We start from the raw sequence: 688080 nt of genomic DNA, 5'->3' as shown, positions 1-688080 counted from the left end.
CCACCGGAACCCACCCCCAGCCCGACGCCGATGCTGCCCCCGCTGCTGCTGTTTTTACCCGACGTCTGCTGCGTGTCCTGCGAGGCCAGCAGGTTCACGTCCCGGGCCGCATCAAGCGTCACGTTCTGACCGGCCTTGATCTGGCTGCCCGCCACGGTGATGTCGCTCCCGGTGGCCCTGAGGGTGACGTTGCTGCCCGCGTTGAGGGTGCTGCCCGTGGTGGTCTCACTCTGCATATGCGATGAGGATTTAGACGACTGCGAACCCAGCGACGCGCTGATACCTACGGTGTTGGTGTTACCGCTGTCAGAGGTCCCCCTCCCCTGGTCCAGCGCCACCGCCTGCCCGGCCTGCACGCCGGAGAGCGCCGCCTGTGTCCCCTTCAGGGCGGCCAGACGCGAATCGCTGCTCTGCTTCGCGCTTTGCGCCGTCGTGACCGCGCTATTCAGCGCGCTCCCCGCCGTGCCCGACAGCGCCACCGTCAGGCCGCTGCTCTTCTGCTCATACTTCTCATCGCGGGTGCGTTTATCGTGGCCCGGCTCGATCACCACGCTGTCACCGCGAACCGCAATATCCTTCTGCGCGATGATATCCGCCCCACCGATGTGGGCCTGCTTACCTGCCGTGATGCTGACGTCGCCGCCCGTCGACCCGACGGTGCTGAAGCTCCCGCTCTGGGTGGTGCCCTGCTCGCGAAGGCTCTGGGTGGACCTGCTGCTGCCGAGGGTGAAGCCAATCCCGCCGGTGCCCATCAGGCCGGACTTTTTGGTCTCCTTAAAGCGCCAGGAGGTGTCGGTGTTGGTGGCCGCCACGATGTCGACGTTGTTACCTGCGGATAACGCCACGTCGCCGTCACCGGCCACTGCCGAGCCTTTCACCAGCAGGTTGTTTCCGGCCTGCACCGTCACGTTATCGCCGCTCAGCAGGGAGCCTTTCTCCCGCGTGGCGCTGTCCTCATTGATGGTGTGGGTGGTCTTTTTACTCAGGAACCCGCTGCTGGTTTTGGTTTTCTCCCGGTAGCGATAGTCGCTCTCGGTGGCGGTGGTGAGATTGACATCCCGACCCGCCGCCACGCCGATATCGCCCTGCGCCGTCACCTCTGCGGCCTGCGCGTTCATATCGCGCCCGGCGATGAGGGTCGCGTTGCCGCCGCTGGCGATCTCCGTCCCCTGCTGACGCACGGACTCATCGATGGCGGTTTTCTTCTTCGCTTTGCTGCTGGCGCTTTCAGAGGTGGCCTCTGCCAGCAGGTTCAGATCGCGACCGGCCTGGATGCCGACATCCCCTTCGGCGGCAATGGCTGCGGCGCGGGCATTGAGATCGTTCCCCGCCAGCAGGGTGAGATCGTCCCCCGCCGACAGGGTGCTGCGCTGCTGCGTAACGGAAGCCGTCTCTGTTGTTGCGCTGTTGCGCGGCGAACGGTGCTCACTCTGTGTAATCTCGTTGGCGGTGATATTGATATCGTCACCTGCCGCCATGCCGAGGCTACCGCCCGCCGCCACGTTCGCCCCGGTAATGTTGATATCCTGCCCGGCGCGCATCGCCAGCCCGTCCGTTGCGGTGATGGACGAGGTGACGCCCACATCCGTACCGCTTAAGCGCACGCGGCCCGCGTCCACATCCCACGTCTGCGTTTGGGTGACGTTGTTAATGCTGCCCGTAACGCTCTCCAGCCCCACGGTTTTACCGCTGATGGTGGAGCCGATATTGTTGATATCACCCAGCGAGCTCAGATTGAGTCCGCCGCCTGCGCTGAGCAGTCCGGCGTTCAGGTTGCTGATGCTGTTGCTGCTGTCGACAGACAGGCCCTTCTGCGCCAGCAGCGTGCTTCCGCTGTTGGTGACGTTACCGCCCACCAGCTGTACGTTACTCCCGCTAATCACGCTGCCGCTCTGCACGGTGGCGTCTTTCGGAGAGAGGTACACCTTCGGCACCATCACGGTCTGGCCGTTAACGGTGGCGGTCTCCCACCACAGGATACTGTGGTCGAGGGCGGCTATCTGGTCTGCCGTCAGCGCCACCCCGAGCTTCAGCCCCAGCGAGGTCTCTGCGCCAGCGGCACTGTCCATCAGGTAGCGCATCTGGTCGAGGTCGGAGCCCAGACCGTTGATATAGCGTGTTCCGGTCTGGTTCAGCACGTAGTTGCTGACGTACCGCGTATCAAATGCGGCATCGCCGAGGAAGCGGTAATCGCGATCCGGCTTCAGCCCAAGGCGATCGAGCATGTACGATGAGCCCAGGAACTGACTGGTGTCCGTGTATTGAGTGGCCGTTTCACGCGGTGCTGCGCCTGGATTGATACCGAGCAGTTTCCATAGATCGCCAAACAGAGAGGGATCGAGCTGCCCCAGCCCGTCGAGTTTCGGGTTTACGTTGATGAGGTACGGGCTGTCAGGATCGGTAGAAGTGACAAAGTAGCCGTTTTTGCCTGAAGGCAGAGGATAGGTGCCGTCAATGCCACCGGGTACGAGGCTGGTGCCGTCGGCAATGGCCTTGCCGTCAGCGCTGTTTTGCCAGTCCGGTGCGGTGATCGCCATCGTGTCGGCATCATCCAGCGTCTGCTGATTCGCACCACCCGCGATGCTTTGTACTGATGGGGTATTCAGATCCGGCGCAACAAGGGTATTGCTTATGCGCCCGGCATTTGACGTGGTGTTGGTGTTGCTGATGTCTTTGTCGAACACGGCTTGAACAGTGCCGCCAGCCTGAATGACCGCGCGGTAGATATCACCGAGTGTCGTTTCCGTCGTTTTACCGTCCAGCGTAAAACGAATTTTATCCCAAACAGGATCGGGCAGAATGACTGTTCCAATATCAATATTACCTTCGACTTTGGAGGTAATAATGCTGTCGGGGTCTGCATAACCCACTGGTCCCTGGTAGATATATTTCCAGTAATCCGATGTCGTGGCGTTTTGCCAGGACTGGTTGGAGAGCGTACTACCCGTCAGGAAAATATCACCGGAGGCGAGGATCGCACTGGCATTATTTTCAAGCTGCTCAGCGCTAATGGACAGATTATTGCCAGAACGAATTCCGGCTACACCGCCAGTGGATGAAACGGAGGTAATCGTCTGGCTGAGGGCAAATTTTTGCTCGTTCTGATCGGCTCGCATGCCCCAGGAGGTGCGGCCTTTATATATAGAACAGTGGGTGTTTACAGCCCCGGTACAGTTTTCAAAAGGGTAGACTGCAATATATTTCCCGTAACTTCCTTCAGGCAGCTGAGAAATATCGATATCGATCGTCGCATTCCCTAACCCGGAAATGGATGAAGGGTTTTGGGTAGTTGTGGTCGTGGCAGTCAGCCCATCCCGCGTATTCAGCAGATGCCCGGTCCGAAGGATGATATCGCCGTTCGTGGTTTCGATATTCCCCGACGTGTTGATGATTTCGGTGTTCGCCGCCCCGGAAGCATCCTTCTGCATCACCAGGTCATTGCCCGCCAGCATATCGCCCCGCAGGTTCGCAATACGATCCGCAAACAGCGACAGGTTATTTCTGGCATAGAGCAGCGCGGTATTGATCACCGACCCGGCGGCGGTGAGCGCCATATTGCCCGCGGTGCCGGTAAAGCCATCAAGGGTAATATCGCCCTGGCTGGTCAGGCTGACATCGCCGCCGGCCTGCAGCGAGCCGCTGCTGTTCATGGCAATCTCACTGCCGGAGAGCGCGGTGGTGCCGCCTCCTGCAGTAATCAGGCCATTATTGGTCACCTTGCCCGCGGCGTTCAGCGTGATGCCGTTGCCCTGCAGGGTGCTCTGGTTGACGATGTCGCCCTGGCTGATAACGGTTAGCTGGTTATTTGCTGCCACCACGCCCTGCGCCGTCCAGCTGTTTACCAGCTTCAGCGTCAGGTTGCCGAGGGCCACAATCTGGCCGATACCGCTGAGGGACGTCGCTTCAGTCAGCAGGTCGCCCCCGCTGAACAGGTTGCCATTGTCGTTGCTGATATTGTCACTGGTCAGCGTCAGGCTGCTGTTCCCCAGCAGGGTGCCGCTGTTGGTCAGCGTCTGCGCGTTCACGGTCAGCTGTGCCGCCTGCAGGGTCCCGGCGTTGGTCAGGCTGTTGCCGGTAAAGGTGGCCTCGCGGGCCGCTATCATGGTGCCGCTGTTAGCGAGTTTTACCGCATTCATTAGCAGGTTCGTCGCCTGCAGCCAGCCTGCCCCGCTGTAGTCCGCGGTGGTCAGCTTCAGCTCATCGCCAGAGAGGATGTTGCCGTTATTTTGCACCTGCGTGGCGCCACTGAGCGTGGAAGGACCATTCCCCTGAATCGTGCCGTTATTGTTCAGCACCGGGGCGGTCACAGCGAGTGCATTCTGGCTGAGAATGATGCCGTTGGTCTGGTTGGTCAACGCCTCCAGCAGCGTGAGCGTCAGGCCGCTGTCGCCCTGCAGACGTCCATCGTTGGTCAGCGTCCGGGCATCAAGCTGCGTATTATCCCCCTGCATCTGACCGCTGTTGCTGATGTCTCCCGCCCGGACGGTCAGCCCAGCCCCACTCAGCATTTTCCCCATCTGCCTCAGGTTGCCCGTCAGGTGCAGGTTAAGTCCGTTGACGCCGCTGATCTCCCCGCCGTTGCTGAGCGAGTCGCCGTCGATAGTCAGGTTTTTGGCGCTCAGCAGCCCCTGGTTATCGAGGTTTTTTCCACTGAGTCGAGCATGGCCCAGGGCGGTAATTTTACTGCCGGTGACGGTAGCCATGTCACCGCTTAACGTCAGGGCCAGATCCAGCGCACTCTGGATGGCGCCGCTGTTGGTCAAATTTTTGCCTGTCAGGGCGATGTTCTGCCCCTGCAGCCGCCCGCTGTTGGTGATGTCCCGGGCGTTAACCGTCAGGGTCTGCTGACTCAGCAGGTCGCCCCGGTTGTTCAGGGAGCCGGTCAGGAGCATGTCACCCGCAGCGAGCAGATTACCGTTGTTGGTGAGCTGCGGTACGTTAAAGGTCAGCTTGCCCTGACTCATCAGGTCGCCGTCGTTCCACAGGGAGCCGGTTGCGCGGGCGTCAAAATCGCCCGTAGCAAGCGCAGAGCCAGAATGCCGCCAGTCGCCTGCATCAACGCTGAGATGTTGCCCCTGGAGGGTGCCTGCGGTGGTGAGCTGCCCGGCGGTGATATCCAGCGTACCGGCGGTCAGCCAGCGCCCCGCCGCCCCCTGGGCCAGCGTATCTCCGCTAAGGGTCAGCCCATCGGTGCCCTGCAACAGCCCCGCACCGTTGAGGGTGCTGGCCGCAACCACCAGCGATCCGTCGCTGATAATCCGGCCGCTGTTATTGATCGTCGGAATGGAGAGGGTCAGCCTTGCTGCGCTGTAGAGCGTCCCGTTTTGCTGGTTGTCCAGCGCCCCGGTATCCAGCCGCAGGGACGAATCCCCCTGTAACAGCCCGCTGTTAGTGAGCGTCTGTGACTGTGTACTAAGTGCCGACGCGATCGCCACGCCGCTGTTGTCCAGCTGCGGCGCGCTGAGGGTCATCGTGTTCGCGCTGCTTTTGCCGCTGTGCGCCAGGGTCTCACTGGCGTTGACCGTCAGGGCCTCTTTCGCCGCCTGGGTTCCTTTCAGATCTGCCTGTCTGGCGGTTATGCTCAGGTTACGGCCCTGAATCTGCGCGGCCCCGGTGGTGGTAACCTGCTGTCCTGCCACGCTGAGATCGCCGGTCGCGTTTATCGCGCCGTTAAGCGTCTGACGGGCAGCATTAAGCGACAGTCCATTTCCTGCCACCAGCTGGCCGTTATGCGTCAGGGCATCGGCGGCCACCGCCAGGTTTTGCCCGGCCGTCATGCGTCCATCGAGCGTGGCGCCGTCCCGGGCATTCACACTGATATGCTGTGCGGCATCCGTTTGGCTGCCAGCATCCTGGGAGATCTGTTGCGCCGTGAGGGAGACATCCCGCCCGGCGGTCAGTTTGGCCTTGCTGTGCGAGAGCGTGCCGCTGGCATTCAGCACCAGGTCACGGTCGCTGTTCAGCGAACCCTCCTGCAGCGCCAGATCGCTCTGGCTGTTCAGGGTGATGTTGCCCCCGGCTTTGTGATCCCCGCTCAGGGCCAGGCTTTCACCCTTCGCGGTAATGGCACCGCTGGCCAGGCTGTTTTTCAGCGTCAGTTTTCCGCTGGCATCCAGCGAAATATCCCCGTCGCGGGCATTGAGATTGCCCAGATTGACGCCCACCCCTTTCTCGCTGGAGACCAGGTGAATACGGTTGGCGTACATCCCGCCCAGCGCTCCGGTATCCACCGCCACTTTTGGGGCGTCGCCTTCACCGGGGATCGGGCTGACACTGCCGTCGGCCGCCACCCGGTTGGCCCCCGCCACCACCGTCAGTGATTTGGCATGCAGTTGGGCATTCACGTCGGTGGCGCGGGCGATGATCGACACCGCATCGCTCTGGCTTCCGTCCAGGCCCTGGCCTTCAATCAGGATGCTGCCTTTGCTGACGTCCAGCGACTGTAACCGGCCACTGGCGTCGAGCACCGGCTTGCCGGTGGTCAGCGTCGCGTTGGGGGTATTGATAAACCCGCAGCCGTTACAGGTGATGCCGTAAGGGTTGGCGACGATGACGTTGGCGGCTTTCCCCGCCACTTCGGTATAGCCCTGCAGCTGAGAGCGGTTAGTGCCGGTGACTTCGTTGATAATCCCCGCCGCCTCCCTGCCCGCCGTCAGGTTGGGGTTGTTATGAATAAGCCCGCCGAGCTGGGTCTGATTAGCCTGGCCGGTGGCATTGTTGAGGATCAGCCCCTCTTTGCCGACGTTGTAATCCTGATATTTATTGTGCGAAATGCCCGCGGCATTCGGCGGGGCGATATTAACCACCGGCACGCCGTTGGCGGCTTTATCCAGCTGGGTAGTGCCGGTCGGCGTAAGGGTTGCCGCCACGGCAGGGAGCAGCGGCTGCGTCGCGAGCAGCACGCTCAGTAAGGTGCTCAGTACGCGCCGGGATAAACTTACCTGTTCCTTTTTCATCGTCCCTGTCCCTTAAAATGCCACCGACACACGGTAATAAATATTCAGATGATCCGGCCCCAGCCAGTCCGGGTAGTCCAGCGGCGTTCCGACGGTGAACTGGCTGGAGAACAGCCGGTTAACGCTGGTCAGCCCGACGGCCGCCCCCCACAGGGTGCCAGAGGCGTAACGGTCGAAACCGTCTTTTTTCAGCCAGCCGCCGTCCAGTGCCGCCAGGGCACCGATCTGCCCGATCCACGGCAGGGTGAAGAGCGACGCGTTGAGTTCGTTACGCCAGTAGCCGCCGTTATCGCCGGAGAGGTACTGCTCTTTAAAGCCGCGCACCGAAGTCTCGCCCCCGAGGGTTAAGCGTTCGCTGCCGTACAGACGATCGGGTGACCACTGGAAATAGACGCTGGAGAGCCACCACAGCCTGTCGGTAAGCGGTTGCTGATAGCTGCCGTTGACGCTCCACTTGCGAAACTCCGCTTTCGGCACATCGCCGTGCTTGTCGTTATCATCCTCGGCCCCCAGCCACGGCACGCCCTGGGTGAAGGCCGGGTTGAAGGTCGCCACACCGCTCGCGATTTTTTGCGTGTGGTTAATGCCCAGCGAAAAGCTGGAGAGTTTCCGGCTGCTGGTGGCGAGCAGGACATCGTCGAGATAGTTATGGTTGATGCGGTGGGTCAGGCCCACCGCGGCGCTGGTCTTGATATCGCCGTTGCGGAACAGCACCCAGGAGCCGTTCAGCCGGTGGGTTTCGTTGTCGCCGGTCGAGCGCCAGTGATAGCCGTTGTTATCGATGGTGCTGAGATAGTTGCTCCAGCTGTAGCTGTAATCGAGCAGGCCATAGCCATAAGGCACGCTGACCCCCGCGGCAAAATTCTGCGCATCCTTACTGCTGGAAAAATCACTGCTGCGCCCGCCGCTGATAAACCATTTATCGGCGATCCCCAGCAGGTTGTTGCCGATAAGCACCCCGCTGAGCTGGCCGGTGCCGGTGCTCTTTTGCCCGCTGTTATCAAAGCTGAGGGAGCCGGTAAGCGGGAATTCCGGGGCGGCGGTGAGGTTAACGATGGAGTATCCCTGGCGGTCGCCGGGCAGGATCTCAATCTGAACCGGCGTCTGACGAACCCGGTTCAGCTGCTCCATCCCTTGTTCGATGTCGCGCAGGTTGAGGATCTTGCCCACCCGTCCTGGAAAAGCCATCTTCAGCGTGCGTTCCGGCACCCCCTCCAGCTGAATTTGCTGGAGCTTACCTTCCAGCACCGCGATATGCAGCGTGCCGTGGGTCAGATCCTGCTCGGTCAGAAAGGCGCGGCTGGTGATATAACCCCGGCTGATATACCAGTCGGAGACCGCGTGGGTCAGGTCGTTGAGGGCGGCCATATCGAGGCACTGGTTGCGCCAGGGGGCGGTCAGGCGGTTTTGGGCAACATCCGGCATGACGGTGGCACCCTCGAGCACAATCCGGGAGATCACAAAACAGGGGCCGTCAGGGGCAGAAAGTGCAGGAGAGGAAGGCGTCCTGGGGAGAACCGTGCTGCGCTCCAGCTCGTCGCGCTGGCGCTGGTTTTGATCCAGCAGCAGCTGTTGCTGTTGCTGGACGGCACTACGGTCGGCGGGCGACAGGAGCGCTGCGTGGGCACTGCCGATCGGCCACAAAATAATACCGACAAAAAGCCCGATTAACCTGGTCATCCTTACCTTCACAGCATCCCCCTGCCTTTTGTCCGTTTTCGGACCGGCGTACAAAAAAGGGGCAAATTATGTCAAAAAGTAAACTCTGTAAATATGAGTAAACGCCCATCCATGCACTTTTCGGACTTTTCCACTGTTCCAGGAATTTATTGAAATGCCGCAGCCGGATTACCTGGCGCAAAATTAACGCATTCCCCCGTCGCGCCATTCATCAGACATGTGTATTATTCCCTGTTGTTTTCCTGACAACTATCCTTAACTCAAATACTTAAGCGCCAAAGCGAAAAGCATCATGAGCACACCGATCAAACGGCTGGAAATCATTAAAAATGCCATCGAGCTGGAAGATGACGACATCATCGAGAGCCAGCTGGCACGGTTAAAAAACGAAGCCTTTGACGAGGAGCTGCTGGCGATCGTCGTGGCGCTTGAGCAGAAAAACTACACCGGGGCGATGGCGGCCATTACCCACTGGCTGCAAAGCCAGCGTGCCGTCACCACGTGGCGCGATCCGCAGCTGGCCGCCAGCAAGCTGGAGCTGAAAGCGCTGGAAGAGCGCCTGCGCGATCTCATCGACAGGCGTAACGCCCGCGTGCAGCAGCTGGATGAATTTAACGATATCTACCTCACCCGCCTCGGCCCGCTGATGAGCCAGATCCTCGCCCTGCGCAAAACCCTGGCGGAGCTCAACCTGCGCCGCCAGCAGGCAGAGACGCGCCGTCGGGAGGCGGACTATCGCCGCTGCCAGCAGTATGTCGCCCAGGCGGTGGAGGTGCTGACCACCCTGACCCAACACTGGCGCGATCTGCCCGCCGACTCGGTGCAGGCCGCCGCGGCGCGTAAGCATCTGCAGCAGCAAAGCAACCTCATCGCCAATCTGCTGGCCGAAGCCCAGGAGCTGGAAACGGGCCTGACCCGCGAAGAGGAGCCCGCCCGCCAGGCGCGGGACGAGGCCAATGAAGAATATGAAAAATACCGCGAGCAGCAGCATGAAGCGGAAATCCGCCTGCGCAAGGGCCAGGACCTCTCCGAAGAGGATCAGAACGAGTTAAAACGGCTCTGGCGTCAGGCGAGCAAGCTCTGTCACCCGGATCTGGTGGCGGACGATCTGAAGGAAGAGGCTAACGCCATGATGGTGCAGCTGAACCAGGCGAAGCAGCGCGGCGACGTGAAGGCGATCCGCTCCCTGGTGGCCCGTCTGCATCAGGGGCTGGAGCCGCTGATGGCCAGCGACAGGCTCAATGACCTGACCCGTATCCGCAAAAAGATGGCCCAGGTGCGCGAGCAGATCGACACCCTGGTGAGCGAGCTGGCGGAGCTGGAGAAAGAGGAGTCCTGGCTGCTGGTCTCCTCGCTGAGCAATATGGAAGCGTACTTTGCCCAGCAGGAGAGAGCCCTGCACGAGGTGCGCGCCTCCCTCGAACATCAGGTCAACGAAGCGCAGCTCGACGACGTGGCCTGATTATTTGGCGTGCCAGTACGCGCTGGCACGCACCAGCTTCTGATCGATAGCGTCGGTTTCAAACAGGCGACTCAGGTTTTTCACCACCTTCCCTTCCCCGGTCAGCCAGATGAAGTAGTCCTCTGCCGGCACGCTGAGCGTCGCCAGACGATCCGCCACCGCCTGCTCGTTATGCCCCACCACCCAGTGGATGTTGAACTCGCTTAAGTGGGCCAGATAGTCCTGACAGGCGGCATCAGCCACGGTGACCACGGCGTGAACCTCCGGGCGCACCGGCAGCGCACGCAGGGCTTCCAGACGGCGACGCAGGGCGGGCATGCCGGACTCATCGCAGACGTACAGCTGCCAGGCGTAATCTTCCGGCACCACCAGCGAACCGCGCGGGCCGCCGATGGAGAGGGTGTCCCCCGGCTTTGCGTCCACCGCCCAGCTGCTTGCCACCCCACCGTCGTGGATAAAGAAATCGAGCGCCAGCTCATGACGGGCCGCGTCATACAGCGGGGTGTAATCCCGCGCCTGCGGACGTACGCCGTCACCCCACTCCACGCCCTCGTCTGTCACCACCGGCGGAACAAAGGTGGTGCCCTTTTCCGGGAAAAAGACTTTGGAATGGTCGTCGAAGCCGCGGGAGCTGAAGCCCTCCAGCGCCTCGCCGCCTAACACGATGCGCTGAAAACCGGCGCTGACGCGCTCCACGCGGAGCACGTTCAGCTCGCGAAAGCGCAGGTCGTTACGGACACGTTGGGGGTAGCGGGTTGTGGTCATAATTTGCCTTCGTGAAAGTGAAATCGATATATCGAAATTGAAAGTTAAATGATAATGATTGCTAATAAGAAAAAATGCAAGATGTTTTAGATTGCATCTAAAACTGCTTTAGATATAAATTAGATATATCAAATTAAAGGAAAATCCTATGCGACAGGCACACGAAGGCGGCGGACGCCGTCAGCGCTTTTTTGGTCACGGTGAGTTAAGGCTGGTGATTCTGGACCTCCTGACCCGCAATGCCAGCCACGGTTATGAGCTGATTAAAGACATTGAAAGCATGACCCAGGGAAACTACACGCCGAGCCCCGGAGTGATCTATCCAACGCTGGATTTTTTGCAGGATCAGGCATTTATCACCATCACCGAAGAAGAGAGCGGGCGCAAACAGATTGCCATCACCGTAGCCGGGCAGCGCTGGCTGGATGAGAACCTGGAGCAGCTTGAGAACATTCAGGCGCGCATCAAAGCACGCTGTGTAGGTTTCCAGCTGCGTAAAAACCCGCAGATGAAGCGGGCTATCGACAATTTTAAAGCGGTGCTGGATTTGAAGGTCAATCAGGAAGGATTGAGCGACGCGCAGCTGAAACAGATTATTGCAGTTATTGACCGCGCGTCGCTGGAGATCAATCAGCTGGATTAAGCGGTAACTTCCCCGCGCACGCGGAACACTTTCACCAGGTCTTTCAGGTTCAGCGCCTGCTCGTTCAGGGATGAGGCCGCCGCAACAGACTCCTCCACCAGAGCGGAGTTCTGTTGAGTGGTGGAGTCAATCAGGCCAATCGCGCTGTTGATCTGCGAGATCCCTTCCGTCTGCTCATGGCTGGCCTGGCGGATCTCGCGCAGGATCACATCCATCTCCTCGACGTTACCCACCATGCCGTTAATCAGCCCGCTGGCTTTTTCCACCAGCGCCATCCCGTCCTGGGTCTGGCTGGTTGAGCTTTCAATCAGCTGGCGAATTTCACTGGCCGAGGTGGCGCTCTTCTGCGCCAACTGGCGAACTTCACCGGCCACTACCGCAAAGCCACGACCGTGTTCACCCGCGCGTGCCGCCTCTACCGCCGCGTTCAGCGCCAGAATATTGGTCTGGAAAGCGATGGAGTCGATCAGGTTGATGATGTCCGACATCCGGTTAGAGGTTTCGTTAATGAGGCGCATTTTGCTGGTGACCTGCTTCATCATCTCGCCGTTGTTTTTTACCACTTTGGCCGCATCCGAGGAGAGAGTGGTGGCTTCGCCGGTGTGTGACGCGGTGTTTTTCACCGTCGCGGTGATCTGCTCCATCGATGCCGCCGTTTGTTCCACCGAGCTGGCCTGCTCTTCGGTTCGCGCCGCCAGGTCCTGGTTGCCCGCCACAATCTGCGCCGCCGCGGTGGAGATATTTTCCGAACCGAACTGCACCTGCTGCACAATCTCCAGCAGACGGTTTTTCATCTCCATCAGCGCAGTAAGCAGCTGACCGGTTTCGTCTTTACCGTGGGAGGCGATGCTCCCGGTGAGATCGCCATCGGCAATCGACTGAGCAAAATCGACCGCCTGGCCCAGCGGACGGGTAATTGAGCGCACGATAAACCATCCCATCAGGCTGCCCACCGCCACGCTGAACAGGGTGATCAGGATCAGCAGCAGACGGTTGCTTCTGAAGTCGCCGTCCACCTCCACGCCTGCGCGTTGCATCTGCTTATTCTGAATGGTAATCAGCTCCTGCACTTTTGCCTTATAGGCCTGCTGCAGGCTGAGGGTGTTGGTCATCATCTCCTGAATCGCACCCGCCCGATCGTTGCTCTGCACCGCCTGCAGGATCCGATAGCGGGAGTCGAGATATTGCTGGCGCACGCCGCGAATATCGGTCAGCACCTGCTGGGACGCCTTGTCCTGCAGGGCGTTGTTCAGATCGCCGAGGATCAGGGTAATGCGCTCGCTGATGGTCTTCAGCTTCTGCTCTGACTGCTCCCGGTACTGGCCCTGGTCATCCAGCAACATCAGCTGTTGGGTGCTAATAAATTCCTGGAAGTTTTCGATTAACTGATTCGCTTTTACCGTTGTCGGATAATCGTTGCTGATAATGGATTGCATCCCGTTATTCGCCCGGTTAAGGCTCAACAGAGATAAACTCGCACTTATCCCCATCAGGACAATAAAGAAACCAAACGCCAGAAATAATTTTGTGCCGATCTTTACATCATGTAAGAACATATTTACTCCATCATTGTGATCATTTATCAGACGATCAGCGTTATCGGTAACTTTTACGCTAACTTTATGAGTTTGATCGCTTTTTTATTATATAAATCAGGCAATGGATAGGCGCAGACTATTAATTACGTCTCATCGATCGTTACGTAACCACCGGAGAGGTGTTTGTGACAGAGCATCGGGGAAAACTGACTTAGGCAGGGATAATTAACTGAGGCGGTTTATTTAGTTATTTAATATTACATTAACAGTAACTGATAAAAATAATCACAAATAAAGCCGTTCACCCTGTCAGGAGCAAACGGCCTTTTCGGAACCTTACTGACTCAATGGAGCACGGTAACGGCATCTTCCAGACGTTTAGCCCGGTGCTTCACCATCGCCGAGACCTGGGCGCTGGTTTCGACCAGCGCCGCGTTTTTCTGGGTAATAGAATCCAGTTCGGCTACCGCGCGGGTCAGCTCCGACAGGCCGGAGGCCTGCTCGGACGTAGACTGGCTGATCTCGGCGATTAGCCGGGTGACGTTCTGCACCTTCTCCACAATGTCATCCATGGTGCGTCCGGCGGCATGCACCTGCTCGGAACCGGACATCACCTTGCTGGCGCTGGCGTCGATCAGCTTGCGGATATCGTTGGCGGCACTGGCGCTGCGGCTGGCCAGATGGCGCACTTCCCCGGCCACCACCGCAAAGCCTTTCCCCTGCTCGCCCGCCCTTGCCGCTTCCACTGCCGCGTTCAGCGCCAGGATGTTGGTCTGGAAGGCGATATCGTTAATCAGCTTGGTGATCGAGCCGATACGCTGGGTGCTGTCGGCAATTTCGTCCATGGTGTTGACCACGGTCTGCATCGCGTGTCCGCCCTGCGTGGCGGCGTCGCTGGCGGCGATGGAGAGCTTATCGGCGTCCACGGCGGTGCGGGTGTTGTTCTGCACCGTCATCGCCAGCTGGTTCATGGTCTCCACGGTCTGCTTCACGTTTGACACCGTCTGATGGGTGCGATCGTTGAGGTCGTCATTCCCCTTCGCCAGCTGGTCGCTGCCGTCGCGCACGTTGATGACCTGGCTGGAGACATCATTGATCAGCCAGCGGCACATCAGGCCGAGCTGCCCGACCGCGCGCAGGGTCAGCCCCAGTTCGTCGCTGCGGTTAAGATGCTCAACGCTGTTGCGTTCGCCTGTCGCTACCTTCAGCGCCTGACGGGCCACGTTCTCGACCGGGCGCACAATCTGCTGCTCAAACAGCAGGGTTCCCAGCAGCATCACCAGCGCGCTGACTCCCATTGCTGCCCAGCTCGCCCCGGTGACGAACAGCGCACCCGCCAGCACCAGGAACAGCGCGGCCATCACGCTGCGTACCCGCCAGCGCAGCGGCATCGCGGGCAGTTTGCCGGTCCAGCCTTTCGCCACCACCAGCCCTTTGTGCACCCGCTTTTTACTGCGGCCTTCGTTGAGTGCTTTATATAAAGGTTCGACGGCGGCAATCTCCTCCGGCGTGGCTTTCACGCGGATGGACATGTACCCGGTGGTCTGGCCGTTGCGCACCATCGGCACGGCGTTAGCGCGTACCCAGTAGTGATCGCCATTTTTACGCAGGTTTTTCACGATGCCGCTCCAGGGCTCACCCTGCTGCAGGGTGTACCACATGTCGGCAAAGGCGGCTTTTGGCATATCGGGGTGGCGAACGAGATTGTGCGGCTGACCCACCAGCTCGCCCAGGGAGTAACCACTCACCTGGACAAAGGTGTCATTGGCCTGGGTAATGTAGCTGTGCAGATCGGTGGTGGACATCAGAGTGGTGTCATCTTTCAGTGGGTATTCACACTGTGTGACACATTGTTGAGGCGACATAGGCATCCCTTGCAGGTTACTTGAATGTTATTTTTTGGGCGTAACGTTTTTTCGGCGTTAACGAATTTATCTTTAGTTGTTAAACATGCTCGAGATCGCAAAACGGGACTAAACCGCATTTTTTGTGTGTTTTTATAATCTATTGATATTAAATGATTTCGCACCGAAACTACTCCCAAAGGAGGATCGCTCCCTCCGCCCGCCCGGCAACCGATCGCACTAAAACAGGGCGAATGCACTGCAAACGCGCATTCTGCTGTGGGAAAATCCCGATGCGTTGCCGCCGGAATTGCGTTTCGCATGATTAAATATTGTGTAACATTATTTTAACCTGGCGTTTATCCCGATTTTTGCCCCCTCACCGGAAGTGGCGCAAAGCCTGCAATACTTAATCCAGTATCATGTGATACGCCATTCCCGGGAGCACATCTTGAACAGGTTACCCTCCAGCGCATCGGCTCTTGCCTGTACCGCGCACGCACTGAATCTCATTGAGAAGCGAACGCTTGATCATGAGGAGATGAAACAACTTAACCGCGAGGTGATTGATTACTTCAAAGAGCATGTGAATCCCGGGTTTTTGGAATACAGAAAATCGGTAACAGCAGGCGGGGATTACGGAGCCGTAGAGTGGCAAGCGGGAAGTCTTAATACGCTTGTCGACACCCAGGGACAGGAGTTTGTAGATTGCCTGGGTGGATTTGGTATTTTCAACGTGGGGCACCGTAATCCAGTTGTGGTTTCCGCCGTACAAAATCAGCTTGCAAAACAACCCCTTCATAGCCAGGAACTGCTGGATCCCCTGCGGGCGATGCTGGCAAAAACGCTGGCGGCCCTGACGCCGGGGAAACTCAAATACAGTTTCTTCTGTAACAGCGGCACGGAATCGGTCGAAGCGGCGATCAAACTCGCCAAAGCGTACCAGTCGCCGCGCGGGAAATTCACCTTTATTGCCACCAGCGGTGCCTTCCACGGCAAGTCGTTAGGTGCCCTCTCTGCCACGGCGAAATCTGCCTTCCGTAAGCCGTTTATGCCGCTGCTGCCGGGCTTCCGCCACGTGCCGTTCGGCGACATTAACGCCATGCGCTCCGCGCTGTCTGAATGCCGTAAAACCGGCGACGACGTGGCGGCGGTGATCCTTGAGCCTATCCAGGGCGAAGGTGGGGTGATCCTGCCGCCAGTGGGCTACCTGCCTGCGGTGCGTAAGCTGTGCGATGAGTTTGGTGCCCTGCTGATCCTGGATGAAGTGCAGACCGGGATGGGGCGTACCGGCAAGATGTTTGCCTGCGAGCACGAGAACGTGCAGCCGGACATCCTGTGCCTGGCCAAAGCGCTGGGCGGCGGCGTGATGCCGATTGGTGCCACGGTCGCCACCGAGGAGGTGTTCTCGGTGCTGTTCGACAATCCGTTCCTGCATACCACTACCTTTGGGGGTAACCCCCTGGCCTGTGCCGCCGCGCTGGCCACCATCAACGTGCTGCTGGAGCAGAACCTGCCCGCCCAGGCGGAGCAGAAAGGCGACATGCTACTGGATGGCTTCCGCCAGCTCGGGCGTGAATACCCGGACCTGGTACAGGATGCGCGCGGCAAAGGGATGCTGATGGCGATTGAGTTTGTCGATAACGAAACCGGCTACAGCTTCGCGAGCGAGATGTTCCGCCAGCGGGTGCTGGTGGCGGGAACGCTCAACAACTCGAAGACCATCCGCATTGAACCGCCGCTGACGCTGACCATCGAGCAGTGTGAGCTGGTGCTGAAAGCAGCCCGGATGGCGCTGGCTGCACTGCGGGTGAGTGTGACCGAAGCGTAAAACACGCCGGGCGGCGCGATGCTTGCCCGGCCTACAAGACTGTGCCTGTTGTTGCCCGGTGGCGCTTCGCTTACCGGGCCTACAACTGCCACAACGACGTTGGTTTTTGTAGGCCGGGCAAGCGTAGCGCCCCCGGCATCTCACATGTTACCGGTGAAACTCCGCCACCGTCATGGTGAACCGCAGCATACTCTCCCCATGGTTTGCATAGCTGTGCGCGGCTTCGGTTTTCGCCACCGCCGATGCCCCGGCCACCACCTGCGTGATGCTCTCATCTACCTTCAGGGTCAACACCCCCGCTTCCACGTGGAGCAGCTCAAAGGTGCCTGCCGGATGGCCGGGCGAGCTGAAGCTTTCTCCCGGCTGCATCTCCCAGCGCCAGAGCTCGATCATATCCGGGCCCGCGGTGCCCGCCAGCAGCCGGGCGCTGCCGCCCTTCTCGCCGTGCCACAGCACCGGGATCGCCGCTTCCTCGATAACATGCACCAGCGGCTCGCTGGCGACGTTGACGATGTCCGCCACCGACACGCCCAGCGCTGCCGCCAGCTTGCAGAGGATCGCAATGCTGGGATTCGCGGCCCCTTTTTCGATCTCCACCAGCATCCCTTTGCTGACGCTGGCCCGGCGCGACAGCTCGTCCAGGGACAGCTTTTTCTCTTTCCGCCAGTTGCGGATACGGTTCGCGACCGCCAGGCTTACCTGGGCCACGTCTGCGCCCTGCGCAGTCATTATATTGACTTTATCGGTCACTGGTCATTACCATGGTCTAAAACAGTCGATACAGGATTATTTATGTCCCTCCTCACGCCGTCAATAGATCCGCGCCTGGCCGGGATCGCCCCGGGTTTCCGCGCACTGAGCATCGTGGTCGACGCTGCGCCCATTACCGCTCCCGAAGTGGCCCCTGCTGCGTTAGCCCAGGCCTGCCAGCAGATGTTAAACGATGATTTTGCCTGGGCAGAGGCCCACCTCGCCGCCTGGGATGAGGCGTTTAAAGCCTTCGGCGCTAAACCGAAACGTACCCCCTGCTCCGCCAGCGCCCTGCGCAAGCGGGTGCTGAAAGACGGCACGCTGCCGCCGCTCGATCCGGTGGTGGATATCTACAATGCGATCAGCATCCGCTATGCCATTCCGGTGGGCGGAGAAAATCTCGCCGCCTACACCGGGGCACCGCGGCTGACGCTGGCCGACGGCAGCGAGCCTTTTGATACCTTTAAAGAGGGTCAACCCAGCGTGGAATATCCCGATGCGGGCGAGGTTATCTGGCGGGATGACGTGGGAGTGACCTGCCGACGCTGGAACTGGCGACAGGGAGTGCGCACCCGGCTGGACAGTCAGGCGCAGACCATGTGGTTTATTCTCGAGAGCCTGCCCGCCATGCCGTTATCGGCGCTGGAAGCGGCCGGGGATGAGCTGGTCAACAACCTGCAGCGGTTGATGCCGGGGGCCACGGCGCGGGTTCAGCTGCTGGCGCTGGCCTGAAAAACGCCGGGCGGCGCTGCGCTTGCCCGGCCTACATGATGTAGGCCCGGTAAGGCGTAGCCGCCACCGGGCACCAGACCGCACCATCCCTACGCCGGCATCAACCCAACAAAACAACGTTTTTTACGCGGCTCCGACATCAGGTCCTCAAGCTTCTCGACGCACGCCAGATAGTGCGGGGTCTGCTTGTGCGCCTGCACCGCCTCCTCATCCTTGTACGCCTCATAGATAAAGAACCGGGTTTTTACCCGCGGGTCCTGCAGCACGTCGAACCGCAGGTTGCCTGGCTCCTGGATCGCCCCTTCGTGATTGGCGCGAAACACCTCCAGAAACTCGTCCACCCTGTCCGGTTTGATGTTGATCTCCACTAAGGTCACGTTCATTGCCCTTCTCCTTGTTTTTCCTCCTGCCAGAACTGGTACGCCTCGCGGGCGCTCATCTTCTCGTGCACCACTTTCTTCACCGCCTTCAGCATCGCCAGCGGCGCGCTGGACTGGAAGATGTTCCGTCCCATATCGACACCCGACGCGCCCTGGTCGATGGCGCGGAAACACATCTCCAGCGCCTCGTGCTCCGGCAGCTTTTTGCCCCCGGCGATAACAATCGGCACCGGGCAGCTGGCGGTCACTTTCTCGAACCCTTCTTCGACAAAATAGGTTTTGACGAACTGGGCTCCCATCTCGGCGGCGATGCGGCTGGCAAGCGAGAAGTAGCGCGCATCGCGGGCCATCTCCTTGCCGACCCCGGTCACCGCCAGGGTCGGAATGCCGTAACGATTGCCCGCATCCACCAGCTTGATGATGTTATTGATCGACTGGTGTTCATACTCGCTGCCGATATAGACCTGCGCCGCCACCGCGCAGACGTTCAGGCGCAGGGCATCTTCCATTGCCACCGCCACGCACTCATTGGAGAGCTCGCCGAGCATCGAATTCCCCCCGGAGGCGCGCAGCACCACCGGTTTGTTGGTGGCGGGCGGCACGGTGCTGCGCAGAATACCGCGGGTACACATCATCACGTCGGTTTCGGCAAACAGCGGCGCAATGGAGAGATCGATGCGCTCCAGCCCGGTGGTCGGCCCCTGGAAATAACCATGATCGAAGGCCAGCATCACCGTGCGGTTGCTGGCGGGGTTGAAGATCCGCGCCAGCCGCGACTGCATTCCCCAGTCCAGCGCCCCGCACCCCTTCAGGGTAAAAGGCACGTTCTGCTGCGGTCGGTCGATGCCAAAGTTCTTACCTTCTTTGATGTCGTCTAAATCAGCCATGTTCCCCCCTGTCAGAAGTCGTAGTTGTTGATGTTCTCTTTGGTGAACACCACCCGCTCCGGCAGCAGCACGATGCCATTGCCTTTCGCTTCATACTGATAACCCTGGACGCTGTTCGGCTCCACCTTCAGCGTGCCGATATCCTTCACTTCCACGCTGTCGCCAACGTTAAGATCGCCTTTTTTCAGCAAACGATCGGCGACATTGACCGCAATTTTGCCCTGTTGCACCACATCCCACAGACCAAAGGCTTTCACCGTGCCGCGCTCCACGTACGGACGCATCACGTTCGGGGTGCTGAAGCCGACGATCGCCACCCCTTCACGCTTCAGGTTCTCGGCCGCCTGGGCCGCCGCAGGCAGGGCGTTGGCGTCCGGGGCGATGATCGCATCCAGATCCGGGTATGCTTTTAAGATCCCTTCTGCGGTCTGCAGGGATTTGGTGGCATCGTTATAGCCAAACTGGGTGGTGACGATCTGCCACTCGGGGTGCTCTTTGGCGATTTTGGCTTTCGCCGCGTTCACCCACTGGTTCTGATCGGTAACGGTAGGGCTGGAGTAGAAGAACGCTACTTTGGCGGCCGGTTTGGTGACCTGCTTCGAGGCCATCTCCACCAGCAGGCCGCCGAGCTGTTCCGGGGTGCCCTGGTTGATGTAGATGCTGCGGCACTCCGGTTTGGTGTCGGAATCCCAGGTCAGGACTTTCACCCCGCGCTGCATGGCGCGCTTCAACGCCGGACAGAGCCCATCCGGCGACACCGCCGAGACGATAATGGCGTTGTAGCCCTGGTTGACGAAGTTATTGATCAGCTGCACCTGCCCGGAGACGCTCGGCTCGGTCGGGCCATCGTAGGTGACCTCCGCCCCCAGCGCTTTACCCGCCTCTTTCGCGCCGTTGCCGCCGCTGGTAAAGAAGCCGACCCCCACCAGTTTCGGGATAAACGCGATGCGATCCGCCGCCTGCGCCGTCGCCACGCTTAACGCCACGGCCAGCACCATCAGTTTTATTTTCATCATACGCTCCGGGTATTTTTTGTGAGAAGAGACCGCACCCATTCACGATGCAGACTCAGCGAACGCCCCATCACCACCACAACCAGCAGCGCCCCTGACAGCGCGCTCGACACCTGATTGGGGATGCCAACCATCTGTAACCCCTGCTGCAGATACCCCACCAGCAATGCCGCCAGCGCCGTACCCAATACCGAACCTGAACCGCCGTAAATATTCGCCCCGCCGAGCACCGCCGCGGTGAGCGCAGGCATCAGCAGGTCACGCCCTAAATCGGAACGCGCCGAACCGAAATAGGAGACCATCACCAGAGCGGCAATCGCCGAGGCGACGCCCACCAGGCCATACAGCGCATAGGGCATGCCGTTCACCGACAGGGCCGCATAGCGCGCTGCGCGCGGGTTCTGCCCAATCAAAAACAGGTGGCGGCCAAAGCGCCCGCGGTGGACGATCAGCCAGAAGAAGAAAGTAATACATGCGAACAGCACCAGCGGGATCGGCAGGCCGATAACCGTGAGGTTGGCAAAGGCGGTGAAGCTCTCCGGGAAGCCGCCAATGCCTTCGTAGCCGGTCGCCCCTGCCCTCCCCGAGAGCAGCAGCGCTCCGCCGCCGTACAGGTAGAGCGTGCCGAGGGTGATCACCAGCGGACTGATGCCGGTGTAGTGGATCAGTGCCGCGTTAAACAGGCCGCACAGCAGCCCGAGCAGCAGGGTAAGCGGGACCGCCGCCACCATCGGCACACCGGACTGCATCATCACCCCCAGGGCGATGGCGCACAGGCCGATGGTCGAGCCCAGCGAGATGTCGATCCCGCCGCTGATAATCACCAGCGTCAGCGGCAGGGCCACGATGCCGATGCAGATAAAATCGCTGGTGCTGAACAGCAGCATGTTGATGTCGAGCATCCGCGGATTGAGGGTGCCAAACAGCAGGATCTCCAGCACCAGTAACAGCAGCAGCGCCCACTCCCAGTTAAGCTTCATCTACGCCACCTCTTTGTTGCGTTTGCGAAACGGGGTGACGTGCTTCCCCCCTTTGTTGCCCGGCTGGAAACGGCTGTACTTCAGCGCCCGCTGATGACGCGCCAGCGCCTGGCGCAGTCGTCCGTCGAGCACCAGCACCCCCAGCAGCACGAGGCCAGCGATAAAGTCGTTCCACCAGGCCGGGAGACGGAACAGCACCAGCACGGTGTCGATCTGAGTCAGGAAGAAGGCCCCCAGCAGCGCGCCGATTAAGGTCCCGGTGCCGCCCAGCAGGGAGATGCCCCCCAGCACGCAGGCGGCGATAGCCTTCATCTCCAGCCCGCTGCCGGTCTGGTTCGGCACGAAGCCGATCTGCGCGGCAAAGACGATCCCGGCGCAGGCCGCCAGCACGCCGTTAAGGGTGAAGGCTGCCATCCGGGTGCGGTTGACCGCCACGCCCAGCTGACGGGCGGCGGCGAGGTTATCCCCAACGGCGTAAAAATCCCGGCCAAAGGCGGTGCGCGACAGGATCCACGCCCCGAGAGCGGCGATCGCCAGCACCACCATCCCCAGCGGTGAGATGCCGAGCGCCACCGGCTCCGACAGCGCTTTCAGGCTCACCGGCAGGCCTTCAATCCACTTCCCGCCGGTCCAGAGCAGCATCACCCCGCGCCACAGCCCCAGCGTGCCGAGGGTGGCGACAATCGCCGGAATGCGCAGCCCCACCACCAGCAGGCCGTTGAAGGCCCCCGCCAGCGCCCCGATCGCCAGCGCAAACAGGATCGCCACCGGCAGGCCGTAGCCGTTGTTCAGCGCTACCCCCACGGCGATGGCGCACAGCCCGACAATCGAGCCGACCGAGACGTCGATATTGCGGGTCAGCATCACCAGCCCGGCGCCGAGCGCCAGCAGGATCAGGATCTGCGAACTGGCAAAGATCATCCCCAGGGTCTGCAGGCTAAGGTAGGCCGGGTTAAGCGCCACCAGCACCACAAACAGGGCCAGGATCGCCAGCAGCGCGCTGAGCTCGCGGTTTTTCAGAAGTGTTTTCATGCCTGTCCTCCAAAGGCCAGGGCCATCATGCGGTCAAGGCTGACGGCGTGGCGCGGCAGTTCCCCGCTCAGCACCCCCTGATTCATCACCAGCACCCGATCTGCCAGACCCGGGAACTCATCCATGTCGCTGGAGATCATCAGCACCGCCACGTTTTGCGCCGCCACGCTTTTGATCAGCTGATAGATATCAGCCCGGGCCGAGACGTCCACCCCGCGGGTAGGTTCATCGACGATCAGCAGCAGCGGATTGGCCTCCAGGCAGCGGGCCAGCAGCACCTTCTGCTGATTGCCCCCCGACAGGGTGCGCACGGTCTGATCCGGACTGTTGAGTTTGATCCCCAGCGCCCGGTGATAACGCTCCACCACCGCCGCCTCGCGTTTGCGCTGCTGCCAGAGCGAGGGCTCATTCAGGGCCACCGTGTTCCAGCGGACCGGCGCATCAAGAAACAGGCCAGAGACCTGCCTGTCCTCCGGGAGATAGACCAGCCCTTTCTCCAGCCGGGCGCTGACCGGATCGCTGTCGATCTGCTGGTTTTCGAGCCAGATCTTGCCCCCGCGCGGCGGGCGCAGGCCGTACAGGGTTTCGGCAAACTCGGTGCGCCCGGAACCCACCAGCCCGGCCAGGCCGACGATCTCCCCGGCGTAGATCTCAAGATCCAGATCGATAAAGCCCTCCCCGGTGAGGCTCTCCACCCGCAGGACCGGGAAGTCCTGGGCCTGGGTGCGGCGATTGCCCGGCAGCGCTAGCCACAGCTTTTGCGTGTCGCTCAGCCCCTGTTCGCGGCTGACCGGGGTCATGGCGGCGATCAGCGCGTTGTCATCAAACTGCGCGGTTTCACCGCTCAGGACGATCGCTCCGTCGCGCATCACCGAGACGTGGCTGGCGAGCTGGCGGATTTCGGGCAGCTTGTGGGAGATAAAGACGATGCCAACCCCCGCGGCCTGTAAGGCGCGGATCTGGCGGAACAGGCGTTCGGTTTCACCCGGCGTCAGCGAGGCGGTGGGCTCATCGAGGATCAGGATCTTCGCTTCGCGCATCAGCCCGCGCAGGATCTCCACCATCTGCTGATCCGCCACCTCCAGCGTGCTGGCGGCAGCCTCTAAATTGAGCTGGCACTGAAGCTGCTCCAGCTTATCGGCCAGCCGTCGGGCGATATCCTGCTCGCGCGGCAGACGGAAGAGAATGTTTTCCCGCACGCTGAGGTTCGGGAACAGCATCGGCTCCTGGGGCACCAGATAGATGCCAAGTTGGTGCGCCTGGCCCGGTTTCAGGCGAGCAAAAGGCTGCCCGGCGATAGAAAGTTCACCGCGGTCGGCCGTTTCGACCCCGGCGACGATCTTCATCAGGGTCGATTTTCCCGCGCCGTTGCCGCCCATCAGGGCGTGTACCTGTCCCGCAAGCAGAGTGAAATCAATGTTTTTCAGTACAGGAACGCCGGAAAACTGCTTCTGGATCCCGCGCGCCTCGATAAGTGCTGTCATTATCGCTCCGCTATTGAACAAATGATTTTTGAAATTAATAATGTTCAAAAGCGTAGACGGTGAACTATATTTACAACCGTGCAGGGATCACAGTTTGATGGATATGATCCCGATAATGCAGAAACATTCCGGAATATCCGTTTTGCCGCGTGGCTCACACATTCAACCTGCGGCAGAGCGAACATATGATCTAAATTTTGATAAGAGTTCAAATATGGCTGAGAAACGCGTTGCCGAAGAGGGACGATTTGCCGGACTGGCACTAACGGAAGAGGAACTGGTGGCGCGCGTGGCGTGGTGCTACTACCACGACGGCCTGACGCAGAACGATATCGGCGAGCGGCTGGGACTGCCGCGGCTCAAGATTTCGCGGCTGCTGGAGAAGGGTCGGCAGTCCGGGGTGATCCGGGTGCAGATCAACTCCCGCTACGAGGGCTGTCTGGCGCTGGAGACCGAACTCCAGCAGCGCTTCGGCCTGCGGCTGGCCCGCGTGCTGCCAGCCCTGAACACCCCGCCGATGAGCGTGCGTTTAGGCATTGGCGCCGCACAGTCGTTGATGGGGGTGCTGGAGCCCGGCCAGCTGCTGGCGGTGGGATTTGGTGAAACCACCATGAGCTGCATTCAGCACTTAAGCGGCTTTATCAGCTCCCAGCAGGTGCGGCTGGTGACGCTTTCCGGCGGTGTCGGGCCCTATATGACCGGCATCGGCCAGCTGGATGCCGCCTGTAGCATCAGCATGATCCCTGCCCCGCTGCGGGTTTCATCCGCGGAAGTGGCCGGGATCTTAAAGCGGGAAACCAGCGTGCGGGATGTGATCCTCGCCGCCACCGCCGCCGATGTGGCGGTGGTCGGGATTGGCTCGGTGAACCAGCGCCGGGACGCCACTATCCTGCGCTCCGGCTATATCAGCGAAGGCGAGCAGCTGATGTTTGCCCGTAAAGGGGCGGTGGGGGATATCCTCGGTTATTTCCTTAACGCCAACGGCGAGCGGGTAGAGGAGCTGGAGATCCACCAGGAATTACTTGGCGTCACCCTCGATGAACTGGCGCAGTTGCCGGTCATCGTCGGCGTCGCCGGAGGGGAAGAGAAAGCCGATGCGATTTATGCCGCACTGAACGGTCGCCGTATCAATGGCCTGGTGACGGAAGAGACGACAGCCCGCGCGGTGCTGGCTCTGGCAAAATAAGAGCCTGTCTGCCCTGCGCTTACGATGAGGCAAGCTCATGAGTTACCTTTTAGCGTTAGATGCAGGGACGGGAAGCGTTCGCGCCGTTATTTTCGATTTGCTGGGCAACCAGGTCGCCGTCGGCCAGGCGGAGTGGAAACACCTGAGCGTGGAGAACGTTCCCGGCTCGATGGAGTTTGACCTCGACACCAACTGGCGGCTGGCCTGCCAGTGTATTCACCAGGCGCTGGAGCGGGCGCAGCTGAGCCCGGCGGCTATCCAGTCCGTCGCCTGCTGCTCGATGCGGGAAGGGATCGTCCTCTACGACCGCAACGGCGACGCCATCTGGGCCTGCGCCAACGTCGATGCCCGCGCCAGCCGCGAAGTGGCCGAGCTGAAAGAGATCCACGACTTCCGCTTTGAATCCGAAGTGTATGACGTCTCCGGCCAGACCCTGGCCCTGAGCGCCATGCCGCGCCTGCTGTGGCTGGCGCACCATCGCCCGGATATCTACCGCAACGCGGCCACCATTACCATGATCAGCGACTGGCTGGCGGCGAAGCTCTCCGGCGAGCTGGCGGTGGATCCGTCCAACGCGGGCACCACCGGCATGTTAGATCTCTTCTCCCGCGACTGGCGTCCGGCGCTGCTGGACATGGCCGGACTGCGCGCCGATATTCTCTCCCCGGTAAAAGAGACCGGCACCCTGCTCGGGGCAGTGACCCGGGAGGCGGCGCAGCAGAGCGGCCTGCGGGAAGGGACCCCGGTAGTGATGGGCGGTGGCGATGTGCAGCTGGGCTGCCTGGGGTTGGGGGTGGTGCGCGCCGGGCAGACCGCGGTGCTGGGCGGAACCTTCTGGCAGCAGGTGGTCAACCTGCCGCAGGTGCGTACCGATCCGCAGATGAACATCCGTGTGAACCCGCACGTCATCCCCGGCATGGCCCAGGCGGAGTCGATCAGCTTCTTCACCGGGCTGACCATGCGCTGGTTCCGCGACGCCTTCTGCGCCGAAGAGAAGCTGATTGCCGAGCGGATGGGGATGGACACCTACGCCCTGATGGAGGAGATGGCCAGCCGGGTGCCGGCGGGCTCCCACGGGGTGATGCCGATCTTCTCCGACGCGATGCACTTTAAGCAGTGGTATCACGCTGCGCCGTCGTTTATTAACCTCTCCATCGACCCGGAAAAATGCAATAAAGCCACCCTGTTCCGCGCCCTGGAGGAGAACGCGGCGATCGTCTCCGCCTGTAACCTGACGCAGATATCGCAGTTTTCCGGGGTGAATTTTGACGGCCTGGTGTTTGCCGGCGGCGGCGCGAAAGGGGCACTGTGGAGCCAGATATTAAGCGACGTCACCGGCCTGCCGGTGCGGGTGCCGGAGGTGAAAGAGGCCACCGCACTGGGGTGCGCCATTGCCGCGGGAACCGGTGCCGGGCTGTACAGCGACATGGCCGCTACCGGCGAGAAACTGGTGAAGTGGAGCCGGGAGTTCACCCCGAACCCGGCGCACCGGGAGCTGTACGACGGCATGATGCAGAAGTGGCAGGCGGTGTATGCCGATCAGCTGGGGCTGGTGGACAGCGGGCTGACCACCTCGATGTGGCAGGCTCCGGGGCTGGTGCGGTCTGTAGCGCCATAAAAAAACGCCGGATGGCGCTACGCTTATCCGGCCTACCACTGCCCATACTTTTTGAATCTCATCACATTCGTTCGATCCTTTTTTTACCTTTCTCCCGCCGCTGGCTAAATTAGTAACTCATCCGACCACATAACAATAATTTTACACTGGAAGCGTTTATGAGCCACTACCCGTCGCTGTTCGCCCCCCTTGATCTGGGGTTCACCACGCTCAAAAACCGTGTGTTAATGGGCTCGATGCATACCGGTCTGGAAGAGCGTCCGGACGGTGCCGAGCGGCTGGCCGCGTTCTACGCCGAACGCTCCCGTCACGGGGTGGCGCTGATTGTCACCGGCGGCGTGGCCCCTGCTCTTTCTGGCGTCGGGATGGAGGGCGGCGCGGTGCTGAACGATGTGGCACAGCTGCCCCATCACCGGATTGTGACTGACGCGGTACACAACGAGGGCGGCAAAATCGCCCTGCAAATTCTGCATACCGGGCGCTACAGCTATCAGCCGAACCTCGTGGCACCGTCGGCGATCCAGGCGCCGATCAACCGCTTTACGCCCCACGCCCTTACCCACGATGAAATCCTCACGCTGATTGACGACTTCGCCCGCTGCGCTGCCCTGGCGCGGGAAGCGGGCTACGACGGCGTGGAGGTGATGGGCTCCGAAGGCTATCTGATCAACGAATTCCTCGCCGCGCGCACCAACCAGCGCGAGGACGAATGGGGCGGGGATTATGCCCGCCGGATGCGTTTTGCGGTTGAAGTGGTGCGCGCGGTGCGTGAACGCGTCGGAAGCGATTTTATCATCGTCTATCGCCTGTCGATGCTCGACCTGGTGGAGGGCGGCGGCACCTTCGAGGAGACCGTCCAGCTGGCGCAGGCCATTGAAGCGGCGGGGGCAACCATCATCAACACCGGGATCGGCTGGCACGAGGCGCGGATCCCAACTATCGCCACCCCGGTGCCGCGCGCGGCGTTCAGCTGGGTGACGCGCCGGCTGAAAGACAAGGTGTCGATCCCGCTGGTGACCACCAACCGCATTAACGATCCCCAGGTGGCGGACGATCTGCTGGCCAACGGCGACGCGGATATGGTGTCGATGGCGCGGCCATTCCTCGCCGATGCGGAGATCCTCTCCAAAGCGCAAAGCGGACGTGCGGATGAGATCAACACCTGCATCGGCTGTAACCAGGCCTGTCTGGATCAGATCTTCGTCGGCAAAGTGACCTCCTGCCTGGTCAATCCGCGCGCCTGCCATGAAACCAGAATGCCGGTGGTGCCAGCGGTAACTAAAAAACGGCTGGCGGTGGTAGGCGCAGGCCCGGCGGGGCTGGCGTTTGCGGTAAATGCCGCGTCGCGCGGGCACAGCGTGACGCTGTTTGATGCGCTGCCTGAGATTGGCGGACAGTTTAATATCGCCAAACAGATCCCGGGCAAGGAGGAGTTTTACGAGACGCTGCGCTATTACGCGCGGATGATCGACCTCACCGGGGTCGATCTTCGCCTTAACCAGTGGGTCTCCGCGCAGGATCTGATCGACTTTGACGAGACGATCCTCGCCAGCGGGATCGCCCCGCGCACGCCTGCGATCGACGGCATCGATCATCCGAAGGTAATGAGCTATCTCGACGTGCTGCGCGACAAAAAACCGGTGGGCGATCGGGTGGCGATTATCGGCTGCGGCGGGATCGGGTTTGATACCGCCATGTACCTGAGCCAGTCGGGGGAACCCACCAGCCAGAACATTACGGAATTCTGCGAGGAGTGGGGCATCGACACCAGCCTGAATCAGGTCGGCGGTTTGCGTCCGGAGGGGCCGCAACTGCCAAAAAGCCCGCGTCAGATTGTGATGCTCCAGCGTAAGGCCAGCAAACCGGGGGAAGGACTGGGGAAAACCACCGGCTGGATCCACCGCGCCACCCTGCTCTCGCGCGGGGTGAAGATGATCCCGGGGGTGAGTTATCAGAAGATCGACGACGAGGGGTTACACGTATTGATCAATGGCGAGCCGCAGCTGCTGCGCGTCGATCATGTGATTTTATGTGCCGGGCAGGAGCCGAAGCGCGATCTGGTGGAGCCACTGCGTGAAGCAGGCAAAACGGTGCATCTGATTGGCGGGTGCGACGTGGCGATGGAGCTGGATGCCCGGCGGGCGATTGCCCAGGGGACAAAATTAGCGTTGGAGATTTAGCGGCATTGCCGGGCGGCGAGGTAAAAGCAAAACGGCAACCGGGTTGCCGTTTTTGGTGTTTGCACCCTCTCCCCGTGGGAGAGGGCCGGGGTGAGGGCATCAGGCCGCACCTGTTTAAATCTTAACGACGGCGACCCGTTTTAACCGCCTTCAACACCACGAACTTGTTGTTGGTGGCCACGGTGGTGCAGTTGCCGAAAATCTTCTTCAGCTTGTGGAAGTAGTCCAGGTGGCGGTTGGCCACGATGTACAGCTCACCGTTGATTTTCAGGCAGCGACGCGCGTGGTGGAACATCTCCCAGGCGACGTTATCGGTCAGCGCATGTTTCTGGTGGAACGGCGGGTTGCACAGCACGGCGTTAAAGCGGAACGGCTCCACGCCCGACAGCGCGTTGTTGATCATAAACTCGCAGCGATCCAGCGCTTCCGGCATGTTGGTTTCCACGTTCAGACGGCTGGACGCCACGGCCATCGGCGACTCATCGCTGAAGACCACGCTGGCCTCCGGGTTCTTCGCCAGCAGCGTCAGACCGATTACCCCGTTACCGCAGCCGAGATCGACGATCTCCCCTTCCAGATTATCCGGCAGATGCTCAAGGAAGAAGCGTGCGCCGATATCCAGCCCGGTGCGGGAGAAGACGTTCGCGTGGTTGTGGATGGTCCAGTCGGTGCCTTCCAGCTTCCAGCTCAGGGTCTCTGGCGCGTCAGCCAGGGCTGGCTCGCTGAAGGTACAGTTGATCAGGCGCGCTTTTTTCCACGCCAGCGTGGTGGTGGTTGGCCCCAACACTTTCTCGAACAGTTCAATGGTCGAGGTATGGATATCACGCGCTTTTGCGCCCGCGATAATGCGCGTCTCGGGTGTGACGACCTTACGCAGCGCACGCAGCTGCTGTTCCAGCAGCGCCATGGTTTTCGGGATCTTAATCAGCACCACGCCCGGCGCCTGCGGATACTCCGCGGTGCTGTCGAGGAACTTCACGCTGCCTTCATCGAGCTCATTGTGGCGCAGGTTTTCGCGCGTCGCCAGCTCGCTTAAATAGGAGTCACCGATGCTGTACGGGGTATGTTCGACCAGCGCACAACCCAATGCACCGAAAGCATCATTCAGGATCAGAACCGGGCCGCTAATTTCTGTCTCATCCAACTGTTGCAGCAGATATTCATCCGCCGCTTCCCACGCCTGAAGCGGGTTAACGTCGTCCGTTTCCGGGAAACGTTTTAAGTCGAGTGAACGGAAACCGTTGTCTAAGTGGCTCATCGGCCCTCCTGAGTGGTAAAATTTCGGCGTTATCCCTGAAAAGGGTGCGTGAGTATACCCGTTTTCAAATTATTTTGGGGTTTTGATGAACCAGCTGACTTATCTCCAGGGCTACCCGGAGCATTTGCTTTCCCAGGTCCGCACGTTAATTGCCGAGCAAAAGCTGGGGGCGATGCTGGAAAAACGCTACCCGGGGACCCACGATTTCGCCACCGATAAAGCCCTCTGGCAGTATACGCAGGATATGAAAAACCGATATCTGAAGAGCGCCCCGCCGATCAATAAGGTGATGTACGACAACAAGATCCACGTGCTGAAGAATGCCCTGGGTCTGCATACCGCCATCTCCCGCGTGCAGGGCGGCAAGCTGAAAGCCAAAGCCGAGATCCGCGTGGCAACCGTGTTCCGCAATGCGCCTGAAGCCTTCCTGCGCATGATTGTGGTGCACGAGCTGGCGCACCTGAAAGAGAAAGAGCACGACAAAGCCTTCTACTCCCTGTGCTGTCATATGGAGCCGCAGTACCACCAGCTGGAGTTTGATACTCGCCTGTGGCTGACGCATTTATCGTTATAGCGCACAAGATTTGTCATCATCACGTGCTACAGTGGCAACAGGTTCCCAGCAACGGAGTTCGTGAACGTTTATGATACGTTTCGCAGTCATTGGGACGAACTGGATCACGCGCCAGTTCGTCGATGCCGCCCATGAGACCGGCAAATATAAGCTCACCGCAGTCTATTCACGCAGCCTTGAACAGGCTCAGGCCTTTGCTAACGACTATCTTGTCGAGCATCTGTTTACCTCTCTGGAGGCGATGGCACAAAGTGATGCCATTGATGCGGTCTATATTGCCAGCCCGAATTCACTGCATTTCCCGCAGACGACGCTGTTCCTCAGCCACAAAAAGCATGTGATTTGCGAGAAGCCGCTGGCCTCCAATATCGATGAAGTCGAGGCGGCTATTGCGCTTGCGAGGGAAAACCAGGTGGTGCTGTTCGAAGCGTTCAAAACCGCCAGCCTGCCGAATTTCCTGTTGCTGCAGCAGTCTTTGCCGAAAATCGGCAAAGTGCGCAAAGCCTTTATCAACTACTGCCAGTATTCGTCGCGCTATCAGCGCTATCTCGACGGCGAGAACCCGAACACCTTTAATCCGGCGTTTTCTAACGGCTCGATTATGGATATCGGCTTCTACTGCCTGGCCTCGGCGGTAGCGCTGTGGGGCGAGCCGCACCGGGTGCAGGCCACCGCCAGCCTGCTGGAGAGCGGAGTCGATGCTCACGGTCTGGTGGTGCTGGACTACGGTGATTTCAGCGTGACCCTGCAGCACTCCAAGGTGAGTGATTCGGTGCTGCCGAGTGAAATCCAGGGCGAGAACGGCTCGCTGGTTGTCGAGAAGATCTCCGAGTGCCAGAAACTGAGCCTGGTGCCGCGCGGCGGCAAGTCCCAGGAGCTGACGCAGCCCCAGCATATCAACACTATGCTGTATGAGGCAGAGGTGTTTGCGCGTCTGGTCGAAACCCAGGAAGTGAACCATCCGGGCCTGGCGGTAAGCCGTACCACGGCGAAGCTGCAGACCGAGATCCGTCGTCAGACGGGGGTGGTGTTCCCGGCGGATGGCCTGAACGCAGAAGTTACCGCGTAAAGCTGTGTAATGAATTAGTGCAGGTCATTGACGAAACCAATGACCTGACATATTTTGTTACCTGCAAAGGGGAGTAACTTCCTTGCCGGTGGATCGTCATTACGATGCGTATAAAAGCGCATCCGGTCGCCGGGCAACGAAAAAGGAATGCGATTAGCGTATTCCTTTCTTGTTGTAAGTGAGACCTTGCCGGAAGGCGAGGTCTATGCATAAAAAACGCAACGGCTATCGTCTTCTGACCATAGCCGTTTTTGTTTTTTACGCGTAAGGAAAATTGTATGAATACTGTCGGTACTCCGCTGATGTGGGGCGGATTCGCAGTCGTGGTCCTGATCATGCTGGCGATCGATCTCTTTTTACAGGGGCGTCGCGGCGCACATGGCATGACCATGAAACAGGCGGCCGCCTGGTCGCTGGTGTGGGTCACCCTCTCCCTGCTCTTCTGTGCTGCCTTCTGGTGGTATCTCTCTATCACTCAGGGCCGCGCGGTGGCCGACCCCCAGGCGCTGGCGTTCCTGACGGGCTATCTGATTGAAAAAGCCCTGGCAGTGGATAACGTCTTCGTCTGGCTGATGCTGTTTAGCTACTTTGCCGTACCGGCTGCATTGCAGCGTCGGGTGCTGGTGTATGGTGTGCTGGGCGCGATCGTCCTGCGTACCATCATGATCTTCGCCGGTAGCTGGCTGATTACGCAGTTCGAATGGCTGCTGTACGTCTTCGGTGCCTTCCTGCTGTTTACCGGTGTGAAAATGGCGCTGGCAAAAGAGGACGAAACCGGTATTGGCGAGAAGCCGCTGGTGCGCTGGATCCGCGGCCATCTGCGTATGACCGACACCATCGAGAACGAGCACTTCTTCGTGCGCAAGAACGGACTGCTGTTCGCGACGCCGCTGCTGCTGGTGCTGATCATGGTTGAGCTGAGCGACGTGATTTTCGCGGTGGACAGTATCCCGGCGATCTTCGCGGTGACCACTGACCCGTTCATCGTCCTGACGTCAAACCTGTTTGCGATCCTCGGCCTGCGTGCCATGTACTTCCTGCTGGCAGGCGTGGCGGAGCGCTTCTCAATGCTGAAGTACGGCCTGTCGGTGATCCTGGTGTTTATCGGTATCAAGATGATGATTGTCGATTTCTATCACATCCCGATCGCCATCTCGCTGGGCGTGGTGTTTGGTATTCTGGTTCTGACCCTGGCGATCAACGCCTGGGTGAATCACCAGAACGATAAGAAACAGAAGCGATCTGGCGCACTCTGATGCCCTCACCCCGGCCCTCTCCCACAGTGAGAGGGAGCAGACATTAAAAAACGGCAACTCAGGTTGCCGTTTTGCTTTTACCTCTGCCACCCGACAAAAAATGTAAATATACAGTTAAAAAATATGACGCAGTACGTAAAACCCAGCATTTTACGCTTCCTAGTATCCGCACTTTCAATATACTCAACCTTGCATAACACACACCTCTAACCGGGATGATAAGTGCCTCAGAGCACCTCCGGGACGGAACGCAATTTCACTGAAGGAATTTTCCATGACCACACAATCTACTGGTCTGCTCGCGCGTCTGACGCAGGGCAGCCTCGTCAAACAAATACTGATAGGCCTGGTGCTGGGTATTTTACTGGCACTGGTTTCTAAACCGGCCGCTATTGCCACTGGCTTACTCGGCACCCTGTTCGTTGGCGCGTTAAAAGCCGTCGCACCGGTACTGGTCCTGATGCTGGTGATGGCCTCCATTGCCAACCACCAGCATGGCCAGAAAACCAACATCCGTCCGATTTTGTTCCTCTATCTGCTGGGTACTTTCTCTGCTGCCCTGACGGCGGTGGTGTTTAGCTTCCTGTTCCCGTCCACGCTGCAACTTACCACTGCCGCGGGTGATATCACCCCGCCATCCGGCATTGTCGAGGTGCTTCGCGGCCTGCTGATGAGCATGGTCTCTAACCCGATTGATGCCCTGTTGAATGCTAACTACATCGGCATTCTGGTGTGGGCCATCGGCCTGGGCTTTGCCCTGCGTCACGGTAACGACACCACCAAAAATCTGGTTAACGACATGTCCAACGCGGTGACCTTTATGGTGAAGGTGGTGATCCGCTTTGCGCCGATCGGTATCTTCGGCCTGGTCTCCTCCACCCTGGCCACCACCGGGTTCGAAACCCTGTGGGGCTACGCTCAGCTGCTGCTGGTGCTGATCGGCTGCATGCTGCTGGTGGCGCTGGTGATTAACCCGCTGCTGGTGTTCTGGCAGATCCGCCGCAACCCTTATCCACTGGTGCTGATGTGTCTGCGTGAGAGCGGCGTGTACGCCTTCTTCACCCGCAGCTCTGCGGCGAACATTCCGGTGAACATGGCGCTGGCCGAGAAGCTGAATCTGGATCGTGACACCTACTCCGTCTCCATCCCACTGGGTGCGACCGTCAATATGGCGGGTGCGGCGATCACCATCACCGTGCTGACCTTAGCGGCTGTGCATACTCTGGGTGTTCCGGTGGATCTGCCAACCGCGCTGCTGCTGAGCGTCGTGGCATCGCTGTGCGCCTGTGGCGCATCGGGTGTGGCGGGTGGTTCGCTGCTGCTGATCCCGCTGGCATGTAATATGTTCGGTATCCCGAATGAAGTGGCCATGCAGGTTGTAGCGGTCGGCTTTATCATCGGCGTGCTGCAGGACTCCTGCGAAACCGCGCTGAACTCTTCCACTGACGTGCTGTTTACCGCAGCGGCATGCCAGGCGGAAGATGCGCGTCTGGCGAAGAACGCGCTTCGAGGTTAACAGCAAAACGGCAACCAGAGGTTGCCGTTTTTAGTGTTTGTACCCTCTCCCGGTGGGAGAGGGTCAGGGTGAGGGCATCAGGCCGCACGGTACTACAGCGTTACACCACTCTTAAAGATCGCCAGCTCGCGGAAGTCGTTCTTCTCATTGCAGGTCTGCTTGCCGTTGGCAAATTCCACGATAGTGTCCACAAACTCCGTCAGCAGCTGCGGCATCGCTTTGCCGTGGATCAGTTGACCGGCGTCGAAATCAATCCAGTGCTTTTTCTTCGCTGCCAGCTCGCTGTTGGTGGCGATTTTTACCGTCGGGACAAAACCGCCGTACGGCGTGCCGCGCCCGGTGCTGAACAGCACCATATGGCAGCCCGCACCCGCCAGGGCGCTGGTAGCCACAGCATCATTGCCCGGGGCGCTTAACAGGTTCAGACCGTGGGTTTGCAGCCGCTCGCCGTAACGCAGGACATCCACCACCTGGCTGGCACCCGCTTTCTGGGTACAGCCGAGGGATTTCTCCTCCAGCGTAGTGATCCCGCCCGCCTTGTTGCCCGGGGATGGATTCTCGTAAATCGGCTGGTTATGGGCGATAAAGTACTGTTTGAAGTCGTTGACCATGGTGACGGTCTTTTCAAAGGTCTCTTCATCGCGGCAGTGGCTCATCAGAATGCGTTCAGCGCCAAACATCTCCGGCACTTCGGTCAGCACGGTGGTGCCGCCGTTGCTGATGACGTAATCAGAGAACTGACCCAGCATCGGGTTGGCGGTAATGCCGGACAGCCCATCAGAGCCGCCGCACTCCAGACCAAACTTCAGCTCGCTCAGCTTGCCCGCTTCACGCTGGTCGTGGCGCATCGCTTCGTACAATTGATGCAGATGCTCCAGCCCGGCTTCCACTTCGTCGTCCTGATGCTGACAGACCATGAAGTGCACGCGGGTCGGATCAAAATCCCCCAGCGTTTCGCGGAAGGCGTCGACCTGGTTGTTCTCACAGCCAAGGCCGATCACCAGCACCGCCCCGGCGTTCGGGTGGCGGACCATGTTTTGCAGCATGGTGCGGGTATTGATGTGATCGTCGCCCAGCTGGGAGCAGCCATAGGTGTGGCTGAACAGATGGACGCCGTCAGTGCCTTCTGCGTCGTTCGTCTCTTTCAGGAACCGGGTCTGGATCTGACGGGCGATGCCGTTGACGCAGCCGACGGTCGGCAGGATCCACAGTTCATTGCGGATCCCTACCTCCCCGCTGGCACGGCGGTAGATCTGAACCTCACGATCTGCCGCCTGGCTGCCCTCAGCCTGTAACTCAGGTTGATAGCTGTACTCATCCAGATCGCTCAGATTGGTACGCGTATTGTGAGAGTGAATGAACTCCCCCGCCGCGATATCCGCCAGCGCATGGCCGATAGGCAGACCGTATTTGACGACGTTCTCCCCTTTGGCAATGGCCTGCAGGGCAAATTTATGCCCGCGCGCAACGTCCTGGCGCAGCGTGACGGTCTGGTTATCAAACGTCACGTCCAGACCTTCGCTCAGGTCGGCCAGCGCGACCGCTACGTTATCCAGCGAATGGATCTTGATGTATTGCATATCAACCCTCAGAAGGCCTTAGTTCAGTTCAATAGCGAAGTAGTCGCGTGCGTTGTTAAAGCAGATGTTTCTCACCATTTCGCCCAGCAGCTGGATGTCGGCCGGGGCTTCGCCCGCTGCCACCCAGCGGCCAATCATCTGGCACAGAATGCGGCGGAAATATTCGTGGCGAGTATAAGAAAGGAAGCTGCGGCTGTCGGTCAGCATACCCACGAAGCGGCTCAGCAGACCGAGCTGCGCCAGCTGCGTCATCTGACGCTCCATGCCATCTTTCTGATCGTTGAACCACCAGCCGGAACCGAACTGCATCTTGCCCGGCATCCCTTCACCCTGGAAGTTGCCGATCATGGTGCCCAGCACTTCGTTATCGCGTGGGTTCAGGCAGTAGAGGATGGTTTTTGGCAGCAGGTTCTCTTCGTTCTGTTTGCTCAGCAGCTTCGACAGCTCTTCCGCCAGCGGACGGTCGTTGATGGAGTCGAAACCGACGTCGGCACCCAGCAGTTTGAACTGGCGCAGGTTGTTATTGCGCAGCGCGCCGATGTGGTACTGCTGCACCCAGCCGCGACGGGCATATTCAGCCGCCAGCCAGACCAGTACTGCGGTTTTGAACTGCGCCACTTCGTGTTCGTTCAGGCTTTCACCCGCCAGACGACGCGCCAGAATGCTGTCCAGCTCGGCTTCGTTGGCGTCAGCAAACAGCACCACGTCCAGGGCATGGTCAGAGACTTTACAGCCGTGGGCGGCGAAGTGATCCAGACGTTTCGCCAGCGCAGTCTGCAGATCGCCGAAACGGCGGATCTCGGTATCAGAGACTTCACTCAGCTTCGCCATGTAGTCGGCAAAGGTCGCCTGCTCAATGTTGAAGGCTTTGTCCGGGCGCCAGCTTGGCAGCACTTTGACGTCAAATGAACTGTCTTTGGCGACAACGGCGTGATGCTCCAGAGAGTCGATCGGATCGTCGGTAGTGCCGACCATTTTGACGTTCATCTGCTTCATAATGCCGCGGGCAGAGAATTTGTCCTGGGCCAGCAGCTCGTTACATTCGTTCCAGATCTCATCGGCGGTGGCCGGAGAGAGCAACTTGCCGGTGATGCCAAACGGACGGCGCAGCTCCAGGTGGGTCCAGTGGTACAGCGGGTTACCGATGGTGTGCGGCACGGTCGCCGCCCAGGCGTCGAATTTTTCACGATCGGAAGCATCGCCGGTACAGAGGCGTTCCGCCACCCCGTTGGTGCGCATGGCACGCCACTTGTAGTGGTCGCCTTTCAGCCAGATGTCATACAGGTTTTTGAAACGGTAATCCTCGGCAACCTGCTGCGGCGGAAGGTGGCAGTGGTAGTCAAAAATCGGCTGGTCTTTAGCGTAATCGTGGTACAGGCGGCGGGCGAATTCGGTATCTAACAGAAAATCTTCAGTCATAAACGGGGTCATTATCGTCTTCCTCTTACGAGCTTACGAGTGCGTCAGAAAAGTGATGTTCAGATGCTGCAAAGTTATCACACCAATTTCCAGAGGCCGATGATTTTTTCGTGAGTTAGATCAATAAACGTCGACAAATAATCTACGCCCAAAGTGGTAAATATCGCTTAACACCGCGCCAGCTCTGGCCTGACGGCGCCTAGGCATTGTCCTTACAAAGATTGACACTTTTGTGATGTCACTCACCTTTTAAAGTTGTATGACAAGTTATCTTCTCGCCGTCGCAAATTATAAGCCGACGGAATGCGTTACCGGTGCCACAGGCATCGGACTCAGCGGTAAGGATACCGACTTATGCACGTTTACTTATGGCAAGGTTCGGGCCGTTCCGGGAGCAATCCCGGTAACGCCCTCCCGTTGATAAACATCTCACGCCTGGCGTAGAGATGCCCGTACTCCGGTGCGGCAATAACATAACGATGAGGTTTTACATGCGTAAAATTAAAGGGTTACGTTGGTACATGATCGCACTGGTGACGCTCGGCACCGTGCTGGGCTACCTGACACGTAACACCATAGCGGCGGCGGCGCCGACGCTGATGGAAGAGCTGCACATCTCCACGCAACAATATTCTTATATTATCGCGGCCTACTCCGCGGCTTATACCATCATGCAGCCGGTAGCCGGCTATGTGCTGGATATCCTGGGAACGAAAGTCGGCTACGCGGTCTTTGCCGTCACATGGGCTATCTTCTGCGGCGCAACCGCGCTGGCAGGCAGCTGGGGCGGCCTGGCGCTGGCCCGTGGCGCAGTCGGTGCGGCAGAAGCGGCGATGATCCCTGCGGGTCTGAAAGCGGCCTCCGAGTGGTTCCCGGCGAAAGAACGTTCTATCGCAGTGGGCTACTTCAACGTCGGTTCGTCTATTGGCGCGATGATCGCACCGCCGCTGGTGGTGTGGGCTATCGTAATGCACAGCTGGCAGCTGGCGTTCATCATCTCTGGCGTGCTGAGCTTTGCCTGGGCAATGGCCTGGCTGATCTTCTACAAACATCCGCGCGATCAGAAGAAACTGTCTGATGAAGAGCGTGACTACATCATCGGTGGCCAGGAGTCTCAGCATCAGACCAACAACGGCAAGAAGATGTCTGTCCTGCAGATCCTCGGCACCCGTCAGTTCTGGGGTATCGCCCTGCCACGTTTCCTGGCAGAACCGGCATGGGGTACATTCAACGCCTGGATCCCGCTGTTCATGTTTAAAGTCTACGGCTTTAACCTGAAAGAGATCGCCATGTTCGCCTGGATGCCAATGCTGTTTGCTGACCTGGGCTGTATCGTCGGCGGCTATCTGCCACCGCTGTTCCAGCGCTGGTTTGGTGTGAACCTGATTGTCTCCCGTAAAATGGTGGTGACCATGGGCGCACTGCTGATGATTGGCCCAGGGATGATCGGCCTGTTCACCAGCCCGTACGTGGCTATCGGCCTGCTGTGTATCGGTGGTTTTGCTCACCAGTCACTGTCCGGTGCGCTGATTACCCTCTCTTCTGACGTCTTTGGGCGTAACGAAGTGGCGACCGCTAACGGCCTGACCGGGATGGCTGCCTGGACTGCCAGCACCATGTTTGCTCTGGTGGTCGGTGCGCTGGCTGACACCATCGGCTTCAGCCCGCTGTTCGCAGTCCTGGCTATCTTCGACCTGATGGGTGCGGTGCTTATCTGGACAGTGCTGAAAAGCAAGTCCGCAGAGGAGCTGCTGCAAGAGTCGGTGGGCAAGCCGGCAACGCAGAGTTAGCGTAATGCCGGGTGGCGCTGCGCTTACCCGGCCTGGAGAACCCGGAGGCCCGCGCCGCCGGGCATAGAAAGGCCGCTCACGAGCGGCTTTTTTACGGGTGGAATCTGGAGACAAACGGGTAAAAGTGGTATAACAAATCATTAGCCATACCCTGCCTGGAGCGCATATGGAAATCAACGAACCCCGTCGCCTTTATCAGCAACTTGCTGCTGAGCTGAAAGCTCGCATCGAGCAAGGCGTTTATCTGGTGGGAGACAAATTACCTGCCGAGCGTTTTATCGCTGATGAAAAGAGCGTAAGCCGCACCGTGGTTCGTGAAGCCATCATCATGCTGGAAGTGGAAGGCTATGTTGAAGTGCGTAAAGGGTCGGGCATTCATGTCATCTCCAGCCAGGCAAAACACTCACCGGTACCGGACGAGAATCTCGAATTTGCCAACTACGGTCCCTTTGAGCTGCTCCAGGCTCGTCAGCTTATCGAAAGCAATATTGCAGAGTTCGCCGCGACCCAGGTGACCAAGCAGGACATCATGAAGCTGATGGAGATCCAGGATAACGCGCGTAAAGAAAAATGTTTCCGCGACTCCGAGTGGGATCTGCAGTTTCACGTCCAGGTTGCCCTCGCCACGCAAAATACCGCTCTGGCAGCAATCGTGGAAAAAATGTGGACTCAGCGCGTTCATAACCCGTACTGGAAAAAACTGCACGATCACATCGACTCCCGTTCCGTGGATAACTGGTGCGACGACCATGACCAGATCCTCAAAGCCCTGATTCGTAAAGATCCAAACGCGGCGAAACTGGCGATGTGGCAGCACCTTGAGAACACCAAACAGATGCTGTTCAATGAAACCAGTGACGACTTCGAATTCAACGCCGACCGCTATCTTTTTGCAGAAAACCCGGTGGTTCACCTCGATACCGCCGTCAGTCAGGCAAAATAGTTTCCTTTTTCCATGAGCAGGCGCTTCGCTGCGCCTTCCCGCTGAGGTGGGTAAGCAAACCTTTAGAGTGTCAGCGTTTGTAAAAGACCTCGCGTCCCCTGCCTGGGTTAAGCCAAAATCAATCCTGGAATGATGCAAATACTGTGACGGATCCCTTCAGGCTTTGTTACAATTAGATGCATTTAGCCGTTTAGCTTGTTAGTTAGTGCTTGCTTACTTTGCCACTTAACAGGGAACAGTTCTGGCCACACATTGTGTCCGCGAGCGACCATAATGAAATTATAAAAAATGTCGCCGTGCTGTTTGACCCGGTTGACAGGTGTGCCGTTAACCGATTTTCAGGAACACTGAATGGAACTTTTGACCCAACTACTGAATGCCTTATGGGCTCAGGATTTCGAAACGCTGGCCAATCCTTCCATGATTGGCATGCTCTATTTTGTCCTGTTTATGATCCTGTTTCTTGAAAACGGTCTGCTGCCTGCCGCTTTCCTGCCCGGCGATAGCCTGCTGGTGCTGGTGGGCGTGCTCTGCGCAAAAGGGGCAATGCAATTCCCACAAACCGTACTGCTGTTGACCATTGCCGCCAGTCTCGGCTGCTGGCTGAGCTATATCCAGGGACGATGGCTCGGCAACACGCGCATTGTGCAGAATTGGCTTTCCCATCTTCCGGCACACTATCATCAGCGAGCGCATCACCTGTTCCATAAGCACGGGCTTTCCGCGCTGCTGGTCGGGCGCTTCATCGCTTTTGTTCGTACCCTGTTGCCAACGATTGCCGGGCTCTCCGGCCTCAGCAGCGCGCGTTTTCAGTTCTTTAACTGGATGAGCGGCCTGCTGTGGGTACTTATCCTGACCACCCTCGGCTACCTGCTTGGCAAGACCCCGGTATTCCTGAAGTACGAAGACCAGCTGATGTCCTGCCTGATGCTGTTGCCTGTGGTATTACTGGTGTTCGGCCTGGTGGGCTCGCTGGTAGTGCTGTGGAAGAAAAAACATGGAAGTCAGGGCTAAGGTGATGAGCAATTCAACCCCGTCACTGCGCCGTCTCTCTTACGCCATCGTTGCGCTGATGATGTTCAGCGCCTTGCTGCTGGCTTGGGCGGCGCTGCAAAAGCAGGAATCGACCCTGGCTATTCGCTCTGTCAATCAGGGCGTCAGCATGCCCGATGGCTTCTCCGTCTGGCATCATCTGGATGCGAACGGCATTCAGTTTAAAAGCATTACGCCGCAGAACGATGTGCTGCTGATCACCTTCGACTCCAGCGTGCAGAGTGCCGCAGCGAAGAAGGTGCTCGACCGCAGCCTGCCGCACGGGTATATCATTGCGCAACAGGATGATAATAATCAGGCGGTGGTCTGGCTGACGCGTCTGCGTGATACCTCGCGTCTGCTGGGCTAAATTTCCACTATTCTGAATCTTTTCACTCACTTTGGTGATATCACCGTTTACTTACTATGCTTAAGTACGCGGAGCACCTCCCACTCGTACTCCGCTCAACTCTGGAAACCGACATTCCGGTAGGTTATGTCGACAAACAATGGAAGGTTTTCATAATGAATTACCGCATCGCCCTGGGCCTCGCCCTTTTTTCTTTAAGTGCAGCATCGTTCGCGTCTTCCCTGTGTCAGGAGAAGGAAAAGGACATTCAACGCGAGATCAGCTACGCTGAAAAGCATAACAATCAGAATCGAATCAACGGGCTGCAGAAGGCCCTTAGCGAAGTTAAAGCTAACTGTTCAGACAGCAAGCTGCGTGCCGATCATCAGCGCAAGATTGCCGATCAGAAAGAGGAGATTGCTGAGCGCCGCCAGGATCTGGTGGAGGCTAAAGAGAAAGGCGATGCGGATAAGATTGCTAAACGTGAGCATAAATTGCTGGAAGCGGAGAACGAGCTGAAAGCGCTGGAGTCTCGCGATTACTGATTTAATGGACATCTTAACAGGAGAGAATCATGTCAAAAGATACTACGTCAGACCATTTACGCGCTGAACTGAAGTCCCTGGCGGATACCCTGGAAGAGGTGCTGAGCTCCTCGAGCAGTAAGTCGAAAGAAGAGCTGAGTAAACTGCGCAATAAAGCGGAGCAGGCCCTGCATGAGAGCCGCTACCGTCTGGGTGAAACCAGCGATGTGCTGGCGAAACAGACCCGTGAAGCCGCTGCGCGCGCCGATGAGTACGTACGCGAAAATCCGTGGGCCGGGGTAGGTATCGGTGCTGCGGTTGGCGTCGTCATCGGCATGCTCCTGACGCGACGTTAATTATGGAAGATACACGTCAACCACAAGGGCCCGCAAAAAACGTCCTCGGTATCGGACAGCGGATTTTAACCACTCTCGTCGGCATCGCAGAGACGCGCATCCGCCTGGCAGTGGTTGAACTGGAAGAAGAGAAAGCGAACCTCTTCCAGCTGCTACTGATGTTGGGGTTGACCATGCTCTTCGCCGCCTTTGGCCTGATGAGCCTTATGGTATTGATTATCTGGGCAGTCGATCCGCAGTACCGCCTGAATGTCATGATTGGCACAACCGTGGTACTGCTGCTTGCCGCCCTGATAGGAGGGATCTGGACGATGCGCAAAGTGCGTCATTCGACCCTGCTACATCATACCCGTAAGGAACTGGCCAACGATCGGTCATTGCTGGAGGATGAGAAAAAGTGAGCAGAAGCGCTGCAGAACGTGAGCGAGAAAAGGCTTTTTTGCTGAGCCAGATCCAGCAACAACGGCTGGATCTGTCAGCGAGCAGCCGTGACTGGCTGGAGGTGACTCACGCTTACGATCGTGGCTGGAATGCCCTTCTCAACCTCCGCGCCTGGGCGCTGGTGGGGAGCAGCATTCTGGCGGTGCGGGCAGTCCGCCATCCGAACAGGCTGGTCCGCTGGGCACGCCGCGGTTTCGGTATCTGGAGCGCCTGGAGGCTGGTGAAATCGACAATTAATCAGCAGCAGCTGCGCAAATACGACGCACGCTGACGTTACCCTCTGCCTCACCCGGTAAAGCGCCTTCTGGCGCTTTACTTTTTTGTGCCGCCCCGCCTTACTCAATATCTTTGAAGAAGATTGACAGTTTTCCTTGCTAACAATCGCCATTCACCCCGTTTATGATTCTCTCCATCGACAGCGAGACCGCGGCATCCGCCCGATCTCGCAAACAAAATAGTGTTTACAGCCTGAATGGTTCCCTGGAGAGTAAGATGAAAAAATTAGAAGATGTTGGTGTACTGGTTGCGCGTATCCTGATGCCAATCCTGTTTATTACCGCAGGCTGGGGCAAAATCGGTGGTTACGCCGGTACGCAGCAGTACATGGAAGCGATGGGCGTCCCAGGGTTCCTGCTGCCGCTGACCATTCTGCTTGAGTTTGGCGGTGGCCTGGCGATTCTGTTCGGTTTCCTGACCCGCACCACGGCGCTGTTCACCGCAGGCTTCACCCTGCTGACCGCGTTCCTGTTCCACAGCAACTTTGCGGAAGGTGTGAACTCGCTGATGTTCATGAAAAACCTGACCATCGCAGGCGGCTTCCTGCTGCTGGCCATCACCGGCCCGGGTGCATACAGCATCGACCGCGTTCTGAATAAGAAGTGGTAAGCAGACTATACTGAATCAAAAAGCGAGGAGATATCTCCTCGCTTTTGCTATCTAAGGAGGAAAAGATGGGACAACTCGTAGACGGCGTCTGGCAGGATACCTGGTATGACACCAAATCCACTGGCGGACGCTTTAAGCGCTCCGTGTCAGCCTTCCGTAACTGGCTCACTGCCGACGGCGCGCCTGGCCCGAGCGGCGAAGGTGGCTTCGCGGCAGAGAAAGATCGTTACCACCTTTATGTCTCGCTTGCCTGCCCATGGGCGCACCGCACGCTGATCGTCCGCGCGCTGAAGGGGCTGGATTCGCTGATCCCCGTCTCGGTGGTGCATCCGTTGATGCTGGAGAACGGCTGGACTTTCGGCAGCGATTTCCCGGCGGCCACCGGCGATTCACTCTATCACCACGATTTTCTCTACCAGCTCTACCTGCGCGCCGATCCGCACTACACCGGCCGGGTCACCGTTCCGGTCCTGTGGGACAAAAAAAATCAGACCATTGTCAGCAATGAATCGGCGGAAATCATCCGCATGTTTAATACCGCGTTTGATGCCCACGGCGCCCGGGCGGGCGACTACTATCCGCCAGCGCTGCGCGAAAAAATTGATGACCTGAATAGCTGGATCTACGACAACGTCAATAACGGTGTCTATAAGGCCGGGTTTGCCACCAGCCAGGAAGCCTATGACGAAGCCGTGAACAACGTCTTTGCGTCGCTGGAACGTCTGGAGCAAATTCTCGGTCAGCACCGCTATTTGACCGGCAACCAGCTGACCGAAGCCGATATCCGACTGTGGACTACCCTGGTTCGCTTTGACCCGGTTTACGTGACCCACTTTAAGTGCGACAAACGCCGGATCAGCGATTACCTCAATCTGTACGGTTTCCTGCGCGACATCTATCAGATGCCAGGCATTGCGGAGACGGTGGACTTTGACCACATCCGTAACCACTATTACCGCAGCCATAAAACCATCAATCCGACGGGCATTATCTCCGTTGGCCCGTGGCAGGATCTGACTGAACCGCACGGCCGCGACGCTCGTTTCGACTAAGCCTCAGGGGGCGCCTCGCTGGCGCCCTTTACCCCTCTTTTATTCCCGTCTATGCTTTATTTGATCCCTTAGAAAACAAGCGATTAATTGCTACTGAGGCGTAAAAAATGGACTGGTATCTCAAAGTACTGCGAAATTATATTGGGTTTAAAGGGCGCGCCCGGCGCAAAGAATACTGGATGTTTATTCTGGTGAACTTCATTCTGATCTGCGTGCTGGGACTGATCGACAAAATGCTGGGCTGGGAGCGGGCTGGCGGGGAAGGCATTCTCACCACGGTATATGGCCTGCTGGTGTTTCTGCCAGGGTGGGCGGTACTGTTTCGCCGACTGCACGATACCGACAGGTCGGCATGGTGGCTGTTGCTGGTACTGATCCCGGTAATCGGCTGGATAATTATTCTGATCTTCAACTGCCAGCGCGGCACGGTCGGTGAAAACCGGTTTGGGCCGGATCCGCTGCTGAACGGTTAAAACGTTGCCCGGCGGCGTTACGCTTGCCGGGCCAACAGATTACTTCTGGGTAAACAGCTTCTGGATCTCGCGCAGACACCAGGATTTGGCTTCGCCCATGCTGTCACGACGCCATGCCATAATGATATCCACTTCACTGGTGTACTCCGGGCTCACTACCCGCAGCCGCCCTTCGGCAATATCTTTTTCCACAAACGGATACGGCATGGTCGCCACGCCCAGCCCGGCCAGCAGCGCCTGACGTTTATCTTCCAGCGTACTGACGGTGAGACGCGGCTGCTTATCCAGCAGCTGGACGGTTAACACCGGGCGCTCGCGGGCGGTATCCGCCACCGCCACGCCGCGATATTTTACGCGGGTCACTTCCGACAGCGGTTCCGGCTCCTGATGGATCGGATGATCCGGAGCGGCAACGTAGACATTCAACACTTTATAGAGCTTGCGGGAGTTGATCTCGGACGAGGAGCGGAAGTGCATGTCCGGGGCGATCACAATATCAGCCCGGCCCTGCTCCAGACGCTCCCACGCGCCGGCGAGCACCTCGGTGATGATCGACAGCTGGGTGTTGGCTTTATCCGCCAGGCGATCCACCAGCGGATAGAGCGCAGTAGTAGGCACCAGGGCCTCGGTGACCAGCGTCAGGTGTGTTTCCCACCCGCGGGCCAGCGCTTCGGCGTCGGTGGTCAGTTTATCTGCCGCTTCCAGCAGCACGCGGCCGCGCTCCAGCAGCATCCGCCCAACGTTAGTGAATTTTGTTCGATGACCGGAGCGGTCAAACAGCACCACATCCAGCTCTTCTTCCAGCTTCTGCATGGTGTAGCTCAGGGCTGATGGCACGCGCCCCAGTTCATCTGCTGCGGCGGCGAAGCTACCGCGTCGATCGATCGCGTCCATCACCCGCAGTGCTTCAAGGGTCAATGCTCTCTCTTTAGCCATGGCGTTCTCATTCAGGAAATTTGAACATACCGGGCAGAATATCTGGCTAACAATGCAGCGTCCATACCTTTACCATTGTTTTAGTGTAAAGAGAGGTCAAGTTTATGATTACGACAAGAACAGCCAAACAGTGCGGACAAGCCGATTTCGGTTGGCTGCAGGCTCGCTACACCTTTTCCTTTGGACACTACTTTGACCCGAAACTGCTGGGCTACGCCTCTTTGCGTGTACTGAATCAGGAAGTACTCGCACCCGGGGCCTCGTTCCAGCCGCGTACCTATCCGAAAGTGGATATCCTGAATCTGATTCTTGAAGGCGAAGCAGAGTATCGCGACAGCGAGGGCAACCATGTCCAGGCGAAAGCCGGGGAAGCATTGCTGATAGCCACCCAGCCAGGCATTAGCTATAGCGAGCATAATCTCAGCAAAGATAAGACGCTGACGCGGATCCAGCTGTGGCTGGATGCCTGCCCTGAGCGGGAAAACGCGCCGCTGCAGAAGATCGATCTGCAGGAGGGTAAACAGCAGCTGCTGGCCTCGCCGGACGGCAGCACAGGCAGTCTGCAGTTACGTCAGCAGGTGTGGCTGCACCATATTGAGCTGGATAAAGGGGAGCGCCTGAGTTTTCAGCTCCACGGTCCGCGCGCCTATCTGCAGTCCATTCATGGTACGGTGCATGCGCTAACCCCGGCTGAAGAGCGGGAAGCACTGACCTGCGGGGACGGGGCGTTTATCCGCGATGAGGCGAATATCACCCTGGTGGCTGATACGCCGCTGCGGGCGCTGCTGATTGATTTGCCGGTGTAAAATGGCTCCTCTCGCCGCAAGGAGAGAGGAGCATCATATCAGGACGCTTTTTGCGCCATTATTTCGATAATCTGCCGGTCGGTCGCCTGCATTGAGCGACACGCCAGCGCGCAAAGATTGGCGATTGACTGTTCGACATCATGCGCCACAATTCCTTCGTTGCCAGTGACGGCAGAGTCATCAAGCGCCATCATCACCGATTTCCAGGCACTGCCCACGCTGGTTGAGACTTTCATCGCGCAGCTGTTAGATGCCCCGTCACAGATCATCCCGCTGACATCACCAATCATACTGCTTATCGCCATGGCGATAGCCTTATAACGACCATCCAGTAGCCATGCCATACCTGCCGCCGCCCCCATAGCGGCCGTGGTCGCCGCACACAGTGCCGACAGACGAGGGAGCTGATAGTGGATATAAATCGCCGACAGGTGTGAAAGCATCAGCGCCCGCGCCAGTTTTTCGTCATCAGCGTGAACATGCTCAGCGACCACCACCACCGGCATAGTGGCAGTAATCCCCTGATTACCCGATCCGGAATTGCTCATGGCGGGCAGCGTCGCACCGCCCATGCGGGCATCTGATGCGGCGCTGGTGCGGATTACAATCTCCGATCCTAATCCCTGAGCGATAAAACCACGCGCCTGCTGTTTATGCAGAGTCGCGCCGATATGTAACCCCCATATACCGGTTAATCCTTCCCGGGACAGCGCATCGTTCAGGCGCGCTGCCTGCAGAATAAAACGGATCGCCGGGAACGGCACATGCTCGATAAACTCGAGGATCTGCGACAGCGTGGTGCGCGAAAGCATCGCCAGCGGATCGTCGGTACGCCCCTGCGGTTGCTCATCGAGCCTGAAACAGGTTTTACCCTGAAAATCAATCTGCACAACCCGGGTATGACCGCCTGCAATGGTGACGCTTGCCGATTTATCCCCGGCATAAACACGTGCCCGGGAATAGAGGATCTCGTCGCAGGGATCCTGCAACTTTACCTGCACCTTTCCGGCGTCGAGTAATGCTTTCGCCTGGGCGATGGCCACCGGGGAGGCATCTTTTAACACCTCCAGACCCCCCTGGGGGCTGCCACCGATAGCGCCCAGCGCGGCAGCAATCGGTAGCCCCACCATTCCGGTGCCTGGCACCGTCACACCCAGTCCATTTTTCATTAAATTTGGTGAAACCCACGCGTCTATTTGCGTAATTTCACCGCTCAACTGCTCAGCCGCGATGGCACAGGCCAGCGCCAGCGAAACAGGTTCCGTACATCCCAGCGCAGGTTTTACCTCTTCCTGTACCGCGTGAATAAACAGGTTCCATAAAGGATTCATTTGCTCAGACATCGTTACGACCTTCATTGCGCCTCATGAAAATGCGAGGAAAGGAGAAACACAAAGCAGCAGCCCGGTAATGATAATGATCACCAGCGACACGCCTTTGTATTTGTGCAGCGCAGGGACTTTGTAGACCAGCCACGCCGGAATTAAACAGCCCACCATGCCGAAAATGGGGCTGCAGATAGAGGTGAAGCTCAGCACCGGCGCGTTTAATACGATGGCGCTCCAGGCAAGCAGAATGGCGAAGAGCATAATGCCGCGCTGCACGGTACGTTCATTGATTTTTTCCGCCGGCATTTTGCGACGCAGGATGTTCATGACGATGCCCTGAGTGGCTTCACGAAAGCCGAGATAGACACCAAAGAATGCCGTCATGACTGCAAAGATATTCAGCACCACGCTGACGATTTTGACCCAACCCGCGCCATCACCGCTGATAAACTGCGCGGCGATCGCAAGGGCAGAGATATTTTGCTCATAGGCTTTGACCGCTTCGTCATGCCCCATCGCAAGGGTAAAAGAAACTGCGTAGAAAAAGACGGTCACAAACAGAATGCCAAACGCGATATTCATCGCCCGCAGGGCTTTATGCCGCGCCACTTCGATCGATTTCGAACGTGAGCGATAGGAGATCACCATCGGGCTCAGCGTCTGAATAAACAGAATGGAGGTTAAGGTAAAGGGCAGCGTAATAATGGCATTTTTGATCAGCAGCCCCATCGGCGGTAATGTCCCGGCGTTATGCAGATGCCACATGCCGATCATCGATAATCCTAACGCAGCCACCACCAGCAATTTGGTAAGCACCATCAGGCTGGAAACCTTAAACAATAGCTTTTCGCCGCGCGATGAGATTGCCACCAGAATACAGATCAGAAATAAACCATAGAGCGGGTTCTCTGACAGCAGACCGTCGGTCACGCCGAAGGTATGCAGATAGGATGCGCTGTCATTGGTGATCGCCGTGGAGTAAACGAACATCCAGATAACCAGCATCACGAAATAGAGCGCCCCTAACAAGATGCCCCAGTTTTTGCCTAAATAGCCGCTAATCACGCTCGGGTAGTCTTTGCACTCCGGTGATTCCGCCAGGGTGTTAATAAATAACCGCTGAAACAGGTACATGGCCGGATAACCGATAATCGAGGAAAGCAGGAAAACCCACAGTCCCATCAGGCCAACCTGCACCGGGAGAAAAACAATGCCTGCGCCAATGGCCATCCCGATACTCATGATGACCCAACCGGTATCGGTACTGTCGAATTTAATCGCTTCCTGCCATTCACTTTCACTCATTCCTGCCCGTCTTGCCGCCGGGGAGTCGTTCACAATCACGCTGCTGTTTGTCGCCGTATCCATTAGGCTCTCGCTTATTTTGTAGGGTAAACAGTTATTTTTATGGGTATCCGCTCATCAGCGATAATGAGTCAGAGAGATGCAGGTGTTTGTTATTTGAATGGAAAAATCATACCGGGAGAGGAAGAGAAAAAAGTCACAACATTAATGTGGTTTTTGACAATCCAGAGAAAAATATCCTCTTTATGAAATGAGAAGAGAGGCTATTTTCTAATTGTGATGCACTTCAAGAAATAAAAAAACCCGCGACAGGCGCGGGTAGAAGATCCCTTGTCAGGGGTGAGTCGCTTATTGAGTCATCGCCTGAGCGATTTGCGAGCGGACCTCGGCGCGCTGCTCCGGCGTCAGAACCTGGCTCACATCGAAGTAATATTTCACGCGATAGTAACGCGCCTGCTCTTCAATACGGCTGAACGCCGCCAGCTGCTCTTTGACCGCTTTTTCATCCCACTTGCCTGACTGGATCACGTTAATCAATGTGCCATTTTTCACGTTGTCCGTCGGGATTTTATAGACGTTATCTTCCAGCTGCTGGTGCAGAGCCTTGATCTTCGCGGTCTGCTCGCTGCTGAGTTTCAGCTGTTGAACGATCGGATCCTCGCCTGGTGCGGGTGCGGTGGTCACCTCTGCTGCCTGCGCCACGCCCATAAAGCCCGTCAGGGCGGCCGTCATCAGCGCGATACGGAAAATCTTTTTCATCTCACGATCCTTAATTATCTGTCAGGGAAGCACCCCTGAAGTATTTTTCAATTACGGATGTCGATCTGTGATGAAGTATATAAACACGTGTGCAGGTAAGAGCTGACGGGGGATGCAAAAAGCAAAAACCCCGCCGAAGCGGGGTTGTTGTTTAAAGAAGGTGAAGCTGACCGATAAGCCGGGTTCTGTCGTTGAACAGTCATTCATCTAGGCCAGCAATCGCTCACTGGCTCAAGCAGCCTACCCGGGTTCAGTACGGGCCGTACCATGCGAACCCCTATTTGGCCTTGCTCCGGGTGGAGTTTACCGTGCCACGGACTGTTACCAGCCGCGCGGTGCGCTCTTACCGCACCCTTTCACCCTTACCTGATCCCACTTGCGTGGGCCATCGGCGGTTTGCTCTCTGTTGCACTGGTCGTGGGTTTCCCCCCCAGGCGTTACCTGGCACCCTGCCCTATGGAGCCCGGACTTTCCTCCCCTCCGCCCGTCTCCCCCGAAAGGGACGACGACGAAGCGGCGACTGTCTGGTCAGCTTCGGCGCGCAGTATAGAGGGTTTGCGCCCCGCTGTCACCCTTCGGTGAGCATCCCGACCCGCAGGGTGGCAGCAATATTGCGCGAGGCGCGATAAATATTGTCAAACGCGCCGCGGAACGCCTCTTCAAGAGTGCTGATGCTGGTCAGGACGCTGAACACCGCGTCGATACCGTACTGGTGCACAATGCCGACATCATTAGTCAGGCTGCCGGCAATACCGATCACCGGTTTATGATACTTGCTGGCCACGCGCGCCACGCCCACTGGCACCTTGCCGTGAATACTTTGACTGTCCAGACGCCCTTCACCCGTCACCACCCAGGTGCAGTCGTGAATATGCTCTTCGAGATTCAGCGCCTGGGTGACAATTTCGATGCCGCTTTTCAGCTCCGCACCGAGGAACGCCATCAGCGCAGCACCCATGCCGCCTGCCGCGCCTGCACCGGGCACGCTTTTGACATCAATACGCAGCGCGGTATTAATCACATCTGCATAGTGGGAAAGATTATTGTCGAGTTCGACGATGTTGGCTTCGGTGGCCCCTTTCTGCGGCCCGAAGATGCGGGATGCACCCTGGTCGCCGATCAGTGGATTGCTCACGTCACAGGCCACCCGGATCGCGCAGCTTTTAAGGCGCGGATCGAGGGTCGAAATATCAATATTGTTCAGTGCCATCAGGCTGCCACCGCCGTGGCCAATCTCGGTGCCGTTGGCGTCGGTCAGTTTTGCGCCCAGCGCCTGCACCATGCCCGCGCCGCCGTCGTTGGTGGCGCTGCCGCCAATGCCGATAATGATATTGCGCGCGCCTTTATCGAGTGCGGCGAGGATCAGCTCGCCCGTGCCGCGGGAGGTAGTAATCAACGGGTTGCGCTGGGCCGGAGGCACCAGCACCAGTCCGCTTGCTGCGGCCATCTCAATAAATGCCGTCACGCCATCGCCGGAGATCCCCCAGCAGGCGTTAACGCTTTCGCCCAGTGGCCCTGTCACCACCGCGTGCTGCATCGTGCCGTTGGTGGCGGCAATCATCGCTTCAACCGTTCCTTCCCCGCCATCCGCTACGGGAACCGAAACATACTCTGCATCGGGAAAGATCTCCCGAAAGCCTTTTTCTATCGCCCGCGCTACCTCGGTGGCAGACAGGCTTTCTTTGTAAGAGTCAGGGGCGATTACGATTTTCATAGTTATAGCCTGTTACCGCTTAAGGCAAAAATAGCGGGCGCGTTCCCGCGCCCGTCTTTGTTAGCGAGAGACTTCCACTTTCGCCAGTTTTTCGTAATAGCAGGCAATGGCGCTGTGGTCGTCGTTACCATGACCATCGGCACGCAGCGCCTGCATCATCTCCATTACCGCCGCGGTCAGCGGCAGCTGGGCACCCACGCCATGGGAGGTATCGAGGGCGTTGGCCAGATCTTTGATGTGCAGATCGATGCGGAAGCCCGGCTTGAAGTTACGATCCATTACCATCGGCGCTTTAGCATCCAGCACGGTGCTGCCCGCCAGGCCGCCACGAATTGCCTCATAGACCAGATCCGGGTTAACGCCTGCTTTGGTCGCCAGGGTCAGGGCTTCGGACATCGCGGCGATGTTGAGGGCCACAATCACCTGGTTTGCCAGCTTGGTGACGTTACCCGCACCGATTTCACCGGTGTGCACCACGGAGCCGGCCATCGCTTTCAGCAGGTCGTAATATTTGTCGAAAATCGCCTTGTCGCCGCCCACCATCACAGAGAGGGTGCCGTCGATGGCTTTCGGCTCGCCGCCGCTGACCGGCGCATCCAGCATCTCCACGCCTTTCGCTTTTAACGCTTCGCTAATTTCGCGGCTCGCCAGCGGGGCGATGGAGCTCATGTCGATCAGCACGGTGCCTGGTTTGGCGCCTTCAATAATGCCGCCTTCACCCAGCGCCACCTCTTTCACGTGCGGGGAGTTTGGCAGCATGGTGATGATCACATCGCACTGCTCGGCAATTGCCTTTGCCGTGGCGGCAGTTTCTGCGCCTGCGGCAATCACTTCGGCAATGGCTTCCGGGTTACGGTCTGCAACCACCAGTGAGTAACCTGCTTTGATGAGGTTTTTACTCATTGGTTTACCCATGATACCCAGGCCAATAAAACCAACTTTCAGTGTCATAACGTTTCTCTCTCTCAGGGGTGGTTATTTCTTAAAGGAATCGGCTAATTTCTGCGTTGCGGAACGGAACACGCCGAGGTCGCTGCCGACGGCAACAAAGGTCGCGCCCCACTCCAGGTAACGGCGGGCATCAGCCTCAACAGGAGCCAGGATGCCGCACGGCTTACCATGGACTTTGGCGCGAGCAAAGATATGCTGAATAGCGCGCTGCACTTCCGGGTGATTCGCATTGCCGAGGTGGCCGAAGGCCGCCGCCAGGTCGCTCGGGCCGACGAAGATGCCGTCCACGCCGTCAGTGGCGGCGATGGCATCGACGTTATCCACGCCCTGCTGGCTCTCGATCTGCACCAGGATGGTGATGTTCTTGTTCGACTGGACGAGGTAGTCCGGTACGGTGCCAAACATGTTGGCGCGATGGGAGACCGACACGCCGCGGATGCCTTCAGGCGGATAGCGGGTGGAGGCCACCGCCTGCACCGCCTCTTCGACGTTTTCCACAAACGGGATCAGGAAGTTGTAGAAGCCAATATCCAGCAGGCGCTTAATGATCACCGGCTCATTGGTCGGAACTCGCACTACTGCCGCGCTGGAACTACCTTTCAGCGCCATCAGCTGCGGGATAAACGTGGTGACGTCGTTCGGAGCATGTTCACCGTCCAGTACCAGCCAGTCAAAACCTGCTAACCCCAGCACTTCGGTACTGATTGGGCTTGCCAGCGCGGACCAGCAGCCGATCTGAATCTGATGTGCCGCGAGGGCCGCTTTAAATTTGTTCGGGAAAATATCGTTACTCATCGCTTATACCTTTGCTTATTTCTGCAATTCCATACGTTTGATGTCACCCACTACGAACAGGTAGCAGAACATCGCCATCAGCGCGGAACAGCCTACAAATACCAGTGCCGCGTTGAACGAATGCAGTTCACTGACCAGATAGCCAATCACCAGCGGAGTGACGATTGACGCTACGTTGCCAAAGACGTTAAACACACCCCCGCACAGACCGACAATCTCTTTCGGTGCGGTATCGGAAATCACTGGCCAGCCCAGGGCACCAAATCCTTTACCGAAGAAGGCCAGCGCCATCAGGGCCACTACCAGCGTGGTGTTGTTGGTGTAGTTGCACAGAATGATTGAGGAGGCCAGCAGCATACCCAGCACAATCGGCAGCTTACGCGCCAGGGTAATCGAGTTGCCTTTCTTAATCAGATGATCCGAGAACACCCCGCCCAGCACGCCACCGGCAAAACCGCACAGTGCCGGAATGGACGCCACCAGTCCCACCTTCAGAATCGACATCCCCTTCTCCTGCACCAGATAAATCGGGAACCAGGTGAGGAAGAACCAGGTGATGGTGTTGATAAAGTATTGCCCGAAAAACACGCCCAGCATCATGCGGTTGGACAATAACTGTTTGATGTAATGCAGCTTCGGACCGCTGGCCGCTTTGTCGCCTGGCTTTTTATGGTCCATGTCGACTACCGCCCCGCCGTCCTTAATGAACTGCAGCTCGTCGGCAGACATGCGTGGATGGTCGGTTGGGTTATGAATCAGCTTCACCCACAGACCGGTCAGCACGAAGCCGATGACACCCATCACGGTAAAGACATGCTCCCAGCCCCAGGCGAAGGTCAGCCAGCCGAGCAGCGGGGAGAACAGCGCCAGCGAGAAATATTGTGCCGAGTTAAAAATGGCCGAGGCCGTACCGCGCTCTTTGGTCGGGAACCAGGCCGCCACGATTCGGGCGTTGGCCGGGAAGGACGGTGCTTCGGAGAAGCCGAGCATAAAGCGCATAAAGAACATCGAGATGCCAGCCCACGCCAGCGGGAAGAGATCGACAAAGCCCTGCAGGAAGGTGAACAGCGACCAGAAGAACAGGCTGTATGTATAAACTTTTTTCGAGCCGAACTTGTCCAGTAGCCAGCCGCCGGGGATCTGCATCAGCAGGTAGGCCCAGCCGAAGGCGGAGAAGATGTAGCCCATCGACACGGCGCTTAACTGCAGCTCTTTAGCAACTTCCGTTCCGGCAATAGAGAGCGTGGCGCGGTCAGCGTAATTGACCGCGGTAACAATAAAGATAATGAGCAATATTAAATAGCGGGTAGGGGCACCCTTTTTTGTTTCAACAGTAGTATCCAGCAACATTTTTATTTCCTCTGGTACATCAGCGAAATTATTTTTATTATTTAAGAAAGAGGCATTCCTGATTATTTCAGTAATGGCAGGTCAATACGGATAATTAATCCGATACCATGAAATCGTTAATGAGTATAATCAACCATCCCGGTATCGCGCATTGTTGCATTGCTTAATAGTGGAAGGTTTTTTGAATATTATTTTGAGCATATGCACAACCCCCTGGGCGCTGATGCACAGATTTGGCGATTGCCTCCCTTATGCGCAGGCTAATGTCAAAAATGAGTGATCGCCATCACGTTTTTAATTGTCCGCGCCTGACATTCTTTATTCCACTGAGCAGAGTCTTTATTTCCGATAACAAGAAAATACACGTACTCTTTGACCAATTAATTATCCCCCACTCGCTGGAGAATACTGGACAATGGCCGACATCGAAATTCGACAAACGTCGCCGGGCGCGTTTTATATTAAGGTGCACGACACCGATAACGTGGCGATTATTGTTAACGATCAGGGATTAAAAGCCGGAACGCGTTTCCCGGACGGGCTCGAACTTATCGAGCATATTCCTCAGGGTCATAAAGTGGCGCTGGTCGATATCCCGGCGCAGGGCGAAATTGTGCGTTACGGCGAAGTCATCGGCTATGCCGTACGGGCGATCCCGCAGGGTAGCTGGATTGACGAGTCGCTCGTCGCCCTGCCGGAAGCACCGCCGCTGAACACCCTACCGCTGGCGACCCGTGTACCGGAGCCAATGCCAGCTCTCGAAGGCTATACCTTCGAAGGCTTCCGCAATCCGGACGGCAGCGTCGGCACCAAAAACCTGCTTGGCATCAGCACCAGCGTCCACTGCGTGGCGGGGGTGGTCGATTACGTGGTGAAAATCATTGAGCGCGACCTGCTGCCAAAATACCCGAACGTCGACGGCGTGGTGGGTCTGAACCACCTGTACGGCTGCGGCGTGGCGATCAACGCCCCGGCGGCCATCGTGCCAATCCGTACCATCCACAATATTGCGTTGAACCCGAACTTCGGCGGTGAAGTGATGGTCGTTGGCCTCGGTTGCGAAAAACTGGTGCCAGAAAAACTGCTGCAGGGCACCGAAGATACCCAGGCCATTCCGGTGGACAGCGCCAGCATCGTGCGTCTGCAGGATGAGCAGCACGTCGGTTTCCGTTCCATGGTGGATGACATTCTGCAGGTCGCCGAACGCCATCTGGCGAAGCTGAACCAGCGCAAGCGTGAAATCTGTCCGGCCTCTGAGCTGGTAGTAGGGATGCAGTGCGGCGGCAGCGACGCCTTCTCCGGCGTGACCGCCAACCCGGCGGTAGGCTATGCCTCGGATCTGCTGGTGCGCTGCGGCGCCACGGTGATGTTCTCCGAAGTCACCGAAGTCCGTGATGCGATCCACCTGCTCACGCCGCGCGCCATCAACGAAGAGGTGGGCAAACGCCTGCTGGAAGAGATGGCCTGGTACGATAACTATCTCGACATGGGCAAAACCGACCGCAGCGCCAACCCGTCTCCGGGCAACAAGAAAGGCGGCCTGGCGAACGTGGTGGAAAAAGCCCTCGGCTCTATCGCCAAATCGGGCCAGAGCGCCATCGTCGAGGTACTCTCTCCGGGCCAGCGTCCAACCAAACGCGGCCTGATCTATGCCGCCACGCCAGCCAGCGATTTCGTCTGCGGCACCCAGCAGGTGGCCTCCGGGATCACCGTCCAGGTGTTCACTACCGGGCGCGGCACCCCGTACGGTCTGATGGCGGTACCCGTCATTAAAATGGCGACCCGCACCGAGCTGGCGAACCGTTGGTTTGACCTGATGGATATCAACGCGGGCACTATCGCCACCGGCGAAGAGAGCATTGAGGACGTGGGCTGGAAGCTGTTCCACTTCATTCTCGACGTGGCAAGCGGCCGGAAGAAAACTTTCTCCGATCAATGGGGATTACATAACCAGCTGGCGGTGTTTAACCCGGCACCAGTGACCTGAGTTTGCAGTAAACCTCTTTTAGCATGGCTCCGGCCATGCTTTTTTTTTGCCTTTCGTTCTTTCGCAACCTTCCTTTCACTTTCGCTTCTTTCGTTTTTACGAGTTCAATCACAAAAAAGCATTCCGAAACACTATATCTTCTTTCGAAGAAAACAAACGAAAGGTTTCGGAGGAAGGATGTACATCATTTCGACCAAAGCGATGCTCAGCAAGGCCCAGCGGGAAAGTTACGCGGTTCCGGCATTCAATATTCATAATCTCGAAACGCTGCAGGTGGTCGTCGAGACATCCGCCGAGCTGCGCTCGCCGCTGATCGTCGCCGGGACGCCAGGCACCTTCAGCTATGCCGGGCTCGGCAACATCGTAGCTATCGCGGGCGATCTGGCAAAAACGTACAACCAGCCGCTGGCGATCCATCTCGATCATCACGAAACGTTCGAGGATATCGCGCAGAAAGTGCAGGCGGGGGTGCGCTCGGCGATGATAGATGGCTCGCACCTGCCGTTTGCCGACAACGTGGCGCTGGTGAAAAAGGTTACCGACTACTGCCACCGCTATGACGTCAGCGTCGAGGCAGAACTGGGGCGACTCGGCGGTCAGGAAGATGACCTGGTGGTCGACAGCAAAGACGCCCTTTATACCCATCCGCAGCAGGCCCGTGAGTTCGTAGCGCTGACCGGGATCGACTCCCTTGCCGTCGCCATCGGCACCGCCCACGGCCTCTACACCGCCACGCCAAAGCTTGATTTTGAACGTCTGGCGGAGATCCGCCATCAGGTAGAAGTACCGCTGGTGCTACACGGTGCCTCGGGTCTTTCTGCCGCCGACATTCGCCGGGCAATAGATCTGGGCATCTGCAAGGTGAATGTCGCTACCGAGCTGAAGATTGCATTTTCTGACGCCCTGAAAAGCTACCTGGTCGATCACCCCGAGGCCAGCGATCCCCGTCACTACATGATCCCCGCCAAAGCCGCCATGAAAGAGGTGGTCCGCAAAGTCATTCATGACTGCGGCTGCGAAGGCAAACTCTGACCCACACGACCCGGAGGAAACGGTGAAAAATATTATTGCCCGCCATAAGGCGGGAGAGCATCTCGGCATCTGCTCCGTCTGTTCAGCGCACCCGCTGGTGATTGAAGCCGCCCTGCGCTTTGACCTGGCGAGCGACAATAGCGTGCTGATCGAAGCCACGTCCAATCAGGTGAATCAATATGGTGGTTACACCGGCATGAAGCCGGAGGACTTCCGCGATTTTGTACTGAATATCGCCGAAAAGGTGGGCTTCCCGCAGGAGCGACTGATCCTCGGCGGCGATCATCTGGGGCCCAACTGCTGGCAGAACGAGCCCGCAGACACGGCGATGGAGAAAGCTGTCGCTCTGATTCAGGCTTACGTGGCTGCGGGCTTTAGCAAAATCCATCTCGATGCGTCGATGTCCTGCGCCGACGATCCCGTGCCCCTGGATCCAGTGGTAGTCGCTCAGCGGGCGGCGCGGCTGTGCCAGGCGGCAGAAGAGAACGCCTCCGACGCGCAGAAGGCGGCGCTGACCTATGTGATTGGCACCGAAGTGCCGGTGCCGGGCGGCGAGGCCAGCAGCATCGACAGCGTGCATGTCACCCGGGTGGAGGATGCCGCCCGTACCCTTGAAACACATCAGGCGGCATTCCACGCGCTGGGACTGGATGCGGCGATGAGCCGGGTGATTGCCATCGTGGTGCAGCCCGGCGTGGAGTTCGACCACACCCAGATCATCCACTATCAGCCGCAGGCCGCCGAAGCGCTGTCGGGCTGGATCCGTCAGACGCCGATGGTCTATGAAGCCCACTCCACCGATTACCAGTCCAGACAGGCGTACCGGGCGCTGGTGCGGGATCACTTTGCAATCCTGAAGGTTGGCCCGGCCCTCACCTTCGCCCTGCGCGAGGCGATTTTCGCCCTGGCGCAGATGGAAGCGGCGCTGATCGCCCCCGAAAACCGCAGCCGCGTGCTGGAGGTGATCGACGAGGTGATGCTCAACGAGCCGGATTACTGGAAAAAGTACTATCGCCCGACCTGGAGCCAGGCGATGGTGGATATTCACTTTAGCCTGTCAGACCGCATCCGCTACTACTGGCCGCACCCGCGGATCCGTCAGAGCGTGGACAAGCTGCTCGCTAACCTGGACACCCTGACCCTGCCGCTGGGGCTGATCAGCCAGTACCTGCCGGTGCAGTTTGAACGCGTTACCGCCCGGGCCCTCGCCCCAACACCGCAGGCGCTGGTCATCGACAAAATAGAGGACGTGTTACGCGCGTACCGCTACGGCTGCGCCCCTGACGCCGCCTGAACCCCGGAGAAACCATGAGCAAACTGTTTGTCCGTACCGGCATTGATTTTGCCACCTGCCAGCAGGCGCTGGCTCATATCGGCGAGGAGATGCTGGCGAAGGGGGTGGTCCATGCCACTTACCCTGCCGCACTGCTGGAAAGGGAGGCGGTGTTCCCCACCGGTATCGCCCTGGAAAGACATGCCGTGGCGATCCCGCACTGTGAGGCGGTCCACGCCAAAGAGCCGGCACTTTACCTGATCCGTCCGAACAAGCCGGTGCATTTTCAACAGGCGGATGACGATGCGGAGATTGCCGTGTCGCTGATTATCGCCCTGATCGTGGAAAACCCTGCGGCGCAGCTCACCCTGCTGCGCCGGTTATTTAGTGAGCTGCAAAACCCGACCCTGCTGGAGGCGCTGCTGACCGCGCCGGAGCACCAGCTAAAGGCCCTGTTTGAGGAGGCCATCCTGATGGCCGAACCCTGCAAGCGTGCCTCATAACAGACTGATAATAAGAAGGAGTACCCTATGAAACGCAAAATTATCGTTGCCTGTGGCGGCGCCGTTGCTACCTCCACCATGGCCGCCGAAGAGATCAAAGAGCTGTGTGACGCCCACAACATCACCCTGGATCTGGTCCAGTGTCGGGTGACCGAAATTGAAACCTATATGGATGGCGCAGATCTGATCTGCACCACCGCGAAAGTCGACCGTACCTTTGGCGACATCCCGGTGGTTCACGGCATGCCATTTGTGTCGGGCGTCGGCATTGATGCCCTGCAGCAAAAAATCCTGACCATCCTCAAGGGGTAAGATCATGTTTACCGAAATCATGCGGTATATCCTCGATCTGGGACCGACGGTCATGCTGCCCATCGTTATCATCATCTTCTCGAAGCTGCTGGGGATGAAGCTGGGCGACTGCTTTAAATCCGGTCTGCATATCGGGATTGGCTTTGTCGGGATCGGGCTGGTGATCGGCCTGATGCTCGACTCCATCGGCCCGGCGGCCAAAGCGATGGCGGAACAGTTTCAGATTAACCTTCACGTGGTGGACGTCGGCTGGCCGGGCTCATCGCCCATGACCTGGGCCTCGCAGATTGCGCTGGTGGCGATCCCCGTGGCGATTGGCGTCAACGTGCTGATGCTGGTCACTCGCATGACCCGCGTGGTTAATGTCGATATCTGGAACATCTGGCACATGACCTTTACCGGCGCGATGCTGCATCTGGCGACCGGCTCTTACTGGCTCGGGATCCTCGGCGTGGTGCTCCACGCGGCCTTTGTCTACAAGCTGGGGGACTGGTTTGCCAGAGACACGCGGGAGTTCTTCGGCCTCGAAGGGATTGCTATCCCGCACGGCTCCTCCGCCTACCTTGGCCCGATTGCGGTGCTGGTCGACACGCTCATTGAGAAGGTCCCGGGACTGAAGCGCATCCACTTCAGCGCCGACGACGTGCAGAAACGCTTTGGTCCCTTTGGCGAACCGGTCACCGTCGGTTTCGTGATGGGGCTGGTCATCGGTCTGCTGGCCGGCTACGACGCGAAAAATGTCCTGCAGCTGGCGGTAAAAACCGCCGCGGTGATGCTGCTGATGCCGCGCGTCATCAAGCCGATCATGGATGGCCTCACCCCAATTGCCAAACATGCGCGTAAGCGTCTGCAGGCGAAGTTTGGCGGGCAGGAGTTCTTAATCGGCCTCGATCCGGCGCTGCTGCTGGGCCACACCTCGGTGGTCTCCGCCAGCCTGATCTTTATCCCGCTGACCATCCTGATTGCGGTGCTGGTGCCGGGTAACCAGGTCCTGCCGTTTGGCGACCTCGCCACCATCGGCTTCTTTGTCGCCATGGCGGTGGCGGTGCATCAGGGCAACCTGTTCCGCACCCTGATCTCCGGCGTCATTATCATGGGCATCACCCTGTGGATCGCCACCCAGACCATCGGCCTGCACACCCGGCTGGCTGAGAATGCCGGCGCGCTGAAAGCGGGCGGGATGGTGGCGTCGATGGACCAGGGCGGATCGCCCGTCACCTGGCTGCTGATCCAGCTCTTTACCTGGCAAAACGTGGTGGGATTCGTGGTGATTGGTGCCATCTATATCACCGGCGTGCTGCTCACCTGGCGTCGTGCCCGGGCCTTTAGCGCAGCAGAAAAACGCGCTGAGGCTCCACAGAGCCAGACGGTTTCTTAATATCCGGGGAGCGCTGCTCCCCTCTTTTTTCTGGAGTGAATCATGAAATCAGTGGTAATTCATGCTGAGGGCCAGGTGCGTGTTGAAGAGCGCCCTGTTCCGGACATTCAGGCTGCGGATGAGGTGCGTGTGCGCGTGGTCTGCTCGGGATTATGCGGTTCGGATATCCCGCGTATTTTCGCCAACGGAGCCCACTACTACCCCATCACCCTGGGGCACGAATTTAGCGGCTACGTTGATGCCTGCGGCTCTGGCATCGACGACCTGAAGGCGGGCGATGCGGTGGCCTGCGTGCCGCTGCTGCCCTGCTTCTCCTGCCCCGAGTGTGAAAAAGGTTACTTCTCACTGTGTAAGCAGTACCAGTTCGTTGGTTCCCGCAGCGAAGGGGGTAACGCGGAGTATATCGTAGTGAAGCGCGCCAACCTGTTCCGCCTGCCTGCAGCGATGTCCATTGAAGACGGGGCCTTTATCGAGCCGATTACCGTGGGGCTGCACGCATTCCATCTTGCCCGGGGCTGCGAGGGCAAAAATGTGATCATCGTGGGGGCGGGCACCATCGGTCTGCTGGCCATGCAGTGCGCGCTGGCGCTGGGTGCGGCCAGCGTCACCGCCATTGATATTAATGACGACAAGCTGGCGCTGGCGACCTCGCTGGGAGCAACCCGGGTATTCAACAGCAAAACGCTGAGCGCAGAGGCGATGCTGGCCGCCCTGCATGAAACACGTTTCGATCAGCTGGTACTGGAGACGGCCGGCACGCCGCAAACTGTCGCCCTGGCCATCGATATCGCCGGGCCCCGCGCCCAGCTGGCACTGGTGGGAACCCTGCATCACGACCTGAATTTGTCCGCCGCGACTTTTGGCAAGATCCTGCGTAAAGAGCTGACCCTGCTGGGCAGCTGGATGAACTACTCTGCGCCCTGGCCAGGCGAAGAGTGGGAGACCGCCGCCCGGCTTCTCAAAGAGAAAAAATTGCAGCTGGCGCCGCTGATCGCTCATACCTGCGACTGCGAGAGTTTCGCCCGTGCCATTCAGGCACTCAATGGCTCACCGATGCAGGGCAAAATCCTGCTGCGTCTGGACTAAGCAAAGGAGCCAGCAACCGGAGCTGGCTCACAGTTACTTTCGAACGTTAGCGTTCACCTTTCGCATCCCTTCGATTAAACTGGAGTAAGTTAATTATCAGGCAAAACAAAATGAACTCATTTGAGCGAAGGAACAAAATCGTCGATCTGGTGAATGCCAACGGCAGCGTGTTAGTGCTCGACCTTTCGAATTCTTTTGGCATCTCCGAAGTGACCATTCGCGCCGATCTGCGGCTACTGGAAGAGAAAGGGCTGGTGACCCGTTTTCACGGCGGGGCCGCCAGGCCGGGCAGCAATCTGGGCGAAAATGAAAGCCAGGAAGTGCTGCTGGAAGATCGCTACAGCCTCGCCAGCGATCCGAAAAAACGCATCGCCCTGGCGGCGGTGGCGATGATCGAGGAAGGGATGACGGTGATTCTGGACAGCGGCAGCACCACCATGCTGATCGCTGAAGCGCTGGCAAAGAAAGCCAATATCACGGTGATTACCAACAGCCTGCCTGCGGCGTTCGCCTTGTCGGACAACAAAGACATCACCCTGGTGGTCTGCGGCGGTACGGTGCGCCATAAGACTCACTCCATGCATGGCACCATCGCCGAGCGCTCGCTGGCGGGTATCAGCGCGGATTTAATGTTTGTCGGGGCCGACGGGATCGACACCACCAATGGCATCACCACCTTCAACGAAGGCTACTCCATCAGCAGCGTGATGGCGGCGGCAGCGCATAAGGTGATTGCCGTGCTGGACGCGAGTAAGTTCAACCGTCGTGGGTTCAACCAGGTGCTGCCGATGGCGGAGATTGACTGTGTGATTACTGACCAGGGGATCAGCCGACAGGATAAAGATTCGCTCAGCAAATGCGACGTAGAAGTGATTACCGTCTGATACAACCTGGGCAGGTTATCTCAAGACTTGCCCGGTATTTTTTTCCGACATTTTTCCGACATTTCTTCCGACACATTGCATGTAATCAGCATTTTTTCAGTCAGTTATGTAGGCCGGGTAAGCGCAGCGCCACCCGGCAGAAGCCCAGGTCTTACTCCCCCTGCTGCTCCAGGGCATACTTATACAGCGCGTTCTTTTTCACGCCGTGGATCTCCGCCGCCAGTGCGGCCGCTTTCTTCAGCGGCAGTTCGGCCTGCAGCAGGGCGAGGGTACGCAGCGCTTCCGCAGGCAGCGCGTCCTCTTCCGCTTTGTGCCCTTCGACAATCAGCACCATCTCACCCTTGCGGCGGTTTTCGTCCTCTTTCACCCATGCCAGCAGCTCGCCAACCGGCAGGCCGTGAATGGTCTCCCAGGTTTTGGTCAGCTCGCGCGCCAGCACCACGTAACGGGCTTCGCCCCAGACGGTCACCATATCCTCCAGACTCTCCAGCAGACGGTGGGTGGATTCGTAGAAGATCAGGGTGCGGGGTTCGGCTTCCAGCGCCTTCAGCACGTCGCGACGGCCTTTGGATTTGGCGGGCAGGAAACCCTCATAGCAGAAACGATCTGACGGCAGGCCCGCCGCGCTCAGCGCGGCAATAGCAGCGCACGGCCCCGGCAGCGGTACCACGCGAATACCCGCCTCGCGGCAGGTACGGACCAGGTGATAGCCCGGGTCGTTGATCAGCGGCGTACCGGCATCGGACACCAGGGCAATGTTCTGCCCCTCTTTCAGTTTGGCCACCAGCATGGCCGCTTTTTGCTGCTCGTTATGATCGTGCAGGGCAAACAGGCGCGCATTAATCGCAAAATGCTGCAGCAGCAGGCCGGTGTGGCGGGTATCTTCAGCTGCAATAAGATCAACGCTTTGCAACACGGTGAGCGCACGTTGGGTAATATCAGATAAATTCCCAATAGGAGTAGGTACAATATAAAGCTGACCCTGAGAATTATCTGCCGTTTCGTGTTGTTTCATTGTTTCATCCGTATTGCCGATTTAATATTGAGCATTGCGTAAAAAATATCACTGGATACAGTATGGTACCCTTAACGTTTCTTCATAATAAAGTCACGCGCAGCCTTCCGCTGGTGCTGGCAGCCCTGATCTTTGCTGGCTGTGGCACACAGGCGCCCGATCAAAGTGCGGCCCATATGGAGGGTACAGCCCAGGCTGACTCCGGCTTCTATCTGCACCAGATGGAGCAGAGCTCCGATGATACCCGGATCAACTGGCAATTACTCGCCATTCGTGCACTGCTGAAAGAGGGTAAAACCCAGCGTGCCGCCGAACTGTTTAAGCAACTGCCGCAAACCTTAAGTGACCGCCAGCGCTATGAGCAGTTCCTGCTGGCCGCTGAACTGAAAATTGCACAGAACGACGTTGCCGGGGCGAAGAAGATCCTCGGGAATATCGTCATCAGCGTGCTGGATAAAAACCAGCAGGCCCGTTTCTGGCAGGCCGCTATTGCCGCTGAACAGGGCCGCCCTTCCCTGACGCTGCTGCGGGCGCTGATTGCCCAGGAGCCGTTGCTCCCTGCCGCTGAAAAACAGAAAAATATCGATGCCACCTGGCAAACGCTCTCCGCCATGAACCCGGATCAAGCCAATGCGCTGGTGATTAACGCCGACGAAAATGTCCTGCAGGGCTGGCTGGATCTGCAGCGCGTCTGGTTCGATAACCGCAACGATCCGGATATGTTGAAAGCCGGGATTAAAGACTGGCAAACCCGCTACCCGAACAACCCGGGAGCAACCATGCTGCCAACGCAGCTGGTTAATGTGCAGAACTTCAAGCCTGCCTCCACCAGCAAAATCGCCCTGCTGCTGCCGCTGGGTGGCCAGGCCGCGGTGTTTGGTCGCACGATCCAGCAGGGTTTTGACGCGGCGAGAAATGGCACCGCAGCCGTCGCGGGTAACGCCGTTCCTGCCCAGGTCGCCCAGGCGGCCAATGCCGGTGATGTGGTGAGCCCGTCCAGTGCCGAAACCAATGACCTGACCACGGCCCAACCTGTCGCCGTGCAGGAAGGGACGATGCAGGACCCGGTCCAGGCCCCTGAGACTACCCCCACCACCGCGCCGGATAACAGCGTGCAGGACCCGATGCAGGCACCTGCCACCGCACAAGCCCCTCAGGCCACGGCTATCGCCAACCCGGCCGCCGAGGTCAAGGTGTATGACACCAGCACCCAGCCGCTCGACCAGGTACTGAATCAGGTCCAGCAGGATGGCGCCAGCATCGTGGTCGGCCCGCTGCTGAAAAACAACGTCGAAGAGCTGATGAAGAGCAACACCCCGCTGAACGTGCTGGCCCTCAACCAGCCGGAGCAGGTGCAGAATCGCCCGAACGTCTGCTATTTCGCTCTGTCGCCAGAAGACGAAGCCCGTGATGCCGCGCGTCATATCCACGAACAAGGTAAGCAGGCTCCCCTGCTGCTGATCCCGCGCAGCCAGCTGGGTGACCGCGTCGCCACCGCCTTTGCCCAGGAGTGGCAACAGCTCGGCGGCGGCATTGTTCTGCAGCAGAAATTTGGCTCAAGCTCCGAACTGCGCGCGGGCGTTAACGGCGGCTCAGGCATTGCTCTGACCGGCAGCCCGGTCACCTCCAGCCTGCCGCAGCAGCAGGGCGTGACCATTGGCGGCCTGACTATCCCGGCCCCGCCTACGGACGCGCAGATTAGCGGCGGCGGCAGCGTCGATGCGGCTTACATCGTCGCCACCCCGGAAGAGATCGCCTTTATCAAGCCGATGATCGCCATGCGTAACGGCAGCCAGGCTGGCGTGTCGCTGTATGCCAGCTCGCGCAGCGCGCAGGGCACCGCTGGCCCGGACTTCCGTCTCGAGATGGATGGCCTGCAGTACAGCGAGATCCCGATGCTGGCAGGCAGCAACCCGGCGCTGATGCAACAGGCGCTGAGCAGCGTACGCAACGACTACTCCCTGGCGCGTCTGTATGCCATGGGCGTGGACGCCTGGACGCTGGCAAACCATTTCACCCAGATGCGCCAGGTGCCAGGCTTTGAAATTAGCGGCAATACCGGCGATCTTACCGCCACTCAGGACTGCGTGATTAACAGGAAGTTATCATGGCTCAAATACCAGCAAGGACAGATCGTTCCGGCCAGCTAACCCGCAAACAGACCGGCGACGCGCGCGAGCTTCAGGCGCGTCGCTGGCTTGAGCGCAACGGACTGCGCTTTATCGCCGCCAACGTTCGCGCGCGCGGCGGTGAAATTGACCTTATCATGCAGGACGGCCCGACCATTGTGTTCGTCGAGGTGCGCTACCGCCAGTCATCCCGCTATGGCGGGGCCGCCGCCAGCGTGACCCGGGCCAAGCAACAAAAATTATTACTCACCGCCCAGTTGTGGCTTGTCCGGCATAATGGCAGCTTTGATACTGTGGATTGCCGGTTCGATGTGGTAGCCTTCACCGGAAACGCCATCGAATGGTTCAAAAACGCCTTCGGCGCAGACGCGTAAATCAGATCGTTAAGGGATACCGTGCTCGAAAGAATTAAGGTGTGCTTCACCGAAAGCATTCAGACTCAGATCGCAGCGGCAGAAGCGCTGCCGGACGCCATCTCCCGCGCGGCGATGACGCTGGTACAGTCCCTGCTCAACGGCAACAAAATCCTCTGTTGTGGCAACGGCACATCGGCCGCCAACGCACAGCATTTTGCTGCCAGTATGATTAATCGTTTTGAGACAGAGCGCCCCAGCTTACCTGCCATTGCACTTAATACCGATAACGTGGTCTTAACGGCGATTGCTAACGATCGTCTTCATGATGAGATCTATGCCAAACAGGTGCGTGCGTTAGGGCATGCCGGTGATGTGCTGCTGGCTATCTCTACGCGCGGCAACAGCCGCGACATCGTCAAAGCCGTTGAAGCCGCCGTCACACGCGACATGACCATCGTCGCGCTGACCGGTTACGATGGCGGCGAGCTGGCGGGGCTGTTAGGTCCTCATGATGTTGAGATCCGTATTCCTTCCCACCGCAGCGCGCGCATTCAGGAGATGCACATGCTGACGGTGAACTGTTTATGCGATCTGATTGATAACACGCTTTTCCCTCACCAGGATGATTAAGGAGTTTACATGAAGGCACTTTCGCCCCTCGCAGTCCTTATTTCTGCGCTGCTGCTTCAGGGATGTGTCGCTGCAGCGGTAGTGGGTACCGCGGCAGTGAGCACCAAAGCCGCAACTGACCCGCGTTCCGTGGGCACACAGGTGGATGACAGCACTCTGGAGCTGCGCGTGAACAGCGCCCTGTCCAAAGACCAACAGATTAAGAAAGAAGCGCGCATCAACGTGACGGCATACCAGGGCAAAGTTCTGCTGGCAGGCCAGGCACCCAATACCGAACTCGCCGCCCGCGCTAAGCAGATCGCTATGGGTGTAGAAGGCACCACCGAAGTGTTTAACGAAGTGCGTCAGGGTCAGCCGATTGGCCTGGGCGATGCCTCCAACGACACCTGGATCACCACCAAAGTGCGCTCTCAGCTGTTAGGTAGCGATCAGGTTAAATCTTCTAACGTGAAGGTGACCACCGAGAACGGCGAAGTGTTCCTGCTCGGCCTGGTGACTGACCGTGAAGGCAAAGCGGCGGCGGATATCGCCAGCCGGGTGAGCGGCGTGAAGCACGTCACCACCGCCTTTACCTACATCAAGTAACCTTCCCTGCCCTCTGCCATCGGCAGAGGGCCATTAGCCCTCCCCCTGCGCCATCTCCCTGATCTTCGCTGACGGAATGATATTGACGCCCGTCGTGGACGCGCTCAGCGCCTCCTGCAGCATCACCTGCGCTACATCGCGCGCGTCTATCGACTTGAGATTGCCAGGCAACAGGCTAAATAGCGGTGCAAACAGTGATTCGCTGAAGCGGTGTTTTTCCCGATCGCCCAGCAGCATTGACGGTCGCACGATGGTCAGCCGCTCCCACTTCTGGGCAATCAGTGCCTCTTCCATTTTGCCTTTCACCTTGTTGTAGAAGAACGGCGAATGCGCGTTGGCCCCCATCGAACTGACCACCAGCAGATGCTTCGCTCCGAGCCGTTTACCGGTCAGGGCCGTATCCACCACCAGGGTGTAGTCGGCATGGATAAAGGCCTCTTTGCTGCCCGCCTCACGCCGCGTAGTACCCAGACAGCAAAAGACGGTGTCCACCGGATCCTGAACCTGCGCCAGCGCGTCGGTCAGCTGCGGATCGTGCGGGTTAAACACGCCCTCGATATCGCCCAGCGGGCGACGTGTTGGGGCGGCAATATAGTTGACCTTCCGCTCCTGAATCAGCATACGCAGCAGATGCCCACCCACAAGGCCGGTCGCGCCGGTAATTAAAACCTGACTCATTATTCCTCCTTTGCAGATTAGTCCGTATGCGATTTCATGCTCCTCAACCACACTTAGTAGTCTCATTGCTAAGTATTTACCACAAGCGAAGAAAAAGCTGTCTGAAGCCAAAACAACGGAGGAAGCATGAGCAAGAAAATTGCAGTCTTGATCACCGACGAGTTTGAAGATTCAGAATTCACCTCGCCTGCCGAGGCGTTTCGCAAAGCGGGACATGAGGTGATTACAATCGAAAAACAGGCGGGAAAAACGGTGAAAGGCCATAAAGGTGAAGCCAGCGTTTCCATTGATAAGGCTATCGACGAGGTGCGGCCTGCGGACTTTGATGCCCTGCTGCTGCCCGGCGGCCACTCCCCGGACTCACTGCGCAGCGACTCGCGCTTCGTAACCTTTACCCGTGATTTTGTCGCCGCCGGTAAACCGGTGTTTGCCATCTGCCACGGCCCGCAGCTGCTGATCAGCGCCGAAGTGGTGCGTGGTCGCAAACTGACAGGCGTGAAATCGATCGCCATCGATCTGAAAAACGCCGGAGCGGATTTTTACGATCAAGAGGTGGTAGTCGATAAGGATCAGCTGGTTACCAGCCGGACGCCAGAGGACCTGATCGCCTTTAACCGTGAGGCACTGCGCTTACTCGGCGCGTAGCCAGTGATGTTTTTTGCCAAAGCCTAACGTGTTGTCAGTGAACTTGAGTTCATCCACGCGGATCTCCCACACGGGAGCTGGCATGGCGGCGGCAACCGGAAAGCGACGAAGATAGTGCTTACGCATCGCGTCGCTTTCCTCCCCCTCCAGACGTCGAATTTCCCCTTTGAACTGCACCCCGCGGATCAATGCCACCGTTTTCGGCTGCCCGTTGACGGTGCCCGCCACTTTCGCCAGCCTGCCGCTCATCTGCGCATGACGGGTTTTATCTTCGCTCAGAACGTAAAACGCCACGCGCTGCGGATCGTAATAGTAAAAGGCATTTGCGCACCACAGCTCATCATCATGGTGAACGCACCAGGTGACAACGTGCTGCTTCGCCAGCCAGCGGTTGATGGCGGCCAGAGTTTCCATTTCGCTTCTCTCTCGTGCTAAGGTGCGTTCACCTTAACATACTGAATCTGTCGCCGTGTGCTGGTTTCTCTATCTTGTTCGAACCGCTGATAATGCGCTCTATACGGGCATTACTACCGATGTGCCGCGCCGCTTCCTGCAACATCAGACGGGAAAAGGGGCGAAGGCATTACGCGGCAAAGGGGAGCTGACGCTGGCGTTTTCCGCCGTCGTAGGGGATCGTTCGCTGGCGCTGCGGCTGGAGTATCGGATCAAACAGCTGACGAAGCGCCAGAAAGAGCGCCTCGTCAGTGGCGACGGGTCGTTTGAGGCGCTACGCGAGAGCCTGCAAACGCCGCTGATTAAAAGCGATTGAAGTGGTCGTGGTATTCCACCAGGCCGCTGACGCCGTTAAGCGCATCATCCGCCAGCGGGTGCAGCTGGAATGCCGACTCGGTGCCCGGCCAGCGGCAACGCAGGTCGTAATGGGCCGCTTTCTCGAAGCCTAAACGGCTGTAGAACGCCGGATCGCCCAGCGTAACCACCGCGGCATAGCCAAACTCATTGAGCGAATCCAGCCCCTCGTAGACCAGCTGACGCGCCAGGCCTTGTCCACGGTAGTTTTCATCTACCGCCAGCGGCGCCATGCCGACCCACTGCAGCTCTTCGCCCTGCACGGTGACCGGACTAAAGGCGACATAGCCGACCACCTGCCCCTCATCGTCGGTAGCCACCAGGCCCAGCGTAATCAGGCCATCCTCACGAAGGTCCTGAACCAGTTGCGCTTCACCGTCCCCTTCAAAGGTCCGGCGTAATAAGGCATCGATACCCGGGGCATCGATACCAATCTCGACTCGAATCAACATGGCTCACCTACAGAAGTGTGTTTACTTTCCGGCGGCGTTTTCAAACCCGCCTCGACAAAATCGGCCAGTTGCAGCAGCGCCACGCGCAGCGGCTTTGGCATCTGTTCCAGTTCAATGGCATCCATCAGGTTTTTGACATACAGACCTAACTCGGTATCGCCTTCAATCACCAGACGGCGCTGGAAAAAGAGCGTATCAGGATCCTGTTTACGCGCCGCGATCATCAGCAGATCGCTGGCATCAGCGCTGAAGCTGACATCCGCTTCTGCGGATTCGCGGACCACCAGCTGTTCATTCTCAACGGAGGTGTACCAGCGCAGGCCGATATCCCGCACTTCGATACTTAACCAGCGCCCTTGCAGAAACTCCAGCTCGCCCTCCGCCAGCGCCTGACGGAACTGCCAGCTGAGTACCTGTTGCAGCACCTGGCGCTTCAGCGCAAAGGGTGCCAGCTTCACCGGCACGCTCAGCAGCGATGGACCAAATTGTACGAGACGTGAACGCAGTTTATCCAGCACGAGCAATACTCCCTGATATCTATAGTCCTGATATTTTGCCATATCCAGTCGTTGGTATAGCGGCGTAAATCAACAAACTGACGTCCGGCGTAATCCATTATTGGTGCCATCAATACGCCATTAGCTGCCTTAAATCAAAATTTGTCGCCTGATGGTTAATTAAAATCGCTGTTCGATAACAATTTTGCATCCCTCTGGGGCTGCGAACGTCAGGATAAATTATGGAGCTGCTCTGCCCTGCTGGAAATCTACCGGCGCTTAAGGCGGCCATCGAAAACGGCGCCGATGCGGTTTATATCGGGCTGAAGGACGATACCAATGCCCGTCACTTCGCTGGTCTCAATTTTACCGAGAAAAAGCTGCAGGAAGCGGTGAGCTTCGTGCACCAGCATCGCCGCAAGCTGCATATCGCCATTAATACCTTTGCCCACCCCGACGGTTATAACCGCTGGCAGCGCGCGGTGGATATGGCGGCGCAACTGGGGGCCGACGCGCTGATCCTTGCCGACCTCGCCATGCTGGAGTATGCCGCCGAACGCTACCCTCATATTGAGCGCCATGTCTCGGTTCAGGCATCGGCCACCAACGAAGAGGCCATTCGCTTTTACCATCGTCACTTCGACGTGGCGCGCGTGGTGCTGCCGCGAGTGCTGTCTATTCATCAGGTTAAGCAACTGGCACGCGTCACGCCAGTGCCGCTGGAAGTTTTTGCCTTTGGCAGTCTGTGCATTATGGCTGAAGGGCGCTGCTATCTCTCCTCCTACCTGACCGGTGAATCCCCTAACACCGTGGGCGCCTGCTCGCCGGCCCGCTTTGTGCGCTGGCAGCAGACTCCGCAGGGGCTGGAGTCGCGTCTGAACGAGGTGCTGATCGACCGCTATCAGGACGATGAAAACGCCGGTTATCCAACGCTGTGCAAAGGCCGCTATCTGGTGGATGGCGAACGCTATCATGCCCTGGAAGAGCCCACCAGCCTCAATACCCTGGAGCTGCTGCCGGAGCTGCTGGCGGCCAATATCGCATCGGTGAAAATCGAAGGCCGTCAGCGCAGCCCGGCGTACGTCAGCCAGGTGGCAAAAGTGTGGCGTCAGGCGATCGATCGCTGCATGGCGGATCCAAAGCAATATGCCCCGCAGCCCGCATGGATGGAGACCCTCGGCGCCATGTCCGAAGGTACCCAGACCACGCTGGGCGCGTATCACCGTAAATGGCAGTGAGATAACGCATGAAATATTCATTAGGACCGGTGCTCTACTACTGGTCAAAAGAGACGCTGGAAGATTTTTATCAGCAGGCGGCAACCAGCCAGGCCGATGTGATTTATCTCGGTGAGGCGGTGTGCAGTAAGCGTCGCGCCACCAAAGTCGGCGACTGGCTGGAGATGGCGAAAAACCTGGCCGACAGCGGCAAGCAGGTGGTGCTCTCCACCCTGGCGCTGGTGCAGGCCTCATCGGAACTTAACGAACTGAAACGCTACGTGGATAACGGCGACTTTCTGCTGGAAGCGAGCGATCTCGGCGTGGTGAACCTGTGCGCCGAGCGCAAGCTGCCGTTTGTCGCCGGGCATGCACTGAACTGCTATAACGCCGTGACCCTGCGCGTGCTCCTCAGACAGGGCATGATCCGCTGGTGTATGCCGGTGGAGCTTTCCCGCGACTGGCTGGTGAACCTGCTGACCCAGTGCGACGATCTGGGGATCCGCGATCAGTTTGAAGTGGAAGTATTGAGTTACGGCCATCTGCCGCTGGCCTATTCCGCCCGCTGCTTTACCGCGCGCTCAGAGAACCTGCCGAAAGACGAATGCGAAACCTGCTGCATCAAGTACCCGAACGGGCGCAGCGTGCTGTCGCAGGAGAATCAGCAGGTGTTTGTCCTGAACGGTATTCAGACCATGAGCGGCTACGTGTACAACCTCGGCAACGAGCTGGCCTCGATGCACGGCCTGGTGGATATGGTGCGTCTGTCGCCATTAGGCCCAGACACCTTCGCCATGATTGACGCCTTCCGCGCCAACGAGAATGGCGCGGCCCGGCTGCCGCTGACCGCCAACAGCGAGTGCAACGGCTACTGGCGACGTCTCGCCGGGCTGGAGCTTCAGGCCTAAAAAAGGCTCACTTTGTTAACAATGATGAGTAAACTTTAATGCAATATTGAAGATTCACCGTCGACAAAGTGAGCTGTTATGACTGATAAATCCATTCCGTTTTCGGTGCTGGACCTGGCGCCGATCCCTGAAGGCTCCTCAGCAAGAGAAGCCTTTACCCACTCTCTGGATCTCGCCCGCCTGGCTGAACAGCGCGGTTATCGTCGCTACTGGCTGGCGGAGCACCACAATATGGTCGGGATCGCCAGTGCGGCCACCTCGGTGCTGCTCGGCTATCTGGCGGCCAATACCACTACCCTGCATTTAGGCTCGGGCGGCGTGATGCTGCCGAACCACGCCCCGCTGGTGATTGCCGAACAGTTTGGCACGTTGAACACCCTCTACCCTGGCCGCATCGATCTGGGGCTGGGCCGTGCGCCGGGCAGCGATCAGCCAACCATGCGCGCGCTGCGCCGTCATATGAGTGGCGATATCGACAACTTCCCGCGCGACGTGGCGGAGCTGGTGGACTGGTTCGACGCGCAGGACCCGAACCCGCATGTCCGCCCGGTGCCGGGCTACGGCGAGCGGATCCCGGTCTGGCTGCTGGGTTCGAGCCTGTACAGCGCCCAACTGGCTGCCCAGCTGGGCCTGCCGTTTGCGTTCGCCTCACACTTTGCGCCGGATATGCTGCACCAGGCGCTGCATCTCTATCGCACGAACTTCAAACCCTCGGCGCGACTGGAAAAACCGTACGCGATGGTCTGTATCAACATCATTGCCGCCGACAGCAACCGCGATGCAGAATTCCTGTTTACCTCCATGCAGCAGGCGTTTATGAAGCTGCGCCGCGGCGAAACAGGCCAACTGCCGCCGCCGGTAGAAAATATGCATCAGCTGTGGTCGGCGTCAGAACAGTATGGTGTGCAGCAGGCGTTAAGCATGTCGCTGGTGGGTGATAAAGCGAAAGTGCGCCACGGGCTGGAAGCGGTGCTGCGCGAAACCCAGGCCGACGAGATCATGGTGAACGGGCAGATTTTCGATCATCAGGCGCGACTGCATTCGTTCGATCTGGCGATGCAGGTGAAAGAGGAACTTCTCGGGTAGTTTCTTGCCGGGCGGCGCTGCGCTTGCCCGGCCTACGGTTTTCGCCCTCTCCCTTCGGGAGAGGGTTGGGGTGAGGGGACCAGGCCGCACGATTTACTGATATACCGGCAGCAGATTAAAGCTCGACAGCAGGTGCACCAGCGCGTTGCCAACCCCGAACACCAGGATCAGCGCAATCATCGGCTTGCCGCCCCAGACACGGAATTTTGGGCTGCCGAAGCGTTTACGTGATTTACGTGCCAGCAGCGCCGGCACAATCGCCGCCCAGATGGTTGCCGCCAGCCCCGCATAGCCAATGGCATACAGGAAACCGTTCGGCCACAGCAGGCCACCGATCACCGGCGGCAGGAAGGTCAGCAGCGCGGTTTTCAGACGGCCCATCGCCGAATCATCAAAGCCACAAAGGTCGGCCAGATAGTCAAACAGGCCCAGGGTCACGCCGAGGAACGAGCTTGCCACGGCAAAGTTAGAGAAAATCACCAGCAGCAGATCCAGGCTGCGGCTGTTCAACACTCCGCTCAACGCCTGCACCAGCACATCAATGTTACCGCCCTTCTGCGCGATGCCGATGAATTCCGGACGCGGGATATTACCCATCGTCCCCAGCAGCCAGATCGCATACAAACCCAATGCCAGCAACGTGCCGTAGACCAGACAGCGAGTGATGGTGCGCGGATCTTTACCGTAGTACTTCATCAGGCTCGGGACGTTGCCGTGATAGCCAAACGACGCCAGACAGAACGGCAGGGTCATCAGCAGATACGGCGAGTACGAGGTATTGCTCTCGGCGACATTAAACAACGTGGCCGGGGTGACGTGCCCCAGCAGGCTGCCGAAGGTCAGAAAAAAGGTGATGACCTTGGCGCCCAGCACAATGGCCGTCATCCGACTTACCGCTTTGGTGCTCATCCAGACGATAAATGCCACGGCCAGGGCGAAGCACAGCCCCGCCAGCCGCGCCGGAACATCCAGCGACATCTCTGAGAAGGTGTGGTGCAGAATCGAACCGCTCGCCGAGATATAGGCGTAAGTCAGGATATAGAGCACAAAGGCAATGGAGATGCCGTTGACGATGTTCCAGCGTTTGCCGAGCAGGTCTCGGGTGATGGTGTCGAAGCTCGATCCAATGCGGTAGTTCAGGTTAGCTTCGAGGATCATCAGGCCGGAGTGCAACATACAGAACCAGGTGAAGACCAGTGCCGCCAGCGACCAGAAGAACCACGCCCCGGACATCACCACCGGCAGAGAGAACATACCTGCGCCAATGATGGTACCGCCGATGATTACCACACCGCCGAGCAGCGAGGGTGACGTTTGGGTGGTGGTTAGTGTCGCCATACAGCCTATTCTCCAGTCAAAAATTTGGGACCTGCATCTTAATGTGCTGCACTGTACCAGTACAATAGTACAAAGGGAATAAAAAAAGCCCCGATATCGCTATCGGGGCTGTATATATTACTTTACGACTGAAGCGTAAGGCTTACGCGTCACGACGACGGGTAGGTGCACTGCCATCTTCACGACGTGGGCCGCGGTTTTCACGACGCTCACCGCTGAAACGACCTGCACCAGCTGGTGCAGCGCCTTCACGACGAGGACCACGACCGCCTTCACGACGCTCACCGCCACCGAAACCACGGCCAGCAGGACGATCGCCTTCACGACGCGGACCACGGTCCGGACGCGGCTGGGCATCACCCATCAGCTGCATGTTCATCGGCTTGTTCAGGATGCGGGTACGGGTAAAGTGCTGCAGCACGTCGCCCGGCATACCTTTTGGCAGCTCGATGGTGGAGTGGGTACCGAACAGCTTGATGTTACCGATGTAACGGCTGCTGATGTCGCCTTCGTTAGCGATCGCGCCAACGATATGACGAACTTCAACACCGTCATCACGGCCCACTTCAATGCGGTACAGTTCCATTTCACCAGCGTCACGACGCTCACGACGTGGACGATCTTCACCAGCAGCACGCTCAGGACGGTCACCACGAGGGCCACGATCGTTACGATCACGACGCTCGAAACGCTCATCACGCTCACGGAATTCACGCTTAGGACGCATCGGTGCATCTGGTGGCACGATCAGAGAACGTTCGCCCTGTGCCATCTTCAGCAGTGCGGCAGCCAGCGTTTCCATATCCAGCTCTTCGCCTTCAGCGGTTGGCTGGATCTGCGCCAGCAGCGCACGGTACTGATCCAGATCGCTGCTTTCCAGCTGCTGCTGTACTTTCGCGGCGAATTTTTCCAGACGGCGTTTGCCCAGCAGGTCTGCATTCGGCAGATCTGCTTCTGGAATGGTCAGCTTCATGGTGCGTTCGATGTTACGCAGCAGACGACGCTCGCGGTTCTCAACGAACAGCAGCGCGCGGCCAGCACGACCTGCACGGCCGGTACGACCGATACGGTGAACGTAAGACTCGGAGTCCATCGGGATGTCATAGTTAACAACCAGGCTGATACGCTCAACGTCCAGACCACGTGCTGCCACGTCGGTTGCAATCAGGATATCCAGACGACCGTCTTTCAGACGTTCCAGAGTCTGCTCACGCAGGGCCTGGTTCATGTCGCCGTTCAGCGCGGCGCTGTTGTAGCCGCTACGCTCCAGGGCTTCAGCCACTTCCAGGGTTGCATTTTTGGTACGAACGAAGATGATCGCCGCATCAAAATCTTCTGCTTCCAGGAAACGCACCAGCGCTTCGTTTTTACGCATACCGTATACAGACCAGTAGCTCTGGCTGATGTCCGGGCGAGTGGTGACGCTGGACTGGATACGCACTTCCTGCGGATCCTTCATGAAGCGACGGGTAATGCGACGGATCGCTTCCGGCATAGTTGCAGAGAACAGAGCGGTCTGATGACCTTCCGGGATCTGCGCCATGATAGTTTCTACGTCTTCGATGAAGCCCATGCGGAGCATTTCGTCAGCTTCATCCAGTACCAGACCGCTCAGTTTAGAGAGATCCAGCGTACCGCGTTTCAGGTGATCCAGCAGACGACCCGGGGTACCGACGACGATCTGTGGACCCTGACGCAGGGCGCGTAACTGCACGTCATAACGCTGGCCGCCGTACAGGGCAACCACGTTTACGCCGCGCATATGTTTAGAGAATTCAGTCATCGCTTCCGCAACCTGAACAGCCAGTTCACGGGTCGGAGCGAGTACGAGGATCTGCGGTGCACGCAGGTCCGGATCGATGTTGTTCAGCAGCGGCAGCGAGAACGCTGCGGTTTTTCCGCTACCAGTCTGGGCCATGCCCAGCACGTCACGACCGGCGAGTAAATGCGGGATGCATTCTGCCTGGATCGGAGATGGTTTTTCGTAACCCAGATCGTTAAGGGATTCAAGGATAGGAGCCTTCAGGCCCAGATCTGCAAAAGTGGTTTCGAATTCAGCCATGTAGTACAAGTGCCTCGATATTAATGGCGGCCAGTCTACATAACTCATCGTGAAAATTTTCGGTAATTTTCATTGAAAGTGTGAACCGGCTCAAAGTAGGTGTATTGACGAACAACAACGCCCTCACCCGTTAAGATGATGACAATCAAAAAATGATTATGGGCTGATGTGTTGACGTCAGCTATTGCTGGTCCGATTCTGCCAGGTCGTCGTGCTCCTGGCCCAAGAGCGATAATTCCAACAATGCATAACGGTGCTCAACATAGTTGTGTACGTTGTTAGCAACCGCTAATTTGAACAGTGCCGTGGCGCTGTCCATATCCCCCAGACTTAGGTAGTACTTACCTAAATAGAAGTTGGTTTCACTGAGATGCTCAGCGAGCGAGGTGTTATCCGTTGCGTCTGCCTTGAGCTTTTCCATCAGCGTTGCTTCGCTGATGTTGCCCAGGTAGAACTCGACAATATTCCATCCCCACTGTTCCTTGTCCGATTTTTCGAAGCGTTGGTTTAACGCGTCTTTGGCCTGCTTTGCATCGAGCTTCTGCTCAACAATGTAAAGCCACAGGCTACGGAAAGGGTCGTTAGGATCGTCTTGATAAAACGCTAGCAGATCATCTTGCGCTAACTTGTCACGACCGCCGTAATACAGGGCGATCCCGCGATTCAAGTGCGCGTAGTTGTAAGTTGGATCAAGCTCAAGTACAGAATCAAACGCTTCATAGGCAGCATCAAAATTGCCTGCCTGCGTTAAATAAATGCCTAAGTAATTGAATACTTCAGGCATATCCGGTCGGATCGCCAACGCTTGTGAAAAATCATTTCGCGCTAGTGCCCTCAGACCGAGACTATCATACAACACTCCGCGCTCATATAAAAGCTGTGCGCGTTCGTCATCGGTTAAAGCCCGACTGGCAAGAATTTGTTCCATGCGTGCCAGAATCACTTCCTGCTGCAAAGTCGGTTGCAGTGGCACTGCGAGGACTTCACTTTTACGCCAGGCAGAGTTGCTGCATCCTGCCAGCGTCAAAGCTGTCGCAACGAAACACCAGCGCAGAAAAGGCTTCATTTCCCACTCCCGAAGACAACTATTGGATGAACGTCCTGTCCCCCGGCGGCTCAACAAGGCGTCCTGCCTGATAACAAGCCCCCCGCTTGCGCGGAGGGCAAACAGCAACCTTACTCGCCCTGTTCTGCTGCCGGAGCTTCCGGTGCAGCGGCAGATGACTGCTCAGTCGCTTCTTTAATGCTCAGACGGATACGGCCCTGACGGTCAACTTCCAGAACTTTAACCGGAACTTCCTGACCCATCTGCAGGTAATCGGTCACTTTCTCAACGCGCTTGTCAGCGATCTGAGAGATGTGAACCAGACCTTCTTTACCGCCACCGATGGCAACGAATGCGCCAAAGTCAACGATACGGGTCACTTTACCGCTGTAGATACGGCCCACTTCGATCTCTGCAGTGATCTCTTCGATACGACGAATAGCGAATTTCGCTTTCTCGCCGTCGGTCGCTGCGATCTTCACAGTACCGTCATCTTCGATTTCGATGGTGGTGCCGGTCTCTTCGGTCAGAGCACGGATAACAGAACCGCCTTTACCGATAACGTCTTTGATCTTGTCCGGGCTGATCTTGATGGTGTGGATACGCGGTGCGAACTGAGAAATGTCGCCACGTGGCGCGTTAATCGCCTGTTCCATCACGCTCAGGATGTGCAGACGTGCACCTTTCGCCTGGTTCAGCGCAGCATGCATGATCTCTTTGGTGATGCCTTCAATTTTGATATCCATCTGCAGAGCAGAGATACCTTCGCGGGAACCCGCAACTTTGAAGTCCATATCACCCAGGTGATCTTCGTCGCCCAGGATGTCAGACAGAACAACGTAGTTGTCGCCTTCTTTCACCAGACCCATTGCGATACCCGCAACGGCCGCTTTCACCGGAACACCCGCGTCCATCAGTGCCAGAGAAGCACCACACACGGAAGCCATAGAAGAAGAACCGTTAGATTCGGTGATTTCAGAAACCACGCGAACGGTGTACGGGAATTTGTCAGCATCTGGCATCACTGCCAGCACGCCGCGCTTCGCCAGACGACCGTGACCAATTTCACGACGCTTAGGTGAACCCACCATACCGGTCTCACCGACGGAGTACGGAGGGAAGTTGTAGTGGAACAGGAAGCTGTCAGTGCGCTCGCCCATCAGTTCGTCGATGTTCTGTGCGTCACGGGCAGTACCCAGGGTCGCAGTTACCAGCGCCTGAGTTTCACCACGGGTGAACAGTGCGGAACCGTGAGTACGTGGCAGCACGCCAGTACGCACATCCAGACCACGGATCATGTCTTTTTCACGGCCATCGATACGCGGCTCGCCAGCCAGAACGCGGCTACGAACAACGTTTTTCTCGATCGCGTGCAGAATTTCGCTCAGCTCGTTCGCATCCAGAGACTCATCTTCTGCAACCAGCGTAGCGATGGTTTCAGATTTGATGACGTCAACCTGAGCATAACGCTCCTGCTTGTCGGTGATGCGGTAAGCATCGCTCAGACGGGCTTCAGCCTGCGCAGCAACGCGCGCGTTCAGCGCTTCGTTCACTGCTTCTGGCTGCCAGTCCCAACGTGGTTTACCGGCTTCTTTCACCAGGTCGTTGATGTTCTGGATAACGATCTGCTGCTGCTCGTGGCCAAAGACCACCGCGCCCAGCATCTGGTCTTCGCTCAGCAGTTCTGCTTCGGATTCAACCATCAGTACTGCCGCTTCGGTACCGGCAACAACCAGGTCCAGCTTGCTCTCTTTCAGCTCGTCCTGAGTTGGGTTCAGAACGTACTGGTCGTTGATGTAACCCACGCGAGCAGAACCGATTGGACCGTTGAATGGAATACCAGACAGGGACAGGGCTGCAGATGCGCCGATCATCGCCACGATGTCCGGGTTAACCTGTGGGTTAACGGAAACAACGGTCGCGATAACCTGAACTTCGTTTACGAAGCCTTCCGGGAACAGCGGGCGAACCGGGCGGTCAATCAGACGCGCGATCAGGGTTTCGCCTTCGCTTGGACGGCCTTCACGACGGAAGAAACCACCCGGGATTTTACCGGCAGCGTAGGTACGCTCCTGGTAGTTAACGGTCAGCGGGAAGAAGTCCTGACCTGGTTTTGCTTTTTTCTGGCCAACCACGGTTACGAATACCGCGGTGTCATCCATGCTTACCATAACAGCAGCAGTGGCCTGACGCGCCATCATGCCGGTTTCCAGCGTGACGGTGTGTTGACCATACTGGAATTTACGAACGATCGGATTCAGCAAGATTCTGTCCTTTCTTAAATGAATGACAGCACACCAGAGGCGTGCTGACGTTTAACCGGACCTTCTTCGCATCCTCGCGACTAATGACAACCGACACCCCCATGGGTGAAGCCTCTCATTAGCCGCGCGAACCTCTGCAATGAAGATCATTTATAGCAACAATACATTAGTTTCCAGTGAATTGCTGCGGTCTGGTTGAAAAAAGGGGCCATAAGGCCCCCTTTTCTGAAACTCGCAAGACTTAGCGACGCAGACCCAGACGCTCGATCAGCGAGGTGTAGCGTGCAACATCTTTACGTTTCAGGTAGTCGAGCAGTTTACGACGCTGAGAAACCATACGCAGCAGACCACGACGGCTGTGGTGATCTTTTTTGTGCTCTGCAAAGTGACCCTGCAGGTGGTTAATCTGTGCAGTCAGCAGTGCAACCTGAACTTCAGTAGAACCGCTGTCGTTAGCATCACGACCAAACTCAGAAACGATTTTAGCTTTAGCTTCAACGCTTAGAGACATTTTAAAACTCCAAAGTATAAAGAATGAAAGGATGCCGATCTCTAATTCAGCTATCCCATGTATAACGCTTGCCAATTGTTAAACAATTCAACAGACGTTAAGCGGCAATATTCTACCCGCCTCCCCTGGTTATCGCAAGGTAAGGCGTCAGCTTATGCCGGATATTCGACCACCAGACGGCGCGGTGCAACACGACCTTCGTCGTCAATTTCACCCATACCGATAAAGGTGTTGTCGTCGCCTTCCGTAACGCGAACCAGCCCTTGATGAGGGACGTCGGTGGTGCGCACCGGGTTACCGTTTTTGAAGTAAACGGACGAGGTCAGCGGCAGATTGACGACCGGGTAGTCCGAAGCTGGACTGTCCATCGGCATCAACAGTGGGTCCAGCAACTCGGCAGCATCAATACCCTGCTCATGAGCCTGCTCAACCAGCGCCTGCAGCTGCTCCAGCGTCACCATCCGTTCTGCAGGATACTTACTGACGGCCAGACGGCGCAGATAGATCACGTGCGCGCCACAGCCCAGCTTTTCACCCAGATCGTCAATGATGGTTCGGATGTACGTGCCTTTTGAGCAGTGGACTTCCAGCTCCAGTTCATCGCCTTCATGACGAATGAACAGCAGTTCATACACCGTAATCGGACGGGCTTCGCGCGGCACCTCGATACCCTGGCGTGCATACTCATAGAGTTTTTTGCCCTGGTATTTCAGTGCGGAATACATCGACGGCACCTGCTCGGTGTCGCCGCGGAAACTTTCCAGCGCCGCCTCAAGCTGATCGCCGCTGAACGTCACCGGACGCTCTTCGACCACCTGGCCGTCCGCATCGGAGGTATCCGTGCGCTGACCCAGCTTCGCAATCACGCGGTAACGTTTATCGGAATCCAGCAGATACTGGGAAAACTTCGTCGCTTCGCCCAGGCAAACCGGCAGCATGCCGGTCGCCAGCGGATCCAGCGCACCGGTATGACCGGCGCGGTTGGCATTATAGAGACGCTTTACTTTTTGCAGCACGTCGTTGCTGGAGGCACCCTGGTGCTTATCCAGCAGCAGCACGCCGTGCACGTCGCGACCGCGACGACGAGGACGACTCATTAGTCCTCCTTGTTATCGTCCGGGTTCACACGACGCTCATCATCCTGCTTCACCACGCTGGTGACCAGGTTGGACATGCGCATCCCTTCAACCAGTGAGTTATCGTAGAAGAAGGTCAGTTCCGGCACGATACGCAGGCGCATAGCTTTGCCCAGCAGAGAGCGGATAAAACCAGAGGCATCCTGCAGGGCTTTGATGCCCAGCTTAACTGCCGCTTCATCCTGGTCATTCAGGAAAGTCACAAACACTTTGGCATAGGCCAGATCGCGGGATACTTCAACCCCGGATACCGTTGTCATCATGCCCAGGCGTGGGTCTTTAATTTCGCGCTGCAGGATGATTGCGATCTCTTTTTGCATCTCTTGAGCAACGCGCTGCGGGCGACCAAATTCTTTCGCCATAATAAATTCTCCAGACAAAAAAGGGGCTCTAAGCCCCTTTTGTTAATTCTTGCCGGGTGGCGCGAGGCGATCCCGGCCTACATTCTACGCAGATTAAGCGATGGTACGCTGGATCTCGATGATCTCGAACACTTCGATCATGTCGCCAACGCGAACGTCGTTGTAGTTCTTCACGCCGATACCACATTCCATGCCGTTACGGACTTCGTTAACGTCATCTTTGAAGCGGCGCAGGGATTCCAGCTCGCCTTCATAGATAACCACGTTGTCACGCAGAACGCGGATTGGGTTGTGACGCTTGATGTTGCCTTCGGTAACCATACAGCCCGCGATCGCACCAAATTTCGGTGATTTGAACACGTCACGTACTTCAGCCAGACCGATGATCTGCTGTTTCAGTTCCGGAGACAGCATACCGCTCATTGCCGCTTTCACTTCGTCGATCAGGTGATAGATGACGGAGTAGTAACGCAGATCCAGGCTTTCCGCTTCGATCACGCGACGCGCAGAAGCATCGGCACGGACGTTGAAGCCAACCAGAATTGCGTTGGACGCTGCAGCCAGGGTTGCGTCGGTTTCGGTGATACCACCTACGCCAGAACCGATGATCTTCACTTTCACTTCGTCGGTAGACAGTTTCAGTAAAGAGTCGGAGATCGCTTCCACAGAACCCTGAACGTCGGCCTTCAGAACGACGTTCACTTCGTGAACTTCGCCTTCGGTCATGTTGGCAAACATATTCTCGAGTTTAGATTTCTGCTGGCGAGCCAGTTTAACTTCACGGAATTTGCCCTGACGATACAGCGCAACTTCACGCGCTTTCTTCTCGTCACGAACAACGGTCACTTCATCACCGGCAGCCGGAACACCGGACAGACCGAGGATTTCCACCGGAATGGATGGACCTGCTTCCAGCACTTCACGACCCAGTTCGTCACGCATTGCACGAACACGGCCATATTCGAAGCCACACAGCACGATGTCGCCTTTGTTCAGGGTACCTTCACGTACCAGAACGGTAGCAACCGGGCCACGACCTTTATCCAGGAAGGATTCGATCACCGCACCGCTCGCCATACCATTGCGAACCGCTTTCAGCTCCAGAACTTCAGCCTGCAGCAGGATAGCGTTCAGCAGGTCATCGATACCGGTACCCACTTTTGCAGAAACCGGGATGAACTGAGACTCACCGCCCCACTCTTCCGGCATAACACCGTACTGAGACAGTTCGTTTTTAACGCGATCCATGTCCGCTTCTGGCTTATCGATTTTGTTCACTGCAACGACCAGAGGCACCTGCGCCGCTTTCGCGTGCTGGATTGCTTCGATAGTCTGCGGCATCACGCCATCGTCTGCTGCAACCACCAGAACAACGATATCCGTCGCCTGAGCACCACGAGCACGCATGGAGGTAAACGCGGCGTGGCCCGGGGTATCCAGGAAGGTGATCATCCCGTTGTCGGTTTCTACGTGGTAGGCACCGATGTGCTGGGTAATGCCGCCTGCTTCGCCGGAGGCCACTTTCGTAGAACGAATGTAGTCCAGCAGAGAGGTTTTACCGTGGTCAACGTGACCCATGATGGTTACAACCGGTGCACGCGGTTCAGCCGCTGCGCCAGTGTCACGGTCGCTCATTACCGCTTCTTCCAGCTCGTTTTCACGACGCAGGATAACTTTGTGGCCCATCTCTTCGGCAACCAGCTGTGCGGTTTCCTGGTCGATAACCTGGTTGATGGTCGCCATTGCACCCAGCTTCATCATCGCTTTGATGACCTGAGAGCCTTTAACGGCCATCTTGTTCGCCAGCTCGCCAACGGTGATGGTTTCGCCGATGATAACGTCACGGTTAACAGCCTGAGCTGGCTTCTGGAAGCCTTGCTGCAGAGCGGAACCTTTACGCTTACCACCTTTACCACCGCGACCCGCTGCACGGGCTTCTTCGCGATCGGCTTTGGATTCAGCGTGCTTGTTGCCCTTTTTCTGAGGACGGGCAGTTTTTGATGCGGTACGGGTACGGCTACGACCACCTTCAACTTCACGGTCGTTTTCGTCTTCTGCCTGGCGCGCATGCTGAGAAGTAGTCACGTGATAATCACTGGTGTCTTCTGTCTGCTCAACAGGATTCACACCGTTCTTCTCGTTCTCTTCTGCCATACGGCGCGCTTCTTCAGCAACACGACGTGCGTCTTCTTCCAGCTTACGGCGAGCTTCTTCTTCCGCTTTACGCTTCAGCTCGGCAGCTTCATTTTCACGACGGGCTTTTTCCGTCTGGGCAGTTTTGGTCATTTCGTCAGTCTGTTGATTGCTCACTTTGTCTTTTTCCGCCGCGTCACGCTTCGCTTTATCACTGGCATCGCGCTTCGCTTTTTCTGCGGCCTCACGTTCAGCTTTTAATTCTGCCTCACGTTTGGCGGTTGCTTCCGCCTCACGCTGAGCTTGTTCTTCCGCTTCACGCTGCGCCTGCTCTTCCGCGGCAAGGCGTTCAGCCTCTTGCGGATCACGTTTTACAAAGGTGCGTGTCTTGCGGACTTCGATTTGTACCGATTTGCTTTTTCCACCGGTACCTGGAACATTTAACGTACTGCGCGTTTTACGCTGTAACGTCAGTTTATCAGGCGCCGAGCCGTGTTCACGGTTCAGGTGCGATAATAAGGTTTGTTTCTCTTGCGCGGTCACTGAGTCATCAGCAGACTTCGGGATCCCTGCATCAGCAAATTGCTGTACCAGGCGGTCCACGGAAGTCTGAATCTCAGCAGCCAGCGTTTTTACAGTTACATCAGTCATGCTGTTCCTTCCTGCTACAGTTTATTACGCTTCGTCGCCGAACCAGCAAATATTACGTGCGGCCATGATGAGCTCGCCGGCTTTCTCGTCGGTTAAACCTTCGATATCAGCCAGGTCATCAACGCCTTGTTCAGCGAGATCTTCCAGCGTACAAACACCACGGGCAGCCAGCTTGAACGCAATCGCACGATCAAGACCTTCCAGATTCAGCAGGTCATCAGCCGGCTTGTTATCACCAAGGCTTTCTTCCTGAGCCAGTGCCAGGGTGGTCAGTGCGTTTTTAGCGCGGTCACGCAGGGCTTCAACGGTGGCTTCATCCAGGCCGTCAATTTCCAGCAGTTCTTTCATTGGCACATAGGCCAGTTCTTCCAGCGTGGAGAAACCTTCTTCAACCAGAACGGTGGCGAAATCTTCGTCAATGTCCAGGTACTTGGTAAAGGTATCAATAGCTGCATGGGCTTCAGCCTGATGCTTAGCCTGCAGGTCATCAACGGTCATTACGTTGAGTTCCCAGCCGCTCAGCTGTGAAGCCAGACGCACGTTCTGACCGTTACGGCCGATCGCCTGCGCCAGATTGCCAGCTTCAACGGCGATATCCATGGTGTGCTTATCTTCGTCTACCACGATAGACGCAACATCAGCCGGTGCCATCGCGTTAATCACGAACTGCGCCGGGTTGTCGTCCCACAGGACGATATCAATACGCTCGCCACCCAGTTCAGTCGAAACAGCCTGAACACGTGCGCCACGCATACCGACGCAAGCCCCTACCGGGTCAATACGCTTGTCGTTGGTTTTCACCGCGATTTTCGCACGAGAACCCGGATCGCGGGCAGCGGCTTTAATCTCGATCACTTCTTCGCCAATTTCTGGCACTTCAATGCGGAACAGTTCGATCAGCATTTCAGGTTTAGAACGGGTCACGAACAGCTGTGCGCCACGCGCTTCTGGACGCACGGAATAGAGTACGCCGCGAATACGGTCACCCGGACGGAAGTTTTCACGTGGCAGCATATCTTCACGCAGAATGACAGCTTCAGCGTTGCTACCCAGATCCAGGGAGATATTGTCGCGGTTAACTTTCTTCACTACGCCGGTGATGATCTCACCTTCGTGTTCGCGGAACTGGTCAACGACCATGGCGCGCTCAGCTTCACGAACTTTCTGTACGATAACCTGTTTAGCAGTCTGGGTGGTGATACGGTCGAAGGTGACGGATTCGATCTGATCTTCAACGTAATCGTCAACGTTCAGACTTTCATCTTCATAACGCGCCGCTTCCAGAGTGATCTCTTTCGTTGGCTGGGTCACTTCTTCAACGATAACCCAACGACGGAAGGTATCGAAGTCGCCGCTCTTACGATCGATTTCTACGCGAACATCGATCTCTTGTTCGTATTTTTTCTTGGTTGCCGTAGCCAGTGCACTTTCCAGCGCTTCAAAAATCTTCTCGCGCGGCAGTGATTTTTCGTTGGAGACGGCTTCAACAACAGCCAAAATTTCTTTGTTCATCGCGGGCTTTTCACCTCATCCAGACTGTTAAAAGTGGGGAACCAGGTTCGCCTTCTGGATATTACTCAGCGCGAACACTTCATCTTTGCCTTCGACTGTTACTGTGATCATCTCACCGTCAACGGCCTTAATAACGCCCTGCCATTTACGGCGGTTTTGTACAGCCATTCGCAGGACGAGAGCCGCTTCTTCACCAATGTAGTGCGTGTAGTGTTCAGCAGTAAACAGCGGGCGATGCAGACCAGGCGAGGAAACTTCCAGGTTATAGGCGACGGTAATAGGATCTTCAACATCAAGAACCGCACTCACCTGGTGGCTAACATCAGCACAATCATCAACATTGATGCCATCTTCACTATCAATATAGATGCGCAGCGTGGATGTACGGCTGCGAATAAATTCGATGCCGACCAGTTCGTAGCCCAGTGCTTCGACTGGTGCCTTAATCATCTCTGTTAATTTTTGGTCTAATGTGGACAAGCCCACCCCCAAGACGTAAAAAAAGGGCATAAAGCCCAGTTATTCTGTAGTCAGATAACAAAAAACCCCGATAAATCGGGGCTTTAGATAACTGAACCCTATAGCCACAGCAGTGGCCTGGAGCACTTTCAAAAAGAATTTTTTCAAATCCAGCTACGAAGGCGCTAAGTCTTCACAGTATATTTGAAAAAGGACTTTATAGGAAAGTGGTTGCGGGGGCCGGATTTGAACCGACGACCTTCGGGTTATGAGCCCGACGAGCTACCAGGCTGCTCCACCCCGCGCCTGAAACGTGGCAAATTCTACTCTTTATGGGTAAAAAATGCAAATAATGCTGGGATTTGGTACCGAGGACGGGACGTAAAATCGGCGTTCAGTATATTGATAGTGGACGCCCTCTGTCAACCCTGCCAACCGCAGCGATTCCGGCGGGAAATTTTTACAAAAAATACACGAATTGCTTTCGGTGCTTGCCAAAAGATGATTAAATGAAAACTCACTTATTCTGCATAAAAATGCATTTAGGGTGAAAGCGATCACTCATCAGTCAATCAAGCAGGGTTTTATTTTATGACGACGATTCTCAAGCATCTTCCGCAAGGACAACGTATTGGCATCGCTTTTTCAGGCGGCCTGGATACCAGCGCTGCACTGCTGTGGATGCGCCAGAAGGGAGCGGTTCCTTATGCATATACTGCGAACCTGGGTCAGCCAGATGAGGACGATTATGATGCGATCCCTCGTCGTGCCATGGAGTACGGTGCAGAGAACGCACGCCTGATTGACTGCCGTAAGCAGCTGGTTGCCGAAGGTATCGCTGCCATCCAGTGTGGCGCTTTCCATAATACCACCGGTGGCCTGACCTATTTTAACACCACCCCGCTGGGCCGTGCCGTTACCGGCACCATGCTGGTTGCCGCGATGAAAGACGATGGCGTCAACATCTGGGGTGATGGCAGCACCTATAAAGGCAACGACATTGAGCGTTTCTACCGTTATGGCCTGCTGACCAACGCCGAACTGCAGATCTACAAGCCGTGGCTGGATACTGACTTCATCGACGAACTCGGTGGCCGTCACGAAATGTCCGAATTCATGATCGCCTGTGGCTTTGACTACAAAATGTCAGTGGAGAAAGCTTACTCCACCGACTCCAACATGCTGGGTGCGACACACGAAGCAAAAGACCTGGAATTCCTGAACTCCAGCGTGAAGATCGTTAACCCGATCATGGGCGTGAAGTTCTGGGACGAAAACGTCAAAATCCAGGTAGAAGAAGTGACCGTACGTTTCGAACGCGGCCACCCGGTTGCCCTGAACGGCCAGACCTTCTCTGATGATGTAGAACTGATGCTGGAAGCTAACCGCATCGGCGGCCGTCACGGTCTGGGGATGAGCGATCAGATCGAAAACCGTATCATCGAAGCGAAAAGCCGTGGCATTTATGAAGCCCCGGGGATGGCGCTGCTGCACATCGCTTATGAGCGTCTGCTGACCGGTATTCACAACGAAGATACCATTGAGCAGTATCACTCTCATGGTCGCCAGCTGGGCAAACTGCTGTATCAGGGTCGCTGGTTCGATCCGCAGGCGCTGATGCTGCGTGATGCTCTGCAGCGTTGGGTGGCAAGCGCAATTACCGGTGAAGTGACCCTGGAACTGCGTCGTGGCAATGATTATTCCATTCTGAACACCGTGTCTGACAACCTGACCTATCAGGCAGAGCGTCTGACCATGGAGAAAGGTGACTCGGTCTTCTCGCCGGACGATCGTATTGGCCAGTTGACCATGCGCAATCTGGATATCACCGATACCCGTGCCAAGCTGTTCACCTATACCGAGAACGGTCTGCTCTCCGTATCAACGGGGAATGGCCTGCCGCAGGTAGAGAATCTGGAAAACAGCGATAAGAAGTAATCATCACTGTACCGAATGCAAAAGGCGCCTGAAGGCGCCTTTTTTATGCTCTTTTGTAGGGCGGGCAAGCGTAGCGCCCCCGCCGTCTTTTCGCCCGGCGGCGCTGCGCTTGCCGGGCCTACGAAAAGATAAGACTACAGACGAAAAAAAAGACGTCTTGCGACGTCTTTTCTTCGGAATATTGGTACTGAGGATGGGACTCGAACCCACAAGCCCGTTAGGGCACTACCACCTCAAGGTAGCGTGTCTACCAATTCCACCACCTCAGCACAGATACTACTCTTACTGCGGGATATCGCTGGTCGGCTTAGCCGGTGCAGCTGGCTGAGTCTGCTCGGATTTCGCCGGCGCGCTCAGATTTTCCCACTCGCTTCCTTTACTGGTCTTGTTGCTGTTGATATTGCCAAGCGCCAGACTGATGATGAAAAACAGCGTTGCCAGAATCGCCGTTGCGCGGGTCATGAAGTTACCAGAACCACTTGAACCGAACAGCGTACCAGAAGCGCCTGCTCCAAAAGAGGCCCCCATATCAGCGCCTTTACCTTGCTGCAGCATGATCAACGCTACCAGAGCGATGGCTACAATAAGGAAAACTACTAAAAGAGCTTCGTACATAATCAACCTGTTCCTTGCGGATTTGCCGCATACCAATGCTTCGACCAATAAGCAGGAATTTGCTTTCCCACTGAAGCGGGTGTGAATACTAACCAAAGCGAATGACCTTCGCAAGGGCAATTTCAGCGCATTGTATCAAGTGCGGAAAAAAACAGCAAAAGACCCGCAACTGTACAAAACAAAGGCGGCAGACGCCGCCTTTTTAAACACTTACCAAAAATGTTACGCCGCTTTCACGGCATCCGCGATGCGATGGGCAAACTCAGTCACCTGCGCTTCGTCTTCACCTTCAACCATCACCCGGATCAGTGGTTCGGTGCCTGACTTACGCAGCAGAACGCGGCCACGGGAGCCCAGCGCCGCTTCAACCTCAGCCATCACCGCTTTCACGTTGTCGTTTTCCAGCGGATCGCCTTTACCGGCGGTAAAGCGGACGTTAACCAGGATCTGCGGGAACATTTTCATGCCGCTGCACAGATCGTGCAGGGACATATGGTTACGCACCATTGCCGCAACCACCTGCAGACTGGCCACAATGCCATCACCGGTGGTGGTTTTATCGAGCAGGATCACGTGGCCGGAGTTTTCCGCGCCAATGCGCCAGCCTTTCTCCTGCAGTTTTTCCAGAACGTAGCGATCGCCCACTTTTGCGCGCACAAACGGGATCCCCAGCTGCTTAAGTGCCAGCTCCAGACCCATGTTGCTCATCAGCGTACCGACGGCACCGCCGCGCAGCTGGCCCTGACGCAGGCCTTCACGAGCAATAATATAGAGGATCTGATCCCCATCGACCTTATTGCCTTCATGATCAACCATGATGACGCGGTCGCCGTCGCCGTCATAGGCGATACCCAGATCGGCCTTCTCTGCCAGCACGCGCGCCTGCAGAGCGCGAACGTCCGTTGCCCCCACTTCAGCATTAATGTTCAGCCCGTTAGGTTCACAGCCAATAGCCACCACCTGCGCACCCAGTTCGCGGAACACGTTTGGGGCGATGTGGTAGGTTGCCCCGTTCGCGCAGTCCACCACGATTTTAAGATGGCTGAGGCTCAACTCGTTCGGGAAGGTACCTTTACAGAATTCAATGTAGCGCCCAGCCGCATCGACGATACGACTGGCTTTACCCAGCTCAGCGGAGTCCACGCAGGTGAGCTCTTTTTCCATTTCCGCTTCGATGGCTTCTTCAACTTCATCCGGCAGCTTGGTGCCATCGATAGAGAAGAATTTGATGCCGTTATCGTAGAACGGGTTATGCGAGGCGGAGATCACAATCCCCGCTTCCGCACGGAAGGTCCGGGTGAGATAGGCAACAGCAGGTGTTGGCATTGGGCCGGTAAAGGAGGCAGAGAGCCCGGCGGCAGAAAGACCGGCTTCCAGCGCCGATTCAAGCATATAGCCGGAGATGCGCGTATCTTTACCAATGATGATTTTGCGCGAGCCGTGACTGGCCAGCACCTTGCCTGCCGCCCAGCCTAACTTCAGTACAAACTCAGGAGTGATTGGCGCATCGCCCACGCGCCCACGAATGCCGTCGGTACCAAAATATTTACGATTACTCATAGCGGTTGTTTTCCTTAGCTGCCAGTGTGGCTTCCACCACTCGCATGGCTTCTGCTGTCTCTTTTACGTCATGGACGCGAATAATATGCGCTCCCTGCATCGCTGCAATAACCGCGCAGGCCAGGCTTCCGTTCAGGCGGTCTGATGGCCCGACGTTAAGCAACTGGCCTATCATAGATTTTCGTGACATCCCGACCAGCAGCGGCAGGCCAAGATGGTGAAATTCAGATAAGCGCGCAAGAAGCTCGAAGTTATGAGAGAGATTTTTACCGAAACCGAATCCCGGGTCGAGCAGCAATTTCTCTTTTGCGATACCGGCACGCTCACAACGCGCAATATGCTCAACAAAGTAGCGGTTCACATCAGCAAACACGTCATCATACTTCGGGGCATCCTGCATGGTTTTCGGCTGGCCCTGCATGTGCATCAGACAGACCGGCAACCCGGTCTCTGCCGCGGCCTCAAGCGCTCCCGGTTCGGTGAGGGATCGAATGTCATTAATAATGTGAGCGCCCACTCTCGCTGACTCGCGAATCACCTCAGGCTTAGAGGTATCCACCGAAATCCAGACTTCGAAACGCTGCGCGAGGGCTTCCACCACCGGGATCACCCGGGACAACTCTTCGTCAACGCTGACATCTGCCGCGCCCGGTCGCGTCGATTCTCCACCAACGTCAATGATGGTCGCCCCGGCATTGATCATCAGATTCGCATGCCTGACCGCCTCGATCAGCGTGTTATGCGTCCCGCCATCGGAGAACGAGTCTGGCGTAACGTTCAGGATCCCCATCACATGCGGATGAGTCAGATCGAGATAAGAATCCTGGGCGAAGAGTTTCATGGCAATTCCCTGATTTTTTAGTTAAGCAGACAAGAAAAACCCCGGGGCAAGCCCCAGGGTTTCAGGTAAAGCGAACATCTACAGCGGTGACTTATTTATCGCCCAACTGTTCTGACATGGTGTTGCCCGGGTTTGGCGTACGCGGTTCATCGACCGGACGCGGCGCACGCGGGGTGCCATTGTTGTCAGAATTATTGGAAGCGCCTGGGTCTTCCCAGCCTGCTGGCGGACGCACTTCGCGGCGCGCCATCAGATCGTCGATCTGCGGTGCATCGATGGTCTCATATTTCATGAGCGCATCTTTCATCGAATGCAGGATGTCCATATTGTCGTTCAGGATCTGGCGAGCACGTGCATAGTTACGCTCAACCAGAGATTTTACTTCCTGATCGATGATACGTGCTGTCTCATCGGACATATGCTTCGCTTTCGCCACAGAACGGCCCAGGAACACTTCGCCCTCTTCTTCCGCATACAGCAGCGGACCGAGTTTGTCGGAGAAGCCCCATTGGGTCACCATGTTACGTGCCAGGTTGGTCGCGACTTTAATGTCGTTAGACGCACCGGTCGAAACATGTTCCACACCGTAGATAATCTCTTCCGCCAGACGACCGCCGTACAGGGTTGAAATCTGGCTTTCCAGTTTCTGGCGGCTGGCGCTGATGGCATCGCCTTCCGGCAGGAAGAATGTTACGCCAAGCGCACGACCGCGCGGAATAATCGTCACTTTATGCACCGGATCGTGTTCCGGTACCAGGCGACCGATAATCGCATGACCAGCTTCGTGGTAAGCCGTGGACTCTTTCTGCGCTTCCGTCATCACCATGGAGCGGCGTTCCGCACCCATCATGATTTTGTCTTTCGCTTTCTCGAACTCCACCATCGAGACCACACGCTTGTTGCCGCGAGCAGCAAACAGTGCAGCTTCGTTCACGAGGTTAGCCAGATCCGCACCGGAGAAGCCTGGGGTACCGCGCGCAATGATTGCCGCATCGATGTCCGGAGACAGCGGTACGCGACGCATATGCACTTTCAGGATCTGCTCACGACCACGAACGTCTGGCAGACCGACCACAACCTGACGGTCGAAACGGCCTGGACGCAGCAGCGCAGGGTCAAGAACGTCCGGACGGTTAGTTGCCGCGATAACGATGATACCTTCGTTACCTTCGAAACCGTCCATCTCAACCAGCATCTGGTTCAGCGTCTGCTCACGTTCATCGTGACCACCGCCCAGACCTGCGCCACGCTGGCGGCCTACGGCGTCGATTTCATCGATGAAGATGATGCACGGTGCCGCTTTCTTAGCCTGTTCGAACATGTCACGCACACGGGATGCACCGACACCAACGAACATTTCCACGAAGTCAGAACCGGAAATGGTAAAGAACGGGACCTTCGCTTCACCGGCGATGGCTTTCGCCAGCAGGGTTTTACCGGTACCCGGAGGGCCGACCATCAGGACGCCTTTCGGGATCTTACCGCCCAGTTTCTGGAAGCGGCTCGGTTCACGCAGGTATTCAACCAGCTCACCCACCTCTTCTTTTGCTTCGTCGCAACCAGCTACGTCAGCAAAAGTGGTTTTGATCTGGTCTTCCGTCAACATACGCGCCTTACTCTTGCCGAACGACATGGCACCTTTGCCACCGCCGCCCTGCATTTGACGCATAAAGAAGATCCAGACGCCGATAAGCAGCAGCATCGGGAACCAGGAGATGAAGATAGAAGCCAGCAGGCTTGGCTCTTCCGGCGGCTCACCTACCACCTTGACGTTTTTAGTCAGAAGGTTATCAAGCAGCTTAGGATCGTTCACCGGAATGTAAGTCGTGTAACGGTTACTATCTTTCTTGGTAACGTTGATCTCACGTCCGTTGATACGCGCTTCGCGAACCTGATCCTGGTTGACCTCTTGCAGGAAGGTAGAGTAGTCCACCTTACGGCCATTAGACTCGCTGGGCCCAAAGCTCTGGAATACTGACATCAGCACAACGGCAATGACCAGCCAGAGTATTAGGTTTTTCGCCATGTCACTCAAGGGATTAACCTCTTATTACAACTGTGTTAAAAACAGCGTCAGGATACTCAGTATCCGATTCATTTCAAACTTTCGCCTGAAACTTACCGGCTATCATTTTCGCCCGGTCGCTACAATATACACTTCACGTGAACGAGCACGAGAAGAGTCCGGCTTACGAACTTTGACCTTCGCAAACAGGGAGCGAATTTCCTTCAGATACTCCTCGAAACCTTCGCCCTGGAACACCTTCACTAAAAAACTACCACCCGGCGCTAAGACATCACGGGACATCTCTAACGCCAGTTCTACCAGATACATGGAGCGAGGGATATCCACCGCCGGTGTTCCGCACATATTTGGCGCCATATCGGACATGACAACCTGAACTTTACTGTCACCTACACGTTCAAGTAACGCTTTCAGTACTAATTCATCACGAAAATCGCCCTGAAGGAAGTCCACACCAACGATGGGATCCATAGGCAAAAGATCGCAGGCGATGATTCGGCCAGTTCCGCCGATTTGTGTCACCGCATATTGCGACCATCCGCCGGGCGCTGCACCGAGGTCGACTACCGTCATCCCCGGCTTAAAGAGTTTGTCACTTTGCTGTATTTCATCAAGTTTAAACCAGGCACGGGAACGTAACCCCTTTTTCTGTGCCTGTAGAACATATTTATCGCTAAAGTGTTCCTGGAGCCAGCGGCTCGAGCTTGCAGAACGCTTTTTACCTGTCATTTAACTTTCCGTCCTGGTTCATCGTAGCCTGTGGTGTAAATTTCCACTCAGCAATTTGGCGATATTAGGGAGATGGCGGTAGAATGAACCGTTTTCAATCCCAACGTAAGCAAAAATATACGATGAATCTGAGTACTAAACAAAAACAGCACCTTAAAGGTCTGGCACATCCGCTCAAGCCTGTAGTTATGCTTGGCAACAATGGTTTGACCGAAGGGGTACTGGCCGAGATTGAACAAGCGCTGGAGCACCACGAATTAATCAAAGTGAAAATCGCCTCTGAAGACAGAGAGACCAAGACTTTGATCGTGGAAGCAATCGTGCGCGAAACCGGCGCCTGTAATGTACAGGTCATCGGTAAAACGCTGGTGCTCTACCGTCCATCTAAAGAGCGTAAAATCTCGCTGCCACGCTAAGATTATCCTGAATTGAACACATTTACTGTGTAAAACGAGGGGTTTTTCTTAAGCAGGTGAGCAAAATGCCATGCTCCTTGAGTTGATAAAAGGCCGCTATGCGGCCTTTTTCCTATCTTTACAATGTATCAACATCTGGCAGGAGATGCGAATTACAGGTAATCAACCTTGATAATTTCGAACTCCACTTCCCCACCCGGGGTACGGATGGTGACCACATCGTCCTGCTCTTTGCCAATCAGGCCGCGGGCAATCGGTGAGTTTACCGAGATCAGATTCTGCTTAAAATCGGCCTCGTCATCACCCACGATGCGGTAAGAAACTTCTTCATCGTTATCCAGATTGATTACGGTAACGGTGCAACCAAAAATGACTCGCCCGTTGTTTGGCATCTTGGTGATATCAATCACCTGCGCATTCGACAGCTTGGCTTCGATATCTTTAATACGCCCTTCGCAGAAACCCTGCTGCTCACGCGCAGCGTGGTACTCGGCGTTCTCTTTCAAATCGCCATGCTCACGCGCATCGGCGATGGCTGCAATGATCTCAGGGCGGCGAACAGATTTCAGAAAATCCAGCTCTTCGCGTAGTTTTTCAGCCCCACGTAAGGTCATCGGAATAGCTTGCATTTGTTATACCTCTTTGACATTCCTGTTAGGTACGGGTAACTGACCCGACGACTGGCCCCGCAGGCATCACAGCCTGGCACAGGTCAGAAGCAAAAGAAAACTGACCCGGAAGCAAAGTTCCAGGACAGCAGCAATTTTTCAATTTGATACGCATTTTAACGCGAAGTTCAGTATGGGTCATCGTTTACTTTACAGGGCGTTGGGCCGTAGTATGGCGGTTTGTTTCCGGGTTGTTAGCGCGAGATTATGCGATTTTCCAGATTTATCATCGGATTGACCACCACATTTGCGTTCACTGTCCAGGCAGCGAACGTTGACGAGTATATTAATCAGCTGCCCGATGGTGCCAATCTTGCCCTGATGGTGCAAAAGATAGGTGCCCAGGCCCCTAAGATTGATTACCACAGCCAGCAGATGGCCCTGCCCGCCAGTACGCAAAAGGTGATCACGGGCCTGGCCGCCCTGCTGCAGCTGGGGCCCGACTTTCGCTTCACCACCACGCTGGAGAGCAAAGGCAACGTTGAGGGCGGTGTGCTGAAAGGCGATCTTATCGCCCGTTTTGGCGGGGATCCGACCTTTAAGCGTCAGGATATTCGCAATATGGTCGCCGTGCTAAAGAAGTCGGGCGTGCAGCGCATTGAAGGCAATGTGCTTATCGACACCTCTATCTTCGCCAGCCATGATAAAGCCCCGGGCTGGCCGTGGAACGACATGACCCAGTGCTTTAGCGCGCCGCCTGCGGCCGCGATTGTCGATCGCAACTGCTTCTCCGTCTCGCTGTACAGTGCACCAAAACCCAATGATTTAGCTTTTATCCGGGTGGCATCCTACTATCCGGTCACTATGTTCAGCCAGGTGCGTACCCTGGCGAAAGGGTCGCCGGAAGCGCAGTACTGCGAACTGGACGTGGTACCGGGAGATCTTAACCGCTTTACGTTGACCGGATGCCTGACGCAGCGCGCCGATCCGCTGCCACTGGCCTTCGCCATTCAGGATGGCGCAGGCTATGCCGGGGCGATCCTCAAAGATGAGCTGAAGCAGGCCAACATCACCTATAGCGGCACGCTGTTACGTCAGACCCAGAGCAACGAGCCGGGCACCGTGATTGCCAGTAAGCAATCGGCGCCGCTGCACGACCTGCTGAAGATCATGCTGAAAAAATCGGACAACATGATTGCCGACACCGTGTTTCGCATGATCGGCCACGCCCGCTTCGGCGTTCCTGGCACCTGGCGTGCCGGGTCGGATGCGGTCCGGCAGATCCTGCGTCAGCAGGCCGGTATTGAGCTCGGGAATACCATCGCGGTTGATGGCTCAGGTCTGTCGCGCCATAACCTGATCTCCCCTGCCACCATGATGCAGGTCCTTCAGTACATTGCTCAACACGACACTGAACTAAACTTTATCTCGATGCTGCCGCTCGCCGGTTATGATGGCTCCCTGCAGTATCGGGCTGGCCTGCACGCCGCGGGCGTGGATGGCAAAGTCTCCGCTAAGACGGGCTCGCTCCAGGGCGTCTATAACCTGGCCGGGTTTATCACTACCGCCAGCGGGCAGCGGATGGCTTTTGTGCAGTATCTTTCTGGCTACGCAGTTGAACCTGCAGACCAACGCAATCGCCGTATCCCGCTGGTGCGCTTTGAGAGCCGGCTTTACAAGGATATTTATCAGAATAACTAGCGATGAAATTACTCATTGTCGAAGACGATCTGCTACTGCAGGAAGGACTGGCTCTGGCGCTCTCTGCGGAGGGCTATACGCTCGATTGCGCTGGCACTGCCGCCGAGGCTGATGGCCTTATCCAGAGCGGCGAGTACAGCCTGGTGATCCTCGATCTTGGCCTGCCGGATAAAGACGGAGCTACCCTGCTGAGCCAGTGGCGTCGTCGTGGGGTGGATAATCCGGTGCTGATCCTGACGGCGCGCGATGCGCTGGAAGACAGGATCAACGGCCTCGACTCCGGCGCCGACGACTATCTGGTGAAACCTTTTGCCCTGGCGGAACTACAGGCGCGGGCAAGGGCCTTAATCCGGCGTTATCAGGGGCACAGTGATAATCTGCTCAGCGACGGCGATCTAACGCTAAACCTGCAAACGCAGCAGGTATTACAGCAGTCCCAGCCGGTTGAGGTCACCCCGAAAGAGTTCGCCCTGCTAACGCGGCTGATCATGCGCACCGGGCAGACCGTCCATCGTGAGACCTTACAGCAGGATATCTACTCCTGGCAGGACGATCCCGGCTCGAACACCCTTGAGGTTCATATCCATAACCTGCGGCGCAAGCTGGGTAAAGACCGCATCAAAACCGTGCGCGGCGTGGGCTATCGTCTGGAGAGCCAAAAATGAACAGCATGCGCCGTCGTCTGATGGTGCTGTTAGCAGTCATTCTGCTGTTCTTTCAACTCATCAGCGTTATCTGGCTCTGGCATGAAAGCCGGGAGCAAATCGGCTTCCTTGTCAGCGAGACGCTTTCTGCCAAATCACGCAACCAGCATGTTGAGAAAGAGATCCGGGAGGCGATCGCCTCGTTGCTGGTGCCTTCCCTGGTAATGGTCGGTTTTACGCTGCTGTTCTCCTTCTGGGCCGTCAGCTGGATCACCCGCCCCCTCAATCAGCTCCGCTCCAGCCTGGCAAACCGCTCTGCCGACAATCTCACCCCGCTGCCGATGTATTCCGATATGGAAGAAGTTGGCGCCGTGACCACCTCTCTGAACCAACTCCTTGCCCGGCTGGATCAAACCATTCAGCAGGAGCGTCTGTTCACTGCTGACGCCGCACACGAGCTGCGTACGCCCCTGGCGGGCATCCGCCTGCATCTGGAGCTTATGGCACAGTCAGGCTCGCCTCAGGCCTCTACGCTGATTGCCCGTATCGATCAACTGATGCATACCGTGGAGCAACTTCTGATGCTGGCCCGGGCGGGCCAGGCTCTGGCCAGCGGTCATTACGATACGGTTAACTGGAGCGAATCCATCTTTGCGCCGCTGGCGCTGGAGAATGAGACCAAAGATCACACTCTGATCTGGCCGCAGACGGGCTCCCTGAGCGTACAGGGAGACGCCATCCTGTTGCGGCTGATGCTGCGCAATTTGCTGGAGAACGCGGTGCGTTACAGCCCGGCGGGAACCACCATTGAAGTCAGCATGCAGGAAGTCGACGATGGTACCCTGGTAAGTGTCTGCGATCAGGGGCCTGGCATTGATGAGGCACATCGCCAGTCCATTACCGAGCCGTTTCGCCGTATCGATCAACGCTATGGCGGCAGTGGGCTGGGGTTAAGCATCGTCCAGCGTATCGTGCAGCTGCATCGCGGCAAGCTGACGCTGGAAAACCGTCCCGAAGGTGGGCTGACGGTCAGCTGCTGGCTACCGGCAAAATTGAATTAAAAAAAAGCCCCCTTGATAAGGGGGCCATTGACGGTCTTAACGCTTGTAGATGAACTCAACGCCTTCTTCGTCGTCTTCGTCCCAGTCGTCATCCCAGTCTTCGTCGTCTTCTTCTTCCGTCTGCTCTTCAAGCTGCTGACGGTGGTAGTCATCCCACATGAATTCGACTTTCTCAGGCTGCTTCGCTTCTTCTGCCTGCGTTACCGGGTTCTCGATGATGAAGGTCATCACGTCCCAGCACAGATCTTTCACGCCCATCTGGCTTGCCGCGGAGATAAGGTAGTACTTATCTTCCCAGCCCATCGCTTCCGCAATGGCTTTCGCCTTCGCTTCGGCTTCTGCTTTGTCCATCAGGTCGATCTTGTTGAAGACCAGCCAACGCGGTTTAGCAGCCAGCTTATCGCTGTATTTTTCCAGCTCGCCAATAATGATGCGGGCGTTCTCTACCGGATCGGAACCGTCGATCGGATCGATATCGATGAGGTGCAGCAGAACGCGGCAGCGCTCAAGGTGTTTCAGGAAGCGGATCCCTAAACCAGCACCTTCCGCGGCGCCTTCGATCAGGCCCGGAATATCCGCAACCACGAAGCTCTTCTCGGTGTCCATACGCACCACGCCGAGGCTTGGCACCAGGGTGGTAAACGGATAGTCCGCCACTTTCGGCTTGGCCGCAGAGACTGCACGGATGAAGGTAGATTTACCGGCATTCGGCATCCCCAGCATCCCGACGTCTGCCAGCAGCATCAGCTCGAGCTGCAGATCGCGCTTGTCGCCCGGCGTACCCATCGTTTTTTGACGTGGGGAACGGTTAACTGAGGATTTGAAACGGGTGTTACCCAGACCGTGCCAGCCGCCTTTCGCTACCATCAGGCGCTGACCGTGTTTGGTCATATCACCCATGGTTTCGCCCGTGCCCTGATCGATAACGCGCGTCCCGACCGGCACTTTCACGCTGACATCTTTCCCGCGCTTGCCGGTACAGTCACGGCTCTGGCCATTCTGGCCACGCTCTGCGCGGAAAGCTTTCTCGAAACGGTAGTCGATCAGGGTGTTAAGGTTCTCGTCGGCTTCAAGCCATACGTCCCCGCCGTCACCGCCATCGCCGCCGTCAGGGCCGCCACGCGGAATGTATTTTTCACGGCGGAAGCTTACGCAACCATTACCGCCATCACCTGCCACGACCAGGATCGTTGCTTCATCAACAAACTTCATTTTACTCTCCGTAAATCATTCGCCTGAGCGGGGGACAACTACAACCGCTTCACTTTTGCGCCAACGTCCCCAAAGACGATGACCAATGGCGGAATACATCGCGCCCGCAACCACGACAAACGCACCGATATAAGCCAACAGGTTTAACATCGGTTTGACGAAGAAATCGGGCCAGGCCATTGATAATAAATCTGAAAATAACAGCGTAAACAGCGGGGTAAGCGTAATCAGTGCGCTCACCTGTGCTGCCTGCCAGCGCGCCATCGCTTCCGCCAGGGCGCCATAACCGACTAACGTGTTCAGACCACAAAAGATCAGACACGCCAGCTGCCAGTCGCTTAACTGGGTAATGACTCCCGGCTTCGCCAGCGGCAACAGTGCAATAGTACATAAAGTGTACAGCAAAAACAGGATCTGCTGTGACGCCAGACGACGCAATAACACCTTTTGCGCGACGCCATAACTTACCCACACCGCCGCCGCACTCACGCCGAAAATCACACCCCAGGTGTAATCCGTCAGGCGGGTAAAGATCTCTATCAGACTGGTATTGAAGAACAACACCAGACCGCAAAGCAGCATCATTGCCCCAATCACCTGCGTGCCGCGCATCTTCTCTTTGAGGATAACGACACTGGCGATCATCATGCCAACCGGTGACAGCTGACCGATAACTTGCGAGGCGGTAGGGCTAAGATACTGCAGGGAAGAACTGAACAAGATGAAGTTGCCGAACAGACCACCTGTCGCAATCGCCAGTACAATAATCCAGCGTGGCTTGCGAAAAATGCGCATCGGCGGAAGCTTACCCTTGATTGCCAGGATAGTCCCCAGACCAACACCGGCCATCAGGAAGCGATAAAACACCACCGTTGGTGGTTCCATCACTTCAAGAACCTGCTTCATTGCAATGGGCAATGCGCCCCAGCACATCGCGGTGATGAGTGCCAGGAGAATACCAATGCCGGCTTGCTGCTTCATGCCCGTTTTCCCTACAGAAAAAATTACCGGGTTTCCAATGTAAAAAGCCCCGCAACACGTTGCGGGGCTTTAATCCGTTACCGGACCGAGAAAACCTTACTCAGCAACAATGCTGATGTATTTACGGTTGTTCGGGCCTTTAACTTCAAATTTCACTTTACCGTCTGCTTTAGCAAACAGAGTGTGGTCACGACCGCAACCTACGTTGTTACCAGCGTGGAATTTGGTGCCACGCTGACGAACGATGATGCTACCCGCCAGAACAGTTTCGCCACCGAAACGCTTAACGCCAAGGCGTTTAGCTTCTGAATCGCGACCGTTACGTGTGGAGCCGCCAGCCTTTTTATGTGCCATTTAAATCTCTCCTCAGGTCTTAGGCGCTGATGCCAGTAATTTTCACATCAGTGAACCACTGACGGTGGCCCTGCTGCTTACGGTAGTGTTTACGACGACGAAACTTAACGATCTTAATTTTCTCGCCACGACCATGAGCAACAACTTCAGCTTTGATAACGCCGCCATCAACGAAAGGAACGCCGATTTTGACTTCTTCACCGTTTGCGATCATCAGAACTTCAGCGAACTCAACAGCTTCGCCAGTTGCGATGTCCAGCTTTTCCAGGCGAACGGTCTGACCTTCGCTTACTCGGTGTTGTTTACCACCACTTTGGAAAACCGCGTACATATAAACTCCGCTTCCGCGCACATCCTCGTGTGATTCAGAGTGCGCTATAAATATTCACAATAGGGCGCGAATATTACGCAAAACGCGAGCCTTTGACAAGTGCTACCGTCAATACATGAAGAAAAAAAACACAACACGTACGGTAACGTTTATCTGAGGCGTTTTTTCAGTACAATCAGCGCTACTATTGATAAACCGAACCCTACGTTAACCCATTTGAAATGTGGAAAACAGGACTACAAGCCCGGCTTTTGCGATGAATTTAGAAAAAATCAATGAGTTAACCGCGCAAGATATGGCGGGTGTAAATGCAGCGATCCTGGAACAGCTCGACTCTGACGTTTCCCTAATCAATCAGTTGGGTTACTACATCGTCAGCGGTGGGGGCAAACGCATCCGTCCAATGATCGCTGTGCTGGCCGCTCGCGCGGTAGGCTATCAGGGGAATGCGCACGTCACTATTGCGGCGCTGATCGAATTTATTCATACCGCTACGTTGCTGCATGATGACGTTGTCGATGAGTCCGACATGCGTCGTGGCAAAGCCACCGCCAACGCGGCATTTGGCAATGCTGCCAGCGTGCTGGTCGGTGATTTTATCTATACGCGCGCCTTCCAGATGATGACCAGCCTAGGCTCGCTGAAGGTGCTGGAAGTGATGTCCAAAGCGGTGAACGTGATCGCGGAAGGCGAAGTTCTGCAGCTGATGAACGTCAACGACCCGGACATCACCGAAGAGAACTACATGCGGGTGATCTACAGCAAAACCGCACGTCTGTTTGAGGCGGCGGCCCAGTGCTCCGGTATTCTTGCTGGCTGTAGTGAGGAGCAGGAACGTGGCCTGCAGGATTACGGGCGCTATCTTGGCACCGCCTTCCAGCTGATCGACGATCTGCTCGATTACAGCGCCGATGGCGAGACGCTGGGCAAAAACGTCGGGGACGACCTCAATGAGGGCAAACCGACGCTCCCGCTGCTGCATGCCATGCGTAACGGCACCCCTGAACAGGCAAACCTGATCCGCGAAGCCATTGAACAAGGAAACGGCCGACACCTTCTGGAACCTGTACTGGAAGCAATGGCAACCTGTGGTTCACTGGAATGGACGCGTCAGCGTGCCGAGGAAGAAGCGGATAAAGCCATCGTCGCACTTCAGGTGATCCCTGACAGTCCATGGCGTGATGCCCTGATCGGTCTCGCCCATATTGCTGTCCAACGCGATCGATAAGCAGTTCCAGGAACTCTCTTTTTCATGAAGAGAGAGTTCCGATAAGTTCCCAATAATATCCATAACGTTGTTAAAGAATCCGCTTACAGGCCGCATGATTAAAGCCCTGGCAAAATCTGAATGTTGCTTCCAGTAACGCGAACTTTTTAGAACCGCTGTTCGAAGAAGGTATAGTAAAAACGTCATTTAATTGAAATGACGTAAACGTACCAGAACAGAGGGACCGCTGAATGGATAAGAAATTTATCGACTGGCACTCGGCCGATATTATTGCCGCGCTGCGTAAAAAGGGAACATCACTGGCGGCAGAATCCCGTCGTAATGGCCTCAGTTCATCCACCCTGGCAAACGCGCTGACGCGCCCTTGGCCGAAGGGAGAACTGATCATTGCAACGGCGTTAGATACCGATCCCTGGGTCATTTGGCCATCACGCTACCATGACCCGCTAACCCACGAATTTGTCGACAGAACGCGCATGATGCGCCAGAGCAGAAAACAAAAAGAGCGCCAACAATGACGCTCCTTTAAACGGGACCAGCAACCCCCCGGTCGAAATGGCAGGGGGCTGCCTTAACGATTACTCGCCTTTCACACGCTCAATATTTGCACCCAGGGCACGCAGTTTATCTTCGATGCGCTCATAGCCGCGATCGATGTGATAAATACGGTCCACCAGCGTTGTACCTTCCGCAATACAGCCCGCCAGCACCAGGCTTGCAGACGCACGCAGATCCGTCGCCATCACCTGCGCCCCGGACAATTTTTCCACACCATGACAGATCACGGTGTTGCTTTCGATCTCAGCATGGCCACCCATACGGATCAGTTCTGGTACGTGCATAAAGCGGTTTTCGAAGATGGTTTCGGTAATGAAGCCAGTCCCTTCTGCCACCAGGTTCAACAGAGTGAACTGCGCCTGCATATCGGTCGGGAACGCAGGATGCGGAGCAGTACGCACGTTCACGGCCTTAGGACGCTTACCGTGCATATCCAGGCTGATCCAGTCTTCACCGATTTCGATGTCCGCACCGGCATCACGCAGCTTAGCCAGTACCGCATCCAGCGTATCAGGCTGTGCATTGCGACAAACGATCTTACCGCCGGAGATGGCCGCTGCGACCAGGAAGGTCCCGGTTTCAATACGGTCAGGCAGAACGCGATACACGCCGCCGCCCAGGCGCTCAACACCTTCAATGGTGATACGGTCGGTACCCTGGCCGGTGATCTTCGCCCCCAGCGTATTCAGGAAGTTCGCGGTGTCCACAATCTCTGGCTCACGCGCGGCGTTCTCGATAATGGTGGTACCTTCAGCCAGGGTTGCTGCAGACATAATGGTGACGGTTGCGCCAACACTCACCTTATCCATCACGATATGCGCGCCTTGCAGGCGGCCATTGACGGAAGCTTTGACGTAACCCTCTTCCAGCTTAATTTCGGCGCCCAGCTTCTCGAGGCCGAAAATATGCAGATCGACCGGACGCGCGCCAATGGCACAGCCGCCCGGCAGTGAGACCTGGCCCTGACCAAAACGGGCCACCAGCGGACCCAGCGCCCAGATGGAAGCGCGCATGGTTTTCACCAGGTCGTACGGCGCGGAGAAGTTGTTCACGTTGCTGGCGTCGATCCACACGGAGCCGTTACGTTCTACCTTGGTACCCAGCTGGCCGAGCAGCTTCATGGTGGTATCAATGTCTTTAAGTTTCGGGACGTTCTGGATCTCTACCGGCTCTTCCGCAAGCAGTGCGGCAAAGAGGATCGGCAGCGCGGCGTTTTTGGCACCGGAAATTGTGACTTCGCCCTGGAGACGCGTAGGTCCCTGAACACGAAATTTGTCCATGTGATTACTCTCTGTATGAATTCAACCGTGCTGCGGGCAACTCACCCTCAGCTCAAAAACCGTTCAGTTTGCGATCGCGTGCCCACTCAGTCGGGGTGAACGCCTTGATCGACAGGGCATGGATGCGATTATCCGCGATATATTCCATCAGCGGCGCATAAACAGCCTGCTGTTTTTTCACGCGGCTCATGCCGTCAAAGATCTCTCCCACAGCAATAACCTGAAAGTGGCTGCCGTCGCCGGAGACGTGGGCTTCCTGGAGGGCAAGTGCGTTCATCAGCACGGTCTGGATTTCATGATTTTCCATGGGATCTCTATCATCTGGTGTGAAAACAAGCCCAACATCTTAGAGCAAAGTGGCGCGGTCTTAAACAAGCAAAAAGCCCCGACGATGAAACAGTCGGGGCTTTTGATAGTAACGTACTGAAAAAATTAGCGAGGCAATACGTCTTCCGGCAAATTATAGAGCTGAGCCAGGGTGATGACGTTGTCGCTGGCACCCGCCAGCGTCACCTGCCTGCCCTGCCCTTTGCCTGCTGCCACCAGATGAACCAGCAGCGCGACGCCTGCCGTATCCACGCGAGAAATGCCGCCAAGGTCGATACAGGAGATTCCCTGCATGGCTTCATGACGCGCATCCCACAGAGGATTCAGATAATCCTGATCCAGCTCGCCAGTGAGTAACAGCGTCTCACCCTCACGGGTCCAGCTGAGCTGCGACATCATTATTTGCTCTGGTCCAGGGTGATTTTCTGACGCGAGATGCTGTTCAGCTGGGCAGTCAGGCCATCAATGCCCTTGGTGCGCAGCAGGTCACTCCATTCGTTCTGCTTGGTGGTAATCATGCTGACGCCTTCGGCAATCATGTCGTATGCCTGCCAGTTACCGTTCTGGCTGTTCTTACGCCACTGGAAGTCCAGACGCACTGGCGGACGACCGTTCGGATCGACGATGGTCACGCGAATAGGCAGGATGGTGGCAGAACCCAGCGGCTGTTCCGGCGCAATCTGATACGTCTGACCGTGGTACATCGCCAGCGCCTGACCGTAAGCCTGCTTCAGGTACTCACGAAACGCAGCAAAATAGGCATCACGCTGGGCTGGCGTTGCGTCTTTGTAGTAACGACCCAGCACCAGGGCCCCGGCATATTTTACCTGCACATACGGCAGCAGCTCCTGATCAACCACATCGCGCAGATAATCGGGATTGGACCGAATTTTCGGTTGCTCATTTTTAAGGCGATCGAAGGTTTTCTTGGCCGCCTCATTCATCTGTTGATAGGGATTGCTCTGATCGGCTGCGTTAGCGGCAGTCAAAGGGGCAATCATCAGCATGGCAACCATTAACAGTCGTTTAATCATGAATTACTTCTCCTGAGATGAATTCGTCGTGCCAACAGGCGGCGTAATGTCACTCTGCGCAGGTGTCTGAGCAGCTTGATTCTCGTCACCCCCTTTACTGTTGCTGTTGTAAAGGAACTGACCAATCATATCTTCCAGCACCATGGCTGACTTCGTATCCTGAATCACGCCACCGTCTTTAAGGATAGTCGTTCCCAGTTCGGGATCTTCAAAACCGATGTTCAGCGCCAGGTATTGTTCACCTAACAGGCCGGAGGTACGGATAGACAGGGAGCTGGTATCCGGGATGTGGTTGTAGCGCTCTTCAATATCCAGCGCAACGCGCGGCAGATAGGTTTTCTCGTCGAGAGTGATGTCGGCCACACGCCCGACCACGACCCCGCCAATACGCACCGGGGAACGGCTTTTCAGGCCACCGATATTATCGAAGGTGGCATAAATGCGGTATGTCGGCTCGGTACGGATCGTCGTGACATCTGCCACTTTGAAGCTTAAAAACAGTGCGGCCAGCAGTGCCAGCAAAACAAATACGCCTACCCAAATTTCTACTTTTTTCGTTTGCATGAACTCATTTCCCAAACATCAGTGCGGTGAGCACAAAATCCAGAGCCAGTATGGCCAGCGACGAATGCACAACAGTGCGGGTGGTTGCCCGGCTGATACCGGCAGACGTCGGGATGGCATCGTAGCCATTGAACAACGCAATCCAGGTGATCGTTATGGCAAATACCGCGCTTTTAATCAGGCAGTTAATCAGATCCAGACGCCAGTCAACGGCGCTCTGCATCGCCGACCAGAAGAAACCGGCATCAATTCCTTTCCACTGTACGCCAACCATCGATCCGCCCCAGATCCCCACCGCAACAAACAGGATAGTCAGCAACGGCAAGGAGATCATGCCCGCCCAGAAGCGCGGCGCGATCACCCGACGCAGCGGATCCACAGCCATCATCTCCATACTGGAGAGCTGCTCGGTGGCACGCATCAGGCCAATTTCTGCCGTCAGCGCCGACCCGGCACGCCCGGCGAACAGCAGCGCAGCAACCACCGGCCCCAGCTCACGCAGCAGGGAGAGCGCCACCAGCATACCGAGGCTGGTTTCCGCACTATAGGTGGTGAGGACCAGATACCCCTGCAGCCCCAGCACCATCCCGATGAAGACGCCGGAAACGATGATAATGAGCATCGACAGCACGCCGACATTGTACAGCTGGCGAACCAGCAGAGGGGCATGTTTGCGGAATTCCGGTTTCCCGACCAGCGCATTGAATAACATCAACCCGGCACGCCCGAACGTCCTGATGGTTTTTATGCCACGGTGTCCAAGAGCGGCCAACGCATTTAACAGCATGAGTGGCTTAACTCCCTATTCCCAATAAATCTTTATGATAATCGCCCGCCGGATAACGGAACGGTACGGGGCCATCTGCAATACCGTCGAGGAACTGACGGACGCGGGCATCGCAGTTACTCTGTAATGCTTGTGCGCTACCGTGCGCCACAATTTTTTTATCCGCCACGATATAGGCGTAATCGGCAATGCTCAGCACTTCGGGTACGTCATGGGTGACCACAATACAGGTCACGCCCAGGGCGCTGTTCAGTTCAGAGATCAGTTTGACCAGCACGCCCATGGTGATGGGATCCTGGCCGACGAATGGCTCATCGAACATGATCAGATCGGGTTCCAGCGCGATCGCGCGCGCCAGGGCCGCACGACGGGCCATCCCGCCGGAGAGTTCAGAAGGCATCAGTTTGGCTGCGCCACGCAGGCCGACAGCCTCGAGCTTCATCATGACGGTACTTTTCAACAGTTCCGGCGGCAGATGCGTATGCTCACGCAGCGGATAAGCGACATTATCGAAGACGTTCATGTCAGTAAAAAGCGCGCCGGACTGAAAAAGCATGCTCATGCGTTTACGTACGGTATAAAGGCGCGAGCGGGACATCGCCGGGATATTTTCGCCGTCAAAGAGGATCTCGCCCTGGCTCGGCGGGATCTGCCCACCAATCAGGCGCAATAACGTCGTTTTACCAATGCCGGACGGGCCCATGATGGCGGTGATTTTACCGCGAGGCACGGTGAGAGAGATGTTGTCAAAAATGACCCGGCTGCTGCGCGTGAAGCTGACGCCACGGACATCGACTATATTCGCTCCATTCAGGCTCATGTACATTTCCTTTCTATTGCCGGTTCAGGATCAGCTTGATGCCTGATTTCGCCGCAAACCCAACATTTTTACAGAATATTACCTCTGCAGGTAAGCGAAAGCTGGCATTTGTTTTACTTTTACAACGCATAAAGTCAAAATTAGGAATACGTTACGTCTACAGACAGTATGCAGCGGCAGAGATTTTTTCTCGGTGGACCGGCGAGTATACCTGAAGAAAGGACTTTTGATGCTTCTTGCAACGGCACTGTTAATAATTGGTTTACTTTTGGTGGTCTACAGTGCCGACCGTCTGGTGTTCTCCGCATCAATTCTGTGTCGTTTATTAGGTGTTCCCCCCCTGATTATTGGGATGACGGTGGTCAGCGTGGGTACCTCCCTGCCGGAGATTATCGTCTCTGTCGCCGCCTCGCTGCACGATCAGGTTGATCTCGCCGTGGGAACAGCCATTGGCTCCAACATCGTCAACATCTTGCTCATCCTGGGACTTGCTGCACTGCTCCATCCATTTCGCGTGCATTCTGATGTTCTGCGACGCGAATTACCGCTAATGTTAATTGTCAGTCTGCTGGCCGGTTATGTGTTATATGACGGGCAGTTAACGCTTAGCGATGGCATTTTCCTGCTGGCACTGGCGGTCATCTGGCTGTTTTATATTGTTAAGCTGGCCCGGGCGGCAGAAAAGCAGGGCAATGACACCCTGACCCTTGAGCAGGTTGCAGAGCTACCGCGTGAGGGAAATTTGCCCGTTGCGCTGCTCTGGCTGGGGGTGGCGCTGATCATCATGCCGATGGCGACCCAGATGATCGTTGATAATGCGACGGTGCTGGCCAACTACTTCGCCATGAGCGAATTAACCATCGGCCTGACGGTGATTGCCATTGGCACCAGTCTCCCCGAGCTGGCCACGGCGATTGCCGGCGCGCGTAAAGGCGAAGATGACATAGCGATTGGTAATATCATCGGTTCCAATATTTTCAATATTGCCATTGTGCTGGGTCTGCCGGCCCTGATTGCTCCCGGCGCCTTTAATCCGCTGGCGTTCAGCCGGGATTACGGGGTGATGGTGTTAGTCAGCGCTATCTTCGCCCTGCTCTGCTGGCGACGTAAAAGGCAGATTGGTCAGGGCGCTGGCGCGCTGCTGACGGTGGGATTTATCGTATGGATGGCGATGCTGTACTGGCTCTCGCCTCTTCTCTCTGGGTAAACGGAAACGCATTATGTCGCAAATAGAATTGCAGCCGGGTTTTGACTTTCAGAAAGCAGGAAAAGAAGTTCTGGAGATAGAACGTGAAGGTCTGGCGCAGTTAGATCAATACATTAATCAGGATTTTAGCCTCGCGTGTGAAAAAATTTTCCACTGCACCGGCAAAGTCGTGGTGATGGGAATGGGCAAATCCGGGCACATTGGTCGTAAAATGGCGGCCACCTTCGCCAGTACCGGCACCACCGCCTTTTTCGTTCATCCCGGTGAAGCGGCGCACGGTGACCTCGGCATGGTCTCAGCGCAGGATATCGTCATCGCGTTATCCAACTCCGGTGAATCAAATGAGATCCTGGCCCTGATCCCGGTGCTGAAGCGGCTCCACGTTCCCCTTATTTGTATCACCAGCCGTCCTGAGAGCAGCATGGCGCGCGCCGCAGATATCCATCTGTGCGTCAAAGTGCCAAAAGAGGCCTGCCCGCTGGGACTGGCACCGACCTCCAGCACCACCGCTGCGCTGGTAATGGGAGATGCGCTGGCCGTCGCCCTGCTCGAAGCCCGCGGCTTTACCGCCGAAGATTTCGCCCTCTCCCATCCGGGTGGTGCGCTGGGACGTAAATTGCTGCTGCGGGTGAATGACATCATGCATACCGGGGATGAAATTCCACGCGTCAGTAAAGAGGCCTCCCTGCGCGATGCGCTGCTGGAGATCACCCGTAAAAACCTCGGCATGACCGTCATCTGCGATGATCAGATGAAAATTGACGGGATTTTCACCGATGGGGATCTGCGCCGCGTGTTCGATATGGGTATAGATGTTCGTAAGCTGGGTATCGCCGATGTGATGACCCCCGGGGGGATTCGGGTGCGTCCCGGCCTGCTTGCTGTCGAAGTATTAAACCTGATGCAGTCCCGCCATATCACCTCCGTCATGGTTGCTGATGGCGACCAGTTGCTGGGTGTGGTACATATGCATGATCTGCTGCGCGCAGGCGTAGTGTAATGAAGGATAAGACAATGATTAATGCGGGTGCATCCCTTGCAACCTGTTACGGCCCGGTCAGTGCGCAGATGATGTCGCAGGCCGAAAACATTCGCCTGCTGATTCTGGATGTCGATGGCGTGCTGTCTGACGGCCTGATTTATATGGGCAACAATGGCGAAGAGCTGAAGGCCTTCAACGTCCGTGATGGTTACGGCATTCGCTGTGCGCTCACGTCTGGCATAGAAGTTGCCATCATCACCGGGCGTAAGGCTAAACTAGTAGAAGATCGCTGCGAAACGCTGGGCATTACCCATCTCTATCAGGGACAATCCGATAAGATGGTCGCTTTCAGGGACTTACTTGGTAAACTGGCCATCGCCCCGGAAAACGTCGCCTACGTCGGAGACGATCTGATTGACTGGCCAGTGATGGCAGAAGTGGGTTTGAGCGTCGCCGTGGCTGATGCCCATCCGCTGTTGATCCCGCGCGCTGACTATGTCACCCGTATCAACGGTGGCCGCGGCGCAGTAAGAGAAGTCTGCGACCTGCTGCTGCTGGCGCAAGGTAAGCTTGATGAGGCCAAAGGGCAATCGATATGAGTAAAACCAGACGTTGGGTTATTATTCTGCTTTCGCTGGTAGCACTGGTACTGATTGGCGTGAATCTCGCTGACAAGGACGACGAACAAGCGCCGGCGGTCAATACTAACGATCCAACATACAGAAGCGATCATAGCGATACCGTGGTGTACAGCCCGGAAGGGGCTTTGAATTATCGCCTTATCGCTCAGCATGTTGAGTATTTTTCCGAACAGGGCGTCTCCTGGTTTACCCAACCGGTGATGACCACGTTTGATACCAATAAAGTGCCGACCTGGTCGATTAAATCAGACCGGGCAAAACTGACGAATGACCGTATGCTTTATCTGTATGGTCATGTTGAGGTGAATGCGCTGACCGCAGACTCACAGCTGCGCAAAATCACAACCGATAACGCACAGATTAACCTTGTGACGCAGGATGTCACGTCGCAGGATCTGGTTACGTTATACGGCACCACATTTAATTCCAGCGGTCTGAGAATGCGCGGGAACTTACGCAGCAAGAACGCAGAGCTGATTGAAAAGGTTAGAACCTCCTATGAAATTCCAAGCAAACAAACTCAGCCTTAAATTTGTTATTGCCAGCGCGCTGCTGGCCGTCAGCCTGCCTGCGCTTGCTGTAACGGGTGATACCGAGCAGCCGATTCATATCGAATCCGATACGCAGTCGCTCGATATGCAGGGCAACGTGGTGACCTTTACCGGCAATGTGGTCGTGACCCAGGGCACCATCAAAATCAACGCCGACAAGGTAGTGGTGACGCGTCCTGGCGGGGAAGATGGTAAAGAGATTATCGATGGCTACGGCAACCCGGCCACCTTCTACCAGATGCAGGACAACGGTAAGCCGGTGAAAGGCCGTGCCTCCCAGATGCACTACGAGCTGGCGAAGGATTTTGTGGTGCTGACCGGCAATGCCTTCCTGGAGCAGCTCGACAGCAACATCAAGGGCGACAAGATCACCTATCTGGTGAAAGAGCAAAAAATGCAGGCCTTCAGTGAAAAAGGCAAACGCGTAACCACCGTCCTGGTTCCATCGCAGCTGCAGGACAAAAACAACACTCAGGCCCCGGCACAGAAAAAGAGTAACTAATTCGTTATGGCAACATTAACTGCAAAGAATCTCGCCAAAGCCTACAAGGGCCGTCGCGTAGTGGAAGATGTCAGTTTGACCGTCAACTCCGGCGAAATTGTCGGCCTGTTGGGTCCTAACGGTGCGGGTAAAACCACTACCTTTTACATGGTGGTAGGGATTGTGCCGCGCGACGCGGGTAACATCATCATCGATGACGAAGATATCAGCCTGCTGCCGCTTCATGCACGTGCGCGTCGCGGTATCGGTTACCTACCACAGGAAGCGTCGATCTTTCGCCGTCTGAGCGTCTTCGACAACCTGATGGCGGTGCTGCAGATCCGTGACGATTTGACCTCCGAGCAGCGTCAGGATCGCGCCAACGAGCTGATGGAAGAGTTCCATATCGAACATCTGCGCGACAACATGGGTCAGGCGCTCTCCGGTGGTGAACGTCGCCGTGTGGAAATTGCCCGCGCGCTGGCAGCCAACCCGAAATTTATTCTGCTCGATGAACCTTTTGCGGGCGTTGACCCGATTTCGGTTATTGATATTAAACGAATTATTGAGCATCTGCGCGACAGTGGTCTGGGCGTGCTTATCACCGACCATAACGTGCGTGAGACGCTGGCGGTCTGTGAGCGGGCTTACATTGTCAGCCAGGGCCATCTGATTGCCCACGGCACACCGCAGCAGATCCTCGAAGACGATCATGTTAAGCGCGTGTATCTTGGGGAAGACTTCAGACTCTGATAGGGTAGAAGTACAGTCTCGCGTAAACGGAGAAAAATGCTCTGAACATGAAGCAAGGTTTGCAATTAAGGCTCAGCCAACAGCTGGCAATGACGCCGCAGCTCCAACAGGCCATTCGTCTGTTGCAGCTGTCGACGCTAGAACTCCAGCAGGAGCTCCAGCAAGCGCTGGACAGCAATCCCCTGCTTGAGCAAACCGATCTTCACGACGAGGTAGAAACTCAGCAAACTCAGGACACCGAAAATCTCGACAGCGTTGATGCGCTGGAGCAAAAAGAGATGCCTGACGAGCTTCCTCTGGATGCCAGCTGGGATGAGATCTACACCGCCGGCACGCCATCCGGCACGCGCGCAGACTACCAGGATGATGAATTACCGGTGTATCAGGGCGAGACCACCCAGTCGCTGCAGGATTACCTGATGTGGCAGGTGGAGCTCACGCCGTTTTCCGATACCGATCGCGCCATCGCTACCTCCATTGTCGATGCCGTCGATGAGACCGGCTATTTGACCGTGTCGCTGGACGACATTCTGGAAAGCATCGGTGATGATGAGATCGATCTTGAAGAGGTCGAAGCGGTTCTGAAGCGTGTTCAGCGTTTCGATCCGGTTGGCGTCGCAGCACGCGATTTACGTGACTGCCTGCTGATTCAGCTTTCGCAATTCGTTAAAGAGACGCCGTGGCTGGAAGAGGCTCGCCTGATCGTCAGCGAGCATCTGGATCTGCTGGCCAACCACGACTTCCGCTCATTGATGCGCGTAACGCGCCTGAAAGAAGAGATCCTGAAAGAAGCGGTTAATCTGATTCAGTCGCTGGATCCACGTCCGGGGCAGTCCATCCAGACCAGCGAGCCCGAGTACGTTATTCCCGATGTGCTGGTGCGTAAGCATAACGGCCTGTGGGTTGTGGAACTGAATTCCGACAGCATCCCGCGCCTGCAAATCAATCAGCACTACGCCTCGATGTGCACCAGCTCGCGCAATGATTCGGATAATCAGTTTATCCGCAGCAATCTGCAGGAGGCGCGCTGGCTGATCAAAAGCCTCGAGAGCCGCAATGACACCCTGCTGCGCGTCAGCCGCTGCATCGTCGAACAACAGCAGGCGTTTTTTGAGCAGGGTGAAGAATTTATGAAGCCGATGGTGCTGGCCGATATCGCCCAGGCCGTCGAGATGCATGAATCGACGATTTCCCGCGTGACGACGCAGAAGTATCTGCACAGTCCGCGCGGTATTTTTGAGCTTAAGTATTTTTTCTCCAGCCACGTCAATACCGAAGGCGGCGGCGAAGCCTCGTCGACGGCCATTCGGGCGCTGGTGAAAAAATTGATCGCCGCGGAAAACCCCGCGAAACCACTGAGCGACAGTAAGTTAACCACCATGCTGTCCGATCAAGGTATCATGGTGGCACGCCGTACTGTTGCGAAGTATCGAGAGTCTTTATCCATTCCGCCGTCAAACCAGCGTAAACAACTGGTCTGACACAACCGATAAGGAAGACACTATGCAGCTCAACATCACTGGACACAACGTCGAAATTACTGAGGCCCTGCGTGAATTTGTGAATACAAAATTCGCCAAGCTTGAGCAGTACTTCGAGAGGATCAATCAGGTCTACATTGTGTTAAAAGTGGAAAAAGTGACTCATATCTCGGATGCGACCCTGCATGTCAACGGAGGCGAAATTCATGCCAGTGCGGAAGGACAAGACATGTACGCGGCTATCGACGGCTTGATTGACAAGCTCGCCCGACAGCTAAACAAACATAAAGATAAACTGAAACAACACTAATTGTCCGGGCAGTTAACGGGTGCAGGTTGGCCTGTTGTGAAACACAACGGGCCCTTTGTACAGTTAGCGCTTAGGTGAAATTATGATGAATAACGATTCAACTCTACAACTGAGCAGTGTCCTTAATCAGGAATGTACCCGCAGTGCCGTCCACTGCCAGAGCAAAAAACGTGCCCTGGAGATCATCAGTGAACTGGCCGCAAAACAGCTGAGCCTGCCGCCACAAGTGGTATTTGAAGCGATTCTGACCCGTGAAAAAATGGGCAGTACCGGCATCGGCAACGGCATCGCCATTCCCCATGGCAAACTTGAAGAGGATACCCTGCGTGCTGTAGGGGTGTTTGTTCAGCTGGAAACACCTATCGCCTTTGATGCTATTGATAACCAGCCTGTCGATTTGCTGTTTGCCCTGCTGGTGCCAGCGGATCAGACCAAAACACATTTGCACACCCTCTCGCTGGTGGCCAAACGCCTGGCGGATAAAACCATCTGTCGCCGTTTGCGCGCGGCTCAGAGCGATGAGGAGCTTTATCAAATCATTACGGAAACGGAAGGCAATCAGGATGATGCGTAATCGGGTGATGGCGTTGACATCTGTAGTCCTGAGGAGAAACGGTACATGGTGCTGATGATCGTCAGCGGTCGTTCAGGGTCCGGAAAATCGGTGGCCCTGCGAGCGCTGGAAGATATGGGCTTTTACTGCGTGGATAACCTGCCGGTAGTGCTGCTGCCCGAGCTGGCGAAATCACTGGCCGATCGGCAGATTTCCGCCGCGGTCAGCATCGACGTGCGTAACATGCCGGAATCCCCGGAGATCTTTGAGCAGGCGATGAGCAGTTTGCCGGAGGCGTTTTCACCTCAGCTGCTGTTCCTTGATGCCGATCGCAACACGCTGATCCGTCGCTACAGCGATACCCGTCGTCTGCATCCGCTCTCCAGCAAAAACCTGTCGCTGGAAAGCGCCATTGACCAGGAGAGCGATCTACTGGAGCCGCTGCGTTCCCGCGCCGACCTGATCGTTGATACCTCCGAAATGTCTGTCCATGAACTGGCGGAAATGCTGCGTACCCGCCTGCTGGGCAAACGCGAGCGCGAGCTGACGATGGTGTTTGAATCCTTCGGCTTTAAGCACGGTATCCCGATCGATGCAGACTATGTGTTTGACGTGCGCTTCCTGCCGAACCCGCACTGGGATCCAAAGCTGCGTCCGATGACCGGCCTGGATAAACCCGTCGCCGCGTTCCTCGACAGGCATACGGAAGTGCATAACTTTATTTATCAGACGCGCAGCTACCTTGAACTCTGGTTGCCGATGCTGGAGACAAACAATCGCAGCTACCTGACGGTGGCGATTGGCTGTACCGGGGGCAAACACCGTTCGGTCTATATTGCTGAGCAACTGGCTGACTATTTCCGCTCGCGCGGCAAAAACGTGCAGTCCCGTCATCGTACGCTGGAAAAACGCAAAACATGACCGTAAAGCAGACCGTTGAGATCACCAATAAGCTGGGCATGCATGCACGCCCGGCGATGAAGTTATTTGAACTGATGCAAGGGTTTGACGCGGAGGTTCTGCTGCGTAATGACGAGGGCACCGAAGCCGAAGCCAACAGCGTAATTGCCCTGCTGATGCTGGACTCCGCCAAGGGCCGCCAGATCGAAATCGAAGCTACCGGCCCACAGGAAGAAGAGGCGCTGGCAGCAGTCATTGCGCTGTTCAACGCCGGCTTTGATGAGGATTAATGCAGCTTATTGGCCTGCATAAATCCTTCCCCGCCCAACTGCCGCATCTGGCGCAGGATCCACGCCTGACGGTTGCGTACATAGCCTGAAGGCGCGCTGGCCTTAAAGCGGATGGGGTTCGGTAGCACGGCGGCCAGCAGCGCGGCCTCAGAAGCCGACAGACGGCTCGCGGGCTTATGGAAATAGCGCTGGGCAGCAGCTTCGACACCAAACACCCCCTCGCCAAACTCCGCGATATTCAGGTATACCGTCAGGATGCGTTTTTTACTCCACACCGTTTCGATGCCTAACGTCAGTCCGGCTTCAAATCCTTTTCTCATCCAGCTGCGTCCGTCCCACAAAAACAGGTTTTTCACCGTTTGCTGAGAAAGCGTCGACGCCCCGCGAATGCGGCTCTCATTACGCTCGTTGTGCGCTAACGCCTTTTCTATTGCCCCAACATCAAACCCCCAGTGATCCGGGAATTTCTGATCCTCGGCGGCAATAACGGCCAGCCCCATCCACGGCGAGATCTCATCCATACTCACCCAGTCAGAATGGGCGATATAGCTGAAATCGCCTCGCAGCCAGCTCCCCAGCTGACGTTCAATCATCACCGCGGAAAACGGCACCGGCAGAAAGCTGAACAAGGCGATGCCGCCGCCCCAGAAGACCGCCATCACCACCAGGACACGAATGACGATCCGCCTTACCCAGCCGGATCGGGGACGCTTCAATCTCATTCCGCCAGCACCAGCACGCGGGTGACCAGCTTCTCAATACCTGTCGCAGCTTCGGCAATGTTCTCCGCCAGCATATACGCGGGGGTGGTCACGATTCGGTTCTCTTCGTCGACCACGATATCGTCTACCGGACACGGGATATGCTCCCCGCCCATGTCTTCGATGGCTTCAGCGGTATCAATGTCGGTGCCGATAGTCAGACGCAGCGGGATATCAAAGATGGCTGGCAGCATCGCCGGGGCGATACAGATAAAGCCCAGCGGTTTACCGGCCTCATGCATCTGCAGCGCCAGGGTTTTAAAATCGCTATCCACCCGGCAGGCGCTGCCCTGGTGGGCAAAATCACTGAGGTTTTTTGCGGCACCAAAACCGCCCGGCACAATTAGCGCATCCAGTTCGGCACCATGGGCCTCACTGAGCGGACGGATCTGCCCGCGGGCGATGCGCGCCGCCTCAATCAGGACATTTCGGCTTTCCGCCAGCGGTTCACCGGTGAGGTGGTTGATGACATCGGACTGAGTTTTGTCTGGTGCGAAACAGACCGCTTCTGCACCGTTGCGCGCCAGCGCCAGCAGCGTCAGAACCGCTTCATGTATTTCAGAACCATCGTAAACACCGCACCCGCTCAGTACTACGCCGACCTTTTTCATCCTGCGATCCCTCTCGAAAAATGTTACATGCACATTAAAAATTCTGATTAAAACGGTGTGCTTCACACATTTAACTGATTCATGTAACAAAGTATTTAAGATTTGCTATCTTAACTGCGTGCGGCCTGAATTTTCCGGCTACGCCATTATCCTAAAAATAACCTATCAAGGCGCAGCCAAGATTTCCCTGGTGTTGGCGCAGTATTCGCGCACCCCGGTTTAGCCGGGGTCATTTTTTTCTGCTCTCCACCCAGGCTTTCAGGACGGCCACATCGTTCTGCCACTCCTGCTTCATCTCTTCAACCCATTCACCCACGTTATCTTCCCACGCCGGTAAATCCGGGGACTGGATCTGTTTACCCAGCTGCTGCAGATGGCGCAAACCAATAGAACCGGCGGCTCCTTTGATCTTATGGCCCTCTTCAACAACGCCTTTTTGATCCCGCGCCGTCAGGTTGGACTCCAGCACGTTCAGATAGCCTGGCATCATTTTTTCGAACATGGCCACACCGTCAGTGATCAACTTCGGACCCACCAGATCGATGTACTGTTCCAGCATCTCGATATCCAGCAAAGACTGCGCTTTTTCCGTATCTACCGTCGTCATGGTGCTCTCCTCTTCGTCACTGGTGTCCCAGTACTTCTTAATCATGGCGGTTAAGGCAGGTACCGCCAGCGGTTTGCTCAGTACATCGTCCATTCCGGCATCAAGGTACTCTTTTTTATCTTTCAGCACGTTAGCGGTCAACGCCACCAGCGGCGGCAGTTCATCGCTGGCGTAACGGCTGGTCAGTTCACGGGAGATGTCCAGCCCGGTCATGTCCGGGAGCTGAATATCCAGCAGCACCAGATCGTATTCCCCAGGGGTGAACATCTCCAGTGCGGCCTTGCCGGTCATGGCGACATCCACGCTGCTGCCGAGTTTCTCCAGCACCGAGCGCGCCACTATTACGTTCAGTTCAATATCTTCCACCAGCAGCACGTGCAGAGCTGGCAGCGGCATATCGTCATGGGCAAAGGTATCTTCGACCTCTTCCGCCACGGCTGGGGCTCGAACGCTCAGTTTAAACACCGATCCCTGTCCAGGGCTGCTGCTCACCGTAATGTCGCCCCCCATGCTCTTCGCCAGGCGACGCGATACCGCCAGGCCAATGCCGGTGCCGGTAGCGGGCTTGCCTCCCTGGCTATCTTTAACCTGATAATACATGGCGAAGATCTTGTCCTGCTCCTCCTGCGGAATTCCGATCCCGGAATCTTCCACCTCGAAGTGCAGCATCTCGCCTTCGCCGTAACGCACGCGAACCGCCACCTGACCGCTCTGGGTAAACTTGACCGCATTGCTGATCAAGTTCCAGAGGATCTGGCGCAGGCGCGTGCCGTCAGTCACCACCTTGTGCGGCAGCGGCAGCGTTGGCTCCATCACAAAGCGTAGCCCTTTCTGCTGCGCCTGCAGGCCGGAGAGGTTTTCCAGATCGGCCAGGAAACCGGTGAAGTCCACCGGCTGGTTATCCAGCTGGACTTTGCGTCGCTCCATCTTATCCATATCGATAATATCGTTGAAGATATTGCCGAGCGTGACCGCTGAAACGTGGATCGTTTTCAGATATTTCTCCTGCTCGGTCGTCAGGTCGGTATCGAGCAGAATGCGGCTTAATCCCACAATGCCGTTAAGCGGGGTACGCAGCTCATGGCTGATGGTGGAGATAAAGGTGGTTTTATCGCGGCTGGCGCGCTCGAGGGCATCCTGATAGCGCTTACGCTCGGTAATGTCGCGCCCGAAGCCCATCAGCCCGTGGCGTTTCCCGACGCGGTCGTAATATGGCACTTTGCGGATTTCGAAGCAGGCTTTGCGCCCGTCCGGGTAGTCGAGCCACTGCTCGTAGGTCAGGGAGACGTTATGACGGAATACCTTCTCGTCGGTTTCGATAACTTTGGCGGCCGCCTCGGGGGAGTAGACGTCCTGGGGGCGCAGACTGACGAGCTGCTTTTCGCTTTTGCCGGTCAGGAGCTCCATCGCCCGGTTACAGCCGGAGAACTCTTTATCTTCATTGCGGTAGAAGACCAGATCCGGGGAGGCGTCGAGGAAAGAGCGCAGGAATGAGGATTGCTGCTCAAGCTGGATCTGCGTCTGCTCGCGCTCCTTCATTTCGATTTTCAGCTGTTCCAGGGTGGTCTGGCGCTCGGCCTCGGCTTTCTCACGATCTGAGATCTCCTGGTTCAGTTGAGCGATGTTATCTTTCAGCTGCACGTTGAGCTTCAGATCGCGTTCGCGCATCTCCTCCAGCTTTTCCACTACCCTGGTCAACCGCTGGCGGGATTCCTCCAGCTGTTCAACCACTACCGAGAGGAAATAGACCGCCCAGGGGGTGATCAGCAGGCCGAAGAAAATAGACCGAATGAGGTCAATGCTCTCAACCTGGCCGTGCAGCACCATGGTAATGGCCATCTGCACCACAATCGCCAGCACCACCAGCGCCAGCGCCAGCAGCAGGGAGAAGCGTACCAGGCCGAGCTTCATCATCAGATCGACATAGTATTGCGCCAGTAACCGAATTTGCTTCATAGGGGATCTCTTCACGACGTCATCGCACAATAATACTCAAATTCCAGGCAAGACGTTGAAGGTTGTGCAAAAAAGTGAGGGGTAGAACAGAGGATGCACCTCACCTCCCAAAGGAGGAGGTGAGGTATCAGGGGTCAGGAGCGCTTCAACAGCATCCAGAGGCTGATCAGGAAGAAGGAGGCGCTTGGCAGCAGCGCGCCAATAACTGGCGGGATACCGTAAACCAAGGTCAGCGGACCAAAAATCTGATCGAGGACGTAGAAGACGAAACCGAAGCTGATGCCGGTCACGACACGTACCCCCATCGGAACGCTACGCAGCGGGCCGAAGATAAACGACAGCGCCATCAGCATCATCACCGCCACGGAGAGCGGCTGGAAGATCTTGCTCCACATGTTGAGCTGGTAACGCCCGGCGTCCTGGCCACTCGACTTCAGGTACTTCACGTAGTTGTGCAGGCCGCTGATGGACAGCGCATCCGGATCCAGCGCCACCACGCCGAGCTTGTCGGGGGTCAGGTTGGTTTTCCAGGTGCCAGTGACCGTCTGCGAACCGGTGATCTGTTTTGGATCCTGCAGGTTTGACTCATCCACTTGGGACAAACGCCAGACCTTTTTCTCCGTATCGAAGGTCGCAGAGGTCGCATAACGCACTGCCTGCAGACGACGCTGATCGTTAAAGCTGTAGATGCTCACGCCGCCGAGCGTGTTCTCGCCGGTAACGCGTTCGATATAGACAAAGTTATTCCCGTCTTTCGCCCACAGCCCCTGCTGGGTCGAGAGCAGCGAGCCGCCATACATCATCTGCGCGCGATAGTTACGCGCCATCTGCTCGCCCTGCGGCGCAACCCACTCACCCATCGCCATGGTCAGGAATACCAGCGGGATCGCGGTTTTCATCACCGACAGCGCAACCTGCATACGGGTAAAGCCCGACGCCTGCATCACCACCAGCTCACTGCGCTGCGCCAGCATCCCCAGCCCCAGCAGAGCGCCTAACAGCGCCGCCATCGGGAAGAAGATCTGCACGTCTTTCGGAATACTGAGCAGGGTATACATACCCGCCCCCAACGCATCATAGCTCCCCTGCCCGGCCTTTTTCAGTTGGTCGACAAACTTGATGATGCCGGAGAGCGACACCAGCATGAATAACGTCATCATGATGGTGGTAAAAATGGTTTTACCGATATAGCGGTCAAGAACGCCAAACGCCTGCATTACACCGCTCCTTTACGCGTAAACCGGGCTCGTACACGGCGCATCGGCACGGTATCCCACAGGTTGAGGATGACCGCCAACAGCAGATAGAGTCCGTTAATCACCCAGGTCCAGATAACCGGGTCGATTTTTCCTTTACCGCCATTCGATTTGATCGAGGTCTGCAGCAGGAAGAACACCAGATAAAGCAGCATCGCGGGCAGCATGGAGAGCACGCGGCCCTGACGTGGGTTGACCACGCTGAGCGGCACCACCATCAATGCCATCATAAAGACGGTGAATACCAGAGTCAGTCGCCAGTGCAGCTCCGCGCGGGCGCGATTGGTATCGGTGTTGATAAGCGTACGCATGCTCATCTGCTCAGTATCGGTAGGATCCAGCGCCACCGTCTGATGACCAATAATCGCCTGATAGTTCTGGAAGTCGGTAATGCGGAAATCACGCAGCATCGCCGTGCCTTCAAAGCGAGTACCCTGGTTCAGGGTCACGATCTGCGAACCGTTTTTATCCTGGGCGAGCTGACCGGAATCGGCCACTACCACGGACGGACGGGCATTACCTTTGGTACGGATTTGCGCGAGGAAGACGTCGTTAAAGCGGCTGCCATCCACGCTTTCAATAAACAGCACGGAGTTACCGTCGGTTGCCTGCTGGAACTGCCCCTGCGCCAGTGCGGCCATGCCGGGGTTCGCTTTCGCTTCAGCCAGCACTTCGTCCTGATGTCGCGAGGAGACAGGCCCGGCCCACATCACGTTCACCGCGGCCACGATGCCGGTAAACAGCGCCAGGACCATCGCAGCTTTAATCAGTACCGCTTTGCTCAGACCACATGCGTGCATGACGGTGATTTCACTTTCGGTATAGAGTTTACCGAGCGTCATCAGCAGTCCGAGGAAAAGGCTTAATGGCAGGATAAGCTGCGCCATTTCAGGCACACCTAACCCGAGCAGAGAAAGCACCAGATTTGTGGGAATTTCACCGTCGACAGCCGCGCCGAGGATCCTCACCAGTTTCTGACAGAAAAAGATCAGAAGCAGGATGAAGAGTATCGCCAGCTGGCTTTTGAGCGTCTCCCGCACCAGATATCTTATGATTATCACATTAAATACGCCCGTAAAAACCCGTCTCTTTGCAGGAAAATCGCTTGTTTCATGGCTTAAACGTCATTTATTCTCTTGAGTCGTCGAAATCATCGCTAAGATTAGAACACCCGGCGGATTCGCGCTTCAGTAGTTACTATGACGTGTCGAAACCGTAATAACGTAAGATTAACACGAAGTCACCGCAACAGCGGGCATGAGTTACGAAAGGTTTCAATTCTATCCGTAGCTGCCGCTGTTGTCTTTAAGATTCAGGAGCGTAGTTCATGGAGTTCAGTGTAAAAAGCGGTAGCCCGGAGAAACAGCGGAGTGCCTGCATCGTCGTCGGCGTGTTTGAACCCCGCAGACTCTCTCCGATCGCAGAACAACTCGATAAAATCAGCGACGGCTACATCAGCGCCCTGCTGCGCCGTGGCGAGCTGGAAGGCAAACCGGGTCAGACGCTGCTGCTGCATCATGTGCCGAACGTACTGTCCGAGCGCATCCTGCTGATTGGCTGTGGCAAAGAGCGCGAGCTGGATGAGCGCCAGTACAAACAGGTTATTCAGAAAACGATTAATACACTGAATGATACTGGCTCAATGGAGGCCGTGTGCTTCCTGACCGAACTGCACGTCAAAGGCCGCAACACCTACTGGAAAGTGCGCCAGGCGGTTGAGACCGCAAAAGAAACCCTCTACAGCTTCGATCAGCTGAAAACCACTAAAAGCGAACCTCGTCGTCCGCTGCGTAAAATGGTCTTTAACGTTCCGACTCGTCGTGAGCTGACCAGCGGCGAGCGCGCCATTCAGCATGGTCTGGCGATCGCTGCTGGTATCAAAGCCGCGAAAGATCTGGGCAACATGCCGCCAAACATCTGTAACGCCGGTTATCTTGCCTCCCAGGCGCGCCAGCTGGCTGACTCCTACAGCAAAAATGTCGTCACCCGCGTGATTGGCGAGCAGCAGATGAAAGAGCTGGGGATGCACTCCTACCTGGCTGTCGGCAACGGTTCACAAAATGAATCCCTGATGTCGGTCATCGAGTACAAGGGCAACCCATCTGAAGACGTGCGTCCGATTGTGCTGGTCGGTAAAGGCCTGACCTTCGACTCCGGCGGTATCTCCATCAAACCGGCCGAAGGCATGGATGAGATGAAGTACGACATGTGCGGTGCGGCGGCGGTCTACGGTGTGATGCGTATGGTGGCGGAACTCCAGTTGCCTATCAACGTGATCGGCGTGCTGGCAGGCTGTGAAAACATGCCGGGCGGCCGCGCCTATCGTCCGGGCGACGTGCTCACCACCATGTCCGGCCAGACCGTTGAAGTGTTGAACACTGACGCCGAAGGCCGTCTGGTGCTGTGCGACGTGCTGACTTACGTAGAACGCTTCGAGCCTGAAGCGGTGATCGACGTGGCAACCCTGACCGGTGCCTGCGTAATTGCGCTGGGTCACCACATCACCGGCCTGATGTCGAACCACAACCCGCTGGCCCATGAGCTGATCGGTGCTTCCGAACAGGCGGGCGACCGCGCCTGGCGTCTGCCGATGGCCGATGAGTACCAGGAGCAGCTGGAGTCTAACTTTGCGGATATGGCCAACATCGGTGGGCGTCCTGGCGGTGCCATTACCGCAGCCTGCTTCCTGGCGCGCTTTACCCGTAAATATAACTGGGCCCACCTGGACATCGCCGGTACCGCATGGCGTTCCGGTAAAGCCAAAGGCGCCACCGGCCGCCCGGTTGCCCTGCTGTCGCAGTTCCTGCTGAACCGCGCCGGGTTTAACGGCGAAGAGTAATGTTAAACGCCGGGTGGCGGCTTCGCCTTACCCGGCCTACAACGGCAACAAACCGTAGGCCCGGTAAGCGCAGCGCCACCGGGCAATACGTTTAAACTCACCACAAGAAGCCCCATATATGAAAAACGCGACGTTCTATCTTCTGGACAATGACACACAACAGGATGGCCTCAGCGCCGTCGAACAGCTGGTGTGTGAGATTGCCGCAGAACGTTGGCGCGGTGGAAAACGCGTGCTGATTGCCTGTGAAGATGAGCAGCAGGCCATCCGTCTGGATGAAGCCCTGTGGGCGCGACCGCCGGAAAGTTTTGTTCCGCATAATCTCGCGGGGGAAGGACCACGCGGTGGCGCACCGGTGGAGATCGCCTGGCCGCAAAAACGCAACAGCAGCCCGCGGGATATTTTAATCAGCCTGCGTACCGGCTTTGCAGATTTTGCCACCGCTTTCACAGAAGTGGTAGACTTTGTCCCTCACGAAGATTCTTTGAAACAACTGGCGCGCGAACGCTATAAAGCGTACCGCCTGGCTGGTTTTAACCTGAATACGGCAACCTGGAAATAATGGAAAAGACATACAACCCACGCGATATCGAACAGCCGCTTTACGAGCACTGGGAACAGCAGGGCTATTTCAAGCCTAACGGCGACGAAAGCAAAGAGTCCTTCTGCATCATGATCCCGCCGCCGAACGTCACCGGCAGTTTGCATATGGGGCATGCCTTCCAGCAGACCATCATGGATACCATGATCCGTTACCAGCGCATGCAGGGCAAAAACACCCTGTGGCAGGCGGGTACCGACCATGCGGGTATTGCTACCCAGATGGTGGTCGAACGTAAAATTGCCGCTGAAGAAGGTAAAACCCGCCACGACTACGGTCGCGACGCCTTTATCGACAAAATCTGGCAGTGGAAAGCGGAATCCGGCGGCACCATTACCCGTCAGATGCGCCGTCTCGGCAACTCCGTGGACTGGGAGCGCGAGCGCTTCACCATGGACGAAGGCCTGTCCAACGCCGTTAAAGAAGTGTTCGTCCGTCTGTATAAAGAAGACCTGATCTACCGTGGCAAGCGCCTGGTAAACTGGGATCCAAAACTGCGCACCGCCATCTCTGACCTGGAAGTGGAAAACCGCGAGTCTAAAGGCTCCATGTGGCATATCCGCTATCCGCTGGCCGACGGCGCGAAAACCGCAGACGGTAAAGATTACCTGGTGGTGGCCACCACCCGTCCGGAAACCCTGCTGGGCGATACCGGTGTGGCCGTTAACCCGGAAGATCCGCGTTACAAAGATCTGATCGGTAAATTCGTGGTGCTACCGCTGGTCAACCGCCGTATTCCGATTGTGGGCGATGAACACGCCGACATGGAAAAAGGCACCGGCTGCGTGAAGATCACCCCGGCACATGACTTTAACGACTATGAAGTGGGTCGTCGTCACGCCCTGCCGATGATCAACATCCTGACCTTTGATGGCGACATCCGCGAAAGCGCGGAAGTGTATGACACCAAAGGCGAAGAATCTGACGTCTATTCCAGCGATATCCCGGCTGAGTTCCAGAATCTGGAGCGTTTTGCCGCGCGTAAAGCGGTAGTTGCCGCTGTTGACGCCCTGGGCCTGCTGGAAGAGATCAAACCGCACGACCTGACCGTTCCTTACGGCGACCGTGGCGGCGTGGTGATCGAACCGATGCTGACCGACCAGTGGTACGTGCGTGCCGACGTGCTGGCAAAACCGGCTGTTGAAGCGGTTGAAAACGGCAGCATCCAGTTCGTGCCAAAACAGTACGAAAACATGTACTTCTCCTGGATGCGCGATATCCAGGATTGGTGTATCTCCCGTCAGCTGTGGTGGGGTCACCGTATTCCGGCGTGGTACGACAACGAAGGCAATGTCTACGTTGGCCGCACCGAAGACGAAGTGCGTCAGGAAAACAAGCTGAGCGCTGACGTCGCCCTGCGTCAGGACGAAGATGTGCTGGATACCTGGTTCTCTTCCGCGCTGTGGACCTTCTCCACCCTCGGCTGGCCAGAGAATACCGATGCGCTGCGTCAGTTCCACCCAACCAGCGTGATGGTCTCCGGCTTCGACATTATCTTCTTCTGGATCGCCCGCATGATCATGATGACCATGCACTTCATCAAAGATGAAGATGGCAAGCCGCAGGTTCCGTTCCATACCGTCTACATGACCGGTCTGATCCGTGACGACGAAGGCCAGAAGATGTCCAAGTCCAAGGGTAACGTTATCGACCCGCTGGACATGGTTGACGGTATCTCGCTGGAAGATCTGCTGGAGAAACGTACCGGCAACATGATGCAGCCGCAGCTGGCTGAGAAGATCCGCAAGCGCACCGAGAAGCAGTTCCCGGACGGCATCGAGCCACACGGCACCGACGCCCTGCGTTTCACCCTGGCGGCGCTGGCCTCAACCGGTCGCGACATCAACTGGGACATGAAACGTCTGGAAGGTTACCGCAACTTCTGTAACAAGCTGTGGAACGCCAGCCGCTTTGTGCTGATGAACACCGAAGATCAGGATTGCGGCTTTAACGGCGGCGAAATGACTCTGTCGCTGGCTGACCGCTGGATCCTGGCGGAATTCAACCAGACCACCAAAGCGTTCCGTGAGGCGCTGGACAGCTACCGCTTCGATATCGCGGCAGGCATCCTGTACGAGTTCACCTGGAACCAGTTCTGTGACTGGTACCTGGAGCTGACCAAGCCGGTGATGAACGGCGGATCTGAAGCGGAGCTGCGCGGCACGCGCAACACCCTGATTACCGTTCTGGAAGGTCTGCTGCGCCTGGCGCACCCGATCATCCCGTTCATTACCGAAACCATCTGGCAGCGCGTGAAGGTGATTGCCGGTATCAATGCCGATACCATCATGCTGCAGCCGTTCCCGGCCTTCGATGCTGCGCAGGTTGATGAAGCTGCCGCTGCCGATACCGAGTGGCTGAAGCAGGCGATCGTTGCCGTGCGTAACATCCGTGCAGAGATGAACATCTCCCCGGGTAAACCACTGGCACTGCTGCTGCGTGGTTGCAGCGAGGCTGCGGTTCGTCGCGTGACGGAGAACAGCACCTTCCTGCAGACCATGGCACGTCTGGAGAGCATCACCGTGCTGCCGGCAGATGATAAAGGTCCGGTCTCCGTGACCAAAATCATCGACGGTGCCGAACTGCTGATCCCGATGGCTGGCCTGGTTGACAAAGAGGCTGAGCTGGCGCGTCTGGCAAAAGAAGTGGCTAAAGTTGAAGTTGAAATCGGTAAGATCGAAAGCAAACTGTCTAACGAAGGCTTTGTCGCCCGCGCACCGGAAGCGGTTATCGCTAAAGAGCGTGAGCGTCTGGTTGGTTTCGCCGATGCTAAAGCGAAACTGATCGAGCAACAGGCTGTCATTAGCGCGCTGTGATGAGTGAAGCTATGCATGTAAATGCCTCTGTAACGGCGCATCTGCGCCGTATCACCGCCACGGATAACCCGGCAATCGCCGGCGTTATCCGCCGGGTATCTGCCGAATACGGCCTGACGGCCGATAAAGGTTATACCGTTGCGGATCCCAATCTCGATGAACTGTACGCGGTGTACAGCCAGCCGGGGCATGCCTATTGGGTGGTGGAGCAGAATGGCCAGGTTGTGGGTGGCGGTGGCGTTGCGCCGCTTTCCTGCAGCGAGCCGGACATCTGCGAACTGCAAAAAATGTATTTCCTGCCCGTCGTCCGTGGACAAGGCTTAGCGAAAAAACTGGCGTTACAGGCACTGGATCATGCCCGCGCGCAGGGTTTTAAACGCTGCTATCTTGAAACCACCGCCTTTCTGACCGACGCCATCAGACTGTACGAACATCTCGGCTTTGAGCATATCGACCAGCCGCTGGGATGTACCGGCCATGTTGATTGCGAAGTGCGAATGTTGAAAATGTTATAATTCCTTTCCTGCCCCCTTCTGTTAAGCGGCTGTAAACTGAATGCTCTACACTCTCAGTTCCACACCATCAGGGGGTAATATCATGTCGAAGATAAAAAGCTACGCCGCACCGCAGGCGGGTGCAGAACTTGAGCTGTACGAATACGATGCGGGCGAGCTGAAAGCAGAAGACGTTGAAGTCCAGGTTGATTACTGCGGGATCTGCCATTCCGATCTGTCGATGATCGATAACGAATGGGGCTTTTCGCAATACCCGCTGATTGCCGGGCACGAAGTGATTGGCCGCGTGGTGGCCCTGGGCAGTGCCGCGCAGGAAAAAGGGCTGAAGATTGGCCAACGCGTGGGCATCGGCTGGACTGCACGCAGCTGTGGTCACTGCGACGCCTGTATCAGCGGTAACCAGATTAACTGTCTGGAAGGCGCCACCCCTACCATTCTGAATAACGGCGGTTTCGCTGACAAACTGCGCGCCGACTGGCAGTGGGTCATTCCTCTTCCTGAGCAGATGGATATCGAATCTGCCGGTCCGCTGCTGTGCGGCGGGATCACGGTCTTTAAACCACTGCTGATGCACCACATCACCGCCACCAGCCGCGTGGGGGTAATCGGTATTGGTGGCCTGGGCCATATTGCCATCAAGCTTCTGCACGCGATGGGCTGTGAAGTAACGGCGTTCAGCTCCAACCCGGCGAAAGAGCAGGAAGTGCTGGCAATGGGTGCTGACAAGGTGGTGAACAGCCGCGACCCTGAGCTGTTGAAAGCCCTGGCCGGTCAGTTTGATCTGATCATCAACACCGTTAACGTCGATCTCGACTGGCAGCCGTACTTTGAAGCGCTGGCCTACGGCGGTAATTTCCATACCGTGGGTGCGGTCCTGAAGCCACTGCCTGTTCCGGCGTTCACGCTGATTGGCGGCGATCGCAGCGTGTCGGGTTCTGCAACGGGCACACCTTATGAGCTGCGTAAGCTGATGAAATTTGCCGGCCGCACCAAAGTTGCGCCGACCATCGAGATGTACCCGATGTCGAAAATCAACGACGCTATCCAGCACGTCCGTGACGGCAAAGCTCGTTACCGCGTGGTGCTGAAAGCAGACTTTTAAGCTGTTGTTGCCCGGTGGCGGGGCGGTCTGATGCCCTCACCCCGTCCCTCTCCCACCGGGAGAGGGAGCAAACATTAAAAACGGTAACGGTTGTTACCGTTTTGCATTTACCTCGCCACCCGGCAATTTCCCACTACCGCACCAGGGCCGCAAATACCTCAGCCACTGCCACCGCCCCAGGATCGGCTACCCCGTCAAGATTCTCTTTATTCACATAGGATGAGCGCCCCGCTCCGGCTTTGCTCATACTCGCCGTGGCATCCGCCCCCTCTTGTGCAGCCCTGGCGGCAGCCTGAATATCCCCTGTCTGAAACGCTTCCAGCGCGGGCTGGAGCGCGTCGATCAAGGTGCGATCCCCGCGATCGGCCCCGCCATACTGTTTCATTTGCGCAAGCCCGGTCAGCAAGGCAGCGGGCAAGGCTTTCCCGCTCCGCAGTGCCTGCCCGGCGGCGGTAAAGAAGATCGACATCAACACCCCGCTCGATCCCCCCATCACCGTCGCCAGCCGCTCGCCCACCACCAGCAGCAGCTGCGGCAGATCGTTCAGCGGCAGGCGCTCCTCCTCCAGCCATTGCGCAATGTCCCGTGCACCTTGCGCAAAGGTCGACCCTGTATCGCCATCCCCCACTTTTGCATCCAGGGCGTTAAGGCGATTTTCCAGGGCGATTAAGCAACCCGTGGCCGCGGCGAGGTACTGCGCGACGTTCGCATTCGTTGACGGGGTAAATTCCTCGCTGTCATGCAGCGGGGTGTGTGCCTGCGAACGCAGCGGCGCAAAGGCCACCGACTTTTGCCAGCCCAGCGTCTCTACCGGCGCGTTGAGCGCCTCCTCAAAGTCCGGGTTCAGCTTCAGCAGGGACAAGGAAAAGCCCTTCATGTCCAGCGAACTCACCAGCGGTGCCGGACCAATCAAATACGCGATCTGATCTTTCAGCGCCGAATGCGCCAGCTCTTTGGTCAGCAGCGCCATCTCCAGCGCCGAGACGCCGCCGAGGTTATTGATCAGCACCGCCAGCCGCCCAACACCTGCCTGCGCCAGCAAGGGTTTCACCAGCGTCTCGATAATCGCCCTACTGTTTTGCGTCTCGACCACCGACGCCCCGGGCTCACCGTGGATCCCCAGACCCAACTCGACGTGACCTTTTCTGATGCGCCCCGCTTCATCGTCATCGTCGCTGCCCGGCAGATTGCAGGTCTGCATCGCCACGCCCAGACTCCAGAGATTATCGCAGGCCTGAAGGGCCATATCCCGCACGTCCCTCAGCGATTTCCCCTGTTCGGCAGCATGCCCGGCAATTTTATGCACCAGCGCGGTTCCGGCAATGCCCCGCGGCTGTTTGTTATCCGGGAGAGCGATATCATCGGCCACAATCACCATCTCCACTTTGAGCCCGAAGCGCTTGGCTTTTTCTGCTGCGAGGCCAAAGTTGAGACGATCCCCGGTGTAGTTTTTGACGATCAGCAGACAGCCCTGCTCGCCGGTCACCGCCACGATGGCATTAAGCACCGCCTCTACGCTCGGGGAAGCAAACAGATCGCCGCAGACGGCAGCGGTCAGCATCCCTTTACCCACAAACCCCGCATGCGCCGGTTCATGACCGGATCCGCCGCCGGAAATCACCGCCACGCGGCTTTTATCCCAGTCGGCGCGCACCACCACACGGATCGCCGGATCGCTATCCAGTTTGACGAGATTGCCGTGCGGGGCGGAGATGAGCATACCTTCAATGGCGTCATTAACCAGCTGTTTGCGGTCATTAAAGAAGAATCTGGACATAGCTTTCCAATATGTTGTGAATCGTATGCAAAAGCATAGTCCGTGCTGGATATCGCGCCGCAAAGTCAGAAATTGACCCGCTCTTTTTGCCGTCAGGTTGCCTATACTCCACGCAGGACTGAACGAGGAAGCCGACCATGAGTACACCCCTGCTGATTGCCCGGACGCGGGATAACGAACAATTTCTCCTGCCCGCAATGGCTAACCGACATGGCCTGATTACCGGTGCCACCGGCACGGGTAAAACCGTGACGCTGCAAAAGCTGGCCGAGTCATTTTCGAGTATTGGCGTGCCGGTTTTTATGGCCGATGTTAAAGGCGATCTCAGCGGCGTTGCCCGGGAAGGGGTCGGCTCGGAAAAGCTCCTTGAACGGCTGAACAACATCGGCGTTACCGACTGGCAACCACAGGGTAATCCGGTGGTGGTCTGGGATATTTTCGGGGAGAAAGGGCACCCGGTGCGCGCCACTGTGTCCGATCTCGGCCCGCTGCTGCTGGCGCGCCTGCTCGACCTCAACGAGGTACAGACTGGCGTGCTGAACATCATCTTCCGCATTGCCGACGATCAGGGGCTGCTGCTGCTCGATTTCAAAGATCTGCGGGCCATTACGCAGTACATCGGGGATAACGCCAAATCTTTCCAGAATCAGTATGGCAATATCAGCAACGCCTCCGTGGGGGCTATCCAGCGTGGATTGCTGACGCTGGAGCAACAGGGTGCTGAACACTTCTTTGGCGAACCTATGCTGGATATCAAAGACTGGATGCGCACCGACAGCAACGGCAAAGGCATCATCAATATTCTGAGTGCGGAAAAGCTCTACCAGATGCCAAAGCTCTACGCCGCCAGCCTGCTGTGGATGCTCTCCGATCTCTTTGAGCAACTGCCGGAGGCGGGCGACCTGGAAAAACCGAAGCTGGTCTTCTTCTTTGACGAAGCCCATCTGCTGTTCAGCGATGCCCCGCAGGTGCTGCTGGATAAGATCGAACAGGTGATCCGCCTGATCCGCTCTAAAGGCGTGGGTGTCTGGTTTGTTTCGCAGAACCCCGCCGATATTCCCGATAACGTGCTGGGCCAGTTGGGCAACCGTGTCCAGCATGCCCTGCGCGCCTTTACGCCAAAAGATCAGAAGGCGGTGAAAGCCGCAGCGCAGACCATGCGCGCCAACCCGGCCTTTGATACCGAAGCGGCCATTCAGGCGCTGGGGACCGGCGAGGCGCTGATCTCTTTTCTTGATGCCAAAGGCAGCCCATCAGTGGTAGAGCGCGCAATGGTAATCGCCCCCAATTCCCGGATGGGGCCGATCGGTGACGATGAGCGTAACGGGCTGATTAACCACTCCCCGGTCTATGGGAAATACGAAGACGACGTCGATAGAGAATCGGCGTACGAGATGCTGCAAAAAGGGGTACAGGCCAGCCCGGCCCAGCAGGAGGCCCCCGCCGCGAAGGGCCAGTCGGTTGAGGTCGATGATGGGATCCTCGGCGGGTTGAAAGACATCCTGTTTGGCAGCACCGGCCCGCGCGGCGGTAAACGCGACGGGGTGGTGCAAACCATGGCGAAAAGCGCGGCGCGTCAGGTGACGAATCAGATTGTACGCGGTGTGCTGGGTAGCTTATTAGGCGGACGCCGACGGTAACGCAGGCATCCACGGCGTGCCCAGCGCCGAGCCCTGAACCCCCTGCTCGTTCAGGTAGCGATCCAGCTCCACCATCCCCGTCCAGCGGTTCTCGCACCACAGCGGTGCCAGCAGCGTTGGACGGCGGGCACTGGCGGAGATGCGGTGATACACCACCTCCGGCGGCGTGTGGCGGATCATCTCTCCGGCCGTCGCCACGTAGTCGTCCAGCTCAATGCCATTCAGTCGCCCGGCTTCCCAGGCTTTAGCCATAATGCTGCCCGTCACGATATGCAGCGGGTGCAGCTTGATGCCGTCGACACCGGTCTCTACCACGCGGTGCAGCGTTTCCAGGCCGTGATGCTGTTCTTCTCCCGGCAGGCCGACAATCAGATGGGTACAGACCTTCAGCCCACGCTCGCGTGCCAGCCGGGTGGTGCGTTGATAGCAGGCAAAATCATGACCGCGGTTGATACGGTGCAGGGTTTTATCGTGGGCGGTCTGCAATCCCAGCTCCAGCCAGATCTCATACCCCTGCTCTTTGTATTCGCTGAGCAGATCCAGCACCGCCTCCGGCACGCAGTCAGGCCGTGTCCCGACGCAGAGCCCGACGATATTGGCCTGGCTCACCGCCTGCTGATACATGGAGCGCAGCACCTGCACTTCCGCCCATGTGCTGGTATAGGCCTGAAAATAGGCCAGATACTGATTTGCCCGGTTAACCCGCGTTGCCTGGTGGGCGAGCTGTGCCGCGATAGACTGATGCTGCTGCGCTTCGTCGGCAAACGAGGCCACATTACAGAAGGTACAGCCGCCACGCCCGATAGTGCCGTCGCGGTTCGGGCAGCTAAATCCCCCGTGGAGCGACAGCTTATGGACCTTCTGCCCGTAGCGGCGTGAAAGATCCCCACCAAACATATTGACTAATTTCTGTAACTGCATAATCTGATAGACCGCCCCATTGAAAGGGGACAAGCCTGCCATTTTTCACCTCCGACGGCGATGACCTGGATCAATCGTCCCGGCGTGCTTTTATCCTTTGCATAAATACCCAGGATAATTGCAATTTCATTCATCGCCTTTCTAATTACTTTTCCTTATGTTCAACAGGATTTTTTCATTTATATCGCCTGCGCTGAAAAACAGTGACATCATGCGGGCCACTACCAATAAGCAGTATTAAATCCTGCTTAAATCGCACTATTTAGCATGCTACCGCTCTAATACCGCTTTCATATAGTGAGTCAGATCACGCTCCCCTAAAGCCCACAGCAAGGTTACCGGGATGTGAATCCCGTTAAATACCTAATAAAATCAGATTGATAACCTTCCTTTAGCACATTTTTGTATAAATAAGATTGCCATTTGACCTGTGTACGGATTCCCGATAAGTTGGAAATCCGCTGGAAGCTTTCTGGATGAGCAGCCTGCTCATCATATTTATGCAGTAGTTGAGATTCCCTCTGAAGCAAGTCCTCAAACTTGTTTGACCTGTGCGAAAAGGATATTAAGAGGGCGAATGCGAGGTACGCGTATGAAACGCAAACCCCGTCGCCGCGCTCTTGCTGTGCCTGTGCGCCACGGTCCGGAGAGAAGTCCCGAAGAGCCTGGGGAGGTTCACTGATATGTTGTACGATAAATCCCTTGAGAAGGATAACTGTGGTTTCGGCCTGATCGCCCACATAGAAGGCGAACCTAGCCACAAGGTAGTGCGTACCGCTATACACGCACTGGCCCGTATGCAGCACCGTGGCGCTATCCTTGCGGATGGTAAAACCGGCGACGGTTGCGGTCTGCTGCTGCAAAAACCGGATCGTTTCTTTCGCATCGTAGCGGAAGAGCGCGGCTGGCGTTTAGCCAAAAACTACGCTGTCGGCATGCTGTTCCTGAATCAGGACGCGGAAAAAGCCGCCGTATCGCGCCGCATCGTCGAAGAAGAACTTCAACGCGAAACCCTGTCTATTGTCGGCTGGCGCGAAGTGCCCACCAACGAAGGGGTACTCGGTGAAATCGCCCTCTCCTCGCTGCCTCGTATCGAGCAAATCTTTGTCAACGCGCCTGCGGGCTGGCGTCCACGTGATATGGAACGCCGCCTGTTTATCGCCCGTCGCCGCATTGAAAAACGTCTCCAGGAAGACAAAGAGTTCTACGTCTGTAGCCTCTCGAACCTGGTGAACATCTATAAAGGTCTGTGTATGCCGGCTGACCTGCCGCGCTTCTACCTGGACCTGGCGGACCTGCGTCTGGAATCGGCCATTTGCCTGTTCCACCAGCGCTTCTCCACCAACACCGTTCCACGCTGGCCACTGGCTCAGCCGTTCCGCTATCTGGCGCACAATGGCGAGATCAACACCATCACTGGTAACCGCCAGTGGGCACGCGCCCGTACCTATAAATTCCAGACCCCGTTGATCCCGGATCTGCACGATGCAGCGCCGTTCGTCAACGAAACCGGCTCTGACTCCAGCTCCATGGATAACATGCTGGAACTGCTGCTGGCCGGCGGGATGGATATCGTCCGCGCCATGCGCCTGCTGGTTCCGCCAGCCTGGCAGAACAACCCGGATATGGATCCTGAGCTGCGTTCCTTCTTCGACTTCAACTCCATGCACATGGAGCCGTGGGATGGTCCGGCCGGTATCGTGATGTCCGACGGGCGCTTTGCCGCCTGTAACCTCGACCGTAACGGCCTGCGCCCGGCGCGCTACGTCATCACCAAAGACAAGCTGATCACCTGCGCCTCTGAAGTGGGGATCTGGGATTACCAGCCTGACGAAGTGGTCGAGAAAGGCCGCGTAGGGCCTGGCGAGCTGATGGTGATCGACACCCGCGGTGGCCGCATCCTGCACTCCGCGGAAACCGATAACGATCTGAAAAGCCGTCATCCGTACAAAGAGTGGATGGAGAAAAACGTTCGCCGTCTGGTGCCGTTTGAAGATCTGCCGGATCAGGACGTGGGCAGCCGCGAGCTGGATGACGATACCCTCGCCAGCTACCAGAAACAGTTTAACTACAGCGCGGAAGAGCTGGACTCGGTTATCCGCGTGTTAGGCGAAAACGGCCAGGAAGCGGTCGGCTCCATGGGTGATGACACCCCATTTGCCGTGCTCTCCAGCCAGCCGCGTATCATTTACGACTACTTCCGTCAGCAGTTCGCGCAGGTGACTAACCCGCCGATCGATCCGCTGCGTGAAGCCCACGTGATGTCGCTGGCCACCAGCATCGGTCGTGAGATGAACGTCTTCTGCGAAGCCGAAGGTCAGGCGCACCGTCTGACCTTTAAATCGCCGATCCTGCTCTACTCCGATTTCAAACAGCTCACCACTCTGCAAGAGGAGCACTACCGCGCCGACACGCTCGATATCACCTTCGACGTGACCGAAGCGACCCTCGAAGAGACGGTGAATGCGCTGTGTGACAAAGCGGAACAGATGGTGCGTAACGGCACCGTTCTGCTGGTGCTGTCCGACCGTAACATTGCGAAGAACCGCCTGCCGGTTCCGGCGCCAATGGCCGTCGGTGCTATCCAGACCCGTCTGGTCGATAAGAGCCTGCGCTGCGATGCCAACATCATTGTGGAAACCGCCAGCGCGCGTGACCCGCACCACTTCGCGGTGCTGCTGGGCTTCGGTGCGACGGCAATCTACCCGTACCTGGCCTACGAAACGCTGGCCAAGCTGGTAGACGGTCAGGCCATCGACAAAGATTACCGTACCGTGATGCTGAACTACCGTAACGGCATCAACAAAGGCCTGTACAAGATCATGTCCAAGATGGGCATCTCGACCATCGCCTCTTACCGCTGCTCCAAGCTGTTCGAAGCTGTCGGTCTGCATGACGACGTGGCCGACCTCTGCTTCCAGGGCGTGATCAGCCGTATCGGCGGAGCGGGCTTTAGCGACTTCCAGCAGGATCTGCTGAACCTCTCCAAACGCGCCTGGCTGGCTCGTAAGCCACTGGATCAGGGCGGACAGCTGAAGTATGTCCACGGCGGTGAATACCACGCCTATAACCCGGACGTGGTGCGTACCCTGCAACAGGCCGTCCAGAGCGGCGAGTACAGCGATTATCAGCAGTATGCCGAGCTGGTGAACAACCGTCCTGCGGCCACGCTGCGCGATCTGCTGGCGGTGAACCCGGGCGATACCGCTGTGAGCATTAACGACGTTGAACCGGCCACGGAACTGTTCAAACGCTTTGATACCGCCGCGATGTCTATCGGCGCGCTGAGCCCGGAAGCCCACGAGGCGCTGGCAGAAGCGATGAACAGCATCGGCGGGAACTCCAACTCCGGTGAAGGCGGTGAAGATCCGGCGCGCTACGGCACCAATAAAGTGTCGCGCATCAAGCAGGTCGCTTCCGGCCGCTTCGGTGTGACCCCAGCGTACCTGGTCAACGCCGACGTAATCCAGATTAAAGTTGCCCAGGGTGCGAAACCGGGCGAAGGCGGACAGTTACCGGGTGACAAAGTGACCCCGTATATCGCCAAACTGCGCTACTCGGTACCGGGCGTGACGCTGATCTCCCCGCCGCCGCACCACGATATCTACTCTATCGAGGATCTGGCGCAGCTGATTTTCGACCTGAAACAGGTCAACCCGAAAGCGATGATCTCCGTGAAACTGGTTTCCGAGCCGGGCGTGGGCACTATCGCCACCGGCGTGGCAAAAGCCTATGCGGATCTGATCACCATCGCCGGTTACGACGGCGGCACCGGGGCGAGCCCGCTCTCCTCCGTGAAATATGCCGGCTGTCCGTGGGAGCTGGGCCTGGTGGAAACCCAGCAGGCGCTGGTGGCGAACGGTCTGCGTCACAAGATCCGTCTGCAGGTGGATGGCGGTCTGAAAACTGGCCTCGACATCATCAAAGCGGCCATCCTCGGTGCAGAGAGCTTTGGCTTCGGTACCGGCCCGATGGTGGCGCTGGGCTGTAAATACCTGCGGATTTGTCACCTGAACAACTGCGCAACCGGCGTTGCAACCCAGGACGAGAAGCTGCGTAAGAACCACTATCACGGCCTGCCGTTCAAAGTGACCAACTACTTTGACTTCATCGCCCGCGAAACCCGCGAGCTGATGGCGCAGCTGGGCGTGACGCGTCTGGTGGATCTGATTGGCCGTACCGATCTGCTGAAAGAGCTGGACGGATTCACGGCTAAGCAGCAGAACCTGAAGCTGTCCCGTCTGCTGGAAACGGCTGAACCGCATCCGGGCAAAGCGGTGTACTGCACCGAGAACAACCCGCCGTTCGACAATGGCGTGCTGAACGCCCAGCTGTTGCAACAGGCGAAGCCGTTTGTGGATGAGAAGCAGAGCAAAACCTTCTGGTTTGATATTCGCAACACCGACCGTTCAGTCGGCGCAACGCTCTCGGGCTACATTGCGCAGACCCACGGCGACCAGGGCCTGGCTGCCGATCCGATTACCGCTCACTTCAGCGGCACCGCGGGCCAGAGCTTCGGCGTGTGGAACGCCGGTGGCGTTGAGCTGTACCTGACTGGCGATGCCAACGACTACGTCGGTAAAGGCATGGCAGGCGGTCTGCTGGCGGTGCGTCCTCCGGTCGGTTCTGCTTTCCGCAGCTGCGATGCCAGCATCATCGGTAACACCTGTCTGTACGGTGCCACCGGGGGTCGTCTGTTTGCCGCAGGGCGTGCAGGTGAGCGTTTCGCGGTGCGTAACTCCGGTGCCATCACCGTGGTGGAAGGTATCGGCGATAACGGTTGTGAATACATGACCGGCGGGATTGTCTGCGTGCTGGGCAAAACCGGCGTCAACTTTGGGGCAGGTATGACCGGTGGTTTCGCCTACGTCCTGGACGAAAGCGGTGACTTCCGCAAACGCGTGAACCCGGAGCTGGTGGAAATCCTTGACGTTGAATCCCTGGCGATCCATGAGGAGCATCTGCGTGGCTTGATCACCGAGCACGTGCATCATACCGGTTCCGTGCGCGGCGAAGAGATCCTGGCGAACTGGCCGGCGTTCTCTGCGAAATTCGCGCTAGTTAAACCGAAGTCCAGCGATGTTAAAGCCCTGTTGGGTCACCGTAGTCGTAGCGCAGCAGAGCTGCGTGTGCAGGCGCAGTAAGGAATTCAGATGAGCCAGAATGTTTACCAGTTTATCGACCTGCAGCGTGTGGATCCGCCGAAGAAGCCGCTGAAGATCCGTAAAATTGAATTTGTTGAAATTTACGAGCCGTTTTCCGAAGGCCAGGCCAAAGCACAGGCAGACCGCTGCCTGTCCTGCGGTAACCCGTACTGCGAGTGGAAATGCCCGGTGCATAACTACATCCCGAACTGGCTGAAGCTGGCCAACGAAGGGCGTATTTTCGAGGCCGCCGAACTGTCTCACCAGACCAACACCCTGCCGGAAGTGTGCGGCCGCGTGTGTCCGCAGGACCGTCTGTGTGAAGGCTCCTGCACCTTGAACGACGAGTTCGGTGCGGTGACCATCGGCAACATCGAACGCTATATCAACGATAAAGCGTTCGAGATGGGCTGGCGCCCGGATATGACCGGCGTGCGTCAGACTGACAAACGTGTGGCGATCATCGGCGCAGGTCCGGCAGGCCTGGCCTGTGCCGACGTCCTGACCCGTAACGGCGTGAAAGCGGTGGTGTTTGACCGTCATCCGGAGATCGGCGGTCTGCTGACCTTCGGTATCCCGGCCTTCAAGCTGGAAAAAGAGGTGATGACCCGTCGCCGTGACATCTTCACCGGCATGGGTATTGAGTTCAAACTCAATACCGAAGTGGGCCGTGACGTGCAGCTCGACGATCTGCTGAAAGATTACGACGCCGTATTCCTGGGCGTCGGCACCTATCAGTCGATGCGTGGCGGACTGGAAAACGAAGATGCCAACGGCGTATTCGATGCCCTGCCGTTCCTGATTGCCAACACCAAGCAGATGATGGGTTACGGCGAAACCGCCGCTGAGCCCTACGTCAGCATGGAAGGCAAACGCGTGGTCGTGCTTGGGGGCGGTGATACCGCGATGGACTGCGTGCGCACCTCCATTCGTCAGAATGCGACGCACGTGATCTGCGCCTATCGTCGTGACGAAGAGAACATGCCGGGCTCAAAACGCGAAGTGAAAAACGCGCGTGAAGAGGGCGTCGAGTTCCAGTTCAACATCCAGCCTCTGGGTATTGAAGTTAATGCCAACGGCAAGGTCAGCGGCGTGAAGATGGCGCGTACCGAAATGGGCGCCCCGGATGCCAAAGGCCGTCGTCGTGCGGAAATTGTTGCCGGTTCCGAGTATGTGATCCCGGTCGATGCGGTAGTGATGGCGTTTGGTTTCCGTCCTCACAGCATGGAGTGGCTGGCGAAGCACAGCGTCGAGCTGGACTCTCAGGGCCGCATCATCGCCCCGGAAGGCAGCGAAAACGCCTTCCAGACCAGCAACCCGAAAATCTTCGCCGGTGGTGATATCGTTCGTGGTTCTGACCTGGTAGTGACCGCCATTGCCGAAGGCCGTAAAGCGGCAGACGGCATCATGAACTTCCTCGAAGTCTAAACAATTCGGCCCGGCGGGATACACTCCTGCCGGGCCGTAGAAAGCATGTTTTTAGATTACAAAAAAAGGGCCTGAGGCCCTTTTTTTATTTCACAACGCGCAGTGCCGGACGGCCGCCACGCGGAGGTGGTGTATCATCAGGATCATCATCGTGATCCGGTTTATCCCCGTCGATGATCGACATGACCGTTTCGCTTTCGGTTCCGCCGTTTTCATCGTTGAGCGTGGCACCCTCTTCATCGTATGCCGCTTCCGGCTCGAACATGGTGCCTGCGCCGTTTTCACGGGCATAGATGGCCAGTACGGCAGCCAGCGGCACAGAGACCTGGCGCGGCACACCACCGAAGCGGGCATTGAAGCGAACTTCATCGTTCGCCAGCTCCAGACCACCGACGGCTCGCGGGGCAATGTTCAATACGATTTGACCGTCACGTGCATATTCCATAGGAACCTGCACGCCCGGCAACGTCACATCCACAACCAGGTGCGGCGTGAGCTGGTTATCCAGCAGCCATTCATAGAAGGCGCGCAGCAGATACGGACGGCGTGGAGACAGCTGTGACATTTCCACAATCATTAACCCCGGCCGAGACGCATTTCACGTTCAGCTTCTGTCAGTGAAGCCAGGAAAGAGTCGCGTTCGAAGACACGCGTCATATAGCCTTTCAGCTCTTTCGCACCCGGGCCGCTAAACTCGACGCCCAGAATCGGCAGACGCCACAGCAGCGGAGCCAGGTAGCAATCGACCAGGCTGAATTCGTCACTCAGGAAGAACGGACGCTGACCGAATACCGGTGCAATCGCCAGCAGCTCTTCACGCAGCTGTTTACGTGCAGCATCGGCTTCTGAAGAAGAACCCTTCACAATAACGTTCATCAGCGTATACCAGTCTTTCTCGATACGCTGCATGTACAGGCGGCTTTCACCACGTGCAACCGGGTAGACCGGCATCAGTGGCGGATGAGGGAAACGCTCATCCAGGTATTCCATAATGATACGGGATTCCCACAGGGTCAGCTCACGATCCACCAGCGTTGGTACGCTCTGGCTTGGATTGAGATCGATAAGATCCTGAGGCGGGTTATCCTTTTCCACATGCTCGATCTCAAAACTGACACCCTTCTCGGCCAGCACGATACGAACCTGATGGCTATAAATGTCAGTAGGACCAGAAAACAGCGTCATTACCGAACGTTTGTTGGCAGCGACAGCCATGAAAACCTCCAGGTATATTCAGAATTTTTACTGCTACCAGCCATACAGGCTAGCCAGATGTTTTGTTGTCCATCCCTGAGAATTTCTCCTCTTGTTCAAAAAGAGAACAAAAATCGAGCATTCACCGTTATCTGGACAGAAAAGTGGATGATAGTTTACCAGATTTTGCGGCCTTTGTGGTGAGGCGATTCTGGAAATGCGGAAAAAGAGGGCAGAAAGGACGTCTGATTGTGGATAACCCGGGCGTTACCCATAAAAAAACCCGCCGAAGCGGGTTTTTCGCCAATTGTTGTCTGCCGAAGCAGAAACCAATTAACGTTTGGAGAACTGTGGACGACGACGTGCTTTACGCAGACCGACTTTCTTACGTTCAACCTGACGAGCATCACGAGTAACGAAGCCTGCTTTACGCAGTTCGCCACGCAGGGACTCGTCGTACTCCATCAGAGCGCGGGTGATACCGTGACGGATCGCACCAGCCTGACCAGAGATACCACCACCTTTAACAGTGATGTACAGATCCAGTTTCTCAACCATGTCGACCAGTTCCAGCGGCTGACGAACTACCATGCGGGCAGTTTCACGACCGAAGTACTGTTCCAGAGAACGTTGGTTGATTACGATTTTACCACTGCCCGGTTTGATGAACACGCGAGCGGCGGAGCTTTTGCGGCGACCAGTGCCGTAGTATTGATTTTCAGCCATTGCCTATAATCCCGATTAGATGTCAAGAACTTGCGGTTGCTGTGCCGCGTGGTTGTGCTCGTTACCTGCGTAAACTTTCAGTTTACGGTACATAGCACGACCCAGCGGGCCTTTTGGCAGCATGCCTTTAACCGCGATTTCAATCACACGCTCAGGACGGCGGGCAATCATCTCTTCAAAGGTCGCTTGTTTAATACCGCCGATGTGGCCGGTGTGGTGATAGTACACTTTGTCAGTACGCTTGTTGCCGGTTACAGCAACTTTGTCAGCGTTCAGAACGATGATGTAATCACCAGTATCTACGTGCGGAGTGTATTCCGCTTTGTGCTTACCGCGCAGGCGACGAGCCAGTTCGGTAGCCAGACGGCCCAGAGTTTTACCGGTCGCGTCAACAACATACCAGTCGCGTTTTACGGTTTCTGGTTTAGCTGTAAAAGTTTTCATTAAAAGCTTACCCAAATAAATAAGTTACACGTTGGTGAACACCCAAACGTTTAGTAGTTGAGGTTCACACGACATTGTCCAGCAAACCTACCCCTTCGAATAGCCTATGCCGGCGCAGAGAAAGTTTTGGGAAAAAAACCTTCTTGTAACGTGGGGTCGCAAGATTATAGAGAAGTCAGGGGTAAAGGTCGACCCCTAATTGTGATTTGCCGCGGGTTTTTCCGGGGTGAGGAAAGTGCGGTCTGGTGCCCTCACCCCTGGCCTCTCTCTTACGGTGAACAGTGCGGTCTGGTGCCCTCACCCCCAGCCCCTCTCCCACGGGGAGAGGGTGGCATTTATTACGGCATGTGCTCGCGCTTCAGGTACTCTTCGCTTTGCATCTCCTGCAGGCGCGACAGACAGCGCTGGAACTCAAACTTCAGCCGCTCCCCCTGATAGATGTCATATAAAGGCACAGCGGCGCTCACCACCAGCTTGACGTGGCGTTCGTAAAACTCATCGACCAGCGCGATAAAGCGTCGGGCTTCGCTCTCCATTAGCGTGGTCATCACCGGGACATCAAACAGCATCACCGTATGGAACAGGCGTGAGAGCGCAATATAGTCGTGCTGGCTGCGGGCATCGACACAGAGGGTCGCAAACGACACGGCGAGGGTTTGATTGACGGTGCCCAGGGTTTGCAGCGGGCGATGATTCACCTCCAGCACGGCAGCGTTATCACGCTCGGCCCCGGCCAGCGCCAGCCACAGTTTGTCCATCTGCCGTTGCGTGTCGTCGTTCAACGGCGAAATCCACAGATGAGCCTGAGTCAGCGTCCGCAGACGATAGTCGACGCCAGCATCGACATTCATGATGTCGCAATGCGCTTTTATCGCATCGATAGCGGGCAGGAAGCGAGCGCGTTGCAGACCGTTACGGTACAGCTCATCCGGTGGGATGTTGGAGGTTGCCACCAGCGTAATGCCCCGGGCAAACAGCGCTTTCATCAACCCACCCAGCAGCATGGCGTCGGTAATATCTGACACAAAAAACTCATCAAAGCACAGCACGTCGGTTTCGGCTTTAAAGCGTTCGGCAACGATATCCAGCGGATCGCTTTGCCCCTGCAGGGCGGTCAGCTCTTCATGCACCCGCAGCATAAAGCGGTGAAAATGCAGACGCTGCTTACGCGTTCCCGGCAGGCTCTGGTAAAACAGATCCATCAGCCAGGTTTTACCGCGCCCTACCCCTCCCCACATATATAAACCGCGTACCGGCGTGACGCTCTGCGGCGCTTTCTTACCCAGCAGCCGTCCAAACGCAGCCTTGAGTCCTGCCGCAGGTGCGGTCCCGGTCGGCTGGGTGGTCAATGACTGCCAGATACTGTCCAGACGATTTACCGCTTCACGCTGTACATTATCTGGCTGGTGGGAGCCCTCATTCAGGGCCTGTTGGTAACGCGATGTCGGGGAAAGGCTTTGCATAATCTTATTGTTATTCCTTCAATTAATACCCGCCAGCCTGCTCAGTTGGCGAAAAAAAGGCCGTTCTACAGTACGCGATGATGCGGTGGGATTCCACTTCTAAGGAAATAGCGGTTATAGTGGCATAATCAGGCACAGGCATGAAGCCGAGCCAACACCCTACGGAACCACAAGACAACGGGAGAAGTTCATGACCTGGGAATATGCGCTAATTGGTTTAGTCGTCGGCATCGCTATTGGCGCCGTGGCCATGCGTTTTGGAAATCGTAAATTGCGCCAGCAACAGGCGTTACAGTACGAACTGGAAAAGAACAAAGCTGAGCTGGATGAGTATCGCGAAGAGCTGGTAAGCCACTTTGCCCAGAGCGCCGAGCTGCTGGACAACATGGCCCATGATTACCGCAAGCTTTATCAGCACATGGCGAAAAGCTCCAGCAGCCTGCTGCCGGAGATGAGCGCGGAGAACAATCCGTTCCGCAACCGTCTGGCGGAGTCCGAAGCCGGTAACGATCAGGCGCCCGTACAGATGCCACGTGACTACTCCGAAGGCGCATCCGGCCTGCTGCGCGGTGGCGCAAAGCGCGATTAATCGCACATCACAAATAAATTTTACGGGCGCAGGCATTGCGCCCGTCCTTTCTTCCCGACCCCAGCTATTATTTAGTCAAACACCTCATTGTCCAGCGTTTTAAAATTCAATAACATCAGACTGTTTTAGGGCCGTTATTCCTCCATTCCAGGTTGCGAGAGCCAGCATAAATGAACAAAAAAAATCAGCTGTTGAGCGCGTTAGCATTGAGTATCGGATTATCGCTGTCGGCATCCTATCCGGCGGCGGCCGCAATCCCCTCGCAGGTCCCGGGCCAGGCGGCGCTCCCGAGCCTTGCCCCGATGCTGGAAAAAGTCCTGCCTGCGGTCGTCAGCGTGCAGGTTGAAGGCACCGCTGTGCAAAGCCAGCGCATCCCGGAGGAGCTGAAAAAGTATTTTGGCGATGAGGCCCCTGACCAGGCCCAGCCTTTTGAGGGTCTCGGCTCCGGCGTGGTGATCGATGCCGCGAAAGGCTATGTCCTGACCAATAACCACGTCATCAGCCATGCCGATAAAATCAGCGTCCAGATGAACGATGGTCGCGAGTTCGAGGCCAAACTGATTGGCGGGGACGATCAGAGTGATATCGCCCTGCTGCAGTTACAGAACCCAACCGGCCTGACGCAGATCGCCATCGCGGATTCCGACAAGTTACGCGTCGGGGATTTCGCCGTCGCGGTCGGTAACCCCTTCGGCCTCGGCCAGACGGCCACCTCCGGCATCGTTTCTGCCCTGGGTCGCAGTGGCCTGAACCTCGAAGGGCTGGAAAACTTTATCCAGACTGACGCCTCTATTAACCGCGGTAACTCCGGCGGCGCCCTGCTGAACCTGAATGGGGAGCTGATCGGCATTAATACCGCCATTCTGGCGCCTGGCGGCGGCAGCGTCGGGATCGGTTTTGCCATCCCCAGCAATATGGCCCGCACCCTGGCACAGCAGCTGATTGAGTTTGGCGAAGTCAAACGTGGGCTGCTGGGCATCAAAGGCACGGAAATGAGCGCGGATATTGCCAAAGCGTTCAACCTGAACGTGCAGCGCGGCGCCTTCGTCAGCGAAGTGTTACCGAACTCCGGCTCGGCAAAAGCGGGGGTCAAATCCGGGGACGTGATCGTCAGCCTGAATGACAAACCGTTAAGCAGCTTTGCCGAACTGCGTTCGCGCATCGCTACCACGGAGCCGGGTGCCACGGTTAAGCTCGGCATTCTGCGTGACGGCAAGCCGCTGGATCTGCAGGTCACGCTGGACAAAAGCACCTCATCATCCGCCAGCGCAGAGATGATTGCCCCAGCGCTGCAAGGGGCGACCTTAAGCGACGGGCAGTTGAAAGACGGCACTAAAGGCATCACCCTCGACAGCGTCGAGAAGAGCAGCCCTGCCGCCCAGGCCGGTCTGCATGAGAATGACGTGATCATCGGGGTGAACCGCGTTCGCGTGCAGTCCATCGCCGAAATGCGCAAAGTGCTGGAAGGCAAACCGACCGTTATCGCCCTGCAGATCGTGCGCGGTAACGATACACTCTATATTTTGCTGCGTTAAGCCTGTACACGTCCGGACATCGCCACGTGTGATGTCCGGATAAGTCATGCTATGCTGCTTGCGATCTTCCCTTAACGACGCCCGTATCATGGTTTTAAAGCTCATTCGTTCGGTCGCCATCGGCCTGGTTGTAGGTGGCCTGTTACTGGTCGCGATGCCCTCTTTACGTCAGTTTAATCAGCTGGCTGCGCCGCAATTTGACAGCGCAGATGAAACACCTGCCAGTTACAATCAGGCAGTACGCCGCGCCGCGCCTGCGGTGGTTAACGTCTATAACCGCGGCCTGAACAGCACCAGCCATAATCAGCTGGAGATCCGTACCCTGGGCTCCGGGGTGATCATGGATGAACGCGGCTACATCATTACCAACAAACATGTGATCAACGATGCCGATCAGATCATCGTTGCGCTGCAGGATGGTCGCGTCTTTGAGGCTCTGCTGGTGGGTTCTGACAGCCTGACGGATCTGGCGGTCCTCAAAATTAACGCCACGGGCGGCCTGCCCATCATCCCTATCAACCGTAAACGTACCCCGCATATCGGTGACGTGGTGCTGGCGATCGGTAACCCCTACAACCTCGGTCAGACCATCACCCAGGGGATTATCAGCGCGACGGGGCGTATCGGCCTGAACCCCTCCGGACGGCAGAACTTCCTGCAGACGGACGCCTCCATCAACCACGGCAACTCCGGCGGCGCGCTGGTGAACTCGCTGGGCGAGCTGATGGGCATCAATACCCTCTCGTTTGATAAGAGCAACGACGGGGAAACGCCCGAAGGCATTGGCTTCGCCATCCCGTTCCAGCTGGCCAACAAGATTATGGATAAGCTCATTCGCGACGGACGGGTGATCCGTGGCTACATTGGCATTGGCGGGCGTGAGATTGCTCCGCTGCATACCCAGGGTGGCGGCATCGATCAGATCCAGGGGATTGTGGTTAACGAAGTCACTCCCGGCGGCCCGGCGGCGGAAGCTGGCATTAAGGTTAATGACGTTATCGTCTCGGTGAACGGTAAACCGGCGTTGTCAGCCCTCGAGACCATGGATCAGGTGGCTGAGATCAGGCCTGGCTCCATCATTCCGGTGGAAGTGATGCGGGATGATAAGAAGCTGACCCTGCAGGTGACCATTCAGGAATACCCGGCCACCAACTAAGTCAGCAGACATAAAAAAACCGGAGTCAGTGCTCCGGTTTTTTATTGCCCTGACGGGGAGTGCGTCGCTTACTTGTTAACGAACTCTTCGCCCAGAACGATATCGTTCTTCAGCGTGTCCAGCATGCCGGCCATCGCCTGCTGCTCAAACGCGCTCAGGGTGCCGATAGATTTACGCTCTTCGATACCGTTTTTGCCCAGCAGCAGCGGCTGAGAGAAGAAGCGTGCATGCTCGCCGTCGCCTTCAACGTACGCACATTCCACCACGCCTTTCTCGCCCTGCAGGGCGCGCACCAGAGAGAGACCGAAACGTGCTGCCGCCTGACCCATAGAGAGGGTTGCAGAGCCGCCACCCGCCTTCGCTTCCACCACTTCGGTGCCAGCGTTCTGGATACGTTTGGTCAGGTCAGCCACTTCCTGCTCGGTGAAGCTGACGCCTGGGATCTGGGACAGCAGTGGCAGAATGGTCACGCCAGAGTGGCCGCCGATAACCGGCACTTCCAGCTCAGTTGGCTGCTTGCCTTTCAGTTCCGCTACAAAGGTGTTGGAGCGGATGATGTCCAGCGTGGTCACGCCAAACAGTTTGTTCTTGTCATACACGCCCGCTTTTTTCAGCACTTCTGCTGCGATAGCAACAGTGGTGTTAACCGGGTTAGTGATGATCCCGATGCAGGCTTTCGGACAGGTTGTCGCGACCTGCTGAATCAGGTTTTTAACGATACCGGCATTCACGTTGAACAGATCGGAACGATCCATGCCTGGCTTACGCGCCACGCCTGCGGAGATCAGCACAACGTCTGCGCCTTCGAGCGCCGGGCGCGCATCTTCACCGGAGAAGCCTTTGATTTTGACAGCCGTCGGGATGTGGCTCAGGTCAACCGCCACACCAGGGGTTACCGGGGCAATGTCGTACAGAGAGAGTTCTGAGCCTGCAGGCAGCTGAGTTTTCAGTAGTAGGGCAAGCGCCTGGCCGATACCGCCAGCAGCGCCGAGGACTGCGACTTTCATCCTAAACTCCTTATTATGGTGAGCTAACTTTCTGTTACTCCGTCGCGGCGACCTTAATTCAGCAGATCAATAATTACAATCTTCATGGTTTGAGAATTAGCGGTCACGCGCTTTTCGCTTCTGCCGGAAGGCTATCAGGCGTTATGCGATAACTAAGCAACGAATCAAGAGGGGGTTACAATACACCCTCGCCAGCCACCAAAACAACATCAATTTGATAACATTTAATTTACTTTTAAGCTTATTTACGAGGCGTGATGCAGGCATGTTCCTCGATAACGAAATTTGATAAAATCACTCCCTTTCATAACATTATTTCAGCCTAAGATTGGGCAGATAGTTTGCATAAAAATTCATCCATGTGCATAATAATGTTGTTTCTACCGCTATATTTCGGGTGATTTATGCGAATCTCTTCTAAACAAGAAGAATTGGTTAAGGCGTTCAAAGCGCTGCTTAAAGAAGAAAAGTTTAGTTCTCAGGGTGAGATCGTTCAGGCCTTACAGGAAGAAGGCTTCGAAAATATCAACCAGTCGAAAGTCTCCCGCATGTTAACCAAATTTGGCGCGGTACGTACCCGCAACGCCAAAATGGAGATGGTTTACTGTCTGCCTGCTGAACTGGGCGTACCGACCACCTCGAGCCCGCTGAAGAATCTGGTGCTGGATATCGACTATAACGATGCGGTGGTGGTGATCCACACCAGCCCGGGCGCTGCCCAGCTGATTGCGCGTCTGCTTGACTCGCTCGGCAAAGCAGAAGGTATTCTCGGCACCATCGCCGGCGACGATACCATCTTCACCACCCCGGCTAATGGTTTCTCGGTGAAAGACCTCTACGAAGCCATTCTGGTGCTGTTCGAACAGGAACTCTGATCTTCTTCCCTGCTGCCTGGCGCAGCGGGGAATCTTCGGCTCCCGCCTCGTTTTGCCTTACAATCTGTTATCTGCGATTTAACAAATAGTGCGTTTTTCCACTTCAATTCATTCATATAGTGGATGATACTTTCACGACCGCACGAATAATCAAATTCTACTATCCCCCTGATTTTGCTAAAAATAATCCTCTGTCACGCATCTAAATCCTGCTTTTTTATTCTCTTCAGTTATAAAACATCGTCTGCTTAATACGTAATTTCACGAGAAACAATTAGCATGGTATTAATTTTTGCCGTTATTAGTGTATACTTGATTTTGTGATGAGGGTCACGAAACGAAGACCCCAGTAAAGAATATGACGAGGAAAAGAATCATGAAAATCAAAACAACCGTAGCCACTCTAAGCGTTCTGTCTGTCCTGTCTTTCGGTGCCTTTGCCGCCGATTCAATTAATGCCGATCAGGCCCAGTCCCGCGAATCTATCGGTACTGTTTCTGTTGGTGCAATCGGTACTTCTCCGATGGACATGAACCAGATGCTGAACAAAAAAGCGCAGGAACAGGGTGCCTCCTCCTACCGCGTGATCGAAGCGCGTACCGGTGACCACTGGCATGCTACTGCTGAGCTGTACAAATAAGACGTACCGCGCATAACCCGAACTACCCGTTATCTCAGTTCAACGACACCAGGCATAAAAATAGCAGCACAACCCTTCTTGCCGTTGAACGTGCCCTGTAAGGAGTAAAGACTATGAACACTAAATTAATCATCGCCACCCTTGGTTTAGCTTCCGTTCTCTCATTCGGTGCCAGCGCAGCTGTGCATCAGGTTACTGCGGAGCAAGCACAAAACCTGCAATCAATGGGTAGCGTAGGCGTGACTGAAGTTGCCGGTTCTCCAATGGATATCCGTCAGGCCCTGGCCGCAAAAGCTGAAAAAGCGGGCGCCAGCAGCTATCGCATTACCGAGATGAATACAGGCGACCACTGGCATGCCACGGCCGAGCTGTACAAATAAACCCTCGTCGTATTGAACTACGACTTGCCCCTGCCTCGCAGGGGCTTTTTTTTGCCTTTTACGGACGAACGTTAAAGCGAATCTGACCTTCCAGCTCCTCTTCCGCCTCATCAAACAGTAGGATCAACGCCCCGAAGCGCCTGCGCAGTTTTTCCGGTAAATGGGTAAACTCGATTTCAAGCGGCAGCGGCAACTGGTTACCGGTGACAATCTCCCACAGAGAATCCAGGTCCGTCACGCTCTCCCGTCTTATGCCAAAGGTTCGTGAAAACTCACGATAAAAGTCTTCCTGACTGTCGATTTCATCAAAATCAAACGTATAGATATTCATTTCCCGCCACCCCGTCCAGGCGGGCGGCTGCTGCCGCCCTGTCGATTATAATCCCCCGATATGCAGGGTTTTCACTTCCAGGAACTCCTCCAGTCCCAATACTGACCCTTCACGGCCCAGCCCTGACTCTTTTACCCCGCCAAATGGCCCCAGTTCGGTGGAAACCGCACATTCGTTAACCCCGATCATCCCACTCTCAATGGCCTGTGAGACGCGGAATACCCGCTGCAGATTCTGGGTGTAGAAATAGGCGGCCAGACCAAACGGCGTATTATTGGCGCGCTGGATAACCTCCTCTTCGGAGGTAAAACGGAAGCAGGCCGCAACGGGCCCAAAGGTCTCTTCGCTGGCGAGCATCATGCCTTCATGACAATCGCCCAACACCGTTGGCTGCCAGAAGTTGCCGCCCAGCTCGTGCGCCTTGCCGCCTGCCAGTACCGTCGCCCCTTTGGCGACCGCGTCCTCAACATGCTCGCGCACTTTGTCCACGGCGGCAGGTTCAATCAGCGGCCCGACTACGGTGCCCTCCTCCAGGCCGTTCCCCACTTTTAAGTCGTTTACGGCGGCGGCGAGCTGGCTGACAAAGGCGTCATATACCGACTCCTGAATATAGAAGCGGTTGACGCTGACGCAGACCTGGCCTGCATTGCGGAATTTATTGGCGATGGCGCCTTTCACCGCAGCATCAATATCGGCATCGTCAAAGACGATATAGGGCGCATTCCCGCCCAGCTCCATCGAGACTTTTTTCATGGTCTCGGCGGCATTGCGTACCAGCGTTTTGCCGACCGCCGTCGAGCCGGTAAAAGAGATTTTGCGCACCTCATGACTGGCCATGATCGCATCGCTGATCTCGGAGGTACTGCCCGCCACCGCGTTGAGTACGCCATCCGGGACGCCTGCTTTTTTGGCCAGGGTCAGCAGGGCAAAGGCGCTGAGCGGCGTATTGTTAGCTGGCTTGATCACCCCGGTACAGCCTGCGGCCAGTGCCGGGCCGAGTTTACGGGTCAGCATCGCCATCGGGAAATTCCACGGTGTGATTGCTGCCACCACACCAATGGGTTCGCGGGTGGCCAGAATGCGGGAGCCGGGTTTCACAGGGGGAATGATTTCACCGTTGGCGCGTTTGGCCTGCTCGGCGAACCACTGAATAAAGCTGGCCGCATACTCGACCTCGCCCTCCGCCTCTTTCAGCGGTTTACCCTGCTCGGTGGTCATCAGTTGTCCAAGCCACTGCTTGTTCTCAATGATGAGTTCATACCAGCGATAGAGGATGGCCGAGCGTTCTTTTGCGGTTCTGGCACGCCACGCCGGGAAAGCACGGCTCGCGGCGGCGATAGCCTCTTCGGTCTCTTTGGTGCCCGCTTTGGCCACGCTGGCAATCACCTCACCAGTGGCCGGGTTAACGACATCGAATGTGGTATCGAGCGTTTTCCATACGCCATCGACCAAATATCCTGTCTGAAATAGCGCACTGTCCTGAAGAGCCTGGGTAGTCATGTATCCTCCCATTCGGGGTTTAAGTACTTGCCCGAATAAGTATAGTCACAAAAAAACCGACGCTTACGGCGTCGGTTTTCAGGAGGATCAGCTGTCGGTCAGGGCATTCTGGTATCGATGCAACATCCCCACCAGCCGCTGCACCGGTTCGGTCACCTGTCGCGGTGCCTCCCAGATGCGCAGTTTTTCCTGATAGATGTCCAGCTCCGCCAGCAGCTGGGCAAAGTAGCGTCGCCGCTTATCGTCGCTGGAGGCCGACATGACGTGATCGGCAGTGCGTCGCAGCTGGCGATGGAACGCAGAGAGATCGTCATTGATCGGTATCGGTGCGTTGCGCAGACGCTGGTGAGCAATGATCAGGGTCAGAGCCAGCCGGAATTTCGCGATATCGCCCGGAAATTTGTTCAGCAGTAAAAACAGCTGCTGATAGAGCGCGGGGAGATGGTTCTCCTTGCGCCGGGCGGTGTTGGTGGTCATCGCTGAAACGGCCGCGGAGACAAACTGGTTCAGCAGCACGCGCCCGGTACGGGCCTGGGAGTTATCACGTACCAGCAGAATGACCATCATCGCGAGGAAACAGCCGACAATCTGCCCCAGCGCGCTGTCGAGGAACTGGCTGAAGTGGAACGTCATCGGGTTATCCAGCACCAGAATATTGATGGTACTGGCCAGCGCCCCGAGCGAGCCCAGGCGGCGCTTCTGCACTTCTATACCAATAAAGAAGGCCATCACCGCAAGGCTGATACAGAGCAGCAGCATACTTTGCTGCGTCGAGGGCAGAACCACCAAGAAATAGAAGGCGCCCAGCGGGAGCGCTGCCAGGGTGCCGTACAGAAAATCGAGCGCCACCATCCGCGGATTGGGCAGACGCATCGCCAGCGAGGTGACCACGGCGATCATCACCATCGCACCGCTGCCGGAGGTCCAGCCGGTCCACAGCCAGAAGAGCGTCCCGAGCATGCAGGCAAGCGTGGTGCGCCAGAAGTTGACCATCGCGTGGTGACGTTCCGCCGACTCGGCTTTGACCACCACCTCGCCCTGCAGGACTTCCTCTTCGGTGGCGCTGATTTTGGTATTGCCGATCACCCCACGTTTGAGCAGCAGGTAGCGCGTCGCCGCGCCAACCCAGGTATAGATAGTGACCGGGGTGTCACGTTCGCCGGTCCAGGCGATGACTCGCCGCATGCGTTTGAGCTGTTTATGCACATCCTGGACCGTCTCGACGGGGACGGCAAACTGTTCCCGGAAGGTCTCAGTGATCGCCTCGGGGCGGGTATTCTGGATCAGATAGGTTTCACAGGCCTGGGTGATCAGCGTTAAGGAGACGGTATTCAGCGCCTTCAGGCGGCGGTTTGCCCGTGACCAGCGCGACGACTCCATATTGAGGTTGCTGCGCATCCCTTCCAGAGCGGTGGTACGACGCACCAGCGCACTCCAGGCGTTATCGACCTCTTCACTGTCGCCATGCTTAATGCACAGCTGCATCAGCTGGTACTGGGCAACGATCAGCGCGTCCAGCTCGCGATCGACCTCCTGCTTAATGGAACGGGGAGAGAACAAGAGATCCGCCACGATCGCACAGACAATCCCCATCACAATCTCACTGCAGCGCTCCACGGCAAACTGCGGCGTCAACAGCGGATTGGTCTCGATGGTGATGATAATGATCAGGGCGGTATAGCCGGAGAGCCCCCAGGCGTAGGAGTTTTCCACCCGCACCAGGGAGGAGATCCAGGTGCAAAAACCGGCCCAGATACAGCACACCATCAGCATCAGCAGCGGGGTACGGATCATCAGGATCACGATGGTCAGCGCGGCGATACAGCCAATAAAGGTGCCGACAATACGCAGCATCCCACGGTAGCGGATGGCGCCGGAGTAAGGTTCACCCCCCGCCGCAAACGCCGGGCCTGCGGCAACGATCGCTGCCGTCAGTACCGCCCAGCGGGGGGTTTCCAGCTGAAAGTGAAAACCGATGAACAACGCCAGCACGATGGCGAAGGCCAGCTTAACCGCGAAGCGCAGGTGCTGGTTGGCGATGGAGAAGATGCCCATGGCGATTAACCGAACTCGCGCAGGCGATGGGCAATTTTGCGGAACAACGAATCATCGCGGGCGTCACGGTCTTTCTCGCCGGTGATGACGACGGTGGCGGTGGTACCCGCCGGCCACAGGTTGCCCTGCTGATCGTCGAGTCGAATACGCACCGGCACGCGCTGGGCCAGACGCACCCACTCCAGATTGGAGTCAACGGTTGCCATCCCTTTGCTGTCGCGGGTGGCGCTGGAGTTGGTCACCCCTGCCGCCACGCTGTCGACCGTCCCTTTCAGGACACGGTTGCTGCCCAGGGGGGTGATTTCTACCCGATAGCCAGGACGGACGTTCTCCAGCTTGGTCTCTTCCATATAGGCGAGCACATAGAAGGAGTGCTGTTTGACCAGCGCCACGGCGGTAGAGCCGCGGGTAATAAACTCGCCGGTATAGACGTTGAGGTTAGTCACCCAGCCGTCGGACGGGGCGCGGATCACGGTACGCTCAAGATCGAGCTTTGCCAGATCCCGCGTGGCCTCGGCCTTCGCCATCTGATGCAGCACGGTTTGCAGCACGTTGTTAGACTGGTCGATCTCCTCGCGGGACATCGCCTGCACGCCGAGCTGATTACGGCGCCCTGCCTCACGGCGTTTTTCCGCAGCCAGTGCCTTGTAGTAGGCAACATCCGCTTCCGCTTCTTCCAGCGCCTTCTGGTAGCGCGGCTGATCAACGGTAAACAGCACCTGATCCTTTTTCACCAGCTGGTTGTCATGCACATTGACGGCAGTGATGAGCCCCGCGACATCCGGAGCAATGGCGACGATGTCGGCGCTAAAGCGTGCATCGCGCGTCCAGGGTGATTCGGTGTAGTAAACCCACGCGCGAAAAATAGCGATGAACGCGAGGAGAACCAGTGCCAGAGTAATGGCGGTACGGGAGATTTTTCTTGTTAGCGTTTTCACATCTACCTCAAACAAACAGTCGCGATACCAGATAGAACAGGCAGCAATACAGCGCGGAATTGAACAATGCAGGGTGCCAGACGAAATCATAGATCCCGGTAGGAGCCAGCACCTTTCGCACCAGCCAAAAAATCGCCAGTGATAAAAGCAGTTCGAAGAAAATCGGGGGGAACGATAATCCGAACACCACGATAACGGGAAACAGACTCATGTTGACCTTGATTAGAGCGAGCAGGCGAAAGAATTATTCAGCATACGGCACCGCAGAAGGGGCAAGAAAAGCCGGGCGAGAGTGGCGTAGCTATAATGTATAAATAATATATTAGCGTAACTGTTATGCTGTTATCTATCATATGTGATCTAAATCACTTTTAAGCCAGAGTGAATAATGGAACGTCTAAAACGGATGTCGGTTTTTGCCAAAGTCGTTGAGCTGGGCTCCTTTACCGCCGCAGCCAGGCAACTACAGATGAGCGTCTCATCAATCAGTCAGACCGTCGCCAAACTGGAAGATGACCTCCAGGTGAAGCTGCTTAACCGCAGCACCCGCAGCCTGGGCCTGACCGAAGCCGGCAAAATCTACTATCAGGGCTGTCGGCGGATGCTGTATGAGGCCCAGTCGGTGCACGAGCAGCTTTACGCTTTCAACAACACCCCTATCGGCACGCTGCGTATCGGGTGCTCTTCAACTATGGCACAAAATGTCCTGGCGGGAATGACCGCCGAGATGTTGCAGGAGTATCCTGGGCTGACGGTTAATCTGGTCACCGGCATTCCCGCCCCGGATCTGATTGCCGATGGACTGGATCTGGTGATCCGCGTCGGGGCCTTGCAGGATTCCAGCCTCTTCTCCCGCCGCCTGGGCAGTATGCCGATGGTGGTGTGCGCGGCGAAAAAGTACCTCGCCAAAGCGGGGATTCCGGAGAAACCGGCAGATCTCAGCAATCACGCCTGGCTGGAGTACAGCGTGCGCCCGGACAATGAATTTGAGCTGATTGCCCCCGAAGGGCTTTCGACAAAACTGCTGCCGCAGGGCCGCTTTGTCACCAACGATCCGATGACCATCTCCCGTTGGCTGGTGGCCGGGGCCGGGATCGCTTACGTCCCGCTGATGTGGGTGATCAATGAGATCAACAGCGGCGAGCTGGAGATCCTCTTCCCGCGCTATCAGTCGGATCCGCGCCCGGTGTATGCGGTCTATACCGAAAAGGACAAACTGCCGCTGAAGGTGCAGGTGTGCATTAACTATCTGACGGATTATTTCGTACAGGTGGCGGCGCTGTTTCAGGAGATGCGGGGAAGGAAGGAATAACCCTCTCCCACAGGGAGAGGGAATTTCGGAAGGGAAATTATGCGGTACCGCCGACGGTAAGGTTATCCACCTTCAGGGTCGGCTGACCGACGCCCACCGGCAGGCTCTGGCCCTCTTTACCGCAGACGCCGACGCCGTTATCCAGCTTCAGATCGTTACCGACCATCGAGATCTGCTGCATCGCTTCGATGCCGGAGCCAATCAGGGTCGCCCCTTTCACCGCTTTGGTCACTTTGCCCTTCTCGATCAGATAGGCTTCTGAGGTCGAGAAGACAAATTTGCCGGAGGTGATATCCACCTGGCCGCCGCCGAAGTTTGGCGCGTAGATGCCGTACTCCACCGACTCGATGATCTCCTGCGGCGTGGATTTACCCGCCAGCATATAGGTGTTGGTCATACGCGGCATCGGCAGATGCGCGTAGGACTCGCGACGGCCGTTGCCGGTCGGGGCCACGCCCATCAGGCGCGCATTCAGTTTGTCCTGCATGTAGCCTTTCAGGATCCCGTTCTCAATCAGCACATTGTACTGACCCGGCGTTCCTTCATCGTCAATAGAGACCGAGCCACGACGATCGGACATGGTGCCGTCATCGACTACGGTGCAGAGTTCAGAGGCCACCAGCTCGCCCATATGGCCGCTGAAGACCGAGGTGCCACGACGGTTGAAGTCGCCTTCCAGACCGTGACCCACCGCTTCGTGCAGCAGCACGCCAGGCCAGCCTGCGCCCAGCACTACCGGCAGGGTACCCGCAGGCGCCGCCACGGCAGAAAGGTTGACCAGCGCCATTCGCACCGCCTCTTTCGCCCAGGCATCCGCGCGCACTTCGCCCGCTTCCAGACCGAGGAACCATTCGTAACCAAAACGACCGCCGCCGCCGCTGGAGCCGCGCTCGCGTTTGCCGTCCTCTTCCACCAGCACGCTGACGGAAAGACGAACCAGCGGACGCACGTCGGCGGCCAGGGTGCCGTCGGTTGCCGCCACCAGAATCAGCTCATACACGCCGCTCAGGCTGGCAGAGACCTCCTGCACGCGCTTATCTTCCGCACGGGCCATTTTGTCCACCCGGCGCAGGATATCCAGCTTCTCTTCGCGGCTCATGCTTTGCAGCGGATCGACGCTGGTGTAGAGCGCAGAGTGCTGCACTTCGCCCAGGGTTTTGACGCGACCATCACCGCTGTCGCGCACGATAGTACGTGCCGCCTGCGCGCTCTGCTGCAGGGCAGTCAGGCTAATCTGATCCGCATAAGCAAAACCGGTTTTCTCACCGCTAACGGCGCGGACACCAACGCCCTGGTCGATGTTATACGAGCCATCTTTGATGATGCTGTCTTCTAAAACCCAGGATTCGTGATAGCTCGACTGAAAGTAGAGATCGCCGTAGTCGAGACGACGTTCGGTCAGTTGACCAAGAATGGAAAACAGGTCCTGATGGCTCAGGCCGTTCGCTGCCAGCAGATGTTCACTTACCAGGTTCAGACTCATCGTTTTGCTACTCGTTCGTTGCCGTCCACAGGACGTATCTAAGATCTTATCTATTGAGAGTGAGGCAATTAATTGCCCGCGTCAAATCATTGCTGTGCATCTTTGCGTGGCTGACGCAGCACTTCATTAATCTGCGGTTTATCCACCGGGCCGGTGATGTGGTAACGCAGAATGGAGACTTTGCTCCACAGCGGCCCCAGCACTTTACTGGCGGCAAACACCGCCGCACCGACGATCGGGTTCACGGCGAAGGCCGCCGCCACGCCAACGGTGGCGGAAATTTCCGGGGCCACCACCGCTTCCATATCCAGTTCGCGACGCACCAGATTGACGGAGCCTTTCATGGCGATATCCGCTTCCAGCCCGTCGACCAGGGTGTCATCGGTATGCAGGACACCATCTTTGATCCACGCGGTGCTGCGGATCGAATCGAAGTAGAAGCCTTCGTTAAAGGTATCGCTGAAGTCAAAGCGCAGCTTACGCAGCAGGGCGTCGAAGCTGAGCAGGCGCAGCAGCTGACCCGCATGGCCGGTGCTCAGATCGGCAATTTCACCTCTGCCAAGACGGGTTTTGAGGATGCCGTTCAATGTGGCTTCATCAGGCTTCCACGGCTGGTCGCGCCAGTGCAGATCGTAGTCGAGGTCAAACGACGAACCGCGAATCGGGGTACTCACACCGAAATAGTTCGATGCCGCATCCAGCTTGTTGCCTTTGATTTGTCCTTTCAGGGAGGTGCGCTGCTCGTTGGCGCCGTTCACCCACTCGCCGTTGGCGGTCAGACGGCCGAAGCCGGTATCAATCAGCCCGCCCGCCAGGGTAAGGGTGTTGCCCTTAATGGTGAAATCACCGTTGATACGGCCGTATTTCTGCCCCCACAGCCAGCACTCGGCACAGCGCAGCTGTAAATCAGGCCAGCCGCTGAAATTGACCCGCGTGGTGCTGGCTAATGGCGAAGCGACGTTGCCTTTCCCGGCAGTAGCGGTCGCCGGATTGAAATAGAGGTAGCGGATCTCCGCCTGCCATGGCGCAGTGTCGCGCATCAGCAGAGTGGCATTGATCTCCCGCCCCTGCGCCTCGACTTTTGAGCCGTTCAGGGTGGGCTGCGAGACGATGCTCAGGTTATTCCACTGCTGTCCACCCAGCGCCAGAGCGGGAGTGCGCACCGTGATGTGCTGCGGGAATTGCGCCGTATCATCCACATTTTGCCCGACACCACGCTGGAACAGCGCTAACCATTCGGCACCATCCATCGGCGGCAGGTTGAGTTCGATGCCCGACTGCTCCGGCAGCGGCGGCAGCGTGCGGCTGTCAGAGGTCCAGATAGCGCGATCCAGCGTCAGCTTGCGGTTAAGCAGCCAGCGGCTGTTAAAGTGATTCTTGCCGCCAGCGTTGCCCGTCAGGGTAAAGCTGTTGAGATCCCCGTCGACGTTCAGCTTCACTGGCAGCGGCTCGCCCGCGCTCTTCTCCAGCGGCGACGGCAGGTCGCTGCTGACGTTCTTCAGATCGCCGCTGATATCCACCTTATACCGGGCACCGCCACGATAAGGCAGCTCAATCGCCACCTTACCCTTCCACGGCAGGCGGCCTTCCAGCGACTGGCTGATAGTTTTTGGCAATACATCCATCCGCGAAGGCTGCCAGTTGGCATCCAGATTGATCCCAACCTGATAGGCTTTCTCGCCCTCGGTGGTAGAGAAATCGATATTTACCGGCTGATTAAACCAGCTTGCGGTCAGCGGCCCACTTTTCAGATCGCCATTCACGAAGTTGAACTGCCCACTGAGATTGTTAATGGTGCTGTTCAGCGGCTTAATGAACAGGCTGTTATTTTTCAGCCTGACGTCGCCCTTAGCGGTGGTCATGGTGCCGTCCAGCGGGATATCCAGATGTAAGCGAGCATTCACATCGCCATCCAGCTGGAGCTGCTGGAGCGTGGCACCCAGAGAGTCATCCAGCGGCGTCTCGTCAAAGTACGGCCCAACGGCTTTCCCGGGCCCGTTGATATCGGCATCGATCAGCAGCTTTTCTTTCGAATAATCCGGGATCACCGCCGTCAGGTTACTGGCTTTCACTCCGCCCAGCGCCACGCCGTCGGTCTTCATCCACAACCCGTCATTGATAAAGTTAAGCTCAATATCGAGGTTTTTCAGCGCCGGCCACTCGGGCTGGAAGGCGTAGGTGGCATTGCGTAACGGCACCAGAACCTGGAACTGGCCTTCGTTGTACTTATAGGGGAACAGGTGCGGGTTGCCGCCGTAGACCAGGGTGGCGTTATCGGCCTGCCCACCCTGAATCGCGCCGCTCAGGTAGTCCACCAGCGCTTTGCCCATCAGGTTTTCAGGAAAATAGCGCCAGGCCTGTGACCCGTCGTCGGTGCTGATGCCCGCCAGTATCCCCAGCCAGGGCTCATCGCCCGCCGGCTGCAGATAGCGGAAATCCCCCCGGGCATGTACCGCTTTGGCTTTGACGTCGATGTTACGCCCGTCGAGCTGGAAACCTTTCTCGTTCTTCAGCCAGTGGAGGGTGGCGGTACCTTTCTCCACCTCCAGCGGGGCGCGGAAGACGGTTTCATAAGGCATTTTCGCATCGCGAATGTTGGCCACCAGGCGACCATCTTCCACACTGCCCTGCAGCGTGCCGCTGAAATGCTCGGCCCCCGGCAGCAGCTCCCACTGCTTCCAGGCAAGATCGGTCCAGGCGATGTTGAAGCGGGTCTTTTCTGTCGCCTGCAACGGAATATCCAGCGCCAGGGTGTTGATTGCCCCTACCGGCTGGGTGGCCTGCCAGACGTCGCCCAGCGCCGGGGAGAGCTTCGCCGCGATGGTTCGCAGCCCTTCCAGGCCTGACAACTCCAGATTGCTGGCGCGAATACGCAGCTCGTCGCTGCGTTTACTGTCGACGCCGCCGACGTCCTGCGCCGGGATCCAGGCCAGGGCCAGGGCTCCACGCGGCCACGCCTTATCGTCCATGGTAATGCGGGTATCCGGGATGGCAAACTGCCAGCCCTCTTTCGCACGGGTGACGTGCGCGGTGAGATTATCAACCGAAAGCTGATGCTGACGCGCCTTTCCCGGCCAGCTGGCGCCGCCCTGTTTCAGCCAGATATCGCCACTGGCGAACTGGCCGTTGGTGAGGGTCATCCAGCCTTCAATACTGAAACGCGCGGTTTCCAGCTGCATGTTCTGCTGCACCCACTCACCCAGCCAGGGTTTGACGTCAACGTCATCTGCCTGCATCCACACCTTGCCGTTATTCAGCAGGCCATTGTCGTCGCGCAGATCCATCCGCACCTGCATCACGCCATGCTGTCCGTTCAGGCTGGAGAGGCTGACCTGACCTTCCGCACGGTGCCGCTCTTTGCCGTTGAGCCAGGTGAGCTGCGGGATCGCCAGTTCGGCGCGCTGCCCGGAGAGGGTAATAAAGCTGATCTCACTGTCGCGCAGATCGAAATGATCGAACTGGCGCAGGAACAGATCGCTGATGCGGTTGGCTTCGAAGCCTTCGCCCTGGTCGTCGCTGCGTAGCGGGGTGTTGGTCAGAAATTGCAGCTGATAAAAGGTGAGATCGCGAAACTGCCAGCGCAGGTGCAGCAGGCTCTGCCACACGTCCAGGGCCAGGGTCACGCGCTTGATTTTCAGATGGCCGCCGTCATTCAGCTGCGCATTGATATCGCGCACTTCCAGGGTCGGGCCGAAGTTCTGCCAGCTTGCGTTGAGCTGGCTGGCCGCGACGGGCATGCCGGTCGCGGATTCGATTTTTGCCAGCAGCTCAGGGCGCCAGCTATCCAGATGCGGCAATATGAGACGCAGCCCGCTTACGAGCAGCGCGACAATCACAATCAGCGTTGCCCCTGTAAGCAGTAAAATCCCCGGCAATCGCCTCACGCGTCTCTCCTTGTCAGCCGTTCTTGTCTCGCAGTACCTGCGGATTACATCATCACCACGTCAAACTGCTCCGGGTTATAGAGCGGCTCTATCTGCACTTTTACCTGTTTGCCGACAAAGATTTCCACTTCTGCCAGCGCGTGGGACTCTTCCCCTTTCAGGGCTTCCGCCACCGAAGGAGAAGCATAGACCAGGAAGCGGTCGGAGTCGTAGGCGTGATGCACACGAACGATCTCACGCATGATCTCGTAGCAGACGGTCTCCACCGATTTCACCGTACCGCGGCCATGGCAGGTCGGGCACTCGTTGCACAGCACATGCTCCACGCTTTCACGGGTGCGCTTGCGGGTCATCTCAACCAGGCCCAGCTGGGAGAAGCCGTTGATGCTGGTTTTCACGCGATCTTTACTCAGTGCCTGCTCCAGAGAGTGCAGCACGCGGCGGCGGTGGTCTTCGTTACTCATATCGATAAAGTCGATGATGATGATGCCACCCAGATTGCGCAGACGAAGCTGACGCGCAATGGCCTGCGTCGCTTCGATGTTGGTGTTGAAAATGGTGTCGTCCAGATTGCGGTGACCGACAAACGCCCCGGTGTTGATATCCACGGTGGTCATCGCTTCGGTCTGGTCGATAATCAGATAGCCGCCGGACTTGAGCTCAACCTTACGCTCCAGCGCGCGCTGGATTTCATTTTCAACATCGAACAGATCAAAGATGGGCTGCTTGCCGGTGTAGTGCTCAAGCAGGCCCGGCATTTCCGGGATGTACTCCGCGGTAAACTCGAGCAGCGCGTCATAGGTCAGACGGGAGTCGACGCGGATGCGGTCAAGCTGGGCATCGGCGAAGTCGCGCAGAACGCGCTGGGCCAGTGCCAGCTCTCCGTACAGCTGATAGCGGGTCTGGTTGCGTTTTTTACGCTCCATCACTTTGGTCCAGACGCGTTTCAGGTAGGCAGCATCCGAAGCCAGATCCTCTTCGCTGATCCCCTCTGCGGCGGTGCGAATAATGAATCCGCCCTGCTCATCGCAGTACGCGCCCACCACCTTTTTCAGGCGCTCGCGCTCGCTTTCGCTCTCGATACGCTGGGAGACGCCAACGTGCGATGCGCCAGGCATAAAGACCAGATAACGGGAAGGTAAGGTGATGTCGGTAGTCAGTCGCGCGCCTTTGGTGCCCAGCGGATCTTTCACCACCTGCACCATCAGATCCTGGCCCTGACGCACCAGCTCGGAGATATCACGAACGGTAAACTGTTTTTGCTCTTCACCCGCCACGCATTCGGTGTGCGGCATGATGTCGGAGGCATGCAGGAATGCCGCTTTATCGAGGCCAATATCTACAAATGCCGCCTGCATACCCGGCAGGACACGACTGACACGACCTTTGTAGATATTGCCTACTATTCCGCGCCGCGCTTCACGCTCGATGTGAATTTCCTGGAGAATTCCGCCATCGATATAGGCCACACGGGTTTCCGAGGGCGTTACGTTTACCAACAATTCAGCCGTCATAATTATCCCTTCCCTCACGCAGTGAGTTAAAATTGCTCAGCAACTCATACGTTTCCACCAGCGGTAAGCCGACTACGGCGTGATAGCTGCCATTGATCTTCCTGACAAAACAGCCACCCAACCCTTGAATACCGTATGCACCTGCTTTATCCATAGGTTCACCGCTGGCGATATAACCGGCGATATCTTCTTCTGTGAGTACTCTGAACGTGACATCAGTAACCACCAGGCAATCGAGCACGTGCTGGCGGTCTGCCAGCGCAACCGCGGTCATGACCTGATGCGTATGGCCGGACAATTTGCGCAGCATCGTAAACGCATGCTCATCGTCGTGCGGTTTCTCGAGGACTTCACCATTGAGGATCACGATAGTATCTGCGCCCAGCACCGGTAAATCACGCGGCACCTGCGCCACGCCGGCCTGCGCTTTCTCCCGTGCCAGACGGGAAACATACTGTTGTGCGCTTTCACCCTCGGCACGTTGCTCTTCAATGCCGGTGACGATGCGTTCAAAAGATACCCCTAACTGCGTCAGGAGTTCCTGACGGCGCGGGGAGCCGGAAGCGAGATACAAAGACGTCATAGAAACCTTTTATTGCACGGCAAATTGCTGGCGAACCTTACGCATCAGCAGGAACAACCATGGCCAGAGCACACCGTTAACTACACTACTCCAGAACACTTCCGGACGGAAAGAGACGTTGATCACTAAAAACTCTGCCCAGAAAACAATGATATCCGCGGCCATGGATAACAACATCACCACCAGCGCCTGTTGCCAGAGCGCCAGATTACGAAAGAGCTGGAATTTCAGAGCGACCAGGTATGCGATGATACTCATGGACAGGGCGCGTACGCCAAGCGTTGAGCCACTAATCAGATCCAGTATGGCACCCATCACAAAACCTGTGCCCACATTTACGCGGTGCGGCAGAGCGAGGATCCAGTAGAGCAGAATCAGCAGCACCCAGTTTGGCCGGAAAACGAGAATGTCGTCCGGCCAGGGCATTACTTGCAGTAACAGCGCGATCAAAAACGAGAGCCAGATAACCCAGCGTCCCTGGCTACGATAGCTTGCCACTATTGCCCTCCCGGGGAGAGTTGCGGTGGCGGTGGCGCATCAGGCAGCGGCTGGGTCAGCCCGGTTGCCGGCGCAGGCACTGGCGCAGGCGGCCCCATTGAGTTTGGCGCAGGCAGAACCTGCGGCATCATCTGCATCAGACGTTCATTCGCCACGCGATGCACATCTTCCGGGGTCATCGGGTTAGTCCCGTTACGGTCGGCGCCCCACAACAGCAATAGATAGCGCAGACGCTGCAGACCCGCCGTTGGACGAGCCTGAATCACGGTGTAGGCGCGCTGAGTGTCCAGCTTCACGGAGGAGACCACCCCAACCGGATACCCTTCCGGGAAACGACCGCCCAGACCTGACGTCACCAGCACATCGCCCACGCGAATATCGGTATTCGCCGGCAGATGTTCCAGTTGAAGATCGTCCGTACAGCCGTTACCGGCCGCAATCACGCGGATATCGTTACGCAGCACCTGGATCGGCAGCGCATGGGTGGCATCGCAAATCAGCAGCACGCGGCTGGTCAGCTTGGCGACCGCGACCACCTGACCGACAACGCCTTTATCGCTGATCACCGGCTGGCCTTCGTACACGCCATTGACGCTGCCCTTGTCGATCACCACCTGATCGCTGTAGGGATCGTTAACGGTGGAGATCACCTGGGTCACCATCTTCTGCTCATCCTGACGCAGCGGGGAGCCCAGCAGCTCACGCAGACGGGCGTTCTCCTGCTTGTACTGGCCCAGCATCAGTATTTCGCTGTTTTTCAGCAGCAGTTCCTGGCGTAACGCGCGGTTTTCAAGTTCGAGTTGATCGCGTGAGGACAGGGTTTGCGAGACGCTGTCGAGCAGTTCACGGGGACCATTTGATACAAAGTAGAAAGGACTGACGGCGGTATCCATGTACGTTCGGATCTGGCTGAACGTACCGAGGCGGCTATCGGCAATAATGACACCAAGCGCTACCAACACCCCAAGGATCAGGCGAAACTGTAGCGACGGGCCACGGCTAAAAATTGGCTTCATAGGCTATGCGTACTCTCGCGTCAGAGAGAAAGGGTAGCCATCCGCTACCCTTTCACACCTGACTACTCTTCGCTGAACAAGTCGCCGCCGTGCATGTCGATCATTTCCAGCGCCTTGCCGCCGCCACGGGCTACGCAAGTCAGTGGATCTTCAGCAACTACGACAGGAATACCTGTCTCTTCCATCAACAGGCGGTCGAGGTTACGCAGCAGCGCACCACCACCGGTCAGAACCATACCGCGCTCGGAGATATCGGAAGCCAGTTCCGGCGGGCACTGCTCGAGGGCAACCATGACGGCGCTTACAATGCCGGTCAACGGCTCTTGCAGCGCTTCGAGGATTTCGTTGGAGTTCAGGGTAAAGCCACGTGGAACGCCTTCTGCCAGGTTACGGCCGCGCACTTCGATCTCGCGCACTTCGTCACCCGGGTAAGCAGAACCGATTTCGTGCTTAATACGCTCTGCGGTGGCTTCACCGATCAGAGAGCCGTAGTTACGGCGAACATAATTAATGATGGCTTCGTCGAAGCGGTCACCACCAATACGTACGGAAGAGGAGTAAACCACACCATTCAGGGAGATAACGGCCACTTCAGTGGTACCGCCACCGATATCCACCACCATGGAGCCGGTCGCTTCGGAAACCGGCAGGCCGGCACCGATGGCGGCAGCCATTGGCTCTTCAATCAGGAAGACTTCACGCGCACCAGCGCCCTGAGCGGATTCACGAATAGCACGACGTTCAACCTGGGTAGCGCCAACCGGCACACACACCAGAACACGTGGGCTCGGACGCATAAAGCTGTTGCTGTGCACCTGTTTAATAAAGTGCTGAAGCATTTTCTCGGTCACGAAGAAGTCAGCGATAACGCCGTCTTTCATCGGACGAATGGCAGCGATATTACCCGGCGTACGACCAAGCATCTGCTTAGCGTCATGGCCGACGGCCGCTACGCTTTTCGGTGAACCAGCACGATCCTGACGAATGGCCACAACTGAAGGCTCATTCAGTACGATGCCTTGTCCTTTTACATAAATGAGGGTATTCGCGGTACCCAGGTCAATGGACAGGTCATTGGAAAACATGCCACGAAATTTTTTCAACATACTAAGGGATAATCCTGAAAGCTGGGGCGGAAAACAAAATCCGCTTACTTTACCAACCACACGCAGCAGCGACAAGGCGCAAAAATCGCCTGCTACGGTGAAAATTTGTGCAGCACGCTTCCTTTGTTACAAATCGTCGCCTGACTCCCTCAGGGCTGAGAAAAAACAGCGTTCCTCACGTTCATTTGTAACCCGATAAAGGTCGTTTACTGTCGTGTTGTGCGTCATACATCACGCTACAGGCGCGATATTCTACGTGAAAACTTACCAAACGGCAGGTTAAACAGAGTATCTTTGCGAATATTTTTTCACATTGCTGTCAAGAGGCTGAGAGGCTGCAAAAAAATCGCCTTGACCCCCTGTAACTCCGCGCTCTGTCAACGTCTGCCATTCGGTTCGGGACCTCACGCCTGTGGCAAAAACATGGGTTTGCGTTCCCTTGCAGGCTTCAACCAGACTCTGCACCAGCAGCTGGTTTTCCGTACGTTTTTCGATATTCCTTACCAGCCCCGGATGTAGCTTCAACAGCTCTACCTCCAGCGCCTTAATCCAGCTGGTGCTGACCAGCGTCAGACCCGCCTGCGTCACCGCCACACGAGCCCCCAGCGCATTGATCAAACGAACCACCGGCTGTAACCGACTGATGTGTTGACAAACATCCGCCTCTGCAAGTTCAAAAATAATGCGTTTACGCTGCGATTTTTCACATTGCATCAGCACATCGCGTAGCCAGCGCTGGAAACGCGGGCGGATCAGCGACTCCACCGTCACCTGCAGCGCCAGATGCTCTTCGGGCCAGTAGGATAAGAATGGCATCAATCGGGAGATTTGCTGACGGTCGTACTCTTCCGACAGGCCAAACTGCAGCACCATTGGCAGATACTCCGCCGAGACCACCTCTTCATTGCCGTCAAAGATGCGGCACAGCAGCTCCCGATGGTGAACCTGGCCGTTAACCAGCACCGACGGTTTTTGATAGATCCGCGGCCCGCCGCGGGTGAGCATCTGCTCAATCAGGGTGCGCCAGCGCACGTTGCCGCGCCCTTTCTCTGGCAAGGAGTCATCATAAATCGCCCAGCCATTAGCCCCCTGCAGCACGGCATTGCGGGTGGCGGCTTCGGCATGCTCCATCACCTGCTCGGTGGTCTGGCCGCCGCGCCAGGCGCATATGCCAATATGCACCATATCATCACGATCGAGCATTTTACTGGGTGGCAGCGCATCCACCGACTTTAACAGCAGGCTGGCAATACTCTCTGACTCTTTCAGGGAGCGATGCGGCAGCAGCACGGCGTAATCACTGCGGTGATAGCGCGCCAGCAGTGCGCCGGGATAGCGCATCATAAAGGTGGAGAGCATGTTGATGAGCATAAACAGATGCTCCTCCGCCACCGCCCGACCCCAGTTGTCCTTCAGCAGATCGAAGTCCGGCAGACGGACAAGCATTACCACCCCGTGCGATCCGACTTTTTCGGTATCTTCCAGCAGGGTAGCCAGCTGATTATCAAAGAAAAGACGGTTATTGAGGCCAGTTTTGTTGTCCTGGGCGGCATAGGAGCGGATCAGCGTGTCTATCCGGCTGCGCTGGTCGCTGGCAAACTGAATTTCGGACAGCAGAACGTCCAGCGCGCTGCTGGTGCGGGACGGCCATTCATAGACGGAGCCGCGCACCTGAGGCCCACGTTCACCGTTGAGGATCCGTACCGAGCGCGACTCCAGCAGCTCCTGTCCCGAGAGCTGGCGACGCAGCCAGCGCACCGCCAGAAAGATCAGCACCACCACGAAGATCACCGCCACCGTCAGGGGCGCGGTGGTCATCAGTGAGCGATAATAACTGTCCATGGGGTCCAGATAGGCCAGGCTTATGGTCATCCCGGGGTTTTTCAGGGAGGAGACGGTCAGTTCCAGATGCTGGGGTGGCGCACCGGCCGGTCGATAACCCTTTTGCCCGCTGTGGCTGAAGAGGGTTTTTCCGCCCTGGGTAATCTCGACACGCGTGATATCAACCGGAGCCATCAGCTCATCCAGTTGACGAGACAGTTCCGGAAAGGGCGTACTGACAAGGCGGGAATCAATTACCGACGCTACGGAATGGACGCGGTTCACCAGCTTTCCCTGGATCGCATTATAAAAACTGAGCGAGCAGCCAATCAGGGTGACAAAGATAGTCAAACCGGTTAGCAAGGCAATAAAAGCGGAGAACTTCGTCGATAATCGCATCCTTGAGATTACTCCGTGAGTTGATGAGGATAGCAAGTGAGCACTAACTCGCAATACGGCATCGGCATACTACCAAATCCGGTGTATCTGGCAATTTATTGCGTTAAATCGGCATTGCATGTCAATGAGCGAGTATAGTCTTCAAAAATTTTTTTCCAATCATCATGCTGAGTAAGGAATTCGTATGCAGGCTTTGATCTTAGAACAGCAGGAAGGCAAAACTCTTGCATCAGTGCAATCTATCGAAGAGAGCCGCCTGCCGGAAGGGGCCGTGACCGTTGATATCGACTGGTCCAGTCTGAATTACAAAGACGCGCTCGCCATTACGGGCACCGGCAAGATCGTGCGTAATTTCCCAATGGTTCCAGGTATCGACTTTGCGGGCCGCGTACATGCCAGCGAAGATCCGCGTTTCCATGTCGGCCAACAGGTGCTGCTGACCGGCTGGGGCGTGGGCGAGAATCACTGGGGCGGGCTGGCCGCGCAGGCACGCGTCAACGGCGACTGGCTGGTGCCGATGCCGAACGGGTTGGATGGTCGTAAAGCGATGATCATCGGCACCGCCGGTTTCACCGCCATGCTGTGCGTGATGGCGCTGGAAGAGGCTGGCGTTACGCCGCAGTCCGGTGAGGTAGTGGTGACGGGCGCCAGCGGCGGCGTCGGCAGTACCGCGGTCGCCCTGCTGCATAAGCTGGGCTATCAGGTGGCGGCAGTCTCCGGACGTGAAAGTACCCATGACTATCTGCGTAGCCTCGGTGCCAGCCGCATTCTGGGCCGCGACGAGTTCGCTGAGACCCGCCCGCTGGAGAAACAGATCTGGGCCGGTGCCGTCGATACCGTTGGAGACAAAGTGCTGGCGAAACTGCTGGCGCAGATGAACTACGGCGGCTGCGTGGCGGCCTGCGGCCTGGCGGGCGGTTTTGCCCTGCCGACCACGGTAATGCCGTTTATTCTGCGTAACGTTCGTCTGCAGGGTGTCGATTCCGTGATGACCCCGCCAGAGCGCCGGGCCCAGGCCTGGGAACGACTGGTTCGCGACCTGCCTGCCTCCTTCTATGATCAAAGCGCCACCCAGATTAGCCTTGAGCAGGCCCCGGAGTATGCCGCAAAGATCATCAATAATCAGATCCAGGGCCGTACTCTGGTGAAGCTGGCGTAATCTTCAAATTTTCGTGACATATTCGCTTTAACCCTGCTCCTCCGTCATGCTTAGAAAAACGCATGACGGAGGATGCCATGAAAGTGAAACCCCTGACGGAAGCCGATATCACCGCGGAATCCGTTTTTATGCTGAAGCGCCGCCAGATCCTGAAAATGCTGGGGATCGGTGCCGGTGCGCTGACGCTATCTCCCCTCGCACAGGCCGACCTGCTGGACTGGTTTAAGGGTAACGATCGTCCTAAAGCGCCACCAGGGAAGCCGCTTACTTTTACCCAACCCGCCCAGTGGCAGAGCACGCTCGCCAAAACCCCCGAAGAGAAAGTGACAGGCTATAACAACTTCTACGAGTTCGGCCTGGATAAAGCCGATCCGGCGGCCAATGCCGGCAGCCTGAAGACCGATCCCTGGACGCTGACCATCGACGGCGAAGTGGCAAAACCGCTGACCCTCGATTACAACGATTTGACCACCCGCTTCCCGCTGGAAGAGCGAATCTACCGCATGCGTTGCGTCGAGGCCTGGTCGATGGTGGTGCCGTGGATTGGTTTTCCGCTGCATAAGCTGCTGGCGATGGTGGAGCCCACCAGCGACGCGAAGTATGTCGCCTTCCAGACCCTTTACGCACCGGAGATCATGCCCGGCCAGAAAGACCGGTTTATTGGCGGTGGGCTCGACTATCCGTACGTGGAGGGATTGCGCATTGACGAGGCCATGCACCCGCTGACGCTGCTTACCGTCGGCGTATACGGCAAAGCGCTGCCGCCGCAAAACGGTGCACCCATCCGCCTGACCGTGCCGTGGAAATATGGCTTTAAGGGCATCAAATCGATTGTCAGCATCAAGCTGACCCGTGAACGCCCACCGACCACCTGGAACCTTGCCGCACCGAATGAATACGGTTTTTACGCTAATGTTAACCCGCACGTCGATCACCCGCGCTGGTCGCAGGCGACTGAGCGGTTTATTGGCTCGGGCGGGGCGCTGGACGTTAAGCGTCAGCCGACGCTGCTGTTCAATGGCTATGCCGACCAGGTCGCATCGCTCTACCGCGGCCTCGACTTACGGGAGTTTTTTTAAGTGCGTCTGACGGCAAAACAGATTACCTGGCTGAAAGTCGCCCTGCATCTTGCAGGGTTGCTTCCTTTTATATGGCTATTCTGGGCCATCAACCACGGCGGCCTGAGTGCCGATCCGGCTAAAGATATCCAGCATTTCACCGGCCGCACCGCGCTAAAGTTTTTACTGGCGACTCTGCTGATCTCTCCCCTGGCGCGCTACGCGAAACAGCCTTTGTTGATTCGCACCCGCCGCCTGCTTGGGCTATGGTGTTTCGCCTGGGCGACGCTGCATCTCACCAGCTATGCGTTTCTGGAGCTGGGCATTAACAATCTGGCCCTGCTGGGAAGCGAACTGGTTACCCGCCCTTACTTAACCCTGGGGATTATCAGCTGGGTGATTTTACTGGCGTTGACCCTCACCTCTACGCAGTCCGCTCAGCGAAAACTGGGAAGGCGCTGGCAACTTCTGCATAATTTTGTATATCTTGTCGCGATCCTCGCCCCCATCCACTACCTTTGGTCAGTGAAAATTCTCTCACCGCAGCCGATCATCTATGCCGTGCTGGCAATAGTGCTTCTGGCATGGCGATATAAGAAGTTTCGTCAGTGGTGGCGATAATGGGCGAAAGTGTGCAGATCCCCGCAGAACGCTTACCCTTCCCGGGCGTTTATCCGAATGCTGTTGATAATCTTCCCTGATAAGACCAGTATTTAGCTGCCAAATGCTACGAAATCGTTATAATGTGCAACTTTGGTTTTCCCGATGGGTTTTTCATAGCCAGAAAGGGTGACAATCGCGCATCGAAGGTATATTTTGTTTTTTACCGGAGAATCGCAGGAGATAGCGGCACAATGGCTGACAAGTTTCACATCTTAGTTTTGAACGGACCGAACCTGAATATGCTCGGCACCCGTGAACCCGAGAAGTACGGCACGCTGACGTTAACCGAAATTGTTAACCGTTTGGGTAGCGAAGCGGCGGCACTCAATGTGGAACTTGACCATTTTCAGTCAAACGCGGAGTACGCACTCATCGACCGCATTCATCAGGCTAAAGACACCACGGACTATATCCTGATTAATCCGGCCGCGTTTACGCACACCAGTGTTGCTATTCGTGACGCGCTGTTGGCAGTGAGCATCCCGTTTATCGAGATCCACCTCAGCAACGTGCATGCGCGGGAGCCGTTCCGCCACCACTCCTACCTGTCGGATATCGCCGCTGGCGTCATCTGTGGACTGGGGGCTGACGGTTATTCATTCGCTTTACAGACAGCGGTAAAACGCCTGTCACAATCACACTAAACAAAGAGTACGGAACCCACTCATGGATATTCGTAAGATTAAAAAACTGATCGAGCTGGTTGAAGAATCAGGCATCTCCGAACTGGAAATTTCTGAAGGCGAAGAGTCTGTACGCATCAGCCGTGCCGCGCCAAACGCAGGCTACCCGGTTATGCAACAAGCTTATGCTGCACCAATGATGCAGCAGCCAGCTCTGTCTAACGCTGTCGCGCCGGCGACGACTCCAGCAATGGAAGCACCAGCAGCAGCGGAAATCAGTGGTCACATCGTACGTTCCCCAATGGTTGGTACTTTCTACCGCACCCCGAGCCCGGACGCTAAAGCGTTCATCGAAGTGGGCCAGAAAGTTAACGCGGGCGATACCCTGTGCATCGTTGAAGCCATGAAAATGATGAACCAGATCGAAGCTGACAAGTCAGGTACTGTGAAAGCGATTCTGGTCGAAAGTGGTCAGCCGGTTGAATTTGACGAGCCGCTGGTCGTCATCGAGTAACGAGGCGAACATGCTGGATAAAATTGTTATCGCCAACCGCGGCGAGATCGCACTGCGTATTCTTCGTGCCTGTAAAGAGCTGGGCATTAAGACTGTCGCTGTGCACTCAAGCGCGGACCGCGATCTGAAACACGTATTACTGGCGGATGAGACGGTCTGTATTGGCCCGGCTCCGTCCGTCAAAAGCTATCTGAATATCCCGGCTATCATCAGCGCCGCTGAGATCACTGGCGCGGTGGCGATTCACCCGGGTTATGGCTTCCTCTCTGAGAACGCCAACTTTGCTGAACAGGTAGAACGCTCTGGCTTTATCTTCATCGGCCCGAAAGCTGACACCATCCGCCTGATGGGCGACAAAGTGTCTGCGATCACCGCAATGAAAAAAGCCGGTGTTCCAACCGTACCGGGCTCCGACGGTCCTCTGACCGACGACATGGATGCTAACCGTGCTCATGCGAAACGCATTGGCTACCCGGTTATCATCAAGGCGTCCGGCGGCGGCGGCGGTCGCGGTATGCGCGTTGTGCGCAGCGATGCTGAACTGGCTCAATCCATCTCCATGACCAAAGCGGAAGCGAAAGCAGCTTTCAGCAATGACATGGTGTACATGGAAAAATACCTGGAAAACCCACGCCACATCGAAATTCAGGTGCTGGCTGACGGTCAGGGTAACGCGATCTACCTGGCAGAACGTGACTGCTCCATGCAGCGTCGTCACCAGAAAGTGGTCGAAGAGGCACCAGCTCCGGGTATCACTCCGGAACTGCGTCGCTACATCGGCGAGCGTTGCTCTAAAGCCTGTGTCGATATCGGTTATCGCGGGGCGGGTACGTTTGAGTTCCTGTTCGAAAACGGCGAGTTCTATTTCATCGAGATGAACACCCGTATTCAGGTTGAACACCCGGTTACCGAAATGATCACCGGCGTTGACCTGATCAAAGAGCAGCTGCGTATCGCGGCGGGTCAACCGCTGTCCATCAAGCAGGAAGAAGTTGTGGTTAAAGGCCATGCGGTGGAATGCCGTATCAACGCCGAAGACCCGAACACCTTCCTGCCGAGCCCGGGTAAAATCACGCGTTTCCACGCGCCGGGTGGCTTTGGTGTGCGCTGGGAGTCCCATATTTACGCCGGTTACACCGTACCGCCGTACTATGACTCCATGATCGGCAAGCTGATCTGCTACGGCGAATCCCGCGATGTGGCGATTTCCCGCATGAAGAACGCCCTGCAGGAGCTGATCATCGACGGCATCAAAACTAACGTTGATCTGCAGATGCGTATTATGAGCGACGAGAACTTCCAGCATGGTGGTACTAACATCCACTATCTTGAGAAGAAGCTCGGTCTCAATGAAAAATAAGCCTGCGTAAGCGTAAAAAGGTCGGTTAATCCGGCCTTTTTTTATTTCTGGGGATCGCCAGGCCCCATAAGGTACAATCCCCGCTTTCTTTTTCCACAAGGGACAAAAAATGGACAAGCGTTTTGTTCAGGCCCACAAAGAAGCGCGCTGGGCGCTGTGGTTAACCCTTCTCTATCTCGCCGCGTGGTTAGTAACTGCTTACATACCTGACTCTGCCATTGGCATTACCGGTCTGCCGCACTGGTTTGAGATGGCCTGCCTGCTGCTCCCGCTGGTGTTTATTCTGCTCTGCTGGGCGATGGTGAAATTTATCTATCGCGATATTCCGCTGGAGGATGACGATAATGCAGCTTGAAGTGATCCTGCCCCTCGTCGCGTATCTGTTTGTTGTTTTTGGCCTGTCCGTTTACGCCATGCGCAAACGAACGACGGGCACCTTCCTGAACGAGTATTTCCTTGGTAGCCGCTCGATGGGCGGTATTGTGCTGGCGATGACCCTGACCGCCACCTACATCAGCGCCAGCTCCTTTATTGGTGGCCCGGGTGCGGCCTATAAATACGGGCTGGGCTGGGTACTGCTGGCGATGATCCAGCTGCCTGCCATCTGGCTCTCGCTGGGTATTCTCGGGAAAAAATTCGCGATTCTGGCGCGCCGCTATAATGCGGTGACCCTCAACGATATGCTGTTTGCCCGCTATCAGAGTCGGCTGCTGGTCTGGCTGGCCAGCCTGAGCCTGCTGGTGGCCTTTATCGGTGCCATGACCGTGCAGTTTATCGGTGGCGCGCGCCTGCTTGAGACCGCCGCCGGGATCCCTTACGAAACGGGCCTGCTGATTTTTGGTATCAGTATCGCGCTCTACACCGCCTTTGGTGGGTTCCGCGCCAGCGTGCTCAACGACACCATGCAGGGCATGGTGATGCTGATTGGCACCATTGTTCTGCTGGTGGGCGTAGTGCATGCGGCGGGTGGTTTAACCCATGCAGTGGAAACCCTGCAGACCATCGATCCGAAGCTGGTATCGCCTCAGGGTGCGGATGACATCCTCTCCCCCACCTTTATGACCTCTTTCTGGGTGCTGGTCTGCTTCGGGGTGATTGGCCTGCCGCATACGGCCGTGCGCTGCATCTCCTATAAAGACAGCAAGGCGGTGCACCGGGGAATTATTATCGGCACCATCGTCGTGGCGATCCTGATGCTCGGCATGCACCTTGCCGGGGCGCTCGGCCGGGCGGTGATCCCGGACTTAACCGTGCCGGACCTGGTGATCCCGACCCTGATGGTAAAAGTCCTGCCGCCGTTTGCGGCCGGGATCTTCCTTGCCGCGCCAATGGCAGCGATCATGTCGACAATTAACGCCCAGCTGCTGCAAAGTTCCGCTACGATCATTAAAGATCTCTACCTGAACATGCGCCCGGCGCAGATGAATAATGAGCGACTTCTGAAGCGGATGTCGGCTGTGATCACGCTGGTGCTGGGGGCGTTGCTGTTGCTGGCCGCGTGGCGGCCGCCTGAGATGATCATCTGGCTGAACCTGCTGGCGTTTGGTGGCCTGGAAGCGGTGTTCCTCTGGCCGCTGGTGCTGGGCCTGTACTGGGAGCGCGCCAACGCGGCGGGTGCCCTGAGCGCAATGATCGTCGGTGGCGTGCTCTATGCCGTGCTCGCCTCCTTTAATATTCAGTACCTGGGCTTCCATCCAATTGTGCCCTCGCTACTGCTAAGTTTGCTGGCGTTTGTGGTGGGGAACCGTTTCGGTCAACCCACACCGCAGATGGCCGTCATTTCTACTGATAAATAAAGAGTTTTTCCATGCCGTGGATCCAATTAAAACTGAATACGACCGGCGCTAATGCCGAAGCGCTGAGTGATGCCCTGGTAGAGGCCGGTGCGGTCTCTGTCACCTTCCAGGACACGCATGACACTCCGGTGTTTGAACCGCTGCCGGGTGAAACCCGCCTGTGGGGCGATACCGATGTCATCGGCCTGTTTGATGCCGAAACGGATATGGCCGAGGTGGTCGCGATTCTGGAGAATCATCCGCTGCTGGGCGCCGGTTTTGCGCACAAAATTGAGCAGCTGGAAGACAAGGACTGGGAGCGCGAGTGGATGGATAACTTCCATCCGATGCAGTTCGGCAAGCGTCTGTGGATCTGCCCGAGCTGGCGCGACGTGCCGGATGAAAATGCCGTTAACGTGATGCTCGATCCGGGCCTGGCCTTCGGGACCGGCACCCACCCGACAACCTCCCTGTGCCTGCAGTGGCTGGATGGTCTGGATCTGGACGGTAAAACAGTGATCGACTTTGGCTGCGGGTCCGGGATCCTCGCCATCGCTGCCCTGAAGCTGGGTGCGGCAAAAGCGATCGGGATCGACATCGATCCGCAGGCAATCCAGGCCAGCCGCGATAACGCGCAGCGCAACGGCGTCTCCGACCGTCTGGAACTGTATCTGCCGAATGACCAGCCTGCGGTGATGAAAGCCGATGTGGTGGTCGCCAACATCCTGGCCGGCCCGTTACGCGAGCTGTCACCGTTAATCAGCGTCCTGCCCGTTGAGGGTGGCCTGCTGGGGCTTTCCGGTATTCTTGCCAGCCAGGCAGAAAGCGTCTGCGAAGCTTACGCCGACCTCTTTACACTCGACCCGGTGGTCGAAAAAGAGGAGTGGTGCCGCATTACCGGTCGTAAAAAGTAAGGGTTTAATCGGGTGCCTGTTTTTTAAACTGCCCTTTTGGTTAAAGAACAGGCGATCCATTGCTAACGATCATGTTCTAAAATGCGACGCAGATCGCAAAGAACCGCGGAAATCTGCTGGTTAAAACAGCAGATTATTCGGCTTAAGGTTTCATTCTTTAAGAAAAAACGAGAAGTTTTGGGAAATTGTAAGCGGCCATAAAATCATCACACCAATTTAAGTGAATGATTTATATCGCATATAATTTTACAGGCTATGCTTTGTGCCTGATTCCATGATCTGCAACAGGTGATTGTTCAAAGTTTGGCCTTTCATCTCGTGCAAAAAATGCGTAAGATACGCCGCCTTGCAGTCACAGTATGGTCATTTCTTAACTCATGCGCATCGGAAACCACCAGCTTAGAAATCGCCTGATCGCAGCACCTATGGCAGGTATTACCGACCGGCCCTTCAGGACGCTGTGCTATGAGATGGGAGCAGGACTCACCGTTTCCGAGATGATGTCGTCTAACCCGCAGGTTTGGGAAAGCGATAAATCCCGTCTTCGGATGGTGCATGTTGACGAACCAGGTATCCGCACCGTGCAAATTGCCGGAAGCGTGCCTGAAGAGATGGCAGACGCCGCGCGTATTAACGTGGAAAGTGGTGCCCAGATTATTGATATCAATATGGGGTGCCCGGCCAAAAAGGTGAATCGCAAGCTGGCAGGTTCAGCCCTTCTGCAATACCCCGACCAGGTGAAGTCAATCCTGACGGCGGTTGTCAGCGCAGTGGACGTTCCTGTTACGTTGAAGATTCGCACGGGTTGGTCGCCGGATCACCGTAACTGTGTAGAGATTGCCCAACTGGCTGAAGACTGTGGCATTCAGGCCCTGACCATACATGGACGCACCCGCGCCTGTTTGTTCAACGGCGAAGCTGAATACGACAGCATTCGGGCAGTTAAGCAGAAAGTTTCCATTCCGATTATCGCGAATGGCGACATTACTGACCCGCTTAAAGCCAGAGCTGTGCTCGACTATACGGGAGCTGATGCTCTGATGATAGGACGTGCGGCTCAGGGAAGACCCTGGATCTTTCGGGAAATCCAGCATTATCTGGACACTGGGGAGCTGCTTGCCCCGCTGCCGCTGGCAGAGGTTAAGCGCTTGCTTTGTTCGCACGTTCGGGAATTGCATGGCTTTTATGGTCAGGCAAAAGGGTACCGAATTGCGCGTAAACACGTATCCTGGTATCTCCAGGAGCACGCTCCAAATGACCAGTTTCGGCGCACATTCAACGCCATAGAGGATGCCAGCGATCAGCTGGAGGCGTTGGAGGCATACTTCGAAAATCTTGCGTAATGAAATAAAGAGCTGACAGAACTATGTTCGAACAACGCGTAAATTCTGACGTACTGACCGTTTCCACCGTTAACTCTCAGGATCAAGTAACACAAAAGCCCCTGCGTGACTCGGTTAAACAGGCACTGAAGAACTATTTTGCTCAACTGAACGGTCAGGACGTTAATGACCTGTATGAGCTGGTACTGGCTGAAGTTGAACAGCCCCTGTTGGACATGGTGATGCAATACACCCGCGGTAACCAGACCCGTGCTGCCCTGATGATGGGCATCAACCGTGGTACGCTGCGTAAGAAATTGAAAAAGTACGGCATGAACTAATTTCGATTAGCTAAATGCTTGTATAAAAAGGCGCAAACCGGCATGGGGACGCGCCTTTTTTTATGCCCGCTTTTCCCGCCTTTTGCTCCCCTCATCACAGCGCTAACAGCCGAAACGTAAACATCCGTCTGCCCACTTCTCAGCCGCTATTTTTCGTGTATATTTCCTGCACTCTTTTCCTTTGTTCCCGGAACTCCGAATGATCCGTAAGTATGGGTGGTTAGTCGTCTTCGCGATTACCGTTTTCCTTTTTGATGCACTGTTAATGCAGTGGATCGAGTTGATGTCTACGGAAACGGACAAATGCCGCAACATGAACTCGGTGAATCCACTCAAGCTGATCAACTGCGCGGATCTGGATTAATCCCCTACTTTCCCTCGAAAATGTACGGGCTTAAAAGCCTTTGAGGCATCCCGGTTGGATGATAATGTCTCCGCCCGTCACATCCGGTATCACGTAATACCCCCTGCGTTTGAGTTGATGAGATCATGCTGGTTAGCCAATACGACCAACTTCTTGTGGTTATCTCTTTTGTTGTCGCCATTCTTGCCTCCTACACCGCCCTGAATATGGCAGGCCGGGTTGTCGGCAGTACGGGCATCGCGGCACGCGTCTGGCTGACGGGCGGCGGTATTGCCATGGGCATCGGCATCTGGGCCATGCACTTTATCGGCATGCTGGCGATGGATGTCTCCATGCGCCTGAACTACGACCTGATGCAAACGGCTCTCTCGATGTTCATTGCCATCGGCGCCTCGCTGTTCGCCCTCTGGCTGGTAAGCCGGGATCACCTGCGCAGGCGTCGTCTGTTCACCGGTGCCGTGATTCTGGGCAGCGGGATTGTCGCGATGCACTACACCGGGATGGCGGCATTACAGGTTGAGCCCGCTATCGTCTGGGATATGCGCTGGGTTGCGCTGTCGGTGGTAATTGCCCTGCTCGCCTCGCTGGCCGCTCTGTGGCTTACGTTTCGTCTGCGTCGCGACGCCGCCCAGGTTGCGCTGATGCGCGTGGGTGCCGCCGTACTGATGGGCATGGCGATTGCCGGCATGCACTATACCGGGATGAAGGCCGCCCAGTTCCCGGTTCAGGTCCATATGCACCATCAGGGAGTGAACGGCAGCTGGCTGGCGGTACTGGTGAGCGTCGTGGCGCTCTCTATTCTCGGTATTACGCTGCTGGTCTCGATGTTTGACGCCAGGCTGCAGGCCCGCACCGCCCTTCTGGCCTCGTCGCTGGCGGAAGCGAACCGTGAGCTGGCGCAGTTGGCGCTGCACGACACGCTGACGCGCTTGCCAAACCGCGTGCTGCTGGAGGACCGTCTCGATCAGGCGATCAACAAAGCCGATCGTGAAGGAAAGTTATTCGCGCTGTTGTTTATGGATCTGGACGGCTTCAAGGCCGTCAACGATGCCTACGGACATGACACCGGCGATAAGCTGCTGATTGCCGTTACGGAACGTCTGGAACAACCGCTGAAAGGTCAGTACACCCTCGCCCGTATTGGCGGCGACGAGTTTGTTCTGCTGGCCGAGATCGATACCCCCAACGACGCCGCTTCACTGGCCAGCGCGCTGGTGCATGTGATCGACCAGCCCTTCAGCCTTGAGCTGTACGATCTGGTGGTGACCCTCAGCGTGGGGATTGCTATCTATCCACACGATGGCAAAAACCAGCGGGAGCTGATGTTTAACGCCGATGCGGCGATGTACCACACCAAGCATATGGGGCGTAACGGCTACCATTTCTTCCAGCCGTCGATGAACACCCTGGCGCAAAAACAGCTGCAGCTGATGAACGATCTGTGGCTGGCGCTGGATCGACAGGAACTGCATCTGGTTTATCAGCCGAAGTTCCAGGCCCCGGTGGGCCCTATCGTCGGTTTTGAGGCCCTGCTGCGCTGGCAGCACCCTTCCCAGGGGCTACTCTGCCCTGACCAGTTCCTGCCGCTGGCGGAAAAAAGCGGGCTGATCATTCCTATCGGCAACTGGGTGATTGATGAGGCCTGCCGCCAGCTCCGCGTCTGGCATCTTGAAGGGCATACCGAGTGGTCGATGGCGGTGAATCTCTCCACGCTGCAGTTTGAGCAACCCCTGCTGGTTGAGACGGTGATGAGTAGCCTGGCGCGACATCACATTCCGCCCCACACCCTGATCCTGGAAGTGACCGAAACGACGGCCATGAATAATCCGGATGAGAGCGTGCGGGTGCTGACCGAACTGACGCAGGCGGGGGTGAAAGCCTCCATCGATGATTTTGGTACGGGCTATTCCAGCCTGCTGTACCTGAAAAAGCTGCCAGCCTGTGAGCTGAAGATCGATCGGGCGTTTGTTAAAGATCTCAAGGGCGAGGGGGACGATGCCACTATTGTTGCCGCCATTGTTGCGCTGGCAAAGACCCTCAATCTTAAGGTGGTAGCAGAAGGGGTGGAAACGCAGGAGCAGCAGGCGTTTTTGACCAGGCTCGGGTGTAACACCTTACAAGGTTATCTGCTGGGTAAACCGGTTTCGGCGCAGACCATCAAGGCCATGAGTCAGGATCCGCAAGCCATGCTGACCCAGCAAATCTGACCGGGCCGATGCCGCTATGAGGCGGCGTCGTAGAAACGGTGCGGCGCCGGAGCAAGCGGTAACGTCGAGAGGATGTTATCCACCAGCTCCGGGGCCTGTTGATACAGGTCCAGCCTTTCCGGGCTCATTAACCAGTTTTTAATCAATCCACAAAAAAAGCCATGGAAAACAATTAAGGTCGTGTCGATATTGATCTGCGCGGAAATAGCGCCTGTCGCAATGCATCTCTGCAGGATCTGACGAACGTTTTCATAGTTGAAGCCGATCCTCTCCCGAATTTCATATTCTGAAATCATGCCCGGTTCAAATTCACATTTGTGATAGAGGATCTGCAATAGCGTACGCTGGCGGCGATCCCGGGCAATATATTGCAACGCGGTAACAAACAGTTCACGTAAAATAAATAACGGCTTGTCCTCTTCTCCCTGCGACAACAGACCGCGAATAATCTCCCGCAGCGGACATTGCTCCTGCCAGATAGCATTAAATATCTCCGCCTTACTGCTGAAATGCCAGTAAACGGCCCCCCGGGTCAGACCCGCGGCATCAGCAATATCGGTCAGCGTGGTGCTTGCCACACCCCGTGCGGCAAACTGCTCTATCGCTGCCTCAATCAACAGCTGGCGTGTCTTCTGCGCCTCGGCCTTCGTTTTACGCGCCATAGGGAGTCACTCTTTTAACGGATTAATTACATTTATCAAACAACGGTGACAATTGTCAGGTCGTCAATTATCCATCACTGCAAAAAATAATTTTGAACAAAAAACGTCAACACGCTTAATTTATTAATCTCAATGATGTTTAAACATCATTTTATTCATTAAACACATATATGTGTCTAAAGCATAATGCCGTGAAATAGATAATCGGGAATGCTATCCCGTTGTTTAATCACATTCAGCCTCGTTTTTTTTCTCTTCGATTCTTTCTCCGCACTTATAAATCAAAAACCCGCCCGGCCATTCTTTATTATGGCGGCCGCCGTTTTCTGTTTACCTCTCCTTAACGCTTAACCGCTATCGGTTAATGCGGGTTGATGATTTTGAAGGAATAGCCATGACGCCTCATTTCAGGTTTTTACCCTTATCCGGTTTTATCATCGGTGCCGCATTACTCGTGGGTTGTGATGATCACAGCGAGCAAGCCCAGCAGCCGCCATCACCACAGGTTGTGGTTCATGTGGTGAAAAGCGCACCGCTGGTCGTCACCACCGAATTGCCGGGCCGTACCGATGCGTATCGCGTTGCAGAGGTTCGCCCTCAGGTGAGCGGCATTGTTCTGAAGCGCAACTTTACCGAGGGCAGCGACGTTAAAGCGGGGGAATCGCTGTATCAGATCGATCCGGCCACTTATCAGGCGGCCTTTGACAGCGCGTCAGGGGAGCTGGCCAAAGCCCAGGCCGCTGCCAACATCGCCCACCTGACCGTAAAACGCTATTTACCGCTGATGGGCACCCAGTACGTCAGTAAGCAGGAGTACGATCAGTCCATTGCTACCGCCCGTCAGGCCGATGCGTCGGTGATTGCAGCCCAGGCAGATGTTGAGACCGCGCGCATTAATCTGGCCTACACCAAAGTGACCTCACCTATCAGCGGGCGCATCGGCAAATCCAGCGTCACCGAGGGGGCGCTGGTGGCGAACGGCCAGGCGTCAGCACTGGCGACGGTGCAGCAGCTGGATCCGATCTATGTCGATGTGACGCAATCCAGCAACGATTTTATGCGCCTGAAGCAATCCAGCCTGCAGACGGGCGAAAGTACCAGCAGCGTGCAGCTGCTGATGGAGAACGGTCAGCCGTACCCGCTGAAAGGCTCGCTGCAATTTTCCGATGTCACGGTGGACGAGAGCACTGGCTCCATTACTCTGCGGGCGATCTTCCCTAACCCGCAACATGTCCTGCTGCCGGGTATGTTTGTCCGGGCGCGTATTGATGAAGGCACCCAGCCCCACGCCATCCTGGTACCGCAGCAGGGGGTAACTCGCACCCTACGCGGTGAAGCCAGCGTGATGGTGGTGAACGCGAAGAATCAGGCCGAAGCGCGGAACGTCGTCGCGCCGCAGGCGATTGGCGATCAATGGCTGATTACCGACGGCCTGCAGGAAGGCGATCGGGTGATCGTCAGTGGGCTGCAAAAAGTGCGCCCTGGCGTCGCGGTTGTCGCCACGCCAGACACCGCCGCGCAGAAAGCGGGATAAGGAACAGAGCATGGCCAACTTCTTTATTCAGCGCCCGGTTTTTGCGTGGGTACTTGCCATTATCCTGATGATTGCGGGCGGGCTGGCGATCCTGAAGCTGCCGATCGCCCAGTATCCCACCATTGCTCCGCCAGCCGTGGCGATCTCCGCGACCTACCCTGGTGCCGACGCGCAGACGGTGCAGGATACGGTGACCCAGGTTATCGAGCAGAACATGAACGGCATCGATAACCTGATGTATATGTCCTCCACCAGCGATTCGGCGGGCAGCGTGACCATCACCCTGACCTTCCAGTCGGGTACCGATCCGGATATTGCCCAGGTGCAGGTGCAGAACAAACTCCAGCTGGCGATGCCGCTGCTGCCGCAAGAAGTGCAGCAGCAGGGGATCGGCGTGGAGAAGTCGAGCAGCAGTTTCCTGCTGGTGGCGGGCTTTGTCTCGGACAATAAAGACCTGAGCCAGGACGATATCTCTGACTACGTCGCCTCTAACGTGAAGGATGCCATCAGCCGCACCTCCGGGGTAGGCGATGTGCAGCTGTTCGGTGCCCAGTATGCGATGCGTATCTGGCTGGATGCGAATAAGCTGAACGCCTATCAGCTGACGCCTTTAGACGTCATCAATCAGCTCAAAACCCAGAATAACCAGATTGCCGCCGGTCAGCTGGGCGGTACGCCGTCGGTGCCGGGCCAGCAGCTCAACGCCTCGATCATCGCCCAGACGCGCCTGAAAACCGCCGAAGAGTTTGGCGACATCACTCTGAAGGTCAATCAGGACGGGTCGATGGTGCATCTGAAAGATGTGGCCCGGATTGCGCCTGGCGGTGAAAACTACAACATGGTGACCAAAATCAACGGCCAGGCGGCGACCGGGCTGGGGATCAAGCTCGCCACCGGCGCCAACGCTCTGGATACCGCCGCGGCGATCAAGAGCAAACTGGCGCAGCTGCAAGCCTTCTTCCCCCAGGGACTAAAGGTGGTCTATCCCTACGACACCACGCCGTTTGTGAAGATCTCCATCCATGAAGTGGTGAAGACGCTGTTTGAAGCCATCATCCTCGTCTTCCTGGTGATGTACTTGTTCCTGCAAAACCTGCGCGCCACGCTGATCCCGACTATCGCCGTGCCGGTGGTATTACTGGGCACCTTTGCAGTACTGGCGGCGTTTGGCTTCTCCATCAATACCCTGACCATGTTTGGTATGGTGCTGGCGATAGGCTTGCTGGTGGATGACGCTATCGTGGTGGTGGAGAACGTCGAGCGCGTAATGGTGGAGGAGAAGCTACCGCCAAAAGAGGCGACGCAGAAATCGATGTCGCAGATCCAGGGGGCGCTGGTCGGCATCGCTATGGTGCTGTCGGCGGTATTTATCCCGATGGCCTTCTTCGGCGGGTCCACCGGGGCGATTTACCGTCAGTTCTCCCTGACGATTGTCTCGGCCATGGCACTGTCCGTGCTGGTAGCGCTGATCCTGACCCCGGCGCTGTGCGCCACTCTGCTCAAAGCGCCGGACGAGGATCATGGGCATAAAAGCGGGTTCTTCGGCTGGTTCAATGCCCTGTTTGACAGGAGCGTGGCGCACTACAGCAACAGCGTCAGCCATATTCTGCGTAAGACCGGTCGCTACCTGGTGGTCTATGTCCTGATTGTCGGCGGCATGGCGGTGCTGTTCCTGCGTCTGCCAACCTCGTTCCTCCCGGAAGAGGACCAGGGCGTCTTTATGACCATGGTGCAGCTCCCGGCGGGCGCTACACAAACCCGTACCCAGCAGGTGCTGGATCAGGTTGAGCACTATTATCTCACCACGGAAAAAGCCAACGTGGCGTCGGTCTTTACCGTTAACGGTTTCAGCTTCAGCGGCCAGGGGCAAAATGCCGGGGTGGCGTTTATCAGCCTTAAACCCTGGGAGGAGCGCACCGGTGCCGCTAACAGCGTGGGGGCTATCGTCAGCCGTGCCACCCGGGCCTTCAGCCAGATCAAAGATGGGCTGGTGTTCCCCTTTAACCTGCCCGCCATTATCGAGCTGGGTACCGCAACAGGTTTCGATTTTGAGCTGATCGACCAGGCCAACCTGGGCCACAATCAGCTGACGCAGGCCCGAAACCAGCTGTTGGGCATGATCAAAGCCCATTCCGATCTGCTGGTTCGCGTGCGGCCTAATGGTCTGGAGGATACCCCGCAGTTCAAGCTGGATATCGATCAGGAAAAAGCCCAGGCGCTGGGCGTCAGCGTGTCGGATATTAACCAGACCATCTCCACCGCCCTGGGAGGCACCTACGTCAACGACTACATTGACCGTGGCCGGGTGAAGAAAGTCTATGTCCAGGCAGACGCACAATTCAGGATGCTGCCTGAGGATATCAATCGCCTGTACGTGCGCAGCGCCAACGGTGAAATGGTTCCGCTTTCGGCGTTCAGCGAGTCGCACTGGATCTATGGTTCACCGCGCCTCGAACGCTATAACGGCACCCCCTCTATGGAGATCCTCGGCGAGGCCGCCCCAGGGAAAAGTACCGGTGAAGCGATGGTGTTAATGGAGCAGCTGGCGGCGAAACTCCCGACGGGTATTGGTTTCGACTGGACGGGCATGTCATACCAGGAGCGACTGTCAGGCAACCAGGCCCCTGCCCTGTATGCCATCTCACTGGTGGTCGTGTTCCTCTGCCTGGCGGCACTCTATGAAAGCTGGTCGATTCCGTTCTCGGTGATGCTGGTGGTGCCGTTAGGGGTGGTCGGTGCCCTGCTGGCCGCCTCCCTGCGGGGGCTGAACAACGATGTCTATTTCCAGGTGGGGCTGCTCACCACCATCGGCCTGTCGGCAAAGAACGCCATTCTGATTGTCGAATTTGCCAAGGACCTGATGGAGAAAGAGGGGAAAGGGATTGTTGAAGCCACCCTTGAGGCAGCGCGCATGCGCCTGCGTCCGATTCTGATGACCTCGCTGGCGTTTATTCTTGGCGTGATGCCGCTGGTCATCAGTCACGGCGCAGGCAGTGGTGCACAAAATGCTGTAGGCACCGGGGTGATGGGCGGCATGCTTTCGGCCACCCTGCTGGCCATCTTCTTCGTGCCGGTCTTCTTTGTCGTGGTACGCAGACGCTTTACGCGTCATCACGAAGAGTAATAGATAAAGGCGCTTCGGCGCCTTTACTGATGATAATAAACGGAAATTTATTCTTATCCATTTATTTAACTTATTAATTAGCGCGCCAATGAATTGTTTGCTTGCGATTTTTAGCTTGCACACTTAATCAATTCGCCTCCCTAACCTCTCCATTATTGGCGTGCAAAAAGAGAGATTCCTCCATCTTTTTTACAATCCAAATAATTTGAGATTATTCACTCTTCATGGCTGTTTTTAAGCGGTGGTAATATAACCATCAGCTTTGCAGAAGACCGTACTGACTATATCGCAAAGTTAGATTTCATTTTGAGGTAACACCATGAAAAGACTCATTTCGGTTGCACTCCTTACCGCGCTACTTGCGGGTTGCGCGCATGACTCTCCGTGCGTACCGACATACGACGATCAGGGCCGACTGGTTCATACCAATACCTGTATGAAAGGCACCACGCAGGATAACTGGGAAACTGCAGGAGCGATCGCCGGTGGCGCAGCAGCCGTTGCAGGTCTGACGCTGGGCATCATTGCCGTGTCCAAGTAATCCACAAAGCGCGAATTCGTTCGCGCTTTTGCTTTCCCGATTTAGGTTAATAATTAAATCTGAATCTGCTCACATCTTTTTGCTTTTTTATATTCCTTTCAATGTGGCGACGTGACGTTATTCACACCTTGCTGACTTACAATATTCACGCCATAAACTCTCCCTCTATTCATTCGTTTCTCAATCAGACTTTTGCTCTGATTTGTGGCGCAGGTTGTAATTTCGCACCATTTCAGGGCGCTCGATTTAATTATCACTGTCTACACTCAGCTTTACGCGTTGCGTAATCGTTTATTACGTTGAATGCAAAAACTGGCATCACGTTTGCTTTATTAACGTCGGCCACAGCCACAGACAGGTTAAAGCGTTTATAAACGCTTCACTATAACGATAATTTTCGCCACACAGGATGCATTATGAAAAAGATGATGATGGCCAGCCTCGCCGCTGCAGGTGTGCTTCTTGCGATCGCCGGCCAGGCTCAGGCGGGTGCCACGCTGGATGCCGTTAAGCAGAAAGGTTTTGTGCAATGTGGGATCAGCGACGGCCTGCCAGGTTTCTCCTACGCAGATGCCAACGGTAAATTCTCCGGTATCGATGTCGACGTGTGTCGTGGGGTTGCTGCGGCGGTATTAGGTGACGATACCAAGGTGAAATACACCCCACTGACGGCGAAAGAGCGTTTTACCGCCCTGCAATCTGGCGAAGTGGATTTGCTTTCACGTAATACCACCTGGACCTCGTCACGTGATGCCGGCATGGGCATGTCCTTCACCGGCGTGACCTATTACGACGGTATTGGTTTCCTGACGCACAATAAAGCGGGCCTGAAGAGTGCCAAAGAGCTGGATGGCGCGACGGTCTGTATTCAGGCGGGTACCGACACCGAACTGAACGTCGCCGATTATTTCAAAGCCAATAACATGAAATATACGCCGGTGACCTTCGATCGCTCTGACGAATCGGCCAAAGCGCTGGAATCGGGCCGCTGTGATACCCTGGCATCGGATCAGTCCCAGCTGTACGCACTGCGGATCAAGCTGAGTAATCCGGCTGAATTTATCGTTCTGCCAGAGGTGATCTCTAAAGAGCCGCTGGGCCCGGTAGTGCGCCGAGGGGATGATGAATGGAACGCCGTGGTGCGCTGGACGCTGTTCGCCATGCTCAACGCCGAAGAGATGGGTATCAACTCGAAGAACGTCGATGAGAAAGCCGCCAATCCATCCACGCCGGATATGGCTCACCTGTTAGGTAAAGAGGGTGATTACGGCAAGGATCTGAAGCTGGATAATAAATGGGCGTACAACATCATTAAAAAGGTAGGTAACTACGCTGAAATCTTCGAGCGTAATGTTGGCTCTGAAAGCGCGTTGAAGATCAGCCGTGGTCAGAACAACCTCTGGAACAATGGCGGCATTCAGTACGCTCCGCCAGTACGCTAAGCAGCTTGCTGTAACGGGCACTGCCGGTGCGGTGCCCAGTCCAGAGTCATGGTTACCCGAGGTTTTTTATGTCCCATCGCCGCTTAGCCCTGAAAGGAGCCCTCTCCTTTTCTAATCCTGCGGTTCGCGCCTGGCTGTTTCAGATCCTCGCTGTTCTCGCTGTCCTGGCCGTCGCGATCTACTTATTCCATAACACCGTTACCAACCTGAGCACACGCGGCATTACTTCGGGCTTTGCCTTCCTTGACCGCAGTGCGGGATTTGGCATTGTTCAGCATTTAATTGATTACGATGAAGGAGATACCTACGGTCGCGTCTTCCTGGTCGGCCTGATGAATACGCTGCTGGTCTCCGGATTATGCATTGTCTTTGCTTCTCTGCTGGGCTTTTTCCTCGGTCTCGCACGCCTGTCTGATAACTGGCTGCTGCGTAAGCTCTCCACGTTGTATATCGAGACCTTCCGTAATATTCCGCCGCTGCTGCAGATCTTCTTCTGGTATTTCGCCGTCCTGCGCAACCTGCCCGGGCCACGTCAGGCGGTGGATGCGTTCGATCTGGCCTTTTTAAGCAATCGTGGTTTGTATATCCCGGCGCCGCAGATTGCCGAAGGGATGCTGGCGCTGCTGGCGGCTCTGGCCTGTGTCGCAGTGATTACCGTTGGGCTGTTTCGCTATAACCGCAAGCATCAGATGAAAACCGGCCAGCTGCGACGCACCTGGCCCGTCACGCTGGCCTTGCTGGTGATCCTGTCGGGGCTGGCACACCTCATTGCGGGCCCGGCGATGCACTGGGATATTCCGACGTTGCAGGGGTTTAACTTTCGCGGCGGCATGGTTCTGATCCCGGAACTGGCAGCCCTGACCCTGGCACTCTCGATCTATACCTCGGCCTTTATCGCAGAGATTATTCGCGCCGGGATCCAGGCCGTTCCGCACGGTCAGCATGAAGCCGCCCGTTCCCTCGGCCTGCCAAACCCGGTCACGCTGCGTCAGGTCATCATCCCTCAGGCCATGCGGGTCATCATTCCACCGCTGACCAGCCAGTATCTCAACATTGTGAAAAACTCGTCCCTTGCGGCTGCGATTGGCTATCCCGATATGGTTTCCCTGTTTGCCGGCACCGTGCTCAATCAGACGGGCCAGGCCATCGAAACTATCGCCATCACCATGTCGGTCTACCTGATTATCAGCCTGACCATTTCCCTGTTAATGAATATCTATAACCGTCGCATCGCGCTGGTTGAACGCTAAGGAACCATGATGACAAAAGCCGTCTTGTCTCACCCTGTGCGTCCGGCCACTACCGGCAACGGACGCATTATTCTCTGGGCACGTAAAAATCTGTTCTCCAGCTGGAGTAATAGCTTACTCACGCTGCTCTGCTTCTGGCTGATGTGGGAGCTGATCCCACCGCTGCTCAATTGGGCGATTTTGCAGGCCAACTGGATCGGCACCACCCGCGCCGACTGTACGAAAGAGGGAGCCTGCTGGGTCTTTATTCATCAGCGTTTCGGCCAGTTCATGTATGGGCTCTACCCTCACGACCAGCGCTGGCGCATCAATCTTGCGCTGCTCGTCGGGCTACTCTCCATCATCCCGATGTTCTGGAAAGGGATGCCGCAGCGGGGACGGTACATCGCCTGCTGGGCGGTGGTCTATCCGCTTATCGTCTGGTTCCTGCTGTATGGCGGGATGCTGGGACTGGAGCGGGTGGAAACCCGGCAGTGGGGTGGCTTGACGCTGACGCTGATCATCGCCTCGGTCGGGATCGCCGGCGCATTGCCTTTAGGCATTTTACTGGCCCTGGGCCGTCGCTCAACCATGCCGGTCGTACGCATCCTCTCGGTGATTTTTATCGAGTTCTGGCGCGGCGTTCCGCTGATCACCGTGCTGTTTATGTCGTCGGTAATGCTGCCGCTGTTTATGGCGGAGGGCACCACCATCGACAAACTGATCCGCGCCCTGGTTGGCGTCATTCTGTTCCAGTCTGCCTATGTGGCTGAGGTCGTACGCGGCGGGCTGCAGGCGCTACCCAAAGGCCAGTACGAAGCCGCCGAATCGCTGGCGCTGGGGTACTGGAAAACGCAGGGACTAGTGATCCTGCCACAGGCGCTGAAGCTGGTGATCCCCGGACTGGTGAACACCATTATCGCGCTGTTCAAAGATACCAGTCTGGTGATCATCATTGGATTATTCGATCTTTTCAGTAGCGTGCAGCAGGCTACCGTCGACCCGGCGTGGCTAGGCATGTCGACAGAAGGCTATGTTTTTGCTGCGCTTATCTACTGGATTTTCTGTTTTAGCATGTCGCGCTACAGCCAGCATCTGGAAAAGCGCTTTAACACCGGGCGTACACCGCACTGAGGAACCTATGAGCCAGATAACTATGACCCCCGCTGACGCGATGATTACGCTGGATAATGTGAATAAGTGGTACGGACAATTTCATGTTTTGAAAGACATTAACCTGAAGGTGAAACAGGGCGAGCGTATTGTTCTTTGTGGGCCGTCAGGCTCGGGTAAATCCACGACTATCCGCTGTATTAACCATCTGGAAGAGCATCAGCAGGGACGGATTGTTGTTGATGGTATTGAGCTAAACGATGACATCCGTAACGTGGAGCGTGTCCGCCAGGAAGTCGGCATGGTTTTCCAGCATTTCAATCTGTTTCCCCATCTGACCGTTCTGCAAAACTGCACTCTGGCCCCAATCTGGGTGCGCAAAATGCCGAAAAAGGAAGCCGAGGCGCTGGCCATGCACTATCTGGAACGCGTGCGCATTGCAGAACATGCGCATAAGTTTCCGGGGCAGATCTCGGGTGGACAGCAACAGCGCGTGGCAATCGCCCGCTCTTTATGCATGAAACCTAAAATCATGCTGTTCGATGAGCCGACCTCAGCGCTGGATCCGGAGATGGTAAAAGAGGTTCTGGATACCATGATAGGGCTGGCTGAATCGGGCATGACGATGCTGTGTGTGACGCATGAGATGGGTTTCGCCAGAACCGTCGCGGATCGGGTGATCTTTATGGATCGCGGGGAAATCGTCGAGCAAGCAGCGCCGGAAGAGTTCTTCTCCCACCCAAAATCAGAGCGTACGCGCGCGTTCTTATCACAGGTTATTCACTAATAATTACCCTGCCCGGTGGCGCTTTGCGCGCCGGGTCTGGCATTTTTATGCCCGCGCAAACGCAAAAAGGCCATCCTTGCGGATGGCCTTTTCACTTATTTGATGTCTGGCAGTTCCCTACTCTCGCATGGGGAGACCCCACACTACCATCGGCGCTACGGCGTTTCACTTCTGAGTTCGGCATGGGGTCAGGTGGGACCACCGCGCTACAGCCGCCAGACAAATTCTTTTCTACGCGCCGAACTTTAACCTAAAAACTGGTGCTGATACCCAGAGTCGAACTGGGGACCTCACCCTTACCAAGGGTGCGCTCTACCAACTGAGCCATATCAGCACACTTAATTTGATGCCTGGCAGTTCCCTACTCTCGCATGGGGAGACCCCACACTACCATCGGCGCTACGGCGTTTCACTTCTGAGTTCGGCATGGGGTCAGGTGGGACCACCGCGCTACAGCCGCCAGGCAAATTCTGTTGTTCACCCCGCCCTCAGGCGTGATGAGTAATCTGTAATCAGCTGAAAATCGTCTTCAAATCCGCCGAAACAGCTTCGGCGTTGTAAGGTTAAGCCTCACGGTTCATTAGTATCGGTTAGCTCAACGCATCGCTGCGCTTACACACCCGACCTATCAACGTCGTCGTCTTCAACGTTCCTTCAGGACCCTTAAAGGGTCAGGGAGAACTCATCTCGGGGCAAGTTTCGTGCTTAGATGCTTTCAGCACTTATCTTTTCCGCATTTAGCTACCGGGCAGTGCCATTGGCATGACAACCCGAACACCAGTGATGCGTCCACTCCGGTCCTCTCGTACTAGGAGCAGCCCCCCTCAATTCTCCAGCGCCCACGGCAGATAGGGACCGAACTGTCTCACGACGTTCTAAACCCAGCTCGCGTACCACTTTAAACGGCGAACAGCCGTACCCTTGGGACCTACTTCAGCCCCAGGATGTGATGAGCCGACATCGAGGTGCCAAACACCGCCGTCGATATGAACTCTTGGGCGGTATCAGCCTGTTATCCCCGGAGTACCTTTTATCCGTTGAGCGATGGCCCTTCCATACAGAACCACCGGATCACTATGACCTGCTTTCGCACCTGCTCGAGCCGTCACTCTCGCAGTCAAGCTAGCTTATGCCATTGCACTAACCTCCTGATGTCCGACCAGGATTAGCTAACCTTCGTGCTCCTCCGTTACTCTTTAGGAGGAGACCGCCCCAGTCAAACTACCCACCAGACACTGTCCGCAACCCGGATTACGGGTCCACGTTAGAACACCAGCCATTAAAGGGTGGTATTTCAAGGTTGGCTCCACGCAGACTGGCGTCCACGCTTCAAAGCCTCCCACCTATCCTACACATCAAGGACCAGTGTTCAGTGTCAAGCTATAGTAAAGGTTCACGGGGTCTTTCCGTCTTGCCGCGGGTACACTGCATCTTCACAGCGATTTCAATTTCACTGAGTCTCGGGTGGAGACAGCCTGGCCATCATTACGCCATTCGTGCAGGTCGGAACTTACCCGACAAGGAATTTCGCTACCTTAGGACCGTTATAGTTACGGCCGCCGTTTACCGGGGCTTCGATCAAGAGCTTCGCGTTGCCGCTAACCCCATCAATTAACCTTCCGGCACCGGGCAGGCGTCACACCGTATACGTCCACTTTCGTGTTTGCACAGTGCTGTGTTTTTAATAAACAGTTGCAGCCAGCTGGTATCTTCGACTGATTTCAGCTCCACGAGCAAGTCGCTTCACTTACCATCAGCGTGCCTTCTCCCGAAGTTACGGCACCATTTTGCCTAGTTCCTTCACCCGAGTTCTCTCAAGCGCCTTGGTATTCTCTACCTGACCACCTGTGTCGGTTTGGGGTACGATTTGATGTTACCTGATGCTTAGAGGCTTTTCCTGGAAGCAGGGCATTTGTTGCTTCAGCACCGTAGTGCCTCGTCATCACACCTCAGCGTTAGTAAGGTTCCGGATTTACCTGGAACCTCCGCCTACATGCTTAAACCGGGACAACCGTCGCCCGGCCAACATAGCCTTCTCCGTCCCCCCTTCGCAGTAACACCGAGTACAGGAATATTAACCTGTTTCCCATCGACTACGCCTTTCGGCCTCGCCTTAGGGGTCGACTCACCCTGCCCCGATTAACGTTGGACAGGAACCCTTGGTCTTCCGGCGAGCGGGTTTTTCACCCGCTTTATCGTTACTTATGTCAGCATTCGCACTTCTGATACCTCCAGCAGACCTCACAGTCCACCTTCAACGGCTTACAGAACGCTCCCCTACCCAACAACACATAGTGTCGCTGCCGCAGCTTCGGTGCATGGTTTAGCCCCGTTACATCTTCCGCGCAGGCCGACTCGACCAGTGAGCTATTACGCTTTCTTTAAATGATGGCTGCTTCTAAGCCAACATCCTGGCTGTCTGTGCCTTCCCACATCGTTTCCCACTTAACCATGACTTTGGGACCTTAGCTGGCGGTCTGGGTTGTTTCCCTCTTCACGACGGACGTTAGCACCCGCCGTGTGTCTCCCGTGATAACATTCTCCGGTATTCGCAGTTTGCATCGGGTTGGTAAGCCGGGATGGCCCCCTAGCCGAAACAGTGCTCTACCCCCGGAGATGAGTTCACGAGGCGCTACCTAAATAGCTTTCGGGGAGAACCAGCTATCTCCCGGTTTGATTGGCCTTTCACCCCCAGCCACAAGTCATCCGCTAATTTTTCAACATTAGTCGGTTCGGTCCTCCAGTTAGTGTTACCCAACCTTCAACCTGCCCATGGCTAGATCACCGGGTTTCGGGTCTATACCCTGCAACTTAACGCCCAGTTAAGACTCGGTTTCCCTTCGGCTCCCCTATACGGTTAACCTTGCTACAGAATATAAGTCGCTGACCCATTATACAAAAGGTACGCAGTCACACCACGAAGGTCCTCCAACTGCTAGTATGTAAACGGTTTCAAGATCTTTGTCACTCCCCTCGCCGGGGTTCTTTTCGCCTTTCCCTCACGGTACTGGTTCACTATCGGTCAGTCAGGAGTATTTAGCCTTGGAGGATGGTCCCCCCATATTCAGACAGGATACCACGTGTCCCGCCCTACTCTTCGAGTTCACAGCAGGTGTATCTTCGTGTACGGGAGTATCACCCTGTACCCTGCGACTTTCCAGACGCTTCCACTGACACACATGCTGATTCAGACTCTGGGCTGCTCCCCGTTCGCTCGCCGCTACTGGGGGAATCTCGGTTGATTTCTTTTCCTCAGGGTACTTAGATGTTTCAGTTCCCCTGGTTCGCTTCGTTAAGCTATGTATTCACTTAACGATAGTGCAACGGATTGCACTGGGTTTCCCCATTCGGAAATCGTCGGTTATAACGGTTCATATCACCTTACCGACGCTTATCGCAGATTAGCACGTCCTTCATCGCCTCTGACTGCCTAGGCATCCACCGTGTACGCTTAGTCGCTTAACCTCACAACCCGAAGCTGTTTCACTTCTGATTGCGAAAATTTGAGAGACTCGAACACACCGCTCATCTGCTCTTATTACGGAGAGCAGACACAGTGTGTCGTTTCAATTTTCAGCTTGATCCAGATTTTTAAAGAGCAAAACTTCTCAATGCACTCGAAAGTACATTTAGAAGTTCATCATTCATCAGACAATCTGTGTGAGCACTGCAAAGGCAGGTTCTTTAAGGTAAGGAGGTGATCCAACCGCAGGTTCCCCTACGGTTACCTTGTTACGACTTCACCCCAGTCATGAATCACAAAGTGGTAAGCGCCCTCCCGAAGGTTAAGCTACCTACTTCTTTTGCAACCCACTCCCATGGTGTGACGGGCGGTGTGTACAAGGCCCGGGAACGTATTCACCGTAGCATTCTGATCTACGATTACTAGCGATTCCGACTTCATGGAGTCGAGTTGCAGACTCCAATCCGGACTACGACGCACTTTATGAGGTCCGCTTGCTCTCGCGAGGTCGCTTCTCTTTGTATGCGCCATTGTAGCACGTGTGTAGCCCTACTCGTAAGGGCCATGATGACTTGACGTCATCCCCACCTTCCTCCAGTTTATCACTGGCAGTCTCCTTTGAGTTCCCGGCCGGACCGCTGGCAACAAAGGATAAGGGTTGCGCTCGTTGCGGGACTTAACCCAACATTTCACAACACGAGCTGACGACAGCCATGCAGCACCTGTCTCAGAGTTCCCGAAGGCACCAAAGCATCTCTGCTAAGTTCTCTGGATGTCAAGAGTAGGTAAGGTTCTTCGCGTTGCATCGAATTAAACCACATGCTCCACCGCTTGTGCGGGCCCCCGTCAATTCATTTGAGTTTTAACCTTGCGGCCGTACTCCCCAGGCGGTCGACTTAACGCGTTAGCTCCGGAAGCCACTCCTCAAGGGAACAACCTCCAAGTCGACATCGTTTACGGCGTGGACTACCAGGGTATCTAATCCTGTTTGCTCCCCACGCTTTCGCACCTGAGCGTCAGTCTTTGTCCAGGGGGCCGCCTTCGCCACCGGTATTCCTCCAGATCTCTACGCATTTCACCGCTACACCTGGAATTCTACCCCCCTCTACAAGACTCTAGCCTGCCAGTTTCGAATGCAGTTCCCAGGTTGAGCCCGGGGATTTCACATCCGACTTGACAGACCGCCTGCGTGCGCTTTACGCCCAGTAATTCCGATTAACGCTTGCACCCTCCGTATTACCGCGGCTGCTGGCACGGAGTTAGCCGGTGCTTCTTCTGCGAGTAACGTCAATCGATGAGGTTATCAACCTCACCGCCTTCCTCCTCGCTGAAAGTACTTTACAACCCGAAGGCCTTCTTCATACACGCGGCATGGCTGCATCAGGCTTGCGCCCATTGTGCAATATTCCCCACTGCTGCCTCCCGTAGGAGTCTGGACCGTGTCTCAGTTCCAGTGTGGCTGGTCATCCTCTCAGACCAGCTAGGGATCGTCGCCTAGGTGAGCCATTACCCCACCTACTAGCTAATCCCATCTGGGCACATCTGATGGCAAGAGGCCCGAAGGTCCCCCTCTTTGGTCTTGCGACGTTATGCGGTATTAGCTACCGTTTCCAGTAGTTATCCCCCTCCATCAGGCAGTTTCCCAGACATTACTCACCCGTCCGCCGCTCGTCACCCAGGAGCAAGCTCCCTGTGCTACCGCTCGACTTGCATGTGTTAGGCCTGCCGCCAGCGTTCAATCTGAGCCATGATCAAACTCTTCAATTTAAGTTTGATGCTCGTGAATTAAACTTCGTAATGAATTACGTATGTTCACTCAGAGACTTTGGTATTCATTTATTGTCCGAAGACATTAAGAATCCATGTCACTTTGAGTGCCCACACAGATTGTCTGATAAATTGTTAAAGAGCAGTGCAACGCGGCTTTCGCTCACCGTTGCGAGGTGGCGTATATTACGCTTTCCTCTTTCAGAGTCAAGCGTTTATTTTCGCTTTTCTCTTCAACCGGCCCGGCTGTTTGTGTGAAGTGATTCACATCTGCCGTGTCGATGGAGGCGCATTATAGGGATCCCAGTTTTTAGCACAAGCATTTTTTCGATCTTTTCTGCTGACTGTTCTTTTTTCGTTCTTTTCGCCGAAATCCCACGCGATCCGCTCAAATAATGACGTAATTCTCCCTTGATCAAGCCGAATAACAGGCTCACAGTCTTCTATATAGTGCTCATTAGTAGAGGTTGATATGTCCGCAGTACTCCGTCCCTATAAAGATCTTTTCCCTAAACAAGGCGATCGCGTCATGATCGACAGCAGTAGTGTGGTCATTGGCGATGTCCGAATGGACGACGACGTCAGTATCTGGCCCCTGGTCGCTATACGCGGCGATGTTAACTATGTCTCTATTGGCGCACGGACCAATATTCAGGATGGCAGCGTCCTGCATGTCACCCATAAATCGGCTTATAACCCTGAAGGCAACCCACTGGTCATCGGTGAAGAGGTGACAGTCGGCCATAAAGTGATGCTGCACGGCTGCACGATTGGCAATCGCGTTCTGGTGGGTATGGGATCGATTTTGTTGGATGGTGTAGTAATAGAAGATGAGGTGATGATTGGTGCCGGGAGTCTGGTTCCGCAAAATAAGCGGCTGGAAAGTGGCTTTCTCTATTTAGGAAGCCCGGTCAAACAGATCCGCCCCCTGACGGAAGCGGAAAAGGAAGGTCTGAAGTACTCAGCCAATAACTACGTTAAATGGAAGAATGACTATCTGGATCAAGAGAGCCAGAACCATCCCTGATCGTCCTCGTCACCCTCGCGGATCGCATCGCTGGCTTCTTCTTCCAGATCCCAGCGATGTTCGCGAAAGATATTGAGCGGAAAGCCTTCGCCAAAACGACGAACCAGCGTTGTCCCTTCGATCGCACACATCATTTGCATACCATTCACCAGAGCGGGAAAACAGACGGCCTGCTTTTCGTCGTCCCACGTTTCCCGATCCGGAAACTGGATCGCCTGGTTCATGCCGACAACTCCTGTTTAAGCTTTTCAATGACCGGCTCTACTGCCGGCAATACACCATGCCAGAGCATTACGGCGTGTGCCGCCTGCCCCACCAGCATTCCCAGCCCGTCAGCAACATGTTTTGCGCCTTGCTGTTCACACCAGTTCAGAAAAGGCGTTTTGCCTTTTTGGTAGAACATGTCATAGCAGTGAACCTGGGCGTTAACTAATGAAGAGGGTATAGCGGGAACGTCACCGGCTATACCACTGGAGGTCGCATTAATAATCAGATCAAATTCATGGCCGCTCAGCGCGTCCAGAGCTACTGCATGAATACTCCCGGTATGGGCAAACAGGGTGGCCAGCTCTACTGCACGGGAATAAGTACGATTCGTAATGGTCACGGCGCAATCCAGAGAGAGTAGCGGCAGAATCACGCCCCGCGACGCACCACCCGCACCGATCAACAGAATACGCGCACCCGGTTTGATAAATGACAGTCGTTCCAGATCGCTTAGCAAGCCAATGCCGTCCGTGTTGTCTCCGAGAATCCGACCATCTTCAAGCCGTTTAAGGGTATTCACAGCGCCTGCAAGAGCCGCGCGTTCCGTTAACTCATCGGCGCGTTCAAATGCCTCTTCTTTAAAAGGCACAGTGACATTCGCTCCTTTTCCGCCACCAGCAAAGAAACTATCCAGCGTTGTTACAAATGCGTCGACAGGCGCAAGTACGCGACCATAAGGGTGCTCGATGCGCAGCTGCTGCGCAAATTGCTGATGAATATACGGCGACTTGCTGTGAGCAATTGGATTACCAAAAACGGCGTACGCTTCCATTTGATTACCCCTGGCGAAAACGTTCGCCGGTCAACGCATCACGAATTTCAGACGGGTTCAGGCGGCCACCGGTTTCACCGATAACTACCGGGAAATCGTCACCAAACTGCGCTAATACCTCTTCTGAGGTGCGGCAAGGGGGCAATCCCGTCAGATTGGCACTGGTTGAGACCAGCGGTTTACCAAAACGATTACAGAGTTCGATAACCAATGGATGGTCGGTCACGCGAACGGCGAGTGAATCAAACCGTCCCGTCAGCCATCGCGGCGTAGTTGGCAGCGCGGGGAACACAAAGGTCACGGGTCCGGGCCATGCGGCATCGATGGCCTCACGCTGCGCTGACGTCAACATGGAATCATCAATATAAGGTTTAAGCTGTTCGAAACTGGCCGCGATGAGAATCAGGCCTTTTTCAACCGGTCTCTGCTTAAGTGTTAACAGGCGCGATACGGCCATTTCGCTGTCGGGATCGCACCCAACCCCAAAAACAGCTTCTGTTGGATAAGCGATGACGTTTTCTTTATTCAGTACGTCCACCGCATGCGCGATGGAGCCTGACTGCAGGTTATTATTCACTTTTTTGATCCGCCGAAACCGGCTTTCCACATTGTTTACTGGCGCAAAAACGCTTCATGCCTTGCGCCGTTTTCTTCTCGATAAGTAGCGGGTAGCGGCATTCAGGACAGCTCCCCGCCACCGGTTTGAAATTGGTGACGAACTGACATTCAGGATAACGATCGCAGGAGTGGAATGTCTTACCGTAACGTGAACGCCGTTGAACAAGATGACCGCTATCGCATTGTGGACAGGCCAACGCTGTTTCATCGGGTTTATCTATCTGTTCAGTGTGCTCACATTCAGGATAGCGGCTGCAGCCGATAAACATGCCATAACGACCCTGACGCAACGCCAGATCCGCGCCACATTGTGGGCACGGCTGCCCCTCCAAAACTTTAACAATATGTCCGTCCGCCTGATTCTTCAGGGGACGGACATAATCACAGTCTGGATAGTGTGAACAACCGAGAAACGGCCCGTGCTTACCGGACCGGATAACAAGCTCTGCTCCACACTGTGGGCAGGGCTCATTTTTATGCACCGTAAATAGTGCTGATTTGGCCATAACAACTCTTGGTGCTGCATGATGAATTAATGCAGCATACCTTCATTCACTTCAAAGAGTAATTCTTCCATTTGTTGATAGGCATTTTCGCAGCCTGGAATGTTGAACAGAACCATCAGGATGACCCATTTCAGATCTTCCAGTTCAAATTCTGCCGTATCCAGCGCCATGACGCGCTCTATCACCATTTCTCGCGTTTCGAGGTTCAGCACCTGAATCTGCTCCAGGAATAAAACAAATCCCCGGCAACTGGCATCCAGCCTTTCACATTCTTCAGCCGTATAAATGCGTACAGACAGCGGATCGGAAGCTAACTGCATCGGTTCGGCGAGGCCTTCCTGATAATCAGCCAGTTTTTCGAGCCATATTAACGCGTTGTAAATATCTTCCCGTTCGAAACCTGCATCGGTGAGATCGTGTGTAAGTTTGTCCTGATCCACGCGTGCTTCAGCTTCGTTATGGATGTAAGTCTCAAACAAATACATGAGTACGTCGAACATGGCTTGCCCTCCTTAATCGGACATAGCCGCCGGGTACAGCTGCGATCCATCCTGCTAACTCCAGTTCCAGTAGCTGTGCTACCGTTACTGGCACAGGTTGGCCGGCACGTTCAGCGACAACGTCAACAGGTGTTACCTCATCTCCTACGTTAGCCAGGAGCTCAGGAAATGGCAATGCTACCTGGTCCTGATCTGATGAATAAAGCCCATTTTCGGGATCCTGTGGCAGCCAGTTAAGGCCATAACGCAAACTTTCCAGAATATCGTCTACCGCCGTCACTGGCGTGGCGCCCTGCTTTATCAACCAGTGAGGTCCCTCGCAACCTGGGTTTCCAATCGCCCCTGGTAGCGCAAAGACTTCGCGCCCCTGTTCGAGTGCACATTTCGCGGTAACGAGTGAGCCGCTCTTTAACCGCGCTTCGATGACGAATACCCCCTGGCTCAGGCCACTAATGATACGGTTACGCCGGGGAAAATTACCGGGCCAGGGAGGCGTAGCGAGAGGAAACTCCGAAATCACAGCGCCACCGCTCTCAACAAGACGCGTGGCCAGCGAGGTATGGCGTCGGGGATAGACGTCGGACAAACCATTGCCTAAAACCGCCACGCTCTTCCCCTTTACGGTAAGCGCGGCGCGATGCGCGACCCCATCGATTCCGCAGGCCAGGCCGCTGGTAATCGTCAGGCCCGCCTGGGCCAGCTGCTCGCACAGGAGTGTTCCCCACCGCTCGCCATACCAGGAGTGGGAACGGCTACCAACGACGGCCAGCTGCAGGCTCGACAGCACCTTCACAGCCCCCCTGACGAACAGGGCGCCCGGATAATCCGTAATGGCGCGTAGCTGGACGGGATAGAGAGCACTGTCTGCACATATCAGGTGATGATCCGGTTCTGCCAGCCACTGCATGCTGCGATCAATTTCACGCGGCGAAAATGTTAGAAACCGCGCCTTTTGCTTTTGGGTCAGCCCCATTCCTGTCAGCACAGCACCATCAATATGGGGTTGGCGCTGTAACTGCTGCGCTATCGCCACCATCTTATCGCCGTACAATTCTCCAGTGCTGATCAGGCGTAACCATATCTCTGTGGATGTCATCCTTTCCCCTGCCACAAGCCGCTATAGCAATCTTTGCGATTGGTCACTGATGCTGTCAATCAGAGGGGGTTTTGTCTAGAATAGAGGGTATATTCTTATCAACTCCTGAACACGACTCTGGAAAAATATGGCAGTTTTGCAAGTGTTACATATCCCGGACGAGCGCCTTCGCAAAGTCGCCGAGCCGGTAAAAGAAGTGAATGCAGAAACTCAACGTATCATTGATGATATGTTCGATACGATGTACGCCGAAGAAGGCATTGGTCTCGCGGCGACGCAGGTTGATATTCACCAGCGCATTATCGTGATCGACGTTTCCGAAAACCGTGAAGGACGCCTGGTGTTAATTAACCCGGAGTTACTGGAAAAAAGCGGCGAAACCGGAATCGAAGAAGGCTGTCTCTCTATTCCTGAGCAGAGAGCGCTGGTTCCTCGTGCAGAAAAAGTCAAAATCCGCGCGCTCGATCGCGACGGTAAGCCTTTTGAACTGGAAGCAGACGACCTGCTGGCAATCTGCATTCAGCATGAGATGGATCATCTGGTCGGTAAACTGTTTATCGATTACCTCTCTCCACTGAAACAGCAACGTATTCGTCAGAAAGTAGAGAAACTGGATCGTATGCGCACCCGCGCATAATGTGACCCCGGATACAAGGAATAACGTGTCTACATCACTACGTATCATCTTCGCAGGAACACCTGACTTCGCAGCGCGTCATCTGGACGCGCTGTTGTCGTCTGGCCATCAGGTTGTGGGCGTTTTTACTCAGCCCGATCGCCCGGCAGGCCGTGGTAAAAAATTGATGCCGAGCCCGGTTAAAGTGCTGGCGGAAGAACATGGCTTACCGGTGTTTCAGCCTGCTTCGTTACGTCCGCAGGAAAACCAGCAGCTGGTCGCTGATTTAAATGCGGATGTCATGGTGGTTGTGGCATATGGCCTCATCCTGCCAAAAGCGGTGCTTGATATGCCGCGCCTGGGTTGCATTAACGTCCACGGCTCACTGCTTCCGCGCTGGCGCGGAGCGGCGCCGATTCAACGTTCTTTGTGGGCCGGCGATGCCGACACTGGCGTGACGATCATGCAGATGGACGTGGGTCTGGATACTGGCGACATGCTTTATAAGCTCTCCTGCCCCATTACTGCCGAAGACACCAGCGCCACGCTGTATGACAAACTGGCGGAACTTGGACCACAAGGGCTTATCGATACGCTGCAACAGCTGGCGGATAACCATACTCAGCCAGAAGTACAGGACGAAGCCCTGGTGACCTACGCCGAAAAGCTCAGCAAAGAAGAGGCCCGCCTCGACTGGTCACTTTCCGCAGCCCAGCTTGAACGTTGCATCCGGGCATTTAATCCCTGGCCAATGAGCTGGCTGGAGATAGACGGGCAGCCGGTGAAAGTTTGGCAGGCCTCCGTGATTGACGGACAGGCAAACGCCGCGCCCGGAACGATTATTGAAGCCAGTAAGCAGGGTATTCAGGTCGCAACTGTTGAAGGGATCCTCAATCTGGAATCCTTACAACCTGCAGGTAAAAAAGCCATGAGCGCGCAGGACCTTCTGAACTCACGCCGCGAATGGTTTACGCCTGGCAATAGTCTCGCCTGAAATCATCTCCATTTAAGGCCCGGTGTTTCCGGGCATTTTTATTTTTGCGGTTATGAAAAAACAAAATTTACGCAGCCTGGCAGCACAGGCGATTGAACAAGTGGTCGAACAGGGCCAATCCCTGAGCAATGTCCTGCCACCGTTACAGCAAAAAGTTTCCGATAAGGATAAAGCACTGCTTCAGGAATTGTGCTTTGGCGTTCTGCGCACCTTACCTCAGCTGGAGTGGCTAATCGGCAAACTGATGGCGCGCCCGATGGCGGGCAAACAGCGCGTGCTTCATTATCTGATTATGGTCGGCTTCTATCAGTTACTGCATACCCGTATTCCGCCTCATGCCGCACTGGCTGAAACGGTAGAGGGTGCGGTTGCGGTTAAGCGTCCGCAGCTTAAGGGGCTGATTAACGGCGTATTACGTCAGTTTCAGCGCCAACAGGATGAGTTACTGGCTGAATTTACCCGCTCCGAAAAACGTTTCCTGCATCCCGACTGGTTATTAAAACGTCTGCAAAAAGCCTATCCTCAGCAGTGGGAAACGGTGGTTGAGGCCAATAACCAGCGGCCGCCAATGTGGTTACGTGTCAACCGTAACCACCACTCCCGCGATGGGTGGCTGGCCCTACTGGAAGAAGCCGGGATGAGTGGTTTCTCGCATCCGGATTATAGTGATGCGGTTCGTCTTGCCGCACCAGCGCCGGTACTTGCTCTTCCGGGATTTGAACAAGGCTGGGTTACCGTTCAGGATGCCTCCGCTCAGGGTTGCATGACCTGGCTTGAGCCGAAAAACGGTGAGCGTATCCTCGATCTGTGTGCCGCACCTGGCGGTAAGACAACGCATATTCTGGAAGTTGCGCCACAGGCAAGCGTGATGGCCGTCGATGTTGATGAACAGCGTCTGTCCCGGGTCTACGATAATCTTAAGCGTCTGGGCATGAAGGCTGAGGTTAAGCAGGGCGACGGGCGCACGCCTGCGCAGTGGTGCGGGGATGAGCAGTTCGATCGTATTTTACTGGACGCCCCATGTTCAGCTACCGGGGTGATTCGCCGTCATCCGGATATTAAATGGTTACGCCGCGACCGGGATATTAATGAGCTGGCACAGCTGCAGTCAGAGATCCTTGATGCTATCTGGCCACATCTGAAAACAGGTGGGACGCTGGTTTATGCCACCTGTTCCGTACTGCCAGAAGAGAACAGTCAGCAGATCGCGGCGTTCCTGAAGCGTACGCCAGATGCGCGTCTACATCTGACCGGTACGCCAGAGCAGCCCGGCAAACAAAACCTGCCTGGGGCAGAAGAAGGTGATGGCTTCTTTTACGCTAAGCTAATCAAAGCGTGATGTTGATAACGGGTCACAAGATATGAAGATAATCATTCTGGGCGCGGGACAGGTGGGCGGTACGCTGGCAGAAAACCTGGTCGGTGAGAATAATGACATCACTATTGTTGATACCAATGGCGATCGTCTGCGCAGCCTGCAGGATAAATTCGATCTGCGCGTGGTTCAGGGGCATGGCTCCCATCCCCGGGTATTACGTGAAGCCGGTGCGGATGATGCCGATATGCTGGTTGCCGTTACCAGTTCCGATGAAACCAATATGGTTGCCTGTCAGGTGGCCTATTCGTTATTCAACACGCCAAACCGCATCGCGCGTATCCGTTCCCCGGATTATGTACGTGATGCCGATAAGCTGTTCAATTCCGATGCGGTTCCGATCGACCATCTCATCGCGCCAGAACAGCTGGTAATTGACAGTATCTACCGGCTGATCGAATACCCTGGAGCACTGCAGGTAGTGAATTTCGCGGAAGGCAAAGTCAGTCTTGCGGTGGTAAAAGCCTATTATGGTGGCCCGCTGATTGGTAACGCGCTCTCCACCATGCGCGAACATATGCCGCACATCGATACCCGTGTTGCCGCGATTTTCCGACATGACCGTCCTATCCGTCCGCAAGGTTCCACCATTGTCGAAGCCGGAGATGAAGTGTTCTTTATCGCCGCGTCGCAACATATTCGCGCGGTGATGAGTGAGCTTCAGCGACTGGAAAAACCCTATAAGCGGATCATGCTGGTCGGGGGCGGTAATATTGGTGCCGGTCTGGCTCGCCAGCTGGAAAAAGATTACAGCGTTAAGTTGATCGAACGCGATCAACAGCGTGCTTCTGAGCTGGCCGAAAAACTGCAGAATACGATCGTTTTTTATGGCGATGCGTCGGATCAGGAGCTGCTTGCCGAAGAGCATATCGATCAAGTCGATCTTTTCATCGCGGTTACCAACGATGACGAAGCCAACATCATGTCAGCGATGCTGGCAAAAAGGATGGGGGCAAAAAAGGTAATGGTGCTTATCCAGCGCCGCGCCTACGTGGATCTGGTGCAGGGAAGCGTTATCGATATTGCGATTTCGCCACAACAGGCCACCATTTCTGCCCTGCTGAGCCATGTGCGTAAAGCGGATATCGTGGGCGTATCTTCTCTACGTCGTGGGGTGGCAGAAGCTATCGAAGCCGTGGCGCACGGCGATGAGAGTACGTCTCGTGTGGTTGGACGTTCCATTGATGAGATTAAGCTCCCACCGGGTACCATCATTGGCGCGGTAGTACGGGGCAATGACGTGATGATCGCCAATGATAATTTACGTATTGAGCAGGGGGATCATGTGATTATGTTCCTCACTGATAAAAAGTTTATTACCGACGTCGAACGCCTCTTCCAGCCGAGTCCTTTCTTCCTGTAATACCTCAAAGGTGCTGTTATCAGCACCTTTACTTATTTAACCCAATAATATGTAAGGGTTATATTTCTGTGACGCATATCTCTCTTCAATGGCAATCCGCTAATGATTTGTTAGACTTGTATTTGTCAGCTGGCACAAGGAGAACAAAATGAGTTTTATTAAAGAATTTCGCGAATTTGCGATGCGCGGGAATGTAGTGGATTTGGCTGTGGGTGTAATTATTGGTGCAGCGTTTGGTAAGATCGTTTCATCACTGGTTGCTGATATCATCATGCCCCCGCTGGGATTGTTAATTGGCGGGATTGATTTCAAACAATTCGCCATAACCCTGCGTGAAGCACAAGGTGATATTCCTGCAGTAGTAATGCATTACGGCGTGTTTATTCAGAACGTATTTGATTTTGTGATTGTTGCTTTTGCCATCTTCATGGCTATAAAGCTCATCAACAGATTGAACCGTAAGAAAAAAGAAGAACCTGCCGCACCGGCAGCCCCATCGAAAGAAGAAGTATTGCTGACAGAAATTCGTGACTTACTGAAAGCGCAGAACAACCGCACTTTGTAAGGCTCTGAAAGCAAGAAGGCCAGTGGTAAGAAAGCGATTCGCTTGCTTGCCACTGGCCTCCCAGTTACCCCGTTTTGCATGTTTAGTTTTACGCAGATAACTTCCTTTCCCTTTCTTGTTTTTCTCGATCCGCTGCCTGAATAAAGGATCATGTAATAATGCCTCGATAGCGTTATCGTTGATTTGGCCTTTCTTATGCTGATAATGGCTCATAAATTCTCCGGTATATAAAATATCCACGCGAGTGTAGAAGCTGACGGCAATAAAATCAACAGCCGCGATTTTCCCCGTTTGCTCCTTGCTCGAGGGTTTCCAGTATAGAGCAGTAGACACTGCTGTGCGCGGTGCCACAACAGGCATCATTCAATCGCTGCAGTGACAGGCGCATCGTTTGTAACTCTTCAATACGCGCTTCGACCTCACTCAGCCTCGCCTGCACAATGCTTTTTGATTCCTGGCAGGTATGGTGTTCGGGATCGATACGGATCGACAGCAGTTCACGGATCGACTCCAGCGTAAATCCCAGCTGCCGGGCATGGCGAATAAACTTCAGACGCTGAAGATCCTTATCGGTATACAACCGAAAGCCACCTTCCGTGCGAATTTCATGCTCCATCATCTGCTGCTTTTCGTAATAACGGATGGTGTCAGGGGTGACGTCAGCCAGCTTCGCAATCTCACCAATACGATACATCGTTATTCCTCATTCATTTTTGACGCTAACCGATCGGCATAGTCGCCACGCAGGAAATCTGTGTTCACTCCCGCCTGACGAAGCTTAAGCTCAAGAAGTGCAAGACGACGGCTGTAATCCGTATGCTCTGCAGACCCCTGTCTGACCGAATCGAGTAATTGAGCGAGTTCAACTGCCTCTTTACGCTGCTCAAGCTCTGGCGGCAGGCAACCTGCATTTTTCAACATCCGATAACCCGCTCTCAGTTCAGCAGGAACATGAGAATCATCGTCCAGCATCAGCGGGTGCCCACTCCCGGGCAGATTATCGAATTCACCCTGGCGTTGAGCGTCAAGAATGTGTCGTTCTGCCCACAGGTCAAGTAACCACATAGCAAAACTCCGCAGAGAATAAAATGAATACGACTATTGTAGGTAAGTGGGGATCCAGCAGATATAAAAAAACCCGCCGAGGCGGGTTTTTTTACGTTGCTACAGATTACTCTGCAGCAGCTTCTGCTTTCTCTGAACGATCAACCAGCTCGATGTAAGCCATCGGCGCGTTGTCGCCTGCACGGAAGCCACACTTCAGAATACGAGTGTAACCACCGGCACGGCTCGCGAAACGCGGGCCCAGTTCGTTAAACAGTTTTGCCACGATCTCGTTATCACGAGTACGGGCGAATGCCAGACGACGATTAGCAACGCTGTCAGTCTTGGCAAGAGTAATCAGCGGCTCAACTACGCGACGCAGCTCTTTCGCTTTAGGCAGGGTCGTCTTGATGATCTCATGACGAACCAGTGAACCTGCCATGTTGCGGAACATAGCCTGGCGATGGCTGCTGTTGCGGTTCAGTTGACGACCACTCTTACGATGGCGCATGACCTTATCCTTCTCAGTAAAACCTTAACCTGTGATCCGGTTACTCGTCAGCAATGCTTGCTGGTGGCCAGTTTTCCAGGCGCATGCCCAGAGACAGACCACGTGAAGCCAGCACGTCTTTAATCTCAGTAAGAGATTTTTTACCCAGGTTCGGCGTTTTCAGCAACTCAACCTCGGTACGCTGTACCAGATCACCGATATAGTGGATAGCTTCTGCCTTGAGGCAGTTAGCAGAGCGGACAGTCAATTCCAGATCGTCAACAGGGCGCAGCAGGATCGGATCGAATTCTGGTTTCTCTTCTTTCACTTCCGGCTGACGTACATCACGTAAGTCAACGAAAGCTTCCAGTTGTTCTGCCAGGATGGTTGCCGCACGACGAATCGCCTCTTCAGGATCGATTGTGCCGTTGGTTTCCATTTCGATGACCAGCTTGTCCAGGTCGGTACGCTGTTCTACACGCGCTGCTTCAACATTGTAGGCAATACGCTCTACAGGGCTGTAACATGCGTCGACCAGCAGACGGCCGATTGGGCGCTCATCTTCTTCCGAATGAATTCGGGCAGAAGCCGGCACATAACCACGACCGCGCTGAACTTTGATACGCATGCTAATAGCTGCGTTCTCATCGGTCAGGTGGCAGATCACGTGCTGCGGCTTGACGATTTCAACATCACCGTCGTGGGTGATGTCGGCTGCAGTCACAGGGCCAATGCCAGATTTATTCAGAGTAAGAATAACTTCATCTTTACCCTGAACTCTCACCGCCAGCCCTTTCAGGTTGAGCAGGATTTCAAGGATATCTTCCTGAACGCCTTCTTTGGTGCTGTACTCATGAAGTACACCATCAATCTCAACCTCGGTCACCGCGCAACCCGGCATCGATGAGAGCAGAATACGGCGCAGTGCGTTACCCAGAGTATGGCCAAAGCCACGCTCTAAAGGCTCAAGGGTCACCTTGGCGTGCGTCGAACTCACTTGCTCGATATCTACCAGGCGCGGTTTTAGAAACTCTGTCACAGAACCCTGCATTGTGTCCTCTCTTTGGTACTAAGCTTTACTTGGAGTAAAGCTCGACGATCAGGTGTTCGTTAATGTCCGCAGACAGATCAGAACGTTCCGGCTGACGCTTGAACGTGCCTTCCATCTTGCCAGCATCAACTTCCAGCCAGGTTGGCTTTTCACGCTGCTCAGCCAGCTCCAGAGCGGCTTTCACGCGAGATTGCTTTTTCGCTTTCTCACGAATGCTAACAACGTCATTCGCTTTAACCTGATAAGAAGCGATGTTAACAACACGACCGTTTACCATGATTGCTTTATGGCTAACCATCTGACGTGCTTCAGCACGAGTGGCGCCAAAGCCCATACGGTATACAACGTTGTCCAGACGACCTTCCAGCAGAGCCAACAGGTTTTCACCGGTGTTGCCTTTCAGACGTGCTGCTTCTTTATAGTAGTTACGGAACTGACGCTCCAGCACACCGTACATACGGCGAACTTTCTGCTTTTCACGCAACTGCACACCATAGTCAGACAGACGCGGTTTACGCGCACCGTGCTGGCCAGGAGCTTGTTCAATTTTACACTTGGTATCGATCGCGCGAACGCCAGACTTAAGGAATAAGTCGGTACCCTCGCGACGGCTAAGCTTGAGCTTAGGACCCAAATATCTTGCCATTTTCTATCTCCAACAATCCTAGAAACGAACGCGTTATACGCGACGTTTTTTCGGCGGACGACAACCGTTATGAGGGATCGGAGTCACATCAGTAATATTAGTGATGCGGAAACCAGCGGCGTTCAGAGCACGAACAGTAGATTCGCGACCCGGACCCGGACCTTTTACCATAACTTCCAGATTCTTGATGCCGTATTCTTTTACGGCTTCAGCGCAACGCTCTGCTGCAACCTGAGCTGCGAACGGAGTGGATTTGCGTGAACCACGGAAACCGGAACCACCGGCTGTTGCCCAACCCAGTGCGTTACCCTGACGATCAGTAATAGTAACGATGGTGTTGTTGAAAGAAGCATGGATATGAGCCACGCCGTCAGAGACTTGTTTTCTTACACGCTTACGTGCACGAACTGGTGCCTTTGCCATTATTCAATCACCCCGATTATTTCTTGATCGGTTTGCGCGGACCCTTACGGGTACGTGCGTTGGTCTTGGTGCGCTGGCCGCGAACCGGGAGACCACGACGATGACGCAAACCGCGATAGCAACCAAGGTCCATAAGGCGCTTGATGCTCATGCTAACTTCACGGCGCAGATCACCTTCAACGACAAATTTGGCAACTTCGTCACGCAGCGTGTCGATTTGTTCTTCAGACAGCTCACTGATCTTAACATCTTCAGCGATACCCGCTGCAGCCAGAATGGCTTTTGAACGGGTCTTGCCGACGCCGTAGATCGAAGTTAATGCGATCACAGCATGTTTCTGATCAGGAATGTTAATGCCTGCTATACGGGCCACTATGCACTCCTACTATTTAATATGTACGCACCATGCTGAAAAGCCCGTTTTCAGGATACTCAAATGGAAACGTACAGACATACAAAAGATTGGCTGGCTAATCTAGCCAGCTCAACCCAACTTTGCAAGAAAAATATGCGAAATAATCAGCCTTGGCGCTGTTTATGCTTCGGCTCGGCACTGCAAATCACACGGATGACACCATCACGCTTAACGATTTTGCAGTTACGGCATAATTTCTTGACGGAAGCACGAACTTTCATTTTTACTCTCCGTAACTTCTCGAGCGACCTATTGTCGGCCGTAGCCTTTAAGGTTCGCCTTCTTCAATGCAGACTCGTACTGACTCGACATCATCAGAGTTTGCACTTGAGCCATAAAGTCCATAATCACGACAACAACGATAAGCAGTGAGGTCCCACCGAAGTAGAACGGTACTTTCATTGCATCACGCATGAACTCCGGGATCAGGCAAATAAAAGTAATATAAAGCGCACCAACCAAAGTCAGGCGAGTCATTACTTTATCGATATACTTCGCCGTTTGCTCTCCCGGACGAATTCCTGGTACAAATGCACCGGACTTCTTCAGGTTATCTGCTGTTTCACGCGGGTTGAAGACCAACGCCGTGTAGAAGAAACAGAAGAAGATGATCGCAGACGCATAGAGTAACACATAAAGTGGTTGCCCAGGCTGCAAATACAGCGAAATTGTTGTCAGCCAGTTCCAACCAGTCCCGCCCCCGAACCATGACGCGATGGTCGCCGGGAACAGAATAATACTGGAAGCGAAGATTGCCGGGATTACCCCTGCCATATTCACTTTCAGCGGTAAATGTGTGCTCTGTGCAGCATAGACACGACGACCTTGCTGACGTTTAGCGTAGTTTACCACAATGCGGCGTTGACCACGTTCAACGAAAATAACAAAGAACGTCACTGCAAATACTAATACTGCAACCAACAGCAACAGGAGGAAGTGCAGGTCGCCTTGACGCGCTTGCTCGATAGTATGGGCAATGGCTGGCGGGAGTCCCGCAACAATACCAGCGAAAATAATGATCGAAATACCGTTACCGATACCACGTTCAGTAATTTGTTCGCCGAGCCACATCAGGAACATGGTTCCTGAGACCAGACTTACAACAGCGGTGAAATAGAATGCAAAGCCTGGGTTAATAACCAGGCCCTGCATACCAGGCATATTCGGTAGACCGGTAGCAATACCGATCGACTGGAATATTGCCAGCACCAGAGTGCCGTAACGGGTGTACTGGCTGATCTTACGACGACCAGACTCCCCTTCTTTCTTCAGCTCTGCCAGGGTCGGATGAACGACCGTCAGCAGCTGGATAATAATCGATGCCGAAATGTACGGCATGATACCCAGAGCAAAGATTGAAGCACGGCTGAGAGCACCACCAGAGAACATGTTGAACATTTCAATGATGGTGCCACGCTGTTGCTCAAGCAGTTTGGCAAGTACAGCGGCATCAATACCAGGGATCGGAATGAAAGAGCCAATACGGAACACAATAAGCGCACCGATTACAAACAACAGTCTGCGTTTCAGCTCGCCTAAGCCACCTTTGGCACTTTGAAAATCTAATCCCGGTTGTTTAGCCATCTGCTACTTATTCCTCGATTTTACCGCCAGCAGCTTCGATAGCAGCACGAGCACCTTTAGTAACACGCAGGCCACGAACAGTTACCGGAGTAGAAACTTCACCAGCCAGGATCACTTTCGCGAACTCGATCTGGATACCGATAATGTTTGCTGCTTTCAGCGTGTTCAGGTCTACAACGCCGCCTTCAACTTTCGCCAGGTCAGACAGACGAACTTCGGCTGTGATCGCTGATTTGCGAGAGGTGAAGCCGAACTTCGGCAGACGACGGTACAGTGGCATCTGGCCACCCTCGAAACCGCGACGTACGCCACCGCCAGAACGAGAGTTCTGACCTTTGTGACCACGACCACCGGTTTTGCCGAGGCCAGAACCGATACCACGACCCAGGCGTTTACCCGCCTTTTTAGAGCCTTCGGCCGGAGACAGAGTATTTAAACGCATCTCTTACTCCTCAACTTTAACCATGAAGTAAACCGCGTTGACCATACCACGAACAGCAGGAGTATCCTCGCGCTCAACGGTATGACCAATACGACGCAGACCCAGGCCAAGCAGCGTTGCCTTATGTTTCGGCAGACGTCCGATTGCACTGCGGGTTTGTGTAATTTTAATAGTCTTTGCCATGGTCAATTACCCCAGAATTTCTTCAACGGATTTACCACGCTTGGCAGCGACCATTTCTGGAGATTTCATATTTTCCAGGCCATCAATAGTTGCACGAACCACGTTAATCGGGTTGGTGGAACCATATGCTTTAGCCAGAACGTTATGAACTCCAGCAACTTCCAGAACGGCGCGCATTGCACCACCGGCGATGATACCGGTACCTTCGGAAGCTGGCTGCATGAAGACACGAGAACCCGTGTGAGTACCCTTAACAGGGTGCTGCAGGGTGCCGTGGTTCAGCGCGATGTTAATCATATTGCGACGGGCTTTTTCCATCGCTTTCTGGATCGCTGCTGGAACTTCACGCGCTTTACCGTAACCAAAACCAACGCGACCATTACCATCACCAACAACAGTCAGAGCTGTGAAGGAGAAAATACGACCACCTTTAACGGTTTTAGATACGCGGTTAACCGCGATCAGCTTTTCCTGCAGTTCGCCAGCCTGTTTTTCGATGTGAGCCATCTTACACCTCTACCTTAGAACTGAAGGCCAGCTTCACGGGCAGCATCTGCCAGTGCCTGGACGCGACCATGATATTGGAACCCGGAACGGTCAAAGGACACAACTGTGATGCCTTTTTCCAGAGCGCGTTCAGCAACAGCTTTACCTACAGCTGCAGCGGCGTCTTTGTTACCGGTGTACTTCAATTGTTCAGTAATAGCTTTTTCTACAGTAGAAGCAGCTACCAGAACTTCAGAACCGTTTGGTGCAATTACCTGTGCGTAAATATGACGCGGGGTACGATGTACCACCAGGCGAGTTGCACCCAGCTCTTTGAGCTTGCGGCGTGCGCGGGTCGCACGACGGATACGAGCAGATTTCTTATCCATAGTGTTACCTTACTTCTTCTTAGCCTCTTTGGTACGCACGACTTCGTCGGCGTAACGAACACCCTTGCCTTTGTAAGGCTCAGGACGACGGTAGGCGCGCAGATCTGCTGCAACCTGACCGATCAGCTGTTTATCAGCGCCTTTCAGCACGATTTCAGTTTGAGTCGGACATTCTGCAGTGATACCGGCCGGCAGCGGATGCTCAACAGGGTGTGAGAAGCCCAGAGACAGGCCTACTGCATTCCCTTTGATCGCTGCACGATAACCTACACCAACCAGCTGAAGCTTTTTAGTGAAGCCTTCGGTAACACCAACAACCATTGAATTCAGCAGGGCACGCGCGGTACCAGCCTGAGCCCATCCATCCACGAAACCATCACGTGGACCGAAGTTCAGTGCATTGTCTGCATGAGTAACTTCAACAGCTTTGTTGAGGGTACGAGTCAGCTCGCCATTTTTACCTTTGATCGTAATAACCTGACCGTCGATTTTTACATCAACGCCGGCAGGAATAACGACCGGTGCTTTAGCAACACGAGACATTCTTTCCTCCGATTAGGCTACGTAGCAGATAATTTCGCCACCAAGACCAGCTTGGCGCGCTGCACGATCAGTCATAACACCTTTTGAGGTAGAAACAACTGCGATACCCATGCCGGCCATAACTTTTGGCAGCTCATCTTTTTTCTTATAGATGCGCAGGCCTGGGCGGCTGACACGCTGAATGCTTTCTACAACAGCTTTACCCTGGAAATACTTAAGAGTAAGTTCCAGTTCCGGCTTGGTGTCGCCTTCAACTTTAAAATCTTCGATAAAACCTTCTTCCTTCAGCACGTTGGCAATTGCCACTTTCAGCTTGGCGGAAGGCATGGTGACCGCAACTTTGTTCGCGGCCTGACCGTTACGGATACGGGTCAGCATATCCGCGATCGGATCTTGCATGCTCATCTGTCTTTACTCCCGTGATTCAATTGGTAATTACCAGCTAGCCTTTTTCAAGCCTGGTACTTCACCGCGCATGGCGGCTTCACGCAGTTTGATACGGCTCAACCCGAACTTGCCCACGAAACCATGTGGACGACCTGTTTGACGACAGCGGTTACGCTGACGAGACGGGCTGGAATCACGCGGCAGAGACTGCAGCTTGAGAACAGCATTCCAACGATCTTCGTCGGAAGCGTTCACATCAGAAATGATCGCTTTCAGTTCAGCGCGTTTAGCGAAGAATTTATCAGCTAAAGCTACGCGTTTTACTTCGCGTGCTTTCATTGATTGCTTAGCCATTCAGTAACCCTACCTTACTTGCGGAACGGGAAGTCAAACGCAGCCAGTAGAGCACGGCCTTCTTCGTCAGAGTTCGCAGTAGTGGTAATGGTAATATCCAAACCACGCACGCGATCGACTTTATCGTAGTCGATCTCTGGGAAGATGATCTGCTCACGGACACCCATGCTGTAGTTACCACGACCGTCGAAAGACTTAGCGGACAAGCCACGGAAGTCACGGATACGAGGTACAGCAATAGAGATCAGGCGCTCAAGGAACTCCCACATGCGTTCGCCACGCAGAGTTACTTTACAGCCGATCGGATAGCCCTGACGGATTTTGAAGCCTGCAACAGATTTGCGTGCTTTGGTGATCAACGGCTTTTGACCGGAGATTGCTGTCAGATCAGCTGCTGCGTTATCCAGCAGTTTCTTGTCAGCGATCGCTTCACCAACACCCATGTTCAGGGTGATCTTCTCGACCCGAGGGACTTGCATGACAGAATTGTAGTTAAACTCAGTCATGAGTTTGTTAACTACTTCGTCTTTGTAGTAATCATGCAGTTTCGCCATCGTACTACTCCAAATTACTTGATAGTTTCGCTATTAGATTTGAAGAAACGGACTTTTTTGCCGTCTTCGAATCTAAAGCCTACACGGTCAGCCTTACCGGTTGCCGCATTGAAGAGTGCAACGTTAGAAACCTGAATAGCAGCTTCTTTTTCAACGATGCCACCTGGTTGGTTCAGGGCCGGAACCGGCTTCTGATGTTTCTTAACCAGGTTGATACCTTCAACAATGATCTTGCCGGAAGACAGAACATTTTTTACTTTACCGCGTTTACCTTTATCTTTACCGGTTAACACGATAACTTCGTCATCACGACGGATTTTCGCTGCCATGATTCGCTCCTTAGAGTACTTCTGGTGCCAGAGAGATAATTTTCATGAACTTTTCAGTACGAAGTTCACGAGTTACCGGCCCAAAGATACGCGTGCCGATAGGCTGCTCGCTGTTATTATTTAAAATAACGCATGCATTACCATCGAAGCGAATGACAGAACCGTCAGGGCGACGAACACCCTTCCTGGTGCGCACCACTACCGCTTTCAGCACATCACCTTTTTTGACCTTACCACGTGGAATTGCTTCCTTGATGGTGATCTTGATGATGTCGCCTACGCCTGCGTAGCGACGGTGCGAGCCACCCAGAACCTTGATACACATTACGCGACGTGCACCGGAGTTGTCGGCGACGTTCAGCATAGTCTGTTCTTGGATCATTTCAGTGCTCCGCTAATGTCAACTACTACCTGAGACTCTAAAATCAGAGCCGTTAAAAAGCCCCATATCGAGGGCGCGGCATTATAACACCGCTTCTACAATATGGGTAGAAAAAATAAACGGCTCATTGCTGAGCCGTTTATTCGTATCGAGAAGGCTACTCTATTACAGAACCGCTTTCTCTACAACGCGAACCAGCGTCCAGGACTTAGTCTTGGACAGTGGACGGCATTCACGGATTTCAACCTTGTCGCCGATACCACATTCGTTGTTCTCGTCATGTACGTGCAGTTTGGTCGTACGCTTGATGAATTTACCGTAGATCGGGTGTTTCACAATACGTTCGATAGCTACAACGATGGATTTCTCCATTTTGTCGCTAACAACACGACCTTGCAGAGTACGGATTTTATCGGTCATTACGCACCCGCCTTCTGAGTCAGTAAAGTCTTAACGCGTGCAACATCACGACGCACTTGCTTCAGCAGGTGAGTCTGTTGCAGCTGGCCACTTGCAGCCTGCATACGCAGGTTGAACTGCTCACGCAGCAGGTTCAGCAGCTCAGCGTTCAGCTCTTCTACGCTTTTTTCACGCAGCTCATTTGCTTTCATTACATCACCGTCTTAGTTACAAAGGTGGTTTTGATAGGCAGTTTCGCTGCTGCCAGACCGAAGGCTTCACGGGCCAGCTCTTCCGGAACGCCGTCCATTTCATACAGGACTTTGCCCGGTTGGATCAAGGCAACCCAGTACTCCACGTTACCTTTACCTTTACCCATACGAACTTCCAGCGGCTTCTCGGTAATTGGTTTGTCCGGGAATACACGGATCCAAATTTTACCTTGACGCTTAACTGCACGGGTCATAGCACGACGTGCTGCTTCGATCTGACGTGCAGTCAGACGACCACGGCCAACAGCTTTCAGACCGAAAGTGCCGAAGCTAACATCCGTACCCTGCGCCAGACCACGGTTGCGGCCTTTGTGCACTTTACGGAATTTTGTACGCTTTGGTTGTAACATCAGCGACGCTCCTTATTTACGGCCTTTACGCTGCTGCTTTTTAGGTTGCGCAGCCGGTTTTTCCGGTTGTTCAACAGCAGCCATACCACCCAGGATCTCACCTTTGAAGATCCATACCTTAACGCCGATTACACCGTAAGTGGTGTGCGCTTCAGAGGTGTTGTAGTCGATGTCAGCACGCAGAGTGTGCAGCGGTACGCGACCTTCGCGGTACCATTCGGTACGTGCGATTTCCGCGCCGCCCAGACGGCCGCTAACTTCAACTTTGATACCTTTAGCGCCCAGACGCATTGCGTTCTGTACAGCACGCTTCATAGCACGACGGAACATAACGCGACGTTCCAGCTGTGAAGTGATGCTGTCAGCAACCAATTTAGCGTCCAGTTCAGGCTTACGAACTTCAGCGATATTGATCTGTGCAGGAACGCCAGCGATATCCGCTACGACCTTGCGCAGTTTTTCTACGTCTTCGCCTTTCTTACCGATTACGATGCCAGGACGAGCAGTGTGAATGGTCACACGGATGCTCTTAGCTGGACGCTCGATAACGATACGAGATACAGACGCTTTAGCCAGTTCCTTAGTCAGGTACTGACGTACTTTAAAATCGCTGTCCAGGTTGTCAGCGAATTCTTTGGTGTTCGCAAACCAGGTTGAATTCCATGGTTTTACAATACCCAGGCGAATACCATTAGGATGTACTTTCTGACCCATTGCTAGTCTCCAGAGTCTCAGCGATCGGACACAACCACAGTAATGTGGCTGGTGCGCTTCAGGATGCGATCTGCACGACCTTTCGCACGCGGCATAATGCGCTTCATGCTTGGGCCTTCGTCTACGAAGATTTTCGCGACTTTCAGATCGTCAATGTCAGCGCCATCGTTGTGTTCAGCGTTAGCAATGGCAGATTCCAGTACCTTCTTAACCAATACCGCAGCTTTCTTGTTGGTATAGGTCAGGATGTCCAGGGCCTGCGACACTTTCTTACCGCGAATCAGGTCAGCAACAAGGCGAACCTTCTGAGCAGAAGAACGAGCATGGCGATGTTGAGCTAAAGTTTCCATCTCTTCCTCCTACCTTATTTCTTCTTCGCTTTTTTATCAGCAGCGTGGCCGCGATAAGTACGAGTCGGTGCGAATTCACCCAGTTTGTGACCGACCATTTCGTCGGAAACAAAGACTGGAACGTGCTGACGACCATTATGGACAGCGATGGTCAAACCGATCATGTTAGGAAAGATCGTTGAACGACGGGACCAAGTGCGCAGGGGCTTCTTGTCTCCGCTTTCCACCGCTTTCTCTACCTTCTTCAGCAAGTGCAGGTCAATAAAAGGACCTTTCTTGAGAGAACGTGGCATGGCTTATCCTCTAATATTATTTGCTACGGCGACGTACGATAAATTTATCAGTACGCTTGTTGCTGCGGGTCTTCTTACCTTTGGTCTGAACGCCCCACGGAGTTACCGGGTGCTTACCAAAGTTACGACCTTCACCACCACCATGTGGGTGGTCGACTGGGTTCATCGCAGTACCGCGAACGGTAGGACGAACACCACGCCAGCGTGCAGCACCTGCTTTACCCAGAACGCGCAGCATATGCTCAGCATTGCCAACTTCGCCCAGAGTAGCGCGGCAGTCTGCTTCGACTTTACGCATTTCACCAGAACGCAGACGCAGGGTGACATAAGCACCATCGCGTGCAACGATCTGAACGTAAGTACCAGCGGAACGTGCCAGCTGACCGCCTTTACCTGGTTTCATTTCTACGTTATGAACGGTAGAACCAACCGGGATATTGCGCATCGGCAGGGTGTTACCTGCTTTGATTGCAGCATCAACGCCAGACTGAATCTGGTCGCCAGCTTTCAGGCCTTTAGGGGCCAGAATGTAACGGCGCTCGCCATCTTTGTACAGAACCAGCGCGATGTTCGCGGAACGGTTCGGATCGTACTCAAGACGCTCAACAACAGCTGGGATACCGTCTTTGTTGCGTTTAAAGTCAACAATACGGTAAGCCTGCTTGTGACCACCACCGATGTGACGAGTGGTGATGCGGCCATTGTTGTTACGACCACCGGATTTGCTGTTTTTTTCAACCAGCGGAGCAAAAGGTTTGCCCTTGTGCAGCTCTGGGTTGACCACTTTAACGACGTGGCGACGACCCGGAGATGTCGGTTTACATTTAACAACTGCCATTGTATTACTCCTCCGACTTACTCAGCGCCGCCAACGAAGTCCAGGTTCTGGCCTTCTTTCAGGGTGACGTAAGCTTTTTTCCAGTCGCTACGACGACCGATACGCTGTCCGTGACGTTTAACTTTCCCTTTAACTACCAGGGTGTTAACGACTTCGACTTCGACTTCAAACAGTTTCTGCACAGCAGCTTTGATTTCTGCTTTGGTCGCGTCTTTAGCAACTTTGAGAACGATGGTGTTAGTTTTTTCCATCGCAGCAGACGCTTTTTCAGAAACGTGCGGTGCACGAAGCACCTTCAGCAGACGTTCTTCACGAATCATGCCAGCATCTCCTCAACTTGCTTAACAGCATCAGCAGTCATTACGACTTTGTCGAAGGCGATCAGGCTAACCGGGTCGATACCAGTCGCATCGCGTACGTCAACCTTGTGCAGGTTACGTGCGGCCAGGAACAGGTTCTCGTCCAGCTCACCGGTGATGATCAGCACATCTTCCAGAGCCATGTCTTTCAGTTTCTGTGCCAGCAGCTTAGTTTTAGGCGCTTCTACAGAGAAAGATTCGACAACGATCAGACGATCCTGACGTACCAGTTCGGACAGGATGCTTTTCAGCGCGCCGCGGTACATCTTTTTGTTAACTTTTTGACTGTGGTCCTGCGGGCGAGCAGCGAAGGTCACGCCACCGGAACGCCAGATCGGGCTCTTAACAGAACCTGAACGCGCACGGCCGGTACCTTTCTGGCGCCACGGCTTTTTGCCGGAACCAGTTACTTCAGCACGAGTCTTCTGAGCACGAGTACCCTGACGAGCACCAGCTGCATAAGCAACAACAACCTGGTGAACCAGCGCTTCGTTGAAATCACGACCGAAGGTAGTTTCGGAAACAGTCAGCGCGCTCTGCGCGTCTTTCAATACTAATTCCATTGCTATCCCCTTACGCCTTCACAGCTGGTTTAACGATCAGGTCGCTACCGGTTGCACCCGGAACAGCACCTTTAACCAGCAGCAGGTTGCGCTCAGCGTCAACACGTACTACGTCCAGGCTCTGAACGGTCACACGTTCGTTACCCAGCTGACCTGCCATTTTCTTGCCTTTGAACACTTTGCCCGGAGTCTGGTTCTGACCGATAGAACCCGGTACGCGGTGGGACAAGGAGTTACCGTGCGTAGCATCCTGAGTACGGAAGTTCCAGCGCTTAACGGTACCAGCAAAACCTTTACCTTTAGAGGTACCGGTTACGTCAACTTTTTTAACTTCTGCAAACAGCTCAACGCTAATGTCCTGACCTACGGTGAACTCTTCGCCTTCAGCAAGACGGAATTCCCACAGACCACGGCCAGCTTCAACGCCAGCTTTAGCGAAGTGACCCGCTTCCGGTTTGGTTACACGGTTAGCTTTTTTAGCACCAGTGGTAACCTGAACGGCACGGTAGCCATCGTTAGCCAGGTCTTTAACCTGAGTAACGCGGTTTGCTTCAACTTCGATTACGGTTACTGGGATAGATACGCCATCTTCAGTGAAGATGCGGGTCATGCCCACTTTTTTACCGACTAAACCAATCATTGTATCAACCTCTCAATCGCTCGATGACCTGATTAACCCAGGCTGATCTGCACGTCTACACCGGCAGCCAGATCCAGACGCATCAGAGCATCAACGGTTTTCTCGGTTGGCTCAACGATGTCAACCAGACGCTTGTGAGTGCGGATTTCGTACTGATCACGCGCGTCTTTGTTAACGTGCGGAGAGATCAGAACGGTAAAGCGCTCTTTGCGGGTCGGCAGCGGGATCGGACCACGGACTTGCGCACCAGTGCGCTTAGCAGTCTCGACGATTTCCGCGGTTGATTGATCGATCAGACGATGATCAAACGCTTTAAGACGGATACGGATTCTTTGGTTCTGCATGAGACCAGAGCTCCAATTATTTTATAAACGAAAATGATTACTACTCAAACCCATTACGATTGATGGGAGAGTGTAACCGTTCTTACGTAGCTCCCCAATTGGGAGCATTGTTAGGCAACGAAAAACAGTATTGCCTGGGTTCAGATTGAACCAGCTGTCAATTACGACAAGCCCGCGCATTATACGTAAATCTGAGCAGGACGCAAGCCCCGTTTAGGAAATAGACGGGACAGGTCAGTTTTGCATGGCGGCTCGTAAAAACGATGTAACGTTGCGACGGTAAGACGTTAGTCGGGAAGGCTTCACGCAGGGTTGAGTTTTGCCGTTTGTTTAACCCCAGGAATTGAGTGGAGTATGGCCGTACAGATTTCATAGAGGCCATTAACGATGCTCACTACCCTCCCCTTCCTTGTTGTCTACCTGGGTTTAACCTGCTTATTAGTTCGTGAGGATATCCGCTCGCATCTGCTTCCGGACAGATACCTGTGTCCACTACTCTGGGCAGGTTTGCTCTATCACCTCTGTCTTCAACCCGACTTTCTGGCCAGCGCGGTCTTAGGTGCAATAACGGGTTACGCCGGCTTTGCGATTATTTATTGGGCTTACAAACTGATACGTAAACGTGAGGGGCTGGGATACGGCGACGTGAAATATCTGGGGGCGCTGGGCGCATGGCATGGCTGGTGTGTGCTTCCTGCTCTGGCCTTATCGGCAGCTTTGCTGGCGATTCTCTATCTATTGATACGATCCCTGTTTAAACCCGGAGAACAGATATTAAAAAACCCACTGCCCTTTGGACCTTTCATGGCGGCAGCAGGTTTAATTATGGGTGGGCCAAGCCTGATCAGCTTTCCACTTTAATCTGCGACTGGAGATAATTCTGCAGACCGATTTTACCGATTAGATCCAGCTCCGTTTCCAGCCAGTCGATATGTCCTTCTTCATCAGCCAGGATCTGAATCATCATATCGCGGCTGACGTAATCGTGAACGCTGTCCGCGTAAGCGATAGCTTCACGCAGATCTTTTGCGCCTTCGAGTTCCAGCGTCAGATCGGATCGCAGCATCTCTTCGACATCTTCACCGATACCCAGCTTGCCGAGATCCTGCAGGTTGGGGATCCCCTCAAGAAACAAAATACGCTCGATGTACTTATCGGCGTGTTTCATTTCATCAATGGATTCATGGTATTCGACGTCGTTGAGGCGAGTCAGACCCCAGTTCTTGAACATTCTCGCGTGGAGAAAGTATTGATTGATTGCGACAAGCTCATTTCCCAATAATTTATTGAGATAACTTATGATTTTAATATCACCTTTCATTATAGTCCCTCCGCTTCCACTTATTGAAGCGTAGATGGGGCTACAGGGATGTCAAAAAAAAGAATGAGCCTCAGGCAATCTCTTTGAATTCCGGGATCTGCATCAATTCGTCCTGCATGATCTCACGGGCAGCGCGAACGCACTTACCGCATTGATTTCCCACCGGAACAAACTTACGCAGCTGCTGAAAAGATTGTGGTTGAAACTGGCGAACGGCCTGACGGATTTTTTTATCACTCACACCATTACATAAACAAACGTACATAACCACTCCCGTTCAAAATATGCGCAAAGTGTAAGTGAGAATAATTATGATTACAATAGCACAAGCATGAAGAGGCGGGGCGGGAGCCAACAAAAAATGCGAAAATTTGTGACAGGGAGAAATGTAAGACAACAAAAAAGGACGCCGAAGCGTCCTTTTTAATTCAGGGATAATTAATTAGCCCAGAACTTTAGCAACAACACCCGCGCCAACGGTACGGCCACCTTCGCGGATTGCGAAGCGCAGACCATCGTCCATTGCGATTGGGTGGATCAGGGTAACAACCATCTTGATGTTGTCGCCTGGCATTACCATCTCAACGCCTTCTGGCAGTTCGATGGTACCGGTCACGTCAGTAGTACGGAAGTAGAACTGTGGACGGTAGCCTTTGAAGAACGGAGTATGACGGCCGCCTTCGTCTTTGGACAGGATGTACACTTCAGATTCGAACTTGGTGTGTGGCTTGATAGAGCCTGGCTTAGCCAGAACCTGGCCACGCTGGATCTCTTCACGCTTGATACCACGCAGCAGAACGCCGCAGTTCTCGCCTGCACGACCTTCGTCCAGCAGTTTGCGGAACATTTCAACGCCGGTACAGGTTGATTTCGCAGTATCTTTGATACCAACGATTTCAACTTCTTCACCCACTTTGATGATGCCGCGCTCTACACGACCGGTAACAACAGTACCACGGCCGGAGATAGAGAATACGTCTTCGATAGGCAGCAGGAACGGCTTGTCAATCGCACGCTCTGGCTCTGGGATGTAGGAATCCAGGTAGCCAGCCAGTTCGATGATTTTCTCTTCCCACTGTGCTTCGCCTTCCAGCGCTTTCAGTGCAGAACCACGAACGATTGGGGTGTCGTCGCCCGGGAAGTCGTACTGGGACAGAAGTTCACGAACTTCCATCTCAACCAGTTCCAGCAGCTCTTCGTCATCAACCATGTCGCATTTGTTCAGGAACACGATGATGAAAGGAACGCCTACCTGACGACCCAGCAGGATGTGCTCACGGGTCTGAGGCATAGGGCCGTCAGTCGCAGCAACAACCAGGATCGCGCCGTCCATCTGCGCAGCACCGGTGATCATGTTTTTAACATAGTCGGCGTGGCCCGGGCAGTCTACGTGTGCGTAGTGGCGAGTCGGGGTGTCATATTCAACGTGGGAAGTGTTGATGGTGATACCACGAGCTTTTTCTTCTGGTGCGTTATCGATCTGGTCGAATGCACGAGCAGAACCACCGTAGGTTTTAGCCAGAACGGTAGTGATTGCAGCGGTCAGGGTAGTTTTACCGTGGTCAACGTGGCCGATAGTACCAACGTTGACGTGCGGTTTTGTACGTTCAAATTTTTCTTTAGACACGGCTATATTCCTTACTATAGTGCCCCCTCACCGAAGGGGCACGGGACTTAGATTTTAACCCTACGGCTTATTTACCACGGGCTTCAATTACGGCCTGAGCAACGTTGTTCGGCGCATCATCATACTTCAGGAACTCCATGGAGTAAGAAGCACGACCTTTGGTCAGAGAACGCAGCTGAGTTGCATATCCGAACATTTCAGACAGCGGAACTTCAGCATGAATCTGAACACCAGTAGCGTTAGATTCCTGACCTTTCAGCTGACCACGACGACGGCTAAGGTCACCGATAACGTCACCGGTATTCTCTTCCGGAGTTTCTACTTCAACCTTCATGATCGGCTCAAGCAGAACTGGTTTCGCTTTCTTAAAGCCTTCTTTAAAGGCGATAGAAGCGGCCAGTTTAAACGCCAGTTCAGAGGAGTCAACGTCATGGTAAGAACCGAAGTGCAGACGAACACCCATGTCTACAACCGGGTAACCAGCCAGTGGACCAGACTTCAGCTGCTCCTGGATGCCTTTATCAACGGCAGGGATGTATTCACCAGGAATTACACCACCTTTGATGTCGTTGATGAACTCGTAACCTTTAGGGTTAGAGCCCGGCTCCAGTGGGTACATGTCGATCACAACGTGACCATACTGACCACGACCACCAGACTGCTTAGCGTGTTTACCTTCAACATCGGTAACTTTCTGACGAATCGCTTCACGGTAAGCAACCTGAGGTTTACCTACGTTAGCTTCAACGTTGAATTCACGCTTCATACGGTCAACGATGATGTCGAGGTGCAGTTCGCCCATACCAGCGATGATGGTCTGGTTAGATTCTTCATCAGTCCATACGCGGAATGATGGGTCTTCTTTAGCCAGACGGCCCAGAGCCAGACCCATTTTTTCCTGGTCAGCTTTGGTTTTCGGTTCTACTGCGATGGAGATTACCGGTTCCGGGAATTCCATACGCTCAAGAATGATCACGTTATCCGGATCACAGATGGTGTCACCTGTAGTCACGTCTTTCAGGCCGATTGCCGCAGCAATGTCGCCCGCGCGAACTTCTTTGATCTCTTCACGCTTGTTAGCATGCATCTGAACGATACGGCCAAAACGCTCACGAGCTGATTTAACCGGGTTGTATACGGTATCACCAGAGTTAACCACGCCAGAGTACACGCGGAAGAACGTCAGGTTACCTACAAACGGGTCGGTAGCGATTTTGAATGCCAGTGCAGCAAACGGCTCGTCATCACTAGCATGACGCTCAGATGGGGTATCTTTACCGTCATCCAGCATACCGTTGATTGCAGGTACGTCAGTCGGAGCTGGCAGGTAATCAATTACCGCATCCAGCATCGCCTGAACACCTTTGTTCTTGAACGCAGAACCACAGGTTACCAGGATGATTTCGTTGTTCAGAACGCGCTGACGCAGAGCTGTTTTGATCTCTTCTTCAGTCAGTTCTTCACCACCCAGGTATTTCTCCATCAGGTCTTCTGAAGCTTCTGCAGCGGACTCGATCAGGTTCTGGTGCCATTCGTCAGCCAGGTCCTGCATGTCAGCCGGGATATCTTCATATTCGAAGGTAACGCCCTGATCAGCATCGTTCCAGTTGATGGCTTTCATTTTCACCAGGTCGATAACGCCGGTGAAGCCTTCTTCAGCACCAATTGCCAGCTGCAGCGGAACAGGGTTCGCGCCCAGACGGGATTTGATCTGACCAACAACTTTCAGGAAGTTTGCACCCATGCGGTCCATTTTGTTAACGAACGCAATGCGTGGAACTTTGTATTTGTTTGCCTGACGCCATACGGTTTCAGACTGTGGCTGAACACCACCAACTGCGCAGTAAACCATTACCGCACCATCAAGAACACGCATGGAACGTTCTACTTCGATAGTGAAGTCAACGTGCCCCGGGGTGTCGATGATGTTTACGCGATGCGGTTCATACTGCTTAGCCATACCAGACCAGAATGCAGTAGTCGCTGCGGAGGTAATGGTAATACCACGCTCCTGCTCCTGCTCCATCCAGTCCATGGTAGCGGCGCCGTCATGAACTTCACCGATTTTATGGTTTACACCGGTGTAGAACAGAATACGTTCGGTGGTAGTGGTTTTACCGGCGTCGATGTGCGCACTGATACCAATGTTACGGTAGCGTGCGATGGGTGTTGTACGAGCCATTTGATTCCTCGTTTATCTTTTTAGGCGTTCAGTTAAGTAACCCAAAGCGGGCTGCTTCGCTGAAGCGCCCGCCTGGTGACTATGACTCCGAAGGGATTACCAACGGTAGTGTGCGAACGCCTTGTTGGCTTCTGCCATACGGTGAACGTCTTCACGTTTCTTAACTGCAGTACCTTTGTTGTCTGCAGCATCAGAAAGTTCGTTCGCCAGACGCAGAGCCATGGATTTATCACCGCGTTTACGAGCAGCTTCAACGATCCAACGCATTGCCAGAGCATTACGACGGACCGGACGAACTTCAACTGGAACCTGATAAGTAGAACCACCTACGCGGCGGGACTTAACTTCAACAGTCGGGCGAACGTTGTCCAGAGCGACTTCGAAAGCTTCCAGTGAGGTTTTACCAGAGCGCTGAGCCAGGGTCTCAAGCGCGCTGTATACGATTGCTTCTGCAGTAGATTTTTTACCATCTACCATCAGGATGTTTACAAATTTTGCCAGCAGTTCTGATCCGAATTTCGGATCTGGAAGAATTTTACGCTGACCAATGACGCGACGACGTGGCATGGGAATACTCCGTTGTTAATTCAGGATTGTCCAAAACTCTAAGAGTTTAGTGTGACATTAAGATAAATCAGTTTGGCCTTACTTAACGGAGAACCATTAAGCCTTAGGACGTTTCACGCCGTACTTAGAGCGAGATTGCTTACGGTCTTTAACGCCGGAGCAGTCAAGCGCACCACGAACGGTGTGGTAACGAACACCCGGAAGGTCTTTTACACGACCGCCACGGATCAGGATCACGGAGTGTTCCTGCAGGTTGTGACCTTCACCACCGATGTAGGAAGTCACTTCAAAACCGTTAGTCAAACGCACACGGCATACTTTACGCAGTGCGGAGTTTGGTTTTTTAGGGGTAGTGGTATACACACGAGTACATACACCACGTTTCTGCGGGCAGGCTTCCAGCGCAGGCACGTTGCTTTTTGCAACTTTGCGAGCGCGTGGTTTGCGTACCAGCTGGTTAACTGTTGCCATTAAATAGCTCCTGGTTTTAGCTTTTGCTTCGTAAACACGTAATAAAACGACCTCATACAATATGAGGACGCGAAATTTTAGGGCTACGTCGAAAAGGTGTCAAGAAATATACAGCGATCTCACATCACCAGTTCATTTGACCAGCGTGCTGGACGGCCAGATTAACGAAATCAGTATAGCTAACCACGTCAATCCTGGTTGAAATTTGACCAGCAAGACCGCGAGCATCGATATCATCTTTAAGCGCAGAGACTGAGATGGGGGCATTACTGAGAATATCAACAAAGCGGTTGCCTTCTACCGCCGCCAGAACGCCATCCTGGATCAGCAGCAGGGCATCACCTTCCCGCACCATTCTCATCAGGCTATCGATGTCGCAGTGCCAGGGGGAGCGGCTCAAAGTATGGAGCATGACGGCCTCAGAATGTCAGGATGGTATCGAAGTGGGAGAGATGTTCACGCAGCACCTCCGGCACAACCACCGTAGCGTCGAGAACAAAGGGGGTGCTTTCACTCAGACCGCGCGCCTGCAGGGAGGCGGCACAGACGTAGAACGTCTCGATGTCATACAGCGGCAAGACCTTAAAGGTCGCGATGTAGTCGCGCGCCAGCACGGCCTGCGGTTGCTGGCCGGCCAGCAGCTGAAACACGCCGTCGCCGATAAAGAATACGCCGATCTCTTCTGTCAGCGCGGAGGTCGCCAGTAACGCATCCAGCCCTTCCCTGCCGGCGGCACTGCCATGCGGAGCAGAGGCAAAGACAAAAGCCACGCGGTTCATCAGAATTGCACCATTCTGTCGCAGGTTAATGCGGCTTGAGCCAGCGCCCCAAGGCCACTGAGTGAAAAGCCGTCATTAAGATTGGCGGCTGGCAGGCCCAGACGCTGCGCTTCATTTGCATCGCTTACGCCGCGACGGAGCGCTGCCGCCACACAAATATGCAGCTCAACCCCGTGCTGCTGGTTCAGGGATTGCCATGCGCGCACCAGGTCAAACTCATCGGAAGCGGGGGACGTCAGCTGGTTGGCGTTATAAATACCTTCACGATAAAAAAAGATACTGACCAGTTCGTGTCCGGCACCCAGCAGCGCACGCGCAAACTGCAACGCACTGCTGGCTTGCTGCGTACCGTACGCCGGGCCTGTCACCATTAATGCAAAACGCATTACTTTTCGTGCCCCAGGAAGTCGCCGCTTTTGAACTGACGGATGTAGAGATACACCGTGTGCTTAGAGATATTGAGACGATCGGCCACCTGGTTAATCGCATCTTTGATATCAAAAATGCCTTTCTCGTAGAGGTTAAGCACGATCTGACGATTCTTGGCGTTGTTAGACACATTGCGATCGGCATTCACTTCTTCGATGGTGAACTCCAGCGTCTGGGTGACGAGGTCTTCTACCGAGGAGGCAAAGTTAACAGCGGATCCGACATCCGGCGTTTCTGGTGGAATAAAGGTGTTCATGATCTGGGAGAACGGCACATCGAGATTCATGTTGATGCACAGCAAACCAATCACCCGATGATCGCGGTTGCGGATGGCAATCGTCACGGACTTCATCAGGACACCGCTCTTGGCGCGGGTGAAATAACATTTTGAGACGCTGCTGTCCGCACCGGTCATGTCGTGCAGCATACGCAGTGCAAGGTCGGTGATTGGCGAGCCAATTTTACGGCCAGTATGCTCACCATTGGCAATGCGGATGGCAGAACATTTCAGATCTTGCAGGGAGTGCAATACGATTTCGCAGTGGGACCCAATGAGCATCGCTAACCCGTCCACTACCGCTTCGTAGGATTTCAGAATATCGAAATCGGTCTGATCGAAAGGACGTTGATCCAGCAGATCAAGTTCGCTGGTTTCGTTGGTTAAAAGCGACCTGGTCATGAAAAAAACACTCCTTTTCAGGAGCCTGTCGGTAGGTTTTCAGGGCAGGCTCATTATTTACACGGGCAACTAAATTAATACAGCGTAGGTAGCGCTTCCAGTGTTAATTATATCTGCACCATAATAAAAAAACCGCCGCTTCAGGAGCGGCGGTTGTTACCGATTTACTTCTTGGTGGCTTCAGCTGGCGCTTCTGGCTTCGCGTCCGGCTTAGCATCCGCCTTCGGTGCTGGTTTGATATCCAGCAGCTCTACGTCAAATACCAGGGTGGAGTTAGCCGGGATACCCGGGACGCCAGTTTTGCCGTAGGCCAGATCCGGTGGGATGACCAGCTTGATTTTACCGCCTTTCTTGATGTTCTTCAGGCCTTCAGTCCAGCCTGGGATAACACCATCCAGACGGAAGGAGAGCGGCTCACCACGGGTGTAAGAGTTATCGAACTCTTTACCATCGGTCAGGGTACCTTTGTAGTTTACCACTACGGTATCGCTGTCTTTCGGTGCGTCGCCGGTACCTTCTTTCTCTATTTTATAGACCAGGCCAGTTGGAGAGGTTTTTGCGCCCTTCTCTTTAGCGAAAGCTTCACGGTAGGTTTTGCCTTTCGTTTCGTTTTCAGTCGCGTCTTTCTCCATCTTCTCCTGCGCTGCGCCTTTCACGCGCGCTTCGAAAGCCTGCAGAGTTTGCTCGATTTCCTGGTCTGACAGTTTGCTCTTATCAGCAAATGCATCCTGAACACCGGCGATCAGCTGAGCCTGATCCAGCTTGATGCCCAGTTTTTCTTGCTCTTTCAGAGAGTTTTCCATGTAACGGCCCAGAGATGCGCCCAGCGCGTAGGCTGACTTCTGGTCGTCATTTTTGAACGCCGCATTGCTGTCAGCAGTCGCAGCAGGCTTTGCTGCAGTATCGGCAGCGAAAGTCAGCGGCGCATGCAGAGCGACGGCCATCGTGGTCGCCAGCAGCGTTACTTTAAACAGTGATTTCATCCATTTCTCCAGGGCCGGGGACTCTCACCCCGTATTAAGCGTAATTGAGAAGCGTACTATAAAACGTTGAGGAACAAATCTACAGGTAGACACCCCTGATTCGCACCACATTTCAGACTATTTTTGTTTAAATTAGTTTCGCAGCAATGGGATGTTTACTGCGCGCGAAGATAATCTCGGGTAAAATTCGCCGCCGCCAGCCCCGGACGGGGCAACAGAGACCAACGAGGTGAATCATGCAGGATACAGATATGGAAGCACGACTGGCTGAACTCGAAAGCCGCCTGGCTTTTCAGGAGATCACCATCGATGAGTTGAATCAGACCGTAACGGCCCACGAGCTTGAAATGGCCAAGCTGCGGGATCTGCTGCGTCTGTTAACCGAAAAAGTGAAAGCGTCGCAGTCATCACACATTGCGTCGCAGTCGGAAGAGACGCCGCCGCCCCATTATTGAGACGTAAAAAAAGCGGGATATTCCCGCTTTTTTGAGCTTTAAGCCGTGAAGCTTAGTGGCAACCGCAACCGCCATTACCGCAACCACCTTTACCGTGGTCGTGACCATGGTCGTGATCGTGGCCGTGACCGCCGCAGCAACCGTCGTGACCGTGATCGTGGTCGTGGTCATGACCGTTCGCACCGTGAACGTGGCCGTGAGCCAGCTCTTCTTCAGTGGCTTCGCGGATAGCTACCACTTCAACGTTGAACTTGAGGTTCTGGCCAGCCAGCATATGGTTGCCATCAACCACAACGTGGTCATCTTCAACTTCAGTGATTTCTACTGGAACCGGACCCTGGTCAGTTTCAGCCAGGAAACGCATGCCAACCTGCAGTTCGTCAACGCCCATGAACACGTCTTTAGGAACGCGCTGCACCAGGTTGTCATCGTACTGACCGTAAGCGTCGTTTGCGCCTACAGCAACGTCAAATTTATCGCCAACTTCATGACCGTCCAGCGCGTTTTCCAGACCGGAAATCAGGGAACCGTGACCGTGCAGGTAGTCCAGCGGCGCACTCACCGGAGACTCATCAACCAACACACCGTCTTCTGTACGTACCTGATAGGCCAGGCTGACCACCAGGTCTTTTGCTACTTTCATGATATCTCCTGAGCGTGGGAAAATTGCTGGCGCAGATTGTAACGGAAATCTGCACCCGTGTACCCTTTAGCTTAAAAAAACTCAGGGCATATCGCTAGTCCGGATGAAAAATCCCGATCACTTGCTCTTCTTTGCGAACATGCTCGCGAGCCTCTTTATCCGCCTCACGCATCTGGTGTCCGCACTTAACACACTCAACAATATCGATATTGTTCTCTCGCCACATCGCCAGCGTGTCCTGAGCCTGGCAGGCCGGGCATTTCGCACCGGCGATAAAGCGTTTACGAATCGCCATCATCTACCTCTTTATTCAAATTCATCCCAGCCATCCAGCTGCCGACGCTCCTGCTGCATCTCGCGCTGGAAGATCTCTTCCAGCTCGCGGCGCGCCTCCCGCACCCGGGAAATTTGCACCGTGTCGGTGTGCACCGGCATCAACTCGCGCAGCATCATCATATCCAGACGGCGAAAGTGTAACTGCGCGCGCTGGGCCTGATGCGGATGCATTCCCAGCGTCACTAAGGTTTTGCGCCCCAGCTCCAGCGCACTGGAGAAAGTCTCACGAGTAAATTGCTTCACCCCGGCCTGGAGCAGTTCGTGGGCCTCTACACGCCCGCGCGCCCGCGCCAGGATATGCAGATGCGGAAAATGCTGCTGGCAGATCTGCACCAGCTTCATGGTGTCTTCCGGATCATTACAGGTGATGACGATCGACTCCGCCGCCTCTGCCCCGGCGGAACGTAACAGTTCCACCTGGGTGGCATCACCGTAATACACTTTGTAGCCATATTTTCGCATCAGGTTCACCGCGCTGATATCGCGCTCCAGGACGGTGACACGCTTTTTGTTCGCCATCAGCAGGCGGCCAATCACCTGACCAAAGCGCCCGAAGCCCACCACGATCACCTGCGGTTTGTCATCATCCACCCAGGGTGCTTCATGCTCATCGTCAGCAGCATTAATGCGGCGTGACAGACGTTTATCAATCAGCTTCATCAGCAGCGGCGTGGTCATCATCGACAGCGTGACGGTGACCAGCAGCAGGGCCATCTGGTCATGCTGGAACAATCTCTGGGACGATGCTGTGGAGAAGAGCACAAAAGCGAACTCTCCCCCCTGGCTCAGCACCCCGGCAAGCTGCGCGCGTTCCGGGTGACGCAGACCGTATACCCGCGCCAGCCCGTACAGCACCAGCATTTTGACGGTCACCAGCACCGCAACGCCCAGCAGCACGACCAGGATATGGGTATACAGCACGCCAAGATTCAGGGCCATGCCGACCGAGATAAAGAACAGCCCTAACAGCAACCCTTTGAACGGATCGATGGCGATTTCCAGCTCGTGCCGGTACTCACTCTCTGCCAGTAACACGCCGGCAATAAAGGTTCCCAGCGCCATCGACAGCCCGAGCGCATCCATAAACAGCGCCGAGCCCAACACCAGCAGCAGCGTGGCGGCGGTAAACACCTCCCGCACCCCGGACGCCGCAATAAAGCGGAACACTGGACGCAGCAGATAGCGCCCGCCTACCAGCATGCCGGCAAAGGCCAGCACCTTCATGCCGATTTTCATCCAGTCAAAATGCTCGTCGCCCGACCCCGCCAGCAGCGGCACCAGGGCCAGGGCCGGGATCACCGCCAGATCCTGGAACAGCAGCACGGAGAAACCGAGCTGTCCCGTTTCGTTACGGTTCATGCCCTTATCGCGCATTAGCTGTAACGCCATCGCGGTGGAGGACATCGCCAACCCAATCCCGCCGACCACCGCTGCCTGCCATGAGAAATGGCCCAGCATCAGCAGGCCGCCGAGGATCACTGCGCTAAACAGCACCTGCGCGGCGCCCACGCCGAAGATGGATCGCCGTAGCTGCCAGAGCTTCGCCGGATTCAGCTCGAGGCCGATAATAAACATCAGGAAGACGACGCCCAGCTCCGAGAAGTGCAGGATTTCGTCCACATCGCTGATAAACCCCAGCCCCCACGGGCCAATGGCGATACCCGCCAGCAGATAGCCGAGCACCGCGCCGATACCCAGACGCGAAGCCAGCGGCACCGCCACCACGGCAGCGAGCAGAAACAGCACCCCCGCCAGCAACAGATCGGAACCTTCCATCAGCGACCTCCCGTCTGATTAGGCGCGGCCAGCCAGTCGCCGTAGGCTTTAGCATGGCTGGCCAGTTCACTCTGCTGCTGCCGACGCGCCCAGTAGACCACGATCGGTCTCAGCCAGTGCATGTGGCACATGGCCGCCGTCAGCTCGAACGGGCGTAAAATATCGTTCATCGAATAGCGGTTAAGCCCGTCGTGACGATAGGCACTCTCCGGCTCGCCGGTGGTAATGACGTTCCGCCAGTACTTTCCCGCCAGCTGGTTTCCTCCCGGGCCACTGGCAAAACCGCGGCTCAGCACGCGATCGAGCCACTCTTTCAGCAGCGCCGGGCAGCTGTAGGTGTAAAGCGGATGCTGGAACACGATGACGTCATGCTGGCGCAGCAGCTCCTGCTCATAAGGGATGTCGATAAAAAAATCGGGGTAGTGCGCGTAGAGATCGTGCACCGTCACATTACTGAGCCGTAATGCCGGCTGGAGCAAAACCCGGTTGGCGACCGAGTCCTGCGACTCCGGATGGGCATTCAGCAGCAGCACTTTTGCTGTCTGGGACATCATTCCTCTCCCGGGTCGTCATCACTGTTATTTTGGGCTACCATGGCACACCCACGCGGCGCGTGGCGGCACATTTAACCTGATTATAATGACAACTTAACATAGTCGGAACACACGGCGCTCTATGATTGTTTTCTCCTCATTACAAATTCGTCGCGGCGTACGCGTCCTGCTGGACAACGCTACAGCCACCATTAACCCGGGCCAGAAAGTGGGCCTGGTGGGCAAAAACGGCTGCGGTAAATCCACGTTACTGGCATTGCTGAAAAACGAGATCAGCGCGGACGGCGGTAACTTTACCTATCCGGGCAACTGGCAGCTGGCCTGGGTAAACCAGGAGACGCCCGCCCTGAGCATACCGGCGATGGACTATGTGATTGACGGCGACCGGGAGTACCGCAAGCTGGAAGCCGAACTGCACGCCGCCAACGAACGCAACGACGGTCACGCGATTGCCACCGTCCACGGCAAACTCGATGCCATCGACGCCTGGACCATCCGCTCCCGCGCCTCCACGCTTCTGCACGGTCTGGGTTTCAGCAATGAACAGCTGGAACGCCCGGTCAGCGACTTCTCCGGTGGCTGGCGGATGCGTCTCAACCTGGCCCAGGCGCTGATCTGCCGCTCAGACCTGCTGCTGCTCGATGAGCCAACTAACCACCTCGATCTGGATGCCGTCATCTGGCTGGAGAAGTGGCTGAAGAGCTATCAGGGCACGCTGATCCTGATCTCCCACGACCGTGACTTCCTCGATCCGGTGGTGGACAAAATTATTCATATCGAACAGGAATCGATGTTCGAATACACCGGCAACTACAGCTCGTTTGAGCGTCAACGCGCGGTGCGTCTCTCCCAGCAGCAGGCGATGTACGAAAGCCAGCAGCAGCGGGTGGCGCATCTGCAAAGCTTTGTCGATCGCTTCAAGGCCAAGGCCTCCAAAGCCAAACAGGCCCAGAGCCGCATCAAGATGCTGGAACGGATGGAGATGATTGCCCCGGCGCATGTCGACAACCCGTTCCACTTCAGCTTCCGGGCGCCGGAGAGCCTGCCCAACCCGTTGCTGAAAATGGAAAAGGTCAGCGCCGGTTATGGCGACCGCATCATTCTCGATTCCATCAAGCTCAACCTGGTTCCGGGTTCCCGTATCGGTCTACTCGGGCGCAACGGCGCCGGTAAATCGACCCTGATTAAGCTTCTGGCGGGCGAGCTGGCTCCGGTCCGCGGTGATATCGGTCTGGCGAAGGGCATTAAGCTGGGTTATTTCGCCCAGCATCAGCTGGAATTTTTACGCGCGGATGAATCCCCGCTGCAGCACCTGGCGCGCCTGGCACCTCAGGAGATGGAGCAGAAACTGCGGGATTACCTGGGCGGCTTCGGCTTCCAGGGCGATAAAGTCACCGAAAATACCGAGCGCTTCTCCGGCGGCGAGAAAGCACGTCTGGTGCTGGCGCTTATCGTCTGGCAGCGCCCGAACCTGCTCCTGCTTGATGAACCGACTAACCACCTGGATCTGGACATGCGCCAGGCCCTGACCGAAGCCTTGATCGAGTTTGAAGGCGCGCTGGTGGTGGTCTCGCACGACCGTCACCTGCTGCGCTCCACCACCGACGATCTCTATCTGGTCCATGACAGCAAAGTGGAACCTTTCGATGGCGATCTGGAAGATTACCAGCAGTGGCTGAGCGACGTGCAGAAGCAGGAGAGCCAGCCTGCCGAAGGGGCGAAAGATAACGCCAACAGCGCCCAGGCACGTAAAGATCAGAAGCGTCGCGACGCGGAGCTGCGCACCCAAACCCAGCCGCTGCGCAAAGAGATCACCCGTCTGGAAAAAGAGATGGAGAAGCTCAACGCACAATTGGCTACCGTGGAAGAAAAACTGGGTGACAGCGGACTGTATGACCAGACGCGTAAAGCCGAGCTGACCGAATGCCTGCAGGTGCAGGCCACGACCAAATCCAGCCTTGAAGAGTGCGAGATGGCCTGGCTGGATGCGCAGGAACAGCTCGAAGGGATGCTTCAGAGCGAATAACCCGGTGGAGGAGCGATGATACCTGACCTGACCAGCGAGATTACCTTTCGCAAACTGAGCATCTTCATGACATTTATGGAGACGGGCAATATCGCCCGGGCCGCTGAGGTGCTGAACCTCAGCGGGGTCAGCGTCCATCGCGCCCTGCACACGCTGGAAGAGAACGTCCGCTGCCCGCTATTCACCCATAAAGGCCGGAATTTGATCGCCCTGCCCGCCGCCTGGACGCTGCTGGAGTACTGCCAGGAGGTGATGCAGGTCATGGAGCGCGGACTGGAAGAGGCGCGTAAAACGGCCGGTATCGGCCAGGGCCGTCTGCGGGTGGGGACGCTCTACTCCCTGACGCTCGAGACGGTGCCGCAGTTGATTATGGGCATGAAGCTACGCCGCCCGGATCTGGAGATGGATCTCACCATGGGCTCCAACGAGACCCTGCTGCATATGCTGGAAGAAGGCTTGCTGGATGCGATTCTGATCTCCATTTCTGAAAGCGAAATCGACCGCAACAACCTCGAAGTGCTGCCTCTGTTCCACGACGATATCTGTCTTGCCGCCCCCGCCTCGGCGCAGCTCAATACCGACGCGCTGGCGGATTTACGTGACTACAAAGACCAGAAGTTTGTCGCCCTGGCGGAAGGTTTCGCCACCTACGCCGGTTTCCAGGAGGCGTTTCATATCGCCGGTTTCGAGCCGGAGATCGTCACCCGGGTTAATGATATTTTCTCGATGCTGAGTCTGGTGCAGGCGGGCGTCGGCTTTACGCTGATGCCGGGCAGGATGAAAAAAGTGTATGAAAACTCGGTGCAGCTGTTAAAGCTGGCCGAGCCGTATCAAATGCAGCAGCTGATCGCCATCGTCTTTGCCCGCAACCGCGAGCAGGACCCGAGCCTGCGGGCGCTGGCGGCAGAAGGCCGCATGTACGCCCGCCGCCTTGAGCAGAACGCTACGCCTTAAGACGCCGGGCGAGATGCACCGCGACATCAATGCCGCTGCGTTCCAGAGAGACAGACTCCCCTTCCCAGGCCGCCTGACGCGTCAGGCAGGTCAGCACCCCGCCGGGAGGCATCTCTATTGCCAGCCGTGCTTCACGCTCGTTCGCGGCAATCACCGCCTCCTGCCAGCGCACCGTCCGGGCCATGTTCATGGCCAGATCGTCGGCAATTTTCTCTGGCTGCCAGAGCACGCGCCCGGTGCTGCCGCTCAGGTATGCGCAGCGGGGACGAGAGAGCGTAACCCGGCTGAACGCCTCAACCAGTTTTTGCGCCGGTTCCGCCAGCAGTTCGCAGTGCGACGGGACGCTGACCGTCAGGCGGCGGGCTTTATTGGCCCCTTTCGCCAGCGCGCGCGTCGCCACTTCCGCCATGCCGTCATCGGCACCGGCAATCACAATCTGCGTCTCGGCATTCAGGTTGGCGATATAGGTGCCGGTGCCTTCCATCAGGGTTTCTACCTGGGGAAGCGTTAACCCCATAATCGCCGTCAGGCCGTAGCCCTGAGGATAAGCCTGCTCCATCAGATCGCCACGCAGGGCCACCAGTTTCAGGGCATCAGCAAAATCGAGCGCCCCGGAGATGACCGCCGCAGGATAGGCGCCGATGGAGAGGCCGCTGACGATATCCGCCGCGACGCCGCGACGCGCCATTTCACGCGCCCAGGCGACACCCGCAATCAGCAGCGCGAGCTGTACCGCGCGGGTGTGTTGCAGCGCCGCCGGGGAGTCCAGCGCGTCCACCTCACTGGCGCCCAGCACTTCACGCGCCTGAGCCAGCTCGGTTCCGGGCAAGTTTTGCAGCATACCGGGATGCTGCGTCCCCTGCCCCGGAAAGGTAAACAGGATCTTCATTGTTCCTCCCATGCCCAGGGGTTAGCCGTCAGGCGCGGCCCCCGGTCGGTTTTCAGCAACGTTTTTCCATCACGTAGCCATTCGTTGAGCGCAAAGCCGCCCAGCGGCGTCTCGACCTGGGTATCGGCCCGACAAAGCGCCCCTTCAAGGTGCGACTGCCAGGCCAGCAAAACATCGGGAGAGAGGGGCTGCGGGGCGCGGATCAGCAGATCGAGATCGCTGTCGGCGTGGATCACTGCAATGCCGGTCGCCAGCGCATACCCGGTGCTGCCGGTAATGCCCCAGGTCCAGGGCCAGGGTGTGCGGGAAAGTTGTGCTGCCACCTGAACCGGTGGCTGAGTGATAAAGGGCGAGCGCAGCAGACTTGCTTCTGCGCTCAGCTGTTCGGGGGAGATGACACGAACAATCTGGTCCGGGTTAACCCAGCCCGCCGCGCGCTGATCGCGCTTCAGGCCACGAACGCCCACCGGAATACGTCCGTTACCATCAACATCACGCCGCACCACCACCGGCAGGCCGGTGTGCCAGGCGCCATCTACCCAGGCGTCGGCAATCCCTTCCAGCGCGTCACGCGCATTAAGCCAGATAAGGTCGTGGGGGCGTAATGTTGTGGTCATGATTACATTCCTGAAGTCAGCGAGATAAACAGCGGCAGAGACAGGATACACAGGACGGAGCTTAACAGCAGCACGGCTTCTGCATCCGGCGACTGCACGCCAAAGCGGTTACCGAACACCACACCGAAGAAGCCGGCGGACAGGGCAATCATCAGGATCGCGGTGATCGCCACCGAACCGTGGAGACCAAACACCAGCACAATGCCCCAGGCAATCGCCGGCTGAATCAGCAGCTTGGTGATGGTGGCGCTAATCACCATGGTGTTGATCTGCAGCTTACGGGCCGACAGGATCACGCCGGTCAGGAACAGTGCCGCCGCGGTGGCCGACAGGCCCAGAGGCTTGATGGACGCCAGGACCAGATCCGGCATTTTGATGCCAATCGCGGACAGAATCACACCCAGCAGTGGCCCCATCACAATCGGTTTCTTGATTGAGCGCCACATCAGAACCGGCAACATCGCCAACGTAGAACCACTGTTTGTGCCTTCCGCACGGGCTTTCTCACGCTCCAGAATCAGCAGGCAGAACGGCGTCATCAGAACAGAACCACAGGCAATGGAGACCGCCACCGAGAGTGAGGTCGCCGGGCTTTCACCCAACACGCTGCCCAGAATCGGCAGACCCAGCGCCGCGTAGTTCGGCAGTGCCACGGTCAGGGTCAGCACGGCGGCATCCTGCGGGGATTTTTTGAAGACGTTAGTGGCGAGGAAGTAGATGGCCGCATAGGTGATCCACATCGCCAGGGTCAGGACGAGGATCAGCGGCGACTGGGCAATGATACCTGCCCAGGGCGTTTGCACCGTGGCGCTGAACAGCGCGGCGGGCAATGCAAAATCCATCACGAAGATATTAAGCAGAGAGACATTTTTGTTATCCACCATTTTAGCTTTACCGGCCCAGAAGCCGAGCAGCATGATGACAAAAATGGGTGCAAGGGCATGAACAATCACATAAGTCATAAATCACCTGTAAAAAAAGAAGTTTAAGCACTGACGCGATGGTTATTATTTTCAGGATGCAGGTTCCCGCGTGGGCGCAACGGGTGCGCCCACGGGGCATGCATCTGGCAGGTCTTTTCTTTTTGGTATTACCAGCTGGCTCGCATACGTTCGCGTACAAGAGCTGAGCTATGGCGATTGTCGGCACCCAGACGGCTTTTCAGCGTCGGATCCCGGCGAGCGTCATCAATGGCCTGTTGTAAGGTGGTTTTCACCAGCGCCAGATCGAGAGAAGAAGGTGCGTCCGGATTGCTGATATCCAGCAGGTTTTCCAGCAGCCCCAGCGTGGCGTAGTTACTGATGTCATACGCCATTGGCGGAATGGTTGCCGCCAGTTTTTCCAGTGCGTCGACGGTACGCAGCGTGATGCGTGCGGCAGACTCTTTACCCATCGCGTGGATCAATACGCCCTGGTCGTTAAAGGCGATCAGCCGGTTGGCCTGATAGCCGTGGGCCAGAAACGCCCCGGACATCGCTTTCCCGACGATAAGGCCAATCACCGGATGGCCCGCCAGACGCGCGTTAGCATAGGCCGCAGCAGCACCGGCCAGCGCCTGGTGAATACCAAAGCCCTCTTCGCGACGACCATAGGCCTGGCTCGGCACGTCGATGACCGCCACAATCGGGCGTTTCACCGCGTTGTCAGCATCGGCCGCGACGGTTTCGCTTACCACTTTGGCCAGGGTCCAGCCTTCCAGCAGACCCACTTCGCCACGTGCGGCACGCGGGTAGTGGTTGTTAGCATCCGGCACCACCGCAACAAAGCGCACCGCTTCGCCATTCAGCTCGCCGTCTGCCGCCTGCACCGACGGGCAGAGCCCTTCCAGACGTTTGGCATGCGGCGCAAGGGTTTCCAGCCAGAGCTCACCACGGCTAATTGAAGTACTCATCATTTCACCTCCCGGGCAAAGAGCGCGTGAATCTGTTCGGTATCCGCCTGTTTGCGGGTGTCGAATTTGGTCAGGCGTTCGAGATACCAGTCGTAATTGTCGGTGCGGTGTTTAGCCGGCACGCCTTTCGCAATCGCGTCGTTCATCGCCGCTTTCACCGCGTTCACGCCGTCGCCCACCAGGGCGTCCACCAGCCCGCTTTGATAGCGAATTTCGCCCCCGGTCATGCTCCAGATAAACGGACGGTCGCGGGAGTCGTATTCTTCAATCCCGGCTTCCTGCTCGATAACCTGTGGGCCGTTGAGGCCGAGACGCGCTTCGCGGGTCACAATCAGATAGCTGCACAACGCGGCCGCAATGGACATCCCGCCGAAGCAGCCGACGGTACCAGCGACAATGCCGATGACCGGGGTATAGCGACGCAGATCGACAATCGCAGCGTGAATATCCGCAATCGCCGCCAGGCCAAGGTTAGCTTCCTGAAGACGGACGCCGCCGGTTTCCAGGCTCAATACTGCCTGGGTTGGAATACCGTTGCGGTTATCTTCCGCCGCCAGCTCCAGCGCTGCCGCCATTTTGGCCCCGGACACTTCGCCCATGCTGCCGCCCTGGAACGCGCCTTCGATGGCGACCACCACTGCGGGTTTGCCGTTGATGGTGCCTTTCGCCACCACCATGCCGTCATCGGCCTGCGGCACAATGCCCTGCGCGCCGAGCCACGGAGATATAATCTCTTCGAACGGATCCAGCAGTTCGCGGAAGCTGCCCTCGTCGAGCAGAGCCTGCGCACGCTGGCGCGCTTTTAATTCGATAAAGCTGCTGTCATCACGCATGGCTGACCCCCTCAAAGACCTGTTCGATACGAATGCGTGCCACGCCCGGCGTGGCGCCAAAGTCGTGGATGGTCAGTTTGCCCGCCGGCAGGCTGCTGACGGTCTGCAATCTGTTGAACAGCGCATCCCAGCGGCCACGGCTGTTATCGACGGAGGTGGTGATTTCAATTGCCAGCGTCTGGCCCTGGTCGGCGGTAAATAACACCTCCATATCCCCGGAGCCAACAACGCCTGCCAGCGCTTTGCCGTTCAGGGTACGGCTGGCGGGCAGAGTTAATGTAATTTTTTCCATAACATCCTCTTAATTCGCTAAATAAGGCGTCTCTATGCGGTCAAGGAACAGCGTGGCGGCCAGCAGGTCGGCCGCGCCGCCCGGAGAGGCATTGAGCAAGAGCATCTGTTTGTCTAATAAGGCTAAGATGCGTTGCCCCTCAGGGTGAGCGGTGCCGCCAGCGGCTAATACCGCCCGGGCGCCGTTCTGCATGGCGTCCAGCCCCTCCATACCGGCGCGGGAGAGCACGCAGGTATCGGTTAACGAGGTCATGATCGCCATTAACGCATCGAGCCGGGCGTGGGCTTCGGTACCGCCGTTAAGCCGGCTCAGGCGAAGCTGCGGCAGCGCCCGCTGCATAATGTGCGGAAACGCCTGCTGCGCCTCTTCGCGCGCGCCCGGCACCCGATAGCGGTGGGTGGCGCGCAGCCCTTTACTGAATACTTTCGGCGCGGCGTCATCCGGCAGTTTCGCCAGCTGCGCGGCGGTATCGGCTACCGTCCGGGCTTGCGCATTGCCGCCGAGCATCGCCACGGCGCTGACTAACAAGCCCAGGGCCCAGATAGCGCCCCGGTGGGTATTCACCCCGCCGGTGGCGGCCATCATCTGCTGCTCGCCTTCGCGACCCAGCCGACCTACGGTCTGCCGTAGCGCGATATCGGCCGGACGCTGCCAGCTTTGCAGCGCCAGCGCCTGAAACGTGGGGGTCAGGCTGTGCGCCGAACGCTCCATCAGCGCGAGCGAGAGATCGTGATGCGCGCCATTCCCCCGACTGTCCACCAGACCGGGTTTCGGGCTTAATCGCGCTTCGTCAATCAGACACTGCGTGGCGGTTCGCGCCAGCCATTCGGCACCGCCCTCAACCTGGATCCGGGGGAGTAGTTTCATTACCAGCTCCGGAATTTCGCAGGTGGGTTGTAGAGACCGCCCGACCATTCAACCAGGTCAGACACGCTGCCAGCCGCCAGCAGAGAGCGGGTAGCATCAGTGCGGCGAATACCCATGTCTTCCGGGTAGACCACTTTGCCACTCTGGCGCAGCTCGGCGACGCGTTTGGCGTCCACACCCAGACCGATATCGGTGATCCCTGCTACCGCAGCGACCATGGCCCGACGTTCCTCAAGATCTTTGGCCCGGTAGAGGTAAGCAATCCCCTCTTCCGTCAGCACGTGAGTGACGTCATCCCCGTAGATCATGACCGGGGCCAGCGGCATACCGGAGGCTTTCGCCACCTCGACAGCGTCGAGTTTTTCCACGAAGGTCGGTTTCACGCCCGCCTGGAAGGTTTCGACCATCTGCACCACCAGCTTTTTACCGCGCTGCATCGGATCGGGTTCAGTGATCATGTTCAGCCAGGCCGGGGTGGCATGACGACGACCGTGCGGATCGTGGCCCATATTTGGCGCTCCACCGAAGCCGGAAAGACGACCGCGGGTCACGGTTGAGGAGTTGGCATAGCCATCAACCTGCAGCGTAGAACCGATAAACATATCCACCGCGTACTGGCCTGCCAGCTGGCAGAAGGCGCGGTTAGAGCGCATGGAGCCGTCGGCACCGGTAAAGAACACGTCAGGACGGGCACGAATGTACTCTTCCATCCCCAGCTCACCGCCGAAGCAGTGCACGCTCTCGACCCAGCCGCTTTCAATTGCCGGGATCAGCGTCGGATGCGGGTTCAGCGTCCAGTGTTTACAGATTTTGCCTTTCAGGCCGAGCTGTTCACCGTAGGTCGGCAGCAGCAGTTCAATGGCGGCGGTGTTGAAGCCGATACCATGGTTCAGGGACTGAACCTGGTGTTCCGCATAGATGCCTTTGATGGCCATCATCGCCATCAGGATGTGTTCCTGTTTGATCAGGCGTGGGTCACGGGTGAACAGCGGTTCGATGAAGAACGGCTTATCGGCCACGACCACGAAATCAATCCAGGAGCCGGGGATATCCACGCGCGGCAGATCGCACTCGTCGTCCACCAGCTCGTTCACCTGAGCGATAACAATGCCGTCGTGGAAGGCGGCGGCTTCGACCAGCGCCGGGGTATCCTCGGTGCTGGCACCGGTATAGAGGTTACCTTTACGGTCCGCTTTAAAACCGGCAATCAGCGCCACGTTTGGCGACAGATCGACATACAGGCGGGAATAGAGTTCGATGTAGGTGTGGATGGCACCAATTTCCAGCTGCCCGTCTTCCAGCAGCTGCGAAATACGCAGGCTCTGGGTACCCGAGAATGAGAAGTCGAGTTTGCGGGCGATACCCTTCTCAAAAATATCCAGGTGCTCGCTGCGACCGACGCTCGGCATAATCATATGCAGATCGTGAACAATTTGCGGGTTCACTTCGGCCAGAGAACGGGAGAGAAAATCTGCCTGCTTTTGGTTATTCCCTTCCAGTACGACTTTGTCGCCTGGGGCGATCAGTTTTTCCAGCATGGCGACAAGGTCGCCTGTTGGCAGTACTTTGCCCTGCACCGGGACGGAAGCCAGGCGGCGCGCTTTTTCAGTGCGACGCGTGTTCCAGTTCCGGGCTGGCATTTGCCCTGATAACATTGTTAACCTCCTGATTCAGCTCATCTTTAGATTTGCTTAACGTTGAGTTAAGTGTGCCCCCTGGCGATAAAGCCATCAATTAAGCGCAGAGAGGAATCATTAGCATGAGAGTAATAATCAGGGTAAATATTTGTGATCGGGATCAGTTCATGTTTCGGAAAACCAGGCTAAACGGGGTACAATTCGGAAGGTATCGTAAATAACAGACAATAATTAGCATCGCCTTTATGACCCAAATCATTCCCTCAGACTTCAACATTACAGCCGACGAAAGCGCGGAATTTGTCCCTATGCGGGGCGTGTCGAACCGACACCTGCAGACCATGCTGCCGCGTCTCATCCGCCGTAAAGTGCTTTTTACCCCCGTCTGGCAGCGCCTTGACCTGCCGGATGATGACTTCGTTGATTTAGCCTGGAGCGAAGATCCGCAGCAGGCCCGGCACAAACCCCGACTGGTGGTCTTTCATGGTCTGGAGGGCAGCCTGCACAGCCCCTACGCGCACGGCCTGATTCAGGCGGCGAAAGCGCGCGGCTGGCTGGGCGTGGTGATGCACTTCAGAGGGTGCAGCGGCGAACCCAATCGCCAGAAACGCATCTACCACTCCGGTGAAACTGAAGATGGCACCTGGTTCCTGCGCTGGCTGGCAGAGACTCACGGCCCGGCCCCTACGGCGGCAGTGGGCTATTCGCTGGGTGGAAACATGCTCGCCTGCCTGCTGGCAAAAGAGGGCGATACCATCCCGCTGGATGCCGCTGCCATCGTCTCTGCCCCGTTCATGCTGGAGCACTGCAGCTATCATATGGATAAGGGCTTCTCGCGAATCTATCAGCGTTATCTGCTTAACTTGCTCAAAGCCAATGCGGCACGCAAACTTAAAGCTTACCCGGATACGCTCCCGGTCAGTCTGCGACAGCTGAAGAAAGTGCGCCGCCTGCGCGAATTTGACGATCTGATCACCGCCAAAATTCACGGTTTTGCCGATGCGATTGACTACTATCGCCAGTGCAGCGCCATGCCGGTGCTGAGCAACATCACCAAACCGGTACTGATTATTCATGCTAAAGACGATCCCTTTATGGATCATCACTCGATACCCGCGCAGGAATTTTTGCCCGCTAACGTGCAGTATCAGCTGACCGAACACGGCGGACACGTGGGCTTTGTCGGTGGCACGCTGCGCCGCCCGCAGATGTGGCTGGAAACGCGTATCCCGGACTGGCTGACCACATACCTGGAACCGATAAGATGATTATTCCCTGGCAAGATCTGGCTCCCGAAACGCTGGATAATCTGATTGAAAGCTTTGTGTTACGCGAAGGCACCGATTATGGTGAACAGGAGCTTTCGCTTGAGCAGAAGGTCGCCGACGTCAGGCGCCAGCTGCAAAGCGGTGAGGTGCTGGTGGTATGGTCTGAGCTGCACGAAACCGTCAACATCATGCCTCGCAATCAATTTCGCGGTTAACCGCGACCTCTTTCCATTCAGGGAGTTGCTATGTCCGCCAGACATCCGGTTATTGCCGTTACAGGGTCGAGTGGTGCGGGTACCACTACCACTAGCCTCGCCTTTCGTAAGATCTTCTCGCAGCTGCATCTGCGTGCTGCGGAAGTAGAAGGCGACAGCTTTCACCGCTTCACCCGCCCTGAGATGGACATGGCCATCCGCAAAGCCCGCGATCTCGGCAAACACATCAGCTACTTTGGCCCGGATGCCAACGACTTCGGCCTGCTGGAGCAAACCTTCGCCGAATACGGGCGAAGCGGCACCGGCCAGGCACGCAAATACCTGCACACCTATGACGAAGCGGTCCCCTGGAACCAGGTGCCGGGCACCTTCACCCCCTGGCAGCCGCTGCCGGAACCGACCGACGTGCTGTTTTATGAAGGCCTGCATGGCGGGGTGGTGACGCCGCATCACGACGTGGCGCGCCATGTCGACCTGCTGGTGGGCGTGGTGCCGATCGTCAACCTGGAGTGGATCCAGAAGCTGACGCGGGATACCAGCGAACGCGGCCACTCCCGCGAGGCGGTGATGGACTCGGTAGTGCGCTCGATGGAGGATTACATTAACTTCCTGACGCCACAGTTTTCCCGCACCCATATTAACTTCCAGCGCGTCCCGACCGTGGACACCTCTAACCCCTTTGCCGCAAAAGGCATCCCGTCCCTGGACGAGAGCTTCGTGGTGATCCACTTCCGCAATCTGGACAATATTGACTACCCCTGGCTGCTGGCGATGCTGCAGGGTTCGTTTATTTCGCACATCAATACGCTGGTGGTGCCGGGCGGCAAGATGGGGCTGGCGATGGAGTTGATCATGATGCCGCTGGTGCAGCGGTTGATGGAAGGCAAGAAGATCGATTGAGGTTTTGTTGCCCGGTAAGCGCAGCGCCACCGGGCAAGGCGCTTACGCCTCGATCACTTCATACGAATGCGTAATGTTGACCGCTTTCTCCAGCATCAGCGCCACGGAGCAGTACTTCTCCGCAGAGAGATCCACTGCGCGGGATACCGCCGCGTCTTTCAGCGCTTTGCCGGTGACCACGAAGTGCAGGTTGATATGGGTGAACAGGCGCGGCGCCTCTTCACGACGTTCTGAGGTCAGCTTCACTTCACAGTCGGTCACATCGTGACGCCCTTTTTGCAGGATCGACACCACGTCGATGGCGCTGCATCCGCCTGCCGCCATCAGGACCACTTCCATCGGGCTTGGCGCTTTATCACCAGAGTTACCATCCATCAAAATCTGGTGCCCCGAAGCGGACTCACCGAGGAACGTTAACCCTTCTACCCATTTCACACGTGCTTGCATTTGTATTAACTCCAGGAGTGCATTTTTGCTGACAGATTACGCGTCAGTAACAATTCTGACAACGGAAGTCGACCTGCATCAAGCTGAAGCGAGACACCAGGAGACACGCGGCAAAAGCTATGCTAAAACAGTCGGGATGCTACAGTAATACATTGACGTTGCACATGTATGCAGAGGACATCACACATTCCAGGCTGCTAATTATTGTGCCAGCCAGACCCCAGGCAGGGGAAAGAATTCGATTGCAACCCCAGAGTACAGGTACATAGCCAGACTCTGGAGACAGCTTATAACAGAGGATAACAGCGCATGGTGCTTGGCAAACCGCAAACAGACCCGACTCTCGAATGGTTCTTGTCTCATTGCCATATTCATAAGTACCCATCGAAGAGCACGCTGATTCACCAGGGTGAAAAAGCGGAAACGTTGTATTACATCGTCAAAGGCTCAGTGGCAGTGCTGATCAAAGATGAAGAAGGCAAAGAGATGATCCTCTCTTACCTGAATCAGGGAGATTTCATCGGCGAGCTGGGCCTGTTTGAAGAAGGTCAGGAGCGTAGCGCCTGGGTGCGTGCGAAGACCGCGTGTGAAGTGGCTGAGATCTCTTATAAGAAGTTCCGCCAGCTGATCCAGGTTAACCCGGATATCCTGATGCGCCTCTCCTCGCAGATGGCTCGCCGTCTGCAGGTCACGTCCGAGAAAGTGGGTAACCTCGCCTTCCTCGACGTAACGGGCCGTATCGCTCAGACCCTGCTGAACCTGGCGAAACAGCCAGACGCCATGACCCACCCGGACGGTATGCAAATTAAAATTACCCGTCAGGAAATTGGTCAGATCGTCGGATGTTCGCGTGAGACAGTCGGTCGTATTCTGAAAATGCTGGAAGATCAAAACCTGATTTCCGCCCACGGTAAAACCATCGTGGTTTACGGAACACGTTAATTCCGCTCAAACGGCGTGGCATCGCAGGATGCCACGCCGTTTTTGTCTCTAGCATCCATGTGGCGCAGGCTCATTTATCACCCGGAAGTTAACTACGCACTGCGGCAAACCCTGGTGTTGTGTCTCCCCGTGGCTGTGGGTTTGATTTTCGGTCATCTGCAACAGGGACTCCTCTTTTCTCTGGTTCCAGCCTGCTGCAACATCGCTGGCCTGGACACACCGCATAAACGCTTTTTTAAACGTCTGACTATTGGCGGCTGCCTGTTTGCCGGATGTAGCCTGGCCGTCCAGCTGTTGCTGGCGCGGGATATTCCATTGCCGCTCATTCTGACGGTACTGGCGATGACGCTAGGGGTCACGGCTGAGATCAGCGCCCTGCATGCGCGACTCCTGCCCGCCTCGCTGATTGCGGCCATCTTTACCCTGAGTCTTGCCGGCAACATGCCGGTCTGGGAACCGCTGCTCCTCTATACGCTGGGCACCCTCTGGTACGGGCTGTTTAACTGGTTCTGGTTCTGGATGTGGCGCGAACAGCCGCTGCGCGAGTCGCTGAGCATGCTCTATCAACAGCTGGCGGATTACTGCGAAGCGAAATATACCCTGCTGACCCAGCACACTGACCCTGAGAAATCGTTGCCACCGCTGCTGGCCCGCCAGCAGAAGGTAGTGGATCTGATCAGCCTCTGTTACCAGCAGCTGCATATGCTGGCGGCCAACAGAAATCACGAATACAAACGCCTGCTGCGCACCTTCCAGGTGGGACTGGATCTGCAGGAGCACATCTCCGTCAGTCTGCACCACCCGAAGGAGGTGCAAAAGCTGGTGGAGCGCAGCCACGCCGAAGCGGTGATCCGCTGGAACGCACAGACCGTGGCGGCCCGCCTGCGGGTGCTGGCAGACGACATCCTCTATCATCGCTACCCCACCCGTTTCACCATGGACAAACAGCTCGGCGCGCTGGAAAAAATCGCCCGTCAGCACCCGGATAACCCGGTGGGACAGTTCTGCGCCTGGCACTTCAGCCGTATCGCCCGGGTGCTGCGCACCCAGCGTCCGCTCTACCCGCGCGACCTGATGGCCGACAAGCAGAAACGCCTGCCGCTGATCCCCGCCCTGAAAAGCTATCTGTCGCTGAAGTCTGCCGCCCTGCGTAATGCGGCGCGCATCAGCGTGATGCTGAGTATCGCCAGCCTGATGGGCATGGCGCTGCACCTGCCGAAACCTTACTGGATCTTAATGACCGTTCTGCTGGTAACGCAAAACGGCTACAGCGCGACGCGGGTGCGTATTTTCCACCGGGCGGCCGGCACCATGGTGGGGCTGATCATCGCCGGTGTCACCCTGCACTTCCACGTTCCGGAAGGCTATACCCTCGCCGGGATGCTGGTGATCACTCTGGTAAGTTACCTGTTTATTCGCAAGAACTACGGCTGGGCGACGGTGGGCTTTACGGTCACAGCGGTATATACCCTGCAGCTGCTGACCCTGAACGGCGAGCAATTTATTATCGCCCGGCTGGCCGATACCCTGATTGGCTGTCTGATTGCCTTCGGTGGCATGGTCTGGCTATGGCCGCAGTGGCAGAGCGGGCTGCTACGGCAGAATGCCCACGACGCGCTGGAGGCCGATCAGGAGGCCATCCGCCTGATCCTCAGCGACGATCCGCAGCCGACGCCGCTGGCCTGGCAGCGCATGAAGGTCAACCAGGCGCACAACGCCCTGTTCAACTCCCTCAACCAGGCGATGCAGGAGCCGGGCTTCAATTCGGCGTATCTGGCGGATATGAAACTGTGGGTAACGCACAGCCAGTTTATCGTCGAGCATATCAACGCGATGACGACCCTGGCGCGGGAGCATACGATGCTGACGCCAGACCTGGCGCAGCGTTATCTGCAGTCATGTGAAATTGCGCTTCAGCGCTGTCAGCAGCGTCTGGAGTATGATTCGCCGGGTGAAAGCGGCGATGAGAATATCCTGGAAGCTCCCGAAACTCTGACCTACGGGCCTATGAGCACCCTGGAGCAGCATCTGCAGCGCATCCTGGGGCATCTGAATACCATGCACACCATTTCGTCAGTGGCATGGCGACAGCGCCCGCATCATGGGATCTGGTTGATCCGGCGTTTGAAACGGACGCCGTATTAAACGCCGGGTGGCGCTGCGCTTACCCGGCATCTCACTTACGGCTGAACCACGCGCTTCACCGCGGCGGCAAAACGGCTCATCCCTTCGTCGATATCCTCGCTCTCCACCAGCAGCGACGGCGCAAAGCGCATCACGTCCGGCCCGGCATTGAGCACCATCGCCCCTTCGCTGGCGGCGGCGTAGAGGAAATCGCGCGCCCGGCCTTTGTATTGCGGCTTCAGCTCGGCACCAATCAGCAGCCCCATGCCGCGAATATCACTGAAGACATCGTATTGGGCATCGATCTGCTGGAGGTGCTTCACAAACTGCTCGCGCTTCGTGTTGACGCCGCTCAGCACTTCCGGGGTGTTGATAATATCGAACGCTGCCCCAGCCACCGCGCACGCCAGCGGGTTACCGCCGTAGGTTGAGCCGTGAGAGCCCACGTGGAACGCCGAAGCGATATCCTGAGTGGTCAGCACCGCGCTCACCGGGAAACCGCCGCCGAGCGCTTTAGCGCTGGTCAGGATATCCGGGGTCACGCCATAGTGCATGTAGGCAAACAGATCCCCGGTGCGGCCCATGCCGCTCTGCACTTCATCAAACACCAGTAGGGCCTGGTGCTGATCGCACAGCTCGCGAAGCCCCTGCAGGAACTCGGGGGTTGCCGCCATCACGCCGCCTTCACCCTGAATCGGCTCAACCACCACCGCGCAGGTGTGATCGTCCATCACCGCTTTTACCGCATGCAGATCGTTAAACGGGACGTGGATGATATCGGCCGGTTTCGGGCCAAAGCCGTCGGAATATTTTGGCTGACCGCCCACGGTCACGGTAAACAGCGAACGACCGTGGAAGGCGTTGTGGAAGGCGATGATTTTGGTTTTGAACGGGCTGTGGCGAGTGGAGGCGTAGTAGCGCGCCAGCTTAAAGGCCGTTTCGTTGGCTTCGGTGCCGGAGTTCATAAACAGCACGCGCTCGGCAAAGGTGGCGTCGATAATTTTACGTCCCAGACGCAAAGCCGGTTCGTTGGTAAAGACGTTGCTGGTGTGCCACAGGGTCTCCCCCTGGGTTTTTAGCGCCTCGACCAGCGCCGGGTGACAGTGGCCTAACGCCGTCACCGCAATGCCGCCCGCAAAATCAATATACTCTTTACCCTGCTGATCCCAGACGCGGCTGCCTTTCCCCTTCACCGGGATAAACTCGGCCGGTGCATAAATTGGCAGGATAACTTCATCGAATGTTGCGCGCGTAATTGCAGATTGTTCAGTTGCCATGTAACCCCACCCTTTTTTTAGCAAAAAGCAGAAGTGAAAATATAATCACGAAATATGCTTAAAAAATCACTTCATGGCAACTAAAAATCAACGATTCAGGAAATTAGCCAGCAGCTGGTGGCCCTGTTCGCTGAGAATGCTTTCCGGGTGGAACTGCACTCCTTCCAGATCCCATTCGCGATGGCGGATACCCATGATCTCCCGGGTCTCGCTCCAGGCGGTGACCTCAAAGCAGTCGGGTAAGGTGGGCGGGTCAATGACCAGCGAATGATAGCGGGTCACGGTGAGAGGATTATTCAGACCAGAGAAGACCCCCGTGCCGTTGTGGGTCACCGGGGCGGTTTTGCCGTGCATCACTTTGGCGGCACGAACGATCGTCGCGCCAAAGACCTGACCGATGGCCTGATGCCCGAGGCAGACGCCGAGGATCGGCAATTTACCGGCATAGTGTTGGATCACCGCCAGCGAGATCCCGGACTCATCCGGTGTGCAGGGGCCGGGAGAGACAACAATTTTCTGAGGATTCAGCGCCGCGACATCCTCCAGAGAGAGCACGTCGTTGCGCCGGACCACCACCTCCGCCCCCAGCTCGCAAAAATACTGGTACAGGTTCCAGGTGAAGGAATCGTAGTTATCAATCAGCAGAATCATGGCGGCTCCTGAAAAAATGGCCGCCCTATTCTACTCAGTTTCCCGGGCTTCGCTTACCACTTTGCTGAAGATTGTGTTCAGCGCGCTCAGATCGCCCATCGCACCGCTCTGGTTGGCCTGGGCCCACTCCTCTGGGTCGATACCGCGCCAGTCGAGCTGATACCCGGCATGGATCGCCAGCTGTTCAAAGAAGATGCGCTGAACAATACCATTGCCGATGCGGAACGGGTGCAGGACATTGATTTCGCAGTAGTAATGGCTAAGGCGATTAATAAAATCCGCTTTCTCCAGTCCGACGAGATACCCCTCCTCCTCCAGATCCTGCATCAGGGCATTGCCCTCTTTTTCGATATAGGCGAAGTGGCAGAACCGGGTATCCCCCTGATAAATATCGATTTCGCGAATATCACCCGCCCAGTCAAAAATATCCTGGTAGAGATGCTGGTGGATGGCGCACAGGTGCGGCAGTCCGCGCAACAGCGGCCCCAGAGGCAAGGTCGCGGCGCGCAGCGCGGTGAATTCATATGCGGCCTGCGCAAGGCGTTCCGCCTGACGAATGCCCAGCCGGTTACGCATCACGTTCAGTTCCGGGTAGAGATAGGGATCGCGATCGTTGCCGTATTTATCGCTCATGCTGCCTCCCTAACTCCTCAAGACGGTGCTGCGCCTCATCTGCGCTGAGGGTGACTAATGGACTGTCGACCCCTTCAAGGCGGCGGCTGGCCTGAAAATTCGTGTTTCGCTGTTGTTCCCAGAGACGGGATTTTTGCTTATCAGTGAGTTTTTTCACCTGTTACCTCCCTGCTTGTGCCCGTGTTGCCACAAGTATAAGCAGCAAACTGCGGTTTCGCAGGGAGGTAAAGGTAACGCGGGCAAAACCTGCCCGCGCTATGAGGGATTAAGGCAGGACTTTCGCAGAGAGGATAACTACCGGTTTTGTCGGCACATTCTGGTACGGACCGACATCGTGAGTCTGCACCTGAGAAATTTTATCGGCCACATCCATGCCTTTCACAACTTTACCAAACACCGCATAGCCAAAATCACGCTGGCCGTGGTCGAGGAAGGCGTTATCCGCCACGTTGAGGAAGAACTGGCTGGTGGCGCTGTCTTTATCGGCAGTACGCGCCATCGAGATGGTGCCGCGGCTGTTGCGCAGGCCGTTATCCGCTTCGTTCTTGATTGGCGGGTTCGGCTGTTTCTGCTGCATCTGCTCGTTGAAGCCGCCACCCTGCAGCATAAAGCCCGGGATCACGCGGTGGAAGGTGGTGCCGTTATAAAAACCGCTGTTCACATAATCGAGGAAGTTTTTCACAGAAACAGGGGCTTTCTGACTGTTCAGTTCCAGCTCAATGTTACCGGCAGAGGTGGTCAACAGAACGTGCGGGTCTCCTTTTGCTGCCAGCGCAGCAGGAGAGAGGGCTGAGAGAGCGAGTACAGCCGCGACAGCCGCCAGAGTTGATTTGAGCATGAGAATTCCTTAACAAAGCGCAGTAAAGAAAGCGAATGGCTTGATTCTAAAGAGCAGTATGGATCCAGGCCAGCCATTTACCTAATTTTACGCATTTGAAACAGTTGTAACCGCCGGGCAAACTGACGCCACCGATGTTAACGTGATCTAAATCACATCAAAACATGCAATTTTTGTTTAATTAACCATAAAAGATTTAAATAGATCACATTCACGCTTAAAATCTGGCCGCCCGCAGCGCCGTCAACGCGCTTTACATTTCTATTCACAGGCCAGTCATGACTAACAGCAATCGTATCAAGCTCACATGGATCAGCTTCTTCTCCTACGCCCTTACCGGTGCGTTGGTGATTGTCACCGGGATGGTGATGGGAAATATCGCAGACTATTTTAATCTGCCGGTTTCCAGCATGAGTAACACCTTCACCTTCCTTAACGCCGGGATCCTGATCTCCATCTTCCTGAACGCCTGGCTGATGGAAATCGTCCCCCTGAAAACCCAGCTGCGTTTCGGCTTTGTGCTGATGGTCGCCGCCGTCGCGGGCCTGATGCTCAGCCACAGCATCGCCCTGTTCTCTGCCGCCATGTTTGTGCTCGGGCTGGTCAGCGGGATCACCATGTCGATCGGCACGTTCCTCATTACGCATATGTATGAAGGCCGCCAGCGCGGCGCGCGTCTGCTGTTTACCGACTCCTTCTTCAGCATGGCAGGGATGATCTTCCCGATGGTGGCTGCGGCTCTGCTGGCTCGCAGCATTGAGTGGTACTGGGTTTATGCCTGCATCGGCCTGGTCTACGTGGCAATTTTCGTCCTGACCTTCGGCTGTGATTTCCCGGTACTCGGCAAAAAAGCCCAGGCCACCAGCGAACCGGTGGCGAAAGAGAAATGGGGTATCGGCGTGCTGTTCCTCTCCGTTGCCGCCCTGTGCTACATCCTCGGCCAGCTGGGCTTTATCTCCTGGGTGCCAGAGTATGCCAAAGGGCTGGGCATGAGCCTGAACGATGCCGGTCAGCTGGTCAGTGATTTCTGGATGTCGTACATGTTTGGTATGTGGGCGTTCAGCTTTATCCTGCGCTTCTTCGATCTGCAGCGGATCCTCACCGTACTGGCAGGTGCCGCCACCGTCCTGATGTATCTGTTCATCAACGGTTCGCCGGAGCAGATGCCGTGGTTTATCCTGACGCTCGGCTTCTTCTCCAGCGCCATTTATACCTCAATCATTACTCTGGGCTCCCTGCAGACCAAAGTGGCCTCGCCGAAACTGGTTAACTTCGTGCTCACCTGCGGCACCATCGGCACCATGCTGACCTTCGTGGTTACCGGCCCGATTGTGGCCCACAGCGGCCCGCTGGCGGCGTTACACACCGCTAACGGTCTCTACGCCGTGGTGTTCGTGATGTGCCTGGTGCTGGGCTTCGTGACCCGCCACCGCCAGCATAACGTGGCAGCAGCGTCTCATTGATCCCTCACGCCCCTTTGCTTCCTGCAGAGGGGCTGTTTCTGGTAAAGCTCACCTCTTCTCCCCCGTTATCCATCTGGATCCAGGTCTGCGCCAGCTGCGTGGTGGCAATCACCCGCCCCTGACGAATCGACCAGCGTACCGGCACCTGGCACCGCACCGCGTCAAAGCCCGTCTCCGCAGGCAGGATCACCAGGTTAGCCGGGTTGCCCATTTCGATACCGTAATCGCTCAGGCCAAAGGTCCGCGCGCTGTTATGGGTGATCAGATTCAGCCCGCTGTCGATCTGCTGATAGCCCATCATCTGGCAGACGTGCAGCCCCATATGCAGGACCTGCAGCATGTTGCCGGTGCCCAGCGGATACCAAGGGTCAAACACGTCGTCATGGCCGAAGCAGACGTTAATCCCCGCCTCCAGCAGCTCCTTCACGCGGGTGATGCCCCGGCGTTTTGGGTAGTCGTCAAACCGCCCCTGCAGATGGATATTCACCAGCGGATTGGCGACAAAGTTAATCCCGGAGAGCTTCAGCAGGCGGAACAGCCGCGAGGTATAGGCCCCGTTATAAGAGTGCATCGCAGTGGTATGGCTGGCGGTGACGCGCGGGCCGATCCCGGCCTCATACGCCAGCGTCGCCACCGTTTCGATAAACCGCGACTGCTCGTCGTCGATTTCATCGCAGTGAATATCCAGCGGCCGGTCGTACTTCTTCGCCAGTTCAAAAGCGATATGCAGGGACTGCACGCCGTACTCGCGGGTGAACTCAAAGTGCGGGATGGCACCCACCACGTCAGCCCCCAGCCGTAACGCCTCCTCCAGCAGGGCGGCGCCGTTGGGATAAGAGAGGATCCCCTCCTGCGGGAAGGCGACGATTTGCAGCTCAACCCACGGGGCGACCTCCTGCTTCACCTCCAGCATCGCCTTCAGGGCGGTAAGCGTGGGGTCGGAGACATCCACATGGGTACGCACAAACTGGATGCCGTTGGCGATCTGCCACTTCAGGGTCTTCCACGCCCGGGCTTTGACATCCTCATGGCTGAGCAGCGCCTTACGCTCTGCCCAACGTTCGATGCCCTCAAACAGCGTGCCGGACTGGTTCCAGTTCGGCTCCCCGGCGGTCTGGGTGGTATCGAGATGAATATGCGGTTCGATAAACGGCGCAAGGGCCAGCCCACCGCGCGCGTTTAAGACTTCATGGCTCTCGTTCTGCCCTTCACCCATCGGGGTGATTTCGCCAAAACGACCGTTCTCAATAGCCAGTTGCCATAATCCGTCCCGACCCGGTAACCGGACGTTCTGGATAAGCCAAAGCGGTGCTGTAGACATCGTATTCTCCCGAAAAAGAGCGCTGAAATTTAGGAGTAGCGGATCAATAAGATTAGCCCCCTAATTTGTACACAAAATCGGCTATCACGAAAAGCCTGCGATTTCCGTTACTTAGAAAAAACCTGACAAATCAGCAATCTACTCACTAAGGAGTAGTCTAAGGCGTATTTGATTTGCATCAATAAGTGCCGTTGCTGAATCGTTAAGGTAGGCAGTAATAGAAAAGAAATCGAGGCAAAAATGAGCAAAGTCAGACTCGCGATTATCGGTAACGGCATGGTCGGTCACCGCTTTATTGAGGATCTTCTTGATAAAGCCGATGCCGCCCAGTTCGACATTACCGTGTTCTGTGAAGAACCCCGTAAAGCGTACGACCGCGTACACCTCTCCTCCTACTTCTCTCACCACACCGCCGAAGAGCTCTCTCTGGTGCGTGAAGGTTTTTACGAGAAACATGGCGTGAAGGTGCTGGTGGGCGAACGCGCTATCACCATCAACCGTCAGGAAAAAGTGATTCATTCCAGTGCGGGACGCACGGTTTTTTACGACAAACTGATCATGGCGACTGGCTCTTACCCGTGGATCCCACCGATCAAAGGGTCAGAAACTCAGGATTGCTTCGTCTATCGTACCATTGAAGATCTCAACGCCATCGAATCCTGCGCTCGCCGCAGCAAACGCGGCGCGGTGGTTGGCGGCGGTCTGCTCGGCCTCGAAGCCGCTGGCGCGCTGAAAAACTTAGGCGTTGAAACCCACGTCATCGAATTTGCCCCGATGCTGATGGCAGAGCAGCTCGACCACATGGGTGGCGATCAGCTCAAACGCAAAATTGAGAGCATGGGTGTGAAAGTTCACACCAGCAAAAACACTAAAGAGATTGTTCAGGAAGGCACCGAGGCGCGTAAAACCATGCGCTTTGCCGACGGCAGCGAGCTGGAAGTGGACTTCATCGTCTTCTCCACCGGTATTCGCCCGCGCGACAAGCTGGCTACCCAGTGCGGCCTGGCCGTTGCCCAGCGCGGCGGTATCATGATCAACGATACCTGCCAGACCTCCGATCCGGATATCTATGCCATCGGTGAGTGCGCCAGCTGGAATAATCACGTCTACGGTCTGGTTGCCCCTGGCTACAAAATGGCACAGGTCACCGCTGACCACATCCTCGGTAATGATAACGCCTTCGCTGGCGCAGACATGAGCGCCAAGCTGAAACTGCTGGGCGTGGACGTGGGCGGTATTGGTGATGCACATGGCCGCACACCAAACTCCCGCAGCTACGTCTACCTCGATGAAAGCAAAGAAGTTTATAAGCGTCTTATCGTCAGCCCGGACAACAAAACCCTGCTCGGGGCGGTGCTGGTGGGTGATACCAGCGACTTCGGCAACCTGCTGCAACTGGTGCTGAACGCCATCGAACTGCCGGAGAACCCGGACGCACTGATCCTGCCAGCCCATGCGGCCAGCGGTAAGCCGTCGATTGGTGTCGATAAACTGCCGGACAGCGCGCAGATTTGCTCCTGCTTCGATGTCACCAAAGGCATGCTGATCTCCGCCATCAACAAGGGCTGCCATACTGTGGCGGCGCTGAAAGCCGAAACCAAAGCCGGGACCGGCTGCGGCGGCTGTATCCCGCTGGTCACCCAGGTGCTCAACGCCGAACTGGCGAAACAGGGTATCGAAGTGAACAACAACCTGTGCGAGCACTTCGCTTACTCTCGCCAGGAGCTGTACCACCTGATCCGCGTGGAAGGCATCAAATCCTTCGACGAACTGCTGCAGAAACATGGCCAGGGCTACGGGTGTGAAGTCTGTAAACCGACCGTCGGTTCCCTGCTGGCCTCCTGCTGGAATGAGTACGTGCTCAAGCCGCAGCACACTCCGCTGCAGGACACCAACGACAACTTCCTGGCTAACATCCAGAAAGACGGGACCTACTCGGTGATCCCACGCTCTGCTGGCGGTGAAATCACGCCGGAAGGTCTGGTGGCCGTGGGCCGCATCGCCCGCGAATTTAACCTCTACACCAAAATCACCGGTTCCCAGCGTATCGGTCTGTTCGGCGCGCAGAAAGACGACCTGCCGGAAATCTGGCGTCAGCTGATTGAAGCGGGCTTCGAAACCGGTCATGCCTATGCCAAAGCGCTGCGTATGGCGAAGACCTGCGTGGGCAGCACCTGGTGCCGCTACGGCGTGGGCGACAGCGTCGGCTTCGGCGTCGAGCTGGAAAACCGCTACAAAGGCATCCGTACCCCGCACAAAATGAAGTTCGGCGTCTCCGGCTGTACCCGTGAATGTGCCGAAGCGCAGGGTAAAGACGTGGGCATCATCGCCACCGAGAAAGGCTGGAACCTGTACGTCTGCGGTAACGGCGGGATGAAACCGCGTCATGCGGACCTGCTGGCGGCGGATATCGACCGCGAAACGCTGATCAAATACCTCGACCGCTTCATGATGTTCTACATCCGTACCGCGGACAAACTGACCCGTACCGCGCCGTGGCTGGATAATCTGGAAGGCGGCATCGACTACCTGAAGTCGGTCATCATCGACGACAAACTCGGCCTGAACGCAACGCTGGAAGAAGAGATGGCGCGCCTGCGTGACGCCGTGATTTGCGAATGGACTGAAACCGTCAACACCCCGGCGGCGCAGGTTCGCTTCAAACACTTTATTAACAGCACCCAGCGCGACCCGAGCGTGCAGGTGGTGCCAGAGCGCGAGCAGCATCGCCCGGCGACACCTTATGAACGCATTCCGGTCATGCTGGTGGAGGAAAATGTATGAGCCAGTGGGTCAACATCTGCAAAATCGACGAGATCCTGCCTGCCACCGGCGTGTGCGCGCTGTTAGGCCATGAGCAGGTCGCCATTTTCCGTCCACGCCACGACGAACAGGTCTTTGCCATCAGCAATATCGACCCGTTCTTCGAGGCCAGCGTGCTCTCCCGCGGGATCATCGCTGAGCATCAGGGCGAGCTGTGGGTTGCCAGCCCGCTGAAAAAACAGCGTTTCCGCCTGAGCGACGGTCACTGTATGGAAGATGAGAGCCGCTCCGTGAAGCACTATGACGTCCGCGTCAAAGACGGCAAGGTACAGCTGAGAGGCTAATTAATACGGGGGCGCAACGCCCCCGCTATTTGTTTTTGAATTTGATTTTGTAGGCCCTGCAAGCGCAGCGTCGCCGGGCAATTGCCGGATGGCGAAGCTCGCTTCTTATCCGGCCTACGATTTAGTTTTTAGCGTTTATTTTTCATTACTCAGGATAATCAAATGTTTACAGACACTATTAATAAGTGTGCGGCTAATGCTGCCCGCATCGCACGTCTCAGCAAAAACAGTCCTCTCGGCTTCTGGATCAGTTCCGCCATGGCGGGCGCCTATGTCGGCCTCGGGATCATTTTAATTTTCACCCTCGGTAATCTGGTCGATCCGTCCGTGCGTCCGCTGGTAATGGGCGCCACCTTTGGTATCGCCCTGACCCTGGTGATCATCGCCGGTTCTGAACTGTTCACCGGCCACACCATGTTCCTGACCCTGGGCGTCAAAGCGGGCACCATCACGCAGGGCCAGATGTGGGCGATCCTGCCGCAAACCTGGCTGGGTAACCTGGTGGGCTCGGTGTTTGTCGCCCTGCTCTACAGCTGGGGCGGCGGTAGCCTGCTGCCGGTGGATACCAGCCTCGTGCACACCGTCGCGCTGGCAAAAACCTCCGCACCGGCGATGGTACTGTTCTTCAAGGGCGCGCTCTGTAACTGGCTGGTCTGTCTTGCTATCTGGATGGCAATCCGTACCGAAGGCGCCGCGAAATTTATCGCCATCTGGTGGTGTTTGCTGGCCTTTATCGCTTCCGGCTATGAGCACTCCGTCGCCAACATGACCCTGTTTGCCCTCTCCTGGTTCGGTCACCACAGCGAAGCCTATACGCTGTCAGGTATCGGTCATAACCTGTTGTGGGTAACGCTTGGCAATACCCTTTCTGGGGTTGTATTTATGGGTTGGGGTTACTGGTATGCTACCCCTAAAGCGGAGCGTCCGACTCCGGCTACCATCGCAACCGTTCAGGCGAAAGCCAACCAGTAAGAAGAGGTAATGTCGTGGATCACCTGCCAATATTCTGTCAATTACGCAATCGCGACTGCCTGCTGGTAGGGGGTGGCGATGTGGCTGAACGTAAAGCCCGCCTGCTGTTAGAGGCAGGTGCCCGACTCACCGTCAATGCCCTCGACTTCGCCCCGCAATTCACCGTGTGGGCGCAGGAAGGGATGCTCACTCTCGTCGAGGGTGAGTTCCAGGAATCACTGCTCGATACCTGCTGGCTGACCATTGCCGCTACTGATAACGATGCGGTTAACCAGCGGGTCAGCGACGCCTGCGAAGCGCGACGGATCTTCTGCAACGTGGTGGATGCGCCGAAAGAGGCGAGCTTTATCATGCCGTCGATTATTGACCGCTCCCCGTTGATGGTCGCCGTCTCCTCCGGCGGGACCTCTCCCGTGCTGGCGCGTCTGCTGCGCGAAAAGCTGGAAGCGATCCTGCCGCAGCATCTGGGCCAGGTGGCTCACTACGCGGGGCAGCTGCGCTCCCGGGTGAAAAAGCAGTTCGCTACCGTAGGTGAACGCCGCCGCTTCTGGGAAAAATTCTTCGTAAACGATCGGCTGGCGCAGTCGCTGGCGAATCAGGATCGGAAAGCCGTGGAAGAAACCACCGAGCAGCTGATCAATGCCCCGCTCGATCACCGGGGCGAAGTGGTGCTGGTGGGTGCTGGTCCGGGCGATGCCGGGCTGTTAACCCTGAAAGGGTTACAGCAGATCCAGCAGGCGGATATCGTGGTTTATGACCGTCTGGTCTCCGACGACATCATGAACCTGGTGCGCCGGGATGCGGATCGGGTGTTTGTTGGCAAACGTGCCGGGTATCACTGCGTCCCCCAGGAAGAGATTAACCAGATCCTGCTGCGTGAAGCGCAGAAGGGCAAACGCGTGGTGCGTCTGAAAGGCGGGGATCCCTTTATCTTCGGGCGCGGCGGTGAGGAGCTGGAGACGCTGTGCGAGGCGGGTATTCCGTTCTCGGTGGTGCCGGGCATTACTGCCGCCTCCGGCTGCTCGGCCTATTCTGGTATCCCGTTGACCCACCGTGACTACGCCCAGAGCGTGCGCCTGGTTACCGGCCACTTGAAAACCGGCAGCGAGCTGGACTGGCATAACCTGGCCGCAGAGAAACAGACTCTGGTGTTCTATATGGGGCTAAACCAGGCGGCGACCATTCAGGCTAAACTGCTCGACCACGGTATGGATGCAGAGATGCCGGTTGCGCTGGTGGAGAACGGCACCTCGATTAAACAGCGTGTGGTCAGTGGCGTGTTAACCCAGTTGGGCGAGCTGGCCCAGCAGGTCGAAAGCCCGGCGCTGATCGTGGTGGGCCGGGTGGTGGCGCTGCGTGACAAGCTTAACTGGTTCTCAAATCACTAAGCCAGACTGAACATATTCCCCGCAAAATGAGTAGTCCTGTTATGGACTACTCCTCTCTTACCGCTATCGATAACATACCTTCCGCGAAAGCGCATTCTCTATATATTCCCTCAAGTTACACACAAGGAAGCGTTATGTTCAAACTGGCAAAGATTGCCCTGGTTGCAGGCATCTTAACTACCCTGACGGCGTGCACCGGCCACGTGCAAAACACCAAAAATAACTGCAGCTACGACTACCTGCTGCACCCGGCGATCTCGATCTCCAAGATCATCGGCGGCTGCGGCCCGGCAGCAAATCAGTAAGCCTTTTTCAGGCATAAAAAAACCGGGAATTTCCCGGTTTTTTTATTGGCGAGAGCATCGCGGCCTGATGCCCTCACCCTGGCCCTCTCCCACAGGGAGAGGGTACAAACCCTAAAAACGGTAACCATGTTACCGTTTTACATTTACCTACGGCTTAGCTACAAACCCAATCGCTTCGTACACCGCTTTCAGCGTTTCAGAGGCGCGCGCGCTGGCTTTCTCGGCGCCGTCTTTCATTATCTTCTGCAGGAAGGCTTCGTCGTTACGGAACTGGTTGTAGCGCGCCTGCAGCTCGGTCAGCATGCCGGAGACCGCATCAGCCACTTCACCTTTCAGGTGGCCGTACATTTTCCCTTCGAAGTGCTGCTCCAGCTCCGGGATGCTCTGGCCAGTCACGCCAGAGAGAATATCCAGCAGGTTAGAGACGCCCGCTTTATTCTGCACGTCATAACGCACCACTGGCGGCTCGTCAGAGTCGGTGACCGCACGCTTAAGCTTCTTCACCACCGCTTTCGGATCTTCCAGCAGGCCAATCACGTTGTTGCGGTTATCGTCCGACTTGGACATCTTTTTGGTCGGCTCCAGCAGGGACATCACGCGGGCACCGGACTTCGGAATGAACGGCTCTGGCACCTTGAAGACATCGCCGTAAATCGCGTTGAAACGCTGGGCAATATCGCGGCTCAGCTCCAGATGCTGCTTCTGGTCTTCACCCACCGGGACCTGGTTGGTCTGATACAGCAGAATGTCCGCCGCCATCAGTACCGGATAATCAAACAGGCCAGCGTTGATGTTTTCAGCGTAACGGGACGATTTGTCCTTAAACTGGGTCATTCGGCTCAGTTCACCGAAATAGGTGTAGCAGTTCAGGGCCCAGCCCAGTTGGGCATGTTCCGGAACGTGAGACTGAACGAAGATGGTGCTTTTCTCAGGATCGATACCGCAAGCCAGATACAGCGCAAGAGTGTCGAGGGTCGCTTTACGCAGTTTTTCTGGATCCTGACGGGCGGTGATCGCATGCAAATCCACGATGCAGTAGATGCAATGATAGTCATCCTGCATGCCCACCCACTGACGCAGCGCACCCATATAGTTGCCAATGGTCAGTTCACCTGAGGGCTGTGCACCACTAAATACGATGGGCTTAGTCATTTTTCAATTCCTGATTTTCACTGTGCGAAAGCCCGAGAACGGGCAGTAAATCTTTGAAGTGGTCGAAGACGAAATCCGGCTCACTCAGCGTAATGGATTCACCGTAGTTATAGCCATAGGTCAGGCCAACGGACGGGCAACCTGCAGCCCTGGCCGCCAGAATATCATTGCGTGAATCCCCGACAAAGAGCAGCGCGTCCGGCGTTAAGGATAATTTTCCTGCCACCAGCAACAGCGGTTCGGGATGCGGCTTCTTATTCTGCACGTCATCGCCGCCGACAATTACCGAGAAGTATTTGGCGATATCCAGCGCTTCCAGCAAGGGTGCGACAAAGGCCGTCGGTTTGTTGGTCACCAGCGCCAGCGGCATGCCTTCAGCATGCAGCGCGCTCAGCGTGCCGGCCACATCCGGAAACAGGAAGCTGCCCTCTTCCACCGTCTCTTCATAGAAACGGTTGAACAACTTACGCAGCACGCGAAGTTGCTCTTCCTGCGGGATATCCGCGTGATCGACGCCAGGTTTGCCCTGCGCTGCACGCTGAATGGCACGCTCCTGACGCGCCCAGGTCAGCGCGCGCTCCATCAGCACGTCTGCCCCGTTACCGATCCACGTGATCACGCGATCTTCGCCCGCTACCGGCAGCTCCAGCGCATACAGCGCCTGATCTACCGCCGCGGTTAAGCCTGGCGCGCTGTCTACCAGCGTACCGTCGAGGTCAAACGCTACGCCCCGAATTGCCTGCAAATTATTCATGACTTACCTTCGCCAGTTCACTGCGCATTTCATCAATAACTTTTTTGTAGTCCGGCTGATCGAAGATCGCTGAACCGGCCACAAACATATCTGCGCCCGCCGCGGCGATTTCACCGATGTTGCTCACCTTCACGCCGCCGTCCACTTCGAGACGGATATCAAAACCGGATTCGTCGATACGACGACGCACTTCGCGCAGCTTATCCAGAGTATGTGGAATGAAAGACTGCCCGCCGAAGCCCGGGTTCACGGACATCAGCAGGATCACGTCCAGCTTGTCCATCACGTGATCGAGATAGCTCAATGGCGTGGCCGGGTTAAACACCAGGCCAGCTTTACAGCCGTGCTCTTTGATCAGCTGCAGGGTGCGGTCAACGTGTTCGGAAGCTTCAGGATGGAAGGTGATGATGCTGGCACCCGCGGCGGCAAAATCCGGCACGATGCGGTCGACCGGCTTCACCATCAGATGCACGTCAATAGGGGCGGTCACGCCGTAGTTGCGCAGTGCCTTGAGGACCATCGGGCCGATGGTCAGGTTAGGCACGTAGTGGTTATCCATAACGTCGAAATGAACGACATCCGCACCGGCAGCGAGGGCTTTCGCGGTATCTTCGCCCAGCCGGGCAAAATCAGCCGAAAGAATTGAGGGTGCAATCAAATACTGTTTCATCCGCATCTCCTTGAACTTTGTTTAACGGCGGGCGAAACGGCTCAGGGGAGATAGAGAGCCAGCAGTTCGTCCACCTTTTTACGTGTACCGCCGTTGCTGCTGATGCTGCGCCGGACTTTGACCTGATAATGATCTGCGGCCTTGTACCATTCGCGCGTATCAGGCGTATCGTGATTCGAAATTAACACCGGAATTCTTTTGCTGACCAGCTTTTCCGCCATTTCCGCCAGACGCGCCTGCTCGGCAGGACTGAAGCTGTTGGTGTGATAAGCGGTGAAGTTCGCCGTTGCCGACAGAGGGGCGTACGGCGGATCGCAGTAGACCACCGAATCGGCGTCAGCTTTATCCATACACTCTTCATACGAGAGGCAATGGAACTCCGCATTCTGCGCTTTTTCAGCAAAGTGATACAACTCGGCCTGAGGGAAATAGGGACGCTTGTAGCGACCGAAGGGCACGTTGAATTGTCCACGCAGATTATACCGGCACAGGCCGTTGTAGCCATGGCGGTTGAGGTAGAGGAACAATAGCGCCCGACGGAACTTATCCTCGCACTGATTAAACTCAGCGCGGAGCTGGTAGTAAACGTCCGGGTTGTTGTTCTCAGGGGTAAACAGCTTACGCGCCTCATCCACGTACTCGTCGGTACGCAGCTTTACGATGTTATAGAGGTCGATAAGGTCGCTGTTGATATCCGCAAGGATATAGCGGGAGTAGTCGGTATTGAGGAATACCGAGCCCGCGCCCACAAAGGGTTCGACAAGACACTCGCCCGCAGGCAGGCGTTGTTTAATATCATCGAGCAGGGGGTATTTCCCCCCTGCCCATTTCAGAAAAGCGCGATTTTTTTTCATGCTGACTAACTGATTACACCTTCTCCGGCTGTGGAGAAAGCTCCGACAGCATCCTGCGCTTCACAGATTACTTCAAATCGGACTGAACCTGACGGATCGGCTTCGCCCATGGGTTTTTCGCCTGAACATCGGCTGGCAGTGTGGCGACCGCGCGTTTTGCTTCATCTTTCGAAGCATACACGCCGCTTACCAGCACATACCACGGCTGACCGTTACGGGTGGTCTCATAGACGACAAAGTTCTTCAGGTTCGTCTTTTTCGCCCAGCTGTTCAGGTTGTCATAGTTGGAAGAACTGCTCAACTGCAGCGTGTAGTTGCTGGATGACGCAGACTTCAGTGAACTCACATTCCCTGACGATTTACCGGTGCTGGCAGTGGCTGCAGGTGCGGCTGCCGCTGGTGCCGCGGCTGTCGCCGTCGGTGCTGGCGTTGCGGTCGCTTTCGGTGCCGTTGCTGTCGCTGCAGGGGCTTTCGCTGGTGCGCTGGCTGCAGTTTCAGTGTGCTTCGGCTGGGCGACGGCTTTTGGCGTTTCCGCTTTCGCCACTGGTTGCGGCTTCACTTCACGCTTCGGCTCAATCACCGTCTGCTTACGTTCCTGATGCTGGGCAGGCTTAGTCTGACGTGGCGCAGTTTCTGTCGCCGCGGTCTGCTGTTGCCCGGTCGCACCACGGATTGGCGCTACGGTGGCAGGCTCGGTCGGCAGCGTGGAGTTGACCACCACGTTGTTAACCTGCTGCTGATTCTGCTGTTGCGTCAGCGCATTGTTCAGATCGCCCTGCACTTCAACACGCTGCTGGCCTTCCGGGGTTGCCGGTGCCTGGCCCTGGGTTGGTGTGGATGCGACTGGCGGCAGAGAGATCTCCTGCTGAGTATTCTCGGCAGAGGTGGTCCCTGGCGCAGGCTGGGTGCCGTTGGCCTGATCGGCAGCATTACCGGAAAGATCGACACTCTTCTCAGTAGAGGCGCGCTGATCGGCTGGATTGCTCGACGGGGCTTTAAGTGCAGAGCCGACGCCGATAATCAGCAGCAGCAGGACCAGCACCCCCAGCCCCATCATAATATACTGGCGGGAAGCGGGTTTCGCCGGAGCGGCTTTACGCTTACGCGGGCGGCGCTCTACGGGCGCTTCGTCCACTGAATCATCTTCAGACTCAAAATCTTCTTCACGCTCGTCGCGGGCAGCACGGCCACGCGAAGGACGAGGGTCGTCGTTTTCTACATCGACCTCGTCGAAGTTAATTTGCGGCTCGTTATCGCGTTCTGAAGCCTGGCGAGTACGACCAGTACGACGATCGCTGGGATCGGGTTTCAGCTCGTCTTCTGGTTTGAATTCATCCATTTAACACCCCACTAAAAGGCTTATGCCTACGACTTTGCACATCACCTGAAGCAAAATGGCTACGTTTACCGCAGCCGGACCTTTCTAATAGTTACGCCTGCTGACAATCAGCAATAGCGCCAAGAACTACATCGTGCGGCACACCGCCACGCACTTCACTCTTACCTATCGCAAGCGGGAGTACCAGACGCATCTCGCCTGCTAATACTTTTTTATCACGCATCATATGCGGCAGGTAGGCCTGCGCAGACATTTCACGCGGCCCCGTCACCGGTAACCCGGCACGCTCAAGCAGCGTGATAATGCGTTGCGTATCCGCCTTGCTGAACTGACCCAGACGTTCCGAGGTGCGCGCGGCCATTACCATTCCCGCCGCCACGGCCTCGCCATGCAGCCAGTTACCGTAGCCCATTTCGGCTTCGATAGCATGACCATAGGTATGTCCCAGATTCAGTAAAGCACGTAAGCCTGTTTCGCGCTCGTCTGCGGCCACGACTTCTGCTTTCAGCTCACAGCAGCGGCGAATACAGTACGCCATCGCCTGACCATCCAGGCGCAATAAGGCATCCATATTCTCTTCCAGCCAGCTAAAGAACGCGCCGTCCAGAATAATGCCGTACTTGATCACTTCCGCCAGGCCCGACGCCAGCTCACGCTGAGGCAGGGTTTGCAGACAGTCGAGATCCACCACCACCGAAGCGGGCTGGTAGAACGCGCCAATCATGTTTTTGCCAAGCGGATGGTTAACGGCTGTTTTGCCGCCAACAGAAGAGTCGACCTGCGACAACAGCGTGGTAGGAATTTGAATAAAACGTACGCCACGCTGATAGCTTGCCGCAGCAAACCCCGTAAGATCGCCAACAACACCGCCGCCTAACGCCAGCAGTGTAGTATCGCGACCATGCGGTTTTTGCAGTAATGCGGTAAAGACGGTATCCAGTACCGTCAGGCTTTTATACTGCTCGCCATCAGGCAGAATCACACTGTCGACCTTCACGCCAGCCTGTTCAAGGCGCTGACGCACAGAGTCGAGATAAAGCGGAGCCAGCGTCTCGTTGGTGACCAGCATTGCCTGATCACCCGCTTTCAGTGGTAAGAAGGAAGCTGGGTCGTTAAACAAACCAGCCGCGATAGTGATAGGGTAACTCCGTTCACCGAGAGTGACTGTAATCCTCTCCATAGCGCGACATCCACCTTAAATGCTTTTACCCGCAGGCGAGTGTATATAAAGCCAGAATCAGTTGCTTTCCAGCATATGAATAATCTGGTTTGCGACCACTTTAGCGCTCTGGTCGTCTGTGCGAATGGTGACGTCGGCAATCTCTTCGTACAGCGGATTGCGTTCACCAGCCAGGGCTTCCAGAACTTCGCGTGGAGGTGTCTCAACCTGCAGCAACGGGCGTTTTTTATCACGCTGCGTACGCGCCAGCTGTTTTTCGATGGTCGTTTCGAGATAGACCACGACACCGCGGGCGGAGAGACGGTTGCGAGTTTCGCGAGATTTTACAGAGCCGCCGCCAGTAGCCAGCACAATGCCCTGTTTTTCCGTAAGTTCATTAATGACTTTTTCTTCACGGTCACGGAAACCCTCTTCGCCTTCTACATCGAAGACCCAGCCCACATCAGCTCCGGTTCGTTTCTCAATCTCTTGATCAGAATCGTAAAATTCCATATTGAGTTGTTGAGCTAACTGGCGCCCAATAGTGCTTTTGCCGGCACCCATAGGCCCAACCAGAAAGATATTGCGTTTCTCTGCCATTTTTTCGGTACTACTAAGACTATTCGTTAATGGTAAACCCGCTGCACCGATATCGTGCGTAGCAGGACATGAACTGAAACCTCATATGCGATAGAGCGAGAGTCAGACTAAAAATTATCTCAATACTCATGCTTGTTTGGCAACAGATTAAATCACCCTGCATGCCGCTTAAGTTATTAAGGAGTGAGATTGAGTAAGCTGATTCTCAAATCGGTACTCCTTGTATGCTAATTCATGCCCCACGTCAAACATCTGCAACAAACAGTATGCAAAATCACGCGGGGCATTGTGGGACATTAAGGCGTCGCAACCAGACGAGGCGTGATAAAAACCACTAACTCCCGGCGTTCGTTGTCTTTTCCCTGATGACGAAAAAGTTGCCCCAGTAAAGGAATACGGCTCAAGCCTGGCACAGTTTCGCTGCCGGTTTTATGCCTCTGAGAAAAAATTCCGCCTAAGGCCAGCGTTTCACCGCTTTTAACCTCGACCTGAGTTTCAATCTCCTGCTTATCGATCGCCAGCGTTTCGCCATCGGCCTGCTGCAGAACCTGACCCGGGGCGTTCTCACTGATACGCAGCTTCAGGCGTACCCGTCCGTTGGCCAGTACCATCGGCGTCACCTCCATCCCCAGCACCGCCTCTTTAAATTCAACCGACGTCGCGCCGCTCTCGCCGCTTGAGACCTGATAGGGGATCTCGCTGCCCTGTTTGATGCTGGCGGGCTGCATGTGCGACGCCAGCAGGCGCGGGCTGGCAATGATATCGACCTGCTGCTTCTGCTCCAGGGCGGAGAGTTCGAGATCCAGCAGCCGACCGTTGATCCGCCCGATATTAAACCCCACCTGGGTAGTGGCATTGTTGACAGACAGATCGCTGCTGAGCATCGTCAGCTGTCCGGACTTACCGGGCTGCTGCCCCTGAGCCAGATTCCACTTCACCCCCAGCTCGCGCAGGCTTTTCTCACTCATGCTGACGATATGCGCAGCCAGCTCTACCTGAGCCACGGGGAGATCCATCTGCGCTACCCAGTGCTGGAGTGCCTCCAGCGCAGCCCGGGTATCGCGCACCAGCAGGCGATTGGTGCGCTTGTCTACCGCCAGGCTGCCTTTTGGGCTGAGGAGCTTTTCGGCAGCCGCCTGTAAATCTCCTGCATCGGCATAAGAGAGGGGAAAACTCCGCGCCTCCAGCGGCGCGCTGAGCTGCCGTTTTGTTCGCTCGGCCTCTTTTCTGGCCTGCTGTTGCTGCTGCCAGTCGGCGGTATGGATATAAAAAATGCCCGCCTGCTGGCGCATGACCAGCCCGGCGCTGGTGACTACCGTCTGGATCGCCTGCTGCCAGGGCACCTCCTGCAGACGCAGAGAGACATTGCCGCTGACGCCCGGGGAGATAATCATGTTGCGGTTCTCCTGCTCCGCCAGCGCCTGCAGAAGCTGGGCGACCGGCACCTCATCCACCACCAGGCTCACCGGTGCCGGCTCCGCGGCCAGCGCCTGGCTACCCACCAGCAGTAATGCCACGATCCCTGTTTTCATCCTGTTTCGTTCCTTGTCGTTGCCATCGCCACTGCGCCGGTTCACACGTCCCGGGCATATCGATGACCAGTTCTTTTTCATCCAGCGCCGCCACCCGTCCGCCTTGCGCCAGCGTGTCGCCGTGACGAAGGCGCAGCCAGCGCGACCTTTCATCCCTGATGATCGCCACCGGCACCTTACCCAGCACCACCCCGACATAACGCCACTGCCGCAGTGCGGCAGTCGGGCAGCGTGATTCCGGGGCCTGAAAGGGATCCCGCAGGCCAAGAAGCAGCGGCAGTAATAGCAGCACTCCGCACTTAACCCGCATCCTGACGCTCCAGCTGCATGACTATCTGTAACCTGTTCTGCCCGGGCTGAATGCTAAAACGCCCCACCGCAACGTCGCGCCGGGCGAGCGTGGCAAACAGGGAGGGGATCTGCGCCCACGTCGCCTCCATCACCAGTTCGCCCCCTGCTCCCCCGGGCTGCCAGCGAACCATCCGCAGCGCATCGGTATCAAACGCCAGCGGCGAAAATGGCTCTGCTGCCACGGCAGATTGTGCGTCGTCAGGGGGTAAGAGCTTACGCACGGCGGTCCACAGCCGGGCATGGGCCTCGACATTGCGCGTGTGCTGAGCCTGCTGCGTTGCGGTCTGCCGATCCTGCATTCGCCATTGCATCCCGGTGAGGCAGCTCAGCAGTAACGCTGAACTGAGCCCCCAGCACAGGCAGCGGCCGCGCGGCGTCATGGCATACCAGCTGTCAGGAGGGATCCGCATCACCACTCTCCTTCCGGGTCAGCGTCCAGCTAAACTGCCAGCGGCCCTGGGCATCCTGTCGCATCTCCCCCGGGGCACCGGGGGTAAAGCCTGGTATCTGACGTAGTGCCGTCTCCAGCGCCGCAAGGGCGGGCTGCGTGGCGGCGTAGCCGGTCAGCGAGAGGGTTGGATGCTGGAAGCGTAGCTGCGCCAGCCACGCTTGCTCCGGCAGGAGGCGGGATAAGGCGATCAATGCCGGTTGCCAGGCTTCGGTCTTCGCTTTGTGAACTGCCCACCGCTGCTGTTGCTGTTGCCGGGCCTGTAACGCCGTCCACTGCTTGTGCCGCTGCTCCAGCCCCTGACGCAGGGCCAGATCGCTTTGTTGTCGTAGCGCGTAAGCGCGTGTTACCAGGGGATTGCTGGCCCGAATAGCGGCGCAGAGCATCAGCGCCAGCAGCAGCGAGCCGGTAAACATCAGCCCCCAGAAGCGCAGGCAGCGATGTCGTTGCTGTTGACGCCACGGCAGAAGATTGGCCGTCCTCATCGGGAGTACTCTCCGGTCGCCAGCGCCAGCGCGACGCTGAAGTCCGCCCCGTTTTCCGGCAGCGGCGGCTGGGTGCGGGATAGCACGCACCAGGGGTCGAAGTTGCCCGCCCCACAGCAGGCGATTTCGTCGACCCTGAGCGCCAGCAGAGCGGCCAGCCGATCGACGTCCGGGGCCTCCGCCAGCCCGCGTCGGCCCCACTGGTGGCGCATCGCCCAGAGCCACTGGTCCCGGTCGCGCCAGGCAACGCACTGGGCCGGAGCTTGCACAAAGGGCAGCAGGTGCGCCAGCGCCCCGGCATCAGGTGTGACCGTTGCCAGCCGCAAACGCAGTACCCGGGCCAGCTCCAGCAGCGTCGCGATCTCCTTATTCTGCGCCGCCGTCACGTGATACGCCTGGCTGAAGGTATCTTCCGCATAGTCAAACCGCAGGGCATCGGGGGGCATCTCCAGCTCACGGCTTATCGCCGCGGCGATCCAGGCGGCCTGTTCGCTGTCCCGCAGGGTCATCGATGGGCGCGGCAGCGTGCGCTGTAGGGTACGGGCGGCCGGAAAGGCGAGAAAAATGTGATGTTGATGAGGCAGCATCTGGCGCCATTCGCGCAGCGCCGCAGCCAGTTGTTCGGGCTGAAGAATTTGCCCGTCGCGGATAATGCCCGCCGCCAGGGGAAGCTGCCACCAGCGGCGCAACCCCCATCCCGACTTTTCGCGCACCAGCGCGACGGCCAGCACCTTATCCTGTTGAATATGAACGCCTGTATGCCATGTTTTAAACGCCATGTTTCACGATCTCCTTATCGTCCCGGGGGATAACGGCTATATCAATGCTACAGGCTTGCCTTTATACTACCGCGCGATTGTTTAGAAACTGCCCAGTTCAAACTAAATGGGAAATCTCCAGTGAAGTTCGTAAAGTATTTATTGATCCTTGCAGTCTGTTGCATTCTGCTTGGAGCAGGCTCGATTTTTGGTTTGTACAAATATATTGAGCCGCAACTGCCTGATGTCGCCACGCTTCGTGATGTACGACTCCAGATCCCGATGCAGGTCTACAGCACGGATGGCGAGCTTATCGCCCAGTACGGTGAGAAGCGCCGTATCCCGCTGACCCTGGATCAGATCCCACCCGTCATGGTGAAAGCCTTTATTGCCACCGAGGACAGCCGCTTTTATGAGCACCATGGCGTCGATCCGGTGGGGATTTTCCGTGCCGCAAGCGTGGCGCTGTTCTCCGGCCATGCCTCTCAGGGTGCGAGTACCATTACCCAGCAGCTGGCACGTAACTTCTTCCTGAGCCCTGAAAAAACGCTGATACGTAAGGTGAAGGAAGTGTTCCTGGCGATCCGCATTGAGCAGATGCTGAATAAAGATGAGATCCTGGAGCTGTACCTCAACAAGATCTATCTCGGCTACCGTGCCTATGGTGTGGGTGCGGCGGCGCAGGTCTATTTTGGCAAATCCATTGAACAGTTAACCCTGAGTGAAATGGCGACCATCGCTGGTCTGCCGAAGGCGCCCTCCACCTTCAACCCGCTCTACTCCCTCAATCGCGCAACCGCCCGCCGCAACGTGGTGCTGTCGCGTATGCTGAGCGAAGGCTATATCAGCCAAACCCAGTTCGATCAGGCGCGCAACGAGGCGATTGACGCCAACTACCATGCGCCGGAAATTGCCTTCTCCGCACCCTATCTCAGCGAGATGGTGCGCCAGGAGATGGTCTCCCGCTACGGCGAGCAGGCCTACGAAGATGGTTACCGCGTCTATACCACCATCAGCCGCAACGTCCAGCAGGGCGCGCAGCAGGCGGTGCGTAACAACGTGATTGATTACGACATGCGCCACGGCTACCGCGGCCCGTCAAACGTGCTGTGGAAGGTGGGCGAGCCCGCCTGGGACAGCAAAAAGATCACCGATACCCTGAAACCGCTCCCGGGCTACGGGCCGTTTGTGGCGGCAGTGGTGACCCATGCCACTCCGCAGGAAGCCACCGCGATGCTCGCGGACGGCACCTCGGTGTCGCTGCGCATGGAGGGCATCCGCTGGGCGCGTCCGTATCGTTCAGATACGCAGCAGGGCGCAACCCCGCGCAAAGTGACCGATGCGGTACAGGCGGGTCAGCAGATCTGGGTCCGTCAGGTGAACGACGCCTGGTGGCTGGGACAGATCCCGGACGTTAACTCCGCGCTGGTCTCCATCGACCCGCATAACGGCGCGGTGCTGGCGCTGGTGGGCGGCTTCGATTTCAACCAGAGCAAATTTAACCGTGCTACCCAGGCGCTGCGCCAGGTCGGCTCCAATATCAAGCCGTTCCTCTACACCGCGGCCATGGATAAAGGCCTGACCCTCGCCAGTATTCTCAATGATGTGCCAATCTCCCGCTGGGACGCCGGGGCTGGTTCCGACTGGCGGCCAAAAAACTCACCGGCCGAGTACGCCGGACCGATTCGCCTGCGTCAGGGGCTGGGGCAGTCGAAGAACGTGGTGATGGTTCGCGCCATGCGCGCCATGGGCGTCGATTACGCGGCGGAGTATCTGCAACGCTTCGGCTTCCCGGCACAGAACATCGTGCATACCGAGTCGCTGGCGCTGGGCTCTGCCTCCTTTACCCCGCTGCAGGTTGCGCGCGGTTATGCGGTGATGGCGAACGGCGGCTTCCTGGTCGATCCGTTCTTCATCAGCAAAATCGAGAACGATCAGGGCGGCGTCCTGTTCGAAGCGAAACCGAAAATTGCCTGCGCAGAGTGTGACATTCCGGTGATTTATGGTGATACGCCAAAATCAGAATCCCTGAACAACCAGGACACGGAAGATGTCGCCATTTCTCAGTCGCAACAAAACGCGGCGGTGCCGATGCCGCAGCTTGAGCAGGCTAACCAGGCGCTGGTTGCGCAGACCGGTGCTCAGGAATACGCCCCGCATGTGATCAATACGCAGCTGGCGTTCCTGATCAAAAGCGCGCTGAACAGCAATATCTTTGGCGAGCCGGGCTGGCAGGGTACAGGCTGGCGTGCCGGTCGCGATCTGCAGCGCAAGGATATTGGCGGCAAGACCGGGACCACCAACAGTTCGAAAGATGCCTGGTTCTCAGGTTACGGTCCTGGTGCGGTGACCTCGGTGTGGATCGGCTTTGACGATCACCGCCGTGATTTAGGCCGTACCACGGCGTCCGGGGCGATTAAGGATCAGATTTCCGGTTACGAAGGCGGGGCCAAAAGTGCTCAGCCAGCGTGGGATGCCTTTATGAAGATGCTGCTGGACGGCGTGCCGGAGCAGCCATTAACGCCACCGCCAGGCGTAGTGACGGTCAATATCGATCGCTACAGCGGTCAGCTGTCCAATGGCGGCAGCAGTCGGGAAGAGTATTTCATCGAAGGCACGCAGCCAACGCATCAGGCGGTGCATGAGGTGGGTACAACACTGATTGATAACGGCGAGACACAAGAGCTGTTCTAAAACGTCTGCCCCCTTTCCCGTTGGGAGAGGGGGGATCCTGCTACAACCTGCCCTGCCCTTTCAGCCACTCCCGCACCAGAAACAGCGCGCTCACGTTCCGGGCTTCGTTAAAATCAGGCTCTTCCAGCAGGTCCATCAGATGCGCCAGCGGCCAGCGCACCTGCGGCAGCGGCTCGGGTTCGTCCCCTTCCAGCCATTCCGGATAGAGATCTTCCGCCAACACGATATTCATTTTGCTGGAAAAATAGGAGGGCGCCATGCTCAGCTTTTTCAGGAAGGTTAACTCCTTCGCACCAAACCCCACCTCTTCTTTCAGCTCACGGTTCGCAGCTTCAAACACCGATTCACCAGGATCAATCAGCCCTTTGGAGAAGCCGAGCTCGTAAGATTCGGTTCCCACCGCGTATTCGCGGATCAGGATCAGATGCTCGTCAACAATGGGCACAATCATGACGGCTTCGCGCGTGGAGGGACGCATACGCTCGTAGACGCGGCGCACGCCGTTACTGAACTCCAGGTCCACACTTTCAACATTAAACAGACGCGATTTAGCGACGGTTTCAACATTCAGGATGGTGGGCTTTTGTAAGGGTTTGCTCATTTTGACGGGTCTTTGCTGGGTGAACTGCCCTCATTGTGCGATACGCCGCACGGTTTCGGCAATGTCAATCGCGCTTTATTTACATTTATGTAACCTATGCAGATTCATTCCTTAATTCAGGTCAAAAGTCAAGAGCTTGAAATTATTCCAGGAATTTGCTGATATCCCGTCAGGTTTAGCTTTGCTATCATCAGCGATCACTGGGATGCGCTTCAATTTGCTCAAGTTCAACGCCTTACATGCCGATAGCCAACCACAGACACGCGTTCACTGTAAAAAAGGTGCTACTGACTACACCTGTAAGAAAAAGTAAGATGGGGAAAGCATGAGCACCATTTTGATTGTCATCGCTGCTGTGCTGGCCTGCGCATGCATTGCAGGGTGGTTATACAGACGTCGGGCGCAGCGTCGATATCGCCTGCCTTATCATAATGCCTTTGCCGGGGCGAATACCCGCAAGCTCACCGCTGAAGAACGCAGCGCGATTGAGCAATACCTTGAGTCTTTCAACCGTATCCAGCAGACGCCGGCGACAGGTGCCAGCGCCGCGCCGGTCTCGTTAAGCCTCAATGCTGAGAGCAATACCGTGCTCTGCGTGACGCGCTCCATTACCCGCTACGGTATTACCACTGACGATCCCAATAAATGGCGTTACTACCTCGACTCGGCTGAGGTGCATCTCCCGCCGTCCTGGGAGCAGTACATCAATGATGAAAACAGCGTTGAGCTGATCCACACCGACTCCATCCCGCTGGTGATCGCCCTCAATGGTCACTCCATCGCGGAGTATGTTCAGGAAGCACCGAACTTTGTGCTGGAGCACGTCAGCTCAACCCAGGCCTCGATTCGTGGTGAAGAGACCGAGCAGATTGAGCTGCTGAATATTCGCCAGGAGACGCACGAAGAGTACGCCCTGAGCCGTCCGGACGGCATTCGCGAAGCGCTGCTGATTGTCACCGCATTCCTGCTCTTTTTCTTCTGCCTGATGAGCCCGGATGTGTTTGCCCCGTGGCTTGCCGGGGGTGGCGTGCTATTGCTGGCGGCCGGACTCTGGGGATTATTCGCCCCACCGGCTAAAAATGCGCTGCGTGAGATCCACTGCCTGCGCGGCACACCAAAACGCTGGGGCCTGTTTGGCGAAAACGATCAGGACCACGTCAACAATATCTCGCTCGGTATTATCGACCTGATCTACCCCCGCCACTGGCAGCCGTGGCTGGCCCAGGATTTAGGGCAAAAAACCGATATTGATATCTATCTGGATCGGCACGTCGTGCGTCAGGGGCGCTATTTATCCCTGCATGACGAGGTCAAAAACTTCCCGCTACAGCACTGGCTGCGCAGCACGGTAATTGCCGGCGGTGCCGGGCTGGTACTGGCGATGCTGGTTTTCCTCGTCCCGCTGGATATGCCGATCAAATTTACCCTGTCGTGGATTAAAGGCGCTCAGACCATCGAGGCCACCAGCGTCGGGGAGCTCGAAAGCGCGGGCGTACGCATTGGCGATACGCTGCGTCTGAAGGGGACCGGGATGTGTAATATCCATGCCCCTGGCACCTGGAATGCACGCCAGAGCTCACCCTTTACGCCGTTTGATTGCTCACAGGTGATCTGGAATGACGCAGCACCCCTGCCGCTGCCGGAATCCGATATCGTCAACAAAGCCACGGCCCTGACCCAGGCGCTGTCGAGCCAGCTGCACCCTAAACCGGAAGATAACTCCCGCGTCAGCCCGGCATTACGCTCCGCCATTCAGAAATCGGGCATGATCCTGCTGGATGACTTTGGCGATATCGTGCTGAAAACCCAGGAGCTGTGTGCCGAGCAGGATGAGTGCATCAGGCTGAAAAATGCGCTGGTGAACCTCGGTAACAGCAAAGACTGGGAGGCGCTGGTTAAACGTGCCGATGGCGGCCGTCTCGATGGCGTCAACGTCCTGCTGCGTCCGGTCAGCGCCGAGTCGCTGGAAAACCTGGTCGCCACTTCTACCGCACCGTTCGTCATGCGCGAAACCTCACGTGCCGCTCAGGCGCTTAACAGCCCGGCCCCCGGCGGCTTTGTGATCGTCAGCGACGAAGGCAGCGAGCTGGTGGATCAGCCCTACCCGTCGGTGGCGCTGTATGATTACCCGGCTCAGGAGCAGTGGGGCGAGTTTCAACGCCTGGCGCAGATGCTGATGCGCACGCCATTCAGCGCGGAAGGGATTGTGACGGGCCTCTTTACCGATGCCAACGGCACCCGCCATGTCGAGCTGCACAGCATGCCGGACAGCGCCGGACTATGGCGCTACATCGCCACCTCCCTGCTGATGCTGACAATGGTGGTGTGCATGCTCTGGAACGCCTTTATGGCCCTGCGCCGCTACCAGCGCTCGCGTACCCGCCTGGCCGATATTCAGCAATACTACGAAAATTGCCTCAACCCGAAGCTTATCCCCGCGCCTGAGAGCCTGATCGGATAACGCTCCCGCGCGGCAGGATATGCTACCCTGTCGCGCACGTTTCCTCTGGCTGGAGTATTCCCCGATGCATTTTGATATCGCCTGGCAGGAGGTCGATACCGTCCTGCTGGATATGGACGGCACACTGCTCGATCTCGCGTTTGATAATCACTTCTGGCAAAAACTGGTACCGGAAACCTACGGCGAGCAACAGGGGATCTCCCCGGCAGAAGCGCAGGAATTCATCCGCCAGCAATATACCGCCGTACAACATACGCTAAACTGGTACTGCCTGGACTACTGGAGCGAACGCCTCGGTCTGGATATTTGCGCGATGACCACCGCTCAGGGCCCGCATGCCGTGCTGCGTGAAGATACCGTTCCCTTTCTTGATGCCCTGAAAGCGAGCGGCAAGCGGCGCATACTGCTGACCAACGCGCATCCGCATAATCTGGCGGTGAAGCTGGAACATACCGGACTGGCTTCACACCTTGATTTATTACTTTCCACCCACACATTTGGTTATCCGAAAGAGGATCAGCGTTTGTGGCAGGCGGTGGCAGAAGAGACCGGCCTGCAGCCAGAACGTACGTTGTTCATTGATGACAGCGAACCGATTCTGGATGCGGCGGCAACCTTTGGCATTCGTTATTGCCTTGGCGTCACCAATCCTGATTCTGGCCTGGCTGAAAAAAGCTATCTGCGGCATCCGGGGCTGAACGACTATCGCCGGATGATCCCCTCACTCACCGTGAAGGAGAAGCCATGAAAGAGAAACCCTCCGAAGGGGTAAGACTGGATAAATGGCTGTGGGCTGCCCGCTTTTACAAAACGCGCGCCCTCGCCCGGGAAATGATTGAAGGCGGCAAAGTGCATTACAACGGGCAGCGCAGCAAACCGAGCAAGCTCGTGGAGCTGAACGCCACCCTGACCCTGCGTCAGGGCAACGACGAACGGACGGTGATCGTGAAAAACATCACCGAACAGCGTCGCCCGGCAACGGAAGCCAGCACCCTGTATGAAGAGACGGCCGAAAGCGTTGAAAAGCGCGAGAAGATGGCGCAGGCGCGTAAGTTAAATGCCCTGACCATGCCGCATCCCGACAGGCGACCGGACAAGAAAGAACGTCGCGATCTGATTAAATTTAAAAATGGCGAGAATGAGTGATTCTTGCTGAACGAGAGATGACTATGGCCCAACACGACCAATTACACCGCTATCTGTTTGAACAATTTGCCGTTCGCGGCGAGCTGGTAACGGTATCCGAAACCTGGAAACAGATCATGGAAAACCACAACTATCCGCAGCCGGTGAAAACCGTGCTGGGTGAGTTGCTGGTAGCCACCAGCCTGCTGACCGCCACCCTGAAATTTGCCGGTGATATCACCGTGCAGCTGCAGGGCGATGGCCCGATGAACCTGGCGGTGATCAACGGCAACAACCAGCAGCAGATGCGCGGCGTGGCGCGCGTACAGGGGGAGATCCCCGAAGGCGCAGACCTGAAAACGCTGGTCGGTAACGGCTACCTGGTGATCACCATCTCTCCGGAAGAGGGTGAACGCTATCAGGGCGTGGTCGGTCTGGAAGGCGATACTCTGGCGGCCTGCCTGGAAGATTACTTCATGCGTTCCGAACAGCTGCCAACCCGCCTGTTCATCCGTACCGGTGAAGTGGATGGCCAGCCTGCAGCCGGCGGTATGCTGCTCCAGGTTCTGCCTGCGCAAGATGCTCAGACCAATGATTTCGAGCATCTGGCCACGCTGACCGAAACCATCAAAGCGGAAGAGCTGCTCACCCTGCCAGCGAACGACGTGTTGTGGCGTCTGTACCACGAAGAAGAGGTGACGCTGTACGATCCGCAGGACGTGGAGTTCAAATGCACCTGTTCCCGTGAACGCTGCGCGGGCGCGCTGAAAACCCTGCCGGATGAAGAGATTGACAGCATCATGGCGGAAGAAGGCGAGATCGACATGCACTGCGATTACTGCGGTTCGCATTACGTCTTCAACGCGATGGACATTGCCGAGATCCGCAATAACGCCTCCCCGGCCGATCCTCAGCTGCACTAAGTTGTTCCGTTAACTGCCCTCTCCCGGGGGCAGTTGACCTTTCTCTCCGCTCCGCTACCCTTTCATTTTACTCACTATTCCTTCCGCTCCTGCTGAATCGTTAACAGTAATGTAAGTCTTTCGTAATTTACTTTCATGTATGCGCTTACACTCACATTCTCGCAGTTAAATTTACCAGCAATTAACCTTTTCAGAACATTTTCACCAACCAAAAAGTGATTCCTGCCATAATCTGCTCCGCGAAGTGACAGGAGTCACAGCGTTTTCCGTCATAAAGGGTTTTTGTCCAGATACGCAAATCTATGAGCCCGGTCGCGGTTAACATTCGAGGAAAAACCCTACAATTTAAGGCAGTATATATTGGCTAAGGAGCAGTGATATGCGTGTTAATGGTTTAACCCCGCAAGATCTCAAGGCTTATGGTATCAACGATGCTCACGATATCGTCTACAACCCCGATTACGATACGCTGTATCAGGAAGAGCTCAATCCAGCACTGGAAGGATACGAACGCGGTATATTGACGACCACCGGCGCTATCGCTGTCGATACCGGTATCTTTACCGGCCGTTCGCCAAAAGATAAGTACATTGTCCGTGACGACACCACCCGCGACACCCTGTGGTGGGCGGATAATGGTAAAGGGAAGAACGACAACAAAGCGATCTCCCCGGAAATCTGGCAGCAGCTGAAATCCCTCGTCACCCAACAACTCTCCGGTAAGCGTCTGTTCATTGTGGATGCTTACTGCGGCGCTAACGCCGACACCCGTCTTTCCGTCCGCTTCATCACCGAAGTCGCCTGGCAGGCGCATTTCGTGAAGAACATGTTCATTCGCCCCACCGATGAAGAGCTGCAGAGCTTCGAACCTGACTTTGTGGTGATGAACGGTGCGAAGTGCACCAACCCGAACTGGAAAGAACAGGGACTGAACTCAGAAAACTTTGTCGCCTTTAACCTGACGGAACGTATCCAGCTGATCGGCGGGACCTGGTACGGCGGCGAAATGAAGAAAGGGATGTTCTCGGTGATGAACTACCTGCTGCCGTTACAGGGCATTGCCTCCATGCACTGCTCGGCAAACGTCGGCGAGAAAGGCGACGTGGCGGTGTTCTTCGGCCTCTCCGGCACCGGGAAAACCACCCTCTCCACCGATCCGAAACGCCGCCTGATTGGCGACGACGAGCACGGCTGGGATGATGACGGTGTGTTCAACTTCGAAGGCGGCTGCTACGCCAAGACCATTCGTCTGTCGGCAGAAGCGGAGCCGGATATCTTCCAGGCGATCCGCCGCGATGCGCTGCTGGAGAACGTGACGGTGCGTGCCGACGGCTCGGTCGATTTTGACGATGCGTCAAAAACCGAGAACACCCGCGTCAGCTACCCTATCTATCACATCGACAACATCGTTAAGCCAGTGTCGAAAGCCGGCCACGCGACCAAGGTGATCTTCCTCACCGCCGACGCGTTCGGCGTGCTGCCGCCGGTTTCACGTCTGACCGCCAGCCAGACCCAGTATCACTTCCTCTCCGGTTTTACCGCCAAGCTGGCCGGGACCGAGCGCGGCGTGACTGAGCCAACCCCCACCTTCTCCGCCTGTTTCGGCGCGGCCTTCCTGTCGCTGCACCCGACGCAGTACGCTGAAGTGCTGGTGAAGCGCATGCAGGCCTCTGGTGCCCAGGCTTACCTGGTCAACACCGGCTGGAACGGCACCGGCAAGCGTATCTCAATCAAAGATACCCGCGCCATTATCGACGCCATTCTGAATGGTTCCCTGGATGATGCAGAGACCTTCACCCTGCCGATGTTTGATCTGGCAATCCCGACCGAACTGCCGGGCGTGGACAGCCATATCCTCGACCCACGCAATACCTACGGTTCACCGGAGCAGTGGCAGGAAAAAGCCACCCAGCTGGCGAAACTGTTTAAGGAAAACTTCGAGAAGTACACCGATACGCCAGCAGGTGCGGCGTTGGTGAGTGCGGGACCAAGGTAAAAGCAAAAAGGCAACGCAAGTTGCCTTTTTTAATGTGTGCGCCCTCTCCCTGTGGGAGAGGGTCGGGGTGAGGGCATCAGGCCGCACCCCTTTTTTTAACTCTCTTTCACCTGTCGCGTAAACGGAACCGGTAGCCACGCGCGGATGCATAACCCGCCCCGCTCGCTGGTACCAATCTCCAGCAGACCGTTATGGTTATCCACGATACGCTGAACAATCGCCAGGCCTAAACCGGTGCCGCTGGTGCTGCGCGCGCTGTCGCCACGCACAAAAGGCTGGAACAGATGTTTACGCTGCTCCGGCTTAATGCCCGGACCGTCATCTTCCACCTGGAACCAGGCGCGGTTCAGTTCAGACCCACTGCTGACCTTGATCCAGCCGTTGCCGTAGCGGGCGGCGTTAACCACCATATTCGCCACTGCACGCTTGATGGAGAGTGGATGCATGCGAACGGTGATATCCCCCGGCTGCAGATCGGTTTCGATCTCACGCTCGTAACCACTCTCGGCCGCCACCACTTCGCCCAGCACCGCGTTCAGCTCGGCGATCTCCATCGGCATCTCCTGCCCGGTGCGCAGGTAGTCGATGAACTGCTCGATAATGGCGTTGCACTCTTCGATGTCTTTATTGATGGACTCCGCCAGGTAGCCGTCCTCCTCGCCCATCATTTCAGTGGCGAGGCGAATACGCGTCAGCGGAGTGCGCAGGTCATGGCTGACCCCGGCCATCAGCAGGGTTCGATCGTCGGCCAGCTGTTTAACGCCTGCCGCCATATGGTTGAAGGCGCGGGTCACCGACCGCACTTCCGACGCGCCATACTCGCGCAGCGGAGGCGGGATAATGCCTTTACCGACCTGAAGCGCCGCATGCTCCAGGTCGACCAGCGGTCGGTTCTGGATACGGATAAACAGCCAGGCGCCGCCTATCGCCAGCAACATAATCGCCAGGGTGTAACGGAACAGCGGCGAGAAGTCGCCCTGATGGATTTCGGTCAGCGGCACGCGCACCCAGATGTTGGGTGACAGCCAGGTTTTCAGCCAGACCACCGGCGAGCTTTTGTTGACCTCAACGCGCACTTCCGTCGGGCCACCCAGCTGCTGCGCCATCTGCTGGCTGAGGAATTCGTAATGCTGTGCCCAGCGCAGGCCTGCGTCTTCCGCCGCTTCGTTGGAATAGAGCGATATCCCCAGCTCACGGTAGATTTCACGGCGAAACGCCGGTGGCACCACCAGCTGCGTGCCGTCCTCCAGCTGCAGTTTATCGGTCATCAGCATACGTACTTCGTAGGCAAGGACCTTATTAAACTGCTGGAGGCTCGGCAGGATCGCAAAGTTCAGCACCACCAGATAGGTCGTCACCAGGCTGACAAACAGCAGGGTGACGATCAGTAACAGGGTGCGGGCAAACGAGCTACGCGGCGAGAAACGCATTCGCCTCATGCTTTAGAGCCGTCCGGGACAAACACGTAGCCCAGACCCCAGACGGTCTGGATATAGCGCGGATGCGCCGGATCCTCTTCCACCATGCGACGCAGGCGGGAGATCTGTACGTCGATGGAACGCTCCATCGCGGAGTATTCACGGCCACGCGCCAGGTTCATCAGCTTGTCGCGGGAGAGCGGCTCACGCGGGTGGCTGACTAAGGCTTTGAGGACCGCAAATTCACCGCTGGTCAGCGGCATCGGCTCGTCTTCACGGAACATCTCGCGGGTACCGAGGTTCAGCTTGAACTTACCGAAGGCGATCACCGCCTCTTCCTGCGACGGCGCGCCCGGCAATTCGTTCGCCTGACGACGCAGTACGGCACGAATACGGGCCAGCAGCTCACGCGGGTTAAACGGTTTTGGAATGTAATCGTCGGCGCCAATTTCGAGGCCCACGATACGGTCAACTTCTTCCCCTTTCGCCGTGACCATAATGATCGGCATCGGGTTGCTTTGGCTACGCAGGCGGCGGCAGATGGAGAGCCCATCTTCGCCCGGCAGCATCAGATCCAGCACCATCAGGTGGAAGGATTCGCGGGTCAACAGGCGATCCATCTGTTCGGCGTTGGCGACGCTACGAACCTGGAAGCCCTGCTCGGTCAGATAACGCTCGAGTAGCGCACGCAGGCGCATGTCGTCATCCACCACCAGAATCTTATAATTCTCTTGCATTGTCAGTACTCCCAAAGGTTCGGATAATCTTGAACAGCGTATTCTAAAAAAGTGGGCGTTCACGACCAGCTAATTCTGGTATAAATTCTAGTCGAAATTGTTACAAAGCATATTTTACAGCAGCTTATCTGCACAATTCGTCACATAACTCATTATTAATCTTGTCTGTTAAGCTAAGTGATACGTAATGTGCGCAAGGTATGCAACCAAAGTCGTAAGGCCAGAGAATGAAAACGCCCCTGATCACCCGCGAAGGGTATGAAAATCTGAAGAAAGAGATGGACACGCTGTGGCGGGAAGAGCGCCCGGAGGTGACGAAAAAAGTGACCTGGGCTGCCAGCCTCGGTGACCGCAGTGAAAACGCCGACTACCAGTACAACAAAAAGCGGCTGCGGGAAATCGATCGCCGGGTGCGCTATCTGACCAAATGTCTCGAGCACCTGAAAATTGTCGATTATTCCCCGCAGCAGGAGGGCAAAGTTTTCTTCGGCGCGTGGGTGGAGATCGAAAACGACGACGGCGATCTGAAGCGCTTTCGGATTGTCGGCTACGATGAAATTTTTGGTCGTAAGGATTACATCTCGATCGACTCGCCAATGGCCCGGGCGCTGCTGAAAAAAGAGGTTGGCGATCTGGCCGTGGTGCATACCCCCGCCGGGGAAGCGACCTGGTATGTGAACGCCATTGACTATGTGAAATAACCCGCCGGAACAATCCGAGAGCCTGGCGCGGCGGCTGGCATTTTGCCGTGTCAGTCCGTATAACTATCCCCTGATTTTTTCGACCCACAAGATGAAATAGCCATGATGAAAGATTCGCTCTGCCGCATTATTGCGGGTGAACTTCAGGCAAGGGCGGAACAGGTAGAAGCTGCCGTTCGCCTGCTTGATGAAGGGAACACCGTGCCGTTTATCGCACGTTATCGTAAGGAAGTGACTGGCGGTCTGGATGATACGCAGCTGCGTAACCTGGAAACCCGCCTTGGCTATCTGCGTGAACTGGAAGAGAGGCGTCAGGCGATCCTGAAATCCATCGGTGAACAGGGCAAGCTGACCGACGATCTGGCCAAAGCCATTAACACCACCCTGAATAAAACCGAACTCGAAGACCTCTACCTGCCGTACAAACAAAAACGCCGCACCCGCGGGCAGATCGCCATTGAAGCCGGCCTCGAGCCGCTGGCGGATCTGCTGTGGACGACGCCGTCCCACGACCCGGAAACCGCAGCCGCGACGTTTATCGATGCCGATAAAGGCGTGGCCGACACCAAAGCCGCCCTCGATGGCGCACGCTACATTCTGATGGAACGCTTTGCCGAAGATGCTGCCCTGCTGGCAAAAGTGCGTGACTACCTGTGGAAGAATGCCCATATCGTCTCCACCGTCGTCGCCGGTAAAGAGGAAGAAGGGGCGAAATTCCGCGACTACTTCGATCACCACGAACCGATTTCGACCGCGCCGTCGCACCGCGCGCTGGCGATGTTCCGTGGCCGCAATGAAGGCGTGCTGCAGCTCTCCCTGAATGCCGACCCGCAGTTTGACGAGCCGCCGAAAGAGAGCCACGGCGAGCAGATCATTATCGACCATCTCGGCCTGCGCCTGAACAATGCCCCGGCGGACAGCTGGCGCAAAGGGGTGGTGAGCTGGACCTGGCGCATCAAGGTGCTGATGCACCTCGAAACCGAACTGATGGGCACCGTGCGCGAACGCGCCGAAGACGAGGCGATTAACGTTTTTGCCCGTAACCTGCACGATCTGCTGATGGCCGCTCCGGCGGGCCTGCGCGCCACCATGGGCCTCGATCCAGGCCTGCGTACCGGCGTAAAAGTGGCGGTCGTGGACGGCACCGGCAAGCTGGTGGCCACCGACACCATCTACCCGCACACCGGCCAGGCGGCCAAAGCGGCCGTCGCCGTGGCGGCGCTGTGTGAGAAGCACAACGTCGAGCTGGTGGCGATCGGCAACGGTACCGCCTCGCGTGAAACCGAGCGTTTCTTCCTCGATCTGCAGAAGCAGTTCCCGAAAGTGACGGCGCAAAAGGTGATTGTCAGCGAAGCGGGCGCCTCGGTGTACTCCGCGTCTGAACTGGCCGCCCTCGAATTCCCGGATCTGGACGTCTCCCTGCGTGGCGCGGTCTCTATCGCCCGCCGCCTGCAGGATCCGCTGGCCGAGCTGGTGAAGATCGACCCGAAATCCATCGGCGTGGGCCAGTACCAGCATGACGTCAGCCAGACGCAGCTGGCGCGTAAGCTGGATGCGGTGGTGGAAGACTGCGTGAACGCCGTCGGCGTTGACCTGAACACCGCTTCCGTCGCCCTGCTGACCCGCGTGGCCGGTTTAACCCGTATGATGGCGCAAAACATCGTTGCCTGGCGCGATGAGAACGGTCAGTTCCAGAACCGCCAGCAGCTGCTGAAGGTGAGCCGTCTGGGGCCGAAGGCGTTCGAACAGTGCGCAGGCTTCCTGCGTATCAACCACGGCGACAACCCGCTGGATGCCTCCACCGTTCACCCGGAAGCTTACCCGGTTGTTGAGCGCATTCTGGCGGCCACCCAGCAGGCGCTGAAGACGCTGATGGGCAACAGCAGCGAACTGCGTAACCTGAAAGCGGTCGACTTCACCGATGAGAAGTTCGGCGTACCGACGGTGTCCGACATCATCAAAGAGCTGGAGAAGCCGGGCCGCGACCCGCGTCCGGAATTCAAAACCGCAACCTTTGCCGACGGCGTGGAGACGATGAACGACCTGCTGCCGGGCATGGTACTGGAAGGCGCGGTCACCAACGTCACTAACTTTGGTGCCTTTGTCGATATCGGCGTGCATCAGGACGGTCTGGTGCATATCTCCTCTCTGGCCGACAAGTTCGTGCAGGATCCGCACACCGTGGTGAAAGCCGGCGACATCGTGAAGGTGAAAGTGCTGGAGGTGGATCTGCAGCGCAAGCGTATCGCCCTGACCATGCGTCTGGACGAGCAACCTGGCGAGACCAACGCCCGTCGTGGCAGCGGGAACAGCGATGCCCGTCAGCAGCAGCGTCCAGCGGCGAAACCGCGCGGACGTGAAGCACAGCCCTCCGGCAACAGCGCGATGATGGATGCGCTGGCGGCGGCGATGGGTAAAAAGCGCTAACATACGTAATGCCCGGTGGCGCTTCGCTTACCGGGCCTACGGTTTGTAGGCCGGGCAAACGCAGTGCCGCCCGGCAAGCAGAGCGCAAGAATTAAAATAAAAACATACTCACCTATTTTATAAATATGAAACCGATTGCATATCCGTATTTAAACTAATAATTATCACTCCATTAACAATAAATCTTTTTATCTCATACCATCATTGCCCGCAAATATTGAGCAAGGTCAATCAGTCCGCAAATTAATAGCCGTATCTACATTCCGTCACATATTAATTATTGATGACAGAAACCATTCTCATTACCATTGTGCCTGTTGATTATTTAACCGTCCGTTAAGTAGGCACTATGCAATTCACTCCAGACAGCGCGTGGAAAATTACCGGCTTCACCCGCGACATCAGCCCGGCCTATCGGCAGAAACTGCTCTCCCTGGGGATGCTGCCCGGCTCCTCTTTCAATGTGGTGCGCGTTGCTCCCTTGGGCGATCCGGTGCATATCGAAACCCGACGTGTGAATCTGGTTCTGCGTAAGAAAGATCTCGCCTTAATAGAAGTTGAAGCCCTGTCTCAATAACACGCCAGCTCCCGTAGCGAGTCGAAAAGAATGAAAAAATTAACCATTGGCTTAATTGGCAATCCCAATTCCGGCAAGACCACCTTATTTAACCAGCTTACCGGCGCGCGCCAGCGGGTCGGTAACTGGGCCGGTGTCACCGTCGAACGTAAAGAGGGTCAGTTCGCGACTACCGATAATCAGGTCACCCTCGTCGATCTGCCCGGCACCTACTCATTAACCACCATCTCCTCCCAGACCTCGCTGGATGAGCAGATCGCCTGCCACTACATTCTGAGCGGCGACGCCGACCTGCTGATCAACGTGGTGGATGCCTCGAACCTCGAGCGCAATCTCTACCTGACCTTACAGCTGCTGGAGCTGGGCATCCCCTGCGTGGTGGCGCTGAACATGCTCGATATTGCGGAAAAGCAGCAGATCCGCATCGACGTCGACGCCCTCTCCGCCCGTCTCGGCTGCCCGGTGGTGCCGCTGGTCTCTACCCGCGCCCGCGGGATCGACGCCCTTAAGCTGGCGATTGACCGCCACACCCGCAATGCCGACGTAGAGCTGGTGCATTACGCCCAGCCGCTGCTGCGGGAAGCCGGGATCCTCGCCCAGGAGATGGCGCACAGCATGCCGTTCAAACAGCGTCACTGGCTCGGCCTGCAGATGCTGGAAGGGGATATCTACAGCCGCGCCTATGCCGGTGACGCCGCGCAGTATCTGGATGTCTCCCTCGCGCGGTTAAACGATGAGCTGGACGACCCGGCCCTGCACATTGCCGATGCCCGCTATCAGAGCATTAATGCCATTTGCGACGTGGTCAGCAACGCCCTCACCGCCGAACCAAGCCGCTTTACCCGGGCGATGGACAGCGTGATCCTCAACCGTTTCCTTGGCCTGCCGGTGTTCCTGCTGGTGATGTACGTGATGTTCCTGCTGGCCATTAACATCGGCGGCGCGTTACAGCCGCTGTTTGATGTCGGCTCGGTGGCGATCTTCATTCACGGCATTCAGTGGCTGGGCTACACCCTGCACCTGCCGGAGTGGCTGACCATTTTCCTCGCCCAGGGGCTGGGCGGCGGCATCAACACCGTCCTGCCGCTGGTGCCGCAGATCGGCATGATGTATCTGTTCCTCTCCTTCCTGGAGGACTCCGGTTACATGGCCCGTGCGGCCTTCGTGATGGATCGCCTGATGCAGGCCCTCGGCCTGCCGGGCAAATCCTTTGTGCCGCTGATTGTCGGCTTTGGCTGCAACGTGCCGTCGGTGATGGGTGCCCGCACCCTGGATGCGCCCCGCGAACGCCTGATGACCATCATGATGGCGCCGTTTATGTCCTGTGGCGCCCGGCTGGCAATCTTCGCGGTGTTTGCTGCGGCCTTCTTCGGCCAGGAGGGGGCGCTGGCGGTCTTCTCGCTGTACGTGCTGGGCATCGTGATGGCGATCCTCACCGGCCTGATGCTCAAACACACCATCATGCGTGGCGAAGCATCGCCGTTCGTGATGGAGCTGCCGGTCTACCACGTCCCACACCTGAAAAGCCTGCTGATCCAGACCTGGCAGCGGCTGAAAGGCTTTGTCCTGCGGGCGGGTAAAGTGATTGTGGTGGTCAGTATCTTCCTCAGCGCCCTGAACAGCTTTACGCTCAGCGGCCAGGCGGCGGACAACATTAACGACTCGGCGCTGGCCTCCGTCAGCCGCGTCATCACCCCGCTGTTCAAACCGATTGGCGTGCATGAAGACAACTGGCAGGCCACCGTCGGGCTGTTCACCGGCGCGATGGCAAAAGAGGTGGTAGTCGGCACACTGAACACCCTCTACACCGCAGAAAATATTCAGGACGAGGAATTCAACCCGGCGGAGTTCCATCTCGGAGACGAACTCTTCAGCGCGGTGGATGAAACCTGGCAGAGCCTGAAAGAGACCTTCAGTCTGAGCGTGCTGGCCAACCCGATTGAAGCCAGCAAAGGCGACGGGGAGATGGCAACCGGCGCGATGGGCGTGATGAGCGAGAAATTTGGCAGCGCCTCGGCGGCCTACAGCTACCTGATCTTCGTCCTGCTCTACATTCCATGCATCTCGGTGATGGGGGCCATCGCCCGCGAATCGAGCCGCGGCTGGATGGGCTTTTCTGTCCTCTGGGGGCTGAATATTGCCTACTCGCTGGCAACGGTGTACTACCAGACGGTGAACTTCAGCCAGCATCCGCACTACAGCCTGGTCTGTATCCTGGCGGTAGTGCTGTTTAACGTGATGGTGATGGGCCTGCTGCGCCGGGCGCGCAGCCGCGTGGATGTCAACCTGCTGGCGAAAGGCAGAACCGCAGCGGCCTGCTGCGACAGCCCGGCCAGCGACTGTCATTAGGAGGCGGCATGGCATCGTTAATTGAGGTTCGTGATTTACTGGCGCTGCAGGGAAGAATGGAAGCCACCCAGCTCAGCCAGATGCTGCGCACGCCGCAGGCGATGATCGAGGCGATGCTGGAGCGTCTGGAGGCGATGGGCAAAGCGAAGCGCATCCAGGAGGATGCTGACGGCTGCTTATCCGGCAGCTGTAAAAGCTGTCCTGAAGGAAAAGCCTGCCTCAGGGAGTGGTGGGCGCTGCGTTAATCGTCAGTAAAGCCGGGCAAGTCTGCCCGGCTTTATCTCATTATTTGTAGACGTCTGCGGTCGCGCGGATGTCTTTCTGATCTTTGTTAGCGCTGGTAACGACATAGTACTTACCGCCCAGCTCATCAGCTTTCTTGGAAAGCTCTTTTCTCGCATCCATTGGCGCGGTGGTATCAGATGTAGAAATATCGCCAACCTTCGTCAAATTCATCTCTTTCACTTTATCTTTCTGGATCTCTTCTGCCGCCATCACGCCAAAAGAGAGTGAACCAATAACCAGAGAAGCAACAATACCTGTAACAAGTTTCATAGCCATGACTCCCAAAGAGGATTGTAGTTTTGATTATCGAAGGCGGGATACCCGCAACGATATATTGAGTATTGTTGCGGTACGTCACTTTTTCCAGCGGGAATGAAAAATAATCAGCCTAAACGCTGACTTAAGGCAATCAACGCCGCGCAAAACTCGGCGGGGTGAGAGATAAAGGGCGCATGCGCTGCTTTGGCGATGATCAAAGCTTCGCTCTGCGGCCATTGCTCATCCAGCAGCGGCACGATCTTGCGCGGTACCAGCCCGTCGAGATAACCATAAATACGCAGATGCGGCAGCGTCAGGGACGCCAGCGGCTCCCGCAGATCGGCCGTTTTCAGGATCTCCAGCCCGCCATTCAGCACTTCTACCTCCGGCATCGGTAATGACAGCACCGTAGTCTTCAGCGTCCGGGCGTCCTGCCGCGCGGTTTCCGTCCCCATGGTCTGCAGAGCGAGGAAGCGCTCCACCGTACGCTGGAAATCGTTGCTTAACTGCTGCTGAAAACCGGCCAGCACCTCGGGTTTGATCCCCGGCCACTCCCCCTGGGCGCTAAAACAGGGGGAGGAGGCGACGGTCACCAGGGCCTGCACCCGTTCGGGATGGGTCAGGGCAATCTGGCTCGCTACCAGCCCGCCCAGACTCCAGCCCAGCCAGATCGCCTTATCCGGCGCCTGAGCCAGCACCTGTTCCGCCATATCGGCCAGCGGCATCGCACCAAAATCGCGGCTGCGGCCAAAGCCCGGCAGATCCACCAGGTGCAGCGTGAACTGCGAGGCCAGTTCCTCGCTGATGCAACGCCATACTTCGGCATTCAGTCCCCATCCGTGCAGCAGCACAAGATGACAATTTCCTGTCCCAACGGTCTGCCACCAAAGCGTGTTCATCGATTACTGTTCTCTTTTTTCACAAGGAGGTTATCTATGCTAACAGTGCCTGGCTCGTGCTGGCTATGCCGGATGCCGCTTGCACTCAGCCACTGGGGGGTCTGTTCCGTGTGCGAAAAGGGGATTATGCCCCGCGAGGGTATGTGTCCGCAGTGCGGCTTACCGGCCATTCATCCTCACCTGCCCTGCGGCCGCTGTCTGCGCAGACCGCCGCCGTGGCAGGCGCTGGTGGCGGTCTGCGACTATACCCCGCCGGTGAGCCAGCTGGTGCATCAGCTGAAGTTTTCCCGCCGCAGTCAGCTGGCAAAACCGCTGGCCAGACTGTTGCTGCTGGCGCTGCTGCGGGCCAGGCGCAGCCGTGGGTTGCCGAACGTTGATATGCTGGTCTGCGTGCCGCTGTGGTCCCGGCGTCACTGGCGCCGCGGGTTTAACCAGAGCGACCTGCTCTGTCGCCCGCTGGCCCGCTGGCTGAACTGCCGCTATGTTCCGGAGGCTATTCGCCGGATCCGCGCCACTCCGGCGCAGCATCAGCTCAGCGCCAGATTGCGGAAACGTAACCTGCAGCACGCTTTTACGCTTGAATTACCGGTCGCCGGGCGCCATATCGCTGTGGTGGATGATGTCGTGACAACAGGCGCTACCGTCGCGGAACTCTCCCGCCTGCTTTTGCGAAGCGGCGCGGCGTCGGTTCAGGTATGGTGTCTGTGTCGAACCTTGTAGCGCCCTCAGGTTGGGCGTATTATACCCAGGTATTTTAGTCAACTATTAGGCCAATGCTATGATCCGTATTTCCGATGCTGCACAAGCGCACTTTGCCAAACTGCTGGCAAATCAGGAAGAAGGGACCCAGATCCGCGTGTTCGTGATCAACCCAGGCACCCCGAATGCAGAATGCGGCGTCTCTTATTGCCCACCGGATGCTGTGGAAGCAACTGACACTGCCCTGAAATTTGAGCAACTCACTGCCTATGTCGATGAGCTGAGCTCCCCGTATCTGGAAGATGCGGAAATTGATTTTGTGACCGACCAACTGGGTTCTCAGTTAACCCTGAAAGCGCCAAACGCCAAAATGCGCAAAGTAACCGACGATGCCCCACTGATGGAGCGCGTTGAGTACCTGCTGCAGTCCCAGATCAACCCGCAGCTCGCGGGCCACGGTGGTCGTGTCTCCCTGATGGAGATCACCGAAGACGGTCTGGCGATTCTGCAGTTCGGCGGCGGCTGTAACGGCTGTTCCATGGTCGACGTTACCCTGAAAGAGGGGATCGAGAAGCAGCTGCTGAACGAGTTCCCGGAGCTGAAAGGCGTGCGCGATCTTACCGAACACCAGCGCGGCGAACACTCCTACTACTGATTGCCCGTCTGTTTGCCCGGTGACGCGTAGCGATCCGGGCCTCTCCCGCGTTTCCCCCTCCCTCATAACATGACCTGCGTCTCAGAATTCACATTTTGCCCGCCAGGGTCATTCTCAACCTGACCATGTTACCCGTATCATTCTCGCGGGCACTTAAACACCTTTACGCCGACCGACTAAGCTTAATGATTTAGAAGGCAGCCTGTCTTTGTGCCATAAGTACGCCGTTCCCAGTTGGGGCAACATTACTATGTCGTTGAAATAATGACGTTACCCATAACAATATTTAAGGCCAGATAATCATGCCATTAGTCATCGTCGCTATCGGTGTCGTCCTGTTACTGCTCCTGATGATCCGTTTCAAAATGAACGGCTTCATTGCCCTTGTCCTGGTGGCACTTGCTGTCGGCCTGATGCAGGGTATGCCGCTGGTAAAAGTTATCAGCTCGATTAAAGCCGGCGTGGGCGGTACCCTCGGTAGCCTCGCGCTGATCATGGGCTTCGGCGCTATGCTGGGCAAACTGCTGGCCGACTGCGGTGGCGCACAGCGCATCGCAACCACGCTGATTGCTAAATTCGGTAAGCAGCACATCCAGTGGGCCGTGGTATTAACCGGTTTCACCGTCGGTTTTGCGCTGTTCTACGAAGTGGGCTTCGTCCTGATGCTGCCGCTGGTGTTCACCATCGCCGCCTCTGCCAGCATTCCGCTGCTGTATGTGGGTGTACCGATGGCCGCGGCGCTGTCCGTGACTCACGGCTTCCTGCCGCCGCACCCGGGCCCGACCGCTATCGCTACCATCTTCCATGCGGACATGGGTAAAACCCTGCTGTTCGGTACTATCCTGGCGATCCCGACCGTCATTCTGGCCGGTCCGGTGTTTGCCCGCACCCTCAAAGGCATCGACAAGCCGATCCCGGAAGGTCTGTACAGCGCGAAGACCTTCACTGAAGCAGAAATGCCAAGCTTTGCCGTCAGCGTCTGGACCTCTCTGGTGCCGGTGGTACTGATGGCCCTGCGTGCGGTCTGCGAAATGGTGCTGCCGAAAGGCCATCCGGTTCTCGGCGTGGCTGAGTTCCTCGGTGACCCGGTCATGGCAACGCTGATTGCGGTCCTGATTGCGCTGTTCACCTTCGGTCTGAACCGTGGCCGCTCCATGGATCAGATCAACGACACCCTGAGCTCCTCGATCAAAATCATCGCCATGATGCTGCTGATCATCGGCGGTGGCGGTGCGTTCAAACAGGTTCTGGTTGATAGCGGCGTGGACAAGTACATCGCCTCCATGATGCATGATACCAACATCTCCCCCATCCTGATGGCGTGGTCTATCGCGGCGGTTCTGCGTATTGCTTTGGGTTCGGCCACCGTTGCGGCGATCACCGCGGGCGGTATTGTGGCGCCTCTGATTGCCACCACCGGCGTTAGCCCTGAGCTGATGGTTATCGCGGTGGGTTCCGGTAGCGTGATCTTCTCTCACGTCAACGATCCGGGCTTCTGGTTGTTCAAGGAGTACTTCAACCTGACCATCGGTGAGACCATCAAGTCCTGGTCGATGCTGGAAACCATCATCTCCGTCTGCGGGCTGATCGGCTGTCTGCTGCTGGGTATGGTTGTTTGATGTGACAGTTGCCATCGGGCAATAAAAAACCCGCCATCTGGCGGGTTTTTTTATCACTTCTTCGCAGCCGCTTTTCGCCGCTTATCCAAATCCTTAATCAGCTTATTTACCCCGTCATCGGCAAACATCGCCTCAAGAGAAGTTGAAAGCTTGCGACGCCAGTTCTTGTACTGATAGCTGGTCCCCGGGATGTTCACCGGCTCCGCCATATCAATCCAGTCTTCCGGCTGTAGCCCCAGCAGGGCGCTGTTGCTGTCGGCAATGTAGCGCTGCAACCCGCGGTTAAGCGTCGGGGTCATCGACATCAATGACGCCTTGTGCCCGGTGCGCTTCGGCAGGCAACCGTGCTCGTGCAGTGCATCCAGCAGCCCCTGCTTGGACAGCTCGCGATCCTGATACAGCCCGCGCAGCATCACTTCGTCAGGGTAGAGCCCCAGCGTTTTGCCCAGGGTAAGGTCGCCGCTGTCCCACCAGCCACGAAGCGTAGGAAGGTCATGCGTCGTCGCGACTGCCATTGATTGTTCTGGATACGCCTCCGGCGCGCGGAAGTTCTTCTCAAGGTCGTTTTCAAAATAGAGCACTTTATAAGAGTAAACGCCGCTGTCACGCAGCTTGCTGACGATTTCAACCGGTACGGTGCCGAGATCTTCTCCGATCACCATGCAGTTATGGCGCTTACTCTCCAGCGCAAGGATGGAGAGCAGATCGTCTACCGGATAGTGAACGTAAGCCCCATGGTCGGCGGTTTCACCGTACGGGATCCACCACAAACGCAGGACCGACATCACGTGATCGATACGCAGCGCACCGCAGTTCTGCATGTTGGCACGCAGCAGCTCGATAAAGGGCTCATAGGCGCGGGCGGCGATGACGTGCGGGTCCATCGGCGGCAGGCCCCAGTTCTGACCCAGCGGGCCAAGGATATCCGGCGGCGCCCCGACGGACGCTTTCAGGCAGTAGAGTTCGCGGTCGCACCAGGTCTCCGCCCCGCCCTCGGCCACGCCGACCGCCAGGTCACGGTACAGGCCAATCGGCATGTCGTAGCCCTGACTCTCCTGCCAGCAGGCAGCAAACTGGCTGTACGCCAGCCACTGCAGCCAGAGGTAGAAATCGACCTCGTCGGTATGCGCTTCGCAAAACGCTTTTACCGCCGGGGAGTCAACGGACTGGTACTGCTCAGGCCACACCGGCCAGCCCCAGCGCATTTCGTCCTCTTTCACCTGATACGCATGCAGCGCATCAAACGCCGCCTGCCAGTACAGGCTCTCCCCTTCCCGGGCCACAAACGCCCGGAAGGCCGCCATCTGCTCGTCGTCACGCTGAGCAAAGCCTTTCCACGCCATGCGCAGCGCGGCCATCTTCAGCGCGGTGACGGACGCATAATCGACCCACTCGGCGTCGCGGGCGCGTTGCAGCGCCTGCCGGGTAGTGTCCATCTTCCACCAGGCCTGCGCCTCATCGCTGTTACGGAAATCCTCCACGGCGTTCACGTCGATATAAATCACGTTCAGCCAGCGGCGGGATGACGGGCTGTACGGGCTGGCGCTCTCCGGGTTCGCCGGATAGAGGGCATGAATCGGGTTGAGGCCGATAAAGGCCCCGCCGCGTTTGCCGATATCGGTCAGCATCTTCTGCAGATCGCCGAAGTCGCCAATGCCCCAGTTCGCCTCCGAGCGCAGGGTGTAGAGCTGCACGCAGGCACCCCACAGCTTCTTGCCCTCTTTCAGCGCCTGCGGCTCGTAGCAGCGTTTTGGCGCGACGATCACCCGGCAGTGCCAGCGATGGGCATCCTGGGTCAGCGTCAGAGTGTGATAACCCTCCGGCAGTTTTGCCGGCAGGTTGAGATTTTTGCCGCTCGTGGCGTGGCCTTTGTGCTGATGCCCCTCTTCGGTGGTCAGCAGCCAGCTAAAGTCGCCGCTGCCTTCAATCATCAGCGGCATCTTTTTGCCCGCGGTATAGACCATCACGTTCGGGACAGCGGTAACCGCCGCTTTCGCGACGGGTTTGGCTTTGTGCATGGCATCCAGCAAACGCCTCTTGGTCTCAGCACCAATAGACTGCGGTTTACCATGAGCATTGATATAGCTGGGGCTGATCCCCGCCGCCAGGGCGGCATTATCGAGACGTTTACTTTCCATCGCGCTTCCTTAGCGTTTTGCCTGCCAGATACGGGCCTGGTAGTCGCGGATTGAGCGGTCAGAACTGAACATGCCGCAGCGCGCGGTATTCAGAATGCACGCCCGGGTCCAGGCTTCCCGATCGCGATACAGGACGTCGACCTGTTTCTGGGCCTCAACGTAGCCCGCAAAATCGGCCATCAGCAGGTACGGGTCGCCGCCCTGTTTGCCGATGCTGTGCAGCATCTGGTCAAACGCGTGCTTGTCGCCGTCGCTGTATTTGCCGCTCTCCAGCTCCTTCAGTACCGCATCCAGCAGCTTGTCTTTTTTACGCCATTTCACCGGGTCGTAACCTTTGGCTTTAATGGCTTTCACCTCTTCCACAGTATGGCCGAAGATAAAGATGTTCTCGTCGCCCACCTGCTCGGCAATCTCAACGTTAGCACCGTCCAGCGTCCCGACGGTCAACGCACCGTTCAGGGCCAGCTTCATGTTGCCGGTGCCGGAGGCCTCTTTACCCGCGGTAGAAATCTGCTCAGAGACATCCGCCGCCGGGATCAGCAGCTCCGCCGCCGAGACACAGTAATCCGGCAGGAAGACCACTTTCAGCTTGTCGCCTACTTGCGGATCGTTGTTTACCGCGTCGGCCACTTTATTAATGGCGAAGATGATGTTTTTTGCCAGGTAATATCCTGGTGCCGCTTTCGCACCGAACAGGAACACGCGCGGTACGCGGTCGGCCTGCGGGTTCTCGCGGATCTCTTTGTACAGCGCCAGAATGTGCAGCAGATTCAGGTGCTGACGTTTGTACTCGTGCAGACGTTTAATCTGGATATCAAAAATCGCGTTCGGGTTGATCTCAATCCCGGTACGGGTTTTGACGAAGGCTGCCAGACGCACCTTATTGTCCAGCTTGATGGTGCGGTAGGTCTCGCGGAACGCCGCATCGTCGGCAACCTTTTCCAGGTTGATCAGCTGGTCGAGATCGTTGGCCCACTCTTTGTCCAGCGTCTTATCCAGCAGCTCAGCAAGCTGAGGGTTGCACTGTTTGATCCAGCGACGCGGCGTGATGCCGTTGGTGACGTTGTGGAACTTGTTTGGCCACAGCTGGTGATATTCCGGGAACAGATCCTTCACCACCAGGTCGGAGTGCAGCGCGGCCACGCCGTTCACCGCGAAGCCGCTGACCACGCACAGGTTGGCCATGCGAACCTGCTTGTCGAATACCACCGCCAGCTTCGCCCAGACGGCTTTATCCCCCGGCCAGGTTTTATCCACCAGTTTCTTAAAGCGGTTGTTGATCTCGTTGATCAGCTGCATATGGCGCGGCAGCAGGGTTTTAATCAGCTTCTCGTCCCAGCACTCCAGCGCCTCTGGCATCAGGGTGTGGTTGGTGTAGGCGAAGGTCTTGCTGGTGATCGCCCAAGCGTCGTCCCAGCTCATCTGATGCTCGTCGATCAGCACGCGCAGCAGCTCCGGGATGGCGATGGTCGGGTGGGTGTCGTTCAGCTGGATCACTTCGTAATCCGCCAGCTCAGACAGCTTGCGGCCCGCCAGGTGGTGGCGACGCAGAATATCGGCCACGGAACAGGCGCACTGGAAGTACTGCTGCATCAGGCGCAGCTTTTTGCCCGCCAGATGGTTGTCGTTCGGGTAGAGCACTTTGGTCAGCTTGTCGGCATCAATGCCCTGCTGCTCGGCGCGCAGGAAATCGCCGTCGTTGAATCTGGTCAGGTTGAACGGGTGAGCATGTGTCGCCTGCCACAGGCGCAGCGGCTGTGCCACGCCATTACGGTAGCCCAGCACCGGCAGATCCCAGGCCTGGCCGGTAATGGTAAAGCCCGGCTCCCACTGGCCCGCTTTCGTCACTTTACCGCCGATGCCAACCTGCACGTCCAGCGCTTCGTTGTGGCGGAACCACGGGTAGCTGCCGCGATGCCAGTCGTCCGGGGCTTCCATCTGCTGGCCGCCAGCAAAGGACTGGCGGAACAGGCCGTACTGATAGTTCAGACCGTAGCCGGTGGCCGGCTGGCCCACGGTTGCCATCGAGTCGAGGAAGCAGGCCGCCAGACGACCCAGCCCACCGTTGCCCAGCGCTGGATCGATCTCCTCTTCCAGCAGGTCGGTCAGGTGGATGTTATGGGTGTTCAGCACCTCGCTGACCTCCTGATACCAGCCGAGGTTCAGCAGGTTGTTGCCGGTCAGACGGCCAATCAGGAACTCCATGGAGATATAGTTAACGTGGCGCTGGCCTTGCACGGGCTTCACCGCGGGTTGGGCGCTCAGCAGCTCGGCGAGCGCTCCGCTGACGGCCTGCCACCACTGGCGGGAGGTCATGTCTTCGGCGGCGTGCAAACCAAAACGCTGCCACTGACGCGTCAGGGCAGCCTGGAATTGAGCTTTGTTGAAAGTAGGCTGTGACATAGGGAATCTGCATCCTGTAGAGAGAAAATAAGGCGTTGGTGCTAGTGTGCCTGGCTCATCAGGGCTCTTCCTCCTCCTGCCGGGGATTAGACAGGGAGGAGTAGCAGGGATGAGCGATAAACTGTGATCGCGACCACTTTCTGCAGCGGGAGTGTAGGGCATTCACCGGGAGATTTCCCGGAAGGGGTTCAAAAAAATGAAATGCGGTTTCGCCTGGAATATATACGCGCGGAAATAATTACTTACCCGAAGTAATAACACTCAGAATTTACTCTATCCCGGAATGTTATTTTACGCGCGCAACCATCCCGCGCCTTAATTAACTTTTCACCGCCTTTATGCTTCTCTGTTCCTTTTTATGCTTAACCTCCTGGAAACGCGTCATCCCAGTATCCATGCGCTTTCGAGGCCCATCGGAAAAGTTCCCTTACCCCTGCATATATTTTTGTGACCCAGTGCAAATTAAGGGACATAAAACCCCGACATAACTTGCAATAAAAGTCTTTCTGACCGACCTTATAAGGATTAATTACGAAGCGCAAAAAAAATCAAAAATCTCGATTTCCACACAGTGAAGTGAAACCTATGTTGATTCCGTCCAAATTAAGTCGCCCGGTTCGTCTTGACCATACTGTGGTCCGCGAACGCCTGCTGGCGAAACTTTCCGGCGCGAACAATTTTCGACTGGCGCTGGTAACGAGCCCTGCAGGCTACGGTAAAACCACGCTCATTTCACAGTGGGCTTCCGGCAAGACCGATCTCGGCTGGTACTCCCTCGACGAGGGCGATAACCAGCAGGAGCGTTTTGCCAGCTATCTGATCGCCGCCATTCAGCAGGCGACCAACGGACACTGTGTGACCAGCGAAGTAATGGTGCAAAAGCGCCAGTACGCCAGCCTCTCTTCCCTGTTTTCGCAACTGTTTATCGAGCTGGCCGAATGGCATCGCCCGCTCTATCTGGTGATTGATGACTACCACCTGATCACCAACCCGGTTATCCACGAGTCGATGCGCTTTTTCCTGCGCCACCAGCCGGAAAACCTGACCCTGGTGATCCTGTCGCGCAACCTGCCGCAGCTGGGCATTGCCAACCTGCGGGTGCGCGATCAGCTGCTGGAAGTGGGCAGCCAACAGCTCTCCTTTACCCATCAGGAGGCAAAGCAGTTCTTTGACTGCCGCCTGAAATCCCCTATCGAGGTGGCTGAGAGCAGCCGCCTATGCGACGACGTGGCAGGCTGGGCGACCGCCCTGCAGCTGATTGCCCTGTCGGCCCGGCATAACAACAACTCGACGCAGCAATCTGCCCGTCGCCTGTCGGGGATCAATGCCAGCCATCTCTCCGATTATCTGGTGGATGAGGTGCTCGACAGCGTTGATCAATCCACCCGTCAGTTCCTGCTGAAAAGCTCCCTGCTGCGCTCGATGAACGATGCGCTGATCGTGCGCGTCACCGGGGAAGATAACGGCCAGATGCGTCTGGAAGAGATCGAGCGTCAGGGGTTGTTCCTGCAGCGCATGGACGACTCCGGCGAATGGTTCAGCTACCACCCGCTGTTTGGCAGCTTCCTGCGCCAGCGCTGTCAGTGGGAGCTGGCCACCGAATTACCGGAAATCCACCGCGCCGCCGCGGAGAGCTGGATGGCGCAGGGCTTCCCGAGCGAGGCCATTCACCACGCTCTGGCAGCGGGCGATGCCCATATGCTGCGCGATATTCTGCTCAATCACGCCTGGAGCCTGTTTAACCACAGCGAGCTGGCCCTGCTGGAGGAGTCATTAAAAGCCCTGCCGTGGGAGAGCCTGCTGGAGAACCCGCGTCTGGTGCTGCTGCAGGCCTGGCTGATGCAGAGCCAGCACCGCTACAGCGAAGTGAATACCCTGCTGGCCCGCGCCGAGCAGGAGATGAAAGGCGAGATGGATGCCGCCCTGCACGGCGAATTCAACGCCCTGCGCGCGCAGGTGGCCATCAACGACGGCAACCCGGAAGAGGCTCAGCGCCTGGCCCTGGGTGCGCTGGAGGCGCTGCCGCTGGCGAACTTCTACAGCCGTATCGTCGCCACCTCGGTGCATGGCGAAGTGCTGCACTGTAAGGGCGACCTTACCCGCTCCCTGTCGCTGATGCAGCAGACGGAACAGATGGCGCGCCGCCATGACGTCTGGCATTACGCCCTCTGGAGCCTGATCCAGCAGAGCGAAATTTTGTTTGCCCAGGGATTCCTGCAGGCCGCCTGGGAGACCCAGGAGAAAGCCTTCACCCTGATCCGCGATCAGCACCTGGAACAGCTGCCGATGCACGAGTTCCTGCTGCGCATTCGCGCTCAGTTGCTGTGGGCATGGGCCCGACTGGACGAAGCGGAAACCACCGCCCGTCATGGGGTGAACGTGCTCTCCACCTATCAGCCGCAGCAGCAGCTGCAGTGTCTGGGCCTGCTGGTGCAGTGCTCGCTGGCACGCGGCGATCTGGACAACGCCCGTAACCACCTTAACCGTCTGGAGAACCTGCTCGGCAACGGTCAGTATCACAGCGACTGGGTATCCAATGCCGATAAGGTACGGGTGATTTACTGGCAGATGACCGGCGACAAAAAATCGGCGGCCAACTGGCTGCGCCAGACGCCGAAGCCGGAGTTTGCCAATAACCACTTCCTGCAGAGCCAGTGGCGCAACATTGCCCGGGCGCAGATCCTGTTAGGCGAATTTGAACCGGCCGAGATGGTGCTGGAAGAGTTAAATGAAAATGCCCGCAGCCTGCGTCTGATGAGCGATGTGAACCGCAACCTGCTGCTGCATAACCAGCTTTACTGGCAGTCCGGTCGCAAAAATGACGCCCAGCGCGTGCTGCTGGAAGCGCTGCAGCTGGCGAACCGCACCGGCTTTATCAGCCACTTTGTGATTGAAGGCGAGACCATGGCGCAGCAGCTGCGCCAGTTGATTCAGCTCAACACCCTGCCGGAGCTGGACCAGCATCGCGCCCAGCGCATCCTGCGGGAGATTAACCAGCATCACCGCCACAAGTTTGCCCATTTCGATGAGACCTTCGTGGAGCGTCTGCTGACCCATCCGGAAGTGCCGGAACTGATCCGCACCAGCCCGCTGACCCAGCGTGAGTGGCAGGTGCTGGGGCTGATCTACTCAGGTTACAGCAACGAGCAGATTGCCGGTGAGCTGGCCGTGGCGGCCACCACCATCAAAACGCATATCCGCAATCTGTATCAGAAGCTGGGCGTCGCCCACCGTCAGGATGCGGTGCTGCATGCGCAACAGCTGTTGAAGATGATGGGGTACGGGGTGTAATTCATTGCCCGGCGGCGCTGCGCTTGCACGGGCCTACGGTTTTGTTGCCATTCATTGCCCGGCGGCGCTACGCTTGCCGGGCCTACGGTTTTGTAGGTCGGGTAAGCGCAGCGCCACCCGACATGAATTCAGCACAATTCTAACTGCAAGTTATTATCTTTAATGACTTTCAACACACCCGCTGGCGGCATCACGTCGGTATAGACCGCGTTCACCATGCTGATGCTGCCCATATTGACCATCGCGTTACGGCCAAACTTCGAGTGATCCACCACCAGCATCACGTGGCGCGAGTTCTCAATGATCGCCCGCTTGGTGCGCACTTCATGATAGTCAAACTCCAGCAGTGAACCGTCGGTATCGATGCCGCTGATGCCGAGAATGCCGAAGTCGAGGCGGAACTGGGAGATAAAGTCGAGGGTCGCTTCGCCAATAATGCCGCCGTCACGGCTGCGCAGCTCGCCGCCTGCCAGGATGATGCGAAAATCCTCTTTCTGCATCAGGGTGGTGGCCACGTTAAGGTTGTTGGTGACAACCCGCAGGTTCTCATGGTTCAGCAGGGCATGGGCCACCGCTTCCGGCGTGGTGCCGATGTCGATAAACAGCGTCGCGCCGTTCGGGATCTGGCTCGCCACCTTGCGGGCAATGCGCTCCTTCTCAGAGGTCTGCGTCGCCTTGCGATCGTGCCAGGGGGTATTCACCGAGCTGGACGGCAGCGCCGCGCCGCCGTGGTGGCGCAGAATGCGGTTCTGGTCGGCCAGATCGTTGAGGTCCCGACGGATGGTCTGCGGGCTGACGGCAAACTGCTCCACCAGCTCTTCGGTGCTGACGTATCCCTGCTTTTTCACCAGATCAATAATGGCGTCATGACGTTGTGTTTGTTTCATCAGAGTTCCCTGCCAGAATTATGTTCGTTTTCGCGCATGTAGCGTATCGGCAAACGCCATCGCCAGCCCGACCGCCAGTCCGGCCACGTGGGCACCGTTGGCAATCGCCATTCCGAACAGATCAAACCATCCGGCAATAATCCAGATTAACGCAAAGGCCATTAACCCGCGCTGCAGGTAAATCCCACTCTGCGGATCGCGCTCGCCGCGCAGCCAGACATAGCCCATCAGGGCGTAGACCACGCCGGAGAGGCCGCCAAACCACGGGCCGCCAAATTTATGCTGGATAAAGCCGCTGAGCAACGCGCTAATAAGGGTGAGGACGATGAGCTTGCCGCTGCCGAGCCGTTTCTCCACCGCCCCGCCGAGATACCACCACCACAGCAGGTTAAAGAGGATATGCATAATCGAGAAGTGCATCAGCGCGTGGGTGAAGTAGCGCCAGAATTCGAACTCAACGGAGGCGTCATACGGCCAGGCCAGCATCAGCATCATCTGCTGATCGCCCACCACACTCATCAGAATGAAGACCAGGATACAGGCCACCATTAACACCAGGGTGAACGGACCCGCGCGTTCGCGCAGGGTGGCCAGGAAAGGAAAGCGCTGGTAATGCAGTCCGCTGCCGGTATGGCCGGACTGCCAGCTTGCCGCCAGATAGCGCGCATCACCGGGGTTTTCCAGAAAACGCGCCAGCTCGGCGTTAACCCGTGAAGCCTGGCTTTCATCCGCCAGCCAGACGTCGGTCTGGTTATGTTGTTGAATGGTGAGGATAACACCCTGCGTCGCCATGTAGTCGACAAACGCCTGGGCGACGCGCGGGTTGGTAAAAGAGGTAATCATCAGCATCGGCGACAGTCGCTTATTCCACACAAAAGGGGACAGTATATATCCTAAATGCCGGCGTGCTCGACTTCTGCCGGGAAATGACGGTGCCAGGCATCGAACCCACCGTCCACGCTGTAGACCGCTTCAAAGCCCTGCTGGAGCAGGTATTGCGCCGCGCCTTTGCTGCTGTTGCCGTGATAGCACATCACCATCACCGGGGTCTCGAAGTCGTTATCGCGCATAAATTCACTCAGGGAGGCGTTGGTCAGGTGAAACGCGCCCGGCGTATGGCCCATCGTAAAACTTTGCGGATCGCGGATATCCACCAGCACTGCCAGTCCCTGGTGCATCTTCTGATGGGCTTCTTCTACGTTAATACATTCAAATTGTTCCATAGTGCTCTCTGTTGTTTATTCAGGTGCAGTGCGGCCTGATGCCCTCACTATATTATCGGCTAGTGTACGTCCTGGCGGCGGGTAAACGCCATTATGTTAGCTGTATCACTCAAAATTGTTTTTTTGATGTTACTAAAATCCATTTCCTTTGCTAATATGAGCGATATCGAACATTTTTGAGCTTTAACGAAAGTGCGTGAGGATACAATGGAAACCAAAGATCTGATTGTTATCGGTGGCGGAATTAACGGGGCGGGCATTGCGGCGGACGCTGCCGGCCGCGGCTTATCTGTCCTGATGCTGGAAGCGCAGGATCTCGCCTGCGCCACCTCCTCCGCCAGCTCTAAGCTGATCCACGGTGGCCTGCGTTATCTGGAGCATTACGAGTTCCGCCTGGTCAGTGAAGCGCTGGCCGAGCGTGAAGTGCTGTTGAAAATGGCTCCCCATATCGCTACCCCGATGCGTTTTCGTCTGCCGCACCGCCCGCATCTGCGTCCGGCCTGGATGATCCGCATCGGTCTGTTTATGTACGATCACCTGGGTAAACGCACCAGCCTGCCCGCCTCTGCCGGTGTGCGTTTTGGCGCAGACTCGGTGCTGAAGCCTGAGATCGTGCGCGGATTCGAATATTCCGACTGCTGGGTAGACGATGCCCGCCTGGTGCTCGCTAACGCGCAAATGGTTGAACGCAAAGGCGGTGAGGTGAAAACCCGCACCCGCGCGGTCTCCGCGCGTCGCGAAAACGGGCTGTGGATCGTCGAGGCCGAAGATATTGATACCGGCGAGCGTTTCAGCTGGCAGGCGCGTGGTCTGGTGAACGCCACCGGCCCGTGGGTGAAGCAGTTCTTTGACCAGGGGATGCAGCTCCCGTCGCCGTATGGCATTCGCCTGATCAAAGGCAGCCATATTGTGGTGCCGCGGGTGCATACCCAGAAGCAGGCCTATATCCTGCAAAACGAAGATAAGCGCATCGTGTTTGTGATCCCGTGGATGGATGAGTTCTCTATCATCGGCACCACCGACGTGGAGTACAAAGGCGATCCGAAAAATGTCGAGATCGACGAGAACGAAATCAGCTATCTGCTGAAGGTCTATAACGCCCACTTTAAGAAAACGCTGGGGCGTGACGATGTGGTCTGGAGTTACTCCGGGGTGCGTCCGCTGTGCGATGACGAGTCCGACTCACCGCAGGCCATCACCCGTGATTACACCCTTGATATTCACGATGACCACGGCAAGGCGCCGCTGCTGTCGGTGTTTGGCGGCAAGCTGACCACCTATCGTAAGCTGGCTGAGCATGCGATGGAAAAACTGGCTCCGTTCTATCAGGGGATCGGCCCGGCGTGGACCAAAGGCGCAGTGCTGCCCGGCGGTGATATCGGCGGCAACCGCGATGACTACGCGGCGAAATTGCGCCGTCGCTATCCGTTTATCAGCGAAGCCATGGCCCGGCACTTTGCCCGCACCTACGGTAGCAACAGTGAGCTGATCCTGCGTGACGCGAAGGATCTCAGCGATCTGGGGGAGCATTTCGGTCACGAGTTCTACGAGGCGGAGTTGCGCTATTTAGTCGACCACGAGTGGGTACGCCGCGCGGACGATGCGCTGTGGCGTCGTACTAAGCAGGGAATGTGGCTGAATGCGGAGCAGGAGTCCCGCGTGGCGCTGTGGCTGGCCCAGCTTGCGGGAAAGCGTGAGCTGTCGCTGGCATCGTGAAAAAAGCCGGGTGGCGGAGGTAAAAGCAAAACGGTAACGCATGTTACCGTTTTTTGTGTTTGCACCCTCTCCCCGTGGGAGAGGGTTGGGGTGAGGGCATCAGACCGCACCGATCCTTTTACAACCGCACCGGATCAATATGCCAGATGGTGTCGGCATACTCTTTGATGGTTCTGTCTGACGAGAAGTAACCCATGTTGGCGATGTTGTGCATCGCTTTGGTGGTCCACTCTTCCGGCTTGCGATACAGCTCATCAACCCTGTCCTGACAGTCCACATAGCTGCGGTAGTCCGCCAGCACCTGGTAGTGGTCCCCGAAGTTAATCAGCGAATCCACCAGGTCGCGATAGCGGCCAGGCTCATCCGGATTGAACAGGCCGGTGCCGATCTGGGTCAGCACCTGACGCAGCTCTTCATCCTGCTCGTAATAATCCCGTGGCGAGTAGCCTTTGGCACGCAGCGCTTCAACCTCTTCCGTGGTGTTACCGAAGATGAAGATATTCTCTTCGCCCACATGCTCCAGCATCTCGACATTCGCGCCATCCAGCGTGCCGATGGTCAGCGCGCCGTTAAGGGCAAATTTCATGTTACTGGTGCCGGAGGCTTCAGTGCCCGCGGTGGAGATCTGCTCGGAGAGATCGGCAGCCGGGATGATCAGCTGGGCCAGACTTACGCTGTAGTTCGGGATAAAGACGACCTTCAGCTTGTCACCAATCTGCGGATCGTTGTTGATCACCTTCGCCACGTCGTTGATCAGGTGAATGATGTGCTTCGCCATGTAGTACGCCGAGGCGGCTTTACCGGCGAAGATGTTCACGCGCGGCACCCAGTCGGCATCAGGATCGGCCTTGATGCGGTTGTAGCGGGTGATCACGTGCAGCACGTTCATCAGCTGACGTTTGTACTCATGGATACGTTTGATCTGCACGTCGAACAGCGCTTTCGGGTTGGCCACCACGTTCAGGTGCAGCGCCATCCACACCGCCAGCCGCTTTTTGTTCAGCAGCTTGGCATCACGTACCGCTTTATTTACCGTCGGGAAGTCAGAGTGCTGTTCAAGCTCGCTCAGCTGGCTTAAATCGGTACGCCAGTTGCGGCCGATATTCTCGTCCAGCACCTCAGAGAGCGGCTGGTTCGCCAGCGCCAGCCAGCGACGTGGCGTCACGCCGTTGGTCACGTTGCAGAAGCGCATCGGGAAGATTTTGGCGAAGTCGGCAAACAGCGACTGCACCATCAGGTTGGAGTGCAGCTCCGACACGCCGTTGACCTTGTGGCTGATCACCACCGCCAGCCACGCCATGCGTACCCGGCGGCCGTTGGACTCTTCAATGATGGAGGTGCGGCTCAGCAGACCGGTGTCGTGCGGATATTGCTCCTGCAACGTTTTCAGGAAGAAGTCGTTAATTTCAAAGATGATCTGCAGGTGGCGCGGCAGGATTTTGCCGAGCATGTCCACCGGCCAGGTTTCCAGCGCTTCGCTCATCAAGGTGTGGTTGGTGTAAGAGAAGACCTGGCAGGTCACCTCGAACGCCTCGTCCCAGCTGAATTTGTGCTCGTCGATCAGCACGCGCATCAGTTCCGGGATCGACAGCACCGGGTGGGTGTCGTTGAGGTGGATCGCGGTTTTTTCCGCGAGGTTGGCGTAGGTTTTGTGCAGCTGGTAGTGGCGGCTCAGGATATCCTGGATAGTCGCCGAGACCAGGAAGTACTCCTGACGCAGACGCAGCTCACGCCCGGAATAGGTCGAGTCATCCGGGTACAGCACGCGGGAGACGTTCTCGGAGTGGTTTTTGTCTTCCACCGCCGCGAAGTAGTCGCCCTGGTTGAATTTACCGAGGTTAATCGCGCTACTGGCCTGGGCATTCCACAGACGCAGCGTGTTGGTCGCGTCGGTGTCGTAGCCGGGGATAATCTGGTCGTAGGCCACGGCGAGGATCTCTTCGGTTTCGACCCAGCGGATTTTTTTACCTTCCTGCTGGATACGGCCACCGAAGCGGACCTTATAGCGGGTGTTGTGGCGCTTGAACTCCCACGGGTTACCGTACTCGAGCCAGTAGTCCGGGGACTCTTTCTGCCGTCCATCGACGATGTTCTGTTTGAACATGCCGTAATCGTAGCGAATACCGTAGCCACGTCCCGGCAGGGCGAGGGTCGCCAGCGAATCGAGGAAGCAGGCCGCCAGGCGACCAAGACCGCCGTTACCTAAGCCGGGGTCGTTCTCTTCGTCAATCAGCTCTTCTAAATCCAGCCCCATCTCTTCCAGCGCGGTTTTGACGTCGTCATAGATACCGAGCGACAACAGGGCATTGGAGAGGGTACGGCCAATCAAAAACTCCATCGACAGATAGTAAACCTGACGGGTCTCCTGTGAGAGCTGGGCGCGGTTAGAGCGCAGCCAGCGCTCAACCAGCCGGTCGCGTACCGCAAACAGGGTGGCGTTGAGCCATTCGTGTTTGTTGGCAATCACCGGATCTTTGCCGATGGTGAACATCAGCTTGTAAGCGATCGAGTGCTTTAACGCCTCAATGCTCACCGTGGGAGACGCATAGGAAAAAGGTGCATTCATATCTCTGATTCCAGCATTGTTACATCAAGCGTTGATAAAGATCGCGGTAGGACTGCGCCGCAACTTGCCAGCTAAAATCCATGGCCATCGCCTGGCGCTGAACAAAACGCCACAAAGAAGGACGAGACCACAATACAAAGGCACGACGAATCGCGCGTAACAGCGACCAGGCATTACTGTCCTCAAAGACAAATCCGCTGGCGATTCCGTCTGCCAGGTTCTCCAGCGAGGTGTCGGATACGGTATCCGCCAGCCCGCCAGTACGCCGCACCAGCGGCAGCGTGCCGTACTTCAGGCCATACAGCTGGGTTAAGCCGCAGGGCTCAAAACGACTCGGCACCAGGATAACGTCGGCACCCGCCATGATGCGGTGCGAGAAGGCTTCGTGATAGCCAATCTGCACCCCAACCTGGCCCGGATGCTCGGCGGCCGCCGCGAGGAAGCCCTCCTGCAATACCGGATCGCCCGCGCCCAGCAGCGCCAGCTGCCCGCCCTGCTCCAGCAGGCCCGGCAGCGCCTCCAGCACCAGATCCAGCCCTTTCTGGCTGGTCAGACGGCTCACCACCGCAAACAGCGGCACCTTGTCGTTGACCTTCAGCCCCATGGCGACCTGCAGCTGACGTTTGTTCTCGGCCTTATCTTCCACGGAATCACGGTTGTAGCGTGCGCCCAGCAGCAGATCGGTCTCCGGACTCCAGATTTTTTCATCCACGCCGTTGAGAATGCCCGACAGGCGCCCTTCCCGTTGACGTTGCGCGAGCAGCCCCTCCATGCCGTAGCCAAACTGCGGCTCGGTGATCTCCCGCGCGTAGGTCGGGCTGACGGCGGTAATGTGATCCGCGTAATACAGCCCGGCTTTCAGGAACGAAATCTGCCCGTTGAACTCCAGCCCATGAATATTAAAGAACGACCATGGCAGTTCGATGTCATCCATATGTTTGGCTAAATAGAGCCCCTGATAGGCCAGGTTGTGCACGGTAAAGACCGATTTTGCCGGATGGCCACGCGCCGCCAGGTACGCGGGTGCGAGCCCGGCGTGCCAGTCGTGGGCATGCACTATATCCGGGCGCCAGAACGGATCCAGCCCGGAGGCCATCTCCGCCCCGACCCAGCCGAGCAGCGCGAAACGCAGCACGTTATCGGTATAGGCAAATAAGTTGGTGTCGTGGTACGGGCTCCCTGGGCGGTCATACAGATGCGGTGCGTCAATCAGGTAGATGCCCACGCCATTGTAGTGACCAAACAGTAATGTGATGCGCCCGGCAAAGGTATCGCGGCGGCTGACAATCTGGGCGTCAGGGATGCCGCGACGAATATCGGGAAAAGCGGGTAACAGCACGCGAGTATCGACCCCACCGGCAATTTGCGCCGCCGGTAGCGCACCAATCACATCCGCTAACCCGCCGGTTTTCAGCAACGGGAACATCTCAGAACAAACGTGTAAAACCTGCATCATCGCTCCTGTTTGATCTGCAGTTTACGCAGCATTTCACGCGTAACCAGCACGATGCCTTCTTCTGAGCGGTAGAAACGGCGCGCGTCCTCTTCCGCATTTTCTCCAATTACCATGCCTTCCGGAATGATGCAGGCACGGTCGATAACGCAACGACGCAGGCGGCACGAGCGGCCAACCCAGACGTCGGGTAACAATACTGACGAATCAATATTGCAGAAGGAGTTCACCCGCACGCGCGGGAACAGCACCGACTGCACCACCACCGAGCCCGAGATAATGCACCCGCCGGAGACCAGCGAGTTCAGCGTCATGCCGTGGCTGCCCGAGCGGTCCTGGACAAATTTTGCTGGCGGCAGCGATTCCATATGGGTACGGATCGGCCAGTTATGGTCGTACATATCCAGTTCAGGGGTTACCGACGCCAGATCGAGGTTCGCTTTCCAGTACGCCTCCAGGGTGCCAACATCGCGCCAGTAAGGTTCTGAATTTGGATCGGACTGCACGCAGGACAATGGGAACGGGTGTGCATAGGCCATGCCAGATTTGGTGATTTTCGGGATGATATCTTTGCCGAAGTCGTGGCTGGATTTTTCATCCTTGTCGTCTTCTTCCAGCAGCTGGTAAAGGTAATCTGCATCAAAGACATAGATACCCATACTGGCCAGCGCTTTGGTGTCATCCCCTGGCATTGATGGCGGGTTCGCCGGTTTTTCAACGAACTCGATCACTTTGTCGTTTTCGTCTACCGCCATTACGCCAAAGGCCGTCGCTTCAGCAACGGGCACTGGCATACAGGCCACGGTGCAGCGCGCCCCTTTTTCGACGTGGTCGATGAGCATGCGCGAGTAGTCCTGCTTGTAGATGTGGTCCCCGGCGAGGATCACCACGTACTCGGCGTCGTAGCGACGAATGATATCGAGGTTTTGCGTCACCGCATCGGCAGTGCCGCGGTACCAGTTTTCACCGTGAACGCGCTGTTGGGCAGGTAACAGGTCGACAAACTCGTTCATCTCCTCACTGAAGAACGACCAGCCGCGCTGAATATGCTGCACCAGGGTGTGTGACTGGTACTGGGTGATCACGCCAATACGGCGAATGCCTGAATTCAGGCAGTTTGACAGGGCAAAATCGATAATACGGAATTTACCGCCGAAGTGAACGGCGGGCTTGGCGCGCTTAATGGTTAAATCTTTTAATCGGGTACCGCGGCCGCCAGCCAGAATCAGGGCAACAGATTTTAATGGCAGCTGGCGCGCCAACATTAGAGGGTCGTTCTTATCTAACCTAACCATGATCAACTCCTTTTATTATCATCTCTGGAATACACATACACCGTGCGCAGGCCCATGCCAGGCAGTCATAACGACCGGATTATCCTCTCCGGCAAATGGGGGGATAGCCCGCCACTCCCCTTCGGGTAAAACTATTTCTGCGACCTCATCTGTGGCGTTAAGCGTGATAAGCCAGCTATCCGAAAGCAGGATTTGCAGGCACGGCACGCCGCTTTGCCACTCACGCGCTTCCAACGGTTGCGCCTTTTTATTCAACCAGCGAACATTGCCGTCGCCCTCTTCCCACCACTGATTCAGGGTGAGCGCCGGGATCTGCTGACGCAGATGGATCAGCGCAGCGGTAAAGTCGGCTAATCCACTGTTGGCCTGTTGCCAGTCCAGCCAGGTTAACGGGTTATCCTGGCAATAAGCATTGTTGTTGCCGTGCTGGCTGTGGCCATGTTCATCGCCTGCCAGCAACATCGGCGTTCCTTGCGACAAAAGCAGCGTGGTGAGCAGCGCGTGCACGCTGGCGCGGCGTCGCTCAATCACATTCAGATTGCCACTTAATCCTTCTATACCATGGTTAAAACTGTGGTTATTGAAGGTACCGTCACGATTTTCTTCGCCATTGGCTTCATTGTGTTTCTGATTGAAACAAACGCAGTCACGCAGGGTGAACCCATCGTGTGCGGTGACCAGGTTGATCGACGCGGAGGGCAGTCGCCCGTTGCGCCTGAACAGATCGCTGGAAGCGGCGAAACGCCCGGCAAACTGACCGAGTGACAGATCCCGCGCCAGCCAGAAGCGGCGCACGGCATCACGATAGTGGTCGTTCCACTCGGCAAACAGCGGCGGGAAATTCCCCACCTGATAGCCGCCAGGGCCGATATCCCAGGGCTCTGCAATCAGCTTCACGCCCGACAGCAGCGGGCAGTTCTTAATCGCCTCAAACAGCGGCGCCTGCTGGCTGTATTCCGGTGTGCGCCCCATCACTGACGCCAGGTCAAAACGAAAGCCGTCGATATGGAACGTCTCCACCCAGTACTTCAGGCATTCATACGCATATTGCGTCACCGCCGGATGGCTGAGGTTGAGCGTGTTACCGCAGCCGGTCCAGTTGTGGTAATCACCATCTTCCCTTAACCAATAATAGCTAGGGTTATCAATTCCGCGCAGGGAGAACGTCGGGCCTTCCAGATCCAGTTCCGCGCTGTGGTTCAGCACGATATCCAGAATGACCTCAATACCCGCTTCGTGCAGCGCCTTCACCGCATCACGAAACTCATCCCGCGCCTGCTCGGGATGCGAGGCGTAGCGCGGATCGAGGGCAAACATGGCCATCGGGTTGTAGCCCCAGTAATTGCTCAGACCGAGGCGCTGCAAACGCGGCTCGGAGGCGAAATGGGCTACCGGTAATAATTCCAGGGCGGTGATCCCGAGATGCTTAAAATAGGCAATCATCACCGGATGACCGAGCGCCCGGTAGGTGCCGCGGATCTCCTCCGGAATGCCGGGGTGCAGATACGTCAGCCCCTTAACGTGGGCCTCATAGATAACCGTCCTGCCCCAGGGAATATTGGGGGCAGCGTCCTCTTCCCAGTCATAACGGTCGTCGCAGACCACCACGCTTTTGGGCGCCACCGCGGCACTGTCCCGGTGATCGGGAGTATGTTTGCCGGCATGCAGCAGGACGTCATCGTCCAGCGTGCCCTCGACCTGATACGCGCAGGGGTCGAGCAGCAGTTTGGCCGGGTTAAAGAACAGCCCTTTTGCCGGATCCCACTGCCCATGAACCCGGAAGCCATACCGCGTGCCGGGTCTGGCATGTTCAAGGTAGCCATGCCAGATATCGCCACTGCGGGCCACCAGATCGTAGCGGTGTTCAATGCCTTTGCCGTCAAACACGCAGAGTTCAACCCGATCCGCATGGGCGGAAAAGAGGGTGAAGTTCACCCCTTTGCCGTCATAGCGTGCGCCGAGCGGGGCCGGGTTACCTGCAGCGAGCTGCGTCATTCCCCCTCCCGCACCAGCCAGATGGTGGAGAGCGGCGGCAGAGTGAGGCTCAGGGACTGTGGTCGACCATGGCTCTCCTGCTCATCACTCTGCACCAGCCCGCCATTGCCCGCGTTGCTGCCGTGGTAATGCATGGAGTCGGTATTCAGCACTTCACGCCATTTGCCTGGCTGATTGATGCCGAAACGGTAGTGATGACGCGTGACCGGGGTGAAGTTACTGGCGACGATGATTTCGTTGCCCGCCTTGTCACGACGGACAAAGATCAGCACCGAGCGCTCGTTGTCGTCCACCACCAGCCACTCGAAGCCGTAGTCGTCAAAGTCCAGCTCGTGCAGGGCCTTGTGGTGGCGATAGGTATGGTTAAGGTCGCGGACCAGGCGTTGCACGCCGTGGTGCCAGTTATCGCCCCCTTCCAGCAGGTTCCAGTCGAGGCTGGTGTCGTGGTTCCACTCGCGGCCCTGGGCGAACTCGTTGCCCATAAACAGCAGTTTTTTGCCTGGGAAGGCGAACATCCAGCCGTAGTAGGCACGCAGGTTGGCAAACTTCTGCCAGGCGTCGCCCGGCATGCGGTCGAGAATCGATTTTTTGCCGTGGACCACTTCGTCGTGGGAGAGCGGCAGAACAAAGTTTTCGGTGCTGTTGTAGAGCATCCCGAAGGTCAGTTTGTTGTGATGGAACTGGCGATGGACCGGATCCAGCTTCATGTAATCCAGGGTGTCGTGCATCCAGCCGAGGTTCCACTTGAACCAGAAGCCGAGGCCGCCCATCGAAGGTGGTCGGGAGACGCCCGGGAAGTCCGTGGACTCTTCCGCCATTGTCACCGCGCCCGGCGTCTGCTCGCCGAGAATGCGGTTGGTATTACGCAGGAACTCAATAGCTTCGAGGTTTTCACGCCCGCCGAATTCGTTCGGGATCCACTCCCCCTCTTTGCGGCTGTAGTCGCGGTAGATCATCGAGGCGACGGCGTCCACGCGCAGGGCATCAATACCGAAACGCTCGATCCAGTAGAGCGCGTTGCCCACCAGATAGTTGGTCACTTCCCGACGGCCATAGTTGTAGATCAGGGTGTTCCAGTCCTGATGATAGCCTTCGCGCGGATCGCTGTGCTCATACAGGTTGGTGCCATCGAACTCCGCCAGACCAAAGTCATCGGACGGGAAGTGGCCCGGCACCCAGTCGAGGATCACATTCAGCCCGGCGGCGTGGGCGGCGTTGATAAAGTAACGGAAGTCATCCCGGGTGCCGAAGCGGCGGGTCGGGGCATACATGCCGGTCGGCTGATAGCCCCAGCTGCCGTCAAACGGGTGTTCGTTAATTGGCAGCAGCTCCAGATGGGTAAAGCCCATCCATTTCACATACGGGATCAGCTGGTCGGCCAGCTCCCGGTAGCTGAGCCAGAAGTTGTTATCGGTATGACGACGCCAGGAGCCAAGATGGACTTCATAAATGGAGATCGGCATATCGAACTGGTTGGCCCGGATGCGCTCTTCGCTCTGGGCAACCTTCTCCGGCAGACCACAAATGAGTGATGCGGTTTCCGGGCGCATCTGCGCTTCGAAGGCATAGGGGTCAGCTTTGATCCGCAGCTTGCCGTGGGCATCGATCAGCTCGTATTTGTACAGCTGGCCGTTTTGCGCTCCGGGGATAAACAGCTCCCAGATGCCGGTCTCGCCACGCAGGCGCATCGGGTGGCGACGGCCATCCCAGTAGTTGAACTGCCCCACTACAGAGACACGGCGGGCATTCGGTGCCCAGACGGTAAAGCGGGTGCCGGTCACGCCGTCCATGGTATCGGCGTGGGCACCGAGCGTCTCATAAGGACGCAGGTGCGTCCCTTCCGACAGCAGCCAGGCATCCATATCCTGCAACAGCGGACCGAAGCGATAGGGATCGTCGATCAGGTTTTGCTGGCCATGCCAGATGACGGCGAGCTGATAACGGAAGACATTTTTACGGCGGGCCATCACGCCAGCGAAGAAGCCGCGTGAATCAATACATTCGAGTTTACCGACCTTGCGACCGGTTTTGGGTTCGATGACCCACACTTCCGTCGCGTCAGGTAGCAGTGCCCGGACTTCCAGTCCAGCGTCAGTGCGGTGCATGCCAAGTACAGAAAATGGATCCGCAAAGTGACCCGCAATAAGCGCATTAATCACGTCTCTATCAATACGAACGGACATGGTATTCATCCTGTTTTTCTAGTTGCCGCCCCTCTCGCGCACCGGGTACGACCTTAATGTGACCTGAACGGAACAGCACCTTGTGCATCCTCTCTGTTCCATCCAACCTCCAGGCGGAATATGTGACATCCCGCATAAAGCATAGCCAACGCTTTATATGACTCCCGAAAAATAATGAATCATTTGCGTTTTCGTCCTTTAGTACGCAAAAAAAGGGGTGATAAATCACCCCTAAGTATTAAGTATTTATTACGCCAGTTGGCGTAGCATCCGGCGCAGCGGCTCGGCGGCACCCCACAAAAGCTGGTCGCCGACGGTAAAGGCGGAAAGGTACTCCGGCCCCATATTTAGTTTACGCAGGCGTCCTACAGGGGTAGATAATGTGCCGGTGACCGCAGCCGGGGTCAGTTCACGCATGGTGATGTCGCGGTCGTTAGGGATGACTTTTGCCCACGGGTTATGCGACGCGAGCAATTCCTCCACAGTTTGTATGGATACATCTTTTTTCATTTTAATTGTGAATGCCTGGCTGTGGCAGCGCAGCGCGCCGATGCGCACGCACAGACCGTCAACCGGGATCACCGAAGAGGTACGCAGGATTTTGTTGGTCTCGGCCTGGCCTTTCCACTCTTCGCGGGTCTGGCCGTTGTCCAGCTGCTTGTCGATCCACGGGATCAGGCCACCGGCCAGGGGTACGCCGAAGTTATCCACCGGCAGCTCGCCGCTGCGGGTCAGCTGAGTGACTTTACGCTCGATATCGAGAATAGCGGACGCCGGATTGGCCAGCTCTTCTGCCACGCTGTGCTGCAGCTGGCCCATCTGGGTCAGCAGCTCGCGCATATGACGCGCACCGCCGCCGGATGCCGCCTGGTAGGTGGCGACAGAAACCCACTCCACCAGATCCTGGGCAAACAGACCGCCCAGCGACATCAGCATCAGGCTGACCGTACAGTTACCGCCAACGAAGGTTTTCACGCCGTTATTCAGGCCGTGCGTGATGACGTCCTGGTTAACCGGGTCAAGAATGATGATCGCATCGTCTTTCATGCGCAGCGAAGAGGCCGCGTCAATCCAGTAGCCCTGCCAGCCGCTTTCACGAAGCTTTGGGTAAATTTCGTTGGTATAATCGCCGCCCTGGCAGGTGACAATAATGTCCAGCGCCTTCAACGCTTCCAGATCGTAAGCATCCTGCAACGTGCCTGTGGTACCACCAAAGGACGGTGCAGCCTGGCCGAGCTGGGAAGTGGAGAAGAAGACCGGGCGGATAGCGTCGAAATCGCGCTCTTCAACCATGCGTTGCATGAGTACAGAGCCGACCATACCGCGCCAGCCGATAAAACCAACGTTTTTCATAGCATTTTTTTCCTGCAGAGGGTGTGTGCTGTTTATGCAAGCCAGTATTGAACTGGGATATGCTTCACATTACAAAATGCTGCCAAAGTCGCAAGCGAAATTAATCGATGATTGCCCGGCTATCAGAAAAAGAGCTAATCATCGGGATAACCATACAAGTATCAGGGATAATCTACGATGAGTGAAATCATTTCCGCCGCTGTTTTATTGATCCTAATTATGGATCCACTCGGAAACCTGCCTATTTTCATGTCGGTGCTGAAGCACACCGAGCCGAAGCGCCGTCGGGCGATCATGATCCGCGAGTTGCTCATCGCCCTGCTGGTAATGTTTATCTTCCTGTTTGCCGGCGAGAAAATCCTCGCGTTCCTGAATTTACGCGCTGAAACGGTCTCCATTTCCGGCGGGATTATTCTGTTCCTGATTGCCATCAAAATGATTTTCCCGAGCAGCGAAGGGAGCAGCAGCGGCCTGCCTGCGGGTGAAGAGCCGTTTATTGTGCCGCTGGCGATCCCGCTGGTCGCCGGGCCGACCATTCTGGCGACGCTGATGCTGCTGTCGCACCAGTATCCGAACCAGATGAGCCATCTGGTGATTGCCCTGCTGATTGCCTGGGGCGGGACCTTTATCATCCTGCTGCAGTCGTCGCTGTTTTTACGCCTGCTGGGGGAGAAAGGGGTCAATGCGCTGGAGCGGCTGATGGGATTGATTCTGGTGATGATGGCAACGCAGATGTTCCTGGATGGGATCAGGGCATGGATGAAGGGCTAGGTAAACGCAAAAAGGCAACGCAGTTGCCTTTTTTAATGTTTGCACCCTCTCCCTGTGGGAGAGGGCCGGGGTGAGGGCATCAGGCCGCACAGACTTCCCAGCCCCCAGCCATGCCGGGTGGCGGCTACGCCTTACCCGGCCTACGGTTCGAGGTTTTGTAGGCCCGGCAAGCAACGCGCCGCCGGGCACTGCTGCTAGCTCAGCAGCGTAAACGCAATCATCCCGACAATCGCCCCGGTGGTGCCGAGGATGGTTTCCATCATCGTCCAGGTCTTGAGGGTTTGCGCTTCGCTGGCGCCGGTGAATTTACCGAACAGCCAGAAGCCCGCATCGTTGACGTGGGACACCACAATCGACCCACCCGCGATACAGATAGACAGCGCTGCCATCTGCGCGCCGGAGTAATTCAACTGCTCAATCACCGGCATCACCAGCCCGACGGCGGTTAAACAGGCTACGGTCGCGGAGCCCTGAATGATACGCACCGCCGCAGCCAGCACGAAACAGGTGATCGCAATTGGCAGGCCCATTCCGGTCAGCGCTTCGCCCAGTGCCGGGCCGACGCCGGAATCCACCAGCACCTGCTTGAACACCCCGCCCGCACCGATCACCAGCAGAATAATCCCTGCCGGTTGCAGCGCCGCGCCGCAGATCTCCATCACCCGATCCTTCGCCATACCCTGACGCATCGCCAGGCCATAAATGGCAACCAGACAGGCGACCAAAATCGCGGTGAACGGATGGCCGATAAACTCAAACCACTCGTAAGCGCTTGAACCGACCGGCACAAAGCGCGCAGCGATAGTTTTCAGCCCTACCAGCACCAGCGGAAGCAGGATCAGCGCGAGGCTAAAGCCAAACGACGGCATTTTGCCCTCGCCCAGGTGCGGCTCGGTGATGTCGTCAGGAATGTGCAGCTCAACGTAACGGCTGATAAAATTGCCCCACAGCGGACCGGCGATCAGCATGCCCGGGATCGCGGCGCAGAGACCAATCAGGATCATCCAGCCGAAGTCAGCGTGCATCTGGGAAGCCAGCAGCATCGGCGCAGGCCCTGGCAGCAGAAAGGCCGCCGCCGCTGCCACACCGGCAAACAGAGGAATAACCAGCTTCACCAGGTTAGTACCGGTATGGCGCGCCATAGAGAAGGCCACGCTAATCAGCAGCACCACCGCCACTTCAAAGAACAGCGGCAGGGCGCAGATCAGACCGGCCAGACCAATCGCATAGTGCGCCCGGCTATGGCCGAATGATTTCAACATTTTGACGGCAATCTGATCGACCGCGCCGGTTTCATGCAGGATTTTGCCAAACATCGCGCCAAGGGCGACGACAATGGCCAGGAAGCCTAGCGTGCCCCCCATCCCCTTTTCCATGGTCGCGGCGATTTTGTCGAGGGGCATTCCGGAAAAGAGACCTGCACCAATAGATACCACCATCAAAGCAACGAAGGCGTGCATACGGGCCTTCATCACCAAAAACAGCAGCAACAGCACGGAGCCGACTGCTGTTAAAACAAGCGTTAACGTACTCAAAACTTACTGCCTTTTATTAATGACCTCAATGGTGCTGGCAACAACACCGTCCAGCGGCTGATCGATATCCACGACCAGGACATCGCTTTCATCCGCGCCCGGTTCCTGCAGGGTTTCGAACTGCGTCACCAGCATCTGGGTTTTGAAGAAATGGCCTTTACGCGCTTTCAGACGGGTTTCGATCACATCGAAATCGCCCTTCAGGTAGATAAAGGAGAGATTAGCGTTGCCTTCACGCAGCTGGTCGCGGTAGGTCTTTTTCAGCGCGGAGCAGACGATCAGCGACACTTTGTTGGTGCGCTGCATAGCAAAGGCGGCATCATTCAAAGCCTGCAGCCACGGCTTACGATCGTCGTCGTTCAGCGGCTCGCCAGAGGCCATCTTGGTGATGTTGCTGCGCGGATGGAGAAAGTCACCATCAAGAAACGCGGCATGGATTTGATGCGCCACTTCGCTGGCAACGGCAGATTTACCGCTACCGGAAACGCCCATCAGGACATAAACGTGGTGATCTGGATTTGTGGTGCTCAAGGTATGTCCCTCAGTCGATTGTTACGGGTAACAGTTATCGGTAACATTGTCCTGCCGGGGCTGACGAGAAGCAATATCCAAACGTGTGCGAAGTGGATAAGTGTGAGCTAGTTCAAATTTGTCAGGCTAAATAGATCCACCCGGTGACAATGTGAAACCTAAATCTAACATCTTAGGCGTCACCGCCTCACCACGAATGCGCGCCAGCAGGCGTTCTGCACCGATACGGCCCATGCGCTCACGCGGCGTCAGAACGCTCGCCAGACGCGGTTCCATGACCTGACCGATGTCGTGGCCGTGGAAACCGGCAATCGCCATATCACCCGGGATAGAAAGCCCCAGACGCTGGCACTCAAAGGCGGCGCCGACCGCGAGGTCATCGTTGGTACAGAAGATGCCGTCAAGCTGCGGGTACTCGCGACGGGCCTGACGCATCAGCTCAATGCCGGAGGTGTAGGAAGAGGACTGCTCTACCATCACGCTGTAGGGCGTTAAGTTGGCGTCGAGCATCGCCTGCTCGTATCCCTTCTGTTTGATGATAGTACGTTCATCCAGACGTGCGCCAAGATAGGCGATATGGCGATGACCGCGGGCGATAATCGCCGCCGTCATCTGGCGGGCAGCTTCGAAGTTATCGAACCCGACGGCGATGTCGAGGCAGGGCGACTGGCTGTCCATCAGCTCGACCACCGGAATACCTGCCACCTCGATCATCTTCAGCGTGCGGGCGGTATGGGTGCGTTCGGTGAGGATCAGGCCGTCGATGTTCCAGGAAAGCATCGACTCCAGACGTTCCTCTTCCAGTTCCGGTTTGTAGCCGTAGTGAGCGAGCATGGTCTGATAGCCAAAGGCATCGGTGACGCTTTCGATGCCGCGGAGCACTTCCGCGAAGACCTGGTTGGTTAAGGAGGGGAGCAGGACGCCTACCGCACGGCTGGTGGCATTGGAGAGAATATCGGGGGCGCGGTTGGGGATATAACCCAGTTCATCAAGAGCAGCGGCAATCTTGCCACGTAACGCCACGGAAACCTGTTCCGGGTTACGTAAGAAACGGCTGACCGTCATTTTAGTCACACCGACGCGATCGGCTACATCCTGAAGTACGGGTCTTTTCTTTTTCATCGTCCTGAGAGAAACCGGTAGTGATAGATTCCCTCAGTTTATCACGGACAAAGGCCAACCTTCCCCTGGGAATGGGGAAGGCTGGTTATTTATTTAGACCGGCGGCAGGTCGAACAGCAGAATCTCAGCGGCGCTGTCGGCATGCACGGAGATCGCCTGCTCATCCCAGATGGCCAGGCCATCGCTGGTGGTCGCTTTGGTGCCGTTGATGGTCACTTCGCCTTTCACCACCTGGATCCACACTTTGCGGTTCGCGGCGATCTGATGCACAGACTGCTCGTCTTTCGCCAGCGCCCAACGGTAAAGCTCCATGTCCTGGTGCACTTTCAGCGAGCCGTCACGGGCATCCGGTGACAGTACCAGCTGTTTCCCCTGCTCGGCGTCAAAACGACGTTGCTCGTAGCGCGGGGTAATGCCTTTTTCTTCCGGAATGATCCAGATCTGGTACAGACGCAGACGGTCGGTTTTGCTTGGGTTGTATTCGGAGTGACGCACCCCGGTACCCGCCGTCATAATCTGGAACTCACCCGCTGGAACCTGCTCTTTGTTGCCCATGCTGTCCTGGTGCTCAACAGCGCCTTCCAGCACATAGGTCAGGATTTCCATGTCTTTATGCGGGTGGGTACCAAAGCCCTGACCGGCATCGATCACGTCATCATTAATGACTCGCAGTGCCGAGAAACCCATAAAGTTCGGGTCGTAATAATCGGCAAACGAGAAGCTATGCCATGAGTCCAGCCAACCATGATTTGCGTGACCGCGGTCGTTTGCTTTGCGTAAGAAGATCATTGTTTTTACCCTCAGTTCGTTTCGATGGAGTAAGTGTGGACGCAATCGACCTGGGATCATAGAGGGTGAAAATTGACTCCTCTGTTCAAAATATCTGAACAAGCACAGAGGAGTCTTTCAGGCTTATCTGGCAAGGGTTACCGTGGCAGGTGAGGCCTGTTCAAAGGCCCGTTCAAGGATTTCCAGGTTGGTCATCACTTCAATTTCCTTGACGTAATTAGGGGTACCTTTTGTGAGGGTCTCATAGAGCGCATCGTAGACCTGGCCGTAGTCGCCGGTGCCCGGTTTGATCTCCTCTTTTAGCGTCACTCCCGCGTCGTTGACGTACTCCAGCACGCCCACGGACTCATCCGCCGCAAAGCCTGGTTCACCCGGCATGATGTTGGCCTTCAGGCTGGTCTCCTGCTGGTCGATGCCGTACTTGATAAACGAGCCTCTGGTGCCATGGACGATGAATTTCGGGTAGTCGGTTTTTACCAGATGGCTGGTTTTGACGATCGCCTTCAGGTCCCCGTAGAACAGCTGAGCTTCAAAGGTATCGTCCGGGTTGGCTTTATTGCGCAGGCTGCGGATGTCGTACGCCACATGGTCCGGACGGCCGAACAGGCTGATGACCTGATCCATAGTGTGCACACCCAGGCCATAGAAAGAGCCATCCTGCGGCAGGCCGGGTTTGGTCTCTGCCACCGGGCGGTAGTAATCGAAGTGGCTTTCGAACTCGACGATCTCGCCCAGCCTGCCGCTCTCAATCGCCTGTTTAGCGGTCAGGAAGCAGGTATCAAAGCGACGGTTTTGGTAAGGGCTGACGGTCAGCCCTTTGCTGCGGGCCAGTTCGAACAGCTCTTTCGCCTCGGCCATCGTCGGGGTGAAGGGCTTTTCCACCAGCACGTTTTTCCCGGCTTCCAGGGCGCGTTTTGCATACTCAAAGTGGCTGTCGGCGTGCGTGCAGACGATCACCAGCTTGACCTCAGGGTCGTTCAGCACCTCATCGAGATCGCTGGTGAAATGAATATGGGAGTACTGCGGTGAGTGCTCTTCCGGCTTCGGGTGGCGGCGGAAGATGTGCGCCACATGCCAGCTGGCTTTACGGGTGAGAACGTACGGAAGGTGATAGCGGGTGGTGCTTTTGCCAAATCCAATAAATGCGCAGTGTAGTGTCATAGTGGTTTTCCTGGCTTAGGTCTCTGCTTTCAACCATAGCGCAACCTGGCGGCGAAATATATTTCTATAACGAATCCTAAAATGGCGGTCGAAAGCTTGATCCTGGGTGAAATTACCAGGATAAGAAGACGGCCAAATCCCCCTGCTCGCGAAAGGAGTCGCGCTCATTTTCTATGGACAGAAAATATCTCGCGTTAAATAGCGCCCTTCTCTTCTGGCTGCTCGCGCTGGTCGCCTGGTGCTCAGGCGCCCTCTTCCTGACGTGGCTGTTCGCTGCAGTCTCTTTGCTGAGCTTTGGCATCTCCCTTCTACTCAATCAGGTTAAGACCATGTTTAAAAAGAGCAAAACCCCCGAGGCTGGCAAGCCAGAACTCATCCTTCCCCCGGTGCCCGTCATTGAAAAAGAGCCCACCGCTACGGAGAAACACGGCACCACCGTTATCGCCAGCGATGTGCGTTTTGAAGGCAATATCGTTTCCGGTGGTCATGTCTACGTTCACGGGACGCTTATCGGCAATATCGACTCCAAAGAGAGCCTGATAAAAATCATGCGTGGGGGTCAGGTGGAGGGAAATATCACCTGCCGGGAGCTGATCGTTGATGGCAAGGTGCTCGGCCAGTGCAGCAGCGATGTGATTGAAATCTGCGAGAACGGCCAGGTCACCGGAACCCTTGCCTACCGCACCCTGGCGGTGAAAAAAGGCGGGCTGTTTTCCGGCCAGGCAGAGGTGTTACCCGCCGTCGCGGAAAAGACCAACGTGGTGGGCCTGATGAAAGAGAGCGCGCCAGACCCGCTCGATCTCGTGCCGCTGCAAAAGCTGTAGGGCAAAAAAAAAGCCAGCGATAAGCTGGCTAAAATAATACTGGAAGCAATGTGAGCAATGTCGTGCTTTCAGGTTCCCGTGTCGGTTCTCCTGAAGGCAAGACAATAATAATCATTCTCATTCGCACTTGTCTACTGATTTTTTGCAAAAAATGCTTGTTGACTCACATTTCAAACTCATGGATGTTGAAAGGGAACCTAACTAACTGAGGAAGAAGGAATGAGTGAGATAGTGATACGCCACGTTGAAGCCGCCGATGCCGAAGCTTTACGCCTGCTGAATGCCCATCCAGGGGTTTATCACGACACTCTACAACTTCCTCATCCTGCGATGGACATGTGGAAAGAACGCGTGATGCAAAAGCCGGGCAGACGTCATCTGGTTGCCTGCCTGGACGGACAGGTTATCGGGCATCTGGTGCTGGACGTGATGGAAAATCCACGCCGCAGTCATGTGGCGACGTTCGGAATTGGTGTGTCAGCCGAGGTGCAGGGCCGCGGCGCGGGCAGCGCGTTGATGCGGGAGATGATCAACCTGTGCGACAACTGGCTGCGCATCGAGCGTATCGAGCTGACGGTGTTTGTCGACAACGCCTCTGCCATCGCCCTGTATCGCAAGTACGGCTTTGTGGTGGAAGGCACCGGGAAGAAGTTCGCCCTGCGTAACGGTGAGTTTGTGGATGCGCACTTTATGGCGCGCATCAAGTAAGCATGGATACCTCTCCCCATAGGGGAGAGGTAAAAGGTTTAATATCCCGCCGTCAAATCATCCACCGACCGCGGATCCGATGCGCCATACAGCGCGCCATCCGGCCCCACCATAATGCTCTGGGTACTGCCCATCGCCTCTTTCACCACCACTTTTTGCCCGCGCTGCTCCAGCAGCTTCAGGGTATCCGGGCTAAAGCCCTTCTCCACCCGCAGCTCATCCGGCAGCCACTGGTGATGGAAGCGCGGCGCGTTGGTGGCCTCTGCCACGTTCATCCCGTAGTCGATGCTGTTGACCACCATTTGCAGCACGGTGGTGATAATGCGGCTCCCGCCAGGGCTGCCGGTTACCAGCCAGGTTTTGCCGTCCTTCACCACGATGGTCGGTGACATCGACGATAGCGGACGCTTCTTCGGCCCGACGGCGTTGGCATCCCCGCCCACCAGACCGTAGACGTTCGGCACGCCCGGCTTAGCGGAGAAATCATCCATCTCGTTGTTAAGCAGAATGCCGCTGTTGCCCGCCACGATCCCGGTACCAAACACGGTGTTCAGCGTGTAGGTGACCGCCACCGCGTTACCGTCTTTATCCACCACCGAGAAGTGGGTGGTCTGGTTGCTCTCGTAAGGGGCCAGTTTGCCCGGGCGGATCTCGCTTGAGGGTTTAGCTTTGTTGATATCGATCTGATCGGCCAGGGTTTTGGCATAGGCTTTATTGGTCAGCGCCTGCCACGGAACCTTGACGAAATCCGGGTCGCCCAGATACTCCGAGCGGTCGGCGTAGGCATATTTTTCCGCCTCGGCCATTACCTGCATGGTATCGGCGCTGCCGAAACCAAACTTATGCAGATCGAAGTTTTCGAGGATATTGAGGATCTGCACGATGTGGATCCCGCCGGAAGACGGCGGTGGCATGGAGTAGACCTGATACCCGCGATAGTCCCCGCTAATCGGCGTGCGCTCCACCGCTTTGTATTCCGCGAGATCGGCTTTGGTGATCAACCCGCCGTTCTTACTCATCTCTTCGGCAATCTGGTCGGCAATCACCCCTTTATAGAAGGCATCCGGGCCGTTCTCGGCAATCATCTCCAGACTTTTGGCGAGGTTGGTCTGCACCAGCTTGTCGCCCTTCTTCAGCGGCTCGCCCTCCTTCCAGAAGATCGCTTTGCTGTTCTCATGGTTGGGGAGCACTTCGCTGCCGTAGGTTTTCAGATCGTCAGCCAGGGCATCGTTGACCTCAAAGCCGTCGCGCGCCAGCTTGATCGCTGGCTGCACCACTTTGTTCAGCGGCAGGGTGCCGTACTTATCCAGCGCCAGCGAGAAGCCCGCTACCGTACCCGGCGTGCCGGTCGCCAGATGGGAGGTGAGAGATTTTTTACTGTCGGCGTTACCCTGGTCGTCGAGGAACATGTCGCGTGTGGCCTGGGACGGCGCCATTTCACGGAAGTCGATCGCCGTGGTCACGCCATCTTTGGTCCGCAGCATCATAAAGCCACCGCCGCCGAGGTTACCCGCCTGCGGGTGCGTCACCGCCAGCGCATAGCCCACCGCCACCGCCGCATCCACCGCATTACCGCCCTGCTTGAGGATATCCACCCCCACCTGAGTGGCAAGGGCATCCACCGAAGAGACCATTCCCTTTTGCGCCCGCACGGGATGGAACACATCTTCTTCCACGCCATAGGATACCGGGGGTGCGGCAGGCGGATTGGCTGCCACGCCAAACGTACCGCCTGCCGTCAGGGCAGCAATCGCTACCCAGCGTAAAAACGTTGGTTTGATCATTCTTATTCTCCAGGTACAGGGACTCATGCTCCCGCTTAAGCCTGGTTCATAACTCTTAAAAAATCATCGTAGTGCGGGATTGGAGGTAAACTTAGAGGAGGCCTCAGAAGGAGGGAGTAACAATGAAACGACTGATTCTTGTTGCGGCGTTACTGCCGTTTGCCGTGCTCGCGCAACCCATCAATACCCTGAACAACCCAAACCAGCCGGGGTACCAGAACCCCAGCCAGCAGCGGATGCAAAATCAGATGATGATCCAGCAGCAGCAGCAGACAGGGATGCTCAATCAGCAGCTGCAGACGCAGACTCGCGTCCAGCAGCAGCATCTGCAAACGCAGATGAACAACAACACCCTGCGGGTTCAGCAGAGCCAGCCGGGCGTGCAGGTTCTGCCTAACACCAGCGGCGGGATGCTTAGCGGCGTAGAGTCGTCGGGCGGTGTGCAGCAGCAACATATGCTGCCGCAGCAGCAGAACGGCTCAATGCTGAATAACCCTTAGGGCTGGAAGTCCGGACCAATCAGGGCAATCGCATCGGTACAGATGCAGTCCACGCCCCAGCGCAGCAGTTCCGCTGCCCGCTGGGGCTGGTTAACGGTATAGACCAGAATATGCAGGCCGGCGGCCTTAATCGCCTCCACCCGCGCCTCATCCAGCAGACGATGGTTGAGGTGAATCGACACGCAACCCAGCCGGCTGGTCAACTCGCGCCAGTCTTCACGCCACTCATCCAGCAGTAAACCCCGCGGCAGCTCGGGCACTGCAGCCTGCGCCGCCTCCAGCGCGTCAATCTCAAACGACGACAGCAGTGGTGGGGTCATCCCTTCCCACAGTTCGCGTGCCGCCAGCGCGATGACTTTACCGGTGAGCGGCCCGGTGCCGGTGGTCGGTTTGATTTCGATATTGGCCATCATCCTTAGCTTCCGACAGCGATCGGCCACTTCGGCCAGCAGCGGCAGCGGCTCGCCTTTAAACTCCTTGCCAAACCAGCTTCCGGCATCCACCTTCAGCAGATCGCGCCACGGCAGTTGACCTGCCACGCCCCAGCCGTTGCTGGTGCGCTCGAGGTTGTCATCGTGCAGGAGGAAGATCTCCCCGTCCTGAGAGAGCTTGGCATCGAACTCGATCATCGTGTGGCCGTAGCGCGCCCCGACGTCAATCGCCGCCAGGGTGTTCTCGGGGGCCAGTTTACCGCCGCCCCGGTGGGCGACGATGCGGGGATAAGGCCAGTTACTCATACGCGTTGTCCTGTTTCACCATCGAATAAGTGCAGATGATTTTCCGGCAGATGCAGCCACAGCGTGCTGCCCGCTTGCGGGCGCTCCTGATGCGACATGCGCACCACCAGCTTCTGCTCGCCCCAGCGTCCGTGCGCCAGGTTATCGGCACCCAGCATCTCGAGGGTGTCCATCACCAGCGGCACCCCGCCTTCCGACTGGGAGCTTAGCGCAATATGTTCCGGGCGGATACCCAGCGTCATTTTGCGTCCGGCGTAGCCGCGATAGAACCAGTTGATCGGCAGCGCCATGCCGCTCTCCAGCTCAAAATGAGTACCCGCAGCGCTAATGCGCCCCTCCAGCAGGTTCATGGCCGGGCTGCCGATAAAGCTCGCCACAAAGCGGCTGGCGGGCTTTTCATACACCTCCACCGGGGTGCCGATCTGCTCGGCAATGCCTTTGTTCATCACCATCACCCGCTGGGCGAGGGTCATGGCTTCGACCTGATCGTGAGTCACGTACAGGGAGGTGGTTTTCAGGCGACGGTGCAGGTGCTGTAGCTCGAGGCGCATCTGCACGCGCAGTTTGGCGTCGAGGTTGGAGAGCGGTTCATCAAACAGGAACACTGCCGGGTCACGCACGATGGCGCGGCCCATCGCCACGCGCTGACGCTGGCCGCCGGAGAGTTCACGCGGCCGGCGCTTCAGCAGGCCGTCCAGCTCCAGAATTCGCGCCGCCTCTTTGACGCGCTCGTCGATATGGCTTTTGCCCATCCCGCGAATTTTCAGTCCCCAGGCCATGTTCTCCTCCACGCTCATGTGCGGATAGAGGGCGTAGTTCTGGAACACCATCGCGATGCCTCTGTCTTTCGGTTCCATCTCGGTGACGCGCTGGCGGTCAATCCAGATATCGCCCGACGTGACGCGCTCGAGCCCGGCGACCATCCGCAGCAGGGTCGATTTGCCGCAGCCGGACGGGCCGACCATCACGATAAATTCCCCGTCCGCCACGTCGAGCGTTAACGGCTGAATGACCTGGGTTTTGCCATCCCAGCTTTTGGTGACTGCCTGAAGTTTTAAACCTGCCATTTTATTTCTCGCTATCGACCAGGCCGCGGACAAATGCACGCTGCATGGCTAAAACAATGACTACGGGTGGGATAAGGGTAAGCAGCATCGCCGCCATCACCTGGTTCCAGAGGGTGGTGCCTTCGCCGGTTGAAATCATCCCTTTAATGCCCGCCACGGCGGTACCGAGGTTGACGTCCTGCACGATCAGCAGCGGCCACAGGTACTGGTTCCAGCCGTAGATAAAGGTGATGACGAACAGCGCCGCGAGGTTAGTGCGGGACAGCGGCAGCACGATGTCGCGGAAAAAGCGCATCGGTGAGGCACCGTCAATGCGCGCGGCTTCAATCAGCTCGTCCGGCAGGGTCATAAAGAACTGGCGGAACAGGAAGGTGGCGGTGGCCGAGGCCATCAGCGGCAGGGTTAAGCCCGCGTAGCTGTCGAGCATGCCGAGCCTGGCGATCACCTCCACCGTCGGGAAAATACGCACCTCCACCGGCAGCATCAGGGTGATAAAGATCATCCAGAAGAACAGGTTGCGCAGCGGAAAGCGGAACCAGACGATGGCGAAGGCCGAGAGCATCGACACCGTAATTTTGCCGACGGTGATGCCAAACGCCATGATGAAGCTGTTGAGCATCATCAGCCAGAACGGCGCGCTGTTCACCCCCACGCCCTGGGTCCAGATGGTCGCCATGTTCTCGAAAAGATGACCACCCGGGATCAGCGTCATCGGGGTTTCAAAGATAGCGTTGCGGTCCAGCGTGGCGGCGACAAAAGCCACGTACAGCGGGAACAGGATCACCAGAATGCCCAGGATCAGCATGGTGTGGCTGAAAATCGTCAGCCCGCGACGGTTCTCAATCATTGGTAGCGCACCTTACTTTCAACATAGCGGAACTGCACCACCGTGAGGATGATGACGAGGAACATCAGCACCACCGACTGGGCGGCAGAGGCCGAGAGATCCAGACCGGCAAAGCCTTCGCGGTAGATCTTGTAGATCAGCGTGGTGGTGGCCTGTACCGGGCCGCCGGCGGTGGCGGCGTCGATCACCGGGAAGGTGTCGAAGAAGGCGTAGACCAGGTTGACCACCAGCAGGAAGAAACTCACCGGGGCGATCAGCGGTAGCGAAAGCTTAAAGAAGCGGCGGACCGGGCCTGCACCGTCAATCGCCGCGGCTTCCACCAGCGAACGCGGAATGGACTGCAGCGCGGCAAAGAAGAACAGGAAGTTGTAGCTGATCTGCTTCCACACCGAAGCGAACACCACCAGGAACATCGCCTGGCCGCTGTTCTGGGCATGGTTCCAGTCATAGCCAAACTCACCGAGGAAATGGGTGATCAGCCCGCGGCCGGGGTTAAACAGGAAGATCCACAGCACGGCGGCGACCGCAGGGGCCACGGCATAGGGCAGCAGCATCAGGGTCTGATAGAGACGGCTGCCGCGCACCACGTAATCCACCAGCGCGGCGAAGAACAGCGAGGTGAGCAGGCCGCTGACGGTGACCAGGGTGCTGAATTTGATCGTCGTCCAGAAGGCGTCGAGGTAGTAGCTGTCGTGCCACAGGGCGGCAAAGTTATCCAGGCCGACGAACTGGCTGGAGAGCCCGAACGGATCGACGCTCTGCACCGAGTACCACAGCGCTTCGCCCGCAGGCCAGATAAAGAAGATAACGGTGATGACCAGTTGCGGCGCGACCAGCAGGTACGGCAGCCAACGGGAACGGAACACCGGACGGGAAGATGACATGGGGATTGAGTTCCTGAACAGCGCCGGATGGCGCTACGCTTATCCGGCCTACAGGTTGGCGTAGGCCGGGCAAGGCGAAGCCGCCACACGGCATTTCACATTACGATTTGGTCGACTGCTCGAAGCGGCGCAGCAGTTGGTTGCCACGCTCTACCGCAGAATCCAGCGCCTGCTGTGGGGTTTTCTTACCGGTCCACACGCTTTCCAGCTCTTCATCCACCACGGTACGGATCTGCGGCATATTGCCCAGACGCAGGCCTTTGGTGTACGGCAAAGGTGGCTTGTTCAGCATCTGACGCGTGGCGATATCTGCCCCCGGGTTCTTGTCATAGAAGCCCTGCTCGCGGGTCAGGTCATATGCGGCTTTGGTGATCGGCAGGTAGCCGGTCTTCTGGTGCCATTCGGCAGCGTTTTCTGGTTTCGCCAGGAAGTCGAGGAACTCCGCCACGCCTTTGTAGGTGGTGTTGTCTTTGCCCTGCATCACCCACAGGCTGGCCCCGCCGATGATGGCGTTTTGCGGCGCGCCTTTCGAGTCGGCGTCGTACGGCATCATGCCCACGCCGTAGTTGAATTTGGCGTAGTGACGGATATCCGCCAGCGAGCCGGATGAAGCAGTGGTGATGGCGCAATCACCGCTGTAGAACTTCTCGGTGGATTCGTCTTTACGCCCGAAGTAGCTGAAATCGCCCTTCTTGTTCAGATCGGCAAGTAGAGCGATGTGCTTCACCTGCTCCGGCTTGTTGAATTCCAGTACCGCGTTGGTGCCGTTGAAACCGTTGTTCTCGGTGGCAACAGGCTGACCGTGCCAGGCGCTGAAGTTCTCGATCTGGATCCAACCCTGCCAGCCGCTGGCGTAGCCGCACTTCATGCCCGCCGCTTTCAGTTTGGCGGTGTACGCGGCCAGATCCTGCCAGGTTTTTGGCGGCTGCTCAGGATCTAAGCCGGCTTTCTTGAAGGCGTCTTTGTTGTAGTAGAGCACCGGGGTGGAGCTGTTAAACGGCTGAGAAAGCAGGTGCCCGGTTTTGGAGTCGGTGTAGTACCCGGAAACGGTCGGCACAAACTGGGATTCGTCGAAGTTGATGCCCGCGTCCTTGAACACTTCGTACACCGGCTTGATGGCTTTGGAGGCCATCATGGTAGCGGTGCCCACTTCGTAAACCTGCAGCAGCGCCGGGGCGTTGCCGGTACGGAACGCGGCGATACCGGCGCTCAGGCTTTGCTCGTAGTTACCTTTGTACACCGGCACAATTTTGTAATCCGGGTGGGTGTCGTTGAAACGCTGCGCCAGGGAGTCAACTTCTTTACCCAACTCCCCTTCCATGGAATGCCAGAACGGAATAGTGGTGACGGCCATTGCGTTGCCCGCAAAAACCAGACCCATTGCCAGACCCAAAGCTGTGTGTCGTAACGATGTCATTGTCATCTCTCTTATTGTGCCGGATGCGCGATATCACGCGTTTTCTGCTCGCGAGGTAACATGACATGCGCGAATTACAGAAAAATAACCGTTTGTTTACAGAGATATGACAGCAAGGCGTCAGGGGGATGATGGTTGTGTGAAAGGGATTGGGTGCGGCCTGATGCCCTCACCCCGGCCCTCTCCCACAGGGAGAGGGTGCAAACATTAAAAAAGGCAACTTACGTTGCCTTTTTGCTTTTATTATCCGCCCAGGTAAGCACTCCGCACCGCTTCGTTAGCCAGCAGCGCGTCGCCGGTATCTTCCAGCACCACGCGGCCGTTCTCCAGCACGTAGCCGCGATCCGCGAGCTTCAGCGCCTGGTTGGCGTTCTGCTCCACGAGGAAGATGGTCATCCCTTCACTACGCAGCTGTTCGATGGTGTCGAAAATCTGCTGGATGATAATTGGCGCCAGCCCGAGCGAAGGCTCGTCGAGCAGCAGCAGACGCGGCTGGCTCATCAGCGCGCGGCCAATCGCCAGCATCTGCTGCTCCCCACCGGACATGGTGCCCGCCCGCTGAATGCGGCGCTCAAACAGGCGCGGGAACAGGTCATACACGCGCTTGATGCGGGTCTGGAACTGCTCGCGCTCGGCAAAGAAGCCGCCCATCGCCAGGTTCTCTTCCACCGTCATGCGCGAGAAGACGCGACGCCCTTCCGGGACAATCGCCACCGCTTCGCGCATGATTTTCGCCGTCTGCCAGTCGGTAATGTCTTTACCATCAAAGACGATACGCCCGCTGGTGGCGCGCGGGTCGCCGCACAGGGTACCGAGCAGGGTGGTTTTCCCCGCGCCGTTGGCCCCGATCAGGGTCACAATCTCCCCCTGATTGATATGCAGGCTGACGTCGTGCAGGGCCTGGATCTTGCCGTAATGCGCATTGACCTTGTCGAACGTTAACATCGCTTTTTCCATCTTATGCCTCACCAAGGTATGCGCGGATCACGTCCGGGTTGTTGCGAATCTCTTCCGGCGTACCGTTCGCCAGCGGCGTGCCCTGGTTTACCACGTAGATGCGGTCAGAAATGCCCATCACCAGCTTCATATCATGCTCAATCAGCAGGATGGTGGTGTCGTGATGGTCACGCAGCTCGACAATCAGCTCGTCCAGCTCTTTGGTCTCTTTCGGGTTCAGCCCTGCCGCCGGTTCATCAAGCATCAGGATCTGCGGCTGGGTCACCATACAGCGAATAATCTCCAGACGACGCTGGTCGCCGTAGGCCAGGTTGCTGGCCTGACGGTTAGCGTGCTGGAGCAGGCCGATACGGTCGAGCCAGGTGGCGGCGCGATCCAGCGCTTCGTCCTGCGCCCGGCGAAACGCGGGGGTTTTCAGCAGACCGGCGAAGAGCCCGGTTTTCAGCTGCTGATGTTGCGCCACCAGCAGGTTCTCAATCACCGTCATCTCGCGGAACAGACGCACGTGCTGGAAGGTACGCACCACGCCCATGCGGGCAATCTGCTGGCCCGGCAGCCCTTCCAGATGTTTGTCACCCAGCATGATGGTGCCGCCCGTCGGCTTATAGAAGCCGGTCAGGCAGTTGAACACCGTGGTTTTACCCGCGCCGTTCGGGCCGATCAGGGAGACGATCTCTTTTTGATGCAGATCCAGCGACACGTTGTTGACCGCCAGCAGGCCGCCAAAACGCATCATCAGGCCGTTAACGGATAATAATGGCTGACTCATGCCTGCTCTCCTTTCGCCTGAGTGCGTTTCAGCTTCAACTGTGGACGGGTCATCGGCAGCAAGCCCTGCGGACGCCAGATCATCATCAGTACCATCAGACCACCCAGCATCAACATGCTGTATTCGTTAAAGTCACGCATCAGCTCACGGGAGACCACCAGCAGGATCGCCGCGAGAATCACCGCGAACTGCGAGCCCATCCCGCCGAGGACCACAATCGCCAGCACGAAAGCGGATTCCGCAAAGGTGAAGGATTCCGGGCTGACAAAGCCCTGTCGCGCGGCAAACAGCGTCCCGGCGAAACCGGCAAACGCGGCGCTGATGGTAAAAGCGGTCAGCTTGATGCGGGTCGGGTTCAGGCCCAGAGAGCGACAGGCGATCTCATCTTCACGCAGCGCTTCCCACGCACGGCCCAGCGGCATACGCAGCAGACGGTTAATCACGAACAGGGTGAGGACCACCAGCAGCAGCGCCACCAGATAGAGCCAGATCACGCGGTCAGACGGGTCGTACTTGATACCAAAGAAGTTGCTGAAGGTATCCCAGCCGCCTTCACGGGCGGAACGGCTGAACTCCAGACCAAAGAAGGTCGGTTTCGGGATCTGGCTGATACCGTTCGGACCGCCGGTCACTTCGGTATTGTTGAGCAGCAGGATACGGACGATTTCGCCGAAGCCTAAGGTCACAATCGCCAGATAGTCGCCGCGCAGGCGCAGCACCGGGAAGCCAAGCAGGAAACCCGCTGCGGCAGAGACCAGTCCCGCCAGCGGCAGACAGGTCCAGAAGCCGAGACCGTAATAGTGGTTCAGCAGGGCGAAGGTGTAAGCGCCGATGGCGTAGAAACCGCCGTAGCCCAGCACCAGCAGGCCGGACAGGCCCACCACCACGTTCAGACCGAGACCGAGGATCACATAAATCATGGTCAGGGTGGCGATATCCACCGTCCCGCGTGAAACCATGAACGGCCAGGCTACGGCCGCCACCAGCAGCGCCACGAGGAACAGCTTCTGTTTGATGGTCGAGCCGTCGATGGCCGGCAGCACAAACTTCGGCCCGGAGACATTTTTCAGTGTCTTCTGGAAAATCGGACGCAGCAGCTGGAAGAAGAAGACCACCGCCGTACCGACAAACACCCACTGCCAGCGGATATCAGACGCGACATCCACCACCAGTTTGGTGCCGCTCAGCTCCAGCTGAACGCCCATAAAGACGCCCGCCAGCACGAAGAACATGACCGCAGAGAGCAGCGCCATTGCAAAATGCATCGGTTTCATACTTTCTCTACCTCCGGACGACCCAGGATCCCGGTCGGCATCACCAGCAGCACCAGAATCAGCAGCGCGAAGGAGACCACGTCTTTATATTCGGTACTCAGGTAGGCAGAGGAGAGGGCTTCGGCCACGCCCAGAATCAGGCCGCCGATCATCGCACCCGGAATACTGCCGATCCCGCCCAGCACCGCGGCGGTAAAGGCTTTCATCCCGGCCATAAAGCCGATGTACGGGTTGATTACGCCGTAGAACTGACCGAGCAGCACGCCCGCAACCGCCGCCATCGCCGCACCAATCACAAAGGTCAGGGCGATCACGCGGTCGGTGTTAATGCCGAGCAGGCTCGCCATCTTCAGATCTTCCGCGCAGGCGCGGCAGGCGCGACCCATGCGGGAGTAACGGATGAAAATGGTCAGGGCCAGCATGGCGAGGAAGGTCACAATCCAGATCACCAGCTGCATGGTGGTAATCGACGCCGAGAAGTTCTCGCTGGCGCCAACAATCCACTGGCCGTTGAAGAGGCTTGGCAGCGCCACATCGCGCGACCCTTCGGTCAGGCTGACGTAGTTTTGCAGGAAGATGGACATCCCGATGGCGGAGATCAGCGCGATCAGGCGCTTGGAGCTACGCACCGGGCGATAGGCTACCCGTTCGATACTCCAGCCGTAAGCGCTGGCAATGATAATCGCCCCGACAAACCCGGCGGCCACCAGCAGCCAGCTGCTGTCGATCCCCATCATCATCAGCGCGGCGATAATCATAAAGGAGACATAACTGCCGATCATGTACACCTCGCCGTGGGCGAAGTTGATCATGCCGATAATGCCGTACACCATCGTGTAGCCGATGGCGATCAGTGCATAGGTGCTTCCCAGCGTGACGCCGTTAAACATCTGCTGCAGGAAATAGAGAAACTGCTCGGACATAAGGTAACCTTTCTATTCCCGCCCGGTCATGCCGGGCGGTGGGATAATGATTATTTGGCGACCGAGGATGAACCGTCGGCGTGCCACTTAAAGACACCAAACTCAAATCCCTTCAGATCGCCTTTCTCATCCCAGTTCAGCGGCCCAATCACGGTGTTTGCCCCGTGTGCTTTTAAATCTTTAATCAGATCCTGCGGTGCTTTGCTGCCGGTACGATCCATGGCGGTCGCCAGAGATTGCACGGCGGCATAGGTGATCCACACGTACGGACCACTCGCATCTTTCTTCTCTGCTTTCAGGGCATCGACGATAGCAGCGTTGGCCGGATCCTGGTCATAGCGTTTTGGCATCGTCACCAGCATGCCTTCGCCCGCGTCGCCGGCAATGTTCGACAGCGAGGCGTTACCCACCCCCTCCGGCCCCATAAACTGGGTTTTCAGACCGACAGCGCGGGCCTGACGCAGCATCTGACCCATTTCCGGGTAGTAACCGCCGTAGTAGACGAAGTCGATGTTCTCTTTCTGCAGACGGGCCAACAGCGCGGAGAAGTCTTTCTCGCCCGCGGTGATGCCGTCGAAGAAGACCACGTTGGCGCCGCCTTTTTTCAGACCATCCTGCACCGAGCGGGCCAACCCTTCGCCGTACTGCTGCTTATCGTGAATGATAGCGATACGCTGCGGCTTGACGCTGTCGATGATGTACTTCGCCGCGGTCGGCCCCTGAGAGGAGTCGAGCCCGGCAGTACGCATGATGTACTGGTAGCCGCGCTGGGTCAGTTCCGGGTTAGTGGCGCCTGGCGTAATCATCAGGATGCCTTCGTCTTCGTAGATGTCAGACGCAGGCTGGGTGGAGGAGGAGCAGAGATGGCCAATCACATACTGAATGCCATCGTTAACAATTTTGTTGGCGACGGCGACGGCTTGTTTCGGGTCACAGGCATCGTCATATTCCACGCCGACCAGTTTGTCGCCTTTAATGCCGCCTTTGGCGTTGATGTCTTTAATGGCCTGGCGCGCGCCGTTGAACTCCATATCGCCCCACTGGGCAACAGGGCCGGACATCGCCCCTACAACAGCAACTTTAATATCTTCCGCCGCAGCGGTATGGGTGATCGCCAGTGCAACCATCCCCGCGATGATAGTTTTCGCGTTCCTTTTCATCTGTGAATCCCCATTCGTGACGTGGTGTATATATTTTGTTTTATTATGGTTAAAAAGCATTCTGTACTTTTATTAAACAACGCAACTTTTGCTATTGCCTTTAATGGTTTAGCGAGGTTTTTTGACTAAAACCAGACTAAAATCTCTATATTTCAGGCTATTAAGCAAAGATAATATTCTGAAATCTGGCAGAGATAAACAAATAAAAGTGCAGTTTGCAGCATAAAATAACGGACGAATAAGCGGAATAAATCACTGCCATTTAGGTTAATATTCTGCTTATTTTTCGATCCCTGCGTTTTCTGGCTGCGCTTTTACCTGCTAAAAAAGCAATCACCTGGGGAATGGATTTAAAAAGTGGAAGCGTCTGGCTAAATAAATTGAGTACACTGCCCCTACTCTTTTTGATTTGGACACGCGGCTAATGAAACTGACCATCCACCGTCTGGAGAACTTTAGCGACCAGGATCATATCGACCTCAACAAGATCTGGCCGGAATATTCCCCCTCCTCACTCACCGTTGATGAAACACACCGTATTTATGCGGCGCGCTTTAACGAGCGGCTGTTAGGCGCGGTGCGGGTAACGCTGAGCGGTACGCAAGGGGCGCTGGACTCCCTGCGCGTGCGCGAGGTCACCCGTCGTCGCGGCGTAGGGCAATATTTGATTGAAGAGGTGATGCGCGATAACCCGAGCGTGGCCTCGTGGTGGATGGCGGATATCGGCGTGGAAGACCGGGGCGTGATGGCGGCGTTTATGCAGGCGCTGGGGTTTACGGCGCAAAGTAACGGTTGGGAGAAGCAGTAAAAAAAACCGGGTGGCGGCTTCGCCTTACCCGGCCTGGATTCTCCGCAGCATTTTCCCAAGCATTTCGTGTTGCAGGAAGGCGGCAAGTTATGAAACCCCCGGGAGCTTACATAAGTAAGTGACCGGGGTTGAATAACGCAGCCAACGCACCTGCGGCGCGAAAGGCGACGGGAAAATTATTTTGCGTCGGTCGCGGTACCGTTAGCATGCCAGTCGAATACGCCGAACTCGAAGCCTTTCAGATCGCCCTTCTCATCCCATGACAGCGGCCCCATCACGGTCTCAACGGAGTTCGCTTTCAGCCAGGTCGCAATCTCAGCTGGTTCAGCAGACTGATTCAGACCCGCCTGCAGGGTTTGCAGTGCGGCGTAGGTGGTCCAGACGAATGCGCCGCTTGGATCCTGTTTCTTGGCTTTGATCGCATCTACGATCGGTTTGTTGGCTGGAACCTGGTCGTAGTTCTTCGGTTTGGTGACCAGCAGCCCTTCAGCAGACTCACCGGCGATATTAGACAGCGACACGTTCGCCACCCCTTCAGGGCCCATAAACTGAGTTTTCAGACCGGCAGCACGCGCCTGACGCAGGAGCTGGCCCATCTCAGGGTGGTAACCACCGTAGTAGACGAAATCGATGTTCTCTTTCTTCAGACGCGCCACCATGGTAGAGAAATCTTTCTCACCGGCGGTGATACCGTCGAAGAACACCACGTTGGCGTTGGATTTTTTCAGGTTGTCCTGCACGGAACGCGCCAGGCCTTCACCGTACTGCTGCTTGTCATGGACAATAGCGATACGCTGCGGCTTCACTTTATCGACAATATATTTCGCCGCGGTTGGACCCTGGTCAGAGTCCAGGCCAGTGGTACGCATTACCATCTTGTAGCCACGGGCGGTCAGTTCCGGCGCGGTGGCAGCAGGGGTGATCATCAGAATACCTTCGTCTTCGTAGATGTCAGACGCAGGCTGCGTGGAAGAGGAGCACAGGTGGCCGATCACGTATTTGATGCCGTCGTTGACCACTTTGTTGGCTACCGCAACCGCTTGTTTCGGGTCACAGGCATCATCATATTTTACGATCTGCAGCTTTTCGCCTTTGATACCGCCCTTGGCATTAATGTCGGCAACCGCTTGTTCTGCGCCGGTAAACTCCTGGTCGCCGTACTGCGCTACCGGACCGGACATGGCGCCAACCACGGCCACTTTGATGTCAGCCTGAGCCATGGTGCTGAATGCCAGCGCGATACATCCTGCCAGTAAGGCTTTGCCCTTCATATTCATCCTGAGAATCCCCATTGTGATGGTTATTGTGTTTGTTGTGATGTTGTTTTATGGCGCTTTATTTCGATTATGCGTCTGCCGTGCGCGCCTTTTCAGCATACTCTGCTAAAACATACCCCATTTTTATCTATTTGGAATAGCTATTTTAAAATGTATATAAGGTAAGGAAGGCTTTAACGAGTCAGCGCACAACACAGGGGTAAGTGTTTGCCGGCAGGGGGAAAACGCCCGACGGGCGCTAAAAAAACAAAACCCCCGAATTTGCATTCGAGGGTTATCGGGGTACTTCGCGGGGATTAGGCTTCGATAGCGGCGCGAAGTTTTTTCATGGCGTTCTTCTCAAGCTGACGCACACGTTCAGCGGAGACGCCGTAGCGGTCGGCCAGCTCCTGCAGGGTGGACTTGTTGTCTTCGTCCAGCCAGCGGGCACGGATAATATCCTGGCTACGCTCGTCCAGGCCTTCCATTGCGAAGGTCAGCTTGTTGGCAGCCTGCTCTTCCCAGTTGTCGTCTTCAATGCCGTCGGCAAAGTTGGACGACTTATCCTGCAGATACAGGACCGGGGCCATCGGCTGGCTGTCGGACCCATCATCGTCGGAGGACATATCAAAGGTCATGTCCTGCGCGGCCATACGGGATTCCATCTCGCGCACGTCTTTACTGGAGACGCCCAGCTCGCGGGCAACCATCTCGACTTCATCCTGGTTAAACCAGCCCAGACGCTGCTTGGTTTTACGCAGGTTAAAGAACAGTTTACGCTGAGCTTTAGTGGTGGCGACCTTCACGATACGCCAGTTACGCAGCACGTATTCGTGGATTTCCGCTTTAATCCAGTGCACGGCGAAGGAGACCAGACGCACACCCACTTCCGGGTTGAAGCGACGCACCGCCTTCATCAGGCCGATGTTGCCTTCCTGAATCAAATCCGCCTGCGGCAGGCCGTAGCCCGCGTAGTTACGAGCAACGTGAACAACAAAGCGCAGGTGTGACAGGATCAGCGTCTTAGCTGCTTCCAGATCGCCCTGGTAATGCAGCTTTTCAGCGAGCTCCTTTTCTTCCTCGGCCGTCAACATCGGCCAGGTGTTCGCAGCCCGGATGTAAGACTCCAGGTTACCAACAGGGGCTAAAGCTAAAGTTTGCATTTCTTTGGTCATTCATTCCTCTCAATCGATTCTTTCTGGCGGCGGTTTGTCCCCATCAGGCAACGAACATGCCAGAATTAATGAGCAACGAGAATATCATTCACTCTTTTATCAGACAGTGATTTTATCCACAAGTTCCGAGTGAAACTGTGAATAAATTACGCACAAAATGTGACACGGGGATGATTATGCGGGACAGAGTCAACAGGGGACTCTTTCCCTGCACGGTGATTCTCAATGCAGGGAAAGATTATACCAGAGATTTTTTAGTCAGGGGTAAAGTGACGTAAATGTTGCACGGTTGCTAACCATGCTGCGATCCAGCCGATCATCGAGCACACCAGCAGCAATAACAGGCACTCATCGAAGGTTAAGCCACTGATATTAAACTTAGTTCCAAAAACCTGCGCCACATCGGTGACGGCCGCAGAAAGTCGCATCACCAAAATTTCTGACAATATCAGTGAAAGAAATGCGCCGGAAAAACCGAGCAATGCGCCGCCATACAGGAAGGGACGCAGGATGAAACCGTCGGTGGCACCGATCAGCTTCTGTACGTTAATGGTGTCGCGACGAGCGAAGATACTCAGCCGCACGCTGTTGCCGATAACGAGGAACACTGCCGCCACCATCAGCACGCCGATCATGGCTGCGACGCGCCCGACCAGACCGGTCAGCGCCGTCAGACGGGCAAACCAGCTGTCGTCCATCCGCACTTCATCGATGCCGTTGATGCGGGAGACGCGATCGCGCAGGGTGTTCAGCGACTCGGTGCCCTGGAAATCCAGTTTCGGGATCACCACCGCCACCGCGGGCAGAGGGTTCTCCTCCAGCATATCCAGCGCGCCGCCAAACCCGGACCAGTTACGGAACTCGCCTAAGGCCTCATCCCGCGACAGGTAGTTTACCTTCTCAACGCCCTGCTCCGCCTGCAGCTGCCCCACCACCTGCGCCGCCGCGTTATCGTCGAGCGCTTTGTCGAGATAGACGGTGATCTGCGGGGAAGGATAGTACTGCGACGCTGCCTGGTTTACGTTTTTGTAGACCATGTAGCAGACGCTGGGCAGGGTCAGGGAGATGGCAATCACCATCACCGTCAGGAAGGTGGCCAGTGGTTTGCTTTTCAGATCCTGCAGCGCACCCTGGAAGGCGTACCGCACCTGTTCGTTAAAGACGTTGGTTTTGCGCGAGTTGGGTTTTGGCGCGGATTTGCTGCGCTTCGGCGCATTGCGGTTGCCGTCACCCGGGCCGCCCGCCGATTTACGAAAACGGTCGAGCTTGCTGCCAAACTGCCGCATCTGGTTCATTGCATCACGCTTATTCACCGAGGCCTCCGTGCAAATGACCGTCGCTCAGCGTCAGCATGCGGTACGAACGACGGGAGATAAGCCCCATGTCGTGCGTCGCCATCAGTACTGTCACCCCAACGCGGTTAAACTCCTCAAACAGACGCAGGATCCCTTCGGAAAGGGCGTCGTCCAGGTTACCGGTAGGTTCATCCGCCAGCAGCACCGCCGGTTTGTTCACCACCGCGCGGGCAATGCCCACGCGCTGCTGTTCACCGCCGGAGAGCTGAATCGGAAAGTTCTTCGCTTTGTCCAGCAGCCCGACCTTATCCAGCGCCGCAGACACGCGACGACGAATATCATCCCCGCTGGCACCCGCAATAATCAGCGGGATGGCCACGTTGTCGAATACCGTACGGTCCATCAGCAGATGGTGATCCTGGAAAATCATGCCGATCTGCCGACGCAGGAACGGCACTTCACGGTTTTTCAGGCGGCTAATGTCGTGGCCGCTAAACCAGATTTTCCCGGCGCTGGGCCGTTCGATCCCACAGATAAGCTTGAGCAGGGTACTTTTCCCGGCGCCGGAGTGACCGGTCAGGAATGCCATCTCGCCCGGCTGCAGATGGAAATTAATCCCCTGCAGCGCTTGTCTCCCACCGAGATAGGCCTTGCTGACGTGTTCAAAGCGAATCATTGTTAATCCTCTCGGGCAAAAAGTGCCTCAATAAAGTCGCCCGATTTAAACGGACGTAAATCTTCGATACGTTCGCCAACACCGATGTAACGGATAGGGATCCCGAACTGGTCCGCCACCGAGAAGATCACCCCGCCTTTCGCGGTGCCATCCAGCTTGGTCAGCGTGATCCCGGTCAGTCCTACCGCTTCATGGAACAGCTTCGCCTGACTGATGGCGTTCTGCCCGGTGCTGGCATCAATAGTCAGCATAATTTCATGCGGTGCATCTTCGTCCAGCTTCTTCATTACGCGGACGATCTTCTTCAGCTCTTCCATCAGGTGCGATTTATTCTGCAGACGCCCTGCGGTATCGGCAATCAGCACATCCACGTTACGCGCTTTCGCGGCCTGGATGGCGTCGAAAATCACTGATGCGGAGTCGGCCCCGGTATGCTGGGCAATCACCGGAATATTGTTGCGCTGGCCCCACACCTGCAGCTGCTCGACGGCGGCGGCACGGAAGGTATCCCCCGCGGCCAGCATCACCGATTTGCCCTGCTGTTCGAACTGACGCGCCAGCTTGCCGATGGTGGTGGTTTTACCCACGCCGTTCACGCCGACCATCAGAATAACAAAGGGCATTTTGCCTTCAATATTAAGCGGTTCGTCAACTTTTGCGAGGATTTCACCCATCTCTTCTTTCAGCAGGCCGTACAGCGCCTCGGCGTCGCGAAGCTGTTTACGGCTGGCGCTCTCGGTCAGACTGGTGATGATTTTGCGGGTGGTTTCCACGCCAACGTCAGCGATCAGGAGCTGTTCTTCCAGCTCTTCAAAGAGATCATCGTCGATTTTCTTGCCGCGGAACAGACTGATAAATCCGGAACCGAGGTTCTCTTTGGTTTTGACCAGGCTGCGTTTCAGGCGGGCGAAGAAACCTTCTTTGGTTGGTTTTTCCTGCTCCTGGGCAAGCTCTTCAACCGGCTCTTCCTCTTCGGCTACCGGGACGACAAGCACCGCTTCTTCTGCGGCTGCGGCCGCCAGCGCCTGAGCTTCGAGTTCTTCATCGCTAATAGGCTCTTCAACATCGGTCTCTGGCAGGTACTCGTCCGGGATCGCTTCCTCAATTTCGTCGAGGATCTCTTCCGGCAGCGGTAATTCTTCATGCTCAACCGCCTGCGGAGGTTCCACCTCAGCGACCGGCTCGACAATCTCTTCCACTACCACAGGTTCCGGCTCAACGGCGACAGGCTCGGGCTCAACCGGCTGTGGTTTTTCGCTCTCCTGAACCTGCTCAGTAACCTCAACCACCTCTTCGGCAAAGGCTTCTGTCTCTTCTTTGCTGTGGGCAGGCGTTTCTGCTTCTACGTCAGCGACGGTCTCAACAGGGGTTTCAGGCTGCGGCTGTTCAACAACCGCCGGCTGTTCAGCGATCTGTTGTTCTTCGTTCTGCTGCTCGGTTTCCTGCTCTTTTTGACCAAAGCCCAGCCAGGAAAAGAAGCCACGTTTTTTCTCTTTTGCCATCTGCGACTACACCCCTCGCGGTTAATTACTGGCGCTATATACATGGAAGCTAAAAAAATGATGAAATAGTTTATCACTTAACTTAACGCACATCACCGCCTGCAAGCGCAGGCCGTCGGTGTACCCGAGCAAAGATATGAAGAAACCCAACCGTGCCGCAGCGGGCCAGATACGTATTATCGGCGGCCAGTGGCGAGGCCGTAAACTGCCGGTACCGGATAGCCCCGGTCTGCGCCCGACCACCGACCGCGTTCGCGAGACGCTGTTTAACTGGCTGGCACCTTCAATGGTAGATGCCCGCTGCCTGGACTGCTTCGCCGGAAGCGGGGCCCTTGGGCTGGAAGCCCTGTCGCGCTACGCCGCCAGCGCCACGCTGCTGGAGATGGACCGCAGCGTTTCCCAACAGTTACAGCAAAACCTGGCCTCGTTGAAAGCGACACACGCCAACGTGGTCAATACTAACGCTCTCGCCTTCCTTGCGCAGGCGGGCACGCCGCATGATGTGGTGTTTGTCGATCCGCCGTTCCGCAAAGGGCTGCTGGAAGAGACGCTGACGCTGCTGGAAAACAACGGCTGGCTGGCGGATGATGCGCTAATCTACGTCGAGAGTGAGGTAGAAAACGGTTTACCGCCGGTGCCCGCCCACTGGGATCTGCACCGGGAAAAAGTGGCCGGACAGGTCGCCTATCGTCTTTATCACCGTCAATCTCAAGGAGAGACCGATGCCGGTACTGATTAATCTGGGTCGTTTACTGATGCTGGGGGTCTGGGCATTTCTGATCCTCAACCTCGTCCATCCCTTCCCGCGTCCGATGAATATCTTCGTCAACGTGGCGCTGATTTTTACCTCATTTATGCATGCCCTGCAGATGGTGATGCTGAAAAACGGTATGCCAAAAGATGGCCCGAAAATGACCGGCTGGCAGCAGCTGCGGGTGTTTATTTTTGGCGTGTTTGAGCTGCTGGTGTGGATGAATAAGTTTAAGGCGCAGGCGAAGAAATAATTTTTCCCCTCACCCCGGCCCTCTCCCCAAAGGGGCGAGGGTGAAAAGACGGCTCCGGGCGATCCCCTCTCCCCTGTGGGGAGAGGGTTAGGGTGAGGGGATATCACGGCGTCGGACTAAACCCCTCAAACCGCGATCCCTTGTAACTCAACGTCCCTTTATCCCCTACCGTCAGCTGATGGTACTGCTTCTCGTCGAGGCGAAACGTCATCTCCAGACCACCGCTTTCCGGCTTAAAGCTCGCTTCATAGCGCATGGCGGTGCCGGCGGGCGTCACCTGCTGCTGGCGGGAACGGCGGTCGTTAATCGGTTTTTCCCGTTTATTGCTCACCACTACCCGCTTTTGCAGCAGCGGGGCGGCATCGTTATCCGCCTTTTCCCGGCGCTGCTGCACGAAGCGGAATGAGGCCGCAATGACGATAATCGCGAGTACGATAATAAAAAAAAGCGGCATCTTGCTCATTGAACCATCCTTTAAGACCAGGCTGAAATCAGGATAGCGTGCCACGCTGTGCATTGCTATTGGCCCGTCTGCACCACTACACTGAAGTGAAACTGTTTATTCAACAATAACAGATACAGGGACTTAATATGCTTTGGTCATTTATCGCTGTCTGTTTCTCCGCATGGCTGTATGTCGATGCGTCCTACCGCGGCCCTGCCTGGCAGCGCTGGCTTTTTAAACCCGTCACCTTGTTGCTGCTCCTGCTGCTGGCCTGGCAGGCGCCGATGTTTAACGCCATCAGCTACCTGGTGCTCGCCGGGCTCTGCGCCTCACTGGCCGGTGATGCCCTGACCCTGCTGCCGCGCCAGCGATTGCTGTATGCCGTGGGGGCGTTTTTCTTATCGCATCTGCTCTATACCATCTATTTCGCCAGTCAGATGACGCTGTCGTTCTTCTGGCCGCTACCGCTGGCGCTGCTGGTGATTGGCGCGCTGTTGATCGCCGTAGTCTGGACGCGGCTGGAGGAGCTGCGCTGGGCGGTGTGTACCTTTATCGCCATGACCCTGGTGATGGTCTGGCTGGCGGGTGAGCTGTGGTTCTTCCGTCCGACTGCGCCGGCTCTGTCGGCCTTCATCGGCACCACGCTCCTGCTGCTGGGTAATATCGTCTGGCTGGGCAGTCACTATCGCCGCCGTTTCCGCGCCGATAATGCCATTGCCGCCGCGTGCTACTTCGCCGGGCACTTCCTGATTGTGCGCTCTCTGTATATTTAAATAGCGCTTGACTCTGGAGTCGACTCCAGAGTGCATACTGCGGCTAATGAGAAAATTATCATTACCGGAGAGTGCCATGTCGACTCCAGAAACACCTAAAAAAGTGCCGCAATTTTCGGCACTTAAGCTCGCCCCTCTTCCCGCCAAAGAGACCTGCTGCGCTGCGGATCACGCCCCGGTGCAGGCCGAACCTGGGCCTCCCGTTCAGGGCCAGCGTTATAGCTGGGTGGTCAACGGCATGGACTGTGCCGCCTGCGCCCGCAAAGTAGAAACTGCCGTCAGACAAGTGGCGGGCGTCAATCACGTCCAGGTCCTGTTTGCTACCGAAAAGCTGCTGGTGGATGCGGGGAGCAACGTCAGCGCCCAGGTCGAAGCGGCCGTCGCCAGGGCAGGCTATACGCTACGCAATGAAAATGCCCCGGCAGAAAAAACGTCCCCGCTGCGCGACAACCTGCCGCTCATCACGCTTATCCTGCTGATGGCCCTGAGCTGGGGGTTGGAGCAGTTCAACCATCCGCTCGGCAACCTCGCCTTTATCGCCACTACCCTCGTCGGGCTCTGGCCGGTGGCCCGCCAGGCGCTGCGCCTGATGAAAAGCGGGAGCTGGTTCGCGATTGAAACGCTGATGAGCGTGGCAGCCATCGGGGCGCTGTTTATCGGTGCCACGGCGGAAGCGGCGATGGTTCTGCTGCTGTTTTTGATTGGCGAAAGGCTCGAAGGCTGGGCGGCAAGCCGGGCGCGCAAAGGGGTCAGCGCGCTGATGGCGCTGAAGCCGGAAACCGCCATCCAGGTCATTCATAATGAGCGCAAAACCGTACCCATCGCCGCGTTGCGTCCGGGAGATGTGATTGAGGTTGCCGCCGGGGGGCGTCTGCCTGCCGACGGGACGCTGCTGACCGCCGCGGCCAGCTTTGATGAAAGCGCCCTGACCGGGGAATCCATCCCGGTCGATCGTTCGGCGGGGGAAAAAGTCCCGGCCGGAGCCACCAGCGTCGATCGTCTGGTGCAGCTGACGGTCCTGTCCGAACCAGGTGACAGCGCCATCGACCGCATCCTGAAGCTGATTGAAGAGGCAGAAGAGCGCCGCGCCCCGGTGGAGCGTTTTATCGACCGCTTCAGCCGAATCTATACCCCGGTGATTATGCTGATTGCCCTGCTGGTGGCCGTGGTGCCGCCGCTGCTGTTCAGCGCTGCATGGGAAGGCTGGATCTATAAAGGGCTGACCCTGCTGCTGATTGGTTGTCCTTGTGCGCTGGTGATCTCCACCCCGGCGGCCATAACTTCCGGGCTGGCGGCCGCCGCACGCCGTGGGGCGCTGATTAAGGGCGGCGCGGCGCTGGAGCAGCTGGCGCAGGTGCAGCAGGTGGCGTTCGACAAAACCGGCACCCTGACGGTGGGCAAACCACAGGTGACGGGCATTTATCCGCATGAGATCCGCGAGCAAGACCTGCTGGCGCTGGCCGCCGGGGTGGAGCAAGGTTCGACTCACCCGCTGGCGCAGGCGATTGTGCGTGAAGCGAAGTCCCGCGGGCTGACCGTTCCGGCGGCTACCGCCCAGCGTGCGTTGATGGGGTCGGGGATTGAAGCCGAAATCGCGGGCAGCAAGGTGCTGATTTGCGCCGCGGCTACCTTCCCTGCCCCGCGCTTTACGGCGCAAATCGAGGCCCTGGAGCAGGCCGGACAGACGGTGGTGATGGTGGTTCAGGATGGCGAGGCAAAAGGTCTGCTGGCGCTGCGGGATACCCTGCGGGACGACGCGAAAGAGGCCATAGCCGCACTGCATCAATTGGGCATCAAGGGAGCGATCCTGACCGGCGATAACCCGCGCGCTGCCGCGGCCATTGCCGGGGAGCTGGGGCTCGATTTCCGCGCCGGGCTACTGCCAGCGGATAAAGTGCAGGCGGTAACGGCTCTGAATGCGCAAACGCCGCTGGCGATGGTCGGAGACGGGATTAACGACGCCCCGGCGATGAAGGCGGCGACGATAGGTATTGCGATGGGCAGCGGCACCGACGTGGCGCTGGAGACCGCCGATGCGGCGCTCACCCACAACCGTCTGACCGGGCTGGCGCAGATGATCAGTCTGGCCCGCGCCACCCGCGCCAATATCCGGCAGAACATCGCCATTGCGCTGGGGTTGAAGGGGATTTTCCTGGTGACCACCCTGCTGGGAATGACCGGATTGTGGCTGGCGGTACTGGCAGATACCGGGGCGACGGTATTAGTGACGGCGAACGCGTTGCGGTTATTGCGTGGTCGGTAAAAGCGCCCGGTGGCGGCTGCGCCTTACCGGGCCTACGGTCTTGTAGGCCGGGCAAGCGCAGCGCCGCCCGGCATTATCACTACTGCATCCCCAACATCCGCGGTAACCACAGCGATATCGCCGGGATGTAGGTCACCAACCCCAACACCACCAGCAGCATGCCGTAGAACGGCAGCATCGCGCGTACTACGGTTTCGATCTTCTGCTTACTCACCGCACTGGCAACAAACAGCACCGATCCCACCGGCGGGGTAATCAGCCCCATCCCGAGGTTCACCATCATGATCATCCCGAAATGCACCGGATCGATCCCCAGCGCATTGGTCACCGGCAGCAGCACCGGGGTCAGGATCAGAATGATCGGCGCCATGTCCATCAGGGTGCCAATCAGCAGCAGCATGATGTTGATGTACATCAGGATCACGTACTTGTTGTCCGACAGCGAGGTGAAGAACTCGGTGATGCGCATCGGCAACTGCATGTAGGTCATCACCGCGCCAAACGCCGCCGCAAAGCCGATCAGGATCATAACGATCGTTACCGTCTTCACCGTGCGGCACATCAGCTTCGGCAGTTCGTTCCACTTGTAGTCACGGTAGATAAACATGGTGACAAAGAACGCCCACAGACAGGCAACCGCCGCGGATTCGGTGGCGGTAAAGATCCCCGACAAAATGCCGCCGAGAATAATCACTACCGTCATCAGCCCCCACAGGGCATCGAAGAAAATCTTCAGCGCCTGCTTAAAGGGGATCCTTTCGCCTTTTGGATAACCGCGCTTATGGGCAAAGCCCAGGCACAGCACCATCAGACAGACCCCGAGCAGCAGGCCCGGCAGGACGCCCGCGATAAACAGCGTCGCAATCGACACCGTACCGCCTGCCGCCAGGGAGTAGATCACCGAGTTGTGGCTGGGCGGGATCAGGATCGCCTGCACCGAGCCGCTGGCGGTCACCGCCGCCGCGTACTCACGCGGATAACCCTTCTTCTCCATCTCCGGGATCATCACGCTGCCGATGGAGGCAGTATCCGCCACCGACGAGCCCGAAATCGCACCGAAGAAGGTCGAAGCGACGATATTCACCAGCGACAGTCCGCCGCGAATAAAGCCGACAAAGATATAGGCAAAGTTCACCAGTCGGCGGGCAATGCCCCCTTCCGCCATGATCGCCCCCGCCAGGATAAAGAACGGGATCGCCAGCAGGGTAAATTTATTCACCCCGCTGGTGATCTGGATCATCAGCGCCTCCAGCGGCAGGTCAATCCACAGCGCACCAGCCACCGCACTTAACCCGACGGCAAAGGCCACCGGCATCCCCAGCGCCAGTAAAATGGCGAGGGTGAAGAGCAAAACAAACGCATCCATGATCCACCCCTTAACCGTGGTTGCCGATCATCACGACCGGGCGGTTTTCCTGAGAGCCAAACATCAGGCGCTCGAGGACGAACAAAATGAGGATCGCCGAGCCGATAGGCAGCGGCAGGTAGCTCTCACCCGAGGTGAGGACCGGGAACTCGGCCACCGGCTGTTCCCACAGTTCGATGCAGAGCAGGTAGCTGTACCAGAAGATGATCAGCGAGATCAGCAGCATCAGCGCATCCACCACCTTCGCACACAGCGCTTTCAACGCCGCAGGCAGGCGGTCGGTGAGCATATTCACCGCGATATGCGATCCGGCGCGATACCCCACCGCTGCGCCGATAAAGGTAAAGGTCACCATGCAGATAATGGCTATCGGCTCTGGCCACGACTCGCCGCGGTTAAGGACGTAGCGGGAAAAAATCCCAATCGGGATCACGATGGTCATCACCAGCAGCGAAATGCCCGCCACCGCCATGGCGAGCAGGTACAGGCGATCCATCCACTTCAAATAGCGTTCGGACATACGTCCTCCACAACGAGGGGGTTACTGAACGTCAGCGATGGCTTTCATCAGATCCTGATGCTTGTTGCCATACTGGGCGCGCACCGGCTCTGTCGCCTTCACGAAGACCGCTTTATCAATGTCGTGGAACTGTACGCCACCCGCTTTCATCTTCTGCAGCGCCTCGTCGTTGTAGGCCTGCCACAGCTTGCGCTGCTCAAACTGCGCTTCGCGGGCGAGGGTCAGGATTTTTTGCTGTTCGTCGGCGCTCAGTTTGTCCCATTTCACTTTGGAGTAGAGCAGCATTTCCGGGGTGATAAAGTGGCCGCTGAGGGTGTAGTTTTTGGCAATCGGCATGTAGTTATGGGCGATAAAGGTTGGCGGGTTGTTCTCGGCCCCGTCGATAACGCCGGTCTGCATGCCGCTGTAGACTTCACTTACCCCCATCGCCACGGAGTTGGCCCCCATATCTTTCAGCGTGGCCAGCGCCACCGGGCTACCCTGGACGCGGATTTTCTTACCTTTCAGATCTTCCGGTTTCACGATGGGATCTTTGGTGATCAGGTTACGGGTGCCGGAGTCCATCCAGCCGAGGAACACCAGGCGCGATTTCGGGTTGGCGGTGAGTTTGTCGCCGATGGATTTACCGATATCGCCGTCGATGACTTTGTGCATATGGTCTTCGTCGCGGAAGACGTAGGGCAGCGTAAAGACTTCGATATCCGGCAGGATGGCGGCAACCGGGGCCATGGAGACGCGAATCATGTCAATCGCCCCCATCTGCGCCTGCTCAATCATCTGCTTTTCATCGCCCAGCACGCCGCCCGGGAAGACTTTGATATCCAGCTTGCCGTCGGTTTGTTGTTTGAGTTTTTCACCCATGTGCTGCACTGCCACCACGTTCGGATAGCCTTCAGGATGCACATCGGCAGCTCTGATGGTTTGCGCGGAAACAGAGCAGGCAAAAGCAGACAGGCACAGAGCGGCCAGCAACGGCTTGAGGGTCGTTTTCATTGAGTCAACTCCAGGGTAGTGAGGTAAGTATCGGAACGTTGTTTTAGTTTTGAACGTTTAAAAACTAGCCCAATGCCTGGAAAGCGTAGGTGAAGCGCCTCACAAAAAGCGCTAAATAATGAAATGGTGGTTCAGATTTGTGCGGGATGTCATGCCGGGTGGCGGCTACGCCTTACCCGGCCTACGCGTAGGCCCGTGCAAGCGAAGCGCCGCCGGGCAAAATGGCATTAGCCTTTGCGGATAAGATATTTGTACGGCAGCGCTCCGGTCTCCTGCGCCAGCAGCTCATGTTCCATAAAGGTACAGAAGCCCGGAATATCGCGGGTTGTGGCCGGATCGTCAGCAATAATTAACAGCGTTTCACCGGATTGCATATTGCGCACGGTTTTGCGCACCATCATCACGGGTTCCGGGCAGCGCAGGCCCTGAGCATCAAGGGTATGGTCCGGGTGGGTAAGCAGATCGGTCATCTCGGTCTCGTCCAGATAAAAACGGCAGTAGTTTACGCCGCAGGCGGAGCAAAGCAAACCAGGTTAACGATTGCGTGAAAATTAGCCATTGCAAACTGTCGTTAAAGCAGTATCATGCGGCGGCTTTATTGGGTTCCCTCACCCCAAATACTAATCAAAAAGGTCACAATATGACGCAGTTCTCTCAATCGCAGCGCGTAAAAGCGTTGTTCTGGCTTTCGCTTTTCCATCTGCTGGTGATCACCTCCAGTAACTACCTGGTGCAGCTGCCGATCTCCATCTTTGGTTTTCATACCACCTGGGGCGCGTTCAGTTTCCCGTTTATCTTCCTTGCGACCGATCTCACCGTCCGTATCTTTGGCGCCCCGCTGGCCCGACGCATTATTTTTGCCGTCATGCTTCCGGCGCTGTTTGTTTCGTACGTGATCTCCTCGCTGTTCTATATGGGCAGCTGGCAGGGCTTTGAGGCGTTGACGCACTTCAACCTGTTCGTCGCCCGTATCGCCGCCGCCAGCTTTATGGCCTATGCGCTGGGGCAGATCCTCGACGTGCATGTGTTTAACCGCCTGCGACAGAACCATCGCTGGTGGATGGCCCCGACTGCCTCCACGCTGTTCGGCAACGTCAGCGATACGCTGGCCTTTTTCTTTATCGCCTTCTGGCGCAGCCCGGATGCGTTCATGGCGCAGCACTGGATGGAAATTGCCCTCGTGGACTACGCCTTTAAGGTGCTTATCAGCCTGGTGTTCTTCCTGCCGATGTACGGCGTGCTGCTGAATATGTTGCTGAAAAGATTCGCGGATAAATCTGAAATCCCGGGATTGCAGGCTGGTTAAAGGTTCCCCAGAACAGTTGTGATAAGATGGATTGATGCGCCGTTATGGCCGTTTATCGAAAGGAAGAATGTAATGCGCAATCTGGTTAAATATGTCGGGATTGGCCTGCTGGTGATGGGGCTGGCAGCCTGTGATAACAGCGACACCAAAACGCCTGCTCAGGCTGCGTCTGCTGAAAGCAACGCGACGGGTCAACCGGTCAGCCTGATGGATGGCAAACTCAGCTTCTCTCTGCCAGCCGATATGACCGATCAGAGCGGCAAGCTGGGCACCCAGGCGAACAACATGCACGTCTATTCCGATGCCACCGGGCAAAAAGCGGTGATTGTGATCGTCGGGGATGACACCAATGAAGACCTGGGCGTGCTGGCAAAACGTCTGGAAGATCAGCAGCGCAGCCGTGACCCGCAGCTGCAGGTGGTGACCAACAAATCCATCGAGCTGAAAGATCACAAAATGCAGCAGCTGGACAGCATTATCTCTGCCAAAGGCCAGACCGCTTACTCCTCCGTGGTGCTGGGCAAAGTGGACAACAAGCTGCTGACCCTGCAGATCACGCTGCCTGCTGACGATCAGCAGAAAGCGCAAACTGCCGCAGAGAACATTATCAATACCCTCGTGATTCAGTAAGTTCTCACGATGACATGGCCTCCGCTGGAGGCCATTTTTTTAGCCGCCACGTCAGCAGTAACGCCACCACCACCAGCCCCGCGGCCGCCAGATAGATAACCGGCACCCCGGCCCACGCCATCACCAGCCCGGCCAGCGGCCCGGTAATCCCCAGCGACATATCCATAAACACCGTGTAGGTCGCCAGCGCCGCGCCCTGGTTCTGCTGCGGTACCGCTTTAACCGCCACCACCCCCAGCGCCGGGAACACCAGCGAGAAACCCGCCCCCGCGAGGAAGACCCCGATCCGCGCCATCCACGGCGCATCGGCGATACCGGTCAGCAGCAGGCCGATAATCTCAACAGCAAAGCAGATGATGGCCACGTTCAGCCCGCCCAGCCGATTGATACCGTTCGGGAACAGCAGCCGCGTCCCGACGAAGGCACAGCTGAACAGGGTCAACGCAAAGGCTGCGCCGTCCCAGCCTTTATCGGCGTAAAACAGCGTAATGAAGGTGGCGATCACCCCAAAGCCTGCCGAGCCGAGGGCCAGCGCCATGCCGTAGGGCCAGACCCGCCCCAGCACCGCACGAAACGGCATCGGCTTGCCTTTGCTGGCTTTAACTTTTGGTCGCGGCAGGGCAAATAAAATCGCCAGCAGCGCCACCACCATAATAGTGAGCGCCAGCCCGCTCAGGCCGGTGTAGCGATAGCAGAGCACCCCCAGCGGAGCCCCCATCGCCATCGCGCCGTAGGTCACAATCCCGTTCCAGGAGATCACCCGCCCGATGTGCGATGCCCCTACCACCCCCACGCCCCACAGCGTGGAGCCGGTTCCGGCAAGACTTTGCCCGACGCCGAGGATCACCCGGCCCAGACAGAGCAGCACCAGGCTCACCATCGGCCAGGCGCTGGTTAACCCGGCGAGAAAATAGCTCACCCCGCTCAGGAAGCAGCCGCAGAGTCCCAGCACCACAATGCTTTTCGGGCCAAACAGGTCGGCATAGCGCCCGGCATAAGGGCGACTTAACAGGGTGGCGAAGTATTGCAGGCTGATCACCAGGCCCGCCCAGAAGGCACTAAAGCCCATGATTTCATGGACATAGCCCGGCAGAACGGCGAGCGGCAGACCGATAGTCAGGTAGCTGGCAAAGTTGAAAATAACGACGGAAACAATACGCAGGTTGAGGCGTAATCCACTCAGTGCCGGTTCGGCGGCGGGTTCGGGCATCAGGTTCACCAGAATTTTTACAACAGTGTTTCACTATTACCATGCCAGGGGCAGAAATGCAGCAGCGACTTTAAGATTAACGGCCTCCGCCGAAGCGCTGCGCGCGCACTACACTTATGAGCATCTTAGAAGAGGAAACACTATGTTAACCACCCCACCCGCTAAACCGGGTCTTACACAGCCTGATAAATCCGGTCTGCACATTCTGCTCAAACTGGCCTGCCTGGTGGTGATCCTCGCCGGCATCCACGCTGCAGCGGATATTCTCGTGCAGCTATTGCTGGCGCTTTTTTTCGCCATCGTCCTTAACCCCCTTGTCACCTGGTTTTTGCGCCGCGGGGTGAGCCGCCCGCTGGCTATCACCATTGTGGTGGTGGTGATGCTGATTGGCCTGACGGCGCTGTTTGGGGTGCTGGCGGCTTCGCTCAATGAATTTGCCGCCATGTTGCCGAAATACAATAAAGAGCTGACGCGCAAACTGGTCGATGTGCAGGAGATGTTCCCGTTCCTCAACCTGCATATCTCCCCGGAGCGAATGCTACGACGGATGGATTCGGAAAAGGTGATGACCTTTGCCACCGCCTTAATGACCCAACTGTCCGGGGCGATGGCCAGCGTTCTGCTGCTGGTGATGACGGTGGTCTTTATGCTGTTTGAAGTGCGCCACGTGCCGTACAAAATGCGTTTTGCTCTCAATAATCCGCAGATCCACATCGCTGGCCTGCACCGGGCGCTGAAGGGCGTCTCCCATTATCTGGCGCTGAAGACGCTGCTCAGCCTGTGGACGGGTGCCATTGTCTGGCTGGGGCTGACCCTGCTGGGGGTGCAGTTCGCGCTGATGTGGGGCGTGCTGGCCTTCCTGCTCAACTACGTGCCCAACATTGGCGCGGTGATCTCCGCCGTCCCGCCGATGATCCAGGCGTTTCTGTTCAATGGCCTCTATGAGTGCGCCATGGTGGGGGCGCTGTTCCTGATCGTCCATATGGTGCTGGGCAATATCCTGGAGCCACGGATGATGGGCCACCGGCTGGGAATGTCCACCATGGTGGTGTTCCTGTCGTTACTGGTCTGGGGCTGGTTGCTGGGGCCGGTGGGGATGTTATTGTCCGTTCCGCTTACCAGCGTCTGTAAGATCTGGATGGAGACCACCCAGGGGGGCAGCAAGCTGGCGATCCTGCTCGGGCCGGGCCGACCAAAAAGCCGCTTACCGGGGTAACGCTGCACATGTACGAAAAGGACACCCTCAGTGCGCTTGAGGCCATCACCGAAGCGCAACGCATCGCCTTTGCCCCGATGCTGTTTCAGACCGCGCTCTGTCTGCGTAACACCGGCGTTCTCGCCTGGCTGGACCAACAGGGAGAGCGCGGCGCTTCAGTTGATGAGATCGTGGCGAACAGCACGCTCAGTGAGTATGGCGTGGGCGTATTGCTGGATATGGGATTGAGCGGGCGGATAGTGACGCGCCGGGAGGGGCGCTATTATCTGGCCAAAATTGGTCATTATCTGCTGCATGACAGCATGACCCGCATCAATATGGATTTCACCCAGGACGTTTGCTATCAGGGCCTGTTTCATCTTGCCGATTCACTGAGCGCGGAGAAACCGGCTGGCCTGGCCGTCTTTGGCGAATGGCCGACCATTTATCCGGCCCTGTCGGCGTTGCCAGAGCAGGCGCAGCGGAGCTGGTTTGCGTTCGATCACTTCTATTCCGATGGCGCATTCGACGCCGCATTGCCCCTTATATTCGCAAGCTCACCGACAAAATTGTACGATGTCGGCGGCAATACGGGTAAATGGGCGCTACGCTGCTGCAGATACGATGAAAACATCGCCGTGACGCTGCTCGATCTGCCGCAGCAAATTGCACTGGCCGAGGCAAATATCGCAAATGCAGGATTATCTCATCGTATTGGATTCTATCCTGTCGATATGCTTAGCGACGCTGCTCTGCCGGTTGAGGCTGATATCTGGTGGATGAGCCAGTTCCTGGACTGCTTCTCACCCGATCAGATTGTTACCCTGCTGGGCAAGGTAGCGAAGGTAATGAAGCCCGGTGCCCGTTTGTGCATTCTGGAACCGTTCTGGGATGCGCAAAAATTCGAAGCGGCCTCCTTCAGCCTGAACGCCACCTCGCTCTATTTCACCTGTATGGCGAACGGCAACAGCCGTTTTTATAGCGTAGAGAAATTTTACCACTATCTGGAGAGCGCAGGCTTCCGGGTAGAACAACGGCATGACAATCTCGGGGTGGGCCATACCTTACTGATTTGTCAGAAAAATGAACAATAACGCGGTCTGATTGTTGGCGGCGTTACCGAAAGACGGATTGATCGCGGACGCGCGCAGATGAAATTTGCACTTAACATTCTCGACTGGCATGCAAGAGCGCCAGGCCTTTGCGATGCCAGTCAATGGCAGGCATGGTCGCAGGGCTTGCACGCTATCGATCCTGCTGCGCCGCAGGCCAAACTGACCGATCTGCCGATGATGACCGCCCGCCGCCTCAGTTCCGGCAGTAAGCTGGCGGTGGATTGCGGCCTGGCGCTGGTGCGAAAACACGCCGTTGATGCCGTGGTCTATACCAGCCGTCACGGCGAGCTGGAGCGTAACTATCGCCTTCTGCATGCGCTGGCCACCGGGCAGGATGTTTCCCCGACTGACTTTGCCATGTCGGTCCACAACTCCGCGGTGGGCAATCTGACTATCGCGGCGCGTCAGCCGATTGTTTCGTCGTCCCTTTCCGCCGGCATGGATACTTTTCAGCAGGGTTTGTGCGAGGTGCTAAGCCTGCTGCACGCCGGGTATACCCGGGTGTTAATGGTCGATTTTGATGGTGCCCTGCCCGATTTTTACCGCCCCGCGCTTCCGGCTCAGATGCCGACCTGGCCCTATGCCCTGGCGCTGGTCATCGAAGCCGGTGACACCCTGCGCTGCGAAACCCAGCCCGTCGGTGGCAACCAGGAGCCCTCCCTGCCGCAGAGCCTGCAGTTTCTGCGCCACTATCTGCGTGACGATCGGCAGTTTGCGGTGCCCGGCGAGCGCCTGCGGTGGCAGTGGACGCGTGCATGACAGGGCTTATGACAATCCTCAACCGCGGCTGGCGACGGCTGATGACCGGCTTGTGCTTCGTACTGTTTGGCGTGGGCGGGCTGCTGCTGTCGCTGGTGTGGTTCAACCTGTTGAACCTGGTCCAGCGCGATCGCGCGCGTCGTCGCCGCCTCGCCCGACGCAGTATTGCCGCCAGCTTCCGGGCATTTTTATCCGTCGCCCGTGCTCTGGGCGTGCTGGATTATCGCGTCGATAATGTCGACGCGCTGCGACAGGAACGCGGCTGCCTGGTGGTAGCGAACCATCCGACGCTGATTGATTACGTGCTTATCGCCTCGGTAATGCCGGAAACCGACTGTCTGGTGAAAGGTGCCCTGCTGCGTAACCCCTTTGTCAGCGGGGCGATCCGCGCGGCGGATTACCTGATCAACAGCGAAGCCGATACCCTGTTAAGCACCTGTCAGCAGCGGCTGGCGCAGGGTGAGACGTTACTGATTTTCCCGGAAGGCACGCGCACCCAGGTGGGAAAAGCCATTAAGCTGCAACGCGGTGCGGCCAATATTGCCGTGCGCTGCGGCAGCGATCTGCGGGTGGTCATTATCCACTGCAGCGAGCATCTGCTCGATAAACAAAGCCGTTGGTATAACATACCGCCGAACAAACCGTTCTTTACGGTCGATGTCCGGGAGCGAATAGGTATTCATGATTTTTACGATGCAGCAGTACATGAACCGGCTCTGGCGGCAAGAGAACTCAACCGGCACCTGCAGCATCGCTTAACTGCCGGTCTTCAATCTTTGTCAGGAATTAATGATGCAAGCGCTCTACCTTGAAATTAAAAATCTAATCATTACTACCCTCAATCTGGACGAATTGACCGCAGAGGATATCGATACGGATGCCGCGCTGTTTGGCGATGGGTTGGGCCTTGACTCGATCGATGCCCTTGAGCTGGGCCTGGCAGTAAAAAACCAGTACGGCGTGGTGTTATCTGCCGAAAGCGAAGAGATGCGTCAGCATTTCTACTCCGTCGCCACCCTGGCCTCTTTTATCACCGCTCAACGCGCCTGAGATCGAATTTAAAATGACTACAGAACACAACGCCGTTTATCAGGAAGTCTCCACTCTCCTGATCACCCTGTTTGAAGTTGCCCCGGACGCCATCACCCCTGAAGCGCGCCTGTATGAAGATCTGGAGCTGGACAGCATCGACGCCGTCGACATGGTTGTTCACCTGCAGAAGAAAACGGGTGCCCGGATCAAACCGGAAACCTTCAAGTCGGTACGTACCGTTCAGGACGTAGTGGACGCGGTAGAAAAACTCCTGCGCGAAGCGTAAAAGACCATGCGTGGCGGACGGTCATTTCCGGCGCTTCCCCTGCTGACAGGGTTGATGCTGGTCGCATGGCCCTTTCTGATTGGCTTTGGGCTGACCCATAACAGCCTGCACTGGCTGCTGCCGCTGCTGGCGGTCCTGCTGCTGTTCCGTTTTCGTCAGGCGCGGCACAACGCCGGGCCTATGCGCTATGCGGTGCAGGGCGTCGCGCTGGTGGGCATCGCCCTGTGTACGGCAAGTTACCTGCTGAAAGCGCATCAGTGGCTGCTGTTCTACCCGGTGGTGGTCAACCTTGTGATGCTGGCTGTCTTTGGCGGATCGCTGTGGACGACGATGCCCATCGTCGAACGGCTGGCCCGGCTGCGCGAACCGAATTTACCCCCTTCCGGGGTGCGCTATACGCGCGTTGTAACCCGAATATGGTGCGGCTTTTTCATCCTGAACGGCGGGATGGCGCTGTTCACCGCGTTGCGGGGCGATATGCGACTCTGGACGTTGTGGAACGGCATGATTGCCTACCTCCTGATGGGCACGTTAATGGCCACCGAATGGCTGGTGCGTCAACGAATGATTAAAAAAGAGCAGCACGATGCATAAGCCTCTCCCTTTGAGCCAGTGGCTGAACGCCCCTCGTCCGGACGACACCCCTGTCGCCTGGTCTGGCGATCGCGGCTGGACGCTCGGGCAGCTGCGCGATGACGTCAGCGCCCTGACGGCCTGTTTACAGCAGCAGGAGGGCGATCGCTGGGCGCTCTGTTTTGACAACAGCTATCTGTTTATCGTCGCCCTGCTGGCAACGCTGCATGCGGGCAAAACCCCGGTGCTGCCCGGCCACAGCCGCGAGTCGCTGCTGGATGAGCAGCACGCGCTGTTCAGTGGCGTGCTAAGCGACAGGACGCTGAACGTCCAGGGCCGTCTGATTGTGGTCGAGGCTGCCCGCCGCAGAACCAGTGGTTTTACGCCGCTACCCGCCATTCCTGACACCCAGGTTATCGAGCTGTTTACCTCCGGCTCGACCGGCAAGCCTGAGCGTATCATCAAGCATATTGCCCAGCTCGACCAGGAGGCCATGCTGCTGGCGGCACGGTTTGGCGAGCGCCTGAGCGGCTGCCGCGTGGTGGCCTCTGTGGTGCCCCAGCACCTGTATGGCCTGACGTTTCGTATCGTGCTGCCGATGGCACTGGGGCTGCCGCTGCATGCGGAGATGCTGACCTATGCCGAACAGCTGGCGGCGCTGGATCACGCTCAGCGTTACCTGTTTATCACCAGCCCGGCGTTCCTCAAGCGGCTCGATACCCGGCTCGCGCCGCCGCCGGTCGCCGTGCTGGTCTCGGCCGGTGGCGCGCTGACGTGGGAGTCGGCCTGCGTTACCCATCGCTGGCTGGGGCTCTGGCCGGATGAAATATACGGCAGCAGCGAAACCGGGGTGCTCGCCTGGCGTCATCGTCAGGGGGACGCCGTTCTCTGGCACCCCTTCCCGGGGGTGAAGATGAGCCCCATCGATGACGCCGTGCGCGTTATCTCCCCCCTGATCCGCGAGCCTGAAGGCCTCCTGCTCGAGGACATCCTGCACATGGAGGATAACGGCCAGTTCAGCATCATCGGTCGCCGGGGTCGGGTGGTGAAAATCGAAGACAAACGCATCTCGCTGACCGAAATCGAACAGCGCCTGCTGGCGCTGGAGGGCGTTTGCGAGGCGGCGGCGCTGCCGGTAACGCGCGACGGACGCCAGACCATTGGCGTGCTGCTGGTACTGAATGACGCCGCGCGGCAGCAGCTCTGCCAGCGCGGGCGTAACGCGCAGATCCTTGCCTGGCGACGCGCCCTGCAGCCGTGGCTCGAGCCGGTCGCCCTTCCCCGTCACTGGCGCATCATTGATGAAATGCCGGTGAACAGTATGAACAAGCGTGTCTATGCGCAGTTACAGGAGTTATTTCATGAAAATCCATGAAATCGGGCGCCATCAGGCACAACCGCAGCAGCTTGAGATTGTCCTGCACCTCGATCCGGCGCTGTTCTGGTTCCAGGGCCATTTTGCCGTACAGCCCCTGCTGCCCGGCGTCGCCCAGCTCGACTGGGTGATGCACTACGCCACCGGGGTACTGGCACCAGACCACCGTTTTCACAGTATCCAGAATGTGAAATTCCAGGCACCGCTGCTCCCGGGGGCCACCGTGACGCTCGCCCTCGACTGGAACGCGGAGCGCGAGATGCTGATGTTTAGCTATCAGTGCCATGACGGCGAACACCGCCACACCGCCAGCAGCGGGAAGATTCGCCTATGTCGCTAACCTTCCGTCCCTGCATCCTGATCCCCTGCTACAACCATGGGGCGATGATGGCGAACGTGCTGGCGCGTCTGGCCCCGTTTCAGTTGCCCATTATTGTGGTCGACGATGGCAGCGATGCCGATACCCGGCAGACGCTGGACCAGCTGGCCAACGAACATCCCCATGTGACGCTGGTGCGGCTGACGCACAACAGCGGTAAAGGCGGGGCGGTGATCCGCGGGCTGAAAGTCTGCGCCGGGGCGGGGTTTACCCATGCGGTGCAGGTGGATGCCGACGGACAGCATGCCATTGAGGACATTCCGCAGCTGCTGGCGCTGGCAGAGCGCCACCCGCAGGCGTTGATCTCCGGCCAGCCGGTTTATGATGACTCCATTCCCCGCTCGCGCCGGTATGGCCGCTGGGTCACCCATGTCTGGGTGTGGATCGAAACCCTGTCATTGCAGCTCAAAGACAGCATGTGCGGCTTTCGGGTCTACCCGGTGGCGCCGACGCTACAGGTCATCAACTCTGCGTCGCTCGGCAAGCGGATGGATTTTGATACCGAAGTGATGGTGCGCCTCTACTGGCAGGGCAACCCCAGTTATTTTCTGCCGACCCGGGTGACCTATCCCCGGGATGGCATCTCCCATTTCGATGCCCTGAAAGACAACCTGCTGATCTCCTGGATGCACACCCGGCTGTTCTTCGGCATGTTACCGCGCATCCCTTCCCTGCTGTTTCGCCGCCGCAGTCGGCACTGGGCGCAGCAGGAGGAGGTGAAAGGGCTGTGGGGAATGCGCCTGATGCTGCGGGTCTGGCAACTGCTGGGCCGCAGGGCTTTTAACCTGCTGCTGTGGCCGGTGATTGGTATCTACTGGCTGACAGCCACCACCGCCCGCCAGGCCTCGCGACAGTGGATCACCCGGGTGAGCGAGACCCTGGAACAACGCCACCAGCCTAAGCCCGCGCGCCTGAACAGCTTTTTCCACTTCATGCGGTTTGGCAACGCGATGCTCGATAAAGTGGCCAGCTGGCGGGGTGAGCTCAAGTGGGATCGCGATGTGGTGCTTGCACCGGGCGCACGGGAGGCCCTGGCGATCGACGCTCCCGCCGGGAAACTGCTGCTGGCCTCGCACCTTGGCGACGTGGAAGCCTGCCGGGCGCTGGCGCAGCTGGAAGCAGGCCAGGTCATTAATGCGCTGGTGTTCAGCGATAACGCCCGTCGCTTTAAACAAATTATGGATGAGATGGCTCCCCAGGCCGGGCTGAATCTGATCCCGGTGAACAATTTCGGACCAGAAACAGCCATCGATCTGGTCGAGAAGCTGGACCGGGGGGAGTGGGTGGCCATTGTCGGCGACCGTATCGCCGTGACCCCGCAGCGTGGCGGAGACTGGCGCGTCACCTGGAGCCCGTTTATGGGCCAGCCCGCGCCGTTCCCACAGGGGCCATTTATTCTGGCCTCGATCCTGGCCTGCCCGGTGGTGTTGATATTTGCCCTGCGCCAGCACGGGAAGCTCACTGTTCACTGCGAACCCTTCGCCAACCCGCTGACGCTGCCGCGCGGCGAACGCCAGCAGGCGCTACAGGAGGCGGTGGATCGCTATGCGCAGCGGCTGGAGCATTACGCCCTGCAGGCCCCGCTCGACTGGTTCAATTTTTTCGATTTCTGGCGTCTGCCGGATGCTAAAGAGAAGGAGTAAAGGGTGCTGACCGATCCCCGCTTTACGACCGAAGTAGAGCTGACCGTACCGTTTCACGACGTCGACATGATGGGCGTGGTCTGGCACGGCAACTATTTCCGCTATTTTGAAATTGCCCGCGAGGCCCTGCTCAACCAGTTCGATTATGGCTATCGCCAGATGAAAGCCTCCGGCTATCTCTGGCCGGTGGTCGATACCCGGGTGAAATACCGCGATGTCCTCACCTTTGAGCAAAGGATCCGCGTCCGGGCCCATATCGAGGAGTTTGAGAACCGCCTGCGCATTGCCTATCAGATTTTTGACGCCACCAGCGGCAAACGGACCACCACCGGCTACACCATTCAGGTGGCGGTGGAGGAGAAAAGCCGCGAGCTCTGTTTTGTCAGCCCGGCGATCCTGTTTGAACGTATGGGAGTCACGCCATGAAAGGGTTACTGCTACTTGCCCTGCTGATAAGCCCGTTCGTCAGCGCCGTCACCCTGGACGAACTCCAGCAGCGCTTTACCGAACAGCCGGTGGTGCGCGCCCACTTTGAACAGACCCGCACCATTAAGGATATGCCGCAGCCGCTGCGATCCAACGGCGAGATGCTGATCGCCCGCGACAGCGGCCTGCTGTGGGATCAAAAGGCCCCCTTCCCGATGACGCTGCTGCTGGATGACAGCCGGATGGTGCAGACCATCAACGGTCAACCGCCGCAGACCATCACCGCCGACACCAATCCGCAGATGTTCCAGTTCAACCACCTGCTGCGCGCCCTGTTCCAGGCGGATCGTAAGGTGCTGGAAGAGAACTTCCGCATCGATTTTAAAGACCTCGGCAAGGGCCGCTGGTCGCTGGTGTTGACCCCCACTACCACCCCGCTGGACAAGATTTTTGCCTCGATGGATCTGGGTGGCGCGACCTATCTGGAATCCATCGTGCTGAACGACAAACAGGGCGACCGCACCAATATCGCCCTCTCCCGCCACCAACTGACGCCCGCCAGCCTGACCGATGCCGAACGCCAACGCTTTGCCGCGCCATAATCGCCGCCCGGCGCTGCTGTGGGCGCTGACCTGTGCGATCCTGCTGGGTGTGCTGCTGTCGCTGCTGCCCGGTGCCCGGTTGAACAGCAGCGTGCTGGCGATGCTGCCGAAACAGAGCCTCGGGGCGATCCCCCCGGCGCTGAACGACGGCTTTATTGAACGCCTTGACCGCCAGCTGGTGTGGCTGGTCAGCCCCGGTAAACAGCCCGATCCGCAGGTGGCGCAGCAGTGGCTGAGCCTGCTGCAAGGCTCGGGGTCGCTGCACGAGGTAAAAGGGCCGATGGACGCCGCCGAACAGAAGGCCTGGGGAGAATTTTTCTGGCAGCACCGCAACGGCCTGATCGACCCGGCCACCCGGGCGCGCCTGCAAAACGGCGGCGAGGCACAGGCGCAGTGGATTTTATCCCAGCTTTATTCGACCTTCTCCGGCGTCAGTGGCAAAGAGCTGCAAAACGATCCGCTGATGTTGATGCGCGGTTCCCAGCTGGCGCTGGCGCAAAACAGCCAGAAGCTGCGGCTGATGGACGGCTGGCTGGTGACCAAAGACGAGGCCGGTAATTACTGGTATCTGCTGCACGGCGAGCTGGCCGGTTCATCGTTCGATATGCAACAAACCCACCGGTTTGTCACGACGCTGCACGGGCTGGAAGGCCAGCTGAAAACGCAGTATCCCCAGGCGCAGCTGCTGTCGCGGGGGACGGTGTTTTACAGCGACTACGCCAGCCAGCAGGCGAAGCGGGATATCTCCACCCTTGGCGTCGCCACTATTCTGGGGGTGATCCTGCTGATTGTGGCGGTGTTCCGCTCCCTGCGTCCGCTCCTGCTGTGCCTGATCTCTATCGCCATGGGCGCGCTGGCGGGCACGGTGGCGACCCTGCTGCTGTTTGGTGAACTGCATCTGATGACCCTGGTGATGAGCATGAGCATCATCGGTATTTCAGCGGATTACACCCTTTACTACCTGACCGAGCGGATGGTTCACGGCGGGCAGAGTTCCCCCTGGCAGAGCCTGGCGAAAGTGCGCAACGCCCTGCTGCTGGCGCTGCTCACCACCGTGGTGGCGTATCTCATCATGATGCTGGCCCCGTTCCCGGGCATTCGCCAGATGGCGGTATTTGCCGCCGTGGGACTGAGCGCCTCGTGCCTGACGGTGATCTTCTGGCACCCGTGGCTGTGTCGTGGCTTACCGGTGCGTCCGGTCCCAGCGATGGTGCTGATGCTGCGCTGGCTGGCGGCATGGCGACGAAATAAAAGGCTGTCAGTGGGGCTGCCGGTGTTGCTGGCCATGCTGGCTGTCGCGGGCATGGCCACGCTGCGGGTGGATGACGATATCGCCCAGCTCCAGGCCCTGCCGCAGGATATCCAGGCCCAGGAAAAACGCATCACCGCCCTGACCGGGCAGAGTGTCGATCAGAAGTGGTTCGTGGTGCATGGCACCTCGGCCCAGCAGACGCTGGAACGGCTGGAGGCCTTTACCCCGTCGCTGGCGCAGGCGCAGCAGGCGGGAGACCTGAAGTCCTGGCGCACCCTGCCGCTGAACTCGCTGGCACGACAGACAAGCGATCTGGCGCTATTGAAAAATGCGGCCCCGGCGGTAACGAAAGTGCTGCAAAATGCCGGGCTGACAACGGTGTCGCCGGATCTCAATGCGACCCCGGTACAGGTTGAGACCTGGCTTGCCAGCCCGGCCAGCGAAGGCTGGCGCCTGCTCTGGCTGACGCTGCCAGACGGAGAAAGCGGCATCCTGGTACCGGTTAATGGGGTAAACAACAGCCCGGCCCTGGCGGCGCTGGCCGACAAGCATCCGGGCGTGGTATGGGTGGATCGCAAGGCCAGTTTCGACAGCCTGTTTGCCCTCTACCGCAGCGTGCTCACCGGTTTGCTGGCGGTTGCGCTGGCGACGATCGCCTGCGGCGCGATGCTGCGCCTCGGCTGGCGTAAGGGACTGATCACTCTGGTGCCCTCGTTGCTGTCGCTGGGCTGTGGCCTGGCGGCGTTGTCGGTCACAGGACACCCGGTTAACCTGTTCTCGCTGCTGGCGCTGGTCCTGGTGCTCGGCATTGGTATCAACTACACGCTATTCTTCAACAACCCGCGCGGTACGCCGTTGACCTCCATGCTGGCCATCACCCTGGCGATGATGACCACCCTGCTGACCCTCGGCATGCTGGTTTTCAGCGCCACGCAGGCGATCAGCAGCTTCGGGATTGTGCTGGTCAGCGGTATTTTCACCGCCTTCCTGCTGGCGCCGCTGGCGATGCCGGCTAAAAAAGAGAGAAAACGATGATCGCCCCTTTTTACCGCGCTGCTGTGCTGATCGGCGCGCTGCTGCTGACCGGTTGCAGCCACACCACACAAAACAGTGACAGTACACGCCCGCAGGCCTGGCTGCAGCCGGGCACCAAAGTGACGCTGCCTGCGCCGGGCATCACTCCGGCGTTGAACTCGCAGCAGTTGCTGACCGGGAGCTTCAACGGCAAGAGCCAGTCCCTGTTGGTGATGCTGAATGCCGATGCGCAGAAGGTGACGCTCGCCGGGCTGTCCTCGGTGGGTATTCGGCTGTTCCTCGCCACCTACGATGAAACGGGCATCCATACTGAACAGTCGATTGTTGTGCCGCAGCTGCCACCAGCCAGCCAGGTGCTGGCGGATGTGATGCTCAGCCACTGGCCGATCGACGCCTGGCTGCCGCAGCTGCCGAAGGGCTGGACGCTGAAGGATAAGGGCGATCGGCGCGAGCTGCGCAATGCAGACGGCGAGCTGGTGACGGAGATCGTCTACCTGCAACGCAAGGGCAAACGCGAGCCGATCAGCATCGAACAGCACGTGTTTCACTACCACATCACCATTCAATATCTGGGTGACTGAGATGATCTACATTTCTGCCGTGGGCCTGGTCAACGCCCTGGGCAACTCGCCTGATGAGATAGCCGCTAACCTGACGCGGGGCGTGGCCCCGGGAATGCGCCTGCGCAGCGGCTGGCTGCAGGGTCAGGACGCGGTGCTCGGCGGCGTCGACGGCGAGCTGCATGCGATCCCGGATAGCGCTGCCGTGCATCGCTCGCGCAACAATCAGCTGCTGCTTGCCGCGCTGGCGCAGATCCAGCCTGTCGTCGATGAGGCCATTGCCCGTTACGGCCGCGACCGGGTGGCGGTGGTCATGGGCACCAGCACCTCCGGGCTCGACGAGGGCGACGCACATGTGCGCCTGACGCATAACGGTGAAACCAGCGTTAACTGGCGGTACGCGCAGCAGGAGCTGGGCGATCCGTCGCGCTTTCTGGCGAACTGGCTGAACCTGCAAGGCCCGGCTTATACCCTGTCGACCGCCTGCTCCTCCAGCGCGCGGGCGATCATCAGCGGGCGTCGGCTGATTGAGGCCGGACTGGTGGATATCGCCATCGTTGGCGGGGCAGACACGCTGAGCCGGATGCCGGTGAATGGCTTTAGCAGCCTCGAATCGCTCTCCACCACGCTGTGCGAACCGTTTGGCCGTGACCGGCGGGGGATCACCATTGGCGAAGCGGCAGCCCTGATGGTCCTCACCCGCGAGCCACAGCCGGTGGCGCTGCTGGGAACCGGTGAGTCGAGCGATGCGTATCATATTTCTGCCCCGCACCCGCAAGGTGAAGGGGCGATCCGCGCCATTACCCAGGCGCTGAACGACGCCGGATTAACCCCGGATGAGGTGGGCTACATCAATCTGCACGGTACCGCGACCCCGCTTAACGATCAGATTGAATCCCAGGTGGTGCATGATCTGTTTGGCGAGGCCGTGCCGTGCAGTTCAACCAAACATTTGACCGGCCACACGCTGGGTGCGGCGGGGATCACCGAGGCCGCGCTGAGCTGGCTGATCCTGACCCGCGACCTGCCGCTGCCCGCCCAGGATTTTGATCGCTATGCGCCGGATCCGACCCTCGCCGCCTGCGGCGTGCTGCATCAGCCCACCGCGCTGAAAAAAGCGGTGATTTTGTCCAATTCCTTCGCCTTTGGCGGCAATAACGCCAGCATCCTGCTGGGGAGAGTGTCATGAGTTATTTATCCCCGACCGACTACCTGCCTCACGACGCGCCCATGCTGCTGCTCGAATCGGTCGAGAGCGTCACCGCAGAGTCCGCCAACTGTCGCGTCACGGTCGATCCGCATGGTGTGCTGGCGCCGTTCCTGAACGCCACGGGCGATCTGCCGGGCTGGTATGCCCTCGAACTGATGGCCCAGACGGTTGGGGTCTGGTCAGGCTGGCATCGTCAGCAGCAGGGACAGGAGAGTCTGTCGCTTGGTATGGTACTCGGGGCGCGCGAACTGGTGTGCGCTGCGGGGAGCTTTCCCGCCAACAGCGTCTTAACGGTCACTGTCACCCTGCTGATGCAGGATGAACGCTTTAGCAGCTTCGAGTGCGCCATCATTGCCGATGGGGCCACGCTGGCCACCGGGCGGGTGAACACCTTCCAGCCCAGTCAGCAGGAATTAGCAACACTGTTTAAACAGGGGGTAAGTCAATGAGTCGTTCCGTTCTGGTCACCGGCGCCAGCAAAGGCATTGGCCGGGCCATCGCCCTTAAACTTGCCGCAGACGGGTTTACCCTCGGGGTACATTACCACCGCGATGCCGCTGGCGCAGAGGAAACCCTGAAGGCTATCGAACAGGCGGGTGGCCACGGGCGTCTGCTCTCTTTTGACGTGGGTAACCGCGCGCAGTGCCGCGAGGTGCTGGAGCAGGATATCGAGGCTCATGGCCCCTGGTATGGCGTGGTCAGCAACGCCGGGATCGCCCGCGACGGTGCTTTCCCGGCGCTCAGCGAAGAGGACTGGGACAGCGTGATCCATACCAATCTCGACAGCTTTTACAACGTCATTCACCCCTGCATCATGCCGATGATTGGCACCCGCAAAGGCGGGCGCATTATCACCCTTTCATCCGTTTCCGGGGTAATGGGCAACCGGGGTCAGGTGAACTATAGCGCGGCAAAGGCGGGCATTATCGGTGCCACCAAAGCGCTGGCGATCGAGCTGGCGAAGCGCAATATCACCGTTAACTGCATCGCACCCGGGCTGATTGATACCGGGATGATCGAGATGGAAGAGGCCGCGCTGAAAGAGGCGATGGCCAGCATCCCCATGAAACGAATGGGCCAGGCGGACGAGGTGGCCGGACTTGCCAGCTATCTGATGTCGGATAGTGCGGGCTACGTAACGCGTCAGGTCATTTCCATTAATGGAGGAATGTTATGACGCGTCGCGTGGTGATTACCGGCATGGGCGGCATCACCGCCTTTGGGGAAAACTGGCAAGCGGTTGCTGCCCGCTTGCTGGACTATAAAAACGCGGTGCGTAAGATGCCGGAGTGGGCAATGTATGAAGGTCTGCACACCCTGCTGGGCGCGCCGATCGACGATTTTACCCTGCCGGAGCACTACACCCGCAAGCGCATCCGCGCGATGGGCCGGGTGTCGTTGCTGTCGACCCGCGCCACCGAACTGGCGCTGACGCAGGCGGGGCTGATTGACGACCCGGTTCTGACCCAGGGTGAAACCGGGATTGCCTATGGCTCGTCCACCGGCAGCACCGGGCCGATCAGCGAGTTCGCCACTATGCTCACCGAGAAGCACACCAACAATATCACCGGCACCACCTACGTGCAGATGATGCCGCACACCACGGCCGTTAACACTGGCCTGTTCTTCGGCCTGCGTGGGCGGGTGATCCCGACCTCCAGCGCCTGTACATCCGGCAGCCAGGCGATTGGCTATGCGTGGGAAGCGATTCGCCACGGCTATCAGACGGTGATGGTGGCGGGTGGCGCAGAAGAGCTCTGCCCGTCGGAAGCGGCGGTGTTCGATACCCTGTTCGCCACCAGCCAGCGTAACGACGCGCCGGAGGCCACGCCGTCACCCTTTGATATCCAGCGCGACGGGCTGGTGATTGGCGAAGGGGCCGGGACCTTAATCCTGGAAGAGCTGGAGCATGCGAAGGCGCGTGGCGCGACCATTTACGGGGAAATTGTCGGCTTCGCCACCAACTGCGACGCGGCGCATATCACCCAGCCGCAGCGGGAAACGATGCAGATCTGCATGGAGAAGTCGTTGAAAATGGCCGGACTGAGCCCGCAGGCTATAGGCTACATATCGGCGCACGGGACCGCGACCGACCGGGGCGATATCGCCGAAAGTCAGGCCACCGCCGCGGTGTTTGGCGACAGCGTGCCGATTTCATCCTTAAAGAGCTATTTTGGTCATACTTTGGGGGCCTGCGGGGCGCTGGAAGCCTGGATGAGTCTGGAGATGATGCGCGAGGGCTGGTTCGTTCCGACCATCAATTTAAGACAACCAGATGAGCAATGCGGTGCATTAGATTATATTATGGGAAAAGCCCGTCATATTGACTGCGAATATCTACAAAGCAATAACTTCGCGTTCGGCGGCATCAACACTTCTATAATCATTAAACGCTGGGCGTGACTATGTACCAGTTTGTACTGGGAAAAATTTCTACCCTCAGCGCTGACCCTCTGGCGTCAGTGCTGGCCGAACAGGCGCCCCAGGGGGCGCGTCGCAACCCCTGGCTGGCCGGGCGAACTCTGCTCGCCCGGGCCTTGTCGCCCTCCCCGGTGCCGGAAATCATCTTCGGAGAACAGGGGAAACCCGCCTTCGTCGATGCCCATCCGTACTGGTTTAACCTGAGCCACAGCGGGGATGATATCGCCCTGCTGTTAAGCGATGAGGGTGAAGTGGGCTGCGACATCGAAGTGATCCGCCCCCGGGATAACTGGCAGGCGCTGGCGAATGCCGTCTTTAGCGTCGCGGAACATGACGAGCTGGAGCGGGAGGCGCCGGAGGCAAAACTGTCGGCCTTCTGGCGCATCTGGACGCGCAAAGAGGCGATCGTTAAACAGCGCGGCGGCAGCGCCTGGCAGATTGTCAGCGTCGACAGCACCTTTACCTCTGCGTTGAGCGTCAGCCATTTCCAGCACGGCGAACTCAGCCTCGCCGTCTGTACGCCAACGCCCTTCACGCTTCATAACGGTGCACTTCAGGTTCTGTAACCCGCTTATTTCAAATTATTCGGAAAGTCTGCCGGCAACTCGCTGGCAGCACAGTCAATGACAGCATCGTTATTGGCACCGCAGTCGCGCACAAAGGTAATGGTGGCGAACTCATCAATGACCTCGGTTGGGTAGGCCGGGCCCGCCTCGCGATAAGAGACCATCAGCGGAATATGATCGTTCTGGAAGCAGACGGTTTTTTCCGGGTTATTCATCACCCAGCGCGGGAAGAAGATAGTGCCGTGGAACAGCTTGTCGCCGAGGTTCACAATCAGGCTTACATCGGTACCGGTCGGTTCAGTCCACGAAATTTTATAAATACTCTCGCCCACGCGAACGATATACGCCTGCTGATCTTTTACCCAACGGTTCGCCACGATCCCGCTATGAATACGGTAGTCGAGGGTCTGTTCGTTTTTGACATAAATCTCGTAGTTCCAGCCATTATCGTAGGTATATACCAAATGTTTGCCGACGAAACCGCTCAAATCATGTTTATCAAAATGGCTCATATTCTGTCTCCTCTGTTTCAATGAGGCTATCTTACGCCTGCAAAAAATGGATGAATAACGCTATGATTTAATCAAATTCATTCAAAAATTAGATGAGTCATGCACAAAACTACCCTTGAGCAGTGGTCGCTGCTTGAACGCGTCATTGAGTTGGGCAGCTTTGCCCGCGCCGCAGAGGAGACGCATCGCAGCCAGTCGTCCGTCAGTTATAACCTGGCGTTATTGCAGGAGCGGCTGGGCGTGGCGCTCCTGGTTCAGGCGGGGCGTAAGGCGGTGCTGACCCCGGAAGGGGAGCTGCTGTTAAATCAGGTCAAACCGCTGCTGAACGCCTTTACCCTGCTGGAGACTCGCGCCACGACGCTACGCAACGGGATGCGTACCCGACTGGATGTGGTGGTGGACAGCATTTTCCCCCGCCGTCATCTGTTTGCCATTCTGCGCCAGTTTCAACAGCGCTATCCGCAAACCGAGGTGCATCTGACCGAAATACTTGAGAACGCCGGCGAGGCGCTGATCCCGAGCGAAGCCGACGTGATGGTGCTAACCCGCCGCCAGGATGTGACCGGGCGCGGCGAGTGGCTGATGAATATCGATTTTGTCGCCGTGGCGCATCGGGATCATCCGCTGTTTGCACACGACACGCCGCTCACTGATGAAATGCTACGCCCCTGGCCACTCATCCAGATCGCCGGGCAGAACTACGCCGCGCCTCCCGGCGGCGAAGCCTGGACTTTTTCCACCATCGACGCTGCTATCGATGCGGTGATGTATCAGGTGGGGTATGGCTGGCTGCCGGAAGAGCGAATTCAGCAACAGCTGGAAAGCGGTGTGCTGAAAACCCTGCCCCTGAACCACGGCACGCGCCGTGCTACACCGCTACATCTGATTGTAAAACGCACGCTCGCCCCGCTCGACGAACAGGTTGAAACCTTACTGCACCTCTTCAGCCAGCCGTCGTAAAGGTGAACTGCTACGCTTAACGGTCTGAACTTCAACAATGATATGGAGCAGACCATGAAAATCGATCTTACGGGGAAAGTGGCGCTCGTAACCGCCTCCACCGGCGGCATTGGCTTCGCCATCGCCAGAGGGCTGGCGGAAAGCGGCGCAGAGGTGATTGTTAACGGACGCAGCGTCGACTCGGTCAACCGGGGCATCCAGGAGCTGCAGCAGGCGATACCCGGCGTGCAGGTGCGGGCGGCGATAGCCGATCTCAGCACCGCTGACGGCGTGGAGGCGCTGCTGAAGGTCGCCTCGGGCGTCGATATCCTCGTTAATAATGCCGGAATTTACGGGCCGCAGGATTTTTACGCTACCGACGACGAGACCTGGAATAACTACTGGCAGACCAACGTGATGTCCGGCGTACGCCTGTCCCGCGCCCTGCTGCCCGGCATGGTGCAAAAAGGCTGGGGCCGGGTGGTGTTTATCTCTTCAGAGTCGGCCTGCAATATTCCGGCGGACATGATCCACTACGGCGTGACGAAAACCGCCCAGCTGTCACTGGCGCGCGGGCTGGCCAAATTTGTCGCCGGCAGCGGTGTCACCGTGAACAGCGTCTTGCCAGGCCCGACGATGTCGGAAGGCTTCGCGGAGATGATGAAAGACGAGATAGCGAAAACCGGTAAATCACTGGAGACGCTGGCGAAAGAGTTCGTCATGGCTCACCGCCCAAGCTCGGTCATTCAGCGGGCTGCTACGGTAGATGAGGTCGCGAACATGGTGGTCTATGTCTGTTCCCAGCAGGCGTCTGCTACCTCCGGCGCGGCGCTGCGCGTCGATGGCGGCGTGGTGGACGATATTATCTAGCCGTGCCAGTGGCCGCCCGTCCGCTGGCGGGTGGCATCTGCTGCTAAAGCAGGTAAACTGAGGGCAGAATGTATATTTCAGCTAAGACTTCGTTATGACCAATATGATTGCCGATGAGGCAGTGGCAAAATCCAGCGTGCTTTCCGTATTTGATTTCGACGGCACGCTGACGCATCACGACAGCTTTATCCCTTTCTTACGCTTTGCGTTCGGCAAACGCTATTTTGCCGGTCGCCTGGTGCGAATGGCCTTACCGACCATTCACTGTGTGCGCCGCAAGCTGACCCGTGACGAGCTGAAAGAGGTGCTGATTCGGACCTTCCTGACCGGCGTGGATGAGCGCTGGCTGCGTCAGCAGGCAGAACTGTTCTGCGAGAAATACTGGAACAAGTTGATGCGCCCGCAGGGCGTACTGGCGGTGGCAGCGGAAGTGAACTCCGGTGCGGAAGTGACGATTTGTTCGGCATCACCGGCGCTAGTATTGCAGCCCTGGGCCGACAAGCTCGGCATTAAGCTTATTGGCACCCAGCTGGAAGTGAAAGACGGCAAGCTGACCGGGCGGATCACCGGGCATAACTGCCGCTGTGCGCAGAAGGTGGCCCGGCTGGAGAACGTCTACGGCAGCCTGAACAATTACCATGTGCGCGCCTGGGGCGATACCCGCGGCGATCATGAATTGCTGGCTGCTGCGCAGGATCCGCACTGGCGCCATTTCCACCCGCCGCGCGCGCGCCGGAATTCACCCATTAAATAAAAGCAAAAAGGCAACGTAAGTTGCCTTTTTTAATGTTTGCGCCCTCGGACCAAAGGAGAGGGGCAGGGTGAGGGCATCAGCCCGCACGTTTCCCCGGGAACAGCAGGCTCGCCACAATCCCCATCGCCAGCACGCCCAGCACCACTAACAGACTCGCCGTGGCCCCGATGCCATAGCCGTGATGCCAGAAGTGATCCGTAGCGTTCAGGCCGAGCTTAAAGGCCACGAAGAACAGCAGCGCGATCACCGCTTTCTCCAGATGCACCAGGTACTGCTTCAGCGCCTCAAGCACAAAATAGAGGGTACGCAGGCCGAGGATCGCAAACATCATCGCGCTGTAGATGATCAGCGGCTCGCGGCTGACAGCGATGATCGCCGGTACCGAGTCAAAGGCGAACATCACGTCGGAAAGCTCCACCACAGCCACGCAGAGCAGCAGCGGCGTGGCATAGCGCTTCGCCTTCTTCACCCGTCCGACCATCACATCCTGGTTCTCCGGTTTTTCCAGCTCGGCATCCACCTCTTTCTGGCTCAGCAGGAAGGCGTTGCCGGTGATTTTCGGCCAGATCGGATAGAAGCGTTTGACCGCCCGGTAAGCCAGGTGCTGAGAGTAATCCTCAATCTCGTCCTGCTCTTCGCCGCGCTTGAGCATCATTACCGCCGTCCAGGCCACAATCAGGGCAAAGACCACTTCCACGTACGGCCCGAGGCTCAGCAGGCTGGTGCCGATGGCGACGAAGATCCCGCGGAAGACGATAGCGCCAATCACCCCCCAGTAGAGCACCCGGTGACGATACTGATCCGGCACGCCGAACCAGGCGAAAATCGCCATCATCACGAACAGGTTATCAACGGAGAGCACCTCCTCCAGCGCATAACCGGTGAGGAACAGGCTCGCCACTTCAGCACCGTGATGAACGTACAGGAACCCGGCAAACGCCATCGCGGTCATTACCCAGAAGATCGACCAGAGCGCGGCACTTTTCAGTGAAATCGGTTTGTCATGGCGATGCATGAAGAGGTCGATAAACATCGCCCCGACAGCCATAACCACAAATACAACAACGGTTTCCGTCGGGAAACCGAGATGAGCAGATGACATACACAACCCTTTTTGAAGACAAAATACAAACCATGCAGACTGGCGAAGCCAGTAAAGGAAAAGGGGGGACCGTTAACGACCTTCTCCCCTTAAAAAGTAAACCGCCGTATTTTACCTTACATTAACGTAGTTCTGCGTTTTTATTCACCCGCTGCCAGGGCTTCAGCACAGGCCCATGCGCTGGCCCACGCCCACTGGAAGTTATACCCGCCCAGCCAGCCGGTCACGTCCACCACCTCCCCGATAAAATAGAGTCCCGGCACGTTGCGGGCCTCCATGGTGCGGGACGAAAGCTCGTTAGTGTCGACGCCGCCGAGGGTCACTTCCGCGGTGCGATAGCCTTCGGTGCCGTTGGGCTGCACGCGCCAGGCGGTTAAGGTCTCCACCAGCGCCTGCTGGTCACGGCTGTTGAGCTGCTTCAGCGACACATCGGGAATCTGCCCCAGCAGCTGCAGGCACTCCACCAGCCGCTTCGGCAGCTGCATGGCTAAGGTGTTTTTCAGGCTCTGGTTAGGGTGCGCCGCGCGCTGTTCGTCGAGGAAATTCTGAAGATCGCAATCCGGCACCAGATTGACGGTGACGAACTCTCCCGGCTGCCAGTAGCTGGAGATTTGCAGTACCGCCGGGCCGGAGAGACCGCGGTGGGTAAAGAGCAGGTTCTCACGAAATACGGTGCCGTCTTCAGCGGCGATCACCGAAGGTACCGAGACGCCGGAGAGCGTTTGCAGCTGCTCCAGTAAGGGTTTATGCAGGGTGAACGGCACCAGACCGGCACGGGTCGGGAGCACCTTCAGGCCAAACTGTTCGGCAATTTTATAGCCAAACGGCGACGCGCCCAGCCCTGGCATTGAGAGTCCGCCGCTGGCGATCACCAGCTTTTCCGCACTTACCGTTTCACCGTTCAGCTGCAGGGTATAACCCGTCTCATCGCGGGCAACTTCCAGCACTTCGCTGCGCAAACGCAGGGTAACCTGACCTTTTTCGCACTCGGCTACCAGCATATCGACAATCTGTTGCGCCGAATCGTCGCAAAACAGCTGGCCGAGAGTTTTCTCATGCCAGGCGATACCGTGTTTGCCTACCAGATCAATAAAGTCCCACTGGGTGTAGCGTGCCAGTGCAGATTTGCAGAAATGACGGTTCTGACTCAAATAAGCCGCGGGTTCGATATAAAGATTAGTAAAATTACAGCGGCCCCCGCCAGACATCAGGATCTTACGACCTGGTTTTTTGCCGTTATCGAGCAGCAGAACCCGGCGCCCTGCCTGTCCGGCCATCGCCGCACAGAATAAACCTGCCGCACCGGCGCCAATAATAATGGCATCATACTTTTCCACGTCTCGATTCTCCTGATTTTGAGGGCGCGAATTGTAAAGTTTCCTCAAGAAGCGTTCCAGCTTAAATATCCGCGATCTCATTCATTTAATTGAAATTTAATAAATAATTCTTTTACTGCTACGCTTATGTCAGTAGGCAAATCAAAAAAAGTCTATATTTCACTTTGCCCGTTGCGCATTTGTCCTGGATAATGCGCCGCGTTCATGTCCTCAAGATGGCGTAACGTCCTATGCTACATTTGTTTGCTGGCCTGGATTTTCATACCGGGCTTTTACTCTTGCTTGCTCTGGCCTTTGTATTGTTCTACGAAGCGATTAACGGCTTCCATGACACTGCGAACGCAGTCGCAACGGTTATCTACACTCGTGCTTTACGATCGCAAGTTGCGGTTGTGATGGCCGCGGTGTTTAACTTCTTTGGTGTTCTTCTGGGAGGTCTGAGCGTAGCCTACGCCATTGTGCATATGCTGCCAACGGATCTGCTACTCAATGTCAGTTCCGGCCATGGCCTGGCCATGGTGTTCTCGCTGCTGTTTGCTGCAATTATCTGGAACCTCGGTACCTGGTATTTCGGCCTGCCAGCATCCAGTTCTCACACGCTGATCGGCGCCATCATCGGTATTGGTTTAACCAATGCGCTGATGACCGGTACGTCTGTGGTGGACGCGCTGAATATCCCTAAAGTCATAGGTATCTTCGGCTCACTGATTATTTCTCCGATTGTCGGTCTGGTTGTCGCGGGTGGTTTGATCTTCCTGCTGCGTCGTTACTGGAGCGGCACTAAAAAACGTGCCCGTATCCACTTGACGCCAGCCGAGCGTGAAAAGAAAGACGGTAAGAAAAAGCCGCCATTCTGGACGCGTATTGCCCTGATCGTCTCTGCTATCGGCGTGGCCTTCTCTCATGGCGCGAACGACGGCCAGAAAGGGATTGGTCTGGTAATGCTGGTGCTGATCGGCGTGGCACCGGCAGGCTTCGTGGTGAATATGAATGCCACTGGCTACGAAATTACCCGTACCCGTGACGCAATCAACAACGTCGAAACCTATTTCCAGCAGCGTCCTGACCTGCTGAAAAAAGCCACCGGCGTTGATCAGCTGATCCCTTCTCCGGAAGCAGGCGCAACCCAACCGGCTGAGTTCCATTGCCATCCGGCCAATGCGATCAACGCGCTGGAGCGGGCGAAAGGCATGCTGACCGATGTTGAAAGCTACGACAAGCTCACGCCTGAGCAGCGTGGCCAGATGCGTCGTATCATGCTGTGCATCTCCGACGTGACCGAAAAAGTGTCCAAACTGCCGGAAGTTTCTGCTGACGACAAACGTCTGCTGAAGAAACTGAAAGTCGACATGTTGAATACCATCGAGTACGCGCCGATCTGGATCATCATGGCGGTGGCGCTGGCGCTGGGTCTCGGTACGATGGTCGGTTGGCGTCGCGTGGCGACAACGATTGGCGAGAAGATCGGTAAGAAAGGCATGACCTATGCCCAGGGGATGTCTGCTCAGATGACGGCAGCGGTCTCTATCGGTCTGGCAAGCTACACCGGTATGCCGGTATCCACTACCCACGTTCTCTCCTCGTCCGTGGCGGGTACCATGCTGGTTGATGGCGGCGGTCTGCAGCGCAAAACCGTGACCAGCATTCTGATGGCCTGGGTGTTTACCCTGCCGGCTTCCATTCTGCTGTCTGGCGGTCTGTACTGGACCTCCCTGCAATTCCTCTAATCGCAGGCAGATAACAACGCTAAAAGCGGGTCAGGTAACTGGCCCGCTTTTTTTTGCGCTCAATGCCAGATGAGGAGAGCCACCATGCTCACCACCACCAGGCCGCACAGCGCGCTGGTCAGAATGAACTGACGGCGCAGGCGCTCGCAGCGGCGGATAAACTCATCATCATGATGATCGCGATAACGCTGGGCATAGATATACCACACCAGGCGCATCTGTTTACTGGGTTGCCCATGCGAGGTGAAGAAGCCCCCACCGTCGACATACTGATAAAGCAACGGATCGCAGCCACGAAGTACTACTAATAGCGCGCGTAAGGACGAGAAATAACGCGCCATATTCACGATGCAAACCACACATAACGCCCAAAACAATGCGACGGTGCTAATCATACTTCCTCCCCGGCGTCCGCCCGCGAAGCAATGCTTCGGGACTACCGCACCCATGCCCTGACAGACGGTTCAGTGAAAGAGAGACTCAAAAGCCGATCGGCTTCACATTTTAGTATCCGAACGGCTTATTCATAGTGTAGGAGATCCGCTAATTTTTTTGCCACAAGGTTAATCGTTATCAACACCAATGCTTGAAAATTTTGTTTAACTGGGCCGTAATGAAAGCAGGTAGACGACTGCTAAACGCATTGGTCATCGATAACTTAAGGAAGGAGTAACACTATGGCTTATAAACACATTCTTATCGCGGTTGACCTCTCCCCGGAGAGCAAGGTGCTGGTTGATAAAGCGGTATCCATGGCGCGTCCGTACAATGCGAAAGTTTCCTTAATTCACGTGGACGTTAACTACTCCGATCTCTATACCGGCCTGATTGATGTGAATCTGGGCGACATGCAGAAGCGCATCTCCGAAGAGACTCACCAGGCGCTGACCGAGCTCTCCACCAACGCGGGCTATCCAATCACCGAAACCCTGAGCGGCAGCGGCGACCTGGGCCAGGTGCTGGTCGATGCAATCAAGAAATACGATATGGATCTGGTGGTCTGCGGCCATCACCAGGACTTCTGGAGCAAGCTGATGTCCTCAGCGCGTCAGCTGATTAACACCGTGCACGTGGATATGCTGATTGTGCCGCTGCGCGACGAAGACGACGAGTAAGTGCGAAATGCCCGGTGGCGCTAACGCTTACCGGGCCTACAAAACCAAACCGTAGGCCGGGTAAGGCGAAGCCGCCACCCGGCTTTTTTATTCCGGGGTGCCAGAATAAATATCAAACCGGTGCCCTTTGGTCACCACCGCATTGGTCGTCGCGACCTCCGCCAGCGGCGGGGCATAGTCCGGACGTTTAACCACTACCCGCTTCGTTGCCAGCAGGCGAGCAGGTTCCAGCAGACCATCTGCGTCTAAGTCTGGCCCCACCAGCGACTGAAACACCCGCATCTCTTTCTTCACCAGCGCGCTTTTCTGCTTGTGCGGAAACATGGGGTCGAGATAGACCACCTGCGGACGCGGGGTGATATCCGTCAGCGCCGTCAGGCTGGAGGCATGGATCAGCTGTAACCGCTCCTGCAACCATGAACCAATCTCCGGATCGGCATAGCCGCGGGCCAGGCCGTCATCCAGCAGGGCGGCGACCACCGGGTTGCGCTCCAGCATCCGCACCCGACAGCCCACCGAGGCCAGCACAAACGCATCGCGCCCCAGTCCGGCGGTGGCATCCACCACATCCGGCAGATAGCTGCCTTTGATCCCCACCGCTTTGGCGACCGCTTCACCGCGACCGCCGCCAAACTTACGCCGGTGGGCCATTGCGCCACCGACGAAATCAACAAAAATGCCGCTGAGTTTCGGTTCGTCGCGTTTACGTAATTCCAGATGCGCTGTCGTCATCACCAGCGCCATCAGGTTTTCTTCATCGTGTTCCAGCCCCCAGCGGGCCGCCAGAACAGATAAGGCGCCGTCTCCGGCGCCTGTCTCATCTGCTAAGTGAATCTTCACGAATCAACTAACCCTTGATGCCGTAATGCTCAAGCATCGCATCCAGCTGTGGCTCGCGACCACGGAAGCGTTTGAACAGCTCCATTGGCTCTTCGGAACCGCCGCGGGTCAGGATGTTATCGAGGAACGACTGACCGGTTTCGCGGTTGAAAATCCCCTCTTCTTCGAAGCGGGAGTAGGCGTCTGCCGCCAGCACGTCGGCCCACAGGTAGCTGTAGTAACCCGCCGCATAACCACCCGCAAAGATGTGGCTGAACGCATGCGGGAAACGACCCCAGGCCGGGCCAGGGATCAGGGCAACCTGCTTCTTGATCTCCGCCAGGGTTTCGAGCACCTTCGCGCCCTGCTCCGGGCTGAACTCAGCATGCAGACGGAAATCGAACAGGCCGAACTCCAACTGACGCAGGATAAACATCGCCGCCTGGTAGTTTTTCGCTTCCAGCATTTTATCCAGCAACGCTTTTGGCAGCGGCTCGCCGGTCTCGTAGTGGCCGGAGATAAAGGCCAGCGCGTCCGGTTCCCAGCACCAGTTTTCCATAAACTGGCTTGGCAGTTCGACCGCATCCCACGGCACACCGCTGATACCGGCCACGCCTGCGGCTTCGATACGGGTCAGCATATGGTGCAGACCGTGACCGAACTCGTGGAACAGGGTGATCACTTCATCGTGGGTGAAGAGCGCAGGTTTGCCGCTGACCGGACGGTTGAAGTTACAGGTCAGGTAGGCCACCGGCTTTTGCAGCGAGCCGTCGGCTTTACGCATCTGGCCCACGCAGTCGTCCATCCAGGCGCCGCCGCGTTTGTTTTCGCGAGCATAGAGGTCGAGATAGAAGCTGCCGCGCAGTTCGTTTTTATCGTCATACAGCTCGAAGAAACGGACATCGTCGTGCCACACTTCCACATCGTTGCGCTCTTTGGCGGTGATGCCATAGATGCGTTTCACCACTTCAAACAGGCCGTTAACGGCTTTGTTTTCCGGGAAGTACGGACGCAGCTGCTCATCGCTGATGCTGTAGAGATGCTGTTTCTGTTTCTCGCTGTAATACGCGATATCCCACGGCTGCAGCTCATCGACGCCGAACTCCGCTTTGGCAAAGGCGCGCAGCTGGGCCAGCTCTTTCTCGCCCTGAGGACGGGCGCGTTTGGCCAGATCGGTTAAGAAGTCCAGCACCTGTTGTGGGTTTTCCGCCATTTTAGTGGCGAGGGATTTATCCGCGTAGCTGTCAAAGCCCAACAGCTGAGCCAGCTCGTGACGCAGGGCGAGGATTTCCGCCATCACTGGAGTGTTATCCCACTTACCGGCATTCGGACCCTGATCGGAGGCGCGGGTGCTGTAGGCGCGGTACATCTCTTCACGCAGGGCCTGGTTGTCGCAGTAGGTCATCACCGGCAGATAGCTCGGGATATCCAGGGTCAACAGGTAGCCTTCCTGTTCTTTCGCCTCGGCCTGGGCTTTCGCCGCCGCCAGCGCGCTCTCGGGCATGCCTGCCAGTTCGGCTTCGTCGGTAATCAGCTTCGTCCAGCCCATGGTGGCGTCCAGCACGTTGTTGCTGTACTGATTGCCCAGCTCGGACAGGCGGGTGGCGATTTCGCCGTAGCGCTGCTGTTTGTCTTTCGCCAGGCCGATGCCCGACAGTTCAAAATCGCGCAGGGCGTTATCAACCGCCTTTTTCTGGGCGATGTTGAGGGTGGCATAGTTATCGCCCTCACGGAGATCGCGGTACGCCTGGTACAGCCCTTCGTGCTGCCCAACCCAGGTGCTGTATTCCGACAGCAGCGGCAGGGTTTGTTCGTAGGCTTCGCGCAGCTCCGGGCTGTTTTTCACTGAGTTCAGGTGGCTGACCGGGGAGAAGATGCGGCCAAGCACATCATCCACTTCCGCCAGCGGCTGACACAGGTTTTCCCAGCTGTAAGGGCCCCCCTGCGCAACCACGCTTTCGACGGCGGTACGGCAATCGTCCAGTGCTTTGGTGACAGCGGGAACAACGTGTTCAGGCAGAATGGAGGAAAACGGTGGCAACAAAAAAGGCGTCAGTAATGGATTGGTCATTAGCACTGTCCTGTTAAATGAGTGAATGAAGCGCGCATCCTGCGCGAGCATATTGTTTCCAGGATGGGGTTAAGTGTAGTGAATTTCAATGGCTGAGGTGACAGAAAAACGCCCGCCAGGGCTGCGCTTACCAGGCCTGCGGGTAATCTGCACCTTTCTGCTGTAAACTGTGGCCAATCGACATTATCGGAACACATTTACCCATGCTCAGTTATCGCCACAGCTTTCACGCGGGCAACCACGCCGACGTTCTTAAACATACCGTTCAGAGCTTGATTATTGAGGCCCTTAAAGAGAAAGATAAACCTTTTCTCTATCTGGATACCCATGCTGGCGCGGGCCGCTATCAGCTGAGCAGTGCACACGCCGAGCGTACCGGGGAATACCTCGAGGGCATCGCCCGTATCTGGCAGCAGGACGATCTGCCGGCAGAGCTTGAGCCGTACATCAACGTGATTAACCACTTCAACCGCAGCGGCCAGCTACGTTACTACCCGGGCTCACCGCTGATTGCCCGCCAGCTGCTGCGCGAGCAGGATAGCCTTCAGTTAACCGAACTGCACCCGAGCGATTTCCCGCTGCTGCGCTCTGAATTCCAGAAAGACAGCCGCGCACGCGTGGAAAAATCGGACGGTTATCAGCAGTTGAAAGCGAAGCTCCCGCCGGTGTCCCGTCGCGGCCTGGTGCTGATCGACCCGCCGTATGAGATCAAAAGTGACTATCAGGCGGTGGTCGCGGGCATCCACGAAGGTTACAAACGCTTTGCCACCGGCACCTATGCCCTGTGGTATCCAGTGGTGCTGCGCTCGCAAATCAAACGCATGATCAAGGATCTGGAAGCGACAGGCATCCGTAAGATCCTGCAAATTGAACTGGCGGTTCTCCCGGACAGCGATCGACGCGGCATGACCGCCTCCGGCATGATCGTGGTTAACCCACCGTGGAAGCTGGAAGCGCAGATGAATAGCGTCCTGCCATGGCTGCACAAAAAGCTGGTTCCGGCCGGTACCGGCCACGCCACCGTCAGCTGGATCGTGCCTGAGTAATCAGAGCCATCGATGGAAACTATTGATTTCAGGTATACAATCGCGGCAATTAACGATTAAGGATAAGACCATGACTAAGCATTATGACTACATCGCTATCGGCGGCGGCAGCGGCGGCATCGCCTCGATTAACCGTGCGGCCATGTATGGCCAGAAGTGCGCCCTGATTGAAGCGAAAGACCTCGGCGGCACCTGCGTCAACGTCGGTTGTGTACCGAAAAAAGTGATGTGGCATGCGGCGCAGATCCGTGAGGCCATCCACCTGTATGGCCCGGACTATGGTTTTGACACCACCATCAATAACTTCGACTGGGATCGTCTGATCGCCAGCCGTACCGCCTACATTGACCGCATTCACACCTCTTACGACAACGTGCTGGGTAAGAACAACGTTGATGTGATCCGCGGTTTCGCCCGTTTCGTTGATGCGAAGACGATCGAAGTGAACGGCGAAACGATCACTGCCGATCATATCCTGATCGCCACCGGCGGTCGTCCGAGCCACCCGTCTATTCCGGGTGCGGAATACGGCATCGACTCCGACGGTTTCTTTGAACTGCCTGCTCTGCCAAAACGCGTTGCCGTTGTGGGCGCGGGTTATATCGCCGTAGAGCTGGCGGGCGTGATTAACGGCCTGGGCGCAGAAGCGCACCTGTTTGTGCGTAAGCACGCTCCACTGCGCAGCTTCGACCCGCTGATCGTTGATACGCTGGTGGAAGTGATGAATGCAGAAGGTCCGCATCTGCATACCGAATCTATTCCAAAAGCAGTCGTCAAAAACGCCGACGGCAGCCTGACCCTGGAGCTGGAAGATGGTCGCAGCCAGACCGTTGATTGCCTGATCTGGGCTATTGGCCGCGAACCGGCAAACGACAACTTCAACCTGGCCGCCACTGGCGTGAAAACCAATGAGAAAGGCTACATCGTTGTCGATAAGTTCCAGAACACCAGCGTGCCGGGCATTTACGCGGTGGGCGATAACACCGGTGCGGTTGAGCTGACGCCGGTCGCCGTTGCCGCGGGTCGTCGTCTTTCTGAGCGTCTGTTTAACAACAAGCCGGACGAGCACCTGGACTACAGCAATATCCCGACCGTGGTCTTCAGCCACCCGCCAATCGGCACCGTCGGTTTAACCGAACCGCAGGCGCGCGCGCACTATGGAGATGACCAGGTGAAAGTGTATAAATCCGCCTTCACCGCCATGTATACCGCCGTAACCGCTCACCGTCAGCCGTGCCGCATGAAGTTAGTCTGCGTCGGGCCGGAGGAGAAGATCGTCGGTATTCACGGGATTGGCTTCGGTATGGATGAGATCCTGCAGGGCTTTGCGGTGGCGCTGAAAATGGGTGCGACCAAGAAAGACTTCGATAATACCGTGGCGATCCACCCGACGGCGGCAGAAGAGTTTGTCACTATGCGTTAATGCAAAGTAATAAGCCCGGCGCCTTGCGCATACATGAAAACTGGCAGTTTACTGCCAGTTTTTCATTTACGGTCTCAGTAAAACGTTAATTCCACGGGTCGACACGTCATTATAAAAAAGTTATTACGACTCGTTAAAACGTATTATTTAATAAAACAAAGAGTTCTGAATCAGTTTGTACCCCGAGTTTACGCATTGCATTACATTTATGCGCACTGATAGTTTTGATACTTAATTGCTTCATACTGGCAACTTGCTGCAAATCCATCCCGTTAAACAGATGCTTTAGCACATCCGTTTCACTTCGCGTTAATCTGGATAACACCGTCTCATTTTTCTGGTTAATACGGCTGAGATCGCTGCAGATTACAGGGCTTAATACCCGCTTGTGGGCAAACGCTTTTTTGAAGAACCCTTCTGTATCTTCCATTGACTCACCGCGCGCGATCACGCTGAAGTTTTGTTGATTGAGTAACTTCCACAACGCGTTGCAGTCATGGCAGAACGTGTATACCACTACGTTCAAGTCGGGATAATGCGACCCCAGACGTAAGAGAATATCCAGTCCTTGCTGCAGATCTTCTTCTGCGCTTTGCAGATCGGTAACGAGAATATCCACGGACTGGTACATCATTGCTTCTGCGATTTTGCCCAGGCTCGACTCTTTGATCTGGATATCGCAGGTCGGATCAATAGTCTGAATGAGTGTCGATAGTCCGAAAAGTGACAGAGGTTGGCTATCCATCAATGCGACCGTTCGCGCAGGTGAGTAAGATAAATTCATAACGTCGTTACTCCTGACTGAGCCGGAGTTTCCCCCACAGGTTCATATGCACCATCTTTAATGGCAAACAACGGGGCCAACTTTTGCCATCCAGGTGCCCTGAGCAAAGAGTTCGCTGTCATTATGAAAACCCAGTTTCACCATTGCATTACGCTTATGTGTGCTCACAGTTCGGATATTGCGATGCATTGTCTGCGCCACTCGAGAAACACTCTGACCTGAGAAAAGACAGGCAAGCACGTCCAGCTCCCGGGCGGTCAGCGACGGATAGGCTGGTGTCGCTTTGGAGAGCAGCAGTTTTGCTCTTGGGCTCAACCACTGAGGTTTTCCGGACAACGCGTTGGTGACACACTGTGCCAGAGCCAGTACTGGCTCTTGCTTCAGTAAAATGCCGCTGACCTTCGATGACACCAACAGCTCAAGAACACGATGATCGCTAAAATCAGTACAAACTATAATTTTCATTAAAGGGTGTGAGTCGTGCAGATGGGCTAACAAACGCAACCCATCAAGCATAAGTTCCTTTTCACCACAGAGATCCATGATAAGCAACTTTGGCAACATGCTGTCGATGCACTGCGAGATCCCGGCGAGATTTTGGACGTAGTTTACAGGCGCGGTGAGCCCACAGGACTGTGTTAATACGCGTTTGATACCCATTGCAGTGACGGGACATGCGTCCATGATCAATACGCCTTTCCTTACTGTATCTGAGGGAGAGGTGCATGATGCAAAAGGGTCAGATGTTGAGCTATCTACACTGCTCATCTTACTTTCCTTGAATTCTTAGTAGCGTTCCGCGCGGAAGTTTGACCGAGAATGCTGCTTTAATTTACGTGCGGAAACGTCCTGTTTCCGCACTGACTTCTTTTACTGGTATACAAAGCTAAGCTGTACGACACCGTTGATGTCACCTGGTGTCGCTTTACCCGCCGAGCTGTAAGCACGGGCCTGCATATTAAAGGTTGTGCCATTGGTCTTGGAATCAATGTCCTGAACCATCGTCGAGCCATTTCCCAGGGATGCACCTGCAGCGCTTTGCAGCTCGATTTGCACCTCAGTCGCGGATCCGGTGTTTTTGTACATTTGGGTTTCGGTGGTATCCGGCGTACCGTTCAGCGTCATGGTGGCTGACGTCGTCGTTGCAGGGCAACTATTCACTTCAATTGCAATAGGTTTCCAGGCAGTTGCCGAGCCTGCCGTAATCAGGGAAGAAGCTTCAATACTCTGCCCCAGATCCACATTTACACCGCCAGTAGGTACGTTGATAGTGCACGGCGAGGCTTTAATGGTACCTGTAATGTTCAGCTGAGTATCAGCAATAGCTGAATGCGACGCTATAACGGCCACCAGACCCAGAAGTAACGCTGGCGCTTTTCGCTTGTTCGTCAATAAAAACGTTGATTCCTTCATCATTTTCCCTTACCGGTTTTCCGGGTTTATTGTATTTCAGCACGGATAGTGGCTGTTGCGGTGAAGTCACCCGTCTCAGGGGCTTTACCAGTGGTATTAAATGGAAATAAGCTGATCGCCGATGTTCCCACCTGACTGCTGTAGTCCATTGTCAGCGGTAGCTCCCCGCTCTGAGGGGCGACAGGCGCTCCGGCAGGGTCCTGAATTCTGACACCAACATCTTTATTGGTTGTGGCCAGCGCAGTGGGGTCGGTCGCATCTGGGGTGCCCTGGAAAGTGAGGCTGACTTTCACCCCATCTGAAATGTTGGTGCACGCCACATCAAAGTTGACGGTTTTTGGCGTGAAGTTTTTGGCCTTTTCCCCTTTAGTGGAAATATTCCCGGACAGGATGTCGCCGAACGGCACGTTAATCACTCCGCCGCCATTAATGACGCACGACTGAGGCACTGTCACCGTTCCGCTCATCCAGACGACTGAGACTGGTGTAGGCGACTGCGATGTGCGGTCAGTAGCAACATACACATCAACCAGTTTGGTCAGAGGTATGGTTTGTACCCCGACAAATGGCCGTATGAAGTAAAGGGATACAGACCCTTTCGATCCCGTGCTATAGACGGCGAAGCTACAGTTTTGATCCTTCGACTGTTTATTAGTGGTGCTTGTGAACGGTGTTGGCACTTCCTCTCCAAGATTCCCTCCAACGAATACTGAAGTGGCTGCAGCCAGATAATCATTGATACGGAAATAATGGAGACTACCATCGCTATAGACCTCCCCAGTATCCGGCACTTTTGCCGTGATAAAAGCTTCGGTATATTGGCCAGTACAAGCACAGACTACGCCGTAGTCCTGGTTTAGGTTCCACTGATAGGCATTCTGGACTACCCTTCCTGCGGTGTTTTCCGTCGGATTATCTAACCTGTAGTCCATTATGAAGTTAAAGGCTTTTGTTCCTACTTGCGCCTCACACGTTCCCGCCCTGGCAGTCATGCTCATCATCCCACCCGCCAGCAATAGGCAGATCAACGCACCGTTTTTTCCACCCAGATAACGGCGAAATAGATTGCGGCGTGAAGTGGCCTCTGCGAAAAATTGATTCGTACAATCGTTCATTTCCATATCCCGCCTTACCGGCAGTCTCCGTTGATAAGTTGAATTCCAGGTGTGGTTGATAAGCTGTAGCTCACCCGGCAGGTCTGATCCGCTCTGCTGCCCCATGTCACCTTGAGCGTTCCGCTATCGGACATACCCGACAGATAAACCTGTCCACCATCGCCGACAATGCTGCCCCCGTTCTTTTTGTCGTCTTCACGACTCACGGTTGCACCAAAAGGAACAGCCTCACCGTTAGCACGGATCAGCGTCATCAGTGCACGTTGACCAACGTTCGGATTAAAGTCTGCACGCACCACCGCCCCGCGGGTTGGGATCACCGACGCACTGGTCAGGGTCATATCCACATCGTCTGGCAAGGTTGCGGTATCGAGAGAAATTTGGTTACGACGGTACGCGGTGACGTAAGGGACAACTGCATAGCCACGCCAGTCCGTTTTCACACCGGTATTGCTGGTGATACTTACATCGTCTGCACCCGGAGCCTTAACTAATGCCACCGTTTCGCTCAAGGGTTGCGAAAGGGTCACGCCGTTTTCATGCAGCAGAATGCCGCCTTGCAGGCCGTAATCCATGCGTCGCTGACTGCGGTCATATCCATAACCCACATTCACTTCACCGTAGCCGCCTTTATAATCTGCACTGGCGTAACCGTTAGCACCTTCCCCTTGAGAGGTGTATCCCTGACTGATGCTGTAATTCAGGTTGTTATCAGGCAGCGCCGTACCACTGAGGCCGATGTTTTGTGAAGTGTTACCATTTTCACTGCTATTGAGGTTGTAGGTGGCGTAACTGCCTGGTAACCATTGGTCTAATGAGACACTGACGTTTACCGCTACAATTTGATCGGTGTAGTAAGTCCGTTTGTTTCTGCTATCCAGACCATTGCGGTTATAGGTGTAGTTAATCCCATAAGCGATCCCTTTCCAGGAGTTGTTGTAACCCACACCGGCAGATTCGGTAGAACGGTTGTTGTTCCAGTATTCTTCTTTCACCAGATTCAACGAGAGTGCGCCCCCCTCTTTCCACAGGTTCTGGCTAAGGGTCAGTTCAGCACGGCTCTTTTTATGATCGCTGGAATAATTGTTTCCTCCGGCATAGCTATCCAGCGCCTCTTGCAGGGTATAAAACCCGGAAGTGGAATAGCGATAGCTGGCAAGACTGAAGTTAGTACCGGTTTCAACGAAGCTTTTGCCATAGCGCAGTCGGTAAGATTGTCCGCTGTCTTTGGCCATATGCTCTTGCTTGGTCCACGCCTGCGTGATATCGGCGGAGAGTGCACCGATGATGCCAAGGTTTTTACCAAAACCCATTGCCAGCGACTGGTATTTACTCGCGGCCTGCGCCCCACCATAGATAGTGACACCGTGCGGCAAACCGTAAATTGCAGTCCCCTGGGTAAACATGGTCTTTTCGACCTCATCGTTATATGAGCGGTACTGGCCACTGGTGATACTGTATTTCAGATGTCCTTCACGCTGAAGTACTGGCACGGAGGCAAAAGGCACGACCATGGTACGTTCGGTACCATCGGCTTCTTTAATTGTTACGTTAAGGTCACCACTGCCCGCCGTCGGGTAGAGGTCAGAAATGGCAAATGCGCCGGCAGGAACGTAGCTTTGGTAGATGACGTAGCCGTTCTGGCGAATGGTGACTTGGGCGTTACTCTGGGCAATACCTCGAACCACGGGCGAATAGCCCTTCATGCTATCTGGCAGCATGTCATCGTCAGAGGCCAGCTGCACGCCGCGGAATGGCACAGTATCGAAAATATCCGTGGGTGAGTTGCTGTCGCCCAGGGTCAGCTGAGCTCTTAATATCTGAATGTCACGCTGGAGATAGGTATTGATTGAATCCCAGTGCTCATTGCCCTTGCTGTCACGGTTCCAGGTTGAATAATTGCGAAGGCGCCAGGCACCCAGATTCGCCCCTGAACGCAAGTTCAGGTAATAGGTATCAGAGTCACTACCGTCACTATTTCGCGCATCCGTGTTTGCGCCGCTGAAGCTGTAATTCATCAGCAAGGCAGGGATCCCTGAATCCCATTTATCGGGAGAAACGTAACCGCGGGCCTGAGAGCTTAGCGCCGCCTGAGGTATGCTCAGATCCAGGCGTTGCTGGTTGAAGCGGAAATCAGCAGAGGATTTCGCTATCGCGCCGGTAAAATCGGCGCATTCATCAGAAGCTTTCAGGCTGCGGAACATCCCTAATCTTACGCCCATATTCTGAAGCAACTCACCGCTCAGACATGGCTGGAGACTTTGTTTCCCGGAAGCATCCGTCGCCAGAATAAATTTTACATCCCGACTGTCGACTTCCATCCCATTGAGGTAAATATCGACACGGTAAGTACCCGGAGGCTGCACCGCCCCGTCTTCAAATATAGATAAATCCGCATTGCCCTGGTTTGGATTATCAATTTCAAGTAAAGCGGGGTTAAAATATCCCGCAGCGTTAGCCAGTCCCGTCCCGCTCATTAACATGGCTATCTGGCATGTTACCAATAAGGCAAGACGAGAACGTGAAAAACCTCTCGAAGTATGGCTCTTCGTTATATTGTTCATTTTTATTTTTCCATTTGTTAACGCAGCTTGGATGACTAACGTTTTATTGACTTCCTTGTTTAATCAACGAAACAGAACTCCGACAATGGAGATCAGAGACTGGCAGACAGAACTTTACTGATGCCACCGTAATCATTGATAAACTGCCAACTCAGCGAACCTCCCGCCACATTAGCTGGTAAATCAAAACTGGCATCCGATTGCGGCGCCACCATGGTGACGTTTTTCAGCGTAGAACCATTGATTTTAACGTTGAAAAAAGTGATGTAATGCGGAGAGGGATTGGTTACCTGAAGCCGGTTCCCTGCCCGTTTCCAGGTCAAGCTTTTCGCTGACTCATCCAGCGTGCTTTTAACCCCGGCAGGACGGAAAATAAGTTTGATACGGGTTTTCACCGCAATTTGCAGCGTGTTTTCTCTCTTCTCTGCTGAAGGAATCGATTTGATGTTTAACCAGAACAGAGATTCTTTATTCTCTGGTAGATTGCCCCCGGCACGCACTACACGCAAAATATTTTGCTGGTTAGCGTCCAGTCGGAATAAAGGTGGAGTAACAACAAAGGGAGCGTTTGCCGCTCGTGTGCCCTGCGGTGTATCCCCACTATCCACCCATGATTGAATGAGATAGGTATTATTATCAGGATTACCGACATTAATGGATGACTCTTTCTTTCCGCCGTCATAGACCAGACGTGTGCCACCTACGACAATACCAGCCTGCGCCGTTGTACCAAAGGCGATTAATAATGCTGCCGCTACTGTAGCGCGCCATGTTTTCATGCTGTCCCTGCCTGTCTTAACCGTTTAAAAAAGACCAGAGGCAGGAAATGCCCCCGGTCTGATTTAGCTCAGCGGAAATTACTGATAATCGATAGTGAACTGAGTTACAGCGTTCGCTTTACCTACTGTAACGCTGTCAGTCAGGGAGATATAACGTGCGGTGAAGTCCAGTTTGTTTTCGCCAGTGCTCACCAGGGTATAAACGGATGAGTCTTCGTACAGTGGCATCACTTTGTTCTGGTTGTCAGAAATCTGGATACCCACGCCAGTTGCAGTATCGGCACCAGCAGTCAGTGCCAGTACGCTGTTATCACCAGGGACCTGGTTACCGTCGAAACGCACGGTCGCGCCGGTCACGGATTCTGGGCAGTTTTTCAGTACCAGTGTGAATTTCTTAGCAGCTGCCGTAGCACCCGCAACAGGGAATTCGAGACGATCAATATTACCCATCTGAACGTCCTGGTTTTTTGACGCAGCATCAACCACACAGACGTTATCGGTAATGGTACCGATGAAGTTTACAGAACCACTAGCAGCAATAGCAGAAGAAGCAAATACAGAGGTAGCCATCAGTGCAACAGCAAGAAGATTCTTTTTCATTAAATGTATCCCTATTAACAATGTATATCGATGTGCCTGAAACCGGATATCGAATTACTTTTGACAAAGCCGTATGTCATTCCTTTCATTTAGTTCATGAAGTTTCCGACTTCATTTAATAAATTCGTTGTATGGTATTATCCAAACACACAATCCATTTTGAACTAAATTGGCGCTAAATGTAGTGAGCTGGATAATTGATGTCAATACTGGCTCCCGCAACCCGGACTAATTTATTTTTAAGATATAAACTTCAATGCGTTACAGCACTCCACTGTATCGTATCATTATTAACCTTCTCGGTTATTTCTTATATTCACCAAGCTTATTTATTCATTAAAATTCAAACCACTCGCCCTTCAAGATAACTACCCGCACATCATCACTATACATACTCTACATTTTTACTTTCCTTTCGTATATCCACTACACTCTGAACATTTCGATAATATATAGCGCTGTATTATATATGAATTATCCTTAGTCTTTAAAACCTGTCAACTTAGTGAAAATCATCTTCACACTGGAACCGTTTAACCCGATGACCTTACACACCTGCCGGTGTCAAAAGTGAAAAATAACATCCTATGTCATCATTATATGTTACACAGTAAAAGCATTAATAATGCTTCCCTGCTTAAAGATATAACTGAATTTAAAAGTGATTATTTAACCATTGGATGGAAATAGTACTTTCTACCGCATTATCTAACAGCGCTGCTACTGATCTCACGGATGCAATGATCACTATAAAAACCCATAAAAATCAATAGCAAAAAAACTTCAAAGGGTGTTTTGCACCATAACATTACGCAATCCCGTTACCGCAGATGGAGCCGGATGGTATAGATTTTTTTCGTTTACCTGATGATTTAGAAAAATGCTTAATATTACTTTTGCGCAATGGAGTTTTAAGATCTTAGTATTGCTATTACCCTCTCTGCTCAGCCGCTTTCTAAACCTCCCTTTGAAGAGAAACAAAAAATCATCTACGTTAAATATTAATACTTATCAAGGTCGTGTAAAAAAAATAAAACAACCAATGACGATGAAAACTGTTAATCAACCTGTACGAAACAGGATTGCTAATTACAATAAAAATATGATTTTAAACTTCTTAAATTTAAAAAAGAGAGATTTGGTGGTGTTAACAGCCTGGTTAAAACATCAAATAACAATCAAACCACCTCTTTATCTTCCATACTGCAAACAAATAGATGGTATTTACTCCCTATGAATGGCACGTTACGCAAGGAAATTTCTTAGAGGTTTGCTGCTTTTTTTGTGATTCAGCAGCTTATTTTCTTCAAATTAAGGCGGTTTTCGCAGGCAGGGACTTTACACATCAGTAAAAAAAGGACGCATAGCGTCCTTTTTATGGAAAATATTCTGTCAAGGTCCGGATCAGGCGGAAAGACCCCCGTCCAGAATAAGCGTTTGCCCGGTCATATAAGTACTGTCATCGCCGACCAGCCACGCCACCGCCCCGGACACTTCTTCTACTTTTCCGAAGCGTTTCATTGGAATGGTCTGACGCAGCGCTACCCGCTTTTCTTTGGGCATATCGGCCATAATTTCAGTGTCGATATAACCGGGCAGCAGGCAATTGACCCGCACGCCAAAACGCCCTAACTCCACCGCCATTGTCCGTGCCAGACCAATCATTGCTGCTTTGCTCGCCCCATAGGCGCTTTGCCCACTGTTACCTTTCACACCGGTAACGGAAGACATCATCACCACAGAACCTCTGCCCTGCATCATCATCGGTTCGATCAGCTGATGGTTCCAGTAGAAGATGGCGTTCAGGTTGGTATCCAGCACTTTGCGCCAGTTATCGGAGTTTTGGTGGATGTGCAGAGCGTCGAGCGTGATACCCGCATTATGCACAATCGCATGAGGCGCACCATATTGCACCAACAACTCGCCAGAAAGACGAAATACGGCCTGTTCGTCACTTCCGTCACATTGATAGCTTTCTACCCTGCCCGGTAATCCCGCGCAGGCCTGCTCTACTTCCAGGGCCGCATTTTCATTCTGACACCACGTGAACACCACGTTCCACTCTTTTGCCAGGCGCAGCACCGTGGCACGCCCGATCCCCCGGCTTCCACCGGTCACTAAAACCCATTTATTGCTCATGATTTAGTGACTTTTATCGCTGAGGTACTGGCATAACTCACGCAGCGTCATGTTGATGTTATCCACGAACAGCTCGGATTCCACGGTGACACCAAACTCTTTTTTGGCCAGCACCATCAGTTCCACATAATCCAGGCTATCGAGTTTCAGTTGATAGAGCGGCATATCCGGATTCAGATCGTCCATCTCCAGGTCCTTCGCGTCGCATAACATCTCACAAACCTTGCTGTAAACTTCATCAAATTGCGTCATGTTTTATTCCTTTAATTCAGACATCTCAGATGTATGTTGAGATTGATTGTTTTTTGTTGAAGATCCGGGTCGGTTAACCCACCAGCGGACTGGCTTTTAAGGTAACTGTGACAGACATGAGCGGCTCACCGGCGCTCCAGGCCTGAATGTTGGCCAGTAAAACCAGCCCACTGTTTTTTTCACCCATCACCAGCGTCGGCTGGATACAGTAATCCAGGGATTCAAGTCGCTGACTTTCCTGCCACGGGCTCAACAGACGTGGAGAGAAATGCGTTTCATGGTGGGTCTGTACGACCTGTACCTGGCTGAAAACGTCACTCAAACTGGCAGCCTCAGACTGAGGGATAATACTGTGCACGGTTTCCAGCGTAGCCGGGTCATTTACCATCTGGCGGAACAACAGCGCGTCAAGAAAGTTCCACAGGGGTGCGGCCTGGCTCTGCACGGCAAGAAAGGGGGCGTAAAGCGCTGCCAGTGTTTCTCCATCGAGCGTTTTCACCTGCGTGATGGGCGATAAATCCAGTGCATGGTTACTGGTCAGTTTGCTGCTCATACCGATCTGCTGCGTATGAGCATTCAGCAATTTCCCGCTAACCTGCACCTGTTCATTGCGGCATGTTTCACCGACGGATAATTGATAGGGCGTTCCGCACGCCACCGGCTCACGCAAACGACAGCTAAACACCAGGCCGCAGGATGCTGACGCGTGTTTTTCCAGCGAAGCACTGAGCGCAGATTTTACATCCAGCATCGCGCGCATACCGTGTACGCATAATCCGTCCATGCCAAGTTGCTTCGCCTTCGCAACGTCAAAATGAATCGGATTATAGTCACCGGAAAATTCCGCCCAGCGTTCGGCATCACGCAGACTGTAGTTCAGGAACATTATTTTCCTCGCCCGATAACCAACGCCGCGTTTGCCCCACCAAACCCAAAACTCAGATTGAGCGTGGTATTGAGTTTCGCCGGACGATGCACATTCGGGACATAATCCAGATCGCATTGCGGGTCGGACGCATCAAGGTGACAGGTCGCAGGCACTATCTGATGTTCCATGGCCTGAAGGCATAAAATCGATTCAAAACTGCCTGCTGCTGCGATCAGATGGCCAGTGTAGGATTTGGTGCTCGAACATGGCGTCACATAGGCCGCCTCACCCCGGGCAATCTTGATCGCCTCAGTTTCATTAAGATCGTTGAGCGGTGTTGAGGTGCCGTGAGCGTTGATGTAATCCAGATCGCTCGCAGTAATGCCGGCCTGTTTAAGCGCATTGCGAATAGTCTGTACCCGCGCAATTTTATCCTCAGCCGGTGCGGTAAAATCACAGGCATCAGAGAAACTTCCGTAACCCAAAATTTCGCCCAGAATATTAGCCCCGCGCGCGATAGCAGATTCACGCTCCTCCAGACACAACACCGCCGCGCCCTCACTCAGCACAAAGCCGTTGCGATGGGGGCTGAACGGGCAGCAGGCACGCGTGATGTCCTCCTGCTCGCTGGCCAGCGCGCCCAGCACATCGATATTCCATACTGCTGAATCGGAGCGTAGAGATTCACCCGCGCCAGCCAGCATCATGCTTGCGCGGCCATTGCGGATCACTTCGAATGCATCGCCAATCGCGATCGTGCCCGTCGCGCAAGCCGCCACCGGTGTATTTTGATAGCCACGCAGCCCCCAAAGAAGGCTGACCGCTGCCGTGGATACGTTAGGCATCGAGAAAAAACAGCCAAAGGGTGAACCGACACCGGTACGCAGGTAGTCATCGTAGTATTGCTGCGTCTCGTCCTGGCCAGCCCAGCCGGTGCCCATGATGACGCCGCAGTCGCGCAGATCGTAATGCTGCTCTGGCTTCTCATCGCCAAACGCCATCTGCATGGCTTCACGCGCAGAGGCCAGAGTCAACCGCGCATAGCGAGGCAGCCGACGTCTGATCGCGGCAGGTACGCCTTTGAGCGAAGGCTCCTCATCAATGAGGCCATAAAAACGGGATTTAATCCCGGCGGCTGATTTATCGCAGTAACGATAACCAACCTGGTAATCCATGATGGCTGCCCAGCTCTGGGTGGAATTCATACCCAGCGGCGTCACCGCACCATAACCGGTGACCACAACCCGACGCGGCGCGCCCCTTGTCTGTGAAACGTCGATGTCCATAACTTATCCTTGTTTCTTCATCGTACTATTTTCCCCGCCACCCAGCGCCAGCCAGAGTTTCATCGTGGAATACAGATAGTTATATTGAATTTGTACCAGCGTGTTCTCGCTGTTCAGTAATGCATTCTGTGCATCAAGCAGCGTCTGATACGCCACGGAACCATGACGATACTGGCTTTCCACCAGCGCCAGACGTTGCTTGCTCAACGCCAGATCCTGCCATTGCCGCAACTTTTCCTGCTGCCAGGTCAGGCGCTGTGACATCGCGTTGTCGATGTCCTGCAGTGCACTGTAAGAAGCACTTTTGAACTGAATCGCCGCAGTTTGTACATCCAGACCAGACTTTTCGATGTTCATCTGCACCTGATTCCACTGAATAAAAGGCAGATCGAGTGCAGAACCGAGCGTTCTGGCCGGATTGCTGAACCATTGCTGGAATATTGCGGCTCCCGCATTCAGGGACGCATTCAGCGTCAGGGACGGATAAAAACTCAGTCGCGCAACATCAGAACCCGCCAGCGCAGCACGCAGTCTCATTTCAGCCGACTGCACATCCGGCCTTTTAGCGATAACCTCCAGCGGCAAACGCTGCGCCACCAGCACGCTTTGTTGAAGATCCAGCGCCTGCCGCTCCGCAGGATATTGCCCAGGGGGGCGGCTGAGTAAGATTGCCAGCGCATTACGCGTCTCATCACGCTGTTGAGATAAATCACGAAGGCTATTTTCACGGCTCAACACCGTCTGCTGCGCCTGCAAATAATCAAGCTGCCCCAGGTCACCCGCCTTCCAGCGGGAGGTCACCGCGATCAGGGTTTCCCTGGCAATAGCTACACTTTGCTGCAGATTATCGATCTGTTGATTCAGGCTTGCTATCTGCCAGTACAGTTGTGCAGTGGTGCCAATAAGCGTTAATGCAGTAGCGTGTAAATCCTGTTCGGATGCTTTTGCCAGCCACTCGGACTGCTCACGCGTGCGGGCCAGTTTTCCCCACAGATCCAGCTCATAAGAGGCCGAAAGTGAGCTATCGTAGCTTTCCGTTGGGGTTGTGGCGTGATCCAGATTTTTGCTGTTGCGGGCCGCGCCACTGACAGCAAAATCGGGCGTCAGATTAAGGTTGGATAACCCCGCAGTCAGCCGCGCCTGGCGCAGTTTTATGCCTGCCAGCGCCAAATCGTTATTGCTTTGCAAGGTGGCTACGATCAGCCGCGACATCTGCGGGTCGCCAAAATTATCCCACCAGTGCGGGGAAAATTGCGCAACGCCCTCGCCAGTATCCGGTACTCGCCAGCCGTCCGGTATCGACAGCAACGGCTGTTGATAGTCACTTTTCAGCGCCTGACCACAGCCGGTCAAAATAAGTGCCGTCGCCACCAGTGAAAGTACATGTCGTTTTTTCATTCGCGAGCCAGCGCCTCTGTCGGATGCAGACGTGCAGCATTGCGCGCCGGGAAAAAACCAAATCCGAGGCCGATCAACGCGGAGAACCCGCAGGCCAGAAGGATGGGTGGCCAGGTGAAAATCATGGTGAATTCCTGGGTAACCTGAGAAAAAATCAGCCCCGCGACACCGGATCCAATAATGCCGATCACGCCGCCAAGCGTACAAATCACCATCGCCTCAATCAGAAACTGACGCATTATGTCTGCAGGCCGGGCACCGACCGAGAGGCGAATACCAATCTCATGCGTCCTTTCCGTCACCGACACCAGCATAATGTTCATCACGCCCACGCCGCCCACCAGCAGCGAAATACCTGCAATCGCGGTGATCAGCAGCGTCATGGATTCCGACGCCTTGCGGATCGTCTTCGTCAGTTGATCGTTGGTCATAGTGAAGAAATCTCGCTTGCCGTGTACTGAATCCAGCAGTTGCTCGACGTTCCGCTGGGCGAGCTCTATCGGATAGTCTTCGGCGATGCGTAAGGTGATGGACTGCAACGGCATATCACCCGACATACGCTCCAGCATTGAGGTGTAGGGGATCCAGGCGCCGGGCTGCTCACCGATATGCTTCGGTCCTTTTTTAGCCGCCACACCGATAACCCGGTAAGGCACGCCGGAAAGTTGAATAATTTCGCCCACGGACGCCTTTCCATCAGGAAACAGCGTGCTGCTGACGTTCGGATCGATGATGATCACCGGCTCACGTTCGTCCAGATCGCGGGAGGAAAACGAATTTCCACTTATGAAATTCAGCCCCTGCACGCGAAAGAATCCGTTGCTGACACCCGACAGGGAGACAAGAACCTGCTTCCCTCCCTCAACCACCACTACCCTTTTACTTACCACCGGCGAAAGGCTGTCGATGTACGCCTGCTTGCTAAGCAGATCCACATCATCCAGGGTCAGCGAACGCTCAAAATCCGGACGAGGTTTATCCCAACCCTGGCCAGGCCGAATTTCGATGGTGCTGGTGCCGAGCTGACTTATCTGACTGAGAATGCTTTGCCGCGCCCCCTCGCCCACGGCCATGGAAGACACCACGGAAGAGATGCCGATAATGATGCCGAGCATAGAAAGAAAGGCGCGGACCCTGTGTCCAAGTAAAGAGCGCCACGCCATGCGCACCGCTTCTTTTATACTCTCCCCGACAGGCGTTCGCCCGGTGGCGGCAATCGCCGGTAATCCCTGAGATTTCACCTGGGTCATGACGGGATTAATGTGATCAGCGACAATCTTGCCGTCGTGGATTTCGACAATCCGCTGGCACTGTTCGGCAATACTGCGGTCATGGGTCACGATGATCAGCGTGTGTCCGGCCTGATGCAGGCCATGCAAAATGGTCATCAGCTCCTGGCCGCTCGTACTGTCGAGCGCGCCAGTCGGCTCATCCGCCAGAATCACCGACGCGCCGTTCATCAGGGCGCGAGCAATACTGACGCGCTGCTGCTGTCCGCCGGAGAGCTGAGCAGGCCGGTAATGCATACGTTCACCGAGACCCAAACGAGTCAGCAGGTATTCCGCGCGCGCTTGCCGAGCAGCGGCGGGCATGTCGGTATACAGCGCAGGAATGGTGACGTTTTCACTCGCCGTCAGATAGGGCATCAGATGATATCGCTGAAAGATAAAGCCCAGATATTGACTGCGCAGCTGCGCCAGTTGCTCGCTGCTCGCCACCTGCGCAGGGATACCCATGATGCGCATTTCGCCTTCCGACGGTTGATCCAGACAGCCGAGAATATTCATCAAGGTGGATTTACCGGAACCCGATGCGCCGATGATGGCCACCATTTCACCGGCATCCACGCGCAGGGAGATATCGTTCAGCACGGTGACCGCCGCGTTGCCCGAACCAAAATGGCGTGAGATATGTGAAAGTTCAATGACCGGGGAATTAGCCATTTGCCGTCCCTGCCTCATTTTGCACGATCGCCACATGCTCACCTTCGCTGAGGCCTTCCTTCACTTCAACAAACTGACGATCGTTGATGCCTACCTGGATCAACCGCTTCTCGATCGCATCACCTTTTATGACCTGCACATAATAGCTATCGCGCCCTTGCGGCTGGCCAAGCGCCATCATCGGCAGACGCAGCACATTTTTTGCCTGCTCGGTGACAATAAAGACCTGCGCCGTCATTGACGTGCGCAGTAGATGCTCCGGGTTGGGCACGCTGAAAACACCGTTGTAATAGACGGCAGAAGATTGCTGCGACTGAGCACGCGTGTTGTCGTCCTGCAGAGCCTCGTTCGGCGCATCCTGCAGGATACCCATTACGCTTTGGTAGCGACGTTTAGGATCGGCGACAACGTAAAACCACAGCGGCTGGCCGGGACGTACTTTCAGAATGTCCGTTTCTGAAATTCGCGTTTGCACGGTCATCGTATCGACATTCGCCAGAACCAGAATGGTCGGGGCAGTCTGTGAGGAGACGACGGTTTGCCCCTCTTTGGTCACGATGCCCAGAACCTGCCCGTCCACGGGCGCCAGGATCCGCGTATAGCCGAGATTGGCTTTTGCCGTTTCCAGCGCCATCTGCGCCTGTATGATCTGTGACTGGTTAACCTTAATCTGCGCTTTCTGGGTATCGACCTTGGTTTGCGCATCCTCGAGATTGCTCTTTGTCCCCGAACCGTCGCGATCCATCCGCAACTGGCGTTTCAGCTCAAGTTGATACTGGATAAGCGTGAATTGAGCGGCCTCTTTTTGCGCGACAGCGCTGACCAACGCGGCTTCAGATTTCCGCAGTTCACTCTCTTGCAGGGTCGGGTCGATTTCAGCCAGTAACTGACCTTTGGTGACACGATCGCCAGCGTTAACATACAGTTTTTTTAATTGACCGTTGACCTGCGCCCCGACATTCACTTGCACAGAAGGTTTGAGGATCCCGGTTGCCAGTACGGTCTTTTCGATATCGCCACGCTCAATTACCACGGACGCCTGAGGGGCAGCGGTACTGGACACCCTGACGTACAGAGCTACTGCGCCAGCAACCAGCAGGATAAGCACCAGCGTCGCCAGTGCATAGAATCCCTTGCGGTGGCGGGTGACCATCAGGAGTATCCGCTTGATTGAGTCGTTCACGCCGGTACTCCGTCAGGCACGATAGCGGAGATAAACTCCTCCTGCGCCGCGTGTACACGGCCATTTTTCATTGTGAAAACACGGTCAAAGAGGGGGAGCGCAGTTTCACTGTGAGTAACAGTGATCAGGGTTTTTCCGTATTCATGGCAATGGTCAATCAGGGTTCGCATCACCTGCTGCGCAGTCTGTTCATCCAGATTCGCGGTCGGCTCATCCAGCACCATCACCGGGCAATCGCTATACATCGCGCGCGCCAGCATCAGGCGCTGACGCTGACCCAGGGACAGCGCGGGATGGCTTTCGCGGATCAACGCATTTTGTTTTCCTGGCAGACGGTCAATCACCTCTGTCAAATTCAGCCCGTGCAGTGATTTATCGATACGCAGCTGCTTTTTCGCATCGTACTCACGATCGAACAACGAGATGTTTTGCAGCACGCTGGCGTTAAATAAGATGTCCTCCTGACTTTGCAGGAAGAACAGCTTCTGCGCCTGACGGCTGGTGACGGGATGTCCATCCACACGGATTTCGCCTGCCTGAGGTTCGATCATCCCGGTGATGACTTTCAGCAATGTACTTTTCCCCGCGCCAGACTCACCGACAATGGCCAGTGTTTCCCCCTGGTGCAGCATCACTGACACCTGGTCGAGAACCGGTTTACCGGGATCGTAAGCAAACTGCAGCGCACGGTAGTTGAGCTGCTGACTAAAGTGCACGGGCTGCAGTACGGGGTCGTGACCCTCTTCTTTAACCGGCGGGAACAGATCGGCCGCGCGCGTATCGATCACGTGCAGCTGATTTTTGCGCAGTACCGAAAAGAAAATTTGTGTGATGTAAGCCGTGAAAATCTGGCGTACGAAGCTATAGGCAAAGAACTCGCCCAGTGAGATGAGGTTTTCTTTCAGCAATGGCAACGCCAGCAGCATGAAGAAGACCATCTCAAGACTGCCGATTAACTGATACAGACTGCTCTTAACCTGCTCATACACTTTCTGTCTCTGGCGGCAGTCAAACAGGGATAACGCATACTGAGCAAAGACGGTTTGACGATAGCTGTGTAATCCGGCGGATTTCAGCGTGGCGAAGCCCTGAATGGTTTCCAGTAAAAAGTCGCTTTGTTCGGCGCTTTTCACCTGGATTTGCTGGGTGTAATAGCGGTCACGGAAAATCGCCCATATGCTGACTAACCCCATCAATGTCACACCAATGGCGGAAATGCCTGCAAGCAACGGACTGATGTAACACATCACCGCCAGCGCAATCACGCCAACCACCCAATCCACGCGCAGGCCATTATCCAGCTCAATTTTTTGGGCTGCCGCTAGTTGCCAGTTCGAGAAACGACTGTAGATCTCACCGGGACTGCGCTTTTCGAAGTAAGACAGTGAGTTAGTCAGAAGACGAGCAAAACCACTTACACTTTGCATGACCACAAAACGTTTGATAACGCGTTCGGTTACGCTGCGGACAATGAAGGCCAGCAGCGTCGAGACGACGAAGGCCAGCAGATAATAAAAATACGGAAAGTCTATTTTACCGGCGGAAGAAAAAACGTTGTTAATCGCAGAACTGACCATCACCGGCATAATGAATAAGGTCAGCGAGACCAGAAATGCCAGCATCATTAACCGGTAAATGCCGGGAATGTCTGCCGTCTGCTTCAGGCTCATGCACTCCAGCGCACGAAAACGCCGCGTACGTTTATCTTTCTCAACGGAGGGAGTAGCGATCCCGGCTTCCCTGTCGAGCACCAGCGCATAACCGCTGATTTCAGATTTCAGCGCGGCAACAGGTAATAGCTGTTCGCCAATAGCTGGATTCATCACACACACGTAGCTCCCCTGGCGATAGGCCAGCAGAACATAATGGCTCGCACCGTAGTGCAGAATGGCGGGTAAAGGGATTTCGGCGAGTTCATGCAGATCGAAAACCACCGGACAGGCAGGGATCGCCAGCTCAGACAGGATGTCGCACATGGTGGAGAGCGCGGTACCGTGGGCAGATGCCGGGAAACTTTCGCGTAGCGTTTCAAGAGGGGCATTGATGCCCTGGGTTTCCGCCAGCATAGAAATACAGGCCAGCGCACATTCGTTGGTTTCTGCCTGATAAACCATTTTAGGAATAATATTGTCCATAATCGACATCTCAGAACGCCCTGTTCTCTGTAGTAATATCTCAGCACTGCTTTTTATTCATATTCAATCGTTAATGAAAAACAGCGAGTGTGAATGCCATAACATCCAGTCAGTTGAATGATCACGAATGCTTTGTTCGATAATGCGCGGCATTTCATCTTTTAATTTTTTAGCCGAAACAGGCTCATGAATATAAATCTTCAAACCTTTATCATAATAAAGATGATAAAAGACCACCTTTGCTGACATTATTCTCGCCAGACGGATAATACCGCTGTGTAAACTGGCTGCGCGATCAAATAGCTGACAGCTTAATTTCTCCGCTTTATCTTTGCTGGCAAACTGCGTAAAGTCCGGGGTAATATCCGGAAATAAAATAATATTCCGCTGGTTATCCGCCGCGTCCATTACCGAAGCCATCAGGTTTCCGGCAATGTTTTTGTTGCCTTCATGAATTGAACAATAGGTGATATCCAGACCACCCAACTGCCGTTCGGCCGCCGAGTGAGCGTCGGCACTGCGTGACGTAATCACCGTTGCTTTCCCCGGGAAAGCAGAAGCACCGACCATCGTGCTCAGAATGTCCGAAACCATGTGCAGCGGCGCGAGGATCACTGGCTGGCCTGCACGTTGCAGGGGTTCAACGATAGCATTGAGCTGTGCAGAACAGTCGGCAAGCTCTTGCAATGCCCATTGATTCTGCCCGTACGTCACCGCCTGTACCAGCAGCTGCCGTCGCTGAGTCAGCCAGATGTAGTCAAATTTCTTGTTATCATTCAGCAGGCAGTGTCGGTTAGACTGCGCAACGATAGCCCGTAATTTCAGATCGCGTGATGTTAGCCCCAGAAAACGGCTGACATGTGAGAAGGCAAAAATGACGCGATAATGAAGGTGCCGGAATAATAAACAATGTCCCCTGTAGGCAATTACCTTGAGTTTATAAAAACACCACTGACATCTGACAGTGATGTTTTTCCAAAACATGGCGCACCACAGGGCGAAGAATTTCATTATTCCTCCGGCACCTGATGGCTTTCTAACATGGAAATTAATTTATCAGCGAATGACGGAAAGTCCGTATCCTGAAGAGCAACCCATTTTTTATCCACAATGTATGCCGGAGTGGCATTCACATTATAATATTTGGTAACGCGAGTCATATAATCAAGAAGGTTTTTCACCTTCTCGGATTGGCTCACTTTGTTATATTCATCGATATTGATTTTATTGTCTTCCAGCCACGCTGTGCGTTTTTCCGGATCGCCTAAATCAATCTTTTTCTTGATAACCGCATCATAAGCGCTTTGGCGATACGTCTCTTCAATACCCATTACCTGCAAGGTGGCAAAGACCGGTGCAAAGCGCGCTAACCCATTTTGGGTATCGAGGCTGTAATGAAGGCGTACCAGCTTCGTGCCTGCTGGCATACGTTTTTCCAGCGCGTCCACATTCTTTTCATTGCGTTCGCAAAAATGGCAACCATAAGAGAAGATTTCAATAATATCCTCCCCGGCGCCGATCGGGCTCGCGTCGACCTCTTTCGCTGACAGTGACACCAGTGAATTCTGGCTGGAATCATTTTTTTGATTTAATACAAAGTTTTGGAACCAGGCAGTGGTGATCAGCGCTGAAATAACCGCGACAAAAACAGTATAAAGCAGAATGGGAAGTATTCTTTTTTTCATAGAAGGTTGTTCGCTCTGAAAACAATATTACGATTCACTCAATGAAATGAGTAAACAGGCGTTGCATAATGATGCAACGCCCTGACAGAATAAATATGACTTACTCTGCATTAATTAAAAACGAATACTTCTTAGTTTGCATTACCACAATCACCCAGCGCGGCCGGGGTATAGGTCTTAGTTTCTACGCCATTTTTATCAGTACAGGTTTTAACGGCAAAGCAAGCAGTCTGATTGTTTACTAAAGCGGAGGTGTAGGTATCAACACAAGTTTGAAAAGTACCACCAACGATTGAACGTGCTTCTGTCATTGTCATCTTTTTCATCTTATATATCCTTATTTATAATGAATTTTTGAACATAATGCCCACTGGCATATTTCCAGTGTTATGTCACTATAGAGAAGGTTTTAGCAACACATCCCTGAATACCGTAACAATAACCCAGGCGAAAAACGCACAGGCCATTATTAACGGATCCGGCGCATTGTAACGATGGTTTTTTTATAGAGCAATACATACAAAAAAGGTAGGTTAATTTACACATCCCAACACAAGGGATATATTGCAGGACTTTTCTTAGAAAAATATAAGATATTCATCAGCGCGATGAATATTACCTTATTCTTCACTCAGTTTACGCATCGATATATCAGGATTATTCTTAGGAAAATCCTGGATAACAGGTTTGCGTAATAGCATTTTTTTTTAATAAAATGAGAAGAAATACTTTCGAAGAGGCGGGGCATGGTTAACGTCTATGACTTACATGTGAGTTCTCTTTACGCACAGAAGTGACAGCCTGTTGCACCGATGAGCCAAACCGATGATTCGACAAAACATCACCTGACAACGCAGCAGAGCCCACGTGAGAGTGATAAAACGCTGCTAAACGAATGCTCTGAATTTTATTCTCACTCGGTTACGTATCAGTCTCCTTTTTTTGCCACGAAATCATAACGATGTTGGCACTTCATGTGGTTTTACTCAGACATTAAATGTGATCTTCCGCACATTTCCCTCCGCGGAGACCGAAGCGAGTGTCTACGCTTATAGATACCGGGAAACACCCTTATTAGAGATAACGCTAACCGGAGGTCCTGACCACCATGTTCAACCAGAATATACGCACTGTAGAGACCGTAGAGTTCGATATAGAACAAGAACTTCTCTACGAAATCGATCCCTGCGAGTTAAAACTGGATGAAATGCTCGAGGCGGAGCCGGAACCTGAAATGATTGAAGGGCTGCCCGCATCCGATGCGCTCACCCCTGCCGATCGCTACCTTGAACTCTTTGAGCATGTTCAGTCGACGCGACTGTTTGCTGACAGCAAAACCTTCCCCGACTGCGCACCAAAGATGGATCCGCTGGATATCCTCATCCGCTACCGTAAGGTGAGACGCCATCGGGACTTTGACCTGCGCCAGTTTGTAGAAAATCACTTCTGGCTGCCGGAAGTCCTGTCGAGCGAGTATGTTTCCGATCCATCCCTCTCGCTCAAGGAACATATCGACAACCTGTGGCCGGTGCTGACCCGCGAGCCGCAGGATCACATCCCCTGGTCGTCGCTGCTGGCGCTGCCGCAGGCCTATATTGTGCCCGGCGGGCGATTCAGCGAAACCTACTACTGGGACTCCTACTTCACCATGCTGGGGCTGGCCGAAAGCGGGCGCCACGACATGCTCAAATGCATGGCGGATAACTTTGCATGGATGATTGAGCGCTATGGCCATATTCCCAACGGGAACCGCACCTACTATCTGAGCCGCTCTCAACCACCGGTATTTGCCCTGATGGTTGAGCTGTTTGAAGAGGACGGTGTGCGCGGGGCCAAGCGCTATCTGGATCACCTGAAAATGGAGTACGCCTTCTGGATGGACGGCGCGGAGTCGCTGCTGCTTAACCAGGCCTACCGCAGCGCGGTGCGTATGCCGGATGGCTCGCTGCTCAACCGTTACTGGGATGATCGCGACACGCCGCGGGATGAATCCTGGATAGAGGACGTCGAAACCGCTCGTCACTCCGGTCGTCCGCCGAACGAGGTCTATCGCGATCTGCGCGCCGGAGCCGCTTCAGGCTGGGACTACTCCTCCCGCTGGCTGCGGGATCCGAGCCGGCTGGCGAGTATTCGCACCACTCAGTTTATCCCTATCGATCTCAACGCCTTCCTGTTCAAGCTGGAGAGCGCCATCGCCAATATCTCGGCCTCGAAAGGTGACAAAGAGACGGCAGAGATCTTCCGCCAGAAGGCGAGCGATCGCCGCGCGGCGGTAAACCGCTATTTGTGGGATGACGAAAACGGCTGCTATCGCGATTACGACTGGCGTCGGGAGGAGCTGGCGCTCTTTTCTGCGGCCAGTATCGTGCCGCTGTATGTCGGTATGGCGACCCACGAGCAGGCTGAACGCCTGTCGGATGCGGTAAAAGCCCGTCTGCTGACGCCGGGGGGTATTCTCGCCACCGAGTACGAAACCGGCGAGCAGTGGGACAGACCCAACGGCTGGGCGCCATTGCAGTGGATGGCGATCCAGGGGTTCAAGCAATACGGCAACGACTCGCTGGGGGATGAAATCGCCTGGAGCTGGCTGCACACCGTGAATCATTTTTACAAGACGCATTACAAGCTGATTGAAAAATATCACATCGCCAGCAGCCAGCCTCGTGAAGGTGGTGGGGGGGAATATCCCCTGCAGGACGGATTTGGCTGGACTAACGGCGTGGTACGCCGCCTGATTGGTCTGTACGGGGAGCCGTAGCTCCCCGCTCTGTCAGCGGATCACTTCATAAATCGCCGTCTGGATCGACTGCCATTTTTTGGTGCTGTCGTTCGGCTGCGCCTGTGCCCGCCGCTTCGCCTGGTCCATCTCGCGTCGCTGGCGTTCGACTACCGCCGGGACGGTACAAAATGCCTGAAGATACTCCTTACGCAGGCCCGTCAGGGATTGGCCTGCTGACATTGCGTGGCCGAGATTGGTAATAAACTGCCGACATGGCTTCTCCTGCGTCATTTGCAGACGATAGCGCATCAGTAAATCCAGCACCTCACGATGGTTGACGGCGAGCGCATGCTCCGTCCAGGAGAGCTTCCAGTCCATTCCCGCTTTCAGGAACAGCAATGCCACCCGGGTATCGTTGCGGTCTATCGCCGCGCGGAAGTTATTCTCATCCCAGGTGACCCCCATCCGCGTCAGCGTCTCGCGGGAGGAAGGCGTCTCACGCATCTCTTCCGCCACCGTCTGGACGGGCGCTACGGTGCTGGCCGCCTGGGTCGGGGTGCTGCTTTCAATGAGCAGCCAGGTGCCCATCATCAACATCCCCATCACCATGACCCCCACCGCGCCCCACAGCACCACCGAAATCAGGTGATCGCGTTGCTCCGGGGTACGCACAGGCCGACGGTTCGGTTTATCGATGGTGTCACGCACCTCAAAAATATCGTCGCCGGTGGCGTTGTTTTTTTTCCGGGCGCTCTCCCAGAAGAGATTCAGCTCGTTAAGATCCTCTGCCATCAACCCCGCCGGGTTCACGGTGGTACGGCCCTCATCAAATGCACGCTGCACGGGGCTGGCGATCTGGGCGTAATAGTTGTCCAGGAGTAGAAGCTGCGTGGAGGTAAGGGGCTGTTGGGCAATAATTTTATTGCGGATCAGCCGGATATCATCCAGGAAGGTCTGGAGCGTTTTGCGCGGCTCCACCATCAGCGTCAGCAGGGTCGGATCGCTGAACAGCGCCGAATAGGAGCGGGAGTACTCTTTTTTATCCACCAGCATCAGGGCCAGCTCGCTGAACATCATCCCGCCGAGGGCGTCGTTACGTTCACCCTGCTGCAGCCAGCCGCGCACCCGATCGGCATTGAACAGCGTTTTCAGATGATTGTTCAGACGCGTCGGATCCGGCCACGCCTGCATAATCAGCCCTTTAATCATCAGCTCGAGCGTGCGCACCTGCTTTTGCGCCTGCTGCTGGCGAAGCTCATCGCTGGGACCCATTTCGGTGCTGTAGGTCAGTAGCGGCTGCTGCAGACGGAGATGTTCAAGCGCCGTCACAAAGCGCGTCGCGGCGATCAGCTGGTTGTCGCTCACCTCCTGCCCGCTCTCATACTGCGGCACCCGCTGCTGTAACAGCCGCAGTTGCAGGGTGAACTGCGACAGCTCGGCATCATTCAGATTGAGCCGCTTAGCCACCCTCGCCCAGCCCCCCAGCGCCAGCCTGGCGGAGTCAAGCTGCTCAAGGAACCAACGGGGATCTTTGCCTTCGGCAACATGCACCTTTAACAGGAGCAGGATCTCCACGGAGGCCTGACGAATAATTCCCAGACAGCGTTCAAACTGCTCGCGGATCAGGTGCGATTTACTGAGGGTCATCATTTTCCTTTAAATACTGCAAATGCTGCGCATCCAGGCAGAGGCAGCTGACGGAGAGTGTTTTTTATTTCAAGTGGTTATACCAGATTAAACATACCCGATAACGGGTACTATTTCAGTGATAATGTTAAAACCATTTACAAAAGTTCCCGGAGATCTGGCATGCCCGTGTTGCACACCCCGCGTTTAACCTGCTCCCCGCTGCAGGACGAAGACTGGCCCTTTTTTCTCTCGCTTCAGCAGCACCCCGACGTGATGCGCTACGTGGCCGAAGCCCGCCCGGAGGCCGCCATCCGCGAGGCTTTTACCGCGCGTCTGCCGGCGTGGACGCCAGGCAGCGACCACTGGCTGTGCCTGGTAGTGCGCGATACCACCAGCCAGATGCCGCTCGGGGTCACCGGGTATATTCATCATGATGATGATTGCGCCGAAGTCGGGTTTTTATTCGCACCGCAAGCCCAGGGAAAAGGCTACGGCTATGAGTCTTTACAGGCGGTATGTGATTACGCCTTCGGCCAGGGCGGCATTCGCCGCTTAACCGCCACGGTAACGGCAGGCAATGTGGCCTCGAAACGCCTGCTGGAAAAAGTGGGGTTTGTGCTGGAGGGAGAACTGCGCGAAAGCTACTGGCTGGCAGGTCAGTGGCATAACGACTGGCTGTTTGGACTGTTAAAAAAAGAGTACCCCTGAGCGTGCCGCGGGGATCCCTCCCCGGCACCGTCTTACAGGAACATCCCTCCGGAGACTTCAATCCGCTGCGCATTCATCCAGCCAAGCTCATCGCTGAGCAGAGCTGCAATCGCATCGCCAATGTCGTCCGGCAAGCCGACGCGCCCCAGCGCCGTCTGGGAGGCAATATGCTGATTGATCTCCTTGTTATCACGCACGCGCCCGCCACCAAAGTCGGTTTCAATAGCACCGGGGGCAATGATATTGGCGGTGATGCCGCGTGCGCCCAGCTCCTTCGCCTGATAGCGAGTGAGCACTTCCATCGCCCCCTTCATCGCCGCGTAAGTGCTGGAACCCGGCTGAGCAAAACGCGCGAGGCCGGAAGAGACATTCAGGATCCGCCCGCCGTTTTTCATCAGCGGTACCAGGCGCTGGGTCAGGAAGAAAGGGCCTTTAAAATGGATGTTCATTACCTCGTCAAATTGCGCTTCGGTGGTATCAACGTAGGGAGCATATAAACCGACGCCCGCGTTGTTCAACAAATAATCGAAGCTGTTGCGTTGCCATACCGCATGCAGCTTTTCTTCCATCTGCCTGGCAAACAGTTCGAAGCTGGCAATATCCCCGACGTTTAACTGTAATGCCGCCGCCTTTACCCCTTTTTGCTCAATTTCGCGCACAACATCCAGCGCCTCCTGCTGGCTGCGGTTCCAGGTCAGGAGGATCCCGACACCTCTGTCTGCCAGCTTCAGCGCCGCGTTTTTACCGAGCCCGCGGCTACCGCCAGTCACTAATGCAATACGTTCAGTCATAAGAAACCTCGTTTCGGCTGTGGTGGTGATTGAGAAAGAGCTTATTAGGTGATAGAAAATCAATAAATATGGCTAACAACGCTTCACTGTTTCATAGCTAACAACAATGAGCGCTCCCTATGGATAAAATTCAGGCAATGCAGCTGTTCATTCGCGTCGCGGAACTGGAGAGTTTTTCCCGCGCAGCGGACTCTATGGGCCTTCCTAAAGGTAGCGTATCCCGTCAGATCCAGGCCCTTGAGAACGGGCTGGGCACCCAGCTGCTGCACCGCACCACGCGGCGCGTCAGCCTGACGCAGGACGGGATGGTCTATTACGAGCGGGCCAAAGATCTACTGGCTAACATGGATGAACTGGATGGTCTTTTTTTGCACGATCCCACCAGCGTCAGCGGAAGAATTCGGGTGGATATGCCCACGGGTGTTGCGCGAAATTTAGTCATCCCGCGATTGCCGCTTTTTTTACAGCAGTATCCCGGAATTGAACTGGAGCTGAGCAGCAGCGATCGTCTGGTGGATGTGGTGCGGGAAGGGTTTGACTGTGTGGTGCGCGTCGGCATCCTGAAGGATTCTGGCTTAATCGCCCGTCCGCTCGGCCGACTGTCGGTGATCAACTGCGCCAGCCCGGATTATCTGTCGCGTTTTGGCTATCCCGACGGGCTGGATGATTTATCTTCCCATGCCGTGGTGCACTACGCGACGCATCTCGGCACCCGGCCACAGGGGTTCGAATATTACGACGGCGAGTCGACCCACTGGATCAAGACCGGCGGGGTACTGACGGTCAACAGCACTGAAACCTACCACGCCTCTGCGCTCGCCGGGCTGGGAATTATTCAGGTCCCACGGGTGGGCGTACGTGACGCGCTGCGCGCCAAAAAGCTGCTGGAGATCCTGCCCCAGTACCGCGCCCGACCGATGCCGGTATCGCTCATCTATCCCCACCGCCGCAACCTCTCCCGCCGGGTGCATCTGTTTATGGCCTGGCTCACAGATATCATGAAAGCGTACGTTGACTGAGTGCAGGCTATAATTTTAAGGACCTCCCGCTAATTAATAAGGAAAGTGCGCGTGACGCCGGAAAATAGTGAGCAACGCCCCACCCATGATCTGGACTTCGAACCGATTAAAAAACTGGAAAACAGTCCGCCTCCGGCGGCTGAACCTAAAGTCACCTCTATACGTAAAACGGGGAGCCTGCTGGACAAAGCGAAGGATGCCTTCCAGCTGATTCAGCAGCAGCCGGTCATTGCTCACCTGCTGCGTGCTACCGAGCGGTTTAACGATCGGCTGGGCAATCAGTTTGGCGCGGCGATCACCTATTTCTCATTTTTATCGATGATCCCGATCCTGATGCTCTCTTTTGCCGCAGCGGGTTTTTTTCTGGTCTCCAACCCGACGCTGCTCCAGGATATCTTCGATAAAATACTGCAGAACGTCAGCGATCCGACGCTGGCCACTACCCTGAAAAGCACTATCCGTACCGCCGTAGAGCAGCGTACTACCGTGGGGATTGTCGGGCTGTTCGTGGCGCTCTACTCCGGGATTAACTGGATGGGCAACCTGCGGGAGGCGATCCGCGCCCAGTCGCGTGACGTCTGGGAGCGTAAGCCCCAGGATGAGGAGAAGATCTGGATTAAATATTTCCGCGACTTCATCTCGCTGATTGGTCTGCTGGTGGCACTGGTTATCACTCTCTCCATCACCTCCGCGGCAGGTTCGGCGCAGCAGATGATCATCTCCGCCCTCTATCTTGATACCATCGAGTGGCTGAAACCGGTCTGGCATCTGGTGGGATTATGTATCTCAATGCTGGCGAACTATCTGCTGTTCTTCTGGATCTTCTGGCGTCTGCCGCGCCACCGGCCACGACGCAAGGCGCTGATCCGCGGCACGTTCATTGCGGCTATCGGCTTTGAGGTAATCAAAATCGTGATGACCTATACCCTGCCGTCGCTGGTCTCCTCCCCGTCCGGGGCGGCATTTGGTTCCGTGCTGGGGCTGATGGCCTTCTTCTACTTCTTCGCCAGACTGACGCTGTTCTGTGCGGCGTGGATCGCCACCGCCGAGTACCCGGATGACCGAAGAATGCCCGGCAAATCACACCGTTAAGTACCCCATCGGGCTGAACAGGAACGCAATATTTCAGCCCGATTCATCATTTCAGCATATAAATCCAGCCTGTAACTTTTATTTAACCAAAAAGCAGTTTTATCCTCTAAGTATTAATTTCTGTGAAGCATTTCATAGATGTGATTTTCCTGGTCTGAAAATTATTCGCTTTTTGCTGGCTTTTTCGCCATCCGCTGCGTTTGTTACAGATTGAAATGTCGCTTTTGCTGTGCGTAATATGGCCTTTCGTTCGCCAAAAATAAGAAAAGTTTATGCAAGCCACAGCCACAACACTCAATTCAGAGCAGGAAAACGCCCCGGTTAACTCGCGCAATAAAGTCGTCGTCGCATCGCTGATTGGCACCGCCATCGAATTCTTCGACTTCTATATTTACGCCACCGCGGCGGTCATCGTTTTCCCGCATATCTTCTTCCCGCAGGGCGACCCGACGGCGGCCACGCTGCAATCGCTGGCGACCTTCGCCATCGCCTTTATCGCGCGTCCTATTGGTTCGGCGGTGTTCGGCCACTTCGGCGATCGCGTCGGGCGTAAGGTGACGCTGGTCGCCTCGCTGCTGACTATGGGGATCTCCACCGTCGCCATCGGCCTGCTGCCGACCTACGAGACCATCGGTATTCTGGCTCCGGTGCTGCTGGCGCTGGCCCGTTTTGGCCAGGGTCTGGGTCTGGGCGGTGAATGGGGCGGTGCGGCGCTGCTGGCCACTGAAAACGCCCCACCGCGCAAGCGTGCGCTGTATGGCTCCTTCCCGCAGCTGGGCGCACCGATTGGCTTCTTCTTTGCCAACGGCACCTTCCTGCTTCTCTCCTGGCTGCTGACCGACGAGCAGTTCATGACCTGGGGCTGGCGTATACCGTTTATCTTCTCGGCGGTGCTGGTGCTGATCGGCCTGTATGTCCGCGTCTCCTTGCATGAGACCCCGGTGTTTGCCAAAGTGGCCGCTGCGAAGAAACAGGTAAAAATCCCGCTCGGTACGCTGCTGACTAAACACATTCGCGTAACGGTGCTTGGCACCTTCATCATGCTGGCGACCTATACGCTGTTCTACATCATGACCGTCTACTCCATGACCTACAGCACCACGCCAGCGCCGGTGGGCCTGGGTCTGCCGCGTAATGAAGTACTGTGGATGCTGATGATGGCGGTGATTGGCTTTGGCGTGATGGTGCCGATTGCCGGGCTGCTGGCTGACCGCTTTGGTCGTCGCCCGAGCATGATTGTCATCACCTCGCTGATCATTCTGTTTGCGCTGTTCGTCTTCCCGCCGCTGCTCGGTTCCGGTAATCCGGCGCTGGTGATGGCTTATCTGCTGATTGGTTTGAGCCTGATGGGGCTGACGTTCGGCCCGATGGGCGCCCTGCTGCCAGAGCTGTTCCCGACGGAAGTGCGTTATACCGGAGCGTCATTCTCCTATAACGTCTCCTCGATTCTGGGTGCCTCGGTGGCACCCTATATCGCCACCTGGCTGCAGGCGAATTACGGTCTGGCGTATGTCGGGTTTTACCTGGCGGCAATGGCGGCGCTGACGCTGATTGCCCTGTTAATGACTCACGAAACCCGCCATCAGTCGCTGTGATCTTTAACGCTGGGTGGCGCTGCGCTTACCCGGCCTACAACTACAACTTCCGTAGGCCGGGCAATACCTCCGTACTATTTCTTCATCTGCGACAGAATGACCTGACACTGATTGGCCTGCCCCTCGGACGGGGAGATAAGCGCCAGCAGTGCCGCCGCTGGCGTCACCAGGGTTGCCAGCGCTGCCGCCACCGCACCACGGGCAATTAACGGCCCCGCCTTCACCCCGGCATCCGGATCTTTGAAGCTACCGCGTACGTACAGCGGCGATCGCAGCGTCACGATGCGAATACCTTTACTTTCCGGATTGATGGTGAGATCCAGCTGTTCCGAGGCCATGCTGGCCGTGCCGGTGATGTTGATGACGGCATTTTCAGTATCAAAGGCAAAGATCTGTGGACGGGCGACACCGTTTACCAGGTCAATATTGGCCGCCGCACAGTTAACCCGTACCTCATCGTCACCAAAAATCTGCCCAACCAGGAAGTTACCGACGTTAAGGCCCAGGATCTCCATCAGGTTGCGGCTGACCAGCCCATCGTTCATCAGCAGCTTCAGGTTACCATTACCGTTGCCCAGCAGGGCTGCCACGGAATTACCGGTACCGCGAATGGTTGCATCACCGCTCATCTCGCCGAGGGTTTTCTGCATCAGCTCCACATCGGGCATCAGCTGTTTAAGCTTCAGTCGTCGGGCCTGAATGTCTGCCTGGCCGCGCATCGGCTTCTTATCCCCTTCCAGCTTGATGTTGGCCGAGATCGTCCCGCCCGCCATGCCAAACTTCAGCGGCTTCAGCTGCAGGTCAGCATTTTTAAGAATGATGTGGGTCGAGAGGTCGCTGAGCGGCAGGCTGCTGCCATGCTCGATTCGGCGTCCTTTGAAGCGCACGTCGGCATCCATCACATCCCATTTATCGGTTTCGAAGCGGTCGTTAGGCAGCACTTTCCCGGACGGCGGCGCCTCTTTTCTGACTTTCTGCGCCTTGGTACCTTTGCCGGAGTCAACGCCAATCAGTGGCCCCAGGTCGGCCAGCCGCAGCTGCTTAGATTCCATGTCGCCTTCCAGCTTCGGCCGCGGTTTACCGGTGCTGTAAGTCAGCGAGCCATGAATATCGCTGTCCCCGATCCGGCCATTAAAGTCACGGTAATCATAGACAGACGATTTTTCTGGGTCGATCTTGGCCACCAGATGGCCGTCGGTTTCAAACGGTGGGGTATCCGGGAGCAGGACACCGGTCAGATCGTACAACTCACCCAGCGAATCGCCGGAAAACTTGAGGCGCAGATCGACCCCGCCCATCTTCATGGGATCGCTCACCGTGCCGACAAAGGCCACACGGGTATTACCAGAGCGGAAATCGGCCTGTACCGGGAACGGCGTGCCTTCCCCGCGCAGCGCCAGCATGCCGCCAATTTTTCCGCTGCCCTTCAGAGGCTGTTCGTTGTAACGCCCTTCGGCTTTCAGGCCAAAGACGTAATCGCCCACTTTGCCCTTCTCATCTTTGTCCTTCGCGCCGGTCACTTCGCTGAAAGGCAGCGCTTTACCCAGCGGATCGACGAAGATCTCAAGATTGGCTTTGCTCACCGCATCATCAATGGCGATACGCCCGCGATCGAAAATGATGTTGTCGAGACGGAACGACCAGGTCGAGGGTTTAGCATCAGCCTCTTTATCTTGGCTGTCGGCGAGATCAAAGGTCCAGTTGTTGGTCTTTTCCGACAGGCGGATCAGCCGGGCATCGGGTTTCTGCAGTTTGATCCACGGCAGATAGACCGTTTTGGTCAGCAGCGCCAGCGGAGCCAGTGTGGCTTCGACGCGTGGCAGATGCACCATAGTGATTTCGGGAATATCGGGCGGATTGCCGAGCACAACGTCATCGGCATGCACGTGCGGCCACGGGATCCAGCTGCGCCAGCCTGTTTCATCCTTCTGACGCGCCCACACGACGCCCAGATCGCCGCGAATAGCGAACGGACGGTTGAGTTCAGTTGAGACTTTCTGGTTGATGGTCGGTTTGAGGCGGTTCCAGTCAAATGTCGCGATCACGACAATGAGCACCACAATCAGCAACAAGAAGACCCCCCCGGACCAGGTGATAATCTTCGCTGTTTTTGTCATCCCATAATTCCTTTTTTACCTTGCCAGTCATGAATATAGTTCAGACAAAGAAAAAAGGGGCGGCAGCGTCCGGTAATAACGCGTTAGCCACGCGCTATTATGGGAAGCAGCCGGGGTTACAGAGTGACGATAACGTTGTCGAGCATCTCCATCGGCACCGGACGGGAGAGGAAATAGCCCTGTGCGGCGGCGGCAGGTGAGTTTTGCACATCGCGCCACTCTTCCAGCGTCTCAACGCCTTCGACGATCACGCCCTGACAGTAGCGGTTCATCAGCTGCAGCAACAGGGTGAACAGATTGCGACCTTCCGGGGTCTGACGCAGCATAATGAACAGATCCCGCGCCACTTTGATGTAGTCGTAACGCACCTCGCTCAGGGCGGAGAAGTTCGCCATGCCGGTGCCAAAATCGTCCAGCCACAGCGGGCCAAATTCGCACATGGTGGCAAAGGAAGAGTCCTGCGGCAGACGCACGTGCTCCACCAGCTCAAAGCGCAGCCAGGGCAGGCAGTGGATCAGCTTCTGCAGGCTCTCATCCTGACGGACCGCCAGCAGGGTTGGGCCATCGACGTTAACCGAGGCCAGAATAGTGTTGTCGGCAAAGAAATCCTGTTTTGCCGTCAGCATGCTGAGCTGCTCTTCGAGGATATCCAGACGGTGGCGCACGGGCAGTTCCGCAAAATAGCGATCCGGGGCGATCCGCTGTGCCGGGTTTGAAGGATGGGTCACGACGGTCAGGATCTCGATCGCCATCAGTTTACCGTCGGTGCGATAAATGGGCTGATAAGTATAAGCACGCTCACATTGCAGCCAGTAGCGATGTTCCTGCAAGTTCTCAATACTTGCCTCAGGGATGCTCAGCAGCTGGATGTCCTGCCTTAACTTCATTTCAGATATCCTGTTGATTGGGGAAGAACCTGTCGGGACTGGTCAAAGGATTATCGGCCCCAGGTATGAGAACTTTATGTTCGGTTGCGGACGAAAATGAAAATCTGAGATCTGAAACTTACCCGGAACTTGTCCTGGTTCAAAAAAATAATGGAACGTCGTTTTAATACAGTTGACCACTCCCGGGCTGCAGCGCACACTAGCGCTAATTTAACTGTTCAGGTTCACGACTATGTCTAAGAAAATTGCCGTGATCGGCGAATGTATGATCGAACTCTCCCAGAAAGGCGCGGAAGTGAACCGTGGCTTTGGTGGCGATACGTTAAACACCTCGGTGTATATTGCCCGTCAGGTTGATGCTAACGCGCTGGCGGTCAACTATGTGACGGCCCTGGGCACAGACAATTTCAGTCAGCAGATGCTGGACGCCTGGCAGAGTGAAAATGTCGATATCTCCCTGACCCAGCGGATGGAAAACCGCCTGCCGGGCCTCTATTACATTGAGACCGACAGCACCGGCGAGCGCACCTTCTACTACTGGCGCAACGAAGCTGCCGCCAAATTCTGGCTGGAGAGCGACAGCGCGGCCCACATCTGCGAAACGCTGGCCCAGTTTGACTACCTCTATCTGAGCGGCATTAGCCTGGCGATCCTCAGCCCTGACAGCCGTGAAAAATTGTTCTCCCTGCTGCGCGAATGCCGCGCCAACGGCGGGAAAGTGATTTTCGACAACAACTACCGTCCACGTCTGTGGGCCAGTCGCGAAGAGACGCAGCAGGTCTATACCCGGATGCTGGAGTGCACCGATATCGCCTTCCTGACCCTCGATGACGAAGATGCCCTGTGGGGCGAAAAGCCCGTTGATGAGGTGATCGCCCGTACTCAGGCTGCTGGTGTAACGGAAGTTGTGATTAAGCGCGGGGCAGACTCCTGCCTGGTGGCCGTTGCCGGCGAAGCGATTGTTGAGGTGCCTGCGGTGAAGCTGGCTAAAGAGAAGGTGATTGATACCACTGCGGCGGGTGACTCATTCAGCGCCGGGTATCTGGCTGTGCGTCTGACGGGCGGTACGCCGGAAGCCGCAGCCCAACGCGGCCACCTGACCGCCAGCACGGTGATTCAGTATCGTGGCGCGATCATCCCGCGGGAAGCGATGCCTGCATAAGTGCGGTCTGGTGCCCTCACCCCGCCCCTCTCCCACCGGGAGAGGGAGCAAACATTAAAAAAGGCAACTTACGTTGCCTTTTTGCTTTTATTTCGCGGGCGCCATAATTCCGTCCCACGTCGCCTGCAGATCCTTCATGTCATATTCCGGCTCACCTTTCGGCTGCATCAGAATCAGCGACATATCCTGTGAAAGCTGCTGACGCAGATCCTGGCTCAGCATCTCCGCAGTCAGGCTATTGAGGAAATCCTGACGCAGTTTCTGATACTGTTCCGGCGCAATATCCACCACCTGGTTTTGCAGAGAGCGAATACGCTGGCTGATCAGAATATCGGTATCGGTACGGGCATAGGTGGCGAACAGTTTTTGCAGCTCGAGGTTTTTCTGCGCCACCAGCGCATTGAACTCCTCTTCGCTCAGGCCATTCTCACGCACCTTCGCCAGCTCTTTGGCGACCAGCGCCATATTGGCGTTCAGCTTGTCGCCCGGCGACTCCACGTTAATGGCGCACTGGGCGCGCTGGAACAGCACCCGGCAATCAAAGCCCAGGCCAATGTCCTTGGCGTTGTTTTTGCTCAGGTTTTGCTGAACATGCCAGAACAACGCCTCCCGGGCTAAATCGGCGCGCCAGTAGCGCAGCAGCGCGGCAGATTCACGAATTGGCTGCCATGGGCTATCCCACATAATAGAGAGTCGGTCCTGGCGCACGGCATCGGTCATGATGCTGACCGGCTCTGCGCGCAGCGGCGACAGGGTGGGTACTGGCGCAGGGGTGGTGCGTTTGCCCTTCAGTTCACCGAAGGTTTTACCGATCTGCTCGATCACCGCGCGGCTATCAATGTTGCCGACCACAATCAGGGTCATGGCGTCCGGGGTGTACCAGTTCTGGTAGAACGACTTCACCTGCTCAATATCAACCGGCTGCTTCAGCGGCTCCGCCGGATCGTGACCCAACAGCGCAGAGCCTTTCAGGCGATAGCGCCACCAGCCCTCTTTAGTATCAGCAGGCCAGGTCGCCACCATATCGCTGTTGCTCAGGGCATAATTCACGGTATCAGGCGTAATCGAGACGTTACCGGCGGTATCAGACAGCCAGGTCAATGCCTCTTTAAGCAAATCGTTACGGTTGTTTGGCAGGCTGAGGTTAAACATGGTGTAGTCATAGGAGACGACGGCAGGCGGCAAAGGACGTTTAGGATCGATACCCTGTTGCCACAATGAACGGACCTGTACGGCCTGCAGGCTACCGCTTTGGGTCAGCGCCAGACGGGGAATAAAATGGCTGAAACCGCTCTGTTGCGTACTCTCGGTCAGGGAGCCGGTATTGACGGAAAGGCGAATTTCAATGCGGTCGCTGGGGCGTTGCGGCGTGGCTAAAACCTGCCACTGAAAACCGTTCGCCAGCGTACCCTGTTGCCAGGCCGGGTCAGGCTGGAGCGCGTCAGCCTGCACATAACTGGCTGCTGCCATCATGAGCAAACCGCCGGTTAAGAGTCGAATTTTTGTGCCCTGCATGTGAACCCCTGATCAACATTCCTGGTTACAAAGAGTGCCACACGCCCTGTCGCACTCTAAAGATAATGTTCAAAACACTCCGATTAGACCGCGCGTGAAGCGAAACGTCACGGCAAGAAGTGAAATATACCCGAAATAAATCTTGTCCGTTTATGACAAGTATTCAGGGCCATTATGCGCAGGAGCCCGCACCCCGACAAGGGAATGCGGGCCAGAGAGAAGATTTTATGAGGATAAACCGTGCGTTTTGCCGTCTGGCGCACGATTATTCAGCGTATCGTCGAGTTTTTTGTGGTCCAGCTCTTTCACCCACTTCGCCACCACGATGGTTGCTACACCGTTGCCCACCAGGTTAGTCAGGGCGCGGGCTTCGGACATAAAGCGGTCAATACCGAGGATCAGGGCCAGTCCGGCTACCGGCAGATGTCCGACGGCAGAGATGGTCGCTGCCAGCACGATAAAGCCGCTGCCCGTCACCCCTGCGGCGCCTTTCGAGGAGAGCAGTAACACCACCAGCAGCGTGATCTGATGGAAGATATCCATATGGCTGTTGGTGGCCTGAGCGATAAATACCGCCGCCATGGTCAGGTAGATCGAGGTGCCATCAAGGTTAAAGGAGTAACCGGTCGGGATAACCAGCCCCACCACCGATTTACGGCAGCCCAGCTTCTCCATCTTATCGAGCATACGCGGCAGCGCCGATTCGGACGAGGAGGTACCCAGTACAATCAGCAGCTCTTCACGGATATAGCGGATGAACTTGAAGATGTTGAAGCCCGTGGCACGAGCAATGCTGCCCAGTACCACCACCACAAACAGGATGCAGGTAATGTAGAAGCAGATAATCAGCTGGCCGAGCTGCACCAGGGTGCCGACACCATATTTGCCGATGGTAAAGGCCATCGCCCCGAATGCCCCGATGGGTGCCAGGCGCATAATCATATTGATGATGCCGAAGATAACCTGCGAGAAGCTTTCAATTACGTTGAATATCAGCTGGCCTTTGCTGCCAAGACGATGCAGGGCAAAGCCAAACATCACGGCGAACAGTAGCACCTGCAGGATGTTACCACTGGCGAAGGCGCCAATCACGCTGCCGGGGATCACGTCCAGCAGGAAGGCGACCACGCCCTGGTCTTTCGCCTGATCGGCGTAAACCGCCACCGCTTTTGCATCCAGCGTGGAAGGGTCAACGTTCATACCTGCGCCCGGCTGAACCACGTTCACAATCACCAGGCCAATGATCAGCGCGAGGGTGCTGACCACTTCAAAATAGAGAAGCGCAACCGCACCCGTGCGGCCCACGGCTTTCATGCTTTCCATGCCTGCGATGCCGGTCACGACGGTACAGAAAATAACCGGAGCGATCACCATCTTAATCAGCTTAACGAAGGCATCGCCAAGCGGTTTCATTTGGGTGCCTAATTCAGGGTAGAAATGGCCAAGCAGAATACCGATGGCGATGGCGGTTAAGACCTGAAAATAAAGACTTCTGAAGAGAGAGGTTTTCATAAGATGTCCTTGGGAAGAAAAACCGCAGGCAGTGTAGGGTTACTGCTCACCTGCGGCCTTAAAATAGCACCCAATAATCAGGACAAATAGAAGCTCAGGCCGAATTTGAAACACAAATGTTAAGAAATTTGAGCTGGCTCGCACAAACCAGCAACAATTCAGTCATCAGTGTGATGGTCATTCGGCTGAAGGTAACGGCTTTCAAAAACATCGCGCGGCACGGCTCTAGCAAACAGGAAACCTTGTCCGCACTCAACCCCGGCATTAGCCAGCCAGCTCCGCTGGGCTTCGGTTTCAACACCCTCGGCGATAATTTCCAGTTTCAGGCTATGCGCCATCTGGATAATCGCCTCTACCATGCTGCTGTCATCAGGCAGGCCCTCAACAAAGGCCTTATCGATTTTCAGCACGTTTACCGGCAGGGCTTTCATATGTTGCAGTTGACGCAGCCCGGCGTACCCCATGCCGAAATCGTCCAGCGCAATGCGCACGCCGGCATTACGCAGCGGGCGGAGTATCGCCACGGCTTCGTTAGGATCGTCGATCCGGCGGCTCTCGGTTACTTCCAGAATCAGGGTATCAGGCTGGATGCGGTAGCGAGTAATCAGCGCCAGCAGCTCCGGAACCATGTTCGGGTGCATCAGCTGCAGCGCCGACAGGTTAACCGACAGCGGCATCATCATCCCCCGCGACTGCCAGACCGACAGCAAGCGGCAGGACTCTTCCAGCACCCATTGACCCACCGTCACAATCAGGCCGCAGTTCTCAATGCGGTCGATCAGCCCTTCAGGGAGCTCCCAGCTACCATCGGCCTGACGCATCCGCAGCAGCGCTTCGGCACTCTTTATCTTACCGGTATGCAGATCGACCTGCGGCTGCAGCCAGAGGGCGAAGTGGTTTTGGTCCAGCGCGGTCAGGATATCGTTCTCTTCTGACAGCCGCTGCTGCGCCTTCTCCATCTGCTCGGGTTCGAAGAACTGGATCTGGTTCTTACCCTTCTGCCGGGCAGTAAAGGCAGCGGAGAAGGCCCGACGGAAGAGCTGCTCGGCGGTCAGATTGCCGTTAAACATGGCGATGCCGATACTGGCGCTCGGGCGCAGCTGGATCCCCTGTACCGGCAGCCGTTCATTAATAACAGTGAGTACTTGCTGACCCAACGTGATGGCGTGCCACGGCTCATTGACGCCGTTAGCGATAATCACAAAGTCATAGGCGCTCACCTGAGTCAGCACCATCCGCGGCGCCAGTACAGATTTGAGCTTCTCAACCAGCGTCAGCAGCACCATTTCCCGCTGGCTCTCTTTTAGCACCCCAGCGGTGTCCTGCAAGGTTTCACAGGCCACTACCATCAGGGCGATGGGCTGCTGGCGTTTCACCGCCTGCTCCAGCAGTGCCATCAGAAACGCCTTGTTGGGCAGATCCGAAACCGCGAAGCGGGTGGCGTTATGGTTCAGCTCTTCATGCTGACGCATCATGCGCTGCTGGTTCAGGTTATAGCTGCGTATCAGCATGCCGATTTCGTCGTCATGATGCAGGCGCGGGACGGGTAGCTGATGCCCCACCTGTTGCTGCGGCGAAATGGTATCCAGCTCGCGGGCAATCCGCCGCAGCGGATGGACGATCAGTCGGTTGATGCACCAGGTCAGCGCCACGGTCAGCATCAGCGTCAATAATAAGTAAGTGGTTACCAACGTCGAGACCCAACTGATAACGAATTTGTACATCCGCCAGGAGTCGGATTGCAGCACCAGATAGGCCAGCGGCTGCGGGTTCGCCGGGCGCTGCAGGGAATAAACCGGCAGGGAGATTTGTACCGGCATCTCAAACAGGCGTTTGACCATCACCGGCACCGGACGCTCCGGGATAAAGTTCATGCGCAACGCCTGGAACTGATTGGGCAATACCACATCCGCCTGGCTGACGACGCCTGCCGGCTTGATGCTCTTAATAATAGATTCCGCCTGCGGAATATCGCCTTTCAGAATGGCAGAAGAGAGGGGCTCACGGATGGAGCGGGCGATGCTTTCGAGCTGCGTAGCCGTGTTGTAGCGATTCTGCTGAATGGCATGAAACAGCAGAATGACGCAAAAGACGAAGACAAACACCATGGTGACGGCAGTTACCATCGCCATTTGTTTGATAGTTAAAGAGCGGCTGACACGCAAAATGAATCTCCAGAAACGCGAAACGCAGGTTAATCAACTGTTACCCCGCTGCTTTCAGAGTATACCTTATCGTGATGTGTTTAAGAGAGTGTAACCAACCGTTTAGGGATTATTCTGGTTCCCGCTCCGTACAGGGTATGGAGCGGTTGTTCAGGGCGGTTACAGGCCCGAATAACGGGGGCTGCGGCCTGATACCTTATTCGGCGCTACGCAGTGAAATCTCTCCGCCTACCCAAGGTTTGATAACCCCATCCTGCTCAAGCATCAGTGCGCCCTGCTCGTTTATACCGCGCGATGTGCCGAAGATCTCTTTATCGCCAATGATCAGCTTCACCGGACGGTGAACAAAATTATCGAGCTTCTCCCAGCGAGGAAGGAACGGCGCCAGCCCCTCCTGCTCGAAGATCCTCAGCGAGTGGCGCAGCTCATTGATGACCTGTACCGCCAGTACGTTACGATCGATGGCGATCCCCGCTTCCTGCAGGTTGATCCACCCCTGGTTAATATCATCCGCCTGCACGTTGCGCATCACCAGGTTGATCCCGGCCCCCATCACGATCTGCGCCGCATCGCCAGTTTTACCCGTCAGTTCGACTAAGATCCCGGCCAGTTTACGATCCTTCAGATAGAGATCGTTCGGCCACTTAACCCGTACGTCGTCGGCGCCAAGAGATTGCAGAACCTCTGCCAGCACAATGCCAATCACCAGGCTTAGGCCGATGGCGGCTGCAGGTCCCTGCTCCAGACGCCAGTACATAGACAGGTAGAGGTTGGCGCCAAAAGGCGAGAACCATTTACGCCCCCGGCGACCGCGTCCGGCCTGCTGATACTCAGCCACGCAGCTGTCGCCAGACTGCAGTTCGTTGAGCCTGTCGAGCAGATACTGATTGGTGGAGTCAATGACTGGCAAAACGGCGACGCTGTTGTCAGCGATCTGGCTATGGATAAAGCTTTCGTTCAGCAGCTGAACCGGCTCCGGCAGGCTGTAGCCTTTGCCCGGCACGGTAAAGACATCCACACCCCAGTCACGCAGGGTCTGAATATGCTTGTTAATAGCGGCACGGCTCATTCCCAGCTGTTCACCGAGCTGTTCACCGGAATGAAAATCGCCGTCGGCCAGAATGGCGATCAGCTTCAGGGGGACGGTATGGTCTTTCATGCAATGGTCTCCACCGCGTTCACTTCACCGTGATGGCCGATAAAGCGCACTTCCGGCTCCAGCCAGACGTTAAACTTCTCACCCACGCGCTGACGCACCTGATGGGCCAACTGCACGACATCATCGCTGGTAGCATTATTTTCATTGATGAGTACCAGCGCCTGCTGGCGATGAACCGCCGCGCCGCCGCAGGTAGTCCCTTTAAGTTGACACTGATCGATCAACCAGCCGGCAGCCAGCTTGACGCTACCATCCGCCTGCGGATAGTGCGGCGCGTTCGGCCATTCAGCAAGCAGTGTTTGCGCGTTTTCAGCGGAGATCACTGGGTTTTTAAAGAAACTACCGGCATTACCGTTCACTTTCGGATCGGGCAATTTGCTCATTCGCATCTGGCAAACCGCCGCAAAAATCTCTTTCGCGGTCACCGTCGCGGGATCCAGACGGGTTAAATCACCGTAGGAGAGAACCGGCTGCCAGTTTTTTGTCAGGCGCAGACCGACCGCGACGATGACGTATTTGTCCTGATATTCATGTTTGAAAATGCTGTCGCGGTAGCCGAAACGGCATTCATCGGCTTGTAAGCGACGCGCTTCACCGGTTGCCAGCTCGATACAATCAACATACTCGCAGACATGCCTAATCTCGATGCCATAGGCACCGATATTCTGAATGGGGGATGAACCGGCGCAGCCAGGGATCAGGGCAAGGTTTTCCAGCCCCGGCATGTTGTGTTCAAGGGTATATTGCACCAGATCGTGCCAGTTTTCGCCGGCACCTACGTGCAGACGCCAGCATTCCTGCGTCTCTTCAACCGTGATCCCGCGGATGCGGTTCACGATCACCGTCCCGGAAAAGTCTTCCAGAAAGAGAACGTTACTCCCCTCGCCCAGAATAAGAACAGGTTGGTGGTGTTGCGTGGCATGATTCCATGCAGCCAGCAGCTGCTGCGCATCGTCGGCTCGCACGATCTGTCGGGCATTTCGGTCGATACCGAAGGTATTCCAGGACTTAAGGGAGTGATTCATAGACGCTATCCAGATGCAAAAACCGGGATAGTTTACCCCATCGGGGGATCTTTGTCGGCTGGAATTGCCGGGCCTGGGGACTTGTAGGCCGGGTAAGGCTCAGACGGCAAAAAACCCCGCACCTTCCGGTACGGGGTTTCTTTAATTGATGCCTGGCAGTTCCCTACTCTCGCATGGGGAGACCCCACACTACCATCGGCGCTACGGCGTTTCACTTCTGAGTTCGGCATGGGGTCAGGTGGGACCACCGCGCTACAGCCGCCAGGCAAATTCTGTTGTTCACCCCGCCCTCAGGCGTGATGAGTAATCTGTAATCAGCTGAAAATCGTCTTCTCAAATCCGCCGAAACAGCTTCGGCGTTGTAAGGTTAAGCCTCACGGTTCATTAGTATCGGTTAGCTCAACGCATCGCTGCGCTTACACACCCGACCTATCAACGTCGTCGTCTTCAACGTTCCTTCAGGACCCTTAAAGGGTCAGGGAGAACTCATCTCGGGGCAAGTTTCGTGCTTAGATGCTTTCAGCACTTATCTTTTCCGCATTTAGCTACCGGGCAGTGCCATTGGCATGACAACCCGAACACCAGTGATGCGTCCACTCCGGTCCTCTCGTACTAGGAGCAGCCCCCCTCAATTCTCCAGCGCCCACGGCAGATAGGGACCGAACTGTCTCACGACGTTCTAAACCCAGCTCGCGTACCACTTTAAACGGCGAACAGCCGTACCCTTGGGACCTACTTCAGCCCCAGGATGTGATGAGCCGACATCGAGGTGCCAAACACCGCCGTCGATATGAACTCTTGGGCGGTATCAGCCTGTTATCCCCGGAGTACCTTTTATCCGTTGAGCGATGGCCCTTCCATACAGAACCACCGGATCACTATGACCTGCTTTCGCACCTGCTCGAGCCGTCACTCTCGCAGTCAAGCTAGCTTATGCCATTGCACTAACCTCCTGATGTCCGACCAGGATTAGCTAACCTTCGTGCTCCTCCGTTACTCTTTAGGAGGAGACCGCCCCAGTCAAACTACCCACCAGACACTGTCCGCAACCCGGATTACGGGTCCACGTTAGAACACCAGCCATTAAAGGGTGGTATTTCAAGGTTGGCTCCACGCAGACTGGCGTCCACGCTTCAAAGCCTCCCACCTATCCTACACATCAAGGACCAGTGTTCAGTGTCAAGCTATAGTAAAGGTTCACGGGGTCTTTCCGTCTTGCCGCGGGTACACTGCATCTTCACAGCGATTTCAATTTCACTGAGTCTCGGGTGGAGACAGCCTGGCCATCATTACGCCATTCGTGCAGGTCGGAACTTACCCGACAAGGAATTTCGCTACCTTAGGACCGTTATAGTTACGGCCGCCGTTTACCGGGGCTTCGATCAAGAGCTTCGCGTTGCCGCTAACCCCATCAATTAACCTTCCGGCACCGGGCAGGCGTCACACCGTATACGTCCACTTTCGTGTTTGCACAGTGCTGTGTTTTTAATAAACAGTTGCAGCCAGCTGGTATCTTCGACTGATTTCAGCTCCACGAGCAAGTCGCTTCACTTACCATCAGCGTGCCTTCTCCCGAAGTTACGGCACCATTTTGCCTAGTTCCTTCACCCGAGTTCTCTCAAGCGCCTTGGTATTCTCTACCTGACCACCTGTGTCGGTTTGGGGTACGATTTGATGTTACCTGATGCTTAGAGGCTTTTCCTGGAAGCAGGGCATTTGTTGCTTCAGCACCGTAGTGCCTCGTCATCACACCTCAGCGTTAGTAAGGTTCCGGATTTACCTGGAACCTCCGCCTACATGCTTAAACCGGGACAACCGTCGCCCGGCCAACATAGCCTTCTCCGTCCCCCCTTCGCAGTAACACCGAGTACAGGAATATTAACCTGTTTCCCATCGACTACGCCTTTCGGCCTCGCCTTAGGGGTCGACTCACCCTGCCCCGATTAACGTTGGACAGGAACCCTTGGTCTTCCGGCGAGCGGGTTTTTCACCCGCTTTATCGTTACTTATGTCAGCATTCGCACTTCTGATACCTCCAGCAGACCTCACAGTCCACCTTCAACGGCTTACAGAACGCTCCCCTACCCAACAACACATAGTGTCGCTGCCGCAGCTTCGGTGCATGGTTTAGCCCCGTTACATCTTCCGCGCAGGCCGACTCGACCAGTGAGCTATTACGCTTTCTTTAAATGATGGCTGCTTCTAAGCCAACATCCTGGCTGTCTGTGCCTTCCCACATCGTTTCCCACTTAACCATGACTTTGGGACCTTAGCTGGCGGTCTGGGTTGTTTCCCTCTTCACGACGGACGTTAGCACCCGCCGTGTGTCTCCCGTGATAACATTCTCCGGTATTCGCAGTTTGCATCGGGTTGGTAAGCCGGGATGGCCCCCTAGCCGAAACAGTGCTCTACCCCCGGAGATGAGTTCACGAGGCGCTACCTAAATAGCTTTCGGGGAGAACCAGCTATCTCCCGGTTTGATTGGCCTTTCACCCCCAGCCACAAGTCATCCGCTAATTTTTCAACATTAGTCGGTTCGGTCCTCCAGTTAGTGTTACCCAACCTTCAACCTGCCCATGGCTAGATCACCGGGTTTCGGGTCTATACCCTGCAACTTAACGCCCAGTTAAGACTCGGTTTCCCTTCGGCTCCCCTATACGGTTAACCTTGCTACAGAATATAAGTCGCTGACCCATTATACAAAAGGTACGCAGTCACACCACGAAGGTGCTCCCACTGCTTGTACGTACACGGTTTCAGGTTCTTTTTCACTCCCCTCGCCGGGGTTCTTTTCGCCTTTCCCTCACGGTACTGGTTCACTATCGGTCAGTCAGGAGTATTTAGCCTTGGAGGATGGTCCCCCCATATTCAGACAGGATACCACGTGTCCCGCCCTACTCTTCGAGTTCACAGCACATGCATCTTCGTGTACGGGAGTATCACCCTGTACCCTGCGACTTTCCAGACGCTTCCACTGACACACATGCTGATTCAGACTCTGGGCTGCTCCCCGTTCGCTCGCCGCTACTGGGGGAATCTCGGTTGATTTCTTTTCCTCAGGGTACTTAGATGTTTCAGTTCCCCTGGTTCGCTTCGTTAAGCTATGTATTCACTTAACGATAGTGCAACGGATTGCACTGGGTTTCCCCATTCGGAAATCGTCGGCTATAACGGTTCATATCACCTTACCGACGCTTATCGCAGATTAGCACGTCCTTCATCGCCTCTGACTGCCTAGGCATCCACCGTGTACGCTTAGTCGCTTAACCTCACAACCCGAAGATGTCTCTTTCGATTCATCATCGTTTTGCGAAAATTTGAGAGACTCGAACACACCTTCATCTGCTCTTATTACGGAGAGCAGACACAGTGTGTCGTTTCAATTTTCAGCTTGATCCAGATTTTTAAAGAGCAAATATCTCAAACGTAACTCAGAGAGTTAGTTTTGAGATATAAAGGCAGGTGACTTTCACTCACAAACCAGCAAGTGGCGTCCCCTAGGGGATTCGAACCCCTGTTACCGCCGTGAAAGGGCGGTGTCCTGGGCCTCTAGACGAAGGGGACACTAAAGTCTGCTTCGGCAAGACGCCTTGCTTTTTACTTTTCATCAGACAATCTGTGTGAGCACTGCAAAGGCAGGTTCTTTAAGGTAAGGAGGTGATCCAACCGCAGGTTCCCCTACGGTTACCTTGTTACGACTTCACCCCAGTCATGAATCACAAAGTGGTAAGCGCCCTCCCGAAGGTTAAGCTACCTACTTCTTTTGCAACCCACTCCCATGGTGTGACGGGCGGTGTGTACAAGGCCCGGGAACGTATTCACCGTAGCATTCTGATCTACGATTACTAGCGATTCCGACTTCATGGAGTCGAGTTGCAGACTCCAATCCGGACTACGACGCACTTTATGAGGTCCGCTTGCTCTCGCGAGGTCGCTTCTCTTTGTATGCGCCATTGTAGCACGTGTGTAGCCCTACTCGTAAGGGCCATGATGACTTGACGTCATCCCCACCTTCCTCCAGTTTATCACTGGCAGTCTCCTTTGAGTTCCCGGCCTAACCGCTGGCAACAAAGGATAAGGGTTGCGCTCGTTGCGGGACTTAACCCAACATTTCACAACACGAGCTGACGACAGCCATGCAGCACCTGTCTCAGAGTTCCCGAAGGCACCAAAGCATCTCTGCTAAGTTCTCTGGATGTCAAGAGTAGGTAAGGTTCTTCGCGTTGCATCGAATTAAACCACATGCTCCACCGCTTGTGCGGGCCCCCGTCAATTCATTTGAGTTTTAACCTTGCGGCCGTACTCCCCAGGCGGTCGACTTAACGCGTTAGCTCCGGAAGCCACTCCTCAAGGGAACAACCTCCAAGTCGACATCGTTTACGGCGTGGACTACCAGGGTATCTAATCCTGTTTGCTCCCCACGCTTTCGCACCTGAGCGTCAGTCTTTGTCCAGGGGGCCGCCTTCGCCACCGGTATTCCTCCAGATCTCTACGCATTTCACCGCTACACCTGGAATTCTACCCCCCTCTACAAGACTCTAGCCTGCCAGTTTCGAATGCAGTTCCCAGGTTGAGCCCGGGGATTTCACATCCGACTTGACAGACCGCCTGCGTGCGCTTTACGCCCAGTAATTCCGATTAACGCTTGCACCCTCCGTATTACCGCGGCTGCTGGCACGGAGTTAGCCGGTGCTTCTTCTGCGAGTAACGTCAATCGATGAGGTTATTAACCTCACCGCCTTCCTCCTCGCTGAAAGTACTTTACAACCCGAAGGCCTTCTTCATACACGCGGCATGCCTGCATTAGGCTTGCGCCCACTGTGCAATATTCCCCACTGCTGCCTCCCGTAGGAGTCTGGACCGTGTCTCAGTTCCAGTGTGGCTGGTCATCCTCTCAGACCAGCTAGGGATCGTCGCCTAGGTGAGCCATTACCCCACCTACTAGCTAATCCCATCTGGGCACATCTGATGGCAAGAGGCCCGAAGGTCCCCCTCTTTGGTCTTGCGACATTATGCGGTATTAGCTACCGTTTCCAGTAGTTATCCCCCTCCATCAGGCAGTTTCCCAGACATTACTCACCCGTCCGCCACTCGTCACCCGAGAGCAAGCTCTCTGTGCTACCGTTCGACTTGCATGTGTTAGGCCTGCCGCCAGCGTTCAATCTGAGCCATGATCAAACTCTTCAATTTAAGTTTGATGCTCGTGAATTAAACTTCGTAATGAATTACGTATGTTCACTCAGAGACTTTGGTATTCATTTATTGTCCGAAGACATTAAGAATCCATGTCACTTTGAGTGCCCACACAGATTGTCTGATAAATTGTTAAAGAGCAGTGCAACGCGGCTTTCGCTCACCGTTGCGAGGTCCCGTATAATACGTTTTCCCCTTTCAGAGTCAAGCGATAATTTCACGCTTTTCCCTGCTGACCCGGCGGCTTGTAATCCGTTGTTCCGTGTCAGTGGAGGCGCATTATAGGGAGTTCTTCGGCGGTGACAAGCATAAATCTCAAAAAGTTTTCCGTTCGCTTATTTTTCACACTTTACGTTTATTAAAGCCGCGAACTGCGGGTTAATTGCGCGATTTCCCGGGCGAAACTGGCCACCTGCGACCAGTCGGTGTAGACCACTTCTTTGCGTGTATCCGTTTCGCCGCCGGTCATCTTCATAATAAGACGGATCATAAAGCGATCGTACCAGCGATAGCGTGGGTAACGCAGAGCACCGGCAAAGACGGCACAGGCCGCTGGCTTCCAGGGCGAGTTCAGCAAGAACTTACGCGTGTAGCTATTGGTCTGCGGGGTACGCTTTTCGGCTTTACGCGCCACCAGGTTCACCGAAAAGAAAGCACCCGGCAGGCTGTTCAGCGTTGCCGTATGCTTTTTCACAAAGCGATCCACCGCTGGATGGAAATGGCCGTAGCGGATAGAGGCGCCGATCACCACGCGGTCATACTCCTGCCACGCAATCTCTTCGGTGCGGTTCAGGTTGATGACGTCGGCATAGATGCCCTGCTCTTTTAACTCAGACGCCAGGAAAGCAGCAATCTCGCGCGTTTGTCCGTCGCGGGTCGAAAATAGAATTAATGTTTTCATAAATGGCTCCCTTTATTCGCGCCAGAATGTTGGCGTAAAGAGGACCAATAACGTAAAGACCTCAAGACGCCCGAACAGCATGTTGGCAATCAGGATCCACTTCGCGGTCGGATTCATGCTGGCAAAGTTATCTGCGACCACGCCAAGGCCGGGTCCCAGGTTATTCAGTGTGGCCACAACAGAGGCAAACGCCGAGAAGTCATCCACCCCCGTCGCGATAATCGCCAGCATGCTGACGATAAAGACCAGTGCGTAGGCGGAGAAGAAACCCCACACCGCTTCGAGAATACGTTCCGGCAGCGCGCGGTTACCCAGCTTGATGCTGTAGACCGCATTCGGGTGCACCAGACGTTTAAGCTCGCGGTTGCCCTGCTTGAACAGCAGCAGGATGCGGATCACTTTCAAGCCACCGCCCGTCGAACCGGCACAGCCGCCGATAAAGGCCGAACAGAGCAGCAGGACCGGTAGGAACAGCGGCCAGCGCGCAATGCTGTCGGTGGTAAAGCCTGCGGTCGTCGCCATCGATACCACCTGGAAGAAGGCCTGGTTCAGGGTGGTAACTGCCGAAGCATAGACATCATGTAGCCACAGCACCAGGGTACAGATCACCACCAGCGTCAGCTGCACGCCGATAAACATGCGGAATTCCGGATCGCGCCAGTAGACCTTCAGGTTACGGCCACTGAGTAAAGAGAAGTGCAGACCATAGTTACAGCCGGAAATCAGCAGGAAGATTGCAATAATGGTGTTGATGGTCGGGCTGTCAAAATAGCCGATGCTGGCATCATGGGTGGAGAACCCGCCAATCGCGATGGTGGCGAAGCTATGGCCGATGGCATCAAAGGCCGGCATTCCGGCAAACCACAGCGCCAGCGCACAGGCGACGGTCAGCAGCACATAGATGAGCCACAGCGTTTTGGCCGTCTCGGCGATACGCGGACGCATCTTGTTATCCTTCAGCGGCCCCGGCATCTCTGCCCGATAGAGCTGCATCCCCCCGACGCCCAGTATCGGCAGGATCGCCACGGCTAATACGATGATCCCCATCCCGCCGAACCACTGCAGCATCTGCCGGTAAAAGAGGATGGCATGGGGGAGTGAATCCAGCCCCACCAGCGTGGTGGCCCCGGTGGTAGTTAGCCCTGAGAAGGATTCAAAGAACGCATCGGTGATGGTCAGGTTGGGCTGTTCAGAAAAGATGAAGGGTAATGCCCCCACGCTGCCCAGCACGGTCCAGAACAACACCACGATAAGGAAGCCTTCGCGGGATTTCAGCTCCCCCTTCTCACGGCGGTTAGGCCACCACAGCAGGGAGCCAATCATCAGCGCGACGAAAAAGGTCTGCGTAAAGGCCCGGCCCGCACCATCCCGATAAATAAGCGCCACCAGTCCGGGAAGGATCATCGTCCCGGAAAAGAGTATGACCAGCAATCCAACGATTCGGGTTATGGCACGAAAATGCATCTCTGCCGCTTCCTTAGGTATTCAAAAAGTAAGGTGGGGATTATTCTTCAATCGGCCGTAATTGCAACGAACCACGACTAAAATCAGCCAGTTTTGCTGAGAATGCCGGAAGCGATGCCTGAGGTAGCGCCACACGTAATTGCACCGCCGCCTGGTAATCACTGTGCACGATCAGGCCCTGATACAGCTTCAGCAACGATTCGATGCCGGATAACTGGGCGTAATCGCACAATAAAGTATATTCGGTAAGTGGCGTTTTGCGGATCGTTGTCAGTTGATTCAGCGCCTGCTGGACGCCGCCGCCATAGGCTTTAACCAGCCCGCCCGTTCCCAGTAATACGCCGCCGTAGTAACGCACCACGACGGCGGTGATTTCTCCCACGCCGCTGCCCATTAACTGAGAGAGCATCGGTTTGCCCGCCGTGCCCGCCGGTTCACCATCATCCGAGAACCCCAGCTTCTGTGAATCGTCAGGCGGCCCGGCCACCCACGCCACGCAGTGGTGGCGGGCGTCAGGATGTTCTGCCCGTACTGACTCAACAAAAGCTTTTGCCGCCTCCACGCCGTCGGTATGCGCCAGCAACGTGATGAAACGGCTTTTTTTGATCTCTTCCGTAAAGGTGACCGGCGCTGCCGGTATGAGCCAGCTTTCCATTACGCCAGCTTCAGATCTCGCGTCATGTTTTCAGTACCGTTTTCATGGATCACCACGTTATCTTCGATACGGATGCCACCAAACGGCTTCAGCGCCTCAATTTTCTGCCAGTTGAAGTGCTTGCTGAACTGCCCTTCACGCCACGGCGCCAGCAGGGACTCAATAAAGTAGATCCCCGGCTCGATGGTCAACACCATGCGCGGCTGCAGAATACGGGTGCAACGCAGGTAAGGATATTTGGACGGCGCGGCCAGATGCGTACCGGTGTCATCCTGCATAAAGCCTGCGGTGTCGTGCACCTGCAGACCCAGCGGGTGGCCGATACCGTGCGGCATAAACGGCCCGGTCAGGTCGTTTTCCACCATCGCTTCTTCGCTCATATCGCTGACGATCTGATGCTTACGCAGCAGCTTCGCAATACGCTGATGGAACTGAACGTGGTAATCCACGTAGCTCACGCCAGCCTTCATGGTGGCGATCAGGGCCAGCTGCTCGTCATTGACGTCTTTGATCAGCTGGGCGAATTCGGTATCGCTGTTCCCGGCCCATGTACGGGTCAGGTCCGCGGCATAGCCGTTGTACTCCGCACCGGCATCCAGCAGGAAGCTGCGCATTTCGGACGGCGCACGGTGATCGAGTTTAGTGTAGTGCAGCACCGCCGCGTGCTCATTCAGCGCCACAATGTTGCTGTACGGCACGTCAATATCACGATGGCCGGTAGCCGTCAGGTAAGCCAGGTTAATATCGAACTCGCTCATGCCGGACAGGAAAGCTTCATGCGCCGCACGATGGCCGTTGACCGCCGTTTTTTGCGCTTCACGCATGCACGCCAGTTCATAGTCGGTCTTATAGGAGCGATAGTAGTGCAGATAGTCGATAACGCCTTTCGGGTTGATGTTATCCGCTGAGATCTCCAGACCGCGCGCACGTTCTGGCACCGGGCCAATATAGCCGATGTTGCCGCGGGCAGCAGGTAACTGGCTGCCAATGCCGTCGGCTTTCGGCAGGGCAATCACCTCGATCTCTTCTGTCCAGAAGGAGGTCGGCAGCGGTTCCACGTTGTGCCAGTAATCCACCGGCAGATAGAACCACAGTTTTGGCTTGTTCACGCCATCCACCAGCAACCAGCAATTGGGAACCTGGGTTACCGGCACCCAGGCTTTAAATTGCGGGTTCACCTTGAAGGGATAAGCGTGATCGTCGAGAAAGACATTGAACAGTTCGCCGGAGTGGATGAGTAAGGCATCCAGCTTGAAGCGAGCCAGTACGTCGCGGGTACGTTCCTGTAACGTAACAATGTGATTTTTATACAGCGCGGCCAGTGAGTCCATCATTCTTCCTTTTGTCTTGACCTCAAGTCACCGCATCTTAGCACACCTCAGAAAGGCTGCGTGATCTCCGCCGAGCGTGATCAGACCTACAATTATTTAATGACTAATTTGCATTTCATTAACACAAAACCCACACTCCGAATCATCTGGTATGACCAGATCCAATTGCTGGATTCAGGAGACCGACATGCTCTACAAAGGCGACACCCTGTACGTAGACTGGCTGGAAGGTGGCATTGCCGAACTGGTGTTCGACGCCCCCGGCTCAGTGAATAAACTGGACACCGCAACCGTGGCCAGCCTTGGCCATGCGCTGGACGTGCTTGAAAAAGAGTCCGACTTAAAAGGTCTGCTGCTGCGTTCTGAGAAAGCGGCATTTATCGTCGGCGCAGACATTACCGAATTCCTCTCCCTGTTCCTGGTCCCTCAGGAGCAGCTGAGCCAGTGGCTGCATTTTGCCAACAGCGTCTTTAACCGCCTGGAAGATCTGCCGGTCCCGACGATCTCTGCCGTCAATGGCTATGCGCTGGGCGGCGGCTGCGAATGCGTGCTGGCCACCGATTACCGTCTGGCCACCCCGGATCTGCGCATCGGCCTGCCGGAAACCAAACTGGGCATTATGCCGGGCTTTGGCGGTTCAGTCCGTCTGCCGCGCCTGCTGGGTGCCGACAGTGCCCTGGAGATCATTGCTGCCGGTAAAGATGTGGGTGCCGATCAGGCGTTAAAACTCGGTCTGGTTGATGGCGTGGTTAAGCCTGAAAAACTGCATGAAGGTGCGCTGACCATTCTGCGCCAGGCGATCAACGGCGATCTCGACTGGAAAGCGAAGCGTCAGCCGAAGCTGGAGCCGCTGCACTTAAGTAAAATTGAAGCCACTATGAGTTTCACCATCGCCAAAGGCATGGTGATGCAGACGGCAGGTAAACACTATCCTGCGCCGATCACCGCGGTGAAAACCATCGAAGCGGCCGCACGACTGGGCCGTGACGAAGCACTGAAATTAGAAAACCAAAGCTTCGTCCCGCTGGCTCATACCAATGAAGCCCGCGCGCTGGTCGGTATTTTCCTCAACGATCAGTTCGTTAAAGGCAAAGCGAAGCAGCTCACCAAAAATGTCGAGACGCCAAAACAGGCGGCGGTACTGGGCGCAGGCATTATGGGCGGCGGCATCGCCTACCAGTCGGCCTGGAAAGGCGTGCCGGTGGTGATGAAAGACATTAACGAGAAGTCACTGACACTCGGCATGACCGAAGCCGCCAAACTGCTGAACAAACAGCTCGAACGCGGCAAGATCGATGGCCTGAAGCTCTCCGGCGTGATCTCCACGATTCATCCGACCCTGGAATACAGCGGTTTCGATCGCGTGGATGTGGTCGTCGAAGCGGTGGTCGAAAACCCGAAAGTGAAAAAAGCGGTACTGGCAGAGACGGAAGACAAGGTGCGCCCGGATACCGTGCTGGCGTCCAACACCTCCACCATTCCAATCAGCGAACTGGCCAGCGTCCTCAAGCGCCCGGAAAACTTCTGCGGCATGCACTTCTTTAATCCAGTGCACCGTATGCCGCTGGTTGAAGTGATCCGCGGGGAGAAAACCTCTGACGAAACCCTCGCCAAAGTGGTGGCCTGGGCCAGCAAGATGGGCAAAACCCCGATTGTGGTAAATGACTGCCCGGGCTTCTTCGTCAACCGCGTGTTGTTCCCGTACTTTGCCGGCTTCAGCCAGCTGCTGCGCGACGGGGCGGATTTCCGCAAGATCGACAAAGTGATGGAAAAACAGTTTGGCTGGCCGATGGGCCCGGCCTATCTGCTGGACGTGGTCGGGATTGATACCGCGCATCACGCCCAGGCGGTGATGGCGGCAGGCTTCCCACAGCGGATGCAGAAAGATTACCGCGATGCCATCGACGCCCTGTTTGAATCGAACCGCTACGGTCAGAAAAATGGCCTCGGCTTCTGGCGTTATAAAGAAGACAGCAAAGGCAAACCAAAGAAAGAGGAAGACGCTGCCGTGGATAGCCTGCTGGCAGAGGTCAGCCACGCGAAGCGCGATTTCAGCGACGAAGAGATTATTGCCCGCATGATGATCCCGATGGTCAACGAAGTGGTGCGCTGTCTTGAAGAGGGCATCATCGCCAGTCCTGCGGAAGCGGATATGGCGCTGGTCTACGGCCTGGGCTTCCCTCCGTTCCACGGCGGCGCGTTCCGCTGGCTGGATACGCAGGGCAGCGCCCGCTATCTGGATATGACGCAGCAGTATGAGCATCTCGGCGCGCTGTATCAGGCTCCGGAAGGTCTGCGCACCAAAGCGCGTAATAACGAAGCGTACTATCCCCCGGTTGAGCCTGCCCGTCCGGTTGGCGCACTGAAAACGGCTTAAGGAGTCACAATGGAACAGGTTGTCATTGTCGATGCAATTCGCACCCCGATGGGCCGTTCGAAGGGCGGCGCATTTCGTAACGTGCGCGCGGAAGATCTCTCCGCACATTTAATGCGTAGCCTGCTGGCGCGCAACCCGGCGCTGGACGCCACCGCGCTGGACGATATCTACTGGGGCTGCGTGCAGCAGACCCTGGAGCAGGGCTTTAACATCGCCCGTAACGCGGCCCTGCTGGCGGAAATCCCGCACTCGGTACCGGCTGTTACCGTTAACCGTCTGTGCGGTTCGTCAATGCAGGCCCTGCATGATGCAGCACGCATGATCATGACCGGCGATGCGCAGGTGTGCATGATTGGCGGCGTGGAGCACATGGGCCACGTGCCGATGAACCACGGCGTCGATTTCCACCCCGGCATGAGCCGCACGGTAGCGAAAGCCGCGGGCATGATGGGCCTGACGGCAGAGATGCTCTCCCGCCTGCACGGTATCAGCCGTGAAATGCAGGATAGCTTTGCCGCCCGCTCTCACGCCCGTGCCTGGGCCGCGACGCAGTCCGGCGCGTTTAAAAATGAGATTCTCCCCACCGGCGGTCACGACGCCGATGGCGTGCTGAAGCAGTTCTATTTCGACGAAGTGATCCGCCCGGAAACCACCGTTGAAGCACTCTCGACGCTGCGGCCGGCTTTTGATCCGGTAACCGGTACCGTGACGGCGGGCAGCTCTTCCGCCCTGTCTGATGGTGCGGCGGCGATGCTGGTGATGAGCGAAAGCCGCGCCCGCGAGCTGGGCCTGACGCCGCGCGCCCGTATCCGCTCGATGGCGGTAGTGGGTTGCGACCCGTCAATCATGGGTTACGGCCCGGTGCCGGCCTCAAAGCTGGCACTGAAAAAAGCCGGGCTCTCCACCAGCGATATCGACCTCTTCGAGATGAACGAAGCCTTCGCCGCGCAGATCCTGCCGTGCATTAAGGATCTGGGGCTGATGGATCAGATCGACGAGAAGATTAACCTCAACGGCGGTGCCATTGCGCTGGGTCACCCGCTGGGTTGTTCCGGAGCGCGTATCAGCACCACCCTGATTAACCTGATGGAACGCAAGGATGTCCAGTTTGGTCTGGCGACCATGTGTATCGGGTTGGGCCAGGGGATCGCGACAGTGTTTGAGAGAGTGTAATAAAAAGCCGGGTCGCAGAGCGGCCCGGCGAAGATTTAGTTGCCGTTTTCCCGCCTGTCAGGGGCGGGTTTTTTTATTCTGAACGGTGTATTCTGAGGACGCGCATTCAATGACGAATGCCTTTCAATTAAGGATGATAAAGATGAAAAAAAGCGTATCTGCGCTCGGCCTTTCACTGCTTTTCAGCGTATCCCACACGTTTGCCCAACAGCCCGTCGCAGACGATCGTCTGATGGCAAATCACTGTCTGAGCGAAATCCAGGCCCTGTACAAAACGAACCCGGAAGTCATGGCATTACTTGAAGGGACGCGCGTGAAAGACAATAGCGTTGCGCTCGATCGCTACGATGCGAAGGTTGGCAGCCAGCACATTGCCTCAGAACTGAAAGCCACCGTCGAGCGCCGCGATCGGGTCGTCGGGCAGATCCTGTGCCTGCTCGACGAGGATAAAATTCTCTACAAAACCTTCTTTAACACCGAACAGCGCTAAGTGATGCGGCGGCGCGTCAGATAAACGCAAACGCGTCGCCAAACAGACGATCTTCCCGCGCACCGCGCTCATTGCAGAACAGGTCCCGGGCAATTTTTGCCATTTCGAAACGACCGGCAATGTAGATGTCGTGATTGACCAGCGTGCCATGATCCTGCAGTACCGCCGTTAACACGGTGCCACTGCGACCGCGCCAGCCCTCTTCCGGCTGCTCAACCACCGGCTCAACGCGCAGGTTCGGGTGGGTCACGCTCAGCGCTTCCAGCTCAGAGAGATCGTAGAGATGCTTCGCCTCGCGGCCGCCCCAGTAGATGGTGATGTCGCGGTCCGGGTTTCGCGCCAGCGCCGTCAACAGAATGGAACGCACGTAGGAGAAACCGGTGCCGCCCGCAATCAGGATCAGCGGACGCTCTTCGTCATCGCGCAGCCAGGCTTCGCCGTGAGGAATATCAATCTCGATCTCATTCTCTTTCAGGATGCGATCCATCACCGCCATCGCATACAGGTTAAGCTCTGACGCCCCAATGTGTAGCTCGATAAACTCTTGCTCGTCCGGCGTCGAGGCCATTGAGAAAGGGCGCTTATCCCGCTCATCCATCACCACCATTAAATACTGGCCAGCGCGGAAGGAGAACGCCGATTCAGGTACTAAACGGACGCGATATACGGTGTCGGTGATAGCGTCTACCGAAGTCACTTTACAGCTTAAGGTTGTCATTCGCTCTCTCTGTCGGGAAGTCTAAAGGGCATAACGGCGCATTCAGGCGTCTTTACCGTTATTCATTATGGCCAGTTCATCCCAGATCGCGTCAATTCGCGCAGTCACCTCAGGATCCTTTTTGATCGGACGACCCCATTCACGTTGGGTTTCGCCGGGCCATTTATTGGTGGCATCCAGTCCCATTTTTGAACCAAGACCGGAAACCGGCGAGGCAAAATCCAGATAATCAATGGGCGTGTTTTCAACTAACACGGTATCGCGTGCCGGATCCATACGGGTGGTAATGGCCCAGATCACGTCGTTCCAGTCACGGGCGTTGACGTCATCATCGCAAACGATCACAAACTTGGTATACATAAACTGGCGCAGGAAAGACCATACGCCCATCATCACCCGTTTAGCGTGACCCGCATACTGCTTCTTAATGGTTACTACCGCCAGGCGATAGGAGCAACCTTCCGGCGGCAGATAGAAATCAACGATTTCCGGGAACTGCTTTTGCAGGATCGGCACAAACACTTCGTTCAGCGCCACGCCGAGCACCGCAGGTTCATCCGGCGGACGGCCCGTGTAGGTGGAGTGGTAAATGGCATCTTCACGCTGGGTAATGTGTGTCACAGTAAACACCGGGAAGCTGTCGATTTCGTTGTAATAGCCGGTGTGGTCGCCATAGGGCCCTTCCGGAGCCATCTCACCCGCCTCGATATAGCCTTCGAGTACGATTTCAGCGCTGGCGGGCACTTCCAGATCGTTCGATACGCACTTCACCACTTCGGTTTTGGTGCCGCGCAGCAGCCCGGCAAAAGCGTATTCCGACAGGGTGTCTGGCACCGGGGTGACCGCACCGAGAATGGTAGCCGGATCGGCGCCCAGCGCCACCGCGACCGGGAAACGTTCGCCCGGATGGGCCGCGCACCACTCCTGGAAATCAAGCGCGCCGCCGCGATGCGACAGCCAGCGCATAATCAATTTATTCTTACCAATCAGCTGCTGACGATAGATGCCGAGATTCTGCCGCTCTTTATGCGGACCGCGCGTGACGGTCAGACCCCAGGTGATCAACGGGGCCGCGTCTTCAGGCCAGCACTGCATGATCGGGATACGCGTCAGATCGACCGCGTCGCCTTCCACGATTTTCTGCTGGCAGGGTGCGCCGCGCAGACGTTTGGTCGGCATGTTCAGGACTTGCTTAAACTGCGGCAGCTTATCGAAGAGATCGCGAAATCCTTTAGGTGGCTCAGGCTCTTTTAAAAAGGCCAGCAGCTTACCCACTTCACGCAACGCGCTGACATCCTCCTGCCCCATTCCCATCGCCACACGCTTTGGTGTGCCAAACAGGTTGCAGAGCACCGGCATGGTGTAGCCTTTCGGATTTTCAAACAGGAGTGCTGGCCCACCCGCACGGAGTGTGCGGTCAGCAATTTCTGTCATTTCCAGATAAGGATCGACAGGAAGGGTGATGCGTTTGAGTTCGCCCTGCTTTTCCAGCAGTTCCAGGAAGTCGCGTAGATCGTTGTATTTCATGCAGTTAGTCAAGCTCTCTCTGTAAGCGTTTCATTATACGGCGTAAGACTGCCTGATGCTGTATTTTTGTTAAATAAGCGTGAAGATTCACGGCTTCTTCTGCGTACGGCCATTATAATCAGCTTAGCGATCCCGCCAGGGTTTTGATATGCTTGCCGGCATAACAAGCGGAAAAGAGTCATTATGCAGGCCTGGTATTTACTGTATTGCAAGCGTGGGCAACTTCAGCGTGCTCAGGAACATCTGGAACGCCAGGCGGTGAACTGTCTGACGCCTGCGATCACGCTGGAAAAAATGGTCCGTGGTAAACGCACCACCGTCAGTGAACCACTGTTCCCTAACTACCTGTTTGTTGAATTCGACCCCGAAGTGATCCACACCACCACCATCAATGCGACGCGCGGTGTCAGCCACTTTGTGCGCTTTGGCGCGCACCCGGCTACGGTGCCCTCTTCCGTGATCCACCAGCTCTCGGTCTACAAACAGCCCGAAGGCATTACCGATCCCGACACCCCCTTCTCCGGCGACGATGTAGTGATCACTGAAGGGGCGTTTGAAGGGCTGGTGGCCATTTTCGCTGAGCCGGACGGGGAAGCCCGCTCCATGCTGCTGCTGAACTTACTGAATAAAGAAGTGAAGCAGAGCGTCAAAAATACCAGCTTCCGCAAAGTTTAAAATTCGACGCCAAACAGACGACGCACGTTGTCATCCGTCTGCGCTGCCAGCCACTGCGCCTCTTCGCCGCGCCAGTGGGCGACCCGCTCAATAATATGTCCCAGATACGCCGGTTCATTGCGTCGCGATGCCGGTTTTGGACGGAGATCGCGCGGCAGCAGATAAGGTGCATCGGTCTCCACTAGCAGTCGATCGGCAGGAATAACCGGCAGCAGCTCGCGCAGTTCCAGCCCACGTCGTTCATCGCAGACCCAGCCGGTGATCCCCAGATACAAACCACGATCCAGACAGGCTATTGCCTCCTGCCGCGTGCCGGTAAAACAGTGCAGCACTGCGCCAGGGAGTTTATCCAGCCAGGGTTCCAGCAATGCCAGAAAGCGTTCGTGAGCATCACGGCAGTGCATAAATACCGGCATGCCCAGCTCCGCCGCTAACGCCAGTTGGGCGCTAAAGGCATGTTCCTGTTCGGCGGGGGTGGAAAAGTTGCGATTAAAGTCGAGACCACACTCGCCAATCGCCACCACCTCAGGGGAGGCGGCTAAGGCCCGGAGCGTGTCGGCACTCTGCGCCGTCCACTGGCTACTGTCGTGCGGATGGACGCCCGCCGTTGACCAGCAGCGGTCATAGCGCTGCGCCAGCTGTCGCGCCTGCTCGCTTTCGTGCAGGTTGGTGCCCGTCAGCAGTAAGCCGTTGACCCCGGCGGCGACGGCTCTGGCCACCACCTCGTCACGATCCTGGGCAAACTGCGGGCTGGTCAGGTTCAGACCGATATCAAACATACTGGCTCCCATATGACAACCGCCCTGGCGGGCGGTTGGGGTTACTCTTCTGTCCCTTCGGACTCTTCGTCGTGATCTTCACGACGCTTGCCGGTATAGAAGCGCGCAAAGAAGACACCGACTTCAAACAGGCAATACATCGGGATCGCCAGCAGGGTTTGCGAGAAGACATCTGGCGGCGTTAACAGCATGCCCACAACAAAGGCGCCCACCAGAATGTATGGCCGTTTTTTGCGTAAGTCATCCGGAGTTGTGATCCCCATCCAGCAGAGCAGCACGATGGCAACCGGTACCTCAAATGCCACGCCGAAGGCCATAAACAGCGCCATCACGAAGCTCAGATAACTGGCAATATCGGTGGAAACCTGGACTCCTACCGGCGCGGTATTTGCCAGGAAGCCAAAGGCCAGCGGAAAGACCACAAAGTAGGCAAAGGCCATGCCGATATAAAACAGCAGCGAGCTGGAAACCAGCAGCGGGATCACCAGGCGACGTTCATGCTTATACAGCGCGGGGGCAATAAAGGCCCAGACCTGGTAAAGGATCACCGGCGCTGAGGCAATCAGCGAGACCCAGAAAGTCAGCTTGATCGGCGTGAAGAAGGGCGATGCCACGTCGGTGGCGATCATGGTTGCCCCGAGCGGCATCTGTTTAATCAGGGGGGCAGAGACCACCTGATAGATGTCGTTGGCAAAATAGACCAGGCATAAAAAAATGAGCAAAACCGCAATAATGCAGTTCAGCAGGCGTTTACGCAGCTCGATCAGGTGCGTAATCAGCGGTTGAGTTTCATCTACTGCCATGTTTACGCTTTATCACTCGACGAGGGGGACGCGGCAGCCGCGGGTGCAGGCTTTTTGTCTGCGGGCGCTGGCGTCGTTTCTTGTTTGGGGATCACCGGCTCGGCTGGCGCCTGTTCGGGCGCGGTAGCCTGATGCTCAGCAGTGGCAGGCGTCACGCCTTCATGCTGCGCTTCGTTATCTTTGACCAGCGGGTTGCGAATGGTATTGGCTTCGTCGCTCGCTTTTTCCGGATCGTTGACGCTGTAGGAGCGCTTCATGGATTCCGCCGCTTCACGCAGTTCGTCCATCGAGGCTTTCAGTTCCGGCGTCAGGTTATCCAGGCTCGCCTTTTCAACTTTTTTCAGGCTGTCCTGAAACTCCTGCAGCTTAAGCTCTTGCGCCAGCTCATTTTGCACCGTTGTCGCCAGCGATCGTAGCGCACGCACCCAGCCTGCAACCGTTTTTACCGCCACAGGCAGACGTTGTGGCCCCAGGACAATGAGGCCAATCACGAAGACCAGCAGCAGTTCACTAAAACCGATATCGAACACGAATTACACCTGCTCGTTATCGTGGCGTTTAGCATTTTCCTTTTTGGCGTCGTCTTGTTTATCAGCGATGGATTTAGCAGTGAAATCCGCATCCTGGCTGGATTTGTCCTGCTTCTCGTCATCATCTTTGATCGCTTTCTTGAAGCCTTTGATGGACGCACCGAGATCGGAACCGATAGAACCGAGTTTTTTGGTACCGAACAGCAGCACGACGATGACGGCAATGATCAACAATTGCCAGATACTGATACCACCCATACATCTTCCCCAGTTAGCGATGATTAATTAAACAGGCCGCATTATACGTTATGCGGCCCTGCTAGTGCGACGCAATTCAGCGCGTTCTGCGCCATCCGGCTATCCAGACAACCACGCCACCCGCCATCAACCAGGCAGGCATAAGTTCCCACTCAGGACGATTGATCAGCAGCAGCGTGCCGCTTAACAACAGTGTTGCTCCAATGCCAAACAGATACCGGGACTGTCCCTGACGCACATGGTTGGTTTGCAACTCGCGGGCAATTTTATCCACGCTGTGTTGCAAGTTTTTGCTCTGACGCAAACTGTCGTACACCAGTTCCGGAATTTCGGGCATTTTTTCAATCCAGAACGGGGCTTTCTCTTTCAGGGAGCGCACCAGCGCGGGAAGACCCACCTGGTCTTTGATCCACGACTCAAGGAAAGGTTTTGCCGTTTTCCATAAGTCTAACTGAGGATAGAGCTGTCTCCCCACCCCTTCAACGTAAAGTAATGTTTTCTGAAGTAAAACTAACTGAGGCTGCACTTCCATATTGAAGCGACGGGCGGTATTGAACAGGTTCAGCAGCACATGGCCGAACGAGATCTCCGCCAGCGGCTTCTCGAAGATGGGCTCACAGACCGTACGAATGGCGAACTCAAACTCTTCAACGTTGGTATCCAGCGGAACCCAGCCGGAATCAACGTGCAGCTCGGCCACTTTGCGGTAATCGCGGTTAAAGAAGGCGATAAAGTTCTCGGCCAGATAGCGCTTATCTTCTTTGTTCAGCGAGCCGACGATACCGCAGTCGATGCCGATATACTGTGGATCTTCGGGATGCTCGTAGCTGACAAAGATATTGCCCGGGTGCATGTCGGCGTGGAAGAAGCTGTCGCGGAACACCTGGGTGAAGAAGACCTGCACGCCACGCTCGGCCAGCAGCTTCATGTTAGTGCCCTGCTTTTCCAGGGTGGCGACATCCGAGACCGGGATCCCGTAGATGCGCTCCATCACCATCATGTCCTGGCTGCAGTAGTCGGAATAGACTTCCGGCACATACAGCATCGGGCTGTTTTCAAAGTTGCGGCGCAGCTGGATGGCGTTCGCCGATTCACGCAGCAGATTCAGTTCATCAATCAGCGTTTTTTCATACTCGCGCACCACTTCCATCGGACGCAGACGGCGTCCATCAGGCAGCAGACGTGGCACCCAGCGGGCCAGGCGGTAGATGAGTTTCATGTCGGCGCGGATGATCGGCAGAATATCCGGGCGGATCACCTTAATGACGACCTCTTTGCCGTTCTCTTTCAGCCGTGCGGTGTGAACCTGAGCAATGGAGGCCGAGGCCAGCGGCTGGATGTCAAAATCATCGAACCAGGTCTCAACCGGGAGATCGCCCATCGCTTTTTCAATCTGCTGCTTTGCCAGCTTACCGTCGAACGGAGCGACTTTATCCTGCAGCAGTGCCAGCTGATCGGCGATCGCGGGCGGGAACAGGTCACGACGGGTGGAGAGCATCTGGCCGAACTTGATCCAGACCGGGCCCAGCTCCTGAAGCGCCAACCGCAGTCGCTCACCGAGCAGCTTGTCCTGATGGCGATTAGGCATCCAGAATAGCGTTCGCCGCCAGAGGCGCAGCGGCATAGTGAGGCGCATTCGGGGGATTAGCTCATCGAGCCCGTAGCTCAAAAAGGTGCGGATGATAAAGTAGAGGCGCCGAATTTCACCAGGCGTCATTTGCCCTCCAGTTTTTCAAGCCGTTTTGTCAGTGCATCAACCGCACGCTCAACCGCGGCGGTCTCTTCTGCGAACCATGCTGCTTCCAGTGGACCTGGTGCCATACGCCACTCCTCGGTAAGCACTTCCCCGGCGTAACGCTGCTGGCGCTGAAAACCCTTCTTCAGGAACGAGGCGCCGCCGCGCAGTACTTTACTGATCCCTTCAGCGGCAATATCGCCAGTCCAGGGAGCCAGCAATTCTGCCGGGTCGAACTCGGCCAGATCGGCCAGTGAGACAAAGTTTTGTACCACCTGGATATCGCCTTCGACCTCCAGCTCGCCGCTGCGGATCAGGGCAGTGAGTTGCTGGCGATCGCGCAGTTTGGGCAGCGTGCTCATATGGGTGATGACGGAGCAGTCGGCCTCGCCTTCCCACTCACCGAGCACGTCGAGCTGACGCTCGCTGAATACCAGCACCAGCGGGGTCGAAAACTCTTTTAATACCACCCGCAGCACTTTGCCGTTCAGACGCTGACGCGCCGTTTTCAGCGCAGGAGACCGGTACAGAAAGGTATTGAGTACGTTTTCCACACCGGCTGTGATCAAGGGTTTAAACGGCATTCGCCACCTCCACTCAGAACTTATAACCGCGATGCAGCGCGACAACGCCTGCCGTCATGTTGAAGTAATCAACATTGTCAAAGCCTGCATCCTGCATCATGGCTTTTAAGGTGTCCTGATTCGGGTGCATACGGATCGATTCGGCCAAGTAGCGGTAGCTGTCAGCGTCGTTGGCAACCATCTCGCCAATGCGTGGCAGGATGTGGAATGAATAGGCGTCGTAAGCTTTGCTCAGCGGCTCAATAATCGGTTTGGAGAACTCCAGCACCAGCAGACGTCCACCCGGTTTCAGCACACGGTACATGGAACGCAGCGCTTTCTCTTTGTCGGTGACGTTACGCAGACCGAAAGAGATGGTGATGCAGTCAAAAGTGTTATCCGGGAAAGGCAGCGCTTCAGCGTTCGCCTGGACATATTCAACGTTGCCGACCACGCCAATATTGCGCAGTTTTTCACGCCCCATTTTCAGCATGGAGTCGTTGATATCAGCCAGCACAACGCGGCCCGTTTCGCCCACCAGACGCGAGAATTTCGCTGTCAGGTCGCCGGTGCCGCCAGCCAGATCCAGCACGGTTTGTCCACGACGTACGCCGCTACAATCAATAGTGAAGCGCTTCCACAAGCGATGAATGCCGAATGACATCAGGTCATTCATTACATCGTACTTCGCCGCCACGGAATGGAATACGTGGGCCACCATGTCAGCTTTCTGCGCTTTAGCGACAGTCTGAAAGCCAAAGTGCGTTGTGTCTTGTGAATCTTCAACCATCTCAGAGCCTGCTTATCAGTCAAATGTTTGAGAAGTGTAACAGATTGGGCGCATTTGCCCTACGATTCAACCACCCCGGGAATAACGCTCCAGGGGGTCTGCCGACGCCTGAGCGCCTGCTAAGGTATTGTTTGTATTTTGAACGGGAGCCTCACTGCGCAGCCGATATTCTTCATCTTGCGAGGTGGCCTGCTCGACCAATTCCGGATTAATCTCGCGTTTTACTTCCACGCCAAGGTCGCGGAACGATTCGGCCTGAGCCAGCAGGTTGCCGCGCCCGGAGGCCAGCTTTTTCATCGCCTGGCGGTAGTTATCCTGGGCGCGTTCCAGGCTCTGCCCGACCGATGTCATATCATCGACGAACAGGCGCATTTTGTCGTACAGGCGGCTGGCGCGATCGGCGATCTGCTGGGCATTACGGCTCTGATGCTCGTAGCGCCACAGATTGGCAATGGTGCGTAGCGCCACCAGCAGCGTGGTAGGGCTGACCAGCATAATGTTGTTTTTCAGCGCCTCGGAGATCAGCTCCGGCTGGCGATCCAGCGCCAGTAAGAAGGCTGGCTCAACCGGGATAAACATTAGCACATAGTCAAGCGAACGCAGGCCCGGCAGCTGCTGGTAATCCTTACGCCCCAGCAGACGAATATGGTTACGCACCGAGGCGATATGCTCCTGCAACGCCGCCTCGCGGGTGTAGTCGTCTTCGGCATTGAAGTAGCGCTCATAGGCCACGAGGGTCATTTTGGCGTCGATGACCACGTCCTTCTCCTGCGGCAGACGGACAATGACGTCGGGCTGCATTCGCGCGCGGGTCTCCGTTTCAATGCTCACCTGGGTTTGATATTCATGGCCTTCACGCAGGCCGGAGGCTTCCAGCACGCGGGTCAGGACCACCTCTCCCCAGTTGCCCTGGGTTTTATTGTCGCCTTTCAGCGCCCGGGTGAGGTTGATCGCTTCCTGTGCCATCTGGGCATTCAGCTGCTGGAGGTTACGGATTTCATGGGCCAGCGTATGGCGCTCCCGCGCCTCCTGACCAAAGCTGTCCTGCACCTGGCGGCGAAAGCCGTCCAGCTGTTCACGCAGAGGCGACAGCAGGCCGCTCAGGCTCTGCCGGTTTTGCTCATCGACGCGGCGGTTACTCTGCTCAAAGATGCGGTTGGCGAGGTTTTCAAACTGCTCGCTCAGGCGCTGCTCGCTGTTGATCATCTGGCGGATTTTGTCTTCCGCATGCAGTTGGGTGGATTCCAGCCGGGTGGTCACTTCGCGCAGGTCGGCTTCCAGCGAGGTGTTGATATCCCGCAGATTGCGCAGCTCGTTGTTGAGCAGCTCGCATTCGTCACGCCAGTGCCCGCTCTGGGCGATGTTCTGTCTTAATGCACTGAGATCGGCCACCATCTCTTCACGTTCGGCAAGCTGATCGGCCTTCTGCTGCGCATGCTGATAGCTGGCGAACAACCAGCCCACACCTACGCTGACCAGCGCAATAACGACATAAAAAAGGATGGAAATATCCACGACGCCCCCTGCATCAAGGTATGACCCGCACAAAATAGAATTGTGCTGTATAAACGTCCAGTTTGAAAAGGGTTTTCTGCAAGGCGCTACGCAAAGAAAAAGGCCGAACAGGTCGGCCTTTGGCATAGAAAAGGGGAAATTACAGCAGGCGGCGAGCCGCTTCTACCACGATTTTCACCGCGTGGCTTTCGGTCTGCTTCATGGTCTCGGCGTTCGGGATCTCTTGCTGGGTACGGTTAACGATCACACCCGCAACCATACCGGCACGCAGGCCCTGGCTTGCGCACATGGTCAGCAGCGTGGCGGATTCCATTTCATAGTTCATCACGCCCATAGATTGCCACTCTTCCATCGAGCCTTTAAAGCGGTTCACTACGCGACCAGAGAAGGTGTCGTAGCGCTCCTGGCCCGGGTAGAAGGTATCAGAGGAGGCGGTCACACCAACGTGAGTCGTCGCGCCAACGGATTTCGCGGCTTCCACCAGCGCGGTGGTGCATTCGAAATCGGCTACTGCCGGGAACTCCATTGGGGCAAAGTGCAGGCTCGCGCCGTCCAGACGAACGGACGCGGTGGTGACCAGCACGTCGCCAACGTTGATGTGCGGCTGGATTGCACCGGTAGTGCCGATACGCAGGAAAGTACGGATGCCCAGCTGCGCCAGCTCTTCAACGGCAATCGAGGTAGACGGGCCACCGATACCGGTAGAGCAGACGATCACCGCTTTGCCATCCAGCTCTGCCCGCCAGGTCGTGAATTCGCGATGGGCTGCCAGCTTAACCGGCTTATCCATCAGCGCGGCGATCTTTTCCACACGCTCAGGGTCGCCAGGGACGATAGCGAGCGTAGCCCCTTGTAAATCGTTTTTAGTGAGGCCGAGATGAAAAACATCAGACTTAGACATAGAAAACTCCTCTGTGGGTCAGTTTGTCAGCAGAAGCAAAGCGGTACTTTACCGAAGGAACCGGCTTGTTTTCGTGACGGGCATCACCATGAATAAAATTGATTGCAGTTAATTACCATGAAATAGTGATTAACATCACATTAACGAGTTATATCGTTATCTGTTGCACAAAAGATAGCCTGTTTCGGGCACTGTGGATTGTTAACCTGCGGACTATATTTACTTTTGCGCTAATTGGTACGGAGAATGCCATGACTGGAAAATCTGGATTTGCCCCTGCTGCTGACCTGCAAGCCTCAACCGTTGTCACTACCCCCGACGAAGCCATTACTGCCGGGGAGACCTCCATTCCGACCCAGGGCGATAACATGCCCGCCTGGCATGCCCGGCCCAAAAATGCGCAAGGGGCATTGCCGATCGTCATTGTGATTCAGGAAATATTCGGCGTGCATGAGCACATTCGCGATATCTGCCGCCGTCTGGCGCTGGAAGGCTATCTGGCCGTGGCACCTGAGCTCTACTTCCGTCAGGGCGATCCGAACGATTACAACGACATTCCTACTCTGTTCAGCAATCTGGTGAGTAAAGTGCCGGACGCGCAGGTGCTGGCAGATCTCGACCACGTCGCCAACTGGGCGGCGCGTAATGGCGGCGATCCCCACCGTCTGCTGGCGACCGGCTTCTGCTGGGGCGGGCGCATCAGCTGGCTGTATGCCGCGCACAACCCGCAGCTGAAAGCCGCCGTGGCATGGTATGGCAAGCTGGTGGGTGAAAAGACGCTGAATTCACCGAAGCATCCGGTCGATATTGCGACCGATTTGAGTGCGCCGGTCCTGGGGCTGTATGGCGCCGAGGATACCGGGATCCCGCTGGATACGGTAGAGACCATGCGCCATGCCCTACGCGCGGCAAACGCAACGGCAGAGATTGTGGTTTACCCGGGAGCCGGGCACGCCTTCAATGCCGATTATCGCCCGAGCTATCATGCGGAATCAGCCAAAGATGGCTGGCAGCGGATGCTGACGTGGTTCCAGCAGTACGGCGCTAAAAAAGGTTAAGCGGCTCACATTTCGCTACGCAAAGTGGCGTGACTGTTTGACTTCTAAACACAATCTGGACGATATAAAACTCACAGGCGTGTAACTACGATCCGTAGGCAAGACCTGAACCCCCTCTCCGTTTTCGAGCGGAGAGGGGGTTCAGGTCTTTTTTTTTGCTCTGGAGACAGGGGCCAGAACATGAACCACTTGCAAACAGCGCTGGAGATCATCGCCCTGGTCGGCGGTGCTGAGAATATCGAACATATCGAACACTGCTCCACCCGCTTGCGGCTGAGCCTGTATGACAACGGTAAGGTCAACGAAGCGGCGCTGGCAAAGGTCGACGGCGTACTGGGCGTGCGCGTGAACGTGCAGTGCCAGGTGATTATTGGTCACGACGTGGTGCAGGTCTTTGAGGCGGTGCGCTCGCTGGTGGGTTCACCTCAGGCGGACGGACAACATGCGCCTGCCAGAATCAGCCGTGGCGCGCAGATTGTTGATTTCGTGATCAGCGTTTTTCAGCCGCTGGTACCTGCTATTGCCGGTGGCGGCGTTCTGAAATCGTTGCTGCTGTTGCTGGACGTCATGGGCTGGCTCAGCCGCGACAGCTCGACATACAAAGTCCTGGATAATATCGGTTCTGCGCCGCTCTACTTTCTGCCCATCCTGGTGGCGATCACCACGGCGATGAAGCTCAAGGTGAACGTGCTGGTTGCCGTCTCGGCAGTTTCCGTGATGGTGCTGCCAGCGATGACCAAACAGCTGGCCGACGGGACGGTGTTTATGTCGTTCGATCTGCGCAACGTTGCCTACGCCTCGCAGGTCTTCCCCGCCATTCTGTGTGTGCTCTTTTACGCCCAGACGGAGAAGCTGTTCAACCGCTATTCCCCTGGCGCGCTACGCATTTTCCTCTCGCCGATGCTCTCTCTGCTGGTGACGGTCCCCGTCACGCTGCTGATCCTGGGGCCGCTGGGTTACGAGCTGGGTGCCGGCCTGGCAACGGTGATTTTGTGGCTCTACGGCAAGCTGGGTTTTGTCGCCACCGCGCTGCTGGCCGCCGCCCTGCCCTTTATGGTCGCCGCCGGGATGCACAAGCCGATGCTGCCTTACGCCGTGGCCTCCATGAGCCAGTTTGGGCGAGAAATGCTCTATCTGCCCGCGTCGCTGGCACACAATATTGCCGAGTCCGGCGCCTGTCTGGCGATTGCGCTTAAAAGCAAAGATAAGGTACTGAAATCCACCGCCTTCTCCGCCGGGATCTCGGCTCTGTTCGGCATTACCGAACCGGCGCTGTATGGCGTCACCCTGCTGAACAAAAAAGCACTCTACAGCGTGATCCTCGGCAGTATTGTCGGCGGGGCCTTTATCGGCTGGATGGCGATTCAGGCCTTTGCCCTCGTCGGCCCTGGCCTGGCCAGCATCTCAATGTTTGTCTCTCCGGATAACTCCATGAATATCGTCTGGGCCTTCGCCGGGGCGGGGTTATCCTTTGCCGTGGCCTTTATCAGTGCCTTCGTGCTGTGGCGCGATAAAGCGGTTGAAAGCACCGACGCGCTGAGCTTCACCCGCCCGGTTGAGGGACAGATCATCCCGCTTGAAAACGTTAACGATGACGTCTTCTCCCGCAAAATCATGGGCGACGGGATTGCGATTATTCCTTCCCAGGGCGTGCTGCGAGCCCCGGCGGATGGAACCATTGTGAACGTGTTTGACAGCGGCCATGCGCTGAGCCTGCTCACCGACGCGGGCGTCGAGCTGATTTTCCATATCGGCATCGACACCATCAGGCTGCAGGGCGAAGGCTTCTCCCCACGGGTAGTAGAGGGCCAGCACGTGAAGAGCGGCGACACGCTGATTGAATTTTCACTCGATACCATTGCTGCCGCCGGGCTCGATCCGGTGGTGATGATGGTGGTCACTAACGGCGAACGCTTTTCGCTGACACCAGGTAATACCGACGATAAGAATCCAGACCCGCATATCATCATGACGCTTAAGGAGTCCGTGTAATGGAGAAATCCCTCCCGTTTCCGCAAGGTTTTTTATGGGGTGGCGCTATAGCCGCCAATCAGGCCGAAGGGGCATGGAATGTGGATGGCAAAGGGCCGTCCGTTGCTGACGCCATCACCTGGAAGCCCAACCTGTCCCTGAAGGATTACAGCGGCCATATGGCGCTGACCGACGAGAACATTCGCGACGCGTTTGAAGGTAAAAATGACGCGCTCTACCCGAAACGTCGCGGCATCGATTTTTATCATCACTATAAGGACGATATCGCCCTGTTTGCTGAGATGGGCTATACCGTGCTGCGGGTATCGATCGCCTGGTCACGTATCTTCCCGACCGGTGAAGACGCCGCGCCAAACGAGGCGGGTCTGCAGTTTTATGAAGAGATGTTCCGCGAGCTGCGTCGCCATAACATCGAGCCGCTGGTGACCCTCTCCCACTACGAAATGCCGCTGGCCCTGAGCGAAAAATATAACGGCTGGGTGCACCGCAACGTGGTGGATGCTTTCGTGCGCTTCAGCAACGTCTGTTTCGACCGCTACAAGGATCTGGTCCGCTACTGGCTGACGTTTAATGAGATCGACAGTATCCATCGTCATCCGTTTACCACGGCGGGCATCCGGGAAGAGAAAAGCGCGCCGGGCAAAGCCCAGCAGGATATCTACCAGGGGCTGCATCACCAGTTTGTCGCCTCGGCGCTGGTGACGCGCGACTGCCACACCAAAATCCCGGGCAGCCAGGTCGGGTGCATGCTGACCAAACTCACTACCTACCCCCACAGCTGCCGTCCGGAAGATGTGGAAGCAACGCTGAAGAAGAATCTGGAGAACTACTTCTACGCCGATGTGCAGGTATTTGGCGAATATCCACCGCTGATCCTGCGCGATCTGGCCCGTCGGGACATCCAGATCGCGATGCAGGCCGACGATCAGCGCATTTTAAAGGATCATACTGTCGACTTCGTCTCCTTTAGCTACTACATGTCGATGACCGAATCGACCCAGCCAGACGTCGAGCGCATCCCGGGAAATACGGTTCTCGGCGTGAAAAACCCGTACCTGCCGGCCTCCGAATGGGGCTGGCAGATTGACCCCATCGGGCTGAAAATCTCTCTGCTGGAGCTGTACGACCGCTACCAGAAGCCACTGTTTATCGTGGAGAACGGCCTCGGCGCGAAGGATGTGGTGGAAAACGGCGAGATCCACGACAGCTACCGCATCGACTATTTCCGCGCCCACTTCGAGCAAACTTTGGCAGCTATAAATGAAGGGGTGGATGTGATGGGATTCACCACCTGGGGATGCATCGACATTATCAGTGCGGGCACCTCGCAAATGTCCAAGCGCTACGGCTTTATCTATGTCGATCAGGATGATGAAGGCAACGGCACGCTGAAACGCCTGAAAAAAGACTCCTTCTGGTGGTACAAAAAGGTGATTGCCAGCAATGGCGCAGACATGAGCTAACCGGCCATGCCGCAGGAATAACCGTGATAACGATAAAAAAGTCGCTTAATAACAGCATGCTGCTGGTCGACAACGACCAGCGGGAGATGATTCTGTTCGGCAAGGGGATCGGCTTTGGCGCGAAGCCCGGCACTAGCATCGACCTGGCGCAGGTGGAGAAGGTCTTCCTGCCCCTGAGCGATCTCAAATCCCGCCATTTTTTATCCCTGACGGATACCATTCCTGCGGCGTTCTTCGATATTAGCCATGAAATTCTTATCCTCGCGCGCAGTCTGTGCGGGGATAAGCTCAATTCCGTATTGCTCTTTACCCTTGCAGAGCATCTGCACTTTGCAGTGGAGCGCAGCCGGAGCGGGCAGACGATCCTTAATAAGCTGAGCTGGGAAGTGAAGCGCTACTACCCCCAGGAGTACAGCGTGGGGTTGCAGGCGCGCGCCCGGGTCAATGAGAAGTTTGACGTCGAGCTACCTGAAGACGAGGCGGTAAACATCGCCTTTCATCTGATCAATGCCAGCAGCCAGGAGGACGACAGCACCGCCCACCAGCAGGTTGAACTGGTCAACCGCATCGCCGATATCGTGCGCTATAAACTGGGCAAGACCATCGATACGCAGTCGGTGAACTACATGCGCTTTATCACCCATCTGCGTTATTTTGCCGAGCGGGTACTGGCCGGGAAAATCGCACTCAGTGAGACCGAAGATTTTTATCAGGAGCTGATGCGCCACCGCCCGGACGCAATGACCGTCTCCTGGGTGATCCGCGACTACGTGCAGGATAAATATCAGCTCACCCTACCGAAGGATGAGCTGACGTGGTTGAGCATTCATATTAGTCGATTGATGGACGGGCAGACGTAAATTGCCCGGTGGCGCTAACGCTTACTGGGCCTACGTTCCGAGTAACAATCAACCCTGTCGCAAATTCTGCGCCGCCTTCACCATATTCGCCAGCGCGGCGCGGGTCTCCGGCCAGCCGCGGGTTTTGAGACCGCAGTCCGGGTTCACCCACAGGCGTTCTGCCGGGATACGCTGGGCCGCTTTTTGCAGCAGAGCTTCAATCCACTCCACGCTCGGGACGTTCGGGGAGTGAATGTCGTACACCCCCGGCCCGATTTCGTTCGGGTAGTCGAACTCTTCAAACGACTCCAGCAGTTCCATGTCGGAACGTGATGTCTCGATGGTGATCACATCGGCATCCAACGCCGCGATGGAATCCATAATGTCGTTAAACTCGCAGTAACACATATGGGTGTGGATCTGGGTATCGTCCTTCGCCACAGCGGCGTTGATGCGGAAAGCTTCCACGCCCCAGGCAAGATACGCATCCCAGTCGCTGCGACGCAGGGGCAGGCCCTCACGCAGGGCTGGTTCATCGATCTGGATGATGCCAATGCCCGCCGCTTCCAGATCCGCCACTTCATCCCGCAGCGCCAGGGCAATCTGCTTCGCAAGGGTTTCACGGGTCACATCTTCACGCGGGAAGGACCAGCAGAGAATGGTCACCGGACCGGTCAGCATGCCTTTAACCGGCTTGTCAGTCAGCGACTGGGCGTACTTCGCCCACTCCACGGTGATCGCTTCCGGACGGCTGACGTCACCGATCACCACCGGCGGCTTCACGCAGCGGGAGCCGTAGCTCTGCACCCAGCCGTTCTGGGTAAAGACGAACCCGTCCAGGTGCTCGCCGAAGTACTCCACCATGTCGTTACGCTCGGCTTCACCGTGGACCAGCACGTCGAGACCTAAACGCTCCTGCTCCACAATCGCCTGTTTGATATGTTCAGCGATGCCGGTGCGGTAGTTATTTGCGTCCAGATTGCCCTTTTTGAAGTCCAGACGCAGGCCGCGGATCTCGGTAGTCTGCGGGAAAGAGCCGATAGTGGTGGTCGGCCAGGCAGGCAGGTTAAAACGCGCACGCTGGGCTTCGGCCCGAACCTCATAGACGCTTTGACGCTGGCTGTCCCGGGCGGTAATGGCCGCCAGACGTTTTTCCACCGCCGGGTTGTGGACGCGGGCCGAGTGACGACGGGCCTGGATCGGGGCACTCCATTCGGTAATCGCCGCCGTGTCGCCACTATTCAGCGCATCGCGCAGTAGGGCCAGCTCTTCACATTTTTGCAGGGCAAAGGCAAACCAGCTCTTCACTTCCGCATCCAGCCGGGTTTCAACGCTCAGGTCGATGGGGCTGTGCAGCAGAGAGCAGGATGAGGCCACCCACAGCTCGCGTTTTCCGACAATGTCTTTGATCTGTCCATATTTCTCAGTGAGATCGGCGCGCCAGACGTTACGCCCGTTCACCAGCCCGGCAGAGAGCAGCCAGTCGGACGGCAGGCGTTTGTGCAGTTCCGCCACCTCATCGTTGCCGTGGACCAGGTCCACGTGCAGGCCCTGCACCGGTAGCGTGGTGATGGTGTCGAGGTTCGGCGTGACGCCTTCAAAATAGGTGGTCAGCAGCAGCTTCACCTGGCCCGCGAGGGCGTCATACGCCGGTTTGAAAGCCTCCAGCCACGCCTGCGGCAGCTCCAGCACCAGCGCTGGTTCGTCGATCTGCACCCACTCAACGCCGCGTTTTGCCAGCTCGCCCAGCACCTGCTGGTACACCGGCAGGATCTCATTCAGCAGGCTCAGGCGGTCAAACTGCTCGCCCTTCACTTTGCCCAGCCACAGATACGTCACCGGGCCCAGCAGGACAGGTTTGATCGGGTGGCCCAGCGCCTGCGCTTCGTCCACCTCATCCAGCAGCTGGGTCCAGGTCAGTTTGAACTGCTGGCCTTTGATGAACTCCGGCACCATGTAGTGATAGTTAGTGTTAAACCATTTGGTCATTTCCGCTGCCGCCGCGGGCTCACCGGTTGGCGCACGGCCACGGCCAATGCGGAACAGGGTGTCGATATCCACCGATCCATCGCTGTTCTGATGACGAGCCGGCACGTTGCCAAGCAGCAGGCTGGTGGTCAGAACATGGTCGTACCAGGCGAAATCGCCCACCGGGAGCAGATCCACACCTGCCTGCTTCTGCTGGTCCCAGTGACGAGCGCGCAGTTCGCGCCCCACCGCCAGCAGTTCGTCACGCGTGGCGTTGCCCGCCCAGTAGCTCTCTTGTGCTTTTTTCAGTTCGCGACGAAGGCCGACGCGTGGAAAACCGAGGGTGTGGTTGCGAATTGTCATGATGTGCCCCTTATGGAATTTTCAGGATTTAGCCGTCCAGATGTTTACACTTCCATATTGTAAAGGTACTGTATATTCCTCAAGCGCAAATTGCTCATGGCGAAGTGAAGGACTTTCATGATCGAGATAAAACACCTGAAAACGCTACAAGCGTTGCGGAACTGCGGTTCTCTCGCGGCGGCGGCGGCCACGCTGCACCAGACGCAATCCGCCCTTTCTCACCAGTTCAGCGATCTGGAACAACGCCTTGGCTTCCGTCTGTTTGTGCGTAAGAGTCAGCCGCTGCGCTTTACGCCGCAGGGGGAGATCCTGCTGCAGCTGGCCAATCAGGTGCTGCCGCAGATCGCCAGCGCGCTGCAGGCCTGCCATGAGCCGCAGCAGAGTAAGCTGCGCATCGCCATTGAGTGTCACAGCTGTATTCAGTGGCTGACCCCCGCGCTTGAGAACTTCCGTCAGAAGTGGCCGCAGGTGGAGATGGACTTTAACTCCGGCGTGACTTTTGACCCGCAGCCGTCCCTCATACAGGGCGAGCTGGATCTGGTGATGACCTCGGACATTCTACCTCGCAGCGGTCTGCACTATTCCCCGATGTTTGATTTTGAAGTGCGTCTGGTGCTGGCCCCGGATCATCCTCTGGCCGCGAAAACGCGCATCACGCCGGAAGATCTGGCGACGGAAACGCTGCTGATCTACCCGGTTCAGCGCAGTCGTCTGGATATCTGGCGTCACTTCCTGCAACCGGCAGGCATCAGCCCGCAGCTGAAAAGCGTGGATAACACCCTGCTGTTAATTCAGATGGTGGCGGCCAGAATGGGCATCGCGGCGCTGCCGCACTGGGTGGTTGAGAGTTTTGAACGCCAGGGTCTGGTGGTAACCAAGACCCTGGGCGAGGGATTGTGGAGCCGGCTGTACTCTGCTGTGCGTGATGGCGAGCAGCGTCAACCGGTTACCGAGGCCTTTATTCGCTCAGCGCGGAACCACGCCTGCGACCATCTACCGTTTGTGCGGAGCGCGGAGCGACCCAACGGCGATGTACCCACAGTGAAGCCAGGATCACCGTCCCCCCAATAATAAAGCTCGGCCAGTGCGGTTGTTGCTGCCAGATGGCGAGGTTCACCAGCAGGCCTGCAGGGACGTGGACGTTGTTCATGATCCCCAGCGTCCCGGCGTCCACCTGCGTGGCGCCGTAGTTCCACATGAAGTAACCCAGCCCGGATGCCACGACCCCCAGCCAGATCAGCACGCTCCACTGCAGCGTGGTGGTCGGCAGCTTCTGCGGATTTCCCAGCATGAACCACGCCGCTACCGCCACGATCGCCGCCCCCATATAGAACCAGGCAAAGGCGTTGTGCTGCGGCATCGGGCGGGTTTCCATCAGGCGTTTATAGCCCACCATGCCGATCGCAAAGCTGATATTGGCGAGCTGGACGAACATCAGCCCGGTCCAGAAGTGATCGCTCACTTTGTCGTAGCGAATAATTGCCGCGCCCACCACCGCCAGCGCCGCGCTCAGCAGGTAGCCCCAGCGCAAGCGGCGCTTGCTCAGCAGATCGTAAATCAGGGTGATATAGAGCGGCGTCAGGACGGTAAAGAGCAGGAATTCCGATACCGACAGGTAGACGTACGCCCGGAAGCTGAACAGGTACATGATGCCAAGCTGCATTGCCCCCACCAGCATATAGAGCAGAATGGTTTTCAGCGTTTGCCCGCGCGTACGCAGGAACGGCAGAAACACCAGCGCTGCCAGCCCGACGCGCATCAGCACCGAGAAGTAGCTGTCGACCTGCCCGGCAAGGTATTCGCCGATCAGGCTAAAGGAGAAGGCCCACAGGATAGTGGTGATGGTGAGTAGCGCCACAATGCTTGTCTCTCTGAAAGATGGACAGGCATTGTAGCGAACTCTTCAGTTGACAACTGAACGTTAAATAACCAAATGAAGATTATTCAAGGAACAGCTTCCGCAGGTATTTTGGCACCGCGTTGTCACCGTTGGTGCCGATCACTTCCAGCTCCGGGTGCAGGTCTTTCAGGCGCTGGTGGGCGTTTTCCATAATGCAGCCTTTACCCGCCATGGAGAGCATTTCGGCGTCGTTCATGCCGTCACCAAAGGCGATGCAGTCCTGCAGGTTAAAGCCCAGACGTTTAGCCACTGCTTCGAGAGCATGGCCCTTGGAGACGCCGCCAGCCATCACTTCCAGGCAGGTGAGCGTGGAGAAGCTGACGTTAACCCGGTCGCCCCAGCGCGCATTGATCGCCTGCTCCAGCGGCAGCAGCGCTTCATGGCTGTCGGTGGTGAAGAACACTTTGCTGATGCCTTCCGGCTCCAGCAGGCCCGGTTCATACAGCGAGTAGTTGAAGACCGCCTCTTTGAAGAAACGCATCTCGTCAGGACGGTGGCGGTTCATAAACCATTCATCATCGCGATAGACGTTAGTGATGATATCCGGGTTGTTATGCATGATCGCGAACAGATCGGTGGCGATGTCGCGATCGAGGTTGTGGGTGAAGATCAGATTCCCGTCCAGATCGTGCACGCGGGCACCGTTGGAGGTGATCATGTAGGATTTGATCTCCAGATTATCGCGGATCTGCCCCACATCAACGTGGTGGCGGCCGGTGGCGAAGACAAAATTCACACCACGGGCAGTCAGGAGTTTTAAGGTCTCTTTCGCGTAAGGCGATAAAGTGTGGTCGGGAGAGAGCAGCGTGCCATCTAAATCAGACGCGACAACCTGGTACATAGGAAAATTTAACCTCTGGTGAATATCAGTTATGCCTGCCGAAAAAGTCGACGATGGCGTGGAATGCGACTGAGCGCATGGCGTCCTTTTCGAAAAGGATCTCATGGTACGCGCCGTTTATGACCAGCGGTTGACCCCCTTCGCAAGGGTGACCGGCTGCGGCTCGCAGTTCACAAAAGCGGGTGTGCATACGGTTATCCACGACCCGCTCCTCTTCTGCCTGAAGGATAAGCGTGGGCGTGTCGTCCTGACTGGCGCCCGCCAGGGCCTCTTCCCCTGCCAGAATGCCTTCACGCACCCAGTGGTAGGTTGGTCCCCCGACGCGTAAACGCGGTTCATCGGCATAAAAGCGCAGGTTGCGGCGATAACGCTGCCGACTGTGGGTTAACACGTTAATGGCAAAGGGCAGCGCGCGCCAGCGGCCGGTGCCGATGGCATAGCCTTCACGAATGCGCTGATGGCCCTCAGCCCAGTCGAGAATATGGCGTACCATCCAGTCCGGGAAACGCATGACGATACCAAACATCGGCGCGCTCAGGGCAATAGCATCACACTGGTGCTGCGGGTGGCGCTGTAAAAACAGCGTGGCGATTGCGCCGCCCATCGAGTGCGCCAGGATAAACCGTTTTCGCCACGGACCGGGCTGCACTTCCTGCTGCCAGAAGGCGGCAAAATCGTCGACGTAATCGCTGAACTGACCCACATGGCCGCGGTGCGTGTCGGACAACATCCGCCCGGAACGCCCCTGACCGCGGTGGTCGATAATCAGCACGTCATAACCCAGCCGGAAAAGATCGTATGCCAGCTCGGCATACTTAACGTAACTTTCAATCCGGCCAGGGCAGATCACAATCACCGAATCGTGGGTCTCGGCCCGAAAACGAACAAAGCGTACAGGAACATCATCGACGCCTGTGAACCCGCCTTCCTCGCGCTGGCGCCAGAAATCAGTTAGCGGCCCCATAGAGAAAGCAGCAAAAGCCTTTTCTCGCGTTTCCCAGTCCTTATTCTGCTCAAACATCGGGTTTACGCCCCTGTAAGCCAAGGAATATCGTTTTTTCGTGACAGGTCGTAAAATGACGCAACATTAGCGTATTGTGGCATAAAAATAGACGATTCGGGAGCTTCAAATGACCTTCGAGTGGTGGTTCGCTTACCTGCTGACATCCATTATCCTCAGCCTTTCGCCGGGCTCCGGGGCCATCAATACCATGACCACCGCCATGAACCACGGCTATCGCGGCGCGGCCGCATCCATTGCCGGATTGCAGACCGGGCTGGGTATTCACATCGTGCTGGTGGGTATAGGGCTCGGCACGCTCTTCTCCCGCTCGGTGCTGGCCTTTGAGGTGCTGAAATGGGCCGGTGCGGCCTACCTTATCTGGCTGGGCATCCAGCAGTGGCGCGCCGCGGGTGCACTGGATCTGAATACGCTTGCTCAAACCCAGAGCCGGGGCCGCCTGTTTAAGCGCGCGGTGTTTGTGAACCTGACCAACCCGAAAAGCATCGTCTTTCTGGCGGCCCTGTTTCCACAGTTTATCGTGCCGCATCAGCCGCAGATTATGCAGTACGTGGTGCTCGGCGTGACCACCATTGTGGTCGATATTATTGTGATGATTGGCTATGCGACGCTGGCCACGCGGATTGCGACATGGATTAAAGGGCCTCGTCAGATGAAGGCCCTGAATAAAGTGTTCGGTTCGCTGTTTATGCTGGTCGGTGCGCTGCTGGCATCAGCCAGGCACGCTTAACGGGACAGGATCAGGTGAATACCGAAGCCGGCGAATAACGCGCCGGCAACGCCGTCAATCCACTTCGCCAGACGTTGATAACCGCGACGCATCGACGGAAGCGCAAACAGGCTCGCCACCACCGTAAACCAGGCGAAGGTTTCCAGTACGATCAGCAGGAAAATGCCCCAGCGTGCTCCGGCCCCGACCTCTTCACCGACGAACAGTGAGAATACCGAGCCGAAATAGATAATCGCTTTTGGATTGGCAAGATTGGTCAGCAGCCCTTTCACAAAGCTACGGCCTCCAGCCGCCAGCTCCATTTTTGGCTCAGACGCCCCGGAGTCATCTTTCTTAAACGCCCCGCGCAGCATCTGATAGCCCATCCAGCACAGATACAGACCGCCGCCGACCATGATGATGTTGTGCAGCCAGGCCATTTTATCGAGGATCAGGTTCAGGCCCAGCAGCGCCAGCGCTGCCCAGACCATGACGCCAAGGGTAATGCCCAGCACGCCCATCATCGCCTCTTTACGGGAGCGACTCACCGCCGTTTGGGAGACAAAGAAAAAGTCAGGGCCAGGGCTCATCAGCGCCACGATGTGCACCAGCGCCACGGTCAGAAACAGGGTTAACATAATTAACTCGCGGGGAAATAGTTCAGGGAGTCATCATCCTGACACTTTTTTGCCGGACTGACTACTCCTCATCATCGCCATCCGTATGGGAACGAATCAGCGCCATAAACTCTTTACCAAAACGCTCGAGTTTACGCGTGCCAACGCCGTTGACGCTGAGCATTTCGCTGGCGCTGAGCGGCATCTGCTCGGCCATCTCAATCAGCGTCGCATCGTTAAATACCACATACGGCGGGATATTCTCTTCGTCCGCGATAGCTTTGCGCAGCTTACGCAGCTTGGCGAACAGTTTGCGATCGTAGTTGCCGCCGTAGGATTTCTGCATCACCCGTGGCTTGAGCGCTACCACGCGCGGCACGGCCAGCTGCAGCTCCACGACGCCGCGCAGCACCGGGCGGGCCGCCTCGGTGAGCTGCAGCGCGGAGTGCTGGGCGATGTTCTGGGTAGCAAAGCCGAGGTGGATCAGCTGACGGATAACACTCACCCAGTGCTCATGGCTCTGATCGCGACCAATCCCGTAGACCGGCAGCTTGTCATGGCCCATCTCGCGGATACGCTGGTTATTGGCGCCGCGCAGCACTTCCACCACATAGCCCATACCGAAGCGTTGATTGACGCGGCCAATGGTGGAGAGCGCCTTACGCGCGTCCATCAGCCCGTCATACTGCTTCGGTGGATCGAGGCAGATATCGCAGTTGCCGCACGGCTCCTGGCGTCCTTCGCCAAAATAGTTAAGCAGCACCAGACGGCGGCAGGTTTGCGCTTCGGCAAAGGCGCCCATGGCATTGAGCTTATGGCGTTCAATATCCTGCAGCGCCCCCTGCGGTTTCTCTTCCAGACAGCGACGCAGCCAGGCCATATCGGCCGGATCGTAGAACAGCATCGCTTCCGCAGGCAGGCCGTCACGTCCGGCGCGGCCCGTCTCCTGATAGTAGGATTCGATATTGCGCGGGATGTCGAAATGCACCACAAAGCGCACGTTCGGCTTGTTGATGCCCATCCCAAAGGCGACGGTTGCCACCACGATTTGCAGGTCGTCGCGCTGGAATTTCTCCTGCACGTCGGCGCGAATGTGGTTCTCAAGCCCGGCATGATAGGCCGCGGCGCTGAAGCCCCGGCTCTGCAGACGCGCGGCGGTGTCTTCCACCTTCGCCCGGCTGTTGCAGTAGATGATGCCCGACTTACCGCGCTGCTCCTGGACATAGCGCAGCAGCTGATCCAGCGGCTTGAATTTTTCCATCAGCATGTAGCGGATATTCGGGCGGTCGAAGCTGCTGACCTGAATCAGCGGATCGTTAAGCCCTAGCAGGCGCACAATGTCCTGTCGGGTGGTGTCGTCGGCGGTAGCGGTGAGCGCCATAAACGGCAGCTCTGGGAAACGCTGGCGCAGATGACCGAGGGCCGCGTACTCCGGACGGAAATCATGGCCCCACTGGGAAATACAGTGTGCTTCGTCCACCGCCAGCAGCACCGGGTTCCAGTGCGCCAGATGCTCAAGGAAGTTATCCAGCATCAGGCGTTCCGGGGCGATATACAGCAGACGCACCTGCCCGGTACGGCACCCGGCCATCACGTCCTGCTGCTGCTCGCGGGTTTGGGTGGAGTTGATGCAGGCCGCCGCCACGCCGTTCGCCAGCAGCTGGTCGACCTGATCTTTCATCAGCGAGATCAGCGGTGATACCACCACCGTCAGGCCGTTCATCACCAGCGCGGGAACCTGATAGCACAGCGATTTCCCGCCGCCGGTCGGCATCACCACCAGACAGTCACGGCCCGCAAGGGCGGTGTTAATGATGGTTTCCTGGCCCGGGCGGAACTGCTGGTAGCCAAAGGTTTCATGCAAAACCTGTTTAGCCAGCAACTCCTGATTTACAACTTCCGCCTGCACCACATCAACCCCATTTGCCTGAAATAAAAACAGGCGCTATTTTCAGCGCCTGCGAGAGAAACTTCAACGTTTAAGACAAAAACATTCGAGGAGGCTAGAAAAGATCGTTCAGCATCACGCCTACGCCGACGCGGGTCTGGTTGAAGTTGTAGTCGATCAGCGATTCGCCATAGCCGCTATACACCTGAGTATACAGACGAACATGTTTGGTCAGCGGATAGCTGACGCCCATCTCCGCGCCGCCGTAGCCGGTATTCCAGTTGTACTGGCCCTTCACGCTAAGGACCGCTTCACCCAGCTGATAGCCCACCCGCAGCTGGTAGTAACCCATGTATTTGGTGATATCCGGGTTATCGTCGGTGTTACCCACCACATACCAGGGTTTGACCTCCACCAGCCAGTTGTTGTTTTGCGCCATCAGGCGGGTGTAGAGGCGGTTCCAGCTGCGCGACGTTGGGTCGGAGCGGCCATTCGACATATGGTTATAGCCAAACTCCACGTCCCTCAGCGTCCAGCCCGCCAGCGAGTAATCGGTGGCGAAACCGAGGAACAGCTGTGGCTCATAGTTGGTCTCACGGAACGGCGATGATTCGTCGCTGTTCGACAGCTGCCACCAGGATTTTTGCGTATAGGAGCCACCCAGAATCGAATTCGGCCCGAGAATGCCGCGCCACAGCGGGAAGGCGAGGCTCAGCTGAAACTTCACCTCATCTTTTTGCGAATCGTCGGCCCAGTCATAGGTGCGGATCGCCTCTTTATTGAGATCGCTGGTGGCAGTGTAGATTAGGTAGTTGCTGTCATAGGGATAGAGCGTAAAGGGATTATCGTGCTCTTCCAAAAGGTTAGCGATGATGCTGCCACGTACGGCAGGCACCTCCTGAGTTACCGCTTCCTGTGCGAATGCCACAGAGGGCAGCGTAACCGCCGCCAGGAATCCGGCCTGATAAATGCGCATCGGTGATGCTCTCCTGCTAAAGAGTTTTAATGAAGAATTATTTTGATCCCTTTTAACATATTTCAGTAATAGCCGCTTCACCTGCGCTCTGAATCTGGAAATTCACATTAATGAGGCATAAAATCAACAGCCTTTTAACACTAAGGATGTGACGTGCTATGTCTGCCACGCTAACTGCCGACCAGGCCCTGAAGCTTGTCGGCGAGATCTTCGTCTACCATATGCCGTTCAACCGTGCGCTGGGGCTTGAGCTGGAGCGCTACGAGAAAGATTTTGCCCAGCTGAGCTTTAACAACCAGCCGATGATGGTCGGTAACTGGGCGCAAAGCATTCTCCACGGCGGGGTCATCGCCTCTGCCCTCGACGTTGCCGCCGGGCTGGTTTGCGTCGGCAGCACCCTGACCCGCCACGACACCATCAACGAAGACGAGCTTCGCCAGCGTCTGTCGCGGATGGGCACCATCGACCTGCGCGTCGATTATCTGCGCCCCGGTCGCGGGAATCGCTTTACCGCCAGCAGCAGCCTGCTGCGGGCGGGCAATAAAGTTGCGGTCGCACGCGTGGAGCTGCATAACGAAGAGCAGGTTTATATCGCCAGCGCAACCGCCACTTATATGGTGGGTTGAGAGGGTAAAATCGGGTAAAATTGCGTTACTTTTTTGTAACGGATTTTCCTGATGGATGCTAAACAGACGCGGCAGGGCGTTTTACTCGCGCTTGCCGCCTATTTTATTTGGGGCATTGCGCCCGCCTACTTCAAACTGATTCACTACGTTCCCGCTGACGAAATTCTTACCCACCGCGTGATCTGGTCGTTTTTCTTTATGGTGGCGCTGATGAGCGTAAGCCGTCAGTGGTCAGGGGTGAAAACCCTCCTGAAAACGCCGAAGAAAATTTTCCTGCTGGCCCTGTCTGCGGTATTGATTGGCGGCAACTGGCTGCTGTTTATCTGGTCGGTCAACAACCATCACATGCTGGAGGCGAGCCTCGGCTACTTCATTAACCCGCTGGTGAATATCGTGCTGGGGATGCTGTTCCTTGGCGAGCGCTTCCGCCGGATGCAGTGGCTGGCGGTGATCCTCGCCCTCTGTGGCGTTCTGGTGCAGCTGTGGACCTTTGGCTCGTTGCCGGTGATCGCCCTGGGGCTGGCGTTCAGCTTTGCTTTCTATGGCCTGGTGCGCAAGAAAATCGCCGTGGAAGCACAAACCGGGATGCTGTTTGAAACCCTGTGGCTGCTGCCAGTGGCCGCGATTTACCTGTTCGGCATTGCCGACAGCAGTACCAGCCATATGGGCAGTAATCCGTGGACGCTGAACGTGATGCTGATGGCGGCCGGTGTCGTCACCACCATCCCACTGCTGTGCTTTACCGGTGCGGCAACGCGTCTGCGCCTGTCGACGCTGGGCTTCTTCCAGTACATCGGCCCGACGCTGATGTTCCTGCTGGCGGTGCTGTTCTACGGCGAAGTGCCGGGCGCGGATAAGATGGTGACCTTTACCTTTATCTGGGTGGCACTGGCGGTATTTGTGGCGGATGCGATTTATACCCAGCGCAGGATGCGCAAAGGGTTGTAGAACGATGAAGGCCCGGTAAGCGTAGCGCCACCGGGCATAACATCACAGCCAGTTACGGCGCTTGAAGTAGAGATACGGCGCGAGACCGGCGAGCACCATAAAGATAATCGCCCCCGGGTAACCAAAGCTCCACTTCAGCTCCGGCATAAACTCAAAGTTCATCCCGTAGCTGGAGGCCACCAGTGTTGGCGGCAGGAACACCACCGATACTACCGAGAAGATCTTGATGATGCGGTTCTGCTCGATGTTGATAAAGCCCATCGCCGCCTGCATCAGGAAGTTGACCTTCTGGAACAGGGATTCATTGTGCGGCAGCAGGGATTCGATATCGCGCAGGATCTCACGCGCCTGCTCCAGCTGACCGCCCGGCAGACGCGCCTTGCGCACCAGGAAGTTCAGCGCGCGCTGGGTATCCATCAGACACAGACGCACCTTCCAGCCGATATCTTCCAGTTCTGCCAACGTCGAGAGCGCTTCGTCGTACTCATCGCCCTGATGGCCTTCCATGATGACCCGGCTCAGCTTTTCCAGATCGCTGTAGATGTTCTCAATCTCATCCGCCAGCTGTTCAATTTTGGTTTCAAACAGGTCGAGCAGCAGCTCATAGGCATTGCCGTCCACCATCGCCTGGCTACGGGCGCGCATACGGTAGAGACGGAACGCGGGCAGTTCACGCTCACGCAGGGTAAACAGGCGACCATCGCGGATGGTAAATGCGACGGTGGAGTTACCGGCGTGATCTTCCGCATCTTCGAAGAAGAAAAAGGAGTGGATGTGCAGACCGTCTTCGTCTTCGAAGAAACGGGCCGATGCCTCGATGTCTTCCAGTTCCGGGCGGGTGGCCAGGCTTTGTCCGAGTTCAGATTGTACGCGCAGGCGTTCGTCGTCGTCCGGCTCGACCAGATCCACCCAAACGGCGTCAATGAGGGGTTGTGACTCTTCAGCTTCAAGCCGAATCAGTCGGTTCTTTTCCAGTTGAAATGCGCTCAGCATGACCGGGACTCCCAATGCAAAAAATATCGGACAGTTCGGTGGGCACACAGAAACAAATTGGGTTTCAGACCATTAAACAGCCTGACTCAGCGCGACGGGAATAACTGTCGCTGACAACCACTAAGGGCATCAGCGTGAGGAGATAGCCTTAGGAGTTGTTCCTGAATGACAGGGAATTGAGCCAGCATCTACTGGGTGTGTCCAAGGCGAATGTCCTCTTAGCGTAATCGTGCGCGCATGTTACGCCAGCAGTCACAGCGGCGTCAACACGCAACGAAACGCTGAAGAACTTTAAATGCCCTTCAGCGTTTAAGTCTGGCAGCTAATTAAAAAATAGTGATATTTTTCGGAAAGTTACACTGCTTCCAGCCGGGCATAAGCGGCCACCAGCCATTTGATCCCCTGCCCCTGGAATGCCACCTGCAGACGGCTGTGTTCCCCGCTGCCTTCCAGATTTACAATCGTGCCTTCTCCGAATTTGGCGTGGCGCACGCGCTGGCCGAGTTTGAATCCGCTGTCGTTTTCTGAGATGGGTGCCCCCAGGCGCTGATGGCTCACCGGACGGCTGATGCTGGCCCGCAGACGGACCTCCTCCACGCACTCTTCCGGCAGTTCACCGACAAAACGCGACGGGCGGTGATACACCTCTTTGCCGTACAGACGACGGGTTTCGGCATAGGTGAGGGTCAGCTTTTGCATCGCACGGGTCACGCCGACGTAGGCCAGGCGACGCTCCTCTTCCAGACGACCGCCCTCATCCAGCGACATCTGGCTCGGGAACATCCCCTCCTCCATGCCGACGATAAACACCTGCGGGAACTCCAGCCCTTTGGCCGAGTGCAGGGTCATCAGCTGAACCGCGTCCTGCCAGGTGTCGGCCTGCCCTTCGCCCGCTTCCAGCGCGGCATGGGACAGGAACGCCTGCAGCGGCATCAGATCTTCTTCTTCGTCGTTGTAGCTGAACTGGCGCGTAGCCGTCACCAGTTCCTCTAAGTTCTCGATACGCGTCTGGCCCTTCTCGCCCTTCTCCTGCTCGTACATCATGCGCAGGCCGGAGTCTTTGATCACCCGGTCGGTCTGAACGTGCAGCGGCATGTCAGCGGTTTCCTGGGCCAGGGCTTCAATCAGCTCAAGGAAGCGTTGCAGCGCGCTGGCCGCACGTCCGGCGAGGGCCTTCTCCTGCAGCAGCTCGCGACACGCCTGCCACAGGGTCAGCTGGCGATCGCGGGAGGTCTGACGCACCACGTCGAGAGTGCGATCGCCGATGCCGCGGGTCGGGGTGTTGACCACGCGCTCAAAGGCCGCGTCATCGTTACGGTTGGCAATCAGGCGCAGATACGACAGCGCGTCTTTGATTTCCTGGCGTTCGAAGAAGCGCATCCCGCCATAAATGCGGTACGGCATGCTGGCCTGCAGCAGCGCCTCTTCCAGCACGCGCGACTGGGCGTTGCTGCGATAGAGAATGGCGCACTTCTCCAGCGCGCCGCCGTTGTCCTGCCAGGTTTTGATCCGGTTCACCACGAAGCGGGCTTCATCCAGCTCGTTAAAGGCGCAGTAAAGCGAGATCGGCTCGCCGTCGATGCCCTCGGTCCACAGCTTTTTACCCAGACGACCGTTGTTGTTTTCAATCAGGGCGTTAGCCGCGCTCAGGATATTGTTGGTGGAGCGGTAGTTCTGCTCCAGGCGAATGGTTTCTGCGCCAGGGAAGTCCTTGAGGAAGCGCTGGATGTTCTCCACCTGCGCGCCACGCCAGCCGTAGATCGACTGGTCGTCGTCGCCAACGATCATCACTTTGCTGGAGTCGCCCGCCAGCATGCGGATCCACGCGTACTGAATGTTGTTGGTATCCTGGAATTCGTCCACCAGGATGTTAGTAAAGCGCTCGCGGTAGTGCTGCAGGATATGCGGCTTGTTGAGCCACAGCTCATGGGCGCGCAGCAGCAGCTCGGCGAAATCCACCAGCCCGGCGCGACCGCAGGCCTCCTGATAGGCCTGATAGACCTTCTGCCAGGTCTGCTCAATCGGGTTACCAAAGCTCTGGATATGGTGCGGGCGCAGCCCTTCGTCTTTCTGGCTGTTGATGTACCACATCGCCTGACGCGGCGGCCACTGCTTCTCATCGAGGTTCATGGCTTTGATCAGGCGCTTCAGCAGGCGCAGCTGATCTTCGCTGTCAAGGATCTGAAAATCCTGCGGCAGGTTAGCATCCAGATGGTGCGCACGCAGCAGACGGTGCGCCAGCCCGTGGAAGGTCCCGACCCACATGCCGCCCTGGCTGGTGCCCATCAACTGGGCGATACGGTGGCGCATCTCCGCCGCCGCTTTGTTGGTGAAGGTGACCGCCATAATCGAGTACGGCGAGCAGTTCTCGACGCTCTGCAGCCAGGCGATGCGGTGTACCAGCACGCGTGTCTTACCACTGCCCGCCCCTGCCAGCACCAGCATATTGGTGCGCGTCGCGGCAACCGCGTCACGCTGTTTGTCATTAAGGCTGTCGAGCAGGTAAGAAACGTCCATTGGCACCGTCACGTAGTAATCAGGAACACAGCAAAACGCCCGGTGGCGCTTCGCTTACCGGGGCCTACGACTGCAAAACCCTGGTAATTTATACAATAGTACTGATGATTATATCAGCGTGGTGAGGGATGCCAACCGTGAAATTTCGATGTGCGGCAGCAGGCGGCTGTCGGCGGTCTGCATCAGATCGGCCTTTTCCGGCTTGATCCAGCAGGCCTGCATCCCGCAGCGGATCGCCCCTGCGACGTCGGTGGTCAGGTCATCGCCCACGTGAAGAATTTCGCCCAGCGGCAGGCCGAGCTTCTCCGCCGCCAGATGATACATATCGTTGAACGGCTTGGAGCGCCCGTGCGGGCCTGCGCGCAGCACAAACTCGAAGTAGTCACCCAGGCCGAACAGCTCTGGCTGGGCGTTGCCATTGGTGATAGCCACCAGCGGCCACTTCTCTGCCAGTTTCGCCAGGGTATCGTGGGTCTCCTGCGGGACGTCGATGCGACTGCGCCACTGGGCAAAGTGCGCCATCGAGGCTTCCGCGCCCAGGGCGGCTTCGGCGGCGCTCAGGCCGGCGTTGAGCATCGCCTGCTCCACGGCACGGCGACGCCATTCGGTGACATCGTGATAGATTTCTGGCTCGGTTTGCCGTAACGCCTGGCGCAGACGGTGGAACTCTTTATTTTCCAGCGTTTTTAACGCCGGGTGATAATTTTGCACAAACGTCAGCGCTTCCTGTTCCGTTCGCAGGATCACCTCGCGGTTGTCGTAAAGGGTGTCATCGAGGTCGAACGTCAGTGCTGAGATGTGGCCTAATGGACGATAAAAACGCATTATTTCCCCCGTTTGGCGCGTGGATGCGCCGCGTCGTACACCGAGGCAAGGTGTTGAAAATCAAGATGGGTATAGATTTGGGTGGTAGACAAATTGGCGTGGCCCAGCAGCTCCTGCACCCCACGCAAATCACCGCTGGACTCCAGCATGTGGGTGGCGAATGAGTGGCGCAGTTTATGCGGATGAACATGGCTGTTCAGCCCCTGCTTGATCCCCCACTCGGCAAAGCGTTTTTGCACGTTACGCGCCGAGATGCGCTTCCCGAGCTTTGAGAGAAACAGCGCATTGTCTTCGGTGCCAAACAGCCCGCGCAGATCGAGCCAGTGCTCAATCCACGCCACGGCGTTGCGGCCAATGGGCAGGCGGCGCTCTTTACTGCCTTTGCCCATCACCCATACTTCACCGGTGTCCAGATCGAGGTGTTTGATATCGAGGTTCACCAGCTCGGAAAGACGTAACCCCGCGCCGTACATCACCTCCAGCATCGCCCGATCGCGCACCGCCAGCGGATCGTTAAGATCGATATCCAGCAGACGGTTCACGTCATCGACGTCGATATTTTTTGGCAGATGGCGCGGCGCTTTTGGCGCGGCGATGCCTTTGGCCGGGTTGGCGTTGAGCTCGCCCTGACTTACCAGCCAGTCGAAGAAGCTGCGCAGGGCCGACAGACGCAGCGCGAGGCTGGCAGGACCAAGCCCTTTCCGGCGGCTGCGTACGGCAAAGGCGCGTACCGTGGCGGCATCACACTGCTGCCAGCTCTTCAGGCCGATCTCGTCAGCCAGCTGCATGATGGCATCAAGCTGACGCTGATAGTTGACCAGGGTGATCGGGCTGAGCTGGCGCTCAACGCCCAGATAGCGCAGAAAACGCGTGACGGCAGGGGCCAGCAGAGCATCGGTCATACGCGTTCAATCCAGCGCTCCAGCAGCTCGGGCAGCATCTGCGCGATCTCCTGTATAAGCTGTGTTCCTTGCCCTTGCTGATAGTGCTGCGGGTCGCGGCTGGTGAACAACATCACCCCGAGATCGCCATCGCGTCCCATCAGCGACATCGCCACTGAACCAATAGCTTTGGCCTCCGGCAGGACCACCAGCAGTTCCGGGCCATTCAGCGGCCCAAGATAGTGGTTCTCACATCCCATACGCTGAATGCGCACCGGCTCAAACGCCTGACGGTTTAACGCCAGATGGGTAAACCCGGAAGGTGCACCGATGCGCCAGCGATCCGGGAACAGGCGCAGGGTTGCCCCGGCCAGCCCCAGCTCGCGTGCCCAGCGATGCAAACGAAGCAGAAATTCGTCCAGGCTACTGGCCGATGCCAGTCGCGACTGCAGGTGCAGCAGACGCTGGAACAGGCCCTCATTACTGGTAGCCTGCTCCATCAGCAGCGAGATGTTCTCTTCAAGATGGTTGATATGATTGCGCGAACGCGCCATATGCCATTCGACCAGCGAGACCGTCCCACGAATTGGATGCGGCACGCGCATCTCTTCAACGACGCGTGCATTGCGAATGAAAAACTCAGGATGGCGCAGCAGATAATCAACAACCGCCCGGTCGTCCATCTCCGTCAGCGTTTCCTGCAGTTCTTCTCCTGGTTGTTTCATAGATGGATAAACCCGTCGTAGACTTGTGTTGCCGGGCCCGTCATATACAGCGGCTGGCCCGGGCCTTTCCAGGCGATATCAAGACGGCCGCCTGGTAAATCCACGCGTACCTCTTCCGCCAGTAAACCTTGTGCAATCCCCACCGCGACGGCCGCACAGGCACCGCTGCCGCACGCCTGCGTCTCGCCTGCCCCGCGTTCAAAGACGCGCAGACGGATGTGCTCGCGAGTGATGACCTGCATAAATCCAATATTGGCGCGCTCAGGGAAACGTTCATGGCTTTCCAGCACCGGACCGAGCGTCTCAACGGGCGCGGTCGCGACGTCATCAACCTGAATCACGCAGTGCGGGTTCCCCATGGAGACCACGCCGCACAAGACTGTCTGCTCCGCGACGCGCATGATATAGGTCTTTTCCGCTTTGTTGGCGCGGAACGGCACCTGCGACGGCTCGAAGTTCGGCTCGCCCATATTCACGCGCACCAGCTCGTCATCGGTGACGCTCAGCACCATGCGTCCATTGGCGGTACTGACGCGGATATCGCGCTTGTTGGTTAGCCCTTTCAGCCGGACAAAGCGGGCAAAACAGCGCGCACCGTTGCCACACTGGGAGACTTCGCTGCCGTCAGCATTAAAGATGCGGTAGTGAAAATCGAGATCCGGATCGTAAGGCGGCTCAACCACCAGCAGCTGATCAAAGCCTACGCCGAGATGCCGATCGGCCAGACGGCGGATCAGCTCCGGAGAAAAGAAGACATTCTGCGTTACCGCGTCGACGACCATAAAATCATTGCCAAGGCCATGCATTTTAGAGAACTGCATCATTTACTCCATTGCGCGGTTCGCAACGCGCGTCAGTAATTTACCTGGCTTGGGCCGCCATTATCGCCGCGATCGTTACGATCTGGCATGGTGGTTTGTACGGGGCTTTGCGCTTTTTTGGTCGGTGGCGGCGCGGTTTTATCTGCCGGTGGGAAATAGAGCGGCCCTTTCAGACCACAGCCACTCAGGCTAAACAGTGCGAGGAGAACGGCAAGCGTTCCAAAAACGTTTTTCATTATCAGGTTGCCTGTAAGTTCATGCTTTCTGTTTTCTATCATCGCAGGAGAAGACACAAAAGCAAGAGTTTGCCGCTAACCTGCAACCGGAATTATTTAGCGTTATACTGCCGCCATCACGAAAAACAGGAACAGAACCATGAATGACAGTGAATTCCATCGCCTTGCCGATAACCTGTGGCAAACCATCGAAGAGCGTCTTGACGACTGGGATGGCGACAGCGACATCGATTGTGAAATCAACGGCGGCGTACTGACCTTAAGCTTCGAAAACGGCAGCAAGATCATTATTAACCGTCAGGAACCGCTTCACCAGGTGTGGCTGGCCACTAAACAGGGCGGCTACCATTTCGATCTGAAGGGCGACGAGTGGATTTGCGATCGCAGCGGTGAAGCGTTCTGGGATCTGCTGGAGCAGGCCACGACGGCGCAGTCAGGTGAGGAAGTGAGTTTCAGGTAGTTTTGTTGCCCGGTGGCGGCTACGCCTTACCGGGCCTACAACGGATCGAACCGTAGGCCGGATAAGCAAAGCGCATCTGGCTCAGCGGCTCAGGAGAAATACTGCTGCAACAGCGGTGTCGCATCCTGATTGGCCGGTGCGGCGGCAATCACCTGGGTGCGGAACGGGATCACCTGCGCACGACCATCAACCTTCACAATCTGGTAGAACTGCGGCAGGTTGAAGTTGATAAAGCTTGAGCCGTAGGTGAAGCGGTCATGCGAAGACGAGTAGAAGCGGCTGACGTCGCGCACCAGCTCCTCTTTGCTGCCTTCACAGTGGTGATACACTTCGGCGCGGTTGGTTTCATCAAGAATGTAGATATTGAAACCAGCATCATCGCCCGACTCTTCAAAGAAGAACTGAATAATCCCTTCGCTGGCAAAGCCATCCACTACCTGCGGCAGTTTGACGTGGTTGGTCTCAACCTGTACCGACAGACCATGCAGTTTGTTGTGGGAAATGGCGCCATAGAACTCGATGGCGTTTTCCAGCTTCTGCACTGAAACGTTCAGACGCTCAAAGAACAGACCCCAGGTCTGGCCGGAGACGCGCAGCGCTTTAAAGCGCCCGGTTTCCTGGCGGGTGCTGGAGAGACGCAGATCGATACACTCGGAGACCAGCTGTTGTACGCGGGTACGGATCAGGCCGCGCAGATGCTGGCTGTAACAGAAGACCTCAACGCTGTCCGGCGGAGCGGCATCCTGGTGCATCTTGCCGAGAATGGTTTTCAGCGCTTCGATCATCGCCTGCTCGCCGTTGAAGTGCAGCGTACGCACTTCGTTCCACGAGTTGCGGTAGAGCAGATCGACGCTGCCCACCAGGCAGTTTTGCTGCTCGCCAAAGCTGAACACATCCAGCTTACGGAAATCGAAATGCACCACCTGATTGCGGAACGCCGCCGTCGGGTCGTATTCCAGGTTGACGATAATCGCCAGATGGCGAATTTCGCACGGGCTGTAGAGCGCTTTTGGCGTCGGCGCAGGCAGGCGCAGCGGGAAGTGGTGCGACACGTCCGCGACCATCTCCTGCAGTTTGGCGAGATCGACGATCTCGTTGCCCTTAATAAACAGGCGAGTACGTGACGTCAGCAGGCCGTTAAACCAGGCCCAGGCCACCAGCTTGTTCAGATAGCGGTTATATTCCAGCGGCTGATGGCTGATGATCGAGTCCATGCTTGGCGCACGGTTGTACAGATACCACCCGGTGCGGTTCGCGCGGCCCGGCGGCACATAGATAAAGGTCAGGTTTGGTTCAGACAGGTCCGGCGAAATCTGCGGGTTCACCAGCGTCACTTTACCGGGCAGCGCTTCAAACGCGGCATACAGTTTACGGGTCAGAACACCGATATCCTGCGGGCTGGCGGAAACGCTGAGGTTGTTGCGACGGGCAAAGCGGATCAGGTTACGGTAGCTCTGCATCATGGCATCGAGCAGTTCGTTGTGTGCTTCACGCACCTGATCGATCTTCCAGTTGGCGCGATTATCGAGCATCGACAGACGCTCTTCGTCCCATCCCCACTCTTTGACTAACTGACTGACCACTTCACGACGCCAGCCGACGCATGCACGTTCGCGGCTGAGCTTCTCACAGACTTTGAGATAGAAACATCGACGGACCAGATCCAGACGGGTCGGATCATCGATGGCTTTCAGGTATTCAGTGACGCGCTCGAGCATCATGCAGTAGGCATCCAGACCGAAAGAGACGATCTCGCCATCATGCAGACGCTGTTTAATGTCTTTCGCCAGCAGGCGCGGCGTCGGATATTCCCACGAGTAGGCTTCAAGCAGCAGCGTTTTCAGCACCGCTTTGTACGGGGAATCGATACTTTTATACAGCTGCCACAGGCTCGCACCGAAATACTCTTCGGCAGACAGCGAACTCAGGCCGCCCAGATCCAGCCACTCGTTTGGCGTCAGGACCCCCTGGGCGTAGAGCTTCATGACGTAATCGTCGTAATGCTCTTCTTCGTCACACGGCACCATACTCCAGAGAATACGCTTCCCGGCCAGGCGCACCGCGGTACGGTAAAACTCATCCAGCAACAAGATGTGCTGCGTCGAGCCGCAGTCCTCACCACCCAGACTGCCGCTTTCATTATGGCGGAAACGGTTTTCATCAATCAGGAAGAAGCTCACTTCCACACCGAGCGAGGCCGCCCAGCTCTCAAGCAGGCTGCATTTACGCTGCAGCAGCTGACGCTCGTCGTTATCGAGCCAGGATTGATGGCAGACCCAGATATCCAGATCCGAGGAACAGCTTTGCCCTACCGAAGAGGTACTGCCCATGGTATAGACGCCGGTGATCGGCAGTTCCCCTTTCGGGGACTCCTGCGGCGGCATGCCACGGTAGAGCTCCAGCTCTTTCAGGTAGTGTTCTTGGGTTTCATCAGGCGTGAAAAGGCAGATGCCCTGGGGAACGTTACCGTCGAGGTAACCCGGCATCAGTGGGTGGTGATAGTGCAACAATGTCGGCAGAAGACTGTAAACCTGCTGGAAAGCAGGACCCATCGCAGCAAGCGCGCGATCGACACGCAGTTGGTTGATGGCATCCAGTCTCTGTTTCAGAGTCTCAATATAGAGGTACAAGACGTATCGCCTGATGTTCAGAAAGCACTAATCCTCACCAGGACCGAGGATTACGCGTTCACAGTATTTCGAAAGTAACCGTCGCCCTTTTTCGCCCTTATCTTTATGGTCTCGGAGACGAAAAAATGGTCTAAAACGTGATCAATTTAACACCTTGCCGTTTGACCGTAAAGAAAGATGCGCTACATACAAGTGTAGCACCGTTCTGTACGTGTAAATTCCAGAATACGGCAGCAGGCAACCTCTCTCGCTGCCCTGTCCTGAACCCCTCAACGTCCGTAAACCTGACACTCCCAGGACAACAATGTTAGGATGGTCAGTAGATGATTAAGACGGTAACAAGCATGTTAGACAATGTTTTAAGAATTGCCACACGCCAAAGCCCTCTCGCGCTATGGCAGGCACATTATGTGAAGCAGCGCCTCGAAGCCTGCCATGCGGGCCTGCGTGTTGAGCTGGTGCCGATGGTGACGCGCGGCGATGTCATTCTTGATACACCGCTGGCAAAAGTGGGCGGTAAAGGCCTGTTCGTCAAAGAGCTGGAGCTGGCCCTGCTTGAGGATCGCGCCGATATCGCCGTCCACTCCATGAAGGACGTGCCGGTTGATTTCCCTGAGGGGCTGGGCCTGGTCACCATTTGTGAGCGCGACGATCCGCGCGACGCTTTTGTGTCAAACCACTACGACTCGCTGGAAGCCCTGCCCCAGGGCAGCATCGTTGGCACGTCAAGTTTACGCCGCCAGTGTCAGCTGGCCGAGTCGCGCCCGGATCTGGTGATCCGCTCGCTGCGCGGTAACGTCGGTACCCGTCTTGGCAAGCTGGATAACGGTGAATACGACGCCATCATTCTGGCGGTTGCCGGTCTGAAACGCCTGGATCTTGAGTCGCGCATTAAGGTGGCGTTGCCTCCGGAGCAGTCGCTGCCGGCCGTGGGCCAGGGCGCGGTGGGCATTGAGTGCCGCCTCGACGATACCCGCACCCATGCGCTGCTGGCGCCGCTCAATCACCACGAGACCGCGATCCGCGTCCAGGCCGAGCGCGCCATGAACACCCGCCTTGAAGGGGGATGTCAGGTGCCGATTGGCAGCTATGCTGAATTAATTGATGGCGAACTGTGGCTGCGTGCGCTGGTTGGCGCGCCGGACGGTTCGCAGATGGTGCGCGGCGAACGTCGTGGTCATCCCCAGGATGCAGAACAGCTGGGTATTTCCCTGGCAGAAGAGCTATTGAACAACGGCGCCCGTGAAATTCTTGCGGAAGTCTATAATGGAGAACCCCCGGCATGAGTATTCTCGTCACCCGCCCTTCTCCCGCAGGAGATCAGTTAGTGAGCCGTCTGCGCACACTGGGGCAGGTGGCGTGGAGTTTTCCGCTGATTGAGTTCTCTCCGGGCCGGGAGCTTCCCCTGCTCGCCGGGCATCTTGCCGCGCTGCAGGAGGGTGACATGCTGTTTGCCCTGTCACAGCATGCAGTGGAGTTTGCCCACGCCCGGCTGCAACAGGACGGCCAGCGCTGGCCGGATGCGCCACGCTATTTTGCCATCGGCAGAACCACCGCCCTGGCGCTGCATACCGAAAGTGGCAAAGGCATTCGCTATCCGCTGGATCGGGAAATCAGCGAAGTGTTGCTACAATTACCTGAATTACAAACCGTTGTGGGGAAGCGCGCCCTGATTTTGCGCGGCAACGGAGGGCGAGAACTGCTGGGCGACACGCTGCGTGAGCGCGGAGCAGAAGTGACATTTTGTGAATGTTATCAACGTTGTAATAAACATTATGACGGTGCGGAAGAGGCGATGCGCTGGCACTCTCGCGGCGTTACCACCCTGGTGGTGACCAGCGGCGAAATGTTGCAACACCTCTGGTCGCTGATCCCACAATGGTATCGTGAAAACTGGTTACTCCGCTGTCGGCTTCTGGTCGTCAGTGAGCGTCTGGCGAACCTCGCCCGGGAACTGGGCTGGCAAGATATTCGGATCGCTGATAACGCCGACAACGATGCGCTGCTGCGCGCATTACAATAACTCTCATAATGGGAAGCCATAATGACGGAACAAGAAAAATCCTCCGCCGTGGTTGAAGAGACCAGGGAGACTGTGGACACCACGCCACAGCCAGAAACGACAGAGAAAAAACATGGCAGCAATAAAACCAGTCTGGCGTTAAGCGCGATTGCTATCGCCATTGCGCTGGCCGCAGGCATCGGCCTGTACGGTCTGGTGAAAAAACAAGCCACCGACCAGACCGCCGCCCGCGATGCGCTGGTTACCCAGGTTACCGCCCTGCAACAGGCCCAGCAGACGCAGAAAGCCGAGCTGGATTCGGTGATCAAGCAGCAGGCAGCCCAGCTGGCTGACGCCAACCGCCAGCAGGCGGAGCTGACGAAGCAGCTGGATGAGATGCAGCAGAAAGTGGCAACCATTTCCGGTACCGACGCTAAAACCTGGCTGCTGGCGCAGGCTGATTTCCTGGTCAAACTGGCCGGACGCAAGCTGTGGAGCGATCAGGATGTCACCACCGCCGCCGCGCTGCTGAAAAGCGCCGACGCCAGCCTGGGCGACATGAACGACCCAAGCCTCATCACCGCCCGCCGCGCGCTCACTCAGGATATCGCCAGCCTGGGGACCGTTTCGCAGGTGGACTACGACGGCATTATTCTGAAAGTGAATCAGCTGTCGAACCAGATCGATAACCTGCGTCTGGCAGACAATAACGACGACGATTCCCCTATGGACTCCGACAGCAGCGAACTTTCCAGCTCGCTGAGCGAGTGGCGCATCAACCTGCAGAAAAGCTGGCAGAACTTTATGGACAGCTTCATCACTGTCCGCCGTCGCGACGAGACCACCGTGCCGCTGTTAGCCCCGAATCAGGATGTCTATCTGCGCGAAAACCTGCGCTCGCGTCTGCTGGTGGCCGCCCAGGCGGTACCTCGCCATCAGGAAGAGACCTATAAGCAGGCGCTGGATAACGTTTCGACCTGGGTGCGCGCGTACTACGATACTGACGATGCCACCACCACGGCCTTCCTCGAAGATGTGGACAAGCTGAGCCAACAGAACATCACCATGAACGTACCGGATAAGCTGGAAAGCCAGCCGATTCTGGAGAAGCTGATGCAGACGCGCGTGCGCAACCTGCTGGCACAGCCGGGCGTGGCCGCAGAGCAAGCTCCCGCTTCCGCTCCGGCCCCTGACAGCGCGCCACAAGGAGAGTAATTATGTTGAAAGTCTTATTACTCTTCGCACTGTTGCTCGCCGGGATCGTGCTTGGTCCTATGCTGGCGGGTCATCAGGGTTACGTGCTGATCCAGACCGATAACTACAATATCGAAACCAGCGTCACCGGGCTGGTGATCGTTCTGATCCTGGTAATGGTGGCATTTCTGGCGATCGAGTGGATCCTGCGCCGCATCTTCCGTACCGGAGCCCATACCCGCAGCTGGTTTGTCGGCCGCAAACGCCGTCGCGCCCGCAAGCAGACCGAACAGGCGCTGCTCAAGCTGGCCGAAGGCGACTATCAGCAGGTTGAGAAGCTGATGTCGAAGAACGCCGACCATGCAGAGCAACCGGTGGTCAACTACCTGCTGGCGGCCGAAGCGGCCCAGCAGCGCGGCGACGAAGTGCGCGCCAATCAGCATCTGGAGCGCGCCTCCGAACTGGCCGAAAACGATCCGATCCCGGTGGAGATCACCCGGGTGCGTCTGCAGCTGGCGCGTAACGAAAACCATGCCGCCCGACACGGCGTCGATCGTCTGCTGGAGATCGCCCCGCGTCATCCGGAGGTTCTGCGTCTGGCTGAGCAGGCCTATATCCGCACCGGCGCCTGGGGCTCGCTGCTGGACATCATTCCGTCGATGGCAAAAGCAGACGTGGGTGACGATGAGCAGCGCGACGACCTGCAACGTCAGGCCTGGATTGGTCTGATGGACCAGGCTCGCGCCGATCAGGGCAGCGATGGCCTGAAGGCCTGGTGGAAAAATCAGAGCCGCAAAACGCGTCAGCAGGTGCCACTGCAGGTAGCGATGGCTGAGCACCTGATTGAGTGTGACGATCACGATACCGCGCAGAGCATCATTCTTGATGGTCTGAAGCGCCAGTATGACGACCGGCTGGTGATGGTGATCCCGCGACTGAAAACTAATAACCCGGAACAGATCGAGAAGATGCTCCGCCAGCAGATCAAAACCGTGGGCGATCGTCCGCTACTGTGGAGCACCCTGGGTCAGTCGCTGGCAAAACATGGCGAATGGAAAGAGGCCAGCCTCGCCTTCCGCGCCGCGTTAAAACAGCGCCCGGATGCGTTCGACTACGCCTGGCTGGCGGATACCCTGGACAAGCTGCATCTGCCAGAGGAAGCCGCCGCGATGCGTCGCGATGGCCTGCTGCTGACATTGCAGAACAATCCCCCGCAGCAGTAATTGCACAGGAGGCCTGACGGCCTCCTTTTTTATTTGCTACATTCTTTGCATCATCTTCATGAGACCGCCTCCGCCAATTTAACGACCTCCTTTCATTAAACATTTTTCCTGCACACGCCTTTGCGGCGTGGACTCACTTGTTTTTGAAAGGATCGTTTCATGAACACGCTTTTATCTGCGCTTATTCGCGCGCTCCGCAGCCATCGCTGGCTGCGCCTGCTGGCCTGCGCTTTTCTGTTTACCTCTGTGGGGAATGGCTTAACCCAGGTGATGGTCTTTGGCCTGCTGCTGGACTGGCAGGCTCCCGCCTCTTTACTGACCCTGGCTTATCTGTTTGCCACGCTGCCGGGATTTCTTGGCAGCCTCGTCGGGGAGAAGCTCTGTATGCGCTTTTCGCCCATCCGTCTGCTGGTCCTGACCGAGTGGCTGGGTCTGCTGGCCCTGCTATTTCCCCTGCTGGGCATTCAGTTTCACAGTATGGTGGCGCTGCTGGCGGTGCAATCCACCGAGGCTTTTCTGGCAGGCATGAGCTGGCCTGCCCTGACTTTGCTATTCCGACGGGGATTATCCGAAGACGAGCTGCCTGCGGCGACATGTCTGGAGACGATGATCTTTGCTTCGCAGGTGCTGCTGGGGACCGGGCTGGGTATGGTGCTGTTTCATCATCTACCCGCTCTGGCACTGCTGGGGCTCGACGCGCTCACTTTTGTGGGCTCCTTGCTGATGCTGATCCTGGCTGGCAGCGCCTTGCCTTCTCTGGCGCCTGAGCAGGCAGCGGAAACCGAAAGACCGGTGGCGGTGCGCTGGCAGACGCTGGCCCCGCAGCAAAAACGTAGTCTGTTATTGCTCCCCGCGCTCGCCGCCGTGGGGTCGCCCGCCATGGCGCTGCTGCCTGCCCTGGCGCAACAGATTGAGCCGGATGATGCTGCCGGGCTGGCCCTGCCCCTTCTCTTTGCCCGCAGTATGGGGCAGCTGTGCGGCCCGCTGCTGCTGAAAAGAGAGAACCTGTCCCGCTACGCCAGACAAAACCGTCTCCTGTTGACCTGCCTCGGAATTTTTTTATTCGCTTACGGGACGATCCCTCTGTTATCGGGGACGCAAGCGCTGGGGGTGGTGTTTATTGCCCATCTGGCCTCGAACATCGTTTTTGCGGTGGGTACCTTTAGCCTGTTAAGCAGCTTTCAGACCGGCCAGGTCTCCTCTGCCAGCGGCAAGGCGTGGCGATGGCAGACTGCCAGCGCGTCACTCTTTACCTGCACCACGGCGCTGGTGGCTGACGTGCTGGGGCCGCTGCAGGCGCTGTACGGCGTGTCGGGCTGTGCCTTGCTGATGGTGGTGGGGATCCTGACGCGCTACTGCAGATAAGGCATAAAAAAACGCCTGCTAAAAAGCAGGCGTTAAACAGGTCTGTTCGACAACTTGTGGTGCTTCACTCAACGTTATGTCCATGGTGTTTGATGAGGCCGAAGCGACATCTGTCGGTGGACGATAAGCACCGTAAATGGCTCTGCATCATTCCGGGGTTTATGAGGCACTAAGGCGAACATAAGAGATGGAATGAGCATCTACACGTATATTATTGCACGCAACGTGCCAACGTTGCACAGGGAAGTTGTCCGATCTCCAACTTTTTAAGATAAAAGGAAATTATGCCATTCAGGCAGATTACGGGCGGCTGGATAAGGCGAGAATCGCGGGCAAAGTGTCTCCTGAAAGCGACACCCCGGCACAGAAAGGGATATATCGCTATTTTTCATGGAGTTAAGTGTCACTTATTCACGACAGACCGGGATATCGTTGTCGGCAATTAGCAACAGAGGGGAGGAATAGCACAAAACAAAAAACCCCGCCGAAGCGGGGTTCAAAATTGGTCGGCGAGAGAGGATTCGAACCTCCGACCCACTGGTCCCAAACCAGTTGCGCTACCAAGCTGCGCTACTCGCCGTTGTACTGCTTTTTTTGAATTTTTAGTTCAATTCATTAAAAGTCGTGGTGCGAGGGGGGGGACTCGAACCCCCACATCCTAAGGACACTAACACCTGAAGCTAGCGCGTCTACCAATTCCGCCACCTTCGCAATTCACAACTTTTCAAATAATGGGGTGGCTAATGGGACTCGAACCCACGACAACTGGAATCACAATCCAGGGCTCTACCAACTGAGCTATAGCCACCACAACTTTATTCTTTCACGCGGTTCTGCCTACTTCACAGACCACCGCAGCTCTAGCACCGGGTAAAATGGTGCGCCCGACAGGATTCGAACCTGAGACCTCTGCCTCCGGAGGGCAGCGCTCTATCCAGCTGAGCTACGGGCGCTTAGCGCCGTTGCGGGGCTGGATATTACGGAGGTCTCGCTCTGCTGTCTAGTGCTTTTTCAAAATAAATGCGCGTTTGATTACAGTTTGCGCACTTTGCCGCATATTACTGCGTTTTGCCACTTTCGACATGTCGTCCCAGGCCAAAAAGCTTATATCCCAGGCTCACGGCAGCGATAAATATCATCCCGACATACAGCGACATGCGAGTGTCTTCATTGAAATACATGCCGATCAGCACGCAGATCAGGAAAGCCATAGTCAGATAGTTTGCCCATGGGAACAGAATGGAGCGGAACGGGTGGCTGGCGATCGCTTTTTTATGTGCCTGGCGGAAACGCAGCTGGCTAATCAGGATCACAAACCACGGCACCATTCCCGGCAGAACGCTGGCGCTGTACACGTAGACAAAGACGCGCTGCGGGTTCGGGATGATGTAGTTCAGGCATGATCCCACCAGCAGGATGGCAATTGAAATGGCCACTCCCGCCACCGGTACTCCCGCACGGGAGACTTTGCCTACCGCCGCCGGAAGCTGGCGGTTTTTCGCCAGGGCATAAAGCATACGCCCGCAGCTGTACATGCCGCTGTTACAGCCGGACAGTGCCGCCGTCAGCACCACAAAGTTGATAATGCCTGCCGCCGCGGTAATGCCGATTTTGACGAAGGTCAGCACAAACGGACTGCCGGTGGTGCCAATCTGGTTCCACGGGAAGATAGTGACGATGACGAAAATCGCGCCCACATAGAAGATCAGGATACGCCACAGCACTTTGCCTACCGCGCTGCGCAGAGTCACCTGCGGGTTTTTGGCTTCGCCAGCGGTGATGCCGATCAGCTCAACGCCCTGATAGGACGCCACCACGATGCACAGCGCCGTCAGGAAGCCCTTCCAGCCGCCAGCAAAGAAGCCGCCGTGCTCGGTCAGATTGCCAAAGCCAATTGCCTGCCCACCGTTGCCAAAGCCAAAGAAGATAACCCCTATCCCGATGACGATCATCACGATGATGGTGGTGACTTTGATCATCGCGAACCAGAATTCAATCTCACCATACAGACGTACGGCCGCGAGGTTGGCCAGTGCAACCAGCCCCACGGCAATCAGCGCGGGTATCCATTGCGCCATCTCCGGGAACCAGAACTGCACATAGACCCCGATGGCGGTGATCTCCGATATCCCGACCGCCATCCACATAAACCAGTAGGACCAGGCCGTGAGATAGCCAAAGAATGGGCTCATGTAGCGATGAGCGTAGACGGCGAACGAACCGGCAACCGGCTCAAGGAACAGCATTTCGCCCATCGAGCGCATGATAAAGAAGACGAACAGCCCGGCGATGATATACGCCAGCAGGACCGACGGCCCCGCCCATTTCAGGGTACTGGCGGAGCCCATAAACAGGCCCACGCCAATCGTCCCGCCCAGGGCGATAAGTTCGATATGACGAGCTTCCAGCCCACGCTGAAGCTCCGGTTTTTTCTCTGCCATAAATCCTCGGTTGTGCTTGCGACTCTCCCGGCCTGAGCCGGTTATTGTTATAGGTACAGATGTGCTATCACGGGCTGTGCGATATGGACCGTTTATATTAACGGTTGATGCAAAAACAGCCTGATACGGTAGTGCGGGGAGGAATGGTTTCTTAAATTGGGCGAAATGGCAAACGATGCGTTAAAAAAATGAATGTATTGCACAGAAAAGCAGCAGATTTGCAGGCAGGTTGCAGCGCGACCAGCAGATCGCGCTGCAAATAAGAGATTAAAGCCGACCGGAGTAGTGCCAGCCGAGATAACGCAGCAGACGCAGCTGGCGGCTGATGCGGCTGGGCTGTGATAACAGGCGATACAGCCACTCCAGCCCCAGGTTCTGCCAGACCTTTGGTGCCCGCTTCACATGGCCGGTAAAGACGTCGTAGGTGCCGCCCACCCCCATGTACAGCGCGTCCGGGTAGACCTGACGGCAGTCGCGCATCAGAATCTCCTGACGCGGGGAGCCCATCGCCACGGTGACAATCTTCGCCCCACTGTCACGAATCCGGGCAAACAGCGCCTGCTGCTGCTCGCCGTTGAAGTAACCGTCCTGGCTGCCGACGATGTTTACCTGCCACTGAGTCCGCAGCTTCTGCTCGGTTTGCGCCAGAATCTCCGGCTTGCCGCCGATGAGGAACACCGGCGTGCCGTCTGCGCCCGCTCTTGCCATCAGCGCTTCCCAGAGGTCAGCCCCTGCCACACGGGAGATGTTGGCATCCGGGTATTTCTTACGCACCGAGCGCACTACGCTTATCCCGTCAGCGTATTTAAACTCCGCCGCCTCAATGAGCTCCCGCACCTGAGCGTTGTCCTCAATGGTAAGCATTTTTTCTGCATTGATGGCCACCAGCGTGCCGGTTTTAATCCTGTCACCAGCGCAGAGATAGTCCAGCGCATGTTGCATATCACGCCAGCCGATCAGCTTCAGGCCCCGCAGGTCATACTGCGGCGCAGAGGTATTGTCAGTCATTATTATCCTTACTCAGACTCGCGAAAGCGCCCTGCCGTTTGCCGGTTCGCGCCTGTGCACTAACCCGGCGCTGTCGAACAGCCAGTACAGCAGCTTCGCCATCAGCAGACAGGCGCCAAAAACCACCATGAAAAAGACCACGCGGGAGACGAACGAATCCAGTCCTTCTCGCGCCAGCACGATCATATTGAAAATGGCACCGAAACAGAAACTATGCAAAATCGCTGCCTTATAGCGATTGGTCTCCTGATTGCCCAGCGTATAAAGCCAGTCGAACCATTTGATAATCAGCCCCACGGCGATTGCCCCGGGGAGAATGAACCAGCCGCCGCCCATCACCACCAGCGAGCCGATCAGCGTCGGGGAAATTGCCAGCCCGGAGTGGTTGTTCAGCACTTCCCAGGTAAAGTAGTTGGCGGTGTTCAGGACCACGCCCGGCCTGTCCGGCCATAGCCAGGTGGGGATAAAGACATAAAAATCGCGCACGATGGGCGCCAGTCCCTGGAAGTCGATTTTGTCGTAGTTTTGCAGCAGCAGGGCCAGGTTCTCCCACGGCGAGAAGGTATCGCGGGTGAGGTACAGGAAGGTGTAAAACGCCTCATCGCCGCTGACGTCCATGCCATAGCGTTTCAGCGCCAGCCAGAACATGCCGACAATCCCCATCACACCTGCAGCGGCCAGCATCCACAGCGAGATCCAGCCGCGAATGATGCCAATAAACAGGAAGATGGCGAAGGCGATAATGATGTTGGCTCGCGTGCCGCCGACAATCATGTAGGTCAGCAGACCAAACGCCACGGTACTGACGAGGAAAAACAGCCACGCCCGGGCATTCTGCCGCAGAAAATAGATCACCAGCATCGCCGGAATGAAGAAGTAGAAGAAGCGCTTGAGCGCCACCCCGGAGACTTCGCTGGAGAAAATCTGACTGTAGGAGTGCAGCTTAAACAGCAAAAAGCCGTTATGCATAAAGAAGATACCGACGGTGACCAGCGCAATCCCCATCAGCATCATCCATGTCAGATGGGTCTCGACCCGGTTCATGGTAAACAGAGGCCGTCGCTCAGCGCCAGAGCGGACGGGCTTCAGCCGCGTTTTATAGGCAACGTAGTACACCCCATAGAAGCAGGTGGCTGACAGCAGCGCCTGCATCAGGATCTCCGGTGGCACGACGGCCACATCGAAGCGGAACACCAGCATGCTGGTCAGCGGGAAGCCAAAATAAAAGGTCAGCAGAAACAGCAGCGAGAAAAAGACGTTGAAGTTAAAGCGCACCCGCCGGAACTCGAACCAGGTCAGGGTCGCGATAAACAGCGCGCTCAGAAGCCAGATGACCAACAGGCCGCTAAATTGCAACTGGCTCATGCTTTCTCCCCTGAGGCGATCCGCAGCGCCTGATGCCACGGCGTGAGGTAGTTCGGGCTGAAGAAGTCGATGGCGTTCTTGTCCACTTGCGCCAGCTGTCGCTGCGCTTCACGCACCACTCCTTCATTCAGGTCGTCGGTGGTGAACAGCACCGGAATATGCTGCTCCGCCATATCCTGCCAGAACGGGTTGTCGCGGTTAAGCACGCACGGCACGCCCGCCTGGATCAGCAGACACAGCGTGCCAATCCCCTGCTGACGCGCGAAGATGAAGTAGCCCAGATCGCACTGGCGCAGCAAGGCGAGGTAGTCGTCAAAGGCCAGCTTATCGCTGAGGATCTGCAGATTCTCCGGGCTAAACAGCGCCAGCCCGCTCTGACGGACTTCATCGATGTACGCCGCGTTATTAGCAGGATAGCCCATGGGCACGATCACGTTGACTGTATCGCCAAACTGCTGATGCACCGCCTTCAGGGCCGCAATATGCTCGTTGCTGCGGTCTCCGGAGTTGCCCACCAGAATCGTCAGCTTGCCCTCGCGTTTCACGTCACTGGCTAAGCCGTTCAGGGCGGGATCCATGCGGGTCGGGAAATAGAGCAGCTCACCGCGGACGTTCGGATGACGTTGGGCGAAATAGTTCAGATCGCCGCGGGTGGCAAAGATACAGCCCACGCGCCCCTGCGCCATGCGCCGCAGCGGGTAGAAGAGACGGAACTTCCAGCCCTGGGAGACTTCATACAGGTCTGCGCCCCAGATATGCCAGTTAAACTGCGCGGGCTTGATGCCCCCGCTCAGCAGCGCCAGCCACAGGCCGGTATTGAACTGCCCGTGGAAAAAGAAACGCTGCTGGCGATCCGCTTTGGCTTTGGCGATCACCGCGTTGGCAAGCGACGCTTTGTCCGGCCAGAAAGTGAGATTCAGTGCCGGGCAGGCGGCGCTGAGGCCGGTATCCTTCCCCGCCACCATAAATTCGCGCGCATGCACGCTGCCGGGGGCCAGCTCATCATTAAAGAACCGCAGTACGGTCTGGTTATGGTGTGGGATATCCGATCCCAGGACGTGAATCAGTGCAGTCATGCGCGTTTATGCCAAAGTAAAAAGACGCCGCAACAGGCAGCAAAATAGACAATGTAGGTGGCCATATAGGCCTGAGCCGCACCCAGCGCGCCGTGCGCGGGGATCAGCCAGTGAGAGAACGCCGTCAGCAACGTGAACTGGCTGATTTCCGCCAGGATATAGAGCTTTAACGAGGCTTTAGCGATAACCAGATAGCCAAAAACGTAAGCGCCTACTTTCAGCACATCGCCCACCAGCTGCCAGGCAAACAAATCGCGCATCGCGGTAAACTTGTCGGAGAACAGCAGCCAGATGGCGACATCACGCAGCAGCCAGACGGTAAAGCTGGCCACCGCCACTGCCGGTAAGACGAAGCGCAGGGAGCGGAGTATCTCGCGGGTGATCTCCTGTCGGGCGGTAAGTCGCGACAGGGTTGGTAGCAGGTAGACGCTAAAGGAGGCAGTAATAAACTGCAGATAGGCATCCGAGATGCTGCTGACCCCTTGCCAGATCCCTACCTCATCCCAGCTGTAGTGCGCTGCCAGCAGGTTTCGCATCATCACATAGGCCACCGGCAGGGTGACGGAGGTGATAAGCGCCATCAGGGTAAATTTACCCAGTTGTCCTGCGAGGAGCTTGTCCCATTTCGGCTTGAGATAGTGCAGCGGAATCGTGCCTCTGCGCATCAGCATCACCGCCGCCGGGATCACCACCAGCGCCGGCACCAGCGCCAGCCCCAGCAGCGCGCCTTCGTAGCCGCCGAGACGATAGCAGGCGTAGTAGGCGACGACCCCAATCAGGCTACCAACAATCAGCGCCAGGGCATTGCCGGCGGCATCGCGGAAGCCCTTCATCAGCGCCAGCAGCAGGTTCGCCCAGGCGATGCCCATCTGCACTAACGCCACCAGCCGCACCAGGCCCTGATAACCCGTATGACCAAACAGCCCCTGGCTGATGGGCGCGGCCGCCAGTAAAAAGATCACCGCCAGCAGGGTGGAAAAGCCCAGCACCATCGCTGATGATGTCCCGACCACCATGCGTAATTGCGCCTTATCGTCATGATATTGCGCGACGTACTTGGTGACGCCGTTGAAGATCCCCGCCCCAGCCAGTACGCCCAGCACGGTAACCAGCTGACGGAAGTTACCCGCCTGCCCGACACCAGAAGGGCCAAATGAGACCGCCAGCAGTTTGACGACCAGCAGTCCTGTGCCGATCTTGACGAGTGTGGACGCGGCGGTCCACACCGATGCTTTCGCCAGAGACATATCAGCCGAAATAACTCAGAAGGGTATTAATGACCGTGCGCTGGTTGACCGCAGCGAGGTTATAGAACAGCGGCAAGCGGAGTAACCGCTCACTTTCTTTGGTAGTGAAGCGATCTTCACCCACGAACTGGCCAAAGGCTTCACCGGCCGGGCTGGAGTGCAGCGGAATGTAGTGGAACACCGCGAGGATCTCAGCCTCTTTCAGGTACGCGATCAGCTCGCTGCGATCGTCGTTATCCCGCAGCTTGATGTAGAACATATGCGCGTTATGCACGCAGTCCGCAGGGATAGTCGGCAGCTCGATACGGCCTTTGCGCGCCAGCGGGGCCAGCGCATCGTAATAGGTCTGCCACAGCGCCAGGCGCTGCTGGTTGATGCGGTCTGCCGCCTCCAGCTGGGCCCACAGATACGCGGCCTGCAGATCCGCCATCAGGTAACTGGAGCCGATATCGCGCCAGGTGTACTTATCCACCTGTCCACGGAAGAACTGGCTGCGGTTAGTGCCTTTCTCGCGGATGATCTCCGCGCGCTCCACCAGGGCGCGATCGTTAATCAGAGTAGCGCCGCCTTCACCGCCTGCGGTGTAGTTTTTGGTTTCGTGGAAGCTAAAGCAGCCGATATGCCCGATGGTACCCAGGGCGCGGCCTTTGTAGGTGGACATCACGCCCTGCGCAGCATCTTCCACCACATACAGGTTGTGCTTTTTGGCGATCGCCATGATGGTGTCCATCTCGCAGGCCACACCGGCATAGTGCACCGGCACGATGGCGCGGGTCTTGTCGGTGATTGCCGCTTCAATCAGCTTCTCGTCAATGTTCATGGTATCCGGGCGGACATCCACGAAGACGATTTTCGCCCCGCGCAGCACGAAGGCGTTGGCGGTGGAGACGAAGGTGTAGCTCGGCATAATCACTTCATCGCCAGCACCGATGTCCAGCAGCAGGGCTGCCATCTCCAGCGAGGCGGTGCAGGACGGGGTCAGCAGGACTTTCGCGCTCTGAAAGCGCTGCTCCATCCACTGCTGGCAACGACGCGTGTAGCCGCCATCACCACAGAGTTTGCCGCTGCCCATCGCAGACTGCATGTAATCAAGTTCAGTGCCCACCACAGGAGGCGCATTAAATGGGATCATCTTGTCACCTGTATAGCCAGTAAGCGGTGGTTTCGATGTTGCCGCCGCTGGCGATATAACGTTTAAGCGCGGCGGTGTTGCCCATCTGGGTCGCCACCCGCAAAGTAGAAAGCTGCTGTTGCTGAGCCCAGCACAGCGCCGCCTGCATTAACCGCTCCCCCATGCCGCGCCCGGCCAGCAGGCCAATACGCGCCTCGGTGTCATTCAGTTTACGCAGGGAGACAAACCCCTGGATGGCGCCATCCGGCGCACGGAACACCAGGCAGAGATGGTCGAAACTGCCTTTTACCGCATTTTCGATCCACTGGGCATAGAAGCGACCGCTGTCGTCCGGGGCGTACCACGGCGTGCGAAAGCGGCTCTGCGCAAACGCCTGAGCGGCTAGCTGGCGCAGCGCCGGGATATCCTGCTCCGTGGCGATCTCCGCTCCAGGACACGCATGCTGCGTCACCGCGATCGCGAGATCGACTTCACCTTCCACCAGCCTGAAGCCCTGCTGCTGGAGGGCATCCAGCCAGTCGGCCCGGGTGGCCGGAATTTTGACCTGCACACGTTGCCAGGCGGCTAAATCATCAGCCGCCAGCAAAGGGGCGTCATCAGCCAGGCGCACAATGGCCGTGGGCAGGGAGAAAAACTGACTTTCCCAGTCCAGCGGCTGTAATTCGCCACGCAGCTGCATCAGCGCCAGACACCTTTGGTATCAACGATAAATTCCTGACGCACGGCATCGCCCGAAATCGCTTTAAACTCGTTATGATCCACCAGCAGTACCAGCACATCGGCGGTGGCCAGCGCATCATCCACGCGCGTCAGGGTGCAGTGTCCAGCCAGCTTGTTCGGCAGCTCATGGATATTGGGTTCAACCACTTGGGTTTCACCGCTGTGCCAGTCGGCAATCATCTCAGCAATTTCCATCGCCGGGCTTTCACGCAGATCGTCAATGTTCGGCTTAAAGGCGAGACCAAAACAGGCGATGGTCACCTCGTTCGCCCGCTTGCCGCTCTGCGTCAGGTAATCCGCCACCGTGGCTTTCACCTGGTTCAGCACCCAGTGCGGTTTGCTGTCGTTCACTTCGCGGGCCGTACGGATCAGGCGCGCCTGCTGCGGGTTCTGCGCCACGATAAACCACGGGTCGACCGCGATACAGTGACCGCCTACGCCCGGGCCAGGTTGCAGGATATTGACGCGCGGATGGCGGTTCGCCAGACGAATCAATTCCCAGACGTTAATTCCCTGATCGGCGCAAATCAGCGACAGTTCATTGGCAAACGCGATGTTGACGTCGCGGAAGCTGTTTTCCGTCAGCTTGCACATCTCGGCGGTGCGGGAGTTGGTCACCACGCACTCGCCTTCGAGGAAGATGTTATACAGCTCGCTGGCGCGGGCGGAACAGACCGGCGTCATACCGCCTATCACGCGATCGTTTTTAATCAGTTCGACCATCACCTGCCCCGGCAGCACGCGCTCCGGGCAGTAGGCGACGTTAATATCCGCCTGCTCGCCCGCCTGCTGCGGGAAGGTCAGGTCCGGACGCGCCTCGGCCAGCCACTGTGCCATCTGTTCGGTGGCACCCACCGGGGAGGTGGATTCCAGGATCACCAGGGCGCCTTTTTTCAGCACCGGGGCGATGGATTTGGCAGCTGCCTCGACATACACCATATCCGGCTCATGATCGCCTTTGAATGGCGTTGGTACGGCAATCAGATAGGCATCGGCGGTCACTGGCGTGGTGCTGGCCTTCAGGAATCCTCCCTCAACGGCCGTCTTTACCACCTTGTCGAGATCCGGCTCAACAATGTGAATTTCACCCCTGTTGATCGTCGCAACCGCATGCTGGTTGATATCCACACCCACAACCTGTTTTTGACGGGAGGCAAATGCCGCCGCCGTTGGCAGCCCAATGTAGCCAAGCCCAATGACAGAAATGGTCGTAAAACTCATAGCGATACCCGATTGTGTTTGAGTGCGTACAAAATACGGTCACAGGCCTGGCCATCACCATACGGATTATGGGCCCGGCTCATGGCCTGATACTCTTTATCGTCGTGCAGCAGGCGCGTCACCTCTTCCACGATGGCTCGTGAATCAGTACCCACCAGCCGCACCGTTCCGGCTTTGACCGCTTCCGGTCGCTCGGTGGTTTCACGCATCACCAGCACCGGTTTTCCGAGTGACGGAGCTTCTTCCTGAATACCGCCAGAATCTGTCAGGATCAGCCAGGCATGGTTCATCAGCCAGACGAAAGGCAGATAGTCCTGCGGCTCAATAAGAATGACGTTTTCAACGTGCCCCAGGATGCGGTTGACCGGCTCACTGACGTTAGGATTCAGGTGTACCGGATAGACAATCTGCACATCTTCATTTTGTGCTGCGATTTCTGCCAGCGCATGGCAGATTTGCTCGAAGCCCTGACCAAAGCTTTCCCGACGGTGTCCGGTGACCAGGATCATCTTTTTGCCAGTAGCCAGGAAAGGATACCGCTCCGCCAGTTCGCCACGCAGGGTGTCACTCGCCAGCACCCGATCGCGTACCCAGATCAGGGCGTCGATCACCGTGTTGCCGGTGACAAAGATATGCTGGTCGTTAACGTTCTCGCGCAGCAGGTTCTGCCGGGAGTTCTCCGTCGGCGCGAAGTGGTACATCGCCAGATGCCCGGTCAGAGTACGGTTTGCCTCTTCAGGCCAGGGGGAGGAGAGATCGCCGGTACGCAATCCGGCTTCGACATGCCCCACCGGAATACGCTGATAGAACGCCGCCAGACTGGTGGCGATGGTGGTGGTGGTATCTCCATGCACCAGCACGACATCAGGCTTAAACGACTCCAGAATAGGTTTTAACCCTTCCAGAATACGGCAGGTAATTTCAGTTAATCCTTGTCCCGGCTTCATAATATTGAGGTCGTAATCGGGAACAATAGAAAAGAGGTTAAGGACCTGATCCAGCATCTCCCGATGCTGTGCAGTAACGCAAACTTTCGCCTCAAAATAAGGGTCGCTTGCCAGCGCATGAACCAGGGGCGCCATCTTGATGGCTTCCGGCCTCGTACCAAAGACGGTTAGTACTTTCACATCGATTCTCTTCGATTAGGCGATGAAGGCCATAAGCCTTCATCGTAGATGGCGTTCTTAATTTTTGCGACGACGGGTTAATGCCACGCCAGCGCCAATTAAAGCACCCACAATCCCCCACATAATCATCAGGAATGCGCGACGTGGACTATCGCGTTTTACAGGTTCTTCAGGAGTTCGCAAATAACGATAGGTCTGAAAACGTGGGTCCAGTGTCGGACCTACGTTGAGGGTGGTCAGCATGGCGCGATTTTGGTCATAGTCGAGGTCAACATCCGGCCCCACGGCCTGCAGGTTTTCCAGACGCGCCTGCAGCATCGGGCGGCCCAGCAGGAACATTTCAGAGTCCGGCAGTTCGGCCGCCGGCACGTCGGTTTCGCTGCGGGAGATATTGCTCTTCTCAGCAATCTTCAGCGCCTGTTCAATATTATGTACCCGGCGATTGAAAATCGCTTTCGCGACCTCTTCCTGACGTTTGACCTGCGCTTTCATCTGTACGGTACGCGCCGCCCAGGCCCCTTTCAGCTCATCATTCAGATGGCTGGCCGCTCGCTGGCTGGCGAACGCGACGTACTGACGCAGCAGGTTGTTCGCATCTGGCGCGGTTTCCGCAATCAGTTTGACGTTGTCATTGATGTTGCGCAGCGGGTCGCCCGCCATAAACTGAATATTGTTGATCAGCTCATCCAGCAGGGCGGCATCGGCCTTGCTGTTGCCTACCATCCGCTGTTTGAAATAGTCGGTCTGGTTCCAGAAATCACGACGAGTATCCCAGGAGGCGAGCTGCATGATGAACTCTTTGTAAGACTCATCCATCACCGAAGGTTGGTCGGCGGAGGTTGGATTCGCTTTTACATCCAGGTTACGCAAAAACTGTTGCTGGGAGTAGAAACCCCCGAGCATGTTCACCGTCGGGCGATCGGTAATCGCCGTCGCGCTCCACTCCTGTCGGGCGAAAAAGGTATAAGCCAGGGCGATAAGTGCAAAGCCCAGCGCCATACCTGCAATCCAAAACTTGCCCGCCCATAACACGCGGAACAAGCCACGAACATCCAGCTCATTCTCAGTTACCACTGATTTTGCTCCCGCCAACGGTTGAGTCATTACAGTCCCGATTTACTTGGTTAAAGTTGGGTTATTGCCATTATTTCGACGCATACGGCGCTTCACGCGTTTAATAAACCGCGCCACTTTCCATGCGCGTTTAATACAGTAGCCGTACAGGAAAAATGCTAGCAAGAATAATACCAACATTACCCATTCAGGGATGAAATGTGCGTATTCTGCGGCAACACCGATCCCGGCCAGCAGAGCCGCGGCCAGGGTAATTAAGACAAATGCCTGACGCGAGGTGAAGCCGGCGCGCATAATGAGATGGTGAATGTGTTGACGATCTGGCGAGAACGGACTCATCCCTTTACGCAGACGGCGATACATAATCGCCACCATATCCATCAGCGGAATAGCAATAATCCACAGCGCCGTCACCGGACTGATCGGGTGGGTATTCCCCTGAGTGGTTTCCAGCAGGATCCAGATAACGGTAAAACCAATCAGTGTACTCCCGGCATCGCCCATAAAGACTTTGTAGCGACGGCCCAGCACACCCAGGTTAAGGAGGATATAAGGCAGAATGGCGGCAATCATTGCAAAGCACCACATCGACAGGCTGTACTGACCGTCGAACCACAGAATGATGCCGATTGCGGCGAACGAAACGCTGGAGAGACCACCCAGCAGGCCGTCAATGCCGTCCACCATGTTAAAGGCGTTAATCGCCGCCCACACGGCAAACAGTGTCAGGAAGTAGCCGAACGGCCCCAGCACCATCTCCCAGGTACCGAAGATATAGCCGAGGCTGCTGAGGTAGAGCTTCCCGACTACCATCATGATGACGCCGATAGCCGCCTGAACCGCGGCGCGGAACTTCACGCTAATATCGAATCTGTCGTCCAGCGCCCCCACCAGTACCAGCACACCGGCACAGGACAGATAGAGCGCCGCATGCGGGATATAGTAATCCGCAATACTGAAGGTGAAGCAGATGCCCGCATAAACAGAGATTCCGCCAACCAGCGGAATCAAGCCTTGATGGCGTTTACGATAATTGGGCTTATCCACCAGACCGACTCTCTTCGCCGCCTTACGGGCAAGAAATAGAAAGCAGGTGGTGAAAAGAAAAATACTGATTAGCTCAGTCACCGCGGTGAGTAGATTCACTATGGATACTCTCAACAAATGTTAATCCCGGAAGTATAACCTTGATGGCTCGGCTCCAGAAGGAAAAAGCAGGCCTCACCCAAGTCCCTTTGTTTATTTTTCAAACAATTAATTTTCTGCTTTGACGAACATTCCGATTTTCGCCATCCGCAGAATAATTCTACAGCGCACTGTAACAGCGTATAAGTCAGAAAAGAAAAACGCCACGTAAAAACGTGGCGTTCAGGCGCTTTATTTACTTTACGAGCGTTTCATCATATCGAAGAAATCGTCGTTAGTTTTGGTCATCGCCAGTTTGTTAATGAGGAACTCCATTGCGTCGATTTCACCCATTGGATGGATGATTTTGCGCAGGATCCACATTTTCTGCAGCTCTTCCTGAGTGGTGAGCAGCTCTTCTTTACGGGTACCGGAACGGTTGTAGTCGATAGCCGGGAAGACGCGTTTTTCAGCGATTTTACGAGAGAGGTGCAGTTCCATGTTGCCTGTACCTTTAAACTCTTCGTAGATAACCTCATCCATTTTGGAGCCGGTATCGACAAGCGCCGTAGCGATAATGGTCAGGCTGCCGCCCTCTTCCACGTTACGCGCCGCACCGAAGAAGCGTTTTGGGCGATGCAGGGCGTTAGCGTCCACACCACCGGTCAACACTTTACCGGAGGCCGGCACCACGGTGTTATAGGCACGCGCCAGACGGGTAATGGAGTCAAGGAGGATGATAACGTCTTTCTTATGCTCAACCAGACGCTTCGCCTTCTCGATCACCATCTCCGCAACCTGAACGTGACGGGATGCCGGTTCGTCAAAGGTCGATGCAATAACTTCGCCTTTCACCAGACGCTGCATCTCGGTCACTTCTTCCGGACGTTCGTCAATCAGCAGCACCATCAGCACGCAGTCAGGATGATTGTAAGCGATGCTCTGCGCGATGTTCTGCAGCAGCATGGTTTTACCCGCTTTCGGCGGTGCCACAATCAGACCACGCTGGCCACGACCAATCGGCGACGCCAGATCCAGAACGCGAGCGGTGAGGTCTTCGGTAGAACCGTTACCACGCTCCATGCGCAGGCGCGAGTTCGCGTGCAGCGGCGTTAAGTTTTCAAACAGGATCTTATTGCGCGAGTTTTCTGGTTTGTCGTAGTTAACTTCGTTAACTTTCAACAGCGCAAAGTAGCGTTCACCCTCTTTAGGAGGACGAATCTTACCTGAAATGGTGTCACCAGTGCGGAGGTTGAAACGGCGGATTTGGCTGGGGGAAACGTAGATATCATCAGGACCGGCGAGGTAGGAGCTGTCTCCAGAGCGGAGGAATCCAAATCCGTCCTGCAATATCTCCAGCACACCGTCGCCAAAGATATCTTCGCCACTCTTTGCGTGCTGCTTCAGGATGGCAAAAATGATGTCCTGCTTGCGCATACGGGCCTGGTTTTCCAGTCCCATATTTTCGCCGAGAGTGATCAGCTCAGAAACCGGCGTATTCTTTAATTCGGTAAGATTCATAATGGTGTGGGTTCTTAAACTCGGGGTAATACTCGAACTTAATTTGTGAATGGTATGGCAGGGTCATCCATGCCTGTTTAGCGGCCATCAACTCATGTCTGTTCGCTGTCTGCTTACAGGGAAAGCACAGAACTGAAACGACGAGACGGATTGAGTGACAAGCCCGGAATCTATCCACTTCACGCACTGTTTACAAAGGAACAACGGGAAGTATCGGGTAAAACAAGATTCAAACAACAAGGTATGTTTAAAACGAAGTCATAGGTAACTTAGCACGACTCAAGCCGGGCGTCCAGAGATCCAAACAATTTAGAAACCCTGGACGCACAGACGAGAACCTTACGCCAGGTTGGCGTCAAGGAACTCTTTCAGCTGACCTTTGGACAGTGCGCCCACTTTGGTCGCTGCCACTTCACCGTTTTTGAACAGCAGCAGGGTTGGGATACCACGGATGCCGTACTTAGGCGCGGTGCCAGGGTTCTGGTCGATGTTCAGTTTCGCTACGGTCAGTTTGCCCTGATATTCGTCAGCGATCTCATCCAGAATCGGGGCGATCATTTTGCAAGGACCACACCATTCAGCCCAGAAATCGACGAGGATCAGCCCGTCAGCTTTAAGTACGTCCGTGTCAAAACTGTCGTCAGTCAGGTGAATAATTTTATCGCTCATATATAACTCCACAGGAATAAGCCTGGTGCGTTGATCTCGCTTCCATCAACGACCTGTTGATGTAGCATTAACCAACTAAAGGTTGACTTTATTTCACCGGATACGCTTTCGTAAAGCAATAGATAGCTGATATTCTACCACACTATGAGCAAAACACATTTAACAGAACAGAAGTTTACCGACTTCGCCCTGCACCCAAAAGTCATCGAAGCCCTTGAAAATAAAGGGTTTCATAACTGCACGCCTATTCAGGCTCTCGCCCTCCCGCTAACGCTGGCAGGTCGCGATGTTGCAGGGCAGGCGCAAACCGGTACCGGCAAAACGATGGCGTTTTTAACGTCAACGTTTCATTATTTACTTTCTCACCCGGCAATTGCTGACCGCAAAGTTAACCAGCCGCGCGCGCTGATCATGGCCCCGACGCGAGAACTGGCGGTACAGATCCACGCTGACGCAGAACCGCTGGCACAGACCACCGGCCTGAAACTCGGCCTGGCCTACGGCGGTGACGGTTACGACAAACAGCTGAAAGTGCTGGAAAGCGGCGTCGATATTCTGATCGGCACCACCGGCCGTCTGATCGACTACGCCAAACAGAACCACATTAACCTCGGTGCTATCCAGGTTGTGGTACTGGATGAAGCCGATCGCATGTACGATCTGGGCTTCATTAAAGATATCCGCTGGCTGTTCCGCCGCATGCCTGTCGCTAACCAGCGCCTGAACATGCTGTTCTCGGCAACGCTGTCGTATCGCGTGCGTGAACTGGCGTTCGAACAGATGAACAACGCAGAATACGTTGAAGTGGAACCGGAACAGAAAACCGGCCACCGTATTAAAGAAGAGCTCTTCTACCCGTCGAACGAAGAGAAAATGCGTTTACTGCAAACGCTGATCGAAGAAGAGTGGCCAGATCGCGCCATTGTATTCGCCAACACCAAACACCGTTGTGAAGATATCTGGGGTCATCTGGCTGCGGATGGACACCGTGTAGGTCTGTTGACCGGCGACGTCGCGCAGAAAAAACGCCTGCGCATTCTTGAAGATTTCACCCGTGGCGACCTGGATATTCTGGTAGCAACGGACGTCGCCGCACGCGGTCTGCACATCCCGGCGGTCACCCACGTCTTCAACTACGACCTGCCGGATGATTGCGAAGATTACGTTCACCGTATCGGCCGTACCGGTCGTGCGGGCGCCAGCGGTCACTCTATCAGCCTTGCCTGTGAAGAGTACGCCCTGAACCTGCCGGCAATTGAGACCTACATCGGTCACTCGATTCCGCAGAGTAAATACAACCCGGATGCGCTGTTAAGCGAACTGCCACCAGCGAAGCGCCTGACCCGCGCCCGTTCCGGCAATGGCCCGCGCCGTAACAGCGCCCCGCGTAACCGTCGTCGTTCAGGTTAAAAAATATGCTCCGGTCCACCTCGCTCTATGCAGCTATTGATTTAGGTTCGAATAGTTTTCATATGCTGGTTGTACGCGAGGTGGCGGGAAGTATACAGACGCTGACGCGTATTAAACGCAAGGTCCGTCTCGCGGCGGGCCTGAGTGCGGATAATCATCTCTCTCCTGAAGCTATGGAGCGCGGCTGGCAATGCCTGCGCCTCTTTGCTGAACGTCTGCAGGATATTCCTCCCCAGCAAATCCGTGTCGTCGCCACCGCAACCCTGCGTCTGGCGGTGAATGCCGGGGAGTTTATTGCTAAGGCACAGGAAATCCTCGGTTGTCCGGTCCAGGTGATCAGCGGTGAAGAAGAAGCCCGCCTGATTTACCAGGGCGTAGCGCACACCACCGGCGGGGATGAGCGTCGTCTGGTGGTGGATATCGGCGGCGCAAGCACCGAGCTGGTCACCGGTATCGGTGCGCAGGCAACCTCCCTGAACAGCCTGTCGATGGGCTGTGTTACCTGGCTTGAACGCTACTTTACCGATCGCAATCTGGCGCAAGAGAACTTCGATGACGCGGAAAAAGCCGCCCGCGAGGTGCTACGTCCGGTGGCGGATGAGCTGCGTTATCACGGCTGGAAGGTCTGCGTTGGCGCATCCGGCACCGTCCAGGCGCTGCAGGAAATTATGATGGCGCAGGGGATGGATGAGCGCATCACGCTGGCGAAACTGCAGCAGTTAAAGCAGCGCGCCATCCACTGTGGTCGTCTGGAAGAGCTCGAAATCGAAGGGCTTACCCTTGAACGAGCCCTGGTCTTCCCCAGCGGCCTGGCGATCCTGATTGCCATTTTCACCGAACTGAATATTCAGTGCATGACCCTTGCGGGCGGTGCGCTACGGGAAGGTCTGGTTTACGGCATGCTGCATCTGGCCGTCGATCAGGACATTCGCAACCATACGCTGCGCAATATCCAGCGCCGGTTTATGGTGGATATCGAACAGGCGCATCGGGTGGCGAACCTGGCGGTCAGTTTCCTCGATCAGGTCGAAAACGAGTGGCATCTGGATCCTGTCAGCCGCGAACTGCTGGTGAGTGCGTGCCAACTGCATGAGATCGGCCTGAGCGTCGATTTCAAACAGGCACCGCTACATGGTGCCTACCTGGTACGCAATCTCGATCTGCCCGGCTACACCCCGGCGCAGAAGAAGCTGTTGGCCACGCTGCTGTTAAACCAGACCAACCCCGTTGATCTCTCTTCGCTCCACCAGCAAAATGCGGTGCCGCCGCGCGTGGCGGAGCATCTCTGCCGCCTGTTGCGTCTGGCGATCCTTTTTGCCAGCCGTCGGCGCGACGATTTGCTGCCAGCCATCACCCTGATGGCGGAAAGCGAGAAGTTGACGCTGAACCTGCCGGAAAACTGGCTGGATACCCATCCGCTGGGCGCAGAAATGCTGGTGCAGGAGTGTCAGTGGCAGAGCTATGTCCACTGGATGCTTGAAGCTCAATAATCCCGATTAAACGCCCGGCGGCACTACGCTTACCGGGCTCTCAAACTAGCGGTTTTTTGCCTTCTCCATCATCGCGCGAATATTGGCGATACTGGCCTGGCCTTTATGCATCCGCTCTTCGGCGGTAATCACTTTGCGCTCCTGCTCCCAGAGCACATCATCCTGCGGTAATTCCAGCAGGAAGCGGCTCGGCTCAGGACGCACCAGTTCCCCGTACTGACGGCGCTCTTTACACAGCGTAAAGGTCAGCTCTTTTTGTGCTCGCGTAATGCCCACGTAGGCCAGGCGGCGCTCTTCATCAACGTTATCTTCATCGATGCTGCTCTGGTGCGGCAGGATGCCCTCTTCCATGCCCACCAGGTAGACATAGGGGAACTCCAGCCCTTTCGAGGCGTGCAGGGTCATGAGCTGCACCTGATCTGCCTCTTCTTCGCTTTCGCCGCGCTCCATCATGTCACGCAGGGTAAAGCGGGTGACGACCTGGGTCAGAGTCATCGGCTCGTCGATGTCAGAACCTTCCAGCATCTCGGTCATCCAGCTGAAAAGCGTATTGACGTTCTTCATCCGCATCTCCGCCGCTTTCGGGCTGGCAGAGGTTTCGTACAGCCAGGATTCATAATCGATCCCGCGGATCAGATCGCGCACCGCTGCGATCGGCTCCCGTTCGCTCAGCTGCTGGATCTCGCGCAGCCAATGAGTGAAGCGGGTCAGCGATTCATAACCACGCCCGGTTAAGCTCTGGCTCAGGCCCATATCGAAGCTGGCGGTCAGCAGGCTCTTATTACGGGTCATCGCCCACTCGCCCAGTTTTTGCAGCGTCGCCGGGCCAATCTCACGCTTCGGCGTATTCACGATCCGCAGGAAAGCGCTGTCATCATCCGGGTTGGTGAGTACGCGCAGGTAGGCGAGCAGATCCTTAATTTCCGGGCGCGAGAAGAACGACGTCCCACCCGAAATTTTGTACGGAATGCGGTTCTGCATCAGCATCTTTTCAAAGACGCGCGACTGGTGATTTCCGCGATAGAGGATGGCGTAATCTTTGTAGTTGGTCTTATTCACAAAGTGATGAGCAATCAGCTCCCCCGCCACGCGTTCGGCTTCGTGATCTTCGTTATTAGCGCTCAGCACCTTAAGTTCAGTGCCATAGCCCAGCTCGGAGAAGAGACGCTTTTCAAATACGTGCGGGTTATTGGCGATCAGGATGTTTGCCGCCTTCAGAATACGGCCGGATGAGCGGTAGTTCTGCTCCAGCTTAATCACCTGCAGCGCCGGGAAATCTTTGCTCAGCAGGACCAGGTTTTGCGGACGGGCGCCACGCCAGGAGTAGATCGACTGATCGTCATCGCCCACTACGGTAAAACGCGCCCGCTGTCCTACCAGCAGTTTCACCAGCTCGTACTGGCTGGTGTTAGTGTCCTGATATTCATCCACCAGCAGGTAGCGGATCTTGTTCTGCCAGCGCTCGCGCACCTCTTCATTGCGCTGAAGCAGCAGCGTCGGCAGCAGGATCAGATCGTCAAAGTCCAGCACGTTGCAGGCTTTGAGATGATCGTTGTACAGACTGTAGCAGTGGGCGAAGATCCGATCCCGCTCTCCTTTGGCGCTTGCAGCGGCCTGGGCTGGGTCCATCAGATCGTTTTTCCAGTTGGAGATCGTAGAGATCAACTGCTGCAACACCGTTTTGTCGTCTTCGATCAGCCCTTCGGTCAGCTCTTTCAGCAATGCCACCTGATCGGTATCGTCAAACAGGGAGAAGTTCGACTTCATGCCCAACGCCGCGTATTCGCGCTTAATGATATCCAGCCCCAGGGTATGGAAGGTGGAGATCATCAGGCCGCGCGCCTCTTTACGCCCTAACGTCTGGCCGACACGCTCTTTCATTTCGCGCGCCGCTTTGTTGGTAAAGGTTACCGCCGCGATATGGCGTGCCTGATAGCCGCAGCCACGGATCAGGTGGGCGATCTTGTTGGTGATCACGCGGGTTTTACCGGAACCCGCCCCTGCCAGCACCAGGCATGGTCCAGTAACGAATTCGACCGCTTGTTGTTGTCCAGGGTTTAAACGCATGGGAATATTGCTCAATCTTCGAACGGGGTGGGGATTGTAGCAGAAAGCCGGGCGCAGATTTACCGGCTAATGATAAAGTGAAGAAAACGCGTTGAACCCCGAGAGCAGAACCATGAAAAAGACCGCAGCGGCCCTGCACATTCTGGTAAAAGAAGAGAAACTGGCGCAGGAGATCCTCGCCAAACTGGAACGCGGCATCAGCTTTGATCATCTGGCGAAGCGCTACTCGAAATGCCCGTCCGGGCGTAACGGCGGCGATTTAGGTGAATTTAAGCAGGGTGCCATGGTGGGCCCTTTCGATCAGGCGGTCTTCAGCTGTCCGCTACTGAAGCCTTACGGCCCGGTGAAAACCAAATTTGGCTACCATATCATTAAGGTGCTGTACCGCAGCTAACGCGTGGTATATTGCGCCCCGATTTTACTCAACCCTTCAAGGCACGATCATGGCGAAAACAGCGGCAGCAATGCACATCCTGGTAAAAGAAGAGAAACTGGCTCTGGAGCTTCTGGAGCAGATCAAGAACGGCGGCGACTTCGAGAAGCTGGCGAAAAAGCACTCCACCTGCCCATCAGGTAAAAAAGGCGGTCACCTGGGTGAATTCCGCCAAGGCCAGATGGTTCCGGCGTTCGATAAAGTGGTGTTCTCCTGCCCGGTGCTGGAGCCAACTGGCCCACTGCACACCCAGTTCGGTTACCACATCATTAAGGTGCTGTACCGCAACTAATAAAAAAGCCCGGTGGCGCTAACGCTTACCGGGCCTACTTTTGCACTTTGTAGGTCGGGTAAGGCGTAGCCGCCACCCGACAATTTACTTAACCCGCTACGGCAATACGTTTCATATCGGTCATATAGCCACGCAGCTTCTGGCCTACTTTCTCGATCTCGTGGCTGCGAATCGCTTCGTTCACGTCACGCAGCTGGGCATTATCTACCGCGCCTTCGTTGATCGCTTTACCCAGATCGCCGGTCTGCAGAGTGGTCATGAACTCTTTCAGCAGCGGTACGCAAGCGTAAGAGAACAGGTAGTTACCGTACTCAGCGGTATCAGAGATCACCACGTTCATTTCGTACAGACGCTTACGGGCGATGGTGTTCGCGATCAGCGGCAGCTCGTGCAGTGATTCATAGTACGCAGACTCTTCGATGATGCCGGAATCCACCATGGTTTCGAAGGCCAGCTCAACGCCCGCTTTCACCATCGCAATCATCAGAACGCCTTTATCGAAGTACTCCTGCTCGCTGATTTTGCCATCGAACTGCGCTGCGGTTTCGAACGCGGTTTTACCGGTCTCTTCACGCCAGGTCAGCAGGTTTTTGTCGTCATTCGCCCAGTCAGCCATCATGCCGGAAGAGAACTCACCGGAGATGATGTCGTCCATGTGTTTCTGGAACAGCGGAGCCATGATGGTTTTCAGCTGCTCGGACAGCGCAAAGGCACGCAGTTTCGCCGGGTTAGACAGACGGTCCATCATCAGGGTGATACCGCCCTGCTTCAGCGCTTCGGTGATGGTTTCCCAGCCGAACTGAATCAGTTTCTCAGCGTATGCCGGGTCGGTGCCTTCTTCCACCAGCTTGTCGAAGCACAGCAGGGAACCGGCCTGCAGCATACCGCACAGGATAGTCTGCTCACCCATCAGGTCAGATTTCACTTCCGCAACGAAGGAAGATTCCAGCACGCCCGCACGGTGGCCGCCAGTGGCCGCTGCCCATGCTTTGGCAATCGCCATGCCTTCGCCTTTCGGATCGTTTTCCGGGTGAACCGCGATCAGCGTCGGCACGCCGAAACCACGTTTGTACTCTTCACGCACTTCGGTACCCGGGCACTTCGGCGCCACCATTACCACGGTGATGTCTTTACGGATCTGCTCGCCCACTTCAACGATGTTGAAGCCGTGGGAGTAACCCAGCGCCGCGCCGTCTTTCATCAGTGGCTGTACGGAACGCACAACGTCAGAGTGCTGTTTATCCGGGGTCAGGTTAACCACCAGATCCGCCTGCGGAACCAGCTCTTCGTAGGTACCGACTTTGAAGCCGTTTTCGGTCGCTTTGCGCCAGGAAGCACGCTTCTCAGCAATCGCTTCTTTACGCAGGGCATAAGAGATATCCAGACCGGAGTCACGCATGTTCAGGCCCTGGTTCAGACCCTGTGCGCCACAGCCGACGATGACCACTTTTTTACCCTGAAGGTAGCTCGCGCCATCAGCAAATTCGTCGCGCGCCATAAAGCGGCATTTGCCCAGCTGCGCCAGCTGCTGGCGCAAGTTCAGTGTATTAAAGTAGTTAGCCATGGGTGATACCTCGTGATGTTGTGCGTCTTATTGTTCGGTTCGCTTTTCAGCGAGAATGTACCCACATTACAACAGGAAATTTATTGCGGAAATTGATATATTCACAACGTCACGTTGCAATTTCTGCAATATAAAACCCGGGAGTGGAATCGGTGGATTTACGCGATTTGAAATTGTTCCTGCATCTGGCGGAAAGCCGCCATTTTGGCCGCAGCGCGCGGGCGATGCACGTCAGCCCCTCTACGCTTTCCCGCCAGATCCAGCGCCTGGAAGAGGACCTCGGCCAACCGCTGTTTATACGCGACAACCGCACGGTCACCCTCACCGAAGCCGGGGAAGAGTTGCGGACGTTTGCCCAGCAAACCTTGTTGCAGTATCAGCAGCTGCGCCACACCATCGACCAGCAGGGGCCATCGCTTTCCGGGGAACTGCATATCTTCTGCTCGGTGACCGCCGCCTATAGCCATCTGCCGCCCATCCTCGATCGCTTCCGGGCCGAACATCCGTCGGTGGAGATCAAACTCACCACCGGCGATGCCGCCGACGCGATGGAGAAGGTGGTGACGGGAGAAGCGGATCTGGCGATTGCCGGTAAACCGGAAACTCTGCCGGGGGCGGTGGCATTTTCAATGCTGGAAAATCTGGCGGTGGTGCTGATCGCCCCGGCGCTGCCCTGCCCGGTGCGTAACCAGGTGTCGGTGGAAAAACCCGACTGGTCCACGGTGCCCTTTATCATGGCCGATCAGGGGCCGGTACGTCGCCGCATCGAGCTGTGGTTCCGTCGCCAGAAGATCAGTAATCCGTCAATTTATGCCACGGTCGGCGGCCACGAGGCGATGGTCTCGATGGTGGCGCTCGGCTGCGGCGTGGCGCTGCTGCCGGAAGTGGTGCTGGAGAACAGCCCGGAACCAGTGCGCAATCGCGTGATGATTCTGGAGCGCAGCGACGAGAAGACGCCGTTTGAGCTTGGCGTATGTGCACAAAAAAAGCGGCTGCATGAGCCGCTTATTGATGCGTTCTGGAAGATATTGCCGAACCATTAACCCGCCAGGAAGAACCTGAACGCCGGGTTGTGGGTTTCGTCATGACAGTCGTAACCCAGCTCGTTCAGCCGCGTTTCAAAATCCGGTTCGTGCTCGCCCAGTTCGAATGCCGCCAGCACACGGCCGTAGTCGGTGCCATGGCTGCGGTAGTGGAACAGGGAGATGTTCCAGTGTGTGCCCAGCGTATGCAGAAACTTCAGCAATGCACCTGGCGATTCCGGGAACTCGAAGCTGAACAGACGCTCCTGTAACGGCTTCGACGGACGCCCCCCGACCATATAGCGAACGTGCAGCTTCGCCATTTCATCATCGGAGAGATCCACCACGCTGTAGCCACCCTGGTGCAGCAGGTTGAGGATCTCTTTACGCTCTTCCAGGCCACGGCTCAGACGCACCCCGACAAAAATGCAGGCGTCTTTGGCATCGGCAAACCGGTAGTTGAACTCCGTCACCGAGCGACCGCCCAACAGCTGGCAGAACTTAAGGAAACTACCCTTCTCTTCCGGAATGGTCACTGCCAGCAGCGCTTCACGCTGTTCTCCCAGCTCGCAACGTTCGGAAACGTAGCGCAGACCGTGGAAGTTGACGTTAGCCCCGGAGAGCACGTGGGCCAGACGCTCGCCGCGGATGTTGTGCTGAGCGATGTATTTTTTCATCCCCGCCAGCGCCAGCGCGCCGGACGGTTCTGCCACTGCACGCACATCCTCGAACAGATCCTTCATCGCCGCGCAGATCGCATCGCTGTCGACGGTGATGATGTCGTCGAGATACTCCTGGCAGACGCGGAAGGTTTCATCCCCGATGCGTTTCACCGCCACGCCTTCGGCAAACAGCCCGACGCGTGGTAAGTCCACCGGATGACCCGCATCCAGCGCCGCCTTCAGGCAGGCAGAATCCTCGGCTTCAACGGCGATGACTTTGATCTGCGGCATCAGCTGTTTGATCAGCACCGCAACGCCCGCAGCTAACCCGCCGCCGCCAACCGGTACGAATACGCGGTCGAGATGGGCATCCTGCTGCAACAGCTCCAGCGCAAGGGTGCCCTGGCCGGCAATCACCATCGGGTGATCAAACGGCGGCACCCAGGTGAAGCCCTGCTGCTGCGCCAGATCGATGGCTTTGGCCTTCGCCTCGTCAAAATTGGCACCGTGGAGTAGCACTTCGCCGCCAAATCCCCGCACCGCATCGACTTTAATATCTGCGGTTGCCACAGGCATGACGATCAGGGCTTTCAGCCCCAGTCGCGCGGCAGAGAACGCCACGCCCTGGGCATGGTTGCCCGCCGAAGCGGTGATCACGCCACGCGCTTTTTGCTCGTCGGTCAGCCCGGCCATCATCGCGTAGGCACCGCGCAGCTTGAAGCTGTGCACTGGCTGGCGGTCTTCGCGCTTCACCAGAATGACGTTATCCAGTCGCGACGACAGCTTGTCCATTTTCTGCAGCGGCGTGACCTGCACCGCTTCATAGACCGGCGCACGCAGCACTGCCCGGAGATATTCCGCCCCCTCAGGGGCAGACGATAAGGGTTGGGATTCGGCCATCATTAGCCCCCAAGCTTGGATTTATCGCGTACCGCGCCTTTATCCGCACTGGTAGCAAGGGTGGCGTAGGCACGCAGGGCGAAGGAGACTTCACGCTGACGATCTTTCGGCGTCCAGGCTTTATCGCCACGCGCATCCTGTGCTTCACGGCGGGCAGCGATTTCCTGCGGGCTCAGCTGCAGTTGAATACCGCGATTCGGAATGTCGATTTCGATCAGGTCGCCATCTTCGATAATCGCAATGTTGCCGCCGCTGGCTGCTTCCGGCGAAACGTGTCCGATGGAGAGACCGGAAGTACCGCCGGAGAAACGACCGTCGGTGATCAGCGCACAGGCTTTACCGAGGCCCATGGATTTGAGGAAGGTGGTCGGGTAGAGCATCTCCTGCATTCCCGGCCCGCCTTTTGGTCCTTCATAGCGGATGACGACAACATCGCCAGCCACGACTTTGCCGCCGAGGATCGCTTCTACCGCATCATCCTGGCTTTCATAGACTTTTGCCGGGCCGGTGAATTTGAGGATGCTGTCATCCACGCCTGCGGTTTTAACGATACAGCCGTTTTCCGCGAAGTTGCCGTACAGAACCGCCAGGCCGCCATCTTTGCTGTAGGCATTTTCCAGCGAGCGAATGCAGCCTTCGGCGCGATCGTCATCCAGGGTGTCCCAGCGACAGTTCTGCGAGAACGCCTGGGTGGTACGAATACCGGCCGGGCCGGCGCGGAACATGCTTTTTACCGCGTCGTCTTTGGTCAGCATCACGTCGTACTGATCCAGTGTTTGTGGCAACGTCAGGCCGAGAATGTTTTTCACCTCACGGTTCAACAGCCCGGCGCGATCCAGCTCGCCCAGAATCCCCAGCACGCCACCGGCACGGTGAACATCTTCCATGTGATATTTAGGGGTGCTTGGCGCAACCTTACACAGCTGCGGTACCTTGCGGGACAGCTGGTCGATGTCGGTCATGGTGAAATCAATTTCCGCTTCCTGAGCCGCGGCGAGTAGGTGCAGAACGGTGTTGGTCGAACCGCCCATGGCGATATCCAGGGTCATAGCGTTTTCAAACGCCGCTTTGCTGGCGATATTGCGCGGCAGTGCGCTGGCATCGTCCTGCTCGTAGTAACGTTTGGTCAGTTCAACGATGCGTTTACCGGCGTTGAGGAACAGCTCTTTACGATCGGCGTGGGTCGCCAGCAGCGAGCCGTTACCCGGCTGAGACAGGCCCAGCGCTTCGGTCAGACAGTTCATCGAGTTGGCAGTGAACATACCGGAACAGGAGCCGCAGGTCGGACAGGCCGAACGCTCAACCTGATCGCTCTGCTCGTCGGAGACTTTCGGGTCGGCACCCTGAATCATCGCGTCGACCAGGTCGAGCTTGATGATTTTATCGGACAGCTTGGTTTTACCCGCTTCCATTGGGCCACCGGAGACGAAGATCACCGGAATGTTCAGGCGCAGGGAGGCCATCAGCATCCCCGGGGTGATTTTGTCGCAGTTGGAGATGCAGACCATCGCATCGGCACAGTGGGCATTAACCATGTACTCCACCGAATCGGCGATCAGTTCGCGCGACGGCAGTGAATAAAGCATGCCCCCGTGCCCCATCGCGATCCCGTCATCCACGGCGATGGTGTTGAACTCTTTCGCCACGCCGCCGGAGGCTTCAATCTGCTCGGCAACCAGCTTACCGAGATCGCGAAGATGAACGTGACCCGGAACGAACTGGGTGAACGAGTTGACCACGGCGATAATCGGTTTGCCGAAATCGGCGTCGGTCATCCCGGTGGCGCGCCACAGTGCGCGGGCGCCGGCCATGTTGCGGCCGTGAGTGGTGGTGGCGGAACGGTACTTAGGCATGCGTTATTTACTCCCGTCTATCTGGTAAATGGGACGGTGCGTGCCGTCCCATATTTATGCTTATTGATTAACCTGATCCAACCAACCCCATTTATCTTCGGTTTCACCGGTAAAGAGGCCAAAGAAGGCGTCCTGGATACGTTTGGTGACCGGACCACGGCGACCTTCGCCTACCTGGATGCCGTCAACGCTGCGTACCGGGGTGATCTCTGCAGCGGTACCGGACATGAAGATTTCATCAGCCAGGTACAGCGATTCGCGGGACAGAACCTGCTCGCGCACTTCGATACCCAGATCCTGCGCCAGCTTGATGATGGCGTCACGGGTGATGCCCGGCAGGGCTGAAGAGGTGAATGGCGGGGTGAACAGAATGCCATCTTTCACTTCAAACAGGTTCTCACCTGCACCTTCAGAGATATAGCCGTTCACATCCAGGGCGATACCTTCCTGATAGCCATGGCGACGTGCTTCGCTACCAACCAGCAGGGAGGAGAGGTAGTTACCGCCCGCTTTGGCTGCGGTCGGGATAGTGTTTGGTGCCACACGGTTCCAGGAGGAAACCATCGCGTCGATCCCCTGCTCCAGCGCTTCTGCGCCGAGGTAGGCTCCCCACGGGAACGCGGCGATGATCACATCGGTGGTGTAACCTGCTGGCGGGTTAACGCCCATCCCCACATCGCCCACGAATACCAGAGGACGGATATAGGCGCTGGTCAGGTTGTTTTTGCGCAGGACGGCGCGGCAAGCTTCCATCAGCTCGTCGACGCTCTGGGAAACCGGGAAACGATAAATTTTGGCTGAATCACGCAGACGCTGCATGTGTTCGCGATGGCGGAACACCACCGGACCTTTGTGTGAGTCGTAGCAACGGATGCCTTCAAAAACAGACGTACCGTAGTGAAGCGCGTGGGACATCACGTGGACTGTAGCGTCCTCCCAGCGAATCATCTCACCATTGGACCAAATGAAATCAGCTTTCTTCGTCGTCATTTTTCTTCCTTTGCGCTCAGGCGCGAATTTGTTGTGTTTGCGATGTAGCGGCACGCTGCTGGATATCGACCCGTGCGACGTCGACCAGTTTGCTCAACTGGCTAAACAGTAATTCGACGGGGCGCTGGCTGGCAACGGTCAATTCGATATTTATGTTCTGCGCGTCGGTGGCGGTTTCCATGTTCATGGAACATATCTGGAACCCACGATGGCGCACCACGCGCAACACACGTTCTAATGTTTCCGGGTTGAAGCGAGCCTGCACGGCGACCTGATGTTGCATCATGATAATTTCTCCAGCATTTGTGAGTTACTGGCGCCGGGCGGCACCAACGGCCAGACATTCTCAAGCTCGTCGATTGAGACATGAAGCAGGTAAGGCCCCTTGCTTGACAGCATTTCATCAAGTGCCGCTTCAACCTGGTCTTTACGGGTGATGTGCTGGCCAGGGATGCCAAAGGCACTGGCCAGAACGAGGAAATCAGGGTTATCGGTCAGGGTGGTTTCGCTGTAACGCTCCTGGAAAAAGAGCTGCTGCCACTGGCGCACCATGCCTAAACGTTGGTTATCCAGCAGCACGATTTTCACCGGCAGCTGCTTACGCTTGATGGTGCCCAGTTCCTGAACATTCATCATGAAGGAGCCATCACCGGAGACACAGATCACCGTATCCTCCGGGCGCGCCACCTGGGCACCTACGGCAGCTGGCAAGCCGAAGCCCATAGTGCCTAAACCGCTGGAGGTGATGAAGTTTTCCGGCCGCGTGTAGGTCATGTGCTGGGCGGACCACATCTGATGCTGGCCCACGTCGGTGGTCACCACACTGTCGGCCGGTTTGCGATCCGACAGTTGCTTGAGCAGCAACGGGGCATAGATCGCTTCACCAGGATGGTCGTAGCGCCAGGCGTGCTCGCGGCGCATCTCTGCCGCATGCTGACGCCACGCGTCGATCGCCAAAGGCTGCTGTAACGCAGGCAACAGCGCGTTGAGGTCACCTTGCAGGGCCACGTGCGCCTGACGAAGCTTATTCATCTCTGCCGGGTCGATATCCATATGAATGACTTTGGCATTCGGTGCGAAGGTATTCAGCTTGCCGGTTACGCGGTCATCAAAACGCGCGCCCACGGCGATCAGCAGGTCACACTCCTGCACGGCGAGGTTGGCGGCTTTGGTGCCGTGCATCCCCAGCATGCCGAGATAGTACGGGTAGTCAGCCTCCACCGCACCCAGCCCTTTTAAGGTGCAGGCCGCTGGCATCCGGGTGGTGGCGATAAATTCGCGCAGGGCCGGCACCGCCTGCGCCATCCCCACGCCGCCGCCCACATACAGGATCGGCTTTTGCGCGTGGGCTAACATCTGGCTGGCCTCGCTGACTTCGGCAAACGGGAACGCATCCTCATTCTCAACGGTGGAGAAGTGCGGCTCCAGCTCGCCAAGGGCAACCTGGATATCTTTCGGGATATCAACCAGAACCGGACCAGGACGGCCTGAGTTTGCCACCTCAAAGGCTTCCGCCATCACGCGCGGCAGCTCTTCCAGGGATTGCACGAGGAAGCTGTGTTTCGTACAAGCCAGTGACAAACCGAGAACGTCCACTTCCTGGAAAGCGTCGGTACCGATCAAAGGAGAAGCAACCTGGCCGGTGATCGCCACAACCGGAACGGAATCAAGCAGCGCGTCAGCCAGGCCGGTGATCAGGTTGGTAGCGCCTGGGCCAGAGGTCGCCATGCAGACGCCTGTTTTCCCGGTTGCACGGGCATAACCAATGGCCGCCATCGCCGCACCCTGCTCGTGTCGGCACAACAGGTGTTCCACGCCGCCGTCATACAACGCATCGTAAATCGGCATAATTGCGCCACCCGGGTAACCGAAGATGGTATCGACTCCCTGCGCTCGCAACGCATGTACTACCCACTGTGCGCCATTCATAGTTACTTCCCCGTCGTAAATCGTGAGAAACAGAATTTTGTGCTACTACTCATCGTCTGCTCCTCGTTTATGTTTTAAGGTCATAAAAAAACCCCCGGACCTTTCGGTGCGGGGGTCTTAGTTCGTTAAGGCTTGATTACTAAGCCTTTCCTCGTCCAAGTGCAGCCCCGCACGGTGGGATAATAATCACCACCACGCTAATCACGACCAGGCTAATCACTCGTAGAAGGGCTGTCATTTTCTGTTCTTTTTGCATCTTGTTCGAAGGAATACCTAAAGAGTTATCACAGATATCGAACCGAGCACAACTTTTTTTTATAATTCACTTTCTTATGACGCTAATAGTTTAGATAAAAATCATTGTTTTTTATGAGAAAAATAGAAAATGAATTATTTTCATTTTTTGTTACTCAACAAAGGCCGATAAGGAAAACGTATTGCGCTTTGCGAGCAGGCTTCCATGACAATGAAAAGGTTACAATTTCGGGGAAATATTGCGGAACAGGCTGCGTAAAAACGCGATTTAGCGATAAATACGGGGACCACAAAGTGACATAGTGGCGCTACAAGGAGGCTCGTTATGTCACTGTCGGTTGTTTATACCCGCGCTGCGTTAGGCGTTAAAGCGCCGCTCATTTCCGTAGAAGTTCACCTCAGTAATGGCCTCCCGGGCTTAACGCTGGTCGGCCTGCCGGAAACCACCGTCAAAGAGGCCAGAGATCGGGTACGCAGCGCAATCATTAATAGCGGTTATACCTTTCCGGCCAAAAAGATCACCATCAATCTGGCACCGGCCGATTTACCTAAGGAAGGCGGAAGATATGATTTACCTATCGCCATTGCGCTTCTCGCTGCCTCTGAGCAGCTCTCCTCTTCCAGGCTAAGCGCATACGAGTTCGTGGGTGAGCTGGCGCTCACAGGCGCATTAAGAGGGGTTCCCGGCGCGATATCTGGCGCCCTGGCGGCCATACAGGCTGGCAGAGAGATTATTGTCGCCAACGATAACGCTGCCGAAGTCAGCCTTATCGAACAAAAAGGCTGTCTGGTGGCAGAGCACTTGCAGGAAGTATGCGCCTTTCTGGAGGGCCATCACGAGCTGACTGCACCCGCTGGAGAGCCTTTTGTGCCAGGCAATGACGATCGTGATATCAGCGATATCATCGGTCAGGAGCAGGGTAAACGGGCGCTGGAAATCACCGCGGCCGGCGCGCACAATCTACTGCTGATTGGCCCACCAGGCACCGGCAAAACCATGCTCGCGAGCCGACTAAATGGCCTGCTGCCGCCACTCAGTAACCATGAGGCGCTGGAGAGTGCGGCAATCGTAAGTCTGGTCAACGCCACATCGATGTATAAGCAGTGGCGTCAGCGTCCCTTTCGCGCACCTCATCACAGCGCCTCGCTCGTGGCCATGGTGGGCGGGGGTGCTATCCCTGCGCCGGGAGAGATTTCGCTGGCGCACAATGGCATTCTCTTTCTGGACGAGTTACCCGAGTTTGAACGACGCGTGCTGGATGCTTTACGCGAGCCTATTGAATCCGGGCAGATCAATATCTCCCGTACCCGCGCAAAGATCAGTTATCCGGCTCGCTTCCAGCTTATCGCCGCCATGAATCCCAGCCCAACGGGGCACTATCAGGGCAATCATAATCGCTGTTCACCCGAACAGACGCTTCGCTATCTGGGGCGTCTGTCGGGACCGTTTCTCGACCGCTTCGACTTATCCCTTGAGATCCCGCTACCGCCGCCAGGGTTACTAAGCCAGACGCACACTATGGGAGAATCCAGCATCACCGTGCGAAACAGAGTGATCGCCGCGCAGGAGCGGCAGCTGGTGCGGCAAAATAAACTCAATGCCCATCTGGATAATGCGGAGATCCGCAGGTTTTGCCCACTCACGACAGAAGATGCCAAGTGGCTGGAAGAGACCCTTACCCGGTTCGGCCTGTCGGTACGTGCCTGGCAGCGGCTGCTGAAGGTGGCCCGTACGATTGCCGATCTGGAGGAGAGTGAAAAGATTGAACGTAGACACCTGCAGGAGGCCTTGAGCTATCGCGCTATCGATCGTCTACTGCTGCATCTGCAAAAAATGCTGGCATAAAAAAAGGGGCCGGAGCCCCTTCTTCTTAATCGTCTGATTCGGTGTAGTCTTCTGCACCTTCCATCTGTGGTTTACCACCAGACAGAGTATGGAACCGCTTTGGACGCTTGATACGCCCCATATACTTGATCCATACGCGCTCCGCTTCCGTTACCGGCTCACGCTCGCCACGGCAGACGGCAACAAACGATTTTTCGTCATCAGTGGTGGGTTCACGTTTTCCCAAATCCAGTTCATTGAAAGCATAACCGTGGCGCTCAAGCAGTTGTGCCTCTTTGATGGTGAAATCACCATGGCGAGAAAATCCGCGTGGATAATTTTTATTGTCGAAAAAACGATTAGTCGTCGTAAAGCTTTCCGCCATCCTACACGCTCCTATATCTTTGGCCGAGCTATTTATGGCGCGGAGTATTAGTTACGCTTGACAGAGCGTCCAACAAAACATTTAAATCATAACGACAAATTATTTTGCGGAGAAAACCGTGGATACGGAATTGCTAAAAACTTTCCTCGAAGTGAGCAGAACTCGCCACTTTGGGCGCGCCGCAGAAGCGCTTTATCTGACTCAGTCGGCGGTAAGCTTTCGTATTCGTCAGCTTGAAAATCAGCTTGGGGTGAATCTTTTTACCCGTCATCGCAATAACATTCGCTTAACGCCTGCGGGTGAAAAACTTCTGCCTTATGCAGAAACCCTGATGAATACCTGGCAGGCCGCCCGTAAAGAGGTTGCCCATACCTCAAAGCATAATGAGTTTTCTATCGGTGCCAGCGCCTCTTTATGGGAGTGCATGCTAAGCCCCTGGCTTAGCCGATTATATCGCTCTCACGGACAGTTGCAGTTTGAGGCCCGCATTGCGCAGCGACAGTCGCTGGTGAAGCAGTTGCATGAACGACAGCTGGATCTGCTGATCACCACCGAAGCGCCGAAAATGGATGAATTTAGCAGCCAGATCCTCGGACAGTTCACCCTGGCGCTTTATGCTGCTGAACCTTCGGCCATGAAAAGCGACCTGAACTATCTGCGACTCGAGTGGGGCCCCGATTTCCAGCCGCATGAGGCCGGTTTGATTGCCATTGACGATGTTCCGATCCTGACCACCAGTTCCGCTGAGATAGCCTGCCAGCAGCTCGCATCGTTAAAAGGTTGCACCTGGTTGCCGCAACGCTGGGCCAGTAATAAACCGGGATTACATACGGTGACAGATTCTGCCACCCTTCAGAGGCCACTGTATGCCATCTGGTTGCAAAACAGCGATAAGCAAGGCCAAATCAAAGATCTGCTTAAAATCAATGTGATGGATTAAAGGATACGTTGCAAGGACGCAACGGAAAGACGTGAAAGAGGCAGGTTTTGCTTTCTTACAGACAAAAAAAATCCTTTGCCGAAGCAAAGGATTCTTTATATGGCAGGGGCGGAGAGACTCGAACTCGCGACACCCGGTTTTGGAGACCGGTGCTCTACCAACTGAGCTACGCCCCTAAATTTCTTACTACTAAGCCTGCTACATTAGCAGGCTTAGTTTTAATAGGTGGCGGAACGGACGGGACTCGAACCCGCGACCCCCTGCGTGACAGGCAGGTATTCTAACCGACTGAACTACCGCTCCACCGAATACTTCTGTAACCACCGGATTAACGTCCCGGTTCACTACGTAATTTGATGCCTGGCAGTTCCCTACTCTCGCATGGGGAGACCCCACACTACCATCGGCGCTACGGCGTTTCACTTCTGAGTTCGGCATGGGGTCAGGTGGGACCACCGCGCTACAGCCGCCAGGCAAATTCTGTTGTTCACCCCGCCCTCAGGCGTGATGAGTAATCTGTAATCAGCTGAAAATCGTCTTCTCAAATCCGCCGAAACAGCTTCGGCGTTGTAAGGTTAAGCCTCACGGTTCATTAGTATCGGTTAGCTCAACGCATCGCTGCGCTTACACACCCGACCTATCAACGTCGTCGTCTTCAACGTTCCTTCAGGACTCTCAAGGAGTCAGGGAGAACTCATCTCGGGGCAAGTTTCGTGCTTAGATGCTTTCAGCACTTATCTTTTCCGCATTTAGCTACCGGGCAGTGCCATTGGCATGACAACCCGAACACCAGTGATGCGTCCACTCCGGTCCTCTCGTACTAGGAGCAGCCCCCCTCAATTCTCCAGCGCCCACGGCAGATAGGGACCGAACTGTCTCACGACGTTCTAAACCCAGCTCGCGTACCACTTTAAACGGCGAACAGCCGTACCCTTGGGACCTACTTCAGCCCCAGGATGTGATGAGCCGACATCGAGGTGCCAAACACCGCCGTCGATATGAACTCTTGGGCGGTATCAGCCTGTTATCCCCGGAGTACCTTTTATCCGTTGAGCGATGGCCCTTCCATACAGAACCACCGGATCACTATGACCTGCTTTCGCACCTGCTCGAGCCGTCACTCTCGCAGTCAAGCTAGCTTATGCCATTGCACTAACCTCCTGATGTCCGACCAGGATTAGCTAACCTTCGTGCTCCTCCGTTACTCTTTAGGAGGAGACCGCCCCAGTCAAACTACCCACCAGACACTGTCCGCAACCCGGATTACGGGTCCACGTTAGAACACCAGCCATTAAAGGGTGGTATTTCAAGGTTGGCTCCACGCAGACTGGCGTCCACGCTTCAAAGCCTCCCACCTATCCTACACATCAAGGACCAGTGTTCAGTGTCAAGCTATAGTAAAGGTTCACGGGGTCTTTCCGTCTTGCCGCGGGTACACTGCATCTTCACAGCGATTTCAATTTCACTGAGTCTCGGGTGGAGACAGCCTGGCCATCATTACGCCATTCGTGCAGGTCGGAACTTACCCGACAAGGAATTTCGCTACCTTAGGACCGTTATAGTTACGGCCGCCGTTTACCGGGGCTTCGATCAAGAGCTTCGCGTTGCCGCTAACCCCATCAATTAACCTTCCGGCACCGGGCAGGCGTCACACCGTATACGTCCACTTTCGTGTTTGCACAGTGCTGTGTTTTTAATAAACAGTTGCAGCCAGCTGGTATCTTCGACTGATTTCAGCTCCACGAGCAAGTCGCTTCACTTACCATCAGCGTGCCTTCTCCCGAAGTTACGGCACCATTTTGCCTAGTTCCTTCACCCGAGTTCTCTCAAGCGCCTTGGTATTCTCTACCTGACCACCTGTGTCGGTTTGGGGTACGATTTGATGTTACCTGATGCTTAGAGGCTTTTCCTGGAAGCAGGGCATTTGTTGCTTCAGCACCGTAGTGCCTCGTCATCACACCTCAGCGTTAGTAAGGTTCCGGATTTACCTGGAACCTCCGCCTACATGCTTAAACCGGGACAACCGTCGCCCGGCCAACATAGCCTTCTCCGTCCCCCCTTCGCAGTAACACCGAGTACAGGAATATTAACCTGTTTCCCATCGACTACGCCTTTCGGCCTCGCCTTAGGGGTCGACTCACCCTGCCCCGATTAACGTTGGACAGGAACCCTTGGTCTTCCGGCGAGCGGGTTTTTCACCCGCTTTATCGTTACTTATGTCAGCATTCGCACTTCTGATACCTCCAGCAGACCTCACAGTCCACCTTCGACGGCTTACAGAACGCTCCCCTACCCAACAACGCATAAGCGTCGCTGCCGCAGCTTCGGTGCATGGTTTAGCCCCGTTACATCTTCCGCGCAGGCCGACTCGACCAGTGAGCTATTACGCTTTCTTTAAATGATGGCTGCTTCTAAGCCAACATCCTGGCTGTCTGTGCCTTCCCACATCGTTTCCCACTTAACCATGACTTTGGGACCTTAGCTGGCGGTCTGGGTTGTTTCCCTCTTCACGACGGACGTTAGCACCCGCCGTGTGTCTCCCGTGATAACATTCTCCGGTATTCGCAGTTTGCATCGGGTTGGTAAGCCGGGATGGCCCCCTAGCCGAAACAGTGCTCTACCCCCGGAGATGAGTTCACGAGGCGCTACCTAAATAGCTTTCGGGGAGAACCAGCTATCTCCCGGTTTGATTGGCCTTTCACCCCCAGCCACAAGTCATCCGCTAATTTTTCAACATTAGTCGGTTCGGTCCTCCAGTTAGTGTTACCCAACCTTCAACCTGCCCATGGCTAGATCACCGGGTTTCGGGTCTATACCCTGCAACTTAACGCCCAGTTAAGACTCGGTTTCCCTTCGGCTCCCCTATACGGTTAACCTTGCTACAGAATATAAGTCGCTGACCCATTATACAAAAGGTACGCAGTCACACCACGAAGGTGCTCCCACTGCTTGTACGTACACGGTTTCAGGTTCTTTTTCACTCCCCTCGCCGGGGTTCTTTTCGCCTTTCCCTCACGGTACTGGTTCACTATCGGTCAGTCAGGAGTATTTAGCCTTGGAGGATGGTCCCCCCATATTCAGACAGGATACCACGTGTCCCGCCCTACTCTTCGAGTTCACAGCAGGTGTATCTTCGTGTACGGGAGTATCACCCTGTACCCTGCGACTTTCCAGACGCTTCCACTGACACACATGCTGATTCAGACTCTGGGCTGCTCCCCGTTCGCTCGCCGCTACTGGGGGAATCTCGGTTGATTTCTTTTCCTCAGGGTACTTAGATGTTTCAGTTCCCCTGGTTCGCTTCGTTAAGCTATGTATTCACTTAACGATAGTGCAACGGATTGCACTGGGTTTCCCCATTCGGAAATCGTCGGTTATAACGGTTCATATCACCTTACCGACGCTTATCGCAGATTAGCACGTCCTTCATCGCCTCTGACTGCCTAGGCATCCACCGTGTACGCTTAGTCGCTTAACCTCACAACCCGAAGCTGTTTCACTTCTGATTGCGAAAATTTGAGAGACTCGAACACACCGCTCATCTGCTCTTATTACGGAGAGCAGACACAGTGTGTCGTTTCAATTTTCAGCTTGATCCAGATTTTTAAAGAGCAAAACTTCGCAGCGCACCTTCGCAGGTACACTCTGAAGTTTTTGTGTTGTCGCAGTAAAGGATGGTGGAGCTATGCGGGATCGAACCGCAGACCTCCTGCGTGCAAGGCAGGCGCTCTCCCAGCTGAGCTATAGCCCCATCGTAGTTAAATCTCTTCAAATTTGCGTGGCAAATTTGGTAGGCCTGAGTGGACTTGAACCACCGACCTCACCCTTATCAGGGGTGCGCTCTAACCACCTGAGCTACAAGCCTGCAGAGATTTTTACTGCTTACTTTTCATCAGACAATCTGTGTGGACACTACAAAGGCAGGTTCTTTAAGGTAAGGAGGTGATCCAACCGCAGGTTCCCCTACGGTTACCTTGTTACGACTTCACCCCAGTCATGAATCACAAAGTGGTAAGCGCCCTCCCGAAGGTTAAGCTACCTACTTCTTTTGCAACCCACTCCCATGGTGTGACGGGCGGTGTGTACAAGGCCCGGGAACGTATTCACCGTAGCATTCTGATCTACGATTACTAGCGATTCCGACTTCATGGAGTCGAGTTGCAGACTCCAATCCGGACTACGACGCACTTTATGAGGTCCGCTTGCTCTCGCGCGGTCGCTTCTCTTTGTATGCGCCATTGTAGCACGTGTGTAGCCCTACTCGTAAGGGCCATGATGACTTGACGTCATCCCCACCTTCCTCCAGTTTATCACTGGCAGTCTCCTTTGAGTTCCCGGCCTAACCGCTGGCAACAAAGGATAAGGGTTGCGCTCGTTGCGGGACTTAACCCAACATTTCACAACACGAGCTGACGACAGCCATGCAGCACCTGTCTCAGAGTTCCCGAAGGCACCAAAGCATCTCTGCTAAGTTCTCTGGATGTCAAGAGTAGGTAAGGTTCTTCGCGTTGCATCGAATTAAACCACATGCTCCACCGCTTGTGCGGGCCCCCGTCAATTCATTTGAGTTTTAACCTTGCGGCCGTACTCCCCAGGCGGTCGACTTAACGCGTTAGCTCCGGAAGCCACTCCTCAAGGGAACAACCTCCAAGTCGACATCGTTTACGGCGTGGACTACCAGGGTATCTAATCCTGTTTGCTCCCCACGCTTTCGCACCTGAGCGTCAGTCTTTGTCCAGGGGGCCGCCTTCGCCACCGGTATTCCTCCAGATCTCTACGCATTTCACCGCTACACCTGGAATTCTACCCCCCTCTACAAGACTCTAGCCTGCCAGTTTCGAATGCAGTTCCCAGGTTGAGCCCGGGGATTTCACATCCGACTTGACAGACCGCCTGCGTGCGCTTTACGCCCAGTAATTCCGATTAACGCTTGCACCCTCCGTATTACCGCGGCTGCTGGCACGGAGTTAGCCGGTGCTTCTTCTGCGAGTAACGTCAATCGATGAGGTTATTAACCTCACCGCCTTCCTCCTCGCTGAAAGTACTTTACAACCCGAAGGCCTTCTTCATACACGCGGCATGGCTGCATCAGGCTTGCGCCCATTGTGCAATATTCCCCACTGCTGCCTCCCGTAGGAGTCTGGACCGTGTCTCAGTTCCAGTGTGGCTGGTCATCCTCTCAGACCAGCTAGGGATCGTCGCCTAGGTGAGCCATTACCCCACCTACTAGCTAATCCCATCTGGGCACATCTGATGGCAAGAGGCCCGAAGGTCCCCCTCTTTGGTCTTGCGACGTTATGCGGTATTAGCTACCGTTTCCAGTAGTTATCCCCCTCCATCAGGCAGTTTCCCAGACATTACTCACCCGTCCGCCACTCGTCACCCGAGAGCAAGCTCTCTGTGCTACCGTTCGACTTGCATGTGTTAGGCCTGCCGCCAGCGTTCAATCTGAGCCATGATCAAACTCTTCAATTTAAGTTTGATGCTCGTGAATTAAACTTCGTAATGAATTACGTATGTTCACTCAGAGACTTTGGTATTCATTTATCGTCTTGCGACGTTAAGAATCCATGTCACTTTGAGTGCCCACACAGATTGTCTGATAAATTGTTAAAGAGCAGTGCAACGCGGCTTTCGCTCACCGTTGCGAGGTCCCGTATAATACGTTTTCCTCATTCAGAGTCAAGCAATTATTTTCGCTTTTCTCCGCCGGCATTCATCTCTGAAGCCTGCTGTCACGGCGGTTTGTAATCCGTTGTTCCGTGTCAGTGGAGGCGCATTATAGGGAGTTCTTCGGCAGTGACAAGAGCTAATTTAAAAAAATCTTTCAACCGTCTTTTTTTTGCTCAAAAACGTGCTACAGCGCTAGTTTTTCGAGCGTTTCAAAGCCGTAACGGCGTAAAACGGGTAAAAGTTGCTCAGTCTCAGCGGTCAATGCCATGCAATACGCAATATTGTTGTCGGCAGATTTTGCATCTGGCGCTTCATGTTCAAGCAGCCAGGCGGTGCGACGGGCAATAGCCGCACCGGAATCCACCAACCGGGTCCCTTCTGGCAGAACGGCAAGCAACTCCTCCTGTAATAGAGGGAAGTGCGTGCAGCCCAGCACAACCGTATCGGGCGGTTCCGACATTTTCAGCCATGGACGCAAGATACGACTCAGCTCCTCCAGGGATACTGCCTGACCATGCAGCTTCGCTTCCGCCATCTCCACCAGCTCGGCAGAACCTAACATGGCAATCTTGCATTCATTGGCAAAGCGTTCGATCAGCTCGCGGGTATAAGGACGCTTAACCGTACCGCGCGTTGCCAGCAGTCCCACCACGCCATTCGCCGTCAGACGCGCCGCAGGTTTAATCGCTGGCACCACGCCGACAACCGGAAACGGGAATTTTTCGCGTAAAGCGGGAAGGGAAACCGTACTCGCCGTATTACAGGCAATCACCGCCAGGGCGAGAGGATAATGTTGTTGTACGGCGGTAACGATTTCAACGACGCGTTCGACAATAAACGCTTCGCTCTTCTCCCCATAAGGAAAAGCCACGTTATCGAATGCATAGATGTAATGAAGATCCGGCAGCAGATGCCGAATCTCATCATAGACTGAAAGCCCACCGACACCGGAGTCAAACACCAGGACGGTGGGACGTGGGTCAGAAGGTGTAGCTGCCAGACAAGGTGTATTCCCGTCCTGCAGTTTCATAGCCATAAACTGTCTCGTAGTCTTTATCGAACAGGTTGGCGATTTTACCACGAACTGTAAGGTGAGAGGTGACAGGATATGAAACGGCGAGATCCCACAAACTTACCCCACCCATTTTCACTCGCTCTGAGGTGAACGTATTTGGATCATACGCCACGTCATAACGGGTGCCCAGATAGCGGTAGGCCAGATTCCAGTCGAGATCCCATACCTGCGTATCCAGCTGGTACTTCACCTGCTGCTTCGAACGGCGAGCCAGCACTTCGTTGGTTTTGGCATTACGCGGATCAACATAGTCATAAGAAATCTGATGCCCCACCGGACCCGTATCGAACTGCGCCGTGGCTTCAATACCTTTGATGCGTGCTTTATCCACGTTGTAGTAGCGGAACGTACGCGGGTCGCTGCTGATCAGGTTATCGATATCGTTGCGATAACCCGATACACGCCAGGTCACCGGTCCGGTCAGTCCCTCAAAGCCACCTTCCCACTGCTTGCTCTCTTCCGGCTTCAGGTCCGGGTTGCCGTAGCTCGCACTGTGGATCTGGCTCATGGTCGGCGCTTTGTAGGCCGTGCCGTAGGAACCGATAATCCGGTAACCTTCGATAAACTCCCATCCGGCGCTGGTCTGCCAGGTGTTATGGTTGCCAAAGTTAGAGTTATCGTCATTACGCGCGGCGGCTTCCAGGGTGACGCTATCGAACTGCTGCATGGCGGACAGGAAAACCCCGGTGTTGCGTTGCTCGTAGCCTTTATCCAGATAGCCGGTTCCCGCCTGGGTTTTTTGCTTCTGCCAGTCCAGACCCGCGCCGATATTGCCGTGGCCCACCGTGACGGTGTTCATCCACTGGGCGGTGTATTGCTTGACGTCATCCGTAGTGGCAGACGAAGCATAGCGGCCTTTGCTCGGGTCATAGTTCTGATCTTTGCTGCGACCGTAACCACCCACCAGTTGGGTCTGGTAGATCCCCTGGTTATAGCGCAGGCCGGTGTCCCAGTTCTGGCTATACAGCTGACGCGTATCCGGCAGGCCATCGACCATAAAGCTGTCGTCATAATGCTCATAGCCGTCATACGCCGTGCGGTTGTCATAGCCGAGCCCACGCACGAAGCCGCTCAGGTTGTCGGTGATCTGCTGCTCAACCGAGCCAAACAGCGACTTGCTCATAAAGCCGTCGCGATCGGGCTGGCGTGGCGCATCTGCCGCATCGATATCAAAACCACGGGTGTAGGTATAGTTACCGCCGAGGGTGATTTTGGTTTTATCCAGCACCTGCTGGAAGGCACCATCATAAGATTGATAGCCTTTCGAGCCGACGCTGGCGGTAATTTCCGCCCCTGGCTTGTCCCGACCCGTAATAATGTTAATCACGCCGCCAATCGCATCCGAACCATACAGGGCCGAGCGCGGGCCACGAATGTATTCGACACGCTGAATGAGCGACACGGGAATCTGGCTGAGATCCGGTGAGTTACTGATCCCGGCGTTATTCAGTGGAATGCCGTCAATCAGCACCAGCACATGACGGGATTCGGTCCCGCGAATAAAGGTAGAGGAGTTAGCGCCTATCCCACCGCTCTGGGCGATATCCACACCCGGTAAGCGTGACATGACCTCAACGACGCTTTTTGCCTGCCAGCGTTCAATGTCTTCCCGGGTAACAACGGAGCTGGGGGCCAGAACGGTATTGGCAGGTTGTGCAACACGGTTTGCCGTTACGACCAACGCGTCTGCGCCATCCTGCGCCCAGCCCGAAAATGCCGTGACGGAAAGCGCCGTCAACAGCGATACTTTTTTAATCATTGTTAAAGCATCCACAATATAAGAAGGATGCCGCAGGCCTCACCCATAGCACGCGATGATGAAACCAAATGCGACGTGATCCCGGCAGGTCTTCGGGCTAGGTGGCTTTATAAGGATGAAGACTTCCCATTTTCACAGTGTCTACAGCGCTCATCCCGCCAGTCTTTACCGCTGCGCGTCAGCTCCAGATTTGCACTGGATTCCCTTTTCACTCACAAGAGACCGGAAACATAATGCTACATTTAGACACGTATAGATGTCCAGACTGCCGTTAACCATTAAGGCTGGACATCCCCTGCACAATCCCTACAATCCCCGCGTAATTCATCATCAATCAGGAAGCATCATGACCCCCGAACACCTCCCGACAGAACAGTACGACGCGCAACTGGCAGAGAAAGTCGTCCGTCTGCAAAGTATGATGACGCCTTTTGCTGCGCCTGCGCCTGAGGTGTTCCGCTCCCCGGTCAGTCACTACCGTATGCGTGCTGAATTCCGTATCTGGCACGACGGTGACGACCTGTATCACATCATTTTCGATCAGCAGACCAAAAGCCGTATCCGCGTGGACAGCTTCCCGGCGGCCAGCGAGCTGATTAACCAGTTGATGACCCTGATGATGGACGGCGTGCGCAATAATCCGCTGCTGCGCCATAAGCTGTTCCAGATTGACTACCTGACCACCCAAAGCAATCAGGCCATCGTCTCCCTCCTGTACCATAAAGCGCTGAATGACGAGTGGCGCCAGGCTGCAGAAGCCCTGCGTGATGCGCTGCGCGCGCAGAACATCAACGTCCATCTGATTGGCCGTGCGACAAAAACCAAAATCGCACTGGATCAGGATTTCATCGACGAGCGCCTGCCGGTGGCGGGCAAAGAGATGATTTATCGCCAGGTGGAGAACAGCTTTACTCAGCCGAACGCGGCGATGAACGTGCAGATGCTGGAGTGGGCGCTGAATGCCACCGAAGGTTCAACCGGCGATCTGCTGGAGCTCTACTGCGGTAACGGCAACTTCTCGCTGGCGCTGGCGCGTAACTTCAATCGCGTACTGGCTACCGAAATCGCCAAACCGTCGGTGGCTTCCGCTCAGTACAACATCGCGGCGAACCACATTGATAATGTGCAGATCATTCGCATGTCAGCGGAAGAGTTTACTCAGGCGATGAACGGCGTGCGGGAATTTAACCGTCTGCAGGGGATTGATCTGAAGAGCTACCAGTGTGAGACGATTTTCGTCGATCCGCCGCGCAGCGGGCTGGACAGCGAAACTGAGAAGATGGTGCAGGCGTACCCGCGTATTCTGTATATCTCCTGCAACCCGGAAACCTTATGCAAGAACCTGGAAACATTAAGCCAGACGCACAAGGTTGAACGTCTGGCGTTGTTCGATCAGTTCCCGTATACGCACCATATGGAGTGCGGCGTGTTACTGACGGCCCGGTAAACCGTTATCGCCGGGTGGCGCTGCGCTTACCCGGCGTGGGACAGATTACTCTGGCAGCTGCTGTTTACGGTTACGCATTTTAATGCCGATCCAGAACACCAGCGCCACCGACAGTACGGCAGGCAGGAAGTTAGAGCCAATATCCGGATACTCTGCGCGCACCACGGTGCTATACAGCAGGACACCCAGCACAAAGAACGCCGCCGACAATGCCGGTAACCCCACCGGCATGGTGCGATTCTGATAACGCTGATGCAGACAGTACACCGTCAGCACCAAAGAGATCATCGGGAAAACCGAAAACGGTACAATGGAGCTAAACATCGCTGCAAAGGTACCGTTAATGGATAAGCCAGCGATCAATGCCAGCAATAATGTTCCTTTATCCTGTCCTGTCTGTTTCATTACTCACCTTTCACTCATCGGATTGATGCGCCAGTTTTTCTTGTTCACGGCGATACCAGTAATAAGCCCCTTTAGAGATCATCCGCAGTTGCAATACCAGTCGCTCTTCGAGTTGCTTGCGTTGTTCAACGCTCACATCCAGTGCTTCGGCGCCCGCACTGAAGACTATGGTCACCATCGCCTCGGCCTGCGCTTCAGTAAAGGCGCGCGGCATATGGTTTTCGAGTTCAAGATAGTCGGCAAGTTCCGCAATAAAATGCTGAATCTCACGCGCCACGGCGGCACGAAACGCGGCCGAGGTACCAGAGCGTTCGCGCAACAGTAAACGAAACGCGTTAGGGTTGTTGCCGATAAACTCCATAAAGGTGGAAACGGAGGTGCGGATCACGCTGCCCCCTTTGGCGATACGCTGACGCGCCTGGCGCATCAGCTGGCGGAGCATCAGCCCGCTTTCATCCACCATGGTCAGACCCAGTTCATCTACGTCACGGAAATGACGATAGAAAGAGGTAGGCGCAATCCCGGCTTCGCGTGCGACTTCGCGCAGGCTCAGACTGGCAAAACTTCGCTCGGCACTCAGTTGACTGAATGCCGCTTCTACCAGCGAACGCCGGGTTTTCTCTTTTTGTTGTGCTCTTACGCCCATCACGATAGTTGAATCCTTCCAAAGGCCCGCTGGCACTATACCAGAGAATAAAATTAATCGGTTTACCTGGCTTACAGAATGAGGGTTTCCCTGTTGTTTGTGCTCCACCACGCGAAAAGAGCACAACGATAATTGGGTTATCCCGCCAATGATGTTACTATTCTGTTGCTTTTATGTATAAGAACAGGTAAGCCTTACCATGTCACATTCCTACGATTACGACGCAATAGTTATTGGTTCCGGCCCCGGCGGCGAAGGCGCTGCTATGGGACTGGTTAAGCAAGGAGCCAGAGTAGCGGTTATTGAGCGCTACCATAATGTTGGCGGCGGTTGCACCCACTGGGGCACCATCCCTTCCAAAGCTCTCCGCCACGCTGTCAGCCGCATCATTGAATTCAACCAGAACCCTCTTTACAGCGATCACTCCCGTCTTCTCCGCTCTTCTTTTGCCGACATACTGAACCATGCTGATAACGTTATTAATCAGCAGACGCGTATGCGTCAGGGCTTTTATGAGCGCAATCACTGCGAAATTCTGCAGGGTAACGCCCATTTCGTTGATGAACATACGCTGGCGCTGGAGTGCCATGATGGTTCGGTCGAGACCATTACCGCCGAGAAGTTTGTGATCGCCTGTGGCTCACGTCCGTACCATCCGGCTGATGTGGATTTCTCCCATCCGCGGGTTTACGACAGCGACTCCATTCTGAGTCTGCATCATGAGCCACGCCACGTGCTGATCTACGGTGCCGGGGTGATCGGCTGTGAATATGCCTCCATCTTCCGCGGCATGAACGTCAAAGTTGACCTGATTAACACTCGCGACCGCCTGCTGGCGTTCCTCGATCAGGAGATGTCCGATTCGCTGTCGTACCACTTCTGGAACAGCGGCGTGGTGATTCGTCACAACGAAGAGTACGAGAAGATCGAAGGCTGTGACGATGGCGTGATCATGCATCTGAAGTCGGGTAAAAAGCTGAAAGCCGACTGCCTGCTTTACGCTAACGGTCGTACCGGTAACACCGACTCGCTGGCGCTGGAAAACATCGGTTTGACCACCGACAGCCGTGGGCTGCTCAAGGTCAACAGCATGTACCAGACCGCCCTGCCGCATATCTATGCTGTCGGTGACGTGATTGGTTATCCAAGCCTGGCATCAGCGGCGTATGACCAGGGGCGTATTGCCGCTCAGGCGCTGGTGAAAGGTGAAGCGACGGCGCATCTGATCGAAGATATTCCGACCGGCATTTACACCATTCCGGAAATTAGCTCTGTCGGCAAAACCGAGCAGCAGCTGACGGCCATGAAGGTGCCTTACGAGGTGGGTCGTGCCCAGTTTAAACATCTGGCGCGGGCGCAAATCGTCGGGATGAGCGTGGGAACGCTGAAGATCCTGTTCCATCGCGAGACGAAAGAGATCCTCGGCATACACTGCTTCGGCGAGCGTGCGGCGGAAATCATTCACATCGGCCAGGCGATCATGGAGCAAAAAGGTGGCGGTAACACCATCGAATACTTTGTTAATACCACCTTTAACTACCCGACCATGGCAGAAGCTTATCGGGTAGCGGCGCTGAACGGCTTAAACCGCCTGTTTTAACGCACTGTCGAAACGGCCTTCCATCGAACTGCGGATGGCCTCTGCCAGCTGCTCATAGCGGCTGCGCAGCGGCGATCCCGGACGATAAACCAGGCCAATGGTACGGCGCGGCTCCGGCTTAATGCATGGCAGATAGACCACCCCGTCGCGACGACGTTCCGGCGGGACTGACAGCGCGGGCAGCAGCGTAATTCCACTTCCTGCCGCCACCATGTTACGCAGCGTTTCCAGGCTGGTCGCACGGAAGTGGGTATCTTCATCGGCACCCGCTTCAAAGCAGAAGCCCATCGCCTGATCGCGCAGACAGTGGCCATCTTCCAGCATCAGCAGCTTTTCCCCGGCCAGATCGGCCATCGGCACGCGATCGCGGTTCGCCCACGGGTGATCCTCATAGATCGCCAGCATCATCGGCTCGTCAAACAGCGGCACTTCGATAAAAGCTTCACTCTCTTTGACCAGCGCGAGGATCGCGCAATCGAGCTTACCGCTGTCCAGCTGCGCCAGCAGCTGATGGGTTTGCGCTTCGTGCAGATACATTTCGAGTTTCGGGAAGGTCTGGTGCAGCATCGGAATAATTTGCGGCAGCAGGTACGGGCCAACGGTTGGGATCAGGCCAATATGCAGCGGGCCGGACATCGTCTCCCCCTGCTGGCTCGCCATTTCCTTGAGCACTTTGACCTCGCGCAGCACGGTGCGCGCCTGATCCACCAGCAGCAGGCCCGCCTGGGTGAACAGCACTTTACGACTGGTGCGCTCCAGCAGCATCACGCCAAGCTCATCCTCCAGCTTGCGGATCTGTCCGCTAAGCGTAGGCTGACTGACGTGGCAGGAGTCTGCCGCGCGGCGAAAATGGCGGTGCTCGGCTAACGCCACCAGGTATTCAAGATCACGAATATTCATTATTCATCCTCCGTCGCCACGATAGTTCATGGCGATAGATAGCATAGCAACGAACGATTATCCCTATCAAGCGTTCTGTTGAATAATGCATCACAGAGACGAGGCGGCACTGATTACCCTTGAAGTCCTGTCCCGTCTGACGAGTTTCTCTCAAAACTCGAACAACTAAAGCCAACGTGAACTTTTGCGGACCTCGTGGTCCGCTTTTTTTTTGCGTAAAAAAACCGGATAAACGCAAAATGGCAACCGAAGTTGCCATTTTTAGTGTTTGCTCCCTCTCCCGGTGGGAGAGGGCCGGGGTGAGGGCACCAGCCCGCACGAATTATACCAGGCGGTTTTTCGCATCCGCAATCGCCTGCGCGACCTGCTTCGGCGACACGCCACCTTTGGCCGCACGCTTATCCAGACAGGATTGCAGGGCCAGGATCGGATAGACATCCTCGCCAATCACGCTGCTGAATTTCTGCAGGTCGGCCAGCGGCAGATCTTCCAGCGGTTTGCCCTGACGAATGGCTTCTACCACCGCTTCGCCGACGATATGGTGCGCTTCACGGAACGGCACACCTTTGGCGACCAGGTAATCCGCCAGCTCGGTGGAGTTAGCGTAGCCCTGCTGGGCCGCTTCCTGGCAACGCGGACGTTTCACCTGAATGCCATCAAGCACCAGCGCCGCCATATGCAGACAGTCCAGCCAGGTGTCGAGCGCATCGAACAACCCTTCCTTGTCTTCCTGCATATCTTTGTTGTAGGCCAGCGGTAGCCCTTTGAGGGTCATCATCATGCCGGTCAGCGCACCCTGCACGCGGCCACACTTGCCGCGGATCAGCTCCAGCGCATCCGGGTTTTTCTTCTGCGGCATCAGGGAGGAGCCGGAGGTCACACGGTCCGACAGTTCAACAAAACCGGCTTCGCCAGAGTTGAAGAAGATCAGGTCTTCGGCAAAGCGCGACAGGTGCACCATACCGATAGAGGCATTGGAGAGCAGCTCCAGCACGTGGTCACGGTCGGAGACGCTGTCCAGGCTGTTGCGGGTGGCGGAAGCAAAGCCCAGCCAGCCGGCCAGCTGTTCACGGTCGATTTCGTAGGCGGTACCCGCCAGCGCGCCGCTGCCCAGCGGGCTTACGTCGAGGCGCTTCAAAGTATCCTGCAGGCGGCTCTCATCACGGGCCAGCATCTCAACGTAGGCCAGCGACCAGTGCGCAAAGGTGACAGGCTGGGCACGCTGCAGGTGGGTATAACCCGGCATCACCGCATCCTGATTGTTGTGCGCGGTTTCCACCAGCGCGCTCTGCAGCTGACGATTCGCGGCCAGCAGTTCCACCACAGTGTCTTTACACCACAGCTTGAGGTCGGTCGCCACCTGGTCGTTACGGCTCCGGCCGGTGTGCAGCTTTTTACCTAACTGGCCGACTTTGTCGATCAGCTTGCCTTCCACCCAGCTGTGAATATCTTCGGCGTCGCTCTCAAGGATCTGCTGCGGGTTCAGACGCACCTCTTCCAGCAGGTTGTTCAGCGCCTCTTCCAGCTGCACCTGTTCGTCTGCGGTCAGCACGCCTACGGTCACCAGCGCTTTGGACCAGGCCACAGAGCCGACGATATCCTGTTCGGCCAGGCGGTAGTCGAAGCGCAAAGAGTCGTTGAACTGTTTGAACCGTTGATCCGCTGCCTGTGTAAAACGCCCACCCCAAAGTGCCATAACATGCTTCCTTTATTCGTTAGTTCCGCCGGGTGGCGCTACGCTTACCCGGCCTACGGTCTTGTAGGCCCGGCAAGCAGAGCGCCGCCGGGCAGTAAATCTTAAGCCAAAATACGCGTACCAATCGGCGTGCCGTTAAACAGCGCCGGCAGTTGCTCGGCGTGGCGCCAGGAGGCGATATCCACCGGACGACCGAGCGTGCGGGCGGCATCCAGCGCCGCGTTCACCTTCACAATCATGCCATCGGTAATAATGCCCTGCTCGATCAGCTGCTCGGCTTTCTCAGCGGTCATTTCCGCGATGCGCTGGCCTTTGCCGTCCAGAATGCCGCTCACGTCAGAGAGCAGGATCAGGTCAGCACCCAGCGTCGCCGCCAGCGCGGTTGCCGCCTGGTCAGCGTTGACGTTCATCAGATCGCCCTCTTCGGTGACGCCGATAGAGCTGACCACTGGCAGGAAACCGCCTTCCAGCAGGGTATTAATCAGTTTTGGTGAACCCGGCTGCGCCAGTCCTACGTGGCCAAGCTCTTCATCGAGCTGGGTCACTTGGACGCTGTCGCCATCGCCAAGATAGAGACCCACGGAGGCGATATGGTGTTTCTTCGCCCAGGACAACAGGGTTTTGTTGGCAGTCCCCGCCAGGGCACCGGTAATAATGTCGATCTGGTCAGCAGGCGTAACGCGCAGGCCGTTCTTCTTTTTCACCGGCAGGTTCAGGCCTTTCATTAATTCATCGACCACGCAGCCGCCGCCGTGAACAATCACCAGCGGGCGTTGATGGGATTCGCGATAGTTAACCAGCGCGGTAAACAGACGCTCCAGCGCCTCTTCGCTGTCCAGCAGGACACCACCAAGCTTGATAATTAATGGGTTCATCATCACACCTTAAATAAGAGACTGCGTTTCAGCATAGCCAAAACGAATATTTGCGCACTGGATAGCCTGAGCGGCAGCGCCTTTCAGCAGGTTATCTTCTGCGGCCACCACAATCAGGTGCTCACCCTGCACAGCAAAGCCGATATCGCAGAACGGCAGACCAACCACGTTTTTCAGCGCCGGGACGCCTTTGTCATACAGACGCACCAGCGGTTTATCCGCATACGCCGTCGTGAAGACCTCGCTCACCTGATCGTTAGTCACGCCCGGCTTCAGGCGGCAGGTGATGGTTTCGAGGATCCCGCGCGGGAAGCTGCCCAGATGCGGCGTAAAGATAACGTCCGCCCCCAGGTGGGTAGTGATTTCCGGGTGATGACGGTGATTGAACACACCGTACGGCTGCAGGCTCACTTCGCAGAAGCTGTTGGAAATCGCCGCTTTGCGCCCGGCTCCGCTCACGCCGCTGGTGGCGTTGATCACCGGCCACTGATTCAGATCCAACAGGTTTGCATCGATCAACGGCTTCAGGGAGAGCTGCGCCGCCGTCGGGTAGCAACCCGGCACCGCAATCAGGTTCGCTTCTTTCAGCGCATCGGCGCTCCACTCCGCCAGACCGTACACCGCTTTTTCAAGCAGTTCCGGGTGCTGATGGGTAAAGCCATAGTATTTTTCATAGAACGCGGCGTCGTTCACCCGGAACGCACCGGAGAGATCGAACACCACGCAACCGGCGGCCAGGAACTGCGGCGCCAGGTCGTGGCTGACTTCGTGGGCGGTGGCTAAAAACACCACGTCCACGCCGTCGGTAAACTCGCTGATATCCGACATTGGCTGCAATGGCAGATCGACAATCCCTTTAAGTTGCGGATGTAAATCGGAAATTAACTTTCCTGCATCATTGCTTTGCGCTGAGACAGTCAAAGCGGTTATGGTCATATGAGGATGGCGATTCACGTAGCTTACAAGCTCTGCGCCCGCATAACCGCTGGCGCCTACAATCAGCGTATTCAACATCGGGTTCCTTTATGCTCAACGTTAATGTATTTTTATTCACATTTATTGCATGAATATTGATACTATCACGACCTAAGGTGTGTCAACAATGAAAATGAATTTACCGCCATTTATCGAGATCTACCGCGCCCTGATTGCCACGCCGTCCATCAGCGCAACGGAAGAAGCGCTGGATCAGAGTAATGAGACTTTAATCAATCTGCTGGCGGGATGGTTCAGCGATCTCGGGTTTAAGGTGGAGGTTCAGCCGGTCCCGGGAACCCGGAATAAATTTAACCTGCTCGCCAGTACCGGCCAGGGTGCCGGCGGTCTGCTGCTGGCGGGACATACCGATACCGTGCCCTTTGACGATGGTCGCTGGACGCGCGATCCCTTCACCCTGACCGAGCACGACAACAAGCTCTACGGGCTGGGCACCGCCGACATGAAAGGCTTCTTCGCCTTTATCCTCGACGCGTTGCGTGACGTGGACGTGAAAACGCTGAAAAAGCCGCTCTATATTCTGGCGACCGCCGACGAAGAGACCAGCATGGCGGGCGCGCGCTACTTCTCTGAAAACACCTCGATTCGCCCGGATTGTGCCATTATCGGCGAGCCGACTTCCCTGCAGCCAATCCGCGCGCACAAAGGCCATATCTCTACGGCGGTGCGCGTGCTGGGCCAGTCCGGCCACTCCAGCGATCCGGCGCGCGGCGTCAACGCCATCGAACTGATGCACGACGCCATTGGTCGCATCATGCTGCTGCGCGACGAGCTAAAAGAGCGTTATCACTACGAAGCCTTCACCGTGCCGTATCCAACGCTGAACCTCGGCAGCCTGCACGGCGGCGATGCCTCCAACCGCATCTGCGCCTGCTGCGAGCTGCATATGGACATCCGTCCGCTGCCGGGCATGACGTTGAGCGATCTCGACGGCTTGCTGAACGAAGCCCTGGCCCCGGTGAGCGAACGCTGGCCGGGCCGTCTGACGGTCTCTGAACTGCATCCGCCGATCCCGGGCTACGCGTGCCCGCCGGACCATCAGCTGGTGGAAGTGGTGGAAAAACTGCTCGGCGAAAAAACCGACGTGGTGAACTACTGCACCGAAGCGCCGTTTATTCAGACTCTCTGTCCGACGCTGGTCCTCGGCCCGGGCTCCATCAACCAGGCCCACCAACCAGATGAGTACCTGGAAACGCGCTTTATCAAACCAACCCGTGAGTTAATTACTCAGGTTGTGCATCACTTCTGCTGGCATTAATGACTGCTCCCCTCTCTCACGAGAGGGGAAAAATCTCATGATCTTCGTCACACTCTCATAAGCATCTCTTATCTGACGCAAAGCCAATTAAATTTCGTAAATTGCCCGCATTTATTCGTTTGCTGAACCGTTTTCGCAGCAATTGACGACGGGGGTTTTACGTGGCTTTATAAAGGGAGATGACAAAATAATGTCCGTTAGATGTCTGGCCGGGCATAAACAAAAATGATGGGGTGACTGGGTTTTTATGAACGAACAATATTCCGCGTTGCGTAGTAATGTCAGTATGCTCGGCAAGGTGCTGGGAGATACCATCAAGGATGCGTTGGGCGAGAACATTCTCGATCGCGTTGAAACAATCCGTAAACTGTCTAAATCTTCCCGTGCCGGTAACGAAGCCAATCGTCAGGAGCTGCTCACTACGCTGCAGAACCTCTCCAACGACGAGCTGCTGCCCGTTGCCCGTGCCTTCAGCCAGTTCCTTAACCTGGCGAACACTGCCGAGCAGTACCACAGCATTTCGCCGAATGGCGAAGGGGCCAGCAACCCGGAAGTGATTGCCCGCACGCTCAGAAAACTCAAGGACCAGCCCGAACTCAACGAAGCGACAATCAAAAAGGCCGTCGAGTCTCTGTCCCTGGAGCTGGTGTTAACCGCCCACCCGACCGAGATCACCCGCCGCACCCTGATCCACAAGATGGGTGAAGTGAACAACTGCCTCAAGCAGCTGGATAACAAAGAGATTGCCGACTACGAACGTAACCAGCTGATGCGCCGTCTGCGCCAGCTGATTGCTCAGTCCTGGCACACCGATGAAATTCGTAAGCACCGCCCAAGCCCGGTTGATGAAGCCAAATGGGGCTTTGCGGTGGTGGAAAACAGCCTGTGGGAAGGGGTACCTAACTACCTGCGCGAGCTGAATGAACAGCTGGAAGAGAACCTCGGCTATCGCCTGCCGGTGGATTTTGTGCCGGTGCGCTTCACCTCCTGGATGGGCGGCGACCGCGACGGCAACCCGAACGTCACCGCAGAAATTACCCGTCACGTCCTGCTGCTGAGCCGCTGGAAAGCCACCGACCTGTTCCTGAAAGATATTCAGATTCTGATTTCTGAGCTCTCAATGGTCGAAGCCACGCCAGAACTGCTTGAGCTGGTGGGTGAAGCCGGTGCAACCGAACCTTACCGCTTTCTGCTCAAAAATCTGCGTGGCCAGCTGCTGGCCACTCAGGCCTGGCTGGAAGCGCGCCTTAAGGGCCAACGCCTGCCGAAACCTGCCGGTCTGCTGAGCCAGAACGAGCAGCTGTGGGAGCCGCTGTACGCCTGTTATCAATCACTGCAGGCCTGCGGAATGGGCATCATCGCCAACGGTGAGCTGCTCGATACCCTGCGCCGCGTGAAGTGTTTCGGCGTGCCGCTGGTGCGTATTGACGTGCGTCAGGAGAGCACCCGCCACACCGAGGCGCTGGGCGAACTGACCCGCTATCTCGGCATTGGCGACTACGAAAGCTGGTCAGAAGCCGACAAACAGGCCTTCCTGATCCGCGAGCTGAATTCCAAACGCCCTCTGCTGCCGCGGAGCTGGGCGCCAAGCGAAGAGACCCGCGAAGTGCTCGACACCTGCAAAGCGATCGTCGATGCGCCGAAAGGATCGGTGGCGGCCTATGTGATCTCGATGGCCAAAACCCCGTCCGACGTGCTGGCGGTTCACCTGCTGCTGAAAGAAGCGGGGATTACCTTCGCCCTGCCGGTTGCGCCGCTGTTTGAAACCCTCGACGACCTGAATAACGCCAACGACGTGATGACCCAGCTGCTGAACATCGACTGGTATCGCGGCTTTATCCAGGGCAAGCAGATGGTGATGATTGGCTATTCCGACTCTGCAAAAGATGCGGGCGTGATGGCCGCCTCCTGGGCGCAGTATCAGGCTCAGGACGCGCTGATCAAAACCTGTGAAAAAGCCGGGATTGAACTGACCCTGTTCCACGGTCGCGGCGGTTCGATTGGCCGTGGCGGTGCCCCTGCTCATGCGGCCCTGCTCTCCCAACCGCCGGGCAGCCTGAAAGGCGGCCTGCGTGTGACCGAACAGGGCGAGATGATCCGCTTCAAGTACGGTCTGCCGGAAGTGACCATCAGCAGCCTGTCGCTCTATACCAGCGCGATCCTCGAAGCGAACCTGCTGCCACCGCCGGAGCCAAAAGACGCCTGGCGCCATATCATGGACGAGCTGTCGGATATCTCCTGCGATATGTATCGCGGCTATGTGCGCGAAAACAAAGACTTCGTACCTTACTTCCGCTCGGCAACGCCGGAGCAGGAGCTGGGCAAACTGCCGCTGGGTTCACGTCCGGCAAAACGTCGCCCAACCGGCGGCGTGGAGTCCCTGCGTGCTATCCCGTGGATCTTCGCCTGGACGCAGAACCGTCTGATGCTCCCGGCCTGGCTGGGTGCCGGTGCCGCGCTGCAAAAAGTGGTGGAAGACGGCAAGCAGAACGAGCTGGAATCCATGTGTCGCGACTGGCCGTTCTTCTCCACCCGCCTCGGCATGCTGGAGATGGTGTTCTCGAAAGCCGACCTGTGGCTGGCGGAATACTACGATCAGCGTCTGGTAAAACCGGAGCTGTGGGCGCTGGGTAGCGAGCTGCGTGCGCTGCTGGAAGATGACATCAAAGTGGTGCTGGATATCGCCAACGACTCCCATCTGATGGCCGATCTGCCGTGGATTGCTGAGTCCATTCAGCTGCGTAACATCTACACTGACCCGCTGAACGTGCTGCAGGCAGAGCTGCTGTACCGCTCGCGTAAAGCGGAAGAAGAGGGTCTGGAGCCGGATCCACGCGTGGAACAAGCGCTGATGGTCACCATCGCGGGCGTTGCGGCGGGGATGCGTAACACCGGCTAAGGCTTTATGCCCGGCGGCGCTACGCTTGCACGGGCCTACGATAAGTAGGCCGGGTAAGCGTTAGCGCCACCCGGCACATTTCGGTACTCCCATCATGCACCACGATATCACTCCCATCCTGACCGATCTGATCAACGGCACATCGCCCCTGCATCAGGTGCATTTTGCTCCTCCGGCCGAACAGGTTCCCCACGCTTCTCCTCGTCTGGTGATTATGCTTGAGGGCCAGACCCATGACGTGGTGTTCTCTTCATCCGGGCATCATCCTTTGCCACCCACAACCTGTCTTAGCATCAGCTTCGGCAAACAGCAGCTGACGATCCAACTCCAGCGTGACGCCACCGTTTTGCATCAGCAGCAGGTTGCCAGGCGCGGGCCGAGAACGGGTGCTTTTCTGCTGCAAACGCTCGCTGAGTTGCAGATGCAGCCGGATGAGCAGGAGACGGCCAGGCTGGTGGTATTAAGTTTGCTCAGCCACTGTCGCGATCTGCTGGGCAGCGATATCCACACCGCCTCCCGCAGCCGGGCGCTGTTTGAAGCCATTCGGACGTATATCGAAGAACATCATGCATCAGCGCTAACCCGCGAGTCGGTAGCGCAGGCGTTTTACATTTCACCGAACTACCTTTCGCATCTGTTTCAAAAGATCGGCAGCGTGGGGTTCAATGAATACCTGACCCGAACCCGTCTCGAGCATGCCCGACAGCTGCTCAAAGGCTACGATCTGAAAATTAAAGATATCGCCACGCACTGCGGCTTTACGGACAGCAACTACTTTTGCCGCCTGTTTCGCAAGCACACCGAGCGCTCGCCGTCGGAATACCGCCGCCAGTATCACAGCCAGCTTACCGCCAAAAACTAGCATTGTGATCCCCCTCTCACTTCGCTAAGGACCTTACATTTGTCCAGTATTTGGCAAAAATGACCTCTGGCTCCCCCCGCCTGGCCCGCCGTATCCTTAATTCAGACCTGAAGACTTAAGGAAAAATAATGGAACTCTATCTGGATACCGCCAGCGTGGCGGACGTCGAACGCCTTGCCCGCATCTTTCCCATTGCCGGCGTGACCACTAACCCGAGCATTATTGCCGCCAGCGGTGAATCCGTGTGGGATGTTCTCCCGCGCCTGCAGAAGATCGTTGGTCCGGAAGGCACTCTGTTTGCCCAGACCATGAGCCGTGATGCCGACGGGATGGTTGCCGAAGCCAGACGACTGAGCGCTTCTTTCCCGAACATCGTGGTCAAGATCCCGGTCACCGCAGAAGGTCTGGTCGCCATCAAAGCCCTTAAAAAAGAGGGCATCACCACCCTCGGTACCGCGGTGTACAGCGCCGCTCAGGGCTTGCTGGCCGCCCTGGCGGGAGCAAAGTACATCGCGCCGTACGTTAATCGCGTGGATGCCCAGGGCGGAGACGGGATCCGTACGGTGCAGGAGCTGCAAAGCCTGCTGGAGCTGCACGCGCCAGAGAGCATGGTGCTGGCCGCCAGCTTCAAAACACCTCGTCAGGCGCTGGACTGCCTGCTCGCCGGTTGTGAAGCCATCACCCTGCCCATCGATGTCGCACAGCAAATGCTCAATACCCCCGCGGTAGGGTCAGCCATCGACAAGTTCGAGCAGGACTGGAAAAACGCGTTTGGTAGCCTCAATCTTTAAGGGAGACATGTTATGGACCGTATTATTCAATCACCCGGTAAATACATTCAGGGTGCCGATGTGCTCACCCGCCTCGGCGATTATCTCAAGCCGCTGGCAGCACGCTGGCTGGTGGTAGGCGATAAGTTTGTGCTGGGCTTTGCCGAAGAGACGCTGCGTCAGAGCTTTGAACAGGCCGAACTCTATGTCGAAATTGCGCCCTTCGGCGGCGAGTGTTCACAGAACGAGATCGATCACCTGCGTGAGCTGGCCAAAGGTGCCGATTGTCAGGCGATCCTCGGCATCGGCGGCGGTAAGACGCTGGATACCGCCAAAGCGCTGGCGCACTTTATGGACGTCCCGGTCGCCATCGCCCCGACCATCGCCTCAACCGATGCGCCCTGCAGCGCGCTTTCCGTTATCTATACCGACAGCGGCGAATTCGATCGCTATCTGATGCTGCCCCACAACCCAAACATCGTCATTGTGGATACCCAGGTGGTGGCGCGGGCCCCTGCCCGCCTGTTGGCTGCCGGGATTGGCGACGCGCTGGCGACCTGGTTTGAAGCCCGGGCCTGCTCCCGCAGCGGCGCGACTACCATGGCGGGCGGCAAGTGCACCCAGGCCGCGCTGGCGCTGGCTGAGCTGTGCTACAACACGCTGGTGGAAGAGGGTGAAAAAGCGATGCTGGCAGCGGAGCAGCATGTGGTGACCCCTGCCCTTGAGCGGGTGATTGAAGCCAACACCTATCTCAGCGGAGTCGGTTTTGAAAGCGGCGGCCTGGCGGCGGCGCACGCCATTCACAACGGTCTGACCGCCATCCCGGATGCCCATCATTATTATCACGGCGAGAAAGTGGCGTTTGGCACCCTGACCCAACTGGTGCTGGAGAATGCGCCGGTGGAAGAGATCGAAACCGTGGCGGCGCTGTGCCACAGCGTGGGGCTGCCAATTACCCTGGCGCAGCTGGCTATCACTGCCGATATCCCCGCCAAAATGCGCTTAGTGGCGGCCGCATCGTGTGCGAAAGATGAAACCATCCACAATATGCCGGGCGGTGCGACACCGGAGCAGGTGTATGCGGCCCTGGTGGTTGCCGACCAGTACGGCCAGCGTTTTTTACAGGAATGGGAGTAACCTTCATGCCCGGCGGCGCTGCGCTTGCACGGGCCTACAATCCGTAGGCCGGGTAAGGCGAAGCCGCCACCCGGCAAAAAAATCCCCGCCAGCGCGGGGATTTTCCTGTTTACAGCAGATCAAACCGGTCGAGGTTCATCACTTTCACCCATGCCGCGACAAAGTCCGTCACGAACTTCTCGTGGGCATCGCTGCTGGCGTAAACCTCGGCCAGGGCGCGCAGCACGGAGTTGGAACCAAACACCAGGTCGGCACGGCTCGCCAGATACTTCACATCCCCACTCACGCGGTCGCGGCCTTCAAACAGCTCGCTGGATTCATCGGTAGCCTTCCACTGCGTGCCCATATCCAGCAGATTGACGAAGAAGTCCGTACTGAGTACGCCCACGCGATCGGTAAAGACCCCGCTCTTACCACCATCGAAGTTAGCGCCCAGCACGCGCAGCCCGCCCAGCAGCACCGTCATCTCTGGCGCGGTCAGGGTCAGCTGCTGCGCTTTATCAATCAGCAGCGACTCGGTGGTCGACACGTCGATCGCCGCCCGGTAGTTACGGAAACCATCAGCAGCCGGCTGCAGCAACGTAAACATGCCGATATCGGTCTGATCCTGGCGCGCGTCGACCCGGCCCGGCGTAAACGGCACGGTGATGTTCACACCAGCGGCTTTGGCCGCCTGCTCAACGCCCACCACACCCGCCAGCACGATGATGTCCGCCAGCGACGCTTTATGTGCCGATTTATAAATGCCTTCCAGCACCGGCAGCACGCGTGCGGCCACGGCGTTGACATCCCAGCTGCGCTGCGGTGCCAGCGCCAGACGGGCGCCGTTGGCCCCGCCACGCTTATCGCCACCGCGGAAGGTGGACGCCGAGGCCCATGCCACCGACACCAGCTCGCTGACCGACAGCCCGGAAGCCGCAATATCCGCTTTCAGACTTTGAATATCTTCCGCGGTCGGATGGAAGAACGGCTGTGGCAGCGGATCCTGCCAAATCAGCTCTTCTTTCGGTACTTCTGGCCCGATATAACGCGCAATTGGCCCCATATCGCGGTGGGTCAGTTTGAACCACGCCCGGGCAAAGGCTTCGTTAAAGGCCTGCGGATCGTTGAGGAAACGACGGGAAATCTTGTCGAACTCCGGATCGAAACGCAGCGTCAGGTCGGTAACCAGCATGGTCGGTTTACGTTTCTTCGACGGGTCAAACGGGTCGGGCATGATTTCCGGCGCATTCGACGCTTCGAACTGGATGGCACCTGCCGGACTGCGGGTCTGCACCCAGTCGTATTTGTACAGGTTCTCAAAGAAGTAGTTGCTCCACTGGGTCGGCGTCTGGGACCAGATCACTTCCAGACCGGAGGTGATGGCATCAGCACCAAAACCGCTGCCGTGGGTGCTGGCCCAGCCCAGGCCCTGCGCTTCAAGCGGGCCGCCTTCCGGATCGATACCCACATGGGTCGCTTCCCCGGCACCGTGGGTTTTACCCAGCGTATGGCCCCCGGCGATCAGCGCGACGGTCTCTTCATCGTTCATCCCCATGTTGCCGAAGGTGGCGCGGATCGCCGCCGCCGCAGACAGCGGTTCACCGCTGGCGTTTGGCCCTTCCGGGTTGACGTAGATCAGCCCCATCTCGGTGGCGCCAACGGCACTTTTCGCCAGACTTTCCGGATGGCGGTGCTCAAGCCAGGCTTTTTCATCACCCCAGTTGACGTCCAGATCCGGTTCCCAGACGTCTTCACGCCCGGCACCAAAGCCAAAGGTACGGAAGCCAGAGTTCTCCAGCGCCACGTTACCGGCAAGAATAAACAGGTCGGCCCAGGAGATTTTCTGGCCATATTTTTGTTTGATCGGCCACAGCAGACGACGCGCCTTATCGAGGCTGACGTTATCCGGCCAGGAGTTGAGGGGAGAGAAACGCTGTTGGCCCCGGCCCGCACCGCCACGCCCGTCTACGGAGCGATAGGTCCCGGCACCGTGCCACGCCATACGGATGAACAGACCGGCGTAGCTGCCCCAGTCTGCAGGCCACCAGGGCTGGGAATCGGTCAGCAGGGCTTTCAGATCGCCTTTCAGGGCAGCGTAATCTAACTTGCTGAATTCTTTGCGGTAGTTAAAATCTTTGCCTAGCGGGTTGGAACGTTCGGAATGCTGGTTGAGAAGGTCGATACGAAGCTGTTTGGGCCACCAGTCCCGGCTGTTGGTGCCGGCACCTGCGCTCTTGTCATAACTGCCCTGATGGAAAGGACACTTACCTGAAGTCTGGTTCTCGTCGGACGTACTCATCGCTCTGCTCCCTCTATGGTTTTATCGTTAGGATATACACCACCGGCAACAAGAGATAATTGAAACCATCCACAGATTTGATAGTTAATACCGTCGATATCTGCCTGAAATATAAAAGCCCTCATCATTGTGAGGGCTTCATCGTTACAGACCCGGGCGAACCCCCAGCGTATGGCAGATCGCGTAGCTCATTTCGGCGCGGTTAAGGGTATAGAAATGGAAATCTTTCACCCCTTCGCGGCTTAAAATCTTCACCATGTCCATGGCGATGTTGGCTCCCACCAGCTTGCGGGTTTCGGCGTCATCGTCCAGACCTTCGTACATCTTCGCCATCCACAGCGGGATGCGCACGTTGGTCATGTCGGCAAATTTCTTCGCCTGCTTGAAGTTGGAGACGGGCAGAATACCCGGAATAATTTCAACGTCGATACCGGCGGAGACGCAGCGGTCGCGGAAGCGCAGGTAGCTTTCGACATCAAAGAAGAACTGGGTGATGGCACGGTTGGCACCGGCATCCACTTTACGTTTCAGGTTGAGCAGATCCGCCTGGGCGCTTTTCGCTTCCGGATGCACTTCCGGGTAAGCCGCCACGGAGATGTCGAAGTCGCCCACCTCTTTCAGCAGCGCCACCAGATCGGTCGCGTACATATCCGGCTTACCGCTGCCCGGCGGCAGGTCGCCACGCAGGGCCACGATATGGCGGATGCCGTTGTTCCAGTAATCCTGGGCAATGGTGCGCAGTTCGTCGCGGGTGGCATCGATACAGGTCAGATGCGGCGCGGCTTCCAGACCGGTACGATCCTTAATGCCTTTAATGATGCTGTGCGTACGGTCGCGCTCGCCGGAGTTGGCACCGTAGGTCACCGAAACAAATTTCGGCTTCAGGCTGCTCAGGCGATCGATAGAGGCCCACAGGGTCTGCTCCATTTCACTGGTGCGCGGCGGGAAAAATTCAAAAGAGACGTTAATCTGGCCGTTTACTTCAGCCAGGCTCTGATTCAGGGCTTCCCGCTGGTTGGCGTGAAAAAAGCTCATACCTTACCTCATCAATCGCGTGTCGTTGTTTTGTTGTGTTCGAACTTCTATACGTTTAGACGTCCAGATGTAAAAATGACGGAAAAGCCGACTGGCGTCAACTGAAAATATCATCATTGACGGTGAGGAATGCTCAGGGAAGATGAAAAAGGTTCAGGATGAGGCGACTATTCCCTCTCCCCTGTGGGGAGAGGGGGAAAACATATGGATTACAGCAGCTGTGCCAGACGGTTGATATCTGACTGGATTGCCCCGGCGGTGACGTCACGGCCCGCACCTGGACCACGGATCACCAGCGGGTTATCGCGATACCAGCGGCTTTCGATGGCGAAGACGTTATCGCACGGCAGCAGCGCCGCCAGCGGATGTTCCGGGCGGACGGCTTCAACCCCGACGCGGGCTTTGCCATTGGCATCGAAACGCGCCACGTAGCGCAGAACCAGGCCCATTTCGCGGGCCGCTTCCAGGCGCTGTAGCATCTGCTCGTTCAGGGCATCGCCGTTCTCGAAGAAGTAATCAACAGACCCCTCTTCACAGTCCGTCGGCACCAGCGACTCCACGCGCACCTGACCCGGCTCGATATCGTAGCCCGCTTCACGCGCCACAATCACCAGCTTACGCATCACGTCTTTACCGGAGAGGTCAACGCGCGGGTCGGGCTCGGTTAGCCCCTGCTGCCACGCCTGGTCCACCAGGTCGGTAAACGGCACGGTGCCATCAAACTGCAGGAACAGCCACGACAGGGTGCCGGAGAAGATACCGCTGATGGCCAGAATGCTGTCGCCGCTTTCGATCAGATCGCGCACGGTGTGGTTAACCGGCAAACCAGCCCCGACGGTGGCGTTATACAGCCAGTGACGGCCCGTTTTTTCAAAGGCGTCGTGGATCTGGCGATAGTTGCGGGTATTGCTGGCGCCCGCCAGTTTGTTGGCGCTGATAACGTGGAAACCGTGGCTGGCAAAATCGAGATACTGATTGGCCAGCTGTTCGCTGGCGGTCACATCCAGCACCACCAGGTCATCGTACGGATGGGCACGCATCCACAGGAACAGCGACTCTTCATCCTGCTCAATGGCTTCATCGTTAAAGAAGGCCAGCGCGCGGCTGGCGTCCAGCCCTTCATAGCTGAGCAGGCTGCGGCGACTGTCGACAACGCCTGCCAGCACAAACTCAAAGCCGGTACGCGCCGAGAGCGTGGTCTGCTCGCGGGCGAACAGCTCCAGCCAGCGGGAACCGATGTTGCCTTTCCCGAACAGTACCAGACCGATACGTTTTTCAGCGCGGAACAGCGACTGGTGCAGGCCCTGGATCAGGCTCTCGGTTGGCCCGGTGCGCATGACCGCCACCAGGCTGATGCCCTCTTCCGACTGCCAGGTAAACTCTACCGGCTGACCTTTCAGCTGCTGCCAGAAGCGGTGGCAGTGCAGCGGGTTACGGGTGACGCCCGCCCCGACCATCGCGATCAGCGCCAGCCCCTGACGCAGACGAAGCTCGCCCGGCAGGCCCGCTTCATCGAGAATTTTCAGCGCGCTGTCGGCCACTTCTGCGGTGTAGCAGAACTGCAGCAGATGACGGTCAGTGTGCACCCCCACGGCGAGCGGGCGCACCTGGGCGCGCTTCAGGATCAGGTCGATCTCTTTATGCGTCTGTTTGAAATCATGTCCGGCAGGCACGAGGAATTCGATCAGGCAGATATCGTCATGGCTGGTGACGATACGCGCCCCCGTGCCGGACGCCAGCACGCGCTCAATGCGGGTCGAGCCCTGATCCGGCGTGTAGCTGCAGCGCAGCTGCAGATCGATATCGCTGCCGGAGACCGGCTGCAGGGTGCGGGCGTGCAGCACCGGGGCCGCCAGACGGGCCAGCTCGCTGGCTTCGTCGAGGCGCAGCAGCGGCAGCAGGCATGCGTCTTTCACCTTGCGCGGGTCGGCGCTGTAGACACCGGCCACGTCGCTCCAGATGGTGACGCGGGATACGCCCGCCAGGGCACCAATCTGCGTTGCAGAGTAGTCGGAACCGTTACGTCCCAGCAGCACGGTTTCACCCGCGTTGCTGCGGCTGATAAAGCCGGTCACCACAATACGTTTATTTGGATGCTGCACCAGCAGCTGCTGGAGCAGCGGATAAGAGAGACCTTCATCCACCTGCGGCTGGGCGCCACGCTCGGCACGCAGGAAGTCACGCGCGTCGAGCCAGGCTGCGTCCAGGCCCTGCTGTTGCAGGACCGCCGCCATCAGCCGGGCCGACCACACTTCACCGTGGCCCACCACTTCGGCATAGACCGCGTCGGTCACGCCGCTGTCGAGTAACCCGGCCAGGCGCTCCAGATCCTGGATAAAGGTACTGATCAGGCCATCGGCCACGTCGGCAGGCAATAAGCCGGCGATCAGTTCACTCTGGTAACGGCGTAACGCTTGTTGAACCTGATGCGCAGAGAGACGATCGGTCTGGCTTAACTTCAGCCAGCTAATCAACTGGTTGGTGGTGCTGCCCGCGGCGGAGACAACCATCATGTCCCCCGGCATCGAATACTCTGACATGATCCCCGCGACCCGCAGGTAACATTTCACATCAGCCAGACTACTACCACCAAACTTGTGCAGCTGGCGACCCTTCGCCCCTGCCTGCGCTATCACACTCATGATTACCCCTTGGTTGCGACCCGGAAGCCATTTTCCAGATCGGCAATTAAATCTTCACAATCTTCAATACCGGTTGAGATGCGTAACAGCGTCTCAGAGATCCCGGCGGCGGCACGCGCTTCTGGCGCCATGCCCGCGTGGGTCATTGTTGCGGCGTGGGAGATTAAGCTTTCGACTCCCCCTAATGATTCCGCCAGCGTAAACAGTGACAACCCGCTCAGGAAGCGACGCAGCGTCTGCTCATCGCCATCCAGTTCAAAACTTAACATCGCGCCAAAACCCTTTTGTTGACGCGCCGCAATCTCGTGCCCCTGATTCTCCGGCAGCGACGGGTGATAGAGCTTTTTCACCAGCGGCTGGGTCTTCAGGAAATCGACAATCGCCTGGGCGTTACGCTGCGCCACATCCATACGCGGCGACAGGGTACGCAGCCCGCGCAGCAGCAGGTAGCTGTCAAACGCGCTGCCAGTGACGCCGATATTATTCGCCCACCATGCCAGTTCGGTGACAAGCGCTGGATCTTTAGCAATCACCACCCCGGCCACCACGTCGGAGTGGCCGTTCAGGTATTTGGTGCATGAATGCAATACCAGATCTGCTCCCAGTGCCAGCGGGTTCTGCAGCGCCGGACTGAGGAAGGTATTATCCACTACACTTATCGCTCCCGCATCCCTCGAAAGCTGACAAATTTTTGCAATGTCCACCACGCGCAGCAGTGGGTTGCTTGGACTTTCGACTAAAACCAGCTTCGGTTTTTCTGCCAGCGCCTGTTTCAGCGCCTGCTCATCACCCTGATCGACAAACAGCACGCGATAGCAACCGCGCTTCGCCAGGCTGTCGAACAGACGGTAGCTGCCGCCATAGCAGTCGTGCGGGGCCACCAGCAGATCGCCAGGCTTCAGGAACACGGTGGTCACCAGATGAATGGCCGACATGCCGGTATTGGTCATCACCGCGCCTGCGCCACCTTCCAGTTCCGCCAGCGCACGCTGGGTGACATCACGCGTCGGGTTGCCACGGCGCGAGTAGTCATGGGCGCGTGGTTCATTAAATCCGGTGAAGTTATAGGTACTGGAGAGATGAATGGGCGGGACAACGCAGCCGTACTGTTCGTCATCATTCAATCCGCTACGCACTGCGATGGTGGCCTGTTTACGCGTCATGGTGAAGGCTTCCTGGCTTAATGGATGAAAAGTCAGGCCCCAGAGTAAACATTGATTATATGGACGTCAACACATCTGGACATCTAAACTTCTTTGCGTATAGATTGAGCAATACGCAAATAGCCGTTAAAATTACATGCTTTAGCGCATAACCCAGAGGCAATATCCGTGTCACGGTGACGTCTCTACGGTAAACTACGCAAGATTATGGCGCGAAACCCGGCGAACCGCTGCGGTGTCGGCCTCATATTAATGACAGAGAGGATTAAAGGTATCTCATGGCTGAATGGAGCGGCGAATATATCAGCCCATACGCTGAGCACGGTAAGAAGAGTGAACAAGTAAAGAAAATTACGGTTTCCATTCCTCTGAAGGTGTTAAAGATCCTCACCGATGAACGCACGCGTCGTCAGGTGAATAACCTGCGTCACGCTACCAACAGCGAACTGCTGTGCGAAGCGTTCCTGCACGCGTTTACCGGTCAACCGTTGCCGAACGATGAAGACCTGCGCAAAGAGCGTAGTGATGAAATTCCGGAAGAGGCGAAGGTGATCATGCGTGAGCTGGGTATCGACCCGGATACGTGGGAATACTGATTTGCAGATATAAAAAAAGCGCCTTGCGGCGCTTTTTTTTCGGGATGCTTATTTCGCGCCCGGGATGCTGAAACGCTTGTTGAAGCGGTCAACACGGCCACCGGTTGCAACATCACGCTGCTTACCAGTGTAGAACGGGTGGCATTTGCCGCACACGTCCAGGTTCAGATCGTGACCCACGGTGGAGCGGATCTGGATAGAGTTACCGCAAGAACAGTTAGCAGTAATCATTTCGTATTTAGGATGGATATCTTTTTTCATGGGGAGAACCTCAGTTAAGGCCGCGTCGCTCTTCCAGCCCTAACGCCAGACACCACGCGATGTTGAATGTAAGTTCTTTGATGCAAAGTGCACCAAAGGCGGCGAATCATACAGAATTTAACCAGGGTATGCAAACTGATCCGCCCGCCGCCTTTCACTAATGTGTATACTAACGCGCCACTTTTCAAGTCAGGAAGATTCGATGCCCGTTGCTCACGTTGCCCTGCCCGTTCCGCTTCCCCGTACCTTTGATTACCTGCTGCCAGATAACATGCAGGCCAAAGCGGGCTGTCGCGTGACGGTGCCGTTTGGCAAACAGCAGCGGATAGGCATTGTGGTCTCCGTGAGCCAGCAAAGTGAGCTGCCCCTCGCGGAGCTGAAAAGCGTGGTGGAGGTGCTGGACGACGAGCCGGTCCTCTCGCAAAGCGTCTGGCGCCTGCTGCTGTGGGCCGCCGACTACTATCACCATCCCATTGGCGATGTGCTGTTCCACGCCTTACCCATTCTGCTGCGGCAGGGCAAAAACGCCAGCCACGCGCCGATGTGGTACTGGTTTGCCACCGAGCAGGGCCAGGCGGTGGATATCAACAGCCTGAAACGCTCCCCGAAACAACAGCAGGCGCTGGCGGCGTTACGCAAGGGCCGGATCTGGCGTCATCAGGTCGAAAGCCTCGATTTTAACGACGCGGCGCTGCAGGGCTTACGCAAAAAGGGGCTGAGCGAGCTGGCCTGCGAAGCGCCTGCGCTGGTCGACTGGCGCGACGGCTTTAGCGTGTCCGGCGACCGCCTGCGTCTCAATACCGAACAGGCCACCGCCGTCGGGGCGATCCACAGCGCGTCCGATCGCTTCTCGGCCTGGCTGCTGGCGGGCGTTACCGGCTCCGGTAAGACCGAAGTCTATCTGAGCGTGCTGGAAAACGTGCTGGCGCAGGGGAAGCAGGCCCTGGTGATGGTCCCGGAAATCGGCCTCACCCCACAGACCATCGCCCGTTTTCGCGAGCGCTTCAACGCCCCGGTCGAGGTGCTGCACTCCGGTTTAAACGACAGCGAGCGCCTCAGCGCCTGGCTGAAAGCCCGCAACGGCGAAGCGGCGATTGTGATTGGCACCCGGTCCTCCCTGTTCACGCCGTTTAAGAATCTGGGCGTGATCGTTATCGACGAAGAGCACGACAGCTCCTATAAACAGCAGGAAGGCTGGCGCTATCACGCCCGCGACCTGGCGGTGTACCGCGCCCACAGCGAGCAGATCCCGATTATTCTCGGCTCGGCCACGCCGGCGCTGGAGACGCTGCACAACGTGCGCCAGCGCAAATACCATATGCTGCGCCTGACGCGCCGGGCGGGGAATGCGCGTCCCGCCGTGCAGCATGTGTTGGATCTGAAAGGTCAGCAGGTGCAGGCGGGATTAGCCCCGGCGTTGATTACCCGCATGCGTCAGCACCTGCAGGCCAACAACCAGGTGATCCTGTTTCTCAACCGTCGCGGCTTTGCCCCGGCGCTGCTGTGCCATGACTGCGGCTGGATAGCCGAATGCCCACGCTGCGATCACTACTACACCCTGCATCAGGCCCAGCACCACCTGCGCTGCCACCACTGCGACAGCCAGCGCCCAATCCCACGTCAGTGTCCGTCCTGCGGCTCGACGCATATGGTGCCGGTCGGGCTGGGCACCGAGCAGCTGGAACAGGCGTTAACGCCCTTCTTCCCGGGCGTGGCGATCTCGCGTATCGACCGCGATACCACCAGCCGCAAGGGGGCGCTTGAGCAGCAGCTGGCAGAAGTCCATCGCGGCGGCGCGCGCATTCTGATTGGCACGCAGATGCTGGCGAAAGGGCATCACTTCCCGGACGTCACCCTGGTGGCGCTGCTGGACGTTGACGGCGCGCTGTTCTCGGCGGATTTCCGTTCCGCAGAGCGCTTTGCCCAGCTCTATACGCAGGTGGCGGGCCGCGCCGGGCGTGCCGGTAAACAGGGCGAGGTGGTGCTGCAAACCCACCATCCCGAACACCCGCTGCTGCAAACCCTGCTGCATAAAGGCTACGACGCCTTTGCCGAGCAGGCGCTGGCCGAACGCCAGACTTTGCAGCTCCCGCCGTGGACCAGCCATGTGATTATCCGCGCCGAGGATCACAACAACCAGCAGGCGCCGCTGTTCCTCCAGCAGCTGCGCAACCTGCTGCAGGCCAGCCCGCTGGTGGATAATCAGCTGTGGATTTTAGGTCCGGTTCCGGCGCTGGCTCCGAAACGTGGCGGCCGTTATCGCTGGCAAATTCTGCTGCAACACCCTTCCCGAATCCGCTTGCAGCATATCGTCAGCGGAACGTTAGCGTTAATTAACACGCTGCCGGAAGCGCGCAAAGTGAAGTGGGTGCTGGACGTCGATCCTATCGAAAGCTAAAAAATGGTGGGAGGCGGATCGAAAAATTAAACATGCCTCACACTTTTTATGAAAATTCTGTAACCGCTTCCATTCGCAATCTGATAAAACTGACTCAGTCAGAAGAGCGTTGATACGCCGGCGAGGAGAAGAGGTTGAAGTCCAGGAAAGAGGTCGCCTCAGCGACCATGAAAGATGTTGCCCTGAAAGCAAAAGTCTCAACGGCAACGGTATCCCGAGCCTTAATGAATCCCGATAAAGTCTCTCAGACCACACGTAATCGTGTTGAGCAGGCTGCACTGGAGGTCGGTTATCTGCCCCAGGCGATGGGACGTAACGTCAAACGTAACGAATCCCGCACCATCCTGGTCATTGTGCCCGACATCTGCGATCCCTTTTTCAGCGAAATTATCCGCGGCATCGAAGTGACCGCCGCGGCACAGGGCTACCTGGTGCTGATTGGCGACTGCGCGCACCAGAATCAGCAGGAAAAAACCTTCATTGACCTGATTATTACCAAGCAGATCGACGGCATGCTGCTGCTCGGCTCACGTCTGCCCTTCGATGCCAGCATTGAAGAGCAGCGCAATCTGCCACCGATGGTGATGGCCAACGAATTCGCCCCTGAGCTGGAACTGCCTACCGTTCACATCGACAACCTCACCGCCGCGTTTAATGCCGTGAACTATCTGCAGGAGCTGGGACATAAGCGCATCGGCTGTATCGCCGGGCCGGAAGAGATGCCGCTGTGCCATTATCGCCTGCAGGGTTACGTTCAGGCGCTGCGCCGTACCGGGGCGACGGTCGATCCGCACTACATAGCCCGGGGCGATTTTACCTATGCCGCAGGCGGGCTGGCGCTGGAAAAACTGCTCTCGCTGCCACAGCCGCCAACCGCAGTGTTCTGTCACAGCGACGTGATGGCGTTGGGCGCGCTCTCGTATGCCAAGCGCCACGGCCTGAATGTGCCGAAAGATCTCTCCATCATTGGCTTCGATAACATTTCCCTGTCTGAGTTTTGCGATCCACCGCTCACCACCGTGGCGCAGCCGCGCTATGAGATAGGCCGGGAAGCGATGCTGTTGTTACTGGATCAACTGAACGGTCAAACGGTCAGCAGCGGCTCCCGTTTACTGGACTGTGAATTGATTGTTCGCGGTTCAACCCAGGCGCTAACGTAAAGCCACCGCCTTTCAGACGTCCTCATCTGGTCAAAGGCCCGTCGCTTAAGTAACATGACGGGCTGACAAACGAATAAATACAGCGAAACGATAGTGGCACAACGAGATTATGTACGTCGCGGCCAGCCGGCACCTTCGCGACGCAAAAAGAGTAGCTCACGGAAACCGCAACGCAGCATGCCTGCGGTCTCGCCTGCCATGGTCGCGATTGCGGCGGCAGTACTGGTGGCATTCATCGGCGGCCTCTGGTTCATTACGCACCATAAAAAAGAAGAAGCAGAAGCGCTGCAGGGCAATAAAGTTGTCGGCAATGGCTTACCGCCGAAACCGGAAGAGCGCTGGCGCTATATTAAAGAGCTTGAGAGCCGCCAGCCGGGCGTGCGTGCGCCGACAGAACCGTCTGCCGGTGGCGAGGTGAAAGATCCTACCCAGTTAACCAACGAACAGCGTCAGCTGCTGGCACAGATGCAGGCCGATATGCGCCAGCAGCCTACCCAGCTCAACGAAGTGCCGTGGAATGAGCAGACGCCAGCACAGCGCCAGCAAACGCTGCAACTACAGCGTCAGCGCCAGGCACAGCAACAAGCTCAGCAGCAACAGCAACAACAACAGCAGTGGGCGCAGAGCCAGACGGTACAGCAGCCGAAAACGCAACCGCGCGTGACGGAACAACCGCGTACCGCCCAGACTCAGCCGGTGCAGCAGTCAAAAGCGCAGCCGTCTAAGCAAAATCAGCCGTATCAGGATCTGTTGCAGACCCCGGCGCATACCACCGCCCAGGCGCCGAAAACGCAGCAGGCCGCGCCGATCACCAGAGAGACCGAGGCGCCAAAGCCGACGGCTGAGAAGAAAGACGAACGCCGCTGGATGGTACAGTGCGGCTCCTTCAAAGGCGCAGAGCAGGCAGAAACCGTGCGTGCGCAGCTGGCTTTCGAAGGTTTTGATTCACGCATTACCACCAACAACGGCTGGAATCGCGTGGTGATTGGCCCGGTCAAAGGCAAAGACAATGCCGATGGCACCATCTCTCGTCTGAAGATGGCAGGTCACACAAACTGCATTCGACTCGCCTCCGGGGGTTGAAACCCCCAAAATCCCCCCCATCTATCATTCTATTCAGCCCTGAGCACTGGCTCAGGGCTTCTGTTTCCCGATTTTGTAACCAGGGGGTCTGCTCGTGACAACAATAGTAAGTGTACGCCGTAACGGCCAGGTGGTGATTGCCGGTGATGGCCAGGCCACACTGGGTAATACCGTCATGAAAGGCAACGTGAAAAAAGTGCGTCGTCTGTATAACGACAAAGTGATCGCCGGTTTTGCAGGCGGTACTGCTGACGCCTTCACGCTGTTTGAACTGTTTGAACGCAAACTGGAAATGCATCAGGGCCATCTGGTAAAAGCCGCCGTTGAGCTGGCGAAAGACTGGCGTACCGACCGTATGCTGCGCAAGCTTGAAGCGCTGCTGGCGGTGGCCGATGAAAATGCCTCGCTGATCATCACCGGTAACGGTGACGTGGTGCAGCCAGAAAACGATCTGATTGCGATCGGCTCCGGCGGCCCGTACGCCCAGGCCGCTGCGCGCGCGTTACTGGAAAACACCGAGCTGAGCGCTCGTGAAATTGCCGAGAAGGCGTTGGGTATTGCAGGCGATATCTGCATCTACACCAACCACTTCCATACCATCGAAGAATTGAACTCAAAAGCGTAAGGATCTCCCATGTCTGAAATGACCCCACGCGAAATTGTCAGCGAACTGAACAAACACATTATCGGCCAGGATAACGCCAAGCGTTCGGTGGCAATTGCCCTGCGTAACCGCTGGCGTCGTATGCAGCTGGATGAATTGCTGCGCCACGAAGTCACACCGAAAAACATTCTGATGATCGGCCCGACCGGTGTCGGTAAAACCGAGATCGCCCGTCGTCTGGCGAAACTGGCTAATGCGCCGTTCATCAAAGTCGAAGCGACCAAGTTCACCGAAGTAGGTTATGTCGGTAAAGAAGTGGACTCTATCATCCGCGATCTGACCGATTCTGCGATTAAAATGGTGCGCGTCCAGTCTATCGAGAAAAATCGCTATCGCGCCGAAGAGATGGCGGAAGAGCGCATCCTGGATGTGCTGATCCCACCGGCGAAAAATAACTGGGGCCAGAACGAACAACCTGCTGAGCCGTCCGCAGCACGCCAGGCATTCCGCAAAAAACTGCGTGAAGGCCAGTTGGATGACAAAGAGATTGAGATCGATCTTGCCGCTGCGCCAATGGGCGTGGAAATCATGTCACCTCCGGGCATGGAAGAGATGACCAGCCAGCTGCAGTCCATGTTCCAGAACCTGGGCGGGCAGAAGCAGAAGCCGCGTAAGCTGAAAATCAAAGACGCGATGAAGCTGCTGATTGAAGAAGAAGCGGCGAAACTGGTGAACCCGGAAGAGCTGAAGCAGGACGCCATCGACGCCGTTGAACAGCACGGTATCGTGTTTATCGATGAGATCGATAAAATCTGTAAGCGCGGTGAATCCAACGGTCCGGATGTCTCCCGTGAAGGCGTACAGCGCGATCTGCTGCCGCTGGTTGAAGGCTGCACCGTCTCCACCAAGCACGGCATGGTGAAAACCGACCACATTCTGTTTATCGCTTCTGGTGCATTCCAGGTGGCGAAGCCGTCTGATCTGATCCCGGAGCTGCAGGGTCGTCTGCCAATTCGCGTTGAGCTGCAGGCGCTGACTACCGAAGACTTCGAGCGCATCCTGACCGAGCCAAACGCCTCTATCACCGTGCAGTACAAAGCGCTGATGGCCACTGAAGGTGTGAACATTGAGTTCACCGAAGACGGTATCAAGCGTATCGCCCAGGCGGCATGGCAGGTTAACGAAACCACCGAAAACATCGGTGCGCGTCGTCTGCACACCGTGCTGGAACGCCTGATGGAAGACATCTCTTATGATGCGAGCGACCTGAATGGTCAAAGCATTACCATCGATGCTGACTATGTGAGTAAGCACCTTGATGCTTTAGTAGCAGATGAAGATCTGAGCCGTTTTATCTTATAATCGCGGTCATTGCATTTTCATCACTGATGATGGGGCTGAAAAGCCCCATTTTTATTGGCTAATAATCCTATGACAGAAATCAGCCGTACGCGTGCCTGGCTGGAAAGCCTGCGCCCTAAAACCCTTCCTCTCGCCTTCGCCGCCATCGTGGTGGGTACGGCTCTCGCGTGGTGGCAGGGACATTTCGATCCCCTGGTGGCGGCGCTGGCACTGATCACCGCCGGGCTACTGCAAATCCTCTCCAATCTCGCCAACGACTATGGCGATGCCGTCAAAGGTAGCGATAAGCCCGACCGTATCGGGCCCTTGCGCGGGATGCAGAAAGGGGTGATCACCCAGGCGCAGATGAAGAAAGCGCTGATTATCACCGTGGTGCTGATTTGTCTTTCCGGGATTGCGCTGGTGCTGGTGGCCTGTAAAACCCCGGCGGATGCGGTTGGCTTCCTGGTGTTGGGTCTGCTGGCGATCATCGCGGCGATCACCTATACCGTCGGTACTCGCCCTTACGGTTACATTGGGCTGGGCGATATTTCGGTGCTGGTATTCTTCGGCTGGCTGAGCGTGATGGGCAGCTGGTATCTGCAGGCGCATACGCTGATCCCTGCTCTGGTCCTGCCGGCCACCGCCTGCGGCATGCTAGCGACGGCGGTGCTGAATATTAACAACCTGCGCGATATCGACAGCGATCGGCTGAACGGGAAAAACACCCTGGCAGTGCGTCTGGGGCCGGTGAATGCGCGCCGCTATCACGCCTGCCTGCTGATGGGTGCCCTGCTCTGTCTGGCGCTGTTTAACCTGATATCGCTGCACAGCGTCTGGGGATGGCTGTTTGTGCTTGCCACGCCGCTGCTGGTCAAACAGGCCCGTTTCGTGATGCGCGAGCAGAGCGCCTCGGCGATGCCGCCAATGCTGGAACGCACGGTAAAAGGGGCGTTACTGACTAACCTGTTGTTCGTGATTGGGATTGTGCTTAGCCAGACGCTACGTTAGCTGACAAATATCAATTAACAATTGATGATTTTGCCAACAATGCGTTTCGCGCGATATACTGAACACATTCGCAGCAACTGAGCGCTAACCCTATGAAATACGATACCTCCGAGCTTTGTGACATCTACCAGGAAGATGTTAACGTCGTAGAACCGCTGTTTTCCAACTTTGGTGGGCGGTCGTCATTTGGCGGACAAATCATCACGGTAAAATGTTTTGAGGATAACGGGTTGCTGTACGATCTATTCGAACAGAACGGCCGTGGTCGCATTCTACTGATTGATGGCGGCGGCTCCGTGCGTCGCGCGTTAATTGATGCAGAACTTGCCCGTCTCGCCACGCAAAATGAGTGGGAAGGTATGGTGGTCTATGGCGCGGTGCGCCAGGTAGATGACCTCGAAGAGCTGGACATCGGCATTCAGGCCATTGCCGCTATTCCGGTGGGTGCCGCTGGTGATGGCATTGGCGAAAGCGACGTGCGCGTCAATTTCGGCGGGGTGACGTTCTTCTCCGGCGACCATCTGTATGCCGATAACACCGGCATTATCCTGTCTGAAGATCCGCTGGATATTGAGTAATAAAAAGCCGGGTGGCGGCTTCGCCTTACCCGGCCTACAAATTCTGCTTATTCCCTATAGCTTTCGCGGTGTAGCAAGGCGGCAAGCAAATGAATCCCCAGAAACATAGTTAACTATGTGACTGGGGTGAATGCGCGCAGCCAACGCCGCTACGACGTGAAAGATAACGGGAATTAGACCTCTTCCATACGTCCCAGCAGGGCATGCAGACGATCCTGCCAGCCAGTCTGCTGTTCGCGCAGGTGGTGGTTTTCACGCTCCAGCTCTTCGCGACCGTGCTGGGCAGTCTGAATTTCCTGCGACAGCGCGTTGTTTTTTTCTTTCAGCTCTTCGATTTCCATCTGCAGCAGGGTGATGGTATCAATCGCCTGCTGTACTTTCGATTCCAGTTTCTCAAACACTTCTAACGACATAATGCTACCTCTCCTGAATTTGCAAGGCGACGCTTGACGTAAACGCGCACAACACCTGGTGTCGATTGTATGGAGCCCCGCCCTCCCTGTCCAGCGGCAGACCGCGCAGATTGCGGTTTGCAACACTTTTCAGCCTCCTCCTGGTGCGTTCGCGTCATATACCCCTAAATTGTTAACACTTTAGTTAATGGAATGCTTCGTCCCGTCCTGGCCTGTAAACGCTAACGCACACTTAATGGCGCGTTATCGCTCATTTTGTTGACGCGGCACACACATTTTAAGTTCGATATTTCTCGTTTTTGCTCGTTAACGATAAATTAACACTGTGACTACAGGACATCGTGGCGATTGTGACGATTGGCGCGATGACAATAACCATTATTATTCTTTCAGGATCCGATTATGAGTGAAACATCAACCTTAAAAGGCCAGTGCATCGCAGAGTTCCTGGGCACTGGGTTGTTGATTTTCTTTGGCGTAGGATGCGTGGCGGCGCTCAAAGTGGCGGGCGCCAGCTTCGGTCAGTGGGAGATCAGCATCATCTGGGGTCTGGGGGTGGCGATGGCCATCTACCTGACGGCAGGTGTTTCAGGTGCCCATCTCAACCCTGCGGTAACCATCGCGCTGTGGCTGTTTGCCTGCTTCGACAAACGCAAGGTTGTTCCCTTTATTGTGGCGCAGTTTGCCGGTGCCTTTTGCGCCGCAGCGTTAGTTTACGGGCTCTATTACAATCTGTTTGCTGACTTTGAACAGACACACCATATGGTACGCGGCAGCGTCGAGAGCCTTGACCTGGCGGGTATCTTCTCAACCTATCCGAATCCGCACATTAACTTTGTGCAGGCCTTCGCAGTAGAGATGGTGATCACCGCTATTCTGATGGGCGTCATCATGGCGCTGGGTGATGATGGCAACGGCATTCCGCGCGGGCCGCTGGCACCGCTGCTGATCGGTTTACTGATTGCGGTGATCGGTGCGTCCATGGGGCCGCTGACGGGCTTCGCCATGAACCCGGCGCGTGACCTGGGGCCAAAGACCTTTGCCTTCTTCGCGGGCTGGGGCGACGTGGCCTTTACCGGCGCGAAAGATATTCCCTACTTCCTGGTGCCGCTGTTCGGCCCGATCGTTGGGGCATCGCTGGGCGCATTCGGCTATCGTAAGCTAATTGGACGCCATCTGCCGTGCGACACCTGTGTGGTTGAGGAGAAGAAAAGCCTCTCCCCGACTGAATCAAAAGCTTCGCTGTAATCTGACTACGGGACTCATAAAATGACTGACAAAAAATATATCGTTGCGCTCGACCAGGGCACGACCAGCTCCCGCGCTGTCGTTATGGATCATGACGCGAATATCGTCAGCGTGTCACAGCGCGAATTCGAGCAAATCTATCCTAAGCCAGGCTGGGTTGAACACGACCCGATGGAGATCTGGGCATCGCAAAGCTCAACGCTGGTTGAAGTGCTGGCAAAAGCCGACATCAGTTCCGATGAGATTGCGGCCATTGGCATCACCAACCAGCGTGAAACCGCCATTGTCTGGGAACGCGAAACCGGTAAGCCGATTTATAACGCCATCGTCTGGCAGTGCCGCCGTACCGCGGAGATCTGCGAGAAACTCAAGCGTGACGGCATGGAAGAGTACGTGCGCAGCGCCACCGGCCTGGTGGTGGACCCGTACTTCTCCGGCACCAAGGTGAAATGGATCCTTGACCACGTTGAAGGCTCCCGTGAGCGCGCTAAACGCGGCGAACTGCTGTTCGGCACCGTGGACACCTGGCTTATCTGGAAGATGACCCAGGGGCGCGTTCACGTCACCGATTACACCAACGCTTCGCGCACCATGCTGTTCAACATCCACGATCTGGACTGGGATGACAAAATGCTGGACGCGCTGGACATCCCGCGCGCCATGCTGCCGCAGGTGCGTAAATCGTCTGAAGTGTACGGCCAGACCAACATCGGCGGTAAAGGCGGCACCCGTATTCCGATTGCCGGGATCGCCGGCGACCAGCAGGCGGCGCTGTTTGGCCAGCTGTGCGTCAAAGAAGGGATGGCGAAAAATACCTACGGCACCGGCTGCTTCATGCTGATGAATACCGGCGAGAAGGCGGTGAAATCAGAGCATGGCCTGCTGACCACCATCGCCTGCGGCCCGCGCGGGGAGGTGAACTACGCCCTCGAAGGCGCAGTGTTTATGGCCGGGGCCTCGATTCAGTGGCTGCGCGACGAGATGAAGCTTATCAGCGATGCCTTCGACTCGGAGTATTTCGCCACCAAGGTGAAAGACACTAACGGGGTATATGTGGTACCGGCCTTTACCGGTCTGGGCGCACCATACTGGGACCCGTATGCCCGCGGGGCGATTTTCGGCCTGACGCGTGGGGTGAACTCTAACCACATCATCCGCGCCACGCTGGAGTCGATTGCCTATCAGACCCGTGACGTACTGGAAGCGATGCAGGCCGACTCCGGCATTCGTCTGCACGCCCTGCGTGTCGACGGCGGCGCGGTGGCTAACAACTTCCTGATGCAGTTCCAGTCTGACATTCTGGGCACCCGCGTGGAGCGCCCGGAAGTGCGTGAAGTAACGGCGCTGGGGGCGGCTTACCTTGCCGGTCTGGCGGTCGGCTTCTGGCAGAACCTGGATGAGCTGCAGGAGAAAGCGGTCATCGAGCGTGAATTCCGCCCGGGCATCGAAACTACCGAGCGCAACTACCGTTACAGCGGCTGGAAGAAAGCCGTGAAACGCGCCCTGGCGTGGGAAGAGCACGACGAGTCCTAATAGTTCCCCTCACCCTAACCCTCTCCCCAAAGGGGAGAGGGAATTGGAACACCCTCGCGGGTCCCCAGCCCGCACCCCACCCCACTCTGTGATAAACTTCGTGCAATTCCTTTTGACCGCACGAGTACCCCATGAAACGTGAACTTGCTATCGAATTCTCCCGCGTGACCGAAGCCGCCGCCCTGGCAGGCTACAAATGGCTTGGCCGTGGCGACAAAAATACCGCCGACGGTGCCGCCGTCCATGCCATGCGCATTGTGCTTAACCAGGTCAACATCGACGGTACCATCGTGATTGGCGAAGGCGAGATCGACGAAGCGCCAATGCTGTTTATCGGTGAAAAAGTCGGGACCGGCAAAGGCGACGCGGTGGATATCGCCGTCGACCCGATTGAAGGCACCCGCATGACCGCCATGGGGCAGGCTAACGCCCTGGCCGTGCTGGCCGTGGGCGATAAAGGCACCTTCCTCAATGCGCCCGATATGTATATGGAGAAGCTGATTGTCGGGCCGGGCGCCAAAGGGGTTATCGATCTCAATCTGCCGCTGGCGGATAACCTGCGCAATATCGCCGCCGCGCTCAATAAACCGCTGAGCGAACTGACGGTCACCATCCTGGCAAAACCGCGTCATGATGTAACGATTGCCCACATGCAGCAGCTGGGTGTGCGCGTCTTTGCTATTCCCGATGGTGACGTGGCGGCCTCTATCCTCACCTGCATGCCGGACAGCGAAGTCGACGTGCTGTATGGCATCGGCGGCGCGCCGGAGGGGGTGGTTTCCGCCGCGGTGATCCGTGCTCTCGACGGCGATATGCAGGGGCGTCTGCTGGCCCGTCACGACGTGAAAGGCGACAGCGAAGAGAACCGCCATATCGGTGAGCAGGAGCTGGCCCGCTGTGCCGCAATGGGCATCGAGGCCAATACCGTGCTGCGTCTCGATGATATGGCGCGCAACGATAACGTCATCTTCTCGGCCACCGGCATCACCAAAGGCGACCTGCTGGACGGCATCACCCGCAAAGGCAATATGGCCACTACCGAAACGCTGCTGATCCGCGGTAAATCACGCACCATTCGCCGCATTCAGTCGATTCACTATCTCGACCGCAAAGATCCCGACGTGCAGACCCACATTCTGTAAAACCATTTGATCAATTGAGCTTTCCGGCCCCCACGGGCTGGAAATCTCCCTCTCAGGTAAGGAAGATAGAACCCGAGATCAGCACAGGAGAACATCATGGCAGACTGGGTAACAGGTAAAGTCAAAAAGGTAGAGTTCTGGACCGATGCGCTATTTAGTCTCACCGTCCATGCGCCCATTCATCCCTTTACGGCCGGGCAATTTGCCAAGCTGGGGCTGGAAATCGACGGCGAACGCGTGCAGCGCGCCTACTCCTATGTCAACGCGCCGGATAATCCGGATCTCGAGTTCTATCTTGTCACCGTCCCCGATGGCAAACTCAGCCCGCGCCTGGCGGCCCTCAAACCAGACGATGAGATCCAGATCGTCAGCGAAGCCGCTGGTTTCTTCGTGCTTGAGGAAGTTCCAGACTGCGACACCCTGTGGATGCTGGCGACCGGTACCGCCATTGGCCCGTATCTGTCGATCCTGCAATACGGGAAAGACCTGGAACGCTTTAAAAACATCGTGCTGGTACATGCCGCGCGCTATGCCGCTGATCTGAGCTACCTGCCGCAGATGCTGGAATTGCAGAAACGCTATGAAGGGAAAGTGAAAATTCAGACGGTGGTGAGCCGCGAAACGGTGCCAGGTTCCCTGGCCGGACGCGTACCGGCGCTGATTGAAAACGGTGAACTGGAAGCCGCCGTTGGCCTGCCGATGACCGCTGAGACCAGTCATGTGATGCTGTGCGGCAACCCCCAGATGGTGCGCGACACCCAACAGCTGCTGAAAGAGACCCGGCAGATGACCAAGCATTTACGCCGTCGGCCGGGCCATATGACCGCAGAGCACTACTGGTAATTAACGGTACTTTACGTCGATCGTATCTTTGCCGTATTTGTTCTCGCCCTGGGTGCCCACAAACGCGCCCAGGTCGACAATGATCATCACAAAAATAATGGTGGGGATCAGCCTGCCAACCATCCACGGCAGCAGGGAAGGCAGCATCGACCAGTTGCCCGCCAGAAGCATCCACGCCAGCACCACCAGCAGCGCCCACAACCCCGAGCGACCCCGATCGTGCAGACGTTTCACTAATACCGCCGCGGTCGGCCACAGCAGCGAAACCAGCGCGAATGCCGCCGTCTGGGTATTTAGCCACGCGTTATTGGCAAGAATAAACAGACCCAGCATGGCGACAATCCATACGCCAATCCAGATCCAGAAATCACGGCGTCCAATACGCCCTTTGAATGAAAACAACCACTGCTGTATGGTCATGCCAGGTTCCTTATTATCATTGCGGAGCGTAGTTTACCCTGGAGTCGCATCCTTTTGACAAGCCAGCCAGATATCGTTTTAATCGTCACAGTAACATTCAGAGACTTTATTGATGAAGATGTGGTTTCACCTTATTTGGCTGGGTTTAACGCTGTCATGTGCGAGCGTTTCTCTGCGCGCTGCCGAGACATCCGCACCGGCAACCGCTCCCTACGTGATGCCGGGCGCGCCGTCGTTTGATCAATCCATTAGCCTGTTCCGCGAGGGCTTCAACAGCGATAACCCCACTTTGTCGCTGAATGAGTTTCGCGCCATAGATGGCGCCCGCGATACCCCCAATCTGACCCGCGCCGCCAGCAAAATTAATGAGAATTTGTACGCTTCAACGGCGCTGGAACGCGGAACGCTCAAAATCAAGAGCATGCAGATAACCTGGTTGCCGATCCAGGGGCCGGAGCAGAAAGCCGCCAAAGCCAAAGCGCTGGAGTACATGAGCGCCATTTTACGGGCGTTTACTCCGGCGTTGACCAAATCACAAAGCCAGCAAAAGCTGCAAAAACTGCTGGCTGCCGGGAAAAACAAACGGTACTACGCCGAAACGGAAGGCGCGGTTCGCTATGTAGTGGCAGATAACGGTGAAAAGGGGCTGACCTTCGCTGTTGAACCGATTAAGCTGGCGTTATCTGAGACCCTCGGCGGGGCGAATTAATGACAAAAAGCAAAGCCTTTCGAGGGAAAATCTCTATACTGATTCACAGACCATGCTGCCCAGCCGGGTGGCCATATTCCTTAATTCGCTCTTGAGCGTGGAGAATTGAAATGCGACATCCTTTAGTGATGGGTAACTGGAAACTGAACGGCAGCCGCCACATGGTAAACGAGCTGGTAGCGAACCTGCGTAAAGAGCTGGCTGGCGTGACGGGCTGTGCTGTTGCGATCGCTCCGCCGGACATGTACCTGGATATGGCTAAACATGCCGCTGACGGCAGCCACATCGTTCTGGGTGCACAGAACGTTGACGTTAACCTTTCTGGCGCGTTCACCGGTGAAACCTCCGCTGAAATGCTGAAAGATATCGGCGCGAAATACATCATCATCGGCCACTCTGAGCGTCGTACTTACCACAAAGAGTCCGACGAATTCATCGCTAAAAAATTCGCTGTGCTGAAAGAGCAGGGTCTGATCCCGGTTCTGTGCATCGGTGAAACCGAAGCCGAAAACGAAGCGGGCAAAACTGAAGAAGTCTGTGCACGTCAGATCGACGCCGTGCTGACCACTCAGGGCGCGAGCGCGTTCGAAGGCGCGGTTATTGCTTACGAGCCAGTATGGGCGATCGGTACCGGCAAATCTGCCACCCCAGCGCAGGCTCAGGCAGTTCACAAATTCATCCGTGACCACATTGCTAAAGCAGACGCGAAAGTGGCTGAGCAAGTGATCATCCAGTACGGCGGTTCCGTAAACGCAGCAAACGCCGCTGAGCTGTTCACCCAGCCGGACATCGACGGCGCGCTGGTTGGCGGCGCATCCCTGAAAGCAGACGCTTTCGCGGTGATCGTTAAAGCAGCAGAAGCGGCTAAACAGGCGTAATCGCCTTCATCCCTCTCCCCTATGGGGAGAGGGCAAGGGTGAGGGGAACAGACCGCACTGAACTACAATTTCCCCAGAACACTAAACCACAGATAGTCCAGCGGCAGCAGCACCAGCCAGGTTGCCACCGCCAGCGCCAGACAGAGCAGCATCCCCGCCCGGGCAGGCACCCTCCCCAGCCCCATCGCCACCACAATCGGTGACGCCTGATACGGCAGCAGCGGTGTGGAGTACCCCAGTACCTGAATCATAATTACCGACAATAACGGGAAGCCAGTGGCGTCCGAGAAGCTTTGCGCCAGGGTGGTGTACAGCGCCGGAACCCCGTTGGCGGTCATGATGAAATTCAGCGCGGTGGTAATGCCGGTCAGCGCGAGGAAACTGGTGAACGGCGTATCAGCATCCAGCGGCATCACCCGCATCAGCGCCTCGCCCACCGCACTGCCGATCCCGGTCTGTGTTACGGTGATCGCCAGTCCAAGGATGCCCGCCACGTAAATACAGGTCCGCATGTTCACCCCGGCCGAGAACTCTTCCCCGGTGATAAAACCGATCCGCGGCAACATCACCACCAACGACGCCGCAAGCCCGGTCCACGCCGGACCAATCCCGTGCCAGCTCTCCGTTACCCACATCACCAGCACCACCGCCAGCAGCCAGGCGAGACGCTTTTCATCGCGACCCATGGGCGCCGGCGGCGTCAGATCCTTCACCGGTTTTGGGGTGCCAGGGAACAGCCAGCAGATCAGGCCGATCAGAATCAGACCCTTGAGAATGCCCAGCACCGGCGTGTGCAGCAGCAGGTATGGGACATAGTTGAGATGAATACCGTACGAGCCTTCGGCCGCCCCGCTCATCACCAGGTTGGGCACGTTGGCCGGGAGGATAGTGGCCGACAGCTGGAAGGTGCCAAAGCCCACCGCCAGCGCCAGACCAAACCACGCCCGGGAGCCGTCGGCAATGCCGGCCCGCTTCGCCATCGCCGCCACAATCGGCATCAGCAGCGCGATGCGCCCCATGTTAGAGGGCATTACAAATGCCAGCGCATAGGTGAGCAACACCACGCTGGCTACCATCAGCGGCCAGGAGTCGGTGAGCCTGGACGACAGCGCCCGCGCCGCCCTGTCCGCCAGCCCGGTTTTGCGGATCGCCACCCCCAGTACAAATCCGCTGAACACCAGCCAGAATGCCGACGAGGCAAAGCCGCCGAAGATCACCTCCGGCGGCGCAATTTTAGCGATCATCGCCGCGGTAAAGAACAGCAGCGCGGTGAGAAATTCCGGCAGCAGGGAGGTTGCCCACAGGATGATGGTGACGACGATAATCAGCGAGGGCAGAAACAGCGGGTGAGTGAACCAGAGCGACATGCCTGTCTCCTGTAGAATTTTTCAGCAAGTCTACGGCGGCAGGCTGCGGGAGTAAACGCTCTTTATGGTGGGATCACTTCAGGATATCGCATTGATGATCCTGCAATTCCTCAGCCGAGGCGAGGTTAAACGTCAGCAGATTGCGCTCGGTTGCCAGCAGGATAAACGACCCATCCGCCTGCTGGGCCATCGCCATACCGTAGCGCCCCATATGCTTGCGCGCATCAGGAACCTCTTCGGCCAGCATCATGAATGGGCTGCGTTTCACCAGCTCCGCTTCCGTCACCCGACGCGCCAGATACTCGTGCCCTTCCAGCCCGCCGGGGAACGGCAGCCATTGGGTGCTGATTTTTCCCTGATTAGCATTGAGCTTCTCACGCACGTCCGGGCGCAGGCAGGAGATATGGATATGAAAATGATTTTGCGTGCGCCCGATCCGCGAATTAATGGCCAGCGATACCGCGCTGTTGGGGATCTCCGCGCCGTGCTTCAGACGCATGAAACTGCGCGCCTGCCATGCCAGCCAGAAGAAGTTGGGGGTCTGCGCCTTCGTCAGCAGGGGGCTTTCGCTGCCATTGATCCGGTACGTTGGCATCAGCAGATACTGCAGCGGGCCGTTGCGATCCTTGAAGACCACGTAGCCTGCATCGGGCTTTACCTGGGCACAGGGGGCGGGATTGCGGTGTTGCAGCTGTCCGGGCAGACACTGATCGAGAACAATATGGCGTAACGCATCAGGATGACCGGCGGTCTTGAGCCAGACACCGACGATGACACTCGTCACCACCACCAGCGCCAGGAGGAGTAAAACGGCTTTTTTCATGACGCGTTCCCTGTTTTCGGTTGAACCAAAAGAGTAACGCACTTTAATGACAAACAAAAAAGCCCGACAGTATGATTCTGCCGGGCTTTTAAACGCTATGGATGTTTAACGCTTGCTGATCTCATCGAACGTACCGCCATTCGAGAAGTGATCTTTCTGCGCTTTGGTCCAGCCGCCGAACACCTGATCGATGGTGAACAGCTTCAGTTTCGGGAATTCGTTTTCATACTTCTTCGCCACCGCTTCATCACGTGGACGGTAGAAATTCTTCGCGGCGATCTCCTGGCCTTCCGGGGTGTAGAGATACTTCAGGTAGGCTTCCGCCACGGCCCTGGTGCCTTTCTTGTCCGCTACTTTGTCGACCACAGAGACGGTCGGCTCAGCCAGAATGGATTCGCTTGGGGTCACGATTTCAAACTTGTCTTTACCCAGCTCGTTGGTCGCCAGCAGGGCTTCGTTTTCCCACGCAATCAGCACATCGCCAATACCGCGTTCCACGAAGGTGTTGGTAGAACCGCGCGCGCCGGAGTCCAGCACTTCAACGTTTTTAAACAGCGACTTCACGAAATCCTGGGCTTTAGCCTGGTCGCCATTGTTCTGGTGCAGAGCGTAACCCCAGGCGGCCAGATAGTTCCAGCGTGCGCCGCCGGAGCTTTTCGGGTTCGGGGTGATGACCGACACGCCCGGTTTAACCAGGTCGTTCCAGTCGTGGATCTGTTTCGGGTTGCCTTTACGCACCAGGAAAACGATGGTGGAGGTATATGGCGCAGAGTTGTCTGGCAGACGTTTGATCCAGTTTTTATCAATACGACCGCGTTCCGCGATAGCGTCCACGTCGTATGCCAGCGCCAGGGTCACCACATCGGCTTCGATACCGTTGATGACTGAGGTCGCCTGCTTACCGGAGCCACCATGCGACTGGCGGATCACCACGTTATCGCCGGTTTCCTGTTTCCAGTGAGCGGCGAACGCCTTGTTGTACTGGTCGTACAGCTCACGTGTCGGATCGTAAGACACGTTCAGTAACTGGATATCCTTTGCCAGAACGCTGGTCGATGCCAGCAGTAAAGTTAACCCCACGCCCCATTTGTTCATCGTCCCACTCTCTTAATATTGTGTTTGATGAGTGCAGCGTGCCAGAAAGCGAACCAATGATTAAAGAATAAAAAAAGATTGCCTATAACGTAGAGGAATAAAAATCAGGCGATGGGTGTAAAAAAGCCGGGTAGCGGCTTCAAGGTAAAAGCAAAACGGTAACCCAGGGTTACCGTTTTTAGTGTTTTCACCCTCTCCCGTGGGAGAGGGCTGGGGTGAGGGCATCAGACTGCACAAATCCAGTAGGCCGCCGCCCGGCAACAAATCACTGATTAGTAAAGTTTTTTCGCGCAGTCCAGCCAGTCACCTTTGAACGGACGCTTCATGCTTTCGATGGCGTCGATGATGTCATGGTGAACCAGTTTTTCGTTCTGAATCCCGACGCAACGGCCGCCGAAGCCCTGCTGCAGCAACTCAATAGAGTACGCGCCCATACGGGAGGCCAGGATACGGTCGTAAGGACCCGGGGAGCCGCCGCGCTGGATGTGGCCGAGAACCGTGGCGCGGGTTTCGCGTTTGGTTTCGGTTTCGATGTAGCGTGCCAGCTCTTCGATGTCGCAGATGTGCTCGGTGATCGCCACGATGGCGTGTTTTTTACCTTTGGCGATCCCGGCTTTGATTTCCGCGACCAGGTCTTCACGGCTGAATTCGACTTCCGGCACCACCACGAACTCACAGCCGCCAGCAATAGCTGCTGCCAGGGTCAGGTCGCCACAGTAGCGGCCCATCACTTCAACGATGGAGATACGCTGGTGTGAAGAAGAGGTGTCGCGCAGACGGTCAATCGCTTCAACCACAGTGCCCAGAGCAGTAAAGAAACCGATGGTGTAGTCGGTGCCCTTGATGTCGTTGTCGATGGTGCCTGGCAGACCGATGCACGGGAAGCCCATTTCGGTCAGGCGTTTTGCGCCCATATAGGAGCCGTCACCACCGATAACCACCAGCGCGTCGAGGCCGCGTTTTTTCATGTTCTCGATAGCCACTTCACGGATGCGCTCTTCGCGGAATTCCGGGAAACGCGCGGAACCGAGGAAGGTACCGCCGCGGTTAATCATGTCGGAGACACTGTAGCGGTCGAGCTGCACCATGCGATCTTCATACAGGCCCAGATAACCGTCATAGATACCAAAAACTTCCAGACCTTCCGTCAACGCAGCACGAACTACGCCACGAATTGCTGCGTTCATGCCGGGCGCATCACCGCCGCTTGTCAACACACCGATTTTCTTAATCATGACTACCTCTGAACTTAGGAATGCAAAAATGAAATCTGTTGCCGGAAGACTTCTGACGACCAACGAATACTGCAAATAGTATATCAATCACTTCCAGCTGAATTGATTCAGGTCAGGCCATATGGCGGTTATTTTTCCACAAAATGCTGGCCTGGTTCACTTTTTTACAACGAATTACGAAAGCTCAAATGTCCATTGCCTGGCTTAGGTACGACTGAGCAGGGATCCTGGTGAATAATGACGTCTGACCCCGGGAAACGCTGCAAAATCGCCTGCTCCACCTGCTCAGCCACCAGATGCGCCTGAACCAGCGGCAGGTTATCTTCCATTTCTAAATGAATCTGAATAAAGCGGGTCGGCCCTGACTGCCGCGTGCGAAGATCGTGAGCACCGCTGACGCCTGGCCAGGAGGTCACAATTTCAAAGATTTCATGCCGTTCTGCGTCTGGCAAGGCGCGATCGAGAAGCGATTGCACCGCCTCGTACCCCATGCGCAACGCACTGTATAAAATATAAAAGCCAATCCCTAATGCAAATAGTGCATCGGCCCGGTGCCAGCCATACCAGGCCAGACCGAGCGCAACCAGGATCGCGCCGTTCATCATAACATCAGACTGATAATGAAGCATATCGGCCCGTACCGCCTGACTTTGTGTTTTACGCACAACCCAGCGCTGGAACGTTACCAGAACCAATGTGCTAATAAGTGCAATAACCGTCACCACCACGCCGACCCCGGGATCTTTCATCGGCGATGGGGTATACAGGTGCTGAATGCCGGTTAAAAAGAGGAACAGCGCCGAACCGGAAATAAACATGCTTTGCGCCAGCGCCGCCAGCGATTCCGCTTTGCCGTGACCAAACGTATGCTCTTCATCCGCTGGCTGCAGGGAGTAGCGCACTACCCACAGATTAGTGACCGAGGCGGCAATATCCACCAGAGAATCGACCAGCGCCGCCAGAATACTGACTGAACCGGTATACCACCATGCGAAAATTTTAATCACTAACAGGCACGATGCCATGATCGTCGCAGCGATTGCGGCCCGGCTTACCAGCCGCCCATAGGATTGATTCATAAACACTCCTGTCATGCTATGCCGCTAGTATAACGGATGCAGAGGAGGCATTAAGATGAATAAACGGTTACGACGTTTGAATGATGGGCAAAAAAAACCCCCTCATCATGAGGGGGAAGACAGGGATGGTGTCTATGGCAAGGAAAACAGGGTCTACTGGTTACTACGGGTATTGCTACTAAAAAGCGTCGATTCAGCGTTCTTTTGCATCCGTGCAACCTCCCGCAACTGATCCATCCGTTGCAGGTGTTTCTGGTTCAAAACCGCTTGCTGCTCGGGCGTTAGCAGGTGAAACATCTGGTTGCGGACCTTGGCCATTTCGACCTGTCGGGCAACCTGCTCCTGCGCCATTTTATCTGCCTGAGCGCGCACAGCGCTTTCGTCAAAATTTTCTGCGGTGACAAGGCGGTGCATTGTCTCCATTTCGCTAACATTAACAGGGGGCTGGTCATGACGAGCCCGCTGCATCAGATCTCGCATCTGTTGACGCTGATGTTCGGTTAAACTTATACCGTCGAACATATGGCCCTGGCCACTCTGCTGCGCGATGCCCTCCGTTGAGGGGCGGTTATCGCCGGTGATGACTCCAGCAGCCTGGCTAAATGCACTAAACGCCAGCGTTGAGGCCATGACGGCAGCGGTAACTTTGCGCATCACTTACTCCCAAAATCTTTCGTGTCGCGATTCAACGAGAGACAGTCTACGATTCAGGCTGCAAACATGCGTCAGGGGGTGTAAAACAACGTAAAGTCATGGATTAGATAGCCTTGATGACGTAATTTCTGCCTCGGAGGTATTTAAACAATGAATAAAATCCTGTTAGTTGATGATGACCGAGAGCTGACATCCCTTTTAAAGGAGTTGCTCGACATGGAAGGCTTTGACGTGTCGGTGGCCCACGACGGGGAGCAGGCGCTGAGTCAGCTCGACGATAGCATCGACTTGCTTTTGCTCGACGTCATGATGCCGAAGAAGAACGGTATCGACACCCTTAAAGAGCTGCGCCAGACGCACCAGACCCCAGTCATTATGCTGACCGCGCGCGGCAGCGAACTCGATCGTGTACTGGGCCTTGAGCTGGGTGCCGATGACTATCTGCCTAAACCTTTTAACGACCGTGAACTTGTGGCGCGTATTCGGGCGATCCTGCGCCGCTCTCACTGGAGCGAGCAGCAGCAGAACACCGACAACGGCTCGCCGACGCTGGAAGTCGACTCCCTGAGCCTCAATCCGGGCCGCCAGGAAGCCAGCTTCGATGGCCAGGCGCTGGAACTCACCGGCACCGAATTCACCCTGCTTTATCTGCTGGCGCAGCATCTGGGCCAGGTGGTATCGCGTGAACATCTGAGCCAGGAAGTGCTGGGTAAACGCCTGACCCCGTTTGACCGTGCGATTGATATGCACATCTCCAACCTGCGCCGCAAATTACCGGAGCGCAAGGATGGTCACCCATGGTTTAAAACCCTGCGTGGACGCGGCTATCTGATGGTGTCCGCTTCATGATAGGCAGTTTAACCGCCCGCATCTTTGCCATCTTCTGGCTGACGCTGGCACTCGTTTTAATGCTGGTTTTGATGTTACCTAAACTCGACTCACGCCAGATGACGGAGCTCCTCGACAGCGAGCAACGTCAGGGTGTGATGATCGAGCAGCACGTGGAAGCAGAGCTGGCCATCGATCCGCCCAATGATTTGATGTGGTGGCGCAGGCTGTTTCGCGCTATCGAAAAATGGGCGCCGCCCGGACAACGCCTGCTGCTGGTCACCAGCGAAGGCCGCGTAATTGGGGCCGATCGCAATGAAATGCAGATTATCCGCAACTTCATTGGCCAGGCGGATAACGCCGATCATCCGCAAAAGAAAAAATATGGTCGGGTAGAGATGGTGGGGCCGTTCTCCGTCAATGACGGGGAAGATAACTATCAGCTCTACCTGATTCGTCCGGCGAGCAACTCCCAGTCCGATTTTATCAACCTGCTGTTCGACCGCCCGCTGCTGCTACTGATTGTCACGATGCTGGTGAGTTCACCGCTGCTGCTGTGGCTGGCATGGAGTCTGGCGAAACCGGCGCGTAAGTTGAAAAACGCTGCGGATGAAGTGGCGCAGGGCAACCTGCGGCAACATCCGGAACTGGAAGCCGGGCCGCAGGAGTTCCTGGCGGCGGGTGCCAGCTTCAACCAGATGGTGACCGCGCTGGAGCGGATGATGACCACCCAGCAACGGCTATTGTCTGATATCTCCCACGAACTGCGCACCCCGCTGACGCGTCTGCAACTGGGCACCGCCCTGCTGCGCCGCCGGAGCGGTGAAAGCAAAGAGCTGGAGCGTATCGAAACCGAAGCGCATCGTCTGGACAGCATGATCAACGACCTGCTGGTGATGTCCCGCAATCAGCAGAAAAACGCGCTGGTCAGCGAAACGGTGAAAGCCAATCATCTGTGGCATGAGGTGCTGGATAACGCGGCATTCGAAGCGGAGCAGATGGGGAAATCCTTCACCGTCAACTTCCCGCCGGGGCCATGGCCGCTGTACGGTAACCCCAACACGCTGGAGAGCGCGCTGGAGAATATCGTGCGTAACGCCCTGCGCTATTCGCATACCAAAATCGAGGTGGCGTTCTCGGTGGACAAAGACGGTATCACCATCAACGTCGATGATGATGGTCCTGGCGTCAGCCCGGAAGATCGCGAGCAGATTTTCCGTCCCTTCTATCGCACCGACGAGGCGCGTGACCGTGAATCAGGCGGTACCGGGCTGGGTCTGGCGATTGTCGAAACCGCCATTCAGCAGCATCGCGGCTGGGTGAAAGCGGACGACAGCCCGCTGGGGGGATTGCGTTTAACGCTCTGGCTGCCGTTGTATAAGCGTTCATAATTATCCTCTCCCCAACAGGGAGAGGATAGATTATCTTCCCCACAATCTCCGCGCATTGTCTTCGATCTTGTGGCTAAGTCGCCGCTTCTGCATGGTTCGGGTCCAGCTGATCGATAACCCCGCCGCCGACAGCAGTCGGTGATACTGATCGTCATCAAAAGGCATATGCCAGGCGATAGCGCAGGCGTCATGCACCGAGACATCGCTCAGGCGGGATACCAGCGTTAGCGGCGCATCCGCCGAAACTTTACCTGCGACAATCACCCGATACAGCCAGCCGGTTTTCCCGGCATTTTGCATTTGCGTGGCGATATCGGTGATCCCGAAGTGGAAATTGAGTTTGAAGCACGGGGAGCGCGGCTGGGTCACCTGGATCAGGGCGTCACCCCAGCGAAAGATATCGCCGATAAAGACGTTCTTCTCGGTTAGCCCCTCAGTAGAGAGGTTTTCGCCAAACGCCGGGGCGACAAAAAGCCCGGCCTGATCAGGGTATTCGCTTGCCCAGTACGCATAATGCTCGCGTGGATAGTGGCACAGCGCGCGATCCGGCCCGCCGTGGATTTTCTTCTCCGCCTGCTGATCGCCCACCAGCCCCTTTTCGGTGAGGGTGAGTTCGCCGTCAACCTGCACTTTAGCAATCGCGCTCGGGCGACTGCCGTCATAATCCTTTATTTTTCCAATAAATACGTTGGCTGGATAGTCCATCGCGGCTCCTTACGCAGATTGTGGGTATAAAAAAAGCGAGTCATCAGACTCGCTTCTCACAGACGGCTTTGCAACCTTATTTTTTAGCGGCGAAACGTGCTGCTGCTTCGTCCCAGTTCACCACGTCCCAGAAGGCTTTGATGTAGTCCGGGCGACGGTTCTGGAATTTCAGGTAGTAAGCGTGTTCCCACACGTCCAGGCCCACGATTGGGAAACCGGATACGCCAGAGATTGCTTCGCCCATCAGCGGGGAGTCCTGGTTTGCAGTTGAAACCACAGCCAGTTTGTCGCCTTTCAGTACCAGCCACGCCCAGCCAGAGCCGAAACGGGTCGCAGCGGCTTTTTCAAACTCAGCTTTGAAGTTGTCAACGGAGCCGAAGTCGCGCTCGATAGCGGATTTCAGGTCACCCTGCAGGGTGGTACCGGTTTTCAGGCCTTTCCAGAAGAAGCTGTGGTTAGCGTGACCGCCCGCGTTGTTACGCAGTACGGTTTTCTTGTCAGCCGGCAGTTGATCCAGTTTGGTGATCAGCTCTTCAGCAGGCAGGCTGGCAAATTCTGGCAGGCTTTCCAGCGCCGCGTTGGCGTTGTTAACGTAAGTCTGGTGGTGTTTGGTGTGATGGATCTCCATCGTCTGCTTGTCGAAATGCGGCTCAAGGGCGTCGTAAGCGTACGGCAGGGATGGCAGGGTATAGCTCATAATCATCTCCATTATTGTCGGGCGGCAAACGTGTTAATGCCGCGTAAGCAGTTGGTTCATTATAGTTAATTAAATGATATTGAAAATGTTTATCAATGCCGTAGTTTTAATAAGGTTATAACTTTTCGTTATGTGACTGATCTGGCGGGGCGTGTGGTGTCACTCAGGGGTGAGCAGATATTCTATTACGCCGCGTTATGGCTGCGGTGGCGCCACTGAACCGGGGTCATCCCCACTTCGCGGTTAAACACCACCGAGAAATAGTTACTGTCCTCAAAGCCGCACTGCATGGCGACTTCGCTGACCATCAGCTCGGTGTGCTGCAGCAGATACTGCGCGTGGCAGATGCGCAGCTGGCGCAGGTAGTGGTTCACCGTCATCCCGGTCTGGGTACGGAACTGCTGGCGCAGGGCTCGCTCGCTGCACTGCTCCTGCTCGCAAAACTTCTCCAGCACAAAGCTGCGGTTCAGGCTACCGGCCAGAGCGGTGATCAGCTTATCCAGCAGCGCTTCCGGTTCGCTGGCCGCCGGGTTATCCGGGGCATAACGGTAGCGTTTGAGCATGATCGCCAGCTGGGCAAACAGCAGCTCGGCCATGTCGAACGCGTGGGGATCGTTCTTCAGGCTCTCCTGCTCCAGTTGGGCGATCACCGGACGCACCTGCGTCATGCCATTGCTGCCCAGCCGCCAGTGCGGGGTGCCGCCGGCCCTGAGAAAACCGGGAATGTTCGCCGCCCAGTCCACGTTGAGCTTCAGCCGGTCGGGGCAGTAGATGATGTTCTGCAGCACCAGATCGTTAACCGAGGCGTAGGAGTGTTTGTCTTCCGCGCGGATATAAAACAGGTCACCGCGGGTGATGCGGTACGGGCGATCGTTGAGGATATGCAGGCCATTGCCGCGCCACACCAGCACCAGCTCGCAGAAGTCGTGGGTGTGCTCAGCAAAGACATTTTGCGGATAGCGGTCCGCCACCGCGACGGCCTGGGCGGCGGATGCAAAAAAATCGGCTCTGCGAAGAATCAACTGTCCTGCCACATCACAACCTCACCCGGGAACAACCTGCCATTATTACCCGGTTTGATGCAATAAAACGGTGATTTTCCTCGCGTTACTGAAGCGAGGCATCCCGGCCCTGGCGAATGTCGCGCGGGGACCAGGAAAACTCCCGGCGAAACAGGGTCGAAAAGTGGTTACTGTCGCCGAAACCGCAGCGATAGGCGATATCCGTGACGCTATCGTCGGTATGGCGCAGCAGATGGCGCGCTTTGATCAGCCGCAGACGGTTCAGGTAACGCTGCGGCGTCTGCCCGGTGTGCTGCTTCAGCTGGCGATGCAGGGTGCGTAGCGAGAGAGAAAAGTTATCCGCCAGCGTCTCCCAGCAGACATCCTCTGCAAAGTGATCTTCCAGCCAGGCCATCAGCTGATTGAGCCGGGCATCGTTATCCGCCGCCCCTTCCACCAGGCTACCCCGGCGCAGCAGCACCAGCAGCTGCATAAACAGGATCTCGCGGCTGGCGAGGGCGTGGGTGGTCTGTCCCTCTTCGGACTGCTCCATCTGGCTGACCAGCTGGCGCACCTGCTGCAGCGTGGACTGATTCACCCGCCAGTGCGACGGGTAGTGACCGTCCTGCTCCTGAGGCAACAGCTGGTTCAGTCCCGACAAAAACTGGAACGCTTCCGGGGAGCGATAGAGCACGTTGGTCAGGCACAGGTTGTCGGTATGTTCATACATATGCCGATCATGATCGCGGACAAAGCACACCGTGCCACCGCTGATGGTGTAGGGCTGTCCGTTGAAGACATGGATGCCCGTGCCGTGCTCCACGATCACAATCTCATGGAAATCATGATGATGTTCCGGAAAGGCAGCCTGGGGCAGCCGCGGCTCAATCGCCACAGGCGAGTGGCCTGAAGGGAAAAAATCCACGCTGTGCAGTACGGTCATAACGGTTCACCAGATGATAAATGTTCTCAAAATAGTAATTTAGGGTTTCCCGGCTCACCTTAAATTTTCGACAGCAAATGGCGCAAAGCCTGTCGCTTTTTCAAGAAACGGCGGGAAAGATCCGGAAATGCGCCCACCGTCACATCCCCCGAAATCCCGGCTATTGGCGGGAAATGTGAACTCCCTCACGTTCATCTTTGCTTTCTTGCCAGCGCCTGAAATGCGCTGTCAGTGGCAAGAAGGTCACTGACGCTTCCCTTTTTTACACTGTCCGGCAATGACTTCAGGAAGGACCGGACCATGACTTTTCGCCATTGTGTGGCTGTCGATTTAGGCGCATCCAGCGGCCGCGTAATGCTGGCGAGCTACCACCGCGAGCAGCGCACCCTCTCCCTGCGCGAAATCCACCGTTTCGTGAACTGCCTGCAAAAGCAGGGCGGGTTTGACTGCTGGGATATCGACACCCTGGAAGCGGAGATCCGCACCGGACTGAATAAGGTGTGCGAAGAAGGCATTCACATCGACAGCATCGGGATTGACACCTGGGGCGTGGATTACGTGCTGCTGGACAGCAACGGCGAGCGCGTGGGCCTCCCGGTCTCCTATCGCGATAGCCGCACCGACGGGGTGATGGCGCATGCGTTAGCACAGCTCGGGAAAGCGGAGATCTATGGCCGGAGCGGCATCCAGTTCCTGCCGTTTAATACTCTGTATCAGCTGCGCGCCCTGGTGGAACAGCAGCCGGAACTGGTGGCGAACGTTGCGCATGCCCTGCTGATCCCGGACTACTTCAGCTACCGTCTCACCGGCCAGATGAACTGGGAATATACCAACGCCACCACCACCCAGCTGGTGAACATCAATTCTGACTCCTGGGACGAGAACCTGCTCAACTGGACCGGCGCGCCGCGCGACTGGTTTGGCACCCCAACCCATCCGGGCAACGTGATTGGTCACTGGATCTGCCCGCAGGATAACGCGATCCCGGTGGTGGCCGTCGCCAGCCACGACACCGCCAGTGCGGTGATTGCCGCCCCGCTGGCCTCGAAGGATTCGGCGTATCTCTCCTCCGGCACATGGTCGCTGATGGGCTTTGAGAGCAAAACGCCTTACACCAGCGATAACGCACTGGCAGCGAATATCACCAACGAAGGCGGGGCCGAGGGCCGCTACCGGGTGCTGAAAAACATCATGGGCCTGTGGCTGCTGCAGCGGGTGCTGAAAGAGCAGAACATCTCTAACCTGCCGGAGCTTATCGCAGAAACCGAAAAGCTGACGGCCTGCACTTTCCTGATCAACCCGAATGACGACCGCTTTATCAATCCGGCCAATATGAGCGCTGAGATCCAGGCCGCCTGCCGCGACAGCGCCCAGCCGGTGCCGGAGAATGCCGCCGAGCTGGCGCGCTGCATCTTTGACAGCCTCGCCCTGCTGTATGCCGAAGTGCTGCACGAGCTGGCGACCCTGCGGGGTAAGCCCTTCAGCCAGCTGCACATTGTCGGCGGCGGGTGCCAGAACCAGCTGCTGAACCAGCTCTGCGCCAACGCCTGCGGTATCACGGTGTTAGCCGGGCCGGTTGAGGCATCGACACTCGGCAATATCGGCATTCAGCTGATGACCCTCGATGAACTCACGAATGTTGATCAATTCCGTCAGGTGGTGACCGGCAACTACGGCCTGACCACCTTTACCCCTCATCCCGATCATGAGATTGCCCGCTACCGCACGCAGTTTCAGCAACAACGACCGACAAAGGAGCTTTGCGCATGACCACTCAACTTGAACAAGCCTGGGAACTGGCTAAACAGCGTTTCGCCGCCGTGGGCGTGGATGTCGAGGAGGCTCTGCGTCAGCTCGACCGTCTGCCCGTCTCTATGCACTGCTGGCAGGGCGATGACGTCGCCGGTTTTGAGAACCCGGGTGGCGCGCTGACCGGCGGGATCCAGGCCACCGGTAACTATCCGGGTAAGGCGCGTAATGCCGCCGAACTGCGGGCGGATCTGGAGCTGGCCCTGAGCCTGATCCCGGGGCCAAAGCGCCTGAACCTGCATGCTATCTATCTGGAATCCGACGAGCCGGTGGAGCGCAATGCCATCAAGCCGGAACATTTTAAGAACTGGGTCGAGTGGGCAAAAACCAACAAGCTGGGGCTGGATTTTAACCCCTCCTGCTTCTCGCATCCGCTGAGCGCCGACGGCTTTACCCTCGCCCACGCCGACGACGAAATTCGTCAGTTCTGGATCGACCACGTGAAGGCCAGCCGTCACGTGTCGGCGTACTTTGGCGAACAGCTGGGCACCCCATCGGTAATGAACATCTGGATCCCGGACGGGATGAAAGACATTACCGTTGACCGCCTCGCCCCGCGTCAGCGTCTGCTGGCGGCGCTGGATGAGGCGATCAGCGAGAAGCTGAACCCGGCGCACCACATCGACGCCGTGGAGAGCAAGCTGTTCGGCATTGGCGCCGAAAGCTACACCGTAGGCTCCAGTGAGTTCTACATGGGTTACGCCACCAGCCGTCAGACCGCCCTGTGCCTGGACGCGGGCCACTTCCATCCGACCGAAGTGATCTCCGACAAAATCTCCGCCGCGATGCTGTATGTACCGCATCTGCTGCTGCACGTCAGCCGTCCGGTGCGCTGGGACAGCGACCACGTGGTGCTGCTGGATGATGAAACCCAGGCCATCGCCAGCGAAATCATTCGCCATGACCTGTTTGACCGGGTGCACATCGGCCTCGACTTCTTCGACGCCTCCATCAACCGCATCGCGGCCTGGGTTATCGGCACCCGCAACATGAAAAAAGCCCTGCTGCGCGCCCTGCTGGAGCCCACCGCCGAGCTGCGCGCGCTGGAAGCCGCAGGGGATTACACCGCGCGTCTGGCGCTGCTCGAAGAGCAAAAATCCCTGCCGTGGCAGGCGGTATGGGAGATGTACTGCCAGCGCAACGACGCCCCGGCGGGCAGCCAGTGGCTGGATACCGTGCGGGCTTATGAGCAGGACGTATTAGTTAATCGCAAGTAAAGACATTGCCCGGCGGCGCTTCGCTTGCCGGGCCTACGGGTAAAAGTAGGCCGGGTCAGCGCAGCGCCACCCGGCATTTTCAAAGGAAACACAGAATGCAGACCATCACCCAATCCTGGTTCGTCCAGGGCATGATCAAAGCCACCTCCGACGCCTGGCTGAAAGGCTGGGACGAGCGCAACGGCGGCAACCTGACGCTGCGCCTGGACGACGCGGATATTGAACCCTTTGCCGCCGACTTCCATCAGAAGCCGCGCTATATCGCCCTGAGCCAGCCGATGCCGCTGCTCGCCAACACGCCGTTTATCGTCACCGGTTCCGGCAAGTTCTTCCGCAACGTGCAGCTCGATCCCACCGCCAGTTTAGGGGTGGTAAAAGTGGACAGCGACGGCGCGGGCTACCACATTCTTTGGGGGCTGACTGACGACGCGGTGCCAACCTCTGAGCTGCCGGCCCACTTCCTCTCCCACTGCGAGCGAATCAAGGCCACCAGTGGGAAAGATCGCGTGATCATGCACTGCCACGCCACCAACCTGATCGCCCTGACCTTCGTGCTGGAGAACAACACGGACGTTATCACCCGTCAGCTGTGGGAAGGCAGCACCGAGTGTCTGGTGGTGTTCCCGGATGGCGTGGGCATTCTGCCGTGGATGGTGCCAGGTACCGATGAGATTGGCGAAGCCACCGCAGTTGAGATGCAAAAACATTCGCTGGTGCTGTGGCCATTCCACGGTGTGTTCGGCAGCGGCCCGACGCTGGATGAGACCTTTGGTCTGATCGACACCGCCGAGAAGTCTGCCGAAGTGCTGGTAAAGGTTTATTCGATGGGTGGCATGAAGCAGACCATCACCCGGGAAGAGCTGATTGCGCTGGGCAAACGCTTTGGCGTCACCCCTATGCAGTCGGCGTTAGATCTGTACAAATAAGAACATCGCGCCCCGCTCACCGGGACGGGGCGAACTACACCTGCAAACCCTACAAAAATCACCTCATTAAGTGGAGTAAAAGCAATGAAAATAAAGACAAGCTTGATCCTCACCGTTGCCGCCCTGGCGTTGTCCGGTTCTGCTTTAGCGGAAGTAAAAATCGCCCTGGTGGCGAAATCCTTAGGTAATGGCTTCTTCGAAGCGGCAAACGTGGGTGCCCAGGAGGCAGCCAAAGAGTTAGGTGATGTCAAAGTGATCTATACCGGGCCGACCACCACCACGGCCGAAGCGCAGATCGAAGTGCTGAACGGGTTGATCGCCCAGGGGGTGGATGCGATCGCCATCTCCGCCAACGATCCTGATGCCGTGGTGCCAGTGCTGAAAAAAGCGATGCAGCGCGGGATCAAAGTGGTGTCATGGGACTCCGGTGTGGCGAAAGCCGGACGCCAGATCCACCTCAACCCTTCCAATAACGCGCTGATTGGCGAGACCAACGTCAAGCTGGCGGCCGAAGCGCTGAAAGCGCTGAACGTGGAGAAAGGCGATGTGGCGGTGCTGAGCGCCACCCCAACCTCCACCAACCAGAACACCTGGATTGCCGAGATGAAAAAGGTGCTGCCGCAGTACCCGTCCGTCAACCTGGTGACCGTGGCCTATGGCGACGATCTGTCGGATAAGAGCTACCGCGAAGCGGTCGGCCTGCTGAAAACCTACCCGGATCTGAAGGTGATCGTCTCTCCGTCGTCGGTCGGCATCGTGGCCGCAGCGCAGGCGGTGAAAGATCAGGGCAAGATCGGCAAAGTCTATGTTACCGGCCTGGGCCTGCCTTCTGAGATGGCCGGCGCGGTGAAATCCGGTGCCAGCAAAAGCTTCGCCATCTGGAACCCGATCGACCTCGGGTATGCCGCGACCTACTTAGCGGATGACCTGGTGAAAGGCACGGCGACCAAAGACGAAGCCAGCATGGGCAAACTGGGCAAAGTGAAGCTGGATGCCGACGGCAGCGGCGCGATGGCTGAGCCGTTTGTTTACGATGCCAGCAATATTGATAAGTTCTCGAAGATTTTCTAACAACTTCACCCCTCACCCTAACCCTCTCCCCAAAGGGGAGAGGGAACCGATCGAGCCCCTCGCCCCTATGGGGAGAGGGCTTGGGGTGAGGGGGAATTTCTGGAGAACTATCATGACCCCATTGCTTCAGCTTAAAGGCATCACCAAGGTTTTCCCCGGTGTGCGCGCCCTTGAGAACGTGCAGCTCGAACTCTGGCCCGGCAAAGTCACCGCCCTGATCGGTGAAAACGGCGCGGGCAAATCAACGCTGGTCAAAGTGATGACCGGCATCTACCAGCCCGACGAGGGCGAGATCCTCTACAAAGCCATTCCCATCAACCTGCCGACCCCGGATTCGGCGCACAAGGTGGGCATTACCGCCATCCACCAGGAGACCGTCCTGTTCGACGAGCTGTCAGTCACCGAAAATATTTTTGTCGGTCAGTACCTCTATAAAGGCCTTTTCAAGAAGCTCGACTGGCCGGAGATGCACCGCCGGGCGCAGGCGATCCTTACCCGTCTCGAGGTGCAGATTGACCCGCGCGCGACGCTGAAAACCCTGAGCATCGCCCAGCGCCATATGGTGGCGATTGCCCGGGCGCTGTCGTTTGACGCGCAGGTGGTGATCCTCGATGAACCCACCGCCGCCCTGTCGCAGCATGAAATTCTTGAGTTCTATCAAATCGTTGAACGCCTGAAGCTGGAGGGGAAAGCGATCCTGTTTATCTCACACAAGTTCGACGAGATTTTTGAGCTGGCGGATCACTACACCATCCTGCGCGATGGCGTGTTTGTCGGTGCCGGGGCCATCAACGACATCACCGAAGAGCGGATGGTGGCGATGATGGTGGGCCGCGCCATTACCCAGACCTTCCCGAAAGTAGAGTGCGAAAAAGGCGACACCGTGCTGGAGGTGAAAAATCTCTGCCACCCCACCGAGTTCGCTAACATCTCCTTCACCCTGCGCAAAGGCGAGATCCTCGGCTTTTACGGGCTGGTGGGGGCCGGGCGCACCGAGCTGATGCAGGCGCTCTCCGGCGTCTCGCGTCCCTCCTCCGGCAGCATCGTGCTGAACGGGAAAGAGCAGCATTTCCGCCAGCCGGCGGACGCCATCCGGGCCGGGATTGTCTGCGTGCCGGAAGAGCGCCAGAAGCAGGGGGCGATTATCGAGCTGTCGATTGCGCAGAACATCAGCCTGCCCCAGCTCAGCAAGCTCAACCCTAACGGGGTGCTGCATGACGATCGCGAGTGGCAGCTGGCGGATGAATACGCCAGACGCCTGCAGGTGAAAGCCTTTAGCTGGAAACAGGCGGTGGAAACCCTCTCCGGCGGCAACCAGCAGAAGGTGGTGATCGGCAAATGGCTGGCGACCCACCCGGACGTCATCATCCTCGATGAACCGACCAAAGGGATCGATATCGGCTCCAAAGCGGCGGTGCATCAGTTTATGTCCGAGCTGGTCGGTCAGGGCCTGGCGGTGATCATGGTCTCCTCCGAACTGCCGGAAGTGATGGGCATGGCCGACCGCATTATCGTGATGCATGAAGGGCTGATGGTGGCGGAATATCAGGCGGGGGGCGCGACGGCAGAAACCATCGTCAGCGCCGCCAGCGGTGCCAGACAGGAGGCCGCATAATGGTGCAACAGCTGCTTAAACACCGCGAGGCGCTGCTGGCGGCGGTGATCGTCCTGATGATTATCGCCATCGGCGCTCGCGTCCCGTCGTTTATCGCCCCGGGCAACCTGGTGGAGATGTTTAACGACACCTCGATTCTGATCATTCTCGCCCTCGGGCAGATGATGGTACTGCTCACCAGGGGCATAGACCTGTCGATGGCGGCCAACCTGGCGCTGACCGGGATGATTGTCGCCCTGATTAACTTTAACTACCCCGGGGTACCGGTCTGGGCGCTGCTGATCCTCGCCACCGTGCTGGGCCTGGTAATGGGCGTCATCAACGGCCTGCTGGTGTGGAAGATGGGCATTCCGGCGATTGTGGTGACGCTCGGCACCATGAGCATCTACCGCGGGATTATCTTCCTGCTCTCCGGCGGCGGCTGGGTCAACTCCAACCAGATGGGGGCTGACTTCCTCGGCCTGCCGCGTGCGTCGGTGCTGGGCCTGCCAGTGCTGAGCTGGTGCGCCATTGCCGCCCTGCTGCTGGTGGGCTATTTCCTGCGCTACAGCCGCACCGGACGCGCGCTCTACACTGCGGGCGGCAACGCGACGGCGGCGTACTACACCGGGATCAACGCCGGGAAGATGCAGTTCGTCAGCTTCTGCCTCTCCGGGGCGCTGGCCGGGTTCTGCGGCTATCTGTGGATCTCGCGCTTTGCGGTGGCTTATGTCGACGTGGCGAACGGCTTTGAGCTGCAGGTGGTAGCCGCCTGCGTCATCGGCGGCATCAGCACCATGGGCGGTACCGGCCGGGTGCTCGGTTGCCTGTGCGGGGCGCTGTTCCTCGGGGTGATCAACAATGCCCTGCCGGTGATTGGCGTATCACCTTTCTGGCAGATGGCGATCTCCGGAACGGTGATCGTGATTGCGGTGCTACTCAATGAGCGCGGCAACAAACGCAAAGGACGGCTGATCCTGCGCGATGCGGCGCTGGCTCGTCAGAAACAGGCGGTGAGATCATGAGTAAAGTAATGACGTCTGAAGAGATTAAAAACACCCCCGCCCCGGCAGGCATTTTCCAGCGCCTGCTGTGCTGGGAAGGTTTTCTGCTGGCGGTCACCCTGGCGGTGTTTGTGGGTAACGCCCTGGCCTCGCCGTACTTCCTTGATATCTGGAACCTGTCCGACGCCACGTTCAACTTCACCGAAAAGGCGATCATCGTCCTGCCGATGGCGATGCTGATTATCGCCCGGGAAATTGACCTGTCGGTGGCCTCCACCATCGCCCTGAGTTCCACGGTGATGGGCTTTTGTGCGGCGGCCGGGCTGGATACGCCGCTGCTGGTCTGTGTGGGCTTAGGGGTGGGCCTGCTGTGCGGGCTGTTCAACGGTCTGCTGGTAACCCGCTTTAACCTGTCGTCGATTGTGATCACCATCGGCACCATGAGTCTCTATCGCGGGATTACCTACATTCTGCTGGGCGACCAGGCGCTGAATGCGTACCCGGAGAGCTTCGCGTGGTTTGGCCAGGGGTATGTCTGGGGCGCGCTGTCGTTTGAGTTCGCGCTGTTTATCGTGCTGGCGGTCGTGTTTGCCTTCGTGCTGCACAAGACCAACTTCGGGCGTCGCACCTATGCCATCGGCAATAACCCGACCGGGGCCTGGTATTCCGGCATCAACGTCAAGCGTCACAACCTGCTCCTCTTTGCCCTGGTGGGGCTGATGGCCGGACTGGCCTCGGTGCTGCTCACCTCGCGTCTGGGCAGTACCCGTCCGACCATTGCGATGGGATGGGAGCTGGCGGTGGTGACCATGGCGGTACTCGGTGGGGTCAATATTCTCGGCGGTTCCGGCAGCATGGTGGGCGTGATTATCGCCGCCTTCCTGATGGGGCTGGTCACCTTCGGCCTGAGCCTGCTCAACGTGCCGGGCATCGTGATGTCGGTGATCATCGGCGCGATGCTGATTGTGGTGATCTCCCTGCCGATCGTCACCCGCCGGATTATGCAGCGAAGACGGATTTAATCCCCTCACCCCTGCCCTCTCCCCAAAGGGGAGAGGGAGAAAGGCCGCACGGAGCAGTCCCCTCGCCCCTCCGGGGAGAGGGTTAGGGTGAGGGGCGCAGATTTGCAAAATCACCATTAAGGAGAATTATCATGAGCTTTATGTTGGCGCTGCCGAAAATCAGCCTGCACGGCGCAGGCGCAATCGGCGATATGGTTAAGCTGGTGGCAACCAAACAGTGGGGCAAGGCGTTGATCGTCACCGATGGTCAGCTGGTAAAAATGGGCCTGCTCGACAGTCTGTTTACCGCCCTCGACGAACAGCAGATGTCATATCAGCTGTTCGACGCGGTCTTCCCGAACCCGACCGAAGCGCTGGTGCAGGAAGGTTTTGCCGCTTACCTGGCCGCAAAGTGCGATTACATTATTGCCTTCGGCGGCGGCAGCCCGATCGACACCGCCAAAGCGGTTAAAATCCTCACCGCCAACCCCGGTCCGTCTACCGCGTACTCCGGGGTCGGCAAAGTCATCAACGCCGGCGTGCCGCTGGTGGCGATCAACACGACCGCAGGCACGGCGGCGGAGATGACCAGCAACGCAGTGATCATCGACTCTGAACGTCAGGTCAAAGAGGTGATTATCGACCCGAACATTATTCCGGATATCGCCGTGGATGACGCCAGCGTGATGCTTGATATTCCGGCTTCCGTCACGGCCGCCACCGGGATGGACGCCCTGACCCACGCCATCGAAGCGTATGTTTCCGTGGGTGCTCACCCATTGACTGACGCCAACGCGCTGGAGGCCATTCGCCTGATCGCCCGCTGGCTGCCGGAAGCGGTGGACAACGGGCATAACCTGAAGGCACGCGAGCAGATGGCCTTCGGCCAGTATCTGGCCGGGATGGCCTTCAACAGCGCCGGACTCGGGCTGGTGCACGCCCTGGCCCACCAGCCGGGAGCCACGCACAACCTGCCGCACGGCGTGTGTAACGCCATCCTGCTGCCGATCATCGAAAACTTTAACCGTCCGAACGCCGTGGCGCGCTTTGCCCGCGTGGCGCAGGCGATGGGCGTCGATACCCGCAAGATGAGCGACGAAGCGGCCAGCATGTCGGCCATTCAGGCGATTCGTGACCTGAGCACCCGCGTCGGCATTCCGTCCGGCTTCAGCACGCTGGGCGTGACCAAAGCCGACATCGAAGGCTGGCTCGACAAAGCCCTCGCCGACCCCTGTGCACCCTGCAACCCGCGTGCTGCCAGCCGCGACGAGGTGCGCGAGCTCTATCTGGAGGCATTATGATCCGCAAAGCCTTTGTAATGCAGGTGAACCCTGACGCACACGAAGAGTACGAACGTCGCCACAACCCGATCTGGCCCGAGCTGGAAGCGGTTCTGAAAGACCACGGCGCGCACCACTACGCCATCTATCTGGATAAGAGCCGTAACCTGCTGTTTGCCACGGTAGAGATCGAGTCGGAAGAGCGCTGGAACGCGGTGGCAAACACCGATGTCTGCCAGCGCTGGTGGAACTATATGGGGGAGGTGATGCCCTCTAACCCGGACAACAGCCCGGTGAGTACCGGGCTGCGAGAGGTGTTTTACCTGGCCTGATGGGTCAACGCTGCCGCGCTCGCGGCAGCGATATCCCGCTTACTGCTCAACGTAAACGCCGACAACACCGTCACCGCCAGCACAAAACAGCCCAGCATCAGGTAGGTCTCCTGGAAGCCGATCCGGTCATACATATTCCCGGCAAAGGCGGAGAGGAAAATCGCCGCCAGCTGTTTGGCAAAGTTGAAGCCAATCAGGTAGATGGTGGCAGACAGTCGGGTATCGAACACGCCGGTAATGTACTTGAAGGCGCCCACCAGCAGGAACGGCACTTCCAGGGCGTGCAGCATCTTCAGGGCCACCACTTCCACGGCGGTGGTCGCAAATGACGAACCAATAATGCGCGTCGCCATGATCACCCCGGCAATCAGCAGCGTATTTTTTGCGCCGATGCGGTTAATGATCCACGGGGAGCAGAACATGATGATGGCGTTGCAGATCTCCCCGGCGGTGGTCGCAAAGCCAAACGCCCGCGTCCCCTCCTCCGGCGTGGCGAAGAAGGTTTTAAAGAAGGTGGCGAACTGCTGATCGAAGACGTCATACACACAGGCCACGCCAATCACGTACAAAATGAACATCCACATTTTGCGCTGGCGGAACAGGTTAAAGACGGTTCGGGCAGTGATCTGCGGCTGGTTAGCGCCGAGGGCATTCATCACCTGCGCGGTCTGGTTGGGCTTCGGTTTGGCAACCACCAGCAGCAGCATCAGTATCAGCGCCGCCCCGGACCCCATCCAGAATACATATGAGGGATCGATACTGAACAGCACCCCACCCGTCGAGGCGCACAGCCCCCAGCCGAGACAGCCAAACATGCGCGCCTTGCCGTACTCAAAGAAGCTGTTGCGGCTCACACGTTCGATGTAGGCCTCAATCGCGCCCGACCCTGCCGAGAAGACGAAGCCGATATAGATCCCACCGCTCAGCGCCCCAAGCCAGATATTGGTTTTCAGCAGCGGAGCGAAGACGTAGAGAAAAAACGGCGCGAACAAAAACAGCAGCACCGCGATGATCCACAGTAGGTGTTTTTTCAGCCCCAGTTTGTCCGACACTATCCCCAGCACCGGCTGGAACGAGATGGCAAACAGCGAGATGCAGGAGAAGACGATCCCGGTATGGGTTTTATTCAGGCCGATGATATCCGACAGCCAGATCGGCAGGAACGGAAAGCAGGTGGCCATGATGAAGAAGTAGAGAAAGAAGAACGACCCGAAAATCCAGAAGTTAGGGTTGTCTTTGTGGGTACAGGCAGTCGTGTTCATTATTTTTATCCTCAACTCAGGGCCGGTCGCCCGGCCCATTGCCCTTATACGCGTTCAACGCCAATCAGGATGGCGGTTTCCGGGTCCAGCACCGGCAGAGCAAGCCCCGCCTGCATCAGCCATTCGCCACTCACCGTTTGCGGGGACTCCATCCACGCCGGCAGCTTGCGCATGGTGTGTCCCCCTTCGCCAGTCAGGCGGATATTGGGGTGATCGAGCAGGGTGATGCGGTACTGCGCGCTGGCTTCGAGGCCCGGCATGCGCAGCGGCATCATCAGGGTGTAATCCGGCATCGCCAACTGGCTGACAATAAACAGCCCCTGGCGCTGATCCTGACTCACTATCCCCTGCGCCAGCGTGGTGCTGTCGGGCATATCCACCCGCCACTGGGTGCCGTGGTGGATCACCTCCCGCCACTGCTTATGCAGGGCCGCATAGTGCCGGTAGCCTTCGCGCTCCTGCTCATCCACGGCGAGGGGATCCAGCTCCAGCCCCATATGGCCGAACAGCGCCGTCAGGCCCCGGAAGGCAATGCTGTGCTGGCGGAAAGTGGCATGGCATTTATGATGACCGATATGCGCGCCCATCACCTCCGGCGGGAAAAAGTAACTCATGCCACGCTGGATAGTATTACGTTCCAGCGCGTCGTTGTTATCCGACGCCCAGAAGCGGTGGCAGCGGGTCAGGACTTCATAGTCGATACGCCCGCCGCCGGAGGAGCAGGATTCAAACTCCACGTGCGGGAAGCGCTCGCCCAGGGTGTCCAGCAGACGGTAGAACTGGCGGGTCTGGGCGTCGGCAGCGGCTTTACCGTTATGGCCCGGCTGCACCAGCTCGCGGTTCATGTCCCACTTCACGTAGTCCACCGCGTGCTCGCCCAGCAGCCAGCTTATGCGCTCCAGCAGGTAGTTGAAGACGGCAGGAATGTTGAGGTTCAGCACCCACTGGTGGCGACCGGTGGCCTGCTCATAACCTGGCAGTGCCAGCACCCAGTCCGGGTGGGTGCGATACAGATCGGAGTCGGGGTTGATCATCTCCGGCTCGACCCAGATACCAAATTCCATCCCGAGGCTTTTGACGTGGTTGATCACCGGCGTCAGGCCATTGGGGTATTTCTGCTCGTCGAGATACCAGTCCCCCAGCGCCGCATGGTCGTCGTTACGCCCTTTAAACCAGCCATCGTCGATGATAAAGCGCTCCACCCCCAGCGAAGCCGCTTCGTCTGCCATCCGCATAATGTACTCAGGGTCATGGTCAAAGTAGATCCCCTCCCAGGTATTGAGATGCACCGGGCGCGGCTTATTCTCCGGGAAGCGGATGATGTTGCTGCGCAGATAGCGGTGGAACTGCTGGCTCATGCCGTTCAGCCCCTGGGTGGAGTAGCTGGCGTAGAGGCGTGGCGTCCACAGGGTTTCCCCCTCCGCCACCGCCATCTCACCCGGCAAATAGAGCGCTTCGGCCTGCAGGTAACGACGGCCATCGGTTTTGGCCTCCGCGCGCAGGCGATGGTTGCCACTCCAGCCCAGGTGTACGCCCCAGACGTCGCCGTGCATTTCGCTGAAGCCCGGCGTGCCGCCGATCAGGGCCGGGAAATGCTCGTGGGAGCTGCGGCCGCGGCGGTTTTCGATCACGAAACTGTCGTGCTCCAGCAGCAGGCGATGCGGCTGGAATTCGCGGATCCAGCGGCCATGAAACGCCATCACCTCGCGGGCACGTTCCGCCAGCGGCAGGGTGACGGCCAGGCGATCAACCTGCCACGGCTGGCTTTTAAGGTTGGTCAGGCCGTGGCGAATCGCCAGCACGCCGCTGTCATCAAGGGCGATCTCGCTGGTCAAACGCAGGCCGGCGGTATCATCTTCGGCGGTGAGGGTCAGGGATTGTCCCTGCTGCGCTACCGCGACGGTACGAAACCGCGGCGAGCCATCCAGCCCCTGTCGGTGGCCTTCAATGCCCGGGGCGCCGAACAGCCCGTGGGCAAGTTCCGCCATCAGCGTGATCGGGGAGTCAACGTCCAGTCTGCCGTTGGCGATTGGGCGGGATAAAGTAGCCGCATCCTGCGGCGAAAAGTGGCGAAGGTGCGGCCCCCAGTAAAGAATTTCGGCGAACGGGTGGGTTTTGATTATCAAATCCACCGTTTCGCTCGCGAGTCGTAAAACTGCCTCTTGCATCGGACATCTCCTGTCATCGGGATATCCTGAGTGTTGATCCGAAACGTTTCGGATACAAACCAAAACGTTTCGGATTTGTGATCGGGTTTAGAAATTGGGGAAAATTATGCCGTCTGGCCCGGGGAGAATTCTGGCTGCCACAGCACCTGAAGCTGGCTGATGTCGTCGCCGTTAATCAGCTGCAGCACCATATCGGCGATCTGCTTGCCCACCCCCTGACGGGTGGACTGGATCACCGCCGCCACGTCGATATCGACAATGCTGTCCTGCGGCAGACCGTCGTACACCACCAGCGCCACGGCGTTCTCGCCGGTTAAACGTCCCATCTGCGCCAGCGCCATCGCGGCCCCGTCGCCATGGGTATTGCAGTCGGTGACGATCGCCGTGGGAGCGACATCCAGCGCCAGCAGCGCCTGAGTGGTGGTGTAACCCGCCCGGCGTGAAGGCGGCATGGTGCGCAGCCATTCGCTGGAGAGCCCCGCCTCGTTCAGGGCATCAAGGTAGCCCTGGCGGCGCTGGGTAATAAACGCCTGATTGTTGCTCTCACCCAGCAGCGCGATGCGCTGATGACCCTGCCCGATTAACCGCCGGGTCGCGTTGTACGTGCCCGCATAGTTATCGAAGTCAAACCAGGCGTAGGGCTTCGGCAACTGGCTACGGCCCAGCGCGAGGAACGGGAACCCGGCGGCCTGCAGCTGCTCGAGACGCGGATCGTTATCCAGGGTATGGGCCACGATCAGCGCATCCACGCGACGGCTCTGCACCATGCGCATGTAGCTGTGCTTGTCGGCCAGATCGTCGTCGGCAATCAGTAATAGATCGATCTCATGTTGCGCCAGTTCGTGGCTAATTTCGCCGACCATCTCCATAAAGACGCTGTTATTGAGCGGAACGGGATGCACCGGGAAGACCAGCCCTACCGCGTCGATTTTGCCCATCTTCAGACGACGGGCAAAGGTATTCGGCCGATAGCCGCGGCGCTGCGCTTCGGCTTCCACGCGGGCACGCGTCTCGCTGGAAACGTCAAAATAGCCGTTGAGGGCGCGGCTCACCGTCGTTACCGACAGTCCCAGTTCTTTGGCAATGGCTTTAAGCGACATGATTATCCGTGTCTTTGGGTGTTAGTTTTGTTCTGCCACCATGAGCGCCCAGGTATCGGGCTCAAGGGCTTTGAAGATGTGCGGCTGGTCTGCAGGATAGCAAATATAGTCCCCTTCCCCGAGCGCTTCCGGTGCGTCGATGAGGCCAACCAGCGCCCGGCCCTGAGTAATAATAATGTGTTCAACCGAACCCGGCGGATGGGGATGAGATATACGATCCGCACCCGGCTGCGCCATCAGCATGTAGATATCACGTCGGGCCCCCGGCGGGCAGGTCGCCAGCAAAATGGCCTCATAGTTAGCCTGTTCGGCACTGACTTTTGTCCCTTCGCCACGGCGGATCACCTGGGTCGTGGGCTGTTGCGGTTCCAGCAAACGGGCAAAGGGAATATCCAGCGCCACGCAGAGCGACCACAGGGTTTCAAGGCTGGGATTGCCGTTGCCGGACTCCAGCTGGGAGAGGGTGGATTTGGCGATCCCGGCCCGGCGAGCGATCTCCGCCAGTGAAAGCCCGGTACGCATGCGCTCCCGCACCAGGCTTTTGGCGATTACGCTGATTGGCTGCGTCATAAAACGGTCTCTTGTTCTATAAATCGAACGAATCGTTCATCTTGATAAACGAATGTGATGCGTTCATTATAATGGATACTCGTTCGATATGGCTAAAATTGTATGAAACAGGCTTTCTCTTGTCTCAAAGACGACACCATCAAGGCGATTATTCTCGTGTGTCTGGCGGTGGGCGTGGTGGGGATGTCCTACGGCTCGCTGGCGATGGCGTATGGCTTCCCGCTGTGGGTACCCTTTGTGCTCTCGATTTCGGTGCTGGCGGGCGCCTCGGAATTTATGTTTATCGGCATCGTCGCCAGCGGGGGCAACCCCCTTGCCGCAGCGGCGGCCGGGCTGCTGGTCAACGCCCGCCATGTCCCCTTCGGCGTGACGGTGCGTGAGCTGGTGGGAAAACGCGGCGCCAGCTTCCTTGGCTGCCACATTATGAATGACGAAAGCGTGGTGTTTGGCCTGTCGCAAAAAACACCTGAGCAGCGCAAGGCCGCCTACTGGCTCTGCGGTCTGGGGGTGGCAATTATCTGGCCGCTGGGCACCCTGCTGGGGGCGATGGTCGGCAAGCTGCTGCCGGAGCCGGAAACCATCGGGCTGGATGCGGTGTTCCCGGCCATTCTACTGGCGTTGGTTGTGCCCGCCTTTAAGAACCGCACCACGCTGATCCGCGCCTGCAGCGGTGCGGCCCTGTCCCTGGCCGCCGTACCCTTTGCCCCGGTCGGCCTGCCGGTGCTGCTCTCCCTGCTTGGCCTCGCGACGAGGAAGAAATAATGGAAAACATGACCGTCTTTATTCTCGGCATCGCCCTGCTGTCGGCGGGCACCTACCTGATGCGTCTTGGCGGAGCGAAGCTGGGCAGCCGGTTAGCGCTGTCTGAACGCTCCCAGGCGCTGCTGTCGGATGCGGCAACGGTACTGTTGTTTTCGGTGGCGCTGGCGACCACCTTCTATGAAGGGGGACATTTTGCCGGGATGGCGCGAGTGCTGGGCGTAGGCTTTGCGGTTTTCCTCGCCTGGCGCAAGGTGCCGTTGATTTTCGTGATCGTCGCAGCGGCAGTGGTGACGGCATTATTACGCCTGGCAGGCATAAACTAAAAAAGCGCCCCGGGGGCGCTCTTTCGACAGATACTGTGCTGTTATTTATTCAGTTCAGCGGTCATGTGTACACGGTTACCGGCGAAGGCCTGAGTAATGGTGTAAGACGATGCGCCTGCCTGCTCGGCCTGAGCCGCGATTTTCGCTTCTGCGCCATCAATGGTGCTGGCGGAGGCGGTAACAGACTGGGCAGCGAAAGAACCGAAAGAGGTAGCCAGAGCGATTACTGCAACAAAAGTTTTGATGGTTTTCATGAGATAAATCCTTGCGATGAGTTGTTGTTGTAAGGCGTTGTGCCTTGATGTGATAAATAATAGGCCTTATCACCGATAACTGATAGCGGAAGGATTTGCTCTCAACATTCAAAATTATTGATCAATAATCAGACGTTCCGGATGGGTATAAATCGTGGCTCTTCCTGGCTTGCAGAACCCTACCAGCGTCAGGTTACAGCGCTCGGCCACTTCAACCGCCAGTGTGGTGGCTGCGGAGACAGCAAACAGGATCTCAACCCCGCACATCGCCGCCTTTTGCACCATCTCATAGCTGGCCCGGCTGGAGACCAGCGCGGCCCCCTGCTGCCAGGCGTCACTCTCTCCCGCCCGACGACCCAGCAGTTTATCCAGCGCCACATGGCGTCCGACATCTTCATGCCCGCCCGCGATCTCGCCCGAGGGCATTACCCAGGCGGCGGCATGGGTACAGCCGCTCAGCTGTCCGATGGGCTGCACGTCGTTGAGATGCGCCAGCGCCCGATCGAGATGGGCAAGGTTAAAACGCTGGGTGAAGGACAGCGGCACCACGGGCTTGCCGATATCGTTAAGCTGCTCCACGCCGCAGACGCCGCAGCCGGTGCGCCCCGCCAGCGCCCGCCGACGTTCTTTTAATCCCATAAAGCGGCGGCTGGAGAGTTCAATCTGCACTTCGAGACCATTGCAAACGGATATCACCTCCATGCCGTAGATCTCACGCGGGTGCTCAATGATGCCTTCAGACAGCGAAAAGCCGATGGCAAAGAGCTCCAGATCTTTCGGCGAGGCCATCATCACCACGTGGGAGATACCGTTATAAACCAGCGCGACGGGCACCTCTTCCGCCAGGAAATCGGGAGTCGGGAGGCTAATCTGAGGGGGTCTGTGTACCCGGCGCTCTGCCACGCCGACAGGCAGCGACGTAATGCGGGTATCACCATTTTGTTTCAACACAACGAATATCCTGAGCAACCACGGGAGAGGCCTGCTATTGCACCATACTTTTCCAGCCTGGCGCATAGTATGGATCAATTTTTACCGCCCTGTCCGCGCAACTTTACCGAAGATTCAAACCCGAGGGAGAAACAGATTTGTAACAGTTTCGGGGCACCATGTGATCAATATCACATTTTATAATCATCACCGTGATAATACGTTCACTTTGTTTTAACGCCGTTGGAACAAGCGTACCGACATTGTGGTATTCTGACATACCCCTCGTGGAAATGAGGGTTTAACGCAAATTTTCAACTTTGCGGTCAAAAAATAGCCGTGAAGTAAAACAATAATCACCCCCAATAATTCGCGCGCAGGCGCGAGGAAATGAAGGGTAGCAATGTCGAAACAAGGAGTGACCATGCAGGTCAGCAGAAGGCAGTTCTTTAAGATCTGCGCTGGCGGTATGGCAGGCACCACGGCGGCGGCACTGGGCTTTGCGCCCGGCGTAGCGCTGGCGGAAACACGGCAGTACAAACTGCTGCGCACCCGCGAAACCCGTAACACCTGTACGTACTGCTCTGTCGGCTGTGGGCTGTTGATGTATAGCCTCGGTGACGGTGCAAAAAACGCCAAAGCATCTATTTTCCATATCGAAGGTGACCCGGATCATCCGGTCAACCGCGGTGCGCTCTGCCCGAAAGGGGCAGGTCTGGTGGACTTCATCCACTCAGAAAGCCGCCTGAAATTCCCGGAATATCGCGCGCCAGGCTCCGATAAATGGCAGCAAATTGGCTGGGACGAAGCGTTCGATCGCATCGCTAAGCTGATGAAAGAAGATCGCGATGCCAACTTCATGGCGCAGAACGCCGAAGGCACCACCGTCAACCGCTGGCTCTCCACCGGCATGCTGTGTGCCTCTGCCTCCAGTAACGAAACCGGCTATTTAACCCAGAAATTTACGCGCGCACTCGGTATGCTCGCGGTCGACAACCAGGCGCGTGTCTGACACGGACCAACGGTAGCAAGTCTTGCTCCAACATTTGGTCGCGGTGCGATGACCAACCACTGGGTCGACATCAAGAACGCCAACCTCATCGTGGTGATGGGCGGTAACGCCGCTGAAGCGCACCCCGTCGGGTTCCGCTGGGCGATGGAAGCCAAAATCCACAACGGTGCGAAACTGATTGTGATCGATCCCCGCTTTACGCGTACTGCGTCAGTGGCGGATTTCTACACCCCGATTCGTTCAGGTACTGACATCACTTTCCTGTCAGGCGTACTGCTGTACCTGCTAACCAACGAAAAATATAACCGCGAATACACCGAAGCCTATACCAACGCCAGCCTGATCGTGCGTGAGGATTATCACTTCGAAGATGGCCTGTTCAGCGGTTACGACGCCGATAAACGCAAGTACGACAAAACCAGCTGGAACTACGAGCTGGATGAGAAAGGCTTTGCGAAGCGCGATACCACCCTGCAACACCCGCGCTGCGTCTGGAATCTGCTGAAAGAGCACGTCTCCCGCTATACGCCGGACGTGGTGGAGAACATCTGTGGGACGCCGAAGGCCGACTTCCTGAAGGTGTGCGAGATGATCGCTGAAACCAGCGCTCACGATAAAACCGCCTCGTTCCTGTATGCCCTTGGCTGGACGCAGCACTCTGTCGGCGCGCAGAACATCCGTACCATGGCGATGGTTCAGCTGCTGCTCGGCAACATGGGGATGGCTGGCGGCGGCGTCAACGCCCTGCGCGGTCACTCCAACATTCAGGGTCTGACTGACCTCGGTCTGCTGTCGCAAAGCCTGACGGGTTATATGAACCTGCCAAGCGAGAAACAGACCGACCTGCAAACCTACCTGACGGCCAGCACACCAAAACCGCTGCTCGAAGGCCAGGTGAACTACTGGGGCAACTATCCGAAGTTCTTCGTCTCAATGATGAAGGCCTTCTATGGTGACAAAGCGACGGCGGAAAACAGCTGGGGCTTTGACTGGCTGCCGAAGTGGGACAAGGGTTACGACGTTCTGCAGTACTTCGAGATGATGAACCAGGGTCAGGTCAACGGCTATATCTGCCAGGGCTTTAACCCGGTGGCGTCGTTCCCGAACAAGAACAAAGTTGTCGCCTCTCTGTCGAAACTGAAGTTCCTGGTGACCATTGACCCGCTTAACACCGAGACGGCGACCTTCTGGCAGAACCACGGTGAGTCGAACGATGTCGATCCATCGAAGATTCAGACCGAAGTGTTCCGTCTGCCGTCCACCTGCTTCGCGGAAGAGAACGGTTCTATCGTCAACTCCGGTCGCTGGCTACAGTGGCACTGGAAAGGCGCAGACGCCCCGGGCATCGCCATGAACGACGGCGAGATCCTGGCCGGCATCTTCTTACGCCTGCGTAAGATGTACGCCTCTGAAGGTGGGGCGAACCCGGAACCGGTGCTGAACATGAGCTGGAACTACTCGACGCCGGAAAATCCATCCCCGGAAGAAGTGGCGATGGAGAGCAACGGTAAGGCGCTGGCGGATGTTATCGACCCGGCCACCGGCGCGGTTCTGGCGAAGAAAGGCGATCAGCTCAGCACCTTTGCGCACCTGCGTGATGACGGCACCACCTCCAGTGGCTGCTGGATCTTTGCCGGGAGCTGGACGCCGAAAGGCAACCAGATGGCCAACCGCGACAACGCCGACCCGTCAGGTCTCGGCAATACGCTGGGCTGGGCATGGGCGTGGCCGCTGAACCGCCGCATTCTCTATAACCGTGCCTCCGCTGACCCGCAGGGCAACCCGTGGGATCCGAAGCGTCAGCTGCTGAAGTGGGACGGCGCCAAATGGGGCGGCGTGGATATTCCGGACTACAGCACTGCCGCACCAGGCAGCGATGTCGGGCCGTTTATCATGCAGCCTGAAGGGATGGGACGTCTGTTTGCTATCGATAAGATGGCGGAAGGCCCGTTCCCGGAACACTACGAGCCGTTTGAGACGCCGCTGGGCACCAACCCGCTGCACCCGAACGTGGTCTCTAACCCGGCCGCCCGTATCTTTAAAGGCGATTTCGAGGCGCTGGGTAAAAAAGACAAGTTCCCGTATGTCGGCACCACCTACCGTCTGACCGAGCACTTCCACTACTGGACCAAGCACGCGCGGCTTAACGCCATCGCGCAGCCGGAACAGTTCGTGGAGATCGGCGAGAAGCTGGCGAATAAACTCGGCATCAATCAGGGCGATACCGTCAAGGTCTCCTCCAACCGCGGCTACATCAAGGCCAAGGCGGTGGTGACCAAGCGTATTCGCACGCTGAACGTACACGGTCAGCAGGTGGATACCATCGGTATTCCGATTCACTGGGGTTATGAGGGCGTGGCGAAGAAAGGGTTTATTGCCAACACCCTGACGCCATTCGTCGGTGATGCGAACACGCAGACGCCGGAGTTCAAGGCCTTCCTCGTGAACGTGGAAAAGGTGTAACGGAGACGACTTATGGCTTATCAATCGCAAGACATTATTCGTCGTTCCGCGACTAACAGTTTCACCCCCGCGCCTCAGGCGCGGGACCACCAGCAGGAAGTGGCGAAGCTTATCGACGTGACCACCTGTATCGGCTGTAAAGCCTGTCAGGTGGCCTGTTCGGAGTGGAACGACCTCCGTGATGAAGTGGGTCACAACGTCGGGGTGTATGACAACCCCGCCGATCTGACCGCCAAATCCTGGACGGTGATGCGCTTCTCGGAAGTGGAGCAGAACGACAAACTGGAATGGCTGATCCGCAAAGATGGTTGTATGCACTGCGCGGATCCGGGCTGCCTGAAGGCTTGCCCGTCTGAAGGGGCGATCATTCAGTATGCCAACGGCATCGTCGACTTCCAGTCCGAACAGTGCATCGGCTGCGGCTACTGCATCGCGGGCTGTCCGTTCGACGTGCCGCGCCTGAACCCGGAAGACAACCGCGTCTATAAATGTACGCTGTGCGTCGACCGTGTGAATGTCGGCCAGGAGCCGGCCTGCGTAAAGACCTGTCCAACCGGCGCCATTCATTTTGGCTCCAAAGAGGACATGAAAACGCTGGCGGGCGAGCGCGTATCCGAGCTGAAAACCCGCGGTTACGACAACGCAGGCCTGTACGATCCGGCCGGTGTTGGCGGGACCCACGTGATGTACGTGCTGCACCACGCCGACAAGCCGAATCTGTATCACGGCCTGCCGGAGAACCCGGAGATCAGCGCCACGGTGAAATTCTGGAAAGGCATCTGGAAACCACTGGCCGCCGTCGGGTTTGCCGCGACGTTCGCTGCGAGCATCTTCCACTACGTCGGTGTCGGGCCGAACCGCGCGGAAGAGGAAGATGACAACCTGCATGAAGAGAAAGACGAGGTGCGCAAATGAGAAGACGTGACACCATCGTGCGCTACACGGCGCCGGAACGTATCAACCACTGGGTCACCGCCTTCTGCTTCATGCTGGCGGCGATAAGCGGGCTGGGGTTCTTCTTCCCCTCCTTCAACTGGCTGATGCAGATCCTCGGTACGCCGCAGCTGGCGCGCATCCTGCACCCGTTTGTCGGGGTGGTGATGTTCGCCTCGTTCATCATCATGTTTTTCCGCTACTGGCACCACAACCTAATCAATCGGGATGATATCTTTTGGGCGAAGAATATTCGTAAGATCGTCGTCAACGCGGAAGTGGGTGATACCGGACGCTATAACTTCGGCCAGAAATGCGTATTCTGGGCGGCGATTATCTTCCTGGTCCTGTTGCTGGCAAGTGGCGTGATCATCTGGCGTCCGTACTTTGCGCCTGCTTTCTCAATCCCGGTGATCCGATTTGCGTTAATGCTGCATTCATTTGCCGCAGTGGCGTTAATTGTGGTTATCATGGTGCATATCTACGCCGCCCTCTGGGTGAAAGGCACCATTACCGCGATGGTGGAAGGCTGGGTCACTAAGACGTGGGCGAAGAAACATCACCCGCGCTGGTACCGTGAAGTCCGCCAGAAACAGGAAAAGTCATCTGAATGAGTATTCGCATAATCCCGCAAGATGAGCTGGGTTCGAGCGAGAAACGCACGGCGGAAGTGATTCCGCCGCTACTGTTCCCCAGACTGAAAAACCTCTACAACCGCCGCGCGGAACGCCTGCGTGAGCTGGCAGAGAACAACCCGCTTGGCGACTATCTGCGCTTTGCCGGGCTGATCGCTCATGCCCAGGAAGTGGTGCTGTACGACCATCCGCTGCAGATGGATCTGACCGCGCGCATTAAAGAGGCGAACGTTCAGGGCAAGCCGCCGCTGGATATCCACGTCCTGCCGCGCGATAAGCACTGGCAAAAACTGCTGCACTCGCTGATAGCCGAGCTGAAGCCTGAGATGAGCGGCCCTGCGCTGGCGGTGATCGAGAATCTCGAGAAAGCCTCTGAGCAGGAGCTGGAGCAGATGGCGAGCGCGCTGTTTGCCTCTGATTTTGCCTCGGTCAGCAGCGATAAAGCGCCGTTTATCTGGGCCGCCCTGTCGCTCTACTGGGCGCAAATGGCCAGTCTGATCCCAGGCAAAGCCCGCGCTGAGTACGGTGAAGCACGCCAGTTCTGCCCGGTGTGCGGTTCGATGCCGGTCTCCAGCATGGTGCAAATCGGTACCACTCAGGGGCTGCGCTATCTGCACTGCAACCTGTGCGAAACCGAGTGGCACGTGGTGCGCATCAAATGCAGCAACTGCGAGCAGACCCGCGATCTGAACTACTGGTCGCTGGAGAACGAGCAGTCAGCGGTGAAAGCCGAAAGCTGTGGCGACTGCGGCACTTACCTGAAGATTTTGTATCAGGAAAAAGACCCGAAAGTGGAGGCCGTCGCTGACGATCTCGCCACGCTGATTCTGGACGCCAAAATGGAGCAGGAGGGCTTTGCCCGCAGCTCGATCAACCCGTTCCTGTTCCCGGGTGAAGGGGAGTAATCTCCTGTGATAATGCCGGGCGGCGCAAGCTTGCCCGGCCTACAGTTGATAAGGTGCAACTACCCCAGGTATTCCTGCAAAATCTTTGGTATTTCTGGATATTAATGGGCAATTACGACTCTGCGCAGTGGCCAGAATAATGGCATCAGGAAGTTTCATCCCATGCTTCACGCGAAGTAAAACACTTCTTTCGGCAATGTCTCTCGATACATCGATAATCTCAAAAGCGCCCATCACCGCCGCAGTTTTGGCTTCATGGCCGTGCCTGCGGGCCCCCACCATGACTTCCATCCACGTGATCAGACTCACTGCCCGGTGCGATGCAGTGCCTTCAATGACGTCAGCAGCCTCAACGCGATTATTGAAGAGGTCGATGAGAATATTGGTATCAAATACCGCCATGTGCTCCATGATCACCACTCTTCACGCAGCTTACGTTCGTACTCGAGCCCATCTTCTTGCTGATTGCCCCACAGACCAAGAGCATCACGGATAACCGAAGAGCTTTGCTGGTCAAGATAGAGTTCTATCGCTTCCCGTAATAATTCAGCGCGAGGCTGGTTCCGCAGCTGCTTCAGGGCATCAAGTCGTTGAATAACATCGTCTGACAAATCAATCAGTATTCTGCCCATATCAATATTCACCGATAAACTCATATATCACCTCAGTATATCATCTATGGTTAATTTTCAGGCAAAATACACCTTATTAATTTAGGGTTAAAGAGAATTGTTACAGGAGTGAACGCTTTTGCGAGCCGCTTTCCAGATTCGAATCCTCAACAAAACCCACTGTTTTCATCAGCCGAAAACCAGTCTATAACGCTGTATATTCATACAGAAAAAAGGACATAAATAAGCCTATGGAAAAGGATTCGCATTTTACGCTGCTGGTGTTATTTTGTGTTAATAGATAACACAACAGGAAACCACAATGCCCAGAACAACCAGTATCACCCTCGGCGAAAACCTGGACCAGTTCATCAACAGAATGATTGAAAGCGGACGTTATGGCTCGACAAGCGAAGTTGTTCGCTCCGCACTGCGTTTGCTGGAAGAACATGAATTGCGAACCGGTAAACTCCGCGAAGCTCTTGAAGAGGGCCTGCTTAGTGGAGAGAGTTCGCTAACGTTACAAGAGATAGCAGCAAGGAAAAAACGTAACTTAAATGTATAGACTCTCTAATCTGGCAGCTAAAGATTTTGAAGCAATCTATGAATACACATGGCGTCGTTTCGGCCCGTTACAGACCGACAAATATACAAATGAACTGGACGGACTGCTGAAGTTGCTGGCAAGAAATCCGTTAATGGGAAGGGATTGTCAAAACCTGATTGACGGTGCACGTCGGCATGATTACGGCCAGCATGCCATATTCTATCGGCACGCGGATGACGCTATTTTTGTCATCCGCATCCTGCATCAGCAAATGGACCCTTTACGGCATTTCCGCTAGCACCACTACTCTTCCTCGTTCCCGCCCTCTTCATACGCACCAAACGGCTTCGCGGGCAGCACGATATAGGTGCCTTCAAATACCGCGCCAGACGTCTCGTCACCGAACAGCTCCACCAGCATCTGCACGCGGGCTTTGCGGCCGCGGGCCAATCGGTCGAGATCGCCGCTGAGCGAGCCTAAATCCGCCACTGCGCTCGGCTTGCCGCTGATAGGACGACTGTAACGAATATGGGCATCGGCGAGGATGATAGTGCCGCCAAGATGACGCTCGCGCAGCATCAGCCAGATGAGTCCCCAGCCGGTGAGCGTCGCCAGCGAGAACAGGCTGCCGGCAAACAGGGTGTGGTGCGGATTCTGATTGCCGCTCTCCGGCATGGTGGTGATGAATTTTTGCCCGGTGTACTGCTGAATGCGCACCCCCATCTTTTCGCTCAGGGGGATGTGCTGATACCAGGCCTGCTGCAGCTGACCGCACCAGTCGGCACGATGCAGAATATCATCCAGCGAGGCGATGGGTTTGATCATCAAAAAGTGGCGAATCGGGGTGGTTTGCGGGGTAGTGATTTCGCCCTGGTTGATAAAACCCAGCTTGGCAAAGAACTCCACCGCATCTTCCCGCGCGCTACAGGTGACGCGCTTCACGCCCTCCTGACGGGCGACAGACTCCAGCGTCATCGCCATCAGCGTGCCGAGACCTTTGTCCTGCACAGAAGGGTGCACCGCCATAAAGCGGATGGAGGCTTCGTTATCGGCATTGATATACAGCCGCCCGACGGCGACCAGGTTGCCCTCTTCATCCATCACCATCTGGTGATGTGCCATGGCGTCCCAGGCGTCGCGTTCCGACCCTTTCGGCTGATGTAAGGGCTTACGCAACATCTCCCAGCGGAACTGGTAGTAAAGCGCTAACTCTTCTTCCGTTTGCGGTACTCGAAGGTGATACATAGCTGTACTCTCTCTTGTTACCCGCGGCCGTACCATCAGCTCACTCATACCTGGAGCCAGAACGTGACGGGGCCATCATTTACCAGCGAGACCTGCATATCTGCAGCGAATCGTCCGGTCTGTGTATGCATCTCTTGCTGACGGCAACGGTCAACAAAGTATTCATATAACGCTTCTGCCCGATCCGGCGCCGCTCCTTTTGAGAAGCCCGGGCGCATGCCGCGCTCGGTATCGGCTGCCAGCGTAAACTGCGACACCACCAGCACGCTGCCCCCCGCCTGCTGCACGTTGAGGTTCATTTTGCCTTCCGCATCGCTGAAGACACGGTACCCCAACACGCGCTCGCATAAGCGGTTGGCCTTTTGCTCGTCGTCATCCCTTTCGACACCTAACAAGACTAAAAGTCCTGGGCCAATTTCACCCGTCACCTCTCCCTCCACGGTGACGCTGGCACGGGTTACGCGCTGGATTAATGCAATCATGGTTGGTCTGCTTCTCGTCGTTTTTCGGCTTCGGCCGCTTTTTTTAGTTCGCGATATACCCCGAGAGTGACAGTAATCTCGGCGCCAAGCAAGACGATACACCACGTCCAGTAAACCCAGAGGAACAAAATGGGGATCACTGCCAGCACGCCATAAATCAGCTGATAGGAGGGGAACATGGTGATGTAAAGCGCGAAGCCTTTCTTGCCCAGTTCGAAAAGCAGAGCGGCCACCATCGCCCCCACCATCGCATCCCGGTTAGGTACGCGCGTGGTAGGAACAATGCTGTACAACAACCAGAACGCGAGCCAGGACAAGAGCAGCGGGAAGATACGCAGCACATCGTCAATCACACTGTTGAGTTCGCTGGCCCAGCGTAACGAGAGCAGATAAGAGCTGATCGCCAGGCTGGCCCCGGCCAGTAGCGGCCCCAGGGTCAGGATCATCCAGTAGACCGCAAATGAGTAAACTTTGGGGCGCGCCCGGGTGCTGCGCCAGATGGTATTGAGCGCACTATCAATGGCGTACATCAGCAGCAGCGCGGTGACAATTAGCCCGCACGCCCCAACCGCCGTCATCTTGCTGGAGTTAGCGACAAACTGCTCGATGTAATTCTGAATCACATCCCCGGTGGCCGGCATAAAGTTGGCAAAGACAAAATGGCGGAGCTGCAGGCTGACATCCGAAAACATCGGAAAGGCGGCAAAAAGGGCAAAAATAACGGCCACCAGCGGCACCAGCGACAACAACGACACGTAGGCGAGGTTGCCTGCCAGCGTGGTCATGTTGTCCTCATCGATGCGGTGCCAGAGGAGTTTTAGCCACGCACGCAGCGGTCGGGTGTGGTGGCTGGCTTTTTGATGAACGGTTTTTAGCATAACTGCTTCGCAAAGTAGTCGGGGATCGTCTGTTTTCCGGTCACCAGAATTGACGTGATACCCAACTGGTTAGCTCCCTCTATATTATCGACGTTATCGTCAAAAAAGATGGCGTCGGCGGCAGAGAATCCTTCGGCTTGCAGAACGGCCTGGTAGATCCGCGCTTCCGGTTTGCGCATCCCCATCTCCTGAGACAGATAGATCTTGTCCGCCGCCGCTTTCACGTCAGGATATTCTTCCGGCCAGAAGGTCGTGTGCAGACGGTTGGTATTGGACAGCACCACCACCCGATGCCCCTGCTCGCGCAGCTTGTGCATGATGGCAATCACCTCGGGACGAATGCCGACAAAAATCGCCTGCCAGCCGTGGGAGAACTGTTCGTAACTGAGGGGGAGTTCCATCTCATGGCAGAGCTTTTCGGCAAATTGTTCATCCGAAATCTCACCGCGCTCATGCTGATGGAAGGCGTCGCCCATCGTAAAACTTTGCTTAAGCGTCGCCAGCGGAACGCGGCTGAAATCACTCCATGTTCCCAGCACACGATTGAAGTCGATATCGACGATTACGTTTCCTAAATCAAAGATATAGAGCATGTATTTCTCCTTTTCGCCGTGAAAAGTAACTGTAGCGGGAAAGAAGATGTTTGGCTATGCGCCAGCGCCAGCTTAGAGAAAGGAAGGCACGGCCTGCGCCACGCTGGCTTCGTTGACATCAGATTCCATCATTGCCCCGTGAAGAATATAAAGAGATGAAATCGTCCGTTGTCTTACCGTAATTTTGCCAATAAAAAAGCCGCTGATCGCTCAGCGGCTTTTTGCTTTCCGGGTGGCGATAACGCTCACCCGGCATACGCACCGTATTAGTCGCGAGGACCACGGCCCGCACGTTTACGGTCGTTCTCGGTCAGGTGACGTTTACGGATACGGACGGAGGTAGGAGTAACTTCTACCAGTTCGTCGTCATCGATAAATTCCAGAGCCTGTTCGAGGGACATTTTCTGTGCCGGAACCAGCGTGGTTGCTTCGTCAGTACCGGAAGCACGCATGTTGGTCAGTTTTTTACCGGTCAGGCAGTTTACGGTCAGGTCGTTAGAACGACTGTGAATACCGATGATCTGGCCTTCGTAAACTTCTGCACCGTGACCCAGGAACAGCTTACCGCGATCCTGCAGGCTGAACAGGGCGAATGCCACCGCTTTACCCTGGCCGTTAGAGATCAGCACGCCGTTCTGGCGCTGGCCGATTTCACCTGGCTTAACGTCATCGTAGTGGCTGAAGGTGGAGTACAGCAGACCTGTACCGGAAGTCATGGTCATGAACTCGGTACGGAAGCCGATCAGGCCACGTGCCGGGATCAGGTAATCCAGACGAATACGGCCTTTGCCGTCAGGGATCATGTCTTTGACATCGCCCTTACGCTCGCCCATTGCCTGCATCACAGAACCCTGGTGCTGTTCTTCGATATCCAGCGTCACGTTCTCGAACGGCTCTTGCATACGGCCATCGATCATACGGTTGATAACTTTCGGACGGGACACAGCCAGTTCGAAGCCTTCACGACGCATGTTTTCGATCAGTACAGACAAGTGCAGCTCACCACGACCGGATACACGGAACGCGTCCGCATCTTCGGTTTCTTCAACACGCAGTGCCACGTTGTGCACCAGCTCTTTGTTCAGGCGGTCAAGGATCTGACGAGAGGTAACGTATTTACCTTCTTTGCCACAGAACGGAGAGGTGTTGACGTTGAAGAACATGGTTACGGTTGGTTCATCAACGGACAGCGCTGGCAGCGCTTCGACGTTTTGCGGATCGCAAAGGGTGTCGGAGATGTTCAGTTCGCCCAGACCGGTGATAGCAATGATATCGCCCGCTTCGGCTTCGGTGGATTCAATACGCTCCAGACCGAGGTGAGTCAGTACTTTACCGACTTTACCGTTACGTGTTTTACCTTCGCTGTCGATAACAGTGATCTGCTGGTTAGGCTTCACTTTACCGCGTTTGATGCGACCAATACCGATTACGCCAACGTAGTTGTTGTAATCCAGCTGGGAGATCTGCATCTGGAACGGACCATCAAGGTCAACGGTTGGTGCTTTAACGTGGTCAACAATCGCCTGATACAGCGGGGTCATGTCTTCCGCCATATCAGTGTGATCGTTACCCGCGATACCCATCAATGCAGATGCATAGATGATTGGGAAATCGAGCTGCTCGTCGCTTGCGTCCAGGTTAACGAACAGGTCGAAGACCTGATCCACAACCCAGTCAGGACGCGCGCCAGGACGGTCAACTTTGTTGATAACCACGATTGGCTTCAAACCATGGGCAAACGCCTTTTTGGTTACGAAGCGCGTCTGCGGCATTGGGCCATCCATTGCGTCAACGACCAGCAGAACGGAGTCTACCATGGACATTACACGTTCAACTTCACCACCGAAGTCGGCGTGCCCAGGGGTATCAACGATGTTGATACGGTAGTCATTCCATTTGATAGCGGTGTTTTTAGCGAGGATGGTAATCCCACGCTCTTTCTCCAAATCGTTGGAGTCCATCACGCGTTCGGTGGCTTCAGCACGCTCATTACTGAAGGTACCGGATTGCTGCAGCAGCTTATCAACCAGGGTAGTTTTACCATGGTCAACGTGCGCGATGATGGCGATATTACGCAGATTTTCGATCACAACTTTGCCTCAGGCATTTAGAAATAGCGCGTTATTGTACACGGATTAATCGCACTACAAAACAGGATCACAAACATCCCCCGCAAACAAGTATCGCAGAGATGCTTTGTGATCGCTTTCACGGAGCGGTAAAAGGGCACTTTAACGTAAATTGCACCAATATGGTGCTCAATGTTCACATTGAAGCACTATACTGGTGCAACAAAACCATCATGGTGCAGCCCTTTTGCACTATGGTGCGCATGATAGCGCCTTTTTGGGGTGTTTTAAAAGTTGGCACAGATTTCGCTTTATAAAAAATACGGCAACTAAGGGCAACATCGCCTGCCTTACACAGAATTTGAAGACTTCGTTACCACGACGACAATGACCAATCTGGAGAGTTAAGTATGTCCGCTGAACACGTTTTGACGATGCTGAACGAACATGAAGTGAAGTTTGTTGATCTGCGCTTCACCGATACCAAAGGTAAAGAACAGCACGTCACAATTCCTGCTCATCAGGTAAATGCCGAATTCTTCGAAGAAGGCAAAATGTTTGACGGCTCCTCGATTGGCGGCTGGAAAGGTATTAACGAATCTGACATGGTTCTGATGCCTGACGCATCCACTGCGCTCATTGACCCGTTCTTCGAAGAATCTACCCTGATCATCCGTTGCGATATCCTCGAGCCAGGCACCCTGCAGGGTTACGACCGCGACCCACGCTCTATCGCTAAACGCGCTGAAGAGTACCTGCGCTCCACCGGCATCGCAGACACCGTTCTGTTCGGGCCAGAGCCAGAGTTCTTCCTGTTCGACGACATCCGTTTTGGTGCGACCACGTCCGGTTCTCACGTTGCTATCGATGATATCGAAGGCGCATGGAACTCCTCCACCAAATACGAAGGCGGCAACAAAGGTCACCGTCCTGCGGTTAAAGGCGGTTACTTCCCGGTTCCACCGGTCGACTCTTCACAGGACATCCGTTCTACCATGTGTCTGATCATGGAAGAGATGGGCCTGGTTGTTGAAGCGCACCACCATGAAGTTGCAACTGCTGGCCAGAACGAAATCGCCACCCGTTTCAACACCATGACCAAGAAAGCGGACGAAATTCAGATCTACAAATACGTTGTGCACAACGTTGCGCACCGTTTCGGTAAAACCGCGACCTTCATGCCAAAACCAATGTTTGGTGACAACGGTTCCGGTATGCACTGCCACATGTCCCTGTCCAAGAACGGTACTAACCTGTTCGCTGGCGACAAATATGCTGGTCTGTCCGAGCAGGCGCTGCACTACATCGGTGGTGTTATCAAACACGCTAAAGCGATTAACGCCCTGGCGAACCCAACCACTAACTCCTACAAGCGTCTGGTCCCAGGCTACGAAGCGCCGGTAATGCTGGCCTACTCTGCCCGTAACCGTTCTGCTTCTATCCGTATTCCGGTGGTTTCATCGCCAAAAGCGCGTCGTATCGAAGTGCGCTTCCCGGATCCAGCGGCTAACCCATACCTGTGCTTCGCAGCACTGCTGATGGCGGGCCTGGACGGTATCAAGAACAAGATCCACCCGGGCGAAGCGATGGACAAAAACCTGTACGATCTGCCGCCAGAAGAAGCGAAAGAGATCCCACAGGTTGCAGGCTCTCTGGAAGAAGCCCTGCAGGAACTGGACGCAGACCGTGAGTTCCTGACGGCTGGCGGCGTGTTCACCGACGAAGCGATCGATGCTTACATCGCGCTGCGTATGGAAGAGAACGATCGTGTTCGCATGACGCCACACCCGGTTGAGTTCGAACTGTACTACAGCGTTTAATCTTCAATCCCTGTCGCGCGGCCTTTTCCGCGCGAGATTGATAGCCGTTTTTTGTTGCCGTGGAAACTTTTCAGCCCATCTTCGGATGGGCTTTTTTCTCCACCAACAAGCTGATCTCACGCGCTTTTTACCGCAAAAACACTATACTGCACTAAAATAGTGCAACCAACTCCAGGAGACTGCTGAATGGCAACTGGCACGCTGCCCGATGCTGGGCAGATCCTCAATTCTCTTATCAACAGCATCTTACTGGTCGACGACGATCTGGCGGTGCATTACGCCAATCCCGCGGCCCAGCAGCTGCTTGCCCAGAGTTCACGCAAGCTTTTTGGCGCGCCGCTGCCCGAGCTGTTGAGTTATTTTTCCCTGAATATTGGCCTGATGCAGGAGAGCCTGCAGGCGGGACAAGGCTTTACCGATAACGAGGTCACGTTGGTGATCGACGGGCGCTCGCATATTCTCTCCCTGACTGCGCAACGGCTGCCGGAAGGCCTGATCCTGCTGGAGATGGCACCGATGGATAACCAGCGTCGCCTGAGTCAGGAGCAGCTCCAGCATGCCCAGCAGATTGCAGCCCGCGATCTGGTGCGCGGCCTCGCCCATGAGATAAAAAATCCGCTCGGTGGCCTGCGCGGTGCGGCACAGCTATTAACCAAAGCCCTGCCCGATCCGGCGCTGGCGGAATACACCAACGTCATCATTGAGCAGGCCGATCGTCTGCGTAATCTGGTGGATCGCCTGTTAGGTCCGCAACAGCCCGGGATGCACGTCACCGAGAGCATTCATAAAGTGGCCGAGCGCGTCGTCAAACTGGTGTCGATGGAGCTGCCGGATAACGTCAGGCTGATTCGGGATTACGATCCCAGCCTGCCGGAACTGCCGCACGATCCCGACCAGATTGAGCAGGTATTACTGAATATCGTGCGTAATGCCCTGCAGGCGTTAGGGGCGGATGGCGGAGAAATTATCCTGCGTACCCGCACTGCGTTTCAGCTCACCCTGCACGGCACGCGCTACCGTCTGGCGGCCCGTATCGACGTGGAAGATAACGGCCCGGGCATCCCTTCCCATTTACAGGACACGCTGTTTTACCCGATGGTCAGCGGCCGTGAAGGCGGGACCGGGCTTGGCTTATCGATTGCCCGTAATTTGATAGATCAGCACTCCGGCAAAATTGAATTTACCAGTTGGCCGGGTCATACCGAGTTTTCGGTTTACCTGCCAATCAGGAAATAGAGGGTTAGGTTATGCAACGAGGGATAGTCTGGGTAGTTGATGACGATAGCTCCATTCGCTGGGTGCTTGAACGGGCGCTTACCGGAGCAGGATTAAGCTGCACCGCTTTTGAAAGTGGAGCTGAGGTGCTTGACGCCCTCACCACCAAAACCCCGGACGTGCTGCTGTCCGATATCCGTATGCCGGGGATGGACGGTCTGGCGCTGTTAAAACAGATCAAACAACGCCACCCTATGCTGCCGGTCATCATAATGACCGCACACTCCGATCTGGATGCGGCCGTTAGCGCCTACCAGCAGGGGGCATTCGATTACCTGCCAAAACCGTTCGATATTGACGAGGCGGTGGCGCTGGTTGAACGCGCCATCAGCCACTATCAGGAACAGCAGCAGCCGCGTAACGCCCCGGTTTTCGGCCCTACCACCGACATCATTGGCGAAGCGCCAGCGATGCAGGATGTGTTTCGCATCATCGGTCGCCTGTCACGCTCGTCCATCAGCGTGCTGATTAACGGCGAGTCAGGTACCGGGAAAGAGCTGGTCGCGCATGCCCTGCATCGCCACAGCCCGCGCGCCAAAGCCCCGTTCATCGCCCTGAATATGGCGGCGATCCCTAAAGATTTGATCGAATCCGAGCTGTTTGGTCACGAAAAAGGGGCCTTTACCGGCGCCAACACCATTCGTCAGGGCCGCTTTGAGCAGGCCGACGGCGGGACGCTGTTTCTGGATGAGATCGGCGATATGCCCCTCGACGTCCAGACGCGACTGCTGCGCGTGCTGGCGGACGGTCAGTTCTACCGCGTGGGCGGCTATGCGCCGGTCAAAGTCGATGTGCGCATTATTGCCGCCACCCACCAGAACCTCGAGCTGCGCGTCCAGGAGGGGAAATTCCGTGAGGACCTGTTCCACCGCCTGAACGTCATTCGCGTTCACCTGCCGCCGCTGCGCGAGCGCCGGGAAGATATCCCGCGCCTGGCACGGCATTTCCTGCAGGATGCTGCCCGTGAACTGGGGGTTGAAGCCAAACTGCTGCATCCGGAAACCGAAGCTGCGCTTACGCGTCTCGCCTGGCCGGGCAACGTGCGTCAGCTGGAAAACACCTGCCGCTGGTTGACGGTAATGGCCGCCGGTCAGGAAGTATTAATTCAGGATCTGCCACCCGAGCTTTTCGAAACCCATGTTCCGGAAAGCAGCACCGGGCAGAGCCTGCCCGACAGCTGGGCCACACTGCTGGCACAATGGGCCGATCGCGCCCTGCGTTCCGGTCATCAAAATCTGCTCTCCGAAGCACAGCCCGAGATGGAACGTACGCTGCTCACCACCGCGCTGCGCCATACTCAGGGCCACAAGCAAGAGGCGGCACGCCTGCTCGGCTGGGGTCGTAATACCCTGACGCGGAAGTTAAAAGAGTTGGGAATGGAGTGATTTTACCCGCAGTGTAAAGTGCACAAAGTGGGGTTGTTTAGCTAGAGGGTTTGCCGGGTGGCAGCTTCGCCTTACCCGGCCTACTCGATTCGGTACGCCTTAAATCACGCGTGAGAACTGCTGTAAGCGCGCTTTCTGACGCAGGTAGGCGTCAAAGCACATGCAGATATTACGAATCAACAGGCGCCCTTTTGGCGTGACCTCAATCGCCCTCTCCGTAACATCCACCAGCCCATCCTTCGCCAGTGGCGCCAGCAGCTTCAGGTCTTCCACAAAGTAATCGCTAAACTGCAGATCCCACTGCGCTTCGATGTCGCTGAAATCGAGGCGGAAGTTACAGATTAGCGCTTTAATCACATCCCGGCGGATACAGTCGTCGCGGGTTAAGGCGATGCCGCGCCACAGGGCGCTGCCGGTGTCATCCACCTGCTGATAATAGTGCTTCAGCTCTTTCTGGTTCTGCGCATAACAGTCGCCAATCATGCTGATGGCCGAAACGCCCATCCCCAGCAGATCCGTATCGCCCTGGGTGGTGTAACCCTGGAAATTACGATGCAGAACCCCCTCACGCTGGGCAATGGCCAGCTCGTCATCCGGGCGGGCAAAGTGATCCATGCCGATAAACTGGTAGCCGGTCTCGGTCAGTGAGGTGATGGTTTCCTGCAGGATATCCAGCTTTTGCTGGGCGGAAGGCAGGTCGGCATCCTTGATTTTACGTTGGGCCGCAAACAGCGTCGGCAGGTGTGCATAGTTGAAGACGCTCAGGCGATCCGGGTTAAGCTCCGCCACGCGCTTCAGCGTGAAGGCAAAGCTTTCCGGCGTCTGCTTCGGCAGGCCATAAATCAGGTCGATATTGGTAGAGGTAAAACCTATCTCCCGCGCGTGATTCAACAGGGCGAAGATAAACTCTTCATCCTGCTCGCGGTTGACCAGACGCTGGACCTCTTTGTTGAAGTCCTGCACGCCCATACTCAGACGGTTAAAACCTTCGCCACGCAAGTGATCGAGCACATCCAGCTCGATTTCGCGCGGATCCACTTCGATGGAGATTTCCGCATCCGCATCGAAACGGAAGTTATCCCGCAGCAGGTTCATCAGGCGGCTAATTTGCGCTTTATTCAGGTAGGTCGGCGTACCACCGCCCCAGTGGAGCTGGCTGACGTGGCGACCGGCAAACTGCGGCGCGCGATGCAGGATCTCCTGCTCAAGCGCATCCAGATACTGATCCGCTTTGTGCTGCTGGCGGGTGACAATTTTATTGCAGCCGCAGAAGTAGCAGAGCTTGTGGCAGAACGGGATATGAACATACAGAGAGAGCGGGCGGTCAGGGTAACGCGTGACCGCCTGCTGAAATTGGCTATCACCGAAGGCGTCGGAAAACTCCAGCGCGGTTGGATAAGAGGTATAACGCGGCCCGGAATAGTTATATTTTTGGATCAGGGCCAGATCCCAGTCGATAGTTGGTACAGACATGTTCACTCCTTCCGTTGGTGTCGCGTTCGTATACGGCGGCCCGTTCTGGCCCCTGTGCGGGCCATGAATCGGGTGCGCAGCCACTTCTGTCGCCGCGACAACCGCCGTAGTTTAACGAATAACCACACCAGATAACATATAACCGGAAGGGTTATAAGCAGGACGATAAAGCCTGCCGGGTGCAAATGTTAGTTTCCACCTTTCAGCAGGCGCATCATGTCATCCTGCTTCTCTTCTTCTTCCTCTTCCTCTTCGTCGTAAGAGAGGCCGAGCTTCTGCATCAGTTCATCAATGCGATCCAGTTTGGCATCAACCCAGGACTGCTCTTCAGCATTCAGGGTTTCACCCTCTTCAAGACGTTCCAGCAGCGCGTCCAGGCGCTCATCATTTTCCAGCAAATCCAGCTCAGCCTGCGGTGAAAGCATAGGTTTCTCGCTCTTGGGTTTGTGCTGCCTGGTGACCGGGGCATCGGTCACGCCTAATGGAACAGGTGTTTTACTGCCGATACGCGGGTCTTTCTGCTGCTTGTTTTTCGCAGACGCGCCCGATTCACCGCTGCCGCTCGCGCGACTGCCCGCGGCATGACCACGATGCTTTTTATCGCGTTTGCGATCGCGCGCTTCCTGATTCAGTTCTTCGCGCGTTTTGCGGCGTGCTTTTGCTGGACGTTTAGCGCCTGCAGCGGAGGTCGGTTTTTTCATGTTGTTTTGTCTTTAACTCGTTTTCTTCAGTATAGAATTGCGGCGAAATCTAGCAGAAAGCAAGCAAAGAAAAAAGGCGACAGAGCAATCTGTCGCCTTTTTTCCTGACTCACAACCCGTTAAGGGTCTGACAATCCCTGTTTGCTGACAACTAACCCTGTTTTTCCGTTAGCAGGTACCGTCCGTGATATGTCCTTTTCCTTTTTCAACGCCTCCAGGCGTTCGTCTTCCTGACTGTCCTTTGTCTTCGCCTCCTGGCGCTCCTGACCCTTATCCTTAAGTCCGCTTCCTGTCGGCATCCTCGCCGTTGAACGCTACTTTACGCTGCCAGGCTAAACCTACAACCCACCCACGCGACTTACGCGCGACTTTCAGATTAAGACTAAGCGTTAATAGGCTGATTTTAATGGTTTTTATTTTTTAACGCCCTACGACTTTTCTTAAATCTCCCATAGTACAAAGGGCAGATCTCTTACAAAGGACAGGGTTTTTACTTACAGCCAGGTTGCCGATGGGAAAAGCCTTTTCTCTCTGTTCAGGTATAATCCCCCCAACGTTACGAATTTCTGGAGACAACCACGTGACCAACCTGAATTATCACCAGACGCATTTTGTGCTTAGTGCGCCTGATATTCGCCATTTACCCGCTGATACGGGTCTTGAAGTGGCATTTGCTGGCCGGTCCAACGCGGGGAAATCCAGCGCTCTGAATACCCTGACCAATCAGAAAAGCCTGGCCCGTATCTCTAAAACGCCTGGCCGTACCCAGCTGATTAACCTGTTTGAAGTTGCGCCGGGCAAGCGCCTGGTTGACCTGCCGGGCTATGGCTACGCCGAAGTGCCGGAAGAGATGAAAATCAAATGGCAGCGCGCGCTGGGTGAATACCTGGAAAAACGTCTGTGCCTGAAAGGTCTGGTGGTACTGATGGATATTCGTCATCCGCTTAAAGATCTTGATCAGCAGATGATCCACTGGGCCGTTGAAAGCGGGATCCAGGTGCTGGTGCTGCTGACCAAATCCGATAAGCTCGCCAGCGGTGCGCGTAAAGCGCAGGTGAATATGGTGCGTGAAGCGGTGCTGGCGTTCAACGGTGACATCCAGGTTGAACCCTTCTCTTCACTGAAGAAACTCGGCGTGGATAAACTGCGTGAGAAACTGGATCGCTGGTACAGTGAGCTGGAACCCGCGACAGAAGCGGAAGAGTGATGATAAGCGCGGCGATGTCCGCGCTTTTTTTTACGCTGAATTTTTTTCTTTGCCGCAATAAAAAACGCCCCAGTCATTACTGACTGGGGCGGCTAAAATATTCAGCCAAATCCGATTACGTGAAGTAAAAGGTCTGAAAGATAGAACATCTTACCTCTGTACCCTACGCGAATAACTCTACCCTTTTTTAGACTATAGACAAAGCACTTTTTGTAGTTTTTTTTCATTCTTTACATAGGGAATTCTAATGATCATCACAAAACGTTCATGGATATGTTGCTTACTTACAGAAACTGTTCATATCCCATAAAGAGTTAGTGAGCCTGATCCCAGTTTTCTCCGCTACCCACTTCCACCAGCAACGGCACATCCAGTTTCATGCTGTTTTCCATCAGTTCATGGATCTTTTTCGAGACCGCTTCCAGATCGTCTTTGTGCACTTCAAACACCAGTTCATCGTGTACCTGCATGATCATGCGAACCCGCGGCTGCTCTTTCTCCAGCCAGGCATCGACGGCGATCATTGCTCGTTTAATGATATCCGCCGCCGTTCCCTGCATCGGGGCGTTGATTGCGGCACGCTCAGCGCCGGCACGGCGGGCTGCATTGCTGGATTTGATGTCCGGCAGATAGAGACGGCGTCCATCCAGCGTTTCAACATAGCCTTTTTCTTTCGCCTGCGCGCGAGTGCTCTCCATATACTGCAGCACGCCCGGATAGCGTTCGAAATAGAGATCCATGTACTTCTGCGACTCTTTACGCGGAATATTAAGCTGACGGGAGAGACCGAAGGCGCTCATGCCGTAGATCAGACCAAAGTTGATCGCTTTTGCACTGCGGCGCTGTTCCCCGGTTACGCTCTCCAGGGACATACCAAACACTTCGGCCGCCGTCGCCCGGTGGATATCCTGCCCTTCCGCAAAGGCGGTCAGCAGGCCTTTATCCCGGGACAGGTGCGCCATAATTCGCAGCTCAATCTGGGAATAGTCAGCAGAGACAATAACGTAGTCCTGCGGCGCAATAAACGCCTGACGAATACGACGCCCCTCTTCATTACGCACCGGAATATTTTGCAGGTTAGGATCGGTTGAGGACAGTCGTCCGGTAGCCGCTACCGCCTGATGATAGGAAGTATGCACGCGACCTGTTTTCGGGTTGATCATCAGCGGCAGCTTATCAGTGTAGGTCGATTTCAGCTTGGCCAGCCCACGGTATTGCAGGATCACTTTTGGCAGCGGATAGTCCAGCGCCAGCTCCTCCAGCACCTCTTCAGAGGTAGAAGGCGCGCCGCCCGGGGTTTTCTTTAGCGGCTTAATGCCCTGCTTTTCAAACAGGATCGTCTGCAGCTGTTTGGTGGACGAGAGATTAAACGGCTCGCCGGCGATCTCATGCGCTTTTTGCTCGAGTTCGTTCAGGCGCAACGCAATCTCTTCCGAGTGCTTATGCAGCACTGCCGGGTCGATCTTGACGCCGTTGCGCTCAATCCGGGACAGAACCGGCACCAGCGGCATCTCGATATTCTGGAACACGTTCAGCGGCCCGGCGTCTTTTTGCAGCTTTGGCCACATCTTTAAATGCAGTTGCAGCGTGACGTCAGCATCTTCTGCCGCATAGTGTCCCGCCTCTTCCAGGGCGATCTGGTTAAACGTCAGCTGATTCTTGCCCTTACCCGCGATCTGTTCAAAGGTGACGGTTTTGTGCTTCAGCCAGCGATCGGAGAGTGAATCCATATCGTGACGACCGGCAACGCTATCGAGGATATAGGACTCCAGCATGGTATCGAACGCGATGCCCCGCAGTTCAATGCCGTAGTTCTGCAGGATGCCACGGTCGAACTTCAGGTTTTGCCCCACCTTGAGGGCTTTTTCGTCTTCCAGGATCGGCTTGAGGAGCTCAAGCACGCGCTCGCGGGAAATCTGCTCAGGGGCATCCAGATAGTCGTGAGCGACCGGCACATAGGCGGCAACGCCAGGTTCCGTAGCAAAGGAGAGGCCGACCATATTGGCGGAGACATTATCGAGACTGTCGGTTTCGGTATCAAAAGCGAATACCGGGGCCTGCTTTAATTTTTCAATCCAGACCTGCAGCTGCGCTTCGTCGAGGATGGTTTCATAGTGTTCAGAAGAGAGGATGCTGGCTTCTTCTTCCGGCTCTTCTTCTGCATCAACAACCAGCGTCTCTTTTGGCTTAGTCGCCGATCTTGCCCCTTTCGCCTGCAGCCATTTCCCCGCTTCGAGATCGGTTATCCAGCGTTTGAATTCATACTGTTTAAACAGGCTCAACAGCTCTTCGGCAGCAGGTTGCTGCACTTGCAGCTGTTCGCAGGTCAGATCCAGCTCCACGTCGGTTTTAATGGTCGCCAGCTGATAGGAGAGGTAGGCCACCTCTTTGTTTTGCTCAAGCTTCGCGGCCATGGTTTTGGCACCGCGGAAGGTTAACCCGGCAATTTTATCCTGCTCGCTATACAGCGTATCCAGCCCTCCCAGACCCTGCAGCAGCGCCTGGGCCGTCTTTTCGCCCACGCCCGGCACGCCCGGAATGTTATCGGAGGAGTCGCCCATCAGGGCGAGGAAGTCGATGATCAGTTCCGGCGGCACGCCATACTTGGTCACCACCTCTTCCGGGCCGAGGATAGTATTGGTCATGGTGTTAATCAGGGTGATCCCCGGCGTAACCAGCTGCGCCATGTCTTTATCACCGGTACTGATCAATACCGGGCGGCCCATTTTCTCCGCTTCCCGCGCCAGGGTACCGATCACATCGTCCGCTTCCACGCCAGAAACGGCCATTAAGGGCAGCCCCATCGCTTTTACCATTTTATGCAGAGGCTCAATCTGCGCACGCAGATCGTCCGGCATCGGCGGGCGATGGGATTTGTAGTGTTCAAACAGCTCATCCCGGAAAGTTTTGCCTTTCGCATCGAAGACTACAGCGGCATGGCTCGGCTGATACTGCAGGATCAAGCTACGCAGCATGTTCAGCACGCCGTACATGGCGCCAGTAGGCTCTCCCGCGCTGTTAGTCAGCGGAGGAAACGCATGATACGCCCGATAGAGGTAAGACGAACCGTCGACGAGAATAAGCGGATTTTCGGGGATTTGAACCATAATGTCCGTGCCTTTAAGTAATTTATGGATAAAGGATGCCACAGAAGGATGAAAACATCAGTTTTTCGCGGCCATTACAGCCAAAGATTTTGCGATCCTGAGGATCGCTCGCAAATTAAATCTGTGGATAAGTTTGTGAGTAGTTTCTGCGGCCTGGACTAAATGTGCTATCTGACGATCTTAACAAGAATAATTATCTTTAATTATCAATATATTATTATTTGATCGCGATCTCATATTTCTGATTGATGACAATTTACTCCATGTGGATATAAGCCACGCCGGATTCACGCCACAGAATTTTTCGCCATCAGACAGGCAAATCAGAATTCCTGCCGGGTTAAAGCGTCTTCCTTCGGATGTTTTCTGGTAAAATCAGCGCCCGGTGTCTGTTTATCAGGCGCTAACAATAGCTAACCACCTGAAAACATTCATCATGTCTAAACTGCTGGCTGCGATAATACTCCTGTTGAGTATCGCATTAACGATTCTGGTCACCATCGCCTGTTCTGTGCCGATCATTATCGCAGGAATAATTAAACTGCTCTTACCGATCCCGGCCGTCTGGCGCGCAGTCTCTGCATTTTGTAACTTCATGATGTACTGCTGGTGTGAAGGCCTGGCGGTGCTCCTGCATCTCAATCCGCATCTGAAATGGGATGTACAGGGTCTGGAAGGGCTCAACAAGAAAAGCTGGTATTTGCTTATCTGCAACCACCATAGCTGGGCCGATATTGTGGTGTTATGCGTGCTGTTCCGCAAACATATCCCGATGAACAAATACTTTCTTAAGCAGCAGCTCGCCTGGGTGCCTTTTATTGGTCTGGCCTGCTGGGCGCTGGATATGCCCTTCATGAAACGCTATTCACGTAGCTATCTGATTCGCCATCCTGAGCGCCGCGGCAAGGATGTCGAAACGACCCGCCGCTCTTGTGAGAAGTTTCGCGCACACCCCACCACCATCGTTAATTTCGTCGAAGGTTCTCGTTTTACCGAAGAGAAGCAGCAGCAAACCCGCTCACCGTATGCCAACCTGCTGCCGCCAAAAGCAGCCGGGATCGCCATGGCGCTTAGCGTACTGGGACACCAGTTCGACAAATTACTGGACGTCACGCTCTGCTATCCCGAAAACGATAAGAGACCGTTTTACGATATGCTCAGCGGCAAGTTAACCTGGATCGTAGTACGTATTAATCTGGTGCCTGTGGCAGAGGAATTACACGGGGACTATGTCAGCGATAAGAACTTCAAGCGACGTTTCCAGCTCTGGCTGAATACGCTGTGGAGTGATAAAGACGCGCAGATAAGCGATATTAAAGCGGAATACAAAAACGCCGGTCATTGACCGGCGTTTTCTTTATTACTTCTTCTCAACCAGATATTTCACGGTATCAGCATATTGCTGGACGAAGATGTCCATGCTGCTGGTATCCATACCCTGCATATTCAGCTGATATTTGCCGTTAACAAACATCGCAGGCACGCCGCGCAGCTGCAGATCGGCAGCGGCTTTTTCCTGCTGGGCCACCAGGGATTTCACGACGAAGCTATTCCAGGCTGCGTCGTATTCTTCACCTTTAATACCGGCATCAACAAAGACCTTACGGATATCAGCCGTGGTTTGTACAGCCTGTGTTTTCTGAACCGCTTCAAACATCGGTGCAGTAATCTTATCTTCCACACCAAGCGCCATCGCAACAGCCCATGCCTGAGTCAGATCTTTGCCCAATGGGCCAAGAAACTCAACGTGATACTTGGTCATTTTGGTGCCTTCTGGCAGTTTCTTCTTCACGCTATCGGCAACATGCAGAACCTGCTCGAACTCATAGCAGTGCGGGCAATAGAATGAGAAGAACTCAAGAACCTGAGGTTCTCCGGCAACCGGTTTGTCGAGGGTAATATACTGCTTGCCATCGGTGAACTGTGCAGCCGATGCGCTAAAAGCCAGAATCATACCTGCCAGCGCCAGCCATATTTTTTTCATGATCAACTCTCTCCTGGGTGTGTTCGATTAATACATGGGCGTTAATTGCAAAGGGGGTTCCTGCAGAACCTTTACCTGTTCAATAAATGTGGATATCTGGTTACGCCAGTAATCTTCCCCGGTAAGCCACGGGAAGTTTCTGGGGAAAGCGGGGTCGTCCCAACGCCTGATTAACCATGCAAGATAATAAACAAAACGCATGGCACGTAAAGGTTCGATTAATGCAATTTCGTCTGAATCAAAGGAACTGAACTCTTCATAGGCTTCGATAATGGTCTCCAGCTGCATCCGCTGCTCGGCTTTATCGCCATTCAGCAGCATCCAGAGATCCTGAATGGCAGGTCCCATTCGTGCATCATCGAGATCGACAAATAACGGCCCATCACGCCAGAGAATATTTCCGGCATGGCAATCACCATGCAGGCGCAGCGTGGTTACGTTGTTATCCCAGCGCGGTATGATGGCGTTAATTAAGCCATCTGTTGCCGCCAGGAATTGAGCCTTCAGCCCGGAAGGAATGAGCGTGGATGTTTCAAATACCTGACGCGGTTCAAGCAAGTATTCCTGAATACCGATCGCAGGGCGCGCGGTAAAGGCACTTTTCTGACCCGTCTGATGAATACGCCCTAAATAACGGGCAACCCACTCCATCTGATCGATATTATCAGCTTCAAATTGCCGGCCACCGAGACTGGGAAAGACAGCAAAATAGAACCCCTGATGCGACAGCAGCGTCCGATCGTTGAATTTAAGGGGAGCGGCGACGGGAACATCATCGGCCACCAGGTCGAGTGCGAACTGATGCTCTTCCTGAATTTGTTCAGCTGACCAGCGCTGCGGGCGATAAAATTTCACCACAAAGCGCCGGCGATCCTCGTCCTGAAACTGGTAGACGCGGTTCTCATAGCTGTTTAATGGAGTCAGGCCTGAGTCCACCCGGATGCCCTGTTCAAACAGCGCATCCATAATGGTATCCGGGTGTAAGGTCTGGAAAGTAAAAGCCTGGTCGGTCATCCGATCATCCGGAAATTATACGAATGATTGAGGATATCATTTAACGGCATTTACGGTGGCGCCTCTTACAAGCTTTTACTCTTTAATTACGCCACGCGCGCGCAGCAGAGCGGTTTTGAAATCTTCTTCATAATCTTTCTGGATACCCGGGATCACCGCATCTTTACCGGAATCACGCATTTTCAGGTGATAGATCAGAATGTCGTCAGAAAGGTCGGCCAGCTCACCGTCATAACCTGACTCCTGCGCCAGTTTCTGTAAGAATTGCATCAGGTTAAGTTCTGGCTCTTTCTGCCAGGCTGGCTGGAGGAGTTCAATAACTTCGTTCGGACGTTTACATTTCATGGTAATACTCCTTTCATTTAGAGTGACACGTTAGCAGGGTCAAACCCACAAGAAAAGAGGCGATATTGTTGAGCCAGATAAGCAGGATCACCGGAGTGATACTCGCCGGAGGCAAGGCGTCCCGTATGGGTGGAAAAGATAAGGGCTTGCAGGAGCTGAACGGCCTGCCGTTATGGCAGCACGTTGCGCGAACCCTGCATAAGCAGGTCAGCACAATCGTAGTGAGTGCTAATCGCAATATTGCTACTTATCAGGAAAGCGGGTATCCCGTTTACGCGGATCTGCTGGCTAATTACCCCGGGCCGCTGGCAGGTATGCTTTCGGTCATGCAGCAGTGCGATGCGGAATGGTTCCTGTACTGTCCTTGCGATACACCCTTTATCCCGGATTGCCTGGCCGAGCGGCTGATAAAAAACAGGGGATCGGCACCTGTAGTCTGGGCACATGACGGCGATCGCGATCATCCCACTATTGCGTTAATGCATCGCCAGCTGATGCCGGTATTAGAGAACTATTTAGCCGCTGGCGAGCGCCGTGTGATGATTTTTATGCGCCAGGCGGGTGGGCATTCCGTTGATTTTAGCGATATGAAACAGGCATTTATTAATATGAATACCCTCGAAGAGATGCAAGCTGTTCAGAGGCACAAATGATACCGGTTTTAGCGATTGCCGCCTGGAGCGGTACGGGGAAAACGACGCTGTTAAAAGCAATTATCCCGGCACTCTGTGCAAGAAATGTGCGCCCCGGGCTGATCAAACATACCCACCACAATATGGATATCGATACTCCGGGGAAGGACAGCTACGAGCTGCGCAAGGCAGGTGCGGCGCAAACGATCGTCGCCAGCAGTCAGCGGTGGGCTTTAATGACCGAAACGCCTGACGAAGAGCAGATCGATCTGACTTATCTCATCAGCCGGATGGATCATTCGACGCTGGATCTGGTGCTGGTAGAAGGTTTTAAGCATGAACCGGTGGCAAAGATCCTGCTGTTCAGAAGCGATATCGGGCATGATATCAATGAGTTAACACTTGATGAGCATGTCATCGCTGTGGCCAGTGATATTCCACTCTCGCTTCAGGTACCGGTATTAGATATTAATGATGCGGAGGGCGTGGTTGATTTCATCCTACAATGGAAGCAAACGTTGTAGGCCGGGTAAGGCGCAACCGCCACCCGGCGGGTTTTCCCGCCGCAACGCAAAAAGCCCATCCTTCCGGATGGGCTTTCGCTTGTTTGATGCCTGGCAGTTCCCTACTCTCGCATGGGGAGACCCCACACTACCATCGGCGCTACGGCGTTTCACTTCTGAGTTCGGCATGGGGTCAGGTGGGACCACCGCGCTACAGCCGCCAGGCAAATTCTGTTGTCAGGACGCAGCGTGTGCGGCCTGAGTAATCTGTATCAGCTGAAAATCGTCTTCAAATCCGCCGAAACAGCTTCGGCGTTGTAAGGTTAAGCCTCACGGTTCATTAGTATCGGTTAGCTCAACGCATCGCTGCGCTTACACACCCGACCTATCAACGTCGTCGTCTTCAACGTTCCTTCAGGACCCTTAAAGGGTCAGGGAGAACTCATCTCGGGGCAAGTTTCGTGCTTAGATGCTTTCAGCACTTATCTTTTCCGCATTTAGCTACCGGGCAGTGCCATTGGCATGACAACCCGAACACCAGTGATGCGTCCACTCCGGTCCTCTCGTACTAGGAGCAGCCCCCCTCAATTCTCCAGCGCCCACGGCAGATAGGGACCGAACTGTCTCACGACGTTCTAAACCCAGCTCGCGTACCACTTTAAACGGCGAACAGCCGTACCCTTGGGACCTACTTCAGCCCCAGGATGTGATGAGCCGACATCGAGGTGCCAAACACCGCCGTCGATATGAACTCTTGGGCGGTATCAGCCTGTTATCCCCGGAGTACCTTTTATCCGTTGAGCGATGGCCCTTCCATACAGAACCACCGGATCACTATGACCTGCTTTCGCACCTGCTCGAGCCGTCACTCTCGCAGTCAAGCTAGCTTATGCCATTGCACTAACCTCCTGATGTCCGACCAGGATTAGCTAACCTTCGTGCTCCTCCGTTACTCTTTAGGAGGAGACCGCCCCAGTCAAACTACCCACCAGACACTGTCCGCAACCCGGATTACGGGTCCACGTTAGAACACCAGCCATTAAAGGGTGGTATTTCAAGGTTGGCTCCACGCAGACTGGCGTCCACGCTTCAAAGCCTCCCACCTATCCTACACATCAAGGACCAGTGTTCAGTGTCAAGCTATAGTAAAGGTTCACGGGGTCTTTCCGTCTTGCCGCGGGTACACTGCATCTTCACAGCGATTTCAATTTCACTGAGTCTCGGGTGGAGACAGCCTGGCCATCATTACGCCATTCGTGCAGGTCGGAACTTACCCGACAAGGAATTTCGCTACCTTAGGACCGTTATAGTTACGGCCGCCGTTTACCGGGGCTTCGATCAAGAGCTTCGCGTTGCCGCTAACCCCATCAATTAACCTTCCGGCACCGGGCAGGCGTCACACCGTATACGTCCACTTTCGTGTTTGCACAGTGCTGTGTTTTTAATAAACAGTTGCAGCCAGCTGGTATCTTCGACTGATTTCAGCTCCACGAGCAAGTCGCTTCACTTACCATCAGCGTGCCTTCTCCCGAAGTTACGGCACCATTTTGCCTAGTTCCTTCACCCGAGTTCTCTCAAGCGCCTTGGTATTCTCTACCTGACCACCTGTGTCGGTTTGGGGTACGATTTGATGTTACCTGATGCTTAGAGGCTTTTCCTGGAAGCAGGGCATTTGTTGCTTCAGCACCGTAGTGCCTCGTCATCACACCTCAGCGTTAGTAAGGTTCCGGATTTACCTGGAACCTCCGCCTACATGCTTAAACCGGGACAACCGTCGCCCGGCCAACATAGCCTTCTCCGTCCCCCCTTCGCAGTAACACCGAGTACAGGAATATTAACCTGTTTCCCATCGACTACGCCTTTCGGCCTCGCCTTAGGGGTCGACTCACCCTGCCCCGATTAACGTTGGACAGGAACCCTTGGTCTTCCGGCGAGCGGGTTTTTCACCCGCTTTATCGTTACTTATGTCAGCATTCGCACTTCTGATACCTCCAGCAGACCTCACAGTCCACCTTCGACGGCTTACAGAACGCTCCCCTACCCAACAACGCATAAGCGTCGCTGCCGCAGCTTCGGTGCATGGTTTAGCCCCGTTACATCTTCCGCGCAGGCCGACTCGACCAGTGAGCTATTACGCTTTCTTTAAATGATGGCTGCTTCTAAGCCAACATCCTGGCTGTCTGTGCCTTCCCACATCGTTTCCCACTTAACCATGACTTTGGGACCTTAGCTGGCGGTCTGGGTTGTTTCCCTCTTCACGACGGACGTTAGCACCCGCCGTGTGTCTCCCGTGATAACATTCTCCGGTATTCGCAGTTTGCATCGGGTTGGTAAGCCGGGATGGCCCCCTAGCCGAAACAGTGCTCTACCCCCGGAGATGAGTTCACGAGGCGCTACCTAAATAGCTTTCGGGGAGAACCAGCTATCTCCCGGTTTGATTGGCCTTTCACCCCCAGCCACAAGTCATCCGCTAATTTTTCAACATTAGTCGGTTCGGTCCTCCAGTTAGTGTTACCCAACCTTCAACCTGCCCATGGCTAGATCACCGGGTTTCGGGTCTATACCCTGCAACTTAACGCCCAGTTAAGACTCGGTTTCCCTTCGGCTCCCCTATACGGTTAACCTTGCTACAGAATATAAGTCGCTGACCCATTATACAAAAGGTACGCAGTCACACCACGAAGGTGCTCCCACTGCTTGTACGTACACGGTTTCAGGTTCTTTTTCACTCCCCTCGCCGGGGTTCTTTTCGCCTTTCCCTCACGGTACTGGTTCACTATCGGTCAGTCAGGAGTATTTAGCCTTGGAGGATGGTCCCCCCATATTCAGACAGGATACCACGTGTCCCGCCCTACTCTTCGAGTTCACAGCAGGTGTATCTTCGTGTACGGGAGTATCACCCTGTACCCTGCGACTTTCCAGACGCTTCCACTGACACACATGCTGATTCAGACTCTGGGCTGCTCCCCGTTCGCTCGCCGCTACTGGGGGAATCTCGGTTGATTTCTTTTCCTCAGGGTACTTAGATGTTTCAGTTCCCCTGGTTCGCTTCGTTAAGCTATGTATTCACTTAACGATAGTGCAACGAATTGCACTGGGTTTCCCCATTCGGAAATCGTCGGCTATAACGGTTCATATCACCTTACCGACGCTTATCGCAGATTAGCACGTCCTTCATCGCCTCTGACTGCCTAGGCATCCACCGTGTACGCTTAGTCGCTTAACCTCACAACCCGAAGATGTCTCTTTCGATTCATCATCGTTTTGCGAAAATTTGAGAGACTCGAACACACTTACCATCTGCTCTTATTACGGAGAGCAGACACAGTGTGTCGTTTCAATTTTCAGCTTGATCCAGATTTTTAAAGAGCAAATATCTCAAACATGACTTAACAGTCAGTTTTGAGATACTGATTGGTTGTGCCTTTCACTCACACCCAGCAAGTGGCGTCCCCTAGGGGATTCGAACCCCTGTTGCCGCCGTGAAAGGGCGGAGTCCTAACCGCTAGACGAAGGGGACACGATGTGTCGCGACTTCGCAGCCGTCTTGCTCGTTACTTTTCATCAGACAATCTGTGTGAGCACTACAAAGGCAGGTTCTTTAAGGTAAGGAGGTGATCCAACCGCAGGTTCCCCTACGGTTACCTTGTTACGACTTCACCCCAGTCATGAATCACAAAGTGGTAAGCGCCCTCCCGAAGGTTAAGCTACCTACTTCTTTTGCAACCCCCTCCCATGGTGTGACGGGCGGTGTGTACAAGGCCCGGGAACGTATTCACCGTAGCATTCTGATCTACGATTACTAGCGATTCCGACTTCATGGAGTCGAGTTGCAGACTCCAATCCGGACTACGACGCACTTTATGAGGTCCGCTTGCTCTCGCGAGGTCGCTTCTCTTTGTATGCGCCATTGTAGCACGTGTGTAGCCCTACTCGTAAGGGCCATGATGACTTGACGTCATCCCCACCTTCCTCCAGTTTATCACTGGCAGTCTCCTTTGAGTTCCCGGCCGGACCGCTGGCAACAAAGGATAAGGGTTGCGCTCGTTGCGGGACTTAACCCAACATTTCACAACACGAGCTGACGACAGCCATGCAGCACCTGTCTCAGAGTTCCCGAAGGCACCAAAGCATCTCTGCTAAGTTCTCTGGATGTCAAGAGTAGGTAAGGTTCTTCGCGTTGCATCGAATTAAACCACATGCTCCACCGCTTGTGCGGGCCCCCGTCAATTCATTTGAGTTTTAACCTTGCGGCCGTACTCCCCAGGCGGTCGACTTAACGCGTTAGCTCCGGAAGCCACTCCTCAAGGGAACAACCTCCAAGTCGACATCGTTTACGGCGTGGACTACCAGGGTATCTAATCCTGTTTGCTCCCCACGCTTTCGCACCTGAGCGTCAGTCTTTGTCCAGGGGGCCGCCTTCGCCACCGGTATTCCTCCAGATCTCTACGCATTTCACCGCTACACCTGGAATTCTACCCCCCTCTACAAGACTCTAGCCTGCCAGTTTCGAATGCAGTTCCCAGGTTGAGCCCGGGGATTTCACATCCGACTTGACAGACCGCCTGCGTGCGCTTTACGCCCAGTAATTCCGATTAACGCTTGCACCCTCCGTATTACCGCGGCTGCTGGCACGGAGTTAGCCGGTGCTTCTTCTGCGAGTAACGTCAATCGATGAGGTTATTAACCTCACCGCCTTCCTCCTCGCTGAAAGTACTTTACAACCCGAAGGCCTTCTTCATACACGCGGCATGGCTGCATCAGGCTTGCGCCCATTGTGCAATATTCCCCACTGCTGCCTCCCGTAGGAGTCTGGACCGTGTCTCAGTTCCAGTGTGGCTGGTCATCCTCTCAGACCAGCTAGGGATCGTCGCCTAGGTGAGCCATTACCCCACCTACTAGCTAATCCCATCTGGGCACATCTGATGGCAAGAGGCCCGAAGGTCCCCCTCTTTGGTCTTGCGACGTTATGCGGTATTAGCTACCGTTTCCAGTAGTTATCCCCCTCCATCAGGCAGTTTCCCAGACATTACTCACCCGTCCGCCACTCGTCACCCGAGAGCAAGCTCTCTGTGCTACCGTTCGACTTGCATGTGTTAGGCCTGCCGCCAGCGTTCAATCTGAGCCATGATCAAACTCTTCAATTTAAGTTTGATGCTCGTGAATTAAACTTCGTAATGAATTACGTATGTTCACTCAGAGACTTTGGTATTCATTTATCGTCTTGCGACGTTAAGAATCCATGTCACTTTGAGTGCCCACACAGATTGTCTGATAAATTGTTAAAGAGCAGTGCAACGCGGCTTTCGCTCACCGTTGCGAGGTCCCGTATAATACGTTTTCCTCATTCAGAGTCAAGCAATTATTTTCGCTTTTCTCCGCCGGCATTCATCTCTGAAGCCTGCTGTCACGGCGGTTTGTAATCCGTTGTTCCGTGTCAGTGGAGGCGCATTATAGGGAGTTCTTCGGCAGTGACAAGAGTAAATTTAAAAAAACTAATCAACCGTGCTTTTTTTCACCAAAAGACCCATCTTTTAGCCAGAAATTGCGCTAATTGTCGTTTTACCAACCACAACTATCCTGCAGATGGCATACTTACTAGCATTAAGAATCAAGGAATATGCGTTATGCCTTTGAGCGCGCAACAGCTGGCGGCACAAAAAAATCTCTCCTATGTGCTGGCAGAAAAGCTGGCACAGCGAATCCTGGCGGGTGAATACCTGCCGGGTAGCATCCTGCCGGGCGAACTGGAACTGGGTGAGCAGTTTGGCGTAAGCCGAACTGCCGTGCGTGAAGCCGTAAAAACCTTAACCGCGAAAGGGATGGTGCTTCCCCGTCCGCGCATCGGTACGCGCGTGATGCCCCAGGGCAACTGGAACTTCCTCGATCAGGAGCTACTCTCCTGGTGGATGACGGAAGATAACTTCCATCAGGTCATCGATCATTTCCTGGTCATGCGCAGCAGTCTGGAGCCGCAGGCCTGCCTGCTGGCCGCCACGATCGGAACGGCAGAGCAAAAAGCGCGGTTAAATACTCTGATGGATGAGATGGTGCATCTGAAAAAGCACTTCAACCGGGAACGCTGGATAGAAGTGGATATGGCCTGGCATGAGCATATCTATGAGATGAGCGGTAATCCGTTCCTGACCTCTTTTGCCTCGCTCTTTCATTCTGTCTATCACACCTACTTTACGTCTATTACTCAGGACGAGGTGGTGAAGCTGGATTTACACCAGGCTATCGTTGATGCCATTCAGGATAGCGACGGGCTGCGCGCCATGACGGCCAGCCAGACACTGCTTGCCACACCAGCACGATAGTCATAAACAACAGGAATTCGAATGACAGTAAAAAAAGCGCGCAGCATGGCGGGTTTGCCATGGATCGCGGCAATGGCTTTCTTTATGCAGGCGCTGGACGCCACCATCCTCAATACCGCTCTCCCGGCGATTGCCGAAAGTCTTAACCGTTCTCCGCTGGCCATGCAGTCAGCCATCATCAGTTATACCCTGACTGTTGCGATGCTGATCCCGGTGAGCGGCTGGCTGGCCGATCGCTTCGGCACGCGGCGTATCTTTATGCTGGCGGTTACCTTATTTACGCTGGGGTCGCTGGCCTGCGCACTCTCCAGTTCACTGGGCGAGCTGGTTGTGTTCCGGGTGATTCAGGGAATTGGCGGCGCGATGATGATGCCGGTCGCGCGTCTGGCGCTGCTAAGAGCCTATCCGCGCAGCGAACTGTTGCCAGTACTTAACTTTGTCACTATGCCGGGCCTGGTCGGGCCGATCCTCGGGCCGGTACTGGGGGGCGTGCTGGTCACCTGGGCCAGCTGGCACTGGATCTTCCTTATTAATATTCCGATTGGCGTCGCCGGTCTTTTCTATGCCCGCAAATTTATGCCGAACTTCACCACCCCGCGGCGCAAATTCGATATGGGCGGGTTCTTCCTGTTTGGACTGAGCCTGGTGCTGTTTTCCAGCGGCATGGAGTTGTTCGGTGAGAAAGTGGTGGCCACCTGGCTGGCCGTCTCCATCATCTTCAGCGGTATTCTTCTTTTTCTTCTTTATATACGTCATGCGCGTCGTCATCCTACGCCGCTGATTTCCCTCTCGCTGTTTAACACGCGCACCTTCTCGGTGGGTATTGCCGGAAACATCGCTTCACGTCTGGGTACCGGATGTGTTCCCTTCCTGATGCCGCTGATGCTGCAGGTCGGGTTCGGTTATCCGGCGCTGATCGCCGGCTGCATGATGGCGCCTACCGCGTTGGGTTCGATTCTGGCGAAATCCGGCGTGACCCAGCTGTTACGCCGGGTGGGATACCGCAGGACACTGGTCGGCGTGACGGTATTTATTGGCGTGATGATTGCGCAATTCTCACTGCAGTCGGCCGCGCTGCCGATATGGATGCTGATCCTGCCGCTGTTTGTACTGGGGATGGCGATGTCCATCCAGTTCACCTCGATGAACACCATTACCCTGGCCGATCTCAGCGATGAGAACGCCAGCGGCGGCAACAGCATGCTGGCGGTGACGCAGCAGCTGTCGATCAGTCTGGGAGTGGCGCTGAGTGCGGCGGTGTTGCGCTTTTATGAAGGGTTCGGCGGTACGAATACTGTCGAACAATTCCACTCAACCTTTATCACCATGGGCGTACTGACGGTGATCTCGGCCCTGGTATTTATGCTGTTAAAACCGAAAGATGGTCGTAACCTCATTAAAGAACGGCACAAACCTAAACAGAACCCCGTTCCATCAGAACAGGAGTAAGCTGCAGCCGCTGTGGTTGCAGTGCGGGCTGGGTGATACGGTGGATCAGCACATCAATCGCCAGCTCGCCCAGTTCATCCTTGGGCTGATGAATAGTGGTGAGCGGCGGCGTCATATACTGCGCCAGTTCGATATCGTCATATCCCACCACGGCGATATCATCCGGGACACGAAGCCCCGCCTGATAGAGCGCCTGATAGGCCCCCACGGCCATCGCATCATTACCAATAAACACCGCCTGAGGGCGATCTTTCTGCGCCAGTAAGGACTGCATCGCCTCAAACCCGCCGCTAAATTCAAAGTCACCGGTGATTTGATACCCGTCAGGCACCGGAAGACCGGCGCGCGCCATGGCGACCAGAAACCCTTCCAGCCGCAGGCGGGCAGGGGTTTTATCCAGCGGACCGGTAATGCAGGCGATGCGGGTATGCCCTTTATCAATCAGATGCTGCGTCGCCATGTCCCCACCCAGCAGCGAGTTATCCTGAATCAGATCGCTGGTACCGTCGAACGGCGCCCAGTCCATCATCACCGTGGGAACGGAAGGGTAGCGCTGCATTATCTCGGGCGAGGGTTGATGCGTTTCAGTGCACAGGAGTAATAACCCGTCGACGCGCTTTTGCATCAGCGTCTCCAGATTACGGTTCATGCGTTGCTCGTCGCCTTCGGTATTACAGAGCACCAGGCTGTATCCGCGCTCAAAACAGCTGCGCTCTACGCCGCGCACCAGCTCAGAGTAAAAGGGGTTGGTACTGGCGGTGATCAGCATGCCAATGGTGCGGGTCTGGTTGAGCTTCAGACTGCGTGCCAGGGCGGAAGGCGCATAATTGAGGGTTTTAACTGCGGCTTCGACCTTCTCCCGGATCGCCTCGCTGACGAAGCGATCGTTATTAATGACATGGGAGACAGTGGAAGTAGAGACGCCCGCCATGCGAGCGACATCTTTCATTGTGGCCAAACGCTACCTCTGCTGACTTAAAAATTCATCGATCTCATTGCGCCAGGGTACAGAAGGCTGTGCGCCTGGACGGGTTACCGCAATGGCCGCCGCCGCATGGGCAAAACGAATCGCGGTATCCAGCGGCTCACCTTCCAGCAGCGCCGTGACCAGCGCACCATTAAAGGTATCGCCTGCAGCGATGGTATCAACAGCTTTCACCTTAAAGCCGGGAACGCGACGACCTTCCCCCTCGACGCTGGCCCATACGCCACGGCTGCCAAGGGTAATGATGACCGTACTGATGCCTTTCTGGTGCAGGGCTTTCGCCGCGCGCGCCGCATCGTCATCGTTTTCAACGCGAATACCCGTCAGCTTTTCGGCTTCGGTTTCGTTAGGAGTGATGATATCCACCAGCGCCAGCAACTCGTCTGATAATACACGGGCAGGCGCGGGATTAAGTACGACAGTGGTGTGATTTTTATGGGCAATTTTTGCCGCCGCCAGCACGCTTTCTACCGGCGTCTCCAGCTGCATCAGCAGCGCGTCGGCACTGGCGATACTCTCATGTTGCGCCGCCACGCGTTCAGCGGTCAGCGCCGCATTAGCACCTGCATGAATACCGATAACATTCTCACCTTCCGCGTTGACAAAAATCAGCGCCACGCCGGTTGATTCGCCTTCCACTACGCTGACCGGCGCAATATCGATGTTGTCGCTTGCCAGCTGTTTGCGCACGCGCTCACCGGTATCGTCATCGCCGGTACAGGCGATAAAGGCGATGTTTGCGCCGCTGCGTCCGGCGGCGACCGCCTGGTTTGCCCCTTTGCCGCCAAAGGCGACCTGATAGCGATTGCCGGTTACGGTTTCGCCCGGTGTCGGGAAAGCGTCAAGGTTAAGAATGTGATCGGCATTAATGCTGCCAAGGACAACGAGCTTACCTGCGGTTTTCATCATTGAGGTGTCCATCTGAGAGTGCCACCGGGAGAACCCGGTGGCATATGCCACGCTATTTCTTTATATGTTGTCCCTCAGGCAGCCGGTAGCTGCCTGAATCGCCTGTTACTGCTTGATGACCAGTTTCAGGTCAACAGGGTATTTAGCCTGAACTTTCTCGCCCTTCAGCACTTTGTCAGCAGTCTGCACGCCAGTCGCGCCGATCTGCTCAGGAAGCTGAGCAATGGTCGCAGCCAGTTTGCCATCGTTCACCGCTTTTTCACCATCAGGCGTGCCGTCAAATCCGACAACCATCACATCCGATTTGCCTGCGGTTTGCAGAGCACGCAGTGCGCCCAGCGCCATTTCGTCGTTCTGTGCGAATACCGCTTTAACGTCCGGGTGAGCGGTCAGCAGGTTCTGCATTACGTTCAGACCTTTAGTACGGTCGAAGTCTGCCGGCTGGCTGGCCAGTACATTGAATTTGTGGGCAGCAACGGCCTGCTGGAAGCCTTCGCCACGCTCACGCGCTGCGGAAGTCCCGGCGATACCCTGCAGTTCGATAACCTTGGCACCTTCGCCTGCTTTTTTGGCGATGTAATCACCGGCAATTTTGCCGCCCAGCACGTTATCAGAGGCAATGTGGCTGACCACTTCGCCTTTAGACGCCTGACGGTCCAGGGTGATCACCGGGATATTGGCCTGGTTAGCCATCTTCACGGCGTTACCTACCGCATCGGAATCGGTCGGGTTGATCAGCAGAATTTTGGTGCCGCGAACGGTTAAGTCCTGCACGTTAGCCAGCTCTTTCGCCGGGTTGTTCTGGGAATCCAGGATCACCAGGTTGTAGCCCAGCTTGTCGGCTTCTTTCTGCGCGCCATCCTTCAGGGAGACGAAGAACGGGTTGTTCAGGGTGGAAACCACCAGCGCGATGGTATCTTTCGCCATGGCGTTTGCACTCACAGTTGCGCTCAGCGCGACAGCAGAAACCAGGGTAGCCAGTTTTTTCATATTCATATCAAAGATGTCCTGTAGTGTCGTCAGTTACTGTTTTTTGTTGTCTACCAGTACCGCCAGCAAAATCACTACCGCTTTGACGATCATCTGGTAATAGGAAGAAACACCTAACAAATTCAAACCATTGTTCAGGAAGCCGAGGATCAGCGCACCGATCAGCGTCCCCACGATACGACCTTTACCCCCTGCCAGGCTGGTACCGCCCAGCACGACCGCAGCGATGGCATCCAGCTCATAACCGGTACCCGCCGTTGGCTGAGCAGAGGAGAGACGTGCCACCTCGATAATGCCCGCCAGCGAGGCCAGCAGGCCGCACAGGGAGTAGACGATAATTTTGACTTTATTGACGCTGATGCCGGACAGACGCGTCGCCGCTTCGTTACCGCCCAGGGCATAGATATAACGACCCAGACGGGTGTGATGCAACATGTACCACGCCGCGAGGAACACCAGCCCCATGATCCACACCGGCGTCGGGATACCCAGCGGGCGGCCGATGCCGAACCAGCCAAACAGATCGGCGTTGTCGGTAAAGCCGGTGTTCACCGGGCTACCGTTGGTGTAGACCATGGTCACGCCGCGCAGCAGCAGCATCATCACCAGGGTGGCGATAAACGCCTGCACGCGGCCTTTCGCTACAATCATTCCGGTGACGGCTCCAATCGCAGCGCCCAGCGCCAGGGCCGCTGCCACCGCCACCAGCGCGTTGACTTCAATCCCTACAATTGAAGCGGCAACCGCGCCGGTGAGCGCCAGCAGGGAACCGACGGACAGGTCGATACCCGACGTCAAAATCACCAGCGTCATCCCCACCGCCATAATGGCGTTGACGGACGTTTGCTGAAGGATGTTGAACAGGTTATTTACGGTAAAAAAGTTCGGGCTCATGGTGGAGACAATCGCGATCAGCACCAGCAGAGCAATCAGCGATTTTTGTTCCAGCAGCCATGCCTTAGTGAAATAGCGGCGTCCAGAAACAGCCTGGGTAGTCATCTTCTTACTCCTGATCCACGCGATTAAGCTTGCCCACAGCGGCAGCCATCAGAATTTCCTGGGTGGCCTGCTCGCGACTGAATTCACCGCCGAGATGCCCTTCATGCATAACGATAATGCGATCGCTCATGCCTAATACTTCTGGCATCTCGGAAGAGACCAGAATGATGCTCAGCCCGTCAGCCTTGAACTGGTTGATGAGCTGATAAATCTCTTTCTTGGCGCCGACGTCCACACCGCGGGTTGGCTCATCGAGGATCAGCACCTTCGGACGGGTCATCAGGCCGCGGGCAATCGCCACTTTCTGCTGGTTACCGCCGGACAGCAGACCGATAGCCTGTTCCATCGACGGGGTTTTGACGTTAAAGAGGCGGATAAAATCACTGACGGCCTGCTGCTCGTCTTTATGCTTCAGGCTCCCACCGTTGCGGCTGAAGTAGCGCAGCGCGGTCAAGGACATGTTCTCTTTCACCGACATCCCCAGCACCAGACCATCGCGCTTACGGTCTTCGGAGATATAGACGATACCGTTCGCCAGGCCATCCTGCGGAGAGCGGGTAACCACTTCATGCCCATCGAGCGTGACATACCCGCTGGTGCGCGGCAGGGCACCGTACAGCACTTTCATCAGTTCGGTACGGCCAGCCCCCATCAGCCCGGCCACGCCGAGGATCTCGCCCTGGCGCAGCGTAAAGGAGACGTCGTTGACGCCCGGGCCGCACAGGTTATCGACCTTCAGGCGGATATCGCCCGGCTGCTTATCAATACGCGGGTACTGGTCTTCGAGCTTACGGCCCACCATCATCTCAATCAGCGTATCTTCGGTGAGGGTCACCACTTCACGCTCGGCAATAAACTGCCCGTCGCGGAAGACGGTCACGTCATCGCAGATCTCGAAGATCTCTTTCATACGGTGGGAGATGTAGACGATGCCGCGCCCCTGCGCTTTCAGCTCGCGGATCACGCGGAACAGAGAGTCGGTTTCGGTATCGGTGAGGGCGTCGGTCGGCTCATCCATGACGATGACCCGGGATTCGAAGCTCAGCACTTTGGCGATCTCCACCATCTGCTGATCGCCAATGGAAAGGTCACCCACCAGCCGATCGCTTTTGAAGCGCAGGTTCAGCTTCGCCAGCAGTTTGTCGGCTTCGGCATACATCTGTTTCCAGTCAATTTTGCCAAAGCGATTCACAAACTCGCGACCGAGGAAGATGTTCTCCGCGATGGACAGCTGTGGGATCAGGTTCAACTCCTGGTGGATGATGCCGATCCCGGCTTCCTGGGAGGATTTCGGGCCGGTGAAGGTGGTCTCTTTGCCGAGCCACAGCAGCGAACCGGCATCACGTTGATAGATGCCGGTCAGCACTTTCATCATCGTGGATTTGCCGGCACCGTTTTCACCCACCAGCGCCATCACGCGGCCGGCATAGACGTTCAGTGCGGCACCGGAGAGGGCTTTAACGCCCGGGAACGACTTATCGATCCCTTTCAGTTGCAGGAGTGCGTCCATGGTGGCCTCAGAAGGTGACGCCAGCACAGAGAATGATATTCGCATACGGGGAACACTCCCCGCTGCGAATAACCGCCTGGCTGTCAGCGGTATTTTTCTTGAACTGCTCGTGCGTTATGTAACTTATTTTTATGGTGTTTCCCTGGTGTTGTTGCAGCTGCTTGATATGGCCAAGCAACGTTTCGTGGAGCTGCGGATTATGTTGTTTGATTTCCGTTGCGAGAATGGCTTCCTCAACCTGCATCTCGGTTGTCACCACATCCAGTACCTGCATAAACGAGGGCACGCCCTGGGTTAATGCCAGATCAATACGCGTTGTACTGTGAGGAATGGGTAAACCCGCATCACAGACCACCAGCGTATCGGTATGCCCAAGACGGGAGATGACCGATGAGACTTCAGAGTTGAGTACAGTGCCTTTCTTCATTTTCTTGCTCCGCTAGCGAAACGTTTCGCTGGCGTCAGTTTAATCTTACCGATGCGCAGAAAACCACCATGGCGTTGCAGATTTGTGATCGTTGTCGAAACGTTTCGCTAAGTGAAATGCGGGGGAGAAGAGGGGGAATATTTGCCGGGTGGCGCTGCGCTTACCCGGCCTACAAAACCGTAGGCCCGCGCAAGCGAAGCGCCGCCGGGCACTAACTAAATCTCGACCTGTGTCCCTAACTCAATGACGCGGTTAGGCGGGATCTCGAACTGGTCGGGCGCACGCAGGGCGTTACGCTGGAGGATAAGGTAGAGCTTGCCGCGCAGGCGCAGATACCACGGGCGTTTGCCGATGATCAGCGACTCGTGCGACATAAAGAACGAGGTCTCCATCATCCGGCAGCTTAAGCCTTCCAGACCGCAGCGGTGGAACACCTCTTCCACGTTCGGGGTTTCGCGCCAGCCATAGCTGGCCACTACGCGCCAGAAAGTGGGCGAAAGCTGCTCTATCTGCACGCGGCGAACATTATGCACATACGGCGCATCTTCGGTACGCAGCGTCAGGAGGATCACCCGCTCATGCAACACCTTGTTGTGCTTGAGGTTGTGCATCAGGGCAAACGGAATCACGTTCAGCGCACGCGACATATAGACTGCTGTACCCGGCACACGCACCGGCGGGGATTTCTCCAGCGAGACGATCATCGCATCCAGAGAATTACCGTGCTCGTGCATCCGACGCAGCAGGCGGAAACGCTCGCTCTTCCAGGTGGTCATCACAATGAACATCACCATACCCAGCGTCAGCGGCAGCCAGCCGCCGGAGACAATCTTGTCGAGGTTGGCCGAGAACAGCGGAATATCGATGCAGAGGAAGCCGACCAGAATCATTCCCACGAGGAATTTATTCCAGTGCCAGTTGCGGTACGCCACCGTGGTGGAGAGGATAGAGGTCAGCACCATCGTCCCGGTGACGGCGATACCGTAGGCTGCCGCCAGGTTACTGGAGTGCTCGAAGCTGACGATAACAATCACTACCGCGAAATAGAGCAGCCAGTTAATGAACGGGATGTAGATCTGGCCCGACTCCATCTCTGACGTATGAATGATGCGCATCGGGGAGAGATAACCCAGACGCACGGCCTGACGGGTCAGGGAGAAGACGCCAGAGATCACCGCCTGAGAGGCAATCACCGTTGCCAGCGTGGCGAGGATCAGCATCGGCACCAGCGCCCAGTCCGGAGCCAGCAGGAAGAACGGGTTTTTAATCGCTTCCGGATGTTTGAGCAGCAGCGCGCCCTGGCCAAAGTAGTTCAACACCAGCGACGGCAGCACCACCATAAACCAGGCCACACGAATAGGCAGTTTGCCGAAGTGCCCCATATCGGCATACAGCGCCTCGACCCCGGTGATGGAGAGCACCACGGCGCCCAGCGCAATAAACGACACGGTTTTGTATTCGAGGAAGAAGTGCACCGCCCACATCGGGTTCAGCGCATGCAGTACGTCCGGATTCGCAATAATGCTGCGTAACCCCAGCACCGCGAGGATCAGGAACCAGGCCAGCATAATCGGCGCGAAGAGTTTTCCCACCAGCCCGGTGCCGTGCTTCTGAATCACAAACAGCAGGGTCAGCACAAGAATGGCCAGCGGAACGACCCATTCCTCAAGCTGCGGCGCGACAATCTCAAGCCCTTCGATTGCCGACAACACGGAGATAGCTGGTGTGATCACCACTTCGCCATAGAAGAAGCTGCCACCAATCAGCCCGATAATCACCAGGAAGGAGGTCATTTTGGGTGAGGTGTAGCGCCCGGCCAGCGACATTAAGGTCAGGATACCGCCTTCGCCGGCATTATCTGCGCGCATGACAAAGGAGAGATATTTAACGGAGACTACTAAGATCAGGAGCCAAAAGATGAGAGACAAAAAACCAAAAACAGCGTCGCGTTCCACGCCAAAACCAAACTGACCGGACAAACATTCACGAAGCGTATAAAGCGGGCTGGTGCCGATATCACCGTACACAACCCCGATCGCCGCGAGCGTTATTGCGGGTAATGATTGCTTATTATCAGTGCTCATAGACTAGTCTTTTCGTTTATATAACAAATGTGTGCTTAGTCCCTTGGCCCACAAAAAGCGCACAGTATGCACGATTAATCGTAGAATCGTACCCCTAAATGCGCCCGCATTAACATAGCGCAAAGAAAATAGCACCGTAGTTCAGTCTATTACCAGCCCAGAACGAAACGTCTATACTCGCTTCAATTAGCCGGGTGTACGGCGAAAGGATGCAAAACAATTATGGCTCACACTCATTTATTAGCAGAAAGAATTTCCCGTCTCAGCGGCGCGCTGGAAAAAGGGCTATTTGAACGTAGCCATGCCATCCGCCTCTGTTTACTGGCGGCACTGAGCGGTGAAAGCGTCTTTCTGCTGGGGCCGCCCGGCATCGCAAAAAGCCTGATTGCCCGCCGGCTGAAATTTGCCTTTCAGCATGCCAGAGCCTTTGAGTATCTGATGACCCGCTTTTCCACACCGGAAGAGGTGTTTGGCCCCCTCTCCATTCAGGCGTTAAAAGATGAAGGACGCTATGAGCGTTTGACGGCGGGCTATCTGCCGGAAGCGGAGATCGTTTTTCTCGATGAAATCTGGAAAGCTGGCCCCGCAATCCTGAATACCCTGCTCACCGCCATCAACGAACGTCGGTTCCGCAATGGCGCGTTTGAAGAAAAAATCCCGATGCGTCTGCTGGTGGCGGCCTCCAACGAACTGCCGGAAGCCGACAGCAGCCTCGAAGCCTTATATGACCGCATGCTGATCCGCCTGTGGCTCGACAAAGTGCAGGACAAAGCGAACTTCCGCTCGCTGCTGATTAGCCAACAGGATGAAAACGATAACCCTGTCCCTGCCGCCCTGCAGGTGACGGATGAAGAGTACCAACAGTGGCAGCAGGACATTGGCAAAATCAAACTGCCGGATACGGTATTTGACCTGGTCTTTATGCTGCGCCAGCAGCTGGATGCCCTGCCGGGCGCGCCTTACGTCTCCGATCGTCGCTGGAAGAAAGCCATTCGTCTCCTGCAGGCCAGCGCCCTGTTCAGCGGCCGCGATGCGGTTGCTCCTATCGATCTGATCCTGCTGAAAGATTGCCTGTGGCATGACGCTAACGGTATGAATCTGATGCAGCAGCAGCTGGAAATATTGATGACCGGACACGCGTGGGGGCAGCAGGAGATGCTGAACCAGCTCGGGGCCATCACCCAGCGCCGCCTTCAGCTTCAGCAGCAGCAAAGCGATAAAACCGCCCTGCGCGTCAGCCGTCAGAGCGGCATGTTTGCCCGCCGCCCGCACTACGAATTGCCGACCGAACTGAGCGAATCCACCCTGACATTGCTCCTCCAGCAGCCGCTTAAGCTCCATGATATGCAGGTCATTCACATCACCATTGAGCGTGAAGCCCTGTCGCTGTGGCTGAGCAAAGGCGGCGAGATCCGCGGCAAACTCAACGGCATCGGCTTTGCCCAGCAGCTGAATATGGAAGTGGACGGCAGTCTGCATCTGGTGATCCGTGACGTCAGCCTGCAGGGATCGCGCCTTGCGCTGCCCGGCACCGCCTCTGACAGCGTTCCGGAAGAGATCAAACAGCAACTGGAAGCGCTGGATAATCAGTGGCACCTGCAGCACACCCGCTTCAGCGAGCAGCAAAAATGCCTGTTTATCCACAGCGACTGGCTGGGCCGGATTGAATCGAGCCTCCAGGACGTAAGCGCCCAAATTAAACAGGCGCGTCAATGCTGACGCTGGACACGCTCAACGTTATGCTCGCCGTCGGTGAGGAGGGCATGATCGAAGAGATCATCCTGACTCTGCTGGCCTCGCCACAGCTGGCGGTTTTTTTCGAAAAATTCCCCCGACTTAAAACAGCCATCACCGACGATCTTCCGCGCTGGCGGGAAAATTTACGCAAAAGGCTGAAAGATACCCGCGTCCCGCCAGAGCTCACCGAAGAGGTGATGTGCTATCAGCAGAGCCAGCTGCTCTCCACGCCCCAGCTGATCGTCCAGTTACCGCAAATTTTAACCCTGCTGGACAAGGTGCACTCCCCCTATGCCAGCCAGGCCCGACAGCTGGTGGTGGATAACGCCACCTTTACGCCCGCTCTGCATACCCTGTTTTTACAGCGCTGGCGATTAAGCCTGGTGGTACAGGCTACCTCCCTCAATCAGCAGTTAATGGAAGAGGAGCGCGAGCAGCTGCTCAGCGAAGTGCAGGAGCGCATGACCTTAGCCGGTGCGCTGGAGCCGGTGCTGGTGGAAAATGAAAACGCCGCCGGTCGCCTGTGGGATATGAGCGCCGGCCAGCTGAAGCGGGGTGATTATCAACTTATCGTCCGCTACGGTGACTTTCTGGCCCAGCAGCCGGAGCTGATGCAGCTGGCGGAACAGCTGGGCCGCTCCCGGGAGGCGAAGTCGGTGCCAAAAAAGGATGCCCCGCTGGAAACCTTCCGCACCCTGGTGCGCGAACCGGCGACGGTGCCGGAGCAGGTGGACGGGCTGCAGCAGAGCGACGACATTCTGCGCCTGCTGCCGCCCGAGCTGGCCACCCTGGGTATTACGGAACTGGAGTATGAATTTTACCGTCGGCTGGTGGAGAAGCAGCTCCTGACCTATCGCCTGCAGGGTGATGCCTGGCGAGAGAAGGTCAGCCAGCGCCCGGCCGTGCACCAGGATTTCGACGAGCAGCCCCGCGGGCCATTTATCGTCTGCGTGGATACCTCGGGTTCAATGGGCGGCTTTAACGAGCAGTGCGCCAAAGCCTTTTGCCTTGCCCTGATGCGGGTGGCACTCGCTGACAGGCGGCGCTGCTTTATCATGCTGTTTTCCAGCGAGGTGGTGGGCTACGAGCTTTCGGGCCAGCACGGCCTCGAGCAAGCGATCCGCTTCTTAAGCCAGCGCTTTCGCGGCGGGACCGATCTCGCCAGCTGTTTTCGCGCGGTTATCGAACGGATGCAGGGCGGAGAGTGGTATGACGCCGACGCGGTGGTGATCTCGGATTTTATTGCCCAGCGCTTGCCGGATGAGGTGGTGAGTAAAGTGAAGGTGTTGCAGCGGGAACATCAGCATCGTTTTCACGCGGTGGCGATGTCCACCCATGGAAAACCCGGCATCATGCGCATCTTCGATCATATCTGGCGCTTTGATACCGGGTTGCGTAGCCGCCTGCTGCGGCGCTGGAAACGCTAATTACAGCAGCGCATCTACGCTGTCACGAACCTGCTGCGGCCATACGCCACACTGAACCTGGCCGATATGGGACAGCTGCAGCAGTAACATGGTCAGACGAGACTGGCCAATGCCGCCGCCGATGGTCTGCGGCATCTCACCGCGCAACAGGGCCTGGTGCCACTCCAGCTTGAGACGATCTTTATCCCCGGTGATGGCCAGCTGACGCTGCAACGCGTCGGCATCAACGCGGATCCCCATGGAGGAGAGCTCAAACGCATCTTCCAGAATCGGGTTCCACACCAGGATATCGCCGTTCAGACCGGCGAGGCCGCTTTCACCTTCGCTGCTCCAGTCATCATAATCCGGCGCACGGACATCGTGACGCTGACCATGAGACAGCTTGCCGCCGATGCCAATCAGGAATACGGCTCCCAGCTCTTTAGCGATCGCACGTTCACGGCCTTTGGCATCCAGATCCGGGAAGCGGGTCAACAGCTCCTGGCTATGAACAAACTGGATCGTTTCCGGCAGGAACGGGGTCAGACCAAACTCTTTGCTGACTGCCGCTTCGGTCTCTTTGATCCCGGCATAAATGGCTTCTACCGTCGCTTTCAGCGTGCGGGTATGACGCTCGCCATCACCCATGACGCGTTCCCAGTCCCACTGGTCAACGTACACAGAGTGAATAGCGGTAAGACGGTCTTCATCAGGGCGAAGGGCTTTCATGTGCGTGTAAAGCCCTTCGCCCGCGCTGAAGTCGTGTTGTCCCAGAGTTTGACGCTTCCACTTCGCAAGGGAATGAACCACTTCGAACTGGGCGTCTGGCAGTGTTTTCACTTTTACCTGTACCGCTTTTTCGCAACCAGACAGGTTGTCCTGCGTCCCGTCCCCCACGCGGCTTAAGATCGGTGCCTGGACTTCAATAAGACCAAGCTTCTCTTCCAGCTGGCGGGAAAAATGGGATTTAACGAAACTGATCTGGCGTTGTTGTGCGATGTAAGCGGTTTTCATTATTTATACTCCTGCGTCCTGTTGGCATTGATTAAGCAACAAAAAAGAACGTCTTTCAATAATCCAACAATAAAACTCCGTCATGACTTTTGATTCGTTAAAATTAAACGCTAGAATAGAGTTATTCATTAATCTTCATAAGAAAAAGCTATGGAAAATTATCAGATCGACAATCTGGACCGCGGCATCCTTGAGGCGCTGATGGCCAATGCCCGCACGGCCTATGCCGAACTGGCCAAACAGTTTGGCGTTAGCCCGGGCACCATTCATGTTCGCGTAGAGAAGATGAAGCAGGCGGGGATCATTACCGGGGCGCGGATTGACGTTAGCCCGAAACAGCTGGGGTACGACGTCTGCTGCTTTATCGGCATCATTCTGAAGAGCGCCAAAGACTACCCCTCGGCGCTGGCAAAGCTCAACGCGCTGGAGGAGGTGACCGAGGCTTACTACACCACCGGGCACTACAGCATCTTTATTAAGGTGATGTGCCGATCGATCGACGCCCTGCAGCAGGTACTTATCAACAAGATCCAAACAATTGATGAAATTCAGTCCACCGAGACGCTGATCTCCCTGCAGAACCCGATCATGCGTACCATCCGCCCCTGATCGGGCAAATTCATTCCCACATTTTCCACAGGTAGATCCCAGCTCGCTCACAGCGTACAATGATCCCTCTTTATATGAGCGAGCGATCCATGGCAGATATTACTCTTATTAGCGGTAGCACCCTCGGCGGGGCTGAATATGTAGCGGAACACCTGGCTGAAAAGCTGGAAGATGCGGGTTTTTCCACCGAAACGCTGCACGGACCGTTATTAGAAGATCTGCCGATCGACGGGATCTGGCTGTTGATCACCTCTACCCACGGTGCCGGCGATCTTCCGGATAACCTTCTTCCTTTATATGAAGAGCTAAAAGAGCATCAGCCTGACCTGGCGAACGTCCGGTTTGGGGCGATCGGCATCGGTAGCCGGGAATATGACACTTTCTGCGGTGCCGTTGAGAAAGTGGAGACCGAACTGAAGTCCTGTGGGGCACAACAGATCGGTGAAACGCTGAAGATCAACATCCTCGATCACGATATTCCGGAAGATCCAGCGGAACTTTGGCTGGCTGAATGGAAAAATTTACTCAAAAACGATTAAAGATCATGCGATCAGATGTGGATAACTCTGGTTAAAAGCTTGGATCAACCGGTAGTTATCCCAAGAACAACTCATGATTACTTTTTGTGCTGTGCATAAGTCGTCGATCTGATCCCAGCTTATACGTTGCAGGATCACCGATCATTCACAGCAAACGATCCTCTCTAAACGCATGATCTTCTTCGGGAGATCCGGCTTATCCACAGAAATCCGCGATCCTAATAAGAGATCACAATAAAACAGATCTCTAAATAAGAAGATCTTCTTTTTAATAGTCAGGATCCCAGTGCTTTCTCGATCGACTAAAGTTGAGTAGAATCCACGGCCCGGGCTTCAATCCATTTTCTTACCGCTTTACGCGAGGCAGACCACCATGTTTTATCAGGATCCTTTTGACGTCATCATCATTGGCGGGGGTCATGCAGGCACCGAGGCCGCAATGGCCGCGGCGCGAATGGGTCAGCAGACCCTGCTTTTGACACACAATATCGACACGCTAGGACAGATGTCCTGTAATCCGGCGATTGGCGGCATTGGGAAAGGACACCTGGTAAAAGAAGTGGATGCCCTTGGCGGCCTGATGGCCACCGCGATCGATCATGCCGGCATTCAGTTTAGGATACTAAACGCGAGCAAAGGCCCTGCCGTTCGTGCCACCCGTGCACAGGCAGACCGCGTGCTCTATCGCCAGGCGGTACGCACCGCGCTGGAGAATCAGCCGAACCTGATGATCTTCCAGCAGGCGGTTGAGGATCTGATCGTCGAAAACGATCGTGTTGTTGGTGCCGTGACCCAGATGGGTCTGAAGTTCCGTGCCAAAGCTGTCGTACTGACCGTCGGGACTTTCCTCGATGGTAAAATTCATATCGGACTGGATAACTACAGCGGTGGCCGTGCTGGCGATCCGCCGTCCATTCCGCTGTCGCGCCGTCTGCGCGAGCTGCCGCTGCGCGTCAGCCGCCTGAAAACCGGCACGCCGCCGCGTATTGACGCCCGCACTATCGATTTCAGCGTGCTGGCACAACAGCACGGCGACAATCCAATGCCGGTCTTCTCGTTCATGGGCAACGTGGATCAGCATCCGCGCCAGGTGCCGTGCTATGTCACGCACACCAACGAGAAAACCCATGATGTGATCCGCAGTAACCTCGATCGCAGCCCGATGTATGCCGGCGTGATCGAAGGGATCGGCCCACGTTACTGCCCGTCGATCGAAGACAAGGTGATGCGCTTTGCCGATCGTAACCAGCACCAGATCTTCCTCGAGCCGGAAGGGTTGACCTCCAACGAGATCTACCCGAACGGTATCTCCACCAGCCTGCCGTTCGACGTACAGATGCAGATCGTCCGTTCGATGCAGGGGATGGAGAATGCGAAGATTGTCCGTCCGGGCTATGCCATCGAGTATGACTTCTTCGATCCGCGCGACCTGAAGCCGACCCTGGAGAGCAAATTTATTCAGGGGCTGTTCTTCGCGGGCCAAATCAACGGCACGACCGGTTACGAAGAAGCCGCCGCGCAGGGGCTGCTGGCCGGTCTCAACGCCGCGCGTTTCTCTGCCGAGAAAGAGGGCTGGGCGCCGGGTCGTTCTCAGGCTTACCTTGGCGTGCTGGTGGACGACCTTTGCACCCTCGGGACCAAAGAGCCGTACCGCATGTTTACCTCTCGGGCGGAATACCGTCTGATGCTGCGTGAAGACAACGCCGACCTGCGTCTGACCGAAAAAGGGCGTGAGCTGGGTCTGGTGGATGATGCGCGCTGGGCGCGTTTCAACGAGAAGCTGGAGACCATCGAGCGCGAACGTCAGCGCCTGAAGTCCACCTGGGTCAACCCAACCACCGAATCTGTAGACGAAGTGAATGCTCACCTGTCTGCGCCGCTTTCCCGTGAAGCGAGCGGGGAAGATCTGCTCCGTCGTCCGGAGATGACCTACGACCAGCTGATCCAGATGACGCCGTTCGCGCCGGGTCTGGATGACGTGCAGGCCGCCGAGCAGGTCGAAATTCAGGTGAAATACGAAGGCTATATCGCCCGTCAGCAGGATGAGATCGAGAAACAGCAGCGTAACGAGAGCACGATCCTCCCGGCCACGCTGGATTACCGTCAGGTTAACGGCCTCTCCAACGAGGTGATCGCCAAGCTGAACGACCATAAACCGTCGTCCATCGGCCAGGCATCGCGCATTTCCGGCGTCACGCCTGCGGCCATCTCCATTCTGCTGGTGTGGCTGAAAAAACAGGGTATGCTGCGCCGCAGCGCATAATCGTAAGAACTGCCCGGTGATGCGTAGCGATCCGGGCCTACAGAACTCCGTAGGGCGGGTAAGCGTAGCGCCACCCGCCAAAACGCATCTCAACAGGTATTCTCCGTGCTTAACAAACTCACTCGTCTGCTGGATCAAGCCGGTATTTCGCTCACCGATCACCAGAAAAATCAGCTGGTGGGGTATGTCGATATGCTGCACAAATGGAACAAGGCCTATAACCTCACCTCGGTACGCGACCCGAACGAGATGCTGGTGCGTCACATCCTCGACAGCATCGTCGTAGCGCCTCACCTCCAGGGTGAGCGTTTTATCGATGTCGGCACCGGTCCAGGCCTGCCGGGTATTCCACTCTCTATCGTGCGTCCTGAATGCCAGTTCACGCTGCTGGACAGCCTGGGCAAGCGCGTGCGCTTCCTGCGCCAGGTTCAACATGAACTGAAGCTGGAAAATATTTACCCGGTGCAGAGTAGGGTAGAGGAGTTTCCCGCCGAGCCGCCGTTTGATGGCGTGATCAGCCGGGCCTTTGCCTCGCTCAACGACATGATCGGCTGGTGTAAGCATCTGCCTGCACAGAACGGACGGTTTTATGCCCTGAAAGGCATCCTGCCGGAAGATGAAATCGCACAGCTGCCGGACGGGTTTGAGGTGGAGTCCGCCATCAAATTACGCGTTCCACAGCTGGAAGGTGAGCGCCATCTGGTGATCGTTAAGCCAAACAGTTTTTAAAAAAATAATAAAAAATGTGGAAATTGTGCTGTTCTAAGTATGTTAAAAAACAGTCTGAAGGTTAAGAAATAGCCAGCGTTAATTTAACCGCTTTTTTACTGTGGATTTTCTTTGGGTTAACCTGAGTGTGTAGTTAACCCAAAATATAATAAACCCTGAAAATATCAGCTTGCTAAAAGTAGGGGTTAGTAACCAGATCGTAATGTTAAATATTTATTATAAATGTCAATAAAAGGTTTTTGTTGTATACAGGGCTGTTTTGTAAATAGTTACTTAAATTACTCTTTAATATCATAAAGATGAAATATAGCGATTTACTGATTTCAATTATTCGACCTTATCGTAAATGTGTATTTTGTGATCCTGTGCACGCTTTATCGCCAATGTTTCCGCGTAGTTTGCAGTTTTGATGAGTCATTCACAGTTTGACGAAAAGTTAAGAAATAGCGCCGGGGAAAAATATTTAAACATTTATTCACCTTTTCGCTACTTATTGTTTGAAATCACGGGGACGCACCGTATAATTTGACCGCTTTTTGCTGCTTGACTCTGAGCCCTAAAGGACGTTTTATACGACACGCGACATACCTCGAAGTGAGCAGGAGTAAAAACGTGATGTCTGTGTCGCTCTTGAGTCGAAACGTTGCTCGTAAGCTTCTGTTCATTCAGTTTCTGGCGGTGATAGCAAGTGGATTGCTGTTCTGCCTCAAAGACCCCTTCTGGGGCATCTCTGCGGTAAGCGGAGGTTTGGCAGTCGTTTTGCCGAATATGTTGTTTATGATTTTTGCCTGGCGTCATCAGGCGCATACACCTGCCAAAGGCCGCATGGCCTGGTCCTTCGCTCTGGGCGAAGTGTGTAAGGTGTTGCTGACCTTTGCTCTACTGGTGATGGCGCTGGCGGTTTTTAAAGTGGTTTTTCTGCCGCTGATAGTGACGTGGGTTTTGGTGCTGGTGGTACAAGTTCTGGCGCCAGCTGTAATCAATAACAAAGGGTAAAAGGCATCATGGCTTCAGAAAATATGACGCCGCAGGATTACATAGGACACCATCTGAATAACCTTCAGCTGGACCTGCGTACATTCTCGCTGGTGGATCCGCATAACCCCCCAGCCACCTTCTGGACGATCAATATCGACTCCATGTTCTTCTCGGTGGCACTGGGTCTGTTGTTCCTGGCCATTTTCCGCGGCGTTGCGAAACGTGCAACCAGCGGCGTTCCAGGGAAATTCCAGACCTTCATCGAAATGATCATTGGCTTCGTCCATGGCAGCGTCAAAGACATGTACCACGGCAAGAGCAAGGTGATTGCACCGCTGGCGCTGACCGTCTTTGTGTGGGTCTTCCTGATGAACCTGATGGACCTGCTGCCGATCGACCTGCTGCCGTTTATCGGCGAGCATATCTTCGGTCTGCCTGCCCTGCGTGTGGTGCCGTCTGCTGACGTGAACATCACCCTGTCCATGGCACTGGGCGTATTCATCCTGATTCTTTTCTACAGCATCAAAATGAAAGGTGTAGGCGGCTTCGTGAAAGAGCTTACCTTGCAGCCGTTCAACCACTGGGCGTTTATTCCGATCAACCTGATCCTGGAAGGCGTTAGCCTGCTGTCCAAACCGATTTCTCTCGGTCTGCGACTGTTCGGCAACATGTATGCGGGTGAGCTGATTTTCATTCTGATCGCGGGTCTTCTGCCGTGGTGGTCACAGTGGATTCTGAATGTGCCTTGGGCCATTTTCCACATCCTGATCATTACGCTGCAAGCCTTTATCTTCATGGTTCTGACGATCGTCTATCTGTCGATGGCATCTGAAGAGCACTGATTCTTTACCAACACTACTACGTTTTAACTGAAACAAACTGGAGACTGTCATGGAAAACCTGAATATGGATCTGCTGTACATGGCTGCCGCTGTGATGATGGGTCTGGCGGCTATCGGTGCTGCGATCGGTATCGGCATCCTCGGGGGCAAATTCCTGGAAGGCGCAGCGCGTCAACCGGATCTGATTCCTCTGCTGCGTACTCAGTTCTTTATTGTTATGGGTCTGGTGGATGCTATCCCGATGATCGCTGTAGGTCTGGGTCTGTACGTGATGTTTGCTGTCGCGTAGTAAGTAGATTTAAACCCTAAGCCACAGTTGTAAATTTAAAGAGGTATTGTGCTGTGAACATGAACGCAACAATCCTCGGCCAGGCCATCGCGTTTGTTATCTTTGTCTGGTTCTGCATGAAGTACGTATGGCCGCCTTTAATGGCAGCCATCGAAAAACGTCAGAAAGAAATTTCTGACGGACTGGCTTCTGCAGAACGCGCTAAGAAAGATTTGGACCTTGCACAGGCCAACGCGACCGACCAGCTGAAAAAAGCGAAAGCGGAAGCCCAGGTAATCATCGAGCAGGCGAACAAACGTCGTTCTCAGATCCTGGACGAAGCGAAAGCTGAAGCAGAACAGGAACGTACTAAAATCGTGACGCAAGCGCAGGCAGAAATTGATGCCGAGCGTAAACGTGCTCGCGAAGAGCTGCGTAAGCAGGTCGCGATTCTGGCTGTTGCTGGCGCCGAGAAGATCATCGAACGTTCCGTGGATGAAGCTGCTAACAGCGACATCGTGGACAAACTTGTCGCTGAACTGTAAGGAGGGAGGGGCTGATGTCTGAATTTGTTACGGTAGCTCGCCCCTACGCCAAAGCAGCTTTTGACTTTGCTATCGAACACCAAAATGTCGATCGCTGGCAGAACATGCTGGCGTTTGCCGCTGAGGTAACGAAAAACGAACATATGGCCGAGATGCTTTCAGGTGCACTGGCACCAGAAACCCTCGCCAGTTCGTTCATCGCCATTTGCGGTGAGCAGTTGGACACCAACGGTCAGAACCTGATTCGGGTAATGGCAGAAAATGGTCGTCTGAAAGCGCTCCCGGATGTTCTTGAGCAGTTCGAGCACTTACGTGCCCTCAGTGAAGCCACCGTTGAAGTTCAGGTAACTTCTGCGTCTGAGCTGAGTAACGAACAGCTTGCGAAAATCACCGCCGCGATGGAAAAACGTCTGTCACGCAAAGTGAAGCTGAATTGCAATATCGATAAGTCTGTAATGGCGGGCGTAATCATCCGAGCGGGTGATATGGTCATTGATGGCAGCGTACGCGGCCGTCTTGAGCGCCTTGCAGACGTCTTGCAGTCTTAAGGGGACTGGAGCATGCAACTGAATTCCACCGAAATCAGCGAACTGATCAAGCAGCGCATTGCTCAGTTCAGTGTTGTGAGTGAAGCTCACAACGAAGGTACTATTGTTTCTGTAAGCGACGGTGTTATCCGCATCCACGGCCTGGCCGATTGTATGCAGGGTGAAATGATCTCCCTGCCGGGTAACCGTTACGCTATCGCACTGAACCTGGAGCGCGACTCCGTAGGTGCAGTTGTGATGGGTCCTTACGCTGACCTCGCCGAAGGCATGAAGGTTAAGTGTACTGGCCGTATTCTTGAAGTTCCAGTTGGCCGTGGCCTGCTGGGTCGCGTGGTGAACACCCTGGGTGCGCCAATCGACGGTAAAGGTCCGGTTGATAACGATGGCTTCTCGCCAATCGAAGTTATCGCCCCGGGCGTAATCGACCGTCAGTCCGTCGACCAGCCGGTGCAGACCGGTTATAAATCCGTTGATGCGATGATCCCAATCGGCCGTGGCCAGCGTGAGCTGATCATCGGTGACCGTCAGACCGGTAAAACCGCGATGGCAATCGATGCGATCATCAACCAGCGCGATTCCGGCATCAAATGTGTGTACGTGGCTATCGGCCAGAAAGCGTCCACCATTTCCAACGTGGTTCGTAAACTGGAAGAGCACGGCGCGCTGGCTAACACCATCGTTGTTGTGGCTACCGCTTCTGAATCTGCTGCACTGCAATACCTGGCACCGTATGCCGGTTGCGCAATGGGCGAATACTTCCGTGACCGCGGTGAAGATGCTCTGATCGTTTATGATGACCTGTCCAAACAGGCCGTTGCATACCGTCAGGTTTCCCTGCTGCTCCGTCGTCCACCAGGACGTGAAGCATTCCCGGGCGACGTATTCTATCTGCACTCCCGTCTGCTGGAGCGTGCATCCCGCGTTAACGCGGAATACGTTGAGAACTTCACTAAAGGTGAAGTGAAAGGCCAGACCGGTTCTCTGACCGCACTGCCGATCATCGAAACCCAGGCGGGTGACGTTTCTGCGTTCGTTCCGACCAACGTAATCTCCATTACCGATGGTCAGATCTTCCTGGAAACCAACCTGTTTAACTCCGGTATTCGTCCGGCAGTTAACCCGGGTATCTCCGTATCCCGTGTGGGTGGTGCAGCGCAGACCAAGATCATCAAGAAACTGTCCGGTGGTATCCGTACCGCGCTGGCACAGTATCGTGAACTGGCAGCGTTCTCCCAGTTTGCATCCGATCTTGACGATGCAACCCGTAAACAGCTTGACCACGGTCAGAAAGTGACCGAACTGCTGAAACAGAAACAGTATGCCCCTATGTCAGTCGCACAGCAGGGCCTGGTACTGTTCGCAGCAGAACGTGGTTATCTGGGGGATGTAGAACTGGCGAAAATCGGTAGCTTCGAAGCCGCACTGCTGGCTTTCGCTGACCGTGACCACGCTCCGCTGATGCAAGAGATTAACCAGTCCGGTGGCTATAACGACGAAATCGAAGGCAAGCTGAAGAGCCTGCTCGATTCCTTCAAAGCAACCCAGTCCTGGTAACGTCTGGCGGTCTGTCTTAGGGCAGACCGCAAGGCATTGAGGAGAAGCTCATGGCCGGCGCAAAAGAGATACGTAGTAAGATCGCAAGCGTCCAGAACACGCAAAAGATCACTAAAGCGATGGAAATGGTCGCCGCGTCCAAAATGCGTAAATCGCAGGAACGCATGGCGGCCAGCCGTCCTTATGCAGATACCATGCGCAAAGTGATTGGTCACCTTGCGAGCGGTAATCTGGAATATAAGCATCCTTACCTGGAAGAACGCGACGTTAAGCGCGTGGGCTACCTGGTGGTGTCGACCGACCGTGGTTTGTGCGGTGGCTTGAACATTAACCTGTTCAAAAAGCTGCTGGCGGATATGAAAGTCTGGTCTGATAAAGGCGTTCAGAGCGAAATCGCGATGATCGGCTCTAAAGGCGTCTCTTTCTTTAATTCCGTAGGTGGCAATATTGTCGCCCAGGTGACCGGTATGGGTGATAACCCGTCCCTGTCCGAACTGATCGGCCCGGTAAAAGTGATGTTGCAGGCCTTTGATGAAGGCCGTCTGGACAGGTTGTACGTTGTAAACAACAAATTTATTAACACCATGTCTCAGGTTCCGACCCTCACGCAGCTGCTGCCGTTACCGGCATCAGATGATGCTGAGTTGAAGCATAAATCCTGGGATTACCTGTATGAACCCGATCCGAAACCGCTGCTGGATACCCTGCTGCGTCGTTACGTTGAATCCCAGGTTTATCAGGGTGTGGTAGAAAACCTGGCCAGCGAGCAGGCCGCACGTATGGTGGCGATGAAAGCCGCGACCGACAATGGCGGCAGCCTGATTAAAGAGCTGCAGTTGGTATACAACAAAGCTCGTCAGGCCAGCATTACTCAGGAACTCACCGAGATCGTCGGTGGTGCATCCGCGGTATAACCAGGTTAATTCGTAGAGGATTCAAGATGGCTACTGGAAAAATTGTCCAGGTAATCGGCGCCGTGGTTGACGTCGAATTCCCTCAGGATGCCGTACCGCGCGTGTACGATGCTCTTGAGGTTCAGAATGGTAATGAGCAGCTGGTGCTGGAAGTTCAGCAACAGCTCGGTGGTGGTATCGTGCGTACCATCGCCATGGGTTCTTCCGACGGTCTGCGTCGTGGTCTGGATGTAAAAGATCTCGAGCACCCAATCGAAGTACCAGTAGGTAAAGCAACCCTGGGTCGTATCATGAACGTCCTGGGTCAGCCGATCGACATGAAAGGCGATATCGGCGAAGAAGAGCGTTGGGCTATTCACCGTTCAGCACCTTCCTATGAAGAGCTGTCCAGCTCTCAGGAACTGCTTGAAACCGGCATCAAAGTTATCGACCTGATGTGTCCGTTCGCGAAGGGCGGTAAAGTTGGTCTGTTCGGCGGTGCGGGTGTGGGTAAAACCGTAAACATGATGGAGCTGATCCGTAACATCGCGATCGAGCACTCCGGTTACTCCGTGTTTGCAGGCGTGGGTGAGCGTACTCGTGAGGGTAACGACTTCTACCACGAAATGACCGACTCCAACGTTCTGGACAAAGTATCCCTGGTTTACGGCCAGATGAACGAGCCACCAGGAAACCGTCTGCGCGTTGCGCTGACCGGCCTGACCATGGCTGAGAAGTTCCGTGACGAAGGTCGTGACGTACTGCTGTTCGTTGACAACATCTACCGTTACACCCTGGCCGGTACGGAAGTATCCGCACTGCTGGGTCGTATGCCATCAGCGGTAGGCTACCAGCCGACCCTGGCGGAAGAGATGGGTGTTCTGCAGGAACGTATCACCTCTACCAAAACCGGTTCTATCACCTCCGTTCAGGCGGTATACGTACCTGCGGATGACTTGACTGACCCATCACCAGCCACCACCTTTGCTCACTTAGATGCAACCGTGGTACTGAGCCGTCAGATCGCGTCTCTGGGTATCTACCCGGCCGTTGACCCGCTGGACTCCACCAGCCGTCAGCTGGATCCACTGGTTGTTGGTCAGGAACACTACGACACCGCGCGTGGCGTACAGTCCCTGCTGCAGCGTTATCAGGAACTGAAAGACATCATCGCCATCCTGGGTATGGATGAACTGTCTGAAGAAGACAAACTGGTGGTAGCACGCGCACGTAAGATCCAGCGCTTCCTGTCCCAGCCGTTCTTCGTAGCAGAAGTATTTACCGGTTCTCCGGGCAAATACGTTGCGCTGAAAGACACCATCCGTGGCTTTAAAGGCATCATGGAAGGCGAATACGATCACCTGCCGGAGCAGGCGTTCTATATGGTGGGTTCCATCGACGAAGCCGTGGAAAAAGCCAAAAAACTTTAACGCCTTAATCGGAGGGTGATATGGCAATGACTTACCACCTGGACGTCGTCAGCGCAGAGCAACAAATGTTCTCTGGTCTGGTCGAGAAAATCCAGGTAACGGGTAGTGAAGGTGAACTGGGTATCTTCCCGGGTCACGCCCCACTGCTCACCGCCATTAAGCCTGGTATGATCCGCATCGTTAAACAGTTCGGTCATGAAGAGTTTATCTATCTGTCCGGGGGCATGATTGAAGTGCAACCTGGCAGCGTGACCGTACTGGCTGATACCGCAATTCGTGGCCAGGATCTCGACGAAGCGCGAGCTCTGGAAGCGAAGCGTAAAGCAGAAGAGCACATCAAGAGCTCTCATGGCGACGTGGATTACGCTCAGGCGTCTGCAGAGCTGGCCAAAGCGATCGCGAAACTGCGCGTTATCGAGTTGACCAAAAAAGCGATGTAACACCGGCTTGAAAGTACGAAAGCCAGTCTGGTCTCCAGACTGGCTTTTTTTTTATGGTTTCGTTTCACTAAATCTGAAATCAAAACGATGTTTTATTATTTTGTGATTTAGCTCACAAAATGATTGATCGGCAAAATGTTGAGGAGTAGACTCCGTTTTGTGATGTATGTCACATAACTGAACTTCAAAAACATCAGGATGCCATCATGAAAACCATCAACAAAATCATCGCCCTTTTCAGCAACATGAACGTCTCTTTCGGTACGTTCAATCTGTAATTGCTGACCTGCCGGGCGGCGCCACGCTTACCGTTGTGTGATAAGCGAAGCGCCTCCCTGGTTATTGGGTCTGCACCTGTGTTTTATCTAACTCCTTCCCGTCACTGTTCACGCTTTTACCCTTCACGATAAAGTAGTTCGTGTTATCGATGGTTCCCACGACCGCATCATCATATTCACCGGGCTGATTCCGGATCGACAGGTTGCCGGTAAACGTCCCCTGGGTTGTGACGTCTCCGTACGGACTCGGGCGGAAGATGTAGTTAAATCGCTGGTTATCCACCGCCAGGTTGTTCTCCACTACCAGCTTGCCCGGGTTGAAGTTATCGGTGAACCCATCCAGATGATTGCCGGTGGCTTTACTGTTGCGGATCTGATGCGCAACAGGCTGCCCTTCCCCGCCGAGCTTGAAGCCGTTACTGGTATTGTTGCTGGCAACCGAGTTCTCGATCACCACCACACCGTTGGCGCCATCTTCAATCTTGTTGAACAGGTCGAAACCGTCATCGATATTGTCGTGGGCATAGCATTTCTCCAGCCGGTTGCCGTCGCCTACCCGCATCTTCACTGCGAAGCCATCGGCGTTAATCTTGCCGGGATCTTCGTTGGCCCAGGATTCAGAATCCACCACCCGGTTATAGCTTGCCCATAACGGACGACCAATCTTCTCAGGAGAGGAGATCTGGATCCCGGTGTCGTCATTACGGTACGCCCTGACGCGCTCGATCAGGTTATGGCTACCCTGAACGCGCAAGCTTTTCTCCGTAACGTCGATACCCTGGATATGCCAGTAGCTGGCGTCGAGCAGCAGACCGCGGATAACCACTTCACCTTCAGCCTGAAGCGTTTTGAGCTTGTCGCGGCTGCCACTGGCCGAGAGCGGGATCTCGCTTCGCGGATAATCGCCGCTTTTCAGCACCAGCTTACCGCCGGGGGCCAGCAGCGCGATGGCGGTGGCGAGATCCAGCGGCGCATCGGCTGTACCTTTCGCCTCCGCTTTGCCGTCCGGGGCGGCATACAGAAGCGCCGTGTCCCTGTCTGCGACGCGTTCCACGGTGAGCTGCTGGTTCACCGGTGTGCCCTGAGACGTGGTAAAGGCCACCGTAATGGTGCTGGTCTGCTCAAGACGGGCGGGCAGGGTGTACATCTCCCCCGCTTTTACCGTTTTCTCATTACCGATCACCACTTCGTTTTGCCGGACGCTGAATACTCCGTCTTCATTGGCGCGCGCCTGCAGCAGATAATCCCCGGAAGCGCTGACGTTCCCGGAAGCCAGTTGCACCACGACCGGCAGCGGCTCTGCCTGCCACGGCGGCGAAGATACGGTATGGGCGGGGCTGGTGGTCAGCGAGGCGTTGGTCACCGTGATTTTGGCATTCCGGGAGGCGAAGAAGCCGACGTAGTAGCGATCCGGGTTTTGCACCGAAATCAGATCCGCGCGCGGCACGCTCTTGCTCACCCAGCTGTCGCTGTCCAGCGGGGCCCAGGCGGTAATAAAGCCATCGTCCGTGCGCTGAAGTTTGAGGCGAAAGGCCGGGGTCTGGCTCAGGTTCACCTCTTCTTTATAACTCTGTTTTTTAATGGCCGCCCCGGCATCCCCCCATGGATGGCTGATCCCCTCCCGGGTGATGGCCTGCATTTTCACCCGCTGATGATCTTTTTTATCCTGGGTCATGATAGCGTTCATCACCAGGTTCGATGCCGCAGGGAACTCTTCATAACCGGTTTTCAGCGGCTCCTGACGTGGGTTACCGAGGACATCGCGCACCAGTAGCCCGGCTCCTTCCTGCGCGGCAGGTTTCGCGCCATTCTCCGGTCCAAACTGATCCACCCGGATGTTGGCCTGCAGGACGAAGTTTTCGCTCGCCGGCAGTTCGGTATAGAAGAAAGTTAGCCCGTCGTGGGAGTTGGCAATTTTGCCGCCACGGCTCTCCACCGTGATCGCTTTTGTCAGGTCGGCGCTCTCCTGCGGCGTGAGCTTTTTCCCGTCGATAGTGACATCATTGACGCCAATTTTTTCGGGCAGCACGTTGGATGAAAAATTCACATCCGTGGATTGCCCAAACGCAATGGCTTTCCAGACATGGGGCTGTTCGGCGGCCGTTGCGGAAAAAGCGCTACACATCATCAGGGCCAGAGGTATTTTTGACTTCATCTTATTCTCCTGAATAATAATTGAGCGCCATTATCATCAGAATAAAACAGTGTTTCTTTTTTGCACGTCACATATTTCAATAATTAAAACAGTGTTTTGGTTATTGAGGCCTTTATTCATGGAGCGAAAGAACAGCTAACATGTTGTGCGAACTGGAGACTTCTCTAAAGGGCGCTATATTCCATAGGCAAAGCCCTCTATTCTGCGGTAAAAAGAACCTTTAAACAGCCCGAGACCGGCGAGGTTGTGCGTTTTACCACCTCTCCATTTTATGGCGCAAAATATGTAGAATTTTCAACGCCAAAGGGTTTTACTTTTCACTCAAATTACAGTCAGGACGTGTATGTTGAACAACGCAATGAGCGTGGTCATTCTTGCCGCAGGCAAAGGCACCCGCATGTTTTCCGATCTTCCAAAAGTGCTGCATACCCTGGCAGGGAAAGCGATGGTGCAGCATGTCATTGACGCCGCTAGTGAAATGGGCGCGAACCAGGTTCACCTGGTCTACGGCCACGGTGGCGATCTGCTGAAGCAGACGCTGCGTGATGACAAGCTCAACTGGGTACTGCAGGCAGAACAGCTGGGTACCGGGCATGCCATGCAGCAGGCGGCGCCGTTCTTCTCTGATGACGAAGATATCCTGATGCTCTACGGCGACGTACCGCTGATCTCCGTGGAGACGCTGGCTCGCCTGCGTGCCGCGAAGCCGCAGGGCGGGATTGGTCTACTAACCGTTAAGTTGGACGATCCGTCCGGCTATGGCCGTATCACCCGTGAAAACGGCAAAGTGACGGGCATTGTGGAGCACAAAGACGCCACCGATGCGCAGCGTGAAATCCAGGAAATTAACACCGGGATTCTGATCGCCAATGGCGCAGACATGAAGCGCTGGCTGTCGCAGCTGAACAACAACAATGCGCAGGGCGAATTCTACATCACCGATATCATTGCGATGGCGTATCAGGAAGGGCGTGAGATTGCTGCCGTTCATCCGGCGCGTATCAGCGAAACGGACGGCGTGAATAACCGTCTGCAGCTCTCCCGCCTGGAGCGTATTTATCAGTCCGAGCAGGCAGAAAAGCTGCTGCTGGCGGGCGTGATGCTGCGCGATCCGGCACGTTTCGATCTGCGTGGGGTGCTTAAACACGGGCGCGACGTTGAGATCGATACTAACGTTATTCTGGAAGGCAACGTAACGCTGGGTAACCGCGTCAAAATTGGCACCGGTTGTGTGATCAAAAACAGCGTGATTGGCGACGACTGCGAAATCAGCCCTTACAGCGTGGTGGAAGATGCCCACCTGGAAGCCGCCTGCACTATCGGGCCGTTCGCCCGTCTGCGCCCGGGCGCAGAGCTGCTGGAAGGCGCCCATGTCGGCAACTTCGTCGAAATGAAAAAAGCGCGTCTGGGCAAGGGCTCTAAAGCAGGGCATCTGACCTACCTGGGCGATGCAGAGATCGGCGACAACGTGAATATCGGCGCCGGGACCATCACCTGCAACTACGACGGCGCGAACAAGTTTAAAACCATCATTGGCGACGACGTGTTTGTCGGTTCAGATTCGCAGTTGGTGGCACCTGTCACCATCGGCAAAGGCGTCACCATTGCCGCAGGCACGACCGTGACACGCGATGTGGCCGAAAACGAGCTGGTGATCAGCCGCGTGCCGCAGGTGCAGAAGCAGGGCTGGAAACGTCCGGTGAAGAAGAAGTAACAGATTTATCCCTCGCCCCTTTGGGGAGAGGTCCGGGTTGAGGGGATAACATAATCCCCCGCCCAAAGGCAGTATCTAAAAATATAACCCCACTCTCTACAAGGCTCGGGGCGCCCAAAAAGGGCACATACAGGTCAGCGACAACGCAGGCGAAAGCCTCTATTCGGAATCTAAAACTATGTGTGGAATTGTTGGCGCAGTCGCGCAGCGTGATATTGCTGAAATCCTTCTCGAAGGGTTACGTCGTCTGGAATACCGTGGTTATGACTCTGCCGGTCTGGCAGTGGTCGATGCAGAAGGGCACATGACCCGTCTGCGTCGCCTCGGTAAAGTAAACATGCTGTCGCAGGCCGCGGAAGAAACCCCGTTGCACGGCGGTACAGGCATAGCCCATACCCGTTGGGCGACCCACGGTGAACCTTCTGAAGGCAACGCGCACCCGCATGTCTCTGAACACATCGTGGTGGTGCATAACGGCATCATCGAAAACCACGAGCCGCTGCGCGAAGCGCTGACTGAACGTGGGTATACCTTCGTGTCTGAAACCGACACCGAAGTGATTGCTCACCTGGTTCACTGGGAGCTGGAGCAGGGCGGTACGCTGCGTGAAGCCGTACTGCGTGCCATCCCACAGCTGCGCGGCGCCTACGGCACCGTGATCATGGACAGTCGCGATCCATCCACCCTGCTGGCCGCCCGTTCGGGCAGCCCGATGGTGATTGGTCTGGGGATGGGCGAAAACTTTATCGCTTCCGACCAGCTGGCGCTGCTGCCGGTGACCCGTCGCTTTATCTTCATGGAAGAGGGCGATATTGCCGAAGTGACCCGCCGCGACGTGAAACTGTTTGATAAATCGGGTGCGCCGGTGAAGCGTCAGGATATCGAATCCAGCCTGCAGTACGACGCGGGTGACAAAGGTGCTTACCGTCACTACATGCAGAAAGAGATCTACGAGCAGCCAAACGCCATCAAAAACACCCTGACCGGGCGCATCAGCCACGGTGAGGTGGATCTGAGCGAGCTGGGGGCTAACGCCAACGAGATGCTGGCTAACGTCGAGCATATTCAGATCGTGGCCTGCGGCACCTCCTACAACTCCGGTATGGTCTCCCGCTACTGGTTCGAAGCGCTGGCCGGTGTGCCATGCGACGTCGAAATCGCCTCTGAATTCCGCTATCGCAAATCGGCTGTGCGCCGTAACAGCCTGATGATCACTCTGTCACAGTCCGGTGAAACCGCCGACACTCTGGCGGCGCTGCGTCTGTCCAAAGAGCTGGGTTACCTCGGTTCGCTGGCGATCTGTAACGTGCCGGGCTCCTCGCTGGTGCGTGAATCCGATCTGGCGCTGATGACCAAAGCCGGCACCGAAATCGGTGTGGCCTCTACCAAAGCGTTCACCACTCAGCTGACGGTCCTGCTGATGCTGGTGGCGAAACTGGCCCGTCTGAAAGGGGCGGATGCTTCTGTTGAGCATGACATCGTGCACGGCCTGCAGGCGCTACCGAGCCGCATTGAGCAGATGCTCTCTCAGGACAAACGTATTGAAGCCCTGGCGGAAGCTTTCTCTGACAAACACCACGCCCTGTTCCTTGGCCGTGGCGATCAGTACCCGATCGCGCTGGAAGGCGCGCTGAAGCTGAAAGAGATCTCCTACATCCACGCGGAAGCTTACGCCGCAGGCGAGCTGAAACACGGCCCGCTGGCGCTGATCGATGCGGATATGCCGGTGATCGTGGTGGCACCTAACAACGAACTGCTGGAAAAACTGAAATCCAACATCGAAGAAGTCCGCGCCCGTGGCGGCGTGCTGTTTGTCTTCGCTGATAAAGATGCCGGTTTTGTCAGCAGCGACAACATGCACATCATCGAGATGCCGCATGTGGAAGAGGTGATTGCGCCAATCTTCTATACCGTACCGCTGCAGCTGCTGGCGTATCACGTCGCGCTGATTAAAGGTACCGACGTTGACCAGCCGCGTAACCTGGCGAAGTCCGTTACCGTAGAATAACCCCTCCAGCTCCACCTTCGGGTGGAGCTTTTTTATCCGCGTTTTTAAATGACAAACTGTCATCTTCAGCTATTTTTTCAGTGTCACAGAAAGAAAACTTTTCTGAAATCATAGTGTCATAAAATCTATCAAGTAACTGATAAAAAACAATTATTCTGATTTTCTTTAAGCGAAATTGTGGCTGTCATAAAACTGTCATAATTCGTACATTTCTCTGTCACCTGTTTGTCCTATTTTGCTCATCGTAGCCACTAAACAACGATTTACGAAAATCTTGCAGGAGACATTATGAAAGTTATGCGTACCACTGTCGCAACTGTTGTCGCCGCGACCTTATCGATGAGCGCGTTCTCTGTATTCGCAGAGGCAAGCCTGACTGGCGCTGGTGCAACCTTCCCTGCGCCGGTGTATGCCAAATGGGCTGATACCTACCAGAAAGAGACTGGTAACAAGGTGAACTACCAGGGTATCGGCTCCTCCGGTGGCGTTAAACAAATTACCGCAAATACCGTTGATTTCGGTGCATCTGACGCGCCGCTGTCGGATGAAAAACTGACGCAGGAAGGCCTGTTCCAGTTCCCGACCGTTATCGGTGGTGTTGTGCTGGCCGTGAATATCCCTGGTCTGAAGTCCGGCGAGCTGGTGCTGGATGGCAAAACCCTGGGTGATATCTACCTCGGCAAAATCAAAAAATGGGATGACGAAGCCATCACCAAACTGAACCCGGGCGTGAAACTGCCTTCGCAGAACATCGCTGTGGTTCGTCGTGCTGACGGCTCCGGTACCTCCTTCGTCTTCACCAGCTACCTGGCGAAAGTAAACGAAGAGTGGAAATCCAAAGTGGGTTCCGGCTCTACCGTGAACTGGCCGACCGGTCTGGGCGGTAAAGGTAACGACGGTATCGCGGCCTTCGTACAGCGTCTGCCTGGCTCAATCGGCTACGTAGAATACGCTTACGCCAAGCAGAACAACCTGGCGTACACCAAGCTGATTTCTGCTGATGGCAAACCGGTTAGCCCGACCGAAGAGAACTTTGCTAATGCCGCCAAAGGCGCTGACTGGAGCAAATCCTTCGCACAGGATCTGACCAACCAGAAAGGTGACGAAGCCTGGCCAATTACCTCTACCACCTTCATCCTGGTCCACAAAGATCAGAAGAAGCCAGAGCAGGGCGCTGAAGTGCTGAAGTTCTTCGACTGGGCATACAAAAATGGCGGCAAACAGGCTAATGACCTGGATTACGCCAGCCTGCCGGACAGCGTGGTTGAGCAGATTCGTGCTGCATGGAAAACCAACGTGAAAGACAGCAGCGGTAAAGCGCTGTACTAACAGGATATTTTTGACGAAGATGGCGGGTGGCGTGAGCTTACCCGCCAACTTTCGTGAAACGTCTCAAACAGAAGAGTAATTTATGGCTGCAACCAAGCCTGCATTTAACCCTCCGGGTAAAAAAGGTGACATGATTTTCAGCGCGCTGGTAAGACTGGCTGCGCTGATTGTGCTATTGCTGCTGGGCGGCATTATCGTGTCTCTGATTTTCTCCTCGTGGCCGAGCATCCAGAAATTTGGTTTCTCCTTCCTGTGGACCAAAGAGTGGGATGCCCCGAACGATATCTACGGTGCGCTGGTGCCGATCTACGGCACGCTGGTGACCTCCTTTATCGCCCTGCTGATTGCCGTGCCGGTGAGCTTCGGTATCGCCCTGTTCCTGACGGAACTGGCGCCGAACTGGCTGAAGCGTCCGCTGGGTATTGCCATTGAGCTGCTGGCGGCAATCCCGAGTATCGTTTACGGCATGTGGGGCCTGTTTATCTTTGCCCCGCTGTTCGCGACATACTTCCAGGAGCCGGTGGGCAACGTCCTGTCGAATATTCCGTTTGTCGGCGCGCTCTTCTCCGGTCCGGCGTTCGGTATCGGGATCCTGGCCGCAGGCGTCATCCTCGCTATCATGATTATTCCGTACATCGCGGCGGTGATGCGCGATGTCTTCGAACAGACCCCGGTGATGATGAAAGAGTCGGCCTACGGCATCGGCTGCACCACCTGGGAAGTGATCTGGCGCATCGTCCTGCCATTTACCAAAAATGGGGTGATTGGTGGTGTAATGCTGGGTCTGGGTCGTGCGCTGGGTGAAACCATGGCCGTGACCTTTATCATCGGTAACACCTACCAGCTCGACAGCGCCTCGCTCTACATGCCGGGCAACAGCATCACCTCGGCGCTGGCTAACGAATTCGCTGAAGCGGAATCGGGCCTGCACGTTGCCGCGCTGATGGAACTGGGCTTAATTCTGTTTGTTATTACCTTCATCGTTCTGGCGATCTCCAAAGTGATGATCATGCGCCTGGCGAAAAATGAGGGGGCACGCTAATGGCAACGCTTGAAATGCAAAACACCGTGGAGCTGGCGGAATCACGCCGCAAAATGCAGGCGAAGCGCCGCATGAAGAACCGCCTCGCGTTGACGCTCTCGATGGCGACGATGGCCTTTGGTCTGTTCTGGCTGATCTGGATCCTGTTTTCCACGGTAACGCGCGGTATCGACGGCATGTCGCTGGCGCTGTTTACCGAGATGACCCCGCCGCCAAATACGGCGGGCGGTGGTCTGGCGAACGCCCTGGCGGGCAGCGGCCTGCTGATCCTCTGGGCGACCGTGTTTGGTACGCCGCTCGGCATCATGGCGGGGATCTATCTGGCGGAGTACGGCCGTAAATCCTGGATTGCGGAAGTGATCCGCTTCATCAACGACATTCTGCTCTCTGCCCCGTCGATTGTGGTCGGTCTGTTCGTCTACACCATCGTGGTGGCGCAGATGGAGCACTTCTCCGGCTGGGCTGGGGTGATTGCGCTGGCGCTGCTGCAGGTGCCGATCGTCATCCGTACCACCGAGAACATGCTGAAACTGGTGCCGGACAGCCTGCGTGAAGCGGCCTACGCGCTGGGCACGCCGAAGTGGAAGATGATTTCTGCCATCACCCTGAAGGCGTCCATCTCCGGGATCCTGACCGGTGTCCTGCTGGCCGTGGCCCGTATTGCCGGTGAAACCGCACCGCTGCTCTTTACCGCCCTCTCCAACCAGTTCTGGAGCACGGACATGATGCAGCCGATCGCTAACCTGCCGGTCACCATCTTTAAATTTGCGATGAGCCCGTTTGCCGAATGGCAGTCACTGGCCTGGGCCGGGGTACTGATTATTACCCTGTGCGTACTGTTACTGAACATTCTGGCGCGCGTTATTTTCGCGAAGAAGAAACACGGTTAATTATTGACGGCGTGGCACGCTGCGGCGCCGGATGAGGAAATGAGTCAATGAGTATGGTCGATACTGCCCCGGGGATCCTTTCGGTTCGTGATCTGAACTTCTACTACGGCAAGTTCCATGCCCTGAAAAACATCAACCTGGATATTGCTAAAAATCAGGTTACGGCATTTATCGGTCCGTCGGGCTGTGGGAAATCCACGCTGCTGCGTACCTTTAACAAAATGTATTCACTCTATCCGGAGCAGCGCGCCGAAGGCGAAATCCTGCTTGATGGCGACAATATTCTGACCAATACCCAGGATATCGCCCTGCTGCGTGCCAAAGTGGGCATGGTGTTCCAGAAACCGACGCCGTTCCCGATGTCCATTTATGACAATATCGCCTTTGGCGTGCGCCTGTTTGAGAAGCTCTCCCGTGCCGATATGGACGAGCGTGTGCAGTGGGCCTTGACCAAGGCCGCATTATGGAACGAAACCAAAGATAAACTTCACCAGAGCGGATACTCTCTCTCCGGTGGTCAGCAGCAGCGTCTGTGCATTGCGCGTGGTATCGCCATTCGCCCGGAAGTGTTATTGCTGGATGAACCGTGCTCAGCGCTGGATCCGATCTCTACTGGCCGTATCGAAGAGCTGATCACTGAGTTAAAACAGGATTACACCGTAGTGATCGTCACCCACAACATGCAGCAGGCCGCGCGTTGTTCAGACCACACGGCGTTTATGTACCTGGGCGAGTTGATTGAGTTCAGCAACACGGACGATCTGTTCACCAAGCCCGCGAAGAAACAAACAGAAGACTACATCACCGGACGCTACGGCTGATTCAGGAGGGCGCAATGGATAATCTCAATCTTAATAAACACATTTCCGGCCAGTTCAACGCAGAGCTGGAAAGCATCCGCACCCAGGTGATGACCATGGGCGGAATGGTCGAGCAGCAGCTTTCTGACGCGATCACCGCGATGCATAACCAGGACAGCGAGCTGGCGAAGCGCGTGGTGGAAGGCGACAAACACGTCAACATGATGGAAGTGGCGATCGACGAAGCCTGCGTGCGCATCATCGCCAAGCGTCAGCCGACGGCGAGCGACCTGCGTCTGGTGATGGCGATCATCAAAACCATCGCCGAGCTGGAACGTATTGGCGACGTGGCGGACAAGATCTGCCGCACCGCGCTGGAGAAGTTCTCCCATCAGCACCAGCCGCTGCTGGTGAGCCTGGAGTCGCTGGGGCGCCACACCGTGCAGATGCTGCACGACGTGCTGGATGCCTTTGCGCGTATGGATCTGGATGAGGCGGTGCGTATCTACCGTGAAGACAAGAAGGTCGACCAGGAGTACGAAGGCATTGTGCGTCAGCTGATGACCTACATGATGGAAGATACGCGCACCATCCCAAGCGTTCTGACCGCCCTGTTCTGCGCCCGTTCTATCGAGCGTATCGGCGACCGTTGCCAGAACATCTGCGAATACATCTTCTACTTCGTGAAGGGCCAGGATTTCCGTCACGTTGGCGGGGATGAACTGGACAAAATGCTCGCGGGTAGCGATCCAAAAGAGTAATTTTTCTCTGACGCCAGCTTTGCTGGCGTTATATTTAAATATCAAACTATTTTCTCTGCGAATAACTCACCGTATCGCTGCGTAATAATATTGCCGTCAGTCACACTTCACTCTTTTCCCGGTTGTTTTCTTTTCTCTTCTACCCTAAAACATCCCGTTATTAACGCGAGCAACTGAAACACCTTAATACGCTAATAACGTTATTAAGCAAAACTGGATTGTTACCGCTATTACGCGGGCAAAACCTGAAAGTGATTATCTCCTTACGGAGGTTAATCGCTTTCAGGTTTTTTTATTTTAAAAGATAAATTAACAGGGACTAATATTATGTTCAGGAGAACCCTTATTACCTCGGCTATTTTAATGATGGCACCTCTCGGTCATGCCGGGTCTGCGTCATTAACGGTGGAGCAGCGCCTCGAATTGCTGGAAAAGGCGTTAAAAGAGACCCAGGCAGAGCTCCAGCAGTATAAGGATAAGGAGATCGTCAAAACCCAGGCCGCCATCCCGGCGAAAAAACCAGCTGCCGTGCTGGTCAAAACGGGGGAGGCCACTACCGGGGAGGTTTATTCCTCCGTCACCATGAAAGACTTTAGTAAATTCGTGAAGGACGAAATTGGCTTTAGCTATAACGGCTATTTCCGCTCCGGCTGGGGCACGGCATCCCATGGTGCGCCGAAATCCTGGGCCATTGGCTCCCTCGGCCGATTCGGCAACGAATATTCTGGCTGGTTCGATTTGCAGCTTAAGCAGCGGGTCTACAACGAAGGCAATAAACGCGTCGATGCCATTGTGATGCTGGATGGCAACGTGGGCCAGCAGTACTCCACCGGCTGGTTTGGCGATAACGCGGGCGGCGAGAACTATTTGCAGTTCTCCGATATGTACGTCACCACCCAGGGCTTCCTGCCGTTTGCCCCGGAGGCGGATTTCTGGGTCGGGAAGCACGGCGCGCCGAAAATCGAAATCCAGATGCTGGACTGGAAAACCCAACGCACGGATGCCGCTGCGGGCGTCGGGCTGGAAAACTGGAAAGTGGGGCCCGGCAAGGTGGATATTGCGCTGGTGCGTGAAGACGTGGACGACTATGACCGTCAGCTCAAAAACAAGCAGCAGCTGAATACCAATACCATCGACCTGCGTTATAAAGCGCTGCCGGTGTGGGATAAGGCCTCGCTGATGCTCAGCGGGCGCTATGTTGCGGCCAATCAAAGCTCAAGCGAAAAGTATAACCAGGACAACAACGGCTATTATCCGTGGAAAGACACCTGGATGGTCGGCACCACCTTAACGCAAAAACTGGATGGCGGTGGATTCAACGAGTTTTCCGTCCTGCTGGCAAATAACTCCATTGCCAGCAGCTTCTCGCGCTATGCCGGCTCCAGCCCGTTTACCACCTCCAACGGCCGCTATTATGGCGATCATACCAACGGGACGGCGGTGCGCGTGACCTCGCAGGGAGAGATGTATCTGCGGGATGACGTGATCATGGCCAGCGCGCTGGTCTACTCTTTCGGGAATGACGTTTACAGCTATGAAACCGGGGCCCATTCCGATTTCGAATCCATCCGCGCGGTTGTGCGCCCGGCGTATATCTGGGATCAATATAATCAGACCGGCGTTGAGCTGGGTTATTTCAGACAGCAAAATACCGATCTGACCGGCAATAAATATTATGAGTCAGGCTATAAAACTACGCTGTTCCATACTTTCAAAGTGAATACCAGTATGTTGACCTCGCGCCCGGAACTGCGTTTTTATGGAACGTACATTAAAGCGGACGAGACGGAATTAGATAATTTCACTTTCGAAGACCAAAAAAAGGATCAGTTTGCCATTGGCGCGCAGGCTGAAATCTGGTGGTAACCGGATCGCATATAAGGACACTATTAATGAAACGAATGAATACCGCGTTATCCGTTATTACGCTCTGTTTATCTCTCGGACATCCGGCGTTCGCGGCAGATCTTCCCGCCGCTCCGGATCCTGCTCACCCGTTGAGCCAGTATGTCACCCAGGTGAATGCCGACAATACGGTGACGTACCGCTACTTCGCCCCGGCGGCGAAAAGCGTCTCGGTGGTGGTGGGGGTCCCGACCCCGGAAAATATCCATCCAATGACCAAAGACGCCTCAGGTCTCTGGAGCTGGCGAGGTCCGGTGATGCAGCCCAATCTGTATGAATACTTCTTCAACGTCGACGGTGTGCGCAGCATTGATACCGGCACGGCGATGACCAAGCCGCAGCGGCAGGTGAACACCAGCATGGTGCTGGTGCCGGGCAGTCTTCTGGATATTAATCGGGTCCCGCACGGGGATCTGATTACCCTGACCTATCATTCGGCTGCGCTGAAATCGGAGCGTCAGCTGTTCGTCTGGACGCCACCGGGCTACAACGGACAGGGAAAACCGCTGCCGGTGCTCTATTTCTATCATGGCTTTGGTGATACAGGGCGTTCGGCTATCGATCAGGGGCGTATCGCGCAGATCATGGATAACCTGCTCGCGGCCGGAAAAATTGCCCCGATGCTGGTGGTGGTGCCGGATACCGAAACCGATGCCGCAGGGATTGTTCCTGAAACCTTCGTGCCGAACGAGCGACGTAAAGCCTTCTATCCGTTGAATGCCCAGGCTGCCGACCGGGAGCTAATGAACGATATCATTCCGCTGATAAGCCAGCGGTTTAACGTGCGTGACGATGCCGAGGGGCGGGCGCTGGCAGGGTTGTCGCAGGGCGGCTATCAGGCGCTGGCCTCCGGGATGAACCATCTTGAACGCTTTGGCTGGCTGGCCACCTTTAGCGGCGTGACCACCACTACAGTGCCGGATGCGGGCGTCAGCGCGCGGCTCAACGATCCGCAGGCCATCAATAAGCAGCTACGCAATTTCACCGTGGTGGTGGGCGAGAAAGATGTAGTGACGGGCAAAGATATCGCCGGGTTGAAGCAGGAGCTTGAGAAGCGCCAGATCAAATTCGATTATCACGAGTATCCGGGCCTGAATCATGAGATGGATGTCTGGCGACCGGCCTATGCGGAATTCGTCCAGAAACTGTTTAAATAGCAAAAAGCCGTAAAGCGAGTCGCTTTACGGCTTATCAGTTTTAGCGGGTAAGATGCCAGCCGCGCGCTTTCCACAGTTCCGGCAGCTGGGCCAGATCGGTAAAGGTGGTCACCTTCGGATGGTCGAGCGGCGGGTTGTGCGGATCGGCGCAGAAGTAAAACACCTCCATGCCCGCGGCGATCCCTGCCTGCGCGCCTGCGCTGGAGTCATCCACCAGGACGCAGTTCTCCACGTTGACGTTCATCGCTTTCGCGGCATGGAACATCATGGCCGGATCGGGTTTCCAGCGCTGAATATCGTAGCCGCTGAACAGTTTTTCCGGGAAATGGTGCAGCATCTGCAGCTTGCCAAGGGAGTGCTGCATTTTGCTTACCGGACCGTTAGAGACCACGCACATCGGCACCGCCATTGAATCCAGCAAGGCGCTGGCCCCGGCGATCGTTTCCAGTTCGGAGTCGAAGAGGCGTGCGACCTCGGCGCGGTAAACAGGCTCCAGATCCGCTTTCGCGAGGCTGACGCCGTGTTCGGCGTTAATAATGTCGATGATTTCGTAGAGCTTCACGCCTTTAAAGCGTTTGAACGTCTCTTCGAGATCGAGCGTGATACCAAATTCCTGGAACATGGTGACATACGCCCGGGAACAGATGACCTCACTGTCGACCAGCGTACCGTCGCAGTCGAAAAATACCGCTTCAATCTGAGACATGCATTTCCCTTTCTTAACAAGTTTAACGTTTACGTGCTGCATTACGTTGAGACGCAATCGTTGCCGTATAAGCAAATTCAATGAAAAAAAGTGCCCCTCAACCGCCCCTATTGTCGCATTTTGGTATAGGATAGCGACGGATTTTCCCTCCTTGTTCGGAAATAGATGATGAGTCAACAACACACTACCCAGTCTTCTGGCGCGGGTTTGCTTGAGCGCGTGTTTAAACTGCGCGAACACGGCACGACGGCACGCACCGAAGTGATCGCCGGTTTCACCACCTTCCTGACGATGGTCTATATCGTTTTCGTGAACCCGCAAATTCTGGGCGTTGCTGGCATGGATACCAGCGCCGTCTTCGTTACGACCTGTCTGATCGCCGCCTTCGGCAGCATCCTGATGGGACTGTTCGCTAACCTGCCGGTTGCTCTGGCACCGGCGATGGGTCTCAACGCCTTCTTCGCCTTTGTGGTGGTTCAGGCGATGGGCCTGCCGTGGCAGGTGGGGATGGGCGCTATCTTCTGGGGCGCCGTCGGTCTGCTGATCCTGACCATTTTCCGCGTGCGTTACTGGATGATTGCCAATATTCCCGTCAGCCTGCGCGTGGGCATCACCAGCGGTATTGGCCTGTTCATCGGCATGATGGGGCTGAAAAACGCCGGTGTGATCGTGGCGAACCCGGAAACGCTGGTCAGCATCGGTAAACTGACCTCCCACAGCGTGCTGCTGGGCGTGCTGGGCTTCTTCATCATCGCGATTCTGGCCTCACGTAACATTCACGCGGCGGTGCTGGTCTCCATTATTGTGACCACCCTGCTGGGCTGGATGCTGGGCGATGTGCACTACAGCGGCATTGTCTCCGCGCCACCGAGCGTCACTACCGTGATCGGCCATGTCGATCTGGCGGGCTCGCTGAACCTGGGTCTGGCCGGGGTGATCTTCTCCTTCATGCTGGTGAACCTGTTTGACTCCTCCGGGACGCTGATTGGCGTGACCGACAAAGCCGGTCTGGCGGACGAGAAGGGCAAATTCCCACGCATGAAGCAGGCGCTGTATGTGGACAGCATCTCTTCCGTGGCTGGCTCCTTTATCGGGACCTCGTCCGTAACGGCCTACATCGAATCCTCTTCCGGTGTCTCTGTCGGTGGCCGTACCGGTCTGACCGCAGTAGTGGTTGGTCTGCTGTTCCTGCTGGTGATCTTCCTGTCACCGCTGGCGGGCATGGTGCCGCCGTACGCCGCTGCGGGCGCGCTGATCTACGTGGGCGTGCTGATGACCTCCAGCCTGTCGCGCGTGAAGTGGGACGATTTGACCGAAGCGGTTCCGGCATTTATTACCGCGGTGATGATGCCGTTCAGCTTCTCCATCACCGAAGGGATTGCGCTGGGCTTTATCTCTTACTGCGTGATGAAGGCGGGCACCGGACGCTGGCGTGAAATCAGCCCGTGCGTGATGGTCGTTGCGCTGCTGTTCGTGCTGAAGATTGCGTTTATTGATGCCTGATAAAAGCAAAACGGCAACCTCAGGGTTGCCGTTTTTAATGTTTCTTACGCTTTAACCCGCTGAATATACTTCCCAAACGCGCTCAATTGCCCGCTCAGATGATCCAGCGTGCTCTGGTCAATCACTTCACCCGTCTGCGGGTCGACCTTATTCTGAATCACGCCGCCCATAAATTCCGGCTTGTTCATCACCATCGCATCCAGGAACACCAGGATCTGGCGCAGGTGATACTGACAGCGTGCGCCGCCAATCGCCCCCATGGAGCTGGTCTGGATCAGCACCGGTTTACCTGCCAGCGGCTGGTCCGGCAGGCGGGAGAGCCAGTCAATGGCGTTCTTCAGGCCACCCGGCACGGAGTAGTTATATTCCGGAGTGACAATCACCACGCCGTCCGCTTCGCGGATCTGCGCCGCCAGCGCTTCTACGGCAGCCGGGAACCCCTCTTCCTGCTGCACATCCGCGTCATACAGCGGAATATCGCCAATCGACGGCAGAGCGCTAATCTCCATGCCCTCGGGCGCCAGCTTCGGCAGCGTGCGGGCAACCATCCCGTTGAATGAACCCTTGCGCAGGCTTCCCAGTAACGTAACAACCTTTAACGTATCAGACATCACTACTCCTTCTTGAAAGGTCAGGTGAGGATAATCGCTTTTTCCGCCGGGAGACTGGTCAGACGCATCAGGCGTGCGGCCGGTTCGTTCGCGCGGGCGGGGACGTCCGGCAGACTGTGCCATCCGAGGCGGCTGTCGAACTCCCAGATTTTTAGCCGTTCAATGGCCGGGGTAACGGCAATAGACCAGATCAGGACATCTTCGGCGTCGCTTAAGGCTTCAACCTGGGCGGCTCTGGTGGCCCGCAGGCGACCGGATCCCGGTAACAGTTGCAGCAGGCTGGCGCAATCACTGGCATCGCCTGAAAGCTTACGGATGCTCTGGCGCAGGGTAATCAGCTGCGCTCTGGCTTCGTGAGGATCGTTCTGGTTACGCACCCATAAGTTCTCATTGCTGGAGAGCGGGTAGATGTCATGGGCGTGGGATCCATCCGGGCTGCGGAATGCCCGCTGCAGCTCCATATCCAGACCGCAATCGCCTTCAGTCGTCAGCGCCAGGCCCACGATATTGCCGGCGTAGGCAATGGAAAAACGGGGAAGCTCCGGATCGGCAAACACCGGGCGTCCCTCGGGCTCGGTGATAACGTCCGGCAGCTCGCTGGTGCCATAAAGCATAAACAACAGTTCAGCCAGCAGCATCCGGGAAGCCAAAAACCGTGTGCGGCGATGTTCAGGAAGCTTCCGCGCGTCGTTATAACAGGATGAAGAGAGTCTGGTTGAGACCAGCCGTCCCTCGGTCAGCTTCCCTCTTGCAAAATGCGTAGCCATTTTTCGCTCCATGATAATGGTCAGTAGTCGGGTTAAACGGTTACATGATTATCGCTTAACTCGCTTACTGTTTTAATGGCTAAATGGAGGTAAGGGAAGTTTTGCGGCGGAACTTTACATTTTCTTAGGCAAAATCAGGGGTCTTAGCGCAGCGGCGGGCCGTACAGCGCCTTGATCGTCTCTCTCAGCCAGAGGATTTTGGGATTGTGGCTGTTACGCTTATGCCAGATCAGGGTGAAGGGCACGGTGAGCTTCTGGGCCTGGGCTTCATCAATGGGGATCGGCAGGGCGATCAGCTTTCGCTGGTGGAGTTGATTGTAGTGTTGGCAGTAATGCGGGGCGGTGGCAATGTAGTTATGACCCGGCTGCGCCGCCATAAACATCGACTGCTCGAACCCCGGCAGGCTCATGGCGATATTGCGCGGACGCCCCATCTCTCTCAGCACTTCATCCAGCGCCCAGGTATCGCTGCGCTCCCAGAAGATGCTGATATGCGGGTAGCGCAGGAAGGTCTCGAGGTTCCACTCCTCCTGCAGCGCGGGATGGTCTTCGCGCAGATAGACGCAGGGACGATCGCTGAACAAAATTTCGTAGTCGATAAACCACGGCATCAGCTTTAACAGCTCCCGGGAGCGGGGGTGCGTTTCGCGCCCGGTAAAACCGAGATCGACCTCTCCCCGGGTAATGGCGTCCAGCGAATCGTAATCCCAGTGGCGCATCTTCACCGTGGCCTGCGGGTAACGCTGGTTTACCTGCTCCAGCAGAGTGTTAAAGCGGATCAGCATCAGCGGCGTTTCCGCCGCCAGCTCAAACGTCAGGCCGCCAGGGGAGTCATGGTGGAATTTATCGAGGATCTGGTTGCCAATCTGCATCCAGTCGGCCAGATCCTGCTCCAGACTCGTCGTCAGCGGCGTCGGCAGCAGCCCCAGCGGGGTCTTCACAAACAGCGGATCGTCAAACCAGTCGCGCAGCTTCGCCAGCGATTTACTTACCGCGGACGGGGTGACGTTCATCCGTTTCGCGGCTTTGGTAACGCTGCGTTCCTGCAGCAAAAGCTGCAGGCACAACAACAGGTTAAGATCGAGACTGCTGAGGGGCTTCTTCATGGTGCGCTGTGGGCCGGATAAGCAAAAGGAGGAGGATGCAAAGCATGCTACAGCCAATCAGCACCCCGATCAGCATATTCAGTGCATTCAACCCCATTATGGCCGCCAGCCAAATCCACAGCGACGAGCCGCAGACCTGGGCGATACCCAGCACCGAGCTTGCTACCCCGGCGCGCAGGGCAAACGGGCCCAGTGCCTGGCTCATCGCCACGCCAAAGCCCACTGAGAACCCGGCACAGATCAGGGTAATACCCGCCAGCATCAGGGCACTGGAACCTGCGGTCGCCAGCAGTCCGCCTGCCGCCAGGAACAGCACCTGTGAGGTGAGCATCAAGGTGCGCTGCTTAAAGAGGTTCAGGGCGAACGGCGTTGAGAAGGAGACGGCCATACTGACCAGTGCGGTTAAGGCCATCACCGTGGAATACTCCCCGCGATCAAAGCCCATAACTTCCATCAGCAGCACCGGGGAAACGTTTACATAGGTAAGGATCACCGCCACGCTCAAAGTAGTGACCAGCAGTCGGCTGATAAAGAAGCGGTTGAGCAGCTTCTCTTCCGGCGGGACCGACGCGGAATGTCCCCGGTTGTTCGCCCCAGGATGGGTCTCTCTCAGGACCGTAATCGACAGAATAAAGACCAGCATCCCCATTGCTGCCATTGTCCAGAACAGGCTTTGCCACGGGAAACGCAGCATAATCAGGTAACCCACCACCGGTGCCAGCACCGGAATAATGCAGGTGATGCCGTTCATCATGGAGAGCACTTTGGCGCGGCGCTGGGCGCTTAAGGTATCGCGCAGGATCGCAAAGGCCACCACGTAGCATCCGCCTGCACCGACGCCCTGGATAAAGCGCCCGGTCAGGAACAACGTACTCTCTTCGGCTATTGAGCACAGCACGGAGGCCAGGGCAAAAATCACCGCCCCGGTAATGGCGACCGGCTGCCGCCCGGCTTTATCAGCAATCTTCCCGGCAAACACCATCGACGATGCCATCCCCGCGAGATAGGCCGAGAACGCGATGTGCAGCTGCGCCTCGCTGGCGCCGAGATCGCGGGCGATGTGCGGTAGCCCCACCAGATACATATCAATGCCCGACGGATAAAGCAGCACCAGCGCAAAACTACAAAACAGAAAACGAGCCATAACACCCCCATAAAGACAGGCATGAAGCATAGGGGGAGAAGGGGGAAGTGGCGAGTTGCCATTTGGACAAAGGTGATTTCCTGCGAGGAAATCACCTTTTGATGAGCAGATTCAGCCAAAGCGCGGTAAGAAATGGAAGGTATTCCCGAACCAGCAAACAATGACCACGATCCCGAACAGGATCACCAGCGAGGGAATAACCCTGCCGCCCCAGACGGTGAATGTCTTATTCGGGAATTTTTGTCTCGCTTTCAGGGCGAGGATCGCCGGGACAATCACCGCCCAGATGGTTGCGCACAATCCCGCCCCGCCAATACCGTAGATAAACCCGTTCGGGAAGATGAGGTAGAGCAGGGTAGGTGGCAGGAAGGTGAGCATAATCGTTTTCAGACGACCAGACGGTGAATTGTCGAGTTTAAAGAGGTCGGCAAGATAATCGAACAGGCCCAATGTGACTCCAAAGAACGAGCTGGCCACGGCTAAATTGGAGAAAACCAACAGGCAGAATTCAATCACTCCATGCTGCCGGGTGCCGAGGAAAGATTTCACCAGCGAATCGACATTGCCTCCCGACGAGATGATCTCACTGAAGCTATCGCGGGTAATATTCCCCATCGTGCAATAGAGCCAGAACAGGTAGATAAAAAGGGCCAGCAGCGAGCCATAGACAATGCTTTTTATCAGTTTATCTTTTCGCTTACCGTAGCAAATGATCAGGCTGGGAATGTTGCCATGAAACCCAAACGACGCCAGACAGACGGGCAGGGCCATAAAGATGTAGGGGAAGTAGGTGGTATTGCTGGCCGATGTAACGTTGATGTCTCTCAGGATTGAATAATCGACCTGAAAGAAAAAAGACCCAAATACAACGATAAAGGCGATGATCTTAATCCCTAAAAACAACGAGGTAATTCGGCTGGCCGCCAGCGAGCTAAACCATAATACGGCCGCCACGAAGATCGCCGTACAGACACCCACTATCCGGGGATTAACATGCGTTCCCTGATTCATGGCGATGGTTTCACTGATGATGGCGCCGTTTGCGGAGATATAGGCATACGTCAGGATATAAAGCACAAAGGCGACCGTGAAACCGCTGACGATATTCCACTTATTGCCAATCAGATCTTTTGTAATGGTATTAAAGCTTGAACCGACCGGGTAATTTAAATTCGCCTCTAACAATAATAATCCGGAATGAAGCATTGAAAACCAGGCGATAATTAAAATAAACGCGCCCCAAAAAAACCATGCCCCAGCCAGATCCACGGGTAAAGCAAACATCCCCCCGCCAATAACGGTACCTGCTATAACCATCACACCCCATACCGAGGAGTGTTTAGTCTCTAATTCTAAAGCGTTATCCATGGTGCCCCCATCAATTATGGTAAGCTTGATGTCGTTGAATTCTTTATTTTGCGGGTGGCTAAAATTATTTAGCCACCCGGTGACAGAGGGTTAAACTTCTTTGAGTCTGGCAGTGAAGTGACGTAATACTTTTGGTTCGTAGGTGAAGGTTAACCCTTTAATGTTCATCGCATTCTCTTTAACGTGCTTAAAGGCTTCGACGATGAAATCCATGTGCGACTGCGTATAGGTGGCGCGTGGAATGGTTAAACGCAGTAACTCTGCCGGGCAGGGTAACTGCTTGCCGGTTTTCGGATCGCGACCTAACAAGAACGAACCGATTTCCACTGCGCGAATGCCCGCCACTTTGTAGAGCTCACACGCCAGCGCCTGCGCCGGGAACTGTTCTGCCGGAATATGCGGCAAGAGTTTACCGGCATCCACAAAAGCAGCATGTCCGCCCGCCTGCTGGCAAACCACGCCGATGGCTTCCAGGCCGTCGACCAGGTATTGCACCTGATTAATGCGGTATGCCAGCCAGTCCTGGCCCATGCCGTCGTGCAGGCCGACAGCCAGACGTTCCATGGCGCCGCCTTCAAGACCACCATAGGTCGGGAAGCCCTCCTGCACGACGCACAAGGTTCTGCACTCGGTATAGACGTCGAAATAGTCGTCATTCTTAATGCACAGCAGGCCGCCCATTGGCACCATGGCATCTTTTTTAGCCGACATGGCCAGCATATCCGCGTACTTGTACGTCTCCCGGGTAATTTCCTCGATGGTCCAGTCTTTATATTCCGCTTCACGTTTTTGAATGAAGTACGCATTCTCGGCGAAGCGCGCGGAGTCCATCACCACCGGGATGTCGTATTTTCTGGCAATCGCGTACATTGCCTTCAGGTTCGCCAGCGACACTGGCTGTCCACCGGCGGAGTTGCTGGTAATGGTGGCGACGATATAAGGGACGTTGGCTGGACCCACTTCTTCGATGCCGTTTTCCAGACCCTGCAGGTCAAAGTTGCCTTTAAAATCGTAACGAATGCCGGTATCAAAGGCTTCCTTGATATACACGTTGCGCACGGTACAGCCATTTATCTGGCTATGTCCCTGGGTGGTATCAAAAAAGTAGTTAGAGAAGGCGACCATTTTCGTCCGGTCTAATCCCTTCTCCTGCTCGCGCTTTTTAATCAGCACTGGAATATAGATCTGCTCAGCGCCGCGTCCCTGATGGGTCGGGATAGTATACTGATAACCGAAAATGCTTTTCACGGCGTCGGACAGCGCATAGTAACTGCGGCTTCCGCTATAGGCTTCATCACCGCGCAGCATCGCGGCCTGCATATTCTGTGTGACTGCGCCGGTGCCGCTGTCGGTCAGTAAATCTATAAAGACGTCTTCGCTATCCAGCAGAAACGGGTTCATGCCGGATTTAATGATGGCGTTGTCGCGATGCTCCCTTGTGGTGCGTTTAACCGGCTCAATAACTCTGATGCGAAATGGCTCTGGTAAATGTTTGAAGTTTTCCATTATATAATTCCTGTTTTTATCGCAGCGGTGCTGGTGGCTATTTTTCAATAACCATTGATGCAGGCATACCAAATAAATAGAGTGTTAATCTATTCTGGTTGCATAGAGAATGAGAGGCGAAGGGAGACTATGGATGGTGATTGACAATTTGATTGTCAATATTGAACCACTTAGAGGTGAGGTATGTATTTAAGATAATCGTCATTGATTTATCCTCATTAGACACGCTACTACACTATTCGAATGAGAATATTTGTCTATGCTCGGGTATATTAATTGTGATTGTAATCACAGAGAATATAATAAGCATATATGTTATTTATTTAGCTAATATTGAAAGCAAAAAAGCCGCAATAACAAGAATGTTATTGCGGCTTTTTTGCAGAGGGCTGAAACGGTTTATTTTCCGATACAGAAACTGGAGAAGATACGTCCCAGCAGGTCATCAGAGGTAAACTCCCCGGTGATCTCGCTTAACGCCTGCTGCGCCAGACGCAGCTCTTCCGCCAGCAGTTCTCCTGCCCAGGCGCCCAGCAGCTGGGCTTTACCCTGATCCAGATGCATCGCCGCCTGTTCCAGCGCCTGCAGATGACGACGACGGGCGAGGAAGCCCCCCTCCATGCTGGTATCAAAGCCCATGCTCTGCTTCAGATGGTTGCGCAGCGCATCCACGCCCTCACCGGTACGCGCCGACAGGCGGATTAGTGAGTGACCATTCACATCACTCAGGCCCAGCGTCTCACCGGTGACGTCGGCTTTGTTACGCACCACGGTGATCGGCAGTTTCGCTGGCAGACGGGCGATAAAGTCCGGCCAGATCTCCGCCGGGTCGATCGCCGCGGTGGTGGTACCATCCACCATAAACAGCACCCGGTCAGCCTGTTCGATCTCCTGCCAGGCGCGCTCGATACCGATGCGCTCTACTTCGTCGCTGGCATCGCGCAGCCCGGCGGTGTCGATGATATGCAGCGGCATCCCGTCGATATGGATATGCTCCCGCAGCACGTCGCGGGTGGTACCGGCGATGTCGGTCACAATCGCCGCTTCACGGCCCGCCAGGGCGTTCAGCAGGCTCGATTTCCCGGCGTTCGGACGCCCGGCAATCACCACCTTCATCCCTTCGCGCAGCAGGCTGCCCTGACGCGCTTCGGCACGCACCGCGTCGAGATCGTTCATTACGTCGTTGAGCTGGGCTTCGATTTTGCCATCGGAGAGGAAGTCGATCTCCTCATCCGGGAAATCAATGGCCGCTTCCACGTAGATCCGCAGGTGAGTGAGTGCTTCCACAAGATGATTCACGCGGTTGGAAAAAGCACCCTGCAGCGAGTTCAGGGCCGAGCGGGCGGCCTGCTCGGAGCTGGCGTCGATCAGGTCGGCAATCGCCTCGGCCTGGGCCAAATCCAGCTTATCGTTCAGGAAGGCGCGCTCGGAGAACTCACCCGGCTTGGCAATGCGCAGGCCCGGCAGAGTCAGAATGCGTTTCAGCAGCAGGTCGAGGATCACCGGCCCGCCGTGGCCCTGCAGTTCGAGCACGTCTTCACCGGTAAAGGAGTTCGGGCCCGGGAACCACAGCGCGATGCCCTGGTCCAGCGCCGTACCGTCGGTATCTTTAAACGGCAGATAGTCGGCGTAGCGCGGCTTTGGCAGTTTACCCAGCACCGCTTCCGCCACCTCGCGCGCCTTCAGGCCGGAGATACGCAGAATGCCCACACCACCGCGTCCCGGTGGGGTTGCCTGGGCGACGATAGTGTCGTTATGGCTCATGGTTTGTCTCTTCTTAATACAATAAAAAAGGCGGTCTATAGACCGCCCTTTAATTTATGTTCCATTTGCCGGGTGGCGCTTCGCTTACCCGGCCAACTTAGTGTCAGGAATTTTTCTTCTCGCGGCTATGCAGGCCACGTTTTTCCAGACCACGGTAGATCAGCTGCTGCTGAAGGATGGTTACCAGGTTGCTGACGATATAGTACAGCACCAGACCTGACGGGAACCACAGGAAGAACACGGTGAAGATGACCGGCATAAAGGTCATGATCTTCTGCTGCATCGGGTCGGTCACGGTGGTAGGCGACATCTTCTGGATGAAGAACATCGTCACGCCCATCAGGATCGGCAGGATGTAGTACGGGTCCTGTGCAGACAGGTCATGGATCCACAGAGCGAACGGCGCATGGCGCAGCTCAACGGAGCCCATCAGCATGTAGTAGAGCGCAAGGAAGATTGGCATCTGAATCAGCAGCGGGAAGCAGCCACCCAGTGGGTTCACTTTCTCGGCTTTATACAGGGCCATCATCTCCTGGCTCTGACGTTGCTTATCATCGCCCAGACGCTCACGCATCGCCGCAATCTTCGGCTGCAGCATACGCATCTTCGCCATGGAGGTGTACTGCGCTTTGGTCAGCGGGTACATGATGCCACGAACGATAAAGGTAATAACGATGATGGAGAAGCCCCAGTTACCCAGGAAGCTGTGGATCCACTTCAGCAGCTTGAACAGCGGCTGAGAGATGAACCACAACCAACCGTAGTCTACGGTCAGATCCAGGTGCGGTGCTACAGCTGCCATCTTGTCCTGAATTTCCGGGCCGACCCACAGGGTGCTGCCCAGCGTACCGGTTTGACCCGGCTGAATCAGAACCGGCTCAGACTTATAGCCGATAGCGGCAACGCCGTTCAGGTTCGCGGTGTAGAAATTGTTGGAACCCGCGTTATTCGGCACCCAGGCAGTCGCGAAATACTGTTGCAGCATCGCCACCCAACCGCCTTTCGAGCTGACGTTCAGGTTTTCGTTATCGGCGATGGTGTCGAATTTGTATTTCTCGTACTTGGTATCTGGCGTGGAGTACGCTGCGCCACGGAAGGTATGCAACGCGAAGTTGTTGCTTCCGGTGTCACGGTGAGACGGCAGATTGATGGTTTGCTTCAGCTGACCAAAGGTGGAGAGCTCCAGCGGTTTCGCGCCGGTGTTCTGCACGTTATAGCCCACGTTCACCGCAAACTCACCGCGTTTCAGGGTGAAGGTTTTGGTGAAGGTGTTGCCCGCCGCATCAGTGTAAGTCATCGGGATCGCGAGTTCGTTCTGGCCATCAGCCAGCACAAACGCATCTTTATCGACGTTATACAGTGGACGTGCGCCGTTAGCCGGATTATCCGGGCCATCACGACCGGTCAGGCCGCTCTGTGCCTGGTAGATAAACTGCGGTGTGGTTTCCAGTAACTGGAACGGCTCGTTAGAACCGAGCTCTTTCGGGTAAGTTACCAGCAGCGCCTGCTCAACATCACCACCACGGGTGTTGATAGTCAGCTCAAGCACATCGGTCTTAACCGTAATCAGTTTACCCTGGCCACTGGCCGGTACGCCCTGGTCGGCGGCGCTACCCGCTGCGGTGGTCGTTGTCTGCGTGATCTGCTGCTGAGGTTGAGGATTTTTATCCTGCTCCCAAGCCTGGAAGATCATGAAAGACACGAACAACAAAGCGATGATAAGAAGATTGCGTTGCGAATCCATCGTTAGTGTTCTCTGGTATCAAAAGGTCCTGGAGGGACGGGATCGTCTCCACCTGGGTGTAAAGGGTGGCATTTTAATACGCGTTTCACCGTCAACCAACTGCCTTTTATCACTCCAAACCTGCGCAATGCCTCAATTCCGTAGCTTGAGCATGTTGGCGTGAAACGGCAGTGTGGCCCGAGTAGCGGACTAATCAGGCGTTGATAGACCCGGATAAGGCCGATCAGGACCCGTGAGCCAGGCGACAGTGGCGGCGCCATAATTTTTCCAACGCTTCCGAGAGAGCACGGTTATCGAGGTCGGCAACCCCTTTTTTTGCCACCACCACGAAATCCATCGAAGGCAGTTCATGTTGACGTAAACGGAAGCTTTCACGCGTCAGACGTTTAATCCGATTGCGTTCATGCGCGCGCTTAACGTTTTTCTTGGCGACAGTGAGACCGATACGGGGATGCCCCAGCGAATTTTGGCGGCCGAGGATGGTGATTTGCGGCGTGCCAGCCCGTTGTGGCTGCTGGAAGACGAAAGTGAAATGAGTGGGAGTTAACAAACGTAACTCCCTGGGAAATGCTAGCTTAACCACGCAGGGGTTAGCTTAATTACTTGGAAACGGTCAGACGTGAACGGCTTTTAGCACGACGACGTGCCAGAACCTGACGACCATTTTTAGTAGCCATACGAGCACGGAAGCCGTGAGAACGGTTGCGCTTCAGTACAGACGGTTGAAAAGTGCGTTTCATGGCGATTTCTACCTAAACTTGAATAAATTCAATGACTTTTTATGGAGTCCGAACGAATAACGAACACTGGACGCCGAAGCCATGGGTGATTAAAGAGGCCGGATTGTAATAATTGTACACTCCGGAGTCAATTCTCTTTCCTTATTTCCCGCGTCTTTCCGCACGTTTTTAGCGTGCAAATTGAGCAGCATCAGACGCAGGTCTTCGAGTCCCACGCGCCGGGTGGGGAATTATACGGGCTCCAGGCCAAATCGCAAGGATCGTCCAGGATCTTCGTTAGATCATTTCAGCAAAAAATCGTCTTTACTCATTAATTTTTCCAATATGCGGCCTAAATCGTGGGGGCGCGTCGTCAGGATCGTTTACACTTACCCCGTTTCGATCCTCCTGTGGATAAAACGGGAAGAAACTGTGAGAAACAGAAGATCTCTGGCTCAGTTTAGGCTATGATCCGCGGTCCTGATCGGATCCCAGGATCCTGGTTGGGCACAAACCGCAAAGAGCGGTTCGCACGTCCCCCTTAAACGCCGGGTCTTTTCGACGTGTGTCTACAATCATGACTATTCAATAGCTTTCTTTTTATGTTCGAGTGGAGTCCGCCGTGTCACTTTCGCTTTGGCAGCAGTGTCTTGCCCGATTGCAGGATGAGTTACCAGCCACAGAATTCAGTATGTGGATCCGCCCGTTGCAGGCGGAGCTGAGCGATAACACGCTGGCTTTGTATGCGCCAAACCGTTTTGTGCTCGATTGGGTCAGGGACAAATACCTCAATAACATCAATGGACTGCTAAACGAATTTTGCGGTGCCGATGCCCCACAGCTGCGTTTCGAAGTGGGCACAAAGCCGGTCACCCAAACCCTCAGAGAGACCGTTAACGTCGCCGCTGCACCCGCGCAAACCGCGCAGGTTCACATGCCGCGCGTGGCCCCTGCGCCGCGTTCTGGCTGGGATAACGTTCCGGCCCCGGCGGAGCCGACGTACCGCTCCAACGTTAACGTCAAACACACCTTCGATAACTTCGTCGAAGGTAAATCGAACCAGCTGGCGCGCGCGGCGGCCCGTCAGGTGGCGGATAACCCGGGCGGTGCCTATAACCCGCTGTTCCTTTATGGCGGCACCGGTCTCGGTAAAACGCACCTGCTGCATGCGGTCGGCAATGGCATCGTGGCGCGTAAGCCGAATGCCAAAGTGGTGTATATGCACTCCGAACGCTTCGTTCAGGACATGGTTAAAGCCCTGCAAAACAACGCGATCGAAGAGTTTAAACGCTACTACCGTTCCGTTGATGCGCTGCTGATCGATGACATTCAATTCTTTGCCAATAAAGAACGATCTCAGGAAGAGTTTTTCCACACCTTCAACGCCCTGCTGGAAGGCAATCAGCAGATCATTTTGACCTCGGATCGTTATCCAAAAGAGATCAACGGGGTTGAGGATCGTCTGAAATCCCGCTTCGGCTGGGGCCTGACCGTGGCGATCGAACCGCCAGAGCTGGAAACCCGCGTGGCGATCCTGATGAAAAAGGCCGACGAGAACGACATTCGTCTGCCGGGTGAGGTGGCGTTCTTTATTGCCAAGCGTCTGCGCTCCAACGTTCGTGAGCTGGAAGGCGCACTGAACCGCGTTATCGCCAACGCCAACTTTACCGGCCGGGCGATCACCATCGATTTCGTGCGTGAAGCGCTGCGCGATCTGCTGGCGCTGCAGGAAAAACTGGTCACCATCGACAATATTCAGAAGACGGTGGCGGAGTACTACAAAATTAAAGTGGCGGATTTGCTGTCCAAACGTCGTTCCCGCTCGGTGGCGAGACCGCGTCAGATGGCGATGGCGCTGGCAAAGGAACTCACCAACCACAGCCTGCCGGAAATCGGCGATGCGTTTGGTGGCCGTGACCATACCACCGTGCTGCACGCCTGCCGTAAGATTGAGCAGCTGCGTGAAGAAAGCCACGACATTAAAGAAGACTTCTCCAATTTAATCAGAACATTATCTTCGTGACGCTATGAAATTTACCGTTGAACGTGAACACTTATTAAAACCGCTGCAACAGGTGAGTGGCCCCTTAGGCGGCCGCCCGACGCTGCCTATCCTCGGTAACCTGCTGCTGCAGGTCGCAGACGGCACGCTGTCGCTGACCGGGACCGATCTCGAGATGGAAATGGTCGCACGCGTGACGCTTTCTCAGCCTCACGAAGCGGGCGCCACCACCGTTCCGGCGCGTAAGTTCTTTGATATCTGCCGTGGTCTGCCGGAAGGGGCAGAGATTGCCGTGCAGCTGGAAGGCGATCGCATGCTGGTGCGCTCCGGCCGCAGCCGCTTCTCGCTCTCCACGCTCCCGGCTATCGACTTCCCGAACCTCGATGACTGGCAGAGCGAAGTTGAATTCACCCTGCCGCAGGCGACCATGAAGCGCCTGATTGAAGCCACTCAGTTCTCGATGGCGCATCAGGACGTTCGCTACTACTTAAACGGCATGCTGTTCGAAACCGAAGGTGAAGAGCTGCGTACCGTGGCCACCGACGGCCACCGCCTGGCGGTCTGCTCCATGCCGATTGGCGTGAGCCTGCCGAACCATTCGGTGATCGTACCGCGTAAAGGCGTGATTGAGCTGATGCGTATGCTCGACGGTGGCGAAACCCCGCTGCGCGTGCAGATTGGCAGCAACAACATTCGCGCCCACGTCGGTGATTTCATCTTTACTTCTAAGTTAGTGGATGGTCGTTTCCCGGACTATCGCCGCGTGTTGCCGAAGAACCCGGACAAAACGCTGGAAGCGGGCTGCGATATCCTCAAACAGGCGTTTGCCCGTGCGGCGATCCTCTCCAACGAGAAGTTCCGCGGCGTGCGTCTGTATGTCAGCGAAAACCAGCTGAAAATCACCGCTAACAACCCGGAGCAGGAAGAAGCCGAAGAAATTCTGGATGTCACCTATGCGGCGGGCACCGAAATGGAAATCGGCTTTAACGTCAGCTACGTGCTGGATGTGCTGAATACGCTGAAGTGCGAGAACGTGCGCATTCTGCTGACGGACTCCGTATCAAGCGTACAGATTGAAGATGCCGCATCACAGTCGGCAGCCTATGTTGTCATGCCAATGAGACTGTAATGTCGCTCACCCGCCTGTTTATCCGCGACTTTCGCAATATCGAAAGCGCGGATCTTGCGTTATCCCCCGGCTTTAATTTTCTGGTTGGCGCCAACGGCAGCGGCAAAACCAGCGTGCTGGAAGCCATCTATACGCTCGGTCATGGCCGGGCGTTTCGCAGTTTGCAGATTGGCCGCGTTATTCGCCACGAGCAGGAGTCGTTCATCCTGCATGGACGTCTGCAGGGCGCAGAGCATGAAACCGCTATCGGCCTGACCAAAGACAAGCATGGCGACAGCAAGGTGCGCATCGACGGTACAGACGGGCACAAAGTGGCCGAGCTGGCGCTGCTGATGCCGATGCAGCTGATCACCCCCGAGGGGTTTACTTTACTCAACGGCGGCCCCAAATACAGAAGAGCCTTCCTCGACTGGGGATGCTTCCATAACGAAGCGGGCTTCTTTACCGCCTGGAGCAACCTTAAGCGGCTGCTCAAGCAGCGCAACGCCGCGCTGCGCCAGGTGACCCGCTACGCCCAACTGCGGGCGTGGGATAAAGAGCTGATCCCGCTGGCGGAGCAGATCAGCCACTGGCGCGCGGAGTACAGCGCGGGGATCGCCCAGGACATGGCAGATACCTGCCAACAGTTTTTACCCGAGTTCGCGTTAAGCTTCTCCTTCCAGCGTGGCTGGGAGAAAGAGACCGACTATGCCGAGGTGCTGGAGCGAAGCTTCGAGCGCGATCGCATGTTGACCTACACCGCGCACGGCCCGCACAAGGCGGATTTCCGCATTCGTGCCGACGGTGCGCCGGTAGAAGACACCTTATCACGCGGGCAGCTCAAACTCCTGATGTGCGCGCTGCGCCTGGCGCAGGGTGAGTTTTTAACCCGTGAAAGCGGGCGACGCTGCCTGTACCTGATTGATGATTTTGCCTCGGAACTTGACGACGCGCGGCGCGGACTGCTTGCCAGCCGCTTAAAAGCCACGCAGTCACAGGTTTTCGTCAGTGCGATTAGCGCTGAACACGTAATGGACATGTCGGACAAAAATTCGAAGATGTTCACCGTGGAAAAGGGTAAAATAACGGATTAACCCAAGAATAAATGAGCGAGAAACGTTGATGTCGAATTCTTATGACTCCTCCAGTATCAAAGTCCTGAAAGGGCTGGATGCGGTGCGTAAGCGCCCGGGTATGTATATCGGCGACACGGATGACGGCACCGGTCTGCACCACATGGTATTTGAGGTTGTGGATAACGCTATCGACGAAGCGCTCGCGGGTCACTGTAAAGACATCGTGGTGACCATCCACGCCGACAACTCCGTCTCCGTAACCGATGATGGCCGTGGCATCCCGACCGGTATCCACCCGGAAGAGGGCGTCTCTGCGGCGGAAGTGATCATGACCGTCCTGCACGCAGGCGGTAAGTTCGATGATAACTCCTATAAAGTTTCCGGCGGCCTGCATGGCGTGGGCGTCTCGGTGGTTAACGCCCTGTCGCAGAAGCTGGAACTGCTGATCCGCCGCGAAGGCAAAGTGCATCAGCAAACCTACGTCCACGGCGTACCGCAGGCACCGCTGGCGGTGACCGGTGAAACCGACGTGACCGGGACGCAGGTCCGTTTCTGGCCAAGCCATGAAACCTTCACCAACGTCACAGAGTTTGAATATGAGATCCTCGCCAAGCGTCTGCGCGAGCTGTCATTCCTGAACTCCGGCGTCTCTATCCGCCTGCGCGACAAGCGCGACGGCAAAGAAGACCACTTCCATTACGAAGGTGGTATCAAGGCGTTCGTTGAGTACCTGAACAAGAACAAAACGCCTATTCACCCGAACATCTTCTATTTCTCCACCGAGAAAGACGGTATCGGCGTGGAAGTGGCGCTGCAGTGGAACGACGGTTTCCAGGAAAACATCTACTGCTTTACCAACAACATCCCGCAGCGCGATGGCGGTACCCACCTGGTCGGCTTCCGTACGGCGATGACCCGTACCCTGAACGCCTACATGGACAAAGAAGGCTACAGCAAAAAAGCGAAAGTCAGCGCCACCGGTGACGATGCCCGTGAAGGCCTGATTGCTGTTGTCTCCGTGAAAGTGCCGGATCCGAAGTTCTCCTCTCAGACCAAAGACAAACTGGTCTCCTCTGAGGTGAAATCGGCGGTTGAACAGCAGATGAACGAACTGCTGAGCGAATACCTGCTGGAAAACCCGTCCGATGCCAAAATCGTGGTTGGCAAAATTATCGATGCGGCGCGTGCCCGTGAAGCGGCGCGTAAAGCCCGTGAAATGACCCGTCGTAAAGGCGCGCTGGATTTAGCAGGCCTGCCGGGCAAACTGGCTGACTGCCAGGAACGCGACCCGGCGCTGTCCGAACTCTACCTCGTGGAAGGGGACTCCGCGGGCGGTTCTGCGAAGCAGGGCCGTAACCGTAAGAACCAGGCGATCCTGCCGCTGAAGGGTAAAATCCTTAACGTTGAGAAGGCGCGCTTCGACAAGATGCTCTCTTCTCAGGAAGTGGCAACGCTGATCACCGCCCTGGGCTGCGGCATTGGCCGTGACGAGTACAACCCGGACAAGCTGCGCTATCACAGCATCATCATCATGACCGATGCGGACGTCGACGGCTCGCACATCCGTACGCTGCTGTTGACCTTCTTCTATCGTCAGATGCCAGAAATCGTTGAGCGTGGCCACGTCTACATTGCCCAGCCACCGCTGTACAAAGTGAAGAAAGGCAAACAGGAACAGTACATCAAAGACGACGAAGCGATGGATCAGTACCAGATCGCTATCGCCCTTGACGGTGCGACCCTGCACGCCAACTCAAGCGCCCCGGCGCTGGCGGGTGAACCGCTGGAACGTCTGGTGTCTGAGTTCAACGCTACGCAGAAGATGATTGGCCGCATGGAGCGTCGCTTCCCGCGCACGCTGCTGAAAGCGCTGGTCTATCAGCCGACGCTGTCCGAAGCTGACCTCAGCAGCGAGCAGGCCGTGACCCGCTGGGTGAACACCCTGGTTACCGATCTGAACGAGAACGAGCAGCACGGCAGCCAGTGGAAGTTCGACGTCAACGAGAACACCGAGCTGCAGCAGTTCGAGCCGGTGATCCGCGTGCGTACCCACGGTGTGGATACCGACTACCCGCTGGATCAGGAGTTTGTGACCGGTGCGGAATACCGTCGTATCTGTACCCTCGGCGAGAAGCTGCGCGGTCTGATCGAAGAGGATGCCTTTATCGAGCGTGGCGAACGCCGTCAGCCGGTGGCCAGCTTCGAGCAGGCGCTGGAGTGGCTGGTGAAAGAGTCCCGTCGTGGCCTCTCCATTCAGCGTTATAAAGGTCTGGGCGAGATGAACCCGGATCAGCTGTGGGAAACCACCATGGATCCGGAAAGCCGCCGCATGCTGCGCGTCACCGTTAAAGACGCGATTGCAGCGGACCAGCTGTTCACCACCCTGATGGGCGATGCGGTTGAACCACGTCGTGCCTTTATCGAAGAGAACGCCCTGAAAGCGGCGAACATCGATATCTAATGTAACGCCCCACGTTCCAGGCCCGGTAAGCGCTAGCGCCACCGGGCTTTTCTTTATCCGCAAAAGAGGATTTCCCTCTCCCGTCCCTATCCCCTTTCTTGCCGTGTTTTTTGAGCGGAATCGCGTTAG

Annotated in this window: 632 protein-coding genes, 13 tRNA genes, 13 rRNA genes, 1 other RNA gene, 3 pseudogenes and 1 riboswitch; of the genes and pseudogenes, 277 read left to right on the top strand and 385 right to left on the bottom strand. The window is 56.3% G+C overall.

Features of this window, described 5'->3' with window-relative positions; all coding sequences use genetic code 11:
* Both LG383_RS22125 and LG383_RS22120 read right to left on the bottom strand, forming a co-directional pair.
* Positions 1 to 6956: hemagglutinin repeat-containing protein (locus LG383_RS22125; RefSeq protein ID WP_225760153.1), on the bottom strand; the 6956-nt coding region annotated here is incomplete at its 3' end.
* A 12-nt stretch (positions 6957 to 6968) separates the two neighbouring features.
* Complete coding sequence (locus LG383_RS22120; RefSeq protein WP_225760152.1) at positions 6969 to 8636, bottom strand: ShlB/FhaC/HecB family hemolysin secretion/activation protein; 1668 nt, start codon at positions 8634 to 8636, stop codon at positions 6969 to 6971.
* A 292-nt stretch (positions 8637 to 8928) separates the two neighbouring features.
* On the opposite strand from LG383_RS22120, the gene LG383_RS22115 reads away from it, so the two are divergent.
* Positions 8929 to 10098 carry a J domain-containing protein gene (locus LG383_RS22115; protein WP_225760151.1) on the top strand — a complete coding sequence of 390 codons (1170 nt, stop codon included), beginning with the start codon at positions 8929 to 8931 and terminating at the stop codon, positions 10096 to 10098.
* Here LG383_RS22115 and LG383_RS22110 read toward each other — a convergent pair whose 3' ends face one another.
* Positions 10099 to 10863: a siderophore-interacting protein gene (locus LG383_RS22110; protein WP_106994743.1), complete on the bottom strand. Its 765-nt coding sequence runs from the start codon at positions 10861 to 10863 to the stop codon at positions 10099 to 10101.
* Between the two features lie 148 nt (positions 10864 to 11011).
* On the opposite strand from LG383_RS22110, the gene LG383_RS22105 reads away from it, so the two are divergent.
* Positions 11012 to 11506 carry a PadR family transcriptional regulator gene (locus LG383_RS22105; RefSeq protein WP_106994744.1) on the top strand — a complete coding sequence of 165 codons (495 nt, stop codon included), beginning with the start codon at positions 11012 to 11014 and terminating at the stop codon, positions 11504 to 11506.
* On the opposite strand, the gene LG383_RS22100 is transcribed toward LG383_RS22105, so the two are convergent.
* Positions 11503 to 13062 (bottom strand): methyl-accepting chemotaxis protein, encoded by a 1560-nt coding sequence (locus tag LG383_RS22100; protein ID WP_225760150.1) that lies wholly within the window; start codon positions 13060 to 13062, stop codon positions 11503 to 11505. The genes LG383_RS22105 and LG383_RS22100 overlap by 4 nt on opposite strands.
* 326 nt (positions 13063 to 13388) lie before the next feature.
* Positions 13389 to 14909, bottom strand: a complete 1521-nt coding sequence (locus LG383_RS22095; protein WP_225760149.1) for a PAS domain-containing methyl-accepting chemotaxis protein — start codon at positions 14907 to 14909, stop codon at positions 13389 to 13391.
* A gap of 430 nt (positions 14910 to 15339) precedes the next feature.
* On the opposite strand from LG383_RS22095, the gene ygjG reads away from it, so the two are divergent.
* Positions 15340 to 16719 carry a putrescine aminotransferase gene (gene ygjG / locus LG383_RS22090; protein WP_181247302.1) on the top strand — a complete coding sequence of 460 codons (1380 nt, stop codon included), beginning with the start codon at positions 15340 to 15342 and terminating at the stop codon, positions 16717 to 16719.
* Between the two features lie 147 nt (positions 16720 to 16866).
* On the opposite strand, the gene LG383_RS22085 is transcribed toward ygjG, so the two are convergent.
* Positions 16867 to 17448, bottom strand: a complete 582-nt coding sequence (locus tag LG383_RS22085) for a helix-turn-helix domain-containing protein (protein WP_370635204.1) — start codon at positions 17446 to 17448, stop codon at positions 16867 to 16869.
* A 63-nt stretch (positions 17449 to 17511) separates the two neighbouring features.
* On the opposite strand from LG383_RS22085, the gene LG383_RS22080 reads away from it, so the two are divergent.
* Entirely contained in the window at positions 17512 to 18201 is a 690-nt protein-coding gene (locus LG383_RS22080) for a B3/4 domain-containing protein (protein ID WP_225760147.1), read from the top strand.
* 89 nt (positions 18202 to 18290) lie between these two features.
* Here the strand turns inward: LG383_RS22080 and lsrG are convergent, their stop codons facing one another.
* From lsrG to lsrA, 6 genes are read right to left on the bottom strand one after another with little or no spacing between them, the layout of a single operon-like run.
* Positions 18291 to 18584 carry a (4S)-4-hydroxy-5-phosphonooxypentane-2,3-dione isomerase gene (gene lsrG, locus LG383_RS22075; RefSeq protein WP_166184135.1) on the bottom strand — a complete coding sequence of 98 codons (294 nt, stop codon included), beginning with the start codon at positions 18582 to 18584 and terminating at the stop codon, positions 18291 to 18293.
* Entirely contained in the window at positions 18581 to 19468 is an 888-nt protein-coding gene (lsrF, locus tag LG383_RS22070; RefSeq protein WP_225760146.1) for a 3-hydroxy-5-phosphonooxypentane-2,4-dione thiolase, read from the bottom strand. The genes lsrG and lsrF overlap by 4 nt, the downstream gene beginning before the upstream one ends.
* An 11-nt stretch (positions 19469 to 19479) precedes the next feature.
* Complete coding sequence (gene lsrB, locus LG383_RS22065) at positions 19480 to 20481, bottom strand: autoinducer 2 ABC transporter substrate-binding protein LsrB (protein ID WP_225760145.1); 1002 nt, start codon at positions 20479 to 20481, stop codon at positions 19480 to 19482.
* The gene (gene lsrD, locus LG383_RS22060) at positions 20481 to 21461 is read right to left on the bottom strand and encodes an autoinducer 2 ABC transporter permease LsrD (protein WP_225760144.1); all 981 of its coding nucleotides are present in this window, start codon (positions 21459 to 21461) and stop codon (positions 20481 to 20483) included. The genes lsrB and lsrD overlap by 1 nt, the downstream gene beginning before the upstream one ends.
* Entirely contained in the window at positions 21462 to 22493 is a 1032-nt protein-coding gene (gene lsrC / locus LG383_RS22055; protein ID WP_106994754.1) for an autoinducer 2 ABC transporter permease LsrC, read from the bottom strand. It abuts the gene before it with no gap.
* Positions 22490 to 23977 carry an autoinducer 2 ABC transporter ATP-binding protein LsrA gene (gene lsrA, locus LG383_RS22050; protein ID WP_225760143.1) on the bottom strand — a complete coding sequence of 496 codons (1488 nt, stop codon included), beginning with the start codon at positions 23975 to 23977 and terminating at the stop codon, positions 22490 to 22492. The genes lsrC and lsrA overlap by 4 nt, the downstream gene beginning before the upstream one ends.
* Before the next feature lie 214 nt (positions 23978 to 24191).
* On the opposite strand from lsrA, the gene lsrR reads away from it, so the two are divergent.
* The 3 genes from lsrR (at position 24192) to LG383_RS22035 (ending at position 28961) form a co-directional block, all read left to right on the top strand.
* Entirely contained in the window at positions 24192 to 25163 is a 972-nt protein-coding gene (gene lsrR, locus LG383_RS22045) for a transcriptional regulator LsrR (protein ID WP_225760142.1), read from the top strand.
* A gap of 37 nt (positions 25164 to 25200) precedes the next feature.
* Positions 25201 to 26781, top strand: coding sequence for an autoinducer-2 kinase (lsrK, locus tag LG383_RS22040; RefSeq protein ID WP_225760141.1), 1581 nt, complete (start codon positions 25201 to 25203; stop codon positions 26779 to 26781).
* A gap of 158 nt (positions 26782 to 26939) precedes the next feature.
* Positions 26940 to 28961, top strand: coding sequence for an NADPH-dependent 2,4-dienoyl-CoA reductase (locus tag LG383_RS22035; RefSeq protein WP_225760140.1), 2022 nt, complete (start codon positions 26940 to 26942; stop codon positions 28959 to 28961).
* Between the two features lie 121 nt (positions 28962 to 29082).
* On the opposite strand, the gene rlmG is transcribed toward LG383_RS22035, so the two are convergent.
* Complete coding sequence (rlmG, locus tag LG383_RS22030) at positions 29083 to 30219, bottom strand: 23S rRNA (guanine(1835)-N(2))-methyltransferase RlmG (RefSeq protein ID WP_225760139.1); 1137 nt, start codon at positions 30217 to 30219, stop codon at positions 29083 to 29085.
* Positions 30220 to 30304: 85 nt separating this feature from the next.
* On the opposite strand from rlmG, the gene LG383_RS22025 reads away from it, so the two are divergent.
* From LG383_RS22025 to sstT, 4 genes are all read left to right on the top strand, one after another.
* Positions 30305 to 30793 (top strand): YgjP-like metallopeptidase domain-containing protein, encoded by a 489-nt coding sequence (locus LG383_RS22025; protein ID WP_225760138.1) that lies wholly within the window; start codon positions 30305 to 30307, stop codon positions 30791 to 30793.
* Between the two features lie 70 nt (positions 30794 to 30863).
* Positions 30864 to 31862 carry a Gfo/Idh/MocA family protein gene (locus LG383_RS22020; RefSeq protein WP_225760137.1) on the top strand — a complete coding sequence of 333 codons (999 nt, stop codon included), beginning with the start codon at positions 30864 to 30866 and terminating at the stop codon, positions 31860 to 31862.
* 278 nt (positions 31863 to 32140) lie between these two features.
* A complete protein-coding gene (locus LG383_RS22015; protein ID WP_106994761.1) occupies positions 32141 to 33118 on the top strand; it encodes a TerC family protein in 978 nt (325 codons plus the stop codon).
* Between the two features lie 274 nt (positions 33119 to 33392).
* Positions 33393 to 34634 (top strand): serine/threonine transporter SstT, encoded by a 1242-nt coding sequence (gene sstT, locus LG383_RS22010; protein WP_225760136.1) that lies wholly within the window; start codon positions 33393 to 33395, stop codon positions 34632 to 34634.
* Positions 34635 to 34726: 92 nt separating this feature from the next.
* Here the strand turns inward: sstT and LG383_RS22005 are convergent, their stop codons facing one another.
* Both LG383_RS22005 and uxaC read right to left on the bottom strand, forming a co-directional pair.
* Complete coding sequence (locus tag LG383_RS22005) at positions 34727 to 36214, bottom strand: UxaA family hydrolase (protein ID WP_166184155.1); 1488 nt, start codon at positions 36212 to 36214, stop codon at positions 34727 to 34729.
* 18 nt (positions 36215 to 36232) lie between these two features.
* A complete protein-coding gene (gene uxaC, locus LG383_RS22000) occupies positions 36233 to 37645 on the bottom strand; it encodes a glucuronate isomerase (protein WP_106994764.1) in 1413 nt (470 codons plus the stop codon).
* A gap of 479 nt (positions 37646 to 38124) precedes the next feature.
* Here uxaC and LG383_RS21995 point away from each other — a divergent pair, with 479 nt between their 5' ends.
* From LG383_RS21995 to LG383_RS21945, 11 genes are all read left to right on the top strand, one after another.
* A complete protein-coding gene (locus LG383_RS21995; RefSeq protein ID WP_106994765.1) occupies positions 38125 to 39423 on the top strand; it encodes an MFS transporter in 1299 nt (432 codons plus the stop codon).
* A 166-nt stretch (positions 39424 to 39589) separates the two neighbouring features.
* A complete protein-coding gene (gene exuR, locus LG383_RS21990) occupies positions 39590 to 40366 on the top strand; it encodes a transcriptional regulator ExuR (protein WP_106994766.1) in 777 nt (258 codons plus the stop codon).
* 351 nt (positions 40367 to 40717) lie between these two features.
* Positions 40718 to 41380 (top strand): DedA family general envelope maintenance protein YqjA, encoded by a 663-nt coding sequence (yqjA, locus tag LG383_RS21985; protein WP_106994767.1) that lies wholly within the window; start codon positions 40718 to 40720, stop codon positions 41378 to 41380.
* Positions 41381 to 41384: 4 nt separating this feature from the next.
* Positions 41385 to 41768: an EnvZ/OmpR regulon moderator MzrA gene (gene mzrA, locus LG383_RS21980; protein WP_166184162.1), complete on the top strand. Its 384-nt coding sequence runs from the start codon at positions 41385 to 41387 to the stop codon at positions 41766 to 41768.
* A 155-nt stretch (positions 41769 to 41923) separates the two neighbouring features.
* Entirely contained in the window at positions 41924 to 42292 is a 369-nt protein-coding gene (locus LG383_RS21975; RefSeq protein ID WP_106994769.1) for a DUF1090 domain-containing protein, read from the top strand.
* Positions 42293 to 42321: 29 nt separating this feature from the next.
* Positions 42322 to 42627: a YqjD family protein gene (locus LG383_RS21970; protein WP_032614327.1), complete on the top strand. Its 306-nt coding sequence runs from the start codon at positions 42322 to 42324 to the stop codon at positions 42625 to 42627.
* Positions 42628 to 42629: 2 nt separating this feature from the next.
* Complete coding sequence (locus LG383_RS21965) at positions 42630 to 43028, top strand: phage holin family protein (RefSeq protein ID WP_225760135.1); 399 nt, start codon at positions 42630 to 42632, stop codon at positions 43026 to 43028.
* Complete coding sequence (locus LG383_RS21960) at positions 43025 to 43339, top strand: YqjK-like family protein (protein ID WP_106994770.1); 315 nt, start codon at positions 43025 to 43027, stop codon at positions 43337 to 43339. The genes LG383_RS21965 and LG383_RS21960 overlap by 4 nt, the downstream gene beginning before the upstream one ends.
* Positions 43340 to 43560: 221 nt before the next feature.
* On the top strand, positions 43561 to 43953 hold the full coding sequence (locus LG383_RS21955; RefSeq protein WP_181247303.1) for a DoxX family protein: 393 nt from the start codon (positions 43561 to 43563) through the stop codon (positions 43951 to 43953).
* 65 nt (positions 43954 to 44018) lie between these two features.
* A complete protein-coding gene (locus LG383_RS21950) occupies positions 44019 to 45005 on the top strand; it encodes a glutathione S-transferase family protein (protein WP_106994772.1) in 987 nt (328 codons plus the stop codon).
* A 107-nt stretch (positions 45006 to 45112) separates the two neighbouring features.
* On the top strand, positions 45113 to 45478 hold the full coding sequence (locus tag LG383_RS21945) for a DUF805 domain-containing protein (RefSeq protein ID WP_106994773.1): 366 nt from the start codon (positions 45113 to 45115) through the stop codon (positions 45476 to 45478).
* A gap of 39 nt (positions 45479 to 45517) precedes the next feature.
* On the opposite strand, the gene LG383_RS21940 is transcribed toward LG383_RS21945, so the two are convergent.
* Positions 45518 to 46414 carry a LysR family transcriptional regulator gene (locus LG383_RS21940; protein WP_106994774.1) on the bottom strand — a complete coding sequence of 299 codons (897 nt, stop codon included), beginning with the start codon at positions 46412 to 46414 and terminating at the stop codon, positions 45518 to 45520.
* Between the two features lie 104 nt (positions 46415 to 46518).
* On the opposite strand from LG383_RS21940, the gene LG383_RS21935 reads away from it, so the two are divergent.
* Positions 46519 to 47220, top strand: a complete 702-nt coding sequence (locus LG383_RS21935; protein ID WP_225760134.1) for a pirin family protein — start codon at positions 46519 to 46521, stop codon at positions 47218 to 47220.
* A gap of 38 nt (positions 47221 to 47258) precedes the next feature.
* On the opposite strand, the gene LG383_RS21930 is transcribed toward LG383_RS21935, so the two are convergent.
* The 8 genes from LG383_RS21930 to garP form a co-directional block, all read right to left on the bottom strand.
* The gene (locus tag LG383_RS21930) at positions 47259 to 48563 is read right to left on the bottom strand and encodes a serine dehydratase subunit alpha family protein (RefSeq protein ID WP_225760133.1); all 1305 of its coding nucleotides are present in this window, start codon (positions 48561 to 48563) and stop codon (positions 47259 to 47261) included.
* Between the two features lie 21 nt (positions 48564 to 48584).
* Positions 48585 to 49916 (bottom strand): amino acid permease, encoded by a 1332-nt coding sequence (locus LG383_RS21925; RefSeq protein WP_106994778.1) that lies wholly within the window; start codon positions 49914 to 49916, stop codon positions 48585 to 48587.
* A gap of 285 nt (positions 49917 to 50201) precedes the next feature.
* Positions 50202 to 50612 carry a Spy/CpxP family protein refolding chaperone gene (locus LG383_RS21920; protein WP_106994779.1) on the bottom strand — a complete coding sequence of 137 codons (411 nt, stop codon included), beginning with the start codon at positions 50610 to 50612 and terminating at the stop codon, positions 50202 to 50204.
* Positions 50613 to 50770: 158 nt separating this feature from the next.
* Positions 50771 to 51148, bottom strand: an RNA gene (rnpB, locus tag LG383_RS21915) — RNase P RNA component class A.
* A gap of 32 nt (positions 51149 to 51180) precedes the next feature.
* Entirely contained in the window at positions 51181 to 52326 is a 1146-nt protein-coding gene (gene garK / locus LG383_RS21910) for a glycerate 2-kinase (protein WP_225760132.1), read from the bottom strand.
* Positions 52327 to 52386: 60 nt separating this feature from the next.
* Entirely contained in the window at positions 52387 to 53277 is an 891-nt protein-coding gene (gene garR, locus LG383_RS21905) for a 2-hydroxy-3-oxopropionate reductase (RefSeq protein WP_225760131.1), read from the bottom strand.
* A 24-nt stretch (positions 53278 to 53301) separates the two neighbouring features.
* The gene (garL, locus tag LG383_RS21900; RefSeq protein WP_166184175.1) at positions 53302 to 54072 is read right to left on the bottom strand and encodes a 2-dehydro-3-deoxyglucarate aldolase; all 771 of its coding nucleotides are present in this window, start codon (positions 54070 to 54072) and stop codon (positions 53302 to 53304) included.
* Positions 54073 to 54087: 15 nt separating this feature from the next.
* On the bottom strand, positions 54088 to 55422 hold the full coding sequence (gene garP, locus LG383_RS21895; RefSeq protein WP_225760130.1) for a galactarate/glucarate/glycerate transporter GarP: 1335 nt from the start codon (positions 55420 to 55422) through the stop codon (positions 54088 to 54090).
* 415 nt (positions 55423 to 55837) lie between these two features.
* On the opposite strand from garP, the gene garD reads away from it, so the two are divergent.
* The 8 genes from garD (at position 55838) to LG383_RS21855 (ending at position 63877) form a co-directional block, all read left to right on the top strand.
* On the top strand, positions 55838 to 57409 hold the full coding sequence (garD, locus tag LG383_RS21890; protein ID WP_225760129.1) for a galactarate dehydratase: 1572 nt from the start codon (positions 55838 to 55840) through the stop codon (positions 57407 to 57409).
* Positions 57410 to 57586: 177 nt separating this feature from the next.
* The gene (locus tag LG383_RS21885; RefSeq protein WP_225760128.1) at positions 57587 to 58441 is read left to right on the top strand and encodes a tagatose bisphosphate family class II aldolase; all 855 of its coding nucleotides are present in this window, start codon (positions 57587 to 57589) and stop codon (positions 58439 to 58441) included.
* A gap of 22 nt (positions 58442 to 58463) precedes the next feature.
* A complete protein-coding gene (gene gatZ / locus LG383_RS21880) occupies positions 58464 to 59735 on the top strand; it encodes a tagatose-bisphosphate aldolase subunit GatZ (protein ID WP_106994786.1) in 1272 nt (423 codons plus the stop codon).
* 14 nt (positions 59736 to 59749) lie between these two features.
* On the top strand, positions 59750 to 60217 hold the full coding sequence (gatA, locus tag LG383_RS21875) for a PTS galactitol transporter subunit IIA (RefSeq protein ID WP_225760127.1): 468 nt from the start codon (positions 59750 to 59752) through the stop codon (positions 60215 to 60217).
* A 27-nt stretch (positions 60218 to 60244) separates the two neighbouring features.
* Positions 60245 to 60529 carry a PTS galactitol transporter subunit IIB gene (gatB, locus tag LG383_RS21870; RefSeq protein WP_225760126.1) on the top strand — a complete coding sequence of 95 codons (285 nt, stop codon included), beginning with the start codon at positions 60245 to 60247 and terminating at the stop codon, positions 60527 to 60529.
* 4 nt (positions 60530 to 60533) lie between these two features.
* Positions 60534 to 61907 carry a galactitol-specific PTS transporter subunit IIC gene (locus LG383_RS21865; protein ID WP_225760125.1) on the top strand — a complete coding sequence of 458 codons (1374 nt, stop codon included), beginning with the start codon at positions 60534 to 60536 and terminating at the stop codon, positions 61905 to 61907.
* Between the two features lie 42 nt (positions 61908 to 61949).
* A complete protein-coding gene (gene gatD / locus LG383_RS21860; protein WP_225760124.1) occupies positions 61950 to 62993 on the top strand; it encodes a galactitol-1-phosphate 5-dehydrogenase in 1044 nt (347 codons plus the stop codon).
* 110 nt (positions 62994 to 63103) lie between these two features.
* Complete coding sequence (locus LG383_RS21855) at positions 63104 to 63877, top strand: DeoR/GlpR family DNA-binding transcription regulator (protein ID WP_225760123.1); 774 nt, start codon at positions 63104 to 63106, stop codon at positions 63875 to 63877.
* 151 nt (positions 63878 to 64028) lie between these two features.
* Here LG383_RS21855 and rsmI read toward each other — a convergent pair whose 3' ends face one another.
* Positions 64029 to 64892 carry a 16S rRNA (cytidine(1402)-2'-O)-methyltransferase gene (rsmI, locus tag LG383_RS21850; protein ID WP_106994792.1) on the bottom strand — a complete coding sequence of 288 codons (864 nt, stop codon included), beginning with the start codon at positions 64890 to 64892 and terminating at the stop codon, positions 64029 to 64031.
* 62 nt (positions 64893 to 64954) lie between these two features.
* Between rsmI and LG383_RS21845 the strand changes: the two genes are divergently transcribed.
* Genes LG383_RS21845 through dolP form a run of 4 tightly spaced genes read left to right on the top strand, consistent with a single transcriptional unit; the run spans position 64955 to position 68592 of the window.
* Positions 64955 to 67042, top strand: coding sequence for a penicillin-binding protein activator (locus tag LG383_RS21845; RefSeq protein ID WP_225760122.1), 2088 nt, complete (start codon positions 64955 to 64957; stop codon positions 67040 to 67042).
* Entirely contained in the window at positions 67000 to 67395 is a 396-nt protein-coding gene (locus LG383_RS21840; protein WP_166184197.1) for a YraN family protein, read from the top strand. The genes LG383_RS21845 and LG383_RS21840 overlap by 43 nt, the downstream gene beginning before the upstream one ends.
* 21 nt (positions 67396 to 67416) lie before the next feature.
* Complete coding sequence (diaA, locus tag LG383_RS21835; RefSeq protein WP_032614385.1) at positions 67417 to 68007, top strand: DnaA initiator-associating protein DiaA; 591 nt, start codon at positions 67417 to 67419, stop codon at positions 68005 to 68007.
* Between the two features lie 9 nt (positions 68008 to 68016).
* On the top strand, positions 68017 to 68592 hold the full coding sequence (gene dolP, locus LG383_RS21830; RefSeq protein ID WP_106994795.1) for a division/outer membrane stress-associated lipid-binding lipoprotein: 576 nt from the start codon (positions 68017 to 68019) through the stop codon (positions 68590 to 68592).
* A 33-nt stretch (positions 68593 to 68625) separates the two neighbouring features.
* Here dolP and LG383_RS21825 read toward each other — a convergent pair whose 3' ends face one another.
* Positions 68626 to 69270 carry an NAD(P)H-binding protein gene (locus LG383_RS21825; protein ID WP_106994796.1) on the bottom strand — a complete coding sequence of 215 codons (645 nt, stop codon included), beginning with the start codon at positions 69268 to 69270 and terminating at the stop codon, positions 68626 to 68628.
* A gap of 126 nt (positions 69271 to 69396) precedes the next feature.
* On the opposite strand from LG383_RS21825, the gene LG383_RS21820 reads away from it, so the two are divergent.
* Positions 69397 to 69915 carry a type 1 glutamine amidotransferase domain-containing protein gene (locus tag LG383_RS21820; protein WP_106994797.1) on the top strand — a complete coding sequence of 173 codons (519 nt, stop codon included), beginning with the start codon at positions 69397 to 69399 and terminating at the stop codon, positions 69913 to 69915.
* Here LG383_RS21820 and LG383_RS21815 read toward each other — a convergent pair.
* A complete protein-coding gene (locus LG383_RS21815) occupies positions 69901 to 70329 on the bottom strand; it encodes a YhbP family protein (RefSeq protein ID WP_166184203.1) in 429 nt (142 codons plus the stop codon). The genes LG383_RS21820 and LG383_RS21815 overlap by 15 nt on opposite strands.
* Before the next feature lie 14 nt (positions 70330 to 70343).
* On the opposite strand from LG383_RS21815, the pseudogene LG383_RS21810 reads away from it, so the two are divergent.
* A pseudogene (locus LG383_RS21810) lies at positions 70344 to 70684 on the top strand (GIY-YIG nuclease family protein).
* On the opposite strand, the gene LG383_RS21805 reads toward LG383_RS21810, so the two are convergent.
* Both LG383_RS21805 and LG383_RS21800 read right to left on the bottom strand, forming a co-directional pair.
* The gene (locus LG383_RS21805) at positions 70671 to 71174 is read right to left on the bottom strand and encodes a GNAT family N-acetyltransferase (protein ID WP_106994800.1); all 504 of its coding nucleotides are present in this window, start codon (positions 71172 to 71174) and stop codon (positions 70671 to 70673) included. The pseudogene LG383_RS21810 and the gene LG383_RS21805 overlap by 14 nt on opposite strands.
* The gene (locus tag LG383_RS21800; protein ID WP_106994801.1) at positions 71168 to 71692 is read right to left on the bottom strand and encodes an SCP2 domain-containing protein; all 525 of its coding nucleotides are present in this window, start codon (positions 71690 to 71692) and stop codon (positions 71168 to 71170) included. Before LG383_RS21800 ends, LG383_RS21805 begins: the two co-directional genes overlap by 7 nt.
* Positions 71693 to 71913: 221 nt before the next feature.
* Here LG383_RS21800 and LG383_RS21795 point away from each other — a divergent pair, with 221 nt between their 5' ends.
* The 3 genes from LG383_RS21795 (at position 71914) to LG383_RS21785 (ending at position 74882) form a co-directional block, all read left to right on the top strand.
* Entirely contained in the window at positions 71914 to 72909 is a 996-nt protein-coding gene (locus LG383_RS21795) for a peptidase U32 family protein (protein ID WP_106994802.1), read from the top strand.
* Between the two features lie 8 nt (positions 72910 to 72917).
* On the top strand, positions 72918 to 73796 hold the full coding sequence (locus LG383_RS21790) for a U32 family peptidase (RefSeq protein WP_225760121.1): 879 nt from the start codon (positions 72918 to 72920) through the stop codon (positions 73794 to 73796).
* 78 nt (positions 73797 to 73874) lie between these two features.
* Positions 73875 to 74882 (top strand): luciferase-like monooxygenase, encoded by a 1008-nt coding sequence (locus LG383_RS21785; protein ID WP_225760120.1) that lies wholly within the window; start codon positions 73875 to 73877, stop codon positions 74880 to 74882.
* Between the two features lie 93 nt (positions 74883 to 74975).
* Here LG383_RS21785 and mtr read toward each other — a convergent pair whose 3' ends face one another.
* The 12 genes from mtr to LG383_RS21725 all read right to left on the bottom strand — a co-directional run bounded on the left by mtr (position 74976) and on the right by LG383_RS21725 (position 88660).
* Positions 74976 to 76220, bottom strand: coding sequence for a tryptophan permease (gene mtr, locus LG383_RS21780; protein ID WP_225760119.1), 1245 nt, complete (start codon positions 76218 to 76220; stop codon positions 74976 to 74978).
* Positions 76221 to 76362: 142 nt separating this feature from the next.
* Positions 76363 to 78282 (bottom strand): DEAD/DEAH family ATP-dependent RNA helicase, encoded by a 1920-nt coding sequence (locus LG383_RS21775; protein ID WP_225760118.1) that lies wholly within the window; start codon positions 78280 to 78282, stop codon positions 76363 to 76365.
* Positions 78275 to 78355: a protein YrbN gene (gene yrbN / locus LG383_RS21770; protein ID WP_098946273.1), complete on the bottom strand. Its 81-nt coding sequence runs from the start codon at positions 78353 to 78355 to the stop codon at positions 78275 to 78277. The genes LG383_RS21775 and yrbN overlap by 8 nt, the downstream gene beginning before the upstream one ends.
* Positions 78356 to 78463: 108 nt before the next feature.
* Positions 78464 to 79348 carry a lipoprotein NlpI gene (nlpI, locus tag LG383_RS21765; RefSeq protein ID WP_059307114.1) on the bottom strand — a complete coding sequence of 295 codons (885 nt, stop codon included), beginning with the start codon at positions 79346 to 79348 and terminating at the stop codon, positions 78464 to 78466.
* Positions 79349 to 79458: 110 nt separating this feature from the next.
* Positions 79459 to 81591, bottom strand: coding sequence for a polyribonucleotide nucleotidyltransferase (gene pnp / locus LG383_RS21760; RefSeq protein ID WP_106994807.1), 2133 nt, complete (start codon positions 81589 to 81591; stop codon positions 79459 to 79461).
* A 241-nt stretch (positions 81592 to 81832) separates the two neighbouring features.
* A complete protein-coding gene (rpsO, locus tag LG383_RS21755) occupies positions 81833 to 82102 on the bottom strand; it encodes a 30S ribosomal protein S15 (RefSeq protein ID WP_106994808.1) in 270 nt (89 codons plus the stop codon).
* Positions 82103 to 82254: 152 nt separating this feature from the next.
* A complete protein-coding gene (gene truB / locus LG383_RS21750) occupies positions 82255 to 83199 on the bottom strand; it encodes a tRNA pseudouridine(55) synthase TruB (protein WP_106994809.1) in 945 nt (314 codons plus the stop codon).
* Complete coding sequence (rbfA, locus tag LG383_RS21745) at positions 83199 to 83600, bottom strand: 30S ribosome-binding factor RbfA (protein ID WP_059307112.1); 402 nt, start codon at positions 83598 to 83600, stop codon at positions 83199 to 83201. The genes truB and rbfA overlap by 1 nt, the downstream gene beginning before the upstream one ends.
* Before the next feature lie 93 nt (positions 83601 to 83693).
* Positions 83694 to 86384 (bottom strand): translation initiation factor IF-2, encoded by a 2691-nt coding sequence (gene infB / locus LG383_RS21740; RefSeq protein ID WP_106994810.1) that lies wholly within the window; start codon positions 86382 to 86384, stop codon positions 83694 to 83696.
* 24 nt (positions 86385 to 86408) lie between these two features.
* Positions 86409 to 87896: a transcription termination factor NusA gene (gene nusA, locus LG383_RS21735; RefSeq protein ID WP_106994811.1), complete on the bottom strand. Its 1488-nt coding sequence runs from the start codon at positions 87894 to 87896 to the stop codon at positions 86409 to 86411.
* 27 nt (positions 87897 to 87923) lie between these two features.
* On the bottom strand, positions 87924 to 88376 hold the full coding sequence (rimP, locus tag LG383_RS21730; protein WP_142487237.1) for a ribosome maturation factor RimP: 453 nt from the start codon (positions 88374 to 88376) through the stop codon (positions 87924 to 87926).
* A gap of 207 nt (positions 88377 to 88583) precedes the next feature.
* Positions 88584 to 88660: transfer RNA gene (locus LG383_RS21725), tRNA-Met, on the bottom strand.
* Positions 88661 to 88946: 286 nt separating this feature from the next.
* On the opposite strand from LG383_RS21725, the gene argG reads away from it, so the two are divergent.
* Positions 88947 to 90293, top strand: a complete 1347-nt coding sequence (gene argG / locus LG383_RS21720; protein WP_225760117.1) for an argininosuccinate synthase — start codon at positions 88947 to 88949, stop codon at positions 90291 to 90293.
* Positions 90294 to 90475: 182 nt separating this feature from the next.
* On the opposite strand, the gene LG383_RS21715 is transcribed toward argG, so the two are convergent.
* The 6 genes from LG383_RS21715 to rlmE all read right to left on the bottom strand — a co-directional run bounded on the left by LG383_RS21715 (position 90476) and on the right by rlmE (position 96064).
* Positions 90476 to 90562, bottom strand: a tRNA-Leu gene (locus tag LG383_RS21715).
* A gap of 13 nt (positions 90563 to 90575) precedes the next feature.
* Entirely contained in the window at positions 90576 to 90908 is a 333-nt protein-coding gene (secG, locus tag LG383_RS21710; RefSeq protein ID WP_032614427.1) for a preprotein translocase subunit SecG, read from the bottom strand.
* 222 nt (positions 90909 to 91130) lie between these two features.
* Positions 91131 to 92468 carry a phosphoglucosamine mutase gene (gene glmM / locus LG383_RS21705; RefSeq protein ID WP_106994814.1) on the bottom strand — a complete coding sequence of 446 codons (1338 nt, stop codon included), beginning with the start codon at positions 92466 to 92468 and terminating at the stop codon, positions 91131 to 91133.
* Positions 92461 to 93309: a dihydropteroate synthase gene (gene folP, locus LG383_RS21700; RefSeq protein ID WP_225760116.1), complete on the bottom strand. Its 849-nt coding sequence runs from the start codon at positions 93307 to 93309 to the stop codon at positions 92461 to 92463. Before folP ends, glmM begins: the two co-directional genes overlap by 8 nt.
* Positions 93310 to 93400: 91 nt before the next feature.
* Positions 93401 to 95335: an ATP-dependent zinc metalloprotease FtsH gene (gene ftsH, locus LG383_RS21695; protein WP_106994816.1), complete on the bottom strand. Its 1935-nt coding sequence runs from the start codon at positions 95333 to 95335 to the stop codon at positions 93401 to 93403.
* 102 nt (positions 95336 to 95437) lie between these two features.
* Positions 95438 to 96064, bottom strand: coding sequence for a 23S rRNA (uridine(2552)-2'-O)-methyltransferase RlmE (rlmE, locus tag LG383_RS21690; RefSeq protein WP_106994817.1), 627 nt, complete (start codon positions 96062 to 96064; stop codon positions 95438 to 95440).
* Between the two features lie 122 nt (positions 96065 to 96186).
* On the opposite strand from rlmE, the gene yhbY reads away from it, so the two are divergent.
* On the top strand, positions 96187 to 96480 hold the full coding sequence (yhbY, locus tag LG383_RS21685; RefSeq protein WP_095099897.1) for a ribosome assembly RNA-binding protein YhbY: 294 nt from the start codon (positions 96187 to 96189) through the stop codon (positions 96478 to 96480).
* Between the two features lie 152 nt (positions 96481 to 96632).
* On the opposite strand, the gene greA is transcribed toward yhbY, so the two are convergent.
* Positions 96633 to 97109, bottom strand: coding sequence for a transcription elongation factor GreA (greA, locus tag LG383_RS21680; RefSeq protein ID WP_142487242.1), 477 nt, complete (start codon positions 97107 to 97109; stop codon positions 96633 to 96635).
* Between the two features lie 246 nt (positions 97110 to 97355).
* On the opposite strand from greA, the gene dacB reads away from it, so the two are divergent.
* From dacB to pmrB, 3 genes are read left to right on the top strand one after another with little or no spacing between them, the layout of a single operon-like run.
* Complete coding sequence (gene dacB / locus LG383_RS21675) at positions 97356 to 98789, top strand: serine-type D-Ala-D-Ala carboxypeptidase (RefSeq protein ID WP_225760115.1); 1434 nt, start codon at positions 97356 to 97358, stop codon at positions 98787 to 98789.
* Positions 98790 to 98791: 2 nt separating this feature from the next.
* A complete protein-coding gene (pmrA, locus tag LG383_RS21670) occupies positions 98792 to 99454 on the top strand; it encodes a two-component system response regulator PmrA (protein WP_106994820.1) in 663 nt (220 codons plus the stop codon).
* Positions 99451 to 100494 carry a two-component system sensor histidine kinase PmrB gene (pmrB, locus tag LG383_RS21665; RefSeq protein WP_225760114.1) on the top strand — a complete coding sequence of 348 codons (1044 nt, stop codon included), beginning with the start codon at positions 99451 to 99453 and terminating at the stop codon, positions 100492 to 100494. Before pmrA ends, pmrB begins: the two co-directional genes overlap by 4 nt.
* Positions 100495 to 100530: 36 nt before the next feature.
* Here the strand turns inward: pmrB and cgtA are convergent, their stop codons facing one another.
* From cgtA to rplU, 4 genes are all read right to left on the bottom strand, one after another.
* Positions 100531 to 101706 carry an Obg family GTPase CgtA gene (gene cgtA, locus LG383_RS21660; RefSeq protein ID WP_106994822.1) on the bottom strand — a complete coding sequence of 392 codons (1176 nt, stop codon included), beginning with the start codon at positions 101704 to 101706 and terminating at the stop codon, positions 100531 to 100533.
* A 15-nt stretch (positions 101707 to 101721) separates the two neighbouring features.
* Positions 101722 to 102687 carry a DMT family transporter gene (locus tag LG383_RS21655; protein WP_106994823.1) on the bottom strand — a complete coding sequence of 322 codons (966 nt, stop codon included), beginning with the start codon at positions 102685 to 102687 and terminating at the stop codon, positions 101722 to 101724.
* Positions 102688 to 102783: 96 nt separating this feature from the next.
* Complete coding sequence (gene rpmA, locus LG383_RS21650; protein ID WP_007673187.1) at positions 102784 to 103041, bottom strand: 50S ribosomal protein L27; 258 nt, start codon at positions 103039 to 103041, stop codon at positions 102784 to 102786.
* 19 nt (positions 103042 to 103060) lie between these two features.
* The gene (gene rplU, locus LG383_RS21645; protein ID WP_106994824.1) at positions 103061 to 103372 is read right to left on the bottom strand and encodes a 50S ribosomal protein L21; all 312 of its coding nucleotides are present in this window, start codon (positions 103370 to 103372) and stop codon (positions 103061 to 103063) included.
* Positions 103373 to 103628: 256 nt separating this feature from the next.
* Between rplU and ispB the strand changes: the two genes are divergently transcribed.
* Both ispB and sfsB read left to right on the top strand, forming a co-directional pair.
* Positions 103629 to 104600: an octaprenyl diphosphate synthase gene (gene ispB / locus LG383_RS21640; RefSeq protein ID WP_106994825.1), complete on the top strand. Its 972-nt coding sequence runs from the start codon at positions 103629 to 103631 to the stop codon at positions 104598 to 104600.
* Positions 104601 to 104830: 230 nt separating this feature from the next.
* Positions 104831 to 105118 carry a DNA-binding transcriptional regulator SfsB gene (sfsB, locus tag LG383_RS21635; RefSeq protein ID WP_106994826.1) on the top strand — a complete coding sequence of 96 codons (288 nt, stop codon included), beginning with the start codon at positions 104831 to 104833 and terminating at the stop codon, positions 105116 to 105118.
* 60 nt (positions 105119 to 105178) lie between these two features.
* Here sfsB and murA read toward each other — a convergent pair whose 3' ends face one another.
* From murA to mlaF, 7 genes are all read right to left on the bottom strand, one after another.
* On the bottom strand, positions 105179 to 106438 hold the full coding sequence (gene murA, locus LG383_RS21630) for a UDP-N-acetylglucosamine 1-carboxyvinyltransferase (RefSeq protein WP_106994827.1): 1260 nt from the start codon (positions 106436 to 106438) through the stop codon (positions 105179 to 105181).
* A 52-nt stretch (positions 106439 to 106490) separates the two neighbouring features.
* Complete coding sequence (ibaG, locus tag LG383_RS21625; protein ID WP_032614457.1) at positions 106491 to 106745, bottom strand: BolA family iron metabolism protein IbaG; 255 nt, start codon at positions 106743 to 106745, stop codon at positions 106491 to 106493.
* A 125-nt stretch (positions 106746 to 106870) separates the two neighbouring features.
* A complete protein-coding gene (gene mlaB / locus LG383_RS21620) occupies positions 106871 to 107164 on the bottom strand; it encodes a lipid asymmetry maintenance protein MlaB (RefSeq protein WP_166184228.1) in 294 nt (97 codons plus the stop codon).
* Positions 107164 to 107799: a phospholipid-binding protein MlaC gene (gene mlaC, locus LG383_RS21615; protein WP_166184231.1), complete on the bottom strand. Its 636-nt coding sequence runs from the start codon at positions 107797 to 107799 to the stop codon at positions 107164 to 107166. The genes mlaB and mlaC overlap by 1 nt, the downstream gene beginning before the upstream one ends.
* A gap of 3 nt (positions 107800 to 107802) precedes the next feature.
* On the bottom strand, positions 107803 to 108363 hold the full coding sequence (mlaD, locus tag LG383_RS21610; RefSeq protein ID WP_106994830.1) for an outer membrane lipid asymmetry maintenance protein MlaD: 561 nt from the start codon (positions 108361 to 108363) through the stop codon (positions 107803 to 107805).
* A gap of 4 nt (positions 108364 to 108367) precedes the next feature.
* On the bottom strand, positions 108368 to 109150 hold the full coding sequence (gene mlaE / locus LG383_RS21605; protein ID WP_225760113.1) for a lipid asymmetry maintenance ABC transporter permease subunit MlaE: 783 nt from the start codon (positions 109148 to 109150) through the stop codon (positions 108368 to 108370).
* A 7-nt stretch (positions 109151 to 109157) separates the two neighbouring features.
* Positions 109158 to 109970 (bottom strand): phospholipid ABC transporter ATP-binding protein MlaF, encoded by an 813-nt coding sequence (mlaF, locus tag LG383_RS21600; RefSeq protein WP_106994832.1) that lies wholly within the window; start codon positions 109968 to 109970, stop codon positions 109158 to 109160.
* A gap of 229 nt (positions 109971 to 110199) precedes the next feature.
* Here mlaF and LG383_RS21595 point away from each other — a divergent pair, with 229 nt between their 5' ends.
* The 11 genes from LG383_RS21595 (at position 110200) to npr (ending at position 118119) form a co-directional block, all read left to right on the top strand.
* On the top strand, positions 110200 to 111177 hold the full coding sequence (locus LG383_RS21595; RefSeq protein ID WP_106994833.1) for a calcium/sodium antiporter: 978 nt from the start codon (positions 110200 to 110202) through the stop codon (positions 111175 to 111177).
* Between the two features lie 13 nt (positions 111178 to 111190).
* Positions 111191 to 112177 carry an arabinose-5-phosphate isomerase KdsD gene (gene kdsD, locus LG383_RS21590; RefSeq protein WP_225760112.1) on the top strand — a complete coding sequence of 329 codons (987 nt, stop codon included), beginning with the start codon at positions 111191 to 111193 and terminating at the stop codon, positions 112175 to 112177.
* 14 nt (positions 112178 to 112191) lie between these two features.
* Positions 112192 to 112758 carry a 3-deoxy-manno-octulosonate-8-phosphatase KdsC gene (gene kdsC, locus LG383_RS21585; protein ID WP_106994894.1) on the top strand — a complete coding sequence of 189 codons (567 nt, stop codon included), beginning with the start codon at positions 112192 to 112194 and terminating at the stop codon, positions 112756 to 112758.
* The gene (lptC, locus tag LG383_RS21580; RefSeq protein WP_225760111.1) at positions 112755 to 113330 is read left to right on the top strand and encodes an LPS export ABC transporter periplasmic protein LptC; all 576 of its coding nucleotides are present in this window, start codon (positions 112755 to 112757) and stop codon (positions 113328 to 113330) included. The genes kdsC and lptC overlap by 4 nt, the downstream gene beginning before the upstream one ends.
* Entirely contained in the window at positions 113299 to 113853 is a 555-nt protein-coding gene (gene lptA, locus LG383_RS21575) for a lipopolysaccharide ABC transporter substrate-binding protein LptA (RefSeq protein ID WP_106994836.1), read from the top strand. The genes lptC and lptA overlap by 32 nt, the downstream gene beginning before the upstream one ends.
* Before the next feature lie 6 nt (positions 113854 to 113859).
* Positions 113860 to 114585, top strand: coding sequence for an LPS export ABC transporter ATP-binding protein (gene lptB / locus LG383_RS21570; RefSeq protein WP_106994837.1), 726 nt, complete (start codon positions 113860 to 113862; stop codon positions 114583 to 114585).
* Between the two features lie 47 nt (positions 114586 to 114632).
* On the top strand, positions 114633 to 116066 hold the full coding sequence (gene rpoN, locus LG383_RS21565) for an RNA polymerase factor sigma-54 (RefSeq protein ID WP_106994838.1): 1434 nt from the start codon (positions 114633 to 114635) through the stop codon (positions 116064 to 116066).
* Between the two features lie 22 nt (positions 116067 to 116088).
* Entirely contained in the window at positions 116089 to 116376 is a 288-nt protein-coding gene (gene hpf, locus LG383_RS21560; protein ID WP_106994839.1) for a ribosome hibernation promoting factor, read from the top strand.
* Positions 116377 to 116458: 82 nt separating this feature from the next.
* On the top strand, positions 116459 to 116950 hold the full coding sequence (gene ptsN / locus LG383_RS21555; protein WP_039031625.1) for a PTS IIA-like nitrogen regulatory protein PtsN: 492 nt from the start codon (positions 116459 to 116461) through the stop codon (positions 116948 to 116950).
* Between the two features lie 45 nt (positions 116951 to 116995).
* Positions 116996 to 117850 carry an RNase adapter RapZ gene (gene rapZ / locus LG383_RS21550; protein ID WP_106994840.1) on the top strand — a complete coding sequence of 285 codons (855 nt, stop codon included), beginning with the start codon at positions 116996 to 116998 and terminating at the stop codon, positions 117848 to 117850.
* Positions 117847 to 118119 (top strand): PTS phosphocarrier protein NPr, encoded by a 273-nt coding sequence (gene npr, locus LG383_RS21545; protein ID WP_047058971.1) that lies wholly within the window; start codon positions 117847 to 117849, stop codon positions 118117 to 118119. Before rapZ ends, npr begins: the two co-directional genes overlap by 4 nt.
* On the opposite strand, the gene mtgA is transcribed toward npr, so the two are convergent.
* From mtgA to lptF, 5 genes are all read right to left on the bottom strand, one after another.
* The gene (mtgA, locus tag LG383_RS21540) at positions 118116 to 118841 is read right to left on the bottom strand and encodes a monofunctional biosynthetic peptidoglycan transglycosylase (RefSeq protein ID WP_370635194.1); all 726 of its coding nucleotides are present in this window, start codon (positions 118839 to 118841) and stop codon (positions 118116 to 118118) included. The genes npr and mtgA overlap by 4 nt on opposite strands.
* Positions 118838 to 119491, bottom strand: a complete 654-nt coding sequence (gene elbB, locus LG383_RS21535; protein WP_106994842.1) for an isoprenoid biosynthesis glyoxalase ElbB — start codon at positions 119489 to 119491, stop codon at positions 118838 to 118840. Before elbB ends, mtgA begins: the two co-directional genes overlap by 4 nt.
* A 229-nt stretch (positions 119492 to 119720) precedes the next feature.
* Positions 119721 to 122054, bottom strand: coding sequence for an aerobic respiration two-component sensor histidine kinase ArcB (gene arcB / locus LG383_RS21530; protein ID WP_225760109.1), 2334 nt, complete (start codon positions 122052 to 122054; stop codon positions 119721 to 119723).
* Between the two features lie 134 nt (positions 122055 to 122188).
* Positions 122189 to 123271, bottom strand: a complete 1083-nt coding sequence (gene lptG / locus LG383_RS21525) for an LPS export ABC transporter permease LptG (RefSeq protein WP_166184242.1) — start codon at positions 123269 to 123271, stop codon at positions 122189 to 122191.
* Positions 123271 to 124371 carry an LPS export ABC transporter permease LptF gene (lptF, locus tag LG383_RS21520; protein ID WP_106994845.1) on the bottom strand — a complete coding sequence of 367 codons (1101 nt, stop codon included), beginning with the start codon at positions 124369 to 124371 and terminating at the stop codon, positions 123271 to 123273. The genes lptG and lptF overlap by 1 nt, the downstream gene beginning before the upstream one ends.
* Before the next feature lie 266 nt (positions 124372 to 124637).
* On the opposite strand from lptF, the gene pepA reads away from it, so the two are divergent.
* The 5 genes from pepA (at position 124638) to LG383_RS21495 (ending at position 131183) form a co-directional block, all read left to right on the top strand.
* Positions 124638 to 126149, top strand: coding sequence for a leucyl aminopeptidase (gene pepA, locus LG383_RS21515; RefSeq protein ID WP_106994846.1), 1512 nt, complete (start codon positions 124638 to 124640; stop codon positions 126147 to 126149).
* A gap of 118 nt (positions 126150 to 126267) precedes the next feature.
* Entirely contained in the window at positions 126268 to 126711 is a 444-nt protein-coding gene (gene holC / locus LG383_RS21510) for a DNA polymerase III subunit chi (RefSeq protein ID WP_106994847.1), read from the top strand.
* Positions 126711 to 129566 (top strand): valine--tRNA ligase, encoded by a 2856-nt coding sequence (locus LG383_RS21505; RefSeq protein ID WP_225760108.1) that lies wholly within the window; start codon positions 126711 to 126713, stop codon positions 129564 to 129566. The genes holC and LG383_RS21505 overlap by 1 nt, the downstream gene beginning before the upstream one ends.
* A gap of 11 nt (positions 129567 to 129577) precedes the next feature.
* Positions 129578 to 130081 carry a GNAT family N-acetyltransferase gene (locus LG383_RS21500; protein WP_225760107.1) on the top strand — a complete coding sequence of 168 codons (504 nt, stop codon included), beginning with the start codon at positions 129578 to 129580 and terminating at the stop codon, positions 130079 to 130081.
* An 82-nt stretch (positions 130082 to 130163) separates the two neighbouring features.
* Entirely contained in the window at positions 130164 to 131183 is a 1020-nt protein-coding gene (locus LG383_RS21495; protein ID WP_166184249.1) for an NAD(P)-dependent alcohol dehydrogenase, read from the top strand.
* Between the two features lie 133 nt (positions 131184 to 131316).
* On the opposite strand, the gene LG383_RS21490 is transcribed toward LG383_RS21495, so the two are convergent.
* Positions 131317 to 132960, bottom strand: a complete 1644-nt coding sequence (locus LG383_RS21490) for a dihydroxyacetone kinase subunit DhaK (protein ID WP_225760106.1) — start codon at positions 132958 to 132960, stop codon at positions 131317 to 131319.
* A gap of 137 nt (positions 132961 to 133097) precedes the next feature.
* Here LG383_RS21490 and LG383_RS21485 point away from each other — a divergent pair, with 137 nt between their 5' ends.
* Complete coding sequence (locus tag LG383_RS21485; RefSeq protein WP_106994851.1) at positions 133098 to 134600, top strand: helicase HerA-like C-terminal domain-containing protein; 1503 nt, start codon at positions 133098 to 133100, stop codon at positions 134598 to 134600.
* Here LG383_RS21485 and LG383_RS21480 read toward each other — a convergent pair.
* On the bottom strand, positions 134580 to 135521 hold the full coding sequence (locus tag LG383_RS21480; protein ID WP_225760169.1) for a TIGR01212 family radical SAM protein: 942 nt from the start codon (positions 135519 to 135521) through the stop codon (positions 134580 to 134582). The genes LG383_RS21485 and LG383_RS21480 overlap by 21 nt on opposite strands.
* A 683-nt stretch (positions 135522 to 136204) precedes the next feature.
* Here LG383_RS21480 and gltB point away from each other — a divergent pair.
* Positions 136205 to 140665, top strand: coding sequence for a glutamate synthase large subunit (gene gltB / locus LG383_RS21475; RefSeq protein ID WP_166184255.1), 4461 nt, complete (start codon positions 136205 to 136207; stop codon positions 140663 to 140665).
* A 9-nt stretch (positions 140666 to 140674) separates the two neighbouring features.
* Positions 140675 to 142093, top strand: coding sequence for a glutamate synthase small subunit (locus LG383_RS21470; protein WP_225760105.1), 1419 nt, complete (start codon positions 140675 to 140677; stop codon positions 142091 to 142093).
* 85 nt (positions 142094 to 142178) lie between these two features.
* Here LG383_RS21470 and sspB read toward each other — a convergent pair whose 3' ends face one another.
* The 5 genes from sspB to zapE all read right to left on the bottom strand — a co-directional run bounded on the left by sspB (position 142179) and on the right by zapE (position 145920).
* Positions 142179 to 142664: a ClpXP protease specificity-enhancing factor gene (gene sspB / locus LG383_RS21465; protein ID WP_106994896.1), complete on the bottom strand. Its 486-nt coding sequence runs from the start codon at positions 142662 to 142664 to the stop codon at positions 142179 to 142181.
* 5 nt (positions 142665 to 142669) lie between these two features.
* Positions 142670 to 143308 (bottom strand): stringent starvation protein SspA, encoded by a 639-nt coding sequence (gene sspA, locus LG383_RS21460; RefSeq protein WP_106994855.1) that lies wholly within the window; start codon positions 143306 to 143308, stop codon positions 142670 to 142672.
* 312 nt (positions 143309 to 143620) lie between these two features.
* The gene (rpsI, locus tag LG383_RS21455; protein ID WP_003025138.1) at positions 143621 to 144013 is read right to left on the bottom strand and encodes a 30S ribosomal protein S9; all 393 of its coding nucleotides are present in this window, start codon (positions 144011 to 144013) and stop codon (positions 143621 to 143623) included.
* Positions 144014 to 144028: 15 nt separating this feature from the next.
* A complete protein-coding gene (rplM, locus tag LG383_RS21450) occupies positions 144029 to 144457 on the bottom strand; it encodes a 50S ribosomal protein L13 (protein WP_024551131.1) in 429 nt (142 codons plus the stop codon).
* Between the two features lie 338 nt (positions 144458 to 144795).
* Positions 144796 to 145920: a cell division protein ZapE gene (zapE, locus tag LG383_RS21445; protein WP_106994857.1), complete on the bottom strand. Its 1125-nt coding sequence runs from the start codon at positions 145918 to 145920 to the stop codon at positions 144796 to 144798.
* Between the two features lie 190 nt (positions 145921 to 146110).
* Between zapE and zapG the strand changes: the two genes are divergently transcribed.
* The 3 genes from zapG (at position 146111) to degS (ending at position 149200) form a co-directional block, all read left to right on the top strand.
* The gene (gene zapG / locus LG383_RS21440) at positions 146111 to 146509 is read left to right on the top strand and encodes a Z-ring associated protein ZapG (RefSeq protein WP_106994858.1); all 399 of its coding nucleotides are present in this window, start codon (positions 146111 to 146113) and stop codon (positions 146507 to 146509) included.
* Positions 146510 to 146679: 170 nt separating this feature from the next.
* Positions 146680 to 148044, top strand: a complete 1365-nt coding sequence (degQ, locus tag LG383_RS21435) for a serine endoprotease DegQ (RefSeq protein WP_106994859.1) — start codon at positions 146680 to 146682, stop codon at positions 148042 to 148044.
* Between the two features lie 88 nt (positions 148045 to 148132).
* Complete coding sequence (degS, locus tag LG383_RS21430) at positions 148133 to 149200, top strand: outer membrane-stress sensor serine endopeptidase DegS (protein ID WP_106994860.1); 1068 nt, start codon at positions 148133 to 148135, stop codon at positions 149198 to 149200.
* A 68-nt stretch (positions 149201 to 149268) separates the two neighbouring features.
* Here the strand turns inward: degS and mdh are convergent, their stop codons facing one another.
* Entirely contained in the window at positions 149269 to 150207 is a 939-nt protein-coding gene (gene mdh / locus LG383_RS21425; protein ID WP_106994861.1) for a malate dehydrogenase, read from the bottom strand.
* 404 nt (positions 150208 to 150611) lie between these two features.
* Between mdh and argR the strand changes: the two genes are divergently transcribed.
* The 3 genes from argR to yhcN (LG383_RS21410) all read left to right on the top strand — a co-directional run bounded on the left by argR (position 150612) and on the right by yhcN (LG383_RS21410) (position 152102).
* Positions 150612 to 151082 carry a transcriptional regulator ArgR gene (gene argR, locus LG383_RS21420; protein ID WP_032614540.1) on the top strand — a complete coding sequence of 157 codons (471 nt, stop codon included), beginning with the start codon at positions 150612 to 150614 and terminating at the stop codon, positions 151080 to 151082.
* Positions 151083 to 151458: 376 nt separating this feature from the next.
* Positions 151459 to 151722 carry a peroxide/acid stress response protein YhcN gene (yhcN, locus tag LG383_RS21415; protein WP_106994862.1) on the top strand — a complete coding sequence of 88 codons (264 nt, stop codon included), beginning with the start codon at positions 151459 to 151461 and terminating at the stop codon, positions 151720 to 151722.
* Between the two features lie 113 nt (positions 151723 to 151835).
* Complete coding sequence (gene yhcN, locus LG383_RS21410) at positions 151836 to 152102, top strand: peroxide/acid stress response protein YhcN (protein WP_106994863.1); 267 nt, start codon at positions 151836 to 151838, stop codon at positions 152100 to 152102.
* 58 nt (positions 152103 to 152160) lie between these two features.
* On the opposite strand, the gene LG383_RS21405 is transcribed toward yhcN (LG383_RS21410), so the two are convergent.
* The 5 genes from LG383_RS21405 to aaeX all read right to left on the bottom strand — a co-directional run bounded on the left by LG383_RS21405 (position 152161) and on the right by aaeX (position 157137).
* Entirely contained in the window at positions 152161 to 152433 is a 273-nt protein-coding gene (locus LG383_RS21405) for a barstar family protein (protein ID WP_106994864.1), read from the bottom strand.
* A gap of 45 nt (positions 152434 to 152478) precedes the next feature.
* Positions 152479 to 153933 (bottom strand): NAD-dependent succinate-semialdehyde dehydrogenase, encoded by a 1455-nt coding sequence (locus tag LG383_RS21400; protein ID WP_106994865.1) that lies wholly within the window; start codon positions 153931 to 153933, stop codon positions 152479 to 152481.
* A gap of 87 nt (positions 153934 to 154020) precedes the next feature.
* Positions 154021 to 155988, bottom strand: a complete 1968-nt coding sequence (gene aaeB, locus LG383_RS21395; protein WP_225760104.1) for a p-hydroxybenzoic acid efflux pump subunit AaeB — start codon at positions 155986 to 155988, stop codon at positions 154021 to 154023.
* A gap of 5 nt (positions 155989 to 155993) precedes the next feature.
* Entirely contained in the window at positions 155994 to 156926 is a 933-nt protein-coding gene (aaeA, locus tag LG383_RS21390) for a p-hydroxybenzoic acid efflux pump subunit AaeA (protein ID WP_106994897.1), read from the bottom strand.
* A gap of 7 nt (positions 156927 to 156933) precedes the next feature.
* Positions 156934 to 157137: a p-hydroxybenzoic acid efflux pump operon protein AaeX gene (gene aaeX, locus LG383_RS21385; protein WP_032614553.1), complete on the bottom strand. Its 204-nt coding sequence runs from the start codon at positions 157135 to 157137 to the stop codon at positions 156934 to 156936.
* A 177-nt stretch (positions 157138 to 157314) separates the two neighbouring features.
* Between aaeX and aaeR the strand changes: the two genes are divergently transcribed.
* Positions 157315 to 158238: an HTH-type transcriptional activator AaeR gene (aaeR, locus tag LG383_RS21380; RefSeq protein WP_106994867.1), complete on the top strand. Its 924-nt coding sequence runs from the start codon at positions 157315 to 157317 to the stop codon at positions 158236 to 158238.
* 37 nt (positions 158239 to 158275) lie between these two features.
* Here the strand turns inward: aaeR and tldD are convergent, their stop codons facing one another.
* The 8 genes from tldD to csrD form a co-directional block, all read right to left on the bottom strand.
* On the bottom strand, positions 158276 to 159721 hold the full coding sequence (tldD, locus tag LG383_RS21375; protein WP_106994868.1) for a metalloprotease TldD: 1446 nt from the start codon (positions 159719 to 159721) through the stop codon (positions 158276 to 158278).
* An 86-nt stretch (positions 159722 to 159807) separates the two neighbouring features.
* Positions 159808 to 163605: an AsmA2 domain-containing protein YhdP gene (gene yhdP / locus LG383_RS21370; protein ID WP_225760103.1), complete on the bottom strand. Its 3798-nt coding sequence runs from the start codon at positions 163603 to 163605 to the stop codon at positions 159808 to 159810.
* Positions 163606 to 163649: 44 nt separating this feature from the next.
* Positions 163650 to 165119: a ribonuclease G gene (gene rng / locus LG383_RS21365; protein WP_106994870.1), complete on the bottom strand. Its 1470-nt coding sequence runs from the start codon at positions 165117 to 165119 to the stop codon at positions 163650 to 163652.
* Positions 165109 to 165702 carry a nucleoside triphosphate pyrophosphatase gene (locus tag LG383_RS21360; protein WP_166184276.1) on the bottom strand — a complete coding sequence of 198 codons (594 nt, stop codon included), beginning with the start codon at positions 165700 to 165702 and terminating at the stop codon, positions 165109 to 165111. The genes rng and LG383_RS21360 overlap by 11 nt, the downstream gene beginning before the upstream one ends.
* A gap of 9 nt (positions 165703 to 165711) precedes the next feature.
* Entirely contained in the window at positions 165712 to 166200 is a 489-nt protein-coding gene (gene mreD / locus LG383_RS21355) for a rod shape-determining protein MreD (protein ID WP_032614566.1), read from the bottom strand.
* On the bottom strand, positions 166200 to 167216 hold the full coding sequence (mreC, locus tag LG383_RS21350; protein ID WP_106994872.1) for a rod shape-determining protein MreC: 1017 nt from the start codon (positions 167214 to 167216) through the stop codon (positions 166200 to 166202). The genes mreD and mreC overlap by 1 nt, the downstream gene beginning before the upstream one ends.
* A gap of 62 nt (positions 167217 to 167278) precedes the next feature.
* Positions 167279 to 168322 carry a rod shape-determining protein MreB gene (gene mreB / locus LG383_RS21345; protein ID WP_000913396.1) on the bottom strand — a complete coding sequence of 348 codons (1044 nt, stop codon included), beginning with the start codon at positions 168320 to 168322 and terminating at the stop codon, positions 167279 to 167281.
* 279 nt (positions 168323 to 168601) lie between these two features.
* Positions 168602 to 170542 (bottom strand): RNase E specificity factor CsrD, encoded by a 1941-nt coding sequence (gene csrD, locus LG383_RS21340; RefSeq protein WP_225760102.1) that lies wholly within the window; start codon positions 170540 to 170542, stop codon positions 168602 to 168604.
* Between the two features lie 184 nt (positions 170543 to 170726).
* Here csrD and LG383_RS21335 point away from each other — a divergent pair, with 184 nt between their 5' ends.
* The 13 genes from LG383_RS21335 to LG383_RS21275 all read left to right on the top strand — a co-directional run bounded on the left by LG383_RS21335 (position 170727) and on the right by LG383_RS21275 (position 182842).
* The gene (locus tag LG383_RS21335; RefSeq protein WP_106994875.1) at positions 170727 to 171701 is read left to right on the top strand and encodes an MDR family oxidoreductase; all 975 of its coding nucleotides are present in this window, start codon (positions 170727 to 170729) and stop codon (positions 171699 to 171701) included.
* Positions 171702 to 171778: 77 nt separating this feature from the next.
* A complete protein-coding gene (gene msrP, locus LG383_RS21330) occupies positions 171779 to 172780 on the top strand; it encodes a protein-methionine-sulfoxide reductase catalytic subunit MsrP (RefSeq protein ID WP_106994876.1) in 1002 nt (333 codons plus the stop codon).
* A complete protein-coding gene (gene msrQ, locus LG383_RS21325; protein WP_166184286.1) occupies positions 172781 to 173380 on the top strand; it encodes a protein-methionine-sulfoxide reductase heme-binding subunit MsrQ in 600 nt (199 codons plus the stop codon).
* Between the two features lie 233 nt (positions 173381 to 173613).
* Positions 173614 to 174066 (top strand): type II 3-dehydroquinate dehydratase, encoded by a 453-nt coding sequence (gene aroQ, locus LG383_RS21320; protein WP_166184288.1) that lies wholly within the window; start codon positions 173614 to 173616, stop codon positions 174064 to 174066.
* Between the two features lie 22 nt (positions 174067 to 174088).
* Positions 174089 to 174559 carry an acetyl-CoA carboxylase biotin carboxyl carrier protein gene (gene accB / locus LG383_RS21315; RefSeq protein ID WP_106994879.1) on the top strand — a complete coding sequence of 157 codons (471 nt, stop codon included), beginning with the start codon at positions 174089 to 174091 and terminating at the stop codon, positions 174557 to 174559.
* 10 nt (positions 174560 to 174569) lie between these two features.
* Positions 174570 to 175919 carry an acetyl-CoA carboxylase biotin carboxylase subunit gene (accC, locus tag LG383_RS21310; protein WP_106994880.1) on the top strand — a complete coding sequence of 450 codons (1350 nt, stop codon included), beginning with the start codon at positions 174570 to 174572 and terminating at the stop codon, positions 175917 to 175919.
* Positions 175920 to 176028: 109 nt separating this feature from the next.
* Entirely contained in the window at positions 176029 to 176274 is a 246-nt protein-coding gene (locus tag LG383_RS21305) for a YhdT family protein (protein ID WP_106994881.1), read from the top strand.
* On the top strand, positions 176264 to 177715 hold the full coding sequence (gene panF / locus LG383_RS21300; protein ID WP_225760101.1) for a sodium/pantothenate symporter: 1452 nt from the start codon (positions 176264 to 176266) through the stop codon (positions 177713 to 177715). Before LG383_RS21305 ends, panF begins: the two co-directional genes overlap by 11 nt.
* 11 nt (positions 177716 to 177726) lie before the next feature.
* Positions 177727 to 178608 (top strand): 50S ribosomal protein L11 methyltransferase, encoded by an 882-nt coding sequence (gene prmA, locus LG383_RS21295; RefSeq protein ID WP_225760100.1) that lies wholly within the window; start codon positions 177727 to 177729, stop codon positions 178606 to 178608.
* Between the two features lie 377 nt (positions 178609 to 178985).
* Positions 178986 to 179951: a tRNA dihydrouridine synthase DusB gene (gene dusB, locus LG383_RS21290; protein WP_106994884.1), complete on the top strand. Its 966-nt coding sequence runs from the start codon at positions 178986 to 178988 to the stop codon at positions 179949 to 179951.
* 23 nt (positions 179952 to 179974) lie between these two features.
* The gene (gene fis / locus LG383_RS21285) at positions 179975 to 180271 is read left to right on the top strand and encodes a DNA-binding transcriptional regulator Fis (RefSeq protein WP_000462905.1); all 297 of its coding nucleotides are present in this window, start codon (positions 179975 to 179977) and stop codon (positions 180269 to 180271) included.
* A 199-nt stretch (positions 180272 to 180470) separates the two neighbouring features.
* On the top strand, positions 180471 to 180635 hold the full coding sequence (locus LG383_RS21280) for a DUF2556 family protein (RefSeq protein ID WP_225760099.1): 165 nt from the start codon (positions 180471 to 180473) through the stop codon (positions 180633 to 180635).
* A gap of 125 nt (positions 180636 to 180760) precedes the next feature.
* Positions 180761 to 182842 carry a bifunctional diguanylate cyclase/phosphodiesterase gene (locus LG383_RS21275; protein ID WP_225760098.1) on the top strand — a complete coding sequence of 694 codons (2082 nt, stop codon included), beginning with the start codon at positions 180761 to 180763 and terminating at the stop codon, positions 182840 to 182842.
* Between the two features lie 14 nt (positions 182843 to 182856).
* Here the strand turns inward: LG383_RS21275 and envR are convergent, their stop codons facing one another.
* On the bottom strand, positions 182857 to 183504 hold the full coding sequence (gene envR / locus LG383_RS21270; protein WP_225760097.1) for an acrEF/envCD operon transcriptional regulator: 648 nt from the start codon (positions 183502 to 183504) through the stop codon (positions 182857 to 182859).
* A 394-nt stretch (positions 183505 to 183898) separates the two neighbouring features.
* Here envR and LG383_RS21265 point away from each other — a divergent pair, with 394 nt between their 5' ends.
* From LG383_RS21265 to LG383_RS21235, 7 genes are all read left to right on the top strand, one after another.
* Positions 183899 to 185038 (top strand): efflux RND transporter periplasmic adaptor subunit, encoded by a 1140-nt coding sequence (locus tag LG383_RS21265; RefSeq protein WP_225760096.1) that lies wholly within the window; start codon positions 183899 to 183901, stop codon positions 185036 to 185038.
* A 10-nt stretch (positions 185039 to 185048) separates the two neighbouring features.
* The gene (locus LG383_RS21260; protein ID WP_225760095.1) at positions 185049 to 188162 is read left to right on the top strand and encodes an efflux RND transporter permease subunit; all 3114 of its coding nucleotides are present in this window, start codon (positions 185049 to 185051) and stop codon (positions 188160 to 188162) included.
* Positions 188163 to 188481: 319 nt separating this feature from the next.
* Positions 188482 to 188703, top strand: a complete 222-nt coding sequence (locus LG383_RS21255) for a lipoprotein (RefSeq protein WP_106994889.1) — start codon at positions 188482 to 188484, stop codon at positions 188701 to 188703.
* 416 nt (positions 188704 to 189119) lie between these two features.
* Complete coding sequence (locus tag LG383_RS21250) at positions 189120 to 190145, top strand: amino acid ABC transporter substrate-binding protein (RefSeq protein ID WP_106994890.1); 1026 nt, start codon at positions 189120 to 189122, stop codon at positions 190143 to 190145.
* A gap of 68 nt (positions 190146 to 190213) precedes the next feature.
* A complete protein-coding gene (locus LG383_RS21245) occupies positions 190214 to 191395 on the top strand; it encodes an amino acid ABC transporter permease (RefSeq protein WP_225760094.1) in 1182 nt (393 codons plus the stop codon).
* Between the two features lie 9 nt (positions 191396 to 191404).
* Entirely contained in the window at positions 191405 to 192508 is a 1104-nt protein-coding gene (locus LG383_RS21240) for an amino acid ABC transporter permease (protein WP_225760093.1), read from the top strand.
* Positions 192509 to 192515: 7 nt separating this feature from the next.
* Positions 192516 to 193274, top strand: coding sequence for an amino acid ABC transporter ATP-binding protein (locus LG383_RS21235; protein WP_106994893.1), 759 nt, complete (start codon positions 192516 to 192518; stop codon positions 193272 to 193274).
* Between the two features lie 104 nt (positions 193275 to 193378).
* On the opposite strand, the gene rrf (LG383_RS21230) is transcribed toward LG383_RS21235, so the two are convergent.
* The 5 genes from rrf (LG383_RS21230) to LG383_RS21210 all read right to left on the bottom strand — a co-directional run bounded on the left by rrf (LG383_RS21230) (position 193379) and on the right by LG383_RS21210 (position 198504).
* Positions 193379 to 193494 (bottom strand): 5S ribosomal RNA (gene rrf, locus LG383_RS21230).
* Between the two features lie 38 nt (positions 193495 to 193532).
* Positions 193533 to 193608 (bottom strand) — tRNA-Thr (locus tag LG383_RS21225).
* Positions 193609 to 193622: 14 nt separating this feature from the next.
* A 5S ribosomal RNA gene (rrf, locus tag LG383_RS21220) occupies positions 193623 to 193738 on the bottom strand.
* Positions 193739 to 193833: 95 nt separating this feature from the next.
* Positions 193834 to 196739, bottom strand: a 23S ribosomal RNA gene (locus LG383_RS21215).
* A 225-nt stretch (positions 196740 to 196964) separates the two neighbouring features.
* Positions 196965 to 198504: ribosomal RNA gene (locus LG383_RS21210) — 16S ribosomal RNA — on the bottom strand.
* The 16S, 23S and 5S rRNA genes sit together here with 1 tRNA gene alongside, the layout of an rRNA operon.
* 472 nt (positions 198505 to 198976) lie before the next feature.
* On the opposite strand from LG383_RS21210, the gene LG383_RS21205 reads away from it, so the two are divergent.
* Positions 198977 to 199531, top strand: coding sequence for a gamma carbonic anhydrase family protein (locus LG383_RS21205; protein ID WP_106996063.1), 555 nt, complete (start codon positions 198977 to 198979; stop codon positions 199529 to 199531).
* On the opposite strand, the gene LG383_RS21200 is transcribed toward LG383_RS21205, so the two are convergent.
* The 6 genes from LG383_RS21200 to dprA are packed head-to-tail and all read right to left on the bottom strand — an operon-like array spanning position 199507 to position 203290.
* Complete coding sequence (locus LG383_RS21200) at positions 199507 to 199755, bottom strand: DUF1488 domain-containing protein (protein ID WP_106996064.1); 249 nt, start codon at positions 199753 to 199755, stop codon at positions 199507 to 199509. The genes LG383_RS21205 and LG383_RS21200 overlap by 25 nt on opposite strands.
* Positions 199752 to 200570 (bottom strand): shikimate dehydrogenase, encoded by an 819-nt coding sequence (aroE, locus tag LG383_RS21195; RefSeq protein WP_225760092.1) that lies wholly within the window; start codon positions 200568 to 200570, stop codon positions 199752 to 199754. Before aroE ends, LG383_RS21200 begins: the two co-directional genes overlap by 4 nt.
* Positions 200571 to 200574: 4 nt before the next feature.
* Complete coding sequence (gene tsaC / locus LG383_RS21190; RefSeq protein WP_225760091.1) at positions 200575 to 201147, bottom strand: L-threonylcarbamoyladenylate synthase type 1 TsaC; 573 nt, start codon at positions 201145 to 201147, stop codon at positions 200575 to 200577.
* The gene (locus tag LG383_RS21185) at positions 201140 to 201694 is read right to left on the bottom strand and encodes a type I DNA topoisomerase (protein WP_225760090.1); all 555 of its coding nucleotides are present in this window, start codon (positions 201692 to 201694) and stop codon (positions 201140 to 201142) included. Before LG383_RS21185 ends, tsaC begins: the two co-directional genes overlap by 8 nt.
* 26 nt (positions 201695 to 201720) lie before the next feature.
* Positions 201721 to 202194 (bottom strand): DUF494 family protein Smg, encoded by a 474-nt coding sequence (smg, locus tag LG383_RS21180; RefSeq protein ID WP_225760089.1) that lies wholly within the window; start codon positions 202192 to 202194, stop codon positions 201721 to 201723.
* Positions 202166 to 203290 carry a DNA-protecting protein DprA gene (dprA, locus tag LG383_RS21175; RefSeq protein ID WP_225760088.1) on the bottom strand — a complete coding sequence of 375 codons (1125 nt, stop codon included), beginning with the start codon at positions 203288 to 203290 and terminating at the stop codon, positions 202166 to 202168. Before dprA ends, smg begins: the two co-directional genes overlap by 29 nt.
* Positions 203291 to 203417: 127 nt before the next feature.
* On the opposite strand from dprA, the gene def reads away from it, so the two are divergent.
* From def to mscL, 5 genes are all read left to right on the top strand, one after another.
* Positions 203418 to 203927: a peptide deformylase gene (def, locus tag LG383_RS21170; RefSeq protein WP_106996069.1), complete on the top strand. Its 510-nt coding sequence runs from the start codon at positions 203418 to 203420 to the stop codon at positions 203925 to 203927.
* A 25-nt stretch (positions 203928 to 203952) separates the two neighbouring features.
* The gene (gene fmt, locus LG383_RS21165) at positions 203953 to 204900 is read left to right on the top strand and encodes a methionyl-tRNA formyltransferase (RefSeq protein ID WP_225760087.1); all 948 of its coding nucleotides are present in this window, start codon (positions 203953 to 203955) and stop codon (positions 204898 to 204900) included.
* Positions 204901 to 204952: 52 nt separating this feature from the next.
* On the top strand, positions 204953 to 206239 hold the full coding sequence (gene rsmB, locus LG383_RS21160; protein WP_225760086.1) for a 16S rRNA (cytosine(967)-C(5))-methyltransferase RsmB: 1287 nt from the start codon (positions 204953 to 204955) through the stop codon (positions 206237 to 206239).
* Positions 206240 to 206261: 22 nt separating this feature from the next.
* Complete coding sequence (gene trkA / locus LG383_RS21155; RefSeq protein ID WP_106996071.1) at positions 206262 to 207638, top strand: Trk system potassium transporter TrkA; 1377 nt, start codon at positions 206262 to 206264, stop codon at positions 207636 to 207638.
* A 148-nt stretch (positions 207639 to 207786) separates the two neighbouring features.
* The gene (mscL, locus tag LG383_RS21150) at positions 207787 to 208203 is read left to right on the top strand and encodes a large-conductance mechanosensitive channel protein MscL (RefSeq protein ID WP_032614681.1); all 417 of its coding nucleotides are present in this window, start codon (positions 207787 to 207789) and stop codon (positions 208201 to 208203) included.
* Here the strand turns inward: mscL and LG383_RS21145 are convergent.
* The 31 genes from LG383_RS21145 to rpsJ all read right to left on the bottom strand — a co-directional run bounded on the left by LG383_RS21145 (position 208171) and on the right by rpsJ (position 223027).
* Entirely contained in the window at positions 208171 to 208416 is a 246-nt protein-coding gene (locus LG383_RS21145) for an alternative ribosome-rescue factor A (protein WP_106996072.1), read from the bottom strand. The two genes, mscL and LG383_RS21145, sit on opposite strands and share 33 nt — an antisense overlap.
* Positions 208417 to 208471: 55 nt before the next feature.
* Positions 208472 to 208897 carry a Zn(2+)-responsive transcriptional regulator gene (gene zntR, locus LG383_RS21140; RefSeq protein ID WP_106996073.1) on the bottom strand — a complete coding sequence of 142 codons (426 nt, stop codon included), beginning with the start codon at positions 208895 to 208897 and terminating at the stop codon, positions 208472 to 208474.
* 2 nt (positions 208898 to 208899) lie between these two features.
* Positions 208900 to 209268 (bottom strand): DUF1992 domain-containing protein, encoded by a 369-nt coding sequence (locus tag LG383_RS21135; protein WP_225760085.1) that lies wholly within the window; start codon positions 209266 to 209268, stop codon positions 208900 to 208902.
* A gap of 106 nt (positions 209269 to 209374) precedes the next feature.
* A complete protein-coding gene (gene rplQ / locus LG383_RS21130; protein WP_001216368.1) occupies positions 209375 to 209758 on the bottom strand; it encodes a 50S ribosomal protein L17 in 384 nt (127 codons plus the stop codon).
* Positions 209759 to 209798: 40 nt separating this feature from the next.
* The gene (rpoA, locus tag LG383_RS21125) at positions 209799 to 210788 is read right to left on the bottom strand and encodes a DNA-directed RNA polymerase subunit alpha (protein ID WP_002919219.1); all 990 of its coding nucleotides are present in this window, start codon (positions 210786 to 210788) and stop codon (positions 209799 to 209801) included.
* A 25-nt stretch (positions 210789 to 210813) separates the two neighbouring features.
* Positions 210814 to 211434, bottom strand: coding sequence for a 30S ribosomal protein S4 (gene rpsD, locus LG383_RS21120; protein WP_032614687.1), 621 nt, complete (start codon positions 211432 to 211434; stop codon positions 210814 to 210816).
* Between the two features lie 33 nt (positions 211435 to 211467).
* The gene (rpsK, locus tag LG383_RS21115; protein ID WP_003863312.1) at positions 211468 to 211857 is read right to left on the bottom strand and encodes a 30S ribosomal protein S11; all 390 of its coding nucleotides are present in this window, start codon (positions 211855 to 211857) and stop codon (positions 211468 to 211470) included.
* Positions 211858 to 211873: 16 nt separating this feature from the next.
* Complete coding sequence (gene rpsM / locus LG383_RS21110; protein WP_003031135.1) at positions 211874 to 212230, bottom strand: 30S ribosomal protein S13; 357 nt, start codon at positions 212228 to 212230, stop codon at positions 211874 to 211876.
* A 146-nt stretch (positions 212231 to 212376) separates the two neighbouring features.
* Positions 212377 to 212493, bottom strand: a complete 117-nt coding sequence (gene rpmJ, locus LG383_RS21105) for a 50S ribosomal protein L36 (RefSeq protein ID WP_000868187.1) — start codon at positions 212491 to 212493, stop codon at positions 212377 to 212379.
* Between the two features lie 28 nt (positions 212494 to 212521).
* A complete protein-coding gene (gene secY / locus LG383_RS21100) occupies positions 212522 to 213856 on the bottom strand; it encodes a preprotein translocase subunit SecY (RefSeq protein WP_032614690.1) in 1335 nt (444 codons plus the stop codon).
* Positions 213857 to 213863: 7 nt separating this feature from the next.
* Positions 213864 to 214298, bottom strand: coding sequence for a 50S ribosomal protein L15 (gene rplO, locus LG383_RS21095; protein WP_032614692.1), 435 nt, complete (start codon positions 214296 to 214298; stop codon positions 213864 to 213866).
* Between the two features lie 3 nt (positions 214299 to 214301).
* Entirely contained in the window at positions 214302 to 214481 is a 180-nt protein-coding gene (rpmD, locus tag LG383_RS21090) for a 50S ribosomal protein L30 (RefSeq protein ID WP_003863301.1), read from the bottom strand.
* Between the two features lie 6 nt (positions 214482 to 214487).
* The gene (gene rpsE / locus LG383_RS21085; RefSeq protein WP_106996075.1) at positions 214488 to 214988 is read right to left on the bottom strand and encodes a 30S ribosomal protein S5; all 501 of its coding nucleotides are present in this window, start codon (positions 214986 to 214988) and stop codon (positions 214488 to 214490) included.
* Between the two features lie 14 nt (positions 214989 to 215002).
* A complete protein-coding gene (gene rplR / locus LG383_RS21080) occupies positions 215003 to 215356 on the bottom strand; it encodes a 50S ribosomal protein L18 (protein ID WP_032614694.1) in 354 nt (117 codons plus the stop codon).
* 9 nt (positions 215357 to 215365) lie between these two features.
* Positions 215366 to 215899: a 50S ribosomal protein L6 gene (gene rplF, locus LG383_RS21075; protein WP_166184325.1), complete on the bottom strand. Its 534-nt coding sequence runs from the start codon at positions 215897 to 215899 to the stop codon at positions 215366 to 215368.
* Positions 215900 to 215911: 12 nt separating this feature from the next.
* Complete coding sequence (gene rpsH / locus LG383_RS21070; protein WP_032614699.1) at positions 215912 to 216304, bottom strand: 30S ribosomal protein S8; 393 nt, start codon at positions 216302 to 216304, stop codon at positions 215912 to 215914.
* 30 nt (positions 216305 to 216334) lie between these two features.
* Positions 216335 to 216640: a 30S ribosomal protein S14 gene (gene rpsN, locus LG383_RS21065; protein ID WP_032614701.1), complete on the bottom strand. Its 306-nt coding sequence runs from the start codon at positions 216638 to 216640 to the stop codon at positions 216335 to 216337.
* Between the two features lie 14 nt (positions 216641 to 216654).
* Complete coding sequence (gene rplE / locus LG383_RS21060; protein WP_032614703.1) at positions 216655 to 217194, bottom strand: 50S ribosomal protein L5; 540 nt, start codon at positions 217192 to 217194, stop codon at positions 216655 to 216657.
* A 14-nt stretch (positions 217195 to 217208) separates the two neighbouring features.
* The gene (rplX, locus tag LG383_RS21055) at positions 217209 to 217523 is read right to left on the bottom strand and encodes a 50S ribosomal protein L24 (protein ID WP_016538464.1); all 315 of its coding nucleotides are present in this window, start codon (positions 217521 to 217523) and stop codon (positions 217209 to 217211) included.
* Positions 217524 to 217533: 10 nt separating this feature from the next.
* On the bottom strand, positions 217534 to 217905 hold the full coding sequence (gene rplN / locus LG383_RS21050; protein WP_004160583.1) for a 50S ribosomal protein L14: 372 nt from the start codon (positions 217903 to 217905) through the stop codon (positions 217534 to 217536).
* Between the two features lie 165 nt (positions 217906 to 218070).
* Positions 218071 to 218325: a 30S ribosomal protein S17 gene (gene rpsQ / locus LG383_RS21045; protein ID WP_008503489.1), complete on the bottom strand. Its 255-nt coding sequence runs from the start codon at positions 218323 to 218325 to the stop codon at positions 218071 to 218073.
* Positions 218325 to 218516, bottom strand: coding sequence for a 50S ribosomal protein L29 (rpmC, locus tag LG383_RS21040; RefSeq protein WP_032614707.1), 192 nt, complete (start codon positions 218514 to 218516; stop codon positions 218325 to 218327). The genes rpsQ and rpmC overlap by 1 nt, the downstream gene beginning before the upstream one ends.
* Complete coding sequence (gene rplP / locus LG383_RS21035; RefSeq protein WP_002919759.1) at positions 218516 to 218926, bottom strand: 50S ribosomal protein L16; 411 nt, start codon at positions 218924 to 218926, stop codon at positions 218516 to 218518. The genes rpmC and rplP overlap by 1 nt, the downstream gene beginning before the upstream one ends.
* A gap of 12 nt (positions 218927 to 218938) precedes the next feature.
* A complete protein-coding gene (gene rpsC / locus LG383_RS21030; protein ID WP_000529945.1) occupies positions 218939 to 219640 on the bottom strand; it encodes a 30S ribosomal protein S3 in 702 nt (233 codons plus the stop codon).
* Between the two features lie 17 nt (positions 219641 to 219657).
* Positions 219658 to 219990 carry a 50S ribosomal protein L22 gene (gene rplV / locus LG383_RS21025; RefSeq protein ID WP_002919773.1) on the bottom strand — a complete coding sequence of 111 codons (333 nt, stop codon included), beginning with the start codon at positions 219988 to 219990 and terminating at the stop codon, positions 219658 to 219660.
* 14 nt (positions 219991 to 220004) lie between these two features.
* Positions 220005 to 220283: a 30S ribosomal protein S19 gene (gene rpsS, locus LG383_RS21020; RefSeq protein ID WP_001138115.1), complete on the bottom strand. Its 279-nt coding sequence runs from the start codon at positions 220281 to 220283 to the stop codon at positions 220005 to 220007.
* Between the two features lie 16 nt (positions 220284 to 220299).
* Positions 220300 to 221121 carry a 50S ribosomal protein L2 gene (gene rplB, locus LG383_RS21015; RefSeq protein ID WP_000301869.1) on the bottom strand — a complete coding sequence of 274 codons (822 nt, stop codon included), beginning with the start codon at positions 221119 to 221121 and terminating at the stop codon, positions 220300 to 220302.
* Between the two features lie 17 nt (positions 221122 to 221138).
* Complete coding sequence (gene rplW / locus LG383_RS21010; RefSeq protein ID WP_004868363.1) at positions 221139 to 221441, bottom strand: 50S ribosomal protein L23; 303 nt, start codon at positions 221439 to 221441, stop codon at positions 221139 to 221141.
* Complete coding sequence (rplD, locus tag LG383_RS21005; protein WP_106996077.1) at positions 221438 to 222043, bottom strand: 50S ribosomal protein L4; 606 nt, start codon at positions 222041 to 222043, stop codon at positions 221438 to 221440. The genes rplW and rplD overlap by 4 nt, the downstream gene beginning before the upstream one ends.
* A 10-nt stretch (positions 222044 to 222053) precedes the next feature.
* Complete coding sequence (gene rplC, locus LG383_RS21000) at positions 222054 to 222683, bottom strand: 50S ribosomal protein L3 (RefSeq protein WP_016538466.1); 630 nt, start codon at positions 222681 to 222683, stop codon at positions 222054 to 222056.
* Positions 222684 to 222715: 32 nt separating this feature from the next.
* On the bottom strand, positions 222716 to 223027 hold the full coding sequence (rpsJ, locus tag LG383_RS20995; RefSeq protein ID WP_001181005.1) for a 30S ribosomal protein S10: 312 nt from the start codon (positions 223025 to 223027) through the stop codon (positions 222716 to 222718).
* Positions 223028 to 223414: 387 nt separating this feature from the next.
* On the opposite strand from rpsJ, the gene LG383_RS20990 reads away from it, so the two are divergent.
* The gene (locus tag LG383_RS20990; RefSeq protein WP_225760084.1) at positions 223415 to 223888 is read left to right on the top strand and encodes an A24 family peptidase; all 474 of its coding nucleotides are present in this window, start codon (positions 223415 to 223417) and stop codon (positions 223886 to 223888) included.
* Here LG383_RS20990 and bfr read toward each other — a convergent pair.
* The 11 genes from bfr to fkpA all read right to left on the bottom strand — a co-directional run bounded on the left by bfr (position 223872) and on the right by fkpA (position 232065).
* Positions 223872 to 224348: a bacterioferritin gene (gene bfr / locus LG383_RS20985; RefSeq protein WP_106996079.1), complete on the bottom strand. Its 477-nt coding sequence runs from the start codon at positions 224346 to 224348 to the stop codon at positions 223872 to 223874. The genes LG383_RS20990 and bfr overlap by 17 nt on opposite strands.
* Positions 224349 to 224418: 70 nt before the next feature.
* The gene (bfd, locus tag LG383_RS20980; RefSeq protein WP_003863268.1) at positions 224419 to 224613 is read right to left on the bottom strand and encodes a bacterioferritin-associated ferredoxin; all 195 of its coding nucleotides are present in this window, start codon (positions 224611 to 224613) and stop codon (positions 224419 to 224421) included.
* 177 nt (positions 224614 to 224790) lie between these two features.
* A complete protein-coding gene (gene tuf, locus LG383_RS20975; protein WP_166181223.1) occupies positions 224791 to 225975 on the bottom strand; it encodes an elongation factor Tu in 1185 nt (394 codons plus the stop codon).
* Between the two features lie 67 nt (positions 225976 to 226042).
* Positions 226043 to 228157 carry an elongation factor G gene (gene fusA, locus LG383_RS20970; protein WP_106995161.1) on the bottom strand — a complete coding sequence of 705 codons (2115 nt, stop codon included), beginning with the start codon at positions 228155 to 228157 and terminating at the stop codon, positions 226043 to 226045.
* A gap of 96 nt (positions 228158 to 228253) precedes the next feature.
* Positions 228254 to 228724: a 30S ribosomal protein S7 gene (gene rpsG / locus LG383_RS20965; protein ID WP_106995162.1), complete on the bottom strand. Its 471-nt coding sequence runs from the start codon at positions 228722 to 228724 to the stop codon at positions 228254 to 228256.
* A 96-nt stretch (positions 228725 to 228820) separates the two neighbouring features.
* Positions 228821 to 229195, bottom strand: coding sequence for a 30S ribosomal protein S12 (gene rpsL, locus LG383_RS20960; RefSeq protein WP_003023654.1), 375 nt, complete (start codon positions 229193 to 229195; stop codon positions 228821 to 228823).
* A 124-nt stretch (positions 229196 to 229319) separates the two neighbouring features.
* Positions 229320 to 229607, bottom strand: coding sequence for a sulfurtransferase complex subunit TusB (gene tusB, locus LG383_RS20955; RefSeq protein ID WP_106995163.1), 288 nt, complete (start codon positions 229605 to 229607; stop codon positions 229320 to 229322).
* A 7-nt stretch (positions 229608 to 229614) separates the two neighbouring features.
* Entirely contained in the window at positions 229615 to 229974 is a 360-nt protein-coding gene (tusC, locus tag LG383_RS20950; RefSeq protein WP_225760083.1) for a sulfurtransferase complex subunit TusC, read from the bottom strand.
* Positions 229974 to 230360, bottom strand: coding sequence for a sulfurtransferase complex subunit TusD (tusD, locus tag LG383_RS20945; RefSeq protein WP_225760082.1), 387 nt, complete (start codon positions 230358 to 230360; stop codon positions 229974 to 229976). The genes tusC and tusD overlap by 1 nt, the downstream gene beginning before the upstream one ends.
* Positions 230360 to 231082: a transcriptional regulator gene (locus LG383_RS20940; protein WP_106995166.1), complete on the bottom strand. Its 723-nt coding sequence runs from the start codon at positions 231080 to 231082 to the stop codon at positions 230360 to 230362. The genes tusD and LG383_RS20940 overlap by 1 nt, the downstream gene beginning before the upstream one ends.
* Before the next feature lie 164 nt (positions 231083 to 231246).
* Entirely contained in the window at positions 231247 to 232065 is an 819-nt protein-coding gene (gene fkpA / locus LG383_RS20935; RefSeq protein ID WP_106995167.1) for an FKBP-type peptidyl-prolyl cis-trans isomerase, read from the bottom strand.
* Positions 232066 to 232301: 236 nt separating this feature from the next.
* Here fkpA and LG383_RS20930 point away from each other — a divergent pair, with 236 nt between their 5' ends.
* On the top strand, positions 232302 to 232520 hold the full coding sequence (locus LG383_RS20930) for a protein SlyX (RefSeq protein ID WP_106995168.1): 219 nt from the start codon (positions 232302 to 232304) through the stop codon (positions 232518 to 232520).
* A 52-nt stretch (positions 232521 to 232572) separates the two neighbouring features.
* Here LG383_RS20930 and slyD read toward each other — a convergent pair whose 3' ends face one another.
* The 4 genes from slyD to kefG form a co-directional block, all read right to left on the bottom strand.
* A complete protein-coding gene (slyD, locus tag LG383_RS20925) occupies positions 232573 to 233163 on the bottom strand; it encodes a peptidylprolyl isomerase (protein ID WP_106995169.1) in 591 nt (196 codons plus the stop codon).
* 94 nt (positions 233164 to 233257) lie between these two features.
* Positions 233258 to 233458 (bottom strand): YheV family putative zinc ribbon protein, encoded by a 201-nt coding sequence (locus tag LG383_RS20920; protein ID WP_106995303.1) that lies wholly within the window; start codon positions 233456 to 233458, stop codon positions 233258 to 233260.
* Between the two features lie 11 nt (positions 233459 to 233469).
* On the bottom strand, positions 233470 to 235275 hold the full coding sequence (kefB, locus tag LG383_RS20915; protein ID WP_166184340.1) for a glutathione-regulated potassium-efflux system protein KefB: 1806 nt from the start codon (positions 235273 to 235275) through the stop codon (positions 233470 to 233472).
* Entirely contained in the window at positions 235275 to 235829 is a 555-nt protein-coding gene (gene kefG / locus LG383_RS20910) for a glutathione-regulated potassium-efflux system ancillary protein KefG (RefSeq protein ID WP_225760081.1), read from the bottom strand. Before kefG ends, kefB begins: the two co-directional genes overlap by 1 nt.
* 121 nt (positions 235830 to 235950) lie before the next feature.
* Between kefG and LG383_RS20905 the strand changes: the two genes are divergently transcribed.
* Both LG383_RS20905 and LG383_RS20900 read left to right on the top strand, forming a co-directional pair.
* The gene (locus LG383_RS20905; RefSeq protein WP_225760080.1) at positions 235951 to 237855 is read left to right on the top strand and encodes an ABC transporter ATP-binding protein; all 1905 of its coding nucleotides are present in this window, start codon (positions 235951 to 235953) and stop codon (positions 237853 to 237855) included.
* Between the two features lie 15 nt (positions 237856 to 237870).
* Positions 237871 to 238809, top strand: coding sequence for a LysR family transcriptional regulator (locus tag LG383_RS20900; protein ID WP_225760079.1), 939 nt, complete (start codon positions 237871 to 237873; stop codon positions 238807 to 238809).
* Here the strand turns inward: LG383_RS20900 and mdcH are convergent.
* From mdcH to mdcA, 8 genes are all read right to left on the bottom strand, one after another.
* Complete coding sequence (mdcH, locus tag LG383_RS20895; protein ID WP_225760078.1) at positions 238799 to 239698, bottom strand: malonate decarboxylase subunit epsilon; 900 nt, start codon at positions 239696 to 239698, stop codon at positions 238799 to 238801. The two genes, LG383_RS20900 and mdcH, sit on opposite strands and share 11 nt — an antisense overlap.
* Complete coding sequence (locus tag LG383_RS20890) at positions 239695 to 240315, bottom strand: malonate decarboxylase holo-ACP synthase (RefSeq protein ID WP_225760077.1); 621 nt, start codon at positions 240313 to 240315, stop codon at positions 239695 to 239697. Before LG383_RS20890 ends, mdcH begins: the two co-directional genes overlap by 4 nt.
* Positions 240316 to 240317: 2 nt before the next feature.
* Entirely contained in the window at positions 240318 to 241277 is a 960-nt protein-coding gene (locus LG383_RS20885) for an AEC family transporter (protein WP_225760076.1), read from the bottom strand.
* A gap of 128 nt (positions 241278 to 241405) precedes the next feature.
* A complete protein-coding gene (gene mdcE / locus LG383_RS20880) occupies positions 241406 to 242206 on the bottom strand; it encodes a biotin-independent malonate decarboxylase subunit gamma (protein WP_166185507.1) in 801 nt (266 codons plus the stop codon).
* A complete protein-coding gene (locus LG383_RS20875) occupies positions 242206 to 243039 on the bottom strand; it encodes a biotin-independent malonate decarboxylase subunit beta (RefSeq protein ID WP_106995178.1) in 834 nt (277 codons plus the stop codon). The genes mdcE and LG383_RS20875 overlap by 1 nt, the downstream gene beginning before the upstream one ends.
* Positions 243032 to 243331: a malonate decarboxylase acyl carrier protein gene (gene mdcC, locus LG383_RS20870; RefSeq protein WP_106995179.1), complete on the bottom strand. Its 300-nt coding sequence runs from the start codon at positions 243329 to 243331 to the stop codon at positions 243032 to 243034. Before mdcC ends, LG383_RS20875 begins: the two co-directional genes overlap by 8 nt.
* A gap of 9 nt (positions 243332 to 243340) precedes the next feature.
* A complete protein-coding gene (locus tag LG383_RS20865) occupies positions 243341 to 244198 on the bottom strand; it encodes a triphosphoribosyl-dephospho-CoA synthase (RefSeq protein WP_225760075.1) in 858 nt (285 codons plus the stop codon).
* Positions 244198 to 245853, bottom strand: coding sequence for a malonate decarboxylase subunit alpha (gene mdcA / locus LG383_RS20860; protein WP_106995181.1), 1656 nt, complete (start codon positions 245851 to 245853; stop codon positions 244198 to 244200). The genes LG383_RS20865 and mdcA overlap by 1 nt, the downstream gene beginning before the upstream one ends.
* Positions 245854 to 246080: 227 nt before the next feature.
* Between mdcA and LG383_RS20855 the strand changes: the two genes are divergently transcribed.
* From LG383_RS20855 to LG383_RS20845, 3 genes are read left to right on the top strand one after another with little or no spacing between them, the layout of a single operon-like run.
* Positions 246081 to 247103, top strand: a complete 1023-nt coding sequence (locus LG383_RS20855) for a hydrolase (RefSeq protein WP_225760074.1) — start codon at positions 246081 to 246083, stop codon at positions 247101 to 247103.
* Complete coding sequence (locus LG383_RS20850) at positions 247100 to 247318, top strand: YheU family protein (RefSeq protein WP_106995183.1); 219 nt, start codon at positions 247100 to 247102, stop codon at positions 247316 to 247318. Before LG383_RS20855 ends, LG383_RS20850 begins: the two co-directional genes overlap by 4 nt.
* Positions 247319 to 247348: 30 nt before the next feature.
* On the top strand, positions 247349 to 248218 hold the full coding sequence (locus tag LG383_RS20845; protein WP_166184357.1) for a phosphoribulokinase: 870 nt from the start codon (positions 247349 to 247351) through the stop codon (positions 248216 to 248218).
* 42 nt (positions 248219 to 248260) lie between these two features.
* Here the strand turns inward: LG383_RS20845 and LG383_RS20840 are convergent, their stop codons facing one another.
* Positions 248261 to 248665: an OsmC family protein gene (locus LG383_RS20840; RefSeq protein WP_142487354.1), complete on the bottom strand. Its 405-nt coding sequence runs from the start codon at positions 248663 to 248665 to the stop codon at positions 248261 to 248263.
* Between the two features lie 309 nt (positions 248666 to 248974).
* Here LG383_RS20840 and crp point away from each other — a divergent pair, with 309 nt between their 5' ends.
* The gene (gene crp / locus LG383_RS20835; protein ID WP_000242758.1) at positions 248975 to 249607 is read left to right on the top strand and encodes a cAMP-activated global transcriptional regulator CRP; all 633 of its coding nucleotides are present in this window, start codon (positions 248975 to 248977) and stop codon (positions 249605 to 249607) included.
* Positions 249608 to 249664: 57 nt separating this feature from the next.
* Positions 249665 to 251752: a YccS/YhfK family putative transporter gene (locus tag LG383_RS20830; protein WP_225760168.1), complete on the top strand. Its 2088-nt coding sequence runs from the start codon at positions 249665 to 249667 to the stop codon at positions 251750 to 251752.
* Between the two features lie 35 nt (positions 251753 to 251787).
* Here the strand turns inward: LG383_RS20830 and LG383_RS20825 are convergent, their stop codons facing one another.
* The 5 genes from LG383_RS20825 to ppiA form a co-directional block, all read right to left on the bottom strand.
* Positions 251788 to 253008, bottom strand: coding sequence for an aspartate aminotransferase family protein (locus LG383_RS20825; protein ID WP_225760073.1), 1221 nt, complete (start codon positions 253006 to 253008; stop codon positions 251788 to 251790).
* A gap of 87 nt (positions 253009 to 253095) precedes the next feature.
* Positions 253096 to 253659: an aminodeoxychorismate synthase component 2 gene (gene pabA, locus LG383_RS20820; RefSeq protein WP_225760072.1), complete on the bottom strand. Its 564-nt coding sequence runs from the start codon at positions 253657 to 253659 to the stop codon at positions 253096 to 253098.
* A 30-nt stretch (positions 253660 to 253689) separates the two neighbouring features.
* Positions 253690 to 254292 carry a putative adenosine monophosphate-protein transferase Fic gene (locus LG383_RS20815; protein ID WP_225760071.1) on the bottom strand — a complete coding sequence of 201 codons (603 nt, stop codon included), beginning with the start codon at positions 254290 to 254292 and terminating at the stop codon, positions 253690 to 253692.
* The gene (locus tag LG383_RS20810) at positions 254282 to 254449 is read right to left on the bottom strand and encodes a YhfG family protein (RefSeq protein WP_166184367.1); all 168 of its coding nucleotides are present in this window, start codon (positions 254447 to 254449) and stop codon (positions 254282 to 254284) included. Before LG383_RS20810 ends, LG383_RS20815 begins: the two co-directional genes overlap by 11 nt.
* Positions 254450 to 254557: 108 nt before the next feature.
* Positions 254558 to 255130 carry a peptidylprolyl isomerase A gene (ppiA, locus tag LG383_RS20805; RefSeq protein WP_032614775.1) on the bottom strand — a complete coding sequence of 191 codons (573 nt, stop codon included), beginning with the start codon at positions 255128 to 255130 and terminating at the stop codon, positions 254558 to 254560.
* Between the two features lie 278 nt (positions 255131 to 255408).
* Here ppiA and tsgA point away from each other — a divergent pair, with 278 nt between their 5' ends.
* Positions 255409 to 256593, top strand: coding sequence for an MFS transporter TsgA (gene tsgA, locus LG383_RS20800; RefSeq protein ID WP_106995191.1), 1185 nt, complete (start codon positions 255409 to 255411; stop codon positions 256591 to 256593).
* Between the two features lie 4 nt (positions 256594 to 256597).
* On the opposite strand, the gene LG383_RS20795 is transcribed toward tsgA, so the two are convergent.
* On the bottom strand, positions 256598 to 257914 hold the full coding sequence (locus LG383_RS20795) for a cytosine deaminase (protein WP_225760070.1): 1317 nt from the start codon (positions 257912 to 257914) through the stop codon (positions 256598 to 256600).
* A 240-nt stretch (positions 257915 to 258154) separates the two neighbouring features.
* On the opposite strand from LG383_RS20795, the gene nirB reads away from it, so the two are divergent.
* The 5 genes from nirB (at position 258155) to LG383_RS20770 (ending at position 263686) form a co-directional block, all read left to right on the top strand.
* Positions 258155 to 260698, top strand: a complete 2544-nt coding sequence (gene nirB / locus LG383_RS20790) for a nitrite reductase large subunit NirB (protein ID WP_106995193.1) — start codon at positions 258155 to 258157, stop codon at positions 260696 to 260698.
* Positions 260695 to 261021, top strand: a complete 327-nt coding sequence (nirD, locus tag LG383_RS20785) for a nitrite reductase small subunit NirD (protein ID WP_032614780.1) — start codon at positions 260695 to 260697, stop codon at positions 261019 to 261021. The genes nirB and nirD overlap by 4 nt, the downstream gene beginning before the upstream one ends.
* Before the next feature lie 162 nt (positions 261022 to 261183).
* On the top strand, positions 261184 to 261993 hold the full coding sequence (nirC, locus tag LG383_RS20780) for a nitrite transporter NirC (RefSeq protein WP_106995194.1): 810 nt from the start codon (positions 261184 to 261186) through the stop codon (positions 261991 to 261993).
* Between the two features lie 14 nt (positions 261994 to 262007).
* A complete protein-coding gene (gene cysG / locus LG383_RS20775) occupies positions 262008 to 263381 on the top strand; it encodes a siroheme synthase CysG (protein ID WP_225760069.1) in 1374 nt (457 codons plus the stop codon).
* A gap of 134 nt (positions 263382 to 263515) precedes the next feature.
* Positions 263516 to 263686 carry a YhfL family protein gene (locus LG383_RS20770; RefSeq protein ID WP_032614785.1) on the top strand — a complete coding sequence of 57 codons (171 nt, stop codon included), beginning with the start codon at positions 263516 to 263518 and terminating at the stop codon, positions 263684 to 263686.
* Between the two features lie 147 nt (positions 263687 to 263833).
* Here LG383_RS20770 and trpS read toward each other — a convergent pair whose 3' ends face one another.
* The 12 genes from trpS to LG383_RS20710 all read right to left on the bottom strand — a co-directional run bounded on the left by trpS (position 263834) and on the right by LG383_RS20710 (position 273809).
* Positions 263834 to 264838, bottom strand: a complete 1005-nt coding sequence (gene trpS / locus LG383_RS20765) for a tryptophan--tRNA ligase (RefSeq protein ID WP_106995196.1) — start codon at positions 264836 to 264838, stop codon at positions 263834 to 263836.
* Complete coding sequence (gene gph, locus LG383_RS20760; RefSeq protein WP_106995197.1) at positions 264831 to 265592, bottom strand: phosphoglycolate phosphatase; 762 nt, start codon at positions 265590 to 265592, stop codon at positions 264831 to 264833. Before gph ends, trpS begins: the two co-directional genes overlap by 8 nt.
* Positions 265585 to 266262, bottom strand: a complete 678-nt coding sequence (gene rpe, locus LG383_RS20755) for a ribulose-phosphate 3-epimerase (RefSeq protein ID WP_106995198.1) — start codon at positions 266260 to 266262, stop codon at positions 265585 to 265587. The genes gph and rpe overlap by 8 nt, the downstream gene beginning before the upstream one ends.
* Positions 266263 to 266303: 41 nt before the next feature.
* Entirely contained in the window at positions 266304 to 267116 is an 813-nt protein-coding gene (gene dam / locus LG383_RS20750; protein ID WP_106995199.1) for an adenine-specific DNA-methyltransferase, read from the bottom strand.
* 67 nt (positions 267117 to 267183) lie between these two features.
* A complete protein-coding gene (damX, locus tag LG383_RS20745) occupies positions 267184 to 268455 on the bottom strand; it encodes a cell division protein DamX (protein WP_225760068.1) in 1272 nt (423 codons plus the stop codon).
* A 91-nt stretch (positions 268456 to 268546) separates the two neighbouring features.
* Positions 268547 to 269635, bottom strand: coding sequence for a 3-dehydroquinate synthase (gene aroB, locus LG383_RS20740; RefSeq protein ID WP_166184387.1), 1089 nt, complete (start codon positions 269633 to 269635; stop codon positions 268547 to 268549).
* Between the two features lie 57 nt (positions 269636 to 269692).
* Positions 269693 to 270214: a shikimate kinase AroK gene (gene aroK, locus LG383_RS20735; protein WP_010436374.1), complete on the bottom strand. Its 522-nt coding sequence runs from the start codon at positions 270212 to 270214 to the stop codon at positions 269693 to 269695.
* A 296-nt stretch (positions 270215 to 270510) separates the two neighbouring features.
* The gene (gene hofQ / locus LG383_RS20730) at positions 270511 to 271746 is read right to left on the bottom strand and encodes a DNA uptake porin HofQ (RefSeq protein ID WP_225760067.1); all 1236 of its coding nucleotides are present in this window, start codon (positions 271744 to 271746) and stop codon (positions 270511 to 270513) included.
* Complete coding sequence (locus tag LG383_RS20725) at positions 271709 to 272056, bottom strand: HofP DNA utilization family protein (protein ID WP_225760066.1); 348 nt, start codon at positions 272054 to 272056, stop codon at positions 271709 to 271711. Before LG383_RS20725 ends, hofQ begins: the two co-directional genes overlap by 38 nt.
* Entirely contained in the window at positions 272046 to 272507 is a 462-nt protein-coding gene (locus LG383_RS20720) for a hypothetical protein (protein WP_225760065.1), read from the bottom strand. Before LG383_RS20720 ends, LG383_RS20725 begins: the two co-directional genes overlap by 11 nt.
* Entirely contained in the window at positions 272491 to 273030 is a 540-nt protein-coding gene (locus LG383_RS20715; protein WP_225760064.1) for a PilN domain-containing protein, read from the bottom strand. The genes LG383_RS20720 and LG383_RS20715 overlap by 17 nt, the downstream gene beginning before the upstream one ends.
* Positions 273027 to 273809 (bottom strand): DNA utilization protein HofM, encoded by a 783-nt coding sequence (locus tag LG383_RS20710; RefSeq protein WP_106995205.1) that lies wholly within the window; start codon positions 273807 to 273809, stop codon positions 273027 to 273029. Before LG383_RS20710 ends, LG383_RS20715 begins: the two co-directional genes overlap by 4 nt.
* 120 nt (positions 273810 to 273929) lie before the next feature.
* Here LG383_RS20710 and mrcA point away from each other — a divergent pair, with 120 nt between their 5' ends.
* The gene (gene mrcA, locus LG383_RS20705) at positions 273930 to 276482 is read left to right on the top strand and encodes a peptidoglycan glycosyltransferase/peptidoglycan DD-transpeptidase MrcA (RefSeq protein ID WP_225760063.1); all 2553 of its coding nucleotides are present in this window, start codon (positions 273930 to 273932) and stop codon (positions 276480 to 276482) included.
* 40 nt (positions 276483 to 276522) lie between these two features.
* On the opposite strand, the gene nudE is transcribed toward mrcA, so the two are convergent.
* A complete protein-coding gene (gene nudE, locus LG383_RS20700) occupies positions 276523 to 277083 on the bottom strand; it encodes an ADP compounds hydrolase NudE (RefSeq protein ID WP_106995207.1) in 561 nt (186 codons plus the stop codon).
* A 325-nt stretch (positions 277084 to 277408) separates the two neighbouring features.
* On the opposite strand from nudE, the gene LG383_RS20695 reads away from it, so the two are divergent.
* The 5 genes from LG383_RS20695 (at position 277409) to pckA (ending at position 283588) form a co-directional block, all read left to right on the top strand.
* Positions 277409 to 279544: an intracellular growth attenuator family protein gene (locus LG383_RS20695; protein WP_166184401.1), complete on the top strand. Its 2136-nt coding sequence runs from the start codon at positions 277409 to 277411 to the stop codon at positions 279542 to 279544.
* A gap of 64 nt (positions 279545 to 279608) precedes the next feature.
* A complete protein-coding gene (gene yrfG / locus LG383_RS20690; RefSeq protein WP_106995209.1) occupies positions 279609 to 280292 on the top strand; it encodes a GMP/IMP nucleotidase in 684 nt (227 codons plus the stop codon).
* Positions 280289 to 280690 carry a ribosome-associated heat shock protein Hsp15 gene (gene hslR, locus LG383_RS20685; protein ID WP_032614815.1) on the top strand — a complete coding sequence of 134 codons (402 nt, stop codon included), beginning with the start codon at positions 280289 to 280291 and terminating at the stop codon, positions 280688 to 280690. The genes yrfG and hslR overlap by 4 nt, the downstream gene beginning before the upstream one ends.
* A 23-nt stretch (positions 280691 to 280713) precedes the next feature.
* Positions 280714 to 281592, top strand: coding sequence for an Hsp33 family molecular chaperone HslO (gene hslO, locus LG383_RS20680; RefSeq protein WP_106995210.1), 879 nt, complete (start codon positions 280714 to 280716; stop codon positions 281590 to 281592).
* A 379-nt stretch (positions 281593 to 281971) separates the two neighbouring features.
* Positions 281972 to 283588, top strand: a complete 1617-nt coding sequence (gene pckA, locus LG383_RS20675) for a phosphoenolpyruvate carboxykinase (ATP) (protein ID WP_166184404.1) — start codon at positions 281972 to 281974, stop codon at positions 283586 to 283588.
* A 95-nt stretch (positions 283589 to 283683) separates the two neighbouring features.
* Here pckA and envZ read toward each other — a convergent pair whose 3' ends face one another.
* The gene (gene envZ, locus LG383_RS20670; RefSeq protein WP_106995212.1) at positions 283684 to 285027 is read right to left on the bottom strand and encodes a two-component system sensor histidine kinase EnvZ; all 1344 of its coding nucleotides are present in this window, start codon (positions 285025 to 285027) and stop codon (positions 283684 to 283686) included.
* Positions 285024 to 285743 carry a two-component system response regulator OmpR gene (ompR, locus tag LG383_RS20665; RefSeq protein ID WP_001157751.1) on the bottom strand — a complete coding sequence of 240 codons (720 nt, stop codon included), beginning with the start codon at positions 285741 to 285743 and terminating at the stop codon, positions 285024 to 285026. Before ompR ends, envZ begins: the two co-directional genes overlap by 4 nt.
* Positions 285744 to 285970: 227 nt before the next feature.
* On the opposite strand from ompR, the gene greB reads away from it, so the two are divergent.
* The 5 genes from greB to feoC all read left to right on the top strand — a co-directional run bounded on the left by greB (position 285971) and on the right by feoC (position 292042).
* Positions 285971 to 286444 carry a transcription elongation factor GreB gene (greB, locus tag LG383_RS20660; RefSeq protein WP_166184406.1) on the top strand — a complete coding sequence of 158 codons (474 nt, stop codon included), beginning with the start codon at positions 285971 to 285973 and terminating at the stop codon, positions 286442 to 286444.
* 102 nt (positions 286445 to 286546) lie between these two features.
* Entirely contained in the window at positions 286547 to 288871 is a 2325-nt protein-coding gene (locus tag LG383_RS20655; protein WP_225760062.1) for a Tex family protein, read from the top strand.
* Between the two features lie 349 nt (positions 288872 to 289220).
* Positions 289221 to 289448: a ferrous iron transporter A gene (feoA, locus tag LG383_RS20650; RefSeq protein ID WP_106995215.1), complete on the top strand. Its 228-nt coding sequence runs from the start codon at positions 289221 to 289223 to the stop codon at positions 289446 to 289448.
* Positions 289449 to 289478: 30 nt separating this feature from the next.
* Entirely contained in the window at positions 289479 to 291797 is a 2319-nt protein-coding gene (feoB, locus tag LG383_RS20645; protein ID WP_225760061.1) for a Fe(2+) transporter permease subunit FeoB, read from the top strand.
* An 8-nt stretch (positions 291798 to 291805) separates the two neighbouring features.
* Entirely contained in the window at positions 291806 to 292042 is a 237-nt protein-coding gene (gene feoC / locus LG383_RS20640) for a [Fe-S]-dependent transcriptional repressor FeoC (protein WP_106995217.1), read from the top strand.
* A 40-nt stretch (positions 292043 to 292082) separates the two neighbouring features.
* On the opposite strand, the gene LG383_RS20635 is transcribed toward feoC, so the two are convergent.
* Both LG383_RS20635 and bioH read right to left on the bottom strand, forming a co-directional pair.
* Positions 292083 to 292352 (bottom strand): YdgH/BhsA/McbA-like domain containing protein, encoded by a 270-nt coding sequence (locus LG383_RS20635; protein WP_106995218.1) that lies wholly within the window; start codon positions 292350 to 292352, stop codon positions 292083 to 292085.
* 113 nt (positions 292353 to 292465) lie between these two features.
* The gene (bioH, locus tag LG383_RS20630) at positions 292466 to 293239 is read right to left on the bottom strand and encodes a pimeloyl-ACP methyl ester esterase BioH (protein WP_225760060.1); all 774 of its coding nucleotides are present in this window, start codon (positions 293237 to 293239) and stop codon (positions 292466 to 292468) included.
* Between the two features lie 36 nt (positions 293240 to 293275).
* On the opposite strand from bioH, the gene gntX reads away from it, so the two are divergent.
* From gntX to gntT, 3 genes are all read left to right on the top strand, one after another.
* Complete coding sequence (gene gntX, locus LG383_RS20625; RefSeq protein WP_106995220.1) at positions 293276 to 293959, top strand: DNA utilization protein GntX; 684 nt, start codon at positions 293276 to 293278, stop codon at positions 293957 to 293959.
* Positions 293960 to 294017: 58 nt separating this feature from the next.
* Positions 294018 to 294593 (top strand): Fe-S biogenesis protein NfuA, encoded by a 576-nt coding sequence (gene nfuA, locus LG383_RS20620; RefSeq protein WP_039031502.1) that lies wholly within the window; start codon positions 294018 to 294020, stop codon positions 294591 to 294593.
* Positions 294594 to 294895: 302 nt separating this feature from the next.
* Positions 294896 to 296212: a gluconate transporter gene (gene gntT, locus LG383_RS20615; protein ID WP_166184421.1), complete on the top strand. Its 1317-nt coding sequence runs from the start codon at positions 294896 to 294898 to the stop codon at positions 296210 to 296212.
* 53 nt (positions 296213 to 296265) lie between these two features.
* On the opposite strand, the gene malQ is transcribed toward gntT, so the two are convergent.
* A complete protein-coding gene (gene malQ / locus LG383_RS20610) occupies positions 296266 to 298350 on the bottom strand; it encodes a 4-alpha-glucanotransferase (RefSeq protein ID WP_225760059.1) in 2085 nt (694 codons plus the stop codon).
* Positions 298351 to 298359: 9 nt separating this feature from the next.
* The gene (gene malP / locus LG383_RS20605; RefSeq protein WP_225760058.1) at positions 298360 to 300753 is read right to left on the bottom strand and encodes a maltodextrin phosphorylase; all 2394 of its coding nucleotides are present in this window, start codon (positions 300751 to 300753) and stop codon (positions 298360 to 298362) included.
* A gap of 585 nt (positions 300754 to 301338) precedes the next feature.
* On the opposite strand from malP, the gene malT reads away from it, so the two are divergent.
* Positions 301339 to 304044 (top strand): HTH-type transcriptional regulator MalT, encoded by a 2706-nt coding sequence (malT, locus tag LG383_RS20600; RefSeq protein ID WP_225760057.1) that lies wholly within the window; start codon positions 301339 to 301341, stop codon positions 304042 to 304044.
* 128 nt (positions 304045 to 304172) lie between these two features.
* On the opposite strand, the gene LG383_RS20595 is transcribed toward malT, so the two are convergent.
* The 3 genes from LG383_RS20595 to glpE are packed head-to-tail and all read right to left on the bottom strand — an operon-like array spanning position 304173 to position 306154.
* Complete coding sequence (locus LG383_RS20595) at positions 304173 to 304931, bottom strand: DeoR/GlpR family transcriptional regulator (protein WP_106995225.1); 759 nt, start codon at positions 304929 to 304931, stop codon at positions 304173 to 304175.
* Positions 304932 to 304949: 18 nt separating this feature from the next.
* Positions 304950 to 305780: a rhomboid family intramembrane serine protease GlpG gene (glpG, locus tag LG383_RS20590; RefSeq protein WP_225760056.1), complete on the bottom strand. Its 831-nt coding sequence runs from the start codon at positions 305778 to 305780 to the stop codon at positions 304950 to 304952.
* Positions 305781 to 305824: 44 nt separating this feature from the next.
* Positions 305825 to 306154: a thiosulfate sulfurtransferase GlpE gene (gene glpE / locus LG383_RS20585; RefSeq protein WP_225760055.1), complete on the bottom strand. Its 330-nt coding sequence runs from the start codon at positions 306152 to 306154 to the stop codon at positions 305825 to 305827.
* A gap of 207 nt (positions 306155 to 306361) precedes the next feature.
* Between glpE and glpD the strand changes: the two genes are divergently transcribed.
* Positions 306362 to 307870: a glycerol-3-phosphate dehydrogenase gene (gene glpD, locus LG383_RS20580; protein WP_225760054.1), complete on the top strand. Its 1509-nt coding sequence runs from the start codon at positions 306362 to 306364 to the stop codon at positions 307868 to 307870.
* A gap of 118 nt (positions 307871 to 307988) precedes the next feature.
* Here the strand turns inward: glpD and glgP are convergent, their stop codons facing one another.
* The 6 genes from glgP to asd form a co-directional block, all read right to left on the bottom strand.
* On the bottom strand, positions 307989 to 310436 hold the full coding sequence (gene glgP, locus LG383_RS20575; RefSeq protein ID WP_106995229.1) for a glycogen phosphorylase: 2448 nt from the start codon (positions 310434 to 310436) through the stop codon (positions 307989 to 307991).
* 19 nt (positions 310437 to 310455) lie between these two features.
* Positions 310456 to 311889 (bottom strand): glycogen synthase GlgA, encoded by a 1434-nt coding sequence (gene glgA, locus LG383_RS20570; protein ID WP_225760053.1) that lies wholly within the window; start codon positions 311887 to 311889, stop codon positions 310456 to 310458.
* Positions 311889 to 313184, bottom strand: a complete 1296-nt coding sequence (glgC, locus tag LG383_RS20565; protein ID WP_106995231.1) for a glucose-1-phosphate adenylyltransferase — start codon at positions 313182 to 313184, stop codon at positions 311889 to 311891. Before glgC ends, glgA begins: the two co-directional genes overlap by 1 nt.
* A gap of 18 nt (positions 313185 to 313202) precedes the next feature.
* The gene (gene glgX / locus LG383_RS20560; protein WP_225760052.1) at positions 313203 to 315179 is read right to left on the bottom strand and encodes a glycogen debranching protein GlgX; all 1977 of its coding nucleotides are present in this window, start codon (positions 315177 to 315179) and stop codon (positions 313203 to 313205) included.
* On the bottom strand, positions 315176 to 317362 hold the full coding sequence (gene glgB / locus LG383_RS20555; protein ID WP_106995233.1) for a 1,4-alpha-glucan branching enzyme: 2187 nt from the start codon (positions 317360 to 317362) through the stop codon (positions 315176 to 315178). The genes glgX and glgB overlap by 4 nt, the downstream gene beginning before the upstream one ends.
* A gap of 249 nt (positions 317363 to 317611) precedes the next feature.
* Positions 317612 to 318715, bottom strand: a complete 1104-nt coding sequence (asd, locus tag LG383_RS20550; RefSeq protein WP_106995234.1) for an aspartate-semialdehyde dehydrogenase — start codon at positions 318713 to 318715, stop codon at positions 317612 to 317614.
* A gap of 177 nt (positions 318716 to 318892) precedes the next feature.
* Between asd and LG383_RS20545 the strand changes: the two genes are divergently transcribed.
* Complete coding sequence (locus LG383_RS20545; RefSeq protein ID WP_032614883.1) at positions 318893 to 319486, top strand: YhgN family NAAT transporter; 594 nt, start codon at positions 318893 to 318895, stop codon at positions 319484 to 319486.
* Between the two features lie 194 nt (positions 319487 to 319680).
* Here the strand turns inward: LG383_RS20545 and gntU are convergent, their stop codons facing one another.
* The 5 genes from gntU to LG383_RS20520 all read right to left on the bottom strand — a co-directional run bounded on the left by gntU (position 319681) and on the right by LG383_RS20520 (position 324624).
* Complete coding sequence (gene gntU, locus LG383_RS20540) at positions 319681 to 321021, bottom strand: gluconate transporter (RefSeq protein ID WP_225760051.1); 1341 nt, start codon at positions 321019 to 321021, stop codon at positions 319681 to 319683.
* Positions 321022 to 321024: 3 nt separating this feature from the next.
* Positions 321025 to 321552, bottom strand: a complete 528-nt coding sequence (gene gntK / locus LG383_RS20535) for a gluconokinase (protein WP_039032525.1) — start codon at positions 321550 to 321552, stop codon at positions 321025 to 321027.
* Positions 321553 to 321678: 126 nt separating this feature from the next.
* The gene (gntR, locus tag LG383_RS20530; RefSeq protein WP_106995236.1) at positions 321679 to 322674 is read right to left on the bottom strand and encodes a gluconate operon transcriptional repressor GntR; all 996 of its coding nucleotides are present in this window, start codon (positions 322672 to 322674) and stop codon (positions 321679 to 321681) included.
* A 93-nt stretch (positions 322675 to 322767) separates the two neighbouring features.
* On the bottom strand, positions 322768 to 323463 hold the full coding sequence (locus LG383_RS20525; RefSeq protein ID WP_106995237.1) for a pirin family protein: 696 nt from the start codon (positions 323461 to 323463) through the stop codon (positions 322768 to 322770).
* Between the two features lie 123 nt (positions 323464 to 323586).
* Positions 323587 to 324624: an oxidoreductase gene (locus LG383_RS20520; RefSeq protein WP_225760050.1), complete on the bottom strand. Its 1038-nt coding sequence runs from the start codon at positions 324622 to 324624 to the stop codon at positions 323587 to 323589.
* A gap of 173 nt (positions 324625 to 324797) precedes the next feature.
* On the opposite strand from LG383_RS20520, the gene LG383_RS20515 reads away from it, so the two are divergent.
* Positions 324798 to 325448 carry a polymer-forming cytoskeletal protein gene (locus LG383_RS20515; protein WP_225760049.1) on the top strand — a complete coding sequence of 217 codons (651 nt, stop codon included), beginning with the start codon at positions 324798 to 324800 and terminating at the stop codon, positions 325446 to 325448.
* Positions 325449 to 325667: 219 nt separating this feature from the next.
* Positions 325668 to 326156 carry an N-acetyltransferase gene (gene yhhY, locus LG383_RS20510; protein ID WP_225760048.1) on the top strand — a complete coding sequence of 163 codons (489 nt, stop codon included), beginning with the start codon at positions 325668 to 325670 and terminating at the stop codon, positions 326154 to 326156.
* Between the two features lie 38 nt (positions 326157 to 326194).
* Here yhhY and ggt read toward each other — a convergent pair whose 3' ends face one another.
* Positions 326195 to 327940, bottom strand: coding sequence for a gamma-glutamyltransferase (gene ggt / locus LG383_RS20505; RefSeq protein WP_225760047.1), 1746 nt, complete (start codon positions 327938 to 327940; stop codon positions 326195 to 326197).
* A 122-nt stretch (positions 327941 to 328062) separates the two neighbouring features.
* Here ggt and LG383_RS20500 point away from each other — a divergent pair, with 122 nt between their 5' ends.
* A complete protein-coding gene (locus LG383_RS20500; protein ID WP_106995241.1) occupies positions 328063 to 328440 on the top strand; it encodes a DUF2756 family protein in 378 nt (125 codons plus the stop codon).
* Here LG383_RS20500 and ugpQ read toward each other — a convergent pair.
* The 10 genes from ugpQ to livK form a co-directional block, all read right to left on the bottom strand.
* Positions 328437 to 329177 (bottom strand): glycerophosphodiester phosphodiesterase, encoded by a 741-nt coding sequence (gene ugpQ, locus LG383_RS20495; protein WP_225760046.1) that lies wholly within the window; start codon positions 329175 to 329177, stop codon positions 328437 to 328439. The two genes, LG383_RS20500 and ugpQ, sit on opposite strands and share 4 nt — an antisense overlap.
* Positions 329174 to 330244, bottom strand: coding sequence for a sn-glycerol-3-phosphate import ATP-binding protein UgpC (locus tag LG383_RS20490; protein WP_225760045.1), 1071 nt, complete (start codon positions 330242 to 330244; stop codon positions 329174 to 329176). Before LG383_RS20490 ends, ugpQ begins: the two co-directional genes overlap by 4 nt.
* A 1-nt stretch (position 330245) precedes the next feature.
* Positions 330246 to 331091, bottom strand: coding sequence for a sn-glycerol-3-phosphate ABC transporter permease UgpE (gene ugpE, locus LG383_RS20485; RefSeq protein ID WP_225760044.1), 846 nt, complete (start codon positions 331089 to 331091; stop codon positions 330246 to 330248).
* The gene (ugpA, locus tag LG383_RS20480) at positions 331088 to 331975 is read right to left on the bottom strand and encodes a sn-glycerol-3-phosphate ABC transporter permease UgpA (RefSeq protein ID WP_225760043.1); all 888 of its coding nucleotides are present in this window, start codon (positions 331973 to 331975) and stop codon (positions 331088 to 331090) included. The genes ugpE and ugpA overlap by 4 nt, the downstream gene beginning before the upstream one ends.
* A 100-nt stretch (positions 331976 to 332075) precedes the next feature.
* Positions 332076 to 333392 (bottom strand): sn-glycerol-3-phosphate ABC transporter substrate-binding protein UgpB, encoded by a 1317-nt coding sequence (ugpB, locus tag LG383_RS20475; RefSeq protein ID WP_106995246.1) that lies wholly within the window; start codon positions 333390 to 333392, stop codon positions 332076 to 332078.
* 243 nt (positions 333393 to 333635) lie between these two features.
* A complete protein-coding gene (livF, locus tag LG383_RS20470) occupies positions 333636 to 334349 on the bottom strand; it encodes a high-affinity branched-chain amino acid ABC transporter ATP-binding protein LivF (RefSeq protein WP_156264803.1) in 714 nt (237 codons plus the stop codon).
* A gap of 1 nt (position 334350) precedes the next feature.
* The gene (gene livG, locus LG383_RS20465) at positions 334351 to 335118 is read right to left on the bottom strand and encodes a high-affinity branched-chain amino acid ABC transporter ATP-binding protein LivG (RefSeq protein ID WP_106995248.1); all 768 of its coding nucleotides are present in this window, start codon (positions 335116 to 335118) and stop codon (positions 334351 to 334353) included.
* The gene (locus LG383_RS20460; RefSeq protein WP_106995249.1) at positions 335115 to 336392 is read right to left on the bottom strand and encodes a high-affinity branched-chain amino acid ABC transporter permease LivM; all 1278 of its coding nucleotides are present in this window, start codon (positions 336390 to 336392) and stop codon (positions 335115 to 335117) included. The genes livG and LG383_RS20460 overlap by 4 nt, the downstream gene beginning before the upstream one ends.
* Positions 336389 to 337315 (bottom strand): high-affinity branched-chain amino acid ABC transporter permease LivH, encoded by a 927-nt coding sequence (livH, locus tag LG383_RS20455; protein WP_106995250.1) that lies wholly within the window; start codon positions 337313 to 337315, stop codon positions 336389 to 336391. Before livH ends, LG383_RS20460 begins: the two co-directional genes overlap by 4 nt.
* A 50-nt stretch (positions 337316 to 337365) precedes the next feature.
* Positions 337366 to 338475: a high-affinity branched-chain amino acid ABC transporter substrate-binding protein LivK gene (gene livK / locus LG383_RS20450; RefSeq protein WP_225760042.1), complete on the bottom strand. Its 1110-nt coding sequence runs from the start codon at positions 338473 to 338475 to the stop codon at positions 337366 to 337368.
* Positions 338476 to 338899: 424 nt separating this feature from the next.
* Here livK and panM point away from each other — a divergent pair, with 424 nt between their 5' ends.
* On the top strand, positions 338900 to 339283 hold the full coding sequence (panM, locus tag LG383_RS20445; protein WP_225760041.1) for an aspartate 1-decarboxylase autocleavage activator PanM: 384 nt from the start codon (positions 338900 to 338902) through the stop codon (positions 339281 to 339283).
* 176 nt (positions 339284 to 339459) lie between these two features.
* Here the strand turns inward: panM and LG383_RS20440 are convergent, their stop codons facing one another.
* From LG383_RS20440 to ftsY, 5 genes are all read right to left on the bottom strand, one after another.
* On the bottom strand, positions 339460 to 340560 hold the full coding sequence (locus tag LG383_RS20440) for a branched-chain amino acid ABC transporter substrate-binding protein (protein ID WP_106995255.1): 1101 nt from the start codon (positions 340558 to 340560) through the stop codon (positions 339460 to 339462).
* 296 nt (positions 340561 to 340856) lie between these two features.
* Positions 340857 to 341714, bottom strand: a complete 858-nt coding sequence (gene rpoH, locus LG383_RS20435; protein WP_225760040.1) for an RNA polymerase sigma factor RpoH — start codon at positions 341712 to 341714, stop codon at positions 340857 to 340859.
* A gap of 254 nt (positions 341715 to 341968) precedes the next feature.
* Positions 341969 to 343027 carry a permease-like cell division protein FtsX gene (gene ftsX / locus LG383_RS20430; RefSeq protein ID WP_225760039.1) on the bottom strand — a complete coding sequence of 353 codons (1059 nt, stop codon included), beginning with the start codon at positions 343025 to 343027 and terminating at the stop codon, positions 341969 to 341971.
* A complete protein-coding gene (gene ftsE / locus LG383_RS20425) occupies positions 343020 to 343685 on the bottom strand; it encodes a cell division ATP-binding protein FtsE (RefSeq protein ID WP_106995258.1) in 666 nt (221 codons plus the stop codon). Before ftsE ends, ftsX begins: the two co-directional genes overlap by 8 nt.
* A 2-nt stretch (positions 343686 to 343687) precedes the next feature.
* Positions 343688 to 345187, bottom strand: a complete 1500-nt coding sequence (gene ftsY, locus LG383_RS20420) for a signal recognition particle-docking protein FtsY (RefSeq protein WP_225760038.1) — start codon at positions 345185 to 345187, stop codon at positions 343688 to 343690.
* A 136-nt stretch (positions 345188 to 345323) separates the two neighbouring features.
* Here ftsY and rsmD point away from each other — a divergent pair, with 136 nt between their 5' ends.
* Both rsmD and LG383_RS20410 read left to right on the top strand, forming a co-directional pair.
* Positions 345324 to 345926, top strand: a complete 603-nt coding sequence (gene rsmD / locus LG383_RS20415; protein ID WP_106995260.1) for a 16S rRNA (guanine(966)-N(2))-methyltransferase — start codon at positions 345324 to 345326, stop codon at positions 345924 to 345926.
* Positions 345910 to 346191: a DUF1145 family protein gene (locus tag LG383_RS20410; RefSeq protein ID WP_106995261.1), complete on the top strand. Its 282-nt coding sequence runs from the start codon at positions 345910 to 345912 to the stop codon at positions 346189 to 346191. Before rsmD ends, LG383_RS20410 begins: the two co-directional genes overlap by 17 nt.
* A 103-nt stretch (positions 346192 to 346294) precedes the next feature.
* Here LG383_RS20410 and LG383_RS20405 read toward each other — a convergent pair whose 3' ends face one another.
* Positions 346295 to 346654, bottom strand: coding sequence for a DUF2500 domain-containing protein (locus tag LG383_RS20405; protein WP_106995262.1), 360 nt, complete (start codon positions 346652 to 346654; stop codon positions 346295 to 346297).
* Positions 346655 to 346782: 128 nt separating this feature from the next.
* Between LG383_RS20405 and LG383_RS20400 the strand changes: the two genes are divergently transcribed.
* Together LG383_RS20400 and zntA are read left to right on the top strand one after the other, a co-directional pair.
* Positions 346783 to 347409: a lysoplasmalogenase gene (locus LG383_RS20400; protein WP_225760037.1), complete on the top strand. Its 627-nt coding sequence runs from the start codon at positions 346783 to 346785 to the stop codon at positions 347407 to 347409.
* Between the two features lie 76 nt (positions 347410 to 347485).
* The gene (zntA, locus tag LG383_RS20395; RefSeq protein ID WP_225760036.1) at positions 347486 to 349672 is read left to right on the top strand and encodes a Zn(II)/Cd(II)/Pb(II) translocating P-type ATPase ZntA; all 2187 of its coding nucleotides are present in this window, start codon (positions 347486 to 347488) and stop codon (positions 349670 to 349672) included.
* A gap of 79 nt (positions 349673 to 349751) precedes the next feature.
* On the opposite strand, the gene LG383_RS20390 is transcribed toward zntA, so the two are convergent.
* From LG383_RS20390 to tusA, 4 genes are all read right to left on the bottom strand, one after another.
* Entirely contained in the window at positions 349752 to 351038 is a 1287-nt protein-coding gene (locus tag LG383_RS20390) for a TRAP transporter large permease (protein ID WP_106995265.1), read from the bottom strand.
* Positions 351039 to 351048: 10 nt separating this feature from the next.
* Positions 351049 to 351558, bottom strand: a complete 510-nt coding sequence (locus LG383_RS20385; RefSeq protein ID WP_225760035.1) for a TRAP transporter small permease — start codon at positions 351556 to 351558, stop codon at positions 351049 to 351051.
* Positions 351559 to 351579: 21 nt separating this feature from the next.
* Positions 351580 to 352551 carry a TRAP transporter substrate-binding protein gene (locus LG383_RS20380; protein WP_106995267.1) on the bottom strand — a complete coding sequence of 324 codons (972 nt, stop codon included), beginning with the start codon at positions 352549 to 352551 and terminating at the stop codon, positions 351580 to 351582.
* A 227-nt stretch (positions 352552 to 352778) separates the two neighbouring features.
* Positions 352779 to 353021 (bottom strand): sulfurtransferase TusA, encoded by a 243-nt coding sequence (gene tusA / locus LG383_RS20375; protein WP_106995268.1) that lies wholly within the window; start codon positions 353019 to 353021, stop codon positions 352779 to 352781.
* Positions 353022 to 353191: 170 nt separating this feature from the next.
* Between tusA and LG383_RS20370 the strand changes: the two genes are divergently transcribed.
* Both LG383_RS20370 and LG383_RS20365 read left to right on the top strand, forming a co-directional pair.
* The gene (locus LG383_RS20370; RefSeq protein WP_106995269.1) at positions 353192 to 353857 is read left to right on the top strand and encodes a 7-cyano-7-deazaguanine/7-aminomethyl-7-deazaguanine transporter; all 666 of its coding nucleotides are present in this window, start codon (positions 353192 to 353194) and stop codon (positions 353855 to 353857) included.
* A 72-nt stretch (positions 353858 to 353929) separates the two neighbouring features.
* Positions 353930 to 354487, top strand: coding sequence for a DcrB family lipoprotein (locus LG383_RS20365; RefSeq protein ID WP_106995270.1), 558 nt, complete (start codon positions 353930 to 353932; stop codon positions 354485 to 354487).
* Between the two features lie 4 nt (positions 354488 to 354491).
* Here the strand turns inward: LG383_RS20365 and LG383_RS20360 are convergent.
* Positions 354492 to 355740: pseudogene (locus tag LG383_RS20360) on the bottom strand (MFS transporter).
* 99 nt (positions 355741 to 355839) lie between these two features.
* Here LG383_RS20360 and LG383_RS20355 point away from each other — a divergent pair.
* The 19 genes from LG383_RS20355 to acpT are packed head-to-tail and all read left to right on the top strand — an operon-like array spanning position 355840 to position 372126.
* Positions 355840 to 356913: an AI-2E family transporter gene (locus LG383_RS20355; RefSeq protein ID WP_106995272.1), complete on the top strand. Its 1074-nt coding sequence runs from the start codon at positions 355840 to 355842 to the stop codon at positions 356911 to 356913.
* 8 nt (positions 356914 to 356921) lie between these two features.
* A complete protein-coding gene (locus LG383_RS20350) occupies positions 356922 to 357986 on the top strand; it encodes a methyltransferase (protein ID WP_225760034.1) in 1065 nt (354 codons plus the stop codon).
* Positions 357987 to 358043: 57 nt separating this feature from the next.
* Positions 358044 to 358766 carry a beta-ketoacyl synthase chain length factor gene (locus tag LG383_RS20345; RefSeq protein WP_225760033.1) on the top strand — a complete coding sequence of 241 codons (723 nt, stop codon included), beginning with the start codon at positions 358044 to 358046 and terminating at the stop codon, positions 358764 to 358766.
* Positions 358763 to 359578: a 1-acyl-sn-glycerol-3-phosphate acyltransferase gene (locus LG383_RS20340; RefSeq protein ID WP_225760032.1), complete on the top strand. Its 816-nt coding sequence runs from the start codon at positions 358763 to 358765 to the stop codon at positions 359576 to 359578. The genes LG383_RS20345 and LG383_RS20340 overlap by 4 nt, the downstream gene beginning before the upstream one ends.
* Positions 359559 to 359816 (top strand): phosphopantetheine-binding protein, encoded by a 258-nt coding sequence (locus LG383_RS20335; protein ID WP_106995276.1) that lies wholly within the window; start codon positions 359559 to 359561, stop codon positions 359814 to 359816. The genes LG383_RS20340 and LG383_RS20335 overlap by 20 nt, the downstream gene beginning before the upstream one ends.
* 13 nt (positions 359817 to 359829) lie before the next feature.
* Complete coding sequence (locus LG383_RS20330) at positions 359830 to 360084, top strand: acyl carrier protein (protein WP_106995277.1); 255 nt, start codon at positions 359830 to 359832, stop codon at positions 360082 to 360084.
* Between the two features lie 6 nt (positions 360085 to 360090).
* Positions 360091 to 360678: a hypothetical protein gene (locus tag LG383_RS20325; RefSeq protein ID WP_225760031.1), complete on the top strand. Its 588-nt coding sequence runs from the start codon at positions 360091 to 360093 to the stop codon at positions 360676 to 360678.
* Positions 360671 to 362032 carry an AMP-binding protein gene (locus tag LG383_RS20320; protein ID WP_225760030.1) on the top strand — a complete coding sequence of 454 codons (1362 nt, stop codon included), beginning with the start codon at positions 360671 to 360673 and terminating at the stop codon, positions 362030 to 362032. Before LG383_RS20325 ends, LG383_RS20320 begins: the two co-directional genes overlap by 8 nt.
* Complete coding sequence (locus LG383_RS20315; protein WP_225760029.1) at positions 362019 to 362372, top strand: hydroxymyristoyl-ACP dehydratase; 354 nt, start codon at positions 362019 to 362021, stop codon at positions 362370 to 362372. Before LG383_RS20320 ends, LG383_RS20315 begins: the two co-directional genes overlap by 14 nt.
* Positions 362363 to 364054, top strand: a complete 1692-nt coding sequence (locus LG383_RS20310) for a glycosyltransferase (RefSeq protein WP_225760028.1) — start codon at positions 362363 to 362365, stop codon at positions 364052 to 364054. The genes LG383_RS20315 and LG383_RS20310 overlap by 10 nt, the downstream gene beginning before the upstream one ends.
* Before the next feature lie 3 nt (positions 364055 to 364057).
* Positions 364058 to 364480 carry a thioesterase family protein gene (locus LG383_RS20305; protein ID WP_106995282.1) on the top strand — a complete coding sequence of 141 codons (423 nt, stop codon included), beginning with the start codon at positions 364058 to 364060 and terminating at the stop codon, positions 364478 to 364480.
* Positions 364477 to 365082: an outer membrane lipoprotein carrier protein LolA gene (locus LG383_RS20300; RefSeq protein WP_225760027.1), complete on the top strand. Its 606-nt coding sequence runs from the start codon at positions 364477 to 364479 to the stop codon at positions 365080 to 365082. Before LG383_RS20305 ends, LG383_RS20300 begins: the two co-directional genes overlap by 4 nt.
* Positions 365051 to 367369, top strand: a complete 2319-nt coding sequence (locus tag LG383_RS20295; RefSeq protein WP_225760026.1) for an MMPL family transporter — start codon at positions 365051 to 365053, stop codon at positions 367367 to 367369. Before LG383_RS20300 ends, LG383_RS20295 begins: the two co-directional genes overlap by 32 nt.
* The gene (locus tag LG383_RS20290; protein ID WP_370635181.1) at positions 367366 to 367950 is read left to right on the top strand and encodes a DUF3261 domain-containing protein; all 585 of its coding nucleotides are present in this window, start codon (positions 367366 to 367368) and stop codon (positions 367948 to 367950) included. The genes LG383_RS20295 and LG383_RS20290 overlap by 4 nt, the downstream gene beginning before the upstream one ends.
* A gap of 1 nt (position 367951) precedes the next feature.
* Complete coding sequence (locus LG383_RS20285; RefSeq protein WP_225760025.1) at positions 367952 to 369118, top strand: beta-ketoacyl-[acyl-carrier-protein] synthase family protein; 1167 nt, start codon at positions 367952 to 367954, stop codon at positions 369116 to 369118.
* Positions 369115 to 369588, top strand: a complete 474-nt coding sequence (locus LG383_RS20280; RefSeq protein ID WP_225760024.1) for a 3-hydroxy-fatty acyl-ACP dehydratase — start codon at positions 369115 to 369117, stop codon at positions 369586 to 369588. Before LG383_RS20285 ends, LG383_RS20280 begins: the two co-directional genes overlap by 4 nt.
* On the top strand, positions 369585 to 370316 hold the full coding sequence (locus LG383_RS20275; RefSeq protein WP_225760023.1) for a 3-ketoacyl-ACP reductase FabG2: 732 nt from the start codon (positions 369585 to 369587) through the stop codon (positions 370314 to 370316). Before LG383_RS20280 ends, LG383_RS20275 begins: the two co-directional genes overlap by 4 nt.
* Positions 370313 to 371542: a beta-ketoacyl-ACP synthase gene (locus tag LG383_RS20270; protein WP_106995289.1), complete on the top strand. Its 1230-nt coding sequence runs from the start codon at positions 370313 to 370315 to the stop codon at positions 371540 to 371542. Before LG383_RS20275 ends, LG383_RS20270 begins: the two co-directional genes overlap by 4 nt.
* Before the next feature lie 2 nt (positions 371543 to 371544).
* Positions 371545 to 372126 (top strand): 4'-phosphopantetheinyl transferase AcpT, encoded by a 582-nt coding sequence (gene acpT, locus LG383_RS20265; protein ID WP_106995290.1) that lies wholly within the window; start codon positions 371545 to 371547, stop codon positions 372124 to 372126.
* 5 nt (positions 372127 to 372131) lie between these two features.
* Here the strand turns inward: acpT and LG383_RS20260 are convergent, their stop codons facing one another.
* On the bottom strand, positions 372132 to 372638 hold the full coding sequence (locus tag LG383_RS20260) for a phenolic acid decarboxylase (protein WP_106995291.1): 507 nt from the start codon (positions 372636 to 372638) through the stop codon (positions 372132 to 372134).
* A 99-nt stretch (positions 372639 to 372737) separates the two neighbouring features.
* Here LG383_RS20260 and LG383_RS20255 point away from each other — a divergent pair, with 99 nt between their 5' ends.
* The 3 genes from LG383_RS20255 (at position 372738) to LG383_RS20245 (ending at position 375201) form a co-directional block, all read left to right on the top strand.
* Positions 372738 to 373598: a LysR family transcriptional regulator gene (locus LG383_RS20255; RefSeq protein ID WP_225760022.1), complete on the top strand. Its 861-nt coding sequence runs from the start codon at positions 372738 to 372740 to the stop codon at positions 373596 to 373598.
* Positions 373599 to 373652: 54 nt separating this feature from the next.
* Positions 373653 to 374447 carry an SDR family NAD(P)-dependent oxidoreductase gene (locus tag LG383_RS20250; protein WP_225760021.1) on the top strand — a complete coding sequence of 265 codons (795 nt, stop codon included), beginning with the start codon at positions 373653 to 373655 and terminating at the stop codon, positions 374445 to 374447.
* A gap of 94 nt (positions 374448 to 374541) precedes the next feature.
* On the top strand, positions 374542 to 375201 hold the full coding sequence (locus LG383_RS20245; RefSeq protein ID WP_106995294.1) for an HAD family hydrolase: 660 nt from the start codon (positions 374542 to 374544) through the stop codon (positions 375199 to 375201).
* A 76-nt stretch (positions 375202 to 375277) separates the two neighbouring features.
* On the opposite strand, the gene LG383_RS20240 is transcribed toward LG383_RS20245, so the two are convergent.
* Both LG383_RS20240 and LG383_RS20235 read right to left on the bottom strand, forming a co-directional pair.
* Positions 375278 to 376303 carry a TerC/Alx family metal homeostasis membrane protein gene (locus LG383_RS20240; protein WP_225760020.1) on the bottom strand — a complete coding sequence of 342 codons (1026 nt, stop codon included), beginning with the start codon at positions 376301 to 376303 and terminating at the stop codon, positions 375278 to 375280.
* A 140-nt stretch (positions 376304 to 376443) separates the two neighbouring features.
* Entirely contained in the window at positions 376444 to 377640 is a 1197-nt protein-coding gene (locus LG383_RS20235; protein ID WP_106995296.1) for an NAD(P)/FAD-dependent oxidoreductase, read from the bottom strand.
* A gap of 230 nt (positions 377641 to 377870) precedes the next feature.
* On the opposite strand from LG383_RS20235, the gene pitA reads away from it, so the two are divergent.
* Positions 377871 to 379367: an inorganic phosphate transporter PitA gene (pitA, locus tag LG383_RS20230; RefSeq protein WP_106995297.1), complete on the top strand. Its 1497-nt coding sequence runs from the start codon at positions 377871 to 377873 to the stop codon at positions 379365 to 379367.
* 59 nt (positions 379368 to 379426) lie between these two features.
* On the opposite strand, the gene uspB is transcribed toward pitA, so the two are convergent.
* Positions 379427 to 379762 carry a universal stress protein UspB gene (uspB, locus tag LG383_RS20225; RefSeq protein WP_106995298.1) on the bottom strand — a complete coding sequence of 112 codons (336 nt, stop codon included), beginning with the start codon at positions 379760 to 379762 and terminating at the stop codon, positions 379427 to 379429.
* Between the two features lie 282 nt (positions 379763 to 380044).
* Here uspB and uspA point away from each other — a divergent pair, with 282 nt between their 5' ends.
* Positions 380045 to 380482 carry a universal stress protein UspA gene (gene uspA, locus LG383_RS20220; protein WP_032615029.1) on the top strand — a complete coding sequence of 146 codons (438 nt, stop codon included), beginning with the start codon at positions 380045 to 380047 and terminating at the stop codon, positions 380480 to 380482.
* An 87-nt stretch (positions 380483 to 380569) separates the two neighbouring features.
* Here the strand turns inward: uspA and rsmJ are convergent, their stop codons facing one another.
* On the bottom strand, positions 380570 to 381322 hold the full coding sequence (rsmJ, locus tag LG383_RS20215) for a 16S rRNA (guanine(1516)-N(2))-methyltransferase RsmJ (RefSeq protein WP_225760019.1): 753 nt from the start codon (positions 381320 to 381322) through the stop codon (positions 380570 to 380572).
* A gap of 7 nt (positions 381323 to 381329) precedes the next feature.
* Entirely contained in the window at positions 381330 to 383372 is a 2043-nt protein-coding gene (prlC, locus tag LG383_RS20210; protein WP_225760018.1) for an oligopeptidase A, read from the bottom strand.
* Positions 383373 to 383575: 203 nt separating this feature from the next.
* Here prlC and LG383_RS20205 point away from each other — a divergent pair, with 203 nt between their 5' ends.
* Together LG383_RS20205 and gorA are read left to right on the top strand one after the other, a co-directional pair.
* Entirely contained in the window at positions 383576 to 384418 is an 843-nt protein-coding gene (locus LG383_RS20205; protein WP_225760017.1) for a 23S rRNA (adenine(2030)-N(6))-methyltransferase RlmJ, read from the top strand.
* Positions 384419 to 384488: 70 nt separating this feature from the next.
* On the top strand, positions 384489 to 385841 hold the full coding sequence (gene gorA, locus LG383_RS20200; RefSeq protein ID WP_225760016.1) for a glutathione-disulfide reductase: 1353 nt from the start codon (positions 384489 to 384491) through the stop codon (positions 385839 to 385841).
* Positions 385842 to 385974: 133 nt separating this feature from the next.
* Here the strand turns inward: gorA and LG383_RS20195 are convergent, their stop codons facing one another.
* The 7 genes from LG383_RS20195 to LG383_RS20165 all read right to left on the bottom strand — a co-directional run bounded on the left by LG383_RS20195 (position 385975) and on the right by LG383_RS20165 (position 393096).
* A complete protein-coding gene (locus LG383_RS20195; RefSeq protein WP_225760015.1) occupies positions 385975 to 386625 on the bottom strand; it encodes a LuxR C-terminal-related transcriptional regulator in 651 nt (216 codons plus the stop codon).
* A gap of 57 nt (positions 386626 to 386682) precedes the next feature.
* On the bottom strand, positions 386683 to 387393 hold the full coding sequence (locus LG383_RS20190) for a response regulator transcription factor (protein ID WP_225760014.1): 711 nt from the start codon (positions 387391 to 387393) through the stop codon (positions 386683 to 386685).
* Positions 387394 to 387495: 102 nt separating this feature from the next.
* Positions 387496 to 388041 carry a fimbrial protein gene (locus LG383_RS20185; protein WP_225760013.1) on the bottom strand — a complete coding sequence of 182 codons (546 nt, stop codon included), beginning with the start codon at positions 388039 to 388041 and terminating at the stop codon, positions 387496 to 387498.
* Between the two features lie 23 nt (positions 388042 to 388064).
* The gene (locus LG383_RS20180; RefSeq protein ID WP_225760012.1) at positions 388065 to 389159 is read right to left on the bottom strand and encodes a fimbrial protein; all 1095 of its coding nucleotides are present in this window, start codon (positions 389157 to 389159) and stop codon (positions 388065 to 388067) included.
* Positions 389160 to 389167: 8 nt separating this feature from the next.
* On the bottom strand, positions 389168 to 391717 hold the full coding sequence (locus LG383_RS20175; RefSeq protein WP_225760011.1) for a fimbria/pilus outer membrane usher protein: 2550 nt from the start codon (positions 391715 to 391717) through the stop codon (positions 389168 to 389170).
* Positions 391718 to 391809: 92 nt separating this feature from the next.
* The gene (locus tag LG383_RS20170) at positions 391810 to 392496 is read right to left on the bottom strand and encodes a molecular chaperone (RefSeq protein WP_225760010.1); all 687 of its coding nucleotides are present in this window, start codon (positions 392494 to 392496) and stop codon (positions 391810 to 391812) included.
* Between the two features lie 78 nt (positions 392497 to 392574).
* On the bottom strand, positions 392575 to 393096 hold the full coding sequence (locus LG383_RS20165) for a fimbrial protein (protein ID WP_225760009.1): 522 nt from the start codon (positions 393094 to 393096) through the stop codon (positions 392575 to 392577).
* A gap of 880 nt (positions 393097 to 393976) precedes the next feature.
* Here LG383_RS20165 and LG383_RS20160 point away from each other — a divergent pair.
* Positions 393977 to 394333, top strand: a complete 357-nt coding sequence (locus tag LG383_RS20160) for a hypothetical protein (RefSeq protein ID WP_225760008.1) — start codon at positions 393977 to 393979, stop codon at positions 394331 to 394333.
* A 167-nt stretch (positions 394334 to 394500) separates the two neighbouring features.
* On the opposite strand, the gene LG383_RS20155 is transcribed toward LG383_RS20160, so the two are convergent.
* The 11 genes from LG383_RS20155 to LG383_RS20105 form a co-directional block, all read right to left on the bottom strand.
* Positions 394501 to 395235: an SDR family NAD(P)-dependent oxidoreductase gene (locus tag LG383_RS20155; RefSeq protein ID WP_225760007.1), complete on the bottom strand. Its 735-nt coding sequence runs from the start codon at positions 395233 to 395235 to the stop codon at positions 394501 to 394503.
* 3 nt (positions 395236 to 395238) lie between these two features.
* Positions 395239 to 395487, bottom strand: a complete 249-nt coding sequence (locus LG383_RS20150; protein ID WP_166184609.1) for an acyl carrier protein — start codon at positions 395485 to 395487, stop codon at positions 395239 to 395241.
* A gap of 73 nt (positions 395488 to 395560) precedes the next feature.
* Entirely contained in the window at positions 395561 to 396373 is an 813-nt protein-coding gene (locus LG383_RS20145) for a MaoC/PaaZ C-terminal domain-containing protein (protein ID WP_225760006.1), read from the bottom strand.
* Positions 396373 to 397641: a beta-ketoacyl-[acyl-carrier-protein] synthase family protein gene (locus LG383_RS20140; protein ID WP_225760005.1), complete on the bottom strand. Its 1269-nt coding sequence runs from the start codon at positions 397639 to 397641 to the stop codon at positions 396373 to 396375. The genes LG383_RS20145 and LG383_RS20140 overlap by 1 nt, the downstream gene beginning before the upstream one ends.
* Positions 397642 to 397644: 3 nt before the next feature.
* Positions 397645 to 399039: an efflux transporter outer membrane subunit gene (locus tag LG383_RS20135; protein ID WP_225760004.1), complete on the bottom strand. Its 1395-nt coding sequence runs from the start codon at positions 399037 to 399039 to the stop codon at positions 397645 to 397647.
* Positions 399036 to 400982: an ABC transporter permease gene (locus tag LG383_RS20130; RefSeq protein WP_225760003.1), complete on the bottom strand. Its 1947-nt coding sequence runs from the start codon at positions 400980 to 400982 to the stop codon at positions 399036 to 399038. The genes LG383_RS20135 and LG383_RS20130 overlap by 4 nt, the downstream gene beginning before the upstream one ends.
* Complete coding sequence (locus LG383_RS20125) at positions 400975 to 402135, bottom strand: efflux RND transporter periplasmic adaptor subunit (protein WP_166185531.1); 1161 nt, start codon at positions 402133 to 402135, stop codon at positions 400975 to 400977. Before LG383_RS20125 ends, LG383_RS20130 begins: the two co-directional genes overlap by 8 nt.
* Before the next feature lie 26 nt (positions 402136 to 402161).
* Positions 402162 to 404300: a peptidase domain-containing ABC transporter gene (locus tag LG383_RS20120; RefSeq protein ID WP_225760002.1), complete on the bottom strand. Its 2139-nt coding sequence runs from the start codon at positions 404298 to 404300 to the stop codon at positions 402162 to 402164.
* A gap of 63 nt (positions 404301 to 404363) precedes the next feature.
* Positions 404364 to 405311 carry an ABC transporter gene (locus LG383_RS20115; RefSeq protein ID WP_225760001.1) on the bottom strand — a complete coding sequence of 316 codons (948 nt, stop codon included), beginning with the start codon at positions 405309 to 405311 and terminating at the stop codon, positions 404364 to 404366.
* On the bottom strand, positions 405311 to 405985 hold the full coding sequence (locus LG383_RS20110) for a DsbA family protein (RefSeq protein WP_225760000.1): 675 nt from the start codon (positions 405983 to 405985) through the stop codon (positions 405311 to 405313). The genes LG383_RS20115 and LG383_RS20110 overlap by 1 nt, the downstream gene beginning before the upstream one ends.
* A gap of 131 nt (positions 405986 to 406116) precedes the next feature.
* Positions 406117 to 406311 (bottom strand): DUF4762 family protein, encoded by a 195-nt coding sequence (locus LG383_RS20105; RefSeq protein ID WP_225759999.1) that lies wholly within the window; start codon positions 406309 to 406311, stop codon positions 406117 to 406119.
* A gap of 782 nt (positions 406312 to 407093) precedes the next feature.
* Between LG383_RS20105 and LG383_RS20100 the strand changes: the two genes are divergently transcribed.
* Complete coding sequence (locus tag LG383_RS20100) at positions 407094 to 408743, top strand: alpha,alpha-trehalase (RefSeq protein WP_166184635.1); 1650 nt, start codon at positions 407094 to 407096, stop codon at positions 408741 to 408743.
* A 12-nt stretch (positions 408744 to 408755) separates the two neighbouring features.
* Here the strand turns inward: LG383_RS20100 and LG383_RS20095 are convergent, their stop codons facing one another.
* Positions 408756 to 410351 (bottom strand): STY4199 family HEPN domain-containing protein, encoded by a 1596-nt coding sequence (locus LG383_RS20095; RefSeq protein ID WP_225759998.1) that lies wholly within the window; start codon positions 410349 to 410351, stop codon positions 408756 to 408758.
* A gap of 162 nt (positions 410352 to 410513) precedes the next feature.
* Here LG383_RS20095 and LG383_RS20090 point away from each other — a divergent pair, with 162 nt between their 5' ends.
* On the top strand, positions 410514 to 411041 hold the full coding sequence (locus LG383_RS20090) for a GNAT family N-acetyltransferase (RefSeq protein WP_166184638.1): 528 nt from the start codon (positions 410514 to 410516) through the stop codon (positions 411039 to 411041).
* A 32-nt stretch (positions 411042 to 411073) separates the two neighbouring features.
* Here the strand turns inward: LG383_RS20090 and LG383_RS20085 are convergent, their stop codons facing one another.
* The gene (locus LG383_RS20085; RefSeq protein ID WP_225759997.1) at positions 411074 to 411832 is read right to left on the bottom strand and encodes an SDR family NAD(P)-dependent oxidoreductase; all 759 of its coding nucleotides are present in this window, start codon (positions 411830 to 411832) and stop codon (positions 411074 to 411076) included.
* A 119-nt stretch (positions 411833 to 411951) separates the two neighbouring features.
* Between LG383_RS20085 and LG383_RS20080 the strand changes: the two genes are divergently transcribed.
* From LG383_RS20080 to LG383_RS20070, 3 genes are all read left to right on the top strand, one after another.
* The gene (locus LG383_RS20080) at positions 411952 to 412851 is read left to right on the top strand and encodes a LysR family transcriptional regulator (RefSeq protein WP_106995973.1); all 900 of its coding nucleotides are present in this window, start codon (positions 411952 to 411954) and stop codon (positions 412849 to 412851) included.
* A gap of 51 nt (positions 412852 to 412902) precedes the next feature.
* Positions 412903 to 413943: an inner membrane protein YhjD gene (gene yhjD / locus LG383_RS20075; protein WP_225759996.1), complete on the top strand. Its 1041-nt coding sequence runs from the start codon at positions 412903 to 412905 to the stop codon at positions 413941 to 413943.
* A 272-nt stretch (positions 413944 to 414215) separates the two neighbouring features.
* The gene (locus LG383_RS20070; RefSeq protein ID WP_166184651.1) at positions 414216 to 415538 is read left to right on the top strand and encodes an MFS transporter; all 1323 of its coding nucleotides are present in this window, start codon (positions 414216 to 414218) and stop codon (positions 415536 to 415538) included.
* Between the two features lie 74 nt (positions 415539 to 415612).
* Here the strand turns inward: LG383_RS20070 and LG383_RS20065 are convergent, their stop codons facing one another.
* Positions 415613 to 417655: an AsmA family protein gene (locus LG383_RS20065; RefSeq protein WP_225759995.1), complete on the bottom strand. Its 2043-nt coding sequence runs from the start codon at positions 417653 to 417655 to the stop codon at positions 415613 to 415615.
* A 116-nt stretch (positions 417656 to 417771) separates the two neighbouring features.
* Complete coding sequence (gene pdeH / locus LG383_RS20060) at positions 417772 to 418542, bottom strand: cyclic-guanylate-specific phosphodiesterase (RefSeq protein ID WP_106995969.1); 771 nt, start codon at positions 418540 to 418542, stop codon at positions 417772 to 417774.
* Between the two features lie 232 nt (positions 418543 to 418774).
* On the opposite strand from pdeH, the gene LG383_RS20055 reads away from it, so the two are divergent.
* Positions 418775 to 419704, top strand: coding sequence for a sugar kinase (locus LG383_RS20055; protein ID WP_225759994.1), 930 nt, complete (start codon positions 418775 to 418777; stop codon positions 419702 to 419704).
* A 96-nt stretch (positions 419705 to 419800) separates the two neighbouring features.
* Here the strand turns inward: LG383_RS20055 and LG383_RS20050 are convergent.
* The 13 genes and pseudogenes from LG383_RS20050 to pepQ all read right to left on the bottom strand — a co-directional run.
* A pseudogene (locus tag LG383_RS20050) lies at positions 419801 to 421219 on the bottom strand (M16 family metallopeptidase); the annotation flags it as partial.
* A 225-nt stretch (positions 421220 to 421444) separates the two neighbouring features.
* The gene (gene dctA, locus LG383_RS20045; protein ID WP_106995966.1) at positions 421445 to 422731 is read right to left on the bottom strand and encodes a C4-dicarboxylate transporter DctC; all 1287 of its coding nucleotides are present in this window, start codon (positions 422729 to 422731) and stop codon (positions 421445 to 421447) included.
* A gap of 158 nt (positions 422732 to 422889) precedes the next feature.
* Complete coding sequence (hmsP, locus tag LG383_RS20040) at positions 422890 to 424896, bottom strand: biofilm formation regulator HmsP (protein ID WP_225759993.1); 2007 nt, start codon at positions 424894 to 424896, stop codon at positions 422890 to 422892.
* Positions 424897 to 425092: 196 nt separating this feature from the next.
* On the bottom strand, positions 425093 to 426055 hold the full coding sequence (gene birA / locus LG383_RS20035; RefSeq protein WP_106995964.1) for a bifunctional biotin--[acetyl-CoA-carboxylase] ligase/biotin operon repressor BirA: 963 nt from the start codon (positions 426053 to 426055) through the stop codon (positions 425093 to 425095).
* Positions 426052 to 427080: a UDP-N-acetylmuramate dehydrogenase gene (gene murB / locus LG383_RS20030; protein ID WP_225759992.1), complete on the bottom strand. Its 1029-nt coding sequence runs from the start codon at positions 427078 to 427080 to the stop codon at positions 426052 to 426054. The genes birA and murB overlap by 4 nt, the downstream gene beginning before the upstream one ends.
* Before the next feature lie 150 nt (positions 427081 to 427230).
* Positions 427231 to 427346 (bottom strand): 5S ribosomal RNA (gene rrf / locus LG383_RS20025).
* A gap of 97 nt (positions 427347 to 427443) precedes the next feature.
* A 23S ribosomal RNA gene (locus LG383_RS20020) occupies positions 427444 to 430349 on the bottom strand.
* Between the two features lie 219 nt (positions 430350 to 430568).
* Positions 430569 to 430644: transfer RNA gene (locus LG383_RS20015), tRNA-Glu, on the bottom strand.
* A gap of 86 nt (positions 430645 to 430730) precedes the next feature.
* Positions 430731 to 432270, bottom strand: a 16S ribosomal RNA gene (locus LG383_RS20010).
* A gap of 361 nt (positions 432271 to 432631) precedes the next feature.
* Positions 432632 to 433174 (bottom strand): menaquinone-dependent protoporphyrinogen IX dehydrogenase, encoded by a 543-nt coding sequence (hemG, locus tag LG383_RS20005; RefSeq protein ID WP_166184670.1) that lies wholly within the window; start codon positions 433172 to 433174, stop codon positions 432632 to 432634.
* 12 nt (positions 433175 to 433186) lie between these two features.
* A complete protein-coding gene (gene trkH / locus LG383_RS20000) occupies positions 433187 to 434638 on the bottom strand; it encodes a Trk system potassium transporter TrkH (RefSeq protein WP_106995894.1) in 1452 nt (483 codons plus the stop codon).
* 40 nt (positions 434639 to 434678) lie between these two features.
* Positions 434679 to 435293, bottom strand: a complete 615-nt coding sequence (locus tag LG383_RS19995; protein WP_106995895.1) for an IMPACT family protein — start codon at positions 435291 to 435293, stop codon at positions 434679 to 434681.
* Complete coding sequence (gene pepQ, locus LG383_RS19990; protein WP_166185540.1) at positions 435293 to 436624, bottom strand: Xaa-Pro dipeptidase; 1332 nt, start codon at positions 436622 to 436624, stop codon at positions 435293 to 435295. The genes LG383_RS19995 and pepQ overlap by 1 nt, the downstream gene beginning before the upstream one ends.
* Before the next feature lie 187 nt (positions 436625 to 436811).
* On the opposite strand from pepQ, the gene fadB reads away from it, so the two are divergent.
* From fadB to LG383_RS19975, 3 genes are all read left to right on the top strand, one after another.
* Complete coding sequence (gene fadB, locus LG383_RS19985; RefSeq protein WP_225760166.1) at positions 436812 to 439001, top strand: fatty acid oxidation complex subunit alpha FadB; 2190 nt, start codon at positions 436812 to 436814, stop codon at positions 438999 to 439001.
* 9 nt (positions 439002 to 439010) lie between these two features.
* Positions 439011 to 440174, top strand: coding sequence for an acetyl-CoA C-acyltransferase FadA (gene fadA / locus LG383_RS19980; protein ID WP_225759991.1), 1164 nt, complete (start codon positions 439011 to 439013; stop codon positions 440172 to 440174).
* 142 nt (positions 440175 to 440316) lie between these two features.
* Positions 440317 to 440664: a hypothetical protein gene (locus LG383_RS19975; RefSeq protein WP_225759990.1), complete on the top strand. Its 348-nt coding sequence runs from the start codon at positions 440317 to 440319 to the stop codon at positions 440662 to 440664.
* Positions 440665 to 440680: 16 nt separating this feature from the next.
* Here the strand turns inward: LG383_RS19975 and fre are convergent, their stop codons facing one another.
* Together fre and ubiD are read right to left on the bottom strand one after the other, a co-directional pair.
* On the bottom strand, positions 440681 to 441382 hold the full coding sequence (gene fre / locus LG383_RS19970) for an NAD(P)H-flavin reductase (protein WP_106995900.1): 702 nt from the start codon (positions 441380 to 441382) through the stop codon (positions 440681 to 440683).
* A gap of 42 nt (positions 441383 to 441424) precedes the next feature.
* Positions 441425 to 442909, bottom strand: a complete 1485-nt coding sequence (gene ubiD / locus LG383_RS19965) for a 4-hydroxy-3-polyprenylbenzoate decarboxylase (RefSeq protein ID WP_106995901.1) — start codon at positions 442907 to 442909, stop codon at positions 441425 to 441427.
* Between the two features lie 183 nt (positions 442910 to 443092).
* On the opposite strand from ubiD, the gene rfaH reads away from it, so the two are divergent.
* Positions 443093 to 443584 (top strand): transcription/translation regulatory transformer protein RfaH, encoded by a 492-nt coding sequence (rfaH, locus tag LG383_RS19960; protein ID WP_106995902.1) that lies wholly within the window; start codon positions 443093 to 443095, stop codon positions 443582 to 443584.
* Here the strand turns inward: rfaH and tatD are convergent.
* From tatD to udp, 9 genes are all read right to left on the bottom strand, one after another.
* On the bottom strand, positions 443581 to 444363 hold the full coding sequence (gene tatD / locus LG383_RS19955; RefSeq protein ID WP_106995903.1) for a 3'-5' ssDNA/RNA exonuclease TatD: 783 nt from the start codon (positions 444361 to 444363) through the stop codon (positions 443581 to 443583). The genes rfaH and tatD overlap by 4 nt on opposite strands.
* Before the next feature lie 41 nt (positions 444364 to 444404).
* Positions 444405 to 445166 carry a Sec-independent protein translocase subunit TatC gene (tatC, locus tag LG383_RS19950; RefSeq protein ID WP_106995904.1) on the bottom strand — a complete coding sequence of 254 codons (762 nt, stop codon included), beginning with the start codon at positions 445164 to 445166 and terminating at the stop codon, positions 444405 to 444407.
* Positions 445167 to 445168: 2 nt separating this feature from the next.
* Entirely contained in the window at positions 445169 to 445696 is a 528-nt protein-coding gene (gene tatB / locus LG383_RS19945; protein WP_225759989.1) for a Sec-independent protein translocase protein TatB, read from the bottom strand.
* 3 nt (positions 445697 to 445699) lie between these two features.
* Positions 445700 to 445954, bottom strand: coding sequence for a Sec-independent protein translocase subunit TatA (tatA, locus tag LG383_RS19940; RefSeq protein WP_032615095.1), 255 nt, complete (start codon positions 445952 to 445954; stop codon positions 445700 to 445702).
* 76 nt (positions 445955 to 446030) lie between these two features.
* A complete protein-coding gene (gene ubiB, locus LG383_RS19935; RefSeq protein WP_106995906.1) occupies positions 446031 to 447671 on the bottom strand; it encodes a ubiquinone biosynthesis regulatory protein kinase UbiB in 1641 nt (546 codons plus the stop codon).
* Positions 447668 to 448273, bottom strand: coding sequence for a ubiquinone biosynthesis protein UbiJ (gene ubiJ, locus LG383_RS19930; protein WP_106995907.1), 606 nt, complete (start codon positions 448271 to 448273; stop codon positions 447668 to 447670). Before ubiJ ends, ubiB begins: the two co-directional genes overlap by 4 nt.
* Positions 448274 to 448286: 13 nt before the next feature.
* Positions 448287 to 449042 carry a bifunctional demethylmenaquinone methyltransferase/2-methoxy-6-polyprenyl-1,4-benzoquinol methylase UbiE gene (gene ubiE, locus LG383_RS19925; protein ID WP_032615102.1) on the bottom strand — a complete coding sequence of 252 codons (756 nt, stop codon included), beginning with the start codon at positions 449040 to 449042 and terminating at the stop codon, positions 448287 to 448289.
* Between the two features lie 66 nt (positions 449043 to 449108).
* Positions 449109 to 450557, bottom strand: coding sequence for a DNA recombination protein RmuC (gene rmuC, locus LG383_RS19920; RefSeq protein WP_225759988.1), 1449 nt, complete (start codon positions 450555 to 450557; stop codon positions 449109 to 449111).
* A gap of 139 nt (positions 450558 to 450696) precedes the next feature.
* Entirely contained in the window at positions 450697 to 451458 is a 762-nt protein-coding gene (gene udp, locus LG383_RS19915) for a uridine phosphorylase (protein WP_106995909.1), read from the bottom strand.
* A gap of 251 nt (positions 451459 to 451709) precedes the next feature.
* On the opposite strand from udp, the gene LG383_RS19910 reads away from it, so the two are divergent.
* The 4 genes from LG383_RS19910 (at position 451710) to LG383_RS19895 (ending at position 456831) form a co-directional block, all read left to right on the top strand.
* Complete coding sequence (locus LG383_RS19910) at positions 451710 to 452516, top strand: dienelactone hydrolase family protein (RefSeq protein WP_106995910.1); 807 nt, start codon at positions 451710 to 451712, stop codon at positions 452514 to 452516.
* A gap of 180 nt (positions 452517 to 452696) precedes the next feature.
* Positions 452697 to 454508 (top strand): beta-glucoside-specific PTS transporter subunit IIABC, encoded by a 1812-nt coding sequence (locus LG383_RS19905; RefSeq protein ID WP_225759987.1) that lies wholly within the window; start codon positions 452697 to 452699, stop codon positions 454506 to 454508.
* Entirely contained in the window at positions 454508 to 455971 is a 1464-nt protein-coding gene (locus LG383_RS19900; RefSeq protein WP_106995912.1) for a glycoside hydrolase family 1 protein, read from the top strand. Before LG383_RS19905 ends, LG383_RS19900 begins: the two co-directional genes overlap by 1 nt.
* Positions 455972 to 455994: 23 nt before the next feature.
* Positions 455995 to 456831, top strand: a complete 837-nt coding sequence (locus LG383_RS19895) for a PRD domain-containing protein (RefSeq protein ID WP_225759986.1) — start codon at positions 455995 to 455997, stop codon at positions 456829 to 456831.
* A gap of 48 nt (positions 456832 to 456879) precedes the next feature.
* On the opposite strand, the gene metE is transcribed toward LG383_RS19895, so the two are convergent.
* Positions 456880 to 459141: a 5-methyltetrahydropteroyltriglutamate--homocysteine S-methyltransferase gene (metE, locus tag LG383_RS19890; protein WP_225759985.1), complete on the bottom strand. Its 2262-nt coding sequence runs from the start codon at positions 459139 to 459141 to the stop codon at positions 456880 to 456882.
* 117 nt (positions 459142 to 459258) lie between these two features.
* Here metE and metR point away from each other — a divergent pair, with 117 nt between their 5' ends.
* On the top strand, positions 459259 to 460212 hold the full coding sequence (gene metR / locus LG383_RS19885) for an HTH-type transcriptional regulator MetR (RefSeq protein ID WP_106995915.1): 954 nt from the start codon (positions 459259 to 459261) through the stop codon (positions 460210 to 460212).
* Here the strand turns inward: metR and LG383_RS19880 are convergent.
* The 3 genes from LG383_RS19880 to pldB all read right to left on the bottom strand — a co-directional run bounded on the left by LG383_RS19880 (position 460100) and on the right by pldB (position 462903).
* Positions 460100 to 460999, bottom strand: coding sequence for a carboxylate/amino acid/amine transporter (locus LG383_RS19880; RefSeq protein WP_225759984.1), 900 nt, complete (start codon positions 460997 to 460999; stop codon positions 460100 to 460102). The genes metR and LG383_RS19880 overlap by 113 nt on opposite strands.
* Before the next feature lie 82 nt (positions 461000 to 461081).
* Positions 461082 to 461882 carry a sugar/pyridoxal phosphate phosphatase YigL gene (yigL, locus tag LG383_RS19875; protein ID WP_106995917.1) on the bottom strand — a complete coding sequence of 267 codons (801 nt, stop codon included), beginning with the start codon at positions 461880 to 461882 and terminating at the stop codon, positions 461082 to 461084.
* A 25-nt stretch (positions 461883 to 461907) separates the two neighbouring features.
* Positions 461908 to 462903 carry a lysophospholipase L2 gene (pldB, locus tag LG383_RS19870; RefSeq protein ID WP_225759983.1) on the bottom strand — a complete coding sequence of 332 codons (996 nt, stop codon included), beginning with the start codon at positions 462901 to 462903 and terminating at the stop codon, positions 461908 to 461910.
* A gap of 109 nt (positions 462904 to 463012) precedes the next feature.
* Between pldB and rhtB the strand changes: the two genes are divergently transcribed.
* The gene (gene rhtB / locus LG383_RS19865; RefSeq protein WP_106995919.1) at positions 463013 to 463633 is read left to right on the top strand and encodes a homoserine/homoserine lactone efflux protein; all 621 of its coding nucleotides are present in this window, start codon (positions 463013 to 463015) and stop codon (positions 463631 to 463633) included.
* Here the strand turns inward: rhtB and rhtC are convergent.
* The 3 genes from rhtC to pldA all read right to left on the bottom strand — a co-directional run bounded on the left by rhtC (position 463630) and on the right by pldA (position 467093).
* Entirely contained in the window at positions 463630 to 464250 is a 621-nt protein-coding gene (gene rhtC, locus LG383_RS19860) for a threonine export protein RhtC (protein ID WP_106995920.1), read from the bottom strand. The genes rhtB and rhtC overlap by 4 nt on opposite strands.
* Before the next feature lie 61 nt (positions 464251 to 464311).
* On the bottom strand, positions 464312 to 466141 hold the full coding sequence (gene recQ, locus LG383_RS19855) for an ATP-dependent DNA helicase RecQ (RefSeq protein WP_225759982.1): 1830 nt from the start codon (positions 466139 to 466141) through the stop codon (positions 464312 to 464314).
* A 91-nt stretch (positions 466142 to 466232) separates the two neighbouring features.
* A complete protein-coding gene (gene pldA / locus LG383_RS19850; protein WP_106995922.1) occupies positions 466233 to 467093 on the bottom strand; it encodes a phospholipase A in 861 nt (286 codons plus the stop codon).
* A 158-nt stretch (positions 467094 to 467251) separates the two neighbouring features.
* Between pldA and yigI the strand changes: the two genes are divergently transcribed.
* Positions 467252 to 467719 carry an acyl-CoA thioesterase YigI gene (gene yigI, locus LG383_RS19845; protein WP_106995923.1) on the top strand — a complete coding sequence of 156 codons (468 nt, stop codon included), beginning with the start codon at positions 467252 to 467254 and terminating at the stop codon, positions 467717 to 467719.
* Between the two features lie 51 nt (positions 467720 to 467770).
* Positions 467771 to 468667 (top strand): EamA family transporter RarD, encoded by an 897-nt coding sequence (gene rarD, locus LG383_RS19840; protein WP_225759981.1) that lies wholly within the window; start codon positions 467771 to 467773, stop codon positions 468665 to 468667.
* 42 nt (positions 468668 to 468709) lie between these two features.
* Here rarD and corA read toward each other — a convergent pair whose 3' ends face one another.
* The 8 genes from corA to LG383_RS19805 form a co-directional block, all read right to left on the bottom strand.
* Positions 468710 to 469660 (bottom strand): magnesium/cobalt transporter CorA, encoded by a 951-nt coding sequence (corA, locus tag LG383_RS19835; RefSeq protein ID WP_106995925.1) that lies wholly within the window; start codon positions 469658 to 469660, stop codon positions 468710 to 468712.
* Positions 469661 to 469808: 148 nt separating this feature from the next.
* Positions 469809 to 469916: a YsgD/CorL family protein gene (gene ysgD / locus LG383_RS23045; protein ID WP_370635180.1), complete on the bottom strand. Its 108-nt coding sequence runs from the start codon at positions 469914 to 469916 to the stop codon at positions 469809 to 469811.
* A 98-nt stretch (positions 469917 to 470014) separates the two neighbouring features.
* Positions 470015 to 472177 carry a DNA helicase II gene (gene uvrD / locus LG383_RS19830; protein WP_225759980.1) on the bottom strand — a complete coding sequence of 721 codons (2163 nt, stop codon included), beginning with the start codon at positions 472175 to 472177 and terminating at the stop codon, positions 470015 to 470017.
* A gap of 108 nt (positions 472178 to 472285) precedes the next feature.
* Entirely contained in the window at positions 472286 to 473002 is a 717-nt protein-coding gene (yigB, locus tag LG383_RS19825; RefSeq protein WP_106995927.1) for a 5-amino-6-(5-phospho-D-ribitylamino)uracil phosphatase YigB, read from the bottom strand.
* Positions 473002 to 473904: a tyrosine recombinase XerC gene (gene xerC, locus LG383_RS19820; RefSeq protein WP_106995928.1), complete on the bottom strand. Its 903-nt coding sequence runs from the start codon at positions 473902 to 473904 to the stop codon at positions 473002 to 473004. Before xerC ends, yigB begins: the two co-directional genes overlap by 1 nt.
* The gene (locus LG383_RS19815; RefSeq protein ID WP_106995929.1) at positions 473901 to 474608 is read right to left on the bottom strand and encodes a DUF484 domain-containing protein; all 708 of its coding nucleotides are present in this window, start codon (positions 474606 to 474608) and stop codon (positions 473901 to 473903) included. The genes xerC and LG383_RS19815 overlap by 4 nt, the downstream gene beginning before the upstream one ends.
* Positions 474605 to 475429, bottom strand: coding sequence for a diaminopimelate epimerase (gene dapF, locus LG383_RS19810; protein ID WP_106995930.1), 825 nt, complete (start codon positions 475427 to 475429; stop codon positions 474605 to 474607). The genes LG383_RS19815 and dapF overlap by 4 nt, the downstream gene beginning before the upstream one ends.
* A 32-nt stretch (positions 475430 to 475461) precedes the next feature.
* Positions 475462 to 475665, bottom strand: coding sequence for a lipoprotein (locus tag LG383_RS19805; RefSeq protein WP_106995931.1), 204 nt, complete (start codon positions 475663 to 475665; stop codon positions 475462 to 475464).
* A 139-nt stretch (positions 475666 to 475804) separates the two neighbouring features.
* Between LG383_RS19805 and cyaY the strand changes: the two genes are divergently transcribed.
* Positions 475805 to 476125, top strand: coding sequence for an iron donor protein CyaY (gene cyaY / locus LG383_RS19800; RefSeq protein ID WP_225759979.1), 321 nt, complete (start codon positions 475805 to 475807; stop codon positions 476123 to 476125).
* Between the two features lie 89 nt (positions 476126 to 476214).
* On the opposite strand, the gene cyaA is transcribed toward cyaY, so the two are convergent.
* Positions 476215 to 478755 (bottom strand): class I adenylate cyclase, encoded by a 2541-nt coding sequence (cyaA, locus tag LG383_RS19795; RefSeq protein WP_106995933.1) that lies wholly within the window; start codon positions 478753 to 478755, stop codon positions 476215 to 476217.
* A gap of 344 nt (positions 478756 to 479099) precedes the next feature.
* Here cyaA and hemC point away from each other — a divergent pair, with 344 nt between their 5' ends.
* From hemC to LG383_RS19770, 5 genes are all read left to right on the top strand, one after another.
* Positions 479100 to 480041, top strand: coding sequence for a hydroxymethylbilane synthase (gene hemC / locus LG383_RS19790; protein ID WP_106995934.1), 942 nt, complete (start codon positions 479100 to 479102; stop codon positions 480039 to 480041).
* Positions 480038 to 480778, top strand: coding sequence for a uroporphyrinogen-III synthase (hemD, locus tag LG383_RS19785; RefSeq protein ID WP_106995935.1), 741 nt, complete (start codon positions 480038 to 480040; stop codon positions 480776 to 480778). Before hemC ends, hemD begins: the two co-directional genes overlap by 4 nt.
* 21 nt (positions 480779 to 480799) lie before the next feature.
* Positions 480800 to 481972: a uroporphyrinogen-III C-methyltransferase gene (hemX, locus tag LG383_RS19780; protein ID WP_166184723.1), complete on the top strand. Its 1173-nt coding sequence runs from the start codon at positions 480800 to 480802 to the stop codon at positions 481970 to 481972.
* Positions 481973 to 481974: 2 nt separating this feature from the next.
* Positions 481975 to 483174 (top strand): protoheme IX biogenesis protein HemY, encoded by a 1200-nt coding sequence (hemY, locus tag LG383_RS19775; protein WP_225759978.1) that lies wholly within the window; start codon positions 481975 to 481977, stop codon positions 483172 to 483174.
* Between the two features lie 159 nt (positions 483175 to 483333).
* Entirely contained in the window at positions 483334 to 484539 is a 1206-nt protein-coding gene (locus LG383_RS19770; RefSeq protein WP_225759977.1) for an MFS transporter, read from the top strand.
* A gap of 503 nt (positions 484540 to 485042) precedes the next feature.
* Here the strand turns inward: LG383_RS19770 and LG383_RS19765 are convergent.
* From LG383_RS19765 to trxA, 17 genes are all read right to left on the bottom strand, one after another.
* Positions 485043 to 485119 (bottom strand) — tRNA-Pro (locus LG383_RS19765).
* Between the two features lie 45 nt (positions 485120 to 485164).
* A tRNA-Leu gene (locus tag LG383_RS19760) sits at positions 485165 to 485250 on the bottom strand.
* 21 nt (positions 485251 to 485271) lie between these two features.
* Positions 485272 to 485347 (bottom strand) — tRNA-His (locus tag LG383_RS19755).
* Between the two features lie 68 nt (positions 485348 to 485415).
* Positions 485416 to 485492 (bottom strand) — tRNA-Arg (locus LG383_RS19750).
* Positions 485493 to 485597: 105 nt separating this feature from the next.
* Positions 485598 to 486980, bottom strand: a complete 1383-nt coding sequence (locus LG383_RS19745) for an amino acid permease (protein ID WP_225759976.1) — start codon at positions 486978 to 486980, stop codon at positions 485598 to 485600.
* Positions 486981 to 487247: 267 nt separating this feature from the next.
* Complete coding sequence (gene wecG / locus LG383_RS19740; RefSeq protein ID WP_225759975.1) at positions 487248 to 487988, bottom strand: lipopolysaccharide N-acetylmannosaminouronosyltransferase; 741 nt, start codon at positions 487986 to 487988, stop codon at positions 487248 to 487250.
* A gap of 12 nt (positions 487989 to 488000) precedes the next feature.
* Positions 488001 to 489353 carry an ECA oligosaccharide polymerase gene (gene wzyE / locus LG383_RS19735; RefSeq protein WP_225759974.1) on the bottom strand — a complete coding sequence of 451 codons (1353 nt, stop codon included), beginning with the start codon at positions 489351 to 489353 and terminating at the stop codon, positions 488001 to 488003.
* The gene (locus LG383_RS19730) at positions 489350 to 490429 is read right to left on the bottom strand and encodes a TDP-N-acetylfucosamine:lipid II N-acetylfucosaminyltransferase (protein WP_106995942.1); all 1080 of its coding nucleotides are present in this window, start codon (positions 490427 to 490429) and stop codon (positions 489350 to 489352) included. The genes wzyE and LG383_RS19730 overlap by 4 nt, the downstream gene beginning before the upstream one ends.
* The gene (gene wzxE / locus LG383_RS19725; RefSeq protein WP_225759973.1) at positions 490426 to 491676 is read right to left on the bottom strand and encodes a lipid III flippase WzxE; all 1251 of its coding nucleotides are present in this window, start codon (positions 491674 to 491676) and stop codon (positions 490426 to 490428) included. The genes LG383_RS19730 and wzxE overlap by 4 nt, the downstream gene beginning before the upstream one ends.
* Before the next feature lies 1 nt (position 491677).
* A complete protein-coding gene (gene rffA / locus LG383_RS19720; RefSeq protein WP_166184746.1) occupies positions 491678 to 492808 on the bottom strand; it encodes a dTDP-4-amino-4,6-dideoxygalactose transaminase in 1131 nt (376 codons plus the stop codon).
* Positions 492809 to 492812: 4 nt separating this feature from the next.
* Entirely contained in the window at positions 492813 to 493487 is a 675-nt protein-coding gene (gene rffC / locus LG383_RS19715) for a dTDP-4-amino-4,6-dideoxy-D-galactose acyltransferase (protein ID WP_370635179.1), read from the bottom strand.
* Positions 493487 to 494749: a UDP-N-acetyl-D-mannosamine dehydrogenase gene (gene wecC / locus LG383_RS19710; RefSeq protein ID WP_106995946.1), complete on the bottom strand. Its 1263-nt coding sequence runs from the start codon at positions 494747 to 494749 to the stop codon at positions 493487 to 493489. The genes rffC and wecC overlap by 1 nt, the downstream gene beginning before the upstream one ends.
* On the bottom strand, positions 494746 to 495876 hold the full coding sequence (gene wecB, locus LG383_RS19705) for a non-hydrolyzing UDP-N-acetylglucosamine 2-epimerase (protein ID WP_225759972.1): 1131 nt from the start codon (positions 495874 to 495876) through the stop codon (positions 494746 to 494748). The genes wecC and wecB overlap by 4 nt, the downstream gene beginning before the upstream one ends.
* 57 nt (positions 495877 to 495933) lie before the next feature.
* Positions 495934 to 496980: an ECA polysaccharide chain length modulation protein gene (gene wzzE / locus LG383_RS19700; protein ID WP_106995948.1), complete on the bottom strand. Its 1047-nt coding sequence runs from the start codon at positions 496978 to 496980 to the stop codon at positions 495934 to 495936.
* A 12-nt stretch (positions 496981 to 496992) separates the two neighbouring features.
* On the bottom strand, positions 496993 to 498096 hold the full coding sequence (gene wecA / locus LG383_RS19695) for a UDP-N-acetylglucosamine--undecaprenyl-phosphate N-acetylglucosaminephosphotransferase (protein ID WP_106995949.1): 1104 nt from the start codon (positions 498094 to 498096) through the stop codon (positions 496993 to 496995).
* Between the two features lie 240 nt (positions 498097 to 498336).
* Positions 498337 to 499596: a transcription termination factor Rho gene (rho, locus tag LG383_RS19690; protein WP_052285527.1), complete on the bottom strand. Its 1260-nt coding sequence runs from the start codon at positions 499594 to 499596 to the stop codon at positions 498337 to 498339.
* A 339-nt stretch (positions 499597 to 499935) separates the two neighbouring features.
* Positions 499936 to 500265 (bottom strand): thioredoxin TrxA, encoded by a 330-nt coding sequence (gene trxA / locus LG383_RS19685; protein ID WP_006179218.1) that lies wholly within the window; start codon positions 500263 to 500265, stop codon positions 499936 to 499938.
* A gap of 144 nt (positions 500266 to 500409) precedes the next feature.
* Here trxA and rhlB point away from each other — a divergent pair, with 144 nt between their 5' ends.
* Both rhlB and gppA read left to right on the top strand, forming a co-directional pair.
* Positions 500410 to 501675 carry an ATP-dependent RNA helicase RhlB gene (gene rhlB / locus LG383_RS19680; protein ID WP_225759971.1) on the top strand — a complete coding sequence of 422 codons (1266 nt, stop codon included), beginning with the start codon at positions 500410 to 500412 and terminating at the stop codon, positions 501673 to 501675.
* Positions 501676 to 501680: 5 nt separating this feature from the next.
* Positions 501681 to 503165: a guanosine-5'-triphosphate,3'-diphosphate diphosphatase gene (gene gppA, locus LG383_RS19675; RefSeq protein ID WP_225759970.1), complete on the top strand. Its 1485-nt coding sequence runs from the start codon at positions 501681 to 501683 to the stop codon at positions 503163 to 503165.
* Positions 503166 to 503210: 45 nt separating this feature from the next.
* Here the strand turns inward: gppA and rep are convergent, their stop codons facing one another.
* Positions 503211 to 505232 (bottom strand): DNA helicase Rep, encoded by a 2022-nt coding sequence (gene rep, locus LG383_RS19670; protein WP_225759969.1) that lies wholly within the window; start codon positions 505230 to 505232, stop codon positions 503211 to 503213.
* A 112-nt stretch (positions 505233 to 505344) separates the two neighbouring features.
* Here rep and ppiC (LG383_RS19665) point away from each other — a divergent pair, with 112 nt between their 5' ends.
* Entirely contained in the window at positions 505345 to 505626 is a 282-nt protein-coding gene (ppiC, locus tag LG383_RS19665; RefSeq protein WP_106995953.1) for a peptidylprolyl isomerase PpiC, read from the top strand.
* A 49-nt stretch (positions 505627 to 505675) separates the two neighbouring features.
* On the top strand, positions 505676 to 505957 hold the full coding sequence (gene ppiC / locus LG383_RS19660; RefSeq protein WP_032615193.1) for a peptidylprolyl isomerase PpiC: 282 nt from the start codon (positions 505676 to 505678) through the stop codon (positions 505955 to 505957).
* A gap of 88 nt (positions 505958 to 506045) precedes the next feature.
* On the opposite strand, the gene ilvC is transcribed toward ppiC (LG383_RS19660), so the two are convergent.
* The gene (gene ilvC / locus LG383_RS19655; RefSeq protein WP_106995954.1) at positions 506046 to 507521 is read right to left on the bottom strand and encodes a ketol-acid reductoisomerase; all 1476 of its coding nucleotides are present in this window, start codon (positions 507519 to 507521) and stop codon (positions 506046 to 506048) included.
* A gap of 152 nt (positions 507522 to 507673) precedes the next feature.
* On the opposite strand from ilvC, the gene ilvY reads away from it, so the two are divergent.
* On the top strand, positions 507674 to 508564 hold the full coding sequence (gene ilvY / locus LG383_RS19650) for an HTH-type transcriptional activator IlvY (RefSeq protein WP_106995955.1): 891 nt from the start codon (positions 507674 to 507676) through the stop codon (positions 508562 to 508564).
* Here ilvY and ilvA read toward each other — a convergent pair.
* The 7 genes from ilvA to ilvL all read right to left on the bottom strand — a co-directional run bounded on the left by ilvA (position 508561) and on the right by ilvL (position 515115).
* Entirely contained in the window at positions 508561 to 510105 is a 1545-nt protein-coding gene (gene ilvA / locus LG383_RS19645; protein WP_156265197.1) for a threonine ammonia-lyase, biosynthetic, read from the bottom strand. The two genes, ilvY and ilvA, sit on opposite strands and share 4 nt — an antisense overlap.
* A gap of 2 nt (positions 510106 to 510107) precedes the next feature.
* Positions 510108 to 511958 (bottom strand): dihydroxy-acid dehydratase, encoded by a 1851-nt coding sequence (gene ilvD, locus LG383_RS19640; RefSeq protein WP_166184765.1) that lies wholly within the window; start codon positions 511956 to 511958, stop codon positions 510108 to 510110.
* Between the two features lie 60 nt (positions 511959 to 512018).
* A complete protein-coding gene (gene ilvE, locus LG383_RS19635; protein WP_106995957.1) occupies positions 512019 to 512948 on the bottom strand; it encodes a branched-chain-amino-acid transaminase in 930 nt (309 codons plus the stop codon).
* Positions 512949 to 512964: 16 nt separating this feature from the next.
* Entirely contained in the window at positions 512965 to 513234 is a 270-nt protein-coding gene (ilvM, locus tag LG383_RS19630; RefSeq protein WP_032615208.1) for an acetolactate synthase 2 small subunit, read from the bottom strand.
* Positions 513231 to 514877 (bottom strand): acetolactate synthase 2 catalytic subunit, encoded by a 1647-nt coding sequence (gene ilvG / locus LG383_RS19625; RefSeq protein WP_106995958.1) that lies wholly within the window; start codon positions 514875 to 514877, stop codon positions 513231 to 513233. The genes ilvM and ilvG overlap by 4 nt, the downstream gene beginning before the upstream one ends.
* A gap of 2 nt (positions 514878 to 514879) precedes the next feature.
* Positions 514880 to 514930, bottom strand: a complete 51-nt coding sequence (ilvX, locus tag LG383_RS19620) for a peptide IlvX (protein ID WP_196221615.1) — start codon at positions 514928 to 514930, stop codon at positions 514880 to 514882.
* A gap of 86 nt (positions 514931 to 515016) precedes the next feature.
* Positions 515017 to 515115, bottom strand: a complete 99-nt coding sequence (gene ilvL / locus LG383_RS19615) for an ilv operon leader peptide (RefSeq protein WP_001311244.1) — start codon at positions 515113 to 515115, stop codon at positions 515017 to 515019.
* A gap of 342 nt (positions 515116 to 515457) precedes the next feature.
* Here ilvL and LG383_RS19610 point away from each other — a divergent pair, with 342 nt between their 5' ends.
* Positions 515458 to 516978, top strand: coding sequence for a YifB family Mg chelatase-like AAA ATPase (locus LG383_RS19610; RefSeq protein ID WP_225759968.1), 1521 nt, complete (start codon positions 515458 to 515460; stop codon positions 516976 to 516978).
* Between the two features lie 25 nt (positions 516979 to 517003).
* Here the strand turns inward: LG383_RS19610 and LG383_RS19605 are convergent, their stop codons facing one another.
* Positions 517004 to 517342 (bottom strand): DUF413 domain-containing protein, encoded by a 339-nt coding sequence (locus tag LG383_RS19605; protein WP_106995960.1) that lies wholly within the window; start codon positions 517340 to 517342, stop codon positions 517004 to 517006.
* Positions 517343 to 517460: 118 nt separating this feature from the next.
* Here LG383_RS19605 and hdfR point away from each other — a divergent pair, with 118 nt between their 5' ends.
* Complete coding sequence (gene hdfR / locus LG383_RS19600) at positions 517461 to 518282, top strand: HTH-type transcriptional regulator HdfR (RefSeq protein ID WP_225759967.1); 822 nt, start codon at positions 517461 to 517463, stop codon at positions 518280 to 518282.
* A gap of 100 nt (positions 518283 to 518382) precedes the next feature.
* On the opposite strand, the gene LG383_RS19595 is transcribed toward hdfR, so the two are convergent.
* The 9 genes from LG383_RS19595 to btuB all read right to left on the bottom strand — a co-directional run bounded on the left by LG383_RS19595 (position 518383) and on the right by btuB (position 526789).
* A tRNA-Trp gene (locus tag LG383_RS19595) sits at positions 518383 to 518458 on the bottom strand.
* Between the two features lie 50 nt (positions 518459 to 518508).
* Positions 518509 to 518585, bottom strand: a tRNA-Asp gene (locus LG383_RS19590).
* Positions 518586 to 518640: 55 nt separating this feature from the next.
* A 5S ribosomal RNA gene (gene rrf, locus LG383_RS19585) occupies positions 518641 to 518756 on the bottom strand.
* Positions 518757 to 518853: 97 nt separating this feature from the next.
* Positions 518854 to 521760, bottom strand: a 23S ribosomal RNA gene (locus LG383_RS19580).
* A gap of 197 nt (positions 521761 to 521957) precedes the next feature.
* Positions 521958 to 522033: transfer RNA gene (locus LG383_RS19575), tRNA-Ala, on the bottom strand.
* Positions 522034 to 522070: 37 nt separating this feature from the next.
* Positions 522071 to 522147 (bottom strand) — tRNA-Ile (locus tag LG383_RS19570).
* 70 nt (positions 522148 to 522217) lie between these two features.
* A 16S ribosomal RNA gene (locus LG383_RS19565) occupies positions 522218 to 523757 on the bottom strand.
* Positions 523758 to 524139: 382 nt separating this feature from the next.
* Entirely contained in the window at positions 524140 to 524991 is an 852-nt protein-coding gene (murI, locus tag LG383_RS19560; protein ID WP_225759966.1) for a glutamate racemase, read from the bottom strand.
* Positions 524936 to 526789, bottom strand: a complete 1854-nt coding sequence (gene btuB / locus LG383_RS19555) for a TonB-dependent vitamin B12 receptor BtuB (RefSeq protein WP_225759965.1) — start codon at positions 526787 to 526789, stop codon at positions 524936 to 524938. The genes murI and btuB overlap by 56 nt, the downstream gene beginning before the upstream one ends.
* A 65-nt stretch (positions 526790 to 526854) precedes the next feature.
* A riboswitch (cobalamin riboswitch) is annotated at positions 526855 to 527031 on the bottom strand.
* 104 nt (positions 527032 to 527135) lie between these two features.
* Between btuB and trmA the strand changes: the two genes are divergently transcribed.
* Complete coding sequence (trmA, locus tag LG383_RS19550) at positions 527136 to 528236, top strand: tRNA (uridine(54)-C5)-methyltransferase TrmA (protein WP_225759964.1); 1101 nt, start codon at positions 527136 to 527138, stop codon at positions 528234 to 528236.
* Between the two features lie 45 nt (positions 528237 to 528281).
* On the opposite strand, the gene LG383_RS19545 is transcribed toward trmA, so the two are convergent.
* Positions 528282 to 528641, bottom strand: a complete 360-nt coding sequence (locus LG383_RS19545) for a YijD family membrane protein (RefSeq protein ID WP_166184793.1) — start codon at positions 528639 to 528641, stop codon at positions 528282 to 528284.
* 10 nt (positions 528642 to 528651) lie between these two features.
* Positions 528652 to 529290 carry an HTH-type transcriptional repressor FabR gene (gene fabR, locus LG383_RS19540; RefSeq protein WP_032615233.1) on the bottom strand — a complete coding sequence of 213 codons (639 nt, stop codon included), beginning with the start codon at positions 529288 to 529290 and terminating at the stop codon, positions 528652 to 528654.
* Between the two features lie 196 nt (positions 529291 to 529486).
* Here fabR and sthA point away from each other — a divergent pair, with 196 nt between their 5' ends.
* Complete coding sequence (gene sthA, locus LG383_RS19535; protein WP_106995805.1) at positions 529487 to 530887, top strand: Si-specific NAD(P)(+) transhydrogenase; 1401 nt, start codon at positions 529487 to 529489, stop codon at positions 530885 to 530887.
* Here sthA and oxyR read toward each other — a convergent pair.
* The 4 genes from oxyR to argC all read right to left on the bottom strand — a co-directional run bounded on the left by oxyR (position 530870) and on the right by argC (position 535372).
* Positions 530870 to 531787, bottom strand: a complete 918-nt coding sequence (oxyR, locus tag LG383_RS19530) for a DNA-binding transcriptional regulator OxyR (protein ID WP_106995804.1) — start codon at positions 531785 to 531787, stop codon at positions 530870 to 530872. The two genes, sthA and oxyR, sit on opposite strands and share 18 nt — an antisense overlap.
* A 322-nt stretch (positions 531788 to 532109) precedes the next feature.
* Complete coding sequence (argH, locus tag LG383_RS19525) at positions 532110 to 533483, bottom strand: argininosuccinate lyase (RefSeq protein ID WP_225759963.1); 1374 nt, start codon at positions 533481 to 533483, stop codon at positions 532110 to 532112.
* 101 nt (positions 533484 to 533584) lie between these two features.
* Entirely contained in the window at positions 533585 to 534361 is a 777-nt protein-coding gene (gene argB / locus LG383_RS19520; protein ID WP_225759962.1) for an acetylglutamate kinase, read from the bottom strand.
* Between the two features lie 6 nt (positions 534362 to 534367).
* On the bottom strand, positions 534368 to 535372 hold the full coding sequence (argC, locus tag LG383_RS19515; protein WP_225759961.1) for an N-acetyl-gamma-glutamyl-phosphate reductase: 1005 nt from the start codon (positions 535370 to 535372) through the stop codon (positions 534368 to 534370).
* 88 nt (positions 535373 to 535460) lie between these two features.
* Here argC and argE point away from each other — a divergent pair, with 88 nt between their 5' ends.
* From argE to LG383_RS19490, 5 genes are all read left to right on the top strand, one after another.
* Positions 535461 to 536612 carry an acetylornithine deacetylase gene (gene argE / locus LG383_RS19510; protein WP_225759960.1) on the top strand — a complete coding sequence of 384 codons (1152 nt, stop codon included), beginning with the start codon at positions 535461 to 535463 and terminating at the stop codon, positions 536610 to 536612.
* A gap of 247 nt (positions 536613 to 536859) precedes the next feature.
* The gene (ppc, locus tag LG383_RS19505) at positions 536860 to 539511 is read left to right on the top strand and encodes a phosphoenolpyruvate carboxylase (RefSeq protein ID WP_166184808.1); all 2652 of its coding nucleotides are present in this window, start codon (positions 536860 to 536862) and stop codon (positions 539509 to 539511) included.
* 94 nt (positions 539512 to 539605) lie between these two features.
* The gene (locus tag LG383_RS19500; RefSeq protein WP_106995798.1) at positions 539606 to 540373 is read left to right on the top strand and encodes an AraC family transcriptional regulator; all 768 of its coding nucleotides are present in this window, start codon (positions 539606 to 539608) and stop codon (positions 540371 to 540373) included.
* 128 nt (positions 540374 to 540501) lie between these two features.
* On the top strand, positions 540502 to 541164 hold the full coding sequence (fsa, locus tag LG383_RS19495; RefSeq protein WP_225759959.1) for a fructose-6-phosphate aldolase: 663 nt from the start codon (positions 540502 to 540504) through the stop codon (positions 541162 to 541164).
* Positions 541165 to 541176: 12 nt separating this feature from the next.
* On the top strand, positions 541177 to 542280 hold the full coding sequence (locus LG383_RS19490; RefSeq protein WP_225759958.1) for a glycerol dehydrogenase: 1104 nt from the start codon (positions 541177 to 541179) through the stop codon (positions 542278 to 542280).
* A 109-nt stretch (positions 542281 to 542389) separates the two neighbouring features.
* Here LG383_RS19490 and katG read toward each other — a convergent pair whose 3' ends face one another.
* From katG to metB, 4 genes are all read right to left on the bottom strand, one after another.
* Positions 542390 to 544561, bottom strand: coding sequence for a catalase/peroxidase HPI (gene katG / locus LG383_RS19485; RefSeq protein WP_225759957.1), 2172 nt, complete (start codon positions 544559 to 544561; stop codon positions 542390 to 542392).
* A gap of 144 nt (positions 544562 to 544705) precedes the next feature.
* On the bottom strand, positions 544706 to 545596 hold the full coding sequence (metF, locus tag LG383_RS19480; RefSeq protein WP_106995794.1) for a methylenetetrahydrofolate reductase: 891 nt from the start codon (positions 545594 to 545596) through the stop codon (positions 544706 to 544708).
* Positions 545597 to 545805: 209 nt separating this feature from the next.
* A complete protein-coding gene (locus LG383_RS19475) occupies positions 545806 to 548238 on the bottom strand; it encodes a bifunctional aspartate kinase/homoserine dehydrogenase II (protein WP_166184821.1) in 2433 nt (810 codons plus the stop codon).
* A gap of 2 nt (positions 548239 to 548240) precedes the next feature.
* A complete protein-coding gene (gene metB, locus LG383_RS19470; RefSeq protein WP_106995792.1) occupies positions 548241 to 549401 on the bottom strand; it encodes a cystathionine gamma-synthase in 1161 nt (386 codons plus the stop codon).
* A 278-nt stretch (positions 549402 to 549679) separates the two neighbouring features.
* Here metB and metJ point away from each other — a divergent pair, with 278 nt between their 5' ends.
* Positions 549680 to 549997, top strand: a complete 318-nt coding sequence (gene metJ, locus LG383_RS19465) for a met regulon transcriptional regulator MetJ (RefSeq protein WP_007369220.1) — start codon at positions 549680 to 549682, stop codon at positions 549995 to 549997.
* A gap of 48 nt (positions 549998 to 550045) precedes the next feature.
* On the opposite strand, the gene rpmE is transcribed toward metJ, so the two are convergent.
* On the bottom strand, positions 550046 to 550258 hold the full coding sequence (rpmE, locus tag LG383_RS19460; protein ID WP_003862040.1) for a 50S ribosomal protein L31: 213 nt from the start codon (positions 550256 to 550258) through the stop codon (positions 550046 to 550048).
* A gap of 202 nt (positions 550259 to 550460) precedes the next feature.
* Between rpmE and priA the strand changes: the two genes are divergently transcribed.
* The 7 genes from priA (at position 550461) to rraA (ending at position 558433) form a co-directional block, all read left to right on the top strand.
* On the top strand, positions 550461 to 552656 hold the full coding sequence (gene priA / locus LG383_RS19455) for a primosomal protein N' (RefSeq protein WP_225759956.1): 2196 nt from the start codon (positions 550461 to 550463) through the stop codon (positions 552654 to 552656).
* A 134-nt stretch (positions 552657 to 552790) separates the two neighbouring features.
* Positions 552791 to 553816: a DNA-binding transcriptional regulator CytR gene (gene cytR, locus LG383_RS19450; protein WP_106995790.1), complete on the top strand. Its 1026-nt coding sequence runs from the start codon at positions 552791 to 552793 to the stop codon at positions 553814 to 553816.
* A gap of 93 nt (positions 553817 to 553909) precedes the next feature.
* The gene (ftsN, locus tag LG383_RS19445; RefSeq protein WP_225759955.1) at positions 553910 to 554899 is read left to right on the top strand and encodes a cell division protein FtsN; all 990 of its coding nucleotides are present in this window, start codon (positions 553910 to 553912) and stop codon (positions 554897 to 554899) included.
* A gap of 94 nt (positions 554900 to 554993) precedes the next feature.
* Entirely contained in the window at positions 554994 to 555524 is a 531-nt protein-coding gene (gene hslV, locus LG383_RS19440) for an ATP-dependent protease subunit HslV (RefSeq protein ID WP_090465309.1), read from the top strand.
* Between the two features lie 9 nt (positions 555525 to 555533).
* Positions 555534 to 556865: an HslU--HslV peptidase ATPase subunit gene (gene hslU / locus LG383_RS19435; protein WP_106995788.1), complete on the top strand. Its 1332-nt coding sequence runs from the start codon at positions 555534 to 555536 to the stop codon at positions 556863 to 556865.
* A gap of 69 nt (positions 556866 to 556934) precedes the next feature.
* On the top strand, positions 556935 to 557855 hold the full coding sequence (gene menA, locus LG383_RS19430; RefSeq protein ID WP_166184833.1) for a 1,4-dihydroxy-2-naphthoate polyprenyltransferase: 921 nt from the start codon (positions 556935 to 556937) through the stop codon (positions 557853 to 557855).
* Positions 557856 to 557947: 92 nt separating this feature from the next.
* Positions 557948 to 558433: a ribonuclease E activity regulator RraA gene (gene rraA, locus LG383_RS19425; protein WP_106995786.1), complete on the top strand. Its 486-nt coding sequence runs from the start codon at positions 557948 to 557950 to the stop codon at positions 558431 to 558433.
* Between the two features lie 173 nt (positions 558434 to 558606).
* Here rraA and zapB read toward each other — a convergent pair whose 3' ends face one another.
* On the bottom strand, positions 558607 to 558846 hold the full coding sequence (gene zapB, locus LG383_RS19420; protein ID WP_106995785.1) for a septal ring assembly protein ZapB: 240 nt from the start codon (positions 558844 to 558846) through the stop codon (positions 558607 to 558609).
* A gap of 402 nt (positions 558847 to 559248) precedes the next feature.
* Here zapB and LG383_RS19415 point away from each other — a divergent pair, with 402 nt between their 5' ends.
* From LG383_RS19415 to fpr, 4 genes are all read left to right on the top strand, one after another.
* A complete protein-coding gene (locus LG383_RS19415) occupies positions 559249 to 560094 on the top strand; it encodes an MIP/aquaporin family protein (protein ID WP_106995784.1) in 846 nt (281 codons plus the stop codon).
* A gap of 21 nt (positions 560095 to 560115) precedes the next feature.
* The gene (gene glpK, locus LG383_RS19410) at positions 560116 to 561627 is read left to right on the top strand and encodes a glycerol kinase GlpK (RefSeq protein ID WP_225759954.1); all 1512 of its coding nucleotides are present in this window, start codon (positions 560116 to 560118) and stop codon (positions 561625 to 561627) included.
* 131 nt (positions 561628 to 561758) lie between these two features.
* Positions 561759 to 562769, top strand: coding sequence for a class II fructose-bisphosphatase (gene glpX, locus LG383_RS19405; protein WP_225759953.1), 1011 nt, complete (start codon positions 561759 to 561761; stop codon positions 562767 to 562769).
* A 96-nt stretch (positions 562770 to 562865) separates the two neighbouring features.
* Positions 562866 to 563612 carry a ferredoxin--NADP(+) reductase gene (fpr, locus tag LG383_RS19400; protein ID WP_225759952.1) on the top strand — a complete coding sequence of 249 codons (747 nt, stop codon included), beginning with the start codon at positions 562866 to 562868 and terminating at the stop codon, positions 563610 to 563612.
* On the opposite strand, the gene LG383_RS19395 is transcribed toward fpr, so the two are convergent.
* Positions 563613 to 564032 (bottom strand): DUF805 domain-containing protein, encoded by a 420-nt coding sequence (locus LG383_RS19395; protein ID WP_225759951.1) that lies wholly within the window; start codon positions 564030 to 564032, stop codon positions 563613 to 563615.
* 112 nt (positions 564033 to 564144) lie between these two features.
* Between LG383_RS19395 and LG383_RS19390 the strand changes: the two genes are divergently transcribed.
* The gene (locus LG383_RS19390) at positions 564145 to 564741 is read left to right on the top strand and encodes a DUF1454 family protein (protein WP_166184843.1); all 597 of its coding nucleotides are present in this window, start codon (positions 564145 to 564147) and stop codon (positions 564739 to 564741) included.
* 110 nt (positions 564742 to 564851) lie between these two features.
* Entirely contained in the window at positions 564852 to 565619 is a 768-nt protein-coding gene (tpiA, locus tag LG383_RS19385; protein ID WP_106995778.1) for a triose-phosphate isomerase, read from the top strand.
* Positions 565620 to 565681: 62 nt separating this feature from the next.
* Here the strand turns inward: tpiA and LG383_RS19380 are convergent, their stop codons facing one another.
* The 6 genes from LG383_RS19380 to cpxP all read right to left on the bottom strand — a co-directional run bounded on the left by LG383_RS19380 (position 565682) and on the right by cpxP (position 571872).
* The gene (locus LG383_RS19380; RefSeq protein ID WP_225759950.1) at positions 565682 to 566986 is read right to left on the bottom strand and encodes an SLC13 family permease; all 1305 of its coding nucleotides are present in this window, start codon (positions 566984 to 566986) and stop codon (positions 565682 to 565684) included.
* A gap of 73 nt (positions 566987 to 567059) precedes the next feature.
* Positions 567060 to 567809: a CDP-diacylglycerol diphosphatase gene (locus tag LG383_RS19375; protein WP_225759949.1), complete on the bottom strand. Its 750-nt coding sequence runs from the start codon at positions 567807 to 567809 to the stop codon at positions 567060 to 567062.
* A gap of 105 nt (positions 567810 to 567914) precedes the next feature.
* Entirely contained in the window at positions 567915 to 568904 is a 990-nt protein-coding gene (locus LG383_RS19370) for a sulfate ABC transporter substrate-binding protein (protein WP_166184862.1), read from the bottom strand.
* A gap of 272 nt (positions 568905 to 569176) precedes the next feature.
* A complete protein-coding gene (gene pfkA, locus LG383_RS19365; RefSeq protein ID WP_106995774.1) occupies positions 569177 to 570139 on the bottom strand; it encodes a 6-phosphofructokinase in 963 nt (320 codons plus the stop codon).
* Between the two features lie 164 nt (positions 570140 to 570303).
* Complete coding sequence (fieF, locus tag LG383_RS19360) at positions 570304 to 571218, bottom strand: CDF family cation-efflux transporter FieF (RefSeq protein WP_106995773.1); 915 nt, start codon at positions 571216 to 571218, stop codon at positions 570304 to 570306.
* Positions 571219 to 571371: 153 nt separating this feature from the next.
* Positions 571372 to 571872: a cell-envelope stress modulator CpxP gene (gene cpxP / locus LG383_RS19355; protein ID WP_225759948.1), complete on the bottom strand. Its 501-nt coding sequence runs from the start codon at positions 571870 to 571872 to the stop codon at positions 571372 to 571374.
* 150 nt (positions 571873 to 572022) lie between these two features.
* Here cpxP and cpxR point away from each other — a divergent pair, with 150 nt between their 5' ends.
* Both cpxR and cpxA read left to right on the top strand, forming a co-directional pair.
* Positions 572023 to 572721, top strand: coding sequence for an envelope stress response regulator transcription factor CpxR (gene cpxR, locus LG383_RS19350; protein ID WP_106995771.1), 699 nt, complete (start codon positions 572023 to 572025; stop codon positions 572719 to 572721).
* A complete protein-coding gene (cpxA, locus tag LG383_RS19345) occupies positions 572718 to 574091 on the top strand; it encodes an envelope stress sensor histidine kinase CpxA (protein ID WP_106995770.1) in 1374 nt (457 codons plus the stop codon). The genes cpxR and cpxA overlap by 4 nt, the downstream gene beginning before the upstream one ends.
* Positions 574092 to 574121: 30 nt before the next feature.
* Here the strand turns inward: cpxA and yiiM are convergent, their stop codons facing one another.
* The 4 genes from yiiM to rhaS (LG383_RS19325) all read right to left on the bottom strand — a co-directional run bounded on the left by yiiM (position 574122) and on the right by rhaS (LG383_RS19325) (position 577437).
* Positions 574122 to 574796 (bottom strand): 6-hydroxyaminopurine reductase, encoded by a 675-nt coding sequence (gene yiiM, locus LG383_RS19340; protein WP_225759947.1) that lies wholly within the window; start codon positions 574794 to 574796, stop codon positions 574122 to 574124.
* 76 nt (positions 574797 to 574872) lie between these two features.
* On the bottom strand, positions 574873 to 575493 hold the full coding sequence (gene sodA / locus LG383_RS19335; protein WP_225759946.1) for a superoxide dismutase [Mn]: 621 nt from the start codon (positions 575491 to 575493) through the stop codon (positions 574873 to 574875).
* A gap of 185 nt (positions 575494 to 575678) precedes the next feature.
* Positions 575679 to 576527, bottom strand: a complete 849-nt coding sequence (rhaR, locus tag LG383_RS19330) for an HTH-type transcriptional activator RhaR (RefSeq protein WP_225759945.1) — start codon at positions 576525 to 576527, stop codon at positions 575679 to 575681.
* 73 nt (positions 576528 to 576600) lie between these two features.
* Positions 576601 to 577437, bottom strand: coding sequence for an HTH-type transcriptional activator RhaS (gene rhaS / locus LG383_RS19325; protein WP_106995766.1), 837 nt, complete (start codon positions 577435 to 577437; stop codon positions 576601 to 576603).
* Positions 577438 to 577737: 300 nt separating this feature from the next.
* Here rhaS (LG383_RS19325) and rhaB point away from each other — a divergent pair, with 300 nt between their 5' ends.
* The 9 genes from rhaB to rhaM all read left to right on the top strand — a co-directional run bounded on the left by rhaB (position 577738) and on the right by rhaM (position 587671).
* A complete protein-coding gene (gene rhaB / locus LG383_RS19320; RefSeq protein WP_225759944.1) occupies positions 577738 to 579207 on the top strand; it encodes a rhamnulokinase in 1470 nt (489 codons plus the stop codon).
* Entirely contained in the window at positions 579204 to 580463 is a 1260-nt protein-coding gene (rhaA, locus tag LG383_RS19315) for an L-rhamnose isomerase (protein WP_225759943.1), read from the top strand. The genes rhaB and rhaA overlap by 4 nt, the downstream gene beginning before the upstream one ends.
* Before the next feature lie 95 nt (positions 580464 to 580558).
* Complete coding sequence (gene rhaD, locus LG383_RS19310) at positions 580559 to 581389, top strand: rhamnulose-1-phosphate aldolase (RefSeq protein WP_106995763.1); 831 nt, start codon at positions 580559 to 580561, stop codon at positions 581387 to 581389.
* Positions 581390 to 581473: 84 nt separating this feature from the next.
* Positions 581474 to 582460, top strand: coding sequence for a rhamnose ABC transporter substrate-binding protein (rhaS, locus tag LG383_RS19305; RefSeq protein ID WP_106995762.1), 987 nt, complete (start codon positions 581474 to 581476; stop codon positions 582458 to 582460).
* A 112-nt stretch (positions 582461 to 582572) separates the two neighbouring features.
* Complete coding sequence (locus tag LG383_RS19300) at positions 582573 to 584075, top strand: sugar ABC transporter ATP-binding protein (RefSeq protein ID WP_225759942.1); 1503 nt, start codon at positions 582573 to 582575, stop codon at positions 584073 to 584075.
* Positions 584075 to 585079 (top strand): ABC transporter permease, encoded by a 1005-nt coding sequence (locus tag LG383_RS19295; protein ID WP_225759941.1) that lies wholly within the window; start codon positions 584075 to 584077, stop codon positions 585077 to 585079. The genes LG383_RS19300 and LG383_RS19295 overlap by 1 nt, the downstream gene beginning before the upstream one ends.
* Entirely contained in the window at positions 585076 to 586080 is a 1005-nt protein-coding gene (locus LG383_RS19290) for an ABC transporter permease (RefSeq protein ID WP_106995759.1), read from the top strand. Before LG383_RS19295 ends, LG383_RS19290 begins: the two co-directional genes overlap by 4 nt.
* Before the next feature lie 131 nt (positions 586081 to 586211).
* A complete protein-coding gene (gene fucO, locus LG383_RS19285) occupies positions 586212 to 587360 on the top strand; it encodes a lactaldehyde reductase (protein ID WP_225759940.1) in 1149 nt (382 codons plus the stop codon).
* The gene (gene rhaM, locus LG383_RS19280; RefSeq protein ID WP_106995757.1) at positions 587357 to 587671 is read left to right on the top strand and encodes an L-rhamnose mutarotase; all 315 of its coding nucleotides are present in this window, start codon (positions 587357 to 587359) and stop codon (positions 587669 to 587671) included. The genes fucO and rhaM overlap by 4 nt, the downstream gene beginning before the upstream one ends.
* Here rhaM and LG383_RS19275 read toward each other — a convergent pair.
* From LG383_RS19275 to LG383_RS19260, 4 genes are all read right to left on the bottom strand, one after another.
* Positions 587659 to 588933 carry an MFS transporter gene (locus LG383_RS19275; protein WP_106995756.1) on the bottom strand — a complete coding sequence of 425 codons (1275 nt, stop codon included), beginning with the start codon at positions 588931 to 588933 and terminating at the stop codon, positions 587659 to 587661. The two genes, rhaM and LG383_RS19275, sit on opposite strands and share 13 nt — an antisense overlap.
* A gap of 44 nt (positions 588934 to 588977) precedes the next feature.
* On the bottom strand, positions 588978 to 591101 hold the full coding sequence (locus LG383_RS19270; RefSeq protein WP_225759939.1) for an alpha-galactosidase: 2124 nt from the start codon (positions 591099 to 591101) through the stop codon (positions 588978 to 588980).
* A 104-nt stretch (positions 591102 to 591205) separates the two neighbouring features.
* Positions 591206 to 592201: a LacI family DNA-binding transcriptional regulator gene (locus LG383_RS19265; RefSeq protein WP_225759938.1), complete on the bottom strand. Its 996-nt coding sequence runs from the start codon at positions 592199 to 592201 to the stop codon at positions 591206 to 591208.
* A gap of 21 nt (positions 592202 to 592222) precedes the next feature.
* Positions 592223 to 592771, bottom strand: a complete 549-nt coding sequence (locus LG383_RS19260; protein ID WP_106995753.1) for a helix-turn-helix domain-containing protein — start codon at positions 592769 to 592771, stop codon at positions 592223 to 592225.
* A gap of 102 nt (positions 592772 to 592873) precedes the next feature.
* Here LG383_RS19260 and LG383_RS19255 point away from each other — a divergent pair, with 102 nt between their 5' ends.
* The gene (locus tag LG383_RS19255) at positions 592874 to 593533 is read left to right on the top strand and encodes an AzlC family ABC transporter permease (RefSeq protein WP_225759937.1); all 660 of its coding nucleotides are present in this window, start codon (positions 592874 to 592876) and stop codon (positions 593531 to 593533) included.
* Positions 593533 to 593856: an AzlD domain-containing protein gene (locus LG383_RS19250; RefSeq protein WP_106995751.1), complete on the top strand. Its 324-nt coding sequence runs from the start codon at positions 593533 to 593535 to the stop codon at positions 593854 to 593856. Before LG383_RS19255 ends, LG383_RS19250 begins: the two co-directional genes overlap by 1 nt.
* Before the next feature lie 41 nt (positions 593857 to 593897).
* On the opposite strand, the gene LG383_RS19245 is transcribed toward LG383_RS19250, so the two are convergent.
* The gene (locus LG383_RS19245) at positions 593898 to 594110 is read right to left on the bottom strand and encodes a DUF1471 domain-containing protein (RefSeq protein ID WP_106995750.1); all 213 of its coding nucleotides are present in this window, start codon (positions 594108 to 594110) and stop codon (positions 593898 to 593900) included.
* 114 nt (positions 594111 to 594224) lie between these two features.
* On the bottom strand, positions 594225 to 595061 hold the full coding sequence (gene fdhD, locus LG383_RS19240; protein WP_106995749.1) for a formate dehydrogenase accessory sulfurtransferase FdhD: 837 nt from the start codon (positions 595059 to 595061) through the stop codon (positions 594225 to 594227).
* A gap of 403 nt (positions 595062 to 595464) precedes the next feature.
* Between fdhD and fdnG the strand changes: the two genes are divergently transcribed.
* The 4 genes from fdnG to fdhE are packed head-to-tail and all read left to right on the top strand — an operon-like array spanning position 595465 to position 600988.
* Positions 595465 to 598515, top strand: a complete 3051-nt coding sequence (fdnG, locus tag LG383_RS19235) for a formate dehydrogenase-N subunit alpha (protein WP_225760164.1) — start codon at positions 595465 to 595467, stop codon at positions 598513 to 598515.
* Positions 598516 to 598527: 12 nt separating this feature from the next.
* The gene (gene fdxH, locus LG383_RS19230; protein ID WP_106995747.1) at positions 598528 to 599430 is read left to right on the top strand and encodes a formate dehydrogenase subunit beta; all 903 of its coding nucleotides are present in this window, start codon (positions 598528 to 598530) and stop codon (positions 599428 to 599430) included.
* Entirely contained in the window at positions 599427 to 600062 is a 636-nt protein-coding gene (fdoI, locus tag LG383_RS19225; protein WP_225759936.1) for a formate dehydrogenase cytochrome b556 subunit, read from the top strand. The genes fdxH and fdoI overlap by 4 nt, the downstream gene beginning before the upstream one ends.
* A complete protein-coding gene (gene fdhE, locus LG383_RS19220; protein WP_225759935.1) occupies positions 600059 to 600988 on the top strand; it encodes a formate dehydrogenase accessory protein FdhE in 930 nt (309 codons plus the stop codon). Before fdoI ends, fdhE begins: the two co-directional genes overlap by 4 nt.
* A gap of 39 nt (positions 600989 to 601027) precedes the next feature.
* Here the strand turns inward: fdhE and LG383_RS19215 are convergent, their stop codons facing one another.
* Positions 601028 to 601399, bottom strand: coding sequence for a type II toxin-antitoxin system VapC family toxin (locus tag LG383_RS19215; RefSeq protein ID WP_225759934.1), 372 nt, complete (start codon positions 601397 to 601399; stop codon positions 601028 to 601030).
* 2 nt (positions 601400 to 601401) lie between these two features.
* Positions 601402 to 601644, bottom strand: a complete 243-nt coding sequence (locus tag LG383_RS19210) for a ribbon-helix-helix domain-containing protein (protein WP_225759933.1) — start codon at positions 601642 to 601644, stop codon at positions 601402 to 601404.
* Positions 601645 to 601921: 277 nt separating this feature from the next.
* On the opposite strand from LG383_RS19210, the gene LG383_RS19205 reads away from it, so the two are divergent.
* Entirely contained in the window at positions 601922 to 602164 is a 243-nt protein-coding gene (locus tag LG383_RS19205) for a type II toxin-antitoxin system ParD family antitoxin (protein WP_106995743.1), read from the top strand.
* Positions 602157 to 602444, top strand: a complete 288-nt coding sequence (locus LG383_RS19200; protein WP_225759932.1) for a type II toxin-antitoxin system RelE/ParE family toxin — start codon at positions 602157 to 602159, stop codon at positions 602442 to 602444. Before LG383_RS19205 ends, LG383_RS19200 begins: the two co-directional genes overlap by 8 nt.
* 5 nt (positions 602445 to 602449) lie before the next feature.
* Here LG383_RS19200 and fabY read toward each other — a convergent pair whose 3' ends face one another.
* From fabY to typA, 5 genes are all read right to left on the bottom strand, one after another.
* Positions 602450 to 603391: a fatty acid biosynthesis protein FabY gene (fabY, locus tag LG383_RS19195; RefSeq protein ID WP_166184932.1), complete on the bottom strand. Its 942-nt coding sequence runs from the start codon at positions 603389 to 603391 to the stop codon at positions 602450 to 602452.
* Positions 603392 to 603435: 44 nt separating this feature from the next.
* Positions 603436 to 603873 (bottom strand): D-aminoacyl-tRNA deacylase, encoded by a 438-nt coding sequence (dtd, locus tag LG383_RS19190; RefSeq protein WP_106995740.1) that lies wholly within the window; start codon positions 603871 to 603873, stop codon positions 603436 to 603438.
* The gene (locus tag LG383_RS19185; RefSeq protein ID WP_106995739.1) at positions 603870 to 604751 is read right to left on the bottom strand and encodes a virulence factor BrkB family protein; all 882 of its coding nucleotides are present in this window, start codon (positions 604749 to 604751) and stop codon (positions 603870 to 603872) included. The genes dtd and LG383_RS19185 overlap by 4 nt, the downstream gene beginning before the upstream one ends.
* Positions 604745 to 605344 (bottom strand): glucose-1-phosphatase, encoded by a 600-nt coding sequence (gene yihX / locus LG383_RS19180; protein WP_106995738.1) that lies wholly within the window; start codon positions 605342 to 605344, stop codon positions 604745 to 604747. Before yihX ends, LG383_RS19185 begins: the two co-directional genes overlap by 7 nt.
* 266 nt (positions 605345 to 605610) lie before the next feature.
* Complete coding sequence (gene typA, locus LG383_RS19175) at positions 605611 to 607434, bottom strand: ribosome-dependent GTPase TypA (protein ID WP_106995737.1); 1824 nt, start codon at positions 607432 to 607434, stop codon at positions 605611 to 605613.
* A gap of 389 nt (positions 607435 to 607823) precedes the next feature.
* On the opposite strand from typA, the gene glnA reads away from it, so the two are divergent.
* From glnA to glnG, 3 genes are all read left to right on the top strand, one after another.
* Positions 607824 to 609233 (top strand): glutamate--ammonia ligase, encoded by a 1410-nt coding sequence (glnA, locus tag LG383_RS19170; protein ID WP_106995736.1) that lies wholly within the window; start codon positions 607824 to 607826, stop codon positions 609231 to 609233.
* Between the two features lie 186 nt (positions 609234 to 609419).
* Positions 609420 to 610469 (top strand): nitrogen regulation protein NR(II), encoded by a 1050-nt coding sequence (glnL, locus tag LG383_RS19165; protein ID WP_142487613.1) that lies wholly within the window; start codon positions 609420 to 609422, stop codon positions 610467 to 610469.
* A gap of 11 nt (positions 610470 to 610480) precedes the next feature.
* On the top strand, positions 610481 to 611893 hold the full coding sequence (gene glnG, locus LG383_RS19160; protein ID WP_039032185.1) for a nitrogen regulation protein NR(I): 1413 nt from the start codon (positions 610481 to 610483) through the stop codon (positions 611891 to 611893).
* 99 nt (positions 611894 to 611992) lie between these two features.
* Here glnG and hemN read toward each other — a convergent pair whose 3' ends face one another.
* Complete coding sequence (hemN, locus tag LG383_RS19155) at positions 611993 to 613366, bottom strand: oxygen-independent coproporphyrinogen III oxidase (protein WP_225759931.1); 1374 nt, start codon at positions 613364 to 613366, stop codon at positions 611993 to 611995.
* 188 nt (positions 613367 to 613554) lie between these two features.
* Positions 613555 to 614067 carry a Der GTPase-activating protein YihI gene (gene yihI, locus LG383_RS19150; RefSeq protein WP_225759930.1) on the bottom strand — a complete coding sequence of 171 codons (513 nt, stop codon included), beginning with the start codon at positions 614065 to 614067 and terminating at the stop codon, positions 613555 to 613557.
* A gap of 580 nt (positions 614068 to 614647) precedes the next feature.
* Between yihI and yihA the strand changes: the two genes are divergently transcribed.
* Complete coding sequence (gene yihA, locus LG383_RS19145; RefSeq protein ID WP_225759929.1) at positions 614648 to 615274, top strand: ribosome biogenesis GTP-binding protein YihA/YsxC; 627 nt, start codon at positions 614648 to 614650, stop codon at positions 615272 to 615274.
* A gap of 314 nt (positions 615275 to 615588) precedes the next feature.
* Here yihA and polA read toward each other — a convergent pair whose 3' ends face one another.
* The gene (polA, locus tag LG383_RS19140) at positions 615589 to 618381 is read right to left on the bottom strand and encodes a DNA polymerase I (protein ID WP_225759928.1); all 2793 of its coding nucleotides are present in this window, start codon (positions 618379 to 618381) and stop codon (positions 615589 to 615591) included.
* Between the two features lie 436 nt (positions 618382 to 618817).
* Here polA and LG383_RS19135 point away from each other — a divergent pair, with 436 nt between their 5' ends.
* On the top strand, positions 618818 to 619726 hold the full coding sequence (locus LG383_RS19135; RefSeq protein ID WP_225759927.1) for an acyltransferase: 909 nt from the start codon (positions 618818 to 618820) through the stop codon (positions 619724 to 619726).
* Positions 619727 to 619741: 15 nt separating this feature from the next.
* Here the strand turns inward: LG383_RS19135 and dsbA are convergent, their stop codons facing one another.
* From dsbA to LG383_RS19120, 3 genes are all read right to left on the bottom strand, one after another.
* Complete coding sequence (gene dsbA / locus LG383_RS19130) at positions 619742 to 620365, bottom strand: thiol:disulfide interchange protein DsbA (protein ID WP_106995728.1); 624 nt, start codon at positions 620363 to 620365, stop codon at positions 619742 to 619744.
* A 27-nt stretch (positions 620366 to 620392) separates the two neighbouring features.
* Entirely contained in the window at positions 620393 to 621379 is a 987-nt protein-coding gene (locus LG383_RS19125; protein WP_166184979.1) for a serine/threonine protein kinase, read from the bottom strand.
* Positions 621380 to 621454: 75 nt separating this feature from the next.
* Entirely contained in the window at positions 621455 to 621724 is a 270-nt protein-coding gene (locus LG383_RS19120) for a YihD family protein (RefSeq protein ID WP_225759926.1), read from the bottom strand.
* Between the two features lie 68 nt (positions 621725 to 621792).
* On the opposite strand from LG383_RS19120, the gene mobA reads away from it, so the two are divergent.
* Positions 621793 to 622377, top strand: a complete 585-nt coding sequence (gene mobA / locus LG383_RS19115) for a molybdenum cofactor guanylyltransferase MobA (RefSeq protein WP_225759925.1) — start codon at positions 621793 to 621795, stop codon at positions 622375 to 622377.
* Positions 622374 to 622880: a molybdopterin-guanine dinucleotide biosynthesis protein MobB gene (gene mobB, locus LG383_RS19110; protein ID WP_106995724.1), complete on the top strand. Its 507-nt coding sequence runs from the start codon at positions 622374 to 622376 to the stop codon at positions 622878 to 622880. The genes mobA and mobB overlap by 4 nt, the downstream gene beginning before the upstream one ends.
* A gap of 88 nt (positions 622881 to 622968) precedes the next feature.
* On the opposite strand, the gene rrf (LG383_RS19105) is transcribed toward mobB, so the two are convergent.
* The 4 genes from rrf (LG383_RS19105) to LG383_RS19090 form a co-directional block, all read right to left on the bottom strand.
* A 5S ribosomal RNA gene (gene rrf, locus LG383_RS19105) occupies positions 622969 to 623084 on the bottom strand.
* A 94-nt stretch (positions 623085 to 623178) separates the two neighbouring features.
* Positions 623179 to 626085 (bottom strand): 23S ribosomal RNA (locus LG383_RS19100).
* Between the two features lie 219 nt (positions 626086 to 626304).
* Positions 626305 to 626379 (bottom strand) — tRNA-Glu (locus LG383_RS19095).
* 87 nt (positions 626380 to 626466) lie between these two features.
* A 16S ribosomal RNA gene (locus LG383_RS19090) occupies positions 626467 to 628006 on the bottom strand.
* Positions 628007 to 628486: 480 nt separating this feature from the next.
* On the opposite strand from LG383_RS19090, the gene LG383_RS19085 reads away from it, so the two are divergent.
* Together LG383_RS19085 and mdtD are read left to right on the top strand one after the other, a co-directional pair.
* On the top strand, positions 628487 to 629179 hold the full coding sequence (locus tag LG383_RS19085) for a FadR/GntR family transcriptional regulator (RefSeq protein WP_106995522.1): 693 nt from the start codon (positions 628487 to 628489) through the stop codon (positions 629177 to 629179).
* 21 nt (positions 629180 to 629200) lie between these two features.
* Positions 629201 to 630628, top strand: a complete 1428-nt coding sequence (mdtD, locus tag LG383_RS19080) for a multidrug transporter subunit MdtD (RefSeq protein ID WP_106995523.1) — start codon at positions 629201 to 629203, stop codon at positions 630626 to 630628.
* Here the strand turns inward: mdtD and rbsR are convergent.
* The 7 genes from rbsR to kup form a co-directional block, all read right to left on the bottom strand.
* A complete protein-coding gene (gene rbsR / locus LG383_RS19075; RefSeq protein ID WP_166184991.1) occupies positions 630594 to 631586 on the bottom strand; it encodes a ribose operon transcriptional repressor RbsR in 993 nt (330 codons plus the stop codon). The genes mdtD and rbsR overlap by 35 nt on opposite strands.
* Before the next feature lie 3 nt (positions 631587 to 631589).
* Positions 631590 to 632519, bottom strand: coding sequence for a ribokinase (gene rbsK, locus LG383_RS19070; protein ID WP_225760163.1), 930 nt, complete (start codon positions 632517 to 632519; stop codon positions 631590 to 631592).
* Positions 632520 to 632627: 108 nt separating this feature from the next.
* The gene (gene rbsB / locus LG383_RS19065; RefSeq protein WP_032615470.1) at positions 632628 to 633518 is read right to left on the bottom strand and encodes a ribose ABC transporter substrate-binding protein RbsB; all 891 of its coding nucleotides are present in this window, start codon (positions 633516 to 633518) and stop codon (positions 632628 to 632630) included.
* A gap of 27 nt (positions 633519 to 633545) precedes the next feature.
* Positions 633546 to 634511, bottom strand: coding sequence for a ribose ABC transporter permease (rbsC, locus tag LG383_RS19060; RefSeq protein ID WP_106995525.1), 966 nt, complete (start codon positions 634509 to 634511; stop codon positions 633546 to 633548).
* Positions 634512 to 634515: 4 nt separating this feature from the next.
* Positions 634516 to 636021 carry a ribose ABC transporter ATP-binding protein RbsA gene (gene rbsA, locus LG383_RS19055; protein ID WP_166184997.1) on the bottom strand — a complete coding sequence of 502 codons (1506 nt, stop codon included), beginning with the start codon at positions 636019 to 636021 and terminating at the stop codon, positions 634516 to 634518.
* A 7-nt stretch (positions 636022 to 636028) separates the two neighbouring features.
* Positions 636029 to 636448, bottom strand: a complete 420-nt coding sequence (gene rbsD / locus LG383_RS19050; protein WP_106995527.1) for a D-ribose pyranase — start codon at positions 636446 to 636448, stop codon at positions 636029 to 636031.
* 215 nt (positions 636449 to 636663) lie between these two features.
* Positions 636664 to 638532 carry a low affinity potassium transporter Kup gene (gene kup, locus LG383_RS19045; protein WP_106995528.1) on the bottom strand — a complete coding sequence of 623 codons (1869 nt, stop codon included), beginning with the start codon at positions 638530 to 638532 and terminating at the stop codon, positions 636664 to 636666.
* Positions 638533 to 638754: 222 nt separating this feature from the next.
* Here kup and ravA point away from each other — a divergent pair, with 222 nt between their 5' ends.
* Both ravA and viaA read left to right on the top strand, forming a co-directional pair.
* The gene (gene ravA, locus LG383_RS19040; protein WP_225759924.1) at positions 638755 to 640251 is read left to right on the top strand and encodes an ATPase RavA; all 1497 of its coding nucleotides are present in this window, start codon (positions 638755 to 638757) and stop codon (positions 640249 to 640251) included.
* Positions 640245 to 641696 carry an ATPase RavA stimulator ViaA gene (gene viaA / locus LG383_RS19035; RefSeq protein WP_225759923.1) on the top strand — a complete coding sequence of 484 codons (1452 nt, stop codon included), beginning with the start codon at positions 640245 to 640247 and terminating at the stop codon, positions 641694 to 641696. The genes ravA and viaA overlap by 7 nt, the downstream gene beginning before the upstream one ends.
* On the opposite strand, the gene asnA is transcribed toward viaA, so the two are convergent.
* Positions 641697 to 642689 (bottom strand): aspartate--ammonia ligase, encoded by a 993-nt coding sequence (gene asnA / locus LG383_RS19030; RefSeq protein ID WP_225759922.1) that lies wholly within the window; start codon positions 642687 to 642689, stop codon positions 641697 to 641699.
* Positions 642690 to 642839: 150 nt separating this feature from the next.
* On the opposite strand from asnA, the gene asnC reads away from it, so the two are divergent.
* From asnC to LG383_RS18965, 13 genes are all read left to right on the top strand, one after another.
* Positions 642840 to 643298, top strand: coding sequence for a transcriptional regulator AsnC (gene asnC / locus LG383_RS19025; protein ID WP_014172275.1), 459 nt, complete (start codon positions 642840 to 642842; stop codon positions 643296 to 643298).
* Positions 643299 to 643387: 89 nt separating this feature from the next.
* Positions 643388 to 643837 carry an FMN-binding protein MioC gene (gene mioC / locus LG383_RS19020; RefSeq protein ID WP_106995532.1) on the top strand — a complete coding sequence of 150 codons (450 nt, stop codon included), beginning with the start codon at positions 643388 to 643390 and terminating at the stop codon, positions 643835 to 643837.
* A 373-nt stretch (positions 643838 to 644210) separates the two neighbouring features.
* Positions 644211 to 646100: a tRNA uridine-5-carboxymethylaminomethyl(34) synthesis enzyme MnmG gene (gene mnmG / locus LG383_RS19015; RefSeq protein WP_106995533.1), complete on the top strand. Its 1890-nt coding sequence runs from the start codon at positions 644211 to 644213 to the stop codon at positions 646098 to 646100.
* 105 nt (positions 646101 to 646205) lie between these two features.
* The gene (gene rsmG / locus LG383_RS19010) at positions 646206 to 646829 is read left to right on the top strand and encodes a 16S rRNA (guanine(527)-N(7))-methyltransferase RsmG (protein ID WP_106995534.1); all 624 of its coding nucleotides are present in this window, start codon (positions 646206 to 646208) and stop codon (positions 646827 to 646829) included.
* A 615-nt stretch (positions 646830 to 647444) separates the two neighbouring features.
* Positions 647445 to 647825, top strand: coding sequence for a F0F1 ATP synthase subunit I (atpI, locus tag LG383_RS19005; protein WP_166185005.1), 381 nt, complete (start codon positions 647445 to 647447; stop codon positions 647823 to 647825).
* Positions 647826 to 647833: 8 nt separating this feature from the next.
* Complete coding sequence (atpB, locus tag LG383_RS19000; RefSeq protein WP_106995536.1) at positions 647834 to 648649, top strand: F0F1 ATP synthase subunit A; 816 nt, start codon at positions 647834 to 647836, stop codon at positions 648647 to 648649.
* 49 nt (positions 648650 to 648698) lie between these two features.
* The gene (gene atpE / locus LG383_RS18995; RefSeq protein WP_000429386.1) at positions 648699 to 648938 is read left to right on the top strand and encodes a F0F1 ATP synthase subunit C; all 240 of its coding nucleotides are present in this window, start codon (positions 648699 to 648701) and stop codon (positions 648936 to 648938) included.
* Between the two features lie 53 nt (positions 648939 to 648991).
* Positions 648992 to 649462: a F0F1 ATP synthase subunit B gene (gene atpF / locus LG383_RS18990; RefSeq protein ID WP_032615498.1), complete on the top strand. Its 471-nt coding sequence runs from the start codon at positions 648992 to 648994 to the stop codon at positions 649460 to 649462.
* Positions 649463 to 649476: 14 nt separating this feature from the next.
* Positions 649477 to 650010 carry a F0F1 ATP synthase subunit delta gene (gene atpH, locus LG383_RS18985; RefSeq protein WP_106995537.1) on the top strand — a complete coding sequence of 178 codons (534 nt, stop codon included), beginning with the start codon at positions 649477 to 649479 and terminating at the stop codon, positions 650008 to 650010.
* A gap of 12 nt (positions 650011 to 650022) precedes the next feature.
* Entirely contained in the window at positions 650023 to 651564 is a 1542-nt protein-coding gene (atpA, locus tag LG383_RS18980) for a F0F1 ATP synthase subunit alpha (protein ID WP_106995538.1), read from the top strand.
* A gap of 50 nt (positions 651565 to 651614) precedes the next feature.
* Positions 651615 to 652478, top strand: coding sequence for a F0F1 ATP synthase subunit gamma (gene atpG / locus LG383_RS18975; RefSeq protein ID WP_106995539.1), 864 nt, complete (start codon positions 651615 to 651617; stop codon positions 652476 to 652478).
* A gap of 26 nt (positions 652479 to 652504) precedes the next feature.
* A complete protein-coding gene (atpD, locus tag LG383_RS18970) occupies positions 652505 to 653887 on the top strand; it encodes a F0F1 ATP synthase subunit beta (RefSeq protein WP_106995540.1) in 1383 nt (460 codons plus the stop codon).
* Positions 653888 to 653907: 20 nt separating this feature from the next.
* Positions 653908 to 654327 carry a F0F1 ATP synthase subunit epsilon gene (locus LG383_RS18965; protein WP_106995541.1) on the top strand — a complete coding sequence of 140 codons (420 nt, stop codon included), beginning with the start codon at positions 653908 to 653910 and terminating at the stop codon, positions 654325 to 654327.
* Between the two features lie 339 nt (positions 654328 to 654666).
* On the opposite strand, the gene LG383_RS18960 is transcribed toward LG383_RS18965, so the two are convergent.
* Positions 654667 to 656760 carry a right-handed parallel beta-helix repeat-containing protein gene (locus tag LG383_RS18960; protein WP_225759921.1) on the bottom strand — a complete coding sequence of 698 codons (2094 nt, stop codon included), beginning with the start codon at positions 656758 to 656760 and terminating at the stop codon, positions 654667 to 654669.
* A 343-nt stretch (positions 656761 to 657103) separates the two neighbouring features.
* On the opposite strand from LG383_RS18960, the gene glmU reads away from it, so the two are divergent.
* The 9 genes from glmU (at position 657104) to LG383_RS18915 (ending at position 668366) form a co-directional block, all read left to right on the top strand.
* Positions 657104 to 658474, top strand: coding sequence for a bifunctional UDP-N-acetylglucosamine diphosphorylase/glucosamine-1-phosphate N-acetyltransferase GlmU (gene glmU, locus LG383_RS18955; protein WP_225759920.1), 1371 nt, complete (start codon positions 657104 to 657106; stop codon positions 658472 to 658474).
* 178 nt (positions 658475 to 658652) lie between these two features.
* On the top strand, positions 658653 to 660482 hold the full coding sequence (gene glmS / locus LG383_RS18950; protein ID WP_106995544.1) for a glutamine--fructose-6-phosphate transaminase (isomerizing): 1830 nt from the start codon (positions 658653 to 658655) through the stop codon (positions 660480 to 660482).
* Positions 660483 to 660770: 288 nt separating this feature from the next.
* On the top strand, positions 660771 to 661811 hold the full coding sequence (pstS, locus tag LG383_RS18945; RefSeq protein WP_225759919.1) for a phosphate ABC transporter substrate-binding protein PstS: 1041 nt from the start codon (positions 660771 to 660773) through the stop codon (positions 661809 to 661811).
* An 82-nt stretch (positions 661812 to 661893) separates the two neighbouring features.
* Positions 661894 to 662853, top strand: coding sequence for a phosphate ABC transporter permease PstC (gene pstC, locus LG383_RS18940; RefSeq protein WP_106995546.1), 960 nt, complete (start codon positions 661894 to 661896; stop codon positions 662851 to 662853).
* On the top strand, positions 662853 to 663743 hold the full coding sequence (gene pstA, locus LG383_RS18935; RefSeq protein WP_106995547.1) for a phosphate ABC transporter permease PstA: 891 nt from the start codon (positions 662853 to 662855) through the stop codon (positions 663741 to 663743). The genes pstC and pstA overlap by 1 nt, the downstream gene beginning before the upstream one ends.
* Before the next feature lie 47 nt (positions 663744 to 663790).
* Complete coding sequence (pstB, locus tag LG383_RS18930) at positions 663791 to 664564, top strand: phosphate ABC transporter ATP-binding protein PstB (RefSeq protein ID WP_106995548.1); 774 nt, start codon at positions 663791 to 663793, stop codon at positions 664562 to 664564.
* Positions 664565 to 664578: 14 nt separating this feature from the next.
* Entirely contained in the window at positions 664579 to 665304 is a 726-nt protein-coding gene (gene phoU / locus LG383_RS18925; RefSeq protein ID WP_106995549.1) for a phosphate signaling complex protein PhoU, read from the top strand.
* A gap of 327 nt (positions 665305 to 665631) precedes the next feature.
* Positions 665632 to 667170, top strand: a complete 1539-nt coding sequence (locus LG383_RS18920; protein WP_225759918.1) for a carbohydrate porin — start codon at positions 665632 to 665634, stop codon at positions 667168 to 667170.
* Between the two features lie 26 nt (positions 667171 to 667196).
* A complete protein-coding gene (locus LG383_RS18915; protein ID WP_370635174.1) occupies positions 667197 to 668366 on the top strand; it encodes an alpha/beta hydrolase-fold protein in 1170 nt (389 codons plus the stop codon).
* Positions 668367 to 668406: 40 nt separating this feature from the next.
* Here the strand turns inward: LG383_RS18915 and yieH are convergent, their stop codons facing one another.
* Complete coding sequence (yieH, locus tag LG383_RS18910; RefSeq protein WP_106995551.1) at positions 668407 to 669072, bottom strand: 6-phosphogluconate phosphatase; 666 nt, start codon at positions 669070 to 669072, stop codon at positions 668407 to 668409.
* Positions 669073 to 669240: 168 nt separating this feature from the next.
* On the opposite strand from yieH, the gene LG383_RS18905 reads away from it, so the two are divergent.
* Positions 669241 to 670575 (top strand): NCS2 family permease, encoded by a 1335-nt coding sequence (locus LG383_RS18905; RefSeq protein ID WP_225759917.1) that lies wholly within the window; start codon positions 669241 to 669243, stop codon positions 670573 to 670575.
* A gap of 44 nt (positions 670576 to 670619) precedes the next feature.
* Here the strand turns inward: LG383_RS18905 and LG383_RS18900 are convergent, their stop codons facing one another.
* The 12 genes from LG383_RS18900 to rpmH form a co-directional block, all read right to left on the bottom strand.
* Positions 670620 to 671186: an NADPH-dependent FMN reductase gene (locus tag LG383_RS18900; protein WP_106995553.1), complete on the bottom strand. Its 567-nt coding sequence runs from the start codon at positions 671184 to 671186 to the stop codon at positions 670620 to 670622.
* A 20-nt stretch (positions 671187 to 671206) separates the two neighbouring features.
* Entirely contained in the window at positions 671207 to 671953 is a 747-nt protein-coding gene (locus LG383_RS18895) for a 4'-phosphopantetheinyl transferase superfamily protein (protein ID WP_225759916.1), read from the bottom strand.
* Between the two features lie 143 nt (positions 671954 to 672096).
* Entirely contained in the window at positions 672097 to 673059 is a 963-nt protein-coding gene (gene yidZ / locus LG383_RS18890; protein ID WP_106995555.1) for an HTH-type transcriptional regulator YidZ, read from the bottom strand.
* A complete protein-coding gene (locus LG383_RS18885) occupies positions 673028 to 674203 on the bottom strand; it encodes an MFS transporter (protein ID WP_225759915.1) in 1176 nt (391 codons plus the stop codon). Before LG383_RS18885 ends, yidZ begins: the two co-directional genes overlap by 32 nt.
* Before the next feature lie 111 nt (positions 674204 to 674314).
* Positions 674315 to 675571 carry a low affinity tryptophan permease TnaB gene (gene tnaB / locus LG383_RS18880; protein WP_106995557.1) on the bottom strand — a complete coding sequence of 419 codons (1257 nt, stop codon included), beginning with the start codon at positions 675569 to 675571 and terminating at the stop codon, positions 674315 to 674317.
* A 90-nt stretch (positions 675572 to 675661) separates the two neighbouring features.
* A complete protein-coding gene (gene tnaA / locus LG383_RS18875; RefSeq protein WP_225759914.1) occupies positions 675662 to 677077 on the bottom strand; it encodes a tryptophanase in 1416 nt (471 codons plus the stop codon).
* A 127-nt stretch (positions 677078 to 677204) separates the two neighbouring features.
* Positions 677205 to 677282: a tryptophanase leader peptide gene (gene tnaC, locus LG383_RS23040; RefSeq protein ID WP_106995624.1), complete on the bottom strand. Its 78-nt coding sequence runs from the start codon at positions 677280 to 677282 to the stop codon at positions 677205 to 677207.
* A 194-nt stretch (positions 677283 to 677476) separates the two neighbouring features.
* A complete protein-coding gene (gene mnmE / locus LG383_RS18865) occupies positions 677477 to 678841 on the bottom strand; it encodes a tRNA uridine-5-carboxymethylaminomethyl(34) synthesis GTPase MnmE (RefSeq protein ID WP_225759913.1) in 1365 nt (454 codons plus the stop codon).
* Positions 678842 to 678944: 103 nt separating this feature from the next.
* A complete protein-coding gene (gene yidC / locus LG383_RS18860) occupies positions 678945 to 680585 on the bottom strand; it encodes a membrane protein insertase YidC (protein WP_106995560.1) in 1641 nt (546 codons plus the stop codon).
* A gap of 2 nt (positions 680586 to 680587) precedes the next feature.
* Complete coding sequence (gene yidD, locus LG383_RS18855; protein ID WP_015585463.1) at positions 680588 to 680845, bottom strand: membrane protein insertion efficiency factor YidD; 258 nt, start codon at positions 680843 to 680845, stop codon at positions 680588 to 680590.
* Entirely contained in the window at positions 680809 to 681168 is a 360-nt protein-coding gene (gene rnpA, locus LG383_RS18850) for a ribonuclease P protein component (RefSeq protein ID WP_014072458.1), read from the bottom strand. Before rnpA ends, yidD begins: the two co-directional genes overlap by 37 nt.
* 16 nt (positions 681169 to 681184) lie before the next feature.
* Positions 681185 to 681325, bottom strand: coding sequence for a 50S ribosomal protein L34 (gene rpmH / locus LG383_RS18845; RefSeq protein WP_002220736.1), 141 nt, complete (start codon positions 681323 to 681325; stop codon positions 681185 to 681187).
* A 601-nt stretch (positions 681326 to 681926) separates the two neighbouring features.
* Here rpmH and dnaA point away from each other — a divergent pair.
* From dnaA to gyrB, 4 genes are read left to right on the top strand one after another with little or no spacing between them, the layout of a single operon-like run.
* Complete coding sequence (gene dnaA, locus LG383_RS18840; RefSeq protein WP_106995561.1) at positions 681927 to 683327, top strand: chromosomal replication initiator protein DnaA; 1401 nt, start codon at positions 681927 to 681929, stop codon at positions 683325 to 683327.
* Positions 683328 to 683331: 4 nt separating this feature from the next.
* Complete coding sequence (gene dnaN / locus LG383_RS18835) at positions 683332 to 684435, top strand: DNA polymerase III subunit beta (RefSeq protein ID WP_106995562.1); 1104 nt, start codon at positions 683332 to 683334, stop codon at positions 684433 to 684435.
* Entirely contained in the window at positions 684435 to 685508 is a 1074-nt protein-coding gene (gene recF / locus LG383_RS18830; RefSeq protein ID WP_225759912.1) for a DNA replication/repair protein RecF, read from the top strand. Before dnaN ends, recF begins: the two co-directional genes overlap by 1 nt.
* 28 nt (positions 685509 to 685536) lie before the next feature.
* On the top strand, positions 685537 to 687951 hold the full coding sequence (gene gyrB / locus LG383_RS18825) for a DNA topoisomerase (ATP-hydrolyzing) subunit B (protein ID WP_166180992.1): 2415 nt from the start codon (positions 685537 to 685539) through the stop codon (positions 687949 to 687951).
* Positions 687952 to 688080: the final 129 nt, after the last annotated feature.

It is taken from the genome of Leclercia sp. Marseille-Q4284 (genome assembly GCF_916618945.1).
GTDB lineage: Bacteria > Pseudomonadota > Gammaproteobacteria > Enterobacterales > Enterobacteriaceae > Enterobacter > Enterobacter tamurae.
Note: the sequence above shows the minus strand (reverse complement) of the source record. Positions and strands in the feature narration are given on the sequence as shown.

Excerpts from the sequence above, each read along its gene's own strand:
- mlaB (WP_166184228.1), bottom strand. The coding sequence starts at position 107,164 with ATGATGTCGCAGCTCAGCTGGACCCGTGAGGGTGAGACGCTGTTACTC.
- pmrA (WP_106994820.1), top strand. The coding sequence starts at position 98,792 with ATGAAATTACTCATTGTCGAAGACGATCTGCTACTGCAGGAAGGACTG.
- LG383_RS21250 (WP_106994890.1), top strand. The coding sequence starts at position 189,120 with ATGAAAAAGATGATGATGGCCAGCCTCGCCGCTGCAGGTGTGCTTCTT.
- LG383_RS19250 (WP_106995751.1), top strand. The coding sequence starts at position 593,533 with ATGGAAAACATGACCGTCTTTATTCTCGGCATCGCCCTGCTGTCGGCG.
- katG (WP_225759957.1), bottom strand. The coding sequence starts at position 544,561 with ATGAGTACGTCCGACGAGAACCAGACTTCAGGTAAGTGTCCTTTCCAT.
- LG383_RS20310 (WP_225760028.1), top strand. The coding sequence starts at position 362,363 with ATGTCGCTAACCTTCCGTCCCTGCATCCTGATCCCCTGCTACAACCAT.
- LG383_RS20175 (WP_225760011.1), bottom strand. The coding sequence starts at position 391,717 with ATGAACAATATAACGAAGAGCCATACTTCGAGAGGTTTTTCACGTTCT.
- rhtC (WP_106995920.1), bottom strand. The coding sequence starts at position 464,250 with ATGTTAACCCTGTTTCTGACCGTGGCGCTGGTGCACATCGTGGCGCTG.
- hslR (WP_032614815.1), top strand. The coding sequence starts at position 280,289 with ATGAAAGAGAAACCCTCCGAAGGGGTAAGACTGGATAAATGGCTGTGG.
- aaeR (WP_106994867.1), top strand. The coding sequence starts at position 157,315 with ATGGAACGTCTAAAACGGATGTCGGTTTTTGCCAAAGTCGTTGAGCTG.
- LG383_RS21950 (WP_106994772.1), top strand. The coding sequence starts at position 44,019 with ATGGGACAACTCGTAGACGGCGTCTGGCAGGATACCTGGTATGACACC.
- rlmE (WP_106994817.1), bottom strand. The coding sequence starts at position 96,064 with ATGACAGGTAAAAAGCGTTCTGCAAGCTCGAGCCGCTGGCTCCAGGAA.
- glgC (WP_106995231.1), bottom strand. The coding sequence starts at position 313,184 with ATGGTTAGGTTAGATAAGAACGACCCTCTAATGTTGGCGCGCCAGCTG.
- LG383_RS20595 (WP_106995225.1), bottom strand. The coding sequence starts at position 304,931 with ATGAAACAAACACAACGTCATGACGCCATTATTGATCTGGTGAAAAAG.
- aroB (WP_166184387.1), bottom strand. The coding sequence starts at position 269,635 with ATGGAGAGGATTACAGTCACTCTCGGTGAACGGAGTTACCCTATCACT.
- LG383_RS20900 (WP_225760079.1), top strand. The coding sequence starts at position 237,871 with ATGATACCTGACCTGACCAGCGAGATTACCTTTCGCAAACTGAGCATC.
- fadA (WP_225759991.1), top strand. The coding sequence starts at position 439,011 with ATGGAACAGGTTGTCATTGTCGATGCAATTCGCACCCCGATGGGCCGT.
- LG383_RS20460 (WP_106995249.1), bottom strand. The coding sequence starts at position 336,392 with ATGAAACCGATGCATTTTGCAATGGCGCTGCTCTCTGCGGTCATGTTC.
- LG383_RS21865 (WP_225760125.1), top strand. The coding sequence starts at position 60,534 with ATGTTTACCGAAATCATGCGGTATATCCTCGATCTGGGACCGACGGTC.
- LG383_RS20885 (WP_225760076.1), bottom strand. The coding sequence starts at position 241,277 with ATGACTTATGTGATTGTTCATGCCCTTGCACCCATTTTTGTCATCATG.
- pmrB (WP_225760114.1), top strand. The coding sequence starts at position 99,451 with ATGAACAGCATGCGCCGTCGTCTGATGGTGCTGTTAGCAGTCATTCTG.
- LG383_RS19125 (WP_166184979.1), bottom strand. The coding sequence starts at position 621,379 with ATGACCGACCAGGCTTTTACTTTCCAGACCTTACACCCGGATACCATT.
- dprA (WP_225760088.1), bottom strand. The coding sequence starts at position 203,290 with ATGACATCCACAGAGATATGGTTACGCCTGATCAGCACTGGAGAATTG.
- accC (WP_106994880.1), top strand. The coding sequence starts at position 174,570 with ATGCTGGATAAAATTGTTATCGCCAACCGCGGCGAGATCGCACTGCGT.
- tnaC (WP_106995624.1), bottom strand. The coding sequence starts at position 677,282 with ATGACGATTATCTTAAATACATACCTCACCTCTAAGTGGTTCAATATT.
- LG383_RS20330 (WP_106995277.1), top strand. The coding sequence starts at position 359,830 with ATGACTACAGAACACAACGCCGTTTATCAGGAAGTCTCCACTCTCCTG.
- hslU (WP_106995788.1), top strand. The coding sequence starts at position 555,534 with ATGTCTGAAATGACCCCACGCGAAATTGTCAGCGAACTGAACAAACAC.
- ilvA (WP_156265197.1), bottom strand. The coding sequence starts at position 510,105 with ATGGCCGAATCCCAACCCTTATCGTCTGCCCCTGAGGGGGCGGAATAT.
- ppiA (WP_032614775.1), bottom strand. The coding sequence starts at position 255,130 with ATGCTCAAATCAACTCTGGCGGCTGTCGCGGCTGTACTCGCTCTCTCA.
- LG383_RS19215 (WP_225759934.1), bottom strand. The coding sequence starts at position 601,399 with ATGGAGCACATGGCGGTATTTGATACCAATATTCTCATCGACCTCTTC.
- rpmC (WP_032614707.1), bottom strand. The coding sequence starts at position 218,516 with ATGAAAGCAAATGAGCTGCGTGAAAAAAGCGTAGAAGAGCTGAACGCT.
- uvrD (WP_225759980.1), bottom strand. The coding sequence starts at position 472,177 with ATGGACGTTTCTTACCTGCTCGACAGCCTTAATGACAAACAGCGTGAC.
- LG383_RS21400 (WP_106994865.1), bottom strand. The coding sequence starts at position 153,933 with ATGACTACCCAGGCTCTTCAGGACAGTGCGCTATTTCAGACAGGATAT.
- rhaS (WP_106995766.1), bottom strand. The coding sequence starts at position 577,437 with ATGACCGTACTGCACAGCGTGGATTTTTTCCCTTCAGGCCACTCGCCT.
- rho (WP_052285527.1), bottom strand. The coding sequence starts at position 499,596 with ATGAATCTTACCGAATTAAAGAATACGCCGGTTTCTGAGCTGATCACT.
- metR (WP_106995915.1), top strand. The coding sequence starts at position 459,259 with ATGATCGAGATAAAACACCTGAAAACGCTACAAGCGTTGCGGAACTGC.
- hemD (WP_106995935.1), top strand. The coding sequence starts at position 480,038 with ATGAGTATTCTCGTCACCCGCCCTTCTCCCGCAGGAGATCAGTTAGTG.
- LG383_RS21185 (WP_225760090.1), bottom strand. The coding sequence starts at position 201,694 with ATGGCCAAATCAGCACTATTTACGGTGCATAAAAATGAGCCCTGCCCA.
- dnaN (WP_106995562.1), top strand. The coding sequence starts at position 683,332 with ATGAAATTTACCGTTGAACGTGAACACTTATTAAAACCGCTGCAACAG.
- rpmH (WP_002220736.1), bottom strand. The coding sequence starts at position 681,325 with ATGAAACGCACTTTTCAACCGTCTGTACTGAAGCGCAACCGTTCTCAC.
- mzrA (WP_166184162.1), top strand. The coding sequence starts at position 41,385 with ATGAGCAATTCAACCCCGTCACTGCGCCGTCTCTCTTACGCCATCGTT.
- LG383_RS21885 (WP_225760128.1), top strand. The coding sequence starts at position 57,587 with ATGTACATCATTTCGACCAAAGCGATGCTCAGCAAGGCCCAGCGGGAA.
- LG383_RS21845 (WP_225760122.1), top strand. The coding sequence starts at position 64,955 with ATGGTACCCTTAACGTTTCTTCATAATAAAGTCACGCGCAGCCTTCCG.
- rpsE (WP_106996075.1), bottom strand. The coding sequence starts at position 214,988 with ATGGCTCACATCGAAAAACAGGCTGGCGAACTGCAGGAAAAGCTGATC.
- hemN (WP_225759931.1), bottom strand. The coding sequence starts at position 613,366 with ATGTCTGTACCAACTATCGACTGGGATCTGGCCCTGATCCAAAAATAT.
- LG383_RS20255 (WP_225760022.1), top strand. The coding sequence starts at position 372,738 with ATGCACAAAACTACCCTTGAGCAGTGGTCGCTGCTTGAACGCGTCATT.
- LG383_RS20770 (WP_032614785.1), top strand. The coding sequence starts at position 263,516 with ATGTTCAAACTGGCAAAGATTGCCCTGGTTGCAGGCATCTTAACTACC.
- glnA (WP_106995736.1), top strand. The coding sequence starts at position 607,824 with ATGTCCGCTGAACACGTTTTGACGATGCTGAACGAACATGAAGTGAAG.
- LG383_RS18965 (WP_106995541.1), top strand. The coding sequence starts at position 653,908 with ATGGCAATGACTTACCACCTGGACGTCGTCAGCGCAGAGCAACAAATG.
- ppc (WP_166184808.1), top strand. The coding sequence starts at position 536,860 with ATGAACGAACAATATTCCGCGTTGCGTAGTAATGTCAGTATGCTCGGC.
- lsrK (WP_225760141.1), top strand. The coding sequence starts at position 25,201 with ATGAGTTACCTTTTAGCGTTAGATGCAGGGACGGGAAGCGTTCGCGCC.
- LG383_RS20070 (WP_166184651.1), top strand. The coding sequence starts at position 414,216 with ATGCAAGCCACAGCCACAACACTCAATTCAGAGCAGGAAAACGCCCCG.
- LG383_RS20390 (WP_106995265.1), bottom strand. The coding sequence starts at position 351,038 with ATGGATGCGTTTGTTTTGCTCTTCACCCTCGCCATTTTACTGGCGCTG.
- ugpQ (WP_225760046.1), bottom strand. The coding sequence starts at position 329,177 with ATGAGTAACTGGCCTTATCCCCGCATCGTCGCCCACCGGGGCGGCGGT.
- rpmJ (WP_000868187.1), bottom strand. The coding sequence starts at position 212,493 with ATGAAAGTTCGTGCTTCCGTCAAGAAATTATGCCGTAACTGCAAAATC.
- LG383_RS21335 (WP_106994875.1), top strand. The coding sequence starts at position 170,727 with ATGCAGGCTTTGATCTTAGAACAGCAGGAAGGCAAAACTCTTGCATCA.
- LG383_RS18905 (WP_225759917.1), top strand. The coding sequence starts at position 669,241 with ATGAGTCAACAACACACTACCCAGTCTTCTGGCGCGGGTTTGCTTGAG.
- mdcH (WP_225760078.1), bottom strand. The coding sequence starts at position 239,698 with ATGAAGATCCTGTTTACCTTTCCGGGGCAGGGGACGCAGCATCCCGGT.
- secY (WP_032614690.1), bottom strand. The coding sequence starts at position 213,856 with ATGGCTAAACAACCGGGATTAGATTTTCAAAGTGCCAAAGGTGGCTTA.
- LG383_RS19500 (WP_106995798.1), top strand. The coding sequence starts at position 539,606 with ATGCACCACGATATCACTCCCATCCTGACCGATCTGATCAACGGCACA.
- LG383_RS20850 (WP_106995183.1), top strand. The coding sequence starts at position 247,100 with ATGATTATTCCCTGGCAAGATCTGGCTCCCGAAACGCTGGATAATCTG.
- aroE (WP_225760092.1), bottom strand. The coding sequence starts at position 200,570 with ATGGAAGCGTACGCCGTTTTTGGTAATCCAATTGCTCACAGCAAGTCG.
- glmM (WP_106994814.1), bottom strand. The coding sequence starts at position 92,468 with ATGAGTAATCGTAAATATTTTGGTACCGACGGCATTCGTGGGCGCGTG.
- LG383_RS20315 (WP_225760029.1), top strand. The coding sequence starts at position 362,019 with ATGAAAATCCATGAAATCGGGCGCCATCAGGCACAACCGCAGCAGCTT.
- LG383_RS20515 (WP_225760049.1), top strand. The coding sequence starts at position 324,798 with ATGGACAGAAAATATCTCGCGTTAAATAGCGCCCTTCTCTTCTGGCTG.
- LG383_RS20245 (WP_106995294.1), top strand. The coding sequence starts at position 374,542 with ATGACCAATATGATTGCCGATGAGGCAGTGGCAAAATCCAGCGTGCTT.
- murI (WP_225759966.1), bottom strand. The coding sequence starts at position 524,991 with ATGGCTATGAAACTGCAGGACGGGAATACACCTTGTCTGGCAGCTACA.
- rhtB (WP_106995919.1), top strand. The coding sequence starts at position 463,013 with ATGACCTTCGAGTGGTGGTTCGCTTACCTGCTGACATCCATTATCCTC.
- rplU (WP_106994824.1), bottom strand. The coding sequence starts at position 103,372 with ATGTACGCGGTTTTCCAAAGTGGTGGTAAACAACACCGAGTAAGCGAA.
- LG383_RS19490 (WP_225759958.1), top strand. The coding sequence starts at position 541,177 with ATGGACCGTATTATTCAATCACCCGGTAAATACATTCAGGGTGCCGAT.
- lsrD (WP_225760144.1), bottom strand. The coding sequence starts at position 21,461 with ATGAAGCTTAACTGGGAGTGGGCGCTGCTGCTGTTACTGGTGCTGGAG.
- metJ (WP_007369220.1), top strand. The coding sequence starts at position 549,680 with ATGGCTGAATGGAGCGGCGAATATATCAGCCCATACGCTGAGCACGGT.
- atpA (WP_106995538.1), top strand. The coding sequence starts at position 650,023 with ATGCAACTGAATTCCACCGAAATCAGCGAACTGATCAAGCAGCGCATT.
- lptB (WP_106994837.1), top strand. The coding sequence starts at position 113,860 with ATGGCAACATTAACTGCAAAGAATCTCGCCAAAGCCTACAAGGGCCGT.
- dacB (WP_225760115.1), top strand. The coding sequence starts at position 97,356 with ATGCGATTTTCCAGATTTATCATCGGATTGACCACCACATTTGCGTTC.
- LG383_RS19900 (WP_106995912.1), top strand. The coding sequence starts at position 454,508 with ATGGAGAAATCCCTCCCGTTTCCGCAAGGTTTTTTATGGGGTGGCGCT.
- envR (WP_225760097.1), bottom strand. The coding sequence starts at position 183,504 with ATGGCGCGTAAAACGAAGGCCGAGGCGCAGAAGACACGCCAGCTGTTG.
- rbsB (WP_032615470.1), bottom strand. The coding sequence starts at position 633,518 with ATGAATATGAAAAAACTGGCTACCCTGGTTTCTGCTGTCGCGCTGAGC.
- murB (WP_225759992.1), bottom strand. The coding sequence starts at position 427,080 with ATGAATCACTCCCTTAAGTCCTGGAATACCTTCGGTATCGACCGAAAT.
- glpK (WP_225759954.1), top strand. The coding sequence starts at position 560,116 with ATGACTGACAAAAAATATATCGTTGCGCTCGACCAGGGCACGACCAGC.
- acpT (WP_106995290.1), top strand. The coding sequence starts at position 371,545 with ATGTACCAGTTTGTACTGGGAAAAATTTCTACCCTCAGCGCTGACCCT.
- LG383_RS20145 (WP_225760006.1), bottom strand. The coding sequence starts at position 396,373 with ATGTTCCTGAACTACAGTCTGCGTGATGCCGAACGCTGGGCGGAATTT.
- LG383_RS21940 (WP_106994774.1), bottom strand. The coding sequence starts at position 46,414 with ATGGCTAAAGAGAGAGCATTGACCCTTGAAGCACTGCGGGTGATGGAC.
- LG383_RS20120 (WP_225760002.1), bottom strand. The coding sequence starts at position 404,300 with ATGGACAATATTATTCCTAAAATGGTTTATCAGGCAGAAACCAACGAA.
- LG383_RS19135 (WP_225759927.1), top strand. The coding sequence starts at position 618,818 with ATGTCTAAACTGCTGGCTGCGATAATACTCCTGTTGAGTATCGCATTA.
- rpsC (WP_000529945.1), bottom strand. The coding sequence starts at position 219,640 with ATGGGTCAGAAAGTACATCCTAATGGTATTCGCCTGGGTATTGTAAAA.
- nirC (WP_106995194.1), top strand. The coding sequence starts at position 261,184 with ATGTTTACAGACACTATTAATAAGTGTGCGGCTAATGCTGCCCGCATC.
- panF (WP_225760101.1), top strand. The coding sequence starts at position 176,264 with ATGCAGCTTGAAGTGATCCTGCCCCTCGTCGCGTATCTGTTTGTTGTT.
- LG383_RS19085 (WP_106995522.1), top strand. The coding sequence starts at position 628,487 with ATGCCTTTGAGCGCGCAACAGCTGGCGGCACAAAAAAATCTCTCCTAT.
- LG383_RS20365 (WP_106995270.1), top strand. The coding sequence starts at position 353,930 with ATGCGCAATCTGGTTAAATATGTCGGGATTGGCCTGCTGGTGATGGGG.
- LG383_RS20795 (WP_225760070.1), bottom strand. The coding sequence starts at position 257,914 with ATGTCTACAGCACCGCTTTGGCTTATCCAGAACGTCCGGTTACCGGGT.
- LG383_RS20275 (WP_225760023.1), top strand. The coding sequence starts at position 369,585 with ATGAGTCGTTCCGTTCTGGTCACCGGCGCCAGCAAAGGCATTGGCCGG.
- LG383_RS19295 (WP_225759941.1), top strand. The coding sequence starts at position 584,075 with ATGGTGCAACAGCTGCTTAAACACCGCGAGGCGCTGCTGGCGGCGGTG.
- rraA (WP_106995786.1), top strand. The coding sequence starts at position 557,948 with ATGAAATACGATACCTCCGAGCTTTGTGACATCTACCAGGAAGATGTT.
- aaeX (WP_032614553.1), bottom strand. The coding sequence starts at position 157,137 with ATGAGTCTGTTTCCCGTTATCGTGGTGTTCGGATTATCGTTCCCCCCG.
- dapF (WP_106995930.1), bottom strand. The coding sequence starts at position 475,429 with ATGCAGTTCTCTAAAATGCATGGCCTTGGCAATGATTTTATGGTCGTC.
- yhcN (WP_106994863.1), top strand. The coding sequence starts at position 151,836 with ATGAACACTAAATTAATCATCGCCACCCTTGGTTTAGCTTCCGTTCTC.
- panM (WP_225760041.1), top strand. The coding sequence starts at position 338,900 with ATGAAACTGACCATCCACCGTCTGGAGAACTTTAGCGACCAGGATCAT.
- yidC (WP_106995560.1), bottom strand. The coding sequence starts at position 680,585 with ATGGATTCGCAACGCAATCTTCTTATCATCGCTTTGTTGTTCGTGTCT.
- rsmI (WP_106994792.1), bottom strand. The coding sequence starts at position 64,892 with ATGAAACAACACGAAACGGCAGATAATTCTCAGGGTCAGCTTTATATT.
- gntX (WP_106995220.1), top strand. The coding sequence starts at position 293,276 with ATGCTAACAGTGCCTGGCTCGTGCTGGCTATGCCGGATGCCGCTTGCA.
- LG383_RS20325 (WP_225760031.1), top strand. The coding sequence starts at position 360,091 with ATGCGTGGCGGACGGTCATTTCCGGCGCTTCCCCTGCTGACAGGGTTG.
- LG383_RS19975 (WP_225759990.1), top strand. The coding sequence starts at position 440,317 with ATGAAAAAAAGCGTATCTGCGCTCGGCCTTTCACTGCTTTTCAGCGTA.
- npr (WP_047058971.1), top strand. The coding sequence starts at position 117,847 with ATGACCGTAAAGCAGACCGTTGAGATCACCAATAAGCTGGGCATGCAT.
- cpxA (WP_106995770.1), top strand. The coding sequence starts at position 572,718 with ATGATAGGCAGTTTAACCGCCCGCATCTTTGCCATCTTCTGGCTGACG.
- yiiM (WP_225759947.1), bottom strand. The coding sequence starts at position 574,796 with ATGGACTATCCAGCCAACGTATTTATTGGAAAAATAAAGGATTATGAC.
- LG383_RS19380 (WP_225759950.1), bottom strand. The coding sequence starts at position 566,986 with ATGTCGCTCTGGTTCACTCACCCGCTGTTTCTGCCCTCGCTGATTATC.
- LG383_RS21925 (WP_106994778.1), bottom strand. The coding sequence starts at position 49,916 with ATGGATACGGCGACAAACAGCAGCGTGATTGTGAACGACTCCCCGGCG.
- sthA (WP_106995805.1), top strand. The coding sequence starts at position 529,487 with ATGTCACATTCCTACGATTACGACGCAATAGTTATTGGTTCCGGCCCC.
- glgA (WP_225760053.1), bottom strand. The coding sequence starts at position 311,889 with ATGCAGGTTTTACACGTTTGTTCTGAGATGTTCCCGTTGCTGAAAACC.
- LG383_RS20830 (WP_225760168.1), top strand. The coding sequence starts at position 249,665 with ATGTGGCGCAGGCTCATTTATCACCCGGAAGTTAACTACGCACTGCGG.
- LG383_RS18960 (WP_225759921.1), bottom strand. The coding sequence starts at position 656,760 with ATGAAGTCAAAAATACCTCTGGCCCTGATGATGTGTAGCGCTTTTTCC.
- fkpA (WP_106995167.1), bottom strand. The coding sequence starts at position 232,065 with ATGAAATCACTGTTTAAAGTAACGCTGCTGGCGACCACGATGGCCGTC.
- LG383_RS21500 (WP_225760107.1), top strand. The coding sequence starts at position 129,578 with ATGCATGTAAATGCCTCTGTAACGGCGCATCTGCGCCGTATCACCGCC.
- ptsN (WP_039031625.1), top strand. The coding sequence starts at position 116,459 with ATGATGAATAACGATTCAACTCTACAACTGAGCAGTGTCCTTAATCAG.
- rsmB (WP_225760086.1), top strand. The coding sequence starts at position 204,953 with ATGAAAAAACAAAATTTACGCAGCCTGGCAGCACAGGCGATTGAACAA.
- pldA (WP_106995922.1), bottom strand. The coding sequence starts at position 467,093 with ATGCGCATTTATCAGGCCGGATTCCTGGCGGCGGTTACGCTGCCCTCT.
- LG383_RS19265 (WP_225759938.1), bottom strand. The coding sequence starts at position 592,201 with ATGTCGCTTAAAGCCATTGCCAAAGAACTGGGACTGTCGGTAACGACG.
- degQ (WP_106994859.1), top strand. The coding sequence starts at position 146,680 with ATGAACAAAAAAAATCAGCTGTTGAGCGCGTTAGCATTGAGTATCGGA.
- ilvD (WP_166184765.1), bottom strand. The coding sequence starts at position 511,958 with ATGCCTAAGTACCGTTCCGCCACCACCACTCACGGCCGCAACATGGCC.
- sfsB (WP_106994826.1), top strand. The coding sequence starts at position 104,831 with ATGGATAAGAAATTTATCGACTGGCACTCGGCCGATATTATTGCCGCG.
- ppiC (WP_106995953.1), top strand. The coding sequence starts at position 505,345 with ATGAAAAAGACCGCAGCGGCCCTGCACATTCTGGTAAAAGAAGAGAAA.
- LG383_RS21935 (WP_225760134.1), top strand. The coding sequence starts at position 46,519 with ATGATTACGACAAGAACAGCCAAACAGTGCGGACAAGCCGATTTCGGT.
- trxA (WP_006179218.1), bottom strand. The coding sequence starts at position 500,265 with ATGAGCGATAAAATTATTCACCTGACTGACGACAGTTTTGACACGGAC.
- greA (WP_142487242.1), bottom strand. The coding sequence starts at position 97,109 with ATGCAAGCTATTCCGATGACCTTACGTGGGGCTGAAAAACTACGCGAA.
- LG383_RS20345 (WP_225760033.1), top strand. The coding sequence starts at position 358,044 with ATGAAATTTGCACTTAACATTCTCGACTGGCATGCAAGAGCGCCAGGC.
- rpsO (WP_106994808.1), bottom strand. The coding sequence starts at position 82,102 with ATGTCTCTAAGCGTTGAAGCTAAAGCTAAAATCGTTTCTGAGTTTGGT.
- accB (WP_106994879.1), top strand. The coding sequence starts at position 174,089 with ATGGATATTCGTAAGATTAAAAAACTGATCGAGCTGGTTGAAGAATCA.
- lsrG (WP_166184135.1), bottom strand. The coding sequence starts at position 18,584 with ATGAACGTGACCTTAGTGGAGATCAACATCAAACCGGACAGGGTGGAC.
- tusB (WP_106995163.1), bottom strand. The coding sequence starts at position 229,607 with ATGCTCCATACTTTGAGCCGCTCCCCCTGGCACTGCGACATCGATAGC.
- LG383_RS20635 (WP_106995218.1), bottom strand. The coding sequence starts at position 292,352 with ATGAAACTTGTTACAGGTATTGTTGCTTCTCTGGTTATTGGTTCACTC.
- ravA (WP_225759924.1), top strand. The coding sequence starts at position 638,755 with ATGGCTCACACTCATTTATTAGCAGAAAGAATTTCCCGTCTCAGCGGC.
- rhaM (WP_106995757.1), top strand. The coding sequence starts at position 587,357 with ATGATCCGCAAAGCCTTTGTAATGCAGGTGAACCCTGACGCACACGAA.
- LG383_RS20155 (WP_225760007.1), bottom strand. The coding sequence starts at position 395,235 with ATGAGCAATAAATGGGTTTTAGTGACCGGTGGAAGCCGGGGGATCGGG.
- LG383_RS19205 (WP_106995743.1), top strand. The coding sequence starts at position 601,922 with ATGCCCAGAACAACCAGTATCACCCTCGGCGAAAACCTGGACCAGTTC.
- fabY (WP_166184932.1), bottom strand. The coding sequence starts at position 603,391 with ATGTATCACCTTCGAGTACCGCAAACGGAAGAAGAGTTAGCGCTTTAC.
- pepA (WP_106994846.1), top strand. The coding sequence starts at position 124,638 with ATGGAGTTCAGTGTAAAAAGCGGTAGCCCGGAGAAACAGCGGAGTGCC.
- trmA (WP_225759964.1), top strand. The coding sequence starts at position 527,136 with ATGACCCCCGAACACCTCCCGACAGAACAGTACGACGCGCAACTGGCA.
- LG383_RS19475 (WP_166184821.1), bottom strand. The coding sequence starts at position 548,238 with ATGAGTGTGATAGCGCAGGCAGGGGCGAAGGGTCGCCAGCTGCACAAG.
- LG383_RS21970 (WP_032614327.1), top strand. The coding sequence starts at position 42,322 with ATGTCAAAAGATACTACGTCAGACCATTTACGCGCTGAACTGAAGTCC.
- mdcA (WP_106995181.1), bottom strand. The coding sequence starts at position 245,853 with ATGTTATCAGGGCAAATGCCAGCCCGGAACTGGAACACGCGTCGCACT.
- mdcC (WP_106995179.1), bottom strand. The coding sequence starts at position 243,331 with ATGGAAAAAATTACATTAACTCTGCCCGCCAGCCGTACCCTGAACGGC.
- glpD (WP_225760054.1), top strand. The coding sequence starts at position 306,362 with ATGGAAACCAAAGATCTGATTGTTATCGGTGGCGGAATTAACGGGGCG.
- hslO (WP_106995210.1), top strand. The coding sequence starts at position 280,714 with ATGGCCCAACACGACCAATTACACCGCTATCTGTTTGAACAATTTGCC.
- polA (WP_225759928.1), bottom strand. The coding sequence starts at position 618,381 with ATGGTTCAAATCCCCGAAAATCCGCTTATTCTCGTCGACGGTTCGTCT.
- ggt (WP_225760047.1), bottom strand. The coding sequence starts at position 327,940 with ATGATCAAACCAACGTTTTTACGCTGGGTAGCGATTGCTGCCCTGACG.
- nirD (WP_032614780.1), top strand. The coding sequence starts at position 260,695 with ATGAGCCAGTGGGTCAACATCTGCAAAATCGACGAGATCCTGCCTGCC.
- LG383_RS21235 (WP_106994893.1), top strand. The coding sequence starts at position 192,516 with ATGAGCCAGATAACTATGACCCCCGCTGACGCGATGATTACGCTGGAT.
- LG383_RS19255 (WP_225759937.1), top strand. The coding sequence starts at position 592,874 with ATGAAACAGGCTTTCTCTTGTCTCAAAGACGACACCATCAAGGCGATT.
- rplC (WP_016538466.1), bottom strand. The coding sequence starts at position 222,683 with ATGATTGGTTTAGTCGGTAAAAAAGTGGGCATGACCCGCATCTTCACT.
- LG383_RS20990 (WP_225760084.1), top strand. The coding sequence starts at position 223,415 with ATGCTCACTACCCTCCCCTTCCTTGTTGTCTACCTGGGTTTAACCTGC.
- LG383_RS19185 (WP_106995739.1), bottom strand. The coding sequence starts at position 604,751 with ATGCTAAAAACCGTTCATCAAAAAGCCAGCCACCACACCCGACCGCTG.
- rplP (WP_002919759.1), bottom strand. The coding sequence starts at position 218,926 with ATGTTACAACCAAAGCGTACAAAATTCCGTAAAGTGCACAAAGGCCGC.
- glgB (WP_106995233.1), bottom strand. The coding sequence starts at position 317,362 with ATGTCCGTTCGTATTGATAGAGACGTGATTAATGCGCTTATTGCGGGT.
- LG383_RS21200 (WP_106996064.1), bottom strand. The coding sequence starts at position 199,755 with ATGAACCAGGCGATCCAGTTTCCGGATCGGGAAACGTGGGACGACGAA.
- gatD (WP_225760124.1), top strand. The coding sequence starts at position 61,950 with ATGAAATCAGTGGTAATTCATGCTGAGGGCCAGGTGCGTGTTGAAGAG.
- glmU (WP_225759920.1), top strand. The coding sequence starts at position 657,104 with ATGTTGAACAACGCAATGAGCGTGGTCATTCTTGCCGCAGGCAAAGGC.
- ubiD (WP_106995901.1), bottom strand. The coding sequence starts at position 442,909 with ATGAAATACAACGATCTACGCGACTTCCTGGAACTGCTGGAAAAGCAG.
- feoC (WP_106995217.1), top strand. The coding sequence starts at position 291,806 with ATGGCATCGTTAATTGAGGTTCGTGATTTACTGGCGCTGCAGGGAAGA.
- LG383_RS22100 (WP_225760150.1), bottom strand. The coding sequence starts at position 13,062 with ATGTTCTTACATGATGTAAAGATCGGCACAAAATTATTTCTGGCGTTT.
- rffC (WP_370635179.1), bottom strand. The coding sequence starts at position 493,487 with ATGCAGCTGCGTGGCGAATTACAGCCGCTGGACTGGGAAAGTCAGTTT.
- mtgA (WP_370635194.1), bottom strand. The coding sequence starts at position 118,841 with ATGAGATTGAAGCGTCCCCGATCCGGCTGGGTAAGGCGGATCGTCATT.
- LG383_RS19375 (WP_225759949.1), bottom strand. The coding sequence starts at position 567,809 with ATGAAAAAAGCCGTTTTACTCCTCCTGGCGCTGGTGGTGGTGACGAGT.
- atpD (WP_106995540.1), top strand. The coding sequence starts at position 652,505 with ATGGCTACTGGAAAAATTGTCCAGGTAATCGGCGCCGTGGTTGACGTC.
- zntR (WP_106996073.1), bottom strand. The coding sequence starts at position 208,897 with ATGTATCGTATTGGTGAGATTGCGAAGCTGGCTGACGTCACCCCTGAC.
- LG383_RS20135 (WP_225760004.1), bottom strand. The coding sequence starts at position 399,039 with ATGAAAAAACGACATGTACTTTCACTGGTGGCGACGGCACTTATTTTG.
- rplN (WP_004160583.1), bottom strand. The coding sequence starts at position 217,905 with ATGATCCAAGAACAGACTATGCTGAACGTCGCCGACAACTCCGGTGCA.
- yhhY (WP_225760048.1), top strand. The coding sequence starts at position 325,668 with ATGAGTGAGATAGTGATACGCCACGTTGAAGCCGCCGATGCCGAAGCT.
- yigL (WP_106995917.1), bottom strand. The coding sequence starts at position 461,882 with ATGTACCAGGTTGTCGCGTCTGATTTAGATGGCACGCTGCTCTCTCCC.
- yqjA (WP_106994767.1), top strand. The coding sequence starts at position 40,718 with ATGGAACTTTTGACCCAACTACTGAATGCCTTATGGGCTCAGGATTTC.
- dolP (WP_106994795.1), top strand. The coding sequence starts at position 68,017 with ATGAAGGCACTTTCGCCCCTCGCAGTCCTTATTTCTGCGCTGCTGCTT.
- LG383_RS20080 (WP_106995973.1), top strand. The coding sequence starts at position 411,952 with ATGGATAAAATTCAGGCAATGCAGCTGTTCATTCGCGTCGCGGAACTG.
- LG383_RS19270 (WP_225759939.1), bottom strand. The coding sequence starts at position 591,101 with ATGCAAGAGGCAGTTTTACGACTCGCGAGCGAAACGGTGGATTTGATA.
- ubiJ (WP_106995907.1), bottom strand. The coding sequence starts at position 448,273 with ATGCCGTTTAAACCCTTGATCACAGCCGGTGTGGAAAACGTACTCAAT.
- sodA (WP_225759946.1), bottom strand. The coding sequence starts at position 575,493 with ATGAGCTATACCCTGCCATCCCTGCCGTACGCTTACGACGCCCTTGAG.
- LG383_RS20815 (WP_225760071.1), bottom strand. The coding sequence starts at position 254,292 with ATGAGCGATAAATACGGCAACGATCGCGATCCCTATCTCTACCCGGAA.
- mlaD (WP_106994830.1), bottom strand. The coding sequence starts at position 108,363 with ATGCAAACGAAAAAAGTAGAAATTTGGGTAGGCGTATTTGTTTTGCTG.
- priA (WP_225759956.1), top strand. The coding sequence starts at position 550,461 with ATGCCCGTTGCTCACGTTGCCCTGCCCGTTCCGCTTCCCCGTACCTTT.
- rep (WP_225759969.1), bottom strand. The coding sequence starts at position 505,232 with ATGCGTTTAAACCCTGGACAACAACAAGCGGTCGAATTCGTTACTGGA.
- rplF (WP_166184325.1), bottom strand. The coding sequence starts at position 215,899 with ATGTCTCGTGTTGCTAAAGCACCGGTCGTTATTCCTGCCGGCGTTGAT.
- malP (WP_225760058.1), bottom strand. The coding sequence starts at position 300,753 with ATGTCACAGCCTACTTTCAACAAAGCTCAATTCCAGGCTGCCCTGACG.
- tatA (WP_032615095.1), bottom strand. The coding sequence starts at position 445,954 with ATGGGTGGTATCAGTATCTGGCAATTGTTGATCATTGCCGTCATCGTC.
- LG383_RS21775 (WP_225760118.1), bottom strand. The coding sequence starts at position 78,282 with ATGGCTGAATTCGAAACCACTTTTGCAGATCTGGGCCTGAAGGCTCCT.
- cyaY (WP_225759979.1), top strand. The coding sequence starts at position 475,805 with ATGAATGACAGTGAATTCCATCGCCTTGCCGATAACCTGTGGCAAACC.
- yhbY (WP_095099897.1), top strand. The coding sequence starts at position 96,187 with ATGAATCTGAGTACTAAACAAAAACAGCACCTTAAAGGTCTGGCACAT.
- lsrC (WP_106994754.1), bottom strand. The coding sequence starts at position 22,493 with ATGAAAACACTTCTGAAAAACCGCGAGCTCAGCGCGCTGCTGGCGATC.
- wecG (WP_225759975.1), bottom strand. The coding sequence starts at position 487,988 with ATGACTGACAATACCTCTGCGCCGCAGTATGACCTGCGGGGCCTGAAG.
- holC (WP_106994847.1), top strand. The coding sequence starts at position 126,268 with ATGAAAAACGCGACGTTCTATCTTCTGGACAATGACACACAACAGGAT.
- nlpI (WP_059307114.1), bottom strand. The coding sequence starts at position 79,348 with ATGAAGCCTTTTCTGCGCTGGTGTTTCGTTGCGACAGCTTTGACGCTG.
- rpoN (WP_106994838.1), top strand. The coding sequence starts at position 114,633 with ATGAAGCAAGGTTTGCAATTAAGGCTCAGCCAACAGCTGGCAATGACG.
- LG383_RS20840 (WP_142487354.1), bottom strand. The coding sequence starts at position 248,665 with ATGCAAGCACGTGTGAAATGGGTAGAAGGGTTAACGTTCCTCGGTGAG.
- garD (WP_225760129.1), top strand. The coding sequence starts at position 55,838 with ATGGCCGACATCGAAATTCGACAAACGTCGCCGGGCGCGTTTTATATT.
- ilvL (WP_001311244.1), bottom strand. The coding sequence starts at position 515,115 with ATGACAGCCCTTCTACGAGTGATTAGCCTGGTCGTGATTAGCGTGGTG.
- LG383_RS22015 (WP_106994761.1), top strand. The coding sequence starts at position 32,141 with ATGAATACTGTCGGTACTCCGCTGATGTGGGGCGGATTCGCAGTCGTG.
- mlaC (WP_166184231.1), bottom strand. The coding sequence starts at position 107,799 with ATGATTAAACGACTGTTAATGGTTGCCATGCTGATGATTGCCCCTTTG.
- greB (WP_166184406.1), top strand. The coding sequence starts at position 285,971 with ATGAAAACGCCCCTGATCACCCGCGAAGGGTATGAAAATCTGAAGAAA.
- LG383_RS21815 (WP_166184203.1), bottom strand. The coding sequence starts at position 70,329 with ATGGAAACTCTGGCCGCCATCAACCGCTGGCTGGCGAAGCAGCACGTT.
- menA (WP_166184833.1), top strand. The coding sequence starts at position 556,935 with ATGACAGAAATCAGCCGTACGCGTGCCTGGCTGGAAAGCCTGCGCCCT.
- LG383_RS20400 (WP_225760037.1), top strand. The coding sequence starts at position 346,783 with ATGCTTTGGTCATTTATCGCTGTCTGTTTCTCCGCATGGCTGTATGTC.
- yigI (WP_106995923.1), top strand. The coding sequence starts at position 467,252 with ATGTCTGCCACGCTAACTGCCGACCAGGCCCTGAAGCTTGTCGGCGAG.
- mdh (WP_106994861.1), bottom strand. The coding sequence starts at position 150,207 with ATGAAAGTCGCAGTCCTCGGCGCTGCTGGCGGTATCGGCCAGGCGCTT.
- LG383_RS19300 (WP_225759942.1), top strand. The coding sequence starts at position 582,573 with ATGACCCCATTGCTTCAGCTTAAAGGCATCACCAAGGTTTTCCCCGGT.
- tusD (WP_225760082.1), bottom strand. The coding sequence starts at position 230,360 with ATGCGTTTTGCATTAATGGTGACAGGCCCGGCGTACGGTACGCAGCAA.
- gntT (WP_166184421.1), top strand. The coding sequence starts at position 294,896 with ATGCCATTAGTCATCGTCGCTATCGGTGTCGTCCTGTTACTGCTCCTG.
- LG383_RS20920 (WP_106995303.1), bottom strand. The coding sequence starts at position 233,458 with ATGGCGATTCGTAAACGCTTTATCGCCGGTGCGAAATGCCCGGCCTGC.
- LG383_RS22025 (WP_225760138.1), top strand. The coding sequence starts at position 30,305 with ATGAACCAGCTGACTTATCTCCAGGGCTACCCGGAGCATTTGCTTTCC.
- mnmE (WP_225759913.1), bottom strand. The coding sequence starts at position 678,841 with ATGAGCCATAACGACACTATCGTCGCCCAGGCAACCCCACCGGGACGC.
- zapG (WP_106994858.1), top strand. The coding sequence starts at position 146,111 with ATGACCTGGGAATATGCGCTAATTGGTTTAGTCGTCGGCATCGCTATT.
- argG (WP_225760117.1), top strand. The coding sequence starts at position 88,947 with ATGACGACGATTCTCAAGCATCTTCCGCAAGGACAACGTATTGGCATC.
- rplD (WP_106996077.1), bottom strand. The coding sequence starts at position 222,043 with ATGGAATTAGTATTGAAAGACGCGCAGAGCGCGCTGACTGTTTCCGAA.
- LG383_RS20280 (WP_225760024.1), top strand. The coding sequence starts at position 369,115 with ATGAGTTATTTATCCCCGACCGACTACCTGCCTCACGACGCGCCCATG.
- mlaF (WP_106994832.1), bottom strand. The coding sequence starts at position 109,970 with ATGAGCCTGAATGGAGCGAATATAGTCGATGTCCGTGGCGTCAGCTTC.
- LG383_RS19910 (WP_106995910.1), top strand. The coding sequence starts at position 451,710 with ATGACTGGAAAATCTGGATTTGCCCCTGCTGCTGACCTGCAAGCCTCA.
- gatA (WP_225760127.1), top strand. The coding sequence starts at position 59,750 with ATGAGCAAACTGTTTGTCCGTACCGGCATTGATTTTGCCACCTGCCAG.
- LG383_RS20525 (WP_106995237.1), bottom strand. The coding sequence starts at position 323,463 with ATGATCTTCTTACGCAAAGCAAACGACCGCGGTCACGCAAATCATGGT.
- yigB (WP_106995927.1), bottom strand. The coding sequence starts at position 473,002 with ATGCGTTTTTATCGTCCATTAGGCCACATCTCAGCACTGACGTTCGAC.
- mreC (WP_106994872.1), bottom strand. The coding sequence starts at position 167,216 with ATGAAGCCAATTTTTAGCCGTGGCCCGTCGCTACAGTTTCGCCTGATC.
- LG383_RS21490 (WP_225760106.1), bottom strand. The coding sequence starts at position 132,960 with ATGTCCAGATTCTTCTTTAATGACCGCAAACAGCTGGTTAATGACGCC.
- pldB (WP_225759983.1), bottom strand. The coding sequence starts at position 462,903 with ATGTTTGAGCAGAATAAGGACTGGGAAACGCGAGAAAAGGCTTTTGCT.
- kdsC (WP_106994894.1), top strand. The coding sequence starts at position 112,192 with ATGATTAATGCGGGTGCATCCCTTGCAACCTGTTACGGCCCGGTCAGT.
- lptA (WP_106994836.1), top strand. The coding sequence starts at position 113,299 with ATGAAATTCCAAGCAAACAAACTCAGCCTTAAATTTGTTATTGCCAGC.
- rpsN (WP_032614701.1), bottom strand. The coding sequence starts at position 216,640 with ATGGCTAAGCAATCAATGAAAGCACGCGAAGTAAAACGCGTAGCTTTA.
- yidD (WP_015585463.1), bottom strand. The coding sequence starts at position 680,845 with ATGGCGCCGCCACTGTCGCCTGGCTCACGGGTCCTGATCGGCCTTATC.
- LG383_RS21305 (WP_106994881.1), top strand. The coding sequence starts at position 176,029 with ATGGACAAGCGTTTTGTTCAGGCCCACAAAGAAGCGCGCTGGGCGCTG.
- tsgA (WP_106995191.1), top strand. The coding sequence starts at position 255,409 with ATGACTAACAGCAATCGTATCAAGCTCACATGGATCAGCTTCTTCTCC.
- recF (WP_225759912.1), top strand. The coding sequence starts at position 684,435 with ATGTCGCTCACCCGCCTGTTTATCCGCGACTTTCGCAATATCGAAAGC.
- btuB (WP_225759965.1), bottom strand. The coding sequence starts at position 526,789 with ATGATTAAAAAAGTATCGCTGTTGACGGCGCTTTCCGTCACGGCATTT.
- secG (WP_032614427.1), bottom strand. The coding sequence starts at position 90,908 with ATGTACGAAGCTCTTTTAGTAGTTTTCCTTATTGTAGCCATCGCTCTG.
- LG383_RS19805 (WP_106995931.1), bottom strand. The coding sequence starts at position 475,665 with ATGAAAAACGTTTTTGGAACGCTTGCCGTTCTCCTCGCACTGTTTAGC.
- LG383_RS20140 (WP_225760005.1), bottom strand. The coding sequence starts at position 397,641 with ATGGACATCGACGTTTCACAGACAAGGGGCGCGCCGCGTCGGGTTGTG.
- LG383_RS19730 (WP_106995942.1), bottom strand. The coding sequence starts at position 490,429 with ATGACTGCACTGATTCACGTCCTGGGATCGGATATCCCACACCATAAC.
- LG383_RS19995 (WP_106995895.1), bottom strand. The coding sequence starts at position 435,293 with ATGGAAAGCTGGCTCATACCGGCAGCGCCGGTCACCTTTACGGAAGAG.
- rplQ (WP_001216368.1), bottom strand. The coding sequence starts at position 209,758 with ATGCGCCATCGTAAGAGTGGTCGTCAACTGAACCGCAACAGCAGCCAT.
- rapZ (WP_106994840.1), top strand. The coding sequence starts at position 116,996 with ATGGTGCTGATGATCGTCAGCGGTCGTTCAGGGTCCGGAAAATCGGTG.
- LG383_RS20285 (WP_225760025.1), top strand. The coding sequence starts at position 367,952 with ATGATCTACATTTCTGCCGTGGGCCTGGTCAACGCCCTGGGCAACTCG.
- fsa (WP_225759959.1), top strand. The coding sequence starts at position 540,502 with ATGGAACTCTATCTGGATACCGCCAGCGTGGCGGACGTCGAACGCCTT.
- LG383_RS21265 (WP_225760096.1), top strand. The coding sequence starts at position 183,899 with ATGACGCCTCATTTCAGGTTTTTACCCTTATCCGGTTTTATCATCGGT.
- rpoH (WP_225760040.1), bottom strand. The coding sequence starts at position 341,714 with ATGACCAAAGAAATGCAAACTTTAGCTTTAGCCCCTGTTGGTAACCTG.
- LG383_RS20240 (WP_225760020.1), bottom strand. The coding sequence starts at position 376,303 with ATGTCATCTGCTCATCTCGGTTTCCCGACGGAAACCGTTGTTGTATTT.
- rhlB (WP_225759971.1), top strand. The coding sequence starts at position 500,410 with ATGAGCAAAACACATTTAACAGAACAGAAGTTTACCGACTTCGCCCTG.
- csrD (WP_225760102.1), bottom strand. The coding sequence starts at position 170,542 with ATGCGATTATCGACGAAGTTCTCCGCTTTTATTGCCTTGCTAACCGGT.
- rpmA (WP_007673187.1), bottom strand. The coding sequence starts at position 103,041 with ATGGCACATAAAAAGGCTGGCGGCTCCACACGTAACGGTCGCGATTCA.
- LG383_RS21480 (WP_225760169.1), bottom strand. The coding sequence starts at position 135,521 with ATGCAGTTACAGAAATTAGTCAATATGTTTGGTGGGGATCTTTCACGC.
- aaeB (WP_225760104.1), bottom strand. The coding sequence starts at position 155,988 with ATGGGCATCTTCTCCATCGCCAACCAGCACCTGCGCTTCGCGGTTAAG.
- rarD (WP_225759981.1), top strand. The coding sequence starts at position 467,771 with ATGGATGCTAAACAGACGCGGCAGGGCGTTTTACTCGCGCTTGCCGCC.
- nfuA (WP_039031502.1), top strand. The coding sequence starts at position 294,018 with ATGATCCGTATTTCCGATGCTGCACAAGCGCACTTTGCCAAACTGCTG.
- tusA (WP_106995268.1), bottom strand. The coding sequence starts at position 353,021 with ATGACCGATCTGCTTACCCACCCGGACCATACCCTTGATGCTCAGGGC.
- yhcN (WP_106994862.1), top strand. The coding sequence starts at position 151,459 with ATGAAAATCAAAACAACCGTAGCCACTCTAAGCGTTCTGTCTGTCCTG.
- uspB (WP_106995298.1), bottom strand. The coding sequence starts at position 379,762 with ATGATTAGCACCGTCGCATTGTTTTGGGCGTTATGTGTGGTTTGCATC.
- bfd (WP_003863268.1), bottom strand. The coding sequence starts at position 224,613 with ATGTACGTTTGTTTATGTAATGGTGTGAGTGATAAAAAAATCCGTCAG.
- yieH (WP_106995551.1), bottom strand. The coding sequence starts at position 669,072 with ATGTCTCAGATTGAAGCGGTATTTTTCGACTGCGACGGTACGCTGGTC.
- rpsJ (WP_001181005.1), bottom strand. The coding sequence starts at position 223,027 with ATGCAGAACCAAAGAATCCGTATCCGTCTTAAAGCGTTTGATCATCGT.
- ugpA (WP_225760043.1), bottom strand. The coding sequence starts at position 331,975 with ATGTCATCTTCCCGTCCGGTGTTCCGTTCCCGTTGGCTGCCGTACCTG.
- LG383_RS19610 (WP_225759968.1), top strand. The coding sequence starts at position 515,458 with ATGTCACTGTCGGTTGTTTATACCCGCGCTGCGTTAGGCGTTAAAGCG.
- ilvE (WP_106995957.1), bottom strand. The coding sequence starts at position 512,948 with ATGACGACGAAGAAAGCTGATTTCATTTGGTCCAATGGTGAGATGATT.
- fieF (WP_106995773.1), bottom strand. The coding sequence starts at position 571,218 with ATGAATCAATCCTATGGGCGGCTGGTAAGCCGGGCCGCAATCGCTGCG.
- lsrB (WP_225760145.1), bottom strand. The coding sequence starts at position 20,481 with ATGAAAATAAAACTGATGGTGCTGGCCGTGGCGTTAAGCGTGGCGACG.
- pitA (WP_106995297.1), top strand. The coding sequence starts at position 377,871 with ATGCTACATTTGTTTGCTGGCCTGGATTTTCATACCGGGCTTTTACTC.
- garR (WP_225760131.1), bottom strand. The coding sequence starts at position 53,277 with ATGACACTGAAAGTTGGTTTTATTGGCCTGGGTATCATGGGTAAACCA.
- rpsI (WP_003025138.1), bottom strand. The coding sequence starts at position 144,013 with ATGGCTGAAAATCAATACTACGGCACTGGTCGCCGCAAAAGCTCCGCC.
- smg (WP_225760089.1), bottom strand. The coding sequence starts at position 202,194 with ATGTTCGACGTACTCATGTATTTGTTTGAGACTTACATCCATAACGAA.
- LG383_RS19545 (WP_166184793.1), bottom strand. The coding sequence starts at position 528,641 with ATGAAACAGACAGGACAGGATAAAGGAACATTATTGCTGGCATTGATC.
- LG383_RS21790 (WP_225760121.1), top strand. The coding sequence starts at position 72,918 with ATGAAATATTCATTAGGACCGGTGCTCTACTACTGGTCAAAAGAGACG.
- pckA (WP_166184404.1), top strand. The coding sequence starts at position 281,972 with ATGCGTGTTAATGGTTTAACCCCGCAAGATCTCAAGGCTTATGGTATC.
- pfkA (WP_106995774.1), bottom strand. The coding sequence starts at position 570,139 with ATGATTAAGAAAATCGGTGTGTTGACAAGCGGCGGTGATGCGCCCGGC.
- cgtA (WP_106994822.1), bottom strand. The coding sequence starts at position 101,706 with ATGAAGTTTGTTGATGAAGCAACGATCCTGGTCGTGGCAGGTGATGGC.
- gppA (WP_225759970.1), top strand. The coding sequence starts at position 501,681 with ATGCTCCGGTCCACCTCGCTCTATGCAGCTATTGATTTAGGTTCGAAT.
- LG383_RS21855 (WP_225760123.1), top strand. The coding sequence starts at position 63,104 with ATGAACTCATTTGAGCGAAGGAACAAAATCGTCGATCTGGTGAATGCC.
- ilvM (WP_032615208.1), bottom strand. The coding sequence starts at position 513,234 with ATGATGCAACATCAGGTCGCCGTGCAGGCTCGCTTCAACCCGGAAACA.
- malQ (WP_225760059.1), bottom strand. The coding sequence starts at position 298,350 with ATGGAAAGTAAACGTCTCGATAATGCCGCCCTGGCGGCGGGGATCAGC.
- LG383_RS19275 (WP_106995756.1), bottom strand. The coding sequence starts at position 588,933 with ATGAACACGACTGCCTGTACCCACAAAGACAACCCTAACTTCTGGATT.
- viaA (WP_225759923.1), top strand. The coding sequence starts at position 640,245 with ATGCTGACGCTGGACACGCTCAACGTTATGCTCGCCGTCGGTGAGGAG.
- rlmG (WP_225760139.1), bottom strand. The coding sequence starts at position 30,219 with ATGAGCCACTTAGACAACGGTTTCCGTTCACTCGACTTAAAACGTTTC.
- wzzE (WP_106995948.1), bottom strand. The coding sequence starts at position 496,980 with ATGACTCAACCGTTGGCGGGAGCAAAATCAGTGGTAACTGAGAATGAG.
- atpG (WP_106995539.1), top strand. The coding sequence starts at position 651,615 with ATGGCCGGCGCAAAAGAGATACGTAGTAAGATCGCAAGCGTCCAGAAC.
- LG383_RS20655 (WP_225760062.1), top strand. The coding sequence starts at position 286,547 with ATGATGAAAGATTCGCTCTGCCGCATTATTGCGGGTGAACTTCAGGCA.
- LG383_RS20520 (WP_225760050.1), bottom strand. The coding sequence starts at position 324,624 with ATGACACTACACTGCGCATTTATTGGATTTGGCAAAAGCACCACCCGC.
- LG383_RS22020 (WP_225760137.1), top strand. The coding sequence starts at position 30,864 with ATGATACGTTTCGCAGTCATTGGGACGAACTGGATCACGCGCCAGTTC.
- asnA (WP_225759922.1), bottom strand. The coding sequence starts at position 642,689 with ATGAAAACCGCTTACATCGCACAACAACGCCAGATCAGTTTCGTTAAA.
- LG383_RS19290 (WP_106995759.1), top strand. The coding sequence starts at position 585,076 with ATGAGTAAAGTAATGACGTCTGAAGAGATTAAAAACACCCCCGCCCCG.
- nudE (WP_106995207.1), bottom strand. The coding sequence starts at position 277,083 with ATGAGCAAACCCTTACAAAAGCCCACCATCCTGAATGTTGAAACCGTC.
- LG383_RS21470 (WP_225760105.1), top strand. The coding sequence starts at position 140,675 with ATGAGCCAGAATGTTTACCAGTTTATCGACCTGCAGCGTGTGGATCCG.
- truB (WP_106994809.1), bottom strand. The coding sequence starts at position 83,199 with ATGAGTCGTCCTCGTCGTCGCGGTCGCGACGTGCACGGCGTGCTGCTG.
- LG383_RS20095 (WP_225759998.1), bottom strand. The coding sequence starts at position 410,351 with ATGACCCTCAGTAAATCGCACCTGATCCGCGAGCAGTTTGAACGCTGT.
- rpsH (WP_032614699.1), bottom strand. The coding sequence starts at position 216,304 with ATGAGCATGCAAGATCCGATCGCGGATATGCTGACCCGTATCCGTAAC.
- LG383_RS20290 (WP_370635181.1), top strand. The coding sequence starts at position 367,366 with ATGATCGCCCCTTTTTACCGCGCTGCTGTGCTGATCGGCGCGCTGCTG.
- ugpB (WP_106995246.1), bottom strand. The coding sequence starts at position 333,392 with ATGACATCGTTACGACACACAGCTTTGGGTCTGGCAATGGGTCTGGTT.
- LG383_RS20905 (WP_225760080.1), top strand. The coding sequence starts at position 235,951 with ATGATTGTTTTCTCCTCATTACAAATTCGTCGCGGCGTACGCGTCCTG.
- oxyR (WP_106995804.1), bottom strand. The coding sequence starts at position 531,787 with ATGAATATTCGTGATCTTGAATACCTGGTGGCGTTAGCCGAGCACCGC.
- kefG (WP_225760081.1), bottom strand. The coding sequence starts at position 235,829 with ATGATGTCCCAGACAGCAAAAGTGCTGCTGCTGAATGCCCATCCGGAG.
- dam (WP_106995199.1), bottom strand. The coding sequence starts at position 267,116 with ATGAAAAAAAATCGCGCTTTTCTGAAATGGGCAGGGGGGAAATACCCC.
- metE (WP_225759985.1), bottom strand. The coding sequence starts at position 459,141 with ATGACAATTCGCAACCACACCCTCGGTTTTCCACGCGTCGGCCTTCGT.
- corA (WP_106995925.1), bottom strand. The coding sequence starts at position 469,660 with ATGCTGAGCGCATTTCAACTGGAAAAGAACCGACTGATTCGGCTTGAA.
- sstT (WP_225760136.1), top strand. The coding sequence starts at position 33,393 with ATGACCACACAATCTACTGGTCTGCTCGCGCGTCTGACGCAGGGCAGC.
- garP (WP_225760130.1), bottom strand. The coding sequence starts at position 55,422 with ATGTTGCTGGATACTACTGTTGAAACAAAAAAGGGTGCCCCTACCCGC.
- ftsY (WP_225760038.1), bottom strand. The coding sequence starts at position 345,187 with ATGGCAAAAGAGAAAAAACGTGGCTTCTTTTCCTGGCTGGGCTTTGGT.
- ubiB (WP_106995906.1), bottom strand. The coding sequence starts at position 447,671 with ATGACGCCTGGTGAAATTCGGCGCCTCTACTTTATCATCCGCACCTTT.
- LG383_RS20125 (WP_166185531.1), bottom strand. The coding sequence starts at position 402,135 with ATGGTCACCCGCCACCGCAAGGGATTCTATGCACTGGCGACGCTGGTG.
- rhaA (WP_225759943.1), top strand. The coding sequence starts at position 579,204 with ATGACCACTCAACTTGAACAAGCCTGGGAACTGGCTAAACAGCGTTTC.
- LG383_RS20150 (WP_166184609.1), bottom strand. The coding sequence starts at position 395,487 with ATGACGCAATTTGATGAAGTTTACAGCAAGGTTTGTGAGATGTTATGC.
- rplB (WP_000301869.1), bottom strand. The coding sequence starts at position 221,121 with ATGGCAGTTGTTAAATGTAAACCGACATCTCCGGGTCGTCGCCACGTC.
- bfr (WP_106996079.1), bottom strand. The coding sequence starts at position 224,348 with ATGAAAGGTGATATTAAAATCATAAGTTATCTCAATAAATTATTGGGA.
- argB (WP_225759962.1), bottom strand. The coding sequence starts at position 534,361 with ATGATGAACCCATTAATTATCAAGCTTGGTGGTGTCCTGCTGGACAGC.
- gatB (WP_225760126.1), top strand. The coding sequence starts at position 60,245 with ATGAAACGCAAAATTATCGTTGCCTGTGGCGGCGCCGTTGCTACCTCC.
- mtr (WP_225760119.1), bottom strand. The coding sequence starts at position 76,220 with ATGGCGACACTAACCACCACCCAAACGTCACCCTCGCTGCTCGGCGGT.
- rsmD (WP_106995260.1), top strand. The coding sequence starts at position 345,324 with ATGAAGAAACCCAACCGTGCCGCAGCGGGCCAGATACGTATTATCGGC.
- glgX (WP_225760052.1), bottom strand. The coding sequence starts at position 315,179 with ATGACGCAGCTCGCTGCAGGTAACCCGGCCCCGCTCGGCGCACGCTAT.
- rplE (WP_032614703.1), bottom strand. The coding sequence starts at position 217,194 with ATGGCGAAACTGCATGATTACTACAAAGACGAAGTAGTTAACAAACTC.
- LG383_RS20350 (WP_225760034.1), top strand. The coding sequence starts at position 356,922 with ATGTACGAAAAGGACACCCTCAGTGCGCTTGAGGCCATCACCGAAGCG.
- LG383_RS21820 (WP_106994797.1), top strand. The coding sequence starts at position 69,397 with ATGAGCAAGAAAATTGCAGTCTTGATCACCGACGAGTTTGAAGATTCA.
- lsrA (WP_225760143.1), bottom strand. The coding sequence starts at position 23,977 with ATGACAGCACTTATCGAGGCGCGCGGGATCCAGAAGCAGTTTTCCGGC.
- ilvG (WP_106995958.1), bottom strand. The coding sequence starts at position 514,877 with ATGAATGGCGCACAGTGGGTAGTACATGCGTTGCGAGCGCAGGGAGTC.
- LG383_RS18885 (WP_225759915.1), bottom strand. The coding sequence starts at position 674,203 with ATGGCTCGTTTTCTGTTTTGTAGTTTTGCGCTGGTGCTGCTTTATCCG.
- ispB (WP_106994825.1), top strand. The coding sequence starts at position 103,629 with ATGAATTTAGAAAAAATCAATGAGTTAACCGCGCAAGATATGGCGGGT.
- LG383_RS21595 (WP_106994833.1), top strand. The coding sequence starts at position 110,200 with ATGCTTCTTGCAACGGCACTGTTAATAATTGGTTTACTTTTGGTGGTC.
- exuR (WP_106994766.1), top strand. The coding sequence starts at position 39,590 with ATGGAAATCAACGAACCCCGTCGCCTTTATCAGCAACTTGCTGCTGAG.
- gntR (WP_106995236.1), bottom strand. The coding sequence starts at position 322,674 with ATGAAAAAGAAAAGACCCGTACTTCAGGATGTAGCCGATCGCGTCGGT.
- trkH (WP_106995894.1), bottom strand. The coding sequence starts at position 434,638 with ATGCATTTTCGTGCCATAACCCGAATCGTTGGATTGCTGGTCATACTC.
- mnmG (WP_106995533.1), top strand. The coding sequence starts at position 644,211 with ATGTTTTATCAGGATCCTTTTGACGTCATCATCATTGGCGGGGGTCAT.
- tatD (WP_106995903.1), bottom strand. The coding sequence starts at position 444,363 with ATGTTTGATATCGGTCTGAACCTGACCAGCCCGCAGTTTGCCCAGGAT.
- LG383_RS21795 (WP_106994802.1), top strand. The coding sequence starts at position 71,914 with ATGGAGCTGCTCTGCCCTGCTGGAAATCTACCGGCGCTTAAGGCGGCC.
- rbsA (WP_166184997.1), bottom strand. The coding sequence starts at position 636,021 with ATGGACGCACTCCTGCAACTGAAAGGGATCGATAAGTCGTTCCCGGGC.
- ftsE (WP_106995258.1), bottom strand. The coding sequence starts at position 343,685 with ATGATTCGCTTTGAACACGTCAGCAAGGCCTATCTCGGTGGGAGACAA.
- gph (WP_106995197.1), bottom strand. The coding sequence starts at position 265,592 with ATGAATAATTTGCAGGCAATTCGGGGCGTAGCGTTTGACCTCGACGGT.
- LG383_RS22085 (WP_370635204.1), bottom strand. The coding sequence starts at position 17,448 with ATGACTGCGCAGGGCGCAGACGTGGCCCAGGTAAGCCTGGCGGTCGCG.
- msrP (WP_106994876.1), top strand. The coding sequence starts at position 171,779 with ATGAAAGTGAAACCCCTGACGGAAGCCGATATCACCGCGGAATCCGTT.
- kdsD (WP_225760112.1), top strand. The coding sequence starts at position 111,191 with ATGTCGCAAATAGAATTGCAGCCGGGTTTTGACTTTCAGAAAGCAGGA.
- atpH (WP_106995537.1), top strand. The coding sequence starts at position 649,477 with ATGTCTGAATTTGTTACGGTAGCTCGCCCCTACGCCAAAGCAGCTTTT.
- ppiC (WP_032615193.1), top strand. The coding sequence starts at position 505,676 with ATGGCGAAAACAGCGGCAGCAATGCACATCCTGGTAAAAGAAGAGAAA.
- fis (WP_000462905.1), top strand. The coding sequence starts at position 179,975 with ATGTTCGAACAACGCGTAAATTCTGACGTACTGACCGTTTCCACCGTT.
- LG383_RS20270 (WP_106995289.1), top strand. The coding sequence starts at position 370,313 with ATGACGCGTCGCGTGGTGATTACCGGCATGGGCGGCATCACCGCCTTT.
- rffA (WP_166184746.1), bottom strand. The coding sequence starts at position 492,808 with ATGATCCCATTTAATGCGCCTCCTGTGGTGGGCACTGAACTTGATTAC.
- yidZ (WP_106995555.1), bottom strand. The coding sequence starts at position 673,059 with ATGAAGAAGCCCCTCAGCAGTCTCGATCTTAACCTGTTGTTGTGCCTG.
- livK (WP_225760042.1), bottom strand. The coding sequence starts at position 338,475 with ATGAAAAGGAACGCGAAAACTATCATCGCGGGGATGGTTGCACTGGCG.
- LG383_RS20695 (WP_166184401.1), top strand. The coding sequence starts at position 277,409 with ATGAGCACCATTTTGATTGTCATCGCTGCTGTGCTGGCCTGCGCATGC.
- arcB (WP_225760109.1), bottom strand. The coding sequence starts at position 122,054 with ATGAAGCAAATTCGGTTACTGGCGCAATACTATGTCGATCTGATGATG.
- rpsS (WP_001138115.1), bottom strand. The coding sequence starts at position 220,283 with ATGCCACGTTCTCTCAAGAAAGGTCCTTTTATTGACCTGCACTTGCTG.
- LG383_RS20065 (WP_225759995.1), bottom strand. The coding sequence starts at position 417,655 with ATGACAAAAACAGCGAAGATTATCACCTGGTCCGGGGGGGTCTTCTTG.
- LG383_RS20105 (WP_225759999.1), bottom strand. The coding sequence starts at position 406,311 with ATGAAAAAGATGACAATGACAGAAGCACGTTCAATCGTTGGTGGTACT.
- LG383_RS21995 (WP_106994765.1), top strand. The coding sequence starts at position 38,125 with ATGCGTAAAATTAAAGGGTTACGTTGGTACATGATCGCACTGGTGACG.
- ilvC (WP_106995954.1), bottom strand. The coding sequence starts at position 507,521 with ATGGCTAACTACTTTAATACACTGAACTTGCGCCAGCAGCTGGCGCAG.
- LG383_RS20385 (WP_225760035.1), bottom strand. The coding sequence starts at position 351,558 with ATGTCCGAACGCTATTTGAAGTGGATGGATCGCCTGTACCTGCTCGCC.
- LG383_RS21245 (WP_225760094.1), top strand. The coding sequence starts at position 190,214 with ATGTCCCATCGCCGCTTAGCCCTGAAAGGAGCCCTCTCCTTTTCTAAT.
- LG383_RS19605 (WP_106995960.1), bottom strand. The coding sequence starts at position 517,342 with ATGGCGGAAAGCTTTACGACGACTAATCGTTTTTTCGACAATAAAAAT.
- rhaS (WP_106995762.1), top strand. The coding sequence starts at position 581,474 with ATGAAAATAAAGACAAGCTTGATCCTCACCGTTGCCGCCCTGGCGTTG.
- LG383_RS19395 (WP_225759951.1), bottom strand. The coding sequence starts at position 564,032 with ATGACCATACAGCAGTGGTTGTTTTCATTCAAAGGGCGTATTGGACGC.
- livG (WP_106995248.1), bottom strand. The coding sequence starts at position 335,118 with ATGAGTCAGCCATTATTATCCGTTAACGGCCTGATGATGCGTTTTGGC.
- mobB (WP_106995724.1), top strand. The coding sequence starts at position 622,374 with ATGATACCGGTTTTAGCGATTGCCGCCTGGAGCGGTACGGGGAAAACG.
- fdhE (WP_225759935.1), top strand. The coding sequence starts at position 600,059 with ATGAGTATTCGCATAATCCCGCAAGATGAGCTGGGTTCGAGCGAGAAA.
- LG383_RS20490 (WP_225760045.1), bottom strand. The coding sequence starts at position 330,244 with ATGGCAGGTTTAAAACTTCAGGCAGTCACCAAAAGCTGGGATGGCAAA.
- aroQ (WP_166184288.1), top strand. The coding sequence starts at position 173,614 with ATGGCTGACAAGTTTCACATCTTAGTTTTGAACGGACCGAACCTGAAT.
- LG383_RS22035 (WP_225760140.1), top strand. The coding sequence starts at position 26,940 with ATGAGCCACTACCCGTCGCTGTTCGCCCCCCTTGATCTGGGGTTCACC.
- nusA (WP_106994811.1), bottom strand. The coding sequence starts at position 87,896 with ATGAACAAAGAAATTTTGGCTGTTGTTGAAGCCGTCTCCAACGAAAAA.
- LG383_RS20380 (WP_106995267.1), bottom strand. The coding sequence starts at position 352,551 with ATGAAAACGACCCTCAAGCCGTTGCTGGCCGCTCTGTGCCTGTCTGCT.
- LG383_RS20260 (WP_106995291.1), bottom strand. The coding sequence starts at position 372,638 with ATGAGCCATTTTGATAAACATGATTTGAGCGGTTTCGTCGGCAAACAT.
- LG383_RS20440 (WP_106995255.1), bottom strand. The coding sequence starts at position 340,560 with ATGAATATGAAGGGCAAAGCCTTACTGGCAGGATGTATCGCGCTGGCA.
- LG383_RS18895 (WP_225759916.1), bottom strand. The coding sequence starts at position 671,953 with ATGGCTACGCATTTTGCAAGAGGGAAGCTGACCGAGGGACGGCTGGTC.
- ftsH (WP_106994816.1), bottom strand. The coding sequence starts at position 95,335 with ATGGCGAAAAACCTAATACTCTGGCTGGTCATTGCCGTTGTGCTGATG.
- pepQ (WP_166185540.1), bottom strand. The coding sequence starts at position 436,624 with ATGGACTCACTGGCCGCGCTGTATAAAAATCACATTGTTACGTTACAG.
- degS (WP_106994860.1), top strand. The coding sequence starts at position 148,133 with ATGGTTTTAAAGCTCATTCGTTCGGTCGCCATCGGCCTGGTTGTAGGT.
- tnaB (WP_106995557.1), bottom strand. The coding sequence starts at position 675,571 with ATGGATAACGCTTTAGAATTAGAGACTAAACACTCCTCGGTATGGGGT.
- yrfG (WP_106995209.1), top strand. The coding sequence starts at position 279,609 with ATGCATTTTGATATCGCCTGGCAGGAGGTCGATACCGTCCTGCTGGAT.
- rbsK (WP_225760163.1), bottom strand. The coding sequence starts at position 632,519 with ATGAAAACCGCAGGTAAGCTCGTTGTCCTTGGCAGCATTAATGCCGAT.
- gyrB (WP_166180992.1), top strand. The coding sequence starts at position 685,537 with ATGTCGAATTCTTATGACTCCTCCAGTATCAAAGTCCTGAAAGGGCTG.
- tusC (WP_225760083.1), bottom strand. The coding sequence starts at position 229,974 with ATGAACCGCGTGGCTTTTGTCTTTGCCTCTGCTCCGCATGGCAGTGCC.
- LG383_RS22005 (WP_166184155.1), bottom strand. The coding sequence starts at position 36,214 with ATGCAATACATCAAGATCCATTCGCTGGATAACGTAGCGGTCGCGCTG.
- zntA (WP_225760036.1), top strand. The coding sequence starts at position 347,486 with ATGTCGACTCCAGAAACACCTAAAAAAGTGCCGCAATTTTCGGCACTT.
- gorA (WP_225760016.1), top strand. The coding sequence starts at position 384,489 with ATGACTAAGCATTATGACTACATCGCTATCGGCGGCGGCAGCGGCGGC.
- LG383_RS18915 (WP_370635174.1), top strand. The coding sequence starts at position 667,197 with ATGAAACGAATGAATACCGCGTTATCCGTTATTACGCTCTGTTTATCT.
- LG383_RS21260 (WP_225760095.1), top strand. The coding sequence starts at position 185,049 with ATGGCCAACTTCTTTATTCAGCGCCCGGTTTTTGCGTGGGTACTTGCC.
- LG383_RS19770 (WP_225759977.1), top strand. The coding sequence starts at position 483,334 with ATGAACACGCTTTTATCTGCGCTTATTCGCGCGCTCCGCAGCCATCGC.
- LG383_RS20170 (WP_225760010.1), bottom strand. The coding sequence starts at position 392,496 with ATGAAAACATGGCGCGCTACAGTAGCGGCAGCATTATTAATCGCCTTT.
- LG383_RS20855 (WP_225760074.1), top strand. The coding sequence starts at position 246,081 with ATGACCCAAATCATTCCCTCAGACTTCAACATTACAGCCGACGAAAGC.
- rplM (WP_024551131.1), bottom strand. The coding sequence starts at position 144,457 with ATGAAAACTTTTACAGCTAAACCAGAAACCGTAAAACGCGACTGGTAT.
- LG383_RS19245 (WP_106995750.1), bottom strand. The coding sequence starts at position 594,110 with ATGAAAACCATCAAAACTTTTGTTGCAGTAATCGCTCTGGCTACCTCT.
- LG383_RS21280 (WP_225760099.1), top strand. The coding sequence starts at position 180,471 with ATGATCCGTAAGTATGGGTGGTTAGTCGTCTTCGCGATTACCGTTTTC.
- hpf (WP_106994839.1), top strand. The coding sequence starts at position 116,089 with ATGCAGCTCAACATCACTGGACACAACGTCGAAATTACTGAGGCCCTG.
- LG383_RS20710 (WP_106995205.1), bottom strand. The coding sequence starts at position 273,809 with ATGGCGTTTAAAACATGGCATACAGGCGTTCATATTCAACAGGATAAG.
- livH (WP_106995250.1), bottom strand. The coding sequence starts at position 337,315 with ATGTCCGAGCAGTTTCTCTATTTCCTGCAGCAGATGTTTAACGGCGTC.
- garK (WP_225760132.1), bottom strand. The coding sequence starts at position 52,326 with ATGAAAATCGTAATCGCCCCTGACTCTTACAAAGAAAGCCTGTCTGCC.
- rhaD (WP_106995763.1), top strand. The coding sequence starts at position 580,559 with ATGCAGACCATCACCCAATCCTGGTTCGTCCAGGGCATGATCAAAGCC.
- fre (WP_106995900.1), bottom strand. The coding sequence starts at position 441,382 with ATGACAACCTTAAGCTGTAAAGTGACTTCGGTAGACGCTATCACCGAC.
- tpiA (WP_106995778.1), top strand. The coding sequence starts at position 564,852 with ATGCGACATCCTTTAGTGATGGGTAACTGGAAACTGAACGGCAGCCGC.
- LG383_RS20110 (WP_225760000.1), bottom strand. The coding sequence starts at position 405,985 with ATGAAAAAAAGAATACTTCCCATTCTGCTTTATACTGTTTTTGTCGCG.
- LG383_RS20545 (WP_032614883.1), top strand. The coding sequence starts at position 318,893 with ATGAGTGAAATCATTTCCGCCGCTGTTTTATTGATCCTAATTATGGAT.
- fusA (WP_106995161.1), bottom strand. The coding sequence starts at position 228,157 with ATGGCTCGTACAACACCCATCGCACGCTACCGTAACATTGGTATCAGT.
- LG383_RS21255 (WP_106994889.1), top strand. The coding sequence starts at position 188,482 with ATGAAAAGACTCATTTCGGTTGCACTCCTTACCGCGCTACTTGCGGGT.
- envZ (WP_106995212.1), bottom strand. The coding sequence starts at position 285,027 with ATGAGGCGAATGCGTTTCTCGCCGCGTAGCTCGTTTGCCCGCACCCTG.
- LG383_RS20355 (WP_106995272.1), top strand. The coding sequence starts at position 355,840 with ATGTTAACCACCCCACCCGCTAAACCGGGTCTTACACAGCCTGATAAA.
- LG383_RS21205 (WP_106996063.1), top strand. The coding sequence starts at position 198,977 with ATGTCCGCAGTACTCCGTCCCTATAAAGATCTTTTCCCTAAACAAGGC.
- LG383_RS20405 (WP_106995262.1), bottom strand. The coding sequence starts at position 346,654 with ATGAGCAAGATGCCGCTTTTTTTTATTATCGTACTCGCGATTATCGTC.
- asnC (WP_014172275.1), top strand. The coding sequence starts at position 642,840 with ATGGAAAATTATCAGATCGACAATCTGGACCGCGGCATCCTTGAGGCG.
- dctA (WP_106995966.1), bottom strand. The coding sequence starts at position 422,731 with ATGAAAACCTCTCTCTTCAGAAGTCTTTATTTTCAGGTCTTAACCGCC.
- LG383_RS21975 (WP_106994769.1), top strand. The coding sequence starts at position 41,924 with ATGAATTACCGCATCGCCCTGGGCCTCGCCCTTTTTTCTTTAAGTGCA.
- rpsQ (WP_008503489.1), bottom strand. The coding sequence starts at position 218,325 with ATGACCGATAAAATCCGTACTCTGCAAGGTCGTGTTGTTAGCGACAAA.
- LG383_RS21275 (WP_225760098.1), top strand. The coding sequence starts at position 180,761 with ATGCTGGTTAGCCAATACGACCAACTTCTTGTGGTTATCTCTTTTGTT.
- LG383_RS20845 (WP_166184357.1), top strand. The coding sequence starts at position 247,349 with ATGTCCGCCAGACATCCGGTTATTGCCGTTACAGGGTCGAGTGGTGCG.
- phoU (WP_106995549.1), top strand. The coding sequence starts at position 664,579 with ATGGATAATCTCAATCTTAATAAACACATTTCCGGCCAGTTCAACGCA.
- LG383_RS20890 (WP_225760077.1), bottom strand. The coding sequence starts at position 240,315 with ATGACCACAACATTACGCCCCCACGACCTTATCTGGCTTAATGCGCGT.
- LG383_RS19905 (WP_225759987.1), top strand. The coding sequence starts at position 452,697 with ATGAACCACTTGCAAACAGCGCTGGAGATCATCGCCCTGGTCGGCGGT.
- LG383_RS20940 (WP_106995166.1), bottom strand. The coding sequence starts at position 231,082 with ATGACCAGGTCGCTTTTAACCAACGAAACCAGCGAACTTGATCTGCTG.
- hemG (WP_166184670.1), bottom strand. The coding sequence starts at position 433,174 with ATGAAAACATTAATTCTATTTTCGACCCGCGACGGACAAACGCGCGAG.
- hemC (WP_106995934.1), top strand. The coding sequence starts at position 479,100 with ATGTTAGACAATGTTTTAAGAATTGCCACACGCCAAAGCCCTCTCGCG.
- rpsK (WP_003863312.1), bottom strand. The coding sequence starts at position 211,857 with ATGGCAAAGGCACCAGTTCGTGCACGTAAGCGTGTAAGAAAACAAGTC.
- def (WP_106996069.1), top strand. The coding sequence starts at position 203,418 with ATGGCAGTTTTGCAAGTGTTACATATCCCGGACGAGCGCCTTCGCAAA.
- LG383_RS18920 (WP_225759918.1), top strand. The coding sequence starts at position 665,632 with ATGTTCAGGAGAACCCTTATTACCTCGGCTATTTTAATGATGGCACCT.
- ugpE (WP_225760044.1), bottom strand. The coding sequence starts at position 331,091 with ATGATTGAGAACCGTCGCGGGCTGACGATTTTCAGCCACACCATGCTG.
- LG383_RS21785 (WP_225760120.1), top strand. The coding sequence starts at position 73,875 with ATGACTGATAAATCCATTCCGTTTTCGGTGCTGGACCTGGCGCCGATC.
- LG383_RS19415 (WP_106995784.1), top strand. The coding sequence starts at position 559,249 with ATGAGTGAAACATCAACCTTAAAAGGCCAGTGCATCGCAGAGTTCCTG.
- ubiE (WP_032615102.1), bottom strand. The coding sequence starts at position 449,042 with ATGGTTGAAGATTCACAAGACACAACGCACTTTGGCTTTCAGACTGTC.
- damX (WP_225760068.1), bottom strand. The coding sequence starts at position 268,455 with ATGGATGAATTCAAACCAGAAGACGAGCTGAAACCCGATCCCAGCGAT.
- rplX (WP_016538464.1), bottom strand. The coding sequence starts at position 217,523 with ATGGCAGCGAAAATCCGTCGTGATGACGAAGTTATCGTGTTAACCGGT.
- LG383_RS19815 (WP_106995929.1), bottom strand. The coding sequence starts at position 474,608 with ATGAAACAACCAGGAGAAGAACTGCAGGAAACGCTGACGGAGATGGAC.
- LG383_RS22120 (WP_225760152.1), bottom strand. The coding sequence starts at position 8,636 with ATGACCAGGTTAATCGGGCTTTTTGTCGGTATTATTTTGTGGCCGATC.
- rplR (WP_032614694.1), bottom strand. The coding sequence starts at position 215,356 with ATGGATAAGAAATCTGCTCGTATCCGTCGTGCGACCCGCGCACGCCGC.
- rpmE (WP_003862040.1), bottom strand. The coding sequence starts at position 550,258 with ATGAAAAAAGATATCCATCCTAAATACGAAATGATTACTGCTAACTGT.
- LG383_RS20085 (WP_225759997.1), bottom strand. The coding sequence starts at position 411,832 with ATGACTGAACGTATTGCATTAGTGACTGGCGGTAGCCGCGGGCTCGGT.
- LG383_RS21485 (WP_106994851.1), top strand. The coding sequence starts at position 133,098 with ATGAGTACACCCCTGCTGATTGCCCGGACGCGGGATAACGAACAATTT.
- yrbN (WP_098946273.1), bottom strand. The coding sequence starts at position 78,355 with ATGAAAATTACCGAAAATTTTCACGATGAGTTATGTAGACTGGCCGCC.
- glpE (WP_225760055.1), bottom strand. The coding sequence starts at position 306,154 with ATGGAACAATTTGAATGTATTAACGTAGAAGAAGCCCATCAGAAGATG.
- tatC (WP_106995904.1), bottom strand. The coding sequence starts at position 445,166 with ATGGCAGTAGATGAAACTCAACCGCTGATTACGCACCTGATCGAGCTG.
- ompR (WP_001157751.1), bottom strand. The coding sequence starts at position 285,743 with ATGCAAGAGAATTATAAGATTCTGGTGGTGGATGACGACATGCGCCTG.
- elbB (WP_106994842.1), bottom strand. The coding sequence starts at position 119,491 with ATGAAAAAGGTCGGCGTAGTACTGAGCGGGTGCGGTGTTTACGATGGT.
- fucO (WP_225759940.1), top strand. The coding sequence starts at position 586,212 with ATGAGCTTTATGTTGGCGCTGCCGAAAATCAGCCTGCACGGCGCAGGC.
- LG383_RS21135 (WP_225760085.1), bottom strand. The coding sequence starts at position 209,268 with ATGTGGTTACTTGACCTGTGGGCAGAACGACACATTCTTGACGCTCAA.
- folP (WP_225760116.1), bottom strand. The coding sequence starts at position 93,309 with ATGAAACTCTTCGCCCAGGATTCTTATCTCGATCTGACTCATCCGCAT.
- cpxR (WP_106995771.1), top strand. The coding sequence starts at position 572,023 with ATGAATAAAATCCTGTTAGTTGATGATGACCGAGAGCTGACATCCCTT.
- LG383_RS20165 (WP_225760009.1), bottom strand. The coding sequence starts at position 393,096 with ATGAAAAAGAATCTTCTTGCTGTTGCACTGATGGCTACCTCTGTATTT.
- udp (WP_106995909.1), bottom strand. The coding sequence starts at position 451,458 with ATGTCTAAGTCTGATGTTTTTCATCTCGGCCTCACTAAAAACGATTTA.
- lptG (WP_166184242.1), bottom strand. The coding sequence starts at position 123,271 with ATGCAGGCGTTTGGCGTTCTTGACCGCTATATCGGTAAAACCATTTTT.
- rpoA (WP_002919219.1), bottom strand. The coding sequence starts at position 210,788 with ATGCAGGGTTCTGTGACAGAGTTTCTAAAACCGCGCCTGGTAGATATC.
- LG383_RS20195 (WP_225760015.1), bottom strand. The coding sequence starts at position 386,625 with ATGAATTTATCTTACTCACCTGCGCGAACGGTCGCATTGATGGATAGC.
- sspA (WP_106994855.1), bottom strand. The coding sequence starts at position 143,308 with ATGGCTGTCGCTGCCAACAAACGTTCGGTAATGACGCTGTTTTCTGGT.
- glnG (WP_039032185.1), top strand. The coding sequence starts at position 610,481 with ATGCAACGAGGGATAGTCTGGGTAGTTGATGACGATAGCTCCATTCGC.
- LG383_RS20865 (WP_225760075.1), bottom strand. The coding sequence starts at position 244,198 with ATGAAACTACTCCCCCGGATCCAGGTTGAGGGCGGTGCCGAATGGCTG.
- garL (WP_166184175.1), bottom strand. The coding sequence starts at position 54,072 with ATGAGTAACGATATTTTCCCGAACAAATTTAAAGCGGCCCTCGCGGCA.
- rfaH (WP_106995902.1), top strand. The coding sequence starts at position 443,093 with ATGCAGGCCTGGTATTTACTGTATTGCAAGCGTGGGCAACTTCAGCGT.
- kup (WP_106995528.1), bottom strand. The coding sequence starts at position 638,532 with ATGAGCACTGATAATAAGCAATCATTACCCGCAATAACGCTCGCGGCG.
- LG383_RS21360 (WP_166184276.1), bottom strand. The coding sequence starts at position 165,702 with ATGACGTCTTTGTATCTCGCTTCCGGCTCCCCGCGCCGTCAGGAACTC.
- atpI (WP_166185005.1), top strand. The coding sequence starts at position 647,445 with ATGTCTGTGTCGCTCTTGAGTCGAAACGTTGCTCGTAAGCTTCTGTTC.
- LG383_RS19745 (WP_225759976.1), bottom strand. The coding sequence starts at position 486,980 with ATGGCAGAGAAAAAACCGGAGCTTCAGCGTGGGCTGGAAGCTCGTCAT.
- LG383_RS20300 (WP_225760027.1), top strand. The coding sequence starts at position 364,477 with ATGAAAGGGTTACTGCTACTTGCCCTGCTGATAAGCCCGTTCGTCAGC.
- LG383_RS20340 (WP_225760032.1), top strand. The coding sequence starts at position 358,763 with ATGACAGGGCTTATGACAATCCTCAACCGCGGCTGGCGACGGCTGATG.
- LG383_RS21505 (WP_225760108.1), top strand. The coding sequence starts at position 126,711 with ATGGAAAAGACATACAACCCACGCGATATCGAACAGCCGCTTTACGAG.
- pdeH (WP_106995969.1), bottom strand. The coding sequence starts at position 418,542 with ATGAAGTTAAGGCAGGACATCCAGCTGCTGAGCATCCCTGAGGCAAGT.
- rpsD (WP_032614687.1), bottom strand. The coding sequence starts at position 211,434 with ATGGCAAGATATTTGGGTCCTAAGCTCAAGCTTAGCCGTCGCGAGGGT.
- hemY (WP_225759978.1), top strand. The coding sequence starts at position 481,975 with ATGTTGAAAGTCTTATTACTCTTCGCACTGTTGCTCGCCGGGATCGTG.
- LG383_RS20500 (WP_106995241.1), top strand. The coding sequence starts at position 328,063 with ATGAAACGACTGATTCTTGTTGCGGCGTTACTGCCGTTTGCCGTGCTC.
- rhaB (WP_225759944.1), top strand. The coding sequence starts at position 577,738 with ATGACTTTTCGCCATTGTGTGGCTGTCGATTTAGGCGCATCCAGCGGC.
- mlaE (WP_225760113.1), bottom strand. The coding sequence starts at position 109,150 with ATGCTGTTAAATGCGTTGGCCGCTCTTGGACACCGTGGCATAAAAACC.
- trkA (WP_106996071.1), top strand. The coding sequence starts at position 206,262 with ATGAAGATAATCATTCTGGGCGCGGGACAGGTGGGCGGTACGCTGGCA.
- rng (WP_106994870.1), bottom strand. The coding sequence starts at position 165,119 with ATGACGGCTGAATTGTTGGTAAACGTAACGCCCTCGGAAACCCGTGTG.
- gltB (WP_166184255.1), top strand. The coding sequence starts at position 136,205 with ATGTTGTACGATAAATCCCTTGAGAAGGATAACTGTGGTTTCGGCCTG.
- glnL (WP_142487613.1), top strand. The coding sequence starts at position 609,420 with ATGGCAACTGGCACGCTGCCCGATGCTGGGCAGATCCTCAATTCTCTT.
- LG383_RS21655 (WP_106994823.1), bottom strand. The coding sequence starts at position 102,687 with ATGAAGCAGCAAGCCGGCATTGGTATTCTCCTGGCACTCATCACCGCG.
- atpB (WP_106995536.1), top strand. The coding sequence starts at position 647,834 with ATGGCTTCAGAAAATATGACGCCGCAGGATTACATAGGACACCATCTG.
- rpmD (WP_003863301.1), bottom strand. The coding sequence starts at position 214,481 with ATGGCAAAGACTATTAAAATTACACAAACCCGCAGTGCAATCGGACGT.
- slyD (WP_106995169.1), bottom strand. The coding sequence starts at position 233,163 with ATGAAAGTAGCAAAAGACCTGGTGGTCAGCCTGGCCTATCAGGTACGT.
- LG383_RS21825 (WP_106994796.1), bottom strand. The coding sequence starts at position 69,270 with ATGAGTCAGGTTTTAATTACCGGCGCGACCGGCCTTGTGGGTGGGCAT.
- LG383_RS19390 (WP_166184843.1), top strand. The coding sequence starts at position 564,145 with ATGAAGATGTGGTTTCACCTTATTTGGCTGGGTTTAACGCTGTCATGT.
- asd (WP_106995234.1), bottom strand. The coding sequence starts at position 318,715 with ATGAAAAACGTTGGTTTTATCGGCTGGCGCGGTATGGTCGGCTCTGTA.
- dsbA (WP_106995728.1), bottom strand. The coding sequence starts at position 620,365 with ATGAAAAAAATATGGCTGGCGCTGGCAGGTATGATTCTGGCTTTTAGC.
- LG383_RS21240 (WP_225760093.1), top strand. The coding sequence starts at position 191,405 with ATGACAAAAGCCGTCTTGTCTCACCCTGTGCGTCCGGCCACTACCGGC.
- LG383_RS21145 (WP_106996072.1), bottom strand. The coding sequence starts at position 208,416 with ATGAGCCATTATCAGCATAAGAAAGGCCAAATCAACGATAACGCTATC.
- aroK (WP_010436374.1), bottom strand. The coding sequence starts at position 270,214 with ATGGCAGAGAAACGCAATATCTTTCTGGTTGGGCCTATGGGTGCCGGC.
- uspA (WP_032615029.1), top strand. The coding sequence starts at position 380,045 with ATGGCTTATAAACACATTCTTATCGCGGTTGACCTCTCCCCGGAGAGC.
- argC (WP_225759961.1), bottom strand. The coding sequence starts at position 535,372 with ATGTTGAATACGCTGATTGTAGGCGCCAGCGGTTATGCGGGCGCAGAG.
- LG383_RS21930 (WP_225760133.1), bottom strand. The coding sequence starts at position 48,563 with ATGTCTGAGCAAATGAATCCTTTATGGAACCTGTTTATTCACGCGGTA.
- zapB (WP_106995785.1), bottom strand. The coding sequence starts at position 558,846 with ATGTCGTTAGAAGTGTTTGAGAAACTGGAATCGAAAGTACAGCAGGCG.
- uxaC (WP_106994764.1), bottom strand. The coding sequence starts at position 37,645 with ATGACCCCGTTTATGACTGAAGATTTTCTGTTAGATACCGAATTCGCC.
- LG383_RS18900 (WP_106995553.1), bottom strand. The coding sequence starts at position 671,186 with ATGTCTGATACGTTAAAGGTTGTTACGTTACTGGGAAGCCTGCGCAAG.
- metB (WP_106995792.1), bottom strand. The coding sequence starts at position 549,401 with ATGACGCGTAAACAGGCCACCATCGCAGTGCGTAGCGGATTGAATGAT.
- argE (WP_225759960.1), top strand. The coding sequence starts at position 535,461 with ATGAAAATGAATTTACCGCCATTTATCGAGATCTACCGCGCCCTGATT.
- lptC (WP_225760111.1), top strand. The coding sequence starts at position 112,755 with ATGAGTAAAACCAGACGTTGGGTTATTATTCTGCTTTCGCTGGTAGCA.
- mioC (WP_106995532.1), top strand. The coding sequence starts at position 643,388 with ATGGCAGATATTACTCTTATTAGCGGTAGCACCCTCGGCGGGGCTGAA.
- lsrR (WP_225760142.1), top strand. The coding sequence starts at position 24,192 with ATGGCTGAGAAACGCGTTGCCGAAGAGGGACGATTTGCCGGACTGGCA.
- fpr (WP_225759952.1), top strand. The coding sequence starts at position 562,866 with ATGGCAGACTGGGTAACAGGTAAAGTCAAAAAGGTAGAGTTCTGGACC.
- feoA (WP_106995215.1), top strand. The coding sequence starts at position 289,221 with ATGCAATTCACTCCAGACAGCGCGTGGAAAATTACCGGCTTCACCCGC.
- glpG (WP_225760056.1), bottom strand. The coding sequence starts at position 305,780 with ATGCTGATGATTACCTCTTTTACCAACCCGCGCGTCGCCCAGGCGTTT.
- glgP (WP_106995229.1), bottom strand. The coding sequence starts at position 310,436 with ATGAATGCACCTTTTTCCTATGCGTCTCCCACGGTGAGCATTGAGGCG.
- rpe (WP_106995198.1), bottom strand. The coding sequence starts at position 266,262 with ATGAAACAGTATTTGATTGCACCCTCAATTCTTTCGGCTGATTTTGCC.
- yihI (WP_225759930.1), bottom strand. The coding sequence starts at position 614,067 with ATGAAAAAACCGACCTCCGCTGCAGGCGCTAAACGTCCAGCAAAAGCA.
- LG383_RS21840 (WP_166184197.1), top strand. The coding sequence starts at position 67,000 with ATGGCTCAAATACCAGCAAGGACAGATCGTTCCGGCCAGCTAACCCGC.
- lsrF (WP_225760146.1), bottom strand. The coding sequence starts at position 19,468 with ATGGCTGATTTAGACGACATCAAAGAAGGTAAGAACTTTGGCATCGAC.
- trpS (WP_106995196.1), bottom strand. The coding sequence starts at position 264,838 with ATGACTAAGCCCATCGTATTTAGTGGTGCACAGCCCTCAGGTGAACTG.
- kefB (WP_166184340.1), bottom strand. The coding sequence starts at position 235,275 with ATGGAAGGTTCCGATCTGTTGCTGGCGGGGGTGCTGTTTCTGCTCGCT.
- hofQ (WP_225760067.1), bottom strand. The coding sequence starts at position 271,746 with ATGAAAACAGGGATCGTGGCATTACTGCTGGTGGGTAGCCAGGCGCTG.
- LG383_RS22105 (WP_106994744.1), top strand. The coding sequence starts at position 11,012 with ATGCGACAGGCACACGAAGGCGGCGGACGCCGTCAGCGCTTTTTTGGT.
- prmA (WP_225760100.1), top strand. The coding sequence starts at position 177,727 with ATGCCGTGGATCCAATTAAAACTGAATACGACCGGCGCTAATGCCGAA.
- rbsD (WP_106995527.1), bottom strand. The coding sequence starts at position 636,448 with ATGAAGAAAGGCACTGTACTCAACTCTGAAGTCTCATCGGTCATCTCC.
- tldD (WP_106994868.1), bottom strand. The coding sequence starts at position 159,721 with ATGAGTCTGAACCTGGTAAGTGAACATCTGCTGGCAGCGAACGGCCTG.
- LG383_RS19210 (WP_225759933.1), bottom strand. The coding sequence starts at position 601,644 with ATGAGTTTATCGGTGAATATTGATATGGGCAGAATACTGATTGATTTG.
- bioH (WP_225760060.1), bottom strand. The coding sequence starts at position 293,239 with ATGAACACGCTTTGGTGGCAGACCGTTGGGACAGGAAATTGTCATCTT.
- hemX (WP_166184723.1), top strand. The coding sequence starts at position 480,800 with ATGACGGAACAAGAAAAATCCTCCGCCGTGGTTGAAGAGACCAGGGAG.
- mdcE (WP_166185507.1), bottom strand. The coding sequence starts at position 242,206 with ATGAGTACTTCAATTAGCCGTGGTGAGCTCTGGCTGGAAACCCTTGCG.
- LG383_RS20055 (WP_225759994.1), top strand. The coding sequence starts at position 418,775 with ATGTCTAAGAAAATTGCCGTGATCGGCGAATGTATGATCGAACTCTCC.
- LG383_RS20320 (WP_225760030.1), top strand. The coding sequence starts at position 360,671 with ATGCATAAGCCTCTCCCTTTGAGCCAGTGGCTGAACGCCCCTCGTCCG.
- fdoI (WP_225759936.1), top strand. The coding sequence starts at position 599,427 with ATGAGAAGACGTGACACCATCGTGCGCTACACGGCGCCGGAACGTATC.
- xerC (WP_106995928.1), bottom strand. The coding sequence starts at position 473,904 with ATGACCGATGCTCTGCTGGCCCCTGCCGTCACGCGTTTTCTGCGCTAT.
- LG383_RS20190 (WP_225760014.1), bottom strand. The coding sequence starts at position 387,393 with ATGAGCAGTGTAGATAGCTCAACATCTGACCCTTTTGCATCATGCACC.
- rplW (WP_004868363.1), bottom strand. The coding sequence starts at position 221,441 with ATGATTCGTGAAGAACGTCTGCTGAAGGTGCTTCGTGCACCGCACGTT.
- rpsG (WP_106995162.1), bottom strand. The coding sequence starts at position 228,724 with ATGCCACGTCGTCGCGTCATTGGTCAGCGTAAAATTCTTCCAGATCCG.
- LG383_RS20930 (WP_106995168.1), top strand. The coding sequence starts at position 232,302 with ATGCAGGATACAGATATGGAAGCACGACTGGCTGAACTCGAAAGCCGC.
- glmS (WP_106995544.1), top strand. The coding sequence starts at position 658,653 with ATGTGTGGAATTGTTGGCGCAGTCGCGCAGCGTGATATTGCTGAAATC.
- LG383_RS20725 (WP_225760066.1), bottom strand. The coding sequence starts at position 272,056 with ATGCGGGTTAAGTGCGGAGTGCTGCTATTACTGCCGCTGCTTCTTGGC.
- mreB (WP_000913396.1), bottom strand. The coding sequence starts at position 168,322 with ATGTTGAAAAAATTTCGTGGCATGTTTTCCAATGACCTGTCCATTGAC.
- LG383_RS19260 (WP_106995753.1), bottom strand. The coding sequence starts at position 592,771 with ATGACGCAGCCAATCAGCGTAATCGCCAAAAGCCTGGTGCGGGAGCGC.
- LG383_RS22110 (WP_106994743.1), bottom strand. The coding sequence starts at position 10,863 with ATGACCACAACCCGCTACCCCCAACGTGTCCGTAACGACCTGCGCTTT.
- pstS (WP_225759919.1), top strand. The coding sequence starts at position 660,771 with ATGAAAGTTATGCGTACCACTGTCGCAACTGTTGTCGCCGCGACCTTA.
- LG383_RS22080 (WP_225760147.1), top strand. The coding sequence starts at position 17,512 with ATGTCCCTCCTCACGCCGTCAATAGATCCGCGCCTGGCCGGGATCGCC.
- LG383_RS20115 (WP_225760001.1), bottom strand. The coding sequence starts at position 405,311 with ATGAAATTCTTCGCCCTGTGGTGCGCCATGTTTTGGAAAAACATCACT.
- LG383_RS20160 (WP_225760008.1), top strand. The coding sequence starts at position 393,977 with ATGCTTAATATTACTTTTGCGCAATGGAGTTTTAAGATCTTAGTATTG.
- zapE (WP_106994857.1), bottom strand. The coding sequence starts at position 145,920 with ATGCAAAGCCTTTCCCCGACATCGCGTTACCAACAGGCCCTGAATGAG.
- wzyE (WP_225759974.1), bottom strand. The coding sequence starts at position 489,353 with ATGAGCCAGTTGCAATTTAGCGGCCTGTTGGTCATCTGGCTTCTGAGC.
- infB (WP_106994810.1), bottom strand. The coding sequence starts at position 86,384 with ATGACTGATGTAACTGTAAAAACGCTGGCTGCTGAGATTCAGACTTCC.
- dusB (WP_106994884.1), top strand. The coding sequence starts at position 178,986 with ATGCGCATCGGAAACCACCAGCTTAGAAATCGCCTGATCGCAGCACCT.
- LG383_RS20100 (WP_166184635.1), top strand. The coding sequence starts at position 407,094 with ATGTTCAACCAGAATATACGCACTGTAGAGACCGTAGAGTTCGATATA.
- rbfA (WP_059307112.1), bottom strand. The coding sequence starts at position 83,600 with ATGGCGAAAGAATTTGGTCGCCCGCAGCGCGTTGCTCAAGAGATGCAA.
- glpX (WP_225759953.1), top strand. The coding sequence starts at position 561,759 with ATGAAACGTGAACTTGCTATCGAATTCTCCCGCGTGACCGAAGCCGCC.
- LG383_RS20875 (WP_106995178.1), bottom strand. The coding sequence starts at position 243,039 with ATGCGTGATGACAGCAGCTTTATCGAATTAAAAGCGCGCCAGCGTGCG.
- livF (WP_156264803.1), bottom strand. The coding sequence starts at position 334,349 with ATGGAAAAAGCGATGTTAACGTTCGACAAGGTCAATGCGCATTACGGC.
- LG383_RS20720 (WP_225760065.1), bottom strand. The coding sequence starts at position 272,507 with ATGCGGATCCCTCCTGACAGCTGGTATGCCATGACGCCGCGCGGCCGC.
- fadB (WP_225760166.1), top strand. The coding sequence starts at position 436,812 with ATGCTCTACAAAGGCGACACCCTGTACGTAGACTGGCTGGAAGGTGGC.
- argH (WP_225759963.1), bottom strand. The coding sequence starts at position 533,483 with ATGGCACTTTGGGGTGGGCGTTTTACACAGGCAGCGGATCAACGGTTC.
- nirB (WP_106995193.1), top strand. The coding sequence starts at position 258,155 with ATGAGCAAAGTCAGACTCGCGATTATCGGTAACGGCATGGTCGGTCAC.
- cpxP (WP_225759948.1), bottom strand. The coding sequence starts at position 571,872 with ATGCGCAAAGTTACCGCTGCCGTCATGGCCTCAACGCTGGCGTTTAGT.
- wzxE (WP_225759973.1), bottom strand. The coding sequence starts at position 491,676 with ATGTCTCTGGCGAAAGCATCGGTGTGGACCGCCGCGTCCACACTCGTC.
- dtd (WP_106995740.1), bottom strand. The coding sequence starts at position 603,873 with ATGATTGCATTAATCCAGCGCGTAACCCGTGCCAGCGTCACCGTGGAG.
- LG383_RS20295 (WP_225760026.1), top strand. The coding sequence starts at position 365,051 with ATGCCGAACGCCAACGCTTTGCCGCGCCATAATCGCCGCCCGGCGCTG.
- LG383_RS21955 (WP_181247303.1), top strand. The coding sequence starts at position 43,561 with ATGAAAAAATTAGAAGATGTTGGTGTACTGGTTGCGCGTATCCTGATG.
- wecC (WP_106995946.1), bottom strand. The coding sequence starts at position 494,749 with ATGAGTTTTACGACCATTTCTGTCATTGGGCTTGGCTACATTGGGCTG.
- pabA (WP_225760072.1), bottom strand. The coding sequence starts at position 253,659 with ATGATTCTGCTGATTGATAACTACGATTCCTTCACCTGGAACCTGTAC.
- feoB (WP_225760061.1), top strand. The coding sequence starts at position 289,479 with ATGAAAAAATTAACCATTGGCTTAATTGGCAATCCCAATTCCGGCAAG.
- LG383_RS20130 (WP_225760003.1), bottom strand. The coding sequence starts at position 400,982 with ATGGCTAATTCCCCGGTCATTGAACTTTCACATATCTCACGCCATTTT.
- pstA (WP_106995547.1), top strand. The coding sequence starts at position 662,853 with ATGGCAACGCTTGAAATGCAAAACACCGTGGAGCTGGCGGAATCACGC.
- LG383_RS20185 (WP_225760013.1), bottom strand. The coding sequence starts at position 388,041 with ATGATGAAGGAATCAACGTTTTTATTGACGAACAAGCGAAAAGCGCCA.
- LG383_RS21945 (WP_106994773.1), top strand. The coding sequence starts at position 45,113 with ATGGACTGGTATCTCAAAGTACTGCGAAATTATATTGGGTTTAAAGGG.
- crp (WP_000242758.1), top strand. The coding sequence starts at position 248,975 with ATGGTGCTTGGCAAACCGCAAACAGACCCGACTCTCGAATGGTTCTTG.
- ibaG (WP_032614457.1), bottom strand. The coding sequence starts at position 106,745 with ATGGAAAATCATGAAATCCAGACCGTGCTGATGAACGCACTTGCCCTC.
- pstB (WP_106995548.1), top strand. The coding sequence starts at position 663,791 with ATGAGTATGGTCGATACTGCCCCGGGGATCCTTTCGGTTCGTGATCTG.
- atpE (WP_000429386.1), top strand. The coding sequence starts at position 648,699 with ATGGAAAACCTGAATATGGATCTGCTGTACATGGCTGCCGCTGTGATG.
- fdxH (WP_106995747.1), top strand. The coding sequence starts at position 598,528 with ATGGCTTATCAATCGCAAGACATTATTCGTCGTTCCGCGACTAACAGT.
- LG383_RS21920 (WP_106994779.1), bottom strand. The coding sequence starts at position 50,612 with ATGAAAAAGATTTTCCGTATCGCGCTGATGACGGCCGCCCTGACGGGC.
- LG383_RS19200 (WP_225759932.1), top strand. The coding sequence starts at position 602,157 with ATGTATAGACTCTCTAATCTGGCAGCTAAAGATTTTGAAGCAATCTAT.
- rplV (WP_002919773.1), bottom strand. The coding sequence starts at position 219,990 with ATGGAAACTTTAGCTCAACATCGCCATGCTCGTTCTTCTGCTCAGAAG.
- LG383_RS20825 (WP_225760073.1), bottom strand. The coding sequence starts at position 253,008 with ATGGCAACTGAACAATCTGCAATTACGCGCGCAACATTCGATGAAGTT.
- LG383_RS20205 (WP_225760017.1), top strand. The coding sequence starts at position 383,576 with ATGCTCAGTTATCGCCACAGCTTTCACGCGGGCAACCACGCCGACGTT.
- rplO (WP_032614692.1), bottom strand. The coding sequence starts at position 214,298 with ATGCGTTTAAATACTCTGTCTCCGGCCGAAGGCTCTAAAAAGGCGGGT.
- pstC (WP_106995546.1), top strand. The coding sequence starts at position 661,894 with ATGGCTGCAACCAAGCCTGCATTTAACCCTCCGGGTAAAAAAGGTGAC.
- malT (WP_225760057.1), top strand. The coding sequence starts at position 301,339 with ATGTTGATTCCGTCCAAATTAAGTCGCCCGGTTCGTCTTGACCATACT.
- LG383_RS22115 (WP_225760151.1), top strand. The coding sequence starts at position 8,929 with ATGAGCACACCGATCAAACGGCTGGAAATCATTAAAAATGCCATCGAG.
- LG383_RS20335 (WP_106995276.1), top strand. The coding sequence starts at position 359,559 with ATGCAAGCGCTCTACCTTGAAATTAAAAATCTAATCATTACTACCCTC.
- mscL (WP_032614681.1), top strand. The coding sequence starts at position 207,787 with ATGAGTTTTATTAAAGAATTTCGCGAATTTGCGATGCGCGGGAATGTA.
- LG383_RS20090 (WP_166184638.1), top strand. The coding sequence starts at position 410,514 with ATGCCCGTGTTGCACACCCCGCGTTTAACCTGCTCCCCGCTGCAGGAC.
- LG383_RS21495 (WP_166184249.1), top strand. The coding sequence starts at position 130,164 with ATGTCGAAGATAAAAAGCTACGCCGCACCGCAGGCGGGTGCAGAACTT.
- LG383_RS19370 (WP_166184862.1), bottom strand. The coding sequence starts at position 568,904 with ATGAACAAATGGGGCGTGGGGTTAACTTTACTGCTGGCATCGACCAGC.
- LG383_RS20250 (WP_225760021.1), top strand. The coding sequence starts at position 373,653 with ATGAAAATCGATCTTACGGGGAAAGTGGCGCTCGTAACCGCCTCCACC.
- mdtD (WP_106995523.1), top strand. The coding sequence starts at position 629,201 with ATGACAGTAAAAAAAGCGCGCAGCATGGCGGGTTTGCCATGGATCGCG.
- argR (WP_032614540.1), top strand. The coding sequence starts at position 150,612 with ATGCGAATCTCTTCTAAACAAGAAGAATTGGTTAAGGCGTTCAAAGCG.
- tnaA (WP_225759914.1), bottom strand. The coding sequence starts at position 677,077 with ATGGAAAACTTCAAACATTTACCAGAGCCATTTCGCATCAGAGTTATT.
- LG383_RS22095 (WP_225760149.1), bottom strand. The coding sequence starts at position 14,909 with ATGTCGCCTCAACAATGTGTCACACAGTGTGAATACCCACTGAAAGAT.
- rbsC (WP_106995525.1), bottom strand. The coding sequence starts at position 634,511 with ATGACTACCCAGGCTGTTTCTGGACGCCGCTATTTCACTAAGGCATGG.
- LG383_RS21405 (WP_106994864.1), bottom strand. The coding sequence starts at position 152,433 with ATGAATATCTATACGTTTGATTTTGATGAAATCGACAGTCAGGAAGAC.
- LG383_RS20410 (WP_106995261.1), top strand. The coding sequence starts at position 345,910 with ATGCCGGTACTGATTAATCTGGGTCGTTTACTGATGCTGGGGGTCTGG.
- LG383_RS21965 (WP_225760135.1), top strand. The coding sequence starts at position 42,630 with ATGGAAGATACACGTCAACCACAAGGGCCCGCAAAAAACGTCCTCGGT.
- yihX (WP_106995738.1), bottom strand. The coding sequence starts at position 605,344 with ATGCTCTATATCTTTGATTTAGGAAACGTAATCGTCGATATCGACTTC.
- murA (WP_106994827.1), bottom strand. The coding sequence starts at position 106,438 with ATGGACAAATTTCGTGTTCAGGGACCTACGCGTCTCCAGGGCGAAGTC.
- LG383_RS20715 (WP_225760064.1), bottom strand. The coding sequence starts at position 273,030 with ATGAGGACGGCCAATCTTCTGCCGTGGCGTCAACAGCAACGACATCGC.
- LG383_RS19120 (WP_225759926.1), bottom strand. The coding sequence starts at position 621,724 with ATGAAATGTAAACGTCCGAACGAAGTTATTGAACTCCTCCAGCCAGCC.
- metF (WP_106995794.1), bottom strand. The coding sequence starts at position 545,596 with ATGAGCTTTTTTCACGCCAACCAGCGGGAAGCCCTGAATCAGAGCCTG.
- birA (WP_106995964.1), bottom strand. The coding sequence starts at position 426,055 with ATGAAAGACCATACCGTCCCCCTGAAGCTGATCGCCATTCTGGCCGAC.
- LG383_RS21805 (WP_106994800.1), bottom strand. The coding sequence starts at position 71,174 with ATGTTGATTCGAGTCGAGATTGGTATCGATGCCCCGGGTATCGATGCC.
- prlC (WP_225760018.1), bottom strand. The coding sequence starts at position 383,372 with ATGACCAATCCATTACTGACGCCTTTTTTGTTGCCACCGTTTTCCTCC.
- LG383_RS20370 (WP_106995269.1), top strand. The coding sequence starts at position 353,192 with ATGACGCAGTTCTCTCAATCGCAGCGCGTAAAAGCGTTGTTCTGGCTT.
- LG383_RS20180 (WP_225760012.1), bottom strand. The coding sequence starts at position 389,159 with ATGGAAATGAACGATTGTACGAATCAATTTTTCGCAGAGGCCACTTCA.
- rpsL (WP_003023654.1), bottom strand. The coding sequence starts at position 229,195 with ATGGCAACAGTTAACCAGCTGGTACGCAAACCACGCGCTCGCAAAGTT.